At 67.1% G+C, this 914,012-nt stretch carries 782 protein-coding genes, 4 tRNA genes, 3 rRNA genes, 9 pseudogenes, 2 CRISPR repeat arrays and 2 riboswitches (2 of these 802 cut by a window edge); of the genes and pseudogenes, 419 read left to right on the plus strand and 379 right to left on the minus strand.

All coding sequences use genetic code 11. From position 1 onward, the window contains the following. From IG194_RS12170 to IG194_RS12185, 5 genes are all read left to right on the plus strand, one after another. On the plus strand, positions 1 to 1,715 hold the 3' portion of the coding sequence (locus IG194_RS12170; protein ID WP_058487816.1) for a PAAR domain-containing protein. 139 nt of this gene lie to the left of the window's left edge; only the last 1,715 of its 1,854 coding nucleotides appear in the window; its start codon lies beyond the left edge, outside the window; the stop codon is at positions 1,713 to 1,715. Beyond that, positions 1,708 to 2,361, plus strand: a complete 654-nt coding sequence (locus tag IG194_RS12175) for a DUF2931 family protein (protein WP_058487817.1) — start codon at positions 1,708 to 1,710, stop codon at positions 2,359 to 2,361. Before IG194_RS12170 ends, IG194_RS12175 begins: the two co-directional genes overlap by 8 nt. A gap of 100 nt (positions 2,362 to 2,461) precedes the next feature. After that, entirely contained in the window at positions 2,462 to 3,115 is a 654-nt protein-coding gene (locus tag IG194_RS12180) for a DUF2931 family protein (protein WP_058487818.1), read from the plus strand. Further along, positions 3,102 to 3,224 carry a hypothetical protein gene (locus IG194_RS33045; protein ID WP_256665661.1) on the plus strand — a complete coding sequence of 41 codons (123 nt, stop codon included), beginning with the start codon at positions 3,102 to 3,104 and terminating at the stop codon, positions 3,222 to 3,224. The genes IG194_RS12180 and IG194_RS33045 overlap by 14 nt, the downstream gene beginning before the upstream one ends. Continuing rightward, a complete protein-coding gene (locus IG194_RS12185) occupies positions 3,217 to 3,870 on the plus strand; it encodes a DUF2931 family protein (protein WP_064987653.1) in 654 nt (217 codons plus the stop codon). Before IG194_RS33045 ends, IG194_RS12185 begins: the two co-directional genes overlap by 8 nt. Positions 3,871 to 3,957: 87 nt before the next feature. On the opposite strand, the gene IG194_RS12190 is transcribed toward IG194_RS12185, so the two are convergent. Then, positions 3,958 to 4,836, minus strand: coding sequence for an alpha/beta fold hydrolase (locus tag IG194_RS12190; protein ID WP_058487819.1), 879 nt, complete (start codon positions 4,834 to 4,836; stop codon positions 3,958 to 3,960). A 103-nt stretch (positions 4,837 to 4,939) separates the two neighbouring features. Between IG194_RS12190 and IG194_RS12195 the strand changes: the two genes are divergently transcribed. Both IG194_RS12195 and IG194_RS12200 read left to right on the plus strand, forming a co-directional pair. Next, positions 4,940 to 6,697, plus strand: a complete 1,758-nt coding sequence (locus IG194_RS12195) for an ATP-binding protein (RefSeq protein ID WP_058487820.1) — start codon at positions 4,940 to 4,942, stop codon at positions 6,695 to 6,697. Beyond that, positions 6,694 to 8,028 (plus strand): sigma-54-dependent transcriptional regulator, encoded by a 1,335-nt coding sequence (locus IG194_RS12200; protein ID WP_009614830.1) that lies wholly within the window; start codon positions 6,694 to 6,696, stop codon positions 8,026 to 8,028. The genes IG194_RS12195 and IG194_RS12200 overlap by 4 nt, the downstream gene beginning before the upstream one ends. Before the next feature lie 614 nt (positions 8,029 to 8,642). Here IG194_RS12200 and IG194_RS12205 read toward each other — a convergent pair. The 14 genes and pseudogenes from IG194_RS12205 to IG194_RS12270 all read right to left on the minus strand — a co-directional run bounded on the left by IG194_RS12205 (position 8,643) and on the right by IG194_RS12270 (position 25,504). Beyond that, positions 8,643 to 8,843, minus strand: coding sequence for a hypothetical protein (locus tag IG194_RS12205; protein WP_009614826.1), 201 nt, complete (start codon positions 8,841 to 8,843; stop codon positions 8,643 to 8,645). Between the two features lie 121 nt (positions 8,844 to 8,964). Beyond that, positions 8,965 to 9,900, minus strand: a complete 936-nt coding sequence (locus IG194_RS12210) for a LysR family transcriptional regulator (RefSeq protein WP_058487821.1) — start codon at positions 9,898 to 9,900, stop codon at positions 8,965 to 8,967. A gap of 355 nt (positions 9,901 to 10,255) precedes the next feature. Next, positions 10,256 to 10,960: an NAD(P)H-dependent oxidoreductase gene (locus tag IG194_RS12215; protein WP_058487822.1), complete on the minus strand. Its 705-nt coding sequence runs from the start codon at positions 10,958 to 10,960 to the stop codon at positions 10,256 to 10,258. A 210-nt stretch (positions 10,961 to 11,170) separates the two neighbouring features. Next, entirely contained in the window at positions 11,171 to 11,332 is a 162-nt protein-coding gene (locus IG194_RS12220; protein WP_156060070.1) for a hypothetical protein, read from the minus strand. Further along, positions 11,325 to 12,515: a pyridoxal phosphate-dependent aminotransferase gene (locus tag IG194_RS12225; RefSeq protein ID WP_058487823.1), complete on the minus strand. Its 1,191-nt coding sequence runs from the start codon at positions 12,513 to 12,515 to the stop codon at positions 11,325 to 11,327. Before IG194_RS12225 ends, IG194_RS12220 begins: the two co-directional genes overlap by 8 nt. A gap of 54 nt (positions 12,516 to 12,569) precedes the next feature. Continuing rightward, a pseudogene (locus IG194_RS12230) lies at positions 12,570 to 14,244 on the minus strand (5-guanidino-2-oxopentanoate decarboxylase); the annotation flags it as partial. Positions 14,245 to 14,376: 132 nt separating this feature from the next. Beyond that, positions 14,377 to 16,467 (minus strand): acetate--CoA ligase family protein, encoded by a 2,091-nt coding sequence (locus IG194_RS12235; protein WP_058487825.1) that lies wholly within the window; start codon positions 16,465 to 16,467, stop codon positions 14,377 to 14,379. A 10-nt stretch (positions 16,468 to 16,477) separates the two neighbouring features. Next, positions 16,478 to 17,638 (minus strand): acyl-CoA dehydrogenase family protein, encoded by a 1,161-nt coding sequence (locus IG194_RS12240; RefSeq protein WP_009614819.1) that lies wholly within the window; start codon positions 17,636 to 17,638, stop codon positions 16,478 to 16,480. A 17-nt stretch (positions 17,639 to 17,655) separates the two neighbouring features. Next, positions 17,656 to 18,444, minus strand: coding sequence for an enoyl-CoA hydratase/isomerase family protein (locus IG194_RS12245; RefSeq protein ID WP_009614817.1), 789 nt, complete (start codon positions 18,442 to 18,444; stop codon positions 17,656 to 17,658). Positions 18,445 to 18,810: 366 nt separating this feature from the next. Then, positions 18,811 to 20,214, minus strand: a complete 1,404-nt coding sequence (locus IG194_RS12250) for an amino acid permease (protein WP_058487826.1) — start codon at positions 20,212 to 20,214, stop codon at positions 18,811 to 18,813. Positions 20,215 to 21,022: 808 nt separating this feature from the next. Beyond that, entirely contained in the window at positions 21,023 to 23,224 is a 2,202-nt protein-coding gene (locus IG194_RS12255; protein ID WP_082996373.1) for an ATP-binding protein, read from the minus strand. Continuing rightward, positions 23,221 to 24,003, minus strand: coding sequence for a substrate-binding periplasmic protein (locus IG194_RS12260; protein ID WP_082996372.1), 783 nt, complete (start codon positions 24,001 to 24,003; stop codon positions 23,221 to 23,223). Before IG194_RS12260 ends, IG194_RS12255 begins: the two co-directional genes overlap by 4 nt. A 2-nt stretch (positions 24,004 to 24,005) precedes the next feature. Continuing rightward, positions 24,006 to 24,746, minus strand: coding sequence for a response regulator transcription factor (locus tag IG194_RS12265; RefSeq protein ID WP_141679831.1), 741 nt, complete (start codon positions 24,744 to 24,746; stop codon positions 24,006 to 24,008). A 110-nt stretch (positions 24,747 to 24,856) separates the two neighbouring features. After that, a complete protein-coding gene (locus tag IG194_RS12270) occupies positions 24,857 to 25,504 on the minus strand; it encodes a TetR family transcriptional regulator C-terminal domain-containing protein (protein WP_009614807.1) in 648 nt (215 codons plus the stop codon). 158 nt (positions 25,505 to 25,662) lie between these two features. Here IG194_RS12270 and IG194_RS12275 point away from each other — a divergent pair, with 158 nt between their 5' ends. The 4 genes from IG194_RS12275 (at position 25,663) to IG194_RS12290 (ending at position 30,631) form a co-directional block, all read left to right on the plus strand. Then, complete coding sequence (locus IG194_RS12275; protein WP_058487827.1) at positions 25,663 to 26,766, plus strand: polyamine ABC transporter substrate-binding protein; 1,104 nt, start codon at positions 25,663 to 25,665, stop codon at positions 26,764 to 26,766. Positions 26,767 to 26,949: 183 nt separating this feature from the next. Then, a complete protein-coding gene (locus IG194_RS12280) occupies positions 26,950 to 28,368 on the plus strand; it encodes an aminotransferase (RefSeq protein WP_058487828.1) in 1,419 nt (472 codons plus the stop codon). 53 nt (positions 28,369 to 28,421) lie between these two features. Continuing rightward, positions 28,422 to 29,282 (plus strand): helix-turn-helix transcriptional regulator, encoded by an 861-nt coding sequence (locus tag IG194_RS12285; RefSeq protein WP_058489677.1) that lies wholly within the window; start codon positions 28,422 to 28,424, stop codon positions 29,280 to 29,282. 341 nt (positions 29,283 to 29,623) lie between these two features. Next, positions 29,624 to 30,631, plus strand: a complete 1,008-nt coding sequence (locus tag IG194_RS12290) for an alpha/beta fold hydrolase (RefSeq protein ID WP_058487829.1) — start codon at positions 29,624 to 29,626, stop codon at positions 30,629 to 30,631. A 132-nt stretch (positions 30,632 to 30,763) separates the two neighbouring features. On the opposite strand, the gene choV is transcribed toward IG194_RS12290, so the two are convergent. The 4 genes from choV to IG194_RS12310 form a co-directional block, all read right to left on the minus strand. Then, on the minus strand, positions 30,764 to 31,942 hold the full coding sequence (gene choV, locus IG194_RS12295) for a choline ABC transporter ATP-binding protein (protein ID WP_009614797.1): 1,179 nt from the start codon (positions 31,940 to 31,942) through the stop codon (positions 30,764 to 30,766). 6 nt (positions 31,943 to 31,948) lie between these two features. Beyond that, positions 31,949 to 32,788: a choline ABC transporter permease subunit gene (choW, locus tag IG194_RS12300; protein WP_009614795.1), complete on the minus strand. Its 840-nt coding sequence runs from the start codon at positions 32,786 to 32,788 to the stop codon at positions 31,949 to 31,951. 41 nt (positions 32,789 to 32,829) lie between these two features. Continuing rightward, entirely contained in the window at positions 32,830 to 33,768 is a 939-nt protein-coding gene (locus IG194_RS12305; RefSeq protein WP_009614794.1) for a choline ABC transporter substrate-binding protein, read from the minus strand. A gap of 220 nt (positions 33,769 to 33,988) precedes the next feature. Then, positions 33,989 to 34,864, minus strand: a complete 876-nt coding sequence (locus IG194_RS12310) for a choline ABC transporter substrate-binding protein (RefSeq protein ID WP_412536073.1) — start codon at positions 34,862 to 34,864, stop codon at positions 33,989 to 33,991. 382 nt (positions 34,865 to 35,246) lie between these two features. Between IG194_RS12310 and IG194_RS12315 the strand changes: the two genes are divergently transcribed. Together IG194_RS12315 and IG194_RS12320 are read left to right on the plus strand one after the other, a co-directional pair. Next, complete coding sequence (locus tag IG194_RS12315; RefSeq protein WP_058487831.1) at positions 35,247 to 36,623, plus strand: L-serine ammonia-lyase; 1,377 nt, start codon at positions 35,247 to 35,249, stop codon at positions 36,621 to 36,623. A gap of 364 nt (positions 36,624 to 36,987) precedes the next feature. Beyond that, complete coding sequence (locus tag IG194_RS12320; RefSeq protein ID WP_009614790.1) at positions 36,988 to 38,091, plus strand: GlxA family transcriptional regulator; 1,104 nt, start codon at positions 36,988 to 36,990, stop codon at positions 38,089 to 38,091. A 356-nt stretch (positions 38,092 to 38,447) separates the two neighbouring features. Here the strand turns inward: IG194_RS12320 and siaD are convergent, their stop codons facing one another. The 5 genes from siaD to IG194_RS12345 all read right to left on the minus strand — a co-directional run bounded on the left by siaD (position 38,448) and on the right by IG194_RS12345 (position 43,066). Continuing rightward, complete coding sequence (siaD, locus tag IG194_RS12325) at positions 38,448 to 39,245, minus strand: biofilm regulation diguanylate cyclase SiaD (RefSeq protein WP_009614789.1); 798 nt, start codon at positions 39,243 to 39,245, stop codon at positions 38,448 to 38,450. A gap of 4 nt (positions 39,246 to 39,249) precedes the next feature. Further along, positions 39,250 to 39,630: a biofilm regulation phosphoprotein SiaC gene (gene siaC, locus IG194_RS12330; protein ID WP_009614788.1), complete on the minus strand. Its 381-nt coding sequence runs from the start codon at positions 39,628 to 39,630 to the stop codon at positions 39,250 to 39,252. A gap of 25 nt (positions 39,631 to 39,655) precedes the next feature. Continuing rightward, positions 39,656 to 40,198, minus strand: a complete 543-nt coding sequence (siaB, locus tag IG194_RS12335; RefSeq protein ID WP_009614787.1) for a biofilm regulation protein kinase SiaB — start codon at positions 40,196 to 40,198, stop codon at positions 39,656 to 39,658. Between the two features lie 9 nt (positions 40,199 to 40,207). Continuing rightward, positions 40,208 to 42,202, minus strand: coding sequence for a biofilm regulation protein phosphatase SiaA (gene siaA / locus IG194_RS12340; RefSeq protein ID WP_009614786.1), 1,995 nt, complete (start codon positions 42,200 to 42,202; stop codon positions 40,208 to 40,210). Positions 42,203 to 42,415: 213 nt separating this feature from the next. Next, complete coding sequence (locus IG194_RS12345; RefSeq protein ID WP_009614777.1) at positions 42,416 to 43,066, minus strand: HAD family hydrolase; 651 nt, start codon at positions 43,064 to 43,066, stop codon at positions 42,416 to 42,418. A gap of 214 nt (positions 43,067 to 43,280) precedes the next feature. Beyond that, a CRISPR array of direct repeats spans positions 43,281 to 43,668; the repeat unit is 28 nt; unit sequence CTTCACTGCCGTGTAGGCAGCTAAGAAA. A 259-nt stretch (positions 43,669 to 43,927) separates the two neighbouring features. Here IG194_RS12345 and IG194_RS33050 point away from each other — a divergent pair. Both IG194_RS33050 and cas3f read left to right on the plus strand, forming a co-directional pair. Further along, on the plus strand, positions 43,928 to 44,056 hold the full coding sequence (locus IG194_RS33050) for a hypothetical protein (RefSeq protein WP_263866494.1): 129 nt from the start codon (positions 43,928 to 43,930) through the stop codon (positions 44,054 to 44,056). Beyond that, complete coding sequence (gene cas3f / locus IG194_RS12355; protein ID WP_058487832.1) at positions 44,053 to 47,283, plus strand: type I-F CRISPR-associated helicase Cas3f; 3,231 nt, start codon at positions 44,053 to 44,055, stop codon at positions 47,281 to 47,283. The genes IG194_RS33050 and cas3f overlap by 4 nt, the downstream gene beginning before the upstream one ends. 139 nt (positions 47,284 to 47,422) lie before the next feature. Here the strand turns inward: cas3f and IG194_RS12360 are convergent, their stop codons facing one another. After that, positions 47,423 to 48,529 (minus strand): Fic family protein, encoded by a 1,107-nt coding sequence (locus IG194_RS12360; RefSeq protein ID WP_058487833.1) that lies wholly within the window; start codon positions 48,527 to 48,529, stop codon positions 47,423 to 47,425. 179 nt (positions 48,530 to 48,708) lie between these two features. Here IG194_RS12360 and csy1 point away from each other — a divergent pair, with 179 nt between their 5' ends. The 4 genes from csy1 to cas6f are packed head-to-tail and all read left to right on the plus strand — an operon-like array spanning position 48,709 to position 52,562. Then, the gene (csy1, locus tag IG194_RS12365; protein ID WP_058487834.1) at positions 48,709 to 49,998 is read left to right on the plus strand and encodes a type I-F CRISPR-associated protein Csy1; all 1,290 of its coding nucleotides are present in this window, start codon (positions 48,709 to 48,711) and stop codon (positions 49,996 to 49,998) included. Then, positions 49,985 to 50,956 (plus strand): type I-F CRISPR-associated protein Csy2, encoded by a 972-nt coding sequence (csy2, locus tag IG194_RS12370; RefSeq protein WP_058487835.1) that lies wholly within the window; start codon positions 49,985 to 49,987, stop codon positions 50,954 to 50,956. The genes csy1 and csy2 overlap by 14 nt, the downstream gene beginning before the upstream one ends. Positions 50,957 to 50,966: 10 nt before the next feature. Then, on the plus strand, positions 50,967 to 51,995 hold the full coding sequence (gene csy3, locus IG194_RS12375; RefSeq protein ID WP_058487836.1) for a type I-F CRISPR-associated protein Csy3: 1,029 nt from the start codon (positions 50,967 to 50,969) through the stop codon (positions 51,993 to 51,995). A 3-nt stretch (positions 51,996 to 51,998) separates the two neighbouring features. Beyond that, positions 51,999 to 52,562 (plus strand): type I-F CRISPR-associated endoribonuclease Cas6/Csy4, encoded by a 564-nt coding sequence (gene cas6f / locus IG194_RS12380; protein ID WP_058487837.1) that lies wholly within the window; start codon positions 51,999 to 52,001, stop codon positions 52,560 to 52,562. Between the two features lie 130 nt (positions 52,563 to 52,692). Further along, positions 52,693 to 53,201: direct repeats of the CRISPR family, unit length 28 nt; unit sequence CTTCACTGCCGTGTAGGCAGCTAAGAAA. 86 nt (positions 53,202 to 53,287) lie between these two features. On the opposite strand, the gene IG194_RS12385 is transcribed toward cas6f, so the two are convergent. Then, positions 53,288 to 53,830, minus strand: a complete 543-nt coding sequence (locus IG194_RS12385) for a gamma carbonic anhydrase family protein (protein WP_043269897.1) — start codon at positions 53,828 to 53,830, stop codon at positions 53,288 to 53,290. Between the two features lie 78 nt (positions 53,831 to 53,908). Here IG194_RS12385 and prlC point away from each other — a divergent pair, with 78 nt between their 5' ends. Both prlC and IG194_RS12395 read left to right on the plus strand, forming a co-directional pair. After that, positions 53,909 to 55,954 (plus strand): oligopeptidase A, encoded by a 2,046-nt coding sequence (prlC, locus tag IG194_RS12390; RefSeq protein ID WP_009614775.1) that lies wholly within the window; start codon positions 53,909 to 53,911, stop codon positions 55,952 to 55,954. Further along, complete coding sequence (locus IG194_RS12395) at positions 55,954 to 56,220, plus strand: YheV family putative zinc ribbon protein (RefSeq protein WP_043269901.1); 267 nt, start codon at positions 55,954 to 55,956, stop codon at positions 56,218 to 56,220. Before prlC ends, IG194_RS12395 begins: the two co-directional genes overlap by 1 nt. Positions 56,221 to 56,477: 257 nt before the next feature. On the opposite strand, the gene IG194_RS12400 is transcribed toward IG194_RS12395, so the two are convergent. Then, positions 56,478 to 58,991 (minus strand): EAL domain-containing protein, encoded by a 2,514-nt coding sequence (locus IG194_RS12400; protein ID WP_058487839.1) that lies wholly within the window; start codon positions 58,989 to 58,991, stop codon positions 56,478 to 56,480. Between the two features lie 319 nt (positions 58,992 to 59,310). Between IG194_RS12400 and IG194_RS12405 the strand changes: the two genes are divergently transcribed. The 4 genes from IG194_RS12405 to IG194_RS12420 all read left to right on the plus strand — a co-directional run bounded on the left by IG194_RS12405 (position 59,311) and on the right by IG194_RS12420 (position 64,977). Continuing rightward, positions 59,311 to 60,882 carry an inorganic phosphate transporter gene (locus IG194_RS12405; RefSeq protein WP_058489679.1) on the plus strand — a complete coding sequence of 524 codons (1,572 nt, stop codon included), beginning with the start codon at positions 59,311 to 59,313 and terminating at the stop codon, positions 60,880 to 60,882. Between the two features lie 348 nt (positions 60,883 to 61,230). Continuing rightward, positions 61,231 to 62,292 carry a PA0069 family radical SAM protein gene (locus IG194_RS12410; protein WP_058487840.1) on the plus strand — a complete coding sequence of 354 codons (1,062 nt, stop codon included), beginning with the start codon at positions 61,231 to 61,233 and terminating at the stop codon, positions 62,290 to 62,292. 247 nt (positions 62,293 to 62,539) lie between these two features. Next, positions 62,540 to 63,256, plus strand: a complete 717-nt coding sequence (locus IG194_RS12415) for a carbonic anhydrase (RefSeq protein ID WP_043269908.1) — start codon at positions 62,540 to 62,542, stop codon at positions 63,254 to 63,256. 176 nt (positions 63,257 to 63,432) lie between these two features. Next, complete coding sequence (locus IG194_RS12420) at positions 63,433 to 64,977, plus strand: SulP family inorganic anion transporter (RefSeq protein ID WP_082996371.1); 1,545 nt, start codon at positions 63,433 to 63,435, stop codon at positions 64,975 to 64,977. A gap of 307 nt (positions 64,978 to 65,284) precedes the next feature. On the opposite strand, the gene IG194_RS12425 is transcribed toward IG194_RS12420, so the two are convergent. Then, on the minus strand, positions 65,285 to 65,866 hold the full coding sequence (locus IG194_RS12425) for an alpha/beta hydrolase (RefSeq protein WP_058487841.1): 582 nt from the start codon (positions 65,864 to 65,866) through the stop codon (positions 65,285 to 65,287). A 188-nt stretch (positions 65,867 to 66,054) separates the two neighbouring features. On the opposite strand from IG194_RS12425, the gene IG194_RS12430 reads away from it, so the two are divergent. Beyond that, the gene (locus IG194_RS12430; protein ID WP_009614763.1) at positions 66,055 to 66,270 is read left to right on the plus strand and encodes a DUF3079 domain-containing protein; all 216 of its coding nucleotides are present in this window, start codon (positions 66,055 to 66,057) and stop codon (positions 66,268 to 66,270) included. Between the two features lies 1 nt (position 66,271). Here the strand turns inward: IG194_RS12430 and IG194_RS12435 are convergent, their stop codons facing one another. Together IG194_RS12435 and IG194_RS12440 are read right to left on the minus strand one after the other, a co-directional pair. Beyond that, positions 66,272 to 66,919 carry a gamma-glutamylcyclotransferase gene (locus tag IG194_RS12435; RefSeq protein WP_058073069.1) on the minus strand — a complete coding sequence of 216 codons (648 nt, stop codon included), beginning with the start codon at positions 66,917 to 66,919 and terminating at the stop codon, positions 66,272 to 66,274. A 261-nt stretch (positions 66,920 to 67,180) separates the two neighbouring features. Further along, the gene (locus IG194_RS12440; RefSeq protein ID WP_058487842.1) at positions 67,181 to 67,543 is read right to left on the minus strand and encodes a hypothetical protein; all 363 of its coding nucleotides are present in this window, start codon (positions 67,541 to 67,543) and stop codon (positions 67,181 to 67,183) included. Between the two features lie 74 nt (positions 67,544 to 67,617). Here IG194_RS12440 and IG194_RS12445 point away from each other — a divergent pair, with 74 nt between their 5' ends. After that, entirely contained in the window at positions 67,618 to 68,586 is a 969-nt protein-coding gene (locus tag IG194_RS12445; protein ID WP_058487843.1) for a CobW family GTP-binding protein, read from the plus strand. Positions 68,587 to 68,652: 66 nt separating this feature from the next. Beyond that, positions 68,653 to 69,669 (plus strand): energy transducer TonB, encoded by a 1,017-nt coding sequence (locus IG194_RS12450; RefSeq protein WP_009614755.1) that lies wholly within the window; start codon positions 68,653 to 68,655, stop codon positions 69,667 to 69,669. A gap of 361 nt (positions 69,670 to 70,030) precedes the next feature. Here the strand turns inward: IG194_RS12450 and IG194_RS12455 are convergent, their stop codons facing one another. The 14 genes from IG194_RS12455 to IG194_RS12520 all read right to left on the minus strand — a co-directional run bounded on the left by IG194_RS12455 (position 70,031) and on the right by IG194_RS12520 (position 85,005). After that, the gene (locus IG194_RS12455) at positions 70,031 to 71,989 is read right to left on the minus strand and encodes a DUF4105 domain-containing protein (protein WP_141679835.1); all 1,959 of its coding nucleotides are present in this window, start codon (positions 71,987 to 71,989) and stop codon (positions 70,031 to 70,033) included. Continuing rightward, a complete protein-coding gene (locus tag IG194_RS12460) occupies positions 71,989 to 72,324 on the minus strand; it encodes a DUF2388 domain-containing protein (protein WP_009614751.1) in 336 nt (111 codons plus the stop codon). Before IG194_RS12460 ends, IG194_RS12455 begins: the two co-directional genes overlap by 1 nt. A 40-nt stretch (positions 72,325 to 72,364) precedes the next feature. Further along, positions 72,365 to 72,658, minus strand: a complete 294-nt coding sequence (locus IG194_RS12465; protein WP_058487845.1) for a DUF2388 domain-containing protein — start codon at positions 72,656 to 72,658, stop codon at positions 72,365 to 72,367. A 115-nt stretch (positions 72,659 to 72,773) separates the two neighbouring features. Next, entirely contained in the window at positions 72,774 to 73,091 is a 318-nt protein-coding gene (locus IG194_RS12470; protein WP_043269918.1) for a DUF2388 domain-containing protein, read from the minus strand. 95 nt (positions 73,092 to 73,186) lie between these two features. Further along, on the minus strand, positions 73,187 to 73,399 hold the full coding sequence (locus IG194_RS33150; protein ID WP_024128834.1) for a DUF1127 domain-containing protein: 213 nt from the start codon (positions 73,397 to 73,399) through the stop codon (positions 73,187 to 73,189). 150 nt (positions 73,400 to 73,549) lie between these two features. Continuing rightward, positions 73,550 to 75,619: a DUF6311 domain-containing protein gene (locus IG194_RS12480; protein WP_141679829.1), complete on the minus strand. Its 2,070-nt coding sequence runs from the start codon at positions 75,617 to 75,619 to the stop codon at positions 73,550 to 73,552. 2 nt (positions 75,620 to 75,621) lie between these two features. Continuing rightward, positions 75,622 to 76,026 carry a GtrA family protein gene (locus IG194_RS12485; protein ID WP_064987656.1) on the minus strand — a complete coding sequence of 135 codons (405 nt, stop codon included), beginning with the start codon at positions 76,024 to 76,026 and terminating at the stop codon, positions 75,622 to 75,624. Between the two features lie 20 nt (positions 76,027 to 76,046). Continuing rightward, positions 76,047 to 76,763 (minus strand): class I SAM-dependent methyltransferase, encoded by a 717-nt coding sequence (locus IG194_RS12490; RefSeq protein ID WP_058487848.1) that lies wholly within the window; start codon positions 76,761 to 76,763, stop codon positions 76,047 to 76,049. Between the two features lie 2 nt (positions 76,764 to 76,765). Continuing rightward, entirely contained in the window at positions 76,766 to 77,764 is a 999-nt protein-coding gene (locus tag IG194_RS12495; RefSeq protein ID WP_082996370.1) for a glycosyltransferase family 2 protein, read from the minus strand. 57 nt (positions 77,765 to 77,821) lie between these two features. Further along, positions 77,822 to 79,930, minus strand: a complete 2,109-nt coding sequence (locus IG194_RS12500) for a DUF6311 domain-containing protein (protein WP_058487849.1) — start codon at positions 79,928 to 79,930, stop codon at positions 77,822 to 77,824. A gap of 50 nt (positions 79,931 to 79,980) precedes the next feature. Next, on the minus strand, positions 79,981 to 80,811 hold the full coding sequence (locus IG194_RS12505; protein ID WP_058487850.1) for a class I SAM-dependent methyltransferase: 831 nt from the start codon (positions 80,809 to 80,811) through the stop codon (positions 79,981 to 79,983). 84 nt (positions 80,812 to 80,895) lie between these two features. Further along, positions 80,896 to 82,089: an acyltransferase family protein gene (locus tag IG194_RS12510; protein WP_082996369.1), complete on the minus strand. Its 1,194-nt coding sequence runs from the start codon at positions 82,087 to 82,089 to the stop codon at positions 80,896 to 80,898. 70 nt (positions 82,090 to 82,159) lie between these two features. Continuing rightward, on the minus strand, positions 82,160 to 83,467 hold the full coding sequence (locus IG194_RS12515; RefSeq protein ID WP_009614736.1) for a glycosyltransferase: 1,308 nt from the start codon (positions 83,465 to 83,467) through the stop codon (positions 82,160 to 82,162). Continuing rightward, positions 83,461 to 85,005 (minus strand): glycosyltransferase, encoded by a 1,545-nt coding sequence (locus IG194_RS12520; RefSeq protein ID WP_058487852.1) that lies wholly within the window; start codon positions 85,003 to 85,005, stop codon positions 83,461 to 83,463. Before IG194_RS12520 ends, IG194_RS12515 begins: the two co-directional genes overlap by 7 nt. A 394-nt stretch (positions 85,006 to 85,399) precedes the next feature. Between IG194_RS12520 and IG194_RS12525 the strand changes: the two genes are divergently transcribed. Genes IG194_RS12525 through IG194_RS12560 form a run of 8 tightly spaced genes read left to right on the plus strand, consistent with a single transcriptional unit; the run spans position 85,400 to position 94,437 of the window. Continuing rightward, entirely contained in the window at positions 85,400 to 86,305 is a 906-nt protein-coding gene (locus IG194_RS12525) for a GDP-mannose 4,6-dehydratase (RefSeq protein ID WP_058487853.1), read from the plus strand. Positions 86,306 to 86,310: 5 nt separating this feature from the next. Continuing rightward, the gene (gmd, locus tag IG194_RS12530; RefSeq protein WP_009614730.1) at positions 86,311 to 87,282 is read left to right on the plus strand and encodes a GDP-mannose 4,6-dehydratase; all 972 of its coding nucleotides are present in this window, start codon (positions 86,311 to 86,313) and stop codon (positions 87,280 to 87,282) included. A gap of 4 nt (positions 87,283 to 87,286) precedes the next feature. Then, entirely contained in the window at positions 87,287 to 88,723 is a 1,437-nt protein-coding gene (locus IG194_RS12535) for a mannose-1-phosphate guanylyltransferase/mannose-6-phosphate isomerase (protein ID WP_009614728.1), read from the plus strand. Beyond that, positions 88,724 to 89,521: an ABC transporter permease gene (locus IG194_RS12540; protein ID WP_009614726.1), complete on the plus strand. Its 798-nt coding sequence runs from the start codon at positions 88,724 to 88,726 to the stop codon at positions 89,519 to 89,521. It begins immediately after the preceding gene. Next, positions 89,521 to 90,783, plus strand: coding sequence for an ABC transporter ATP-binding protein (locus IG194_RS12545; protein ID WP_009614721.1), 1,263 nt, complete (start codon positions 89,521 to 89,523; stop codon positions 90,781 to 90,783). Before IG194_RS12540 ends, IG194_RS12545 begins: the two co-directional genes overlap by 1 nt. Beyond that, a complete protein-coding gene (locus IG194_RS12550) occupies positions 90,780 to 92,168 on the plus strand; it encodes a glycosyltransferase family 4 protein (protein WP_009614719.1) in 1,389 nt (462 codons plus the stop codon). The genes IG194_RS12545 and IG194_RS12550 overlap by 4 nt, the downstream gene beginning before the upstream one ends. Beyond that, positions 92,152 to 93,285, plus strand: a complete 1,134-nt coding sequence (locus IG194_RS12555; RefSeq protein WP_058487854.1) for a glycosyltransferase family 4 protein — start codon at positions 92,152 to 92,154, stop codon at positions 93,283 to 93,285. Before IG194_RS12550 ends, IG194_RS12555 begins: the two co-directional genes overlap by 17 nt. Then, positions 93,286 to 94,437 carry a glycosyltransferase family 4 protein gene (locus IG194_RS12560; RefSeq protein ID WP_058487855.1) on the plus strand — a complete coding sequence of 384 codons (1,152 nt, stop codon included), beginning with the start codon at positions 93,286 to 93,288 and terminating at the stop codon, positions 94,435 to 94,437. It abuts the gene before it with no gap. Between the two features lie 62 nt (positions 94,438 to 94,499). On the opposite strand, the gene IG194_RS12565 is transcribed toward IG194_RS12560, so the two are convergent. The 10 genes from IG194_RS12565 to IG194_RS12610 form a co-directional block, all read right to left on the minus strand. Then, on the minus strand, positions 94,500 to 94,706 hold the full coding sequence (locus IG194_RS12565; protein WP_009614715.1) for a DUF1127 domain-containing protein: 207 nt from the start codon (positions 94,704 to 94,706) through the stop codon (positions 94,500 to 94,502). Positions 94,707 to 95,064: 358 nt separating this feature from the next. Beyond that, positions 95,065 to 96,561: an acetyl-CoA hydrolase/transferase family protein gene (locus tag IG194_RS12570; RefSeq protein ID WP_058487856.1), complete on the minus strand. Its 1,497-nt coding sequence runs from the start codon at positions 96,559 to 96,561 to the stop codon at positions 95,065 to 95,067. A 190-nt stretch (positions 96,562 to 96,751) separates the two neighbouring features. Continuing rightward, positions 96,752 to 98,203: an NAD(P)(+) transhydrogenase (Re/Si-specific) subunit beta gene (locus IG194_RS12575; protein ID WP_009614712.1), complete on the minus strand. Its 1,452-nt coding sequence runs from the start codon at positions 98,201 to 98,203 to the stop codon at positions 96,752 to 96,754. Positions 98,204 to 98,205: 2 nt separating this feature from the next. After that, positions 98,206 to 98,526: an NAD(P) transhydrogenase subunit alpha gene (locus IG194_RS12580; protein WP_009614711.1), complete on the minus strand. Its 321-nt coding sequence runs from the start codon at positions 98,524 to 98,526 to the stop codon at positions 98,206 to 98,208. A gap of 62 nt (positions 98,527 to 98,588) precedes the next feature. Then, the gene (locus IG194_RS12585; protein ID WP_009614709.1) at positions 98,589 to 99,707 is read right to left on the minus strand and encodes a Re/Si-specific NAD(P)(+) transhydrogenase subunit alpha; all 1,119 of its coding nucleotides are present in this window, start codon (positions 99,705 to 99,707) and stop codon (positions 98,589 to 98,591) included. 636 nt (positions 99,708 to 100,343) lie between these two features. Beyond that, positions 100,344 to 100,979 carry an SCO family protein gene (locus tag IG194_RS12590; RefSeq protein WP_009614707.1) on the minus strand — a complete coding sequence of 212 codons (636 nt, stop codon included), beginning with the start codon at positions 100,977 to 100,979 and terminating at the stop codon, positions 100,344 to 100,346. A gap of 239 nt (positions 100,980 to 101,218) precedes the next feature. Next, complete coding sequence (gene cyoE / locus IG194_RS12595; RefSeq protein WP_009614706.1) at positions 101,219 to 102,124, minus strand: heme o synthase; 906 nt, start codon at positions 102,122 to 102,124, stop codon at positions 101,219 to 101,221. Positions 102,125 to 102,152: 28 nt separating this feature from the next. Next, complete coding sequence (locus tag IG194_RS12600) at positions 102,153 to 103,226, minus strand: COX15/CtaA family protein (protein ID WP_043318502.1); 1,074 nt, start codon at positions 103,224 to 103,226, stop codon at positions 102,153 to 102,155. Positions 103,227 to 103,263: 37 nt separating this feature from the next. Continuing rightward, positions 103,264 to 103,830 carry a hypothetical protein gene (locus tag IG194_RS12605; RefSeq protein ID WP_009614702.1) on the minus strand — a complete coding sequence of 189 codons (567 nt, stop codon included), beginning with the start codon at positions 103,828 to 103,830 and terminating at the stop codon, positions 103,264 to 103,266. Further along, positions 103,808 to 104,584 carry an SURF1 family protein gene (locus tag IG194_RS12610; protein WP_009614699.1) on the minus strand — a complete coding sequence of 259 codons (777 nt, stop codon included), beginning with the start codon at positions 104,582 to 104,584 and terminating at the stop codon, positions 103,808 to 103,810. Before IG194_RS12610 ends, IG194_RS12605 begins: the two co-directional genes overlap by 23 nt. A 30-nt stretch (positions 104,585 to 104,614) precedes the next feature. On the opposite strand from IG194_RS12610, the gene IG194_RS12615 reads away from it, so the two are divergent. After that, complete coding sequence (locus IG194_RS12615; RefSeq protein WP_009614697.1) at positions 104,615 to 104,818, plus strand: twin transmembrane helix small protein; 204 nt, start codon at positions 104,615 to 104,617, stop codon at positions 104,816 to 104,818. Positions 104,819 to 104,843: 25 nt separating this feature from the next. Here the strand turns inward: IG194_RS12615 and IG194_RS12620 are convergent, their stop codons facing one another. The 4 genes from IG194_RS12620 to coxB are packed head-to-tail and all read right to left on the minus strand — an operon-like array spanning position 104,844 to position 109,092. Beyond that, positions 104,844 to 105,731: a cytochrome c oxidase subunit 3 gene (locus IG194_RS12620; RefSeq protein WP_009614695.1), complete on the minus strand. Its 888-nt coding sequence runs from the start codon at positions 105,729 to 105,731 to the stop codon at positions 104,844 to 104,846. A 19-nt stretch (positions 105,732 to 105,750) separates the two neighbouring features. Continuing rightward, the gene (locus tag IG194_RS12625; protein ID WP_058487857.1) at positions 105,751 to 106,308 is read right to left on the minus strand and encodes a cytochrome c oxidase assembly protein; all 558 of its coding nucleotides are present in this window, start codon (positions 106,306 to 106,308) and stop codon (positions 105,751 to 105,753) included. A 50-nt stretch (positions 106,309 to 106,358) separates the two neighbouring features. Continuing rightward, positions 106,359 to 107,954, minus strand: coding sequence for a cytochrome c oxidase subunit I (ctaD, locus tag IG194_RS12630; RefSeq protein ID WP_058487858.1), 1,596 nt, complete (start codon positions 107,952 to 107,954; stop codon positions 106,359 to 106,361). Between the two features lie 13 nt (positions 107,955 to 107,967). Next, a complete protein-coding gene (gene coxB, locus IG194_RS12635) occupies positions 107,968 to 109,092 on the minus strand; it encodes a cytochrome c oxidase subunit II (protein ID WP_009614684.1) in 1,125 nt (374 codons plus the stop codon). A 372-nt stretch (positions 109,093 to 109,464) separates the two neighbouring features. Between coxB and IG194_RS12640 the strand changes: the two genes are divergently transcribed. After that, positions 109,465 to 110,103 (plus strand): hypothetical protein, encoded by a 639-nt coding sequence (locus tag IG194_RS12640; RefSeq protein ID WP_058487859.1) that lies wholly within the window; start codon positions 109,465 to 109,467, stop codon positions 110,101 to 110,103. A 254-nt stretch (positions 110,104 to 110,357) separates the two neighbouring features. On the opposite strand, the gene fusA is transcribed toward IG194_RS12640, so the two are convergent. From fusA to IG194_RS12670, 6 genes are all read right to left on the minus strand, one after another. After that, a complete protein-coding gene (gene fusA / locus IG194_RS12645) occupies positions 110,358 to 112,406 on the minus strand; it encodes an elongation factor G (protein ID WP_058487860.1) in 2,049 nt (682 codons plus the stop codon). A 919-nt stretch (positions 112,407 to 113,325) separates the two neighbouring features. Continuing rightward, the gene (locus IG194_RS12650) at positions 113,326 to 113,850 is read right to left on the minus strand and encodes a hypothetical protein (protein WP_058487861.1); all 525 of its coding nucleotides are present in this window, start codon (positions 113,848 to 113,850) and stop codon (positions 113,326 to 113,328) included. After that, positions 113,847 to 114,569 carry an alpha/beta hydrolase gene (locus IG194_RS12655; RefSeq protein WP_058487862.1) on the minus strand — a complete coding sequence of 241 codons (723 nt, stop codon included), beginning with the start codon at positions 114,567 to 114,569 and terminating at the stop codon, positions 113,847 to 113,849. The genes IG194_RS12650 and IG194_RS12655 overlap by 4 nt, the downstream gene beginning before the upstream one ends. After that, positions 114,566 to 115,066 (minus strand): PAAR domain-containing protein, encoded by a 501-nt coding sequence (locus IG194_RS12660; protein ID WP_058487863.1) that lies wholly within the window; start codon positions 115,064 to 115,066, stop codon positions 114,566 to 114,568. The genes IG194_RS12655 and IG194_RS12660 overlap by 4 nt, the downstream gene beginning before the upstream one ends. A gap of 275 nt (positions 115,067 to 115,341) precedes the next feature. Further along, positions 115,342 to 116,391: a low specificity L-threonine aldolase gene (locus tag IG194_RS12665; RefSeq protein WP_043318512.1), complete on the minus strand. Its 1,050-nt coding sequence runs from the start codon at positions 116,389 to 116,391 to the stop codon at positions 115,342 to 115,344. Positions 116,392 to 116,885: 494 nt separating this feature from the next. Further along, complete coding sequence (locus IG194_RS12670; protein WP_058487864.1) at positions 116,886 to 117,545, minus strand: hypothetical protein; 660 nt, start codon at positions 117,543 to 117,545, stop codon at positions 116,886 to 116,888. 167 nt (positions 117,546 to 117,712) lie between these two features. On the opposite strand from IG194_RS12670, the gene IG194_RS12675 reads away from it, so the two are divergent. The 4 genes from IG194_RS12675 to IG194_RS12690 all read left to right on the plus strand — a co-directional run bounded on the left by IG194_RS12675 (position 117,713) and on the right by IG194_RS12690 (position 122,937). Beyond that, entirely contained in the window at positions 117,713 to 119,089 is a 1,377-nt protein-coding gene (locus IG194_RS12675) for an L-serine ammonia-lyase (protein ID WP_058487865.1), read from the plus strand. A gap of 10 nt (positions 119,090 to 119,099) precedes the next feature. Continuing rightward, positions 119,100 to 119,819 (plus strand): GlxA family transcriptional regulator, encoded by a 720-nt coding sequence (locus tag IG194_RS12680; protein ID WP_058487866.1) that lies wholly within the window; start codon positions 119,100 to 119,102, stop codon positions 119,817 to 119,819. Between the two features lie 307 nt (positions 119,820 to 120,126). Continuing rightward, positions 120,127 to 121,338 (plus strand): M24 family metallopeptidase, encoded by a 1,212-nt coding sequence (locus IG194_RS12685; protein WP_058487867.1) that lies wholly within the window; start codon positions 120,127 to 120,129, stop codon positions 121,336 to 121,338. 297 nt (positions 121,339 to 121,635) lie between these two features. Next, positions 121,636 to 122,937, plus strand: coding sequence for an MFS transporter (locus IG194_RS12690; protein WP_176707189.1), 1,302 nt, complete (start codon positions 121,636 to 121,638; stop codon positions 122,935 to 122,937). A 56-nt stretch (positions 122,938 to 122,993) separates the two neighbouring features. On the opposite strand, the gene IG194_RS12695 is transcribed toward IG194_RS12690, so the two are convergent. Beyond that, positions 122,994 to 124,010 carry a GlxA family transcriptional regulator gene (locus IG194_RS12695; protein ID WP_009614660.1) on the minus strand — a complete coding sequence of 339 codons (1,017 nt, stop codon included), beginning with the start codon at positions 124,008 to 124,010 and terminating at the stop codon, positions 122,994 to 122,996. Between the two features lie 387 nt (positions 124,011 to 124,397). On the opposite strand from IG194_RS12695, the gene glyA reads away from it, so the two are divergent. The 8 genes from glyA (at position 124,398) to IG194_RS12735 (ending at position 134,409) form a co-directional block, all read left to right on the plus strand. Continuing rightward, positions 124,398 to 125,651 carry a serine hydroxymethyltransferase gene (glyA, locus tag IG194_RS12700; RefSeq protein ID WP_043269972.1) on the plus strand — a complete coding sequence of 418 codons (1,254 nt, stop codon included), beginning with the start codon at positions 124,398 to 124,400 and terminating at the stop codon, positions 125,649 to 125,651. 120 nt (positions 125,652 to 125,771) lie between these two features. Continuing rightward, complete coding sequence (locus IG194_RS12705; RefSeq protein ID WP_009614658.1) at positions 125,772 to 127,022, plus strand: sarcosine oxidase subunit beta; 1,251 nt, start codon at positions 125,772 to 125,774, stop codon at positions 127,020 to 127,022. A gap of 13 nt (positions 127,023 to 127,035) precedes the next feature. Continuing rightward, positions 127,036 to 127,359 carry a sarcosine oxidase subunit delta gene (locus IG194_RS12710; RefSeq protein WP_009614657.1) on the plus strand — a complete coding sequence of 108 codons (324 nt, stop codon included), beginning with the start codon at positions 127,036 to 127,038 and terminating at the stop codon, positions 127,357 to 127,359. A 2-nt stretch (positions 127,360 to 127,361) separates the two neighbouring features. Beyond that, the gene (locus tag IG194_RS12715; protein ID WP_058487869.1) at positions 127,362 to 130,382 is read left to right on the plus strand and encodes a sarcosine oxidase subunit alpha; all 3,021 of its coding nucleotides are present in this window, start codon (positions 127,362 to 127,364) and stop codon (positions 130,380 to 130,382) included. Between the two features lie 109 nt (positions 130,383 to 130,491). Then, the gene (locus IG194_RS12720; protein ID WP_009614655.1) at positions 130,492 to 131,127 is read left to right on the plus strand and encodes a sarcosine oxidase subunit gamma; all 636 of its coding nucleotides are present in this window, start codon (positions 130,492 to 130,494) and stop codon (positions 131,125 to 131,127) included. A 55-nt stretch (positions 131,128 to 131,182) separates the two neighbouring features. Continuing rightward, positions 131,183 to 132,040, plus strand: coding sequence for a formyltetrahydrofolate deformylase (gene purU / locus IG194_RS12725; RefSeq protein ID WP_058073090.1), 858 nt, complete (start codon positions 131,183 to 131,185; stop codon positions 132,038 to 132,040). Positions 132,041 to 132,194: 154 nt separating this feature from the next. Continuing rightward, a complete protein-coding gene (gene fdhA, locus IG194_RS12730; RefSeq protein WP_058487870.1) occupies positions 132,195 to 133,394 on the plus strand; it encodes a formaldehyde dehydrogenase, glutathione-independent in 1,200 nt (399 codons plus the stop codon). Positions 133,395 to 133,836: 442 nt separating this feature from the next. Next, the gene (locus IG194_RS12735; RefSeq protein WP_058487871.1) at positions 133,837 to 134,409 is read left to right on the plus strand and encodes a DUF1993 family protein; all 573 of its coding nucleotides are present in this window, start codon (positions 133,837 to 133,839) and stop codon (positions 134,407 to 134,409) included. A 7-nt stretch (positions 134,410 to 134,416) separates the two neighbouring features. Here the strand turns inward: IG194_RS12735 and IG194_RS12740 are convergent, their stop codons facing one another. The 6 genes and pseudogenes from IG194_RS12740 to IG194_RS12760 all read right to left on the minus strand — a co-directional run bounded on the left by IG194_RS12740 (position 134,417) and on the right by IG194_RS12760 (position 141,273). Then, the gene (locus IG194_RS12740) at positions 134,417 to 135,529 is read right to left on the minus strand and encodes a class II histone deacetylase (RefSeq protein ID WP_058487872.1); all 1,113 of its coding nucleotides are present in this window, start codon (positions 135,527 to 135,529) and stop codon (positions 134,417 to 134,419) included. Then, complete coding sequence (locus IG194_RS12745; RefSeq protein WP_058487873.1) at positions 135,526 to 136,917, minus strand: purine-cytosine permease family protein; 1,392 nt, start codon at positions 136,915 to 136,917, stop codon at positions 135,526 to 135,528. The genes IG194_RS12740 and IG194_RS12745 overlap by 4 nt, the downstream gene beginning before the upstream one ends. A gap of 61 nt (positions 136,918 to 136,978) precedes the next feature. Further along, positions 136,979 to 138,013, minus strand: a complete 1,035-nt coding sequence (locus IG194_RS12750) for an ABC transporter substrate-binding protein (RefSeq protein ID WP_009614645.1) — start codon at positions 138,011 to 138,013, stop codon at positions 136,979 to 136,981. 228 nt (positions 138,014 to 138,241) lie between these two features. Then, complete coding sequence (locus IG194_RS12755; protein WP_009614644.1) at positions 138,242 to 139,624, minus strand: aspartate aminotransferase family protein; 1,383 nt, start codon at positions 139,622 to 139,624, stop codon at positions 138,242 to 138,244. Between the two features lie 39 nt (positions 139,625 to 139,663). After that, positions 139,664 to 139,737, minus strand: a pseudogene (locus IG194_RS33310) (hypothetical protein); the annotation flags it as partial. 45 nt (positions 139,738 to 139,782) lie between these two features. Then, positions 139,783 to 141,273, minus strand: coding sequence for an aldehyde dehydrogenase (locus IG194_RS12760; protein WP_058487874.1), 1,491 nt, complete (start codon positions 141,271 to 141,273; stop codon positions 139,783 to 139,785). 286 nt (positions 141,274 to 141,559) lie between these two features. On the opposite strand from IG194_RS12760, the gene IG194_RS12765 reads away from it, so the two are divergent. The 4 genes from IG194_RS12765 to IG194_RS12780 all read left to right on the plus strand — a co-directional run bounded on the left by IG194_RS12765 (position 141,560) and on the right by IG194_RS12780 (position 147,807). After that, positions 141,560 to 142,495, plus strand: a complete 936-nt coding sequence (locus tag IG194_RS12765) for a LysR family transcriptional regulator (RefSeq protein ID WP_009614641.1) — start codon at positions 141,560 to 141,562, stop codon at positions 142,493 to 142,495. 292 nt (positions 142,496 to 142,787) lie between these two features. Then, positions 142,788 to 143,816, plus strand: a complete 1,029-nt coding sequence (locus IG194_RS12770) for a DUF5924 family protein (RefSeq protein WP_058487875.1) — start codon at positions 142,788 to 142,790, stop codon at positions 143,814 to 143,816. A 73-nt stretch (positions 143,817 to 143,889) separates the two neighbouring features. Further along, entirely contained in the window at positions 143,890 to 144,729 is an 840-nt protein-coding gene (locus IG194_RS12775; RefSeq protein WP_058487876.1) for an acyl-CoA thioesterase, read from the plus strand. Positions 144,730 to 144,843: 114 nt separating this feature from the next. Further along, complete coding sequence (locus IG194_RS12780; protein ID WP_058487877.1) at positions 144,844 to 147,807, plus strand: autotransporter domain-containing protein; 2,964 nt, start codon at positions 144,844 to 144,846, stop codon at positions 147,805 to 147,807. 421 nt (positions 147,808 to 148,228) lie between these two features. Here the strand turns inward: IG194_RS12780 and IG194_RS12785 are convergent, their stop codons facing one another. The 4 genes from IG194_RS12785 to speB form a co-directional block, all read right to left on the minus strand. After that, complete coding sequence (locus tag IG194_RS12785) at positions 148,229 to 148,630, minus strand: GFA family protein (RefSeq protein WP_058487878.1); 402 nt, start codon at positions 148,628 to 148,630, stop codon at positions 148,229 to 148,231. Between the two features lie 11 nt (positions 148,631 to 148,641). Further along, complete coding sequence (locus IG194_RS12790) at positions 148,642 to 149,373, minus strand: phytanoyl-CoA dioxygenase family protein (RefSeq protein WP_058487879.1); 732 nt, start codon at positions 149,371 to 149,373, stop codon at positions 148,642 to 148,644. Next, positions 149,370 to 150,296: a LysR family transcriptional regulator gene (locus tag IG194_RS12795; RefSeq protein WP_058487880.1), complete on the minus strand. Its 927-nt coding sequence runs from the start codon at positions 150,294 to 150,296 to the stop codon at positions 149,370 to 149,372. The genes IG194_RS12790 and IG194_RS12795 overlap by 4 nt, the downstream gene beginning before the upstream one ends. Before the next feature lie 74 nt (positions 150,297 to 150,370). Then, complete coding sequence (speB, locus tag IG194_RS12800) at positions 150,371 to 151,327, minus strand: agmatinase (protein ID WP_058487881.1); 957 nt, start codon at positions 151,325 to 151,327, stop codon at positions 150,371 to 150,373. Positions 151,328 to 151,607: 280 nt separating this feature from the next. Between speB and IG194_RS12805 the strand changes: the two genes are divergently transcribed. The 3 genes from IG194_RS12805 (at position 151,608) to IG194_RS12815 (ending at position 153,104) form a co-directional block, all read left to right on the plus strand. Next, positions 151,608 to 151,835, plus strand: coding sequence for a CopG family ribbon-helix-helix protein (locus IG194_RS12805; RefSeq protein ID WP_058487882.1), 228 nt, complete (start codon positions 151,608 to 151,610; stop codon positions 151,833 to 151,835). Then, entirely contained in the window at positions 151,832 to 152,113 is a 282-nt protein-coding gene (locus IG194_RS12810) for a type II toxin-antitoxin system RelE/ParE family toxin (RefSeq protein ID WP_009614629.1), read from the plus strand. The genes IG194_RS12805 and IG194_RS12810 overlap by 4 nt, the downstream gene beginning before the upstream one ends. A 259-nt stretch (positions 152,114 to 152,372) precedes the next feature. Next, positions 152,373 to 153,104: an RcnB family protein gene (locus IG194_RS12815; RefSeq protein WP_058487883.1), complete on the plus strand. Its 732-nt coding sequence runs from the start codon at positions 152,373 to 152,375 to the stop codon at positions 153,102 to 153,104. A gap of 40 nt (positions 153,105 to 153,144) precedes the next feature. On the opposite strand, the gene IG194_RS12820 is transcribed toward IG194_RS12815, so the two are convergent. Further along, positions 153,145 to 153,426 (minus strand): DUF2218 domain-containing protein, encoded by a 282-nt coding sequence (locus IG194_RS12820; protein WP_058487884.1) that lies wholly within the window; start codon positions 153,424 to 153,426, stop codon positions 153,145 to 153,147. A gap of 97 nt (positions 153,427 to 153,523) precedes the next feature. Here IG194_RS12820 and IG194_RS12825 point away from each other — a divergent pair, with 97 nt between their 5' ends. Together IG194_RS12825 and IG194_RS12830 are read left to right on the plus strand one after the other, a co-directional pair. Then, positions 153,524 to 154,441 carry a LysR family transcriptional regulator gene (locus IG194_RS12825; RefSeq protein WP_058487885.1) on the plus strand — a complete coding sequence of 306 codons (918 nt, stop codon included), beginning with the start codon at positions 153,524 to 153,526 and terminating at the stop codon, positions 154,439 to 154,441. A gap of 58 nt (positions 154,442 to 154,499) precedes the next feature. Next, complete coding sequence (locus IG194_RS12830; RefSeq protein ID WP_058487886.1) at positions 154,500 to 154,955, plus strand: GNAT family N-acetyltransferase; 456 nt, start codon at positions 154,500 to 154,502, stop codon at positions 154,953 to 154,955. Here the strand turns inward: IG194_RS12830 and IG194_RS12835 are convergent. From IG194_RS12835 to dksA, 3 genes are read right to left on the minus strand one after another with little or no spacing between them, the layout of a single operon-like run. Then, positions 154,952 to 155,569, minus strand: a complete 618-nt coding sequence (locus tag IG194_RS12835; RefSeq protein WP_058487887.1) for a DUF1826 domain-containing protein — start codon at positions 155,567 to 155,569, stop codon at positions 154,952 to 154,954. The genes IG194_RS12830 and IG194_RS12835 overlap by 4 nt on opposite strands. Further along, entirely contained in the window at positions 155,569 to 156,771 is a 1,203-nt protein-coding gene (gene zigA / locus IG194_RS12840) for a zinc metallochaperone GTPase ZigA (RefSeq protein WP_058487888.1), read from the minus strand. The genes IG194_RS12835 and zigA overlap by 1 nt, the downstream gene beginning before the upstream one ends. Before the next feature lie 26 nt (positions 156,772 to 156,797). Continuing rightward, positions 156,798 to 157,226 carry an RNA polymerase-binding protein DksA gene (gene dksA / locus IG194_RS12845; RefSeq protein ID WP_058487889.1) on the minus strand — a complete coding sequence of 143 codons (429 nt, stop codon included), beginning with the start codon at positions 157,224 to 157,226 and terminating at the stop codon, positions 156,798 to 156,800. Between the two features lie 105 nt (positions 157,227 to 157,331). On the opposite strand from dksA, the gene IG194_RS12850 reads away from it, so the two are divergent. After that, entirely contained in the window at positions 157,332 to 157,739 is a 408-nt protein-coding gene (locus tag IG194_RS12850; protein ID WP_058487890.1) for a hypothetical protein, read from the plus strand. Positions 157,740 to 158,028: 289 nt separating this feature from the next. Here the strand turns inward: IG194_RS12850 and IG194_RS12855 are convergent, their stop codons facing one another. Continuing rightward, complete coding sequence (locus IG194_RS12855; protein ID WP_058487891.1) at positions 158,029 to 159,207, minus strand: N-acetylmuramoyl-L-alanine amidase; 1,179 nt, start codon at positions 159,205 to 159,207, stop codon at positions 158,029 to 158,031. Between the two features lie 67 nt (positions 159,208 to 159,274). On the opposite strand from IG194_RS12855, the gene folE2 reads away from it, so the two are divergent. The 4 genes from folE2 to IG194_RS12875 are packed head-to-tail and all read left to right on the plus strand — an operon-like array spanning position 159,275 to position 162,589. Then, positions 159,275 to 160,168, plus strand: a complete 894-nt coding sequence (gene folE2, locus IG194_RS12860) for a GTP cyclohydrolase FolE2 (protein WP_058489682.1) — start codon at positions 159,275 to 159,277, stop codon at positions 160,166 to 160,168. Further along, positions 160,165 to 160,830 (plus strand): metal ABC transporter ATP-binding protein, encoded by a 666-nt coding sequence (locus tag IG194_RS12865; protein ID WP_058487892.1) that lies wholly within the window; start codon positions 160,165 to 160,167, stop codon positions 160,828 to 160,830. The genes folE2 and IG194_RS12865 overlap by 4 nt, the downstream gene beginning before the upstream one ends. Next, positions 160,830 to 161,693: a metal ABC transporter permease gene (locus tag IG194_RS12870; RefSeq protein WP_009614616.1), complete on the plus strand. Its 864-nt coding sequence runs from the start codon at positions 160,830 to 160,832 to the stop codon at positions 161,691 to 161,693. The genes IG194_RS12865 and IG194_RS12870 overlap by 1 nt, the downstream gene beginning before the upstream one ends. Before the next feature lie 23 nt (positions 161,694 to 161,716). Beyond that, positions 161,717 to 162,589, plus strand: a complete 873-nt coding sequence (locus IG194_RS12875; RefSeq protein WP_043270035.1) for a metal ABC transporter substrate-binding protein — start codon at positions 161,717 to 161,719, stop codon at positions 162,587 to 162,589. Here the strand turns inward: IG194_RS12875 and IG194_RS12880 are convergent. Beyond that, positions 162,586 to 163,038, minus strand: coding sequence for a GNAT family N-acetyltransferase (locus tag IG194_RS12880; protein WP_058487893.1), 453 nt, complete (start codon positions 163,036 to 163,038; stop codon positions 162,586 to 162,588). The genes IG194_RS12875 and IG194_RS12880 overlap by 4 nt on opposite strands. A 503-nt stretch (positions 163,039 to 163,541) precedes the next feature. Further along, on the minus strand, positions 163,542 to 164,726 hold the full coding sequence (gene cfaB / locus IG194_RS12885) for a C17 cyclopropane fatty acid synthase CfaB (RefSeq protein WP_058487894.1): 1,185 nt from the start codon (positions 164,724 to 164,726) through the stop codon (positions 163,542 to 163,544). 278 nt (positions 164,727 to 165,004) lie between these two features. Here cfaB and IG194_RS12890 point away from each other — a divergent pair, with 278 nt between their 5' ends. Beyond that, on the plus strand, positions 165,005 to 166,483 hold the full coding sequence (locus IG194_RS12890; protein ID WP_058487895.1) for an MDR family MFS transporter: 1,479 nt from the start codon (positions 165,005 to 165,007) through the stop codon (positions 166,481 to 166,483). A gap of 21 nt (positions 166,484 to 166,504) precedes the next feature. Here the strand turns inward: IG194_RS12890 and IG194_RS12895 are convergent, their stop codons facing one another. Continuing rightward, positions 166,505 to 167,806: an MFS family transporter gene (locus tag IG194_RS12895; protein ID WP_058072542.1), complete on the minus strand. Its 1,302-nt coding sequence runs from the start codon at positions 167,804 to 167,806 to the stop codon at positions 166,505 to 166,507. Positions 167,807 to 168,439: 633 nt separating this feature from the next. On the opposite strand from IG194_RS12895, the gene IG194_RS12900 reads away from it, so the two are divergent. Beyond that, the gene (locus IG194_RS12900) at positions 168,440 to 169,765 is read left to right on the plus strand and encodes an OprD family porin (protein ID WP_141679827.1); all 1,326 of its coding nucleotides are present in this window, start codon (positions 168,440 to 168,442) and stop codon (positions 169,763 to 169,765) included. 853 nt (positions 169,766 to 170,618) lie between these two features. On the opposite strand, the gene IG194_RS12905 is transcribed toward IG194_RS12900, so the two are convergent. From IG194_RS12905 to IG194_RS12920, 4 genes are read right to left on the minus strand one after another with little or no spacing between them, the layout of a single operon-like run. Next, positions 170,619 to 173,750 (minus strand): CusA/CzcA family heavy metal efflux RND transporter, encoded by a 3,132-nt coding sequence (locus tag IG194_RS12905; RefSeq protein ID WP_058487896.1) that lies wholly within the window; start codon positions 173,748 to 173,750, stop codon positions 170,619 to 170,621. Positions 173,751 to 173,765: 15 nt separating this feature from the next. After that, positions 173,766 to 175,013, minus strand: a complete 1,248-nt coding sequence (locus IG194_RS12910; RefSeq protein WP_058487897.1) for an efflux RND transporter periplasmic adaptor subunit — start codon at positions 175,011 to 175,013, stop codon at positions 173,766 to 173,768. A 25-nt stretch (positions 175,014 to 175,038) separates the two neighbouring features. Then, complete coding sequence (locus IG194_RS12915; RefSeq protein ID WP_160326834.1) at positions 175,039 to 175,209, minus strand: hypothetical protein; 171 nt, start codon at positions 175,207 to 175,209, stop codon at positions 175,039 to 175,041. After that, positions 175,209 to 176,471: a TolC family protein gene (locus IG194_RS12920; RefSeq protein ID WP_082996368.1), complete on the minus strand. Its 1,263-nt coding sequence runs from the start codon at positions 176,469 to 176,471 to the stop codon at positions 175,209 to 175,211. Before IG194_RS12920 ends, IG194_RS12915 begins: the two co-directional genes overlap by 1 nt. A 443-nt stretch (positions 176,472 to 176,914) precedes the next feature. Here IG194_RS12920 and IG194_RS12925 point away from each other — a divergent pair, with 443 nt between their 5' ends. Next, positions 176,915 to 177,589, plus strand: a complete 675-nt coding sequence (locus IG194_RS12925; protein ID WP_043270052.1) for a heavy metal response regulator transcription factor — start codon at positions 176,915 to 176,917, stop codon at positions 177,587 to 177,589. After that, positions 177,586 to 178,971 (plus strand): heavy metal sensor histidine kinase, encoded by a 1,386-nt coding sequence (locus IG194_RS12930; RefSeq protein ID WP_192353649.1) that lies wholly within the window; start codon positions 177,586 to 177,588, stop codon positions 178,969 to 178,971. The genes IG194_RS12925 and IG194_RS12930 overlap by 4 nt, the downstream gene beginning before the upstream one ends. Here the strand turns inward: IG194_RS12930 and IG194_RS12935 are convergent, their stop codons facing one another. The 8 genes from IG194_RS12935 to IG194_RS12970 form a co-directional block, all read right to left on the minus strand. Continuing rightward, the gene (locus IG194_RS12935; protein ID WP_058487900.1) at positions 178,972 to 179,295 is read right to left on the minus strand and encodes a co-regulatory protein PtrA N-terminal domain-containing protein; all 324 of its coding nucleotides are present in this window, start codon (positions 179,293 to 179,295) and stop codon (positions 178,972 to 178,974) included. Positions 179,296 to 179,589: 294 nt separating this feature from the next. Next, a complete protein-coding gene (glmS, locus tag IG194_RS12940) occupies positions 179,590 to 181,425 on the minus strand; it encodes a glutamine--fructose-6-phosphate transaminase (isomerizing) (protein ID WP_058487901.1) in 1,836 nt (611 codons plus the stop codon). 12 nt (positions 181,426 to 181,437) lie between these two features. Then, on the minus strand, positions 181,438 to 182,208 hold the full coding sequence (locus IG194_RS12945; RefSeq protein WP_009614568.1) for a DeoR/GlpR family DNA-binding transcription regulator: 771 nt from the start codon (positions 182,206 to 182,208) through the stop codon (positions 181,438 to 181,440). Positions 182,209 to 182,456: 248 nt separating this feature from the next. After that, positions 182,457 to 184,355 carry a GGDEF domain-containing protein gene (locus IG194_RS12950; protein WP_064987651.1) on the minus strand — a complete coding sequence of 633 codons (1,899 nt, stop codon included), beginning with the start codon at positions 184,353 to 184,355 and terminating at the stop codon, positions 182,457 to 182,459. Beyond that, positions 184,352 to 185,215, minus strand: a complete 864-nt coding sequence (locus tag IG194_RS12955; RefSeq protein ID WP_009614566.1) for an endonuclease/exonuclease/phosphatase family protein — start codon at positions 185,213 to 185,215, stop codon at positions 184,352 to 184,354. Before IG194_RS12955 ends, IG194_RS12950 begins: the two co-directional genes overlap by 4 nt. Before the next feature lie 11 nt (positions 185,216 to 185,226). Continuing rightward, positions 185,227 to 185,868: a thiol:disulfide interchange protein DsbA gene (gene dsbA / locus IG194_RS12960; RefSeq protein WP_009614565.1), complete on the minus strand. Its 642-nt coding sequence runs from the start codon at positions 185,866 to 185,868 to the stop codon at positions 185,227 to 185,229. 154 nt (positions 185,869 to 186,022) lie between these two features. Then, on the minus strand, positions 186,023 to 186,631 hold the full coding sequence (locus IG194_RS12965) for a c-type cytochrome (RefSeq protein WP_009614564.1): 609 nt from the start codon (positions 186,629 to 186,631) through the stop codon (positions 186,023 to 186,025). 44 nt (positions 186,632 to 186,675) lie between these two features. Continuing rightward, positions 186,676 to 186,966 (minus strand): c-type cytochrome, encoded by a 291-nt coding sequence (locus tag IG194_RS12970; protein WP_009614563.1) that lies wholly within the window; start codon positions 186,964 to 186,966, stop codon positions 186,676 to 186,678. Positions 186,967 to 187,153: 187 nt separating this feature from the next. On the opposite strand from IG194_RS12970, the gene yihA reads away from it, so the two are divergent. Beyond that, positions 187,154 to 187,813 carry a ribosome biogenesis GTP-binding protein YihA/YsxC gene (gene yihA, locus IG194_RS12975; protein WP_043270061.1) on the plus strand — a complete coding sequence of 220 codons (660 nt, stop codon included), beginning with the start codon at positions 187,154 to 187,156 and terminating at the stop codon, positions 187,811 to 187,813. 303 nt (positions 187,814 to 188,116) lie between these two features. Here the strand turns inward: yihA and polA are convergent, their stop codons facing one another. Further along, positions 188,117 to 190,855, minus strand: a complete 2,739-nt coding sequence (polA, locus tag IG194_RS12980; protein WP_058487902.1) for a DNA polymerase I — start codon at positions 190,853 to 190,855, stop codon at positions 188,117 to 188,119. Between the two features lie 74 nt (positions 190,856 to 190,929). On the opposite strand from polA, the gene IG194_RS12985 reads away from it, so the two are divergent. After that, positions 190,930 to 191,220: a DUF2782 domain-containing protein gene (locus IG194_RS12985; RefSeq protein WP_009614560.1), complete on the plus strand. Its 291-nt coding sequence runs from the start codon at positions 190,930 to 190,932 to the stop codon at positions 191,218 to 191,220. 34 nt (positions 191,221 to 191,254) lie between these two features. Further along, positions 191,255 to 192,205 carry a homoserine kinase gene (locus tag IG194_RS12990; RefSeq protein ID WP_058487903.1) on the plus strand — a complete coding sequence of 317 codons (951 nt, stop codon included), beginning with the start codon at positions 191,255 to 191,257 and terminating at the stop codon, positions 192,203 to 192,205. Between the two features lie 538 nt (positions 192,206 to 192,743). Here the strand turns inward: IG194_RS12990 and IG194_RS12995 are convergent. The 3 genes from IG194_RS12995 to IG194_RS13005 form a co-directional block, all read right to left on the minus strand. Further along, a complete protein-coding gene (locus IG194_RS12995; protein ID WP_058487904.1) occupies positions 192,744 to 193,430 on the minus strand; it encodes an NrdJb in 687 nt (228 codons plus the stop codon). A 17-nt stretch (positions 193,431 to 193,447) separates the two neighbouring features. Beyond that, positions 193,448 to 195,595, minus strand: a complete 2,148-nt coding sequence (locus IG194_RS13000) for an adenosylcobalamin-dependent ribonucleoside-diphosphate reductase (RefSeq protein WP_009614554.1) — start codon at positions 195,593 to 195,595, stop codon at positions 193,448 to 193,450. Between the two features lie 560 nt (positions 195,596 to 196,155). Then, positions 196,156 to 197,076 carry a zinc ABC transporter substrate-binding protein ZnuA gene (locus IG194_RS13005; RefSeq protein ID WP_058487905.1) on the minus strand — a complete coding sequence of 307 codons (921 nt, stop codon included), beginning with the start codon at positions 197,074 to 197,076 and terminating at the stop codon, positions 196,156 to 196,158. A gap of 71 nt (positions 197,077 to 197,147) precedes the next feature. Here IG194_RS13005 and zur point away from each other — a divergent pair, with 71 nt between their 5' ends. The 10 genes from zur (at position 197,148) to IG194_RS13055 (ending at position 207,377) form a co-directional block, all read left to right on the plus strand. Continuing rightward, positions 197,148 to 197,654, plus strand: coding sequence for a zinc uptake transcriptional repressor Zur (zur, locus tag IG194_RS13010; RefSeq protein WP_058487906.1), 507 nt, complete (start codon positions 197,148 to 197,150; stop codon positions 197,652 to 197,654). Continuing rightward, positions 197,654 to 198,463, plus strand: coding sequence for a zinc ABC transporter ATP-binding protein ZnuC (gene znuC, locus IG194_RS13015; RefSeq protein WP_058487907.1), 810 nt, complete (start codon positions 197,654 to 197,656; stop codon positions 198,461 to 198,463). The genes zur and znuC overlap by 1 nt, the downstream gene beginning before the upstream one ends. Further along, on the plus strand, positions 198,456 to 199,244 hold the full coding sequence (gene znuB, locus IG194_RS13020) for a zinc ABC transporter permease subunit ZnuB (RefSeq protein ID WP_009614550.1): 789 nt from the start codon (positions 198,456 to 198,458) through the stop codon (positions 199,242 to 199,244). The genes znuC and znuB overlap by 8 nt, the downstream gene beginning before the upstream one ends. Positions 199,245 to 199,281: 37 nt before the next feature. Then, positions 199,282 to 199,656, plus strand: a complete 375-nt coding sequence (locus tag IG194_RS13025; RefSeq protein ID WP_043312550.1) for a hypothetical protein — start codon at positions 199,282 to 199,284, stop codon at positions 199,654 to 199,656. Positions 199,657 to 199,834: 178 nt separating this feature from the next. Beyond that, positions 199,835 to 200,845, plus strand: coding sequence for a methionine ABC transporter ATP-binding protein (locus tag IG194_RS13030; RefSeq protein WP_058487908.1), 1,011 nt, complete (start codon positions 199,835 to 199,837; stop codon positions 200,843 to 200,845). Then, positions 200,842 to 201,522: a methionine ABC transporter permease gene (locus IG194_RS13035; RefSeq protein ID WP_058487909.1), complete on the plus strand. Its 681-nt coding sequence runs from the start codon at positions 200,842 to 200,844 to the stop codon at positions 201,520 to 201,522. The genes IG194_RS13030 and IG194_RS13035 overlap by 4 nt, the downstream gene beginning before the upstream one ends. A gap of 46 nt (positions 201,523 to 201,568) precedes the next feature. Next, positions 201,569 to 202,351 carry a MetQ/NlpA family ABC transporter substrate-binding protein gene (locus IG194_RS13040; RefSeq protein WP_043270076.1) on the plus strand — a complete coding sequence of 261 codons (783 nt, stop codon included), beginning with the start codon at positions 201,569 to 201,571 and terminating at the stop codon, positions 202,349 to 202,351. A 603-nt stretch (positions 202,352 to 202,954) separates the two neighbouring features. Continuing rightward, the gene (locus tag IG194_RS13045) at positions 202,955 to 205,036 is read left to right on the plus strand and encodes a 3-hydroxyacyl-CoA dehydrogenase NAD-binding domain-containing protein (protein WP_058487910.1); all 2,082 of its coding nucleotides are present in this window, start codon (positions 202,955 to 202,957) and stop codon (positions 205,034 to 205,036) included. A gap of 9 nt (positions 205,037 to 205,045) precedes the next feature. Continuing rightward, entirely contained in the window at positions 205,046 to 206,236 is a 1,191-nt protein-coding gene (locus tag IG194_RS13050; RefSeq protein WP_058487911.1) for an acyl-CoA dehydrogenase family protein, read from the plus strand. A gap of 10 nt (positions 206,237 to 206,246) precedes the next feature. After that, on the plus strand, positions 206,247 to 207,377 hold the full coding sequence (locus tag IG194_RS13055) for an acyl-CoA dehydrogenase family protein (protein ID WP_058487912.1): 1,131 nt from the start codon (positions 206,247 to 206,249) through the stop codon (positions 207,375 to 207,377). Between the two features lie 236 nt (positions 207,378 to 207,613). Here the strand turns inward: IG194_RS13055 and IG194_RS13060 are convergent, their stop codons facing one another. Then, on the minus strand, positions 207,614 to 208,399 hold the full coding sequence (locus IG194_RS13060) for an IclR family transcriptional regulator (RefSeq protein WP_009614533.1): 786 nt from the start codon (positions 208,397 to 208,399) through the stop codon (positions 207,614 to 207,616). A gap of 182 nt (positions 208,400 to 208,581) precedes the next feature. On the opposite strand from IG194_RS13060, the gene IG194_RS13065 reads away from it, so the two are divergent. Together IG194_RS13065 and IG194_RS13070 are read left to right on the plus strand one after the other, a co-directional pair. Next, positions 208,582 to 210,213, plus strand: coding sequence for an AMP-binding protein (locus IG194_RS13065; RefSeq protein ID WP_058487913.1), 1,632 nt, complete (start codon positions 208,582 to 208,584; stop codon positions 210,211 to 210,213). 50 nt (positions 210,214 to 210,263) lie between these two features. Then, entirely contained in the window at positions 210,264 to 211,799 is a 1,536-nt protein-coding gene (locus IG194_RS13070) for a 3-hydroxyacyl-CoA dehydrogenase (protein ID WP_058487914.1), read from the plus strand. Between the two features lie 330 nt (positions 211,800 to 212,129). Here IG194_RS13070 and IG194_RS13075 read toward each other — a convergent pair whose 3' ends face one another. Together IG194_RS13075 and IG194_RS13080 are read right to left on the minus strand one after the other, a co-directional pair. Then, on the minus strand, positions 212,130 to 213,185 hold the full coding sequence (locus IG194_RS13075) for an aminopeptidase (protein ID WP_058487915.1): 1,056 nt from the start codon (positions 213,183 to 213,185) through the stop codon (positions 212,130 to 212,132). Positions 213,186 to 213,270: 85 nt separating this feature from the next. Continuing rightward, a complete protein-coding gene (locus IG194_RS13080; protein ID WP_058487916.1) occupies positions 213,271 to 214,362 on the minus strand; it encodes an aminopeptidase in 1,092 nt (363 codons plus the stop codon). 68 nt (positions 214,363 to 214,430) lie between these two features. Here IG194_RS13080 and IG194_RS13085 point away from each other — a divergent pair, with 68 nt between their 5' ends. After that, positions 214,431 to 214,856: a hypothetical protein gene (locus IG194_RS13085; protein ID WP_043270085.1), complete on the plus strand. Its 426-nt coding sequence runs from the start codon at positions 214,431 to 214,433 to the stop codon at positions 214,854 to 214,856. 66 nt (positions 214,857 to 214,922) lie between these two features. Continuing rightward, positions 214,923 to 215,357, plus strand: coding sequence for a hypothetical protein (locus tag IG194_RS13090; protein WP_058487917.1), 435 nt, complete (start codon positions 214,923 to 214,925; stop codon positions 215,355 to 215,357). Between the two features lie 10 nt (positions 215,358 to 215,367). On the opposite strand, the gene IG194_RS13095 is transcribed toward IG194_RS13090, so the two are convergent. The 4 genes from IG194_RS13095 to IG194_RS13110 all read right to left on the minus strand — a co-directional run bounded on the left by IG194_RS13095 (position 215,368) and on the right by IG194_RS13110 (position 217,287). Next, positions 215,368 to 215,580 (minus strand): DUF1161 domain-containing protein, encoded by a 213-nt coding sequence (locus tag IG194_RS13095; protein WP_225617222.1) that lies wholly within the window; start codon positions 215,578 to 215,580, stop codon positions 215,368 to 215,370. Between the two features lie 148 nt (positions 215,581 to 215,728). Beyond that, positions 215,729 to 215,953 carry a DUF1161 domain-containing protein gene (locus IG194_RS13100; RefSeq protein ID WP_009614517.1) on the minus strand — a complete coding sequence of 75 codons (225 nt, stop codon included), beginning with the start codon at positions 215,951 to 215,953 and terminating at the stop codon, positions 215,729 to 215,731. Positions 215,954 to 216,077: 124 nt separating this feature from the next. Beyond that, positions 216,078 to 216,293 carry a dodecin gene (locus tag IG194_RS13105; RefSeq protein ID WP_009614515.1) on the minus strand — a complete coding sequence of 72 codons (216 nt, stop codon included), beginning with the start codon at positions 216,291 to 216,293 and terminating at the stop codon, positions 216,078 to 216,080. Between the two features lie 103 nt (positions 216,294 to 216,396). Then, a complete protein-coding gene (locus IG194_RS13110) occupies positions 216,397 to 217,287 on the minus strand; it encodes a LysR family transcriptional regulator (protein ID WP_058489686.1) in 891 nt (296 codons plus the stop codon). 268 nt (positions 217,288 to 217,555) lie between these two features. On the opposite strand from IG194_RS13110, the gene trpB reads away from it, so the two are divergent. From trpB to IG194_RS13125, 3 genes are all read left to right on the plus strand, one after another. Then, a complete protein-coding gene (gene trpB, locus IG194_RS13115; RefSeq protein WP_058487918.1) occupies positions 217,556 to 218,764 on the plus strand; it encodes a tryptophan synthase subunit beta in 1,209 nt (402 codons plus the stop codon). Next, positions 218,761 to 219,567 carry a tryptophan synthase subunit alpha gene (gene trpA, locus IG194_RS13120; RefSeq protein ID WP_058487919.1) on the plus strand — a complete coding sequence of 269 codons (807 nt, stop codon included), beginning with the start codon at positions 218,761 to 218,763 and terminating at the stop codon, positions 219,565 to 219,567. Before trpB ends, trpA begins: the two co-directional genes overlap by 4 nt. A 123-nt stretch (positions 219,568 to 219,690) precedes the next feature. Beyond that, complete coding sequence (locus tag IG194_RS13125; RefSeq protein ID WP_058487920.1) at positions 219,691 to 220,074, plus strand: VOC family protein; 384 nt, start codon at positions 219,691 to 219,693, stop codon at positions 220,072 to 220,074. Positions 220,075 to 220,562: 488 nt separating this feature from the next. Here the strand turns inward: IG194_RS13125 and IG194_RS13130 are convergent, their stop codons facing one another. Beyond that, on the minus strand, positions 220,563 to 221,498 hold the full coding sequence (locus IG194_RS13130; protein WP_064987650.1) for an AraC family transcriptional regulator: 936 nt from the start codon (positions 221,496 to 221,498) through the stop codon (positions 220,563 to 220,565). Between the two features lie 305 nt (positions 221,499 to 221,803). Between IG194_RS13130 and IG194_RS13135 the strand changes: the two genes are divergently transcribed. Continuing rightward, complete coding sequence (locus tag IG194_RS13135; protein ID WP_058487922.1) at positions 221,804 to 222,118, plus strand: putative quinol monooxygenase; 315 nt, start codon at positions 221,804 to 221,806, stop codon at positions 222,116 to 222,118. A 6-nt stretch (positions 222,119 to 222,124) separates the two neighbouring features. Here the strand turns inward: IG194_RS13135 and IG194_RS13140 are convergent, their stop codons facing one another. The 5 genes from IG194_RS13140 to IG194_RS13160 form a co-directional block, all read right to left on the minus strand. After that, positions 222,125 to 224,506, minus strand: a complete 2,382-nt coding sequence (locus IG194_RS13140; protein WP_058487923.1) for a TonB-dependent receptor — start codon at positions 224,504 to 224,506, stop codon at positions 222,125 to 222,127. Between the two features lie 402 nt (positions 224,507 to 224,908). After that, positions 224,909 to 225,832, minus strand: a complete 924-nt coding sequence (locus IG194_RS13145) for a FecR family protein (RefSeq protein WP_192353650.1) — start codon at positions 225,830 to 225,832, stop codon at positions 224,909 to 224,911. Continuing rightward, positions 225,829 to 226,350: a sigma-70 family RNA polymerase sigma factor gene (locus IG194_RS13150; RefSeq protein ID WP_058487924.1), complete on the minus strand. Its 522-nt coding sequence runs from the start codon at positions 226,348 to 226,350 to the stop codon at positions 225,829 to 225,831. The genes IG194_RS13145 and IG194_RS13150 overlap by 4 nt, the downstream gene beginning before the upstream one ends. Before the next feature lie 92 nt (positions 226,351 to 226,442). Continuing rightward, positions 226,443 to 226,772 (minus strand): DOPA 4,5-dioxygenase family protein, encoded by a 330-nt coding sequence (locus tag IG194_RS13155; protein WP_043313885.1) that lies wholly within the window; start codon positions 226,770 to 226,772, stop codon positions 226,443 to 226,445. Beyond that, positions 226,769 to 227,665 (minus strand): choline sulfate utilization transcriptional regulator, encoded by an 897-nt coding sequence (locus IG194_RS13160; protein WP_043313887.1) that lies wholly within the window; start codon positions 227,663 to 227,665, stop codon positions 226,769 to 226,771. Before IG194_RS13160 ends, IG194_RS13155 begins: the two co-directional genes overlap by 4 nt. Positions 227,666 to 227,793: 128 nt before the next feature. On the opposite strand from IG194_RS13160, the gene betC reads away from it, so the two are divergent. From betC to IG194_RS13175, 3 genes are read left to right on the plus strand one after another with little or no spacing between them, the layout of a single operon-like run. Then, the gene (gene betC, locus IG194_RS13165) at positions 227,794 to 229,302 is read left to right on the plus strand and encodes a choline-sulfatase (protein ID WP_058487925.1); all 1,509 of its coding nucleotides are present in this window, start codon (positions 227,794 to 227,796) and stop codon (positions 229,300 to 229,302) included. A 34-nt stretch (positions 229,303 to 229,336) separates the two neighbouring features. Continuing rightward, a complete protein-coding gene (locus tag IG194_RS13170) occupies positions 229,337 to 230,260 on the plus strand; it encodes a choline ABC transporter substrate-binding protein (RefSeq protein ID WP_058487926.1) in 924 nt (307 codons plus the stop codon). A gap of 6 nt (positions 230,261 to 230,266) precedes the next feature. Then, complete coding sequence (locus IG194_RS13175; RefSeq protein WP_058487927.1) at positions 230,267 to 231,823, plus strand: SulP family inorganic anion transporter; 1,557 nt, start codon at positions 230,267 to 230,269, stop codon at positions 231,821 to 231,823. A gap of 292 nt (positions 231,824 to 232,115) precedes the next feature. On the opposite strand, the gene aroE is transcribed toward IG194_RS13175, so the two are convergent. Further along, positions 232,116 to 232,937 carry a shikimate dehydrogenase gene (gene aroE, locus IG194_RS13180; RefSeq protein ID WP_058487928.1) on the minus strand — a complete coding sequence of 274 codons (822 nt, stop codon included), beginning with the start codon at positions 232,935 to 232,937 and terminating at the stop codon, positions 232,116 to 232,118. An 84-nt stretch (positions 232,938 to 233,021) separates the two neighbouring features. Continuing rightward, a complete protein-coding gene (hemF, locus tag IG194_RS13185; protein WP_058071057.1) occupies positions 233,022 to 233,945 on the minus strand; it encodes an oxygen-dependent coproporphyrinogen oxidase in 924 nt (307 codons plus the stop codon). Between the two features lie 181 nt (positions 233,946 to 234,126). On the opposite strand from hemF, the gene IG194_RS13190 reads away from it, so the two are divergent. Continuing rightward, positions 234,127 to 235,104 (plus strand): quinone oxidoreductase family protein, encoded by a 978-nt coding sequence (locus IG194_RS13190; RefSeq protein ID WP_058487929.1) that lies wholly within the window; start codon positions 234,127 to 234,129, stop codon positions 235,102 to 235,104. Positions 235,105 to 235,449: 345 nt separating this feature from the next. Here IG194_RS13190 and IG194_RS13195 read toward each other — a convergent pair whose 3' ends face one another. The 3 genes and pseudogenes from IG194_RS13195 to IG194_RS13205 form a co-directional block, all read right to left on the minus strand. Next, positions 235,450 to 236,007 (minus strand): L-threonylcarbamoyladenylate synthase, encoded by a 558-nt coding sequence (locus tag IG194_RS13195; RefSeq protein WP_009614490.1) that lies wholly within the window; start codon positions 236,005 to 236,007, stop codon positions 235,450 to 235,452. Between the two features lie 44 nt (positions 236,008 to 236,051). After that, positions 236,052 to 237,143: pseudogene (dprA, locus tag IG194_RS13200) on the minus strand (DNA-processing protein DprA). A gap of 139 nt (positions 237,144 to 237,282) precedes the next feature. Beyond that, positions 237,283 to 238,308 carry a LysM peptidoglycan-binding domain-containing protein gene (locus IG194_RS13205; protein ID WP_058487930.1) on the minus strand — a complete coding sequence of 342 codons (1,026 nt, stop codon included), beginning with the start codon at positions 238,306 to 238,308 and terminating at the stop codon, positions 237,283 to 237,285. Positions 238,309 to 238,445: 137 nt separating this feature from the next. Between IG194_RS13205 and def the strand changes: the two genes are divergently transcribed. From def to IG194_RS13230, 5 genes are all read left to right on the plus strand, one after another. Continuing rightward, positions 238,446 to 238,952 (plus strand): peptide deformylase, encoded by a 507-nt coding sequence (gene def / locus IG194_RS13210; protein WP_009614487.1) that lies wholly within the window; start codon positions 238,446 to 238,448, stop codon positions 238,950 to 238,952. A 58-nt stretch (positions 238,953 to 239,010) separates the two neighbouring features. Beyond that, complete coding sequence (fmt, locus tag IG194_RS13215; protein WP_058487931.1) at positions 239,011 to 239,955, plus strand: methionyl-tRNA formyltransferase; 945 nt, start codon at positions 239,011 to 239,013, stop codon at positions 239,953 to 239,955. Further along, positions 239,952 to 241,262 (plus strand): 16S rRNA (cytosine(967)-C(5))-methyltransferase RsmB, encoded by a 1,311-nt coding sequence (rsmB, locus tag IG194_RS13220; RefSeq protein WP_064987538.1) that lies wholly within the window; start codon positions 239,952 to 239,954, stop codon positions 241,260 to 241,262. The genes fmt and rsmB overlap by 4 nt, the downstream gene beginning before the upstream one ends. Before the next feature lie 24 nt (positions 241,263 to 241,286). Continuing rightward, positions 241,287 to 242,660, plus strand: coding sequence for a Trk system potassium transporter TrkA (gene trkA, locus IG194_RS13225; protein WP_058487932.1), 1,374 nt, complete (start codon positions 241,287 to 241,289; stop codon positions 242,658 to 242,660). Between the two features lie 129 nt (positions 242,661 to 242,789). Then, positions 242,790 to 243,113 (plus strand): tetratricopeptide repeat protein, encoded by a 324-nt coding sequence (locus IG194_RS13230; protein ID WP_058487933.1) that lies wholly within the window; start codon positions 242,790 to 242,792, stop codon positions 243,111 to 243,113. A gap of 433 nt (positions 243,114 to 243,546) precedes the next feature. Here IG194_RS13230 and IG194_RS13235 read toward each other — a convergent pair whose 3' ends face one another. From IG194_RS13235 to IG194_RS13280, 10 genes are all read right to left on the minus strand, one after another. Then, positions 243,547 to 244,926, minus strand: coding sequence for an aspartate aminotransferase family protein (locus tag IG194_RS13235; RefSeq protein ID WP_009614481.1), 1,380 nt, complete (start codon positions 244,924 to 244,926; stop codon positions 243,547 to 243,549). Between the two features lie 13 nt (positions 244,927 to 244,939). Continuing rightward, the gene (locus tag IG194_RS13240) at positions 244,940 to 246,397 is read right to left on the minus strand and encodes an NAD-dependent succinate-semialdehyde dehydrogenase (protein WP_058487934.1); all 1,458 of its coding nucleotides are present in this window, start codon (positions 246,395 to 246,397) and stop codon (positions 244,940 to 244,942) included. Positions 246,398 to 246,528: 131 nt separating this feature from the next. After that, a complete protein-coding gene (locus IG194_RS13245) occupies positions 246,529 to 247,182 on the minus strand; it encodes a 7-cyano-7-deazaguanine/7-aminomethyl-7-deazaguanine transporter (protein ID WP_058487935.1) in 654 nt (217 codons plus the stop codon). Between the two features lie 439 nt (positions 247,183 to 247,621). Further along, a complete protein-coding gene (locus IG194_RS13250) occupies positions 247,622 to 248,104 on the minus strand; it encodes an Lrp/AsnC family transcriptional regulator (RefSeq protein WP_009614475.1) in 483 nt (160 codons plus the stop codon). Positions 248,105 to 248,132: 28 nt separating this feature from the next. Further along, positions 248,133 to 249,149 carry a N(2)-acetyl-L-2,4-diaminobutanoate deacetylase DoeB gene (doeB, locus tag IG194_RS13255; protein WP_058487936.1) on the minus strand — a complete coding sequence of 339 codons (1,017 nt, stop codon included), beginning with the start codon at positions 249,147 to 249,149 and terminating at the stop codon, positions 248,133 to 248,135. Positions 249,150 to 249,153: 4 nt separating this feature from the next. After that, a complete protein-coding gene (gene doeA, locus IG194_RS13260) occupies positions 249,154 to 250,344 on the minus strand; it encodes an ectoine hydrolase DoeA (protein ID WP_058487937.1) in 1,191 nt (396 codons plus the stop codon). Between the two features lie 65 nt (positions 250,345 to 250,409). Then, positions 250,410 to 251,402, minus strand: coding sequence for a cyclodeaminase (locus IG194_RS13265; protein ID WP_058487938.1), 993 nt, complete (start codon positions 251,400 to 251,402; stop codon positions 250,410 to 250,412). Then, complete coding sequence (eutB, locus tag IG194_RS13270; protein ID WP_058487939.1) at positions 251,395 to 252,372, minus strand: hydroxyectoine utilization dehydratase EutB; 978 nt, start codon at positions 252,370 to 252,372, stop codon at positions 251,395 to 251,397. Before eutB ends, IG194_RS13265 begins: the two co-directional genes overlap by 8 nt. Positions 252,373 to 252,566: 194 nt before the next feature. Then, positions 252,567 to 253,499, minus strand: coding sequence for an IS110 family transposase (locus IG194_RS13275; RefSeq protein ID WP_058070024.1), 933 nt, complete (start codon positions 253,497 to 253,499; stop codon positions 252,567 to 252,569). Between the two features lie 280 nt (positions 253,500 to 253,779). Next, positions 253,780 to 255,174 (minus strand): PLP-dependent aminotransferase family protein, encoded by a 1,395-nt coding sequence (locus IG194_RS13280; protein WP_058489687.1) that lies wholly within the window; start codon positions 255,172 to 255,174, stop codon positions 253,780 to 253,782. A 404-nt stretch (positions 255,175 to 255,578) separates the two neighbouring features. Here IG194_RS13280 and ehuB point away from each other — a divergent pair, with 404 nt between their 5' ends. The 4 genes from ehuB to ehuA are packed head-to-tail and all read left to right on the plus strand — an operon-like array spanning position 255,579 to position 258,663. After that, positions 255,579 to 256,433 (plus strand): ectoine/hydroxyectoine ABC transporter substrate-binding protein EhuB, encoded by an 855-nt coding sequence (gene ehuB / locus IG194_RS13285; RefSeq protein WP_058487940.1) that lies wholly within the window; start codon positions 255,579 to 255,581, stop codon positions 256,431 to 256,433. A 60-nt stretch (positions 256,434 to 256,493) separates the two neighbouring features. Continuing rightward, a complete protein-coding gene (ehuC, locus tag IG194_RS13290) occupies positions 256,494 to 257,150 on the plus strand; it encodes an ectoine/hydroxyectoine ABC transporter permease subunit EhuC (protein ID WP_009614465.1) in 657 nt (218 codons plus the stop codon). After that, the gene (ehuD, locus tag IG194_RS13295; RefSeq protein WP_009614464.1) at positions 257,150 to 257,806 is read left to right on the plus strand and encodes an ectoine/hydroxyectoine ABC transporter permease subunit EhuD; all 657 of its coding nucleotides are present in this window, start codon (positions 257,150 to 257,152) and stop codon (positions 257,804 to 257,806) included. The genes ehuC and ehuD overlap by 1 nt, the downstream gene beginning before the upstream one ends. 23 nt (positions 257,807 to 257,829) lie before the next feature. Further along, positions 257,830 to 258,663 (plus strand): ectoine/hydroxyectoine ABC transporter ATP-binding protein EhuA, encoded by an 834-nt coding sequence (ehuA, locus tag IG194_RS13300; RefSeq protein WP_058487941.1) that lies wholly within the window; start codon positions 257,830 to 257,832, stop codon positions 258,661 to 258,663. Between the two features lie 201 nt (positions 258,664 to 258,864). Here the strand turns inward: ehuA and IG194_RS13305 are convergent, their stop codons facing one another. From IG194_RS13305 to IG194_RS13320, 4 genes are all read right to left on the minus strand, one after another. After that, positions 258,865 to 259,131 carry a PilZ domain-containing protein gene (locus IG194_RS13305; protein WP_009614462.1) on the minus strand — a complete coding sequence of 89 codons (267 nt, stop codon included), beginning with the start codon at positions 259,129 to 259,131 and terminating at the stop codon, positions 258,865 to 258,867. 56 nt (positions 259,132 to 259,187) lie between these two features. After that, positions 259,188 to 260,501, minus strand: coding sequence for an Nramp family divalent metal transporter (locus tag IG194_RS13310; protein WP_058487942.1), 1,314 nt, complete (start codon positions 260,499 to 260,501; stop codon positions 259,188 to 259,190). 6 nt (positions 260,502 to 260,507) lie between these two features. Continuing rightward, complete coding sequence (locus tag IG194_RS13315; RefSeq protein WP_009614460.1) at positions 260,508 to 261,395, minus strand: lysophospholipid acyltransferase; 888 nt, start codon at positions 261,393 to 261,395, stop codon at positions 260,508 to 260,510. A 289-nt stretch (positions 261,396 to 261,684) separates the two neighbouring features. Further along, the gene (locus IG194_RS13320; protein ID WP_058487943.1) at positions 261,685 to 262,233 is read right to left on the minus strand and encodes a DNA-3-methyladenine glycosylase I; all 549 of its coding nucleotides are present in this window, start codon (positions 262,231 to 262,233) and stop codon (positions 261,685 to 261,687) included. A 183-nt stretch (positions 262,234 to 262,416) separates the two neighbouring features. On the opposite strand from IG194_RS13320, the gene glyQ reads away from it, so the two are divergent. From glyQ to IG194_RS13350, 6 genes and pseudogenes are all read left to right on the plus strand, one after another. Beyond that, positions 262,417 to 263,364, plus strand: coding sequence for a glycine--tRNA ligase subunit alpha (glyQ, locus tag IG194_RS13325; protein ID WP_058487944.1), 948 nt, complete (start codon positions 262,417 to 262,419; stop codon positions 263,362 to 263,364). Continuing rightward, positions 263,364 to 265,418 (plus strand): glycine--tRNA ligase subunit beta, encoded by a 2,055-nt coding sequence (gene glyS / locus IG194_RS13330; protein ID WP_192353652.1) that lies wholly within the window; start codon positions 263,364 to 263,366, stop codon positions 265,416 to 265,418. The genes glyQ and glyS overlap by 1 nt, the downstream gene beginning before the upstream one ends. 78 nt (positions 265,419 to 265,496) lie before the next feature. Beyond that, positions 265,497 to 266,027, plus strand: coding sequence for a D-glycero-beta-D-manno-heptose 1,7-bisphosphate 7-phosphatase (gene gmhB, locus IG194_RS13335; protein ID WP_058487946.1), 531 nt, complete (start codon positions 265,497 to 265,499; stop codon positions 266,025 to 266,027). 13 nt (positions 266,028 to 266,040) lie between these two features. Continuing rightward, the gene (locus IG194_RS13340; protein ID WP_009614452.1) at positions 266,041 to 266,808 is read left to right on the plus strand and encodes a lysophospholipid acyltransferase family protein; all 768 of its coding nucleotides are present in this window, start codon (positions 266,041 to 266,043) and stop codon (positions 266,806 to 266,808) included. Positions 266,809 to 267,122: 314 nt separating this feature from the next. Next, positions 267,123 to 267,377: a hypothetical protein gene (locus IG194_RS13345; RefSeq protein ID WP_141679799.1), complete on the plus strand. Its 255-nt coding sequence runs from the start codon at positions 267,123 to 267,125 to the stop codon at positions 267,375 to 267,377. 878 nt (positions 267,378 to 268,255) lie between these two features. Further along, positions 268,256 to 268,951, plus strand: a pseudogene (locus tag IG194_RS13350) (DEAD/DEAH box helicase); the annotation flags it as partial. 237 nt (positions 268,952 to 269,188) lie between these two features. On the opposite strand, the gene gyrB reads toward IG194_RS13350, so the two are convergent. The 4 genes from gyrB to dnaA are packed head-to-tail and all read right to left on the minus strand — an operon-like array spanning position 269,189 to position 275,435. Then, positions 269,189 to 271,609, minus strand: coding sequence for a DNA topoisomerase (ATP-hydrolyzing) subunit B (gyrB, locus tag IG194_RS13355; RefSeq protein WP_043313934.1), 2,421 nt, complete (start codon positions 271,607 to 271,609; stop codon positions 269,189 to 269,191). Further along, positions 271,606 to 272,712: a DNA replication/repair protein RecF gene (gene recF / locus IG194_RS13360; protein WP_058487949.1), complete on the minus strand. Its 1,107-nt coding sequence runs from the start codon at positions 272,710 to 272,712 to the stop codon at positions 271,606 to 271,608. Before recF ends, gyrB begins: the two co-directional genes overlap by 4 nt. A 10-nt stretch (positions 272,713 to 272,722) precedes the next feature. Next, on the minus strand, positions 272,723 to 273,829 hold the full coding sequence (gene dnaN, locus IG194_RS13365) for a DNA polymerase III subunit beta (protein WP_043313938.1): 1,107 nt from the start codon (positions 273,827 to 273,829) through the stop codon (positions 272,723 to 272,725). A gap of 37 nt (positions 273,830 to 273,866) precedes the next feature. Next, a complete protein-coding gene (gene dnaA, locus IG194_RS13370; RefSeq protein ID WP_009614445.1) occupies positions 273,867 to 275,435 on the minus strand; it encodes a chromosomal replication initiator protein DnaA in 1,569 nt (522 codons plus the stop codon). Between the two features lie 540 nt (positions 275,436 to 275,975). Between dnaA and rpmH the strand changes: the two genes are divergently transcribed. From rpmH to IG194_RS13430, 13 genes are all read left to right on the plus strand, one after another. Next, positions 275,976 to 276,110 (plus strand): 50S ribosomal protein L34, encoded by a 135-nt coding sequence (gene rpmH / locus IG194_RS13375; RefSeq protein WP_003100258.1) that lies wholly within the window; start codon positions 275,976 to 275,978, stop codon positions 276,108 to 276,110. A 14-nt stretch (positions 276,111 to 276,124) separates the two neighbouring features. Next, the gene (gene rnpA / locus IG194_RS13380) at positions 276,125 to 276,532 is read left to right on the plus strand and encodes a ribonuclease P protein component (RefSeq protein WP_009614437.1); all 408 of its coding nucleotides are present in this window, start codon (positions 276,125 to 276,127) and stop codon (positions 276,530 to 276,532) included. Then, positions 276,525 to 276,773: a membrane protein insertion efficiency factor YidD gene (gene yidD / locus IG194_RS13385; protein WP_043270141.1), complete on the plus strand. Its 249-nt coding sequence runs from the start codon at positions 276,525 to 276,527 to the stop codon at positions 276,771 to 276,773. The genes rnpA and yidD overlap by 8 nt, the downstream gene beginning before the upstream one ends. 2 nt (positions 276,774 to 276,775) lie before the next feature. Next, positions 276,776 to 278,527 carry a membrane protein insertase YidC gene (yidC, locus tag IG194_RS13390; RefSeq protein ID WP_009614436.1) on the plus strand — a complete coding sequence of 584 codons (1,752 nt, stop codon included), beginning with the start codon at positions 276,776 to 276,778 and terminating at the stop codon, positions 278,525 to 278,527. 67 nt (positions 278,528 to 278,594) lie between these two features. Then, positions 278,595 to 279,962, plus strand: coding sequence for a tRNA uridine-5-carboxymethylaminomethyl(34) synthesis GTPase MnmE (mnmE, locus tag IG194_RS13395; RefSeq protein ID WP_043270144.1), 1,368 nt, complete (start codon positions 278,595 to 278,597; stop codon positions 279,960 to 279,962). 386 nt (positions 279,963 to 280,348) lie between these two features. Next, complete coding sequence (locus IG194_RS32770) at positions 280,349 to 280,552, plus strand: phage integrase central domain-containing protein (RefSeq protein WP_064987629.1); 204 nt, start codon at positions 280,349 to 280,351, stop codon at positions 280,550 to 280,552. Between the two features lie 21 nt (positions 280,553 to 280,573). Beyond that, positions 280,574 to 281,050, plus strand: a complete 477-nt coding sequence (locus IG194_RS32775; protein ID WP_225617199.1) for a tyrosine-type recombinase/integrase — start codon at positions 280,574 to 280,576, stop codon at positions 281,048 to 281,050. Between the two features lie 32 nt (positions 281,051 to 281,082). Beyond that, positions 281,083 to 281,400 carry a helix-turn-helix domain-containing protein gene (locus IG194_RS13405; RefSeq protein ID WP_058487950.1) on the plus strand — a complete coding sequence of 106 codons (318 nt, stop codon included), beginning with the start codon at positions 281,083 to 281,085 and terminating at the stop codon, positions 281,398 to 281,400. 28 nt (positions 281,401 to 281,428) lie between these two features. Continuing rightward, a complete protein-coding gene (locus IG194_RS13410; protein WP_058487951.1) occupies positions 281,429 to 283,066 on the plus strand; it encodes an ATP-binding protein in 1,638 nt (545 codons plus the stop codon). A 244-nt stretch (positions 283,067 to 283,310) separates the two neighbouring features. Further along, positions 283,311 to 284,891 (plus strand): type I restriction-modification system subunit M, encoded by a 1,581-nt coding sequence (locus IG194_RS13415; RefSeq protein WP_058487952.1) that lies wholly within the window; start codon positions 283,311 to 283,313, stop codon positions 284,889 to 284,891. Beyond that, complete coding sequence (locus IG194_RS13420) at positions 284,888 to 286,033, plus strand: restriction endonuclease subunit S (protein WP_058487953.1); 1,146 nt, start codon at positions 284,888 to 284,890, stop codon at positions 286,031 to 286,033. The genes IG194_RS13415 and IG194_RS13420 overlap by 4 nt, the downstream gene beginning before the upstream one ends. Position 286,034: 1 nt before the next feature. Continuing rightward, entirely contained in the window at positions 286,035 to 287,351 is a 1,317-nt protein-coding gene (locus IG194_RS13425) for an AAA family ATPase (RefSeq protein WP_082996337.1), read from the plus strand. Continuing rightward, the gene (locus tag IG194_RS13430; RefSeq protein WP_058487954.1) at positions 287,344 to 290,442 is read left to right on the plus strand and encodes a type I restriction endonuclease subunit R; all 3,099 of its coding nucleotides are present in this window, start codon (positions 287,344 to 287,346) and stop codon (positions 290,440 to 290,442) included. The genes IG194_RS13425 and IG194_RS13430 overlap by 8 nt, the downstream gene beginning before the upstream one ends. Positions 290,443 to 290,452: 10 nt before the next feature. On the opposite strand, the gene IG194_RS13435 is transcribed toward IG194_RS13430, so the two are convergent. Both IG194_RS13435 and IG194_RS13440 read right to left on the minus strand, forming a co-directional pair. After that, positions 290,453 to 290,704, minus strand: a complete 252-nt coding sequence (locus tag IG194_RS13435) for a hypothetical protein (protein ID WP_058487955.1) — start codon at positions 290,702 to 290,704, stop codon at positions 290,453 to 290,455. A gap of 73 nt (positions 290,705 to 290,777) precedes the next feature. After that, a complete protein-coding gene (locus IG194_RS13440; RefSeq protein ID WP_052267674.1) occupies positions 290,778 to 291,446 on the minus strand; it encodes a hypothetical protein in 669 nt (222 codons plus the stop codon). Positions 291,447 to 292,115: 669 nt separating this feature from the next. Here IG194_RS13440 and mnmG point away from each other — a divergent pair. The 16 genes from mnmG (at position 292,116) to IG194_RS13520 (ending at position 306,659) form a co-directional block, all read left to right on the plus strand. Further along, a complete protein-coding gene (gene mnmG / locus IG194_RS13445) occupies positions 292,116 to 294,008 on the plus strand; it encodes a tRNA uridine-5-carboxymethylaminomethyl(34) synthesis enzyme MnmG (RefSeq protein WP_058487956.1) in 1,893 nt (630 codons plus the stop codon). Then, positions 294,008 to 294,682: a 16S rRNA (guanine(527)-N(7))-methyltransferase RsmG gene (rsmG, locus tag IG194_RS13450; RefSeq protein WP_058487957.1), complete on the plus strand. Its 675-nt coding sequence runs from the start codon at positions 294,008 to 294,010 to the stop codon at positions 294,680 to 294,682. The genes mnmG and rsmG overlap by 1 nt, the downstream gene beginning before the upstream one ends. Then, on the plus strand, positions 294,675 to 295,463 hold the full coding sequence (locus IG194_RS13455) for a ParA family protein (RefSeq protein WP_009614427.1): 789 nt from the start codon (positions 294,675 to 294,677) through the stop codon (positions 295,461 to 295,463). The genes rsmG and IG194_RS13455 overlap by 8 nt, the downstream gene beginning before the upstream one ends. Before the next feature lie 17 nt (positions 295,464 to 295,480). Beyond that, a complete protein-coding gene (locus tag IG194_RS13460) occupies positions 295,481 to 296,353 on the plus strand; it encodes a ParB/RepB/Spo0J family partition protein (RefSeq protein WP_058487958.1) in 873 nt (290 codons plus the stop codon). 149 nt (positions 296,354 to 296,502) lie between these two features. After that, entirely contained in the window at positions 296,503 to 296,910 is a 408-nt protein-coding gene (locus IG194_RS13465; protein ID WP_009614423.1) for a F0F1 ATP synthase subunit I, read from the plus strand. Between the two features lie 16 nt (positions 296,911 to 296,926). Next, positions 296,927 to 297,796 (plus strand): F0F1 ATP synthase subunit A, encoded by an 870-nt coding sequence (gene atpB, locus IG194_RS13470; RefSeq protein ID WP_009614414.1) that lies wholly within the window; start codon positions 296,927 to 296,929, stop codon positions 297,794 to 297,796. A 109-nt stretch (positions 297,797 to 297,905) separates the two neighbouring features. Then, complete coding sequence (gene atpE, locus IG194_RS13475; RefSeq protein WP_003457994.1) at positions 297,906 to 298,163, plus strand: F0F1 ATP synthase subunit C; 258 nt, start codon at positions 297,906 to 297,908, stop codon at positions 298,161 to 298,163. Between the two features lie 51 nt (positions 298,164 to 298,214). Continuing rightward, positions 298,215 to 298,685 (plus strand): F0F1 ATP synthase subunit B, encoded by a 471-nt coding sequence (locus IG194_RS13480; protein ID WP_009614410.1) that lies wholly within the window; start codon positions 298,215 to 298,217, stop codon positions 298,683 to 298,685. Between the two features lie 11 nt (positions 298,686 to 298,696). Further along, a complete protein-coding gene (locus tag IG194_RS13485; protein WP_009614408.1) occupies positions 298,697 to 299,233 on the plus strand; it encodes a F0F1 ATP synthase subunit delta in 537 nt (178 codons plus the stop codon). 18 nt (positions 299,234 to 299,251) lie between these two features. Continuing rightward, positions 299,252 to 300,796 (plus strand): F0F1 ATP synthase subunit alpha, encoded by a 1,545-nt coding sequence (gene atpA, locus IG194_RS13490; protein ID WP_043270154.1) that lies wholly within the window; start codon positions 299,252 to 299,254, stop codon positions 300,794 to 300,796. 52 nt (positions 300,797 to 300,848) lie between these two features. Continuing rightward, on the plus strand, positions 300,849 to 301,709 hold the full coding sequence (gene atpG / locus IG194_RS13495; RefSeq protein ID WP_009614400.1) for a F0F1 ATP synthase subunit gamma: 861 nt from the start codon (positions 300,849 to 300,851) through the stop codon (positions 301,707 to 301,709). A gap of 30 nt (positions 301,710 to 301,739) precedes the next feature. Further along, positions 301,740 to 303,116: a F0F1 ATP synthase subunit beta gene (atpD, locus tag IG194_RS13500; RefSeq protein ID WP_009614399.1), complete on the plus strand. Its 1,377-nt coding sequence runs from the start codon at positions 301,740 to 301,742 to the stop codon at positions 303,114 to 303,116. Between the two features lie 40 nt (positions 303,117 to 303,156). Continuing rightward, positions 303,157 to 303,582: a F0F1 ATP synthase subunit epsilon gene (locus IG194_RS13505; protein WP_009614398.1), complete on the plus strand. Its 426-nt coding sequence runs from the start codon at positions 303,157 to 303,159 to the stop codon at positions 303,580 to 303,582. A gap of 137 nt (positions 303,583 to 303,719) precedes the next feature. Continuing rightward, positions 303,720 to 305,087: a bifunctional UDP-N-acetylglucosamine diphosphorylase/glucosamine-1-phosphate N-acetyltransferase GlmU gene (gene glmU, locus IG194_RS13510; RefSeq protein ID WP_043270156.1), complete on the plus strand. Its 1,368-nt coding sequence runs from the start codon at positions 303,720 to 303,722 to the stop codon at positions 305,085 to 305,087. 149 nt (positions 305,088 to 305,236) lie between these two features. Beyond that, positions 305,237 to 305,830: a MarC family protein gene (locus IG194_RS13515; protein WP_024128857.1), complete on the plus strand. Its 594-nt coding sequence runs from the start codon at positions 305,237 to 305,239 to the stop codon at positions 305,828 to 305,830. A gap of 13 nt (positions 305,831 to 305,843) precedes the next feature. Continuing rightward, a complete protein-coding gene (locus tag IG194_RS13520) occupies positions 305,844 to 306,659 on the plus strand; it encodes an N-acetylmuramoyl-L-alanine amidase (protein WP_058487959.1) in 816 nt (271 codons plus the stop codon). On the opposite strand, the gene IG194_RS13525 is transcribed toward IG194_RS13520, so the two are convergent. Together IG194_RS13525 and algB are read right to left on the minus strand one after the other, a co-directional pair. Further along, a complete protein-coding gene (locus tag IG194_RS13525; RefSeq protein ID WP_225617224.1) occupies positions 306,638 to 308,398 on the minus strand; it encodes an ATP-binding protein in 1,761 nt (586 codons plus the stop codon). The two genes, IG194_RS13520 and IG194_RS13525, sit on opposite strands and share 22 nt — an antisense overlap. Before the next feature lie 26 nt (positions 308,399 to 308,424). Continuing rightward, on the minus strand, positions 308,425 to 309,774 hold the full coding sequence (algB, locus tag IG194_RS13530; protein WP_009614393.1) for a sigma-54-dependent response regulator transcription factor AlgB: 1,350 nt from the start codon (positions 309,772 to 309,774) through the stop codon (positions 308,425 to 308,427). Between the two features lie 351 nt (positions 309,775 to 310,125). On the opposite strand from algB, the gene IG194_RS13535 reads away from it, so the two are divergent. From IG194_RS13535 to IG194_RS13570, 8 genes are all read left to right on the plus strand, one after another. Continuing rightward, positions 310,126 to 310,374, plus strand: coding sequence for a hypothetical protein (locus IG194_RS13535; RefSeq protein WP_058487961.1), 249 nt, complete (start codon positions 310,126 to 310,128; stop codon positions 310,372 to 310,374). A 39-nt stretch (positions 310,375 to 310,413) separates the two neighbouring features. Further along, on the plus strand, positions 310,414 to 310,575 hold the full coding sequence (locus tag IG194_RS13540) for a DUF1328 domain-containing protein (protein WP_009614390.1): 162 nt from the start codon (positions 310,414 to 310,416) through the stop codon (positions 310,573 to 310,575). After that, positions 310,568 to 311,038 (plus strand): inhibitor of vertebrate lysozyme family protein, encoded by a 471-nt coding sequence (locus tag IG194_RS13545; protein ID WP_009614389.1) that lies wholly within the window; start codon positions 310,568 to 310,570, stop codon positions 311,036 to 311,038. The genes IG194_RS13540 and IG194_RS13545 overlap by 8 nt, the downstream gene beginning before the upstream one ends. A gap of 827 nt (positions 311,039 to 311,865) precedes the next feature. Beyond that, positions 311,866 to 313,200 carry a glutamate/aspartate:proton symporter GltP gene (gene gltP, locus IG194_RS13550; RefSeq protein WP_058487962.1) on the plus strand — a complete coding sequence of 445 codons (1,335 nt, stop codon included), beginning with the start codon at positions 311,866 to 311,868 and terminating at the stop codon, positions 313,198 to 313,200. A 215-nt stretch (positions 313,201 to 313,415) separates the two neighbouring features. Beyond that, complete coding sequence (locus IG194_RS13555) at positions 313,416 to 314,645, plus strand: nucleoside recognition domain-containing protein (RefSeq protein ID WP_009614387.1); 1,230 nt, start codon at positions 313,416 to 313,418, stop codon at positions 314,643 to 314,645. Positions 314,646 to 314,836: 191 nt separating this feature from the next. Beyond that, entirely contained in the window at positions 314,837 to 315,508 is a 672-nt protein-coding gene (locus tag IG194_RS13560; RefSeq protein WP_009614386.1) for a S1C family serine protease, read from the plus strand. Between the two features lie 222 nt (positions 315,509 to 315,730). Beyond that, a complete protein-coding gene (locus IG194_RS13565) occupies positions 315,731 to 317,023 on the plus strand; it encodes an MFS transporter (RefSeq protein ID WP_058487963.1) in 1,293 nt (430 codons plus the stop codon). Between the two features lie 122 nt (positions 317,024 to 317,145). Next, the gene (locus IG194_RS13570; RefSeq protein WP_058487964.1) at positions 317,146 to 317,697 is read left to right on the plus strand and encodes a GNAT family N-acetyltransferase; all 552 of its coding nucleotides are present in this window, start codon (positions 317,146 to 317,148) and stop codon (positions 317,695 to 317,697) included. Between the two features lie 3 nt (positions 317,698 to 317,700). On the opposite strand, the gene IG194_RS13575 is transcribed toward IG194_RS13570, so the two are convergent. Continuing rightward, positions 317,701 to 319,083: a M16 family metallopeptidase gene (locus tag IG194_RS13575; RefSeq protein WP_058487965.1), complete on the minus strand. Its 1,383-nt coding sequence runs from the start codon at positions 319,081 to 319,083 to the stop codon at positions 317,701 to 317,703. A gap of 196 nt (positions 319,084 to 319,279) precedes the next feature. Between IG194_RS13575 and IG194_RS13580 the strand changes: the two genes are divergently transcribed. Then, positions 319,280 to 320,239 (plus strand): NAD-dependent epimerase/dehydratase family protein, encoded by a 960-nt coding sequence (locus IG194_RS13580; protein WP_058487966.1) that lies wholly within the window; start codon positions 319,280 to 319,282, stop codon positions 320,237 to 320,239. Positions 320,240 to 320,554: 315 nt separating this feature from the next. On the opposite strand, the gene IG194_RS13585 is transcribed toward IG194_RS13580, so the two are convergent. The 4 genes from IG194_RS13585 to IG194_RS13600 all read right to left on the minus strand — a co-directional run bounded on the left by IG194_RS13585 (position 320,555) and on the right by IG194_RS13600 (position 326,591). Next, positions 320,555 to 322,117, minus strand: a complete 1,563-nt coding sequence (locus IG194_RS13585; RefSeq protein ID WP_058487967.1) for a PAS domain-containing methyl-accepting chemotaxis protein — start codon at positions 322,115 to 322,117, stop codon at positions 320,555 to 320,557. Further along, entirely contained in the window at positions 322,114 to 324,294 is a 2,181-nt protein-coding gene (locus tag IG194_RS13590; protein ID WP_058487968.1) for a putative bifunctional diguanylate cyclase/phosphodiesterase, read from the minus strand. Before IG194_RS13590 ends, IG194_RS13585 begins: the two co-directional genes overlap by 4 nt. Before the next feature lie 153 nt (positions 324,295 to 324,447). Beyond that, positions 324,448 to 324,771 (minus strand): hypothetical protein, encoded by a 324-nt coding sequence (locus tag IG194_RS13595; protein ID WP_009614372.1) that lies wholly within the window; start codon positions 324,769 to 324,771, stop codon positions 324,448 to 324,450. A 104-nt stretch (positions 324,772 to 324,875) separates the two neighbouring features. Next, complete coding sequence (locus IG194_RS13600; protein ID WP_009614371.1) at positions 324,876 to 326,591, minus strand: Na/Pi cotransporter family protein; 1,716 nt, start codon at positions 326,589 to 326,591, stop codon at positions 324,876 to 324,878. Positions 326,592 to 327,008: 417 nt separating this feature from the next. On the opposite strand from IG194_RS13600, the gene IG194_RS13605 reads away from it, so the two are divergent. Beyond that, positions 327,009 to 327,500, plus strand: a complete 492-nt coding sequence (locus IG194_RS13605; RefSeq protein WP_043270180.1) for an LEA type 2 family protein — start codon at positions 327,009 to 327,011, stop codon at positions 327,498 to 327,500. On the opposite strand, the gene IG194_RS13610 is transcribed toward IG194_RS13605, so the two are convergent. From IG194_RS13610 to IG194_RS13620, 3 genes are all read right to left on the minus strand, one after another. Continuing rightward, positions 327,497 to 328,105 (minus strand): hypothetical protein, encoded by a 609-nt coding sequence (locus IG194_RS13610; RefSeq protein WP_009614367.1) that lies wholly within the window; start codon positions 328,103 to 328,105, stop codon positions 327,497 to 327,499. The genes IG194_RS13605 and IG194_RS13610 overlap by 4 nt on opposite strands. Before the next feature lie 73 nt (positions 328,106 to 328,178). After that, positions 328,179 to 328,940 (minus strand): TerC family protein, encoded by a 762-nt coding sequence (locus tag IG194_RS13615; protein ID WP_009614365.1) that lies wholly within the window; start codon positions 328,938 to 328,940, stop codon positions 328,179 to 328,181. A 17-nt stretch (positions 328,941 to 328,957) separates the two neighbouring features. Then, a complete protein-coding gene (locus IG194_RS13620; RefSeq protein ID WP_009614363.1) occupies positions 328,958 to 330,262 on the minus strand; it encodes a CitMHS family transporter in 1,305 nt (434 codons plus the stop codon). Between the two features lie 450 nt (positions 330,263 to 330,712). Between IG194_RS13620 and IG194_RS13625 the strand changes: the two genes are divergently transcribed. Further along, positions 330,713 to 331,381, plus strand: coding sequence for a TetR/AcrR family transcriptional regulator (locus IG194_RS13625; RefSeq protein ID WP_009614361.1), 669 nt, complete (start codon positions 330,713 to 330,715; stop codon positions 331,379 to 331,381). Next, the gene (locus IG194_RS13630; protein ID WP_009614359.1) at positions 331,378 to 331,968 is read left to right on the plus strand and encodes an IMPACT family protein; all 591 of its coding nucleotides are present in this window, start codon (positions 331,378 to 331,380) and stop codon (positions 331,966 to 331,968) included. Before IG194_RS13625 ends, IG194_RS13630 begins: the two co-directional genes overlap by 4 nt. A gap of 742 nt (positions 331,969 to 332,710) precedes the next feature. Here the strand turns inward: IG194_RS13630 and xdhC are convergent. From xdhC to xdhA, 3 genes are read right to left on the minus strand one after another with little or no spacing between them, the layout of a single operon-like run. Next, on the minus strand, positions 332,711 to 333,547 hold the full coding sequence (xdhC, locus tag IG194_RS13635) for a xanthine dehydrogenase accessory protein XdhC (RefSeq protein ID WP_058487969.1): 837 nt from the start codon (positions 333,545 to 333,547) through the stop codon (positions 332,711 to 332,713). After that, positions 333,544 to 336,132 (minus strand): xanthine dehydrogenase molybdopterin binding subunit, encoded by a 2,589-nt coding sequence (gene xdhB / locus IG194_RS13640; RefSeq protein WP_064987631.1) that lies wholly within the window; start codon positions 336,130 to 336,132, stop codon positions 333,544 to 333,546. Before xdhB ends, xdhC begins: the two co-directional genes overlap by 4 nt. Continuing rightward, positions 336,125 to 337,549 (minus strand): xanthine dehydrogenase small subunit, encoded by a 1,425-nt coding sequence (gene xdhA / locus IG194_RS13645; protein ID WP_058487971.1) that lies wholly within the window; start codon positions 337,547 to 337,549, stop codon positions 336,125 to 336,127. The genes xdhB and xdhA overlap by 8 nt, the downstream gene beginning before the upstream one ends. 714 nt (positions 337,550 to 338,263) lie before the next feature. Between xdhA and ahpC the strand changes: the two genes are divergently transcribed. Both ahpC and ahpF read left to right on the plus strand, forming a co-directional pair. Then, positions 338,264 to 338,827 carry an alkyl hydroperoxide reductase subunit C gene (gene ahpC / locus IG194_RS13650; RefSeq protein ID WP_009614349.1) on the plus strand — a complete coding sequence of 188 codons (564 nt, stop codon included), beginning with the start codon at positions 338,264 to 338,266 and terminating at the stop codon, positions 338,825 to 338,827. A gap of 135 nt (positions 338,828 to 338,962) precedes the next feature. After that, on the plus strand, positions 338,963 to 340,528 hold the full coding sequence (ahpF, locus tag IG194_RS13655) for an alkyl hydroperoxide reductase subunit F (protein ID WP_058487972.1): 1,566 nt from the start codon (positions 338,963 to 338,965) through the stop codon (positions 340,526 to 340,528). Between the two features lie 380 nt (positions 340,529 to 340,908). On the opposite strand, the gene cls is transcribed toward ahpF, so the two are convergent. The 11 genes from cls to IG194_RS13710 form a co-directional block, all read right to left on the minus strand. After that, entirely contained in the window at positions 340,909 to 342,333 is a 1,425-nt protein-coding gene (cls, locus tag IG194_RS13660; RefSeq protein ID WP_009614345.1) for a cardiolipin synthase, read from the minus strand. Between the two features lie 550 nt (positions 342,334 to 342,883). Next, positions 342,884 to 343,132, minus strand: coding sequence for a hypothetical protein (locus IG194_RS13665; protein ID WP_009614343.1), 249 nt, complete (start codon positions 343,130 to 343,132; stop codon positions 342,884 to 342,886). Between the two features lie 135 nt (positions 343,133 to 343,267). Further along, entirely contained in the window at positions 343,268 to 344,095 is an 828-nt protein-coding gene (efeO, locus tag IG194_RS13670; RefSeq protein ID WP_058487973.1) for an iron uptake system protein EfeO, read from the minus strand. Between the two features lie 29 nt (positions 344,096 to 344,124). Next, on the minus strand, positions 344,125 to 345,402 hold the full coding sequence (gene efeB / locus IG194_RS13675; RefSeq protein WP_058487974.1) for an iron uptake transporter deferrochelatase/peroxidase subunit: 1,278 nt from the start codon (positions 345,400 to 345,402) through the stop codon (positions 344,125 to 344,127). Positions 345,403 to 345,417: 15 nt separating this feature from the next. Beyond that, a complete protein-coding gene (efeO, locus tag IG194_RS13680) occupies positions 345,418 to 346,605 on the minus strand; it encodes an iron uptake system protein EfeO (RefSeq protein WP_064987632.1) in 1,188 nt (395 codons plus the stop codon). After that, on the minus strand, positions 346,602 to 347,432 hold the full coding sequence (gene efeU / locus IG194_RS13685; RefSeq protein WP_043270199.1) for an iron uptake transporter permease EfeU: 831 nt from the start codon (positions 347,430 to 347,432) through the stop codon (positions 346,602 to 346,604). The genes efeO (IG194_RS13680) and efeU overlap by 4 nt, the downstream gene beginning before the upstream one ends. A gap of 628 nt (positions 347,433 to 348,060) precedes the next feature. Beyond that, on the minus strand, positions 348,061 to 348,990 hold the full coding sequence (locus IG194_RS13690) for an alpha/beta hydrolase (RefSeq protein ID WP_058487976.1): 930 nt from the start codon (positions 348,988 to 348,990) through the stop codon (positions 348,061 to 348,063). A 2-nt stretch (positions 348,991 to 348,992) separates the two neighbouring features. Then, entirely contained in the window at positions 348,993 to 349,463 is a 471-nt protein-coding gene (locus tag IG194_RS13695; protein ID WP_058487977.1) for a thioesterase family protein, read from the minus strand. Positions 349,464 to 349,549: 86 nt separating this feature from the next. Then, complete coding sequence (locus tag IG194_RS13700) at positions 349,550 to 350,515, minus strand: L-carnitine dehydrogenase (protein ID WP_058487978.1); 966 nt, start codon at positions 350,513 to 350,515, stop codon at positions 349,550 to 349,552. 45 nt (positions 350,516 to 350,560) lie between these two features. After that, positions 350,561 to 351,445, minus strand: a complete 885-nt coding sequence (locus IG194_RS13705) for a 3-keto-5-aminohexanoate cleavage protein (RefSeq protein ID WP_058487979.1) — start codon at positions 351,443 to 351,445, stop codon at positions 350,561 to 350,563. Positions 351,446 to 351,520: 75 nt separating this feature from the next. Continuing rightward, a complete protein-coding gene (locus tag IG194_RS13710; RefSeq protein ID WP_058487980.1) occupies positions 351,521 to 352,459 on the minus strand; it encodes a choline ABC transporter substrate-binding protein in 939 nt (312 codons plus the stop codon). A 209-nt stretch (positions 352,460 to 352,668) separates the two neighbouring features. Between IG194_RS13710 and IG194_RS13715 the strand changes: the two genes are divergently transcribed. After that, positions 352,669 to 353,661, plus strand: coding sequence for a GlxA family transcriptional regulator (locus tag IG194_RS13715; protein ID WP_058487981.1), 993 nt, complete (start codon positions 352,669 to 352,671; stop codon positions 353,659 to 353,661). A 293-nt stretch (positions 353,662 to 353,954) separates the two neighbouring features. Next, the gene (locus tag IG194_RS13720; protein ID WP_043316011.1) at positions 353,955 to 354,425 is read left to right on the plus strand and encodes a DUF1348 family protein; all 471 of its coding nucleotides are present in this window, start codon (positions 353,955 to 353,957) and stop codon (positions 354,423 to 354,425) included. Between the two features lie 46 nt (positions 354,426 to 354,471). On the opposite strand, the gene IG194_RS13725 is transcribed toward IG194_RS13720, so the two are convergent. The 3 genes from IG194_RS13725 to IG194_RS13735 form a co-directional block, all read right to left on the minus strand. Next, positions 354,472 to 355,305 carry an ABC transporter ATP-binding protein gene (locus IG194_RS13725; protein WP_058487982.1) on the minus strand — a complete coding sequence of 278 codons (834 nt, stop codon included), beginning with the start codon at positions 355,303 to 355,305 and terminating at the stop codon, positions 354,472 to 354,474. Next, positions 355,293 to 356,099, minus strand: coding sequence for an ABC transporter permease (locus IG194_RS13730; RefSeq protein ID WP_009614323.1), 807 nt, complete (start codon positions 356,097 to 356,099; stop codon positions 355,293 to 355,295). The genes IG194_RS13725 and IG194_RS13730 overlap by 13 nt, the downstream gene beginning before the upstream one ends. Positions 356,100 to 356,192: 93 nt before the next feature. Beyond that, the gene (locus IG194_RS13735) at positions 356,193 to 357,176 is read right to left on the minus strand and encodes an ABC transporter substrate-binding protein (protein WP_058487983.1); all 984 of its coding nucleotides are present in this window, start codon (positions 357,174 to 357,176) and stop codon (positions 356,193 to 356,195) included. A 546-nt stretch (positions 357,177 to 357,722) separates the two neighbouring features. On the opposite strand from IG194_RS13735, the gene IG194_RS13740 reads away from it, so the two are divergent. From IG194_RS13740 to IG194_RS13750, 3 genes are all read left to right on the plus strand, one after another. Then, entirely contained in the window at positions 357,723 to 358,427 is a 705-nt protein-coding gene (locus IG194_RS13740) for a sulfotransferase family 2 domain-containing protein (RefSeq protein ID WP_058071595.1), read from the plus strand. After that, positions 358,420 to 359,031, plus strand: a complete 612-nt coding sequence (gene cysC / locus IG194_RS13745; protein WP_043270222.1) for an adenylyl-sulfate kinase — start codon at positions 358,420 to 358,422, stop codon at positions 359,029 to 359,031. Before IG194_RS13740 ends, cysC begins: the two co-directional genes overlap by 8 nt. Before the next feature lie 73 nt (positions 359,032 to 359,104). Then, complete coding sequence (locus IG194_RS13750; protein WP_058487984.1) at positions 359,105 to 360,022, plus strand: AEC family transporter; 918 nt, start codon at positions 359,105 to 359,107, stop codon at positions 360,020 to 360,022. A gap of 205 nt (positions 360,023 to 360,227) precedes the next feature. Here the strand turns inward: IG194_RS13750 and IG194_RS13755 are convergent, their stop codons facing one another. Together IG194_RS13755 and IG194_RS13760 are read right to left on the minus strand one after the other, a co-directional pair. After that, complete coding sequence (locus IG194_RS13755) at positions 360,228 to 361,064, minus strand: outer membrane protein OmpK (protein WP_043270226.1); 837 nt, start codon at positions 361,062 to 361,064, stop codon at positions 360,228 to 360,230. 457 nt (positions 361,065 to 361,521) lie between these two features. Then, positions 361,522 to 363,138, minus strand: a complete 1,617-nt coding sequence (locus IG194_RS13760; RefSeq protein ID WP_058487985.1) for a gamma-glutamyltransferase family protein — start codon at positions 363,136 to 363,138, stop codon at positions 361,522 to 361,524. A gap of 77 nt (positions 363,139 to 363,215) precedes the next feature. On the opposite strand from IG194_RS13760, the gene IG194_RS13765 reads away from it, so the two are divergent. From IG194_RS13765 to IG194_RS13790, 6 genes are all read left to right on the plus strand, one after another. Then, on the plus strand, positions 363,216 to 364,013 hold the full coding sequence (locus IG194_RS13765) for an AraC family transcriptional regulator (protein ID WP_024128863.1): 798 nt from the start codon (positions 363,216 to 363,218) through the stop codon (positions 364,011 to 364,013). Positions 364,014 to 364,288: 275 nt separating this feature from the next. Then, positions 364,289 to 365,596: an MFS transporter gene (locus tag IG194_RS13770; RefSeq protein WP_058487986.1), complete on the plus strand. Its 1,308-nt coding sequence runs from the start codon at positions 364,289 to 364,291 to the stop codon at positions 365,594 to 365,596. 196 nt (positions 365,597 to 365,792) lie between these two features. Then, positions 365,793 to 366,416 (plus strand): ATP-binding cassette domain-containing protein, encoded by a 624-nt coding sequence (locus tag IG194_RS13775; protein WP_058487987.1) that lies wholly within the window; start codon positions 365,793 to 365,795, stop codon positions 366,414 to 366,416. Then, positions 366,413 to 367,213, plus strand: coding sequence for an ABC transporter permease (locus tag IG194_RS13780; RefSeq protein WP_058487988.1), 801 nt, complete (start codon positions 366,413 to 366,415; stop codon positions 367,211 to 367,213). Before IG194_RS13775 ends, IG194_RS13780 begins: the two co-directional genes overlap by 4 nt. A gap of 41 nt (positions 367,214 to 367,254) precedes the next feature. Continuing rightward, positions 367,255 to 367,938, plus strand: coding sequence for an SDR family oxidoreductase (locus IG194_RS13785; protein WP_058487989.1), 684 nt, complete (start codon positions 367,255 to 367,257; stop codon positions 367,936 to 367,938). A gap of 155 nt (positions 367,939 to 368,093) precedes the next feature. Continuing rightward, on the plus strand, positions 368,094 to 369,446 hold the full coding sequence (locus IG194_RS13790; RefSeq protein ID WP_058487990.1) for an 8-oxoguanine deaminase: 1,353 nt from the start codon (positions 368,094 to 368,096) through the stop codon (positions 369,444 to 369,446). Positions 369,447 to 369,727: 281 nt separating this feature from the next. Here IG194_RS13790 and argE read toward each other — a convergent pair whose 3' ends face one another. The 5 genes from argE to IG194_RS13815 all read right to left on the minus strand — a co-directional run bounded on the left by argE (position 369,728) and on the right by IG194_RS13815 (position 374,665). Next, complete coding sequence (argE, locus tag IG194_RS13795; protein ID WP_058487991.1) at positions 369,728 to 370,879, minus strand: acetylornithine deacetylase; 1,152 nt, start codon at positions 370,877 to 370,879, stop codon at positions 369,728 to 369,730. A 64-nt stretch (positions 370,880 to 370,943) separates the two neighbouring features. Next, positions 370,944 to 371,618, minus strand: coding sequence for a DUF1028 domain-containing protein (locus IG194_RS13800; RefSeq protein ID WP_058071606.1), 675 nt, complete (start codon positions 371,616 to 371,618; stop codon positions 370,944 to 370,946). A gap of 10 nt (positions 371,619 to 371,628) precedes the next feature. Next, entirely contained in the window at positions 371,629 to 372,051 is a 423-nt protein-coding gene (locus IG194_RS13805; protein ID WP_009614291.1) for a RidA family protein, read from the minus strand. A gap of 3 nt (positions 372,052 to 372,054) precedes the next feature. Continuing rightward, a complete protein-coding gene (locus IG194_RS13810) occupies positions 372,055 to 373,404 on the minus strand; it encodes a flavin-containing monooxygenase (RefSeq protein WP_052267767.1) in 1,350 nt (449 codons plus the stop codon). Positions 373,405 to 373,744: 340 nt separating this feature from the next. After that, on the minus strand, positions 373,745 to 374,665 hold the full coding sequence (locus IG194_RS13815) for a LysR family transcriptional regulator (protein WP_058487992.1): 921 nt from the start codon (positions 374,663 to 374,665) through the stop codon (positions 373,745 to 373,747). 137 nt (positions 374,666 to 374,802) lie between these two features. Between IG194_RS13815 and IG194_RS13820 the strand changes: the two genes are divergently transcribed. The 3 genes from IG194_RS13820 (at position 374,803) to IG194_RS13830 (ending at position 378,116) form a co-directional block, all read left to right on the plus strand. Next, positions 374,803 to 376,149, plus strand: coding sequence for an aspartate aminotransferase family protein (locus IG194_RS13820; protein ID WP_058487993.1), 1,347 nt, complete (start codon positions 374,803 to 374,805; stop codon positions 376,147 to 376,149). Then, positions 376,150 to 376,443, plus strand: coding sequence for a cupin domain-containing protein (locus IG194_RS13825; RefSeq protein WP_058487994.1), 294 nt, complete (start codon positions 376,150 to 376,152; stop codon positions 376,441 to 376,443). 176 nt (positions 376,444 to 376,619) lie between these two features. Beyond that, a complete protein-coding gene (locus tag IG194_RS13830) occupies positions 376,620 to 378,116 on the plus strand; it encodes a CoA-acylating methylmalonate-semialdehyde dehydrogenase (RefSeq protein WP_058071610.1) in 1,497 nt (498 codons plus the stop codon). Positions 378,117 to 378,279: 163 nt separating this feature from the next. Here the strand turns inward: IG194_RS13830 and IG194_RS13835 are convergent, their stop codons facing one another. Then, a complete protein-coding gene (locus IG194_RS13835; RefSeq protein WP_058487995.1) occupies positions 378,280 to 378,729 on the minus strand; it encodes a Bro-N domain-containing protein in 450 nt (149 codons plus the stop codon). A 318-nt stretch (positions 378,730 to 379,047) separates the two neighbouring features. Between IG194_RS13835 and IG194_RS13840 the strand changes: the two genes are divergently transcribed. The 6 genes from IG194_RS13840 to IG194_RS13860 all read left to right on the plus strand — a co-directional run bounded on the left by IG194_RS13840 (position 379,048) and on the right by IG194_RS13860 (position 384,284). Then, positions 379,048 to 380,766, plus strand: coding sequence for a PAAR domain-containing protein (locus tag IG194_RS13840; protein ID WP_225617225.1), 1,719 nt, complete (start codon positions 379,048 to 379,050; stop codon positions 380,764 to 380,766). Beyond that, positions 380,763 to 381,071 (plus strand): hypothetical protein, encoded by a 309-nt coding sequence (locus tag IG194_RS32780; RefSeq protein WP_225617200.1) that lies wholly within the window; start codon positions 380,763 to 380,765, stop codon positions 381,069 to 381,071. Before IG194_RS13840 ends, IG194_RS32780 begins: the two co-directional genes overlap by 4 nt. Continuing rightward, complete coding sequence (locus IG194_RS13845) at positions 381,071 to 381,703, plus strand: DUF2931 family protein (RefSeq protein ID WP_058487996.1); 633 nt, start codon at positions 381,071 to 381,073, stop codon at positions 381,701 to 381,703. The genes IG194_RS32780 and IG194_RS13845 overlap by 1 nt, the downstream gene beginning before the upstream one ends. Positions 381,704 to 381,722: 19 nt before the next feature. Continuing rightward, on the plus strand, positions 381,723 to 382,355 hold the full coding sequence (locus IG194_RS13850) for a DUF2931 family protein (RefSeq protein ID WP_058487997.1): 633 nt from the start codon (positions 381,723 to 381,725) through the stop codon (positions 382,353 to 382,355). Positions 382,356 to 382,695: 340 nt separating this feature from the next. After that, positions 382,696 to 382,983: a helix-turn-helix domain-containing protein gene (locus tag IG194_RS13855; protein ID WP_058487998.1), complete on the plus strand. Its 288-nt coding sequence runs from the start codon at positions 382,696 to 382,698 to the stop codon at positions 382,981 to 382,983. Continuing rightward, the gene (locus IG194_RS13860; protein ID WP_058487999.1) at positions 382,983 to 384,284 is read left to right on the plus strand and encodes a HipA domain-containing protein; all 1,302 of its coding nucleotides are present in this window, start codon (positions 382,983 to 382,985) and stop codon (positions 384,282 to 384,284) included. Before IG194_RS13855 ends, IG194_RS13860 begins: the two co-directional genes overlap by 1 nt. A 125-nt stretch (positions 384,285 to 384,409) precedes the next feature. Here the strand turns inward: IG194_RS13860 and IG194_RS13865 are convergent, their stop codons facing one another. The 4 genes from IG194_RS13865 to gbcB form a co-directional block, all read right to left on the minus strand. Next, complete coding sequence (locus tag IG194_RS13865; protein WP_058488000.1) at positions 384,410 to 384,730, minus strand: DUF2845 domain-containing protein; 321 nt, start codon at positions 384,728 to 384,730, stop codon at positions 384,410 to 384,412. 64 nt (positions 384,731 to 384,794) lie between these two features. Further along, positions 384,795 to 385,577: an NYN domain-containing protein gene (locus IG194_RS13870; protein ID WP_009614275.1), complete on the minus strand. Its 783-nt coding sequence runs from the start codon at positions 385,575 to 385,577 to the stop codon at positions 384,795 to 384,797. 60 nt (positions 385,578 to 385,637) lie between these two features. Next, positions 385,638 to 386,924 (minus strand): NAD(P)/FAD-dependent oxidoreductase, encoded by a 1,287-nt coding sequence (locus IG194_RS13875; RefSeq protein WP_058488001.1) that lies wholly within the window; start codon positions 386,922 to 386,924, stop codon positions 385,638 to 385,640. Between the two features lie 301 nt (positions 386,925 to 387,225). Next, complete coding sequence (gene gbcB, locus IG194_RS13880; protein WP_009614271.1) at positions 387,226 to 388,329, minus strand: glycine-betaine demethylase subunit GbcB; 1,104 nt, start codon at positions 388,327 to 388,329, stop codon at positions 387,226 to 387,228. A gap of 447 nt (positions 388,330 to 388,776) precedes the next feature. Between gbcB and gbcA the strand changes: the two genes are divergently transcribed. The 9 genes from gbcA (at position 388,777) to IG194_RS13925 (ending at position 399,781) form a co-directional block, all read left to right on the plus strand. Then, positions 388,777 to 390,066 (plus strand): glycine-betaine demethylase subunit GbcA, encoded by a 1,290-nt coding sequence (gene gbcA, locus IG194_RS13885; RefSeq protein WP_009614269.1) that lies wholly within the window; start codon positions 388,777 to 388,779, stop codon positions 390,064 to 390,066. A gap of 700 nt (positions 390,067 to 390,766) precedes the next feature. After that, positions 390,767 to 391,744, plus strand: a complete 978-nt coding sequence (locus IG194_RS13890) for a dipeptidase (RefSeq protein ID WP_058071622.1) — start codon at positions 390,767 to 390,769, stop codon at positions 391,742 to 391,744. 105 nt (positions 391,745 to 391,849) lie between these two features. Next, positions 391,850 to 392,380, plus strand: coding sequence for a DUF5943 domain-containing protein (locus IG194_RS13895; protein WP_009614265.1), 531 nt, complete (start codon positions 391,850 to 391,852; stop codon positions 392,378 to 392,380). Positions 392,381 to 392,454: 74 nt separating this feature from the next. Further along, on the plus strand, positions 392,455 to 394,515 hold the full coding sequence (gene dgcA, locus IG194_RS13900; protein WP_058488002.1) for a dimethylglycine demethylation protein DgcA: 2,061 nt from the start codon (positions 392,455 to 392,457) through the stop codon (positions 394,513 to 394,515). Positions 394,516 to 394,618: 103 nt separating this feature from the next. Further along, positions 394,619 to 396,601, plus strand: coding sequence for a dimethylglycine demethylation protein DgcB (dgcB, locus tag IG194_RS13905; protein WP_058488003.1), 1,983 nt, complete (start codon positions 394,619 to 394,621; stop codon positions 396,599 to 396,601). A gap of 307 nt (positions 396,602 to 396,908) precedes the next feature. Beyond that, entirely contained in the window at positions 396,909 to 398,141 is a 1,233-nt protein-coding gene (locus IG194_RS13910) for an electron transfer flavoprotein subunit alpha/FixB family protein (protein WP_058488004.1), read from the plus strand. Positions 398,142 to 398,219: 78 nt separating this feature from the next. After that, positions 398,220 to 398,993: an electron transfer flavoprotein subunit beta gene (locus tag IG194_RS13915; RefSeq protein ID WP_043270269.1), complete on the plus strand. Its 774-nt coding sequence runs from the start codon at positions 398,220 to 398,222 to the stop codon at positions 398,991 to 398,993. A gap of 261 nt (positions 398,994 to 399,254) precedes the next feature. Further along, the gene (locus IG194_RS13920; protein ID WP_009614252.1) at positions 399,255 to 399,485 is read left to right on the plus strand and encodes a hypothetical protein; all 231 of its coding nucleotides are present in this window, start codon (positions 399,255 to 399,257) and stop codon (positions 399,483 to 399,485) included. After that, the gene (locus IG194_RS13925) at positions 399,482 to 399,781 is read left to right on the plus strand and encodes a cell division protein ZapA (protein ID WP_009614251.1); all 300 of its coding nucleotides are present in this window, start codon (positions 399,482 to 399,484) and stop codon (positions 399,779 to 399,781) included. Before IG194_RS13920 ends, IG194_RS13925 begins: the two co-directional genes overlap by 4 nt. Before the next feature lie 463 nt (positions 399,782 to 400,244). Here the strand turns inward: IG194_RS13925 and IG194_RS13930 are convergent, their stop codons facing one another. Further along, on the minus strand, positions 400,245 to 401,669 hold the full coding sequence (locus IG194_RS13930) for an aspartate ammonia-lyase (protein WP_009614250.1): 1,425 nt from the start codon (positions 401,667 to 401,669) through the stop codon (positions 400,245 to 400,247). A gap of 222 nt (positions 401,670 to 401,891) precedes the next feature. Here IG194_RS13930 and IG194_RS13935 point away from each other — a divergent pair, with 222 nt between their 5' ends. Both IG194_RS13935 and IG194_RS13940 read left to right on the plus strand, forming a co-directional pair. Beyond that, the gene (locus IG194_RS13935) at positions 401,892 to 402,806 is read left to right on the plus strand and encodes a LysR substrate-binding domain-containing protein (protein ID WP_058488005.1); all 915 of its coding nucleotides are present in this window, start codon (positions 401,892 to 401,894) and stop codon (positions 402,804 to 402,806) included. A gap of 456 nt (positions 402,807 to 403,262) precedes the next feature. Beyond that, a complete protein-coding gene (locus IG194_RS13940; RefSeq protein WP_058488006.1) occupies positions 403,263 to 404,435 on the plus strand; it encodes an IS4 family transposase in 1,173 nt (390 codons plus the stop codon). 48 nt (positions 404,436 to 404,483) lie between these two features. Here the strand turns inward: IG194_RS13940 and adhP are convergent, their stop codons facing one another. After that, positions 404,484 to 405,518 (minus strand): alcohol dehydrogenase AdhP, encoded by a 1,035-nt coding sequence (gene adhP, locus IG194_RS13945; RefSeq protein ID WP_058488007.1) that lies wholly within the window; start codon positions 405,516 to 405,518, stop codon positions 404,484 to 404,486. A gap of 309 nt (positions 405,519 to 405,827) precedes the next feature. Here adhP and purE point away from each other — a divergent pair, with 309 nt between their 5' ends. The 4 genes from purE (at position 405,828) to IG194_RS13965 (ending at position 408,464) form a co-directional block, all read left to right on the plus strand. Further along, a complete protein-coding gene (purE, locus tag IG194_RS13950; RefSeq protein ID WP_009614245.1) occupies positions 405,828 to 406,319 on the plus strand; it encodes a 5-(carboxyamino)imidazole ribonucleotide mutase in 492 nt (163 codons plus the stop codon). A gap of 8 nt (positions 406,320 to 406,327) precedes the next feature. Then, on the plus strand, positions 406,328 to 407,413 hold the full coding sequence (locus IG194_RS13955; protein WP_058488008.1) for a 5-(carboxyamino)imidazole ribonucleotide synthase: 1,086 nt from the start codon (positions 406,328 to 406,330) through the stop codon (positions 407,411 to 407,413). A gap of 113 nt (positions 407,414 to 407,526) precedes the next feature. Then, positions 407,527 to 407,772 carry a GlsB/YeaQ/YmgE family stress response membrane protein gene (locus IG194_RS13960; RefSeq protein ID WP_058488009.1) on the plus strand — a complete coding sequence of 82 codons (246 nt, stop codon included), beginning with the start codon at positions 407,527 to 407,529 and terminating at the stop codon, positions 407,770 to 407,772. A 149-nt stretch (positions 407,773 to 407,921) separates the two neighbouring features. Beyond that, the gene (locus tag IG194_RS13965; protein ID WP_009614238.1) at positions 407,922 to 408,464 is read left to right on the plus strand and encodes a DUF3299 domain-containing protein; all 543 of its coding nucleotides are present in this window, start codon (positions 407,922 to 407,924) and stop codon (positions 408,462 to 408,464) included. A gap of 322 nt (positions 408,465 to 408,786) precedes the next feature. Here the strand turns inward: IG194_RS13965 and IG194_RS13970 are convergent, their stop codons facing one another. The 3 genes from IG194_RS13970 to IG194_RS13980 all read right to left on the minus strand — a co-directional run bounded on the left by IG194_RS13970 (position 408,787) and on the right by IG194_RS13980 (position 410,927). Further along, positions 408,787 to 409,698 carry a D-hexose-6-phosphate mutarotase gene (locus IG194_RS13970; protein ID WP_058488010.1) on the minus strand — a complete coding sequence of 304 codons (912 nt, stop codon included), beginning with the start codon at positions 409,696 to 409,698 and terminating at the stop codon, positions 408,787 to 408,789. An 82-nt stretch (positions 409,699 to 409,780) separates the two neighbouring features. Then, the gene (locus tag IG194_RS13975) at positions 409,781 to 410,464 is read right to left on the minus strand and encodes a GNAT family N-acetyltransferase (RefSeq protein WP_058488011.1); all 684 of its coding nucleotides are present in this window, start codon (positions 410,462 to 410,464) and stop codon (positions 409,781 to 409,783) included. A 13-nt stretch (positions 410,465 to 410,477) separates the two neighbouring features. Further along, positions 410,478 to 410,927, minus strand: a complete 450-nt coding sequence (locus tag IG194_RS13980) for a GNAT family N-acetyltransferase (protein WP_058488012.1) — start codon at positions 410,925 to 410,927, stop codon at positions 410,478 to 410,480. Between the two features lie 105 nt (positions 410,928 to 411,032). On the opposite strand from IG194_RS13980, the gene IG194_RS13985 reads away from it, so the two are divergent. After that, positions 411,033 to 412,499 (plus strand): PLP-dependent aminotransferase family protein, encoded by a 1,467-nt coding sequence (locus IG194_RS13985; protein ID WP_058489688.1) that lies wholly within the window; start codon positions 411,033 to 411,035, stop codon positions 412,497 to 412,499. 65 nt (positions 412,500 to 412,564) lie between these two features. On the opposite strand, the gene IG194_RS13990 is transcribed toward IG194_RS13985, so the two are convergent. Both IG194_RS13990 and IG194_RS13995 read right to left on the minus strand, forming a co-directional pair. After that, positions 412,565 to 412,744: a hypothetical protein gene (locus IG194_RS13990; protein WP_009614228.1), complete on the minus strand. Its 180-nt coding sequence runs from the start codon at positions 412,742 to 412,744 to the stop codon at positions 412,565 to 412,567. Then, complete coding sequence (locus IG194_RS13995) at positions 412,737 to 413,297, minus strand: HdeD family acid-resistance protein (protein ID WP_024128866.1); 561 nt, start codon at positions 413,295 to 413,297, stop codon at positions 412,737 to 412,739. Before IG194_RS13995 ends, IG194_RS13990 begins: the two co-directional genes overlap by 8 nt. A 436-nt stretch (positions 413,298 to 413,733) precedes the next feature. On the opposite strand from IG194_RS13995, the gene betI reads away from it, so the two are divergent. From betI to betA, 3 genes are all read left to right on the plus strand, one after another. After that, complete coding sequence (betI, locus tag IG194_RS14000) at positions 413,734 to 414,327, plus strand: transcriptional regulator BetI (RefSeq protein WP_043270284.1); 594 nt, start codon at positions 413,734 to 413,736, stop codon at positions 414,325 to 414,327. Between the two features lie 46 nt (positions 414,328 to 414,373). Next, positions 414,374 to 415,846 carry a betaine-aldehyde dehydrogenase gene (betB, locus tag IG194_RS14005; protein ID WP_058488013.1) on the plus strand — a complete coding sequence of 491 codons (1,473 nt, stop codon included), beginning with the start codon at positions 414,374 to 414,376 and terminating at the stop codon, positions 415,844 to 415,846. 117 nt (positions 415,847 to 415,963) lie between these two features. After that, on the plus strand, positions 415,964 to 417,649 hold the full coding sequence (betA, locus tag IG194_RS14010) for a choline dehydrogenase (protein WP_058488014.1): 1,686 nt from the start codon (positions 415,964 to 415,966) through the stop codon (positions 417,647 to 417,649). Positions 417,650 to 417,870: 221 nt separating this feature from the next. On the opposite strand, the gene IG194_RS14015 is transcribed toward betA, so the two are convergent. Beyond that, on the minus strand, positions 417,871 to 418,275 hold the full coding sequence (locus tag IG194_RS14015) for an acyl-CoA thioesterase (protein WP_009614218.1): 405 nt from the start codon (positions 418,273 to 418,275) through the stop codon (positions 417,871 to 417,873). Between the two features lie 263 nt (positions 418,276 to 418,538). On the opposite strand from IG194_RS14015, the gene IG194_RS14020 reads away from it, so the two are divergent. The 12 genes from IG194_RS14020 (at position 418,539) to phoU (ending at position 432,906) form a co-directional block, all read left to right on the plus strand. Then, positions 418,539 to 419,849, plus strand: a complete 1,311-nt coding sequence (locus IG194_RS14020; RefSeq protein ID WP_058071633.1) for an MFS transporter — start codon at positions 418,539 to 418,541, stop codon at positions 419,847 to 419,849. Positions 419,850 to 419,914: 65 nt separating this feature from the next. Continuing rightward, on the plus strand, positions 419,915 to 420,157 hold the full coding sequence (locus IG194_RS14025; protein WP_153010615.1) for a hypothetical protein: 243 nt from the start codon (positions 419,915 to 419,917) through the stop codon (positions 420,155 to 420,157). A 245-nt stretch (positions 420,158 to 420,402) separates the two neighbouring features. Continuing rightward, positions 420,403 to 421,939 (plus strand): 16S ribosomal RNA (locus IG194_RS14030). 78 nt (positions 421,940 to 422,017) lie between these two features. Then, a tRNA-Ile gene (locus IG194_RS14035) sits at positions 422,018 to 422,094 on the plus strand. A gap of 14 nt (positions 422,095 to 422,108) precedes the next feature. Continuing rightward, positions 422,109 to 422,184, plus strand: a tRNA-Ala gene (locus tag IG194_RS14040). 234 nt (positions 422,185 to 422,418) lie between these two features. After that, positions 422,419 to 425,304, plus strand: a 23S ribosomal RNA gene (locus IG194_RS14045). A 134-nt stretch (positions 425,305 to 425,438) separates the two neighbouring features. Further along, a 5S ribosomal RNA gene (gene rrf / locus IG194_RS14050) occupies positions 425,439 to 425,554 on the plus strand. Together the 16S, 23S and 5S rRNA genes with 2 tRNA genes alongside form the textbook arrangement of a ribosomal RNA operon. A gap of 568 nt (positions 425,555 to 426,122) precedes the next feature. Continuing rightward, positions 426,123 to 427,094 carry a phosphate ABC transporter substrate-binding protein PstS gene (locus tag IG194_RS14055; RefSeq protein ID WP_058488015.1) on the plus strand — a complete coding sequence of 324 codons (972 nt, stop codon included), beginning with the start codon at positions 426,123 to 426,125 and terminating at the stop codon, positions 427,092 to 427,094. A 437-nt stretch (positions 427,095 to 427,531) separates the two neighbouring features. Next, positions 427,532 to 429,508, plus strand: coding sequence for an ABC transporter permease subunit (locus IG194_RS14060; RefSeq protein WP_412536078.1), 1,977 nt, complete (start codon positions 427,532 to 427,534; stop codon positions 429,506 to 429,508). A 26-nt stretch (positions 429,509 to 429,534) separates the two neighbouring features. After that, complete coding sequence (pstA, locus tag IG194_RS14065) at positions 429,535 to 431,211, plus strand: phosphate ABC transporter permease PstA (protein WP_176707139.1); 1,677 nt, start codon at positions 429,535 to 429,537, stop codon at positions 431,209 to 431,211. A gap of 55 nt (positions 431,212 to 431,266) precedes the next feature. Beyond that, positions 431,267 to 432,103, plus strand: coding sequence for a phosphate ABC transporter ATP-binding protein PstB (gene pstB / locus IG194_RS14070; RefSeq protein ID WP_058488017.1), 837 nt, complete (start codon positions 431,267 to 431,269; stop codon positions 432,101 to 432,103). Positions 432,104 to 432,177: 74 nt separating this feature from the next. After that, positions 432,178 to 432,906: a phosphate signaling complex protein PhoU gene (gene phoU / locus IG194_RS14075; protein ID WP_009614205.1), complete on the plus strand. Its 729-nt coding sequence runs from the start codon at positions 432,178 to 432,180 to the stop codon at positions 432,904 to 432,906. A 320-nt stretch (positions 432,907 to 433,226) separates the two neighbouring features. Here the strand turns inward: phoU and IG194_RS14080 are convergent, their stop codons facing one another. Continuing rightward, positions 433,227 to 434,177, minus strand: a complete 951-nt coding sequence (locus IG194_RS14080) for a LysR family transcriptional regulator (protein WP_058488018.1) — start codon at positions 434,175 to 434,177, stop codon at positions 433,227 to 433,229. Positions 434,178 to 434,333: 156 nt separating this feature from the next. Here IG194_RS14080 and IG194_RS14085 point away from each other — a divergent pair, with 156 nt between their 5' ends. The 4 genes from IG194_RS14085 (at position 434,334) to IG194_RS14100 (ending at position 438,828) form a co-directional block, all read left to right on the plus strand. Beyond that, entirely contained in the window at positions 434,334 to 435,509 is a 1,176-nt protein-coding gene (locus tag IG194_RS14085; RefSeq protein ID WP_058488019.1) for a M20 aminoacylase family protein, read from the plus strand. A gap of 24 nt (positions 435,510 to 435,533) precedes the next feature. Then, complete coding sequence (locus tag IG194_RS14090; protein ID WP_058488020.1) at positions 435,534 to 436,844, plus strand: MFS transporter; 1,311 nt, start codon at positions 435,534 to 435,536, stop codon at positions 436,842 to 436,844. An 89-nt stretch (positions 436,845 to 436,933) separates the two neighbouring features. Next, complete coding sequence (locus IG194_RS14095) at positions 436,934 to 437,839, plus strand: response regulator (RefSeq protein WP_058488021.1); 906 nt, start codon at positions 436,934 to 436,936, stop codon at positions 437,837 to 437,839. A 92-nt stretch (positions 437,840 to 437,931) separates the two neighbouring features. Beyond that, positions 437,932 to 438,828: a peptidoglycan DD-metalloendopeptidase family protein gene (locus IG194_RS14100; protein WP_058488022.1), complete on the plus strand. Its 897-nt coding sequence runs from the start codon at positions 437,932 to 437,934 to the stop codon at positions 438,826 to 438,828. Here IG194_RS14100 and IG194_RS14105 read toward each other — a convergent pair. The 6 genes from IG194_RS14105 to phoB form a co-directional block, all read right to left on the minus strand. Further along, on the minus strand, positions 438,818 to 439,519 hold the full coding sequence (locus IG194_RS14105) for a GntR family transcriptional regulator (RefSeq protein ID WP_058488023.1): 702 nt from the start codon (positions 439,517 to 439,519) through the stop codon (positions 438,818 to 438,820). The two genes, IG194_RS14100 and IG194_RS14105, sit on opposite strands and share 11 nt — an antisense overlap. Beyond that, positions 439,516 to 440,217, minus strand: coding sequence for a FadR/GntR family transcriptional regulator (locus IG194_RS14110; RefSeq protein ID WP_009614191.1), 702 nt, complete (start codon positions 440,215 to 440,217; stop codon positions 439,516 to 439,518). Before IG194_RS14110 ends, IG194_RS14105 begins: the two co-directional genes overlap by 4 nt. Positions 440,218 to 440,282: 65 nt before the next feature. Next, entirely contained in the window at positions 440,283 to 441,596 is a 1,314-nt protein-coding gene (locus IG194_RS14115) for a C4-dicarboxylate transporter DctA (protein WP_009614190.1), read from the minus strand. Between the two features lie 486 nt (positions 441,597 to 442,082). Beyond that, entirely contained in the window at positions 442,083 to 443,423 is a 1,341-nt protein-coding gene (locus IG194_RS14120; RefSeq protein ID WP_058488024.1) for a hemolysin family protein, read from the minus strand. A 70-nt stretch (positions 443,424 to 443,493) separates the two neighbouring features. Continuing rightward, the gene (gene phoR, locus IG194_RS14125) at positions 443,494 to 444,789 is read right to left on the minus strand and encodes a phosphate regulon sensor histidine kinase PhoR (RefSeq protein WP_009614188.1); all 1,296 of its coding nucleotides are present in this window, start codon (positions 444,787 to 444,789) and stop codon (positions 443,494 to 443,496) included. Between the two features lie 39 nt (positions 444,790 to 444,828). Beyond that, complete coding sequence (gene phoB, locus IG194_RS14130; protein WP_009614187.1) at positions 444,829 to 445,518, minus strand: phosphate regulon transcriptional regulator PhoB; 690 nt, start codon at positions 445,516 to 445,518, stop codon at positions 444,829 to 444,831. Between the two features lie 246 nt (positions 445,519 to 445,764). Between phoB and IG194_RS14135 the strand changes: the two genes are divergently transcribed. Next, positions 445,765 to 446,130 carry a hypothetical protein gene (locus IG194_RS14135; RefSeq protein WP_009614185.1) on the plus strand — a complete coding sequence of 122 codons (366 nt, stop codon included), beginning with the start codon at positions 445,765 to 445,767 and terminating at the stop codon, positions 446,128 to 446,130. Positions 446,131 to 446,228: 98 nt separating this feature from the next. On the opposite strand, the gene ubiA is transcribed toward IG194_RS14135, so the two are convergent. The 3 genes from ubiA to glcC form a co-directional block, all read right to left on the minus strand. Further along, positions 446,229 to 447,119: a 4-hydroxybenzoate octaprenyltransferase gene (gene ubiA, locus IG194_RS14140; RefSeq protein WP_058488025.1), complete on the minus strand. Its 891-nt coding sequence runs from the start codon at positions 447,117 to 447,119 to the stop codon at positions 446,229 to 446,231. Between the two features lie 28 nt (positions 447,120 to 447,147). Beyond that, positions 447,148 to 447,705 (minus strand): chorismate lyase, encoded by a 558-nt coding sequence (locus IG194_RS14145; protein ID WP_043314995.1) that lies wholly within the window; start codon positions 447,703 to 447,705, stop codon positions 447,148 to 447,150. A gap of 85 nt (positions 447,706 to 447,790) precedes the next feature. Then, positions 447,791 to 448,564 carry a transcriptional regulator GlcC gene (gene glcC, locus IG194_RS14150; RefSeq protein ID WP_009614181.1) on the minus strand — a complete coding sequence of 258 codons (774 nt, stop codon included), beginning with the start codon at positions 448,562 to 448,564 and terminating at the stop codon, positions 447,791 to 447,793. A 251-nt stretch (positions 448,565 to 448,815) separates the two neighbouring features. On the opposite strand from glcC, the gene glcD reads away from it, so the two are divergent. The 10 genes from glcD to IG194_RS14200 all read left to right on the plus strand — a co-directional run bounded on the left by glcD (position 448,816) and on the right by IG194_RS14200 (position 458,459). Beyond that, positions 448,816 to 450,315 (plus strand): glycolate oxidase subunit GlcD, encoded by a 1,500-nt coding sequence (glcD, locus tag IG194_RS14155; RefSeq protein ID WP_058488026.1) that lies wholly within the window; start codon positions 448,816 to 448,818, stop codon positions 450,313 to 450,315. Then, on the plus strand, positions 450,315 to 451,394 hold the full coding sequence (gene glcE, locus IG194_RS14160) for a glycolate oxidase subunit GlcE (protein ID WP_058488027.1): 1,080 nt from the start codon (positions 450,315 to 450,317) through the stop codon (positions 451,392 to 451,394). The genes glcD and glcE overlap by 1 nt, the downstream gene beginning before the upstream one ends. Before the next feature lie 13 nt (positions 451,395 to 451,407). After that, positions 451,408 to 452,634: a glycolate oxidase subunit GlcF gene (gene glcF, locus IG194_RS14165; RefSeq protein WP_058488028.1), complete on the plus strand. Its 1,227-nt coding sequence runs from the start codon at positions 451,408 to 451,410 to the stop codon at positions 452,632 to 452,634. 4 nt (positions 452,635 to 452,638) lie between these two features. After that, positions 452,639 to 453,040 (plus strand): heme-binding protein, encoded by a 402-nt coding sequence (locus tag IG194_RS14170; protein ID WP_043268095.1) that lies wholly within the window; start codon positions 452,639 to 452,641, stop codon positions 453,038 to 453,040. 30 nt (positions 453,041 to 453,070) lie between these two features. Then, the gene (locus IG194_RS14175) at positions 453,071 to 455,248 is read left to right on the plus strand and encodes a malate synthase G (RefSeq protein ID WP_058488029.1); all 2,178 of its coding nucleotides are present in this window, start codon (positions 453,071 to 453,073) and stop codon (positions 455,246 to 455,248) included. 465 nt (positions 455,249 to 455,713) lie between these two features. Then, positions 455,714 to 455,881: a rubredoxin gene (locus IG194_RS14180; RefSeq protein WP_009614173.1), complete on the plus strand. Its 168-nt coding sequence runs from the start codon at positions 455,714 to 455,716 to the stop codon at positions 455,879 to 455,881. Positions 455,882 to 456,054: 173 nt separating this feature from the next. Next, positions 456,055 to 456,222: a rubredoxin gene (locus IG194_RS14185; RefSeq protein WP_009614171.1), complete on the plus strand. Its 168-nt coding sequence runs from the start codon at positions 456,055 to 456,057 to the stop codon at positions 456,220 to 456,222. A gap of 71 nt (positions 456,223 to 456,293) precedes the next feature. Next, positions 456,294 to 457,448 carry an NAD(P)/FAD-dependent oxidoreductase gene (locus IG194_RS14190; protein ID WP_058488030.1) on the plus strand — a complete coding sequence of 385 codons (1,155 nt, stop codon included), beginning with the start codon at positions 456,294 to 456,296 and terminating at the stop codon, positions 457,446 to 457,448. A gap of 197 nt (positions 457,449 to 457,645) precedes the next feature. After that, the gene (locus IG194_RS14195; protein WP_009614168.1) at positions 457,646 to 457,918 is read left to right on the plus strand and encodes an HU family DNA-binding protein; all 273 of its coding nucleotides are present in this window, start codon (positions 457,646 to 457,648) and stop codon (positions 457,916 to 457,918) included. Between the two features lie 136 nt (positions 457,919 to 458,054). Beyond that, positions 458,055 to 458,459 (plus strand): helicase, encoded by a 405-nt coding sequence (locus IG194_RS14200; RefSeq protein ID WP_043268101.1) that lies wholly within the window; start codon positions 458,055 to 458,057, stop codon positions 458,457 to 458,459. A gap of 53 nt (positions 458,460 to 458,512) precedes the next feature. Here IG194_RS14200 and IG194_RS14205 read toward each other — a convergent pair whose 3' ends face one another. From IG194_RS14205 to IG194_RS14220, 4 genes are all read right to left on the minus strand, one after another. Further along, on the minus strand, positions 458,513 to 459,448 hold the full coding sequence (locus IG194_RS14205; protein ID WP_009615021.1) for an IS110 family transposase: 936 nt from the start codon (positions 459,446 to 459,448) through the stop codon (positions 458,513 to 458,515). 606 nt (positions 459,449 to 460,054) lie between these two features. Then, on the minus strand, positions 460,055 to 461,455 hold the full coding sequence (locus IG194_RS14210) for an aminoacyl-tRNA deacylase and HDOD domain-containing protein (RefSeq protein WP_058488031.1): 1,401 nt from the start codon (positions 461,453 to 461,455) through the stop codon (positions 460,055 to 460,057). 93 nt (positions 461,456 to 461,548) lie between these two features. After that, a complete protein-coding gene (gene recG, locus IG194_RS14215; protein ID WP_058072113.1) occupies positions 461,549 to 463,624 on the minus strand; it encodes an ATP-dependent DNA helicase RecG in 2,076 nt (691 codons plus the stop codon). Continuing rightward, positions 463,621 to 464,553, minus strand: a complete 933-nt coding sequence (locus tag IG194_RS14220; RefSeq protein ID WP_009614159.1) for a hydrogen peroxide-inducible genes activator — start codon at positions 464,551 to 464,553, stop codon at positions 463,621 to 463,623. The genes recG and IG194_RS14220 overlap by 4 nt, the downstream gene beginning before the upstream one ends. A gap of 94 nt (positions 464,554 to 464,647) precedes the next feature. Between IG194_RS14220 and IG194_RS14225 the strand changes: the two genes are divergently transcribed. The 3 genes from IG194_RS14225 (at position 464,648) to IG194_RS14235 (ending at position 466,998) form a co-directional block, all read left to right on the plus strand. Then, positions 464,648 to 465,505, plus strand: a complete 858-nt coding sequence (locus IG194_RS14225) for an NAD-dependent epimerase/dehydratase family protein (RefSeq protein ID WP_058488032.1) — start codon at positions 464,648 to 464,650, stop codon at positions 465,503 to 465,505. 1 nt (position 465,506) lies between these two features. Beyond that, positions 465,507 to 466,307: a helix-turn-helix transcriptional regulator gene (locus IG194_RS14230; RefSeq protein ID WP_058488033.1), complete on the plus strand. Its 801-nt coding sequence runs from the start codon at positions 465,507 to 465,509 to the stop codon at positions 466,305 to 466,307. Between the two features lie 67 nt (positions 466,308 to 466,374). Further along, positions 466,375 to 466,998 (plus strand): LysE family translocator, encoded by a 624-nt coding sequence (locus IG194_RS14235; RefSeq protein WP_058488034.1) that lies wholly within the window; start codon positions 466,375 to 466,377, stop codon positions 466,996 to 466,998. Positions 466,999 to 467,026: 28 nt separating this feature from the next. Here IG194_RS14235 and IG194_RS14240 read toward each other — a convergent pair whose 3' ends face one another. The 6 genes from IG194_RS14240 to IG194_RS14265 form a co-directional block, all read right to left on the minus strand. Next, positions 467,027 to 467,758 carry a hypothetical protein gene (locus IG194_RS14240; protein ID WP_058072110.1) on the minus strand — a complete coding sequence of 244 codons (732 nt, stop codon included), beginning with the start codon at positions 467,756 to 467,758 and terminating at the stop codon, positions 467,027 to 467,029. A 70-nt stretch (positions 467,759 to 467,828) separates the two neighbouring features. Further along, the gene (locus tag IG194_RS14245) at positions 467,829 to 468,209 is read right to left on the minus strand and encodes a RidA family protein (protein ID WP_009614149.1); all 381 of its coding nucleotides are present in this window, start codon (positions 468,207 to 468,209) and stop codon (positions 467,829 to 467,831) included. A gap of 24 nt (positions 468,210 to 468,233) precedes the next feature. Continuing rightward, the gene (spoT, locus tag IG194_RS14250; protein WP_043268111.1) at positions 468,234 to 470,345 is read right to left on the minus strand and encodes a bifunctional GTP diphosphokinase/guanosine-3',5'-bis pyrophosphate 3'-pyrophosphohydrolase; all 2,112 of its coding nucleotides are present in this window, start codon (positions 470,343 to 470,345) and stop codon (positions 468,234 to 468,236) included. 54 nt (positions 470,346 to 470,399) lie between these two features. Then, positions 470,400 to 470,666, minus strand: a complete 267-nt coding sequence (rpoZ, locus tag IG194_RS14255; protein WP_009614145.1) for a DNA-directed RNA polymerase subunit omega — start codon at positions 470,664 to 470,666, stop codon at positions 470,400 to 470,402. 89 nt (positions 470,667 to 470,755) lie between these two features. After that, complete coding sequence (gene gmk / locus IG194_RS14260) at positions 470,756 to 471,376, minus strand: guanylate kinase (protein WP_009614143.1); 621 nt, start codon at positions 471,374 to 471,376, stop codon at positions 470,756 to 470,758. Positions 471,377 to 471,417: 41 nt separating this feature from the next. Continuing rightward, entirely contained in the window at positions 471,418 to 472,281 is an 864-nt protein-coding gene (locus tag IG194_RS14265; protein ID WP_009614141.1) for a YicC/YloC family endoribonuclease, read from the minus strand. A 164-nt stretch (positions 472,282 to 472,445) separates the two neighbouring features. Between IG194_RS14265 and rph the strand changes: the two genes are divergently transcribed. Together rph and IG194_RS14275 are read left to right on the plus strand one after the other, a co-directional pair. Then, positions 472,446 to 473,165, plus strand: a complete 720-nt coding sequence (gene rph / locus IG194_RS14270; protein WP_009614139.1) for a ribonuclease PH — start codon at positions 472,446 to 472,448, stop codon at positions 473,163 to 473,165. Positions 473,166 to 473,181: 16 nt separating this feature from the next. Continuing rightward, complete coding sequence (locus IG194_RS14275) at positions 473,182 to 473,544, plus strand: DUF4870 domain-containing protein (protein WP_043268113.1); 363 nt, start codon at positions 473,182 to 473,184, stop codon at positions 473,542 to 473,544. Positions 473,545 to 473,606: 62 nt separating this feature from the next. Here IG194_RS14275 and IG194_RS14280 read toward each other — a convergent pair whose 3' ends face one another. Continuing rightward, the gene (locus tag IG194_RS14280) at positions 473,607 to 474,386 is read right to left on the minus strand and encodes an exodeoxyribonuclease III (RefSeq protein WP_009614136.1); all 780 of its coding nucleotides are present in this window, start codon (positions 474,384 to 474,386) and stop codon (positions 473,607 to 473,609) included. 82 nt (positions 474,387 to 474,468) lie between these two features. Between IG194_RS14280 and pyrE the strand changes: the two genes are divergently transcribed. Both pyrE and IG194_RS14290 read left to right on the plus strand, forming a co-directional pair. After that, complete coding sequence (pyrE, locus tag IG194_RS14285; protein ID WP_009614134.1) at positions 474,469 to 475,110, plus strand: orotate phosphoribosyltransferase; 642 nt, start codon at positions 474,469 to 474,471, stop codon at positions 475,108 to 475,110. A 19-nt stretch (positions 475,111 to 475,129) separates the two neighbouring features. Next, a complete protein-coding gene (locus IG194_RS14290; RefSeq protein WP_082996414.1) occupies positions 475,130 to 475,768 on the plus strand; it encodes a DUF4124 domain-containing protein in 639 nt (212 codons plus the stop codon). 4 nt (positions 475,769 to 475,772) lie between these two features. Here the strand turns inward: IG194_RS14290 and IG194_RS14295 are convergent, their stop codons facing one another. From IG194_RS14295 to coaBC, 5 genes are read right to left on the minus strand one after another with little or no spacing between them, the layout of a single operon-like run. Beyond that, positions 475,773 to 476,216, minus strand: coding sequence for an acyl-CoA thioesterase (locus tag IG194_RS14295; RefSeq protein ID WP_009614129.1), 444 nt, complete (start codon positions 476,214 to 476,216; stop codon positions 475,773 to 475,775). Between the two features lie 57 nt (positions 476,217 to 476,273). Further along, complete coding sequence (gene argB / locus IG194_RS14300) at positions 476,274 to 477,182, minus strand: acetylglutamate kinase (protein ID WP_009614127.1); 909 nt, start codon at positions 477,180 to 477,182, stop codon at positions 476,274 to 476,276. Between the two features lie 25 nt (positions 477,183 to 477,207). Then, on the minus strand, positions 477,208 to 479,814 hold the full coding sequence (locus IG194_RS14305) for a phosphomannomutase/phosphoglucomutase (protein WP_058488035.1): 2,607 nt from the start codon (positions 479,812 to 479,814) through the stop codon (positions 477,208 to 477,210). Positions 479,815 to 479,851: 37 nt separating this feature from the next. Continuing rightward, the gene (gene dut / locus IG194_RS14310; RefSeq protein ID WP_009614122.1) at positions 479,852 to 480,307 is read right to left on the minus strand and encodes a dUTP diphosphatase; all 456 of its coding nucleotides are present in this window, start codon (positions 480,305 to 480,307) and stop codon (positions 479,852 to 479,854) included. A gap of 7 nt (positions 480,308 to 480,314) precedes the next feature. Further along, positions 480,315 to 481,523: a bifunctional phosphopantothenoylcysteine decarboxylase/phosphopantothenate--cysteine ligase CoaBC gene (gene coaBC, locus IG194_RS14315; RefSeq protein WP_009614121.1), complete on the minus strand. Its 1,209-nt coding sequence runs from the start codon at positions 481,521 to 481,523 to the stop codon at positions 480,315 to 480,317. Between the two features lie 140 nt (positions 481,524 to 481,663). Here coaBC and radC point away from each other — a divergent pair, with 140 nt between their 5' ends. Further along, positions 481,664 to 482,338 (plus strand): RadC family protein, encoded by a 675-nt coding sequence (gene radC, locus IG194_RS14320; protein WP_009614120.1) that lies wholly within the window; start codon positions 481,664 to 481,666, stop codon positions 482,336 to 482,338. Positions 482,339 to 482,386: 48 nt separating this feature from the next. Here radC and IG194_RS14325 read toward each other — a convergent pair whose 3' ends face one another. Next, positions 482,387 to 483,958, minus strand: a complete 1,572-nt coding sequence (locus IG194_RS14325; protein ID WP_058488036.1) for an ABC transporter substrate-binding protein — start codon at positions 483,956 to 483,958, stop codon at positions 482,387 to 482,389. 366 nt (positions 483,959 to 484,324) lie between these two features. Between IG194_RS14325 and rpmB the strand changes: the two genes are divergently transcribed. Together rpmB and rpmG are read left to right on the plus strand one after the other, a co-directional pair. Next, positions 484,325 to 484,561: a 50S ribosomal protein L28 gene (gene rpmB, locus IG194_RS14330; protein WP_009614118.1), complete on the plus strand. Its 237-nt coding sequence runs from the start codon at positions 484,325 to 484,327 to the stop codon at positions 484,559 to 484,561. A 12-nt stretch (positions 484,562 to 484,573) separates the two neighbouring features. Beyond that, positions 484,574 to 484,729, plus strand: a complete 156-nt coding sequence (rpmG, locus tag IG194_RS14335) for a 50S ribosomal protein L33 (RefSeq protein WP_009614117.1) — start codon at positions 484,574 to 484,576, stop codon at positions 484,727 to 484,729. A gap of 373 nt (positions 484,730 to 485,102) precedes the next feature. On the opposite strand, the gene IG194_RS14340 is transcribed toward rpmG, so the two are convergent. Beyond that, a complete protein-coding gene (locus tag IG194_RS14340; protein WP_009614116.1) occupies positions 485,103 to 485,465 on the minus strand; it encodes a cupin domain-containing protein in 363 nt (120 codons plus the stop codon). 270 nt (positions 485,466 to 485,735) lie between these two features. On the opposite strand from IG194_RS14340, the gene IG194_RS14345 reads away from it, so the two are divergent. Both IG194_RS14345 and IG194_RS14350 read left to right on the plus strand, forming a co-directional pair. Next, positions 485,736 to 487,229 carry an aldehyde dehydrogenase gene (locus tag IG194_RS14345; RefSeq protein WP_058488037.1) on the plus strand — a complete coding sequence of 498 codons (1,494 nt, stop codon included), beginning with the start codon at positions 485,736 to 485,738 and terminating at the stop codon, positions 487,227 to 487,229. 298 nt (positions 487,230 to 487,527) lie between these two features. Continuing rightward, on the plus strand, positions 487,528 to 488,697 hold the full coding sequence (locus IG194_RS14350) for an MFS transporter (RefSeq protein WP_058488038.1): 1,170 nt from the start codon (positions 487,528 to 487,530) through the stop codon (positions 488,695 to 488,697). A 161-nt stretch (positions 488,698 to 488,858) separates the two neighbouring features. On the opposite strand, the gene IG194_RS14355 is transcribed toward IG194_RS14350, so the two are convergent. The 3 genes from IG194_RS14355 to dadR form a co-directional block, all read right to left on the minus strand. Further along, complete coding sequence (locus tag IG194_RS14355; protein ID WP_058488039.1) at positions 488,859 to 490,412, minus strand: phospholipase D family protein; 1,554 nt, start codon at positions 490,410 to 490,412, stop codon at positions 488,859 to 488,861. A gap of 44 nt (positions 490,413 to 490,456) precedes the next feature. Beyond that, positions 490,457 to 491,776: an NAD(P)/FAD-dependent oxidoreductase gene (locus IG194_RS14360; RefSeq protein ID WP_058488040.1), complete on the minus strand. Its 1,320-nt coding sequence runs from the start codon at positions 491,774 to 491,776 to the stop codon at positions 490,457 to 490,459. A 105-nt stretch (positions 491,777 to 491,881) separates the two neighbouring features. Continuing rightward, complete coding sequence (dadR, locus tag IG194_RS14365; protein WP_009614106.1) at positions 491,882 to 492,370, minus strand: transcriptional regulator DadR; 489 nt, start codon at positions 492,368 to 492,370, stop codon at positions 491,882 to 491,884. Between the two features lie 163 nt (positions 492,371 to 492,533). Between dadR and IG194_RS14370 the strand changes: the two genes are divergently transcribed. The 9 genes from IG194_RS14370 (at position 492,534) to IG194_RS14410 (ending at position 502,757) form a co-directional block, all read left to right on the plus strand. Beyond that, positions 492,534 to 495,092 carry a YdbH domain-containing protein gene (locus IG194_RS14370; RefSeq protein WP_058488041.1) on the plus strand — a complete coding sequence of 853 codons (2,559 nt, stop codon included), beginning with the start codon at positions 492,534 to 492,536 and terminating at the stop codon, positions 495,090 to 495,092. Positions 495,093 to 495,110: 18 nt separating this feature from the next. Further along, positions 495,111 to 495,302 (plus strand): YnbE family lipoprotein, encoded by a 192-nt coding sequence (locus IG194_RS14375; protein WP_009614103.1) that lies wholly within the window; start codon positions 495,111 to 495,113, stop codon positions 495,300 to 495,302. 11 nt (positions 495,303 to 495,313) lie between these two features. Further along, positions 495,314 to 495,658, plus strand: a complete 345-nt coding sequence (locus tag IG194_RS14380; RefSeq protein ID WP_009614101.1) for a YdbL family protein — start codon at positions 495,314 to 495,316, stop codon at positions 495,656 to 495,658. Between the two features lie 352 nt (positions 495,659 to 496,010). Next, positions 496,011 to 497,306, plus strand: coding sequence for a D-amino acid dehydrogenase (gene dadA / locus IG194_RS14385; protein ID WP_043268135.1), 1,296 nt, complete (start codon positions 496,011 to 496,013; stop codon positions 497,304 to 497,306). Further along, on the plus strand, positions 497,281 to 497,634 hold the full coding sequence (locus IG194_RS14390) for a RidA family protein (protein WP_043268137.1): 354 nt from the start codon (positions 497,281 to 497,283) through the stop codon (positions 497,632 to 497,634). The genes dadA and IG194_RS14390 overlap by 26 nt, the downstream gene beginning before the upstream one ends. Before the next feature lie 112 nt (positions 497,635 to 497,746). Beyond that, positions 497,747 to 498,826 carry an alanine racemase gene (gene alr, locus IG194_RS14395; RefSeq protein WP_058488042.1) on the plus strand — a complete coding sequence of 360 codons (1,080 nt, stop codon included), beginning with the start codon at positions 497,747 to 497,749 and terminating at the stop codon, positions 498,824 to 498,826. Between the two features lie 163 nt (positions 498,827 to 498,989). Further along, positions 498,990 to 499,538, plus strand: coding sequence for a cupin domain-containing protein (locus IG194_RS14400; protein WP_009614094.1), 549 nt, complete (start codon positions 498,990 to 498,992; stop codon positions 499,536 to 499,538). 158 nt (positions 499,539 to 499,696) lie between these two features. Then, positions 499,697 to 500,122, plus strand: coding sequence for a c-type cytochrome (locus tag IG194_RS14405; protein WP_009614092.1), 426 nt, complete (start codon positions 499,697 to 499,699; stop codon positions 500,120 to 500,122). A 796-nt stretch (positions 500,123 to 500,918) separates the two neighbouring features. Then, complete coding sequence (locus tag IG194_RS14410; protein ID WP_141679880.1) at positions 500,919 to 502,757, plus strand: acetyl-CoA hydrolase/transferase C-terminal domain-containing protein; 1,839 nt, start codon at positions 500,919 to 500,921, stop codon at positions 502,755 to 502,757. 71 nt (positions 502,758 to 502,828) lie between these two features. Here IG194_RS14410 and IG194_RS14415 read toward each other — a convergent pair whose 3' ends face one another. Both IG194_RS14415 and rep read right to left on the minus strand, forming a co-directional pair. Next, positions 502,829 to 503,401 (minus strand): xanthine phosphoribosyltransferase, encoded by a 573-nt coding sequence (locus IG194_RS14415; protein WP_043268145.1) that lies wholly within the window; start codon positions 503,399 to 503,401, stop codon positions 502,829 to 502,831. Between the two features lie 317 nt (positions 503,402 to 503,718). Continuing rightward, a complete protein-coding gene (rep, locus tag IG194_RS14420; protein WP_058488044.1) occupies positions 503,719 to 505,728 on the minus strand; it encodes a DNA helicase Rep in 2,010 nt (669 codons plus the stop codon). Between the two features lie 231 nt (positions 505,729 to 505,959). Here rep and IG194_RS14425 point away from each other — a divergent pair, with 231 nt between their 5' ends. Further along, entirely contained in the window at positions 505,960 to 507,681 is a 1,722-nt protein-coding gene (locus IG194_RS14425) for a putative bifunctional diguanylate cyclase/phosphodiesterase (protein ID WP_009614084.1), read from the plus strand. Here the strand turns inward: IG194_RS14425 and IG194_RS14430 are convergent. Beyond that, positions 507,582 to 509,050: pseudogene (locus IG194_RS14430) on the minus strand (NorM family multidrug efflux MATE transporter). The gene IG194_RS14425 and the pseudogene IG194_RS14430 overlap by 100 nt on opposite strands. Positions 509,051 to 509,187: 137 nt before the next feature. Here IG194_RS14430 and IG194_RS14435 point away from each other — a divergent pair. The 3 genes from IG194_RS14435 to IG194_RS14445 all read left to right on the plus strand — a co-directional run bounded on the left by IG194_RS14435 (position 509,188) and on the right by IG194_RS14445 (position 512,599). After that, positions 509,188 to 510,108: a LysR substrate-binding domain-containing protein gene (locus IG194_RS14435; RefSeq protein ID WP_043315021.1), complete on the plus strand. Its 921-nt coding sequence runs from the start codon at positions 509,188 to 509,190 to the stop codon at positions 510,106 to 510,108. Positions 510,109 to 510,286: 178 nt separating this feature from the next. Then, positions 510,287 to 511,339 carry a phosphorylcholine phosphatase gene (locus tag IG194_RS14440; protein WP_043315022.1) on the plus strand — a complete coding sequence of 351 codons (1,053 nt, stop codon included), beginning with the start codon at positions 510,287 to 510,289 and terminating at the stop codon, positions 511,337 to 511,339. A gap of 207 nt (positions 511,340 to 511,546) precedes the next feature. After that, positions 511,547 to 512,599, plus strand: a complete 1,053-nt coding sequence (locus IG194_RS14445; protein WP_058488046.1) for a hypothetical protein — start codon at positions 511,547 to 511,549, stop codon at positions 512,597 to 512,599. Positions 512,600 to 512,621: 22 nt separating this feature from the next. Here the strand turns inward: IG194_RS14445 and IG194_RS14450 are convergent, their stop codons facing one another. After that, entirely contained in the window at positions 512,622 to 513,434 is an 813-nt protein-coding gene (locus IG194_RS14450) for a TlpA disulfide reductase family protein (protein ID WP_058488047.1), read from the minus strand. 334 nt (positions 513,435 to 513,768) lie between these two features. Beyond that, positions 513,769 to 515,220 carry a PLP-dependent aminotransferase family protein gene (locus IG194_RS14455; RefSeq protein ID WP_058488048.1) on the minus strand — a complete coding sequence of 484 codons (1,452 nt, stop codon included), beginning with the start codon at positions 515,218 to 515,220 and terminating at the stop codon, positions 513,769 to 513,771. A 174-nt stretch (positions 515,221 to 515,394) separates the two neighbouring features. On the opposite strand from IG194_RS14455, the gene IG194_RS14460 reads away from it, so the two are divergent. Next, a complete protein-coding gene (locus tag IG194_RS14460) occupies positions 515,395 to 515,625 on the plus strand; it encodes a DUF1127 domain-containing protein (protein WP_058488049.1) in 231 nt (76 codons plus the stop codon). A gap of 3 nt (positions 515,626 to 515,628) precedes the next feature. On the opposite strand, the gene IG194_RS14465 is transcribed toward IG194_RS14460, so the two are convergent. The 3 genes from IG194_RS14465 to IG194_RS14475 all read right to left on the minus strand — a co-directional run bounded on the left by IG194_RS14465 (position 515,629) and on the right by IG194_RS14475 (position 519,691). Then, entirely contained in the window at positions 515,629 to 517,116 is a 1,488-nt protein-coding gene (locus IG194_RS14465) for a YifB family Mg chelatase-like AAA ATPase (RefSeq protein ID WP_009614072.1), read from the minus strand. Between the two features lie 185 nt (positions 517,117 to 517,301). Continuing rightward, a complete protein-coding gene (locus tag IG194_RS14470) occupies positions 517,302 to 517,568 on the minus strand; it encodes an accessory factor UbiK family protein (protein ID WP_043268162.1) in 267 nt (88 codons plus the stop codon). Positions 517,569 to 517,660: 92 nt separating this feature from the next. Continuing rightward, positions 517,661 to 519,691 carry an acyltransferase family protein gene (locus IG194_RS14475; protein ID WP_058488050.1) on the minus strand — a complete coding sequence of 677 codons (2,031 nt, stop codon included), beginning with the start codon at positions 519,689 to 519,691 and terminating at the stop codon, positions 517,661 to 517,663. Positions 519,692 to 520,234: 543 nt separating this feature from the next. On the opposite strand from IG194_RS14475, the gene glnK reads away from it, so the two are divergent. From glnK to sutA, 4 genes are all read left to right on the plus strand, one after another. Then, positions 520,235 to 520,573 carry a P-II family nitrogen regulator gene (gene glnK / locus IG194_RS14480; RefSeq protein ID WP_003457590.1) on the plus strand — a complete coding sequence of 113 codons (339 nt, stop codon included), beginning with the start codon at positions 520,235 to 520,237 and terminating at the stop codon, positions 520,571 to 520,573. A gap of 35 nt (positions 520,574 to 520,608) precedes the next feature. Continuing rightward, on the plus strand, positions 520,609 to 521,943 hold the full coding sequence (locus tag IG194_RS14485; RefSeq protein ID WP_009614064.1) for an ammonium transporter: 1,335 nt from the start codon (positions 520,609 to 520,611) through the stop codon (positions 521,941 to 521,943). 101 nt (positions 521,944 to 522,044) lie between these two features. After that, entirely contained in the window at positions 522,045 to 522,470 is a 426-nt protein-coding gene (locus IG194_RS14490; protein WP_043268164.1) for a secondary thiamine-phosphate synthase enzyme YjbQ, read from the plus strand. A 77-nt stretch (positions 522,471 to 522,547) separates the two neighbouring features. Then, entirely contained in the window at positions 522,548 to 522,871 is a 324-nt protein-coding gene (sutA, locus tag IG194_RS14495) for a transcriptional regulator SutA (RefSeq protein ID WP_009614062.1), read from the plus strand. Between the two features lie 325 nt (positions 522,872 to 523,196). On the opposite strand, the gene IG194_RS14500 is transcribed toward sutA, so the two are convergent. The 6 genes from IG194_RS14500 to lptM form a co-directional block, all read right to left on the minus strand. After that, positions 523,197 to 523,889, minus strand: a complete 693-nt coding sequence (locus tag IG194_RS14500) for an HAD family hydrolase (RefSeq protein WP_009614061.1) — start codon at positions 523,887 to 523,889, stop codon at positions 523,197 to 523,199. Next, the gene (gene xerC / locus IG194_RS14505; protein ID WP_058488051.1) at positions 523,886 to 524,806 is read right to left on the minus strand and encodes a tyrosine recombinase XerC; all 921 of its coding nucleotides are present in this window, start codon (positions 524,804 to 524,806) and stop codon (positions 523,886 to 523,888) included. The genes IG194_RS14500 and xerC overlap by 4 nt, the downstream gene beginning before the upstream one ends. A gap of 82 nt (positions 524,807 to 524,888) precedes the next feature. Continuing rightward, positions 524,889 to 525,590, minus strand: a complete 702-nt coding sequence (locus IG194_RS14510) for a DUF484 family protein (protein ID WP_009614058.1) — start codon at positions 525,588 to 525,590, stop codon at positions 524,889 to 524,891. Between the two features lie 25 nt (positions 525,591 to 525,615). Beyond that, on the minus strand, positions 525,616 to 526,446 hold the full coding sequence (gene dapF / locus IG194_RS14515; protein ID WP_058488052.1) for a diaminopimelate epimerase: 831 nt from the start codon (positions 526,444 to 526,446) through the stop codon (positions 525,616 to 525,618). A 10-nt stretch (positions 526,447 to 526,456) separates the two neighbouring features. Further along, positions 526,457 to 527,704 (minus strand): diaminopimelate decarboxylase, encoded by a 1,248-nt coding sequence (lysA, locus tag IG194_RS14520; RefSeq protein WP_058488053.1) that lies wholly within the window; start codon positions 527,702 to 527,704, stop codon positions 526,457 to 526,459. Positions 527,705 to 527,715: 11 nt separating this feature from the next. Beyond that, positions 527,716 to 527,856 (minus strand): LPS translocon maturation chaperone LptM, encoded by a 141-nt coding sequence (lptM, locus tag IG194_RS14525; protein ID WP_009614052.1) that lies wholly within the window; start codon positions 527,854 to 527,856, stop codon positions 527,716 to 527,718. A gap of 185 nt (positions 527,857 to 528,041) precedes the next feature. Between lptM and IG194_RS14530 the strand changes: the two genes are divergently transcribed. The 4 genes from IG194_RS14530 to rnk all read left to right on the plus strand — a co-directional run bounded on the left by IG194_RS14530 (position 528,042) and on the right by rnk (position 530,130). After that, positions 528,042 to 529,091, plus strand: coding sequence for an AraC family transcriptional regulator (locus tag IG194_RS14530; protein WP_009614050.1), 1,050 nt, complete (start codon positions 528,042 to 528,044; stop codon positions 529,089 to 529,091). Positions 529,092 to 529,100: 9 nt separating this feature from the next. Beyond that, positions 529,101 to 529,436 (plus strand): iron donor protein CyaY, encoded by a 336-nt coding sequence (gene cyaY / locus IG194_RS14535; RefSeq protein WP_009614048.1) that lies wholly within the window; start codon positions 529,101 to 529,103, stop codon positions 529,434 to 529,436. Beyond that, positions 529,414 to 529,614, plus strand: a complete 201-nt coding sequence (locus IG194_RS14540) for a DUF1289 domain-containing protein (RefSeq protein WP_058488054.1) — start codon at positions 529,414 to 529,416, stop codon at positions 529,612 to 529,614. The genes cyaY and IG194_RS14540 overlap by 23 nt, the downstream gene beginning before the upstream one ends. Positions 529,615 to 529,722: 108 nt before the next feature. Continuing rightward, on the plus strand, positions 529,723 to 530,130 hold the full coding sequence (gene rnk / locus IG194_RS14545) for a nucleoside diphosphate kinase regulator (protein WP_009614044.1): 408 nt from the start codon (positions 529,723 to 529,725) through the stop codon (positions 530,128 to 530,130). A gap of 40 nt (positions 530,131 to 530,170) precedes the next feature. Here rnk and IG194_RS14550 read toward each other — a convergent pair whose 3' ends face one another. From IG194_RS14550 to IG194_RS14560, 3 genes are all read right to left on the minus strand, one after another. Beyond that, complete coding sequence (locus tag IG194_RS14550; protein ID WP_064987686.1) at positions 530,171 to 533,014, minus strand: class I adenylate cyclase; 2,844 nt, start codon at positions 533,012 to 533,014, stop codon at positions 530,171 to 530,173. Positions 533,015 to 533,146: 132 nt separating this feature from the next. Then, complete coding sequence (locus IG194_RS14555; RefSeq protein ID WP_043268180.1) at positions 533,147 to 533,380, minus strand: TIGR02647 family protein; 234 nt, start codon at positions 533,378 to 533,380, stop codon at positions 533,147 to 533,149. A 61-nt stretch (positions 533,381 to 533,441) separates the two neighbouring features. Beyond that, a complete protein-coding gene (locus IG194_RS14560; protein WP_058488056.1) occupies positions 533,442 to 533,714 on the minus strand; it encodes a hypothetical protein in 273 nt (90 codons plus the stop codon). Between the two features lie 89 nt (positions 533,715 to 533,803). On the opposite strand from IG194_RS14560, the gene IG194_RS14565 reads away from it, so the two are divergent. Both IG194_RS14565 and ppk2 read left to right on the plus strand, forming a co-directional pair. Continuing rightward, positions 533,804 to 534,790 (plus strand): magnesium transporter CorA family protein, encoded by a 987-nt coding sequence (locus tag IG194_RS14565; protein ID WP_009614036.1) that lies wholly within the window; start codon positions 533,804 to 533,806, stop codon positions 534,788 to 534,790. A 227-nt stretch (positions 534,791 to 535,017) separates the two neighbouring features. Beyond that, the gene (gene ppk2 / locus IG194_RS14570) at positions 535,018 to 535,905 is read left to right on the plus strand and encodes a polyphosphate kinase 2 (RefSeq protein WP_225617228.1); all 888 of its coding nucleotides are present in this window, start codon (positions 535,018 to 535,020) and stop codon (positions 535,903 to 535,905) included. Positions 535,906 to 535,923: 18 nt separating this feature from the next. Here the strand turns inward: ppk2 and IG194_RS14575 are convergent, their stop codons facing one another. Next, on the minus strand, positions 535,924 to 536,688 hold the full coding sequence (locus IG194_RS14575) for a hypothetical protein (protein WP_058488057.1): 765 nt from the start codon (positions 536,686 to 536,688) through the stop codon (positions 535,924 to 535,926). Positions 536,689 to 536,912: 224 nt separating this feature from the next. Beyond that, positions 536,913 to 537,608, minus strand: a complete 696-nt coding sequence (locus IG194_RS14580; RefSeq protein WP_043315039.1) for a Crp/Fnr family transcriptional regulator — start codon at positions 537,606 to 537,608, stop codon at positions 536,913 to 536,915. A 79-nt stretch (positions 537,609 to 537,687) separates the two neighbouring features. On the opposite strand from IG194_RS14580, the gene IG194_RS14585 reads away from it, so the two are divergent. Then, positions 537,688 to 538,212 (plus strand): DUF962 domain-containing protein, encoded by a 525-nt coding sequence (locus IG194_RS14585; protein WP_058488058.1) that lies wholly within the window; start codon positions 537,688 to 537,690, stop codon positions 538,210 to 538,212. Here the strand turns inward: IG194_RS14585 and IG194_RS14590 are convergent, their stop codons facing one another. Then, the gene (locus IG194_RS14590) at positions 538,213 to 539,001 is read right to left on the minus strand and encodes a helix-turn-helix domain-containing protein (protein WP_043268189.1); all 789 of its coding nucleotides are present in this window, start codon (positions 538,999 to 539,001) and stop codon (positions 538,213 to 538,215) included. A gap of 129 nt (positions 539,002 to 539,130) precedes the next feature. On the opposite strand from IG194_RS14590, the gene IG194_RS14595 reads away from it, so the two are divergent. After that, entirely contained in the window at positions 539,131 to 539,535 is a 405-nt protein-coding gene (locus IG194_RS14595) for a hypothetical protein (RefSeq protein ID WP_058488059.1), read from the plus strand. A gap of 36 nt (positions 539,536 to 539,571) precedes the next feature. Here IG194_RS14595 and IG194_RS14600 read toward each other — a convergent pair whose 3' ends face one another. Beyond that, complete coding sequence (locus tag IG194_RS14600; RefSeq protein WP_058488060.1) at positions 539,572 to 540,162, minus strand: 2-hydroxychromene-2-carboxylate isomerase; 591 nt, start codon at positions 540,160 to 540,162, stop codon at positions 539,572 to 539,574. A gap of 29 nt (positions 540,163 to 540,191) precedes the next feature. Beyond that, positions 540,192 to 540,935: an SDR family oxidoreductase gene (locus IG194_RS14605; RefSeq protein WP_058070859.1), complete on the minus strand. Its 744-nt coding sequence runs from the start codon at positions 540,933 to 540,935 to the stop codon at positions 540,192 to 540,194. A 98-nt stretch (positions 540,936 to 541,033) separates the two neighbouring features. Here IG194_RS14605 and IG194_RS14610 point away from each other — a divergent pair, with 98 nt between their 5' ends. Continuing rightward, the gene (locus IG194_RS14610) at positions 541,034 to 541,603 is read left to right on the plus strand and encodes a TetR/AcrR family transcriptional regulator (RefSeq protein ID WP_043268197.1); all 570 of its coding nucleotides are present in this window, start codon (positions 541,034 to 541,036) and stop codon (positions 541,601 to 541,603) included. Between the two features lie 605 nt (positions 541,604 to 542,208). Here the strand turns inward: IG194_RS14610 and IG194_RS14615 are convergent. From IG194_RS14615 to IG194_RS14645, 7 genes are all read right to left on the minus strand, one after another. Continuing rightward, complete coding sequence (locus tag IG194_RS14615) at positions 542,209 to 542,958, minus strand: sulfite exporter TauE/SafE family protein (RefSeq protein ID WP_058488061.1); 750 nt, start codon at positions 542,956 to 542,958, stop codon at positions 542,209 to 542,211. A 91-nt stretch (positions 542,959 to 543,049) separates the two neighbouring features. Then, positions 543,050 to 544,039: a sulfate/molybdate ABC transporter ATP-binding protein gene (locus tag IG194_RS14620; RefSeq protein WP_043317419.1), complete on the minus strand. Its 990-nt coding sequence runs from the start codon at positions 544,037 to 544,039 to the stop codon at positions 543,050 to 543,052. Between the two features lie 3 nt (positions 544,040 to 544,042). Further along, the gene (gene cysW, locus IG194_RS14625; RefSeq protein WP_043317421.1) at positions 544,043 to 544,915 is read right to left on the minus strand and encodes a sulfate ABC transporter permease subunit CysW; all 873 of its coding nucleotides are present in this window, start codon (positions 544,913 to 544,915) and stop codon (positions 544,043 to 544,045) included. Positions 544,916 to 544,925: 10 nt separating this feature from the next. After that, complete coding sequence (gene cysT, locus IG194_RS14630) at positions 544,926 to 545,744, minus strand: sulfate ABC transporter permease subunit CysT (RefSeq protein ID WP_043317422.1); 819 nt, start codon at positions 545,742 to 545,744, stop codon at positions 544,926 to 544,928. Between the two features lie 99 nt (positions 545,745 to 545,843). Then, a complete protein-coding gene (locus IG194_RS14635; protein WP_058488063.1) occupies positions 545,844 to 546,842 on the minus strand; it encodes a sulfate ABC transporter substrate-binding protein in 999 nt (332 codons plus the stop codon). Between the two features lie 87 nt (positions 546,843 to 546,929). Then, positions 546,930 to 547,112 (minus strand): sulfur starvation response protein OscA, encoded by a 183-nt coding sequence (gene oscA / locus IG194_RS14640; RefSeq protein ID WP_009614015.1) that lies wholly within the window; start codon positions 547,110 to 547,112, stop codon positions 546,930 to 546,932. A gap of 129 nt (positions 547,113 to 547,241) precedes the next feature. Then, positions 547,242 to 549,518, minus strand: a complete 2,277-nt coding sequence (locus IG194_RS14645; RefSeq protein ID WP_058488064.1) for a putative bifunctional diguanylate cyclase/phosphodiesterase — start codon at positions 549,516 to 549,518, stop codon at positions 547,242 to 547,244. A 159-nt stretch (positions 549,519 to 549,677) separates the two neighbouring features. On the opposite strand from IG194_RS14645, the gene desA reads away from it, so the two are divergent. The 3 genes from desA (at position 549,678) to IG194_RS14660 (ending at position 553,923) form a co-directional block, all read left to right on the plus strand. Further along, the gene (desA, locus tag IG194_RS14650) at positions 549,678 to 550,859 is read left to right on the plus strand and encodes a delta-9 fatty acid desaturase DesA (RefSeq protein ID WP_009614012.1); all 1,182 of its coding nucleotides are present in this window, start codon (positions 549,678 to 549,680) and stop codon (positions 550,857 to 550,859) included. A 126-nt stretch (positions 550,860 to 550,985) separates the two neighbouring features. Further along, positions 550,986 to 551,957, plus strand: a complete 972-nt coding sequence (locus IG194_RS14655) for a GGDEF domain-containing protein (protein WP_043268210.1) — start codon at positions 550,986 to 550,988, stop codon at positions 551,955 to 551,957. A gap of 601 nt (positions 551,958 to 552,558) precedes the next feature. After that, entirely contained in the window at positions 552,559 to 553,923 is a 1,365-nt protein-coding gene (locus IG194_RS14660) for an OprD family porin (RefSeq protein WP_009614008.1), read from the plus strand. Positions 553,924 to 554,198: 275 nt separating this feature from the next. On the opposite strand, the gene aguA is transcribed toward IG194_RS14660, so the two are convergent. From aguA to IG194_RS14685, 5 genes are all read right to left on the minus strand, one after another. Beyond that, the gene (gene aguA, locus IG194_RS14665; protein ID WP_058488065.1) at positions 554,199 to 555,302 is read right to left on the minus strand and encodes an agmatine deiminase; all 1,104 of its coding nucleotides are present in this window, start codon (positions 555,300 to 555,302) and stop codon (positions 554,199 to 554,201) included. 65 nt (positions 555,303 to 555,367) lie between these two features. Further along, entirely contained in the window at positions 555,368 to 556,249 is an 882-nt protein-coding gene (gene aguB, locus IG194_RS14670) for an N-carbamoylputrescine amidase (protein WP_058488066.1), read from the minus strand. 278 nt (positions 556,250 to 556,527) lie between these two features. Continuing rightward, the gene (locus IG194_RS14675; protein WP_009614000.1) at positions 556,528 to 557,160 is read right to left on the minus strand and encodes a TetR/AcrR family transcriptional regulator; all 633 of its coding nucleotides are present in this window, start codon (positions 557,158 to 557,160) and stop codon (positions 556,528 to 556,530) included. Positions 557,161 to 557,251: 91 nt separating this feature from the next. Then, entirely contained in the window at positions 557,252 to 558,310 is a 1,059-nt protein-coding gene (locus IG194_RS14680; protein ID WP_058488067.1) for a polyamine ABC transporter substrate-binding protein, read from the minus strand. Between the two features lie 163 nt (positions 558,311 to 558,473). Then, positions 558,474 to 559,850, minus strand: coding sequence for a glutamine synthetase family protein (locus tag IG194_RS14685; RefSeq protein ID WP_009613998.1), 1,377 nt, complete (start codon positions 559,848 to 559,850; stop codon positions 558,474 to 558,476). Between the two features lie 277 nt (positions 559,851 to 560,127). Here IG194_RS14685 and IG194_RS14690 point away from each other — a divergent pair, with 277 nt between their 5' ends. The 8 genes from IG194_RS14690 to IG194_RS14725 all read left to right on the plus strand — a co-directional run bounded on the left by IG194_RS14690 (position 560,128) and on the right by IG194_RS14725 (position 569,235). Continuing rightward, a complete protein-coding gene (locus IG194_RS14690) occupies positions 560,128 to 560,880 on the plus strand; it encodes a gamma-glutamyl-gamma-aminobutyrate hydrolase family protein (protein ID WP_058488068.1) in 753 nt (250 codons plus the stop codon). A gap of 42 nt (positions 560,881 to 560,922) precedes the next feature. Then, positions 560,923 to 562,281 (plus strand): glutamine synthetase family protein, encoded by a 1,359-nt coding sequence (locus IG194_RS14695; RefSeq protein ID WP_009613996.1) that lies wholly within the window; start codon positions 560,923 to 560,925, stop codon positions 562,279 to 562,281. A gap of 62 nt (positions 562,282 to 562,343) precedes the next feature. Beyond that, a complete protein-coding gene (locus IG194_RS14700) occupies positions 562,344 to 563,708 on the plus strand; it encodes an aspartate aminotransferase family protein (RefSeq protein WP_009613995.1) in 1,365 nt (454 codons plus the stop codon). Between the two features lie 116 nt (positions 563,709 to 563,824). Then, complete coding sequence (locus IG194_RS14705) at positions 563,825 to 564,925, plus strand: polyamine ABC transporter substrate-binding protein (RefSeq protein WP_009613994.1); 1,101 nt, start codon at positions 563,825 to 563,827, stop codon at positions 564,923 to 564,925. A gap of 245 nt (positions 564,926 to 565,170) precedes the next feature. Then, positions 565,171 to 566,244 carry a polyamine ABC transporter substrate-binding protein gene (locus tag IG194_RS14710; protein ID WP_178132450.1) on the plus strand — a complete coding sequence of 358 codons (1,074 nt, stop codon included), beginning with the start codon at positions 565,171 to 565,173 and terminating at the stop codon, positions 566,242 to 566,244. Positions 566,245 to 566,303: 59 nt separating this feature from the next. Next, positions 566,304 to 567,458 (plus strand): ABC transporter ATP-binding protein, encoded by a 1,155-nt coding sequence (locus IG194_RS14715; protein ID WP_009613989.1) that lies wholly within the window; start codon positions 566,304 to 566,306, stop codon positions 567,456 to 567,458. Between the two features lie 26 nt (positions 567,459 to 567,484). After that, positions 567,485 to 568,366 (plus strand): ABC transporter permease subunit, encoded by an 882-nt coding sequence (locus IG194_RS14720; protein WP_173427895.1) that lies wholly within the window; start codon positions 567,485 to 567,487, stop codon positions 568,364 to 568,366. Next, positions 568,363 to 569,235, plus strand: coding sequence for an ABC transporter permease subunit (locus IG194_RS14725; protein ID WP_009613985.1), 873 nt, complete (start codon positions 568,363 to 568,365; stop codon positions 569,233 to 569,235). The genes IG194_RS14720 and IG194_RS14725 overlap by 4 nt, the downstream gene beginning before the upstream one ends. Positions 569,236 to 569,643: 408 nt before the next feature. On the opposite strand, the gene IG194_RS14730 is transcribed toward IG194_RS14725, so the two are convergent. Beyond that, the gene (locus tag IG194_RS14730) at positions 569,644 to 572,034 is read right to left on the minus strand and encodes a penicillin acylase family protein (protein WP_058488069.1); all 2,391 of its coding nucleotides are present in this window, start codon (positions 572,032 to 572,034) and stop codon (positions 569,644 to 569,646) included. Between the two features lie 106 nt (positions 572,035 to 572,140). On the opposite strand from IG194_RS14730, the gene IG194_RS14735 reads away from it, so the two are divergent. Further along, positions 572,141 to 573,175: an AraC family transcriptional regulator gene (locus IG194_RS14735; RefSeq protein ID WP_058488070.1), complete on the plus strand. Its 1,035-nt coding sequence runs from the start codon at positions 572,141 to 572,143 to the stop codon at positions 573,173 to 573,175. 17 nt (positions 573,176 to 573,192) lie between these two features. On the opposite strand, the gene IG194_RS14740 is transcribed toward IG194_RS14735, so the two are convergent. Further along, positions 573,193 to 573,696 carry a hypothetical protein gene (locus IG194_RS14740; RefSeq protein ID WP_043317441.1) on the minus strand — a complete coding sequence of 168 codons (504 nt, stop codon included), beginning with the start codon at positions 573,694 to 573,696 and terminating at the stop codon, positions 573,193 to 573,195. Positions 573,697 to 573,727: 31 nt separating this feature from the next. Continuing rightward, positions 573,728 to 574,369: a DUF6436 domain-containing protein gene (locus tag IG194_RS14745; protein ID WP_052058982.1), complete on the minus strand. Its 642-nt coding sequence runs from the start codon at positions 574,367 to 574,369 to the stop codon at positions 573,728 to 573,730. Positions 574,370 to 574,446: 77 nt separating this feature from the next. On the opposite strand from IG194_RS14745, the gene IG194_RS14750 reads away from it, so the two are divergent. Next, positions 574,447 to 575,385 (plus strand): alpha/beta hydrolase, encoded by a 939-nt coding sequence (locus IG194_RS14750; RefSeq protein ID WP_058488071.1) that lies wholly within the window; start codon positions 574,447 to 574,449, stop codon positions 575,383 to 575,385. On the opposite strand, the gene IG194_RS14755 is transcribed toward IG194_RS14750, so the two are convergent. Next, the gene (locus IG194_RS14755) at positions 575,382 to 576,113 is read right to left on the minus strand and encodes a DUF2059 domain-containing protein (RefSeq protein ID WP_043268232.1); all 732 of its coding nucleotides are present in this window, start codon (positions 576,111 to 576,113) and stop codon (positions 575,382 to 575,384) included. The genes IG194_RS14750 and IG194_RS14755 overlap by 4 nt on opposite strands. Before the next feature lie 98 nt (positions 576,114 to 576,211). Here IG194_RS14755 and IG194_RS14760 point away from each other — a divergent pair, with 98 nt between their 5' ends. Beyond that, positions 576,212 to 576,835, plus strand: a complete 624-nt coding sequence (locus IG194_RS14760; RefSeq protein WP_058488072.1) for a 2OG-Fe(II) oxygenase — start codon at positions 576,212 to 576,214, stop codon at positions 576,833 to 576,835. Between the two features lie 3 nt (positions 576,836 to 576,838). On the opposite strand, the gene IG194_RS14765 is transcribed toward IG194_RS14760, so the two are convergent. Continuing rightward, positions 576,839 to 577,393 carry a DUF6160 family protein gene (locus IG194_RS14765; RefSeq protein WP_043268236.1) on the minus strand — a complete coding sequence of 185 codons (555 nt, stop codon included), beginning with the start codon at positions 577,391 to 577,393 and terminating at the stop codon, positions 576,839 to 576,841. Between the two features lie 192 nt (positions 577,394 to 577,585). Here IG194_RS14765 and IG194_RS14770 point away from each other — a divergent pair, with 192 nt between their 5' ends. Then, complete coding sequence (locus IG194_RS14770) at positions 577,586 to 578,080, plus strand: DUF523 domain-containing protein (protein ID WP_043268238.1); 495 nt, start codon at positions 577,586 to 577,588, stop codon at positions 578,078 to 578,080. Positions 578,081 to 578,241: 161 nt separating this feature from the next. Beyond that, complete coding sequence (locus IG194_RS14775) at positions 578,242 to 578,679, plus strand: DUF4399 domain-containing protein (protein WP_043317450.1); 438 nt, start codon at positions 578,242 to 578,244, stop codon at positions 578,677 to 578,679. Positions 578,680 to 578,958: 279 nt separating this feature from the next. Here IG194_RS14775 and serA read toward each other — a convergent pair whose 3' ends face one another. Next, positions 578,959 to 580,188: a phosphoglycerate dehydrogenase gene (gene serA / locus IG194_RS14780; protein WP_009613962.1), complete on the minus strand. Its 1,230-nt coding sequence runs from the start codon at positions 580,186 to 580,188 to the stop codon at positions 578,959 to 578,961. Positions 580,189 to 580,379: 191 nt separating this feature from the next. Between serA and IG194_RS14785 the strand changes: the two genes are divergently transcribed. The 4 genes from IG194_RS14785 (at position 580,380) to IG194_RS14800 (ending at position 584,054) form a co-directional block, all read left to right on the plus strand. Then, a complete protein-coding gene (locus tag IG194_RS14785; RefSeq protein ID WP_024128084.1) occupies positions 580,380 to 581,774 on the plus strand; it encodes an FAD-binding oxidoreductase in 1,395 nt (464 codons plus the stop codon). 143 nt (positions 581,775 to 581,917) lie between these two features. Continuing rightward, positions 581,918 to 582,583: a fumarylacetoacetate hydrolase family protein gene (locus IG194_RS14790; protein WP_043317452.1), complete on the plus strand. Its 666-nt coding sequence runs from the start codon at positions 581,918 to 581,920 to the stop codon at positions 582,581 to 582,583. A gap of 81 nt (positions 582,584 to 582,664) precedes the next feature. Then, complete coding sequence (locus tag IG194_RS14795; RefSeq protein ID WP_043268246.1) at positions 582,665 to 583,597, plus strand: SdiA-regulated domain-containing protein; 933 nt, start codon at positions 582,665 to 582,667, stop codon at positions 583,595 to 583,597. Positions 583,598 to 583,679: 82 nt separating this feature from the next. Further along, the gene (locus IG194_RS14800) at positions 583,680 to 584,054 is read left to right on the plus strand and encodes a NirD/YgiW/YdeI family stress tolerance protein (protein WP_043268248.1); all 375 of its coding nucleotides are present in this window, start codon (positions 583,680 to 583,682) and stop codon (positions 584,052 to 584,054) included. 350 nt (positions 584,055 to 584,404) lie between these two features. On the opposite strand, the gene IG194_RS14805 is transcribed toward IG194_RS14800, so the two are convergent. The 7 genes from IG194_RS14805 to IG194_RS14835 form a co-directional block, all read right to left on the minus strand. Continuing rightward, a complete protein-coding gene (locus tag IG194_RS14805) occupies positions 584,405 to 585,436 on the minus strand; it encodes a histone deacetylase family protein (RefSeq protein ID WP_058070846.1) in 1,032 nt (343 codons plus the stop codon). A 48-nt stretch (positions 585,437 to 585,484) separates the two neighbouring features. Continuing rightward, positions 585,485 to 586,849, minus strand: a complete 1,365-nt coding sequence (locus IG194_RS14810; RefSeq protein ID WP_058489691.1) for an APC family permease — start codon at positions 586,847 to 586,849, stop codon at positions 585,485 to 585,487. A 430-nt stretch (positions 586,850 to 587,279) separates the two neighbouring features. Next, positions 587,280 to 588,332 (minus strand): extracellular solute-binding protein, encoded by a 1,053-nt coding sequence (locus IG194_RS14815; protein WP_058488073.1) that lies wholly within the window; start codon positions 588,330 to 588,332, stop codon positions 587,280 to 587,282. Positions 588,333 to 588,372: 40 nt separating this feature from the next. Then, positions 588,373 to 589,161: an ABC transporter permease gene (locus tag IG194_RS14820; RefSeq protein WP_009613945.1), complete on the minus strand. Its 789-nt coding sequence runs from the start codon at positions 589,159 to 589,161 to the stop codon at positions 588,373 to 588,375. Then, positions 589,158 to 590,072, minus strand: a complete 915-nt coding sequence (locus tag IG194_RS14825) for an ABC transporter permease (RefSeq protein WP_058488074.1) — start codon at positions 590,070 to 590,072, stop codon at positions 589,158 to 589,160. The genes IG194_RS14820 and IG194_RS14825 overlap by 4 nt, the downstream gene beginning before the upstream one ends. After that, complete coding sequence (locus IG194_RS14830; RefSeq protein WP_058488075.1) at positions 590,069 to 591,118, minus strand: ABC transporter ATP-binding protein; 1,050 nt, start codon at positions 591,116 to 591,118, stop codon at positions 590,069 to 590,071. Before IG194_RS14830 ends, IG194_RS14825 begins: the two co-directional genes overlap by 4 nt. 396 nt (positions 591,119 to 591,514) lie before the next feature. Then, positions 591,515 to 592,531: an AraC family transcriptional regulator gene (locus tag IG194_RS14835; protein WP_058488076.1), complete on the minus strand. Its 1,017-nt coding sequence runs from the start codon at positions 592,529 to 592,531 to the stop codon at positions 591,515 to 591,517. A 141-nt stretch (positions 592,532 to 592,672) separates the two neighbouring features. Here IG194_RS14835 and IG194_RS14840 point away from each other — a divergent pair, with 141 nt between their 5' ends. Both IG194_RS14840 and IG194_RS14845 read left to right on the plus strand, forming a co-directional pair. Further along, positions 592,673 to 593,605, plus strand: coding sequence for an SdiA-regulated domain-containing protein (locus IG194_RS14840; protein ID WP_009613941.1), 933 nt, complete (start codon positions 592,673 to 592,675; stop codon positions 593,603 to 593,605). Positions 593,606 to 593,655: 50 nt separating this feature from the next. Further along, positions 593,656 to 594,384: a CatB-related O-acetyltransferase gene (locus IG194_RS14845; protein WP_058488077.1), complete on the plus strand. Its 729-nt coding sequence runs from the start codon at positions 593,656 to 593,658 to the stop codon at positions 594,382 to 594,384. 6 nt (positions 594,385 to 594,390) lie between these two features. On the opposite strand, the gene IG194_RS14850 is transcribed toward IG194_RS14845, so the two are convergent. Then, a complete protein-coding gene (locus IG194_RS14850) occupies positions 594,391 to 594,723 on the minus strand; it encodes a YegP family protein (RefSeq protein ID WP_043268263.1) in 333 nt (110 codons plus the stop codon). 74 nt (positions 594,724 to 594,797) lie between these two features. Further along, positions 594,798 to 595,469 carry a ribose-5-phosphate isomerase RpiA gene (gene rpiA, locus IG194_RS14855; RefSeq protein ID WP_043317469.1) on the minus strand — a complete coding sequence of 224 codons (672 nt, stop codon included), beginning with the start codon at positions 595,467 to 595,469 and terminating at the stop codon, positions 594,798 to 594,800. Positions 595,470 to 595,576: 107 nt separating this feature from the next. Between rpiA and ilvA the strand changes: the two genes are divergently transcribed. The 3 genes from ilvA to IG194_RS14870 all read left to right on the plus strand — a co-directional run bounded on the left by ilvA (position 595,577) and on the right by IG194_RS14870 (position 598,193). Next, the gene (gene ilvA, locus IG194_RS14860; RefSeq protein WP_263866496.1) at positions 595,577 to 597,121 is read left to right on the plus strand and encodes a threonine ammonia-lyase, biosynthetic; all 1,545 of its coding nucleotides are present in this window, start codon (positions 595,577 to 595,579) and stop codon (positions 597,119 to 597,121) included. Positions 597,122 to 597,235: 114 nt separating this feature from the next. Next, positions 597,236 to 597,703, plus strand: coding sequence for a DUF2269 domain-containing protein (locus IG194_RS14865; RefSeq protein WP_058488078.1), 468 nt, complete (start codon positions 597,236 to 597,238; stop codon positions 597,701 to 597,703). Positions 597,704 to 597,725: 22 nt separating this feature from the next. Continuing rightward, positions 597,726 to 598,193, plus strand: a complete 468-nt coding sequence (locus tag IG194_RS14870) for a DUF2269 family protein (RefSeq protein WP_009613931.1) — start codon at positions 597,726 to 597,728, stop codon at positions 598,191 to 598,193. 6 nt (positions 598,194 to 598,199) lie between these two features. On the opposite strand, the gene IG194_RS14875 is transcribed toward IG194_RS14870, so the two are convergent. Continuing rightward, positions 598,200 to 598,859: an HAD family hydrolase gene (locus IG194_RS14875; RefSeq protein WP_058488079.1), complete on the minus strand. Its 660-nt coding sequence runs from the start codon at positions 598,857 to 598,859 to the stop codon at positions 598,200 to 598,202. 145 nt (positions 598,860 to 599,004) lie between these two features. Here IG194_RS14875 and IG194_RS14880 point away from each other — a divergent pair, with 145 nt between their 5' ends. From IG194_RS14880 to IG194_RS14890, 3 genes are all read left to right on the plus strand, one after another. Beyond that, positions 599,005 to 599,484, plus strand: coding sequence for an RNA pyrophosphohydrolase (locus IG194_RS14880; protein WP_009613927.1), 480 nt, complete (start codon positions 599,005 to 599,007; stop codon positions 599,482 to 599,484). Positions 599,485 to 599,505: 21 nt separating this feature from the next. Beyond that, positions 599,506 to 601,785, plus strand: a complete 2,280-nt coding sequence (gene ptsP / locus IG194_RS14885) for a phosphoenolpyruvate--protein phosphotransferase (RefSeq protein WP_009613924.1) — start codon at positions 599,506 to 599,508, stop codon at positions 601,783 to 601,785. A gap of 74 nt (positions 601,786 to 601,859) precedes the next feature. After that, entirely contained in the window at positions 601,860 to 602,882 is a 1,023-nt protein-coding gene (locus IG194_RS14890; RefSeq protein WP_043268275.1) for a sensor domain-containing diguanylate cyclase, read from the plus strand. A 287-nt stretch (positions 602,883 to 603,169) separates the two neighbouring features. Here IG194_RS14890 and IG194_RS14895 read toward each other — a convergent pair whose 3' ends face one another. After that, positions 603,170 to 603,922 carry an NRDE family protein gene (locus IG194_RS14895; protein ID WP_043317480.1) on the minus strand — a complete coding sequence of 251 codons (753 nt, stop codon included), beginning with the start codon at positions 603,920 to 603,922 and terminating at the stop codon, positions 603,170 to 603,172. 193 nt (positions 603,923 to 604,115) lie between these two features. Between IG194_RS14895 and IG194_RS14900 the strand changes: the two genes are divergently transcribed. Continuing rightward, entirely contained in the window at positions 604,116 to 604,904 is a 789-nt protein-coding gene (locus tag IG194_RS14900) for a sulfite exporter TauE/SafE family protein (protein WP_058488080.1), read from the plus strand. Positions 604,905 to 604,913: 9 nt separating this feature from the next. Continuing rightward, positions 604,914 to 605,747 carry a prolipoprotein diacylglyceryl transferase gene (gene lgt / locus IG194_RS14905; RefSeq protein WP_058488081.1) on the plus strand — a complete coding sequence of 278 codons (834 nt, stop codon included), beginning with the start codon at positions 604,914 to 604,916 and terminating at the stop codon, positions 605,745 to 605,747. A gap of 187 nt (positions 605,748 to 605,934) precedes the next feature. Here the strand turns inward: lgt and IG194_RS14910 are convergent, their stop codons facing one another. From IG194_RS14910 to IG194_RS14920, 3 genes are read right to left on the minus strand one after another with little or no spacing between them, the layout of a single operon-like run. Further along, positions 605,935 to 606,456, minus strand: coding sequence for a dihydrofolate reductase (locus tag IG194_RS14910; protein WP_058488082.1), 522 nt, complete (start codon positions 606,454 to 606,456; stop codon positions 605,935 to 605,937). A gap of 19 nt (positions 606,457 to 606,475) precedes the next feature. Then, positions 606,476 to 607,537 (minus strand): hypothetical protein, encoded by a 1,062-nt coding sequence (locus IG194_RS14915; RefSeq protein WP_058488083.1) that lies wholly within the window; start codon positions 607,535 to 607,537, stop codon positions 606,476 to 606,478. Further along, on the minus strand, positions 607,534 to 608,553 hold the full coding sequence (locus IG194_RS14920; protein ID WP_058488084.1) for a hypothetical protein: 1,020 nt from the start codon (positions 608,551 to 608,553) through the stop codon (positions 607,534 to 607,536). The genes IG194_RS14915 and IG194_RS14920 overlap by 4 nt, the downstream gene beginning before the upstream one ends. A 184-nt stretch (positions 608,554 to 608,737) precedes the next feature. Between IG194_RS14920 and IG194_RS14925 the strand changes: the two genes are divergently transcribed. Then, positions 608,738 to 610,129: a DUF2868 domain-containing protein gene (locus IG194_RS14925; RefSeq protein ID WP_058488085.1), complete on the plus strand. Its 1,392-nt coding sequence runs from the start codon at positions 608,738 to 608,740 to the stop codon at positions 610,127 to 610,129. Continuing rightward, the gene (locus IG194_RS14930; protein WP_058488086.1) at positions 610,122 to 611,495 is read left to right on the plus strand and encodes a GTPase/DUF3482 domain-containing protein; all 1,374 of its coding nucleotides are present in this window, start codon (positions 610,122 to 610,124) and stop codon (positions 611,493 to 611,495) included. Before IG194_RS14925 ends, IG194_RS14930 begins: the two co-directional genes overlap by 8 nt. A gap of 159 nt (positions 611,496 to 611,654) precedes the next feature. On the opposite strand, the gene IG194_RS14935 is transcribed toward IG194_RS14930, so the two are convergent. After that, on the minus strand, positions 611,655 to 612,122 hold the full coding sequence (locus IG194_RS14935) for a metallophosphoesterase family protein (RefSeq protein WP_141679878.1): 468 nt from the start codon (positions 612,120 to 612,122) through the stop codon (positions 611,655 to 611,657). A gap of 49 nt (positions 612,123 to 612,171) precedes the next feature. Continuing rightward, positions 612,172 to 613,560 carry a nucleobase:cation symporter-2 family protein gene (locus IG194_RS14940; protein WP_058488087.1) on the minus strand — a complete coding sequence of 463 codons (1,389 nt, stop codon included), beginning with the start codon at positions 613,558 to 613,560 and terminating at the stop codon, positions 612,172 to 612,174. Positions 613,561 to 613,859: 299 nt separating this feature from the next. Between IG194_RS14940 and IG194_RS14945 the strand changes: the two genes are divergently transcribed. Then, on the plus strand, positions 613,860 to 614,402 hold the full coding sequence (locus IG194_RS14945) for a pilin (RefSeq protein ID WP_082996415.1): 543 nt from the start codon (positions 613,860 to 613,862) through the stop codon (positions 614,400 to 614,402). A 169-nt stretch (positions 614,403 to 614,571) separates the two neighbouring features. Here the strand turns inward: IG194_RS14945 and ilvD are convergent, their stop codons facing one another. Further along, positions 614,572 to 616,410, minus strand: coding sequence for a dihydroxy-acid dehydratase (ilvD, locus tag IG194_RS14950; protein ID WP_058488088.1), 1,839 nt, complete (start codon positions 616,408 to 616,410; stop codon positions 614,572 to 614,574). A 388-nt stretch (positions 616,411 to 616,798) separates the two neighbouring features. Next, positions 616,799 to 617,995, minus strand: coding sequence for a class I SAM-dependent rRNA methyltransferase (locus tag IG194_RS14955; RefSeq protein WP_058488089.1), 1,197 nt, complete (start codon positions 617,993 to 617,995; stop codon positions 616,799 to 616,801). 243 nt (positions 617,996 to 618,238) lie between these two features. Here IG194_RS14955 and IG194_RS14960 point away from each other — a divergent pair, with 243 nt between their 5' ends. After that, positions 618,239 to 619,063: an HDOD domain-containing protein gene (locus tag IG194_RS14960; RefSeq protein ID WP_116425215.1), complete on the plus strand. Its 825-nt coding sequence runs from the start codon at positions 618,239 to 618,241 to the stop codon at positions 619,061 to 619,063. A 349-nt stretch (positions 619,064 to 619,412) separates the two neighbouring features. On the opposite strand, the gene IG194_RS14965 is transcribed toward IG194_RS14960, so the two are convergent. From IG194_RS14965 to galE, 18 genes are all read right to left on the minus strand, one after another. Continuing rightward, positions 619,413 to 621,317 carry a beta-ketoacyl synthase gene (locus IG194_RS14965; RefSeq protein ID WP_058488091.1) on the minus strand — a complete coding sequence of 635 codons (1,905 nt, stop codon included), beginning with the start codon at positions 621,315 to 621,317 and terminating at the stop codon, positions 619,413 to 619,415. 284 nt (positions 621,318 to 621,601) lie between these two features. After that, positions 621,602 to 622,534, minus strand: a complete 933-nt coding sequence (gene arcC, locus IG194_RS14970) for a carbamate kinase (protein WP_043317525.1) — start codon at positions 622,532 to 622,534, stop codon at positions 621,602 to 621,604. 69 nt (positions 622,535 to 622,603) lie between these two features. Further along, on the minus strand, positions 622,604 to 623,614 hold the full coding sequence (locus tag IG194_RS14975; protein WP_009613905.1) for an ornithine carbamoyltransferase: 1,011 nt from the start codon (positions 623,612 to 623,614) through the stop codon (positions 622,604 to 622,606). Between the two features lie 108 nt (positions 623,615 to 623,722). After that, a complete protein-coding gene (gene arcA / locus IG194_RS14980) occupies positions 623,723 to 624,979 on the minus strand; it encodes an arginine deiminase (protein WP_009613904.1) in 1,257 nt (418 codons plus the stop codon). A 17-nt stretch (positions 624,980 to 624,996) separates the two neighbouring features. Next, a complete protein-coding gene (arcD, locus tag IG194_RS14985) occupies positions 624,997 to 626,445 on the minus strand; it encodes an arginine-ornithine antiporter (protein WP_081884577.1) in 1,449 nt (482 codons plus the stop codon). Positions 626,446 to 627,035: 590 nt separating this feature from the next. Next, entirely contained in the window at positions 627,036 to 628,427 is a 1,392-nt protein-coding gene (locus IG194_RS14990) for a sigma-54-dependent transcriptional regulator (RefSeq protein ID WP_058488092.1), read from the minus strand. Next, complete coding sequence (locus tag IG194_RS14995; protein WP_192353653.1) at positions 628,424 to 630,235, minus strand: sensor histidine kinase; 1,812 nt, start codon at positions 630,233 to 630,235, stop codon at positions 628,424 to 628,426. Before IG194_RS14995 ends, IG194_RS14990 begins: the two co-directional genes overlap by 4 nt. A gap of 107 nt (positions 630,236 to 630,342) precedes the next feature. Then, positions 630,343 to 630,888, minus strand: a complete 546-nt coding sequence (gene rfbC, locus IG194_RS15000; protein ID WP_058488093.1) for a dTDP-4-dehydrorhamnose 3,5-epimerase — start codon at positions 630,886 to 630,888, stop codon at positions 630,343 to 630,345. Further along, positions 630,888 to 631,769: a glucose-1-phosphate thymidylyltransferase RfbA gene (gene rfbA, locus IG194_RS15005; protein WP_058488094.1), complete on the minus strand. Its 882-nt coding sequence runs from the start codon at positions 631,767 to 631,769 to the stop codon at positions 630,888 to 630,890. Before rfbA ends, rfbC begins: the two co-directional genes overlap by 1 nt. Further along, positions 631,766 to 632,674 (minus strand): dTDP-4-dehydrorhamnose reductase, encoded by a 909-nt coding sequence (gene rfbD / locus IG194_RS15010; RefSeq protein ID WP_058488095.1) that lies wholly within the window; start codon positions 632,672 to 632,674, stop codon positions 631,766 to 631,768. The genes rfbA and rfbD overlap by 4 nt, the downstream gene beginning before the upstream one ends. Next, on the minus strand, positions 632,671 to 633,729 hold the full coding sequence (gene rfbB, locus IG194_RS15015) for a dTDP-glucose 4,6-dehydratase (protein ID WP_058488096.1): 1,059 nt from the start codon (positions 633,727 to 633,729) through the stop codon (positions 632,671 to 632,673). The genes rfbD and rfbB overlap by 4 nt, the downstream gene beginning before the upstream one ends. Before the next feature lie 363 nt (positions 633,730 to 634,092). Beyond that, positions 634,093 to 637,431, minus strand: coding sequence for a glycosyltransferase (locus IG194_RS15020; RefSeq protein ID WP_160329395.1), 3,339 nt, complete (start codon positions 637,429 to 637,431; stop codon positions 634,093 to 634,095). Between the two features lie 112 nt (positions 637,432 to 637,543). After that, entirely contained in the window at positions 637,544 to 639,232 is a 1,689-nt protein-coding gene (locus IG194_RS15025; RefSeq protein WP_141679877.1) for a hypothetical protein, read from the minus strand. Continuing rightward, positions 639,229 to 641,352 (minus strand): glycosyltransferase, encoded by a 2,124-nt coding sequence (locus IG194_RS15030; protein ID WP_160329396.1) that lies wholly within the window; start codon positions 641,350 to 641,352, stop codon positions 639,229 to 639,231. The genes IG194_RS15025 and IG194_RS15030 overlap by 4 nt, the downstream gene beginning before the upstream one ends. After that, complete coding sequence (locus tag IG194_RS15035) at positions 641,349 to 642,683, minus strand: ABC transporter ATP-binding protein (RefSeq protein WP_058488098.1); 1,335 nt, start codon at positions 642,681 to 642,683, stop codon at positions 641,349 to 641,351. Before IG194_RS15035 ends, IG194_RS15030 begins: the two co-directional genes overlap by 4 nt. After that, the gene (locus IG194_RS15040; RefSeq protein WP_058488099.1) at positions 642,673 to 643,500 is read right to left on the minus strand and encodes an ABC transporter permease; all 828 of its coding nucleotides are present in this window, start codon (positions 643,498 to 643,500) and stop codon (positions 642,673 to 642,675) included. The genes IG194_RS15035 and IG194_RS15040 overlap by 11 nt, the downstream gene beginning before the upstream one ends. Positions 643,501 to 643,837: 337 nt before the next feature. Continuing rightward, on the minus strand, positions 643,838 to 644,836 hold the full coding sequence (locus IG194_RS15045; protein ID WP_082996411.1) for a glycosyltransferase family 2 protein: 999 nt from the start codon (positions 644,834 to 644,836) through the stop codon (positions 643,838 to 643,840). Between the two features lie 142 nt (positions 644,837 to 644,978). Next, complete coding sequence (gene galE / locus IG194_RS15050; protein WP_082996410.1) at positions 644,979 to 646,001, minus strand: UDP-glucose 4-epimerase GalE; 1,023 nt, start codon at positions 645,999 to 646,001, stop codon at positions 644,979 to 644,981. Between the two features lie 351 nt (positions 646,002 to 646,352). Between galE and IG194_RS15055 the strand changes: the two genes are divergently transcribed. Further along, the gene (locus IG194_RS15055) at positions 646,353 to 647,339 is read left to right on the plus strand and encodes an IS5 family transposase (protein ID WP_058488100.1); all 987 of its coding nucleotides are present in this window, start codon (positions 646,353 to 646,355) and stop codon (positions 647,337 to 647,339) included. 822 nt (positions 647,340 to 648,161) lie between these two features. Next, positions 648,162 to 649,691, plus strand: coding sequence for a glucosyltransferase domain-containing protein (locus IG194_RS15060; protein WP_160329397.1), 1,530 nt, complete (start codon positions 648,162 to 648,164; stop codon positions 649,689 to 649,691). A gap of 351 nt (positions 649,692 to 650,042) precedes the next feature. Here IG194_RS15060 and IG194_RS15065 read toward each other — a convergent pair. The 17 genes from IG194_RS15065 to IG194_RS15145 form a co-directional block, all read right to left on the minus strand. Further along, positions 650,043 to 650,118, minus strand: a tRNA-Thr gene (locus IG194_RS15065). Positions 650,119 to 650,189: 71 nt separating this feature from the next. Further along, positions 650,190 to 651,728 (minus strand): DHA2 family efflux MFS transporter permease subunit, encoded by a 1,539-nt coding sequence (locus IG194_RS15070; protein ID WP_058488101.1) that lies wholly within the window; start codon positions 651,726 to 651,728, stop codon positions 650,190 to 650,192. A 13-nt stretch (positions 651,729 to 651,741) separates the two neighbouring features. After that, the gene (locus tag IG194_RS15075; protein ID WP_009613863.1) at positions 651,742 to 652,929 is read right to left on the minus strand and encodes an efflux RND transporter periplasmic adaptor subunit; all 1,188 of its coding nucleotides are present in this window, start codon (positions 652,927 to 652,929) and stop codon (positions 651,742 to 651,744) included. 12 nt (positions 652,930 to 652,941) lie between these two features. Beyond that, on the minus strand, positions 652,942 to 654,420 hold the full coding sequence (locus IG194_RS15080; RefSeq protein WP_058488102.1) for an efflux transporter outer membrane subunit: 1,479 nt from the start codon (positions 654,418 to 654,420) through the stop codon (positions 652,942 to 652,944). Positions 654,421 to 654,423: 3 nt separating this feature from the next. Further along, positions 654,424 to 654,894 (minus strand): MarR family winged helix-turn-helix transcriptional regulator, encoded by a 471-nt coding sequence (locus IG194_RS15085; protein ID WP_058488103.1) that lies wholly within the window; start codon positions 654,892 to 654,894, stop codon positions 654,424 to 654,426. 402 nt (positions 654,895 to 655,296) lie between these two features. Beyond that, positions 655,297 to 656,508, minus strand: coding sequence for a methyltransferase (locus IG194_RS15090; protein WP_058488104.1), 1,212 nt, complete (start codon positions 656,506 to 656,508; stop codon positions 655,297 to 655,299). A gap of 68 nt (positions 656,509 to 656,576) precedes the next feature. Then, a complete protein-coding gene (locus IG194_RS15095; protein ID WP_009613854.1) occupies positions 656,577 to 657,269 on the minus strand; it encodes an ABC transporter permease in 693 nt (230 codons plus the stop codon). Next, positions 657,266 to 657,961: an ABC transporter permease gene (locus IG194_RS15100; RefSeq protein WP_058488105.1), complete on the minus strand. Its 696-nt coding sequence runs from the start codon at positions 657,959 to 657,961 to the stop codon at positions 657,266 to 657,268. The genes IG194_RS15095 and IG194_RS15100 overlap by 4 nt, the downstream gene beginning before the upstream one ends. A 54-nt stretch (positions 657,962 to 658,015) precedes the next feature. Then, on the minus strand, positions 658,016 to 658,768 hold the full coding sequence (locus IG194_RS15105) for an ABC transporter substrate-binding protein (RefSeq protein WP_058488106.1): 753 nt from the start codon (positions 658,766 to 658,768) through the stop codon (positions 658,016 to 658,018). Positions 658,769 to 658,782: 14 nt separating this feature from the next. Then, positions 658,783 to 659,556: an ABC transporter ATP-binding protein gene (locus IG194_RS15110; RefSeq protein ID WP_043268338.1), complete on the minus strand. Its 774-nt coding sequence runs from the start codon at positions 659,554 to 659,556 to the stop codon at positions 658,783 to 658,785. A gap of 291 nt (positions 659,557 to 659,847) precedes the next feature. Beyond that, the gene (locus tag IG194_RS15115; RefSeq protein ID WP_412535998.1) at positions 659,848 to 662,157 is read right to left on the minus strand and encodes an LTA synthase family protein; all 2,310 of its coding nucleotides are present in this window, start codon (positions 662,155 to 662,157) and stop codon (positions 659,848 to 659,850) included. A 231-nt stretch (positions 662,158 to 662,388) separates the two neighbouring features. After that, positions 662,389 to 662,464 (minus strand) — tRNA-Phe (locus IG194_RS15120). Positions 662,465 to 662,541: 77 nt separating this feature from the next. Beyond that, complete coding sequence (locus tag IG194_RS15125; protein ID WP_009613840.1) at positions 662,542 to 662,814, minus strand: oxidative damage protection protein; 273 nt, start codon at positions 662,812 to 662,814, stop codon at positions 662,542 to 662,544. Beyond that, entirely contained in the window at positions 662,811 to 663,878 is a 1,068-nt protein-coding gene (mutY, locus tag IG194_RS15130) for an A/G-specific adenine glycosylase (RefSeq protein ID WP_058488107.1), read from the minus strand. Before mutY ends, IG194_RS15125 begins: the two co-directional genes overlap by 4 nt. Next, positions 663,875 to 666,112, minus strand: a complete 2,238-nt coding sequence (locus IG194_RS15135; protein WP_058488108.1) for an AsmA family protein — start codon at positions 666,110 to 666,112, stop codon at positions 663,875 to 663,877. The genes mutY and IG194_RS15135 overlap by 4 nt, the downstream gene beginning before the upstream one ends. 62 nt (positions 666,113 to 666,174) lie before the next feature. Continuing rightward, positions 666,175 to 667,275: an NAD(P)/FAD-dependent oxidoreductase gene (locus IG194_RS15140; RefSeq protein WP_058488109.1), complete on the minus strand. Its 1,101-nt coding sequence runs from the start codon at positions 667,273 to 667,275 to the stop codon at positions 666,175 to 666,177. Continuing rightward, entirely contained in the window at positions 667,272 to 667,679 is a 408-nt protein-coding gene (locus IG194_RS15145) for an acetyl-CoA sensor PanZ family protein (protein ID WP_043268346.1), read from the minus strand. The genes IG194_RS15140 and IG194_RS15145 overlap by 4 nt, the downstream gene beginning before the upstream one ends. Before the next feature lie 151 nt (positions 667,680 to 667,830). Here IG194_RS15145 and hisB point away from each other — a divergent pair, with 151 nt between their 5' ends. The 6 genes from hisB (at position 667,831) to IG194_RS15175 (ending at position 672,628) form a co-directional block, all read left to right on the plus strand. Then, positions 667,831 to 668,424: an imidazoleglycerol-phosphate dehydratase HisB gene (gene hisB, locus IG194_RS15150; RefSeq protein ID WP_043256084.1), complete on the plus strand. Its 594-nt coding sequence runs from the start codon at positions 667,831 to 667,833 to the stop codon at positions 668,422 to 668,424. Then, positions 668,424 to 669,062, plus strand: a complete 639-nt coding sequence (hisH, locus tag IG194_RS15155; protein WP_058070789.1) for an imidazole glycerol phosphate synthase subunit HisH — start codon at positions 668,424 to 668,426, stop codon at positions 669,060 to 669,062. Before hisB ends, hisH begins: the two co-directional genes overlap by 1 nt. A gap of 116 nt (positions 669,063 to 669,178) precedes the next feature. After that, positions 669,179 to 669,922 carry a 1-(5-phosphoribosyl)-5-[(5-phosphoribosylamino)methylideneamino]imidazole-4-carboxamide isomerase gene (gene hisA, locus IG194_RS15160; protein ID WP_009613830.1) on the plus strand — a complete coding sequence of 248 codons (744 nt, stop codon included), beginning with the start codon at positions 669,179 to 669,181 and terminating at the stop codon, positions 669,920 to 669,922. Positions 669,923 to 670,020: 98 nt separating this feature from the next. Further along, entirely contained in the window at positions 670,021 to 670,791 is a 771-nt protein-coding gene (gene hisF / locus IG194_RS15165; protein WP_009613829.1) for an imidazole glycerol phosphate synthase subunit HisF, read from the plus strand. A 183-nt stretch (positions 670,792 to 670,974) separates the two neighbouring features. Then, positions 670,975 to 671,721, plus strand: coding sequence for a substrate-binding periplasmic protein (locus IG194_RS15170; protein WP_058488110.1), 747 nt, complete (start codon positions 670,975 to 670,977; stop codon positions 671,719 to 671,721). A gap of 148 nt (positions 671,722 to 671,869) precedes the next feature. After that, on the plus strand, positions 671,870 to 672,628 hold the full coding sequence (locus IG194_RS15175) for a substrate-binding periplasmic protein (RefSeq protein WP_043269104.1): 759 nt from the start codon (positions 671,870 to 671,872) through the stop codon (positions 672,626 to 672,628). Between the two features lie 327 nt (positions 672,629 to 672,955). Here the strand turns inward: IG194_RS15175 and IG194_RS15180 are convergent, their stop codons facing one another. The 4 genes from IG194_RS15180 to gpmI form a co-directional block, all read right to left on the minus strand. After that, positions 672,956 to 673,714, minus strand: coding sequence for a divergent polysaccharide deacetylase family protein (locus IG194_RS15180; RefSeq protein ID WP_058488111.1), 759 nt, complete (start codon positions 673,712 to 673,714; stop codon positions 672,956 to 672,958). Positions 673,715 to 673,717: 3 nt separating this feature from the next. After that, entirely contained in the window at positions 673,718 to 675,022 is a 1,305-nt protein-coding gene (locus IG194_RS15185) for a S41 family peptidase (protein ID WP_009613824.1), read from the minus strand. Positions 675,023 to 675,049: 27 nt separating this feature from the next. Next, positions 675,050 to 676,330, minus strand: a complete 1,281-nt coding sequence (locus tag IG194_RS15190) for a murein hydrolase activator EnvC family protein (RefSeq protein WP_058488112.1) — start codon at positions 676,328 to 676,330, stop codon at positions 675,050 to 675,052. A gap of 107 nt (positions 676,331 to 676,437) precedes the next feature. Beyond that, a complete protein-coding gene (gene gpmI, locus IG194_RS15195) occupies positions 676,438 to 677,973 on the minus strand; it encodes a 2,3-bisphosphoglycerate-independent phosphoglycerate mutase (RefSeq protein ID WP_043268357.1) in 1,536 nt (511 codons plus the stop codon). 145 nt (positions 677,974 to 678,118) lie between these two features. Here gpmI and IG194_RS15200 point away from each other — a divergent pair, with 145 nt between their 5' ends. From IG194_RS15200 to secB, 3 genes are read left to right on the plus strand one after another with little or no spacing between them, the layout of a single operon-like run. Further along, positions 678,119 to 678,541, plus strand: coding sequence for a rhodanese-like domain-containing protein (locus IG194_RS15200; RefSeq protein WP_009613821.1), 423 nt, complete (start codon positions 678,119 to 678,121; stop codon positions 678,539 to 678,541). A gap of 1 nt (position 678,542) precedes the next feature. After that, on the plus strand, positions 678,543 to 678,797 hold the full coding sequence (grxC, locus tag IG194_RS15205) for a glutaredoxin 3 (RefSeq protein WP_009613820.1): 255 nt from the start codon (positions 678,543 to 678,545) through the stop codon (positions 678,795 to 678,797). Positions 678,798 to 678,837: 40 nt separating this feature from the next. Next, positions 678,838 to 679,323, plus strand: coding sequence for a protein-export chaperone SecB (gene secB / locus IG194_RS15210; protein WP_043317607.1), 486 nt, complete (start codon positions 678,838 to 678,840; stop codon positions 679,321 to 679,323). 602 nt (positions 679,324 to 679,925) lie between these two features. Here secB and IG194_RS15215 read toward each other — a convergent pair. After that, positions 679,926 to 680,387 (minus strand): hypothetical protein, encoded by a 462-nt coding sequence (locus tag IG194_RS15215; protein WP_225617201.1) that lies wholly within the window; start codon positions 680,385 to 680,387, stop codon positions 679,926 to 679,928. On the opposite strand from IG194_RS15215, the gene trmL reads away from it, so the two are divergent. After that, entirely contained in the window at positions 680,374 to 680,835 is a 462-nt protein-coding gene (trmL, locus tag IG194_RS15220; protein WP_058488114.1) for a tRNA (uridine(34)/cytosine(34)/5-carboxymethylaminomethyluridine(34)-2'-O)-methyltransferase TrmL, read from the plus strand. The two genes, IG194_RS15215 and trmL, sit on opposite strands and share 14 nt — an antisense overlap. Positions 680,836 to 681,314: 479 nt before the next feature. Here the strand turns inward: trmL and ntrC are convergent, their stop codons facing one another. The 4 genes from ntrC to IG194_RS15240 all read right to left on the minus strand — a co-directional run bounded on the left by ntrC (position 681,315) and on the right by IG194_RS15240 (position 685,154). Continuing rightward, positions 681,315 to 682,745, minus strand: a complete 1,431-nt coding sequence (gene ntrC, locus IG194_RS15225; protein WP_058488115.1) for a two-component system response regulator NtrC — start codon at positions 682,743 to 682,745, stop codon at positions 681,315 to 681,317. Next, positions 682,742 to 683,824: a nitrogen regulation protein NR(II) gene (glnL, locus tag IG194_RS15230; protein WP_009613815.1), complete on the minus strand. Its 1,083-nt coding sequence runs from the start codon at positions 683,822 to 683,824 to the stop codon at positions 682,742 to 682,744. Before glnL ends, ntrC begins: the two co-directional genes overlap by 4 nt. Before the next feature lie 230 nt (positions 683,825 to 684,054). Further along, on the minus strand, positions 684,055 to 684,609 hold the full coding sequence (locus tag IG194_RS15235) for a DUF4124 domain-containing protein (RefSeq protein WP_009613813.1): 555 nt from the start codon (positions 684,607 to 684,609) through the stop codon (positions 684,055 to 684,057). Then, positions 684,609 to 685,154, minus strand: coding sequence for a DUF4124 domain-containing protein (locus IG194_RS15240; protein ID WP_058488116.1), 546 nt, complete (start codon positions 685,152 to 685,154; stop codon positions 684,609 to 684,611). Before IG194_RS15240 ends, IG194_RS15235 begins: the two co-directional genes overlap by 1 nt. A gap of 335 nt (positions 685,155 to 685,489) precedes the next feature. On the opposite strand from IG194_RS15240, the gene IG194_RS15245 reads away from it, so the two are divergent. Next, positions 685,490 to 686,260 carry a hypothetical protein gene (locus IG194_RS15245; RefSeq protein ID WP_058488117.1) on the plus strand — a complete coding sequence of 257 codons (771 nt, stop codon included), beginning with the start codon at positions 685,490 to 685,492 and terminating at the stop codon, positions 686,258 to 686,260. A gap of 15 nt (positions 686,261 to 686,275) precedes the next feature. On the opposite strand, the gene IG194_RS15250 is transcribed toward IG194_RS15245, so the two are convergent. Next, the gene (locus IG194_RS15250) at positions 686,276 to 688,462 is read right to left on the minus strand and encodes a mechanosensitive ion channel domain-containing protein (RefSeq protein ID WP_141679876.1); all 2,187 of its coding nucleotides are present in this window, start codon (positions 688,460 to 688,462) and stop codon (positions 686,276 to 686,278) included. A 600-nt stretch (positions 688,463 to 689,062) separates the two neighbouring features. After that, on the minus strand, positions 689,063 to 690,472 hold the full coding sequence (gene glnA, locus IG194_RS15255) for a glutamate--ammonia ligase (RefSeq protein ID WP_009613809.1): 1,410 nt from the start codon (positions 690,470 to 690,472) through the stop codon (positions 689,063 to 689,065). Between the two features lie 332 nt (positions 690,473 to 690,804). Here glnA and thiI point away from each other — a divergent pair, with 332 nt between their 5' ends. Together thiI and typA are read left to right on the plus strand one after the other, a co-directional pair. After that, positions 690,805 to 692,310, plus strand: a complete 1,506-nt coding sequence (gene thiI, locus IG194_RS15260; protein ID WP_058488119.1) for a tRNA uracil 4-sulfurtransferase ThiI — start codon at positions 690,805 to 690,807, stop codon at positions 692,308 to 692,310. Between the two features lie 130 nt (positions 692,311 to 692,440). Beyond that, positions 692,441 to 694,261: a translational GTPase TypA gene (gene typA / locus IG194_RS15265; protein ID WP_009613807.1), complete on the plus strand. Its 1,821-nt coding sequence runs from the start codon at positions 692,441 to 692,443 to the stop codon at positions 694,259 to 694,261. A 53-nt stretch (positions 694,262 to 694,314) separates the two neighbouring features. Here typA and IG194_RS15270 read toward each other — a convergent pair whose 3' ends face one another. Beyond that, complete coding sequence (locus IG194_RS15270) at positions 694,315 to 694,962, minus strand: DUF746 domain-containing protein (RefSeq protein WP_009613806.1); 648 nt, start codon at positions 694,960 to 694,962, stop codon at positions 694,315 to 694,317. A gap of 190 nt (positions 694,963 to 695,152) precedes the next feature. Here IG194_RS15270 and IG194_RS33315 point away from each other — a divergent pair. The 6 genes and pseudogenes from IG194_RS33315 to IG194_RS15295 form a co-directional block, all read left to right on the plus strand. Then, positions 695,153 to 696,013: pseudogene (locus IG194_RS33315) on the plus strand (filamentous hemagglutinin N-terminal domain-containing protein); the annotation flags it as partial. 213 nt (positions 696,014 to 696,226) lie between these two features. After that, positions 696,227 to 702,514: pseudogene (locus tag IG194_RS15275) on the plus strand (hemagglutinin repeat-containing protein); the annotation flags it as partial. A 1,085-nt stretch (positions 702,515 to 703,599) separates the two neighbouring features. After that, on the plus strand, positions 703,600 to 703,905 hold the full coding sequence (locus IG194_RS15280; protein WP_134163358.1) for a hypothetical protein: 306 nt from the start codon (positions 703,600 to 703,602) through the stop codon (positions 703,903 to 703,905). Between the two features lie 191 nt (positions 703,906 to 704,096). Then, entirely contained in the window at positions 704,097 to 704,402 is a 306-nt protein-coding gene (locus IG194_RS15285) for a hypothetical protein (protein WP_141679875.1), read from the plus strand. 154 nt (positions 704,403 to 704,556) lie between these two features. Beyond that, positions 704,557 to 704,859, plus strand: coding sequence for a hypothetical protein (locus tag IG194_RS15290; protein ID WP_134163360.1), 303 nt, complete (start codon positions 704,557 to 704,559; stop codon positions 704,857 to 704,859). A 388-nt stretch (positions 704,860 to 705,247) separates the two neighbouring features. Then, positions 705,248 to 705,640, plus strand: a complete 393-nt coding sequence (locus tag IG194_RS15295) for a DUF2846 domain-containing protein (protein WP_176707201.1) — start codon at positions 705,248 to 705,250, stop codon at positions 705,638 to 705,640. A gap of 112 nt (positions 705,641 to 705,752) precedes the next feature. Here IG194_RS15295 and IG194_RS15300 read toward each other — a convergent pair whose 3' ends face one another. Further along, positions 705,753 to 705,971, minus strand: coding sequence for a hypothetical protein (locus tag IG194_RS15300; RefSeq protein ID WP_058488122.1), 219 nt, complete (start codon positions 705,969 to 705,971; stop codon positions 705,753 to 705,755). 417 nt (positions 705,972 to 706,388) lie between these two features. Between IG194_RS15300 and IG194_RS15305 the strand changes: the two genes are divergently transcribed. The 7 genes from IG194_RS15305 to IG194_RS15335 all read left to right on the plus strand — a co-directional run bounded on the left by IG194_RS15305 (position 706,389) and on the right by IG194_RS15335 (position 716,074). After that, positions 706,389 to 709,991, plus strand: a complete 3,603-nt coding sequence (locus tag IG194_RS15305) for a DUF2339 domain-containing protein (protein WP_064987684.1) — start codon at positions 706,389 to 706,391, stop codon at positions 709,989 to 709,991. Beyond that, positions 709,988 to 711,352 carry a DUF3999 domain-containing protein gene (locus tag IG194_RS15310; RefSeq protein WP_058488124.1) on the plus strand — a complete coding sequence of 455 codons (1,365 nt, stop codon included), beginning with the start codon at positions 709,988 to 709,990 and terminating at the stop codon, positions 711,350 to 711,352. Before IG194_RS15305 ends, IG194_RS15310 begins: the two co-directional genes overlap by 4 nt. 134 nt (positions 711,353 to 711,486) lie before the next feature. Continuing rightward, entirely contained in the window at positions 711,487 to 713,400 is a 1,914-nt protein-coding gene (gene estP, locus IG194_RS15315; RefSeq protein WP_058488125.1) for an esterase EstP, read from the plus strand. Between the two features lie 169 nt (positions 713,401 to 713,569). Then, entirely contained in the window at positions 713,570 to 714,580 is a 1,011-nt protein-coding gene (locus IG194_RS15320) for a class 1 fructose-bisphosphatase (RefSeq protein WP_043268378.1), read from the plus strand. Next, on the plus strand, positions 714,580 to 715,188 hold the full coding sequence (locus IG194_RS15325) for a DUF924 family protein (RefSeq protein ID WP_058488126.1): 609 nt from the start codon (positions 714,580 to 714,582) through the stop codon (positions 715,186 to 715,188). The genes IG194_RS15320 and IG194_RS15325 overlap by 1 nt, the downstream gene beginning before the upstream one ends. A 69-nt stretch (positions 715,189 to 715,257) precedes the next feature. Beyond that, a complete protein-coding gene (bamE, locus tag IG194_RS15330) occupies positions 715,258 to 715,512 on the plus strand; it encodes an outer membrane protein assembly factor BamE (protein WP_009613753.1) in 255 nt (84 codons plus the stop codon). A 1-nt stretch (position 715,513) separates the two neighbouring features. Next, positions 715,514 to 716,074 (plus strand): lipocalin family protein, encoded by a 561-nt coding sequence (locus IG194_RS15335; RefSeq protein ID WP_043317924.1) that lies wholly within the window; start codon positions 715,514 to 715,516, stop codon positions 716,072 to 716,074. Positions 716,075 to 716,420: 346 nt separating this feature from the next. On the opposite strand, the gene IG194_RS15340 is transcribed toward IG194_RS15335, so the two are convergent. Next, positions 716,421 to 717,785, minus strand: coding sequence for a formimidoylglutamate deiminase (locus tag IG194_RS15340; protein WP_064987683.1), 1,365 nt, complete (start codon positions 717,783 to 717,785; stop codon positions 716,421 to 716,423). A gap of 257 nt (positions 717,786 to 718,042) precedes the next feature. Between IG194_RS15340 and hutC the strand changes: the two genes are divergently transcribed. Then, the gene (hutC, locus tag IG194_RS15345) at positions 718,043 to 718,753 is read left to right on the plus strand and encodes a histidine utilization repressor (RefSeq protein WP_051878704.1); all 711 of its coding nucleotides are present in this window, start codon (positions 718,043 to 718,045) and stop codon (positions 718,751 to 718,753) included. After that, complete coding sequence (locus IG194_RS15350) at positions 718,750 to 719,337, plus strand: HutD family protein (RefSeq protein ID WP_058488128.1); 588 nt, start codon at positions 718,750 to 718,752, stop codon at positions 719,335 to 719,337. The genes hutC and IG194_RS15350 overlap by 4 nt, the downstream gene beginning before the upstream one ends. Positions 719,338 to 719,572: 235 nt before the next feature. Here the strand turns inward: IG194_RS15350 and hutH (IG194_RS15355) are convergent, their stop codons facing one another. After that, entirely contained in the window at positions 719,573 to 721,102 is a 1,530-nt protein-coding gene (gene hutH / locus IG194_RS15355; protein ID WP_058488129.1) for a histidine ammonia-lyase, read from the minus strand. Positions 721,103 to 721,637: 535 nt separating this feature from the next. On the opposite strand from hutH (IG194_RS15355), the gene hutU reads away from it, so the two are divergent. From hutU to IG194_RS15400, 9 genes are all read left to right on the plus strand, one after another. Continuing rightward, positions 721,638 to 723,314, plus strand: coding sequence for a urocanate hydratase (gene hutU / locus IG194_RS15360; RefSeq protein ID WP_058488130.1), 1,677 nt, complete (start codon positions 721,638 to 721,640; stop codon positions 723,312 to 723,314). A 137-nt stretch (positions 723,315 to 723,451) separates the two neighbouring features. Further along, the gene (locus tag IG194_RS15365; RefSeq protein ID WP_043268393.1) at positions 723,452 to 724,867 is read left to right on the plus strand and encodes a purine-cytosine permease family protein; all 1,416 of its coding nucleotides are present in this window, start codon (positions 723,452 to 723,454) and stop codon (positions 724,865 to 724,867) included. Positions 724,868 to 724,941: 74 nt separating this feature from the next. After that, positions 724,942 to 725,910, plus strand: a complete 969-nt coding sequence (locus IG194_RS15370) for an ABC transporter substrate-binding protein (RefSeq protein WP_043268395.1) — start codon at positions 724,942 to 724,944, stop codon at positions 725,908 to 725,910. A gap of 62 nt (positions 725,911 to 725,972) precedes the next feature. Next, positions 725,973 to 726,827 carry an ABC transporter permease gene (locus tag IG194_RS15375; protein ID WP_043313138.1) on the plus strand — a complete coding sequence of 285 codons (855 nt, stop codon included), beginning with the start codon at positions 725,973 to 725,975 and terminating at the stop codon, positions 726,825 to 726,827. Beyond that, the gene (locus IG194_RS15380) at positions 726,824 to 727,639 is read left to right on the plus strand and encodes a quaternary amine ABC transporter ATP-binding protein (protein ID WP_058488131.1); all 816 of its coding nucleotides are present in this window, start codon (positions 726,824 to 726,826) and stop codon (positions 727,637 to 727,639) included. Before IG194_RS15375 ends, IG194_RS15380 begins: the two co-directional genes overlap by 4 nt. A gap of 13 nt (positions 727,640 to 727,652) precedes the next feature. Further along, the gene (gene hutH, locus IG194_RS15385) at positions 727,653 to 729,185 is read left to right on the plus strand and encodes a histidine ammonia-lyase (protein WP_058070764.1); all 1,533 of its coding nucleotides are present in this window, start codon (positions 727,653 to 727,655) and stop codon (positions 729,183 to 729,185) included. After that, entirely contained in the window at positions 729,182 to 730,390 is a 1,209-nt protein-coding gene (gene hutI / locus IG194_RS15390) for an imidazolonepropionase (protein WP_058488132.1), read from the plus strand. Before hutH (IG194_RS15385) ends, hutI begins: the two co-directional genes overlap by 4 nt. Next, positions 730,383 to 731,186, plus strand: a complete 804-nt coding sequence (gene hutG / locus IG194_RS15395) for an N-formylglutamate deformylase (RefSeq protein WP_058488133.1) — start codon at positions 730,383 to 730,385, stop codon at positions 731,184 to 731,186. The genes hutI and hutG overlap by 8 nt, the downstream gene beginning before the upstream one ends. A gap of 663 nt (positions 731,187 to 731,849) precedes the next feature. Continuing rightward, the gene (locus IG194_RS15400; RefSeq protein WP_081884617.1) at positions 731,850 to 732,935 is read left to right on the plus strand and encodes an IS110 family transposase; all 1,086 of its coding nucleotides are present in this window, start codon (positions 731,850 to 731,852) and stop codon (positions 732,933 to 732,935) included. 402 nt (positions 732,936 to 733,337) lie between these two features. On the opposite strand, the gene IG194_RS15405 is transcribed toward IG194_RS15400, so the two are convergent. The 4 genes from IG194_RS15405 to IG194_RS15420 form a co-directional block, all read right to left on the minus strand. Further along, the gene (locus IG194_RS15405) at positions 733,338 to 733,769 is read right to left on the minus strand and encodes a hypothetical protein (RefSeq protein ID WP_058488134.1); all 432 of its coding nucleotides are present in this window, start codon (positions 733,767 to 733,769) and stop codon (positions 733,338 to 733,340) included. 93 nt (positions 733,770 to 733,862) lie between these two features. Then, the gene (locus tag IG194_RS15410; RefSeq protein WP_058070761.1) at positions 733,863 to 734,372 is read right to left on the minus strand and encodes a M23 family metallopeptidase; all 510 of its coding nucleotides are present in this window, start codon (positions 734,370 to 734,372) and stop codon (positions 733,863 to 733,865) included. Next, positions 734,369 to 734,842, minus strand: coding sequence for an NUDIX domain-containing protein (locus IG194_RS15415; RefSeq protein WP_009613717.1), 474 nt, complete (start codon positions 734,840 to 734,842; stop codon positions 734,369 to 734,371). The genes IG194_RS15410 and IG194_RS15415 overlap by 4 nt, the downstream gene beginning before the upstream one ends. Further along, positions 734,839 to 735,273, minus strand: coding sequence for a hypothetical protein (locus IG194_RS15420; RefSeq protein ID WP_058488135.1), 435 nt, complete (start codon positions 735,271 to 735,273; stop codon positions 734,839 to 734,841). Before IG194_RS15420 ends, IG194_RS15415 begins: the two co-directional genes overlap by 4 nt. Positions 735,274 to 735,384: 111 nt before the next feature. Between IG194_RS15420 and pip the strand changes: the two genes are divergently transcribed. From pip to IG194_RS15455, 7 genes are all read left to right on the plus strand, one after another. Next, the gene (gene pip / locus IG194_RS15425; protein WP_009613715.1) at positions 735,385 to 736,356 is read left to right on the plus strand and encodes a prolyl aminopeptidase; all 972 of its coding nucleotides are present in this window, start codon (positions 735,385 to 735,387) and stop codon (positions 736,354 to 736,356) included. Continuing rightward, positions 736,353 to 736,790 carry a D-aminoacyl-tRNA deacylase gene (dtd, locus tag IG194_RS15430; protein WP_009613714.1) on the plus strand — a complete coding sequence of 146 codons (438 nt, stop codon included), beginning with the start codon at positions 736,353 to 736,355 and terminating at the stop codon, positions 736,788 to 736,790. Before pip ends, dtd begins: the two co-directional genes overlap by 4 nt. A gap of 215 nt (positions 736,791 to 737,005) precedes the next feature. Next, positions 737,006 to 738,580: a glucan biosynthesis protein G gene (locus IG194_RS15435; protein ID WP_009613713.1), complete on the plus strand. Its 1,575-nt coding sequence runs from the start codon at positions 737,006 to 737,008 to the stop codon at positions 738,578 to 738,580. Next, positions 738,573 to 741,158 (plus strand): glucans biosynthesis glucosyltransferase MdoH, encoded by a 2,586-nt coding sequence (gene mdoH, locus IG194_RS15440; protein ID WP_058488136.1) that lies wholly within the window; start codon positions 738,573 to 738,575, stop codon positions 741,156 to 741,158. The genes IG194_RS15435 and mdoH overlap by 8 nt, the downstream gene beginning before the upstream one ends. A gap of 236 nt (positions 741,159 to 741,394) precedes the next feature. Continuing rightward, the gene (locus IG194_RS15445; protein WP_009613710.1) at positions 741,395 to 742,192 is read left to right on the plus strand and encodes a transporter substrate-binding domain-containing protein; all 798 of its coding nucleotides are present in this window, start codon (positions 741,395 to 741,397) and stop codon (positions 742,190 to 742,192) included. Between the two features lie 72 nt (positions 742,193 to 742,264). Then, a complete protein-coding gene (locus tag IG194_RS15450) occupies positions 742,265 to 743,227 on the plus strand; it encodes an amino acid ABC transporter permease (protein ID WP_009613709.1) in 963 nt (320 codons plus the stop codon). Continuing rightward, on the plus strand, positions 743,220 to 743,954 hold the full coding sequence (locus IG194_RS15455) for an amino acid ABC transporter ATP-binding protein (RefSeq protein WP_043268418.1): 735 nt from the start codon (positions 743,220 to 743,222) through the stop codon (positions 743,952 to 743,954). The genes IG194_RS15450 and IG194_RS15455 overlap by 8 nt, the downstream gene beginning before the upstream one ends. Positions 743,955 to 744,468: 514 nt before the next feature. On the opposite strand, the gene IG194_RS15460 is transcribed toward IG194_RS15455, so the two are convergent. The 6 genes from IG194_RS15460 to IG194_RS15485 form a co-directional block, all read right to left on the minus strand. Next, entirely contained in the window at positions 744,469 to 746,457 is a 1,989-nt protein-coding gene (locus IG194_RS15460; protein WP_058488137.1) for a DEAD/DEAH box helicase, read from the minus strand. Between the two features lie 248 nt (positions 746,458 to 746,705). Next, entirely contained in the window at positions 746,706 to 747,770 is a 1,065-nt protein-coding gene (locus tag IG194_RS15465) for a hypothetical protein (RefSeq protein WP_058488138.1), read from the minus strand. A gap of 69 nt (positions 747,771 to 747,839) precedes the next feature. Then, on the minus strand, positions 747,840 to 748,688 hold the full coding sequence (metF, locus tag IG194_RS15470) for a methylenetetrahydrofolate reductase [NAD(P)H] (RefSeq protein ID WP_058488139.1): 849 nt from the start codon (positions 748,686 to 748,688) through the stop codon (positions 747,840 to 747,842). Between the two features lie 123 nt (positions 748,689 to 748,811). Further along, a complete protein-coding gene (ahcY, locus tag IG194_RS15475; protein WP_043313154.1) occupies positions 748,812 to 750,221 on the minus strand; it encodes an adenosylhomocysteinase in 1,410 nt (469 codons plus the stop codon). Positions 750,222 to 750,243: 22 nt separating this feature from the next. After that, positions 750,244 to 750,348: riboswitch (S-adenosyl-L-homocysteine riboswitch) on the minus strand. Positions 750,349 to 750,497: 149 nt separating this feature from the next. After that, positions 750,498 to 751,721, minus strand: coding sequence for a CaiB/BaiF CoA transferase family protein (locus tag IG194_RS15480; RefSeq protein ID WP_058488140.1), 1,224 nt, complete (start codon positions 751,719 to 751,721; stop codon positions 750,498 to 750,500). A gap of 107 nt (positions 751,722 to 751,828) precedes the next feature. Continuing rightward, positions 751,829 to 753,010 (minus strand): acyl-CoA dehydrogenase, encoded by a 1,182-nt coding sequence (locus IG194_RS15485; protein ID WP_009613692.1) that lies wholly within the window; start codon positions 753,008 to 753,010, stop codon positions 751,829 to 751,831. 214 nt (positions 753,011 to 753,224) lie between these two features. On the opposite strand from IG194_RS15485, the gene IG194_RS15490 reads away from it, so the two are divergent. From IG194_RS15490 to IG194_RS15510, 5 genes are all read left to right on the plus strand, one after another. Beyond that, complete coding sequence (locus IG194_RS15490; protein WP_043268428.1) at positions 753,225 to 754,133, plus strand: LysR substrate-binding domain-containing protein; 909 nt, start codon at positions 753,225 to 753,227, stop codon at positions 754,131 to 754,133. Between the two features lie 117 nt (positions 754,134 to 754,250). After that, positions 754,251 to 754,658, plus strand: coding sequence for an acyl-CoA thioesterase (locus tag IG194_RS15495; RefSeq protein WP_009613689.1), 408 nt, complete (start codon positions 754,251 to 754,253; stop codon positions 754,656 to 754,658). Between the two features lie 131 nt (positions 754,659 to 754,789). Beyond that, the gene (locus IG194_RS15500; RefSeq protein WP_009613687.1) at positions 754,790 to 755,797 is read left to right on the plus strand and encodes an ABC transporter substrate-binding protein; all 1,008 of its coding nucleotides are present in this window, start codon (positions 754,790 to 754,792) and stop codon (positions 755,795 to 755,797) included. A 57-nt stretch (positions 755,798 to 755,854) separates the two neighbouring features. Then, complete coding sequence (locus IG194_RS15505; RefSeq protein ID WP_009613685.1) at positions 755,855 to 756,661, plus strand: ABC transporter permease; 807 nt, start codon at positions 755,855 to 755,857, stop codon at positions 756,659 to 756,661. Further along, positions 756,661 to 757,437, plus strand: coding sequence for an ABC transporter ATP-binding protein (locus tag IG194_RS15510; protein WP_043313159.1), 777 nt, complete (start codon positions 756,661 to 756,663; stop codon positions 757,435 to 757,437). Before IG194_RS15505 ends, IG194_RS15510 begins: the two co-directional genes overlap by 1 nt. 3 nt (positions 757,438 to 757,440) lie before the next feature. Here the strand turns inward: IG194_RS15510 and IG194_RS15515 are convergent, their stop codons facing one another. Both IG194_RS15515 and IG194_RS15520 read right to left on the minus strand, forming a co-directional pair. Next, a complete protein-coding gene (locus IG194_RS15515) occupies positions 757,441 to 758,331 on the minus strand; it encodes a TPM domain-containing protein (protein WP_225617202.1) in 891 nt (296 codons plus the stop codon). A 2-nt stretch (positions 758,332 to 758,333) separates the two neighbouring features. Further along, positions 758,334 to 758,948 (minus strand): LemA family protein, encoded by a 615-nt coding sequence (locus IG194_RS15520; RefSeq protein WP_009613681.1) that lies wholly within the window; start codon positions 758,946 to 758,948, stop codon positions 758,334 to 758,336. A 154-nt stretch (positions 758,949 to 759,102) separates the two neighbouring features. Here IG194_RS15520 and IG194_RS15525 point away from each other — a divergent pair, with 154 nt between their 5' ends. The 3 genes from IG194_RS15525 to IG194_RS15535 all read left to right on the plus strand — a co-directional run bounded on the left by IG194_RS15525 (position 759,103) and on the right by IG194_RS15535 (position 761,029). Further along, complete coding sequence (locus IG194_RS15525; RefSeq protein WP_058488142.1) at positions 759,103 to 759,933, plus strand: EamA family transporter; 831 nt, start codon at positions 759,103 to 759,105, stop codon at positions 759,931 to 759,933. A 119-nt stretch (positions 759,934 to 760,052) separates the two neighbouring features. Further along, positions 760,053 to 760,439, plus strand: a complete 387-nt coding sequence (locus IG194_RS15530) for an MAPEG family protein (RefSeq protein WP_009613679.1) — start codon at positions 760,053 to 760,055, stop codon at positions 760,437 to 760,439. A 131-nt stretch (positions 760,440 to 760,570) separates the two neighbouring features. Further along, positions 760,571 to 761,029, plus strand: coding sequence for a c-type cytochrome (locus tag IG194_RS15535; RefSeq protein ID WP_043268438.1), 459 nt, complete (start codon positions 760,571 to 760,573; stop codon positions 761,027 to 761,029). Positions 761,030 to 761,361: 332 nt separating this feature from the next. Here IG194_RS15535 and IG194_RS15540 read toward each other — a convergent pair whose 3' ends face one another. After that, positions 761,362 to 761,748: a DUF1090 domain-containing protein gene (locus IG194_RS15540; RefSeq protein ID WP_009613677.1), complete on the minus strand. Its 387-nt coding sequence runs from the start codon at positions 761,746 to 761,748 to the stop codon at positions 761,362 to 761,364. A gap of 149 nt (positions 761,749 to 761,897) precedes the next feature. Between IG194_RS15540 and IG194_RS15545 the strand changes: the two genes are divergently transcribed. After that, a complete protein-coding gene (locus IG194_RS15545; RefSeq protein WP_058488143.1) occupies positions 761,898 to 762,887 on the plus strand; it encodes an alpha/beta hydrolase family esterase in 990 nt (329 codons plus the stop codon). Here IG194_RS15545 and IG194_RS15550 read toward each other — a convergent pair. Further along, positions 762,866 to 763,609, minus strand: coding sequence for a metallophosphoesterase (locus IG194_RS15550; RefSeq protein WP_058488144.1), 744 nt, complete (start codon positions 763,607 to 763,609; stop codon positions 762,866 to 762,868). The genes IG194_RS15545 and IG194_RS15550 overlap by 22 nt on opposite strands. A 170-nt stretch (positions 763,610 to 763,779) precedes the next feature. Between IG194_RS15550 and IG194_RS15555 the strand changes: the two genes are divergently transcribed. Next, on the plus strand, positions 763,780 to 765,081 hold the full coding sequence (locus IG194_RS15555; protein WP_058488145.1) for a ferric reductase-like transmembrane domain-containing protein: 1,302 nt from the start codon (positions 763,780 to 763,782) through the stop codon (positions 765,079 to 765,081). A 4-nt stretch (positions 765,082 to 765,085) separates the two neighbouring features. On the opposite strand, the gene ligB is transcribed toward IG194_RS15555, so the two are convergent. The 3 genes from ligB to IG194_RS15570 form a co-directional block, all read right to left on the minus strand. Next, positions 765,086 to 766,750 carry an NAD-dependent DNA ligase LigB gene (gene ligB, locus IG194_RS15560; protein ID WP_058488146.1) on the minus strand — a complete coding sequence of 555 codons (1,665 nt, stop codon included), beginning with the start codon at positions 766,748 to 766,750 and terminating at the stop codon, positions 765,086 to 765,088. Positions 766,751 to 767,253: 503 nt separating this feature from the next. Continuing rightward, on the minus strand, positions 767,254 to 768,444 hold the full coding sequence (metK, locus tag IG194_RS15565; protein ID WP_058070747.1) for a methionine adenosyltransferase: 1,191 nt from the start codon (positions 768,442 to 768,444) through the stop codon (positions 767,254 to 767,256). 16 nt (positions 768,445 to 768,460) lie between these two features. After that, positions 768,461 to 769,462 carry an ArsR/SmtB family transcription factor gene (locus IG194_RS15570; protein WP_024128059.1) on the minus strand — a complete coding sequence of 334 codons (1,002 nt, stop codon included), beginning with the start codon at positions 769,460 to 769,462 and terminating at the stop codon, positions 768,461 to 768,463. Between the two features lie 302 nt (positions 769,463 to 769,764). Here IG194_RS15570 and tkt point away from each other — a divergent pair, with 302 nt between their 5' ends. The 8 genes from tkt (at position 769,765) to IG194_RS15610 (ending at position 777,580) form a co-directional block, all read left to right on the plus strand. Next, complete coding sequence (tkt, locus tag IG194_RS15575; RefSeq protein WP_058488147.1) at positions 769,765 to 771,762, plus strand: transketolase; 1,998 nt, start codon at positions 769,765 to 769,767, stop codon at positions 771,760 to 771,762. Between the two features lie 112 nt (positions 771,763 to 771,874). Further along, positions 771,875 to 772,924: an erythrose-4-phosphate dehydrogenase gene (gene epd, locus IG194_RS15580; RefSeq protein ID WP_058488148.1), complete on the plus strand. Its 1,050-nt coding sequence runs from the start codon at positions 771,875 to 771,877 to the stop codon at positions 772,922 to 772,924. Positions 772,925 to 772,951: 27 nt separating this feature from the next. Continuing rightward, positions 772,952 to 774,115: a phosphoglycerate kinase gene (locus IG194_RS15585; protein WP_043313173.1), complete on the plus strand. Its 1,164-nt coding sequence runs from the start codon at positions 772,952 to 772,954 to the stop codon at positions 774,113 to 774,115. A 105-nt stretch (positions 774,116 to 774,220) separates the two neighbouring features. After that, positions 774,221 to 774,562, plus strand: a complete 342-nt coding sequence (locus IG194_RS15590) for an MliC family protein (RefSeq protein WP_043268458.1) — start codon at positions 774,221 to 774,223, stop codon at positions 774,560 to 774,562. Positions 774,563 to 774,655: 93 nt separating this feature from the next. After that, positions 774,656 to 775,720 (plus strand): class II fructose-bisphosphate aldolase, encoded by a 1,065-nt coding sequence (gene fba, locus IG194_RS15595; RefSeq protein WP_009613660.1) that lies wholly within the window; start codon positions 774,656 to 774,658, stop codon positions 775,718 to 775,720. 71 nt (positions 775,721 to 775,791) lie between these two features. Then, positions 775,792 to 776,214, plus strand: coding sequence for a hypothetical protein (locus tag IG194_RS15600; protein WP_058488149.1), 423 nt, complete (start codon positions 775,792 to 775,794; stop codon positions 776,212 to 776,214). A gap of 42 nt (positions 776,215 to 776,256) precedes the next feature. Beyond that, positions 776,257 to 777,027 carry a class I SAM-dependent methyltransferase gene (locus IG194_RS15605; RefSeq protein WP_058488150.1) on the plus strand — a complete coding sequence of 257 codons (771 nt, stop codon included), beginning with the start codon at positions 776,257 to 776,259 and terminating at the stop codon, positions 777,025 to 777,027. 61 nt (positions 777,028 to 777,088) lie between these two features. Further along, on the plus strand, positions 777,089 to 777,580 hold the full coding sequence (locus tag IG194_RS15610; RefSeq protein WP_058488151.1) for a M48 family metallopeptidase: 492 nt from the start codon (positions 777,089 to 777,091) through the stop codon (positions 777,578 to 777,580). Positions 777,581 to 778,085: 505 nt separating this feature from the next. Here the strand turns inward: IG194_RS15610 and IG194_RS15615 are convergent. Continuing rightward, a complete protein-coding gene (locus IG194_RS15615; RefSeq protein ID WP_043268466.1) occupies positions 778,086 to 780,518 on the minus strand; it encodes a penicillin-binding protein 1A in 2,433 nt (810 codons plus the stop codon). A 185-nt stretch (positions 780,519 to 780,703) separates the two neighbouring features. Here IG194_RS15615 and IG194_RS15620 point away from each other — a divergent pair, with 185 nt between their 5' ends. The 11 genes from IG194_RS15620 (at position 780,704) to hemE (ending at position 796,485) form a co-directional block, all read left to right on the plus strand. Then, the gene (locus IG194_RS15620; protein WP_009613650.1) at positions 780,704 to 781,768 is read left to right on the plus strand and encodes a pilus assembly protein PilM; all 1,065 of its coding nucleotides are present in this window, start codon (positions 780,704 to 780,706) and stop codon (positions 781,766 to 781,768) included. After that, positions 781,768 to 782,367 carry a type 4a pilus biogenesis protein PilN gene (pilN, locus tag IG194_RS15625; RefSeq protein ID WP_009613648.1) on the plus strand — a complete coding sequence of 200 codons (600 nt, stop codon included), beginning with the start codon at positions 781,768 to 781,770 and terminating at the stop codon, positions 782,365 to 782,367. The genes IG194_RS15620 and pilN overlap by 1 nt, the downstream gene beginning before the upstream one ends. Beyond that, on the plus strand, positions 782,364 to 783,020 hold the full coding sequence (gene pilO, locus IG194_RS15630) for a type 4a pilus biogenesis protein PilO (protein ID WP_009613645.1): 657 nt from the start codon (positions 782,364 to 782,366) through the stop codon (positions 783,018 to 783,020). Before pilN ends, pilO begins: the two co-directional genes overlap by 4 nt. Continuing rightward, complete coding sequence (gene pilP / locus IG194_RS15635) at positions 783,017 to 783,541, plus strand: type 4a pilus biogenesis lipoprotein PilP (protein WP_009613643.1); 525 nt, start codon at positions 783,017 to 783,019, stop codon at positions 783,539 to 783,541. Before pilO ends, pilP begins: the two co-directional genes overlap by 4 nt. Positions 783,542 to 783,597: 56 nt before the next feature. Next, the gene (gene pilQ, locus IG194_RS15640) at positions 783,598 to 785,691 is read left to right on the plus strand and encodes a type IV pilus secretin PilQ (protein ID WP_058488152.1); all 2,094 of its coding nucleotides are present in this window, start codon (positions 783,598 to 783,600) and stop codon (positions 785,689 to 785,691) included. Between the two features lie 8 nt (positions 785,692 to 785,699). After that, positions 785,700 to 786,218 (plus strand): shikimate kinase AroK, encoded by a 519-nt coding sequence (gene aroK, locus IG194_RS15645; RefSeq protein ID WP_024128057.1) that lies wholly within the window; start codon positions 785,700 to 785,702, stop codon positions 786,216 to 786,218. Positions 786,219 to 786,269: 51 nt separating this feature from the next. Further along, a complete protein-coding gene (gene aroB, locus IG194_RS15650; protein ID WP_043313186.1) occupies positions 786,270 to 787,376 on the plus strand; it encodes a 3-dehydroquinate synthase in 1,107 nt (368 codons plus the stop codon). A 6-nt stretch (positions 787,377 to 787,382) separates the two neighbouring features. Continuing rightward, positions 787,383 to 789,059, plus strand: a complete 1,677-nt coding sequence (locus IG194_RS15655; protein ID WP_043268470.1) for an AAA family ATPase — start codon at positions 787,383 to 787,385, stop codon at positions 789,057 to 789,059. A 219-nt stretch (positions 789,060 to 789,278) separates the two neighbouring features. Further along, positions 789,279 to 793,724, plus strand: coding sequence for a glutamate synthase large subunit (gltB, locus tag IG194_RS15660; RefSeq protein ID WP_043313190.1), 4,446 nt, complete (start codon positions 789,279 to 789,281; stop codon positions 793,722 to 793,724). Positions 793,725 to 793,751: 27 nt separating this feature from the next. Beyond that, positions 793,752 to 795,170: an FAD-dependent oxidoreductase gene (locus IG194_RS15665; RefSeq protein WP_058488153.1), complete on the plus strand. Its 1,419-nt coding sequence runs from the start codon at positions 793,752 to 793,754 to the stop codon at positions 795,168 to 795,170. A 250-nt stretch (positions 795,171 to 795,420) separates the two neighbouring features. Next, on the plus strand, positions 795,421 to 796,485 hold the full coding sequence (hemE, locus tag IG194_RS15670; RefSeq protein WP_058488154.1) for a uroporphyrinogen decarboxylase: 1,065 nt from the start codon (positions 795,421 to 795,423) through the stop codon (positions 796,483 to 796,485). Between the two features lie 512 nt (positions 796,486 to 796,997). Here hemE and gabP read toward each other — a convergent pair. Both gabP and IG194_RS15680 read right to left on the minus strand, forming a co-directional pair. After that, positions 796,998 to 798,395 (minus strand): GABA permease, encoded by a 1,398-nt coding sequence (gene gabP, locus IG194_RS15675; protein ID WP_043316999.1) that lies wholly within the window; start codon positions 798,393 to 798,395, stop codon positions 796,998 to 797,000. A 262-nt stretch (positions 798,396 to 798,657) separates the two neighbouring features. Further along, positions 798,658 to 799,980, minus strand: coding sequence for an MFS transporter (locus IG194_RS15680; RefSeq protein ID WP_058488155.1), 1,323 nt, complete (start codon positions 799,978 to 799,980; stop codon positions 798,658 to 798,660). 183 nt (positions 799,981 to 800,163) lie between these two features. Between IG194_RS15680 and IG194_RS15685 the strand changes: the two genes are divergently transcribed. Further along, positions 800,164 to 801,057, plus strand: a complete 894-nt coding sequence (locus IG194_RS15685) for a LysR family transcriptional regulator (protein WP_009613623.1) — start codon at positions 800,164 to 800,166, stop codon at positions 801,055 to 801,057. An 89-nt stretch (positions 801,058 to 801,146) separates the two neighbouring features. Beyond that, the gene (locus tag IG194_RS15690; protein WP_009613622.1) at positions 801,147 to 801,914 is read left to right on the plus strand and encodes a ParA family protein; all 768 of its coding nucleotides are present in this window, start codon (positions 801,147 to 801,149) and stop codon (positions 801,912 to 801,914) included. 18 nt (positions 801,915 to 801,932) lie between these two features. Here IG194_RS15690 and IG194_RS15695 read toward each other — a convergent pair whose 3' ends face one another. The 14 genes from IG194_RS15695 to IG194_RS15755 form a co-directional block, all read right to left on the minus strand. After that, positions 801,933 to 802,742 carry a universal stress protein gene (locus IG194_RS15695; RefSeq protein ID WP_058488156.1) on the minus strand — a complete coding sequence of 270 codons (810 nt, stop codon included), beginning with the start codon at positions 802,740 to 802,742 and terminating at the stop codon, positions 801,933 to 801,935. 76 nt (positions 802,743 to 802,818) lie between these two features. Continuing rightward, complete coding sequence (locus IG194_RS15700) at positions 802,819 to 803,262, minus strand: PaaI family thioesterase (protein ID WP_058070732.1); 444 nt, start codon at positions 803,260 to 803,262, stop codon at positions 802,819 to 802,821. 104 nt (positions 803,263 to 803,366) lie between these two features. Continuing rightward, complete coding sequence (trxC, locus tag IG194_RS15705; RefSeq protein WP_058488157.1) at positions 803,367 to 803,801, minus strand: thioredoxin TrxC; 435 nt, start codon at positions 803,799 to 803,801, stop codon at positions 803,367 to 803,369. Between the two features lie 52 nt (positions 803,802 to 803,853). Beyond that, a complete protein-coding gene (locus tag IG194_RS15710) occupies positions 803,854 to 805,131 on the minus strand; it encodes a bifunctional O-acetylhomoserine aminocarboxypropyltransferase/cysteine synthase (RefSeq protein ID WP_043316990.1) in 1,278 nt (425 codons plus the stop codon). 185 nt (positions 805,132 to 805,316) lie between these two features. Continuing rightward, positions 805,317 to 807,326 (minus strand): lipase family protein, encoded by a 2,010-nt coding sequence (locus tag IG194_RS15715; protein WP_318652539.1) that lies wholly within the window; start codon positions 807,324 to 807,326, stop codon positions 805,317 to 805,319. 10 nt (positions 807,327 to 807,336) lie between these two features. Next, positions 807,337 to 807,489, minus strand: a complete 153-nt coding sequence (locus tag IG194_RS33155) for a hypothetical protein (protein ID WP_318652540.1) — start codon at positions 807,487 to 807,489, stop codon at positions 807,337 to 807,339. Further along, a complete protein-coding gene (locus IG194_RS15720) occupies positions 807,486 to 808,289 on the minus strand; it encodes a hypothetical protein (protein WP_058488158.1) in 804 nt (267 codons plus the stop codon). Before IG194_RS15720 ends, IG194_RS33155 begins: the two co-directional genes overlap by 4 nt. Beyond that, on the minus strand, positions 808,286 to 809,131 hold the full coding sequence (locus tag IG194_RS15725; RefSeq protein ID WP_058488159.1) for a hypothetical protein: 846 nt from the start codon (positions 809,129 to 809,131) through the stop codon (positions 808,286 to 808,288). Before IG194_RS15725 ends, IG194_RS15720 begins: the two co-directional genes overlap by 4 nt. Then, a complete protein-coding gene (locus tag IG194_RS15730; RefSeq protein ID WP_064987568.1) occupies positions 809,128 to 810,003 on the minus strand; it encodes a DUF4123 domain-containing protein in 876 nt (291 codons plus the stop codon). Before IG194_RS15730 ends, IG194_RS15725 begins: the two co-directional genes overlap by 4 nt. Next, positions 810,000 to 812,081, minus strand: a complete 2,082-nt coding sequence (locus tag IG194_RS15735) for a type VI secretion system tip protein VgrG (RefSeq protein WP_058488160.1) — start codon at positions 812,079 to 812,081, stop codon at positions 810,000 to 810,002. Before IG194_RS15735 ends, IG194_RS15730 begins: the two co-directional genes overlap by 4 nt. Positions 812,082 to 812,206: 125 nt before the next feature. Further along, positions 812,207 to 813,667 carry a protein adenylyltransferase SelO gene (selO, locus tag IG194_RS15740; protein WP_058489695.1) on the minus strand — a complete coding sequence of 487 codons (1,461 nt, stop codon included), beginning with the start codon at positions 813,665 to 813,667 and terminating at the stop codon, positions 812,207 to 812,209. A gap of 63 nt (positions 813,668 to 813,730) precedes the next feature. Then, complete coding sequence (gene mscK / locus IG194_RS15745) at positions 813,731 to 817,099, minus strand: mechanosensitive channel MscK (protein ID WP_058488161.1); 3,369 nt, start codon at positions 817,097 to 817,099, stop codon at positions 813,731 to 813,733. Between the two features lie 132 nt (positions 817,100 to 817,231). Next, the gene (locus IG194_RS15750) at positions 817,232 to 818,974 is read right to left on the minus strand and encodes a potassium/proton antiporter (protein WP_009613606.1); all 1,743 of its coding nucleotides are present in this window, start codon (positions 818,972 to 818,974) and stop codon (positions 817,232 to 817,234) included. Positions 818,975 to 819,392: 418 nt separating this feature from the next. Further along, positions 819,393 to 821,210 (minus strand): acyl-CoA dehydrogenase, encoded by a 1,818-nt coding sequence (locus tag IG194_RS15755; RefSeq protein ID WP_058488162.1) that lies wholly within the window; start codon positions 821,208 to 821,210, stop codon positions 819,393 to 819,395. 133 nt (positions 821,211 to 821,343) lie between these two features. On the opposite strand from IG194_RS15755, the gene IG194_RS15760 reads away from it, so the two are divergent. Continuing rightward, positions 821,344 to 822,192: a 23S rRNA (adenine(2030)-N(6))-methyltransferase RlmJ gene (locus tag IG194_RS15760; RefSeq protein ID WP_058488163.1), complete on the plus strand. Its 849-nt coding sequence runs from the start codon at positions 821,344 to 821,346 to the stop codon at positions 822,190 to 822,192. Positions 822,193 to 822,410: 218 nt separating this feature from the next. On the opposite strand, the gene msrA is transcribed toward IG194_RS15760, so the two are convergent. The 4 genes from msrA to aceE all read right to left on the minus strand — a co-directional run bounded on the left by msrA (position 822,411) and on the right by aceE (position 830,425). After that, positions 822,411 to 823,058: a peptide-methionine (S)-S-oxide reductase MsrA gene (gene msrA / locus IG194_RS15765; RefSeq protein ID WP_058488164.1), complete on the minus strand. Its 648-nt coding sequence runs from the start codon at positions 823,056 to 823,058 to the stop codon at positions 822,411 to 822,413. Between the two features lie 82 nt (positions 823,059 to 823,140). Then, the gene (locus tag IG194_RS15770; RefSeq protein ID WP_058488165.1) at positions 823,141 to 825,828 is read right to left on the minus strand and encodes a putative bifunctional diguanylate cyclase/phosphodiesterase; all 2,688 of its coding nucleotides are present in this window, start codon (positions 825,826 to 825,828) and stop codon (positions 823,141 to 823,143) included. A gap of 299 nt (positions 825,829 to 826,127) precedes the next feature. Beyond that, positions 826,128 to 827,765, minus strand: coding sequence for a dihydrolipoyllysine-residue acetyltransferase (gene aceF, locus IG194_RS15775; RefSeq protein WP_192353654.1), 1,638 nt, complete (start codon positions 827,763 to 827,765; stop codon positions 826,128 to 826,130). Between the two features lie 11 nt (positions 827,766 to 827,776). Next, positions 827,777 to 830,425, minus strand: coding sequence for a pyruvate dehydrogenase (acetyl-transferring), homodimeric type (aceE, locus tag IG194_RS15780; protein ID WP_009613590.1), 2,649 nt, complete (start codon positions 830,423 to 830,425; stop codon positions 827,777 to 827,779). Between the two features lie 243 nt (positions 830,426 to 830,668). Between aceE and glnE the strand changes: the two genes are divergently transcribed. The 14 genes from glnE (at position 830,669) to IG194_RS15850 (ending at position 848,086) form a co-directional block, all read left to right on the plus strand. After that, a complete protein-coding gene (gene glnE / locus IG194_RS15785) occupies positions 830,669 to 833,617 on the plus strand; it encodes a bifunctional [glutamate--ammonia ligase]-adenylyl-L-tyrosine phosphorylase/[glutamate--ammonia-ligase] adenylyltransferase (RefSeq protein WP_058488166.1) in 2,949 nt (982 codons plus the stop codon). A gap of 82 nt (positions 833,618 to 833,699) precedes the next feature. Further along, positions 833,700 to 834,623, plus strand: coding sequence for a branched-chain-amino-acid transaminase (ilvE, locus tag IG194_RS15790; RefSeq protein ID WP_009613587.1), 924 nt, complete (start codon positions 833,700 to 833,702; stop codon positions 834,621 to 834,623). An 80-nt stretch (positions 834,624 to 834,703) separates the two neighbouring features. After that, positions 834,704 to 835,738: a lipopolysaccharide heptosyltransferase II gene (gene waaF / locus IG194_RS15795; RefSeq protein ID WP_058488167.1), complete on the plus strand. Its 1,035-nt coding sequence runs from the start codon at positions 834,704 to 834,706 to the stop codon at positions 835,736 to 835,738. Continuing rightward, entirely contained in the window at positions 835,735 to 836,802 is a 1,068-nt protein-coding gene (gene waaC, locus IG194_RS15800) for a lipopolysaccharide heptosyltransferase I (RefSeq protein WP_043316968.1), read from the plus strand. The genes waaF and waaC overlap by 4 nt, the downstream gene beginning before the upstream one ends. Continuing rightward, on the plus strand, positions 836,799 to 837,920 hold the full coding sequence (locus IG194_RS15805) for a glycosyltransferase family 4 protein (protein WP_043316965.1): 1,122 nt from the start codon (positions 836,799 to 836,801) through the stop codon (positions 837,918 to 837,920). The genes waaC and IG194_RS15805 overlap by 4 nt, the downstream gene beginning before the upstream one ends. A gap of 48 nt (positions 837,921 to 837,968) precedes the next feature. Next, a complete protein-coding gene (rfaP, locus tag IG194_RS15810) occupies positions 837,969 to 838,775 on the plus strand; it encodes a lipopolysaccharide core heptose(I) kinase RfaP (RefSeq protein ID WP_043268509.1) in 807 nt (268 codons plus the stop codon). Then, positions 838,775 to 839,509: a lipopolysaccharide kinase InaA family protein gene (locus IG194_RS15815; protein WP_058488168.1), complete on the plus strand. Its 735-nt coding sequence runs from the start codon at positions 838,775 to 838,777 to the stop codon at positions 839,507 to 839,509. The genes rfaP and IG194_RS15815 overlap by 1 nt, the downstream gene beginning before the upstream one ends. After that, positions 839,506 to 840,261, plus strand: a complete 756-nt coding sequence (locus IG194_RS15820; protein WP_009613575.1) for a lipopolysaccharide kinase InaA family protein — start codon at positions 839,506 to 839,508, stop codon at positions 840,259 to 840,261. Before IG194_RS15815 ends, IG194_RS15820 begins: the two co-directional genes overlap by 4 nt. Next, positions 840,258 to 841,742, plus strand: coding sequence for a lipopolysaccharide kinase InaA family protein (locus tag IG194_RS15825; RefSeq protein WP_058488169.1), 1,485 nt, complete (start codon positions 840,258 to 840,260; stop codon positions 841,740 to 841,742). The genes IG194_RS15820 and IG194_RS15825 overlap by 4 nt, the downstream gene beginning before the upstream one ends. A gap of 326 nt (positions 841,743 to 842,068) precedes the next feature. Next, the gene (locus tag IG194_RS15830; protein ID WP_058488170.1) at positions 842,069 to 843,826 is read left to right on the plus strand and encodes a carbamoyltransferase; all 1,758 of its coding nucleotides are present in this window, start codon (positions 842,069 to 842,071) and stop codon (positions 843,824 to 843,826) included. After that, positions 843,810 to 844,946, plus strand: a complete 1,137-nt coding sequence (locus tag IG194_RS15835) for a glycosyltransferase (RefSeq protein ID WP_058488171.1) — start codon at positions 843,810 to 843,812, stop codon at positions 844,944 to 844,946. Before IG194_RS15830 ends, IG194_RS15835 begins: the two co-directional genes overlap by 17 nt. Positions 844,947 to 844,971: 25 nt before the next feature. Further along, positions 844,972 to 845,928: a glycosyltransferase gene (locus IG194_RS15840; protein ID WP_058488172.1), complete on the plus strand. Its 957-nt coding sequence runs from the start codon at positions 844,972 to 844,974 to the stop codon at positions 845,926 to 845,928. A gap of 50 nt (positions 845,929 to 845,978) precedes the next feature. Then, on the plus strand, positions 845,979 to 846,845 hold the full coding sequence (locus tag IG194_RS15845; protein WP_081884588.1) for a glycosyltransferase family 2 protein: 867 nt from the start codon (positions 845,979 to 845,981) through the stop codon (positions 846,843 to 846,845). A gap of 71 nt (positions 846,846 to 846,916) precedes the next feature. Further along, complete coding sequence (locus tag IG194_RS15850; protein ID WP_225617203.1) at positions 846,917 to 848,086, plus strand: O-antigen ligase family protein; 1,170 nt, start codon at positions 846,917 to 846,919, stop codon at positions 848,084 to 848,086. Here the strand turns inward: IG194_RS15850 and IG194_RS15855 are convergent. Beyond that, positions 848,073 to 848,720, minus strand: coding sequence for a lipopolysaccharide kinase InaA family protein (locus IG194_RS15855; RefSeq protein WP_058488173.1), 648 nt, complete (start codon positions 848,718 to 848,720; stop codon positions 848,073 to 848,075). The two genes, IG194_RS15850 and IG194_RS15855, sit on opposite strands and share 14 nt — an antisense overlap. A 99-nt stretch (positions 848,721 to 848,819) precedes the next feature. Between IG194_RS15855 and msbA the strand changes: the two genes are divergently transcribed. The 6 genes from msbA to IG194_RS15885 all read left to right on the plus strand — a co-directional run bounded on the left by msbA (position 848,820) and on the right by IG194_RS15885 (position 857,154). After that, a complete protein-coding gene (msbA, locus tag IG194_RS15860) occupies positions 848,820 to 850,640 on the plus strand; it encodes a lipid A export permease/ATP-binding protein MsbA (protein ID WP_058488174.1) in 1,821 nt (606 codons plus the stop codon). Positions 850,641 to 850,646: 6 nt separating this feature from the next. Then, entirely contained in the window at positions 850,647 to 851,543 is an 897-nt protein-coding gene (locus IG194_RS15865; RefSeq protein ID WP_058489697.1) for a GNAT family N-acetyltransferase, read from the plus strand. A gap of 44 nt (positions 851,544 to 851,587) precedes the next feature. Beyond that, positions 851,588 to 853,003 (plus strand): PIG-L deacetylase family protein, encoded by a 1,416-nt coding sequence (locus tag IG194_RS15870; RefSeq protein WP_058488175.1) that lies wholly within the window; start codon positions 851,588 to 851,590, stop codon positions 853,001 to 853,003. A gap of 75 nt (positions 853,004 to 853,078) precedes the next feature. Then, positions 853,079 to 854,503 carry a bifunctional D-glycero-beta-D-manno-heptose-7-phosphate kinase/D-glycero-beta-D-manno-heptose 1-phosphate adenylyltransferase HldE gene (gene hldE, locus IG194_RS15875; protein WP_043316937.1) on the plus strand — a complete coding sequence of 475 codons (1,425 nt, stop codon included), beginning with the start codon at positions 853,079 to 853,081 and terminating at the stop codon, positions 854,501 to 854,503. A 147-nt stretch (positions 854,504 to 854,650) separates the two neighbouring features. Next, the gene (locus IG194_RS15880; RefSeq protein WP_058488176.1) at positions 854,651 to 855,934 is read left to right on the plus strand and encodes an acyl-CoA dehydrogenase family protein; all 1,284 of its coding nucleotides are present in this window, start codon (positions 854,651 to 854,653) and stop codon (positions 855,932 to 855,934) included. 11 nt (positions 855,935 to 855,945) lie between these two features. After that, entirely contained in the window at positions 855,946 to 857,154 is a 1,209-nt protein-coding gene (locus IG194_RS15885; RefSeq protein ID WP_009613548.1) for an acyl-CoA dehydrogenase family protein, read from the plus strand. Between the two features lie 176 nt (positions 857,155 to 857,330). Here the strand turns inward: IG194_RS15885 and IG194_RS15890 are convergent, their stop codons facing one another. The 4 genes from IG194_RS15890 to IG194_RS15905 form a co-directional block, all read right to left on the minus strand. Further along, entirely contained in the window at positions 857,331 to 858,242 is a 912-nt protein-coding gene (locus IG194_RS15890) for a hypothetical protein (RefSeq protein ID WP_043316929.1), read from the minus strand. Between the two features lie 306 nt (positions 858,243 to 858,548). After that, a complete protein-coding gene (locus IG194_RS15895; protein ID WP_058488177.1) occupies positions 858,549 to 859,352 on the minus strand; it encodes an aldo/keto reductase in 804 nt (267 codons plus the stop codon). Next, entirely contained in the window at positions 859,349 to 860,524 is a 1,176-nt protein-coding gene (locus tag IG194_RS15900) for an NAD(P)/FAD-dependent oxidoreductase (RefSeq protein ID WP_058488178.1), read from the minus strand. The genes IG194_RS15895 and IG194_RS15900 overlap by 4 nt, the downstream gene beginning before the upstream one ends. A gap of 56 nt (positions 860,525 to 860,580) precedes the next feature. After that, a complete protein-coding gene (locus IG194_RS15905; protein ID WP_058488179.1) occupies positions 860,581 to 860,913 on the minus strand; it encodes a DMT family transporter in 333 nt (110 codons plus the stop codon). Positions 860,914 to 861,025: 112 nt separating this feature from the next. Here IG194_RS15905 and IG194_RS15910 point away from each other — a divergent pair, with 112 nt between their 5' ends. Both IG194_RS15910 and waaA read left to right on the plus strand, forming a co-directional pair. Then, entirely contained in the window at positions 861,026 to 861,904 is an 879-nt protein-coding gene (locus IG194_RS15910) for a LysR family transcriptional regulator (protein ID WP_043268542.1), read from the plus strand. 188 nt (positions 861,905 to 862,092) lie between these two features. After that, the gene (waaA, locus tag IG194_RS15915) at positions 862,093 to 863,361 is read left to right on the plus strand and encodes a lipid IV(A) 3-deoxy-D-manno-octulosonic acid transferase (RefSeq protein ID WP_058488180.1); all 1,269 of its coding nucleotides are present in this window, start codon (positions 862,093 to 862,095) and stop codon (positions 863,359 to 863,361) included. Positions 863,362 to 863,658: 297 nt separating this feature from the next. Here waaA and IG194_RS15920 read toward each other — a convergent pair whose 3' ends face one another. The 3 genes from IG194_RS15920 to IG194_RS15930 all read right to left on the minus strand — a co-directional run bounded on the left by IG194_RS15920 (position 863,659) and on the right by IG194_RS15930 (position 866,791). After that, a complete protein-coding gene (locus IG194_RS15920; RefSeq protein WP_009613541.1) occupies positions 863,659 to 864,252 on the minus strand; it encodes a helix-turn-helix domain-containing protein in 594 nt (197 codons plus the stop codon). A gap of 201 nt (positions 864,253 to 864,453) precedes the next feature. Next, entirely contained in the window at positions 864,454 to 866,406 is a 1,953-nt protein-coding gene (locus IG194_RS15925; RefSeq protein WP_058488181.1) for an FAD-dependent oxidoreductase, read from the minus strand. Positions 866,407 to 866,440: 34 nt separating this feature from the next. Next, on the minus strand, positions 866,441 to 866,791 hold the full coding sequence (locus tag IG194_RS15930) for a cupin domain-containing protein (RefSeq protein ID WP_082936878.1): 351 nt from the start codon (positions 866,789 to 866,791) through the stop codon (positions 866,441 to 866,443). A 341-nt stretch (positions 866,792 to 867,132) separates the two neighbouring features. On the opposite strand from IG194_RS15930, the gene IG194_RS15935 reads away from it, so the two are divergent. Then, complete coding sequence (locus tag IG194_RS15935) at positions 867,133 to 868,176, plus strand: ABC transporter substrate-binding protein (RefSeq protein WP_058488183.1); 1,044 nt, start codon at positions 867,133 to 867,135, stop codon at positions 868,174 to 868,176. Between the two features lie 118 nt (positions 868,177 to 868,294). Then, positions 868,295 to 869,080: a class II aldolase/adducin family protein gene (locus tag IG194_RS15940; protein WP_058488184.1), complete on the plus strand. Its 786-nt coding sequence runs from the start codon at positions 868,295 to 868,297 to the stop codon at positions 869,078 to 869,080. A gap of 773 nt (positions 869,081 to 869,853) precedes the next feature. Here the strand turns inward: IG194_RS15940 and IG194_RS15945 are convergent. Then, on the minus strand, positions 869,854 to 871,314 hold the full coding sequence (locus IG194_RS15945; protein ID WP_058488185.1) for a TolC family outer membrane protein: 1,461 nt from the start codon (positions 871,312 to 871,314) through the stop codon (positions 869,854 to 869,856). Between the two features lie 182 nt (positions 871,315 to 871,496). Continuing rightward, positions 871,497 to 871,604, plus strand: a riboswitch (TPP riboswitch). A 112-nt stretch (positions 871,605 to 871,716) separates the two neighbouring features. Here IG194_RS15945 and thiC point away from each other — a divergent pair. After that, on the plus strand, positions 871,717 to 873,597 hold the full coding sequence (gene thiC / locus IG194_RS15950; RefSeq protein ID WP_058488186.1) for a phosphomethylpyrimidine synthase ThiC: 1,881 nt from the start codon (positions 871,717 to 871,719) through the stop codon (positions 873,595 to 873,597). 129 nt (positions 873,598 to 873,726) lie between these two features. After that, positions 873,727 to 875,004 carry a putative hydroxymethylpyrimidine transporter CytX gene (gene cytX, locus IG194_RS15955; protein ID WP_043316912.1) on the plus strand — a complete coding sequence of 426 codons (1,278 nt, stop codon included), beginning with the start codon at positions 873,727 to 873,729 and terminating at the stop codon, positions 875,002 to 875,004. 512 nt (positions 875,005 to 875,516) lie between these two features. Here the strand turns inward: cytX and IG194_RS15960 are convergent. Beyond that, positions 875,517 to 876,272, minus strand: a complete 756-nt coding sequence (locus IG194_RS15960) for an RsiV family protein (protein ID WP_058488187.1) — start codon at positions 876,270 to 876,272, stop codon at positions 875,517 to 875,519. Positions 876,273 to 876,465: 193 nt separating this feature from the next. Between IG194_RS15960 and IG194_RS15965 the strand changes: the two genes are divergently transcribed. The 10 genes and pseudogenes from IG194_RS15965 to IG194_RS16010 form a co-directional block, all read left to right on the plus strand. Continuing rightward, positions 876,466 to 877,083, plus strand: coding sequence for an NUDIX domain-containing protein (locus tag IG194_RS15965; protein ID WP_009613531.1), 618 nt, complete (start codon positions 876,466 to 876,468; stop codon positions 877,081 to 877,083). Further along, on the plus strand, positions 877,074 to 877,532 hold the full coding sequence (locus IG194_RS15970; RefSeq protein ID WP_009613530.1) for a DUF1249 domain-containing protein: 459 nt from the start codon (positions 877,074 to 877,076) through the stop codon (positions 877,530 to 877,532). The genes IG194_RS15965 and IG194_RS15970 overlap by 10 nt, the downstream gene beginning before the upstream one ends. Before the next feature lie 156 nt (positions 877,533 to 877,688). Next, complete coding sequence (gene cpdA, locus IG194_RS15975; RefSeq protein WP_058488188.1) at positions 877,689 to 878,501, plus strand: 3',5'-cyclic-AMP phosphodiesterase; 813 nt, start codon at positions 877,689 to 877,691, stop codon at positions 878,499 to 878,501. Between the two features lie 48 nt (positions 878,502 to 878,549). Then, positions 878,550 to 879,155, plus strand: a complete 606-nt coding sequence (locus tag IG194_RS15980) for a YqiA/YcfP family alpha/beta fold hydrolase (RefSeq protein WP_058488189.1) — start codon at positions 878,550 to 878,552, stop codon at positions 879,153 to 879,155. 11 nt (positions 879,156 to 879,166) lie between these two features. Beyond that, a complete protein-coding gene (gene parE / locus IG194_RS15985) occupies positions 879,167 to 881,065 on the plus strand; it encodes a DNA topoisomerase IV subunit B (protein WP_043316906.1) in 1,899 nt (632 codons plus the stop codon). Further along, positions 881,065 to 882,075 (plus strand): esterase-like activity of phytase family protein, encoded by a 1,011-nt coding sequence (locus IG194_RS15990; RefSeq protein WP_058488190.1) that lies wholly within the window; start codon positions 881,065 to 881,067, stop codon positions 882,073 to 882,075. Before parE ends, IG194_RS15990 begins: the two co-directional genes overlap by 1 nt. Continuing rightward, entirely contained in the window at positions 882,072 to 882,596 is a 525-nt protein-coding gene (locus IG194_RS15995) for a TIGR02281 family clan AA aspartic protease (protein ID WP_058070702.1), read from the plus strand. The genes IG194_RS15990 and IG194_RS15995 overlap by 4 nt, the downstream gene beginning before the upstream one ends. Positions 882,597 to 882,603: 7 nt before the next feature. Next, positions 882,604 to 884,868: a DNA topoisomerase IV subunit A gene (gene parC / locus IG194_RS16000; protein ID WP_009613518.1), complete on the plus strand. Its 2,265-nt coding sequence runs from the start codon at positions 882,604 to 882,606 to the stop codon at positions 884,866 to 884,868. A 155-nt stretch (positions 884,869 to 885,023) separates the two neighbouring features. Beyond that, on the plus strand, positions 885,024 to 885,737 hold the full coding sequence (locus IG194_RS16005) for a membrane integrity-associated transporter subunit PqiC (protein ID WP_009613516.1): 714 nt from the start codon (positions 885,024 to 885,026) through the stop codon (positions 885,735 to 885,737). Positions 885,738 to 885,911: 174 nt separating this feature from the next. Next, positions 885,912 to 886,292, plus strand: a pseudogene (locus IG194_RS16010) (glycosyltransferase); the annotation flags it as partial. Between the two features lie 168 nt (positions 886,293 to 886,460). On the opposite strand, the gene IG194_RS16015 reads toward IG194_RS16010, so the two are convergent. Beyond that, positions 886,461 to 888,035 (minus strand): AhpA/YtjB family protein, encoded by a 1,575-nt coding sequence (locus tag IG194_RS16015; protein WP_043268564.1) that lies wholly within the window; start codon positions 888,033 to 888,035, stop codon positions 886,461 to 886,463. A gap of 188 nt (positions 888,036 to 888,223) precedes the next feature. Between IG194_RS16015 and serB the strand changes: the two genes are divergently transcribed. Continuing rightward, positions 888,224 to 889,444: a phosphoserine phosphatase SerB gene (serB, locus tag IG194_RS16020; protein WP_009613510.1), complete on the plus strand. Its 1,221-nt coding sequence runs from the start codon at positions 888,224 to 888,226 to the stop codon at positions 889,442 to 889,444. Positions 889,445 to 890,257: 813 nt separating this feature from the next. Here the strand turns inward: serB and IG194_RS16025 are convergent. From IG194_RS16025 to IG194_RS16045, 5 genes are all read right to left on the minus strand, one after another. Beyond that, the gene (locus tag IG194_RS16025; RefSeq protein ID WP_058488192.1) at positions 890,258 to 892,330 is read right to left on the minus strand and encodes an EAL domain-containing protein; all 2,073 of its coding nucleotides are present in this window, start codon (positions 892,328 to 892,330) and stop codon (positions 890,258 to 890,260) included. 62 nt (positions 892,331 to 892,392) lie between these two features. Then, entirely contained in the window at positions 892,393 to 894,201 is a 1,809-nt protein-coding gene (locus IG194_RS16030; protein ID WP_058488193.1) for a hypothetical protein, read from the minus strand. A gap of 184 nt (positions 894,202 to 894,385) precedes the next feature. Beyond that, positions 894,386 to 895,255, minus strand: a complete 870-nt coding sequence (asd, locus tag IG194_RS16035) for an archaetidylserine decarboxylase (protein ID WP_058488194.1) — start codon at positions 895,253 to 895,255, stop codon at positions 894,386 to 894,388. Positions 895,256 to 895,258: 3 nt separating this feature from the next. Beyond that, positions 895,259 to 896,074, minus strand: a complete 816-nt coding sequence (rhdA, locus tag IG194_RS16040) for a thiosulfate sulfurtransferase (RefSeq protein WP_009613500.1) — start codon at positions 896,072 to 896,074, stop codon at positions 895,259 to 895,261. A gap of 127 nt (positions 896,075 to 896,201) precedes the next feature. Further along, positions 896,202 to 897,752: an HDOD domain-containing protein gene (locus tag IG194_RS16045; RefSeq protein WP_058488195.1), complete on the minus strand. Its 1,551-nt coding sequence runs from the start codon at positions 897,750 to 897,752 to the stop codon at positions 896,202 to 896,204. Between the two features lie 122 nt (positions 897,753 to 897,874). On the opposite strand from IG194_RS16045, the pseudogene motA reads away from it, so the two are divergent. Together motA and motB are read left to right on the plus strand one after the other, a co-directional pair. Further along, positions 897,875 to 898,727, plus strand: a pseudogene (gene motA / locus IG194_RS16050) (flagellar motor stator protein MotA). A 270-nt stretch (positions 898,728 to 898,997) separates the two neighbouring features. Continuing rightward, entirely contained in the window at positions 898,998 to 900,059 is a 1,062-nt protein-coding gene (gene motB / locus IG194_RS16055) for a flagellar motor protein MotB (RefSeq protein WP_058488196.1), read from the plus strand. Between the two features lie 46 nt (positions 900,060 to 900,105). Here the strand turns inward: motB and rsgA are convergent, their stop codons facing one another. Next, positions 900,106 to 901,137, minus strand: coding sequence for a small ribosomal subunit biogenesis GTPase RsgA (gene rsgA, locus IG194_RS16060; protein ID WP_009613493.1), 1,032 nt, complete (start codon positions 901,135 to 901,137; stop codon positions 900,106 to 900,108). An 89-nt stretch (positions 901,138 to 901,226) separates the two neighbouring features. On the opposite strand from rsgA, the gene orn reads away from it, so the two are divergent. Further along, positions 901,227 to 901,769 carry an oligoribonuclease gene (gene orn, locus IG194_RS16065; protein WP_058488197.1) on the plus strand — a complete coding sequence of 181 codons (543 nt, stop codon included), beginning with the start codon at positions 901,227 to 901,229 and terminating at the stop codon, positions 901,767 to 901,769. A gap of 137 nt (positions 901,770 to 901,906) precedes the next feature. Here orn and queG read toward each other — a convergent pair whose 3' ends face one another. Beyond that, positions 901,907 to 902,995, minus strand: coding sequence for a tRNA epoxyqueuosine(34) reductase QueG (gene queG / locus IG194_RS16070; RefSeq protein ID WP_058488198.1), 1,089 nt, complete (start codon positions 902,993 to 902,995; stop codon positions 901,907 to 901,909). 82 nt (positions 902,996 to 903,077) lie between these two features. Between queG and IG194_RS16075 the strand changes: the two genes are divergently transcribed. The 11 genes from IG194_RS16075 to IG194_RS16125 form a co-directional block, all read left to right on the plus strand. After that, positions 903,078 to 904,580: a bifunctional ADP-dependent NAD(P)H-hydrate dehydratase/NAD(P)H-hydrate epimerase gene (locus IG194_RS16075; protein ID WP_058488199.1), complete on the plus strand. Its 1,503-nt coding sequence runs from the start codon at positions 903,078 to 903,080 to the stop codon at positions 904,578 to 904,580. After that, on the plus strand, positions 904,568 to 905,035 hold the full coding sequence (tsaE, locus tag IG194_RS16080) for a tRNA (adenosine(37)-N6)-threonylcarbamoyltransferase complex ATPase subunit type 1 TsaE (RefSeq protein WP_058488200.1): 468 nt from the start codon (positions 904,568 to 904,570) through the stop codon (positions 905,033 to 905,035). Before IG194_RS16075 ends, tsaE begins: the two co-directional genes overlap by 13 nt. Before the next feature lie 8 nt (positions 905,036 to 905,043). Further along, positions 905,044 to 906,480, plus strand: coding sequence for an N-acetylmuramoyl-L-alanine amidase AmiB (amiB, locus tag IG194_RS16085; protein ID WP_043299953.1), 1,437 nt, complete (start codon positions 905,044 to 905,046; stop codon positions 906,478 to 906,480). Next, positions 906,477 to 908,387, plus strand: coding sequence for a DNA mismatch repair endonuclease MutL (gene mutL, locus IG194_RS16090; RefSeq protein WP_058488201.1), 1,911 nt, complete (start codon positions 906,477 to 906,479; stop codon positions 908,385 to 908,387). The genes amiB and mutL overlap by 4 nt, the downstream gene beginning before the upstream one ends. A 92-nt stretch (positions 908,388 to 908,479) precedes the next feature. Continuing rightward, positions 908,480 to 909,445 carry a tRNA (adenosine(37)-N6)-dimethylallyltransferase MiaA gene (miaA, locus tag IG194_RS16095; protein ID WP_058488202.1) on the plus strand — a complete coding sequence of 322 codons (966 nt, stop codon included), beginning with the start codon at positions 908,480 to 908,482 and terminating at the stop codon, positions 909,443 to 909,445. Positions 909,446 to 909,545: 100 nt separating this feature from the next. Beyond that, on the plus strand, positions 909,546 to 909,794 hold the full coding sequence (gene hfq, locus IG194_RS16100; RefSeq protein ID WP_003095657.1) for an RNA chaperone Hfq: 249 nt from the start codon (positions 909,546 to 909,548) through the stop codon (positions 909,792 to 909,794). 12 nt (positions 909,795 to 909,806) lie between these two features. After that, on the plus strand, positions 909,807 to 911,108 hold the full coding sequence (hflX, locus tag IG194_RS16105) for a ribosome rescue GTPase HflX (protein ID WP_043316877.1): 1,302 nt from the start codon (positions 909,807 to 909,809) through the stop codon (positions 911,106 to 911,108). Positions 911,109 to 911,202: 94 nt separating this feature from the next. Further along, the gene (gene hflK, locus IG194_RS16110) at positions 911,203 to 912,372 is read left to right on the plus strand and encodes an FtsH protease activity modulator HflK (protein ID WP_009613468.1); all 1,170 of its coding nucleotides are present in this window, start codon (positions 911,203 to 911,205) and stop codon (positions 912,370 to 912,372) included. Beyond that, positions 912,372 to 913,241 carry a protease modulator HflC gene (gene hflC / locus IG194_RS16115; protein ID WP_009613467.1) on the plus strand — a complete coding sequence of 290 codons (870 nt, stop codon included), beginning with the start codon at positions 912,372 to 912,374 and terminating at the stop codon, positions 913,239 to 913,241. The genes hflK and hflC overlap by 1 nt, the downstream gene beginning before the upstream one ends. A gap of 107 nt (positions 913,242 to 913,348) precedes the next feature. Continuing rightward, positions 913,349 to 913,534: a DUF2065 domain-containing protein gene (locus IG194_RS16120; protein ID WP_009613466.1), complete on the plus strand. Its 186-nt coding sequence runs from the start codon at positions 913,349 to 913,351 to the stop codon at positions 913,532 to 913,534. 35 nt (positions 913,535 to 913,569) lie between these two features. Further along, positions 913,570 to 914,012: the 5' end (the start) of an ATP phosphoribosyltransferase regulatory subunit gene (locus IG194_RS16125; protein WP_058488203.1), read on the plus strand. It continues 736 nt past the right edge of the window; the window shows 443 of its 1,179 coding nt (coding positions 1–443); its start codon is at positions 913,570 to 913,572; its stop codon lies off the right edge, out of view.

The raw sequence follows: 914,012 nt of genomic DNA on the forward strand, positions 1-914,012 counted from the left end.
CGCCCTGCCCACGCTGCGGCGTGCCGGGCATCATCCAGCAGGGCGACCTGACCACCGAACACCTCGGCATGCTGGTCGCCGTCGATGGCTGTACCGTCGCCTGCGGCTGCCCGCCGGGCAGCCACTACCTGATCGCCCCGCTCGACGGAGGCTCGGGGGCCGCCGTTTCTGGCGTGATGGGCCTTGGCGCCGCCCTTGCCGTACCGCTGGCGGGCACCAAGCCAGCCGGTCCCGGCAACGAGCAGGGCGAGACGCTGGCCGAAGAAGAGGAGGAAGAGGAAGAACTCACCGGGATCGTCCTGCGCCTGGGCCTGTTCTTCGACGGCACCGGCAACAACCAGAGCAACAGCGAGGCCGCCGCCGAGTGCCGCGCCATCAACGTGGGGCTGTCGCAGGAGGCGGCAGAGGATATCCGCCAGCACTGTGCCGCCTATGGTTTCGACGGTAGCGGCGCCACGCCGGATAACAGCTATGGCAATGATGTGAGCAATGTGGCGCGGCTATATGACCTCTATCCAGACCAGGCGGATGAGCATCTGCCACCTGAATCCGACATGGCTCATCTGAAGGTCTACCTCGAAGGCGTCGGCACCAGCGCCGGCCAGCAGGACTCGCCGTTCAGCCAGGGGACCGGCCGTGGCAGCACGGGAGTGCTTGCGCGGGTGAAGCAGATGCCGGCACTGGCCTTGGAACAGTTGCGTCGTTTACGGCAGGCCAATCCCGATCTGAAAATCCGACGTATCGAAATCGATCTGTTCGGCTTCAGCCGCGGGGCCGCTGCCGCGCGGCATTGCGCCAATGATCTGCTCAAGGGCGCGGACAGCCTGCTGGCCAAGGCCATACCGCCAGGAACGGAGGGCTTGGCCGAGAGCTTCGCCTGGCGTCACCGCACGGACTTCTCCCTGGGCTTCATCGGCCTGTTCGACACCGTGGCCGCGGTGGTGGCGCCCTGGCGTGGCGATTTCAGCCCGCACGATGGGCGCAATGCCGACCTGGAGCTGGGCCTGGCCCCCGGCTGCGCCCGCCAGGTGGTGCAACTGGTGGCCGCCAACGAGTACCGCCACAACTTCTCCCTGACCCGCACCGACAACGACATCCGCCTGCCCGGCGCCCACTCGGACATCGGTGGCGGCTACCTGCCCCTGGCCACGGAAAAGGTCTTCCTCAGCCCGCCGGAAAGCAACCAGGTCAGCCTGGGCACCGCCAACGAATGGACCCAGGCCTACCTGCGCACGCGTCAGACGCTGGAGCGCCGCCTGCCGGCCTGGCAACCCTATGCGCAACGCATCGGCATCGAGACCTGGGAGGTCCGGCTGCCCTTCAACAAGAAGCACGACCATTACCCGGAAAAACGTGTCTACGCCGCGGTGCGCAGCGAGCGCCAGGTGCGTGGGGAACTGTCGCGGGTGTACCTGCGCATCATGCGGGAACTGGCGGTACGGGCTGGGGTGGCGTTCAACGTGATTCAAGATCGCGATCCCGCACTGGCACTGCCTGACGAACTACAACCCATCGCCACCAAGCTGCTGGCCTATGCCCTGGGCGAATCCTTCCCTGGCTTGAGCGAGGAGGAAGTCGCCCTGTTGCAGCACCGCTACATCCACCTCTCTGCCCACTGGAATGCGGCCAAGGGCAAGCACGAGAGCGAACTGGAAGTGATGTTCATCAACCGCCCCGCCAAGGGCGGCAAGCGCGCGGAGTATCCCAATGAATAGGCTGAACCCCCTGCTGGTAGTCGCCCTGGTCTGGCTGCTGAGCGGCTGCGCCACGGGCGCCAATGGCCTGCCCTACGACGCCTGGCGCCTGGGCTTCCTGGCGCCCAACTACATGGAGGTATGGATCGAGACCGCCGATGCGGTGGACGTGCATGACCGGGTATTCCGCCGTGCCATGAGCGGCGTGGCGGCGATCCAGACGCCAAAGAACCTCAAGGGCGATCCCCGTGGCTGGCCGGAACGCCCGAGTTGGGGGGCCGGTAAGCATGTCCGCGGTGCAGCCCTGCCGCGCTTGATCTACGTGCGCTGGCAATCGCTGGTGGAGCCGCAGACCTACGAGGCCTATATCGTGATTCCCGAAGCCACCCAGCGGGCCATGGTCAAGAGCGAAAAGGCCTTTTGCAGGTTCGATGAAAAGTGGATTACCGACTACCGCAAAGGCCTGACCATCGGCCTGGCGCCCGGCGGCATCGCCAAGGTCTGGATCATGGGACCTTGCCTGGATCCCATCGAGGTCACGCGGGTGCAGGGGGAAGTGGTGAAGAAGGGGCCTTATGGTGGGCAATCAGATGGGCACTATTACCCATTAAGCGATATCTCCAAGGCCTACATCGAAAAGTACGGCATCCCCTATGGCTCCTGGTGAGGGTTCTTCGATGGCCGTGGCCCAGGGCAAGCACGCAGCAAATGGGAAGCGATGTTCATCAACCGCTCCGCCGAGGGCGGCAAGCGCGCGGAGTATCCCAATGAATAGGCTCAAACCCCTGCTGGTACTCACTCTGGCCTGGCTGCTGAGCGGCTGCGCCACGGGCGCCAATGGCCTGCCCTACGACGCCTGGCGCCTGGGCTTCCTGGCGCCCAACTACATGGAGGTATGGATCGAGACCGCCGATGCGGTGGACGTGCATGACCGCGTGTTCCGCCGTGCCATGAGCGGGGTGGCGGCGATCCAGACGCCAAAGAACCTCAAGGGCGATCCCCGTGGCTGGCCGGAACGCCCGAGTTGGGGGGCCGGTAAGCATGTCCGCGGTGCAGCCCTGCCGCGGTTGATCTACGTGCGCTGGCAATCGTTGGTGGAGCCGCAGACCTACGAGGCCTATATCGTGATTCCCGAAGCCACCCGGCGGGCCATGGTCAAGGGGGAGAAGGCCTATTGCCCTGCCACGGGAAAATGGCGAACGGACTATCGCGAAGGCCTGACCATCGGCCTGGCGCCCGGCGGCATCGCCAAGGTCTGGATCATGGGACCTTGCCTGGATCCCATCGAGGTCACGCGGGTACAGGGGACGGTGGTGAAGAAAGGTCCCTATGACGGCACCTCAGAAGGACGGCATCGCCCCCTCTCCAATACAGCCAGAACCTACATCGAAAAATATGGCATCCCCTATGGCTCCTGGTGAGTTTTCCTCGACTGCCGTGGCCAAGGGCAAGCACGAGAGCGAACTGGACGCGATGTTCATCAACCGCCCCGCCAAGGGCGGCAAGCGCGCGGAGTATCCCAATGAATAGGCTGAAACCCCTGCTGGTAGTCGCCCTGGCCTGGCTGCTGAGCGGCTGCGCCACGGGCGCCAATGGCCTGCCCTACGACGCCTGGCGCCTGGGCTTTCTGGCGCCCAACTACATGGAGGTATGGATCGAGACCGCCGATGCGGTGGACGTGCATGACCGCGTGTTCCGTCGTGCCATGAGCGGCGTGGCGGCGATCCAGACGCCAAAGAACCTCAAGGGCGATCCCCGTGGCTGGCCGGAACGCCCGAGTTGGGGGGCCGGTAAGCATGTCCGCGGTGCAGCCCTGCCGCGCTTGATCTACGTGCGCTGGCAATCGCTGGCGGAGCCGCAGACCTACGAGGCCTATATCGTGATACCCGAAGCCACCCAGCGGGCCATGGTCAAGAGCGAAAAGGCCTTTTGCAGGTTCGATGAAAAGTGGATTACCGACTACCGCAAAGGCCTGACCATCGGCCTGGCGCCCGGCGGCATCGCCAAGGTCTGGATCATGGGACCTTGCCTGGATCCCATCGAGGTCACGCGGGTACAGGGGACGGTGGTGAAGAAAGGTCCCTATGACGGCACCTCAGAAGGACGGCATCGCCCCCTCTCCAATACAGCCAGAACCTACATCGAAAAATACGGCATCCCCTACGGCTCCTGGTGAGGGTTCTTCGATGGCCGTGGCCAAGGGCTAGTACGAGAGTGAATTGGAAGTTCGGAAGCGGTTTCCGTGCCCTGACTGATTCCCGCACTACTCGTGCCCGAGCAGGAAGCGCGCCACCCGCTCGGCGCTGTCCTGGGGGTATTCCTGCATGAAGCAATGCCCGCCGGTGACGTTCTGCCCGCCGACGTGGGTGTTCTGCGCGCACCAGCGGGCCACTGCCTTGGGCACGAAGGGGTAGGTCCGCTCGCCGAACAGCACCAGGGTCGGGGTGCCCACTTTCGCCAGCGACGGCCACAGGCGCTTGGGGAAGGAGCTGAAGATTTCCGCCTCGCGGCTCGGCCGGCATTTCAACTCGACGCCGTCGTCCACCGCCTTGATGGCGTTCTCCACGTAGGCCCATAGCGCCTCGTCGGTCCAGCCCTTGAAGATGCCGCGGCCGTGCAGGCCGGCATAGGCGGCGGCGCGGTCCGGCCACTGGCTGCGCCGCGCCCTGGCCTTCTGCGCCATGGCCCGGCGCTCATGCAGGCCGAGCACCTCGGACAGCGCCATCACGCCGATCATCGCCGGGGTGAACAGCACCGGGTCGAGCAGCGCCGCGCGTTCGAACAGCTGCGGATGGCGCGCCAGGATCAGGCTGCTGAGCACGCCGCCGAAGCTGTGCCCGCAGGCGTAGCGCGGCACCTCGCCGTAGACCGCGCGGCCGGCCTCGAAGGCCTCCACGGCCATCTCGGCGTTGCGGTTCCAGCCATGGAAGCGCCCGCCGTGGTCGCTGTCGCCGTGGCCCTGGACGTCGCACAGCCAGAGGTCGAAGTCCCGCGCCAGGTGCTTGAGCATCGGCTCGTAGGCCCGCCCGCAGAAACCATTGCCATGCAGGAAGTGCAGCAACGGCTTGCCGCTGGGCTCGCTGCGCCAGCCGCGCAGGGTGAAGCCGGCGGAACAGGAATGGGACCAGGCGATCAACTGCATCGGACGTTCTCCTCGAGGGTCGCGCAGTGTAGCGACCCGCGGCCGCGCCGGACCAGTGCCCGGACGTGCTATGGTCGCGCTCCGCCCACCCGCACCGAGCGCCATGAGCCCGACCCGTCCCCTGCGCCTGATCCTCGCCAGCCTACTGGTGCTGGCCGGCCTGCTGCTGTCGGTGTACTGGGCCGGGGAAAAGGCGCGGCACCGCTCGCTGCTCGCCGAGGCCGAGGCCGCCCACGAACAGTTGGGGCTGTACGTCAGCTCCCTGCGCACCCTGCTGGAACGCTACCGCAGTCTGCCGGCGGTGCTGGCCCTGGACCCGGAACTGCGCCAGGCCCTGGCCGGCCCGATCACGGGCGAGCTGCAGCAGGCGCTGAACCTCAAGCTGGAGCGGATCAACGCCGCGGCGCGCTCCTCCACCCTGGAACTGCTTGACCGCGACGGCCTGGCGGTGGCTGCCAGCAACTGGCGCCTGCCGACCAGCTACGTCGGCCACAACTATGCCTTCCGCCCCTACTTCCGCCAGACCATCGCCCAGGGCACCGGGCGCTTCTACGCGGTGGGCGTGACCACCGGCATCCCCGGCTACTTCCTGGCCAACGCGGTGCGCGACGAGGCCGGGCGCTTCCTCGGCGCCATCGTGGTCAAGCTGGAATTCCCCGACCTGGAACAGCAGTGGAGCCAGACCCCCGACCTGGTGCTGGTCAGCGACACCAAGGGCATCGTCTTCCTCGCCAACCACCCCGGCTGGCGCTACCGCGAATTGCAGCCGCTGGACACCTTCGCCCGCCTGGAACTGGCGCAGACCCGCCAGTACGACCGCCAACCGCTGAGCCCGCTGCGGCACCGCACCCTGCAGCCGCTGGGCGAGGACAGCCGCCTGGTGCGCGTCGGCGCCAAGGACGACGAAACCGACTACCTCTGGCAATCCCTGAGCCTGCCCGACGACGACTGGACCCTGCACCTGCTGCGCGACGCCCGCGGCGTGCAGAGCGACGTCGCCACCGCGCGCCTGGCCGCCGCCGGGGCCTGGCTGGCGCTGGTGTTCCTGGCCCTGCTGCTGCAACAGCGCTGGCGCATCGCCCGCCTGCGCCAGCGCAGCCGCGAGGAACTGGAGCAGTTGGTGGAACAACGCACCGCCGCCCTGAAAACCGCCCAGGACGGCCTGGTGCAGGCCGCCAAGCTGGCGGCCCTGGGGCAGATGTCGGCGGCCCTGGCCCACGAGATCAACCAGCCGCTGACCGCCCTGCGCATGCACCTGGCCAGCGTGCGCCTGCTGCTGGACGCCGGGCGCAGCGACGAGGCCCGCGCCGCCCTGGCGCGCCTGGACGAGTTGCTGGAGCGCATGGCCGCGCTGACCGGCCACCTGAAGACCTTCGCCCGCAAGACCCCCGGCGGCCTGCGCGAACGCATCGAACTGGGCCACGTGCTGGACCAGGCCCTGCAATTGCTGGCGCCGCGCATCCGCGCCGAGCAGGTGGAGGTCAGCCAGGTGCTCAGCGTGCCGGCCTGGGTGCTGGGCGACGCCATCCGCCTGGAGCAGGTGCTGCTCAACCTGCTGCGCAACGCCCTGGACGCGGTGGGCGGCATCGAGCGCCCGCACATCGGGGTGGCGCTGCGTCGCGAGGACCCGTACTGGATTCTGGAAGTCGCCGACAACGGCGCGGGCATCGCCGCCGAGCACCTGGGCAACGTCTTCGACCCCTTCTTCACCACCAAGCCGGTGGGCGAGGGACTCGGCCTGGGACTGGCGGTATCCTACGGCATCGTCCACGAACTCGGCGGCCGCCTGGAGGCCGCCAACCGTCCCGAAGGCGGCGCGCTGTTCCGCCTGGTGCTGCCCGCCGCGAGCGAAGAGACATGACCGAACACGTGATTTTCGTCGATGACGAAGCCGCCATCCGCGAAGCCGTGCAGCAGTGGCTGCAGCTGTCCGGCTTCACGGTGCGCCTGTGCAAGAGCGCCGAGGAGTGCCTGAAGAACCTGGAGCGCGGCTTCGCCGGCGTGGTGATCAGCGACGTGCGCATGCCCGGCACGGACGGCCTGGCCCTGCTCGAACGCCTGCAGCAGCTGGACCGCGACCTGCCGGTGATCATGGTCACCGGCCACGGCGACGTGCCCATGGCGGTGCAGGCCATGCGCGACGGCGCCTACGACTTCATCGAGAAGCCCTTCACCCCCGAGCGCCTGCTGGACAGCCTGCGCCGCGCCCTGGAAAAGCGCCGCCTGGTGCTGGAGAACCGCCAGTTGCGCGAACAGGCCACGCTCAAGGACCAGGTGGAGTCGCGCCTGCTCGGCGTGTCGAAGCCGATGGAGGCCCTGCGCCGCCAGGTGCTGGCCCTGGCCGGCACCCCGGTGAACGTGCTGATCCGCGGCGAGACCGGCGCCGGCAAGGAACTGGTCGCCCGCTGCCTGCACGACTTCGGCCCGCGCGCGGACAAGCCCTTCGTCGCGCTGAACTGCGCAGCCATCCCCGAGCAGCTGTTCGAAAGCGAGCTGTTCGGCCACGAGAGCGGCGCCTTCACCGGCGCCCAGGGCAAGCGCATCGGCAAGCTGGAGCACGCCAACGGCGGCAGCCTGTTCCTCGACGAGATCGAAAGCATGCCGCTGGCCCAGCAGGTCAAGCTGCTGCGCGTGCTGCAGGAGCAGCAGTTGGAGCGCCTGGGCTCGAACCAGAGCATCCGCGTCGACCTGCGGGTGATCGCCGCGACCAAGCCGGACCTGCTGGAAGAGGCCCGCGCCGGGCGCTTCCGCGAGGACCTGGTGTACCGCCTGAACGTCGCCGAACTGCGCCTGCCGCCGCTGCGCGAAAGGCGCGAGGACATCCCGCTGCTGTTCGAGCACTTCGCCCAGTTGGCCAGCGAGAAGCTCGGCCGCGAAGCGCCGCCGCTCTCCACCGCCGAACTGGCGCGGTTATTGGCCCACGACTGGCCGGGCAACGTGCGCGAACTGGCCAACGCCGCCGAGCGCCACGTGCTCGGCCTGGACCGCGCGGCGCAACTGGAAGCGCCGGCCGGCAGCGGCCTGTTCGAACGCATGGAAGCCTACGAGGCCGAATGCATCCGCCAGGCCCTGAGCCAGTGCAAGGGCGACATCAAGGCGGTGATGGAACTGCTCGGCCTGCCGCGCCGCACCCTCAACGAGAAGATGCAGCGGCATGGGTTGAGCCGGGGGGATTATCTCGGAGAAGGCTGAGTCGCCTCCTCCAGGCGCTTGGCCAGGTACCCGCGCGAGATGCTCCCTGCCCCCCACCAGAGCAGCAGCAATGCGACGGCGGCTCCGAACAGAGCCAGCAGCGGCCAGCCCAGGCTTGCGCGGGGAGTGGCGAACAGGTTCGGCGTCATGCGTGGCATCCATGTCCAGACAGAAGGGATTCTGCCCTGCGCAACGGCACTTCGCCAATATCGCCTCGAGCGGCCGGCGCTTTTCCACAGGCAAAAAAACGGCCGCTAAGTGCAGCGGCCGGAAAGAAGACGTCGATTGGAGCAATCGGATATCGGCGTCGGGAAGCAAGGCCAGTCGGCGTTGGAGGAACCGGCTGGCATGAGGGGCGGAAGTTCGCAGTCACCGCCCCTCGGTGACACATCAGGCTGATCGTGTCGGGCCTGCCAGGAGAGCCCGGCAGATAAAGACAAGTCTATTGACCTATCTAGTTTCGATAAAGCGCGGAGACGGCGAAAGACTTTTTCATGAAATGAAAAAATGGCCGCCCCGCCGCCGGGATAAAAAAACGCCGCACTTCGTATGCGGCGCAAGGCATTGGGAATACCGGCTCACGCTCCGGGCTTCCCGGGGGAAAGTAACGCCGATCAGGAATCGGCGTTGGACTGGGCAGCGGCCTTGCCGGCGGTACGCTCGGCGTCGGAGGCCTGCTGGGCAGCGGCGATGGCGGCCTCGTTGGCTTTCACCATCTTGTCGGTCATCAGTCGGGACTCTTCGGCGAAGCTCAGTTGCACGAAGGACAGCGAGCAAACGGACAGCAGGGCAGCAACAACAAGTTTACGGGACATGATTTTCGAACCTTTGATTGGCCCCGCTCAGTGGGGGCGATGCAAAGGTTACGACTCGGTGACAGGCGGAAAAATAGCTGGCTCACCAACAGACCATTGCCTGAAAAGCAACAATCCGTTTTCAGGCCCAGTGCGCGGGGTCGTTCATCACCTGCTCGTCGGCGTCGAAGGCCTTGGGCAGTTCTTCCTTGAGGAACTCCACCCAGGTGCGGATCTTCGCGTCGAGGAAGCGCCGCGACGGGTAGAGCGCGAAGATCTGCCGCACGTGCAGGCTGCGCTCGGGCAACACGCGCACCAGCTCGCCCTGGCACAGCGCCGGCGCAGCCACGTAGCTGGGCAGCAGGCAGATGCCCATGCCGGCGCGGGCGGCCCCGGCCAGGGCCTCGGCGACGTTGACCATGAAGGTGTCGCGCGGGCGGATCACGCTCGCCTCGTTGTCTTCCTCGAAGGCCCAGCCTTCCGGGAAGGTCGGGTCCTGCAGGCGCAGGCAGCGGTGCTCGCGCAGGTCCTCGATGGCGCGCGGGGTGCCGCGTTCGGCCAGGTAGCCGGGGCTGGCGCAGAGCACGCTGTAGATGGTGCCGAGGGTCTGGGCGACGTACTCGGAATCGGGCAGTTCGCGGTCGCGGGTGATGACCACGTCCTGGCCTTCTTCGAGGATGTCCGGCTGGCGCTGGGCCAGGGTCAGCTCGATGTAGACCTCCGGGTGCTGCTGGCAGTAGCGCGAGATCAGTGGGATGAGATGCTGCTGGCCGAGCCCGGTCAACGAGTGCACGCGCAGCCGCCCGCGCGGGCGCAGGTGCGCGCCGTTGGCCTCGGCCTCGGCTTCCTCGATGTCGAGGAGGATTTCCCGACAACGCTGCAGGTAGCGTTCGCCGGTCTCGGTCAGGGCCAGGCGCCGCGTGGTGCGGTGCAACAGGCGCGCCTGCAGGTAGGCCTCCAGGTCCGAGACCACGCGGGAGACCTGGGCGGTCGACAGGCCCAGGGCATTGGCGGCGGCGGTGAAGCTGCCGGCATCGACCACGCGGGCGAAGACCCGCATCGCATGTAAAGTGTCCACTGTTGCCCCGTCTGCAAAACTGAATCGCAGTATAGGGTCATTTTCCCGCGACAGTTGCCGGGTATAGTGGCAACCAGGTCGCTGCAGCAGCGATGGGTCCATCAGGCCCATCGTCTGGCACCCGGCACACCAGCCGCTTGCCAACACTCCCCCGCGCATACCCCGCTGCAGCGGCTGCCCTTTTCCTCCAAAGGCGCATGTCTTGATTGATGTGCGCCTTTTTTCGTTTGCAGGCGGCGCCGAGGTGCTTTCGTAGGATGGGTTGAGCTTGCGAAACCCATGCGGTCGCGGTGATGGGTATCGCTTCGCTCAACACCATCCTACGACGGTGCGCCACGGCATCGAGGCGTGCCAGTCAGCGCGGCAGCGGGTAGAGGCGTTCGTCGAACTGCGCCAGGCGCGGGAATTCCAGCGGTTGGTCGTTCTCCAGGTGCTGCAGGCGGTCCTGGTACTGGCGCAGGAAGTCCTGGCGCGCGTCGTTGCCGATGTAGGGCACGTGCCAGGCGACGAAGGGCGGCAGCACCGTCATGCCGGTGTAGGCCAGGGTGCCGCGCAGGATCGGCCGCAGCATGTCTTCCAGCGGGCCGTGGATGGCGCCTTCGCCGAACATGTGCTCGCGCCCGCCGAGGGTGACGGTGACCAGCGCCTTCTTGCCGGCCAGGCCGCCCTGGTCGTAGAAGCGCTTGCCGCCGTAGCAGATACCCGAGACCAGCACGCGGTCGAACCAGCCCTTGAGGATGGCCGGGGCGGAGAACCAGTAGATCGGGAAGTTGAAGATCACCAGGTCCGCCCAGAGCAGCTTGTCCAGCTCGGCCTGGATGTCGGCGGCGATGGTCTGGTGCTTGGCGCCTTCGCGCTGTTCCAGGGCGTAGACCAGGTAGTCCGGGTTGGCGCGCGCGCCGAAGTCGGCGGCGCTGGCTACCGGGTTCCAGTTCATCGCGTAGAGGTCGGAGACCTGTACTTCGTGGCCCTGGCCCTTGAGGGTTTCTTCGGCCAGCTTGTACAGCGCGGTGCTGAAGGATTGCGGTTCGTTGTGGGCGTGGATGATCAGTACGTTCATGTGGATTCCTGGCTAGAAAAGCGCTACTTGACGGATTGGCGTACTGGCTCAGCACCCTCTCCCCAGCCCTCGGCTGCGCGCCCCGCCCTGAAGGGAGAGGGGGCGTTCGTGTTCATCCTGCAGCGCCCTCTCCCGCCGGTAGCACCGAAGCGCTCTTGCCCCCTCTCCCGCTTGCGGGAGAGGGCTGGGGAGAGGATGCTCTTCAGGCGTTCAGAGTTGAATGGCCTTGTGTTCGACGAACTCCGCCAGACCTTCCTCGCCCCACTCGCGGCCGATGGTCTGCTCGGTGGCCGGGTTCTGCACCTCGGCCAGGCCCTGCCCTTGCGGCGCCACCCAGGCGCCGTCGATGTACAGCCGCAGGCGGTCATGCATAGCGTTTCTCCTTGAGCAGTTCGGCGGCGCACAGGGCGATGCGCCGGCAGGCTTCGCGCAGCGGCTCGGCGCCGAGCACCAGGCCCAGGCGGATATGCCCGGCGGCGCTGGGGCCGAAGGCTTCACCGGCCAGCACCGAGACGCCGTGGCGGTCCAGCAGCAGGTCGGCGAAGTCCTGGGCGGAGAGGCCGGTGGGACGGATGTCGACCATCACGAACATGCCGCCGTCCGGGCGCAGCGCGCGCAGGCCGACGCAATCGGCCAGACAGTCGAGGACCAGGTCGCGGCGCTGGCGGTAGGCCTCGCGCATGGCTTCCAGCTCCGGCAACTGGGCTTCCAGCGCGGTGCAGGCGGCGTCCTGGACGAAGTCCGGCGAGCCGTAGAGCATGCACAGCGCGAGGTTTTCCAGGTGCGCGCAAAGGTCCTGCGGACCGACCACCCAGCCCACCCGCCAGCCGCTCATGGCGTGGGACTTGGACAGGCTGTTGAGGGTCGCGGTGCGCTCGGCCATGCCCGGCAGGCTGGCCGGGCTGATGTGCTCACCGTCGAAGATCAGCTCGCTGTAGACCTCGTCGGAAATCATCCACAGGTCGTGTTCGATACACAGCCGCGACAGGGCTTCCCAGGTGGCCCGCGGCAGGCTGGCGCCGGAGGGGTTGTGCGGGCTGTTGATGGCGATGGCGCGGGTGCGCGGCGTGACCAGCCTGGCCACGTCCTCGGCCTGCACGCGGAAGCCGTGCTCGGAGCGCACCGACACCGGCACCACCTTGGCCCCGCAGGCGCCGAACACCGCCTCGTAGGTGACGTACATGGGCTCGGCGACTATCACCTCGTCGCCCGGGTTGAGCAGGCACTGCGCCACGGCGTAGAGCGCGCACTGCGCGCCGGCCAGCACCACCACATTGTTCGCATCCACCGCTTGGCCGCTGCGTTGCGTGTGGCGGCTGGCGATGGCCTCGCGCAGGTTGCGCTTGCCGCGCACGTCGGAGTAGTGGGTGTTGCCGGCCAGCAGGCTGTCGATGGCCGACTGCACGATGGGCGCCGGGGTGTCGAAGTCGGGGTCGCCCACCGACAGCAGCAGGATGTCGTCGCCCTGCTCCAGGCGCGCCAGGGCGCGGTAGTGGATGTCCCAGGCGGCGGCGCCGGGGCCTGCGATGCGTTGGGTGAGGTTCGAGAAGCGCATGACGGGGAGTCCTTCAATGCGCCGGGGCCTGCGCCCCGGCGGGTGCAACGGGGCCTACTTCGCGCAGGCGTGTTTCAGTTCGACCAGGGTCACGCCGGGGTGGGCGAAGCCTTCGCGCAGGTCACGCTCCAGCTCGTCCAGGCTCTGCGGCTGGCGCATCTCGCAGCCGTAGGCGCGGCCGAGCAGGGCGAAGTCCGGGTTGCGCGGCAGCACGCCGACCGGCTCGATGTCCAGGCCGAGCATGTCGTCGCGGATCTGCCCGAGGGCGTCGTTGTTCCACAGCAGCACCACCAGCGGGCTGTCCAGCTCCTCGGTGGCGGTGGCCAGTTCCTGGGCGGTGTAGAGGAAGCCGCCGTCGCCCACCAGCACCAGGCCGGGGCGCTGCGGCGCGCCGAACTTGGCGCCGATGCCGGCCGGCACGCCGTAGCCGAGGGTGCCGTAGCCGGTGGGGTGCAGCCAGCCGCGCGGCGCCTGGCTGGGGTACAGGTAGTTGGCAGTGTAGGCCAGCTGGGTCATGTCGCTGGCGATGAAGGCGTTGGCCGGCAGCACCTTGGCGATGCGTTCGAGGATCGCCTTGTGGATAAGCTGCAGCGGCGCATGGGCGCTGTCGATCGCCTGGCGCAGCTGCGCGACGCGGCCGCTGGCGCTGGCGGCGTCGCGGGCGGCGGCCGGCAGCGCGGCGAGCAGCGCTTCGGCGGTGGCTTTCGAATCGCCCAGCAGGGCCACGGCGCTGGGGTAGAAGTCGTTGAACTTGCGCGAGTCGAGGTCGACGCGGATCAGCTCGCCGCCCAGCGGCAGGCGCTCGCGCCAGTAGTCGGTGTCGGCCATCTCGGTGCCGATGGCCAGCACCACGTCGGCCTCGGCGATCATGTCCCAGCCGGCCTGGGTGCACAGGGTGGCGCCGGCGGCCAGCGGCGCTTCCGGGGCCAGCAGGCCCTTGCCGGCGACGCTGGTGAACAGCGGCGCGGCCAGGCGCTCGCTGAGCGCGGCCAGGGCGTCGGCGGCGTGCAACGCGCCGCCGCCGGCGATGATCATCGGGCGCTTGGCCGCGGCGAGTTTATCCACAGCCTGGCGCAGCGCATCGGCGGCGGGTTGGCCACGGCCGGCGCGGCGCACCACTTCGGTGGTCCAATCGTGGGCGATGGGCGCGGCGAGCACGTCCAGCGGCACCGAGATGTGCACCGGGCGCGGGCGCTCGCTGTCGAACACGGCGTAGGCGCGGGCGATCAGCTCGGGCAGGTCTTCCGGGGTCAAGGCGACCGCCGAGAACGCGGTGATCGGCGCGGTCATGGCGCGCTGGTCCTGGGTCTCGTGCAGGCAGCCCCAGCCCTTGCCGAGGCTGGCGGTGTGGTTGACGCTGGAGATCACCAGCAGCGGCACCGAGTCGGCATAGGCCTGGCCGATGGCGGTGGCGGCGTTGGTCACGCCGGGGCCGGTAATGATGAAGGCCACGCCGGGCTTGCCGCTGACGCGGGCGTAGCCGTCGGCCATGAAGCCGGCGCCCTGCTCGTGGCGGGTGAGCACATGGCGGATGCCGCTGCCGGGCAGGCCGCGGTATAGCTCCAGGGTGTGCACGCCGGGGATGCCGAACACGGTGTCGACGCCGTAGTTGGCCAGCAGGCGGACCAGGGCCTGGCCGCCGGTGAGGGTCTTCTGTTGTTGCATGGGCAAATCCTCGTCTGTCCGGCGACGCGTGTGATCGCCGTTCGCGCCGTAGCGCTCTTGCCCCCTCTCCCGCTTGCGGGAGAGGGCTGGGGAGAGGGGCTCTTCGCCGGCCGCATCGGTGCGTCGGCCCGCCACCCTCTCCCCCAGCCCCTCTCCCTGAAGGGAGAGGGGAGCGTTCGTGTTCCCCTTCAGGTCCTCAGGCGTCGGCCAGCCGTATGAGCGCATCCACCGCCACGGCGCCTTCGGCGTTCACCAGCAGCGGGTTGACGTCCAGTTCCAGCAGGCTGTCGGCGTGCTCGCAGGCGTAGTCGGCCACCGCGCGGATGGCGTCCACCAGCTTGTCCATGTCCACCGCCGGGCGGCCGCGGAAGCCGCTGAGCAGCGGCGCGCTGCGCAGGCCCAGGAGGGCGTCGCGGATGGCCGCGTCGGTGGTAGGCAGCAGCAGGCTGCGGCTGTCCTTGAGCAGCTCGACGAGGATGCCGCCGGCGCCCAGCACCAGGGCCAGGCCGAAGCCGACCTCGCGCTTGATGCCGACGATCAGCTCGGCCAGCGGCGGGCTGGCCATGCGTTCCAGCAGCACCTTGTCGAAAGCCACGCCGGGGGCGTGCTTCGCCAGGTTCTCGCGCATGTCGAACAGCGCCGCTTCCAGGGCCGCCTCGTTGCGCAGGTTCAGCGCCACGCCGCCGGCCTCGGTCTTGTGCGGCAGCTCGGCGCTGACCGCCTTGAGCACCAGCGGATAGCCCAGGTCGGCGGCGGCCTCGCGGGCCTGGCCGGGGGTGCTGAGCACGGCGGCCGGCAGCGGCAGGCCGAAGGATTTCAGCGCCTGCTTGGACTGCCACTCGTCGAGCAGCCGGCCCTGGCCGTCGATGGCCTGCGGGCACAGCGGCACCAGCGCCGCTTCACCGCGCGCCAGCAACGCGTCGCGGCGCTGGCGGTAGTGGGCGATGCGGCCCCAGGCGGCGAGGCCATCTTCCACACCCTGCAACGCCGCCACGCCGTGGCCGTGCAGCAGTTCGCGGGCGTGGGCCGGCAGCAGTTCGGGCAGCGCCGAGGCGATGAAGCCGACCTTGTCGTGGCGTTTCAGCGCCGCACAGTAGAGTTCCAGCAGCAGGTCGCACTGCGGACGTTCGCCGGTTTCCTCGCCGGGGTAGTCGAGTACCAGCAACGCAGCGTCGGCCGGCGTGCGCAGGGCGCTGTCGAGCATCCGCTCCAGCGCCGGGCCGTCGCCCCAGATGGCGGTGGTGAAGTCCAGCGGGTTGGCGATGTTGGCGTAGTCCGGCAGCACCTGGGCCAGTTCGGCGCGCTGCGCGTCGACCAGCCTGGGCAACGGCAGGCCGTTGCGTTCGGCGTAGTCGGCGATCAGCCCGGCGTCGCCGCCGGAGCAGGCCAGCGCGGCCAGGCTCGGGCCGGCCGGCAGGTTGCCGCAGGCGGCGGCCTTGAGGGTTTCGATGAAGCTCACCGGGCCACTGACGCGGATCACCCCGAGGCGGTCGAAGAGCGCGTCGTACAGCGCGTCGGAGCCGGCCAGCGAGCTGGTGTGGCTGAGCGCCAGTTCCGCGCCGATCTGCGATACGCCAGTCTTCAGCGCGATCACCGGGATGCCTTTCTGCAGCGCCTTGTAGGCGGCGCGGGCGAAGCCGGGGACGTTCTTCAGGCCTTCCAGGTGCAGGCCGATGGCGGTGACGCGCGGCTCGTCGAGCAGCACGTCCATCAGCTCGGCCACGCCCAGCTGGGCCTGGTTGCCCACCGAGGCCATGTAAGCGATCGGCAGCGAGCGGTCGCTCATCGACAGGTTGTAGGCGAAGTTGCCGCTCTGCGTCAGCACCGCCACGCCCTTCTCGACGATGTGCCCGCCGTGGGCCACCGGCCACAGCGCGGCGCCGTGCAGGTAGTCGAGCAGGCCGTAGCAGTTGGGACCGAGCAGGGCCATGTCGCCGGCCACATCGAGCAGGCGCTGTTGCAGGGCCTGGCCCTCGGAGCCGGTTTCGGCGAAGCCGGAGGCGTAGCAGATGGCGCCGCCGGCGCCCTTGGCGGCCAACTCCGCGACCGCGTTCAGGGTCAGGTCGCGGTTGGTGGCGACGAACACCGCGTCCGGGCCTTCGGGCAGCTCGGCGATGCCGCGCACGCAGGGCACGCCTTCGAGTTCGTCGTATTGCGGGTTGACCAGCCACAGCGGCCCGGCGAAACCGCCCTCGGCGCAGCGCTTGAGCGCGCGGGCCATGCTGCGGCCGCCGATGAAGGCCAGGTGACGGGGCGCCAGCAGGCGCTTGAGGTTTTCGCGTTGCATGGTCCGGACCTCAGCGCAGCAGCGGCCGCAGCAGTTCGCGGGAGATGATGTGGCGCTGGATTTCCGAGGTGCCTTCCCAGATGCGCTCGATGCGCGCGTTGCGCCAGATGCGTTCCACCGGGCCTTCGTCCATCAGGCCCATGCCGCCGAAGATCTGCACGGTCTCGTCGGCGACCTTGCCGAGCACTTCGCTGGCGAACAGCTTGGCCATGCCGGCCTCGCCGTCGGTCATGCTGCCCTGGTCCATCTTCCACGCGGTGTGCAGGGTCATCAGCTCGGCGGCGCGGATCTGCGTGGCCATGTCGGCCAGCTTGAAGGAAATGCCCTGGTAGCTGCCGATGGCCTGGCCGAACTGCTTGCGGTCGGCCGACCACTGCAGGGCCAGGTCCATGGCGCGCTGGGCCTGGCCGACGCAGTTGGCGGCGACCATCACGCGGCCGGCGGTGAGCCAGGCGTTGGCCACTTCCCAGCCCTTGTCGACTTCGCCGAGGACCTTGGAGGCCGGCACGCGGCAGTCGTCGAAGAAGATTTCGTAGGTGTGGTAGCCCTTGTTGCTGACGCATTTCGGGCCGCGGCGCACGGTCATGCCGGCGGTGCCCTTGTCGACCAGGAAGGCGGTCACGGCGTTGCGCTTCTTGCCGTTGCGCTCGTAGCTGTCGGTGACGGCGAAGACGATGGCGAAGTCGGCGTGCCCGGCGTGGCTGATGAAGTGCTTGGCGCCGTTGATGACGAAGTCGTCGCCGTCGCGCACGGCGCGGGTCTTGATCGAGTTGGCGTCGGAGCCGGCGCCCGGCTCGGTGAGGGCGAAGCAGTCGATCTTCTCGCCGTTCACGCAGGGCAGCAGGTAGTCCTGCACCTGTTGGTCCTTGCAGGCCATGAGGATTTTCGAGGGCCGCGCGACGAACACGTGCAGCGCCCAGGAGACCTTGGACAGCTCGCGCTCGACCAGCGCCTGGGACAGGTAGTCTAGGCCGCCGCCGCCGACTTCCTCGGGCATGTTGAAGGCGTAGAAGCCGGCGGCCAGCGCCTTGCCGCGAATCTGCGCGGCGAGCTCCGGCGACACCGCGTCGGCGCGGTCGACTTCTTCCTCGTGGGGCAGCAGCTCTTTCTCGACGAAGGCCTTGACCGCCTCGACGAGCATTTCCTGTTCCTGGGTCAGTTTGAAATCCATGGGGAATACCTCGCCGCTCAACGGCCTTGGAATTGGGGGGAGCGTTTCTCGGCCACGGCGCGCAGGGCTTCGGCGGCGTCCTCGCTGCGGCCGCAGAGCAGCCCGGCGGCCTGCTCGGCCTCCAGTTGCTGGGCCAGCGTGCGGTTGGCGCCATCGCGGATCAGGCGCTTGGTCTGGGCGAAGGCGAAGGTCGGGCCGGCGGCCAGGCGCGCGGCGAATTCGCCGACCCGGGCCTGCAGCTGATCATCGGCGACCACTTCGCCGACCAGGCCGGCGTTCAGCGCGCGCTCGGCGTTCCACAGTTCGTCGAGGAACAGCAGGCGCTTGGCCGCTTCGCTGCCGATCAGCCGCGGCAGGTGCCAGCTGGCGCCGGCATCCGGGCAGTAGGCCATGCCGGTGTAGCCGGCCTTGAAGCGCGCCGAGGCGCCGGCGATGCGGAAGTCGCAGCACAGGGTGAGGTCCATCCCGGCGCCGACGGCGGTACCGTTGATGGCGGCGATGGTCGGCTTGTCCAGGCCGTGCAGGCGGCTCATCAGGGCGTGGGCGGTCTCGGTCCAGCCGTAGGTCTCCAGCTCGCCGCGGGCTTCCGCCTCGGCCCATTCGGCGAGGTCGGCGCCGGCGCAGAAGCTGCGGCCCTCGCCGGTCAGCACGATGACGCGCACGGCCGGGTCGACGGCGTAGTCATCGAGCAGCGCGTGCAGGTTCTTCAGCGTGGGAACGTCCAGCGCGTTGCGCTGTTCGGGGCGGTTCAGGGTGATCCAGGCGATGCCGTCCTGGACCCGGCTGAGCGGGGATGCGTGAGTCATGCTGGCCTCGTTGTTGTTGTCGCATGAGGGCGGTGTTGGCCACCATACTAAACAAGTGTTCAACAAGACGGCAATGCACCCGTTCGGGGGGCTTGTAACGCCCCGCCGGACGGCGGGAAGGCCACGTGGTGCGGGGGCTGTGGGCATTCGGAAGGGTTTTCCCCGGGACCTTGTTACAACTTCGCACAAACGGCCCTGCGGGCCTTCGCGGACGAAGTCTCCTACGGTTCCAGGAAGCACGGCTTTTCGTAGGATGGGTTGAGCTTGCGAAACCCATGCGGTTGCGGTGATGGGTATCGCTTCGCTCAACGCCATCCTACGAAAGGCCGAAAAGCGAAAAGCCCCGCGGGGCGGGGCTTCGTGGGTTCAGCCGATGCTCGGCACCGCCTCGCTGACCACCTGCGGGCGCTTGCGCTTGAGCACGTAGTAGGCCAGGTAGCAGGCGGCGATGAAGCCGAAGCCCCAGTACAGCGACGGGCGCTGGGTCGGGTCCAGGGCCAGGAACACGAACAGCGTGCAGCAGATGGCAATGCAGGCCAGGGGGATCAGCGGGAACAGCGGCGCGGCGTATTTCAGGTCGGCCACCGTGCCGCCCTTGGCCATGTGTTCGCGGCGGAAGCGGTACTGGGCGTAGGCGATGACGATCCAGGTCACGGTGCCGGACATGCCGCTCACCGCCATCAGCACCATGAACAGGGTGTCGGCGGCGACCACGCTGGTCAGCAGCGAGAGCAGGGCGAAGGCCAGGCTGATCAGCAACGCGTACAGCGGCACGCCGCGGGAACTGAGCTTGGACAGGCCCTTGGGCGCCATGCCGGTCTTGGACATGGCCCAGAGGATGCGGGTGGAGGCGTACAGCCCGGAATTGCCCACCGAGAGGATCGCGGTGAGGATCACGAAGTTCATCAGGTCCGCCGCGTAGGGGATGCCAACCATGTCGAACACCTGCACGAACGGGCTTTCCACCAGCCCGGCCTGCTGCCAGGGGACGATGGCGGCCAGCACGATGATCGCCAGCACGTAGAAGATCAGCACGCGGAACACCACGTTGCGCACGGCGCGGGGGATGCTCTTCTCCGGCTGGTCGGTCTCGCCGGCGGCCACGCCCATGATCTCGCAGCCCTGGAAGGCGTAGACCACCGTCATCATCACCGCGAACACTGCCGACAGGCCATTGGGGAACAGGCTGTCGCCGACCAGGTTGTTGAGCATCGGGGCGGGCGCGCCGTCGTTGAGGTGGATGCCGCCGAAGATCACCAGCACGCCGACGATGATGAAGGCGAGGATGGCCGCCACCTTGATCCCGGCGAACCAGTATTCGGCCTCGCCGAAGGCGCGGGTGGCCAGGGCGTTGAGGGAGAACAGCACGACCACGAAGAAGCCCGACCAGAGCCAGATCGGCACCTCTGGGAACCAGCGCGTCATCAGCATGCCGGCGGCGGTGAACTCCAGGCCGACGGTGGAGGCCCAGCTCATCCAGTACACCCAGCCGATCATGAACCCGGTGGCCGGGCCGATGAAGCGCGTGGCGTGGGCCTGGAAGGAGCCGGAGACGGGCATCTGCACCGACAGCTCGCCCAGGCAGACCATCACCAGGTACATCAACAGCCCGGCCACCAGGTAGGCCAGCACGGCGCCGGCCGGGCCGCCCTGGTTGATGGTGACGCCGGCGCCCATGAACAGCCCGGTGCCGATCACCCCGCCGAGGGACAGCATGAAGATGTGGCGGCTCTTGAGCGCGCGGGTGAGCTGGATCTTCGAATCAGACATGGCGCACCTCCGGCAAACGGCGGGCGCGGCGAAGCGGAACTCTACGTTGGATCATTGTTGTTATCTCCAATCAGTCAGAGGCCGTGGCTCGGGGCACGGATACCGCCGGATTATTCGAAGGTGATGTAAGGTCGCGTTGAACGGCGGGATCGAAGATGTAAAAAGCTGTAAGGAATTTGTAGCGGGCTAGTCCCCACGCCCTCGGGATAACGTCCGGCTAACTCCGAAACATCCAAGCCTGCCGAACGGCCCCCTCGCCCTTCAGGGCGGGGCGCGCAGCCGAGGGCTGGGGAGAGGGGACGGAGTCAGCCGAACGCACGGAGTTCATCTGGGAGCCCGCAACCCTCTCCCTAACCCTCTCCCTGAAGGGAGAGGGGACTGTCCGTGCCTGCTGTATGCGCGTGCCTCCCTGCTGGGTCTGCGCATTCTGTGCCTTTCGTAGGAGCGAGCTTGCTCGCGAACCGCATGGCACCGCAGCCGCCGGGAGATTCGTTCGCGAGCAAAGGAATTTGTAGCGGGGGCTTTTCGGACGCATCGGCTGACGCCGAAACGTCCAAGCCTGCCGTGCGGCCCCCTCTCCCCTCAGGGAGAGGGCTGGGGAGAGGGGACGGAGTCAGCCGAACGCACGGAGTTCATCTGGGAGCCCGCAACCCTCTCCCTGAAGGGAGAGGGGACCGTCCGTGCCTGCTGTATGCGCGTGCCTCCCTGCTGGATCTGCGCATTCTGTGCTTTTCGTAGGAGCGAGCTTGCTCGCGAACCGCATGGCACCGCAGCCGCCGGGGGGATCCGTTCGCGAGCAAGCTCGCTCCTACAGGAGGTGCGGCCTGGCGGCGTGGAGTTGCGTGTCGAGCCTTTCGGCCCAGGCTTGCAGGGGCTCGCCGGCCAGCGCCGCTTCTTCCAAGCCGTGCAGGCATTCGCCGAGCCCGCGCAGGCCCATCGAGTGGCAACTGCCCGCCAGGCGGTGGGCCAGGCCGGCGGCCTCGCTGGCGTCGCCGGCGCGGATGGCTTCGTGGAGCAGCGGCAGTTGCTGCGCCAGCAGCTCGCGCAGCACGCCGAGCAGTTCCTTTACCCGGTGCTCGCCCAGCAGTTCACGGTGGGTCGCCAGCACCTGTTCGTCGATCACCCCATCCACCCCACGCCCGGCCAAAGGCGCGTGTAGGCTGGCCAGCGCACGGCGCAAATCATCGACCCGCAACGGCTTGGCCAGCACACCTTGCATGCCGGCTTCGAAGTAGGTGCGCACCAGCGCCGGCTGCACGCTGGCGGTGAAGGCGAGGATCGGCGTTTCCCGGTTGCGCCCGCCCTCCTGGCCGCGGATCGCCCGGCACAGTTCGATGCCGCCCAGACCGGGCAGGTGCATGTCCAGCAGGATCAGGTCGAAGGCCTGCTCGCGACAGGCGACCAGCGCCGGTTCGGCATCCTCGGCCAGGCGCACGGCGTGACCGTCGCGCTCCAGCAGCCCCCGGGCCACTTCGCGATTGAGCGGCACGTCCTCCACCAGCAGCACGCTCAGGGCACGTTCGCTGCGCGGGGCCGCCTGCGGTTCCACCACGGGAGCCAGCGCGGCTTGCAGCTCAACCTCGAACCAGAAGGTGCTGCCCTGCCCTTCCCGGCTGCGCACGCCGATGCGCCCGCCCATGGCTTCCACCAGGCGCTTGCTGATGGCCAGGCCCAGGCCGCTGCCGCCGTAGCGGCGGGTGACTTCCTCGCTGGCCTGGGTGAAGCGTTCGAAGATGCGCGCCTGCACCGCCTCGGGAATGCCGATGCCGTCGTCGACCACGGCGAAGCGCAGGCGCTGGCCTTCGCCCTGCTGCGCCAGCAGTTCCACCTCCACGCGCACTTCGCCGCCCTCGGTGAACTTCACCGCGTTGGCCACCAGGTTGCTCAGCACCTGGCGGAGGAACTGCTCGGCGCCGCGGCAACGGCGGCACACGTCGTCGTCCAGGTGCAGCGACAGGCGCGTGGCGTTGGCCGCCGCGCGGGGTTCCAGCAGGGTCAGCACCTCGTCGAGCAGCTCGCCGAGTTCGAAGTCCACCGGCTCCGGCAGGCTGGCGCCGTCCTCCAGCTTGGCGAAGTGCAGCACTTCGTTGAGCACTGCCAGCAGGCCCTCGCCGGCCTTGTGCAGGGCGTGCAGGCGCTTGCGTTCCAGCTCGCCCAGGGGCGCGTCGCGCAGCAGTTCGGCCATGCCGAGGATGCCGTTGAGCGGGGTGCGGATTTCGTGGCTCATGGTGGCCAGGAAGCGGCTTTTCGCCTCGTTGGCCGCCTCGGCCTCGTCCTTGGCCCGGCGCAGGCTGGCGGTGCGCCGCTCGACCTGGCGCTGCAGTTCGTCGCGCTCTTCGCGCAGGGCCTGGCGCATGTCGTCCAGGGAATGGGCCACGGTGTCGAGTTCGTCGTCTTCGGCGCGGATGCGCTTGTCCAGGCGCAGCGGCTGTTGCAGGTCGCCGCCGGCCATGCGCCCGGCGAACTCGGCCATGCGCTCCAGGTGGCGCGTCACCAGCTTGTGGAACAGCCAGCTCAGGGCCACCGCCAGGCCGCAGAGGAACAGGCCCATCCACAGCAGGTTGCTCAGCCCGCCGTGCCACAGGCGGCGGTACACGGCGCCCTGGTCGATGGCCACGGCCAGCTCGCCGAGGGCGCGCAGCTCGCCGTCCGGCGGCTGGTAGCTGAGCGGGAAGTGCTCGACGCGCAACGGGCCGGGAGCCTGGATGTCGCCCTGGATCAGGTTGAAGTCGGCGCTGGCGAGGCTGGCCCAGGCGATGTCGGGGAAGTCCACCAGGCCGTGCAGCTGCACGTTGAGCTGGGCCTGGTTGAGGTCCCACAGGCTGCGCTCGAAGCTGGCCAGGTAGCCGCTGCGGATCAGTTCCAGACGGGTTTCGATGTCGCGCATCTCGCGGCGGTATTCCAGGTACAGCTGCAGCGCGCCGGCCAGCAGGGTGAAGCACAGGCTGAAGCCCAGCACCCGCAGCAGCAGGCGCCGCGCCAGCGGGCCGGGGGCGCGCAGGGCCTTCACGGCGTGGCTCCAGCGGCGAGCATGGCGCGGTAGTCGCGCTCGCTCTCATCCAGCCAGCGCGCCAGGCTGCCGTCGGCCTGCAGGCGTTGCAGGGCCTTGTCGATCTCGCCCAGGCGCGCCTGCAACGGCGAGTGCCGCGACACCGCCAGGCGCAGGTAGTCCACGGTGATCGGTTGCGGCGCGTCCACTATGTCCGCGCCGCCGGGCAGGCGCTCGACCAGCAGCCGCCCGGTGCGCCGCTCGTAGGGGATGAAGTCGATGCGCTGGCGGATCAGCTTGCCGAAGTTCTGCGTGCTGTCGGAGACGTACTCGATGTTGTCGTGGCTGGCGACGAAGCGGTCGAACGCGGCGCCGTAGCTCTCGCCGAAGAGCAGGCCGCCGCGGTAGCGGGAGAGGTCGTCCAGCGTCTGGAAGCGCACCGGCTTGCGGCGGTTGTAGAACAGCGCCACTTCCTCGCGCAGCACCGGCGCCTCGGCGAAGGCCAGGCCCTGGTCGCGCTGCGCCGTGCGGTAGGCCAGCACCACGTCGACGCGCCCGGCGGCGGCGTCCATCAGGCAGCGTTTCCAGTTGCCCAGCACCACCACCTGCACGTCGTAGCCGAGCCCGCCGAGCACGCGCTTCACCACCTGCGGCGCCAGCCCGCGCACTTCATGACCATCGCTCCAGGACACCGGCGGGTACACCGGATAGTCGCAGTAGCGCACGCGCTCGGCGGCCGGCGCCAGGCCGCCCCGGGCCAGGACGAGCAGCGCCAGGGCGAGCAGGGCCAGCCAGCGCACGTTCAGGCGTCGCTGGGGGCGGCGGTGAACAGGTAGCCGGCGCCGTGGATGGTGATGATCAGCTCGGGTTCGGCCGGGTCGTCGCGCAGCTTGCGGCGCAGGCGGCCGACCAGCACGTCGATGGAGCGGTCGTTGGGCAGCCACTCGCGGTTGCGGATCTGGTCCATCAGTTGGTCGCGGCTGAGGGTGTGGCCGCTGTTGCGCAGGAACACGCTGAGTAGCTGGAACTCGCCGTGGGTGAGCAGGGTTTCGCCGCCGTCGCGGTCGACCAGGCGCCGGCGGTCCGGGTCCAGGCGCCACTGGGCGAAGCGCTTCAGCGGCTGGCGCGCCGGCGTTGCCGTGGCCGGGGCGCGGGCGTGGCGCACGCGGCGGATCAGGTTCTTCGCCCGCGACACCAGTTCGCGCGGGTTCGGCGGCTTGATCACGTAGTCGTCGGCGCCGCATTCCAGGCCGACGATGCGGTCGATGTCGTCGTTGCGCCCGGTGATCAGGATGATGCCCACCTCCGAGCGCACGCGCAGTTCGCGGGTGAGGGTCAGGCCGTCCTTGCCGGGCAGGCGGATGTCCAGCAGCACCAGGTCGAAGGGCGGGCCGCCCTGCTCGGCTTCGGCCAGGCTGGCCTCGGCCTGTTCGGCGGTGCTGGCGCAGGCCACCTCGTAGCCCTCCCCGGCGAGGTAGGACTGGAGGAGTTCGTGGATCAGCGGATCGTCGTCGACGATCAGTACACGGGGAGCCATCGCCAATACCCTGCTGCGGCCGCCGGCGAGGTCGCGGCGGATTTCTTATTAGAGGATGGGCGCCCATGGGAAATTTCCCAGGGGCCGGCGCAGAGTAGCGATTGCTGAACGGCCGATCAACAGTCCGCCGGCCGACGGCTGAAGCGCTGCCGCCCGCCGGCCTGCAGGCCGTCGACCCAGGCTTCGCAGACCTGGATGCCCTGCTCGGGGCTGAAGGTGTTGGGGTTCAGCCCGGATTCCAGCCACAGGCCGTCGAGCATGGCGGACAGGGCGATGGCGGCGAGGTCGGCATCGAAGTCGGCCCAGCCTTCCTCTTCGGCCAGTTGGTTCAGCGCCTGGGCCAACAGGGCGCGGTACTCGCCGTAGGAATGGTCGTGGGCGCGGTTGATCGCCTCGGCGGTCTTCACCGCGCCCCAGAACGCCAGCCAGGCATCGAGCAGCTGCGGGTCGAGCAGTTCGGCGCTGAAGGAAGCACGGAAGAACGCCGACAGGCGCGCGCGAGGGTCCGGCGCGGCCTGGTCGATGGCTTCGCGCAGCAACTGCATGACGCGCCCGGTGACCGTCAGGTAGGCCTCGGCGACCAGCTCGTCCTTGCCCGCGTAGTGGTGGTTGATCAGCCCCACCGAGACCCCGGCCTCGGCGCAGATCTTGCGGATCGACGCGCCCTGGAAGCCGTGCTGCTTCAGGCACGCCAGGGTGGCCTCGATCAGCAGCGCCTTGCGCTGTTCGGGTTCCAGCCGGGAAAAGCGCACTGCCTGGTTCATCGCCTGCCGCTCCTGTGTCCGAGGCCGCCAATCTGAACGAATGTGCAACAGCATACCAGCCCCACCCACCCATTCGGGGAATGGCCCGGCGACGGCCGGCGGCGGACAGTGGCCACAGCCGACACGACCCTCGAACAACAACCACAGGTGGGAGTGACATGTACAAATCCTGCGCAGCGATCCTGGGCACGGCCCTGCTGCTGAGCCCCTTGCTCGGCCAGGCCGCGGACGCCGACGGCGGCAACACGCTGAGGCTGTACAACTGGACCGACTACATCGGCGAACACACCATCGCCGACTTCGAGAAAGCCACCGGGATCAAGGTGGTCTACGACACCTTCGACTCCTACGAGACGGTGCAGGGCAAGCTGCTGCCCGGCCGCTCCGGCTACGACCTGGTGGTGCTCAACGCCGCGCTGGTGCCGCCGCTGCTCAAGGCCGGGGTGTTCCAGCCGCTGGACAAGAGCAGGCTGCCCAGCTGGAGCAACCTCGACGCCGAGGTGCTCAAGCACCTGGACCACTACGACCCCGGCGTGCAGTACTCGGCGCCCTACACCTGGGGCAGCAACGGCATCACCTACAACATCGAGAAGATCAGGCAGCGCATGCCCGACGCGCCCATCGGCTCGCTGGCGATGCTGTTCGATCCCAAGGTGGTGTCGAAATTCGCCGACTGCGGGGTGACCATCATCGACTCGCCCACCGACGTCATCCCGCTGGCCCTGGCCTACCTCAAGCGCGACCCGAACAGCGCCAACCCCGAGGACCTCAAGGCCGCCCAGGACCTGCTGCAGTCGATCCGCCCGTACATCCGCAAGTTCGACTCCACCAGCTACCTCAACGGCCTGGCCAACGGCGACCAGTGCATGGCCATGACCTGGTCCGGCGACTACGCCACCGCCCAGGCCCGCGCCGACGAGGCCGGGGCCAAGGTCAAGCTGGGCTACTTCGTGCCCAGGGAAGGCTCGCTGATCTGGTTCGACGACTTCTACATCCCGGCCGATGCGCCGCACGTGGCCAACGCCCACAAGTTCATCGAGTACATGCTGCAGCCGAAGGTGGCCGCCGACGTCAGCGACTACATCCGCTACGCCACCAGCAACGGCGCGGCCAAGCCGCTGCTGGCCGCCGAGGTGCGTGACGATCCGGCGATCTACCCGGATGCCGAGACGCGCTCGCGGCTGTTCACCCAGAAGGTCCAGGGGCCCAAGGCCACGCGGCTGATCACCCGGACGTGGAATGCGGTGAAGACGGGGACCTGAGTTTTCGTGACTGACTACTGACTGAAGAGCCCCCTCTCCCCAGCCCTCTCCCTGAAGGGAGAGGGGGCCGATAGTGCCGAGATGACCGATGGCGCCCTCCTGAAGCGCTCAGGCGATACCAGATCCGGCAAGGGAGAGGGAAACGGAATTAACGAGTTGAAACCGCACTATCGAGGTACTGCCATGACCACCCCATCCGCCGCCTTCTTCGCCCAGTTCGATGACGAAAAGCTGGTCGCCGCCGACAAGGCCCACTACGTGCACGGCTACCACGTGTTCGACGACCACCGCGAGAACGGCGCGCTGAACATCGCCGCAGGCCAGGGCGCCTACATCTACGACACCAAGGGCAACCGCTACCTGGACGCCGTGGGCGGCATGTGGTGCACCAACATCGGCCTGGGCCGCGAGGAGATGGCCGAGGCCATCGCCGAGCAGGTGCGCCAGCTGGCCTACTCCAACCCCTTCTGCGACATGGCCAACGTCACCGCCATCCAGCTCTGCGAGAAGCTCGCCGAACTGGCCCCGGGCGACCTCGACCACGTGTTCCTCACCACCGGCGGCTCCACCGCCGTGGACACCGCCTACCGGCTGATCCAGTACTACCAGAACTGCCGCGGCAAGCACGCCAAGAAGCACATCATCAGCCGCGTCAACGCCTACCACGGCTCGACCTTCCTGACCATGTCGCTCGGCGGCAAGGTGGCCGACCATCCGGCCGAGTTCGACTTCCTCAAGGACTTCATCCACCACATTTCCTGCCCCAATCCCTACCGCGCGCCGGCGGGCATGACCGAGGGCGATTTCCTGGAATTCCTGGTCAAGGAATTCGAGGACAAGATCCTGGAACTGGGCGCCGACAACGTGGCGGCCTTCTTCGCCGAGCCGATCATGGGCTCGGGCGGCGTGATCATCCCGCCCAAGGGCTACCACAAGCGCATGTGGGAGGTGTGCCGGAAGTACGATGTGCTCTACGTCGCCGACGAGGTGGTGACCTCCTTCGGCCGCCTGGGCGCCTTCTTCGCCTCCGAGGACGTGTTCGACATGCAGCCGGACATCATCACCACCGCCAAGGGCCTGACCTCCGGCTACCTGCCGCTGGGCGCGTGCATCTTCTCCGACCGTATCTGGAAGGTGATCGCCGAGCCGAACCAGGGCCGCTGCTTCAGTCACGGCTTCACCTACAGCGGGCACCCGGTGAGCTGCATCTCGGCGCTGAAGAACATCGAGATCATCCAGCGCGAGAACCTGCTGGAGCACGTCAAGGACGTCGGCGCCTACCTGGAGCAGCGCCTGCAGGAGCTGGCCGAGCTGCCGCTGGTGGGCGACGTGCGCTGCCAGAAGCTGATGGCCTGCGTCGAGTTCGTCGCCGACAAGCGCAGCAAGACGCTGTTCCCCGAGGAGCTGAACATCGGCGAGAAGATCCACCTGCGCGCGCAGAAGCGCGGCCTGCTGGTGCGCCCCATCGTGCACCTGAACGTGATGTCGCCGCCGCTGACCATCACCCGCGAACAGGTCGACGAGGTGGTCGACACCCTGCGCGAGGCGATTCTCGAAACCGCCGAGGACCTCAAGCGCAGCGGCGACTACGCGGGGCACTGATGCGCGGACGCGGCGCTTTGCACCTGGTCGGCGGCGGCCGTATGCTGCCGACCATGAGCACACCGGCCACCCCACTCGCCCCCCCACCCAACAGCCCGGCCCTGCATGCCTGGCATGCGGGGCTGGCGCGCGCAATGGCGGCGGTGGCCACGGCGGAATTCCCGGCGCGGCTGGTGGAGGCCCTCGGCGCGCTGGTGCCCATCGAGTCCTCGCTGTTCGGCCTGGAGCGCAAGGGCCAGCCGCCGCGCCACCTGTTCCAGCACGGCATCCCCGCGCAATACCGCGAGCCGCTGACCGAGCGCTACTACGCCCGCGGCTACCTGCTCGACCCCTTCTGCCTGGCCATGGAAGGCGGCCTGGCCGAGGGCTTCTACCCGCTGGCGGAAATCGCCCCGGACGACTTCTTCGCCAGCGAGTACTACAAGACCTACTACCTCAAGTGCGGCTCGGTGGAAGACAGCCACTACATCGTCGACCTCGACGCCCAGCGCAAGCTTTCCCTGTGCGTGTACCAGGGCCGCAGCGGCGCGCGCTTCAGCGAGGAACAGACCGAACTGCTGCGCGCCGCGTTGCCGCTGGTGCGCGAGCTGTGCCGGCAGTTCGAGAGCCGCGGCGGCCTCGACCTGCTGCTGGCCGGCGGCGACGCCGGCGCGCAACCGGCGGCGGCGCTGAACCGGCACATCCGCGAAGCCTTCATGAACTTCGGCGGCGACTGCCTGACCGAGCGCGAGCGGGAAATCGCCCACCTGCTGCTGCGCGGCCACTCGGTGAAGTCCAGCGCCCGCGTGCTGGACATCTCGCCGGAGACGGTGCGCATGCACCGCAAGCACCTCTACACCAAGCTGGAGATCAACTCCCAGGCGGAGCTGTTCTCGCTGTTCATCGACTGGCTGACCCGCGACGGGCCGGCCTGAAACGCCGCCATCGCGAACGGAGTCACCTGTAGGAGCGCGCCCTGCGCGCGATTCGCGGGCAGGGCCCGCTCCTACAATACGGATAGGCACGGCTTCTCGTAGGATGGTGTTGAGCGAAGCGATACCCATCAGCGCAACCGCATGGGTTTCGCAAGCTCAACCCATCCTACGAAGAGCACCTCGGCGCGGCTTGCAAGACAGTTGCTCCTAACATGGCAGGAAGAGCGCCGTCGTAGGTCAAACGGCGGATAACCGCGAACGGTTATCCGCCCTACGCCCTTGTGAGCCTCAAGCCTCCCCAGGCATGCTAGAGCATTCCCCCGCCCTCCCGAGGAAACCCCATGTTCCGACGCTGGCTCCCCGCCTTGCTGCTGGCCGCCGCCCTGCCGCTGCAGGCCGCCGAAACCCGGCCGAACTACGGTCCCGAACTGGAACGCTTCAACTACGCCTACCCGGTGGGGCACTTCAGCTTCGCCTCCCAGGGCAAGCACGTGCACATGGCCTACATCGACGTGAAGCCGGCCAAGCCCAACGGCCGCACGGTGGTGCTGCTGCACGGCAAGAACTTCTGCGCCGGCACCTGGGAGGCGAGCATCGCCGCCCTCAGCGCCGCCGGCTACCGGGTGGTGGCGCCGGACCAGATCGGCTTCTGCAAGTCGACCAAGCCGGAGCACTACCAGTACAGCTTCCAGCAACTGGCCAGCAACACCCACGCCCTGCTGGACAAGCTCAGGCTGCACAAGGTGACCATGCTCGGCCACTCCACCGGCGGCATGCTCGCCGCGCGCTACGCGCTGATGTACCCGCAGCAGGTCGAGCAGCTGGTGCTGGTCAACCCCATCGGCCTTGAGGACTGGAAGGCCCTGGGCGTGCCCTACCGCACCCCGGACCAGTGGTACGAGCGCGAGCTGAAGACCAGCGCCGAGGGCATCCGCAAGTACGAGCAGGCCACCTACTACGCCGGCCAGTGGAAGCCGGAGTACGACAAGTGGGTGAACATGCTCGCCGGCCTGTACAACGGCTCCGGCCACGAGCGCGTGGCGTGGAACTCGGCGTTGCAGTACGACATGATCTTCACCCAGCCGGTGGTCTACGAGTTCGGCCAGATCCAGGCGCCCACCCTGCTGATGATCGGCACCCAGGACAACACCGCGATCGGCAAGGACGTCGCCCCCGAGCCGCTGCGCGCCAAGCTGGGCAACTACGCCGAGCTGGGCAAGCGCACCGCCCAGGCCATCCCCCACGCCACCCTGGTGGAGTTCGACAAGCTCGGCCACGCGCCGCAGATCCAGGACCCGCAGGCCTTCCACGCGGCGCTGCTCAAGGGCCTGGCGGACCTCAAGCATTGAGAGTGGCTGCACCGATGGGCGCTTCGTAGGATGGGTTGAGCCTGCGAAACCCATCCTACGAAGTGCAGGAGAAACTCCGCGCAAAACGAAAACGCCGGGCATCTGCCCGGTGTTTTCGTTGCCTCGACCCCGTCAGCCCAGGTTCTTGCCCAGCAGCGCGTGGTACAGCTCGCTGTCGCCGAGCACGCCGACCACGCGGCTCTGCTCCTGCAGCACCAGCTTGTGGCCGGTCTGGTAGCGGATCTGCAGGGCGTCGCGCATGCGGATGCTGACGTCCACCAGGGTCGGCTCGTGCTTGAGCTTTTCCACCGGGTCGCCCGGGCGCCATTGCTGCAGGTCGATGATGTTGCTGCCCTGGCGCGCGGTCTTGATCTGGTTGGTCTCGGTGAGGCCGATCCAGCAGTCGCGGCCCTGGTCGAAGCACACCTCGCCGTCCTGCCGGCGGCACTGGTCCAGGCCGCGCATCAGGCTGGAGCCGCACAGCACGTTGAGCGGGTTGGTGTGGGCGACGAAGGTGCGCACGTAGTCGTCCGCCGGGTTCAGCACGATCTCCTCGGGCTTGCTGTGCTGGATGATGCGGCCGTCCTTCATGATGGCGATGCGCGAGCCGATCTTCAGCGCCTCGTCCAGGTCGTGGCTGACGAAGACGATGGTCTTGTGCAGCTGGCGTTGCAGCACCAGCAGTTCGTCCTGCAGCTGCTGGCGGATCAGCGGGTCCAGCGCCGAGAAGGGCTCGTCCATCAGCAGGATGTCGCCGTCCATGGCCAGCGCGCGGGCCAGGCCGACGCGCTGCTGCATGCCGCCGGAGAGTTCGTCCGGGCGCTTGTCGCGCCACTGCGACAGGCCCACCAGTTCGAGCTTCTCGTCGATCACCTTCTTGCGCTCGGCGGCCGGGCGGCCCTGCATCTCCAGGCCGAAGCCGATGTTCTCGGCCACGGTCAGCCAAGGCATCAGGGCGAACTTCTGGAACACCATGGCGATGCGCTTGGTGCGCATGGTCTTGAGCGTCGCCGGCGAGCAGTTGGCGACGTCCACCTGCTGGCCCTCGTGCTCGATCAGCAGCTTGCCGCGGCTGACCGTGTTGAGGCCGTTGATGCAGCGCAGCAGGCTCGACTTGCCCGAGCCGGACAGGCCCATCATCACGCAGATCTCGCCGCGCTCGACGTCCAGGTTGGCGTCCTCCACGCCGAGCACCTGGCCGGTGCGCTTGAGGATTTCCTGGCGGCCCAGGCCTTCGTCGAGCAGGCGCAGGGCTTCCTTGGTGTTCTTGCCGAAGATCACATCGACGTTCTTGAATTCAATCGCAGCCATGGTTGCTTACCTCCCCCGCAGCGAGCGTTGCTTGCACACCCGGTCGAGCAGGATGGCGAGCAGGACGATGGCCAGGCCGGCCTCGAAGCCCAGGGAGATGTCCGCGGTGTTCAGCGCGTTCACCACCGGCTTGCCGAGGCCGTCGGCGCCTACCAGCGCGGAAATCACCACCATCGACAGCGACAGCATGATGCACTGGGTGATGCCGGCGCCGATGCTGGGCATGGCGTGCGGCAGTTCGATACGGGTCAGCAGCTGCCAACGCGAGCAGCCGAAGGCCTTGCCGGCGTCCATCAGCTCCGCCGGCACGTCCTGGATGCCCAGGCAGGTCAGGCGGATGGGCGCGGCGATGGCGAAGATCACAGTGGAGATCAGGCCCGGCACCACACCCAGGCCGAACAGCGTCAGGGTGGGGATCAGGTAGACGAAGGTGGGCACCGTCTGCATCAGGTCCAGCAGCGGGCGCAGGGCGGTGTAGAACCAGGGCTTGTGCGCCGCGAGGATGCCCAGGGGCACGCCGATGGCGACGCACACCAGGGTGGCGAAGATGACCTGGGCCAGGGTCTCCATGGTTTCCTGCCAGTAGCCCAGGTTGAGGATCAATAGCAGCGAGGCCAGGGCGAACAGCGTCAGGCCGATGCTGCGCTGGATGAAGTGCACCAGGCCCACCATGATGGCGGTGAGCAGCAGCGGGTGGAACCACAGCAACCCGCCGGTGACACCGTGGATGAGGAACTCGAGGACATCCGAGATCTTGTCGAAGACCGCCGAGCCATGGCGGGTGAGCCAGTCGACGAAGGCGGCGATGTGCTCACCGAGGGGGATCTTGTGTTCAGTCAGAAACATAGTGCGGGCCCATCAAGCAAGGTGGAAGCGACCGGCCAGGGTCACTTGGCGAAAGCGACCTTGGCCGCGGCGAGCGCCGGCTTGCCGTCACGCGTGGTGACGCCAGCCAGCCAGGCATCGAGCAGTTCCGGGTGATCCTTCAACCAGGCCTTGGCCGCGTCCTCGGGCTTCTTGCCCTCGTTGAGCACGGCGTCCATCAGTTTGTTTTCCATGTCCAGGGTGAAAGTGAGGTTGGTCAGCAGCTTGCCGACGTTCGGGCATTCCTGGACGTAGCCCTTGCGCACGTTGGTGTAGATGGTCGCGCCGCCGTAGTTGGGGCCGAACACGTCATCGCCACCCTGCAGGTATTGCATCTTGAAGCGGGTGTTCATCGGGTGCGGTTCCCAGCCGAGGAACACGATCCACTGGCTGCGGCGGTCGGCGCGGCCCACCTGCGAGAGCATGCCGGCCTCGCTGGACTCCACCAGCTTGAACTTGCCCAGGTCGAACTGGTTCTTGTCGATCATGCCCTGGACCAGGCGGTTGCCGTCGTTGCCCGGCTCGATGCCGTAGATCTTGCCGCCGAGCTTGTCGGAGAACCTGGCGATGTCGGCGAAGGTCTTCAGCCCGCCGTCGTAGGCCGCCTGGGTGACCGCCAGGGTGTACTTGGCGCCCTCCAGGTTGGCCCGCACGGTTTCCACCGAGCCGTTGTCGGCGTAGGGCTTGATGTCGTTGGCCATGCTCGGCATCCAGTTGCCGAGGAAGACGTCGAGGTCCTTGTTCGCCAGCGAGCGATAGGTCACCGGCACGGAAAGCATGTTCACCTTGGTGGTGTAGCCGAGCGACTCCAGCACCTGGCGAGTGGTCGCGGTGGTGACGGTGATGTCGGTCCAGCCGACGTCGGAGAAGCGAACCGTGCCGCACGACTCAGGTTCAGCGGCCTGAACCACCAGCGGCGTACTCAGGGACACAGCCAGTAGCAAAGACTTGCAACCTTTCATGAGCGTACTCCTCTACGGGATGGGGCGATCTGCGTGGGTTTCTAGGTGGGCCGCGCCGGGACGCGGGCCCTTTCTTCGTCGATTCGGAAACGATCATGGAACAGGAAAAATCCGCCGCATACCGGGTGCGTCGCAACCAGTGCAGGCGAAGTCGCAATCAGCACCAGGGGTGTCGCATCCAGTTCCACGGCCCTGTTCCGGCGTCCCGGCGGCGTCGCTCTCACTGCTGGGCGACGGCCTTGGACTGGGCCTGGGCGCGCGGCTGCACGCCCTTGAGCCAGGCGTCGCGCACCTGCGGGTTGGCCTGCAACCAGTCCTTGGCGGCCTGGCGCGGATTGCTCCGTTCATTGAGCACCGCGTCCATCAGGCGGTTCTCCATGGCCAGGTCGAATTTCAGGTTGCGCAGCAGCTGCGCGACGTTCGGGCATTCATCAAGATAGCCGGCCCTGACGTTGGTGTAGACGGTGGCGCCACCGTAGTTCGGGCCGAAATAGGCATCGCCGCCTTCCAGGTAGCGCATCTGCAGGCGGGTGTTCATCGGGTGCGGTTCCCAGCCGAGGAACACGATCGGCTGCTTGAGGGCGCCGGCGCGGCGCACCGAGGCGAGCATGTCGGCCTCGCTGGACTCCACCACCTGGAAGTCGCCCAGGCCGAAGGCCTTCTCGGCGATCATCTTGCGGATCAATTGGTTGCCGTCGTTGCCCGGCTCGATGCCGTAGATCTTGCCGCCCAACTGCTCCTTGAACCTGGCGATGTCGGCGAAGCTCTTCAGGCCGGCGTCGTAGGCATACTGGGGAACGGCGAGGGTGTACTTGGCGCCCTCCAGGTTGGCGCGCACCGTCTGCACCTGGCCGTTGTCGGCGTAGGGCTTGATGTCCGCGGCCATGCTCGGCATCCAGTTGCCGAGGAAGACGTCGATGCGCTTCTCGGCCATGGCCTTGTAGGTATCGGGAACGGAGAGACGCTCGACCTTGGTGCGGTAGCCCTGTTCACTGAGCACCAGGCGGGTGACGGCGGTGGTGACGGTGATGTCGGTCCAGCCGACATCGGCGAAACGGACCAGCGAGCAGGACTGTGGTTCGGCGGCCTGGGCCAGGCCTGAGCAAAGAACGGGTAACGCCAACAGCGACAACAGAAAACACTTCATGAGGTCAGCCTCTAGCAATTACGGGGAGGGGTCAAGCGCAGGTCCGAAGGCGAAACCCTAGCCGTTCGTCGACCGTTCATCATGAAACACCCCGAAATATGGGGCTGTCGACCGATTGATGTTGTCTATCGACCAAGTCTCAAATTCATAATTATTTGTCGCATTAGCGACATCGCCTGGCACGATTCTTCCCGTGTCGCACGCCGCGGCGCTTTTGGATAAGGCCAAGTCGGTGCCGGACGCCGGCCCCGCCGGCCGAGGGCCGATGATGCCCCGCATCAGGAGTGCCCGCGGGCGCTCCGCATCACGCCCAGTTCCTGCGGAGGCCGGCATGGCTATCAGTGTGTTCGACCTGTTCAAGATCGGTATCGGCCCTTCCAGCTCGCATACCGTCGGCCCCATGCGCGCCGCCGCCCTGTTCGTCGGCGCCCTGCGCGAGCGCCAGTTGCTGCCCCGCGTCAGCCGCGTCGAAGTGAAGCTCTACGGTTCGCTCTCCGCCACCGGCGTCGGCCACGGCACCGACCGCGCCGTGATCATGGGCCTGATGGGCGAATGGCCCGACCGCATCGACCCCAGCCAGATCGCCCCGCGCATGGCCGAACTGCTCGGCAGCGGCGAACTGCTGCTGGCCGGCGAGCGGCGCATTGCCTTCGACTGGGTGCGCGACATGCGCCTGCTGGAGGAGAACCTGCCCTACCACCCCAATGCCATGAGCCTGGTCGCCTACGAGGGTGACGCCGAGCTGTACGCCGACACCTATTACTCCATCGGCGGCGGCTTCGTCGTCGATGCCGAGCAGGCCGCCACCGGCAGTCTCGACCAGGACGCCACCCGCCTGCCCTACGACTTCAACAGCGCCGCCGAGCTACTGCAGCTGTGCCGCCGCCACAACCTGCGCGTGTCCCAGCTGATGCTCGCCAATGAGCGCATGTGGCGCAGCGACACCGACACCCGCGACGGCCTGATGCGCATCTGGCGCGCCATGCAGGACTGCGTGAACAACGGCCTCAAGGCCGAGGGCATCCTCCCCGGCGGCCTCAACGTGCAGCGCCGCGCCGCCCGCCTGCACCGCAACCTGCTGGAGATCGGCAAGCCCAACGTCATCGGCTCCACCCTGAGCGCCATGGAGTGGGTCAACCTCTACGCCCTGGCAGTGAACGAGGAGAACGCCGCCGGCGGGCGCATGGTCACCGCGCCCACCAATGGCGCGGCCGGCATCGTCCCGGCGGTGCTGCACTACTACATGCGCTTCAACCCCGATGCCAGCGAGCAGGACGTGGTGGACTTCTTCCTCGCCGCCGCCGCGGTGGGCATCCTGTGCAAGAAGAACGCCTCCATCTCCGGCGCCGAAGTCGGTTGCCAGGGCGAGGTCGGCTCGGCCTGCGCCATGGCCGCCGCCGGCCTGGCCGAGGTCCTCGGCGCCAGCCCCGAGCAGGTGGAGAACGCCGCCGAGATCGGTCTGGAACACAATCTCGGGCTGACCTGCGACCCGGTCGGCGGTCTGGTCCAGGTGCCCTGCATCGAGCGCAACGCCATCGCCGCGGTGAAGGCCATCAACGCCGCACAGATGGCCCTGCGCGGCGACGGCCAGCACTTCATCAGCCTCGACCAGGCCATCCGCACCATGCGCGACACCGGCGCCGACATGCACGACAAGTACAAGGAAACCTCCCGCGGCGGCCTGGCCGTCAGCATCATCGAGTGCTGACCCTCTTTTGCTCACTCCGCGCGCCCGACGCCACCTTTTGGCGCAGCGTCGCGCCGTTATCGGACAGGTCTGACAAGCGTTACTTTCGGAAAATGCTGGCACTCGGCAGCCACGGGCCGAGTGCTACCAAATGCCCCAGAGGCCACGCCCCATAGGCGTTTGCGACATGTCAGGGGTCGCATCCAAGCTCCCAAAAGCGCCGTTCCCAGGCGCTTTTCTTTTTTTATTGAACGCCCAATCAACATAGGCACGGCATTTGCCTTGCTCTTGGAAGCGACGGTGACCTGGGGGTCACCCAGGCAGAAAACAAGCATAAGAAAGCCCCTCAGGGGCAACCGTGACTAGCGTGAGGAGATCGAGCATCATGAATGCTTTCAACCCCGGAGTTCCCCCGCAAAACCGAGCTCCGCAGTCCATCGGCTTCCTGCTGCTGGACAACTTCACCCTGATCTCCCTGGCCTCGGCGGTGGAACCGCTGCGCATGGCCAACCAGCTCTCCGGCAGGGAACTGTACCGCTGGCACACCCTTACCCTCGACGGCCGCCAGGTGTGGGCCAGCGACGGCCTGCAGATCACCCCCGACGCCAGCACCGACGGCGCCCCGCCGATGGATTCGCTGATCGTGGTCGGCGGCGTGGGCATCCAGCGCAGCGTCACCCGCGAGCACGTGAGCTTCCTGCAGACCCAGGCGCGCCTGGGCCGCCGCCTCGGCGCGGTGTGCACCGGCAGCTGGGCGCTGGCCCGCGCCGGCCTGCTCGACGGCTACGACTGCAGCGTGCACTGGGAATGCCTGGCGGCGATGCAGGAAGCCTTCCCGCGGGTGGCCATGAGCACCCGCCTGTTCTCCATCGACCGCAACCGCTACACCTCCTCCGGCGGCACCGCGCCGATGGACATGATGCTGCACCTGATCGGCCGCGAGCACGGCCGCGAGCTGTCGGCGGCGATCTCCGAGATGTTCATCTACGAGCGCATCCGCAACGAGCAGGACCACCAGCGCGTGCCGCTCAAGCACATGCTCGGCACCAACCAGCCGAAGCTGCAGGAAATAGTCGCGCTGATGGAAGCCAACCTGGAAGAGCCCATCGACCTCGACGAACTGGCGGTCTACGTCAACGTCTCGCGGCGCCAGCTGGAGCGGCTGTTCCAGAAGTACCTGCACTGCTCGCCGTCGCGCTACTACCTGAAGCTGCGCCTGATCCGCGCGCGCCAGCTGCTCAAGCAGACCTCGATGTCGATCATCGAGGTGGCCTCGGTGTGCGGCTTCGTCTCCACCCCGCACTTCTCCAAGTGCTACCGCGAATACTTCGGCATCCCGCCACGCGACGAACGCCAGGGCCAGCCGATCGGCCAGCCGGTGATGGTCATGCCGATACCCCAGGACCTGGCGCTGATGCCGCACTCCTCGGCGATCTCGGCGCTGAGCCAGGCGCAGGGGGAGTCGACCTTTGCCAGTGTGAGGGTTTGAGGGGCTTTTTGCGGTGGGATAATTGCGATGGGGGTTCACCTGTCGCTTTAGTGCCTGGGATTGGCTCCGCCCCTCTCCCTAACCCTCTCCCTGAAGGGAGAGGGGACCGTTGGGCAGAAACGGTTGTTCTGGCGTTAGCCGACAACTCCGCAGGTATCAGGACGAAGCCATGCCTTCTCTCGGCACGGACTAGCCCCCTCTCCCTTCAGGGCGGGGCGCGCAGCCGAGGGCTGGGGAGAGGGTGCGGAGGTGACCTGAAATACCCATGCGACCGGCAAGCACCGTTCGCGAGCAAGAACTGGGCGCCCCCTCGCTCCTACGAACAGCCGCCCCAGCAGAGGGAACCGCCGGGAATCTCAACCACTCGTCACAGCACTCGCCACGCACTTGTCCCGCCCGCTGCGCTTGGCCTCCAGCAGCGCCGCATCAGCACGGCTGAGTGTCTGCGAGTAGCTCTCGCCCAGGCGGTATTCGGCCACGCCGAAGCTGGCGGTCACCGACAGCGCCTCAGTGCCCACGCGCACGGCCAGCGAGCGGATGTCCTGGCGCACCCGGTCGATCACCTGGTCGGCGTCGGCCATGGCGGTTTCCGGCAGCAGCAGGAGGAACTCCTCGCCGCCCCAGCGCCCGCACAGGTCGTACTGGCGCAGCGCGGCCTGCATGGTGCAGCCGATCTCCACCAGCACGCGGTCGCCCACCTCGTGGCCCCAGGTGTCGTTGACCTGCTTGAAGTGGTCGATGTCGAGGATCACCAGCACGTAGGGCTTGCCGCTGCGCTGGGCGCGCTCGCTTTCCTCGCGCAGGCGCTCCATCAGCAGGCGGCGGTTGCCGATGCCGGTCAGCGGGTCGTGGGTGGAGGCCTCGCGCAGCGCCACGTTGAGGTCGCGCATCATGTTCTGGTAGCGGTCGGAGATGCGCGCGACCTTCTCCAGCTGGCGCAACTGCTTGTGGTAGCGCTCGGACAGCGTCGAGTTCTGCGCCCGCGCCATCGACTGGAAACCGTCGGAAATCCGCGCGATGCGCTCCAGGCGCGCGAGCTGGTCGAGGGACTGCTGGTGCTTGAGGAACAGCGCCTCGCGCAGCGGATGGTCGAAATACTGCGGGTCGGCCAGCAGCTCCTCGATCAACAGGTCCAGCTCGCGTTCGCTGTTCATGGCATCACTCGTCGTAGGGCTGTATGACGAACGGGAAGCTACAGTCTTCGCGGAATTCCTCGGCCAGCTCGGCGACGCGCTCGTTGCGGCGGTCGTAGTGCCAGCTCACCTGGGTCTGTCGACCGTTGCGGTGGGCTTCCTCGAGCAGGTCGAAGATATCCATCATCGCCTTGATCGAACTGGTATTGAGGTATAGCAGACGCAGGTCCAGTGCCAGCGGGCGCTGCTCCCCGGCGAGGAAGCGTTCCACCCATTCGATCACCTGGCCGAAGAGTTCGTAGGAGTTCTCGGGATAGGAGTCGCCCTGCATGGCCAGGACGCCGGCTTCCCAGTCACCGTGGATCGACGGGGTGGACTGGGTGCCGCTGATGTGAAGGTCACTCATACCTTTGTATTCCTGAAACGCGTGGTCAGATCACGGCGCGCAGACTGAAGAACGCGCGCCCATCGGGTTGTTCGGTAAGGGAGGTCTGCAAGGGCATGCTGGACTTGCGGGCGATGTCCAGCAGGCCCAGGCCGGCGCCGCTGCTGACCCCGGAATCGCGCGGGCGGCGCAGCTGCTCCTTGTAGGCCGCCTTGAGCTGGGCCTTGTCGAGCCCGGCGATGGCCTCGATGTTGCGCACCAGCTCGCGGCCGTCCGCCAGCTCCACCAGGTTGCCGGCGGACACCACGTAATGGCCGTCGTCGTCGCGGGCGATGGCCACGGTGGCCGAGGCGTCCTGGTCGCCGTAGCCGCGCTGGGTGGCGTAGTGGCGGATGTTCTGGGTCATCTCGATGTAGACCGCGAAGACGTCCATGGCCTCGCTGGGGTGCGCCTGCTCGGCCTGCATGTAGTTGCGCAGGGCGTGGCCGATCTCTTCGATCAGGCTGCGCGAGATCGGGCCGTTGAAGCACAGCAGGATGCGTTGTCGGGTGTAGCTTTCACGCATGGCCAACAGGTCTAGTGTCTCCATGGCGTACTCCTACTCGAATCGGAAGGACAGGATGGTGATGTCGTCGCGTTGCGGCCGTTCGCCCTGATAGTCCGCCAGGGTAGCGGCAAACACCCGCGCCTGCTCGGCCAATGGCAGACGTGAATGACGGCGCAGCAGTTCGGCGAAGCGGCTGTTGCCGAAACCGAAGCCGTGCTCGCCGCCGGCCTGGTCGAGGAAACCGTCGGTGCACAGGTAGAAGGTCCAGCCCGGCTCCAGCGGCAGCTGGATATTCTCGTACTCTCCCTGGCGCTTGTCGCCGATGGCGCGACGGCCGCCCTTGTATTCGCGAACCTCGTCACCATTGCTGGCGAACAGCGAGATCTTCGCCCCGGAGAAGTGCAGCAGCCGGCGGCCGTGGTCGACGCGCACGAAACCGGCATCCATGTTGGTGGCCAGGGCCTGGGTCACCCGCTCCTGGCCGATCATGCCGCGCATCACCTGGTCGGTCTCGCGCAGGATCGACGCAGGGTCGTGGCTCTGCACGCTGTCGATGGCGTGGTCGATGGCGGCCAGCGCCAGCATGGTCATGAGCGCGCCGGGCACGCCGTGGCCGGCGCAGTCGACCACGCCGATCAGGCTGTCCTCGCTGCCTTCGCGGTAGATGTAGAAGTCGCCGCCGACCACGTCGCGCGGCTTCCACAGCACGAAATGGTGCTGGCCGAGGGACGACTGCAGCTGGCGGTCGGGCAGGATGGCGCGCTGGATCAGGCTGGCGTAGTCGATGGAATCGCCGATCTTCTTCTGCGCCGCGGCCATCTCGCGGTTGGCCTGCTCCAGGGCCTGGGTGCGCTGGCGCACCTTGTCCTCCAGGTCCTCGGTGTGCCGGCGGACCTGGTTGGCCATGCTGGCGAAGGCGTCGGACAGCTCGCCGATCTCGTCGCCGCGGGACTTGGGCAGCGGGTTGTCGTACTGCCCGGCGGCGATCGCCTTGGCCGACTGGCGCAGGCCGCGCAGCGGCTTGAGCAGCAGCAGCTCGACGGTGTAGGCGAAGCCGATCAGCAGCAGCGCCAGCAGGCCCAGCAGGGTGCCCGCCAGCGGCCAGATCCAGCGGCTGTCGAGCACCTGCGCGGCATGCAGGTCGACGGCGCTGAGCACGTGCCAGCGCAGCTCGGGAATGTACGCGGTGGCCAGCAGCTGCCGCTTGCCGTCGAGGGTGGCCCAGAAGGTGCGCACCTCGCCCGGGTGCGCCTGGGCGTCGTCCAGCACCTGGCGCAGGCCCTTGCGTTCCTCGTCGCTGGCCAGCAGGTCGAAGACCCGGTGGCCATCGTTCCCGGCGGTGCCGGCGCCGGAACTCAGGGCGATCAGCTTGCGGTCCGGGTGCGCCTGGATGGCGCCGTCGGCGTCGACGATCATCGGCGTCACCCCGGGCTCGCGGCGCGAGATGAACTGGTCGAGGAAGGCGGTCAGGTCCAGCCCGCCGCCGGCCAGGCCGACCTTGTGGTTGCCGGCGATGACCTGGACGTTGAACCAGACCTTGGTGGCGCGCAGCTTGGCGTCGTAGTTGACGTTGATGTTGTAGGGGCTGTCGCTGGCCATGGTCGCGAAGTACCAGGCGTCCTGCGGGTCGTCGCGGCTGAGGGTGTAGCGCGGGGCGTTGGACAGCGGCGAGGTGGAGTCGTTGAAGTAGTAGTGCAGCGAGGAGTCGACGATGACGAAGTAGGAATACTCGCCCTGGTCGCCGCGGTAACCGTCGGCCTCACGGAAGAAGCGCGTGCGCCGCTCGGAACTGCTCTCGTCCAGCAGCCAGTCCTGGGTCACCACCGACTCGGCCAGGCGCCGCGACAGCGACAGCTCGCGGATCACCGGGGCGAGGATCTTCTGCTGGTTGAGCAGGGTAAAGTTCTTCGCATAGGCCAGGCCGAAGTGCGTACGGATGTCCTCCATCGCCTTCCAGCCGAGCAGCACCGCGGGAACCAACGCCAGAACGCAGGCCAGTAACAGCGCTACCACCGATTTGCCGCGCAATCCCCATCGTGCCGCCATGGCTGTCCCCAGAAATCCCGTTCGCCGAGTCAGTGTCGTTCTTTTGGCGAAAGCGCAATTGTGCAGGCGAGCCTTTCCCCAGGCAATGCAAATTAATGGCTATTTGCCATATTTTTGACGTCATCCGACTGACTCATTCTAGACGCGATTTCCCCCGCCGCCACGGCGCACCCGCTGCAGCACGGGGAGGCGGTCCTCCCGGGGTCTTGCGCCTCAGCCGGCGGCGAAGGCTGCGTGCAGTTCGCCCAGGTTGGCGAAGTAGTGTGCCGGGCTTTCGGCCAGCAGCTCCTCGCGGCTGCCGAAGCCGTAGCCGACGCCGGCGGCGCTCAGGCCGTTGCGGTGCGCGCCGATCAGGTCGTGCTTGCGGTCGCCGATCATCAGCGTCTGTGCCGGGTCCAGGCCTTCGAGGCGCAGCAGGTGCTCGATCAGCTCCACCTTGTTGGTGCGGGTGCCGTCCAGCTCGCTGCCGTAGATCACCTTGAAATGCCGGGCGAAATCGAAGTGCCGGGCGATCTCGGCGGCGAACACGGTGGGCTTGCTGGTGGCGATGAACAGCGTGCGGCCCTGGCCGCCGAGCAGCGCCAGCAACTCGCCGACGCCGTCGAACACCCGGTTCTCGTACAACCCGGTGTCCTTGAAACGCACCCGGTAATGGTTCACCGCCTCCCAGGCCCGCGCCTCGTCGAAGCCATAGGTGCTCATGAAGCACTGCAGCAGCGGCGGGCCGATGAAGTGCTCGAGCCGGCGCAGGTCCGGCTCGTCGATGCCCAGCTGCGCCAGGGCGTACTGGATCGAACGGGTGATGCCCTCGCGCGGGTCGGTGAGGGTGCCGTCGAGGTCGAAGAGGATGTTCTGGTAGTGCATGGGCGAGGCTGCGGCAGGAAGAATCGAACCGGAAGCATACAACTGGCCTCCGTACCTACCAAACGCCCATGCAATGACTTCCTGCCCTTTTTCTGAAGCCTCTTGCGAGTCCCATGAAAATCAATGAGTTGGAGAGGCCCCTGGAAAAAGGGTTATGCGTGTGGATAGGGTGCTTTCTCGTGGGAAGTCAGGGGGTTGAGGAGTAACATCTCTACTTCACTGCCGTGTAGGCAGCTAAGAAAAGGAACGCCAGGGATCCGTCGGTGAGCAGCACCTTCACTGCCGTGTAGGCAGCTAAGAAACACTTCTCCCACAGATCCAGGCGGTGCGGCCACTTCACTGCCGTGTAGGCAGCTAAGAAATTGCGAACCGGAATATGGGCGACGCAAAAGCACTTCACTGCCGTGTAGGCAGCTAAGAAAAAGCGGCGTAGTTCGCCAGCCAGGGGCTTCCCCTTCACTGCCGTATAGGCAGCTAAGAAAACATCGTGGCGCACCACGGCGATCAGGAACTCCTTCACTGCCGTATAGGCAGCTAAGAAAAGCTCCCTCAGCTTGTTGGTGTCGGTCATGGCCTTCACTGCCGTGTAGGCAGCTAAGAAAATGAACGCCAAACTCCAACGCGCTCAAACGACCTTCACTGCTGTATAGGCAGTTCTTCCCATGCCAGGCAGTCAAGCAAACCTCCCTCATTCCCTTCCCCCGCATGCAGCAGTAGCATCGCGCAATAATCCCGCTTCGGCACCCGCGACCATGGACGAATTCGCCCCTTCCGACCTGAAGACCATTCTCCATTCCAAGCGCGCCAACCTGTACCACCTCCAGCACTGCCGAGTATTGGTCAAGGGCCTTCGTCTCGGCCATGCGTGGCGATACGGAGCAGGACTTCCGCCAGAGCTGCCTCGAAAGCCTCACGCGCACCGAGTCCCTCGACTTCATGATCGAAACGCTCAAGGCCGTGGCCGATACGCCGGGGGAAGGCAGTCGGTGAACGTACTGCTGATCGCGCAATGCGATAAACGCGCGCTGGCCGAGAGCCGGCGCATCCTCGATCAGTTCGCCGAGCGGCGCGGCGACCGCACCTGGCAGACGGCGATTACCCAAGCCGGCCTGGACACCCTGCGCCGCCTGCTGAAGAAGAGCGCACGGCGCAACACTGCCGTGGCCTGCCACTGGATTCGCGGACAGGATCATAGCGAACTGCTCTGGATCGTCGGCAACGCCAGCCGCCTCAACGCCCAGGGCGCCGTCCCCACGGACACGACCAGCCTCGATGTCCTGCGCCGGGAAGACGAGAACGATTGGCACAGCGCCGAGGACATCCGCCTGCTCGCGCAGATGGCGGCCCTGTTCCACGATATCGGCAAGGCCAGCGACGCCTTCCAGGCGAAACTGAAGAGCCGCAAACCGCTGGCCGATGCCTGCCGCCATGAGTGGGTATCCCTGAGGCTGTTCGAAGCCTTCGTCGGCCAGGCCACGGACGACCGGGCCTGGCTGCAGAACCTGGCCGAGGCCGAGGAGCAGGCACAAACACCCTGGTTGGCAAGCCTGCGCTGCGATGGCCTGGAAACGCCGGGCAACCCCCTGCATGAAAACGGCATGCCGCCCCTGGCCCGGGCACTGGGTTGGCTGATTCTCACCCACCACCGACTGCCCCTGGGCCCGCACCGGGGCCCCGCTACACTGGCGCGCCTGCCCGGCGCCATCAAGCCTGAATGGTGCGGCCCGCGTGGCGATGCAACTACCAGGGAAAAGCAGAGCTGCTGGCGTTTCTCCCACGGCCTGCCCTTCGCCAGTAGTGCCTGGCGGCGCAAGGCGGCTGCCTGCGCCAGGTCGATGCTGGAGCGCAACGGCTTCGTCCAGCGCGGCGCCGGCTTTCTCGGCGATCCCTATGTCATGCATCTTTCCCGTCTGGCCCTGATGCTCGCCGACCATCACTACTCAAGCCGCCCGGCCAGCCCACTGGGCGACAAGGGCTTCCCATTGTTCGCCAATACCGACGGCGCCAGCGGATCGCTCAAGCAGCACCTGGACGAACATCTGATCGGTGTCGCCCGGGGCACACGGCAGTTGCTGGGCCTGCTGCCACGGCTCGAACGGCAGTTGCCCCGCCTGGCACGCCACAAGGGCTTCCAGCGCCGCGCCACGGAAGAGCGCTTCCGCTGGCAGGACAAGGCCTTCGACATGGCCGGCGCCCTCGCCGAACGGACCAGCCGGCAGGGCTTCTTCGGCATCAACATGGCCTCCACCGGCTGCGGCAAGACCCTCGCCAACGGGCGCATCCTCTACGCCCTGGCCAGCCCCGGGCGCGGCATGCGCGCCACCATTGCCCTCGGCCTGCGCACCCTGACGCTGCAGACCGGGCAAGCCTACCGCCAGCGACTCGACCTGGGCGATGACGACCTCGCCGTCCTGGTGGGCGGTGGCGCCATCCGGGAGCTGTTCGAACTGACTCGACAGGATCTGGACGCGCGGGGTAGCGAGTCTGCCGAGCCGTTGCTGCCGGACAACAGCCATGTGAGCTACGAAGGCCGCCTCGAAAGCGGGCCCCTGAAAGATTGGCTTGCGGGTAACCCGGCCGCCGGCAAGCTACTCGATGCACCGCTGCTGGTCTGCACCATCGACCACCTGGTGCCGGCCACCGAAAGCCTGCGCGGCGGCCGCCAGATAGCCCCCATGCTGCGCCTGATGACTTCCGACCTGGTCCTCGACGAACCGGACGACTTCGACATCGACGACCTGCCCGCCCTTACCCGCCTGGTGCACTGGGCAGGCCTGCTCGGCAGCCGGGTACTGCTGTCCTCGGCCACCTTGCCGCCGGCCTTGGTGGAAGGGCTGTTCGAGGCCTATCGCAATGGCCGCCAGGTCTTCCAGCGCCATCGCGGCGAACACCCGGGAGCCCCGGCGAACGTGGTCTGCGCCTGGTTCGACGAATACGGCTGCACGGAACGTGACTGCACCACGCTGGAGCCGTTCGCTGCAGCCCATGCGGCCTTCGTCGAACAGCGCGCACAGCGTTTGCGGCAAAGCGAGGTCCGCCGTCGCGCCGAGATCCGCAGCCTGAGCCCCGAAACCCGGACGCGCGAGGGCATCTGCACGGAACTGGCACGGCAACTGCCGGCCTGGATGGGCGAGTTGCATCGCCAGCACCACACGGCGCACGAGGGCAAACGCGTCAGCTTCGGCCTGCTACGCCTGGCGCACATCGAGCCGCTGATCGACCTGGCCCGCGCGCTGCTGGCTGGAGTCGCGCCACCGGGCTGCCAACTGCACCTGTGCGTCTACCACTCCCATCACCCGCTGCTGATGCGCTCGGCCATCGAGCACGAACTCGACGAACTGCTCAAGCGCGGTGACGGGGACGCGCCACGGCTGTTCGCCAGGGAAAGCGTGCGCCGCGCGCTGGCGGAGCACCCGCAGGACGACCATCTGTTCGTGGTGCTCGCCTCGCCAGTAGCGGAGGTGGGACGCGATCACGATTACGACTGGGCCATCGCCGAGCCCTCCTCCATGCGTTCGATCATCCAGCTCGCCGGCCGCATCCGGCGCCATCGCCCGGGCGCCTGCGCCAGCCCCAACCTGTACCTGCTGGCGCAGAACCTGTGGAGCCTGGAGGGGCGCCACCCCGCCTATCGCCAGCCGGGTTTCGAAAGCAAGGACTTCCCCCTCGACAGTCACGACCTGCATGACCTGCTACCGGCCGAGCAACTGGCGGTGATCGACGCCACGGCGCGCATCGTCGAGCCACAGCCCTTGCGCCCTCGCATGCACCTGGCCGACCTGGAGCACGCCCGGCTACGTGCTCTGCTGCACGGCGGCAATGCAGCGATAGAGCTGAACACCCAACTCTGGTGGCAATCACCGGCTTCGCTGTCCGGCATCCTGCAGAACGACCAGCCCTTCCGGGCAGGTAACCAAGGGGACAGCTACGCCCTGCTGCCCGATGAAGACGACGACACCAGGCTGCGCCTCCACCACTACGAAGAAGGCCAATGGACCGCTTGCGGCACTCTGTGCGAGCTACTGCCGCTCCCTCTTCAGGCCGAAAACATCAGCTTCTGGGCGACCGCCGACTATCTCGACGAACTCGAAGCACTGGCCAGACGCAGCGACATGGGGCTGCGTGATTGCGCGATGCGCTTCGCCAGGGTGCAGCTTCGCGAATCGACCCAAGGCTGGAGCTACCAATCGGCCTTGGGTTTCAAACGCAGGCTCTGAAGAGGGGAAAGACGTGTCGAGCAGATGCCGGTTTCCTTAACACGTCGAGGGAACGTGTTAAGCAAATGGCGTTTTCCTTAACACGTGGAGAGAACGTGTTAAGCAAACATCGGTTTCCTTAACACGAGCAGAGAACGCGTCAAGAAAGGCGCTGTTCCATCGACACGTCGGCGTGCCCCGCATTGAGCAGCAATTCGAACAACGCGTCGTTGAGGTAGAAGTTCTCCTTGCCGATGCGATGCTTGCTGAGCATGCCGATACCCACCAGTTCATCCAGATAGCGCGCCGCCGTCTGACGGCTCACTTGCAACTCGTTCTGAACGAACTCGATCTTGGTGTAGGGGTGGCGGAACATGTTGTTCACCAGGTCCTGGCTATACACCTTGGGCAATTCGCTGCGGAGCCGTTCCTTGCACTGCTGCATCAGATTCTTGATGGCATAGACGAGGGTGGTGGTCTGATGCGCCGTCTGCTCGACAGCATCAAGCATGAACAGCAGCCACGGCTCCCAGACACCGCTATCGCGCACATCCTGCAGCAGACGGTAATAGTCCGCCTTGTGCTGATTGATATAGCGGGACAAGTACAGCACCGGGCTCCCCAACAACCCCTGCTGAACCAGATACAGCACGTTGACGATACGCCCCGTCCGGCCATTGCCGTCATAGAACGGATGGATGCTTTCGAACTGGTGGTGAATCACCGCCATGCGTGTCAGCGGGTCCCAGTCGCAGAGCCCCTCTTCGTTGATGAAGCGCTCGAGATTGCCCATCAGAGCCAGAATTTCGTCCGGATGCTGGGGTGGCGTATAGACGACCTCTCCGGTCTGCTGGTTCTTTAGCGCGGTGCCGGGGAGCCTGCGAAAACCCGCGTCGTTCTCCTCGATGCATGCCTGGATCGAGAGGATGTCAGGCAAGGTCAGCAACCCCGTCCGCAGGACCTGCGCGAAGCCATTCTTCAGCGCTGTCGCATAGTTGTGCACTTCCTTCGCCGCCAGGCTGACGAACTGCCGCGCGGCACTATCGCTGCGGTACAAATCATCGTGGGTGGTGATGATGTTTTCGATGGCCGAACTGTCCTTGGCTTCCTGGAGCGCCAGCGTATCGATCAGGATGTGCTGGTTGGGCATGCTGTCGACCACCCCCTTGAGTTCTGCCAGGGCCTGGTGGGCACGCGCCAGCTTCTTCAGGACGGTACGGGTTTCCAGTTCCGCCGCAACGGGTAGCAGGGGTATGGGCAAAGTCATGTGCGCTCCTGTTCAGAATCCCGCTCCTGGGATTCAAGTCGCCCTTCGTGCTGCCTGTACGGCAGTAAAAAGCTGTCCATAGCCACTTTCAATATTTCTAAGCTACCTTCACGGTAGTCGTTCGGAGTAAAGCACATAGACACCTACAATAGGTAATCGACCAACGACAGGAGGTCGTGATGCTCCAAGCAAACGCTCTGGCCCTGCGCCAGGCCATCCAGTCCTTCATCGACGAACGCCTGCAAGCCAAGCTGGACAAGCTCAGGCCCGACGATGAAGGCAAGCGCCAGGCGCTGATCGAGGGGCATCGCCGCGAAGCCTGGCTGGCCGATGCCGCACGGCGGGTCGGCCAGATCCAGATGGCCAGCCATACCCTCAAACCCATCCACCCGGATGCCCGCGGCAGCAACCTCTACGTCATGCCCGAGTCACCCAAGCCCCCTGGGCTTGTCGGTACCCACAGCCTGAAGGGCGAGCTGGCCCATGACGTAGTGGGCAACGCCGCCGCGCTGGACGTGTTCAAGTTCCTCAACCTCGAGTTGGAAGGCCGCAGTCTGTTGCAACGCCTGCTGGACGACGAACCGCAGGTACTCGCAGCGCTTTCCGAGGAAAGCAGTCTTGCCAGGGAATGGCGCGATGCATTCGTGAGCATCACCCGAAGCAAGGGCAAAACGGCCTCCCACACTCTGGCCAAGCAGCTGTATTTCCCGCTCGCGGGGGGCGATTATCACCTGCTCGCCCCGCTGTTTCCCACCAGCCTGGCGCACAAGGTGCAACAGACACTGCGTGCCGACCGTTTCGGCGAGGCAGCCCGGGCAGCCCGCGAGGCACGCGCCAGAGGCGAGGGCTGGCCCCACGGCTACCGCGAGTACCCGAACCTGGCCATCCAGAACTTCGGTGGTGCCAAGCCGCAGAACATCAGCCAGTTGAACAGCGAACGCCACGGCGAGAACTGGCTGCTGGCATCCCTGCCGCCACAATGGGAGAGCCCGGAAGTACGCCTGCCGCTGGACACAGACTCGGTGTTCCCATTCCTGGCTCGCCATGATGGGACGTTGCGCCGCCGCGTCCGCGAGCTGCGCGATTTCCTGGCACACACCAGCCACAACAACCTGGCGATACGCCGCAAGCGTGCACGCCTGCTGGGCGACATCTGCGATCGGCTCCTGCACTACGCAGCCCAAGTGCGCGAGCCTTCGGGCTGGAGCGCCCGGCAGGACTGCCGGCTGCACGATGCCGAGCGTCTCTGGCTCGATCCATTGCGCGGACGGCAAGACGAAATATTCTCCGCCCAGCGAGTTCGCCTGGATTGGCCCCAGCAAGTCGGCCAGCGCTTCGCCAACTGGCTGAACCAGGCCCTTGGCGGTCATGAACACCGGCTGGGCGAAGACGAAGCCAGGCAATGGACCCATGACCTGCACAAGGAACTGCAACTGCTCAGGGAGGAGCTCGAATATGACCCCAGCTGAACCCGAGGCCCTGCTTCTGCTCCCACATCTACGGGTGCAGAACGCCAACGCCATCTCCAGCCCACTGACCTGGGGCTTCCCCGCTCCCAGTGCCTTTACCGGTTTCGTGCACGCCCTGCATCGCCGCGTGGCCAACGAGTTGGACCTCCAATTGGACGGCGTCGGCATCATCTGCCATCGCTTCGAACCACAGGTCTCGCAGCCGGCCGGCAAGCGCACCAAGGTCTTCAACCTGACGCGCAACCCGCTGAACAAGGACGGCAGCACGGCGGCTATCGTCGAGGAAGGCCGTGCCCACCTGGAGGTCAGCCTGCTGGTCGGCGCCAGCGGCAATGCCCTCGACGATCATTCCCTGGCCAGCCTCGCCCATCGGCTCCTCCACGAGGCCCATGCCATGCGCCTGGCCGGCGGCAGCATCCTGCCTGCCACCCGGCCCACGAGCGGTTATCTGGAGCCGTCGCTCGAGCTGCTTTCCGGCAATGCGGACGAACAGCGCCGTCGCTACCGGCGCCTGGCGCATCGCCTGCTACCCGGTTTCGCCCTGGTCAGCCGTGAAGGTCTGCTGCAAGAGCACCTGGAAGACCTACGCCAAGGCGATCCCCAGGCAAACGAACTGGATGCGCTGCTCGACCTGTCGCGACTCAACATCGAGCCCCCGCCCCACCATGAGGCTGGCCGCCCCGCCCAATGGCAGTCCAGGCGGCCGGCCGGTTGGCTGGTGCCGATTCCAGCGGGCTATGGCGCCCTGTCGGAAACCTACGCGCCGGGGGAAGTGCTCAACGCACGTGACCGGAGCGTTCCACTGCGCTTCGTCGAAACCCTCTTCACCCTTGGCGAGTGGCTGAGCCCGCAGCGGGTCGCCGACCTGCGCCATTTGCTCTGGTACCACCAGGTCGATGCCCGGGCCGGGCTGTACCGCTGCACCACGCCTCACTATGCCCACGAAGCCACCGCATAAGGAAATCGACATGTCCAAGCAAGAACTCAGCACCGCTTCCGTCCTGGCCTTCGAGCGCAAGCTCGACCCGTCCGACGCATTGTTCAGCGCCGGGCGCTGGGAAAACCGTGGCGACTCCGCCGGCTGGACCAGCGTGGCCATCCGCGAGAAATCCGTACGCGGCACCATCTCCAACCGTCTGAAGACCAAGGACCGCGACCCGGCGAAGCTCGACGCCTCCATCCAGTCGCCCAACCTGCAGACCGTGGATGTGGCCAACCTGCCCAACGATGCGGACACCCTAAGAGTGCGCTTCACCTTGCGCGTGCTGGGCGGTGCCGGTACGCCGTCCGCCTGCAACGACACCGCCTACAAGGCCAGGCTGCTGGAAACCGTCGGCCAATACGTGAGCAGCCAGGGCTTCGGCGAACTGGCGCGCCGCTATGCCGGCAACCTGGCCAACGGGCGCTTCCTCTGGCGCAACCGCACTGGCGCCGAGGCCATAGAGGTCCACGTGCGCCACCTGCGCAACGGCGAAGCGGCGCAGAGTTGGACCTTCGACGCCTTCGCCCACAGCCTGCGCGCCTTCGAAGGCGGGGCCGAGGTGGACGGCCTGGCCGGCCTGATCGCCGAGGGGCTGGCCGGCCAAGGCCACGTTCTGCTGGAAGTCATCGCCTTTGCCCGCATCGGCGACGGCCAGGAAGTCTTCCCTTCGCAGGAACTCATCCTCGACCGCGGCGACAAGCGCGGACAGAAGAGCAAGACCCTGTACCAGGTCCGCGAGGTCGCCGCCATCCACTCGCAGAAGATCGGCAACGCCCTGCGCACCATCGACACCTGGTACCCCGACGAGGACGGTCTCGGCCCCATCGCCGTGGAGCCCTATGGCTCGGTGACCTCCCAGGGCAAGGCCTATCGCCAACCGCGGGAGAAGCTGGATTTCTACAGCCTGCTCGACCGCTGGGTGCTGAAGGACCAGGCGCCAGCCCCCGAACAGCAGCACTTCGTGATCGCCAACCTGATCCGCGGCGGCGTCTTCGGCGAAGCGGAAGAGAAGTGAGCCATGGACCACTACCTGGATATCCACATCAGGCCCGATCCGGAGTTCCCCAGCCCCCAGTTGATGAATGCGTTGTTTGCCAAGCTGCACCGCGCATTGGTGGCACTGCCCGAGGAGAACATCGGCATCAGCTTCCCGGCCGTCGACGAGAAGCGCCCATGCCTCGGTAACCACCTACGCCTGCACGGAACCAGTGCCGCGCTGGATTCGTTGATGGCGCAACCCTGGTTATCCGGCATGCGCGACCACCTGCGCCTGGGCGAACTGCTGCCGGTTCCCGCGGGGGCGCAGCATCGCCAGGTCCGCCGCGTGCAGGCCAAGAGCAACCCGGAGCGCCTGCGGCGGCGGCAGATGCGCCGACATGGCTTCAGCGAAGAAGAAGCCAGGCAACGCATTCCCGACAGCGCCGCCCGCCGGCTCGACTTGCCCTACGTCCAGTTGCGCAGTCAGAGCAGTGGGCAGCACTTTCGTCTGTTCATCCACCACGGCCCTTTGCAGAGCCAACCGGTGGCCGGGCACATCAACCGCTATGGGCTGAGCGATGGGTGTACTGTTCCCTGGTTCTGACCCTTTTTTCCGGGGCATTCTGTACATCTTGGAAAATCAGTCACTTACAAGGGCCGTCGAAAAAAGGGATAGATGAGCTTAATGGCTGGTTTTCCTTTTAGCCACAACGAGTTGGGAGCTTGAGCCTCTACTTCAATGCCGTGTAGGCAGCTAAGAAACTGATGCCGTACTGGTTCGCCGCCAGCGGCCGCTTCAATGCCGTGTAGGCAGCTAAGAAATGGGAGGGAAGGTCCTAGTCAGCGCCGCATCGCTTCACTGCCGTATAGGCAGCTAAGAAATACTACTGGTCGAGCACGCAGCGCTCCGCCAACTTCACTGCCGTATAGGCAGCTAAGAAATTGCGCGCCTGGATATCGGCGTAGGCCTCGATCTTCACTGCCGTGTAGGCAGCTAAGAAAAAACAGATGGGGCATAAGGATTTCACGATGCTCTTCACTGCCGTGTAGGCAGCTAAGAAACAGTAGTCGAACGGTAGGTCAGCCCCGTCCTGGCTTCACTGCCGTGTAGGCAGCTAAGAAAAACCTGCGCGGCGCCTACCTGGGCGGCGCCAACTTCACTGCCGTATAGGCCGCTAAGAAGTTCGCGCTCAAAAAGTACCGCGGCGGGATCGACTTCACTGCCGTGTAGGCAGCTAAAAAGCACCGGACACTCGGAAGAGCATTCCTGCGCGCCTCATTGCCGTACAAACAGACCGGCGCCCAGTCGTCTCCGCGCTGCCTGTTGCCTTACTCGGCATAGCCCTCGGCGATGTGCTGGTCCTTCAGCTTCACGTAGTTGCCGGCGGTATAGGCGAAGAAGGACCTTTCCTTGTCGCTCAGCGGCCGGGCCTTCTTCGCCGGGCTGCCGACGTAGAGGAAGCCGCTTTCCAGCACCTTGCCCGGCGGCACCAGGCTGCCGGCGCCGAGGATGACTTCGTCTTCTATCACCGCGCCGTCCATGACGATGCAGCCCATGCCCACCAGCACGCGGTTGCCGACGCTGCAGCCGTGCAGCAGGACCTTGTGGCCGACGGTCACTTCGTCGCCGATGGTCAGCGGGAAGCCGTCGGGGTTGTAGGGGCCGGCGTGGGTGATGTGCAGCACGCTGCCGTCCTGGATGCTGGTCCGGTTGCCGATGCGGATGCGGTGCATGTCGCCGCGGATGGTCACCTGCGGCCACACCGAGCTGTCGGCGCCGATTTCGATGTCGCCGATGAGCACGGCGCTGGGGTCGACGAAGACGCGTTCGCCGAGTTGCGGCGTTTTACCCTGATACGAACGTATGGCCACGATAGTTTTCCTTCAGGCTGCGGATGCCGTCGATTGTATTTAAGATGGCCGGGTGTTTCCTCAGCCAAGGTTGCCACCGTGAGCGCGAATCCCCTTCTGCAGTCCTACGACCTGCCGCCCTTCTCCGCCATCCGCCCCGAGCATGTGAAGCCGGCCATCGAGCAGATACTCGCCGACAACCGCGCCGGCATTGCGCGCATCCTCGCCGAACAGGGCGCCAACCCCAGCTGGGACGGCCTGGTGCTGGCCATGGACGAACTGCATGCGCGCCTGGGCGCGGCCTGGAGCCCGGTGAGCCACCTCAACGCCGTGTGCAACAGCGCCGAACTGCGCGAGGCCTATGAAGGCTGCCTGCCGCTGCTCTCGGCCTACTGGACCGAGCTGGGCCAGAACCGCGAGCTGTTCAAGGCCTACGAGGCCCTGGCCGCCAGCCCCGCCGCGGCGAACTTCGACGTGGCGCAGAAGACCATCCTGGAACATGCCCTGCGCGATTTCCGCCTGTCGGGCATCGACCTGCCGGCCGAGCAGCAGAAGCGCTACGCGGAAATCCAGGCGCGCCTGTCCGAGCTGGGCAGCCGCTTCTCCAACCAGTTGCTGGACGCCACCCAGGCCTGGACCAAGCACGTCACCGACGAGGCGGCGCTGGCCGGCCTGACCGACTCGGCCAAGGCGCAGATGCAGCAGGCCGCGCAGGCCAAGGGCCTGGACGGCTGGCTGATCAGCCTGGAGTTCCCCAGCTATTTCGCGGTGATGACCTACGCCGACGACCGCGCCCTGCGCGAAGAGGTCTACGCCGCCTACTGCACCCGCGCCTCCGACCAGGGCCCCAACGCAGGGCAGAACGACAACGGCCCGGTGATGCAGGAAATCCTCGACCTGCGCCAGGAACTGGCGCGCCTGCTGGGCTACGCCAACTTCTCGGCGCTGTCGCTGGCGACCAAGATGGCCGAATCCCCGGAGCAGGTGCTGCACTTCCTGCGTGACCTCGCGGTGCGCAGCAAGCCCTACGCCCAGCAGGACCTCGACCAGCTCAAGGCCTACGCCGCCGAGCAGGGCTGCGCACAGCTGCAGAGCTGGGACTCCGGCTACTACGGCGAGAAGCTGCGCGAGGCGCGCTACAGCGTGTCGCAGGAAGCGCTGCGTGCGTACTTCCCGGTGGACAAGGTGCTGTCCGGCCTGTTCGCCATCGTGCAGAAGCTCTACGGCATCCAGATCCGCGAGCTGCATGACTTCGAGCGCTGGCACCCGGACGTGCGCCTGTTCGAGATCGAGGAGAACGGCCAGCACGTCGGGCGCTTCTACTTCGACCTCTACGCCCGCGCCAACAAGCGCGGCGGCGCCTGGATGGACGGCGCCCGCGACCGCCGCCGCGACGCCGCCGGCCAGTTGATCGCCCCGGTCGCCTACCTGGTGTGCAACTTCACCCCGGCGGTGAACGGCAAGCCGGCGCTGCTCACCCACGACGAAGTGACCACGCTGTTCCACGAATTCGGCCACGGCCTGCACCACCTGCTGACCCGCGTCGAGCATGCCGGCGCCTCGGGCATCAACGGCGTGGCCTGGGACGCGGTGGAGCTGCCCAGCCAGTTCATGGAGAACTGGTGCTGGGAGCCCGAGGGCCTGGCGCTGATCTCCGGCCACTACGAGACCGGCGCGCCGCTGCCCCAGGACATCCTGGAGAAGATGCTGGCGGCGAAGAACTTCCAGTCCGGCCTGATGATGGTGCGCCAGTTGGAGTTCTCGCTGTTCGACTTCGAACTGCACACCAGCCACGGCGACGGCCGCAGCGTGCTCGACGTGCTCAACGGCGTGCGCGACGAAGTGGCGGTGATGCGCCCGCCGGCGTACAACCGCTTCGCCAACAGCTTCGCGCACATCTTCGCCGGCGGCTACGCGGCCGGTTACTACAGCTACAAGTGGGCGGAAGTGCTGTCGGCAGACGCCTTCTCGCGCTTCGAGGAAGAGGGCGTGTTCAACCCGCAGACCGGCGCCGCCTTCCGCGAGGCCATCCTGGCCAAGGGCGGCTCCCAGGAGCCGATGGCGCTGTTCGTCGCCTTCCGCGGCCGCGAGCCGTCGATCGACGCGCTGCTGCGCCATTCCGGCCTGACCGGGGAGGCTGCGTGATGGCCGAGGTGAAGAAGCGCTTCATCGCCGGCGCGGTATGCCCGGCCTGCAGCGAGCAGGACAAGATCCTGATGTGGGACGAGGACGGCGTGCCGCACCGCGAGTGCGTGGCCTGCGGCTACGCCGATACGCTCAATGCCCAGGGGCAGTCGGTGCCGAAGGAGTTGGCTACGCGGGTCAATGCCAGCGCTTTGAAGAAGCCGGCTGATCCGAAGGTGCAGGGGGTGCAGTTTTTCCCTAATCCGAAGCTGAAGAAGAAGGATTGAGGTTGCTGGGGGCTATCGGTGCTGGGGTTTTAAGAGCGCCCTCTCCCTAACCCTCTCCCTGAAGGGAGAGGGGACTGTTCGGCGTCAAGCGCATTTCCGACTCTCGCCGGAAACCCCAGAGTTGCCGGATGGCACGGAAGCAGCCGCCGGCACGGATAGCCCCCTCTCCCTTCAGGGAGAGGGCTGGGGAGAGGGTTGCGGAGGTGACCTCATGCACCAGCGCAGCCGGTAGACTCCATTCGCGAGCAAGCTCGCTCCTACAACCCTCTTCCCCGCCTCACCAACCACTCCTCCAGCGCCGCCGCCGGCAACGGCCGCGAGAACAGGTAGCCCTGGGCCACCGGGTAGCCCTGCTGGCGCAACAGCTCCAGTTGCGCCTCGTCCTCCACCCCTTCGGCGACCACCATCAGCTCCAGGCTGCGGCCGATGTTCATCACCGCGTCGGTCAGCGCCTGCGCCGCCGCGCCGGCGTTCAGCTCGGCGACGAAGCTGCGGTCGAGCTTCAGCTCGCTGATCGGTAGCCGGTGCAGGTAGCCGAGGCTGGAGTAGCCGGTGCCGAAGTCGTCCATCGACAGGCGCACGCCCAAGCCATGCACGGCGCGGAGGATGTCGAGGGTCGCCGGGTGGTTGTCCAGCAGCATGCCTTCGGTGATTTCCACCACCAGGTCGGTGCCGGCCAGGCCGTTGCGCTGCAGCAGGTCCAGCAGGCGCACCGGCAGGTCGGGGTCGCGGAAGTCGGCGGGGGACAGGTTGACCGCCACCGCCGGGATGTGGATGCCGCGCCGGCGCCAGTCGGCCAGTTGTCGGCAGGCCTCGCGCAGCACCCACTGGCTGAGTTCGCCGATGATGCCGCACTCCTCGGCCAGGGGGATGAAGCGGTTCGGCGCCACCGCGCCGAGTTGCGGGTGGCGCCAGCGGGCCAGGGCTTCCACCGCGTGCACGCGGCCGTCGTCCAGGCGCACCTGGGGCTGGTAGTGCAGGCTCAGCGCCTGGCGCTGCACGGCCTCGCGCAGCGCGCTTTCCAGGGCCAGGCGTTCCTGGGCGCGCTGGTTCATTTCTTCGCTGAAGAAGCGGTAGCTGCCGCGCCCGCCGTTCTTCGCCTGGTACATGGCGATGTCGGCGCGGTGCAGCAGCGTCTCCATGTCCCGGCCGTTGCTGGGGAACAGGCTGATGCCGATGCTCGCCAGGGTGATCAGGCTGACGCCGCCTACCCGGTGCGCCAGGGCCAGGCGGGCGAGGATGCGCTCGGCGATCTGCGAGGCGAGCAGGCCGCCGCAGTACGGCAGCACCACCACGAACTCGTCGCCCGACAGGCGCCCCACCAGGCCCTGCTCGCGCACCACCTCCTGCAGGCGCGCCGCCACCAGGCGCAGCAGCTCGTCGCCGGCCGGGTGGCCGAGGGAATCGTTGATCTGCTTGAAGCGGTCCAGGTCGATGAACAGCACCGCCATTTCCGCCTCGTCGTTCTCGATGCGCGTCATCGCCTGCTCGGCCTCGGCCAGCAGCAGGCTGCGGTTGGGCAGGCCGGTGAGGGTGTCGTAGAAGGCCAGTTGGCGGATGTGCGCGCGGGCTTCCTCGCGCTCCAGGGCCAGGGCGCAGAGCGGCAGGCTGACGTCCACCAGGCGCAGGTGCAGCTCGTCCGGGCCGCGGCACTGCTCGTAGTAGAAGGCGAAGGTGCCGATGACGCGGCCCTCGCTGTTCTTGATCGGGCTCGACCAGCAGGCCTTCAGGCCCAGGGGTAGCGCCAGTTGGCGGTAGTCGTCCCACAACGGGTCGCTGGCGATGTCGCTGACCATCACCGCCTTGCCCCGGTAGGCCGCGGTGCCGCAGCTGCCGGCGTGGGGGCCCATGCGCGCGCCCTCGATGGACCGCGAGAAGGCTTCCGGCAGGCTCGGCGCGGCCAGCGGGTGCATGCGCCCCTGGGCGTCCACGCGCAGGATCGAGGCCTTGACCTCCGGGGCGATGCGCTCCACCTCGCGGCACACCAGGTCCATCACGTCCACCAGCGGGCGCTCGCGCACCAGGGCGTCGAGCACCTTGTTCTGCAGCACTTCGTGCAGCTTGGTGTGGGTGATGTCGGTGAGCAGCATCACCGAGTTCACCGGCTGGCCGCGGGCGTCGAGGATGGGGTTGGCCACCACCGAGCACCACAGCGGCCGGCCGATCAGGTCGCGCACCAGCTCTTCGCTGCGGAACAGCCCGGCGCCGGCCTGGCGCCAGCGCCGCACGCTGGCCTGGGGCACCTGCAGCAGCTCCGAGGGGTAGCGCCCCTGGGCCTGCTCGGCGTTCCAGCCGAACATGCGGCTGAAGCCGGCGTTGACGTAGAGGATGCGCCCCTCGCGGCCGGTGACGATGACTGCGTTGTCGGTCTCGTTGGCGGCCAGCGACAGTACGTCCATCTGCTCGCGCTGGCGGCGCTGCAGGGTGCAGTCCTTGACGAAGGCGGTGAGCAGGCGCTTGCCGTCGAACTCGATGTGCGAGATCGACATCGAGCCCCACAGCCGGCTGCCGTCGCGGCAGCGCATCGGCACCTCGCTGCGGCTGCCGACGATGCCCTCAGTGTCCAGGCTGGCGTCCAGGCGCGGACGCACCTCCCGGGGCAGCAGCAGGCCGACGTCCTGGCCCAGCACCGCCTCGCGGGAATAGCCCCACAGGCGCTCCGCGGCGGCGTTGAACAGCAGCACGCGGTTGTGCTCGTCCAGCACCACCACGCCATCGATGGCCTGTTCGAGAATCTGCGCGAAGACATCCGGGAGCTGGTCGTAGGGCATTGCTGGCATCCATCTCGGAAACGCACTTGGGCTTTCTTCCTGCATGACAGTGCCCTCGGGTGGCCCACCAGGAAAGCGTAGTGGTTGAAAGACCGGCACGGATAATAGCCATTTGACATATCACCTGGGGCGCCTATCTCGGAAACATTGGAGAACCGCAGCGCCGCCCGGCGGACTAGGCTATTAGGCATTTGCAGGAAGGAGCCGCCAGTGCCCCCTCGCCCCGCCCCCGACACCGCAGTCCCCGACAGGGAGCACAACGGACGTGCTTGACCGTTACCACCTGCTCCAGTCCCTGCGCGCCACGCGCGTCTCGCGCATGCCGGTGAACCCGGTGCTGCAGGAAGTGGCCACGCCCACCGGGCAAGTGCTGTTCTTCCTCCTGCTCGGCGGCGGCCTGGTCTACACCTTCGGCAACCTGGCCCTGGACATCCTCGCCCAGGGCGGCCAGCTGCGCCCCAGCGGCACCCTGCTGGTGCTGGCCCTGGCGCTGCTGATCGCCCTGGGCTTCGAGTTCATCAACGGCTTCCACGACACCGCCAACGCGGTGGCCACGGTGATCTACACCAACGCCCTGCCGCCGCAGCTGGCGGTGGGCTGGTCGGGGCTGTGGAACCTGCTCGGCGTGCTCTTCTCCAGCGGCGCGGTGGCCTTCGGTATCGTCACCCTGCTGCCGCTGGACCTGCTGCTGCGGGTGGACAGCGCCGCCGGCCTGGCGATGATCTTCGCCCTGCTCGGCGCCTCCATCCTGTGGAACCTCGGCACCTGGTGGCTGGGCCTGCCGGTGTCGTCGTCGCACACCCTGATCGGCTCCATCGTCGGCGTGAGCCTGGCCCACGGCGTGCTGAGCGGCGAACTGGGCATCGACGGCAGCGCCTGGGAGCAGTTGCAGAAGGTCGGCTACGCCCTGCTGCTGTCGCCGCTGCTGGGCTTCCTCGGCGCCGGCCTGCTACTGCTGGGCATGCGCGCGGTGGCGCGGCGCAAGACGCTGTTCAGCGCGCCCCAGGGGCGCCAGCCGCCGCCGCTGGGCATCCGCGCGCTGCTGGTGCTGACCTGCACCGGGGTGTCCTTCGCCCATGGCTCCAACGACGGGCAGAAGGGTATCGGCCTGATCATGCTGATCCTCGCCGCGCTGATGCCGCTGAGCTTCGCCGTCGACCGCGGCCAGGCGCCGGCCCAGGTGCAGCAGCTGCGCGAACTGGCGCACCGGGCCGAACTGCAGCTGCGCCGGCTGGCCCCGGAAGACATCCCCACGGCCCCGCGCCGGGTGCTGCTGGACTACCAGAGCGAGCAGCACCTGACCCCCGAGGTGCTGCCGGCGCTGGCCGCGCAACTGCACAACATAGGCGCGCGCCTGCGCGGCCACGACGACCTGAGCGGGCTGCCCGACGACGAGGTGCTGGCGCTGCACAACGAGCTGTACCTGAGCGTGGAGACCATCCGCCAGCTCGACCGCACCGAGCAGGTCTTCGACGTGGACACCTGGAGCACCCTGCAGGCCCTGCGCGACCGCAGCCTGGACACCGTCCAGTTCATCCCGCCGTGGGTCAAGGTGGCGGTGGCCCTGGCCCTCGGCCTGGGCACCCTGGTGGGCTGGCGGCGCATCGTCACCACCGTCGGCGAGGGCATAGGCAAGCAGCCGCTGACCTACGCCCAGGGCGCCAGCGCGCAGCTCACCGCGATGCTCACCATAGGCGCGGCGGACATCTATGGCCTGCCGGTGTCCACCACCCAGGTGCTGTCCTCCGGCGTCGCCGGGACCATGACCGCCAACGGCAGCGGCCTGCAATGGCAGACCATCCGCAACATGCTGCTGGCCTGGGTGCTGACGCTGCCGGCGGCGATCTGCCTGGCGGCGTTGCTGTACTGGTTGTTGCGGGTGTTGATCTGAGGTCGGCAATGGCATGAGCGCCGGCCCTGCCGGCGGAATCGCGGATGAATCCGCTCCTGCGGGGTGCGGGAGAAACACTCTCGTAGGATGGGTTGAGCGAAGCGATACCCATCACCATTCGTAGGGCGTACAACCGTTCGCGGTTGTACGCCGCTGCCCAACCCGATGTCGGGTTCGGAGCGCCTTGAGGCGGGGCTTCGGGCTTGGCTCCGCAGGGGGCCTGGGGCCATGGTCAAACGGCGGATAACCGCGAACGGTTATTCGCCCTACGCCCGGCCATCCATCGGCAGGGGCTGTCATTCGCACAGGAATACTGTATTTATATACAGTAAATTCTGGAGCCCACCCATGTCCTCTCCCCTGCCGCCGCGTGGCCGCGGCACCGCCAGCAATCCGCACAACCGCTTCGCGCCAACCCGCAGCGAGACCGAGGACGACGGCTGGTACCAGGACGAGGCGCCGCCCTGCCGCGCCACCGAGGTGCGGATGGAGCAGGCGAAGACGGTGATCAGCCGCAACCAGTCGCCGGACGTCGGCTTCGACCGCTCGATCAACCCCTACCGCGGCTGCGAGCACGGCTGCATCTACTGCTTCGCGCGGCCCAGCCACGCCTACTGGGACCTGTCGCCGGGCATCGACTTCGAGACGCGGCTGATCGCCAAGACCAACCTCGCCGAGCGCCTGGAGGCGGAGCTGAGCAAGCCCGGCTACGTGCCGCGGCCCATCGCCCTGGGCATCAATACCGACGCCTACCAGCCGCTGGAGCGCGAGCAGCGCCTGACGCGCCAGGCGCTGGAGATCCTGCTGCGCTTCCGCCACCCGCTACACATCATCACCAAGGGTTCGCTGATCCTGCGCGACCTCGACCTGCTGGGCGAACTGGCCAGCCTCAACCTGGTCAGCGTGGCCTTCAGCCTCACCACCCTGGACAACGAGCTCAAGCGCATCATGGAACCGCGCACCGCCAGCCCCGGCGCGCGCCTGCGCGCCATGCGCACCCTGCACGAGCACGGCGTGCCGGTCAGCGCGGTGCTGGCGCCGATGATCCCGATGGTCAACGACATGGAGCTGGAGCGCCTGCTGGAAGCCGCCCACGACAACGGCGCGCGCTCGGCCGGCTACATCCTCCTGCGCCTGCCGCTGGAGATTTCCGAGCTGTTCCAGCAATGGTTGCAGGCGCACTTCCCCGACCGCGCCGAGCACGTGATGAGCCTGATCCGCCAGAGCCGCGGCGGCAAAGACTACGACAGCCGCTTCGGCACGCGCATGCGCGGGGAAGGCGTGTTCGCCGAACTGCTGGCCAAGCGCTTCCAATTGGCCGCCCGCCGCCTGGGGCTGGACCACCGCGACTACGGTGGGCTGGACTGCTCGCTGTTCCAGGTCCCGCGGGCACAGATGAGCCTGTTCTGAGGCGGCGCATTCACATCATCGGGCCATGATAGCTTGTCGGCATCATCGGCGATCTTGCCTTAAAGATGTCTGTAACGTGCGAGATAGAGCGTTTATTTAATTTTTGATTAATCTTCCTTGTCTAGGGTTGCCGACAGGATGACCAAACGGTCACGAACATCATTTCCCAACGTTTGTGTCTTTTCGCCATGTGCGAAACGTCGGCAAGCATGGGAAAAATCCATCGTCACTCTTCGAGGCTCATGCAATGAACGACAAATCGCACGGTGAGGAGCACATCACGGAGAATGCCGACGAGGCCCTGCGGCGCATCGTCGAAGGTTTCCGCCAGTTCCGCCAGGAGGTCTTCCCGCAACAGGAAGCGCTGTTCAAGAAGCTCGCCCATGCGCAGAACCCGCGCGCCATGTTCATCACCTGCGCGGATTCGCGCATCGTCCCCGAACTGATCACCCAGAGCTCGCCGGGCGACCTCTTCGTCACCCGCAATGTCGGCAACGTGGTGCCGCCCTACGGGCAGATGAACGGCGGCGTGTCCACCGCCATCGAGTTCGCGGTGATGGCCCTGGGCGTGCAGCACATCATCGTCTGCGGGCATTCCGACTGCGGCGCCATGAAGGCCGTGCTCGACCCGCAGACGCTGGAGCGCATGCCCACGGTGAAGGCCTGGCTGCGCCACGCCGAAGTGGCCAAGACGGTGGTCGAGCAGAACTGCGGCTGCGCCAGCCACGACACCCTGGACATCCTCACCGAGGAAAACGTGGTGGCCCAGCTCGACCACCTGAAGACCCACCCCTCGGTGGCCGCGCGCCTGGCCAGCGGGCAGTTGTTCATCCACGGCTGGGTCTATGACATCGAGACCAGCCAGATCAAGGCCTACGACGCCGAGGTGGGTCACTTCCGCCCTCTGGACGGCGAAGGCCCGATGCCCATGGCGACGCCGCGCCCGCGCTACTCGCAATCCTGACCCTCACGGGCACGGCGCCCACCTCCACAACGACAGCCGTGCCCGCTTCCTGACCTGACACCTGCCCGAACCCCGCGCCGGCCCGCCGGCGCGGCCTGACAACCTGCGCGTGTCGATGCCGCTGACCCGGCGTCGTGGGCTTTCTCGCGCCCGAAAAAGCCAAGGAGGACAGCGCCATGCCCGTTCCCCAACCCCTTCATGCGCCCCTGCGCGCCCTCAAGGACAACCTGCCCCGCGACCTGCTGGCCTCGGTGGTGGTCTTTCTCGTCGCCCTGCCGTTGTGCATGGGTATCGCCATCGCTTCCGGCATGCCGCCGGCCAAGGGCATGCTCACCGGCATCGTCGGCGGCCTGGTGGTCGGCCTGCTGGCCGGCTCGCCGCTGCAGGTCAGCGGGCCGGCGGCGGGCCTGGCGGTGCTGGTCTTCGAACTGGTGCGCAGCCACGGCATGGCCATGCTCGGGCCGATCCTGCTGCTGGCCGGGCTGATCCAGCTGGTCGCCGGGCGCCTGCGCCTGGGCTGCTGGTTCCGCGTCACCGCGCCGGCGGTGGTGTACGGCATGCTCGCCGGCATCGGCATCCTCATCGTGCTGTCGCAGGTCCACGTGATGCTCGACCTCCAGCCACAGGCATCAGGGCTGGACAACCTGCTGGCCTTCCCCGGCGCCCTCGCCGCCTCGCTGGGCAACGGCCCGCAGGCCCTGGCCCTGGGCCTCGGCACCATGGCGCTGATGTGGGGCTGGGAACGCTTCCGCCCGGCGCGCCTGCGCTTCCTGCCCGGCGCCCTGCTCGGGGTGAGCGCGGCGACCCTGGCGAGCCTCGCGCTGCCCATGGACGTGCTGCGGGTGGAAGTGCCGGAACAGCTCAGCCAGGCCATCGACTGGGTCCGCCCAGCCGACCTGCTGCGCCTGGCCGAACCCGAGCTGCTGCTGGCGGCCCTGGCGGTGGCCTTCATCGCCAGCGCCGAGACGCTGCTCTCCGCCGCCGCGGTGGACCGCATCCACCAGGGGCCGCGTTCGGACATGGACCGTGAGCTGTCCGCCCAGGGCGTCGGCAACCTGATCTGCGGCCTGCTCGGCGCGCTGCCGATGACCGGGGTGATAGTGCGCAGCTCGGCCAACGTGCAGGCCGGCGCCCGCAGCCGACTGTCCGCCATCCTCCACGGCCTCTGGCTGCTGGCCTTCGTCGCCCTGCTCGGCGGGCTGCTGCGGCAGATCCCCATCGCCAGCCTGGCCGGGGTGCTGGTCTATACCGGGCTCAAGCTGGCCGACCCCAAGGCGCTCACCGGCCTGCTGCGCTACGGGCGGATGCCGGCGCTGGTGTACCTGGCCACGGCTTTGGGCATCGTCCTCACTGACCTGCTCACCGGCGTGCTGGTGGGCTTCGCCCTGACCCTGCTCAAGCTGGCGCTGAAGGCCGCGCGGCTGAAGGCCAGCCTGCACTACAACGGCACCGGCGACGAAGCCGAGCTGCGCCTGGTGGGCGCCGCCACCTTCCTGCGGGTACCGCAGCTGGCGCGCCTGCTGGACCAGGTGAAGCCGGGCACCACGCTGCACGTGCCGCTGCAGCACCTGCGCTACATCGACCACGCCTGCATGGAGCTGCTGGAGGACTGGGGCCGCGCCGCGGCGGCCAAGGGCTGCCGGCTGAGCCTGGAAAGCCACAGCCTGCGCCGCCGCCTCGAAGGCCGCGCACGGCGCGAGGCGGGAGCGGCAGGTTCGTAGGATGGGTTTCTGCTGTCATGCCGCGACACGCATGACAGCCGGATCGCGGATGAGATCCGCCTCGGAGCCTGCGGTCCCCTCTCCCTCCGGGAGGGGGCAAGCCCGAGCACCATTCCCATGCAGGAGCGCGCCCTGCGCGCGAAATCGCGGGCAGGGCCCGCCTACACCTCCAGGGAAGCACGGCTTTTCGTAGGATGGTGTTGAGCGAAGCGATACCCATCACCACGGCAGCATGGGTATCGCAAGCTCAACCCATCCTACGAAGGGCACATCGGCGCAAGACAGTTGCTCCTACATTCCGTCTCGCTCAGGCCCGGCGGCGTTCGCGCTGGTCGATCAGGTACTGCAGGCGGAACAGGTGACGGTAGCCGGCTTCCCAGGCCCCATGACCGGACTTCACATTGATGTGCCCGGCATCCGGCAGGATCAGCGTCTCGGCGCCCCAGGCGCGGCCCAGGTGCAGGGCGCGCTGCGGGCTGCAGGCGGCGTCGTTGTCCGAGCCCACCAACACGCTGGGGAAAGGCAGGGCGTCCAGGGCGATGGGGGCGAAGTTGCGCAGCGCCGCGTGGCAGGTCTCGCGCTCGACGTCGGCGGGCGCTACCAGCAGGGCGCCGGCCACCTGGGCCAGGGCCCTGGGCCCGGCGCGGCGGGCCCAGGAAGCGACGGTGACGCAGCCCAGGCTGTGGGCGATCAGCACCACGCGACCGGGCTGGCGGCGGATCTCGCGGTCCAGTTCGGCGACCCAGTCGACATGCCGCGGCGTCACCCAGTCGCGCTGCTGCACCCGCGAGGCGTTGGGCAGCGCGCGCTGCCAGTGGCTCTGCCAGTGCTCGTCCTCCGAGCCGTGCCAGCCGGGCACCAGGACATAGCGGACGCGTTCGCTGCGCATGGGTTCATCCCCCTGAAAGTCGTCATGGGGAGGCAGTGTAGGTGGGCTTCGTCAATAAATTAAGGAATAAAAAATGCTTTGCTTATGCTGCATTTGCTTATTCCCGCACTTCTTGATTCGCGACAAGTACGATGGGCGCCGGAAGGCGTTGAATCGAAGCTGGGCCCACTCCCTTCAGGTGAACCTCCATGGCGAAGAAATTCCCCCTGCACCCCGCCCACCCCGAACGCATCTGCTGGGGCTGCGACCGCTACTGCCCGGCCTCGGCCATGGGTTGCGGCAATGGCTCCAGCCGCACCCAGCACCCCATCGAGACCTTCGGCGAGGACTGGGCGGATGGGTCAGACTGGGGGCTGGACGAGACGCCGGCGCAACCGATCGAGGTGCGCCAGCCGACGCCCTGACTCAGCCGCTGGCCTTGGCGCAGCAGCGCGCCAGCAGGGCCTCCAGGTTCAGGTCGGGCATGGCGCAGGCGCGCAGCGCGCTGACCGTCTGCTCGACGTATTCGCGGGTGGTGCCGAAGTGCCCCTGGGCGCTGTCGAACACGCGCTGCACGACGCTGTCCGGCAGCGAGCCGGCGTAGCTGGGCAGGTGGCGTTCGAGGACGAAGCCCAGGGCGCGCACCCGGCGGCCATCCTCCAGGCGGCAGCTGAGCCATTCCGGGCGGTAGGAGGCGTAGGGCATCTCGCGCTGCCAGAGGGCGAACAGGTTGGCGTCGAGGTCGTCGTCGGGCAGCCGGTAGGCGAAGCCGGCGCAGGAGCCGCCGCGGTCCAGGCCGAGCACCAGGCCGGGCATCTCCGGGGTGCCGCGGTGGGTCAGCGACCACAGGTAGAGCCCGCGGTGGTAGCCGTGCACCCGCGCACGGCTGGCCTCGGCCACCGGGAACTCCGGGCGCCAGATCAGCGAGCCGTAGGCGAACAGCCAGACGGCGCCGCCGCCGTGCTCGGCCATGGTGATTTCCAGCGAGGCGCGCAACTGCTCCGCGCTGAGTCGTTCCGGCGCCCCCAGCGCCGGTGGATAGAAGGGGCCGTCCAGGTTCATAGACGTGCTCATGCGTAACCCCCAAGGTACCTCACGCTCTGAAAACTTAGCGGATGTGACCTTCTGACAGAAGGGGCGGCTGCGCAAGACACCTTTGCGCGGACGAACGGCGATACCGCCGGTCCGGATGGCGAAAACGCGGGAAAAGAGCCGGAAAAAAAGAGGGCCGCGCGGGGCGGCCCTATCACCAAGATCTTTGCTGGCGTGGGGCGCCAGTGGGTGTGAGGTACCCGACCAGCAGTAGAACAGCCGCCCATGACAGGCGCATGACGGTCACTTGCCGGCCTGCCACTGGCCCTTGCTCTGGCTTTCGCAGAACGGCTGGAGGAAGCGCGCGTCGCTGGCCACGCCGTAGTAGTGGATGTCCTGGCGGTAGGGGCTGTTGGGCACCTGGGCGTTGTTGCAGACGCCGAAGGCGCCACTTGGGCAGGCCTCGGCGTAGGTCACCTCGATCTGCTGGTCCTTCAGCTGCGGCTGGCAGAAGCCTTCGTGGAACAGCTTTGCCGGGATGCTGCGGTTCTGCTGGCAGACCTTCACGTCGAGGTTCTTGCCGCGGCTGTGCACCACGCAGGCTTCGGCGTGGGCAAGGGCTGGCAGGGCGAGGCAGGACGACAGGAGCAGGGCCGGCAGACGCATGAAAACGGGGTCCTTTGAGCGAAGGGCCGACTCTAGCGCTTTTCCCGGCCTGCGTCAGGCGGCAACATGGCGCCATGCTCGAACAGATTCCCACCCATGTGATCGGCGGCCCACTGGGCGCCGGCAAGACCAGCCTGATCCGCGACCTGCTGGCCCAGCGCCCGCCTGGCGAGCGCTGGGCGGTGCTGGTCAACGAATTCGGCCAGGTCGGCCTGGACGCCGCGCTGCTGGCCACCGACGCCGACGGCGTGGCCATAGGCGAGGTGGCCGGCGGCTGCCTGTGCTGCGTCAACGGTGCGCCCTTCCAGGTCGGCCTCGCCCGCCTGCTGCGCAAGGCGCGGCCGCAGCGGCTGTTCATCGAACCCTCCGGCCTCGGCCACCCGCGCACCCTGCTGCGCCAGCTGGGCGAGGCGCCCTGGCGCGGCGTGCTGGCGCCGCAGCCGCTGCTGTTGGTGCTGGATGCCGCGGCGCTGGCCGCCGGGGCCTCGCTGTCGGAGGCGCAGCAGGACGCCCTGGCCGACGCCGCGCTATTGGTGCTGAACAAGAGCGAAGCCCTGGATGAGGCGGCCCGCGCGCGTCTGCAGGCCAGCCTGCCGGCGCTGCCGCTGGTGTGGACCGAGCAGGGGCGCCTGCCCTTCGCGAGCCTGCCGTTCGTCGCAGCGTTCGACCCAGCCGCGGCGGTGGAACTGCCAGCCCCCACGGCCGAACTGCCTGTGCTGCTCACCCGCGCCGCGCCCCTGCGCCAGGTGCACAGCGACGGTGGACATCAGGCCGTCGGCTGGCGCCTGCACGCCGACTGGCGCTTCCGCCGCGCGGCGCTGGAGGCCTGGCTGGCCGGCCTGGACGGCTTGCTGCGGGCCAAGGCGGTGCTGCACTGCGAGGACGGCTGGCTGGCCTGCAACCGGGTGACGAGCGCCGAACCCTGGCAGCCCAGCGCCTGGCGGCGGGACAATCGGCTGGAGCTGATCTTCGCCAAAGAGCAGGATCCGCAGGCGCTGCAGCAGCAAATGTTGACCTGTGCCTGGTTGCCGGATGGCCAATAAGGTTGCCATACCCGGGGCGAATGATAATAATTATCAGATTCTGTCATTTCTCCACAGGCTTCTCCCATGTCGCCATCGCAATCGCGCTCGCCGGCGAGTTCCACTCTCGTCGCGTCCGCCGCGGAACTTCCTTCGTCCTCCGACAGCGACGAAGGACTCTCGCTGCCCTGCGTCAGCGCCCAGCGTGGCAATGAAGCCAACCTGCGTCTGGTGGACTGCTCCGGCGCCCGCCGCGACGAGGAAGTTCCCGTCGCCGAACTGCTGATCCCCTACGCCGCGCCCGTGGAGGGCGTGGAAGACGCGGAGCAGCCGCCCCAGCAGGCGGGCTGGTGGAAGTCTTCCGGGCTGTCCGTGGTGCTGCACCTGGCCGTGGTCGCCGGCCTGGTCTGGGCCGTGCCCAGCCCCGACGAGCTCAACCTGGGCCGTGGCGAAGTGCCGACCATGCAGGTCAGCGTGGTGCAGCTGCCGCCCAAGCCCGAACCGGTGAAGGAGCCGCCGGCCGCCGCGCCCGAGCCGCAGCCGCCGCAACCCACGCCGCCGGAGCCGGTGGTCGAGCCGCCCAAGCCGGAGCCGCCGAAACCCAAGCCCAAGCCGGTGGAAAAGGCGGTGCCGAAGAAGGCGCCCAAGCCCAAGCCGAAACCCAAGCCCGAACCCGAGCCGGCCGAGCAAGCCCAGGCCGAGCCGACGCCGCCCGCCCCGCCGCCGCCTCCGGCCGCGCCGACCGTGGGCCAGAGCACCCCGGGCGCCCAGGCCGCCCCGACCGGCACCCAGGGCCCGGCCGGCCTGCCCACCGGCAGCCTCAACGACAGCGACATCAAGCCGCTGCGCATGGATTCGCCGAAGTACCCGCTGATGGCCCAGCGCCGCGGCATCGAAGGCCACGTGAAAGTGCTGTTCACCATCACCGCCGACGGCCGCATCGACGACATCCAGGTGCTGGACTCCTCGCCGCCGCGGATGTTCGACAACGCCGTGCGCCAGGCCATGGACACCTGGCGCTTCGAGCCACGCATCAGCGGCGGCCGGATCGTCGCGCGGCAGGCGACCAAGGTCTTCTACTTCAAGCTGGAGGGGCGCCGCTGAGGGGTTCTTCGGTTGATGAGAAACGCGCCTTTGGGCGCGTTTTTTGTTTGTGTTGAGTTCTGCCGGGTGGGGTTGTGTGTCCTGAAGAGCCCCTCTCCCCAGCCCTCTCCCTGAAGGGAGAGGGAGCTAGTCCGTGCCGAGAGGAGGAATGGCTTCAGTCGGAAACCAACGGTGCCGCCGGCTGACTTCAGAACATCCAAGCACACCGAACGGTCCCCTCTCCCTTTAGGGAGAGGGTTAGGGAGAGGGAACAAAGTCAAACCAATGCACCGAACCCGCAAGTGAGCACAGCTCGCTCCTGCGAGAACAACCCATCCTACGAAAAGCGCTTTGGCGCAGTCGCTCCTACAGGAACAGCCCCTCAAGGCAACTCGAACCCACCCGCCGCCTTATGCAGCGCCCGCAGGTGCGCACCGAGCTGCTTGAGGTTGGCCTCCAGCGCCTGCAACTCCTCGCGGCGCTCCGGCTCCAGCAGGGCGCGGACCTCCTGGTCGAGGTTGTCGCTGAGCTGGCGCAGGCGCGCCTGGCGTGCCTGGGTCTGTTGTTCCAGGCGCGTCGACTCGCCCGGCTGCGGCAGGCCGTAGCCGCTGTCCAGCAGCTCCGCCGGTTGGCTGAGGAAGCCGCTGTCGTCGAGGATCTGCTGCAGCGTCTTGCCCGCCGCCACCAGCTTGGGGTCGGCGCGGGCGTCGTTGCGGTGGCCCAGGTACAGGCGCTTCAGCTCGTCCTGGGCCAGTTGCAGTTGACGCCGCAGCGAGGCCTGCTCCAGCAGCAGCATGGCGGCGCTGGCTCGCAGGTCGGCCTTGTCGAACCAGGCGCGGCGCTCGCTGGCGGGCAGGGCCAGCCAGTCCTCGACCTTGCTCTGGGGAATGTCCAGGCGCTGGCGCAGCACCTCGAACATCGCCTGGTAGCGGTCGCGGAAGGAGTCGAAGCGGTAGCCCAGGCGCAGCGCGCGCTTGGAGTCGTCGAGCACGCTGGCGTCGGCCAGGCCGCGGTTCTCCAGGATCTGCACCACGCCGTTGGGGGTGATGCTGTCGAGGTCCTGCAGGCGCGGGTCGGGGATGCCGCTGCGCAGCAGCTTGAGGGTTTCCACCGCGCAGTTGTTGGAGATGAAGTAGTAGTTGCCGTCGTAGCCCCAGTGCACCTGCATGGCCCGCTCCACCAGCTCGTCGATCTGCTGGCGATTGAGCTTGAGCGGGATCGAGGCCAGGCTGCGCAGCTCGATCTTGGTGTATTCCTCGATCACCTGGGACAGCGGCAGGACGAACAGCCGCGACGGATAGGAGCCGGTCAGACCGTCCCAGCTGGACAGCTGCAGGTCGCCGACGAAGGCGCGGTAGGACAGCACCAGGTGCTGGTCCAGGTCCAGCCGGCAGTCCGGGCCGCGCGGCCGGCCCGGGGCGCACACCACCAGGCGCAGCATGGCGTGGCCCCAGCGGCTCACCCACTGGTCGTTGGCCTCGGCCAGCAGGTAGTCGACCTCGTAGACGCGCTCCGGATCCAGCCTGCCCAGCGGCTGGCGGCCGAAGTCGCGGCCGGCGTTGAGGTAGGCGAAGGATTGTTCGCAGGCCTGGCGCTGCGGACGCTCGCCGAAGCGCTCGGCGTAGTAGCGGTACAGCGCCGGGCGGCGGCAGGCGTAGCTGGGGTCGAGGACGAAGTACTCCATGTTCACCGCGACGAACTCGCGCGGGTTGCTCAGCTCGTAGCGGTCCGGGCTGCGCAGGACGAAGCGGTTGTCGTGCTCGCGCTGGCCGCGCTTGCCGGCCAGTTGCGGCCAGCCGGCGAGGTCGAGCAGGCGCGGGTCGTCGGAGAGGGTGAAGCGGCGGTTGGCCTGGCCGCGGCACTCGGCGCCCTCGCCGATGCGCCCGATGCTGCCCTGCTGGCGCGTGCAGCGCTGGATCAGCCGGGCCTCGGCGGGCAGCCAGAGGCGGCCGCGGTCGTACAGGTGGGTCAGCTCGTGGACCACCGTGGCCTGCAGTTCGCGACGCAGGGTGCCGTGGCTGCGGCCGGTCTTGAGGGTGGCGGCGCTGCCGTCGGTGAGGGCGGCCAGGTACTTGCGGTTCAGCGCGATGGCGCCGGGGCGCAGGGCCTGGCCCATGCCGTTGCCCGGCAGGTCGTCGCGCCATTGCACCTCGACGCGGCGGTCCAGGGCCTGGACGAAGAGTGGCGGCAGCGCCTGGCGGACGTCATCCAGCAGTTGCTGGCTGGCCTGGCGCTGCGCCGGGGCGAGGCCGTCGGGCAGCAGCTCCAGGCGCAGATCGGCCCGGGCGCCGACGGCGGCGAGCAGGCCCAGTGCCGCCAGAGCGCGGCGGCCGCGGGGGATCACAGAGCGAGGATGGCTTCGGCCAGCTGCTGGTCGGAGGCGTCGCGCGCATCCGGCACCTTCTCGCGGACCACCTTCAGCGCCGCTTCCAGCTGCGCGCCGCGGATGGCGCCTTCGCTGGCGACGAAGCTGGCGGCGTCGTCGCGGGCCTCGCGGACGATCTTCATGTCGCGGATCGAGGTGGTGGTGTCGGAGGTGAAGTCCACGCTGCGACCGATGGCGTTGGTGGTGATGTTGAACAGGCGGATGACCGACTGTGCCTGGGCGCTGGAGGCGCAGGCGGCCAGCAGCAGGCCGAGGATCAGGGGGCTCTTGGGGATCGAGCTGAGGCGCATGGGAGTCTCCGAAACGGCAGCGGGCGCTGCTCACGACTGACTATTGGGCAAGAATGGCTTCGGCCAGTTCCCGATCGTTCGCCGCGAGCTCCGGATGCTGCGTGCGCAGCCAGCGCAACGCCTGTTCCAGGCGCGCTCCGCGCACCCGGCCGTCGGTGGCGATGTAGCTGGCGGCATCATCGCGGGCGGCACCGAGCAGTTTGTTCTCGAAAGGCGTACTGGTGACTTTGCTGGTCACGTAGCTGCTGCCGGCGACGAACATGGTGGTCTGTTCGAAGGCCAGCACGGGGGTGGCCAGGCAGAGGCCGGTGAGCAGGAATAGGAGGCTGCGCATGGGCTATGGCGATCGGAAAAGCACAGCCGACAAGGCTAACGGAATGTGCCGGCAAGAGCCAGCCTCGCAGGCCCGGTAGACGCTCTGAAAAAGCGCCTCCGGGCCGAGGGGGAAGTCAGATGACCAGGATCGCCTGGGCCAGCTGCAGGTCGTTGGCGGCCAGGCTCGGCAGCTTGCCGCGGATGTGCCGCAGCGCCGCTTCCAGATGCGCGCCGCGCACCTGCCCGGCGGTGGCGACGAAGGTGGCGGCGTCGTCGCGGGCGTCCAGGACGATCTTGTCGTCGCGGAAGGAGTTGGTGATGTCGGTGGTACCGTCGGAGGTGGCCTTGGTGGCGCCGACCAGCGCATCGGTAGTGACGATGAAGCTGGTGGCGAAGGCGCCGCTGGCGCAGGTGAGCAGGGCGGCGGCGGTAAGCAGGCGCAGACGATTCATGGATGGACACTCCCAGTCGAGATGAAACCGCGCGGCCAAAGCTGCCGCGCGCTACCGATGCAGACTAGCGGAGCCCGCCCGCCGCGGCCAGCCGCTCAGCGCCAGAAAGGTTTCGAAAGTTCCCGCTCGCGCTGGCAACGGTCGATGCCGGCGTCGGCCAACTCGCGTTCGCCGAGCTGGGCGAGCTGGTGGCGGGTGCGGGCGTTTTGCAGGTACATGGCGATCCGACCAGCGATCTTCCGCCACAGGCTTCGGGCGTCCAGGCGCGAACCGGCAGACGAACGGAAAGGAGCGAGAACCCGGTTCATGTGGTTGTCCTTCTGGTGACGGAAGGACAGGATGCACGCCCCGGGCGTGGCCCTCACAGACACAAGCGCCGACGATCATTCCGGCACAGTCGAGGTCCCCAGGGGCACTGTTATGCCGTTCCGGCGCCTTACTGTGCAGGCGAATATTACCTAGCGCTCAGGCAGGAGTTCGACGCTGATCAACGCCAATTCGCCGGCTCCATTGCTGAAGGTACGGATTTCCGCGCTCGAGCTGGCCGTTGCCACGTCGAAAATACCCTCCAGCGTCCTGGGTTCGCCTTCGGTACCCATCAGCGGGCCCTGGGCCAGGATGATCACCTGGGTCGTCGCATTGCTGACGACATCCCAGTTACCCACCGGCTGTGATGGACTGCCGCTGGCGCTGTAGGTGATGCGGTAGCGCAGCTTACCCTGGGGGATGTGGGTGTATGGACCGTAACTCAGGTAGCCCGAGATGCCGGGCTGGGCCACCAGGCGGCCATCGCGCAACTGGCCGATGAGCGTAGGCAGGTGTTCGGCCGGCCAGAAGCCCCAGTGCTTGGGCACGAAGCCGGCATCCCGGCAGCCTTCGCATTGGCCCATGCCCGGGAGCAGCAGCTTGATGCCATCGAGCTCACCCATCGCGTCGTCCGCACCGTGTGACTGCAGGGCCTGGTCCCAGAGAGCAAGATCATTGAAGACATAGAGGGCCTTGGGATCGTAGGTGCCTGCCTGCACCTGGGCTGCCAGGGCGGCCTGGGTTCTTGCTTGAGCCTCGGTGTCAACCCTGGCGAAGTTGGCGGCATTGATCGACATGCCGTGGTGCAGAGCGAAGTTCGAAAGGGGGATGAAGTCCGGCGGAACGTTGGTTGGCGCAATGTAGAGCACCTTGTCGTAGCGGGAACCGAGTTCGGTCCACAACCTGGAGGTCAGGGGATTGTTCCAGTGCCCTTGGAAGTGATTGCGCGTACCGGCAAGCACGTTGGACAGATCGTAGATCTGCGCGATCAGGGCAATGGCGAGCAGGCCCAAGGCGATCTGCGGCCGGGTACGAGTGCAGACGATGGCGATGGTTGTCACGCAGAGCAGATAGAACACCGGCCAGAACATCCGACCCGGCGAACGGAATACCTGGTACAGACGCACCGCCCAGTCCGGTATCTCGAACTGGATCAGGGTATGGTGGCCGATGCTCACTGTATTGGTCAGCGATACCAACAGCAGGAGAACGCTCATCACGATCAGGGGCCAGATGAGTGTGTGGCTCCATTGTCCGCGGCGGCCAATTGCCAGGAGACAGGCAATGGCCAGCAGTCCCAGCATACCCACGCCCATGTAAGCGAAACCGTCGCCCTCGATGAAGGGGAGCTGTAGTCCGGGCAGCAGCCGCGACCAGGCCCCTCGAGAATCGATCAGCGACAACAGGTTCATTCGTCCGTAGGAGCCCGTCGCTGCCGGCGACGAGCCCAGCATGAAGTAGCCCAGGAGCCACATTATCGTCAGGACCAGGGCGCAGCCGGTCAGCCCGCGCACCACGCAGCGGGCAAGGCTCGCTTCGCGCCGCAGCAGACGTTGCAGCAGATCGGCGCCCCAGATCGCGCCGAGCATGACCAGCAGGTAGGCGTGGGTCAGGGTGGCGACCGCCAGCAGCACCAACCAGAAGCGCGCTCGGTAGGCCTTGTCGAAATAGAGGTACAGCCCGGCCATGAGCAGCCACTGGCCACCCAGTGCGAGGTGGATCGAGAAGCGCATCAGGTAGGGAGGCAGCAGCAACAGCAGGCCGGTGCCCAGGCACAGCTGGCGCCGGTCTTCGACGAAACGCGATAGCGTCAGGTAGCCGAATACCCCCTGCAGCACCATGCAGGTCAGCACCCACAGGCCGAAGTACTGGAAGCTGTCGGGCAGCAGCGGGCCGATCAGTTTGAATGGCAGGGCGAACAGTGGCAGCGAGTCGGAGAAGACGATGGAGCTTCCCTGTTCCATGCCATAGCGTGGATTGGCGCCCAGAGGGAATTGCAGCAAGGGGGTTTCACGGAAGAACTCCCACCCCAGCAGATTGGTCGGCGGGTCGAAGAAGCCACGCATCAGCCAGCCGGTGTTCGATGGCAACAGAATGGACTGGCCCCCGAGGGCCAGGAACAGCAGGCAGGCCAGCAGTACGGGGATCCACAGCGAATGACGCGAATCGGTTGAGGTGCGCATCGCGAGGTTGGTTCCGGCGGTTTTCAATGTCCGTTCCATGGCTAGTGTCTGAACCCCCAGAGTCGGCTGGCCAGGAAGGTGATGCCCGGTACCACGGCGGCCGACGCGATGGCGGACAGACGCGGCGAAAGCCAGCCGGCGGCCAGCAGCGCAGCCAGCAAGCCGCTGTTGACCAGGAAGGCGCTCAGGGAAATCAGGAAGAAGCGGCGCATCGCCCTGCTTGGCGAGCCCGGCGCAGAAAAGGTCCAGATGTAGTTGCCGGAGAACGACAGGCCAAAGGCACAAAGGAAGGCGACCAGGTTGGCGAGCAGCACCGGCCATGTCGTATGGGACAGCAGCAGCCAGACGATGCCGATGTGCAGTGCGGTGGCGCCTACGCCGACGACACCGAAGCGGGCGGCGAGCAGCACCTCCTTCAGCAGGCGGCTGCGAAGCAGGCGGCGCATGGACAGGCTCTCATCGTGGGTCATGGGCGCCGAGCCAGGCAAAATGCTGTCAGACCGGCGACACGATTGAAGCGCAGTACCGGCAACTCCACCATGGATAGTGCCTGCAGGGCTGCATTGACCACCCCGTTGTGTCGTTTGAGCTGCGATCTGGGCTGGCGCACGGCATCACCCCTGAGTCGCTCGAACAGGCGCAGGGTGGCGGCTATCGGGAATACGCCGCCAAAGTAGTAGGCGCCTTTCAGCACCTCGAGCCCGGCCTGCTCTGCGACCCGTTCGATATCGGTGAGCCGGTAGCGACGCTTGTGCTCGAGGAATACATCGTGATCGCTCCAGAGGAACTGGAAGGCCGGTACGGAAATCAGGAAGTGCGCACCGTGGGGCACCTTCTCGACGTAGTGGCGAAGCAGGCCGACATCGTCGTCGACATGCTCCAGGACATCCATCAGCAGCACCAGGTCGGAGTCCAGGCGGTCCACTGAGCGACGGAAGCGGATCGGCTTCCCAGCCTCGCTGGCATCGGAGTCCGCCGAGTAGCTGATGTCCACGCACCAGGCCTCGCCGGCGCTGCCTTCGGCCAGCAGGGCGCGGGAGAAGAAGCCGGAGCCGGCGCCCACGTCGAGGATGCTCGAGGGGCGCATGTCGCCGAGGAACTGCTGCACGGCGGCCCGCTTGGATCGGTAATACCAGTGGTCGGCGATATGCTCGCCCAGGATGTCGGTTTCCTTGAGGTCCATGCTCAGTCCTCTGCTTCGTAGATGCGCCGGACGAGATACACGGGCCTGCGCTTGGATTCCAGGTAGGTGCGGCCGAGATACTCGCCCAGCACCCCGATGCCGATGAGTTGCAGGCCGCCGAGGAAGGTCACGGCGACCATCAGCGAGGCGTAGCCAGGCACGTCGATGCCGAAGAGCACCACCTTGAGGACGATCAGTATGGCGAACAGGAAGGCGCTCAAGGACACGGCGATGCCGAGGTAGGTCCAGATCTTCAGGGGATCGGTGCTGAAACTGGTGATGCCTTCGAGGGCGAAGTTCCACAGGCGCCAGCCATTGAACTTGCTGGTTCCGGCCACTCTTTCCGGGCGGCTGTAGTCGATATGGGTGGTACGGAACCCGACCCAGGCGAACAGGCCCTTCATGAAACGCCGGGACTCGGGCAGGTCATTCAGCGCATCCACGACCTGGCGGTCCATCAGGCGGAAGTCGCCGACGTTCTCGGGAATCGCCGGATCGGCGATCTTGTTGTGGATGCGATAGAACCAGCTGGCCGACGCCCGTTTGGCCCAGGAGTCGGAGGCGCGATCGATGCGATGCCCGAGCACCACGTCATAGCCTTCCCGCCAGCGTTCGATCATGGTCGGGATCAGTTCGGGCGGATCCTGGAGATCGACGTCGATCGGCACCACCACCTGGCCCGTGGCACAACGCAGACCGGCACTCAGGGCCGCCTCCTTGCCGAAATTGCGGCTCAGGTCGACGATCCTGATCTGTGCGATGCGTCGTTGCAGCAGCAGGAGTACATCGAGCGTATCGTCCTCACTGCCGTCGTTGACGAAGACGTACTCCACTCGCACGGCATCAGGATCGGCGAACACCTGCTCGACGCGCTCGACGAACAGCGCAACGGTCTCCGCCTCGTTGTAGACAGGCACCACCAGCGACAATGCCAGCGGCGTGTCGAGCTGCGGGCGGTGGATGAGGCTCTGCCGGGGCGCAGCGTGGGGTTCACTGGTCATGTCGTTTCGTCCGTGGCTCGTGTCGCTCTTGTTATTCGGAACATGGCAGGCGCGGCCTCAATCGGCCGCACGCTGGGCGGTTTGTGGCGTAGGCAGGTCCGAGGAAATCTCCAGGTCGGAGAGTTGCAGGTCTGCGCCATTGCTCAGCAGGCGCAATTCGACTTTCTGCAGCGGGGCTTTCAAGGCCACCATCCCGGCGACCGGCCGGAGTTCGCCGTGGGTGCCAGCCAGCGGGCCGCTGGAGAGGGCGACGAAGTGCCCGCCAGCGTCTTGCCCGACGATATCCCAGGTACCGACGGTCGTGGCTTCGTCAGCTTCGCTCAAGTAGTTGATCCGGTACGAATAGATGCCTTCGCTCAGGGCAATGTAGGGACCATAGCTGAGATAGCCCGCTTCACCCGGCTGGCGCGGGACCAGGCGCCCGTTGCGCAGTTGGCCGATCAGGCTGGGCAGTTGTTCGGCCTTCCAGCGTATCCGGAGGTCCGAATTCCGCCTGTCCAGCGGTGCCGCCACGGTAGCCCAGCTTTGCGAGGGCCGGGTGTTCATGCAGATGAGATGCTGGCTGTCGAGCATGCAGCGCCCGGCATCGAGCGCAGTACGGAACAGCGGCGGCAGATCCAGCGGGTTATGCAGGTGCCCCAGCTTCACGTACAGATGGCCGGGCAGTGCGGGCCCGTCGACCAGCCTGTTCTTTTTCGTGCAATCCGTCGCGGCGCGGGCGGTATAGCCGGTATTGATCCGAAGGCCCAGTTGCGCCGCCAGGTACTGATAGCGCACGTAGTCGTCGTCCGTGGTGGGCGGAAGGCTGCAGCCATAGGCTGGATAGACGTCGATTTCCTCGAAGCCGGCCAGCGCCGAGCGCCAGGGCGCGATGTCGACGGTGGTGGGGAGGCGTGTCTGGAACAGGACGCGGTCACGCAACGGGCGGGTGTCGTACCACTGCAGTGCCAGCGCCCCGGACATCAGCAGCAACAGCGCTAGGCTGCGACGGCGCAGCAATACGGCCAGGACGAAGAACAGGATGCTGTAGCCCACCAACCAGAAGAAACGGCCGCTCACCCGGAAGATGCCGGCCAGCGCTTCGGCGAACCGGGGCAGGTGGATATCCAGCAACTCATGCTGGCCAACGAACACTTTGTTGCTGGCCGCGTAGAGAGTCAGCGCCAGCAGGGCCAGCAACAGGTAGCGATGGCGCGCCGCGGAACGGAGGAACGCACGAGGTTCCAACAGCGCGCTGGTGGCCAGCAACAGCAGGACGCCAGCGCCCAGGTAGTTGAAGCCTTCATCCTGCCCCGGTGTCGCGTAGTGGCTGGAACACAGCAGGCCACCGCAGAAAGGCGAGAGCAGGTTCAGTGAATAGATGCCGAAGCCGCCGGCGGCGGCGCCCTTGCCGATGAGATAGCCGCCCGCCAGGAGGATGGCGAACAGCACCACGAGCGAGCCTGCGAGCCAGAGGCAGACGCGTTTCAGGTCCAGGCTTCCAGCCCGCCACTGGCTCACCAGATAGACGAGCAGGAGCGGATAGCTCATGGCGAACAGGTAGGGGTGTACCAGCAGGGCGCTGGCGGTGATTGCGATGAATGCCGTGCAGGTTCGGCGAACGGACCATGTTCCCGAATGGCCCCTCAGATAGGTGCCCAGTGTCAGCAGGAGCAGCCCCTGGGTCATGAGCGCCGTGTGCCCCAGGCGGTGCGTCAGGGCAGGCCAGATCAGGGCGAAACCCGCCGCGAGCAGGGCGCCTGGCAGATGCCGGATACCCAGTGAGCGAATCACGAAAACCGCGGCGGCTGCCTGCAGCAGGTAGCAGATGGCGTGCCACAGGCCGAAATAGTGGAAGCCCGCGGGCAACACCCCGGCGAACAGCTTGAGCGGCAAGGCCAGCAGCGGGATGCTGTCGGTGAAGGCAATGCTGATGCCGTCGGGATAGTTGAGGCGATCCGTCTTCAGCAGCGGGAAATGCCAGTGGTCCTGTTCGAAGAACAGCCACCCCGACACGTGAGAGGCCGCATCGCCGCCCTCGAAGAATCTGCCATGCCCGGCCAGGAAGGTACCCGGATACAGATACAGCACCAGGGCCACGGCCATGAGCAGCGGCAAAGCGTAGGCGATGCTGCGACGCGCGGGGCTCCACAGCCATTCCAGACCGAAGTACCGGTTGCTCGACAATACAGGGCTTCTCATCCTTCACATTCCCTGTCGGTGGCGAGGCGCTTGCATCACGGCTTGCGCGCCACTATCACCTGGCTCTTGGCGACCACCTGGTCCAGCGCCTCCTTGATGGCGGCACCGCGAGGCGAATCGAGCAGGACGTCCCAGGTCCTGGTCCAGTTGTGCAGCAGCGGATGGTCGGGATTCTCGAACCCGACGCCGGCCTCCCAGAAGAACAGCATCCACAAAGACCAGTAGAAACCATATTGGCCGTGGCTGACGACTTCCAGGCCCGCTTCCGTCACCCAGTCCCTGAACTGCTGCTCGCCGATCACCCGCACGTGGTTGGGTTTGCGGAAATAATCGGCGGCGGCGAAGCCCCGCTGGAGCTCCTCCGAGGAGGGATGAGGGGCGGAAAGCAGGTAGAGGGCGCCGGGTTGCCCCACGCGGACCAACTCGGCGAGGAAGGCCCGGGGGTCGTCCACATGCTCGATGACCTCGGTGCTGACCACACGACTGATGGAGGCGTCCGGAATCGGTAGCGGAACACTGTCGGTCACCAGGCACTCGACGCTGCGGGCCGCGCTTCCTTCCAGGCGTTGGCGGGTGGCCTCGATCTTCTCGGCATCGATGTCGGCCACGATGATGCGCGCGCCACGCATGGCGCAGAAGTGCACATTGCCGCCGTTGCCACAGCCGACGTCCAGCACCGTGTCCTCGGGGCCCACGGGAAAGCCGCGGTAGAGCTCGCCGTTCTGCTGGTCGAACCAGCCGCTCAGGGCTGCATCCTTGAGGCCCAGCATGTATGGATCCACACGTGGCTCGGCGGCGCTGCCCGTGCTTTCCTTCGCCGCTGGAGCGGCAGGAGTGGTCAGGAAATTCTTCAGCCGGTTCAGCATGGCCAGTTCTCCAGAAGCGTTCCGAGCGGGGAAATGCGGGATTTGTCTGCGCAGCCGGGAAACTCGACGGGGACGCGACGACGGCTAGGCTGCCTCATTGCGGATGTCTCCTGCGGTAGGCGGCGCCTCGGTCGAGAAACGCCGGGCAATGGCGGTGCCGCGTGCTCTGAGCGGCAACTCGACATAGCGGTAGTTCGCTTCGCTGCAAAGGACGATGGTGCAGATGGCCAGGACCAGGAACAGCAGGGTATGGGTGCCGTCCAGGGCGCTGTCGCCATACAGACGGAAGGCAATTTCCCGGGTCAGGAAGAATGCCGGGATATGGATGAGATAGATGCCATAGGAGCGGCTGCCCAGCCAGAGGCCAAGGCGTTGCAGGGGCGCGGGAAGGGCCAGGTAGCCGCGATCGTAGGAAGCCAACCAGACCAGGGCCGCGCTGAACAGGGCGATCACCCCGATACGCCAGACGGACCAGAGGTGCTGCTCGGTGGACACCCGCGTCAACCCCAGCACCAGCAGTGCCGCCAGGATCAGCCCCAGGGGGCGCCAGCGCAACAGCCAGGTCGGCTCCAGGCGTACATAGAAGGCCTTGTGGCTGGCCAGGGCCAGGAGCACGCCCCAGGCCAGGGCGTCGGTGCGCAGCACCATCAGCAAGGGCGTGCGCCAGACGAAGAACTGGGCGGCTATCACCCCTACCAGAATCCAGGGCAGGAAGCGGCGCGAGACGAATATCAGCAGCGGCAGCAGGAGGTAGAACTGCTCCTCCAGCGACAGGCTCCAGTAGACGAAGCTGACGCCGTACTCGTAGCGGAAGAAGCTGTCGGCGAAACGGAAGTTCGCGTATTGCAGTATCCCCGCGAGTGTTGCGGCGAGGTTGGTGGACAATGTGCCGAAGGCGCCCGATTCGTTCAGGAAGCGGCAGGCCACCAGCATCAGCAGCAGCCAGAGCCAGGCCGAGGGGAGCAGGCGGAAGGCGCGCCTGACCCAGAACTGTACGCTGTTGCGCCAGAACTCGGCGATACCGTTGCAGCCCTGCAGGCGGGGAATCAGGTCCCGGGCGATGACGAAGCCGGAAATGGCGAAGAACAGATCGACGCCCCACCACAGCTCGAAGCGCCGGAAGAAGGCATCGAACAGCGGCGTGGGCCAGTGGAACAGATTGCCATGGGCATGGTGCACGACCACGCTGACCACGGCGAGCGCCCGCAGCAGCTCGATGTCCTGGATACGCCGGCCGGGTGTGTGGCCCTGGCGGTCTGTCATCGGTAACCGATGCATGACACACCCTCCGCCATTGCCGGCTGGCCATGTCCGGGGCAAGCCGATGATCGACATGGCAATGCCATAGTCACAGACTTGCGCATGGCTCATCGCCCGTTATCGCCCTGCGAGCCCGCAGGGCAGCGAGGAAGGCGGACAGCCGGGCCTGCGCCTGCTCCATGCTGCAGAACGCCTGCAGGGCGTCCACTGCGGCCTCGCTCATGTGCGCATAGCGCTGGGGGTCTTCCTTCGCCACCCGATAGCTTTCCTGGTAGGCCGCAAGCAGCGAGTCCCAGTTGGTGATGTAGCGCAGGGTACGGTAGGCCGCCCGCGGGTCATGGGGCCAGGCAGTGAGTTCCTCGGTGCAATCCACCACGAAGGCATTGTTGCTGTCGATGTAATCGAGCATCGCCGTATTGCGCGGGGCTATGGCCGGCTTGCCGCAGGACATGAACTCCATCAGCGGCAGGCACTGCCCCTCGCCGTAGGAGGTATTGACCACGTAGCTGGTGGCCTCCACCAGGCGTTCGTAGTCGGCATCCTCGAGGTAGCCGTGGATCAGCACGAAGCGGCAACGGTAGGGCCTGAGCTTGTAGAGGTGGTGGAGCATGTCCGCCAGCGCATCGTCGATGCAGTGGTGGGTGAGCTTGAGTACCAGGGTGGCGTCTTCACAATCGCGGAAGGCCCAGCAGAAGGCGCCGAGCATGTCGATCCAGTTCTTGCGGCCGTCGTAGGGGTTGAACACCGAGGTGTAGATCACTCCGTCCAGGCGCAGTTTCCGCCTTCCACGCGAGGCCTCGAAGTCAATGCGTGGCGCATCGCGATGGGGTTCGGGGGCATAGCCGCCCACGTCGTCCACACGGCTGTCGATCACCAGGCCGTCGACCTGCAATTCCAGCTGCTCGGCCACCGGCCTGCGTTGCAGACGGGCCGCCAGGGCGGCGAAGCGGTTCCAGACCGGGGCTGGGATGCTCACCACAGGGAAGTCCGGCCCCATGGACTGGCGTACCGAGTCGACGGTGAAGCTGGAATGGGTGATGGCCGCGCCCAGTCGGTCGAACACCAGGCGCCAGTCGTGGCGCGGCTCGCCGTACCAGCTCTCATAAGGGATGACGCTGAACTCCCAGGCGAACACCGGGATGGTCGGGCAACGGTAATGAATGGGGGTGCGGTGCGGTGGCGAGAAGGACAGGAAGATGCACTCCTCGCCGCGGCGCTGGCAGTCGGCGTAGATCCGATCGACGAGGTCGTCCGGATCGCTGATTTCCATCACCTGGCCCAGGCGTTCGAGTAGCGGACGGAACTCCTTCAGTACGAAGTAATAGCTGTATTCGGGCTTGCCGAGGTTCTCTCGGATGTTGCTGCGGTTGGTTTCCGAATGGATGAGGATCAGCATGCCGCGTCTCCCGCGACGGCTTTGTCGGGCCTGCCGGTACCCAGGAAGGTGCCGAGGAACTCACCCAGCTCGTTCGCGAAACGCTCCTCGCCGGCGAATTCGCGCATCCGCTGGCGTGCGGCCATGGACATCGCCTGATAGCGCTCCGGGGCCTGCCGGGCAATCCCGTGGCTGTCCAGGTATGCCTGCTTCAGTGCGCCCCAGTCCGGACGGTAGCGTATGGTCCGGTAGCTCAGGCGAGTGTCCTGGGGCCATACGGCATGTTCGCGGCAAGCGGGGACGACGAAGGCCAGGTCGCCGTCGACGTAGTCCTCCATCGCGGTGTGCGCCGGGGCTATGGCCGGCTTGCCGCAGGCCAGGAACTCCATCAGCGGAAGGCACAGGCCTTCGCAGCGCGAGGCATTGACGTAGTAGCTGGTGGCCTCGCGCAGGCGCTGGAATTGTTCGTCGTCGAGGAAGCCGTGCATGACTACGACACGGCAAGCGAAGGGGGCCAACTGCGACAACAGGGTCAGCATGTGCACGTAGTAGCTGGCCAGGTCCTTCTGGGTGATCTTGAGCACCAGGGTCGCGTCGGCAGTGCCGCGGAACGCCCAGCAGAAGGCCGTGACCAGGTTCTCCCAGTTCTTGCGCCCATCCGCAGGGTTGAATACCGAGACGTAGACCACGCCCTCCACCTGGACCTCGACCAGTTGCGAGGTATCCGGCAACTGCGCCTGGGGATGCTCTTCGATCACGGTTGCGGAGGATGCTGCGGGCGGCTCGGCCGGCGCTGGCGGGCTGGGGCGCCGCAGCAGTCGGCTCAGGCCCCGGCGCAGCGCGGCGGGCACGAGGTCGCGCACGGCCTCGCGGTACCACATCAGGAGGTAATGCCGGGTGATCAGCGCGCGCCGTCGCCAGGTGAGTGCCGGCACGGCTTCGATAATGGGCTCGATGGGCTCGTCGGCGACGGCGGGAATGTCATGTATCGGTGCGATGAGTCCGTCGGCCGACAGGCCCAGCAGTCGGGTATCGAGGATGCAGCCACGAATCTGCAGTTTCGTCGGCTCGATGATGGCGTTGGCCAGCGATTGTCCGCCGAGGCTGGCATAGGTTTCCCAGAGCGGTGTCGGCAGGGGAATCACCGGGAAGTCCTCCCCCATCGAGGCGCGGATCGCCCGGGCTGTGTGCGACGACAGGCTAATCGCCCCGCCATGCCGGCTGAGCACGTAGCGCCAGTCCGAGCACGGATCATCGTTCCAGGTTTCGTTGGGGATGCTGTCGTATTCCCAGGCGATGACGCAGAGGATGGGACAGGCGAGGGAAAGCGGAGACTTGTGCGGTGGGCCGAAGAACAGTGCCAGGCAATCACGCCCGGCCGCGCGCAGCCGGCGGGCGGTGGCTTCCAGCTCCTGCAGGCTCTGCGGGCGATGTACTTCGCCAAGCGCCTGCAGAACCGGCAGATAGGCCTTGAGAACGAAGAAATAGCTGTACTCGGGAGTGCCGAGACTGCTGTCGATGGTGCTCTCGCCAATATCCGAAAACAGGATGAAGTCCATACGGTCCTACAACACTGTGCAGGCGCTGCCGGCAGCGCCTTACAGGCCGTTGCCTGTGTATTGTTCTTGTTACCACCCTGGCGGCCGGGGCGGGGCTTTTGTCCAGTCGACGACCGGGTTGTCGGACTGGACAGGTGCAAGCGCTGGCGGCCGCATTCTAAACACAGCTCAGCCGGCTTCGAAAAGTGCTTAAGTACCATGTATGAAAAATTGAAGCAGAACCGACCGGTCACTCAGCTTTAGGTTGAATTTGTCATTCATTTACTACAGGTTAACGAGATAAGTACAACAGCAGAAGAATCCTAATCGCATCATTTTCGCGACTTCTGCAGGCACCTTTCCAGCTCGTAGCACCTGTCGGATGTTCCCTGGGTGCTCATGACAAGGGGTTCTCTTGAGAAAGCGCCTATTGGTCACCGGCCTCACGGGATTCGTCGGACACCACATCCGAACCTGGCTTGATCAGCACGAGAGCGTGTGGGAACTGCTCGAGGTGCCCGAGCGCCCCGACCTCACCGATCCGGAAGCGGTGCGTGCCGGTTACAGTCAGCGGCCGGATGCCGTCATCCATCTCGCCGGGCAGACCTTCGTCCCGGAAGCGTTTCGCGATCCCGCGGGTACGCTGCAGGTCAATCTCCTGGGTACCCTCAACCTGCTGCAGGCGCTCAAGGCTCTCGGTTTCTCCGGGGACTTCCTCTACGTCAGTTCCGGGGACATCTATGGCCAGGTGGACGAAGCACACCTTCCCATCCGCGAAGACCTTCTGCCTGCGCCTCGCAACCCCTATGCCGTCAGCAAGCTGGCGGCCGAACACCTCTGCCTGCAGTGGGGCATGACCGAAGGCTGGCGAGTGATGATCGCGCGCCCCTTCAACCACGTGGGCGCCGGGCAGAAGGAGAACTTTGTCATCGCCAGTGCTGCACGACAGATCGCTCTGATCCGCGCAGGCCTGCAGGAGCCTCGGCTGCTGGTTGGCGACATCGACGTCAGCCGCGACTTCCTGGATGCCCGCGATGTGGTGTCGGCCTACTTCGCCTTGCTTGAAGGCGGCCGCCCCGGACAGGTCTACAACGTCTGCTCCGGTGAAGAACGGCGGATTCGCGACCTGATCCAGCAACTGGCCGATCTCGCCCAGGTGGAGATCGAACTGGTGCAGGACCCCGCACGCATGCGCCGTGCGGAACAACGCCGTGTATGCGGCAGTCATTCCAAGCTGCACGAGGCGACCGGCTGGAAGCCGGACATAACGATAAATCAGACCCTGACGGCGATCCTGTCGGACTGGGCATCACGGGTGTAGCGACAATGACAAGAAACGCACTCATCACGGGAGTGACGGGCCAGGACGGTGCCTACCTGGCAAAACTGCTGCTCGAAAAGGGATACCGCGTGCACGGCCTGGTGGCCCGGCGCAGCTCCGATACCCGCTGGCGTTTGCGCGAGCTGGGCATCGAATCGGAGCTGGTCTATCTGGATGGCGATATGGCCGATGCCTCGTCCATCCAGCGCGCGGTCATCAAGGCCAAGCCGGATGAAATCTACAACCTGGCGGCGCAAAGCTTCGTCGGCAGCTCATGGGACCAGCCGATCACCACCGCCGTGGTCGACGGCCTGGGGGTTACCCACCTGCTCGAGGCGATCCGCCAGTTCAGCCCGCAGACGCGCTTCTACCAGGCCTCCACCAGCGAGATGTTCGGCCTGATCCAGGCCGAGCGGCAGGACGAGAACACCCCCTTCTACCCGCGCAGCCCCTATGGCGTGGCCAAGCTGTACGGCCACTGGATCACGGTGAACTACCGCGAGAGCTTCGGCCTGCACACCTCCAGCGGCATCCTCTTCAACCACGAATCGCCGCTGCGTGGCATCGAGTTCGTGACCCGCAAGGTCACCGATGCCGTGGCGCGGATCAAGCTCGGCAAACAGAAGGAGTTGCGCCTGGGCAACATCGATGCCAAGCGCGACTGGGGTTTCGCCGGCGACTATGTCGAGGCCATGTGGCTGATGCTGCAGCAGGAAAAGCCCGATGACTACGTGGTGGCGACTGGCGTGACCACCACGGTGCGGGAAATGTGCCGCATCGCCTTCGACTACGTCGGCCTGAAGTACCAGGACCACGTGGTGGTCGACCAGGCCTTCATCCGCCCCGCGGAGGTCGACGTGCTCCTGGGCAACCCGGCCAAGGCCGAACGGGTGCTGGGCTGGAGTCCGAGGACCAGCCTCGAGAATCTGATTCACATGATGGTGGATGCCGACCTGCGGCGAGTCGACAAGGAGTAGCGCCATGCTGGTTCCTGTGATTCTTTCCGGTGGGGCCGGGACGCGCCTGTGGCCGGTTTCCCGCGAGGGGCAGCCCAAACCCTTCATGGCGCTGCCCGATGGCCAGACCCTTCTGCACAAGACCTACTGCCGGGCAGCCGGCCTTTTGCCCAGCGATGGCGAGATAGTTACGGTGACCAACCGCGACTACTACTTCCAGAGCAAGGATCACTTCCTTGCCGCCAAGCTGCGCCAGCGCGGACATTTCGTCCTGGAGCCGGTGGGGCGCAATACGGCGCCTGCGGTCGCGATGGCGGCGTTGGCGGTACGTGCCAGGCACGGCGACCAGGCATTGCTGGTGGTGATGCCGGCGGACCACCTGATCCGCGACCTCGAGGCCTTTGGCCGGGCGGTCGAGCGCGCAGCCGCCCTGGCCGAGACCGGTCACCTGGTCACCTTCGGCGTGGTGCCCACGGCACCGGAGACCGGTTTCGGCTACATAGAGATGGGCGAGCAACTGGACGAGGGCCGCGGTGCCAGGGTTCGGCGTTTCGTGGAGAAGCCCGACCTGGAGACTGCCCGGCAATTCCTCGACAGCGGTGATTTCCTCTGGAACTCGGGCATGTTCTGCTTCAGCGTCGCCACGCTGCTTGGCGAGCTGGAACGCCACGCTCCGGAAATCCTCGCCAGCGCCATCGCCTGCCACGAGGCCAGCAGCGGCGACGAACTGGGCCAGGTGGTGCAGCAGGAACTGAGCGGCGAGCATTTCGCCGCCTTCCCCGACATTTCCATCGACTACGCACTGATGGAGCGCTCAGAGCGCGTCGCGGTGGTTCCGGCGGCCTTCGACTGGAGCGACATCGGCTCCTGGGGGGCGCTGAGCGCGCTGGTCGAGCCTGATGCGCAGAACAACCGCGCAGCCGCCGACGCGGTGTTCGTCGATACCTGCAACACCTACGTGCAGAGCGACGACCGCCTGGTGGCCACCGTGGGCGTGTCCGACCTGATCGTCATCGATACCGCAGACGCCATCCTGGTCGCCCACGCCGAGCGCGCCCAGGACGTGCGCAAGGTGGTCAAGCAGCTCAAGGACAGCGAGCACGAGGCTTATCGCCTGCACCGCACCGTGAGCCGTCCGTGGGGAACCTACACGGTGCTGGAGGAAGGGCCGCGCTTCAAGATCAAGCGCATCGTGGTCAAGCCGGGGGCCTCACTGTCGTTGCAAATGCACCATCACCGCAGCGAACACTGGATAGTGGTGCGTGGCATGGCCAAGGTCACCAATGGCGAGGGCGTGCGCCTGGTGAACAGCAACGAGTCCACCTACATCCCTGCGGGGCACAAGCATCGCCTGGAGAACCCCGGCGTCATCGACCTGGTGATGATCGAGGTGCAGAGCGGCGAATACCTGGGGGAGGACGACATCGTCCGCTTCGAGGACCAGTACGGCAGGGCTTGCTAGATGTTGGCGAGGATGTTCCAGGGAATCTGGCAATACCGCGGCTTCGTCGCCGGCAGCGTGCGCCGCGAGTTCGAGTCGCGCTACCGCGGCTCGATGCTGGGCGCGGCCTGGACGGTGCTCAACCCGCTGGCGATGATCCTGGTGTATACGGTGATCTTCTCCGAGGTGATGCGGGCGCGGTTGCCGGGCGTCGATGACCGCATGGCATTCGGCGTGTTCATCTGTTCCGGGCTGCTCACCTGGGGCCTGTTCTCCGAGGTGGTCGGGCGCAGCCTGACGATGTTCCTGGACAACGCGAACCTGCTGAAGAAGCTCAACTTCCCGCGCATCTGCCTGCCGGTGGTGAGCGTGCTCAACGCACTGGTGAACTTCGCCATCATCTTCGCGCTGTTCTGCGGCTTCCTGGCCATCACCGGCCGGCTGCCCGGCATCGCCCTGCTGGCCTTCCCCGTCCTGCTCCTGCTGCAACTGCTGTTCGCCTGCGGGCTGGGCATGTTGCTGGGCGTGCTCAACGTATTCTTCCGCGACGTCGGGCAACTGTTCGGCATCCTCCTGCAGTTCTGGTTCTGGTTCACGCCCATCGTCTACCCGACCAGCATCCTGCCGGAGAGCATCCGCAGGCTGATCCAGCTCAATCCGATGACGCCGCTGATCCAGTCCTACCAGAACCTCTTCCTATATGGCCGCTGGCCCGTATGGACTGACCTGCTGCCGCTGCTGCTCTCGGCCCTGGTGCTGTGCGTCCTGGCGCTGGGGTTGTTCCGTAGCCGTTCCGGCGAGATGGTGGACGAACTCTGATGGGCCACATACGCATCCAGCAACTCGGCAAGGCCTACCGCCAGTATCCCTCGCGCTGGGCTCGGCTGCTCGAATGGTTGTCTCCCGGCGCCCGGCCGCGCCACCAGCAGAAATGGGTGCTGCAGGATATCGACCTGGACATCGCGCCCGGCGAGGCGGTAGGGCTGGTCGGTTCCAATGGCGCCGGCAAGAGCACGCTGCTCAAGATCATCACCGGCACCACCTTGCCCACCCACGGCAGCTGCAGCGTTGGCGGGCGGGTCTCGGCGCTGCTGGAGCTGGGCATGGGCTTCCACCCGGAATTCACCGGCCGCCAGAACGTATTCATGGCCGCGCAGTTGCAGGGCCTGCAGCGCGAGGAAATCGAGGAACTGATGCCGGCCATCGAGGCCTTCGCCGAGATCGGTGACGCCATCGACCAGCCGGTGCGCACCTACTCCAGCGGTATGCAGATGCGCCTGGCGTTCAGCGTGGCCACCGCCAGGCGCCCTGACGTGCTGATCGTCGACGAGGCGCTCTCGGTGGGCGATGCCTATTTCCAGCACAAGAGCTTCGAGCGCATCCGTAGCTTCCGCCGCGACGGCACCACGCTGCTGATCGTGTCCCATGACCGCTTCGCCATCCAGTCCATCTGCGATCGCGCCGTGCTGCTGGAGTTCGGCAGGGTCGTGCAGCAAGGCGACCCGGAGATGGTCATGGACTACTACCATGCGCGCATGACGGCCGGCCTCAACCATCGGGTACGCCAGGAGATGCTGGCCAACGGCAAGACGCGGACCATTTCCGGTACCGGGGAGGTCGAGGTCGAGTCGGTGCGCCTGCTGGAGCAGGATACCTCGGTGGAAATCATCGAAGTGGGCAGCGAGGTGACGCTGGAAGTGGTGGTCCGCGCGACCCAGGACATCAGCCAACTGGTGCTGGGGTTCATGCTCAAGGACCGCCTGGGCCAGGCCATGTACGGCATCAACTCCTACCGCCTGAAGCAGATGCTGGAGAATATCCGGGCAGGTGAGCGCATCCTGTATCGATACAGCTTCCCGATGCGCCTGGGACCAGGCAACTACTCGGTTTCCTTGAGCCTTTCCAGGCGTGACTCGCACCTGGACGGCAGCTACGAATGGCGCGACTGCGCCATGCTGTTCCAGGTGGCCAACGCCAGCCACGAGAACTTCGTCGGCTATTCCTGGCTGGGGGCGGAGCTTGCGGTCGAGCGCCTGGGCGCTGCAGCGGAAGTGCTCGAACTGAGGCGCAGCCTGCCATGATGCGCATACTCATCGAATGCACATACGTCTTCGAACACCCCGAAGTGAACTCGGGCATCCAGCGCGTCGTGCGCAATGTCATCCGCAATCTCGATACGGTCCAGGCCGAAGTCGAGTGCATACCCGTGGTCTTCCTGCGCGGGCGTATGTTCCGGGTACTGGCGCTGGCGCCCCTGTCCGGCCGCGACCTGCCCTGGCACAGCCGCATGCGCGTGGCCCTGGAGCAACTGCGTAACGACTACTGGATGTGGCACGCGCGACTGGAGCGGCGCTGGCCGATGAACCGTTGGCACAATGCGCGGCGGGCTCTCTACATGCTCTGCAAGCTGGCCAGCCTAAGCTTCACCCTGCCGCTGCGATTCGCCACCTATGCCTCGCGCAACCATGTGGTGCCTGAGCGCGTGCAGGCGATGGAGGCGTTGCCGGGCGACCAATTGCTGCTGCTCGACTCGTCCTGGCATGCCGATTTCTTCCCCGTCGCCGAGCGTCTCAAGGCGCAGGGCGTGGGCATCGTCTCGGTGATCTACGATCTCATCCCCTCTATGCATCCGCAGTTTTGCGATGCCGGCCTGGTCCGTGTTTTCGACCGCTGGTTCGACTGGATCGCCGAAATGGCCGATGGCTTCATGTGCATCTCCACCACCATCCGCGACCAACTGCGTGCCGAGATCGTCCGCCGTCGGGGCGAGGCGGTGGCCGGGCAGATCTGGTTCGACCACTTCTACCTGGGCTCGGAGCTGGACCTGGCTGACCGTCCCGGCCGTATCGATCCGCGCCTGCTGCGGATGTTCGAGGCGGGTGCGCCGGTGTACCTGATGGTCAGCACCATAGAACCGCGAAAGAACCACGCCTATCTGCTGGACGCCTTCGAGCGTCTCTGGGCGCGTGGCTCCCCGGTCCGCCTGTGCATCATCGGGCGCGTCGGTTGGAAGTGCGAGGACCTGGTCACCCGCATCCGCCGGCATCCGGAATTGAACAAGCGCCTGCATGTTTTCCACAAGCTCAACGACCGAGGCCTGGAGCACGCCTATGCGAACGCCAAGGCACTGGTGTTCCCGTCTTTCGTCGAAGGCTTCGGCCTGCCACTGGTAGAGGCCATGCAACGCCAGTTGCCGGCCATGGCCAGCGATATCCCGGTCTTCCGTGAGATCGGCGGCGACTTCATGGCCTATTTCGATCTGGACCAGCCGGACTCCCTTGCGGCGCTCGTGGAGCGCTTTGAAGAATCGGGCCAGTTTCCGGCGCAACGGCCGGTGTCCGAGTGGCGCTGGATCGGATGGCGTGAGGCCAGCCAGCAACTCATCGAGCGCGTAGTGCAGGCGCAGTGGCAACAGCCTTTGGGAGGGGCGCCGGAAAAGGACGAACAGCGTGAAGGTTGCGCTTAACACCCGCATCCTCCAGGCCCCGCGCACCGGCATCGGCCAATACGTGGCGGCGCTGGCGCAGGCCTTGGGCGAGCAGCCCGGCGTGGATCTGGACTATTTCCATGGCTGGGGCTGGTCGCAGGCGCTGCCGCGGGCGGCGTTGCCGGGCTATTCGCGCTGGAGTGCCGCGGCCAGGCGGGTGCCGGGCGCCTACCGGATCCGCCGTTGGCTGGAGCAGCAGCGCTTCGACCGGGGCCTGCGCGAGCGGGATGTGCAGCTGTATCACGAACCGAGCCTGTGGCCGCTGGCGTTCGAGGGCCCCATGGTCATGACGGTGCATGACCTGACCCACGTGCGTTATCCCCAGACCCAGCCGCGTGACCGCCTGGCGGAGATCGAGCGGCGTGTCGGAGAAGGCGTGGCCCGGGCCGGGCGCATCCTGGTGGATTCGCACTTCGTCGGCGAGGAGCTGCGTGCGTATTTCGGCCTGCCGGCGGAGCGGGTGATGGTCGCGTCCCTGGGGTGTGCGCCGCGCTTCCGGCCACGCACGGCGGAACAGCTGCGAACTGTACTGGCGCCACTGGCTCTGGAAGCCAGGGGCTACCTGATCTGCGTAGGCACGCTGGAACCGCGCAAGAACCTGCAGCAGGCCCTGCGCGCCCATGCCCTGTTGCCGCCGGCACTGCGCGAGCGCTATCCGCTACTGATCGCCGGCATGGCCGGCTGGCGCCAGGAACAGTTGGACGCAGAGTTGACCGCGGCGTTGGCCGGCGGCCAGGTGCGCCTGCTCGGCTATCTGGACGACGATGTCCTGGCGTGCGTGCTGGCCGGCGCGCGCCTGCTGTTGTTCCCGTCGCTCTATGAGGGCTTTGGGCTGCCGGTGCTGGAGGCCATGGCCAGCGGCGTGCCGACGGTGCTGGCGCGCACCTCGTCACTACCGGAAGTGGCCGGCGAGGCCGGCTGTTTCGTCGAGCCGCAGGATGAGCAGGGCATGGCCGATGCCATCCAGCGGCTGCTGGAGGACGGGAGCGAATGGGCACGTCTGCGGCGCCTGGGGCTGGACCGCGCCGGGGCTTTCAGCTGGCAGGCGTGCGCCCGCGCCACCGTCGAGGCCTATCGCCAGGCCATGGGAGGCTGAATGCGCGTTCTACATTTCTTCAAGACCTACCTGCCCGACTCCGTGGGCGGGATCGAACAGGTGATCAACCAGCTCTGCCGCAGCGGCGAGGCCCACGGCATCGAGAACGAGGTGCTCACCTTGAGCGCCAATCCCGAGCCGGCGCTGTTGGAGGTCGATGGACACCGGGTGCACCGTGCGCGCCTGGACCTGCAGTTGGCTTCGACGGGCTTCTCCTACAGCGTGCTGCCGCGCTTCCGTACCCTGGCCGCCGAGGCCGACATCATCAATTTCCACTTCCCCTGGCCGTTCATGGACCTGGTGCATTTCCTCTCCGGGGTGCGCAAGCCGATGGTGGTGACCTACCACTCGGACATCGTCCGCCAGCGCCATCTGCTCAAGCTGTACCAGCCGCTGATGAACGGCTTCCTCGGCTGCGCCGACCGCATAGTGGCAGCCTCGCCCAACTACCTGGCCACCAGCGAGGTGTTGCGGCGCTTCCCGGGCAAGACCGAAGTGATTCCCTACGGGCTGGACAAGACGGGTTATCCACAGCCCGATGCGAACTGCCTGGACGGCTGGCGCCAGCGGGTGGGAGAGGGTTTCTTCCTGTTCGTCGGGGTAATGCGCTACTACAAGGGCCTGCACATCCTGCTGGAAGCGATCCAGGGGACCGGCTACCCGCTGGTGGTGGTCGGCGCCGGGCCGCTGGAAGCTGAGTTGAAGGCGCAGGCCGCCGCCCTTGGGGTGGAGGGCCACGTGCGCTTCCTGGGGCGGGTCAGCGAGGTGGACAAGGTGGCGCTGCTGCAACTGAGCCGCGCCATCGTGTTTCCTTCGCACCTACGTTCGGAGGCGTTCGGCATCTCCCTGCTGGAAGGCGCGATGTACGGCAAGCCGATGATTTCCAGCGAGATCGGGACGGGCACCAGCTACATCAATATCCAGGGGGTGACGGGGCTGGTGGTGCCGCCCAGCGAGCCGAAGGCGTTCCGCGAGGCGATGCGCTGGATATGGGAGCACCCGGAGAGCGCAGCCGAGATGGGCAGGAAGGCCGAGGCGCGCTACGAGGAACTGTTCACCGCCGAGACCATGGGACGGCGCTGGGCCGGTCTGTATCGGGAACTGCTGTTCGCCGATCCGGGCCTGGAAAAGCAGAAAGGCCGCTCAATCTAGCGGCCTTTCACCAGTACAGTTTCGAACTGTCTATCTACCGCCTGACAGTTCAGCGCTTCCGCTTACTTCCAGAACGGCTTGTTCAGCTCGGCGTAGCGCTGGGCTTCGCTGATGCCGGCGTCGGCCAGCAGGCGCGAGTCGAGGCGGGCCAGCTGGCGGCGGCTCTCGATGCGGCGCTGCCACAGGCGGACGGTGCCGACCAGGCTGCGGTGGGCGGTAGAGGAAGAACGGATGTTGCTGACAGTGGCGGAACCGAGGGTACGTTCCATGATTTTCGTCCTTCCCGCTTTTGGCGGGTAGTGGGGTTGCGGAAGTTGTTGGGGAGTATCTTCTGACTTTTTGGTCAGCCGCGATAGGTACAGTTGCCTTGAATTAAATAGCGTCAGCGAATTGTTTCAGCGAACTGTAATGGCGATTTTGGGGCGAACTGTACCGCTGCGCTCCATTGTGGTGCACAGGTGGTGGGGGATTGAGGATTTTCAGCAGGCCTGCCGGGGGTGGCAGTAGGAGAAGTGGAACAGTCGCTGTGGGATAAAAAACTGTTCGGAAGTGTTTTTACGTGGTTTTTTTCCGACTGTCCAGCCTGGCGGGCCATTCTTTGTGGAATGGCCCGCCAGGGATGCCGGATCAGCTGGCGGCGAGCATGTGGCCGCGTTCTTCCAGGTTGATGTGCCAGTTCATGGCTTCGCGCAGGATGTGCGGGGTGTGCCCGCCGCGCTGGCAGGCGGCCTCGAAGTAGGCGGCCAGGGCGTCGCGGTAGGATGGGTGCACGCAGTTCTCGATGATCACCCGGGCGCGCTCGCGCGGCGCCAGGCCGCGCAGGTCGGCCAGGCCCTGTTCGGTGACCAGGATGTCCACGTCGTGCTCGGTGTGGTCGACGTGGCTGACCATGGGCACCACGCTGGAGATGTTGCCGCCCTTGGCGATGGACTTGGTGACGAAGATGGCCAGGTGGGCGTTGCGGGCGAAGTCGCCCGAGCCGCCGATGCCGTTCATCATCTTCGTGCCGCCGACGTGGGTGGAGTTGACGTTGCCGTAGATGTCGAACTCCAGCGCCGTGTTGATGCCGATGATGCCCAGGCGCCGCACCACCTCGGGGTGGTTGGAGATTTCCTGCGGGCGCAGCACCAGCTTGTCCTTGTAGCGCTCCAGGTTGCCGAAGACGTCGGCGTTGCGGCGGCTCGACAGGGTGATGGAGCTGCCCGAGGCGAAGCGCAGCTTGCCCGAGTCCATCAGGTCGAAGGTGGAGTCCTGCAGCACTTCGGAGTACATGGTCAGGTCTTCGAAGGGCGATTCCATCAGGCCGCACATCACCGCGTTGGCGATGCTGCCGATGCCTGCCTGCAGCGGCGCGAGGTTCTTCGCCAGGCGGCCGGCGTCCACTTCGCGCTTGAAGAAGTCGATCAGGTGGTTGGCGATGGCCTGGGTCTCGCTGTCCGGCGGCAGCACGGTGGAGGGCGAGTCGGGCTGGTCGTTGATGACGACGGCGACGATCTTCTCCGGCGGGATCGGGATGGCGGTGCTGCCGATGCGATCGTCGACCTTGGTCAGCGGGATGGGCGTGCGGGTCGGCCGGTAGGTCGGGATGTAGATGTCGTGCAGGCCTTCCAGGTTGGTGTTGTGCGCCAGGTTGATCTCGACGATCACCTGCTTGGCGAAGATCGCGAAGCTCGCCGAGTTGCCCACGGAAGTGGTCGGCACTATGTGGCCTTGCTCGGTGATGGCCACGGCTTCGATCACCGCGATGTCCGGCAGCTTGAGCTGGTGGTTGCGCAGCTGTTCGACGGTTTCCGACAGGTGCTGGTCGATGAACATCACCGAGCCGTCGTTGATCGCCTTGCGCAGGGTGCTGTCGACCTGGAAGGGCATGCGCCGGGCCAGCACGCCGGCCTCGGTCAGGTGCTTGTCGAGGTCGTTGCCCAGGCTCGCGCCGGTCATCAGGCTGATCTTCAGCGGCTGCTGCTTGGCGCGCTGGGCCAGGGCCTCCGGCACGGCCTTGGCTTCGCCGGCGCGGGTGAAGCCGCTCATGCCGACGGTCATGCCGTCCTGGATCAGGGCTGCGGCCTGGTCAGCAGTCATCACCTTCTCGAGCAGGGAAGGCAGGCGCACGCGATCACGGTACATGGAAAAACCTCAGGCTTTATAGGGAGTGCAAGGCGGCCAGTCTAGGGATTCGGCGATTTTTCGCCCTTATACCAAGGTCGAAAAACTGCCCCGCCACTGCCTTCCTTACTACCAAAGTCCAGAGGGTTTTCCTTTGCGGCAAAGCAAGACACCGGCGCGCGGCCGGTGTCTCGTGGATCGACGGCTGTCGTTATTCGACGGCCTTGACCATGTCTTCGATGACTTTCTTGGCGTCGCCGAAGACCATCATGGTCTTGTCCAGGTAGAACAGTTCGTTGTCCAGGCCGGCGTAGCCGCTGGCCATCGAGCGCTTGTTGACGATCACGGTCTTGGCCTTGTAGGCCTCGAGGATCGGCATGCCGGCGATCGGCGACTTCGGATCGTTCTTCGCCGCCGGGTTGACCACGTCGTTGGCGCCCAGCACCAGCACCACGTCGGTCTGGCCGAACTCGGAGTTGATGTCTTCCATCTCGAACACCTGCTCGTAGGGCACCTCGGCCTCGGCCAGCAGGACGTTCATGTGGCCGGGCATGCGGCCGGCGACCGGGTGGATGGCGAACTTCACGGTGACGCCGCGGTGGGTCAGCTTCTCCGCCAGCTCCATCAGCGCGTGCTGGGCGCGGGCCACCGCCAGGCCGTAGCCGGGGACGATGATCACGCTGTCGGCGTTGGTCAGCAGGAAGGAGGCGTCGTCGGCCGAACCGGATTTCACCGGGCGGGCTTCCTTGGCGCCAGCCGGGCCGGCGTCGTCGGCGCTGGCGCCGAAGCCACCGAGGATGACGTTGAAGAACGAGCGGTTCATCGCCTTGCACATGATGTACGAGAGGATGGCGCCCGAGGAGCCCACCAGGGAGCCGGCGATGATCAGCATCGAGTTGTTCAGCGAGAAGCCGATGCCCGCCGCGGCCCAGCCGGAGTAGGAGTTGAGCATCGACACCACCACCGGCATGTCGGCGCCGCCGATGGGGATGATGATCAGCACGCCGAGGATGAAGGCCAGGGCCAGCATCAGGGCGAAGGCGGCGAGGTTGCCGGTGAACATGAACACCAGGCCCAGGCCCAGGGTGGCCAGGCCCAGCACCAGGTTGAGCAGGTGCTGGCCGGCGAACTGTACCGGTGCGCCCTGGAACAGGCGGAACTTGTACTTGCCCGACAGCTTGCCGAAGGCGATCACCGAGCCGGAGAAGGTGATGGCGCCGATGGCCGCGCCGAGGAACAGCTCCAGGCGGTTGCCGGTGGGGATGGTGTCGCCCAGGTGCTGGACGATGCCCAGCGACTGCGGCTCGACCACGGCGGCGATGGCGATGAACACCGCGGCCAGGCCGATCATGCTGTGCATGAAGGCGACCAGCTCGGGCATCTTGGTCATTTCAACGCGCTTGGCCATGATCGAACCGGCGCTGCCGCCGATCAGCAGGCCGACCAGAATATAGCCGATGCCGGCGGCGGCGTTGCCGCCCTCGGCCAGTTGCGCGCCGAGCTTGAACACCAGGCCCACCGTGGTGAGCACGGCGATGGCCATGCCGACCATGCCGAACAGGTTGCCGCGCCGCGAGCTGGTCGGGTGCGACAGGCCCTTCAGGGCCTGGATGAAGCAGACCGAGGCGATCAGGTAAAGGAGAGTGACGAGGTTCATGCTCATGGTCAGTGCTTCTCCGCCGGCGCTTTCGGCGCTTTCTTCTTGAACATTTCCAGCATGCGGCGGGTGACCAGGAAGCCACCGAACACGTTGACCGCGGCCAGGGCCACGGCCAGGGTGCCCATGATCTTGCCCAGCGGGGTGACGGTCAGGGCGGCGGCCAGCATGGCGCCGACGATGACGATCGCCGAGATGGCGTTGGTCACCGCCATCAGCGGGGTGTGCAGCGCGGGGGTGACGTTCCATACCACGTGGTAGCCGACGTACACGGCCAGCACGAAGATGATCAGGTTGTAGATCCCGTGGGAGATCAGCATTTCTTCCATCGTCTTTCACCGGTCTCTAGGCCGGGCAGAAGCCCGGCGGGTTCTTCTTTATTAAGGAGGGCTCAGCCGTTCTTGCGCACGGCCTGGCCGTCGCGGCACATCAGGCAGGCGGCGACGATGTCGTCTTCCAGGTTGACCTTGAAGCCTTCGGCGCAGAGGGTCAGCTTGAGGAAGTCGAGCAGGTTGCGCGCATACAGGGCCGAGGCGTCCGCCGGGACCATGGCGGCCAGGTTGGTGTGGCCGACCAGGGTCACGCCGTGCTTGACCACCACCTGCCCGGCTTCGGTCAGCGGGCAGTTGCCGCCTTGGGCCGCGGCCAGGTCGATAACCACCGAGCCCGGTTTCATCTCCTGCACGGTGGCTTCGTGCAGCAGCGTCGGCGCCTTGCGGCCCGGGATCAGCGCGGTGGTGATGACGATGTCGGCCTGCTTGGCGCGCTCGTGCACCGCCTTGGCCTGGCGCTCCATCCACGAGGCCGGCATGGGGCGGGCGTAACCGCCGACGCCTTCGGCGCACTCGCGCTCTTCGTCGGTCTCGTAGGGCACGTCGACGAACTTGGCGCCGAGGGATTCGATCTGCTCCTTCACCGCCGGACGCACGTCCGAGGCCTCGATCACCGCGCCCAGGCGCTTGGCCGTGGCGATGGCCTGCAGGCCGGCGACGCCGGCGCCGAGGATCAGCACGCGGGCGGCCTTAACGGTGCCGGCGGCGGTCATCAGCATGGGCATGAAGCGCGGGTAGTGGTTGGCCGCGAGCATCACCGCCTTGTAGCCGGCGATGTTGGCCTGGGACGACAGCACGTCGAGGCTCTGCGCCCGCGAGGTGCGCGGGGCGGCTTCCAGGGCGAAGGCGGTGATGCCGCGTTCGGCCATGCGCGCGATGTTGTCGTTGTCGAAGGGGTTGAGCATGCCGATCAGCACGGCGCCCGGCTTCATCTGCGCCAGTTCCTCGGCGCTGGGGGCGACCACCTTGAGCACCAGTTCGGCGCCCAGGGCGTCGGCGGCGGAGCCGATCTTCGCCCCGGCGGCCTCGTAGGCGCTGTCCGGCTGACAGGCATTGATACCGGCGCCACTCTGAACGATCACCTGGTGGCCTTGGCCAACCAGTTTCTTGACGGTTTCAGCGGTGGCGGCGACCCGTGTTTCACCGGCATGGGTCTCGAGAGGGACACCGATCTGCACTCACAAATCTCCTGCGTGATCCTTGAGTAGTCCGGCGCCGGAAGGCGGCCGGGTTGTCGAACTGGCAACGCATGCCGCGAAAGGGCGGGTCCAGAACCCGCTGGGCGTCGGCATTGTGCAATCGAGCCACTGGGTCGGCAAGAAGTTCTGAAGTAGTACTGAAAAAGGACTACAAGTCACGTTGGGACCCGTAGTTCCCCCGTCCCGGCAAGGGGCGCGTGCGCCCTGGCTTTTAGCCTAATTGCCTATTGTGACCGGGGGAAAACGCTATCCCTGGTGTGAATGTTTGCTCATCAGAACCCCCGGCAACCCGGTGAGAGGCCCGTCAATCCTGCCTCAGGCGTATCTATAGGTGTTAATTAATGTTTTTAATCCGAAATATGAGTGATCACTGATGCCTGGAATTCCGTAGCAGATTTTTTACATTGACTACAGAGTCAGGAAATCCCCGGGGGCCGCCTCACGGCGCATGTTTCCTGGCTTTCGGGCGGGCATCGGGGCAGACCTTGAAAAACAGACCAGTCCAAGGCTGTGCAGGCGGGTGATGAAAAAAAAGAACGGCCACCCGAGGGTGGCCGTTGCCTGGCTGCGACAAAGCAGCGCGGTGAATGGGCCGGCTGCGCGCCGGCGAATGGCTCAGCCCTGGTCGGCGAGCACCTTGGGCAGCTGTTCGGCGAGCTTGGCGTTGTTCAGCGGCGCGCGGATGAAGCCGTGCTGGGTGCCGTCCGGGCCGATGATGACCAGGTTGCCGCTGTGGTCGACGGTGTAGTTGGGCTTGCTGGTGTCGGCCGGGATGTAGGGGATGCTCATGGCGTTGGCCAGCTTCTGGATGGCCTCGTCGCTGCCCACCAGGCCCTGGAAGCCGGCGTTGAAGAAGCCCAGGTATTCCTTCAGGCGCGCCGGGGTGTCGCGGTGCGGGTCGACGCTGACGAACACCACCTGCAGCTTCTCGCGCGCCTCGGGGGCCAGCTTGCCCTGCAGTTCCCGCAGCTGCGCCAGGGTGGTGGGGCAGACGTCCGGGCAGAAGGTGTAGCCGAAGAACAGCAGGCTCCAGCGGCCCTTGAGGCTGGCGGTGTCGAACGGCTTGCCGTCCTGGTCCTGGAAGGTCAGCGCCGGCACCTCGCGGCTCTGCGGCAGCAGCACGATGCCGGCGTCGAGCAGCGCGGCGGGGTCGAGGCGGTGTTTCTCGGTGAGCACCTTCTGCACGGTGAGGCCGAGGATGACGGCGACTATGGCTACCAGGATGAGGACGGTCTTGTTGACTCGGGACATGGGGTTCTCGTGGTCGGGAGAGGTCGAGGGGCGTTCGCGAGCAAGGGCTAGGCGCCCCCTCGCTCCTGCAGGTCGGTCCTGCGGGGGCTTTTCGTAGGAGCAACTGTCATGCGCCGAGGTGCTCTTCGTAGGATGGGTTGAGCTTGCGATACCCATGCGGTCGTGCTGATGGGTATCGCTTCGCTCAACGCCATCCTACGAAAAGCCGTGCTTCCCGGAAATGCTCGCGAACCCGGTTGTTACAGCGCCATGTGGATGGGCAGGTAATGGTCCACCAGCAGGGCGATGAACAGCAGGAACAGGTAGGCGATAGAGTACTTGAAGGTACCGATGGCCGCATGGGGCTTGCTGTCACGGTACAGCGCCCAGGCCCAGTCGAGGAAGCGCGCGCCCAGGGCCAGCGCGGCGAGCAGGTAGACGAGCCCGCTCATGTGGATGGCGAAGGGCATCAGGCTCACGGCGAACAGTACCAGGCTGTAGAGCAGGATGTGCAGCTTGGTGTAGCGCTCGCCGTGGGTCACCGGCAGCATCGGGATCTCGGCCTTGGCGTACTCGTCCTTGCGGTGCAGGCACAGGGCCCAGAAGTGCGGCGGCGTCCAGGCGAAGATGATCAGCACCAGCAGCAGCGGTTCGGCCGACAGGTGCCCGGTCACCGCCACCCAGCCGAGCATCGGCGGGGCGGCGCCGGCCAGGCCGCCGATCACGATGTTCTGCGGCGTGGCGCGCTTGAGGAAGCCCGTGTAGAGCGCCGCGTAGCCCAGCAGCGAGGCCAGCGTCAGCCAGGCGGTGAGGGCGTTGGTGAAGGTCAGCAGCAGGCTCATCCCGGCCAGCGCCAGGAGCAGGGCGAAGCCCAGGGCCACGCTGGGCGAGAGCCGCCCCTCCACCAGCGGGCGGCGGTGGGTGCGCGCCATGATCGAGTCGATGCGCCGGTCCACCACGTGGTTCACCGCCGCCGCCGCGCCGGCGCACAGGCCGATGCCCAGGTTGCCGAACAGCAGCACCGTCCAGGGCACGCCGCTGCGGGTGGCCAGCAGCATGCCGATCAGCGAGGTGATCAGCATCAGCAGGACCACCTTGGGTTTGGTCAGCTCCAGGTAATCGCGCCAGCCGGGTTGGCTGCGGGTGCCGCTCAGTACGCTGGCCATGTTCGACTCTCCGTTCGTTGAAGGGGGTTCAGCCTTGCGAGGGATAGGCCACCGGCCGCTCCAGCGCCGGCAGTGCGCGCGCTCTGCCGGCCGCAGCGACCTTGGCGACGCTGACCGGCGCGCGCAGGCGGTAGTTGACCAGCACCAGGCTCAGCAGCAGGCAGGCGCCGCCGCCGTTGTGCGCCACCGCCACCGGCAGCGGCAGGTGCAGCAGCACGTTGCTGATGCCCAGGCCGACCTGCAGCGACAGCGCCAGCAGCATCAGCGCGGTGGGGTAGATCAGGCCGACGCGCTGCATGCGCCAGGCCAGCACCAGCAGCACCGCCACCACGCAGAAGGCGCCCATGCGGTGGGTCATGTGGATGGCCGTGCGGGCGTCGCTGTCGAGCTGCCCGCCCAGGTAGTTGGGGCCGATGTGCTGGGTCAGGTGGAAGCCGTTGGCGAAGTCCATCTGCGGCCACCACTGGCCGTGGCACATGGGCAGGTCGATGCAGGCGACCGCCGCGTAGTTGCTGCTCACCCAGCCGCCCAGGGCGATCTGCAGCACCACCAGGGCCAGGGCGAAGGCTGCCAGGCGGCGCGGCGCGCCGGCGCGTTGCAGCGGTTGCACGGCGCCGGACAGGCGCAGGGCGAGGAGGAACAGCAGCGACAGCGTGGTGAAGCCGCCGAGCAGGTGCGCGGTGACCACCTGCGGCCACAGCTTGAGGGTCACCGTCCACATGCCGAAGGCGGCCTGGGCGATCACCACGCCCAGCAGCAGCAACGGCAGGCGCAGCGGCTGGCCGTCGCGGCCGCGGCGCAGCAGGGCGTGTACCGCAAGGCCAGCGATGAGCAGGCCCAGGGTGCCGGCGAAGTAGCGGTGGATCATCTCGTTCCAGCCCTTCTGCGCTTCCACCGGGGCCTCGGGGAAGTGCTGCTCGGCGTGGGCCAGCTGCGCCTCGCTGCTGGGCACGTGGATGAAGCCGTAGCAGCCGGGCCAGTCCGGGCAGCCCAGGCCGGCGTGGGTGAGCCGGGTGTAGGCGCCGAGCAGTACCACCACCAGCGCCAGGGCGGTGGCGAAGGCGGCGACGTAGAAGCCGGGTTTACGCGGTGTGTTCGTCATGCACAGCCCCCGTTCTTGTCGTTGTCGTGGCCTGCGCTCAGCCGATGTGGGAGAGCTTCAGCAGCAGTTGCAGGTCGCCGAGGATCTGCTTGCCGTTGGCGCCGGCGGCGTAGCGCAGCACCAGGTTGCCGTGGGGGTCGACTATCCACAGCTGCGGTGCCTGCTCGCCGGCGGCCGGTTGCAGGGCGTAGCGCTTCAGGCGCGGGTAGTCCTTGTCCAGCTGCGCCTGGAAGTCCGCCGGCAGCGCCTGCGCGGCGGCCAGGGCGTGCTCGGCGCGGTTGGCGTCGCGGTTCAGGCCGATGTTGATCTGCCGCGCCAGGTACACCAGTTGCTGGCAGTCGGCGGCGCAGGCGGCGGGGGCGGTGACCAGCAGTTGCCAGCGGTCGCTGGCGGCGTCGGCCTGCACGCCCAGGTCGGCGGGCGTGCTGCCGTTGGCGATCAGTTCGCCGTGGTAGCTGCGGCTTTCCGGCACCCAGAAGCGGAACTTGTACATGCCGGTGGCCAGCAGCATCGGGCCGAATACCACGGCGAGGATCAGCAGCAGTTGCAGGCGCCCGCGGTTGCGGCGGCGCAGCTGGGTTTCATCGAGGGTCAGGCTGGTCATGGGCGGGCTTCTCCCGTGCGCGGCGGATGCCGAGGTAGAGGTAGAGGGCGAACAGGGCGGTGGCCATGGCGAACCACTGCACGGCGTAGCCGGTGTGGCGTTCGGGGGCCATGGCGACCACCGGCCAGTTGGTCTCGAAGGCGGCGTCGCCCGGTTCCAGGCGCAGCTCCAGGGGCAGGCCGTTGCGGTCCAGGGCCTGCCAGGTGGCGTCCGGGTCGACGCGGGTGATCAGTTGCGGCCAGGCCTGCTGCCGCGCATCGGCCAGCTGCAGGCCGCCGGGCGGCGGGACGTAGGCCCAGGCGTCGAGCAGCAGGTCGCCGGCGGGCGTGTCGAAGCTTGGCGGCACGCGGCGGTTGGGCCAGGGCAGCCAGCCGCGGTTGACCAGTAGCCAGAGGCCGCTGGCCTTGTCGTGGAAGGGCTGCAGCACCTCGACGCCGGCGGCGCCGTCGCGGGTGCGGTTGTCCAGCAGCAGGGTATGTTCGGCGTCCAGGCGGCCCTGTAGGCGCACCCGCACGTAGGCGGGGTTGGCCAGGCGTTCGAGCTGCGCGGCGGGGATGGGCGCGGCCTCGCGGCGCGCTTCGGCGGCAGCCAGCAGCACGCGTTTCTCGGCGGCGCGGGAAAGCTGCCAGCAGCCCAGGGCGACCAGCAGCGGGAGCAGCGCCAGGACCACCAGGGTCGGCGCCAGGCCCGGCCGGAAGACCGCCGCCACGCCGTGGCGCGGGCGGGAGTCGATGGCGTGCTGGCTATACTGCAAGTTACCCCCCTCAGCAATCGGAGCCAGGTCATGCTCAAGGCCGCGATCGTCGTTCTGCTGCTGGCCACCGTGGCCAGCCTGTTCAGCGGGTTGTTCTTCCTGGTCAAGGACGAGGGCCACGGTTCCCGTGTGGTCAACGCCCTTACCGTGCGGGTCATCCTCGCCGCCCTCACCCTCGCCCTGGTCGCCTGGGGCTTCTACTCCGGGCAGCTGGTCACTTCCGCCACCTTCTGAGCTCGCTCCTACAGGGCGTGCCTCCTCAAAGCACGTACACGAAGATGAACAGCCCGATCCACACCACGTCGACGAAGTGCCAGTACCAGCTGGCCGCCTCGAAACCGAAGTGGTGCTCGGCGTCGAAGTGCCCGCGCAGGATGCGGATCAGCATGATGCTCAGCATCAGCGCGCCTATGGTCACGTGGGCGCCGTGGAAGCCGGTGAGCATGAAGAAGGTGGTGCCGTAGATGCCCGAGCCGAGGGTCAGGCCCAGTTCGCTATAGGCCTCGTGGTACTCGTGGGCCTGCAGGAACAGGAAGGCCACGCCCAGCGCCACGGTGATCGCCAGCCAAAGCTTCAGCGGGCCGCGGTGGTTCTTCTTCAGCGCGTGGTGGGCGAAGGTCACGGTGAAGCTGGAGGTGACCAGCAGGATGGTGTTGATCAGCGGCAGCTTCCACGGCTCGATGACTTCCTTGGGCGGCGGGAACAGCTTGTTGTCCGGGTTGCTCAGCAACGGCCAGGTGTACTGGAACTCCGGCCAGAGCATGTGGGCGATGCCCTTGTGGCCCTCGCCGCCGAGCCAGGGCCCGGCGAAGTGGCGGATGTAGAAGAGCGCGCCGAAGAAGGCGGCGAAGAACATCACCTCGGAGAAGATGAACCAGCTCATGCCCCAGCGGAACGAGCGGTCCATCTGCGGGCTGTAGAGACCGGAGCGGCTCTCCTTGATCACGTTGCCGAACCAGCCGAACAGCATGTAGGCGACGATCAGCCCGCCGGCGAAGAGGATCCAGGGCCCGTGGGAGGCCTCCTTGCCGGCGCTGTAGTCGTTCATCCAGGTGCCGACGCCGAACAGCGTGGTGAGCAGGCCGATGGTGGCGATGATCGGCCATTTGCTCTGCGCGGGAACGTAGTAGGGATCGTGGGTTGCCATTCTTGTTCTCCTGGGCCGGTCAGCGGTCGTTGCTGGCCACCGGTGGCTTGCGTGCGGTGATGTCGAACAGCGTGTAGGCGAGAGTGATGCGGTGGACCTCCGCCGGCAGGTCGCGGTCGACGATGAAGCGCACCGGCATCTCGATGCGCTCGCCGGGCTGCAGGACCTGCTGGGTGAAGCAGAAGCACTCGGTCTTGTGGAAGTAGCGCGCGGCCGTGGAGGGCGCGATGCTGGGGATGGCCTGGGCGGTCATCGGCTTGTTGGTGGGGTTCTGCGCGACGAACAGCATCTGGTTCACCGCCCCGGGATGCACCACGATCATTTCGCTCTCGGGGCGGAATTCCCAGACCATGTCGATGTTGTTGTTGGCCACGAAGTCCACCTTCACCTGGCGCGCCATGTCCACCTGCTGGAGGCCGCCCTGGTAGGCGCTGCCGGAAGTCTTGCCGTTGATGCCCAGGGCCTTGCACATGACGTTGTAGATCGGCACCAGGGCGAAGCCGAAGGCGAACATGGCCACCACCACCACCAGCAGGCGGGTGACCAGCTTGCGCGTCTCGATATTGCCGTCGCTCATGTTCTATCCCTCCTGCGGGAACGGCCAGGGCCGTTCCCGCGGGTGCCGGTTCATTTCACTTCCGGCGGGGTGCTGAAGGTGTGGTAGGGCGCCGGCGAGGGCACCGTCCACTCCAGGCCTTCGGCGCCGTCCCAGGGCTTGGCCGGGGCCGGCTTGCCGCCGCGGATGGTCTTGATGACGATGAACAGGAACAGCAGCTGGGTGGTGCCGAACAGGAAGGCGCCGATGGACGAGACCATGTTGAAGTTGGCGAACTGCAGGTTGTAGTCCGGAATCCGCCGCGGCATGCCGGCCAGCCCCAGGAAGTGCATGGGGAAGAAGGCCATGTTCATGCCGATGAAGCTCAGCCAGAAGTGCAGCTTGGCCAGGGTCTCGTCGTACATGTGCCCGGTCCACTTGGGTATCCAGTAGTACACCGAGGCGAAGATGCCGAAGATCGCCCCGGGCACCAGCACGTAGTGGAAGTGCGCCACCACGAAGTAGGTGTCCTGGTACTGGAAGTCCGCCGGGGCGATGGCCAGCATCAGCCCGGAGAAGCCGCCGATGGTGAAGAGGATGACGAAGGCCACGGCGAACAGCATCGGCGCCTCGAAGGTCAGCGAGCCCTGCCACATGGTCGAGGCCCAGTTGAACACCTTCACCCCGGTGGGCACGGCGATCAGCATGGTGGCGTACATGAAGAACAGCTCGCCCACCAGCGGGATGCCGACCACGAACATGTGGTGCGCCCAGACGATGAACGAGAGGAAGGCGATCGAGGCGGTGGCGTAGACCATCGAGGTGTAGCCGAACAGCGGCTTGCGGCTGAACGCCGGGATGATCGCGCTGACCGCGCCGAACGCCGGCAGGATCATGATGTACACCTCGGGGTGGCCGAAGAACCAGAACACGTGCTGGAACAGCACCGGGTCGCCACCGCCGGCCGCGCTGAAGAAGCTGGTGCCGAAGTGGATGTCCATCAGCATCATGGTCACGCAGCCGGCCAGCACCGGCATCACCGCGATCAGCAGGAAGGCGGTGATCAGCCAGGTCCAGACGAACAGCGGCATCTTCATCAGCGTCATGCCCGGGGCGCGCAGGTTGAGGATGGTGGCGATCACGTTGATCGCGCCCATGATCGAGCTCATGCCCATCATGTGCAGGGCGAAGATGAAGAAGGTCACGCTGTGCGGGGCGAAGGTGGTAGAGAGCGGGGCGTAGAAGGTCCAGCCGAAGTTGGGGCCGCCGCCGGGCATGAACAGGGTGCTGACCAGCAGGCCGAAGGCCGCCGGCAGCAGCCAGAAGCTGAAGTTGTTCATGCGCGGCAGGGCCATGTCCGGCGCGCCTATCATCAGCGGCACCATCCAGTTGGCCAGGCCGACGAAGGCCGGCATCACCGCGCCGAACACCATCACCAGGCCGTGCATGGTGGTGATCTGGTTGAAGAAGGCCGGCTCGACGATCTGCAGCCCCGGCTGGAACAGCTCGGCGCGGATCACCATGGCGAAGGAGCCGCCGAGGAGGAAGGCGCAGAAGCTGAACCACAGGTACAGGGTGCCGATGTCCTTGTGGTTGGTGGTCAGGACCCAGCGCATCAGGCCCTTGGCCGGGCCGTGGTGGTGCTCGCCGGCGTGCGAATGCTCGGGATGGTCGATCACAGCGCTCATCGCAGGCTCCTCGTTATTTTTGCTTCTGCTTGTAGGCCACTACGTCTTGCGGAGTGACCATGTCGCCGTCGTTGTTGCCCCAGCTGTTGCGCTCGAAGGTGATCACCGCGGCGATGTCCACTTCCGAGAGCTGCTTGCCGAAGGCCGCCATGGCCGTGCCCGGGACGCCGTTGAACACGGTTTCCAGGTGGTGCTCCTTGGGCCCGGTGACGATCTTCGAGCCCTTGAGCGCCGGGAACATCGGCGGCATGCCCTGGCCTTCGGGCTGGTGGCAGGCGGCGCAGATGGTGTGGTAGACCTTGTCGCCACGGGCGACGAGTTCTTCCTTGGTCCACTCCTTGCTGGTCAGCTCCTTGAGCTTGGCCGCCTCTTCCTTGCGCTCGGCCAGCCACTTGTCGAAGTCCGGCTTGGCCTTCACGTCGACCACGATGGGCATGAAGCCGTGGTCCTTGCCGCACAGCTCGGCGCACTGGCCGCGGTAGACGCCGGGCTCGTCGATCTTGGTCCAGGCCTCGTTGACGAAGCCGGGGATGGCGTCGCGCTTGACCGCGAAGGCCGGCACCCACCAGGAGTGGATGACGTCGCTGGAAGTCACCAGGAAGCGCACCTTGACCCCGGCCGGCAGCACCAGCGGGTTGTCCACTTCCAGCAGGTAGTGCTCGTCCTTGGGATCCCTGTTGTGGATCTGCTCCTGGCTGGTGGCCAGGTTGCTGAAGAACTCCACGTCCTGGCCCAGGTACTTGTACTGCCACTTCCACTGGTAGCCGGTGATCTGCACGTCCAGCTCCGGCTCGGAGGTGTCGTACATGTGGATCAGGGTGCGCGTGGCGGGAATGGCCATCACCACCAGAATCAGGAACGGCACCACGGTCCAGAGGATTTCCACTGCGGTACTCTCGTGGAAATGCGCCGGCTGCTGGCCGGTGGAACGGCGGTGGACGATCATCGACCAGAACATGGCGCCGAAGACGATGATGCCGATGACCACACAGATCCAGAAAATGGTCATGTGCAGGTCGAACACGTTACGGCTGACCTCGGTCGCCCCCGGGGTCATGTTCACCGTCCAGGCGGCGTGCGCCGGAGTAAACACGAGGAGCGACAGCAAGCCCATCCAGGTACGCGGATGTCGCAGCATTCGGGTTCCCCTTATCGTTGTTCTTATCCCGCCGGCAAACGCCAGCGGCCAAGGGAGCGACCGCCAAGACAGCAAACTTTGACCGCCGAGCCTCGGCACGTGCAAGGCAGGCCGGGTTCATCAGGTTCAGGTGTGTCGAATCGGAGTATAGCCAGGGGTTGCGACATAACAACGCAGCGCAAAAAACTCCTCCGCAATTGCGAAAGGTGCTCTCAAACCCACGCCGCCTGCGGCTTTGCGCTACCATGGTGGCGGCTTGATATGCCCGAACCTCATAAAGGTTGCGTGATTATGACGATCGCGTCTTAGCTCGCCGACCCGCCCGGCTAAGGTCTTTCTTCACTTTCCAAATCGAGTTGTCTTGGAGTTGTCATGAATATCGCAGCACTGCGCGAACTGATTCAGCAGGCCCACCGGCTCGAGACGCGCAACGGGCACCTGGCGCGGCTCATCCACAGCCAGATGGCGGGCCTGCACCCGAGCATCAACCTGAGCGGCGACGATGCCGTCCAGGTGCTCACCCGCTTCGTCCATGCCTATATCGAGCAGGTCCCCGAGTTCCTCGAAGCCGCCACCAGCGTGGCGCGCAACGCCGGCATAGAGGAAAGGATCAAGCCGGTGCTGAAGGTCGCCGAGCACTTCTTCCTGACCCCGCCGGACCTGCTGGCCGGCCACGACGGCCTGGACGCGCTGCTCGACGAGGCCTACCTGGCGCACCGCCTGGTGGAGGAAGTGAACGACCGCTACATCGCCCACTTCGGCCAGCCGCTGATCCCGCTGGACACCACCGTGGCCAACCTGGTGGCACACCAGCTGATCGGCGAGCCCTTCGCCAACCAGCTGGACGAGGCCGTGCACCACGCGGTGGACTCGATGCTCGACGACAGCGTCTTCGCCAGCCCGGCGGCGCAAGCCTACCGCGCCCGCCTGAGCGACCCGCAGACGGTCACCGCCTGGAAGCAGTGGCCGTGCCTGTCGCGGCGCTTCGGGGTGGAACTGCATCTGAATTAATGCGCCTGGAGCGATAGGCCAAGCCCACGCACAGAGCATCGCGGATAAATCTCCTACGATTCCAGGAAGCACGGCTTTTCGTAGGATGGCGTTGAGCGAAGCGATACCCATCAGCGCAACCGCATGGGTTTCGCAAGCTCAACCCATCCTACAAAGAGCACCTCGGCGCAAGACAGTTGCTCCTGCCACGCCGGGCGGACACGGCTTCTCGTAAGAGCGCTCCGGCGCTGCCGGCAAGACAGGACCCGGCCTCCTCAGTCTTCTTCCTGCACCGCCTTGTACCCACTGGCCAGGCGCTGCTGCACGTCCTGCGGCACGGGGTTGTAGTGGCTGGCCTCCAGGGTGAAGAAGCCCTGCCCGGCGGTGATCGCCTTCAGCCGGTTGGCGTAGCCCTCCAGCTCCGCCAGCGGCACCTGGCCGCGCACCAGGGTGGCGCGGGCCGACAGCGGCTCGGTGCCCAGCACCTGGCCGCGGCGGCCGGTGAGGTCGGCGGTGATGTCGCCCAGGCGCGCCTCCGGCGCCGTCACCGCGATGTTCACCACCGGCTCCAGCACCAGCCCCCCGGCGTTGCGCAGGGCGTCGAGCATGGCCTTGCGCCCGGCGGCCTGGAAGGCGATGTCCTTGGAGTCCACCGAGTGGCTCTTGCCGTCGAACACCGTGACCTTCACGTCCTCCACCGGGAAGCCGGCCAGGGGCCCGGCGGCCAGCGCCGCGCGCACGCCCTTCTCCACCGAGGGGATGAACTGCCCCGGAATCACCCCGCCCTTGATGGCGTCGACGAACTCGAAGCCGGCCCCGCGCGGCAGCGGCTCCACACGCAGGAACACCTCGCCGAACTGGCCGGCGCCGCCGGTCTGCTTCTTGTGCCGGCAATGACCCTCGGCCGGGCGCGTCGCCGTCTCGCGGTAGGGCACGCTGGGCGCTCGGGTGTTCACTTCCAGCTTGTAGCTGCCGGTCAGGCGCTCCAGCAGGTAGCGCAGGTGCAGCTCGCCCATGCCGCGCAGCACGGTTTCCTGGGTGGAGGCGTTGTAGTCCAGGCGCACGCAGGGGTCCTCGGCCAGCAGGCGCTGCATCACCTCGGCCAGGCGCTGCTCGTCGCCGCGGCGGCCGGCCTCGATGGCCAGGCCCTGCATGGGCGTGGGGAAGTCCAGCGGCGCCAGGCGGATGTGGTCCTCGTCGTGGGAGTCATGCAGGACTACGTCGAACTCCAGCTCCTCGACCTTGGTCAACGCACCGAAATCGCCGGGGATCAGTTGCGGCACCTCCTCGTGGCGCTTGCCCTGCAGGCGCAGCAGGTGGCCGACCTTGAACGGCTTGCGGCCGTCCCCGGCGAACAGCTGCATGTCGCGGCGCACGGTGCCCTGGTGCACGCGGAACACCGCCAGGCGGCCGACGAAGGGGTCGATCACCACCTTAAACACATGGGCCAGCACGTGGGCTTCAGGGTCCGGCTGCGAGCGAAAGGGCCTGGCGCCGCCCTGCTCGTCCAGCCGCTCGAACAGCGGCGGGTTGCCTTCGGCGGGGTTGGGCGCCAGCCGCGCCAGCGCCGCCAGCAGCTCGTCGACGCCGGCGCCGGTGCGCGCCGAGACGAAGCACAGGGGAATCAGGTGGCCTTCGCGCAGGGCCCGCTCGAAGGGTTCGTGCAGCTCCTCCGGCTGGATCGAGCCCTGCTCCAGGTAGCACGCCATCAACTCCTCGTCGACCTCCACGACTTGGTCGACCAACGCCTGGTGCGCCTCCTCCACCGAGGAGAAGTCCGCCTCGCCGGCGGGCGCGAAGAAGCAGTCGGCCACTCGCGTCGCTCCGCCGGCCGGCAGGTTCAGCGGCAGCACTTCCTTGCCGAAGGCTTCGCGCAGGTCGGCCAGCAGCGTCGGCAGGTCGACGCGTTCGGCGTCGATCTTGTTCACCACCAACATCCGGCACAACCCGCGCTCGGCGGCCCAGTCCATCATGCGGTGGGTGTTCAGCTCGATGCCGTTCTGCGCGTTGACCACCACCAGCGCGGTCTCCACCGCCGCCAGGGCCGGCAGCGCGTGGCCGATGAAGTCGGGCAGGCCAGGGGTATCGATGAGCTGGACGTGCGCGCCCTCGTGCTCGAAGTGCGCCAGCGCGGCGGACAGCGAATGGTGATAGTCGCGCTCCAGCGGGTCGGCGTCGCACAGGGTGTCGCCGCGTTCCAGCGAACCCATCGCGGGAATGGCGCCGCTGCGCTGCAGCAGGGCTTCGGCGAGCAGGGTCTTGCCGCTGTCGCCATGGCCGACCAGGGCGACCGTGCGGATCTGTTCGACCGAGTAGTTCGACATGGGGCACCTCCCAGGCAGGGTAACGGGAAGTATAGGTAGCACCTCGGGACTCTCTGGGCAAAAAACAGCCAGCCGCCGCGAGCCCAGCGGACATGCCTGCCACAGCCGTTTCATCACAGCTTTTCCACAGCTTGCTGAGGCTTGCCTCCACAGCCGTTGTGGACAGTTCGGGAGATTCGCCGGGGAAGCTGGCAAGCCTTGCGCCACGGGCCTTCAAGCGCAACGCTGGTGATTTTTCGAGCAGTGCCGCGCAAGCCCCGGCAAGCCTGTCCAGCGGCAGTTTATCCACAGCTTTGTCACAAGCCGTTCAACAGAAGCCGTGGACAGCCCGCGACCATTCGCCGCCGGTTTTTTCCGCAGCCCCCTCGAACAGGGCCATTGGTGAAAAAACCAGCAATACCCGGCAGCCCTCGCCGTTTCGCTCGCGCAGCCATCCACCGACAGCTTTTCCACAGCTTTCCCGCGCCTCGCTCCACAGCCATTGTGGGCAACTCGGCGGCTAGCGATGGGTCAAGGCAAGTGCTTGAAAATCAAGGCATGCAGGAAAAATCAGGACAAAAAACGTACAACCGCACGCAGGCCCCGCCGGGCCTGGCGCGAAGGTATTCATTCACACTTTATCCACAGCACGGCCAACAGATTCCGGGGGCAGAATCCAGCCCGCCGGACAAACCCCGAGCGCCCTGGCCCGGCCCAGCGGCCATGCGCCCGCCAGCCGCCTGCGCACAGCCCGGCCACAGGCTGCGCACAGGGTTTTCGACAGATTCGGTGGACAACTCAGGCAGCGGCGCCCATCACCTGGCGAATGTCCTGCGCCAGCGCCTCGACACGCTCGACTTCGGTGTCTAGGAACACGCCGCAGGCGCCGATGCAGGTATGGAGGCGCCAAAGGGAGGCACTGCGTCGCCCCGCGGGCTCGTCATTGCTCCGGCAGCATGGGCAGCAGGTCATCTGCAGGCAGCAGGAGGATGTTGGAGAAATAGGCCTTGTAGCCGTAGGCAGTCATCACCACCTTGCACGGGACGCTCCTGCGCCCGGCAAGAATCTCCTTGAAACGCCGCTGGTCAATGAATCGATCCGACCGGCCCTCGTCACTGGTTTCCGCGAAGTGCAGGCTGGAGAGATAGAGATAACGGCCGCCGCCCTGGCCAATGCGTTCGACGGAACCCTCGCCGAACGCCGGGATCACATGGCCCATGCTGAACTGCGGCTCACGCTCGAGGGAGCAGTAAAGCCGCTGCCCGATCTTGCCGCTCCCCTCCAGATGGGAATAGACCTCGTCGAGATCCAGATCGGAGGCGAAGTAAAGATGGAAGCTGATACGACCTTCCACCGGTTGCGAACGAAGGTAGGCCAGGTTGGCGATCGGCTGGTGATGGTCTCTCATGCAGGCCGAACAGAGCGAGACGATAAGCAGCGAAGCGAACACCCGCACCTTGTTCATTTCGCCAGGTACTCCTGGATGGAGAGCCTGAGATAGTCATAGGGCGAGAAGCCCTGCGGCATCATGACCGTGAACATCCGGCCGGCATTGGCGTGGTGGATGTTCGCTACAACACTGATGTTGGCACCCTGGGGAATCCAGCGCTCACCGAATTCGGCAACGCGGTCCGACGCGTCCGGACTCTCGGCATTGGCGCGAACATTGATCCAGAATTCGGCCTGCGGCGTTGGCTTGTTCATGTAGATGTCCGACCCCACCCAGACAATGGAACCCTCCCCGACCGGGTCGAGCGTTATCAGCGCCTTCACCTTGTAGCCCTTGTCGCTGAGAATCTGCGAAAGGTGTGCGCCGTTCCAGCCACCCAGACTATGCCCCACCAGGTAGACGGGCATGGCCTTGGAGACAATCTTGCTCAGCACGTACTTTCTGATGTCCCTGCCGCCTCGCACGTCGCTGTAGCCCACATGATAGGAGGCGTACGCGCCTGCCTGCTTCTGCATTTCAAAATCGGCATCCAGTATCTTCTTGGCCTCATCGACGTTGTCGTTCGGTCCCTGGAAGTAATAGGACTCCCTGTCCGCCGCACCACCGATAAAAAACACCACCGCCGTTTTCACGATCACTGGAATCCTTTTCACCGCCTGGTCTGCCGCCGGGGTCAGTTCTCGTGTATCGGCGACCCCGGGCGCTTTAAGAGCGGCATCGGCCTCGCCGCTCATGCGTCATCTCCCGCGAGAATCTGGACCTTCTCCGCTTCGCCCACGCATCTGACCAGGTGGGTGAATCCTTGGTCATCGGATACGCCCTTCTCCATTGCGCCATTGGCACGACGAATGACGTAGGGGTAATGGGGCAGCGGTTCACCGGTCTGCGAACAGACCAGCTGAAACCTGTCCTGAAAGGTATTGGGCATGGGCGCCGGCGGCACGAAAGGCGCCGGCGTGTGCTGGTTACCAATGAGCACATCGCCAGATCCGGAAATGATCACGCCGCCATGGGTGGTAGTGCTTCCCTGGAAGGCGAGCGGTCGGCCATTGACCAGGATGCTGGTCATCCCCTCGACAACCACGTCGCCGCAGGCACTGCTGTCGCCAACGCGCAGCGCCGGCAGGCCATTGATCAGTACGTCGGGTGAGCCCGTGACAGTGGGATTGGAGCCATGCCCTGGTAACGGGCAGGCATCGATGTCGGTCTGGCGGGCAGCAGGCTTGGACATGGCAGGACTCCATCATTGGGAACCCCTGTACCTTGTCAAATAGCCCCCCTCGCCAATGCCAGGTGCATCCGATTCGCAAGTACGCCGTTTCGTCAGCGACAGGCGTGTCGCAAATGTGCGCCGCACGGATACCACGATGTTCAGCCAGCATGGCCAGACCCAGGGCTACGGTGACGAATGCTCCGCCGCCATGGTCCGCACACGATATGCCAGCCTCCTGCGCACAGCCCGGCCACAGGCTGCGCACAGGGTTTTCGACAGATTCGGTGGACAACTCAGGCGGCGGCGCCCATCACCTGGCGAATGTCCTGCGCCAGCGCCTCGACGCGCTCCAGCTCAGTGTCCCAGGAGCACATGAAGCGCGCGCCGCCGGCACCAATGAAGGTGTAGAAGCGCCAGCCGCGCTGGCGCAGGGCCTCCAGGGCCGGCTCGGACATCTGCAGGAACACCCCGTTGGCCTCCACCGGGAACATCAGCTGCACGCCCGGCACGTCGGCCACCCGCTGCGCCAGCAGGCGCGCGCACTGGTTGGCGTGGTTGGCGTAGTGCAGCCAGGCGTCGTCCTGCAGCACGCCGACCCAGGGCGCGGCGAGGAAGCGCATCTTCGAGGCCAGTTGGCCAGCCTGCTTGCAGCGGTAGTCGAAGCCTTCGGCCAGTTCGCGGTCGAAGAACAGGATGGCCTCGCCCACCGCCATGCCGTTCTTGGTACCGCCGAAGCACAGCACCTCGACGCCGGCCTTCCAGGTCAGCTCCGCCGGGGTGGCGCCGAGGAAGGCGCAGGCATTGGAGAAGCGCGCGCCGTCCATGTGCAGGTGCAGGCCCAGCTCGCGGCAGGTGGCGCTCAGCGCGCCCAGTTCGTCCGGGCGGTAGACGGTGCCGACCTCGGTGGCCTGGGTGAGGGTCACCACCCGCGGCTTGGGATAGTGGATGTCCTGGCGCTTCAGGGCGATTTCGCGAATAGCCGCGGGGGTCAGCTTGCCCTGCTCGTCGGTGCGCGCCAGCAGCAGCTTGGAGCCGTTGGAGAAGAACTCCGGGGCGCCGCACTCGTCGGTCTCGACGTGGGCGGTCTCGGCGCAGATCACGCTGTGGTAGCTCTGACACAGGGCGGCCAGGGCCAGGGAGTTGGCGGCGGTACCGTTGAAGGCGAAGAACACCTCGCAATCGGTCTCGAACAGCTCGCGGAAGTGGTCGGAGGCGCGCGCCGTCCACTGGTCGTCGCCGTAGGCCCGCTCATGGCCGCGGTTGGCCTCGGCCATGGCGGCCCAGGCTTCCGGGCAGATGCCGGAATAGTTGTCGCTGGCGAATTGCTGGGAAATGTCGAACATCGAAAGCTGCCTCGGGAAGATAGAAAGTCATCCACAGGCAGCGTAGCGAAATCACAGCTTTTGTAGGAGCAACTGTCTTGCCGGCTACGCCGGGGTGATTTTCGTAGGATGGGTTGAGCCTTGGCGAAACCCATGCGGTCGCGGTGATGGGTATCGCTGCTCAACGCCATCCTACGGTGGGGGCTGTTCGGCGTGGCTGGGGGAATCCAATCGCGGACAAAGTCCGCTCCTACGCCCGTGCTTTCCTGGAGCCGTAGCAACTGTCTTTCAGGCTGCGCCGAGGTGCTCTTCGTAGGATGGGTTGAGCCTTGGCGAAACCCATGCGGTCATGGTGATGGGTATCGCTTCGCTCAACGCCATCCTACGGCGGGGGCTGTTCGGCGTGGCTAGGGGAATCCACTCGCGGACAAAGTCCGCTCCTACGCCCGTGCGTCCCTGTAACCGTAGGAGCGGACTCTGTCCGCGATTCGGCGGGTCACGCCGCAGGCAGTCGATCAGGGCAACGCCGTCAGCTTCATCTGCTCGACGATAGGCACGAACAACTGCCGCATGGACTGGGTGCTACCGCCATTGGGCTTGTCCGGGCTGCTCAGAGTCAGCACGTAGCGCCCCTTGATCAGCCCAGTCAGGCTGGACTCACCCGCCTCGCCCTTGGCCGGGGCGACTATGCCCAGGGGATCCCCCATGCGGGTGGTGTCGATCACCGGCAGGTAGTCCTCGCCACCGAACTTGTCGGCAGTGCCGTTCTTGATCGCGGTCTCGCGAGTCTTGTTCAGCAGCGTCAGGCTGGAATGCGTCATGTCGCGCAGCTTGTCCTGCGCACCACGGTAGGCGATGGCCTGCTCGCTATTGGCATCCTGGGCCGGCGCCGGCATGCCGGTGTCGATCAGGCTGATCTCCAGGTGGCGGCTGCCGTCGGCGGTGCCGTACACCAGCTTGGCGTCGTTGTAGCCGCATTCGCGGGAGATGAACGGGTAGCCGTACATTTCCTTGCTCGGCGGCAGGGCCTTTTCCAGCGGGTGGCCGGTGCAGCTGTCGGCCGGCACCGCGGCGGCCGCGGCCTTCTCGGCCTTGGCCTTGTCGTCGCCACCGCCGCAGCCGTGGAGGGTCGCGCCGAGCATCAGGGCGCTGAGCAGGATCAGGGAGCGTTTCATGGCGTCCTCGGGTTTGACAGTGGCGGCATTCTAGCCGCGGGCGGCGCGGCGTGCAGCAGTGGCCCGGTGGCAGCCAGGTGCATTTTCAGGTCGGGAGCGGACATCTTTTCCCCGGCCAGGCAGCCGAGAATCGGCGGCAGCGGCATCGCCATTCGAGGAGCCCCGGCATGGCCATCAGTGTGTTCGACCTGTTCAAGATCGGTATCGGCCCTTCCAGCTCGCATACCGTCGGCCCCATGCGCGCCGCCGCCCTGTTCGTCGGCGCCCTGCGCGAGCGCCAGTTGCTGCCCCGCGTCAGCCGCGTCGAAGTGAAGCTCTACGGTTCGCTCTCCGCCACCGGCGTCGGCCACGGCACCGACCGCGCCGTGATCATGGGCCTGATGGGCGAATGGCCCGACCGCATCGACCCCAGCCAGATCGCCCCGCGCATGGCCGACCTGCTCGGCAGCGGCGAACTGCTCCTGGCCGGCGAGCGGCGCATTGCCTTCGACTGGGTCCGCGACATGCGCCTGCTGGAGGAGAACCTGCCCTACCACCCCAATGCCATGAGCCTGGTCGCCTACGAGGGTGACGCCGAGCTGTACGCCGACACCTATTACTCCATCGGCGGCGGCTTCGTCGTCGATGCCGAGCAGGCCGCCGCCGGTTCCCTCGACCAGGACGCCACCCGCCTGCCCTATGACTTCAACAGCGCCGCCGAGCTGCTGCAGCTGTGCCGCCGCCACAACCTGCGCGTGTCCCAGCTGATGCTGGCCAACGAGCGCATGTGGCGCAGCGACACCGACACCCGCGACGGCCTGATGCGCATCTGGCGCGCCATGCAGGACTGCGTGAACAACGGCCTCAAGGCCGAGGGCATCCTCCCTGGCGGCCTCAACGTGCAGCGCCGCGCCGCCCGCCTGCACCGCAACCTGCTGGAGATCGGCAAGCCCAACGTCATCGGCTCCACCCTCAGCGCCATGGAGTGGGTCAACCTCTACGCCCTGGCAGTCAACGAGGAAAACGCCGCCGGCGGGCGCATGGTCACCGCGCCCACCAACGGTGCGGCCGGCATCGTCCCGGCGGTGCTGCACTACTACATGCGCTTCAACCCCGATGCCAGCGAGCAGGACGTGGTCGATTTCTTCCTCGCCGCCGCGGCCGTGGGCATCCTGTGCAAGAAGAACGCCTCCATCTCCGGCGCCGAAGTCGGCTGCCAGGGCGAGGTCGGCTCGGCCTGCGCCATGGCCGCCGCCGGCCTGGCCGAAGTCCTCGGCGCCAGCCCCGAACAGGTGGAGAACGCCGCCGAGATCGGCCTAGAGCACAACCTGGGCCTGACCTGCGACCCGGTCGGCGGCCTGGTCCAGGTGCCCTGCATCGAGCGCAACGCCATCGCCGCGGTGAAGGCCATCAACGCCGCGCAGATGGCCCTGCGCGGCGACGGCCAGCACTTCATCAGCCTCGACCAGGCCATCCGCACCATGCGCGACACCGGCGCCGACATGCACGACAAGTACAAGGAAACCTCCCGCGGCGGCCTGGCCGTCAGCATCATCGAGTGCTGAGGAGAGCGCCATGCACGACACCGCCCCGGCCCACGTGAACTTCCTGCTGCAGGACGGCTTCGACCTGTTCGCCCTGGCGCTGGCCCTGGAACCGCTGCGCCAGGCCAACCTGCTGGCCGGCGCCAGCTGCGCCGTGTGGGCCCTGCTGAGCCTGGACGGCGGCCCAGCCAGGGCCAGCAGCGGCCTGTGCGTGAACTGCGACGCCAGCCTCGCCCAGCGCCCGCCGGCCGACCTGCTGCTGCTCTGCGGCCCGGAAGGCTGCCGCCCGGCGAGCGGCGAGGGCGACTACGCCAGCGCCCTGCTGCAACTGATCGGCCGCAGCCAGGGCCCGGCGCTGGCCCAGGCCGTGCGCACCATCCTCGACGACGAACGCAGCCTGGGCACCCTCCAGGCCTCCACGCCGCCCCACGCCGGCCTGCAGCGCGCCATCGCGCTGATGCGCGCGCACCTCACGCGGCCCCTGGGCATGCCGCAGCTGGCGGCCACCCTGGGCCTGTCGCGGCGCCAGGTGGAACGCCTGTTCCAGCGCTACCTGCAATGCACTCCGGCGCGCTACTACCAGCGCCTGCGCCTGGCCCACGCCCGCCAACTGCTGCGCGGCAGCGCCCGGCCGCTGGCCGAGGTGGCGCGGGCCTGCGGCTTCCCCTGCCAGCAGCATTTCACCCGCTGCTACCGCGAGCACTTCGGCCGCCCGCCGACCCAGGAGCGGCGCCAGGCGGCGCTGCACTAGCCCTTTCCCCGGTTGCACCACAGGCCCGCACGTGTCGGCAGCACGTTGCGGGCCTCTTTTTTTGCGCCCACGACACCGAGAAACGCCGCCGTAGGATGGGTTGAGCTTGCGATACCCATCAGGCCATGGCGATGGGTTTCGCAAGCTCAACCCATCCTACGAAGAGCGCCCCGGCGCGGGCCGAGCGGATACGTCCAAGTTCGGGTCGGATTCGTGCAAAAGAGCGCCCCGGCCTTCTGCTGCAATGCCTTCCAACGACGGGCCAGAAAGGCGCGTCGACCGACAAGAAGCAGCGAGGAAGAACGCCATGCAAATGCCCCAGACGATCCGCATCCGCAACGGCCAGAAGGTCCGCCCGACCTTCTCCGGGCAGGAATACGCCAACCGCCAGGCCAGACTGCGCGCCCACCTGGCCGAGGCGGGCATCGATGCCGCGGTCTTCACCTCCTACCACAACATCAACTACTACTCCGACTTCCTCTACTGCTCCTTCGGCCGCCCCTACGCCCTGGTGGTCACCCAGGACGCCGCGGTCAGCATCAGCGCCAACATCGACGGCGGCCAGCCCTGGCGCCGCACCCAGGGCACCGACAACATCGTCTACACCGACTGGCAGCGCGACAACTACTTCGCCGCCATCCAGCAGGCCCTGCCCAAGGCCCGGCGCATCGGCGTGGAGTTCGACCACCTGAACCTGCAGAACCGCGACAAGCTCGCCGCCCGCTATCCCGAGGCCGAGTTGGTGGACGTAGCCGCCGCCTGCATGCGCATGCGCATGATCAAGTCCGCCGAGGAGCACGCCATCATCCGCCACGGCGCCCAGGTGGCCGACATCGGCGGCGCCGCGGTGGTCGAGGCGCTGCACGACCAGGTGCCGGAATACGAAGTGGCCCTGCACGCCACCCAGGCCATGATCCGCGAGATTGCCAAGCGCTTCCCCGACGGCGAGCTGATGGACACCTGGACCTGGTTCCAGTCCGGCATCAACACCGACGGCGCGCACAACCCGGTGACCTCGCGCAAGGTGAACAAGGGCGACATCCTCAGCCTGAACTGCTTCCCGATGATCGCCGGCTACTACACCGCGCTGGAGCGCACCCTGTTCCTCGACCACTGCTCCGACGAGCACCTGCGCCTGTGGGAGGTCAACGTCAAGGTCCACGAGGCCGGCCTGAAGCTGATCAGGCCCGGCGCGCGCTGCTGCGACATCGCCCGCGAGCTGAACGAGATCTACCTGGAACACGACCTGCTGCAATACCGCACCTTCGGCTACGGCCACTCCTTCGGCACCCTCAGCCACTACTACGGGCGCGAGGCCGGCCTTGAGCTGCGCGAGGACATCGACACGGTGCTGGAGCCGGGGATGGTGGTCTCCATGGAGCCGATGATCATGCTCCCCGAGGGCCTGCCGGGCGCCGGCGGCTACCGCGAGCACGACATCCTGATCGTCACCGAGCAGGGCGCCGAGAACATCACCCGGTTCCCCTACGGGCCGCAGCGCAACATCATCCGTAAATGACCCCGGGAGCCGCGTGCGCACAGCACGCGGCTTCTTCGCTTGCAGAACGAGCACCACCGCCCCCGGGGGCGGTGCCACGACCGATAAGAACAAGAGGCTGCGCCGGGCGTATCCGCGCCAGCCACGACTTACCCGCTGCCGAACTTCCATTTCGATAACAACAGAGGTATGGGCAATGGTCACCTTCACGCACGGCGCCAGCGGCGCTCCCGACACCCCCGCGCAACACTGCGCCCAACCGGCGGGAGGCGCACAATGAGCCTCTCCCAGCAACCCCTGGCCTATGGCCGAGGCGCCATGAACGCCCCCGTCTCCGAGGAACGCCGCGTCCTGCGCCGGGCCGCCAGCGCGGCCTTCATGGGCAACTTCGTCGAGTGGTTCGACTACGCCGCCTACGGCTACCTGGCGGCGGTCATCGCCGTGGTGTTCTTCCCGCAGACCGACAAGGTCTCCGGCCTGCTGGCCACCTTCGCGGTGTTCGCCCTGTCGTTCATCGTGCGGCCCATCGGCGGCATCGTCTGGGGCCACATCGGCGACCGCTTCGGCCGGCGCAACGCGCTGTCGCTGTCGATCCTGATCATGTCCGGCTCGACCTTCTGCATCGCCCTGCTGCCCGGCTACGCCCAGGCCGGCCTGGCGGCGCCGGGGCTGCTGCTGGCCATCCGCCTGGTGCAGGGCTTCTCCGCCTCGGGCGAATACGCTGGCGCCTCGGCCTTCCTCGCCGAGTACGCCCCGGAAGGCAAGCGCGGCTTCTACACCTGCCTGGTGCCGGCCAGCACCGCCGCCGGGCTGCTGGTGGGCTCGCTGTTCGCCGCCCAGCTGTACGCGCACCTGGACAGCGCCCAGCTGCACGAATGGGGCTGGCGCCTGCCCTTCCTGCTGGCCGCGCCCCTGGGCCTGATCGGCCGCTACATCCGCCTGCACCTGGCCGATACCCCGAAGTTCCGCGAGATGGAAGCGGCCATGGAGCAGAAGCAGGGCCAGCACCGCGCGCCGATCCGCGAGCTGTTCGGCACCCACCGCAAGCACCTGCTGGTGGCCGTGGGCGCCACCTGCCTGAACGCGGTGGCCTTCTACCTGATCCTCAGCTATATGCCGACCTACCTGTCCGCGGAGATGGGCATGAGCGAGAGCGATTCCTTCCTCGCCTCCACCGTGTCGCTGGCCACCTACATCGGCTTCATCTTCCTGATGGGCAAGCTGTCCGACCGCTTCGGCCGCAAGACCATGCTGGTGGCCGCCTCGCTGCTGTTCCTGGCGCTCACCGTGCCGCTGTTCCGCCTGCTGGGCGACCAGGGCTTCGCCTTCATCCTGCTGATCCAGATCGGCTTCGGCCTGATGCTGGCGATGAACGACGGCACCCTGCCCTGCTTCCTCGCGGAAATCTTCCCCACCCGCGTGCGCTACACCGGCTTCGCCTTCAGCTTCAACACCGCCAATGCGCTGTTCGGCGGCACCGCGCCGTTCATCGCCACCTGGCTGATCAGCCTCACCGGCAACAAGCTGGCGCCGGCCTGGATGCTGGTGGCCGCGGCGGCGGTGGCGCTGCTGGTGATGCTCTGCGTGCGGGAGACGGCGCACCGGCCGATGGAGGATTGAGGCGGCCGCGCCATCCGTAACGAAAAGCCGTGCCCAGGGGCACGGCTTTTCGCGTTTCAGGCCCCCAGTGGGCTCTGCTTGCGCTGGCCGCGCGGCGAGCAGCCGAAGAAGCGGCTGTAGCACTTGGAGAAGTGCGCCGGCGAGGTGAAGCCGCAGGACAGGGCGATTTCGCGGATCTGCGCCTCGCTGCGCAACAGCAGGTCGCGGGCGCGGTTCAGGCGCAGTTCCAGGTAGTACTGGCTGGGGGTGCGCTGCAGGTACTTGTGGAACAGGCGTTCCAGCTGGCGCACCGACACCTCGTTGAGCTGCGCCAGTTCGTCCAGCTCCAGCGGCTCCTCCAGGTTGGCCTCCATGATCGCCACGATCTGGCTCAGCTTGGGCTGGGCGCTGCCCAGCTTCTGCCGCAGGGGGATGCGCTGCTGCTCGCGGGAACCGCGCATGCGGTCGCACAGCAGCAGCTCGGCGGCGCGGGTGGCGATCTCCACGCCGCCCGGCTCGCGGGCGATCAGCTGCAGGGTCATGTCCATGGCCGCGGTGCCGCCGGAGCAGGTGTAGCGGTCGCGGTCCAGCTCGAACAGCTGGTTGGAGATGACGATGCCGGGGAAACGCTCCTTGAGCTGCTCGATGTCTTCCCAGTGGATGGTGCAGCGGTAGTCCTTGAGCAGCCCGGCGCTGGCCAGCAGGTGGCTGCCGGTGCAGATGCCGCCCAGCGGCACGCCCTGGCGGGCCAGCTTGCGCAGCCAGTCGAGCAGGCGCCGGTCGCATTTGGCCGGGATGGGGTTGGAGCCGACCACGAAGAGCGCGTCCAGGCGCGGCACCTCGTCGATGCCGTGGTCCGGCACTACGCGCATGCCGTTGCTGGCGCGCACCGGCTCCAGGTCCGCGGCTATCTGCAGGGTGCGGTACAGCGGCCGGTGCGCCGCCAGGTTGGCCATGCGCAGGGTTTCCACCGCCGAGGCGAAGCCGATGGTGGTGAAGTTGGGCACCAGCAGGAAGCCGAAGGTCCTGGTGGCGGTGGCCGCAACGGCGTCGGGTTGGTGTTCGCGACCGTTGGTCGGGACAGCACTGAGCATCATCGAAACCTCCACTGCGCTGGCTGGCACGGCGTTTTCCGCGGGGCGGGGCGACGGCAGTCAGGACAGCCTGCTTTTCTTGTTCTTCTGCGACATGCGCCGGGGGCGCTGGCGGCCTCCAGCTTACACCCTTGGCGATGTCGCGCCGACGCCTTCGCGGCTGCCGCGGGCCCGGCGCAGACGAAGCAGGGACGGGCGGTGCAGCGCGCGGGTAGGTTTGGGCATTTTGACGTCGCAAACAGGCAAATGGGGGGGCTGGCTATTGCGCACAATCGATTGCAACTGGCTAATACCGATCCCTTCGCGCCGAGCCCTGCCAGGCTCCCGGCGCGGGCGGTCAGGGCAGCCTCCACCCACAAGCGACGCGCCTGTCGCACGGAGACCGCGATGTTCAGCAAGCATGACCAGATCCAGGGCTACGACGACGAACTCTTCGCCGCCATGGCCGCCGAGGAAGAACGCCAGGAAGACCACCTGGAGCTGATCGCCTCGGAGAACTACACCAGCAAGCGCGTCATGCAGGCCCAGGGCAGCGGGCTGACCAACAAGTACGCCGAAGGCTACCCGGGCAAGCGCTACTACGGCGGCTGCGAGCACGTCGACAAGGTCGAGCAGCTGGCCATCGACCGCGCCAAGCAGCTGTTCGGCGCCGACTACGCCAACGTCCAGCCGCACTCCGGCTCCTCGGCCAACTCGGCGGTGTACCTGGCGCTGCTCAACGCCGGCGACACCATCCTGGGCATGAGCCTGGCCCACGGCGGCCACCTGACCCACGGCGCCAAGGTCTCCTCTTCCGGCAAGCTGTACAACGCCGTGCAGTACGGCCTGGACACCGCCACCGGGCTGATCGACTACGACGAGGTCGAGCGCCTGGCCGTGGAGCACAAGCCGAAGATGATCGTCGCCGGCTTCTCCGCCTACTCCAAGACCCTCGACTTCCCGCGCTTCCGCGCCATCGCCGACAAGGTCGGGGCGCTGCTATTCGTCGACATGGCCCACGTCGCCGGCCTGGTGGCCGCCGGCCTGTACCCGAACCCGCTGCCCTACGCCGATGTGGTCACCACCACCACCCACAAGACCCTGCGCGGCCCGCGCGGCGGCCTGATCCTGGCTCGCAGCAACGAGGAGATCGAGAAGAAGCTCAACTCCGCGGTGTTCCCCGGCGCCCAGGGCGGCCCGCTGATGCACGTGATCGCCGCCAAGGCGGTGTGCTTCAAGGAAGCGCTGGAGCCGGAGTTCAAGGACTACCAGGCCCAGGTGATCAAGAACGCCAAGGCCATGGCCGAAGTCTTCATCGACCGCGGCTACGACGTGGTCTCCGGCGGCACCGACAACCACCTGATGCTGATCAGCCTGGTCAAGCAGGGCCTGACCGGCAAGGAAGCCGACGCCGCCCTCGGCCGCGTGGGCATCACGGTGAACAAGAACGCCGTGCCCAACGACCCGCAGAGCCCGTTCGTCACCTCGGGCATCCGCGTCGGCACCCCGGCCATCACCAGCCGGGGCCTGAAGGAAGAACAGAGCCGCGAACTGGCCGGCTGGATCTGCGACGTGCTCGACCACCTGGGCGACGCCGACGTCGAGGCCAAGGTGGCCACCCAGGTCGCCGGCCTGTGCGCCGACTTCCCGGTCTATCGTTGAGATTCCCGCGGCCCTTGTTCCGTAGGAGCGGGCCCTGCCCGCGAATGGCCGAAAGCATCGCGGGCAGGGCCCGCTCCTACAGGTAGAACGCCGCGACACGAGATTTTCAGGAGCACCCACATGCAACGCTACTCCGGCTTCGGCCTGTTAAAGCACTCACTGAGCCACCACGAGAACTGGCAGCGCATGTGGCGCACGCCCACGCCCAAGCCGGTGTACGACGTGGTCATCGTCGGCGGCGGCGGCCACGGCCTGGCCACGGCCTACTACCTGGCCAAGGAACACGGCATCCGCAACATCGCGGTGGTGGAGAAGGGTTGGCTGGGCGGCGGCAACACCGCGCGCAACACCACCATCGTCCGCTCCAACTACCTGTGGGACGAGTCGGCGCAGCTCTACGAGCACGCCATGAAGCTATGGGAAGGCCTGTCCCAGGACCTCAACTACAACGTCATGTTCTCCCAGCGCGGCGTCTACAACCTCTGCCACACCCTGCAGGACATGCGCGACGGCGAGCGCCGCGTCAGCGCCAACCGCCTCAACGGCGTGGACGGCGAGCTGCTGAACGCCCAGCAGGTGGCCGAGGAAATCCCCTACCTGAACTGCACCAAGAGCGCCCGCTATCCGATCATGGGCTCCACCGTGCAGCGCCGCGGCGGCGTGGCCCGCCACGATGCGGTGGCCTGGGGCTTCGCCCGCGCCGCCGACGCCCTGGGCGTGGACCTGATCCAGCAGACCGAGGTCATCGGCTTCCGCAAGCAGGACGGCGCGGTGATCGGCGTCGAGACCAACCGCGGCTTCATCGGCGCCAAGCGCGTCGGCGTGGTCACCGCGGGCAACTCCGGGCACATGGCCAAGCTCGCCGGCTTCCGCCTGCCGATCGAATCGCACCCGCTGCAGGCGCTGGTTTCCGAGCCGCTGAAGCCGATCATCGACAGCGTCATCATGTCCAACGCCGTGCACGGCTACATCAGCCAGTCGGACAAGGGCGACCTGGTCATCGGCGCCGGCATCGACGGCTACAACGGCTACGGCCAGCGCGGCTCCTACCCGGTGATCGAGCACACCCTGCAGGCCATCGTCGAGATGTTCCCGGTGCTCTCCCGCGTGCGCATGAACCGCCAGTGGGGCGGCATCGTCGACACCACCCCGGACGCCTGCCCGATCATCGGCAAGACGCCGGTGAAGAACCTGTTCTTCAACTGCGGCTGGGGCACCGGCGGCTTCAAGGCCACCCCCGGCTCGGGCAACGTCTTCGCCGCCACCCTGGCGACCGGCGAGCCGCACCCGCTGGCCGCACCCTTCTCCATCGAACGTTTCCACAGTGGCGCGCTCATCGACGAGCACGGCGCTGCGGCAGTAGCTCACTAAGAGGGCCTTCACCATGTTGCATATCTTCTGCCCTCACTGCGGCGAGCTGCGCTCCGAAGAGGAATTCCACGCCAAGGGCCAGGCGCACATCCCGCGCCCGCTGGACCCCGGCGCCTGCACCGACGAGGAGTGGGGCGACTACATGTTCTTCCGCGACAACCCGCGCGGCATCCACCACGAGCTGTGGGTGCACGCCGCCGGCTGCCGGCAGTACTTCAACGCCACCCGCCACACCGTGACCTACGAGATCCTCGAAACCTACAAGATCGGCGAGAAACCCAGCGTGACCAGCGCCGAGAAGAAACCCGCCGCCCAGCCCGCAGTCGCGAAGGCCTGAACATGAGCCAGATCAATCGCCTTTCCCGTGGCGGTCGCATCGACCGCAGCAAGCCGCTGACCTTCACCTTCAACGGCCAGCAATACCAGGGCTTCGCCGGCGACAGCCTGGCCGCCGCCCTGCTGGCCAACGGCGTCGACGTGGTCGGCCGCAGCTTCAAGTACTCCCGCGCCCGCGGCATAGTCGCGGCCGGCGCCGAGGAGCCCAACGCCATCCTGCAGATCGGCTCGCGCGAGGCCACCCAGGTGCCCAACGTGCGCGCCACCCAGCAGGCCCTGTACCCGGGCCTGGTGGCCAGCAGCACCAACGGCTGGCCGAACGTGCAGAACGACCTGATGGGCGTGTTCGGCAAGGTCGGCGGCAAGATGATGCCCCCCGGCTTCTACTACAAGACCTTCATGTACCCGCAGTCCATGTGGCTGACGTACGAGAAGTACATCCGCAAGGCCGCGGGCCTTGGCCGCGCGCCCACCGAGGTCGACCCGGACAGCTACGACTGGATGAACCGCCACTGCGACGTGCTGGTGGTCGGCGCCGGCCCCGCGGGCCTGGCCGCTGCCCTGGCCGCTGCGCGCACCGGTGCCCGGGTGATCCTGGCCGACGAGCAGGAAGAGTTCGGCGGCAGCCTGCTGGACACCCGCGAGACCCTCGACGGCAAGCCCGCCGCCGAATGGGTGGCGCAGGTGCTGGCCGAGCTGAAGTCGCTGCCGGAAGTCGTGCTGCTGCCGCGCGCCACGGTGAACGGCTACCACGACCACAACTTCCTCACCATCCACGAGCGCCTGACCGACCACCTCGGTGAAACCGCGCCGCTGGGCCAGGTGCGCCACCGTGTGCACCGCGTGCGCGCCAAGCGCGTGGTGCTCGCCGCCGGCGCCCACGAGCGGCCGCTGGTGTACGCCAACAACGACCTGCCGGGCAACATGATGGCCGGCGCGGTCTCCACCTACGTGCGCCGCTACGGCGTGGCGCCGGGCAAGAAGCTGGTGCTCTCCACCAACAACGACTACGCCTACCGCGTGGCCCTGGACTGGCAGGAAGCCGGCCTGGAAGTGGTGGCCATCGCCGACGCCCGCGCCAACCCGCGCGGCGAGTGGGTGGAAGAAGCCCGCAAGCGCGGCATGCGCGTCATCACCGGCAGCGCGGTGATCGAAGCCCGCGGCGGCAAGCGCGTGAGCGGCGCGAAAATCGCCGCCATCGACCCCATCCGCCTGAAGGTCACCGCCCCCGGCGACTGGCTGGACTGCGACCTGATCGCCAGCTCCGGCGGCTACAGCCCGGTGGTGCACCTGGCCTCGCACCTGGGCGGCAAGCCCGAGTGGCGCGAGGACATCCTCGCCTTCGTCCCCGGCGAAGGCCTGCAGAAGCGCATCTGCGCAGGCGCCGTGAACGGCGTGTTCCGCCTCGCCGACAACCTGCAGGACGGCTACAACGCCGGCACCCAGGCCGCCGAGGACGCCGGCTTCAAGGCCGTCGCAGGCGAGCTGCCGAAGGCTTCCGAGCGGGTCGAGGAGCCGACCGTGGCGCTGTTCCAGGTGCCCCACGAGAAGCCCACTTCCCGCGCGCCCAAGCAGTTCGTCGACCCGCAGAACGACGTCACCGCCGCGGCCATCGAGCTGGCCTGCCGCGAGGGCTTCGAGTCCATCGAGCACGTCAAGCGCTACACCGCGCTGGGCTTCGGCACCGACCAGGGCAAGCTGGGCAACATCAACGGCCTGGCCATCGCCGCCCGCGCCCAGGGCAAGAGCATCGCCGAGACCGGCACCACCATGTTCCGCCCGAACTACACCCCGGTGACCTTCGGCGCCGTGGCCGGCCGCCACTGCGGCCACCTGTTCGAGCCGGTGCGCTTCACCGCCCTGCACGCCTGGCACGTGAAGAACGGCGCCGAGTTCGAGGACGTCGGCCAGTGGAAGCGCCCCTGGTACTTCCCCAAAGCCGGCGAGGACATGCACGCCGCCGTGGCCCGCGAATGCCGCGCGGTGCGCGAGTCGGTGGGCCTGCTGGACGCCTCCACCCTGGGCAAGATCGACATCCAGGGCCCGGACGCCCGCGAGTTCCTCAACCGCGTCTACACCAACGCCTGGACCAAGCTGGACGTGGGCAAGGCCCGCTACGGCCTGATGTGCAAGGAAGACGGCATGGTCTTCGACGACGGCGTGACCGCGTGCCTGGCGGACAACCACTTCGTCATGACCACCACCACCGGCGGCGCCGCCCGCGTGCTGGAGTGGCTGGAGCTGTACCACCAGACCGAATGGCCGGAGCTGAAGGTGTACTTCACCTCGGTCACCGACCACTGGGCCACCCTGACCCTGTCCGGCCCCAACAGCCGCAAGCTGCTGGCCGAGGTCACCGACATCGACCTGGACAAGGACGCCTTCCCCTTCATGACCTGGAAGGAAGGCAAGGTGGCCGGCGTGCCGGCGCGGGTATTCCGCATCTCCTTCACCGGCGAGCTCTCCTACGAGGTGAACATCCAGGCCAACTACGCCATGGGCGTGCTGGAAGCCATAGTCGAGGCCGGCAAGAAGTACGACCTGACCCCATACGGCACCGAGACCATGCACGTGCTGCGCGCCGAGAAGGGCTTCATCATTGTCGGCCAGGACACCGACGCCTCGGTGACCCCGGACGACCTCAACATGGGTTGGGCCGTGGGCCGCACCAAGCCCTTCTCGTGGATCGGCTGGCGCGGCATGAACCGCGCCGACTGCCTGCGCGAAGACCGCAAGCAACTGGTCGGGCTGAAACCCACCAACCCCATGGACGTGCTGCCCGAAGGCGCCCAGCTGGTATTCACCACCCAGCAGTCGATCCCGATGAACATGGTCGGCCACGTCACCTCCAGCTACATGAGCAGCACCCTCGGCTACGGCTTCGCCCTGGCGGTGGTCAAGGGCGGCCTCAAGCGCATGGGCGAGAAGGTCTACGCGCCCCTGGTCGACGGCCGGGTGATTGAGGCGGAAATCTGCAGCTCGGTGTTCTACGACCCGAAAGGCGAACGGCAGAATGTGGATTAAGAGCAGCTGCAAGCGGTAAGCGACAAGCCGCAAGCGAAGGCCGAGCCCTCCTCCGCCAGGAGGAGGGCGTCAGGATTCCAGGGCGCACGGCGCCCCAAGGTGAATACGAATGAGCAAGGCAAACCTCTACCAGCAATGCCCCGAAGCCGGGGTGAAAGTCGAGACCCCGCTGCACCACGCCGAGCTGGACAAGCTCGCCGGCCGCAGCGTCGCCAACGCCGGCATCACCCTGCGCGAGAAGAAGCTGCTGGGCCACCTGACCCTGCGCGGCAGCGCCCATGACGCGGCCTTCGCCGAAGGCGTGCACAAGGCCCTGGGCCTGGAGCTGCCGGTGGCCCTGGGCCTGGTAGCCAAGGGCGAGGTCTCGCTGCAGTGGCTGGGCCCGGACGAGTGGCTGCTGATCGTCCCCGGCGGCGAGGAATTCACTGTTGAGAAGAAACTGCGCGAAACCCTCGGCGAAGACCTGCACTACTCGGTGGTCAACGTCAGCGGCGGGCAGACCCTGCTGGAACTCACCGGGCCGAAGGTGCGCGAACTGCTGATGAAGTCCACCAGCTACGACGTGCACCCGAGCAACTTCCCGGTGGGCAAGGCGGTGGGCAGCATCTTCGCCAAGTCCCAGTGCGTGATCCGCCACACCGGCGAGGACACCTGGGAACTGGTGGTGCGCCGCAGCTTCGCCGACTACTTCTGGCTGTGGCTGCAGGACGCCAGCGCCGAGTACGGCCTGCAGATCGCCGCCTGATCCCGGCGGGCGGGCCACCCGGCCCGCCCTCCCGCGTCGCCACCGGAGCCATGTCATGAGCCGCACCCCCGATACCTGGATCCTCACCGCCGACAGCCCGAGCCTGCTCGGCACCGTCGACGTGGTGACGCGCCACCTGTTCGAACAGCAGTGCTACGTCACCGAGCACCACTCCTTCGACGACCGCCTGGCCCAGCGCTTCTTCATCCGCGTGGAGTTCCGCGCCCCGCCCGGCTTCGACGAGGCGGCCTTCCGCGCCAGCCTGGCCGAGCGCGTCGAGCCCTTCCAGATGAAGACCGAACTGACCCCGCCGGGCTACCGCAGCAAGGTGGTGATCATGGTCTCCAAGGCCGACCACTGCCTGAACGACCTGCTCTACCGCCAGCGCATCGGCCAGCTGCCGATGGACGTGGCGGCGGTGGTCTCCAACCATCCGGACCTGGAGCCCCTGGCGCGCTGGCACGGCATTCCCTACCACCACTTCGCCCTCGACCCGCAGGACAAGGCCGCCCAGGAAGCCAAGGTGTGGCAGGTGATCGAGCAAAGCGGCGCGGAACTGGTGATCCTCGCCCGCTACATGCAGGTGCTCTCCCCCGAGCTGTGCCGCAGGCTGGACGGCTGGGCGATCAACATCCACCACTCGCTGCTGCCCGGCTTCAAGGGCGCCAAACCCTATCACCAGGCCTACCAGAAGGGCGTCAAGCTGGTCGGCGCCACCGCCCACTACATCAACAACGACCTCGACGAGGGCCCGATCATCGCCCAGGGCGTCGAGGCCGTGGACCACGCCCACTACCCCGAGGACCTGATCGCCAAGGGCCGCGACGTCGAGTGCCTGACCCTGGCGCGGGCGGTGGGCTACCACATCGAGCGGAGGGTGTTCCTCAACGCGAATCGGACGGTGGTTCTCTAAAAAGAGCAGTTGGAAGCGGGAAGCCTGAAGCTGGAAGCATGCGGCCTGGCTTCAAGCTTCGCGCTTTGAGCTTCCAGCTCGAATTCCCAGTGCAAAGCCGCGTGGCCGCCGCGCCGCGCATTTGTACCCACAACGACAAAAAAGAGGAATGCGTATGTCTGGCAATCGTGGTGTGGTTTATCTCGGCCCAGGTAAGGTCGAAGTTCAGAACATCCCCTATCCCAAGATGCAGGACCCGCAAGGCCGGCAGATCGACCACGGGGTGATCCTGCGGGTGGTCTCCACCAACATCTGCGGCTCCGACCAGCACATGGTGCGCGGCCGCACCACCGCGCCCACCGGCCTGGTGCTGGGCCACGAGATCACCGGCGAGGTGGTGGAGATCGGCCGCGGCGTGGAAACCATGAAGATCGGCGACCTGGTCTCGGTGCCCTTCAACGTCGCCTGCGGCCACTGCCGCACCTGCAAGGAACAGCACACCGGCGTCTGCCTGACGGTCAACCCGGCCCGCGCCGGCGGCGCCTACGGCTACGTCGACATGGGCGGCTGGGTCGGCGGCCAGGCCGAATACGTGCTGGTGCCCTACGCCGACTTCAACCTGCTGAAGCTGCCGGACCGCGAGAAGGCCATGGAGAAGATCCGCGACCTGACCTGCCTGTCCGACATCCTGCCCACCGGCTACCACGGCGCGGTCACCGCCGGCGTCGGCCCGGGCAGCAGCGTGTACATCGCCGGCGCAGGTCCCGTCGGCCTGGCGGCTGCGGCTTCTGCCCGCCTGCTGGGCGCCGCGGTGGTGATCATCGGCGACGTCAACCCGACCCGCCTGGCCCACGCCAAGGCCCAGGGCTTCGAGATCGCCGACCTGTCCAGGGACACCCCGCTGCACGAGCAGATCGCCGACCTGCTGGGCGAGCCGGAAGTGGACTGCGCGGTCGACGCGGTGGGCTTCGAGGCCCGCGGCCACGGCCATTCCGGTTCGCAGCACGAGGCCCCGGCCACCGTGCTCAACTCGCTGATGGGCATCACCCGGGTGGCCGGCCAGATCGGCATCCCGGGCCTGTACGTCACCGAGGACCCGGGCGCGGTGGACGACGCCGCCAAGCACGGCAGCCTGAGCATCCGCTTCGGCCTGGGCTGGGCCAAGTCGCACAGCTTCCATACCGGACAGACCCCGGTGATGAAGTACAACCGCCAGCTGATGCAGGCGATCATGTGGGACCGCATCAAGATCGCCGACATCGTCGGGGTGGAAGTCATCACCCTGGACGAGGCGCCGAAAGGCTACGGCGAGTTCGATGCCGGCGTGCCGAAGAAATTCGTCATCGACCCGCACAACCTGTTCCGCGCCGCCTGAGCCGCGGCCAGCGCTCCAACCGCGGCGTCCCCCGCCGCGGTTTCTCTCCAGGGGAGCCTTCGGGCTCCCTCTTTTTTTGCGCCGCATTCCCCTGTAGGAGCGCGCCCTGCGCGCGAATCGCGGGCAGGGCCCGCTCCTACGGTAAACATGACGCCCCGTGCCTCAACGGCCCCTCACCCTAAGAGGGGACCGTTCGGCGTGTGCGGGGAGGCTGGAGTCAGCCGGAGACAAAGGACTCACAGCCAGCACGCGCCGCATGCTCTTCGTAGGATGGGTATCGCTTTGCTCAACCCATCCTACGAAAAGCCGTGCTTCCCTGGAGGTGTAGGAGCGGACTCCGTCCGCGATATCCACAGCAGGCCAAGTACGACAGGGACTTCATGGCGCAGCACGGCCGGCGAGCCCGGACTAAGCTGACGGCTCCCCTTTCCCGGAGCCCGCCATGCCGCTGACCAGCCTTCTCGTCCCCTCGTTCACCCACATGCTCACGAACCTCTCGCAATGGCTCGACAAGGCCGCCGCCCATGAAAGCGCCGCCGGCAACGACGTCGACGAACTGATGGCGCAACGCCTGGCGCCGGACATGTACCCGCTGGCCGCGCAGGTGCGTTTCGCCTGCTTCCAGGCGCTGGAGCCGACCTACCGCCTACGCGGCCTGGCCGTTCCACAGGCGTGGCTGCAGGTGCGCAACGACGGCTGGGCGTCGAACGAGCGGCCGGGCACCCTGGCGGATGCCCGGGCCTGCATCGCCGAAGCGCTGGCAGCGCTCGCCGACCTGCCCGGCGATGCGCTCGATGGCAGGCCCGAGGCGCCGATCGCGCTCGACCTGCCCAACGGCATCATCTTCGACATGGACAGCCAGCAGTACGCCCGCGACTGGTCGTTCCCGCAGTTCTATTTCCACTGCATCACCGCCTACGCCATCCTGCGCAGCCTGGGTATCGAACTGGGCAAGGCCGACTACGTCGCGCACGTGCTGGCTTACCTGCGCCCGGGCACGCTGCCGCAGACTTGATCCCGGCCTACAGGCCGAGCTTCTGCGCCATGCGCTCGATGGCCTGGCGCTGGAAGGCGCGGAAGTCCGCGTCCGGCTGCTGGCCTTCGAGCATCGGCAGGAAGGGGTCGACCACCTCGGTGGCCGCCCCGGCCAGTTCCTCGATCACCGCGTGACCGCAGAAGGGCACGTAGGCTTCGGCGTAGCCGCCCTCGTGGACCAGCACCAGGCGCCCGTCGCACAGGCGCTCGGCGGCCTCGCGCACGCTGGCGGTGAGGGCGCGGAAGGTCTCGCTGTGGGCGAGCATGCGCGCCAGCGGGTCCACGCCGTTGGCGTCGAAGCCGCAGGCGACCACGATCAGCTCCGGGCGGAAGCGCTCCAGGGCCGGCACTATGATGCGCTGCATGGCATGGCGATAGGCGTCGTCGCCGCTGCCGGGGTACAGCGGTACGTTGACGTTGGCGCCCAGGCCGGCGCCTTCGCCCTGCTCTTCCACCGCGCCGGAACCGACCGGGAAGCAGTCGGCCTGGTGGATCGACAGGCTCAGCACGTCGTCGCGGCCATAGAAGATCGACTGGGTGCCGTTGCCGTGGTGCACGTCCCAGTCCAGCACGGCGACGCGGCGGATGCCGTGGCGCGCCTTCGCCGCCTCCACCGCCACGGCGATGTTGGCCAGGTAGCAGAAGCCCATGCCGCGGTCGGCCAGGCAATGGTGGCCCGGCGGCCGCGACAGCGCGTAGGCGTTGTCCAGCTCGCCGCTGAGCACCGCGTCCACCGCGGCGATGGCCAGCCCGGCGGACTGCCGGGCGATCTCGTAGGTGCCGGGGCCGACCATGGCCTCCTCGCCCAGCTCGCCGTGGCCGGCGTCGCTCATGGCCTTGAAACGTTGCAGGTAGTCCAGCGGGTGGACGCGCAGCAGGTCCTCCTCGCTGGCCAGCGGCGCGCTGGAAAGCTTGAGCTTCGCGCTCAGGCCCGACACATCCATCAGGCTCTTCAGCCGCCGCTTGCTCTCCGCCGACTCGGCATGGCCGCTGCCGGCCGGCGGCTGCAACCAGCCGCCCACCGGGAGGATCAGCGCATGCAGCCCGGCGGCGTGCCAGAAGCAGCGCTCGTCGAAGAAGAACCCGGTCCGGCGGCTCATGCGCGGGCCTCCGCCAGGGCGCGCTGGCGCTTGCGGCTGAACACCCAGTAGACCGGCGAGACCACGCCCAGGCCGACGATCCAGGAAATGTCGGCGCCGTTCATGGCGCGCGCCACCACCCCGGTGTACAGCTCGGTGGACATGAACGGCACCTGCACCAGGATGCCCAGCACGTAGCAGTTCACCGCGGTCCAGTTGAAGGTGCCGTAGATGCCGCCGTCGCGGCGGAAGAACGACAGCACGTCGTATTGGCCGTGGGCGACCAGGTAGTAGTCGACCAGGTTGATCGCGCTCCAGGGCACCAGCACATAGAGCAGCAGGAGGATGAAGTTGGTGTAGTTGGCCATGAAGTCGTCCTGGCCGAGCAGGGCGATGGCCAGCGAGCCGCCGAACAGGCTCAGGGCGATCAGCGCGCGCCAGCCGGCGCCGGCCGCCCAGGCCGGGATCAGCGTCTGGCCGACGGTGATCGCCGAGAGCGTGCCGCAGTACAGGTTCATGGCGTTGGTGGCGGCGATGCCGATGGAGAACACCGCCACCAGCACGGCGCTGAAGCCGCCGGTCATGCCGATCAGCCCGGCGACCACGTCGCCGCCGTCCAGGCACAGGCCGACGATCACGCCCAGGACCATGGGCAGGATCGAACCCAGGCAGCAGCCCCAGTAGCTGGACCAGAACGCGGTGCGCGCGCCGGTGTCCTGCGGCATGTAGCGCGAGTAGTCGGAAACGTAGGGGGCATAGGCCAGCTGCCAGAGCGCGGCGATCGACAGCGCGCCGAGGAAGCCCGGCAGGTTGAAGCCGTTGCGCTGCAGGAAGTCCGCCGGCAGGCCGTGGATGAACAGCACCCAGGCGAAGCTGACCAGCAGCACCGCGCCGGACAGCCAGGACATCAGCCGGGTGTAGCCGTGGATCAGGCGGTAGCCGAAGACGGTGGCGACGACGCTGACCGCGCCCACCAGCAGGATGCCGGCGTTGGTGGCCACGGCCGGGAAGCGCGCGTGCAGCGTCTGGCCGCCGAGCACCAGGTTGGAGGCGAAGAAGCCCAGGTACATGATCACCACCAGGGCCACCACCAGCAGCGAGCCGAAGGAGCCGAACTGGCCGCGCGTCTGCACCATCTGCGGCACGCCCAGCTGCGGGCCCTGGGCCGAGTGCAGGGCCATGAACACCCCGCCCACCAGGTTGCCCAGCACCAGCGCCAGCAGCGCGGCGACGAAGGACAGCTGGAACACGGTGACGGCCAGCGCCCCCGTGACCACGGTGAGCAGCATGATGTTGCTGCCGAACCAGATGGTGAAGAGGTCGCGGGCGCGGCCGTGGCGTTCGTGCCGGGCGATGGGCTGGATGGTGCTCAGCTCCAGGGTCGCCGCCGGGGTTTGCGTCGTTGTCATTGTGGTTCTCGCAAGGCAAAGCGGTGCCCGGCGCGCCGGGCACTCGGGTTGGCCGGGGGCCTTAGCGGGCCGCCCAGGCGTTGAAGCGCAGTTCCAGTTCCTCGCCGTGGTCGACCCAGAAGGCCGAGTCCACCGAGCGGGCGCCCTGCAGGTTGGCCGGGGCGGTGGGCAGCGCGGCCTGCACGTCGGCCGGCAGCAGTTCCAGGGTGCCCTTGTGCACCGGGCCGTAGGGGATGTTCTCGGAGAACACCTTCTGCGTCTGCGGCTGGCTGGCGAAGGCGATGAACTTCTCGGCCAGGGCCTTGTTCGGCGTGCCCTTGACCACCGCCCAGTATTCCGGGTCGTAGAGGCTGCCCGGCCAGACGATGGCCAGCGGCACGCCTTCCTTCTGCGCGGCGGCGATGCGGCCGTTGTAGGCGGCGCTCATCACCACGTCGCCGGCGGCCAGCCACTGCGGCGGTTGCGCGCCGGCTTCCCACCACTGGATGTAGGGCTTGATCTCGTCGAGTTTCCTGAAGGCGCGGCTGACGCCCTCGGGGGTGCCCAGCACCTTGTACAGGTCCTCGGGCTTCACGCCGTCGGCCAGCAGGGCCACTTCCAGGGTGTACTTTGCGCCCTTGCGCAGGCCGCGCTTGCCCGGGTAGTCCTTGACGTTCCAGAAGTCCGCCCAGGAGGTCGGCGCCTTGGCCAGGCGCTTGCTGTCGTAGGCCATGACCATCGACCAGACGTAGGTGGCCACGCCGCACTCGCTGAAGGTGCCGGGGACGAACTGCGACTCGTCGCCGATGGCGGCCGGGTCGATGCGCTCGAACAGGCCCTCGTCGCAGCCGCGCAGCAGCTCGGGGCTTTCCACCTCGACCACGTCCCAGGTGACCTTGCCGACGTTGACCATGGCCTTCACCTTGGCCATCTCGCCATTGTACTCGCCGGCGATCACCTTGCCGGCGCCGCTGGCATCGAAGGGTTTGAAGTAGGCCTTGTCCTGGGCGGCCTTGGTGGCGCCGCCGAAGGAGATCACCGTGAGATCCTGCGCCTGGGCGGCGCCGGTGGCGGCGAGGACCGCGCAGGCGAGGATGCAATGCAAGGACGATTTCATGGAACGAACTCCCACAGCCGGTTGGCGTTGTTGGTTTGGATTGCTGGGCAGTTGCCGAACGGGCGGCAAAAAGGTTCCACCGCGCGGGTCTGCGTGGGCCCGCGGCGTTGTTGTTCGGTTGTGGCGAAGGGCGCTGCTCGCAGGAGGGGATGTGCGCGGCGATACCCATCGACGGGTATCGCTGCGCTCAACGCCATCCTACGGAAGGCAGCGCCTGCGAGACTGGCGTCAGAGCACGCCGATCTCTTTCGCGGTGCGGTCCACCGCGATGCGCGTCTTGTCCACCAGCTCGTCCAGCTCGGCGCGGCCGGCGACCAGGGCCGGGGCCATGATCATGCGGCCGAGGGTGGAGCGGATGATCACGCCTTCCTCGAAGCCGATGGTGCGGCAGCGCCAGGCCAGGTCGTTCTCGTTGTCGAAGCGCTTGCGGGTGGCCTTGTCCTGCACGAACTGTAGCGCCGCCACCAGGCCGGCGCCCTGGATCTCGCCGATCAGCGGGTGGTTGCCGAACACCTCGCGCAGGCACTGCTGCAGGTAGGGGCCGGTGTCGTTCTTGACCTGGGTGACGATGCCCTCGTCGCGCAGCGCCTTGAGGTTGGCCACGGCCACCGCCGCCGCCACCGGGTGGCCGGAGTAGGTCAGGCCGTGGGCGAACACGCCGCCCTGCTCCACCAGCACCTCGGCGATGCGCTTGCTCAGCACCAGGCCGCCCATGGGGATGTAGCCGCTGGTCAGGCCCTTGGCGATGGACAAGGTGTCCGGCTCGAAGCCGAAGTGCTGGTGGGCGAACCATTCGCCGGTGCGGCCGAAGCCGCCGATCACTTCGTCGGCGCACAGCAGCACGTCGTACTTGCGGCAGATGCGCTGGATTTCCGGCCAGTAGCTCTCCGGCGGGAAAATCATGCCGCCGGCGCCCTGGAACGGCTCGGCGATGAAGCCGGCGACGTTCTCGGCGCCCAGCTCGAGGATCTTGTCTTCCAGCTGCTGCGCGCAGCGGCGGCCGAATTCCTCGGGGGTGAGGTCGCCGCCGTTGGCGAACCAGTAGGGTTCGTCGATGTGGGCGATGTCCGGGATCATCCCGCCCATCTCGTGCATGAACTTCATGCCGCCCAGCGCGGTGGCCGCCAGGGTCGAGCCGTGGTAGCCGTTCCAGCGGCCGATCATGATCTTCTTCTGCGGCTTGCCGAGGATCTGCCAGTAGCGGCGCACGGTGCGGATCAGCACCTCGTTGGATTCGGAGCCGGAGTTGGTGTAGATGGCGTGGCTGTAGTGGCCCGGCACCAGGCTGAAGAGCAGCTCGGACAGCTCGATCACCGCCGGGTGGGTGGTGTGGAAGAACATGTTGTAGTACGGCAGCTGGTCCATCTGCGCGCTCGCCGCGGCGGTCAGGTCCTTGCGCCCGTAGCCCAGCTGGGTGCACCACAGGCCGGACATGCCGTCCAGGTAGCGGTTGCCGTCGTTGTCCCACAGGTACAGGCCCTCGCCGCGCACCATCACCCGCGGGCCTTCGGCGTTCAGCGCCTTCTGGTCGAGGAAGGCGTGGATGTGGTGGGCCGCGTCGGCCGCCTGGTAGTCACGGGTTTCGCGTTGCGCTTTGGTGTTGTCGGTCATCGACTTTCTCCTAGTTCCCTCGGCGGTGCTCCGGCAGCCGGCCTGAGGGGTTTGCAGGGGATCGAGGGCGACGGACTTACCTGGGCAGTCTCACCGGCCGTCTCGAGCGGTTCGCCGGGGCAGCACGGGCCGGCGGTGCGCCGGCCCCGGGCCTGCCCTCAGCGCAGCTGGAACCAGGTGGTTTTCAGCTGGGTGTACTTGTCGAACGAATGCAGCGACAGGTCGCGGCCGAAGCCGGACTGCTTGCCGCCGCCGAAGGGGATGGCCGGGTCCAGCGCGTCCACGGTGTTCACCGACACGGTGCCGACGTTCAACCGGCCGGCCACGCGGTGGGCACGGTTGAGGTCGTCGCTCCACACCGAGGCGGCCAGGCCGAAGGGGCTGTCGTTGGCCAGGCGCAGGGCCTCGTCCTCGCTGTCGAAGGCGGTCACCGCCAGCACCGGGCCGAAGACTTCCTCGCGGGCCAGGCGCTGCTGCGGGTCGACGTTGGTGAAGATGGTCGGCTCGATGAAGTTGCCCGAGCCGTTGAAGCTCAGTTGGCGGCCGCCGCAAGCCAGGGTAGCGGCGCTGCCGCGGGTTTCCTCGATGAAGCGCAGGATGCTGGCGGTCTGCTTGGCGTCGACGATGGCGCCGGCGCGGCTGGCCGGGTCCAGCGGGTCACCCGGGGCCCAGTCGCGGGCCTTGGCGATCAGGCGCTCGACGAATTCGTCGTGGATGGAGCGCTCCACCAGCAGCCGCGAGTTGGCCGAGCAGACCTCGCCCTGGTTGAAGAAAATGCCGAATGCCGCTTTTTCAGCCGCAAGATCGAGGTCGCGGCAATCGGCGAACACGAGGTTCGGGCTCTTGCCGCCACACTCCAGCCATACCTGCTTGAGGTTGGACTGGGCGGAATACTGCATGAAGTACTTGCCCACTTCGGTGGAGCCGGTGAACACCAGGCAGTCCACGTCCGGGTGCAGGCCCAGGGCCTTGCCGGCGTGCTCGCCGAGGCCCGGCACCACGTTCAGCACGCCCTCGGGCAGGCCGGCCTCCAGGGCCAGCTCGGCCAGGCGCAGGGCCGAGAACGGCGACTGCTCGGCCGGCTTGAGCACCACCGAGTTGCCGGCGGCCAGGGCCGGGGCCAGTTTCCAGGCGGCCATGTCGAGGGGGAAGTTCCACGGCACCACGGCGCCGATCACGCCCAGGGGCGCGCGGGTGATGGTGGCCAGGGCGTTGGGCGCGGTCGGGGCGACCTGGTCGTAGAGCTTGTCCAGGGCCTCGGCGTACCAGGAAAAGACGCCGGCGGCGCCGGGCACGTCGATGTTCCAGGCGTCCATCACCGGCTTGCCCATGTTCAGCGAGTCCAGCAGGGCCAGCTCGTCGCGGTGGGCCAGCATCAGCTCGGCCAGCTTCAGCAGCACGGCCTTGCGCTCGCGCGGCGCCATGCGCGCCCAGGGGCCCTGCTCGAAGGCACTGCGGGCGCTGCGTACGGCAGCGTCGACCTCGGCCGCGCCGCAAGCAGCGACGTTGGCCAGCAGGCGGTTGGTGGCCGGGTCGATGGATGCGAAGGTGGCGCCGTCGGCGGCGGCCATGCGGCGGCCATCGATCAGGGCGGCGTCGATGAAGGTCTGGCGGGCTGCACGCTGCTGCCAGTCGCTGAGTTGATACACCAGGGCACTCCTGCTCACGAGCAATTATTGTTTTGTTCTGTGGTACCCCTGATGGTCGCGCATGCTCCGGCGGAGGAAAAATATTAAATATGTCTTCGGGGTATATGAAAAAGCTGGGCAGGCGCGCACCGGCAAAGTGCGCCATGCTGGGTTATGGTGCGGCACCTGGAGGCGCCTCGGCGCTCCCCGGCGCAGGCCGGCGGGCCCGATCCTTGCTTTCCGATGAACCGATGACACAACGAGAGCGCGCACGCCACCGGCGAAGCCGCGCCATAGAGGTCTTGCAGTGGCTTCCTATACCTTGCGGCAATTGAAGTATTTCGTGACCACAGTGGAATGCGGCAGCGTGGCCGAGGCCTCGCGCAAGCTCTACATCGCCCAGCCGTCGATCTCCACGGCGATCAAGGGCCTGGAAGAGAGCTTCGGCGTGCAGCTGTTCATCCGCCACCACGCCCAGGGCGTGTCCCTCACCCCCAGCGGCGCGCGCTTCTACCGCAAGGCCCAGGAACTGCTGCGCATGGCCCACGAGTTCGAGCAGAACGCCCTGGCCGACAACGACGTGGTGGCCGGGCAGATCGACCTGGCCTGCTTCGAGACGGTAGCGCCGCTGTACCTGCCGCGGCTGATCGCCGGCTTCCGCGAGCGCTACCCGGGGGTGGAGATCCGCATCCGCGACGGAGAGCAGCAGGAACTGGTGCAGGGCCTGACCTCCGGGCGCTTCGACCTGGCCCTGCTGTACCGCCACGACCTCGACGGCACCATCGAGACCGAGCCGCTGATGCCGGCGCAGCGCCCCTACGCCCTGCTCCCGGCCGACCACCGCTTCGCCCGCCAGGCCCAGGTGTCGCTGCGCGACCTGGCGCTGGAACCGATGATCCTGCTCGACGTGCAACCCAGCCGCACCTACTTCGTGAGCATCTTCGAGGAACTGGGGCTGACGCCGAACATCGCCTTCAGCTCGCCCTCCATCGAGATGGTGCGCGGCATGGTCGGCCAGGGCTTCGGCTTCTCGGTGCTGGTCACCCGGCCGCATTCGGAATGCACCTACGACGGCAAGAAGGTGGTGATGGTGAACATCGCCGAAGACGTCAGCGCCTCCGGCCTGGTGGCCGCCTGGCTCAAGCGCGCCCAGCTGACCAAGCCGGCGCGGCTGTTCGTCGACTATGCCCGCGAGGAGTTGAGTGGCGGGGTGGCGTCAGAGCCCGCACACAAGCCTTCGTAGGATGGGTTGAGCGGAGCGATACCCATCCTACGGGGCTGAATGCCAACCCTTGTAGGAGCGGGCCCTGCCCGCGATTCGCGCGCAGGGCGCGCTCCTACGGGGAATGGCGCGGGTGGCGCAGCGTAGGAGCGGATCTCATCCGCGAATCGCGCCGGAGCCTCCGGCTATCGCGGACAAGGTCCTACGTCTCAGGCGGGCACGGCCTCTACCCTCCGTCCAGCGCCGCTGCCCCGCGCCCGGCACAAGCGCTACAATCCCCGCCCTTCCGGTTGTCCGGCTTCGGCCCTTCGTCATGCTTGTGTTGAAATCCCGCGTGCAGCGCCTGATCGCGCTGGCCCTCTCGCTCCTCGAACGCTACCCGCGGCTGGTCGCCCTGTTCGGCTTCTGCTCGGGGCTGTTCAGCTTCATGATGGTCGACCGCCACCGCGCCGGCTTCGCCCGCGCCATGGCCATCGTCATGCTGGTCAGCTGGCTCTGGCTGATGCTCGAGAACCTGCTCACCCAGCGCTTCAAGGAGCGCTTCGGCTGGTCGGTGCCGCCGGGGCTGCTGCGCTACGCGACCCAGCTGATCCACCAGGAAAGCCTGTTCTTCGTCCTGCCGTTCTTCTTCGTCACCACCACCTGGAACAGCGGCCAGGCCCTGTTCACCGGCGTGCTGGGGCTGGCCGGGCTGATCGCCATCACCGACCCGGTCTACTACAAGTGGCTGGCGCCGCGGCGCTGGACCTTCCTCGGCTACCACACCCTGACGCTGTTCGCCGTGCTGCTCACCGCGCTGCCGCTGATCCTCCAGCTGAGCACCCCGGAAAGCTACCGCTGGGCCCTGGGCATCGCCGTGGCGCTGTCCTTCCCCAGCCTGGTGGTGTCGGTGGGCATCCACAAGTGGTGGCGCTGGTTCGCCCTGCTCGGCCTGACCCTGTGCATCGGCGTGGTCGGCTGGTTCGGCCGCGCCTGGGTGCCGCCGTCCACCCTGTGGCTGGCGGAAATGGCGGTCACCGAGCAGTTCGACAACAGCCAGCGCACCCCCGGCGACAGCGTCGAGCAGGTCGGCGCCGCGCAGATCCGCGCCCAGGGCCTCTACGCCTACACCGCCATCAGCGCGCCGCGCGGCCTGGACGAGCGCATCTTCCACGTGTGGCTGCACAACGGCCAGGAAGTCGACCGCATCGCCCTGGACATCCACGGCGGCCGCGAGGCCGGCTACCGCGCCTGGACGCACAAGCAGAACTTCCCCGCCGACCCGACCGGGCGCTGGCAGGTGCAGGTGATCACCGAGGTCGGCCAGGTGATCGGCACCCTGCGTTTCGAGGTCACGCCCTGACCGCCCGGTTCGCTTGACCGCGCCCGGGCCGCTCCCCTAAAAGGACCGGATACCCGCGCCGAGAGCACCGAGCATGACCGACTCCGCCCTGCACCCCTTCGACCGCGCCCTGGCCCTGGAAGCCGACGCCCGCGACGCCGACCTGTTCCACGGCCACACCAGCGCCGACTACTGGAACATGGTCGGGCCCTTCGGCGGCATCACCGCCGCCACCCTGCTGCAGGCCGTGCTGCGCCACCCGCGGCTGCTCGGCGCGCCCGTCGCGCTGACGGTGAACTTCGCCGCCGCCATCGAGGCCGGCGCCTTCGCCGTGCGCGCCACGCCGATCCGCACCAACCGCTCCACCCAGCACTGGCTGCTGCAACTGAGCCAGGTGGACGGCGACGGCGTGGAGCAGGTCTCCACCACCGGCACCGCGGTCACCGCCCTGCGCCGCGAGACCTGGAGCGAACTCGACCTGGCGCGCCCGCAGGCCACGGCGCCGGCGCAGACGCCGCCGCTGAACACCAGCGGCAAGGGCGTGGCCTGGGCGCAGCAGTACGAGATGCGCGCCATCGACGGCGCCTTCCCCAGCACCTGGGACGGCAGCGGCGAGCACAGCCGCACCCGCCTCTGGCTGCGCGACGCCCAGCCGCGGGCGCTGGACTTCCCGGCCCTGGCGGCAATGAGCGACATTTTCTACCCGCGCGTATGGCTGCGCCGTGCCACCCCGGTGCCGGCCGGCACCGTGTCGATCACCACCTACTTCCACACCGACGCCGCGCAGTTGGCCGAAGTCGGCAGCGGCTACCTGCTCGGCGAGGCCCGCGGCCAGGCCTTCCGCAACGGCTACTTCGACCAGGCCGCGGAGCTGTGGAGCGAGGCCGGCGAGCTGCTCGCCACCAGCAACCAGATCGTCTACTACAAGCAGTGACGGCAGGGCCGGGCGCCCCGCGCCCGGCCTTGGCAAAAAGCCAGCATGGTTACAAAAACGTAAGATTGCATCGCTATAAACGACGGCCACTTCCAGAAGAAAAAGGTCGTCGCCATGTCGTTCAAGCCTTCTCCGCTGGCGTTCAGCATCGCCCTCGTCTTCAGCGCCGGCGCCCACGCCGCGCCCGCCGGCCCCATCGTCATCAGCACGCCCAGCACCAGCAAGCAGACGCTCTCCGGCGAGGCCAGCCTGCAGGTCACCGCAAGCGGCAGCATCACCGCCAGCGACAAGACCGTCGCCCTGAAGGACGCCACCAGCGGCGCTGGCGTGGTGGTCGACAACAGCGGGCAGATCACCGCCACCAGCGGCCGCGCCATCGAAAGCTCGGGCAACGCCGCGACCACCCGCAACTACCGGATCTACAACCGCGCCGGCGCCGGCATCAGCGCCAGCGACGACGCGGTGCGGGTGAAGGACGGCTTCGACAGCGGCAGCCTGCTGCTGGACAACGCCGGCAGCATCCGCTCGGCCACCGGCCAGGCGGTGGACTTCGACGACCTGCGCAGCGGCGTGCCGGTAACCATCATCAACCGCGAGACCGGCGTCATCCACGGCGACGGCAACGACGGCATCCGCCCCGGCGCCAACGCCAGCATCACCAACTACGGCGAGATCAGCAGCGGCGACATGATCGACGCCGACGCCAAGAACGACGGCATCGACTTCCAGGACGCCGAGGGCGGCAGCGTCTACAACCACGGGCTGATCTCCGGCGGCCGCCACGGCATCACCACCGACGTCGGCGCCACCCTGGTCAACTACGCCGACGGCGTGATCATCGGCCGCAACGGCTCGGGCTACGGCTCCGACGGCAACGGCACGGTCAGCAACTACGGGCGCATCACCGGCGCCTACAACGGCCTGGTGCCCGATGGCGACGGCGATGGCGTGGACATCGACCTGATCGGCCACATCGAGAACCACGGGATCATCGAAGGCATAGGCGCGGCCGGCGTCGACAAGGGCGGCCAGCCCAACGGCAGCGAGGGCATCGCCATGGGCGGCGGCAGCGTCTACAACGCCGCCGGCGCGCTGATCAGCGGCGCCAGCCGCGGCATCCTGGTGGACGATGGCTCCGCCGGCAGCGGCTACGGCGCCACCACCCTGGAGAACCACGGCACCATCGAGGGCCTGGCTTCCAGCGGCGTGAGCCTGGTCGGCGACTTCGCCGACAGCGTGATCAACGACGGCCTGATCCACGGCGGCAACGGCATCGCCCTGGAACTGGGCGGCGGCGACGACAGCCTGACGCTGCTCGCCGGCAGCCGCTTCGAAGGCCTGGTGGACGGCGGCGACGGCCATGACCGGGTGAGCTTCGACGACGCCCGCGGCGGCAGCTTCGGCCAGAGCCGCAACTTCGAGCGCCTGGAAGTGCGCCAGGGCGCCTGGACCCTCAGCGGCAGCGGCGATTTCAGCGAAGGCGGCGAAGTCTTCGCCGGCGCCCAGCTGATCAACCAGGGCGGCATCGCCGGCAGCCTGCTGGTGGACAGCGGCGCCAGCTACGCCGGCAGCGGCAGCGTCGGCGGCCTGGACGTCAGCGGCACCCTGCTGGCCAACCCGCAACAGGGCGCCACCCACGTGACCGGCGACCTGGCCCTGCGCAGCGGCTCGACCCTGGCCTACGGCGTGGAGGCCGACGGCAGCCACGCCACTCTGCAAGTGGATGGCAGCGCGACCCTGGACGGCGCGCGCCTGGCCCTGCAAGCCGGGCCCGGCAACTATCCCTGGCAGAGCAGCTATCAGGTGCTGAACGCCAGCGGCGGCGTCAGCGGCCGGTTCGCCGAGGTCAGCAGCAACTTCGCCTTCCTCACCCCGAGCCTCGGCTACGGCGCCAACAGCGTGAACCTGCAACTGACGCGCAACGACGTGCAGTTCGCCGACCTGGCCAGCAGCGGCAACGGCCGCAACGCCGCCAGCGCCCTGCAGGGCCAGGGCATGGGCCAGCTGTACAACGCGCTGATCACCAGCGACGCCGGCAACGCCGGCCGCGCCGTGGAACAGCTGGCCGGCGCCAGCAACGCCAACCTGGCCGCCGCCACCCTGGCCGGCAGCCAGGCGGTGGGCGGCGCCATGCTCGGCGCGCTGCGCCAGCTCGGCGGCGGCCTGCTGGTGGCCAGCGACGAGCGCGACACCCCGCAGCTGGCCGCCCTCGGCGTACCCAGCGAGGCGCGCAACCTGAACGACCCGAACGCCGCCGGCCGCCTCTGGCTGCAAGGCATCGGCAGCCACGGCCAACTGGACGGCGAGCACGGCAGCGGCGACCTCGACCAGGACACCGGCGGCACCTTGCTGGGCGCCGACTGGGCGCTGGACGGCCAATGGCGCCTGGGCGTGCTGGGCGGCTACTCGCACACCGACCTCGACGGCCAGGGCGGCACCTCCGGCGACATCGACAGCTGGCACCTGGGCACCTACGCCCTGCGCCAGGACGGCCCGCTGGCCCTGCGCCTGGGCGCGGCCTACAGCAGCCACGACGGCGAAAGCAAACGCCGCGTCGAGTTCGACGGCTTCAGCGACCGCCCCAAGGGCGACTACGACGCCCACAGCTGGCAGACCTTCGCCGAGGCCGGCTACCAGCTCGGCGACGGCCGCCTGAGCGCCGAGCCCTACGCCAATCTCGGTTACCAGTACTACAAGCGCGACGCCTACGACGAAAAAGGCGGCGCCGCGGCCCTGCACGTGGACGAGCAAAGCCAGCACAACCTCAGCAGCACCCTGGGCCTGCGCACGGCCTGGCTCACCAGCCTGGACAACGGCATGAGCCTGACCCCGCGCCTGGGCCTGGGCTGGCGCCACACCTACGGCGACCTGGACAGCAGCACCCGCCAGGCCTTCCTCGCCGGCGGCGGCGCCTTCAGCGTCCAGGGCACGGCGCTGGACCGCAACAGCCTGCTGCTGGACCTGGGCCTGGACCTGGGCCTGTCGGCCCGCCACAGCATCGGCCTGGCCTACAGCGGCGAGAAAGGCAGCCAGGCGCAGAACCATGCGCTGATCGCGCAGTGGCAGATGGCGTTCTGAAATGCCGCGTAGGGCGTATAACCGTTCGCGGTTATACGCCGTTTCACCTTGGCCCAGCCACGAGCCAGGGTCGACCTGGAGTGACTTCGGCCGTCGCCCAGGTCAGCCTCGGAGTTAGAGACAAGTCCGGTGTAGCGGCGTACAACCGCGAACGGTTGTACGCCCTACGACTGGTAAAGGGTTCTACCGGCAGGGGTCGGTGCTTGAGCTGAAGAGCGCCCTCTCCCTAACCCTCTCCCTGAAGGGAGAGGGGACCGTTGGGCAGGCACTGATGTTCTGGAGTTAGCCGGCTAGCACAGAGATTGCCGGCTGAAACCAGGCCTCCGCTCGGCACGGACAAGCCCCCTCTCCCTTCAGGGAGAGGGCTGGGGAGAGGGTACGGAACCGATCCAGCGCACAAGAACCGCCGGCTAGCTCGCGCCTACAAAACCTCCTCATCCTCCCCCGGCAACTGCTCATCCAGATGCAACCAAGCAACCCGGCTCTTCACCCACACATGCCTTTGCGGCGGCGCCACCTCCGGGTGATCGAAGGTCGCCACAGTCACATCCAGCGTCTCCGGCGTCCGCTCCGTCTCGAACACCACCTGCGCCCCACAGTTGCCACAGAACAACCGCCGATTACCCGGACTCGACACATAGCAGGCCGGCTCCCCCTTCAACCAACGGAAACTACTGCGCGGCACCGTCGCCCAGGTGACCACCATGCCCCCACTACTCCGCCGGCAGATCGAGCAATGGCAGTGGCCGACATCGTCCAGCTCCGCAGTGAACTCATAACGCAGGGCACCACAATGGCAGCCCCCTTGGTGGGTCTGGCTCATGGCCGGGCTCCTCAGTCGTATTCCGCCGCCTCGTGGTCGCCCAGCAGGCGGCGCTGGCGGGGCGTGCAGGCGGCCAGCACTTCGGGTTCGAAGCGCCAGTCGAGATAGGGCGAGAACTTCTGCGCCACCATGCGCCGGCCGTAGTGCACCTGCAACAGGTAGCGCGTGCGCTGGCTCAGGTTGCGGCTGCCGGAATGCCACAGGTCGCTGCGGAACAACAGGCAGTCGCCGGCGCGGCACAGCACCGGCTCGGCCGCCCTGCCCCGCCAGCTGCGTTCGTCCGGGTGCGGTGCGCGGCCGGCGCGGTGGCTGCCGGGGATCACCCAGGTCGGGCAGAGTTCCTGGTCGATGTCGTCGAGGTAGACCTGCGCCGTGCAGATGAACATCGGCAGCTCGAAGCCGCCCAGCAGCAAGGCTTCCGGCAGGCGCAACGGCAGGTAGTCCTGGTGCATGTCGCCGCCGATGAAGCCGGGGTGGCAGCGCCAGGCGGTCTGGCCGATTACGTGGCAGTCCTCGCCCAGGGCCGCCTCGGCCACCTCGGTCAGCCCCGGCGGGTCGAGGTACGGCAGCCAGCGCGGCGAGCGGTTGAACACGCACTTGTAGTGGTCCACCAGGCCCTCGTAGTCCCAGTGGATCGGCCGCAGGGCGTCGATCAGCCCGCGCACTTCCGCGACCTGCGCGGCATCCAGCAGGCCGGGCAGCAGCACGAAGCCGTCCTCGTGCAAGGCGTGCAGTGCGTTCATGGCTCCAGCCCTCCCCGGCCCAGTTGCGCCTGGGCCTGTTCCAGCGCGCCGAGGAAGGCGCCCAGGGCTTCGCCTGGCTCGGCGCCCTGGCGCGTCACGCAGTGGAATTCCGAGTGATAGGCCAGCTGCGCCGGGCGGATCGCCCGCAGCCGCCCCTCGGCGACCCAGGCGGCGGCGTAGGGCGTCGGCAGGTAGCCGATGAAGGTGCCGCTGAACACCAGGTTGGCGATGGCCTCCATGCTGTAGGCGGTGGTCGTGCGGTTGAACACCAGGCCGTGGGGGCGCCGGCTTTCTGCCATGTAGCCGCGGCCGACGTAGTCGGCGGCGCAGATCGCCTCCAGGCCCGGCTCGTCGTCGGCGCGGGCGAAGAACGGGTGGCCGGGGGCGCAGTAGAGGTTCTGTTCCTCGCTGAACAGCAACTGGTAGCGCAGCCCGGACAGGCCGTGGTGGAAGGCGCCGATGGCTAGTTGCAGGCGCTCTTCCAGCACGGCGTTCTCCAGCTCGTCCGGGCGCTGGGTGTGCAGGTTCAGGCGCACGCCGGGGTTGTTCTGGCGGAACAGGCGGATGGCCAGCGGCAGCGCCCAGCAGTGCTGCCCGACCACGCCGTCGACGCAGCCCAGGTGCAGGGTTTCGCGGTCGCGCCCGCCCAGGCCGGTGACCTGCTCGCGGAAGCGTTCGATGTCGACGAACAGGCCCTGGGCCGCGTCGTACAGCTGCTGCCCCTCCTCGGTGAGCTGGAAGCCGCTGCTGCCGCGCCGGCACAGCGAGTAGCCCAGGCGCAGTTCGAGGTCGCGCACCAGCACGCTCAGGCGCGACAGGCTGGTGTTCAGGCGCACCTGGGCGGCGGTGAAGCCGCCGGCCTCGACTATGGCGCAGAAGGTGCGCAGCAGGCGCAGGTCGATGTCGGAAAGGTTGCCCAGCATGGGGGTTCTCGCGGCGGTGGGCACAGGCCTTCGTTATAGCCCCGCGGGCGCCGCCCCGTGAACCCCCGCGGCGGTCAGCGGCGCCGGGCCCGGGCGTCGGCGAGGATGCACAGCAGCTCGAACATCATGGTCGCGCCGACCAGCGCCGTGGCGCCGCCCAGGTCGAACGGCGGCGACACCTCCACCACGTCCGCGCCTATCAGGTCCAGGCCCTGCAGGCCGCGGACCAGGTGCTGCGCCTGCAGCGTGGTCATGCCGCCGATCTCCGGGGTGCCGGTGCCGGGGGCGAAGGCCGGGTCGAGCACGTCGACGTCGAAGCTGACGTAGGTCGGCCCCTCGCCCACCACCCGCCGCGCCTCGGCGAGGGTCGCCTCGACGCCCAGCGCGGCGAACTCCTCCATGTGGATGACGCGGATGCCGCACTCCCTGGCGAAGGCCTCGTCGTCCGCCGAATACACCGAGCCGCGGATGCCGATCTGCACGGTGCGCCGCGGGTCCAGCAGGCCTTCCTCGATGGCGCGGCGGAACGGCGTGCCGTGGGTGTAGGGGTTGTCGCCGAAGTAGCGGTCGTTGGTGTCCGAATGGGCGTCGAAGTGGACCATGCCGATGGGCCGCCCGGCGGCCAGGGCGCGGAAGATCGGCAGCGTCACCAGGTGGTCGCCGCCCACCGACAGCGGCACCGCGCCGGCGGCGTGGATGCGCCGGTAGAAGCCCTTGATGCGCTTGAGCGAATCGAGCAGGTCGATGGGGTTCACCGGGGCATCGCCCAGGTCGCCGACGCGCGCCAGGTCGTAGGGCGCGATGCGGCTGACGTGGTGCACCTTGCGCATCAGGCTGGACTGGTTGCGCACCTCGCGCGGGCCGTGGCGGGCGCCGGCGCGGTTGGTGGTGCCGCCGTCCCAGGGCACGCCGACCAGGGCGATGTCCACCTGGGCCGGGTCCTCGAAGATGGGCAGGCGCATGAAGCTGGGGATGCCGGCGAAGCGCGGGACCTCGGCGGCGTCCACCGGTTGCGGGAAGTCATGGGGCATGGGCGTCTCCTGGCGGGAAAGGGGCTGCCCCGCCAGCCTGGACCGCCCCGCGGCGGCGGCAAATCCCGAAAGCGGTAAGCCAACTTGCGCCGCCGCGAAAGTGCCCTAGAAGCCGCGCCAGCCGGGCCTTTCCGCCTTCCTGGCCAGTTCCGCGCCAGCGCCCGGCCGCACTCGCGCCCTCTCCTTCCCATTGCCCTTCTCGCCAACGCCAAGTGCCTGATTCGTATACTTATGTTATCGTTGTAAACTCTGTATACAGCGTAAACGGACTGCCCAGAAATTGACCACCGTAATCTCCTTCCGCGCCGATGACGCCCTGGCCAAGGCCCTGGACCAGCTGGCCCGGGCCACCCACCGGGACCGCCCCTACCACCTGCGCCAGGCCCTGGCGCAGTACCTGGAGCGCCAGAGCTGGCACGTGGCGGCCATCGACGAAGGCCTGGCCGACGCCAACGCCGGGCACCTGCTGCCGCACGCGGAGATAGAAGCCAAGTGGGGGCCGGCATGAGCCTGCAGTGGACGCACAAGGCAGCCGCCGACCTGGACGGCCTGTACGACCACTACGTGGTGCTGATCGGCCCGGAGAAGGCGCTCAAGGCCATCCAGGACGTGGTCGGCCAGGTAAAGGCGCTGGCCGACCTCAGCCTGAGCAGCGTCGGCCGGCCCAGCGAGGTGCCCGGCGTGCGCGAATTGCCGCTGGAACGCTGGCCCTACCAGGCCGCCTACCGGGTGAAAGGCCGCGATGTACAAATTTTGCGCATCGATTCTGTGGATAACCCGGGGTAAAAGTGGCCACACGGTTACAAAATATTTCAAACTATTGACTTATTTGTTTTGTACAAAAATAGATCAAGTGCATCATTCACGGTAATTTGGTCTATTTACGACCATAAAGTGCAATATCGATCTAGCTCTGACCGAATAATGAACAATCGTCTTTTCATGTGGCGACGTATTTTTCCGAGATCGGAACTTTTCCCGGCATTTCCCTGTCCACTTTCCTGACTTTCCCGGCCATTTCGCCGCCCTGCCCGACGACCCGACCATGCCCAACACCGCCTCCCTCCGCGCCCTTTGCCTGGGCCTGCTGCTGCCCGCCGGCGCGGCCCTCGCCTGGAACGCCAACGACGCCCAGCAACAGCAGCAATGGCAGGAGCAACAGCGCCAGCAACAGGAACAGCAACGCCAGATGGCCGAGCAGCAGCGCCGGCAGAACGAGGAACAGCAGCGCCGCCAGCAGGAGCAGCAACGCCAGCAGCAGGAACAGCAGCGGCAGATGGCCGAGCAGCAACGTCGGCAGGTGGAGGACCGGCAGCGCCAGCAACAGGAGTTCCAGCGCCAGCGCGACGAACAGCGCCGCCAGGCCGAGCAGCAGCAGCGCCAGGAAGCCCAGCACCGCCAGCAGGAACAGCAGCGGCGCTGGCAGGAGGAACAACGCCAGCAGGCCGAGCGCGACCGCCAGTGGCAGGATGAGCAGCGCCGCCAGGCCGATGAGCGCCAGCGTCAGTGGGAAGAGGCGCAACGCCGCCAGCAGGAGCAGCGGCAACGCGAATGGGAAGACGCCATGCGCCGCCAGGAGGCCGAGCGCCGGCACTGGCAGACCGGCCAGTACCTGCCGCCGGAATACCGCGCGCGGCGCTACTACGTGGAGGACTGGCGCAGCCGCCAGCTACCGCCGCCAGCCTATGGCTACCAGTGGCAGGAAGTGGACGGCGACTATCTGCTGATCGAACTGGCCAGCGGCCTGATCCAGCAGATTCTCAGCGGCCAGCGCTGAACCGCGGCGGCCACGGCGGCAAGGGAAAAGGGCAGGGGGCTCAGCTCCAGTTCACCGGCAGCCGGCCTTCCTTCCAGGCGAAGCGGTCGAGGTGGCTGACCACCACCTGTTGCACGCGGGCCAAGCGCTCGGCGTCCTCGGCTTCGGCCTGCAGGTGCAGCGCGGCGGCGTCGGCCTTGAGCCGGCAGGTGCCGAACTCGAAGTTCAGCACGCCGCTGTCCTCGCTCAGCTCCACCGGCAGCTTGTGGGCGAAGTGGTTGCACAGGCGCTTGAGGTAGCGGGCGCCATCGGGGGTGGGCACGTCGGCACGGGAAGTCGGCATCGTTCATCCTCTTCTTTCAGAGGCTTCGCATGCTAGGCGGGAGAAAGCCCGGGAAAAACCGGCTATCGTGCCTTTCACTCTTAAGCGGAGCTTCACAATGGACAACCTCCGAGGCATGGCCGTGTTCGCCACCGTGGTCGCCCGCGGCTCCATGGCCGCCGCCGCCGAGGCCCTGGGCATGAGCCCCTCGGCGGTCAGCCAGCAGATCCGCAAGCTGGAGGCGCAGGCCCAGGTGAGCCTGCTGCACCGCACCACCCGCCGGCTGACGCTGACCGAGGCCGGCGAGGCCTTCTACCGCAGTTGCGCGCAGATGCTGGCCATTGCCGAGGAGGCCGAGCAGCGCCTGGGCGAGTGGCGCGAAGCGCCGGTGGGCGAACTGCGCCTGGCGGCGCCGGTGGGTTTTTCCGGGCGGCTGATCACCGAGGCGCTGCGTCCGCTGCTGGAGAACCACCGCCAGCTGCGCCTGCAGCTGTTCTTCCACGACGAGCAGATCGACCTGATCGAGCAGCGCATCGACCTGGCCATCCGCGTCGGCAACCTGGCCGATTCCAGCCTGGTGGCGCGCCACCTGGGCGACTGGCAGAACCTGGTCTGCGCGGCCCCGGCCTACCTGCGCCGCTGCGGGGCAATCGACCATCCCGAGCAATTGCAGCAGGTCGACTGGCTGGCGCTGAACACCCGCGGCCACGGCCAGGCGCTGCAGTTCGACGGGCCGGGCGGGGAGAGCTGCCGCCTGCGCCTGGAACCGCGGGTGGCGGCCAACAGCATGCTCGCCCTGCGCCAGTTCACCCTCGACGGCCTGGGCGTGTCGCTGCAGCCGGAGCCGGAAGTGCGCGAGGCGCTGGAGGAGGGCAGGCTGCTGTGCCTGCTGCCGCAATGGCGGCTGCCCACCTACGGCATCTACGCCGTGACGCCGCGGCGCGACGCCCAGCCGGCCAAGGTGCGGGTGGCCATCGAGGCGCTGCGCCGGCACCTCGGCGGGCTGTCGCCGACGGGGCCGCGGGTGGCTGTGTGAAACACCCGGGCGTGAGAGGATGGGCGGCCTTTTCCACCTGCCGCCGGAGCCTCACGCCATGGACCTCACCTGGAGCTGCCAACACCACAGCGAACTGAGCAAGGAGACGCTGTACGCCCTCCTGCGCCTGCGCTGCGAGGTCTTCGTGGTGGAGCAGAACTGCCCCTACCTGGACATCGACGACCAGGACCTGTCCGGCGACACCTGCCACCTGATGGCCCACGAGGGCGGCCAGCTGCTGGCCTACCTGCGCCTGCTCGACCCGGCGACGCACGACGGCGAGGTGGTCATCGGCCGCGTCATCACCGCCGCCGCCGGGCGCGGTCGCGGCCTCGGCCACCAGTTGATGCAACGCGCCCTGGACGAAGCGGCGCGGCGCTGGCCGGGCAGCCCGGTGTACCTCTCGGCGCAGGCGCACCTGCAGGGCTACTACGGCCGCTACGGCTTCGTCGCCGAGGGCGAGGTGTACCTGGAAGACGACATCCCGCACATCGACATGCGCCGCCCAGCCTAGAGCCAGTCCAGGGTCAGCAGCAGGCGCCGCGTGCCCGGCGCCGGGGCCGGCGAGCGGTGGACGATGCCGGCGCCCTCGTTGCCGATCCATTTCTCGCCCTTGAACAGGCCCACGTCGCCCACTTCCAGGCGCTGGATGCGCGTCGGTTCAGCCTCGCCGAGGCGATCGCGGGGCAGGGCGCCTTCCTCCAGCCATTCGCTGGCGCAGCCGGCGTAGCTGGTGACCAGCCGCAGCGCCACGTGGTCGACGTGGAAGCGCGGGCACATGGCCCGTTCCAGGCTGCGCAGGCGCAGGCCCACGCGGCGCGCGCCGGTCAGGCAGGCGAAGGCCTCCACCAGCCAGGCCAGGTCGTTGGCGAAGAGCGTGGCGCCCGGGCTCTCGTCGAACAGGCCGCGCAGCTGGTCGCTGCGCCCGGCCTCGTCCAGTTCCAGGGTCGCGTGGCGGGCGTAAAGCGCCTCGCCCTGCACCAGCGCCTCGGCATAGGCCGCCAGCTCGGGGAACAGGCGGCGGCGCCAGACCGCCAGGTTGACGCCGTCGTGCAGCACCTCGGCGAGCACCTGCGGGTCGTCGCCGAGCACCTGGCGCGGCATGGGCTGCAATGGCCGGGCGAGCATCAGGCGTCCTCCGTCCAGGACTCGAAGGGATCGGCCAGGCGCGCCCAGGCCTGGGGCCCGGCGGCGAATTCGGCGTCGTCCAGCAGGCAGGCATCCAGCTCGTCCTCCAGGCGGGCGAAGTCGATGCCCTGGCCGATGAACACCAGTTCCTGGCGGCAATCGCCGGTCTCCGCGCTCCAGTGGCGCATCACCTGGCGCAGGCCGTCCTCGTCCTGCGGCCAGCGTTCCTTCGGCACGAAGCGCCACCAGCGCCCGGCCAGGCCGTGGCGCATCAGGCCGCCGGCCTGGGACCAGCTGCCGGCCTCGCGGTAGCGGCTGGCCAGCCAGAAGAAGCCCTTGGAGCGCAGCAGGCGGCCGTTGCTCCAGGGCGTGGCAAGGAAGTCGTGGAAGCGCTGCGGGTGGAAGGGCCGGCGCGCGCGGTAGGCGCGGGAGGCGATGCCGTACTCCTCGGTCTCCGGCACGTGTTCGCCGCGCAGTTCCTTGAGCCAGCCGGGGGCCTGGGCGGCGCGCTCGAAGTCGAAGCGGCCGGTGTCGAGGATCCACTCCAGCGGCACCTGGCCCATGACCATGGGGCGGATCTCGGCGTCGGGGTTGAGGCCGCGGAGGATCGCCAGCAGCTCCTCGCGCTCGGCGCTGGAGATCAGGTCGACCTTGCTGAGCAGGATGACATCGGCGAACTCCACCTGGTCGATCAGCAGGTCGGCGATGGAGCGCTGGTCTTCCTCGCCCAGGCTCTCGCCGCGGCTGACCAGGCTGTCGCTGCCCTGGTAGTCGCGCAGGAAGTTCAGGCCGTCGACCACGGTGACCAGGGTGTCCAGCCGCGCCAGGTCGGACAGGCTGCGGCCCTGCTCGTCGCGGAAGGTGAAGGTCTCGGCCACCGGCAGCGGCTCGGAGATGCCGGTGGACTCGATCAGCAGGTAGTCGAAGCGGCCTTCGGCGGCCAGCTTCGCCACTTCCTGCAGCAGGTCTTCGCGCAGGGTGCAGCAGATGCAGCCGTTGCTCATCTCCACCAGCTTCTCTTCGGCGCGGTTGAGGCTGACGTCGCGCTGCACCTCGCTGCCGTCGATGTTGATCTCGCTCATGTCGTTGACGATCACTGCGACACGGCGGTGCTCGCGGTTCTTCAGCACCTGGTTGAGCAGGGTGCTCTTGCCGGCGCCGAGGAAGCCGGAAAGGACGGTGACGGGTAGGCGTTGCTTCACGGTGGTGGCTCTCTGTTATGGATTCTTCAGGCGTCGCGCAGGTGCAGCTCGCGGCGCTCCTGGCGTTCCTTGGCCTCGACGCTGAGGCTGGCGGTGGGGCGCAGCAGCAAGCGGCGCAGGCCGATCGGCTCGCCGGTCTCGGCGCACCAGCCGTACTCGCCGCGGGCCAGGCGCTCCAGGGCCTGGTCGATCTTGTCCAGCAGCTTCTTCTCGCGCTCCAGCAGGCGCAGTTGCCACTGGCGCTGTTCTTCGCGACTGGCGACGTCGGCCTCGTCGCCGGGCCGTTCCACCTCGCGCAGCGCGTCGAATTCGCCGTCGATGCGCGCCTGCAGCTCGGCGCGCTGGCGCAGCAGCAGGTCGCGGAAGAAGGCCTGCTGGGCCTCGTTCATGTAGGCGCTGGCGGGTTGTGCCAGCAGTTGCCGTTCGCTGAGGACCGGCTCGGCTTGCAGGGACATGGCGGTCTCCGGAAGGACGGGATTGAATTGTTATAATATAACATTTCGTATTCGACAATCCGCCGGCGTACCATGGAGGCCCGCCCAGCCCGCCCCGAGGTCCCGATGAAAGCCGCCGCCCTGACGCTCTGCCTGCTGCTCCTGGCGCCCCTGGCGCGGGCCGCGGGCGAGCCGCCGCTGGCCTTCCCCGGCCTGCCGCCGGCGGCCTGCGCCTGGCTGGCCAACGTGCTGGCCTGCATGGACCGCGACGGCAGCCACTACAGCGTCGCCACCCGGGGCCACGACACCTACCTGCGCGGCTTCGACGCCGCCAGCGGCCAGCGCTGGGCGCAGACCGGCACGCGCTACGGGCGCCTCACCTTCTTCAGCGGCGTGAGCAGCGACGGCCAGGTGTGGCTGGGCACCAGCCGCGGCATCGGCTGGACGCACATCAGCCGCTTCAGCAGCTCCAGCGGCGGCCAGGCGAAGCTGACCTGCGGGCGCGTGAGCGGGTGCAGCCAGCAGGTGCGGTAGGCGCCCGGCCACGCCACTGCCGGACGCATGGGGAATCGCGGACGGAGTCCGCTCCTACGGTTCGCGGGGCAGCACGGTATTCCACATTCCGGCGCGATTCGCGGATGAGATCCGCTCCTACGCTGCGCCACCCACGCCATTCCCCTGTAGGAGCGCGCCCTGCGCGCGAATCGCGGGCAGGGCCCGCTCCTACAATTGTCGTGAAGCACGGAGTTTCCTCGTAGGAGCGGACTCCGTCCGCGATAGGCCGAGCCCCGCCGCGAAATCGCAGATGAATCCGCTCCTCGCCCTACGCCTTGCCCTGCTCCCGCAACGCCGCCAACAGGCTCCCCACCGGCGGGCGCTGGCGGAAGTAGCCGTGCAATCCATCGAAGATCGCTCCGGCCAACTCCTGCTGGTGCCGCGCGTCGTGCAGGCGGCGGCAGTCGGCGTCGTTGGAGATGAAGCCGGTCTCCACCAGGATCGAGGGGATGTCCGGCGACTTGAGCACGGCGAAACCGGCCTGGTCGACGCGTTCCTGGTGCAGCCGGGTGATGCCGCCGAGGCTGCGCAGCACGCTGTGGCCCAGGTCCAGGCTGGAGGCAATGGTGGAACTCAGCGACATGTCGAGGATGACCTTGGCCAGCGCCGGGTCCTTGTCCTGCAGCGGCAGGTTGCCGGTGGCGCCGATCAGGTCGGCGCCGTTCTCGCGCTCGGCCATGAAGCGCGCCAGGGTGGAGGTGGCGCCGTGCTCGGAGAGGGCGAACACCGACGCGCCGGAGGCCGTGCGGCGGGGCGCGGCGTCGGCGTGCACCGAGACGAACATGTCGGCGTTGCAGCGCCGCGCCACTTCCACGCGCTGGCGCAGCGGGATGAACACGTCGACGTTGCGCACCAGGCGCGCCTTGAAGCCGTTCTGGCGGTCGATGCGCCGCGCCAGGTTCTGCGCGATCAGCAGCGCCACGTCCTTCTCCCGCTCGCCGCGCGAGCCGAGGGCGCCGGGGTCCTTGCCGCCGTGGCCGGCGTCCACCACCACAAGGATGTCGCGGCCCTTGCCGGCAGGCTTCGCCGTGGCTACCGGGACAGGTGCCCCTGCCGGGTGCAGGTCGAGCACCAGGCGATGGCCCCTGCCGGCCTGGGGCCCCAGGGCGAAGGCCTGCAATTGCACCGGCTCGGCCAGGTCCAGCACCAGGCGCGTGCCGCCGTCGGCCAGGCGCCCGCTGCGCAGGCCGCGCAGCGGGCCGGACGGGGCAGGGGAGGCCAGGGGCGTGCCCAGGCTGGCGCCGTCCAGGTCGACCACCAGGCGCTCCGGCGCGGAAAGGGTGAAGGTGCGGTAGTGGAAGGGCCCGTCGAGGTCGAGGACCAGGCGCAGGCCCCCGGCCGTGGCTTCGCTGCGCGCGCCGAGCAGGCGCGGGCCGGCGAAAACGTCCAGGGCGGGCAGCCAGGCGGCGCTGGCGAGCAAGGTTTGCAGCAGGCGGCGTCGATTCATGGCGCTTGCAGGAAGGAGTAGGAAACAATACGTTATATTATAACATTCACCAGTGCCAGCCATTCCCATGACCGCCTTTCTCCCCGACGTCGCCAGCCAGGCCGCGTCCGACACCCTCGCCCTGGACTGGGTCGGCATGCAGGGCATCGCCCTGCCGCTGCGCCTGCACGGCGAACGCCTGAACGCGCTGGCCGACGCCGGCGTCAGCTTGGACGCGGCCGCCGCCCGCGGCATCCATATGTCGCGCCTGTACCTGGCCCTGGCCCGCCTGGAGCAGGCCGAGCTGGGCCCGCAGCTGTTGCGCGAAGTGCTCGACGACTTCCTCGCCAGCCACGCCGGCCTGTCGCACCGCGCCAGCCTGCGCCTGGCCTTCGACGCCCTGCTCAGCCGCCCGGCGCTGGTCAGCCCGCTGAGCGGCTGGAAGCAGTACCCCTGCGAGGTCCACGCGCGCCTGGACGACCAGGGCCTGCGCCTGGAGCTGCGCCTGCGCCTGGCCTATTCCTCCACCTGCCCCTGCTCGGCGGCCCTGGCGCGCCAGCTGATCCAGCAGCGCTTCGCCGAGGATTTCGCCGACCGCTCGCCCAGCCACCAGGAAGTCCACACCTGGCTCGGCAGCAGCGCCGGCATAGTCGCCACGCCCCACAGCCAGCGCAGCTTCGCCGACCTGCATCTGCACCTGCGCGAGGGCCTGGACGGCCTGCCGCTGCGCGAGCTGCTCGACTGCGCCGAGGCCGCCCTGGGCACCGCCGTGCAGACCGCGGTGAAGCGCGCCGACGAGCAGGCCTTCGCCCTGGCCAACGGGCAGAACCTGATGTTCTGCGAAGACGCCGCCCGCCGCCTGCACCGCGCCCTGGCGCAACGCGGGGAACTGGAGGCCTTCGCGCTGAGCGTGGTCCACGCCGAAAGCCTCCACGCCCACGACGCCGTGGCCCGCAGCCAGTGGCGCAGGGAGGCCCCATGATCCATTGCCAGGCCCTGCAGTGGGGCCCGCCGCGCCTGCCGCTGACGCCGCCGCTGAACCTCGACCTGGGCGCCGGCAGCCTGACCGCCATCGTCGGCGCCAACGGCTGCGGCAAGAGCAGCCTGCTGAAGGTCATCGCCGGGCTGCAGAAGCCCCTGGCCGGGCGCGTGCGCGTCCAGCCGCGGCCGCGGGAGATCGGCTACCTGGTGCAGCAGCAGGCCCTCGACCGGCAATTCCCCATCGGCCTCGGCGAGCTGGTCGGCGCCGGCTTCTGGAACAGCCGCCTGCCCGCCGCCGAGCGCCGCGACAAGCTGCGCCGGGCGCTGGCCGACTGGCAGCTGGACGGCCTGGAGCAGCGCCCGCTGGCGGCGCTCTCCGGCGGCCAGCTGCAGCGCGCCCTGCTGGCCCGCCTGAGCCTGCTGGACAGCCCGCTGCTGCTGCTCGACGAGCCCGACGCCTGCCTCGACGAAGCCGGCCAGGCGCTGCTCTGGCAGCACATCGACGCCTGGCACCGCGAAGGCCGCACCCTGTTGCTGGTCTGCCACGACCTGGGCGCGGTGCGCGAGCGCGTCCCCGACTGCCTGCGCGTGGCCGCCGAGGGTTGCCGCCACGGCAGCAGCCGCGAGCTGCTCGCCAGCCGCTGCCTGGCGCGGGTGGCGTGATGGTCCTGCACGCGCTCTGGCAGCCCTTCGTCGAATTCGCCTTCATGCGCCGCGCGCTGCTGGGCGGCGTGGTCCTGGCGTCGAGCGCGGCGCCCCTGGGGGTGTTCCTGATCCTGCGGCGCATGAGCCTGATCGGCGACGCCATCGCCCACGGCATCCTGCCCGGCGCCGCCATCGGCTTCTGGCTGGCCGGACTGTCGCTGCCGGCGCTGACCCTCGGCGGCCTCGGCGCGGGCCTGGCGGTGGCCGGCCTGGCGGCCTGGGTGACGCGCCACACCGGGTTGCGCGAGGACGCCAGCCTGGCCGCGGTCTACCCCATCTCCCTGGCCAGCGGCGTGCTCCTGCTGGGCCTGGCCGGCAAGCGCCTGAACCTGCTGGAGCTGCTGTTCGGCTCGGCCCTGGCGGTGGACCGCACGACCCTGCTGGGCATGCTCGGCGTGGCCGTGCTCAGCCTCGGCGTGCTCGCGCTGATCTACCGCAGCCTGCTGCTGGATAGCCTCGACCCGCTATTCCTGCGCAGCGTCAGCCGCCTCGGGCCCTTCGCCCACGGGCTGTTCCTCGGCCTGGTGGTGCTCAACCTGGTGATCGGCTTCCAGGCCCTGGGCGCGCTGATGATGGTCGGCCTGATGATGCTGCCGGCCGCCGCCGCACGCTTCTGGAGCCGCCGCCTGCCGGCGCTGCTGGCCCTGGCCGCGGGCATCGGCGCGCTCTCGGTGTGGCTGGGCCTGGCGGCGTCCTACGCCTGGTCGCTGCCCAGCGGGCCGGCCATCGTCCTGCTCGCCGGCCTGTTCTACCTGTTCTCCGTGCTGTTCGGCCCGGTGCACGGCCTGTTGCGCCGCGGCCTGCTGCCCATCCCGCAATGACCCTCCACCCAAGGAAACCCGCCATGCGCGCCCTTCTGCTGCTGTTCGCGTTCTGCCTGCCCCTGTCGCTGCCCGCCGCCGAGAAGCCGCGCGTGGTGACCAGCTTCAGCATCCTCGCCGACATGACCCGCGCGGTCGGCGGCGAGCACATCCAGCTGAACAATCTGGTCGGCCCCGACAGCGACGCCCACACCTACGAGACCACCCCGGACGACGCCCGCGCCGTGCGCCAGGCGCAGCTGGTGGTGGAGAACGGCCTGGGCTTCGAACCCTGGCTCGACCGCCTGGTGAAGAGCACCGAGACCCGCGCGCAGGTGATCCAGGCCAGCCACGGCGTGATCCCGCGCAGCCTGGAGGAGGACGGCCAGACCATCCCCGACCCGCACGCCTGGAACAACCTGGCCAACGCCGACATCTACGTCGACAACATCGCCAAGGCGCTGGAGAAGCTCGACCCGGCCAATGCCGCCGACTACCGGCGCAACGCCGAGGCCTACCTGAAGCAGGCCCACGCGTTGCTCGCCTACGCCAAGGACAAGCTCGGCAACCTGCCCGCCGACCGCCGCACCCTGGTCACTTCCCACGACGCCTTCGGCTACCTCGGCCAGGCCTACGGCCTGAAGCTGCTGGCGCCCCAGGGCCTGTCCACCGAGCGCGAGGCCTCGGCCACGGAAGTCGCCGAACTGATCCGGCAGATCCGCGAGCAGCACATCCGCGCGGTGTTCGTGGAGAACATCAAGGACCCGCGGCTGATGCAGCGTATCGCCGAGGAAAGCGGCGCGAAGATCGGCGGCACCCTGCATTCCGACGCGCTGGCCAGCGAAGGCCCGGCCAGCACCTACCTGGGCCTGTACCGCAGCAACGTCGACACCCTCTACCAGGCGCTGGCCGACTAGAGCACCAGGCTCAGGCGCAGGCGGTCGCGGCAGGGGATGCCGTTCTCGACGATGGGCTCGGGGTAGTTGAGGCTGAAGTAGTCGCTCTCCACGGCGCAGATGCGAAAGCCCATGCGCTGGTAGAGCCCCAGCTGCGCCAGGCTGGAATTGCCGGTGGCGATGTCCAGCCGCAACGCCCCGGCCGCCCGCGCCGCGTCGATGGCCGCGGCCAGCAGGCGCTTGCCCAGCCCACGCCCCTGCCAGGCCTCGTCCACGGCGAGGTTGGTGACTTCCAGCACGCCCCAGCTCACCGGCGTCAGCGCCAGGACTCCGCGGACTGCCTCGCCCTCCACCAGCGCCAGCAGGCGGGATTGCGGGAGGTAGCGTTCGATCTGCTCGCGGCTGGGGTCGGCGAGCAGGAGCAGGGGCCAGGGGGCTTGGGTGAGGGGGAGTTCCTGGAGGGTGGGCACGGGCGGGCATCCGGGCGGGGGCTGGAGGGGGCGTATTGTGCCGCAGAGGAAGCAGGGTTGCTTGGGAATGGAGCATGCCGGATGCAGTAGTGCTTTGGGGTGACTCCGCGCCCTCTCCCCAACCCTCTCCCTGAAGGGAGAGGGGGGCTTGTCCGTGCCGAGAGAAGTGATGGTTTCAGCCGGAAACCTTCAGTGCTGCCGGCTGACTCAGGAATACCCACGCACTCCGAACGGTCCCCTCTCCCTTCAGGGAGAGGGTTAGGGAGAGGGCGCTCTTCGGGGCACGCACCAAACCCAACCAGCAGTGATGGCGATGGGTATCGCTTCGCTCAACACCATCCTACGGGCGTTGTGTTTGCCGGAGCCTGTAGGAGCGGACCTTGTCCGCGATAGCCGGAGGTTCCGGCGCGATTCGCGGATGAGATCCGCTCCTACGAGATGCCCCGGCACCGTGCCCATGTAGGAGCGCGCCCTGCGCGCGATTCGCGGGCAGGGCCCGCGCCTCAGGCGTAGATATCCCCCCGGCTCCACGGCACCTCGTGGCTGCCGTCCGCGTGCGGCTTGCTCGCCAGGATCTGGTGCAGGTTGATCCAGCCCTTCTTGAAGCCATAGGCGCAACCGGCCAGGTACAGGCGCCAGATGCGCAGGGCCTGCTCCGGCACCAGCTTGGCGGCCTCGGCCAGTTTCGCTTCCAGGCTGGCGCTCCAGAAGTCCAGGGTGCGTGCGTAGTGCAGGCGCAGGCCCTCGACGTCGACCACTTCCAGGCCCGCCTCGCTCATGCGCGACACCGCCAGGGACAGGTGCGGCAGCTCGCCGTGGGGGAACACGTAGCGGTCGATGAAGTCGCCGGCGCCGCGGCCCACCGGGCGGCCGTCGGTGTACTTGGCGGTGATGCCGTGGTTCATCACCAGGCCGCCCGGGCGCACCGCGTCGTACAGCTGCTGGAAGTAGAGGCCCAGGTTGGCGTGGCCGACGTGCTCGAACATGCCCACGCTGACCACCTTGTCGAAGCGGCCGTCGCGGGGCAGGTCGCGGTAGTCCAGCAGCTCCAGCCTCACCTTACCTTCCAGCCCCTCGGCCTTGACCCGTTCGCGGCCGAGCTTGAGCTGCTCTTCGCTCAGGGTGATGCCGTAGACCTCGGCGCCGAATTCGCGCGCCGCCAGGCGGGCCAGGCCGCCCCAGCCGCAGCCGACGTCGAGCAGGCGCTCGCCGGGCTTCAGGCGCAGCTTGCGGCACAGGTGGCGCAGCTTGGCCAACTGGGCGGTGGCCAGGTCTTCCGTGCCGGTCTCGTAGTAGGCGCAGGAATAGACCATCTCCGGGTCCAGCCAGAGCTTGTAGAAGTCGTTGGAGAGGTCGTAGTGGTAGTGGATGGCTTCGGCGTCGGTGCGCTTGTCGTGGCTTTCGCGGACGAAGTCGGCGGGCCCGTCGTCGACGCCCAGGGCCTCGCTCAGGGCATCGCCCATGGCGATGACGTCGCCGATCGGCCCCTCGATATCCATGCGCTTCTCCACGTAGGCGCGGCCGAGGGCGTCCAGGCTGGGCTGGCTGATCTCGGCCAGCAGCGTCGGATCGCGGACGATCAGCGTCACCTGCGGGTCCGGGCCGAGGTCGAAGGCCTGGGCATCGCCGATGCGGATGCGCAACGGCAATTGCAGGGACAGCAACTCAGAGGGCAGGTTGGCTTTCATGCATTCCTCCTGGTCACGAACAGAAAAACTATAGAACAGGACCCTCATAGCCTTCGCCTATGGGTGTTCCCGCCCTTCGTCTATCGGTGGATTCGGCGGCAGGTGCGAACGGAGCGCTGCAAAAGCGTAGCAGGAGATTTCTGACAGTCAGCGTGTCCATATCGAGATAGAGCCTTTACCGGATTGCAAAAGTGCGGCAGCGCGCCGCAGGCACAATCCGTTAGACTGCTAAGCATCCATCCCGTCCCAACAAATTCGCTCGTCCTCAAGGGGGTTGCTTGAATACCCTGAGCCACCCGCGTCCGCCGGTGCGCACCATCCTCATCGGGCTGATGCTGGCGATCTTCCTCGGCGCGCTCGACCAGACCATCGTCGCCGTCTCGCTGCCCGCCATCTCCGCCGGCTTCGCCAACTTCGACCTGCTGGCCTGGGTGATCTCCGGCTACATGGTCGCCATGACCATCTCCATGCCCATCTACGGCAAGCTCGGCGACCTCTACGGGCGGCGCCGGCTGATGCTCTTCGCCACCGCGCTGTTCACCTTCGCCTCGCTGCTCTGCGGCCTGGCCCAGAGCATGGAGCAGCTGGTGCTGGCGCGGGTGCTGCAGGGCGTGGGCGCCGGCGGGCTGATGTCGGTGAGCCAGGCGATCATCGGCGACATAGTCCCGCCGCGCGAACGCGGCCGCTACCAGGGCTACTTCAGCAGCATGTACGCGGTGGCGAGCATCGCCGGCCCCGTATTGGGCGGGCTGCTCACCGAGTACCTGTCCTGGCGCTGGGTGTTCCTGATCAACCTGCCGGTGGGCCTGGTGGCCTTCGCGGTGTCGCGGCGCACCCTGGTGGACCTGCCGGTGCCGGGCCGGCGGCCGCGCATCGACTACCTGGGCACGCTGCTGATGATCGCAGGCCTGGGCAGCCTGCTGCTGGCCATCACCGACGTCGGCCAGGGCGCCGACTGGCGCGATGCGCAGCTGCTCGGGCTGTTCGCCGCGGCCCTGGTGCTGCTGGTGCTGTTCGTCCTGCAGGAGCGCCGCGCCGCCGAGCCGCTGGTGCCCATGCAGCTGTTCGCCATCCGCGCGGCGACGCTGAGCTGGATGGTCGGCTTCTTCGCCAGCTTCCAGATCATCTCGCTGTCGGTGCTGGTGCCGCTGCGCTTCCAGTCGGTGACCGGCGCCGGCGCCGACAGCGCCGCGCTGCACATGCTGCCGCTGGCCATGGGCGTGCCGATCGGCGCCTACTGCTGCGGGCGCCTGACCACCATCCTGGGCCGCTACAAGCCGCAGATAGTCGCCGGCGCGCTGCTGCTGCCCTGCGCGGTGGCCGGCCTGGCCCTGGCCACGCCGTCCAGCTTCTGGCTGTCGGGGCTGTTCATGCTGCTCTGCGGCACCGCCGCCGGCACCCAGTTCCCCACCAGCCTGGTGGCCGCGCAGAGCGCCGTATCGCATAGCCACCTGGGCGTCGCCACCAGCAACACCACGCTGTTCCGCTCCCTCGGCGGAGCGGTGGGCGTCGCCCTGATGTCGGCGATCCTCCTGGCCATGCTGCAGCCGCTGGCGGCCGGGCAGGGCTTCGGCCACGGCATCTCCGCCAACGAACTGCTCGCCAGCCTCGCCGGCCCCGGCCACGAGGACCGCCGCCTGCTGCTGGACGAGGTGTTCCGCCGGCTGTTCCTGGTCAACGCCGGCGTCGGCGTGCTGGCGCTGCTCATCGCCCTGGCGCTGCCCAACAGCCGCCTGCGCGGCAAGGTGGAGGACTGAGCCTCCACCGCCCGCGTACCGTCAGTCCTCGTCGTTGAGGTAGCTGACCTTGCGCAGGTCCGGCAGCAGCAGGCAGACCACCAGCGCCACGCCGCACATCACCGAGACGTAGATGTAGAAGTACGATTCCACGCCGAGGCTCTTCAGGCCCAGGGCCGCGTATTCCGCCGAGCCGCCGAAGATGGCGTTGCCCACCGCGTAGGACAGGCCCACGCCCAGGGCGCGAATCTGCGGCGGGAACATCTCGGCCTTGATCAGCCCGCTGATGGAGGTGTACAGGCTGACGATGGCCATGGCCACGATGATCAGCACGAAGGCCATGTAGGGGCTGGTGGTGGTCTTGAGCGCGGAGAGGATCGGCCAGGTGCAGAGCATGCCCAGCAGGCCGAACCAGAGCATCGAGGTCTTGCGCCCGATGCGGTCGGAGAGGGCGCCGAACAGCGGCTGCATGCACATGTAGACGAACAGCGCGAAGGTCATCACGCCGCTGGCCACCTTGGCGTCCATGCCCACGGTGTTGACCAGGTACTTCTGCATGTAGGTGGTGAAGGTGTAGAAGATCAGCGAGCCGCCGGCGGTGAAGCCGAGCACGGTGAAGAAGGCGCGCTTGTGGTGGGCGAACAGCTCGGTGAGGGTGCCGGACTCGGCGCGGTGCAGGTTCTCGTCCTTGGCCGTCTCGCTCAGCGAACGGCGCAGGTAGAAGGCGATCACCGCGGTGATGGCGCCGACCACGAAGGGAATCCGCCAGCCCCAGGCGCGCAGCTCCTCGTTGCTCAGCAGCTGCTGCAGGATCACCACCACCAGCACCGCCAGCAGCTGGCCGCCGATCAGCGTCACGTACTGGAAGGAGGCGAAGAAGCCGCGCTGGCCCTTGAGCGCCACCTCGCTCATGTAGGTGGCGCTGGTGCCGTACTCGCCGCCCACCGACAGGCCCTGGAACAGCCGGGCCAGCAGCAGCGCCGCCGGCGCCAGCACGCCGATGGTCTCGTAGGTGGGCATCACGGCGATGGCCAGGGAGCCGCCGCACATCATCAGCACCGAGATCATCATCGCCGTCTTGCGGCCCTTCTTATCGGCGATGCGGCCGAACATCCAGCCGCCGATGGGGCGCATCAGGAAGCCGGCGGCGAACACCCCGGCGGTGTTGAGCAGCTGCACCGTGGGATTGCCCGAGGGGAAGAAGGCGTGGGCGAAGTAGATGGCAGTGAAGGCGTAGACGTAGAAGTCGAACCACTCCACCAGGTTGCCGGAGGAGGCGCCGACAATGGCGAAGATGCGTCGGGCGCGTTCTTCGGCGGAGTAATGCGGTACGGGTGCGTTCATGCGGGTTCTCTCGTCGATGACACTGTTGTTGGCGTTGTACGGCGGCCGTCCCTTTCGCCACCGGACGAGGTGCGGCAGGCCGCACTCGGGCAGCTTGCCGACACAATCTGTTACAGGAGTATAGCCCCCTGCCGATAGCCAGCTAACGATAAATCCTGCCGATCGACGGGGTGCCAACCATCGAAAGGGCGAATATCGAACGTCCGTTCGGCATTTCCGATTGACCGGCACAAGGCCAGCTTCTATCGTTTCGCCACCCACGCGTGCCTGCCGGGACTACTTGTCAGGTACCCCTCGGTGGGCCGCAGGGTCCGACCTTGTCCACAAGACAAGGTCGATTACCTTCCCCTCGCAGGGCGGCTCCTGCCGCAAAGCCTCGGTGCCCCGTCCACACCCCCGGACGCGCAGGCACCGGGGGGATAATGGTCCCCTCCGCCTTCCCCATCCTCCGTAGTCGCTCCCGTCTTCGTCTGCCGTTCGCCGGCTGACGGAATTGTCATGTCCGCCTCATCTCCGCGTCATTCCGCCGTCATCAGGATGGAGCCTGCCTGCGCGCGGCTCCCAGCCGCTGCGGGTGCACAACAACGATGCGGCGCCTCTCCGGCAGCCGCCCAACACCCCATGGAGCGATCGATGACACAGCGGCACATTCCCCTGGCCCTCTCCCTGCTCGCCGCCGGGCTGGCCAGCCCCCTGGCCGGCGCCGAGGAGAGCGCCGAAGGCTTCCTCGAAGGCCAGCGCCTGGACATCCTCAACCGCAACTTCTACTTCAACCGCGACGACCGCCACGGCCAGTCCAGCCCCAAGGGCAACGGCTACTCCGAGGCCTGGGCCCAGGGCCTCTTCGCCCGTTACCAGTCCGGCTACACCCGGGGCACGGTGGGCTTCGGCGTCGACGCCTTCGCCATGCTCGGCATCCAGCTGGACAGCGGCGACGGCCGCAACGGCGGGCACAGTTCCTTCGACGTGCTGCCGGTGGACGCCCGGGGCCGCACCCAGGACGAATACGCCAAGGCCGGCGGCGCCGCCAGGCTGCGCCTGTTCGACACCGAGGTGAGGATCGGCGACGTGTTCCCGCAGACGCCGGTGGTGCACTACGGCGACTCGCGCCTGCTGCCCGAATCCTTCCGCGGCGTGACCCTGAACAACGCCAGCATCGAGGGCCTGGACCTGCAGGCCGGGCGCCTGCATTCGATGAGCCAGCCCAACGAGCGCAAGATGAGCGAAGGCCTCTCGACCTTCTACGCAGGCCCCGTCGACGCCCCCTGGGTCGCCTACCTGGGCGGCGACTACGCGCTCACCGACGAGGTCAGCGTGAGTCTCTACGGCAGCCGCCTGAAGGACGCCTGGAAGCAGTACTACGCGGCCACTTCGGCGACCTATCCGCTGGCCGACGGCCTGGACCTGATCGGCGGCTTCACCTACTACAAGTCGGTGGACGACGGCGGCCGCGAGCTGCTCGGCGAGTTCAACACCAACATCTGGAGCGGCAAGCTCGGCGTGCGTTTCGGCGCCCACACCCTGGCCCTGACCCACCAGCGCAACAACGGCAATAACGACTTCGACTACCTGCGCCAGTCGGACTCGATCTACCTGGACAACTCCATCCAGTACACCGACTTCAACTCGCCGAAGGAGCGCTCCTGGATGCTCCGCTACGACCTCGACATGCAGCCCTACGGCATCCCCGGCCTGAGCTTCATGACCCGCTACGCCCGCGGCAGCGACGCCGACTACAGCCACGCCAACGCGGTCTACATGCGCCGCGACGGGAACGGCGATCCATTGACCGACCAGAAGCGCTGGGAGCGCGACGTCGAGGCGAAGTACGTGGTGCAGAACGGCAACCTGAAGGACCTGTCCTTGCGCCTGCGCCAGGCGACGACGCGGGCCACGGCCTTCGAGTCGGACCTGGATGAGGTGCGGCTGATAGTGGAATACCCGTTGCGGGTGCTTTGAGGTTCGGCTGTGGAGAAAGGCCCCTGCGGGGGCCTTTTTCGTTTGCGGGCGTGGTTTTGTTTTTCGTAGGAGCGAGCTTGCTCGCGAACCCGGTTTCCTGGTGGCTTCGGTGCCTGGCCTGAAGAGCGCCCTCTCCCTAACCCTCTCCCTGAAGGGAGAGGGGACCGTTCGGAGCGTGTGGATATTCCCGAGTTAGCCGGCAACACCGAAGGTTTCCGGCTGAAAGCATCACTTCTCTCGGCACGGACAAGCCCCCTCTCCCTTCAGGGAGAGGGCTGGGGAGAGGGAGCGGAGTCAACCCAATACTCCAGCGCCGCCGGAAGACGTGGAGAAGGCCCCTGCGAGGGCCTTTTTCGTTTGCGGGGGTGGTTTGGTTTTTCGTAGGAGCGAGCTTGCTCGCGAACCCGGTTTCCCGGTGGCTTCGGTGCCTGGCCTGAAGAGCGCCCTCTCCCTAACCCTCTCCCTGAAGGGAGAGGGGACCGTTCGGTGTGCTCGGGTATTTCGGCGTTAGCCGGCTACTCCGCGCCATCAGGATGAAACCACACCGCCTCTCGGCACGAACTAGCCCCCTCTCCCTTCAGGGAGAGGGCTGGGGAGAGGGAGCAGAGTCAAACCAAAACACCGAGGCCGCCTGGAAACGCCGTTCGCAAGCAAGCTCGCTCCTACACAAAAGCCCAACCCCCTCCCTATCAAAATCGTCATCCCCACCTCAGCATCCTGTTACCGACGACAGGTTCCAATAACCCCGTCAGCCCCACTCGTGTGAACTGACGGCCGTCCCGGCAGCGAAAGCTCCTTTGGTAAGGGATGGCCCCTGAGGCGCCCCCCGCGGGCGCCTTTTTTACGTCCCTGCTCAGCCCACCTCATCGCGCCTGTGTGCCCAGCGATACAGCGCCGGCAACACCAGCAGCGTGAGCGCAGTGCTGGAGAGAATGCCCCCGATCACCACCGTAGCCAGCGGCCGTTGCACCTCGGCGCCGGTACCTGTGGCCAGCGCCATGGGCACGAAGCCCAGCGAAGCCACCAGCGCCGTCATCAGCACCGGGCGCAGGCGCGTCAGGGCGCCCTCGTGGATGGCCGCATCCAGCCCGCGGCCCGCCTCGCGCAGGTTGCGGATGAAGGCGAGCATCACCAGGCCGTTGAGCACCGCCACCCCGGACAGGGCGATGAAGCCCACGCCGGCGGAGATCGACAGCGGGATGTCGCGCAGCCACAGCGCCGCCACCCCGCCGGTGAGGGCGAAGGGGATGCCGGTGAACACCAGCAGGCCGTCGCGGACGTTGCCGAACATCATGAACAGCAGCACGAAGACCAGCAGCAGCGCCACCGGCACCACCACCTGCAGGCGCTTGGCCGCCGATTGCAGCTGCTCGAACTGGCCGCCCCAGGCGGTCCAGTAGCCGGCCGGCACCTGCACCTCATTGGCCAGGCGCTGTTCGGCCTCGGCGACGAAGGAACCGATGTCGCGGCCGCGCACGTTGGCGCTGACCACTACCAGGCGCTTGCCGTTCTCCCGGCTGACCTGGTTCGGCCCCTGCAGCAATTGCAGTTGCGCCACCTGGCCGAGCGGGATGAAGGCGATGCGCCCGTCGGGGCCGGCCGGCAACGGCAGCAGCAGGCGCGACAGGCCGTCGATGTCGCTGCGCTGCGCCTCGGGCAGGCGCACCAGCAGGTCGAAGCGGCGGTCGCCCTCGAACAGCGTGCCGGCCTGGCGCCCGCCCACCGCGATGGCGACGAAGTCCTGCACGTCGCCCACGGCCAGGCCGAAGCGCGCCGCCCGGTCGCGGTCGATGTCGACGGTCAGCACCGGCAGGCCGCCAGTCTGTTCCACCTTCACCTCGGAGGCGCCGGGCACCTGGCGCAGGGCCTCGGCGATCTTCCCGGCGGTCTGTTCCAGCACCGCCATGTCGTCGCCGAAGACCTTCACCGCCACGTCGCTGCGCACCCCGGAGATCAGCTCGTTGAAGCGCAGCTGGATCGGCTGCGACAGCTCGTAGTTGCTCCCCGGCACCTCGGCGGCGGCGCGCTGGATTTCCTCCACCAGCTGCGCGCGCGGCTTGCGCGGGTCCGGCCAGTCCTGCTGCGGGCGCAACATCAGGTAGCTGTCGGAGATGTTCGGCGGCATGGGGTCGGAGGCGATCTCGGCGGTGCCGGTGCGGGCGAACACCCGCTGCACCTCCGGCACCCTGGCGAGGATGTGCCGCTCCAGGCGTTCCTGCAGCTCCACCGACTGCGTCAGGCTGGTGCCCGGCACGCGCAGCGCCTGCAGGGCGAAGTCGCCCTCGCTGAGGCTGGGCACGAACTCGCTGCCCATGCGCGTGGCCAGCAGGCCCGCGCCCAGCACCAGCAGCGCGGCGCCGGCGAACACCCGCGCGCGGTGGCCCATCACCCAGCCCAGCACCGGCTCATAGCCGCGCCGCGCGCCGCGCATCAGCCAGTTCTCCTCCTCGCGCACGCGGCCGCTGACGAACAGGGCGATGGCCGCCGGCACGAAGGTCACCGACAGCAGCATGGCGCCGAACAGCGCGATGACCACGGTGAAGGCCATAGGGTGGAACATTTTCCCTTCCACGCCGGTGAGGGCGAAGATCGGCAGGTACACCACCATGATGATCAGTTGGCCGAAGATCAGCGCGCGGCGCGCCTCCTTCGACGCGGCGAACACCTCGTGCAGGCGCTCGCTGCGCGTCAGCAGGCGGCCGTGGTGCTGCTGGGCGTGGGCCAGGCGGCGGATGGCGTTCTCGACGATGACCACCGCGCCGTCGACGATGATGCCGAAGTCCACCGCGCCCAGGCTCATCAGGTTGGCGCTGACGCGGTTGGCGAACATGCCGCTGAAGGTGAACAGCATCGCCAGCGGGATGACCATGGCGGTGATCAGCGCCGCGCGCAGGTTGCCGAGGAACAGGAAGAGCACGGCGATGACCAGCACCGCGCCCTCCACCAGGTTCTTCTTCACCGTGGCGATGGCCTTGTCCACCAGCTGCGTGCGGTCGTACACCGGCACCGCGCGCACGCCCGCCGGCAGGCTGCGGTTGACCTGCTCCAGGCGCTCGGCCACGGCGGCGGCGACGCTGCGGCTGTTCTCGCCGATCAGCATGAACACCGTGCCCAGCACCACCTCGCGGCCGTTCTCGGTGGCCGCGCCGCTGCGCAGTTCGCGGCCGATCTGCACCTGCGCCACGTCGCGCACGCGGATCGGCGTGCCTTCCAGGTTGGCCACCAGCACGTTGCCGATGTCCTCCAGGCCGGACAGCTGCCCCGGCGCGCGCACCAGCAGCTGCTCGCCGTTGCGCTCGATGTAGCCGGCGCCGACGTTGCCGTTGTTGCGCTCCAGCGCCGCCAGCAGGTCGGCCAGGGTCAGGCGGTGCGCGGCCAGGCGCTGCAGGTCGGGCGCCACCTGGTACTGCCGGGCCTGGCCGCCGATGGTGTTGATCTCGGCCACCCCGGGCACGTTGCGCAGCTGCGGCTTGACGATCCAGTCCTGGATCACCCGCAGGTCGGTGGGCGTGTAGGGCGTGCCGTCCTCCTTGCGCGCGTCCTCGGCGGCCTCGATGGTCCACAGGAAGATCTCGCCCAGGCCGGTGGAGATCGGCCCCAGCGCAGCCTCGGCGCCCTCGGGCAGCTGCTCGCGGGCCTGCTGCAGGCGCTCGTTGACCAGTTGCCGGGCGAAGTAGATGTCGGTGCCGTCGGCGAAGATCGCCGTCACCTGCGACAGCCCCGAGCGCGAGATCGAACGCGTCTGCTGCAGGCCCGGCAGGCCGGCCATGGCGGTCTCGATGGGGTAGGTGATGCGCTGTTCGGTCTCCAGCGGCGAGTAGCCGGGGGCGGCGGTGTTGATCTGCACCTGGACGTTGGTGATGTCGGGCACCGCGTCGATCGGCAGCTTCTGGTAGCTGGCCACGCCGAGGGCGGCCATGCCCAGCACGGCGAGCAGCACCAGGTAGCGCTGCTCGATGGCGAAACGGATGATGCGTTCGAACATGGGGGGCTCTCGCGGTCAGTGGGCGTGCTCGGCGCTGGCCTTGCCCAGCTCCGACTTGAGGACGAAGCTGCCGGCGGCGGCGACCTGCTCGCCGGCGGCCAGGCCCTGCAGCACCTCCACCCGGCCCTGGCCGCGCGCGCCCAGGCGCACCGGCTGGGCGACGAAGACGCCGTCGCGGCGGACGAACACCACGTCCTGCTCCTCCAGCCGCTGGATGGCCGCCTCCTCCACGCTGACCGCCGCCGCGCGCGGCGCGCCGGCCAGCGTCACCTGCACCGGCAGGCCCGGTCGCCAGGCGCCGCCGGGGTTCTCCACCACCACCCGGGCGCTGGCCATGCGCGACTGTTCGCCCAGCAGGTTGCCGACCTGGGCGACGCGGCCCTCGGCGCTCATGCCCAGGTCCACGGCCTCGACCTGCGCCGCCTTGCCCAGCTGCACCCAGGCCAGGTCGCGCGGCGCCACGGCGAAGGTGGCCCAGACCCGCGACAGGTCGGAAAGGGTGAAGGCGGCGGTGTTCTCGTCCACCACCTCGCCGCGCACCAGGTGCTTCTCCACCACCACGCCGTCGAAGGGCGCGCGCAGCTCGTAGCGGTCGCCGCCGCCGGCGCCCAGGGCGCCGAGCTTCTGCCGGGCGTTGGCCAGGGCGATCTCGGCTTCCTGCCGGGCCTGGCGCGCCTGCAGGTAGTCCTGCTCGGCGGAAACCTTTTCCTGCCACAGCTGGCGCTCGCGCTCGTAGGTCACCCGCGCCAGTTCGAGGCGCCGCTGCGCCGCCGCCAGTTCGCTGCGCAGGTCCGACAGCTGCGGGCTGGCGATCACCGCCAGCAGCTCGCCGCGCTTCACCGCCTGGCCCAGTTCGGCCGCCACCTGCTGCACCACCCCGGCCACGCGCGGCACCAGGTGCGCGGTGCGGTCGGCGTCGAAGGCGATCTCGCCGGGCAGGCTCAGGCGCGCGGACAGCTCGGCCGGCGCGGCGCGCTCCAGCTCCACGCCGGCGACGCGCAACTGCTCGTCGCTCAGGCGCAGGCCGGCGTCTTCCTCGCCATGCTCGTCGGTCTCGGCGTGGTACTCGTCGTCGCCATGGCCAGCGGCCTCGCCATGGGCCTTGGCGGCGCTTTCGCCGTGGTGTTCGCCATCCTGGTGCGCGGCCGCCTCGCCATGCCCTTCCGGCGCCTGCGCGGCCCCGCCCGGCAACAGCGTGGCGGCGCCGCCCAGCGCCAGCAGGAACAGCACGGCGGCGGCGATCTTCATTTCTCTCGACTTCATGGACTCTCCCGGATGGCCCCGCGCCTCAGGCGCCGATCAGGCTCGACAGCGCGCCCAGGGCGCGGAACAGGTCATGGATGCACCAGTGCCCGGCGGCGGAGCCGTAGGCCTGGTAGGGAAGGTGGCCGCTGGTGGCCAGCGACGCCGCCAGCAGCAGGGCCGACGACAGCCGGGCGCGCAGGGAGCGCCCGGCCATCAGCGCAGCGCCAGGTCGCCGAAGATGCGCTCGGTGCGAGCGCGCGCCTCGGCGAGGCGGGCCAGCGCCTGCAGGTACCGGTCGCGCGCGGCGAGCAGGGTGCGCTGGGCGTCGAGCACTTCGAGGAAGCCGAACTTGCCCATCTCGAAACCGCGGGTGGCGGCGTCCAGGGCCTGGCGCGCGGCCGGCAGCAGGCTGTCGCGCAGGGTTTGCGCCTCGTGCTGCGCGGTGCTCCACAGGTCCAGCGCCTGCTGCGTCTCGCGGCGCAGGCGCAGCTCGGTGGCGTTGCGCAGGTCGCGGGCCTGGTCCGCCCTGCGCGCCTCGGCCAGCAGGCGGCCCTGGTTGCGGTCGAACAGCGGCAGCGGCATGGACAGCCCGACCAGGTTCACCCGCTCGCGGGCCTCGTGGTCGTACTGGCTGCCCAGGGTGACGTCGAGGTTGGGCACGCGCTCGGCCCGCGCCAGCTGTATGGCGGCCTCGCGCTGGTCGACCTGGAGCAGCGCCAGGCGCAGCTCGGCGGTCTGCTCCAGGCGCCGCAGCAACTGCGCGGCCTGGGGCGGCGCCGGCAGCTCGGCGTTGCCGGCCACCTCGGCGAAGCCCGGCTCGGCCTCGCCCATGAGCCCGGCCAGGGCGCGGTAAGCCTGGTCACGGTCGATGCGCGCGCGCTGCAGTTCCAGCTCCACCTCGGTCAGCTGCACCTGTGCCCGCGTCGCCTCCAGCGGCGCCGACTTGCCGGCGCGCACCCGTGCCTCGGCGGCGCGCAGGGCCCGCCGGGCCAGGGTTGCCGACTCCTCGCCCAGGCGCAGGCGTTCCTGGGCCTGCAAGGCAGCCTGGAAGGCCTCCAGCACCTCGGCGCGCAGCGTGTTGCGGCGCACTTCCAGCTCCATTTCGGCGATCGCCTCGCCGCGTTCGGCCACGGCCACCCGCGCACCGCGCTTGCCGCCCAGCTCCAGGGGCTGGGTCAGGGCGAGGGTGGTGGTGGAACGGTCGCGGCGGGTGTCCTCGGTCTCCCAGGACAGGCTCGGGTTCGGCAGCAGCGCCGCCTGGCGCCGCTCGCCGGCGGCGATGCCCCGGCCGCGGGCGACGGCGGCCAGCTCGGGGTTGGCCGCCAGCGCGGTGCGCAGGGCCTCGTCGAAGCCCAGGGCGCGGGCCTCGGCCGGCACGCCCGGCAGGCCGAGCAGAAGCAGGAACAGCGACAACGATGCCGGCCACGGACACAGGCCCGCAGCCGGCCAGCGGAACAGGCCACGAAAGTAGGACACGGCACACCTCAGGAAACGGCCCGGGACGGCGTTTCCGCCCCATGGACAGGCGGCAACTTCCAGGGAAGTTCCACCCACTGCCGCAACGTTAATTTCCTGCTTTTATCGGCAAGGTGACCCGTCAATTACAAATATGTCATTCAACCGAAGTTCATATTTTCCTGCGTTAGCATCGGCTTTATCCGGCTATCCAGGGCGCTCCGAACCAGGCCCTGAAAACCACCGATAAAGCCGCCTTATCAAGGATTTGGAACAACTAATGCGCCGCAATGGCAATATCCGGAAACATCCTTTGGGAGCCAGCGGCATTGACCCTGAAGCGGCTACAGCCCTTAGCCTCGCCGGCCAGTTAAATATCGGAAAGTTCCCTGCTTACATAGCCGGAATTCGCACGTTCGATAAGTACAGAATTTTCAGACTTCATAAGTAAGGTCATTCCCCATATGCGAATCCTAGTTGTAGAGGACGAAGCCAAGACCGCCGACTACCTGCACCAGGGCCTGAGCGAAAGCGGCTTCGTGGTGGACCGCGCCGACAACGGCGTGGACGGCCTGCACCTGGCCCGCCAGGGCACCTACGACCTGGTCATCCTCGACGTGAACATGCCGCAGATGGATGGCTGGGAAGTGCTGCAGCAACTGCGCCGCGAGAGCGACACGCGGGTCATGCTGCTCACCGCCCGCGGCCGCCTGGCCGAGCGCGTGCGCGGCCTGGAGCTGGGCGCCGACGACTACCTGGTGAAGCCCTTCGAGTTCCCCGAGTTGCTCGCCCGGGTGCGCACCCTGCTGCGCCGCAGCGAGCGGGTGAGCGCGCCGCCGGTGCTGCGCATCGCCGGCCTGGAGCTGGACCCGGCGCGCCACCGCGCCTACCGCGACGGCCGGCGCATCGACCTGACCACCAAGGAATTCGCCCTGCTGCACCTGCTGATGAGCCGCAGCGGCGAGGTGCTGACGCGCACCCAGATCATCTCCCTGGTGTGGGACATGAACTTCGACTGCGACACCAACGTGGTGGAAGTCACCATCCGCCGCCTGCGGCTGAAGGTCGACGACCCCTTCGACAGCAAGCTGATCCACACCCTGCGCGGCGTCGGCTACGTGCTGGAGGCGCGCGAATGAAGCCGGCCAGCCTGTCCACCCGCCTGGCCCTGGGCATCGGCCTGCTCTGCGCCGGCCTGGTGGTGGTGTTCGCCCTGCTCGCCTACACGGCCCTCGACCACGAGTTGCAGAGCCGCGCGCGCAACGAGCTGGCCGACAAGCTCGGCCAGGTCCGCCACGCCCTGGATGCCGGCCTGGACGACCGCGCCCTGGCGCGCGGGCCGCACGAACTGCTGGACGTGGTGGCCGGCCACGACAACCTGGAGCTGACACTGCTGGCCCCGGACCAGGGCCAGGCACCGCTGCTCGACACCGGCAAGCCGCAGCGGCTGGCCACCCTGGACAGCCTGCGACTGGGCAGCCAACCGCAGTACCACGCCTGGACCGACGACGCCGGCCGGCGCCTGCTCAGCATCGGCAGCCGGGTGCCGATGGCCAACGGCGCCAGCGTGCGCGCCCTGCTGACCCTCGAACGCGGCAACGACGATGCGCTGCTCGGCGCCTTCCGCCAGTCGGTGCTGGCCGGCGTGCCCTTCCTTCTATTGCTGGTGGGCCTGGGCGCCTGGTACGCGGTGCACCGCGGGCTGTCGCCGCTGCAGCGCTTCCGCAAGGTGGCCGCGCGCATTTCCACCGAGGACCTCAGCCACCGCATCCCGGTGGAGAAGCTGCCGCTGGAACTGGGCGAGGCGGCCCAGGCGCTGAACGTCATGCTGCATCGCCTGGACCAGGGCGTGCAGCAGCTGACGCAGTTCTCAGGCGACCTCGCCCACGAGCTGCGCTCGCCCATCGGCAACCTGCTGGGCAAGGCGCAGGTCACCCTGTCCCGCGAGCGGCCGCTGGAGGAATACCAGGCAGTGCTGGCCTCGGGCGTCGAGGAGCTGGAGCGGCTGTCGCGCATCGTCAGCGACATGCTGTTCCTGGCCCAGGTCAATCAGGCGCAGGTGCCTTTCGAGCGCCTCTCGCTGGGAGCCGAGGCCTGCCGCGTGGCGGAGCTGTTCCTGTATGCCGCCGAGGAGAAGGGGGTGGACATCGAGCTGTCCGGCGATGCCTGGGTCCACGGCAACCGCCTGATGGTGCAGCGGGCGATCTCCAACCTGCTGTCCAACGCCATCCGCCACGCGCCGGCCGGCAGCCAGGTCGACATCGACATCAAGGGCGGCGCGGAGGGCGTAGCGCTCTGCGTCAGCAACCCCGGGCCCGGCATCGAGCCGCAGCACCTGCCGCACCTGTTCGAGCGCTTCTACCGCGCCGATGGCGGCCGCTCGCGCCAGGAGGGCGGCACCGGCCTGGGCCTGGCCATCGTCCGCTCGATCATGAGCCTGCACAACGGCAGCGTCGCGGTGGACAGCGCGGCGGAAGGCCCGACGCGCTTCCACCTGCGCTTTCCCGACGTGGCCGCCTGATCACTTGCCGCGGTTGCAGCTGACGCGCTCGGCGCGGTATTCCAGGCGCTGCTCGGCGCCGTCGGAGTCCAGGTAGCGCATGCGCACCGGCACCACGCCGCAGCCCCGGGCCGGCGTCACCTCCAGCACCTGGGCGATGTCCAGGCGCATGCCGTATTCGTAGCGGCGGAAATCGTCGGCCTGCGCCGTCGGGTTCGCGGCGGCCATGGCCGCCAGGCGGTTCTGCTCCATGCGCGCGAAGGTACGGTCGCCCCCGCTCTCGGCCAGGGCCAGGGACGAAACGCCGAGCAGGCCGGCGAGCAGGAGAGGGCGGAACAGGTTCATGGCAGTCACCTCGTCGGTGGTGGTGGAAACTGCCTTCACCTTAAGCAGCGGGGCCTAACGGGAGCCTGAGGCGTGCATGACGATTCGGTTATCCGTGGGGGGTGACCCGGCCCGAAGGGAAATGACCCAGCTGCCTAGGCTGAGGTGTTCCTGCGTAGGATGGGTTGAGCTTGCGATACCCATGCGGTTGCGCTGATGGGTATCGCTTCGCTCAACACCATCCTACGAAAAGCCATGCTCGCTCATGCGGTAGGAGCGGACTTTGTCCGCGATTGGATTCACCGGGCGCGCGGCTTATTCCACCGTAACCGACTTGGCCAGGTTGCGCGGCTGGTCGACGTCGGTGCCCTTGAGCACGGCCACGTGGTAGGACAGCAGTTGCAGCGGCACGGTGTAGAGGATCGGCGCCAGGCAGTCGTGGATCGGCGGCATGCTCACCACGTGGGTGCCCGGGCCGTTGCCCAGGCCGCTGTTGGCCTCGGCGAAGACGATCAGCTCGCCGCCGCGGGCGCGGACTTCCTGCAGGTTGGACTTGAGCTTCTCCAGCAGCTCGTTGTTCGGCGCCACCGTGACCACCGGCATGTCGGCGTCCACCAGGGCCAGCGGGCCGTGCTTGAGCTCGCCGGCCGGGTAGGCTTCGGCATGGATGTAGGAGATTTCCTTGAGCTTCAGCGCGCCCTCCATGGCCACCGGGTACTGGGCGCCGCGGCCGAGGAACAGGGTGTGGTGCTTCTCGGCGAACAGCTCGCCGACCTTCTCCACCACCTTGTCCATCGCCAGGGCTTCTTCCAGGCGCGTCGGCAGGCGGCGCAGGGCTTCCACCAGTTCGGCCTCGACGCCCTCGCCCAGGCGGTTCTGCACCCGGCCGATGGCCAGGGTCAGCAGCAGCAGGGCCACCAGCTGGGTGGTGAAGGCCTTGGTCGAGGCCACGCCGATCTCCGGGCCGGCCAGGGTCAGCAGGGTCATGTCCGACTCGCGCACCAGCGAGCTGGTGGCGACGTTGCAGATCGCCAGGCTGGAGAGGAAGCCCAGTTGCTTGGCGTTGCGCAGCGCGGCCAGGGTGTCGGCGGTCTCGCCGGACTGCGAGATGGTGACGAACAGGGCGTCGGGCTGCACCGCCACCTTGCGGTAGCGGAACTCGCTGGCCACCTCGACCTGGCAGGGGATGCCGGTCAGCTCTTCCAGCCAGTAACGCGCCACCAGGCCGGCGTGGTAGCTGGTGCCGCAGGCGACGATCTGCACGTTGCGCACCTTGGCGAACAGCTCGGCGGCGTTGGGCCCGAAGCTCTCCACCAGCACCTGGCCGGAGCCCAGGCGGCCTTCCAGGGTGCGCTGCACCACCTTGGGCTGCTCGTGGATTTCCTTGAGCATGAAGTGGCGGTACTCGCCCTTGTCGGCGGCCTCGGCGCCCTCGTGGTACTGCACCGCCTCGCGCTTCACCGGGCGGCCTTCGGCGTCCCACAGCTGCACGCTGTCGCGGCGCAGCTCGACGATGTCGCCTTCTTCCAGGTAGATGAAGCGGTCGGTGACCTGGCGCAGGGCCAGCTGGTCGGAGGCGAGGAAGTTCTCGCCCAGGCCCAGGCCGACCACCAGCGGGCTGCCGCTGCGGGCGGCGACGATGCGGTCCGGCTGGTCCAGGCTGATCGCCGCCAGGCCGTAGGCGCCGTGCAGTTCCCGGACCGTGGCCTTGAGCGCGGTGCTCAGGTCGCCCAGCTCGCGCAGGCGCAGGTGCAGCAGGTGGACGATGACCTCGGTGTCGGTCTGCGAGGTGAACACGTAGCCCTCGCTCTTGAGGTATTCGCGCAGCTCCTCGTGGTTCTCGATGATGCCGTTGTGCACCACCGCCAGGCGGTCGTGGGAGAAGTGCGGGTGGGCGTTGGCCTCGCTGGGCGCGCCGTGGGTGGCCCAGCGGGTGTGGGCGATGCCCAGGTGGCCGGCCAGCGGCTGTTCGGCCAGGGCCTGCTCCAGGCTCGCCACCTTGCCGACGCGGCGGCGGCGCTGCAGTTCGCCGGCGGCGTCCACCAGGGCCAGGCCGGCGCTGTCGTAGCCGCGGTATTCGAGGCGCTTGAGGCCCTCGATCAGGATCGGGGTGACGTTACGTTCGGCAATGGCGCCAACGATTCCACACATGGGGCGTTCTCCTTAGTTCGTGCAGCGCGCGCGTATGACTTTCACGCCGCGCGCCTCGATCTGGGCACAGGCCTCGTCGCTGAGGCGCTCGTCGGTGATCAGGGTCTGGATGCTGCTCCACGGCAGTTCCAGGTTGGGCATGCGCCGCCCGAGCTTGTCGGCCTCGGCCATGACGATCACCTCGCGGGCGACCTCGGCCATCACCCGGCTCAGCCCGAGCAGTTCGTTGAAGGTGGTGGTGCCGCGCGCGGGGTCGAGGCCGGCGGCGCCGATGAACAGCTGGTCGAAATCGTAGGAGCGCAGCACCTGCTCGGCCACCTGGCCCTGGAACGACTCCGAGTGCGGGTCCCAGGTGCCGCCGGTCATCAGCAGCACCGGCTCGCGCTCCAGCTCGCGCAGGGCGTTGGCGACGTTCAGCGAGTTGGTCATCACCACCAGGCCGGGCTTGTGCCCGAGCTCCGGGATCAGCGCGGCGGTGGTGCTGCCGCTGTCGATGATGATCCGCGCGTGCTCGCGGATGCAGGCCGCCGCGGCGCGGGCGATGGCCTGCTTGTAGGGCGACAGCGGCGGGCTCGGCTCGGCCAGCAGTTCCTGCGGCATGGGCACCGCGCCGCCGTAGCGGCGCAGCAGCAGGCCGTTGCTCTCCAGGGCGGCCAGGTCTTTGCGGATGGTCACCTCGGAAGTGGCGAAACGCCGGGCGAGGTCGTCGACGCTGACCTCGCCCTGCTGGTTGAGCAGGGCGAGGATCTCGTGGCGGCGCTGGGGCGTGTTGCGTTTCGACATGAAGGCTTATGTTTCGATTCGAAAGTTACAGGTGCGAATCAAAACCCAAGAGCTTTCATTCGTCAAGTTCGGGTGATGGGAGGTTGGGGCGACGCAGGAGCGACTGCCCACCGCACCGGGGCGCTTTTCGTAGGATGGGTTGAGCCTGCGAAACCCATGCTGCCGTGGCGATGGGTATCGCTTCGCTCAACGCCATCCTACGGGGGTTGTGTTTGCCGGCGGGTGCAGGAGCGCCCACGGGCAGCGCCTCAGCCCATCTCCAGGCGGTTGCGGCCGCCGCGCTTGGCGCGGTACAGGGCCTGGTCGGCGCGTTCGAAGGCCGCTTCGTTGCGTTCGCCGGCGCGGAACTGGGTGAGGCCCGCGGAGCAGGTGATGACCAGCGGTTCGCCCTTGAAGTGGAAGGGGATGCGTTCCACCGACGTGCGCAGGGCTTCCAGCAGTTGCTGCCCGCCGTCCAGGGGCGTGGAGGGCAGCAGCACGACGAATTCCTCGCCGCCGAAGCGGGCGATGAAGTCGGTCTTGCGCAGGCGCTTGGCCAGCTCGCCGGCGATGATCTTCAGCACCTTGTCGCCGGCCAGGTGGCCGTAGTCGTCGTTGATGCGCTTGAAGTGGTCGACGTCCAGCACCGCCAGCAGCAGTTCGCCGCCGAAGCGCTGCACCCGCGCCACTTCCAGTTCCAGGCGCTCGCTCAGGGCGGCGCGGTTGGGCAGGCCGGTGAGGGGGTCGGTCAGGGCCTTCTGCCGCTGGTCCTCGATGCTGGCCTGGAAGCTGCGCGCCTCTTCCTCCATCGAGGAAACCCGCGCCACCAGCGCCTGCAGGCGCTCCCCGGCCTCGCGCTCGCGGGCCTCGCGTTCCTGGCGGTGCCGCTCGATGCTGCCGAGCAGGCCTTCCAGGCGCTCATCCACCGAGCGCCGGAGGCTGTCCAGGTCGGTGGCCTGCTGCACGCTGTTCTGCAGGCCGCTGACCTGGTCACGCAGTTCATCGTCCAGGCGCCGCGCGCTGTCGGACACGGCGTCCTGGCCCTGCTGCACGGCGCCGAGGCTGTCGAGGAAGGTGCTCAGGCGGTCGTTGAGCTGGTGCAGGTAGCCTTCGAAGGCCGCCTGGCCGCTGTCGTTGAGGGCCAGCACCAGCACCGCCAGGTCGTCCAGCACCGGCACCAGTTCGTACCAGTTCAGGCTGCCGTTGATGCGCTCGCGCAGGGCCTGGGCCTGTGGGCGGTAGGTGGCCGGCAGCTGCAGCTGGTCGAGCAGGTTCAGCAGGCTGGCCTCGATGTGCGGCGCCACCGCGCTGTAGCCGGGCTCGGGCATCGGCGGCAGGGCGTAGTGCTGCTCGCCCTCGCCATCCAGCAGCACCGGGCGCGGCGCGCTGGGGATGAGGTCGGCGGGCAGCGGCAGGCTGTCCAGCAGGGCGGCGGACGGCGCGGGTGACGGCAGCGGTTCGGGATCGGCTTGCACCGCCACGGCGGCGGCCTGCTGCGGGATGGCCGGGGGTTCTTCGTCCACGACGGCCACGCCAGCCTCGGCGAGCACGGCGGCCTCGGCCCTGGCCGGCGCCGCCGGCGCCTCGCTGGCCGGCGCGCCGTTGCTGGCGGGCGCGGGCTGGGCGGGGCCGTCCTCGCCGTCTTCGCGACCGCCGAACAGGCGCTGCAGCAGGCCGGGGCGCGGCGCCTCGGCGTCGGAAAGCTGTTCCAGCACGCGCCGCTGCAGGTTGCCCAGCTCGCCGAGCAGCACCGGCAGCTCGCGGGACTGGCTGGCGCGCGCCTCCAGGTCGCGGGCGAACAGTTTCAGCGGCAGGCGCACGTCCCGCGGCAGGTCGAGGTTCAGCAGCTGCTGGGCGATCTGCTGCAGCGCCGTGACGTTCTGGCGGATACGCTGCTGGCGGCGCTGTTCGGAATCCAGCACGGTCTTTTCCAGGCGCGGGATCAGCCGCGCCAGGCCCGCGTCAATATCGTTGCGGCGCAGCAGTTCGCGCAGTTCCTGCATGCACTGGTCGACCGCCTTGTCGCTGCCCTCGGCAGCCAGGCTGCTGCGCACCAGGCCGCGGCGCAGCAGGTCGACGCGCACCTCCCAGCGGCGCTCCAGGCGCTCCTGCTGGTCGATGTTGGCGAGGTACTTTTCCTTCCAGCGCTGGTTGTCGTCGCGGCTCATCGAGCGTCCTTGAGAGAAAGCGCGGAGTCTTGCCGGCAGCCGTCGGGCAGGCGGATCTCCACGGACACCGGCAGGTGGTCGGAGATCGGCTCCGGCAGCACGCTGACCCGCTCCAGGGTCAGCCCGGGGCTGAGCAGGATGTGGTCCAGGCAGCGCTGCGGGCGCCAGCTGGGAAAGGTCGCCTGGACCTGCGGGGCGATCAGCCCGAGATCGCGCAGCGGCGAAGTCTCCAGCAGGTCGCTGGCGTGGGTGTTCATGTCGCCCATCAGCACCTGGTGGCGGTAGTTCTGCAGCAGCTCGCGGATGTAGGCGAGCTGGCGGGTGCGGGTGCGCGGGCCCAGGGCCAGGTGCATCATCACCACGGCCAGGGCGTTGTCGCCCTCGCCGAAGCGCATGAGGATCGCCCCGCGGCCGGGCGGGCCGGGGAGCGGGTGGTCTTCCAGCAGGGTCGGGCGCAGGCGGCTGAGCAGGCCGTTGCTGTGCTGGGCGATGCGCCCGAGGTTGCGGTTGAGCTGCTGGTACCAGTAGGGGAAGGCGCCGAGCTGGGCCAGGTGCTCGACCTGGTTGACGTAGCCGGAGCGCAGGCTGCCGCCGTCGGCCTCCTGCAGGGCCACCAGGTCGTAACCAGACAGCAGGTCGCCGATGCGCTGCAGGTTGCCGGCGCGCCCGGCGGCGGGCAGCAGATGCTGCCAGCCGCGGGTCAGGTAGTGGCGGTAGCGTTCGGTGCTGATGCCCACCTGGATGTTGAAGCTGAGCAGGCGCAGGCGGCCATCGGCGGGATAGCCGGATTCCGCGGCCTGCGGGTTGACCTGCGCGGGGCGGGATGCGACCACCCGCTGCTGGCGGAGCCTGCTCAGCATGGCGGGTTACCTCACTGGGCGGCCTTGGCGGCGTCGCGTTCCTTGGCGATCAGGAAGTCGGCCAGTTCCAGGGCCTTCTCCGGGCCACCGGCCGAGCCGATGTCGAAGCGGTACTTGCCGTTGACCACCATGGTCGGTACGCCGCTGATCTGGTAGGCCATGGCCAGTTTCTTGTCCTTCTCGATCTGGCCCTTGATGGCGAACGAGTCGAAGGTGCTGAGGAACTTGTCCTTGTCCACGCCCAGCGGGGCGAGGAAGTCGGCCATCTCTTCCGGGGTGGCCAGTTTCTTGCCTTCCTTGTGGATGGCCTCGAACACGGCGGTGTGCACCTTGTGCTCCACGCCCATGGCTTCCAGGGTCAGGAACAGCTGGCCGTGGACGTTCCAGATGCCGCCGAACATGGCCGGGATGCGGACGAAATGCACGTCGGCCGGCAATTTCCCGATCCACGGGTTGATGGTCGGTTCGAAGGCGTAGCAATGCGGGCAGCCGTACCAGAACAGCTCCACCACCTCGATCTTGCCGGGCTGGGACACCGGAACAGGGGTGCTCAGCTCGGTGTACTGCTTGCCGGATTCGAACTCGGCGGCTTGCGCGCTGAGACCGAACAGGCCGGCGAAGGCCAGTACGGCGGTGAAAATCAGGTTACGCATGGTTCACTCCTTGGCTGGATCGGGGGCGCCGCGGCGCGGCCGTGATTGGACTGGGGAGGCCGGCGGCGGTTCCAGGCATTGTAGTGGCGGCGGATACGAAAAAGGGTGGCCGAAGCCACCCTTTTTTTTCAAGCCGTGCCGCGGGGCGAAGGCCTCAGTGCAGGCCTTCGATGTAGCTGGAGACGGCGGCGATGTCCTTGTTGGACAGCTTGGCGGCGATGCTGCGCATGATCATGCTGTCGCCGTCGTTGGTGCGCTCGCCTTCGCGGAAGGCGGTCAGCTGCTTGGCCACGTAGGCCGCGTGCTGGCCACCCAGGTGCGGGAAGGCGGCCGGCTCGTTGCCCACGCCATCGGGCGAGTGGCAGCCGGTGCAGGCGGGCATGCCCTCGGCGAGCTTGCCGCCGCGGTACAGGGCCTCGCCGGCGGAGACCAGCTTGGGATCGGCGGCGCCGACGCTCATCTTCTGGCTGGAGAAGTAGGCGGCGATGTCGGCCAGGTCCTGGTCGCTGAGGTTGGTCAGCAGGCCGGTCATTTCCAGAACGGTGCGCTTGCCGTCCTTGATGTCATGCATCTGCTTGAGCAGGTATTTGTCGCCCTGGCCCGCCAGTTTCGGGAAGTTCGGCGCCATACTGTTGCCATCGGCACCATGGCAGGCGCCGCACACGGCGGCTTTCGCCTGGCCGGCCTTGGCATCGCCGACTTCGGCGTGGGCCATGGCGGTCAGTCCCAGGGTCAAGAGCAGACTCACGATTATTTTGTTCATCAGCTAATCCATTACGGCTAATAGGTGAAAGAGAAAAGCCCGGGTTACTTGGACATCCACTGGATGATTGCCTTGTAGTCCTCGGTGTTGCAGTCGGTGCACAGGCCACGCGGGGGCATGGCGTTGAAACCGTTGGTGACGTGCTGCACCAGCGTATCCATGCCTTTGTCCAGGCGCGGTTTCCAGGCTGCGGCGTCGCCCTTCTTCGGGGCCATCGGCAACTGGCCAGCATGACAGGCGCCACATGCCCGGTTGAATACCGCTTCCGGGTCCTGGGCGGCCTGCACGCTGGTAGCCATCGCGGCGGCTACGGCTGCGAACAGCAGTTTCTTCATGATCGTCCTCATCGGGAGGGAACGTCCGCGTTCTATTGCGCGGCCGGTTGATTATCGCGTTCCCGTGGCGCCCGACCCTGGGGGATAAAGCGCACACAAAATCCGCGGCATTATATACTTCGCCTGCCTGTTCGAAAACGAGACCGGCCCCCGCGACACCGAGTCGCACCCCGCCGCGGAAGCCCCCATGCCCCCCAAGAGCCCTGCCAAGAACCCCATCCTCAGCCTTTGCCAGCAGGCAACCTTCCTGATCAGCGCGGCCAAGGTCGAGCAGTGCCCGGAAGACAGCGGCCGCGAAGTCGCCTTCGCCGGCCGTTCCAACGCTGGTAAGTCTAGCGCGCTAAATGCACTCACCCATGCCAATCTGGCGCGCACCTCGAAAACCCCCGGGCGCACCCAGTTGCTGAACTTCTTCCGCCTGGACGACGAGCGCCGCCTGGTCGACCTGCCCGGCTACGGCTACGCCAAGGTGCCGATCCCGCTGAAGCTGCACTGGCAGCAGCACCTGGAAGCCTACCTGAGCAGCCGCGAGTCGCTGGCCGGGGTGGTGCTGATGATGGACATCCGCCACCCGCTGACCGAATTCGACCGCCTGATGCTCGACTGGGCCCAGGCCAGCCGGCTGCCGATCCACGTGCTGCTGACCAAGGCCGACAAGCTGGCCTTCGGCGCGGCGAAGAACGCGCTGCTCAAGGTGCGCCGCGAAATCCAGCAGGGTTGGGGCGACGTCGCCAGCGTGCAGCTGTTCTCGGCGCCCAAGCGCGAGGGAGTGGAGGAGGCGCAACAGGTCCTGGCGGCCTGGCTGGGCCTGCTGGAAGAGGACGGAGAGGAGGCCGAACAGGCCTGAAGGCCTGGCGCAGAGGGTGCCGGCTGGCCGCCGGCACTTTTTCGCGGGCAAAAAAAACCCCGAGCTTCGTATGGGGAGGGGGAAGTTCGGGGTTTAAGTCCGGACCGCTAGGGCGGGGTCCAGGATTCTGCCAACACTAAACACTGCAAAGGAGCATCGAAGGGCTTCTCCAGCCATTCACGAGTTCTGACCCGGGCTGCGGCGGGAAAGTTCAGTGTTGGCTGAAAAAATTTTCCCGAGGCCCTTTTCAGGGTTTCCTGAGGCGCCCCGCAGAGCCCGTCACCCGGGCCCTGCGACCGTTCGTCAGTGGGCTTCGTCCCAATTCGAACCGCTGCCGGTTTCGACGATGAGCGGTACCGCCAGCTCCGCCGCCTTGCCCATCAGGTCGCGCAGTTTCGCCGCCACCTCCTCGACCAGGTCCTCGCGCACTTCCAGCACCAGTTCGTCGTGTACCTGGAGGATGACCCGGGCATCGATGCCGCTGGCCTGCAGCCAGTCGTCCACGGCGACCATGGCGAGCTTCATGATGTCCGCCGCGGTGCCCTGCATGGGCGCGTTGATCGCGGTGCGCTCGGCGGCCTTGCGCATGGCGGCGTTCTTCGAGCCGATTTCCGGCAGGTACAGGCGGCGGCCGTAGAGCGTCTCGACGTAGCCCTGCTCGGCGGCCTGGGCGCGGGTGCGCTCCATGTAGGCCAGCACCCCGGGGTAGCGGGCGAAGTAGCGGTCGATGTAGGCCTGGGCCTCCTTGCGCTCGACGCCGATCTGCTTGGCCAGGCCGAAGGCGCTCATGCCGTAGATCAGCCCGAAGTTGATGGCCTTGGCGCGGCGGCGCTGCTCGGGCGTGACCTCTTCCAGCGGCAGGCCGAAGACCTCGGCGGCGGTGGCGCGGTGCACGTCGCGGTCGTGGCGGAAGGCGTCCAGCAGGCCTTCGTCCTGGGCCAGGTGGGCCATGATGCGCAGTTCGATCTGCGAATAGTCGGCCGACAGCAGCCGGCAGCCCGCGGGGGCGACGAAGGCCTGGCGGATGCGCCGGCCCTCGGCGGTGCGGATCGGGATGTTCTGCAGGTTCGGGTCGGTGGAGGAGAGCCGCCCGGTGGCCGCCACCGCCTGGTGGTAGCTGGTGTGGATGCGCCCGGTGCGCGGGTTGATCTGCTCCGGCAGCTTGTCGGTGTAGGTGCTCTTGAGCTTGCTCAGGGAGCGGTACTGCATGATCACCTTGGGCAGCTCGTAGTCCTGCTCGGCCAGGTCGGCGAGCACGTTCTCGGCGGTGGACGGCTGGCCGGTGGCGGTCTTGGCGAGCACCGGCAGGCCGAGCTTCTCATAGAGGATGGCGCCGAGCTGCTTGGGCGAGCCGAGGTTGAACTCCTGGCCGGCCAGTTCGAAGGACTTGCGCTCCAGTTCGACCATTTTCTCTCCCAGTTCGCGGCTTTGCAGCCCCAGGAGGTTGGCGTCGACCAGCGCGCCGTTGCGCTCGATGCGCGCCAGCACCGGCACCAGCGGCATCTCGATGTCGGTGAGGACCTTGGCCAGCGACGGGATGGCCTGCAGCTTCTCCCACAGGGCCTGGTGCAGGCGCAGGGTCACGTCGGCGTCCTCGGCGGCGTAGGGGCCGGCCTGCTCCAGGGCGATCTGGTCGAAGGTCAGCTGCTTGGCGCCCTTGCCGGCGATGTCCTCGAAGCGGATGGTGCTGTGGCCCAGGTACTTCAGCGCCAGGCTGTCCATGTCGTGGCGGGTGGCGGTGGAGTTGAGCACGTAGGATTCGAGCATGGTGTCGAAGGCCACGCCGCGCACCTCGATGGGCGTGCTGGCATTGGCCAGGACGTTGATGTCGTACTTGGCATGCTGGCCGACCTTGGCCTTGTTCGGGTCTTCCAGCAGCGGCTTGAGGGCCTTGAGCACGGCGTCGCGGTCCAGCTGCTGGGGCACGCCCATGTAGCTGTGGGCCAGGGGCACGTAGGCGGCCTCGCCCGGCTCGACGGCGAAGGACACGCCCACCACCTGCGCCTGCTGGGCGTCGATGCTGGTGGTCTCGGTGTCGAAGGCGATCAGCTCGGCGGCTTGCAGCTTCTGCAACCAGGCGTCGAAAGCGGCCTGCTCCAGCACCGTTTCGTAGCGCGAGTCCTGGGCCGGGGCGCTCTCGGCGGGGCTTTCGCCGGCTTCCTTGGCCTCGCGCAGCAGGTCGTCCAGCCAGTTCTTGAACTCCAGCTGGCGGTACAGCTCGATCAGCGCCTCGCGGTCCGGCTCGCCCGGATGCAGCGCGTCCAGCTCGATGTCCAGGGCGACGTCGGTCTTGATGGTGGCCAGCTGGTAGGACAGGTAGGCCTGCTCGCGGTTTTCCTCGAGCTTGGCCGGCAGGCCCTTGGCGCCGCGGATCGGCAGCTCGGGCACCTTGTCCAGGCTGGCGTAGAGCACGTCGAGGCCCCCGCCGACGCCGGTGAGCAGGCCCAGCGCGGTCTTCTCGCCGACCCCGGGCACGCCGGGGATGTTGTCGACCTTGTCGCCCATCAGCGCCAGGTAGTCGATGATCAGCTCAGGACCGACGCCGAATTTCTCCTTAACGCCATCCACGTCCAGCGTGCTACCGGTCATGGTGTTGACCAGCGTAATGTGCCCGTCGACCAATTGGGCCATGTCCTTGTCGCCGGTGGAGATCACCACCGGGCGCTGCGCTGCGGCGCTGCTGCGGGCCAGGGTGCCGATCACGTCGTCGGCCTCCACCCCTTCCACGCACAGCAGCGGCAGGCCCAGCGCGCGCACCGCCGCGTGCAGCGGCTCGATCTGCACCCGCAGCTCGTCCGGCATCGGCGGGCGGTGCGACTTGTATTCGGCGAACAGCTCGTCGCGGAAGGTCGGGCCCTTGGCGTCGAAGACCACCGCGAAGGGGCTGTCCGGGTACTGCTTGCGCAGGCTCTTGAGCATGTTCAGCACCCCCTTCACCGCGCCCGTGGGCATGCCGGTGGAGGTGGTCAGCGGCGGCAGGGCATGGAAGGCGCGGTACAGGTAGGAAGAGCCGTCCACGAGGACGAGGGGTGCTTGACTCATGAGTGGAATCAACCTTTTCCGGAGGCCAGGGGCTAGAATGACCCCAGCCGAATCGACAAAGGAACAAGGTTATCATGCGCAGTCGCAAACGCTGGTTGCTCGCCGCCCTGCTGGCCGTATCCCCCCTGGTCGCCATGGCGGTGGACGAGGAAGCGCCGACGCCCGAACCGGATGTGACCATCCGCCAGGAGGGCGACAAGACCATCCAGGAATACCGGGTCAACGGCTTCCTCTATGCCATCAAGGTCACGCCCAAGCACGGCAAGCCGTACTTCCTGGTACGCCAGGACGGCAGCGATGGCAATTTCATCCGTTCCGACCAGCCGGACAAGCTGATCCCGCAGTGGCAGATCTTCAGCTGGTAACCCATCAACCCCATGGCGCTCACGAGGCCTGAGCATGTCGGTATTCACCCCTCTTGAGCGTTGCACCCTGGAAAGCTTCCTCGCGCCCTACGGACTGGGGCGCCTGCATGAGTTCCGCGGCATCCCCGAGGGCTCGGAGAACAGCAACTTCTTCGTCAGCCTGGAGCGCGGCGAATTCGTCCTGACCCTGGTCGAGCGCGGCCCGGTGCAGGACCTGCCGTTCTTCGTCGAACTGCTCGACGTGCTCCACGAGGCCAACCTGCCGGTGCCCTACGCCCTGCGCACCGAATCCGGCGAGGCCCTGCGCCAGCTGGAGGGCAAGCCGGCGCTGCTGCAGCCGCGCCTGCCCGGCCGCCACGAGCGCCAGCCCAACGCCCACCATTGCGGCGAGGTCGGCGCCCTGCTGGCGCGCCTGCACCTGGCCACCCGTGGGCGCATCATCGAACGCCCCAGCGACCGCGGCCTGAGCTGGATGCTGCACCAGGGCGAGAACCTCGCCTCGCACCTGGCCCCGGCCCCGCGCGAACTGCTGGAAAACGCCCTGGAGGAAATCGCCCGGCTGCTCGCCGAACAGCCCGAGCTGCCGCGCGCCAACCTGCACGCCGACCTGTTCCGCGACAACGTGCTGTTCGACGGCCCGCACCTGGCCGGGGTGATCGACTTCTACAACGCCTGTTCGGGCTGGATGCTCTACGACCTGGCGATCACCCTGAACGACTGGTGCTCTCACGAAGACGGCGAACTCGACGGTCCCCGCGCCCGCGCGCTGCTGGCCGCCTACGCCAGCCGCCGGCCGTTCACCGCCCTGGAGGCCGAGCTGTGGCCGGAGATGCTGCGCGTGGCCTGCGTGCGCTTCTGGCTGTCGCGCCTGATCGCCGCCGAGGCCTTCGCCGGGCAGGACGTGCTGATCCACGATCCGGGCGAGTTCGAGCGACGCCTGGCGAAGCGGCAGAAGGTGGAGATACACCTGCCGTTTGCGTTGTAGGGCCGCCGCCGGACGGTACGATTTTGTGTAGGAGCGGATTTATCCGCGATTTCCGCCGGCAGGGTCGGCGTATATACGCTATCGCGGACGGAGTCCGCTCCTACGTCCGTGCGTCCCAGGGGCCTCGATGCCCACTTGTAATAGCAGCGCGCCCTGCGCGCGATCGCGGGATGACGCCCCACGGTTCTGCCGGATGGCACGGCTTTTCGTAGGAGCGAGCTTGCTCGCGAATGGCTTCTCTGCAGGGTTTGGTTCGCGAGCAAGCTCGCTCTTACAGGGGTCTGCTAGTTCGGTGTATGCGGGGTGTGAAGATCTGATTCGGAGCAGACATCCCTGTCGATACTCCTCTGCCCAAGTTCAACCCCGGCCTGACCATCCATGGTCAGTCGTTCGCCGGCGCGACGCATGCTCGTACGGAGTGAAGATCCGATCTTGAGCAGACATCCCTGTCGATACTCCTCTGCCCAAGTTCAACCCCGGCCCGGCCATCCTTGGCCGGTCGTTCGCCGGCGCGACGCATGCGTCGCGTAGCGCCGGCTCACCCACATTTCGAATACCCGCAATTCAGACAGGTCGCGCAGCCGTCCATCTGCACCACCGCCATGGTGTTGCACTTGCCGCACAGCTGGGCGCCGGCGGGGAAGCCTTCGCCGGGTTCGGCCTTGTTGGTGCCCTGGGCCGCTTCGTAGGCCGCGCGCTTTTCCGCCAGGTACAGGCGTTGTCCCTCGTCGATCTCCGGGCCCTGCATCAGGCCGATGGCCACCAGGTGGCGTTCCACCACCGCGCCTATCTCGGCGACGATGGAGGGCATGTAGATGCCGCCGCGCTTGAGGTAGCCGCCGCGCGGGTCGAACACCGCCTTCATTTCCTCCACCAGGAAGGTGCAGTCGCCGCCCTTGCGGAACACCGCCGACATGATGCGGGTGAGGGCGACTATCCACTGGAAATGGTCCATGTTCTTCGAGTTGATGAAGATCTCGAAGGGCCGGCGCTGCTCGTAGGGCGTGCCGGGGTTGAGCACCACGTCGTTGATGGTCACGTAGAGCGCGTGCTCGAACAGCGGCGACTTCACCTTGTAGGTGGCGCCCACCAGCATTTCCGGGCGCTGCAGGGTTTCGTCCATCTTCACCACGGCCGCCGCGGCGGCGGCCTCGGCGCGGGCCTTTTCCTCGGCCACGTCGACCACTTCGAAGCCGCGGATCTTCTGGTTGATTTTCACTGGCATGGGATTCCTCCGCGGCTTCAGAACTTGCCGTAGTAGCCTTCTTTCAAGGCATCGAACAGGTTGGCGGCGGTATGCGTCTCGCCGTCGTACTCCACTTCCTCGTTGCCCTTGAGTTCCACCGTGCTGCCGTCTTCCAGCTCGAAGCGGTAGAGGGTCTTCTCCAGGTCCGAGTCCTTGACCAGCACGCCCTGGAAGGCGGCCGGGTTGAAGCGGAAGGTGGTGCAGCCCTTCAGGCCCTGGCGCCAGGCGTAGAGGTAGATGTCCTTGAAGTCCTCGAAGGGGTAGTCGGTGGGCACGTTGGCGGTCTTGGAGATCGACGAGTCGATCCAGCGCTGCGCCGCCGCCTGGATGTCCACGTGCTGCTGCGGGGTGATGTCGTCGGCGGTGACGAAGTACTCCGGCAGGCGGTGCTTGCCGTCCTCGGCGTCGGGCACGGCCTTGGCGTCGACCTTGGCGCGGTAGGCCAGCAGTTCGTAGCTGAACACCGAGATCTTCTCCTTGGTCTTGCGCCCGGCGCGGATCAGGTTGCGCGAGTAGTGATGGGCGAAGCTCGGCTCGATGCCGTTGGAGGCGTTGTTGGCCAGGCTCAGGCTGATGGTGCCGGTGGGCGCGATGGAGCTGTGGTGGGTGAAGCGCGCGCCGTGGCGGGCCAGGGCCTCGACCAGCTGCGGCGCGTGCTCGGCGATGCGCTGCATGTAGCGCGAATACTTGGCGTGGAGGACGCGGCCGGGCACGCGGTCGCCCACTTTCAGGCCGTCGGCGGCCATTTCCGGGCGCTTGCGCAGCATTTCCGCGGTCACTTCGTAGTCCTGCGCCAGCACCGGCGCCGGGCCTTTCTCCAGGGCCAGGTCGAGGGCCACTTCCCAGCCCACCAGGGCCATTTCGCGCGCCACTTCCTCGGTGAACACGCAGGCCTCGGGGCTGCCGTAGCGCAGCTTGAGCATGGTCAGCGTCGAGCCCAGGCCGAGGAAGCCCATGCCGTGGCGGCGCTTGCCGAGGATTTCCTCGCGCTGCTGCGCCAGCGGCAGGCCGTTGACCTCCACCACGTTGTCGAGCATGCGGGTGAACACCCGCACCACCTCGCGGTAGCGCTCCCAGTCGAAGTGAGGCTCCTCGCCGAAGGGGTCGACGACGAAGCCGGTGAGGTTCACCGAGCCCAGCAGGCAGGAGCCATAGGGCGGCAGCGGCTGCTCGCCGCAGGGGTTGGTGGCGCGGATGGCCTCGCACCACCAGTTGTTGTTCAGCTCGTTGACGCGGTCGATGAGGATGAAGCCCGGCTCGGCATAGTCGTAGGTGGAGACCATGATCATGTCCCACAGGTGCCGCGCCTTCACGCGCCCGTAGACCTTGCAGGCGACGCGGCCGTCCTCGCCGACCAGGTATTCGTCGTGGATCGGCCAGTCGCGCCAGAGCACCTGGGCCGGGTCGTCCAGGTCGACCTCGTCGCGCTCCTTGTGGTGCACCGGGAACAGCAGCGGCCAGTCGGCGTCGGCCTGCACCGCCTGCATGAAGTCGTCGGTGATCAGCAGGCTGAGGTTGAACTGGCGCAGCCGGCCGTCCTCGCGCTTGGCGCGGATGAACTCGCGCACGTCCGGGTGGGCGACGTCAAAGGTGCCCATCTGCGCGCCGCGGCGGCCGCCGGCGGAGCTGACGGTGAAGCACATCTTGTCGAAGATATCCATGAACGACAGCGGCCCGCTGGTGTGCGCGCCAGCGCCGGACACGTAGGCGCCGCGCGGGCGCAGGGTGCTGAACTCGTAGCCGATGCCGCAGCCGGCCTTGAGCGTCAGGCCGGCCTCGTGGACCTTCTGCAGGATGTCGTCCATGGAGTCGTGGATGATCCCGGAGACGGTGCAGTTGATGGTCGAGGTGGCCGGCTTGTGCCCCTGGGCGCCGGCGTTGGAGATGATCCGCCCGGCCGGGATGGCGCCATGCCGCAGGGCCCAGAGGAAGCGTTCGTACCAGTGCTCGCGGGTCGCCGCGTCCGGCTCGACGTCGGCCAGGGCGCGGGCCACCCGCTGCCAGGTCTCGTCGACGCTGGCGTCGATGGGCGTGCCGTCCTTCTGCTTGAGCCGGTATTTGCTGTCCCAGATGTCCTGGGACGCCGGCTGCAGTTCGAGTGCCGCCTGGTCTGTGCCCTGCGGGCGAGCATCGGTCTTGGCCATCCGCTGAAGATCCTCCCGTTGGTGCGCGGCCGGCTTGGGGCAGACCGCAATATCTAGTTATCCAGTAAATACACGAAACTACATATTGTGTATTTAGTCCAGCCGGAGACTCTAGTACCCGGAAGAGGTATTTGCCTATGAGGCGATGGGACGCAGGGGGAAAGTGTAGGTGAGCGGGGGCGGGAGGGAGGGGTTGGGGTGGGGGCAAGAGCCTAAGAGCCCAAGAGCGCAAGAGCGCCCTCTCCCTAACCCTCTCCCTAACCCTCTCCCTGAAGGGAGAGGGGACCGTTGGGCAGAGTCGGAGATATAGGAGTTAGCCGGCAACGCCGAAATTTTCAGGCTGATGCCTGTTCTATTCTCGGCACGAACTAGCCCCCTCTCCCTTCAGGGAGAGGGCTGGGGAGAGGGAGCGGTACCCATCCCAGCACCATGGCCCCCCGGCAGGCACCATTCCCTCTCACCCCACCAAAGACCGTAGGATGGGTTGAGCTTGCGATACCCATCACCATGGCATGGCCCGATGGGTATCGCTTCGCTCAACCCATCCTACAAGAGCACTCTCAGAGCTTCTCCAGGCACCCGGCGAACTCGTCGGCCAGGTTACCCAGCAGCTTCTCGTAGCCATTGGCGTCGACCTTGACCGCCACGCCCAGGTCATCCAGCTCGGCCAGCTGCACCGGCAGGCCGGCGCTGAGGGTATCGGCCAGGCGCGGGCGGAGCGGCGGTTCGCTGAAGATGCACGACGGGCCGGCCTTCTGCAGTTGCGCGCGCATCGCGGCGACGTGCTTCGCCCCCGGCTGCACGTCCGCGGACAGGGCGAAGACCCCGGCGTGGCGCAGGCCGTAGGCTTCCTCGAAGTAGTCGAAGGCTTCGTGGAAGACGAAGTAGGGCTTGCCGACCAGCGGCGCCAGGCGCTGCTTCAGGCGCGCGTCGAGCTGCTCCATGCGCTCGTCGAAGGCCTTGAGGTTGGCCTGGTAGCGCCCGGCGTTGAGCGGGTCGGCGATGGCCAGGTCCTCGGCCATGCGCGCGGCGATGGCCTGGGCGTTGGCCGGCAGCAGCCAGAGGTGCGCATCCAGGGTGCCGGGGCGGTGATCGTGGTCGTGGTCCTCGTAGTCGGCGTGGCTCATGTTCTCGAAGTTGACGAACTTGCGCAGGTGCATGCCCGGCAGCTCCTGCACCGCCACGCTGGGCGCCTGGCGGGCCTGCAGCGGCTTGTCGAGGAACACTTCCATGTCCGGACCGATCCAGTAGAACAGCTGGGCCTCGCGCAGGCGGCGCACGTCCGAGGGGCGCAGGGCGTAGCTGTGCGGCGAGGCGCCGGGCGGCAGCAGCACGTCGGGGCTGCCCTCGCCGTCCTGGACGGCGGCGGCGATCAGTTGCAGCGGCTTGATGCTGGTCAGCACCTTGACCTCGGCGCTGGCGCCAAGGCTCAGGAACAGGGTGCAACAGGCGAGGAGCAGGGCGGATGGGCGCAGGGACACGGCGGACTCACACGGGCAGGGAGGTAAAGGGTAATATAATAACGTCTCCGTACCCGAGCGTCGTCGCCGCAATGTACAAGTTGATGCCCAACACCCCGCTGGCCTGCCGCCTGCACGACCACGCCACCTGCGTGGCCGGCGCCCTGGCCGAGGCCGACGCGCTCTGCGCGCGCCAGGGCGTGCGCCTGACCGAGCTGCGCCGGCGCGTGCTGGAGCTGGTGTGGCAGAGCCACAAGCCGCTGGGCGCCTACGACATCCTCGCCGTGCTCAGCGAGGAAGATGGCCGCCGCGCCGCGCCGCCCACCGTCTACCGGGCGCTGGACTTCCTCCTGGAAAACGGCCTGGTGCACCGCATCGCCTCGCTCAACGCCTTCGTCGGCTGCAACAACCCCGAGCACGCCCACGAGGGCCAGTTCCTCATCTGCCGCGCCTGCCACACCGCCATCGAGCTGGAGCAGCCGGCCATCAGCCAGGCCATAGTCGCCGGCGCCGAGGGCGTCGGCTTCAGCGTCGAGACGCAGACCGTCGAAGTGGTCGGCCTCTGCGCCGCCTGCGCGCCCAAGCAGCGGGAGGCCTGATGAGCCAGCCCCTGGTCCGCCTCGAAGGGGTGGGCGTGCGCTATGCCGGGCAGGCGGTGCTGCAGAACGTCAGCCTGAGCATCGGCGCCGGCGAGATCGTCACCCTGATCGGCCCCAACGGCGCCGGCAAGACCACCCTGGTGCGCAGCGTGCTCGGCCTGCTCAAGCCCGACAGCGGCACGGTGTGGCGCCAGCCGAAGCTGACCATCGGCTACATGCCGCAGAAGCTCCACGTCGACCCGACCCTGCCGCTCTCGGTGCTGCGCTTCCTGCGCCTGGTGCCCGGCGTGGGCCGCGAGCAGGCCCTGGCCGCGCTCAAGGAAGTGGGCGCCGCGCAGGTGCTGGACAGCCCGTTGCAGACCGTCTCCGGCGGCGAACTGCAGCGCGTGCTGCTGGCCCGCGCGCTGCTGCGCAAGCCGCAGCTGCTGGTGCTGGACGAGCCCGTGCAGGGCGTCGACGTCGCCGGCCAGGCCGAGCTGTACCGCCTGATCACCCGCCTGCGCGACCGCCTGGGCTGCGGCGTGCTGATGGTCTCCCACGACCTGCACCTGGTGATGAGCACCACCGACCAGGTGGTCTGCCTGAACCGCCACGTGTGCTGCCACGGGCACCCCGAGCAGGTCAGCGGCGACCCGGCCTTCGTCGAGCTGTTCGGCCAGGACGCCCGCAGCCTGGCGGTCTACCACCACCACCACGACCATGCCCACGACCTGCACGGCGAAGTGGTGCCGCAGGGCGGCGCCGGCCTGGCTATCCACGGCAAACTGACCCCGGTCCACAAGCACGACCCCGACTGCAACCATGGCTGATTTCCTTCTCTACGCGCTGCTGGCCGGGCTGTCCCTGGCGCTGGTCGCCGGCCCCCTGGGCTCCTTCGTGGTCTGGCGGCGCATGGCCTATTTCGGCGACACCCTGTCCCACGCCGCGCTGCTCGGCGTGGCCCTGGGCTTCCTGCTGGACGTCAGCCCGACCCTCGCGGTGACCGTCGGCTGCGTGCTGCTGGCCGTGCTGCTGGTGACCCTGCAGCAGCGCCAGCCGCTGGCCGCCGACACCCTGCTGGGCATCCTCGCCCACAGCACGCTGTCCCTGGGCCTGGTGACCCTGAGCTTCATGAAGGAAGTGCGGGTGGACCTGATGGCCTACCTGTTCGGCGACCTGCTGGCGGTGAGCCAGACCGACCTCATGTGGATAGTCGCCGGCAGCGCCCTGGTGCTGGGGCTGATCTGCTGGCTGTGGCGGCCGCTGCTGGCGATCACCGTGCACGAGGAGCTGGCACGGGTCGAGGGCCTGCCGGTCACCGCCATCCGCCTGGCGCTGATGCTGCTGATCGCCATCGTCATCGCCGTGGCCATGAAGATCGTCGGCGTGCTGCTGATCACCTCGCTGCTGATCATTCCCGCCGCCGCCGCCCAGCGCCACGCCCGCAGCCCCGAGCAGATGGCCTTCGGCGCCACCCTGGTGGGCCTGGTGGCGGTGTGCGCCGGGCTTGCGCTGTCGTGGTTCAAGGACACCCCGGCCGGGCCGTCCATCGTGGTCAGTGCCGCAGCGCTGTTCCTGCTGAGTTTTGTCCTGCCGCGGCGGACGGTGTAGAATTTGTCGATTTTTTGATCAATCGAGAATGACTGGCATGAAGTTCCTTGCCCTCCGTCTGCTTTCCGTCCTCTCCCTCGCCCTGCTGCTGGGCGCGTGCCAGAGCCTGTCCGGCCAGGCGCCGAGCGGCTCCGGCTTCGAGGCCCGCCTGGCCGCCGGCCAGCTGGAAGCCGCGCAATTGCAGCTGGGCCAGGAGCACGAGGATGCCGCGCAGCTGGCCGAACGCCGCCAGCGCCTGGCCGACGCCTACCTGCAACGCAGCCGCGAGGCCCTGCAGGCCGGCGACGTCAACGGCGCCAGCAACGCCCTGGCCCGCGCCCGCTCGCTGATGCCGCGCGCCCCGGCGCTGGCCGCCGACGTCAAGGACATCGGCCAGCCCAAGGCCGCCGCCCCGGTCAAGTGCGAGCCCTGAAAGCCGCGTCCGCCCGTCTTATTCCATTTCGCTCGGCCCTTATCCGAACAAGGATTAATCGGCTATAGGAAAGCAGGGTAAAATGCGCGGTTTTTGCCGAGCGCCTACGCTCGTTTGCCAGGACACCCCGGCAGAGCGCGCCATTCCCACACTTCGCCGTACCCACAAGGTTCGCCACGTGATCGAATTCCACGACGTCCACAAGACCTACCGCGTCGCCGGCCGCGACATCCCGGCCCTGCAGCCGACGCGCCTGAGCATCGGCGCCGGCCAGGTGTTCGGCCTGATCGGCCACTCCGGCGCAGGCAAGAGCACCCTGCTGCGCCTGATCAACCGCCTGGAAGAACCCAGCGGCGGGCGCATCGTCATCGACGGCGAGGACGTCACCGCCCTCGACGCCGACGGCCTGCGGCGCTTCCGCCAGCGCGTCGGGATGATCTTCCAGCACTTCAACCTGCTGGCCTCCAAGACCGTGGCCGAGAACATCGCCATGCCGATGAGGCTGGCCGGCAGCTTCAGCGCCGCGCAGATCGCCGCGCGGGTGGACGAACTGCTCGAGCGCGTGGGCCTGCAGGACCACGCCCGCAAGTACCCGGCGCAGCTTTCCGGCGGCCAGAAGCAGCGCGTCGGCATCGCCCGCGCCCTGGCCTGCGGGCCCAAGCTGCTGCTCTGCGACGAGGCCACCAGCGCGCTGGACCCGCAGACCACCGGCCAGGTCCTGCAACTGCTGGCGGAGATCAACCGCGAGCTGAAGCTGACCATCGTGCTCATCACCCACGAGATGGACGTGATCCGCCGCGTCTGCGACCGCGTGGCGGTGATGGATGCCGGCAGCATCGTCGAGCAGGGCGAGGTGGCCGACGTCTTCCTCCACCCGCAGCACGAAACCACCCGGCGCTTCGTCTTCGAGGCCGAGCGCGTCGACGAGAACGAGCAGCACGACGACTTCGCCCACGTGCCCGGGCGCATCCTGCGCCTGACCTTCCGCGGCGAAGCCACCTACGCCCCGCTGCTGGGCACCGTGGCGCGGCAGACCGGGGTGGACTACAGCATCCTCGCCGGGCGTATCGACCGCATCAAGGACCAGCCCTACGGCCAGCTGACCCTGGCCCTGGTGGGCGGTGACATGGAGGCGGCCATGGCCCAGCTGAACGCGGCCGAGGTACATGTGGAGGTGCTGCGCGCATGAATGCTTTTTTTGAAAACATGGGCTTTGTAAACATTGATTGGTCGGAAATCCTCCAGGCCAGCATCGACACCTTCTGGATGCTCGGCGGCTCGCTGCTGTTCACCGTCATCCTCGGCCTGCCGCTGGGCGTGCTGCTGTTCCTCACCGGGCCCAGGCAGCTGTTCCAGAACCGCGCGGTCTACGCCCTGCTGTCCTTCGTGGTCAACGTGCTGCGTTCGCTGCCATTCATCATCCTGCTGATCGTGATGATCCCCTTCACCGTGCTGATCACCGGCACCTCGCTGGGCGTCGCCGGGGCCATCCCGCCGCTGGTGGTGGGCGCCACGCCGTTCTTCGCGCGCCTGGTGGAAACCGCCCTGCGCGAGGTGGACAAGGGCATCATCGAGGCCACCCAGGCGATGGGCGCCAGCACCCGCCAGATCATTTGCAACGCCCTGCTGCCGGAGGCCCGCCCGGGCATCATCGCCGCCATCACCGTCACCGCCATCACCCTGGTGTCCTACACCGCGATGGCCGGCGTGGTCGGCGCCGGCGGCCTCGGCGACCTGGCCATCCGCTTCGGCTACCAGCGCTTCCAGACCGACGTCATGGTGGTCACCGTGATCATGCTGCTGGTGCTGGTGCAGGTTCTGCAGACCGTCGGCGACAAGCTGGTGGTCCACTTCTCCCGCAAATAACCACAAGGCCCCGCGGGCCACAGGAAAATCCCAAAAGGAGCGCTCCATGAAGAAACTGCTTGCCGCCTTCGCCGCCACCGCGGCGCTGTCGATCACCGGCGCCAACGCGGCCGAAACCCTCAGCGTGGCCGCCACCCCGGTGCCGCACGCGGAAATCCTCAACTTCGTCAAACCCATCCTGGCCAAGGAAGGGGTGGAGCTGAAGGTCAAGGAATTCACCGACTACGTGCAGCCCAACACCCAGGTCGCCGAGAAGCGCCTGGACGCCAACTTCTTCCAGCACCAGCCGTACCTGGACGAGTTCAACAAGTCCAAGGGCACCAGCCTGGTAGCCGTCACCGGCGTGCACATCGAGCCGCTGGGCGCCTACTCCAGCAAGTACAAGAAGCTCGACGAGCTGCCCTCCGGCGCCACCGTGGTGATCCCCAACGACGCCACCAACGGCGGCCGCGCCCTGCTGCTGCTGGCCAAGACCGGCCTGATCAAGCTCAAGGACGAGAAGAGCATCACCGCCACCCCGAAGGACATCACCGACAACCCGAAGAACATCAAGGTGCGTGAACTGGAAGCCGCGACCCTGCCGCGCGTGCTGGGCCAGGTCGACCTAGCGCTGATCAACACCAACTACGCCCTGGAAGCCAAGCTGAACCCGACCAAGGACGCCCTGGCCATCGAGGGTTCGGACTCGCCCTACGTGAACATCCTGGTAGCCCGCCCGGACAACAAGGACAGCGACGCCATGAAGAAACTGGCCGCCGCCCTGCACAGCCCCGAGGTGAAGCAGTTCATCCTGGAGAAATACAAGGGAGCCGTGGTTCCGGCCTTCTGATAGCCGACCGCACCTTTGAAGAAGCCGCGCCCCGCAAGGGCGCGGCTTTTTTCTTGGCGGCTGTAAACAAGCTGCAACGGCGGGGGGCTATAACGGTATTTCCACGACTTCTTTCGCTTACAGACCGCTTTTCCAGATTCAGGCAGGGGAGAGCGGTCTTTTTTTGTCTGCGTTTCGCCCGCCGCCCCAACGCCCTGCGCTTTGCGCTCTCCAAAATTATTTGAGCGAGCTTGCTCGCGAACGGATTTCCGGCCGGGCCTATGGTGTTTGTCCGAAGAGCGCCCTCTCCCCAGCCCTCTCCCTGAAGGGAGAGGGGGCAGTCTGTGCCGAGAGAAGTGATGGTTTCAGCCGGAAACCGCTGGCGCTGCCGGCTAACTCAGGAATGCCCAAGCACACCGAACGGTCCCCTCTCCCTTCAGGGAGAGGGTTAGGGAGAGGGGGCGGAGTCAAGCCACGACACCGAAGCAGCCGGGAGGCACCGTTCGCGAGCAAGCTCGCTCCTACGAGAGCACAACACCTCTCGACAACCCCCAGTGATCTTTATATTCTGCACAGCGAAACATGATTCCGTTAAAAACCACAATTACAACGGAGACGCTGAGCATGTCCGAGGTAGTGCAGGTCGAACGTCACGCCGACGTGGCCCTGATCAAGGTCGACAATCCCCCGGTCAACGCCCTGGGCCTGGCGGTGCGCGCCGGGTTGCTGCGGGCCTTCCGCGAGGCCGAGGCGGATGCCGCGGTGCGCGCGGTGGTGCTGGTGTGCGCCGGGCGCACCTTCATGGCCGGGGCGGATATCAAGGAATTCGGCAAGCCGCCGCAGGCGCCCTCGCTGCCCGAGGTGGTGGAAGCCATCGAGGCCTCCGCCAAGCCCAGCGTGGCGGTCATCCACGGCACCGCCCTGGGCGGCGGGCTGGAAGTGGCCCTGGCCTGCCATTACCGCATCGCCCGGGCCGACGCCCAGGTCGGCCTGCCGGAAGTGAAGATCGGCCTGCTCCCCGGCGCGGGCGGCACCCAGCGCCTGCCGCGCCTGGCCGGCGTGGAACGGGCGCTGGAGATGATCGTCTCCGGCAACCCGGTGAAGGCGCCGCAGGCCGTGGAATACGGCATCCTCGGCGAACTCGTCGACGGCGACCTGGCCGAAGCCGGCCTGGCCTACGCCCGCCGCCTGCTGGACGAGGGCCGCGGCCCGCGCCGCACCGGCGAGCGCCAGGTGCAAGGCGACGCCGCGCTGATCGCCGCCAAGCACGCCGAGGTGCAGAAGCGCATGCCCGGCCTGTTCTCCCCGCTGCGCTGCGTGGCCGCGGTGGAAGCCGCCAGCCGCCTGCCCCTGGCCGAGGGCCTGAAGCGCGAGCGCGAACTGTTCCAGGAATGCCTGGAGTCACCGCAGCGCGCCGCCCTCATCCACGCCTTCTTCGCCGAGCGCGAAGCGGCGAAGATCGCCGGCCTGCCCGCCGACACCCCGGTGCGCGAAGTACGCACGGCCGCGGTGATCGGCGGCGGCACCATGGGCGTGGGCATCGCCCTGTGCTTCGCCAACGTCGGCATCCCGGTGAAGCTGCTGGAAGTCGACGGCGCCGCCCTCGACCGCGCCCTGCAACGCGCCCGCGCCACCTACCAGGCCAGCGTCGAGCGTGGCAGCCTTACCAGCGATGCGATGGAAAAACGCCTGGGCCTGATCCAGGGCGTACTCGACTACGCCGCGCTGGCCGACGTGGACCTGGTGATCGAAGCCGTGTTCGAGAGCCTGGAGGTCAAGCGCCAGGTCTTCGAGCGCCTGGACGCGGTGTGCAAGCCCGGCGCCATCCTCGCCAGCAACACTTCGTCGCTGGACCTCGACGCCATCGCCGCCTTCACCCGCCGCCCGCAGGACGTGGTCGGCCTGCACTTCTTCAGCCCGGCCAACGTCATGCGCCTGCTGGAAGTGGTGCGCGGCCGCGAGACTTCCGCCGAAGTGCTGGCCAGCGCCATGCAAATGGGCAAGCGCCTGAAGAAGGTCGCGGTGGCGGTGGGCGTGTGCGACGGCTTCGTCGGCAACCGCATGATCTTCCAGTACGGCCGCCAGGCCGAGTTCCTCCTGGAGGAGGGCGCAAACCCCGCCCAGGTGGACGCTGCCCTGCGCGACTTCGGCATGGCCATGGGCCCGCTGGCGGTGCGCGACCTCTCCGGGCTGGACATCAGCCACGCCATCCGCGAGCGCCAGCGCCCCGGCCTCGAGCCCGGGCAGACGCTGCCCACGGTGCTCGACCACCTGTTCGCCGCCGGCATGCTCGGGCAGAAGACCGGCGCCGGCTTCTACCTCTACCCGCAAGGCTCGCGTACCCCGCAGGACAACCCGGCGCTGCCGGCCATGCTGGAGCAGGCCGCGGCCACCCGCGGCATCGTTCGCCAGCCGGTGACTAACGAGCACATCGTCGAGCGCTGCCTCTTCGCCCTGGTCAACGAGGCCGCGCGCATCCTCGACGAGGGCATCGCCCAGCGCGCCAGCGACGTCGACCTGATCTTCCTCAACGGCTACGGCTTCCCCGCCTGGCGCGGCGGCCCGCTGTTCCACGCCGACCGCCTGGGCCTGGACCACGTACTGCAACGCATCCGCGAATTCCACCAGCGCTTCGGCGCCTGGTGGGAACCGGCGCCGCTGCTCGAACGCCTGGTGGCCGAAGGCCGCCGTTTTGCCGACCTCTAAGGAACCGCCATGGACATCCACTTCACCCCCGACGAACTGGCCTTCCGCGACGAAGTCCGCGCCTTCCTCCAGGCCAGGCTGCCGGCCGACATCGCCAGCAAGGTGCGCCTGGGCAAGCACCTGAACAAACAGGACCACCAGCGCTGGCAGCGCGCCCTCAGCGAGCAGGGCTGGTACGCCAGCCACTGGCCGGTGGAATTCGGCGGCACCGGCTGGAACGCCGTGCAGAAGCACATCTTCGAAGAGGAATGCGCCGCCTTCGGCGCGCCGCGCACCATCCCCTTCGGCGTGAACATGGTCGCCCCGGTGATCATCAAGTTCGGCACACCCGAGCAGCAGGCCCACTACCTGCCGCGCATCCTCGACGGTACCGACTGGTGGTGCCAGGGCTACTCCGAGCCGGGCGCCGGCTCCGACCTGGCGTCGCTGAAGACCCGCGCGGTGCGCGAGGGCGAGCATTACGTGGTGAACGGCCAGAAGACCTGGACGACACTGGGCCAGCACGCCGACTGGATCTTCTGCCTGGTGCGCACCGACCCGGAGGCCCAGCAGCAGCGCGGCATCAGCTTCCTGCTGATCGACATGAAGTCGCCGGGCATCACGGTGCGGCCGATCATCACCCTGGACGGCGAGCACGAGGTCAACGAAGTCTTCTTCGACAACGTGAAAGTGCCGGTGCAGAACCTGGTCGGCCGCGAGAACGAAGGCTGGACCTGCGCCAAGTACCTGCTCACCTACGAGCGCACCGGCCTGGCCGGCATAGGCGCGTCCAAGGCGGTGCTGGCGCACCTCAAGCGCGTGGCCAGCCGCGAGCTGTGCGACGGCAAGCCAATGCTGGAAGACCCGCTGTTCCGCGCCCAGGTGGCCGAGGTGGAGATGCAGCTGATGGCCATCGAGATGAGCACCCTGCGCATCCTCGCCGCCGCCCGCGAAGGCGGCGTGCCGGGGGCGGAAAGCTCGATCCTCAAGGTCAAGGGCACCGAGATCCGCCAGGCCATCAGCCACCTGCTGCGCAAGGTCATCGGCCCCTACGCGCTACCCTTCCTCGAAGAGGAATTCGAGCTGGGCGCCGAGCCGCTGCACGCCGACTACGCCAGCGCGCCGGCCAGCCAGTACTTCAACCTGCGCAAGCTGTCGATCTTCGGCGGCTCCAACGAAATCCAGAAGAACATCGTCTCGAAGATGATTCTCGAGCTGTGAGGGCGTGAGCATGGACTTCAAACTCAGCGAAGAGCAGCAGATGCTGCAGGACACCGCGGCGCGCCTGGTGCGCGACGAATACGCCTTCGACAGGCGCGAGGGCTTCGGCAAGAGCGAGCTGGGCTACAGCGCCGGCTTCTGGCGCCAGCTGGGCGAGCTGGGCCTGACCTCGGTGTCGCTGCCCGAAGCCTACGGCGGCTTCGGCGGCGGCGTGGACAGCATGCTGGTGCTCACCGAACTGGGCCGCGGCCTGTGCCTGGAGCCCTACCTGCAATCGGTGGTGCACGCCGGCGGGCTGCTCGCCCAGCTCGGCAGCCAGGCGCAGAAGGAAAGCTGGCTGCCGCGCATCGCCAGCGCCGAGGCGCAACTGGCGGTGGCCCTGGAAGAGCCGCAGAGCCATTACCAGCTGCACGACGTGCAGACCCGCGCGGAGAAGGCCGGCGACGGCTGGAAGCTCAGCGGCCGCAAGGCGGTGGTGGTCGGCGGGCAGAGCGCCACGGCGATCCTGGTTTCGGCGCGGGTATCCGGCAATGCGCGGGACGAGGCGGGCATCGGCTTGTTCCTGGTCGACCCGCGACAACCCGGCGTGCAGCGCCGTGCCTATCCGACCATCGACGGGCAGAAGGCTTGCGAGCTGTTCCTCGACGGTGCCGTAGCCGAAGCCGTGGGCGTTCCCGGTGAAGCATTACCGGCGCTGCGCTATCAGCAGGGCCGCGCCATCGCCGCGCAGTGCGCCGAAGCCCTGGGCAGCATGCAGGAAGCCTGCGCCCTGACCCTCGACTACCTGAAGACGCGCAAGCAGTTCGGCGTGCCCATCGGCAAGTTCCAGGTGCTGCAGCACCGCATGGTGGACATGCGCAGCGAGCTGGAGCAGGCCACGTCCATGGCCATCCTCGCCGCCTGCGTGGCGGACCAGCCGGACAGCGCCGAGCGCAGCCGCACCCTGGCCGCGGCCAAGTTCATCGTCACCCGCGCCGGGCGCTACATCGCCGAGCAGGCGATCCAGCTGCACGGCGGCATCGGCATGACCTGGGAATACGTGCTGGCGCACCATGCCAAGCGGCTGGTGATGCTGGGTCACCAGTTGGGCGATGACGACCATCACCTGAAGGCTTATGCGGGGTTGATGGAGGTGGCGTAGGGCAGGCCTGCGGCCCCCTCACCCTAACCCTCTCCCGGAGGGAGAGGGGACCGTTCGGTGTGTGCGGGGAGGTTGGAGTCAGCCGGGAGTCCAGGCGTTTCCGGCTGAAACCCCACTCCCAGCCGGCACGGACAGCCCCCTCTCCCTCTGGGAGAGGGCTGGGGTGAGGGAAAAGCCCGAGCACCACCACCAACAGACCCACACCTTGTAGGAGCGAGCTTGCTCGCGAACCCGCCTCAGGCCCCCAGGCTCTCGATATCCCGCGCCAGCATCTCCAGCTCATGGGCCAACGACCCCTTGAGCGTTTCCTCACTCAACTGGAACGACGGCGCACCACAAGTCAGCGCCATCAGCCCCCCGTCGGCCAGCCGCAGCGGCACACCAGCCGCACGCACGTTGCGGTCCCAATCACCGAGGGACAGGCAGAAACCATGCTCACGATATTCCTCGAAGGAACGCTCCAGCGACGCACGCATGGCCGCCCAATCGCCTTCATGGCGAGCTTCTAGGGCCTGCAGCAAATGCTCCCGCTCCTGCTCCGGAGTCGCCGCCAGGTAGGCGCGCCCGGCAGCAGTGGTAGCCAGCGGCAAGCGCACACCAGCATCCATTCGCAGCGAGGTAGCCTCCGGCGGCCGGCAGTTCTCCACGTAGATCATCGACAGCCAGTCGCGGCAGGTCAGGCCCACGGTGGTGTTGGTGCGGCGGGCGAAGGCGTCCATGTAGGGCTTGGCCAACTGGCGCACGCGCAGGTTCGACACGTAGGCGTAGCCCAGGGCGAGCACGCCGGAATCCAGCTGGTACTTCTCGTGCTGCTGCGAATAGCTGAGGTAGCCGAGCCTGGTCAGCGTGTACGTCATGCGCGACACGGTCGGCTTGGGCAGGCCGGTGATCCGCGCGATCTCCTGGTTGCCCAGCACCACCGAGCCGTGGGTGAAGGCGCGCAGCACGTCCAGGCCGCGGGCCAGGGCCTCGACGAACTTGCGGTCCTTGGGTGCGCTGGAGTCTTCGAAATCGTCGCTCATGCTGCCTCGGCTATGGGGAAATAAGGGCCGGAGCGGCGTCCGGCGCGGGCGAACGATAGCAGATCGGCATGCCGCGGACAGCAGGGCGACGGGCCGTTGCACAGGCAAAGGCTATCGCATACCATCGATTTCGACATCATGTTTCGCAGAGCAGAATAACAATTCACTGATGGAGGGCGCCGATGCCCGTCACTGCCGAAAGCCATGTCGCCGCGCAATTCGCCGCGCGCGGTTACCGCAACGTCCACGACCTGCTGCGCGACGCCAGCCGCGAACACCCCGAGCGCCCCGCCTTCTCCTGCGCCGGCAGCTGCCTGAGCTTCGCCGAACTGGAGCGCCAGGCCGACGCCTTCGCCCGCTACCTGCGCCACTGCGCCGGGCTGCAACCCGGCGAGCGCCTGGCGCTGATGCTGCCCAACTCCCTGCAGTACCCCATCGCCGCCTTCGGCGCGCTCAAGGCCGGGCTGGTGCTGGTCAACACCAACCCGCAGTACACCGCCGGCGAGCTGAGCCACCAGCTGCGCGACTCCGGCGCCGTGGCCATACTGCTGCTCGACCGCCTGCTGCCGCTGCTGCGCAAGGTCCAGGGCGACAGCGCGGTGCGCCAGGTGCTGCTGACCTCGGTCGAGGACATGGAAACACCGCAGTACGTCTGCGACGAGCCCGACGCCACGCGCTTCATGCAGGCCCTGCGCCTGGGCGCCGAAGCCCCGCCGCTGGACGCCGAGCCGGGCCTGGAGCGCCTGGCGCTGCTGCAGTACACCGGCGGCACCACCGGGGTTTCCAAGGGCGCCATGCTCAGCCACTACAACCTGCTGGCCAACGTCATCCAGACCCTGGAGCTGTTCATGCGCCCGGGCCTGCTCGACCCGGCCAGCGACGTGCGCATCGCGCCGCTGCCGCTGTACCACATCATGGCCTTCTCCACGAACTGCCTCAGCTCCGTGGCCATGGGGCTGCATACCGTGGTGATCCGCGACGGGCGCAACCTCGACGAGATCATCGAGGCCATGCGCCGCTACCCCTTCAGCCTGCTCAGCGGGCTGAACAGCCTGTTCGTCGGGCTGATGAACCACCCGGCCTTCGCCAGCCTGGACTTCAGCCACCTGAAGTGGGTGACCAGCGGCGGCGCGCCGCTCAACCTGGAAGTCGGCCGGCGCTGGCAGGCGCTCACCGGTGCCCCGGTGCTGGAGGGCTTCGGCCTCACCGAAGCGTCGCCGGTGGTGTGCACCAACACCCGGCTGACGCCCTACCGCGAGGGTTTCGTCGGCCAGCCGCTGATCGACACCCAGGTGCGCATCCTCGACGAGGAGGGCAACCCGTGCCCGCTGGAAGTGCCCGGCGAGCTGTGCCTGCGCGGCCCGCAGGTGATGCTCGGCTACTGGGGCCGCCCGGAGGAAACCGCCCAGGTGCTGGACGCCGACGGCTGGCTGCGCACCGGCGACATCGCCCTGCAGGATGCCAACGGCCTGCTGAAGATCGTCGACCGCAAGAAGGACATGATCCTGGTCAGCGGCTTCAACGTCTTCCCCAACGAGGTGGAGGACGCGGTGATGCGCCACCCGGGCATCCGCGAGTGCATCGCCATCGGCGTGCCGGACCCGCGCAAGGGCGAGTCGGTGAAGCTGTTCGTCAGCCTGCGCGACCCGGCCCTGGACGCCGCCGCGATCATCGCCCACTGCCGCGAGTACCTCACCGGCTACAAGGTGCCGAGCTTCGTCGAGATTCTCGACGAGCTGCCCAAGACCTCGGTGGGCAAGATGCTCCGCCGCCAGTTGCGCGACCTGGAAGCACGACGGAACCCCACGACGTGACGACAGCGACTAAGGTGAAGACAAGCCAGCCAGACAGGGGCCCCAAGCCCATGCCCGAGAGCAACCTTCCCGCGTTCCGCCGCATCGGCGTGATAGGCGCCGGCGCCATGGGCCGCGGCATCGCCCAGCTGTTCGCCAGCGCCGGGGTGCCGGTGCAGCTCTACGACAGCCGCGCCGAGAGCATCCGGCAGGCCCTGGACTTCAACCGCGAGCTGCTCGAGCGCGCCGCCGCCAAGGGCAAGCTCGGCGCCGACGCCCTGGCCGCCACCCTGCAGCGCCTGCAAGCGGCGCACAGCCTCGACGAGCTGGCCGGCTGCGATCTGCTGATCGAGGCCATCGTCGAAGACCTCGGCGCCAAGCAGGCGCTGTTCGCCGAGCTGGAGGCGCGGGTGGCGGACGACGCGGTGCTGGCCAGCAACACCTCGTCGCTGTCGGTCACCCGCATCGCCGCGCGCTGCCGCCGCCCCGAGCGGGTGGCCGGCTTCCACTTCTTCAACCCGGCGCCCCTGATGCGCATCGTCGAAGTGGTGCGCGGCCAGCGCACTGACGACGCGGTGATAACGCGCCTATCGCGCCTGGCCGAGCAGGCCGGGCACTTCCCGGCGGTGAGCCCGGACAGCCCCGGCTTCATCGTCAACCATGCCGGCCGCGCCTACAGCACCGAGGCCCTGCGCATCCTCGGCGAAGGCATCGCCAGCGCCGCGCAGATCGACCGCATCCTGCGCGACGGCGCCGGCTTCCGCATGGGGCCCTTCGAGCTGTTCGACCTGACCGGGCTGGACGTCTCCCACGCGGTGATGGAATCGCTCTACCAGCAGTTCTACCAGGACCCGCGCTACCTGCCCTCGCCGCTGGCGGCGCAGCGGGTGGCCGCCGGCCTGCTCGGACGCAAGAGCGGCGAGGGCTTCTACCGCTACCGCGACGGCCAGCAGCTCCGCGAGCCGGAGCCGCAACCCGAGCCGGTGCTGCTGGACCGGCCCTTCTGGCTGGACAGCCAGGACCCGGAGCTGCGCCACCACGTCGGCCAGTTGCTGATCCAGGCCGGGCTGGTGCTGGAGAGCGCCGAGGCGCCTTCGGCCCGCGCCATCTGCCTGGTCACCCCGCTGGGGGAAGACGCCAGCACCCGCATCGACGCCCTCGGCCTGCCGGCGGAACGCAGCCTGGCCCTGGAAAGCTTCGGCGACCTCGACAAGCGCCGCGTGCTGATGCGCCAGCCGGCCCTCGACCCGCAACTGGAGGCCCAGGCGCGCCAGGCCCTGGGCGCCGACGGTGTGCCGGTGGAGGTGATCAACGACTCCGCCGGCTTCGTCACCCAGCGGGTGATCGCCGGCATCGTCAACCTGGGCTGCGAGATCGCCCAGCGCGGCATCGCCACCCCGGTGACCCTCGACCGCGCGGTGCAACTGGCCCTGGGCTACCCTTTCGGCCCGCTGGCCTTCGGCGAGCACTACGGCGCGGCGCGCATCCTCACCATCCTCCAGGGCCTGCAGGCCTGCTACGGCGAACCGCGCTACCGCCCCAGCCCCTGGCTGCGCCGCCGCGTGCAGCTGGACCTGCCGCTGCACGCCCCGGATGCGGCGGACTGAGAACAACTGGCTTCCAGGCCGCGCCGAACCGCTCTTCGTAGGAGCGGGCCCTGCCCGCGATTTCGCGCGCAGGGCGCGCTCCTACAGGGAAGCTACGCGGGTGGGGGTGGCGTAGGAGCGGGCTCCGTCCGCGATAGGCCCAGCGCCGGCCCTGCCGGCGAAATCGCGGATAAATCCGCTCCTACGGGGTGAGGAATGCAACCGCTCCTGCAGGCACAGGAGAAACGCCATCGTAGGATGGGTTGAGCGAAGCGATACCCATCACCCCGGCCCGATGGGTTTCGCAAGCTCAACCCATCCTACGAAGAGCGCCTCGGCGCAGGCGGTGCCTCACAACCACCGGAACCGCCCATCCGCAAGCTGCTCCAACGCCGCCTGCCGCTGCGCCGCGGGCAGCGCGCCGAGCCTTGCGGCCTGGGCATAGAACGCCGGCCAGTCGCCGTCGACCTGGCGGTATAGCGCGGCGAAGGCCGGCACCCACTGGTCGTAGAGCGCGAAGGGCAGCAGCGTGGCGTTGTTCAGCGGCCCGTCGATCCAGCCGTCGAACAGGCCCTTGCCACCCCAGCGCCGGGCCACCAGTTGCCGGTATTCGCTACGCAGTCGCTCGAACTCGGCGGCCTTGCGCGCCCGCATGGCCTCCGGCGGCAGGCCGCTGGCGTAGAGCGCCTGCAACCGCGCCCGCGTCGCCAGCACCAGGGCCGCCAGCTCCTCGCGCTGCCGTGGCCCCGTCTCCGTCGGCAACGGCTGCCCGCGGGAGGCCAGCCACTGGCGCAGCCCCTCCCGCTGCACGAAGACCGCCAGGGATTCGTTGAAGGCGCTGTCGCCGGGCAGGTACAGGCGCTGGTGGGCCAGCTCGTGGAAGATCAGCTCGGCCTGGTGCGCCTCGTCGCCGAGCATGGTGCTGAGGATGGGCGCATCCTCGCGCCCGGGAATGGTGAAGGCCGCGGCCGCGCCTATGCAGGTGTCCAGGCCCTGGCGCTGCAGCTCGGCCGCCGCGCGCCGGGCGGCATGCGGATCGTAGAAGCCGAGGTAGCCGACGCAGCCCGCCTTGGGAAAGCAGCGATCGCGCGGCCGCAGGGAGAATTCGTCGGTGGCGAACAGGTTCCACACCGCGTAGTCCCGGCCCAGGTTGGCGTAGCGGCGGTAGCTGGCGTTGTCCGGCAGGTCCAGGTGGCGGCTGGCGAAGTCGCGGGCGGCCAGGGCGGCGGCGAGCAGGCGCCGGGTGCGCGCGTCGGTGCCGGGGTCGGCCAGCACCTCGGCCACCGGCAGGGCATTGGCCAGCACTTGCCGCTGGCCCTCGTGCAACTGCTCCTGGTAGCTCCCGGCGGCGCAGGCCATCAACAACGGCAGGCCCAGGCAGACCAAGGTGCAATGGACCAGGCCCATGGCGCACCTCCATGCCCGTTGACCCGGGGCAGGGGGGCCATGGCGGCCCGCGCGAAGTCAAGAAATCGACTCTTTACGGGTGAGCCTAGCGCAGGCTGACGAATTCGCCGGTTTTCAGTCGCACCAGCGCTGCCTGGCGCTCTTCCGCGGGCAACGCGCCGAGCTTCTCGACCCGCGCATAGAACGCCGGCCAGTTGCCGCCGACCTGGCGCAGCAGGGTGGCGAAGGCCGGCACCCACTGGTCGTAGAGGCCGAAGGGCAGCAGCTTGGCATTGTTCAGCGGGCCGTTCACCCAGGCGTCGTAGGGGCACTTGCCGGCCCATTCGCGCTGGCACAGCGCGCGGTAGTCGCGGCGCAGGCGCTCGAACTCGGCGGCCTTGGCGGCGCGCTTGTCGGCCTCGGGCAGGTCGCGGGCGTAGAGCTCCTTCAGGCGCTCGCGGGTGTCCAGCACCAGGCGGGTGAAACCCTCGCGCTGGCGCACACGGCTGGCCTGCTCCGGCGGCAGGCCGCGGAAGGCGCGCCAGCGGCGGCCGCCCTCCTGCTCGACGAAGCTGGCGTAGGACTCGTTGAAGGCTGTGTCGCCCGGCAGATAGAAGCGCTGGTGGGCCAGCTCGTGGAACAGCGTCTCAGCCAGGCGCTGGTCGTCCCAGCGCAGCATGCTGCTGATGATCGGGTCGTCGAACCAGCCGAGGGTGGAATAGGCCTCCACGCCGCCGACGTAGACGTCCCAGCCCTGCGCCTTCAGACGCTGCGCCTCGGCCTTGGCGCCGGCCTCGGCATAGTAGCCGCGGTAGGCCACGCAGCCGGCGATGGGGAAGCAGTGGGTGAGCGGCTGCAGCGACAGCTCCGGCGTGGCGAACACGTTCCACACCACGTAGGGCCGGTGGATATCGCTGTACAGCCGGTAGCTGCGGTTGTCCGGCAGGGCCAGCTCGGCGCTGGCGAAGGCGCGGGCTTCCTGGGACAGCGCCAGGCGCTGGCGCAGCCTGGCGTCGCGGGCGGGGTCGGCGACCACCTCGGCCACCGGCTCGCGGGCCGCCAGCAACTGCAACTGGCCGTTGCCCAGCTGGCTGTAATAGCCGGCGGTGGAACAACCGCCCAGCAGGAAGAACGCCAGGCAGGGAACCCAGCGGGGCAATCGGCGGTCGAGAAACGCAATACACAGGCGGGCGGGCATGCGCGGCACATTAGCACAGGCCCCGAACCGCCGCTGCCGACACAACGAGACCACCCTGGAGTGTACCCATGCGCCCGCTGCTGCTCGCCACCGGCCTGCTCGTCCTGAGCGGTTGCTCGCTGATTCTGCCGCAACCCGACCCCAACCGTGCCTGGATCGACCTGGACACCAACGGCCAGAGCGACCTCTCGGCCCTGCAGGTGGACGACCAGCCCTGGCACAGCACCCGCTACTTCGAGGTCGACCCCGGCCAGCACGAGCTGCGCGTGCGCTACCAGTTCCAGGTCGAGCCGCAGAACATCGGCTCCGAGGCCGCGGTTTCCGAGGCGATGTGGCGCGACTGCCAGCTGACCCTCAAGTACAAGGACTTCGGCGCCGGCCAGCGCTACCGCCTGGAGACCGGCAGCATCGGCTTCTACCCCTGGGCGCGGCTGTACGACCAGCAGGCCAATGAAATCGCCCGCGGCCGCACCGGGCGCTGCGAGAAGGTCTGAGCGAACGCGCCGCGGCGCCGCCCAGGGCGTATGCTGGGCGGATTCCCCGCTTCGAGCGACACCGCCATGGGCAAACTCCCGCTGCTGTTCCTCCCGCCCCTGCTGAGCGCCTGCGCCGGCCCGCTGCCGGCCCACGACCCGCAACTGGCCTGGGTCGACCTCTACACCCAGCCGGCCAACACCCTGCTCGCCGAGCGCCTGGACAAGCAGGTGCTGCGCGACGGCCGCTTCTTCCAGGTGCCGCCGGGCAAGCACGAGCTGGAGGTGCGCTACCAGTACGAGATTCCCGGAGGTGGCGGCGGCGGCCTGGCGATGAGCGACAACACCACGCAGATCACCTGCCGCGTATGGCTGACCTACGACAACTTCGCCCCCGGCCAGCGCTACCGCCTGGAAGTGCGCCCGCAACTGCGCAAGGCCCTGGCCCTGCTCACCGATGCCAACGGCCAGTTGGTGGCCAAGACCGATTTCCAGGGGCGGATGGACTGCGGGTTGTTCTGAGCCGGGCGGCTCAGTCGTCGTTCTTCTGGTAGATGATCTTGCGCGTGCCGCCCTCGCAGCTGCCGACCACCATGCTCGGGTCCTTCACCTCGGCGTTGGTGACTATCTCCAGGGTGTAGGCGGTCACCCCGGCGGACTGGATCTTGGTCTCGATCTCCGCCTTGAGTTCCTCGCACGGCTTGGTCTTCGCCTGGGCGGCGCTCGCGCAGGCCAGGGCCAGCATCAGCACGGCGAACTTGCTCACGGTCATGGCATTCCCTCGTCAGCCCCACCACGGGGCGCCCTATCCTAACGAGAGACAGCGCGGCGGCGACAGAGTGCCCAACGACGAAGGGGCGCCAATGGCGCCCCTTCGCGGTCCCGCGGCGGCTTCAGTGCCGCGAATAGACGATCTCCTTGCTGCCGCCCTCGCAGGTGCCGACCACCTGACGAGCGCCACCCGCGCCCTTGTCGACGATCTCCAGGGTGTAGCCCGAGACGCCCTTGGCCTGGAGTTTCGCGTCGATCTCGGCCTTGAGCTCCTCGCACGGCTTGCCGGCGGCCAGGGCACTACCCGCCATGGCCAGCAGGCCGGCGGCCAACAACAGGTTCTTCATGGCTGATGCTCTCCGTTGAACGAATGGACGAAGGGCCCCGCTGGGCCCGTGAAACGGCCGCCCCGCGGCGGCCCCCGAAAGCCCCCGGCGCCCCGGCCCGCGGGCGCGCGGCGGCAAATGCCGGTCAGCTGTCGGCGATCTTGAAGCCGACCTTCAGCGTCACCTGGTAATGCCCCACCGCACCGTTCTCGATATGCCCGCGGGTGTCCACCACCTCGAACCATTCCAGGTTCTTCAACGACTTCGAGGCCTCGGCCAGGGCGTTGTTGATGGCGTCCTCGATGCTGGTGCGCGAAGACCCGACCAGCTCGATCTTCTTGTAGGTGTGATGGTTCGACATCGGCTTCTCCTTGGGCGCGCCCGGCGGCGCGCAGTGCTGAATGTCCTCGTAGGACACTAGCCGAGCCCTGGAAGTGCAGCAAATTGCCGCCAGGGGGCAACCCTCAGCGCGCGGCCAGTTCCGCTCGCAACCAGCGGGCCAGGCGTTCGGCGCGGGCGTCGCCGCGTCGCGCCGGCACCCACAGCGCCAGGCGCGCGGCGGTTTCGGCGAAGCCCCAGGGCGCTGCGAGGCGGCCGGCGGCGAGGTCGTCGGCCACCAGCGCCTTGGGGGCGATGGCCACGCCCAGGCCGGCCACCGCCGCTTCCAGCAGGTAGTACAGGTGCTCGAAGCCCTGGCCCAGGTGCAGGGCGCCGGCGTCCAGGCCCTGGGCGAGCGCCCATTGCGGCCAGGCCTGGGGCCGCGAGGCGGTGTGCAGCAGCGCCTCGCCCAGCAGCACCCGGGGCTCGACCCGCTGCAGTTCGGCGAAGCGCGGGTGGCGCGGGCTGAGCACCGGGCCGATGCGCTCGGCGGCCAGTTCGAACACCTGCATGTCGGCCGGCCACGGCGGCTCGGCGAACAGCAGGGTGGCATCGACGCCGCCGCGGCGTGGGTCCAGTTCGCCCTCGCTGGCCGAGAGTTGCAGGCGCAGTTCCGGCAGCTCGCGGTTGAGGCGGTCCAGGCGCGGGATGAACCAGCGGGCCAGCAGGCTTCCCGGGCAACCGAGCACGAAGGGCGCCTCGCCGCCAGCCTGGCGCAGCTCGGCGCAGACACGGCGCAGGCGCTCGAAGGCGTCGCCGCTGGCCTCGCCCAGGCGGCGCCCGGCATCGGTGAGTTTTACGCCGCGCCCGTCCTTGGCCAGCAGGGCCACGCCGAGGTCTTCCTCCAGTTGCCGCAGCTGCCGGCTCACCGCGCCGTGGGTGACGTGCAGCTCGGCCGCCGCCTGGCTCACGCCGCCGAGGCGGGCGACGGCATCGAAGGCGCGCAGGGCGTTGAGCGGGGGAAGGTCGCGGCTCATGGCGTTCAACCTGTGAGTTTTCCTGACATGTCCGGGCGATCTTATCGCTTTTCCCGCCCGGCCGGCAGTCGTATCCTCGGCACATTCCGTAGGAGCAACGGCCTTGCGCCGAGGTGCTCTTCGTAGGACGGGTTGAGCTTGCGAAACCCATGCGGTTGCGCTGATGGGTATCGCTTCGCTCAACGCCATCCTACGAAAAGCCGTGCTTCCCTGGAGGTGTTTCGCACCCAGGGGCGCTCCTGCCTACCGACACCAGAGGAGCCCCACCATGTCCACATTGCGCACCGGTCCCGACGCCAAGGGCCTGTTCGGCAGTTTCGGCGGCCAGTACGTCGCCGAGACGTTGATGCCGCTGATCCACGACCTGGCCCGCGAGTACGACAAGGCCAAGGAGGATCCGGAATTCCACAAGGAACTGGCCTACTTCCAGCGCGACTACGTCGGCCGTCCGAGCCCGCTGTACTTCGCCGAGCGCCTGACCGAGCACTGCGGCGGCGCGAAGATCTACCTCAAGCGCGAAGAGCTGAACCACACCGGCGCGCACAAGATCAACAACTGCATCGGCCAGATCCTCCTGGCCAGGCGCATGGGCAAGCAGCGCATCATCGCCGAGACCGGCGCCGGCATGCACGGCGTGGCCACCGCCACCGTGGCGGCGCGCTTCGGCATGAAGTGCGTGGTCTACATGGGCACCACCGACATCGACCGCCAGCAGGCCAACGTCTTCCGCATGCGCCTGCTGGGCGCCGAGGTGATCCCGGTCACCGCCGGCACCGGTACCCTCAAGGACGCCATGAACGAAGCCCTGCGCGACTGGGTGACCAACGTCCACGACACCTTCTACCTGATCGGCACCGTGGCCGGCCCGCACCCCTACCCGGCGATGGTCCGCGACTTCCAGGCGGTGATCGGCAAGGAGACCCGCGAGCAGCTGGCCGAGAAGGAAGGCCGCCTGCCCGACTCGCTGGTCGCCTGCATCGGCGGCGGCTCCAACGCCATGGGCCTGTTCCACCCGTTCCTGGATGACGCCGGGGTGAAGATCATCGGCGTGGAAGCCGCCGGCCACGGCATCGAGACCGGCAAGCACGCGGCCAGCCTGAACGGCGGCGTGCCCGGCGTGCTGCACGGCAACCGCACCTTCCTGCTGCAGGACGAGGACGGCCAGATCATCGACGCCCACTCGATCTCCGCCGGCCTGGACTACCCCGGCATCGGCCCGGAACACGCGTGGCTGCACGACATCGGCCGCGTCGAGTACACCTCGATCACCGACCACGAGGCGCTGCAGGCCTTCCACACCTGTTGCCGCCTGGAAGGCATCATCCCGGCGCTGGAGTCCTCCCACGCCCTGGCCGAGGTGTTCAAGCGCGCGCCGAACCTGCCCAAGGACCACATCATGGTGGTGAACCTGTCCGGTCGTGGCGACAAGGACATGCAGACCGTCATGCACCACATGCAACAGGAGCCGCAAGCATGAGCCGCCTGCAGACCCGCTTCGCCGAACTGAAACAGCAGAACCGCGCCGCCCTGGTGACCTTCATCACCGCCGGCGACCCGGGCTACTCCACCTCGCTGGACATCCTCAAGGGCCTGCCCGAGGCCGGCGCCGACGTGATCGAGCTGGGCATGCCGTTCACCGACCCGATGGCCGACGGCCCGGCGATCCAGCTGGCCAACATCCGCGCCCTGGGCAACGGCCAGAACCTGGCCAGGACGCTGAAGATGGTCCGCGAATTCCGCGCCGGCAACGACAGCACCCCGCTGGTGCTGATGGGCTACTTCAACCCCATCCACTACTACGGCGTCGAGCGCTTCGTCGCCGATGCCAAGGAAGCCGGCGTCGACGGCCTGATCATCGTCGACCTGCCGCCGGAGCATAACGAGGACCTGTGCCAGCCGGCCCAGGCCGCCGGGCTGGACTTCATCCGCCTGACCACCCCGACCACCGACGACGCGCGCCTGCCCACGGTGCTCGCGGGCAGCTCGGGCTTCGTCTACTACGTCTCGGTAGCCGGCGTGACCGGCGCAGGAGCCGCGACCCTGGAGCACGTCGAGCAGGCCGTGGCGCGCCTGCGCCGCCACACCGACCTGCCGGTGGCCATCGGCTTCGGCATCCGCACCCCGGAACACGCCGCCAGCGTCGCGCGCCTGGCCGACGGCGTGGTGGTGGGCTCGGCGCTGGTGGACAAGATCGCCAACGCGGGAAGCTCCGCCGACGCCGTGCAGGGCGTGCTGGGCCTGTGCCGCGAACTGGCCGAGGGCGTGCGCAAGGCGCGCTGAGGGCCGGGTGGACGAGCGAGGTGATGCCCAGCGATGGGTATCGCTTCGCTCAACGCCATCCTACGGGTGACGGTGGGCAGGCTGCATAATGGGTCGGGTGTTTTTCCGCAGCGGCCCCAATCCATGAACCTGCACAGCCTTCACCACGTTGCCCTGATCTGCTCCGACTATCCGCTTTCGAAACGCTTCTACACCGAGGTGCTGGGGCTGCGGGTGATCGCCGAGACCTACCGCGCCGAACGCGATTCCTGGAAGCTCGACCTGGCCCTGGGCGAGGTGCAGCTGGAGCTGTTCTCCTTCCCCGCCGCGCCGCCGCGGCCGTCCTATCCCGAGGCTCTGGGGCTGCGCCACCTGGCTTTTGCCGTGGAAGACCTGGAAGCGGCGGTGGCCGAGCTGGAAGGCCAGGGCGTGCGTTGCGAGCCGATCCGTTGCGATGGGTTGACCGGCAAGCGCTTTACCTTCTTTGCCGATCCGGACGGGTTGCCATTGGAGTTGTACGAGCGTTGATAGATGCCCGCCGGCCTGTTGGCCGGAATCGCGGATGAATCCGCTCCTACCGTACGGGCAGGCACGGCTTAACTCCCGAATGGTGCTTGCCCGGGACTTTGGGGTTGTGCTTTAGAGCACCCTCTCCCTGAAGGGAGAGGGGACCGTTCGGAGTGCGCTGACGTTTCGGCGTTAGCCGGCTTGTACCGAGTATCCGGCTGACACCAGATCCCTTCTCGGCACGGACTAGCCCCCTCTCCCTTCAGGGAGAGGGCTGGGGAGAGGGGCTCTTAGACCTACCAGCCAGCAGCCGAGAATCGCCTCCGTACGGGCAGGCACGGCTTCTCGTAGGATGGCGTTGAGCGAAGCGATACCCATCGCCATGGCGGAAAACCGCGGACGGGTCGCCATGGCGCGAGGGGCGGTCAAGGTCAGGCGGCGTATAACCGCGAACGGTTATACGCCCTACGTCTCCGGGTTCCCCGCGTTCGCGGGAATCCAATGACAATTCAGGCCGGCATCGCCGCGTCGCCCAGGGCGTTGCGCAGGCTGGCCAGGTCGCGCAGCGGCGGGGCGCCGAACAGGCGGCTGTATTCGCGGCTGAACTGCGAGGGGCTCTCGTAGCCCACGCGGTGGCCGGCCACCGCCACTTCCAGGCCCTCGGAGAGCATCAGCCGGCGCGCCTCCTGCAGGCGCAGCTGCTTCTGGTACTGCAGCGGGCTGAGCGCGGTCACTTCCTTGAAGCGGTGGTGCAGGGTCGAGGCGCTGAGGTTGACCTCCCGGGCCAGGTCGTCGATGCGCAGGGCCTTGTCGAAGTTGCGGTTGAGCCATTCGATGGCGCGGGTCACCCGGTGCGTCTGGCTGTCGGTCATCGCCAGGTCGTGCAGCAGGTGGCCCTGGGGCCCGCGCAGCAGGCGGTAGAGGATCTCGCGGATGTACAGCGGCGCCAGCATGGCGATGTCCCGTGGGCTGTCGAGCAGGCGCATCAGCCGCAGCAGGGCGTCGAGCACCGAGGTGTCCAGGCGCTGCAGGTAGATGCCGCGGCTGGCCGGGCGCGGGGTGCTGCCGGCCAGGCCGGCGTCGGCGATCAGCCGCGTCAGCTCGCCCGGGTCGATGTCCAGGCGCAGCGACAGGTAGGGCTTGTCCGGCGAGGCGTCGACCACCTGGCCGCACACCGGCAGGGTCACCGAGACCACCAGCAGGTTGAGTTCGTCGTAGCGGTAGATTTCCGGGCCGACGCGGATTTCCTTGCTGCCCTGGGCGATGACGCACAGCGCCGGGCGGTACAGGGTGGGCATGCGGCCTTCGCTGGGCTGCTCCAGGCGCGCCAGCGACAGCGATTCGACGGCGGTGTCGTGGACGCCGGAGACGCCATTGCAGTGGCGCTCGATGATGTCGGCCAGTTCCTGGCGGCTGGCGGCGACGGGGTCGTGGGGTTGCGACATACGGGGCCTCCGAGAGTGGCGGCGTCCAGCTTACGCCCGGGCATACGCGGGAAGTGTGACAGGGCGACGGACGCTGGAGGATCGGGCAAGCAATCGGCAGGATCGTACAAGCCAGCCGCCGCGGGAAGCCCCCATCATGCCAGCCAGGCCAGGGAATCCGCCGCTTCGGGCATGGCGGCGCGGATGACGCAGGATCAGGCAAGAAGCCGGCAGCATCCGTCTACCGCCCGCAGGCGCCCGTCTCCTACTCTGGCACAACCGGGCCGAGCCCCCATTCCAGCGCCCGGGACAGGAGGAAATCGCTCATGGCCATTCGACAACCGCTCGAACACCACCTGCTGATCCGCTCACGCCCCGGTCACGAGGCCGAGCTGGCGCAGCTGCTCGACCGCCTGATCAGCGCCGCGCACCAGTTGCCCGGCTGCCAGTCCTACGAGGTGCTGCTGCCGGCCACCCGCAGCGACGTCTGGCGCCTGCGCGGCCGCTGGGCCGATACGCAAAGCCTGCAGGCCTACCTGGAACTGCCGCTGCAACAGCTGCTGGGGGAAATCCTCCAGCATCACGCCCTCAGCCTGCACACCCACCTGGACGCGCCGCGCGAGGAATCCCGCGCGGCGTGAGCCCCCTCAGTACTCCATGCGCCAGCCCAGGGTGAAGGTGCGCCCACGGCCCTGGTAGTCGTACAGGTAGGCCGGCCCGTAGGTCGGCGAGTAGAACAGCGTCGCCCGCTGCCCCCACACGGTGCTGTACTCGCGGTCCAGCAGGTTCTGGATGCCCGCGCTGAAGGTGCCGAAGCCCGTCTTGCGTTCCCCCATCAGGTCGAAGGTGGTGTAGCCGTCGATCTCGTGGTCGGCGTCGTCCTTCAGGCTCATGGCGTGGTTGGCCTGCAGGCGCGCGCTGTTCAGCTCGTCGTTCCAACCGACGAAGGCGGTGGCCTTGGACAGCGAGGCGTAGCGCGCGTCGCGCTTGATCCAGTCGCCGTCGGCGTCCTCTTCCTCGGAACGCACCAGGTGCAGGGTGGTGCCGCCCTGCCAGCCGTTCTGGAAGTAGCGCGTCAGCGCACCCTCGAAGCCGAAGTCGCGGCTCTTCTGGTCGTTGACGTCGATGGTCAGGGTGGCCTGGTCGACGCTGATCACCTTGTCCGACCAGATGTAGTACACCGCCGTCTGCGCCTGCCAGTCCATGTCCGCGTAGCGCCAGCCCAGCTCGACCTGGCGGCTCTTGATGCCGGCCAGCGGGTTGTCGTCCACCGAGAGGCCGGGCTTGCCGTAGTACTTGGCCGGGTCGGGCAGGTCGAAGCCCTCGCTGTAGTTGCCCCACAGCTGGTGGCCGTTGTGGAAGTCGTAGATGGCGCCGAGGTTGAACAGGTTGACCTGGTAGTCGTTGTTGCCGCCGGGCACACCCTTGAAGTCGTCGACCTCGACGTCCATCTTCTGGTGCCGCGCGCCGCCGGAGAGGGTCAGGGCGTCGGTCAGCTTGTAGTCCAGCTGGCCATAGAACGACAGGCCGTCGACCACGTAGCTGGGGTAGCGCGGCGCGCTGCTGGCGGTGCTCAGGTCGAGGCCGCCGCTTTCCGAGGAGATCAGCTGGTCGAAGGTCTTCTGCTCGGCGTTGAAGCGCTCGTGGTCCAGGTCCACGCCGTAGGTGAGCTTCAGCTTGTCCCACTGCTTGCTGAACAGGCCCTTGAGGCCGCTGACCTCGAAGTTCTGCTGCGAGGCGGCGAAGTACACGCCGGTGCTGCCGGCCGGCTTGCCGGCGTTGTAGTAGGGGAAGGGGTAGAAGTTGTCGTCTTCCTTGCGGTAGTAGGCCTGCAGGTAGAAGTCCTGGTCCAGCAGGTTGGCATGGTGGTAGTTGGCGTTGAGCAGCAGGCGGCGCGTCTGCGGCTCCAGGTCGGTGTCCATGCCGCTGCGGATCTGCGCATCGTCCAGGTCCGAGGGCGCCTTGTGGTTCAGGTGCGGAAAGTAGATGCCGGTGCTGCCGTCGTTGCCCGAGTCGTAGTACTGGGCCAGCAGGTCCAGGCTCTGCTCGTCGGTGAACTGCGCGGTGAGGTTGCCCATGACGTCGACGGTGCGGTTGTACTGCAGGTCGGTCTGGGTGTTGTCGATGAAGATCTGGTTGCCGGCGCCGTCGTAGAAGGCTTCGTTCTTCTCCGCGGAAACGCCCAGGCGCCCGCTCAGCCGATCGCTGCCGCCGCTGACCGACTGGGCCAGGCGGGTGGAGAGGTCGTCGCTGTTGTTGAAGCCGCTGCTGGCGCCCAGCTGGCTTTCGAAGCGGGCATCACCGGGCGCGCCCTTCTTGGTGATGATGTTGATGATGCCGCCGGTGGCGCCGCCGCCGTAGATGGCGCTGGCGCCGGAGAGCACTTCGATGCGCTCGACGTTGAACGGCGAGATGCTGTCGAACTGCCGCGACAGGCCGCGGGAGCTGTTCTGGCTGACGCCGTCGATCATCACCAGCACGTTGCGCCCGCGCATGTTCTGGCCGTAGTTGGTGCGGCCTTCCGGCGCCAGGTCGAGGCCGGGGACCAGCTTGCCCACCGCTTCCTTGAGGCTGACGCCGGTGTCCAGCTGTTCGCGCAGCTGGGCCTGGTCCACCACCCAGACGGTGCCGGGGATGGAGCTGATGTCGGTGGGCGTGCGCGCGGCCACGCTGATCTGCGTCGGCGCCATGCTCAGCGGCTCGCCGCCGGCGGCCTTCTCGCGCTGCAGCACCACGGTGCGCTCGTCGCTGAAGCTCCAGCGCATGCCGCTGCCGGAAAGCAGCTTGTCCAGCGCCTCCTCGCGGCTGTAGCGGCCGTCCAGGCCGGGGCTATTCAGGCCCTGGACGTCCTCGGAGTTGAACAGCAGGTGCAGCCCGGCCTGGTCGGCGAACTGCGTCAGGGCGCTGTCCAGGCTGCGCGGCGCGATGTGCAGCTCGACGTCCTCGGCAGCCAGGGCCAGGGGGCTGGCGCCGCCGAGCAGGGCGGCGAGGGCCAGGGCGCGGTACAGCGGGGAGAGGCGGTGATGCATGCGGGGGTTTCCGTTCTTGTGGGCAGGGCGCGTTTGTTGGGAATTCTTCGCGTTCATGCCTACGACGAAACGGGGTGGGGGATCTTGCAGTGGGGGAGGGAAAAATTTTTCGTGGGGTCTGGTTTTGTATTTTGTAGGAGCGAGCTTGCTCGCGAACGGCGGTTACCGGCGGCTTCGGTGTGTTGGTTTGGCGCCGTTCCCTCTCCCCAGCCCTCTCCCTGAAGGGAGAGGGGGCTTGTCCGTGCCGAGAGGAGGAATGGTTTCAGCCAGAAACTTTCGGTGTTGCCGGCTAACTCCAGAACACCCGGCCCTGCCGAACAGTCCCCTCTCCCTTCAGGGAGAGGGTTAGGGAGAGGGCGCTCTTCAGAGCCCGCACCGAACCCAACCGGCGCCATCTAGCCCCTACGAAGAAACCGGCCTAACCACCACCAACCAGGGCAACCGCGTCACCCGCACCGGCTGCAACCGCTGCAACGTCTGCAGCAGCGCATCGGGATCATCCAGATCGAACACCCCGCTCACCTTGTGCCGCCGCAAGCCGGCATCGGTCAGCAGGATGCGCCCCGGCAGGTAGCGCTCCAGTTCCGCCAGCACCTCGCCCAGCGGGCGCTGGTTGAAGATCAGCTTGCCGCGCTGCCAGGCGCTGGCGCTGTCCAGGTCCAGCGGCTGCACCGGGCCGGGGGCGGCTTCTCCGCGATAGGCCAGGCGCTCGCCGGCGGCCAGGCGCACCGCCGGTTTGCCGCCGGCCTCCACCCGCACCACGCCCTCGCTGACCGCCACCTGCACTTCCGGGCCGCGGCTGTCGACGTCGAAGCGGGTGCCCACGGCGGTGACTTCGCCGTCGCCAGCATGCACCACGAAGGGCCGCTGCGCGTCCTTGGCCACTTCGAACAACGCTTCGCCGCCATACAAGTGCAGGCTCCGACGGCTGGCGGAGAAGTCCACCGACAGCGCGCTGGCGCTGTTCAGCCAGACGCGGCTGCCGTCGGCCAGTTCGATCATCCGCCGCTCGCCGGTGCGGGTGGCGTAGTCGGCGTACAGGCCCGCCACCGGCGTGGGCAGCGCCAGCGCCACGGCCAGCGCGGCGACGCAGGCGGCCGCTGCCACCGCGGCCAGGCGGCGCGGGCGCAGCAGGCGGTGGCGGCGTGCCGTGCGGGTGGCCGGCAGGGCGCCCCACAGCGCCTCGGCGCTGCGCGCGGCGCTTTCGTGCTCGGGGCTCTGCGCGCGCCACTGGGCGAACGCGCTGCGGCGGCCGGCCTCGACGCGGCCGGAATGCAGTTCCACCAGCCAGTCGATGGCCTGGTTCTCCAGATCCCGGCGGCTCATGGCTGCGCCTCCCGCTGTTGCAGGTGGTCGCGGCAATGGCGCATGGCCTGGACGATGTACTTGCCCACCATGCTTTCGGAAACGCCGAGGCGGCGGGCGATCTGCGCGTGGGTCAGGCCGTCCAGGCGGTTCATCAGCAGCGCCTGGCGCGCTTTGGGCGGCAGCTGGTCGAGGGCGGCGTCGAGCTGTTCCAGGGCTTCGCGGGCCAGCAGGTTGCGCTCCAGGCCGGCGCCGGGGTCACTGACCTCGTCGGCCGCCGTCTCCTCCACATGCAGCTCGGCCAGCCGGCCTTCGCGGCGCAGGTTGTCGATGGCCAGGTTGCCGGCCACGCGGAACAGGTAGGCGCGCGGGTCCTGCACTTCGGCTTCCGGGGCCTGGTCGGCCAGGCGCAGCCAGGTGTCCTGGGCGACGTCGGCAGCGCGCTGGTTGTCGCCCAGGCGGCGGGCGAGGAAGCGCAGCAGGTCCGCATAGTGCGCCTGGAAACTCTGCAGGAGGTGGGAGGAGGCGAAACGCCGCATGATGACCGCGATACCCTGGAATACCGGCCCGCCGTGGGCGGGCCGCCGGTAAAGCGGGCAAGCATACACCGAATCGAGAATCATTATCGAACTCAGCCGAACAGCGACAGGTCCAGCGGCCGCACCGCGCCCATCCAGATGGCGTGGTCGCGGTGGTCGCGCAGGTCGTCGCCGGTGTCCGGGTGGATGAACACCACCAGGCCATCGCGGTGCAGCGCCAGCCAGGGCACCACGGCGGCGAAGGCGTCGTTGCCGAAGGCCAGCTGGCAGCTCCAGTCCGGGTGCGGGCCGACCGGGCGCTGGTGCATGCGGCCCATCTTCACGCCGAACAGGCGCACCGCCTCCTCGCACAGCTGGCGGGCCTGCTCCAGGCTGTCGGCATCGTAGTAGACGTGGGCGTGGTAGCCGTGGATCTCGTTCATGGGTCCTGTTCCAGTTCGGCGCGCAGCCAGTCGACGAAGGGCTGCAGCAGGCGGGCGCGGCGCTTGCGCTCGGGCAGCACGGCGTAATAGCCGTAGCGCGAGGCGGCGCTCTCGCGGATGGGCCGGCACAGTAACCCCTGCTCCAGCAGTTCGTCGACCAGGTGGCGCCAGCCGATGGCCACGCCCTGGCCGGCGATGGCCGCCTGCACCAGCAGCGTGTAGTTGTCGAAGCGTAGCCCGGCAGCCTCCGGCGGGCGCGGCAGCTCCAGGGCGCGGAACAGCCCCGGCCAGTCGAACCAGCGGCTGTGGGCCTCGGGCTTCAGGTGCAGCAGCGGCAGGCGCTGCAGCTCTTCCAGCGGCAGCGGCGCCTGGCGCTCGCCCAGCAGGCGCGGGCTGCACACCGGGAAGACTTCCTCGCCGAACAGCAGCAGCGGCTCGCCATGCTTGAAGCGCCCGTCGCCGAAGGCGATGGCCACGTCCACGTCGCTGCGCAGGCTGCTGGGGCTGCGCTCGCTGCTCAGCAGGCTGACGTCCAGTTCCGGGTGCCGCTGGCGGAAGCGCGGCAGGCGCGGCATCAGCCAGTAGGCGGCGAAGGCGAAGTCGGTGGCCACCTGCAGCACCTCCTGGGTGCGCCGCGCGCTGACCGCCTCGACCCCGGCCTCCAGCTCCGCCAGCCCGGCCTGCACGTGGCGCAGCAGCAACTGGCCGCTTTCCGTCAGAACGATCCCACGGTGCACCCGGTCGAACAGACGTGTGCCGAGCAGCTTCTCCAGGCGCTTGATCTGCTGGCTCACCGCCGGCTGGCTGCTGCCCAGCTCGGCGGCCGCCGCGGTGAAGCCCTGCTCGCGGGCCGCGCACTCGAACACGCGGAGCAGTTCCAGGGGCAGGCTCATGGGTTCGCCACCCATAAGCTGGTGTTATCCGAAGCATGTATGGCCATGCGGTTTACCCCCTGCCGGCGCGGCGTGACACTGCTGCCACGCACTATTCCATAACAACCGTGCATAGGATAAGCCTCGCCATGCCACGCCCGAACATTCTCTTCATCATGGCCGACCAGATGGCCGCGCCGCTGCTGCCGCTGCACGATGCCGCCTCGCCGATCCGCATGCCCAACCTGATGCGCCTGGCCGAACAGGCCGTGGTGTTCGATTCGGCCTACTGCAACAGCCCGCTGTGCGCGCCCTCGCGCTTCACTCTGGTCAGCGGCCAGCTGCCGACCAAGATCGGCGCCTGGGACAACGCCGCCGACTTCGCCGCCGACGTCCCCACCTACGCCCACCACCTGCGCCGCCTGGGCTACCGCACGGCGCTGTCGGGCAAGATGCACTTCTGCGGCCCGGACCAGCTGCACGGCTACGAAGAGCGCCTGACCAGCGACATCTACCCGGCCGACTACGGCTGGGCGGTGAACTGGGACGAGCCGGAGGTGCGCCCGAGCTGGTACCACAACATGTCCTCGGTGCTGCAGGCCGGGCCCTGCGTGCGCACCAACCAGCTGGATTTCGACGACGAAGTGGTGTTCAAGGCGCGCCAGTACCTCTACGACCACGTCCGCGAGCACGCCGAGCAGCCGTTCTGCCTGACCGTCTCCATGACCCACCCCCACGACCCCTACACCATCCCCCGCGAGTACTGGGACCTGTACCGCGACGAGGACATCCCGCTGCCGTCGGTGGAACTGGCGCAGCACGAGCAGGACCCGCACTCCCAGCGCCTGCTCAAGGTCATCGACCTGTGGGACAAGCCACTGCCGCCGGAGAAGATCCGCGACGCCCGCCGCGCCTACTTCGGCGCCTGCAGCTACGTCGACGCGCAGATCGGCACGCTGCTCAGGACCCTGGAGGAATGCGACCTGGCCGAGAACACCCTGGTGGTGTTCTCCGGCGACCACGGCGACATGCTTGGCGAGCGCGGCCTCTGGTACAAGATGCACTGGTTCGAGATGGCCGCCCGCGTGCCCCTGCTGATCCACGCCCCGGGCCGCTTCGCCGCGCGCCACGTGGCCGAGTCTGTGTCCACCCTCGACCTGCTGCCGACCCTGGTGGAACTGGCCGGCGGCGAGCTGCCGGCGGACCTGGAGCTGGACGGCCGCTCGCTGCTGCCGCACCTGCAAGGCCAGGGCGGGCACGACGAGGTGATCGGCGAGTACACCGCCGAGGGCACCCTCAGCCCGCTGATGATGATCCGCCGTGGCGACTACAAGTTCGTCTATTCCGAACAGGACCCGTGCCTGCTCTACGATCTGAAGAACGACCCGCGCGAGCTGGAGAACCTGGCCGGCTCGGCGGCGCACCGCGAGCTGTTCGACGCCTTCCTGGCCGAGGCCCGGCAGCGTTGGGACATCCCGGCGATCACCGCCCGCGTGCTGGCCAGCCAGCGCCGCCGGCGCTTCGTCGCCGACGCCTTGCAGCGCGGCAGGCTGACCAGCTGGGACCACCAGCCGTTCGTCGATGCCAGCCAGCAGTACATGCGCAACCACATCGACCTGGACGACCTGGAGCGCCGCGCCCGCTATCCCAGACCCTGATAACCACAACCAGAAAAGCCGAGGGGAGATAAGCATGACCAAGTTAAGTGCATTGCTGCTGGCCACCACCATGGCGCTGGCCGGCCAGGCCGCGCAGGCCGAGGACGACGCCTGCGCCACGGTGAAACTGGCCGATCCGGGCTGGACCGACATCGCCGTGACCAACGGCGTCGCCAGCTTCCTGCTCGACAGCCTCGGCTACCAGGCCAAGGTCGACACCCTCTCGGTGCCGATCACCTACGGCGGCTTGCGCGACGGCCAGGTGGACGCCTTCCTCGGCAACTGGATGCCGGCGCAGCAGGGCTTCCACGACCAGTTCATCGCCAGCGGCCAGGTCACGCGATTGGCGAAGAACCTGGAGGGCACCGAGTTCACCCTCGCCGTGCCGACGTATGTCTATAACGCCGGGGTGAAGAACTTCGCCGACCTGCAGAAGCACGCCGACCAGTTCAACCACAAGGTCTACGGCATCGGCTCGGGCGCGCCGGCCAACCAGTCGATCCAGAAGATGATCGGCGGCAACGAGTTCGGCCTGGGCGACTGGAAACTGGTGGAGTCCAGCGAGCAGGCGATGCTCGCCGAGGTCGGCCGGGCGGTTAAGCGCGAGCGCTGGATCGTCTTCCTCGGCTGGACGCCGCACCCGATGAACGTGAAGTACGACATGAAGTACCTGGCCGGCGGCGAGAAGTACTTCGGCAGCACCGGCAGCGTCTACACCGTCACCCGCAACGGCTACGCCCAGCAGTGCCCGAACAGCGCGAAGCTGCTGGCCAACCTGAGCTTCGACCTGAAGATGGAGAACGCCATCATGGCCGAGGTGCTGGAGAAGATCGTGAAGAACGCCGACGCGGTGAAGGCCTGGATCAAGGCCAACCCGCAGGTCCTGGGCAAGTGGCTGGACGGGGTGAAGGCCCGCGACGGCGGCGATGCCCTGGCCGCCGTGCAGGCCAAGCTCTGACCATCGATGGAGCGCCTGTATCGCCTGCTGCCGTTCCTCGCCTGGCTGCCGGGCCTCGGCCCGCGCGGGGTAGCGCGTGAGGCCTGGGTCGGCCTGGCCGGCGCTGTGCTGGCCCTGCCGCAGTCCATCGCCTACGCGCTGATCGCCGGGTTGCCGCCGCAGTATGGCCTGTACGCGGCCATGCTGCCGGTGGTGGTGGCCTGCCTGTGGGGCTCTTCGAAGCACATGGTCGGCGGGCCCACCGCGGCCATCTCGGTGGTGCTCTACGCCACGGTGGCGCCCCTGGCGCCGCCGGGCAGCGAGACGTTCATCCAGTACGTGCTGCTGCTGACCTTCCTCGCCGGCATCCTGCAATGGGCCCTGGGGGCGATGCGCGCCGGGGTGCTGCTGAACTTCGTCTCGCACTCGGTGATGCTCGGTTTCACCCTGGGCGCGGCGCTGGTCATCGCCCTGGGCCAGTTGCCGTACCTGCTCGGCGTGGAAGTGCACAGCCGCGGCAGCGCCCTGGACGGCACGCGTCTGCTGCTGGCGCGGCTGGGCGAGTGCGAGCCGGCGTCCCTGGCCATCGGCCTGCTCAGTCTGGCGGCGAGCCTGCTGTGCCGCTGGCTGCGGCCGCGCTGGCCGGCGCTGATGTTCGGCCTGCTGGTGGCCAGCCTGACGGTCTGGGCGCTGCCCGCGTGGTTCGGCGGCGTGGCGCGGGTACAGGCCTTCGCCAGCGCGCTGCCACCGTTCAGCCCATTGCAGGTCGACGCGGCCGGCATCGCCGCGCTGCTGCCCGGGGCCCTGGCCTGCGGCCTGCTCGGCCTGGTCACCAGCCTGTCCATCGCCCGCGCCCTGGCCGCGCGCAGCCAGCAGGTGCTGGACGCCAACCAGGAAATCCGCGCCCAGGGCCTGTCCAACCTGGTCGGCCCCTGGTTCTCCGGCAGCCTTTCGGCGGGCTCCTTCACCCGCTCCGGGCTCAACCTCGAAGCCGGCGCGCGCACGCCGCTGGCCGGGGTGTTCTCCGCCGCCTGGGTCGCCGTGTTGGCAGTGGCCGGCGCCGGGCTGATCACCCACATCCCGCTGCCGGCCATGGCCGGCGGCATCCTGCTGATCGCCTGGGGCCTGGTCGACCGCCCGGCCCTGCGCGCCCTCTGGCGCGGCAGCCGCAGCGAGTTCGCGGTGATGGCCCTGACCGCCGCGGCGACTTTGCTACTGCCGCTGCAGAACGCCATCTACCTGGGCGTGCTGGCCTCGCTGCTGCTCTACCTGCGGCGCACCTCGCAGCCACGGGTGGAGCGCTGGCAGGCCAGCGAGGAAGAAGTGCTGCGGGTGGAAGGCTCGATCTTCTTCGGCGCCTGCGACTACCTGCAACGCCTGATCCAGGCCAGCCAGGGCCGGCGCCTGGTGCTGGATGCCAGGCACGTGAACTTCATCGACTTCGCCGGGGCGCACATGTTGCAACAGGAAGCCCGCCGGCTGGCCGGCGAGGGCCGCCACCTGGTGCTGCGCCACGCGCGGCCGAGGGTGCGTGAGGAGTTGGCGAAGCAGATCGGTGAAGGCGCGGTTTTGCAGGTGGAGTAGGGCGCATAACGCCTAGGGCGTTATCCGCCGATTGGCCATGGCCCCAGAGCGCGCCGGGTTCAGCCTCGGAGTGACGATGAGATCGGTCAAGCGGCGTATAACCGCGAACGGTTATACGCCCTACGTTACCGGTGCTTTTCGTAGGATGGGTTGAGCTTGCGAAACCCATGCGGTTGCGGTGATGGGTATCGCTTCGCTCAACACCATCCTACGGGGGCATTGTGTTTGCCGGGAGGCGTAGGAGCGGACTCCGTCCGCGATTTATTCGCCCAGCGCACGGGGCATCCGGCGCTCAACCCGCCAATTGCCGCCGCAGTTCGTCCAGCACCGGCCGCGAATCCGGCCGCACCCCGCGCCACAGCACGAAGGCCTCCGCCGCCTGCTCCACCAGCATGCCCAGGCCATCGATGCAGCGCGCCGCGCCATGCTCCGCGGCCCAGCGATTGAAGGCGGTCGGCTCCTTGCCGTACATCATGTCGTAGCAGACGGTGTGCCCCGGGCGGATCAGCGCCGCGTCGATGGGCGGCAACTCGCCGGCCAGGCTGGCCGAGGTGCCGTTGACGATCAGGTCGAAGGGTTCGTCGCGCAGGTCGAAGCCGCCAGCGCGCACCGGGCCCAGGTCGGCGAACTCGCGGGCCAGCTGTTCGGCCTTGGCCGCGGTGCGGTTGAGCACCACCAGCGCCGCCGGACCCTCGGCCAGGAAGGGTTCGAGGATGCCGCGCACCGCGCCGCCGGCGCCCAGCACCAGCACGCGGCGGCCCTTGAGCGCCACGCCGTTGTTCACCACCAGATCGCGGGTCAGCCCGGCGCCGTCGGTGTTGTCGCCCAGCAGGCGGCCGTCGTCGAGTCTCTTCAGGGTGTTCACCGCGCCGGCGCGGCGGGCGCGCTCGGTGAGCTCACCGCACAGGCGGTAGGCGTCTTCCTTGAAGGGCACGGTGACGTTGGCGCCCAGACCCTCGGCGAAGAACGCGCGGGCGGCCCCGGCGAAGTCGTCCAGCGGCGCCAGTTGGGCGTCGTAGGTGAGCGCCTGGCCGGTCTGCTCGGCGAACAGGCGATGGATCAGCGGCGACTTGCTGTGGCCGATGGGGTTGCCGAAGACGCAATAACGATTCATAGGCCTTTTGAGCTGGAAGCTGGAAGCTGGAAGCTGGAAGCTGGAAGCTGGAAGCTTGAGGCTTTTTTCTTCCGGCTTCCAGCTTCAGGCTTCCGGCTTCAACCCCAACCAATCGCGATCCTGGAGGAAATACTCGGTCAGCCGCGCCTCTTCGCTGCCCGGCTCGGGCTTCCAGTCGTAGCCCCAGCGCACCTGCGGCGGCAGCGACATGAGGATCGACTCGGTGCGCCCGCCGGACTGCAGGCCGAACAGGGTGCCGCGGTCGTAGACCAGGTTGAACTCCACGTAGCGGCCGCGGCGGAATTCCTGGAACTCGCGCTGCCGCTCGGTCCAGGCCTGGGCCTTGCGCTTGCGCACGATGGGCAGGTAGGCCTCGATGTAGGCGTCGCCTATGGCGCGCAGGAAGGCGAAGCTGGTGTCGAAGTCCCACTGGTTCAGGTCGTCGAAGAACAGGCCGCCGATGCCGCGCGGCTCGTTGCGGTGCTTGAGGTGGAAGTAGCGGTCGCACCACTCCTTGTAGCGCGGGTAGACGTCCTCGCCGAAGGGCGCGCAGGCCTCGCGGGCGACCTTGTGCCAGTGCACGCAGTCTTCCTCGTGGGCGTAGTAGGGCGTCAGGTCGAAGCCGCCGCCGAACCACCACACCGGCTCCTCGCCTTCCTTCTCGGCGATGAAAAAGCGCACGTTGGCGTGGGAGGTCGGCACGTGGGGGTTGCGCGGGTGGATCACCAGCGACACGCCCAGGGCCTGGAAGCCGCGCCCGGCCAGTTCCGGGCGGTGCGCGCTGGCCGATGGCGGCAGGCCGGCGCCGAACACGTGGGAGAAGTTCACCCCGCCCTTCTCGATCAGCGCGCCATCGCCGATCACCCGGGTGCGGCCACCGCCGCCGGCCGGACGCTCCCAGGCATCCTCGATGAAGCGGGCGCCGCCGTCCTCGGCTTCGAGGGCGGAGCAGATGCGGTCTTGCAGGTCGAGCAGGTAGGCCTTCACGGCCTGGATAGGGTCGGTCACGGGATCACCTTGGAGCGGGAAAGCCTTGCGGCGCTTGGGCTGCAGGCCGGGAGAGGAGCGCAAGCATAGCATTCCCGGCCGCCATGCCATGCTTGACGGCGGTCAACAAGGCGGCTTGGATGAAAGACTTTTCCCAACGCGGCGCCGACCCCTCCGGCGCCGCCAGCAGCAGGAGATCGACATGGCCAAGCGCATCCAGTTCGCCCGCACCGGCGGCCCCGAAGTCCTCGAATACCTCGACTACACCCCCGCCGAACCGGGCCCGAAGGAAGTCCGCGTGCGCAACCGCGCCATCGGCCTGAACTTCATCGACAACTACTTCCGCAGCGGCCTCTATCCCGCCCCGGCGCTGCCCTCCGGGCTGGGCACCGAGGGCGCCGGCGAGGTGGAGGCGGTGGGCAGCGAGGTGAGCAACGTCAAGGTCGGCGACCGCGTCGGCTACGCCACCGGCCCGCTGGGCGCCTACAGCGAGCTGCACGTGCTGCCGGCGGCCAACGTGGTGAAACTGCCCGACGCCATCGATTTCGAGACCGCCGCCGCGGTGATGCTCAAGGGCCTGACCGTGCAGTACCTGCTGCGCCAGACCTACAACGCCCAGCCCGGCCAGACCGTGCTCTGGCACGCAGCGGCCGGCGGCGTCGGGCTGATCGCCTGCCAGTGGGCCAAGGCCCTGGGGGTGAAGCTGATCGGCACCGTCGGCTCGGCCGCCAAGGCGGAGCTGGCCAAGGCCCATGGCGCCTGGGCGACCATCGACTACAGCCAGGAGAACGTGGCGGAGCGCGTGCTGCAGCTCACCGACGGCAAGAAGTGCCCGGTGGTCTACGACTCGGTGGGCAAGGACACCTGGCCGATCTCCCTGGACTGCGCCGCCCCGCGCGGGCTGATCGTCAGCTTCGGCAACGCCTCGGGCCCGGTGGACGGCGTCAACCTGGGCATCCTGGCGCAGAAGGGCTCGCTGTTCGTCACCCGCCCGACGCTGTTCGGCTACGCCAACACCCCCGAGCGCCTGCAGGCGATGGCCGAGGACCTGTTCGGCATGCTCACCAGCGGCAAGATCAAGGTGGAGATCAACCAGCGCTACGCCCTGGCCGACGCGGCCAAGGCGCAGACCGAACTGGCGGCGCGGCGGACCACGGGGTCGACCATTCTGTTGCCTTGAGGGAAAGGGCACGGCTTCTCGTAGGAGCGAGCTTGCTCGCGAACCGGATTTGCCGGGGACAGCGGATGTTGGCGTTCAGAGCGCCCCCTCCCTAACCCTCCCCCGCAAGCGGGAGAGGGGACCGTTCGGTGTGTTCGGGGAGTTTTGGTGTTAGCCGGCTACCGCGAGGTTTTCGGCTGGCGCCATACCATTTCTCGGCACGGACAGCCCCCTCTCCCTTCAGGGCGGGGCGCGCAGCCGAGGGTTGGGGAGAGGGGACGGAGCCAAACTAAAACACCGAAGTCACAGCTGAGCACTGTTCGCGAGCAAGAGCTAGGCGCCCCCCTCGCTCTTACGAAGAGCCTCTCAGGCCGGGCGCACGGTCCGGCCGGTAACCAGGTCGCGGATCACGCTGGGGTTGCGCCGACCGCCGAGCTTGCCGTCCAGCACGCCGTCCAGCTCGCCGCGGAAGTACTGCTCCACCCGCAGCCGCGAGCGCGCCGCCGGGCGCCCGGCGGGGTTGGCCGAGGTGGACACCAGCGGGCCGGTCAGCGCGCAGAGTTCGCGCACCAGCGGGTGTTCGCTGACGCGCAGGGCCACGCTGTCGTGCTGGCCGGTGATCCACTCCGGCAGGCGCCCCTGGTGCGGCACCAGCCAGGTGTTCGGGCCCGGCCAGGTCGCGCCCAGGCGGTCCTGCCATTCCTGCGGCAGGTCGGCGAGCAGGAAGTCGAACTGGCGGATGTTGTCGGCCACCAGGATCAGGCCCTTCTCCACCGGCCGCGCCTTGATGGCCAGCAGGCGGTAGACGGCATCCTCGTTCCAGGGGTCGCAGCCCAGGCCCCAGACGGCTTCGGTCGGGTAGGCGATGACGCCGCCCTCGCGCACTATCCTGGCCACACGCTGCACACGCCAGCTGCTGATCATCGGCAAACTCCGGGGAAATAACGATTGCGCGGCAGTTTACGTGCTCAGCCGCCGCGATGCACCCAGACGCCGGCCTCGCAGGCCACCTTGCCCTCCAGTTCCAGCTCGGTCAGCGCCGCCAACACCTGCGGCAGCGCCCAGCCACTGCCGGCGGCCAGCGCCTCGCTGCCCTGCGGGGCGGCGCGCAGCAGGTCCAGCAATGGGTGCGCCTGTGGCAGCGGGGCCGGTTCGCTGGCGGGTGCTTCGGCGGTCCAGCCGCTCAGGCCTTCGAGGATGTCGTCGATGCGCTCCACCAGGGTGGCGCCCTGGCGGATCAGCTCGTGGCAGCCGCGCGCGCCGGGATGGTGGATGGAACCGGGAATGGCATAGACCTCGCGGCCCTGCTCGGCGGCCAGCCGCGCGGTGATCAGCGAGCCGCTGGCCGGGCTGGCTTCCACCACCAGCACGCCCAGGGACAGGCCGCTGATGATGCGGTTGCGCCGCGGGAAGTTGTCCGGCCGCGGCGGGCAGTCCAGCGGCAGTTCGGACAGCAGCACGCCGCCGCCCTCGACGATGCGTCGCGCCAGCCCCAGATGCCGCCGCGGGTACAGGCATTGCAGGCCAGTGCCGAGCACCGCCAGGGTGGCGCCACCGGCCTCCAGCGCGCCTTCGTGGGCGGCGCCGTCGATGCCCAGGGCCAACCCGCTGGTGATGGCGAAGCCGCCACCGGCCAGGCTGCGGGCGAAGGCGCGGGCGGTGTCCAGCCCCGGGCGGCTGGCGCGGCGGCTGCCGACCACCGCCAGTTGCGGCCGGCCCAGGGCCGCGCGGGCGCCCTCGACGAACAGCAGCGGCGGCGCATCGCTCAGCTCCGCCAGCAGCGCGGGTAGTCCTCGGCGTCCCACATCAGCAGGTGCCGCCCGGCCCTCCAGCCAGCGCAGGGCTTCGGCCGCCGCCTGGCGGGTAGCCTCGCTGCGCCGCGCCTCGGCGCTGGCCGCCGGCAGGCCAAGGGAACGCCAGGCCGCGGCGGGCGCGCTGAGGGCGGCGGAGGCGCTGCCGAAGGCCGCCAGCAGGGCGGCGAAGCGCCGCGGCCCCAGTTCGGGCAGGGCGTGCAGGCGCAGGCGGGCTTCCAGTTCGGCGGGGGAGGGTTGGCGGGGCATGGCGACAGTCCTTGGCGCGTTGGCGGGAACCCCGACTATGCCGCGTCCGCCGGCTGACGCCTGCCGGACGCTTCGGAAGATACGGCCGGCAGAAGCGAAGAACCCCGCCGTGGCGGGGTTCTTCATACAGGCGCGCCGATCAGGGATTGCGCACCTTGTCCTGCACTTCCAGCGAACGGTTGGCGGTAAGCACCAGGCCGTAGCTGAGACGGTTGTAGGTACGGAAAATCATCACCAGCCCGGAGCGCTCGTCGGGGATCTTCACCAGATCACCGCTGACACGATCCCGCACCGTCTCGCCAAGCTTGTAGATGGCCAGCACGTTGCCTTCCTCCAGGCCATCGCGGCTGCCCTTGTCGATGGTCACCACGTCGTACTTGCCGATCTGGGTGACGCCGCGCGGCACGTCGATGATGCTGCCCTTGATCGGCGTCTTCGGCTCGCTGGGCATGAAGATCGAGGTCACCGCGCGTTCCTCGGTGGGGAACAGGCGGTCGCCCGGCCGCACTTCCTGGGTGGTGCGCGTCAGGTTGAGGGTGGCGATGTCGTCTTCCTTGGCGATCACCCGGGCGCTGCCGACGTCCATGGCGTCGACGCCGAGGACTTCCTTGGTGTCCGGGTCGGAGTAGATCTTGCCCTGGCGGAAGATGCCGTAGCTGCTTTCCTCGGCCAGGGAGTCGCCGCGGGCGTAGGCGCGGTCGCCGGCGCCGCTGACCACGCGCTCGGCATCGCCGGCGACCATGTAGGGGGCGTTGCTGAAGTCACCCTCGCTGTCGACGATGCGGTTGGACAGCAGGAAGGCGTTGATCTTGTCCAGCGGGATGGTCGGCACCGCCTCGGCCATGGGCGTGCTGCGCACCTTGGGCGACAGCTTGATGGTGCCGTGGGAGGCGCCGCGGTTGAGCACCAGGCGCGGCTGGCCGTCGATGTACACCAGGCTGAGGACGTCGCCGGGGTAGATCAGGTGCGGGTTGCGAATCTGCGGATTCACCTGCCAGATCTCCGGCCACTTCCAGGGCTTGCTCAGGAACTTGCCGGAGATGTCCCAGAGGGTGTCGCCCTTGACCACCGTATAGCGGTCCGGGTGGCCGTCCCTGAGTTCCACGGCACCCTGCGCCATGCTTCCTGCCGCCAGCAGCAGCACGGCGAGTAGTGTTTTCCTCATGCGGTGAATCCCTTTATTATGTATACACATGAAACGCTGGAAAGCCGCCCCTACCGGGCCTTCCAGGGTTTTTCGATGCTGCTCGGCATATTAGCAGCCGATTTTTACTTTATTCCACAAGTGCATCACAAACGCATATGGCCATTCTGAACATCCTCGAATTCCCCGATCCGCGCCTGCGCACGATCGCCAAGCCTGTCGAGGTGGTCGACGATAGCGTGCGCCAACTGGTCGACGACATGTTCGAAACCATGTACGAGGCGCCCGGCATCGGCCTGGCCGCCACCCAGGTGAACGTGCACAAGCGCGTGGTGGTGATGGACCTGTCCGAGGACAAGTCCGAGCCGCGCGTGTTCATCAACCCGGAACTGGAGCCGCTCACGCAAGAGATGGGCGAATACCAGGAGGGTTGCCTGTCGGTGCCCGGCTTCTACGAGAATGTCGACCGCCCGCTGCGGGTCCGCGTCAAGGCGCTGGACCGCGACGGCAAGGCCTTCGAGGAAATCGCCGAGGGCCTGCTGGCGGTGTGCATCCAGCATGAGTGCGACCACCTGAACGGCAAGCTGTTCGTCGACTACCTGTCCAACCTCAAGCGCGACCGGATCAAGAAGAAGCTGGAAAAGCAGCACCGCCAGCGCGCCTGACACCCTCCTCCCCAAAGGCTTGCCCCGGCAAGCCTTTTTTCTTTAAGCGAGCCTACGCATGAGCCAAGCATTGCGCATCGTCTTCGCCGGGACCCCGGAATTCGCCGCCGAGCACCTCAAGGCCCTGCTCGATACGCCGCACCAGATCGTCGCCGTCTACACCCAGCCGGACCGCCCGGCCGGCCGCGGCCAGAAGCTGATGCCCAGCCCGGTCAAGCAGCTCGCCGCGCAGCATGGTCTGCCGGTGCTGCAGCCGCCGACCCTGCGCAATCCCGAAGCCCAGGCCGAACTGGCCGCGCTGCAACCGGACCTGATGGTGGTGGTCGCCTACGGCCTGATCCTGCCCCAGGCGGTGCTGGACATCCCGCGCCTGGGCTGCATCAACAGCCATGCCTCGCTGCTGCCGCGCTGGCGCGGTGCCGCGCCCATCCAGCGCGCCGTGCAGGCTGGCGATGCGGAAAGCGGCGTAACCGTGATGCAGATGGAAGCGGGCCTGGACACCGGGCCGATGCTGCTCAAGGTCGTCACCCCGATCAGTCCCGAGGACACCGGCGGCAGCCTGCACGACCGCCTGGCGCGCCTGGGCCCGCCGGCGGTGGTCGAGGCCATCGCCGGCCTGGCCGCAGGCACGCTCAAGGGCGAGGTGCAGGACGACGCCCTGGCCACCTACGCGCACAAGCTCAGCAAGGACGAGGCGAAGCTCGACTGGAGCCGCCCTGCCGTGGAACTGGAGCGCGCCGTGCGCGCCTTCGATCCCTGGCCGGTGTGCCACACCACCCTGAACGGCGAGCCGCTGAAGGTCTGGGCCGCGCGCCTGGGCGAGAGCAGGGGCGAGCCGGGGAAAATCCTCGGCGCCAGCCGTGACGGCCTGCTGGTGGGCTGCGGCGAAGGCAGCCTGCTGCTGACCCGCGTGCAGCTGCCCGGCGGCAAGCCGCTGGCCTTCGCCGACCTGTTCAACAGCCGCCGCGAGCAGTTCGCCACCGGCCTGGTGCTCGGCCAATGAGCCTCAGCCCGCGCCTCGCCGCGGCCCGCGCGCTGGCCGCCGTGCTCGCCGGCCGCGCCTCGCTGGGCAGCTCGCTGCCGCCGCAGCTGGAGCTGGTCGCCCCGCGCGACCGCGGCCTGACCCAGGAGCTGGCCTTCGGCGCCGCGCGCTGGCAGCCGCGCCTGGCGGCCCTGGCCGCGCGCCTGCTGCAGAAGCCGTTCAAGGCCGGCGACCGCGACGTCGAGGCGCTGCTGCTGGTCGGCCTGTACCAGCTGCTCTACACCCGCATTCCGCCCCACGCGGCCATCGGCGAGACCGTCGGCTGCGCCGACAAGCTGAAGAAATCCTGGGCCAAGGGCCTGCTCAACGCCGTGCTGCGCCGCGCCCAGCGCGAGGGCGAAGTGCTGCTGGCCGACGTCGACCGCGACCCGGCCGCGCGCCTGGCCCACCCGCGCTGGCTGCAGAAGGCGCTGAAACAGGCCTGGCCGGAGCAGTTCGAAGCCGTCTGCGCGGCGAACAACGCCCACCCGCCGATGACCCTGCGGGTGAACCGCCGCCAGGGCAGCCGTGACGATTACCTGGCCGAGCTGCAGGCCGCCGGCATCGAAGCCACGCCCTGCGCCTACAGCCGCGACGGCATCCAGCTCGCCCAGCCCTGCGACGTGCGCGAGCTGCCGGGCTTCGCCGAAGGCCGCGTGAGCGTGCAGGACGAGGCCGCGCAACTGGCCGCCGACCTGCTGGAACTGGCCCCCGGCCAGCGCGTGCTCGACGCCTGCTGCGCCCCCGGCGGCAAGACCTGCCACCTGCTGGAAGCCGAACCGGGCCTGGCTGGCGTGCTGGGCGTGGACCTGGAGGAAAACCGCCTGGTGCGCGTGCGCGAGAACCTGCAGCGCCTGCGGCTAGATGCCACGCTAGTCGCCGCTGATGGACGCGATACCGGCGCCTGGTGGGACGGCAAGCCGTTCCAGCGCATCCTGCTGGACGCGCCCTGCTCGGCCACCGGCGTCATCCGCCGGCATCCGGACATCAAGCTGACCCGCGCCGCCGAGGACATCCCAGCCCTGGCGCAGCTGCAGGGCGAGCTGCTCGACGCGCTGTGGCCAACCCTGGAAGTCGGCGGCATCCTGCTCTACGCCACCTGCTCGGTGATGCCCCAGGAGAACCGCGAGTCGATCGCCGCCTTCCTCGCCCGCACCCCCGGCGCCCGCGAGCTGGACCTGGCCGGGCCCTGGGGCCTGAAGCAGGCCCACGGGCGCCAACTGCTGCCGCAAGAGGGCGGGCACGACGGTTTCTACTATGCCAAGCTCATCAAGATCTCAGCCCGCTAGCACTGCACGGACGAGCGCGACCCCATGAAGATCATCATCCTCGGCGCCGGCCAGGTCGGCGGCACCCTGGCCGAGCACCTGGCCAGCGAAGCCAACGACATCACCGTGGTCGACACCGACGGCCAGCGCCTGCGCGACCTCAACGACCGCCTGGACATCCGCACCGTGCACGGCAAGGCCTCGTTCCCCACGGTGCTGCGCCAGGCCGGCGCCGACGACGCCGACATGCTGGTGGCGGTGACCAACAGCGACGAGGTGAACATGGTCGCCTGCCAGGTGGCCTACACCCTGTTCAACACGCCGACGCGCATCGCCCGGGTGCGCGAGGCGGCCTACCTGACGCGCACCGGCCTGTTCGACAACGAGGCCATCCCGGTGGACGTGCTGATCAGCCCCGAGCAGGTGGTGACCAACTACATCAAGCGCCTGGTGGAATACCCCGGCTCCTTGCAGGTGATCGACTTCGCCGAGGGCAAGGCCCAGCTGGTGGGCATCAAGGCCCACTACGGCGGCCCGCTGGTGGGCCAGGAGCTGCGCCAGCTGCGCGAGCACATGCCCAACGCGGATACCCGCGTGGCGGCGATCTACCGGCGCAACCGGCCGATCATCCCCCAGGGCGACACCGTCATCGAGGCCGACGACGAGGTGTTCTTCATCGCCGCCAAGGCCCACATCCGCGCGGTGATGGGCGAGATGCGCCGGCTGGAGGAGAACTACAAGCGGATCATCATCGCCGGCGGCGGCAACATCGGCGAGCGCCTGGCCGAGGCCATCGAGAACCGCTACCAGGTGAAGATCATCGAGATGAACCCGGCGCGCTGCCGGCACCTGTCGGACAACCTCGACAGCACCATCGTGCTCCAGGGCAGCGCCTCGGACCGCGACCTGCTGCTGGAAGAGAACATCAACGAGACCGACCTGTTCCTGGCCCTGACCAACGACGACGAGGCCAACATCATGTCCTCGCTGCTGGCCAAGCGCCTGGGCGCGCGCAAGGTGATGACGCTGATCAACAACCCGGCCTACGTCGACCTGGTGCAGGGCGGCGAGATCGACATCGCCATCAGCCCGCAGCTGGCCACCATCGGCACCCTGCTGACCCACGTGCGCCGCGGCGACATCGAGAGCGTGCACTCGCTGCGCCGCGGCGCGGCCGAGGCCATCGAGGTGGTGGCCCACGGCGACGCCAAGTCGAGCAAGGTGATCGGCAAGCGCATCGGCGAGGTACACCTGCCGCCGGGCACCACCATAGGCGCGGTGATCCGCGACGAGGAAGTGCTGATCGCCCACGGCGACACCGTGGTGGAATCCGGCGACCACGTGATCCTCTTCGTGGTCGACAAGAAGCGAATCCGTGACGTCGAGCGGCTGTTCCAGGCCGGGTTGACGTTCTTCTAGGCTGTAGGCTGTAGGCTGTAGGCTGTAGGCTGTAGGCTGTAGGCAAGAACTTGACATACCACGACGGCACCGCATGCTGTTCGCTTCCAGCTTCCAGCTTCCAGCTTCCAGCTTCCAGCCCCCAGCCCTATGACCGATCCTCAATCCCTCGAAAAACTCCTCGCCAAAGGCATGGACAACCCGCTGCTGCGCTTCGGCCTGGGCAAGGGTTACCTGGACGCCGGCGATGCGGCGAAGGCCGCCGAACACCTGCGCCGCTGCGTGGAGCAGGACGCGAAGTACTCCGCCGCCTGGAAGCTGCTGGGCAAGGCCCTGCAGGCCCAGGGCGACCTGGACGGCGCCCGCGCCGCCTGGACCGACGGCCTGGCCGCGGCCCAGGCCCATGGCGACAAGCAGGCGGAAAAGGAAATGACCGTGTTCCTGCGCAAGCTGGACAAGGCCAAGGGCGGCTGAATCCGCGACACCTTGTAGGAGCGGGCCCTGCCCGCGATTCGCGCGCAGGGCGCGCTCCTACAGGTGAAGCCGGAGGTGGGCATTGTGTAGGAGCGAGCTTGCTCGCGAACGGTGCCTACCGGCGGCTTCAGTGCAATGGCTTGACTCCGCTCCCTCTCCCCAACCCTCGGCTGCGCGCCCCGCCCTGAAGGGAGAGGGGGCCGTCCGGCACGAACGGGAAGTTCAGCGTCACCCTGTAGGAGCGGGCCCTGCCCGCGATTCGCGCGCAGGGCGCGCTCCTACAGGTGCAGACGAGACGCCGTTGTAGGATGGGTTGAGCGAAGCGATACCCATCACCCCCGCCCGATGGGTTTCGCAAGCTCAACCCATCCTACGAAGAGCGCCTGGGCGTAGGGCGTACAACCGTTCGCGGTTGTACGCCATTGCCATGGCCTCAGAGCACCTCCGCCGCCACCGCGTCCACCGCGGCCTTGGCTATGCCCACCACCTCGTCGGCCTCGGCGCGGCTGAGCACCAGCGGCGGGGCGAAGCCGAGGATGTCGCCGTGGGGCATGGCGCGGGCGATCATGCCGCGCTCCAGGCACGCCGCCGAGACCTTCGGGCCCACCTTCAGCGCCGGATCGAAGGGCGTGCGCGCCTCGCGGTCGGCCATGAACTCCAGCGCCGCCAGCATGCCGTCGCCGCGCACCTCGCCCACCAGCGGGTGGCCCTCGAAGGCCTGGCGCAGCTGCTGGTTGAGGTAGCCGCCGACGTCCGCCGCGTTGGCGGTGATGTTCTCGCGCTCGAGAATGTCCAGGTTGGCCAGCGCCGCCGCCGCGCAGATCGGGTGGCCGGAGTAGGTCCAGCCGTGGCCCATGGCGCCTTCGCGGGTGGAGGCGCTGTCGATCACGTCCCAGACCTTCTCGCCGACGATCACCGCGGACAGCGGCGCGTAGGCGCTGGTCAGGCCCTTGGCGGTGGTGATCAGGTCCGGGCGCATGGCGTAGCGCTGGCTGCCCATCTTGTCGCCGAGGCGGCCGAAGGCGCAGACCACCTCGTCGGCGATCAGCAGCACGTCGTACTTCGCCAGCACCGCCTGGATCGCCTCCCAGTAGCCCTTGGGCGGGACGATGATGCCGCCGGTGCCCATCACCGGCTCGCCGATGAAGGCCGCCACGGTGTCCGGGCCCTCGGCGAGGATCAGGTTCTCCAGCTCCTGGGCGCAGTGGCGCACGAAGGCCGCCTCGTCCATGCCCGCCGGGGCCTTGTAGAAGTGCGGGCAGAGGGTGTGCCTGACGCCTTCCACCGGCAGGTCGAAGTGCTGGTGGAAGCTGGCCAGGCCGGTGAGGCTGCCGGTGACGATGCCCGAGCCGTGGTAGCCGCGCTGGCGCGAGATGATCTTCTTCTTCTGCGGCCGGCCCAGCACGTTGTTGTAGTAGCGCACCAGCTTGACCTGGGTTTCGTTGGCGTCGGAGCCGGAGAGGCCGTAGTAGACCTTCTTCATGCCCGCCGGCGCCCAGTCGCGGATGATCCGCGCGGACAGCTCGATGATCGCCTCGGACGCGTGGCCGACGTAGGTGTGGTAGTAGGCCAGCTGCTTGGCCTGCTCATGGATGGCGTCGGCCACCTCAAGGCGGCCGTAGCCGATGTTCACGCAGTACAGCCCGGCGAAGGCGTCCAGCAGCTCGCGGCCCTGGTGGTCGCGGATGCGCACGCCCGAGGCGCCGGTGATGATGCGCCCGGGCAGGGCGCCGCTGGCGTGGTCGTGGGCGTGGGTGGAGGGGTGCATGAAGTGCGCACGGTCCTGTTCGAACAGCTTGGCGTAGTCGGTCATGGCGGTGTTCTCCTCAGATGGCGCCGTGGTGCAGGCAGAAGTACTTGATCTCGACGAAGGGCTCGAAGCCCTCGCTGCCGCCCTCGCGGCCCAGGCCCGAAGCCTTCATGCCGCCGAAGGGGATGGGGTGGCCGGTGAACCTGGCGCCGTTCACCGCGACCATGGCGAATTCCAGGCGGCGCATCAGCGGCCACACCTGGTCGAGGCGCTGCCCACAAATGTAGGCGGCCAGGCCGTATTCGCTATCGTTGGCCAATTCGATGGCCTGCTCCAGGTCGTCGTAGGCCATCACCCCGGCGATGGGGGCGAAGTTCTCCTCGCGCCAGATGCGCATGGCCGGGGTGACGTCGGCCAGCAGCGTCGGCTGGTGGAACCAGCCGCCCAGGGCATGGGGTTCGCCGCCGGCCAGCAGGCGCGCGCCGCTGTCGATGGCGTCGCGCACGCGCTCGCAGGTGGCGTCGAAGGCCGCCTGGTGCATCAGCGGGCCGATGTCGCTGCGCGGGTCGCTGGCCGGGCCCACGCGCAGTTCGCGCACGGCGGCGGCGAAGCGTTTGAGGAAGGGCTCGTAGAGTTCGCGGGCGACCAGCAGGCGGTTGGCCGCGCAGCAGTCCTGGCCGGAGGTCTGGAACTTGGCGTCGACGGCGAATTTCACCGCCTGCTCCAGGTCGGCATCGGGCAGCACGATGAAGGGCGCGTTGCCGCCCAGCTCCAGCGCCACCTTCTTCACGTCCTGGGCGGCGGCCTGCAGCACCAGCTTGCCGACGCGGGTCGAGCCGGTGAAGCTCACCGCGCGCACGCGGCTGTCCCGCACCAGGGTTTCCATGGTCGTCTGCGGCTCGCCCAGCACCACGTTGAAGGCGCCGGCGGGCAGCCCGGCCTCCTCGGCCAGCTGGGCCAGGGCGAAGGCCGAATAGGGCGTCTCGTGGGCCGGCTTGACCACCACGGTGCAGCCGGCGGCCAGGGCGGCGGCGGCCTTGCGGGTGATCATCGCCGAGGGGAAGTTCCAGGGCGTCAGCAGTACGGCCACGCCCACCGGCTCCATCACCGTGCCCAAGTGGGCGCCGGGGATGTGGCTGGGGATGTTGCGGCCGTCCAGGCGCCGCGCCTGTTCGGCGAACCAGGGGATGAAGCTGGCGGCGTAGTCGATCTCGCCGCGGGCCTCGGCCAGGGGCTTGCCCTGTTCCAGGGAAAGGATCTGCGCCAGGTCCTCGCGGTGCTGGCGGATCAGCTCGGCCCAGCGCAGCAGGGGCGCGGCGCGCTGGTCCAGGGACAGCTTGCGCCAGGCCGGGAAGGCTGCGGCGGCGGCATCCACCGCGGCGACTATCTGCTCGCGTTCGAGCAGCGGCACGTGGCCGATGATTTCGCGGTTGGCCGGGTTCTCCACGGCGATGCTGGCGCCGCTGGCGCTGTGCAGCCACTGGCCGTTGACGTAGCACAGCGACTTGAAGAGCAGGGGATGGGCGTAGGACATGACAGCGTCTCCTCGCAGGTGGCATGGGGACCATCCTAGGGGGAGCGCCGTGGCGGTTTTTTCCTAAGGGCGGGGCGGCGGCGGCAATTCTTTCCGCAGATGCGCCGCCGGCTTCGGGTTTTTCGCCCGCCTCAGCAGGCGCTGGCGGAGCGCCGGCCCAGGCCCTGGAGGATGGCGCGCAGCAGCACGCCATAGAGCGGCACGAAGAGGATCAGCATGACCGCCAGCTTGACGCCGTAGTCCACCGTGGCGATCTCCACCCAGTGCTGCGCCATGAAGGGGTTGTCGCTGCGCCAGAAGGCGATGGAGAAGAAGGCGAAGGTGTCCAGCAGGTTGCCGAACAGCGTCGACACCACCGGGGCGATCCACCACTGGCGCAGCCGGCGCAGGCGGTCGAACACCTGGATGTCGAGGAACTGGCCGAGCACGTAGGCCAGGAAGCTGGCCAGGGCGATGCGCGCGACGAAGGTGTTAAACTCGCCCAGCGCGGCGAAGCCGCGGTAGCCGCCGTCCTGGAACAGCACCGAGACCCCGTAGGAAGCCAGCAGCGCCGGCAGCATCACCCGGGCGATGACGCGCCGCGCCGGGCCCTTGCCGAGCAGGCGCACGGTGAGGTCGGTGGCCAGGAAGATGAACGGGAAGCTGAACGCGCCCCAGGTGGTCTGCCAGCCGAACAGGGTCATGGGCAGTTGCACCAGGTAGTTGCTGGCGATGATGACGAGGAGGTGGAAGACGACCAGGCCGGCCAATGCGCCGCGCCGAGCCGCCGGGGAAAGCGCCGACATGCTGGATCCTTTTTCGTCGATGGGGTGAGGGAACCCATGCCCGGCCCTGTGCCGAGCGGGGGGCATTCTATAGGAGATTGAACTTGGAGTCAGGTTTTTTTGGGTGTTTTTTGTGCAGTGGGGGGGTGTTGTAGGGGCGGGCTTGCTTGCGAATGGTGTTCTGCCGGGAGGAATTGGCTGGGGGGCCAAGAACGCCCTCTCCCTAACCCTCTCCCTGAAGGGAGAGGGGACCGTTCGGAGTGCGTGGGTATTCCTGAGTTAGTCGGCAGCGCCAGTGGTTTCCGGCTGAAATCATTACTTCTCTCGGCACGGACAAGCCCCCTCTCCCTTCAGGGAGAGGGTTGGGGAGAGGGGACGGAGCCAAGCCATTACACCGAATCCACCGGTAGGCACCCGTTCGCGAGCAAGCTCGCTCCTACGAAAAGAAAACAGCGTGGCATCAGGCACCTTCCAATGCCTCCGCCGGCACCGCCGCATCCAGCGTCTTGATCACCTTGGTAACGATGTAGGTGAAATACCGCTCGATCCCCAGGTCCTCCAGCAGCAACTGGTCGATGAAGCGCTGGTAATGGTCGATATCCCGGGCCTGGATCATCGCGATGTAGTCCACCCCGCCGCCGGTGGCGTAGCAGAAGCCCACCTCCGGCGCCTGCTGCAGGCGCTGTTCGAAGCGGCGCATGTCCTGGGCCGTGTGCCGGCCCAGGGTGATTTCCACCAGCACCTGCTGCTGGCGGAACAGCGCCGGCCAGTCGATCTGCGCGCGGTAGCCCTTGATCAGGCCGGCCTCCTCCAGCTTGCGCACGCGCTCCCAGGCCGGGCTGACCGAGAGGTTGATGGCCTCGGCCAGGCTGGACTTGGTGATGCGCCCGTCGCCGGCGAGGATGCGCAGGATCTTCAGGTCGTAGCGGTCGAGCTTGGTCATCGCCACCTCCGGCGCCGTGGCGCGCGCATCAGTCCAGGACCTCGGCGACCACCGCCAGGGTGTCGCCGCTCTGCACCAGGCCAGGGAAGTGCCGCGCGGCGAGGATGCCGCTGCGCCTGGCGCGGTACTCCACCGGCGCGGCGCCGGTGCGCAGCAGGTCGTGCACCCGCGCCAGCACCTCGCCGCGTTCCACACGCTCGCCCAGGTCGCGGCACATCTCCAGCAGGCCGTTGTGTTCGCTGGCGACGAAGCAGTCGCCGTCGGGCATGTCGAGCATCACCGAGGGCGCGTGCTCGACCTCGCCGCGCAGGATGCCGGCCTGCACCAGCACGTTGCGCACGCCGCGGCGGGCGATGGCCACGCTGCGCGCGGTGCTGCTGCCGCCGCCGCCCAGTTCGGTGGTGACGAACAGCTTGCCCTGCTCCTCGGCGGCGCTGTCGTACATGCCCACCGCGTCCAGCTCCAGCATGCGCATGGCGTAGGGCGCGGAGAACGCCCGCATCAGCGCCTCGCAGCCTTCCTGCTGGGCCTTGTCCGGCAGCACGTGGCAGGCGGCGAAGGGCAGGAAGTCGAGGGTGCGGCCGCCGGAATGTATGTCCAGCACCACGTCGGCCAGCGGCAGCAGGGTGCGCTGGAAGTAGTCGGCGATCTTCTGCGTCACCGTGCCGTCCGGGCGGCCGGGGAAGCTGCGGTTGAGGTTGCCGGCGTCGATCGGCGAGGTGCGCTTGCCGGCGAGGAAGGCCGGGGTGTTCATGAAGGGCACGACGATCACCCGGCCGCGGATGTCCTCGGCGCGCAGTTCCTGGGCCAGGCGGCTGAGCGCCACCGGGCCTTCGTACTCGTCGCCGTGGTTGCCGCCGGTGAGCAGCGCGGTGGGGCCCGCGCCGTTCTTCACCACGCAGACGGGGATCATCACCGCGCCCCAGGCCGAGTCGTCGCGGGAGTAGGGCAGCTTGAGGTGGCCGTGCTGCACGCCGTCGCGCTCGAAGTCGACGCTGGCGGCGATGGGGTTGTCGCGCAGCCCTTTATCCAGTGGCTGTGTCATGGCCTCACTCCTTGACGAACAACTGGCGCGGGTAGTCGCAGAGGGTCTGCACGACGCCGTCGGTGATCAGGATGCTTTCGGTGATCTCCAGGCCCCAGTCGTCCATCCACAGGCCGGGCATGAAGTGGAAGGTCATGCCCGGTTGCAGCACGCTCTCGTCGCTGGGGCGCAGGCTCATGGTGCGTTCGCCCCAGTCCGGCGGATAGCTGATGCCGATGGGGTAGCCGCAGCGGCTGTCCTTGTGGATGCCGAACTTCTGCAGCACGCCGAAGAAGGCGCGGGCGATGTCGCCGGTGGTGTTGCCCGGCTTGGCCGCCTCCAGCCCCGCGGCTATGCCTTCGACCACGGCCTTTTCCGCGTCGAGGAAGTGCTGCGGCGGCTTGCCCAGGTAGACGGTGCGCGACAGCGGGCAGTGGTAGCGCTTGTAGCAGCCGGCGATCTCGAAGAAGGTGCCGGCGCCGCGCTGGAAGGGCGTGTCGTCCCAGGTCAGGTGCGGCGCGCTGGCGTCGGCGCCGGTGGGCAGCAGCGGGACGATGGCCGGGTAGTCGCCGCCGTGGCCGTCGGCGCCGCGGATGCCGGTGCTGTAGATCTCCGCCACCAGCTCGTTCTTGCGCATGCCCGGCTCGATGCGCTCGAGGATGTGCGCGTGCATCTTCTCGACGATGCGCGCGGCGATGCGCATGTACTCGATCTCGCGCGGGGATTTCACCGCGCGCTGCCAGTTGACCAGCGCGGTGGCGTCGACGAAGCGCGCCTGCGGCAGGTGGGCCTGCAGCGAGCGGAAGGCGGCGGCGCTGAAGTAGTAGTTGTCCATCTCCACGCCGATGGCCAGCGCGTCCCAGCCCCGCGCGGCGATGACCTCGCGGGCCAGGTAGTCCATGGGGTGGCGCTCGGTGGACTGCACGTAGTGGTCGGGGTAGCCGACGATGTTCTCGGCCTGCATGAACACGGTGCGCCGCGCGCCGTTGGCGTCCTGGCCGCGGCCGAACCACACCGGCTCGCCGTCCAGCGCCAGCAGCACGCACTGGTGCACGTAGAAGGACCAGCCATCGTAGCCGGTGAGCCAGGCCATGTTCGACGGGTCGCTGACCAGCAGCAGCTCGATGCCGCGCTGCTGCATGCTGGCGCGGACCTTGGCCAGGCGCTGGGCGTATTCCTCCCGCGCGAAGGGGAGGTTGACGACGATTTCGGGCATGCGGAAATCCTCTGGGTGAGTGGTGTCACGGGGGCTCTTGTAGGTGTTTGTCCGGCATGAAGCGGTCAGCTGTGGAACTTGAACCCCTTGCCCATGCGCTGCGCGCGCTGGAAGGCCAGGCCGGCGATGGCGGTGTCCTGGGCGCCGGTGCCGGTGAGGTCGCAGAGGGTCACGTCCCGGGCGCTGCGGCGGCCCGGGCGCTGGCCGGCGATGACCTGGCCGAGTTCGGCGAAGTCGGCGCCCGCCTCCACCAGCCCGGCCGCGATGGCGTGGTGCAGTTCGCCGAGCACGCGGGTCTGGCTCAGGCGGTCGGCGACGTAGCAGTCCAGCGCCGCCAGCGCGTCGGCGGCGATCTCGTTCTTGTGCTCGGCGTCCGAGCCCATGGCGGTGATGTGCAGGCCCGGGCGCAGGTGGCGCTTCCGGATCAGCGGCTCGCGACTGGGCGTGGTGGTGATGGCGATGTCCGCGCCTTCCAGGGCTTCATCGACGCTGGAACAGGCGACCACCGGGATGCCCAGGGCGGTGCTCAGTTCGGCGGCGCACTGGCGCGCCTTGGCCGCGTCGCGGGCCCAGAGGCTGGCGCCCTCGATCGGCCGTACCAGGCACAGCGCCTTGAGCTGCAGGCGCGCCTGCTCGCCGGCGCCGAGGAGGGCCACCCGGCGGGCGTCCTCGCGGGCCAGCCACTTGGCGGCCACGGCGCCGGCGCAGGCGGTGCGCACGGCGGTGAGGTAGCCGTTGTCCAGCAGCAGGGCGTCGAGCAGGCCGGTGTGCGCGGACAGCAGCATCATCATGCCGTTGAGGCTGGGCAGGCCGAGCTTCGGGTTGTCGAAGAAGCCCGGGCTGACCTTGATGGCGAAGCGCGGCAGGCCGGGCAGGTAGGCGGTCTTCACATCCACCTCGCCGTTGTGCTCGGGAATGTCCAGGCGCAGGATCGGCGGCATCGCCACCGCCGCCGTGGCCAGCAGGCGGAAGGCCTGCTCGACGGCGTCGAGGCTTTCAGTGTCCAGCGCCACGCAGGCGCGCAAGTCGGCTTCGCTGAGCAGGGTGACGTCAGCCATGCAGGTCTTCCTCGATGATGCGTTGGTGTTGTTCGATGGCGATGTTGCGGCCGCTGACGACCACCACCACCGGCCCTTCGGCGGCGATGCGGCCTTCCAGCAGCGCGGCGATACCCACCGCCGCGGCGCCTTCCACCACCTGGCGTTCCTCGCGGTAGGCGTGGCGGATGCCGGCGGCGATGGCGGGCTCGTCGAGCAGGTGCAACTCGTCGCAGTGGGCGCGGGCGAGGGCGAAGGTGTAGCGGTTGTCCAGGCCGATGCCGCCGCCGAGGGAGTCGGCGAGGGTCGGCAGTTCCTCCACTTCCACGGGCTGGCCGGCTTCCAGGCTGGCGGCCATGGCCGCGCCGCGGCGCATGCTGATGCCGTGCAGGCGGATCGACGGGTCGGCCGCCTTCAGCGCCACGGCCACGCCGCCGAACAGCCCGCCGCCGGACAGCGGCACCAGCACCTGGCGCACCTGCGGCAGCTGTTCGAGGATTTCCAGGCCCAGGGTGCCCTGGCCGGCGACGATCTGCGGGTGGTCGAAGGGCGGCAGCAGCGCCGCGCCCTGCTCGCGGGCGATGCGCTCGGCCTCGGCCTGGGCGTCGTCCTGGCTGTTGCCGACGATGCATACCTCGGCGCCGAGGGCGCGGATCGCCTCGACCTTGTTCGCCGGCACCAACTGTGACAGGCAGATGGTGGCCGGCACGCCCAGCACGCGGGCGGCATGGGCGAGGGCGCGGCCGTGGTTACCGGTGGAGGCGGCGACCACCCCGCGGGCCTTCCGGGCGTCGTCCAGCTGGGCGATGGCGTTGCTGGCGCCGCGCAGCTTGAAGCTGCCGGTGATCTGCTGCGATTCCAGCTTCAGGTACACCGGCGCGCCCAGCAGCGCGGAGAGGCTGGGCGAATGCTCCAGCGGCGTCTGCCGCACCAGGCCGTGGATGCGCTGGCGGGCGCGGTACAGCTCGATCAGGGGGATCTCGTTGGCCATGGCGGCCTCCCGACAATGCAGTCGGGCCGAGTGTATGAGCGGGAAATTGTCGCGATGAATGTACTAGGACGATGTCGTGGAGATTGTCATTCGTCGTGGTAATGGGCGATGGGTATCGCTTCGCTCGACCCATCCTACGGGGAGAAATACCGTACTTCCCGGTAATTTGTAGGAGATTCTATGTCAATGACGGCTTATCCCCGGGGTTGGTAGGTCGTCTGTGTCTGCATCAGGGCAAAGGCGATTCTGGCGAGTTTGCGGGCCAGGACGGTCAAGGCCTCGGTTGTCTTCAGCCCGCGTGCCAAATAGCCCTGATAGAGCTCCCTCCAGCGTTTGGTGCGAGCTGCAGCCATGGCGGCGTTGTGCAGTAGCCGGCGGATTTCCGGATCGCCTTGCTTGGTCAGCTTCCGCCGGCCGCTGTAACGGCCAGACTCCTTGAGTCGCACATCCAGCCCCAGAAATGCGATGAAGGCGTCGCTGTTGCGGAAATGCCCTCGCAGAAACGCCAGGATCAGCGCTGCGGCCGTCAGTGGCCCGATCCCCTCGATGGCCTGGCAACGCTTGCTCTGCTCCTTCAGCCCGGCCTCCTCCAGCACGAGCTGGATCTGTGTCTCCAGGCGTTGCTCCAGGACAGCCATGCGCTTGAGGACTGGCTTCAATGCCCTTGCCAGCATAGGGTCCTGGGAGAAGCTCTGACGCAGCGACGTGACATTCCGGACGAGCACGGCTCGACGGTGCAGCAACGCCTGCAAGCGGCAGTACACCTTGCTCGGCGGCTGCCAGGGCTCCAACTGCGCCTGTTCATGGGACAGGTAGCGGGCCAGGAGCTGGGCGTCGCTACGGTCGTCCTTGTTTCGCCCACCGATCCCCTTGCGATAGTTGCTCAGGCGGAAGCCGTTGATGAGGTAGATCCGGTGCTTCCGGGCATGCGCCAGGCTGGCAACCAGCACGTGGTAGATGCCCGTTGCCTCGATTGCGATGGCGCAGTTGGATGGCAGCGTCTTGAGCCAGGCCTTGATCGCACGGGCTTCGTTAGGCAGTTCGAACACCTCACCGGTGCGGGCATCGCACAGGCTCAGTGTTTCCTTGGCAACATCGATTCCAATAACCGTGACCTGGCTTGTCATGGTGTTCTCCGACGGTGAAGATGGGGTCGACCTGTCGGGGCTCACGGTGGCGCAGGCTTGCTGATATTGTCGGTTTGAGCGGCTACTCAAATCCGATGGATTCCTTATCGGCGCTTGTCGTGAGCGCGTGGGTGGGGGAAGTCTCCTACCGTCTGGCTTGCAGAAGCGGGTCTTGTCCCTCCACCCCCGACAGGTTCCTACCCTAACGCCATACAAGCGGGCCCTGCCCGCGATTCGCGCGCAGGGCGCGCTCCTACAAGGGGACGGGGCGGCGGCCCGTTCAGAAATCGTGGATCTTCGGGTACTGCTCGAACAGCTCGCGCATGTCGTCCAGGGCCTGGGCCATGCGTTCGTCGCTGCATTCGGCGCCCATGCACAGGCGCACCGCGCGCGGCCGCGGCGTGCCGCGGACCATGAAGGGGTCCGGCGAGGTCACGGCGATGTGCCGGTGGCGCAGCTCGCGCACCAGGCTGTCCAGCTCCCAGTGCTCGGGAATGCCCATCCAGCAGCTCAGGGCCTGCGGCGCATGGCCCAACAGGTGTTCGGCGAAGCGCTCGGCCACCAGCGCCTGGCGCGCCGCCAGCAGGCGCCGCTGGCGTTCCACCAGGGCCTGGGCGTTGCCGTTGTGGATCCAGCGCGTGGCCACCTCGGCCAGCAGCGGCGCGGCCATCCAGCTGTTCACCCGCAGGATGCTCTCGGTGCGCAGGGCCAGGCGCCGCGGCACCACCAGGTAGCCGATGCGCAGGCCGGTGAGCACGCTCTTGGTGAAGCTGGTGCAGTAGAACGACAGCTCCGGCAGGTAGTGGCTCAGCGGCGGCGCGCGGCCTTCGCCCAACAGCGGGCCGTAGACGTCGTCCTCGATGACGTAGACGCCGAAGCGCTGGGCGATGGCGGCGATCTCCCGGCGCCGGGTGTCGCTCATCAGGCTGGAGGTGGGGTTGTTCAGGTTGGGCGTGCACACCAGCGCGGTGACGCGTTCGTTGGCGCAGAGGTCCTCGAAGTGCTCCGGGTCGATGCCCTCGCGGTCGACCTCCACGCCCTTCAGGGTGAAGCCGAGCACCTGGGAATTGCCGATCACCCCGTGGTCGGTGAGCTGCTCGCAGAGCACCACGTCGTCCGGCCCGGCCAGGGAGGCGAGGGCGATGAAGATGGCGTGGGCGGCGCCGTTGGTGATCAGCAGGTCGTCGCGCTCGCAGCGTAGGCCCTGCTGCGCCAGCCACTGCGCCGCCGCCTCGCGGTGGCCGTCGAAGCCGGCGATCGGCCGGCAGGCGCGCATCCACGGCTGGTCCGTCTCCTGCGCCAGTTGGCGGCAGGTGTCCTGCCACAGGCGGTCGTGCTCGTCGGTGTGGACGATGCTGGCCATGGAGAAGTCCACCAGCGCGCGCTCGGGGTGGTCGAGCATGTAGCGCGACACGCCCTCGGTCATGCGCCGCGAGACGAAGCTGCCGCGGCCCACCTCGCAGCGCACCAGGCCCTGGCGCTCCAGTTCCTTGTAGGCGTTGGTCACCGTCTGCACGCTGATGCCCAGGCCATCGGCCACCTGGCGCTGCGGCGGCAGGCGCTGGCCGTCGTGCAGGCGGCCCTGTTCGATTTCCGTGGCGATGGCCTGGACCAGCGTCTTGTACTTGGATTCGCCGACCCGCAGGCCGGCCAGCGCGTGGCGCCAGCTTTGCATGATGGGCATTCCCCTTCGACCTCGGCACAGGGTGATGGATCAGGGCATTTCCATGGATTGTCCTAGTGCAATTCCGGCGCCGGAAAGCCTTTTGTATGCTCGGGCCGACCAGCCGCCCATGCCGCCGCCCCCGCGGCACAAGGCCGGCGCAGAAAAAAGCCATGGATGGGCGCGTCGCGACAGGCGGTTTTTTCCGCCGCGACGGCGCCGATCGGGAACAGCCGCAAGGCCGGACGGCTTAGTCTGCAACGCAACCAATGCCCTCTGTCGGGGCAGTACTTCGGAAGGCCCGCCCGGCGGGTCCCAACATAAGAACAACAGTCGCACGACATCGCTACCTGCCATCCACCGCCGCGTCCCAACACCACAACAAGGCCGGCACGAGAAGATCAGGAGATCCGAAGATGAGTACCGCCCCCCTTTCCCTCCATCGCCTGGGCCTGGCCTGTACCCTGCTGGCGGGCCTTGCGGCCAGCTTCGCCAGCCAGGCCGAGACCACCCTGGAACGCATCCAGAGCACCGGCACGGTGCGCATCGGCTACGCCAACGAGGCGCCCTTCGCCTACACCGAGACCTCCGGCAAGGTCACCGGCGAGTCGCCGGAGATCGCCACCAAGGTGTTCACCGCCATGGGCGTGAAGAAGGTCGAGCCGGTGCTCACCGAGTGGGGCGCGCTGATCCCCGGGCTGCGCGCCGGGCGCTTCGACGTGATCGCCGCCGGCATGTACATCACCCCGCCGCGCTGCCGGCAGGTGATCTTCACCGACCCGCACTACCAGATTCCCGACACCCTGCTGGTGAAGCGGGGCAACCCGAAGAACCTGCACAGCTACGCCGACGTCGCGAAGAACCCGGACGTGCGCCTGGCGATCATGTCCGGCACCGCCGAGCTGGGCTACGCCCGCGCCGAGGGGGTGAGCGACGAGCAGATCGTCCAGGTCCCGGACACCACCGCGCAACTGCAGGCGGTGCGCGCCGGCCGCGCCGACGCCAGCGTCGGCACCGCGCTGACCATGAAGGGCCTGGCGGCCAAGGGTGGCGACAGCGTCGAGGCCATCGCCAACTTCAAGGACGACCCGGCGCACATCGGCTACGGCGCCCTGGCCTTCCGCCCGGAAGACAAGGACCTGCGCGACGCGGTGAACCAGCAGTTGAAGAAGTGGCTGGGCAGCGACGAACACCTGCAGACGGTCAAGCCGTTCGGCTTCGACAAGTCCAACCTGACCGACAAGAGCGCCGCCGAGCTCTGCAAACAGTGACCGCAGGGGGCCCCGCCCCCTCGGCCGTTCCGTCGAACCTGTCGATACGGGATGCGCAACATGGGTGAATTGCTTCCACTGCTGCTGGAGGGCGCCTGGGTCACCGTCCAGGTCACCTTCTTCGGCTCGCTGCTGGCGGTGGCGCTGGCCATCGTCGCCGCCCTCGGCCGCCTGGCGCCGTGGCCGGCGGTGCGCTGGCTGGCCATCGGCTACATCGAGCTGTTCCGCGGCACCTCGCTGCTGGTGCAGCTGTTCTGGCTGTTCTTCGTACTGCCGCTGCCGCCGTTCAACCTGGAACTGGGCGCCTACACGGTGGCCATCCTCGGCCTGGGCCTGCACATCGGCGCCTATGGCGCGGAGGTGATGCGCGGGGCCATCGGCTCGGTGCCCAAGGGGCAGTACGAGGCCGCGCTGGCGCTGAACATGACGCCGTTCACGCGCTTTCGCCGGATCATCCTGCCGCAGGCGCTGCTGTGCGCCATACCGCCGGGCACCAACCTGCTGATCGAGCTGCTGAAGAACACCTCGCTGGTGTCGCTGATCACCCTCTCGGACCTGACCTTCCGCGCCCGCCAGCTGGACCAGGCGACCTTCGAGACGCTGAAGATCTTCACCCTGACCCTGGTGCTGTACTTCGCCATGGCCCAGGCCATCGTCTTCCTCATGCGCCGCCTGGAACGCCGGCTGGGGCATGGGCGCATCCGGGGAGGCCTGTGATGAAGTTGTTCGACTGGCAATTCGCCTGGCAGATCCTGCCGCAGCTGCTGCACGCCTCGCTCAAGACCATCGGCATCACCCTGGTCGGTTTCGCCCTGGCGGTGGTCTTCGGCCTGCTCTTCGCCCTGGCCCGGCGCAGCCGGCACTTCTGGCTGTCGTGGCCGGCGGCCTGGCTGATCGAGTTCATCCGCAGCACGCCGCTGCTGATCCAGGTGTACTTCCTGTTCTACGTGCTGCCCAGCTACGGGCTGAACATGACCTCGCTGGTGGCCGGCACCCTGGGCATCGCCCTGCACTATGCCTGCTACACCGCCGAGGTCTACCGCGCCGGCCTGGAGTCGGTGCCGCGCGGGCAGTGGGAGGCGGTCACGGCGCTGAACTTCTCGCCGTGGCGGGCCTACCGCCAGGTGATCCTGCCCCAGGCCATCCGCCCGGTGCTGCCGGCGCTGGGCAACTACCTGATCGCCATGTTCAAGGACACCCCGGTGCTCTCGGCGATCACCGTGGTGGAAATCATGCAGCAGGCCAAGAACATCGGTTCCGACAGCTTCCGCTACCTGGAGCCGATCACCCTGGTCGGGGTGTTCTTCCTGCTCATCAGCATCAGCCTGGCCGGCGTGGTCCGCCAGGTGGAAAAACGCACGGCACTGCCATGAAAGCGCCCACCGGAGGAAACCCCATGACCGTCCTGTCCATGACCACCCGGCCGCTGGCCGACGAGGCCCCGCGGGCACAGACCGCCCAGCCGATGGTGCGCTTCCGCGACGTGTGCAAGAGCTACGGCAGCTTCAGCGTGCTGAACCACCTGAACCTGGAGGTGGGCGCCAACGAGAAGGTCGCCATCATCGGCCCCAGCGGCTCGGGCAAGTCGACCCTGCTGCGCGCCCTGATGACCCTGGAGAGCATCGACAGCGGGGCGATCGAGGTGGACGGCGAGCCGCTCACCCACCAGTTGCGCAACGGCGAGCCGGTGCGCGCCTCGGAAGCCCACGTGCGCCGCGTGCGCGGCAAGATCGGCATGGTGTTCCAGAGCTTCAACCTGTTCCCGCACATGAGCGCGCTGAAGAACGTGATGGAAGCGCCGGTGCAGGTGCTGGGCATGCGCCGCGACGAGGCCCGCGAGCGCGCCGTGGAACTGCTGGAGATGGTCGGCCTGGGCAACAAGCTGGAGCACTACCCCTCGCAGCTCTCCGGCGGCCAGCAGCAACGCGTGGCCATCGCCCGCGCCCTGGCCATGCGGCCGAAGGTGATGCTGTTCGACGAGGTGACCTCGGCGCTGGACCCGGAGCTGTGCGGCGAAGTGCTCAACGTGGTGCGCCGGCTCGGCACCGAGCACAACCTGACCATGCTGATGGTCACCCACCAGATGGGCTTCGCCCGCGAGTTCGCCGACCGCGTGTGCTTCTTCCACCAGGGCAGCATCCTGGAACAGGGGACGCCGGAGCAGCTGTTCGGGCACCCGCAGCATGAGCGGACGCGGTGTTTCCTGAGTGCGGTGAACGAGGCGAGTTGAGGGGGGTGCTTTTCGTAGGATGGGTTGAGCCTTGGCGAAACCCATGCGGTCGTGGTGATGGGTATCGCTTCGCTCAACACCATCCTACGGGCGGTGTGTTTGCCGGAGGGCGTAGGAGCGCGCCCTGCGCGCGATTCGCGGGCAAAGCCCGCGCCTATGGTGTCAGAGAGCAGGTTCCCCAGCCCACCACAGTAGCCACTCTCAGTCGGAATCGACGAAACGCAGGCCGGCGCCCTCGGCGTCGGTGCGCATGACTTCCATCTCCAGAACCGGCGCTTCCATGGGCAGGTCCTGCACCTGGCCGTGCACGCGGGTGCCGGGAGCAAGCCCGGCCAGCGCTGCGTGACGCACGTAGACGCCGCCGTCGGAGAGGTCACGGGTGTGGCCGATGACCTCGCCGAAGCTGGGATGGACGATCTTGATCCTGCACTTCATCGGGGTACGCGGGTACTGCCTCTGATTCGCCATGCTCGGCATCCGTCCGGAATGTCAGCGGCATAGTCGGCCCGATCCGCCGCCGCCGGTCAAGCGGCCAGTTGCCCCAGCAGCCAGAGGTTGGCGCCGCTGATGACCACGAAAAGCAGCCAGGCCAGCGCGCGGGTCGGCCAGCGGTTGGCGAATTCGCCCATCAGCGCGCGGTCGCTGGTGAAGCGGATCAGCGGCCAGAGCGCGAAGGGCAGCTGCAGGCTGAGCACCACCTGGCTGAACACCAGCAGCTTGCCCACCGCCCTGTCGCCCATCAGCATCACCCCCAGCAGCGCCGGGATCAGCGCCAGGGCGCGGGTGATCAGGCGGCGCTGCCAGCAGGGGATCTTCATCTGCAGGAAGCCTTCCATGATCACCTGGCCGGCGATGGTGCCGGTGAAGGTGGAGCTCTGCCCGGAGGCGAGCAGGGCGACGCCGAAGAGGATGGCGGCCAGGCCGGCGCCGACCAGGGGTTCGAGCAGGCGGTAGGCGTCCTGGATCTCGGTGACGTCGGCGTGCCCGGTCTCGTGGAAGGCCGCGGCGGCGAGGATCAGGATGGCGGCGTTGATCAGCAGCGCCAGGCTCAGCGAGACCACGGTGTCCAGCCGCGCCAGGCGGATCGCCGAGGCCTTGCCCTGGCTGCCGGCCACCGCGCGGGTCTGCACGATGGAGGAGTGCAGGTAGAGGTTGTGCGGCATCACGGTGGCGCCGAGGATGCCGATGGCCAGGTACAGCGGCTCGCGCTGGCTGAGGGTGTCCAGGCTGGGCACGAAGCCGGCGGCGACGTCCGGCCAGTACGGCTTGACCAGCACCAGCTCGACCACGTAGCAGGCGCTGATGGTGATGATCAGCCCCAGCATGATCGCCTCCAGGTGACGGAAGCGCTGGCCCTTGAGGCCGAGGACGATCAGGGTGTCGAGGGCGGTGAGGAGGATGCCGCCGGTGAGGTTCACCCCCAGCAGCAGGTGGAAGGCCAGGGCGCAGCCGAGCACCTCGGCCAGGTCCGTGGCGACGATCGACAGCTCCGCCAGCAGCCACTGGGCCTTGGCCATGGCCGGGCTGTAGCGCTGCCGCGAGAGCTGCGCCAGGTCCTGGCCGGTGACGATGCCCAGGCGCATGGCCAGGCACTGCAGGACCATGCCGGCGAGGCTGGACAGCAGCACCACGTAGAGCAGCTGGTAGCCGAAGCCGGAACCGGCCTCGATGGCCGTGGCCCAGTTGCCCGGGTCCATGTAGCCGATAGAGACCAGCAGGCCGGGCCCGGCGAACTGCAGGATGCGCTTCCACAGCGGCGCGCTGGGCGAAACGACGACGCTGCCCCTGACCTCGGAAGGGCAGAAGGGCGCGGTGGCGGTAGTCGGCAATCCCCACATGTCAGTTCAATACCACCTGGCTTCGCCTTCCGGGCGCTTCTTGAAGCGCTTCATGGTCCACATGTACTGGCTCGGGTAGTCGCGCACGTAGCGGGCCAGCTCGCGGCTCAGGGCGGCGACCGAGACTTCCATGTCCTTGTCGTACATGTCCGCCGGCGCGGCTTCGAGGATCACCTTGTAGCCGCTGCCGTCGGGCAGGCGCACGGCGTGAAAGAACACCCCGCGCGCCTTGCCGCGCGACAGCAGCGATGGCACGAACTTGCTGGTCAGCGCGGTGGTGCCCAGGTAGGGCACGAACAGCCCCGAGCCCAGGTCCGGCTCCGGGTCGCACGGGATGCCGACGCAGCCGCCGCGCCGCACTTCCTTGATCACGCTGATGATGCCTTCGGGGGTCGACGGCGCCACGCGGTTGCCCAGCTGCACGCGCTGCTTCTTCAGCAGCTCGTCCACCGCCTTCAGCTTCGGCGGGCGGTAGAAGATGATCGGCTTGGCGTAGGAGCAGTAGAAGTGGTTGAGCACTTCCCAGTTGCCCAGGTGGCTGGTGATGCCGACCAGGCCGTCGCCGGAGGCCAGGGCCTCTTCCAGCACCTCCATACCCTCGACCTCGCGGATGTACTGCAGCGACTTCTGCGGCGGCCAGATCCAGGCGCAGGCGCTCTCGGTGAGGGTCCTGCCGATGTCCATCAGGCTCTGGCCCAGCAGCTTGTCCAGCTCCGCGGCGGACAGCTCGGGGAAGCAATGCGAGATGTTGATGCGCGCCACCTCGCGGGAGCGGTTGGGCAGCTTCCACATCAGCCAGCCGATGGCGGCCCCCAAGCCCTGCACCGCCCGCCAGGGCAGCATGGCGAACAGGCGCAGCCCACCCACCACCAAGGCACCTTTGAATTTCTCCACGGAATGCTCCTTCAGCCGAATGCGCACATTCTAACCAGCGGGCATGGGCGAAGGCGAAAGGCGCGCGGCAATGGGGGCGATAGAAACAGCCTGAATCCACGCACCGGGTGATCCGGCCATGCCTTTTCTTTCCATGTAGGAGCGCGCCCTGCGCGCGAATCGCGGGCAGGGCCCGCTCACGATCGTAGGATGGGTGGAGCGAAGCGATACCCATCGCCATGGCCGCATGGGTTTCGCCGAGGCTCAACCCATCCTACGAAGAGCGCGTGGAAGCGAATTCCGTCCGCAGTCAGGACAGCTCCGCGTAACGGTCGCAATCGGTGGTGTGGTCCATCACCATCCCCGTGGCCTGCATGAAGGCGTAGCAGATGGTCGGCCCAACGAAGGTGAAGCCGGCCTTCTTCAGGGCCTTGCTCATGGCCTCAGCCTCGGGCGTCACCGCCGGGACGTCGCCGCGGCCGCTGAAATGGTTGACCTTCGGCTGGCCGCCGACGAAGGACCAGAGGAATTCCACCGGCTCGGGCAGTTCCAGCCAGGCCCGGGCGTTCTGCCGCGCGGCCCTGAGCTTGGCCAGGTTGCGGATGATGCCCGCATCCTGCATGCGCTGCTCGATCTCCTCGTCGCTCATGCGCGCCAGGCGTTCGGGGTCGAAGCCGAACAGCACCTCACGGTAGCGCTCGCGCTTGCGCAGCACGGTGATCCACGACAGCCCGGCCTGGGCGCCTTCGAGCACCAGCATTTCGAACAGCGCCTGCGGGTCTCTCTGCGGCACGCCCCACTCGGTGTCGTGGTAGGCGATGTACAGCGGGTCGTCGTTGCACCAGAAGCAGCGGGGCATGGCGGTCGTCCTGACGGGGCGAAGGGAAGTCCCACTATAGCCGGAATACTGTATGAAGATACAGTCAAATGCCCGCTTCCCGGCGTTTGCGAATTCATCCGAAAACGTGCGCGCACCCCAAGCGGTACGCGGCTTCGGGTATACTGCGGGGTTTTCGTCGCATACCCAGCACAGGTGAAATTCGTGAGCCAGACTACGCCCGCCGTGCGCACCTTCCAGGACCTGATCCTCGCCCTGCAACAGTACTGGGCCGACCAGGGCTGCGTGGTGCTGCAGCCCTACGACATGGAAGTTGGCGCCGGCACCTTCCATACCGCCACCTTCCTGCGCGCCATCGGCCCGGAGACCTGGAACGCCGCCTACGTGCAGCCCAGCCGCCGCCCCACCGACGGCCGCTATGGCGAGAACCCGAACCGCCTGCAGCACTACTACCAGTTCCAGGTGGTGCTCAAGCCCAACCCGGAGAACTTCCAGGAGCTCTACCTGGGCTCGCTGAAGGCCATCGGCATCGACCCGCTGGTGCACGACATCCGCTTCGTCGAGGACAACTGGGAATCGCCGACCCTCGGCGCCTGGGGCCTGGGCTGGGAAATCTGGCTGAACGGCATGGAAGTCACCCAGTTCACCTACTTCCAGCAGGTCGGCGGCATCGAGTGCTACCCGGTTACCGGCGAGATCACCTACGGCCTGGAACGCCTGGCCATGTACATCCAGGGCGTCGACTCGGTGTACGACCTGGTGTGGGCCGACGGCCCGTTCGGCAAGGTCACCTATGGCGACGTGTTCCACCAGAACGAGGTGGAGCAGTCGACCTACAACTTCGAGCACGCCAACGTCGAGAAGCTGTTCGAACTGTTCGACTTCTACGAAAGCGAAGCCAACCGCCTGATCGAGCTGCAGCTGCCGCTGCCGACCTATGAGATGGTCCTCAAGGCCTCGCACACCTTCAACCTGCTGGATGCGCGCCGGGCCATCTCGGTGACCGAGCGTCAGCGCTACATCCTGCGCGTGCGCACCCTGGCCCGTAACGTGGCGCAGAGCTACCTGCAGGCGCGCGCGCGCCTGGGCTTCCCGATGGCCACCCCCGAACTGCGTGACGAAGTACTGGCCAAGCTGAAGGAGGCCGAATAATGAGCGCGAAGGATTTCCTCGTCGAACTGGGCACCGAAGAGCTGCCCCCCAAGGCCCTGAAGAGCCTCGGTGAAGCCTTCCTGGCCGGCATCGAGAAGGACCTTAAGGCCGCAGGCCTGACCTACTCGGCCGCCCGCTACTATGCCGCGCCGCGCCGCCTGGCCGTGCAGATCGACCAGCTCGCCGTGCAGCAGCCCGACCGCACCGTCAACCTCGACGGCCCGCCGCTGCAGGCCGCCTTCGACGCCAGCGGCAACCCGACCCAGGCCGCCCTGGGCTTCGCCAAGAAGTGCGGCGTGGACCTGGCGCAGATCGACCAGAGCGGGCCCAAGCTGAAGTTCAGCCAGAGCATCCCCGGCCAGCCGGCCGTGGGCCTGCTGCCGGGCATCGTCGAAACCTCGCTGAACGACCTGCCGATTCCCAAGCGCATGCGCTGGGCCGCCCGCCGTGAAGAGTTCGTGCGTCCGACGCAGTGGCTGGTGATGCTGTTCGGCGACGAGGTGGTGGAGTGCGAGATCCTCACCCGCAAGGCCGGCCGTGAATCCCGTGGCCACCGCTTCCACAACCCGGACAACGTGCTGATCTCCAGCCCCGCCAACTACCTGGAAGACCTGCGCAGCGCCCACGTGCTGGCCGACTTCGCCGAGCGCCGCGAAATCATCGCCAAGCGCGTCGCCGAGCTTGCCGCCGAGCAGAAGGGCAGCGCCATCGTGCCGCCGGCCCTGCTCGACGAAGTGACCGCCCTGGTCGAATGGCCGGTGCCGCTGGTGTGCTCCTTCGAGGAACGCTTCCTCGCCGTGCCCCAGGAAGCGCTGATCACCACCATGCAGGACAACCAGAAGTACTTCTGCCTGCTGGACGCCAGCGGCAAGCTGCTGCCGCGCTTCATCACCGTGGCCAACGTGCAGAGCAAGGCGCCCGAGCACATCGTCTCGGGCAACGAGAAGGTCGTGCGCCCGCGCCTGACCGACGCCGAGTTCTTCTTCAAGCAGGATCAGAAGCAGCCGCTGGAGCGCTTCAACGAGCGCCTGAAGAACGTGGTGTTCCAGGCCCAGCTCGGCACCGTGTTCGACAAGGCCGAGCGCGTCTCCGCCCTGGCCGCCTTCATCGCCGAGCGCATTGGCGGTGATGCGAAGAACGCCGCCCGCGCCGGCATCCTCTCCAAGTGCGACCTGGCCACCGAGATGGTCGGCGAGTTCCCGGAGATGCAGGGCATCGCCGGCTACTACTACGCCACTGCCGGTGGTGAAGCCAACGACGTCGCCCTGGCGCTGAACGAGCAGTACATGCCGCGCGGCGCCGGCGCCGAGCTGCCAAGCACCCTGACCGGCGCCGCGGTGGCGGTGGCCGACAAGCTCGACACCCTGGTCGGCATCTTCGGCATCGGCATGCTGCCCACCGGCAGCAAGGACCCGTACGCCCTGCGCCGCGCCGCCCTGGGCGTGCTGCGCATCCTCATCGAGAAGCAGCTGGACCTCGACCTGGGCGAGACCATCGCCTTCGCCGTCGGCCAGTACGGCGACAAGGTCAAGGCCGAGGGCCTGGCCGCCCAGGTGCAAGACTTCATCTTCGACCGCCTGCGCGCGCGCTACGAGGACGAAGGCGTGGACGTCGCCGTGTACCAGGCCGTGCGCGCCCTGACGCCGACCGCGCCGCTGGACTTCGACCAGCGCGTGCAGGCCGTGCAGGCCTTCCGCCAACTGCCCGAAGCCGAGGCCCTGGCCGCCGCCAACAAGCGCGTGTCCAACATCCTCGCCAAGGCCGAAGGAGAGGTGCCGCAGAGCGTGAATGCCGGCCTGCTCAACGAGGCCGCCGAGAAGGCCCTGGGCAGCGCCGTGGCGGCCGCCGAAGGCGAAGTGGCGCCGCTGGCCCGGGCGCGCGACTACCGCGCCGCCCTGGCCCGCCTGGCAGCCCTGCGCGCGCCGGTGGACGCCTTCTTCGAGGAAGTCCTGGTCAACGCCGACGACAGCGCCGTGCGCGCCAACCGCTACGCCCTGCTGGCGAAGCTGCGTGGGCTGTTCCTCGGCGTCGCCGATATCTCTCTGTTGGGGTAATGGAGCTGGAGGCTGGAAGCCTGAAGCTGGAAATTCTTCCCGCTTCAAGCTTCCGGCTTCAAGCCTCTGGCTAAAGCTATGAAGTTATTGATCGTCGACCGCGACGGCGTCATCAACCAGGACTCCGACGCATACATCAAATCCCTCGACGAGTGGATTCCCATTCCCGGCGCCATCGCCGCCATCGCCCGCCTGAGCAAGGCCGGCTGGAAGGTCGCGGTGGCCACCAACCAGTCCGGCATCGCCCGCGGCTACTACGACCTGGCGACGCTGGAAAGCATGCACGCGCGGCTGCGCGAACTGGTGGCGGAGCAGGGCGGCGAACTGGGGCTGATCGTCCATTGCCCCCATGGACCCGACGAAGGCTGCGAGTGCCGCAAGCCGAAGCCGGGTATGCTCAGGCAGATCGCCGCGCACTACGACGTTCCGCTCAAGGGCGTATGGTTCGTCGGCGACACCCGGGGTGACCTGGACGCCGCCCTGGCCGTCGACTGTCAGCCCGTGCTGGTGAAAACCGGCAAGGGCGAACGTACCCTGGCCAAACCGCTGCCCGAAGGCACGCTGGTCTTCGACGACCTGGCCGCCGTCGCTTCCCACCTCTTGCCCTAAGGACCCGCTGACCATGTCGACAGTGCAGGCCACCAGAACCGTTCTTTTCTACCTGCTGCTGTCCGCCAGCGCCTTCCTCTGGGGCACCCTCAGCCTGCTGATCGCACCCTTCCTGCCGTTCCGCGCGCGCTACCGCTTCGTGGTCCAGCGCTGGTGCCGCTTCGCCGTCTGGCTGGCCTGGCACATGGTCGGCGTACGCTACCGCCTGAGCGGCCTGGAGAACATCCCGCAGAAGCCCTGCGTGATCCTCTCCAAGCACCAGAGCACCTGGGAGACCTTCTTCCTCTCCGGCTACTTCGAGCCGCTGAGCCAGGTGCTCAAGCGCGAGCTGCTGTTCGTGCCCTTCTTCGGCTGGGCCCTGGCCCTGCTCAGGCCCATCGCCATCGACCGCAGCCAGCCCAAGCTGGCCCTCAAGCAACTCGCCAAGCAGGGCCACGAGCGCCTGCAGCAGGGCGCCTGGGTGCTGATCTTCCCGGAAGGCACGCGCATCCCCACCGGCGAGCTGGGCAAGTTCTCCCGCGGCGGCGCGGCCCTGGCGGTGAACGCCGGCCTGCCGGTGCTGCCCATCGCCCACAACGCCGGCCACTGCTGGCCGAAGAACGGCTGGGCCAAGCACCCGGGCACCATCGAAGTGGTGTTCGGTCCGGCGATGCACGCCGAAGGCGAGGGCCCGCGCGCCATCGCCGAACTCAACCAGCGCGCCGAGGAATGGGTGGCGCGGACGCTGCGCGAGATGGGCGAGTTGCCGGCGCAGGCAACCCCCAAGGCCGACGTGGCCTGAGACGGATAACCCAGCTGTAGCGAACAGGGCCCAAAGGGCCCTGTTTTCGTTTCTGGCGCACGATGAGGCGATACGGCAACCATCCCCTGGATTTTGTCCGATACGCCCTCCACGCGCGTCCCAGGCGGCCTATAAGCTCAAGGGCAGGCCCCAGGGAAGAGCGCTCGCCATGCCACCGATCGAACCGCGTCCAGCCACCTCCATCCTGCTTCTGCGCGAAGCGGAGGAGGGCACGGGGCTGGAAGTCTTCATACTGCTGCGCAATCCCCAGGCGGCCTTCTGCGGCGGCGCCCTGGTGTTTCCCCGGTGGCAAGGTGGAGCAGGCCGACGGCCATGCGCGGCTTCGGCAGCACTGCCTGGGCGCGGATGCCCTGGACGACGACGAACTGCGTTTTCGCGTAGCGGGGCTGCGCGAGCTGTTCGAGGAGAGCGGCATCCTCCTGGCACGGCGCGCGGGTAGCGAGCAGCCTTGGCTTGAGGAAATTGGCGGCATCCGCCATCTGTGTATTCCCGAGGATGCAGGCTACCCCGAGGCGGTCTTTCCGCTGCGGCCTGGTGCGGGGTTCTGAATCCGTTTTCCGCATAAACGCCCTCCTTGGCCGGAGAGCGGCTTCGGAGCAAGCCCAACAATTGCCCTAATGGCGTTTCCTATAGGGAAGAGGCGTGAACCCGATTCTCCGCCCCGACCTCGCCATATCCCGGAAAAAAGAAACGTAGGGCGCATAACGCCTACGGCGTTATCCGCCGAATCGCGGACAGAGTGTCCTACGGAGTCTCCTCGTAGGATGGGTTGAGCGAAGCGATACCCATCACCGCAACCGCATGGGTTTCGCAGGCTCAACCCATCCTACGAAGAGCACCTCGGCGCGACCGGCAAGGTTGCTCCTACGGTTCAGGGAAGCACGGGCGTAGGAGCGGACTCCGTCCGCGATTGGCCTCACCAGCCCCGCCGAACGCCCCGGTGGCACGGCCAACGGCGGATAACCGCGAACGGTTATGCGCCCTACGCGCTCCTTCGCTCGCGAGAGTGACGGGGACGATCAGGCGCTTCAGGACGACGCCGAACTCTCCGACTGCTCCGAACAACCCCCTCTCCCTCTGGGAGAGGGCTGGGGTGAGGGAGCGGAACCAGAGCCAGGATGCCTTCGCTGAACCATGGCAGAGCCTAAAAACAGCATTACAACCACCGCTCGGCAATTTGGCTTTATGGTAATGATTTGCCGTCAGGCCCACGACCTGATGGCCGATGAGAGGTCGAAAGAAGGTCGTTTCATTGTGAAGGTCGATAAGGATCAGTTGGAACATTTGCGGGCGGAGAACGCTCGCTTGATCGAGCTACTGGAAGCCCATGGCATCGACTGGCGCCTGCCTGACGGCCGACCGAGCCGTCCCCCGACGCCAACCAAGCAACTCGATACGGACGCAAAGCTGGCGCTCTTCAAACGTCTATGTGCTGGGCCTGACAGCCACACCGATACGCCGGGATGGCCAGCAGCCGATTATCTTCATGCAGTGCGGGCCGATACGGCATACGGCGGCCAGGCCCGAAAGCGCCCCTGTCGATCTGCTCGTACTACCGCGGTGGTCGTCCAGGCCGATCGTTACGCAAGAAGGGGCGGGTATCCAGGAGGTCTTCCTGCTGATTGCCAGGGATACAGAGAGGACGGAGCGCATCGTTGCCGAGGTGGTTGCTGCCTTCAACCAGGGGAGGAAGATCCTGGTGCTGACGGAGCGAACGGACCATCTCAATGCGCTCGAGGAAAGATTGCCTGGGCAGATCAAGAATCTGTTCGCACTGCATGGCCGGCTTTCCAGGAAACAGCGTGCAGCCCTCATGGAGGGGTTGGCGGCCCTGCCCGCCGATGCACCCCGGGTAATCCTGGCCACCGGCAAGCTGGTAGGCGAAGGCTTCGATCATCCGCCCCTGGATACGCTCATACTGGCCATGCCGGTCTCCTGGAAGGGAACGCTTCAACAGTATGCGGGGCGGCTCCACCGTGAACATTCGAGCAAGGCTGACGTGCGCATCATCGACTTCGTCGACGCAGGGCACCCTGCCTTGCTTCGGATGTGGAGCAAGCGGGAGGCAGGTTATAGAGCCATGGGCTATCGCTTTGCGGAGGCATCCAGTTCCCTGGAGCTGTTCGGCCCGGCCATAGCCATCGACGACAATATAGCGACTAGACAAGCCAAGGCTGCAGAAGCCCGGATGATTCACGCTCGATCACCGAGCAACGCCAGTAGCAACCATTCTGGCGACCAGCCATAAAAAACCCCGGCAGACCTTTCGGAGAGCCGGGGTTTTCAAGAGCAGCAGGGCAGCAGTTAACGTCTAGCAGGATATCCGTTCAATGTTGTCAGCCCTCAATTGCTCCACCAGTCACACGTCCAGGTTCGACACCGCCAGGGCGTTGCTTTCGATGAAGTCGCGGCGCGGCTCCACGGCATCGCCCATCAGGGTGTTGAAGATCTGGTCGGCGGCGATGGCGTCCTCGATGGTCACCTTCAGCATGCGGCGGACGTTCGGGTCCATGGTGGTTTCCCACAGCTGGTCCGGGTTCATCTCGCCGAGGCCTTTGTATCGCTGGATGCTGTGGCGCTTGGTGCCTTCGGCCATCAGCCATTCCAGGGCTTCCTTGAAGCTGGAGACCGGCCGCTTGCGCTCGCCCTTCTGCACGTAGGCGCCTTCTTCCATCAGGCTGTTCAGCTTGGCGCCCAGCTCGGTGACCGAGCGGTAGTCGTTGCTGGCGAAGAAGTCGCGGTTGAAGGTCACGTAGTTGGACAGGCCGTGGGCGACCATCTCCACCTCAGGCAGCCACAGGTGGCGCTCGCGGTCTTCGCGCAGGCTGGCGGTGTAGGTCAGGCCGGACTTCTCGGAAGTCTTCAGGCGCGCCTGGTACTGCTCCAGCCAGGCCTGCATGGCGGCCTGGTCGCCCAGCTGCTCGACGTCGATGCGCGGCAGGTAGACGAAGTGCTCGGTCAGGTCCTGCGGGTACAGGCGCGACAGGCGGGAGAGGGTACGCATGACGGTGCGGTACTCGTTGACCAGCTTCTCCAGCGCTTCGCCGGACAGGCCCGGGGCGCTTTCGTTGACGTGCACGCTGGCGTCTTCGAGGGCCGACTGGGTCATGTATTCCTCCATGGCCACGTCGTCCTTGATGTACTGCTCCTGCTTGCCTTTCTTCACCTTGTACAGCGGCGGCTGGGCGATGTAGATGTAGCCACGCTCGACCAGCTCGGGTAGCTGGCGGAAGAAGAAGGTCAGCAGCAGGGTACGGATGTGCGAACCGTCGACGTCAGCATCAGTCATGATGATGATGTTGTGGTAGCGCAGCTTGTCGATGTTGTACTCCTCGCGCCCGATGCCGCAGCCCAGCGCGGTGATCAGGGTGCCGACCTCCTGGGAGGACAGCATCTTGTCGAAGCGAGCCTTCTCGACGTTGAGGATCTTGCCCTTGAGCGGCAGGATCGCCTGGGTCTTGCGGTTACGGCCCTGCTTGGCAGAACCGCCCGCGGAGTCACCTTCCACGATGTACAGCTCGGAGAGGGCGGGGTCCTTCTCCTGGCAGTCGGCGAGCTTGCCCGGCAGGCCGGCGATGTCCAGCGCGCCCTTGCGGCGGGTCATCTCGCGGGCCTTGCGCGCGGCTTCGCGGGCGCGGGCGGCGTCGATCATCTTGCCGACCACGGCCTTGGCTTCGTTGGGGTTCTCCAGCAGGAAGTCGGCGAAGTACTTGCCCATTTCCTGTTCCACCGCGGTCTTCACCTCGGAGGACACCAGCTTGTCCTTGGTCTGCGAGCTGAACTTCGGATCCGGCACCTTCACCGAAATGATCGCGGTCAGGCCTTCACGGGCGTCGTCGCCGGTGGTGGCGATCTTGTATTTCTTCGCCAGGCCTTCCTGCTCGATGTAGTTGTTCAGGTGGCGGGTGAGGGCAGAGCGGAAGCCCGCCAGGTGGGTACCGCCGTCACGCTGCGGAATGTTGTTGGTGAAGCAGAGGATGTTCTCGTTGAAGCTGTCGTTCCACTGCAGGGCGACTTCCACGCCAACGCCGTCTTCCTCGCGCTGGGTGTTGAAGTGGAACACCTGGTTGACGATGTTCTTGTTGGTGTTCAGATACTCGACGAAGGCGCGCAGGCCACCCTCGTACTTGAACAGCTCTTCCTTACCGGTACGTTCGTCGCGCAGCAGGATGCCCACGCCGGAGTTGAGGAAGGACAGCTCGCGGATGCGCTTGGCCAGGATGTCCCAGCTGAAATGGATACTGGTGAAGGTCTCGTTGGAGGCCTTGAAGTGCACCTCGGTACCCGAGCCATCTGTCTCGCCCACCGGGCGCAGCGGGAACTGCGGCACGCCGTGACGGTAGATCTGCTCCCATACCTTGCCTTCGCGGCGGATGGTCAGGCGCAGCTCCTCGGAGAGCGCGTTCACCACGGACACACCCACACCGTGCAAGCCACCGGAAACCTTGTAGGAGTTGTCGTCGAACTTACCGCCGGCGTGCAGCACGGTCATGATGACCTCGGCCGCGGAAACCCCTTCTTCCTTGTGGATATCGACCGGAATGCCACGGCCGTTGTCGCGTACGGTGATCGACTCATCGGTGTGGATGGTGACGCTGATCTCGCTGCAGTAGCCAGCCAGGGCCTCGTCGATCGAGTTGTCCAGCACCTCGAACACCATGTGGTGCAGGCCGGTGCCATCGTCCGTGTCGCCGATGTACATACCCGGACGCTTGCGTACCGCGTCCAGCCCCTTCAGCACCTTGATGCTGTTAGAGTCGTACGTGTTGTTCTCGCTCATTCTTCACTCCCGAGGGTGGTCTGAGAGACATGCCCATGTTCCACGTGGAACATCGCAACCGGCGTGTCCGTTCGCCAGCCGTCCTTCAAAGGTTCAGGGTCGACACAGGTGATGAATACCTGGCAACCCAAGTCTTCAAGCAACCGGCACAACGAACGCCGGTGCTTTTCGTCGAGTTCCGAGGGCAGGTCGTCCACCAGGTAGACGCACTGTCCTCGCTTGGCCTGATTGATCAGGTGCCCCTGGGCAATACGCAGGGCGCAGACCACCAGTTTCTGCTGCCCCCGCGACAGGATCTCCGCCGCGTTATGCCCGCCCAGGCGAATTCGTAGATCGGCTCGCTGCGGTCCAGCCTGGGTATGTCCCATCTGCTGGTCGCGCAACAAGCTGCCGTTCAATACCTCGCTCAGCTCGCGATCCTTGTCCCAGCCGCGGTAATAGCTGAGGGTGAGCTGGTCCAATTGGATCAACTCGCCCAGCGTCTGTTCGAAGACCGGTTTGAGGGCCTGGATATAGGACCGCCGATAGCCATCGATTTCGTCGCTGGCAGTACACAATTCGCGGTCCCACGCAGCCTGCGAAGCACCGTCCAGTCTACCATGTCGGAGCCACGAGTTCCGCTGGCGCAGCGCCTTCTGCAGCCGCTGCCAGGCGACCATGAAGCGTTGTTCCACGTGGAACACTCCCCAGTCGAGGAACTGCCGACGAATCTTCGGCGCGCCTTCCAGCAGGCGGAAGCTGTCCGGGTTGATCAGTTGCAGCGGCAAGGTTTCCGCCAGCTGCGCAGTGCTGCGCGCATTCTGGCCGTCGATGCGAATTTGGAAATCGCCCTGGCGCTCCCGGGACACACCCAGGTTGCTGGTCATGCCATTGGCCAGCTGAACCTGGCCGAAGACGGTGCAGGCGGCCTGTTCGTACTGGATGACCGGTTGCAGGCGCTGGCTGCGGAAGGAGCGGGCAAGGCCGAGCAGGTGGACGGCTTCGAGCACGCTGGTCTTGCCGCTGCCGTTTTCGCCGTAGAGGATGTTGATGCGAGGGGAGGGGGAGAAGGTCACCGGGTGCAGGTTGCGCACCGCGGTGACCGAGACGCGGGTCAGTGACATTCAGTGAAGGTCAGAGACGCATCGGCATGACAACATAGGCGGAGTCGTCGTTGTCGGCTTCCTGCAGCAGGGCGCTGCTGTTGGCGTCGGAGAGGATCATGCGAACCTGCTCGGTGCCCATCACGCCCAGTACGTCCAGCAGGTAGCTGACGTTGAAGCCGATTTCCAGGCTGCTGCCGTTATAGTCGACCTGCACTTCTTCTTCCGCTTCCTCCTGCTCCGGGTTGTTCGCCTGGATCTTCAGCAGGCCGGAGGTCAGTTGCAGGCGAATGCCGCGGTACTTCTCGTTGGAGAGGATCGCGGTACGGCTGAAGGCTTCGCGCAGCAGTTGGCGGTCGCCGATCACCAGCTTGTCGCCGCCCTTGGGCAGCACGCGCTCGTAGTCGGGGAACTTGCCGTCCACCAGCTTGGAAGTGAAGGTGAATTCGCCGGTGGTGGCGCGGATGTGGTGCTGGCCGAGGACGATGTCCACCTGGCCGTCCTGCTCGGTGAGCAGGCGCGCCAGTTCCAGGATGCCCTTGCGCGGCACGATGACCTGGTGGCGGTCCTGGGCTTCCGGCACGCCGCCGGTGAAGGAGCACATGGCCAGGCGGTGGCCGTCGGTGGCCACGGCGCGCAGGGTGCCGCTGGAGACTTCCAGCAGCATGCCGTTGAGGTAGTAGCGCACGTCCTGCTGGGCCATGGCGAAACTGGTGCGGTCGATCAGGCGGCGCAGCTTGCTCTGCACCAGGCTGAAGGTCAGCGAGCCCGGGCCTTCCTCCACGGAGGGGAAGTCGTTGGCCGGCAGCGTCGACAGGGAGAAGCGGCTACGGCCGGCCTTCACCAGCAGTTTCTGCTCGTCGACGCGGATGTCGATCAGCGCGTCGCTGGGCAGGCTCTTACAGATGTCCATGAGCTTGCGCGCCGGGACGGTGATCTCGCCCGGTTCGGCCGGCTCTTCCAGGGTGACGCGGCCAATCAGTTCGACCTCGAGGTCGGTACCGGTCAGCGACAGCTGCTGGCCCTGGACCACCAGCAGTACGTTGGACAGAACCGGCAGCGTCTGGCGGCGTTCGACCACACCAGCGACCAGTTGCAGGGGTTTCAACAGAGCTTCGCGTTGAATGGTGAAATGCATGGTCTAATCCCTTGCCTCGTGGGGCTGCAGCTTGGCCTCAGGTGGTCAGCGTACGCAGCAGGTTCTTGTAGTCCTCGCGGATGTCCGCGTCGGATTCCTTCAGTTGAGCGATCTTACGACAGGCGTGCAGCACCGTGGTGTGGTCCCGACCACCGAAAGCCACGCCGATCTCCGGCAGGCTGTGGTTGGTCAGTTCCTTGGACAGGGCCATGGCCACCTGGCGCGGACGCGCCACCGAGCGCGAACGGCGCTTGGACAGCAGGTCGGCGATCTTGATCTTGTAGTACTCGGCGACGGTGCGCTGGATGTTGTCGATACTGACCAGCTTGTCCTGCAGGGCCAGCAGGTCCTTCAGCGACTCGCGGATCAGCTCGATGGTGATGGGCCGGCCCATGAAGTGGGAGTGGGCGATCACCCTTTTCAGGGCCCCCTCAAGCTCGCGCACGTTGGAGCGGATGCGCTGGGCGATGAAGAAGGCCGCGTCGTGCGGCAACTCCACCTTCGCCTGCTCGGCCTTCTTCATCAGGATGGCCACGCGGGTTTCCAGTTCCGGCGGCTCCACCGCCACCGTCAGGCCCCAGCCGAAGCGCGATTTCAGGCGCTCTTCCAGGCCTTCGATCTCCTTCGGGTAGCGGTCGCTGGTGAGGATCACCTGCTGGCCGCCTTCGAGCAGGGCGTTGAAGGTGTGGAAGAACTCTTCCTGGGAACGCTCCTTGCGGGCGAAGAACTGGATGTCGTCGATCAGCAGGGCGTCCACCGAGCGGTAGAAGCGCTTGAACTCGTTGATGGCGTTCAGCTGCAGGGCCTTGACCATGTCCGCGACGAAGCGCTCCGAATGCAGGTACACGACCTTGGCGTTCGGGTTCTTCTTCAGCAGGTGGTTGCCCACGGCGTGCATCAGGTGCGTCTTGCCCAGGCCCACGCCCCCATAAAGGAAGAGCGGGTTGTAGCCGTGCTTGAGGTTGTCCGCCACCTGCCAGGCCGCGGCGCGGGCCAGCTGGTTGGACTTGCCCTCGACGAAGTTCTCGAAGGTGAAGGTACGGTTCAGGTAGCTGGTGTGCTTGAGCGCGCCCTCCACCTGCACGTTGCGCTCGGTGCGTACCGCCGGCGCCGCAGGCATGGCCGCTGCGGCGGCCAGCGGGTCGATGCTCGGGCTGGACTCGTCGATGTCGGGCATCGGCTCCTGCACGTTGAGCTGCATCTGTTGCACACGGCTGGCCGCTTCGGCCTGGGCCGGTGCCTCGGCCTGGTAGGCCTGGGCCTTGGCTGCGCGCACCTGCGCCGGCGAGGGCGGCGGGGTGATGGTCGGCGCGGGCATCGCGTGGCTCTGCGGCATCAGCGCAGGACGCGGGGCCCGGCTGCGGCGGCTGCCGATGAGCAGCGAGAGGGCGGGAATCTGCCCATTGCCACGCTCACCCAGCAGTTCGAGCAGACGCCCCATGTATTTTTCGTTGACCCAGTCCAACACGAAGCGGTTCGGTGCGTAGACACGCAGCTCCTCGCCCTCGGCCTCGACCTGCAGCGGCCGGATCCAGGTGTTGAATTGCTGGGATGGCAGCTCGTCGCGGAGCAATTCCACGCACTGCTGCCAGAGTTCCACGGACACGGGTATCCCCCAGGAGATTGGAAAGGAATGGAACGAAAAGGAAAGCGCAATTGTAGCCGTGCGCTAGCGACTTATCCACATGAGAAATCAACAAGTGGGCAAGCAAAATCAAGGCCTTAATGATGGCACATGGCAACAGCCGGCGCACCCTGAAAGTTGTGGATAACCCCTGCACCGATGGGGGATGAACCAGGCTGGAAAGCTGTTGAGAACTTCCGCTGTGGACAAATCGGTCTTTCTTCCCCAGATTATCCACTGCCGCCGCACAGGAGGGTCACCGCTTCTCGACACCTTCGTCAAATCCGCCGTACCGCGGAAACAGTGGCCGGAATTGACTTATCCACAGATCTGGCGCTCCCCAGTAACAATCGCTTTCACCATCTTTTAAGAAACCTTTTCCTTGCTTTCTATTTCTGCAGAAAGCCGCTGGGCAATTACCGGCTGGTTGGAAATTGACCTGCACCGGTGTTTTCACTAGAATCGCCGGTCTCTTTAAACGGGGTCCCTGCGACCTCAGGTCATCAATCCAGGTACCGAACAATGAAACGTACTTTCCAACCCAGCACTCTCAAGCGCGCTCGCGTCCACGGTTTCCGCGCTCGCATGGCCACCAAGAACGGCCGTCAGGTTCTGTCGCGTCGTCGCGCCAAGGGCCGCAAGCGTCTGACCGTCTGATTCGCCCGGCACAGGTGGTGAGTCGAGGATTCGACCGGGAAAAGCGTCTTCTGACAGCCCGGCACTTCACAGCGGTCTTCGACTCCCCCAGCGCCAAGGTTTCCGGTAAGCACGTCCTGCTACTGGCGCGCGAAAACGCTCTGGATCACCCCCGCCTCGGCCTGGTGATCGGCAAGAAGAACGTCAAGCTCGCCGTCGAGCGCAACCGCCTCAAACGCCTGATCCGCGAATCGTTCCGGCACAACCAGGAAGCCCTGGCTGGCCTGGACATCGTGGTCATTGCGCGCAAGGGGTTGGGTGAATTGCAGAACCCCGAACTGCACCAGCAATTCGGCAAGCTCTTCAAACGCCTGCTGCGCAACCGACCCCGGCCGGAAAGCGCAACCGAACCTCCGGGGGTCGCCGACAGTTCCCATGCGTAGACTGGCGCTGCTTCTCATCCAGTTTTACCGCTACGCCATCAGCCCCTTGATGGCCAGTCACTGTCGCTTTCACCCCAGCTGCTCCTGCTACGCGTACGAAGCCATCGAACACCATGGCTTCCTGCGCGGCGGCTGGCTGGCCCTGCGTCGCCTGGGCCGCTGCCATCCCTGGCATCCCGGTGGCTATGATCCCGTGCCGCCCGCCACTTCCAAGCACCGCCCATCCTCGACGGCCGAGTAACCATGGACATCAAACGCTCGATCCTCATCGTCGCCCTGGCTATCGTGTCCTATGCGCTGGTTCTCCAGTGGAACAAGGACTACGGTCAGCCTGAACTGCCGGCCCAGACCGCGTCGTTCAACCAGCAGCCCCAAGGCCTTCCGGACACTTCCGTGCCGGCCGGCGGCACTGCCAGCGCCGACGTACCGACCGCCCAGAGCGGCGAAACCGGGCTGCCCAGCGCCCAGCAACCGGCAGCCGCCAACGGCCAGCTGATCCAGGTGAAGACCGACGTCCTCGACCTGGCCATCGACCCGCGCGGTGGCGACGTGGTGCAACTGGGCCTGACCCAGTACCCGATGCGCCAGGATCGCCCGGACCTGCCCTTCGCCCTGTTCGAGCATGGCCAGCGCACCTACCTGGCGCAGAGCGGCCTGACCGGCACCGACGGTCCGGACGCCGCCGTCGCCGGCCGCCCGCTGTACAGCAGCGCCAAGCCCCAGTACCAACTGGCCGACGGCCAGGACCAACTGGTGGTCGACCTGAACTTCGCCCGCGACGGTGTCAGCTACATCAAGCGCTTCACCTTCCACCGCGGCCTGAAGACCGACTGCAGCGACAAGGAAAAGGCGCAGAAGAAGCTCGACTGCATCAACCCGAACGCCTACCAGATCGACGTCACCTACCTGATCGACAACCAGAGCGCCAAGCCCTGGAGCGCCTCGCTGTTCGCCCAGCTCAAGCGTGACGCCAGCGCCGATCCGTCGTCCACCACCGCCACCGGCGTGTCCACCTACCTGGGCGCCGCGGTCTGGACCCCGGAGAAGCCCTACGTGAAAGTGTCCATGAAGGACATGGACAAGGAGCCCTTCAAGCAGACCCTGCAGGGCGGCTGGGTAGCCTGGCTGCAGCACTACTTCGTCACCGCCTGGGTGCCCGCCAAGGGCGACACCCACAACGTGATGACGCGCAAGGACGCCCAGGGCAACTACATCGTCGGCTTCACCGGCCCGACCCTCAGCGTGCCCGCCGGCGCCAAGGGCGAGACCAGCCTGACCCTGTATGCCGGTCCCAAGCTGCAGAAGTACCTGGGCGAGCTGTCCCCGGGCCTGGAGCTGACCGTCGACTACGGCCCGCTGTGGTTCATCGCCCAGCCGATCTTCTGGCTGCTGCAACATATCCACGGCCTGGTCGGCAACTGGGGCTGGTCGATCATCCTGCTGACCATCGTCATCAAGCTGGCCTTCTTCCCCCTGTCCGCCGCCAGCTACAAGTCGATGGCGCGCATGCGTGCCGTCTCGCCGAAGATGGCCGCGATCAAGGAACAGCACGGCGACGATCGCCAGAAGATGTCCCAGGCGATGATGGAGCTGTACAAGAAGGAGAAGATCAACCCGCTGGGCGGCTGCCTGCCGATCCTGGTGCAGATGCCGGTGTTCCTCTCCCTCTACTGGGTACTGCTGGAAAGCGTCGAGATGCGCCAGGCCCCGTGGCTGGGCTGGATCACCGACCTCTCGGTGAAGGATCCGTTCTTCATCCTGCCGATCATCATGGGCGCCACCATGCTGGTCCAGCAGATGCTCAACCCGACCCCGCCGGATCCCATGCAGGCCAAGGTGATGAAGCTGATGCCGATCGTCTTCACCTTCTTCTTCCTGTGGTTCCCGGCCGGCCTGGTGCTGTACTGGGTGGTCAACAACTGCCTGTCCATTGCCCAGCAGTGGTACATTACCCGGCAGATCGAACGCGCCACGAGCAAGGCCAAGGCCGCCTGATCCCCGCGCTGTCGAACCACCTTCAGAACGCCCCCTCGTGGGGCGTTCTGCTATCCGGAGGAAAGCCATGAACGCAGCCCGAGAAACCATCGCCGCCGTCGCCACCGCCCAGGGCCGGGGCGGCGTAGGCATCGTCCGCGTCTCCGGGCCGCGTGCGCTGCCCATCGCCATCAGCCTCAGCGGCCGCGAGCCACAGCCGCGCTTCGCCCACTACGGGCCCTTCTACGACGACGAAGGCGAGGTGATCGACGAAGGCCTGCTGCTGTTCTTCCGTGGGCCGAACTCCTTCACCGGCGAGGACGTGGTGGAACTGCACGGCCACGGCGGCCCGGTGGTGCTGGACATGCTCCTGCAGCGCTGCCTGGAGCTGGGTTCGCGCCAGGCGCGCCCCGGCGAGTTCAGCGAGCGCGCCTTCCTCAACGACAAGCTCGACCTGGCCCAGGCCGAGGCCATCGCCGACCTCATCGAGGCCAGCTCGGCCCAGGCCGCGCGCAACGCCGTGCGCTCGCTGCAGGGCGAATTCTCGCGACGCGTGCACCAGCTCACCGAACAACTGATCCAGCTGCGCATCTACGTCGAGGCGGCCATCGATTTCCCCGAGGAGGAAATCGACTTCCTCGCCGATGGCCACGTGCTGTCGCAGCTCGACAAGGTCCGCGCCGAGCTCGCCGGCGTGCTGCGCGAGGCCGGCCAGGGCGCGCTGCTGCGCGACGGCATGACGGTGGTGATCGCCGGCCGCCCCAACGCCGGCAAGTCCAGCCTGCTCAACGCCCTGGCCGGGCGCGAGGCGGCCATCGTCACCGACATCGCCGGCACTACCCGCGACGTGCTGCGCGAACATATCCACATCGACGGCATGCCGCTGCACGTCGTCGACACCGCCGGCCTGCGCGACACCGAGGACCATGTGGAAAAGATCGGCGTGGAACGCGCCCTCAAGGCCATAGGCGAGGCCGACCGGGTGCTGCTGGTGATCGACTCCACCGCACCGGAGGCTGCCGATCCCTTCGCCCTCTGGCCGGAATTCCTCGACGAGCGCCCGGACCCGGCGCGGGTCACCCTTATCCGCAACAAGGCCGACTTATCCACAAGCCCAGTAGGCATCGAGGAAAGCGCCGACGGCCACGTCACCCTGACCCTCTCCGCACGCTCCGGCGACGGCCTGGACCTGCTGCGCGAACACCTGAAGGCCTGCATGGGCTTCGAACAGACCGCCGAAAGCAGCTTCAGCGCCCGCCGCCGCCACCTGGAAGCCCTGCGCCAGGCCGGCCAGCACCTCGACCACGGCCACGCCCAACTGCTGCTCGCCGGCGCCGGCGAACTGCTCGCCGAGGACCTGCGCCACGCCCAACAGGCCCTGGGCGAGATCACCGGGGCGTTCAGCTCCGATGATCTGCTGGGGAGGATCTTCTCCAGTTTCTGCATCGGGAAGTGATGTGGAATCCAAGGACATCCACTGAAGTCTTCTAAAGCGACTTAAACCAGCGCGAATAAAAGAATTTTTATCTGCTGAGTGATTCGGTGACACAGTCAAAACCACTCGCTTTTATGTCCAAGTTTGATTCCAAGTAGCTGGATTCTTGCCTTCCATCCTTCTGCTTGGACATACGGAGGATGAGATGGCACTGACCGACACTGCGCTCAAGGCACTCAAGCCCAGGGACAAGACCTATGCGTCACTGACGACCGTGGGCTGTATATGGAGGTCTTCCCGACCGGGGCGTCGTCTGGCGCTACCGCTACCGGCTCAATGGCAAGTACGAAAAGCTGACGCTGAAGAATGCCCGCCTGAAGCGGGACGAGGCAGCCCACCAGGTGGCGATGGGCGAGTCGCCGGCAAGGAAGAAGCAGCAGGAGAAGGTGGCCGGCGCAGAAGACGCTACCGTGGTCGACTTCGCCGAACGCTTCTTCAAGGACATTCTGCCGCACATCGGCAGCAAGCCAGTTCGGGACATCACCGCCGAGGACGTGCGCAGCGTTATCTGGCGCAAGAAGGAACAAAGCTTCGATGCCGCCGCCGGCTAGGTGCGCGGCCTGCTCAAGCGCATGTTCGACTACGTGCAGACCTGCGGCCTGATCCGGACCAACCCGGTCATGGCCCTTCCGATGCGCCACGTCTACCGCGCCGCCGCCCGCGACCAGGCGCAGAAGGTATCGCTGCAGGGGCAGGAGATCCCCGCCTTCACCATCCACGACCTGCGATGCACCGCATCGACATTGCTGCACGAGCAGGGCTGGCCTTCGGATGTAGTGGAGAAGTTGCTGAACCATACCATCGGCGGCGTGCGTAGCGTCTACAACCGCGCCGAGTACGCCGAGCAGCGGCGGAAGATGTCGCAGGCGTGGTCGGATTACATCGATGGGCTGGCACCGTCGGGGAATCTGGTGATCGGTGCTGCTTCGGCTGGAGGGAGGCCCCTTCCTTTTCCGGGTAGGGCCGTTGTCCCTTGGGGGCCATTCCCTTGTCCCTTCCATTTCCGGCCAGCATGCTTGACCACCAATGATTATCAGGCACTGATATGATTGCGACCTGACATGTCATTGGATCGGAAACCATGAAGCGCTGCATTGTCGGTATCCGACGACCGGATAGCCCGCCCCCGAAAAAGAGCGAGATGCCCAGCATTTGGTTCCCCTCGCTGGCGTCGCTGGCTGCCGTGCTTTCCGACGACAACCGCCGCCTGTTGCGCCTGATCCACGACAGGCAACCCAAGTCCCTGACGGAGCTGGCCGAACTCAGCGGGCGCAAGGTGCCGAACCTGTCGCGCACGCTGCGGCTGATGGCTGACTATGGGCTGGTTTCCTTGCAACGCAATGTCCGGGATGTTCAGCCAACCGCGCTGGCGACCGAATTCCTGGTGGTGCTGGATTGATGGAAACAGACATGAAGAGGGCCAACCCGTGAGCCAGGAAGGGCAACTACTCGACAAGAAATCGCTGCGCGCGGTGTCAGGCAAGACCGCCGATTGGGTAGAACTGGCCAAGGATTGTGTTGCATTCGCCAATGCAACGGGCGGCCATCTCCTGATCGGCATTGAGGATGATCAGAACGATCCCCCTGCCAGCCAGCGAATCCCAGTCGGACTATCCGACACGTTGCGACGCAGGCTCGCCGAGCTTACGGTCAACGTCGTGGCGCTCCCCAACATCGTGACGGCCAGCAACGGCGGTCAATACATCGACCTGACCATCCCGCGTGCCACCGCAGTCGCATCGACGACAGACGGCCGTTATTTCCTGCGTGTCGCAGACCAAAGCAAGCCTGTCACCGGCGACGAGGTGATGCGTTTGGCCACCGAGCGCAATGCACTGCCCTGGGAGATGCAGACCACTTTGCACATCCAGCGCACAGAGCGTGACTCAGGAAAATGCCATCGGCTGTTGGATGCCTTGCGTGCATCCGACCGCGTCAAATCATCCGTCAAGGAAAAGGATGACGAAGAACTGCTCGATCACTACCAGCTTGCACAGGACCAATATCTGACCCATCTCGGCATCCTGTGCATAGGCAAGCAGCAGCACCGGGCGCAACTGGCGACCGCGCCAGTTATCCAGTTCATCAAGTACGACGAGCATGGGCAGAAGGTCAACAAGCTGGTCTGGGACGACCATACGCTGAGCCCGATGGAGCTGATCGAGGCCGTCTGGCAAGAAGTACCGGATTTCCGGGAGCGTTATGAATTACCAGATGGCCTGTACCGCCAGAACGTGCCCGCGTTCGATGAGATCGTGGTGCGCGAATTGCTGGTCAATGCCCTCGTGCATCGTCCCTACACCCAGCGAGGCGACATCTTCCGGAATCTGCATCCCGACCGGCTTGAAGTCGTCAATCCCGGCCTGCTTCCTCTGGGCGTCACCCCGAGAAACATTCTGCACACGACGGTACGTCGCAACGAGCATCTTGCTCGCTTGTTCCACGACCTCAAGCTGATGGAGCGCGAAGGCAGCGGCTTCGACAAGATGTTCGAAGTGTTGCTGTCGCAGGGCAAGCCTGCGCCTGAACTGGTCGAGTTGCATGATCGCGTACAGGTGACAGTGCGCCGCCGCATCCTCAAGCCCGAAGTCATCGACTTCATCACCAAGGCTGACCAGACCTATCAATTGACCCAACGCGAACGCATTACCTTGGGCCTGTTGGCGCAGCACGATGCCCTGACAGCCCGGGAACTGGCCCAGGCACTGGAGCTTCCATCGGTCGAATCGCTGCCCCCATGGCTCAAGAGGCCTCTGGAATGGCAACTGGTGCGCAGTAGCGGCCGGACCCAGGCTATGCGCTACTTCATCGATCCGCAGTTGCTGCGCAGTCTGGACTTCTCCACATCGACCACGCTCAAGCGCATCGAGCCGCATCGCTTGGCTGCCTTGGTGCTTGAGGACCTGCAACGCTACCCCGAATCCGCCATTAGCGATATCCACCAGCGTGTGGGTGCCGAAATTCACCCCAAGCAGGTCAAACGCGCACTAGACGAATTGATCGAACGCGGAGAGGCGCGTTTCGAAGGCAACAATCGTTGGCGGAGGTATTGGGCAGTGTCATGAGCTGGCTATCGGACAATTTGCGCCATATCGGTGATAGATGGGCGATGGAGATTGAGCGATATACGGCACCAGCCCGATGAATCAAAGGTTTCTATCGACCACCGATCAGCATTGGCTATCCGCGTCCGCGCTAAAGCGATACGCCAATCCCAGCAGAATCTCGGCCAAGCCATGCCCACAACAACCCATAGCCTTGACTCGAGCCCTGCGTCTGAATCAACCCCATTGAATCAGGAAACACCGCATGACAAGTACCCAACAACGCGCCGCCCTACAACGCCAAATCTGGCAGATCGCCAACGACGTGCGTGGCGCGGTCGATGGCTGGGATTTCAAGCAATACGTCCTCGGCACCCTGTTCTACCGCTTCATCAGCGAGAACTTCGCCAGCTACATCGAGGGCGGCGACGACAGCATCCAGTACGCCAAGCTGGCTGACAGCATCATCACCGCGGACATCAAGGACGATGCCATCAAGACCAAGGGCTACTTCATCTATCCCAGCCAGTTGTTCGCCAACGTGGCCGCCCAGGCCCACGCCAACGCAAGCCTGAACACCGATCTGGCCCGCATCTTCGCCGCCATAGAAAGCTCCGCCAGCGGCTACCCTTCCGAGCACGACATCAAGGGCCTGTTCGCCGATTTCGACACCACAAGCAACCGCCTCGGCAATACCGTCAAGGATAAGAACGCCCGTCTCGCCGCCGTGCTCAAGCGCGTGGCCGAACTCGACTTCGGTGGCTTCGACGCCAGCCACATCGATTTGTTCGGCGACGCCTACGAATTCCTCATCTCTAATTACGCCGCCAACGCCGGCAAGTCCGGCGGTGAGTTCTTCACCCCACAGAACGTCTCCAAGCTGATCGCGCGGCTGGCCATGCACAAGCAGGCCAGCGTCAACAAAATCTACGACCCCGCCTGCGGCTCCGGCTCGCTGCTGCTGCAGGCCAAAAAGCACTTCGATGCCCACATCATCGAAGACGGGTTCTACGGTCAGGAAATCAACCACACCACGTATAACCTGGCGCGGATGAACATGTTCCTGCACAACATTAACTACGACAAGTTCAACATCCAGCTGGGCGATACGCTGCGCACTCCTCATTTTGGCGACGAGAAACCCTTTGATGCCATCGTTTCCAACCCGCCGTACTCGGTGCAGTGGATCGGCGGCGACGACCCCACCCTCATCAACGACGACCGCTTTGCCCCGGCCGGCGTGCTGGCGCCCAAGTCCAAGGCCGACTTCGCCTTCGTGCTACACGCGCTGCACTACCTTTCGGCCAAGGGCCGCGCCGCCATCGTCTGCTTCCCCGGCATCTTCTACCGAGGCGGCGCGGAGCAGAAAATCCGCCAATATCTGGTTGACAACAACTATGTAGAAACGGTGATCGCGCTAGCGCCCAACCTGTTCTTCGGCACCACCATTGCGGTAAACATCTTGGTGCTGTCCAAGCACAAGACCGACACCAAGACGCAGTTCATTGACGCCAGCGGCCTGTTCAAAAAAGAAACCAATAACAACGTTCTCACGGACAACGACGACGAGAAGAGTCTCGGCCATATCCAACAAATCATGCGGGTGTTCGATAGTAAGGTAAATGTCGAGCACTTCGCGCGATCCGTCGAATACAGAGAGATCGCAGAGGAGAAGGGCTACAACCTCTCGGTCAGCAGTTATGTCGAAGCCAAAGACACCCGCGAGGTGGTGGACATTGCCCAGCTCAACGCCGAGTTAAAAACCTCCGTGGCCAAGATCGACCAGTTGCGTAAAGACATCGATGCCATCGTCGCCGAGATCGAGGGTGAGGAGCAGCAGGCATGAGCAGCGTGAATTTCTTGGAAAAGCTGCTGGATGGGGTAGAGGTGGAGTGGAAGGCGCTGGGGGACGTTGCGGATATTGGCACCGGAAACTCAAATCGTCAGGATGAAAACGATAACGGAATTTACCCATTCTATGTTCGTTCAAAAAACATCCTGAAATCAGACACCTTTCAGTTTGATGAAACAGCGATAGTTATTCCTGGCGAAGGTGGCATTGGCGAAATATTTCACTATGTGCAAGGAAAATATGCTCTGCATCAACGGGCATATAGAATTCGGCTTACATCAGACACCGTGAATACAAAGTTCTTGTATCACTTCATGTCTTCTAATTTTAAGAAATATATCTTGATGAAGAGCGTTGGGGCAACTACTACTTCGATTAGAAAGCCCATGCTTGAGGATTTCCATATTCCCATCCTCTGCCCAGATAACCCCAAAAAATCGCTGGAAATCCAGGCCGAAATCGTCCGTATCCTAGACGCCTTCACCGAACTGACCGCCGAGCTGACCGCCGAGCTGACTGCCCGCAAAAAACAATATAACCACTACCGCGACAAGTTGTTGAGTTTTGAAGACGGGGAAGTGGAGTGGAAGACGCTTGGGGCCCTTGCAGAGAATCTCGATTCAATGCGAAAGCCAATCACGAGTGGACTAAGAGAGCCAGGTGATATTCCGTATTACGGGGCGTCGGGAATCGTTGACTATGTTAAAGACTATATCTTTGATTGCGACCTTTTGCTTGTTTCCGAGGATGGGGCGAATTTGTTGACGCGAAACACGCCAATCGCATTTAGTATTAGCGGAAAGAGCTGGGTGAATAATCATGCTCACGCACTAAAATTCAAAACATATACTGAGCGAAAGTACGTTGAATATTACTTAAACAGTATCGACTTGACGCCCTACATCTCGGGAGCAGCACAGCCAAAGTTGAATAAAAAGAGTCTTGAAGGCATCCGCATCCCGAATCCATCTCCAGAAGATAAAAAGCGAATCGTCGACATCTTGGATAAATTTGATGCCTTGACTAGCTCCATCAGCGACGGCTTGCCGCGCGAAATCGAGTTACGCCAGAAGCAATACGAGCATTACCGCAATCTGCTGCTGAACTTCCCGAAGCCAGAGGCAGTGGGGACATAAAGTGAGCAAAACACTGGCAGAGATCGCCAAGCAACTCAACGACGCCAATAAGAAAGTGCAACTGATCTATGCCTTCAATGGATCGGGGAAAACACGGCTGTCCCGTGCGTTCAAGGAACTTGTTGCCCCCAAGAATAACGGGGAGCGGAACGATGGCGAAGCAGAACTTTCACGCAATAAGATAATTTACTACAGCGCCTTTACTGAAGACTTGTTCTACTGGGATAACGATTTGGAGGCCGACTCTGAGCCAAAGCTGAAAATTCAGCCGAATACATTCACAGACTGGCTCATTGCCTTACTCAAAGAGCTGGGCGAAGATGGAAATATTGTTGCTAACTTCCAGCGATATACGGGCAGCAATGCCAACCCTGTCTTCAATGAGGAATACAAGAAGAAAACCAAGGACTTTAATGGGAAAGAGGTGGAAATTACCATTCCAGCCTTCTTGGAAATTGTTTTTCAGGTGACGGCCAGTGTTCCTGAAGGAACAAACTCTACCGCTGACTCTGCAAATGACGAACACCTTGTAGTTCAAGGGCACTACACGGCTATAAAGATATCCAAGGGCGAAGAGAGTAATTTTATCTGGAGCGTTTTCTTCACTCTTCTCCAACAAGTCGTGTCCGCATTGGATGAACCCAACGTAGGTGACAGAGTTACTGACAAGTTCAACAATCTTGAGTATGTGTTTATTGATGACCCGGTATCCTCCTTGGATGACAGTCATCTAATTGCACTTGCCGTCGATTTGGCTGGATTGATAAAGCGCAGTTCGTTCACCAATGGCAATGGACTGAAGTTTGTTGTAACGACACACAGCCCTCTCTTCTACAATGTTCTGCACAACGAGCTCGGCAATGATTTGAAGATAGTAAATCAGGATGGCACTCCTTCATGGATTTATAAGCGTGGCCAATCCGAAAAATATCTTCTTAAGAAGAAGGCGGATGGGGGATTTGAACTATCCACATCAAATGATCACCCCTTCTCTTACCACTTGTTCCTGCTAACCGAACTACGGTCCGCAGTTAGAGATGGACAGATAAAAAAATATCACTTCAATTTTTTGAGGAACATACTCGAAAAGACGGCCACATTCCTTGGCTATCCACGGTGGGAAGATTTGCTTGAGAAGACTGCGGATGGTGTCCCGGACCCATTCGCAAACAGAATCCTGAATTTGTCTAGTCATTCTGCGCACGCAGGTGAAGAAGTGGCTGAAATCGAAGACTCTGATAAGGAAAGACTTGCTCAACTGGTTTCATTTTTGAGCGACACCTACCGCTTCAAAAAGCAAGAGGCCGAGAATGATTGATTACAAGGCTATCGCCGAGTCCAGGAATTTCATCGTTCTTGACCAGTACACCCGCGAGTGGAAGGTCGCAGAGAACTACCAGAGCGAAAGTGAGCTGGAACGCGAACTGATCCAGGATTTAGTGAACCAGGGTTATGAGTTCGCCTCGTCCATCAAGACGCCTGCCGACTTGCTGGCCAACGTGCGCTTCCAACTGCAGACGCTCAACGTTGTGCAGTTCACCCATGGCGAATGGCTGCGCTTTGTCGAGACATGGCTGGACAAGTCCAGCGATGGAATCGTCGAAAAAACCCGCAAGATTCATGACGATTACATCCATGACTTCGTGTTCGACGACGGCCGTATCCAGAACATCTACCTGCTCGACAAGAAGAACATCGCCCGCAACAAGGTGCAGGTGATCAAGCAGTTCGAGCAAACCGGCAGCCATGTCAACCGCTATGACGTAACGGTGTTGGTCAACGGTCTGCCACTGGTGCAGGTGGAGCTGAAAAAACGCGGCGTTGCCATCCGCGAGGCCTTCAACCAGGTGCACCGCTACAGCAAGGAAAGCTTCAACAGCGAGCATTCTCTGTTCAAGTATTTGCAGCTGTTCGTCATTTCCAACGGCACCGACACGCGCTACTTTGCCAACACCACGCAGCGCAACAAGAACAGCTTCGACTTCACCATGAATTGGGCGCAAGCGGATAACAGCCCGATCAAGGACCTGAAGGACTTCACCGCCACCTTCTTCCAGAAGCACACCTTGCTCAATGTGCTGCTGACCTATTCGGTGTTCGACGTCGGCAATACGCTGCTGGTGATGCGACCCTACCAGATTGCCGCGACCGAGCGCATCTTGTGGAAGATCAAGAGTGCCTATCAGGCCAAGCACTGGAACAGCACTGAAGGCGGCGGCTATGTCTGGCACACGACGGGGTCGGGCAAGACTCTGACCAGCTTCAAGGCCGCGCGCCTGGCGACGGAGCTGGATTTCATCGACAAGGTGTTCTTCGTGGTGGACCGCAAGGATCTGGATTACCAGACCATGAAGGAATACCAGCGATTTTCGCCCGACAGCGTGAACGGCTCGGACAGCACCGCCGGCCTGAAGCGCAACCTGGACAAGGACGACAACAAGATCATTGTCACCACCATCCAGAAGCTCAACAACCTGATGAAGAGCGAAAACGACCTGCCGATCTACAGCAGGCAGGTGGTTTTCATCTTTGATGAATGTCATCGCAGCCAGTTTGGAGAAGCGCAGAAGAACCTGAGGAAGAAGTTCAAGAGGTTCTACCAGTTCGGCTTCACCGGCACGCCGATCTTCCCGCAGAACGCCCTAGGTGCGGACACCACCGCCAGCGTGTTCGGCCGGGAACTGCACGCCTACGTCATCACCGATGCCATCCGCGACGAAAAGGTGCTCAAGTTCAAGGTGGACTACAACGATGTACGTCCGCAGTTCAAAGCCATCGAAAGCGAGCAAGACGAGAAGACACTCAGCGCGGCGGAAAACCGGCAGGCCTTGCTGCACCCGGATCGCATCCGCGAAATCACCCAGTACATTTTGAACAACTTCCGGCAGAAGACCCACCGCCTGCAAGCGGGCGCCAAGGGATTCAACGCCATGTTCGCCGTGAGCAGCGTGGATGCGGCCAAGCTGTACTACGAAGCCTTCAAGACCGCGCAGAAGGACAGCGACAAGCCTTTGAGAATCGCCACCATCTTCTCGTACGCCGCCAACGAGGAGCAGGACGCGGTGGGCGACATCGCGGACGAAGGCTTTGAAGTCTCGGCCATGGACAGCAGCGCCAAGGAGTTCCTGGGCGCGGCCGTTGCCGACTACAACGCGCTGTTCAAGACCAGCTTCAGTGTGGACAGCAAGGGCTTCCAGAATTACTACCGCGACCTGGCCAAGCGCGTCAAAGAGCAGGATGTCGATTTGCTGATCGTGGTCGGGATGTTTCTGACCGGCTTCGATGCGCCCACGCTGAACACCTTGTTCGTGGATAAGAGCCTGCGCTACCACGGCCTCATCCAGGCCTACTCACGCACCAACCGCATTTTTGACGCCACCAAGACCTTCGGTAACGTCGTCACCTTCCGCGATCTGGAACAGGCGACCGTTGCTGCCATCACCCTGTTTGGTGACAAGAACACCCGAAATGTGGTTCTGGAGAAAAGCTACAAAGAATACATGGAAGGCTTCACCGACGTGGTTACTGGTGAAGCGCGACGCGGTTTTGTGGATGTGGTGACGGAACTGGAGCAACGCTTTCCCGACCCGGCAAACATCGTCAAGGAGTCCGACAAAAAGGCGTTTGCCAAACTGTTCGGCGAATACCTGCGCGTGGAGAACGTGCTGCAGAACTACGATGAATTCGCCAGCCTGAAAGCCTTGCAGAACATCGACATGAGCGACCCGCAGGCGGTGGAGGACTTCAAGGCGGAACATTACCTGAGCGACGACGATTTAGCCGCATTACAGGCGATCCACATTCCCGCCGATCGGAAAATCCAGGATTACCGCTCCACTTACAACGACATCCGCGACTGGCTGCGCCGGGAAAAAGCCTCGGCGGAAAAAGAGAAATCCAGCATCGACTGGGATGATGTGGTGTTCGAGGTAGATCTGCTCAAGTCGCAGGAAATAAACCTGGACTACATCCTGGAATTGATCTTCGAGAAGAACAAAAAGACCAAGGACAAGGTGGCTCTGATCGAGGACGTGCGTCGGGTGATCCGCGCCAGCCTGGGTAATCGGGCCAAGGAAAGCTTGGTGGTGGACTTCATCAACCAGACCGACCTGGATGGGCTGGGCGACAAGGCCAGCGTGATCGAAGCATTCTTCAGCTTTGCCCAGGCCGAGCAGCAACGCGAGGCTCAGGAGTTGATCAACGATGAGGCGCTGAATGAAGAGGCGGCCAGACGGTACATCAGCAGCTCACTGAGACGTGAATTCGCCAGCGAGAACGGCACCGAACTCAATGCCCTCCTGCCCAAGATGAGCCCGCTCAATCCGGAGTACCTGACAAAGAAGCAAAGCGTCTTCCAGAAGATCGCCGCGTTCGTCGAAAAATTCAAAGGGGTAGGTGGGCAGGTGTAACCGGCCAGAGTTATCGCACCGGTGTTAAAGCGTGCTTGGTCGACGTACAGACCACGTGGAAATGCTTGGTATGAATGGCAAAAAACTGATCCGCAACAGCACGGCCGAGTTCCTGATCTTCACTGGCCAAGCCGGCGAACAGAGCATCGAGGCCCGCTATGAGGACGAAATCCTGTGGCTGTCTCAGAAGCTGATGGCCGAACTGTTCGGGGTGGATGTGCGCACCGTCAGCGAGCACCTGAAGAACATCTTTGCCAGTCATGAGCTCGCGCCTGAGGCAACTATCCGGAAATTCCGGATAGTTGCGCCTGAAAACAAACTCTCCAGTGACTTCGCTAACGGGCCGAAGCGATCGCCTCCGCGCGTTCGCAGAGTTCGGCCACGCGACGCCTGGCGGTCCCAGCGCATGGCTCCGCAGCCGCGTCCAGCAGGTCCGGGTCGATCTCGAGGAACTCCACCAGGGCTTGCTGCGCTGTGGATAACTCCGTCAGGCCTGGCGGGACCTCGGGTTCCTCATCCTCAGCTTCCAGGAAAGGCGCATCCGCCAGCCAACCCAGGTAGAGCGGGCGCAGGTCGCCGCCCTGCAATTCCTCCCGCAATGGCAGCAGGCGCGGCATCCACTGCGTGCCATTGTCCACGGCGAAACGATCGAAGTTCTCGGTCTCGTCGAGCATCCAGTTGAAGCACCAATGCGAATCGCTGGCGACGATGGAAAAACTGAAGGAGGCGATGGCGAAGGGCAACACCCGTTCCGCCGGGAGGGCGGACCTGGGCAGCCGCAACGACAGCCGGCAGCTGGCAAAACTGGCGAAATAGACAAAGGCGTCGAAATAGCGCCGCATCCACTCATCCGGGTCGCCGTTGAGGTCACCCCAGTTGTAATGGTTGGTGAAAGCGGTCGGAGTAATGACGGCGCGGCCGGACCTGGCTCGCAGTTCGGCCATCTCTTGCGGGGTGAGCGGCCGATCGATGGCTGCGAATTCGTAGTACTGGTATTCACTCATGACTGGCTGTCTTGGTTCGGGTGAAGAGTGGCGATGGTACACGCTCGCTTCTGTCCAGGAACTCATTCCCAGGGGTTCGCGAGCAAGCTCGCTCCTACGAAGAGCCGTGCCCGTTCCTCACGTCTTGGTTTGAACACAGGAAGAAATGGCCTGTGGATAGCCCCTTTCCTTGCCCATATCCCTGGCAGCTTGTGGATTGATCTATCGGCGTAAACAACGAAACCACCGTGGAATCTAGCCTGGATCAACCTATTCACATGCCGCCCTGAACCCTGTGGAAAACTACCGTATAGCTACGTAGACAACCCAGTGGTCAAAACCGGGGATAACCGGCCTGTGCATAACCCTGCATTCCATGCACAGGTGTTCAACCGGAAATGCCCTGCTTCCGGACACCTTCGGCACAGGTTTATCCTTCGCTGTAAATCTCGCTCCAGAAGGCCCCGAAGCACTTATCCACAAAAATTGTCCACACCAAACATAATCACTAGCTCTAAAAAGATTTAAAAATTCCCTCTCTCTTTATTTTGTGAATGAAGCATTCCCTCGTGTGACGCACGAAAGGCCGATTGGCTACTTTTCATACAGGTCCCTTCAATCGGCAGGGCTAAGCCCCTATACTGTGCGGCTCTCTTTTTCTTTCCCTGATCGACAGGCACGAGGTGCGTGGTGGATTTCCCTTCCCGTTTTGACGTGATAGTGATCGGCGGTGGCCATGCCGGCACGGAGGCCGCGCTGGCGGCCGCACGCATGGGCGTGAAGACCCTGCTGCTCACCCACAATGTGGAAACCCTGGGCCAGATGAGCTGCAACCCGGCCATCGGCGGTATCGGCAAGAGCCACCTGGTCAAGGAAATCGATGCCCTGGGCGGAGCCATGGCGCACGCCACCGACAAGGGCGGCATCCAGTTCCGCGTGCTCAACAGCCGCAAGGGTCCAGCCGTGCGCGCCACCCGTGCCCAGGCCGACCGCGTGCTGTACAAGGCCGCGGTGCGCGAGATCCTGGAGAACCAGGCGAACCTGTGGATATTCCAGCAGGCCTGCGACGACCTGATCGTCGAGCAGGACCAGGTGCGCGGCGTGGTGACTCAGATGGGTCTGAAATTCCACGCGGACCAGGTGGTACTGACCGCCGGCACCTTCCTCGGCGGACTTATCCACATCGGCCTGCAGAACTACTCCGGCGGCCGCGCCGGTGATCCGCCGGCCATCGCCCTGGCCAGGCGCCTGCGCGAACTGCCGCTGCGCGTCGGCCGCCTGAAGACCGGCACGCCGCCGCGCATCGACGGCCGCAGCGTGGACTTCTCGGTGATGACCGAGCAGCCCGGCGACACCCCGATCCCGGTGATGTCCTTCCTTGGCAGCAAGGAAGAGCACCCGGCCCAGGTCAGCTGCTGGATCACCCACACCAACGCGCGCACCCACGAGATCATCGCCGCCAACCTCGACCGCTCGCCGATGTACTCCGGCGTCATCGAGGGCATCGGCCCGCGCTACTGCCCGTCGATCGAAGACAAGATCCATCGCTTCGCCGACAAGGACAGCCACCAGGTATTCCTCGAACCGGAAGGCCTAACCACCCACGAGCTGTACCCCAACGGCATCTCCACCTCGCTGCCGTTCGACGTGCAGCTGCAGATCGTGCGTTCGATCCGCGGCATGGAGAACGCCCACATCGTGCGCCCGGGCTACGCCATCGAGTACGACTACTTCGACCCGCGCGACCTGAAGTACAGCCTGGAGACGAAAGTCATCGGCGGCCTGTTCTTCGCCGGCCAGATCAACGGCACCACCGGTTACGAAGAGGCCGGCGCCCAGGGCCTGCTCGCCGGCGCCAACGCCGCGCTGCGCGCCCAGGGCCGCGAGGCCTGGTGCCCGCGCCGCGACGAGGCGTACATCGGCGTGCTGGTCGACGACCTGATCACCCTGGGCACCCAGGAGCCGTACCGCATGTTCACTTCGCGCGCCGAGTACCGGCTGATCCTGCGCGAGGACAACGCCGACCTGCGCCTGACCGAGAAGGGCCGCGAGCTGGGCCTGGTCGACGACCGCCGCTGGGCGGCCTTCGAGGCCAAGCGCGAAGGCATCGAGCGCGAGGAACAGCGCCTGAAGAGCACCTGGGTGCGGCCGAACACCCCGCAGGGCGACGCCATCGCCGAGCGCTTCGGCACCCCGCTGGCCCATGAGTACAACCTGCTCAACCTGCTGGCCCGCCCGGAAATCGACTACGCCAGCCTGGCCGAAGTGACCGGCGCCGGCGCCGAGGACCCGCAGGTCGCCGAGCAGGTGGAGATCCGCACCAAGTACGCCGGCTACATCGACCGCCAGCAGGAAGAGATCGCCCGCCTGCGCGCCAGCGAGGACACCCGCCTGCCTGTGGATATCGACTACACGGGCATCTCCGGGTTGTCCAAGGAGATCCAGAACAAGCTCGGCCAGGCCCGCCCCGAGACACTCGGCCAGGCCGGCCGCATCCCCGGTGTCACCCCGGCGGCCATCTCGCTGCTGCTGATCCACCTGAAGAAGCGCGCCAGCGGCCGCCAACTGGAGCAGAGCGCCTGATGTCCCAGGTCACCCAAGCCCACGCCGACGAGCTCGTGCGTGGCGCCGCGGCGCTCGGCGTCGAACTCGACGAAGCCGGCCGCCAGGGCCTGCTCGCCTACCTCGCCCTGCTGGCGAAGTGGAACAAGGCCTACAACCTCACCGCGGTGCGCAACATCGACGAGATGGTCTCGCGCCACCTGCTCGACAGCCTCAGCGTCGTCCCGCACTTCCTCGCCGCCGGCGGCGAGCGCTGGCTGGACGTCGGCAGCGGCGGCGGCATGCCCGGCATCCCGCTGGCCATCCTGTTCCCGGGCAAGCGCCTGACGCTGCTCGACAGCAACGGCAAGAAGACCCGCTTCCTCACCCAGGTGAAGCTGGAACTGAAGCTGCGCAACCTGGAAGTTATCCACAGCCGGGTCGAGGCCTACCAGCCGGACCGGGCATTCAACGGCATCGTCTCCCGGGCCTTCAGCAGCCTGGAAGACTTCTGCAACTGGACCCGCCACCTCGGCGACGGCGAGACCCGCTGGCTGGCGATGAAAGGCGTGCATCCGGAGCAGGAGCTGACGGCACTCCCGGAAGATTTCCGGGTCGAAGCCGAGCACGCCCTCAGCGTGCCGGGTTGCCAAGGCCAGCGGCATCTGCTGATACTGCGCCGGAGCATGACGGGGACGGGGGAAAACCATGGCTAAGGTATTCGCGATCGCCAACCAGAAGGGCGGTGTCGGCAAGACCACCACCTGCATCAACCTCGCCGCCTCGCTGGTCGCTACCAAGCGCCGCGTGCTGCTGATCGACCTCGATCCACAGGGCAACGCCACCACCGGCAGCGGTGTGGATAAGTTGTCCCTGGAATACTCCATCTACGACGTGCTCACCGGCGAGGCCGACCTGGCCCAGGCCATGCAGTTCTCCGAGCACGGCGGCTACCAGATCCTCCCGGCCAACCGCGACCTCACCGCCGCGGAAGTGGTGCTGCTGGAGATGGACATGAAGGAGCACCGCCTGCGCCAGGCCCTGGCCCCGGTGCGCGAGAACTACGACTACATCCTCATCGACTGCCCGCCGTCGCTGTCGATGCTCACGGTCAACGCCCTCTCCGCCGCCGACGGCGTGATCATCCCCATGCAGTGCGAGTACTACGCGCTGGAAGGCCTGACCGACCTGATGAACAGCATCCAGCGCATCGCCGAGCGTCTGAATCCGACGCTGAACATCGAGGGCCTGCTGCGGACCATGTACGATCCGCGCATCAGCCTGACCAACGACGTCAGCGCGCAGCTGCAGGAACACTTCGGCGACAAGCTCTACACCACCGTGATCCCGCGCAACGTGCGACTGGCCGAGGCGCCCAGCTTCGGCATGCCGGCGCTGGTCTACGACAAGCAATCGCGCGGGGCCATGGCCTACCTGGCGCTGGCCGGCGAACTCTCGCGCCGACAGCGCGCCGCCCGCAAAGCCGCCACCGCATGACCCATTAAGGAACCCGCATGGCCGTTAAGAAACGAGGTCTCGGACGCGGGCTGGATGCCCTGCTCAGTGGCTCCAGCGCCGCCACCCTGCAGGAAGAGGCCGCCCAGGCGGACCGCAAGGAACTGCAGCACCTGCCGCTGGACCTGATCCAGCGCGGCAAGTACCAGCCGCGCCGCGACATGGACCCCCAGGCTCTGGAAGAGCTGGCCCTGTCCATCAAGGCCCAGGGGGTGATGCAGCCCATCGTGGTGCGCCCCGTCGACAAGGGCCGCTACGAGATCATCGCCGGCGAGCGCCGCTGGCGCGCCACCCAGCAGGCCGGCCTGGACACCATCCCGGCGCTGGTGCGCGAGGTGCCGGACGAAGCCGCCATCGCCATGGCGCTGATCGAGAACATCCAGCGCGAGGACCTCAACCCCCTCGAGGAAGCCGTCGCGCTGCAACGCCTGCAGCAGGAGTTCCAGCTGACCCAGCAGCAGGTCGCCGACGCCGTCGGCAAGTCCCGCGTCAGCGTGGCCAACCTGCTGCGCCTGATCGCCCTGCCCGAGGAGATCAAGACGCTGCTTTCCCACGGCGACCTGGAGATGGGCCATGCCCGCGCGCTGCTCGGTCTGCCCGAGGCGCGGCAGGTGGAAGGTGCGCGACATGTTGTCGCACGCGGCCTCACCGTGCGCCAGACCGAGGCACTGGTGCGCCACTGGCTCAACGCCCCCAGCGAACCTGCCAAGGTGGTCAAGTCCGACCCCGACATCAGCCGCCTGGAACAGCGCCTGGCCGAGCGCCTGGGCGCTCCGGTGCAGATTCGCCACGGCCAGAAGGGTAAGGGGCAACTGGTGATCCGCTACAACTCGCTGGACGAGTTGCAAGGGGTTCTGGCCCACATCCGCTAAGACCATCGTCTGTGTAGCGATAGTCGGAAATCACTACCCGGCTGTTGAATGGGTATGCCCGGCCCCCTATACTCTGCGCGCAATTTTGTCGGCACAAAGTATGCCAAGTTGTTGATTTGCGAAGCCGACGCCAGAGGACTTTGAGACAGATGGAACCCAGCAAGCCGAACCGCCTGCCCTTCCATCGCCAACCGGCCTTGCGCCTGTTGCTCGTCCAACTGGCCGTAGTGCTTCTGGGGGCTGCCGTCCTGTTTTTCTCCCGGGGCGTGGTTGCCGGCTATTCTGGTCTGCTCGGCGGACTGATCGCCTGGCTGCCGAACGTTTATTTCGCATACAAGGCGTTCCGCTACAGCGGAGCGCGCTCGGCTCAGATGATCGTCCGCTCCTTCTATGCGGGCGAGGCCGGGAAGCTGGTTTTGACGGCAGTGCTCTTCGCACTGGCGTTCGCAGGCGTGAAGCCGCTGGAGCCCCTGGCTCTGTTCGGCCTCTACCTGCTGACCCTGATGGTCAGCTGGTGCGCACCCCTGCTGATGGGACACACATTTACAAGACCTTAGAGCGATTGAGGCAAACATGGCAGCAGAAAGCGCTTCGGGTTACATCCAGCACCACTTGCAGAACCTGACCTTCGGTCGTCTGCCGGAAGGTGGCTGGGGGTTCGCCCACACAGCCGAACAAGCCAAGGAAATGGGCTTTTGGGCATTCCACATCGACACCCTGGGCTGGTCGGTATTCCTCGGCCTGGTGTTCATCCTGATCTTCCGCATGGCGGCCAAGAAGGCCACCAGCGGTATTCCGGGCGGCCTGCAGAACTTCGTCGAAGTCATGGTCGAGTTCGTCGACGGCAGCGTGAAGGACACCTTCCACGGCCGTAACCCGCTGATCGCACCGCTGGCGCTGACCGTGTTCGTGTGGATCTTCCTGATGAACCTGATCGACCTGGTGCCGGTGGACTTCCTGCCGCTGGCCGCTGCGAAGATCACCGGCAACGAGCACCTGTTCTTCCGCGCCGTGGCCACCACCGACCCGAACGCCACCTTCGGCATGTCCATCGCGGTGTTCGCCCTGATCATCTTCTACAGCATCAAGGTCAAGGGCATCGGCGGCTTCCTCGGCGAGCTGACCCTGCACCCGTTCCACAGCAGCAACATGCTGGTGCAGATCATCCTGATCCCGGTGAACTTCCTGCTGGAGTTCGTCACCCTGATCGCCAAGCCGGTTTCCCTGGCCCTGCGTCTGTTCGGCAACATGTACGCCGGCGAGCTGATCTTCATCCTCATCGCCGTCATGTTCGGCTCCGGCATTCTCTGGCTGGGCGGCATGGGCGTGGTGCTGAATTGGGCGTGGGCGGTGTTCCACATCCTGATCATCACCCTGCAGGCCTTCATCTTCATGATGCTGACCATCGTCTACCTGTCGATGGCCCACGAAGACAGCCACTGATCCAAAGATTCTGACCGCTCCCCGCCACGTCGGCGGGGGCGGAAGGGAAGTTTCACCACCTTAACTTGCTTCAAAACTTAACCAACACGACAGAAAGTCGGGAGGAAAAATGGAAACTGTAGTTGGACTCACTGCTATCGCCGTCGCTCTGCTGATCGGTCTGGGTGCCCTGGGTACCGCCATCGGTTTCGGCCTGCTGGGCGGTAAATTCCTGGAAGGCGCTGCTCGCCAGCCGGAAATGGTTCCGATGCTGCAGGTGAAAATGTTCATCGTCGCCGGTCTGCTCGACGCCGTGACCATGATCGGTGTTGGTATCGCCCTGTTCTTCACCTTCGCTAACCCGTTCATTGCTCAGGTAGCCCAGTAATTTCCGGATTCCGGAAATTCGTGACTGACAACGAACGAGCGAGGTGTTGGCGTGAACATTAATGCAACTCTGATCGGCCAGGCCATTGCGTTCGCCATCTTCGTCATCTTCTGCATGAAGTTCGTATGGCCTCCGGTCATCGCGGCTCTGCACGAGCGTCAGAAGAAGATCGCCGACGGTCTGGACGCAGCCAACCGTGCTGCTCGTGACCTGGAACTGGCCCACGAGAAAGCGGGCCAGCAACTGCGCGAGGCCAAGGCTCAGGCGGCCGAAATCATCGAGCAGGCGAAGAAAAGCGCCAATCAGATCGTTGATGAAGCCCGTGAGCAGGCCCGTGCCGAAGGCGATCGCATGATCGCCCAGGCCAAGGCCCAGATCGAACAGGAACTGAACAGCGTCAAGGATGCCCTGCGTGCCCAAGTGGGTGCCCTGGCCGTGTCCGGCGCCGAGAAGATCCTGGGTGCTTCGATCGATGCCAACGCGCAAAAGCAGCTGGTTGATCAACTGGCCGCCGAAATCTGAGCGAGGGCGATATGGCAGAACTGACCACGTTGGCTCGTCCTTACGCGAAGGCGGCTTTCGAGTACGCCCAGGCTCATCAGCAATTGGCCGATTGGTCCGCTGCTCTGGGTGTGCTGGCTGCAGTGTCGCAGGACGACACCGTGCGCCAGCTGCTCAAAGAGCCTCAGCTGACCGCGGCGGCCAAGGCCGATGCCCTGATCGACGTCTGTGGCGACAAGCTCAACGCTCCGGCCCAGAACTTCGTGCGGACCGTGGCTGAAAACAAGCGCCTGGACTTGCTGCCGACCATCTCCGAGATGTTCGAGCAGCTCAAGGCCGAGCAGGAAAAGCTGGTCGAGGTAGAAGTCGTGAGCGCCTTCGCCCTGGACCAGGAACAGCAGGACAAACTCGCCAAGGCTCTCAGCGCCCGGCTCAGTCGCGAAGTGCGACTCCATGCGTCGGAAGACGCGAGCCTGATCGGCGGCGTGGTGATCCGCGCCGGTGACTTGGTAATCGATGGCTCGGTGCGCGGCAAGATCGCGAAACTGGCTGAAGCGTTGAAATCTTGAGTTTGAAGGGGCAGCGGCATGCAGCAACTCAATCCTTCCGAAATTAGTGAAATCATCAAGGGGCGCATCGAGAAACTCGATGTCGCCTCGCAAGCGCGCAACGAAGGCACCATCGTTTCCGTATCCGATGGCATCGTGCGCATCTTCGGTCTGGCCGACGTCATGTACGGCGAGATGATCGAATTCCCGGGCGGCGTCTACGGTATGGCGCTGAACCTGGAGCAGGACTCCGTCGGCGCCGTGGTACTGGGTGAATACCAGGACCTCAAAGAAGGCATGAACGCCAAGTGCACCGGCCGCATCCTGGAAGTTCCGGTCGGTCCGGAACTGCTGGGCCGCGTGGTCGACGCGCTGGGCAACCCGATCGACGGCAAAGGCCCGATCGATGCCAAGCTGACCGACGCCGTCGAGAAAGTGGCACCGGGCGTGATCTGGCGTAAGTCGGTAGACCAGCCGGTGCAGACCGGCTACAAGTCGGTCGACGCCATGATCCCGGTAGGCCGTGGCCAGCGCGAGCTGATCATCGGCGACCGTCAGATCGGCAAGACCGCCCTGGCCGTCGACGCCATCATCAACCAGAAAGACAGCGGCATCCGCTGCGTCTACGTGGCCATCGGTCAGAAGCAATCGACCATCGCCAACGTCGTGCGCAAGCTGGAAGAGAACGGCGCCCTGGCCAACACCATCGTGGTGGTTGCCAGCGCTTCCGAATCCGCTGCTCTGCAGTACCTGGCGCCGTACTCCGGCTGCACCATGGGCGAATACTTCCGCGACCGCGGCGAAGACGCCCTGATCGTGTACGACGACCTGTCCAAGCAGGCCGTTGCCTACCGCCAGATCTCCCTGCTGCTGCGCCGTCCGCCGGGCCGCGAAGCCTACCCGGGCGACGTGTTCTATCTCCACAGCCGCCTGCTGGAGCGCGCTTCCCGCGTTTCCGAGGAATACGTCGAGAAGTTCACCAATGGCGCCGTGACTGGCAAGACCGGTTCCCTGACCGCTCTGCCGATCATCGAAACCCAGGCCGGTGACGTGTCCGCGTTCGTTCCGACCAACGTGATCTCCATCACCGACGGCCAGATCTTCCTGGAAACCTCCATGTTCAACTCGGGCATCCGTCCGGCGGTCAACGCCGGTATCTCGGTATCCCGTGTCGGCGGCGCGGCCCAGACCAAGATCATCAAGAAGCTGTCCGGCGGTATCCGTACCGCGCTGGCCCAGTACCGTGAACTGGCGGCCTTCGCCCAGTTCGCCTCGGACCTGGACGACGCCACCCGCAAGCAGCTCGAGCACGGTCAGCGCGTTACCGAGCTGATGAAGCAGAAGCAGTATGCGCCGATGTCCATCGCCGAGATGTCGCTGTCCCTGTACGCCGCCGAGCGTGGCTTCCTGCAGGACGTCGAGATCGCCAAGGTGGGCGCCTTCGAACAGGCGTTGATCGCTTACTTCCAGCGCGAGCATGCCGCTCTGCTGGCGAAGATCAACGAGAAGGGTGACTTCAACGACGAAATCGACGCGGGCATCAAGGCCGGCATCGAGAAGTTCAAGGCCACCCAAACCTGGTAAGCCGCAGCGGGGGCCGGTAATGGCCCCCGCCTGCTAACCCGATAGGTGTGAAATGGCAGGCGCAAAAGAGATTCGCAGCAAGATTGCGAGCATCAAAAGCACGCAGAAAATCACCAATGCCATGGAAAAGGTGGCGGTGAGCAAGATGCGCAAGGCACAAATGCGCATGGCGGCCGGCCGTCCCTACGCGGAGCGCATTCGCCAGGTGATCGGCCATCTGGCCAACGCCAACCCGGAGTACCGTCACCCGTTCATGATCGAGCGCCCCGTCAAGCGCGTCGGTTACATCGTGGTGAGCTCCGATCGCGGCCTGGCCGGCGGCCTGAACATCAACCTGTTCAAGGCGCTCGTCAAGGACATGTCCGCCCAGCGTGAAGCCGGCGCGGAGATCGACCTGTGCGTGATCGGTGCCAAGGGCGCATCCTTCTTCAAGAACTATGGCGGCAACGTGGTCGCAGCCATCAGTCACCTGGGCGAAGAGCCGTCGATCAACGATCTGATCGGCAGCGTCAAGGTCATGCTGGATGCCTACCTGGACGGGCGTATCGATCGCCTGTACGTGGTTTCCAACAAGTTCGTCAACACCATGACCCAGAAGCCGACCGTGGAACAGCTGGTTCCGCTGGTGGCCGAGGACAACGAAGACCTGAAACACCACTGGGACTACCTCTACGAGCCCGATGCCAAGGCCCTGCTCGACGGCCTGCTGGTGCGCTACGTGGAATCCCAGGTGTACCAGGCGGTGGTTGAGAACAACGCCTGTGAGCAGGCGGCCCGGATGATTGCAATGAAGAACGCTACCGACAACGCCGGTGACCTGATCAGCGAACTGCAGCTGGTCTACAACAAGGCGCGTCAGGCGGCGATCACCCAGGAAATCTCGGAAATCGTCGGCGGCGCTGCCGCGGTGTAAGAACAGGTTCAAAATTCAGAGGAACCAGACATGAGTAGCGGACGTATCGTTCAAATCATCGGCGCCGTGATCGACGTGGAATTCCCGCGCGATGCCGTGCCGAGCATCTACGAGGCCCTGAAGGTTCAGGGCGTCGACACCACCCTGGAAGTCCAGCAGCAGCTGGGCGACGGCGTGGTCCGTTCCATTGCGATGGGTTCCACCGAAGGCCTCAAGCGTGGCCTGAACGTGGAAAGCACCGGCGCAGCCATCTCCGTCCCGGTCGGTAAAGCGACCCTGGGCCGCATCATGGACGTACTGGGCAACCCGATCGACGAAGCCGGCCCCATCGGCGAGGAAGAGCGCTGGGGTATCCACCGCGAGGCTCCCTCCTACGCTGACCAGGCTGGCGGCAACGAGCTGCTGGAAACCGGCATCAAGGTGATCGACCTGGTCTGCCCGTTCGCCAAGGGCGGCAAGGTAGGCCTGTTCGGTGGCGCCGGCGTCGGCAAGACCGTGAACATGATGGAGCTGATCCGCAACATCGCCATCGAGCACAGCGGTTACTCCGTGTTCGCTGGTGTGGGCGAGCGTACCCGTGAGGGCAACGACTTCTACCACGAGATGAAGGACTCCAACGTTCTCGACAAGGTAGCCCTGGTCTACGGCCAGATGAACGAGCCGCCGGGCAACCGTCTGCGCGTGGCGCTGACCGGCCTGACCATGGCCGAGAAGTTCCGTGACGAAGGCCGCGACGTACTGCTGTTCATCGACAACATCTACCGTTACACCCTCGCCGGTACCGAAGTATCCGCACTGCTGGGCCGTATGCCTTCCGCAGTGGGCTACCAGCCGACCCTGGCCGAGGAAATGGGCGTGCTGCAAGAGCGCATCACCTCCACCAAGCAAGGCTCGATCACCTCGATCCAGGCCGTCTACGTTCCCGCGGACGACCTGACCGACCCGAGCCCGGCGACCACCTTCGCCCACCTCGACGCCACCGTGGTACTGTCCCGCGACATCGCCTCGCTGGGTATCTACCCGGCCGTGGACCCGCTGGATTCCACCTCCCGTCAGCTGGACCCGCTGGTCATCGGCCAGGATCACTACGACACCGCTCGTGGCGTGCAGTACATCCTGCAGCGCTACAAGGAGCTGAAGGACATCATCGCGATCCTCGGCATGGACGAACTGTCCGAGTCCGACAAGCTGCTGGTGGCCCGTGCTCGTAAGATCCAGCGCTTCCTGTCCCAGCCGTTCTTCGTGGCAGAAGTCTTCACCGGCTCGCCGGGCAAGTACGTCTCCCTGAAGGACACCATCGCTGGCTTCAAAGGCATCCTCAACGGCGACTACGACCACCTGCCGGAGCAGGCGTTCTACATGGTCGGCGGCATCGAAGAAGCCATCGAGAAAGCGAAGAAGCTGTAATCCGTGCGCCCGGCAACGGGCGCTTACGTGAGGCAAGGGTATGGCTATTACTGTCCACTGCGACATCGTCAGCGCCGAAGCGGAGATCTTCTCCGGACTGGTCGAGATGGTCGTTGCGCACGGTTCCCTCGGCGATCTGGGTATCGCCCCGGGCCACGCGCCGCTGATCACCGAGCTCAAGCCGGGTCCGATCCGCGTGGTCAAGCAGGGTGGCGAGCAGGAGGTGTACTACATCTCCGGCGGTTTCCTCGAAGTCCAGCCGAACATGGTGAAGGTCCTGGCCGACACCGTGATCCGCGCGGGCGACCTCGACGAAGCGGCCGCTCAGACCGCGCTGAAGGAAGCTGAGAAGGCTCTGCACGCCAAAGGTGCCGAGTTCGACTACAGCTCCGCTGCAGCCCGCCTGGCCGAAGCCGCAGCGCAACTGCGCACGGTCCAGCAGGTTCGCAAGAAGTTCGGCGGCTGAGCCGGCTCGCAACGGCCAGGGTCTTCGGAGTCGGCGACGAATCCGGGGCCCGGGCTTTAGCGACCTAGGGGAAAAGGGTAGCCTTGGCTACCCTTTTTCTTTTTCTACATCCAGCGTTACCAGGACGGTCCAACTTCATGTCCCTCGAAATCGTCATCCTCGCCGCCGGCCAGGGCACGCGCATGCGCTCGGCCCTGCCGAAAGTCCTCCATCCGGTCGCCGGCAAACCCATGCTGGCCCACGTGATCGATACCGCCCGTGGCCTCGCCCCGCAGCGCATCCACGTGGTGATCGGGCATGGCGCCGAACGGGTGCGCGAGCGCCTGCAGGCCGATGACCTGAATTTCGTGGTCCAGGAACAACAGCTGGGCACCGGCCACGCCGTGGCCCAGGCCGCGCCCTACCTGAGCGCCGAGCGTGTGCTGATCCTCTACGGCGACGTGCCGCTGATCGAGCTGCCGACCCTCGAACGCCTGCTGCAGCAGGCCAGCGCCGAGCAACTGGCGCTGCTCACCGTGGAGCTGGACGACCCCACCGGCTACGGCCGGATCATCCGCGGCCAGGACGGCGAGGTGAAGGCCATCGTCGAACAGAAGGATGCAAGCGCCGAGCAGCGCGCCATCCGCGAGGGCAACACCGGCATCCTCTGCGTGCCGCGCCAGCGCCTGGAAGGCTGGCTGGGCCGGCTGTCCAACGCCAACGCCCAGGGCGAGTACTACCTCACCGACGTCATCGCCATGGCGGTGGCCGACGGCCTGCGCGTGGCCACCGCGCAACCCCAGGCGGCCATGGAAGTGCAGGGCGCCAACGACCGCCTGCAGCTGGCCGAGCTGGAGCGCTTCTACCAGCTGCGCATCGCCCGCCGCCTGATGGCCCAGGGCGTGACCCTGCTGGACCCGGCGCGCTTCGACGTGCGCGGCGAGGTCAACGCCGGCCGCGACGTGCAGATCGACGTCAACGTGGTGCTGGAAGGCCGCGTGGACATCGAGGACGAAGTACAGATCGGCCCGAACTGCACCATCCGCAACAGCGTCCTGCGCCGCGGCGCCATCATCAAGGCCAACAGCCACCTGGAAGGCGCCGACGTCGGCCCCGGCAGCGACGTCGGCCCGTTCGCCCGCCTGCGCCCCGGCAGCGTGCTGGAGAGCCAGGTGCATGTGGGTAACTTCGTCGAGCTGAAGAACGCCCACCTGCACGAGGGTGTGAAAGTCGGCCACCTGACCTACCTGGGCGACAGCGAGGTCGGCGCGCGCACCAACATCGGCGCCGGCACCATCACCTGCAACTACGATGGCGCCAACAAATGGCGCACGGTGATCGGCGAAGACGTGTTCATCGGCTCCAACAACTCGCTGGTGGCGCCTGTGGATATCGGCGCCGGGGCCACGACCGGCGCGGGTTCCACCATCACCGCCGAGGTCCCGGCGCAGACCCTCGCGGTTGGCCGCGCCAAGCAGCGGGTGATCGAGGGCTGGAAGCGCCCGGAGAAGATCAAGAAGTCCTGAGGGGCTGTGGATAAACCGACATCCACACCCGCGCGGAGCCTGCCGTGAAGTTATGCACAGGCGCCCACGGCCGTCGCGTCCCCGGCTGATTCATCCACAGGGACGGCTTTCTGCCCGGCGCCCAGGCGTCGGTTCCTGTTCCTGGAGTTATCCACATGCTCGGCGTCGCCGTCCTGATCTTCCTGATCACCGACCCCTTCGGCAACATCGCGGTGTTCCTCGCCGCCCTCAAGTCGGTGCCGGCCGAACGCCGGCTCAAGGTCGCGCTGCGCGAGCTGCTGTTCGCCCTCGGCCTGCTGCTGCTGTTCCTCACCCTGGGCGAGCACATCCTCACCGGCCTGGGCCTGTCCAGGGAGGCCACCGGCATCGCCGGCGGCATCATCCTCTTCGTGGTCGCCATGCGCCTGATCTTCCCCACGCCCCAGGGCGTGCTCGGCGACATGCCCGACAGCGAGCCGCTGCTGGTGCCCCTGGCCACCCCGGCGGTGGCCGGGCCTTCGGCGCTGGCCATGCTGATCACCCTGCGCACCACCTACACTGGTCCGCTATGGGAGCTGTACCTGGCGGTGATCCTGGCCTGGGCCGCCACCGCGCTGATCCTGCTGCAGGCTTCCTTCCTGCAGCGCTTCCTCGGCCCGCGCGGGCTCACCGCCGTAGAGCGCCTGGCCGGCATGCTGCTGATCATGCTCAGCGTCAACATGCTGCTGCAGAACCTGCGTAGCGTGCTGCACATCGTCGGATGACCGTGGAGCCACCATGCGCCACCTGTGCCTGATATTCGCCACCCTGCTGCTGGCCGCCTGCGCCGGCCGGGGCGGCCTGGAAATCGACCGCGAGCACCCCTCGCGCAACCAGGACAGCCGTGTCCAGTACATCATCATCCACTACACCTCGGCGGACCTGCCGCGCTCGCTGCAGCTGCTCACCCGCGGCGAGGTCAGCGCCCACTACCTGATCGGCGCCAATCCGCCGACCATCTACCAACTGGTGGACGAGAACCGCCGCGCCTGGCACGCCGGGCAGAGCGAGTGGCAGGGGCGGACCTGGCTGAACTCCACCTCGATCGGCATCGAGCTGGTCAACCCTGGCTACCGCGAGACCTCCGAAGGGCGGGTGTGGACACCTTATCCACAGGGCCAGATCGATGCCCTCATCCTGCTGCTGAAGGACATCGTCAAGCGCCAGGGCATCACCCCCGAGCACATCCTCGGGCACAGCGACATCGCCCCGCAGCGCAAGGTCGATCCGGGCCCGGCCTTCCCCTGGAAGCGCCTGGCCGACGCCGGCCTGATCCCTTGGCCGCAGCCGGGCGACCTGGCGCATCGCCTGGCCGAGCTGAACGGCCAGCTGCCGGCGCCCGGCTGGTTCCAGCAGCAGTTGGCGCGGCATGGCTACGCGGTGCCGCTCAATGGCCAGCTGGACGAGGCGACGCGCAACGTCATCGCCGCCTTCCAGATGCGCTACCGGCCGGCGCGCTTCGACGGCGTGCCGGACCTGGAGACCGCCGCGCTGCTGCTGGCGGTGCCCACCTCCATGGCCGCGCCGGCGGTTCAGACCGGCAGCAGCATGTAGATGCGCGTGCCCTGGCCGGGCTGCGAGCGCACGCCGATGCGCCCGCCGTGCAGCTGCACGATCTCCTTGCACAGGGCCAGGCCCAGGCCGGCCCCGCCGCTGCGCCGGCCCACCTGCACGAAGGGCTCGAAGATGCGCGCCTGCTGGCTGTAGGCGATGCCCTCGCCGGAGTCCTCCACCGCCAGCATCAGCCATTGGCTCTGGCGCTGGGCGAGCAGCTGCACGCTGCCGCCCTTCGGGGTGTGGCGCAGGGCGTTGCCCAGCAGGTTGTCCAGCACGCGCTCCAGGCGCAGGCGGTCGACGCTGAGGACCGGCAGCCGGTCCTCCAGCACTATCCCCAGGCCGATGCCCTGGGCCTGGGCGCGGGCGAGGAAGCGCTGGCGCGCCTGTTCCAGCAGCTCGCCCACCGCGCAGGGCTGGCGGTCGAGCTTCTGCTGGCCGTCCTGGTAGCGGGAGAAGTTCAGCAGGTCGTCGATCAGCCGCACCAGACGCTGCATTTCCTCGTCGACGGTGTCGGCCAGCTCGCGCTCGCGGCTGCCCTCGGGCAGCGCCAGGCGTTCGCGCAGCAGGGCGAAGGCCATGTGCAGGCCGGTGACCGGGGTGCGCAGCTCGTGGGAGGCGCGCAGCACGAATTCGCTGCGCACCCGCTCGAAGGCGCGCAGCTCGGTGACGTCGCGCAGCACCAGCACCGCGCCCATGTTGCGCCCGTCGTCATGGGTGACCGGGGCCAGGGTCCAGGCCAGCAGGCGGTTTTCGCCGCCGATCTCGACCTGCAGGTCCTGGGGCGTATCGTCGCCCATCGACTCGCCCTGCAGCACCAGGCCGGTGGCCTGCAGCAGCTCCTGGTTGTCGATCAGCTCGCCCAGCAGCTGGCCATGGGGGTCGGCCCGGGAGAACAGCTGGCGGCTGGCCACCGGGTTGGCGTGCTCGATGCGGCTGCGCCGGTCGATGATCACCAGGCCGTCGTCGATGCTGTCGAGCACCGCCTGCAGGCGCCGCTGGCCGGCCAGCACCGCCTCGATGTTGGTCGCCTTGTACTCGGCCAGGGCCTGGGCCATCAGGCCGAAACGCCGGCTCAGCGAGGCCATCTCGGCTTCCCGCGAGACCGGCAGGCTGACCTCGAAGTCGCCCTTGCCGATGCGGTCGGCGGCCTGCGCCAGGGCCTCGATGGGGGCGCCGAAGCGGCGGGCGATGCCGTGGGCGGTGACGAAGCCGATCACCAGCATGGCCACGCCCACCAGCCCCAGCAGGCTGGCGATCAGCCAGGCGTGGCGGCGCGAGCTGCGCTCCGCGTCGCTGATGGTCTGGATGGCGTGGTTGTGCAGCGCCAGCAGGTACTGGTGCAGGGAGGTGAAGGTGCGGCTGAAGTCGCTCTCCACCACCAGGCTCCAGCGGTTGCTGCCGGAGGAGCTGACCTGGCCCTGGAACTCCTGGTTGGCCTGGTCGATGCGCTCGTAGAGGGTGCGCTCGACGTCGCTGGCGGCTTTCGCCCGGCCTTCGGCGAGGTAGCGGTCGAACTGCTCGCGCAGCCGCGCCAGGCGCTGCGCGTCGGGGCTGTCGCTGAGCAGCTGGGCCAACTGGTCGTCCAGCGACTGGCGCAACTGCTGGCTGCTGGCGATGGTGGCGAAGTTGTGCGAGATCAGCCGCTCCTGTTCGCGGCCCATCAGCATCACGCTGAACACCCCCAGTAGCAGGCCGATCAGGGCCAGGGTGATCAGCGCCGAGATGCTGAGGAACATCCGCGAGCGCAGGGTCAGCGCGCGCTTCACAGGTTGTACTGCTTGCGCTTGCGGTACAGGGTGGAGGCGTCGATGCCGAGGATCTTCGCCGCCTGGTCGAGGGTCGGGGCGCTGGCCATCACCGAGGCGATGTGGGCCTTCTCCAGCTCCTCCAGGCTCAGCGCCTCGCCGACCCGCGGCACGGCGGCGGCGCCGCTCTGTTCGCCGAGCCCCAGGTGCTCGGGCTCCACCAGTTCCTGGTTGCAGATGATGCTGGCGCGCTCGATCACGTTGCGCAGCTCGCGCACGTTGCCCGGCCAGGCGTACTGCCGCAGCAGCGCGGCCGAGGCCGGGCTGAAGCCGCGGGCCGGGCGCCCGTAGTCCTTGACGAAGCGGGCGAGGAAGCGCTCGGCCAGGCCCTGGATGTCCTCGGCGCGCTCGCGCAGCGGCGGCAGGTTGAGGACGATGACGTTGAGGCGGTAGAGCAGGTCTTCGCGGAACGCCCCCTGGGCCACCATGCCGGCCAGGTCGCGGTTGGTCGCGGCGAGGATGCGCACGTCGGCGCGGCGCGTCACCGGGTCGCCGACGCGCTCGTATTCCTTGTCCTGGATGAAACGCAGCAGCTTGGCCTGCAGCGGCAGCGGGAAGTCGCCGATCTCGTCGAGGAACAGGGTGCCGCCGTCGGCCTGGCTGATCCGCCCCTGGGTGCTCTCGCTGGCGCCGGTGAAGGCCCCGCGGTTGTGGCCGAACAGCTCGCTCTCCATCAGCTCGGCGTTCAGCGACGGGCAGTTGATGGTCACGCAGGATTTCTTCGCGCGCTTGCTCCAGGCGTGAATGGCGCGGGCCAGCTCGCCCTTGCCGGAGCCGGATTCGCCGAGGATGAGGATGTTGGCGTCGGTGGCGGCTACCTGGCGCGCGGTCTCCAGCACCGCGGTCATCGCCGGGCTGTGGGATTCGAGCTGCTCGGCCTGGCTGGCCTGGGCGCCCTCCAGGGCCTCCAGGCGCGCGGTGAGCTGGCGCACCTCCAGCTGCTTGGCCGCGGCCAGGCGCAGCTGCTCGGGGCTGCAGGGCTTGACCAGGTAGTCGGCGGCGCCGGCCTGCATGGCGTCCACGGCGGTGTCCACGGCGGAATGCGCGGTGACGATCACCACGCGCATCCAGGGCGCCTGCAGGCGCATCTGGGCCAGCACGTCCAGGCCGTTGTCCTCGCCCAGGCGCAGGTCGAGGAAGCACAGGTCGAAGACCTGGCGTTGCAGCAGGGCATCGGCCTGGGCCGCGCTGGATGCGGTGGCCACGCTGTAGCCCTGGTCCTCCAGGCAATAGCGGAAGGTGCGCAGGATGGCGGGTTCGTCGTCGACCAGCAGGATTCGGCCAAGCGTCTCCGGAGTGGGGTCCATTCGGGGTGCCTCGTAGTAGGAAATTCCTTTCGCGTATGCGTCTTTTAGTCCAGGAAATTTCTTGCAAGTTGCAATGAAAGTTAGACGCATCTCTGAAGGACACCGGCGCCTCTGGCGAAGGAAAGCGGACGGGAAGGGGAACGACCTGCCGGGTCCCGTGCAAAACGCACGGCCGGAACCGGCCTGTCGTGCAGGATGCGCGCTGCCGAGGGCCCGCCGATTTTTACAAACCATTGTTTTAAAAGGGATTAGTCAAAGTCATCGACCTGGCACGCGGCGTGCGAGACAGGTTGCGGGAGGCCCGGTGCACCCGCACCGGCCGATCACCAGTCCTTCGGGAGGAGCACGTCGATGAACGCTGATGGAGCCAAGGGGGATTCGCTGGGGCGGCTGCTGTTGCTGGCCGTCGCCGTGGTCGTACTGCTGGACCGTTGGTATCCGGTCGCTCCACTGCCTTCCGCCGCGCCGGTGCAGGAACCTGTGTCCAGCGCTTTCCTCGGACAGCCGTCGAGGCTGCAGGACGAACGAATGGCCATCACGGAAGAGGCCGCCAGCACCGCGGTGGTCCGCCAGACCTCGCGGGTGAGCTGGGTGTTCTGAGGGGCGCGCACCGCCTTTCCATGACAGAGGAGACATTCCATGCTGAGCTGGGCTCTCACATTCCTGATCATCGCCATCATCGCCGGGGTACTCGGCTTCGGTGGCATCGCCGGCGCCGCGACCAGTATCGCCAAGATTCTCTTCGTGCTGTTCCTGGTGCTCTTCGTCATCTCCTTCTTCGTCGGGCGGCGCCGTGGCTGAGCCGCGCCCGCTGCGTCGGTTCCTGCTCGCGCTGCCGCTGCTGGCGGCCGGGCAGGGGTGGGCGGCCGACAACGACGCCATCTACCGCCTCAACGAGCTGCTGGACAGCGACCCGCAGTACCGCGAGACCTGGCAGGACCTGGTGAAGAAGGAAGAACGGCTGCCCGACTGGGTGATGAACCTGGACGGCACCGCCACCCCCATGCAGGTAGAGGAGGAGGACGGCGACAAATACCTGGTGGGTGAGCTGTGCAAGGCCCACGACTGCGCGGCCAACCGCCTTTACGTGGCCTTCAGCTGGAACAAGAAGGACGCCTACGCGCTCTACGTGCAGGTGCCGGAAAACCTGCCGCCGGACAAGTCGCCCAGCCGCCACGCCAGCTTCCGCTGGCTGGGCGAACCGGACGCCGGCATGCAGCAGCTGCTCGACGAGCAGCTCAAGGCCGATCCGAACTGGTACTGAAATCCGCGCCGGCAATGGCGCATGACCAGGGGGCCGGGATGCTGGGGGGAGTGGTGAGCCCGCAGCGACCCAGGGGTACAGGGAGTACCTCCGACGAGGGCCGGGTCAGGTGTGAGGCTGTGAGGGGGAGCTTCGATGGCTTCTGTGGAGCTTGTGGAAGTTATGGAGCTTGTGGAGCTTGAAGAGCCCCTCTCCCCAGCCCTCGGCTGCACGCCCCGCCCTGAAGGGAGAGGGGCAGTCCGCTGGCTGAAAGTTAAGGTTTCGGCCGGAAACCTTCGGAGTTGCCGGCTAACTCAGGAATACCCACGCACTCCGAACGGTCCCCTCTCCCTTCAGGGAGAGGGTTAGGGAGAGGGCGCTCTTGAACGGAGAGGGCGCTCTTAAGGCCCCATCACCCCACCTCCAACTTCCCTGATATCAATCAACCCCGACCCACCCCCCTGGCCCCCTAAAATATCCCCGCCGCGCCTGGTCACCCGGACGACCATCCATCGCGAACTGCAGGCCCCCACGCCTGCGTCACGGCAGCGCACCCGCGGCAGGGAAAGCGAATGCCTCCCCGAGCCTCGCTTTCCACCCACAGGGTTCGAAAAAAGCGGCCGCCACGGTCTTTTCAGCCCAATCCCATGCAAAAAAGCAATGGCCCGTGGGCCTGGAACACCCGTTCCATTTGCTTTTCCCCATGCCGATTGTGCATGGGGTAGCCGTTTCCGGCATTAGACGCGAAGAAGGGGGGTGGGAATCATGCGCCCTTTTTTTCGCCACCCCGGCCATCCCGGCGGCGGGCGAAACCCCCGACTTCCACAAGAACCAAGGGTGAACACACTATGGGCAAAGCCAAGCTCAGCCTCGCCTGGCAGATCGTCATCGATCTGGCACTGGGCATCGCCATGGGTACCGTGCTGAACCACTTCAGCGCGGAAAAGGCCTGGTGGATCAGCAACATCCTGCAGCCGGCGGGCGACATCTTCATCCGCCTGATCAAGATGATCGTGGTACCGATCGTCATCTCCTCGCTGATCGTCGGCATCGCCGGCATGGGCGACGCCAAGAAGCTCGGGCGCATCGGCCTGAAGACCATCGTCTACTTCGAGATCATCACCACGGTGGCCATCGTCGTCGGCCTGGTGCTGGCCAACCTGTTCCAGCCCGGCGCCGGCATCGACATGAGCACCCTGGGCACGGTGGACATCTCCAAGTACGCGCAGACCGCCAAGGAAGTGGAACACCACCACGCGTTCATCGAGACCATCCTCAACCTGATCCCGTCGAACATCTTCGCCGCCATGGCCCGCGGCGAGATGCTGCCGATCATCTTCTTCTCGGTGATGTTCGGCCTGGGCCTGTCGTCGCTGCCGGCGCCCACCCGCGAGCCGCTGGTGAAGATGTTCCAGGGCGTGGCCGAGGCCATGTTCCGCGTCACCCACATGATCATGCTCTACGCGCCGGTCGGCGTGTTCGCGCTGATCGCCGTGACCGTCGCCAGCTTCGGCTTCGCCTCGCTGCTGCCGCTGGCCAAGCTGGTGCTGCTGGTGTACTTCGCCATCGCCTTCTTCGCCTTCATGGTGCTGGGCCTGGTGGCGCGGCTGTTCGGCTTCTCGATCATCAAGCTGATGCGCATCTTCAAGGACGAGCTGGTCCTGGCCTATTCCACCGCCAGCTCCGAGACCGTGCTGCCGCGCATCATCGAGAAGATGGAAGCCTACGGCGCGCCCAAGGCGGTGAGCAGCTTCGTGGTGCCCACCGGCTACTCGTTCAACCTCGACGGCTCGACGCTCTACCAGAGCATCGCGGCGATCTTCATCGCTCAGCTCTACGGCATCGACCTGTCCATCGGCCAGCAACTGATGCTGGTGCTGACGCTGATGGTCACCTCCAAGGGCATCGCCGGCGTGCCGGGGGTGTCCTTCGTGGTCCTGCTGGCCACCCTGGGCAGCGTCGGCATCCCCCTGGAAGGCCTGGCCTTCATCGCCGGCGTCGACCGCATCATGGACATGGCGCGCACCGCGCTGAACGTCATCGGCAACGCCCTGGCGGTGCTGGTGATCTCCAAGTGGGAAGGCATCTACGACGGCAAGCAGGGCGCGCTCTACTGGCAGGCGGTGGAACAGGGCCGCGGCGAAGAGCTGCTGAGCGACGCCCGGCAGAACACCGCGCACTGAGCCAGGCCGAACGGCGGATAACGCTTCGCGTTATTCGCCCTACACCCAACCCACCATTGACGTAGGGCGAATAACCGTTCGCGGTTATCTGCCGTTACACCGGGCGCATGCCCGGCTTCGGGATCGAGCCCGGAGGCGCTTTGCGGCCTTGGCGTTTCTGGCAGCGATGCACGCGCGCCGTTATCATCGCGGCCAACGTCCTTGGGGGGATACCCATGCTCAACGGCCTCTGGCTCGGCTTTTTCCTGGTCGCGGCGGTCACCGCGCTGTCGCGCTGGCTGCTCGGCGGCCAGGCCGACGTGTTCGCCGCCATGGTGGAGAGCCTGTTCGCCATGGCCAAGTTGTCGGTGGAGGTCATGGTCCTGCTGTTCGGCACCCTGACGCTCTGGCTGGGCTTCCTGCGCATCGCCGAGAAGGCCGGTCTGGTGGAGCGCCTGGCCTGGCTGCTGGGCCCGCTGTTCCGCCGGCTGATGCCCGAGGTGCCGGCCGGGCACCCGGCCATCGGCCTGATCACCCTGAACTTCGCCGCCAACGGCCTGGGCCTGGACAACGCCGCCACCCCCATCGGCCTCAAGGCGATGAAGGCGCTGCAGGAACTCAACCCCAGCAGCACCACGGCGAGCAACGCGCAGATCCTCTTCCTGGTGCTCAACGCCTCGTCGCTGACGCTGCTGCCGGTGACCATCTTCATGTACCGCGCGCAACAGGGCGCGGCCGACCCCACCCTGGTGTTCCTGCCGATCCTCCTGGCCACCAGCGCCTCGACCCTGGTCGGCCTGCTCTCGGTGGCGGTCATGCAGCGCCTGCGCCTGTGGGACCCGCTGGTGCTCGCCTACCTGATCCCCGGCGCTCTCGCCCTGGGCGCCTTCATGGCGCTGCTGGCCGGGCTTTCCGCCACGGCGCTGGCGCAGCTCTCCTCGCTGCTGGGCAACCTCACCCTGTTCGGCCTGATCGTGGCGTTCCTGGTGCTCGGCTGGCTGAAGAAGGTGCCGGTGTACGAAACCTTCGTCGAAGGCGCGAAGGAAGGTTTCGACGTGGCCAAGAACCTGCTGCCCTACTTGGTGGCGATGCTCTGCGCCGTCGGCGTGCTGCGCGCCTCCGGGGCCCTGGAGCTGGTGCTCGGCGGCATCCGCTGGACGGTCGAGGGCCTGGGCTGGGACACCCGCTTCGTCGACGCCCTGCCCACTGCGCTGGTCAAGCCGTTCTCCGGCAGCGCGGCGCGCGCCATGCTGCTGGAGACCATGCAGAGCCAGGGCGTGGACAGCTTCGCCGCGCGCCTGGCGGCCACCGTGCAGGGCAGCACCGAGACCACCTTCTACGTGCTGGCGGTGTACTTCGGCTCGGTGGGCATCCAGCGCGCCCGCCACGCCGTGGGCTGCGCCCTGCTGGCGGACCTTGCCGGGGTGCTGGCGTCCATCGGCGTGTGCTACTGGTTCTTCGGCTGAAGCCCGGTCGTTTAATTAAAAAAATCGGAAAATATTTAAATATCCTTATTCTTCTGAAGTTTCTTTCAGAAACAATTAGGTAATTGGATTTTTAATTAAGGATTCGCGCCACTTAATAGGGTTAATTTTCCATAAGAACTTTCCTTTAATCGAAATTAGATTTTCCTCAAATCAAATTAAGGAAAATCGCAATGAGAGGGAAAGTGAGTTGCCTGGCGCTGTGCGCCCTGCTGGCCGGCTGCAACGGCTGGGTGAAGCCGGAAGTCGATGGCCAGCTCAATTCGCGTTATTTCACGGTGTTGTCCGGCCTGCCGGCGCCGGGGCTGATGGTGGCTTCGGCGGTGCAGTGGAACGCCGACTATGCGGTGACCGCTGCCCACGTGCCCTATCTGTCGGACCTGGCCTATTCCTGCAGCACCCGCTGCGACCTGGTGTTCATCCGCCGCAAGGCCGACGGGCCGCTGCCGCACTGGCGCGCGCCGCGCAATGGCGAGGCGGTGACGGCGCTGGGCAGCAGTACCCTGCTGCTGCCGGTGAGCTCCCGCGGGCGGGTGTGGCCGGTGCCCTACCGCAACCTCAACGAGCCCAACGAAGAGCTGTACGGCATCCATGACGCAGCCCTGGCCCAGGGGATGTCCGGCGGGCCGCTGGTGGCGGCCGACGGCAGCGTGCTGGGCATGAACATCGGCTACAAGGGCACGGCCTGGGGCGGCGTGCAGCACCCGGGGCTCAAGGGCGCCAAACGCATCAGCGTGTTCGTGCCCTACGCGGTGATCGAGCGCGAATGGAAGCTGTTCCAGGTGAAGCTGGCGCGGGAACGGGAAGCGGAAATGGGGCGCCGGTTGCAGGCGAGCAATCCCTAGGCGGGAATGACGCCTGCCATACCTGCCAATCTTTTGTGAATTTTCCGACGAGTTGTCACGAAGCTTTCACCAGCCTTTCAAACCCTTGTAATTCGGGCCTTTCAGCCATTTTTCATTTGATCTCGGGCAGTTTTTACACATAGGGTTACAAATATCTTCCCGGCCGCTGCCTGCCTGCTCGCATCCGGGAAGGGCCCCGTGATCGTCAGAATGGTGTTTCCCATGGCTTCCAAGAATTCCAAGGCCAAGGCCGTGTTCCGCGTCGTCAGCGGCAACTTCCTCGAGATGTACGACTTCATGGTGTATGGCTTCTACGCCACCGCCATCGCCAAGACCTTCTTCCCCGGCGACGACCCCTTCGCCTCGCTGATGCTGTCGCTGGCCACCTTCGGCGCCGGCTTCCTGATGCGCCCATTGGGGGCCATCTTCCTCGGCGCCTACATCGACCGCCATGGCCGCCGCCAGGGCCTGATCATCACCCTGGCGCTGATGGCCATGGGCACCCTGCTGATCGCCTTCGTCCCCGGCTATTCCACCCTCGGCGCGCTGGCGCCGCTGCTGGTGCTGCTCGGCCGCCTGCTGCAGGGCTTTTCCGCCGGTGTCGAGCTGGGCGGCGTGTCGGTGTACCTGGCGGAGATCGCCAGCCCCGGCAAGCGCGGCTTCTTCGTCAGCTGGCAGTCCGCCAGCCAGCAGGTGGCGGTGGTCTTCGCCGGGCTGCTGGGGGTCATCCTCAACCATTGGCTGAGCCCCGCGCAGATGGGCGAGTGGGGCTGGCGCGTGCCCTTCTTCGTCGGCTGCATGATCGTCCCGGCGCTGTTCGTCATCCGCCGCTCCCTGGAGGAGACCGAGGCCTTCCAGCAACGCAAGCACCACCCGCGCCTGGGCGAGGTGCTGCGCTCCATCGGGCAGAACTTCGGCCTGGTGCTGGCCGGCACCGCCATGGTGGTGATGACCACCGTGTCCTTCTACCTGATCACCGCCTACACCCCGACCTTCGGCAGGAACGAGCTGCACCTGTCGGACTTCGACGCCCTGCTGGTGACCATGTGCATCGGCCTGTCGAACTTCTTCTGGCTGCCGGTGATGGGCGCGCTGTCCGACCGCGTCGGCCGCCGCCCGCTGCTGCTCGCCGCCACCGTGCTGGCGCTGCTGACCGCCTACCCGACGCTGTCCTGGCTGGTGGCCGAGCCCAGCTTCGCCCGCCTGCTGACGGTGGAACTGTGGCTGTCGTTCCTCTACGGCAGCTACAACGGCGCCATGGTGGTGGCGCTGACCGAGGTGATGCCGGCGGACGTGCGCACCACCGGCTTCTCCCTGGCCTACAGCCTGGCCACCGCCACCTTCGGCGGCTTCACCCCGGCGGCCTGCACCTGGCTCATCCATGCCCTGGACAACAAGGCCGCTCCCGGCCTGTGGCTGAGCGGCGCGGCGTTGCTGGGCCTTGTCGCCACCCTGGTGCTGTTCCGCCGCCGCGGCCGCGCGGCCACTTCCGGCGGCGCGCTGGCCGGCGCCTGAGGGGCTGCGGCGCTTTGCCACTGGCCGCCCCCGGCCGGCCTTGACCTCGGTCAAGGGTGGCCGGGGGCGGCAGGAGAAGGATAGGTCAACGACATTTCCTTCTTCTCCTCGGAGACAACGCCATGCCCACCCCCCTGCACCAGCAAGCCGCGGCGCTCGCCGCCGGCGGCCATGACCACTGGATCGAGACGCTCGACGACGGCAGCCACGTGCTGATCCGCCCGCTGCGCGCGGAAGACCGCGAGCTGGAGCGCAACTTCCTCGAACGCCTGTCGCCGATGACGCGCAAGCTGCGTTTCCACGGCGAAGTGAAGATCAGCGACGCGCTGCTCGACAGCCTGATGGACGTGGATTACCAGGACAACATGGCATTCGTCGCCCTGGTGCACGACGAAGGCGAACTGCGCGAAATCGGCATCAGCCGCTACGCCAAGGTGGACGCGAACCAGTGCGAATGCGCCCTGACCACCGCCGACGACTGGAAGCGCCGGGGCCTGGGCAAGGCGCTGATGCGTCACCTGATCGACGTGGCGCGGCGCAACGGCTTCACCCAGATGTACAGCATCGACCAGGCCATCGACCGCGACATGCGCGACCTCGCCGTGGAACTGGGCTTCCGCGCCCAGCGCGACCCGGACGACGCCACCCGGGTGATCCGCCGCCTGGCGCTATAAGGCTCAGCGCTTGCGCCGGCGGCACCACAGCCACAGGGCCGCCGGCGGCAGCAGCACCAACAGCACCGCGCCGGCGGCCAGCGGGTAGACCATGTCGTCGTCCAGCAGCGGCTTCTCGATGCGCAGGTAGCCTTCGTCCTTGAACAGCTGGCGCGCCGTGTCGTTGGCCCGTTGCAGGCTGACCTTGGCCAGGCGCCGGTCCTCGTTGGGGAACTGGCTGCCGTCGTAGTCGCCCAGCGCACCCCAGTAGTAGTCGGCGAGGCTGGCGTTGCTCGGCGTGCTCCAGGCCAACTGCGCCCGCTGCACCCGCTGGATGCGGGCGAAGCGCTGGGCGTCCAGGCCGTGCTGGCGGATGTTCTCCACCACCTCGCGCAGGGCCTTCAGGGTGGCGTCCTCATCCTCCCGGGCGATGTCCGCGTTGAGGCTGAGGAAGCCCTGGTTGGCGTAGGAGGTGCGCTCGCTCCAGGGCCCGTAGGACAGCTCGCGATGGACCCGCAGGTCGGCATAGAGGGCGTCGCTCAGGTAGGCCTGCAGCAGGTCGAGGGCGGCGCCGTCGGCTTCGGCCGGCTCGGGGAAGATCCAGTGCACTACCGCGCCCTCGCCGAACAGGCCGCTGTCCAGCGTCCGCTGGCGCGCCGCCGGGCCCTGCATTTCCGGCAGTTCGCGGCGTTCCGGCGTAGCCCGGTCGGGCAGGCTGCCGAAGGTGTGGCTGAGGTAGGCGGGCAGGCGCGGGTCGAGGTCGCCGACCACGATCAGCGTCATGTTGGCCGGCACGTACCAGTCGCTGCGCAGCTGCTCCAGCTGGGCCTGGGTCAGGTGCGCCACCTGCGGGCGCTCGGCGCAGGCCAGGCCGAGTTCCACGGCCAGCTGTTCCTGGCCCGGGCGGCTGGTGTTCTGGTGGTCGAGGAAGCGCTGCAGGTGCGAGTAGTGGCCGCCGTCCTCGCGGATCAGCACCTGCTTGGTGGCCTCTACCTTGGCCTTGTCCAGTTGCGTGCGGGTGAGCACTTCCAGCAGCAGGTCGAGCACCTGGCGCTGGGTGGCCGCCGGCGCCTCGATGACGAAGGTGGTGTCGCCCTCGCTGGTGTAGGCGTTCCACTGGCCGCCCAGGGCCTGCATGCGCGCTTCCAGGCCGGCCTCGTCGCCGCCGTCCAGGCCGCTGAAGAACAGGTGCTCCAGCAGGTGCGGCAGTTGCCGGTCATGGCAGCTGAAGTCGGAGAAGCCGACGCCCACCACCAGGCGGATGGACACCGAGCCGCGCTGGCTGGTCGGCTTGAACAGCACGCCCATGCCGTTCTGCAACTGGTAGCCCTCCACGGTCGAGCGCGAATCGGCCAACGACCAGCCGCCGCCGAGCAGGAACAGGAGGGGGAGGAACAACCAACGCATGGGCCAAGCCTGGAAAAAAGCAAAGCCAGGAGAATAGCGGATTGCCGCCGATCCACCTACCCATGGGCGGCACCCTTGGCGACGGGCTGCGACCTGCCCCGGCCCGGTCTATCATCAGGCGTGGCGCGATGGGTGATTGATGGCCTTTCGCTAGCGGCAACGCCCTGCCGCATCGCCCAACGCGGAGGCCGCACCCATGCGCGTCCTGATCACCGGCGCGGCTGGCCACATCGGCCAGAACCTGCTCAACGAACTGGCGGTCCAGCATCGCGACTGGACGCTGGTGGCCGCCGACGTGCGCAGCCTGCCGACGCAGCACCTGCGGCCGAACATCGAGCCGGTGCAGCTGGACATCGGCCACCCCAGGCAGGTCCGCGAGTGCGTGCGGCAGTGGCGCCCGCAGGCCATCGTGCACCTGGCCTCGGTGGTCAACCCGCCGCCGCAGATGTCCGCCACCCGCCTGCACACCATCGAGGTCGGCGGCAGCCGTGCGCTGTTCGAGGCGGCGGTGGAGCACGAGGTGGGCCAACTGGTAGTGGCCAGTTCCGCCGCGGCCTACGGCTTCCACCCGGACAACGCCGAGCTGATCGACGAGAACCACCCCCTGCGCGGCCAGTCGCAGTTCCCCTACGCCCGCCACAAGCACGAGATCGAACAGCTGCTGGCCGGCCTGCGGCAGAGTTGTCCACAGCTGCGCCAACTGGTGCTGCGCCCCGGCACCATCCTCGGCCGGGGTGTGCATAACCCGGTCACCGACCTGTTCATGGGGCGTTCGGTGCTGGGGATAAGTGGCCGCTGCAGCCGCTTCGTGTTCATCTGGGACCAGGACGTGGTGAACATCATCCGCCAGGGCCTGGAGCAGGGCAGCGAAGGCATCTACAACCTGGCCGGCGACGGCGCGCTGAGCCTGCGCGAGATCGCCGGCCTGCTGCGCAAACCCTACCGCACCCTGCCGGCGCCGCTGCTGCGCGGCGCGCTGGCCATGCTGCGGCCGCTGGGCCTGGCGCCCTTCGGCCCGGAGCAGGTGGATTTCATGCGCTACCGGCCGGTGCTGGACAATGCGAGGTTGAAGCGGGAGTTCGGATATCAGCCGCGGTATTCGAGCCGGGAGGCGTTTCTGGCGTTCGTTGCGGCGCGGGGGTTGCAGGCGGGGTAGAGGGGCTTTTCGTAGGAGCGAGCTTGCTCGCGAACAGTGCCCAGCTGTGACTTCGGTGTTTTGGTTTGGCTCCGTTCCCTCTCCCCAGCCCTCTCCCTGAAGGGAGAGGGGGCTTGTCCGTGCCGAGAAGGGATTTGGTGTCAGCCGGGTACTCGGTACAAGCCGGCTAACGCCGAAATATCAGCATCTGCCCAACGGTCCCCTCTCCCTTCAGGGAGAGGGTTAGGGAGAGGGCGCTCTGAACCCCAGCACCTGCAGCTCCCAGGAAACCCCATTCGCGAGCAAGCTCGCTCCTACGAAGAGCAGCGCCCTCATTCAAGCATTGCGCCTTCCCTCCCAGAAATGCCCCGCCATCATCCTCAACCCCGCCGCCAACTCCGCCACCCGCGCCGCACTGGCCTGGCTATGGCTCGCACTGGCGGCATTGCCGTCGGCCGACTCCCGGATGGCCAGCAGGCTGCGTTCGATCTCCTCGCTGGCGCAGCCCTGTTCCTCGATGGCCCCGGCGATCTCCAGGCTCATGCGCTGGATCGCCGAGACCTGCCCGGCGATCTCCTCCAGCGCGCCGGCGGCGCGGCCGGCCTGGTCGAGGCTGGTGTGGGCCTGTTCGCAGCTGTGGCGCAGGGCCTGCACCGAGGCGCCGGCGCCGCGTTGCAGGTCGCCCACCAGCCGGTGGATATCCAATGCCGAGTCGGCTGTGCGCGAGGCCAGCGCGCGGACTTCGTCGGCCACCACGGCGAAGCCGCGCCCGGCCTCGCCGGCGCGGGCCGCCTCGATGGCGGCGTTGAGCGCCAGCAGGTTGGTCTGCCCGGCGACTTCCTGGATCACCTGCAGCATCCGCGAGATACCCTCGCTGTGCCCGTGCAACTGCTCCACCGCCTCGCTGGCGCGGCGCACCGCGTCTTCCAGTGCGGCGAGCTGGCCGCGGGTGGCCTGCACCTCGCCCTGGCCGGCCTGGGTCACCCGCTCGCTGCACTGCGCCGCCACCGCGCTGTGCTGGGCGTGGCGCGCCACTTCCTGGACACTCTGCGCCAGCTGCTGCATGGCGCTGGCCACCTGGTCGGTCTCCTGCTGCTGGCGGCGCGTGCCGGCGCTGCTGTCGGCCACGGTGCCGGCCAACTGCCCGGCGTGTTCGGCGAGCTGGCGCGAGGCCTCGGCCATGCGCCCGACCACCGCGCCGGTCTCGGCTTCGAGCATGCGCAGGGCGAAGTCCAGCTCGCCGAATTCGTCGTTGCGGCCGCTGTACAGGCGTTGGCTCAGCGGGTTGTCGGCGACCTGGCGGGCGCGCGCCAGCAGGGGCCGCAGCGGTTGCAACTGGTGCGCCAGCCAGGCGCCGGAGAGCAGCAGGGCGAGGCCGAAGGCCAAGGGTGCGGGCGCCAGATATGCCAGCAGCGCGCCCAGGGCCTGCGCCAGGCCCAGGCCTACTAGCAGCCGCGGCAGCAGGCCCAGGCGCGGCCGGCGCGGCAGCCAGCCGGCGCGCATGCGCGCGTACAGCTGCTCGGCGGCCTCGACCTCGGCGGCGCTGGCGCGGGTGCGCACCGACTGGTACTCCACCACCTTGCCGTCGTGGCAGATCGGCGTGACGAAGGCGCTCACCCAGTAGTGGTCGCCGTTCTTGCAGCGGTTCTTCACCAGGCCCATCCAGCTGCGCCCGGCCTGCAGCGTCCGCCACAGGTGGGCGAAGGCGGCCGGCGGCATGTCCGGGTGGCGCACGCGGTTGTGGTTGTGCCCCAGCAGCTCCTCGGCGCTGAAGCCGCTGATAGCCAGGAAGTCCGGGTTGACGTGGCTGACCGCGCCCTTGAGGTCGGTGGTGGAGAGGATGTTGGCGCTGGCCGGCACCTCGACCTGGCGCCCGCTGACCGGCAGGTTGAGCTTCATCGGTGGGTCTCCATGGCCGCGGGATGCAGGATGTGGGGCGGCAGCGGCGGGCTGAACAGGAAGCCCTGGGCGAAGCGGCAGCCTTCCTTGCGCAGGAATTCCAGGTGCTCGGGGTGCTCGACGCCCTCGGCCACCACCTCCAGGCCGAGGCTGCGGCCCAGGCCGATGATGGCGCGGCAGATGGCGCTCAACTCGGGATCGTCGGGGACCTTGCCGATGAAGCTGCGGTCGACCTTCAGCAGGTCCAGCGGGAAGCGCTTGAGGTAGCCCAGGGACGAGTAGCCGGTGCCGAAGTCGTCCAGCGCCAGGCGCACGCCGTGGGCGGCCAGCTCGCGCAGGCAGGAGAGGGTCTCGGCGCCGTCCTGCATCATCAGGCTCTCGGTGATCTCCAGCACCAGGCTCTGCGGCGCCAGACCGGTCTCGGCGAGGATCTGCCGCACCCGCTCGGCGAAGCCCGGCTGCTGCAGCTGGCGGATGGACAGGTTCACCGAGCAGTACAGCCAGGGTTGGCCGTCGCGCTGCCAGGCGCGGGTCTGGCGGCAGGCCTCGCGCAGCACCCAGTCGCCGACGCGGACGATCTGGCCGGATTCCTCCAGCGCCGGGATGAACTGCAGCGGGGAGACCGACTGGCCGCCGGAGCGCCAGCGCAGCAGCACTTCCACGGCGATGCGCCGCGGCGGGTCGACGTCGATGCGCAGGATCGGCTGGTAGTGCAGGCTGAATTCGCCGCGCTCCAGCGCCTGGCCCAGCGCGCTCTCCAGCTCCAGACGGCGCTGCGCGGCGGCCTGCAGCTCGCTGGAGAAGCGCGCGTACTGCGCCTTGCCGGCCTCCTTGGCGCGGTACAGGGCCAGGTCCGCGGCCTGCAGGGTGTCGATCGCCTGGCCCTCGGCGATCAGCCCGGTGATGCCGATGCTGGCGCTGACCACCAGGGTGCGGCCGTCCAGGTGCAGCGGCTGGTGCAGGCAGTCGAGCATGCGCTGGGCGACCTGCTCGGCGTCGGCCAGGTTGGCCATGTCGTCCAGCAGCACCACGAACTCGTCGCCGCCGAAGCGCGCCAGGTGGTCGCCGGGGCGCAGGCAGCGCAGCAGGCGCTGGGCCACCTCCACCAGCACGCGGTCGCCGACGGCGTGGCCGAGGCTGTCGTTGATCAGTTTGAAGCGGTCCAGGTCGATGAACAGCAGGCCGGCCTCGCGCGCGCCGGGGCGGCCCTGGCGCTGCAGGGCCTGCTGCAGCAACTCGTCCAGGCGCAGGCGGTTGGCCAGGCCGGTCAACGGGTCGTGGCGCGCGGCGTGGCTGAGCTGGTGCTCGCTGGCCTTGCGCTGGCTGATGTCGCTCTGCGAGCCGGCCATGCGCCCGTCGGTGATCACCCCGCGGGCCTGCACCCAGAGGTAGCCGCCGTCGCGCTGGCGGATGCGGTACTCGTGGTTGAGCAGGGCGGCGCTGCCGCGCAGGTGGGCGTCGATGGCCTGGCGCAGGCCGGGCAGGTCGTCGGGGTGCACGCGGGCGAACCAGCTGGCGCTGCCCTCGCCGAGGCTGTCGCGGTTCAGCCCGAGCATGCGCGCCCAGCGCTCGGAGACGTACAGCCGGTCGTTGGCCAGGTCCCAGTCCCAGATGCCGTCGTTGGCCCCGCGCAGGGCCCGGGCGAAGCGCGCCTCGCTGTCCTCCAGGGCCTGGCGCTGGGCGGCGCCGTAGGTGTCGATGGCCAGCGACATGTCGAAGAACACCCGCTTGAGCAGGCTGGCGAAGGTCTGCGCCTGCGGCGCGTCGCCGAGCAGTTCGTCGAGCATGTGCTGCAGGTACAGGCGGTAGGCGCCCAGGTACCACTTCAGCTCCACCCCCACCTGCTGGTGGACCAGGCCGATGCGCAGGCGGTCGCGCACGTAGCCGCCGTCCTGCGGGGCCTCCCAGAGCTGCTCGTAGTACTGCGCCTGGCTGCGCTTGAGGCGCTGCAGGGTGGCCGGCTCGGCGAGGATGGCCGCCAGCGGCGGGAACTGGCCGAGGTGCGCGTAGAGCTGGTCGATGAAGCGCGCGTGGCTGTCGCCGCGCTCGGCGGCGGCCTGCTGCAGGCGCTGCTCGTCGGCTGGCTGCCAGTGCAGGTAGCGCAGGCGCTGGTCGATCTCCGCCGGCGACAGGCCGATGCGGTCGAGCATGTGGTCGAGCTTCGGTCCCAGGCCCATGCTTGCCTCCTTGTTTTTCTGCGGGCATGAAAAAAGCGCCGCGCCCGTCGCACGATGAATTCGGCGACAGGCGCGGCGCTTTGTCTTGCAGGCCCTTGGCGTCCTGCCCGGCAAAGCCGGCTTCCGCGGTGGCGGAACGTTGGTCGGGGTTTTTTACACCATCGGCGGGGAGGCGGACAACTCCCGCAAAGCGGCCTCCAGGCGCAGGCGCAGTTGCCCCAGCTCGCGCGAGCGGAAGGCGTGGCGGCTGCGTTCGAGCACGCCGACGGCGTCGGCCAGCAAGGCGTGCAGGCGCGCGGTATCGCTCAGCGCGGCATCCTTGAACCAGCGGCACAGCGGGGCCTGCTCGCAGTCGCCGGGGCCGGCGAGTACCGCGCAGGGCACCTGGTAGACCGTGAGCAGGGCGCGCACCTGGCGCGCCACGCTCTCGTCCTGGGAGGTCACCAATAACTGGGCCGGAAGCCGGCTAAGGGTCATGGCGTCATGCTCGTGGATGGCAAAGGGCCATTACCCTAGCCGAACGCCATGCCCGGGCATTGACGCGGATCAGTCCCGCGGCGAGCTGCCGCATGCCGGGGGCCTCAGCCGGCCGCGCTGGAGCCTGGCGGCACGCCATGGCCCGGCGGTTGGGCGGCATCTTCCAGGGCCTGCTCGACGTAGTCGTCTTCGGCCTCCTCGCCGCTGCCGGCCTCGGGGTTGTCGAGGACGGCGTAGGCGATGGCGCAGAACAGCGAGTTCAGGCGCTTCATGTCGGCGATCAGGTCCAGGTGCAGCGAGCTGGTCTCGATGCTCTGCACCACCTGCTGGCGCAGGCGGTCGACGTGGGCGTGGGCGTAGCGGCGTTCCTGCAGGCGGAAGCGCTGCTTGGCCCGGCGCAGGCGCCGCGCGCCTTCCTGGTCGCCGTTGAGGAACACCGACAGGCTCAGGCGCAGGTTGACCAGCAGCTGGCTGTGCAGCGCGGTGATCTCGGCCAGGCCGTTGTCCGAGAACGAGCGGCTGCGCGAGGTCTTCTTGTCCTGCACGGCGCTGAGCATGTGCTCGATGATGTCGCCGGCCTGCTCCAGGTTGATGGCCAGCTCGATGACCTCGGCCCAGCGCCGGCTGTCGCGCTCGCTCAAATCCTCGCGGGGCATGCGCGCCAGGTACAGCTTGATCGCCGTGTAGAGCGCGTCGACGTCGTCGTCGAGCTTGCGGATCTCCTTGCCCAGCAGCGGGTCGCCGCCGCGGGTCACCTGCAGCAGGTTGATCAGCATCTGCTCGACGATGTCGCCCATGCGCAGCGTCTCGCGCACCGCATTGACCAGCGCCAGGCTCGGCGTGTCCAGCGCCGCCGGGTCGAGGTGGCGCGGGCGCACGCGGTCCTCGGGGGCGGCGCGGTCGGGCATGATGCGCGTGCAGAAGGCGGCCATCTGGGTGGTCAGCGGCAGGCAGGCGAGGCAGCGCACCGAGTTGTAGAGCACGTGGAAGGCGATCACCAGCTCCTGGGTGCGGAACGGCCAGCCGTCCACCCACTGCGCCAGCGGGCCGATCAGCGGCAGCACCAGCACGCAGCCGGCGACCTTGAACAGCAGGCTGCCCAGGGCCACCCGGCGGCCGGCGGCGTTCTGCGAGGTGGAACCGATCAGGGCCAGGATGCCGGTGCCCAGGTTGGCGCCCACCACCAGGCACAGCGCGACCTTCAGCGAGATCACCTTGGAGGTGGCGAGGGTCGCGGTGAGCAGCACGGCGGCCAGGCTGGAGTAGGAGATCATGGCGAACAGCGCGCCGGTCAGGGCGTCGAGCATGACGTCGCCGGTGAGGCTGGAGAACAGCACCTTCACGCCCTTGGCCTGGGTCATGGGTTCGGCGGCCTCGACGATCAGCTGCAGCGCCAGGATGATCAGGCCCAGGCCGATGAACACCCGGCCCAGCTGGCCCAGGCGCGTCTGCTTGCGGGTGAGGAAGAAGATCACCCCGAAGAAGATCAGCAGCGGCGACAGCCACGACAGGTCGAGGGTCAGCACCCGCGCCATCAGCGCCGTCCCGACGTCGGCGCCGAGCATGATCGCCAGCGCCGGGGCCAGTGCCATCAGGCCGCTGGCGACGAAGGAGGTGGCCAGCAGCGCGGTGGCGTTGCTGCTCTGCACCAATGCGGTGACGCCGATGCCGGCGGCGAAGGCCAGCGGCCGTTTCTGCACGCTGCGGCTGAGAATGCGCCGCAGGTCGCTGCCGTACACCCGGAGGATGCCGGTGCGCACGATGTGCGTGCCCCACACCAGCAAGGCGACGGCGGAAAGCAGGTTGAGCAGTGTCAGCATGGCGGCCCCCCTCGTTACTGCGTGGCCGCCCAGGCGTGACTACGCTGTGGGACGACTCTGGCCGATTTTTCTGTCATCTAATTGTCATGGTAGACCCCTGCGGTCCCTCGGGGGTTCGACAAGATGCTGATTCGTCGGGGTGTTTACCTTGAGTAAAGCCGTTGGGGCGGGGTTTTGCAGGGGGGCTCGGAAAATCGCGATCGTAGGACCTTGTCCGCGATAGCCGGAAATATCGGCGCGATTCGCGGATGAGATCCGCTCCTACGCTGCGCCACCCGCACCATTTCCCTGTAGGAGCGCGCCCTGCGCGCGAATCGCGGGCAGGGCCCGCTCCTACAAGGGGTATCCGAACCACGGTTTCTCCCGGCCACCGCCGCGGGCTAGACTGCCCCGGACACATCGCCAGCGGAAACTCCAATGCCCAAGCGCCTTCTCGCCACCCTGCGCCTGTTCCTCGCCCTCGGCCTGATCCTGGGCCTGGGCGCCTGCGCCAGCCTGTTCGGCAACGACCCGCTGAAGATCGACCTGGTGGGCCTGGAGCCCCTGGCCGGGCAGGGCATGGAAGCGCGCTTCGCGGTCAAGCTGCGGGTGCAGAACCCCAACGACCGCGACATCGACTACGACGGCGTGGCCCTGGACCTGAGCGTCAACGGCCGCCCGCTGGCCAGCGGGGTCAGCGACCAGCGCGGGCAGGTGCCGCGCTTCGGCGAGGCGCTGCTCAGCGTGCCGGTGAGCATCTCCGCTTTCCGCCTGGTGCGCCAGGCCTGGGGCCTGGGCAACGCGCCGCCGCGCCAGGGCATGCCCTACGAAATCAGCGGCAAGCTCGGCGGCGGCCTGTTCGGCACCGTGCGCTTCAGCGACAAGGGCACCCTGGAGTGGCCGGCCGGGGCGCCCTTGCCGACGCTCTAGGGCCTCCAGCCCTGGTCGAAGTAGATGCCGTGCTCGATGGACAGGGTCGGCGCCACCAGCTTGTAGCCTTCCTCGCCGCGCAGTTTGAGCAGCTTCACCCGTTCGACCTGGGGCTGGGTGAGGTCTTCCAGCTTCGCCCGGCTGGCCTTGCCCAGCAGCTCCGGGTTCTTGACCCAGTCCTGGACGTTGCGCGGGGTGATCTCGAAGGTGACCAGCCAGCCCTTTTCCACCGCCGGGCCGAAGTCGTCCTTGTCCAGCTCGGAGACATCCTTGATCTCGTTGCTGAACCCATCGCTGTAGCAGAAGCCCTTGCGTTCGGGCTGGTAGGCGGCCTTGCCGGCGTCGGTGAGGCTGTAGGTCAGGCCATCCTTGCGCAGCAGGCCGACCTTGACGAAGGCGTCGAAGACGTCGGCGTTGCTGCTGTCGGGGGTGCCGGGCGTGCCGAGGGTCAGCGGGAACTGGCCGAACATTCCGGTGGCGCAGTGCGGCTGGTCGAGTTTCAGCGTCGCCAGCTTCTTCTCGATCTCGTCGTGGGAGGGAGTACCGCCGGAGCAGCCGGCGAGCAGGGCCAGCAGGACGCCGGCCGCGGGGAGTTTGCGGAGCATGGGTTTTCCTCTTCCATGGAAAGTGAAACGGCCCCGTTCAGGGGCCGTGCGGATCATACCAGGGTCCCGGCCGTCACTGGCCGGGAATGTCCCGGCGCAGCTGCACCGGTTCGACCGGCTTGCGCCCGCGCGCCGTGCGCATGCGGATGTTCAGCGCTTCCACCGCCAGCGAGAAGGCCATGGCGAAGTAGACGTAGCCCTTGGGCACGTGGACCTCGAAGGCTTCGGCGATGAGCACGGTGCCGACCACGATGAGGAACGACAGCGCCAGCATCTTCAGCGACGGGTGCTTGTCGATGAAGTCGCTGATGGCCCCGGAGGCGAGCATCATCACCAGCACCGCGACGACGATGGCGGCGACCATCACCGGTACGTTGGAGACCATGCCCACCGCGGTGATCACCGAGTCCAGCGAGAACACGATGTCGATGATGGCGATCTGCACGATGGTGCCGAGGAAGCCGCCGAGCAGGCTCTTGGGCTGCTGCTCGGTCTCGTCCTCGCCTTCCAGGCCGTGGTAGATCTCGCTGCTGCTCTTCCACAGCAGGAACAGGCCGCCGAAGAACAGGATCAGGTCACGCCCGGAAATGCCCTGCTCGAACACCGTGAAGAGGTCGGCGGTCAGGCGCATCACCCAGGTGATCGACAGCAGCAGGAGGATGCGCGTGACCATCGCCAGGGCCAGGCCGAACAGCCGCGTGCGCGCCTGCATGGCCTTGGGCATGCGCCCCACGAGGATGGAGATCATGATGATGTTGTCGATGCCCAGGACGATCTCCAGGGCGGTCAGGGTGAGGAGCGCGACCCAGATTTCCGGGTTGGTCAGCCATTCCATTTACGGTTTACCAGTCGTCAGTCGTTGAACAGGGGGAACAGCCCCAGCAGCAGGGCGGCGGCGAGGATAGCGAGACAGACCAGCACTGCCCAGCGCAGGGTGAAGCGCTGGTGGTCGCCGAAGTCCACCTTGGCCAGCCCCACCAGCAGGTAGGTGGAGGGCACCAGCGGGCTGAGCAGGTGCACCGGCTGGCCGACGATCGAGGCGCGGGCCATTTCCACCGGGGTGATGCCGTACTGCGCGGCGGCCTGGGTCAGCACCGGCAGCACGCCGTAGTAGAAGGCGTCGTTGGACATGAAGAAGGTGAACGGCAGGCTGACCAGCGCGGTGATGGTCGCAAGATACGGCCCCAATGCCGGCGGGATCACCGCCAGCAGGCTCTTCGACATGGCCTCGACCATCCCGGTTCCGGAGAGGATGCCGGTGAACACGCCGGCGGCGAAGATCAGCGAGACCACCGCCAGCACGTTCTCGGCATGGGCGCCGATGCGCTTCTTCTGCTCCAGGATGCACGGGTAGTTGACGATCATGGCGATGCTGAAGGCGATCATGAACAGCACCGGCATCGGCAGCAGCCCGGCGATCAGCGTGCCCATCAGCACCAGCGTCAGCGCGCCGTTGAACCACAGGAGCTTCGGCCGCCGCGCCTCGGGGTACTGCGAGACGCTGACCTCGGCCGCGTCCAGGTGCTCGCCGGGCAGGTGCAACTGGCCCAGGCGCGCGCGCTCGCGCTTGCCGTAGGCCCAGGCGATGGCGAACACCGTCGCCAGGCCCGCGACCATCGCCGGGATCATCGGCACGAAGATGTCCGCCGGGTCCACGTGCAGGGCGCTGGCGGCGCGGGCTGTGGGGCCGCCCCAGGGGGTCATGTTGAGCACGCCGCTGGAGAGCATGATCAGGCAGGCCATCAGCAGCGGGCTCATGCCCAGGCGCTGGTACAGCGGCAGCACCGCGGCCACGCAGATCATGTAGGTGGTGGAGCCGTCGCCATCCAGGGAGACGATCATCGCCAGCGCGGCGGTGCCCATCGACACCTTAAGCGGGTCGCCCTTGACCAGCCGGAGGATCTTGCGCACCGCCGGGTCGAACAGCCCCGAGTCGATCATGATGGCGAAGTAGAGGATGGCGAACATCAGCATCACCCCGGTCGGCGCCAGGGTGCGGATGCCGTCGAGCATCATCGGCCCCAGGCCCGCGGCGAAGCCGCCGAGCAGGGCGAAGGCGATGGGCACCAGGATCAGCGCGATGAGCGCCGAGAGGCGCCGCGTCATGATCAGGAGCATGAAGGTCGCCACCATGGCGAAGGCGAGCAGGGTCAGCATCGGGAGGGCCTCCGTCGGGGTCAGCGCGGCGGCTGGCCGGGCAGGGACGGGGCGGGTCGGCGGTTCAAGCGTGTCATGGCATCACCCGTGTTGTTCTTGTGTGGATAACCCGCCGCCGGGCAGCGGAGGGGAGGGCGGATGCTAGGGGCTCAAGCTTTCAGCAGCCTTTCTTGGGAAAAACCGGCGATCGTCGGCGAAGGGCTGGTGTTTCTGGATGTTTCAGGGCGGGCTCTTCGTAGGATGGGTTGAGCCTTGGCGAAACCCATGCGGGCGTGGCGATGGGTATCGCTGCGCTCAACCCATCCTACGTCGGCGTTCCTCATGCCCCTGCGGGGCATTCCCCCGCCCCGTTGCGGTGCACCGCGGGAAAAACGCCGGATTCGCTTGAATCCCCCGCCCCGCCTGGGTTATCCATGCTTCGCCCTTTCGCTGAAGCCATGGATACGCCGTATGACTTTCCCAGTGCCAGCCCACCTTGCCGAAGGCGCCGACAAGCCCGCCGGCCGCATTCGCCAGAAGAACGAGGAAGTCATCCTCGCCGCCGCCGAAGAAGAGTTCGCCCGCCACGGCTTCAAGGGCACCAGCATGAACGCCATCGCCCTGCGCGCCGACCTGCCCAAGGCCAACCTGCACTACTACTTCAGCAACAAGCTGGGACTCTACACCGCAGTGCTGGGCAACATCCTCGACCTCTGGGACAGCACCTTCAACCACCTGTCCGCCGAGGACGACCCGGCCACCGCCCTGGCCGGCTACATCCGCGCCAAGATGGAGTTCTCCCGCCGCCACCCGCTGGCCTCGCGCATCTTCGCCATGGAGATCATCAGCGGCGGGCAGTGCCTGAGCAGCCACTTCAACCAGGACTACCGCGCCTGGTTCCGCGGCCGCGCCGCGGTGTTCGAGGCCTGGATCGCCGCCGGCAAGATGGACCCGGTGGACCCGGTCAACCTGATCTTCCTGCTCTGGGGCAGCACCCAGCATTACGCCGACTTCGCCACCCAGATCGCCTTCGTCACCGGGCGCAAGCGCATGTCCCGGCAGGACTTCAACGACGCCGCCGACAACCTCATCCGCATCATCCTCAAGGGCTGCGGGCTGACGCCGCCGGCCACGGCATGAGCTTCACCCTCGCCGGCCCGGCCAGCTACGCCGAGGAAATCCGCAAGAGCCGCTTCACCTGCCTGGCCGCGCCCATCGCCAGCGAGGCCGAGGCCCAGGCCTTCCTCGCCGCCCACCGCGACACCAGCGCCGGGCACAACTGCTGGGCCTGGAAGCTCGGCGCGCAATACCGCTTCAGCGACGACGGCGAACCCGGCGGCACCGCCGGGCGGCCGATGCTCGCGGCCATCGAGGGCCAGGCCATGGACCGCGTGGTGGTGCTGGTCAGCCGCTGGTTCGGCGGCATCAAGCTCGGCACCGGCGGCCTGGCCCGCGCCTACGGCGGCTGCGCGGCCAAGTGCCTGCAGGACGCCGCGCGCATCGAACTGGTGCCCAGCAGCCGCCTGGCCTTCGCCTGCGGCTTCGCCGAGCACGCGCTGCTCAAGGCGCGCATCCTCGCCCTGGGCGCCGGCATCGAGGACGAAGCCTACGGCGCCGAGGGTGTGGATATCCGCCTGAGCCTGGCCGATGCGAAGGTCGAGGAGCTGCAACGCCTGCTCGGCGACCTCAGCCGCGGCCGCATCCAGGCCACCCGCCTCGACGACTGAAGGCAATTATCCCCAGGGCTTTTCCAGCGGACGCGGGTTTTTGTCCCCGGTTCCTGTGTGGCATCCTGTGGACAAACTGTGTCCCCCCCCTTTCCAGGCCACGCCAGCCATGGCTTGCGCAGTATTGCGCAGAATTTGTGCAAACGGCGGAAAAGGCCGTTTTCGGCTATCCCCGGATAGCGTGGGCAAGGCTGTGGAAAAACTGTCGATGAAGGCCCCGGAAGCAGGCATTCCGGGGGCTGCGCGAGGCTGTACGTTTTTTGTTCTGTAGCGGGCTGAAAGCCGCGCCAATCAAGGGCTTAGGCCAGGTCTTGAAGCCTCGGAAAAGGGGCCTGGACAAGTCCGGTATAAGCCCTTGGCAAGCTGTGAATATCCTGGTGGAAAACTGTGCCATGGGCGGCACTTATGCAGGGCAGGGGAAGGAGCGGGGAGAAGCCGGTGGAATCGAGGTTTTCCACGGATGGGCGAGTGGATTGCTCACAGAGGCCGTGGACAGTGCTGTGGATATCCTCTGGGGAAAACTTCCCATGCCAGAACCGCCGCCGGCTGGCGAAAACTGTACGTTATTTGAGCAAAAATCCCCGGAATTGCTGGGCTGCAGAAAGGTATCCACAAATCGGCGAGGCAAAAAAGCGACCATGGAGGCTCCCTGTGGAAGCCTGCTGCCTGTGGACAGCGAAAAGCACTTTTCAACAGTGGATAACAGGAACGTAGGGCGAATAACCGTTCGCGGTTATTCGCCCTACGTGTGGTTTGCCTCGCTGCACAGGGCTTTCCATTCGACGCCGCTGCGCGTGGTGCGCGGCGGGGCGTCCTGGTGGTAGCGGGCGATGACCTGGGCGGCCACGGCGATGGCCACTTCCAGCGGGCGCTTGCCGGGCACCTCGGGCAGGCCGATGGGGCAGTGCAGGGATTCGATGGCGGCTGGGGAAAAGCCGCGCTGCTCCAGGCGCATGCGCAAGCGCTGGGCTTTGGTGCGCGAGCCGATCATGCCGAGGAAGCCGGCGTCGCCGCGTTTCAGTACGGCTTCGGCCAGGGCGTAATCCAGCGGGTGGTTGTGGGTCATGATCAGGTAGTAGCTGCCCGGCGCGGCCTTATCCACAGCTTCCAGCGGCTCGTCCAGCAGGCTGCAGCGCACCCCTGTGGGTAACTCGGCGGGGAATTCCGCAGCGCGGCTGTCCACCCATTCCAGGCGCAGCGGCAGCCCGGCCAGCAGCGGCGCCAGGGCGCGGCCGACATGCCCGGCGCCGAACAGCAGCACCTGCGGCCCGCGCACCGCGAAGCATTCGAACAGCAGGCTGGCGCGGCCGCCGCAGCACTGGCCCAGGCGCGCGCCGAGGGGGAAGTGCTCCAGGCTCTGCGCGTCCTTGCCGGCCAGCAGCAGCTGGCGGGCGTGCTCGGTGGCGGCCAGTTCCAGATGGCCGCCGCCGATGGTGTCGTAGCAGGCGTCGGCGGTGACCAGCATCTTGCAGCCGGCCTCGCGCGGGGTGGAGCCCTGCACGCCGATGATGGTGACCAGCACGTAGGGCTCGGCGCCGTCGCGCAGGCGGGCGATGGCGTCCATCCAGGTGGGGGTCATGGGGTGGGCTCCTGGGGTGGGTTGCTGGTGTTGGTTGGGTACTTCTGTGCTGGCGGTGAGGTGGGTTCCCTCTCCCCAGCCCTCTCCCTGAAGGGAGAGGGGGCTGCTTCGGTGTGGCGGGAAAGTAATGGCGCTGGAGATTTATCCACAGTGTCCGGCTGACTCCGTTGTTTCGCTTCACGCGAAACGGTCCCCTCTCCCTCCGGGAGAGGGCTAGGGTGAGGGCATGCCGCGTCTTCCAGCGAACCATCCACAGCCCACCCCTTCAACGCCTCGCACGCCCACAACACCCGCTCCGGCGTGGCCGGCGTATCCAGCGCCGGGCTCACCCGGTAGTCCGCCAGGCTGGCGATGGCGTCGCGCAGGGCCGACCATACCGAGATGGCCAGCATGAACGGCGGCTCGCCCACCGCCTTGGACAGGTACACGCTGTCCTCCTCGTTGGGCCGGTCGAACAGGGCCACGCGGAAGTCTTCCGGCACGTCGCTCACCGCCGGGATCTTGTAGGTCGCCGGCCCCGTGGTGAGCAGGCGGCCCTTGGCGTCCCACTTCAGTTCCTCGCTGGTCAGCCAGCCCATGCCCTGGACGAAGCCGCCCTCGATCTGGCCGATGTCGATGGCCGGGTTCAGGCTGCGGCCCACGTCGTGGAGGATGTCCACCCGCAGCAGGCGGTATTCGCCGGTCAGGCTGTCCACTTCCACCTCGGACACCGCCGCGCCGTAGGCGAAGTAGAAGAACGGCCGGCCCTGGCCGGTCTCGCGGTCGTAGTGGATCTTCGGCGTGCGGTAGAAGCCGGTGGCCGACAGCTGCACCCGCGCGAAGTAGGCGGCCTGTACCACCTCGGCGAAGTCCAGCGCCTTGTCCCGGACTTGCACCTGGCCGTGGGCGAAGCGCACTTCCTGCGGCGCCACGCCCTCGCGCGCGGCGAGGAATTCCGCCAGCCGCGCCTTCAGCGTGCGGGCCGCGTCGCGGGCGGCCATGCCGTTCAGGTCGGTGCCGCTGGAAGCCGCGGTGGGCGAGGTGTTGGGCACCTTGTCGGTGCGCGTGGCGGTGATGCTCACGCGCTCCAGCGGCACCTGGAATTCCTCAGCGACTATCTGCGCCACCTTGACGTTCAGGCCCTGGCCCATCTCGGTGCCGCCGTGGTTCAGTTGGATGCTGCCGTCGGTGTACAGGTGGATGAGCGCGCCGGCCTGGTTCAGGTGCTGGGCGGTGAAGCTGATGCCGAACTTCACCGGCGTCAGCGCCAGGCCGCGCTTCAGCACCGGGCTGCCTGCGTTATAGGCAGTGATGGCGGCGCGGCGGGCGCGATAGTCGCTGCTGGCTTCCAGGCGTTCGATCAGCTCGCCCAGCAGGTTGTGTTCCACGCGCTGGTGGTAGGGCGTGAGGTCGCGGCCGCTGCCGCCGTAGAGGTTGAGCTTGCGCACGTCCAGCGGGTCCTGGCCGACGGCGCGGGCGATGTCGTCCATGGCGCGTTCGATCAGCATCATCCCCTGGGGCCCGCCGAAGCCGCGGAAGGCGGTGTGCGAAACGATGTTGGTGAAGCTGCGGTAGCCGGCCACGGCCACGTCGGGGATGAAGTAGGCGTTGTCGGCGTGGAACATGGCGCGGTCGACGATGGCGTCGGAGAGGTCCGGCGAGTGGCCGCAGTCGCCCACCACTTCCAGTTGCGCGGCGAGCAGCCGGCCCTCGGCGTCGAAGCCCACGCGGTAGCGGTTGTGGAAGGGGTGGCGCTTGCCGGTGGCGCGCATGTCGTCGGCGCGCGGCAGGCGCAGCTTCACTGCGCGCGCGGTCTTGCGCGCCAGCAGCGCGGCCAGGCAGGCCCAGGGCGCGGCCTGGGTTTCCTTGCCGCCGAAGCCGCCGCCCATGCGCCGCACTTCCACGGTGACCTTGGCCAGGGGGATGGCCAGCACCTCGGCCACCAGCTTCTGCACCTCGCTGGGGTGCTGGCTGGAGGTGAACACGAACATGCCGCCGTCGTCCGTGGGCTGCGCCATGGACACCTGGCCTTCGAGGTAGAAGTGCTCCTGGCCGCCGACGAACTGGCTGGCCTGCAGCACGTAGGGCGAGGCGGCCAGGCCGTGCTCGGCGTCGCCGCGGCGCATGAAGTGCGGCGGGCGCACGAAGCGTTCCTCGGCCTTGGCCCGCAGCGGGTCCAGCAGCGGCTGTTCCTCGGCGTATTCCACCTTGGCCAGGCGCACGGCGCGGCGGGCTTGCAGCTGGGTTTGCGCGGCCACGGCGAACAGCGCCTGACCGTGGTACTTCACCCGTTCGCCGGCCAGCAGCGGGTCGCCGGGGAACACCGGGCCGATGTCGGTGTGGCCGGGCACGTCGTCCAGGGTCAGCACGGCGACCACGCCGGGGGCGTTGCGCACAGCCTCCAGGTCCAGCTTGTGGATAACCCCGCAGGCGATGTCCGTGAGGCCGACGGCGGCGTGCAGCAGCTCGCGCGGTTCCTTGATGTCATCGACGTAGCGCGCCGCGCCGCTGACGTGCAGCTCGGCGCTGTCGTGGGGCCGGGCCTGGCCGGCGCTGCGGGTTTCGCTGGCGCCGCCGTTGGCGGCCAGGGGAGGCAGGCTACGCATGGCGCACCTCCGCAGGGGTTGCCGTGTATTCCACTAATGCGCGTTGCAGCAGGTTCTGCGCCACCTTCAGGCGATAGGCGGCGCTGGCGCGCAGGTCGTCGATGGGCTGGAAGTCCTCGGCCAGGGCGGCCTGGGCCGCGGCCACGGCGGCGGCGTCGAACGCCCGGCCGACCAGCGCGGCCTCGCTGCGGCGGCCGCGCAGCGGGGTGGCGGCCATGCCGCCGCAGGCCAGGCGCGCCTCGCGCACCAGGCCCTGCTCGTCGAAGTCCAGGCGCAGGGCCAGGCACACGGCGGAGATGTCGTCGTCGCGGCGCTTGGAGACTTTGTCCACACGGAACAGCTGGCCTTCCCTCAACCTGGGGATAACTATCGCCTCGATGTATTCCCCCGGCTGCAGCACGGTCTGCCGGTAGCCGGTGAAGAAGCCGTCGATGGCGATTTCGCGCAGCTGTCTGGCGCGGCGTAGACGCAGGCGCGCATCCAGGGCCAGCAGCACCGGCGGCATGTCGCCGATGGGCGAGGCGTTGGCGATGTTGCCGCCGAGGCTGCCGCGCTGGCGGATCTGCAGCGAGCCCAGGCGTTCCAGCAGCTCGGGCACGCCGGGGAAGGCGCGCAGGGCCTCCAGGCAGTCGGCATAGGGCCGCGCGGCGCCGATCAGCAGGTGATCGGGGTGTTCTTCCAGGCGGCGCAGCTCGGCCACGCGCTCCAGGTGGATCAACTGCGGGAAGCGCTTCAGCGCCTGGGTCGCTTCCAGGGCCAGGTCGGTGGCGCCGGCCACCAGGCGCGCCTGTGGATAGTTCATCAACAGGGTGTCCAGTTCTTCCAGCGTGGTGGGCAGCCAGGCGTGCTGTTCGCCGTCGTCCAGGCTGGCACCGGCGGGCAGGGCGCGCAGGCGTTCGGCGGTGGCGCGTTCGGCGTCGCTGAAGCGATCCCTGTGCGTGTCGCCGGCGATGCGCCTGGCGGCTTCGAAGATCGGCCGGTAGCCGGTGCAGCGGCACAGGTTGCCGGAAAGGGCCGTCAGCGCGCTCTCGCGGTCGTGGGCGCAGGCCGCGTGGCGCCAGGCGAACAGCGACATGACGATGCCCGGGGTGCAGAAGCCGCACTGCGCGCCGTGGCAGTCGACCATGGCCTGCTGCACCGGGTGCAGGCGTTCGCCTTCGGCGAGACTTTCCACCGTCAGCAGCTGGCGCCCGTGCAGCGAGCCCAGCGGGGTGATGCAGGCGTTCACCGCGCGGTAGCGCAGGCCCTCGCCGTCGGGTTCGGCGAGCACCAGGGTGCAGGCGCCGCAGTCGCCGGAGGCGCAGCCTTCCTTGGTGCCGGTGCGCCCCAGTTGGGTGCGCAGGTAGTCGAGCAGGCTCGTTTCCGGCGCCAGGCCGTCCACCTGGCGCAGCTCGTCGTCGAGCAGGAACTGAATCATGCGTAACCTCGCTGGAGCGCGCTCGCGGCGCCTGCCGGGGGCGGGCCTGACGCGGCGGAAAAGCTGTCCATGTGGTCAGGTAATGCACGAACTCTGCCAGCCGAAAGGGCCGGCTCCATAAGCAAAGCATAGGCTTGCGGCGCTTTTTGACCAGCTGGCCAGGAAACTGCTTCGGCCCCCGCCACTGGTGAAGCCCGCCCATGCCCACAGCCCCTGGCGGCCGTGCTTACAGGCCTCAGGCGGAGCGCTGCGGTGTGAACGCTTTTCGTAGGATGGGTTGAGCTTGCGAAACCCTTGCGGTTGCGGCGATGGGTATCGCTTCGCTCAACGCCATCCTACGACGGTGCATAGGTCATGGCCCGCACCGGCATCTCCGCTGCGGCTGATGGCTTGCGGGCTGCCGTTGGTCGGGAAGATGCTCTTCGCCCAGGATGCGCTGGTCTACCTCGTTCGCGCGGTTAGCCCCGGTGTCCCTGGGGCAGCCGTGGAAGGCCGGGCACCGAGCTGTCACGAGGCGGTCGTGTCGGTTGTGCAGGATGGAGGATGGCATCGCTCATCGATAGCGGTGCTCTTCCTTTTATAAGTCCGCTGATAGAGAAAGCCAATTTGTTTGATGGCCTAAATCAATGGGCCATCCGGGCTAATAGTGGATAATCTTGCCCACGTCGAATTTCATAACCAATTCGATCAACCCATCTCTACGAGGAATGCCGAATGAACCTGATCAACACCCAAGTCCAACCGTTCAAGGTCAACGCCTTCCACAACGGCAAGTTCATCGAAGTCACCGAGCAGTCCCTGAAGGGCAAGTGGTCGGTCCTGATCTTCATGCCGGCAGCCTTCACCTTCAACTGCCCGACCGAGATCGAAGACGCCGCCAACAACTACGCCGCCTTCCGCGACGCTGGCGCCGAAGTCTACATCGTCACCACCGACACCCACTTCTCCCACAAGGTCTGGCACGAAACCTCCCCGGCCGTGGGCAAGGCCCAGTTCCCGCTGATCGGCGACCCGACCCACCAGCTGACCAACGCCTTCGGCGTGCACATCCCGGAAGAAGGCCTGGCCCTGCGCGGCACCTTCGTGATCAACCCGGAAGGCGTCATCAAAACCGTCGAGATCCACAGCAACGAGATCGCCCGTGACGTGTCCGAGACCCTGCGCAAGCTGAAAGCCGCCCAGTACACCGCCGCTCACCCGGGCGAAGTCTGCCCGGCCAAGTGGAAAGAAGGCGAGAAGACCCTGGCTCCCTCCCTGGACCTGGTCGGCAAGATCTAAGTAACACCCTCCCCCGGCGGACGGCCCCCACAAGGGCCGCCCGTCCTGCCCAAAGCCTACCCGCAAGCGTGCAGGGCGGACGCACAGCGTCCGCCGCGGGAACCCTTTTGCCCGAATTTCGTAGGAGCTGAATTCATGTTGGACGCCAATCTTAAGACCCAGTTGAAGGCCTACCTGGAAAAGGTCACCCAGCCGTTCGAGATAGTCGCGTCCCTCGATGACAGCGACAAATCCCGCGAGCTGAGCGAACTGCTGCACGACATCGTCGGCCTGACCGACAAGATCACCCTGCGCGAAGACGGCAGCGACGAACGCAAGCCGTCCTTCTCGCTGAACCGCCCGGGGGCGGACATCGGCCTGCGTTTCGCCGGTATCCCCATGGGCCACGAATTCACCTCCCTGGTGCTGGCCCTGCTGCAGGTCGGCGGCCACCCGTCCAAGCTCGAGGCCGAAGTCATCGAGCAGGTCAAGGGCATCCAGGGCCGGTTCGAGTTCGAAACCTACTTCTCGCTGTCCTGCCAGAACTGCCCGGACGTGGTCCAGGCGCTGAACCTGATGGCGGTGCTCAACCCCAACATCCGCCACGTCGCCATCGACGGCGCGCTGTTCCAGGACGAGGTGGAAAAGCGCCAGATCATGTCGGTGCCGAGCATCTACCTGAACGGCGAAGTCTTCGGCGCGGGCCGCATGGGCGTGGAGGAAATCCTCGCCAAGATCGACACCGGCGCCGCCGCTCGCGAAGCCGAGAAGCTGGCCGCCAAGGAAGCCTTCGACGTGCTGGTGGTGGGCGGTGGCCCGGCTGGCGCCTCGGCGGCCATCTACGCTGCGCGCAAGGGCATCCGCACCGGCGTCGCCGCCGAGCGCTTCGGCGGCCAGGTGCTGGACACCATGGCCATCGAGAACTTCATCTCGGTGAAAGAGACCGAAGGCCCGAAACTGGCCCGCGCGCTGGAAGAGCACGTGAAGCAGTACGAGGTCGACATCATGAACCTGCAGCGCGCCAGCGCGCTGGTCCCGGCGAAGAATGCCGGCGAGCTGCACGAAGTGAAGTTCGAGGGCGGCGGCAGCCTCAAGGCCAAGACCGTGATCCTCGCCACCGGCGCCCGCTGGCGCGAGATGGGCGTGCCCGGCGAGCAGGAATACAAGGCCAAGGGCGTGTGCTTCTGCCCGCACTGCGACGGCCCGCTGTTCAAGGGCAAGCGCGTGGCGGTGATCGGCGGCGGCAACTCCGGCGTCGAGGCGGCCATCGACCTGGCCGGCATCGTCGCCCACGTGACCCTGCTGGAGTTCGACAGCAAGCTGCGCGCCGACGCCGTGCTGCAACGCAAGCTGTACAGCCTGCCGAACGTGGACGTGATCACCAGCGCGCTGACCAGCGAAGTGAAGGGCGACGGCCAGAAAGTCACCGGCCTGGTCTACAAGGACCGCAACTCGGAAGAGTTCAAGTCGGTGGAGCTGGAGGGCATCTTCGTGCAGATCGGCCTGCTGCCGAACACCGAGTGGCTCAAGGGCAGCGTCGAGCTGACCCCGCGCGGCGAGATCATCGTCGATGCGCGCGGCGAGACTTCGCTGCCGGGTATCTTCGCCGCCGGTGACGTGACTACGGTGCCGTACAAGCAGATCGTGATTGCGGTGGGCGAGGGGGCGAAGGCTTCGTTGTCGGCCTTCGATCACCTGATCCGTAGTTCTGCGCCGGCTTGATGACCTTGCGCTAGTAGAAGCGCCCGGCTCACTTGAGTGAGCTGGGCGTTTTTCTTTTTGGGGTGTTTTGTCTGGGGTCGATGGTGTTCGGGGTTGAGTTGGGTTCCCTCTCCCCAGCCCTCGGCTGCGCGCCCCGCCCTGAAGGGAGAGGGGGCTTGTCCGTGCCGAGAGGGGATTTGCTGTCAGCCGGGTGCTCGGTGCAAGCCGGCTAACGCCGAAGTGTCAGCGCGCTCCGAACGGTCCCCTCTCCCTTCAGGGAGAGGGTTAGGGAGAGGGCAGCGGCATCCCCGCCACACCAGAAACCACCGGCGAACACCTTGTTCGCGAGCAAGCTCGCTCCTACGAAAAGCCTCCAGCCTCTAGCCTCCAGCCCGCAACCTTCAAAGAATCGGCGAAACCAACCGCGCCACCCGCATCCCCAACTGCTGCAACTGCCCGCTGCGCTCCGTGCCCAGCTCCACCGCCTGCTCGAAATCCGCCAGCAGCATGCTCTCCACGTCGCGGGCGAAGGCTTCGTCCACCGTCACCAGCATGATCTCGAAGTTCAGCCGGAACGAGCGGTTGTCCAGGTTGGCGCTGCCCACCGCGGCGCAGTCGTGGTCCACCAGCACCACCTTCTGGTGCAGGAAGCCCGGCTGGTAGCGGTACACCTTCACCCCGGCGCGCACCGCGTCCTGGGCGTAGAGGCTGGAGGCGGCGTAGACGGTGCGGTGGTCCGGGCGCGAGGGCAGCAGGATGCGCACGTCCACGCCGCGCAGCGCGGCCAGGCGCAGGGCCGAGCTGACCGCCTCGTCGGGGATGAAGTACGGGGTGGTTATCCACACCCTTTCGCTGGCCGCGTTGATCATCTCGACGAAGAACAGCGAGCAGGTTTCCTGCTTGTCCGCCGGGCCGCTGGCCAGCACCTGGCAGATCACCCCCTGCTCGTCGTAGCTGTCCGGCAGCAGCAGGGTGGGCAGGGCGTGGGTGGCCCAGAACCAGTCCTCGGCGAAGCACTCCTGCAGGCAGGCCACGGCCGGGCCGCGCAGTTCCACGTGGGTGTCGCGCCAGGGCGACAGCGGCGGCTTCTCGCCCAGGTATTCGACGCCGACGTTGTGCCCGCCGACGAAGCCGCGCAGGCCGTCGACCACCACCACCTTGCGGTGGTTGCGGAAGTTCAGCTGGAAGCGGTTGATCGCCCCGTGGCCGGTGCTGAAGGCCTGCACCTGCACGCCGCCGGCGCGCAGGCGCTCGACGTAGCGCCCGGGCAGGCCGTGGCTGCCGATGGCGTCGTAGAGCAGGAAGACTTCCACGCCGTTGGCCGCGCGCTCCAGCAGCAGCTGCGCCAGGCGCTGGCCGAGGGCGTCGTCGCGGACGATGAAGAACTGCACCAGCACCACCTGCCTGGCCTGGGCGATGGCCTCGAAGATGGCGTCGAAGGTGGCTTTGCCGTTGACCAGCAGGCGCACGTGATTGTTCGCCAGGGTCGGCATGCGCGCCAGCGCGGTCAGGGCCTTGAGCGCCTTGTAGTTCTCCGACTGGCTTGCCGTAAGGGCCTCTTCCACCCAGGGCCGCCAGTCCAGCTCGGCGGCGGCCAGGTGCATCTCCTCGTTGGCCTGGCGCCGCGCGCCTATGTAGGCGTCGAAGCGGCTGCGGCCGAACACCAGGTAGGGCAGCAGGGTGAGCAGCGGCATGAACACCAGGGAAATGGCCCAGGCGATGGCGCCCTGCGCGGTACGCACGGTGAGCACCGCGTGGACGGCGGCGACCACGCCGAGGATCTGGATGGCCACCAGGAAATGGGCGATGTAGGCGGAGTAATGCATGCGCGCGAACGAGTCCTTCTGCCGTGCGTGTTAGCGCAGCTTAGCCTCGCTCGGGGGGCCGCGGCCATCCCGGCAGTTCGCCACGCCAGGTTTCGTAGGCCCTGCCCAGGCGCAGCGCGCTCATGGGGGACTCCGGCGGGGAACCATGGCACGACCCTGGCCTATTGCGGGGGAAAGCGGCGTAGGGCGAATAACGCTCCGCGTTATCCGCCGTTTGGCCTTGGTTGCCGAACGGGGTGGTTCAACCGGGCGGCGGGCTAGGTGATTTGGGAGAAGCCGGTGGTTTGGGGTGTTCTGGCCCACCCGTTGCCCTCTCCCCAGCCCTCTCCCTGAAGGGAGAGGGGGCTTGTTCGTGCCGAGAGGAGGAAGGGTTTCAGCTGGAAACCACAGAGCTGCCGGCTAACTCGGGAATATCCACACGCTCCGAACGGTCCCCTCTCCCTTCAGGGAGAGGGTTAGGGAGAGGGCGCTCTTCAGGATAAGCACCGAAGCTACCGGCAGAACACCGTTCGCGAGCAAGCTCGCTACTACGAAGAGTGAAGAGAGCGAATCAGGGCCTTGGCACCAACGCCGGCAGCAGCTGCCGCGAAATCGCCTCGCGCACCGCCGGCAGCAGCGTCGCGTTGCCGCCCAGCATCTCCTCCACCAGCCGGCGCAGGGCCATGGAGCGTTCGGGGGTGAGGGCGCGCACCGCGTATTCGCAGGCCTGTTCCGCGGTGACGTCCGGCGGAACGGCGAAGCCCAGCGCCTGCAGGCGTTCGCGGAAATCGTCCTGGTCGATCAGGTCGGCGTGCATCATCGCGGAGTCCTCCGTGAGGTTGGGCTTCCCCGGATTCTCGGAACAGCGCCGGCCTGGCGCAAGCACCCGGCCGGCGGAGTGTCCTTCACAGGCAAGAGCAGGTCGTTTTCCGACCGGGACGGCCCGCGACCGGCTTTAGTTCAGGCCCAGCTTGCCGCGCATGGTCGAAAGGTCCTCGGCCAGGGTATTCACCGGCCCGGCCAGGGCCTTGCGGTCCTTGGCGCTGAGCTTGTCGTAGGTCTGGTAGCCGCCGTCCTTGGTCTTGTACTTGGCGAGGATGCCGTCGACCGTGGCGAAGTTCTTCTCCACCTTGGCGACGAAGGCCGGGTCCTGCTTGGCCAGTTGCGGGCGGAACAGCTCGACGATCTTCTTGGCGCCGTCGACGTTGCCCTGGAAGTCGTACAGGTCGGTGTGGCTGTAGCGGTCTTCCTCGCCGCTGACCTTGGTCGCGGCGACTTCCTCCATCAGCGCGGCGGCGCCGCCCACTACCTTCTCCGGCGGGAAGGGCAGGCCTTCCACGCGCTTGCGCAGCTCGTGCACGTCGGCCATCAGCTTGTTGGCCAGCGGGCCCAGGCCTTCGGTGCTGTTCTTGCTGAACAGGCCGTACTCGATGCGGTGGAAGCCGGTGAAGTCCGGGGCGTCGACCTTCTTCTCGTGGTCGTCCTCGCGGGAGTCGATGGCGCTGTCCAGGTCGCTGAACAGCTCGGCCACCGGCTCGATCGACTCATAGAACACGCGGGTCGGCGCGTAGAGCTTCTTCGCCGTGGCCAGGTCGCCCTGCTTCACCGCATCGGTGAACTGCTGGGTGCGCTTGACCAGCTCGTCGAGGTTGTCGGTGACGTAGAGCTTGTAGTCGGCGATGGGGCCGACCAGGTCCAGCGGCGAGCCGGTGGCGGCGAAGGTGGCCAGCGGCGCGGCGAGCAGGCCGAGGCTGAACAGCAGGGCGAGGGAGGTGCGTTTCATGTCCGATGGCTCCAGTGCGTTGTCGTCGTTCAGGCCAGCAGGCTGCGGCCGAGGAAGTCGTCCGGCCCGGTGACCCCCGGCAGGACGAAGAAGTAGCCGCCGCCTTGGGGCTTCAGGTATTCCTCCAGCGGCTCGCCGTTCAGGCGCGTCTGCACGGCGATGAAGCCGCGCGCCAGGTCCGCCTGGTAGCAGATGAACAGCAGGCCCATGTCCAACTGGCCGTTGCTGGCCGCGCCGTTGGAGTAGTTGAACGGCCGGCGCAGGATGAGGTTGGCCTGGCTCTGCGCGGTGCGCGGGTTGGCCAGGCGGATGTGGGCGTCCAGCGGCGTGCGCTTGCCCTCGGTGTCGCGGGCGTAGTCCGGCACGTCGGTTTCCACCCGGCCGTCGTGGGGCGCGCCGCTGGCCTTGATCCGGCCGATGATGCTTTCCTGCTCCTGCAGCGGCGTGCGGTCCCAGCGTTCGACGAAGTTGCGGATGATGCGCACCGCCTGGTAGCTGCCGCCCGCCGTCCAGGCCGGCTCGCCGCTGCCGGGCTGCACCCAGACGATGCGGCGCATGGCCGCCTCGTCGCTGGAGTCGGGGTTGGCCGAGCCGTCGCGGAAGCCCAGGAAGTTGCGCGCGCTCTCGGTGGGCTGGCCGGGGCGGCTGGGCTGCACCGGCACGCTGCCTTCCTGCTTCCAGCGCACCAGCAGCAGGTCCGGGGTGTTCTTCACGATGTCGCGCAGGGCGTGGATGTTGGTGTCCGGGGTGTTGGCGCAGAACTGCAGGCACAGGTCGCCGTGGCAGCGCGCCGGGTCCAGGGCGTCGTTGGGGAAGCCGGCCATGGGTTGCAGGTGGCGTGGCTTGCGCGCCGCCAGGCCGAAGCGCTCGTCGAACAGCGAGTCGCCCACCGAGACGGTGACGGTCAGGTTGTCCGGGATCACCACCGGGCCGAGGATGCCCGAGTCCAGCGGCGGCAGCTTGGGGTCGACCTGCTGCACCGCTCCGCCGGCCATGAGGAAGCGGATGCGCTCGTCGAGCACCCGGAACAGCCGCTCCAGGCCGGCGCGGTCGCTGGCCAGCACGTCGAAGGCGACGATCATCCCGGCCGCCGGGCGCGGCGTGACGATGCCCGGCTGGTGGCGGCCGAACCAGGCGTTGCGCTCCTGGGTGCGTTCGCTGGCCGGCGCGTGGGTGACGGCCGCGGTGTCGGCGGCCCGCGCCGGGCCCGCCAGGCTGGCGCCGGCCAGGGCCATGCCGGCGGCGCCGAGGCCGAGCAGCACGCGGCGGCGTTGGGCGTTGGCGGGGCTGTCGTCGTTACTGTGCATCGGTACTTCCTCGGATCAGGGTTGGGCCAGGCCCAGGGCCGGCGCCACGGCGTCCAGCGCCTCGGCCAGGCGGGCGGCCGCGGCGGCCAGCTGCTGGCGCTGGGCGGCCGTGACCTGGTCGTAGGGCTTGCCGGCCAGTTGCGCGAGGCCGGTGTCGAGCGCCGCGGTGGCGGCGTCCAGGCGCGCGGGCAGTTCGGCGGCCTTGCGTTGCAGCAGCGGGCGCAACAGGTCGATGACCTTGCGCGCGCCTTCCAGGTTGGCGGCGAAGCCGGCCAGGTCGCTGTGGCTGTAGCGTTCCTCGTCGCCGTTCACGCGTTGCTTGGCCAGGTTGCGCAGCAGCCGAGCGGTGTTGCCGGAGAGCTGCTCGGGCGGCAGCGACTGGGCCATGAGGGCGTCCTTCAGGGCGGCGACGTCGGCCTGCAGTTGCGTGGCGACTGGCGCCAGGCCGGCGGTCGAGTCCTGGGCGAACAGGCCGTACTCGATGCGGTGGAAGCCGCCGAAGGCCGGGTCCTGCTCGCGCTGTTCGAAGGCGTCGGCGCGCGGGGCGATGCGGTTGTCCAGCTCGGCCAGGCGCTGGGCGCTGGCGGCGATGCGCTGGTAGGCGGCGCGGCCTTCCAGGTAGTGCGTGCGGGCGGCGCCGAGGTCGTTGGCCGCCAGGGCCTGGCGCAGGGCATCCAGGGCGCGTTGCAGCTGGCGCAGCTGGCCGGCCAGGTAGACGCGGTATTCGGCCAGCGGGGCGACGAAGTCCAGCAGCGGCGAGCGCGCCTGCTGGGCGGCGCTGGCGGCCGCGCTGGGGGTGACGTGCAGGCTGCCGTGGGGGTTGCTGAGCAGGCCGCAGGTGACCTGGTAGTCGCCGGGGGCGAGGTAGGCCGAGAGCGACTGGCTCATGCCCGGGGCGATGTTCTCGCGTTCCTCCACCACCATCACGCCGTCGAGGATTTCCCACTCCACCGCGCGGTCGGAGCGGTTGAGGATGCGGAAGCGCGCCTGCCCGGCCGGCACGCTCAGGGCGTTGGGCTGGCAGCCGTGGGGCAGCACCGTGACCTGCACTTCGTCGTTTTCCAGCTTGGCCTGGTGGGCGTGGCGCGCGGCGTAGTAGAAGGCCGCCGCGGCGAGCACGGCCAGCGCCGCCGAGGCCGCCACCGCGGCGTTGAGCAGCAGGCGGCGGGCGCCCACCGGCGGCTGGGGTTCCGGCAGGCTCATTCGGCGGTGCTCCGGGCAGGGGCCGCGGGGCGCGGCGGCAGGAAGAACAGCGTCAGGCTCAGCGCCAGGTAGGCCAGCCAGGCGCCGAGGGTGCTCAGGGTGGGGCTCTGCTGGTAGCCGAACAGCCCGGCCAGCAGCGAGCCCAGGGCGCCGTCCTCGGGCAGGCTGGCGCCGCTGTCCCACAGGGGCGCCTGCAGCAGGTTCCAGACTCCGGCCTCGTGCAGCGAGCGCACCGCGTTGGCGAGGATGCCGGCGGCCACCACCAGGATGAACAGCCCGGTCCAGCGGAAGAAGCGCGCCAGGTTCAGGCGCACGCCGCCGCTGTAGATGCCGTAGCCCAGGGCCACCGCCAGCGCCAGGCCGAGCAGCGCCCCCAGCGGCGCGCCGGGGCCGTCGCTCTGCTGGAACACGGCGAGCAGGAAGAACACCGTCTCCAGGCCCTCGCGGGCCACGGCGAGGAACACCATAGCGATCAGTGCATAACCCTGGTGGCGGGAGTGGAAGGCCTGGTCCAGCGCGGCCTGCAGCTCGCCCTTGATGGAGCGCGCCATCTTGCGCATCCAGAACACCATGGAGGTCAGGATGGCCACCGCGGCCAGGCCCACCAGGGCTTCGAACAGTTCCTGCTGCTTCTGCGGGAACTCGGCGCTGGCCAGCTCCAGCCCGGCGCCGACGAACAGCGCCAGGGCGGCGGCGAGGAACACCCCGATCCACACCGCCGGCATCCAGTGCGCGCGCCCGGTGCGGCGCAGGTAGCTGGCGATGATGCCGACGATGAGCGCGGCCTCCATGCCCTCGCGGAGCATGATCAGGAAGGGGACCAGCATGGTTTCACCTGGGGCAGGGCCGCGCGGCGCGGGGGTCGGCGGCGGCTGAGAATGCAAACAAGAAGGATTCTCGATGTCGTCGCCTTAAGGATTGCTTAAGGGGCCGTGCCTAGTTTCGTTGCCTGTCCGCGGCGGATACGCGCACGTCGTTTTCGGCAAACCCGAAGTTGGCGAAGCCGCCACACTGGAGCCATGCCGCTGCGGTCGATACCGAAGTAGGTGCTTGTCACACTGGGAGCCTTGACGGCTCGCTTTCGTCCCCTGTCGCGCGTCGGGCGCGGTGGGGGATTTTTTTGTTCGTCCTGGTTGGCTTTTCGTAGGAGCGAGCTTGCTCGCGAACCAGGTCTCCCGGTGGTACTGGCACGCTGGGTTGACTCCGCTCCCTCTCCCCAACCCTCTCCCTGAAGGGAGAGGGGGCTTGTCCGTGCCGAGAGAAGTGATGGTTTCAGCCGGAAACCTTCGGTGTTGCCGGCTGACTCCAGAACATCAGCATCTGCCCAACGGTCCCCTCTCCCTTCAGGGAGAGGGTTAGGGAGAGGGCGTTCTTCAGGATATGCACCGAACCTGACCAGCAGAGCGCCATTCGCGAGCAAGCTCGCTCCTACGAAAAGCGAAAAACCGCCTGCGCTCAATCCAGACGCCGGGCCAGCGCCTCGAACAGTGCCTCGTACAACCTATCCACCTCCGCCAGCTCCCGTGCCCGCAGGCAGCCGTGGACCAACCCCGGGCCGGGAAAATAGTCCACCTCTACCCCATCCCTGCGCAGTCGCTCGGCGTAGCGCCGCCCGTCATCCCGCAACGGATCGAACTCGGCCACACCCACGAATGCTGGCGCCAATCCCGCGAAATCATGGGCCCGCAAAGGCAAGGCGAGAGGCCGATGCCGTTGCAATGGATCAGGCAAATAGGCATCGATGCACGCCCGCATGTCAGCAGCGGACAACAGCGGCGCATCCGCACACTCGACTCGCGAATCCGTAGCCTCGTCACCCAGCGCCGGATAGACCAGCACCTGAACCCGCGGCTGCGGCTCGCCCGCATCGCGCAGGGCCAGGCACAGAGCGGCGGCCAGGTTGCCGCCGGCGCTGTCGCCGGCCACCGCCAGGCGGGTGCGGTCGAGGGGTTCGTCCAGCGCGCCGTCGCGCAGGGCGCGCCAGGCTGCCAGGCTGTCTTGCAAGGCGGCAGGGAAGGGGTGTTCCGGGGCCAGCCGGTAGTCCACCGCCAGCACCAGCAGGCCCAGGCGGGCGGCCAGTTCGGCGCAGAAGAAGGCGTGGGAGTCGAGGTCGCCGAGCATCCAGCCACCGCCGTGGAGGAACAGCACCGCTGCCCAGCCCGTTGCCGGCGGTGTGCCCGCCGGGCGGAACAGGCGCAGCGGCGGCAGGCCGACCAGGGCCAGGTCGCTCACCCGCAGGCCCGGTGGGCGCGGCGGGGTGAAGGCGGCGGCCATGCGCGAGTAGGCCTTGCGCTGCGCCGCCAGTGAGGGATCGGCGCTGGCGAAGGCGCGGGTACGCGCGACGAAGTCCGCCATGCCGGCGGACAGCGGGTACTCGCGCGCCATGCTCAGCCCGGCAGGCCGATCATCCGGCCGACGTGCGCCGGCTGCGGCAGGTCGCGGTGCGCCTCGGCCAGGGCCAGCACGCGCTCCAGCACCACGCCCTCGAAGGGCGCCGAGCGCGGGCCGTCCAGGCTCACGTGCAGCAGCATCTGTTCGCTGGCCGCCAGCGGTTCGTCCTCGCCGGGGCGGTGCAGCGTGTGGTGCACGTGCAGGCGCTTGCGGTCGTGGGCCAGCAGTTGGGTGCGCACTTCCACCGGCTCGCCCTGCTTCACCTCGTGCAGGTAGTTCAGGTGCACCTCCAGGGTGAACAGCGAGTGGCCGCTGGCCTCGCGGCCGGCGCTGTCCAGGCCCAGGTGGTCCATTAGGGCGTCGGTGGCGTAGCTGAAGATCAGCAGGTAGTAGGCGTCGCGCAGGTGGCCGTTGTAGTCGGTCCACTCGGCCAGTACCGGGGTTTCGTAGGTTTTCAGGGTGGGCATGGGTGCGCTTCCGACAGAGCCCCTCTCCCCAGCCCTCTCCCGCAAGCGGGAGAGGGGGCGGTTCGGAGTGGGCGGATAGTCCGAGGTTAATCCACGAAGGCGAAGCCGTGGCGGGCCTTGGTGTCCTTGATGGCGCCGAGCACTGCCAGCAGGCAGTCGTCGCGGTAGCGTTCCAGCTCGGCGATGCTGCGCTTGCCCTGCTGCTCGGTGGTGCCTTCGACCACCTTGTCGATCAGCGATTCGGTCAGTTCCGGCGCCGGCAGGTAGGTCCAGGGCAGTTGCAGGGCCGGGCCGAACTGGGCCATGAAGTGGCGCATCCCGGCGTTGCCGCCGGCCAGGGTGTAGGTCAGGAAGGTGCCCATGAACGACCAGCGCAGGCCGGCGCCGAAGCGGATGGCGTCGTCGATCTCGCCGGTGCTGGCGACGCCGTCGTTGACCAGGTGCAGGGCCTCGCGCCAGAGCGCTTCGAGCAGGCGGTCGGCGATGAAGCCGGGGACTTCCTTGCGCACGTGCAGCGGGCGCATGCCCAGGCTGCGGTAGACCGCGATGGCTGCCTGGATGGCCGCCGGGTCGGTCTTCTGCCCGCCCACCACTTCCACCAGCGGCAGCAGGTACACCGGGTTGAACGGGTGGCCGACCACGCAGCGCCCGGGGTGCGTGGCGTCGGCGTAGAACTCGCTGGGCAGCAGGCCCGAGGTGCTGGAGCCGATCAGCGCGTCGGGCTTGGCGGCGGCGCTGATCCTGGCGTGCAGCTCGCACTTCAGGTCCAGGCGCTCGGGGGCGCTTTCCTGGATGAAGTCGGCGTCGCGCACGCATTCCTCGATGGTGTCGACGAACTTCAGGCGTTCCTGGGATGCGCCGGGCACCAGCCCGGCCTTCTGCAGCGCCGGCCAGGCGTTGGCCACGCGCTGGCGCAGGGCGGCCTCGGCGCCCGGCGCCGGGTCCCAGGCGACCACGTCGAGGCCGTGGGCCAGGGCGCGGGCGATCCAGCCGCTGCCGATGACGCCGCTGCCGAGGGCGGCGAAGGTCTTGATTTCGGTGATGTAGGACATGAAGGGCTCCAGCGGGAAATTTCGTAGGACGTATGCGGTTCCGGGTCAGCGGGGCTTGAGGTTCATCTTCTTGCGCCCCTCGGCCGGGGTCAGGGCGCGGCCGCCGAGGCGTTCGATGATCTCGATGGCGCGTTCCACCAGGCTGCCGTTGCTGGCGTGCACGCCGCGGTCCAGCCAGATGTTGTCTTCCAGGCCCACCCGCACGTTGCCGCCCAGCAGCATGGCCTGGGCGACCATGGGCATCTGCGAGCGGCCGATGCCGAAGCCGGCCCAGGTGATGCCTTCGGGGATGTTGTCGGCCATGGCCTTCATGGTGGTGGTGTCGGCCGGCGCGCCCCACGGGATGCCCAGGCAGATCTGGATCAGCGGGTCTTCCAGCAGGCCTTCCTTGAGCATCTGCTTGGCGAACCACAGGTGGCCGGTATCGAAGATTTCCAGCTCGGCCTTCACCCCCAGTTCGGTGATGCGCTTGGCGCCGGCGCGCAGCTGGGCCGGGGTGGAGACGTAGATGAAGTCGCCGTCGCCGAAGTTCAGGGTGCCGCAGTCCAGGGTGCAGATCTCCGGCAGCAGCGCCTCGACGTGGGCCAGGCGCTCCAGCGGGCCGACCAGGTCGGTGCCGGCGCCGAATTCCAGGGGCTGCTCGCCCTTGCCGATCTCCAGGTCGCCGCCCATGCCGGCGGTGAGGTTGATGATGACGTCGGTGTCGCTTTCGCGGATGCGCTCCACCACTTCGCGGTAGAGGTTCACGTCGCGGCTGGGCTTGCCGGTCTGCGGGTCGCGCACGTGGCAGTGGGCCACGGTGGCGCCGGCCTTGGCCGCCTCGATGGCGGCGGCGGCGATTTCCTTGGGGGTGACGGGGATGGCCGGGTGCTTGCCGACGGTGTCGCCGGCGCCGGTCACCGCGCAGGTGACTATGACTTCATGGTTCACGGTGGCTGTCCTTTCTTTAGGCATGCGGAGTCCCTGCGCGGCGGGCGGGCCGCGCAAGGGTGGGGCGTTATTGGCTTACTTCAGGCTGGCGACGAAGGCGGGCTCGGCCGGCTTGCCGTCGAAGGTGGTCACCCCGTCGAGCCAGGCCTTGAGCTGGTCGGGATGGGCCTTGAGCCAGGCGCGGGCGGCGTCCAGCGGCTGGCTGCGGTCGAGGATGGGCTCCATCACCTGGCTGACTTGCTGGCTGCTGAAGCGCAGGTTGTGCAGCAGCTTGGCGACGTTGCCGCACTGCGCCTGGTAGCCGGCGGCGGTCATGATGGAGACGGTGGCGGCGCCTTCGTTGGGGCCGAACACGTCGTCGCTGCCGGTGAGGTATTTCATGTCGATCTGCAGGTTCATCGGGTGCGGTTTCCAGCCGAAGAACACTACCCACTGCTGGCGCTTGATGGCGCGCTTGACCGCGGTGAGCATGCCGGCCTCGCTGGATTCGACGACCTGGAAGCCCTTCAGGCCGAACTTGTCCTTGGCGATCATGTCCGCGGTGATGCGGTTGGAGCCGCTGCCCGGCTCGATCAGGTAGATCTTGTTGTCCAGCTTGTCGCGGAATTTGGCGATGTCGGCGAAGGTCTTCAGGCCGCCGTCGTAGACGTAGGTGGGCACCGCGTAGGTGGATTGCGCATCGCCCAGGGTGGCCGGGGTGATGACTTCGATCTGCTGCTTGTCCAGGTAGGGCTTGGCCACCGGCTGCATGGTCGGCTGCCAGTAGCCGAGGAAGACGTCGAGCTGCTTGTCGGCCATGCCGGCCAGGATGATCTGCTGCGAGGCGCTGGTCTGCTTGACCTTGTAGCCCAGGCCGTCGAGCAGGGCCTCGGCCACGGCGCTGCTGGCCACCACGTCGGTCCAGTTCACCGAGCCCATGCGCACGTTCTGGCACGACGCCGGCTCGGCGGCCCAGGCGCTGCTGACCAGGGTGAACAGCGCGGCGCAGGCGCCCGCTTTGATCGATAGCTTCATGACTTCTCCTCAAGGCCTTTGCGGCAATGGTTATCGTTGTTGTGTCATGGCCCCGCGCGGCGGTGGCTGGTGTTCAAATTACGCACGGCCCGCGACGGAAAATCGCACTCCGGCGACCTGCACTTGCACGCTGGCGACCTCGGCCATTGCCAGGGCCGGACAAATGTTCCATATCGGTGGATCGCCGCCCGAATCACCTGGATGAGGCCATGTCGAACGACTTCTGGTTCCTCCTGCTGCCCGGTTTTTCCCTGATGGGGTTCATCTCCGCCGTGGAGCCGCTGCGCGTCGCCAACCGCTTCCGCGGCGGGCTCTACCGCTGGCACCTGCTGAGCGTCGACGGTGGCCCGGTGCTGGCCAGCAGCGGCATGTCGATGAACGCCGACGGCGCCCTGCAGGCCCTGGGCCGCGGCGACACGCTGTTCGTGGTGGCCGGCTTCGACCCGCTGCAGGCCTGCACCCCGGCGCTGCTGCACTGGCTGCGCCGCCTCGACCGCGAGGGCGTGACCCTCGGCGGCATCGACACCGGCAGCTTCGTCCTCGCCGAGGCCGGGCTGCTCGACCGCCATCGCTGCACGCTGCACTGGGAGGCGCTGGACGCCTTCCGGGAGACTTATCCACAGTTGCAGGCGACCCAGGAGCTGTTCGAGATCGACGGTTCGCGGATCACCTCCGCCGGCGGCACGGCGTCCATCGACCTGATGCTCGACCTGATCGCCCGCGCCCAGGGCCCGGAGCTGGCGGTGCAGGTTTCCGAGCAGTTCGTGGTCGGGCGCATCCGCACCCGCCAGGATCACCAGCGCCTGCAACTGGCGACGCGCTACGGGGTGACCAACAAGAAGCTGATCCAAGTGCTGGGCGAGATGGAAAGGCACACCGAGCCGCCGCTCTCCACCCTGGACCTGGCCGAGCGCATCCAGGTCACCCGCCGCCAGTTGGAGCGCCTGTTCCGCCTGCACCTGAACGACACGCCGTCGAACTTCTACCTCGGCTTGCGCCTGGACAAGGCCCGGCAGCTGTTGCGGCAGACGGAGATGAGCGTGCTGGAGGTGGGGCTGGCCTGTGGGTTCGAGTCGCCTTCGTATCTGTCGCGGAGTTATCGGGCCAGGTTCGGGGTTTGTCCGCGGGAGGATCGGGGGGTGTTTGCGGGTGGGGCTTCGGTGAGTGTTTCCAAGAGCCCCTCTCCCCAGCCCTCTCCCTGAAGGGAGAGGGGGCAGTCTGTGCCGAGAAAGGATTTGGTATTAGTCGGACACTCGGTACAAGCCGGCTAACACCGAAATATCAGCGCACTCCGAACGGTCCCCTCTCCCTTCAGGGAGAGGGTTAGGGAGAGGGCGCTCTCCAGGACGAGCACCGAAGCCCCAGGTGAGCACCGTTCGCGAGCTCCTACGAAAAGCCGTTCGGCGCCTTGGCAACATCCGTGGGACCCGTGTCATTCCTCCACAGTCACCCCAGGCGCACCATGACCAGAACCCCCACCCCAGGAGCCCCCATCATGAGCGAAGCCCGCCCACCCCTGCCGCCCTTCACCCGCGAGACCGCCATCCAGAAGGTGCGCGCCGCCGAGGATGGCTGGAACAGCCGCGACCCACAGCGCGTGTCCCTGGCCTACAGCCCGGACAGCACCTGGCGCAACCGCTCCACTTTCATCCGTGGCCGCGTGCAGATCGTCGAGTTTCTCACCGGCAAGTGGCGCCGCGAACTGGACTACCGGCTGATCAAGGAGCTCTGGGCCTTCACCGGCGAGCGCATCGCCGTGCGCTTCGCCTACGAGTGGCACGACGACTCGGGCAACTGGTTCCGTTCCTACGGCAACGAGAACTGGGCCTTCGACGAGCAGGGCCTGATGGTCGAACGCCACGCCAGCATCAACGACCTGCCCATCAGCGAGGACGAGCGGCTGTTCCGCTGGCCGCTGGGCCGGCGCCCGGACGATCACCCGTCGCTGAGCGACCTGGGGCTGTGAACCGGCCGCGGGGGCGAGGCGGGCGCCGCGCCCCCGCGGTGGGCTTTCAGTGCGCCTCTTCCAGGTCGTCGTGGAGCAGCCCGAGGATTTCGCGCTTCATCTCGATGAACTGGCGGTCCATCACCATGTCCAGCGAGCGCGGGCGCTCGATGGGCACGTCGAGGATGCGCTTGATGCGCCCCGGGCGGGCGCCCATGACGTAGACGCGGTCGCCCAGCAGGATGGCTTCGTCGATGTCGTGGGTGACGAACACCACGGTCTTCTTGCTGTGGTCCCACACGCGCAGCAGCAGCTTCTGCATCTGCATGCGCGTCTGGCTGTCGAGGGCGCCGAAGGGCTCGTCCATCAGCAGGATCTGCGGGTCGTTGGCCAGCGCGCGGGCGATGGCCACGCGCTGCATCATGCCGCCGGAGAGCTGCTTGGGGTAGTTGCCGGCGAAGTTGGCCAGGCCCACCTCGTTGAGGTAGTAGTCGACGATCTCCTTGCGCTCGGCGGCCGGCAGACTGCGGCGCTTCAGGCCGAACTCGACGTTCTCGCGCACGGTCAGCCAGGGGAACAGGGTGTAGCTCTGGAACACCATGCCGCGGTCGGCGCCGGGGCCGTCGACGCGCTGGCCGCCGACGTAGATGTCGCCCTCGGTGGGCTCGGACAGCCCGGCGGTGAGGTACAGCAGGCTCGACTTGCCGCAGCCGGAGGGGCCGACGATCACCGCGAACTGCTGGTCCGGCACCTCGAAGGAGACCTTCTCCAGCGCGGCGAAGGTGCCGCCCTCGGGGGTGCGGTAGCGCAGGCTGACCTGGTCCACGCGCAGCCGCGCCGGCTGCGCCCCTTGTGCGGCGGGGGCCGCGTCGTTGCGTTGCATGGCTGCTACTGCGCCCATGAGGCCACCTTCAGTCGGAGGATGCGGAAGAGTTGGTCGGTGATCAGCCCGAGCAGGCCGATGATGGCGATGGCCAGGAAGATCACGTCCACCTGGAAGCCGCGCATGGCCTTGAGGCTGATGTAGCCCAGGCCGCTGGAGGCGGCGACCAGCTCGGCCACCACCAGGTAGGTCCAGGCCCAGCCCATGGTCACCCGCAGGGTGTCCAGCACGCCGGGCAGCGAGGCCGGGCCGAGCACGTGCAGCACCACGTCGCGGCGCGTGCAGCCCAGGGTATAGGAGGCGTTGACCAGGTCCTTGGCGACGCCGCGGGAGACGTCGGCGATCATCACCAGCTGCTGGAAGAACACGCCGAAGATGATCACCGTGACGCGCTGCTCGATGCCGATGCCGATCCACAGGATGAACAGCGGCACGAAGGAGGTCACCGGCAGGTAGCGGATGAAGTTCACCAGCGGTTCGAGGAAGGCCTGGACGATGCGGAAGCTGCCCATCAGCAGGCCCAGGGGCACGGCCACCAGGGACGAGACCAGGAAGCCGATCATCACCACCTCGACGCTGGCCAGCACGTGGGTGCCCAGGGTGCCGTCGCGGCCCAGGCGCACGGCGGCGTCGAGCACCGCGCCGGGGCTGGGCAGGAACATCGCCGGCACCACGCCGCCGTAGGAGAGCAGGGCCCAGAGGCCGAACACCAGCAGCCAGCACAGGGCGCTGGCGGACCACACCAGGCGCACCGGCAGCTCGACCTTGGGCGTCAGGCAGCGGTTGAGCCAGGATTTATTCGGACGTGACATCGCGGATTACCTCCATGCGGACGGCCGCAAGCCTTCCGCCAGGATGTTCGTGGAACGAAGGATGGGAAGGGGCGGGCGCGCGGCCCGCCGGGTTCACTGGACGACGAAGCGGGTGTCCACCAGGTCGTCGTAGCTGACCTGGAAGGTCTTGCCCTGCAGCTGCGTCCAGGTCTCGTTGGCCAGGCCGATGATGTCCTTGATGTCGCCGGCCTTGCCGGGGGCGCCGAGGAGCTTCTCGCTCATGGCCTGGTCATAGAAGCGCACGCCCTTGGCCGCCTCGGCCAGGTCCTTGGGGTCGGACAGGTAGCCGCCGACGCCCTTGGCCATGATGGCGTAGGCCTCCTGCGGGTGCTCCCGGGTGTACTGCACGGCCTTGTACAGGCCCTTGACCAGGGCCTTGACGTCGTCGGGCTGCTTGTCGATGACGTCGCAGTTCAGCGCCACCACGTCGACGATCACCCCGGGGGTGCTGGTGCTGTCCACCAGCACCTTGCCCTGCTGCTTCTGGCGCACCATCGACAGGTGCGGCTCCCAGGTCACCGCGGCGGGGATGCGCCCGGCGATGAAGGCGGTGGCGGCATCGTCGGCGGTCATGTTCTGCACCTTGATGTCGCTCATGCTCATGCCGGCGTTCTTCAGCAGGTATGACAGCCAGAACTGCGACACCGAGCCTTCGTTGACCGCCACTTCCTGGCCCTTGAGCTGGGCCAGGCTGGTGACGTCCTTGCCCACCAGCACGCCGTCGCCGCCATGGCTGTCGTCCAGCGCGGCCACGGCCTTGAAGCAGAACTGCGGGCGGTACTTGAGGATTTCGTCGATGGTCGAGGCGGAGCCGGAGAGTTTCCCGGAGGCCTGGGCGGCCATGTACATCGCCGCTTCCTCGATGGGGGTGAGCTGCAGGTCCAGGCCCTGCTCCTTGAAGTAGCCCAGGTCGCGGGCCAGGTACAGGGTGCCGTAGCCGACCCAGGTGGTATGGCCGATGGACAGGGTGCCGGCCTGGGCCGTCGCGGCGGCGCCGGCGAACAGCCCGGCGAGGGCGAGGGGACGGGTGAAACGCGCAAGCAAGGACTTGTTCATGAAGCACTCCCACAGCCTGTTGGGCTTGTTATTGGATAACTGCGGCAGTGGCCAGGTGGCCGGAGGTTTCACAGCGAAGCGGAACGTGCGTGGCGATGGGCTCTGTGGCCCCTGGGCCCGAAAGGCGGGCGGCACGTGACAGGGCGGATGGTGGCGGAAGCGGGAGGCTCGGAAAATTATTAAATATGTCGTTGCGACATAAGAAAAAGCTGCCTTTCGCCGCCGGGGCCCGGGCTTGCCGCGTTCGTGGCGCCTCGACCGACGGCGGGCTGCCAGTCACTTCCTCAGGGATTTCCTACGCTTTGTGCATCCTTTTCGCCGTGGGCGCCGCGCCGGGCCGGGAATAGACTCCCCCGGCCGTCGGAAACCGCCCCGGATGGACCTACAAGCCACAAGGCCCACGTCGCCGTGTATCGGAAACCTTACCTTCTTGACCAACACGGAATAATCGCCAGACACGGGCCTGTTAAGGTTTCCTTAAGGCCGGGGCCCTCCCGCCGCCCACGGAAAACCACCGGAGCGACCCTCCGGCGTTCGAGAGTCCCCATGCTGCAACGCTACTTCTGGAAGCTGCTGCCCAAGGTCCAGCGCAACTTCCTGCTCAGCCGCCTGCCGGTGCAGGAACGCCAGATCGTCAACAAGGCGATGTCCGGCAACGCCCATTTCCCCGCGTATTTCCGCGAGCGCCGCTGCCTGTTCGTGCACGTGCCCAAGTGTGCCGGCAGCAGCCTCTGCGCGGCGCTGTTCGACGGCGGGCGCCCCGGCCACCTGCCGCTGTACTGGTACGAGCAGCAGTTCCCCGGCGAATACGCCGAAAGCTTCAAGTTCAGCTTCGTCCGCGACCCGCTGGAGCGCGCCTACTCGGCCTACGCCTACCTGCGCGGCAACCAGCTGCCGCAGCGCGACCGGGCGGCGCACCAGCTGGTCTGCCAGTTCCGCGACTTCGACGACTTCGTCGAGCGCTGGCTGCACCCGGACAACCTCCAGCGCCAGCTGCATTTCGTGCCGCAGGTGGCCTTCCTCTGCGATTCCCTCGGCCACCTGGGGCTGGACTTCATCGGCCGCCAGGAGAACCTGGAAGCGGACTTCCAGACGCTGTGCGAGCACCTGGGCATCAGCGGCCAGCTGCCCCACCTGAACGCCTCGCGGCAACGCCAGGCCGGCCCGGCCCGGGACTTCTGCAGCACTCGCACGCGGCGCCTGGTGCGCCGCGCCTATCAACGCGACTACCAACTGCTTGGCTATGAGTGACCTCAAAGTACCCCTGTTCCCCGTCACCGGCAGCGTGCGCCGCGAAGCCCGCGCCGCGCTCAAGGGCCAGCGCCCCTGCTGCATCTGGCTGACCGGCCTGTCCGGCTCGGGCAAGTCGAGCCTGGCCAACGCCCTGGAGCTGGCCCTGCACCGCGAGCGCGTGCACAGCTTCCTGCTCGATGGCGACCTGGTCCGCGGCGGCCTATGCAGCGACCTGGACATGAGCCCCGAGGGCCGCCGCGAGAACATCCGCCGCCTGGCCCATGCCGCGCGGCTGATGACCGAGGCCGGGCTAGTGGTGATAGTCGCCGCCATTTCGCCGTTCCGCGCCGAGCGCGATGCCGCCCGCGCGCTATTCCCGGCCGACGAGTTCCTCAGCGTGTATCTCAGCACGCCGTTGCGGACCTGCGCCGAGCGCGACCCCAAGGGCCTGTACAAGGCCGCCCGGGAAGGCCGCCTGCGCAACTTCACCGGCATCGACAGCCCCTACGAGCCGCCGCTGGACGCCGACTTCGAAGTGGACGCCACCGACACCTCCACCGACGAGGCCTGTCGTAGGCTTCTCGGGCTGGTCCTGCAGCGCTGCCGCCCCGGTCCGGCCTGAGTTCCGGGCCCGGCTTGCCGTCGCCGCGCGCGGCTGGGCAAGATGGGCGCCCAACCACCGCCGCGGGGTATCCGTGTCCGTTCTCTTCGAGGCCCTCTGGCCGCTCTTCGCGCTTATCGTCGGCGGCTACCTGCTGCGCCGCCGCGGCTTCCCCGGCGAGGCCTTCTGGCCGGCGGCCGAACGCCTGAACTACTTCATCCTGTTCCCCGCGCTGCTGTTCGCCAGCCTGGCCAAGGCGCCGCTGCGCGACCCGGGGCTGGGCCGCCTGGCCCTGGCGGTGGCCCTGGGCCTGGGCGGCGCCTGGCTGGCGCTGCTGGCCAGCCGGCGCCTGCGCGCCTGGAGCGCGCCGCGCTTCGGCGCCATCGCCCAGGGCGTGCTGCGCTTCAACACCTACCTGGGCCTGGCCGCGGTGGGCAGCCTGTACGGCAAGCAAGGCCTGACCCTGGCGGCGCTGATGCTGGCGCTGATGGTGCCGACGGTGAACCTGATGTCGGTCTGGGCGCTGACCGCCGAACGCGGCATCAGCGCCCGCGCGCTGCTGCTGCCGATCCTGAAGAACCCGCTGATCCTCGCCTGCGCCGCCGGCGCCCTGGTCAACCTGGCCGGCCTGGAACTGGGCGGCGGCAGCGCCCGCCTGTTCGACCTGCTGGCGGTGGCCAGCCTGCCGCTGGGCCTGCTCTGCGTGGGTGCGGCGCTGCAACCGAAGGAGCTGCGCGCGGAACTGCCGGTGCTGCTGGGCAGCTGCGCCACGCGCCTGCTGGCGATGCCCGCCCTGGCCTTCGCCTGCGCCTACCTGTTAGGCCTGGCGCCGCTGGAGTCGGCGGTGTTCGTGCTGTTCTTCGCCCTGCCCACGGCGCCCACGGCCTATGTGCTGACGCGGCAGTTGGGTGGGGACAGCCACCTGATGGCGGGGATCATCACGCTGCAGACGTTGTTGGCGGGAGGGAGCCTGTTGCTGGTGATGGGGGTGGTGCAGGCAGTGGCGGGGTGAGGCTATGGGGGCTTTTCGTAGGAGCGAGCTTGCTCGCGAACAGCGTTTCCAGGCGGCCTCGGTGTTGCAGTTTGACTCCGCAACCCTTTCCCTTCAGGGAGAGGGTTAGGGAGAGGGCGCTCTTCAGGACATGCACCGAAGCCACCAGGAGGCCTGGTTCGCGAGCAAGCTCGCTCCTACAGAACAGAAAAGCGCCCAGCCCCAATCAGAAGTGGTACTTCACCAACAAACTGGTGGTGTTCTGGTCGGTGGTGAAGAACTGCGAATCCTTGATCCCGTACTTGTCGGACCAGTAGTCGTACTCCACGCCCACGTACAGGTGCTTGGCCTCGTAGCCCATGGCCTTGCCCAGGTCGTACTTGATCTGCGGGTTGAAGTGCAGGTTGGCGTGGTAGTCGCTCTGGCCGCGTTCGCTGGCGCTGGCGCTCTTGTTGTTGACCACCCAGTCCATGAAGCCGTCGAAGAGGATGTCGGAGTTGCCTACCGGGATGGTCACGGCCCAGGCCGGGGTGACCTGCCAGGCGCCGGAGGGCACGCGGTTGCCGTCGGGCTTGCGGTAGTAGAAGTTCAGCTGGAAGTAGTCGAAGCCGGGCAGGGCCAGGTCGAAGCCCGGGCCGATCAGGTAGGCCTCGGTGTCGCCTTCGCCGAATTCGTAGGTGGTGGCCAGCAGCACGTCCTTGATCGGGCCCAGCGACAGGTCGGCGCCGGTGATCTTGCCGAACGACAGGCGCGGGCTGAACTCGCCGTAGTAGGTGTTCTTGCCGTTCTGGCTGTCTTCCTTGCCGTTGTAGTTGATCTGGTCGACGAAGAACCAGATGTCGCCCCAGGTCCAGGCGCTCGCGCTCTCGAAGGTGAAGGTCTGCTGGATCGGCGGGTTGACCTTGAAGTTCTTGCCCCACAGGTAGGTCAGGCTTTCGTTGTGCCAGATCAGCGGGCCGTCGTTGCTGGCCGGCGCGGGGGTGAGGTCTTCGCCGCCGGCCATGGCCTGGCCGGTAGCCAGCAGCCCGCCGGCGAGCAGCAGGGATGCGAGGGTGCGAGTCATGTGGTGCTCCTAGGTTTTGAAGTGCTGCGATCTAATTGGAATTCTGAACCTGTCCACTCGGTCAGGCTTGGCCAGCCGAGGCAAGATCGGGGCCAACGCCGGGCGCGGGCCGGGTTTTCTTCTGTGTTTTGGGAAAAGCCATGCTTTTTCATGGGCCTGCGTCGCGGCCGGCGAAGGCCTGGGATCGGGCAAAAACCTGACTCTCGAGACAGGTCGTGCCTTCGCACAGGGCAGCGCAGCGTGCCGAAGCGCCATTTTGGCGAGCATGGGGCAGGGTATATTGAATACATATTTGCTTTGAGTTGAATGGAATCAATTCAAAATATGTATACAAGTTTGCTGTGAAGAATCTACACAAGCGCCCCGGCGGCCACCTTGCGGGCGGCCGCGGCCTTTCCGGGCGCGGATGATGCCAGAGCCGCGCCGCGCAAGCACCTCCGCCGGCCCGGCGGCGGTCTCACCAGGCGGCGATCTGCCCGTCGGTGCGCGGCTCGGTGCCGCCGCAGAGCACGCCGCTGCGCGGGTCGCGCAGGATGATCTGGCCGCGCCCGTAGCTGCTCAGGTCGTGGGCCACTTCCACGTGGTGGCCGCGGCGGCTGAGCACCGCCGCCAGGCTGCGCGGCGCGCCGTGCTCGATGCCGATGCGCTTGTCGCCCAGCCACTGCCAGCGCGGGGCGTCCAGCGCGGCCTGGGGGTTGAGGCCGAAGTCCACCAGGTTCATCACCATCTGCACGTGGCCCTGGGGCTGCATGTAGGCGCCCATCACGCCGAACGGGCCCAGGGGCACGCCGCCCTTGCTGAGGAAGCCGGGGATGATGGTGTGGAAGGTCTTCTTGCCCGGGGCCAGGGCGTTGACGTGCCCGGCGTCGAGGCTGAACTCGGCGCCGCGGTTCTGCAGGGCGATGCCGGTGCCGGGCACCACCACGCCGGAGCCGAAGCCGTGGTAGTTGCTCTGGATGAACGACACCAGGTTGCCCTCGCCGTCGGCCGTGGCGAGGTACACGGTGCCGCCGGCCCGTGGCTTGCCCGGATGCGGTTCCAGGGCGCGCTCGCCGATCAGCGCGCGGCGGCTGGCGGCGTAGTCGTCGCTGAGCAGGTCGGCGACGCTGAAGCGCATGGCGTCCGGCTGGCCGATGTAGGCGCGGCCGTCGGCGTAGGCCAGCTTCATGGCCTCCAGCTGGCGGTGCCAGGTGTCCGGGCTGTCGCGCTCGCCGAATTCGAAGCCCTTGAGGATGTTCAAGGCCATCAGCGCCACCAGGCCCTGGCCGGCCGGGGGGATTTCCCAGACGTCGTAGCCGCGGTAGTTCAGCGCGATGGGCTCGACCCACTGGGTGCGGTAGCCGGCCAGGTCGGCCTCGTCCAGGTAGCCGCCGCTGGCCCGGGCGTGGGCGGCGATGCGCTGGGCCAGGGCGCCGCGGTAGAAGCTCTCGCAGCGGCTTTGCGCCAGTTCGCGCAAGGTCTGCGCCTGGCCGGGGTTGCGGAAGATTTCCCCGGCGCGCGGGGCGCGGCCGTCGATGAGGAATTCGTCGAACCAGGCCGCCAGTTCCGGATGCGCGTCGCGCACCCCGCGGAACTTGTCCAGGCCGCTCTGCCAGAGGCCGGCGATCACCGGCGAGACCGGGAAGCCCTGCTCGGCCAGTTCGATGGCCGGCGCCAGCAGCTCGGCGAAGTCCAGCCGGCCGAAGCGCGCCGACAGCTCGGCCCAGGCCGCCGGGCAGCCCGGCACTGTCACCGGCGTCCAGCCGTACAGCGGCATGCGCGCGTGGCCGGCGCCGCGCAGCGTGCCGATGTCCAGCGCCCCGGGCGCGTAGCCGGCGGCGTCCAGGCCGTGCAGCTTGTCCTTCACCCACACCAGGGCGAAGGCGTCGCCGCCGATGCCGCAGCCGGTGGGCTCCACCACCGTCAGCGCCGCCGCCGTGGCCACCGCGGCGTCCACCGCGTTGCCGCCGCGCTTGAGCATGTCCAGCCCGACCTGCGCCGCCAGCGGCTGCGAGGTGGCCACCATGCCGCGCCGGGCGTACACCAGCGAGCGTTGCGAAGCGTAGGGATATTCCTGGGCGGAGAAATTCAGCATGGGCGGGCTCCGTTGACGGCTTGAGGCGGCAGGGTAGCCCTGCCAGACTCTGTCCACTAGCGATACAAAGCCAAAGCATAGCGATGAACGGACAGCACCCCCATCTGCAACGCGCGATTCCCACGCTCGACGACCTGCCGCGGCCGGTCTACGCGCGCGCCGAAAGCCTGCGCGCCGGCTCCTGGACCGGCCGCCACCACCACGCCTGGGTGCAACTGTCCTACGCCATCAGCGGAGTGCTCGGCGTGCACACTGCCGAGGGCAGCTTCTTCGCCCCGCCGCAGCGGGCCATCTGGATACCGGCGTACCTGGAGCACGAGGTGGTCACCTCCGGCCGCGCGGAGATGCGCAGCCTGTACCTGAGCGCCGAGGCCTGCGCCTGGGCGGAACCACGCTGCCGGGTGCTGGAGGTGACACCGCTGGCCCGCGAGCTGATCAAGAGCTTCTGCGAGCTGCCGGTGGATTATCCACAGGGCGACAGCCCCGAGCAGCGCCTGGTGAACGTGCTGCTGGACCAGCTGCGTACCCTGCCGGAAGTCGCCTTCTCCCTGCCCATGCCCCAGGAGCCGCGGCTGCTGCAGCTGTGCCAGGCGCTGATCGAACAACCCAGCACCAGCCTCACCCTGGGCGACTGGGCGCAACGCCTGGGCACCTCGGAAAAGACCCTCTCGCGCCTGTTCCAGCGCGAGACCGGCATGAGCTTCCGCCTCTGGCGCCAGCGCCAGCGGCTGCTCGGCTCGCTGGGTGTACTGGAGGATGGCGCCAGCGTGACCGCTGCGGCGCTGGATTGTGGCTATGACTCCACTTCGGCCTATATAGCTGCGTTCAAGGGGTTGTTCGGCTTTACGCCGGGGGAGTTGTTCAAGCAGCGTTGAGCCGCTGCGGTCTGCGCTTCCTGTAGGAGCGAGCTTGCTCGCCCCAACGAAAAGCCACTCCAAATAAGCGGATTTCCGCTCACCCACCCCCGCCCATCGGCATCCAACCGCCTGCCCACGCTGTACGAAAACCCCGTAATCCCTTGCCCCACGCGGCTTTGCGCCCTTGGCACGTTGCCTGCTATCGCCCTCCACACTGCGCCGCACCTCGTGGCGCGCCGGTGCCGGTTTCGTGGTCCGCGCACCCGACGACAACAACGACAAGAGGATTACCCATGGATAGCGCAAGCGCCGTCTCCGCTTCTGCCGCGCCCCGTACGACCTCCCAGCGCATCAAGTCGATCTTCAGCGGCTCGGTGGGCAACCTGGTGGAGTGGTACGACTGGTACGTCTACGCCGCCTTCTCCCTGTACTTCGCCAAGGCCTTCTTCCCCCAGGGCGACATGACCGCCCAACTGCTCAACACCGCCGCGATCTTCGCCGTGGGCTTCCTGATGCGCCCGATCGGCGGCTGGCTGATGGGCATCTACGCCGACCGCAAGGGCCGCAAGGCCGCGCTGCTGGCCTCGGTGCTGCTGATGTGCTTCGGCTCGCTGATCATCGCCCTGACCCCCAGCTACGAGACCATCGGCGTCGGCGCGCCCATCCTGCTGGTGCTCGCGCGCCTGCTGCAGGGCCTGTCGGTGGGCGGCGAGTACGGCACCTCGGCCACCTACCTCAGCGAGATGGCCAACAAGGAGCAACGCGGCTTCTTCTCCAGCTTCCAGTACGTGACGCTGATTTCCGGCCAGCTCATCGCCCTGGCGGTACTCATCGTGCTGCAGCAGACCCTGACCGTCGAACAGCTGGAAAGCTGGGGCTGGCGCGTGCCCTTCTTCATCGGCGCGCTGTGCGCGGTGACCGCCATGTTCCTGCGCCGCGGCATGGAAGAGACCGAGTCCTTCGCCAAGAAGAAGGAAGAGCCCAAGGAAAGCCTGATGCGCACCCTGCTGCGCCATCCCAAGGAAGTCCTCACCGTGGTCGGCCTGACCATGGGCGGCACCCTGGCCTTCTACACCTACACCACGTACATGCAGAAGTACCTGGTGAACACCGTGGGCATGAGCAAGACCGACTCGACCATGATCTCGGCCGCCACCCTGTTCCTGTTCATGCTGCTGCAGCCCATCGTCGGCGCGCTGTCGGACAAGATCGGCCGGCGCCCGATCCTGATCGCCTTCGGCGTGCTGGGCACCGTCTTCACCTACCCGATCCTCAGCACCCTGCACAGCATCGACACCTGGTGGGGCGCGTTCTTCCTGATCATGGCGGCGCTGGTGATCGTCAGCGGCTACACCTCGATCAACGCCGTGGTGAAGGCCGAGCTGTTCCCCACCGAGATCCGCGCTCTGGGCGTGGGCCTGCCCTACGCGCTGACCGTGTCGATCTTCGGCGGTACCGCCGAGTACGTGGCGCTGTGGTTCAAGAGCATCGGCATGGAGAGCGGCTTCTACTGGTACGTCACCGGCTGCATCGCCTGCTCGCTGCTGGTCTACCTGACCATGAAGGACACCCGGACGCATTCGAAGATCACTACCGACTGATAGGGCGCGTGCCCTGGCCCCGGGGTTGCTCCGGGGCGTTTTATCCACGAGGCCTGGCAGATGCTGGGTCTTGTCGTTTTTGGGTCGACTGGGCTGGGCTTATGAGGGGCGGGGGGATGGGTGTAGCGGCGTATAACCGCGAACGGTTATACGCCCTACGTTATGCTCGGCGACTTGGCGTTGACGAAGCGAGTTCATGAGCCTTTTGGATATTCCCTTTGGGCCTCTCCAGGCCCGCGGCCTGCGCGGGGCGCTGAGCGGGCCCTTCGACCTTGACCTGGCGCCCGGCCGCTGCAGCGTGCTCAGCGGCCCCTCGGGCATCGGCAAGAGCCTGTTGCTGCGCATGCTCGCCGACCTCGACCCCAACCAGGGCCAGGTCAGCCTGGCCGGGGTGGCGCGCGAGCGTATGCCGGCCAGCGCCTGGCGGCGGCTGGTCACCTATGTGGCGGCGGAATCCGGTTGGTGGGAGGAGGGCGTCGCCGCGCACTTCGCCGACCTCGACGCCGTGCGGGCGCTGTTGCCGCGGGTGCGTCTCGACCCGGCGCTGCTGCAGGCGCGGGTGGCACAGTTATCCACAGGCGAGCGCCAGCGCCTGGCCCTGCTGCGCGCGGTGGTGCAGCGCCCGCGCTTCCTGCTGCTGGACGAACCCACGGCGGCGCTGGACGCGGCCAGCCGCGAGGGCGTCGAGCAACTGCTGCAGGAACTGAAGGCCGAAGGCCTGGGCCTGCTGGTGGTCAGCCACGATGCCGGGCAGGCGAGGCGCCTGGCGGACGTCCACCTGCAGCTGGACGAACACGGCCTGGGCGAGGTGCAACCATGACACCGCTGCAGCTCGGCCTGCCGGAACTGGCCCTGGCGGCGCTGCTGATCGTGGCCGCCGCCGCGCTGTCCTGGGCGCTGCGCCTGGGCCTGCAGCGCACCCTGCTGGTCAGCGCCGTGCGCCTGGTGGTGCAACTGGTGCTGGTGGGGCTGTTCCTGCGCCAGGTGTTCGCCCTGTCCTCGCCCTGGCTGACCGCCGGGGTGGTGCTGGCGATGCTCGCCGCGGCCAGCTTCGAGGTTGGTTCGCGGCAACGCCGCCGGCTGGCCGGGTTCTGGCACCTGGGCATCGGCGGCAGCAGCGTCGGCATCGCCACCCTGGGCATCGCCCTCTTCGCCCTTGCCGGCAGCCTGCGGCCGCAGCCGTGGTACGACGCGCGGCACGCCATCCCGCTGGTGGGCATCATCCTCGGCACGGCGATGAACGCCGCCAGCCTGGCGCTGAACCAGGTGTTCGCCAGCGTCACCCGCGAGCGCGCCGCCATCGAGGCGCATCTGGCCCTCGGCGCCGACCGCTACACGGCGCTGGGCCCGGTGCTGCGCCGGGCGCTGTACAACGGCCTGATCCCCACCCTGAACCAGATGGCCGCCGCCGGCATCATCACCCTGCCGGGGATCATGACCGGGCAGATCCTCGCCGGCATGGACCCGCTGGACGCCGCGCGCTACCAGATCCTGCTGATGTTCCTGCTGGTCGGCGCCGGCTTCGCCGCGGCCCTGGGCGCCGTGTACCTGTCGGCCTGGCGGCTCACCGACGAGCGCGACCGCCTGCGCCTGGACCGCCTGCGCGGCGAGGATTGAGCGGGTATGCTGGGGCTTTTCCATCCCGAGGGGAGAGCCCCATGAGCACTGTCAATTCCGCCCTGATCATCGGCGCCTCCCGCGGCCTCGGCCTGGGCCTGGTGAACCAGCTGTTGGCGCGCGGCTGGGAGGTCACCGCCACCGTGCGCGACGCCGCCAACGCCGGCGTGCTCGACAGCCTGCCGGTGCGCGTCGAGTCCCTGGTGCTGGACGACGCGGCCTCCCAGGACCGCCTCGCCGCGGCCCTGGCCGGGCAGCGCTTCGACCTCGTCTACATCAACGCCGGCATCTACGGCCCGCCGCACCAGTCGGCGCTGGACGCCAGCCTGGCCGAGGTGGGCGAGCTGTTCATGGTCAACGCCGTGGCCCCGCTGCGCCTGGCCGAGCGCCTGCTGCCGCTGCTGGAGCCGCAGCGTGGGGTGCTGGCCTTCATGACCTCGGAACTGGGCAGCGTGGCCGGCAACGAATCCGGCGGCATGGGCCTGTACCGGGCGAGCAAGGCGGCGCTGAACTCGCTGACCCGCAGCCTGGTCGCCGGGCTGGGCGAAACCGGCCTGACGGTGCTCAACCTGCACCCCGGCTGGGTGCGCACCGATATGGGCGGCGAGGCTGCGCCGCTGGACGTGGAAACCAGCGCCGCCGGGCTCATCGACCAGGTCGAGGCCTACGCCGGGCGGGGCGGCCAGCACTACCTGGACTACCAGGGGACGACGATCGACTGGTGACGGATGCCGGCGGCGGCGTTACCATGCGCCGACGCCTGACCTGCGGGTCAAGGCGCACCTGGATCAGCAGACAGGGTGAACACTGAGCTGGCTTCCCGTACAACCGGGAGCCGGCTCGCCTCGGGCGGCGGCTCCGCAACTCAGAGGATTCACCGATGTCATCCCCCCGCCTGTGGCTGCGCAACCCCCTCGCCATCTTCACCGCCAACGGCCTCGACGCCCGTGGCGGCCTGGTCGTGCAGGACGGCCGCATCGTCGAACTGCTCGCCCTTGGCCGGCAACCCTCGCAACCCTGCGAGCAGGTATTCGACGCCAGCCAGCACGTGCTGCTGCCCGGCCTGATCAACACCCACCACCACTTCTACCAGACCCTCACCCGCGCCTGGGCGCCGGTGGTCAACCAGCCGCTGTTCCCCTGGCTGAAGACCCTCTACCCGGTGTGGGCGCGGCTGACCCCGGACCAACTGGCGCTGGCCACCAAGGTGGCCCTGGCCGAGCTGCTGCTGTCCGGCTGCACCACCGCGGCGGACCACCACTACCTGTTCCCCGACGGCCTGGAGCAGGCCATCGACGTGCAGGCCGGGGTGGTCGCCGAACTGGGCATGCGCGCCATGCTCACCCGCGGCTCCATGAGCCTGGGCGAAGCCGATGGCGGTTTGCCGCCGCAGCAGACGGTGCAGCGCGCCGAAGACATCCTCGCCGACAGCGAACGGCTGATCCGCGACTACCACCAGCGCGGCGACGGCGCCCAGGTGCAGATCGCCCTGGCGCCCTGCTCGCCGTTCTCGGTGACCCCGGAAATCATGCGCGCCAGCGCCGAGCTGGCCGAACACCACGACGTGCGCCTGCACACCCACCTGGCCGAAACCCTCGACGAGGAAGACTTCTGCCTGCAGCGCTTCGGCCAGCGCACCGTGGACTACCTCGACAGCGTCGGCTGGCTCGGCCCGCGCACCTGGCTGGCCCACGGCATCCACTTCAACGACGAGGAAATAAAGCGCCTGGGCGAAGCCGGCACCGGCATCTGCCACTGCCCCAGCTCGAACATGCGCCTGGCCTCGGGCATCTGCCCCACCGTGGCCCTGGAAGCCGCCGGCGCGCCGGTGGGCATCGGCGTGGATGGCTCGGCCTCCAACGACGCTTCGAACATGATTCTCGAAGCGCGCCAGGCCCTGTACATCCAGCGGCTGCGCTATGGCGCGGAGGAGATCACCCCGGAACGGGCGCTGGGCTGGGCCACCAAGGGGTCGGCGAAGCTGCTGGGTCGCAGCGATATCGGCGAACTGGCGCCGGGCAAGCAGGCGGACCTGGCGCTGTTCAAGCTGGATGAGCTGCGCTTTTCCGGGAGCCATGATCCGTTGTCGGCGCTGCTACTGTGTGGGGCGGACAGGGCGGACAGGGTGATGGTCGGAGGGAGTTGGCGGGTGGTGGATGGCGAGGTGGAGGGGTTGGACCTCAAGGGCCTGATCGCCTCGCACACCCAGGCAGCACGGAAGCTGATCGGCTGACACCGGACTGCTTTTCGTAGGAGCGAGCTTGCTCGCGAACGGGGTTTCCAGGCGGCCTGAGTGCTTCGGTTCGACTCCGCCCCCTCTCCCCAGCCCTCTCCCTGAAGGGAGAGGGGGCTAGTCCGTGCCGAGAAGGGATCTGGTGTCAGCCGGATACTCGGTATGAGCCGGCTAACGCCGAAACGTCAGCGCACTCCGAACGGTCCCCTCTCCCTTCAGGGAGAGGGTTAGGGAGAGGGCGCTCTCAAACCCGCGCGCCAACCCACCCAGCAAGACACCAATCAAGCCTTCATCCACTCCACCAACCGCCCCAGCATCCCATCACAAGCCGCCAACTGCTCCACGCTGACAAACTCATCCGGCTTGTGCCCCTGGTCCATGCTCCCCGGCCCGCACACCACCGTCGGAATGCCCGCCTGATCGAACAGCCCCCCCTCGGTACCAAAAGCCACCGTGGAAAACTCATCCGACCCACTGAGCCGCGCCAGCAACTGCGCCACCTCGCTCTGCGGATCGGTAGCCAGCGCCGGATACGCCGACAGCTCGCTGAAGCGGATATCCGCCTCCGCCTTTACCGAGCGCATCTTCGGCAGCAGCTCGGTTTCGGCGTAGTCACGCAGTTGCTCGGCGACCTGCTGCGGGTCGTCGCTGGGCAGGGCGCGGACCTCGAAGTCGAACTGGCATTCGGCCGGGACTATGTTCAGCGCGCGGCCGCCGCCGATCACCCCGGTCTGCACCGTGGAGTAGGGCGGGTCGAAGCGCGGGTCGTGGCGCTCCGGGGCCGCCAGGCGGGTGCCGATCTCGCCCAGGTGGTTGATCAGCTTCGCCGCGTATTCGATGGCGTTCACCCCCTGCGGGGCGTAGGCCGAGTGGCAGGCCGCGCCGTGCACCTGGCAGCGCATGGCCAGCTTGCCCTTGTGGCCGAGCACCGGCTTGAGCTCGGTGGGCTCGCCGATGATGCAGGCGATGGGCTTGTGCTCGCGGCGTTCCAGGTCCGCTAGCAGCGAGCGCACGCCCAGGCAGCCGACCTCCTCGTCGTAGGAGAAGGCCAGGTGCAGCGGCACGCGCAAAGGCTGGGCGAGGAAGGCCGGCACGGCGGCCAGCACGCAGGCGATGTAGCCCTTCATGTCGGCCGTGCCGCGGCCGTACAGGCGGCCGTCGTTCTCGCTCAGCTCGAAGGGCGGGACGCTCCAGTTCTGGCCGTCCACCGGCACCACGTCGGTATGCCCGGACAGGCACACGCCGCCGCGGTCGCGCGGGCCGAGGGTGGCGAACAGGTTGGCCTTGCCGCCAGCCTCGTCGAAGAACAGCTCGGCCTCCACGCCCAGGCCGGCCAGGTAGTCCTGGATGTACTTGATCAGCGCCAGGTTGGAATTGCGGCTGACGGTGTCGAAGGCGATCAGCCTGGCGAGGATGTCACGGCTGGAAAGCATGCAATGTCTCCGTAGGATGGGTTAGCCGCGAAGCGGCGTAACCCATCGATTGGCGTCGATGCGCTTACTCGTCGCCGGGCACGCCGTAGCTTGGCGCCTTGGTCGGGTCCAGCGCGCGGGTGATGTAGTCCTGCATCTGCGGCTTGTAGGCTACCCAGAGTTTTTCCAGTTCGTCGATCGGCGCCTCGTCGGCCCAGTCCACGCGCAGGTCCACCATCGGCCAGACCAGGTCGCCCACCACCTTCAGCGCCGCCGAATGCACCGGCCCGGCTTCGCCGCCGGCGGCCATGGCCGCCTGCATCGCCGCCAGCAGGCGTTCGGCCAGGCAGCCGTCGGCGGCCTCGAAGGCCCTGGTCATGGCTTCGATCACTGCGGTGGACGACAGCAGGTTGCCCGCCGCCACGCAGTTTTCGCCGGCCACCGCGTGGTTTATGCCCAGCGCCTCGCTGCCGGTGAACAGCGCCACCTGGCCGTGCTGGTCGATCACCGTCACCTGGCGGTACTCGCTGTAGCCGTTGCTGGACAGCGCCTGGTCCAGCGCGGCGGCGGGCGCCAGGCCCGCTTCCAGGCGGTCGAGGATCTGCGGGCCCAGGGCCGGCAGAGTCACGTTCTGCGTGGCCACCGCGCCGACGCCGGCGCGCACCCAGGGGCAGCGCGCGCCGACGGCGATGCTCGACGAGCTGATGGCGATGCCCAGCTGGCCGGTTTCGGCGCAACGGCCGACGATGGAGAAGGTCATGGGCCGCTCCTTATTGTTCCCAGTCGTCCGGAATCACCGCGATCACGTCGATCTCCATCAGCCACTGCGGCTGGCCCAGGGCCGAGACGACCAGGCCGGTGGAGATCGGGAACACGCCCTTGAGCCACTTGCCGACCACCTGGTAGACCGGCTCGCGATAGCGCGGGTCGATGATGTAGGTGGTGGTCTTGACGATGTGCGACAGGTCGCTGCCGGCTTCTTCCAGCAGTTGCTTGACGTTCTTCATCGCCTGCTCGGCCTGCGCCGCCGGGTCGCCCAGGCCCACCAGGTTGCCGGCGAAATCGGTGCCGACCTGGCCGCGCACGTATACGGTGTTGCCGGCGCGCACGGCCTGGCAGAGGTCGTTGTCCAGGGACTGGTTCGGGTAGGTGTCCTTGGTGTTGAACATGCGGATGCGGGTGTGGGTAGGCATCACTTACTCCCAGGAAGCGGCTTTTTTGGCTTGCGATTCGGCGGAGGCCTCGCGCTGCGAGGCGTCCTGGTATTCGACGTATTTGCGTTGCGTGGCGATGTGCCCGGCGATGTGCTTGGCGTCGTGCCACACGCCCCAGATGAACGACGAGCCCCGGCGCGACAGCCACGGCAGGCCGACGAAGTACACGCCCGGCTCGCGCGACACGCCGCGCTGGTGCTTGGGCTTGCCCTTGTCGTCGAAGGCGTCCACCTGCAGCCAGTCGAAGTCCACGGCGTAGCCGGTGGCCCAGATGATCGAGGTGATGCCGGCGGCGGCCAGGTCCAGTTCCAGTATCGGGTTGCGGATGCACTCGGCGTCCGGGTAGACGCGGCGCGCTTCCGGCTCTTCCGGCAGGTCCAGGCCGTTGCGTTCGATGTAGGCGTCGGCGGCGTCCAGCAGGTCGAGGTAGTTCTGGTCGCCCGCCTGCAGGTTCTTCACCAGGTCTTCCTGGAAGCTCACCTTGCCGTCGGCAAAGGCCTTGGTCAGGCCGACCAGGGTGATGCCCTCGTTGGCCAGGCGGCGGAAGTCGATGGTCTCGCCGCCACGGGCGCCGCTCACGGCGATGGTCACGTGCTCGCGGCCGGGCTGCACTTCCTCGGCGTCCCACAGGCCGAGCACGCCCAGCCACCAGACGAAGTCGCGGTTGCGGTAGGAGCGCGGCGGGCGGTCATGGGCGCCTACCGAGAGGAACACCCGCTTGCCGGCGCGGTTCAGCTCGTCGGCGATCTGCACGCCGGAGGAGCCGGCGCCCACCACCAGCACGGCGCCTTCGGGCAGCTGCTGCGGGTTGTAGTACTGGGCCGAGTGGATCTGCTGGATGCGCTCGTCCTTCGGCGCGATGGCCGGGATCACCGGGCGCTGGAACGGGCCGGTGGCGGAAACGATGCGCAGCGCCTGCAGGGTGCCTTCGGAGGTTTCCACGGTGAAGCCGGGGCGGCCCTCGTTGCGGGTCACCTTCTTCACTTCCACGCCGGTGCGGATGGGCGCGTTGAACTGCTTGGCGTAGGCGACGAAGTAGTCCGCCACCTGCTCCTTGTGCGGGAACTCGTCGGGGCCGACGGGGAATTCCATGTTCGGGAAGCGGTCGTGCCAGGCCGGGCCGTTGGCTACCAGCGAATCCCAGCGGCCGGTGCGCCAGGCTTCGGCGATGCGGCTCTTCTCCAGCACGATGTGCGGCACGCCCTGGGCGGTCAGGTGCTCGCTCATGGCCACGCCGGCCTGCCCGGCGCCCACCACGAGGGTGTCGGTTTCAATGCCATCGAGCGATTTGCCGGCGGGCTTGCCGAAGGCGGTCTGGTTCGGATCGGCCATGGGGTGACTCCTCGGACTCTGATCGTTGTTGTTCTGCGGTCGCGACTGTCCACCGCGTGTTGGCCGCATTCTGTTCAGACCCGGGGATTAGCGAAATTATGATTTTTGTAGTCGCAGGCTAGGGAAAAGCTGTGGGCCCGCGAGCCACGGGCCGCGCGGGGCGGCGGGGAGGGGGTATAGGTTTTTGCGTGGCAGGGGCGACAAATTCGATTCGTGCGCATTGGGGGGCAGTCGTAGGATGGGTTGAGCGAAGCGATACCCATCACCGTGGCCGCATGGGTTTCGCAGGCTCAACCCATCCTACGCAGAGCGCCTCGGCGCAGCCGGCAAGGGCTTTGAATCAACGGCTCTCCGCCACCGCCTCCAGAAACCGCTCCAGCACCAGGTTCGGCCGCCGTCCCTTGCGCATCACCACCGTCAGCGGGATGTCGTAGTGGAAGCGCTCCGGGCGCAGCGCGCGCATGCGGCCCTGGGCCACCCAGTCGGCGGCGTAGTGGTCGGGCAGGTAGCCGATGTAGCTGCCGGTGAGGATCAGGAAGGCCATGCCCTCGCGGTCCGAGGCGTTGGCGCTGGCGTTCAGCTCCTGGTGGCGCTCCTGGGCCTCGGCGGGGATGCGGTAGCTGGGCGCCACCGCGTCGCAGGAGTGGATTTCCGCCACCGTGATGCCGGCGTCCTCGCGCTCGAACAGCGGGTGCTCGCGGCTGCAGAACAGCAGCGACCGTTCGTCGTACAGCGGCGAATACTCCAGCCCCGACAGCGGGCTGATGAGCGGCACCACGCCTATATGCAGGCGGCCGTCGAGCACGCCCAGCTCGATCTCGTTGGGCGTGGTCATGCCGATGTTGATGCGCACCCCCGGCCCGCTCGCCTTGAGCGCGCGCAGGGCGTGGGTGATGCGCATCTGCGGCAGGGTCACCAGGTTGTTGATGATGCCGATGTTCAACTCGCCGCGCAGGTGCTGGTGCAGCTCGTTGACCTCGGCGCGGAAGCCCTCCAGCGCCGCCAGCAGCGACTGGGTGGCGCGGTACACCTCGCGGCCTTCGTCGGTCAGCGCGAAGCCGGCCCGGCCGCGCTGGCACAGGCGCATGCCCAGGCGCTTCTCCAGGTCGCCCATGTGCAGGCTGATGGCCGAGCGGCTGATGCCCAGGGTGCTTTCCGCGGCGGAAAAGCTGCCGCACTCGACTATGGTCTTGAAGATGCGCAGCAGGCGGATTTCGAAATCGCTGACCTGGCCCAGGGACGGGCTGCGGGTTTTCGCCATTTTTGTTTTACCGAATCGAAACTGAACGTGAGAAGAATAGGCTTTAACTCACGTTAAGTCAGGCCCAATCTTGAGCCATCGCAGCAGGCGTGACGCGGCCTGCGCGCCCAACAAGACAGTCGTCGAGGACGAGCTCCATGAACCAGCAAGTGAACGTAGCGCCGTCGGCCGCCGCCGACCTGAACCTGAAGGCCCACTGGATGCCCTTCAGCGCCAACCGCAACTTCCACAAGGACCCGCGCATCATCGTGGCCGCCGAGGGCAGCTGGCTGGTGGACGACAAGGGCCGGCGCATCTACGACAGCCTGTCCGGCCTGTGGACCTGCGGCGCCGGTCACTCGCGCAAGGAAATCGCCGACGCGGTGGCCAAGCAGATCGGCACCCTCGACTACTCCCCGGGCTTCCAGTACGGCCACCCGCTGTCCTTCCAGCTGGCCGAGAAGATCGCCCAGATGACCCCCGGCACCCTGAACCACGTGTTCTTCACAGGTTCGGGTTCCGAGTGCGCCGACACCTCGATCAAGATGGCCCGCGCCTACTGGCGCATCAAGGGCCAGGCGCAGAAGACCAAGCTGATCGGCCGCGCCCGTGGCTACCACGGCGTGAACGTCGCCGGCACCGCCCTGGGCGGCATCGGCGGCAACCGCAAGATGTTCGGCCCGCTGATGGATGTCGACCACCTGCCGCACACCCTGCAGCCGGGCATGGCCTTCACCAGGGGCGCGGCCGAGACCGGCGGCGTCGAGCTGGCCAACGAACTGCTGAAGCTGATCGAACTGCACGACGCCTCCAACATCGCCGCGGTGATCGTCGAGCCGATGTCCGGTTCCGCCGGCGTGATCGTGCCGCCGAAGGGCTACCTGCAGCGCCTGCGGGAAATCTGCGACGCCAACGACATCCTGCTGATCTTCGACGAAGTGATCACCGCCTTCGGCCGCATGGGCAAGGCCACCGGCGCCGAATACTTCGGCGTGACCCCGGACATCATGAACGTCGCCAAGCAGGTCACCAACGGCGCCGTGCCCATGGGCGCGGTGATCGCCAGCAGCGAAATCTACGACACCTTCATGAACCAGAACCTGCCGGAATACGCGGTGGAGTTCGGCCACGGCTACACCTACTCCGCGCACCCGGTCGCCTGCGCCGCCGGCATCGCCGCGCTGGACCTGCTGCAGAAGGAAAACCTGATCCAGCAGTCCGCCGAGCTGGCGCCGCACTTCGAGAAGGCCCTGCACGGCCTCAAGGGCACGAAGAACGTCATCGACATCCGCAACTGCGGCCTGGCCGGCGCCATCCAGATCGCCGCCCGCGACGGCGACGCCATCGTGCGCCCGTTCGAAGCCAGCATGAAGCTGTGGAAGGAAGGCTTCTACGTGCGCTTCGGCGGCGACACCCTGCAGTTCGGGCCGACCTTCAACGCCAAGCCCGAAGACCTCGACCGCCTGTTCGACGCGGTCGGCGAAGCGCTGAACGGGGTGGCATAAGTGAGCGAGCGTCCCAAGGCCGTCCCGACGGTACAGATCGACAACGACAAGGTCCTGGTCACCGAGTGGCGCTTCGCCCCGGGAGCGGAGACCGGCTGGCACCGCCACGGCATGGAATACGTGGTGGTCCCGGTGACCAACGGCGAACTGCTGCTGGAAACCCCCGACGGCGAGCGGCGCGCGCCGCTGGTCCTGGGCCAGAGCTACACCCGCCAGATCGGCACCGAGCACAACGTGATCAACCCGTGCGACCACGAAGTGGCCTTCATCGAGATCGAGCTCAAGCAACACTGAGCCCGCGGGCCCGCGCGTAGGCATGCCGGTTCGGCCGGGCTTACCCTGACCGTCCCGGCGCCCTCCGCGGCCCACCCAACACACCGAACAATCCCCTCTCCCTTCAGGGAGAGGGTTAGGGAGAGGGGCTCTTACGTTCCTCCTCCAAACCCCACTCAGCGAGAAGAGACAAGACGATGACCATCATCAAGCACCTGATCGGCGGCGAACTGATCGCCGACACCGGCCGCACCGCCGACGTCTTCAACCCGTCCACTGGCGAAGCCGTGCGCAAGGTCCCGCTGGCTGATCGCGAAACCATGCAGCAGGCCATCGACGCCGCCAAGGCCGCCTTCCCGGCCTGGCGCAACACTCCGCCGGCCAAGCGCGCCCAGGTGCTGTTCCGCTTCAAGCAACTGCTCGAAGCCAACGAAGAGCGCATCGTCAAACTGATCAGCGAAGAACACGGCAAGACCATCGAAGACGCCGCCGGTGAACTCAAGCGCGGCATCGAGAACGTCGAGTACGCCACCGCCGCCCCGGAAATCCTCAAGGGCGAGTACAGCCGCAACGTCGGCCCGAACATCGACGCCTGGAGCGACTTCCAGCCCATCGGCGTGGTCGCCGGCATTACCCCGTTCAACTTCCCGGCCATGGTGCCGCTGTGGATGTACCCGCTGGCCATCGCCTGCGGCAATACCTTCATCCTCAAGCCGTCCGAGCGCGACCCCAGCTCCACCCTGCTGATCGCCGAACTGTTCCACGAAGCCGGCCTGCCCAAAGGCGTGCTGAACGTGGTGCACGGCGACAAGGGCGCGGTGGACGCGCTGATCGAAGCCCCGGAAGTCAAGGCCCTGAGCTTCGTCGGCTCGACCCCGATCGCCGAGTACATCTACAGCGAAGGCACCAAGCGCGGCAAGCGCGTGCAGGCCCTGGGCGGCGCCAAGAACCACGCCGTGCTGATGCCCGACGCCGACCTGGACAACGCCGTCAGCGCGCTGATGGGCGCCGCCTACGGCTCCTGCGGCGAGCGCTGCATGGCCATCTCGGTGGCAGTGTGCGTGGGCGACCAGATCGCCGACGCCCTGGTGCAGAAGCTGGTTCCGCAGATCAAGGGCCTGAAGATCGGCGCCGGCACCTCCTGCGGCCTGGACATGGGCCCGCTGGTCACCGGCGCTGCCCGCGACAAGGTCACCGGCTACATCGACACCGGCGTGGCCCAGGGCGCCGAGCTGGTAGTGGACGGCCGCGGCTACAAGGTCGCCGGCCACGAGAACGGCTTCTTCCTCGGCGGCACCCTGTTCGACCGCGTGACCCCGGAAATGACCATCTACAAGGAAGAAATCTTCGGCCCGGTCCTGTGCATCGTCCGCGTGAACAGCCTGGAAGAAGCCATGCAGCTGATCAACGACCACGAATACGGCAACGGCACCTGCATCTTCACCCGCGACGGCGAAGCTGCCCGCCTGTTCTGCGACGAGATCGAAGTGGGCATGGTCGGCGTCAACGTCCCGCTGCCGGTCCCGGTGGCCTACCACAGCTTCGGCGGCTGGAAGCGCTCCCTGTTCGGCGACCTCCACGCCTACGGCCCGGACGGCGTGCGCTTCTACACCAAGCGCAAGGCCATCACCCAGCGCTGGCCGCAGCGCAAGAGCCACGAGGCGGCGCAGTTCGCGTTCCCCAGCAATAGCTGAGGTGGCGTGAGGTAAGGGAAAGGCCGGTCATTTGACCGGCCTTTTTCGTTTACGGGCTTGATGGGTATCGCTTCGCTCAACGCCATCCTACGGGTCCGTGCCAGGCGTCGATGCCGGAGCGTGCTGATACCCCCGTAGGATGGGTGGAGCGCAGCGATACCCATCAATCGGCGAGCAGCCGCGGCATCTCCTCGAAGGGCACCCAGAGCGCGCCCTGCCACTCCAGCAACATCACCCGCCGTGCCTGCCAGCTCATCATCACCCGTCTCGGCGCCTGGCCATCCGGCACGGACTGGTCGCGCAGGCTGGGGATGACTTCGCGCGTCAGCCAGGCATCCAGGTGCTGGCTTTCCGGGCTGCCGAAGCGCACCAGGGCCTTGTAGAGCGCGGCCTCGTTGAGGACGTCGATGGCTTCTTCGCTGCCGCTTTCGTACAGCAGGTGGATGCGCCGGGTTTCGTGGGGCAGGACGCGGTGCTGGAAGGTGTGGGGACGGCGGATGCCCAGGAGGCGGGCGAGGTCGTAGGAGGCGAACCAGGGTTGGTTGTCGATCATGACCGCGCGCAGGGGGCGACCGTGGCGGATGAAGAAGGTGGGGGTGTATGCGTCGTGCATGGGTGGAACTCCTACTTGTGGATAAGAGCTGCCACCCGAGTCGCCAAACGAAGGGTGGCAGACCGCGCGGGGTTGGCGAGCCGGAAGTAGGCACCGGCAGACCCGAAGGTCTCCCCGCGCGATCTGCCATTGAGCGTGCAGAAACACTGCGTGCTTGCGGGTAGCGAGAGCAGCAACTGTTCCCGCGAGTACCGCCACCTACTTCCTTGGGTCGCCAAACCCGGTCATGGCACTGGCCGTGACCGGTGCAGGATAGGGAGCGGCCGGTGGAGCGCATATGGTGATATTTCTGATGGGATCGTAGGAGTGGGCTTGCTGATGAGCAGAGGCCTGTTCCTCTCGTTTGTCGTCGAAAAAGTCTCGGGATGGAACAAATATTTCGTACACCAGATTAAGAGTGATCTGGTTGTCGGGGCGCGAGGGGGCAATCAACGTCCTCCTTTTCATGGAGAAAAGGGGACACCCATGACCGGTAAACCCGCTGCCCGTCTCACCGATGCCGTCGCCTGCCCCCGATGTGGCAGGTCGGCCATCGCCAGTGGCTCTGCCGATGTCCAGTTCGACGGCCTGCTGGCCGCGCGCCAGGGCGACGTCTGTACCTGTGGCGCCGCCATCAGCGGCCAGGTCATTCCCAACGTCCTGATCAATGGCCGGCCCGCCGTAGTCCAGGGCAGTATCGACAGCCACGGCGGCGTGGTCATCGGTGGTTCTGGCAGCGTGATCATCGGCCAGCAGCACACCCCCGCGCCTTTCACGCCGCCCGCGCCTCTGCCGGGCGCCGGTGCAATGGCCGCGCCCAGCGCGATGGCCCGCTCGGCAACTCCCTCCGCGAACCCACCCGACGAGCTTCCGCAGGTGCTGGAAGAAGAGGAGGAGGAAGAGGAGCTCGAAGCCGATACCCGCCAGCGCCTCCGCCTGCGGGTGTTCATCGGTTTCGACGGCACCGGCAACAACGCCGCGAACAGCGAAGTCGGCAAGCAATGCCGCGCCGCCGCGCAACAGCTCGACGACGAGGCGGCCCGTGGGGTCTACGAGCGCTGCAAGCGCTATCAACTCGACCCCGATAGCAGCTATGCCAACGATGTGAGCAATGTTTGGCGGATGCATGAGTTGTACAACGCTGACCCCATTCCAAAGAGCGGTAGTGTAATGGCCCGCGTCTATGTCACTGGCATAGGTACGCGCACCGGGGAACCGGATACGCTTCTGCCCGGCCAAGCGTTGGGGCGTGGTTCTACTGGTGTGTTGGCGAAGGTTGAAGAGGCTTTTATTACACTTACTCAGGTAATTGAAGCTTTTAACCAGAACAACACCGGCCATGTCATTGAAAACGTTGAGCTGGATCTTTTCGGCTTCAGTCGAGGAGCGGCCGCAGCCCGACATTTCGTTAACCAGGTACTCAAGGCTGAGCAGGGTCCGCTCGGCGAGTTGGTCCAGAACAACCGCCAGGCCTTCGCCCCGGGCTTTGCCTTGGGTACCGATGTGCGCATCACCTTCATCGGCCTGTTCGATACCGTGCTCTCGGTGGGCGGCCTGGGCGCCTGGGGCGTGCCCGGCGATGCGCTCAATGGCGAAGTGGACCTCTACCTGCCATGGGGCTGTGCCGAGCATGTGGTGCACCTCACCGCGCGCGACGAACACCGCTACAACTTCCCGCTCAGCCGCGTGAGCGCGCCCTTCCAGGAACTCAGCCTGCCAGGCGCCCACTCCGATCTCGGCGGCGGTTACCCGCCGGAGATGGAGGAAAGCCTCTACCTGGGACGTCCGCTCTGCGACTGGGTCAGCCGGGATACCCCGGCGCAGCGAACCCTCGCCTACCGCAATGCCGAACAAGCCACGGCCTACCTTCAGCGAGCCGACCTTCTCGACCCGCAGGATGATTCAGCCAGCCTGACGACCGACGTCTGGGAGCACTATGCGCCCTACAGCGGCGACCGGCGCGATAGCATGAAATATATACTGGCGGCGCCGCTGCTGCGGCGCCGCTGCTGCGGCGCCGGGTCCGTGGTCACCTGTCGCGGGTTTATTTGCGGGTGATGCATGCGCTGGCGCGGGAGGCGGGGGTGCCGTTGGATTTCATTGATGAAAGCGATGACTCGCTGTCGTTGCCCGAGGAGTTGCAGCCTATCAGCACCGCCTTGATCGACTGGGCTAGGCGCGGCAGTGGCCGGCTTGCACCTGAACAAGAGGCGCTTCTGCGTCAGCGCTATATTCACCAGTCTTCGAACTGGAATGCGGAAATTGGTCAGGGCACTAGCCGTGTCGATGTGGTATTCCCCAACCGCCCGGCCGATGGCGGCCGCGCTCGCTATGCCGACCAGCCACCAAGGAAGGATGCCTGATGAAAAGCTTTGTACTGATGCTGTGCGTGGCGCTGCTAGGCGGCTGCGCCCAAGCCGACAAGGGCGCTGGTGATCTGCCTTACCGGTATTGGCGCCTGGGCTTCCTGGCGCCGGACTATATGGAAGTGTGGGTGGAGACGGCGGATGTGGAGGATATCCGTGGCCGCTTCTTTCCCCATATGGGTGGCGGAGTCGTGGCAGTGCATGTGCCGGATGACGACAGTGGGCAGCCCAAGGTGTGGAGGAGCAACTGGGGGGCTGGTCGCAATGTCGACAACGCGGACCTCCCCAAGCGCATTTTCGTGCGTTGGCAATCCCTGGCCGAACCGCAGACCTATCGGGTGACCCTCGACATTCCGGAGCGTGCCCGTCAGTTGATGGTCGAGAAACTCGATCCACCTTGCAAAACCATGCAATACCGCCAGGCCCTGGCTATCGGGTTGGCCCCCGGCGGAGTGGTGCGTGGCTGGGTGAGAAGTACTTGCGGCGAAAGTATCGAAATCCTGCGAGCCCAGGCTGAAGTCGAGCCCAAGGGCCCCTACAACGGCACATCAGGCGGTAAACATCGACCGCTTTCCGAAGCCTCGAAGGCCTATATCGACAAACATGGCATTCCCTATGGCAGTTGGTAGCCTGCCGGAAGGATGCCTGATGAAAAGTCTGGTACTGACGCTGTGTCTGGCGCTACTGGGCGGCTGCGCCCAAGCCGACAAGGGCGCCGGTGACCTGCCCTACCGGTATTGGCGGTTGGGCTTCCTGGCGCCGGACTATATGGAAGTGTGGGTGGAAACGGCGGATGTGGAGGATATCCGTGGCCGCTTCTTTCCCCATATGGGTGGCGGAGTCGTGGCAGTGCATGTGCCGGATGACGACAGTGGGCAGCCCAAGGTGTGGAGACGCAACTGGGGAGCTGGTCGCAATGTTGACAACGCGGATCTCCCCAAGCGCATCTTCGTGCGTTGGCAATCCCTGGCTGAGCCACAGACCTATCGGGTGACCCTCGACATTCCGGAGCGGGCTCGTCAGTTGATGGTCGAGAAGCTTGAGCCCGCCTGCCCCTACAGCGCTTACCGAGAAGCTCTGGTCATCGGCTTGGCCCCTGGCGGGGTGGTGCGTGGCTGGGTGAGAAGTACCTGCGGCGAAAGTATCGAAATCCTGCGAGCCCAAGCCGAAGTCGAGCTCAAGGGACCTTATAACGGCACCTCAGGCGGTAAACACCGACCGCTTTCCGAAGCCTCGAAGGCGTATATCGATAAACATGGCATTCCCTACGGCAGCTGGTAGCCAGCCGGAAGGATGCCTGATGAAAAGCCTTGTACCGTGGCGTGTGGTGGTTCGCGAGTGCCGCCACCTACTTCCTTGGGTCGCCAAACCCGGTCACGGCGCCCGCCGTGACCGGGGCAGGATAGGGAGCGGCCTTTGGCCGGGACACGGTGATATTTCCGATGTGGGTGTAGGAGCGAGCTTGCTCGCGAACAGCTCGTGACCGCTGCACATTAATCCTCACGATCGTAAGGATTCTCTTGAATATCCACAGCAGCTGACTAAAATCCTCGCAGTCGTGAGGATTTATAGGGCCATCGCTCTGGTGCTGACATAATCCTCACAATCATGAGGATTCTCCATGAAGGTCGATATCGACTCACCTGCCACCCTCGGACTGCTGGTGCGAGCAAGCCGCAAGGCCATGAACCTGCGTCAGGACGATGCCGCCGGCAGCATTGGTGTGAGCGAGAACTTCCTCGGCAAGGTCGAGCGCGGTGCGGAGCGTGTGCAGTGGGGCAAGCTGTTCCAGGTGCTGCAGGAGCTTGGCCTGCAGGTCTGCGTCGAGGTGCCGGAGGAGTATGCGGACTCGACCCGGGCGCAGCTGCAACGGCTTATCCACAAGGCAGAGAGCGGTAAGGAGGACTGATGGCCCGGCAGTTGGATGCCTGGATCAACCAGACCCGCGTCGGCGCCCTGGAGGAGAACAACGGCGTCTGGGCGTTCACCTATTCCCGCGAGTGGCTGGATACGCCCGAGGCCTATCCGTTGTGCCCGGGGCTACCACTTCGTGGCGAGCCTCATGTGGATGGTGCGAGCCAGCGCCCGGTGCAGTGGTATTTCGACAATCTGCTCCCGGAGGAGGGCCAGCGTCGCCTGTTGGCGGGTGCGGCGCGCCTGGCGGAGGCGGATGCCTTTGGCCTGCTGGAGCACTTCGGCGCAGAGTCGGCGGGGTCGCTCACCTTGCTGCCGCCGGGGCAATCGCCGGCTCCTGGTGAGTTGCGTGCATTGCCCGATACGGAGCTGTCCCGGCGTATCGAGCAGATGCCCCAGATGCCGCTGGCCGAGCGCGCGGCCAAGCGCATGTCGCTGGCGGGGGCACAGCACAAAGTTGCCGTCGTCTTCGATGGGCGGGATCTGTTCGAGCCGGTTGGCAGCACGCCTTCTACGCATATCCTTAAGCCCGATCATCCGGACCCGGCTTGGGCGCATTCGGTGGTCAACGAGTGGTTCGTCATGACACTGGCCGCGCGCATCGGGCTGGAGGTACCCGCTGTGCATCGGCGCTATGTGCCGCAGCCGGTGTATCTGGTGCAGCGTTTCGACCGCCGCCAGGTGGAGGACGATTGGGAGCGCCTGCATTGCATCGATGCCTGTCAGTTGCTCGGCCTGGACCGCGCCTTCAAGTACAACCAGGGCAGCATCGAGCGTCTGCGCGAGATCGCCAGCGATAGCCGGCCTTCGGTGAGGGCGCGCCTGGGCTTGTTCCGCTGGCTGGTATTCAACGTGCTGGTGGGCAACGAGGATGCGCACCTGAAGAACCTGAGCCTGCTGGTCACGCGCCGGGGGTTCAGCCTGGCGCCTTTCTACGATCTGCTTTGCACGGCTGTCTACGGGACTCGGGCATTCGAGCAGGAGCGCTGGCCGCAGCAGGCCGCGATGGCTTGGCCGATTCTCGGTATCGATCGCCTGCAACAGATCGATGGGGCGCTGCTGGTGGCTGCCGGAGAGGCCATGGGCATCAAGCCGGCTACGGCGCGCGAGCATGTGGCAAGGCTCACCAGGGCCGTGCAGGAGCAGGCGCAGGCGCTGTTGGCGGAGGTCGAGCGGGAGAACCAGGAACTGTCGGCCGCTCGTCCTGAACTGCGTCCTACGCTGGCCGGTGAGCTTCGCTTGCTGCGGGCCGTGGTGACGATTGTCATTGCGGAAATGGCGGCGCGGTTGGGGTAAGGGCGGTTCGCTGTCTTGCAGGCTGCGCCGAGGCGCTCTTTGTAGGATGGGTTGAGCTTGCGAAACCCATGCTGTCGTGGCGATGGGTATCGCTTCGCTCAACCCATCCTACGAAGAGCTGGTGCTCAGCGGAACTCGGTGCCGATCAGCATCAGGATGCCTTCGCGGAAGCGCAGCACGCGGGTGGCGCCGTTCTGTGGGGGATAGGTCCAGACTTCGAAGGTCGGCCCGCCGGGAATGAATTTGCCATCCGGGCCGCGGCGGGGTGGGAGGGGGCCTATCACTTCGCGTTTCGCCGGCGCGCCGCACTTCTCCAGCACCACGTCCATCTTGTCGCCTTCGTTGATCAGTTGCGTGCCGCAGCGCAGCGTCGAGGCCTGGGCGCTGGCGCACAGGGCCAGGCCTAGCAGCAGGGCGGCGAAGAGGCTGCGGGGTAGGGCGGTCATGGTTTTCCTCCTCGATGACCGCCTTAGCATACCGGTTCGCTCCGGCCCGGGCCTTTGACGCGGCTCACTTGCGCACGTTGCGCGCGTACAGGTCCTTGCCGCCGCTGTTGCTGCCGCCGCGGGCCTGGAGTTCGAAGCGCTTGGGGTGGCCCTTGATCAGGTCGCTGAGTTTCTTGAAGCCGTACAGCCGTGGGTCGAAGGCGGGGCGCAGTTTGCTGATGTTCTGGCCGAGGGCGCCGAGCTGCACCCAGTCTTCCTCGTCGTCGGCGATGTCGTCGAGCACCTTGGCGATGAAGTCCAGCGGCACGCGCTGGGGCTTGGGCTTGGCGGCGGGGGCCTTGGGTTCCTGGGGCTGGCCGGTTTCGGTAGGTTCGGCCGGGGTCACCGGGTCGGCGCGGAGGATTTCGGTGTAGATGAATTTGTCGCAGGCGCGCACGAAGGGGTCGGGCGTCTTGCTTTCGCCGAAGCCGTAGACCATCAGGCCTTCCTCGCGCAGGCGGGCGGCCAGGCGGGTGAAGTCGCTGTCGCTGGAGACCAGGCAGAAGCCGTCGAAGCGGCGGGTGTAGAGCAGGTCCATGGCGTCGATGATCAGCGCGCTGTCGGTGGCGTTCTTGCCCTTGGTGTAGGCGAACTGCTGGATCGGCTGGATGGAGTGGTCGAGCAGCACCTGCTTCCACTTGCCCAGTTGCGGCTGCGTCCAGTCGCCGTAGATGCGCTTGACGCTGGCCACGCCGTATTTGGCGATTTCCTCGAACAGGCCCTCGACGATGGCGGCGGGGGCGTTGTCGGCGTCGATCAGCACGGCCAGGTGCGTCTGCTGGCGGTTGGGGGTGGTCTTGATTGCCATGGGGGCTCCGATCTGGAAATTTGCATCGACCTTAGACCGGCAGCGCTCCGGGCACCAGCCCTAGCCGTTGAGACGGCGGCTGTCGAAGGCGTCGCGGGCCTCGTAGGCGCTGTAGGTGGCCTGGGCGGCGAGCAGGCCGGCGAGGCCGAAGGCGTGGGTCAGGCCGAAGCGGGCGAAGCCGGGCGGCACCGCCCCGGCGCCGCTGATGGCGTCGGCCAGCACTTCGCCGGCCACGGTGGTCGGCGCCATGCCGTGGCCGCCGAAGCCGATGGCGTGCCAGATGCCGGCTTCGTCCTGGCCGATCTGCGCCATCTGGTGGCGGCCGTAGCTCATCAGGCCGCCCCAGGCGTAGTCCACCTTCACCTCGGCCAGTTGTGGATAAACCAGCGTCAGGTCGCGCTTGAGCAGGGCGGCGATGGCCTCCGGGCCGCGGTCGAGGATGGAGATGCGCCCGCCCCAGAGGATGCGGCCGTCGGCCAGCGGGCGGTAGTAGTCGAAGGCGAAGCGGGTGTCGTAGACCGCGGCCTGGCAGGCGATGGCGTCCTGCAGGCGCTCGCCCAGGGGCTCGGTGGCGATGACGTAGGTGGCGATGGGCAGCACGGCGCGTTCGATGGGCCGGTACAGGCCGCGGGCGTAGCCGCCGCCGCAGAACACCACCTGTTCGGCGTGCACTTCGCCGCCGGCGGTGCGCACGACGAAGCGGCCGTCGCGTTTTTCGATGCCCAGGGCTGGCGAGCTTTCGTGGATGCGCACGCCCAGGTCGGCGGTGGCACGGGCCACGCCGCGCACGTATTTCAGCGGGTGGAAGTGGAAGGCGTTGCGTTCCAGCAGGCCGCCGAAGTAGCGGTCGGTCTTGAGTTGTTCGCGGAGCGCGCCGGGGGTGATGGGTTCCCAGTCCACGCCGTAGGCTTCCTTCATCAGGCGCCGGGGCTTTTCCAGGCGCGAGGGGTCGTTGAACCAGTTGGCGAGGATCACGCCCTGGTCCACCAGGTCGCAGTCGATGGCGTACTGGCGCGCGCGTTGGCGGATCAGGTCCACCGCTTCGAGTGTCAGGTGGTAGAGCCGCCGCGCCTGCTCGGCGCCGAGGGTGGCGAGCAGGTCGGCGTTGCCCAGGCTGTAGCCGCCGAAGACGAAGCCGCCGTTGCGGCCCGAGGCGCCGTGGCCCACGTAGTGCGATTCCAGCAGCGCCACGTCGGTGATGCCGCGCTCGGCCAGGCCCAAGGCGGTGTTGAGGCCGGCCAGGCCGCCGCCGAGGATGCACACGCGGGTGTCGAGGCGGCCGGTCTGGGTGGGGTAGGTCGGCTTTGCGGAGGTGGCTTCGTAGTAGGTTTGGGTGAAGGTGGGCATGGCGGACTCGTCCCATGAGCTGTTGAACGAGTGTTTAGCCTTGGGGCGGGGAGGGCAATTGAAAAATCTTCGGGTTGGGATTCCTTGGGGGACTGGAGCTTGGGGTTTAGAGCGCCCTCTCCCCAACCCTCTCCCTGAAGGGAGAGGGGGCTTGTCAGTGCCGAGAAAGGATTTGGTATCAGCCGGGTGCTCGGTACAAGCCGGCTAACGCCGAAACATCAGCGCGTTCCGAACGGTCCCCTCTCCCTTCAGGGAGAGGGAACGGGCTCGAACCCTCGCGCCGCGGCCTACCCGAGCGCACTCAATACTCGATCACCACATCCCCCTTCGGCACGCTGCAGCACGACAGGATGTAGCCCTCGGCCACATCCTCGTCGGTAATACCGCCGTTGTGCTCCATCTCCACTTCGCCGGAGCGCTTCATCACCTTGCAGGTGCCGCAGATGCCCATGCCGCAGGCTTTCGGGATATGCAGGCCGAGCTTGGCTGCTGCGGCATGGACGGTTTCGCCGGGGCCCACGCGGATGCTCTTGCCGGTTTCGCAGAATTCCACGTTGTTCAGGTCGGCGGCGGGGATTTCCGGGGCCTCGGCAGCTTCGGCGGCCAGCTCCTTCACTTCCTCGCGGACTTCCGGCGGCGTCGGGCCGAAAGCTTCCTCGTGGTAGCGCGACATGTCGTAGCCTTCGGCTTCGAGCAGGCGCTTGATCGCGTGCATGTAGGGCGTGGGGCCGCAGCAGAAGACTTCGCGCTCGAGGAAGTCCGGGGCGATCAGCTGCAGCATGGCCTTGTTCAGGAAGCCGCGGTAGCCGGCCCAGGCCTCGCCCATCTCGTACTTCTCGCAGATCAGGTGGACCTTGAAGTTGGCGATGCGCGAGGCCATGTGGTCCAGCTCGCGGTGGTAGATGATGTCTTTCGGCGTGCGCGCGCTGTGCACGAAGACCATGTCGACCGAGCCGTTGGTGTCGAAGAACCAGCGCGCCATGGACATCACCGGGGTGATGCCGACGCCGCCGGAGAGGAACAGCGCCTTGTCGGTGGGGAAGTCGATGGCGTTGAAGTTGCCCACCGGGCCGTGCACCGGGACGACGTCGCCTTCCTTGAGGTTGTCGTGCAGCCAGTTGGAAACCTTGCCGCCGGGCACCCGCTTGATGGTGATGGAGAAGCTGTAGGGCACCGAGGGCGAGCTGGAGATGGTGTAGGAACGCATGATCGGCTGGCCGTCGATCTCCAGCTCCAGGGTGACGAACTGCCCGGGCTTGAAGAAGAACAGGATCGGCTGGTCGGCCATGAAGCAGAAGGTGCGTACGTCCCAGGTCTCCTGGATGGCCTTGACGCAGCGCACCAGGTGGCGGCCGTTGGTCCAGGTCTGGGTGTTCACCGGGTTGAGGAAGTTGCTCGTCGACATGGTGTCTCTCCGCGCACGCAGGCCGTTTCCCGGCCGAATGGGGCAGCGCCGGGCGGGGACGCTCGCCCCGGCCTTTTCGGCATGCCTGATGGGGCCGATTGTGCGCACGCCCCGTTCCCCCCACTTACCTGCCAGCGACATTTGCATGCTTATCGCGACCTGCCGCCTGGGGCGGGGGCTGCCAGGTCGGAAACGGATGCGGTCGTGTCGCCCATGGATAAGGCACCGCAAAGGCCCGGACGCACACTGCCCCCAGCCGAAACGAAGGTAATCCACCAGAGCGCCTGACCTTCACGCCCGCCGCCGCGGGCCCCGCCCATCGGCAGGGCGGGATTCCGGAGCCACCGGAGTGCCGAAGGCCGTGAACGCCACCTTGCGTAGCGTCGAACCGTATCAGCCACCCAATTTCGCCGCCGCCGATTCCCGGCGCGGCATGAGGACCAACCGATGGACGTCACTACCACCCTGAGTCTGGGCGATCCGCTGGAACCGGCCCGCAAGGCCACCGCCGAGATGCTGCGCACCCGCGACCATTCCTTCTCGCTGCCGCAGCCGTTCTACAACGACGAGCGCCTGTTCAAGCTCGACATGCAGGAGATCTTCCAGAAGGAATGGCTGATCGCCGGCATGACCTGCGAAATCCCCGCCAAGGGCAACTTCCTCACCCTGCAGATCGGCGACAACCCGGTCATCGTGCTGCGCGGCGCCGAGGGCAAGATCCACGCCTTCCACAACGTCTGCCGCCACCGCGGCTCGCGCCTGTGCGTGAGCGACAAGGGCAAGGTGGCCAAGCTGGTGTGCCCCTACCACCAGTGGACCTACGAGCTGGACGGCCGCCTGCTGTTCGCCGGCACCGAGATGGGCGCCGACTTCGACATGAAGGACTACAGCCTCAAGCCTGTGAACGTGAAGACCGCCGGCGGCTACATCTTCATCTCCCTGGCCGAGAACCCGCCGGCCATCGACGACTTCCTGCGTACGCTCGAGCACTACATGGAGCCATACGACATGGAGAACACCAAGGTCGCCGTGCAGACCACCATCCGCGAAGCGGCCAACTGGAAGCTGGTGCTCGAGAACAACCGCGAGTGCTACCACTGCAACGGCTCGCACCCGGAGCTGCTGAAGACCCTGCTGGAGTGGGACGACGTCACCGACCCGCGCGCGAGCCAGGCGTTCAAGGACCAGGTGGCCGCCTGCACCAAGGCCTGGGACGAGGAGAAGATCCCCTACGCCCATGCCAGCTTCGGCCTGCGCAACCGCATCGTGCGCATGCCGCTGCTCGACGGCACCGTGTCCATGACCATGGACGGCAAGCAGGGCAGCAAGAAGCTGATGGGCCGCATCAAGAACCCGGACCTGGGCTCGATGCGCATCCTCCACCTGCCGCACTCCTGGAACCACTGCATGGGCGACCACCTGATCGTCTTCACCGTGTGGCCGATCAGCGCGCAGGAAACCGTCGTCACCACCAAGTGGCTGGTGCACAAGGACGCGGTGGAAGGCGTGGACTACGACGTGCAGCGCCTGCGCGAAGTGTGGGACGCCACCAACGACCAGGACCGCCGCCTGGCCGAGGAAAACCAGCGCGGCATCAACTCCACCGCCTACCAGCCGGGCCCGTACTCCAAGACCTACGAGTTCGGCGTGATCAACTTCCTCGACTGGTACAGCGAGCGGATGCTCAACAACCTCGGCGAAGAGTCCGCCCACGCGCGGCTGGTCGCCCACGAGTAAGCCCAGGTCCACCCGGCGCCCCCTTCACTGGGGGCGCCTGCATTTCGGAGGGGAGAACGTGGATAGTCTGCTGTTCTATGGCAGTTCGGTGGTGGTCGGCGGGTTGATGGTGTGGAACCTGGTGGCTTGCTGGCGGAATCGTTGAGGGTTCGGCGCTTTTCGTAGGAGCGAGCTTGCTCGCGAACGGTGTTTGCCGGGAGCTGCAGGTGCAGGGTTTGAGAGCACCCTCTCCCTAACCCTCTCCCTGAAGGGAGAGGGGACCGTTCGGAGTGCTCGGATATTTCAGAGTCAGCCGGCAGCTCTGCAGTTTCCGGCTAAAGCCATGCTCATCTCGGCACGGACAAGCCCCCTCTCCCTTCAGGGAGAGGGCTGGGGAGAGGGAGCGGAGTCAACCCAACACACCAGAGCCGCCGGGGAGCACTGTTCGCGAGCAAGCTCGCTCCTACGAAAAGCCATCGTCCCACGAAAAGCCTTCCCCCCTCATTCCCCCAAGCTCTCTAAACCGCCCCCCTCATACCCATATGCCCGCCCGCGACGCCTTCGGTGTCGCGCATGTCGCCGGCTTGACGCTTTCGGTACGACCCTGGTCGTTTTCGAACCGGGCCGCCCCGCCACCCGGGGATATGCTGCCCCCAAAGCGCCGGCACAAGCCCCGGTGCGCCAAGCCTGACAAGCCTTGCCTGATATAGAGAGACGCCAGATGAGCCCAGCCGAACTTCACGCCGACAGCATCGTCATCGATGGCCTGATCATCGCCAAGTGGAACCGCGAACTCTTCGAGGACATGCGCAAGGGCGGCCTGACCGCCGCGAACTGCACCGTGTCCGTGTGGGAGGGCTTCCAGGCCACGGTGAACAACATCGTCGCCAGCAACAAGCTGATCCGCGAGAACAGCGACCTGGTCATCCCGGTGCGCAGCACCGCCGACATCCGCCGCGCCAAGCAGCTGGGCAAGACCGGCATCCTCTACGGCTTCCAGAATGCCCACGCGTTCGAGGACCAGATCGGCTACGTCGAGGTGTTCAAGCAGCTGGGCGTGGGCATCGTGCAGATGTGCTACAACACCCAGAACCTGGTCGGCACCGGCTGCTACGAGCGCGACGGCGGGCTCTCCGGCTTCGGCCGCGAGATCGTCGCCGAGATGAACCGCGTCGGCGTGATGTGCGACCTGTCCCACGTCGGCAGCAAGACCAGCGAGGAAGTCATCCTCGAATCGAAAAAGCCGGTCTGCTACTCCCACTGCCTGCCCTCGGGCCTGAAAGAGCACCCGCGCAACAAGTCCGACGAGGAACTGAAGTTCATCGCCGACCACGGCGGCTTCGTCGGCGTGACCATGTTCACGCCGTTCCTGGCCAAGGGCGTGGATGCCACCATCGACGACTACGCCGAGGCCATCGAGTACGTGATGAACATCGTCGGCGAGGACGCCATCGGCATCGGCACCGACTTCACCCAGGGCCATGGCCAGGACTTCTTCGAGTACCTGACCCACGACAAGGGCTACGCCCGCCGCCTGACGCGCTTCGGCACCATCATCAACCCGCTGGGCATCCGCACCGTGGGCGAGTTCCCCAACCTCACCGAAACGCTGCTCAAGCGCGGCATGCCCGAGCGCGTGGTGCGCAAGGTCATGGGCGAGAACTGGGTGCGCGTCCTGGCGGACGTCTGGGGCGAGTGAGCCCGGGCCGCCGACTTCCTTCGTAGGGTGGGTGGAGCGCAGCGATACCCACCATGCCGGCGCCCCGCCGGCCAAGATCATCAACCGGATTCCGAGAACCGAACCATGGCCAAACACGCCCCCGAACTGCCCATCGAAGTCGACAGCGAAACCGGCGTCTGGACCACCGACGCCCTGCCGATGCTCTACGTGCCGCGGCACTTCTTCGTCAACAACCACATGGGCATCGAGGAGGAGCTGGGCGCCGAGCGCTATGCCGAAATCCTCTACAAGGCCGGCTACAAGTCCGCCTGGCACTGGTGCGAGAAAGAGGCCGAATGCCACGGCATCGAAGGCGTGGCGGTGTTCGAGCACTACATGAAGCGCCTGTCGCAGCGTGGCTGGGGCCTGTTCCAGATCGAGCAGATCGACCTCGACAAGGGCACCGCCCAGGTGCGCCTGAAGCACTCCGCCTTCGTGTACGTGTACGGCAAGGTCAACCGCAAGGTCGACTACATGTTCACCGGCTGGTTCGCCGGCGCCATGGACCAGATTCTCCAGGCCCGCGGCAGCAGCATCCGCACCGTGGCTGAGCAGGTCTACAGCGGTTCGGAAGACGGCCACGACGACGGCCTGTTCATCGTCAAGCCGCTCTGATCCACGACTTCGGCACAGGCGGCCCGCCGGCCGCCACCACAACAAGAAACCTCTGATCCAGTGAGGATGCCGCAATGGCTTTCGAGGCAATGTTCCAGCCGATCCAGATCGGCAAGCTGACCATCCGCAACCGCGTGCTCTCCACCGCCCACGCCGAGGTCTACGCCACCGACGGCGGCATGACCACCGAGCGCTACGTGAAGTACTACGAGGAGAAGGCCAAGGGCGGCATCGGCCTGGCCATCTGCGGCGGTTCCTCGGTGGTCGCCATCGACAGCCCGCAGGAGTGGTGGAGCTCGGTGAACCTGTCCACCGACCGCATCATCCCGCACTTCCAGAACCTGGCCGACGCCATGCACAAGCATGGGGCCAAGATCATGATCCAGATTACCCACATGGGCCGCCGCTCGCGCTGGGACGGCTTCAACTGGCCGACGCTGATGTCGCCCTCGGGCATCCGCGAGCCGGTGCACCGCGCCACCTGCAAGACCATCGAGCCGGAAGAGATCTGGCGGGTGATCGGCAACTACGCGCAGGCCGCGCGCCGGGCGAAGGAAGGCGGCCTGGACGGCGTCGAGCTGTCCGCCGTGCACCAGCACATGATCGACCAGTTCTGGAGCCCGCGCGTCAACAAGCGCACCGACGAATGGGGCGGCACCTTCGAGGGCCGCATGAAGTTCGGCCTGGAAGTGCTCAAGGCCGTGCGCAAAGAGGTCGGTGACGACTTCTGCGTCGGCATGCGCATCTGCGGCGACGAGTTTCACCCCGACGGCCTGTCCCACGAGGACATGAAGCAGATCGCCAAGTACTACAGCGACACCGGCATGCTCGACTTCATCGGCGTGGTCGGCTCCGGCTGCGACACCCACAACACCCTGGCCAACGTCATCCCCAACATGACCTACCCGCCGGAGCCCTTCCTGCACCTGGCGGCGGGCATCAAGGAAGTGGTCAACGTGCCGGTGCTGCACGCGCAGAACATCAAGGACCCGAACCAGGCCACGCGCATCCTCGAAGGCGGCTACGTGGACATGGTCGGCATGACCCGCGCGCACATCGCCGACCCGCACCTGATCGCCAAGATCAAGATGGGCCAGGTTGACCAGATCAAGCAGTGCGTCGGCGCCAACTACTGCATCGACCGCCAGTACCAGGGCCTGGACGTGCTGTGCATCCAGAACGCCGCCACCAGCCGCGAATACATGGGCGTGCCGCACATCATCGAGAAGACCACCGGCGTGAAGCGCAAGGTCGTGGTCGTCGGTGGCGGCCCGGCCGGGATGGAGGCCGCGCGGGTAGCGGCCGAGCGCGGGCACGACGTGACCCTGTTCGAGAAGAAGGACCAGCTCGGCGGGCAGATCACCACCGCCTCGAAAGCGCCGCAGCGCGACCAGATCGCCGGCATCACCCGCTGGTACCAGCTGGAGCTGGCGCGCCTGGGCATCGACCTGCGCCTGGGCACCGCGGCGGACGCTGACACCATCCTCGACCTGCGCCCGGACGTGGTGGTGCTGGCCAACGGCGGCCACCCGTTCCTCGAACAGAACGAACACTGGGGCGCCGCCGAGGGCCTGGTGGTGAGCAGTTGGGACATCCTCGACGGCAAGGTGGCGCCCGGCAAGAACGTGCTGGTCTACGACACCATCTGCGAGTTCAGCGGCATGTCGGTGGCCGACTTCCTCGCCGACAAGGGCGCGCTGGTGGAGATCGTCACCGACGACATCAAGCCCGGCGTGGCCATCGGCGGCACCACCTTCCCCACCTACTACCGCAGCATGTACCCCAAGGAAGTGATCATGACCGGCGACCTGATGCTGGAAAAGGTCTACCGCGAGGGCGACAAGCTGGTGGCGGTGCTGGAGAACGAATACACCGGCGCGAAAGAGGAGCGGGTGGTCGACCAGGTGGTGGTGGAGAACGGCGTGCGCCCGGACGAGAGCCTGTACTACGCGCTCAAGCAGGGCTCGCGCAACAAGGGCCAGATCGACGTCGAGGCGCTGTTCGCGATCAAGCCGCAGCCGTGCCTCAGCGAGCCGGGCGACGGCTACCTGCTGTTCCGCATCGGCGACTGCGTGGCCCAGCGCAACACCCACGCGGCGATCTACGACGCGCTGCGGTTGTGCAAGGACTTTTAAAGAAGCTTGAAGCTGGAGGCTTGAAGCTGGAAGCGAAGGGCGGCCCGAACCGCTTCCAGCTTCCAGCTTCCAGCTTCCGGCTCCCCCAACCGGGTGAGCTGCAATGCTGAATATCATTCTTCCCCTCCTGCTCTTCGCCGCTCTGGCACTCGCCGTGCTGGGCGCCGTGAAGCGCTTCGCCATGTGGCGCCGCGGGCGGCCCGCTCCGGTCGACTGGCTCGGCGGCCTGCTGGCCATGCCGCGGCGCTACCTGGTGGACCTGCACCATGTGGTCGAGCGCGACAAGTACATGTCCAGGACCCACGTGGCCACCGCAGGGGGCTTCGTCCTGGCGGCGCTGCTGGCCATCGTCGTGCACGGCTTCGGCCTGCACAGCCGGATTCTCGGCTTCGCCCTGCTGGCGGCCACGGCGCTGATGTTCGGCGGCGCGCTGTTCGTCGCCAAGCGCCGCCTCGACCCACCGTCGCGGCTGTCGAAGGGCCCGTGGATGCGCCTGCCCAAGAGCCTGCTGATGTTCTCGGCGAGCTTCTTCATCGCCACGCTGCCCGTGGCCGGGATTCTTCCTGAAGGTTTCGGTGGCTGGTTCCTGGCGGCCATCCTCGCCATCGGCGTGGCCTGGGGCGTGTCCGAGCTGTTCTTCGGCATGACCTGGGGCGGGCCGATGAAGCACGCCTTCGCCGGCGCCCTGCACCTGGCCTGGCACCGTCGCGCCGAACGGTTCTCCAGAAAAGATGGGCGCGGCGGCCGCTCCACCGGCCTCAAGGCCCTCGACCTCAGCGACCCCATGGCCCCGCTGGGCGTGGAAAAACCCACCGACTTCACCTGGAACCAGCTGCTCGGCTTCGACGCCTGCGTGCAGTGCGGCAAGTGCGAGGCCATGTGCCCGGCTTTCGCCGCCGGCCAGCCGCTGAACCCGAAGAAGCTGATCCAGGACATGGTCATCGGCCTGGCCGGCGGCAACGATGCCAAGTTCGCCGGCAGCCCCTATCCCGGCAAGCCTCTGGGCGAACACAGCGGCGGCCCGCACCTGCCCATAGTCGCGCTGGAAGGCAAGGCCCTGGTGGATGCCGAGACGCTGTGGTCGTGCACCACCTGCCGCGCCTGCGTCGAGGAATGCCCGATGATGATCGAGCACGTCGACGCCATCGTCGACATGCGCCGCCACCTCACCCTGGAAAAGGGCGCCACCCCGAACAAGGGCGCCGAGGTGCTGGAGAACCTGATCGCCACCGACAACCCCGGCGGCTTCGCCCCCGGCGGCCGGCTGAACTGGGCGGCCGACCTGAACCTGCCGCTGATGAGCGAGCAGAAGCAGGCCGACGTGCTGTTCTGGGTCGGCGACGGCGCCTTCGACATGCGCAACCAGCGCACCCTGCGCGCCTTCGTGAAGATCCTCAAGGCGGCGAAAGTCGACTTCGCCGTGCTCGGCCTGGAAGAGCGTGACAGCGGCGACGTGGCCCGCCGCCTGGGCGACGAGGCGACCTTCCAGAGCCTGGCCAAACGCAACATCGCCACCCTGGCGCAGTACCGCTTCAAGCGCATCGTCAGCTGCGACCCGCACAGCTTCCACGTGCTGAAGAACGAATACGGCGCCCTGGGCGGCAGCTACGAAGTGCTGCACCACACCACCTTCATCGACGAACTGGTGAAGAGCGGCGCGCTGCAACTGGGCCAGAGCAAGGCCGACAGCGTGACCTACCACGACCCCTGCTACCTGGGCCGCTACAACGGCGAGTACGAAGCACCACGCGCTGTGCTCAAGGCCATCGGCATCGAGGTCAAGGAGATGCAACGCTCCGGCTTCCGCTCGCGCTGCTGCGGCGGTGGCGGCGGCGCGCCCATCACCGACATCCCCGGCAAGCAGCGGATTCCGGACATGCGCATGGTCGACATCAAGGAAACCGGCGCCGAACTGGTGGCCGTGGGCTGCCCGCAGTGCACCGCGATGCTCGAAGGCGTGGTGGCGCCGCGGCCGGAGATCAGGGACATCGCCGAGCTGGTGGCGGAGGTGCTGATCGAGAGTGCGGAGGCGCCGGCAAAAAAGCCGGCGGCGGTTAAGCGGGAAGAAGTGGTGGGGGTGCATTGATGAGAGCGGTATTCCTCCCTTTGGGTCCTGTGTTGACTGTGAGTCCGCAGGCCCTCTCCCTAGCCCTCTCCCTGAAGGGAGAGGGGACCGTCCGTGCCACGGCGAACCATGGCTTTAGCCGGCTCATCCGCTGCGCTGGACTGACCACACGCACCGTTTCTTACAGGGCAGCACGAACAGCTCCCTCTCCCTTCGGAGCGGGGCGCGCAGCCAGGGCGGGGGGAGAGGGCGGCCCGAGCCTCGATGCCAGCCCGTTCGCGAGCAAGCTCGCTCCTACGAAAAGCCCAGGCTCGCTGGAGGTTCTGTCATGAGCGACATCATCCGCCGCGACCCACGCGCCGAGTGGATCGCCCGCAACCGCCTGCACCCGCTGCACGCGGCCATGCAGTCCGCCCAGGGCGGCGAGGTGCGCTGGATGGGGCCCAACGGCCTGATCCGCAAGAATCCCCATGCCGTCGGCTTCATCGGCCCCAACGGTATTCGTCGCATCGACCGCTCCGGCGGCCAGCAGGGCACCGCCGGCAAGCGCTCCAGCGCGCCGGAAGTGGTGCAGTTGCCGCTGCAGGTCATCGAGCAGCCGGCCTTCTACATCGCCGTGGTGCCGGACATGGTCGGCGGCCGCCTCTCCAGCCACGATCGCGACCTGCTGGGCCTGGCCCGCAAGCTCGCCGGCGAGGGCGGCGCGGTGCTGGCCATCGTCTTCGGCGAACACAAGGAAAGCGCCTTCGACACCGCCGGCGTCGACCGCCTGCTGCAGGTCGAGGGCGACGAATACGAAGGCTACGCCCCGGAACAGCGAGTGCTGGCGCTGCGCGCCGTGGACGGCCAGTTCGTGCCGCGCCACTGGCTGCTGCCCGACAGCCGCACCGGTGGCGGCGAACTAGGTCGGCGCCTGGCCGCCAGCCTTGGCGAGCGCCCGGCCACCCGCGTCTGGCAGGCCGAGGGCGAGCGCTGCATCGGCCGCGCCGGCGCCGGCCAGCAGGACCTGCAGCGGCCGCTGGCGCGCCTGATCCTGGCCGCCGCCGAGTGCGCCGAGCCGGTCAGCGAGACGCGCCACGAGGCCCGCCCGGTCGCCCTGGAAGGCGGCGTGGCGCGCAACCTGCCGCGCATCGAGGACCTTGGCCCGGTGGCCGTGGACCCGGCGCAGATTCCCATGGCCGAGGCCGAGTTCATCCTCTCCGGCGGCAACGGCGTGCGCGACTGGGACCTGTTCCACCGCGCCGCCGCGGCCCTGGGCGCCACCGAAGGCGCCTCGCGGGTGGCGGTGGACGACGGCCACATGCCGCGCAACCGCCAGGTCGGCGCCACCGGCACCTGGGTCACCGCGCGGGTCTACCTGGCGGTGGGCATCTCTGGCGCCATCCAGCACCTGCAGGGCATCGGCGCCTGCGACAAGGTGGTGGCGGTGAACATGGACCCCGGCTGCGACATGATCAAACGCGCCGACCTTTCGGTGATTGGCGATTCCACGGCGATTCTCCAGGCGCTGGTCCGCCTGGCCGAGGAGTACCGGCAGGGAGGGGCGCGGGATGCGGCTTGAAAGCGGCTGCAAGCTTCAAGCTGTAGGCTTCAAGCAAGAGCGCAGCACGGTGCTGGTCCTTATCCATAGGTACGAACAATGACCGACCTGAACATCGTCACCCTGGTCTCCATCGGTGCCCACCCCGCCTCCGGCCGCGCCCGCCGCGCCGAGCAGGATGCCCGCGCCGTCGAACTGGGCCTGCGCCTGGCCGGCAAGCGCCTGCAGGTGCTGCACGCCGGCAACCCGCAGGAAGAGGCGCTGCGCAGCTACCTGGGCATGGGCCTGGACGAGCTGGCGGTGCTGGAACAACCAGCCGGCGCCGACGCCTTGCCGGCGCTGGTCGACTACCTCGGCGGCGCCGGCGCGCAACTGGTGCTCACCGGCAGCCAGGCCGAGACCGGCGAAGGCTCCGGCATGCTGCCGTTCCTGCTCGCCGAACGCCTGGGCTGGCCGCTGGTGGTGGGCCTGGCCGAGGTGGAAAAGGTCGAGGGCGGTAGCGCCCAGGTGTTGCAGGCCCTACCGCGTGGCCAGCGGCGCCGGCTGAAGGTGCGCCTGCCCTTCGTCGCCAGCGTCGACAACGCCGCCCCGGTGGCGCGCCAGAGCGCCTTCGGCCCGGCCCGCCGTGGCTTCATCGAGGCCCACGAGGTGGAGGTCGTCGAGGACGACCTGCTCGCCGCCGGCAGCCTGCAACCGGCGCGCCCGCGGCCCAAGCGGCTCAAGGTGATCAAGGCCAAGACCGGCGCCGAACGCATGAAGGCCGCCACCGCCAAGGCCTCCGGCGGCACCGGCCAGGTGCTCAAGGACCTGGCCCCGGAGGCCGGCGCCGAAGCCATCTTCAAGCTGCTGCGCGAGGAAGGCGTGATCCGCTGAACTTGCCGGCTGCGTCGATGCGCTCTTCGTAGGATGGGTTGAGCGAAGCGATACCCATCAGGCCGCGGCGATGGGTATCGCAAGCTCAACCCATCCTACGGAAGTTCCACCCGCGGCCAAGTCGCTGAAAGCTCACGAAATTCAGCGTCTAAGCTATTGAATTGACAGCATACTTTCCGTCAGGAAAGCGTGTATTTCCCTGGCCGCACAGGCGACTTTTCTTTATCCTCCGCGACCTTTACCACGGCCTCGGAGACTCCCATGCTCGACAGCACTATCGAACAGCTCGAACAACTGGTGGCTGAGCTGCTGCAGCAGAACAAGCAACTGGCCGACGACAACGCCCAACTGCGCGACAGCCTCGGCAAGGCCAGCGAAGACAACGACGCCCTGCAACTGCAGCTGATGGAGCAGGAAGAGAAGCACAACGCCACTGCCGTGCGCCTGCAGGCCCTGGTCCGCCGCGTCAGCGACAGCCGCGCCAGCGCATGAGCGACGACGGCGTGCGCGTCCTGCGCATCCTCGGCCGCGACTACAGCGTCAAGGCGCCGGCCGGCGAGGAGCGCGCCCTGCAGGAGGCCGCCGCCCTGTTGCAGGCGGAGATCGCCGCCGCCAAGCAGAAATTCCCCTACGTCACCAGCAACGAGTTGTTGCTGCTCAGTGCCTTGAACCTGTGCGCCCGCCAGCTGGCGCCGCGGGGGGAGGCTGAAGAGGGTGACGAACGTGCGGTGGAGCGTCTTGCGGCGCTCAATCGGCGTATTCGTGCGCATTTGCAGGCGCAGGATTGATCTTTGCCCTGGGCCTTGGTGCTCGGGAATAGAGCCCCTCTCCCCCCGCCCTCTCCCTGAAGGGAGAGGGGGCCAGGCCGTGCCCGCGGAAGATATGCCGCTCGCCGGCTGACTCCAGAATATCCGCAGACACCGTACGGTCCCCTCTCCCTTCAGGGAGAGGGTTAGGGAGAGGGTGCTCTTTCTCACCGGCCAGCCCCGTTCGCGAGCAAGCTCGCTCCTACGAAAAGCAGCAGCCACCCCCAAACCCCAGGCGAAAAAAAAAGGGACACCACAATCCGTGGCGTCCCTATGAATGGAGAGAGGGCTGAATATCCTCTCGACCGGTGAGACATGGCGCTGCGGGAAGTCCCGTCGCGCCGGGCATAAAAGAAGGGACGGGGGATAGCCCATCCCTGAAGGGTGAGAGGCGGGTACTGCCCCTCGACCGGTGAGTCGTGCCCGGCTCGCGCCGGGCGGTGGATCAGGCGCGCAGCGGGATCAGGCGCGGGGCGATCATGTTTTCCGGGCGCAGGATGTCGGCCAGGGTGGCCTCGTCCAGCAGCTTCTCCTCGCGCACCAGCTCCAGCACGCCACGGCCGGTTTCCAGCGCCACCTTGGCGATGCGGGTGGCGTTCTCGTAGCCGATGTACGGGTTCAGCGCGGTGACCAGGCCGATGCTGTGCTCCACCAGCTGGTGGCAGCGTTCGACGTTGGCGGTGATGCCGGTGATGCAGTGCTCGCGCAGCATGTCCATGGCGCGTTGCAGCAGGCGGATCGAGTCGAAGATCTTGTAGGCGATCAGCGGCTCCATCACGTTCAGCTGCAGCTGGCCGCCCTCGGCGGCGATGGTCAGCGCCAGGTCGTTGCCCATGATCTCGAAGGCGCACATGTTCACCGCCTCCGGGATCACCGGGTTGACCTTGCCCGGCATGATCGAGCTGCCCGGCTGGCGCGGCGGCAGGTTGATCTCGTTGATGCCGGTGCGCGGGCCGCTGGAGAGCAGGCGCAGGTCGTTGCAGATCTTCGACAGCTTGACCGCGGTGCGCTTGAGCATGCCGGAGAACAGCACGAAGGCGCCCATGTCCGAGGTGGCCTCGATCAGGTCGGCGGCCGGCTTCAGCGGCTGGCCGCTGATGGCGGCCAGGCGTTCCACGGCCAGGTGCTGGTAGCCGGGGTCGGCGTTGATGCCGGTGCCGATGGCGGTGCCGCCGAGGTTCACTTCGGTCAGCAGTTCCGGGGCCAGGCGGCGCAGGCGGTCGAGGTCTTCGCCCAGGGTGGTGGCGAAGGCGTGGAATTCCTGGCCGAGGGTCATGGGCACCGCGTCCTGCAGCTGGGTGCGGCCCATCTTCAGGACGTTGGCGAACTCCTCGCCCTTGGCGGCGAAGGCCTGGATCAGGCTGTCGAGGCTGGCCAGCAGGGTGTCGTGGCCCAGCAGCAGGCCCAGGCGGATGGCGGTCGGGTAGGCGTCGTTGGTCGACTGCGCCATGTTCACGTCGTTGTTCGGGTGCAGGTACTTGTACTCGCCCTTGGCGTGGCCCATCGCTTCCAGGGCGATGTTGGCGATCACCTCGTTGGCGTTCATGTTGGTGGAGGTACCGGCGCCGCCCTGGATCATGTCCACCACGAACTGGTCGTGGAAGTCACCGCGGATCAGGCGAGCGCAGGCTTCGCTGATGGCGGCGTGTTTCTCGCCGGGCAGGTGGCCCAGCTTGTGGTTCGCATCGGCCGCGGCCTGCTTGACCATCGCCAGGGCGACGACCAGCTTCGGGTAGTGCGACAGCGGCACACCGGAAAGGCGGAAGTTGTTCACAGCGCGCAGGGTCTGGATGCCGTAGTAGGCGTCAGAAGGTACTTCGAGGGTGCCGAGGAGGTCTTTCTCGATGCGGAACGATGCAACAGGGGACATGATGAGATTTTTCTCAGGAGAACACGGCCAGCGCCGCGATGCCCACTAGACTAGGGATTTCGCCGATCGTCGGCCAATGCTGTTGGAAGCTGTCTCATGCACAAACGGCATAATGTATTCTGTGACGACCTGATGACGGCGAGCGTATGGCCATGCTACGCGCGCCCGTTCATCCACTGACCGATCGATCAAGACCATCCCGCCGCGCCGGGAGGAGACGACGTGAACCTGGAAACCAAATGGCTGGAGGACTTCAGCACCCTGGCCACTACCCGCAGCTTCTCCCAGGCCGCGGAGAAGCGCTTCGTCACCCAGCCGGCCTTCAGCCGGCGCATCCGCAGCCTGGAGGACGCCCTCGGGCTGACCCTGGTGAACCGCCAGCGCACCCCCATCGAGCTGACCGAGGCCGGGCAGCTGTTCCTGGTCACCGCGCGCGCGGTGGTCGAGCAGCTCGGCCAGGTGGTGCGCCACCTGCACCACCTGGAAGGCGGGCAGGGCGAGGTGCTGCAGTTCGCCGCCGCGCACTCCCTGGCCCTGGGCTTCTTCCCGGCGTGGATCGCCCGGCTGCGCGCCGAGGGCCTGAACATCGCCAGCCGCCTGGTGGCGACCAACGTCGGCGAGGCCGTGCACCTGCTGCGCGAGGGCGGCTGCGACCTGATGCTGGCCTTCTACGACCCGGACGCGGCGCTGCAAATGGACCCGGAAGTGTTCCCCTCGCTGCACCTGGGCCGCACCGAGATGCTCCCGGTGTGCGCGGTGAACTCCGCCGGCCTGCCGCTGTACGACCTCGACAGCAGCCAGAGCGTGCCGCTGCTGGCCTACAGCGCCGGCGCCTTCCTCGGCCGCGGCGTCAACCTGCTGCTGCGCCAGCGCAACCTGCGCTACACCACGGTCTACGAAACGGCCATGGCCGACAGCCTGAAGAGCATGGCGCTGCAGGGCATGGGCGTGGCCTGGGTGCCGCGCCTGAGCATGGAGGCGGAGCTGGCCCGCGGCGAGCTGGCGGTGTGCGGCGGCCCGCACTGGGTGGTGCCGCAGGAAATCCGCCTGTACCGCTGCGCCCTGGTGCGCAAGGCGCAGATCCGTTTGCTGTGGCGCAAGCTGGAGGGCGGTTTGGGGCTGGGGGAGAGTGCTTGAGGTGGGGGAGGGCTTGGCCGTTCGGGGGGCGTTGCGGTGGTGTGCTGAACCGTAGGAGCGAGCTTGCTCGCGAACCGTGTTTCCTGGTGGCTTCGGTGTTTGGCCTGCGGAGCGCCCTCTCCCTAACCCTCTCCCTGAAGGGAGAGGGGACCGTTGGGCAGACGCTGATGTTTTGGAGTTAGCCGGCTAGCGCAGAGATTGCCGGCTGACTCCAAGCCTCCTCTCGGCACGGGCAAGCCCCCTCTCCCTTCAGGGCGGGGCGCGCAGCCGAGGGTTGGGGAGAGGGAGCGGAGTAATGCCCCACACCAAAGCCCCCGGCAAAACACCGCCCCCGTCACTCCCGCGAGCGCGCACTACTGTCCGGAATATTTTCAAGGGGGCGTCTGGAGGGCTTGCGGGGGCTGAAGGCACGGGTTAAACCGTTGAGCGCCAACTCAACCTCACAGCCCCCGCAAGATGTTCAGGATAAGCCGTTTTCACGATGTACTAAAAGCGCTGCCTCGCGGCGTCTTCGATCGACTGGTCGCCGAACACGGCGCCGACAAGCACAGCAAGCGCTTTGGCAGTTGGGATCGACTGGTCGCCATGGTGTATGCCCAACTGGCCGGCGTGAGCAGCCTGCGGGCGCTTGAAACCAGCTTCAACAGCCATCCCCATCAGCACTATCACCTGGGTACGGGCCCGATCCGGCGTTCCACCCTGGCCGACGCCAACGAACGCCGTAATACCGAGGTCTTCGCCCAGGTTGCGCACTACCTGATGGCGGGCGTCTGCCGGCAGTTACGCCGTGACGGGAAGGAACTGCTGTACCTGCTGGACTCCACCACGATCACCCTCAAGGGCCCTGGCTTCGACGAATGGACGCTGTCCAATCGAACCCGCTCCCAGGGGCTGAAAGTCCATGTGCTGTATGCCGAGCAGGCGGCGGCGCCAGTGCATTGCAGCTTCAGCGCAGCCAACGTCAACGACATCGACGAAGGCCGGACGCTGGGTATCGAGCCACAGGCCACCTACGTATTCGACAAGGGCTATTACGACTTCAACTGGTGGGCGAGCCTGGATGCCCAGAAGGCCCGCTTCGTCACACGATTCAAGTCCAATGTGCGGCTCAAGGTCCTGGCCCAGCGCGAGGTTCCCCAGCAAGACCGGGAAACGATCCTGCGAGACGAAGAGGTGAGCTTCTCCAACCGCAACCCAGGTGGCCGACGGCGTAATCACTACACCCAGCCCCTGCGGCGGATCCTGGTGAACCGCCCAGGCGATGAGTCGCCTCTGAGCCTGGCGACCAACGACCTGAGCAGCCCGGCGGCAGAAATCGCCGAGCGCTATCGGGATCGCTGGCGGATCGAGCTGTTTTTCAAATGGATCAAGCAACACCTGAAGGTCAGGCGTTTCCTGGGCCGTAGCGAGAATGCTGTGCGCCTCCAGATTCTCTGTGCGCTGATCAGCTATTTGCTGCTGAGTCTTTACCAACGCAGAACGGGAACGCAGCAGAGCCTGTGGATGCTGATGGTGGAGGTGCAGGCGACGCTGTTTCAGCGCCCTGGTCTAGAGGCCGAACGTTACCGACGACGACAGGAGCGAATACGCGAGATCAACCTGCGTCAGGGGCAACTGTTAATAGCATGAGGCGTGCCGGACAGCAGTGCGCGAGCGCGGGAGCCCAGCGCCTGAGGCCTACATCTCCACCACAATCCGCCCCTCGATCTCCCCCGCCCGCATCTTGTCGAAAATTCCGTTGATATCCTCCAGCTTCCCGGCGCTCACCGTCGCCTTCACCAACCCCTCGCCAGCGAAGTCCAGCGCCTCCTGCAGGTCCGCGCGGGTGCCGACGATGGAGCCGGTGATGTGCAGGCCCTTGAGCACCACGTCGAAGATCGGCGTGGGGAAGTCGCCCGGCGGCAGGCCGACCAGGGAGATGGTGCCGCCGCGGCGGGCCATGCCGATGCTCTGGCCGAAGGCGCTGTTGGACACCGCCGTCACCAGCACGCCGTGGGCGCCGCCGATGTCGCGCTGGACCACTTCCACCGGGTTTTCCTTCTTCGCGTTGATGGTCAGGCTGGCGCCGAGCTTGCGCGCCAGCTCCAGCTTGGCGTCGTCCACGTCCACCGCCACCACGTGCAGGCCCATGGCCTTGGCGTACTGCACCGCGACGTGGCCCAGGCCGCCGATGCCGGAGATGGCCACCCACTGGCCGGGGCGTGCCTTGGTTTCCTTCAGGCCCTTGTACACGGTGACGCCCGCGCAGAGGATCGGGGCGATTTCGGTGAAGCCAATGCCCTTGGGCAGGTGGCCGACGAAGTTCGGGTCGGCCAGCACGTATTCAGCGTAGCCGCCGTTCACCGAGTAGCCGGTGTTCTGCTGCTGCGTGCAGAGGGTTTCCCAGCCGGTCAGGCAGTGCTCGCAGCAGCCGCAGGCGGTGTACAGCCAGGGCACGCCGACGCGGTCGCCTTCCTTCACCCGGGTCACCCCGGCGCCCACCGCGGCGACGTAGCCGACGCCCTCGTGGCCGGGAATGAACGGCAGGCTCGGCTTCACCGGCCAGTCGCCCTCGGCGGCGTGCAGGTCGGTGTGGCAGACGCCGGAGGCCTCGATCTTCACCAGGATCTGGCCGGGGCCGGGCAGCGGCACCTTCACTTCTTCCAGGCGCAGCGGCGCGCCGAAGGCGTGCACCACTGCCGCTTTCATGGTCTGGGGCAGGGTCGAGGACATGGCAAGCTCTCCTTGTGCAAACGAACGGGGGCGGGCGAAAACCGGTCTGCGCCGCGGGTTGCATCAGTCTGAGCCCTTGAGCCTAGGCGATATTGAGCTGGAGCAAAGGCGGGGCGCCTCATCCCTTGGCAGCACCCGCCCAACGGCCCGCGCACGGACTCCACGAACGGCGCGGCCTTGCGGTATACTGCGCCGCCTCCGAACCGGCCCCGCTCGTCGGTTCGTCCATGTACAAGCCACGCCCGGGACCGGAATGCGTGGCTTGTTGGTTTTTGACGCGCGGCACGCGCACCACCAAGAGGCACGACGATGAGCGTACTGGTTGGCGTGATCATGGGCTCCAAGTCCGACTGGAGCACCCTTAGTCACACCGCGGACATGCTGGACAAGCTGGGCATCCCCCATGAAGTGAAGGTGGTTTCCGCCCACCGCACCCCGGACCTGCTGTTCCAGTACGCCGAAGAGGCCGAAGGCCGCGGCATCGAGGTGATCATCGCCGGCGCCGGCGGCGCCGCCCACCTGCCGGGCATGTGCGCGGCCAAGACGCACCTGCCGGTGCTCGGTGTGCCGGTGCAGTCGTCCATGCTCTCGGGCGTCGATTCGTTGCTGTCCATCGTGCAGATGCCCGGCGGCGTGCCGGTCGCCACCCTGGCCATCGGCAAGGCCGGCGCCATCAACGCCGCGCTGCTGGCGGCGAGCATCCTCGGCGGCAAGCACCCGCAGTACCACGACGCGCTCAAGCGCTTCCGCACCGAGCAGACCACCTCGGTGCTGGACAACCCCGACCCCCGCGAGGCCTGAGCAGAACCATGAAGATCGGTGTCATCGGTGGCGGCCAGCTGGGCCGCATGCTGTCCCTGGCGGGCACCCCGCTGGGCATGGATTTCGCCTTCCTCGACCCAGCGCCGGACGCCTGCGCCCAGGCCCTGGGCGAGCACATCCGCGCGGACTACAGCGACCAGGACCACCTGCGCCAACTGGCCGACGAAGTGGACCTGGTGACCTTCGAGTTCGAGAGCGTGCCGGCCGAGACCGTGGCCTTCCTCTCGCAGTTCGTCCCGGTCTACCCCTCGGCCTCCGCGCTGCGCATCGCCCGCGACCGCTGGTTCGAGAAGTCGATGTTCAAGGACCTGGGCATTCCCACCCCGGCCTTCGCCGATATCCAGTCCCAGGCCGACCTCGACGCCGCCGCGGCCGGCATCGGCCTGCCGGCGGTGCTCAAGACGCGCACCCTGGGCTACGACGGCAAGGGCCAGAAGGTCCTGCGCAAGCCCGAGGACGTGGCCGGCGCCTTCGCCGAGCTGGGCAGCGTGCCCTGCATCCTCGAAGGTTTCGTGCCCTTCACCGGCGAAGTCTCGCTGGTGGCGGTGCGCGCCCGCGACGGCGAGACGCGCTTCTACCCGCTGGTGCACAACACCCACGAGAACGGCATCTTGCGCCTGTCCGTGGCCAGCAGCGAGCACCCGCTGCAGAAGCTGGCCGAGGACTACGTCGGCCGCGTGCTGGACAAGCTGGACTACGTCGGCGTGCTGGCCTTCGAGTTCTTCGAGGTGGACGGCGGCCTGAAGGCCAACGAGATCGCCCCGCGCGTGCACAACTCCGGGCACTGGACCATCGAAGGCGCCGAGTGCAGCCAGTTCGAGAACCACCTGCGCGCCGTGGCCGGCCTGCCGCTGGGCTCCACTGCCAAGGTGGGCGAGAGCGCCATGCTCAACTTCATCGGCGAAGTGCCGCCGGTGGAAAAGGTGCTGGCCATCGCGGACTGCCACCTGCACCACTACGGCAAGGCCTTCAAGGCCGGGCGCAAGGTCGGCCACGCCACCCTGCGCAGCAAGGACCTGGCCACCCTCAAGGCGCGCATCGGCGAAGTCGAAGCCCTTATCGGCAAGGGCTGACGCGCTCGGCCGCCCGCTTCTCATGGCGGGCTGCCGCACGGAACGCCAGGCTTTCCTACACTGTCTGACAAGGGGCGCGCCGGTTGGCGCGTCCATCCACAGGAGGGAAAGCCATGGGTTTAATCGGAACCATCGTCATCGGCCTGATCGTCGGCCTCATCGCCCGTTTCCTGAAGCCGGGGGACGACAGCATGGGCTGGATCATGACCATTCTGCTGGGCATCGGCGGCTCGCTGCTGGCCACCTACGGCGGCCAGGCCCTGGGCATCTACCAGGCCGGGCAGGCCGCCGGGTTCATCGGCGCGGTGGTCGGCGCGGTGATCCTGCTGATCATCTACGCCTTCGTGAAGAAGAACTGAGGCTCCACGCCGGGTAGCGCTGGTCATTTGCCCGGCGATCCCCAAGAATGTGCGCCGATTCCCGCTCGCCCGGCCCGGGCGGGCGGTGAAGGTCATCCGCCGTCTTCCCGTTGCGTGGGCGCCCGCTGCCGGCGCCCGAGAGCCCATTCATGCGCCGTACCCTGCTCGCCTGCAGCCTCGTGCTGCTCACCGGCCTGGCCCATGCCGCCGACATCCCGGAAACCGACTGGCTGCAACTGATGCCGCCCAGCGACCGCAAGGCGCTGGAGGAAATGCCCGAGATCGACCACAACAGCCCGGAAGCCGCCGGCACCTTCACCCAGAAGCAGGGCGGCCTGAAGCAGAAGGGTAAGCTGCCGCAGGTGATGTTCTCGACCAAGACGGTCGCCGCGCTGGACGGCAAGCAGATCCGCCTCGGCGGCTATCCGGTGCCCCTGGAGAACGACGCCAAGGGCCGCGTCACCGAGTTCTTCCTGGTGCCCTACCCGGGCGCCTGCATCCACGTACCGCCGCCGCCGCCGAACCAGATCGTGCTGGTGCGCTACCCCAAGGGCATGAAGATCGACGACATCTACAGCCCGCTGTGGGTGACCGGCAAGCTGAAGGTGGAGAAGGTCAGCAACGAGATGGCGGATGCGGCCTACGCGATGGACGAGGCCAAGGTGCGGGCGGTGCAGGATAGCGATCTGTAGGCCTGGCTCTTTGCTCTTCGTAGGAGCGAGCTTGCTCGCGAACGGTGTTTCCCGGATGTATTGGTGTTTCGGATTGACTCCGTTCCCTCTCCCCAGCCCTCTCCCTGAAGGGAGAGGGGGCCAGTCCGTGCCGAGAGGAGGAATGGTTTCAGCCGGCAATCTCTGCGCTAGCCGGCTGACTCTAAAGCATCAGCGTCTGCCCAACGGTCCCCTCTCCCTTCAGGGAGAGGGTTAGGGAGAGGGCGCTCTTCAGGCCCAGCACCGAAGCCACCAGGAAACCCGGTTCGCGAGCAAGCTCGCTCCTACGAAAAGAAAGCGCAGCCTACCCCTCCAGCGCTTCGCTCCAGATCTCCACGCTCATCGTCTCGCTCCGCCCCGGCGCCACGCTCAGCACGTCGTCCCACACCCTTGCCGTCTCGATGCACAACATCCGCTGCCAGGCATCGTCGGCGAACTGCGACAGGCGTTGCGCCTTGTCCACCCAGGGGTTCCACAGCACCGCCGAGCGCGAGTGCCCGGCCTGGATGTGGATGCCGCGCTGCCACTGCGGATCGCGGATCACCAGGGGCCGGTCGACGTCCAGGTAGATGCGGTCGGTCTCGCCCTGGATGCGCACCACGCCGTCCTGGCGGCGTTCTTCCCAGTTCTCCAGCGTCTCGATGTAGCGGCAGCCCTGCAGGCCGTCGACGCTCACCTGGCGAACGTCGCTGACGGCGAAGTAGGTGTGCAGCGCCTGGCTCAGGGCCAGCGGCTTGTCGCCGAGGTTGCGGGTGGTCAGTTCCAGGCCCAGGTGTTCGCCGAAGCGCATCACCAGGCTCAGTTCGGCGGAGTGGACCCAGCCCGGCAGGCCCTGCCCGGCGTCGAGCTTCCAGTGCACGGACAGCGCGCCCTGTTCGTCGGCGATGTCGTCCAGTTGCCAGTCGATGCCGCGCACCAGGCCGTGGGCCGGCGGCTGGTCGCCTGCGTATTCGGTGCGCACCTGCACCGGGTTGCGCGCCAGCTCGCCGAACCACGGCCAGCACACCGGCACGCCGCCGCGCAGGGACTGGCCGCGCTTGTAGCCGGCCTGCTCGCTGAGCCACACCAGAGGCGGCTGCTCGTGGGGCTGGTAGCTGAGCAGCTGGGCGCCCTGCTGGGCGATCAGCGCCTCGCCGAATTCGGTGTGGATGCGCCAGCAGGGCAGCTCGTCGATGGTGGTCTGTTCGACGCGGGGGGTGATGTATGGGCTGCTCATGGGGGCCTCCGGCACAGCAAGGGGAAAGGATTCAGTATCACCGATCCCCCGGCGGCCGGGCAGTTCCCCGAAAAGGCTTTTTTCAGCCCTGGCGCAGGCTTTCCAGGCTGTGCTTCTGGCGCCCCTGGGCGTCGAAGTTGGCCGCGTCGAGCCAGGCTTCGAAGGCCGCCTGGCGCGTCGGCCACTCGCTGTCGAGGATGGAGAACCAGGCGCTGTCGCGGTTGCGGTCCTTGATCACCATGTGCTGGCGGAAGGTGCCCTCGTAGGTGAAGCCCAGGCGCTCGGCGGCGCGCATGGAACGCGCATTCAGTGCGTTGCACTTCCACTCCAGGCGCCGGTAGCCCAGCTCGAAGGCGCGCCGGGCCAGCAGGTACACCGCCTCGGTGGAGGCCGGGCTGCGCTGCATGACGCGGCCGAAGGCGATGTGGCCGATCTCGATCACGCCGTCCTTGGGGGTGATGCGCAGGAAACTCAGCAGGCCGGTGACGCGGCCGCTGCTGCGCTCGCGCACGGCGTAGAACTGCGGGTCGGCGCTGGCGGCGTTGCCGGCGATCCAGGCATCGAAGGCGGCGCGCTCGGGGAAGGGGCCGTAGGGCAGGTAGTCCCACAGCACGGGGTCGGATTCCGGACCTTGCAGGGCTTCCCACAGGTCGTCGCCGTGGCGCGCGGCGTCCAGTGGCTCCAGGTCGAGGTAGCGGCCGTTCAGGGTTTCCCGGGCCGGGGCGGGCACCGCTTGCCAGTGCAGGGCGGGTTGGGTGTCGGTCATGGTCGCGCTCCGGTCAGAGAATCTTGCGGTACTGCACGAAGCCGGAGCGGTCGGCGATCCGGTCGTACAGGTGCATGGCGTCGGTGTTGCTCTCGTGGGTCAGCCAGTGCACCCGAGAGGCGCCGGCTGCGCGGGCCGCGGCGTAGACGTGCTCGATCAGCTCGCGGCCGACGCCGCCGCCGCGCAGGCCTTCGTGGACGTAGAGGTCCTGCAGGTAGACGTAGTCGCCCTGGGTCCAGCAGGAGCGGTGGAAGATGTAGTGGACCATGCCGATGGCCTCGCCGTCGCGCCAGGCGAGGGCGGCGTGCATGGGCTCGGCGGGGTCGAGGAAGCGCTGCCAGGTGACGGCGCTGGTGGCGTCGTCGATCACGGTCTTGTAGAAGCGCTGGTAGCCCTGCCAGAGCGGCAGCCAGGCGGCGTGGTCGTCGGCGTCGACGAGGCGGATTTCGAGCGGTGCGGTCATGGGGTGGCCTTTGTCCTTGGGGGCTGGTGCCAGACTAGAGCGGGAATTGGTTCCGCTAAAGAGCCATTCATGGTCCAATTCGAGGAGCCATTTCCGGAGCCCGCCATGAACGCCCCGCTGCCTTTCGACCCGTCCGGCATCCGCCTGGACCCTGCCAGGGGGCTGGGCCAGCAGCTGTTCCAGGCGCTGCGCGAACGCATCCTCGACGGCCGCCTCGCCGCGCGCTCGCGGCTGCCGGCCAGCCGCGACCTGGCTGCAGCCCTGGGCGTGTCGCGCAATACCGTGGTGCGCGCCTACGAGCAGCTCTACGCCGAGGGCTACATCGAAGGCCGCACCGGCGATGGCACCTACGTCGCCGAGCGCGTGCAGCCGTGCAGCGCGCCCACCCCGCAACCCGGCAAGGTGCCCGAGGTGGCGGCGCTGGAACGCCTGCAACGGCACCACCTGCCCAGGCCGCCGCAAGGCGCGCCGCGGGCCTTCCGCGTCGGCGTGCCGGCCTTCGATCTGTTTCCCTTCGAGACCTGGGCGCGGTTGCAGGCGCGTTTCTGGCGCGAGCCGCCGGCGGACTGCCTGGGCTACGGCGACGCCGCCGGCGAATGGCGCCTGCGCGAGCTGATCGCCGCCTACCTGCGCAGCGCGCGCGGCCTGCATTGCGAGGCGGGGCAGATAATAGTCACCAGCGGCGCGCAGCAGGCCATCGCCCTGTGCGCCCAGGTGCTGCTCGCCGAGGGCGACCACGTGGCCATCGAGAACCCCGGCTATCGCGCCGCCGGCCATGCCTTCGCCACTGCCGGCGCGCACCTGCACGGGGTGGCGGTGGACGGGGAGGGCCTGCGCACCGAGCAGTTGCGCGAGCTGCCGGACTGTCGGCTGGTCTACCTCACCCCTTCGCACCAGTACCCCACCGGCGTCACCCTGTCGCTGGCGCGGCGCCTGGCCCTGCTGGAATGGGCCGAGCGCAGCGGTGGCTGGATAGTCGAGGACGACTACGACGGCGAATACCGCTACGCCGGCACCCCGCTGATGCCGCTGGCGGCGCTCGACCGCCAGCAGCGCGTGCTCTACGTCGGCACCTTCTGCAAGATCGCCTTCCCCGCGCTGCGCCTGGGCTACCTGGTGGTGCCGCCGGCCCTGGCCGAGGCCTTCGCCCGGCGCCGCGCCCTCGACGTGCGGCACTCGGAAGTCGGCACCCAGCGGGTGATGGCCGACTTCATCGCCGAAGGCCACTTCCAGCGCCACGTGCGACGGATGCGCCGGGCCGCCCGGGCGCGGCGCGACGCCCTGCTGCGCGGCTGGCCGGAGGTGCCCGGCTGCGCGCCCATGCCGCCGGTGGAGGCGGGGCTGCACCTGTGCGTGCGGGTGGAAAGCCGCGAGCGCGAGCGTTGGCTGGTGGAGCGTGCGTTGCAGGCGGGGGTGGAGGTCAACGCGCTGAGCGACTACTGGCTGCCCGAGTCGACGGAGCCTGAAGACGAGCGCGCCGGCCTGGTCATGGGCTTCGCCGCCGTGCCCGAGGCACGCATAGCCGAAGCCCTGAAGACCCTGCGCAAGGCCTGGCACCTTCCGCTTTCGTAGGATGGGTTGAGCCTTGGCGAAACCCATGCGGGCATGGCGATGGGTATCGCTGCGCTCCACCCATCCTACGTCGCGCCATGCGGGGGCTTTTCCTCGCGCTCGGCCCAGTAGGTCTGCTTGTGCCCGCGGCCCTGGTACTCAAGAGCCAGGGCCTCGGCCTCTTCGCGGTTCAGGCCGCGGCGCACGACGAAGCGGTTGCCGTTGTCGTCCAGGCGCCACAGGCACCAGTCGCGCGCCTCAGGCATCGAAGGTCGAGGTCTTGCGCAGGCGCAGCGCGAGCAGGATCAGCAGCACGCCGAAGAACAGCGCGTAGGCGCCGATCACCCAGACCACCGCCACCGCGCCGGCGCCGGGGTTGGCGATCATCAGCACGCCGAACAGCACTGACAGCGCGCCCGACAGCCCCAGCCACCATTCGTTGGCCAGGCTCCTGCGCAGACGGAAGGCGGCGATGATCTGCAGCACGCCGGTGGCCAGCGCCCAGCCGGCGATCAGCATCAGCAGGCCCAGCGCCGTCAGCGCCGGCCAGAAGAACGCCACCAGGCCGGCCAGCACGCCCAGCGCGCCGACCAGCCACAGCGGCCAGATCGGCCGTTGCGACTCGCGCATGCTGGCCGCGGCGATCAGGGTGAACACACCGTCGACGAAGGCATAGGCGCCCCAGACGATGACCAGCACGGTGAGGGCGATGCCCGGCCAGGCGATGGCCAGCACGCCGAACAGCACCGCGGCCACGCCGCGCAGGGCGATCCATTTCCAGTGCCGGCCCAGGGCTTGCCACAGGGGATGATCGTTCATGGTTTTCTCCAGCGGGGTTCGCCAGAAACCATAGCAGCCCCGCGCCATAGGGCCGGAGCTAAAAGAAAGCCCGGCGCAGGGCCGGGCGAAAGGGCCTGCCATGGGCAGGCGGGTGGCGTCGTGCGGGACGCCACCGGGGAGCCTTGGATCAGCCGGGCGCGGGCCGTGCAGGCGCTCGTAGTCGGCGCGCATGGCCTTGTGCAGGCCGAACACAGCATTGCCGCCGCGACACTTCCGGGCAGGATTCTGCGATCCTTGCCCCCTGGAACGCATCGCGGTGATGAACGGCTCGGGCCCGCTTGCACGCAGGGGCTCGGGAGGATTCACGGAGCGCAGCTTATTCTTAGTTGATTGAACGTTCAATAAAAACAAAATAGACTGGCCCACAATGACGCCGGACGGCACAGCCACGTCCCGCGTGAGGAGAGATATCAATATGCCCAAGGTCGGTATGCAGCCGATTCGCCGTTCGCAGCTGATCCACGCCACCCTCGAGGCCGTGGACCAGGTTGGCATGAGCGACGCCAGCATCGCCCTGATCGCCCGCCTGGCGGGGGTCTCCAACGGCATCATCAGCCACTACTTCCAGGACAAGAACGGCCTCCTGGAGGCGACGATGCGGCATCTGATGTCGGCTTTGAGCAAGGCCGTGCGCGAGCGGCGCGCTAGCCTGCGAACCGACGATCCGCGCGCCCACCTGCGGGCGATCGTCGCCGGCAACTTCGACAACAGCCAGGTCAACGGCCCGGCCATGAAGACCTGGCTGGCGTTCTGGGCCAGCAGCATGCACCAGCCGTCCCTGCGCCGGCTGCAGCGGATCAACGACCACAGGCTGTATTCCAACCTGTGCTGCCAGTTCCGCCGCGAGCTGCCGCTGGACCAGGCGCGCCGCGCCGCCCGCGGCCTGGCCGCGCTGATCGACGGCCTGTGGCTGCGCGGCGCGCTGTCGGGCGATGCCTTCGATACCGAGCAGGCGCTGGCTATCGCCTACGACTATCTCGACCAACAACTGGCCAAGCGCACCGGATAGCGGGCGCGGCCTTCGTGCACGGACCATAAGAGAGGACAACCGACCCATGGCTCGATTCGACGTTCAGAAGCTCTACATTGGCGGCCGCTACGTGGAGGCCAGCAGTGGCGCCACCTTCGAGACCGTCAACCCGGCCAACGGGGAGGTCCTCGCCCTGGTGCAGCGGGCTTCGAAGGACGACGTCGAGCGCGCCGTCGCCAGCGCCGTCGAAGGCCAGAAGGTGTGGGCGGCGATGACCGCCATGCAGCGCTCGCGCATCCTCCGTCGCGCCGTGGACATCCTCCGCCAGCGCAACGACGAGCTGGCCGAGCTGGAAACCCTGGACACCGGCAAGCCGCTGGCCGAGACGCGCAACGTCGACATCGTCACCGGCGCCGACGTGCTCGAATACTACGCCGGCCTGGTCCCGGCCATCGAAGGCGAGCAGATCCCGCTGCGCGAGAGCAGCTTCGTCTACACCCGCCGCGAGCCGCTGGGCGTGGTCGCCGGCATCGGCGCCTGGAACTACCCGATCCAGATCGCCCTGTGGAAATCCGCCCCGGCCCTGGCCGCGGGCAACGCGATGATCTTCAAACCCAGCGAAGTCACCCCGCTGAGCGTGCTCAAGCTGGCCGAAATCTACACCGAGGCCGGCCTGCCCGACGGCGTGTTCAACGTGCTCACCGGCAGCGGCCGCGAGGTCGGCCAGTGGCTGACCGAGCACCCGCTGATCGAGAAGATTTCCTTCACCGGCGGCACCTCCACCGGCAAGAAGGTCATGGCCAGCGCCTCCAGTTCCTCGCTCAAGGAAGTCACCATGGAACTGGGCGGCAAGTCGCCGCTGATCATCTTCGACGACGCCAACCTCGACCGCGCCGCCGACATCGCCGTCATGGCCAACTTCTTCAGCTCCGGCCAGGTCTGCACCAACGGCACCCGCGTGTTCGTCCCGCGCAGCCTGCAGGCGCGCTTCGAGGAGAAGGTGCTGGAGCGCGTCAAGCGCATCCGCCTGGGCAGCCCGCAGGACGAGAACACCAACTTCGGCCCGCTGGTCAGCTTCCCGCACATGGAGAGCGTGCTCGGCTACATCCAGGCCGGCAAGGAACAGAAGGCCCGCCTGCTGTGCGGCGGCGAGCGCGTCACCGAGGGCGAGTTCGGCAAGGGCGCCTATGTCGCGCCCACCGTGTTCACCGACTGCCGTGACGACATGACCATCGTCCGCGAGGAAATCTTCGGCCCGGTGATGAGCATCCTCGTCTACGACAGCGAAGAAGAAGTCATTCGCCGCGCCAACGACACCGAATACGGCCTGGCCGCCGGCGTCGTCACCCAGGACCTGGCCCGCGCCCACCGGGTGATCCACCGCCTGGAAGCGGGTATCTGCTGGATCAACACCTGGGGCGAGTCGCCGGCGGAAATGCCGGTGGGCGGCTACAAGCAATCCGGCGTCGGTCGCGAGAACGGCCTGACCACCCTGGCTCATTACACTCGGATCAAATCCGTGCAGGTAGAGCTGGGCGACTACGCCTCGGTGTTCTGACCACCGCGATCGAGCCCTGAGCGGCCGGTCGCCACGACGACCGGCCTTCCGACCTTCAGACACCGGCGCGCCATGCGTCGCGGGCGGTGTCGTGCCCAGAAAAAGAGGTAGGCCTGCATGACCCAGGAATACGACTACATCATCATCGGCGCCGGTTCCGCCGGTAACGTCCTCGCCACCCGCCTGACCGAGGACGCGGACGTCAGCGTGCTGCTGCTCGAAGCCGGCGGCCCGGACTACCGCGCCGACTTCCGCACCCAGATGCCCGCCGCGCTGGCCTACCCGCTGCAGGGCCGCCGCTACAACTGGGCGTACCTCACCGACCCCGAGCCGCACATGAACAACCGCCGCATGGAGTGCGGGCGCGGCAAGGGCCTGGGCGGCTCCTCGCTGATCAACGGCATGTGCTACATCCGCGGCAACGCCATGGACTTCGACGGCTGGGCGCAAGAGAAGGGCCTGGAGGACTGGACCTACCTCGATTGCCTGCCGTACTTCCGCAAGGCGGAAACCCGCGACATCGGCCCCAACGACTACCACGGCGGCGACGGCCCGGTCAGCGTGACCACGCCCAAGACCGGCAACAACCCGCTGTTCCACGCCATGGTCGAGGCCGGCGTGCAGGCCGGCTACCCGCGGACCGAAGACCTCAACGGCTACCAGCAGGAAGGCTTCGGCCCGATGGACCGCACCGTGACCCCCCAGGGCCGCCGCGCCAGCACCGCCCGCGGCTACCTGGACCAGGCCCGCGAACGCGCCAACCTGACCATCGTCACCCACGCCCTGACCGACCGCATCCTGTTCAGCGGCAAGCGCGCCATCGGCGTCAGCTACCTGCTGGGCGACGACAATGCGCCGAAAGAGGCCCGCGCGCGCCGCGAAGTGCTGGTGTGTTCCGGCGCCATCGCCTCGCCGCAACTGCTGCAACGCTCCGGCGTCGGCCCGGCGACCGTGCTGCGCGACCTGGGCATCGAAGTGGTGCACGACCTGCCGGGCGTCGGCCAGAACCTCCAGGACCACCTGGAGATGTACCTGCAGTACGCCTGCAAGCAACCGGTGTCGCTGTACCCGGCATTGCAGTGGTGGAACCAGCCGCAGATCGGCGCGCAGTGGATGTTCCTCGGCACCGGCCTGGGCGCCAGCAACCAGTTCGAGGCCGGCGGCTTCATCCGCACCCGCGAGGAGTTCGAATGGCCGAACATCCAGTACCACTTCCTGCCGGTGGCGATCAACTACAACGGCAGCAACGCGGTGAAGGAGCACGGCTTCCAGGCCCACGTCGGCTCCATGCGCTCGCCCAGCCGCGGGCGCATCCAGCTGACCTCGCGCGACCCGCGCAAGCACCCGAGCATCCTCTTCAACTACATGTCCAGCGAGCAGGACTGGCAGGAATTCCGCGACGCCATCCGCATCACCCGCGAGATCATGGCGCAGCCGGCGCTGGACGCCTACCGCGGCCGCGAACTGAGCCCGGGGCTGGACAAGAAGAGCGACGCCGAACTGGACGCCTTCGTCCGCGAGCACGCGGAAACCGCCTTCCACCCCTCCTGCTCGTGCAAGATGGGCGAGGACGACATGGCGGTGGTCGATGGCCAGGGCCGCGTGCACGGCATGGAAGGGCTGCGCGTGGTGGATGCGTCGATCATGCCGCTGATCATCACCGGCAACCTCAACGCCACCACCATCATGATCGCCGAGAAGATCGCCGACCGCATCCGTGGCCGCCAGCCGCTGCCGCGCAGCACCGCGGACTACTACAAGGCCAACGGCGCGCCGGTACGCGGCAAGCCGATGCGAGCTTGAGTTCCGAGCGGGAATAGGGAAGGGCGCCACGAGTTGGCGCCTTTTTCTTTTTTATATAGGTGGGAGCGATAGGGAAGTAACCGGCTGAATCCGGCCTCTGGTCTGGCACGGACTGACCCCCTCTCCCTTCAGGGCGGGGCGCGCAGCCGAGGGCTGGGGAGAGGGAAAGGCGATATCAGGATGGAGCGGAACTATTCACCACTCCGAACGAGGATGACCCGTCACCCCCGCCGCGGCGGCACCGGCCGCGTCCGCCCGCTGCCATCGATGGCCACGAACACGAACACCGCCTCGGTGACCTTGCGCCATTCGCTGGACAGCGGATCGTCGCTCCACACTTCCACCAGCATGCGGATCGAGCTGCGCCCGACCTCCAGCGTCTGGGTATAGAAGGACAGCTGCGCGCCCACCGCCACCGGCACCAGGAAGGCCATGCGGTCGATCGCCACCGTGGCCACGCGGCCGCCGGCGATGCGGCTGGCCATGGCGGTGCCGGCGAGGTCCATCTGCGACACCAGCCAGCCACCGAAGATATCGCCGAAACCATTGGTCTCGCGCGGCAGCGCGGTGATCTGCAGCGCCAGGTCGCCCTGCGGAATGGGGTCTTCTTGTTCAAGCTCGATCATAGGTAAGGGCCTCGTGCCCCGACGGTCTCGATTCAAGGAAAGGAAAAGCTCTCCCAAGAGTCCTGTAAAAGTGGTTTCCTACAGAAACTTGGGACAGCTTTCTGACCGACCCCGCGCATGTCGCATCGGCATTATATAGAGGCCGGCCTGCGGCAGCGACCGCAGAATGCCTGATGACAATGTTGCGCTGACGCGCTCCCATTTGCCATGGTTCGCCTTCGGCGCTCCCTGTCAGCGCCGCCAACCTGCCGAGAAGCCTTGCGATGCCTCCTGCCAATACCACCGCTGCCCGTCCGCTGACCCGCAGCGACTACAAGACCCTGTCCCTTTCCGCCCTGGGCGGCGCCCTGGAGTTCTACGACTTCATCATCTTCGTGTTCTTCGCCACCGTGGTCGGCAAGCTGTTCTTCCCCGCCGACATGCCCGAGTGGCTGCGCCAGTTGCAGACCTTCGGCCTGTTCGCCGCCGGCTACCTGGCGCGGCCGCTGGGCGGCATCGTCATGGCGCACTTCGGCGACCTGCTCGGGCGCAAGAAGATGTTCACCCTGAGCATCTTCCTGATGTCGGTGCCCACGCTGCTCATGGGCGTGCTGCCGACCTACGAACAGATCGGCATCTGGGCGCCGCTGGCCCTGCTGCTGCTGCGCGTGGTGCAGGGCGCTGCCATCGGCGGCGAGGTGCCCGGGGCCTGGGTGTTCGTTTCCGAACACGTGCCGGCGCGCAACGTCGGCTTCGCCTGCGGCACCCTGACCGCGGGGTTGACCGCCGGCATCCTCATCGGCTCGCTGATGGCCACGGCGATCAACAGCTTCTACAGCGCCGACGAAGTGCTGGCCTACGCCTGGCGCATCCCCTTCCTGCTCGGCGGCATCTTCGGCCTGTTTTCCGTCTACCTGCGCCGCTGGCTGCACGAGACCCCGGTATTCGCCGAGCTGCAGCAGCGCAAGCAACTGGCCGACGAGGTGCCCCTGGGCGTGGTGGTGCGCGAGCACCGTCCGGCGGTGGCCATCTCCATGCTGCTCACCTGGCTGCTGTCGGCGGCCATAGTCGTGGTCATCCTCATGACGCCCTCCGTGCTGCAGTCGGTCTACGGCGTCCCGGCGGCCACCGCGCTCAAGGCCAACAGCCTGGCGATCATCTTCCTCACCGCGGGCTGCATCCTCGCCGGGCGCATCGTCGACCGCATCGGTGGCGGGCGTACCTTCATCGCTGGCAGCCTGCTGCTGGGCGCGACCTCATGGTTCTTCTACAGCAGCCTGAAGACCCATCCGGACTGGCTCTTCCCTTTATATGCGCTGGCCGGCCTGTGCGTCGGCATCGTCGGCGCCGTGCCCTACGTCATGGTCAAGGCCTTCCCGCCGGTGGTGCGCTTCAGCGGCCTGTCCTTCTCCTACAACCTGTCCTACGCCATCTTCGGAGGTCTCACTCCAATGGTCGTGGCGCTGCTGATGAAGGAAGACCCCATGGGCCCCGCCTACTATGTAGCCGCGCTGTGCCTGGTCGGCTTCCTCACCGGCTGCTTCCTGCTGCGCCAGGAGCGCCTGGCTGGCGAGGCCTCCCTGGTTGCAAATTGATCATTCGGACAGCTTTTTCAGAAAAGATTCAAAAAGTCGTTGACGGGCATTTTGAAGTCCCTATAATGCGCACCACTCCCAGCGACGAAGCGCTGAAAGAGCTTGAAAATCAAGCACTTAAGCAGGTTCGAAGTTGGGGTGGTGATCAGGCGGGTGATTCACTCGCCGCCTTTGGGTTCGACAACTGCTCCGGCAGCGAGCTGAAAAGGAAGGTCGCCGAGGTGCTTGACAGCGAGTTTGAACGCTGTAGAATGCGCCTCCCGCTGACGAGAAGCTCCGGCCGATCAACAGCGCAAGCGGTTGAGTAGGAACGAAAAATTCTGAAAATAACGCTTGACGAAATAAGAGGTTGGCGTAGAATGCGCGGCCTCGGTTGAGACGAAAGCCTTAACCAACTGCTCTTTAACAAGTTGAATCAAGCAATTCGTGTGGGTGCTTGTGAGTTAAGACTGGTGATCGCAAGATTATCAGCATCACAAGTAACACTCGTGAATTCGAGAGTTTTTTGCGATTGCTGAGCCAAGTTTAGGTTTCTCAAAACCCGATCAGTATTGAACTGAAGAGTTTGATCATGGCTCAGATTGAACGCTGGCGGCAGGCCTAACACATGCAAGTCGAGCGGATGAAGGGAGCTTGCTCCCGGATTCAGCGGCGGACGGGTGAGTAATGCCTAGGAATCTGCCTGGTAGTGGGGGACAACGTTCCGAAAGGAGCGCTAATACCGCATACGTCCTACGGGAGAAAGTGGGGGATCTTCGGACCTCACGCTATCAGATGAGCCTAGGTCGGATTAGCTAGTAGGTGGGGTAATGGCTCACCTAGGCGACGATCCGTAACTGGTCTGAGAGGATGATCAGTCACACTGGAACTGAGACACGGTCCAGACTCCTACGGGAGGCAGCAGTGGGGAATATTGGACAATGGGCGAAAGCCTGATCCAGCCATGCCGCGTGTGTGAAGAAGGTCTTCGGATTGTAAAGCACTTTAAGTTGGGAGGAAGGGCAGTAAGTTAATACCTTGCTGTTTTGACGTTACCAACAGAATAAGCACCGGCTAACTTCGTGCCAGCAGCCGCGGTAATACGAAGGGTGCAAGCGTTAATCGGAATTACTGGGCGTAAAGCGCGCGTAGGTGGTTTGGTAAGATGGATGTGAAATCCCCGGGCTCAACCTGGGAACTGCATCCATAACTGCCTGACTAGAGTACGGTAGAGGGTGGTGGAATTTCCTGTGTAGCGGTGAAATGCGTAGATATAGGAAGGAACACCAGTGGCGAAGGCGACCACCTGGACTGATACTGACACTGAGGTGCGAAAGCGTGGGGAGCAAACAGGATTAGATACCCTGGTAGTCCACGCCGTAAACGATGTCGACTAGCCGTTGGGATCCTTGAGATCTTAGTGGCGCAGCTAACGCGATAAGTCGACCGCCTGGGGAGTACGGCCGCAAGGTTAAAACTCAAATGAATTGACGGGGGCCCGCACAAGCGGTGGAGCATGTGGTTTAATTCGAAGCAACGCGAAGAACCTTACCTGGCCTTGACATGTCCGGAACCTTGCAGAGATGCGAGGGTGCCTTCGGGAATCGGAACACAGGTGCTGCATGGCTGTCGTCAGCTCGTGTCGTGAGATGTTGGGTTAAGTCCCGTAACGAGCGCAACCCTTGTCCTTAGTTACCAGCACGTTAAGGTGGGCACTCTAAGGAGACTGCCGGTGACAAACCGGAGGAAGGTGGGGATGACGTCAAGTCATCATGGCCCTTACGGCCAGGGCTACACACGTGCTACAATGGTCGGTACAGAGGGTTGCCAAGCCGCGAGGTGGAGCTAATCCCAGAAAACCGATCGTAGTCCGGATCGCAGTCTGCAACTCGACTGCGTGAAGTCGGAATCGCTAGTAATCGTGAATCAGAATGTCACGGTGAATACGTTCCCGGGCCTTGTACACACCGCCCGTCACACCATGGGAGTGGGTTGCTCCAGAAGTAGCTAGTCTAACCGCAAGGGGGACGGTTACCACGGAGTGATTCATGACTGGGGTGAAGTCGTAACAAGGTAGCCGTAGGGGAACCTGCGGCTGGATCACCTCCTTAATCGAAGATCCCGGCTTTCTCATAAGCTCCCACACGAATTGCTTGATTCACTGGTTAGACGATTAGGCAACCCTTTATGGGTCTGTAGCTCAGTCGGTTAGAGCGCACCCCTGATAAGGGTGAGGTCGGCAGTTCGAATCTGCCCAGACCCACCAAATCGTAGTGATTTGGGGCCATAGCTCAGCTGGGAGAGCGCCTGCTTTGCACGCAGGAGGTCAGGAGTTCGATCCTCCTTGGCTCCACCATCTCCAAATCGTCGTAAAGCTCAGACAGGAATGTTCGAAGAAACGAACCTTGCTGTCTGGTCTTTGTACCGGAACCGTTCTTTAAAAATTTGGGTATGTGATAGAAGTAGACTGAATGATCTCTTTCACTGGGGATTGTTCAAGTCAAGGTAAAATTTGCGAGTTCAAGCGCGAATTTTCGGCGAATGTCGTCTTCACGTTCGAGACGTATGACCAGATTGCTTGGGGTTATATGGTCAAGTGAAGAAGCGCATACGGTGGATGCCTTGGCAGTCAGAGGCGATGAAAGACGTGGTAGCCTGCGATAAGCTTCGGGGAGTCGGCAAACAGACTTTGATCCGGAGATCTCTGAATGGGGAAACCCAGCCAGCATAAGCTGGTTATCACACACTGAATCCATAGGTGTGTGAGGCGAACCAGGGGAACTGAAACATCTAAGTACCCTGAGGAACAGAAATCAACCGAGATTCCCTTAGTAGTGGCGAGCGAACGGGGACTAGCCCTTAAGCTTCTTAGAATCTAACAGAACGCTCTGGAAAGTGCGGCCATAGTGGGTGATAGCCCCGTATGTGAAAGGTTCCAGGAAGTGAAATCGAGTAGGACGGCGCACGTGAAACGTTGTCTGAACATGGGGGGACCATCCTCCAAGGCTAAATACTACTGACTGACCGATAGTGAACCAGTACCGTGAGGGAAAGGCGAAAAGAACCCCGGAGAGGGGAGTGAAATAGAACCTGAAACCGTATGCGTACAAGCAGTGGGAGCCCACTTGTTGGGTGACTGCGTACCTTTTGTATAATGGGTCAGCGACTTATATTCAGTGGCGAGCTTAACCGAATAGGGGAGGCGTAGCGAAAGCGAGTCTTAATAGGGCGTTTAGTCGCTGGGTATAGACCCGAAACCGGGCGATCTATCCATGAGCAGGTTGAAGGTTAGGTAACACTGACTGGAGGACCGAACCCACTCCCGTTGAAAAGGTAGGGGATGACTTGTGGATCGGAGTGAAAGGCTAATCAAGCTCGGAGATAGCTGGTTCTCCTCGAAAGCTATTTAGGTAGCGCCTCACGTATCACCCAGGGTAGAGCACTGTTTCGGCTAGGGGTCATCCCGACTTACCAAACCGATGCAAACTCCGAATACCTGGAAGTGTCAGCGTGGGAGACACACGGCGGGTGCTAACGTCCGTCGTGAAAAGGGAAACAACCCAGACCGTCAGCTAAGGTCCCAAAGTTGTGGTTAAGTGGTAAACGATGTGGGAAGGCTTAGACAGCTAGGAGGTTGGCTTAGAAGCAGCCACCCTTTAAAGAAAGCGTAATAGCTCACTAGTCGAGTCGGCCTGCGCGGAAGATGTAACGGGGCTCAAACCACACACCGAAGCTACGGGTGCATCGCAAGATGCGCGGTAGAGGAGCGTTCTGTAAGCCTGTGAAGGTGAGTTGAGAAGCTTGCTGGAGGTATCAGAAGTGCGAATGCTGACATGAGTAACGACAATGGGAGTGAAAAACTCCCACGCCGAAAGACCAAGGGTTCCTGCGCAACGTTAATCGACGCAGGGTTAGTCGGCCCCTAAGGCGAGGCAGAAATGCGTAGTCGATGGGAAACAGGTTAATATTCCTGTACTTCTAGTTACTGCGATGGAGGGACGGAGAAGGCTAGGCCAGCTTGGCGTTGGTTGTCCAAGTTTAAGGTTGTAGGCTGAGCACTTAGGCAAATCCGGGTGTTCAAGGCCGAGAGCTGATGACGAGCTTTCTTTTAGAGAGCGAAGTGGTTGATGCCATGCTTCCAGGAAAAGCTTCTAAGCTTCAGGTAACTAGGAACCGTACCCGAAACCGACACAGGTGGTCGGGTAGAGAATACCAAGGCGCTTGAGAGAACTCGGGTGAAGGAACTAGGCAAAATGGCACCGTAACTTCGGGAGAAGGTGCGCCGGTGAGGGTGAAGTATTTACTGCGTAAGCCCACGCCGGTCGAAGATACCAGGCCGCTGCGACTGTTTATTAAAAACACAGCACTCTGCAAACACGAAAGTGGACGTATAGGGTGTGACGCCTGCCCGGTGCCGGAAGGTTAATTGATGGGGTTAGCGAAAGCGAAGCTCTTGATCGAAGCCCCGGTAAACGGCGGCCGTAACTATAACGGTCCTAAGGTAGCGAAATTCCTTGTCGGGTAAGTTCCGACCTGCACGAATGGCGTAACGATGGCGGCGCTGTCTCCACCCGAGACTCAGTGAAATTGAAATCGCTGTGAAGATGCAGTGTATCCGCGGCTAGACGGAAAGACCCCGTGAACCTTTACTGTAGCTTTGCACTGGACTTTGAGCCTGCTTGTGTAGGATAGGTGGGAGGCTTTGAAGCGTGGACGCCAGTTCGCGTGGAGCCAACCTTGAAATACCACCCTGGCATGCTTGAGGTTCTAACTCTGATCCGTTATCCGGATCGAGGACAGTGTATGGTGGGCAGTTTGACTGGGGCGGTCTCCTCCTAAAGAGTAACGGAGGAGTACGAAGGTGCGCTCAGACCGGTCGGAAATCGGTCGCAGAGTATAAAGGCAAAAGCGCGCTTGACTGCGAGACAGACACGTCGAGCAGGTACGAAAGTAGGTCTTAGTGATCCGGTGGTTCTGTATGGAAGGGCCATCGCTCAACGGATAAAAGGTACTCCGGGGATAACAGGCTGATACCGCCCAAGAGTTCATATCGACGGCGGTGTTTGGCACCTCGATGTCGGCTCATCACATCCTGGGGCTGAAGCCGGTCCCAAGGGTATGGCTGTTCGCCATTTAAAGTGGTACGCGAGCTGGGTTTAGAACGTCGTGAGACAGTTCGGTCCCTATCTGCCGTGGACGTTTGAGATTTGAGAGGGGCTGCTCCTAGTACGAGAGGACCGGAGTGGACGAACCTCTGGTGTTCCGGTTGTCACGCCAGTGGCACTGCCGGGTAGCTATGTTCGGAATAGATAACCGCTGAAAGCATCTAAGCGGGAAACTAGCCTCAAGATGAGATCTCACTGGGAACTTGATTCCCCTGAAGGGCCGTCGAAGACTACGACGTTGATAGGTCGGGTGTGTAAGCGCTGTGAGGCGTTGAGCTAACCGATACTAATTGCCCGTGAGGCTTGACCATATAACACCCAAACAATTTGTGTGTTAGACGGTGAAGTCGACGAACCGAAAGTTCGTGTGAACCGCAAAGAAGACCTGTCACATACCCGAATCTGGGTGAGCGTGTGCGTAAGCCACGAGCATCCGAAAGAATTGCTTGACGACCATAGAGCGTTGGAACCACCTGATCCCATCCCGAACTCAGCAGTGAAACGACGCATCGCCGATGGTAGTGTGGGGTTTCCCCATGTGAGAGTAGGTCATCGTCAAGCACCTATCCCAAAACCCCTGATCAGCCTGGCTGGTCGGGGGTTTTGCTTTTGGGGCGCGGAAAGCCGGGGTGATCCCATCCACGCCATTGCATTCCCCTTGTAGGAGCGCGCCCTGCGCGCGAATCGCGGGCAGGGCCCGCTCCTACACGTGAGGCATGGCCATGGCGATGGGTATCGCTTCGCTCAACGCCATCCTACGAGGGTACATCCTGCACCCGTAGGAGCGGACCTTGTCCGCGATAGCCGGCGGTCCCGGCGCGATTCGCGGATGAGATCCGCTCCTACGCCGCCCCACCTGCGCCCATTCCCCCTGTAGGAGCGCGCCCTGCGCGCGAAATCGCGGGCAGGGCCCGCTCCTACAGGTGGGTTCAGGCCTCGAAACCCATCCTGCGAGGCGTTTCTTCGGCGTTCGTTGCGGGTGAAATATTTCGTAATAAATACCGTCACATTTCTTCTTCGAGCCCGTCGGTTTTCATCTGGCTGTCACATTGCTTTCATAGAGTCTGCTCGCGCCCCAAGAGAGCGGCGCCGAATTCCAGCCAGTCGGCCTTTCCTCAAGGAGCAAGGCATGAAACTCAAGCGTTTGATGGCGGCGCTGACCTTCGCCGCCGCCGGCGTGGGCGCTGCCAGCGCTTTCGCCGCGATCGACCCGGCGCTGCCGGACTACCAGAAGACCAGCGGCGTCTCTGGCAACCTCTCCAGCGTGGGCTCGGATACCCTGGCCAACCTCATGACGCTGTGGGCCGAGGAGTACAAGCGCCTGTACCCGAGCGTGAACGTGCAGATCCAGGCCGCGGGCTCCTCCACTGCCCCGCCGGCGCTCACCGAGGGCACCGCCAACCTCGGCCCGATGAGCCGCAAGATGAAGGACGTCGAGCTGCAGGCCTTCGAGCAGAAGTACGGCTACAAGCCCACTGCCGTGCCCGTCGCGGTCGATGCCCTGGCCGTCTTCGTGCACAAGGACAACCCCATCAAGGGCCTGACCATGCAGCAGGTCGACGCCATCTTCTCCGCCACCCGCCTGTGCGGCGCCAAGCAGGACGTGAAGACCTGGAGCGACCTGGGTCTGGGCGGCGACTGGACCAACAAGCCGGTGCAACTGTTCGGCCGCAACTCGGTGTCCGGCACCTACGGCTATTTCAAGGAAGAGGCCCTGTGCAAGGGGGACTTCAAGCCCAACGTCAACGAGCAGCCGGGTTCCGCCTCGGTGGTGCAGTCGATCAGCCAGTCGCTCAACGGCATCGGCTACTCCGGCATCGGCTACAAGACCGCCAGCGTGAAGACCGTGGCCCTGGCCAAGAAGCCGGGCGACCCCTACGTCGAGGACAACGAGCAGAACGCGCTGAACGGCACCTACCCGCTGGCGCGCTTCCTCTACGTCTACGTGAACAAGGCGCCGAACAAGCCCCTGGACCCGCTGGAAGCCCAATTCCTGAAGATGGTGCTGTCCAAGACCGGCCAGGAAGTCGTGGTCAAGGACGGCTACATCCCGCTGCCGTCCAAGGTCGCGGCGAAGGCGGTCAAGGAACTGGGACTCTAGGTAGCCCCCGCCGGCCGTCCATAGGCTGAGCGGTAGCTGATCCGGCCCGTTGGCAGGAAACTGCCGACGGGCTTCGTCTCGTCATCTCTGTGTCATGTTTCTGTCATAGACTGCCGCAAGCGTGTCGCCCCATGAATGACCTGGCCACTTCGTCGATGAGCAATTCCTCCCCCGAGCGGATCGATTTCAATACCCCGACCCTGCGTCGCAAACGCCGCATGCGCGCCCTCAAGGACCGCCTGACGCGCTGGTACGTGCTGGTCGGCGGCCTGTCCGTGCTGGTGGCCATCACCCTCATCTTCTTCTACCTGGCCTATGTGGTGCTGCCCCTGTTCCGCGGCGCCGAACTGGATGCCCGCGCGCCCCTCGCCCCGGCCTGGCTGAAGGAGGTGCAGGCGCCCCTGCTGCTGAGCATCGAGGAGCAGAACCAGGTCGCCATGCGCGTGGCCGCCGATGGGCAGGTGCTGTTCTTCGACCTGGACAGCGGCGCCGAACTCAGCCGCCAGGCGCTCAAGCTGCCGGCCGGCAGCCAGGTGGTCTCCATCGCCGAGGACCAGCCTGGGCACCCGATGGTGGCGCTGGGCCTGTCCAACGGCCAGGTTCTGGTGTTCCGTCATGCCTACAAGGTCACCTACCCGGACAACCGCAAGACCATCACCCCGCAGATCGACTACCCCTACGGCGAGGCGCCCATCAGCCTCGACCCGCAAGGCCGCGCGCTGGAGCACGTGGCCCTGGCCTCGGACGACGACGGCCTGCTGCTGGCCGCCTCTACCGGCAGCCAGATGTTGCTGCTGAGTTTGACCAGCCAGGAGAACATGCTCACCGGCGAGACCACCCTGGAGCAGGAGGCCGTGAACCTGCCGCAGATCGCCGACCCGGTGAAGGCGATCTACATCGACCCGCGCAAGCAGTGGCTGTACGTCATCAACGGCCGCGCCCAGGCCGACGTCTTCGACCTGCGCACCCGCCAGCTCAACGGCCGCTATAAGCTGCTCGACCATGCCAACCGCGAGGTCACCGCCAGCGCCCAGTTGCTGGGCGGTATCTCGCTGATGATCGGCAACTCCGACGGCGGCATCAGCCAGTGGTTCATGGCCCGCGACACCGACGGCGAACCGCGCCTGGCGCACGTGCGCGACTTCCAGCTGGGCAGCAAGCCGATCACCGCCATCGTTCCCGAGCAGCGCCGCAAGGGCTTCGTCGCCCTGGACAGCGCCGGCGAACTCGGTGTGTTCCACAGCACCGCGCACCGCACTTTGCTGGAACAGCAGGTGGCGCCGGGCAGCGGTGTGCTGGCCCTGTCGCCGCGGGCCAACCGCCTGTTGCTGGAGCAGGCTGGCCAACTGCGCGGCTTCGACCTGAGCAACCCGCACCCGGAGGTTTCCTGGAGCGCGCTGTGGGGCAAGGTCTGGTACGAGAGCTACGATAAGCCGCAATACGTCTGGCAATCCACCGCCGCCACCACCGACTTCGAGCCCAAGCTGAGCCTGGCGCCGCTGACCTTCGGCACCCTCAAGGCGGCCTTCTACGCAATGATCCTGGCCGCCCCGCTGGCCATCGCCGCGGCCGTCTACACCGCCTACTTCATGGCTCCGGCGATGCGCCGCAAGGTCAAGCCGGTGATCGAGCTGATGGAGGCGTTGCCGACGGTGATCCTCGGCTTCTTCGCCGGCCTGTTCCTCGCGCCCTACGTCGAAGGCCACCTGCCGGGCATCTTCAGCCTGCTGCTGCTCACCCCGCTGGGCATCCTGCTCGCCGGCCTGCTCTGGAGCCGCCTGCCCGAGCGCATCCGCCTGGCGCTGCCGGACGGCTGGGAAGCGGCGATCCTGATTCCCGTGGTGCTCGGCGTCGGCGCCTTCGCCCTGTGGCTCAGCCCGCACCTGGAAACCGCCTTCTTCGGCGGCGACATGCGCCTGTGGATAAGCCATGACCTAGGCATCACCTACGACCAGCGCAACGCCCTGATCGTCGGCCTGGCCATGGGCTTCGCGGTGATCCCGAACATCTTCTCCATCGCCGAGGATGCCATCTTCAGCGTGCCCCGCAGCCTCACCTACGGCTCCCTGGCCCTGGGCGCCACGCCCTGGCAGACGCTGACCCGCGTGGTGATCCTCACCGCCAGCCCGGGCATTTTCTCGGCGCTGATGATCGGCATGGGCCGCGCCGTGGGCGAGACCATGATCGTGCTGATGGCCACCGGCAACACCCCGGTGATGGACATGAACATCTTCCAGGGCATGCGCACCCTGGCGGCGAACGTGGCGGTGGAAATGCCCGAGTCGGAGGTGGGCGGCACCCACTACCGCGTGCTGTTCCTTTCGGCGCTGGTGCTGCTGACCTTCACCTTCGTGATGAACACCCTGGCCGAGCTGATCCGTCAGCGGCTGCGGAAGAAATACGCGTCGCTCTGAGCGGCGTCTGAAGAGGCACTTTCCAAGTGAAACAGAAGCAGGAAACGCTGAAAGCCTGGTTCGCCAGCGGTTCTCCCTGGGTGTGGATGAACGCCGGCGCGGTTTCCATCGCGGTAATCATGACCCTCGGCCTGCTGGCCGTCATCGCCGTGCGCGGCCTCGGCCATTTCTGGCCGGCCGACGTGCTGGAGGCGCGCTACAGCGTGCCCGGGCAGGAGGCGAAGGTGCTGATCGGCGAAGAAGTGCAGGTCGAGGAAGTGCCGCGCGAACGCCTGCGCGGCGCCGGCCTGCCGGTACCGGCCGAAGGCCCCGAATTCATGACCCGCGAGCTGCTCAAGCTGGGCAACCGCGATCTCTACGGCAGCGACTTCTCCTGGGTGATCGGCGACTGGCTCGCCGAGCGGCGCTGGCCGCAGGAGCTGGTGACCCTGGAGCGCCGCGAGTGGGGCAACTTCTACGGCTACCTGGTCAGCGTGAAGCAGGACGGCCAGGTGGTGGCCCAGGGCGCCGACGCCATGCCCGAGCTGCAGCAGCGCCTGCAACGGGTGGAAGGCTTGTACGACCAGCTCTACCAGCTGGAGAAGAAGGACATCGGCAGCATCAACCACGAGCTGGAGCGCCTGCGCCTGAAGGAGCGCCGCCTGCAACTGCACGGCGAGCTGGATGCCGCCGCCCAGGCCGACCTCGCCGCCGCCCGCGCCGAGCTGCAGGGACGCTACCGCGAGTACGAAGACCGGCTGGGCGAGCTGCGCCAGCAGTTCAACCGCGACAGCGTGGTGATGCGCGAGGCCGGCGGCCGCGAGACCGAGATCAGCCTCGGCAAGCTGGTCCACGCCTACCAGCCCAACGCCATGGGCTTCGGCGCCAAGCTGTCGTTCTACTTCAAGAAGCTCTGGGAGTTCCTCAGCGAGGACCCGCGCGAGGCCAACACCGAGGGCGGCATCTTCCCGGCGATCTTCGGCACCGTGATGATGACCCTGGTGATGGCGGTGATCGTCACCCCGTTCGGCGTCATCGCCGCGGTCTACCTGCGCGAGTACGCGCGCCAGGGCCTGCTGACGCGGGTGATCCGCATCGCCGTGAACAACCTCGCCGGGGTGCCGGCCATCGTCTACGGCGTGTTCGGCCTGGGCTTCTTCGTCTACGTGCTGGGCGGCTCGATCGACCGGCTGTTCTTCCCCGAGGCCCTGCCGGCGCCGACCTTCGGCACCCCCGGGCTGTTCTGGGCCTCGCTGACCCTGGCGATCCTCGCCGTGCCGGTGGTGATCGTGGCCACCGAGGAAGGCCTGTCGCGCATCCCGCGGGCGATCCGCGAGGGCTCCCTGGCTCTCGGTGCGACCAAGGCCGAGACGCTGTGGAAGATCGTCCTGCCGATGGCCAGCCCGGCGATGATGACCGGCCTGATCCTCGCCGTGGCGCGCGCCGCCGGCGAAGTGGCGCCGCTGATGCTGGTGGGCGTGGTGAAACTGGCGCCGTCGCTGCCGGTGGACGGCAACTACCCCTACGTGCACCTGGACCAGAAGATCATGCACCTGGGCTTCCACATCTACGACGTCGGCTTCCAGAGCCCCAACGTCGAGGCCGCGCGGCCGCTGGTGTACGCCACCGCGCTGCTGCTGGTGCTGGTGATCGCCCTGCTGAACTTCTCCGCCATCGCCATCCGCAACCGCCTGCGCGAGAAGTACAAGGCGCTGGAAAACTGATCCGCGGCCGCTGCCTGCGCAGGCGGCGGTCCGAGCCTCCAACGGGAGAGACGAGATGCAACAAGAACCCCATCGCCATGGCATCGACCTCGCCGCCCTCGGCCGGCCGATCCGCGAGGGCATGCGCCTGGACAAGGAGACCGTGGCCCTGGAAGTGCCCGGCCTGAACCTGTTCTACGGCCAGAAGCAGGCGCTGTTCGACGTCGCCATGCAGATCCCCAGGCAGCGCGTGACCGCCTTCATCGGCCCGTCCGGCTGCGGCAAGTCGACCCTGCTGCGCTGCTTCAACCGCATGAACGACCTGGTCGACGATTGCCGCGTGGAAGGCGAGATCCGCCTCGACGGCCACGACATCTTCGCCCGCGGCGTGGACGTGGCCGAGCTGCGCCGCCGTGTCGGCATGGTGTTCCAGAAGCCCAACCCCTTCCCCAAGACCATCTACGAGAACGTGGTCTACGGCCTGCGCCTCCAGGGCGTGAACAAGAAGCGCACCCTCGACGAGGCCGTGGAATGGGCGCTCAAGGGCGCGGCATTGTGGGACGAAGTGAAGGACCGCCTGCACGAGTCGGCCCTGGGCCTGTCGGGCGGGCAGCAGCAGCGCCTGGTGATCGCCCGGACCATCGCGGTGGAGCCGGAAGTGCTGCTGCTCGACGAGCCCTGCTCGGCGCTGGACCCGATCTCCACGCTGAAGATCGAGGAACTGATCTACGAACTGAAATCCAAGTTCACCATCGTGATAGTCACCCACAACATGCAGCAGGCCGCGCGGGTGTCCGACTACACGGCGTTCATGTACATGGGCAAGCTGATCGAGTTCGGCGACACCGACACGCTCTTCACCAACCCGGCGAAGAAGCAGACCGAGGACTACATCACCGGGCGCTACGGCTAAGGGCCGGGCGGCGGCCGCATCATAAATCTGCAACCTTCGGCGCGTAGCCTGCAGCTTTCGCGGAGCGAAACCACATGATCAACAAAGAAAGTCTCAGCCATCACATTTCCCAGCAGTTCAACGCCGAGCTGGAGGACGTGCGCAGCCACCTCCTGGCCATGGGCGGGCTGGTGGAGAAACAGGTCAACGACGCGGTCACCGCGCTGATCGACGCCGACTCGGGCCTGGCCCAGCAGGTGCGCGAGATCGACGACCAGATCAACCAGATGGAGCGCAACATCGACGAGGAATGCCTGCGCATCCTCGCCCGTCGCCAGCCGGCGGCCTCCGACCTGCGCCTGATCATCAGCATCTCCAAGTCGGTGATCGACCTCGAGCGCATCGGCGACGAAGCCTCGAAGATCGCCCGCCGCGCCATCCAGCTGTGCGAGGAAGGCGAGTCGCCGCGCGGCTACGTCGAGGTGCGCCACATCGGCGGCCAGGTGCGCAAGATGGTGCAGGAGGCGCTGGACGCCTTCGCCCGCTTCGACGCCGACCTGGCGCTGTCGGTGGCGCAGTACGACAAGACCGTCGACCGCGAGTACAAGACCGCCCTGCGCGAACTGGTGACCTACATGATGGAAGACCCGCGGGCGATCTCCCGTGTGCTCAACGTCATCTGGGCCCTGCGCTCGCTGGAGCGCATCGGCGACCACGCGCGCAACATCGCCGAACTGGTGATCTACCTGGTGCGCGGCACCGACGTCCGCCACATCGGCCTGACGCGCATGAAGGAAGAAGTGCAGGGCAAGTCCGATAGCTGAGCCGCACCTGGGCTCATGGCGGCGCTCGCCGAAACGCCAACCCTGCTGCGCCGAGCCGCTTTTCGTAGGATGGGTTGAGCCTGCGAAACCCATGCGGTGGTGGCGATGGGTATCGCTTCGCTCAACACCATCCTACGAGGGGCCGTGCCCGTCCGTAGTGGGTAGGAGCGGACCTTGTCCGCGATAGCCGGATGTCCCGGCGCGATTCGCGGATAAGATCCGCTCCTACGCTGCGCCACCCGCGCCATTCCCATGTAGGAGCGCGCCCTGCGCGCGATTCGCGGGCAGGGCCCGCTACGAAATCGGTCTTGGCCCCTCCCTCAGAAACTCAACCTCACCATCTCCGCCAACTGCCGGCCCGCGGGATCGCGGGCTCGGCTGTTGTCCTTCAGCGCCTGCTGCAGGCAGTGGATGAAGTGCCGGGAGGTCGCGTCCAGCCCCTGGTCGCGCAGGCGGATGATGCTGATGTCCCCGTCCGGTAATGGCTCCTCCAGCGCCAGGGCCCGTGCGCCGCTGCGCAGCGGTTCGCAGAGCATCATCGGCTGCGGCGCGTAGCCGAGCAGGCCGGCGTCGACGATCAGGCTGCTGAGCATGCCCGCGGAATGGGCGCAGACGATGCGTTCGCGGGCGATCTGCAGGCCATGCTGGCCGAACAGTTCATGGGTGGTCTCGGCGTAGCGGTCGGCGGTGAAGTTCATCGTCCAGTCGTGCTCCAGCAACTGCCTCAGCGAGCGCGCCGTGGCCAGCGGGTGGCCGTTGCGGGCTACCACCTGCATGCGGTAGTGCGCCAGCGGCTGATGCACGAATTCCGCGCCCTGGAGGATGCCCGCCGGGCCCAGGGCGAACTGCATGCGGCCCGTGCGCAGCAGCGGCAGGATCACCGCCTGCAGCCCCTCGTACAGCTCCAGGTGGACCTGCGGCATGTCCCTGCGGAAGGCCTGCAGGGCGTTGCCCAGCAAGGTCTGGCCGAACCAGGGGGTGACGCCGACGCACAGCGTCGCCGCGCCTTCGCCGCGCAGGGCGGCCAGTTCCTGGCGGGCGCTGTCGAGCTGGGTGGCGATCTGCCGGGCGCGGGGCAGCAGCACCTGCCCGGCGGTGGTCAGCCGGGCGCCGCCGGCGTGGCGCATCAGCAGCGGCAGCCCCTGTTCCTCCTCCAGTTCGCGCAGGGCACGGGTCACCGCGGCCTGGCTGAGGCCCAGGCCACGGGCCGCGGCGCGGATGCCGCCGCCGTCGGCCACGGCTATCAAAGCCTGCAACTGATGCAGTTTCAACGCTCGCCTCCCCTCCGAACACCGGAGGTCGTCACGACAACATTTTTTTGGCTTATGCGCATGCGGCGCCGACGCTAGGGTAATCCACGCCCAGCATACCGGCCGGTCACGGGCATCGATCCAGTCCAATCCCACAAGAAAAACAGGAGCGAGCCGATGAACAGAGCCTGCATAGCGCCGGGCATAGCCGCCATCGTCCCGGAAATGGTCGAACTGCGCCGGGCCATCCACGCCGAACCCGAGCTGGGCTTCGAAGAGTACTCCACCCGCGAGCGGGTCATCGAACGGCTGCGCGCCTGGGGCTACGAGATCGCCGAGATGGCCGGCACCGGGGTGATCGCCACCCTGCGCAACGGCCCCGGCCCGGTGCTGGGCCTGCGCGCCGAGCTGGATGCGCTGCCGATCCACGAGCAGAGCGGGCTGCCCTGGAGCAGCCGGGTGCCCGGCAAGATGCACGCCTGCGGCCATGACGGGCACACCGCCATGCTCCTGGCCGCGGCCTGCGAGCTGGCCCGCGAGCGCAACTGGCGCGGCACCCTGCACCTGTTCTTCCAGCCCGCCGAGGAAGGCCATGGCGGCTCCGGGGCCAAGCGCATGCTCGACGAAGGCCTGCTGCAACGCTTCCCCTGCGACGCCCTGTTCGCCATGCACAACCTGCCCGGCCTGGCCGAGGGACGCTTCATGGTCATGCCGGGGCCGTGCATGGCCTCGGCCGACGACGTGACCATCCTCATCCACGGCCGCGGCGGCCATGGCGCCATGCCCGAGCAGACGGTGGACCCGATCCTGGCCGGCGCGGCGCTGGTCGGCGCCCTGCAGAGCCTGGTGTCGCGCAACGTGCCGCCGTCCGAGGCGGCGGTGCTGACCGTGGGCGCCTTCCTCGCCGGCGACGCCAGCAACGTCATCCCCGACAGCGCCGAACTGCGCCTGAGCGTGCGCGCGCTGAGCCCGCAGGTGCGCGAGCTGCTGTTGCGGCGCATCCATGAACTGGCGCAGCAGCAGGCCGCCAGCTTCGGCGCCCGCGCCGAAGTCCTGGTGGCGGCGGACGGCTACCCGGTGCTGGTCAACGACCCCGGCTGCGCGGGGCTGGTCCGCGAGCTGGTGCTCGACTGGCTCGGCGACGAGGGCCTGGAGCCCGAGCCGCGGCCCATCCATGCCAGCGAGGACTTCGCCTTCTGGCTGGAACAGGCGCCCGGCTGCTACCTGATGATCGGCAATGGCGACGGCGAGGGCGGCTGCGCGGTGCACAACCCCGGGTACGACTTCAACGACCGCATCCTACCGTTGGGCGCGACCTTCTGGGTCCGCCTGGCGCAGCGCTTCCTGGCCTGAATCCTTCCCGCGGGGAATCCCAGCATGACAACAAGAACGACATCCTTCGCTGCGAGCGCCGAACCTTCCCGTGCCGGGCGCACCCGCGCCATCGCCGCGGTGTGCCTGGGCAACGCCCTGGAGTTCTACGACTTCCTCGTCTACAGCCTGCTCGCCACGCTGATGGCGCGGCTGTTCTTCCCCTTCGGGGAAAACCCGCTGACTTCGCTGATGCTGTCCTTCGCGGTGTTCGGCACCGGCTTCGTCATGCGCCCGCTCGGCGGCCTGCTGATAGGCCTGTACGCCGACCGCGCCGGGCGCAAGGCGGCCATGCGCCTGACGCTGTGGCTGATGGCCCTGGGCGCGCTGCTGTTCACCGTGGCGCCGACCTATGCCCAGGCCGGGCTGGTCGGGCCGCTGGTGATCATAGTCGCGCGCCTGCTGCAGGGTTTCGCCGTGGGCGGGCAGGTGGGCACCGCCACCACCATCCTGATGGAATACGCCGGCTCGGGCTCGCGGGCCTACTACTGCAGCTGGCAGGTGTTCAGCCAGAGCCTGGGCACCATCATGGGCGCGCTGGTGGTGCTGACGCTGAGCAACCTGCTGAGCCCCGAGGCCATGGACAGCTGGGGCTGGCGGGCGGTCTTCGCGGTGGGCATCCTGGCCATCCCGGTCAGCGAATACATCCGCCACCGCCTGGAGGAAACCCTGCCGGCCGCCGCCCAGGGCGACAGCCGGCAGGCGCGGGAAGGCGGCCTGGCGCTGCTGTGCCGGCACCCGCGGCAGCTGGTCACCGGCGTGCTGCTGGTGATCGGCGTCTCGGTGCCGGTCTACATCACCCAGTTCTACCTGGCCAACCACGCCATCAGCGTGCTGGGCATGCCGCTGGGCGTCGCCACCTGGGCCGCGGTGGTGAGCAGCCTGCCGTCGCTGCTGCTGGCGCCCCACGCTGGACGCCTGAGCGACCGCATCGGCCGGCGCCGCTCGATCTTCTGGCCGCTGCCGATCCTGTTGCTGGCGACCTACCCGGCGTTCCTGCTGCTCAACCAATGGCCCAGCATCGGCCTGCTGCTGCTGATCGTGGGGCTGCTCAACATCCCGCTGACTTACGGCATGGTGGCGTCCCTGGCGATCCTGCCGGAGCTGTTCCCGGCGGCGATCCGCGCCACCGGCCTGTCGGTCACCTACTGTGTCGGCGTCGCGCTGTTCGGCGGCTTCGCGCAGTTCTTCGCCGCCGGGCTGATCGACCTCACCGGCAGCCCGAACGCGCCGGCCTGGTACCTGGTGGGCGCCATCCTGCTATGCCTGGCCGGGTTGCGGATGGCTCCGGAAACCGTAGGGCGAACGCTGGATTGATTGACGGATGTGTCCGACCGGTCACGTCGGCATGGCATCCTGCCAGTGCCCGAGGCTATCCTTCGCCTTGGCGTTCCAGGGAGTCGACGATGAGCAAGGTCAGTGTTCTGGTGGTGGATGATGCACCTTTCATCCGCGACCTGGTGAAGAAGGGATTGCGCGACCATTTTCCGGGGTTGCGCATCGAGGAGGCGGTGAACGGCCGCAAGGCCCAGCAGCACCTCGCCCGCCACGCGGTCGACCTGATCCTCTGCGACTGGGAGATGCCGGAGATGTCCGGCATCGAACTGCTCGGCTGGTGCCGCGCCCAGGCGCCGCTGAAGGACGTGCCCTTCATCATGGTGACCAGCCGCGGCGACAAGGAGAACGTGGTCCAGGCCATCCAGGCCGGGGTGTCGGACTACATCGGCAAGCCCTTCTCCAACGACCAGTTGGTGAGCAAGGTGCGCAAGGCCCTGAGCCGCGCCGGCAAGCTCGATGCGCTGCTGGCCTCGGCGCCGCAGCGCAGCCTGGCCGGCGGCCCGCCGAACGACTCCCTCGCCGCCCTCACCGGCGGCAAGGCCGAGGTGGTTCGCGCCCCGGCCGCTCCAGCCGCGGCCCCGGCGCCCGCCCGTCCGGCTCCTGCTGCCGCGCCGGCCCCCGCGCCTGCGCGCAGTGGCGCCCAGGGCAAGGGCCAGGGGCAGTTGCGCCTGCCCAATGCCAGCCTGCCCTGCGTGATCCGCGGGCTCAGCCTGAAGGAGGCGCAGCTGGTGGTGAAGCGCGGCCAGGTGTTGCCGCAGGTGCTGGAAACCGCGGTGCTCGACCTGGAGGAAGACAACGAGGTGGCGCGCCTGAACGGTTACCTGCACTCGGTGGCGGCGCTGGAACCCAAGCCCGACAGCGAGTGGCTGCTGCTGTTGCTGCGCTTCGTCGACCGCGACCCGCAGAAGCTCGACTACCTGTCGCGCCTGATCGCCCGCGGCAGCACCCAGAAGCACTACGTCCCCGGCGCCTGAGGCCTGCTTCACAGCCCGACGGCCGGCGGCTCGCCGCTGCCGGCCTCGGCTGCTAGTCTTGCTGGCGTCGAATACCTATAACCAGAGTCGACATGCTAGGGCGCTTTTTCTTCCTCTGCAGTCTATGGATGGCTGCGGGGCCGGCTGCGGCCGTGACCATCTACAAATACGTCGACGCCAATGGCGTGGTCACCTACACGGACAAGGCCGTGGCGGGTGCGCAGGTGTTCGTCTTCCGCGACCGCATGGTCGAGCACCTGGAGCAGCAGGTGAAGCTGCAGACGCTCAGGCACTACGGCTTCGAAACCCTGCAGGTGCGCAACGACCTCTACGCCCCGGTGGAAGTGGAGCTGAGCGTGAACGCCGCGCAGAACGCCGTGGGCGTGCCGGAGAAGCCGATCCGCTGGGTGCTGGCGCCGCGCAGCGCCATCCGCCTGGCCACGCTGAGCCCGCGCGACGCGTCGCGGCCGATGCAGTACAAGCCCAAGCTGCGCTACGCCCTGGGCGACCCGCGCCTGCAACCTGTGGCCTACGATTATCCGCTGCCCTGGCGTGGCGGGCCCTTCCGCCTGAGCCAGGGCGCCAACGGCAAGTACAGCCACTTCACCCCCAAGAGCCGCTACGCGCTGGACATCGCCATGCCCGAGGGCACGCCCATCGTGGCCGCCCGCGGCGGCACCGTGGTGAAGGTGGAGAACGCCCAGAGCGGGCGCGGCAACAACCCCTCCGGCAACTTCGTGCGCATCCTCCACGACGACGGCACCATGGGCGTCTACCTGCACCTGATGCGCGGCTCGGTGCTGGTCAGCGAGGGCCAGCGCGTCGGCGTCGGCACGCCCCTGGCGCGCTCGGGCAACACCGGCAACAGCAGCGGTCCGCACCTGCACTTCGTGGTGCAGCGCAACGTCGGCCTGGCGCTGGAATCCATCCCCTATGACTTCGCCCAGCCGGTGGGCACCCTGCCGAACTTCGCGGTGGTCAAGGAATAGCCAGCTTCCCGGCGAAGGCCGCGCGCAGGTCGGTGGTCGGCGGTGGGGCGAAGCGCAGGCGTTCGCCCACGCCGCGCAGGTAATTCTCCAGGCAGGCGCAGGCGCGCTCCGCGTCGCCTTCAGCCAGGGCTTCGAGCATCTCGGCCTGTTGCCGGCAGCTGTCCGCGGTATGGGCCTGGCCGCGGCCCAGGGCAATGCTCACGGCCAGGCGCTCCAGCAGCGGGCCCAGCAGGTCGGGCAACAGGGGATTGGCCGACAGCTGGGCCAGGCGCAGGTGCAGGTTCCGGGCCCATTCCTGGGCGCCCAGCGCGTCGTCCGCTGCCAGGCAGCGGCGCTGGGTGGCGAGCATTTCCCGCAGTTCCGCCAGGTTTTGCCCGTCCAGCCTTCCGGCCAGGCGCCGGAGCATGTCGCTTTCCAGCAGCAGGCGGGTTTCCAGCAGTTGGCGCAGGCGCTGCGGATCGGCGCGGGCGACGCTGGCGATGCGCCGTGGCGCCAGTTCTACCGCGCCTTCCCGGGCCAGGCGCTGCAGGGCGCGACGCACGCTGCTGGGGCCGGCGTGGAAGATCCGCCCGAGGGTTTCCTGGCTGAGCGGCGCGGCCGGCCGCAGGCGCCGCGAGAGGATGGCGGCGTGCAGGTCCTCGTAGATCCGCTGGGCCTGGCCGCGGCGGCGCGGGCCGGTTTCGCCGTTCATCGCCCGGTCCCCGCTTCCGGCACGCGCAGCGCCAGGTTCAGGCGCAGGCCTTCGTTGAGGATGTGCTGGCGCATGGCCTGGCTGGCGCCTTCGCTGTCGTGCTGGCGGATGGCGCGGACGATGGCCTCATGCTCGGCCAGCAGTTCCTCGGCGTGAGCGGCGTTGCGCTGGATGAGGTGGTCGCTCTGCTCCAGGGCGCCGGCGATCTGTTGCGAAACGCTGAGGAAGATCGGGTTGGAGGTCAGCGCCACCAGCTTGCGGTGGAAGCTGTTGTAGGCCTCGACCACGGCGGCGGCGCGGCCGTCCTCCACCGCTTCGCGCATGTCCAGCAGCAGCAGGCGCAGGCGGCCGAGGGAGTCGCCGTCGATGCTCTGCGCCACCAGCCCGGCGATGAAGGGTTCCAGGGCGTAGCGTAGTTGCAGCACGTCTTCCAGGGTGGCCGTGGCCGGGGCGCGGATCTCGCGCAGGGCGTTTTCGTCACGCTGCAGCACCATCACGCCCTTGCCGGGCAGCGAGCGCACCACGCCGAGGGTCTCCAGCACGGTGATGGCCTCGCGCAGGCTGGGCCGGCTGATTTCCAGCTGCTCGGCCAGTTCGCGCTGGCCCGGCAGCATCTGGCCGGCCGCCCAGCGCCCTTGCTCTATGGTCTCGAGCAGTTTCTGAACCACTGAATTGACCAGTTTGGATGAGGAAAACATGGTTGCTCCTGAGGCAGTTAAGGCGCGCGCCGCGCCTATTGGAGCGGCGCGCGCGGCGGCTGTCGTCAGCCGCGCAGTTCGCCCTTGCCGGGCGTGGCGACCAGGGTCTTGTTCGCCCCGGGTTCGCCGTTGAGTACCGAACGTGTGCGTTGCAGGTCGATGTCGTTTTCCCAGCGGGCGATGACCACGGTGGCGACGCAGTTGCCGATCAGGTTGGTCAGCGCCCGGCCGATGCCCATGAACCAGTCCACCGAGAGCACCAGCACCAGGCCCGCGGCGGGGATGGCCGGCACCGCGGCGAGGGTGGCGGCGAGGATCACCAGGGCCGAGCCGGGGATGCCGTGGGCGCCCTTGGAGGTCACCAGCGACACCAGCAGGATGGTCAGCAGGTCGCTGATGGCCAGCGGCGTGCCGGTGGCGTGGGCGATGAACACCACCGCCAGGGTCAGGTAGATGGAAAAGCCGTCGAGGTTGAAGGAGTAGCCGGTTGGGATCACCAGGCCCACGGTGGAGCTGCGGATGCCCATGTTCTCCAGCTTGCGCATCACCTGCGGCAGCACGGCGTCGGAAGAGGCGGTGCCGAGGACGATCAGCAGTTCTTCGCGGAAGTAGCGCAGGAACGGCCGCAGGCGCACGCCGCTCAGGCGCAGCACGGTGCCCAGCACCAGGCATACGAAGAGGATGCAGGTGAGGTAGAACACCAGCACCAGCGCGCCCAGGTGGCTCAGCGACTCCAGGCCGTAGCGGCTGGTGGTGAAGGCCACGGCGCCGAACACGCCCAGCGGCGCCAGGCGCACGATCATGCCCATGATGCGGAAGACCACGTGGCTGAACTCGTTGACCAGCCGCGCCACGCCGCTGGCCTGCTCGCCCACCAGGTTCAGGGCGCTGCCGAACAGCACGGCGAACACCAGCACCTGGAGGATGTCGTTGTTGGCGAAGGCGCTGAACACCGAAGTGGGAATCAGCCCCATGATGAAGTCCACCGGCCCGTGGATGTCCTTGGTGTGCGCGGCGTAGGTCGCGGCATCGCCGGCGGAGAGGCCGTTCAGGTCGATGTTGGCGCCGTTGCCCAGGCCGCTGCCGTAGGCCACCAGCAGGCCGAGGAGCAGGGCGATGGTGGTGAGGATCTCGAAGTAGACCACCGACTTCAGGCCGATGCGTCCGACCTTCTTCAGGTCGCCGGCGCCGGAGATGCCGTTGACCACCACGCAGAACACGATGAGCGCGATGAGCATCTTGATCAGCTTGATGAAGCCGTCGCCCAGGGGCTTGAGCTGGGATGAAAGCTCCGGCAGGCCGACACCGAACAGCACGCCGAGGGCCAGGCCGAGCACCACTTGCAGGAAGATCGAGCGGGAACAGCGGTGGATGAGCATTGAAGGTCTCCGTTGTCTGCGCCCGTCCGCTTCCCGAGGGGAGGGCTGAGGCGCGCAGTTATTGTTCTGGTATTACCGGTCAGACCAGTGCAACTTATGCCCATGTGGCGCCGCTGGCAAGAGCGAATGCGGCGATGGGGCGACGAGTGGTTTTGGGGAGTGGCTTTTGAGTAGGGCGTGGAAGCTCTAGGACGGAGCTTCCAACGGGCTGCTGGGGGTGGGGATTTTTTAGCGGGCGATGGGAGAGGGCCTGTGGGTGGAACGCAACTGGTCAGGCCGGTGTGTAGGCCATCCCGATCGCGGACGGAGTCCGCTCCTACACCTTCCGACAAACCCAACACCCGTAGGATGGGTTGAGCGAAGCGATACCCATCACCGCAACAGCATGGGTTTCGCAAGCTCAACCCATCCTACGAAAAGCGCCCCGGTGCAGTGGACAAGACGGTCGCTCCTACGAAAGGCGCTTCGGCGCAGCTGGCAGCCGCGTCAATCCAGCTTGACCACCTTGGCCAGGACGATCTTCGGGCCCTTCATCTTCTTCACGATGATGCGCAGGCCTTCGGCTTCCAGCACTTCTTCCTCTTCCGGCACGCGCTTCAGAGTCTCGTAGACCAGGCCGGCGAGGGTGTCCGCCTCTATGTGGTCGAGGTCGATGCCCAGCAGGCGCTCCAGCTTGAACAGCGGGGTGTCGCCGCGCACCAGCAGCTTGCCCGGCTGGTAGGCGAGAATGCCGCGCTCGGTCTTGCGGTGCTCGTCCTGGATGTCGCCGACCAGCACTTCCAGCACGTCTTCCATGGTCAGGTAGCCGATCACCTTGTGGTCGGCTTCCTCCACCAGGGCGAAGTGCGCGCCGCCCTGGCGGAACTGCTCCAGCAGGCGCGACAGCGGCATGTGCTTGGTCACCAGCTCCAGCGGGTGGGCCAGTTCGTCCAGGTCGATGGTTTCCGGCTGGCTGTCGGTGGTCGCCAGCTCCAGCAGCAGGTCCTTGATGTGCAGCAGGCCGGTGAACTCGCCCTTTTCGGCGTCGAACACCGGGTAGCGGCTGTACTTGTGCCGGCGGATGGTCGCCAGCACGTCGGCCAGCGGCGCGTGGCGCTCCAGGTAGACCAGGTCCTCGCGGGAGTTGGCCCAGTCCACCACTTCCAGCTCGCCCAGCTCCACCGCCGAGGCCAGCACGCGCATGCCCTGGTCGCTGGGGTCCTGGCCGCGGCTGGAGTGCAGGATCAGCTTGAGTTCCTCGCGGCTGTAGTGGTGCTCGTGGTGCGGCCCCGGCTCGCCCTGGCCGGCGATCTTGAGGATGGCGTTGGCGCTGGCGTTGAGCAGCCAGATGGCCGGGTACATCGCCCAGTAGAACAGGTACAGCGGCACCGCGGTCCACAGCGACAGCAGCTCTGGCTTGCGGATCGCCCAGCTCTTGGGCGCCAGCTCGCCGACCACGATGTGCAGGTAGGAGATGATGAAGAAGGCGCTGAAGAAGGACACGCCGCGGATGATTTCCTCGGAGTGCACGCCCACCGCGGCCAGCAGCGGCTCCAGCAGCTCGGCGAAGGCCGGCTCGCCGACCCAGCCCAGGCCCAGGGAGGCCAGGGTGATGCCCAGCTGGCAGGCGGAGAGGTAGGCGTCGAGCTGGTTGTGCACCTTGCGCAGGATGCTGCCGCGCCAGCCGTGCTGCTTGGCGATGGTCTCCACGCGGGTGGCGCGCAGCTTGACCATGGCGAACTCGGCGGCGACGAAGAAGCCGTTGAGCAGGACGAGGAGAAGGGCGAAGAGTACGAGGCCGAAATCGGCGAAATAGGTCAGCAATTCGCTACTGGGGGAAGGGTCCATGGTTCTGTTGGCTGATGAATGAGCGGGTAAGCATGGCGGCAGCGTGCGGCGCTGGCAAGATGACCTTGGTTCAGGCGACCTGCTGCCGCGGGAAGTGGCAGACGAAGCTGCTGCCCTTGCCCGGCACGCTGCTGATGTCCAGGGTGGCGCGGTGGCGGATCAGCACGTGCTTGACGATGGCCAGGCCCAGGCCGGTGCCGCCGGTGCTGGCGTTGCGGCTGGAGTCCACGCGGTAGAAGCGCTCGGTCAGGCGCGGCAGGTGCTTGGGGTCGATGCCGATGCCGCTGTCCTGCACCGACAGGTGCGCGCCCTGCTCGTCGCCCCACCAGCGGATGCGGATCTCGCCGCCCTCGGGGGTGTACTTGACCGCGTTGAACACCAGGTTGGAGAAGGCGCTGCGCAGCTCGGCCTCGCTGCCCTTGAGTTTCACCCTGGGGTCGGCCTCCAGGCTGATGCGGTGCTCGCGGGCGCCGGACAGCGCCTGGGCGTCGTTGCGGATGGCCAGCAGCATCAGGTCCACCGCCACCGGCTTGTTGTCCGCCGGGTAGTCGGTGGCTTCCAGCTTGGCCAGCAGCAGCAGGTCGTTGAGCAGGCCCTGCATGCGCGCGGCCTGCTGCTGCATCTGCTGCAGGGCGCGGGCCCAGCGCGGGTTGATGTTCTCGGCGTTGTCGAGGAAGGTCTCCAGGTAGCCGGCGATCACCGTCAGCGGCGTGCGCAGCTCGTGGGAGACGTTGGCGACGAAGTCCTTGCGCATCTGTTCCAGACGCTGCACGCGGGTCACGTCGCGGACCAGCATCAGGTGCTCGCCGTTGCCGTAGAGGGTGATCTGGAACTGCAGCAGCAGCTTGTCGTCCACCGGCGAGGGCATGTCCAGCGGCTCCTGGTAGTCGCCGCGGGCGAAGTATTCCTTGAAGCGCGGGTTGCGGATCAGGTTGGTCACCGCCTGGCCGCCGTCCTGCGGGCTCTTCAGGCCGAGCAGGCGTTCGGCGGCGAGGTTCCACCACTCCAGGTTGCCGTCGGCGTCGAGCATGACCACCGCATCGCGCAGCGCCGCGGTGGATTCCTGCATGCGGTCGATCACCGCCTGCAGGCGCCCGCGGGCGCGCTGGTTGCGCCGCTGCAGGTGGTAGATGCTGTCGAACACCTCGCCCCACAGGCCGTAGCCGTCCGGCGGCGGTTCGTCCTCGCGGTGGTTCTTCAGCCATTTGTGCAGGCGCAGCACCTGCCAGAGGGTCCAGCCGAGGTAGACGCCCAGGCAGCCTGCCAGGGCCCAACCGTATTGCCCGCTCACCGCGCCGATCAGCGCGGCGGCGACTATCAACAACAGCAGATGGCGGATCAGGGCGCCACGCCAGTCTTGGTTCACCAGGTCCTTTCCTTGTGAATATCAGGCGCGGGGGCGCGGTCAGCTCTTGGTGGAGAAACGATAGCCGGTTCCGCGGACCGTCTGCACTAGGTTCTCGTAGACCTCGCCCAGGGCCTTGCGCAGGCGGCGGATGTGCACGTCGACGGTGCGTTCCTCCACGTAGACGTTGCCGCCCCACACCTGGTCCAGCAACTGGCCGCGGGTGTAGGCGCGCTCCTGGTGGGTCATGAAGAACTGCAGCAGGCGGTATTCGGTGGGGCCCATCTCGGCCGGCTTGCCGTCGATGGTGACGCGGTGGCTGATGGGGTCGAGCAGCAGGCCGCCGACCTCGATCGGCGTCTCGCTGTCGCCGGCGCCGGTGCGGCGCAACACGGCCTTCAGGCGGGCCACCAGCTCGCGCGGCGAGAAGGGCTTGGTGATGTAGTCGTCGGCGCCGACTTCCAGGCCCTGGATCTTGTTGTCCTCCTCGCCCTTGGCGGTGAGCATGATGATCGGGATGCCCTGGGTCATCTCGTCGCGCTTCAGACGCCGCGCCAACTCGATGCCGGAGGTGCCCGGCAGCATCCAGTCGAGCAGGATCAGGTCCGGCTTGCGGTCGACGATGGTGGCGTGGGCCTGCTGGGCGTTCTCCGCCTCCAGGCATTCGTAGCCGGCCATCTCCAGGGCCACGGCGATCATCTCGCGGATCGGCGCTTCGTCGTCAACGATGAGGATTGTCTTGCCAACCATGGTCTTGCCTCGGGAATTCTGTACTGCGCCGCATTAGATAACGGAATTATTACAGCGATGTGACGCGGGCATGTTAGCCGAGGCAGGCGCCCGGCGGGGAACGGGGCGCTCTACTATGCTGTCGTGACCGCCCTGTTCCGGGCGGCCCCATGCGCGCCACCGGGGCCGTTGTGACGGCCTGCCCGACCTGCCGCCGTTCCCGCCGCGCCTTCCTTGCGAGTCCTACCTCAGAAGAGGAGATTCACGATGAACTGCAAACACCTGGCGCTGGCCCTGGGCCTGGCGCTGCCGGCCCTGGCCGCGCAGGCGGCGGAACCGGCGATGACCAAGAACGGCATGCTGGTCGATGCCAAGGGCATGACGCTGTACACCTTCGACAAGGACAGCGGCGGCAAGTCGGTGTGCAACGACAAGTGCGCGCAGAACTGGCCGCCCCTGGCCGCCGAGACCGGCGCCATGGCCAGCGGCGACTGGAGCGTGATCACCCGCGACGACGGCACCCAGCAGTGGGCCTACAAGGGCAAGCCGCTGTACACCTTCGTCCAGGACAAGGCCGCGGGCGAAGCGAAGGGCGACGGCAAGATGAACGCCTGGCACATCGCCAAGCCGTGATACGGAAGGGATCCGTGTAAGCGGGCCCTGCCCGCGATTCGCGCGCAGGGCGCGCTCCTACAGGGAGCCGTTTCTTGCCCGTAGGGTAGGCGCCCGGATCAGCGCAGCGCGTAATCCACCACGGTGCCGACGAAGATCGCCAGGCCCGCCCAGTGGTTGTGCAGGAAGGCCTTGAAGCAGGCCTGCGGGTCGCGGTCGCGGGTGGAGTGGAATTCCCAGGCGAAGCAGCCGGCGGCCACCGCCAGGCCGGCGTAGAACCACAGGCCCATGTGCAGCTTGCCGGCGGCCAGCACCAGCAGCAGGAGCATCAGGCCCTGCAGCGTCAGGTTGATCACCCGGTCGGCGTCGCCGAAGAGGATGGCGGTGGACTTCACCCCGATCTTCAGGTCGTCCTCGCGGTCGGTCATGGCGTAGTAGGTGTCGTAGGCCACCGTCCACAGCACGTTGGCGAAGAACAGCAGCCAGGCCGCGGCCGGCAGCGTGCCGCTGGCGGCGGTGAAGGCCATGGGGATGCCCCAGGAGAAGGCCGCGCCCAGCACCACCTGCGGGTAGTAGGTGTAGCGCTTCATGAAGGGGTAGAGCGCGGCGATGGCGGCGCCGCCGAAGGACAGCCAGATGGTCTGCTCGTTGGTGCACAGCACCAGCACGAAGCTGCTGGCCAGCAGGGTGAAGAAGGCGATCCAGGCCTCGCTCACGCTGATCTTGCCGGTGGCCAGGGGGCGGGCCTTGGTGCGCGCCACGTGGCCGTCGAAGTCACGGTCGGCGAAGTCATTGATCACGCAGCCGGCGGCGCGCATCAGCACGGTGCCGAGGACGAAGATCACCAGGTTCTTCAGGCTGGGCAGGCCGCCGCTGGCCATCCACAGCGCCCACAGCGTCGGCCACAGCAGCAGGTAGATGCCGATCGGCTTGTCCATGCGCGTCAGCAGGATGAAGTCCCAGGCGCGGGGGTGCAGGCGGGCGAGGGGTTTGATCAGGGCGGCGAACATGGCGGGCTCCGGCGGTCGACCGGAGGGATTATACGGCCTCGACTCCGGCTGCGCGCCACAGGCGCGGCAGGAACACCTCGGCCACCAGCACGCCCAGGCGCTCGCGGCGGAAGCACGAGCGGCGGCCCCAGAGCAGCGCGCGGCGCACCTCCAGGGGCAGGAAGGGCGCGGGGTACAGGCACACCTCGATGACGTCGCGGCGGAAGGCGCTGTCGCTGAACAGCAGCTCGCCCAGGGAGCGGCTGCCGAGCTGCGCCAGGTCGAAGCCCGAGGCCTCCAGGGCCGAGCGGGGCGCCACGCTGCGGGCGAAGACCCACGGCTGGCCGTGGCCGCGCAGGTAGACCTCGCGCACCCAGCCCTGGCTGTGGCTGGGCACGCCCAGCGCCTTGCATTCGTCGTCGCGCAGCACCTGCCAGCCTTCGGCCAGCGGTTCGACGCTGAAGGCGCCTTCGGCGAGGGCGGTGAGGCGGCGGGTCAGGGAGCCCTGGTCGAACAGCCAGTCGTGCACGGCGGGCTCGACGTTGGCCGGCAGCTGGTCTTCGTTGAGCCAGTTCGGCAGAGGTACGGAAAGGTCGGACACGGGAATTCAACGCTGACGTAGGACCGCCGCAGGGTACCACGGAACGCCGATCGTTAGCCTGCGACCTATCGCCCCGAGCGCCGCCCGCGGCTCATTCCCAGCCCTGCAGGCGCATGGTGGCGCGGACCAGGCGCTGCTCCTCCTGCTCGATCTCGCGCAGGTTGTCGCGGATGCTGTGGATATGTTCGCGGGCGGCGCGCTGGGCCTGGTCCGGCAGGCGCTCGGCGATGGCGTTGTACAGGCGCGTGTGCTGGCGGTCGATCTGCCGCTTCTGCACCGGCCGGTGGTAGAGGTTGTTCACCGAGGCGAACACGGTGCTGAGCATCAGTTCGCTGAGCGACTGCAGGGTGTGCACCAGCACCGGGTTGTGCGAGGCCTCGCTGATGGCGCGGTGGAAGGCGTGGTCGCGGCGGGCGTGTTCGCGCGGGTCCGGCGGCGGCGTCTCGCTCTGCGCCAGGAGCATTTCCTCGTAGCGGCGCTTGAGCAGGATCAGGTCGGCGTCGGTGGCGCGCAGCGCGGCCAGGCGCGCGGATTCGCCCTCCAGCAGGGCGCGCACCTCCAGCAGGTCGTAGAGGGTGCGCGGCTGCGAGGCGAACAGATGCATCAGCGGCGTGGCGTCGTTGGCCCGGCTGAGGTCGGCGACGAAGGAGCCGCGGCCCTGCTCGGTGTCGATGATGCCGCGCCCGCGGAGGATGCGCAGGCCCTCGCGCAGCGCCGAGCGCGAGCAGCCGAGCTTGTCCACCAGGCGCCGCTCCGAGGGCAGCGCCTGGCCGACCTTGAGCACGCCGTCGACGATCAGCCGCTCGATGCGCTCGGCCACCTGGTCGGCTACCCGGGCGCGGGTGGCCGTGCTTTCGCCTTCCATTCGTCCTCCAACTGGTCCTACCAGTTCGAATGCCTGGCGCCACTGTAGAACACCCTGAGCGCTTTGATAAGGCCGCTGAGCGGCGTCTTGACCGAAAGTCCAGGGACTAAACTGGTAGGACCAGTGCTGCGGCAACTGGACGCAGCCCCGCCCGGCGGTCCAGTCTGCGCCGACCTGAGACCCGTCAGTCCAGCAGCCGCCCGGCCCGCCGGGCGGCGCCACCCATAAGAAAAACCACCGTGTGAGACCCGATGAACATCCTCTACGATGAGCGCCTCGACGGCGCACTGCCGAAGGTGGACAAGGCCGCGCTGCTCACCGAACTGCGCGCCGCGCTGCCGGACCTGGAGATCCTCCACGAGGCCGAGGACCTGCGCCCCTACGAGTGCGACGGCCTCTCCGCCTACCGCAGCACGCCGATGCTGGTGGTGCTGCCCGAACACGTCGAGCAGGTGCAGAGCCTGCTGCGCCTGTGCCACCGCATGCAGGTGCCGGTGGTCGCCCGCGGCGCCGGCACCGGGCTGTCCGGCGGCGCGCTGCCGCTGGAGCAGGGCGTGCTGCTGGTGATGGCGCGCTTCAAGCGCATCCTCGAAGTGAACCCCGAAGGCCGCTATGCCCGTGTGCAGCCCGGCGTGCGCAACCTGGCCATCTCCCTGGCCGCCGCGCCCCACGGCCTGTACTACGCGCCGGACCCGTCCTCGCAGATCGCCTGTTCCATCGGCGGCAACGTCGCCGAGAACGCCGGCGGCGTGCACTGCCTGAAGTACGGGCTGACTGTGCACAACCTGCTCAAGGTGGAAATCCTCACCGTCGACGGCGAGCGCCTGACCCTCGGCTCCGACGCCCTCGACAGCCCCGGCTTCGACCTGCTGGCGCTGTTCACCGGCTCCGAAGGCATGCTCGGCGTGGTGGTCGAGGTGACCGTCAAGCTGCTGCCCAAGCCGCAGGTGGCCAAGGTGCTGATGGCCAGCTTCGACGACGTCGAGAAGGCCGGCCGCGCGGTGGGCGACATCATCGCCGAGGGCATCATCCCCGGTGGCCTGGAGATGATGGACAACCTGTCGATCCGCGCCGCCGAGGACTTCATCCACGCCGGCTACCCGGTGGACGCCGCGGCCATCCTGCTGTGCGAGCTGGACGGCGTGGAGTCCGACGTGCACGAGGACTGCGAGCGCGTCGACGCCGTGCTGCGCAAGGCCGGCGCCACCGACGTGCGCCTGGCCCGCGACGAGGAGGAACGCGCCAAGTTCTGGGCCGGGCGCAAGAACGCCTTCCCGGCGGTGGGGCGGATTTCCCCGGACTACTACTGCATGGACGGCACCATCCCGCGCCGCGAGCTGCCGCGGGTGCTCAACGGCATCGCCGAGCTGTCCGACGAGTACGGCCTGCGGGTGGCCAACGTGTTCCACGCCGGCGACGGCAACATGCACCCGCTGATCCTCTTCGATGCCAACGTCCCCGGCGAACTGGAGCGCGCCGAGGCCCTGGGCGGCAAGATCCTCGAACTCTGCGTGGCGGTGGGCGGCAGCATCACCGGCGAGCACGGCGTGGGCCGCGAGAAGATCAACCAGATGTGCGCCCAGTTCAACAGCGACGAGCTGACACTGTTCCACGCGGTGAAGGCCGCCTTCGACCCCCAGGGCCTGCTCAACCCGGGCAAGAACATCCCGACCCTGCACCGCTGCGCCGAATTCGGCGCCATGCACATCCACCACGGCCAGCTGCCGTTCCCGGAACTGGAGCGCTTCTGATGGACAAACAGCACTTCGATCCCCAGGCCGGCCACGACCGCAGCGCCGAGCTGCTCGAACAGGTGCGCCAGGCCCTGGCGGAAAAGACCGCCCTGGCCATCCGCGGCGGCTCCAGCAAGGCCTTCCTCGGGCGCTGGGTGGAGGCCCGCCCGCTGGACGTGGCCGGGCACACCGGCATCGTCTCCTACGACCCCACCGAACTGGTGATCACCGCCCGCGCCGGCACCCCGCTGCGCGAGCTGAACGCCGCGCTGGACCGCGCCGGGCAGATGCTCGCCTGCGAGGCGCCCTGCTTCGGCGAAAACGCCACGGTCGGCGGCATGCTCGCCGCCGGGCTGTCCGGCCCGCGCCGGCCCTGGGCTGGCGCGGTGCGCGACTTCGTCCTCGGTACCCGGCTGATCAGCGGCCTGGGCACCCACCTGCGCTTCGGCGGCGAGGTGATGAAGAACGTCGCCGGCTACGACCTGTCGCGCCTGCTGGCCGGCAGCTTTGGCTGCCTGGGCGTGATCACCGAGGCCTCGTTCAAGGTCCTGCCCAAGCCGCGCTGCCGCATCAGCCTGCGCCAGGCCATCCCGCTGGAGCGCGCCCTGCTGCGCCTCGGCGAATGGGGCCAGCAGCCGCTGCCGCTGAGCGCCGCCGCCCATGACGGCGAGCACCTGTACCTGCGCTTTGAAGGCAACGAAGGTTCGGTGCGCGCCGCCTGCGACCGCATCGGCGGCGACGCCCTGGACGACGCCTGGTGGGACGACCTGCGCGAACAGCGCCTGGACTTCTTCCGCGACCCGCGGCCGCTCTGGCGCCTGTCGCTGCCGGCGCTGAGCGCGCCGCTGGCGCTGCCCGGCGAGCAGCTGCTGGACTGGGGCGGCGCGCAGCGCTGGCTGAAGTCCGAGGCCAGCGCCACGGAAATCCGCCAGGCCGTGAGCGCCGTCGGCGGCCACGCCAGCTGCTTCACCCCGGGCCATGTCGACGCGCCGCTGCACCCGCTGCCGGCGCCCCTGCTCAAGCTGCACCGCTCGCTGAAGCGCCAGCTCGACCCGCAGGGCATCTTCAACCCCGGGCGCATGTACGCCGACTTCTGACGCGGATAGACCTATGCAGACCAACCTGAGCGAAGCGGCCAAACGCCTGGCCCACGCCGAGGAAGCCGAACGCATCCTGCGCAGCTGCGTGCATTGCGGCTTCTGCAACGCCACCTGCCCGACCTACCAGGAACTGGGCGACGAACTGGACGGCCCGCGCGGGCGCATCTACCTGATCAAGCAGTTCCTCGAACAGGACCAGGTCAGCGAGAAAACCCAGGAACACCTGGACCGCTGCCTGACCTGCCGCAACTGCGAAACCACCTGCCCCTCCGGCGTGGAGTACCACAAGCTGCTGGACATCGGCCGCGCCGCCATCGAAGTGCGCGTGCCGCGGCCGCTGGGCGAGCGCCTGCTGCGCGGCGGCCTGCGCGCCATAGTGCCGCGCCCGGCGCTGTTCAAGGCGCTGGTGAACACCGGCGAGGCGTTGCGGCCGATCCTTCCCGTGGCCCTGCGCAGCCACCTGCCGCGGGCCATCGCCCCGGCCGGCGTGCGCCCGGCCCAGCGCCACCAGCGCCGCGTGCTGATGCTCGAAGGCTGCGTGCAGCCGGCGCTGTCGCCCAACACCAATTCGGCCACCGCGCGGGTGCTGGACCGCCTCGGTATCAGCATCACCTCGGCGGCCCAGGCCGGCTGCTGCGGCGCCGTGGACTACCACCTCAACGCCCAGGACACCGGCCTCGACCGCGCCCGGCGCAACATCGACGCCTGGTGGCCGGCCATCGAGAACGGCGCCGAGGCCATCGTGCAGACGGCCAGCGGCTGTGGCGCCTTCGTCAAGGAATACGGCTACCTGCTGCGCGACGACCCGCAGTACGCGGCCAAGGCCAGGCGCGTCAGCGAGCTGGCCAAGGACCTGGTGGAAGTGATCCGCGCCGAACCGCTGGAAAGCCTCGGCCTGAACTGCGACCAGACCCTCGCCTTCCACTGCCCCTGCACCCTGCAGCACGCGCAGAAGCTCGGCGGCGCCGTCGAGGCGGTGCTCAAGCGCCTGGGCTTCAACCTCACCGCGGTACCGGACAGCCACCTCTGCTGCGGCTCGGCCGGCACCTATTCACTGACCCAGCCGGAGCTCTCGCACAAGCTGCGCGACAACAAGCTGGACGCCCTGGAAAGCGGTCGGCCCGACCTGATCGCTACCGCCAACATCGGCTGCCAGACCCACCTCGACGGCGCCGGACGCACCCCCGTCCGGCACTGGATCGAACTGGTCGACCACGCCCTCAGCACCGGAAACTGACGCCATGCAAAGCAAAGCCGTACTCACCCAGCAAGAAGTCACCCGCATTCTCGCCGCCGCCCGCGCCGAGGCCCAGGCCAACCAATGGGCGGTGGCCATCGTAGTGGTGGACGATGGCGGCCACCCGCTGGCCCTGGAGCGCCTGGATGGCTGCGCGCCGGTCGGCGCCTACATCGCCACCGAGAAGGCCCGTAGCGCCGCCCTGGGCCGCCGCGAAACGCGCCTGTACGAAGAAATGATCAACAACGGCCGCACCGCCTTCCTCTCCGCCCCCGTGCTGCAGGGCACCCTGGAAGGCGGCGTGCCGGTCATCCATGACGGCCAGGTGGTCGGCGCGGTGGGTGTCTCCGGCGTGCAGGCCGCGCAGGATGCCCAGGTGGCCAAGGCCGGCGTGGCCGCGCTCTAAGCACTCGACGAAACACAGGAGAACCTTGCGATGACCCAACGAATCACCCGCCAGCGCCTGCAGGTCGCCGACGTGCTGCAACGCTTCATCGAGGAAGAAGCCCTGCCGGGCACCGGCGTGCAGGCCGAGGCCTTCTGGAAGGGCTTCGACGCCCTGGTCCACGAGCTGGCGCCGAAGAACCGCGCGCTGCTCGCCGAGCGCGACCGCCTGCAGACCGAGCTGGACACCTGGCACCGCGCCCACCCGGGCCCGATCCAGGACATGCCGGCCTACCGCGCCTTCCTCGAATCCATCGGCTACCTGCTGCCGGCGCCCGCCTCGGTACAGGCCACGACCGCCAACGTCGACAGCGAGATCACCCGGCAGGCCGGCCCGCAGCTGGTGGTGCCGGTGATGAACGCCCGCTACGCGCTGAACGCCGCCAACGCCCGCTGGGGCTCGCTGTACGACGCGCTCTACGGCACCGACGCCATCAGCGAGGACGACGGCGCCGAGAAGGGCAAGGGCTACAACCCGCGCCGCGGTGAGAAGGTCATCGCCTTCGCCCGCGCCTTCCTTGACCAGGCCGCGCCGCTGGCCCAGGGCAGCCACGCCGACGCCAGCGCCTACCGTATCGAGCAGGGCCAGCTGCGCGTGACCCTGGAGGACGGCAGCGTCAGCGGCCTGGCCGAGCCGGCGAAATTCGTCGGCTACCAGGGCGAGCCGCTGTCGCCCAAGGCCGTGCTGCTGAAGAACAACGGCCTGCACTTCGAGATCCAGATCGACCCCACCAGCCCCATCGGCCAGACCGACGCGGCCGGGGTGAAGGACGTGCTGGTCGAGGCCGCGCTGAGCACCATCCTCGACTGCGAGGACTCGGTGGCCGCGGTGGATGCCGAGGACAAGACCCTGGTCTACCGCAACCTGCTCGGCCTGATGAAGGGCGACCTCAGCGAAGCGGTGGAGAAGGGTGGCCAGAGCTTCGTCCGGCGCATGAGCCCGGACCGCCAGTACACCGCCGCCGACGGCTCCAGCCTGACCCTGCACGGCCGCTCGCTGCTGTTCATCCGCAACGTCGGCCACCTGATGACCACCCCGGCGATCCTCGACGAAAGCGGCGCGGAGATCCCCGAAGGCATCATGGATGCGGTGCTGACCGGCCTGGTCGCCATCCACGACCTGCAGCGCAAGGGCAACTCGCGCACCGGCAGCGTCTACATCGTCAAGCCGAAGATGCACGGCCCGGCCGAAGTGGCCTTCGCCGACGAGCTGTTCGGCCGCGTCGAGGACGTCCTCGGCCTACCGCGCCACACCCTGAAGATGGGCATCATGGACGAGGAGCGGCGCACCAGCGTCAACCTCCAGGCCTGCATCGGCGCCGCCGCGGCGCGGGTGGTGTTCATCAACACCGGCTTCCTCGACCGCACCGGCGACGAGATGCACAGCGCCATGGAAGCCGGCCCGATGCTGCGCAAGGGCGACATGAAGGGCACCAAGTGGATCGCCGCCTACGAGCGCAACAACGTGCTGGTCGGCCTGGCCTGCGGCCTGCGCGGCCGGGCGCAGATCGGCAAGGGCATGTGGGCCATGCCGGACCTGATGGCGGCCATGCTGGAACAGAAGATCGGCCACCCGAAATCCGGCGCCACCACCGCCTGGGTGCCGTCGCCCACCGCCGCCACCCTGCACGCGCTGCACTACCACCAGGTGGACGTGCAGGCGGTACAGAGCGAGCTGGAGAAGATCGACCTGGCCAGCGTGCGCGACGAACTGCTCGACGACCTGCTGACGATTCCAGTGGCCGCGTCCGCCGACTGGAGCGCCGAGGCGCGCCAGGAAGAGCTGGACAACAACTGCCAGGGCATCCTCGGCTACGTGGTGCGTTGGGTCGAACAGGGCGTCGGCTGCTCCAAGGTGCCGGACATCCATGACGTCGGCCTGATGGAAGACCGCGCAACGCTGCGCATCTCCAGCCAGCACATCGCCAACTGGCTGCACCACGGCGTGGTCGGCGAGGCTCAGGTGCGCGAAACCCTGGAGCGCATGGCCAAGGTGGTCGACCAGCAGAACGCGGGGGATCCGGCCTACCGCCCGATGGCTGCGGATTACCAGGGCTCGGCGGCCTTCCAGGCGGCCAGCGACCTGGTGTTCAAGGGCCGCGAGCAGCCCAGCGGCTATACCGAGCCGCTGCTGCATGCCTGGCGCTTGCGGTACAAGGCGCAGCACTGAGTTCGCCCCTGTAGGAGCGAGCTTGCTCGCGAACGGTGCTCACCTGAGGCTTCGGTGTCCTGCTGTGACTCCGCTCCCTCTCCCTAACCCTCTCCCTGAAGGGAGAGGGGACCGTTCGGCGTGCTTGGATGCTCTGGAGTCAGCCGGCAACACCGAAGGCTTCCATTTGAAACCTTCTTTCTCTCGGCACGGACCAGCCCCCTCTCCCGCTTGCGGGAGAGGGTTGGGGAGAGGGGCTCTTCACGCTCTTGCCTGTAGCCTGCCGCCGCCCTAATGCACACCCAGCCGGCAGAACACCATTCGCGAGCAAGCTCGCTCCTACGAAAAGCCAACCTCCCACCCACGCACCACCCATCTTTGGTTGGCCCCCAACGCCCGCCCAACCGCCCGATGGCGTCTTGGCGCACGCCGGGAATTGCGTTAGCGTGCGGCCGCAACCGTGGTAACCCGCCCGAGGGGTAGACAATGAAAAAGTGGCAATGCGTAGTCTGCGGACTCATCTATGACGAATCCCAAGGCTGGCCGGAAGAGGGCATCGCAGCGGGCACCCGCTGGGAAGACGTGCCCGAGGACTGGCTGTGCCCGGACTGCGGCGTCGGCAAGCTGGACTTCGAGATGATCGAAATCGGCTGAGCCGTCCGGCATCCCTGCGAGCGGCGGCCAGTGGCCGCCGTTTTCGTGTCCGGCCCCGTGCTTGAGCGCTTCGCGCGCTTGGCCGGGCTGCCGCCGGGCGCCGGCAACCCTGCCCTTGGCGGGGGGCGGAAAAGTGCGCTAGGTTGCCCTGGCAACCCGCAGGAGGTTCGACGATGCGCAAATGGCAATGCGTGGTCTGTGGCTTCATCTACGACGAGGCCCTCGGCCTGCCCGAGGAGGGCATCGCCCCCGGTACCCGCTGGGAAGACATTCCCGCCGACTGGGTCTGCCCCGACTGCGGCGTGGGCAAGATCGACTTCGAGATGATCGAGATCGCCTGACAGGCCCCGCGAAACCCTGAATTCCACCGAGCCGGCCAAGCCGCTCGGTCCCGTTCGATGTGGAGAATCCAATGAGCGAGAACGCACCGCTGGTGATCATCGGCACCGGCCTGGCCGGCTACAACCTGGCGCGCGAATGGCGCAAGCTGGACGCGCAAAGCCCGCTGCTGCTGATCACCGCCGACGACGGCCGCTCCTATTCCAAGCCGATGCTCTCCACCGGCTTCTCCAAGGACAAGGACGCCGACGGCCTGGCCATGGCCGAGCCCGGCGCCATGGCCGAGCAGTTGAAGGCGCGCATCCTCACCCATACCCGCGTCACCGGCATCGACCCGGGGCACAAGCGCATCTGGATCGGCGAGGAGCAGGTCGAGTACCGCGACCTGGTGCTGGCCTGGGGCGCCGAGACGATCCGCGTGCCGGTGCAGGGCGACGCCCTGGACGCCATCTTCCCGATCAACGACCTGGAGGACTACGCGCGCTTCCGCGCCGCGGCCGCCGGCAAGCGCCGCGTGCTGCTGCTGGGCGCCGGCCTGATCGGTTGCGAGTTCGCCAACGACCTGTCCGCCGGCGGCTACCAGGTCGAAGTGGTCGCTCCCTGCGAGCAGGTCATGCCCGGCCTGCTGCACCCCGCCGCCGCGGCGGCCGTGCAGGCCGGCCTGGAAGGCCTGGGCGTGCGCTTCCACCTGGGCCCGGTGCTCAACCGCCTGGAGCGCGCCGGCGAGAGCCTGGAGGCGCACCTGTCGGATGGCCAGGTGATCCCCTGCGACCTGGTGGTCTCGGCCGTCGGCCTGCGCCCGCGCATCGACCTGGCCGCCGAGTCGGGCCTGGAGGTCAACCGCGGCGTGGTGGTGAACCGCGAGCTGCGCACCTCCCACGCCAACATCTACGCCCTGGGCGACTGCGCCGAGGTCGACGGTCTCAACCTGCTGTACGTGATGCCGCTGATGAGCTGCGCCCGCGCCCTGGCCCAGACCCTGGCGGGCAAGCCGACAGCGGTGTCCTACGGCCCCATGCCGGTCACCGTGAAGACCCCGGTGTGCCCGCTGGTGGTCTCGCCGCCGCCCCGCGGCAGCGATGGCCAATGGCTCGTGGAAGGCTCTGGCGCGGACCTCAAGGTGCTGTGCCGGGATACCGCCGGTCGCTTGCTCGGATACGCCCTGACCGGCGCGGCGGTCAGCGAAAAACTCTCGCTGAACAAGGAGTTGCCGGCACTTATGGCTTGAAAGTCCTTGGTTATGGCGCTTCTGTCGTGGGAATGTATCCGCAAATTGTCAGACGATACTGGCGTACCAGCCTGCGGCGTGCCATCCTCCCCCCGTCTGCCGCAGCCTAGAGCCTGTAGGGCCTGGGCCGCGGTGCCTTAGGCGCTGTTGGGAAGACAGCACGGACACAAAAACAACAAACCGTCAAAGAGGCATCTATGCGTAAACCAGAACTCGCCGCCGCGATCGCCGAGAAGGCCGACCTCACCAAAGAACAAGCCAACAAGGTGCTGAACGCGCTGCTGGATGAGATCACCGGCGCGCTGAACCGCAAAGACAGCGTCACCCTCGTTGGTTTCGGCACCTTCATCCAGCGCCACCGCGGCGCCCGCACCGGCAAGAACCCGCAGACCGGCCAGCCGGTGAAGATCAAGGCCAGCAACACCGTTGCCTTCAAGCCGGGCAAGGCCCTGAAGGACGCCGTCAACTAAGGCTGTTCCCAGCCCCGGAGCCAGAGCGGCTCCGGGCTACTCCCGCCGTTACATTTCCCTTCGAAAGTACGGATGTAGTCCTTTCGGCTAATCGCTACAATGCGCAGTCATTTGTCTCGAACGCCGAGGTCTGTGCATGAAATTCCGTCTTCTGTTGTGGTTCCTCGGCCGTATGATGGCCAAGTCCTCGCGCGACAACCCGGCCTTCCGCCAGCAGCTCGAAGGCAAGGACCTGGTGTTCCAGCTGCACAGCCTGGACGGCAAGGTCGCCCGCCACTACATCGTCCGTGACCAACGCGTCAGCGCCCGCCGCGGCGTGCACCCGCAGCCGGCCTTCGCCATCGGCTTCCGCGACAGCGCCTACGGCTTCGCCACCCTGACCTCGAAGAACCCGCAACTGGCCTTCATGCAGGGCATCCAGAACAAGGACATCCAGATCCAGGGCAACCCGGCGCTGGTGATCTGGTTCCAGGGCCTGGTGAAGTACCTCAAGCCGAAGAAGAAGGCCGCGGCCAAGGCGGTGGAGAAGGAAGCGGCCTGAGGCTGCCCTTGTCCCGCGAGGCACGGCATTCCCCATGTAGGAGCAACTGTCTTTCACTGCTGCACGGTACCTGTTCTCCAGCAGGTACCGTCCCTGACCATGGCGTTCAACCGCACGATGAGCACACGCATGCAGGCCACCAGGGCAACCTTGGCGCATCGACCGTTCTCGCGCAGGCCTTGGTAGCGGCGGGCGAAGTCTTCCTGATAGCGAATAATCGACAAGGTCGTCATGTACAGGATGCGCCGGATCATTCCTCGTCCTCCCCGGATTCGGCGCTGTCCCGACTTCTGCCCGCTGTCGCTGTTGTACGGGGCCAGGCCCACCAGGGCGGCGATCTGGCGGCGGTTCAGTTGTCCCAGCTCCGGCAGATAGGCCAGCAGCCCAGCCGCGGTGACCGGCCCCACGCCTTTGACTTGGCATAATTGCTGGGCCTGTTCTGCGTCCACGACGTTCATCGCTTTGGCAATTTCCTTGTCATAGCCGCGGATCGTTTCTTTAAGCGCCTTGATGGCGCCTTCCAGGCATTGGCGGACGAAGGAATCCCGGGCTTGATGCAAACGACGACGTTCATCATCGCGCTGGCTGACCAGTTGCTCTCGGCGTTGCACCAATTCCCGTAGCCGCTCGCGCTCTGGCGAAGGCACCGTGCTGGGCGCTTCCTCCAGCGTCTGCGCCAGATGCGCCAGGACGGCTGCATCGATGGGATCGGTCTTGGCCAGCTTGCCCATGGCCGTGGCAAAGGCTCGCACCCGTGTGGGGTTAAGCCGTGAAACCCTATGACCGGCACGAGACAGGCTGAACATCACTCCGCACTCATAACCGCCGGTCGCCTCCAGCACGATACGTTCGGGCTTTTCCTCGGCGAACAGCGCCAGCAACTGCTGGTGGCCCTGCTCGTCATTGGAAACGCTGAAGCTCTTGCCTTGTGGACGCAGCCATACGGCCAGCGAATCCTTGGCGACATCGATACCGACCCAACACGTCATGACCAAACCCTCGTAAACTGCACGGCGAGAGCACTCTGACTGCCCACGCTTGTGGTTCGAGGTTTAGCTCGTTCAACTGTTCGGGCTTGAGTCAGAGGACGGCGGGAGGCAGCTTGGGCTCCTACTCGTGCTCGCAACACCGCGGACCTGCAGCTTGCCTCCCGTCGCTCTCATCTTCGATCCTATCGAAAGTCGCTGACACAAGCGGACCTTGTCCGCGATAGCCGGACATATCGGCGCGATTCGCGGATGAGATCCGCTCCTACGCTGCGCCACCCGCACCGTTCCCATGTAGGAGCGCGCCCTGCGCGCGAAATCGCGGGCAGGGCCCGCTCCTACAGTTCGCTGGGATGCACGGCATTCCCCCTGTAGCGGACCTTGTCCGCGATAGCCGGACATATATCGGCGCGGATCGCGGATGAGATCCGCTGCGCCACCCGCGGCATTCCCTGTCTTGCCGGCTGCGCCAAGGCGCTTTTCGTAGGATGGGTTGAGCCTTGGCGAAACCCATGCGGTCGTGGCGATGGGTATCGCTTCGCTCAACGCCATCCTACGGGTCTTGTGTTTGCCGGAGGGCGCGCTCCTACAGGTCTGTCCGCAGCCAGATCAGTGCGGGCTGTTCATCTGCGAAGCCAGCTCGCGTAGCACGGCTTCGGCGTCCAGTACCTTGCGCACCGCGTCCTCGGCCCTTTCCCGGGGGATGTCCAGGCGGTCGAGCAGGGCTTGCGGCACGCCCTGCTGCGGGCCGCTGCCGATGCCGTTCTGGCGCAGCAGGCGGGTAGCCAGGCACACCAGGTTGGCGTAGGCGGCATTGGGGCCGTCGTAGTCCGGGTCGTGCTGGAAGCGCAGCGCGGTGTAGATCTCCTCGGGCATGTCCCAGGCGCGCATCAGCCAGGCGCCGATCTGCTCGCGGGTGATGCCCAGCAGGTGCTGCTCGACGAGGTTGTGCGGCACGTGCGGGTTGACCTCCAGGTGGCGGCAGATCAGCGAGAAGTGCGGCGGGAAGATGTGCGCCAGGACCAGGTAGCCGATGCTGTGCAGCAGCCCGCCGAGGTAGGTCAGGCCGGCTTCCGGGCGCTCGGCGCGGGGCACTGCGCGGGTCAGGCCCTCGATCACCGCGGCGGTGTAGATCGCCTGCTGCCAGTAGGGCGTGGCGTGCTGCGGCTGGTCCTTGGGCAGGCTCAAGGTCTTGCCCAGGGCCAGGCCGAGGGCCAGGTTGATCACCAGGTCGAAGCCCAGCACGCGGACGATGGCGTCTTCCACCGAGCGGATCTTGCCGGGCGCGGCGTAGTAGGGCGAGGCGGCCCAGCTGACCACCTGGGCGGCCAGCGCCGGGTCGGTCTCGACCACGCCGGTGATGTCGTCCACGGTGGCGTTGGGGTCCACCCGCAGCTTGATGATCTTCTGCGCGGTCTTGGGCAGCGGCGGGATCTCGATGGTCTCTTCCAGGCGCTGCTGGATGCGCCGCGCGGTGAAGGCCTGCACCGCCTGGGTGATCTCGGCGCGATCGTCGTTGGGGCGGTCGAGGTTCGGCCGGATCTGCTCCAGGGGCACGCCGAAGCGCGCCGCGCTGGCCTTCTCCAGCACCTGGCGGAAGTCGCCGGTGGCGATCTCCAGCAGGGTGCCGGGGTTGCCGGATTCGATCAGCAGCTGCGGCTCCTGCAGCAGGCGCTCGTCGTACAGGCAGGGCGAGCTGGTCAGCGGCGGCAGCGCCGGCAGGCGGCTGAGCTGGTGCTTGCCGAGCATGCGCTCCAGGCGCTCCGGCTTGATCGCCAGCAGCTTGCGCCCGGTCAGCTCGGTCAGGCGGTTGAGGTCCAGCAGCTGGTTCTGCGGGAAGAGCACCAGCAGGGTGCCCACCGAGTCTTCCAGCAGGCTCGCCTGCACGCGGCGGGCGCTGGGCAGCTGGTCGTCGTCGGGCAGTTCGCGGCAGGGCACGCCGAGGCGGTCGAGCAGCTGGAGAATGACCGACGGGGCGGGGAGGGCTTCGGCGAGTGCGGCTTCGCTCATGGGCTTTGTGATCCGGTTAGCAACTGCAGCCGGGAGTATACCCAGCGGCTATTCGTGACTGGCCAGTCATCCGACCGGTGAAATTGAAGCAGGTCACACTTGACCGTATTGCTGGCCATGTCGGAGCCAACGCTCCAGCAGCGGGCCGACGTGCTGCGGCCAGCGCGCCAGCAGGGCCTGGGCGGCGTCGCGCACCGCCGGCAGCAGGTCGGCGTCGCGCATCAGGTCCGCGACCTTGAACTGTAGCAGACCGGTCTGCCGCGTCCCGAGCATCTCGCCGGGGCCGCGCAGCTCCAGGTCGCGCTCGGCGATGACGAAGCCGTCGCAGGTCTCGCGCATGATCGCCAGGCGCTCGCGGCCGATCTGCGACAGCGGCGGATGGTAGAGCAGCACGCAGTGGCTCGCCGCGCTGCCGCGGCCGACGCGCCCGCGCAGCTGGTGCAGCTGGGCCAGGCCGAGGCGCTCGGGGTTCTCGATGATCATCAGGCTGGCGTTGGGCACGTCCACGCCGACCTCGATCACCGTGGTCGCCACCAGCAGTTGCAGCAGGCCTTCCTTGAAGGCCTCCATCACCGTGGCCTTCTCCGCCGGCTTCATGCGCCCGTGGATCAGGCCCACGCGCAATTCGCCCAGGGCCGCGGCGAGTTCCTCGTAGGTGGTCTCGGCGGCCTGGCAGGTGAGTTCTTCGGATTCTTCGATCAGCGTGCACACCCAGTAGGCCTGGCGGCCTTCGCGGCAGGCGGCGCGGACGCGCTCGATCACCTCGATGCGGCGGCTGTCGGCGACCAGCACGGTGTTCACCGGGGTGCGCCCGGGCGGCAGCTCGTCGAGGATCGAGGTGTCCAGGTCGGCGTAGGCGCTCATCGCCAGGGTCCGCGGGATGGGCGTGGCGGTCATGATCAGCTGGTGCGGGCAGAGCCGGCCGTCGACGCCCTTCTGGCGCAGGGCCAGGCGCTGCTGCACGCCGAAGCGGTGCTGCTCGTCGATGATCACCAGGGCCAGGCGCTTGAACTTCACCTCGTCCTGGAACAGCGCGTGGGTGCCGACCACCATGGGCACGCCGGCGGCGATCTGCTCCAGCGCGGCGGCGCGCGCCTTGCCCTTGAGCTTGCCGGCCAGCCAGGCGACCTCGATGCCCAGCGGCTGCATCCACTTGCTGAAGTTGAGGTAGTGCTGTTCGGCGAGGATTTCCGTGGGCGCCATCAGCGCCACCTGGTAGCCGGCCTCCAGGGCCTGCAGCGCGGCCAGGGCGGCGACCACCGTCTTGCCGGCACCGACGTCGCCCTGCACCAGGCGCAGCATGGGTTCGGGCTGCGCCAGGTCGTAGGCGATCTCCGCGCCCACGCGCTGTTGCGCGCCGGTGGGGGCGAAGCCGAGGTTGGCCAGGAAGCGCTGCGGCAGTTTCTTCGCCGGTGGCAGCTCGGGCGCGTGCTGGGCGCGCAGGCTTTCGCGCAGGCGCTGCAGCGACAGCTGGTGCGTCAGCAGTTCCTCGAAGGCCAGGCGGTGCTGGGCCCAGTGGCGACCCTCGGCGAGTTCTTCGAGGTTGGCGTCCGGCGGCGGCCGGTGCAGGTAACGGATGGCTTCGTCGAGGGGCGCCAGGCGGTAGTCACGGGCCAGCTCCTCGGGCAGCCAGTCCGGCAGGCTGTTCGGCCCCAGGCGCGCCAGGGCCTGCTGGCTGAGGGTGCGCAGGCGCTGCTGGGTGAGGCCTTCGGTGGTCGGGTAGATGGGCGTGAGGGTCTGCTCCACCGGGGCCGGCGCGGCGTCGTTCAGCGCGCGGTACTCGGGGTGGTAGATCTCCAGGCCCGAGGCGCCGGGGCGGGCCTCGCCGTAGCAGCGCAGGTGGGTGCCGCGCTTGAGGCCTTCCTTCTGCGCCTGGCTGAAGTGGTAGAAGCGCAGGCTCAGGGTGCCGCTGCCGTCCTGCAGGCGCACCAGCAGGCTGCGGCGCTTGCCCATGACCACGTCGGCGCCGGACACCACGCCCTCGACCACCGCGTCCTGGCCCGGGCGCAGCGCGCCTATGGGGGTGACGCGGGTGCGGTCCTGGTAGCGCAGCGGCAGGTGGAAGAGGATGTCCTGGAGGTTTTCCAGGCCCACCCGCGCCAGCTTTTCCTCCAGCGCGGCGCCGACGCCCTTGAGCGCCGTGACCGGGACGTTGGCCAGCTCGGTCATGCCGGTTGGGCGTCGCCCTTGGCGGTCGGCCGGGCCACCGAGCACAGGCGGATAGAATCGGCCAGCACTTCGATGGCGCGCGGCCGCGGGAAGCTGGCGCGCCAGGCGATGGCCACGGTGCGCAGCGGCGCCGGCGGGGTGAACGGGCGGATCTCGATCACCCCGGGAGCGTAGTGGTGGCTGTCCACCGCCGAGAACGGCAGCACCGACACGCCCAGGCCGGAGGCGACCATGTGGCGGATGGTCTCCAGCGAGCTGGATTCCACGGTGGTGTGGCGGTTTTCCTCGCCCCTGCGGGTGGTCGGGCAGGCTTCCAGCACCTGGTCGCGGAAGCAGTGGCCCTCGCCGAGCAGCAGCAGGCTCTTGTCGTTGAGCATCTCGGCATCGATGGTCTGCCGGGCGGTCCAGGGGTGGTCGGCCGGCATCAGCACGTAGAAGGGCTCGTCGAACAGCGGCAGGGTGAGGACGTCGGCCTCCTGGAACGGCAGGGCGATGATGATCGCGTCCAGCTCGCCGGTGCGCAGCTTGTCGCGCAGGATGTGGGTGAAGTTCTCTTCGATGTACAGCGGCATCTGCGGCGCCACCCGGTGCAGCTGCGGGATCAGGTGCGGGAACAGGTAGGGGCCGATGGTGTAGATGGCGCCGACCTTCAGCGGCGAGGTCAGCTGGTTCTTGCCGGCCTGGGCCAGCTCGCGGATGCCCTGGGCCTGCTCCAGCACCTTCTGCGCCTGGGCCACGATGCCTTCGCCCACCGGGGTCAGGCGCACCGCGCTCTTGCTGCGCTCGAAGATCAGCACGCCGAGCTCGTCCTCCAGCTTCTTCACGCCGACCGACAGGGTCGGCTGGCTGACGTGGCAGCGCTCGGCGGCGCGGCCGAAATGCTGCTCCTGGGCGAGCGTGACGATGTAGCGCAGTTCGGTGAGGGTCATGGCGACTAATCCGTTGAGTTGGGCCAAGCATAGCGGCTGCGCGGTTGCGAACCAACCGCGCTAAACTCCGGGGCCCTGTCTTTAGGAGGCGAAGATGCCTGCGAATGTTCTGATCGCCGGTTGCGGCGACGTCGGCAGCCGCCTCGGCCGCCAGTTGGCCGCCGAAGGTTGGCGCGTGTACGGGCTGCGCCGTGATGCCGCCGCGCTGCCCGCGGGCATCCTGCCGGTGGCCGGCGACCTGGGCCGCGCCGAATGCCCGTCGGCCTGGCCCGAGGGCGAGTTGGACTACCTGGTCTACGCCGCCGCCGCGACCCAGCACGACGAGGCCGGCTACCGCGCCGCCTACGTCGAGGGCCTGCGCCACTGCCTGGGCTGGCTGCAGCAGCGCGGGCAGCGGCCCAAGCGTGTGCTGTTCGTCTCCAGCAGCGGCGTCTACGCCCAGGCGGACGGCGAGTGGATCGACGAGACCTCGCCCGCCGAGGCCCGGCAGTATTCCGGGCGGATCATGCTCGATGCCGAGCGCGTGGCGCTGGACAGCGGCATTCCCGCGAGCGTGGTGCGCCTGACCGGCATCTACGGCCCCGGCCGCGAGTGGCTGCTCAAGCAGGTGCGCGAAGGCTACCGGGTGGCCGTCGAGCCGCCGCTGTACGCCAACCGCATCCACGCCGAGGACGCCGCCGGGCTGCTGGCCTGCCTGCTGCGCGCCGATGCCGCCGGCCAGCAGCTGGAAGACTGCTACATCGGCGTGGACGATGCGCCCGCGCCGCTGGCCGAAGTGGTGGATTACCTGCGCGGGCTCATGGGCGTCAGCCACTGGGCGGACGAGCAGAGCGTGCGCCGCACCGGCAGCAAGCGCTGCAGCAACGCCCGCGCCAGGGCGCTGGGCTGGGTGCCGCGCTACCCCAGCTACCGCGAGGGCTACGCCGCCATCCTCGCCGGGCGCAGGGACTGAGGTGGACGCCAACCGGCTGCTGGCGCGTCCCTGGCTGCCCGGGGTGGAGCTGTTCCATGCGGACTTCTCCGGCCAGCCGTTCGGCCGCCACAGCCACGACGCCTTTGCCATCGGCGCCATCCTCCAGGGCGCCGGCGGCTACCAGTGCCGCGGCGCGCGCCACGTGCTGCCGGCCGGCACCCTGTCGCTGATGAACCCGGAGGAGCCGCACACCGGCAACGCCGAGAGCGAGCGGCTGGTCTACCGCATGCTCTACATCGAGGAGTCGCGGTTGCTGCCGCTGCTGGGCCGCAAGCAGTTGCCGCGTGGCTTCCAGGAGTTGAACCCGGGTGACGATGGCTTGGTCGCGCAAGCCCTGGCGCGGGTGGCCGGCGAATTCGAGCGCAACGACGCGTTGGGCCTGGAAAGCGAGCTGCTGGCGCTGCTGGAGCTGGTCTTCGTGCGCCACGGCGGCATGCGCCCGGCGGCTTCGGCGAGCCGCGACGGCGGCGTCACCGCGCGGCTGCGCGACTACCTGGAAAGCCATTACCGCGAGGCGGTGAGCCTGGAGCAACTGGCCGCCCTGGTGCAGCGCCACCCGCGTCACCTGATCGAGAGCTTCCGCCGCGCCTACGGCGTGCCGCCGCACACCTACCTGCTGCAGCGCCGGGTGCGCGAGGCCAAACGCCTGCTGGTGGAGGGCGCCACGCCCATCGAGGCGGCGTTGGAGCTGGGCTTCTGCGACCAGGCGCATTTCTCCGGCACCTTCCGCCGCTTCACCGGCGTGACCCCGGGGCGTTTCCGCAGCGCCACGCGCACCTGAGTTTCCTACAAGACCGCCGCCGCGCCGCCTGGCCAGACTGGCCTCCCGCCACTTCCGGGAGAACGCCATGTTCGCCGCTTTCGCGCTGGTCGCCAGCACCCATTTCGCCGCCCTGCTGTCGCCGGGGCCGGACTTCTTCCTGCTGATCCGCGCCGCCTTGCTGCGCGGTCGCCGCCATGCCGACGGCTGCGCCAGCGGCATCGCCCTGGCCAACCTGGCGAGCATGGGGCTGGTGCTGCTGGTCCTCGGCCAACTGCCCGGCCTGGCGAACCACGGCCTGCGGGTGGTGCAGCTGCTGGGCGGGGCCTACTTCGTCTGGCTGGGCGCCCAGGCCGTGCTGGCGCGGCGCGAACTGGAGATTCCCGGGGAAAGCGCCGGGCAGCGTGCGGGAGGTTTCTTCCACGGCCTGCGCGAAGGCTTCCTGGCCAGCAGCCTGAACCCCAAGCTGCCGATCTTCTACACCGGGCTGTTCGGCGTGCTCGGGCCCTTCCACCTGCCGGGTTGGGCGCTGGGCGCCTGCGTGCTGTGGATGGGCGCGGTGGTGCTGTTCTGGGACCTGGCCCTGGTGCGCCTGCTGGATCGGCGGCGCTGGCGCGGCTGGCTGCAGCGCCGGGTGCGCGCGCTGGATCGTACCTGCGGCGCCCTGCTGCTGGCGCTGGGCGGCTGGTTGCTCTGGCTGGGCGTGCGCTGAAGGCGCCGCGCGGGGCGGCGCCTGCGGCTCAGTCGCGTTCCAGCAGCCAGACGCGCTTGCCCGGGGCGTATTCGGGCATCTCGTCGGCCTGGGCGCGGTTCACCGCTTCGAAGAGTTCGAGCTTGTCGTCCTCGCGCTGGAACAGGTATTCGCGGCCCTGGCGGCCCTGCTGCAGCCAGATGCTGTCGCTGTCGCCGCTCATGGCCGCGCAGTCGCCGGCCAGGCACAGGGCGTAGCGGTCGGCGCTGGGCATGCCCTCCACGCGGCCGTCGGCCTGGAAGGTCACCTTGCTGCCCTGGCCCGGGCCTTCCTGGATCACCCAGGTGCCCTTGAGGAAGCTGCCGTACAGGGCGCGCTGGAAGCTGGCGCCGATGGGCGCCGGGCCCTGCTGTTCGGGGCGGGCGAAGCGCTGCTCCGGCCAGTTCTCGCTGCCCACCTGCACCAGTTGCTTGCCGTCCACCGCCAGCTCTTCCTGCTTGCTGCCGTAGAAGGCCACCTGCCAGTGCTTCTTGTCCGCCGGGTCCTGGCTCAGCTGGCCTTCACCCTGTTCGAAGCCGTTGCTGAAGGTGGCTTGCTGGCGCTTGGTGTCGAGCCGCCATTCCAGGTTGGGCCCGTAGGCCAGCAGCGCCTCGCGCAGCTTGCCGCTCTTGCTGGCGGCGTCGATGGCGGCCTGGTTGATCCAGGTGCCGGACGGATCGGGGGTGCCGGCGCAGCCGGTCAGCAGGCCAAGCAGGGCGCTCAGGACGAGGGCGCGACGCATGCGGGTGCTCCTTGCGGACGAACGGGGAAAAACGAACGGGGCCGCGAGGGCCCCGTTCGGGAGTGGAGGCTTACTCCAGGACGACGATGGCGTCCATCTCGACCTGGGCGCCCTTGGGCAGGGCGGCCACGCCGATGGCGGCGCGCGCCGGGTAGGGCTGGGTGAAGTAGCGGCCCATGATCTCGTTGACCTTGGCGAAGTGCGACAGGTCGGTGAGGAAGATGTTCAGCTTGGCCACGTCGTGCAGGTAGCCGCCGGAAGCCTCGATCACCGCCTTGAGGTTCTCGAACACCTGGACGACCTGCTCCTCGAAGCCCTCGACCAGTTCCATGGTCTGCGGGTTCAGCGGGATCTGCCCGGAGACGTAGACGGTGTTGCCGGCCTTGATCGCCTGGGAGTAGGTGCCGATGGCCGCGGGGGCCTTGTCGGTGTGGATAACGGTCTTGGTCATGTCGACTCCTTGCGAGGGGTGGGATCAGCTGCGCACGCGGGTGATCCGGACCACCCCCTTGAGCGCGCGCAGCTTCTTGATGACGCGGGCCAGGTGCACGCGGTCGTGCACGCTGACCACCAATTGGACCACGCTGACGCGACCGTCGCGCTCGTCCATGCTGATCTTCTCGATGTTGCCGTCGGCGGCGTTGACGCTGGTCGCCAGCAGGGCGATCAGGCCGCGCTGGTGTTCCAGCTCGACGCGCAGCTCGACGTTGAACTCGCCGGTGACATCCTTGGCCCAGCTGAGCTGGATGCATTTTTCCGGGTTGTTGCGGATTTCGCTGATGTTCCTGCAGCTTTCCAGGTGCACCACCATGCCCTTGCCGGCCGACAGGTGGCCGACGATGGGGTCGCCGGGGATCGGCGTGCAGCACTTGGCGTAGCTCAGCACCAGGCCCTCGGTGCCGCGGATCGCCAGCGGCCCTTCGGCGTTGGTGGCGGCGGCGTCGCCTTCGCTGGAGAGCAGGCGGCGGGCGACCACGTAGGCCATGCGGTTGCCCAGGCCGATTTCTTCGAGCAGGTCCTCGAAAACTTCCATGCGGTACTCGTTGAGCACGCCCTGGATGCGTTCGGCGGGGATCTTCTCCAGGTGGCTGTCGAAGCCGGCGAGGGTCTTGTTCAGCAGGCGTTCGCCAAGGCTGATGGACTCGGAGCGGCGCTGCTGCTTGAGCGCGTGGCGGATGTGCGTGCGCGCCTTGCCGGTGACCACGAAGTTGAGCCAGGCCGGGTTTGGCCGGGTGCCCGGCGCGGTGACGATTTCCACCGTCTGGCCGCTCTGCAGCGGTTCGGACAGCGGCGCCAGGCGGCGGTTGATGCGGCAGGCGATGCAGCTGTTGCCCACGTCGGTGTGCACCGCGTAGGCGAAGTCCACCGCCGTGGAGCCCTTGGGCAGCTCCATGATGCGGCCCTTGGGCGTGAAGATGTAGACCTCGTCCGGGAACAGGTCGATCTTCACGTTCTCGATGAATTCCAGCGAGTTGCCGGCGCGCTGCTGCAGTTCGAGGATGCCCTTGACCCACTGGCGGGCGCGGGCGTGGGTGCCTTTCTGCACCTCGTCCTCGTTGGACTTGTACAGCCAGTGCGCGGCGATGCCGTGGTTGGCCATCTCTTCCATCTCGCGGGTGCGGATCTGGATCTCGATGGGCACGCCGTGCATGCCGAACAGGGTGGTGTGCAGCGACTGGTAGCCGTTGGCCTTGGGAATCGCGATGTAGTCCTTGAAGCGCCCGGGGAACGGCTTGTACAGGTTGTGCACGGCGCCGAGCACGCGGTAGCAGGTGTCGACCTTGTCGACGATGATGCGGAAGGCGTAGACGTCCATGATCTCGTTGAACGCCTTGCGCTTGCCGCGCATCTTCTTGTAGATGCTGAACAGGTGCTTCTCGCGGCCCAGCACCTGGCCTTCCATGCCCTCGCGGGCCAGGCAGTTGACCAGCGATTCCTGGATCTTGCCGACGATCTCGCGACGGTTGCCGCGGGCCTTCTTGACCGCCTGGCGGATGCGCTCGGAGCGCATCGGGTGCATGGCCTTGAAGCCCAGGTCCTCGAATTCCACGCGCATGCTGTGCATGCCCAGGCGGTTGGCGATGGGCGCGTAGATTTCCAGGGTTTCCTTGGCGATGCGCCGGCGCTTCTCGCCGGACAGCACTTCCAGGGTGCGCATGTTGTGCAGGCGGTCGGCCAGCTTGACCAGGATCACGCGGATGTCGCGGGCCATGGCCATGGCCATCTTCTGGAAGTTCTCGGCCTGGGCCTCGGCCTTGGACTCGAAGTTCATCTGGGTCAGCTTGCTGACCCCGTCCACCAGTTCCGAGACGGTTTCGCCGAACTGCGCGGTGAGCGCTTCCTTGGCGATGCCGGTGTCCTCGATCACGTCGTGCAGCATGGCCGCCATCAGGCTCTGATGGTCCATGTGCATGTCGGCGAGGATGTTGGCGACGGCGAGCGGATGGGTGACGTAGGCCTCGCCGCTGCGGCGGCGCTGCCCGTCGTGGGCCTGCTCGGCGTAGTAGTAGGCACGGCGGACCAGGTTGACCTGGTCCGGACCGAGATAGCTCGAGAGCCGGTCGGCGAAGGCGTCTATGCTCGGCAAGGCATCACCCCCTGCCGAGTGGACGGCGCCTGTGGTCGTCGGCCGGTCATCGAATTACAGGGCCTCGTTGTTGGCCTCGTCTTCGAAGGCGGCGAACAGCGGTTCTTCTTCAACCACGTCCTCCTGCTGAACGACTTCAGCATCGACCAGGCCGGAAGCGATCTCGCGCAGGGCGACCACGGTGGGCTTGTCGTTTTCCCAGGCTACCTTCGGCTCCTTGCCGCCGGTGGCCAGCTGGCGCGCGCGCTTGGTGGCGAGCATGACCAGCTCGAAACGGTTATCGACGTTGTCCAGGCAGTCTTCGACGGTGACGCGGGCCATGGTGTTCCTCGTTGCGGAAAATGGAGCCCGGGTTTCCGGGCGGACTGAATAGTCTAAAAAATCGCCAATCTTTATGGAAGGGCCGTTTGTTATGCCGACGGCTGCAACAGCTCCTCGAGCAACCGCTCGTGGCGCTTCTGCTGGGCGTCCTGGCGCAGCTGGCGGGCACGGAAGATCGACTTGAGGTCTTCCAGAGCATGGGCGAAATCGTCGTTGATCACCAGATGATCGTATTCGACGTAGTGACTCATTTCGTTGACCGCCTCGCGCATGCGCCGCTCGATCACCTCGTCGCTGTCCTGGCCGCGGTTGGTCAGGCGCTGGCGCAGGGCGTGCTGGCTCGGCGGCAGGATGAAGATCGACTGCGCGTGGGGCATCAGCCGGCGCACCTGCTGGGCGCCCTGCCAGTCGATCTCGAGGATCAGGTCGAGGCCTTCGGCGAGGGTCTTTTCCACCCAGCGCTGCGAGGTGCCGTAGAGGTTGCCGAAGACTTCGGCGTGCTCGAGGAATTCGTCGCGTTCGAGCATGGCGGTGAAGGTGTCGCGGCCGACGAAGTGGTAGTTCACCCCGTCCACCTCGCCCGGGCGCATGCCGCGGGTGGTGTGGGAGACCGAGACGCGCACGCTGGGCATGGCCTCGAGCAGCGACTTCACCAGGCTGGTCTTGCCGGCGCCGGAAGGCGCGGAAACGATGTAGAGGGTGCCGGACATGACTGAATCCTGGGGCTATGGGTGGAAAGCGAGCGCGCGGCTCACTCGATATTCTGGACCTGCTCGCGCATCTGTTCGATGAGCACCTTGAGGTTCACCGCGGCCTGGGTCGAGCGCGGGTCGAAGGCCTTGGAGCCGAGTGTGTTGGCCTCGCGGTTGAGTTCCTGCATGAGGAAATCCAGGCGGCGGCCGGCGGCGCCACCGGCCTTGAGCACGCGGCGCACCTCGGCGACGTGGGTGCTCAGGCGGTCGAGTTCCTCGGCGACGTCGCTCTTCTGCGCCAGCAGGACCATTTCCTGCTCCAGGCGCTGCGGGTCGGCTTCCAGCTTCAGTTCGGCGAAGCGGTCGAGGATCTTCTGCCGCTGGTTGCCGAGCATCTGTGGCACCAGTTCGCGCAGGTTGGCCACTTCTTCCTGCATGGCGCCCAGGCGCTCGTCGATGATTCGCGCCAGTTCCGCGCCTTCGCGGGCGCGGCCGGCCTTGAGCTCGTCCAGCGCCTGGTTGAAGGCGGTCATGGCCTCGGCGTTGAGCGCCTGCGGGTCGGCGGCATCGCCCACCAGCACGCCCGGCCAGGCCAGCACGGCCAGCGGGTCGATCGGCGCCGGCTGCCTGATCAGCGCGGCCACGCCCTCGGCGGCGGCCACCAGCTGCGCGGCGCGCTCGCGGTCGACCTGCAGCGGCTTGCCGGCGGTGTCCTCGTTGAAGCGCAGGGTGCATTCCACCTTGCCGCGCGACAGGCCCTGGCGCAGCGCCTCGCGCACCGGCCCTTCGAGGTCGCGGAAGGTTTCCGGCAGGCGCAGGTTCGGCTCCAGGTAGCGGTGGTTCACCGAGCGCAGTTCCCAGCTCAGGGTCCCATTGGTCCCGGCCCGTTCGACGCGGGCGAAGGCGGTCATGCTGTGAACCATGGGGCTACCTCGCTGTGATTCGACTGAAAGCGATGAAATGTCATCGTGAACCGGCAATTGTACCCCAGCGGGGCCGGCCGCCGCACGCCGGCGGTGGTTGCCTGGCTGCCGGGGCCTCTATAATGGCGGCCAGTATCCGATTCAATCTCGCATAGGAAGTCTCGATGAACCGTCCCAGTGGCCGCGCCGCCGACCAGTTGCGCCCGATCCGCATCACCCGCCACTACACCAAGCATGCCGAGGGTTCGGTTCTGGTGGAGTTCGGCGACACCAAGGTGATCTGCACCGTGAGCGCCGAGAGCGGCGTGCCGCGCTTCCTCAAGGGCCAGGGGCAGGGCTGGCTGACCGCCGAGTACGGCATGCTGCCGCGCTCCACCGGCGAGCGGAATGCCCGCGAGGCCAGCCGCGGCAAGCAGGGCGGCCGCACCCTGGAGATCCAGCGCCTGATCGGCCGTTCGCTGCGCGCCGCGCTGGACCTGACCAAACTGGGCGAGAACACCCTGTACATCGACTGCGACGTGATCCAGGCAGACGGCGGCACCCGCACCGCGTCCATCACCGGCGCCACCGTGGCGCTGATCGACGCCCTGGCGGTGCTGAAGAAGCGCGGCGCGCTCAAGGGCAACCCGCTCAAGCAGATGGTCGCCGCGGTCTCCGTGGGCATCTACCAGGGCGTGCCGGTGCTCGACCTGGACTACCTGGAGGATTCCGCCGCCGAGACCGACCTGAACGTGGTGATGACCGACGCCGGCGGCTTCATCGAGGTGCAGGGCACTGCCGAAGGCGAGCCGTTCAAGCCGGCCGAGCTGAACGCCATGCTGGAACTGGCGCAGCAGGGCATGCAGGAAATCTTCGAACTGCAGCGCGCCGCGCTGGCCGACTGACGCGGGAGGGGCGGGGATGAACGACGAACTGCAAGCGCGACCGAGCCAGGAAGCCCGGCAGTGGGCGATGTTCTGCCACTTCTCCGCCTTCCTCGGGCTGGTCTTTCCCTTCGGCAACCTGCTGGGGCCGCTGATCGTCTGGCAGATCAAGCGCGAGTCCGATCCCTTCGTCGACAGCCAGGGCAAGGAAGCGCTGAACTTCCAGATCACCGTCAGCCTGGCGATGCTGGTCAGCTTCTTCCTCTGCCTGCTGGTGATCGGCTTCCTGCTGCTGGCGCTGGTCTGCGCCGGCGCCCTGGTGCTGACCGTGATCGCCGGGGTCAAGGCCAACGAGGGCCGCGACTACCGCTATCCGTTCACCTGGCGGCCGTTGAAGTAGCTGCTAGAAGCTGGAAGCGTGGCGGCTTTTGCTTCCAGCTTCAGGCTTCTAGCTTCCAGCTCTCAAATACTGAGCGTCCAGTCGTAGTCGATGATCAGCGGCGCGTGGCGCGAGAAGCGCGGCTGCCGTGGCAGCTTGGCGCTGCGCACGAAGCGGCGCAGACCCGGGGTGAGGATCTGGTAGTCGAAGCGCCAGCCCAGGTTCAGCATTTCGGCCTGCTCGCTGTCCGGCCACCAGCTGTACTGGTCGCCTTCGCGGTTGACCTCGCGCAGGGCATCGACGTAGCCCATGTTGCCGAACACCTCGTCCATCCAGCCGCGCTCGGGCGCGAGGAAGCCGGGCATCTGCTGGCATTCGCGCCAGTTCTTCACGTCCAGCTTGTTGTGGGCCAGGTACAGCGACCCACAATAGATGTACTCGCGGCGCTTGCGGCGCTGCTTGTTCAGGTAGGCGGCGAAGTCTTCCATGAACTTGAACTTCTGGTTCAGGTTCTCGTCACCCTCCTGCCCGCTCGGCAGAAGAATGCTGGCAATACTCACCTTATCGAAATCGGCTTGCAGGTAGCGCCCGTAACGATCGGCCATCTCGAAACCCAGCCCGCTTATGACGGCCTTGGGTTGCAGACGACTATAGATTGCGACGCCACCCTGGCTGGGCACTTCGGCGTCGCAGGCGTACAGGAAGTAGCCGTCCAGCTGGTAGGACGGGTCGTCCAGATCGAAAGCGGAGGCGCGGGTATCCTGCAAGCAGATCACGTCGGCATTCTGGGCTTGCAACCAGCTGAGCAATCCCCGCTCGGCTGCAGCCTGAATACCATTCACGTTCACACTGATGATCCGCATAAATGGCCCCCAAAATCACGTGTGTGTATGATACCCGAGCTCAAACGGTTTAGCTAAATTCATACCGGCCGGTTCTATTCCCATGCAGGCATATCAACGCGATTTCATCCGTTTCGCCATCGAGCGCGGCGTACTGCGCTTCGGCGAATTCACGCTCAAGTCCGGGCGCACCAGCCCCTATTTCTTCAATGCCGGCCTGTTCAACAGTGGCCTGGCGTTGGCCAAGCTGGGGCGCTTCTACGCCGCCGCGGTCGTCGACAGCGGCATCGATTTCGATGTCCTGTTCGGCCCGGCCTATAAAGGAATCCCGCTGGCGGCCGCTACAGCGGTGGCGCTGGCCGAGCAGCACGGGCGCGACCTGCCCTGGTGCTTCAACCGCAAGGAAGCCAAGGACCACGGCGAAGGCGGCACCCTGGTGGGCGCGCCGCTGGCCGGCCGGGTGCTGATCGTCGACGACGTGATCACCGCCGGCACCGCGATCCGCGAGGTCATGCAGATCATCGAGGCCCAGGGCGCCAGGGCCGCCGGCACGCTGATCGCGCTGAACCGCCAGGAGCGAGGCCGCGGCGAGCTGTCGGCGATCCAGGAAGTGGAGCGCGACTTCGGCATGCCGGTGGTCAGCATCGTGTCCCTGGAGCAGGTCCTCGAATACCTGGCCGGCGACGCCGAGCTCAAGCGTCACCTGCCGGCGGTCGAGGCCTATCGCGCGCAGTACGGAATCTAACCAGAACAGGGTGTCCGGCATGGCCAAGCAGGGTGCTTTTCGCCGTGGTGCATTGTTGGGGTTGCTGGCCTTCGGGCTGGTCGGGCCGGCGCTGGCGGCGAATGCCGCCGGCAATCCCTCGTCCGGCGGCGCCGTCGAGATGTACCGCTACGTCAACGACAAGGGTGTGACCGTCATCGATCGCCTGGGCGTGCCGTCGCAGTACATCGGCAAGGGCTACGAGGTGCTCAACGAGCAGGGGCGGGTGATCCGCGTGGTGCCGCCGGCGCCGACCGCGGAGGAAATCCAGCAGCGCAAGGCCGCTGCCGCCCAGGCCAGTTCCGATGCCCAGCTGCTGCGCCTGTATACCAGCGTCGAGGACGTCGACCGCGCCCGCGAGCGCAAGCTGTCCGAGCTGGATGGCCTGAGCAGCGTGGCGCGGGGCAACCTGCAGTCGCTGAAGACGCAGCAGGGCAACCTGCAGGCCCAGGCCGCCGACGCCGAGCGCGCCGGGCGCCAGGTGCCGCAGCAGTTGGTCGAGCAGTTGGCCAACCTGAAGGACGAGGAGCAGCGCCTGCTGCGCGACATCGCCCACTACCAGCAACTGCGCGCCCAGGCCAAGGCCACCTTCGAGGCGGACCGCGCGCGCCTCGCGCAATTGCTCGGCGCCTCCCGCTAGTCCGTCAGTCGACGGGCAAGTGCTCGAATTTCGCGATGCGCTCGCGCAGCCAGCCCGGCAGGGGCTGGCTCTGTCGCTGGTCGTTGGCGTAGGCGTAGATCAGCTCGCCGAGGGTCAGCGGCTGGCCCTCGCACCAGATCGCCACCTGGAAGGTCAGGCTGCTGCGCCCCAGGCGGGCGACGCGCACGCCCATGTCCAGCCAGTCGTCGTAGCGCGCCGGGGCGAAGTACTCCAGGCTGCTCTTCACCGCGAACAGGTCGCCGCCGCCGCGCAGCAGGTCGGCCGGGTAGCGGATCTCCAGGTTGCGGTAGTACTCGGTGGTGGCGACGTCCGCGTAGGTCAGGTAGTTGCCGTTGAAGACGATGCCCTGGGGGTCGACCTCCGACCAGCGCACGCGCAGGCTGTGGAAGAAGTGGAACTGGTGGCGTTCAGGGAAGACTGAAGGCATTGCGGCCTCCGGAAGGAAGAGGGGAACCGCCACGGCGGGCGCCGTGGCGGGTAGTGCTCAGTGGCGCGGCTTGCGGTTGCTGATCAGGGTGCCGACGCCGCTGTCGGTGAAGATTTCCAGCAGCACGGCGTTGGGCACGCGGCCATCGATGATGTGCGCGCTGGTCACGCCGCCCTGCACCGCTTCCAGGGCGCAGCGGATCTTCGGCAGCATGCCGCCGTAGATGGTGCCGTCGGCGATCAGGCTGTCGACCTGCTCGGTGGTCAGGCCGGTGAGCACCTGGCCCTGCTTGTCCATCAGGCCGGCGATGTTGGTCAGCAGCATCAGCTTCTCGGCCTTCAGCGCCTCGGCCACCTTGCCGGCCACCAGGTCTGCGTTGATGTTGTACGACTCGCCGTTGGCGCCCACGCCGATGGGCGCGATCACCGGGATGAAGTCGCCCCTGACCAGCATGTTCAGCAGGTCGGTGTTGACCCCGGTGACCTCGCCGACGTGGCCGATGTCGATGATTTCCGGCTTGGTCATCTCTGGGGTCTGGCGGGTGACGGTGAGCTTCTTCGCGCGGATCAGCTCGGCGTCCTTGCCGGTCAGGCCGATGGCGCTGCCGCCGTGGCGGTTGATCAGGTTGACGATGTCCTTGTTCACCTGGCCGCCGAGGACCATCTCCACCACGTCCATGGTCTGCGCGTCGGTGACGCGCATGCCGTCGATGAAGTGGCTCTCGATGGACAGGCGGTTGAGCAGGTCGCCGATCTGCGGGCCGCCGCCGTGCACCACCACCGGGTTGATGCCGACCGCCTTCATCAGCACCACGTCGCGGGCGAAGCTGTTCTTCAGCTCGTCGGTCTCCATGGCGTTGCCGCCGTACTTGATGACCAGCGTCTTGCCGACGAAACGGCGGATGTAGGGAAGCGCTTCGGCAAGGACGCGGGCTACCTGGGCTGCGTCATCGCGGCTCTGGGACATGGTGCTGGGCTCCGGCATGGTCAGGTCAGAAGGGGATGGTCAGGGCGGGGTCGACCGCCTTGAGCTGGTTGCGGAACACGTCCTTGATGCGTTCCAGTTCGGCTTCGGAATCCGCCTCGAAGCGCAGCACCAGCACCGGCGTGGTGTTGGAGGCGCGTACCAGGCCCCAGCCCTTGGGATAATCGACACGCACGCCGTCGAGGGTGGTGAGGTTGGCCTCGCCCCACTGGCCGTCGCGCTGCAGCGCTTCGATCAGGGCGAACTTGCTCTCGTCGGTGACGGTGATGTTGATTTCCGGTGTTGAGACGTCCAGCGGGAAGGCCGAGAACACATGCTCGCTGTCGCGTTTGTCGAGGCTGATGATCTCCAGCAGGCGGGCGGCGCTGTAGATGCCGTCGTCGAAGCCGTACCAGCGCTCCTTGAAGAAGATGTGGCCGCTCATCTCGCCGGCCAGCAGCGCGCCGGTTTCCTTCATCTTCTTCTTGATCAGCGAGTGGCCGGTCTTCCACATCACCGGGCGGCCGCCGTAGCCGCTGATGAGGGAGATCAGGCGGCGGGTGCACTTGACGTCGAAGATGATGTCGGCGCCCGGGTTGCGCGAGACCACGTCCTTGGCGAACAGCATCAGCAGGCGGTCGGGGTAGATGATGGTGCCTTCGTTGGTCACCACGCCCACGCGGTCGCCGTCGCCGTCGAAGGCCAGGCCGAGGTCGGCGCCGGTTTCCTTGACCTTGGCGATCAGGTCTTCGAGGTTCTCCGGCTTGCCCGGGTCCGGGTGGTGGTTGGGGAAGGTGCCGTCGACGTCGCAGTACAGCGGGATGACGGTGCAGCCCAGGGCCTCGATCAGTTGCGGGGCGATCACGCCGGCGACGCCGTTGCCGCAGTCCACCACCACTTTCAGCGGCTTGGCCAGGGCGATGTCGTCGCGGATCTGCTGGAAGTAGCGCGGCAGGATGTCCACCTGCTGCACCTTGCCCACGCCGCTGGCGAGGTCGTTGTTCTCGATGCGCTCGCGCAGGGCCTGGATCTGCTCGTTGGCCAGGGTCTCGCCAGCGACGACGATCTTGAAGCCGTTGTAGTCCGGCGGGTTGTGGCTGCCGGTGAGCATCACGCCCGACTTGCCCTCCAGGACGTTGGCCGCGTAGTACAGCACCGGGGTCGGCACCATGCCGATGTCGGTGACCTGGCAGCCGCAGTCGAGCAGGCCCTGGATCAGTTGCTGGACCAGCTCCGGGCCCGACAGGCGGCCGTCGCGGCCGACGCTGACGCAGGGCTCGCCGCGGGCCAGGCTCTCGGAACCGATGGCGCGGCCCACCCAGTAGGCGGTCTCGGCGGTCAGGGTGTCGCCGACCACGCCGCGGATATCGTAGGCGCGGAAGATGCTGGCGGGCAGTTGCGGGGCTTTGGGCGTGCTCATGGCGGGGGTTTGCTCCAATCCCAGGAGGTCCTGGTCTTCATCAAGAATGTCGATGTCCAGAATGTCGGTGTTCTGGAACAGTGGGTCGACCAGCTGCGTCTCGGCGCTGGCCGGCTTGTCGATCTTCGCCGCCACCGGGCGGGGCTCGGGGGCCGGTGCGGGGCTGGCGGGGGCCGGGGGCTCGGCCTTGCGCCTGGGCTGCCGCGCCAGCGCCTGGGCCAGCGGTTGCAGTGCGGCGAGGCCGACTTCAGGTGCTTTGGCAGTGCGCTGGCCACCGAGTTCCTGCAAGTACTGACCGATGGCCTGGGCGTCCTGGCGCAGGCGCCGTTGCAGGGCGCTTTGCGCGAGGTACACGCCCAGCAGCGCGCCGGCCAGCGCCAGCAGTGCGGCGCAGCCCAGCAGAGCCGGGGGATACAGCGCGGCGGTCAGGGCCGGGCCGGGGGTGAAGCTGAGTTTCCAGTTCGGGTTGCCGCTGGCCAGGTTCAGCGGCGCGGCGTTGCCGGCCTCGCCGCGTTGCAGCAGGACCTGCGCCGGCGAGCTGCCGAACTGCTGGGCCAGCTGCAGCTGGCCGGTGTCGGCGGGCATGTCCGGCAGGGCCTTGAGCAGGCGCTGCAGGTCGAAGACCAGCATCAGGCTGCCCTGGATGGCGTTGTCCGGGCCGCGCAGCGCGGTGGCGCTGTAGAGCAGCCAGCGCTGGCCGACGCGGTAGGCCTCGGGGGCGACGTTCTGCCCGCTCTCGGCGCGGCGCAGCATGTCCAGGGCGGCGTAGTTCAGCGGGCCGGAACGCTGGTTGTCCTGGCTGGCCTGGCCGCTGGCATTGAGGTGGACGTCCACCAGGCCGTCCTGGTGCCAGTGGGCGAGGGTGGCCTCCAGGGCGCGGGCGCTGTTGGCGTCGGCCAGCGCCGGCAGCAGCGCGGGGTTGGCGGCGGCGCTACGGGTGTCGGCGGCGAGCTGGAGCAGGGCCTGGCGCAGGGCGCCGGACTGGCTTTCGCCCCAGGCGCCGGCCAACTGCTGGCGGTGCATCTGCTCGGCGCTGCCGAACAGCGTCAGCCACAGCAGGGCGCCGGCGGCGGCCACGCCGAGGGTCGCCACGCCCAGGGCCGGCAGCAGCGACTTGAGTTCCGGCCGGGCCGCCGGGCCTGCCGAAGCCTTCGGCGGCGGGGCGACTTCCGGCAGGTCGGCCGTTCCCTTGGCACTGCGTTGGAAAAGTTTCATGCAACATCTCCTCGGCGAATCGTCCTGGAGGATTGTGTCAGTGGCTGCCCGAGTGCCCGAAACCGCCGGCGCCACGCTGGCTTTCGTCGAAGCTGTCGACCAGCTCGAAATGCGCCTGCACCACCGGCACCAGCACCAGCTGGGCGATGCGCTCGCCGATGGCGATGGTGAAGGGGGTGTTGCCGCGGTTCCAGCAGGAGACCATCAGCTCGCCCTGGTAGTCCGAGTCGATCAGCCCGACCAGGTTGCCCAGCACCACGCCGTGCTTGTGGCCCAGGCCCGAGCGCGGCAGCACCAGCGCGGCCAGGCCCGGGTCGGCGATGTAGATGGACAGGCCGGTGGGGATCAGCAGCGTCTGGCCGGGTTCGAGGACGGTGTCCTGCTTGAGCATGGCGCGCAGGTCCAGGCCGGCGGAACCGGGGGTGGCGTACTGCGGCAGGGGGAATTCGGCGCCCAGGCGCGGGTCGAGGATCTTGGCTTGCAGGGAATGCATCGGGTTCTCAGTGTCGTTTCAGGCGGTCGGCGATGAAGGCGATCAGCTGGCGGGCGATCTTGCCCTTGCTGGTCTGGGCGAAGGCAGTTTCGTGCAATTCGCGGTCGATCACGGTGATCGCGTTCTCTTCGCTGTTGAAACCGATCGAGGGGTTGGCCACGTCGTTGGCCACGATCAGGTCGAGGTTCTTGTCCTTGAGCTTGCGCGAGGCGTACTCCAGCAGGTTCTCGGTCTCCGCGGCGAAGCCCACGCTGAACGGCCGGTCGGCGCGCTGGGCGAGGGTGGCGAGGATATCCGGGTTGCGCACCAGCTGCAGCAGCAGGCCGTCGCCCGTGGTCGGGTCCTTCTTCAGTTTCTGCGTGGCGACCAGTTCGGGGCGGTAGTCGGCCACCGCGGCGGCGGCGATCAGCAGGTCGGCCGGCATCGCCGCTTCGCAGGCGGCGAGCATGTCGCGGGCGCTGACCACGTCGACGCGGCTCACCCGGTCGGGCGTCGGCAGGTGCACCGGGCCGGTCACCAGGGTCACCCGCGCGCCGGCTTCGGCGGCGGCCTCGGCCAGGGCGAAGCCCATCTTCCCGGAGCTGTGGTTGGTGATGTAGCGCACCGGGTCGATGTTTTCCTGGGTCGGGCCGGCGGTGATCAGCACGTGCTGGCCGGTTAGCGAGAGGAACTGGAAGCAGTCGGCGGCGCGCTGGGCCAGCTCCTCGGCCTCGAGCATGCGCCCGGGGCCGACGTCGCCGCAGGCCTGGCTGCCGGCGGCCGGGCCGAAGAAGTGCAAACCGCGGCCACGCAGCAGTTCGGCATTGGCCTGGGTGGCCGGGTCGCGCCACATGGCCTGGTTCATCGCCGGGGCCAGGGCGACCTGGGCATCGGTGGCCAGCACCAGGGTGGTCAGCAGGTCGTTGGCCACGCCCTGGGCCAGGCGCGCCATGACGTCGGCGGTGGCCGGGGCGATCAGCACCAGGTCGGCCCAGCGGGCCAGCTCGATGTGGCCCATGGCCGCTTCGGCGGCGGGGTCGAGCAGGTCCAGGTGCACCGGGTGGCCGGACAGCGCCTGGAGCGTCAGCGGGGTGATGAACTCACGGCCGCCCTGGGTCATCACCACGCGGACTTCCGCGCCCTGGTCGCGCAGGCGGCGGACCAGTTCGGCGCTCTTGTAGGCCGCAATACCGCCGCCCACGCCGAGGACGATGCGTTTTCGATAGAGCCGCTGCATAGGCCCGCCTTATCTTCGGAATTGGATGACGCGCGTCAGGGCCGGAGACGCCTCCCCAGGCCTCCGGTCGCGCGAAAGGGACGGGCTAAGATAGCACAGCGCCCGCCCCGGCACAGCGGGCGGCTCGACAGGGAGGTTGCATGAGCATTCGTCACTGGCCCGCGGCGGAACGCCCGCGGGAAAAACTCCTCGAACGCGGCGCGGCGAGCCTCAGCGACGCCGAGCTGCTGGCCATCTTCCTGCGCACCGGCGTGGTCGGCTGCAGCGCGGTGGAGCTGGCGCGGCGCCTGCTCCACGAGTTCGGCAGCCTGCGCGCGCTGCTGGAGGCGGACCAGGCCAGCTTCAGCAGCCACCTGGGCCTGGGCCGCGCCAAGTACGCCCAGCTGCAGGCGGTGCTGGAGATGGCCCGCCGCCACCTGGCCGAGCAGCTGCGCCGCGATTCCGCCCTGGAGAGCCCGCAGGCGGTGCGCGATTTCCTCAAGGCGCGGCTGCGCCACGAGGCCCACGAGGTGTTCGCCTGCCTGTTCCTCGACGGCCGCCACCGCGTCCTGGCCTTCGAGGTGCTGTTCCACGGCTCCATCGACAGCGCCAGCGTCTACCCGCGCCAGGTGGTCAAGCGCGCCCTGGCGCACAACGCCGCGGCGCTGATCCTCAGTCACAACCATCCCTCGGGCATCACCGAGCCGAGCCAGGCCGACCGCAGGCTGACGCAGCGCCTGAAGGACGCCCTGGCGTTGGTGGACGTGCGCGTGCTCGACCACTTCATCGTCGGCGACGGCGAGCCGCTGTCGATGGCGGAGATGGGCTGGGTGTGAGGCTCGCCGTGGGGCCGGTATCGCGCCGGCCCCACGTTGAACGGCGCCTCAGAGGCTGACCTTGGAGAAATCCTGGCGGCCGAACGGGTTCACGGCGTAGCCCTTGACCTCCTTGCGCAGCAGCACCGAGGCCGTGGGGTGCGCCAGCGGCAGCCACAGGGCCTGGTCGTGGATCAGCTGCTGGGCGTCGTGGTAGAGCGCGCTGCGCTTGTCCTGCTCGCTCAGCGCCTTGCCCTGGCTGATCAGGCCGTCCAGCTTCGGGTCGCAGAAGCGCGCGAAGTTCAGCCCGGACTTCACGCTGGCGCAGGAGAATTGCGGGGTAAGGAAGTTGTCCGGGTCGCCGTTGTCGCCGGCCCAGCCCATGAACAGCAGGTCGTGCTCGCCGGCCTTGGCGCGGCGGATCAGTTCGCCCCACTCGATCACGCGGATCCCGGCCTGGATGCCGACCTTGGCCAGGTCGGCCTGCAGCAGCTGCGCGCCCAGGCTCGGGTTGGGGTTGAGCAGGCTGCCGCTGGGGCGCGTCCAGATGGTGGTCTTGAAGCCGTCCTTCAGGCCGGCCTTTTCCAGCAGTGCCTTGGCCTGGGCGGGGTCGTGGGGGTAGCCGGGGATGTCCTTGGCATAGCTCCAGGTGTTCGGCGGGTAGACGCCCTCGGCGGCAGTGGCGCTGCCTTCGAACACCGACTTCAGGTAGGTCTGGCGGTCGAAGGCGAGGTTGATCGCCTGGCGCACCTCGGGCTTGTCCAGCGGCGGGTGCTGGCTGTTCAGGGCGACGAAGGCGGTCATGAACGCCGGCGTCTGCTCGATGCGCAGGGCCGGGTCCCTGGCCGCGGCCTCGACGTCCAGCGGCTTGGGCGACAGGGCGATCTGGCATTCGCCGCGCTTGAGGCGCTGCAGGCGCACGTTGGCGTCTGGGGTGATGGCGAACAGCAGGTTGTCCACCGCCGGCTTGCCGGCGAAGTAGTCCGGGTTGGCGGTGTAGCGGATCTGCGCGTCCTTCTGGAAGCGCTTGAAGACGAAGGGGCCGCTGCCGATGGGCTGGGCGTTGAGCTTCTCCGGGGTGCCGGCCTTCATCAGCTGGTCGGCGTACTCGGCGGAATAGATGGAGGCGAAGCCCATGCTGAGCATGGGCAGGAAGGTGGCGTCGGGGTGGCTCAGGGTGAAGCGCACCTGGTGCTCGTCGACCTTCTCCACGGCTTTTATCAGGGCCGGCAGCTGCAGCGACTGGGCGTGGGGGAAGCCGCTCTGCGCCACCTTGTGCCAGGGCTGAGCCGGGTCGAGCATGCGCTGGAAGCTGAACAGCACGTCGTCGGCGCCCAGCTCGCGGCTGGGGCTGAAGTAGTCGGTGTGGTGGAACTTCACTCCGCTGCGCAGCCTGAAGTCGTAGGTCAGGCCGTCGGCGGAGACCGTCCAGCTCTCGGCCAGGCTCGGCACCACCTTGCCCTGCGCCGCGTCGAACTCCACCAGGCGGTTCATCAGCACGTCGGCCGAGGCGTTGGTGGTGGTCAGGGCATTGAACTGCACGACGTCGAAGCCGTCGGGGCTGGCCTCGGTGCAGACACTGAGGGTGCTGGCGCCGGCCAGGGCGGGGGCCAGCAGCAGGGCGAGTGGAAGCAGACGCATGACGGACTCCGGAAATGGTGGGAAAATGCCCGTCCCGTGGGCTGGGCGCAGTCATGCAAGGCCGTTGTCGGCCTTGAACCGGCTACCCTAGACCAAGCCGCGGCGGGCGACAACGGTGAAAGTCGACGAACGGCAAGGGCGCCGGGCCGCGGCCCCGCTGCGCCGGCATGTGGATAAGCCGCTTGCTCCCTTGCGGCACTAGGCGGCTTTCTGATATAAAGCTGCGCTCTTTTCTGGGGCCCTGCCCCGTCGACTCGGAATCGAGTGGCGGTCGGGCAGGTAAGACCCGGGTGGAAACCAAGTATCAACGAGTTCAAGCAGCCAACCCATGCCGGGTTTGGCATGTGGTTTATAGAGGGCTGAGCCATGTCGAGAGTTTGCCAAGTGACCGGTAAGGGTCCGGTTACCGGGAACAACATTTCCCACGCACACAACAAAACCCGCCGCCGTTTCCTGCCGAACCTGCAGCACCACCGTTTCTGGGTTGAGTCCGAGAAGCGCTTCGTACGCCTGCGCGTTTCCGCCAAGGGCATGCGTATCATCGACAAGCGTGGCATCGAGGCCGTCCTGAACGACCTGCGCGCCCGCGGCGAAAAATTCTAAGGAGCTGCAATCATGCGTGAACTGATCCGTCTGGTGTCCAGCGCCGGTACCGGCCACTTCTACACCACCGACAAGAACAAGCGCACCAAGCCTGAGAAGATCGAGATCAAGAAGTTCGATCCGGTCGTTCGCAAGCACGTGATCTACAAGGAAGCCAAGATCAAGTAATTGATCCCGGCCCTTGCGAAGAAACCCGCCAATTGGCGGGTTTTTTCATGTCTGCGCGGCGGGGCTGGTGGGGCCGTTCGTGCCACCGGGGCGTCCGGCGTGGCCGGCGAATCCCATCGCGGACGAAGCCCGCTCCTAGCGCATGAGCGAGCGTGGCTTTTCGTCGGATGGGTTGAGCTTGCGAAACCCATGCGGTTGCGCTGATGGGTATCGCTGCGCTCAACGCCATCCTACGAAAAACGCCTCGGCGCAGACAGTTGCTCCTACGCCCGTGCAACGCCATTGGCGTTATCCGCCCTGCAATGACAGGGCAGCCCCCAACAAAACAAAAACGCCGCTTTGGAGAAAGCGGCGTTTTTTCGTCAAACAGCTATCAAGCCTTCTGTTCGAAGATCACATAGACCTTGCGGCAAGGCTCCAGCACCTCCCAGGTGCCCTTGAAGCCGGCCGGGATGACGAAGCGATCGCCGGTGCGCACGGTCTTGGCGCCGCCGTCGGCATCGCGGATCACCGACACGCCCTGGAGGATCTCGCAGTATTCGTGCTCGGTGTAGTTGATGGTCCAGTGGCCGACCGCGCCTTCCCAGATGCCGACGTTGAACTGGCCGCAGGGGCTGGCGTAGTGGTTGCGCACGCTTTGCTCGGGATCGCCCTTGAGGACCTTCTCCGGCGCCGGGCGGTAGTGCTCGGCGGCGGTGCCGGCCTGGGCGAAGTCGACGATCTGCTCGATGTTCATGCTGACTCTCGTTTTATTGTGGGTTGTACGAGTGCTCCGCCACTGCGGGCGGGCCCGGACGGAGGCGGAATCGATCGAGTCTATGTTTAATAAAACGAACGTGACAAGGCGTTTTGGTGCCAAAGTGTCAAAAATATTGAAAATTCGCCCATCCCGGTTTAGGGTGGCGGACAGCGTGGCCCTCGCGCCGCCTTGCAGAATTTCTGACAGCGCGCCCATCCCCGGGGCGCCGGGACTTCGATAAGTAATTCAATAAGAGGACAAGTTGTCATGAGTACCCTCACTCGCGCCGACTGGGAAGCTCGCGCCCAGAACCTGAAGATCGAAGGCCGTGCCTTCGTCGACGGCCAGTACGTCGATGCCGCCGACGGCGCCACCTTCGACTGCATCAGCCCGGTGGATGGCCGCTTCCTGGCCAAGGTCGCCAGCTGCGACGCCGCCGACGCCGAGCGCGCCGTGCAGGTTGCCCGTGCCGCCTTCGAGTCCGGCGTGTGGTCGCGCCAGGCGCCGGCCAAGCGCAAGAAGGTCATGATCCGCTTCGCCGAGCTGATGATGCAGCACGCCGAAGAACTGGCCCTGCTGGAAACCCTGGACATGGGCAAGCCGATCAGCGACGCGCTGAACATCGACGTCGCCAGCGCCGCCAACAGCATCCGCTGGAATGCCGAAGCCATCGACAAGGTCTACGACGAAGTCGCCGCCACCCCGCATGATCAGCTGGGCCTGGTCACCCGCGAAGCCGTGGGCGTGGTCGCCGCCATCGTGCCGTGGAACTTCCCCCTGCTGATGTCCTGCTGGAAGCTCGGCCCGGCCCTGGCCACCGGCAACTCGATGATCCTCAAGCCGTCCGAGAAGTCGCCGCTGACCGCCATCCGCGTCGCCCAGCTGGCCGTCGAGGCCGGCATCCCGAAAGGCGTGCTGAACATCCTGCCGGGCTTCGGCCACACCGTGGGCAAGGCCCTGGCCCTGCACATGGACGTCGACACCCTGGTGTTCACCGGTTCGACCAAGATCGCCAAGCAGCTGATGGTCTACGCCGGCGAGTCGAACATGAAGCGCGTGTGGCTGGAAGCCGGCGGCAAGAGCCCGAACATCGTCTTCGCCGACGCGCCTGACCTGAAGGCCGCCGCCGAATCCGCCGCCAGCGCCATCGCCTTCAACCAGGGCGAAGTGTGCACCGCCGGTTCCCGCCTGCTGGTGGAAAAATCCATCAAGGCCGAGTTCCTGCCGCTGGTGGTCGAAGCGCTGAAGGCCTGGAAGCCGGGCAACCCGCTGGACCCGGAAACCAACGTCGGCGCGCTGGTCGACACCACCCAGATGAACAACGTGCTGAGCTACATCCAGGCCGGCCACGACGACGGCGCCAAGCTGGTGGCCGGCGGCAAGCGCACCCTGGAAGAGACCGGCGGCACCTACGTCGAGCCGACCATCTTCGACGGCGTGACCAACGCCATGCGCATCGCCCGCGAGGAAATCTTCGGCCCGGTGCTGTCGGTGATCGAGTTCGAGGACGCCGAGGAAGCCGTGCGCATCGCCAACGACACCCCGTACGGCCTGGCCGCCGCGGTCTGGACCAGCAACCTGTCCAAGGCCCACCTGATCGGCAGGGCCCTGCGCGCCGGCAGCGTGTGGATCAACCAGTACGACGGCGGCGACATGACCGCGCCCTTCGGTGGTTTCAAGCAGTCGGGCAACGGCCGTGACAAGTCGCTGCACGCCTTCGACAAGTACACCGAGCTGAAGGCTACCTGGATCAAGCTGTAATAACGTTCGGAGGGGCTGCGCGTCGGCCATGCTGCGTTGTGATCGGATTCGGCCTGCTCATTTACTGGCGTAAACTGCGCGTCCGAATCCGATCACGCCTTGCCTGGCTCTAGCTCGCGCCCTCCGTGGCGAAGTCCAGAGTCAAAGGCTTACAAGGTCGGCCCCCTCGCCGGGGCCGGCTCTGACAAAGAGCCATACCCGCGGCCGGGTTTCCCTTGGGGAGCCCGGCCGCTTTGCATTGCGCGCCGGGCCCGGCATCTGGCCCGGAGTGCGCTCCGGATGGAACGGGAGAACGACAATGCGTTGGGGTGCCTATTTCGCTGTCTGCCTGTCGGTCATCAGCATCGGCCTGGCCCTCGGCCTGACCATGCCCCTGGTGTCCTTGCGCCTGGAAAGCTGGGGCTACGGCAGCTTCGCCATCGGCGTGATGGCCGCCACGCCAGCCGTCGGCGTACTGCTCGGCGCGCTCATCTCCGGGCGCCTGGCCGCCCGCCTGGGCACGCCGCGGCTGATGCGCTGGTGCCTGCTCAGCGGGGCCTTTTCCGTCGGCCTGCTGGCGCTGCTGCAGAACTACCCGGTGTGGCTGGTGCTGCGCCTGCTGATCGGCGTGCAACTGACCGTGGTGTTCATCCTTGGCGAAAGCTGGATCAACCAGCTGGCCGTGGAGAAATGGCGTGGCCGCCTGGTGGCCCTGTACGGCACCGGCTATGCGCTGAGCCAACTGTCCGGCCCGGTGCTGCTGACCTTTATCGGCACCGCCGACGACCGCGGCTTCTGGCTGGGCGTCGGCCTGCTGGTGTGCGGTTCGCTGTTGCTCGTCGGTCGCGGCGGCGCACCCAGGGTGGACCCGCACAGCGCCTCGGGGCGCGGCCTGTTCGCCTTCTGCGCCAAGCTGCCGGCCATCGCCTGGGCGGTGGTGCTGTTCGCCGGTTTCGAGGCGATGATCCTCACCCTGCTGCCGGTCTACGGCGTGCGCCAGGGCTTCACCCAGGCGGTGGCGCTGACCATGGTCACGGTAGTGGTGGTGGGCGACGCGCTGCTGCAGCTGCCCATCGGCTGGCTGGCCGACCGGGTATCGCGGCAGACGCTGTTCAAGGGCTGCGGCATCGTCCTGCTGCTGAGCAGCCTGGGCATTCCGCCGCTGCTGCACGGGCCGGCGATCTGGCCGGTGCTGGTGCTGTTCGGCGCGAGCGCCGGGGGGCTCTTTACCCTGTCGCTGATCCTCATCGGCGAGCGCTACCGCGACGATGCGCTGGTCCGCGCCAACGCGCACATCGCCCAGCTGTGGGGCATCGGCTGCCTGATCGGACCGCTGACCACCGGCGCGGTCAGCCAGTGGGTGAGCGGCCATGCGCTGCCGCTGATGATGGCCCTGGGCGCCTTCGGTTTCGTCGTGCTGGTATGGCGCAAGGGCTTGCCGCCGGTGGAACTGGAGGGCGATGAGCTGCCGGAAGCGAGCGGGCGCTGAGGCCCGCTGCTCTTCGTAGGATGGGTTGAGCTTGCGATATCCATGCGGCCGCGGTGATGGGTATCGCTGCGCTCAACGCCATCCTACGGGGCGACTCCTGCCACGTAGCGGGACTCCGTCCGCGATGGGCCGAGCCCACGCACGGTGATCGCGGATAACGCCTATAACATCCTCTCCAGCCCGATGGCACCGGCGATCCAGGCGTTGAAGCGGCGCCACAGGCTGCCCGGCTCGTGGTGCAGCACGTGCGGATGGCCGTCGCGCTCGTCGACCCAGGTCAACCTCGGGCGGCTGCCGCTGCGGTCGATGCGTACCTGGTAGCTGACGCTGGGCGACATCCCGGCCAGCGCCAGCTTGCGCGTCTGCTCCGCCAGTTCCGGGCTGTCGACGATGATGCCGACCTCGGTGTTCCAGATGATCGAGCGCGGGTCGAAGTTGAAGGAGCCGATGAACACCTGGCGCCGGTCGAAGACGATGGCTTTGCTGTGCAGGCTGGCGCTGCTGGAGCCGCGCACCGTCCAGGGCGCGCCGGCCAGGCGCTGGTCCGGCTGGGCGCGCAGTTCGTGGAGCTGCACGCCGTGCTCCAGCAGGGCCATGCGGTAGGGCGCGTAGCCGGCGTGCACGGCGGGCACGTCGGTGGCTTCCAGGGAATTGGTCAGCAGGCGCACGCTGACGCCGTCGTCGGCGCGGCCGGTGAGGTAGGTGACGCCGCTGTCGGTTGGCACGAAGTAGGCCGAGACCAGGATCAGTTCCTTCGACACCTGGCGGAACAGCGGTTCGAGCTGGGTGCTCAGCTGTTGCTGCGGGCGGCTCTGGCCGCGGTCCAGGACCTTCAGCGGGTCGTCCCAGATGGCGCGGCCCGGGGCCCAGACCAGGTCGTCGAGCCAGCTGTCCAGGTTCGACGAGGCGCCGCGCAGGTGCAGGCGTTGCAGGTAGGCGGAGTGGCGCACCCGGCTCTTTTCCAGGTAGCTGTCCAGGCCGCGCCGGGCGCGTTCAAGGTCGGCGCGCTCGGGCTTGCCCCACAGGTAGTCCTCGATGGGGCGGCTGATGGCGCTGTTCCAGTACTGGTCGAAGCTCTGTCCCAGCTCCTTGGCCACCGGGCCGACGCCGAGCAGGTCGAGGTCGCTGAAGTTCATTTCCGCCTTGGCGCCGAAGTACTCGTCGCCCAGGTTGCGCCCGCCGACGATGGCCACGCTGTTGTCGGCCAGCCACAGCTTGTTGTGCATGCGCCGGTGCTGCTCGACGAGGTTGAACAGGCGCCCGAGGTTGCGCGTGATGCCGGTGCTGCGGCCCAGGTGCAGCGGGTTGAACAGGCGCACCTGGATGTTCGGGTGGGCGGCCAGCACGCCGATCTCGTAGTCCCATCCGTCGCTGCTGGTGTCGTCGATCAGCACGCGCACGCGCACGCCGCGGTCGGCGGCCTTGAGCAGCTCGTGGATGAGCGCGCGGGTGGTGAGGCCGTCGTGGACTATGTAGTACTGGATGTCCAGGCTGCGCTGGGCGGCGCGGATCAGCTCGGCGCGGGCGAGGAAGGCGTCGCTGCTGGAGGCCAGCAGGCGGAAGCCGGAGGCGCCGGGGTGCGCCGCCGCGCGTTGCTGCACGGCGTCGCCGAGGGCCGTGCCGCCCGGCGACAGGGCGTGCGAGGGCGTGGGCAGGGGAACGCTGGCGCAGCCGCCGAGCAGCAGCAGCGCCAGCCACAGGAAGCGTGGTAGCAAGCGGGAATCTCCAGGCCGCCCGCCGTAGCGGGACTGCGGAGATTCTAGCCGCTCAGCGCCTCCTTGAAGCGATACCAGGCCATGCCCAGCGCCAGCAGCGGCGAACGCAGCAGCTTGCCGCCGGGGAAGGTGACGTGCGGGACCTTGGCGAACAGCTCGAAACCGCCGCCCTGCTGCCCGGCGATGGCCTCGGCGAGCAGCTTGCCGGCCAGGTGGGTGGCGTTCACCCCGTGACCGGAATAGGCCTGGGCGAAGTACACGTTGGGCTGGCCGGGCAGGCGGCCGATCTGCGGCAGGCGGTTGGCGCCGATGCCGATCATGCCGCCCCACTGGTAGTCGATGCGCACGTCGGCCAGGTGCGGGAACACCTTGAGCATCTTCGGCCGCATGTAGGCGGCGATGTCCGCCGGGTCGCGCCCGGAGTAGTGGCAGGCGCCGCCGAACAGCAGGCGGTTGTCGGCGGAGAGGCGGTAGTAGTCCAGGGCCACGCGCTGGTCGCACACCGCCATGTTCTGCGGCAGCAGCTCGTGGGCGAGGTCCGCCGGCAGCGGCTCGGTGGCGATGACGTAGCTGCCGGCCGGCAGCACCTTGCCGTCCAGGTAGTGGTTCAGGCCGTTCTGGTAGGCGTTGCAGCCGACCACCAGGGTCTTGGCGCGCACGCTGCCCTTGGCGGTGCGTACCCGCACTTCGGCGCCGTAGTCGATGTGGGTGACCTGCGAATCCTCGAACAGGCGCACGCCCAGGGACTGCGCCGCGGCCGCCTCGCCCAGGGCCAGGTTGAGCGGGTGCAGGTGGCCCGAGCCCATGTCCACCATGCCGCCGACGTAGCAGTCGGCGCCGACGATGCTGCGCATTTCCTCCTGCGGGACCAGGCGCAGCTCGTGGGTGTAGCCCAGGCTCTTGAGTTCTTCGTAGTCCTCGCGGAAGCCCTCGACGTCCGAGGCCTTGTTGGCCAGGTCGCAGTAGCCCCAGGTCAGGTCGCAGTCGATGCCGTACTTCTCCACGCGCTGGCGCACGATCTGCACCGCCTCAAGGCCCATCAGCTTGAGCTGGCGCACGCCGTCCTTGCCGATCACCGGCTCGAACTGCTCGACGCCATGGCCGACGCCGCGGATCAGCTGGCCGCCGTTGCGCCCGCTGGCGCCCCAGCCGATCTTGCGGGCCTCCAGCAGGACCACCGAGAAGCCGCGCTCGGCCAGCTCGATGGCGGTGTTCAGCCCGGAGAAGCCGCCGCCGATGATGCACACGTCGGCCACTTCCTCGCCGGCCAGGGGAGGGCACTGGATGCGACGGTTGAGGGTCGCGGCGTAGTAGGAAGGGGCGTGCTGGTCGGTGTGCACCGGGAGGCGAACGCGGGCGTTCATGTGCGATATCCTGATTATTGTGTTGTTAAAATTTTACGCAGGATAAACGCCGGCTTCCCGCCACGCCAAGGGGGGAAGCCGTAAAAACTCGACAAGCTGTTGCGATCAGTCGGGAATCGGCAGGGTCAGGCTCTCCTTGACCTCTTCCATCACGATGTAGCTCTTCGACTCGCGCACGTGGGGCAGCTTCAGCAGGATGTCGCCGAGCAGCTTGCGGTAGGAGGCCATTTCCGAGATGCGCGCCTTCACCAGGTAGTCGAAGTGGCCGGACACCAGGTGGCACTCCAGCACGTGGGGCAGCTTGAGCACGGCGCGGCGGAAGTCCTCGAAGGTGTCGCCGGACTTGTAGTCCAGGCTGATCTCGACGAACACCAGCAGGCTGGCCTTGAGGTACTGCGGGTTCAGCCGGGCGTTGTAGCCCATGATGATGCCTTCGCGCTCCAGGCGCCGCACCCGCTCGGTGCAGGGGGTGGTGGAGAGGCCGACGCGCTCGCCCAGCTCGGTGAAGGAAATGCGCCCTTCTTCCTGGAGGATGCGCAGGATGTTGCGGTCGATCTTGTCCAGTTCGCGGCGGCTTTGGTGCTGGGTTCTCATGGAGGCTGCTCGGGGGCGGTGCTTATGGTTGGTGATTGTCGCCAAATATAGACGTTAAGCCAGTGGATATCACTGCCCCTTGATCTTCTGCGGGCACGCCGCCAGCCTGTTCCCAGGTCCGCGCCGGATGCGCGGGCCTTCCACTTCGCCGCCGGAGCCTGGCATGCGCTCGACCCGTACCCGAATCCTGCTGTTGCTGGTGCTGCTCATCGCGCTGCTCGCCCTCTGGGCGGGGCAGGCCTGGCAGCGGCTGCTCGCGGAGCAGGGCATCGCCGGCCTGGACTGGCAGGGGCCGGGCATTTCATTGGACGGTCTGACACTGCAACGGCTGGCCGTAACGCGGGAAAAGTCCGCTTCGCGCCTGGAAATCCAGGCCGATCAGCTGCGCCTGGGCTGGCCGCGGCGTATCGACGGGCGCTGGCGCCTGGGTGGCCTGGAGCTACAGCGCTTGCGCGTGGGTTCCTGGCCCGCCGCCGCGACCACGGAAGAGGCGGGGGAGTGGCCGACGCCCGACCAGGTGGGCCTGTGGCTCGGCCTGCTGCCGCAGCGGGCCGTCCTGCAGCGCGCCGAGTTCGAACTGCCCTGCGCCGGGCAGCGGCGCTGCACCCTGGTTGGCAGCCTGCACTGGCAGCAACTGCCCGGCAATGCCGCGTCCCTGGCCGCCGAACTGCAGCAGGGTGGCCAGCGCCTGGCCCTCGACGGCACCCTGCGCCCGGAACAGGACGCCTGGCGGCTGGAGCTGAAGGCCGATCTGGATGGCGAACGCCTGGCCGACCTCGACGCCAGCTGGGCGCCAGCCGAGCGCCACTGGCGCGGCAGCCTGGCCAGCCCCGGGGTGCCGCCACTGGACGCCGTGCGCGCCTGGCTGGCGCCCTGGTTGCCGACGCCGACCCTGCCGGTCTCCCTACCCGAGGCCGGACGCCTGCGCCTGAGCTGGGACAGCACCCTCGGCGGCGACGGCCCCTGGCCGGACTGGCCCGCACTGCGCGACAGCCAGGGCGAACTGGAGCTGGCCATGCAATTGCCGCAGCCCTGGCCGCTACCGGGCCTGGGCACCTTGCAGGGCGACCTGCAACTTCAGGCGGCCGCGACCGCGCCGGGGCAGTGGCGGCCGCGGGTGCTGGACGGCGACCTCTACCTGGCCGACCTCTATGGCGACTGGCTGCAGGCGCTACCGGTGGGCCTGCGCCCGGCCAGCCTGCGCCTGGGCCTACAACCCGACGACACTGCTCCCGGCGCGGTACGCCTGGACCTGCGCGGCAAGGGCGCCAGCGACCTGCGCCTGCAAGGCGTGCTGGCGCTGGTGGAGGGTGAAGCCTTGTCCCTGGCCCTGAGCCAGGCCCGCTTGCAGGCCCAGGTAGCGGACCTGCAACTGCCCGGCCTGCGCCTGGGCAAGGCGGCGCTCGACCTGCCGCTGGACGGCGAGATTGGCCAGGCCGCGGCCAGCCTGCGCCTGGGCAAGGGCGCCAAGCTGAGCCTGGGCAGCCTGGCCGGGCCCCAGGGGCTGAAGGCCGCCAAGCTCGGCGCGACGGCGGACAAGGCCAGCCTGGCGCTGGGCTATGCCGCCGGCCAGCCCTTCAGCCTGGGCTTCGACGGCGCGGTGCAACTGTCGGCCGGCGAGCTGCGCCAGGCGCACCTCAAGCCGCTCGCCTGGAGCTACCAGGGCCAGCTCGGCGCCGGCCTGGCGCAGCAACAGCTCAAGGGCCGGCTGCAGAATAGCGGCGGCCTGGCCGCCGACGTCGAGTTGCGCCACCAGGCCGACGGCAGCCTGGAACTGACGGCGCAACTACCGGAATTCTTCCTGCGCAGCGGCAACCCGCTGGCGGCCAGCCTGGCCGACTGGCCGGCGCTGCTCAGCCTGAACAACGGCCGCCTGCAGGCCCGCGCGCAGTGGCGCCTGCCACCGGGGCAGGGCGCCCAGCAGCTGGACCTGACGCTGAACGGCCGGGGCCTGGAAGGCGTCTACGACCGCAGCGAGATCCACGGCCTGGACGGCGAGGCGAAGCTGCAACTGCGCGGCTCGCAACTGACGCTGCAGTTGCCCGGCCTGCGCGTGGAACAGCTCAACCCCGGCGTGCTGCTCGGGCCCCTGCAGTTCCAGGGTGGCTACAGCGCCAGCCTGGACCAGCCGCTGGCCGGCCGCCTGGACTGGCGCCAGGCCGAGTTGAAGCTGTTCGGCGGCCGCGCCTGGCTGGACGGCGGCACGCTGCAACTGGCCCGTGACAATCCCGCGCAGAGCCTGCATCTGCAAGGCGTGCTGCTGGAGGAAATCCTCAAGGCCTATCCCGCCGAGGGCCTTGCCGGCAACGGCATCCTCGACGGCGAGCTGCCGCTGTTGCTCGGCCCGGGCGGGCTGCGCATCCAGGGCGGCCAGGTCGCCGCGCGGCTGCCGGGCACCCTGCAGTTCCGCTCGGAGAAGATCCGCGCCCTCGGTCAGAGCAACCCGGCCATGCAACTGGTGGCGACCATGCTCGACGACTTCCGCTACGAGCGCCTGGCCAGCCGCGTGGATTATGCTGAGGGCGGCCGCCTGCTCCTGGCCCTGGCCATCAGCGGCCGCAACCCGGCGCTGGAGCAGGGGCGGCCGGTGAACCTCAACGTCAACCTGGAGGAGAACATCCCGGACCTGCTGACCAGCCTGCAGCTGAGCGACCGGGTCAGCGACACCATCCGCAAGCGCGTGCAGGAACGCCTGCGCAACCAGCCACCTGCCGCGCCCTGATCGCAAGGAGAACACCGCATGCGCCCATGCGCACTCATCGCCGTCCTGGCCCTGCTCGGGCTCAGCCAGGGCTGTACGCCGACGGTACAGCTGGCGGCGCCCAAGGAGCCGATCAACATCAACCTCAACGTGAAGATTGAGCACGAGATCTACATCAAGGTCGACAAGGCCCTGGATGGCATCATCAACGAGAACAGCGGTCTGTTCTGAGGAGCTTCTAGATGACACTGCGCAGCAAACTCGGCGTCGCCCTGCTGGCCCTTTGCGTCAGCCTGCCGGCCCTGGCCATGAGCCTGGAGCAGGCCATGTCGGCCCTGGGCGGGGCCAAGGCCCAGGGCCTGGTCGGCGAGCAGCCCGACGGCTACCTAGGGGTGGTCAGCAACAGCGGCCAGGCGGCGGACATCGCCGCCCAGATCAACGCCGCGCGCCGCGCCGAGTACCAGAAGGTGGCCGGCCAGAGCGGCGCCAAGCTCGGCGACGTGGAAGCCCTGGCCGGCAAGAAGGCCATGGACCGCACCCCGTCCGGGCAATACATCCAGCTCAATGGCAAGTGGGTACGCAAGTAAGGGGATTTCCCTGGCGCCGCCGCCTGTCGGGCGGCGCCTGCGACCTGCCGTCGCGGCAGCGCTTATTCCTGTCGGCCCCGGTCCTGGCGGGAGTAAATCCCGTGTTCGCCGAAGCGCGCCGAATTAGTTGCTGAAAACCGTGATCCGACATACTTGCATGGCTATGGATTTTTCAGGTGTTTTTGCTGGTTGTCTGGTGGATGCGCCTCCGTGAAAGGCGTTTTCACCAAGAATTTCCTTCAATTACCGCTTGTTAAATAGTGATTATTTCTGCGGTCGAATTCCTATACTGCGCGCAACTGACGTTCAAAATAAGAAACGTCGCGTGCCCCACGCGACGTGGGAGGCAGCGATGCGCGTTCTGGTTCTCGGCAGCGGTGTGATCGGCACCGCCAGTGCTTACTATCTGGCCCGTTCCGGCTTCGAAGTGGTGGTGGTCGACCGCCAGCCCGGCCCGGCCCTGGAAACCAGCTTCGCCAACGCCGGCCAGGTTTCCCCCGGCTACGCCTCGCCCTGGGCCGCTCCGGGCATCCCGCTGAAGGCCATGAAGTGGCTGCTGGAGAAGCACGCGCCGCTGGCCATCAAGCTCACCGGCGACCCCAGCCAGTACGCCTGGATGTGGCAGATGCTGCGCAACTGCAACGCCGCCAGCTACGCGGTGAACAAGGAGCGCATGGTGCGCCTGTCCGAGTACAGCCGCGACTGCCTCGACGAACTGCGCGCCGAAACCGGCATCGCCTACGAAGGCCGCACCCTGGGCACCACCCAGCTGTTCCGCACCCAGGCCCAGCTCGACTCCGCCGCCAAGGACATCGCCGTGCTGGAAAGCTCCGGCGTGCCCTATGAAGTCCTCGACCGCGCCGGCATCGCCCGCGTCGAACCGGCCCTGGCCAAGGTGGCCGACAAGCTGGTCGGCGCCCTGCGCCTGCCCAACGACCAGACCGGCGACTGCCAGATGTTCACCACCAAGCTGGCCGAACTGGCCCAGGGCCTGGGCGTGGAGTTCCGCTTCAACCAGAACATCCAGCGCCTGGACTTCGCCGGCGACCGCATCAACGGCGTGTGGATCGACGGTCAACTGGTCACCGCCGACCACTACGTGCTGGCCCTGGGCAGCTACTCGCCGCAGATGCTCAAGCCGCTGGGCATCAACGCCCCGGTCTACCCGCTGAAGGGCTACTCGCTGACCGTGCCGATCACCAACCCGGACATGGCGCCGACCTCGACCATCCTCGACGAGACCTACAAGGTCGCCATCACCCGCTTCGACCAGCGCATCCGCGTCGGCGGCATGGCCGAGATCGCCGGTTTCGACCTGTCGCTGAACCCGCGCCGCCGCGAGACCCTGGAAATGATCACCACCGACCTCTACCCCGAGGGCGGCGACGTCAGCCAGGCGACCTTCTGGACCGGCCTGCGCCCGGCCACCCCGGACGGCACCCCGATCGTCGGCGGCACCCGCTACCGCAACCTGTACCTGAACACCGGCCACGGCACCCTGGGCTGGACCATGGCCTGCGGTTCGGGCCGCTACCTGGCCGACCTGATGGCGAAGAAGCGCCCGCAGATCAGCACCGACGGCCTGGACATTTCCCGCTACAGCAACGCCTCGGAGGCTCAGAATGGCCATCCAGCGCCTGCACACTAATGGCCGCATGAGCCAGATCGTCGTCCACAACGGCACCGTCTACCTGGCGGGCCAGGTGGGCGACGACATGGCCGCCGGCGTCGAACAGCAGACCCGCGAGGTCCTGGCCAGCATCGAGCGCCTGCTCGAAGAGGCCGGCACCGACAAGACGCGCATCCTCTCGGTGACCATCTACCTGAAGGACATCGACGCGCACTTCGCCGGCATGAACGCCGTCTGGGACCAGTGGTTGCCGCAAGGCACCGCCCCGGCCCGCGCCACCGTGGAAGCCAGGCTCTGCGAGCCTGAGATCCTGGTGGAGATGTCGGTGGTCGCGGCCCTGCCGTAAACCCTTTGCGTGGGGCCTGGTCGGATTGCCAGGCCTTTTTTTGCTTCACGGCCTTCGTCGGTGCGGGTTCGCCCGCGGCTGCGCCGTACCCGAATAACAGAGAGTTCCCGCCATGCGTCCAGCCCGTGCCCTGATCGACCTCCAGGCCCTGCGCCACAACTACCGCCTGGCCCGCGAAGTCAGCGGCGCGCGTGCGCTGGCGGTGGTCAAGGCCGATGCCTACGGCCACGGCGCGGTGCGCTGCGCCAAGGCCCTGGAGGCGGAGGCCGACGGCTTCGCCGTGGCCTGCATCGAAGAGGCCCTGGAGCTGCGCGAAGCCGGCATCCGCGCGCCCATCCTGCTGCTGGAGGGCTTCTTCGAGGCCAGCGAACTGGAGCTGATCGAGCGCCATGACTTCTGGTGCGTGGTGCACTCGGCCTGGCAACTGGAGGCCATCGAGCGCGCCCGCCCGGCCAAGCCGCTGACGCTGTGGCTGAAGATGGACTCGGGCATGCACCGCGTCGGCTTCTTCCCGCAGGACTACGCCGCCGCCCTGGCGCGCCTGCAGGCCCTGCCGCACGTGGCCAAGGTGGTGCTGATGAGCCACTTCGCCCGCGCCGACGAGCTGGACTGCACACGCACCGGGGAGCAGGTCGCCGCCTTCGAGGCCGTGCGCGCCGGCCTGGGCCAGCCCTACGAGGTCAGCCTGCGCAACTCCCCCGGCATCCTCGGCTGGCCGAGCGTGCCCAGCGACTGGGTGCGCCCGGGCATCATGCTCTACGGCGCCACCCCCTTCGAACAGGCCCAGCCGCTGGCCGACCAGCTGCGCCCGGTGATGACCCTGGAGTCGAAGATCATCGGCGTGCGCGAACTGCCGGCCGGCGAGCCGGTGGGCTACGGCGCGCGCTACGTCGCCGAGCGCCCGGTGCGCGTCGGCGTGGTCGCCATGGGTTATGCCGACGGCTACCCGCGCCACGCGCCGGATGGCACCCCGGTGTTCATCGACGGCCAGGCTAGCCGCATCATCGGCCGGGTGTCCATGGACATGCTCACCGTCGACCTCACCGACCTGCCCGGCGCCGGCCTGGGCAGCCGCGTCGAGCTGTGGGGGCCGAACGTCCCGGCCAGCCAGCTCGCCAGCCTGTGCGGCAGCATCCCCTATCAATTGTTCTGCAACCTCAAGCGCGTACCGCGTGTCTACAGCGGCGACTGAGCGACGAACTGCGTAAAGTTTGCGCAGTATCCGAGGCCGATCTGTTGTAAATACTGAACGGTGTTGCCATGATACGGGCACTTCGGAACCCGCTCGCCGCAAGGCGCAGGCGGGTTCCGCCCGTTAGAGCCTGGCAGAACAAGAAATAAGGAGGACCCGACCCTTGGACGTTGGCGCTCGTCTGCAAGCCATCCGCAAACTCAAAGGGCTGTCCCAGCGTGAACTCGCCAAGCGCGCGGGCGTCACCAACAGCACCATCTCGATGATCGAGAAGAACAGCGTGAGTCCGTCGATCAGCTCCCTGAAGAAGGTGCTGGGCGGCATCCCCATGTCCCTGGTGGAGTTCTTCTCCCTGGACATCGAGCAGGACAGCAACACCCAGGTGGTCTACAAGGCAGACGAACTCAGCGACCTGTCCGACGGCGACATCATCATGAAGCTGATCGGCAAGGCCTATCCCAGCCGCGCCATCACGCTGCTCGACGAGACCTACCCGCCAGGCGCCGACACCGGCGACGACATGTACTCCCATGAAGGCGAGGAGACCGGCGTGCTGGTCGAAGGCCGCCTGGAGCTGACCGTCGGCGACGAGGTGTACGTCCTCGAAAGCGGCGACAGCTACTATTTCGACAGCACCCGCCCGCATCGCTTCCGCAACCCCTTCGATGCGCCGGCGAGGCTCATAAGCGCGACCACTCCGGCAAATTTTTAGAGGCGGCTGAGCCGCCTGCGACCGTATGACGCAAGGCCCTCGCGGGCCCTGCAATTGTTTCAGACGCGCGCTCTTCCGTTATACTTGCGGCCGCCCGCGCTACCTAGACTGCGATGGAAACCGTGCCCGGGCGTACAAGCCACGATGAGGGTAAAAGGGTGAACCTGATAAAGAAAATCCTGGTGGCCCAGGCCGCCGTATTGGCCCTGATGGCCGCTGGCGCCCAAGCCACGACCAATGACGACATCGCCAAGCGCCTGGAACCGGTGGGCAAGGTCTGCGTCCAGGGCAAGGAGTGCGAAGGCGTCGGCGCTGTCGCTTCCGCCGGAGGTGGCGGTGCGCCGCGTTCGGGCGAAGAGATCGTCGGCAAGGTCTGCACCACCTGCCACGGCACCGGCCTGCTGGGTGCGCCCAAGGTCGGCGACAAGGGCGAGTGGGGCAAGCGCGCCAAGGAGCAGGGCGGCCTCGATGGCCTGCTGGCCAAGGCCATTTCCGGCATCAACGCCATGCCGCCGAAAGGCACCTGCGCCGATTGCTCGGACGACGAGCTGAAGGCTGCCATCAAGCACATGTCCGGCCTCTGAGCCACGGGCTGGCAGGAAAAGCCGCTTACGGGCCGATGCTGTCCGCTCAAGAAAGAATGCCGTTTCTCTGGTTGGGGAAACGGCATTTTTCATAGGGGGTGGGGCTGGGGCTTGGCTTGCAGAGTGGGGCCTCGGCTCCGCGCGTCGATCCTCACCCCCTCATGCTCGCGAACAGACTCCGCTGCGGGGCTCATTCGCGAGCAAGCTCGCTCCTACGCCGCCCCCACCCACGCCATTCCCCTGTAGGAGCGCGCCCTGCGCGCGAATCGCGGGCAGGGCCAGCTACGGTTCCAGGAAGCACGGCTTTTCGTAGGATGGCGTTGAGCGAAGCGATACCCATCAGCGCAACCGCATGGGTTTCGCACGCTCAACCCATCCTACGAAGAGCACCTCGGCGCAAGACAGTTACTCCTACGGTGCCAGGAAACACGGCTTTTCGTAGGATGGCGTTGAGCGCAGCGATACCCATCAGCGCAACCACATGGGTTTCGCAAGCTCAACCCATCCTACGAAAAACACCTCGGCGCAGACAGTTGCTCCTACGGTTACAGGAAGCGCGGGCGGAGCGGACTTTGTCCGCGATTGGATTTACCGGCCACGCCGGACGCCCCGGTGGCGCGAACGGCCCCCTCCGCTGAACCACCGCGCCACTTGAATGAAAAGACGCCGGAGCCTCCCCGCCGGTTTCCGGTCCAAACTTGGACAGGCAACCACGGAGGATCGCACCTTGGCGCACCGCTGCACCCTCGACGAAGCCGTCGATCACCTGCTGGCCGGGCTCGATGGCCCGATTCGCCTGGGCCTGCCGTTGGGCCTGGGCAAGCCCAATCACCTGGTCAACCTTCTCTACCGGCGCCTGGGCGAGCAGCCGGCGCGCCAGTTGACGCTCTACACGGCGCTGTCGCTGGGCCGGCCCCAGGCCGGCAGCGAGCTGCAGCGGCGCTTTCTCGAACCCTTCGTCGAACGCCTGTACGGCGACTACCCGGAACTCGACTACCTGCGCGACCTGCGCCAGGGCAGCCTGCCGCCGAACGTGCGCGTCGAGGAGTTCTACCTGCAGCCGGGCAGCCTGCTGGACAGCGCGCCGGCGCAGCAGAACTACATCAGCTGCAACTACAGCCACGTCGCCCGCGACCTCGACGCCAAGGGCATCAACGCCGTGGCCCAGCTGGTCGCCCGTGACCCGGCGCGGTCCGGCAGGCTGAGCCTGGCGTGCAACCCGGACATCACCCTCGACCTGCTGCCCATGCTGCGCCGCCGCCGCGCGGCCGGCGAGCGCATCCTCTGTATCGGCGTGGTGCACCGCGACCTGCCGTACATGCCGGGCGACGCCGAGGTCGACGAAGATATCTTCGACCTGCTGGTGGAGCAGCCGGCGGATACCAGCACGCTGTTCTCCACGCCCTACATGCCGGTGGGCTGGCAGGACCACTGCATCGGCCTGCACGCCAGCGCTTTGGTGCGCGACGGCGGCACCCTGCAGGTGGGCATCGGCGCCATGGGCGATGCGGTGACCTCGGCGCTGCTGCTGCGCCAGCGTGACAACACCGCGTACCGCGCGCTGCTCGCCGAACTGGAGATCGCCGAGCGCCACGCCGGGCTGATCGACCGCGAAGGCGGCTTGGGCGCCTTCACTCAGGGCCTCTACGGTTGCAGCGAGATGTTCGTGCCGGGCCTGCTGGACCTGGCCGAGGCCGGCGTGCTCAAGCGGCAGGTTCATCCACAGGCGCAGCAGCACCGCGCGGACGCCGACGGCGTCTGGCTGCACGCTGGCTTCTTCCTCGGCCCGCAGGCCTTCTACCAGCGCCTGCGCGAACTGCCGGCCGAGTGCCTGGCTGGCATCGCCATGACCGGCATCGGCTTCGTCAACAACCTCTACCGCGACGAGGAGCTCAAGCGCCTGCAGCGCCGCGATGCACGCTTCATCAACAGCGCCTTCACCGTGACCCTGCTCGGCGCCGGGGTGGCCGACCAACTGGAGGACGGCCGCGTGGTCAGCGGCGTCGGCGGCCAGTACAACTTCGTCGCCCAGGCCCACGAGCTGTACGGCGGGCGCTCCATCCTGCTGCTGCGCAGCTGGCGCGAGAGCGGCGGCGAGGTCAGCTCGAACATCGTCTGGAGCTATGGCCACACCACCATCCCGCGGCACCTGCGCGACATGGTGGTGACCGAGTACGGCATCGCCGACCTGCGCGGGAAGAACGATGCCGAGGTGATCGAAGCGCTGCTGGCCATCGCCGATTCACGCTTCCAGGACGGCCTCATCGCCGAGGCCAAGGCGGCGGGCAAGCTGCCGGCGGATTTCGAGCTGGACCGGCGCCACCGCGACAACCTTCCCGAACGCCTGCAGACGCTGTGCGCACAACACCGCGAGGCCTTGCCGGAATACCCGCTGGGTTGCGATTTCACCCCGGAAGAGCGCGACCTGCTGCGGGCGCTGACCTGGCTGAAAAGCAAGCTCCGGCTCAGCGAGATCCTCGAACTGGGCAGGGCCACCCTGGACGCGCCGGAACCGGAGGCCTTCCCGGCGCACCTGCAGCGCATGGGCCTGGAGCAGCCGGACGGCCTGCGCGAAGAGCTCTACCAGCGCTTGATCCTCGCCGGTCTGCACGCCACCCGGGACGGCTTTATGTAGGCGCGAACGAAGGGCATGAAAAAGGCGGGAACCCTTGCCGGGCGCCCGCCTTTTTCACCGCGCATCCTGGATCAGTCGAGAAACTCGACCTCGCCGCCGGCCAGGGACTTCACCCGGGCCAGGGATTCGACGCGGTAGCCTTCGTTTTCCAGCAGCTTGCGGCCGTCCTGGAAGGACTTCTCGATGACGATGCCCAGGCCGGCGATGCTCGCCCCGGCCTGCTGGATCAGGTCGATCAGCGCCTTGGCGGCGTGGCCGTTGGCGAGGAAGTCGTCGATCACCAGCACGTGGTCGGCGGCGGTCAGGTGCCGCGCGGAGATGGCGATGGTGCTCTCGGTCTGCTTGGTGAAGGAGAACACCTTGGAGATCAGCAGGTCGTTCTTCAGCGTCAGCGACTGGAACTTGCGGGCGAAGATCACCGGGATGCCCAGCTCCAGGCCGGCCATGACCGCCGGGGCGATGCCCGAGGCCTCGATGGTGACGATCTTGGTGATGCCCTGGCCCTTGAAGCGTTCGGCGAACTCGTGGCCGATCTGCTTCATCAGCAGCGGGTCGATCTGGTGGTTGAGGAAGGCGTCTACCTTGAGGACCTGGTCGGAGAGGACGACGCCTTCGCTGCGGATTTTGTCTTTGAGGGTGTTCAATTGAGGGCTTCCTGGCGGAGCTGGGGCCGCTGATGAAGCGCGCAATTCTACCTCGTAAGCGCCGGCCTGCGCGACCTTCCGACAAAAGAAGAAGCTGATCGGGTGGACAGCTTCCGCTGGCCGTCGCCGTGGCATTCCATTGTAGGAGCGCGCCCTGCGCGCGAATCGCGGGCAGGGCCAGCTCCTACAGGTTGGTGGCGCATTTCCCGTCCGTGCCAGCATCGTAGGATGGGTTGAGCGAAGCGATACCCATCGCCACGACCGCATGGGTTTCGCAAGCTCAACCCATCCTACGAAGAGCGCGTCGGCGCGCAGGCTCAGCGCTTGAGCAGCGCGCGGATGTCCGCCAGGGCCGCGTTGCCCTTGGCCGCCTTGACCTCCACCGGGGCGTCTTCCTGGCCTTCCCAGACCAGGTCCTCCGGCGGCAGTTCGTCGAGGAAGCGGCTCGGCGAGCAGTCGATGATCTCGCCGTACTGCTTGCGCTTGGCGGCGAAGGTCATGGCCAGGTTCTTCTTCGCCCGGGTGATGCCGACGTAGGCCAGGCGCCGCTCTTCCTCGATGCTGTCGGCCTCAATGCTGGAGCGGTGGGGGAGGATTTCCTCCTCCACGCCGAGGATGAACACGTAGGGGAATTCCAGGCCCTTGGAGGCGTGCAGGGTCATCATCTGCACGCCGTCGGCGCCTTCCTCTTCCTCCTGCTGGCGTTCGAGCATGTCGCGCAGCACCAGCTTGGCGATGGCCTGCTCGATGGTCATGTCGCCGTCCTCGTCGCGCTCCAGGGTGTTCTTCAGCGCCTCGATGAGGAACCAGACGTTGCCCATGCGGAAGTCGGCGACCTTGTCGCTGGAGGCGTTCTGCCGCAGCCAGTTCTCGTAGTCGATGTCCATCACCATGCTGCGCAGCGCGCCGATCGGGTCGGCGCCCGCGCACTGCTCGCGGACCTTGTCGATGAAGCGCTTGAAGCGCTGCAGGCGCTCGACGAAGCGCGCGTCCAGGTGCTCGGCCAGGCCCAGCTCGCCGCTGGCGGCGAACATCGAGCAGCCGCGCTCGGTGGCGTAGTTGCCGAGCTTCTCCAGGGTCGCCGAGCCGATCTCCCGGCGCGGCACGTTGATCACCCGCAGGAAGGCGTTGTCGTCGTCCGGGTTCACCAGCAGGCGGAAGTAGGACATCAGGTCCTTCACTTCCTGGCGGGCGAAGAAGCTGGTGCCGCCGGACAGGCGATAGGGAATCTGGTGGTGCTGCAGCTTCAGCTCGATCAGTTTGGCCTGGTAGTTGCCGCGGTAGAGGATGGCGAATTCGCTGTAGGGCCGCTGGGTCTTCAGGTGGATGGTGAGGATTTCCATGGCCACCCGCTCGGCCTCGGCCTCCTCGTTGCGGCAGCGGATCACCCGGATCGGGTCGCCTTCGCCCATCTCGCTCCACAGCTGCTTCTCGAACACGTGGGGGTTGTTGGCGATGAGCACGTTGGCGCACTTGAGGATGCGGCTGGTGGAGCGGTAGTTCTGCTCCAGCATCACCACCTTCAGCGAGGGGAAGTCGTCCTTGAGCTGCATCAGGTTTTCCGGGCGCGCGCCGCGCCAGGCGTAGATCGACTGGTCGTCGTCGCCGACCACGGTGAAGTGCGCGCGCTGCTGCACCAGCAGCTTCACCAGCAGGTACTGGCTGGCGTTGGTGTCCTGGTACTCGTCCACCAGCATGTAGCGCACGCGGTTGCGCCACTTCTCGAGGATGTCCGGGTTGTCCTGGAACAGCTTCACCGGCTGCAGGATCAGGTCGTCGAAGTCCACCGCGTTGTACGCGCGCAGGGTGCGCTGGTAGTGCAGGTAGACCATGGCGGCGGTCTGTTCCTTGGGGTTGCGCGCCTTGGCCAGGGCCTCCTCGGGCAGGATCAGGTCGTTCTTCCAGCCGCCGATCAGGTTCTTGATCTCGTCCAGGCCGTCGTCGCCGGAATACTCCTTCTGCATGATGTCCGTCATCAGTGCCTTCACGTCGCTCTCGTCGAAGATCGAGAAGCCGGGCTTGTAGCCCAGGGCGGCGTATTCCTTGCGGATGATGTTCAGGCCCAGGTTGTGGAAGGTGGAGACGGTCAGGCCCTTGCCTTCGCCGGGGCGCAGCAGGGTGCTGACGCGTTCCTTCATCTCGCGCGCGGCCTTGTTGGTGAAGGTGACGGCGACGATGTACTGGGCGCGGATGCCGCACTGCTGCACCAGGTAGGCGATCTTGCGGGTGATCACGCTGGTCTTGCCGGAGCCGGCGCCGGCCAGCACCAGCAGGGGGCCGCCGACGTAGTTCACGGCCTCTTGCTGCCGGGGGTTGAGTCGGGACATGGTTCGGGAAGGGTATCGATGGCGAAGCGGGCGGCCATTCTACCAGCCCCGCCCGGGGCTGCGGAAAAACGGCGATCTGTGACGCCGTCGCGCTTCGCCGTTTTGGATAAATTCATACTTGTATTAGGCTTGTGGCTGCATTAGTTGAAGAAAACTCTGAAGAGTTTCTTGGTTCTGCGCCGACAGACGGCCTCGTCCGGGCGCTGGAACGCCAATCCGGATGGCCGGGGCATGGGATGGCGCCCAGGGCATTCCTTTTCTTTTCATGGGGGTCGCTTGGCTGCGTCGGTCGAGTCCACGCGCCTGCTCCTGCTGGCTGAAACGCCGCAGTGGGCCCAGCTGCTGCGCGAGCATCTCGCCGCGCTGGGCAACGCTTATTCGCTGATCACCGCGCCTTCCTGGGAGTCCGCCCGCAGCCTGTTCGACGAGGACGAGGTCGGCCTGGTGCTGGCCACCCCCGGCAAGCTGCCCTCGCGGGACAACTGCCGGCTGCCGATCATCCTGCTGCTGGAGCGCGAGCCCGCGCAGACGCCCGCCGGCGTGGCCGACTGGCTGACGCCGCAACTGAGCAGCGAGGTGCTGCGCCGCTCCCTGCGCTACGCCCGCGAACGCAGCGGCCTGGAAGCCACCCTGCAGCGCCTGGCCGAGCAGGACCCGCTGACCGGCATCGCCAACCGCCAGGGCTTCCAGACCTTGCTGGCCGCGCAGCTGGACGAGTTCCAGGGCCGCGGCCTGGCCCTCGGCCACCTCGACCTGGACAACTTCCGCCACGTCAACGACGCCCTCGGCCACCAGGCCGGCGACCGCCTGATCCTGCAGGTGGTGGCGCGCCTGCGCTCGCACCTGGAGCACGGCGACCGCCTGGCGCGCCTGGGCAGCGACGAGTTCGCCCTGCTGCTGGACACCCGCCGCGACCCGCGGCGCGCCGAGCGCCTGGCCGAGCGCATCGTCGAAGTGCTGGGCGAGCCCTACTGGGTGGAAGGCGAGAGCCTGCTGCTAGGCTGCAGCCTGGGCCTGGCCCATGCCCGTTCCGGCGACAGCGCCGACGCCCTGATGTGGCACGCGCACATCGCCATGCAGCAGGCCAAGATGCGCCAGGGCTGCACCTTCCATCTCTTCGACGAGCGCATCAACCGCGGCGCGCGCAGCCTGGCCGAACTGGAAAGCGAACTGCGCCGGGCCCTGCGCCGCGACGAACTGGAACTGCACTACCAGCCGCGCCTGGACCTGGAGAGCGACACCATCGTCGGCCTCGAGGCCCTGGTGCGCTGGCGCCACCCCAGCCGCGGGCTGCTCACCCCGGGGGATTTCGTGCCCCTGGCCGAGGAGAGCGGGCTGATCGTGCCGCTGGGCTACTGGGTGATCGCCCGCGCCCTGCGCGACATGCAGTGGCTGCTTGGGCGCGGCTTGCCGCCGCTGCACATGGCCATCAACCTGTCGTTCCGCCAGTTCCAGGACAGCCAGCTGCTGCCCACGCTGCAACGGCTGATCGCCGAGCGCGGCGTGGATGCGCGCTGGCTGGAGTTCGAACTCACCGAAACCGCCGTGATGCGCCGCAGCGAGCAGGTCCTGCAGACCATGCAGACGCTGGGGCAACTGGGCGTGCGCTTCTCCCTGGACGACTTCGGCACCGGCTTCTCCTCCTTCGTCCACCTCAACAGCCTGCCGATCACCCTGCTGAAGATCGACAAGAGCTTCGTCGGCGGCATGTCCGAGCGCGCGGAGAACCGCCAACTGGTGCGGGCCATGATCAACCTGGCGCACAACCTCAACCTGGAGGTGGTCGCCGAGGGCGTGGAAAGCGCCGACCAGCGCCAGCTGCTGCGCCAGTTCGGCTGCGACCAGGTGCAGGGCTACTGGATCAGCCGCCCGCTGCCGTTGCCCGAGCTGGCGCGCTTCCTGGTGTTCGGCGCCGGACGCGCGCTCAGGCAGCAGGACCCGGTCGGCAACTGAAGCCCGGTTCCGCCATCGGCTGCAGCAGCCGCGCGGTGCGCGCCTCGAAGGCCAGGCACAGGCCCAGCGCGGTGCACGCCAGCCCCGCCGCCAACCCCCACCAGACGCCGTGCGGGCCCCAGCCGAAGGGGAAGGCCAGCAGCCAGGCCAGCGGCACGCCCGCCAGCCAGTAGCCGGCCAGGCCCACCAGGAAGGTGGTGCGGGCATCCTTGAGGCCGCGGATGGCGCCCATGGCGATGCTCTGCAGGCCATCGAACAGCTCGAACCAGGCGGCGATCGCCAGCAGGCTCACGGCCAGTTGCACCACCGCCTGGTTGGCCGGTTGCTCGAGATCGAGGAACAGGCCGATGACCTGGCGCGGCGCCAGCCAGAACAACAGGGCGAAGGCGAACATGCACAGCGCGCCGAAGCCGATGCCCACCCGCCCGGCGCGGCGCGCCTCGAGCAGGCGCCCGGCGCCGTAGTGCTGGCCGATGCGGAAGGTCACCGCGTAGGAAATCCCCACCGGCACCATGAAGGCCAGGTACACCGACTGGATAGAGATCTGATGCGCGGCCAGCGCGGTGGCGCCGATCGCCCCCATGCACAGGGTGGCCACGGTGAACATGCCCGACTCCACTGCATAGGTGCCACCGATCGGCAGGCCCAGGCGCAGCGTCTCGGCGATCTCCCGGCGCTGTGGCCGGCCCAGGCCGCGCAGCAGCGGGTAGCCGGCGTAGGCCGGGTGCCAGCGCAGGTACAGCGCGAGGATCAGCGGCAGCAGGTTCATGACGATGGCGGTGACCAGGCCGATGCCGGCCAGGCTCAGGCGCGGCAGGCCGAACCAGCCGTCGAGGAAGGCATAGTTCAGGCCCAGGTTGGCCAGCGCGCCGAGCGCGCTGATGGCCATCACCGGGCCGGGGCGCTCGATGGCGCTGGTGAAACCGCGCAGCACCATGAAGGCCAGGTAGCCGGGCAGGGCGAAGAGAATGCTGTGCAGAAAACTCATGGTGCCGTGCACCGTCGCCGGCGCCTGGCCGAGGATCAGCAGCAGTGGCTCCAGGTTCCACAGCAGGGCGCCGGCGAGCAGCGCCAGGCCCAGGCCGACCCACAGCCCCGCCTGGGTGGCGGCGGCTGTGCCGGCGCGGTCGCGCGCGCCATGGCGGATCGCCACCAGGTTGCCGGTGGCCGCCACCACGCCGCTGCACACGGTGGAGACGAAGGCGTAGGTGGAGGCGCCCAGGCCCCCGGCGGCCAGGGCGTCGGGGCCGAGCTTGCCCATCATCAGGGTGTCGGTGAAGACCATGGCGACATAGGCCAGTTGGGCGGCGATCAGCGGCCCGGCCAGGCGCAGGATGGCCTGCAGTTCGGTGCGGTAGGGGGTGGGCATGGCATGAGTCTGGTTTGGGCGGCGCCTGGCGCCTCCCGGGTTCATCGATTCGCCCATTCTGGTGGGCCGCCAGGCCTTCCCACAAAAGGAAAAAAGCGATGCAATGCATGAGTCAGACTCATGCCTGAAGGCCCGCCATGCCCCGTCGCCTGCCCCCGCTCTATGCCCTGCGCGCCTTCGAGGCGGCCGCCCGGCACGCCTCCTTCACCCGCGCCGCCGAGGAACTGGCCATCACCCAGAGCGCGGTGAGCCGCCACGTGCGCACCCTGGAGGAGCACTTCGACTGCCAGCTGTTCCAGCGCCAGGGCCGCCAGCTGCGCCTGACCGAGCCGGCGCGCCTGCTGTTGCCGGGCCTGCGCGATGGCTTCGACGCCCTGGAGCGCGCCTGCGCAAGCCTGCACAGCGACGAGGACGTGCTGCGCCTGAAGGCGCCCTCGACCCTGACCATGCGCTGGCTGCTGCCGCGCCTGAGCATCTTCCGCATGGCCAACAGCGATATCGAGGTGCAGCTGACCAGCGCCTGGATGGACGTCGACGAGGTGGACTTCGCCCGCGAGCCCTTCGACTGCGCGGTGCTGCTCGGCGCCGGGCGCTTCCCGGCGGAATGGGAGAGCTGCCTGCTGTTCCCCGAGTGGCTGATCCCGGTCGGCGCCCCGCAACTGCTCGACGACGGCCCCTGGGACGTCGAGCGGCTGGCCGCCGCGGAGCTGCTGCACCCCACGCCGGACCGCCGCGACTGGCGCCGCTGGCTGCAGCGCGTGGGCCTGGAGGAGCAGGTGTCGCTCAAGGGCGGCCAGGTCTTCGACACCCTGGAGCTGGGCATAGTCGCGGCCACCCGCGGCTACGGCCTGTCCATCGGCGACCTGGTGATGGTCGCCGAGGACGCTGCCGCCGGCCGCCTGGCCCTGCCCTGGCCCTGTGCGGTGGCCAGCGGCGAGAGCTACTACCTGGTCTGGCCCAAGGCGCGGCGGCAGCAGGAGCGCCTGCGTCGTCTGAGGGATTTTCTTCTGGCCGAAGTCAGCGCAATGCGACTGCCGCAGGTTGAAATGCTGGAGTAGGTTGTAGGGTGTTTCCGCGGCCCCTGCGACTGGAGCGCGCATGCGACGCCCGACCGTCTATCTGGCCCTTTGCCCCCTTGCTACGGTCGTGACGGAGGGGAAACGCCCGGCCATCAACGATGGGCCAAAGCCCGTGTCGCCGCGCCTTCCCCGCCATTCGCAACCGGGGGAACATTCGATGAAAACCTATGGACTACTGTTCGGCATCCTGCTGCTCGGCGGCCTGGCCAACGACGCCGTGGCCGCCACCGAGCTCAAGCACTGGCCGGAGCCCGCGGCGAAGCAGCTCGACGCGCTGATCGCGGCCAACGCCAACAAGGGCGCCTACGCCGTCTTCGACATGGACAACACCAGCTACCGCTACGACGTCGCCGAGGCGTTGCTGCCGTACCTGGAGAACAAGGGCGTGCTGACCCGTGACAAGCTTGACCCTTCGCTGAAGCTGATCCCCTTCAAGGACCTCAAGGGCAAGAAGGAGAGCCTCAACAGCTACTACACGCGGCTCTGCGAATTCGACCACCGCGTCTGCTACCCCTGGGCCGCACAGGCGCTTTCCGGCCTGACCCTGCGCGAACTCAAGGGCCACCTCGACGCCATGATGGCGAGCGGCAAGCCGGTCAAGAGCGACTACTACGACGGCGACACCCTGCGCACCGTCGAGGTGCAGCCGCCGCAGCTGTTCACCGGCCAGCAGGAACTGTTCAAGCGGATGATGGAGAACGGCATCGAGGTGTACATCCTCACCGCCTCCCACGAGGAACTGGTGCGCATGGTCGCCAGCGATCCGAAGTACGGCTACAACGTCAAGCCGGAGAACGTCATCGGCGTCAGCACCCTGCTCAAGGACCGCAAGACCGGCGCGGTGACCACCGCACGCCGGCAGATCAGCGAGGGCAAGTACGATCCCGAGGCCAACCTGGACCTCGAATTCACCCCCTACCTGTGGACCCCGGGCACCTGGATGGCCGGCAAGACGGCGGCCATCCAGACCTACATCGACCCGTGGAAGAAGCCCATCCTGGTCGGCGGCGACTCGCCCAGCAATGACGGCCACATGCTGTTCCACAGCACGGCGGACGACGGCATGCGCCTGTGGGTGAACCGCAAGGCCAAGTACATGGACCAGCTCGAAGGCATGATCAAGAAGAACGCCGAGGCCCAGGCCAAGCTGGGGCAGCCGGTGCGCGCCGACAAGAACTGGCTGGTGGTCACGCCCGAGGAGATTCTCTGAGCCGGCGGCGGGCGGCGCCCCCTGCGCTGCCCGCCGCTTCCAGGCATACCCTGTCGCTCCTGGCCAAGTCCTGGCGCGCAGGCAACGCCCGAGGTCGCGTTCATCGCAGGACTGCAACACGGCTTTGCTAGGGTGAATGCTGGACTAGTCCAGGGAGCGGCCCGCGCCGGGTCCTTCCACCCACAAGACCACCTCGGGGGAAACCAGATGAAACCCATGCGCACCCTGCTCGCCGCGCTGCTGCTCGGCGGCCTGGCCAGCAGCGTCTTCGCCGCCACCGAACTCAAGCACTGGCCGGAGCCGGCCGCCAAGCAGCTGGACGCGCTGATCGCGGCCAACGCCAACAAGGGCGCCTTCGCCGTCTTCGACATGGACAACACCAGCTACCGCTACGACCTGGAAGAGTCGCTGCTGCCCTTCCTGGAAATGAAAGGCGTGCTGACCCGCGAGAAGCTGGACCCTTCGCTGAAGCTGATCCCCTTCAAGGACGTGGGCGGCCACAAGGAAAGCCTGAACAGCTACTACTACCGCCTCTGCGAGGTCGACGACCTGGTCTGCTACCCCTGGGTCGCCCAGGTGTTCTCCGGCTTCACCCTCAAGGAACTCAAGGGCTACGTCGACGAACTGATGGCCTACGGCAAGCCGATCCCCAGCACCTACTACGAGGGTGACGCGGTCAAGACCATCGAGATCAACCCGCCGAAGGTCTTCACCGGCCAGCAGGAGCTGTACAACAAGCTGATGGAGAACGGCATCGAGGTCTACGTGATGACCGCCGCCCACGAGGAACTGGTGCGCATGGTCGCCAGCGATCCGAAGTACGGCTACAACGTGAAGCCGCAGAACGTCATCGGCGTCACCACCCTGCTCAAGGACCGCAAGACCGGCGCGCTGACCACCGCGCGCAAGCAGATCGGCGAGGGCAAATACGATCCCAAGGCCAATATGGACCTGGAGATCACCCCCTATCTGTGGACCCCGGCGACCTGGATGGCCGGCAAGCAGGCCGCCATCCTCACCTACATCGACCAGTGGAAGCGGCCCATCCTGGTCGGCGGCGACACCCCCAGCAGCGACGGCTACATGCTGTTCAACGGCACCGCCGAGAACGGCGTCCACCTGTGGATAAACCGCAAGGCCAAGTACATGGACCAGCTCGACGGCATGATCAAGAAGAACGCCGAGGCCCAGGCCAAGCTGGGGCAGCCGGTCACCGCGGACAAGAACTGGGTGATAGTGACGCCGGAGCAGATCCAGTAGCGCGGGTTCGGCCGGCCCCGGCTCAGCGCCGGGGTTCGGCCAACTGCTGCAGGCCGTGCTCCAGGCTGGCGGCGGACAGCTCGCCCATGTGGCTGTGGCGTAGGCGGCCGTCGGCGGCGTAGAAGAAGGTGGTCGGCATGCCGTAGGCGCCGGTGGCCTGGCCGAGCTGGTTGCCGAGGTCGAGCAGGACTTCCCTGGGCTTCAGGTTCTGGCCGGCGAGGAAGCTGGTGACGGCCTCGGCCGGTTCGCCCTGGTTGACCAGCACGAAGCGCACGTCCGGGCGCGCCTGCTGGGCGGCTTCCAGCACCGGCATCTCGCGGCGGCAGGGCGGGCACCAGGTGGCCCAGAGGTTGACCACCAGCGGGCGGCCGTCCAGTTGGCCGAGGCTCACCGGGCGGCCTTGCAGGTCGCTCAGCGCCAGGGCCGGCAGTTGCTGGCCGCGGTCCAGGGCGGAGACCACCGCCTTGCCGCTACCCCAGACGCAGAGGCCGCTCACCAGGGCGATGGCCAGCGGCCGGCGCAGGCTGTTGCGGCGCCAGACCAGCCAGGCGCCGAGCAGGGCCGCGGCGAGGGCGCCCGGCCAGGCGAGGAAACCGCCGTCGCGGATGTCCAGCATGCTCCAGGGGGCCGCTGCGTATTGCCCGGCGTAGCGCGCGACGAAGGCCAGGCGCGCCACCAGCAGGCCGGCCAGGAGCATGGCGAAGAGCGCGCCCTCGGGGTTGCCGCCGCGCCTGCGTCCGGCCAGCCAGCCGCCCAGCAGCGCGGCTAGGAAGCCCAGGTAGAGCAGGGCCTGGGGCATGGGAATGGCGAGCGGGCCGAGGATCAGGCTGGTCATGGCGGTCTCCGGAAGGCAGGCCGCGAGTATCGCAGCCCCGTGCCGGTGGGCGGGAGCAGTGCTGTGGATAAATGTTTCGATTGTGCCTTGTCGCCCGGCACGGTATTTCCCTGTAGGAGCGCGCCCTGCGCGCGAATCGCGGGCAGGGCCCGCTCCTACCCCTGCTGGCAAAGCACCCCGTAGGATGGTGTTGAGCGAAGCGATACCCATCACCGCGGCCGCATGGGTTTCGCAGGCTCAACCCATCCGTTGAGGCGCACCTTGGTGCAGCCGGCAAGACAGCCACTCCTACGACCGTGCCTCCCCAACACCGTCGCCCAGGCGCTATGCCCCTTCACGCCAGGGCGACATCCTCCCCGGCCTCGGCGTGCAGTTCCTCCACCAGCCGCGTGGCGCAGGCGCCGACCTTGCGCACGGCTTCTTCGATGCGCGGCAGGTCGCGGTTGGAGTAGTTCATGCGCAGGCAATTGCGGTACTTGCCGGCGGCCGAGAAGATGCTGCCGGCCGCCACCTGCACGCGCTCGGCCTGCAGTTCGCGGTTCAGCCGCACGCTGTCGAACTGCGGGTGCAGCTCCACCCAGAGCATGAAGCCGCCCTGTGGCCGGGTGGCGCGGGTGCCTTCGGGGAAGTAGCGGGCGATCCAGTCGGTCATCAGGTCGCGGTGGCGCTGGTACTGGGCGCGCATGCGGCGGATGTGCGGCTCGTAGTGGCCGCCGCCGACGAATTCGGCCAGGGCCATCTGCGGCTGCGGCGCGCAGGTGCCGCTGGCGATGTACTTGAGGTGGAGGATGCGGTCCAGGTAGCGCCCCGGCACCACCCAGCCGGTGCGCAGGCCCGGCGCCACGGTCTTGGAGAAGGAGCTGGCCAGCAGTACGCGGTCGTCGCTGTCGAAGGACTTGATGCTGCGCGGCCGTGGGTAGGCATAGGCCAGCTCGCCGTAGACGTCGTCTTCCAGGATGGGCACGTCGTAGCGCTGGGCCAGGCTGAGCAGGGCGCGCTTGCGCGCGTCGGGCATGATGTAGCCCAGCGGGTTGTTGCAGTTGGGAGTGAGCAGGATCAGCTTCACCGGCCATTGCTCCATGGCCAGTTCCAGGGCCTCCAGGCTCACCCCGTTGGTCGGGTCGGTGGGGATTTCCAGGGCCTTCAGGCCTTGGGCCTTGAGCGTCTGCATGGCGCCGTGGAAGCTCGGCGAATCGATGGCGACGATGTCGCCCGGCTGGCAGATGGCGCGCAGGGTGATGGCCAGGGCCTCCTGGCAGCCGGTGGTGATGATCGTTTCGCTGGGCGGCACCTGGCAGCCGGAGTCCAGCATCAGCCGGGAAATCTGTTCGCGCAGCGCCAGCGAGCCCTGCAGGCCTTCGTAGCCCAGGGCCTGCAGGTCGGTGCGCCGCGCGGCGTTGGCCATGGCGCGCTGCAGCGGCTTGAGCGAAGGACTGGCGATGTCCGGGGTGCCGCGGCCGAGCTGGACGAAGTCGCCGCCGGGGGCGTGGCGCACCTGCTCCAGCACCTGGTCCCACTGCGATACGTCCACCGGTCGCTGCGCCGGCCGGGTCATCGCCGGCATGGCCGGCTGTGGGCGCCGTTCGGGGACGAAGAAGCCGGACTTGGGCCGCGGCTCGACCAGCCCGGCATCCTCCAGTACCCGGTAGGCCTGTTGCACGGTGCTGATGCTGACGCCGTGCTCTTCGCTCAGTGAGCGCACCGAGGGCAAGCGGTCGCCGGGGCGGTACAGCCCCTGCTCGATGCGCTCGCCGAGGGTGGCGGCCAGTTGTGCGTAGCGTTTCATGACAGATGCCCCGTGCCGCATCGTGGCGGCAAAGACCAGTACAGATCGGGCAAAAATACGTCATTCAGTTGGTTTTTTCCGCTGTCTGTATGGAAAAAATTCCATTTCTTTGAATCTGTAATGCAGTCTGTCCTTTCGCCACTCTATCCACAGGCTCGGAGGAGGAGTGACGACATGAACGGCATGACAGACGTGCGCCTGACCCTGTATCAGCGCGAACTGCTCGGCATCGACGACGGCAGCCTGGCGCCGCGCGGCCCGGCGGAAAGCCGCTGGCGCCAGTTCTGGCGGCGGGTGCGCACGCGCAGGCAACTGCTGGAGCTCAGCGACGAGCAGTTGCGTGACATCGGCATTTCCCGCGAGCAGGCGCGCATCGAGGCGCTGCGGCCGTTCTGGCGCTGCTGAGGCTCAGTGCCCGGCGCGGTATTGCAGGGCCTCGGCCAGGTGCGAGCGGGCGATGCGTTCGGCGCCTTCCAGGTCGGCCAGGGTGCGGGCGACCTTGAGGATGCGGTGCAGGGCGCGCAGGGACAGGTCCAGGCGCTCGCCTGCGGTTTCCAGCCAGGCCTGGTCCTGATCGTCCAGTGCGCAGTTTTGGTGCATCGACTTGAGGTCGAGGACGGCGTTCGCGCAACCCTGCCGCGCCAGTTGCCGCTCGCGGGCGCTGGCCACCTGCGCGGCGACCTCGGCGCTGCCCAGGCTGCCATTCTGAGGGACGAGACGCGTGGTTTCGCGGCCCACTGTCAGGTGCAGGTCGATGCGGTCCAGCAGCGGGCCGGAGAGCTTGGCGCGGTAGCGCTGGATCTGCTCCGGGGTGCAACGGCAGCGGCCGCTGGGGTCGCCCAGGTAGCCGCAGGGGCAGGGGTTCATCGCCGCCACCAGTTGGAAGCGCGCCGGGAAGCGCACCCGGCCGTTGGCCCGGGCGATCACGATTTCTCCCCCTTCCAGGGGCTCGCGAAGCACTTCCAGGACCTTGCGATCGAACTCCGGCAGTTCGTCGAGGAATAGCACGCCTTCGTGGGCCAGGGTGATTTCCCCGGGTTGCGGCCGGCTTCCGCCACCAACCAGCGCGGCAGCCGAGGCGCTGTGGTGCGGCTGGCGGAACGGGCGCTGAGGCCAGTGCGTCAGCGGCCCGCGCCCGGACACGGAGTGGATGGCCGCCACCTGCAATGCCTCGTCTTCGCTCAGCGGCGGCAGCAACCCCGGCAGGCGGCTGGCCAGCAGCGTCTTGCCGGTGCCCGGCGGACCGCTCAGCAGCAGGTTGTGCGACCCGGCCGCGGCCACCAGCAGGGCGCGCTTGGCCGCGGCCTGGCCCTGGACCTCGGCGAGGTCGGGGTAGGGCGGGGTTTCCCGCAGCAGGCCGCGGGCCTGGTAGGGCGCCAGGGGCGTCTGGCCGGTCAGGTGCGCGGCCAGTTCCAGCAGGTGGCCGACGGCGTAGACGGTCAGGCCGCTGGCCAGGCTTGCTTCCTCGGCATTCTCCTTCGGCACCACCAGGGCGCGGCCGGCGGCGCGCGCCGCCAGGGCGGCCGGTAGCACGCCCTGCACCGGGCGCAGGGCGCCGGACAGGGCCAGTTCACCGAGGCATTCGAGGCCGTCCAGGCTGGCGCCGGCCAACTGGCCGTTGGCGGCGAGCAGGCCCAGGGCGATGGCCAGGTCGAAGCGTCCGCCGTCCTTGGGCAGGTCGGCTGGGGCGAGGTTGAGGGTGATGCGTCGGGCGGGGAATTCGAAGCCGGAGTTGAGGATGGCGCTGCGCACGCGGTCCTTGCTTTCCTTGACCGCGGTTTCCGGCAGGCCGACCAGGGTCAGCGACGGCAGGCCGTTGGCCAGGTGCGCCTCGACGGTGACACCGGGAGCCTCGACGCCGACCTGGGCGCGGCTGTGGACGATGGCCAGGGACATGGATGGGGGCAGCCTCTTCCCTCACAAACCGCCAGTCTAGGAGGTCAGGGAAGCCGGGACCATGCTGGAGGCCGCTGTAATGCTGCCGATGTCCTGTGGGAAGTTTCTTGTTGGCCCGGGTTGGTGAACACGAACGGGAAAAAGGCGGGAGAGGAATCGCTCTCTCCTTTCCCAACCCCTGCGGCTTATTCGGTCCCGGCGGGCGGCGTGAGCCTGGCTTCCAGTTCGGCGACCTTGGCTTCCAGCGCCTCCAGGCGGGCGCGGGTGCGGGCGAGCACCACCATCTGGCTGTCGAACTCGTCGCGGCTGACCAGGTCGAGCTTGCCGAAGGCGCTCTGCAGCAGGACCTTGAACTGCGCCTCCAGCTCGGCGCGGGGCAGCGGCGATTCACCGCCGAAGAGGCGGCTGGCCTGTTGGCCGAGGGCGTCGAGGAAGGCTTTGGGCGGCAGCATGGCGAGGGTTTCCGGTTGGGACTGGGTGGGGAGTCTATCACGCTGCCCGGTGCCGCTGGCGCGGACCGGGCAGCCACCGCAGGTTCTGCACGCTAGCGCGGGGGATCGGCCTGGGCCGTGGACAGGTCCGCGAAAACCTCGGCGAACATGGGCGCCAGGAGCCGGCTGCCCGTCGCGTTCAGGTGGTTGTCGTCGGCGTAGTAGGCCTGCCCTTCCCGGCCGCCGTAGCATTGCCCTTCGTCGCACAGGTAGGGAAGCGGATCGAGAATCTGCACGCCGCAGGCTTCGCGGGCGCGGTCCTGCACGCTCCAGACGAAGCCGTTGCGCGCCTCGTAGTCGGCCCGGCTGAGGGTGACTTGCGGCGCCTTCCCCTGGAGCATCTTCCGGCTCATCACATCCGGTACGTCGACGCGCATTTCCGGTATCGGCCGCACCAGGTAGACCGGGCGCTGCCGCGCCAGGGCGCAGGCGTGGTCGATGTAGAGCCGGGCGAACGCTTCGAGCCATTCGCTGCTGGGCTCGTCCACGGGCGAGCTGATGTAGGCCTGCGGCCGGTTCTTGCGGTTCTGGTCGATGCCGTTGTAGCCCAGTGGGTAGACGGAGGTGCGGGTGACGATGATCAGCGGCACCCGGCCGGGCACGTCGCCGAGTTCGGCCGGCAGCTGCCGGCGCAGGCGGTTGCAGGTGTCCTCCGGGTTGTCGCGCGGGTGTTCGCGGATGTGCAGCCCGGGAACCGGCAGGCAGGCTGGCGCGGCCCGCAGGTAGATGCCCTGGCCGGCGTCGGGCAGCGCGAGTTGCGCGGCGGTGACCACGGAGGCGGCATGGCTGTCGCCGATGAGCATGGCCTGGATGTCCGGCCCGCCATACACGCAGCCCACGCCCTTGCTCAGGCACTCCTCGTTGCGCGGCGTGCCCTGCAGGGCCTGTTCGCGCATCGCCAGGATGTCCGCGGGCATCCGTTGCGGGAAGCCTTTCGCCCTGACCACCACCTGCGCCAGGTAGCCGGCGAGGATCATCAGGCCGGCCAGTCCGGCCACGGCGAACGCCCGCCTGCCCGTGCCCAGCCAGCGCCGCGTCGGTCGTTCCACCAGCCGGTAGGAAAGCTCGCCCAGTATCAGCGTCAGCAACAGGGCTGCGGCGATCCACAGGGGCGTTTGCCGGTGGCCGGCATGGAACAGCCAGGCCACCAGCGGCCAGTGCCACAGGTACAGGGAGTAGGAGCGCGTGCCCAGCCACTGGACGGCGCCATGGGTGCACCACGGCGAGGTTTCCCGCCGGGCCGCCAGCACCATGGCGGTTCCCAGGGTCGGCAGCAGCGCCAGTGCGCCGGGCCAGGCGGCGGATTCGTCGAGCAGGAACACCGACGCGCCTATCAGCGCCAGGCCGCCGGCTTCCAGCAGGCGCCGCGCCGTCGCCGGGAGCCCGAGGTTCGAGCAGAGCAGGAAGCACAACCCGCCCAGGAGCATTTCCCAGGCGCGGGCGGGCAGGAGGTAGAAAGCCTTTTGCGGATGGCTGGCGGTCAGCGCGATGCACAGCGCCAGCGAGCAGGAGAACAGCGCCAGGTGCACGCCCACGAGCGTGCCGCGCCGGGGCAACAGCTTCCAGGCGAGGGCGAGGATGAGCGGCAACGCCAGGTAGAACTGCCATTCGACGGACAGCGACCAGGTGTGCAGCAGCCATTTCGCCTGGCTGGCGCTGTCGAAGTAGCCGGCTTCCTTCAGATACAGTTGATTGGACAGGAAGGCCAGGGACTGACGGGCGTGCCGGCCGAGGGTCTTGTAGTCGTTCGGCGCCAGCAGCAGCCAGCCGATGGCCAGCGCGACCGCGCAGACCACCAGCAACGCCGGAAGGATGCGCCTGGCCCGGGCCCAGTAGAACGCCAGGACGGAGAAGTCGCCACGCTGCAGGCCGGTGCCGATGATCCCCGCCATGAGGTAGCCGGAGAGCACGAAGAACACGTCCACGCCGGCGAATCCGCCGGCCAGTCCGCCGACGTCGAAGTGATAGAGGATGACCGCGACCACCGCCAGGGCGCGCAGGCCGTTGATGTCCTGCCTGAAGTGGTTGGTGGGCGTGGGGGTTGCCTGGCCGGGCCAGGCGCGGCGGCTGGGGAGAAGGCTCATCGCTGGTTTTCCACAAATCGGCGAAAGATAGGTCTTTCGACTCCTGCGGCGACGCCCGCTCGGATACTGAGGAACTTGCCTTCAGGCTTTCGGAAAATCCCTTCGGATAGATGGCCCTGGTCCAGCGCTGGTCGAGCCTCTTCCCTATGGCGCGGCCCGGATGGCCCTGGTCGGCCCCCGCGTTGGCCGGAAAAAGCAGGGCGCTGCACGATTTTTGCGCAGTCATGGCGGCAGGACTGCCCGCTTCTGGTGCGCGACATGGCACCCGGCCATCGCCCGGCGCCCGGTGTTTTTCGCTAAGCGGCTGAATCGCCGGGCTTTTCGCCGAGCTGGCAAGCTTCCTGCTTTGGGGCTGGCATAGCGTGCACCGATGCAGGTCCGGTGCGGCTGGCGGAGCTGACGAGCGCTTCGCGGGAAGCGGCTGGAGGAGTCGGAGTGCTGAGGTAGGGCGGCCGGCGCGTTACAAAGCCAGACACTGCGCTTAGACTTGTCCCCGGGTTCGTTTTCCTGGGGCGAGTCCACCAAAACACGGGAGAGAGTTTCATGAAGCTAGTCACAGCCATCATCAAGCCGTTCAAGCTCGACGACGTGCGCGAGTCGCTGTCCGAGATCGGCGTGCAGGGCATCACTGTGACCGAAGTCAAGGGCTTCGGCCGGCAGAAGGGGCACACCGAGCTGTACCGTGGCGCGGAGTACGTCGTCGACTTCCTGCCCAAGGTGAAGATCGACGTGGCCATCGCCGACGACCAGTTGGACCGCGTCATCGAAGCCATCACCAAGGCCGCCAACACCGGCAAGATCGGCGACGGCAAGATTTTCGTCGTGAATCTGGAACAGGCGATCCGCATCCGTACCGGCGAGACCGGTACCGACGCCATCTAAGCCAACCGAACCCCACCGCCCCAGGAGAAACAACAATGACTCTGCGCAAGTTCGCAGGGCTAGGAGCCCTTTTGTCCCTCGCAATGCCTGGCCTGGCCATGGCGGACGAAGCTGCGGCCCCGGTCCTGAACAGTGGCGACACCGCCTGGATGCTGATTTCCAGCGCCCTGGTGCTGATGATGACCATCCCCGGCCTGGCCCTGTTCTACGGCGGCATGGTGCGCGCCAAGAACGTCCTGTCGATCATGATGCAGTGCTTCGCCATCACCGCGCTGATCAGCATCCTGTGGGTCGTCTACGGCTACAGCCTGGCCTTCGACACCGTCGGCATGGAGAAGGGCGTGATCAACTTCGCCTCCTTCGTCGGCGGCTTCGACAAGGCCTTCCTCAGCGGCCTGACCAGCACCGGCCTGACCTCCGCCGCCGCGCTGTTCCCGGAAAGCGTCTTCGTGATGTTCCAGATGACCTTCGCGATCATCACCCCGGCGCTGATCGTCGGCGCCTTCGCCGAGCGCATGAAGTTCTCCGCGCTGCTGATCTTCACCGGCCTGTGGTTCACCCTGGTCTACGCCCCCATCGCGCACATGGTCTGGAGCGGCGACGGCGGCCTGCTGTGGGACTGGGGCGTGCTGGACTTCGCCGGCGGCACCGTGGTGCACATCAACGCCGGTGTGGCCGGCCTGGTGGCCTGCCTGGTGATGGGCAAGCGCAAGGGCTACCCGACCGCCGCCATGGCCCCGCACAACCTGGGCTACACCCTGGTCGGCGCGGCCCTGCTGTGGATCGGCTGGTTCGGCTTCAACGCCGGTTCCGCCGCCGCCGCCAACGGCACCGCCGGCATGGCCATGCTGGTGACCCAGATCGCCACCGCCGCCGCCGCCCTGGGCTGGATGTTCGCCGAGTGGATCACCCACGGCAAGCCGAGCGCCCTGGGCATCGCTTCGGGCGTGGTCGCCGGCCTCGTGGCCGTCACCCCGGCCGCCGGCACCTGCGGCCCGATGGGCGCCATCATCCTCGGCCTGGCCGCCGGCGTGATCTGCTTCTTCGCCGCCACCACCCTCAAGCGCGCCATCGGCTACGACGACTCCCTGGACGCCTTCGGCGTGCATGCCGTCGGCGGCATCGTCGGCGCCCTGCTGACCGGCGTGTTCGCAGCGCCCGCCCTGGGTGGCTTCGGCACCGTTACCGACATCGGCGCCCAGCTGTTCATCCAGTTCAAGGGCGTGGCCTTCACCATCGTCTACACCGGGATCGTCAGCTTCGTGATCCTCAAGGTGCTGGACCTGGTCATCGGCCTGCGCGTCACCGAAGAAGAAGAAACCGTGGGCCTGGACCTGGCCCTGCACAACGAGCGCGGCTACAACCTGTAAGGTTCGCGCGAGTTCGACGAAGGGCGCCTACGGGCGCCCTTTGTTTTTTTCTGCGCTTCGCTAGAATGCGCCCGCATCGGTAGCCAATCGGAGGCCTCGCCATGTGGCAGCAGACCCTGATCACCCTGCGCCCGCGGTCGCGCGGTTTCCACCTGGTCACCGACGAGGTGCTGGCGGCATTGCCGGACCTGGCGCGCTGCCGGGTCGGCCTGCTGCACCTGCTATTGCAGCACACCTCGGCGTCGCTGACGCTGAACGAGAATGCCGACCCCTCGGTACGGCGGGACTTCGAGCGATTCTTCAATCGCCTGGTGCCGCAGGACGAGGGTGGCTACGAGCACGATTACGAAGGGCCGGACGACTTGCCCGCGCACTTCAAGGCCAGCCTGCTGGGCTGCCAGCTGACCCTGCCGGTCAGTGCCGGGCGCCTGGCGCTGGGCACCTGGCAGGGCATCTACCTGGGCGAACACCGCGATCACGGCGGGCCGCGCAAGGTGCTGGCGACCCTGCAGGGCGAGGCTCTGTGAATTTTTTCCGGCAGCGTTCGTCAAAGCGCGCGGCTGGGCTATAACTAACCTGCTTTGCAGCACCACGAGGTTGAGCGATGAGCGACGAAGAACTTGAACAAGACGAGCTGGAAGGTGCCGACGAGGACGACGGCGAAGAGCTGGCCGCGGCTGACGATGGCGACGCCGATGGCGAAGCCGACGAGGCCCCGGCTTCCTCTGGTGGCGGCAAGAAAGCCAAGGCAGCCGTAGAGGAAGAGGAACTGCCCTCGGTGGAGGCCAAGCAGAAGGAGCGCGACGCCCTGGCCAGGGCCATGGAAGAGTTCCTCTCCCGTGGTGGCAAGGTCCAGGAGATCGAGCCCAACGTGGTCGCCGATCCGCCGAAGAAGCCGGACAGCAAATACGGCAGCCGCCCCATCTAAGGGCGACGTCGTGAAAAGGCCCGCCCTCCCCGGAAGGGGAGCGGCGGGCTTTTTCTTTGTGGTGGCCCGTGGGCGCAGTGCTCTTCGTAGGATGGGTTGAGCCTTGCGAAACCCATGCGGTCGGGGTGATGGGTATCGCTTCGCTCAACGCCATCCTACGAAAAGCCGTGCTCGCTCATGCGGTAGGAGCGGACCTTGTCCGCGATAGCCGGAGGTATCGGCGCGGATCGCGGATGAGATCCGCTACGCTGCCCCAGCCGCGCCGCTCCCCTGTAGGAGCGCGCCCTACGATGAACCATCGGCGTTCCCACGAGGAGCGTTTCGATTACAGCCGCGCCAGCACCCCGGGCAGCTCCGCGAGGCTGTGGATGATCGCGCTGGGCGCTTCCTCGCCCTCCCAGGCCTTGCGCGCCGGGTTGAACCAGATGGCCTGCAGGCCGGCGCGGCGGGCGCCGGCTATGTCGTCGCTGGGGTGGTCGCCGATGTGCACCGCCTGCTGCGGCTCAACGCCGGCGCGCTTGAGCGCTTCCCGGAAGGGCTTCGGATCGGGCTTGCCGATGCCCAGCTCCTCGGCGCACAGGGCGAACTGGAAGTAGTCGGCCAGCCCCAGGCGGCGCACGTCGGCGTTGCCGTTGGTGAGCACGCCGAGGATGAAGCGGTTGGCCAGGGCCTCCAGGGTCGGGTGCACCTCGGGGAACAGGCTGACCTGGTGGCGCGCATGCAGGAAGACCTGGAAACCGGCCTCGGCCAGGTCCGCCGCTTCCGCCTGTGGATAACCGGCGTCGAGCAGGGCGTGCAGGAGGATGCGCCGGCGCAGCTCGCTCAGGCGGTGCCTGAGCATTGGGTCCTGCTGCATCAGCCGCGCGCGGATCGCCCACAGGTGCTCGATGGGCACCGGGCCCAGTTGCGCGGCGTTCGCCGCCAGCCATTCGCGCAGGGTGGCCTCGGCGCTGTTCATCACCGGGGCGACGTCCCAGAGGGTGTCGTCGAGGTCGAAGGTGACCAGCCGGATGCTCATTCCTCGGCTCCTGTATCGGTATCGCGTTTGACGCGTCTGGCCCGTGGGTGGGCGTTGTCGTAGACCTTGGCCAGGTGCTGGAAGTCCAGGTGGGTATAGATCTGCGTGGTGGCGATGTCGGCGTGGCCGAGCAGTTCCTGCACCGCGCGCAGGTCCTGGGAGGATTCCAGGATATGGCTGGCGAAGGAATGCCGCAGCATGTGCGGGTGCAGGTGCTGGCCCAGTTCGCGCACGCCGACCTGACGCACCCGCAGCTGCACGGCGCGCGGCGTCAGGCGCTTGCCGCTGTGGCCGACGAAGAGCGCGCGGTCGGCCGGGCGGACCATCTCGCGCAGCGGCAGCCAGTCCTCGATGGCCTTGCGCGCGGCGCGCCCCACCGGCAGTTCGCGGACCTTGTTGCCCTTGCCGAGCACCCGCACCAGGCCGGCGGACAGGTCCAGGCCGTCGAGGTCCAGGCCGACCAGCTCGGACAGGCGCAGGCCGGAGGAATAGAACAGCTCCAGCATGGCCTGGTCGCGGCGGGCGATGAAGTCGTCCTCCAGGGCGCCGTCGAGCAGTTGCCCGGCGCGGTCGGCGTCGAGGGTGCGCGGCAGCTTGCGCGCGGCCTTGGGCGCGGCCAGGCCGTCGGCGGGGTTGTGCCGGCAGCGGCCCTCGCGGATCAGGTACTGGTAGAGCCCGCGCACCGCCGAGAGCAGCCGCGCCAGGCTACGGCTGGCCAGGCCCTGGGCGTGCAGGCGGGCGACCTGCGCGCGCAGCTCGCGCACCTGCAGGTCGGCCCAGTCGGCGATGCCGTTCTTCTCGCACAGCGCGACGACCTTGAGCAGGTCGCGCCGGTAGCCGGCGAGGGTATGCGCGGACACCTGGCGCTCGCTGCGCAGGTGTTCGAGGAAGGCATCGAGGTCGGCTACAAGCTTCAAGCTTCAAGCTCCAAGTGAAAAGCCCAGCTTCCACCGCGTTGCCTTGCTTGCGGCTTGCAACTCGAGGCTTGCCGCTGCCTGGCTAGCGTACCGACCGCAGCGGCGTGGAGAAGCGCGGCAGGACGCGGGCCAGGACCTCGGCCACGTAGCCGAGGAACAGGGTGCCGAGGGAGCTCTTGTAGTGCTGCGGGTCCGGGCTGCCGATGGCGAGCACGCCGTGCAGGCCCTGGAAGGTCAGCGAGACCACCGCCGCCGAGCCGACGCCGTCGCGTTCGGTTTCGCCGAACAGGAAGGCCAGCTCATGGGGGCGCAGCACGCCGCATACGGTCTTGCCGCCGGAAAGCAGCCCGCCGATGGCCTGGTGCGCTTCGGCGCTGCTCACCGAGCGGCCCACCGGCAGGTTGTTGTCGCTGAACAGGATCAGGCTGACGTAGGGCACCTGGAACTCGTGGCGCAGGCTGTCTTCCACGGTGCTGACCACGTCCTCCAGGCTGGTGGCGTCGAGCAGGTCGAGCACCAGGCGGCGGGTCTTGTCGAACAGCCGGTCGTTGTCGCGGGCCACGTCCATCAGCTGCGCCAGGCGGTGGCGCATCTCGATGTTGCGCTCGCGTAGCAGGCGCACCTGGCGTTCCACCAGCGAGACGGCGTTGCCGCTCTCGTGGGGGATGCGCATCTCCGGGATCAGCTCGTCGTGCTCGACGAAGAATTCGGGATGCTCGCGCAGGTACTCGGCGACCTGTTCGGCATCCAGCGGCGGGCGGTGTTCCGGGCTGTTCTCGGTCATGGGCGTCTCGGCTTGGCGTCTCGGGTTACAGGCGGACCTGGCCTTCGTACACCCGCACGGCGGGCCCGGTCATCATAACCGGCTGGCCGGGGCCTGCCCACTCGATGTTCAGGCGGCCGCCCGGCAGGTCGATCTGCACCGGCGAGCGCAGCCAGCCCTGGCGGATGCCGGCCACCGCGGCGGCGCAGGCGCCGGTGCCGCAGGCCAGGGTCTCGCCGACGCCGCGCTCCCACACGCGCAGGCGCGCATGGTTGGCGTCGAGCACCTGGAGGAAGCCGATGTTGGCCTTGGCCGGGAAGCGCGGGTGCACTTCCAGTTTCGGGCCGAGGGTGCGCACCGGGGCGCTGTCGACGTCGTCCACCCGCAGCACGCCATGGGGGTTGCCCATGGAGACGGCGGCCAGCTCGACGGTCTGCCCGTCGACTTCCACGGCGTAGCTGGCGGCTTCGGCGTCGGCGACGAAAGGCACCTGTTCCGGCGCCAGGCGCGGCGCGCCCATGTCCACGGTGACCTGGCCGTCGTTGGCGACGCTGAGCTCGATGATGCCGCCCTTGGTCTCGACGCGGATGGTCTTCTTCATGGTCAGGCGCTTGTCCAGCACGAAGCGGGCGAAGCAGCGCGCGCCGTTGCCGCACTGTTCCACTTCGCTGCCGTCGGCGTTGAAGATGCGGTAGCGGAAGTCGACCTCTGGGCTGCCCGGCGGCTCGACGATCAGCAGCTGGTCGAAGCCGACGCCGGTGTTGCGGTCGCCCCAGCTCTTGACGTGGCGGGGCAGCACGTGGGCGTGCTGGCTGACCAGGTCGAGGACCATGAAGTCATTGCCCAGCCCGTGCATCTTGGTGAAGCGCAGTAGCATGGTTTCGGCCTCACTCCGGCAGCAGGCTTTCGCCGGCGTAAAGCTCCTGGACGGTCTCGCGGCGGCGCACCTCGAAGGCCCGCTCGCCATCCACCAGCACCTCGGCGGCGCGGCCGCGGGTGTTGTAGTTGGAACTCATGACGAAACCATAGGCGCCGGCCGAGCGGATCGCCAGCAGGTCGCCTTCTTCCAGGGCCAGCTCGCGGCCCTTGGCGAGGAAGTCGCCGGTCTCGCAGATGGGGCCGACCAGGTCGTAGGTACGTTTCTGGCCCGCGCGCGCGACGACCGGGGTGACCTCCATCCAGGCCTGGTACAGCGCCGGACGGATCAGGTCGTTCATCGCCGCGTCGATGATGGCGAAGTCCTTGTGCGCGGTGTGCTTGAGGTACTCCACGCGGGTCAGCAGCAGGCCGGCGTTGGCCACGATGTAGCGGCCCGGCTCGAACACCAGGCTCAGCTGGCGGCTGCCCAGGCGCTCGCGGATGGCGCGGATGTAGTCGCTGGCCGGCGGCGGGGTTTCGTCGCGGTAGCGCACGCCGAGGCCGCCGCCCAGGTCCAGGTGGCGGATCAGGATGCCGCGCGCGGCCAGGCGGTCGACCAGCGCCAGCAGGCGGTCGAGGGCGTCGAGGAAGGGCTCCAGCTGGGTCAGCTGCGAGCCGATGTGGCAGTCCACGCCTTTCACTTCCAGGTTCGGCAGCTCGGCGGCGCGGGCGTAGATGGCATCGGCCTCGTCGATGTCGATGCCGAACTTGTTCTCTTTCAGCCCGGTGGAGATGTAGGGGTGGGTCTGGGCGTCCACGTCCGGGTTCACCCGCAGCGACACCGGCGCCTTCACGCCCAGTTCCGCGGCCACTTCCTGCAGGCGCTCCAGCTCCACGGCGGATTCGACGTTGAAGCAGTGCACGCCCACTTGCAGGGCGCGGCGCATGTCGTCGCGGCTCTTGCCGACGCCGGAGAACACCACCTTGGCCGGGTCGCCGCCGGCGGCCAGCACGCGTTCCAGCTCGCCGCGCGAGACGATGTCGAAGCCTGAGCCCAGGCGCGCCAGGACGTTCAGCACGGCCAGGTTGGAGTTGGCCTTGACCGCGAAGCAGACCAGGTGCGGCAGGCCCTGCAGGGCATCGGTATAGGAGCGGAACTGCTGCTCGATGTGAGCGCGCGAATAGACGTAGGTGGGCGTGCCGAAGCGCTCGGCTAGCGCCGACAACGCCACGCCTTCCGCGAACAGTTGCCCGTCACGGACGTTGAATGCCTCCATGTGCTGCTCCCTTACAGACCGTAGCGGTCCTTGCTGTGCTTGCTTTGGGCTTGCTGGTCGTCCGGCAGGTACAGCGGGCCTTTCTGGCCGCAGCCGGCGAGCGCGGCGCTGAGCACGGCGAGCGCGACGAAGGGGAGAAGCAGTCGCTTCATGGCGGAATCCTTGTGATCAAAGCGTAATTGGACCGGAGTATACCGGCCCCCCGGCGCCTTGCCTATGCAAGCGGACTCCCGCCCGGCGGGGCTTCCAAAGGGGCTGGCGGGGGCCGCTCGCAGCAACGCGGTTTGCGATCAGCCCCCGCCAGCCCCTAGGATCTGACAGAAAAAACGGAGGATCCATGCAAGCCCCCGTCCCACTCGCCGGTTCCATTTCCATCGCCTACGTGCAGGGCCTGGTGGACCACCTCGAGCGTCGCGGCGTCGCGCCGCAGCGGCTGCTGGCCGGCGTCCAGCTCGAACCGTCGATCCTCGACCAGCGCGAGGCGCGCATCGCCGCCAGCGTCTATGTCGACCTGCTGGAGCTGGGCCTGGCGCTGAGCGGCGACGCCGACCTCGGCCTGCACCTGGGCGAGGCCGTGCGCCCCGGTCACTTCGGCGTGCTCGGCTACCTGCTGATGAGCTGCGCGACCCTCGGCGACGCCCTGCACCGCCAGGCGCGCTACGCCGAGCTGGTGGGCAGCCTGGGCCGCGTCGAGCTGGCCGACGAGCCGCCGCGCGCCGGCCACGAGCCGCTGGTGCGGCACAGCTGGGAGCCTTTGCTGCCGCGCCAGCAGCGCCAACTGGCGGAAGAGACCCTGGCCTGCTGGCTGCGCTTCGGCCACTGGATCAGCGGCCTGGAGCAGGCGCCGGTGGAAGTGCGCTTCCGCCACCCGGCGCCGGCCGACACCACCGAGCACCGGCGCATCTTCCGCTGCCCGGTGCTGTTCGGCCAGGCGGACAACGCCCTGGTCTTCCCCCGGCGCCTGCTGGCGCTGCCCCTGGGCCAGGCCGACAGCCAGATCCAGCGCACCCTCGACGCCTACGCCGGGCGCCTGCTGGAGAGCATCCGCCGTGGCGAGGGCGTGCTCGAACGGGCCCGCCAGTGCCTGGCCGAGCGCCTGCCGGAGCAGGCCGTGGACCTGGAGGCCCTGGCCGGCGAGCTGGCCCTGAGCCCGCGCACCCTGCAGCGCCGCCTGCGCGACAGCGGCCTGTCGTTCAGCCGCCTGGTGGACGAGACGCGCCAGCAACTGGTGCTGCACCACCTGCGCGACCCGGCGCTGGAGCTGGCCGACGTCGCCAGCCTGGTCGGCTTCAGCGAGACCGGCTCGCTGGCGCGGGCCTTCCGCCGCTGGACGGGGCAGAGTCTCGGGCAATACCGGCGTACACTGCAGCCTTTGGCAGATTCCTGAGGACAATGCATGAGCAGCATGAGCGAAGCCCGTTTCCACGACCTCGTCGACGAGGTGCAGACCACGGTGGAAGACGCCTTCGATGACAGTGACCTGGACGTGGACCTGGAGAATTCCGGCGGCGTGCTGACCGTGCGCTTCGAGAACGGCAGCCAGCTGATCCTCAGCCGCCAGCCGGCGCTGCGCCAGCTGTGGGTGGCGGCGCGTTCCGGCGGTTTCCACTTCGACTACGACGAGTCCGGCAGCCTGTGGCTGAGCGACAGCACCCGCGAGCCGCTGGGCGCGCTGCTCAACCGGGCGACCCTCGAGCAGGCGGGCGAGGATGTCGAGTTCCCCGGCCTCTGAGGCGCCGGTCCCCTCGCCCTGCTGCCGGCGCTGCTGCCTGGACGAGGGCGATGTCTGCCTGGGCTGCGGGCGCAGCCTGACGGAGATTCTCGAATGGAACGAGGCCGACGGCATGCGCCGGCGGCAGATAGTCGAGGCCGCCCTGGCACGCCGCAAGCCGCTGTGGCCGGGCCCCTGACCGGGTGGTCTTGCTTATTCGCGGTACTGTGTTAGTGTCCGCTGAAAACCCCGCCTTGGGCGGGGTTTTTCTTTTTTCGATCCACTGCCAAGGAGTCTGCCGGCCATCATGACCACCGCACCGTCCATCACCGTTACCCGTCTCGACCTGCAACGTCTGGAGCGCCTGCTCGACAGCCTGGAAGAGTACGGCCCCGCCGCCGAAGCGCTGGAAGCCGAGCTGTCCCGCGCCAACGTGGTCGGCCACGACGAGGTGCCGCCGGGCGTGGTGACCATGAACTCCACCGTGCGCTGCCGCGAGGAAAGCAGCGGCAAGGAGTACCTGCTGACCCTGGTCTACCCGGAGGACGCCGGCGGCGAAGGCAAGGTGTCCATCCTCGCGCCGGTGGGCACCGCGCTGCTGGGCCTGACCGTCGGCCAGAGCATCGACTGGCCGGCCCCGGGCGGCAAGACCCTCAAGCTGAGCCTGCTGGACATCACCTATCAGCCCGAAGCCGCCGGCGACTACAACCGCTGAGCGCCCGTCACGATCTGCTGCGCACCGCCCGGGCCAGGTCTCAGGCCTCGGCCAGGGCCTGGTTCAGCGCGCTTTCCAGGCGCTGCTTGTAGCGCAGGTAATGGATGCTCTGCAGCGCCGACTCGGCGGCCACCGCCGACAGGTCCAGGTCGGTGATGTAGCAGGGGTAGCGCTCCTGCCCGCTGCGCTGGGCGAGGATGTGCCGGGCCACGGCCTGGAACAGCCCGGCGCCGTACTCCAGTTCGGAAAACTCGCGGTGGTTGCAGTACAGGGTGATGCGCGAACGCTGCCCCGCCCCCGGCTCGACGATCGCCTGGACGTTGTAGTAGGGCCGCTCCTGCGCGCTGGGCGGCGCCTGGCGGCGTTCCACCCGGCGAGCCCGTCCGCGGCCGGCCGGTAGCAATTCGTAATAAATGATTTCCTGCACCGGCTGCGCCTCGCCCAGCGGCAGCTGCGCGCTGCGCCGGTAGAGCATGGCCTGGAGGAAACGCTGCAGCGGCACCAGCAGCGTCTGTTCGTCGTCGCAGGCCTGGCGGCCGTGCCACAGGGAGTTGCGTTCGTCCAGCAGGTAGAGCGTGGCCTGGCCTTCGTCCAGGCGGTAGAACACCTGCAGGCAGCCGGGGCGGCCGAGCGGCAGCAGCAGCGCCAGGTCCTCGCCTTCCAGGGCGTGGCGGTCCAGGTGCAGCGGGCTGTAGGCGCCCTGGCGTTCGCCCAGGTGTTCGAGCAGGGCCGGCAGGTCGGCCAGGCTCTGGTGGCTGACCTGGCCCGGCTGCAGGCGCAGCAGGTGGTACTGCTGGCGGATCTGCAGCAGGTAGCGCCCGCCGTTGCCGCTGGCCAGTTGGGCGTAGGCGTCCTGGAACAGTTCCTCGACGCGCTGGGCGATGGCCGCCGCGCGGTTGCGGCAGAAGCAGCGCACCAGCAGGCGCGGCGGCGCGGTGTCGGCGGGCAGGGCGTTGAGGTAGTCGCGCAGGCAGTCGAGCAGCGCGCCGGGGCCGGCGTAGCGGCTGACCAGCAGTTCGTTCCAGCTGTTCAGGGTGACCTGGTCGAGGCTCAGCACCAGGTTGTCGCGCATGCCGGAGTAGCCCAGCGAATCGGTGCGCCCGCTGGTCATGTGCAGGTTGGCCTGGCTGTGCTGGCGCAGCGGGTCGAGGCCGACGTTCACCAGGATCAGCACGCTGGCCGGGGCGCTGGGGCGCAGCAGGGCGCTTTCGGCCACTTCTTCCAGGGGCATGGGCATGGCCTGCTGCAGGCCGAGCAGCAGGTTGCCCAGCTCGTGTTCGCTCAGGTCGCTGTCGCCGGGCTGCAGCGACAGGCGGGTGCCGGCGTCGATCACGCCGTTGCGGTGGCTCCAGGCCAGCAGCTCGATCAGCTCGCGGGCGCGCTTGAGCGGCGCGTAGTCGGCCAGCTCGGCGCCGGTCAGGTTGCCCGGGAACAGCGCCCAGGAACCGCCCTCGGCGGCGTTGCCGGCGGGCAGGCGGGCGAGGGTGAGGAGGTCTTCGCCCAGGTCCGGGGCGATGCCCGGGTTGATGTGCTCGACCTTGCCGGCCTTGCGTTCGAAGGCGGCGTACAGGCGCCGGCCGAGCACGCCCAGGTCGCGCGGGTCGATGCCGCTGGCGGCCTGCTGCTGGCGGGCGAAGCGCGAGAGGAAGCGGTAGCTGTAGGTCAGCTCGTTGACCAGGGCGCGGCGCTCCAGGGTGACCTGGCGCACCTTCCACTGGCTGCGCGAGTCGAGCAGGCCGAGCACGCGCCCGTCCCAGCCCCAGGCCGCGGTCAGGCGCTCCATCAGCAGGCGTTGCCAGCTCTTGCGGCCCTGCTGCGGGCGGCGGCTGAGCTTCTTGCCGACCTTCAGGTACAGGCAGCGGCGCACCAGTTCCAGGCGCTCCTGCTCGCCGCGCGCGATCAGGTATTGCTCCAGGCGCCGGTAAAGCAGGATGTACGGGTCCAGCTCGTCCAGTTCCAGGCGCCCGGCGTAGACCTCGGCCTTGAAGCGCAGGGCCAGGCAGGCGACCTGCGGGTGCTCGCTGGCGTAGACCTCGCTGAGCAGCAGCTTGAGCACCGCCTTGTAGGGCGAGGTGATGCCCTTGAACAGCTGCCACATGCCCGAGCCGACGAACTCGCCGGGCGGGATGTGCGCCAGGTGGCCGAGGTCGAGGACTTCCCCGTGGCGGATGAAGCGCTTGCTCAGTAACTGCTCGACGTAGTCGCGATAGCGGCCTTCCTCGTATTCCGGCACCAGCCACCACAGCGGCGTGCGCCCGCCGAGCCAGATGGCGGTGCGGTAGAACTCGTCGAGCAGCAGGTAGTGCTGGCTGGTGCCGCAGTCGTCGGAGGTCAGCCGGGCGTTGCGCGCGCCGCTGACGAAGCCGCGCGGGTCGATGAGGAAGCAGTGCACCTCGGCGCCCTGGCCCGCGGCCCAGCTCTCCAGCAGCTCGCACTTGCGCTGCAGTTCGGCCACCGCGCCGGGCGCGAGCCCCGGGGCGTGGCAGACCCACAGGTCGAGGTCGCTCCGCTCCTCCTGGGCCACCGTGCCCAGGCTGCCCATCAGGAACAGCCCGTGGATCGGCAGGTCGGCCTCGCCGCGGCGCGGCTTGTAGCTGAACGAGCGGGTCAGGCGCTGGGCCTCGGCCAGCAGCTCGTCGTCGGGGACGAAACCGCACAGCCCCGCCGGGGTGGCGCCGGAGACGTAGCCGGGCAGCAGCGGGTGGTTGACGTCCAGCAGCAGCGGCAGCAGGCGCAGTACCAGCTGCTGGCGGCTCGACAGCGCGGCCGTGGCGCGCTCCAGGCGCCCCTGGTTGATCGCCAGGAAGCGCTTGCGCAGGCGCGCCAGGACCTTGCGGTCGATGCCGTCGTCGATGTCCGGACGAATCTCGTGGGTGAAGGTCATGGCCTGCCGCGGTCAGCTATCGGGCGGTCATGGCTTAGTGCCATTACCGCATGGACTGCACTGTATATCGACCGCGGCGGGGCTGTCCTTAAGGAAATGGGGCGGGCCGCCGATGGATGGCGGCCGCGGGGTTCAGGGCTTGAGGATGTTCAGCAGCACCTGGGCGTGTTCGGCGGCGTCCAGCCCCAGGCTGGTCAGGTAGCCGCCGTCGGGCTGGTCGATCAGGCCCTTGGCGTGCAACCGCCCGGCCGCTGCGACGGCCGTCGGGGCCGCGTCATGGTGGATCTTCAGGCCTGCCTGGGTGTTCTCGAGATCGAACAGGGCAAGCAATTCCAGTTCCGCTACCAGCTCTTGGGTGAAGGCCATGGCGACTCCTCGGTGGCGATGTGGCCCCAGTTTAGCCACAGCCACCCCGCGCTCGGCAAGCTCATTCCTCGCCGGGCAGCTGCGGCAGATCGCGCAGGGCCTTCTCGTACCAGGCGCCATCGAAGGCGCGGTCCTCGGCGAGCATCGCCTGGATCTCGTGGGCCAGCACCATGGCCATCATTTCCAGGGCTTCCTCGCGCTCGTAGCCGACCAGCGTCAGCTTGTTGAGCACCGCGCGGGCCGCCGCCGGCTCGCCGCTTTCGATCTGGTTCTCGATGGCCTGGATCAGGGTTTCTGCCGCGAAGGATTCTTCGCCGTCGTCGATGTCGCTCATGCCGGGTGGCTCCGTGCGGGCTTGTGCAGCCGGGGGAAGTTGTCCAACCTGCGCAGACCTGGATGGCCGCAGAAGGACGCGGATGCGACATGATCACCTATTACACCCTCGACGGCGACCGCTTGCAGCGCCACACCGGCGAAGTCGGCGCGGCCATGCCGGCGGGCACGCTGTGGATCGACCTGCTGCACCCCACGGAAGAGGAGGAGCGCCTGCTGGAGTCCTTCATCGAAGTGGACGTGCCGACCCGCGAGGAAATGGCCGAGATCGAGGATTCCTCGCGCTTCTACGAGAGCAAGGGCGCGCTGTACATGACCACCTCGGTGGTCAGCGGCATCCGCGAGCACCGGCCGAACACCGCCGAGGTCACCTGCGTGCTCACCCCGCAGTGGCTGGTGACGGTGCGCTACGCCGACGTGCTGTCGTTCCGCACCTTCGAGACGCGGGTGCAGCGCAGCGGTTGCAAGGGCGCCAGCGACCTGCTGTTCGTCAACCTGATGGACGCGGTGGTCGACCGCATCGCCGACGTGCTGGAGTCGGTGCAGGGCCAGTTGGACACGCTGTCGCGGGACATCTTCACCGACCACGGCGAGCTGCCCCGCTCCCGCGTGCCCAAGACCGACCTGCAGCAGATCGTCAAGCAGCTGGGGCGCACCAACTCGCTGCTGTCCAAGCTCAACGAGAGCCTGCTCAGCGTCAGCCGGCCGCTGGCCTATTTCCGCCAGAGCGGCAATGGCAACGCCTGGATCAGCGAGGAAGCGCGCCTGGGCATGAAGTCGGTGGAGCGCGACGTGCGTTCGCTGGGCGAGTACCAGTCGAAGATGTCCGCGGAGATCACCTTCCTGCTCGACGCCACCCTGGGCCTGATCAACATCGAGCAGAACAGCATCATCAAGGTGTTCTCCATCGCCGCCGTGCTGTTCCTGCCGCCGACCCTGGTGGGCACCGTGTACGGCATGAACTTCCAGCACATGCCGGAGCTGGCCTGGGCCAGCGGCTACCCGCTGGCGCTGGTGGCCATGGTGGTCTCGGCGATCATCCCCTACCTCTGGTTCAAGTTCCGCGGCTGGCTGTAGCGCCGCCGGGGCGCGCGGCCTTGATATCGATCAAGATCGCCGCACCCGGCGGCTAGCAGAGTGGGGGGAGCGCTCGCCCGAGCCCCCATGTCTCACAGGAGGAGACCATGCCGCAGCCCGATGCCAAGAACCCGCCCGTCCTCGCGGCCCTGGAGGCCCCGACGCCGACCCGCGGCGGCGAGGAAATCCGCGCCCAGAGCCACGGCCCGGTCGCCCTGACCGTGGCCATGGCGCCGCGCGGCAGCAACGAGGATTCCGGCTCCGCCGGCCTGCCCGCGTCCTACCCCTACCGCAAACGCCTGCAGCGCAAGGAATACGAGGCGCTCAAGGCGCAGCTGCAGGTGGAGCTGCTGAAGGTGCAGAGCTGGGTGAAGGAGACCGGGCAGCGCATCGTGGTGCTCTTCGAGGGCCGCGACGCCGCCGGCAAGGGCGGCACCATCAAGCGCTTCATGGAGCACCTGAACCCGCGTGGCGCGCGGGTGGTCGCCCTGGAAAAGCCCAGCGACGCGGAAAGCGGCCAGTGGTACTTCCAGCGCTACGTCCAGCACCTGCCCACCGCCGGCGAAATGGTCTTCTTCGACCGCTCCTGGTACAACCGCGCCGGCGTCGAACGGGTGATGGGTTTCTGCACGCCGCGCCAGTACCTGGAGTTCATGCAGCAGACCCCGGAACTGGAGCGCATGCTGGTGCGCAACGGCATCCAGCTGTTCAAGTACTGGTTCTCGGTCAGCCGCGAGGAGCAGCTGCGGCGCTTCGTGTCGCGCCGCGACGACCCGCTCAAGCACTGGAAGCTGTCGCCCATCGACATCCAGTCGCTGGACCGCTGGGACGACTACACCCAGGCCAAGGAGGCGATGTTCTTCCACACCGACACCGCCGACGCGCCCTGGGTGGTGGTCAAGTCCGACGACAAGAAGCGCGCGCGGCTGAACTGCCTGCGCCACTTCCTGCACACGCTGGACTACCCCGGCAAGGACCTGGCCATCGCCCACGCCCCCGACCCGCTGCTGGTGGGGCGGGCGGACCAGCTGGACCGCGACGAGCTGGCGCGCCCGCATGCCACGCCGCCGCTGCCGCGCCAGGTCGAGGCCAGCGAGAGCGCACCGGCGGCCTGAGGGGCCGCCGGGCCCGCCTCACTGCGCCTGGCTGAGCTGCATGAGCTGGCCGGCCAGCTCGCGGGCGTGGCGTTCGACGATGATCGGCGCCCAGGGCCGGCCGGAGGCGCTGACCAGGGCGTTGCTCTTGCTGTTCATGTCGCCCAGGGCGGTTTCCAGGTAGCTCCAGCGCATCTGCAGCTTGCCGCTCGCCGCGCCCGGCGGCAGGCGCGAGAGGCTGCGGCTGATCAGCGGCAGCAGCGTCTTCTCGTCCTGGCCGAGGTAGCTCTGCGGCGCCTCGCGGGCGATCTCCAGCACGCCCAGGTAGGAACGCGCCAGGTACTGCACGGAAAGGTATTCGATGCGCACCGGCACCTGCCACAGCGGCAGCTCGTCGGCCGCGGACGGCGGCACGAAGCGCTCGACCTGGCCGAGGAAGTCGCGCAGGGCGCGGCTCAGGTCCGGCAGGTAGGTCCAGGGCAGGTCCTCTTCCTTCGGACCATAGGTGGTGCCGGCCTGGATCTGCGCGAGCAGCGCCTGGTGGGCCTTGCGCAGGCCGTCGTCGGCCTTGGCGTAGCTCTTGACCGCCGCGTCCAGGGCGGCCAGGTCGGCCTTCAGCTGGTTGGCGTGGTTCTCCTGGAAGCCTTCGCCGCGCAACAGCATCAGGCTGCCCAGGGCCCGGCAGGCGTCGACCTGCATGGCCTGCAGCTGTTGCTCGTCGCTGGGCAGGTTGGCCCGGGCGGGCAGGGCGAGGAGGGTGAGAATACAGACGAACAGGTACTGCAGGAGGTATTTGCGGTTCATGGCGGGAGTTTCCCTGTTGTTCTTGTTGGCCGCCTGGCCACGCCGTGGTGGGCGTGGGTGGTTTCGCGAACGACGCCGGCCTTGCCTGGCCGGCCGGTTACCTGCGAGGGGTCACCGTACCGGGGCGCGCTCCCCCTGGCGCCCCGCCCGATGCTCCGGGCCAGCAAAGGCTAGCGCCTGCGCCGGCCGTTGCAACCGATCGAAAGAGTGATTCGCCGACGGCGTCATGCTTCCTCGCCCGCGGCCAGGCGCAGGCCGTGGGCGTCGAGAATCTCGATGCCGGCGTAGCTCAGGCGCAGCACGCCGCGGGCTTCCAGCTCCTTGAGCAGGTGGTTGGTGGTCTGCCGCGACAGCCCGAGCATGGCCGCCAGCTGTTCCTGGGGCAGGTGCAGCTCGCGCTGGCTGGCCTGCGCCTCGCCATAGCTGGCGGCCAGCATCAGCAGGCGCCGGGCCAGGCGCTGGGCGGCCGGCAGCAGGGCCTGTTCCTCCAGCACGGTGAAGGCCAGGCGCAGCTTGTGGCTCATCAGCAGGGCGAAGTCGCGCCAGTACTGCGGCTTTTCGGCGAGCAGCGCGTGCAGCGCCGGCAGCGGCACCTGCAGCAGGGTGGTGGGGCCTTCGGCGTAGGCGTCGTGGGTGCGCGGCTGGCCGTCGAACAGGCAGATCTCGCCGAACCAGTTGGGCGCTTCCACCAGGGCCAGCAGCGCTTCCTTGCCGCTGGCGCCCACCGCGCCGACGCGCATCCTGCCTTCGACCACGCAATACAGCCCGCAGGGCGCGTCGCCGCGGGCGAACAGGCGCTGCCCGGCGGGCAGGCGGCGGACGATGGCGGCCTGGCCGAGGGCTTCGCGCAGTTCGGCGGGCAGGTGCTGGAACCAGCGGCCGGAGGCGATGCGTTGCAGGCAGTCGGCGGTGTCGGGCATGGGCTTTGTCGGCTAGTTGACAGAGTGGTACGGCAGTCCAAGCCATGATGCCAGCACCTTGCCCGAGAACGACAGAACAATGAAAACACTCGTCGATCACCTGGCGCAGTACGCGGCCTACCACCGCGACCGCCGCAACATCCTCAGCCACTTCATCGGCATCCCGATGATCGTCCTGTCCATCGCCGTGCTGCTGTCGCGCCCGGGTCTTGAGGCCGGCGGCCTGCTGCTGGCCCCGGCGACCCTGCTGGCGCTGGCCGCGCTGGCGTTCTACCTGCGCCTGGACCTGCGCTTCGGCGCGCTCATGGGCGTGCTCCTGGCGCTGTCGTTGTGGGCCGGCGCGGTGCTCGCCGCGGGCTCCACCGCCAGCTGGCTGGCCTGGGGCATCGGCCTGTTCGTGGTGGGCTGGGTGATCCAGTTCGTCGGCCACTGGTACGAGGGGCGCAAGCCGGCCTTCGTCGACGACCTGGTGGGGCTGGTGGTCGGCCCGCTGTTCGTCGCCGCCGAGGCCGCCTTCCTGCTCGGCCTGCGCGACGAGGTGCGCCGCGCCGTGGAACAGCGCGCCGGGCCGACCTGCATCCGCGAGCGCAAGGCGGCTGCCTGATCAGCCCGCGCCGGTGAGCCGGCGCAGGATTTCTGCGCTGCGCGCATCGGCGGGGAAGAAGGTCTCCAGCGCCAGTTCCGAGAGCGTCACGTCCACCGGCGTGCCGAACACCGTGATGGTGCCGATCAGGCTGAGCACGCCCAGCTCGGTGTTCAGTTGCACCGGTATCAGCACCATGTCGCCGCTGGCCTGCTCTTCGTGGGGCGGCGCCGGGTAGAGCGCGAGTTCGTCGCGCAGGGCCTGCAACTGCGGGTCGCCGCTGGCGTCGATGTCCCGCTGCAGGCGCGCCATCACGTGCGCCTTCCATGGCCCCAGGTTGAGAATGTTCGGCGCCAGGCCGCGCGGGTGCAGGCTCATGCGCAGCACGTTGCAGGGCGCGGCGAGCAGCTCGGGGGCCACGCCGATGAGGAAGACGCTCACCGCGTGGTTGGAGGCCAGCAGGTTCCAGTGGCGGTCCACCACCATCGCCGGGTTCGGTTCGTGGGCCTTGAGCAACTGGTCGATGGCCTGCCGCGCCACGGTCAGCGCCGGGTCGTCCAGCGCCCGCTCGGAATACACCGGCGCGTAGCCGGCGGCGCCGAGCAGGCGGTTGCGCTCGCGCAGCGGGATGTCCAACTGTTCGGCCAGGTGCAGGAGCATCTCGCGGCTGGGCAGGGCGCGGCCGGTCTCGACGAAGCTCAGGTGGCGCGTGGAGATGTCCGCGTCGCAGGCCAGGTCGAGCTGGCTGAGGCGGCGGCGCTGGCGCCACTGGCGCAGCAGGGCGCCGACGGGGAGGGTTTGGCTGTCCATGGGAACGAACGATAGACCTCCGTCCGGGGCCAGGCCATTACCTGGCAGGTAATCGACGCTGTGCCCGTCGCGGCGGATTCTTCGGCCAGGCGCCGCGGACCGGCGGCGCTTCGTTCAGGAGGATTCGCCATGACTCTGCTGCAACCGTCCCCGCTGCTCCGCCGTTCCCTGCAACTCGACGCCCTTGCCGGCGGCGCCACCGGCCTGCTGCTGGCGCTGGCCGCCAACCCGCTGAGCGGCCTGCTCGGCTTGCCCGTGGTACTGCTGATGGTGGCCGGCATCCTGCTGCTGCCCCTCGCCCTGGTGCTGGCCTGGATGGCCAATTGCGAGGTGCTGCCGCGCGCCGGCGTCTGGGCGGTGATCGCCGTCAACCTGCTGTGGGTGGTGGAAAGCCTGGGCCTGCTGGCCAGCGGCTGGGTGCAGCCAACCGTGCTGGGCTGCGCCTTCGTGATCGGCCAGGCGCTGGTGGTCGGGGTGTTGGCCGAACTTGAGTTCTTCGGCCTGCGCCGCTCCGCCGCGCTGCATACCCTGTGAGGCGCGAGGGGCGGCCTTGCGGGGCCGCCCTTCGCTTCAGGCCAGCGCCTCGCGGACGAAGTCCAGGCGGTCCTGGCCGAAGAACATCTCCTCGCCGACGAACAGGGTCGGCGCGCCGAACATGCCGCGCTTGATGGCCGCCTCGGTGTTGGCCTTGAGCGCGTCCTTCACTTCCTGCTCCGCCGCCAGCGCCAGCAGCGCCTGTGGATCGAAGCCGGCCTCGGCCAGCAGCGGGCCCAGCACCGCCGCGTCGCCCAGGTTCAGGGCGTCCACCCACATGCCCTTGAACACGCAGGCCAACAGCGCCTCGAAGCGTTCCGGCTGGCGCAGCTGCACGCCGGTGGCGGCGCGCATCAGCAGCAGGGTGTTGATCGGGAAGTGCGGGTTCATCTTCAGCGGCACGCCGTAGCGGCGGGCGAAGCGCTGCATGTCGATCAGGGTGTAGCGGCCCTTGGCCGGGACGGCGATCGGCGAGGCGTTGCCGGTGGCCTGGAACACCCCGCCCAGCAGCACCGGGCGGTAGACCAGCTCGGCGCCTGCCGCGGCGCAGATGCCCGGCAGCTGGGTGTAGGCCAGGTAGGAGGTGGGGCTGCCGAAGTCGAAGTAGAACTCGACGCTTTTGCTCATGGGTGATCCCTCTTTGTTGTCGTTGTGGATTACCAGCGTTCCATCCAGGGCCGCAGGTCCAGCTCGAAGGTCCAGGCGTCGCGCGGCTGGCTGTGCAGGTACCAGTAGTTGTCGGCGATGTGCTCGGGGTCGAGGATGCCGTCCTGGTCTTTCTGCGCGTACTTCTCCGGGAAGTTGTCGCGGATGAACTCGGTGTCGATGGCGCCATCCACCACCACGTGGGCCACGTGCAGGCCCATGGGCCCCAGCTCGCGGGCCATGCTCTGGGCCAGCGCGCGGATGCCGTGCTTGGCCCCGGCGAAGGCGGCGAACCCGGCGGCGCCGCGCAGGCCGGCGGTGGCGCCGGTGAACAGCAGGGTGCCACGCTGGCGCGCGACCATGCGCCGGGCCACCGCCTGGCCGGTGAGGAAGCCGGAGAAGCAGGCCATTTCCCAGATCTTGAAGTACTTGCGCGCGGTCTCGTCGAGGATGCTGCAGGGCACGTTGGCGCCGATGTTGAAGACGAAGGCTTCGATGGGGCCGATGTCGCGCTCGATGGTCTCCACCAGTTCCGCCACCTGCTCCTCCTTGCGCGCGTCCGAGGCGAAGCCGTGGGCCTCGCCGCCCTCGGCGCGGATGGCGTCGACCAGCGGTTGCAGCTTGTCCGCCGAGCGGCGGGTGACGCAGGCGACATAGCCCTCGCGGGCGAAGCGGCGGGCGATGGCGCCGCCGGTGGCGTCCCCGGCGCCGATGACCAGCACCACTTTCTTGTCGTTGGGGGAGGCAGCGCTCATGTTCGTTTCCTCTGTTCGTTATGGGTAAACGATCGTTTGGTAAACGAACGTTATGTTATGCTTCCGGCAGCCGTCAAGCCGTTTCCGGAGCCCACGCCATGCGCTACTCAGCCAGCCACAAGGAAGAAACCCGCCAGCGCCTGCTGGAGAGCAGCGGCGCCATCGCCAAGCGCGAGGGCTTCGCCAGCGTCGGTGTGGACGCGCTGATGAAGGCGGTGGGGCTGAGCGGCGGCGCCTTCTACAACCACTTCCCGTCCAAGGACGCGCTGTTCGCCGCCATCGTCGAACGCGAGCTGACACGCAGCGCCGAGCGCCTGGGCAAGGCCGGCGACAGCCACGGCCGCGAGCGCCTGGAGCGTTGCCTGCAGCGTTACCTGACGCTGGCCCACGTGCAGAACGTCGACGGCGGCTGCGCAATTCCCGCCCTGGGCGCGGACATCGCCCGCGCCGACGAGCAGGTGCGCGGCACGGTGGAGGCGGCGATGCTCGGGCTGCAGCAGGCCTGGGCGGAGGAACTGGGGAATGCGGAGGACGCCTGGGCGATGCTCAGTCAGTGCGTGGGGGCGTTGTTGCTGGCGCGGATGACGGCCAGCGAGGAGACGCAGCGGGCGATCATCGAGTCGAGTAAAGCGTTCCTGCTGCGGCGGTTGGATGCATTGGCCTTGTAGGGACGTGCCTTGTGCGCGAATCGCGGACGGAGTCCGCTCCTACGCCTTCCGGCAAGCACAAGACCCGTAGGATGGTGTTGAGCGAAGCGATACCCATCAGCGCAACCGCATGGGTTTCGCAAGCTCAACCCATCCTACGAAGAACACCCCGGCGCGGCTTGCAGGACAGTTGCTCCTACGACAGTGCTTCCTTGGCGCCGATACACCGAGGCCATGGCCAGCGCCCAGGTCAGCCCTGGAGCCGCCGGGAATCAAGGCTGCGGCGGTTGGAGGATGAGGTTTCTTCGTAGGAGCGAGCTTGCTCGTGAATGGTGTTCGCCGGTTGCCTGGGTGCTGAATTTGAGCCCGCTCCCTCTCCCCAGCCCTCTCCCTGAAGGGAGAGGGAGCTAGTCCGTGCCGGCGCGAAGGCCGTGCCTCATGGAGGTATCGGGCTTTATGCGTAGCATCAGGGAGAGCTGAAACAGCAGAGCACGCCGAACGGCCCCCTCTCCCTTCAGGGAGAGGGTTGGGGAGAGGGGCGGTGTTCAGGTTGGTATCGATGTTTCCGGGAAACACCATTCGCGAGCAAGCTCGCTCCTACGAAAAGCCCCCAGAGCCCCAGGGCCTCAGAGCCCCCGCAGGGCCAGGTCCGCACCAAGCAACAACAACCCCCCGAAGAAGCACCGGCGAAAGGCCGTCGGGCTGATGCGGTTGCGCAGCCACTGCCCCAGGTACATCCCCGCCAATGCCGGCAGCAGCGCCAGCAACGACACTCCCAGCACCGATGCATGCAACAGCGAGCCCTGCTGCCCGAGGGTGAGCGCCAGGGCCAGGGTGGAGACGGTGAAGGACAGCCCGAGGGCCTGCACCAGGTCGTCCTTCTCCAGGCCCAGCGCCTGCAGGTAAGGCACCGCGGGGATCACGAAGACAGCGGTGACCGCGGTGACGGCGCCGGTGGCCAGGCCGATCAGCGGCGACAGCCAGGCCTCGTGCGCCGGCGCCACCTGGAAGCGCTTCGCCGACAGCCCGAGCAGCGCATAGAGGACCAGCGCCACGCCCAGCAGCGGCGTGGCCGCCGCCCAGTGTTCGCCGCCCAGCCACCAGCCCACGGCCAGGGTGCCGGCGACGATGCCGGCGAGCAGGCCCCACATCCGCCTGAGCAGCCCGAGGAAGCGCGGCCCGGCGGCCAGTTGCCAGACGTTGGTGACGGTGGAGGGCACCACCAGGATGGCCGCCGCCTGCATCGGCGGCATCACCAGCCCGAGCAGGCCGACCGCCACCGTCGGCAGGCCGAGGCCGACCACGCCCTTGACCAGGCCGGCGAGGAGGAAGGTAAGGACGATCAGGTCCAGGTGCGCGGGCAGCGAGTCGAACATGGGCGGGCCTTGCCTTGGCGGTGGAGCGGGGCAGGATAGCCGCAAACGAAGAACCCCGCCGTGGCGGGGTTCTTCTTCGACGGGCAGCGGCTCAGATATTGGCCACCTGCTGGTAGGCCTTGGGCTTGAAGTACAGCGTCTCGCCGCGGGCCAGGCCGACCAGGCTGTCGTGGTCCTTGACCACCTCGGCCTCGATCAGCTCGTCCTGGCCGTCCACCTTCAGCGTCACCCGGGTGATCGCGCCCAGCGGGCGGATGTCGCGGACTTCCGCCGCGCGGTGCGCTTCCACCGCCTGGCGCGACAGCGAGACTTCGTGCGGGCGGAACAGCAGGTGCTCGTCGTTGCCCAGGTGCAGGCGGTTGGAGTCGCCGAGGAAGTGGTAGACGAAGTCGCTGGCCGGGTTCTCGTAGACCTCGCCCGGCGAGCCGATCTGCTCGATCACGCCCTTGTTCATCACCACGATGCGGTCGGCGACTTCCATCGCCTCTTCCTGGTCGTGGGTGACGAACACGGAGGTGAGGTTGATCTCCTCGTGCAGGCGCGCCAGCCAGCGGCGCAGCTCCTTGCGCACCTTGGCGTCGAGGGCGCCGAAGGGCTCGTCCAGCAGCAGGATCTTCGGCTCCACCGCCAGGGCGCGGGCCAGGGCGATGCGCTGGCGCTGGCCGCCGGAGAGCTGTTCCGGGTAGCGGTCGGCGAGCCAGTCCAGCTGCACCATGTTCAGCAGTTCGTGGACCTTCTCGGCGATGCGCGCCTCGCTCGGGCGCTCCTTCTTGGCCTTCATGCGCAGGCCGAAGGCGACGTTGTCGAACACCGTCATGTGGCGGAACAGCGCGTAGTGCTGGAACACGAAGCCGACGTTGCGGTCGCGCACGTCGTGCTGCGAGACGTCCTCGCCGTGGAACACGATGTTGCCGGCGTCCGGCGTCTCCAGGCCGGCGATGATCCGCAGCAGGGTGGTCTTGCCGCAGCCGGAGGGGCCGAGCAGGGCCACCAGCTCGCCACTGTGGATGTCCAGGTTGATGTCGTCGAGCGCCTTGAAGGCGTTGAAGTTCTTGCTGACGTTACGGATTTCGATACTCATGGCTTATTCCTCGTCAGCTTTGACTTTCAATCGGGACAGGCGCGACTCGCTCCACTGCTTGAGCAGCAGGATGACCAGGGCCATCAGCAGCAGCAGGGTGGCGACGCTGAAAGCGGCGACGTGATTGTATTCGTTGTAGAGGATCTCGACGTGCAGCGGCAGGGTGTTGGTGACGCCGCGGATGTGCCCGGAAACCACCGACACCGCGCCGAACTCGCCCATCGCCCGCGCGGTGCACAGCACCACGCCGTAGATCAGGCCCCATTTGATGTTCGGCAGGGTGACGTGCCAGAACATCTGCCAGCCGTTGGCGCCGAGCAGGCGCGCGGCCTCTTCCTCCTGGGTGCCCTGTTCCTGCATCAGCGGGATCAGTTCGCGGGCGACGAAGGGGAAGGTGACGAAAATGGTGGCCAGGACGATGCCGGGCACGGCGAAGACGATCTGGATGTCGTGGTCGCTGAGCCACGGCCCGAAGTAGCCCTGGGCGCCGAACAGCAGCACGTAGATCAGGCCGGCGATCACCGGCGAGACCGAGAACGGCAGGTCGATCAGCGTCACCAGGATGCTCTTGCCGGGGAACTCGAACTTGGTCACGCACCAGGCGGCGGCCACGCCGAACACCAGGTTCAGCGGCACCGAGATGCCCACGGCGATCAGCGTGAGTTTCAGCGCGGCCAGGGCGTCGGGCTCGACGATGGCCTCGAGGAAGGTGCCGAAGCCCTGCTTCAGCGCCTCGCTCAGGACCACGAACAGCGGCATCAGCAGGAACAGGGCGAAGGCCAGCCAGGCCAGGCCGATGAGCGCCCGGCGGCCCCAGGGGTTGCCACGCCGGGCGGCGTTCGCCGCTTGTGCGGTGGAAAGCGTTACGGAACTCATGGCGCGCTCCTTACGGGGTCTCGATGCGGCGTTGCAGCAGGTTGATCAGCAGCAGCAGGACGAAGGCCACCACCAGCATCAGCACGCCGATGGCGGTGGCGCCGGTGTAGTCGTACTGGTCCAGCTTGACCATGATCAGCAGCGGCAGGATCTCGGTCTTCATCGGCATGTTGCCGGCGATGAAGATCACCGAGCCGTACTCGCCGACGCCGCGGGCGAAGGCCAGGGCGAAGCCGGTCAGCCAGGCCGGCAGCAGCGCCGGCAGCAGCACGTGGCGGAATACCTGCAGCGGCTTGGCGCCCAGGCAGGCGGCGGCTTCCTCGACCTCGCGGGGGATGTCCGCCAGCACCGGCTGCACCGTGCGCACCACGAAGGGCAGGACCACGAAGGTCAGCGCCAGGGTGATGCCCAGCGGGGTGTAGGCGATCTTGAAGCCCAGCTCGGTGGCGAAGCGGCCGATCATGCCGTTGGGGGCGTAGAGCGCGGTCAGGGCGATGCCGGCCACGGCGGTGGGCAGGGCGAAGGGCAGGTCGATCATGGCGTCGATGACCTTGCGCCCGGGGAACCGGTAGCGCACCAGCACCCAGGCCAGCAGGGTGCCGATCACGCCGTTGATCAGCGCGGCGATCAGCGCGGTGCCGAAGCTCAGCTTGAGCGCGGCGAACACGCGCGGGGCGGTGATGATGGTCCAGAACTGTTCCCAGGTGAGCTCGGTGGTCTTGAGGAACAGGGCCCCCAGCGGAATCAGCACCAACAGGCTGAGATACACCAGGGTGTAGCCCAGAGTCAGCCCGAAGCCGGGTATGACCGGGGAGATGCGTCGTGACATTGAAACCTCGTTAGCTGAAAGCCGGAAGCTGGAAGCCTGAAGCTGAAAGCGGTGCCGAGGTCGACTTCCAGCTTCGCGCTTCCAGCTTCCAGCCCGTATTCACTGCGCCTGGTAGATTTTGTCGAAGATGCCACCGTCGTTGAAGAACTTCGGCTGCGCGACCTTCCAGCCGCCGAAGTCCTTGTCGATGGTCACCAGGTCCAGTTTCGGGAACTGGTTGGCGAACTCGGCGGCGACCTTGGCGTTGCGCGGGCGGTAGAAGTTCTGCGCGGCGATGCGCTGGCCTTCCTCGCTATACAGGTACTTCAGGTATTCCTCGGCGACCTTGCGGGTGCCCTTCTTGTCGACGGTCTTGTCGACCACCGCCACCGGCGGCTCGGCCAGGATGGACAGCGAGGGTACGACGATTTCGAAGTTCTCGCCGCCCTGTTCCTTCTTGGCCAGGAAGGCTTCGTTCTCCCAGGCCAGCAGGACGTCGCCGATGTTGTTGTTGACGAAGGTGATGGTCGAGCCGCGGGCGCCGGTGTCCAGCACCGGTACGTGCTTGTACAGGTCCTTGACGTAGGTCTCGGCCTTGTCGTCACTGCCGTACTGCTTCTTGGCCCAGGCCCAGGCGGCCAGGAAGTTCCAGCGGGCGCCGCCGGAGGTCTTCGGGTTGGGGGTGATGACTTCCACGCCCTGCTTGGTCAGGTCGCCCCAGTCCTTGATGCCCTTGGGGTTGCCCTTGCGCACCAGGAACACGATGGTCGAGGTGTAGGGGGTGCTGTTGTCCGGCAGGCGCGCCTGCCAGTCGGCCGGCAGCAGGTTGCCGAGCTTGTTCAGTTCGTCGATGTCGCCGGCCAGGGCCAGGGTCACCACGTCGGCCTTCAGGCCGTCGATGACCGCGCGGGCCTGCTTGCCGGAGCCGCCGTGGGATTGCTGCACGGTCAGGTCGTCGCCGCCCTGGGCCTTCCAGTGCTTGATGAAGGCCGCGTTGTAGGCCTGGTACAGCTCGCGGGTCGGGTCGTAGGAGACGTTCAGCAGTTGGGTGGCCGCGGCCGCAGGGCCGGCGATCAGAGCACTGGCCAGGGCGGCCAGGGCGAAACGGCGGATGGACATGTGCAGCTCCTGGATACGAATCTTCAGTGTTGTGCTTGTTGGCGTGTTCTTATCGGGGCGTTGCGCGGGCCTGGGAAAGGCCGTGAATCAGCTCTGGCGGCTGGCGGGCTGCTGCAGGCGGAACTTTTCCTTGCGCTCGATCTGCACCACCTGGCCGTTGTGCACGGTGATCTCGACGGCGCCGAAACGCAGACCGCGCAGGGCGCTCTGCACTTCACGCAGGATGTTGGCTTCGTCCTGGCCTTCCAGGCTACGGAGGGTTGCGCTCATGATCTGGGCTCCTTGGTGGGCTTCGCCGGACCGTCCCGGGCGGGCGGTGCGTGCTCTGTGAGCGCATCTTAGGCAGGAGTCGAATATTCTTAAAAATACTATTTAAGAATTTTTATATTCCACCAGGTTTTAAATCGAGTCGGGCGCCGTCGCCCGGGCCCAGGGCAGCTCGGCGGCGGGCTGCGGGTGGCCGTACCAGTAGCCCTGGCCGAAGTCACAGGCGTGGTCGAGGAGGAAGGCCGCCTGGTCCGGGCGCTCGATGCCCTCGGCCACCACGCTCAGGCCCATGCTGCGGGCCAGGGCGATGATGGCGCGGGCGATGGCGGCGTCCTCGGCGTCGCCGGGCAGGCCGGCGACGAAGCCCTGGTCGATCTTCAGCTTCTGCACCGGCATGCGTTTCAGGCGCATCAGCGAGGAATAGCCGGTGCCGAAGTCGTCGATCGCCAGTTGCACACCCAGCGCCCGCAGGCGCTGCAGCAGGGCCACCGACTGGTCGATGTTCTGCATGATGGCGCTCTCGGTCACTTCCAGCTCCAGGTGCCGCGGCTGCAGGCCGCTTTCCTGCAGGGCGCGGGCCACCCGCTGCTCCAGGCCCTCGCGGCCGAACAGGCGGCTGGACAGGTTCACCGCGACGAAGTCCAGCGCCGCGCCCTCGTCCAGCCACTGGCGCATCTGCCGGCAGGCCTGGTCCAGCACCCAGGCGTCGATGGCGGCGATCAGCCCGCATTCCTCGGCCACCGGGATGAATTCGCAGGGCGGCACCAGGCCGCGCTGTGGGTGCTGCCAGCGCACCAGCGACTCCACCCCGACCACCTGGCCGCTGGCCAGGTCGTGCACCGGCTGGTAGTACACGCGCAGCTCGTCGTGCTCCAGCGCCTGGCGCAGGGCGGCTTCCACCTGCACGTGGGAACGCGCGCGGGCGGTCAGCTCCGGGGTGTAGAAGGCGTACAGGTTGCGCCCGCTGGCCTTGGCCTGGAACAGCGCGGCATCGGCGTGGCGCAGCAGGTGGTCGACGTCGCGGGCATCGTCGGGGAACAGGCTGACGCCCATGCTGGCGGAGATGTAGATCGGCTGGCCCTGCACCTCGAAGGGCGCGTGCATGGCCTCCAGCAGGCGCTGGGCGAGGCTGCTGGCATGGTGCGGCTGCTGGCTCTCCAGGACCACGGCGAACTCGTCGCCGCCCAGGCGCGCCAGGGAGGCGTGCTCGTCGAGGCAGCCGCGCAGGCGCTCGGCCACCGTCTTGACCAGTTGGTCGCCGGCGCTGTGGCCGAGGCTGTCGTTGACGTGCTTGAAGTGGTCCAGGTCGAGCAGCAGCAGGGCGCCGCTGCCCTGTTCGCGCTCGGCGCGGGCCAGGGCCTGCTCGATGCGCTCGCGCAGCAGCAGGCGGTTGGGCAGCCCGGTGAGCGGGTCGTGGTGGGCGAGGAAGTCCAGCTCGTGCTGCGAGCGCTTGATGCTGCTGAGGTCGGAGAACACCGCGACGTAGTGCGTCAGGCGCCCCTGCTCGTCATGCACGGCGCAGATGTGCTGCCACTGCGGGTACACCTCGCCGCTCTTGCGCCGGTTCCAGATTTCCCCGCACCACAGGCCTTCGGCGTTCAGGGCCTGCCACATGCGCTGGTAGAAGGCATCGTCCTGGCGCCCGGACTTGAGCATCGAGGGGTTGCGCCCCACCACCTCGTCGGCGCTGTAGCCGGTGATGCGCTGGAACGACGGGTTGACGTGCAGGATCATGCCCTTGTCGTCGGTCACCAGCAGGCCTTCCTGGGTCGCCTCGAACACCGCCGCGGCCTGGCGCAGGTGGTCGTTGGCCTTGCGCTGCTCGGTGACGTCGCGGCTGACGCCGGTCATGCGCAGCGGCACGCCGTCGTGGCCGCCGCTCAGGCGCGCGCGGGCATGCACCCAGCGGTAGTTGCCGTCGGCGTGGCGCAGGCGGTAGGTGCATTCCAGGCGCTGGCTGCGCCGCTGCAGCAGGTCGCGGTGCTGGGCCAGCACGCTGTCGCGGTCGTCCGGGTGCAGCCGCTGTTCCCAGGTGGCGAAGCTGTCGCCCAGCGCTTCCTCGCTCAGGCCGAGCAGCCGCGCGTAGCCGGGCGAGTAGAACACCCGGTGGCGCTCGATATCCCATTCCCAGAGGCCGTCGTCCAGGGCGTCCAGGGCCCGCTCGAAGCGCCGTTCGCTGCGCTCGCGGGCGGCGAAGGTGCGCCGCATCCACCTGAACTGCCGGGCCAGCAGCAGGAACAGCACGCCGGCGCTGATGGCAAAGAAAAGATACTTTTTCGCCACCAGCCAGGGCAGCAGGTCGCCATCGCCCACCGCCAGGCGCAACAGCTGGTCGCTGGTCAACCCCCACAGGCAGGCGAACAACAGGTACAGCAGGCAGATGCGGAGGGCACTCGGGCGTGGATTCATTATCGCGAGGGGAGCGAGTTATTGGCTGCGCAGTATAGTGGATGGCCATTGGCCCCGGTTCATATCAAAAAGACCGGATGGTTTTCCCGCCGCGCTTGGTGATAATGCGAGCTGGCCCTTGCCTGGGCTGCCGACCATTTCCGAGGTTCATTATCATTCATGTGGTACAACGGTTTCCTTGACCTGCCGCTGTGGCAACTGATCGTGGTCACGCTGGTGCTCACCCACATCACCATCGTCAGCGTGACGGTCTACCTTCACCGCTATTCCGCCCACCGCGCCCTCGAGCTGCATCCGGCGCTGCAACACTTCTTCCGTTTCTGGCTGTGGATGACCACCGGGATGAACACCCGCGAGTGGACCGCCATCCATCGCAAGCACCACGCCAAGTGCGAGACCGCAGACGACCCGCACAGCCCCGTGTACAAGGGCCTGGGCACCGTGCTGCGCAAGGGCGCCGAGCTCTACCGCGAGGAAGCGAAGAACGCCGACACCCTGCGCATCTACGGCAAGAACTGCCCGGACGACTGGCTGGAGCGCAACCTCTACGGCCGCTTCCCGCTGGGCGGCATCGCCCTGATGGTGCTGATCGACGTGGCCCTGTTCGGCGCCCTCGGCCTGACCGTGTGGGCCGTGCAGATGGCCTGGATCCCGTTCTGGGCGGCCGGCGTCATCAACGGCCTGGGCCACGCCGTGGGCTACCGTAACTTCGAGTGCCGCGACGCCGCCACCAACCTGGTGCCCTGGGGCATCGTCATTGGCGGCGAGGAGCTGCACAACAACCACCACACCTACCCGAACTCGGCCAAGCTGTCGGTGAAGAAGTGGGAGTTCGACCTGGGCTGGGCCTGGATCAAGCTGTTCTGCTTCCTGCGCCTGGCCAAGGTGGCGCGGGTGGCGCCGATCGCCCACCGGGTGGAAGGCAAGGGCAGCCTGGACATGGACACCGCCATGGCCATCCTCAACAACCGCTTCCAGATCATGGCCCAGTACCGCAAGCTGGTGATCGGCCCGCTGGTCAAGCAGGAGCTGGCCAAGGCCGATGCCTCGGTGCGGCACCTGTTCCGCCGCGGCAAGCGCCTGCTCTCGCGCGAGACCAGCCTGCTGGAGGAACGCCACCACGCGCGCATCGAGCGCCTGCTGCAGCACAGCCAGGCGTTGCAGGTGATCTACGAGAAGCGCCTGGCGCTGCAGCAGATCTGGCAGAAGACCAGCGCCAACGGCCACGACATGCTGGCCGCCATCAAGCAGTGGGTGCAGGAGGCCGAGGCCAGCGGCATCCAGTCGCTGCGCGACTTCGCCGAACAGCTGAAGACCTACTCGCTGCGCCCGGCTGTCTGAGTTGGCCTGATAACTGAGATGTGCATCACAAAAAGCCCGCCGTTCGGCGGGCTTTTTCTTTTTTTGTCGAGCGCTTAGCTAATTTTGCGGTCATAGACCTCTCGATTAGTTGTGGGAAGCTGAGACATGGACGATAGGTACAGGGCGCCGCAGGATCTCGACGAAGCGCTGCTGGCATTGCTGCACAGCCGCGCCGAGGTGGAGCGCCTGAAAGAACGCGAGCAACTCTTCAGCGCCCTGCTGGCCAGCGTCAATGCGGTGCTCTGGGCCTTCGACTGGCAGGCCCAGCGCATGGTCTACGTCAGCCCCGCCTACGAGCACATCTTCGGCCGCTCGGCGGCCCTGCTGCTGGCCGACTACAACGAATGGCTCAACGCCATCTACCCCGACGACCTCGACTACGCCGCCAGCAGCCTGCTGCAGGTGCTCGAGCGCGGCGCCGTGGAGCAGCGCGAGTACCGCATCCTGCGCGCCGACGGCGAGGTGCGCTGGCTCAGCGACAAGTGCTTCATCAGCCAGCACAGCGAGGCGGGCCTGCCGCTGATGGTGGTCGGCATCGCCGAGGACATCACCGACAAGAAACACCTGGAAAGCGAGCTGCAGCGCCTGGCCACCACCGACGTGCTGACGCAGAGCAGCAACCGCCGCTACTTCTTCGACAATGCCGAGCAGGCCTTCAACGAATCCAAGCAGGCCGGCACGGCCCTGGCCTTCCTGCTGCTGGACGTGGACGACTTCAAGAAGGTCAACGACCGCTATGGCCACCAGGTCGGCGACCGCGTGCTGCAGCGCGTGGCCCAGTGCGCCTCCGGGGCGCTGCGCCGCGGCGACCTGTTCGGCCGCATCGGCGGCGAGGAGTTCGCCGTGCTGCTGCCCGGCTGCGACCAGGTGACCGCCCGGCAGATCGGCGAGCGCCTGCAGCGCGAGGTGCAGCGGCTGCGCTTCAAGGAAGACGAGCAGACCTTCGGTATCAGCGTCAGCCAGGGCCTGACCCTGCTGCAACCCCATGACGAGAACCTCTCGGCGCTCTACGGCCGGGCCGACGCCGCACTCTACCAGGCCAAGCGCAACGGCAAGGACCGTATCGAACAGGCCTGATCGGCGGCCCGGCCCGGGTTGCTGCCTCTCTTGCGCCCTGCACGTACCCCTTCCGGGAAATGGACCGGGAGGGGATACGGGCGCATTATTTATTCCAATAAGGAATTACATTTTAATAATTAATTCTTTTTGGATTTATTTCCGATTGCTTATCGTTGCCCCCAGCGTGGCCGCAGGGTCCAGGCAATGAAGTCCGGCGAGCATGGCGACAAACCGCCAGCCAGGCCGGGAAAGGTGGCGGATTTCCGCTGACCAGCGCGCAGCGAAGGACCAGGCTACGGGACGCCAACCCGCGCCAATCCACGTGTCGGGGTGTGCCGGGCCGATTGGCCCGCGGATTGCCATGTCGGGGTGAAGCCTCAGGCTTCGCCCACAAGAACAAGACACGAGCATTCACCATGACGCTGCCATGCCTTTCCGCAAGTTCCTTCCTGCCTGCCTGCCCACGTAGAGACCCCGCCCAGGGGCGACCGATCTGACGACCGCCGTTCGCCTGCAGGCCCGGGCCGTGCCCGGCCGCGCGGCTGTCCGGTGGGATTCGCGCCACGCGGCGCCTGGCGCTTTGCCGACTTCACACAAGATCAATAAATGGGGATTACCAATGAAGAGTCGTAACATCACGCAATCCACCCTGGCGTTGGCCGTGGCGGCCGCTGCCCTTGGCGCCCATGTTCCGCTGGCCAGCGCCGGCGGCTTCATCGAGGACAGCAAGGCCAGCCTGACCCTGCGCAACTTCTACATCAACAGCGACAACCGCAACGGCACCGCCGAGCCGAGCAAGCAGGAGGAGTGGGGCCAGGGCTTCCTGCTGAACTACACCTCCGGCTTCACCGAAGGCACCGTCGGCTTCGGCGTCGATGCCCTGGGCCTGCTGGGCGTGCGCCTGGACAGCGGCAAGGGCACCCACTACAACCCGACCAGCTCCAGCTTCTCGGGCACCGTGTTCCCCACCGATGGCGATGGCCGCGCGGTGGACGACTTCTCGCACCTGGGGGCGACCGCCAAGGTGAAGGTTTCCTCCACCGAACTGCGCTACGGCACCCTGCTGCCCAAGCTGCCGGTGGTGACCTACAACGACGGCCGCCTGCTGCCGCAGACCTTCGAGGGCGGCCAGATCACCTCCAACGAGTTCAAGGACCTGACCCTGATCGGCGGCCAGCTGGAACACACCAAGGGCCGCAGTTCGAGCAACAACGAGGGCCTGTCCATCGCCGGCGCCAACAACGCGCGCACCGGCGAGTTCGTCAACAAGTTCTACTACGGCGGCGTCGACTACAAGCTGACCAAGGACCTGACGCTGCAGTACTACTACGGCAACCTGCAGGACTTCTACAAACAGCACTTCCTCGGCCTGCAGCACAACTGGGCGATCGGCCCGGGCGTGCTCAAGACCGACCTGCGCTACTTCAACAGCAGCGACGACGGCAAGAACAGCCACGACTCGCGCTACTACACCTCCGGCTACTACGGCAACGGCGTGACCAAGGGCGAGGTCGACAACAAGGCCTACAGCGGCCTGTTCACCTACATCGTCAGCGGCCACAGCTTCGGCGTCGGCTACCAGCAGCTCAGCGGCGACAGCGACTTCCCGTTCATCAACAACGGCGACGGCGCCACCGCCTACCTGATCACCGACGTGCAGATCGGCAAGTTCCTGCGCGCCGGTGAGCGTACCTGGCAGGCCCGCTACGGCTACGACTTCGCCCAGGCCGGCCTGCCGGGCCTGACCTTCCAGGCCCTGTACCTGCGCGGTGACAACATCGACACCGCCCGCGGCGACCAGAGCGAGTGGGAGCGCGACATCAGCCTGGCCTACGTGATCCCGGACGGCACCTTCAAGGGCCTGGGCTTCACCTGGAAGAACGCCTCGCTGCGCAGCGGCCTGCCGGCCCAGGGCGCCACCCCGGCCCAGCGCGACCAGGACGAGAACCGCCTGATCGTCAGCTATACCCTGCCGCTGTTCTAGGCCCGGGGCTTTCCGTAGGAGCGCGCCGAAGAGGTGACCTGTAGGAGCGGGCCCTGCCCGCGATTTCGCGCGCAGGGCGCGCTCCTACATGGGTATGGCGTGGGGGCGTAGGGCGTATGACCGTTCGCGGTTATACGCCGCCGGCCGGAACACCAGCGCCCGGTCGGGCATGGCGATGGGTATCGCTTCGCCCAACCCATCCTACGAAGTGTGCCGTGACGAAAAAGGCCGTCTCCCCTCGCGGGCAGACGGCCTTTTCGTTGGCAGCTACCGGCTCAGCGCTTCTGCGGCGCCGGTTGCTGCTGGGTGATGCAGTGGATGTTGCCGCCGCCCAGGAGGATTTCCCGGCCCGGCACCATCACCACTTCGTGCTCGGGGAACACGCGCTGGAGGATGGCCTTGGCCTCGGCGTCCTTCGGGTCGTCGAAGCTCGGCGCGACGATGCCGCCGTTGACGATCAGGAAGTTCACGTAGGAGCCGGCCAGGCGGATCGACGGATCGCGCTCCTGGCTGCCTTCCACCAGGTCGACGCCGGCGCACTCTTCCTCGGTGGCGTGCAGCGGGCCGGGGATCGGCATCTTGTGCACCACCAGTTGGCGGCCCTTGGCGTCGCGCACCTGTTCCAGCACGCGCATGGCGGCCTGGCAGCGCGGGTAGTTGGGGTCGTTGGCGTCGTCGGTCCAGGCCAGCAGCACTTCGCCCGGGCGCACGTAGCAGCAGAAGTTGTCGACGTGGCCGTTGGTCTCGTCGTTGTACAGGCCGTCCGGCAGCCAGATCACGCTGTCCACCGCCAGGTGCTCGCGCAGGACCTGCTCGATCTCCTCGCGGGACAGGTGCGGGTTGCGGTTGCGGTTGAGCAGGCATTCCTCGGTGGTGATCAGGGTGCCTTCGCCATCCACGTGGATGGAGCCGCCCTCGAGCACGAAGCCTTCGGTGCGGTAGCGATCGCAGCGCTCGACCTGGAGGATCTTCGCCGCCACCTGGTCGTCGCGCAGCCAGGGGAAGTACAGGCCGCCGTCTAGGCCGCCCCAGGCGTTGAAGGTCCAGTCCACGCCGCGCACGCCGCCCTGGTCGTCGACCACGAAGGTCGGCCCGGTGTCGCGCACCCAGGCGTCGTCGTTGCTGATCTCGATCACCCGGATGGCGTCGCTCAGGCGCGCGCGGGCGTTCTCGAACTGCGCGGCGGAAACGCAGACGGTGACCGGCTCGAAGCGCGCGATGGCCTCGGCCACGGCGCTGAAGGCGGCCTGCGCCGGCTTGCCGCCCAGGCGCCAGTTGTCCGGGCGCTCGGGCCAGACCATCCAGGTCTGGGTGTGGGGTTCCCATTCCGCCGGCATGCGGAAGCCATCGGCGCGGGGGGTACTGGTCAGAGTGGTCATGGGGTCACCAGATGCGGGCAGCTACGGACGAAGCGGCGGAAGGGATCGCCTCCCGCCGCGCGAGGTCATTCGGAGAGGTTCTCTCCGTCGAGGGTCGCGATCGGCCAGTATAGGTTCGGACGGCGGTCGCGGAACACACCCCAGGCGGTGCGGACTTTCTCCAGGGCGTCCAGATCGAAGCTGTGCAGCAGGATGCCTTCCTCGGTCTCGTTCAGTTCCTGGACCTTCTTGCCGAATTGATCGGCGATGAAGGAGGAGCCGTAGAAGGTGATGTCGTAGCCGTCCTGCGCTTCCTTGCCGATGCGGTTGGAGGCCACCAGCGGCATCAGGTTGGCGCCGGCATGGCCCTGCTGCACGCGCTGCCAGTGGTCGCGGGAGGTGATGCTGGCGTCGTGCGGCTCGCTGCCGATGGCGGTCGGGTAGAACAGCACCTCGGCGCCCATCAGCGCCATGCTGCGGGCGCACTCGGGGAACCACTGGTCCCAGCAGATGCCGACGCCGATGCGCGCGTAGGCTGTGTCCCAGACCTTGAAGCCGGTGTCGCCGGGGTTGAAGTAGTACTTCTCGTGGTAGCCGGGGCCGTCGGGGATGTGGCTCTTGCGGTAGACGCCCAGGTTGCTGCCGTCGGCATCGATGATGGCGATGCTGTTGAAGCGCGCGCGGCCGGCGCGCTCGAAGAAGCTGATCGGCAGCACGACTTTCAGCTCGGCGGCGACCTTCCGGAAGTGCAGGATCGCCGGGTTCTCTTCCACCGGGGTGGCCAGCTGGGTGTAGTCGGCGTTGGGCTTCTGGCAGAAGTAGGGGGTCTCGAACAGTTCCTGGATCAGGATGATCTGCGCGCCCTGGGCGGCCGCCTGGCGCACCAGCTTCTCGGCGTTGGCGATGTTGGCCTGGACATCCCAGGAGCACGCCATCTGGGTGGCGGCGACGGTGACGGTACGGGTCATGGAACACCTTTTTATTCGGATACTTATCGGCCTTCCGGGTTGGGCGGCGGCCGTGGGGTGCTGCGAGAAGGCGTGAGGTCGACGTCTTTCGCGGCGCTGGGGCGATTTATATCCGATAAAAATCGACTTTTGAAGCGGTATTTCTCTATCGCGGCATCGAATCCGATGAAAAGACAGATAAATATCGGACTTAAAGCTGCGGGCGATAAGCTTCAAGCCGCAAGCGAAAGCGGCTCTTGCTTGCAGCTTGAGGCTTGCCGCTTACAGCTGCCGTTTTCCTATAGCTGCCGTTTAGGTAGGAAGGGCGGCAGATACAGCGACAGATAGGCATCGAACACCCGCATCCCTTCCTCGGCCAGGCGCGGTTCGATGCGCCCGTGGCGTTGCACCGAGAGGGCGTAGACGCGGTCGCCCAGTTCCATGGCCAGGCTGAACACTTCGATGTCCCGGGGCAGTTCGGGCAGGTGGAAGTGGTGGTCGAACAGGGCCTGCATGGAGCGGCCCAGCTCCATGTCGTGCTGGCGGTCGGCGAGGGTCACCTCGGCCAGGCCGTGGCTGGCGAGGATCAGTTGGCGCGCCGCGGCGTCGCCGGCGTAGACGGCGAGCATGCGCTCCTCCACCAGCCGCGAGAGGTCGCGCCAGTCGCGCAGGGCGTCGTGGTCCACCGGCGCCGCCAGGCAGGCGCGGAAGGCGGCGTGGACCTCGCCGGTCAGCGCCTGCAGCAGCGCCGGCACGCTGGGGAAGAAGTGGTAGACCGAGGACGGCGGTATGTCCGCCCGCTCCGCCACGGCGTAGATCGACAGGCCGGCGGTGCCGTCTTCGGCGAGCAGCGCGCGGGCGGCGTCGAGGATGCTGGCGATGCGCGCCTGGCTGCTGGCGCGGGGCTTGCGGGAGCTGGTGGGGGCGGGCATGGCGTTCTCCGGGCATGAGCGGGCTATTGGACGCCAGCTCATGCGTCCGGAGCAAGTTCGCGGCCCCTGGCGCGCGGCGCGCCGCTGGCCGTCAGTGGTCGGCCAGCAGCTTGTCCCAGGTTTCCTTGAACACCGGCGCGGTCTTCTCCGGGGCGGTTTCCAGGGCGAACAGGCGGCGCTTGGTCTCCTGGTCCGGGTACAGGCCCGGCTGCTGGCGCAGCTCGGCGTCGAGGAAGGCCGCGGCGTCGACGTTGGCGTTCGGGTAGAGGGTGGCGGCGGTGACCTGGGCGGCGACCTTCGGCTGCAGCATGAAGTCGATGAAGCGCAGGGCCAGGTCTGGATGCTGGGCGCTGCTGGGCACCACCAGGTTGTCGATGAACAGCACCGAGCCCTCCTGCGGCACCATGAAGTGCACCGGCTGCCCGGCGCGGGCCGCATGCAGGGCGTCGCCGACCCAGGCCATGGCCACGCACAGCTTGCCGTCGTTGAGGTCCTGGATGTAGCGCTCGCTGTCGATGTAGCGCAGGTTCGGGCGCAGCGCCTGGAGCACCTGGCCGGCGCGGCGGATCTGCGTCGGCGCGCTGCGGGCGAAGTTGCGCCCCTGGTAGTTCATCAGCACCGAGAAGGTCTCGTCGGGCGCGTCCAGCAGGCTCAGCCCGCAGCTCTTCAGGCGCGCGCTGTATTGTGGGTCGAACAGCAGGCTCCAGCTGTCCGGCACCGGCCCGCCCAGGGCCTTCTCGGCCTGCGGCTGGTTCACCGCCAGGCCCACGGCGCCCCACAGGTAGGGCACGGCGTGGCGGTTGTCGGGGTCGACGGCGGCCAGCTTGCTCATCAGCTGCGGGTCGAGGTGGCTGCGGTTGGGCAGGCGGGTGAAGTCCAGCGGCTGGATCAGCTTGTCCTTGATCAGCTGCGGCAGGTCGTTGTGGGAGGGGACGGCGACGTCGATCTTCTCGCCGGAGCGCAGCGCCTGCTTGAGTTCTTCGGCGGTGCTGTAGGTGTGGTACTCGACGCGGACGCCGCTGGCCTTCTCGAAGTCCTTGAGCGCTTCCGGGGCGATGTAGTCGTTCCAGTTGTAGACGCGGATGACGTCCTCGGCCTGGACGAACAGCGGGCAGAGCAGCAGCAACAGCGGGGCGAGCAGGCGTGGCATTGGCATTCTCCCTATGTCAAGGCACAGCATGGACGGCCGGCGGCCATCCCGGGGCTTGGTTGCAGCGTGGAGCGGCAGAACAGGGTGCGGCGGGGCCGCCCGCCCGGCGGGCAAGGCGGTCAGACGGACGCCGGCGCGGGGCCGGCGTCGCCTGGGGTGTTTCTTATACGGTGTGCAGGTACCAGTTGTACTCGAGGTCGGAGATCGAATACTCGAACTCCTGCATCTCGTGTTCCTTGCACGCGACGAAGATGTCGATGTACTCGGGGCTGATGTACTTGTTCATCACGTCGCTGTCGTCCAGCTCGCGCAGGGCATCGCGCAGGTTGTTCGGCAGGCTCTGCTCCAACTGATCGTAGGCGTTGCCTTCGATCGGCGCGCCCGGCTCGACCTTGTTGACCAGGCCGTGGTGGACGCCGGCGAGGACCGCGGCCAGCAGCAGGTAGGGGTTGGCGTCGGCACCGGCGACGCGGTGTTCCAGGCGCACCGCTTCCGGCGCGCCGGTGGGCACGCGCAGCGCCACGGTGCGGTTGTCCAGGCCCCAGCTCGGCGCGTTCGGCACGAAGAAGGCCGAGCCGAAGCGGCGGTAGGAGTTGACGTTCGGGCAGAGGAAGGCCATGGAGGCGGGCAGGGTCTCGAGCACACCGCCGATCGCGTGACGCAACGCGGCGTTCTGCTCGGGATCCTCGCTGGCGAAGATGTTCTTGCCATCCTTGTCCAGCAGCGACACGTGGACGTGCAGACCGTTGCCGGCCTGGCCCGGGTAGGGCTTGGCCATGAAGGTCGAGTCCATTTCATGGTCGTATGCCACGTTCTTGATCAGGCGCTTGAGCAGCACCGCGTAGTCGCAGGCCTTGAGCGCGTCGTTGACGTGGTGGAGGTTGACCTCGAACTGCGCCGGGGCGCTCTCCTTGACGATGGCGTCGGCCGGGATGCCCTGGGCGCGGGCGCCGTCGATGATGTCCTGCAGGCAGTCGGCGTACTCGTCGAGGTCGTCGATGGAGTAGACCTGCACCGATTGCGGGCGCTTGCCGGAGATCGGCGAACGAGGCGGCTGCGGACGGCCGTTCACGTTCTCCTGGTCGATCAGGTAGAACTCCAGCTCGAAGGCCGCGACTATGGACAGGCCCATGTCGGTGAACTTCTGGACGACCTGGCGCAGTACCTCGCGAGGGTCGGCGAAGAACGGCTCGCCTTCCATTTCATGCATGGTCATCAGCAGTTGCGCGGTCGGACGCTTCTGCCAGGGTTCCATGGCTATGGTGTTGGGGATGGGATAGCAGACACGGTCGGCGTCGCCGATATCCAGGCCCAGGCCGGTGCTTTCAACGGTGGAGCCGGTGATGTCGAGGGCGAACAGCGAGGCGGGGAGGTTGATGCCTTTCTCGTAGACTTTCGGCAGGTTGCTGCGCTCGATGCGCTTGCCGCGAACCACGCCATTCATATCTGCAATAAGGAGGTCGACGAACTGGACCTCGGGGTGTTCCTTGAGGAACTCGGTCGCTTCTGAGAGCGGAACGGCACTCGGGGGTACCGACATGGTGCAACACCTTTATTGTTAAAAATATCAATCATGCGGGGGCTAGGCTGTGAGTCAATCCGAAAGGCCTGTTGATGTCAATAGCGCCACTTCCTGCCCGCTGATGGTGCAAGGTGGCCATTCCTGGGGCATTTCGGCCTGTCTCAGGGGCCGTGAAAGCGTGCTGCCATGGGATGTTCAGAGAGGCGTGTGCAATTTTTTACAGGACTATTGTGTAAAAAAATGAACAGCGCTAAGCTCGGTCGCAACCCATAACACTTACAAGCACGGGTGTCCCATGTCTCGCCTGCCGTTAATCGGCGTGACCGCCTGCGTCAGGCAAGTCGGTCATAAACCCAGCCATACCGTCGGTGACAAATACGTCAGTGCCGTGGTGGCCGGGGCCAATGGTCTACCGCTGATCATTCCAGCCCTGGGCGAATCGCTTGACCAGGACACCTTGCTCTCCAGCCTCGATGGGCTGCTGTTCAGCGGATCACCGTCGAACGTCGAGCCCCATCATTATAGTGGTCCCGAGAGCGATGCAGGCACTTTGCATGACATCGCCCGTGACGCTACTACACTGCCGCTCATTCGCGCTGCGATCGCCGCCGGCGTGCCGTTGCTCGGCATCTGCCGCGGGTTCCAGGAGATCAACGTGGCTCTAGGCGGCACGCTGCACCAGAAGGTGCACGAAACTCCAGGCTTCATGGACCACCGCGAGCCGGCCAACCAGCCGGTCGAGGTGCAGTACGCCCCGCGCCACGTCGTCGACGTGCAGCCGGGCGGCATTCTCGCCGGCATCGGCTTGCCGGCGCAGATCCAGGTCAATTCCATTCATGGCCAAGGCGTTGCACGTCTGGCGCCGGGCCTTCGCGTAGAAGCACTGGCGCCTGACGGGTTGGTCGAGGCCTTCTCCGTAGAAGGCGCCAGGGCCTTCGCCCTCGGTGTGCAGTGGCACCCGGAGTGGCAGGTCCGATCCAATCCCAACTATCTCGCCATCTTCCAGGCATTCGGCAAAGCCTGCAGCAAGAGGGCGGGGCAACGTTGAGTCCGGCGGTTGGGGCCGGGCTCTCAAAACCCTGAGGTCTTTATGACTACCAAGCTAGACCAGCTGACCGGCTGGCTGAAGGAACGCAAGATCACCGAAGTGGAATGCATGATCGCCGACCTGACCGGGATTGCCCGGGGCAAGATCGCGCCGACCAACAAGTTCCTCAACGAGAAGGGCATGCGCCTGCCGGAGTCCGTGCTCCTGCAGACCGTGACCGGTGATTACGTCGAGGACGACATCTACTACGACCTGCTGGACCCGGCCGACATCGATATGGTCTGCCGCCCGGACGAGAATGCCGTGTTCCTCGTTCCCTGGGCCATCGAGCCCACCGCGATGGTCATCCACGACACCTACGACAAGCTCGGCAACCCCATCGAGCTGTCGCCGCGCAACATTCTCAAGCGCGTGCTCAAGCTCTACGCCGACAAGGGCTGGAAGCCGATCGTGGCGCCGGAGATGGAGTTCTACCTGACCAAGCGCAGCGACGACCCCGACTACCCGCTGCAGGCCCCCGTGGGCCGTTCCGGGCGCCAGGAAACCGGCCGCCAGTCCTTCTCCATCGACGCGGCGAACGAATTCGACCCGCTGTTCGAGGACATGTACGACTGGTGCGAGGCCCAGGGCCTGGACCTGGACACGCTGATCCACGAGGAAGGCACCGCGCAGATGGAAATCAACTTCCGTCACGGCGACGCCCTGGACCTGGCCGACCAGATCCTGGTGTTCAAGCGCACCATGCGCGAGGCCGCGCTCAAGCACAACGTGGCCGCGACCTTCATGGCCAAGCCGATGACCGGCGAGCCGGGCAGCGCCATGCACCTGCACCAGAGCATCGTCGACATCAAGACCGGCAAGAACATCTTCTCCAATGCCGACGGCACCATGAGCGAGCTGTTCCTGCACCACGTCGGCGGCCTGCAGCGCTTCATCCCCGAGGCCCTGCCGCTGTTCGCCCCGAACGTCAACTCGTTCCGCCGCTTCCTGCCCGACACTTCGGCGCCGGTGAACGTCGAGTGGGGCGAGGAGAACCGCACCGTGGGCCTGCGCGTGCCGGACTCCAACCCGGAGAACCGCCGCGTGGAAAACCGCCTGGCCGGCGCCGACGCCAACCCCTACCTGGCCCTGGCCGCCAGCCTGCTGTGCGGCTACATCGGCATGGTCGAAGGCATCAAACCCAGTGCCCAGGTCAAGGGCCGCGGCTACGAACGACGTAACCTGCGCCTGCCGCTGACCATCGAGGCGGCACTGGAAACCATGGAAGGCAGCAAGACCCTTGAACAGTACCTGGGCAGCAAGTTCATCCGCGGCTACGTCGCGGTGAAACGCGCCGAGCACGAGAACTTCAAGCGGGTGATCAGTTCCTGGGAGCGGGAGTTCCTCCTGCTGTCCGTCTGATCGGCGTGGGGCCCGGCCCTGCCGGCCGGGCCCCGTGTTCATTACAGAGAGGTTTTACCAAAATGACGAAACAGACCAGCGCCCAGACCCAACACTGGCAGGCGCTCAGCCGCGAACACCACCTGGCTCCGTTCACCGACTACAAGCAACTGAACGAGAAGGGTGCGCGCATCATCACCAAGGCCGAAGGCGTGTACCTGTGGGACAGCGAGGGCAACAAGATCCTCGATGGCATGGCCGGCCTGTGGTGCATGAACGTCGGCTATGGTCGCAAGGAGCTCGCCGAGGTCGCCTACAAGCAGATGCTCGAGCTGCCCTACTACAACCTGTTCTTCCAGACCGCGCACCCGCCGGCGCTGGAACTGGCCAAGGCCATCGCCGACATCGCCCCCGAAGGCATGAACCACGTGTTCTTCACCGGCTCCGGCTCGGAGTCCAACGACACCGTGCTGCGCATGGTCCGCCACTACTGGTCGATCAAGGGCAAGCCGCAGAAGAAGGTGGTCATCGGCCGCTGGAACGGCTACCACGGCTCCACCGTCGCCGGCGTCAGCCTCGGCGGCATGAAGGCCCTGCACAGCCAGGGCGACCTGCCGATCCCGGGCATCGTGCACATCGCCCAGCCGTACTGGTACGGCGAGGGCGGCGACATGTCGGCGGAAGAGTTCGGCGTCTGGGCCGCCGAGCAGCTGGAGAAGAAGATTCTCGAAGTCGGCGAGGAGAACGTCGCCGCCTTCATCGCCGAGCCGATCCAGGGCGCCGGCGGCGTGATCGTTCCGCCGGACACCTACTGGCCGAAGATCCGCGAAATCCTCGCCAAGTACGAAATCCTGTTCATCGCCGACGAAGTCATCTGCGGCTTCGGCCGTACCGGCGAATGGTTCGGCAGCCAGTACTACGGCAACGCCCCGGACCTGATGCCGATCGCCAAGGGCCTGACTTCCGGCTACATCCCCATGGGCGGCGTAATAGTCCGCGACGAGATCGTCGATACCCTGAATGAGGGTGGCGAGTTCTACCACGGCTTCACTTACTCTGGTCACCCGGTGGCCGCGGCAGTGGCCCTGGAGAACATCCGCATCCTGCGCGAGGAGAAGATCGTCGAGACCGTGAAGGCGGAAACGGCACCCTACTTGCAGAAACGCTGGCAGGAACTGGCCGACCACCCGCTGGTGGGCGAGGCCCGCGGCGTCGGCATGGTCGGCGCGCTGGAGCTGGTGAAGAACAAGAAGACCCGCGAGCGCTTCGAGAACGGCGTGGGGATGCTGTGCCGCGAGCACTGCTTCCGCAACGGCCTGATCATGCGCGCGGTGGGAGACACTATGATTATTTCGCCGCCGCTGGTCATCACCAAGCCGGAGATCGACGAGTTGATCACCCTGGCGCGCAAGTGCCTCGATCAAACCGCCGCCGTAGCGCTGTCTTGAGTCTTTCACCGGACCTTTGACAGACTGCGCCTGTGCGTTGGCCAGGCTCACCGGGTGGTGAAGGCGGAAAGCCGCCGACGCCACCCGGAACATCAAAAACAATTGGAGCTACCCGCATGTTCAAAACCTTCGGCAAGACCCTGCTCGCCGTGACTCTGGCGGGCGCTGTGGCCGGTATGGCACAGGCCGATGACAAGGTACTGCACGTTTACAACTGGTCCGACTACATCGCCCCGAACACGGTCGACGAGTTCACCAAGGCCACCGGCATCAAGGTCGTCTACGACGTCTACGACAGCAACGAAGTGCTGGAGGCCAAGCTGCTGGCCGGCAAGTCGGGCTACGACGTGGTGGTTCCCTCGAACTCCTTCCTCGCCAAGCAGATCAAGGCCGGCGTCTACCAGCCGCTGGACCGCGACAAGCTGCCGAACTGGAAGAACCTGAACCCGGACATCATGAAGACCCTCGAGGTCAGCGACCCGGGCAACAAGTTCGCCATCCCCTACATGTGGGGCACCATCGGCATCGGCTACAACCCGGACAAGGTCAAGGCCGCCCTGGGCGACGGCGCCCCGGTGGATTCCTGGGACCTGGTGTTCAAGCCCGAGAACATCCAGAAGCTGAAACAGTGCGGCGTGAGCTTCCTCGACTCGCCCACCGAGATGATCCCGGCGGCCCTGCACTACCTGGGCTACAAGCCGGACAGCCAGGATCCCAAGGAAATCAAGGCTGCCGAAGAGCTGTTCCTGAAGATCCGTCCGTACATCACCTACTTCCACTCCTCCAAGTACATCTCGGACCTGGCCAACGGCAACATCTGCGTCGCCATCGGCTACTCCGGCGACATCTACCAGGCCAAGTCCCGCGCCGTGGAAGCCAAGAACAACGTGAAGGTGGCCTACCACATTCCGAAGGAAGGCGCCGGCGCCTTCTTCGACACCGTGGCCATTCCGAAGGACGCCGAGAACCCCGAAGGCGCCCTGAAGTGGATCAACTTCCTGCTCGAGCCGAAGGTGATCGCGGAAATCTCCGATACCGTTTCCTACCCCAACGCCAACTCCGCGGCCACTCCGCTGGTGAACGAGGAAATCCGTAACGACCCGGGCATCTACCCGAGCGATGCGGTCATGAAGAAGCTGTACGCCTTCCCGGACCTGCCGGCGAAGACCCAGCGCCTGATGACCCGCAGCTGGACCACCATCAAGTCCGGCAAGTGACGCCCCGGCCCGGTCGTTCGTCCCGAACGGCCGGGCAGGGCGCAGGGTGGTGGCGGCGCGGTCGCAGGCCCGCCACCGCTCTGCAGGCACGGATCATCTGCAGTGGGATGGCCGTTGGTTGCAGCTAGGGCTGCAGAAGCGCTCGCGCGCGCCACGGAAGGCCCGGACAAGCTGTAAACGCCAACACAAAGAAGCTTCATGACAACAGAGAGGACCGACGTGTGCGCATTCCCTTCCGCAAAACCCTGATCGCCGCCATCTCGACCCTGGGCCTGGGCGCCGCCGTTGCGCAGGCCGAGCCGACCGTCCACGTGTACAACTGGAGCGACTACATCGGCGAGACCACTCTGGCCGATTTCGAGAAGGAAACCGGCATCAAGCCGGTGTACGACGTCTTCGACTCCAACGAAACCCTCGAGGGCAAGCTGCTGGCCGGCCGCACCGGCTACGACATCGTGGTGCCGTCCAACCACTTCCTCGGCCGCCAGATCAAAGCCGGCGCCTTCCAGAAGCTGGACAAGAGCCAGCTGCCGAACTGGAAGAACCTCGACCCGCACCTGATGAAACAACTCGAGGCCAACGACCCGGGCAACCTCTACGGCGTGCCCTACCTGTGGGGCACCAACGGCATCGGCTACAACGTCGACAAGGTCAAGGCCGTGCTCGGTGTCGACAAGATCGACTCCTGGGCCGTGCTCTTCGAGCCCGAGAACATGAAGAAGCTCAGCCAGTGCGGCGTCGCCTTCCTCGATTCGGGCGACGAAATGATGCCGGCCGTGCTCAAATACCTGGGCCTGGACCCCAACAGCACCAACCCGGCCGACTACGAGAAGGCCGAGGCCAAGCTGATGGCGGTTCGCCCCTACGTCACCTACTTCCATTCCTCCAAGTACATCTCGGACCTGGCCAACGGCAACATCTGCGTCGCCGCCGGGTTCTCCGGCGACGTGTTCCAGGCCGCCAACCGCGCCAAGGAAGCCGGCAAGGGTGTGAACATCGCCTATGCGATTCCGAAGGAAGGCGCCAACCTGTGGTTCGACATCCTCGCCATCCCGAAGGATGCGTCGAACCCGAAGGAGGCCCACGCCTTCATCAACTACCTGCTCAAGCCCGAGGTGATCGCCAAGGTCAGCGATTACGTCGGTTACGCCAACCCGAACCCCAAGGCTGGCGAATTCATGGATGAGTCCGTGCGCGACAATCCCGAGGTCTACCCGCCTCAGGAAGTACTCGACAAGCTCTTCGTGCAGCACGAGCTGCCGCCGAAGATCCTGCGCCTCATGACCCGTTCCTGGACCAAGATCAAGTCCGGTAAGTAAGCAATCCAAGTACGCCCGGCCGCGGGGGCCGGGCGTCCAAAAGTTGGGAGTTGTGGTAAATGGCTATAGCCTCCGGTGCCTACAAGAAAGCCCTCGCGGGCGACCAGCAGCCCAAAGAGGTGTTGGTAAAAATCGACCGGGTCACCAAGCAGTTCGACGAAACCCTTGCGGTGGACAGTGTTTCCCTGACCATCAAGAAGGGCGAAATCTTCGCATTGCTCGGCGGTTCCGGTTCCGGTAAATCCACCCTGTTGCGCATGCTGGCCGGCTTCGAGCGGCCGACCGAAGGTCGCATCTTCCTGGATGGCCAGGACATCACCGACCTGCCGCCCTACGAGCGGCCGATCAACATGATGTTCCAGTCCTACGCGCTGTTCCCGCACATGTCGGTTGCGCAGAACATCGCCTTCGGCCTGAAGCAGGACGGCCTGCCCAAGGCCGAGATCGACAAGATCGTCGAGGAAATGCTCAAGCTGGTGCAGATGACCCAGTACGCCAAGCGCAAGCCGCACCAGCTCTCCGGCGGCCAGCGCCAGCGCGTGGCCCTGGCCCGTTCGCTGGCCAAGCGGCCGAAGCTGCTGCTGCTCGACGAGCCCATGGGCGCCCTGGACAAGAAGCTGCGCTCGCAGATGCAGCTGGAACTGGTGGAGATCATCGAGCGCGTGGGCGTGACCTGCGTGATGGTGACCCACGACCAGGAAGAGGCCATGACCATGGCCCAGCGCATCGCCATCATGCACCTGGGCTGCATCGAGCAGATCGGCAGCCCGATGGACATCTACGAGACCCCGGCCAGCCGCCTGATCTGCGAGTTCATCGGCAACGTCAACATGTTCGACGGCCAACTGGTCGAGGACCTGCAGGACCACGCGGTGATCGCCTGCCCGCAGCTGGAAAACCCGATCTACATCGGCCACGGCATCAGCACCCGCGCCGAAGACAAGCGCATCACCTACGCGCTGCGTCCGGAGAAGGTCATGGTCAGCGCGCAGAAGCCGGAAAACCTCGAGCACGAAGGCTTCAACTGGGCCCAGGGCACCGTCTACGACATCGCCTACCTGGGCGGCCACTCGGTGTACTACATCAAGCTGGCCTCGGGGATGATCGTCCAGGCCTTCATGGCCAACGCCGAGCGCCACGTGGCGCGCCCGACCTGGGACCAGCCGGTGTACATCAGCTGGTACGACGACAGCGGTGTGGTGCTGCAATCATGAACATCAGCAAATCGCTCATGAAGCGCCTGCCGCGTGGCCGGCACGCCGTGATCGGTGTGCCGTTCATCTGGCTGTTCCTGTTCTTCCTGCTGCCCTTCGCCATCGTGCTGAAGATCAGCCTGGCGGCAGCGGACGTGGCCATCCCGCCGTACACCGAAGTGTTCCAGTACGCCGACCAGACCCTGCAACTGGTGCTGAACCTCGGCAACTACCTGATGCTGACGGACGACCCGCTCTACATCGACGCCTACCTGGGCTCGCTGAAGATGGCGGCGATCAGCACCTTCCTGTGCCTGCTGATCGGCTACCCGATGGCCTACGCCATCGCCCGCGCCAGCAAGGAAATGCAGACCGTGCTGCTGCTGCTGATCATGATGCCGACCTGGACGGCGATCCTGATCCGCGTGTACGCCTGGATGGGCATCCTCTCCAACAACGGCCTGCTCAACGGCTTCCTGATGTGGCTGGGGGTGATCAACGAACCGCTGACCATCCTCAACACCAACCTGGCGGTGTACATCGGTATCGTCTACTCGTACCTGCCGTTCATGGTGATGCCGCTGTACGCCAACCTGGTGAAGCACGACATGAGCCTGCTGGAGGCCGCCTCCGACCTGGGCGCGCGCAACTTCACCAGCTTCTGGAAGATCACCGTGCCGCTGTCGAAGAACGGCATCATCGCCGGCTGCATGCTGGTGTTCATCCCGGCAGTGGGCGAATTCGTCATCCCGGAACTGCTCGGCGGCCCCGAGACGCTGATGATCGGCAAGGTGCTGTGGCAGGAGTTCTTCAACAACCGTGACTGGCCGGTGGCGTCCGCCCTGGCGGTGGTCATGCTGGCGATCCTCATCGTGCCCATCATCCTGTTCAACAAGAACCAAGCCAAAGAACTGGAGGGCAAGGTATGAACAAGCGTTGGTCCTTCTCCAACATCATGCTTGTCCTCGGCCTGCTGTTCATCTACGTGCCGATGGTCATCCTGGTCATCTACTCGTTCAACGGCTCCAAGCTGGTGACCGTGTGGGGCGGCTGGTCGGTGAAGTGGTACGTCGGCCTGCTGGACAACACCCAGCTGATCAGTTCGGTGTTCCGCTCCCTGGAAATCGCCGTGTACACGGCGGTCTCCTCGGTGATCCTGGGCACCCTGGCGGCCTTCGTGCTGACGCGCATCCCGCGTTTCCGCGGCCGCACGCTGTTCGGCGGCATGGTTACCGCGCCGCTGGTCATGCCCGAGGTGATCACCGGTCTGTCGCTGCTGCTGCTGTTCGTGGCCATGGCCCAGCTGATCGGCTGGCCGCAGGAGCGCGGCATCGTCACCATCTGGATCGCCCACACCAGCTTCTGCTCGTCCTACGTGGCGGTTGTGGTGTCGGCGCGCCTGCGCGAGCTGGACCTGTCCATCGAGGAAGCGGCCATGGACCTGGGCGCCAAGCCCTGGAAAGTGTTCCTGCTGATCACCATCCCGATGATCGCGCCTTCGCTGGCGGCCGGCGGCATGATGTCCTTCGCCCTGTCGCTGGACGACCTGGTGCTGGCCAGCTTCGTCTCCGGCCCCGGCTCCACCACCCTGCCGATGGAAGTGTTCTCCGCCGTGCGCCTGGGCGTGAAGCCGGAGATCAACGCGGTGGCCAGCCTGATCCTGCTGACCGTCTCGCTGTTCACCTTCTTCGCCTGGTACTTCACCCGCCAGGCCGAGGAGCGCCGCAAGCGTGCCGTCCAGGAGGCCATGGAAGCCACGGCCACCGACTGGCAGAAAGGTTCGCCGGCCACCGTCTGAGGTCGTCTTGTCGGCCGGCTGCAGCCGGTGCCTGCGAAAACCATGGGCCACCTTCGGGTGGCCCATGTTTTTGGGGGAGACGGACATATGCCGAAGGGCAAGAAGAGTCGGTCTTCTCAGAAGAATCTGACAGCTAATCGCCGCAACTTCCCTGCATTTGCCAACTACTATTCAGTGTGTCCGTTGGCGGTTGCCGGCTATTCCCCGCAGCTTGGTCGGCCTCCGTGATCCCGGGCAATTTGCCAGTGCTTTCCACAGCACCCAGGCGGGAGGTGGCGCCCAATACAACACCCCAATAGTTATCCCTAGGGGGAATAACGCGCCAGGGAGCTTCGGCGCCTCCCGCAGTCCCTTCTCACGGAAACGAGGAACCCCGCAGCATGCGGGGTTCGTCGTTTCTGGCGCGGCCTAGCGGGCCTGCGGCACCAGCCTGAGCAGGCCGTGGCTGTTGGCGGCGACCTCGTCGGGCGCGAAATGCTCGGCGTGGTAGCGGCCTTCGACGTAGTCCTCGGCCTGGTCCTTGTAGTGCGCATCGAAGAGCACGCCGCTCTGGCCCACCGGGTTGATGCCCAGGGCGTGGGTAGGGTCGGCGAAGTCCACCAGGCGCCGCGTCGAGGGCCCGTAGGTGACGGCCCAGGGCGCCGGGCCGATGGGCGCCGAGAGGTTGTTGGGCACCTCGTGGCCGCCGGGCGCGGCGAAGGGGCCGATGTTGAACAGGCGGTCCAGCGGCTTCTGCATGCCCAGCGGGTGCACGTGGGTGAGGGTGTGCGCCTTGCCCCATTGCCAATTGGCCGGGTCCTCGCCGAAGGTGTCGCGCAGGTGCTTCAGGCTGGCCTGCCAGGCGGCCTTGACGATGTCCGCGCGGCTTTCCTTCTGCGCCGTGGCGCGGTCGTCCCACCAGGGCGAAGCGTCGTCGGCGGCCAGCCGTGGCAGGGCGCTGTCGATGGCCCGGGTGCTCAGCAGGGTGTTGAAGAAGGCGTCGCCCATTTCGTCGTGCATGGCGCCGTAGGCCAGCTGGTAGAGGAACTGGCTGAACAGGGTGGCGGCCAGCGAATCCAGCGGGTAGTCGCCCTTCCAGGCCGCCAGTTGCTCCACCAGCGCCTTCTCCTGCTTGCCGCTCGCCGCCTGGCGCAGGCTCGGCAGCAGCGGCGCCAGGGTGCGCGGGCCGTAGTCGGTGCCGGTGTCCAGCTGCAGCGCCTGGCTGTTCTGCAGGTCCCACTTCACCGAGGCGTCGGCCAGGTGCTGGTCCAGGCGCTGGCCGCGGTCGGCCAGGTTGTAGTAGCCGGGTACCGGCCGGCCGTTGGCGGGCACCGGCTGGAAGTTGGCCGAGACGATGTAGCCGCGCGCCGGATTCTCTTCGTGGGGGTTCTCGACGAAGGGGTAGAAGCCGTCCTTGTCCGCCGCGGCGGTGCTGCCGTCGAGGATGAAGTTCGGATCGACGCCGGCCGGGCGCTTCGGCAGTTGCGCCGAGGCCCACCAGGCGATGTCGCCGCGGGCGTTGGCCCAGACCACGTTGAGCCCCGGCGCGTGGATCTGCGCGGCGGCGGCGCGGGCCTTGTCCAGGGTGTCGGCGCGGTCGAGGTGGTAGAAGGCGTCCAGCAGCGGGTTCTCGGTCTGCAGGAAGCCCCACCACATGGCGATGGGCGTCTTGCCTGAGGCGGCGCCCAGGGCGTCGTTGACGATCGGCCCGTGGGGCGAGCTGCGCAGCACCAGCTTGACCGGCGCCTGGCCCTTCACCGCGATGCTCTGCTCCTCGCGCGCGAGGTCCACCCACTGGCCGTGGTACCAGACCTGCTCGGGGTTGGCCGGGTTGGTCTTCTCGGCCACCAGGTCCATGTCGTCGTTCTGGAACATGGTCAGGCTCCAGCCGAAGTCCTTGTTGTGGCCGAGCATGGCGAAGGGCACCAGGGCCTGGTGGTGGCCGTAGAGTTCGAAGCCGGGGGCGCTGAGCTGCGCCTCGTACCACACCGAGGGCGCGGCGAAGCGGATGTGCGGGTCGCCCGCCAGCAGCGGCCGGCCGCTGCGCGTGCGGCTGCCGGAGACCACCCAGGCGTTGCTGCCCTCGTACTGCGGCAGGCCGGCGGCTTCCAGGGCCTGCTGGCTGATCTGCGCCAGGGCACCGAGGTCCTTCCAGTCGCCGGCGGCCAGCGCGGTGGGGCGCTGCAGCACGCCCTCCGGATGCCAGGCCAGGTCGAAGGCCTTCAGGTAGCCGGCGCCCAGGTCGTCGCGGATGTAGGTGAGCACCGGCTCGGTGCGCAGGGCCACGGCGAAGCTGTAGGCCAGGTAGCCGGACACGGCGAGGGTGTCCTCCACCGTGAAGGGCCGCTTGGGAATGCCCAGCACGTCGAATTCCAGCGGCTTCGGGTGGCTGGCCTGGTACTGGTTGATGCCGTCCAGGTAGGCCTCCAGGGCTTTCCAGGCGGGCGACTGCCGGTCCTGGCGGGCGGCGTACTCGGCGGCATGGTCGCGCAGGCGCAGGGTGCGGAACAGGCGGTCGGTGTCCACCAGCTTGGGCCCCAGCACCTCGGCCAGTTCGCCCCTGGCCAGGCGGCGCAGCATCTCCATCTGGAACAGCCGGTCCTGGGCGTGCACGTAGCCCAGGGCGCGGTACAGGTCGCTTTCGTTCTGCGCACGGATGTGCGGCACGCCACGCTCGTCGTAGCGCACCTCGACCTCGGCCTGCAGCCCGGGCAGCCCGGCCAGGCCGTCGCGGCTCGGCTGCTTGCCATGCAGGTACCAGGCGCCCCCGGCGGCAGCGGCCGCCACCAGCACGGCAAGAACGGTCAACGTACGTTTCATGTAGCGGCTCTCCTTGTTGTTCTGGGCGGATTCTGCGCATTCGCGCCGGGCGCTTTCATTGACCAAACGCGCGCAAGCTGCAAGTCTTCGGTCAAAAGGAGGCTGCATGTCCCTCGCCAGCGCGCCACTCACCCATTCGGCCACCCTGCGCCTCCTGCTCTACGAGGCGCTTACCAACCTGGGGTTGGAGCCGGCGCGCATCTACCGCCAGGCGCTGCGGCGCGTGCGCCTGGCGCCGGTGAGCGCCGACGGCCGCCTGCTGCACGATGAGGTGCCGCTGTTCTGGGCGGCGCTGCCGGAGCTGAGCGGCGACGTGGACATCGGCCTGCACCTGGCCGAGGCGATGAAGCCGCGCCTGCTCGACGTGGTCGGCTACCTGCTGCTGGCCAGCCGCGACCTGGAGCAGGCGCTGCACAGCTTCCTGCGCTTCCAGCACATCCTCTCCGGCGGCCTGGCCGCGCAGCTGCGCGAGGAGGGCGAGCAGGCGCGGCTGGTCCTCGACATCCACTACCGCGACTGCCCGCCGCTGCGCCAGCAGATGGAATGCCTGCTGCTGCTGTTCATCAAGCTGCTGAAGGCGGTCAGCGACGACGAGTTCGCCTGTTCCGCCATCGAGTTCCGCCATGCCGCGCCACGGCGCCTGGCCGAGCACCGCCGGCTGTTCGGGCTGACGCCGCGGTTCGCCTGCGCACACGACGCCCTGCTGTTCCCGCGCGCCCTGCTGCGGCGCCCGTCGCGCACGGCCAACGCCGCCTTGCACGGCGTGCTCACCCGCTATGCGGAGGAGGAATTGCAGCGCCTGCAGGAGAACGACCTGCTCAACCGCCTGCGCTATCTGCTGGCCCATCGCCTGGGCCGCGAACCCTGCACCTTGCAGGCCTGCGCCGAGCTGCTGGGCCTGCCGGCCAGCGCCTTGCAGCGCAGCCTGGCCGGGCAGGGCAGCGGCTTCCGCGAGCTGCATGAGGAGGTACGCCGCCAGCGCGCCACCGAGCTGCTGGCCGAAGGCGTGGCCATCCGCGAAGTGGCGCGGACCTGCGGCTTCGCCGAGCTGTCGCCGTTCTATCGCGCCTTCCGGCGCTGGTTCGGGGTGCCGCCGGAGCTGTACCGGCGGCGTTTGCAGGAGATGGCGCAGGCGCACTGAGGCGTCCCGCGCCGGGCTCATTCGGCCAGCGGGATCTCGCTGGCCATGTCCAGCAGGGCCATGGCGTCGAGCTGCGTCTCGATCTGCAGGAAGCGCATGGCGCGGGTCGGCGAGACGGCCTTGGCCATGCGCGCGATGTAGCGGTTGCGCAGGTCCAGGCGCAGCTGCTGGAGCTTCTCGGCGCGCTTGAGCAGGGCGCTGGCGTCTTTGTCGGAGACCTTGCCGGTGTTGTAGGACTTGGCGTAGTCGAGGATCAGCGCCAGGTGCTGCTTGCTCAGCTTCTCGGCCTCGCTGCGGTAGGTGTTGTAGATCGGCCAGAATGCCTCGCCTTCCTTGCCGGTGAGGTTCATGTTGGCTTCGACGATGCGTTTGCGCTTGTAGTCGATGTCGGCCAGGCGGTTGTCGATCTCCGCCTTGTGCTCGGACATCACCTGGTCGGGACTGGGCGCCTGGTCGTCGGCGCCGGCCAGCAGCGGCAGGCTGAGCAGGGCGCACAGGGCGAGGGTGGGGCGTAGCGGCATGGGAGGCTCCTTGTAGTCGCGCGCCGGCCCTTCATGGGCCGGCTCCGGCTAGTGTAGATGCTGGCGCCCGGCTGTCCGCCCGCCAGGGGCAATAGCAGCCCTGGGCGAGGCTCTGGGTGGACTGCACCGGGCGGCCGTCGATCAGCGCCTGCAGCACCGGTTCGATGAAGCTGTTGGCCGAGCTGCACACCGCGCCCTCGCTGTAGGGGCCGAAATAGGCCAGGCGGCCCTGGCGGTCCCAGATAGCCACCGCCGGGCTCGCCGGCAGCGCCTCGGCGCCGGGCGGCGTGGCCAATGGCCGCAGGGCCTGGAGGGTGGCGGGCAACTGGCCGTGGCTGCCGGGCTTCTGCACGGCGAAGAACTGCACGCCAAGCGGGGCGAAACGCGCCAGCAACTCGGCGAGGTGCTGCTGGTTGCCGACGTTGCATGGGCAGGCCGGGTCCCAGAAATGCACCAGGCGGATGGCGCCGGGGCCGGCCAGTTCGGCCGGCAGCTGCAGGCCGGCGCCGCTGAACAGCGTCGGCTGCGCGTCGAAGGGGCGGATGTAGCGCTGCTGGAACCATTGGTAGGCGCCCAGCAGCATGGCGGCGAGCAGCGCGGCGAGGCAGGCGAGGATGAGCGTGCGGCGGGCAGGCATGGCGAATCCCGGTAAGATAGCCCCCAAGAGTGCCATGCCGTCGCTTGTGGCAGAACCGCCCGGATGCCGCCGGGCGCTCGTCCCAGCGTCACCGGAAACCGCGGAAAACCCCGATGTCAGAAGCCTTCCAGCCCGATCTGCTGCGCCAGCGCCTGCGACCCCTGACCGCAGCCGAACGCGACGCCCAGGTCCTCGCCTACCAGTCCTTCTACGGGCTCGACCTGGCGGCCCGCTACCCGGGCCTGGAAAGCCGCCTGGGCTACTTCGAGTGCGCCGGCTACCGCATCGCCGCGCAGCTGTGGCGCCCGCCCCTGGCCCGCGGCAGCCTGCTGCTGCTGCACGGCTACTACGACCACATGGGGCTCTATGGCCACGTCATCGACTGGGCGCTGGACCTGGGCCTGGCGGTGATCGCCTGCGACCTGCCGGGCCACGGCCTGTCCAACGGCGCGGCGGCCAGCATCAACGACTTCGCCGAGTACCAGGCGGTGCTTGCCGGCCTGCTGGACGTGGCCGCGCAACTGGACCTGCCGCAGCCCTGGCACCTTTTCGGGCAGAGCACCGGCGGCGCCATCCTGCTGGACTACCTGCTCACCGGCGCGCCGCGCCCGGAGCTGGGCCACACCCTGCTGCTGGCGCCGCTGGTGCGGCCGCGCGCCTGGGGCTGGTCGAAGCTCAGCTACCAACTGCTGCGGCCCTTCGTCGACTCCATCCCGCGCAAGTTCACCGACAACTCCAACGACGCCGGCTTCCTCGCCTTCCTCCGCGATCGCGACCCGCTGCAGCCGCGCATCCTGCCCACCGCCTGGGTGGGCGCGCTGGCGCGCTGGATTCCGCACATCGAGGGCGCGCCGCCCAGCGCGCGCAACCTGCTGGTGGTGCAGGGCGACGCCGACGAGACGGTGGACTGGCGCTACAACCTGAAGGTGCTGGAAGAGAAGTTCGAGCGCATCGAGTGCCTGCTGCTCACCGGCGCGCGTCACCACCTGGCCAACGAGAGCGAGGCGCTGCGCCGGCGCTACTTCGACTTCCTCGGCGAGCGCCTGAGCTAGTTCGAAGGGGCGGAGGCCAGCCCGGCCTTCACCGCGGCCAGCGCCGCCTGGTAGTAGGCCTGGCCGGCGGGCGACTCGGCGAAGTCGGCGAACTGCTGCAGCTCGGCGTCGGAGAGCCCGCGGTAGACGTACAGCAGGGTGTTGTCGAGGTCGGCGCCGATCTGCTGCACGACGTTCTGCCGCTGCCCTTCGAGCAGCCCCTGGCCCTGGCCGAGCAGGCCGGGGAGCATCTGGCTGAGGCTGTCGGCGGCCACGCTGGCCAGCGCCATGCTGACCTCGGCGCCGGCCTCGCTGGCCGGCAGGGCCCGGCTCAGGCGCTGGGCCAGCTGCTGGCGCTGCGGCGTGGCCTGCTGGCGCGGCAGGCCGTTGGCGTACTGGGCGAGCTGGTCGCTGCGGGTGGCGAGGGTTTCCGCGGCGGCGATCTTGCGCCCCAGGGGCGATTCGAAGAAGGCCAGCGCCGGGCCGCTGTCCGCCAGGTTCCGGCGCAGGCCGGCCAGCGCCCGGGCGTCGATCTGCGCCGGGGCGAAGCGCTGGTCGCTGTTGTTCACCAGGGCCTGGTACAGCGCCGGCGGCAGGTTGGCCTGGTAGCGCTTCTGCGCGGCGTGCAGGGCATCGTTGAAGTGCGCGCGTTGTTCCGGCCAGCCGGCGGCCTGGTAGAGGCGCTGATAATCGTCGGCCAGTACGGGTAGGCCCAGCATCAGCAGGGCAAGGGCAAGCAGTGCACGCAAATCGGGTCCTCCTGGCGGCAGTGGCCATCCGCCGCGGCTATTGTCGGCAAGCCCGGCCCCGCTTGTCGAGGCGCTTGTCGCCGGCGTTACAATAGCGCATGAACCCCCACGCCGATTCCTCCCCCCTGCAAAACGCCGTCGACGACCTGGCCGAACGCGGCTGGTCGCTGCAACGCGACTTCCTGCCCGCGGACCTGATCGCCGCGCTGGCCGCGGAGTGCCGCAACCGCGCCGCCGCCGGCGAGCTGGCCTCGGCCTCGGTGGGGCGCGGCGCCGGCCAGGCGGTGCGCGAGGGCGTCCGCGGCGACCGCATCCAGTGGCTGGAGCCGGGGCAGGCCGAGCCTTGCGACCGCTACCTGGGGCTGATGGACGAACTGCGCGTGGCGCTCAACCGCGCGTTGTTCCTGGGCCTGGAGGACTTCGAGTGCCACTTCGCCCTGTACCCGCCGGGCGCCTTCTACCAGAAGCACCTGGACCGCTTCCGCGACGATGACCGCCGCTGTGTGTCGGCGGTGCTCTACCTCAACGACGACTGGCTGCCCGAGCACGCCGGCGAACTGCGCCTGTACTTCGCCGACGGCAGCCACGACGACGTGCCGCCGCTGGGCGGCAGCCTGGTGCTGTTCCTCTCCGGCGAGTTCCCCCACGAGGTGCTGCCGGCCCACCGCGAACGCCTGTCGCTGACCGGCTGGTTCCGCCGCCGCGGCGACGCCCCGCTCTAGGGCTCAGTGGCCCCAGACGCGGATGGTGCCGCTGATGTCCTGGATGTCGCGCACCTCCAGGCTGCCCAGGCGGCTTTCACCGACGTAGAGGTCGCCGGCCACGCGTACGCGGATGGTCTGCGCCGGCAGGCCGCCGTCATTGAGCTGCCTGTTGATGGTGGTCAGGTCCGGCAGGGTCAGCGCCAGCTGCTGCTGGCCGTTGCTGCCCTGGACCACGTCGACCTGCAGGGTCGGCAGCTCGACGCCGAAGAACGGCAGGCTCAGGCCCAGCTGCGCCGCGCCCAGGGGCAGCGCGCCGCCGCGGCCGTCCGGGCAGACCGCGGCGCTGGTGCAGCCGTTGTCGATCTTCAGGTTGCGCAGCGAGACGCTGCCGCCGTCGTCGACCCAGGCGGCCTTGCCGATGCTGGCCATGACGTCGGCGCGGATGCTCAGGCCCTCCTGGCCGGTGATGCGGCCGAGGTTTTCGTTGTCCAGCGGTTCGAGCGCGGCCTGGCTGGCGCCGGCGGCGCACAGCAGCAGGCCGCCGAGCAGGTGCGGCAGGCTGAGAGGCTTGAGCATGGGGGCGGTTCCCTCGCGGTGGGCGACATGGCGAGGCAGTCTGCGCGCGATGCGCCCGGCCCGCCATGCCGGCGCGGCAGTTCCAGCCGAAGGATGGGCCCGACCATCGGCGGGTGGCCGCCATCGGTTGCCAGGTGACCGGGTCCGATGTGCGGGCTAGTCTGTTGCGATCGAAAAGGGAGTGTTTCGCCCATGCAGAAGATTCTCGTCAGCCGCTGCCTGCTGGGCCACCGGGTGCGCTACGACGGTGGCAGCCACGGCCCCTTCGACCTGCTGGAACGCTGGCAGGCCCAGGGCCGGGTGGTCGCGCTGTGCCCGGAAGTAGCCGGCGGCCTGCCCACGCCGCGCGCGCCGGCGGAGATTCCCGGCGGCCGCGGCGCCCTGGTGCTGGAAGGCCAGGCGCCGGTGGTGACGGTGGATGGCGTGGACGTCACCGGCGCCTTCGTCCGCGGCGCCGAACAGGCCATGGCGCTGGTCGACCGCCATGGCATCCGCCTGGCCATCCTCAAGGCGCGCAGCCCTTCCTGCGGCAACCGCGAGAACTACGACGGCAGCTTCTCCGGCCTGCGCGTGCCCGGCGAAGGCGTCACCGCGGCGGCACTCAAGCGCATGGGCGTGCTGGTGTTCAGCGAGGAGGAGCTGGACGCCGCGGCGGTCTGCCTGGCCGGCCTGGAAGCCGGCGGCTGAGTGGCTTGTGATAGCCTGCGAGGCTCGGCGTAGAGCCTTCCGACAGCCCTTGTAGCACTCTTTCCCTTGAGCCGTCGGCGTGGCGACCTATGCTGAAGAGTCCCGCCGGAGGTTCGCTGCAGCGTGCCGGGCCTCCCCATCCCGCTCATAAGGAGAACTCCATGAAGCTCACGTTGCCTTGCCTGGGCCTTGCCGGCCTGCTGCTCGCCGCCTCCACCGCCGCGCTGGCGGCCGGCATGCCGCGTACCCCGGCGCCCGAGGGGGCCAAGGTGTATTTCATCGAACCGCAGGACGGCGCCACCGTCGGCCAGACCTTCACCGTCAAGTTCGGCCTGGAAGGCATGGGCGTGGCCCCGGCCGGCGTCGACTCGCCCAGCACCGGGCACCACCACCTGCTGGTGGACCTCAAGGAGCAGCCGGCCATGGACATGCCGCTGCCGATGACCGACAACATCCGCCACTTCGGCAAGGGCCAGACGGAAACCAAGATCACCCTGCCGCCTGGCAAGCACACCCTGCAGCTGCTGCTGGGCGACAAGAACCACGTGCCCTTCGAGCCGAACGTGGAATCCAAGCAGATCACCGTCAACGTGAAATGATGGTTGGGTCTCGGGCCGGCGAGATCGGACTGATATGCCCGTAGCGGATTTATCCGCGATGCTCTTGAGCGGCGGATAACCTCTCGCGGACGGAGTCCGGCGATACACCACGTAGGATGGGTTGAGCGGAGCGATACCCATCACCGTCCCGCATGGGTTTCGCCAAGCTCAACCCATCCTACGAAGAGCGCCTTGGCATAGCCTGTAAGGCCATTGCTCCTGCCGCAGAAACGAAAAAAGGAGGCCGAAGCCTCCTTTTTTCTTGCCGCCGAGCGATCCTTAGAACAGGACGCGGCTGCGGATGGTGCCGTTGACGTGCTGCAGCTTCTCCAGCGCCAGGTCCGAGTACTCGGCGTCGACGTCGATCACCACGTAGCCGACCTTCTCGTTGGTCTGCAGGTACTGGCCGGAGATGTTGATGCCGTTGTCGGCGAACACCTTGTTGATCTCGCTCATCACGCCCGGGATGTTGGCGTGGATGTGCAGCAGGCGGTGCTTGCCCGGGTGCGACGGCAGGGCCACTTCGGGGAAGTTGACCGAGGACACCGAGGTGCCGTTGTCGCTGTACTTGACCAGCTTCTCGGCCACTTCCAGGCCGATGTTGGCCTGGGCCTCGGCGGTGGAGCCGCCGATGTGCGGGGTCAGGATCACGCGGTCCAGGCCACGCAGCGGGCTTTCGAACTCTTCGTCGTTGGATTTGGGCTCGACCGGGAACACGTCGATGGCGGCGCCGATCAGGTGCTCGTCCTTGATGGCGTTGGCCAGGTGGTCCAGCTCGACCACGGTGCCGCGTGCGGCGTTGATCAGGATGCCGCCCTTCTTCATGGCGCGGATTTCCTTCTCGCCGATCATCCACTGGGTGGACGGCAGTTCCGGCACGTGCAGCGAGACGATGTCGCACAGGCCCAGCAGCTCGTGCAGCGAGCCGATCTGCTGCGCGTTGCCCAGCGGCAGCTTGGTCACCACGTCGTAGAAGAACACCTGCATGCCCAGGGCTTCGGCCAGGACCGAGAGCTGGGTGCCGATGGAGCCGTAGCCGACGATGCCCAGCTTCTTGCCGCGGATCTCGAAGGAGTTGGCCGCCGACTTGATCCAGCCGCCGCGGTGGCAGGAGGCGTTCTTCTCCGGGATGCCGCGCAGCAGCAGGATGGCTTCGGCCAGCACCAGCTCGGCCACCGAGCGGGTGTTGGAGTAGGGCGCGTTGAACACCGCGATGCCGCGTTCGCGGGCGGCGTTCAGGTTGACCTGGTTGGTGCCGATGCAGAAGCAGCCCACCGCGATCAGCTTCTTGGCGCAGTCGAAGACTTCCTCGGTGAGCTGGGTGCGGGAGCGAATGCCGATGAAATGGGCGTCGGCGATCTTTTCCTTCAGCTCGTCGCCGGACAGCGCGGTCTTGAGGTACTCGATGTTGGTGTAGCCGGCGGCCTTGAGGGTATCAACGGCATTCTGGTGCACGCCTTCCAGGAGAAGGAATTTGATCTTGCTCTTGTCGAGAGAAGTCTTGCTCATCTGCTTGAACCTGTAGTCCCGGGATAATGGCTAGAAAATGAACAGCTCTGGCCGAACCGGCCGGTGCCGCAGCTCGGCGCCAGGTGGCGAACTGCGTGGGGTGCGTATGCTAGCATGTTCTCCCTTTTCCTTGTCCGGTTGCGACCTGAGCTGTTCTCAGGACGACCATGAACCATTTGAGAGTTCCCTCGATGACCCGCGAAGCCCTGATCGAATCGCTCAAGCCCCTGCTGGAGCCCGGCAAGCTGCTGACCGATGCCGATTCCCTGGATGCCTATGGCAAGGACTGGACCAAGCACTTCGCCCCGGCGCCGCTGGCCATCGCCTTCCCCAAGAGCATCGAGCAGGTGCAGGCCGTGGTGCGCTGGGCCAACGAGCACAAGGTCGGCCTGGTGCCTTCGGGCGGGCGTACCGGGCTCTCCGCCGCCGCCGTCGCCGCCAACGGCGAGGTGGTGGTGTCGTTCGACTACATGAACAGGATCCTCGACTTCAACGCCTTCGACCGCACCGTGGTGTGCCAGCCGGGCGTGGTGACCAAGCAGCTGCAGCTGTTCGCCGAGGAGCAGGGCCTGTACTACCCGGTGGACTTCGCTTCCTCCGGTTCCAGCCAGATCGGTGGCAACATCGGCACCAATGCCGGCGGGATCAAGGTGATTCGCTACGGCATGACGCGCAACTGGGTGGCCGGCATGAAGGTGGTCACCGGCAAGGGCGACCTGCTGGAGCTGAACAAGGACCTGATCAAGAACGCCACCGGCTACGACCTGCGCCAGCTGTTCATCGGCGCCGAAGGCACCCTGGGCTTCGTGGTCGAGGCCACCATGCGCCTGGAGCGCACGCCGAAGAACCTCACCGCGATGGTCCTCGGCACCCCCGACTTCGACTCGATCATGCCGGTGCTGCACGCCTTCCAGAGCAAGCTCGACCTGACCGCCTTCGAATTCTTCTCCGACAAGGCCCTGGCCAAGGTCCTGGCCCGCGGCGACGTGCCGCCGGCGTTCGAGACCGACTGCCCGTTCTATGCCCTGCTGGAGTTCGAGGCCAGCACCGAGGAAGTGGCCAACGAAGCCCTGGCCACCTTCGAGCACTGCGTCGAGCAGGGCTGGGTGCTGGACGGCGTGATGAGCCAGAGCGAGCAGCAGCTGCAGAACCTGTGGAAGCTGCGCGAGTACATCTCCGAGACCATCTCGCACTGGACGCCGTACAAGAACGACATCTCCGTCACCGTCAGCAAGGTCCCGGCCTTCCTCAAGGACATCGACGCCATCGTCGAAGCCAACTACCCGGACTTCGAAGTGGTCTGGTTCGGCCACATCGGCGACGGCAACCTGCACCTGAACATCTTGAAGCCCGAGAACCTGTCCAAGGACGAGTTCTTCGCCAAGTGCGCCACCGTCAACAAGTGGGTGTTCGAGACCGTGCAGAAGTACAACGGCTCCATCTCCGCCGAGCACGGCGTGGGCATGACCAAGCGCGACTACCTGGGTTACTCTCGCTCCGAAGCCGAGATCGGCTACATGAAGGCGGTCAAGGCGGTGTTCGATCCCAACGGGATCATGAACCCCGGCAAGATCTTCGCCGAGTAAGCCAGTCATCCCAGAAGGGCCGGTTCACCGGCCCTTCTCGTGTTCGGGGCCGACGGAACGGCCGGCAGCGCCCGCGGGAGGCGGGCACCGCGCAGCGCCACGAGCGCCGCGGGGCATCCCATTCATCCGTCCAGGAGTCGGTCATGAGTTACCAGCATCAGTACGTCGACGGCACCCGCATCCACTTCCCGCTGGGCAAGGTGGTCTGCGTCGGGCGCAACTACGCCGAGCACGCCAGGGAGCTGAACAACCCGGTGCCCACCGAGCCGCTGCTGTTCATCAAGCCCGGCTCCTGCACCGTGCCGGCCGAGGGCGGCTTCGCCATTCCCGAGGGTCGTGGCGACGTGCACTACGAAGCGGAGATCGCCGTGCTGATCGGCAAGCCGCTGTCGCGCACGCCCAGCCGCGAGGAAGTGCTGGACGCCATTTCCGGCTACGCCCCGGCGCTGGACCTGACCCTGCGCGACGTGCAGGCCAAGCTCAAGGAAAAGGGCCTGCCCTGGGAGCTGGCCAAGTCCTTCGACGGCGCCTTCGTGCTGGCGCCCTTCGTCAGCGCCGACCGCTTCCCCGACCCGGCCGACATCGGCATCCGCCTGAGCATCGACGGCGAAGTGCGCCAGGACGGCAACAGCCGCGACATGCTCAACCCCATCGTGCCGCTGATCCAGCACATCGCCGGGCACTTCTCGCTGCAGCCGGGCGACGTGGTCTCCACCGGTACGCCGGTGGGCGTGGGCCCGCTCAAGCGCGGTAGCGAGCTGGTGCTGGAACTTCCCGGCGCCAGCCGGTTCGAAAGCCGCGTCCTCTGAGCCGTACCCCGCCAAAGGCCGCCATTCGTGCGGTCTTTGCGTTCTGCGGGGCGTTCCCACCCAGACAACAAGAACTCCCCGATGACCCAGGTCCGATCCTCTCGTCTTCTGCGCTGGCTGCTGCTGGCCTTGCTCTTCGCCGCCGTGGTGCTGGTGGTCCTGACCAAGCTGTTCCACTGGGACGACCGCGCCCGCCTGTGGTGGCAGGAAGAGAACACCAGCGAGCAGGCGCGCGCCGACAGCGTCTGGCTGCCCGGCTACCGCGCGGTGATCCAGGGCAAGCCGCTCAAGGGCGGGCTGGAAGGCCAGGAAACCTCCGACCTGGCCTACAACCCGGTGACCCGCACGCTGTTCACCGTGACCGGCAAGAAGCCGCTGCTCGGCGAGCTGTCGCTGGACGGCGAGGTGCTGCGGGTGATCCCGCTGCTGGGCCTGGAGAACCCCGAAGGCGTGGCGGTGCTGCCCAACGGCAACGTCGCGGTGACCGACGAGCGGCAGAACTCCCTGACCATCTTCCACCTCGACCCGCAGACCCACGAGCTGAGCACCGCCAAGCTGGCCAGCTTCGACCTGGGCAACCTCGGCGAAAAGAGCAACAAGGGCTTCGAGGGCATCGCCTGGGACCCGGCGCAGAAACGCCTGCTGCTGGGCCGCGAGCGCGACCCCATGACCCTCTTCAGCTGGACCAGCGACGGCAGCCCGGGGCTGACCGGCAGCATGCGGCCGCTGCCCAGCGAGCAGCTGTACATGCGCAACGTCTCGGCGCTCAGCGTCGACCCGCGCACCGGCCACACCCTGGTGCTGTCGGCGGAGTCGCACCTGCTGCTGGAGCTGGACGAGAAAGGCGAGCCGGTCAGCTTCATCAGCCTGCTCGGCGGGCTCAACGGCCTGCACGACAAGATCCCGCGCGCCGAGGGCGTGGCCATCGACGAGCAGGGCACCATCTACATGGTCAGCGAGCCTGAGCTGTTCTACGTGTTCCGCAAGCTCAAGGACGACGGCAAGGGCGGTTAAGCCTGGATTAAGGGCGGATTCAGGCTGGTTTCAGGCTGTTTGGCTAATCTGATTCCAACGAAAACAGCCAGGAGGCTACTTCATGAAATCCATTCGTCTTCCCCTGATCGCCGCCATCGCCCTGTTCTCCGGCGCCACCTTCGCCGCCGGCTACACCGGCCCGGGCAGCAATGCCGCCAAGCCCGCGGCGACCGGCCCGGTGAACACCGTGAAAGCCGCCCAGGCCGCCGCCGACGACGCCCCGGCCGTGCTGGAAGGCGTGATCACCAAGCGCCTGCACGGCGAGCACTACGAGTTCAAGGACGCCACCGGCAGCATGCAGGTGGAGATCGACCACGAGGACTGGCCGCAGGGCGTGGACGTCTCCGACAAGACCAAGGTGCGCCTGACCGGCGAGGTCGACCATGACCGCAAGGGCGTGGAGATCGATGTGGATCGGGTTGATGTGTTGCAGTAACTGAGTCGCTATGGAAAAGGCCGCGCCGGGAGTGATTTCGGCGCGGCTTTTTTGTGTCTGGCTTTTCGTAGGAGCGAGCTTGCTCGCGAACCGCGTCTCCCGGCGGCCCTGGCGCGCCAGGCTGACTCCGCTCCCTCTCCCCAGCCCTCGGCTGCGCGCCCCGCCCTGAAGGGAGAGGGGGCTTGTCCGTGCCGAGAGAAGGTGTGGTTCATCCTGATGCCCGCGGAGTGGCCGGCTAACGCCGAAACATCAGCGCACTCCGAACGGTCCCCTCTCCCTTCAGGGAGAGGGTTAGGGAGAGGGCGCTCTAAGCCCCGGCATCCTGCGTCACCAGGAAACACCATCCCCGCTCAACCAACACTCTCAAACCCCTGCAACACATTCACCGCATTGACCCCGATCTCCTCCACCGCATACCCCCCCTCCATGACGAACAAGGTCGGCAGCCCCAGCTTGCCGATGGCCTCGCCCATGCGCAGGTAATCCGGCGAGTCCAGCTTGAACTGCGAAATCGGGTCTTCCTTGAAGGTATCCACCCCCAGCGAAACCACCAGCACATCCGGTCCATAGGCCGCGATCTGGCGGATCGCCGCCTGCAGCGCCAGGCTCCATACCGACCAGTCGCTGCCCGAGGCCAGCGGGTAGTTGAAGTTGAAGCCTTCGCCCACGCCCCGGCCCTTCTCGTCGGCGTAGCCGAGGAAGTAGGGGTACTCGAAGCGCGGATCGCCGTGGATCGAGGTGAAGAGCACGTCGGCGCGGTCGTAGAAGATGTCCTGGGTGCCGTTGCCGTGGTGGTAGTCGACGTCGAGGATGGCCACCCGCGCCGCGCCCTGGTCGAGGATGGCCTGGGTGGCGATGGCGGCGTTGTTGAAGAAGCAGTAGCCGCCCATGTAGTCGGCCGAGGCGTGGTGGCCCGGCGGGCGGCACAGGCTGAACACCGAGCGGGCGCCCTTGGCCAGTTCGGCCTGGCCGGTCAGGGCCACGTTCGCCGAGCTGGTGATGGCCTGCCAGGTGCCGGCGGTGATCGGCGCGCCGGCGTCGAAGCTGTAGTAGCCCAGGCGCCCGTCGATGCTGTCGGGCTCCTTCTGCAGCAGGCGGCGGGTCGGCCAGGCGATGGGCAGCATGTCGTGGCTGCGGCCGGTGGCCAGCCAGTCGCGCCAGGCGTGCTGGAGGAAGTTGACGAACCCCTCGGTGTGGATGCGCCGGATCGGCTCCAGGCCGAAGTCGCGCGGGGCCTGGATCTCGCCCAGGCCCACCGCCTTGACGCGGTCCAGGACCATGTCGGCGCGGCTGGGCTTCTCGAAGCAGGGGGTGAACTGGCCGCCGATCAGCTCATGCTGGCCGTGGTGCAAGCGATGGTCGTCGGTGTAGATCGTCAGCATCATGCACTCCTGGGGGCGCCCGGCGGCGCCCGGTAGGTCCGTGGGGTATCAGGCGTTTTCCTCGAAGTTCACGCTCGGCGCCTTGCGGCGGAAGCCGCCGGTGTGCAGCGCCAGGTAGACGAAGCCGACGGCGAACCAGCTCAGGCCAACGATCAGCGTCAGCTGCGACAGGCTGGTCCACATCCAGAGCGTCAGGCACAGGCCGATGAAGGGCACCAGGCCGTAGCGCAGCAGGTCGGCCGGCGCGCGGCGGCCTTCGACGCCCAGGTAGGTGCGGATCACCGCCAGGTTGACCACCGAGAAGGCCACCAGGGCGCCGAAGCTGATCATCGAGGCCAGGGTGGTCAGGTCCAGCACCAGGGCCAGCAGGGAGATGGCCGAGACCACCAGGATCGCCACCACCGGCGTCTGGAAGCGCGCGTGCAGGGTACCGAACAGGCTGCGCGGGAGGATGCCGTCGCGCCCCATGGTGAAGAGGATGCGCGACACCGAGGCCTGGGAGGCCAGCGCCGAGCCGATGCAGCCGGCGATGTAGGCGGCGGTGAAGAAGTTGCCGAGGAACTGGCCGCCGGCCTTGAGCATCACCTCGTTGGCCGCCGAGTCGGCGTTCTCGAACACGCTGCCGGGGAACACCAGCTGGCTGATGATCGCCAGCAGGGTGAACATCAGGCCGGCCAGCACCGTGGTGATGATGATCGCCCGCGGGATGTCGCGGCGCGCGTCACGGGTTTCCTCGGCCATGGTGGAGACCGCGTCGAAGCCCAGGAACGACAGGCACAGCACCGCGGCGCCGGCCATCAGCGGGGCGAAGCCGGGCTTGCTGCCGTCGCCGACGAAGGGCGCGGCCAGGTCCAGGGCCGGGGCGCCGGCCAGGCTCTTCAGCGACATGCCGACGAACACCACGATGAACACCAACTGGGCGCCGACGATGGCGTTGCTCATGCCGGCCACCTGGCTGATGCCCACCACGTTGAGCACGGTGACCAGGGCGATGGAGGCGACCACGAAGACCCAGGCGGGAATCTCCGGGAAGGCGATGTTCATGAACAGGCCGATGAGCAGGTAGTTGATCATCGGCAGGAACAGGTAGTCGAGCAGCAGCGACCAGCCGGAGAGGAAGCCCACCGCCGGGCCGAAGCTCAGGCTGGTGTAGGAATAGGCGGAGCCGGCGATCGGGTACTTGCGCACCATGAAGCTGTAGGAGGCGGCGGTGAACAGCATCGCCAGCAGGGTGATCAGGTAGGCGCTGGCGGTGCGCCCGCCGGTCATCTCGGTGACCACGCCGTAGGTGGTGAACATGGTCAGCGGGACCATGTAGACCAGGCCGAAGAAGACCAGGGCGGGCAGCCCCAGGATGCGTTTGAGGCGGGCGTCCGCCTGGGCTTGGGGGGCGTTGCCGGTGCTGGCGCTCATGCGGGCGCCTTGTTCGATGGCCATCGATGTTTCCTCGCGAATTCTTGTCGTTGTTGCGCTGGCGCGGGGCGCCGCTGGCGGCCGCGCGGAGGGAGCGGGGCGGTCAGCCGCAGCGCTGCCGGCGGGCGTAACGGGCGAGGAAGGGGTGGGCGCGGTGACGGCCGCGAACCGGGGTGGAGCAAGGGCTGGTCATGAGCGTTCTCGGGGCATTGTTCTTGTGGATGCTCGCTGGCGGCGCTCCCTGGATACCGGCGCGGCGCGTGCTGCGCCGGTGATCGCGGCCCTGGCGGCCATTCCCTGGGCGAGTACCCGGACTTTAGGCCGCCGCGCCGCCCCGCAGAACCCTGTAAAGGGTCAAAAAGGGATCGAAGTGGCCAAATTGACTGTCAGGCCCGGCGGCGGGCGCCCGTCCCGCCGCCGGACCGGCCGGTCATTTCTTCAGCTTGGTCCAGACCTTGGCGCGCAACGACAGGGACTTCGGCGAACACAGCTGGAAGGGCTTCAGGCGGTCGATCTTGTCTTCCGGGGTGTTGATCGCCGGGTCGTCGAACAGCTCCTTGTCCATGAACTTCTCGGAACCGGTGATGGCGTTGTTGTACTTGGCGAAGTTGGAGGCGGCGGCGATGTTCTCCGGCTGCATCATCCAGTTGAGGAAGACGTGGGCTTCCTTGATGTTGGTGGCGTCCTTGGGAATGGCCAGGTTATCGATGAACAGGCGCACGCCTTCCTTCGGATAGACGTAGACCAGGCTGGCGCGCTGGGCGTGGGCGCGGTGGTAGGCGCCGTTCCACTGCTGGTGCATGTACACCTCGCCAGCGGCCATGCGCTCGATGGTGCCGTCGCTGTTGTACATGGCCAGCAGCGGCTTCTGCTTGAGCAGCAGGTCGAGAACCTTCTCGGCCTCCTTCGGGTCCTCGGTGCACTCGTTCACGCCGAGGTAGTAGGTGGCCGGGGCCCACAGCTCCTCGATGGAGTTGAGCGCCACCACCTTGCCCTTGAACGCCTCCGGCGGCTCGAAGAACGGCTTCCAGCTCTCGTCGAACTTGCCGCCCGGGGCCTTGGCGCTGTCGTAGCTGTAGCCGGTGCTGCCCCACAGGTAGGGCACGGTATAGTCGTGGCCGGGGTCGTAGCTGAGCGTCTTGAACTTGTCCTTGAGGTTGGCCAGGTTCGGCAGCTGCGACTTGTCCAGCTTCTGCAGCAGGCCTTCCTTGACGAAGATCTCGATGAAGCTGTCCGAGGGCACCACCACGTCGTAGGCGCCGCCGCCGGCCTTGAGCTTGGCCAGCAGCGTCTCGTTGCTGTCGTAGGAGTCGAGGGTGGCGTGGATGCCGGTGTCCTTCTCGAACTTCTTCAGCAGCTCCGGCGGGAAGTAGTCCGACCAGTTGGCGAAGTGCAGTGTGCCGTCGGCGTGGGCCTGGCTGGCCAGGGTCAGGCCCGCCAGGGCGGCGGCCTTGAGGGCCAGGGGAAGGCGGCGGATGGTCATCGGTGAAGCTCCTGTGCGAATGGTTTTTATCGGGAGGCAGTCAACGCCGGCGCTGGCCGACGTAGTACGACAACGCAACGAACGCGATGGAAATCAGCAGGATGATCGACGAGATCGCGTTGATCTTCGGCGATATCCCCATTCTTATGGAACTGAAGATGTACACCGGCAGGGTGGTGGCGCCGGCGCCGGCGACGAAGTAGGTGATGACGAAGTCGTCCATCGAGATGATGAACGCCAGCATCGCCCCGGAGAGGATGCCGGGCATCAGCAGCGGGCAGGTCACCTTCCAGAAGGCCTTCCACGGCGAGGCGTAGAGGTCCGCCGCGGCTTCCGCCAGGCGCGGGTCCATGCCCTCCAGGCGGGCGCGGATCGGCAGGTAGGCGAAGGGGATGCAGAACACCACGTGGGCGATGAGGATGGTGAACAGCGACAGCTTCAGGCCGATGAAGGCGAAGAACATCAGCGTGGCCACCGCCACTACTATCTCCGGCACCAGCAGCGGCAGGCCGAGCACGCCGTTCATCAGGCTCTGCCCGCGGAAGGCGCGGCCGCGCATGCCCAGCGCCGCCAGGGTGGCCAGCAGGGTGGCGAAGACCGTGGCCAGGCTGGCCACTATCAGCGAGTTCTTCGCCGCGCGGACGATCTCCGGGTCGTTGGCCACCACCGCGTACCACTTGAAGCTGAAGCTTTCCCAGAGGGTCGCCGACTGGCCGCTGTTGAAGCTCAGCACCACCAGCACCAGGATCGGTACGTAGAGGAAGGCGAAGAACAGCCAGGCGGCCGGGCGCACGCCGGCGAAGCGCCACAGCGGGTTCAGCGAATTCATGGGTGACCTCCAGCGGCGCCCTGCCTGAAGCGCATGCTGTAGACCAGCATGGCGGCGAGGACGAAGGCGAGCAGGGCGAAGGACAGCGCCGCGCCGAACGGCCAGTTGTGCGCCGTGCCGAACTGCAGCTGGATCAGGTTGCCGATCATCAGCGACTTACCGCCGCCGAGCAGCTCGGGAATGATGTAGTTGCCCAGCGAGGGGATGAACACCAGGATGCAGCCGGCGACGATGCCGGGCATCGCCAGCGGGATGATGATCCGCTTGAGCGCCTTCCAGCGGTTGGCGCCGAGGTCGAAGGCGGCCTCCACCAGGCGCCAGTCCATCTTCTCCAGGCTGGTGTAGATGGGCAGCACCATGAACGGCAGGTAGGTGTAGAGCAGGCCGATGATCACCGCGTTGTCGGTGTACAGCAGGCCGATGGCGGCCTCGCTGAAGCCCAGCTTGTGCAGGCCCTCGTCTATCAGCCCGCCGTTGCGCAGCAGCAGTATCCAGGCGTAAACGCGCACCAGCAGGTTGGTCCAGAACGGCACCGTGACCAGGAACAGCAGCATGTTGCGCCGGCGCTCGTCCTGCAGCGCCAGGTACAGCGCGGTGGGGAAGCCGATCAGCAGGCAGCCGGCGGTGGTCAGGATGGACAGCCAGAAGGAGCGCTGGAAGATGCCCAGGTAGTCGGTGTTGAACACCAGGGCGTCGTCCAGGTCGCGTTCCCAGAGGAAGTTGATGTACGCCTCCAGGGTGTGCTGGCCCCACTTCACGCCGCCGTAGTCGCCGGGGGCCTGGACCGACACGGCGAACATGATGCCCAGCGGCAGCACCAGGAACACCAGCAGCACCAGCATCGCCGGGGTGGTCAGCGCCAGCCGGGCGCGCAGGCTCTTGCGCTCGGCTTGCAGGCGCAGCGTGCTCATTCGGCCAGCACCCGGATGGCGTCGCCGGGCACCCGCACGCGCACCCGCGCGCCGGGCTGGTGCGCGCCCACCGCGCCCTGGCGGTTCTGCTGGCGCACGCGGAAGCCGGGGGCGCCGGCGACCTTCAGGTGGTAGACGGTGTCGGTGCCGACGTAGACCACGGTTTCCACCACGCCTTCCAATTCGCCGTCCTGGGCCAGCTCGGTGCGTTCCGGGCGGATCGCCAGGGTCACCTTGCCCGGCAGCGTGGTGGCGGCGGCCAGGCGCTGGCCGTCGGCGAGCACTACGCCGTCGCCGTTGGCCTCGGCCTCGAGGAAGTTGGTCTCGCCGATGAAGTCGGCCACCCAGCGGTTGGCCGGGGCGTCGTAGATTTCGGTGGGGGTGCCGATCTGCAGGATCTGGCCCTTGTTCATCACCGCGATGCGGTCGGACATGGTCAGGGCTTCTTCCTGGTCGTGGGTGACGAAGATGAAGGTGATGCCGGTCTCGTGCTGCAGGCGCTTGAGTTCGATCTGCATTTCCTTGCGCAGCTTCAGGTCCAGCGCCGAGAGCGACTCGTCCAGCAGCAGCACCTTGGGCCGGCTGGCCAGCGCGCGGGCCAGGGCGATGCGCTGCTGCTGGCCACCGGAGAGCTGATCGGCGCGCCGCGAGCCGACGTCGGGCAGGCGCACCAGTTCGAGCATGGCCTTCACCGTGGCCTCGGTCTCGGCCTTGGGCTTGCCCTGCATCTCCAGGCCGAAGGCGATGTTCTGCGCCACGGTCATGTGCGGGAACAGGGCGTAGCTCTGGAACACGGTGTTGACCGGGCGGCGGAAGGGCGGGAGGCCCTGCATGGGCTCGCCGTAGAGGCGGATGCTGCCGGAGGTGGGTTGTTCGAAGCCGGCGATGAGCCGCAGGAGGGTGGTCTTGCCGCAGCCCGAGGGGCCGAGGAGGGTGAAGAATTCGTTGGCGCGGATGTCCAGGGACACGTCGTCCAGGGCCTTGAGGCCTTGGCCGGGGGTACCGAATTCCATGCCGATTCGCTCGATGGCAATCGCGCTGGTCATGCTTCAATACCATGCAGTTAAGCAGTTGTTATTGTTTGCGGTTTTACGGCTCTGGTGGCCGCTTCACCTAGCTGCGGCTTGATAATGGCCCTCCTTTTCGCAGCGGCAGAACGATAGAACAGGCCAATAAGGGATAAATCAGGCCAAGTTGAGGGGCCGTTTTCACCAGCCTGGCCGGCTCTTCGCAGGAGCGGGCTTGCTCGCGATAGCCGGAGGTTCCGACGCGTTTCGCGGATGGGATCCGCTCCTACGATGCACCCACCGTCGACCCCTCCTGTAGGAGCGGGCCCTGCCCGCGATTTCGCCCGCAGGGCGCGCTCCTACAAGGAGCACGGGTGTTGAGGATGGTATAGGAGCGGATCTCATCCGCGATCCGGCCGCCAGGCCGGCTCGGCCTCAACCGCGATACAGGCTCGGGCTCGCCCCGCTCCAGCGCTGGAAGGCATGGCGGAAGCTGGCCGTCTCGCTGTAGCCGAGCCGTTCGGCGATCAGGTAGATGGGCAGGTCGGTGTCCTTGAGCAGTTGCCGGGCCTTGTCGTAGCGCACTTCGTCCAGCACCTGCTGGTAGCTGGTGTTGTGCTGTTGCAGGTGCCGGCGCAGGGTGCGGCTGGAGCGGTGCAGGTGGCGCGCCACCTCGTCCAGGCCGCGGGCTTCCTGCAGGTGGTTGGCGAGGTGGCGGCGGATCAGTTCGAGGATGTCGTCGCGCCCGCTCATGGCCGCGCTCAGGCGCTGGCATTGCTGCAGGCCATTGTGGCAGCTGACCGGGTCGGCCAGCGGCAGGGCGCGGTCGAGCAGCGCCGGGCCCAGGCACAGGGCGCTGGTGGCGGCGCCGAACTCCACCGGGCAGCCCAGGCGTTCGCTGTAGGTGCTGGCATGCAGCGGCGGGCGGTAGGCCAGCAGCAGGCGCCGCGGACGCACCGACTCGCCGAGCAGGTCGCGCACCACGGTGAGCAGCGAGGTCAGGCACAGTTCGGTGTTGAACACCGTCAGCTCCGGCGCGTAGCGGTAGCCCTCGGCGCTCAGCCAGACCTCGTCGCCGTGGTCCTGCAGGGCCAGGCGGAAGTAGGTGCCGAGCAGGTCGGGATGGGCCAGGGCCAGTTGCAGGGCGTCGCGCAGGGTGCGGCTGGCCAGCATGCTGTAGCCGAGCATGCCGTAGGCCGAAACGTGCATGCGCAGGCCCAGGTAGAGGCCCAAAGCCGGGTCCTGGTAGCAGCTCAGGGCATTGGCGAATACCCGCAGCTCCTGGGCGTGGCTGACGAATTTCTCCGGCGTCAGCAGGTCCGCCTCGGCGATGCCGCTGCCCTCCAGCAGCCGGCCGCGGGGGATGCCGGCCTGGCTCAGCACCTCGGTGGCCAGCACCACGGTGTGCAGGGTGGTCAGGGTACGCTGCTCGGGAAGCTGGACGGCGCTCATCGGAACTCCTTGCGGGGGCGGCGAGAACACGGGATTACGCTAGCCTGACTTTAGCCTTGAGGAATTTTCCTGCACGGGGATTAAGCCTGGCTTCAGCGGCCTTGTGCTATTACGGCGTGCCCCCATCGACATGGACCTGCGATGTTCCGTTTCCTCACCTTGCGCCGCTGCCTGGCGGCGCTGCTGATCCTTCTCCTGCTCGCCCTGGCCTGGCTCGGCCAGCAGTTCCGCGTCTACGAGCGCGCCTGGTTCGCCGTGCGCGAATGGCACCATGCGGAAAACTGGCGCGAACGCTCGATCTGGCTGCCCGACTACCGCGTGGAGATCGAGGCGCAGCCCATCGAGGGCCTGGACGACGACGTCTCGGCGCTGACCTACGATCCCGAGCGGCGCAGCCTGTTCACCGTCACCAACCAGCCGGCGCAGATCGTCGAGCTGTCCCTGGACGGCAAGGTGCTGCGCAAGATCACCCTGCACGATTTCGGCGACACCGAGGCCATCGAATACATCGGCCCCGGCCTCTACGTGCTCAGCGACGAGCGCCGCCAGCGCCTGTTCAAGGTGCGCCTGGACGACGGCACCCGCGAGCTGGATGCCGAACAGGCGCAACAGCTGTCCCTGGGCCTGGGGCCGATGGGCAACAAGGGCTTCGAGGGGCTGGCCTACGACTCGGTCGGCCAGCGCCTGTTCGTCGCCAAGGAACGCGACCCGGTGCGCATCTACGAGGTCCACGGCTTCCCCCACACCCAGCCCGACAAGCCTTTCGCCGTGCACGTGCTGGACGACCTCAAGCGCGACCGCCGGCTGTTCGTCCGCGACCTTTCCAGCCTGCAGTACGACGAGGGCAGCGGCCACCTGCTGGCGCTGTCGGACGAGTCGCGCCTGGTGCTGGAGCTGGACGTCGACGGCGAGCCCATCAGTAGCCTGTCGCTACTGCGTGGCATGCAGGGGCTCAAGCGCAGCGTGCCGCAGGCCGAGGGCCTGGCCATGGACGAGGCGGGCACGCTGTACCTGGTCAGCGAGCCCAACCTGTTCTACGTGTTCCGCAAGGCGCCGGGCGTGGAGTCGGAGTAACAAAAGGCTTACATTGTCGCCCCACCCGTTGTCCCGCCCCTGGAGCGACCTTGAACATCATCCGCGAAGCCCTGATCAACCGCCGCCTGAACAAGGCGCTGAGCGAACACGGCTGCCGCCTGGCCGGCGGGATCAAGTCGCTGCGCGACGGCGCGCGCCTGACCCTGGAGCCGGGGGTGAAGCTGGGCAAGGCGAAGATCTACTCGCGCGAGCTGGAGATAGGCGCGCACACCGATGCCGTCAGCGGCTGCGAGTTTCTCGACGTGGCGCGGATCGGCCGCTACTGCTCGATCGCCACCGGCGTGGTGATCGGTCAGGGCCGCCATTCGCACCCGATGGACTGGCTGACCACCCACAACTTCCCGTCCAACCCCAAGCTGATCGGCCGCCCGATCCTCCGCGACGAGCCGCGGCGCCCCTCGTCCATCGGCCATGACGTGTGGATCGGCCGCGACGTGCTGATCCTCGACGGCCTGACGGTGGGGACGGGGGCGGTGATAGGCGCGCAATCCCTGGTCAACAAGGACGTGCCGCCCTACGCGATCGTGGCCGGGACGCCGGCGCGGGTGATCCGCTACCGCTTCCCGCCGGAAGTGATCGAGCGCCTGCTGGCTAGCCGCTGGTGGGAACTGCCGCTGGAAGTGCTGGGGGAGTTGCCGCTGGACGATCCCGAAGCCTGCCTGGCGCAGCTGGAGCGCCAGGCGCCGCCCGCCGCGCCACGGCCGCGGCGCCTGCGGATCGACTCCAAGCCCTGGGGCGTGGCGCTGCTGGCCGACTGAGGCGGCTCAGCTGTCGTCGCTGATCCCGGCGTCCGGCGCGTAGCGCTTCACCGAGGCGACGCCGTTCTCGGCGTTGGCCTTGCTGGCGTACATCTGGCTCTGCCCGACCACCTGGCCATTGCTGGCCTTGAGCACGAAGTAGTGCTTGCCGTTGCTCGCTTCCTTCAACTCGAAGGCGCCGTCGCGCTGCGAGTTCCTGCGCACCGACTCGATGCCTTCGATGGCCGAGGTCTTGGCCCGGTACAGCTCGCTGCTGAGCACGACCTCGCCGTTGCTGGCGTGCAGGGTGAAATGGAACTGGCCGTCGCTGGCCTTCTTCAGATGGTATTTTGCGGACATGGCGGCCTCCGGCGCGTTGCGCGAACAGCCTAAGCCTAGCCGTTGCCGGGCGCCCGTCCATGGGCGCGAATAGGTCAGGCCTTGAGCGTCTTCACGCCCTCGGCGGTGCCGAGCAGCAGCAGGTCGGCCGGGCGCGCGGCGAACAGGCCCACGGTGACCACGCCGACGATGTTGTTGATCTTCTCTTCCAGGGCCACCGGGCTGTCGATGCGCAGGTTGTGCACGTCGAGGATGATGTTGCCGTTGTCGGTCAGCACGCCGTCGCGGTAGACCGGGTCGCCGCCCAGCTTGACCAGTTGGCGGGCCACGTGGCTGCGGGCCATGGGGATGACTTCCACCGGCAGCGGGAAGGCGCCGAGCAGGGGCACCAGCTTGCTCTGGTCGGCGATGCAGACGAACTGCTTGGCCACGGCCGCGACTATCTTCTCGCGGGTCAGCGCAGCGCCGCCGCCCTTGATCAGCTCCAGGCGCTCGTTGCTCTCGTCGGCGCCGTCGACGTAGAACTCCAGCTCGCTGACGCTGTTCAGGTCGTAGACCGGGATGCCGTGGCCCTTCAGGCGCTGCGCGGTGGCCTCGGAGCTGGCCACGGCGCCGTCGAACTCGGCCTTGTGCCTGGCCAGCAGGTCGATGAAGAAGTTGGCGGTGGAGCCGGTGCCGACGCCGACGATGCTCTTGCTGTCGAGGTGCGGGAGGATGTGGTCGACGGCGGCCTGGGCCACGGCCTGCTTGAGCTGGTCCTGGTTCATCTGGGGATTCCGGCAAAGGGGGCTTGGGGCGCGGATTATAGCGGGGCCGCCGGGCGAATGTGGATTCGCCGCTCCCGGCGGCTGCCGACTGGAGTAGACTGCCGGCTTTGTGCCCCGTCCCTGCGAAGCCCGCCCCGATGCTCGAACAGTACGTCAAGAAGATCCTCACCTCGCGCGTCTACGACGTCGCCGAGGAAACGCCCCTGCAACCGGCCCGCCGCCTCTCCGAGCGCCTGGACAACCAGGTGCTGCTCAAGCGCGAGGACCTGCAGCCGGTGTTCTCCTTCAAGATCCGCGGCGCCTACAACAAGCTGGCGCAGCTGAGCCGCGAGGAACTGGCGCGCGGGGTGGTCACCGCCTCGGCCGGCAACCACGCCCAGGGCGTGGCCCTGGCGGCGAAGGAGCTGGGGGTGAAGGCGACCATCGTCATGCCGCGCACCACGCCCGAGCTGAAGGTCCAGGGCGTGCGCGCCCGCGGCGGCAAGGCGGTGCTGCACGGCGACGCCTTCCCCGAGGCGCTGGCGTATTCGCTGAAGCTGGTGGAAGAGAAGGGCTACGTCTACATCCACCCCTACGACGATCCGGACGTGATCGCAGGGCAAGGCACCGTGGCCATGGAGATCCTCCGCCAGCACCCGGGCCGCCTGGACGCCATCTTCGTGCCGGTGGGCGGCGGCGGGCTGATCGCCGGCATCGCCGCCTACGTGAAGTACCTGCGCCCGGAGGTGAAGGTCATCGGTGTCGAGCCGGACGACTCCAACTGCCTGCAGGCCGCCATGGCCGCTGGCGAGCGCGTGGTGCTGAGCCAGGTCGGGCTGTTCGCCGACGGCGTGGCGGTGGCGCAGATCGGCCAGCACACCTTCGACATCTGCAAGCGGTACGTGGACGAGGTCATCACTGTCAGCACCGACGAAATCTGCGCGGCGATCAAGGACATCTACGACGACACCCGTTCCATCACCGAGCCCGCCGGCGCCCTGGCGGTGGCCGGGATCAAGAAGTACGTCGAGCGCGACGCCGCCCGCGGGCAGACCCTGGTGGCCATCGACTCCGGCGCCAACATCAACTTCGACCGCCTGCGCCACGTGGCCGAGCGCGCCGAGCTGGGCGAGAAGCGCGAAGCCATCATCGCCGTGACCATCCCCGAGCGCCCGGGCAGCTTCAAGGCCTTCTGCGAGGCCATCGGCAAGCGCCAGATCACCGAGTTCAACTACCGCTACAACACCGACAGCGAAGCGCACATCTTCGTCGGCGTGCAGACCCACCCGGACAGCGACCCGCGCGCGGTGCTGGTCGAGCAGCTGCGCGAGCAGGGCTTCCCGGTGCTGGACCTGACCGACAACGAACTGGCCAAGCTGCACATCCGCCACATGGTCGGCGGCCACTCGCCGCGGGTCAGCGACGAGCAGGTGTTCCGCTTCGAGTTCCCCGAGCGCCCCGGCGCGCTGTTCAACTTCCTCAACAAGCTCGGCGGGCGCTGGAACATCACCATGTTCCACTACCGCAACCACGGCGCCGCCGACGGCCGCGTGGTCGCCGGCCTGCAGGTGCCGGAGGAGGAGCGCCACCTGGTGGCGCAGGCGCTGGAAGAGATCGGCTACCCATACTGGGACGAGAGCGACAACCCGGCGTACAAGCTGTTCCTGGGTTGACGCCACGGCCGGCGGGGAACGCCGGGGCAGCGCCCGCTGTCCCAGTTCGACCCGCCGGCCGGCAGCGCTGCTAGGCTGAGGGAACAGCCACGAATCGCGACAGGGACCGCCCGCATGGAAACCTACCAGACCCTCAAGATCCTCCACGGAGTCGCCGTGGCCGTGCCGCTGCTGGCCATCGCCGGCCTCGCCTGGTACGGCTGGCGCAGCTGGCGCGGCGGGGATGCCGGCGTGCTGGCCAAGGCGCTGCTGCGCATCGGCCTGGCGGCCTGGGTGCTGGTGGCCGGCAGCGTCGTCAGCCTGCCGCTGACCGGCTGGCAGATGGTCCACCGCGCCGGCTTCCCGCTGGGGCAGACCTGGCTGCTGGCCAGCGCCTGCCTGCTGATCCTGGTGGCGATCTTCTGGCTGCTGTTCACCAGCCGCCTGTGGCGCATCCGCGCCCTGGCGCTGAGCGCCCGCGACAGCGGCGAGCCGCTGGCCGAGCGCGTGGTGCGCGAGCTGCGCTTCGGCGCGGCGTTCTTCGCCCTGGCCCTGCTCAGCTGGCTGGCGATACTGGCGCTGATGCTGGCCAAGCCACTGTGAATCCGATGGCGATGGAGCGCCGATGAGTCCCTACCTGCTGCTCAAGACCCTGCACATCCTGACCGCCACCCTGCTGTTCGGCACCGGCCTGGGCTCGGCCTACTACGCCTGGCGGGCCTGGCGCAGCGGGCAGTTGCAGGTCATCGCCACGACCTTCCGCCACCTGGTCAGCGCCGACTGGCTGTTCATCGCCACCAGCGCCGTGTTCCAGCCGCTCAGCGGCCTGGGCCTGGCGTACTGGGCCGGCTGGCCGCTGGCCCAGGGCTGGTTGCTGTGGAGCCTGGGGCTGTACGTGTTCGCCGGGCTCTGCTGGCTGCCGGTGGTGTGGCTGCAGATTCGCGTGCGCGACCTGGCCGAGGCGGCGACGGCGGCGGGAACCGCTTTGCCGCCGCGGGCCTTCTTCTATATGCGCTGGTGGTTCGCCCTGGGCTGGCCGGCATTCCTGGCCTTCCTGGCGATCTTCTGGCTGATGGTCAACAAGCCGCTGTGAGGCGCCTCAGTCGCGCAGGCTGAGCACCGGCCAGCCGCGCTCCTGGGCGGTGGCGCGCAGGACTTCGTCCGGGTCGACCGCCACCGGGTGGGCCACCACTTCCAGCAGCGGCAGGTCGTTGCGCGAGTCGCTGTAGAAGTAGCTGCCGTCCAGGCTCATGCCGGTTTCCTGCAGCCAGCGTTGCAGGCGGGTCACCTTGCCGCCCTGGAAGCAGGGCACGTCGAAGGTGCGGCCGGTGTAGAGGCCGTCGCGCATCTCGCACTCGGTGGCGATCAGCGTTTCCACGCCTAGGCGCTCGGCGATGGGGCCGGTGACGAAGCGGTTGGTGGCGGTGATGATCACCAGGCGGTCGCCGGCGGCGCGGTGCTCGGCCAGCAGGGCTTCGCCGCGGGGCAGGATGATCGGCTCGATGACCTCCTGCATGAACTGGCGATGCCAGGTGGCCAGCTGCTCCAGGCTGTTGCGGCCGAGGATCGCCTGGGTGAAGGCCTGGTAGGCGAACACGTCCAGGGTGCCGGCCTGGTAGTCGGCATAGAAGGCATCGTTGCGCGCCTGGTATTCGCCGGCGTCGACCAGGCCGCGCCGGCACAGCCACTCGCCCCAGCTGTGGTCGCTGTCGCCGGCCAGCAGAGTGTTGTCGAGGTCGAAAAGGGCCAGACGCGCCATGGTTCACCATTAATTGCGAAAGCGGAAAAGTCGCCTAGAGTAACGGCTTTTGCCGGCCCTGCCCATGCGCGCCAAGCCTCGCGTTGCCGCTGTCACAGGCTTTGTGGAACAATGCGGGCACACGCGTTTTCGAGGATGTACCGCCGTGATCGATCCCGATGGTTTTCGCCCCAATGTCGGCATCATCCTCTCCAACGAGGCCGGTCAGGTTCTGTGGGCTCGGCGCATCAACCAGGAGGCCTGGCAGTTCCCGCAGGGCGGCATCAACGCCCGGGAAACTCCTGAAGAGGCGCTGTTCCGCGAGTTGAACGAGGAAGTTGGCCTGGAGGAGCAGGATGTGCGCATTCTCGCCTGCACCCGCGGCTGGTTGCGCTATCGTCTGCCGCAGCGTCTGGTGCGCACCAACAGCCAGCCGCTGTGCATCGGCCAGAAACAGAAGTGGTTCCTGCTGCGCCTGACCGGCGACGAGAACCGGGTACGCATGGATGTGACCGGCAAGCCGGAATTCGATGGCTGGCGCTGGGTGAGTTACTGGTACCCCCTGGGGCAGGTGGTGACCTTCAAGCGCGAGGTCTACCGGCGCGCCCTGAAGGAACTGGCGCCGCGCCTTCTGGCGCGGGACTGAAGAGGAGATAAGGCCCTGAGCATGCTCAACACGCTGCGCAAGATCGTCCAGGAAGTGAACGCCGCCAAGGACCTGAGGGCGGCGCTGGGCATCATCGTGCAGCGGGTCAAGGAAGCCATGGGCACCCAGGTGTGCTCGGTCTACCTGCTCGACGCCGAGACCAACCGCTTCGTCCTGATGGCCACCGAGGGCCTGAACAAGCGCTCCATCGGCAAGGTCAGCATGGCCCCCAACGAGGGCCTGGTGGGCCTGGTCGGCACCCGCGAGGAGCCGCTGAACCTGGAGAACGCCTCCGAGCACCCGCGCTACCGCTACTTCGCCGAGACCGGCGAGGAACGCTACGCCTCCTTCCTCGGCGCCCCGATCATCCACCACCGCCGGGTGATGGGCGTGCTGGTGGTGCAGCAGAAGGAAAAGCGCCAGTTCGACGAAGGCGAGGAAGCCTTCCTGGTGACCATGAGCGCGCAGCTGGCCGGGGTCATCGCCCACGCCGAGGCCACCGGTTCGATCCGCGGCCTGGGCAAGCTCGGCAAGGGCATCCAGGAAGCCAAGTTCGTCGGCGTGCCCGGCGCCCCCGGCGTGGCCGTGGGCAAGGCCGTGGTGGTGCTGCCGCCGGCCGACCTGGAAGTGGTCCCGGACAAGCCCATCGACGACGTCGAGGCCGAGGTCGAGCTGTTCAAGCAGGCCCTGGAAGCCGTGCGCGAAGACATGCGCAACCTCTCCAGCAAGCTGGCCACCCAGCTGCGCAAGGAAGAGCGCGCGCTGTTCGACGTCTACCTGATGATGCTCGACGACGCCTCCATCGGCCAGGAGGTCAAGCGCATCATCCGCTCCGGCCAGTGGGCCCAGGGCGCCCTGCGCCAGGTAGTGATGGAACACGTCGCACGCTTCGAGCTGATGGACGACGCCTACCTGCGCGAGCGCGCCTCCGACGTCAAGGACATCGGCCGGCGCATCCTCGCCTACCTGCAGGAAGAACGTAAGCAGACCCTCACCTACCCGGACCAGACCATCATCGTCAGCGAGGAACTGTCCCCGGCGATGCTCGGCGAGGTGCCCGAAGGCAAGCTGGTGGGGCTGATCTCGGTGCTCGGCTCGGGCAACTCCCACGTGGCCATTCTCGCCCGCGCCATGGGCATCCCCACGGTGATGGGCGCGGTCGACCTGCCGTATTCCAAGGTCGACGGCATCGACCTGATCGTCGACGGCTACCACGGCGAGATCTACACCAACCCGTCGCCGCAGCTGGTCAAGCAGTACGGCGAAGTGGTCGCCGAAGAAAAGGAACTGAGCAAGGGCCTGGCCGCTCTGCGCGAGCTGCCCTGCGAGACTTTGGACGGCCACCGCATGCCGCTGTGGGTCAACACCGGCCTGCTGGCCGACGTGGCCCGCGCCCAGGAGCGCGGCGCCGAGGGCGTTGGCCTGTACCGCACGGAAGTGCCGTTCATGATCAACGACCGTTTCCCCAGCGAAAAGGAGCAGCTGGCGATCTACCGCGAGCAGCTCTCGGCCTTCCACCCGCTGCCGGTGACCATGCGCACCCTGGACATCGGCGGCGACAAGGCGCTGTCCTACTTCCCGATCAAGGAAGACAACCCCTTCCTCGGCTGGCGCGGCATCCGCGTCACCCTCGACCACCCGGAAATCTTCCTGGTGCAGACCCGCGCCATGCTCAAGGCCAGCGAGGGCCTGAACAACCTGCGCATCCTGCTGCCGATGATCTCCGGCACCCACGAGCTGGAAGAAGCGCTGCACCTGATCCACCGCGCCTGGGGCGAGATTCGCGACGAAGGCGTGGACATCCCCATGCCGCCCATCGGCATGATGGTGGAAATCCCCGCGGCGGTGTACCAGACCCGCGAACTGGCGCGCCAGGTGGACTTCCTCTCGGTCGGCTCCAACGACCTGACCCAGTACCTGCTGGCGGTGGACCGCAACAACCCGCGGGTGGCCGACCTCTACGACTACCTGCACCCGGCGGTGCTGCAGGCGCTGAAGAAGGTGGTCGACGACGCCCACCTCGAAGGCAAGCCGGTGAGCATCTGCGGCGAGATGGCCGGCGACCCGGCGGCGGCGGTGCTGCTGATGGCCATGGGCTTCGACTCGCTGTCGATGAACGCCACCAACCTGCCGAAGGTGAAATGGCTGTTGCGCCAGATCACCCTGGGCAAGGCCCGCGAACTGCTCGGCCAGCTGATGACTTTCGACAACCCGCAGGTGATCCACAGTTCCCTGCACCTGGCATTGCGCAACCTCGGCCTCGGCCGGGTGATCAACCCCGCGGCGACCGTCCAGGGCTGACCTGGAGCGCCGCACTCCCCGGAGCTGAGTCGTCCCTGGGGCCCTGTACAACCGGCAGTGCCGGGAGAAGGCTTATGGACGAGCAGCAAGCGCTCGCGGGCGACCGCGAAGCCATCGAGAAGACCCTCCGCTATGCCCTGGAGATCGTCAGCGACGGCATCTGGGACTGGGACATCCGCAGCAATGACGTCAAGCGCAGCCCCGGTTGGTACCGCATGCTCGGCTACCCCATCGATGGCCTGCCGGAAAACGTCGCCACCTGGCACTCGGTGATCCACCCGGACGACTTCCCCCGCGTCATGCGCAGCTTCCAGGCCTACCTGGACGGCCGGCAGGCGGCCTACGCCGAGGAATACCGCTGCCTCTGCGCCAACGGCGAGTACCTGTGGATAAGGGATCACGGCCGTTTCGTCGAATTCGACGGCGAGGGCCGCGCCACGCGGATGATCGGCGCCCACCACAACATCCACGAACGCAAGCTAATCGAGCTGGAACTCAAGCGGCGCAACGAGGAGCTGCACGAACTCAACCGCAACCTGGAACAACTGGTCGAACAGCGCACCGAGGCCCTGCGCCAGGCCAACCTGGCCCTGGCCGAACAGGCTGCGGTGGCGGTGCGCCTGAGCGAGACCGACCCGCTGACGCAGATCTACAACCGGCGCCGCTTCGAAAGCAGCCTGCAGCAGGAATGGCAGCGCCTGCAGCGCCACGACCAGCCGGTCAGCCTGCTGATGTTCGACCTCGACCACTTCAAGCGTATCAACGACCTCTTCGGCCACCCGGTCGGCGACCGCGTGCTGGTAGCGGTGACCCAGGCGGTGCGCCGGACCCTGCGCGAGGAAGACTGCTTCGCCCGCTGGGGCGGCGAGGAATTCATCGTGCTGCTGCCGAACACCCCGCTGGCCTCCGCCAGCCGCCTGGCCGAGCGCCTGCGCCTGCACATCCGCGAGGCCTGCGCCGAGCTGGAACAACCGCTCACCGCCAGCTTCGCCCTGGCCGGTATGCGCCGCGCCGAACCCCTGGAAAACCTGCTGCGCCGCCTGGACGACGCCCTCTACCGGGCCAAGCGCCTGCGCGATGCCATCGAGGTGTGCTAGGCCTCGTTGCATGGTGTAGGCGCAATTGCCCTACCGGCTGCGCCGAGGTGCTTTTCGTAGGATGGGTTGAGCTTGCGAAACCCATGCGGTGGCGGTGATGGGTATCGCTTCGCTCAACCCATCCTACGGGGCTGCGCGATGCCATCGAGGTGTGCTAGCGCGCATCGGACGTGATGTAGGAGCGGGCCCTGCCCGCGATTTCGCGCGCAGGGCGCGCTCCTACATGGGATTGGCGCGGTAGGTTGACCATCGCGGACGGAGTCCGCTCCTACAAAACCAACCTTCCCCTAGGCGTTGAGCTCCAGGCGCACCTCGCCCAGATGGGCCCCCTCCGGCCCGAAGCTGCGCTCGATGAACTCCCGGCGCCCATCGGCATGCACGCGCAGCACGCTGCTGGCGCGGGTGCCGTAGTTGGCGCTGGCGATGAACACGCTGGACAGCAGGCGCTCGGTGGCCAGGCCGACGCCGGTTTCCGGCAGCCGTTCGTCGTCGGGGCGTTCACGGTCGCCGAGCAGCCCCAGCAGCGCCCCGGGCTCGGCTTCGTCGAGGTGTTCCTCCAGCGCGGCGCGGGCACGCAGCAGCTTGGGCCAGGGCGTATCCAGCGAGGCGTTGGACAGCCCGTGCAGCCCGGCCGGCAATTCCCGCGGCTCGCCATCACGGGGGTTGAAGTAGCAGAGCTGACGGGCATCGCCGACCAGCAGGTTGAAGCCCGAATACTCGGCGGCGCGGCGCTGCACCTCGGCCAGGTAATCCAGCGGCGCCTGACGGCCACGCAGAAAACCGGCCACCAGCTCGCCACGGGAGCGCGGCCCCAGCGGCTGGCTCGGATCACGCACGTTGGTCAGCGCCGCGAAGCGCCCGCCAGGCCCCAGCCCCATCCAGGTACCCCCGGCCTCCAGATCGCGCCCGGCATAGACGCCCGGCGCATCCTCCCACGCCGCCAGCGGCAGGGTGGGGCGGGCATAGAACTCGTCGCGGTTGGCCGCGACTATCAGCGGCATGGCGTGTCCGGGGCGCCAGGCAAGGACGATCAGGCACATGGGGCAGGGCCCTGCGGTGGTGGTCCTGGCAGGGTAGGTAACTGGCGTTGGCAACTCAATAGCCGCCGTCGTCCGGGCACGGCGCACGATGAAATTTCTTTCATATTGGTACCGAAAGGCCTGTTGCACCGCGGGCGGCTGCCGTCGCCGGCGCATTTTCGGTACCATGCCGCTTTTGCCACCCGAGGTCTCCATGGAGTTCCTTCTCTACCTGGTGCTGGGTGCCTGCGCGGGCGTGCTGGCCGGGTTGTTCGGCGTCGGCGGTGGCCTGATCATCGTCCCGGTGCTGGTGTTCAGCTTCACCGCCCATGGCTTTCCCGTCGAGGTGCTGACGCAGATGGCGGTGGGCACCTCGCTGGCTACCATCGTCTTCACCTCGGTCAATTCCATCCTCGAACACCATCGCCGCGGCGCGGTGCTCTGGCCGGTGTTCCTGTGGATGACCGTGGGCATCGTCGTCGGCAGCGCCCTGGGCGCGCTGACCGCCTCGGCCATCAAGGGAGCGGTGCTGCAGAAGATCATCGGCGTCTTCGCCGTGCTCATCTCCATCCAGATGACCCTGGGCCTGCAACCCAAGGCCGGCGGCAGCCTGCCGGGCAAGGGCGGGTTGGGCGCGGCCGGCGGCTTCATCGGCTGGGCCTCGGCGATCTTCGGCATCGGCGGCGGCTCGCTGACCGTGCCTTTCCTGTCCTGGCGCGGCGTCTCCATGCAGCAGGCGGTGGCTACGTCCTCGGCCTGCGGTCTGCCCATCGCCATCGCCGGGGCGATTTCTTTCATCATGGTCGGCTGGCACCGGCCCGAGCTGCCGCAGTGGAGCCTCGGCTTCGTCTACCTACCGGCGCTGGTGGGCATCGCCGTCACCAGCATGTTCTTCGCCCGCATCGGCGCGCGCCTGGCGCACCGCCTGCCGGCCAAGGTGCTCAAGCGCCTGTTCGCTCTGCTGATGTTCTGCATCGGCATGAGTTTCCTGATCAAACCCTAGGAGTAAGCGATGCTGCCCTATCCACAGATCGACCCCGTCGCGGTGTCGCTCGGCCCCCTGAAGATCCACTGGTACGGGCTGATGTACCTGATCGGCATCGGCGGCGCCTGGCTGCTGGCCTCGCGCCGGCTCGACCGCTTCGACCCGACCTGGAGCAAGGAGAAGCTCTCCGACCTGGTGTTCTGGGTCGCCTGCGGCGTGGTGCTCGGCGGGCGCCTGGGCTACGTGCTGTTCTACAAGCTGGACTTCTACCTGGCCAGCCCGCTGAACCTGTTCAAGGTCTGGGAAGGCGGCATGTCGTTCCACGGCGGGCTGATCGGCGTGATGCTGGCCACCTGGTGGTTCGGCAAGCGCAACGGCAAGAGCTTCTTCCAGCTGATGGACTTCATCGCCCCGCTGGTGCCGATCGGCCTGGGCGCCGGGCGCATCGGCAACTTCATCAACGCCGAGCTGTGGGGCAAGCCCACCGACGTGCCCTGGGCGATGATCTTCCCGCCCTACAGCGACCCCGCGCAGCTGCCGCGCCACCCGTCGCAGCTGTACGAGTTCGCCCTGGAAGGCATAGTGCTGTTCGCCATCCTCTGGATGTTCTCGCGCAAGCCGCGGCCGACCGCCTCGGTGTCGGGCCTGTTCATCCTCTGCTACGGCTGCTTCCGCTTCTTCGTCGAGTTCTTCCGCCTGCCCGACGCCGACCAGGGCGCCGGCGGCAACGGCGGCCCGGGCTACCTGGCCTGGGACTGGCTGACCATGGGCCAGCTGCTGTGCGTGCCGATGATCCTCGGCGGCATCGCCCTGATGGTCTGGGCCTACCGCCATGCGGCGGCGAAGCCGGCGACCCCCTGACGGACGGCGGCTTGCCGTAGAAGCGAGCAAGCCCGCCTGCCTCCTCCGGCAAACGCGACACCCGTAGGATGGGTTGAGCGAAGCGATACCCATCACCGAGACCGCATGGGTTTCGCAAGCTCAACCCATCCTACGGAAAGCACCTCGGTGCAGTGGGCAAGCTCGCTTCTGCCAAGCCAAGAGCCGCTCAGGCGCGGTCCCAGACCTCGAAGGCATAGGCCGGTGTTTCCGCCGTGGCTTCATGCTCGATGCTGGACGCCAGGTGCCAGCGGCTTTCGTCCACCTCGGGGAAGTGCGCGTCGCCCGCCGGGCTCAGGGCCACGCGGGTCAGGTACAGGCGCTCGGCCACGGGCAGGGCCTCGGCGTAGAGCTGGGCGCCGCCGATCAGCATCAGCTCCTCGGCTTCCTCCTCCCGCGCCCAGGCGTTGGCGCGCTGCAGCGCGGCTTCCAGCGAGGTGAAGACCTCCGCACCTTCCAACTGCAGGCCGGCCTGGCGGCTGACCACCAGGTTTAGCCGGCCGGGCAGCGGGCGGCCGAGGGAGTCCCAGGTCTTGCGGCCCATGATGATCGGCTTGCCCAGGGTCAGCGCCTTGAAGTGCTTGAGGTCGGCCGGCAGGTGCCAGGGCAGGCGGTTGTCGATGCCGATCACGCGGTTCTCGGCGAGGGCGGCGATCATCGCCAGCGGCAGGCGGGAAGGGGCTTGGGGCATCGTGGCTCCGGTCATGTGCTCAGGGTGATCCATCGGTGGCAGAGGATACCAGCCGCTGGGCCGGCGCGTCGTTCGCGTAGGGCGGCACGCGCATGAAGAAGGTGCCGTCCTCGTTGACCTGGGTGATGCCGGTGGCCAGCACCTTGCGGTAGTCCTTGAGGCTGAACGCCAGCGTCTGGCCGGGCTGCTCGGCCTTGAGCAGCACCTGCGCGTAGGTGATGAGGATCTCGAAGATCTTCAGGTCGCCCGATTGCAGCCAGATGTACGAAGGACCGGCCAGGCTGGGCGGCTCGAAGCGCGGCGGCGGGCTGCCGGCCGGGCGGGCGAAGCGCAGGTGCAGGCCCTGCGCATCGAGCCAGGCGGCGTCGACCTTGCCGTCGATGCCCACCAGCGGGAACACCTGGTGGTAGTCCAGGCGCATGGCGTTGTCGCGCAGCAGGGCGCCGGGGCGTTGCAGGTCGACCAGCGAATCCAGGTGCAGGCCGACCAGGCTCATGGCGCCGTAGGCCGGCACGCCGAGGACCTTGACCTGGTCCGGCTGGTAGAGGATCTCGTCGCCCTCCAGGCGCACGCTGCCGGCCAGGCGCAGCGGCAGCCAGGGGCCGATGCCCAGGGGCTGTACTTCGCCGCTGACGCGCAGGCGCTCGCCGTCGATGCTCATGCTGAAATTGCGCAGCATGCTCTGTGGATAAGCCAGGATGCGCTCGTTGAAAAGGCTGGCCAGTTGCTGCGGGCCGAGGATCACCTCGCCCTCGGTGACCTGGATGCGCATGTCCTGCGGGCGGTCGAAATCCACCGGCGCGCCGGCCTTGAGCGGCACCAGCCAGCCCTTGAGCTGCGGGCTGTGGAAGCCGATGCCGCCCTCGAAGTACATGTCCACGTTGTGCAGCAGCAGGCCGACGCCGTCCTGGCCGGAATCGCGTACGCCGCCCGGGCGGCTGGCGGCGTGCCCGGCGTCCGGCGGCGTCTGCTGGAACCAGCCCTGGCGCAGCAGCTGCAGTTCCTGCTGCTGGCGGTCGATGGCGCTCTGCGCCTGGGCGAGCAGGGGCAGGGCGAGGAGCAGGGGCAGCAGGCGCTTCATAGGGCTTTCTCCTGCGGGGCCGGCGCCTTCACCGGCGACACCGCGATGTGCACCATGCCGTCCTGGCGCAGGCGGATCTCGCCGTACTGCAGCTGGCGGCGGTAGTCGTAGAGGTTGAACAGCAGCGGCTGCCCGGGGCTGAGGCTGGTGAACAGGGCGTAGGCCTTGACCAGGATGGTGCGGGCCATCTTGATGTCGCCGCCCTGGATGAACATGTAGCTCTCCGGCGCCTGCAACTGCGGCCATTGCAGGCTGGCCAGGTCCTCGCCCAGCAGCAGGTCCATGCCGCCGTCGGCCAGCTTCAGGCTGCGCACGGCGAACTCCAGGCGCGGCGGCGGGAACAGGCCGTCGAGGTCGACCAGGATGCGGTTGCCGACCAGTTGCATGTGCGCGGTGTGCAGTTGCAGCACCTCTGACATCTCGATGGAGGCGGCGCTCAGCGAAGGGGTGACGTCCACGCCGTCGACGAAGATGCGTTGCGGCACCAGCGCCACCTTCAGCGGGCCGGCCTGCTCGATGCCGGTGAGCATCCGCAGCGGCCGCCAGCGGCCCTTGCGCAGCAACTCGCCACGCACTTCCTGGCCGTCCTTGCGGGTGGCCAGGACCAGGTTGCGCACCGGCGCGTCGGCGCTGCGCAGTTCGGCGTTTAGCAGGGTGGCGAGGGTGGCGTCGGCGACGAAGATGTCGCCGGCCTGGATGCGCGCGACCATGGCCCTGGGGTCGTCGAGCATCAGCGGCGTGCCCTTGGGGCCGTTGGAGCTCATGCGGATCAGCATGCGGCGGATGAAGAAGCCGATGTCGTCGTGCAGGCGGAAGTCGGTATGGCTTATCCACAGCTTAGACTCGTCGCTGTCGGAGGCGCGCTGGCCGACCTTGTCGTCCAGCTGGCGCGGCGGCACCGCCTGCATCAGTGGGGTGTCCGGGCCCCAGTCGGAGGGGCGCACCGGGGGCGTTTCCACGGCCGCCGCGTGGGCGGCGGCCAGTAGGAGCAGGGCGCAGGGCAGGACGCGCGGCATGGCGGGCCTCGTTGTTGTTGTTCTGGTTGGCTTTGGCACCCTATACCCGTGGGCGCGCCGGGTAAGCCCTTCCTTGGTTCGGTCGGCGGGCGCCGGTGTTACCGTTACCCCGGAGAGCTGGCGGGCGGACGCGGCGCGGCGCAGCGGTTATGCTTGCGCCCCAGGAACCCGTGCCGGAGACACTGTGAGCGATAGCGCCCCACCTTCCGCCTTCGACCGACTGTGGCTGTGCGAAGCCGTGCGCCTGCGCGAGGAGCAGGCCGGCCCGCTGGAGGACGCCGAGGCCAACCGCCGCGCCATCGCCGCCGGCGGCGAACTGCCCCGGCGCATCGAGAACCGCGCCCTGTGGCTGGCCGGCCGCGACGAGCTGGACAGCGCCCTGCGCCTGTGGAAACAGGGCGCGCAACTGGCCTTCTACCTGCTGATCTTCCTCGCCCTGCTCAGCGGCGCCGGCCTGGCCCTGGCCGCCCTCGGCGACGGCCAGCGCCCGGTCAACGTGTTCTGGGCCCTGGCCAGCCTGCTCGGCCTGGACCTGTTGATGCTGCTCGGCTGGGCCGCGGGTTTCGCCCTTGGCGGCGGCGAGGCGGCCGGCGCCCTGGGCCGTCTCTGGCTATGGCTGAGCGGCAAGCTGGCGCGCGATGCCCGCGCCGCGCAACTGGCGCCGGCGCTGCTGGTGCTGCTCGGCCGCCAGCGCCTGACGCGCTGGGCGCTGGGCATGCTGGTCCACGGCCTATGGCTGCTGGCCCTGGGCGCGGCCATGGTGGTGCTGCTGGCGTTGCTGTCGACGCGGCGCTACGGCTTCGTCTGGGAAACCACCATCCTCGGCGGCGACACCTTCGTCTTCCTCACCCAGGGCCTTGGCACACTGCCTTCGCTGCTGGGCTTCCCGCTGCCGGACAGCGACCTGGTGCGCGCCAGCGGCGACGCCCTGGTGGCCAGCGAGGCGGCGCGCCACGCCTGGGCCGGCTGGCTGGTGGGCATCCTGGCGGTCTACGGCCTGCTGCCGCGCCTGCTGCTCTGGGCCTTCTGCCTGTGGCGCTGGCGCCGCGGCCGCGCGGCGTTGCGCCTGGACCTCTCGCTGCCCGGCTACAGCCTGTTGCGCGAACGCCTGCTGCCCAGCAGCGAGCGCCTGGGCGTCAACGATGCCGCGCCGGCCAGCCTGGTCGAGCCGCAGGCGCAGAACCCCGCCGCCAGCGCGGACGGCGCCCTGCTGGTGGCCATCGAACTGGACGACAGCCAGCCCTGGCCGCCGAAGCTGCCGGCCGGCGTGGCCGATGCCGGCGTGCTGGACGATGGCGCGCAACGCCGCCGTCTGCTGGAACAGCTGACCCGCTACCCGCCGGCGCGCCTGGCCATCGCCTGCGACCCGCGGCGCTCGCCGGACCGCGGCACCCTGGCGCTGATCGCCGAGCTGTCGCGCTGCGCCGGCGCCACCCGCGTCTGGCTGCTGCAGCCGCCGGCGGGCAGCGGCCTGGACAGCGACCGCCTGGCCGACTGGCATGCCGCCATCGACAAACTGAACCTGCCGCACAGCGGCGCATCGCCCCTGGCCTGGCTGGAGAGCGGACATGACTGAGCCCCTCAGGCTGGCCGTGGTCGGCCACACCAACGTCGGCAAGACCTCGCTGCTGCGCACCCTGACCCGCGATGTCGGCTTCGGCGAGGTCTCGCACCGTCCCAGCACCACCCGCCACGTCGAGGGCGCGCGCCTGTCGGTGGACGGCGAGTCGCTGCTGGAGCTGTACGACACGCCGGGCCTGGAGGACGCCATCGCCCTGCGCGACTTTCTCGACGCCCTGGAACGCCCCGGCGAGCGCCTGGACGGCCCGGAGAAGCTGCGTCGCTTCCTCGACGGCAGCGAGGCGCGCGGACGCTTCGAGCAGGAGGCCAAGGTGCTGCGCCAGTTGCAGGCCTCCGACGCCGGGCTCTACGTGATCGACGCCCGCGAACCGGTGCTGGCCAAGTACCGCGACGAGTTGGCGGTGCTCGCCGGCTGTGCGCGGCCGCTGCTGCCGGTGCTGAATTTCGTCGCCAGCGCCAACCACCGTGAGGAGCAGTGGCGCGAGGCCCTGTCGCGCCTGGGCCTGCACGCGCTGGTGCGCTTCGACAGCGTGGCGCCGCCGCTGGACGGCGAACGCCGGCTCTACGAAAGCCTGGCGCTGCTGCTGGAGAAGTCGCGCCCGCAGCTGGAACGGCTGATCCGGGACCACGAGGCCCAGGCCGTGGCACGCCGCGAAGCCGGCGCCAAGCTGATCGCCGAGCTGCTGGTGGACGTCGCCGCCTGCCGCGACCTGGTGCCGGGCGATGCCGAGGCCATCCGCCTGGCCACCGAAGTGTTGCGCGACCGCGTGCGCAAGCGCGAGGAAGCCTGCGTGCAGGCCCTGCTGCGCCTCTACGCCTTCCGCAAGGACGACGCCCGCGCCGCCGACCTGCCGTTGCTGGACGGGCGCTGGGGCGACGACCTGTTCAACCCCGAAACCCTGCGCCAGCTCGGCGTGCGCCTGGGCGGCGGGGTGGCTGCCGGCGCCGCGGCTGGCGCGGGCATCGACCTGCTGGTGGGCGGCCTGACCCTGGGCGCCGCCACCGCCCTCGGCGCCCTGGCCGGCGGCGCCTGGCAGACCGTCGGCCACTACGGCCAGCGCCTGCTCGGCAAGCTCAAGGGCCAGCGCGAACTCTCGGTGGACGACAGCGTGCTGCGCCTGCTCGCCCTGCGCCAGCGCCAGCTGCTGGCGGCATTGCAGGCGCGGGGCCATGCGGCCATGGAGGCGATCCGCGTTGCTTCGCCGGAAGACAAGCAATGGCGCGAGGGCAAGCTGCCCGAGGCGCTGCGCAAGGCGCGGGCGCACCCGGAATGGTCGACCTTGAATGGCCGCAAACGGGTGGACAAGAGCGAACGCCAGGAACAGATCGACGCCTTGGCTCAACAGCTGCTGGAACCCTAGGGCGGATAACCGCGAACGGTTATACGCCGCTACACCTCCGTTGCCGCCGCGTCTTGGCCGAGCCCTGGCGCATACCCGGCCAGCGCCAAGCCCAACAGCGAGCGGGCCGGCGGCCAAGGTCAGGCGGCGGATAACCGCGAACGGTTATTCGCCCTACGTTCAGTCGAGCGCGATCATTTCCACCGAAGCCTGTCCGCCCACGATGCTCAGGATCGCCAGCGAGATCGGCAGCTTGAAGCGCCGCGGCCCGGCGCTGCCGGGGTTGAGGTAGAGCACCCCGTCGCGCACTTCCTGCAGCGGCTTGTGCGAATGCCCGGCCAGCACCACGTCGAAGCCTTCGGCCCGTGGATCGATGGCCAGTTGCTTGAGGTCGTGGATCAGGTACAGGCGCAGCCCGCCCAGTTCCAGACCCAGGGTTTCGGGAATGGCTTCGGCCCAGGCTTCGGTGTCGTTGTTGCCGCGCACCACGTCCAGCGGCGCCAGTTGGCGCAGCGCATCGAGGATCGCCGGCTTGCCGATGTCGCCCAGGTGCAGCAGGCGCTGGCAGCCGCGCAGGGCTTCCAGGGCTTCGGGGCGCAGCAGGTTGTGGGTGTCGGCGATCACGCCGACGCGCAGGGAAGTGCTCATGCCTCCAGCATAAACGACGACGCCACCCGAGGGTGGCGTCGTGGCTGGCTCAGTGTTGGGCCCTGTCCGCCGGCGTTTCCGGCAGGAACCAGTTCAGCAGCAGGGCGCAGATGCCGCCGGTGGCGACGCCGGATTCCAGCACATTGCGCAGCGCCGCCGGCATGTGCGCGAGGAACTCCGGCACCTGCGACACGCCCAGGCCGAGGGCCAGGCTGACCGCGATGATCAGCAGGGCGCGGCGGTCGAGGTGGGTGCCCGCGAGGATGTTGATGCCCGAGGCGGCCACCGCGCCGAACATCACCATGGCCGCGCCGCCGAGCACCGGCTCGGGCACCGCCTGGATCACCCCGGCGACGCTGGGGAACAGGCCCAGCACCACCAGCATGGCGGCGATCCACAGGCCGATGTGGCGGCTGGCCACGCCGGTCAGCTGGATCACCCCGTTGTTCTGCGCGAACACCGAGCTGGGGAAGGTGTTGAAGATGCCCGCCAGCAGCGAGTTGGCGCCATTCACCAGCACCCCGCCCTTGATCCGCTGCATCCACAGTGGGCCTTCCACCGGCTGCTTCGACACCTGGCTGGTGGCGGTGACGTCGCCGATGGCCTCCAGCGAGGTGACCAGGTAGATCACCAGCATGGGGATGAACAGCGCCCAGGAGAAGCTCAGGCCGAAGTGCAGCGGCGTCGGCACCTGGAACAGCGCGGCCTGGTGCATGCCGCTGAAGTCCAGGCGGCCCAGGTAGCCGGCCAGCGCGTAGCCCACGGCCAGCGCGATGACGATGGCGCCGCTGCGCATCCACACCACCGGGATGCGGTTGAGCACCACGATGATCGCCAGCACGCTGCCCGACAGCAGCAGGTTCTCGCCGTTGGCGAAGGTGCCGTTGCCCATGGCGCTGAATCCGCCGCCCATGCTGATCAGGCCGACCTTGATCAGGGTGAGGCCGATCATCAGCACCACGATGCCGGTCACCAGCGGGGTGATCAGTCGCTTCACGAACGGCAGGATGCGCGACACGCCCATCTCCACGAAGGAGCCGGCCATGACCACGCCGAAGATGGCCGCCATCACCTGTTCTACCGGCGTGCCCTGCTTGACCATCAGCGCCCCGCCGGCGATCAGCGGGCCGACGAAGTTGAAGCTGGTGCCCTGGACGATCAGCAGCCCGGCGCCGAACGGCCCGAAGCGCTTGCACTGGACGAAGGTGGCGATGCCGGAGATGACCAGCGACATGGACACGATCAGGTTGGTGTCGCGGGCGGAAACGCCCAGCGCCTGGCAGATCAGCAGGCCGGGGGTGACGATCGGCACGATGATCGCCAGCAGGTGCTGCAGCGCGGCGAGCAGCGCGACGGGCAGGGCGGGACGGTCTTCCAGGCCGTAGACCAGGTCGCGCTGGGCCTTGTCGGCGGTGACGGGGTTCTCGAGGGAGCTCATGGCGGCAGTCCGGGAAAAAGAGCGAGATTTTACGGGGTGGGGGCGGGATCGGACAGTGCCATAGGGCAGGGATTTTTCTTTGGGAGGTGACACTAACTGTCAGGAAGTATCAATTTTGAGGGCATTATCTGCCGTTATTGGTCACTTGTTTTGGGTGTTGTCCAGATATATCGAAGTCAGCAGAAATTTCTGCTTTGCCTTGAAGAAGTGGACTACATATCGGTCCCATTCATGAGTCATTTAATTAACTTCGCCCATGGTTCTTTGGGCGGACTAAATTCATGATCATGGAGACTGAAATGAAAAGGCGACATACTACACAGAAAGGTTTCACCCTTATTGAGCTAATGATCGTTGTGGCTATCATCGGTATCTTGGCCGCCATTGCGATTCCGCAGTACCAGAACTACACCATACGAGCACGTGTTACCGAGGGGTTGAATTTGGCCACGGCAGCGAAAGTTGCTCTGAGCGAAACATATGCAGCCAATGCCGGTTTGGCGGTCAATGCGTATACTGGCACCGGTACACCAAGTGCCGCCGCAGCTAACACTGTGAATACTGGGTTTCAGTTCGCCGCTACGCGTGATGTTGCAAGCATAGCGATTGCGGCTGTAAGCGCTGGCGCCGCGACTGCTGGAGATGGTGCCATAACCATTACCTATACTGGGGCTATCCCTGTCCCGCAAAGCCCCTTGACCTTGACACTTACGCCTGGAACGGGTGCCATTACTGCAGGTATTCCGGCTGGCACTTTGAATCCAAATTTACCCATAGTTTGGGGCTGTGCTGTAAATGACGTTGCCAATAATAGTTTTGTTCCTGCTAATTGCAGGCTTTAGGTTAGTTTGAGCTATTGGCTGGCGAGGATTTATATGTGCTAGGTTTCTGAGAATTGTTGCTGTTTGGATGCGGTGTGAGCATTCACGTGGTTTTATTCCTAATAAAACAAAGCCCGGTAATCATACCGGGCTTTGTTGACGTCGGGAGTTTTTCTCTACAGCTAACTGCTTACCCCTCCAGTAGAGCTTTATTTCGGACAGCCCCCTTGTCGGCACTGGTAGCCAGCAACGCATAAGCCTTCAGCGCAGTACTGACGCGGCGGGCACGCGGCTGCGCCGGCTTCCAGCCCTTCTTGTCCTGCTCGATGCGGCGGGCGGCCAGTTCTTCGTCGCTGACCAGCAGGTTGATGCTGCGGTTGGGGATGTCGATCAGCACCTTGTCGCCATCCTTGACCAGGCCGATGGCGCCGCCTGCGGCGGCTTCCGGCGAGGCGTGGCCGATGGACAGGCCCGAGGTGCCGCCGGAGAAGCGGCCATCGGTGAGCAGGGCGCATTGCTTGCCCAGGCCCTTGGACTTCAGGTAGCTGGTGGGGTAGAGCATTTCCTGCATGCCCGGGCCGCCTTTCGGGCCTTCGTAGCGGATGATCACGATGTCGCCCGGCTTCACCTCGTCGGCGAGGATGCCCTTCACCGCGGCGTCCTGGCTTTCGAAGATCTTCGCGCTGCCTTCGAACACGTGGATCGACTCGTCCACGCCGGCGGTCTTCACCACGCAGCCGTCGAGGGCGATGTTGCCGTACAGCACGGCCAGGCCGCCTTCGGCGGAGTAGGCGTGCTCGACGCTGCGGATGCAGCCTTCGGCGCGGTCGTCGTCCAGGCTCGGCCAACGGGTGTTCTGGCTGAATGCGGTCTGGGTGGGGATGCCGGCGGGGCCCGCCTTGAAGAAGGTGTGGACGGCTTCGTCGCGGGTCTGGGTGATGTCCCACTGGGCGATGGCGTCGGCCATGCTCGGGCTGTGCACGGTCGGTACGTCGGTGTGCAGCAGGCCGCCGCGGGCCAGCTCGCCGAGGATGGAGAAGATGCCGCCGGCGCGGTGCACGTCTTCCATGTGGTACTTCTGGATGTTCGGCGCCACCTTGCACAGCTGCGGCACCTTGCGCGACAGGCGATCGATGTCGCGCAGGTCGAAGGCGATCTCCGCCTCCTGCGCTGCGGCCAGCAGGTGCAGGATGGTGTTGGTCGAGCCGCCCATGGCGATGTCCAGGGTCATGGCGTTCTCGAAGGCCTTGAAGCTGGCGACGTTGCGCGGCAGCACGGACTCGTCGCCTTCGCCGTAGTAGCGCTGGCAGAGTTCCACGGCCAGACGGCCGGCGCGCAGGAACAGCTGCTCGCGGTCGGCGTGGGTGGCCAGGGTCGAGCCGTTGCCCGGCAGCGACAGGCCCAGGGCCTCGGTCAGGCAGTTCATCGAGTTGGCGGTGAACATGCCGGAGCAGGAGCCGCAGGTGGGGCAGGCGCTGCGCTCGTATTCGGCGACCTTCTCGTCGGAGCAGGAATCGTCCGCCGCGACCACCATGGCGTCGACCAGGTCCAGGCCGTGGCTGGCCAGCTTGGTCTTGCCGGCTTCCATCGGGCCGCCGGAGACGAACACCACCGGGATGTTCAGGCGCAGGGTGGCCATCAGCATGCCGGGGGTGATCTTGTCGCAGTTGGAGATGCAGACGATGGCGTCGGCGCAGTGAGCGTTGACCATGTATTCCACGGAGTCGGCGATGATCTCGCGGCTCGGCAGGGAATAGAGCATGCCGTCGTGGCCCATGGCGATGCCGTCGTCGACGGCTATGGTGTTGAATTCCTTGGCCACGCCCCCTGCCTTCTCGATCTCGCGGGCGACCAGCTGGCCCAGGTCCTTCAGGTGCACGTGGCCGGGCACGAACTGGGTGAAGGAGTTGGCGATGGCGATGATCGGTTTCTTGAAGTCTTCGTCCTTCATCCCGGTGGCGCGCCAGAGGGCGCGGGCGCCGGCCATGTTGCGGCCGTGGGTGGAGGTTTTCGAGCGGTAATCGGGCATGACGAGTTCCTGCGGCTAATCAGGCATCGGTAAGAGTCTTATCGTGAGCGTCGTTCGAGGCACATGCAAACGGCAGATGGAGCTGCATGCTCGGAGGGGGCTGCAAGTCGGGGCGGGGTCACCGCCCGCGCGGCCGGGGCTCACGGGCCCGCCGGGGGATGTTGGCGAGGGATGTGCAGGATTCTACGCCGGCCGCCGCCGCCAGGGAAAGGCTGATGGTCGGCGGGTGGGGGCAGCTGGAAGCCTGAAGCTGGAAGCTTGAAGAAAGGGCGGCGCCCGGAATACTTTTCCAGCTTCCAGCTTCCAGCTTCCAGCTTCCAGCTTCCAGCTTCCAGCTTCCAGCTTCCAGCTTCCAGCTTCCAGCTTCCAGCTTCCAGCTTTGAAGCTATCAGCTATTGGGCAACAACCGCACCGTCAGACTCTTGATATAGCGGGTCTCGGCGATGGCCGGGTGTACCGGGTGGTCCGGGCCCTGGCCGCCGCGTTCCAGCAGCTGGAGGTTGCGGTCCAGGTGGCGGGCGCTGCCGAGCAGGATGTTCTGCAGGTCGTCCTCGGGCAGGTGCATGGAGCAGGAGGCGCTGACCAGGATGCCGTCCTTGGAGAGCAGGCGCATGGCCTGTTCGTTGAGGCGGCGGTAGGCGGCCTCGCCGTTCTTCAGGTCCTTCTTGCGCTTGATGAAGGCCGGCGGGTCGGCGATGACCACGTCGAAGCGCTCGTCGGCGGCCTTGAGTTCGCGCAGGGCGTCGAACACGTCGCCTTCCACGCAGGCGACCTTGTCGGACAGGCCGTTGAGGGTGGCATTACGCTCCACGCCGTCGAGGGCGAAGCCGGAGGCGTCCACGCACATCACGTCGCTGGCGCCGAAGGCCGCGGCCTGGATACCCCAGCCGCCGATGTAGCTGAACAGGTCGAGCACGCGCTTGCCTTTCACGTAGGGCGCCAGGCGCGCGCGGTTCATGCGGTGGTCGTAGAACCAGCCGGTCTTCTGCCCGGCCAGCACCGGGGCCTCGAAGCGCACGCCGTTCTCTTCCAGGGCGACCCACTCGGGCACTTCGCCGTAGGCGTTCTCCACGTAGCGCTCCAGGCCCTCGGCATCGCGCGCGCTGGAGTCGTTCTTCCACAGCACGGCGCTGGGCTTGAGCACCTGCAGCAGGGCGGCGAGCACGTCGTCGCGGTGCTTCTCCATGGTCGCCGAGGCGAGCTGCACCACCAGCACGTCGCCGAAGCGGTCCACCACCAGGCCGGGGAGCAGGTCGGCGTCACCGTAGACCAGGCGGTAGAAGGGCTTGTCGAAGAGGCGCTCGCGCAGGCTCAGGGCGACGTTGAGGCGGTGTACCAGCAGCGATTTGTCGAGAACGTGCTTGGTGTCGCGGGAAACCAGGCGTGCGCAGATCAGGTTGTTCGGGCTCAGCGCCACCACGCCCAGCGGCTTGCCATTGGCCATCTCGAGGATCGCCTGGTCGCCGGCGGCGAAGGCGTTCAGCGGCGTGGCCTGGACATCCACCTCGTTGCTGTAGACCCACAGGTGGCCGGCGCGCAGGCGGCGCTCGGCGTTGGCTTTCAGACGCAAGCTGGGCAGGGTCATGGCGGTGCTCCGGGAAAAAGAGCGAGATTATAACCGCTGGCCGCCGGGGTTGCCGATGCCGCGCGGGCGTGACGAGCAGGCATAAAGTTCGCGCCGCGGCAGCCGATACGGTTCTGTCTAAATCGGCAGTTCCAGAAGTCGTCTGTCTGGGTAAACTGTGCGCCCCGTCAACTTTTCCAGACCGTCCCCATGGTCCAAGAACTCTCCGCCGAACAGATCCGCCAGACCCTGCAGGGCATCAGCGTGCCGCCGCAACCGCAGATCATGGTCGACCTGCAGATGGAACAGGTCATGCCCAACCCCGACCTGAAGGCCATCGCCAAGCTCATCAGCCAGGACCCCGGGTTGTCCGGCGCGTTGCTCAAGCTGGTCAACTCGCCGTTCTTCGGCCTGGCCAACCGCATCACCTCGATCCAGCGCGCGGTCAACCTGCTGGGCAGCCGCTCGGTGATCAACCTGATCAACGCCCAGTCGATCAAGGGCGAGATGAGCGACGACACCATCGTCACCCTCAACCGCTTCTGGGACACCGCCCAGGACGTGGCCATGAGCTGCCTGACCCTGGCCAAGCGCATCGGCTACGAGTCGGTGGACGAGGCCTACGCCCTGGGGCTGTTCCACAATTGCGGCATCCCGCTGATGCTCAAGCGCTTCCCGCACTACATGGCGGTACTGGAGGAGGCCTATGCCAGCGCCAGCGACGAGCGCCGCGTGGTGGACACCGAGAACCGCGTGCTGAACACCAACCACGCCGTGGTCGGCTACTTCACCGCGCGCTCCTGGCGCCTGCCGGAGCACGTCTGCGAGGCCATCGCCAACCACCACAACGCGCTCACAGTGTTCAGCGAGGAAAGCAGCCGCAACACCCAGCTGAAGAACCTGCTGGCGATCCTCAAGATGGCCGAGCACATCTGCGGCTCGCACCGCATCCTCGGCAACCAGCCGGAGGATCACGAGTGGGAAAGCATCCGCGCCCTGGTGCTGGATTACGTGGGGCTGACCGAGTACGACTTCGAGAACCTGAAGTCGAGCATCCTCGAGCTGGGCGTGGGGCAGGGGAGCTACTAGGGATCGCGGACGGAGTCCGTTCCTATCATCGTGCTTCCCCGCAACGTAGGGCGTATAACCGTTCGCGGTTATACGCCGTTGGCGGAAATACCGATGCCCTTTAAGAGCGCCCTCTCCCCAACCCTCTCCCGCAAGCGGGAGAGGGGGCTGTCCTGAGCGGCGTCGAAGCCAGGCACCATCCTCATACCCCCGGGAGCCCAGAAAACAACGTAGGAGCGGGCCCTGCCCGCGATTCGCGCGCAGGGCGCGCTCCTACAGGTGCAAGAGAGCCGACCGAAGTGCGCCAAGGCGCGGGACAGCACAATGAAAAAGCCGGGCATCTGCCCGGCTTTTTCATGAACGCGGCGCTTTAGTCGAGCATGTCGCTGAAGCGCTCGTCCTTCTTGTACACCAGCGGCTGGGCGAAGCCCGGCACGCTCATTTCTTCGGCGCCGATGCGGATGTCGCGGTCGTCGATCATGTCGTTGCCGAAGTTGTAGATGATGTCGAACTGGCCCTTGAGCGCCTGTTCCTCGTAGCGCTGGGCGGCGGCGCGGGTCTGTTCGCGGCGCGCCTGGTAGGCGTCGAAGGCGGCGGCGCCGTGGCGCTTGCGCAGCATCTTCTCAGCCAGGCGCGGGGAGAGCAGCACGCCGGTGGCGTTGTTGCCGCCGAAGCCCTTGGAGTTGATGAAGCAGACGTCCAGGTCGTTGCGGCGGCGGTCCTTGTTGGACAGCGCGATGCGATCCTTGTGCACGTCGGCGGCGAAGGTCTCGACGGTCTTGATGCCCGGCAGCAGGCCGTACTTGAAGGTGCCCAGGGCGGAGACCAGCTGGTCGGCGCTGGCGGTGGCCAGGGAGTGGCCGACGAAGGCCTTGACCGCGGCCACCGGCCAGTCGGCGATGCCGAAGGCCTTGGCCACGCGGTCGAGGATTTCCGACTCGGTGACGCGGTTGGCCGGGGTGCTGGAGCCGTGGGCGTGGACGAAGCTGTGGCGGCGCACGCCTTCCTCGCCGACGATCTGCATGGCGGCGGCCACGGCCTTGGCCATGGTCAGGTAGTTGCCTGGGCCGGGGGCGGAGATGGATTTCTTGAAGCCGTCGGCGTTGATGAAGACGTCGGTCACCGCGCCGTGGATGTCGGCGCCCAGCTCCAGGGCCAGGGCGTCGTCCATCAGCACCACGTACTGGCTGGATTCGGCCAGGGTGAAGCCGCAGTTCTCGCCGAACGGGCGGCTGGCGCGGCGGAAGTCCACGTCCGGGCGGCCCTCGATGTTGCGCAGGCCTTCCTCGGTGGCCAGGGCGCTCATGGCCGCGTAGCCCTCGACGATTTCCGAGGTGATCGGCGCTTCGCTGTTGCCCACCACGACCACCCGCGCCTGGCCGGAGGTGATGGCCTCGATGCCTTTCTGCAGGTTGTAGAGGAAGGTGGCGCAGGCGCCGGTGACGCTGCCGGTGAGGCCGACGCTGCCCAGCACGTAGGCGTTGATGAAGTCGGTGGGCATGCTGTTGAAGCCCAGCGGCAGCTGCTTGGCGCTGACGCGGTGGCCCTTCAGGCGCGACTGCAGCAGGCCGCCGAAGCCGTTGTCGTCGAGCTGGCTCATGATGCTGCTGGAGAACACGGCGATTTCGTCGGGCTGCACGCGGTCGACGATGCGCTGCCAGTCGATGCCCACCGAGCGGATCGCGTCGGTGGCGCCGACCACGGCCATCTGCAGGCCGCGCGGGTGGAAGCGCGAGGCGTACAGCTCGCCCGGCTCGAAGCCGGTGGGCAGTTGGCCGGCGGACTTCACCGGCATCTCGCGGTAGCTGTCGACCTTGACCTCGACGCTGTCGTGCAGGGTCACGCGGACCTGGTTGTCGGCCAGTTCCTCCACCGACCAGTTGGCCGGCAGCGGCTCGGGCAGCTGCTTGCGCGCAGTGGTGAAGCTCAGCGGCTGGGCGCCGTCGGCTTCCAGGGTGAGGTTCTTGTGCCAGTGCGCGGCATCGACGTCGAAGTACTGCTTCTCGATGCGGCGGATCAGGGTGGAGCCGAGGATCTGCGCGGCATGCCGCCGCTCGATGGCGGCCAGGTCCAGGCGCGCGCCGTCGGCGGCATCCAGGTAGTGGCCGTCCTCGAACTTCACCAGCTTCATCATCACGGCCAGGCCGGCGAGGGTCTGCTGGCGGGCCTGCTCGTCCAGGGACTCCAGGACGGTGCGACGGAACGCATGGTGGAAGGAACTGCGACCCGCGGCGTTATACCCACCAAAACCAACGATGACCGGTAGTCGAGACATCTCTCGCAAACTCCTTCATATAGGCCCGTCCTGTGCAGGACCGGATGGCGCGACCAGGGTGCACGCGAGGCGCAGGGAGGCGACATCACGGATCGGGGGCACAAGCCCGGCGGCAGCTCTGTGATTGGAATGCTTATGCTGACGAGGATGATGACTGCCGAGTCACGCTTTTGGCCAGGGATTGACGGCGAAAGGCGACGAACTTGCCAGGAAGGAGGGGGTGGAGCGGATGCGCGAAGACGCCGGGAGCCAGCGTGGCTCCCGGGCGGGGTTGCAGAACGGACTCAGCGGTACTCGATGCCGGGTTTTTTGGTACTGACGCGGGTGCCGGACTTGCCCTGGGTGATGGCCACGATGTTTTCCAGCGAGCCGATCACCGCGTCCTTGCCGGTGGCGCGGGCGAATTCGGCGGCGGCCTGGACTTTCGGGCCCATGGAGCCGGCGGCGAAGCCGAGGCGTTCGAGTTCGTCCGGGTGGGCCTGGGCGATGGCCTTCTGCGTCGGCTTGCCCCAGTCGATGTAGGCTGCGTCCACGTCGGTGGCGATGATCAGGATGTCGGCATCCAGTTCCTGGGCCAGCAGCGAGGAGCACAGGTCCTTGTCGATCACCGCCTCGACGCCGGAGAGTTTCTTGCCGGACTCGTCGTACATGGTCGGGATGCCGCCGCCGCCGGCGCAGATGACGATGGTGCCTTTCTCCAGCAGCCATTTCACCGGGCGGATCTCGAAGATGCGCTTGGGCCGCGGGCTGGCCACCACGCGGCGGAACTTGTCGCCGTCCGGGGCGATGCTCCAGCCCTTTTCCTTGGCCAGGGCTTCGGCTTCTTCCTTGGCGTAGACCGGGCCGATCGGCTTGGTCGGGTGCTGGAAGGCCGGGTCCTTGGCGTCCACCTCGACCTGGGTGAGGATGGTGGCGAAGGGCACTTCGAAGGGCAGCAGGTTGCCCATTTCCTGTTCGATCATGTAGCCGATCATGCCCTCGGTCTCGGCACCGAGGACGTCCAGCGGGTACGGCGTGACCTTGTCGTAGGCGGCGCCCTGCAGGGCCAGCAGGCCCACTTGCGGGCCGTTGCCGTGGGCGATCACCAGCTCGTTGCCAGGTGCCACTTTGGCGATCTGTTCGGCGGCGATCCTTACATTTTCACGCTGGTTGGCCGCAGTCATGGGTTCGCCACGACGCAGCAGGGCGTTGCCGCCCAATGCGACGACGATACGCATAGTCATTTCCTCCTGAAGCTGAAAACGCCCCCGGGCCGGCAAACCGGGCCCGGGATGCGCATCCGTCGATCACATGTCGGCGAGGGTCGAAACGAGGATCGCCTTGATGGTGTGCATGCGGTTCTCCGCTTGCTCGAAGGCGATGTTGTACGGGGATTCGAAGACGTCTTCGGTGACTTCGATGCCGTTCTTCAGGTTCGGGTACTGGGCGGCGATCTGCTGGCCGACCTTGGTTTCGCTGTTGTGGAAGGCCGGCAGGCAGTGCATGAACTTCACGCGCGGGTTGCCGGCGGCTTTCATGATGTCCAGGTTGACCTGGTAGGGCAGCAGTTCCTTGATGCGCTCGCCCCAGGCTTCCACCGGCTCGCCCATGGAAACCCAGACGTCGGTGTGGATGAAGTCCACGCCCTTGACGGCTTCCTTTGGGTCTTCGGTGAGGGTGATGCGGGCGCCGCTTTCCTCGGCGAATTTCTTGCAGGCGGCGACGTGTTCGTCGCTCGGCCACAGCGCTTTCGGCGCGGCGATGCGCACGTCCATGCCGAGCTTGGCGCCGATCAGCAGCAGGGAGTTGCCCATGTTGTTGCGGGCGTCGCCCAGGTAGGCGTAGGCGATGTCGTGCAGCGGCTTGTCGCTGTGCTCGCGCATGGTCAGCACGTCGGCCAGCATCTGCGTCGGGTGGTACTCGTCGGTCAGGCCGTTGAACACCGGTACGCCGGCGTACTGCGCCAGTTCCTCGACGATCTCCTGCTTGAAGCCACGGTACTCGATGGCGTCGTACATGCGGCCGAGCACGCGGGCGGTGTCCTTCATGCTCTCCTTGTGGCCGATCTGCGAGGAGTTGGGGTCGATGTAGGTGACGTTGGCGCCCTGGTCATAGGCGGCGACCTCGAAGGCGCAACGGGTGCGGGTGGAGGTCTTCTCGAAGATCAGGGCGATGTTGTTGCCCTTGAGGTGTTGCTGCTCGGTGCCGGTGTACTTGGCGCGCTTGAGGTCGCGGGACAGGTCGAGCAGGTAGCGCAACTCGCGGGTGCTGTGGTGCATCAGGCTGAGCAGGTTGCGGTTGTGCATGTTGAAAGCCATGTTCTTTCTCCTTGTGGGATGGGATCGGCCTCGTCAGTACAGCTTGTGGCTGGCGGGGCGGGCGGCCCTGGCCGGGGCCGCCGCATTGAGTAGGGTGGGCTGTGGCGATCAGTAGTCGATCGGGTCGCGGATGATCGGGCAGGTCATGCAGTGGCCGCCGCCACGGCCGCGGCCGAGCTCGCCGGCGCTGATGGTGATGACTTCCACGCCGGCCTTGCGCAGCAGCGTGTTGGTGTAGGTGTTGCGGTCGTAGCCGATGACCACGCCGGGCTCGACGCAGACCACGTTGTTACCGTCGTCCCACTGCTCGCGCTCGGCGGCGAAGCTGTTGCCGCCGGTCTCGACGATGCGCAGTTTCTTCAGGCCCAGGGCCTCGGCGACCACGCTGATGAAGTCCTTCTCCTCGCGCTGCACGTTGATGCCGTAGGGGCTCTTCTCGTCCGGGCGCAGGGTGAAGGCGACGATTTCCTTGACCACTTCCGGGAAGACGGTGACCAGGTCGCGGTCGCAGAAGCTGAACACGGTGTCCAGGTGCATGGCCGCGCGGGACTTCGGCAGGCCGGCGACTATGACTTTCTCGACCGCGCCCTTGGCGAACAGCGACTGGGCGACCTGGCCGATGGCCTGGCGGGAAGTCCGCTCGCCCATGCCGATCAGCACCACGCCGTTGCCGATGGGCATGACGTCGCCGCCTTCGAGGGTGGAGGAGCCGTGGTCCTTGTCCGGGTCGCCGTACCAGATTTCGAATTCGGCGTTGGTGAATTCCGGGTGGAACTTGTAGATGGCGGTGGTCAGCAGGGTTTCCTGGCGACGCGCCGGCCAGTACATCGGGTTCAGCGTCACGCCGCCGTAGATCCAGCAGGTGGTGTCGCGGGTGAACTGGGTGTTGGGCAGCGGCGGCAGCAGGAAGCTGGAGTGGCCCAGGTAGTCGCGGAACATCTTCAGCGGCTTGGAGCCTTCGCTTTCCGGGATGTCGTCGGCGGTCACGCCACCGATGAGGAATTCGGCCAGTCGTCGCGGCTCGAGGCCTTCCAGCCAGGCGCGCAGTTCGTGGGTCAGGCCCAGGCCGACGCTATCGGCGGTGATCTTGCGATCGAGGATCCATTTCAGCGCTTCGGGGTTCTGGACGGTCTCGGTCAGCAGGTTGTGCATTTCCAGGACGTCGACGCCGCGCTCGCGCATCTTGGTGACGAAATCGAAGTGGTCGCGCTTGGCCTGGTTTACCCAGATTACGTCGTCGAACAGCAACTCGTCGCAGTTGCTAGGGGTCAGGCGTTGGTGGGCAAGACCGGGCGAGCAGACCATCACTTTGCGCAATTTGCCAGCTTCGGAGTGGACGCCAAGTTTGGTTTTTTCCGTGCTCATGAGTGTCTCCAGTGATGTCACAGAGTGAGGAAGCCGTCGTAGAGGCCATACGCCGCGATCAGCGCGCCGATCACGACACCTGCGAAGATGAGCTTCTCGACGTTGGTGAAGATCGGTTGGCCGACTTCACGTTTCGCTTTCGCGAAGAGGATGACGCCTGGTGCGTACAGCAGCGCCGACAGCAGCAGGTATTTCAGGCCGCCGGCGTAGATCAGCCAGACGGCGTAGATCACCGAGATGCCCGCGATGATCAGGTCCTTGTTGCGCTCGCCCGCATCGTTCTCGTAGGTCTCGCCGCGCACCGCCAGCAGCAGGCCGTAGGCCGCGGACCAGAAGTACGGGATGAGGATCATCGAGGTGGCCAGCAGCAGCATCTTGGTGTACGGGTCCATGCCGCTCGGGTCGCCCGAGGTGAAGAAGACGATGACCAGGAAGACCTGCACGCAGATGTTGGTCAGCCACAGGGCGTTGGCCGGCACCTGGTTGGCGTTCTCCTTGCGCAGGAACTCCGGCATGGTGTGGTCCTTGGCCGCGGCGAACATGATCTCGGCGCACAGCAGCACCCAGGACAGCAGGGCACCGAGCAGGGAGATCAGCAGGCCGACGCTGATGAGTATCGCTCCCCAGTGACCGACCACGTGCTCCAGCACCAGCGCCATCGACGGGTTCTGCAGCTTGGCCAGTTCCGGCTGGGTCATCACGCCCATGGACAGCACGTTCACCAGCACCAGCAGCAACAGCACGGTGATGAAGCCAATGACCGTGGCCTTGCCGACGTCGGCGCGTTTTTCCGCGCGGGAGGAGAAGATGCTCGCGCCCTCGATGCCGATGAACACCCACACGGTGACCAGCATCATGTTGCGCACCTGGTTCATCACGCTGCCCAGCTCGGGATTGCTCTTGCCCCAGATGTCGGAGGTGAAGATGTCCAGCTTGAAGGCGAACAGGCAGATCAGGATGAACAGGAACAGCGGCACTATCTTGGCGATGGTGGTGATGGTGTTGATGAACGCCGCTTCCTTGATCCCGCGCAGCACCAGGAAGTGCAGGGCCCACAGCAGCACCGACGCCGCGATGATCGCGGGGAGGGTGTCGCCCTTGCCGAAGACCGGGAAGAAGTAACCCAGGGTGCTGAACAGCAGCATGAAGTAGCCGACGTTGCCCAGCCAGGCGCTGATCCAGTAACCCCAGGCCGAGGAGAAGCCCATGTAGTCACCGAAACCGGCCTTGGCGTAGGCATACACACCGCCGTCGAGGTTGGGCTTGCGGTTGGCGAGGGTCTGGAAGACGAAGGCCAGGGTCAGCATGCCGACCGCGGTGATGGCCCAACCGATGAGAATGGCGCCGACGTCTGCACTGGCGGCCATGTTTTGCGGGAGAGAGAAGATCCCCCCGCCGACCATGGAACCGACGACCAGAGCGGTAAGTGCCCCAAGTCGTAGTTTTTGGCTGCTTTCTTGCGACATTTTCGGAATCTCCCTATAGGAGTTGGAGAGTGTAGTCATTAGGCGCCGACTGTCAGGGAACCCCCCTGACCTAAATCAATAGCCTGCTAACAAATGTTTCCAACTGCGCAGCGGTGCCGGGCCGCATGAATAGGAACGATAGGAGAGGTTTGCCGATATCGCCTGATTTAGAGGGGATTCATGTGAAATCCGGATGGCGTTTCGGTGACCGTCAGGCTTTCTATTGATTGCGTGAATGGATTCCCGCGTCGGGGCATGAATCGGAAAAATCTGTCAGAACTTGTTGCAGGCTTCAGAGAGGCAGAAAAAAGCCCGGCATGGCCGGGCTGCTTTCTATAAGGGGGTGCCCATACAGGGTCGCTGCACAGGCGGCGCGCCCACCGTGCGGAGGGGCGCAGGGCCGGGTGGCCGAAGGGACACCGCCGGGCTTGTGGCCTGGCGGGCGCCACGACGCGGGGCCGGGGCGAGAAGGATGCGCAAGGCACCGGGGTGGCGTATCGCAAGCTCCGTGCCATACGCGAGGTGCGCTGGAGCGCCCATGTGGCCTGGGGTTCAGCGGGCGGGTAGGGCCGGCGTCGGCAAGATTCCGCTTATGCGTCGGCTTCTTCGGCGGGATTCCCGCCAGTGCCACTGAACAGCAGCCCATGTTTGCGCAGCTTGTCATGCAAGGTCTTGCGCGGGATGCCCAGGGCCTCGGCCAGGCTGCGTAGCGAGGCGTGCTGGTTGGCCATCTCCGCGGCGATCAGGGCGCGCTCGAAGGCTTCCACCTGCTCGTTCAGGGAGTTGCCGGAAATTGCCGCCGGCACCTGCATGGCCTGTTCGTCGAGGCCGAGGTCCAGGCCCAGGGCAAAGCGCTCGGCGACGTTCTGCAACTCGCGTACATTGCCCGGCCAGCTGTGGCCCAGCAGTTGTGCGCGCTGCGCGCTGGCGAGGCTGCGCGAAGGGATGCCATGGCGTTGCGCGGCGAGCTCGGAGAAGTGCTGGAACAGCAGCAGGATGTCTTCGCCGCGCTCGCGCAGCGGCGGAATACGCAGGCTGGCGACGTTCAGTCGGTAATAGAGGTCGGCGCGGAAACGTCCGTCGTCGGCGGCCAGGCGCAGGTCTTCTTTGGTCGCGGCGATGATGCGGATGTCCAGCGGGATCAGCTGGTTCGAACCCAGCCGCTCGACCACCCGTTCCTGCAGCAGGCGCAGCAGCTTGACCTGCACGTCCAGGCTCATGCTCTCGATCTCGTCGAGGAACAGGGTGCCGCCGTTGGCGAACTCGAACTTGCCGATGCGGCGCTTCTGCGCACCGGTGAAGGCGCCCTGCTCGTGGCCGAACAGCTCGCTTTCCACCACCGACTCGGCCAGGGCACCGGCGTTGATGGCGACGAAGGGGCCGTTGCGTCGGTTGGACAGGTCGTGCAGCGCACGGGCCACCACTTCCTTGCCGGAGCCGGTCTCGCCGAGGATCAGCACGTCAGCCTGCAGGCCAGACAAGGCCGCCACCTGCTCCTGCAGGCGCTGCATGCCGGCCGACTGGCCGACCAGGCGCCCCTTCAGTTCCTTGCGCTCGGCCAGGGCCATGCGCAGGCTGCGGTTCTCCAGCACCAGGCGACGCACCTCCAGGGCACGGCGCACGCTGTCGAGCAGGGCGTCGCTGGGGAAGGGCTTCTCGAGGAAGTCATAGGCGCCGGCGCGCATGGCCTTGACCGCCAGGGGCACATCGCCGTGCCCGGTGATCAGGATCACCGGCAACTCCGGGTCCTGGGCATGCAACTGTTCCAGCAACTGCAGGCCGTCGACGCCAGGCATGCGGATATCGCTCACCACCACGCCCGGCCAGTCGCGCGCGAGGCTGGCGTCCAGTTCCCGGGCATCGCCCAGGCTGGTGGCGCGGAAGCCGGCGAGGTCTAGTGTCTGGCCCAGTGCCTGGCGCAGGTGCGGGTCATCGTCGATCAGCAGGACCTGGGTATCGGCGGCGAATGCGGCACTGCTCATGCGCGGGTTTCCTCCTGGGGCGTCGGCATCACGCCGGGGACTCCCGGCAACAGGTGCAATTGTACGAGAGCGCCGCCCTCGGGGTGATTGCCCAGTTCCAGGCGGCCGCCGAGGGCGCGTAGCAGGGTGTCGCAGATGGCCAGGCCAAGGCCCAGGCCCTTGGCGCTGGTCTTGGTGGTGAAGAAGGGTTCGCGGGCGTGGGCCAGGGCTTGTTCCGAGAATCCCGGGCCGTTGTCGCGCAGGTATAGGACGATGCCGTCCGGCTTCTGCTCGGCCGTGAGCCAGAGGCGCCGCGGCGGGGCCTTCTCGCTGAGGGCGTCGAGCGCGTTGGAGAGCAGGTTGGCGAGAATCTGCCGCAGGCGCGTTTCCCCGGCCTGCACCCAGATCGGCGCGTCGGGCAGGTCACGCTGCAACTCGACGTTCATTGCCTGGCGCCGGCTGGCCACCAGGGCCAGGGCATCGTTGATCGCCGGTTGCAGGGCTACGTTCTCCGGCGCACGCCGCGCACCGCGGGCATAGGCCTTGAGATGGGCGATGATCGAGGCCATGCGCTCGGTCAGTGAGCTGATCTGATCGAGATTGCCGCGGGCGTCGTCGAGGCGCTGGTGGTCGAGCAGCACCCGGGCGTTGTCGGCGTAGCTGCGGATGGCGGCGAGCGGTTGGTTGAGCTCGTGGCTGATGCTCGCCGACATAGTGCCCAGGGCAGTCAGTTTGCCGGCCTGGACCACTTCGTCCTGGGCGTGCATCAACTCGCGTTGAGCCTGCTGGCGGTCGTGTACCTCCTGCTGCAGACGGGCGTTGGCATCTTCCAGTTCCTGGGTACGCTCCAGTACGCGCATCTCCAGCTGGCGCTTGGCCTGGGCCTCCAGGGCGATGCGCTCGAGATAGTGACGGCGGCTGATGCTCAGCAGGGCGAGCAACAGCAGCAGGGTCATGAGGGTTACGCCGCCTATCAGCAGCACGCTGCGTACTGGCCTGTCGATCTGCGCCTTCGGCGTATAGATGCTCACCGTCCAGCCGGTTTCCGGAAGTTCGCGGCTGAGGCTGATCCAGCGTTTCTCATCGATTCGCAGCGGCTTGGGATCGAGCACCGGATAGGGAATGTTCTCGGCGATCTCACGCCGCTTGGCTGGCGACAGCGGACGGCTGGCATGGAAACGCCAGGCGCTGTTGGAGGAAAGGATGACCACGCCATTGCTGTCGGTGACCAGCAGTTGCTCCGGGGTATTGCCCCAGAGCTGTTCCATGTGTTCCAGGTCCAGCTTGACCACCAGCACGCCCAGCAGCCGGGGGCCATCTCGCACTTCGCTGGCGAAATAGTAGCCACGGCGGTTGGAAGTGGTGCCCAGGCCGAAGAAGCGCGCCGGTTTACCCTGGATCGCCTCCTTGTAGTAGGGGCGGAAGGCGAAGTTGCGGCCGACGAAGCTGTCCGGCTGGTCCCAGTTGGAGGCGGCCTGGGTCTGCCCGTCGGGGCGCATCAGGTAGATGACGTCGGCGCCGGTGCGTTGGCGGATGTCCGCCAGTCTCGCGTTGGCTGCGTCACGGGTCTGGATGTTGTCAGTGTACTGCAGTGTGGCGCGAAGCGTAGGCAACTCGCTCAGAACCGGCGGCAGGTCCTCATAGCGCCGCAGCGTGCCGAGCAGGTTGCCGACGTAGAGGTCTAGTGTCTGCTGGTTCTGCTCGGCGAGTTGTTCGCTGTAGTAGCGTTCGGCGAGGTGGTGGAGGGGCCAGAGGAGCAGGGAGAACAGACCGGCCACTATCGCTAGCGTGCGCCAACGGGATAGGTAGTGATTCAAGGTGACGGTCATCGCTCGGAAACGTCCGCCATGAATGCTACACCCTTGAGGCTTGACCGGCAGCAGTTCCCCTGCGGCCGGAGCACCGGTAATCGGCTCGACAAGGCATTTCGCCGCTGCTAGTCGAATACATCAGCTTCAGAGAGGCGCTGCCCCTGGCGGTCCTTGTCGGAGAGCGTGGGCTCTTGCGACAGCGGCCATTCAATTGCCAGGTCCGTGTCGTCCCAGGCTATACAGCGCTCATGCTCTGGTGCCCAGTAATCCGTTGTCTTGTAGAGGAACTCGGCCTGTTCGGAGAGCACTTGGAAGCCATGGGCAAAACCTTCGGGTACCCACAACTGATGCTTGTTCTCCGCGCTCAGTAGCGCACCAACCCATTTCCCAAAGGTCTTCGATGATCGACGCAGGTCGACGGCGACGTCGAATACTTCGCCATCCACGACACGAACCAGCTTTCCCTGAGGGTTTTGAATCTGATAGTGGAGGCCGCGCAGTACGCCCTTGAGCGAGCGGGAGTGGTTGTCCTGAACGAAGGGCGCCGAGCGGTTGATCGCTTCCTCGAATTTGCGCTGGTTGAAGCTTTCGAAGAAGAAACCACGATCGTCGCCGAAGACCTTCGGCTCGATCAGTACAACGTCGGGAATGGCAAGTCGGGTGATCTTCATCAGAATACGGTATTCACAAGCAGGCGTTTCAGGTACTGGCCATAGCCGCTCTTGACCAGCGGGGCGGCCAGGGCTTCGAGCTGCTCGGCGTTGATCCACTTCTGGCGGAAGGCGATCTCTTCCGGGCAGGCGACCTTCAGGCCCTGGCGGTTTTCCAGGGTGGCGATGAAGTGGCTGGCTTCCAGCAGCGAGTCGTGGGTGCCGGTGTCCAGCCAGGCGTAGCCGCGGCCCATGATCTCCACGGAAAGCTTGCCGGCTTCCAGGTAGGCCTTGTTGACGTCGGTGATCTCCAGTTCGCCACGGGCGGAGGGCTTGATGTTCTTGGCGATGTCGATCACCTGGTTGTCGTAGAAGTACAGGCCGGTCACCGCGTAGCTGGACTTCGGTTTGACCGGCTTTTCCTCGAGGCTGATGGCCTTGCCGTCGGCATTGAACTCAACCACGCCGTAACGTTCCGGATCATGCACGTGGTAGGCGAACACGCTGGCGCCGGAGGTGCGCTGCATGGCGCTGACCAGCAGTTCCTGGAAGTCGTGGCCGTGGTAGATGTTGTCGCCCAGCACCAGGGCGCAGAGGTCGTTGCCGATGAACTCCTCGCCGATCAGGAACGCCTGGGCCAGGCCATCCGGAGAGGGTTGCACGGCGTATTGCAGGTTCAGGCCCCACTGGCTGCCGTCGCCGAGCAGTTGCTCGAAGCGCGGGGTGTCCTGCGGGGTGGAGATGATCAGGATGTCGCGGATGCCCGCCAGCATCAGGGTGCTGAGCGGGTAGTAGATCATCGGCTTGTCGTAGACCGGCAGCAACTGCTTGGAGATGGCCAGGGTCGCCGGATGCAGGCGGGTGCCGGAACCCCCGGCGAGGATGATGCCTTTGCGTTTCATATTGCTCCCTGGTCTACCAGTTCCCGGATCATGCGTTGGACATGGTACTCCCAGGTGGGCAGTACCAGGCCGAAGGTGCGTTGCAGCTTGTCGTTGGCCAGGCGCGAGTTGGCCGGGCGTTTCGCCGGCAGCGGATATTCGCTGGTGGCGATGGGGGCGATGCGTTCTGGCGTGGCGCGCAGGCCGGCGCCCAGGCGGATGGCTTCGCCGATGACGAATTGGGCATAGCGGTGCCAACTGGTCTCGCCGCTGGCCACCAGATGATAGGTACCGCTGACGCGTTCGCGCAGGCCGGCATCATGGGCCAGGCGCTGCAGCGCCAGGGCGGTGACGTCGGCGATCAGTTCGGCGCTGGTCGGTGCGCCCACCTGGTCGGCGATGACGCGCAGTTCGTCGCGCTCCTTGGCCAGGCGCAGCATGGTCTTGGCGAAGTTCGCCCCGCGCGCGGCATGGACCCAGCTGGTGCGGAAGATCAGGTGGCGGCAGCCGCTCTCGCGGATGGCGAGCTCGCCTTCCAGCTTGGTCTGGCCATAGACGCCCAGGGGGCCGGTGGCGGCGTCTTCCTCGAAGGGCGTGTCGCCGCTGCCGTCGAAGACGTAGTCGGTGGAGTAGTGCACCAGCCAGGCATCGACTTCCCGCGCAGCCTGGGCCAGAGTCGCGACTGCCTCTGCATTGATCCGGCGGGCGGCGTCGATGTCGCTTTCGGCCTTGTCCACCGCGGTGTAGGCGCCGGCGTTGACGATCACGTCGGGACGTTCTTCGGCGACCAGCCGGGCCAGCCCCGCGAGGTCGCTCAGGTCGGCCCGTTGCCGGTCACAGACCACCAGTTGCGCCAGGGGGGCGAGGGCGCGCTGGAGTTCCCAGCCGACCTGGCCGTTGGCGCCGAGTAGAAGAATCTTGTTCATGCGTACTGCTTACCTACCCATTCGCGGTATGCGCCGCTGGTGACATTGTTCACCCAGGCCTGGTTGTCCAGGTACCAGCGCACGGTCTTGCGGATGCCGGTCTCGAAGGTTTCCGCCGGCTTCCAGCCCAGCTCGCGTTCGAGGCGGGTGGCGTCGATGGCGTAGCGGCGATCATGACCGGGGCGATCTTTGACGAAGGTGATCTGCTCGCGGTAGCTCCGTCCGTCGGCCCGCGGCTGCTCCTGGTCGAGGATGTCGCACAGGGTATGGACCACGTCGATATTGGCTTTCTCGTTCCAGCCGCCGACGTTATAGGTCTCGCCCAGTTGGCCGGCTTCCAGCACGCGGCGGATGGCGGCGCAGTGGTCCTTTACGTACAGCCAGTCGCGGACCTGCTGGCCGTCGCCGTAGATCGGCAGCGGCTTGCCGGCCAGGGCGTTGTGGATGACCAGCGGGATCAGCTTCTCGGGGAAGTGATAGGGGCCGTAGTTGTTCGAGCAGTTGGTGGTCAGCACCGGTAGCCCGTAGGTGTGGTGGTAGGCGCGGACCAGGTGGTCGGACGCGGCCTTGGAGGCCGAATAGGGGCTGTTCGGCTCGTACTTGTTGCTTTCGCGGAAGGCCGGATCGTTCGGGCCCAGCGAGCCGTAGACCTCGTCGGTGGAGACGTGGAGGAAGCGGAAGGCGGCTTTGGGCTCGTCGCCAAGGCCGTTCCAGTAGGCGCGCACCGCTTCCAGCAGGCGGAAGGTGCCGACGATATTGGTCTGGATGAAGTCTTCCGGGCCGTGGATGGAGCGGTCGACGTGAGATTCGGCGGCGAAGTTCAGTATGGCGCGGGGTTGGTGCTCGGCCAGCAGGCGGGAGACCAGTTCGCCATCGCCGATGTCGCCGTGCACGAATACGTGCCGCTCGTCGCCGTCCAGGCTGGCCAGGTTCTGGCGGTTGCCGGCGTAGGTCAGCTTGTCGAGGCTGATGACCTTTTCGTCATTGCCTGCCAGCCAGTCGAGAACGAAGTTGGCGCCGATGAAGCCGGCGCTGCCGGTTACTAGGATCGTCATGGTGTGCTGAACCCTCTGTGAATTTGGAGAAAACCTGGGGGCTCTCGATAGCTGACAAGGGAGCGGAAGTGCTTAGGACACAGTTGCTATCGACGGGCGGAATAGAGTGCATGAGTTTCCCCCAGTGATCTGCTAGATACTTCATTGCCCTATTCAGAGCAGATGGGAGGGCTGGCCGGGCTGTTAAGAGGGTAGATGACTGCTGCCCTGCCGAGCTCCGTTCATTCAGGGCAGGGAATGGGGTGTCTGCTGTGTCCTGGTGGGGCATTTCATTTCATTCACGATGGCACGCCGTCATGGGGGATGGGCACGGTAGACCATTTCGTATGCCTTACCCCATGAACAGCCTCAGCCATAGCAGAATCAAACCTTTACCGGCTCATCCGCTCTGACCAGGATCGAGTCATCCCAAAGATAGCCATATAGCGCTACGGGGAGGCAGGGGTCATTCCACAAAATACCATCGAAATAGGAATTGAATTCCCGTAGGAAGTTTATTATCTGCATATTGGCTCCCCGAGAATCCACTACACAAAAAAGTCCATTTTCCCAGCATGCCTTGAGTGAGTCGAGAGGCAAGGGGAAGTCCTGAGTTGTGAAGATCTTGTAGTTTTCCCAGTGGAACTTTTCCCCCCCATTCCTCAGCCAACGTGTGGAGTAGTGGCGGCGAACCAAGTTGGTTTTTCTGAATTGCGCAACGGTATCGCCACGCGTGACCGAACCGTCGTGTACCCGATGCCGGTACAAAGGCTTGCCCAGGTAATGGAGTCGGTGCTTCTCCGCAATCTTCAGTGCCAAATCCCAATCCTGCACACCTGAAAATTCGGCATTGCTTCCATTGACCATTTGGTACACGGACCGACGAATGACCTTTAGATGCGAGGCTACCATGCCGTCGAGTAGGTCGGTGCGGATGCGCTCCTGCGTCGAAAAATGCAGATTGGCATAGCCGCCGTAACGGGCGACACGCACTGGCTTGCCCCGTTCATCCACGTCGATTCGGTCCGTGAAGACATAGTCCACGTCGGGATGCTTCTGCAAACAGTCGCGCACCGTCGCCAATGCGCCTGGCTCCAGTTCGTCATCGCAATCCAGGAACGCCACGAATTCTCCGCGTGCCAGGTTGACGGCCACGTTTTGCGTCTCGCTGATCCCCTTATTGGAGGGTTGGATCCGAATTCTCAGCCGTGGGTGGTAATCTATCAGCGCGTTCAGCAAGGTAGCCACGCGTGGGTCGGGCGAGGCGTCGTCCACGCAAACGATTTCCATGGACACATCACCTTGCTCCGCCAACGATGCGAGGCAACCAGGTAGATATTCATAATGCCCGTAGATCGGAATCACCACCGAAATCAGCGGAGTCTGGGTATCACGGGGTAGTACATCCAGTCGCTGCAGGATTTGCTGCGGATCGACCGTGGCAGGTCTATCGGGTATCGCCAGGGTCATATGCTGCGATGTCGACTGGGCTTGAGACTGGAGGGCGGCGATTTCCTGCCGGTAGCTCGGATTCGCGCGATAGCACTGCTCGAACCAGGCCACTACCGATTCGAAAAAGAGAGGTTCGCGTCCCGATAGCATTCCCTCGATCTTGAGTCCGGTCTGCAGCCAGGACCGCCCCATGTTGACGTAAGAACGCCGCATGCTGCCATCGTGCTGGCGGTATATGGCCCAGTGGCCGTGAATATAGCCGAACCGCGCTCCGCCTAAGGCCAGCGACGTCCAGAACAACCAATCCTCCTTGGCCCGGGCGTGGGTGTCGAATGGAGACTCCCCGAACACCCTGCGCTGGAACAAACCACAATGGATGGGAATGCAGAAACCTCGCTCCCAACGGTAAAGAAAATCCTGCTCGGTCAGGTCGAACTGCGCAATGGCTTCGCCTGGCTTCGAGAAATCAGAGCGCGATTCGTCGCATAGCAGGAAATTGCAGACCGAGACGTCCAGATTCGGATTCACCTGTAACTGCGCTACCTGCGCATCGAGTTTGCCTGGGGACAGAAGGTCGTCTGCATCCAGCAATTGGATGAACTGTCCCCGGGCCAGGGCAATGCCACTGTTGCGTGCTCCGGATAGTCCCTGATTAGTTTGCCGATGAATGCGCACGACACCTGGGGCCATTTGTTCAGCTTCAGCCAGAAGCCGCTCCGTTCGTGGGTCTGTACTGCCATCATCTACCACGATGATTTCCAGTGGGTGCCGTGATGCGGCAAGAACCGAAGCAATCGATTGCGGGAGGTAGCGCGCTTGGTTGTAGCAAGGCATCACCACTGAGATGAGTGGTCCTCCGGGCTCGGAGCAAGGAGCAGGTATTGCCTGTTCTGGAGTAGTCGAGAGCGTTCCCACATAGCCAGGAACATCCTTCAGGTTGGTGACAAAGCTTTCCCAACTGTGGCGTGCCAGTATCCGCTCCAGCATTCGGGCCGCTCTTGCCTCGGCCTCCAGAGGGCTCTGGCTTATGGCCTGTAGTGCCTGCTCGTAGTCGCTCACGCTCGGGCGCTCCGGCAACGGGTAGCCTGTTTCCGTGGAGACCAGTTCACCCACTCCTCCCACCGTCGGGGCGATCACAGGAATACCCAGTGCGCCAACCTCGATCAGGATATTGGGCATACCCTCCCAGCGGGAGGTGAACACGAAGGCATCAAAGTCGAACCGATCCAGCCATTCCAGAGGGGATGAGAAAGGCCCTTCGTAGCTCAGGTTGGGCAAGGCCGGCAGTATGGCCCCTGCCTCCAGCACAACCTGGCCGAATACGCGAAAGTCGGCAAAGGTACAACGGCGTACCACATCTAGGAACAGATCGACCCGCTTCTCGGCGTCGAGTCGACCCGCCCAGAGAATCTGGGGACGTTCATTCTTCTGGCCAGGCTTTTCCAGCCAATGTTTGTGACGCTGGGCCAGGCGCTGGCGGCCCAGTTCACGTCCTGTACCGTGAAGCAGGCGGCAGGGCTGATACAAAACAGCCATGCGTGCCCGCTCCTCGGTCGGCAACTCGTACTCCCGGCCAGCGTCGTCAACGAAGCGTTGGTTATCCGACAACAGGCCCGTCAGATGAGGCATGCCCTTCTTCAGGAAGTACGCGGCGTAGCCGATCTTCTGTTGGCCATCAGGTGTGAACTGGAAAGCGAAGATGCTGGCGAAGAGTCGCGTAAAACGCTTCAGACGTTCCCCTTCAGCCAGGATCAGGTGCCATGCCACCTCGCTGTTGATGTTGTGGAAACTTCCGGGTTGTGCCGCCAGTAGCAGGTCTCGCAGTAAGGCCTGCTTGCGGGCATAGCTCAGGTCCTCGCCCAAGTGGTCATCAAATATCACCAGATGTACCCCTTCAGGCACAACCATGCGCTCACTCACAACTTTTCGATCAGTGACCAACAAGACTACGGATTGATCGGGTCGCAGTTGACGCAACGCGCGGCATAAGTTCAGGGCCACCATTTCGGCGCCACCGGTCGCCAGAAATGGCAAAGCGATCCAGTTGTCCGGGGGGCCATATTGCTGGGCATGCTTGCTGATTGCCTGAAGGATATTGGCCAGGGCAACTTCCCGTTCTGTATCTCGGTTATGAAGTGCAACCCCGTTCTCGGTGGGCAGCAGTGCGGCTCGCAATGCCCTGATTATTGCTCGTGGAGTGGGGTCAGAATTGATTGCCTGCAACAGGGGGACAATGCGTTCTCTCAAACGCCACTTGATTGCCTGCGGCAAGGGGAGTTGGTGGTAAGCCCTTCGCGCTATTGCATAGAACCTTGGCGATAAAAAACTCATCAACTCGACCTTCCACTAAACGACTTGAAAAAATAGCTAAAAATTACTGGAATCATTTTCGCCGGAAACGCTGCAGGAAATGACCGATTCTGGACCTGACTTGCGCTGGTATCGGCAAGCGGCGAGCCACGCGCTGCATCATTGCGAATATCCCGACTTCACCCCGAGAGTCGAAATGACCAGCGCGGACGAAACGGGTTATTCCTCTCAGTGGTCGCGTAAATCTCCAGGAGCGGCTGCGATATATCTCTGCCAATGTTGATTCTGCAAAGTGTGTCTGATGTTCAGGTAGTATAGAGGTTTGCCTGACCAGGTTAGCTATTTCTATTTGGGAGCTTTGAAGGTTGCTCTCTGCTATCTCCGCCCGGGCACGTTGCTGATGTACCTCATGCCCAATTTCGGTGATCTGTGCGGTGAGTGCATTTATTCTGCCGATGAGAATGTCTCTTTCGGATTGTGCTTCGCTGACTCGTGCTGCAAGGTGGGCTCTTTGTGATTCCGACTCGGTAAGCCTTTCTTGCAGCGTAGGTGTTCCTTTAAAGAGAAATGGCCAAGGAGCTGGTCCGCCAGAGTTGTCGGGAATGGAGCAAGAATTATTAACTTCCGCAACATTTAACAGCGCGTCTGATAGCAGGGATCGCCAACTGGATCGTCTTTCAAGGTTCATCCCGTGGTCTGCCAGTTTCGGCTCTCGGATGAATTCCTCTAGTTCTTGTGTTACTTGGAGGGCCCTTGATTTTTGATCGTAGAATGGGTTGCTACTACGTAACCAGCACGGAATGCCTGCAAGCTGCAGCCAGAGCGCTACATGATAGGAGCAAGAATAGCCGAACTGGCCAGTAATTCCCTGCTGATTACTGCTTCCCGAATTGCCAAAAATAAGGCTGGTCAAATTAATCAGCCGAGTATCATAGAATGGAAACTGAGCATCGAGCTTCTTGATTGTTTCGAGCGTATCGACAACCTCTTGGCGAGTATCTCGGAATGCTTGAAATATCGTAACTGGCTCCGTAGCGGATGACGTAGCCTTCAGAGCAGATAGCTCGGCCTGTAGAGAAAGATTGGCCGTGTAATCAGACGAGTTAAGATGCAGCAGCAGACCTTCTCCTCGTCTCAAACGAGTGCATTGAGTGAGATCCTGCAAGGCTTCAGTTGCATCATCAAAGGAAAAATGCGGCTCGAACCCCGACTCTAGCAGCAATTGTTGAGAGAGTTCATCTCTCACCCCAAACAACAGCGGCTCAAACTCCTTGATATGGTTGGTAACCTTTTCTTGATAGGGATCCGTGATCTGCTGTCCGGAGACGAAATAGCTAATCCCGGGTGCCAAACGTAGGAAGTGGCTTGCGACCGATAGCACGAAGTCGCCCCACATGTGGTTGAGAAATCCTCCCCCATAAAGATGAACTGCAGCAAGATTTCGAATTTCGCCAACGGCTTTCAGCCTGGGAGAATTCTCATCGAGGATGAGAGGGTAATCAGCAACATAGAGAATGGCATCGGTGCCATATGCCGATTGGGCCCAGTCGGGGAAAGCGGCAAAGCCGATCGCATTTGCAGCCATTACTGAAACAGTAGCATAGCGCCTAGTTTCTTTGACAAGGCGAATGGCATTCAGGTGCTGCAGCACATCACCGAAATTACCATAGCCAAAGTCACTGCCGATCAGTACTAGTTTCTGCTGTTCATTTGCCAGCACGTCGAGACTAGTCTCATCTGCATAGAGATAGATGTTGCTCATGGTTTCTCCTGCACCGTTGTTACTCCAAAGGTCTGGGCGACTCGTTCGGAAAATGCATGTTCGCCATGTCTCTCTTGTATCAGCCCTCGAGCACGCTCACGCATAGAAGATGTATGCTCCCACCGAGCATACATCTGCTTCACGGCTTGCACATAAGCTTCTACTAGAGCTGTGTCATCGATAAGGTCTGGAATTAGATATCCGGTGTCACCGTCTATAACTGCTTCGGCGATGCCTCCCACGTCTGGAGCAATGACGAGAAGACCTGCTCCCATAGCTTCCAGAATTATATTCGGCAACCCGTCAAATTTACTGGTATAGATGAAGGCATCATATTGGTCGATCGGGAGATCAAAGAAGTTTGAGAATTCGCCTCGCCAAGTAAGTCCTGGAGCATCAAATATTTTGCTGTCGTAGCCAGGGTCGATCGTTCCATAGGCATCAATACTGATGTTCGGGATCTCTTGGGATAACCTGGAGGCCACTAAGCGTATTAATTCGGGACGTTTCTCTGTAGCAATGCGTGATGCCCATAGTAAACGCATGCAGGGGGCTGTCGTATTTTTCTTATGCTTTTTAGATATTTTGCAATTTGTATAAATTACATTGTATTTTTGATCATTTTGTCCCAAGGCTGCCGCATCTTTTTCTACGATGCTATAGCAATCTGATACGACTTTATCAATGAAGGAAAAATGTTGGCGCAGGAATTTAATACCCCAAGGTCCGTGAATTCTGTGCTGTTCCCAATCATAGATGCCATCACTGAAGCGATAATAAACTATCTTCAAATGAGCTGATAGTGCTGGGCTAAAGCTGTCCATGATTTGGTGGGAGAACTTGCTTGACTTGAGGTGGAGCCGAGCACCCTCATTAGCGGTCGCGAGTATTGCACGGACAGCAAGAGTGTTTCTGTCCATATCGCTCAGCGATGGAAATGTGTTGAATAAGTCTATAAAAACGCTACCCTTTGGTAACAAGTAGGTCCATTCATGTTTACTTGCACTTTGGCCAGTTAGAACCAGTATCCGTTTTGAGAGTCCTTGGGCCTGTAACTTTCCAAGTATTTGAAGTATATATTTTTCTGCCCCGCCGGGCCTTAACCATGGCAGTAGTACTACATCAGTAAAGGAGTGAGATCCAAGTAACTCATATAATCTTTCCAGCCGGAATCCCCAGTGTTGCCCATCCCAAGGAATAGGGTAATAGCTAGGAGCGCTTTCTATGCGATATGGCTCTACCTCGGGATCCAGTGCTGCGGCTTCAGCGATATAATCCGTCATACCTGCCGAGTCTAGTAGCTCTTTTGCTAGATCTCTCTCATGAAAGCGTCGACGTCCAGCCAAGAAGCCATTCCAATCGGGATGCTCCTTTCGAGAGTTCGTCATGAGTGTGCGGAAAAATGATGGTTCGAACAGCGTCGAATGCGGAATCAGACGAGCCGAAACCGCATTAGCTTGCCTCAGTAGGCTATTGTTTCGTTGTCTGTAAAAAAATACAGTATCGGGTGCTATTAGGAACGTAGTTCCGGATGAAAAAAGTCGGCAGTTGAAGTCCCAGTCCTCATAGGCAAAGCCGGTTGTAACCTTAAGATCAAGATACTGTAGCTCTTTGAAAATTGACGCTCTTAAGAAAATGCGGGATACATACGGGTGCTGATATGCAAAATCTGCTGCGGTCAGCCATTCCGAGCCAACATAGCGCACAACGTGATACTGCTCGCCAAATGCAGCAAGATATTCGATAAAGATTGCGACGTTCTTGTGAGGGTGATTGCGTGCTGTCCGCACAAGCTGAATGAGCGCATTTCGGGAGACCAGGTCATCGGCATCGGCAGTCCAGACAAACTCGCCTTCTGCAAGCTCTACACCGGCATTACGTGCCAAGCCTAGCGAGCCCACGTCAATCTCAACACTCTTGATTGCGGCAAAGCCCGTGAGCGGCGTGGATTGGAATACAGCCCTGGTTGCCGCATCGCTCCGGTCGAAGACGGCCACCAGTTCGACAATGATTCCATGCTGTGCCGCCTCGGTAGCACAGGTATCCAATGAATACAGCGTAGGCCTTAAGTACAGGGCTTCTCTGTGAATATTCAGAACAACACTGACGTCTATTTTCATAGTTGGCATGTAACTTCAAAAGGCATCTTGAACTTGAACCACATGGGGTTTTCCGTGTCGGTCAACACGTCAAACACCATGGCTAACTCATCGGCAAAAACCACCACATTGTCACTGCGATCCCATCTGCTGACCTGATTGACCCGGAGGGCGACCGAATAAGACTGTCCTCCCCGTAAAGACATACTAGACTTGAAGATGAATAGTCCCTTTTGGCCGGCAGAAAAGTTGAGGCTGTGTCGGTGGGTGTTGAAATAGCTCTCCCCTGTCAGTTCCTGGCCAAACTGATCCTTGATTAGGAAGCCGACACTGATATTTCTGACAGTCTGATGAGGCTCCAGCTCAAATTCCAGAGAGAAGCTCTCTCCCTGTTGCAAATAATCAACTATTTGGCCTTGAGAGTTTCTAAGTCGCTTGGCACTAACCGATAGAACAGACCCGCCATCCAGCATAGTGGTCGCTGAAGGAGAATTTACAGCGGTTTCAGTATTGGCAGTATGATCAGTTTGCTTTGGAAGTGCTGGTTCTTGAATATTGCCGTCTTGTTGCTCCTCATCGTGCCGGGCGGTTTGCAGGGTAATGCGGTTATGCTCAATGAACACGTCGTTCATGTAAGCATTGGTCACTTCAGTGACGCCGCCCTGCATTTTGATAGTACCGCTCTCCAGCCATATTGCTTCGTCGCAGAGTGCGCGTACGGCATCGATGGAATGGCTGACAAAAAGAACAGTGCAGCCACTTTCCATCAATGTGCGCATTCTGGCCATGCTCTTGTGCTGGAACCAAGCATCCCCTACGCTCAAAGCTTCATCCACGATCAGGATATCGGGTTCCACGTTGACGGCCACCGAGAAAGCCAACCGAGCAAACATACCGCTGGAGTAGGTTTTGACAGGCTGATGAACAAAATCACCGATATCCGCAAAGGCGAGGATATCGTCTAGCTTTCTGCTCACCTCTTCTTGGGTCAACCCCAGAATCTGCGCATTGAGATAAATATTCTCGATGCCGGTGAACTCAGGATTGAAGCCGGACCCCAGTTCCAGAAGTGCGGCTACTCTGCCGTTGACTTCGATGTCGCCGTGAGTCGGTGACAGCGTAGCGCAGATCATCTGCAGGAGTGTCGACTTGCCCGCGCCATTCTTACCAAGAATGCCGAGAACCTTGCCCCTGGGAATGAAGAACGATACGTCCCTCATTGCCCAGAACTCCCGGAAATAGCGCTTTCCAAATCGTCCCAAGAGCATCTGCAGCAGGCGATGATGGGGCTTATCGTAAATCTGGTAGCACTTCCCCAGATTCTGAACACGGATGGAAAAGTCAGAGGACATCGGCAAAGCCCTTTCGTGTTTTCTGGAACCAGCTGAATCCCAGCCATGCAAAGGTCAGGGACAGTACAGTCCATATGGTCCATTCGAACCAGTCGATGCTTTTGCCCCAGATCATGAGGTTGCGGGCTTCTTCAACGATATATGTTAGTGGATTGAAATGCATGAACCATTGATATTTCTCCGGCAATGCTCCTATGGGGTAGAAAATGGGAGACAAGAACATCAGGACGGTCGTCACTACGCCGATGAACTGGCCCACGTCGCGCAAGTAAACGCCTAGTGAGGCGAGAATCCATGAGACCCCTAGAATTTGTAGGCAAAGGGGTACCAGGATTAGTGGAAAAGCCAATATGCTCGCATGTGGTATGCCAAAGAAAATCAAGTAAAAGCCGAGCCATACGACTAAACTGATCATCATATGGAATGCCGCTGCTCCCAAGGAAATTACCGGTAATATTTCCAATGGAAAAATGACTTTCTTGACGTAATTCGCGTTGCTTAGAATCAGGCTTGGTGCCCGGTTGACCACCTCGGAAAAGAGATTGAATATCAGCAGGCCAGCAAACAATACCAGGGCGAACTCGACCCGCGAACCGCCTCCTCCTTGCCAGCGCGCCTTGAAAACTACGCTAAACACGAATGTATAAACTGTTAGCATCAATATTGGGTTGAAGAATGACCATAAAAGCCCCATTACCGAGCCGCGATATTTTCCAATAACTTCACGCTTGATTAAGTTGAGTATCAGGCTTCGGTGGGCCAAGATCGAACGCCCAAAAGCCAATGGCGATATTGATCTGATAGCATGGGGGTTCATATATATTCCTTTGAGTTTCTAGAGTGCCAATAGGCCAGCAACATGCTGCATATTCATCGAGCTGTTGTCGTCTAGTTTTCTTGCCGATGTGTGCGTTAGTCATAATTGGCTTTGCTCACATAGGCTTTAATTTTATTTTTACTCTGCATTCTATGTTTTAAATCAGCCTGGCTCTATGTATTTTTATTCTGGACTGTCTGGTTTATGTGTTCCAATTTTTGCCGCGATAGCGTCAAGATATGTTTTTTAGTAACGAATCTCTTGAAGATGACCAGTCGGCCAATACGAAATTACTGTCAATAAAATCCACCCTGCTGGTAACTAGAATTAGCATGGACTATATTTTTTTAAAGATTGCTGCAACGACCAGTCCAAGGTTTCCCAGCAAGGTTTGACGATGGATTCCGCTGTGCTTTAGATGATATAGGCGGGGCACAAGGCTCATATGACGTCCTTTATTGAAATGCTCAAGTATTTCCAGGTTTTGTGGCGTCAGCTTGTCTTGGAGCTTATAAAGTGCCGCGACATTGGCGTCATTCCAACGACTGAAATGGCCCTTATTTAATTGGCTAATCCGCTTGAGGCGCCCTTGCCAAGTTGTATTCATGCCAGCTAGGTTTCTGTCGTGCTGACGATAGCGCAGAGAAGGATATCGATCAAAAAAGACCGAACCGCCACAACCACTAACCACAAGGTAGGACCACCAGTCATGGGAGGGCACGGGTGTGTCACATCCTACGTCGCTGAGCAGTGCTCGGGCTGCATTGTTGAAGACTATTGTGTTACCACCGCCGATGCTCTGCACTAGTGCATTAGCAAAACAGGGGGGTTTAGAAAATAGTGGTGATAAGCCGATTTCATTGTTATCTGCATCAACGAGTCTGGTGCGGGAGCAATATAAAGCAGGTTTGTCGGTGGAAACGGTCTCTAGCCATAGTACGGCTCGCGCCAGCTTATCCGCCTCCCAAATGTCATCCTGATCGGCATAGGCGTAATAGTCTGCTTTGATATCAGCGTTACAAGTCAATGATAGAAAATTAGCAGAAAACCCTTTGCCTGGTCCTTCGAGTATCCTTAAGCGGTCAGTGGACCATCGTTGTGCATAGGCCTCAAAGACTGCATGTGTTCCATCACTGGATCCGTCATCTGAGGCCCAAACTTCCCAGTTGCTGTGTGTCTGGGTGGCAAATGAATCAAGTTGCTCCGGTAGGTACAATTGGCCTTGGTAAGTTCCCAGAAGAATTGCTACTTTCGGCAATGTTCCAGTATGTGTGTGGGGGCAATCTACCACTTGATGATTTTCTTGTCGGTTGGCGGCAGGCATTAAACGCTCCATGAGTCTCTCGTGTTCTCTTTCCCGATAACACGTACAGAGGTTATCCGGATGGAGGCCCACGAGAGGCAAAGTTTGCTACCACGACCTTTCAAAGCAGTGTTCATTTCGTCAAACAATGAAAAATTTCACGTCTTTGGTTTCCTCAGGACTCGTCTAGACCGGTTAGATAGCCGTTCGGGTTTTGCGTCTGCCAGCGCCAAGCATCAATGCACATGCTTAACAAGTCCCTCTCTGCGTGCCAGCCAAGATACTGCGCGGCATGACTCGGATCGGCATAGCAGGAAGCAACATCGCCGGGGCGTCGGTTCGCTAGCTGATAAGGAATAGGTCGGCCACTAGCCTGTTCGAAAGCACGAACCACGTCGAGTACGCTGTAACCGGTGCCGGTGCCAAGGTTAGTCTCGAAGCATTGTGGGTGGTCCAACCGCTCTAGTGCCTTCAGGTGGCCGTGTGCTAGGTCGACTACATGAATGTAGTCGCGTACACCTGTTCCGTCTGGTGTAGGGTAATCACTGCCCCAAACCATCAACTGCTCGCGCCGACCAACGGCGACCTGTGCGACGAAAGGCATCAGATTGTTCGGAATGTCTCGCGGATCCTCGCCAATGCGTCCACTTGGATGGGCGCCAACTGGATTGAAATAACGCAAGATGGCTATCTGCCATGAAGGGTCGGAGCAATATAGATCGCGCAGCATATCTTCGACGATCAGTTTGCTTCGGCCATAGGGATTGGTGGCCGATAGTGGGTGGTCTTCGGTCAGCGGTAATCGCTGGGGCTCACCATATACGGTGGCTGATGAACTGAATACCAATCGACGTACCCCGCAATTATTCATTGCATTGAGTAGTCGATGTGTGCCGACGACATTATTGTCGTAGTAGGCGAGTGGCTGTTCGACTGATTCGCCGACAGCCTTCAGGCCGGCAAAATGAATCACTGCATCGCAACTGTAAGCTTGTAGCGCGGATTCGATGGCCGCCTGATCGCGTATGTCACCCTCCACGACGATGAGTGATTTGCCGGTCAGTTCCTCTACTCGGCGCAACGATTCATGGTGGCTGTTGCAGAAATTGTCGAAACAAACGACTTCGTGGCCAGATGCCAGCAATTCTAGGCAGGTATGCGAGCCGATATAGCCGGCGCCACCAGTGACGAAAATCATCGAAAGTCCCACTTTAAAAAGGTGATATCTTAACCCGGCTATCCATCCTCCGACTAGGGAGCGTTCTGCCCCGAGCTAACCATTGATCTATTAGAGACGGCTGTACGAAGTAGTGCGCCTCGTCAAGAGAGTTCAGAACAAGTCGTCATCTCCTGGCCAAGGTCCTCCGGGCCGCTGATGATCGTATACCTCAGCAGCTGAACTGGTGTGGCTGCAGCGATCCGACGATGAAGGATGAACTGTACGAGGCATTCCCTTGCGCCAGGTTTTTGGCTTGACTCTATGGAAACTCCGGAAAAGTCCCGGCTGATCTGATGAAATGGCACCCCCGCTGAACCCGAGCCCTGTCGCATGACCCAAATGAGCTTTTCCGATGCCGAGTACGCTGGCAAACGCAAACAGACCCGGCGCGAGCGCTTTCTGGCAGAGATGGAGCAAGTGGTGCCTTGGGCTGGGTTGCTGGAGTTGATCGAGCCGTCCTATCCCAAAGCTGGCAATGGTCGTCCGCCGTATCCGCTGGAAACCATGCTGCGCATCCACCTGCTGCAAAGCGGGTTCGCCCTCAGCGATCCGGCGATGGAGGAAGCGCTGTACGAGATCACCTCGCTGCGTCAGTTCGCCAAGCTGTCGCTGACCCAGGGCAGCATCCCGGAAGACACGACGATCATGAACTTCCGCCACCTGCTGGAGCAGCATGGTTTGGCGGCGGGCATCCTGGCTGTAATCAATGGCCATCTGGGCGAGCGAGGGCTGTCGCTGCGCCAGGGCACCATCGTCGATGCGACTATCATCCATGCACCGAGCTCGACCAAGAACAAGGAATGCAAACGCGATCCTGAGATGCACCAAACGAAGAAGAGCAACCAGCACCTCTTCGGGATGAAGGCGCATATCGGCGCCGATGCCGAGTCCGGCCTGGTGCACAGCGTGGTGGGGACGGCGGCCAACGTGGCCGATGTCACCCAGGTCGACCGATTGTTGCACGGCGAGGAGAACGGGGTGTGTGCCGATGCGGGCTACACCGGCGTGGAGAAACGCCCGGAACATGAAGGGCGTGAGGTCATCCGGCAGATCGCGGCACGGCGGAGTACCTACCAGCGCCTGAGCAAGCGCAGTGTTCTATACAAGGCCAGGCGCAAGATCGAGAAGGTCAAAGCGCAGGTACGGGCCAAGGTCGAACATCCATTCCAGGTAATCAAACGCCAGTTCGGCTACACCAAGGTGCGCTTCCGGGGACTGGCCAAGAACACCGCGCAACTGGTGACGCTGTTCGCCCTGTCGAACCTATGGATGGCCCGTCGGCACTTGCTGGCCGGCGCAGGAGAGGTGCGCCTGTAAAACACAGAAGCCAGGGCAAAAGCCTGGCTTCGGGTGAATCAGCCCCCGAAGGCTGGGCTGAAAAAGGAGTCAGGTCGCCAATCAGTTGCGTGTGACTGACTTGTTCGGAGCTTCCCTAGGGGAGCAAGGTCCGTCGCGGCGCCTTGCTCATCTGGGCGCCGAGCTCGATCAAGGATCAGGGCGGCAAGCGTAACCCGGAGACACACCAAGCCAAGAAGGAGAATCAGTATTACTTGGATACGATAGCCCGTACTGATTCCGATAAAGGGGGCGTATGGCGCTAGTGTGCGAATAGCTATACGGCAAGGAAAGCGTGGTGTTTGCTGACGCCGACCGTACTGGAGTCGAGCGACCTGTGGGTCGCCAAGTCGTCTGGCAGGTCGCGACTTAGCCCAGTACAAGACGTATGGCAAGGATGCCCCTCGTGCAAGGTACTGCGCAAAATCGAGAACGCCAAAGCCCAGTTTCGTCTCCAAGATCAAACTGTCGCGTGATCAAACGGCAGTTTGGCTACACTAAAGCGTGTTGCGGGAAGGGGGCGTCCAAAAAATCGACGTAAATGAATCAGCTTGTTCGCTCTGTCGAAACGTTGAATGGCGCGCCGAAATTTGTAGATGGTTATAAGTGAGTGTTCCGTAGCAGAGGAGATGCTGGCCGTAGCGATGATATTGAGCATGATGGATTGATTGGCTTAAGAAATCCGATACTAATATGGCCAAAGAATATCTGAAATGACTAAGGTGTCCTCAGAAGCCATGTTTTTTGTCGTGTGAGGCTAACTGCTTTCGTAGCTTGTGTTGCGACTCTTGGATGGAGATCTTAATGATTAATAAAAAATATCTTTATTTTGTATGGTCTCGAGATGACATGAGGCTCTTCGCTCTAATATTCTTTTTTTCTATTATTGCCAAGGGAGCGGCGGCATTCCGGGGCGTGTCGATAGATGATTACCCGTTTTCCTTAGGCGTTTCAGATAAACAGCTTGAGCTTTTCTTAACCCAGGGGAGGTTTCTGGGGTGGCTTACTGCGTATGTCATAGATGCCATTGGGGTAAATCTCAATGATACATATTTCGCGTCGGCCTTGCTTGTGATCGCCTTGCAGGCGGCTCTTGTTGTTTCTGTGATGCGTTTTGTTGGGTATTCATCATTAATTAGTGCTGGAATAATCGGCGGATTGATTTCGCTGTATCCTTACTCTGCCGAACTACTGACCTTTAAAGTGATTCTGCCAATTTACGCGCTGGCGCTCGTTTTTACCATAATTGCAATTGAGTCTGCTAGGGAGGGCTCCAAGGGATTTGGGGTTAAAGTTGTTGCGATGCTGTCTATTGCTGCCGCGCTAATGACCTATCAAGCCTCTTTGAATTATCTATTGGTTGCTGCCTATGGTTGTTTGCTTATGAGTGTCATATTCAAGAGGAAAGACACTGAGAGCGAGCTTGAGTACCATGCCATGAGGTCCCGGGGGTGGTGGCTTCTGCTGTTTTCTTTTTTAGGGGCCGCTTTATTCTTGGCTACGCTATCCCTTGTAAAGCATCTCGGTTTAGTTGGCGATGTCACCGCGCGAGCTAAATTCATTGGGATCAATCAGCTTTCAAAAAGGGTTGAAGAGGTATCCAGTGCTCTGTATACAATTTTTTTAAAATCAGAACCGATTTTTCCGATTGGTTTGAAAGCAGTTTTTATGATTATAACTCTCACCGCTATTCTGCTTGTTTTGGCTAATTTGCTAAGAGGTTTTCGTAATTATTGGAATTTGGTTTTTGGGTTGTTTTTGCTGTCATTGATTCCGCTGTTATCCATAGGAATAATAATCCCTTTCAATGATTGGTGGCCTGTTCCCAGGGTTCTTGCTCATGTCTCATTACTATTTGGTCTGCTTTTTCTTGCAGCCGAAAAAACCATCTCTCAGGGGGCGTGTAACTTAATTGGTAGATTCTTTATGGTCGGTGGATCTCTGATATTGCTTGGGTTTGTTTTTATAAATAATCAGGTGTTTGCCGATCAGCAAAAAATTGCCCAGTGGGATCGCTTTAAGGTGAATCGCATTGTTGGGAGGCTCGAAGGAATGCCAGACTTTAAAGATATAGAGAGATTGTATGTGAATGGGGGGGGGTGGGGCTATCCGATTGGCCTAAGGACTCTTCAGGGTGATATGAATATTTCTGCGTTTTCCGCAGAGTGGTCTAAAGTGCCATTGGTTCTCGAGTCCACTGGATATAATTTTGGTCGTCCATCTGCTACCGATATAAAAATTGGCACTGAACTTTGTGCGGAAAGAAGTCCTTGGCCAGATAAGGACTCTGTATTTGTTCGTGGTGAGTTAGCCGTAGTTTGCCTTGAAAGGTAGGATTTAATAAGTATTCCTAAGGATGGTCTGAAAAAGCCCCTGCTCGAAAATGCGCCCCAGTAGCCACGCGGCTTACAGGCCTGCAAACTCGAAAAAGGCAGGCTTTTTCAGAGTTTCCCTAACAGGCAGGGAGGGGGGTAGGCGGTACGGTTGTCGTTGATCAACAGATATCTGCCTTCGACGTAACGTACGAACTTGCTCTAGTTCACGGCCGCAAAAGGGCAGAAAGGAGAGTACAACGTCTCAGTGACTCCACGCCAATAGGGCATGGACGAGAAAGCCGATTTTGTACGTCTAATTGTACGTTCGGCGAAAATGACAAGGCCCCGCATTGCTGCGAGGCCTTTGAAATGGTGCCGGCACCAGGAGTCGAACCCGGGACCTACTGATTACAAGTCAGTTGCTCTACCAGCTGAGCTATACCGGCAAGGAGGGACGCCATTATAGCCACGCGCCGGGCGGTGTAAACCTCTGATTTTTCAGCCTGTGCCCGTTCGCTCAGTGGCCGCTGGCGGCCGCTCCCGGCTTGGCGCCGAAGGGGGGCTTGGCCAGCCAGATGATGGCCAGCAGGGTCAGGAACAGCCAGCCGAGCAGGGTGAAGTATTCCACCGTGGAGAGCATGTAGGCCTGGCCTTCGACAATGCGGTCGAGCATGGCCGCGCCGTGCTGGTTGGCGCCGCCGAGCAGGTCCAGGGCGTCGCGGGTGGCCGGGTCGTAGGTGCTCAGGCTTTCCGTCAGGTGGGCGTGGTGTAGCGTGGCGCGGCGGTCCCAGATCCAGGTGGTGAGGGAGGCCGCGAAGCTGCCGCCCAGGGTGCGCAGGAAGGTGGCCAGGCCCGAGCCGTCGGCGATCTGGTCCGGCGGCAGGTCGGAGAGCAGGATGCTGAGGATGGGCATGAAGAAGAAGGCCACGCCCAGGCCCATGAGGGTCTGCACCAGGGCGATGTGGTAGTAGTCGACCTCGGTGTTGAAGGCGGCGCGCATGAAGCTGGTGACGGACATCACCAGGAACGCCAGGCCGGCGAGGATGCGCAGGTCGAAGTTGTTGGCGTAGCGGCCGACCAGCGGCGAGAGGAACACCGGCAGGATGCCGATCGGCGCCGCGGCCAGGCCCGCCCAGGTGGCGGTGTAGCCCATCTGCGTCTGCAGCCACTGCGGCAGCAGCAGGTTCATGCCGAAGAAGCCGGCGTAGCCGCCCACCAGCGCCAGGGTGCCGAAGGTGAAGTTGCGGTGCACGAACAGGCGCAGGTTGACGATCGGGTGCTTGTCGGTCAGCTCCCAGATGACGAAGGCCGCCAGGGCGATGACCGACACCACGGTGCCGCCGACGATGAAGTTCGACTCGAACCAGTCCAGGTCGTTGCCCTTGTCGAGCACGATCTGCAGCGCGCCCACGCCGAGGACCAGCAGGATCAGCCCCATGTAGTCCATGGGCGCGTGCTTGATCACCACCGGGCGTTTCTTCAGTTGCTGGTAGACCACGAAGGCGGCGAACAGGCCGATGGGCACGTTGATGAAGAAGATCCACGGCCAACTGTAGCTGTCGGTGATCCAGCCGCCGAGGATGGGCCCGGCGATGGGCGCCACCACCGTGACCATCGCCAGCAGCGCCAGGGCCATGCCGCGCTTGGCCGGCGGGTAGATGGAGATCAGCAGCGTCTGGGTGATCGGGTACAGCGGCCCGGCGACAAAGCCCTGCAGGGCGCGAAAGCCCACCAGCGTACCCATCTGCTGGGCCACGCCGCAGAGGAAGGAGGCGATCACGAAGAGTAGGGTGGCGGCGATGAACAGCCGCACCTCGCCGACCTTGCGGCTCAGCCAGCCGGTCAGCGGCAGGGCGATGGCGTTGCTCACCGCGAAGGAGGTGATCACCCAGGTGCCCTGCTCGGCGCTCACCCCCAGGTTGCCGGAGATGGTCGGCAGGGCGACGTTGGCGATGGTGGTGTCCAGCACCTGCATGAAGGTCGCCAGGGACAGGCCGATGGTGGCCATCACCAGGCTGGGCGGGCTGAAGGCGCCGTTGCTGCTGTTCTCGCTCATGATGCTTCCGGACTCAGCGCGCGGCGGTGCTGCGGCCGCGGCCGTCGGCCATGTTGGCGTGGATCAGCTGCTCGATGAGCTGGTCCGCCGAGGCCAGCTGCTGCTGGTAGACGTCGGTGGAGAACAGCGCTTCCTTCGGCGGCTGCTGCGACAGGGCCGGGCCGCTCTGGTCGTGCAGGTCGACGTTGACGTCCATCGACAGGCCGATGCGCAGCGGATGCTCGTCCAGTTGCCTGGCGTCGACGCGGATGCGCACTGGCACGCGCTGGACGATCTTGATCCAGTTGCCGGTGGCGTTCTGCGCCGGCAGCAGGGAGAAGGCGCTGCCGGTGCCCACGCCCAGGCTTTCCACGCTGCCCTGGTACTTGACCGAGCTGCCGTAGAGGTCGGAACGGATTTCCACCGGCTGGCCGATGCGCATGTGCTGCAGCTGGGTTTCCTTGAAGTTGGCGTCGATCCACACCTGCTCCAGGGGGATCACCGCCATCAGCGCGGTGCCCGGTTGCACGCGCTGGCCGACCTGCACGGTGCGCTTGGCCACGTAGCCGGTCACCGGCGCGACTATCACCGCGCGGGCGTCGTCCAGGTAGGCCTGGCGCAGCTTGGCGGCGGCCGCCTTGACGTCGGGGTGGGAGGCGACGACGGTGTCGTCCACCAGCGCGCGGTTGGTGTCCAGTTGCTGCTCGGCGCTGGTCAGCGAACTGCGCGCGGTGTCCAGCGCGTCACGGGCGTGGGCCAGCTCCTCGCGGGAGATGGCGCCGTCGTCGGCCAGGTGTTGGCGGCGCTTGAAGTCGGCCTCGGCCTTGGCCAGGGCGACTTTCTTCGCGGCGACGTCGGCCTTGTAGCCGTCGACGTTGCTGAACAGCCCGCGCACCTGGCGCACGGTGCGCGCCAGGTTGGCTTCGGCCTGCTGCAGGGCCACGTCGGCGTCGCTGGGGTCGAACTTCACCAGGACCTGGCCCTTGTGTACCAGGTTGCCGTCGTCGGCGCCGATGCTGACCACGGTGCCGGTGATCTGCGGGGTGATCTGCACCACGTTGCCGTTGACGTAGGCATCGTCGGTGTCTTCGTGCCAGCGCCCGTAGAGGAACTCCCAGAGCGCCGCGGCGATGCCGGCGAGGATGACGACGACCAGCAGGATCAGCAGCCAGCGCTTGCGCTGGGGGTTGCCGCCGGTGGTTTCTTGGGTATCGGTGGTCATGGCGGTTGCCTCTTAGTGCACGGCAGCTGCGCCCGCCTGGGCGAGCGGGGCGGAAGACGGGGGAACGGAGTCGGCCTGGAAGCCGCCGCCCAGGGCTTGCACCAGCTGGACGGAGAGGTCGATGCGCTGGGCTTCCAGGTTGGCCAGCTGGCGCTCGGCGAGCAGCAGCTGTTGCTGCACGCTGAGGGCGTCGAGGTAGTTGCCGACGCCTTCGCCATAGCGGCGCATGGCCAGTTCGAAGTTGGACCTGGCGATGTCGCGGGCCTCGCGCTGGTCGACCAGTTGCTGCTCCAGCGAGCGCAGTTGGCTGAGGTCGTCGCTGACCTCGCCCAGGGCGCCGACCAGGGTCTTGTTGTACTGCGCCACGGCCAGGTCGTAGTCCGCATCCTTGCCGGCCAGGTTGGCGCGCAGGCGGCCGCCGTCGAACAGCGGCAGGGAGATGGCCGGGGCGACCTGGAAGAAGCGGCTCGGCGCCTCTAGCAGGTCGCTGGTGTGCATGCTGGCCAGGCCGACCATCGCGCCCAGGTTGAGGTTCGGGTAGAACTGCGTCTTCGCCGCCTGGATGTCCTTGCTCGCGGCCTCGACGCGCCAGCGTGCGGCGACTATGTCCGGGCGGCGGCCGAGCAGTTCCGCCGGCAGGTTCGGCGGCAGGCTCAGGGCGTCGGTCTTGAGCGGTTGCGGGCGCTGCAGGTCGAGGCCGCGGTCCGGTCCCTGGCCGAGCAGCACGGCCAGGGCGATACGGTCGCTGGCGATCTGCTGTTCGGCGGCGGCCAGCTGCTGGCGGGCACTGGCCACCTGGGTTTGCGTCTGCTGCAACTGCACCTTGCTGTCCAGGCCGGCGTCCATGCGCTTGCGGCTGAGCTCGAACAGGCGCTGCGAACGTTCCAGCTCGTCGCGGGACAGGTCGCGCACGGCGAAGGCGTGGCCCAGCTCGCTATAGGCGCGGGCGACGTTGGCCGAGAGGGTGATGGCCGCGGCCTGGCGGTCCACCTCGGCGGCGTTGGCCTGGCCGAGGGCGGCTTCCCAGGCGGCGCGCTGGCCGCCCCAGAGGTCGAAATCGTAGTTGAAGCCCAGCGACAGGTACTTCACCGCCGAATAATGCCCGCCCGTTGGCGCGGGGAGCACGCTGGTGGGCGCGCGGATGCCCGCATAGCTGGCCTTGCCATTGAGCGTGGGCATGCGCTCGGCATCGGCGGCGTTGGCCGCGGCGGCGGCCTGGCGCGCGCGGGCGTCGGCGATCTGCAGGTCCGGCGTGCCTTTCAGGGCCTCGTCGATCAGGCTGTCGAGCTGGGCGTCGCCCAGGCTGCTCCACCAGTTCCGGCGTGGCCAGGCGGCGCTGGACAGCGGTGTGCCGTCGAGGCTGCGGCCAGCCTGCAGCGAGGCGCTGTCGAGCGCCTTGCCGTTGGGCGCCAGGCCCGAGGAGCTGACGCAGCCGGCCAGCGCCACGGCGCTGGCCAGCAGGGTGGCGGCGGGTAAGCGGAATGCACGCATGGCCTACTTCTCCTGGGTCGCGCCGGGCGCGACGCCATGGCTGGCGAGGATCTTGTCCAGCAGCCGGGTGAGAGTCAGCAGTTCCTCGGGGCTGAGGCAGCCGACCAGTTCGTTCATCGCCCGCACGGCGATCTGTGGCGCCTGGGCGTTCACCGCCTCGCCGGCGGGGCTGAGCTGCAGGCGCACGCTGCGCCGGTCGTTGGGGCAGGGCTGGCGCAGCAGCAGGTCTTTCTTCGCCAGGCGATCGAGCATGCGCGTCATCGAGCCGCTGTCGATGGACAGCTCGCGGCACAGCTCGCCCGGGGTGTTGGCGCGGTTCTGGCCGATGAAGAACAGTACCTTGAATTGCGCGGCGGTGATGTCCAGGTGGATCAGATGCTTGTCCAGCAGGCGGTCCTTGAGGATGGCCGCCAGCCCCAGGAACTGGCCGATCGAGCCCCTGAACGGGAAGTCCGTGACGCGGTAGTGATCCATGGCAAGGCTAATAACTGTCTAGGCAGGAAATCTGTTTCGAAATAATACTGCCTAGGCAGCTAATGACAAATAGCGGATTGTTGCAAATGGGCAACAATCCGTTCCTGAAAGCACTATGCGAGCGTTCCGCGAAACAGGATGTGCCCGCTCGGTGTGCGACGCGGCCCCGGCAGCAGTGCTTATGCACAATGCCGGGGCATGGCTTGGCGGCTAGTGCTAAAAAAGCCTCAGCGTTTTTCAGTTTTTCCCTAAGAGTATGTTTTTAAAAGAAATTATATGGTCTGTTCAAAATTCGAACAGAGCCGCGCCGACAGGCCAGCAGCGGGCCGCGTGAGCGATTTTCCCAGTGTTCTCAACAGAGTTATCCACAGGTTCTGTGGGCTTCTCTCTGGAACGCTCGTACTAGACGTGCTCGGCGAGAATGAGCAGGTTTCGCGGCGTGACCTGGCTGGCGCAGAAGCGCCCCAGGCGCACCCGGTAGCCCTGTTCGACGAGGAACAGCGCGCGGTCGAGCAGCAGCCAGAGTTCCAGCGGGCGGCGGAACAGGCCGCGCACCAGTTCGAGATTGCGCACCTCGGCCAGGCGCCGCCAGCCTTGGGCCTCCAGCGCGCTCCAGTCACGCTCGGCGGGGCGGGGCAGGCCCTTGAGCGCGGCCAGGTCGCGGCAGTAGTCGGCGAAGGGTTTGTGCAGCCAGTCGGCGGGCACCGAGGGCACCGGCAGGTAGCTGTCCTCGCCGCGCAGCTCGCGCTGCAGCAGGTCGAAGGCCAGGCGCCGGGCCATGGAGTTGTCGCGCTGGCGCCGTATCCGGGTGCCGGCGGTGACCGTCTCGGCGAGCGGTAGGCGCAGGTCGTCCTGATCCAGCTTCAGGCGGGAAGCGCCCGCGGCTGTGGATAACGGCTGGTAGTGCTCGCTGGCGATGCGGTTGTAGCAGCAGGGCGCCACCGCCAGTTGCCGGCAGCGCTTACTTGCCGCCAGGCGCAGCAACTGGACGTGCAGGTCGCCGCAGGCGTGCAGCGCCACGGCGGTCTGGCCGGGCTGCAGGTAGCGGGCGGCGCCTTCGGCGAGCACGTCCTGCTCGACGTGCATGGCGCGCAGGCCCAGGCGGTCGCTCAGGCGCTGGCCGTCGTCGACCAGCGCGAGGTCGCGCTCCAGGCTCAGCAGCGGCTGCCCGCCATGGGCCAGCAGGCGCCCGAGGTGGCCCTTGCCGGCGCACCAGTCCAGCCACTGCACGGAGGGCGTGGCGAAGTCCAGGCGGCTGGCGAAGGCTTCGATCTGCTGCCATTTGCGCCCGGGCACGTCGACCTGGAACTGCGCCGGCAGCCTGGGCAGCGGATGTGACGGCAGGTCCTCGACTTCGCTCAGTTGCGCGGCGCGGTTCGCCAGCTCCGGGAAGGGCGCCGGCGCGGGCAGGCGTTCGGGCTGGTTGTGCGCGGCGTCGGCCTGTTCCAGGTCGCGCCCGCGCAGCCAGGTGGCCAGTTCCCGGTGTTCGGCTTCCCAGGGCAGCTCCGGCAGGGTGAAGGGCTTGGGCCGCCACAGCCCCTGGTGGGCGAGCAGGAAGGCGTCCAGGGCCTGGAAGCGCTGGAGCAGGACGTCGTCGGTGAGGCGGTTGGCCACGGCGGTGCGCTGGGGATGAGTGGCGGGGCGGCGATTATAGCGGCCCCGCCACCTCCGGGAAGCGCCGGTCAGCGCCCCTGCATGGAGTCGACCCGCAGCCAGCGCTCGGCGAGGCGGAACAGGCGGGTGAGGACCAGGGTGATGACCAGGTAGAACACCCCGGCGAGGCAGAAGAACAGCATGGCCTCGTAGGTGCGGGCGATGATGGTGCGGGTCATGCCCATGATGTCGAACAGCGTCACGGTGTAGACCACGGCGCTGGCCTTGAGCATGAGGATCACCTCGTTGCTGTAGGCCGGCAGGGCGATGCGCGCGGCGCGCGGCAGGATGATATGCAGCAGTGCCTGGCGGCGCGACATGCCCAGGGCCCGCGCGGCTTCCACTTCACCCACCGGGATGGCGTGGATGGCGCCGCGGAGGATCTCGGCGATGTAGGCCGCGGTGTGCAGCGTCATGGTCAGCAGCGCGCACCAGTATGGGTCGCGCAGGTACGGCCAGAGCGGGCCCTGGCGCACCGAGTCGAACTGCGCCAGGCCGTAGTAGACGATGAACAGCTGCAGCAGCAGCGGGGTGCCGCGGAAGAAGAAGATGTAGGTGTAGGGCAGCGCGCGCACGTACCAGTGCCGCGAGGCGCGGGCGATGCCCAGCGGCACGGCCAGGGCCAGGCCGGCGACCACGGCGAAGGCCAGCAGCTCGAGGGTCAGCCCGGCGCCCTGGAGCATCTTCGGCAGCCACTTGAGGATCAGCTCCATGTCGGTCATAGCTCGTTCCTCACGAAACCGCGGCCGGCGCGGCGCTCCAGGAAGTGCAGTGCGGCCATGACGAACACGGTCAGGCCCAGGTAGATCAGCGCGGCGGTCATGTAGAAGGTGAACGGCTCCTTGGTCGCGTTGGAGGCGACCTGGGCTTTGCGCATGATCTCGTCGAGGGTGATCAGCGAGACCAGGGCGGTGTCCTTGAGCAGGATCAGGTACAGGTTGCCCAGGCCAGGCAGGGCCACGCGCCACACCTGCGGCAGGACGATGCGCCAGAAGATCCGCGGGGCGGACAGGCCCAGCGCCTGGCCGGCCTCGCGGTGGCCCTTGGGCACGGCCAGCAGGGCGCCGCGGAAGACTTCGGTGGCGTAGGCGCCGAAGCACAGGCCCAGGGCGCAGGTGCCGGCGGCGAAGGGGCTCAGGGCCAGGTCGGGCTTGCCGAACAGGTCGCCCACGGCGTTCAGCCCGGCCACGGTGCCGAAATAGATCATCAGCACCCAGAGGGTTTCCGGCACGCCGCGCACCAGGGTGGTGTAGGCGCCGCCGAGCATGCGCAGCAAGGCATTCTTCGAGGTCTTGGCGATGGCGCCGAGCAGCCCGAGGATCAGGCCGAGGCAGACCGCGGCCAGGGACAGCTTGAGCGTCATCAGGGTGCCGGCCGCCAGCTGCGGGCCGAAACCGTGCAGGTCGAAAATCATGGGGATCGCGCCTGAAGGGGCGCGCCCTGGGTCACAGGGCGCGCCGGGCTGGCATCAGTAGATGCTGAAGGGGAAGTACTTGTCGTTGATCTTCTTGTAGGTGCCGTCGTCGACGATTTCCTTCAGGGCGGCGTTCAGCTTGTCACGCAGCGGGTCGCCCTTGCGCACGGCGATGCCGATCTTGTCGTTGTCGAACACCGGCTCGCCCTTGAACTCGAAGTCCTTGCCGGCGTCGCTCTTGAGCCAGTCGTACTGCACGAACTTGTCGGCCAGCACGCCGTCCAGGCGGCCCGAGGACAGGTCCAGGTAGGCGTTTTCCTGGGTGTCGTAGAGCTTGATGGTGACGGTGTCGGACATGTTGTCCTCAAGCCAGGTGCCGGCGATGGTCGCGCGCTGGGCGCCGATCACCTTGCCCTTCAGGTAGCCCTTGTCGGTCTTGAAGTCCACCGACCTGGGCGCCACGAACTGCAGCTTGTTGGTGTAGTAGGGGTTGGTGAAGTCCACCGCCTGCTTGCGCTCGTCGGTGATCGACATGGAGGCGACGATGAAGTCGAACTTCTTGGCGTTCAGCGCCGGGATGATGCCGTCCCAGTCGGAGGTGACCACCTCGCACTCGACCTTCATCTTGGCGCACAGGGCCTTGCCGACGTCGAGGTCGAAGCCGACCACCTGGCCGCTGGCGTCGATGCCGTTGAAGGGCGGGTAGGCGCCTTCGGTGCCGATGCGCAGCTTCTCGGCGGCGACCGCGTGGGCGCCGAAGGCCAGGGTGGCGGCAGCGGCCAGAAGGATCTTCTTATAGTTCTTCATGCAAAGTTGCTCCGTTAGCGGTGGCTGGACATGAACTGCTTGCAGCGCGCGGACTGCGGGTTCCCGAAGACCTGCTCGGGGGAACCCTGTTCCTCGACCAGGCCCTGGTGGAGGAACACCACCTCGCTGGAAACCTGGCGGGCGAAATTCATTTCGTGGGTGACCAGCAGCATGGTGCGGCCTTCCTCGGCCAGCGCGCGGATCACGTTGAGCACTTCCTGGACCATCTCCGGGTCCAGTGCGGAAGTGGGCTCGTCGAACAGTATGACCTTGGGCTGCATGGCCAGGGTGCGGGCAATGGCCGCACGCTGCTGCTGGCCGCCGGAGAGCTGCGCGGGGAAGCTGTGGCGCTTGTCGGCGATGCCGACCTTGGCCAGCAGGGCCTCGGCGATCTCGATGGCTTCGGCGCGGCTCTTGCCCAGCACGCGGCGCGGCGCCTCGATGATGTTGTCGAGGATGCTCATGTGCGGCCAGAGGTTGAAGTTCTGGAAGACGAAGCCCAGTTCGCTGCGCAGGCGGTTGATCTGGCGGTTGTCGGCGGCGACCAGCGCCCCGTCCTTGGCCTTCTTCAGCTTCAGCTCTTCGCCGGCGACGATGATCTGGCCCTGGTGCGGGTTTTCCAGCAGGTTGATGCAGCGCAGGAAGGTCGACTTGCCGGAGCCCGAGGAGCCGAGAATGGAGATCACGTCGCCTTCGCGGGCGGTCAGGGAAATGCCCTTGAGCACTTCCAGGTCGCCGTAACGCTTGTGCAGGTTACGGATTTCCAGTGCGGGTATGGCCTCGGCCATTGGGGGCTCCTCTATTGTTGTTCGGATGCTTCGCGGCGCGCCGCGGCAGGGGGTAGGGCCTTCCTGGCGAACGCAAGCTATCACGCGACCCGGGGGGCGCCAAGCGTCCGGGGGCCGCGCCGGGCCTGGATGGTGGCATCTTGTCGCATTGCCGCAGTGCCTTGTCGCCTGGGCTGAACACCGGGGTGCCGGAAGCCTGGCGAGGGGGCTGGCGAAACGAGGGGCGCGATAGTGCCAGCTTCGCCGGCGGGGGAAAAGACCACAGGCCCCGACGTTGGTCGAGGCCCGGGCTCACTGGGTGATCTGCTGCTCGCCGCGGGTGTTGTCGCGGCTCTCTTCGTCGAGCTGGTCGAGCTGGCCGGCCATCAGCGCCGGACGACCGCCGATGCGCGGGCCGGGCAGCACGCTGCCGCCGGCCAGGCGGGTGGGATGCTCGCTGGCGTCGATGGTGGATTTGCGCGGCTGCGTCTGCACGTGGAAATCGGTGATCTCGATGATGCCCTTGCCTTCGGCCAGCAGGTGGAAGGAGAAGGCCTTGCGCGCCCGCTCGTTGTCGAAGCCGAAGGTCACCTCCAGCGGCTTGTCGCGGGTCAGCCGCGGGAACTCGGGGATCGGCAGGTTCACCGGGCGTTCGAACTCGCGGGTCTTCAGCTGCACCCTGGCACCGGCCTTGTCCATCTGCAGGGCGCGGATCTTCAGGCTCACGGTGGTGTGGCTGTCGGCCGGGAACTCCAGGTACTGGGCGCCGATCAGGTTGTCGGTGTACTCGTTGGTGACCTGCGGCTTGATGCGGATCTTCTCCTGGGTGGCGAACTGGTATTCGCGGCCCATCGGGTTACCGATCACCGAATGATCCAGGATGCCCGCGCGGGCGGCGACCAGGCGCGCATCGCGGCCGCTGAAGCGGCCGACGAACTGGGCGCTGTCGGCGATGAAGCCATCGCTCTTGTAGCGCCGGCAGACCTGCTGGAAGTCGCATTCGGTGAAGGTCTGCTTGCCGTCGTGGAAGCGCAGCATACCGTTGGTGAAGGAGACCATCTCGCGACCCTTGTCGTACTCGCGGAACAGCGAGCGGCCGGAAACGTCCTTCGGCGGGGTGAAGCCGAAGTAGTCGAGGATCGAGGCGTCCATGTCGACGTGGCCGTAGACGCCGCTCTTCACTGGCGGCAGCGCCGCCTGCTCGGGGGCCAGCACCAGGTTCAGGCCCCAGGACGAGGCCAGGCGCACGTTGTCGATGCCGTGGGATTCGTCGGAGGTGACGATCACCAGGGTGTCCTTGAGCACGCCCTGTTTTTCCAGGCCGGCGAGGAAGGCGTCGACCGCGTCATCCAGGTAGCCCACCGCGGCCTGGCGCGGGGTGGGGTACTTGGCCAGGTATTCCGGGGTGGCCGAGTAGGGCTGGTGGGTGCCGACGGTGAGCAGGGTGAGCATCCACGGCTTCTTGTTCTTGCGCAGCTCGCCGACGTAGTCCAGCGCGCCCTCGAAGAAGGCCTTGTCGTCCATGCCCCAGGCGAACTCCAGGTAGGGCTTCTTCTTGAACCAGTCGCGGCCGAGTGTCTTGTCGAAGCCCATGGCCGGCATCACCTTGTCCTTGGCCATGAAGCGCAGGCCGGCGCCCTGCAGGAAGTGGGTGCTGAAGCCGTGCTGGCGCAGCTGCGCCGGCAGGCACTCGGCGGCGCGGCCGGGGTTGGACAGCAGCTCGACGCCCTTGGGCGTGCCGTTGTCCAGCTTGCTGTAGTCGCCGCAGAGCAGGGCATAGAGGCCGCGGATGGTCTGGTGGCTGTGCACCACGTAGTCCGGGGTGGTCATCGAGCGTTCGGCCCAGGCGCTGAGCCTGGGCATCATGGATTCTTCGTAGCTGCTGCTCAGCGCCGCGCGGTTGGTCGCCACGTAGGCGCCGGGAATGCCTTCCATGGTGATGATCAGCACGTTCTTCGCCGTGCCCGGGCCGGACAGCAGCGGGGTGCCGGAGAGGTCGAGCTGGGTCAGCCCGGTGACGTCGGGCGGGGTGTCGCCCTGGTCGCCGGCCAGCCAGTCCTCGGCGGCGAGCTGGCCCTGGCTGGCGACGCCGGCCAGCAGGCGGTGCGGCAGGTTGAACTGCTTCCACACGTCGACGTCGTTGGGGATCACGTACTGCAAGCCGAAGTGGGCGCCCAGCAGGGCCACCGGCGCGGCATAGGCGAAGCGCGACAGGCGCTGTTCGTGGCGCCGCCAGAGCAGTGCGCAGAGCGCGATGGCGCCGAGCAGCGCGCCGGCCAGCCACGGGTGGGCGATGCCGCCGCCCTGGGTGGAGTTGCCGACGAAGGTCGGGTCGGCGAGGAAGTGCAGGTCGCTGGGATCGGGCATGCGGCCCACGGCGCTGACCAGCTCGGCGTTGCCGATCGTCATCAGCGCCCACAGCAGCATGATCGGCAGGGCTACGAACAGGCGCAGGCGGTGCAGCAGCAGGACCAGCAGGCTGCCGATGGCCAGATCCGAAAGGTAGCCATAGAGGTTGCCCCAGCCAAAGGCGTGGCGGCTAGCCAGCGGGATCGCCAGGAACAGGATGGCAAGCGTCGCGAGGTTGCCGCGTTGTTGCCACCAGCGTTTTAGAGGATGCACGAGCACTCCCTTTTCAGGCATCGAGGGCCTGAAAGTATCCCATCCCTCGGGCGGAAATCATCCGGAATGTCATCATTCTGAAAAAACCTTGTGCTACGCGCCAGTAGACAACGGAAATCAGCGGAGTTTCGCCGGGCGGGCGACCAGTGGCGGAAGCGCGGCCGTGATCGGCTGAGGGCAAGAATGCAAAAGGCCCCTGGTTCTGGAGAACGCAGGGGCCTTTCGGAGTCTTGGTGCCCAGGGACGGAATCGAACCGCCGACACGGGGATTTTCAATCCCCTGCTCTACCAACTGAGCTACCTGGGCAACGTGGCGCGCATTAAAAGGGTTTTCCGAAGGGGTGTCAAGCGTGCCGCGAAAAAATTTTCAGTTAATACCGGAGCTTACGCGCTCGGCGGGACGTAGCCGTCGGCCTGGGCGTATTCCTCGCCGGAGAGGAACTTGTCCATCTCGCCCTGGAGGAACTTGCGGTCCTCGGCGTTCATCATGTTCAGCCGGCGCTCGTTGATCAGCATGGTCTGGTGCTTCTGCCACTCGTCCCAGGCCTGCTTCGACACGTGCTCGTAGATGTCCTGGCCCTTGGCGCCGGGGTAGGGCGGGCGATCGAGGCCGGGCAGCTGTTCTTTGTACTTGCGGCACATCACCATTCGGCTCATGTCATCTCTCCTGCATTCAACGCGTCGGCTGCCCGCTTGAGCAGCTTCTTGACCGGGGCCGCGAGACCGAGCCGCGGCGGGGTGGCCAGGTTATACCAGAGCCAGTCGCCCTCGGCCACGCCGCTGGCTGCGTCTTCCACGCGCACCAGCCAGGGCTCGATGGCCAGCTGGAAGTGGCTGAAGGTATGGGTCAGGCCGGGCAGTTCGTGGCGCTGCCCCAGGCGCAGGGCGTGCTGTGCGGCGAGCGGGTCGAGCTGGGCGAGGTCGTCCAGTTCCGGGAAGCTCCACAGGCCGCCCCACAGGCCGGTGGACGGACGGCGGTAGAGCAGGATGGCGCCTTCGCGGTTGGCCAGGATCGGCATCAGCGTGCGCCGCTGCGGCAGCTCCTTGCGCGGCTTGGGCACCGGGTAGGCGCTTTCGCGGCCGAGCAGGTGGGCGCGGCAGCCCTCGCTCAATGGGCACAGCAGGCAGCTGGGCTTGCTGCGGGTGCAGAGGGTGGCGCCCAGGTCCATCATCGCCTGGGTGTAGTGGTTGACCCGCGCGTGCGGGGTGAAGCGTTCCGCCGCTTCCCACAGCTGTTTCGCCACCCTGGGCTCGCCCGGGTAGCCGTCGCAGGCCAGGTAGCGGGCCAGCACGCGCTTGACGTTGCCGTCGAGGATGGGCGCGCGCAGGCCCATGGAAATGCTGGCGATGGCCCCGGCGGTGGAGCGGCCGATGCCGGGCAGCTCGGTGAGCTGCTCGAGGTCGCGGGGGAATTCGCCGCCATGGCGCTCCATCACCATCTTCGCGGTCTTCTGCAGGTTGCGCGCGCGGGTGTAGTAGCCCAGCCCGGTCCACAGGTGCAGGACTTCGTCCTCGGGCGCAGCGGCCAGGTCGGCGACCGTGGGCAACGCCGCCATGAAGCGGTCGAAGTAGCCCAGCACGGTGCTCACCTGGGTCTGCTGCAGCATGATTTCCGACACCCACACCCGGTAGGGGTTGATGTCGCGCTGCCAGGGCAGGTCATGGCGGCCGTGGCGGTCGTACCAGTCGAGGACCGCGGTATTGAAGCGTTCGGGGGTCATTTCTTCTTCAGCAGGTTCTTCAGGGCGTCCTTCAGGTCGGGGCTGACCTTGTCGCCGAATTTCTCTTCGAGTTTCTCGTTCAGGCGCTGGCCGGCCAGTTGCCCGGCGATGCGGCCGATGCCGTCCTGGTCCAGGCGGCAGGCCTTGGCGCCCAGTTCCAGCGGGCCGCGGCAGCGCAGCGGCCATTCGATGCCGACGTAGCGCTTGTTCACCTCGCAGGCCGGGTCGGGCATGTCGCTCTTGTCGCCTTCGATGATCACGCCGACGCGGTAGTCCATGCCCAGTACGCGCAGGTCGAGGTCGCCGTCGCCCTTCACCGTCAGGCCGGGCACCGCGACGCGCAGGTCGGGGTTGCTGGCCACGCCGTTGTGGAAGGTCAGGCTGCCGTTGAGTTCGCGGAAGGGCGTGTCCTTGCCGCCGTGCTCGGCGCTCAGGCTCTTCCGGTTGAGGGTGGCGATGCCGCGGCACAGCTGCTCTTCGAGGTTGGCGTTGAGCAGCACGCCCTTGCTCAGCTTGAAGTTGGCCTTGCCGTTGAGGTTGTCGATCCAGGCCTTCTGGCTGTTGCCCTGGGTGGTGATGTCCGCGTCCAGGTTCAGCAGGCCGGTGACCGGCGGCTTCTGGCCCTGGGCCTGGAGGAGTTTTTCCACCGGCACGCCTTCGATGTGCTTCTGCGCCGCCAGCAGCGCCACGTCCTGGCGCACGTCGAGGCTGGCCTTGGCGTTGAAGCGGCCGTCGTAGAGCTCGCCGCGCATATCGTCGAGCGTGAACTGGCCGTTCTGCCCGCGCAGCTTGAGCACGGCGTTCTCGATCGGCAGCTTGTCGAGGGTGAGCTGGCCGAGGTTCAGGTTGAGGTCCAGGTCCAGCGTGCGCAGCTTGGCCAGCGGCAGCATGGGCGCATCGCTCCAGGCCTGCTGGGTGGGGGCGTTGGGTAGCGGGCTGTCGCCCTTGCCGGTGGCGCTGGCGACGGTGGCGTCGACTTCCGCCTTGCGGCTGGCGCTGGCTGCCTCGGCGCCTTTGGCGGCCTTGGCCGGCAGGTAGCGGTCGAGGTTCAGCTTGTCGCCGCTGAGCTGGGCGCGCACGGCCTGCTTGGCGATGTCGGCCAGGCCCAGGCTGCCGCTGAAGCTGCTGTCGTCGAGCTTGAGCTGGATGTCGCTGAGGTTGACGGCGTTGCGGCTGCCGTCCAGGCGCGCGGCCAGTTCCAGCTTGGTCAGGGTGTTGCCGTCGGCCATCTCCGGCAGTTTCTGGCCGAGGCCGTCGAGGAATTCGCGCAGGTTGAACGGGGCGATGGACAGGCCGCCGGTGAACTGCGGCTCCTTGTCGAGGTTGCGCGCCTTCAGCTCGCCGAGGGCGCGCAGCTGGTTGATCGACAGCTTCAGGCCGTTCCATTCTGCGACCTGCGCGGCCTGGTCGAGCAGCAGCTGGCCCTGGGCGGAGAAGGTCGCGGTGCGGCCCTGCAGCTGGTCGCCGGCCAGTTCGCCGGAGAGCTTGGCGTCTTCCAGCTGGTAGCGCTTGAGCGCGCGGTCGAAGCGCAGGTTGCCGGTCAGCTCGGTCTTGGCGCGGGTCACCGGCTGGTTGGTGCCCAGGTAGGCGTTGAGCTTGAAGGGGATGCTGCTGCCTTCGCGGATGGCGCCGGTGTTCAGGTCCAGGCCTTCGACGGTGTACTGCTTGCCGCTCTGCTCGTCGCTGTAGTCGATGCGCGCGCCGCTGACGTTGAGGCTGTCGATGTCCAGCTTCATCGGCGTGGAAGCGCTCTCGGCCGGAGCCTTGGGCGCTTCGGCGGGCGCGCCGGCCTGGCCGGCCGGTGTGGCGGGGGTGGCGCCGGCGGGCTGGGCCGGCTTGCCGATGTCTTCCCAGTTGCCCTTGCCGGCCTTGTCGCGGTTCAGCGTGAGGGTCAGGCCCTGCACGCGGATGTCGCTCATCTGCACTTCGCGGCGCAGCAGCGGCAGCACCCGCACCGAGAGGCCGAGCAGCTGCAGGTCGGCGAACGGCTTGTCCGGGCTGCGCACGCTGGCCACGCTGGTGTCGTGCAGCTCCAGGCCGAGCCAGGGGAACAGGCTCCAGCCGATGTCGCCGCGCAGGTCCAGCTCCAGGTTGGCCTTGTCGCGGGCGAGCTGGCGGATCTCGTCCTTGTAGTCGTTGGGGTCGAAGAAATGGGTGAGGATGAAGCCGGCGGCGACTACCAGTAGCAGCAGGGCGAGGACGGCTATGCCCAGGATCTTGCCGAACGCTTTCATGGACGGGTCCTTGTTCTGGCGGCGGGTGAATTGGCGGGAGTATATCAATGCGCCCGCCCGCTTCAGCAGGCGGCGGCGACGCGTTCGGCGATGGCCAGGCTGGCGGTGAGCCCCGGCGACTCGATCCCGAACAGGTTGACCAGGCCCGGCAGGCCGTGGTCCACGGCGGTTTGGATGACGAAGTCGGAAGCGGGTTCCCCGGCGCCGCTCAGTTTAGGACGAATCCCGGCATAGCCGGCCTGCAGACGTTCGGCGTCCAGGCCCGGGAAGTAGCGGCGGATGGCCTGGGCGAAGGGCTCGCGCAGCGCTTCGTCGACCTGGTAGTCGATGGCCTCCAGGTAGCGCACGTCCGGGCCGAAGCGCAGCTGGCCGCCGAGGTCGAGGGTGGCATGCACGCCCAGGCCGGCGGTGTTGGTCTCGGGCATCGGGTAGATCAGGTGGCTGAACGGCGAACGGCCGCCGTAGGTGAAGTAGCGGCCCTGGCACAGGTGCAGCGGCGGCACGCCTTCCAGGCCTTCGGTGCGGGCGGCCAGTTGCTGGGCGAACAGGCCGCCGGCGTTGACCACCTGTTCGGCCTGGATGCTGAACGGCTCGCCAACGCTGACGCCTTCGGCGATCCAGCCGTCGGCGGCGCGGCGCAGGCGGTCGATGCGGGTGTCCAGCACCAGCTGCGCGCCCTGGATTTGCGCGGCGTGCTGCAGCGACAGCATGTAGGCATGGCTGTCGATGATCCCGGTGCTCGGCGAGAGCAGGGCGGCCACGCCGCGCACCGCCGGCTCCAGCGCGTGCAGCTGGGCAGAGTCCAGCGGCTGCAGGTCATGTACGCCGCTGGCTTGGGCACTGGCGGCGAGGGCTTCCAGCTTGCCCAGTTCGACGTCTTCCACGGCCACCAGCAGCTTGCCGATGCGGCTGTGCGGCACGTTGTGGCTGGCGCACCAGGCGTACAGGCGCTCGCGGCCTTCCAGGCAGAGTTCGGCCTTGAGCGAGCCGGGCGGGTAGTAGAGGCCGGCGTGGATGACCTCGGAGTTGCGGCTGGAGGTGTGGCTGCCGATCAGCCGCTCGGCTTCGACGATCAGCACGCTGCGCCCGGAGGCGGCCAGGCGCGCGGCGCAGGCCAGGCCGATCGCGCCGGCGCCTATGACCAGGATGTCGATGTCGTTCACGGTGCCTCCGCGGTTTCCAGGGCCAGGCCCAGGTGCGCGGCCAGCTCGGCCGCTTCCGCCTGCCCGGCCGGGGCCAGCAGGCGCAGCGGGCAGCCGGCGAGCACCGCTTGGCGCTGGGCTTCCTCCAGCAGCCGGCGGGCCACGCCGCGGCCGCGGGTGACGCGGCGCACGCACAGGCGCGAGAGGCGCCAGGCGTCGGCATCGCGCTGCAGCCAGGCGGCGCCCAGCAGGCGGTCGTTGAAGCGCCCGGTCAGCAGCGTGCCCGCGGCCAGCGCGGCGTCCACCAGGGCCTCGCCGTCGGCGAAGGGCGCGAGCAGCCAGGCCGGCGCCTCGGCGTAGAGCCGGGCCAGGTCCTGGCGGTCCTGGGCGGAGGGCTGGGCAAGGTGTTCGACGATCACGGGCATGGCGGCATCCTCGGCGGGGATGCGCAGTTTACGGACAAGCGGCGCCCCGCGGCCAGCGCCGCCGACCGTCGCCCGTAGCCCTGCGGGGCCCGCCGCGCCTATAATGCGGGCCCTCTTATAATCAAGTGCAGTGTTAGCTGTGGAGCTGGTGATGGCCGAACGCAAGGCAACCGTCGCGCGCGACACCCTGGAAACCCAGATCAAGGTGTCCATCGACCTGGATGGCACGGGCAAGGCCCGCTTCGATACCGGGGTGCCCTTCCTCGAGCACATGATGGACCAGATCGCCCGCCATGGCCTGATCGACCTGGACATCGAGTGCAAGGGCGACCTGCACATCGACGACCACCACACCGTCGAAGACATCGGCATCACTCTCGGCCAGGCCTTCGCCAAGGCTATCGGCGACAAGAAGGGCATCCGCCGCTACGGCCATGCCTACGTGCCGCTGGACGAGGCGCTGTCGCGCGTGGTGATCGACTTCTCCGGCCGCCCCGGCCTGCAGATGCACGTGCCCTTCACCCGCGCCAGCGTCGGCGGCTTCGACGTCGACCTGTTCATGGAGTTCTTCCAGGGCTTCGTCAACCACGCCCAGGTGACCCTGCACATCGACAACCTGCGCGGGCACAACACCCACCACCAGATCGAGACGGTGTTCAAGGCCTTCGGCCGCGCCCTGCGCATGGCCATCGAGCTGGACGAGCGCATGGCCGGGCAGATGCCGTCGACCAAGGGGTGCCTGTAATGCAGACGGTCGCCGTCATCGACTACGGCATGGGCAACCTGCACTCGGTGTCCAAGGCGCTGGAGCGCGTGGGCGCCGGCCGCGTGCTGGTGACCAGCGACGCCGCGGTGATCCGCGAGGCCGACCGCGTGGTGTTCCCCGGCGTGGGCGCCATCCGCGACTGTATGGCCGAGATCAGGCGCCTGGGCTTCGACGCGCTGGTGCGTGAAGTCAGCCAGGACCGCCCCTTCCTCGGCATCTGCGTCGGCATGCAGGCGCTGCTGGAACACAGCGAGGAGAACGGCGGCGTCGACTGCATCGGCCTGTTCCCCGGCCAGGTGCGCTTCTTCGGCAAGGACCTGTACGAGGACGGCGAGCACCTGAAGGTGCCGCACATGGGCTGGAACCAGGTCAAACAGAGCCTCGACCACCCGCTGTGGCACGAAATCCCCGACGAAGCGCGCTTCTACTTCGTGCACAGCTACTACATCGAGGCGGGCAACCCGCGCCAGGTCGCCGGCCGCGGCCACTATGGCCGCGACTTCGCCGCCGCGCTGGCCGAGGGCCCGCGCTTCGCCGTGCAGTTCCACCCGGAGAAGAGCCACACCCACGGCCTGCAGCTGCTGCAGAACTTCGCCGCCTGGGACGGCCGCTGGTGAAGACGGCGCTGCGCGCGAGGCTGGAAGCCGAAGGTTGAACGATGTGCGAGGCGCTTTTTCGTCCAGCCTCTAGCCTTCAGCGAAATTATTTTGTCGATCTTTCAGGAAGCATCCGAATGTTGATCATCCCCGCAATCGATCTGAAGGACGGCGCCTGCGTGCGCCTGCGCCAGGGCCTGATGGAAGACGCCACCGTCTTCTCCGACGACCCGGTGGCCATGGCCGCCAAATGGGTGGACGGTGGTTGCCGCCGCCTGCACCTGGTGGACCTCAACGGCGCCTTCGAAGGCAAGCCGGTGAACGGCGAGGTGGTTACCGCCATCGCCAAGCGCTACCCGAACCTGCCGATCCAGATCGGCGGCGGCATCCGTTCGCTGGAGACCATCGAGCACTACGTGCGCGCCGGCGTCAGCTACGTGATCATCGGCACCAAGGCGGTGAAGCAGCCGGAATTCGTCGGCGAAGCCTGCCGCGCCTTCCCCGGCAAGGTGATCGTCGGCCTGGACGCGAAGGACGGCTTCGTCGCCACCGACGGCTGGGCCGAGGTCAGCGAAGTGCAGGTGATCGACCTGGCCAAGCGCTTCGAGGCCGACGGCGTCTCCGCCATCGTCTACACCGACATCTCCAAGGACGGCATGATGCAGGGCTGCAACGTCGAAGCCACCGCCGCCCTGGCCAACGCCACGCGCATCCCGGTGATCGCCTCCGGCGGCATCCACAACCTGGGCGACATCCAGAAACTGCTGGACGCGCGCACCCCGGGCATCATCGGCGCCATCACCGGCCGGGCGATCTACGAGGGTACCCTCGATGTCGCCGAGGCCCAGGCGCTTTGCGATCGGCAGGCAAAAGACGAATAAAAGCGCTGGAGGCTGAAGGCTGGACGTGACCGAGTCGCTTTTTCGTTCAGCCTCCAGCCTTCAGCCTCCCGCGAATTTCAAGATTGGGAGACACCAGAATGGCCCTCGCTAAGCGCATCATCCCCTGCCTCGACGTGGACAACGGCCGCGTGGTCAAGGGCGTCAAGTTCGAGAACATCCGCGACGCCGGCGACCCGGTGGAGATCGCCCGCCGCTACGACGAGCAGGGCGCCGACGAGATCACCTTCCTCGACATCACCGCCAGCGTCGACGGCCGCGACACCACGCTGCACACCGTCGAGCGCATGGCCAGCCAGGTGTTCATCCCGCTGACCGTCGGCGGCGGCGTGCGCACCGTGCAGGACATCCGCAACCTGCTCAACGCCGGCGCGGACAAGGTCTCGATCAACACCGCCGCGGTGTTCACCCCGGAGTTCGTCGGCGAGGCCGCTGCGCGCTTCGGCTCGCAGTGCATCGTGGTCGCCATCGACGCCAAGAAGGTCTCGGCGCCGGGCGAAACCCCGCGCTGGGAAATCTTCACCCACGGCGGGCGCAAGCCCACCGGGCTGGATGCGGTGGAGTGGGCGAAGAAGATGGAAGGCCTGGGCGCCGGCGAAATCCTCCTGACCAGCATGGACCAGGACGGCGTGAAGAGCGGCTACGACCTGGGCGTGACCCGCGCCATCAGCGAGGCGGTGAACGTGCCGGTGATCGCTTCCGGCGGCGTCGGCAACCTGGAGCACCTGGCGGCCGGCATCCTCGAAGGCAAGGCCGACGCGGTGCTGGCGGCGAGCATCTTCCACTTCGGCGAGTACAGCGTGCCGGAGGCCAAGGCCTACCTGGCCAGCCGCGGCATCGTGGTGCGCTGAAGGGCGCGCCGCACTGCTGGCGTGCAGCTTGCGACAGGGCCCGGCCCGCTCATGGCGGCCGGGCCTTGTGCTTTCTGGCGATGTTTCCTACAGGGCGTGACGCGGTCTGAAAGATGCAAGGCCGAATGATGGCAAACTTGCGGTAAGCTCTGCGCCTTCGCTTACAACCAGGAATGTTCTGCGATGCTGAAACGCCTCCTGCTGGCCAGCTCTCTGCTGTTGGCTGGCACAGTGCATGCGGAAATCTCTCCGGACTACAGCATGGTCCTGCTGACGGAGAACTTCCCGCCCTACAACATGGCCATCAACGGCAAGAACTTCGCCCAGGAAGACAACATCGACGGCATCGCCGTGGACATCGTCCGCGAGATGTACAAGCGCGCCGGCATCAAGTACAGCATGACCCTGCGCTTCCCCTGGGAACGCATCTACAAGCTGGCGCTGGAGAAGCCGGACTACGGCGTCTTCGTCACCGCGCGGCTGCCGGAGCGGGAAAACGCCTTCAAGTGGGTCGGCCCCATCGGCCCGGACGACTGGGTGCTGCTGGCCCGCGGCGACAGCCCCATCGCCCTGAAGAGCCTGGACGAGGCGAAGAAGTACCGGGTGGGCGCCTACAAGGGCGACGCCATGGCCGAGTACCTCGCCGAGCACGGTTTCGAGCCGGCGCTGGCGCTGCGCGACCAGGAGAACGCCGGCAAGCTGCAAAAGGGCGAGATCGACCTCTGGGCCAGCGGCGACCCGGCCGGGCGCTACCTGGCCAAGCAGGTCGGCGTCAGCGGCCTGAAGACGGTGCTGCGCTTCAACAGCGACCAGCTGTACCTGGCGCTGAACAAGGAAACCCCCGACGAAGTGGTGCAGAAGCTGCAGGCCGCGCTGGACAAGATGCGCGCCGAAGGCTTCGTCGACGATGTACTGAACAGCTACCTGTGATCCGTCGGCGCCGCTCGAGGGGAGCGGCGCCGCGCTGTGTTGCCGGCCACGGCCGGAGCTGTGCCAGGGATGGTGTACAGGACGGGAATCGCGTCCACTATGCAGGGATGCCGCTAGCCATAACGATAACCAAGCGAGCGGTATGACCATGCTGAAACTCAAGACCTGCGGGCTGTTCATCGGCCTGCTGCTGGGGGCCGCCACGGCCCGCGCCGACCTGCCCGCCGACTACAAGGTGGTGCTGCTGACGGAGAACTTCCCGCCGTTCAACATGGCGGTGGACGACAAGAACTTCGCCCGCGACGAAGGCATCGACGGCATCAGCGCGGACATCGTCCGCGAGATGTTCAAGCGCGCCGGCATCGGCTACACCCTCAGCCTGCGCTTCCCCTGGGACCGGCTGTACAAGCTGACCCTGGACCGCGCCGGCTACGGCCTGTTCTCCACCACCTACACCCCCGAGCGGGTGCCGCTGTTCAAGTGGGTGGGCCCGCTGGCGAAGACCGGCTGGGTGGTGCTGGCGCCGCCGGGCAGCAAGATCACTGCGCTGAAGGACGTCAAGGAAGCCGGCAAGTACAAGCTCGGCGCCTACAAGAACGACGCTGTCAGCCAGGCGCTGGAGAGCCAGGGCATCCCGGTGATCAACGCCCTGCGCGACCAGGAGAACGTGAAGAAGCTGATGACCGGGCAGATCGACCTCTGGGCCACCACCGACCCGGTGGGCCGCTACCTGGCCAAGCAGGAGGGCGTCAGCGGTCTGCAGACGGTGCTGCGCTTCAACGAGGCGCAGCTGTACCTGGCGCTGAACAAGGACACTCCGGACGAGGTGGTCGAGCGCCTGCAGAAGGCCCTGGACCAGATGCGCGCCGAGGGGTATGTGGACGAGGTTACCAACAATTACCTCTGAGGCCGGCCTGTCGGCCGGATCGCGGACGGAGTCCGCTCCTGCGCCCGCCCTACGGTTCTGAGGATGCACGATTGTAGGAGCGGGTCCTGCCCGCGATTCGCGCGCAGGGCGCGCTCCTACAGGTGGGTTCGGAACTGTTCTATTGGGTTCCCGCGTTCGCGGGAACCCAGAAAACCGCCTAGAAGCAACAGGCCGCACCGGCGTGCTCTTCGTAGGAGCGAGCCATGCTCGCCTGCAACGGCCGGTGCTCGGTCGGGCGCGGCGATGGGTATCGCTTCGCTCAACCCATCCTACGAAAAGCGCTGAGGCGCGGCCGGCGAGCGGGGTTCAGCGGTAGACGCCATCCTTGCCATGCGCCGCCATGGCGCGGTTGCCGCGTTCGGCGATCAGCAGGTCGGGCTTCACCAGTTCGATGCCCGCCGCCTTCAGCTTCGGCAGTTCGCGCAGCAGCACCCGCAGGGTGGCCGGGCGCGGGTGGCCGATCAGCAGCGCCGAGCCCTGCTTGCGCGCCAGGGCCACGCCGCTCTGCAGCTGGCGGGCGATGCTGTCTTCATCCGGCCGGTCGTCGAGGAAAACGTCGCGGGACAGGCTGGCCAGGCCGCGCTTCTGTGCTTCGGCGGCGGCCACTGTGGCGGCGCTGGTGCGGCTGTCGAGGAAGAACAGGTGGCGTTCCTGCAGGGTGCCCATGAGCAGGTCCATGCCGGCGCGGTCGGCGGTCATGCGGCTGCCTTCGTGGTTGTTCACGCCTTGCACGTAGGGCACCGCGGCCAGCGCCGCATCCAGGCGGCGGGCGAGTTCCGCCTGTGGCAGGTCGGGGCGCCAGGCGTAGGGGCCGCCGGCCGGGTCCATCGGCAGGTGCAGGATCAGGGTGCGCCCGCGCTGGTGGGCTTCGCGGGCCAGTTCGGCGGCGTGCGGGGTGTCCGGCATGATCGCCAGGGCCACCGCCGCCGGTAGTTCGAACACCTGGCGGTCGCGCGCCAGGTTCTGCCCGAGGTCGTCGATCACCACGCTCAGCAGCGGCCTGGCCTGCGCCTGGCCGAGCAGGGCGGCCAGGCACAGGCCGAACAGCAGCCGTGCCCGGCGCACCGGTCAGTTGCCGCGGCTGACGCTGAGCCCCTTCAGCAGGCTGAGGGCCTGGCTCAGCTGGAAGTCGCTGTCCTGCGGGGCGGCCTGGGGCGCCTTGCCCGACTGCGTCGGACGGTCCTTGCCGCCGTTGCCGTTGGCCAGGTGGCCCTGCAGGTCGGCTTCCTTGAAGCCTTCGAAGTCGCTCTGCTCGCGGGTCACCTTGGCGCGTTCCACCTCGATGTCCGGGACTATGCCCTGGGCCTGGATGGAGCGGCCGTTGGGGGTGTAGTAGAGCGCGGTGGTCAGCTTCAGGGCGCGGTCGTTGTTCAGCGGCAGCACGGTCTGCACCGAGCCCTTGCCGAAGCTGTCGGTGCCCATGAGGATGGCGCGTTTCTGGTCCTGCAGGGCGCCGGAGACGATTTCCGCCGCCGAGGCGGTGCCGCCGTTGATCAGCACCACCAGTTGCACGCCCTCGCTGGGGTCGGCCGGGTCGGCGGAGAAGCGCAGTTCGGAGTTGGGGATGCGGCCCTTGGTGTAGACGATCAGGCCCTTGGTGAGGAAGGCGTCGGCCACTTCCACCGCGGACTGCAGCACGCCGCCGGGGTTGTTGCGCAGGTCCAGGACCAGGCCCTTGAGCTTGCCCTTGTTGTCCTTCTTCAGCTGCGCCAGGGCCTTGACCACCTCGTCACCGGTGTTGACCTGGAACTGGGTGATGCGCAGGTAGCCGTAGTTCGGCTCCAGCAGCTGGGTCTTGACGCTCTTGACCTTGATGATGGCGCGCTTGAGGCTGACGTCGAACGGCCGGCCGCCGCCGCGCACTATGGTCAGGGTGATGGACGAGCCGGGCTTGCCGCGCATGCTGTCCACCGCCTCGTTCATCGACTGGCCCTTGGTCGGCTTGCCGTCGATCTGCACGATCAGGTCGCCGGGCTGGATGCCGGCCGCGGCCGCCGGGGTGTCGTCGATCGGCGAGACCACCTTGATGAAGCCGTCCTCGGTGCCCACCTCGATGCCCAGGCCGCCGAACTCGCCGCTGGTGCTTTCCTGCAGCTCGGCGAATTCTTCCGGGTCCAGGTAGGCCGAGTGCGGGTCGAGGTTGCTGAGCATGCCCTTGATGGCGTTCTCCAGCAGGGTCTTGTCGTCCACCGGCTCGACGTAGGCGGCCTTCACCCGGTCCAGGACCTCGGCGAAGGTCCGCAGTTCGTCCAGCGGCAGCGGCGCCTCCTTGCCGCTGGCCGCGGCTGGCGCGGCGGGCGGTGTCTCGGCGGCCTGGGCCGCCCCGATACCGAGCAGCAGGGCCAGGGTGATGAGACGGAAGCGATGCGACATGTTTGGCTCCTAAGGCGTGTCCGCCGCTTATCCTTGCGTGCGACACCAGGTAGTGGGGTCCGTCGGGCGGCCCTGATGACGAATGGCGAAATACACCGCCGGAGTCTCCTGCCCGCCGCTGGTGCCGACGGTAGCGATGGGATCCCCGGCCTTGACCGTGTCCCCGGCGCCTTTCAGCAGACTCTGATTATGACCATAAAGGCTCAGGTATCCACCACCGTGGTCGAGGATAACCAGTAGCCCGGCGCCGCGCAGCCAGTCGGCGAACACCACCCTGCCACCATGCACGGCGCGTACCGTGGCACCTGCGCTGGCGCCGATCAGCACGCCGTCCCAGGTGGCGCGCGGGTCGTCGCCGCGCGGGCTGCCGAAGCGCGCCAGGATGCGCCCGTTGACCGGCCAGGGCAGCTTGCCGCGGGTGGCGTCGAAGGCGCCGCCGAAGCCGGCGCCGCTGGACACCAGCGGGCCGCTGTAGTCCGCGCGGGGCTTCACGCTGCCGCCGCTGCTGGCCGTCTCGCGTTCGCGGCGGGCGCGCTCGCGTTCGGCGGCCAGGGCGCGCTGGCGCGCTTCCTCGGCTTTGCGGGCCTGGCGGGCGAGGGTTTCCTCGATGGTCTTGAGCACCTTGTTCAGCTCGGCCTGGGCCTGCTGGCGGTCCTGCAGCTTGCGGTTGCTGTCGCTGTAGTCGCTGTTGAGCTTGGCCAGGGCTTCCTGGCGCTGCTTGCGCACTTCGGCCAGTTCCTGGCGGCGGGCCTCGAGGTCCTGCTGCTGGGCCAGTTGCTGGCTCTTCTGCGTGGTGATGTCGCGCTCGACGTTCTCCAGCTGGCGCAGGGTCTCGTTGAAGGCGTTGAGCTGTTCCAGGCGCGCGCGGTTGATGTACTCGTAGTAGGTGAGGGTGCGGCTGAACTTCTCGGGATGTTCCTGGTTCAGCAGCAGCTTGAGGTATTCCTCGCGGCCGCTCTGGTACGCGGCGCGGGCCTGGATGCCGATCAGCCGCTGCTGTTCAAGGCGCGCGCCCTGGAGTTTTTTTTTCTCCTCGTCCAGGCGCTGGAGCTCCTTTTCGCTCTTCTCCAGCTCCTCCTGCAGCGCCTTGACCTGCTTCTCCAGGTCGCCCATCTGGGTTTCGGTGGACTTGAGCTGCTTCTGCACCCCGGATTTCTCTTCCTGGATGCCGCTGAGGGTCTTCTTCAGCTCGGCGATGTCTTTCTGCGTCCGCTCGATCTGCTTCTGGGTGTCGGCGCGTTCGTCGGCGACGACCGCCAGCGGGCTCAGCAGGCAGATCAGCAGCAGGGAGGATAGGGCGCGATGCATGGGGTGGCGGGCACCTGGAGGCGGAATCGGCCTAGTATGCATAAAAAAATCGTTACAAGCCGCAAGCGGCGAGTGAAAAGCATCACGCCGCCTGCAGCTCGCGAGAGTCACTCCAGGGTGACGATGGATTTGCCGGTCATCTCGGCCGGCACCGGCAGGCCCATCAGCGTCAGCATGGTCGGCGCCACGTCGGCCAGCACGCCGCCTTCGCGGATGCTCAGCTTGCGCTTGCCGACGTAGATGAAGGGCACCGGCTCGCAGGTGTGCGCGGTGTGCGCCTGGCCGGTGCTCTCGTCTTCCATCTGCTCGACGTTGCCGTGGTCGGCGGTGATCAGGGCTTCGCCGCCGACCTTGTCCAGCGCCGCGGCGATGCGCCCGACGCAGGTATCCAGGCATTCCACGGCCTTGACCGCGGCCTCGAACACGCCGGTGTGGCCGACCATGTCGCCGTTGGCGTAGTTGACCACGATGACGTCGTAGCGCTGGTTTTCGATGGCCTCGACGATCCTGTCGGTGACTTCCGGCGCGCTCATTTCCGGCTGCAGGTCGTAGGTGGCGACCTTCGGCGAGGGGATGAGGATGCGTTCTTCGCCCTCGAACGGCTCTTCGCGGCCGCCGGAGAAGAAGAAGGTGACGTGGGCGTACTTCTCGGTCTCGGCGATGCGCAGCTGGGTCTTGCCGTTCTTCGCCAGGTATTCGCCGAGGACGTTGTCCAGCGACTCGGGCTTGAACGCGCTGGGCGCCGGGATGTTCGCCGAGTACTGGGTGAGCATCACGTACTCGGCCAGGTGCAGCTCGCGCTGGCGCGGGAATTCCTTGAAGCCCGGCTCGACGAAGGCGCGCGACAGTTCGCGGGCGCGGTCGGCGCGGAAGTTCATGAACACCACGGCGTCGCCATCCTCCACGCGCACCTGTTCGCCGATGCGCGTGGCCTTGACGAACTCGTCGCTCTCGCCGCGCTCGTAGGCGGCGTGCAGCGCGGCCACGGCGTCGTCGGCGGTGAATTCGGCGGCGCCTTCGGTGATCAGGTTGTAGGCGGCTTCGACGCGGTCCCAGCGGTTGTCGCGGTCCATGGCGAAGTAGCGGCCGATGATGCTGGCGGTGCGGCCCTTGCCGATGCGGGCGAAGGCCTCGTCGACCAGCTTCAGCGACGGCTCGGCGCTCTTGGGCGGGGTGTCGCGGCCGTCGAGGAAGGCGTGCAGGTAGATTTTCTGCGCGCCACGCCGGGCGGCCAGTTCGGCCATGGCGACCAGGTGGTCCTGGTGGCTGTGCACGCCGCCATCGGACAGCAGGCCGAGGATGTGCACGGCCTTGCCGGCGCCCACCGCCTTGTCCACCGCGCCGGTCAGCACCGGGTTGTCGAAGAACTCGCCGTCGCGGATGGCCTTGGTCACGCGGGTGAAGTCCTGGTAGACGACGCGCCCGGCGCCGAGGTTCATGTGGCCGACCTCGGAGTTGCCCATCTGCCCGTCCGGCAGGCCCACGTCCATGCCCGAGCCGGAGATCAGGCCGTGCGGCTGGGTGGCCAGCAGGCGGTCGAGATTCGGCTTCTTCGCGGCGAAGATGGCGTTGTACTCGGGGCTGTCGCTATGGCCGAAGCCGTCCAGGATGATCAGGACCAGGGGTTTGGGCGATGCTGTCATAGGTGCGGCTCTTTCCAAAACGGGGGTCAGAAAAGGATCGGCATTTTACCGTCTGGGTGCGACGGGCGCCATGATTGGCAGGGTTCAGCCGTCAGGAGGGCGCGTGTATACTGGCCGGCATTTTTACCTGTGGATGCCTTGCGCCATGTCGTCGTTCCTTCCCCGTCTGATCGAATTCGCCACCCATCACTACCTGCTGGTCGGCGCCCTGGTGGTGCTCCTGGTCCTGCTCGCACTGCACGAGCTGAACAAGGCCGGCCGCGCGCTCTCGACCCGCGAGCTGACCGCGCTGGTCAATGCCGAGCAGGGTGTCGTACTGGACATCCGCCCGAGCAAGGAGTTCTCCGGCGGCCACATCTCCGGCTCGCTGAACATCCCGGCGGACAAGCTGAACAGCCGCATGAGCGAGTTGGACAAGCACAAGGCCAAGACCATCATCGTGGTCGACGCCATGGGCCAGCACGCGGGCACCTGGTGCGGCGTGCTGAAGAAGGCCGGCTACAACGTGGCCAAGCTGGGCGGTGGCATCGGCAGCTGGCGCGGCGACAACCTGCCCCTGGTGAAGTGAGATGCAGGCGGTTCTGATATACACCACGGCCTGGTGCCCCTACTGTATCCGCGCCAAGGCGCTGCTGGACAAGAAGGGCGTGGCCTACGAGGAGATCGGCGTGGACGGCAAGCCCGACCTGCGCGCCGAAATGAGCCGCAAGGCCGGCCGTACCTCGGTACCGCAAATCTGGATCGGCAGCACCCACGTCGGCGGCTGCGACGATCTGTACGCGCTGGAGCGCGCGGGCAAGCTGGATGCGCTGCTGTCGGCGTGATCCCCTTATTACTGCAAACGAGCCATAAGAAGGTCCTGAAATGACTGAGCAAGCTAGCAACGGCGCCAACGAGCAAGAAAACGGCCCGCAGTTCTCCCTGCAGCGCATCTACATCCGCGACCTGTCCTTCGAAGCGCCGAAGGCTCCGGAAATCTTCCGCCAGGAATGGCAGCCGGCGATCAGCATGGACCTGAACACCCGCCAGAAGCAGCTCGACGGCGACTTCTACGAAGTGGTGCTGACCGTTTCGGTGACCGTGAAGAACAAGGACGACGTGGCCTTCATCGTCGAAGTGCAGCAGGCCGGCATCTTCCTGATCAAGGGCCTGGACGCCTCCAGCATGAGCCACACCCTGGGCGCCTTCTGCCCGAACATCCTCTTCCCCTACGCCCGCGAAGCCCTGGACAGCCTGGTGGTGCGCGGCTCGTTCCCGGCGCTGATGCTCTCGCCGGTGAACTTCGACGCCCTGTACGCCCAGGAAATCGCCCGCCTGCAGGCTTCCGGCGAGATTCCTTCGGTCCAGTAAGGTCCGTCGCAGCGAAGAAAGGCGCCCAAGGGCGCCTTTTCTTTTGCCCATCCGATAGCGAAGCGCTCTTCGTAGGATGGGTTGAGCCCTGGCGAAACCCATGCGGTCATGGCGATGGGTATCGCCAAAGCTCAACCCGTCCTACGGGGAGATCGGGGCCGGCGCGTTCAACTTTGGTGCGCGTGCACTAGCAAGGCGCCTTCTCGGCCAGCCTGTGCGGGCATTTCGGCCATGCCTTTTGTGCCAGGGAATTCACTTGCAGATTTGCTGCAGGTCCCATGAATACTGGCCTGCACGGCTGTTCAGCATGGGGAACCCAGCCCGTCGACAAAACTGGCACAGCCCCTGCAATAGTCCCGATAACGATTTCGGGGGCCTCGGTACAGGCAGGCTGGGGAAACCCCACTTTTACACAAGGCGCGCCGCCGCGGCCCGATGCGGTGGAAGGCGTGAACGGTTCGGGGGTCCTGGTACAGGCAGGCCGGGGAAACCCCCTTTTTACACCGGAGGTTCGCGATGCGGCCTCCGCCCCTTTCGGGGCCCTCGGTTCAGGCAGGCCGGGGAATCCCCTTCTTTCTTCCCGAGGCTGGCCGCCGGCGCCCTCAGCGCAGTTGCGGATGGACCCGCAGCACCCAGTCCCCGTCCTTCTCCCCGCTGTCCCAGCTACCGCCCAGGTGGCGGGTGGAGAGCAGGGTTATCCACAATTGCCCGTCGCGGTTCTCCACGCGCCAGCGCAGCGGCTGGCCATCCAGGCGCATCTGGCCTTCCGCAGCCGTGCCCGCCGCCTGCACGCGCAGCGCCAGGGCGCCCTCGATCTGCCCGGCCTCGACCCTGGCGTTCTGGTCGAAACGCAGAAGCAGGACGCCGTCCTGCGCCTGGACGGCGAGCAGATGCGGCTCGCCCGGCGTGGGCCCGGTGAGGCGGCCGAGCATCAGGCCGATCATCAGCCCGCCGATGGCCAGCGCCGAAAACACCCGCAGCCAGGGCCGGGGCCGCACATCCGCCGCCGCGGGAGTAGAATGCCGGCCGTCCTCAGGCCCGGAGCGCTGCATGTTCCACGTCATCCTCTTCCAACCGGAAATTCCACCGAATACCGGCAACATTATCAGGCTCTGCGCCAATTCCGGCTGCAGCCTGCACCTGATCGAGCCGCTGGGCTTCGAACTGGACGACAAGCGCCTGCGCCGCGCCGGGCTGGATTATCACGAATACGCCCCGGTGCAGCGCTATGCGAGCCTGGAGGAATGCCTGGAGAAGCTCGGCCGCCCGCGGCTGTTCGCCTTCACCACCAAGGGCTCCCACGCCTTCCACGAAGTGGCCTACCAGCGTGGCGACGCCTTCCTGTTCGGCCCGGAAAGCCGCGGCCTGCCGGAAGAGGTGCGCAACGCGCTGCCGCCGGAGCAGCGCCTGCGCCTGCCGATGCGCCCGGATAGCCGCAGCCTGAACCTGTCCAATACTGTCGCCGTGACTGTCTATGAAGCCTGGCGTCAGCTCGGCTTCGCCATGGATTGAGCAGCGATTGATCGATCCGGCGCAGGGCCCGTGGGGTCTGTGCCGCAGCCATTCATCCCAAGGTTGTCCACAGGCGGGCGCACAGCGATTGTGGGCAACGTGGGAAATCCTGCACAGAATTCAGCCGGGGCTGTAAGGGGCACGGGGCCTGGGCTGCGGGGGGATCGATCCCCGGGCTGTGCACAGGGTTATCCACAGGTTCTGGGGGTATTTTCGTGAAGGGTGTTCTGCCGATCGAGACGGTGCGTGTCCTGAAGAACGCCCTCTCCCTAACCCTCTCCCTGAAGGGAGAGGGGACCGTTCGGAGTGCTTGGATACTCTGGAGTCAGCTGGATATTGTGGTGTCCGGCTGAAACCTTGCTTTCAGCCGGCACGGACAAGCCCCCTCTCCCTTCAGGGAGAGGGCTGGGGAGAGGGAGCGGAGTCAAACCCCCACGAAAAAGGGGCCCCAGGGCCCCTTCGATCGCTCCAACGGCGCTTCAGTCGTCGCCTTCGTCGTCCGGGCCGTCCACTTTCATGCCCAGTTCCTTGATCTTGCGCGTCAAGGTGTTCCTTCCCCAGCCCAGCAGCATGGCGGCGTCGCGGCGGCGGCCGGCGGTGTGCTTCAGGGCGGTCTCGATCATGATCCGCTCGAAGGCCGGCACGGCGCTGTCCAGCAGGCTCGACTGGCCGCGGCCCAGGGCCTGGTCGGCCCAGTGGCGCAGGGCCTGTTCCCAGTTGGCCGCCGGCAGGCTGTCCTGGGGCTGGGTCAGCAGCTCCGGCGGCAGGTCGTCGATGTGCACTTCGCGGCCGGAGGCCATCACCGTGATCCAGCGGCAGGTGTTCTCCAACTGGCGCACGTTGCCCGGCCAGCCGAGGTTCTTCAGGTAGTCCTCGGTCTCGGGCTTGAGCAGCTTGGGCTCCACCGCCAGCTCTTGTGCGGCGCGGGCGAGGAAGTGCCGGGCCAGCGCCGGGATGTCCTCGCGGCGGTCGGCCAGGCGCGGGATGTGGATGCGGATGACGTTCAGGCGGTGGAACAGGTCCTCGCGGAACTTGCCCTCGCGCACCAGGTTTTCCAGGTTCTGGTGCGTCGCGGCGATGATGCGCACGTCGACCTTCACCGGGGTGTGGCCGCCGACGCGGTAGAACTCGCCGTCGGCCAGCACGCGCAGCAGGCGCGTCTGGGTGTCGGCCGGCATGTCGCCGATCTCGTCGAGGAACAGGGTGCCGCCGTCGGCCTGCTCGAAGCGCCCGCGGCGCTGCGCGGCGGCGCCGGTGAAGGCGCCTTTCTCGTGGCCGAACAGCTCGGATTCCATCAGGTCCTTGGGGATCGCCGCCATGTTCAGTGCGATGAACGGCTCGGCCGCGCGCGGGCTGTGGCGGTGCAGGGCGTGGGCGACCAGTTCCTTGCCGGTGCCCGACTCACCGTTGATCAGCACGGTGATGTTGGAGTGGCTGAGGCGGCCGATGGCGCGGAACACCTCCTGCATCGCCGGCGCCTCGCCGATGATCTCCGGGGTGCGCGCCTGGTTGGCCGGCGCCTCCAGGCCCTGCTGTTCCTGGGCGTGCTGGTTGGCGCGCTTGACCAGGGACACGGCCTCGTCGACGTCGAACGGCTTGGGCAGGTATTCGAAGGCGCCGCCCTGGTAGGAGGCCACCGCGCTGTCCAGGTCGGAATGGGCGGTCATGATGATCACCGGCAGGCGCGGGTGCAGCTCGCGGATCTGCGCCAGCAGGTCGAGGCCGCTGGAGCCGGGCATGCGGATGTCCGAGATGATCACGTCCGGCTGCTGCCGGCCGAGGCGGTGGATGACGCTGTCGGCGTTCTCGAAGCTGACGGTGGTCATGCCTTCCTGTTGCAGGGCTTTTTCCAGTACCCAGCGGATGGAGCGGTCGTCGTCGACGATCCAGACGGTCTCTGAACGGCTCATGGGTGGTGCACTCCTTGTTCCAGGGGCAGGAACAGACTGAATACGGTGTGGCCGGGGTGGCTCTCGCATTCGACCAGCCCCTGGTGCTGGCTGATGATGTTCTGGGTGATGGCCAGGCCCAGCCCGGTGCCGTCCGGGCGGCCGCTGACCATGGGGTAGAAGATGGTGTCCTGCAGTTCGGCCGGGATGCCCGGGCCGTTGTCGATGATTTCCACCTTGCACACCAGGCGGTGGCGCGTGTGGCCGATGGTGAACTGGCGCAGGGTGCGGGTGCGCAGGGTGATGCGGCCCAGGCGCAGTTCGTTGTGCGCGGCGATGGCCTGCATGGCGTTGCGCACGATGTTGAGCACCGCCTGGATCATCTGCTCGCGGTCGAGCAGCAGGTCGGGAATGCTCGGGTCGTAGTCGCGGATCAGCGGGATGCTGCCCTGGGTCTCGGCGCCCACCAGGCTGCAGACGTGCTCCAGCACTTCGTGGATGTTGGTCACCCGCAGCTGCGGCAGCTTGTTCGAGCCGAGCATGCGGTCCACCAGGTTCCGCAGGCGGTCGGCCTCTTCGATGATGACGTTGGTGTAGTCCTTGAGCGACTCGTCCGGCAACTCGCGGGACAGCAGCTGGGCTGCGCCGCGGATGCCGCCCAGGGGGTTCTTGATCTCGTGGGCCAGGCCGCGCACCAGCAGCTTGGTGGTCTCCTGCTTGGACAGCTGGGCCTCTTCCTTGGTGATGCGCATCAGCCGGTCGCGCGGGTGCACTTCCAGCAGCAGCAGGGTCTCGCGGCGGTTGAGGATGGGCGTCACCGCGTAGTCGACGGTGATGCTCTGGCCGGTGAGCGAGGTCAGCGTGGCTTCGCGCTTGGTGAACGGGTGCGCTTCCTCCACCGCCTGGCGCAGCGACTGCAGGGCCTCCTGGGATTCGGTGAACAGCTCGCTGATGAACTGCCCGTGGCTACGTTGGCCGCTGACCGCCAGGAGCATCTCGGCGGCCGGGTTCATGTACTCCAGGCGCAGTTCGGCGTTGAGCAGGATCACCGCCGTGGTGAGGTTGTCGAGCAACAGTCTGAGCTGGGTTTCTGTAGGCATGGCGGACAGGCGTTCCAAGGTTGGGCAGGAAAATGCAAAAAGCAAACCAAGCCCCGAAAAGACGCGCCAGGCCGCGATCTGCGCCGACTCGTGGCATTTCCTCAAGGAAAACGGGCCGTCAGCGTGACCTGAAATGGGGAGAGTATAGAAAGTGGTGCAGGCGAGCGCACCAAAGTGGTGCGCATCTTCGGGGAAGGCTTCTTAAGAGGGCGTGCGAAAATTCGCTGGGTTCAGGGGCGCGATGCCAGGGCGGGCCGCTCGCCGGCGTCGCTTTCGGCGACCGATACGCGCTTCATGTGGAACGGCTGGTTGGGCGTCTGTTCCAGGGTCTGGCCGCGCTGGTCGAGGATTTCCACCGACAGCTGGTGGGTGCCGCGATCGAGGTTGTGCAGGGGGAACACCGGGCTGCGGCTGGGCTCGCCCACCGGAACGCCGTCGAGGAACAGCCGGAAGCTGTGCCCGGGCAGCAGGTTGGGGTCGCTGGAGACGGTGACGATCAGCTCGCCGTTGTTGGCGCGGACGGTGGCGTCGGGCTCGGGCACCAGGATGCGCAGCACCTGGTATTGCGGCGGCTGCGGCGGCAGGGCCGAGGCGGCGGGCGCGTACAGCGGCGGGGGCATGTTCGGCATGCCGTTGGGCGGCGCCAGGTTCAGGCGCTGGGCGTTGCTGCGCCTGGGCTGGTCGGTGAAGACGCGGTTGCCGTCCTTGTCGATGTAGGTATAGACCTCGGCGCTGGCCTGGAACGCCGCCAGCAGGAGCAGGCCGAGCAGCAGGGCGCGTTTCATCAGTTGCCGCTCCTCGGCATGGGTCGGACGCGCGCGGGGCTGTTGGTGCTGATGCGCTGCAGGGTGAAGCTGACCGGCGCGCTGGACTGCAGCACACGGTCGCCCTGCACCACGTCCACCGAGAGGCTGTGGTCGCCGCGTTCGAGGTTGTTCAGGCTGAAGCGCGTGGAGCTGCTGGGCGCGCCGTAGGGCTGGCCGTCCAGGCGCAGTTGCAGGCGGTCGCCCATGGCCAGTTGCGGCTGGATGGCCACCTCGACGTCGAAGTTGCCGTCGTTGGCGCGCAGGGCCTCCTCGTCGGGCAGCCCGGTGATGGCCAGGATGGCGTAGCGGGCCTGGCGCTGCTCGCCATCGCCGCTGCCCATGGGCGCGCCGGGCGGCTGGGCGCCCACGGTGTTGGTCGGCGGCAGTTCCACCGGCTTGGCGTCCACGCCGCTGGGCGGCTGGTTGGTGAATACCGTCTTGCCGTTGGCGTCGGTGTACTTGTAGATCTGCGCGCTGGCCGGCACGGCCAGGGCGAGCAGCAGGCAGAGGACTGGCACGCGCATGCGTGATCTCCCGGAAGACAATGGGCTAAGCCTTGCATCGGCGCAGACGGGTGGCAAGTGAAACGCCATCACGCCGCCGGGTTTGCGCGGGAGTTAACAGTGCGCAGCCGACGGAGTGCTGCTGCTTTTGTCGAATTTATTTGATATCTAGCGTGGTTTCGTTGTTGATCTCTGCGTTTTCTGACAAATGTCAAGGGTACTTCCCGGGGCATGGCTTGAGATAGGCGCACCGAATCGTACGCGCGCCCCTTCGCCGGGGCGCCCGGAGTGAACGCCATGTCCATCCCTTCGTCCCGCCGCCTGCGGGCCGGCCCCTTCAGCGGGAGGCGCCTAGCATGACCCTCCTGCTGCCGCTGTTCATCGCCCTGTTGCTGGTGGCCTTGCCGCGCCTGTTGCCGCTGCCCGTCGTCAGCACCGCCAGCGTGCCGGCCGGCGCCGCCGCGGCCACCTGGCACGCCTGCGAACTGCCCGAGCCGCCGTCGTTGCCGAAACCGCAGGCCAGCACGGCGCCGAACAACCTGCTCTACCTGCCGCTGGGCCTGCACCCGGCCGATCGCTGCCTGCACGGGCCGCTGGTGGTGGAGGGGCTGGTGCGCATCCGCCCGCCGCTGCAGTTCTGGCGCATCTGCGCGGGCGAGATCCGCTTCGGCGACTGTTCGCGCACGCCGACCGGAATCGTCGCTGCCGGCAGCGGCCGGCGCCAGGTCGAGGAAGGCGAGTACCGCGTGGCCGCCGGCGGCTGCCTGGAGGGCGACCTGCTGGTGCATGGCGACCTGTACCTCGGCCGCTATTCCCGCGTGCTCGGCTCGGTGCGGGTCGAGGGTGGCGTGTGGATGGACGAAGGCGCGGAAGTGGCCGGCGCCATCCTGGCCCGGGGGTCGGTGCGCGTCGGCCGCCGCTCGCGCGTCGCCGGGCCGCTGAGCGCCGGGCGCAGCGTCAGCCTGGGGCGCGATTGCGTGGTCGGCGCGCAGGGCTCGCCGACCAGCATCAACGCCGAGCGGGTGCGGATCAACGAGGGCTGCAAGGTCTATGGCCAGGTGACGGCCGAGAAGGGCGCCCAGGTCAACGCCCGGGCCGGCGCCGAGGCTCCGCGCGAGCCGGTCTGAACCGCGCCGGCGGCCTCAGATGCCGCCGTCGGCGGGCTCGGCGTGGTCCTGCGGGCCTTCCTCGCGCGGCTTGCGCATGCGTGAGAGCTGCACGTTGAGGCGCGGCATGGCCAGTTCCAGCCCGGCCTTGTCCAGCTTCTGGCGCAGGCGCAGGTTGAAGGCGCGCTGCACTTCCCACTGGCGGATGGGCGCGGTCTTGAAGCGGAAGCGCAGGATCGCCTGGCCGTTGTCGAAGCTTTCGACGCCCTGCATTTCCAGCGGCGACCAGATCGCCCGGTTGATGCTGCGGTCGTTGCGCAGCTCGCCGGCCACGTCCTTCACCAGCGCCAGGGCGTCGTCGATCGGCATGCTCGCCGGCACCGGCCAGCGGAACATGGCGTAGCCGAACTGCCGCGAGTAGTTCTTGATGCTCTTGATCTCGCTGAACGGGATGGTGTGCACCACGCCGTCCAGGTCGCGCAGGCGCACGGTGCGGATGGTCAGGCCCTCGACCGTGCCGAGGTGGCCGCCGACGTCGACGTAGTCGTCGATCGACAGCGAATCCTCGATGATGATGAACAGCCCGGTGATCAGGTCGGCCACCAGCGACTGCGCGCCGAAGCCGATGGCCAGGCCGATGACGCCGGCGCCGGCCAGCAGCGGGGTGACGTTCATGCCCATGTTGGCCAGCGCGACTATCAGCGCGATCACCGCGATGGTGATGAACAGCACGTTGCGGATCAGCGGCAGCATGGTCAGCGCGCGGGTGTTGGCGCGGTTCTTCCCGCCCAGGCCGAGGCTGTGCTGCACCGCGGTGTCGGTGAGGATCCAGATCAGCCAGGCCACCAGCAGGGTGCTGCCGAAGCTGATCAGCTTGAGGCTGATCTGCGAGCCGTCGCCCTCGGCGAAGCCGATCAGCGACATGCCCCAGACGCGCAGGCCCACTTCCAGGAACACCAGCAGGGTGGCCAGGTGCAGCAGGGTGTAGCCGAAGTTCTGCAGCTGCTCGATGTAGGGCGCGCTGCGCCGGCTGCTGCGTTGCGCCGAGCGCAGGTGGGCGCGGCGGATCAGGCCGTTGACGGTCATCGCCACCACCGCGATCAGCGCGCACAGCAGGGCCCGGCGCAGGGCGTAGCTGCTGTCGCCGGCGGTGACCACGGTGGCGAACAGCGAGATGCCCACCAGCAGCAGGACCGGCACGTACCACAGCGAGCCGACCAGCTCCACTAGCTCGTGCAGGCTGCGGCGCTTGAGGCGGCGCTCCAGCGGCTGGTTGCGGATCAGGTGGGCGATGGGCCGGCGGAACTGCAGGACGAACAGGGCGGTGAACAGCGCGGCGCAGATGTTCGCCAGCGAACCCACGGTCAGCGCGGTGTTCTGCCCGAGGCTGTCGGTCACCCGCGGGTCGTGCATCACCTCGCCCAGGGCGGCCAGGCTGCCGATCAGCCACAGCGGGCGGAAGGCGCGGCGCCGCAGGATGTCCAGGGCGCGCGTGCGGTGCGGGCCGCCGAGCAGCGACAGGGAAATCACGCAGAGCGCGGAGAACAGCGTGCCGCACACCAGCACGTAGGCGATCACCATGGCCAGCAGCTTGCCCAGAGAGCTGGGCAGCACCACGGAGAGGTACACGGTGATCAGGAAGGCCACCAGCCAGGGCCCCAGCTTGCGCAGGGCGAACAGCAGCAGGTCGCGGGTCTTGGGGTGCTGCGGCAGCTCGTCGGCCAGGCCGAAGCGCTCGCGCATGCGCCGCGCCAGCCAGCGCAGGCCCAGGGCCAGGCAGGCCCAGAGGAGGAGCACCAGGGAGAAGTCGAGGATCATCCCCGGCCATTCCTGCCAGGACGGCGTGCGCTCCTGCAGCTCCACGCCGGCCTGCTGGAACAGGCCGCTCCAGCGCAGCGTCGGGCTGTTGGCGCCTTCGAAGCGCTTCTCCAGGCTGCCCAGGGTGTCGCCGAGCAGGCCGAGCACGCCGCTCTGGTCCTCCGCGCCCTTCTTGGTGGCGTCGCGCAGTTGCTTGAGCTTCTTCAGCAGGTCGCTGCGCTGCTGGTCGTTCTCCAGGGTCTTGATCACCTGGTCCAGCGACTGCTGCAACTGCGCCTCGCTGACCTTGGCATCGCCACCGGTCACGCCGGGGATGCTGGGCAGCGCGGCGGATGCCGGCCCGGCGAGGAGCAGGCCCAGGCTGAGGCAGCACAGCAGCAGGAAGCGGCGAAGAAGATCGGTCACGAATGGCACTCCGGAGCAGGGCGAAACTCGCCACATCATACAGATGCCGGGGGCTGAGCCGAATTGGAGGGGAGATGCTCGCTTTGTAGGAGCGACTGCCTTGCGCCGAGGCACTCTTCGTAGGATGGGTTGAGCTTGCGATACCCATGCTGCCGTGGTGATGGGTATCGCTTCGCTCAACGCCATCCTACGAAAAGCCGTGCTTCCCTGGAACTGTAGGAGCGAGCTTGCTCGCGAAGGGGGCCAGGTGGGCTGGGTGTTTCGGTTTGACGCCGCTCCCTCTCCCCAGCCCTCTCCCTGAAGGGAGAGGGGGCTAGTCCGTGCCGAGAGGAGGAATGGTTTCAGTCGGACACCAACGGCGCTGCCGGCTGACTCAGGAATATCCAAGTACTCCAAACGGTCCCCTCTCCCTTCAGGGAGAGGGTTAGGGAGAGGGCGCTCTTGAGGATGCACACCGCCCCCAACGACAGGACACCGTTCGCGAGCAAGCTCGCTCCTACGAAAAGCAGCAACCCTGCGCACGCCCAATAAAACACACCCAATAAAAAAGGCCTCCCGAAGGAGGCCTTAATGTTGCCGCTACTTATAGGTATTCGTGGATCAGACGCTGTAGTACAGGTCGTATTCCAGCGGGTGCACGAAGGTGCGCACCTTGATTTCTTCCTCGGACTTCAGCTCGATGTAGGCGTCGATGAACTCGTCGGTGAACACGCCGCCCTTGGTCAGGAACGCGCGGCCCTTGTCGAGTTCTTCCAGCGCCTCTTTCAGGCTGCCGCAAACCTGCGGGATTTCCTTCGCCTCTTCCGGCGGCAGGTCGTACAGGTTCTTGTCGGCGGCATCGCCGGGGTGGATCTTGTTCTGGATGCCGTCCAGGCCGGCCATCAGCAGCGCGGCGAAGCACAGGTAGGGGTTGGCCGCCGGGTCCGGGAAGCGCGCTTCGATGCGGCGGGCTTTCGGGCTGGTGACGTAGGGGATACGGATCGAGGCGGAACGGTTGCGGGCCGAGTAGGCCAGCATGACCGGGGCTTCGAAGCCCGGGACCAGACGCTTGTAGGAGTTGGTCGACGGGTTGGTGAAGCCGTTCAGGGCCTTGCCGTGCTTGATGATGCCGCCGATGAAGTACAGGGCGGTGTCGGACAGGCCGGCATAGCCTTCGCCAGCGAAGGTGTTCTTGCCATCCTTGGAGATGGACATGTGCACGTGCATGCCCGAGCCGTTGTCGCCGTACAGCGGCTTCGGCATGAAGGTCACGGTCTTGCCGTAGGCGTCGGCGACGTTGTGCACGCAGTACTTCAGGGTCTGGACTTCGTCGGCCTTGGCCACCAGGGTGTTGAACTTCACACCGATTTCGTTCTGGCCGGCGGTGGCGACTTCGTGGTGGTGAACTTCGACCACCAGGCCCATTTCTTCCAGGGCGTTGCACATGGCGGTACGGATTTCGTGGTCGTGGTCGACCGGCGGTACCGGGAAGTAGCCGCCCTTCACGCCCGGACGGTGGCCCTTGTTGCCCGACTCGATGTCGGCGTCGGTGTTCCAGGAAGCCTGCTCGGAGAAGATCTTGAACATCGAGCCGGAGATGTCGGACTTGAACTTCACTTCGTCGAAGATGAAGAACTCCGGCTCCGGGCCGACGAATACGGTGTCGCCGATGCCGGTGGACTTCAGGTATTCCTCGGCGCGCTTGGCGATGTTGCGCGGGTCGCGCTCGTAGCCTTGCATGGTGCTCGGCTCGATGATGTCGCACACCAGGATCAGGGTCGGCTCTTCGGTGAACGGGTCCAGCACGGCGGTGCTGTCGTCCGGCAGCAGGATCATGTCGGAGGCTTCGATGCCTTTCCAGCCGGCGATGGAGGAGCCGTCGAACATCTTGCCGGCTTCGAAGAAGTCATCGTCCAGCGCGTCGCGGGCCGGCATGGTGACGTGCTGCTGCTTGCCTTTGGTATCGGTGAAGCGCAGGTCTACCCACTTCACGTCATGGTCTTTGATCAGTTGGTGCGACTTGTACGACATGCTGTCCTCCAGGAGGGATTAGAGCTGGGAGCTTTCTGTGCCCCAGTATCGGGTGATGCCGGCCGGAATACTCCGCCAGGGCAACCTGCCTCACAAGAGAGCAAGTAGCGTGCCAGTGCCCGATTTTGGACAGGGCCCCGCGCTACAGGGCTTTGCGCACGGTAGCTGGCGCGAATGACGGAATTGTTGCACCGATTTGGTGCTACACAATGGTGCATGCGTCCATTTTGGTGCACCAAAAAGAATCTGCGCTCGACTGCTCAAGTCTTGAGCAATTTCAGGTATAATTCCGCCCCTTTTTTTCGTCCCTTCGGGCTCGTGCCTTTTCTCGCATGAAACTCATCGTCAAGGTCTTCCAGGAAATCACCATCAAGAGCCGGCCGGTGCGCAAGCGCTTCATCCGCCAGCTCGCGAAGAACATCCGCACCGTGCTGCGCGACCTGGACCCGGCGCTGCTGGTCGAGGGCGAGTGGGACAATCTTGAAGTGGAAACCCGGGTGACCGACGCCAAGGCCCTGCGCGAGATGATCGAGCGCCTGACCTGCGTGCCGGGCATCGGCCACTTCCTGGAAGTGCACGAATACCCGCTGGGCGACTTCGACGACATCCTCGAGAAGTGCAAGCAGCACTTCGGCCACCTGCTGCCGGGCAAGGTCTTCTCCATGCGCTGCAAGCGCGCCGGCAAGCACGCCTTCACCTCCATGGACGTGGAACGCTACGTCGGCGGCGGCCTGCGCCAGCACTGCGGCGCGGCCGGGGTATCGCTGAAGAACCCGGAAGTGCAGGTGCGCGTTGAGATCCGCCACGACCGCCTGTACGTCATCCACGCCCAGCACGAGGGCCTGGGCGGTTACCCGCTGGGCGCCCTGGAGCAGGTGCTGGTGCTGATGTCCGGCGGCTTCGACTCCACCGTGGCGGCCTACCAGATGATGCGCCGCGGGCTGATCAGCCACTTCGTGTTCTTCAACCTCGGCGGCCGCGCCCACGAGCTGGGCGTGATGGAAGTGGCCCACTACCTGTGGGAGAAGTTCGGCCGCTCGCAGCGCGTGCTGTTCGTCAGCGTGCCCTTCGAGGAAGTGGTCGGCGAGATTCTCACCAAGGTCGACGACAGCTACATGGGCGTTACCTTGAAGCGCATGATGCTGCGCGCCGCCAGCCGCGTGGCCGAGCGCCTGGAGCTGCACGCGCTGGTCACCGGCGAGTCTATCTCCCAGGTGTCCAGCCAGACGCTGCCGAACCTCTCGGTGATCGACCGGGTGACCGACACCCTGGTGCTGCGCCCGCTGATCGTCAGCCACAAGCAGGACATCATCGACACCGCGACCAGGATCGGCACCGCCGAGTTCGCCAAGCACATGCCCGAGTACTGCGGCGTGATCTCGGTGAACCCGACCACCCAGGCCAAGCCCTACCGCGTCGAGCACGAAGAGACCAAGTTCGACATGGCCGTGCTCGACCGTGCCCTGGAGCGCGCCACCCAGATGACCGTCGACCGCGTCATCGACGAGCTGGGCAAGGACCTGCCGGTTGAGATGGTCGACGAGGTGCTGCCCGGGCAGATCGTGGTCGACATCCGCCACCCCGACGCCCAGGAAGATGAACCCCTGGCGCTGGAAGGCATCGAAGTGCTGGCCATGCCGTTCTACGCGATCAACAGCAAGTTCAAGGAACTGGACCCCAACCGCCAGTACCTCCTGTACTGCGACAAGGGCGTGATGAGCCGCCTGCACGCCCATCACCTGGTCAACGAAGGGCACACCAATGTGCGGGTCTACAGGCCCGTTGGGCAGCTGCAAGCTGTAAGCGGCAAGCTGCAAGAGAAGAGCGGTCCCGCATGATCCTGTGCCGCATCAGTCGAAACGCAACCTGGCGCAGGCATCCTCCGGACGTCCGTACCTGAACGATATTTCCACCTGCTTGCCGCTTGTGGCTTGCAGCTTGAAGCTACTTTTTACCGAGACAGACACCGTGATCGAAAATCTCCGCAACATCGCCATCATCGCCCACGTCGACCATGGCAAGACCACCCTGGTGGACAAGCTGCTGAAGCTGTCCGGCACCCTCGACCGCAAAGAAGCGGAATCCGAGCGCGTGATGGACTCCAACGACCAGGAAAAGGAACGCGGCATCACCATCCTGGCGAAGAACACCGCGATCAAGTGGAACGGCTACAACATCAACATCGTCGACACCCCCGGCCACGCCGACTTCGGTGGCGAGGTGGAGCGCGTGATGAGCATGGTCGACTCCGTGCTGCTGGTGGTCGACGCCCAGGACGGCCCCATGCCGCAGACCCGCTTCGTGACCCAGAAGGCCTTCAAGGCCGGCCTGCGCCCGATCGTCGTGGTCAACAAGATCGACCGCCCCGGCGCGCGTCCGGACTGGGTCATCGACCAGATCTTCGACCTGTTCGACAACCTCGGCGCCACCGATGAGCAGCTCGACTTCCCGATCGTCTACGCCAGCGCCCTGAACGGCATCGCCGGCATGGACCACGAGAAGATGGACGACAACATGGACGCCCTGTTCCAGGCGATCATCGACCACGTCCCGGCCCCGGTGGTCGACGTCGACGGCCCGTTCCAGATGCAGATCTCGCAGCTGGACTACAACAGCTTCCTCGGCGTGATCGGCATCGGCCGCATCACCCGCGGCAAGGTCAAGTCCAACACCCCGGTGGTGGCGGTCAGCGACGACGGCAGCAAGCGCAACGGCCGCATCCTGAAGATCATGGGCCACTCCGGCCTGCAGCGCGTCGAAGTGCCGGAAGCCGAAGCCGGCGACATCGTCTGCGTCTCGGGCATGGAAGAACTGTTCATCTCCGACACCCTGTGCGACCCGCAGAACGTCGAGGCCCTGCCGCCGCTGACCGTCGACCAGCCGACCGTGAGCATGACCTTCCAGGTCAACGACTCGCCGTTCGCCGGCAAGGAAGGCAAGTTCGTCACCAGCCGCAACATCAAGGAGCGCCTGGAGAAGGAACTGCTGCACAACGTGGCCCTGCGCGTCGAGCAAGGCGACAGCCCGGAGAAGTTCAAGGTCTCCGGCCGTGGCGAGCTGCACCTGTCCGTGCTGATCGAAACCATGCGCCGCGAAGGCTTCGAGATGGCCGTGGGCCGTCCGGAAGTGGTGATCATCGAGAACGAGGCCGGCGAGAAGCAGGAGCCCTACGAGAACGTCACCATCGACATCGAAGAGCAGCACCAGGGCTCGGTGATGGAACAGATGGGCCTGCGCAAGGGCGATCTGAGCAACATGATCCCCGACGGCAAGGGCCGCGTGCGCCTGGAATACACCATCCCGGCGCGCGGCCTGATCGGCTTCCGCAACAACTTCCTGACCCTGACCTCGGGCACCGGCATCCTGACCTCGACCTTCAGTCACTACGGCCCGATCAAGGCCGGCGAAGTCAGCAACCGCCAGAACGGCGTACTGGTCTCCATGGCCACCGGCACCGCGCTGACCTACTCGCTGGAAACCCTGCAGAGCCGCGGCAAGCTGTTCCTCGGCCCGGGCGACGAGATCTACGAAGGCCAGCTGGCCGGCATCAACAGCCGCGACAACGACTTGGTGATCAACCCCACCAAGGGCAAGAAGCTCGACAACATGCGCGCGTCCGGCAAGGACGAAGTCATCGCCCTGGTTCCGCCGATCCGCTTCACCCTGGAGCAGGCGCTGGAATTCATCGCCGACGACGAACTGGTGGAAGTGACGCCGAAGTCCATCCGCCTGCGCAAGAAACTGCTGAACGAGAACGACCGCAAGCGCTACGAACGCGCCAAGGTCTGATCCCGACCGCAGCATGAAGAAGGCCCCGCCGGAGCGATCCGGCGGGGCCTTTTTCATTTTTCCGTGGCGCCTGCCCGGCTTGCGATGCGCATCCTGAAATGCTCGTCCGGCTCGCTCACGCAGCGCCGGCAAGCCTTGCACTGAAACATCCGCTTGCCCTGGTGCCTGCCGTCGACGAAGCCCAAGCGGAAAAAGTGCTCGCGGTTGCCACAGCGTGGGCATTCCAGGGCAGGCAGTTCGGGCCGCATGCCCAGCTTGACCTTCGCCTCCCACTCGCCGCTGGGGTCGAGCCTCAGCAGCCACTGGCGGAACACCCTGACCCAGCGGGACAGCATCCTGTGCGACACCCCCAGCCGTTCGCTGGCATTGGCGATCGAGCGTTGTTGCGACAGCAGGGGCAGGAACGCCTCCAGCTTGTCGCAGCGCAGGAAGCTCTGCAGCGCCGTACCGGTACGCCGGTTGAAGCCCTTGCCGCAGTGCCGGCAATTGAAATAGGGAATGCCGTTCGGCGGCCTGCCCCGGTAGCGCAACACCACTTGGTGGCTGCCGCAGTGATGGCAGGGCGGCGGTGTTGGGTCCTTGGACAGGACTTCGTCGATGTGCCGTTGCAGGAAGGCGGTCAGTGCGGGGTCTTCGTGCCGGGGGATGTCCTGGCCACGGTCGAGGATGGGCAGGGCGTGGTCGAGTTGGCGGCGGGGCATGGGGCGGGCTTTGCGTGACATCGGAGCGCTATTTGAGCTGCGGCGCCGGGGCCTTGTGAATGTGCTCCGTGGGTGACTGGGCATAGTTCGGAAACGGCCTACGCAAGGAGGCTGGAACTCCTCAAGGCCTCACGCCGAGTAGGGGAATAGAGTCCGCCGGGTCAACGATTACCCCGCGCGAGCCCCCGATATGGACATCCGTCGCCCCTTCTATCAAGCCATCGCCAGCGCCCTGGCCGGCCTTCTGTTCCTCAATCCGATAGTCGCAGCCGCCGCCCAACTGGCGGTGGACGCGGCCGCCGGCGGCAACACGCAGATCGGCGCGGCGGGCAACGGCGTACCCATCGTCAACATCGCCACGCCCAACGGCAGCGGTCTCTCGCACAATAAATTCAGCGACTACAACGTCGGCCAGCAGGGCCTGATCCTCAACAACGCCACCGGCAAGACCCAGGGCACCCAACTGGGCGGCATCGTCATCGGCAACCCCAACCTCAAGGGCCGGGCGGCGCAGAAGATCCTCAACGAAGTCACCGGGGCCAGTCCCTCGCAACTCAAGGGCTACACCGAAGTGGCCGGGCAGGGCGCCCACGTCATAGTCGCGAATCCCCACGGCATCACCTGCAACGGCTGCGGCTTCATCAACACCCCGCGCGCCACCCTCAGCACCGGCAAACCGATCCTGGCCGGCGAGCGCCTGCAGGGCTACGACGTGGATGGCGGCGAGATCGCCATCGAAGGCGCCGGGCTCAATGCCAGCAACCTCGAGCAGTTCGAACTGATCACCCGCAGCGCCAAGCTCAACGCCGACCTGTACGCCAAACAACTCACCGTGGTGGCCGGCCGCAACACGGTGGACGCGCAAACCCTGGCCGCCACCGCCAAGCCCGACGACGGCAGCGCCAAACCGCAACTGGCCATCGACAGCTCCGCCCTGGGCGGCATGTACGCCAACACCATCCGCCTGGTCGGCACCGAACAGGGCGTGGGCGTGAAGCTGGCCGGCAACATGGCGGCCAGCGCCGGCGACATCCGCATCGATGCCAACGGCAAGCTGGAACTGGCCCAGGTAGCGGCCAGCGGGGACCTGGCGCTGAAAGGCCAGGACGTGGCCCTGAACGGCCCGGCCTATGCCGGGGGCAGCGCCAGCGTGCAGGCCAGCGGTGCGCTGAGCAATGCGCAGAGCCTGGCGGCGGGCTCGACCCTCGAACTGAAGGCCAACCAGCTCAGCAACAGCGGCGTGATCGAGGCCGGCGTCAATGCCGACAACAGCCGCAACGCCCGCGGCGACGTGGCGATCGATGCGCAGAACCTGCGCAACAGCGGCAGCCTGATCGCCACGCGCCAGTTGCAGGCCCGCGCCGCCGTGCTCGACAACCGCAACGGCCAGATCGGCGGCCAGCACATCCATATCAGCGGCGGCGCCCTGGACAACCGACTCGGCCTGTTCGCCGCCGAGCAGAGCCTGCGCCTGGACCTGGCCAGCCTGGACAACAGCGACCAGGGCACCCTCACCAGCCGCGGCACCCTGCACGCCAACCTCGCCGGCAAGCTGGACAACAGCGCCGACGGCCTCATCCACAGCGCCGGCAACCTCACGCTGGCGGCGCAGCACATCGACGCCAGCCGGGGCGAAATCTCCACCCAGGCCGATGCCGACATCCGCACCCGGCAACTGAGCCTGCGCGGCGGGCGCCTGCTGGGCAACGGCGCGCTCGGCCTCGACCTGCAGGGCGGCGACCTGGACAACAGCCAGGGCGGGCTGCTCAGCGCCGGCACCCTGCGCTTCAAGCAACTGGGCGCGGTGGATAACCGTGGCGGCGAAATCTCCAGCCAGCAGAGCTTCGCCCTCGGCGCCCGGCTGCTGGACAACCGCGACAGCGGCCGCATCATCAGCGCCGGCCGGCTCGACCTGCAGGCCGACCGGCTGCTCAACGCCGGCCTGGGCCTGCTGTCCGGCTGGCAGGGGCTGAGCGTCGGCGGCGGCAGCCTGGACAACAGCCAGGGCGGCACCCTCTCCAGCAAGGCCGGCGCGCTCGCCGTCAGCCTCGCCGGCGCACTGAACAACGCCAGCCAGGGCGCCCTGGTCAGCCAGGGGGACCAGCGGATCAGCGCGGCCAGCCTGGACAACCGCGGCGGCATCGTCTCCGCCGAGGGCAACGTCGAACTCGCCATCGCCGACACCCTCGACAACCGCGACGCCGGCCTGATCGATGCCCAGCGCCGGCTCGACTTCAGCCACGCCGCCACCCGGCTGCTCAACCAGGACGGGCAGATCAGCGCCGGCAGCCTGCTGCTCAAGGGCCACAGCCTGGACAACAGCGGCGGCCAACTGCTCAGCCAGGGGGCCCTGGAGGCGGCGCTGAGCGGCGCGCTCATCAACGCCAACAACGCCCGCCTGAGCAGCGGCGCCGGCCTGCTGCTCAAGGCCGCCAGCCTGGACAACCGTGGCGGCCAGCTGTCCAGCCAGTCCACCCTTGAGCTGATCCTCGGCCAGGGCGACCTGGACAACCGCGACCGCGGCACCCTGGCCAGCCAGGGCGCGTTGCGCATCGAGGCGCTCGGCGGCCGCCTGCTCAACGGTAACGACGGCCTCGTCCACAGCGGCGACAGCCTCAGCCTGCGCGCCGCCGGCCTCGACAACCAGCAGGGGCAGGTTTCCAGCCAGGGCGATGCCAGCCTCGCCCTGAGCGGTGCGCTGAACAATGCCCGGGGCCGCATCCAGAGCGACGGCGGCAAGCTCGACCTGGGCGCCGCGAGCATCGACAACAGCGGCGGCATCCTCAATGCCGCCCAGGGCCTGCTCCGGATCGTCACCGGCTACTTCGGCAACGACGCCGGCGTGGCCCAGGGCGTGGACCTGGACGCCCGGGCCAGCGGAGGCATCGGCAACCGCCAGGGGCATCTCGCCGCCACCGCCGGCCAGGCCAGGGTCGACACCGGCGGCGCAGCCCTGGATAACCGCGACGGTGGTCTCTACGCGGGCAACCAACTGACCCTCGCCGGCGGCGACTTCCTCAACGGCAACGGCAAGGTCGGCGCGAAAGGCATCGACTTCAGCCTGCGGGGCGCCCTGAACAACGACGGCGGCCTGATCGAAGCCGGCGACTGGCTGAGCCTCGACGCCGCCAGCCTGAGCAACGCCCAGGGCCGCCTGCGCGCCCTGGGCCAGAGCGGCAGCACGCGGATCGTCACCCGCGGCCTGCTGGACAATCGCCAGGGCACCCTGGAAACCGCCGCCGACACCCTGCAACTGAGCGGCGGTGCCCTGCACAACGCCGGCGGCACCGTGTTGCACGCCGGCAACGGCCAGTTCCTCGTCGACCTGGGGCAACTCGGCCAGGCCGGCGGCCACTTCATCACCCAGGCCGCGCTGGACATCGACGCGCCGGACTGGACCCTGAACAGCAGCCTGCAGGCCCGCCAGCTCAGCCTCAACGTCGACCGCCTGCAGCTCGGCAGCGACGGCCAGCTGCTGGCCGTGCAGGGCCTTGACGGCAGCGGCGGCCACTGGCGCAACGACGGGCTGATCGCCAGCGATGCCGGCCTGAGCCTGAACCTGAGCGGCACCTACGGTGGCGCCGGGCGCCTCACCAGCCTGGGCGACCTGAGCCTTGGGGCGAGGCAGGTCGAACTCGGCGCCGTCGCCAGCATCGCCGGCGGCAGCGCGGCCAGCGTCACCGCCAACGGCCTGAGCAACCACGGCCGCATCAGCTCCGCCGGCGACCTCGGCGTGCGCGTCGCCGGCCTCGACAACTTCGGCAGCCTCGGCAGCGCCGCCGGGCTGCGCGTGGAGGCCGGCAACCTGCTCAACCAGGGCGGGCTGCTGTTCAGCGGCGGCGACATGGCGCTGCGGGTCGGCACCCTCAGCAACCGCGCCGGCGACCTCTACAGCCTCGGCAACCTGCACATCGCCGCCAACGACCAGAACGGCTGGGCGGCCAAGGTCGAGAACGTCTCCGGCAGCATCGAAAGCGCCGGCGCCCTGACCCTGCTGGCGCAGGACTTCGACAACCGCCGTGGCGACGACTTCCGCATCGGCCAGCGCATCGTCGCCGGCAACATCCGCATGTATGCCGACGACGTGTGCGACGGCAAGGGCTGCGAATTCCGCTTCCAGTCCTGGGAGCGCTACGAGGACGTCATCACCCAGGACTCGCCCCAGGCGACGATCACTGCCGGCGGCGACTTCGTCTTCCGCGGCGGCGCCTTCGCCAACCTCTACAGCAGCATCGCCTCGGGCGGCGACATCGACATCCAGGCCGCCCGCTTCCGCAACCAGGGCGCGGCCGGCGGCGTGGAGCGGCACCTGGACGGGGCCTTCTACACCCGCACCGACGCCTACTACTGGACGTTCCGCAGCAACCAGGCGCTCTACAACCGCTACAACGACCCCAACTCGCCGGACTACGACCCCGGCGCCCTGAGCCGCCAGCAGGTGCTGGAGTCCGGCGGCTACCCGGAACACAACTTCCACAACCTCATGATCTCCGAGGTGCAGGTGTCCGGCGCCCCGGCGGCCAGCGCGGTGATCCAGGCCGCGGGCAACGTCAGCATCATCGCCAGCGAGCAATTCGACAACAGCGTGGTGCGCCGCGACGCCGGCGCCCAGAGCATCGACCCGCGCGACGTGAGCACGGCCACCGGCGCCGCCACCGGCCAGTTCGCCATCACCTCGCAGCTGCCGCCGGACCTGGCGCAGCAGCAGGTCAACCCACTGGAGCTTCCCGGCTTCAGCCTGCCCAGCGGCGGTAACGGCCTGTTCCGCCTTAGCGGCGAGGACGGCAGCGCCGGCGCCGGGAACGGGCCCGATCTCGCCGGCCTCGGCCAGGGGCTTTCCCGCGTCCAGGGCGTGCCGGGCAACGCCGCGCCGGGCAACAGCCACAAGTACCTGATCGAGACCAATCCCGAGCTGACCCGCCTGAAGAGCTTCCTCAGCTCCGACTACCTGCTGGGCCTGCTCGGCTACGACCCGGACCAGGCGCAGAAGCGCCTGGGCGACGGCCTCTACGAGCAGCGCCTGATCCAGCAGGCGCTGGTGGCGCGCACCGGCCAGCGCTTCATCGACGGCATGGCCAGCGACGAGGCGCTGTTCAAGTACCTGATGGACAACGCCATCGCCTACAAGGACCGCCTCAACCTGACGGTGGGTGTGGGTCTAACCGCCGAACAGGTGGCGGCGCTGACCCACGACATCGTCTGGCTGGAAGAGGCCGTGGTGAACGGCGAAAAGGTACTGGTGCCGGTGCTCTACCTGGCCCAGGCCGACAACCGCCTGGCGCCCAACGGCGCGCTGATCCAGGGCCAGAACCTGAGCCTGATCAGCGGCGGCGCCCTGAACAACGCCGGTACCCTGCGCGCCAGCGGCGACCTTAGCGCCAGCGCGGCGAACATCGGCAACAGCGGCCTGATCGAAGCGGGCAAGCGCCTTGACCTGCTGGCCACCGAGAGCATCCGCAACACCGCCGGGGGCATCCTCGCGGGGCGCGACGTCAGCCTCACCGCGCTGACCGGCGACGTGATCAACGACCGCAGCCTCACCACCCTCGACTTGAGCGCCGGCAACGACCGCATCCACAAGGAAATCGCCAACGCCGCCGCCCGCATCGAAGCCAGCGGCAACCTGGCGATCAACGCCGGGCGCGACCTGCGCCTGGAGGCTGCCGGGGAAACCGACAGCGCCGATTTCCAGAGCCGGCGCATGCAGGGCAGCCTCGCCAGCACCACTCAGCACGCCAGCGAAATCAGCGTCGGCGGCAACCTCGATGCCAGCGCCGGCCGCGACCTCAGTGTCATCGCCAGCCACATCGACGCCAAGGGCGACATCGCCCTGGGCGCCGGCCGCGACGTCACCCTCGCCTCGGCGGCGAACGAAGACCATAGCCAGACTAAGTACAAGGGCGGCGGCAAGAAGGTCGAGCAGCAGGACGACCAGGTGCGGCAGCAGGGCAGCAGCCTGAGCGCGGGCGGGGACGTGGTCGTCAGCGCGGGGCAGAACCTCACCCTGGTGGCCAGCCAGATCAGCGCGGGCAACGAAGCCTACCTGGTGGCCGGCGACAAACTGGAACTGCTGGCGGACTACGACAGCGACTACTCCCTGTACAGCGAGGAGAAAAAGAGCGGCTTCGGCAGCAAGAAGACCCAGCGCGACGAAGTCACCGACGTGAAGGCCGTGGGCAGCCAGATCAGCGCCGGCTCCGACATCACCCTGCTCAGCGGCGGCGACCAGAAATACCAGGGCGCGAAGCTCGAAAGCGGCAACGACATCACCCTCCTCAGCGGCGGCAGCGTGACCTTCGAAGCGGTCAAGGACCTGCACCAGGAAAGCCATGAGAAGAGCAAGGGCAACCTGGCCTGGCAGTCCGCCAAGGGCAAGGGCCAGACCGACGAAACCCTGCGCCAGAGCCAGCTGATCGCCCAGGGCGAACTGGCGATCAAGGCCGTGGAAGGCCTGAAGATCGACATCAAGCACATCGACCAGCAGAGCGTCGGGCAGACCATCGACGCCATGGTGCAGGCCGATCCGAATCTGGCTTGGTTGAAGGAGGCCGAACAGCGCGGGGACGTGGACTGGAACCGCGTCAAGGAGGTGCACGACTCCTTCAGCTACAGCAACTCGGGCATTGGTACTGGAGCTGCAATTGCCATTGCCATCATCGTTGCTGCTGCAACTTACGGCGCTGCGACCGGCGCAATGGGTTCGGCCGCAGGAGCTGGGGCCGGTTCTGGAACTACGATGGCGGCTGCAGGTAGTGCCGCCATGGTTGAGGCTGGTGCTGCAGTTGGCACTGCTGCCGCAGGTTGGGGGAACGCCATGGCAGCGACTGCTATTTCTTCTGTCGCTGGAACTGGGGCTGCCAGTTTTGTTGGGAACAAGGGCGATCTGGGGCAAACACTCAAGGACATCACCAGTGAGGACAGCCTGAAAGGTTTTGCCGCTGCGGCACTCATCGCAGGATTCGGCGCTGGCTATACGGAGGGCTGGGGTAGGGAGTTGACTGCCGAGGGGAACTACAAACTGATCAGCTATGGAGATCGGATCAAGGCTTATGCTGCCAATACTGCACTAAAAGGCATCCTTAATGGGAGCGACAAGGATACGTGGCTGAGTATTGCTGCTACAGGGGCGCTGATGGAGTTATACCAATATTCGGTTGGACGAGCTCCGGACGTTAGGCCAGGCGTGGACAGGGAGAATCCAAAATTTGAATCTTTAGATGGTGGCTTTGTGCCGCAGGTGTACTTTGATGGTGGGATGCGAGAAGGTAAAAATATAGGATTGAATTGGCCGACACTTGAAGCTTGCAGTGCGGTTTACTCAGTGTGTCATGGAACCTTTGTTAGTGACTCTTTAAATTCTGTCCCCGGCTTTAACGCTTTTGCGACATTACATGATGGATGGATGATAAATCTTGAGGCGATGAAAGGGGCGGATATGTCTATTTTAGAAAATATTGGAAGTATGCCGCCGGCTATTATTGTTAATTATGGGGCTATTTACTATAAATATAAGGAGTTGGTTGAGTTGGCTAGGAGGGGAGATGAGAAGTAAATTTTGGATTTTGTTTTTTTTCTTTTTCATTCTTGGGTGTTCTACTCGCTCCATGTGGGTTGATGGGATGAATGGAATGGTGGGAGAGTCTTATTACAGGCACTATAACTATTTTTGGTCTCCTTCGAATAAGAATAAGAGTTTCGATAGAGTTGAGGTTGAGGGGGGAGGGAGAAGATACTATATAACTTGGCATGGAGAGTGTAAGTACTCCATTTATGTGGAGAGGGATGGTTTAATAAGGTCATGGAGATATGAAACTAATAATATGGAGTCTTGCTATGTTCCGATGTATTGATCTTGCTTGTCCGGGAACATGTAATTGAGTAATGGTTAGCAATTCTGAGAGTGCTGTTCAAGAAGTAACTGGGTTGTCAACTATTTGTGGTTTGCTGTTCTGTTTGTGCGGATGTGGTCCGTCAAACTATTACTGGGCTGAGGGGATGGATAGATTTGTTGGGTAGAGAGTTGATTCTGGGTTAGGTCGGTGCTTGGATGGTTGTACTGGCTCTTTTGGGTCGCCAGCAAATCACAATAGACAGTTTAGTGAGATCGTCTCTGAAGAGGAGGGGTGAGCAGTATTATTTTGATTAATAGGCTCGGCGGCGGAGTTAAGATAAGCTTATTATTCATGCTTTCGATGTTTATGTTTGTCTTGAGCGGGCTGGTGGCGAACACTGCTCTCGATGGGGCGATAAGGATAGCCTTGCAATGTATTTTTCTGTCTAATGTATTTGCTTATTTATATGATATGACAATGTATGGTCCTCATCTGTACATGAGATTCTCCGGCGATGCAGGCTCCGATCAGATCGGACGATTTGTGTTCATGTTGGTTTGTATGTTTTTGGGTGTGGTTTGTGCCATTTATTAATGGTTTTGAGATGAGTATTACCCTTCTGGAATTGAGGGCGAAAGGGGACGGATTTATTTCTCCTGCTCTAAAGCTGACTGGTTATGTAGGGTTGGAGTGTAGTAGGTGATTTTCTGTTTTTTCGATTTTCTCACCTAGGTCTTATCAATAGGTGGGCTTAGGATAACGGGTGTAAATTTTCTATCTCTGGTTCTTGAGGAGAGATCCTTGGATGAGATTTTTGAGACTTTTGAAGAAGTATAGATTAGCTGTACTTGCTCTGTTGGTTTTGGGCGGTATCGGAAATTCTTTAAGGTTTATTGGTGAATGGAATAGCTTTGGGGTGGTCGTAACTGGTCAGGCTTTTTTTGGCTGGGGGTTTTACTGCTATTTAGCAGATAGAGTTATTTATCTGGCGCCTGGAGGGGCAATCGAAAAGGATCATCCAAAGGAAGTTAGGTTTCTGGTGGGGGTGTTCGCCCTTGGTGTGTACTTATTAATGTTTGCGTTTAATGGCTATGACAGGGATTGGTGGTAAGTGCCGGGAAGGGTGTTTATTATTATTTTATAGTGTTGATTGATGAGGTGAAAAGGGGCGGATTTATTTTTCTACTCTAAAGCTAGTTGGCTGGGTAGGATTGGAGTGCAGGAAATAAATATTTCCCATTTTTATTGTAGGTATTATGGGGCTTGGGATGAAAAAGCTAAAAATGAAAGAAATGTATTTAAATGAAGTTTCTGGCGTTTATGTATAAGTATAGAATCGTTGCTGTTGCTGCTATGGCGGGGTGCAGCGGATTGAACTCGTTAAGATTTATAGGTGAGTGGAGTAGTTTCTGGAGTGTTGTTGCTACTCAGTGCCTATTTGGTCGAGGGTTTTACTGTTATATCGCAGGTAAGCCTATTTATTATGGTCCTCAAGGAATGATTGAGGTTGACCATCCAAGATCCATAAGGTTTTTGGCTGGAATTGGTGCGTTATCTATTTATCTATTGATGTTCGCATTTAATGGCTACGGCAGTGAGTGGTGGTAAGTGTAAGGGAGAATGTTAATTTCTGCTTTATAAGGCTGGCGGGTTGATTTTGGTATGTTAAATGAGCTGTCCTTGCTTGAGATTTTAGTAAGTTTTTAGGTGTGGTTGTGACGGGGCTTGGGGATTTGGTGTCGGGTGGGTGAGAACTATATAAATGGCTTGGCTTGATTTTCTTTATAAGTATAGGCTGGTTATTCTTTTTCTTATGCTGGCAAGTAGTGGGGTGAATTCTCTGAGGTTTATCGGGGAATGGAAAAATTTTTGGGCTGTTATCACGGTTCAGGCGTTTTGGGGTCAGGGGTTTTATTGTTACATTGCGGTCAGGACTATTCGTTTGGCCCCAGGTGGTATCAAGAAATACTATCCGGGAGCGGTTAGGTTATTAGTTGGTGTGGGGGCGCTTTTTATGTATTTATTGATGTTTGCGTTTAATGGCTATGACAGGGGTTTGTGGTAAGTGCCGGGAAGGGTGTTTGTTATTTTTTTGTGGTGTTGGTTGATGAGGCGAGAAGGGGCGGATTTATTTTTCCTGTTCTAAAGCCGACTGCCTGGGCAGGATTGGAGTGCAGGAGAAAACCCTCCTTCGTTAGAGTCCGATCGAGTCTTTCAGATGGCCTTCCAGGCGGCATTCAGGGTAAAGTTTTTGGCCTTTTGCCATCACTGCCGAGTCGATCTTTCGACGCGCCGGCATTGGCAAGGGCAGGCACTGCCGTTGCCTCTGGAAGAAAGGGCGGCGGCTACAACCATATGGAAAGGGAGAAGTCGTTGTGAGAATGCTCAAACTGCTTGCGCTGGCCAGCATCGCGCTTATCTATGGCTGCGCCTCGGCGCCGTCGATGGAGAAAATGCAGGCGGAAGTTGCCGGGTACGAGTTGCCCAAGGCTGCCACTGCCGACCAGGGGCTGGTCTATGTGGTGCGGCCGAGTAACGCCGGTGGCCTGGTGCGCTTCAACGTGTTCCTGGATGACCGCGAAGACGCCTCGGAGATGGGCTACAACCGTGGCAATCAGTACATCTATTTCTACGTCGAGCCAGGCAAGCACACCATCAGTTCCAAGGCGGAAAACTGGGCGGACCTGTCTTTCGAGGTGCGGGCCGGCGAAGTGGTGTTCATCAAGCAGGAAGTGGAAGTCGGGATGCTGATGGCGCGCAACAGCCTGGTGCTGCTTGGCGATACCGAGGGCCGTTACCTGGTCAAGGATGCGAGCTTGGGTAGCGTGGCCAAGGAACGTAAATGACCAGCAGGGAGCAGAGAGGCGGATTCAGCTTTCTGCTCTAGATCCGAAACTGCGCGGGTCGCGGAGCGAAGCGTCATCCGGCAACGGCGGATAACGCTTCGCGTTATGCGCCCTACGGTCGGGTGCGTTGCTCGGCGGCGGCGTACAGCCGCTCGGCATCGGCCGCCAGGTATTCCAGCGCGCTGAAGGTGCCGTCCAGCACTTCCTCGGTGGGCGCGCCCAGGTCCGGCGCGCCGGCCAGCAGGCGCAGCAGGTTGATCAGGGCCGCCTGGCGGGATTGCGCGGCGTCGTAGAGCTCCGAATCGAATGGGTTTCCGCTTCCTGACGCCAATCAGGGAGGGCGGACCGTACAGGTTGGCGTACCGGGACAAGGGAACCGGCGCATCCGAAGATGCCCCGCACGGCCCGCCCATAACGCGGGTGCAGCCATGCCAGGCGCCAAGCATCAGGGGGCTGCTCTGGGGCCGTCAATCGGCGGCGGCGAGAAAGAGGGGGAGAAGTCGTATCGGCTGTGGATACATGCCTCGAAAACGGGACGCTTTACTGCCTTTGTCGATCTTTCCGAGCCCGACTCTCTCGCCCAGCCGATACTTCCGGCGCCTGCCGTTCCTTTTGCTTTGTCTGTGGCTGGCGGCCTGGCGCTGGCGTCATATCCTGTGGAATCAGGGTGCCTGCGCCGCGTGGGGCGATATACTCGGAGCCTTGCGCGCCGCTGGATGGGTGCGTTTCCCTTCAAGGATGTGAATGCATGCAATGGATCTTCATGCTGATCGGCCTGGTGCTGGGCGCCGCCTGGGACGAGTCGATCGCCGATGGCCTGGCGGGCGCCGGGCTGGGGCTGCTGTTCGGCCAGGCGCTGGCGCTGCATGGCCTGCAGCGGCAGAACGCGGCGCTGCGCCGGCAGCTGGAGCAGTTCGCCGAGCGGTTCGAGGCGGGTACCGAGGCGTTGTACCAGCGCCTGCTGCGCCTGGAGCAGGGCGGGGCTGCGGCGCCTGTGCCGCCCGCCGAGCCGGCGGAGCCCGTCGTTGCGCCGGAAGCCGTCGCCGCGCCTGGGCCGGAGCTGGAATGGGAGATCGAGCTGCCCGAAGCGCCGGCTGCGGCCAGCGCTGCGCCTGACTGGTCGTTGCAGCCCCAGGAGCCGCCGCCAGCCCCGATCCCGCCCGCCGTCGAAGTCCCCGTGGCGCGCGAAGCCTCGGCCTGGGAGGCCGAACCGGCTGTACCGTCCGGCCCGTCCTGGTTCGACCGTGCCTTCGGTGCCGCGCGCGACTGGCTGTTCGGCGGCAATACCGTGCTGCGCGTCGGCGTGCTGCTGCTGTTCCTCGGCCTGGCCTTCCTGCTGCGTTACGCCTCCGAGCGCGTGGTCGTTCCCGTCGAGCTGCGCTACATGGGCGTGGCCGCCGCCGCCATCGCCCTGCTGGCCCTGGGCTGGTGGCTGCGGCACAAGCGCGCGACCTATGGCCTGCTGCTGCAGGGCACCGGCATCGCGGTGCTGTATCTGACGGTGTTCGCCGCCATGCGCCTGCATCCGCTGCTGACGCCGGGCCAGGCCCTTGGCCTGCTGGTGGCGGTGACGGTGTTCTCCGCCGTGCTGGCGGTGCTGCAGGACGCCCTCGGCCTTGCCGCCGCGGCGGCCCTGGGCGGTTTCGCCGCGCCCATCCTGACTTCCACCGGCGCCGGCAACCACGTCGCCCTGTTCAGCTACTTCGCCCTGCTCAACGCCGGCATCTTTGCCATCGCCTGGTTCCGCGCCTGGCGCCTGCTCAACCTGATCGGCTTCTTCGGCACCTTCGGCATCGGTTTCGCCTGGGGGCTGCGCTCCTACACGCCGGAGCTGTTCGCCAGCACCGAGCCCTTCCTGCTGCTGTTCTTCCTGATGTACGTGGCCATCGGCCTGCTCTTCGCCCGCCGCCGCCTGCGCGAGGCCGCAGGCCTGGAGGAGGGCGCCGGGCGCGACGAGACGCTGCGCTGGTCGCTGCGGCAGACCGACTACGTCGACGGCACCGTGCTGTTCGGCGCGCCGCTGATCGGCTTCGGCCTGCAATACGCGCTGATCCGCCATCTGGAGTTCGGCCCGGCGTTCAGCGCGCTGGCGCTGGGGCTGTTCTACATGGGCCTGGCGCGCCTGCTGGCCGGGCGCACCGCCGGCCGCGCCCTGCTGCTGGTGGAAGCCTGCCTGGCGCTGGGCGTGGTGTTCGGCAGCCTGGCCATCCCGCTGGGCCTGGACGCGCGCTGGACCTCGGCGGCCTGGGCCGTGGAGGGCGCCGGCATTTACTGGCTGGGCTTGCGCCAGGGGCGGCGGCTGGCGCGGATGTTCGCGCTGCTGTTGCAGGTGGGCGCGGCCATCGCCTTCCTGATGGGCTTGCAGCCGGGTGTGGATAAGCTGCTGGACGGCGCGCCGCTGGGGGCGTTGATGCTCGGCGTGGCGCTGCTGTTCAGCTACTGGCAGCTGCGCCGCCACGGCGACGCCGGCCTCTGGCCCTGGGAACCGCGCTGCCAGCCGCTGCTGGCGGCCTGCGGCCTGGCCTTCCTCTATCTGATCGCGCCGCTGTGCTTTGCCGTGCCGGGCACCGCCATGGCTTGGGCCCTGGCCGGCCTGGCCACGGTATTCGCCGCGCTGCGCCTGGGCTCGCGGACCTTCCTGTTCTGCGCCTTCGCCGTGCAGTTGCTCGGCGGCGCGCTGTTCCTCGCCGACCTGCGGGCGGCCGACGGCGGCGCCGGGGTGCTCGGCAGCGGCTGGACCGGCCTGTTCGGCGCCAGCCTGATCGGCCTGGCGCTGATCGCCGGGATGATCCTCGCCGCGCGCGACCCGCTGGTGCGCGACGACCGCCGGCTGATGCTCGGCCTCAGCGCGGTGCTGCTGGCCGGCCTGGCCTTCGTCAACCTGGCGGTATTGTTCGTCCTGCCCTGGCGCAGCGCCGCGGCGGTATGGGCCGGCAGCGGCCTGCTGATCCTCTGGCTGAGCCTGGCGTTGCAGCAGCGCGCGAGCTTCGTGTTCGGCCTGCTGCTGCAGGTGCTGGGTGGCGCGGCGCTGTTGTTCGGCGGCTCGTCATTGTTCGCCGGGCTCTCCGGCGAAGGCCTGACGCCGCTGGCCCACAGCGGCTTCTGGTGCCCGGCGGTGCTGGCCCTGGCGGCGCTGGTCGGCGCCTGGCGCCTGCACCGGGCGGGGCAGGGCGGGCAGGCGCTGCAACTGGGCGCGCTGACCCTGGAGCGGCTGTCGCAGTTGCTGCTGGCTTGGGGCGCGGGCTGGTGGGCGCTGACCGCGTTGTGCGAGATCGCCCGCTTCGTCCCGGCGCCGCGGCGCGAGCACGCCGCCCTGCTGGTGGCGGCCGTCAGCGTGGTGCTCTGGGCCTTCGTCGCCCGCCGCGAGCAGTGGCGGGCCCTGGCGCTCGCTTGCCTGGCCCTGGCGCCGGCGGGCGTGCTGGCGCTGGCCAGTGCCTGGCAGCCGGAATACCAGGCGCTGGGCGAGCTCGGCTGGCTGGGCTGGGGCGCGCTGTTCGTGGTGCACTTCTGGTCGCTCAAACGCCTGGAGCCGGTGCTGCCGGCGCTGCCCCTGCGCGGCGCCCACGTGCTCGGCTGCTGGCTGTTGCTCGCGGTGCTGGCGCTGCAGCTGCGCTACCTGTTCCTCGCCCTGGCCGAGCATTACAACGCCTGGCGCTGGCTGGGCTGGGCGCTGGTGCCGAGCCTCTACCTGATCCTCATGGGCGCACGGCGCACGCTGCCCTGGCCGGTGGCGGCCTTCCCCCGCGAATACCGCGCCCTGGCCGCGGCGCCGGTGGCGCTGGCGCTGCTCGGCTGGTTCTGGCTGGTCAACCTGGTCAGCGACGGCGCGGCGCAACCGTTGCCCTACCTGCCGCTGCTCAACCCGCTGGAGCTGGGCATGCTGATCGTGCTGGCGGCGGTCTTCCAGTGGAGCCGCGAGGGCCTGCCGCAACTGGGCCTTGCCGGCGAACAGGTGCGCCTGCCGGCCCAGGCGCTCGGCGCCTCGCTGTTCGCCCTGCTGACCCTGGCCGTGTGCCGCACCGCGCACCACTGGGGCGGTGTGCCCTTCGCCCTGGAGCCGCTGCGCGAGTCGATGCTGGTGCAGGCCGGGTTGTCCATCGTCTGGACGCTGATCGCCCTGGGCCTGATGGTCGGCGGCCACCTGCGCGGCCGGCGCGACCTGTGGATGGTCGGCGCGGCGCTGATCGGCGTGGTGGTGGTCAAGCTGTTCTTCGTCGAGCTGGGCAACAGCGGCAGCCTGGAGCGCATCGTTTCCTTCATCGGCGTCGGCGTGCTGCTGCTGGTCGTCGGCTATTTCGCCCCGCTGCCGCCGCACCGGGTGGCAGGGCAACAGGAGCAACCCCCCGCATGAAGCTGGCTTCCCTCATCCTCTGCCTGGCCGCCGGGCTGGCCCAGGCCGCGGAAACCCCCGCCGACTACCCGCAGCAGGTACCCCTGCGCCTGCAGGGCGAAGGCCCCTGGTACCGCCTGCAGGTGCCGATGAGCGTGCAACTGGCTGCTGCCCATGCGGACCTGCGCGACCTGCGGGTGTTCGACAAGGAGGGCGAGGCGTTGCCCTACGCGCTGAGCGCGGCTGCGGCGCAGGGCAGCAGCACCGCCCATGAAACCGCGGCCCGGCTGTTCCCGCTGTACGGCGCCGAGGCCGACCCCGGCCGCCAGGCCGGCCTGCGCATCCAGCGCAGCACCACCGGCACCCTGGTGGAAGTGCTGCCCGACGCGGCGCCCGCGCCAACGGGCGAGCGGCGCAGCGGCTGGCTGCTGGATACCGGTGACGCCGACTTCCCCTTCGAGCGCCTGGCCCTGGACTGGAGCAGCGAGGCCGAGGGCTTCCAGCACTTCCGCATCGAGGCCAGCGACGACCTGCAGCACTGGCGCAACTGGGGCGACGGCCAGCTCGCCCGCCTGAGCTTCAACGGCGAGCGCATGGACGTCAGCGAGGTGACCCTGCCCGGGCAGAAGGCGCGCTACCTGCGCCTGTCGTGGCCGGCCGGCAACGCGGCGGTGACTCTCAAGGGCGCGCGCCTGCTGGGCCGCACCGACCAGGCCGCGAGCACGCCGCTGGTGTGGTCCGAGCCCATCGCCGGGCGCCGCGAGGCGGACGGCAGCTACCGCTGGGACCTGCCCCAGGCGCTGCCGCTGGAGCGGGTGCGCTTCGAGCTGGGCACTGCGGCGCAGCACCTGATGGCGCCGGTGGCGCTGTCCGTGCGCAAGGCAACCGGGCAGGGCAGCCGGGACGACTGGTACCCGCTGGCCCGCGGGGTGCTCTACGACCTGCCGGTGGACGGCCGCCAGGTGCGCCAGGACGAACTGCTGCTGGCCGGCCAGCCAGTGCGCCAGCTGCGCCTGGTCACCGACGCGCGCGGCACCGGCCTGGGCGACACGGCGCCCGACCTGCGGGTGGCCATGCGCGCCCGCGAGCTGGTGTTCCTGGTGCGCGGCAGCGCGCCTTACCAACTGGCCCTGGGCAAGCGCGACGCCACCTCCGCCAGCCTGCCGCTGAGCGTGCTGATCCCCGGCTACCAGCCGGACAAGCCGGCCCAGGTCGGCCAGGTCAGCCTGGACGGGGCCTTGCAGGCCGCTCCGGCGGAAGCCGCCAGCGCCGGCGACGGCAATTGGAAGCGCATCGGCCTGTGGGCCGTATTGCTGGGCGGGGTGCTGCTGCTGGGCGGCATGGCCTTCAGCCTGCTGCGCGGGCAGCGCGCCGGCCAATGAGCAAATACCGGGAAATGGAGAAATTACGCCAGCTTATGTAGGGAAATGCGTCAAGAACGCTACTCTGCGCGATTGTTCTGATACTGTTAACGGCGTTGCACTCTACCTATAAGAACAAGCATGGAGTCAGCCGCATGATCAAACAGGTGCTTTCACCCCTGGCCGCCGCTTGCCTGCTCGGCATCGCCGGTCAGGCCCTGGCGTCACCCTCCCCGTATTCGACCCTGGTGGTGTTCGGCGACAGCCTCAGCGACGCCGGCCAGTTCCCCGACGCCGACGGCCCCGCCGGCGCCTCCACCCGCTTCACCAATCGCGTGGGCCCGACCTATCTGGACGGCAGCGGCGAGGTCTTCGGGCCTACCGCGGCGATGATCCTCGGCGGCAAGCTGGGCGTCGCCGCCGGCGACCTCGGCCCTTCGACCTCGCTGGGGAACGCCGCCGAAGGCCTGCCGGACGGCAACAACTGGGCAGTGGGCGGCTACCGCACCGACCAGATCTACGACTCCATCACCGCCGCCGGCGGCTCGGTGGTCAGCGCCAACGGCCAGACGCGCACCCGTGACGGCTACCTGGTCGGCCGCCTCGCCGATCCCAACGCGCTCTACTACCTCACCGGCGGCGGCAACGACTTCCTGCAGTTCCGCATCACCGACGACCCCTCCGCCCGCGCCGCCGCCGGGCGCCTGGTGGACAGCGCCCAGGCCCTGAGCCAGGCCGGCGCCCGCTACATCATGGTCTGGCTGCTGCCCGACCTGGGCCTCACCCCGGCCACCAACGGCACCGTCCTGCAGAGCTTCGGCACCCAGCTCAGCGGCATCTTCAACGAAGAGCTGGTCAGCCAGTTGGCCAGCAGCGGCGCCAACGTGATCCCGCTGAACATCCCGCTGATGCTCCAGGAAGTGCTGGCCGACCCCGGCGCCTATGGCCTGGCCACCGGACAGAACCTGGTGGGCACCTGCTTCAGTGGCAACAGCTGCCCGGAAAACCCGGCCTACGGCCGCCACGGCAGCAGCCCCGACCCGACCAAGCTGATCTTCAACGATGGCGTGCACCCGACCATCGCCGGCCAGACGCTGATCGCCGACTACGCCTACTCGGTGCTGTCCGCGCCCTGGGAGGCCACCCTGCTGCCGGAAATGGCCCACGGCACCCTGCGCGCCTACCAGGACGAGCTGCGCAGCCAGTGGCTGGCCGACTGGGAGAACTGGCAGGGCGTCGGCCAATGGCGCGGTTTCCTCACCGGCGGCGGCCAGCACCTGGACTACGACGACCAGGACAGCGCCGCCAGCGGCGACGGCTTCGGCTACAACCTGACCCTGGGCGGCTCGCTGCGCCTGGACGACGCCTGGCGCGCCGGCATCGCCGCCGGTTTCTACCGGCAGAAACTGGAGGCCGGCGCCGAGGATTCCGACTACAAGCTCAACAGCTACCTGGGCAGCCTCTTCGTGCAGTACCAGCAGGATCGCTGGTGGGGCGATGCCGCGGTGACCGGCGGCTACCTCGACTACGACGAGGCCAACCGCAAGTTCGCCATCGGCCCGCGCACCGTCGAGGAGAAGGGCGACACCAACGGCAACCTGCTCGCCTTCAGCGGCCGGATCGGCTACGACATCGCCCAGGGCGGCGAGGCCTGGCACCTGTCGCCCTTCGTCAGCGCCGACTGGGCGCGGGTGAAGGTGGACGGCTACGACGAGGGCAACGCTTCCACCTCGCTGTCGTTCGACGAGCAGAAGCGCTATTCCCGCCGTCTCGGCGCGGGCCTGCAGGGCAAGTACGCGCTCAGCGAGCAGACCCAGCTGTTCGGCGAAGTCGCGGTGGAGCGTGAATACGCCGACGACACCCAGAACATCGGGATGGCCTTCACCAGCCTGCCGGCCAACGGCTTCACCCTGCAGGGCTACACCCCGCAGAGCCACCTGCAGCGCGCGACCCTGGGCTTCGCCCGGAAGCTGACCCCGGAACTCTCGCTGCGTGGCGGCTACAGCGCGCACCGCAGCGACGACGACCTGCAGCAGGGCGTGAGCCTGGCGCTGAGCCTGGACTTCTAGGCCGGGCACGCCAGCAAGCCGCCGCGACTGACGGCCGCAGCGACGAGGGAACCGACCACCGGCGGCGCGCTCCAACCTCAGGACGGACGCGCCGTACGGGAGGCGGCGTGGCCGATTCCACGCTAGAATGCGCGCAGTTTTTTTCCTACCTCTCCCCCGGAGCCCTTCCATGTCCCGCGTTACCCTCAGCCGCTACCTCATCGAGCAGACCCGCAGCCACAACACCCCGGCCGACCTGCGCTTCCTCATCGAGGTGGTGGCGCGTGCGTGCAAGGAAATCAGCCATGCCGTGTCCAAGGGCGCCCTGGGCGGCGTGCTGGGCAGCATGGGCACCGAGAACGTGCAGGGCGAGGTGCAGAAGAAGCTGGACGTGATGTCCAACGAAATCCTCCTGGAAGCCAACGAGTGGGGCGGCCACCTGGCCGGCATGGCCTCCGAGGAAATGGACAACGCCTACCAGATCCCCGGCAAGTACCCCAAGGGCGCCTACCTGCTGGTGTTCGACCCGCTGGACGGCTCCAGCAACATCGACGTCAACGTCTCGGTCGGCACCATCTTCTCGGTGCTGCGCTGCCCCGAGCAGCACCTGAGCCAGAACGACAGCCTCAACGAGCAGGCCTTCCTCCAGCCGGGCACCAAGCAGGTCGCCGCCGGCTACGCCATCTACGGCCCGCAGACCATGCTGATGCTGACCCTCGGTGACGGCGTCAAGGGCTTCACCCTGGACCGTGAGCTGGGCAGCTTCGTGCTCACCCACGACAACATCCGCGTGCCGGAAAGCACTGCCGAGTTCGCCATCAACATGTCCAACCAGCGCCACTGGGAAGCCCCGGTGCAGCGCTACGTCAGCGAACTGCTGGCCGGCAAGGAAGGCCCGCTGGGCAAGAACTACAACATGCGCTGGATCGCCTCCATGGTGGCCGACGTGCACCGCATCCTGACCCGCGGCGGCATCTTCATGTACCCGCGCGATGCCCGTGAGCCGGAGAAGCCCGGCAAGCTGCGGCTGATGTACGAGGCCAACCCGATGTCCTTCATCATCGAGCAGGCCGGCGGCGCCGCCACCAACGGCACCCAGCGCATCCTCGACATCCAGCCGGATTCGCTGCACCAGCGCGTGGCCGTATTCCTCGGTTCGAAGGAAGAGGTCGAGCGCGTCACCGGCTACCACCAGGCCTGATGAGCGCGGTACCCGCCTGGCAGGCGCTGCTCGACTGGTGGTTCGGCGACGCCCTGCGCGCCAGCGACGTCGCCGCCCAGCGCAACGGCCTGTGGTTCGGCAAGAGCGCCTGCGAGGACACGGCTTCGGACAACCGCTTCGGCGGCCTGGTGCGCCAGGCCCTGGACGGCGGGCTGGCCGACTGGGCCGGCTCGGCCCAGGGCTGGCTGGCGCTGATCCTGCTGCTGGACCAGTTGCCGCGGATGGTCTTCCGCGACACGCCGCGCGCCTACGACGGCGACGCCCGCGCCCAGGCGCTGGTGCGCCGCGGTCTTGCGGCCGGGCTGGATCGCCAGTTGCAGCCCATCGAGCGGGTCTTCGTCTACCTGGTGCTGGAGCACGCCGAGGACCTGGCGCAGCAGGAGCAGGCGGTGAAGCATTTCGCCGAACTGCACGAGCAGGCCGCCGAGGACGACAAGGCGCTGTTCGCCGATTTCCTCGACTACGCCGAGCGCCACCGCGCAGTGGTCGCGCGCTTCGGCCGCTTCCCCCATCGCAACGCCATCCTTGGCCGCGAGTCCAGCGCCGAGGAAGTCGCCTTCCTCAAGGAACCCGGCTCGCGTTTCTGACTCCAAGGGTGCGTTTCGCGTGGCCTGTGCCACGCTTGTCCAATGGACCATCCGACAATGGAGTTGCCCATGTCCTTCCGCCGTATCGCCCTGATCGCCGTCTGCATCGCCATGGCCGCCTGCAGCAAGCTCAACCAGGAAAACTATTCCAAGCTCAAGGCCGGCATGGACAAGGCCGAGGTGGAGGCCCTGCTCGGCAAGCCGACCGAGTGCTCCGGCGCGCTGGGCGTGTCCAGCTGCACCTGGGGTGACGACAAGACCTTCATCAGCGTGCAGTACGCCGGCGACAAGGTGCTGATGTTCTCCGGCCAGGGCCTGAAGTGAGATGAACGCCGCGCTGCGGGTGCTCGCCGCCGTCGCGCTGGCCGGCATCGGCGGCTGCGCCGGGCACGCCGAGGAGCGGCCGCAAACGATGCAGGTCGACCCGCAGCGCTACGCCGGCACCTGGTACGAGCTGGCGCGCAAGCCGATGTTCTTCCAGCGCGCCTGCCTGCAGTCCGAGGCCCACTACAGCGTGCGCGCCGACGGCAGCATCGGCCTGCGCAACCGCTGCCGCACCGCCGACGGCAGCTGGAAGCAGGTGACCGGCACAGCCACCCCGCAGACGCCGGGCAGCACCGATGCCTTCTGGGTGCGTTTCGATAACTGGGCGTCGCGGCTGCTCCCCGGCGTGGTGCGCGGCGACTACCAGGTGCTCTACGTCGACGAGGACTACCAGACCGCACTGGTCGGCAACCGCGACCGCGACCACCTGTGGCTGCTGGCGCGGCAGACCAGCCTGCCGGAGGCGACGTTGCGTCGTTTGTTGGCCGAGGCCAATCGCAAGGGGTATGACACGAGCGATCTGATTTGGCGGAGCAAGGATAGTGCGATCGCGGGGAATTGAGGGACGGTGCCTGCCGGTAACGCAGGCGCGCTACTTCACCTCCGCTCCCTCTCCCTAACCCTCTCCCTGAAGGGAGAGGGGACCGTTGGGCAGGGCTGGGTGTTTTAGAGTCAGCCGGCGACGCCGGAGGTGTCCGGCTGAAACCCTTCCATCTCTCGGCACGGACTAGCCCCCTCTCCCTTCAGGGAGAGGGCTGGGGAGAGGGAAAAGGGGTTGCCCCGGAGATGAATCTGCCGGCAAACACCATCCGCAATCAACGAAAGCCAGGCGTAGGGCGAATAACGCTCCGCGTTATCCGCCGTTTGACCTCGGCCCCAGGCCGCTCGGTGTCAAGCACGGAGCCGCCCTACGCCAACAACTCCCGCAACACCCCCGCAAACTCCCCGGCGCTCTGCTCTTCCAGCGCATGCCGGCGCTCCCGCACCACCCACTGCCCGTTGACCATCACATCGCGCACCTGGCGGTCGCCGCCGGCGAACAGCCAGCGGTTGAGCAGTGTCTCGGGCTTGGCCGTAGCCAGGTAGGGATCGTTGCCGTCGAGCACCAGCAGGTCGGCGCGGCGGCCCGCCGCCAGTTCGCCCACCGGTTGGCCCAGGGCTTGGGCACCACCTTGGAGAGCCGCTTCGTAGAGCGTCTGGCCGATGTTGGGCTGGTCGCTGCGGTACAGGCGGTTGCGCTTCTGGTCGCGCAGGCGCTGGCCGTACTCCAGCCAGCGCAGTTCCTCCACCACGCTCAGCGACACGTGGCTGTCCGAGCCGATGCCCAGGCGCCCGCCGCGGGCCAGGTAGTCCACCGCCGGGAAGATGCCGTCGCCGAGGTTGGCCTCGGTGGTCAGGCACAGGCCGGCCACCGCGCCGCTGGCGGCCATGGCGGCGACTTCGTCGGGCTCGGCGTGGGTGGCGTGGACCAGGCACCAGCGCTCGTCCACCTCGATGTTGTCGTACAGCCACTGCAGCGGCCGGCGCTGGCTCCAGGCCAGGCAGTCGTCGACTTCCTTCTGCTGCTCGGCGATGTGGATGTGGATCGGCCCTTCGCTGCTGTCGGACTCCAGCACCTCGGTGATCTGCTGCGGCGTCACCGCGCGCAGCGAGTGGAAGCACAGGCCGACGCGCTGCGCCGGCTGCGCCGCCAGGCGCGGCTGCAGGCCATGGATCAGCTCCAGGTAGGCGTCGGTGCCGTTGATGAAGCGGCGCTGGCCCTCGCTGGGCGGCTGGCCGCCGAAGCCGGAATGGCTGTAGAGCACCGGCAGCAGCGTCAGGCCGATGCCGGCCTCGCGCGCGGCCTGGCTGACGCGCAGCGCCAGCTCGGCCGGCTCGGCGTAACGCTGCCCGTCCAGGTCGTGGTGCACGTAGTGGAATTCGGCGACGCCGGTGTAGCCGGCCTTGAGCATCTCGATGTACAGCTGGCGGGCGATGACCTGCAGCTGCTCCGGGGTGATGCGGCCGACCAGGCGGTACATCAGCTCGCGCCAGGTCCAGAAGCTGTCGTTGGGGTTGCCGGCCACCTCGGCCAGGCCCGCCATGGCGCGCTGGAAGGCGTGCGAGTGCAGGTTGGGCATGCCCGGCAGCACCGGCCCGCGCAGGCGCTCGGCGCCCTCGGCGCTGGCGTTGGCCTCGACCCGCGCCAGCAGGCCGTCGGCGGCAACCTCGAAACGGACATCGCGGGCCCAGCCGCTGGGGAGCAGGGCGTGTTCGGCGAACAGGGCAGGCATGCTGGGGTCCTCGCAGGGCTCTTCGAATTTGTATATACATATACAGACGTTTAGGATGGCCGTAAACTAGGTGACGCGCCCGGCGGTCGCCGCGGGACTTGTATGCACCGGTCGATTCCGGTACATGCCGGAGGACAAGAGCGCATCGCGCCGCTGCCTTCCCGCCACTGCCCACCGTCGCCCCGACAAGGAGTACCCCCGTGCCCGCATCGTCCCCGCCCACCCCGCCCGCGGAGGGCTCTTCGCTGGCCTCGCAGATGGGCGAGCTGCCCGCCCCGCTGTACGCGCGGGTGAAGCAGATGATCGTCCAGCAGATCCAGTCCGGCGCCTGGCCGCCGCACCACCGGGTGCCCTCGGAGAGCGAGCTGGTCAGCGAGCTGGGCGTCAGCCGCATGACCATCAACCGTGCCCTGCGCGAGCTGACCAACGACGGCCTGCTGGTGCGCATGCAGGGCGTCGGCACCTTCGTCGCCGAGCCCAAGGGCCAGTCGGCGTTGTTCCAGGTGCAGAACATAGCCGAGGAAATCCAGGCCCGCGGCCATCGCCACCATTGCGTGGTGGTGCGCCTGGAAGAGGAGAAGGCCAGCGCCGAGCGCGCCCTGACGCTGGACGTGCGTGAAGGCCAGCGGGTGTTCCATTCGCTGATCGTGCACTTCGAGAACGACGTGCCGGTGCAGATCGAGGACCGCTACGTCAACGCCGCCGTGGCGCCGGACTACCTCAAGCAGGACTTCACCGGGCAGACGCCCTTCGCCTACCTCACCCAGGTGGCGCCGCTCAGCGAGGGCGAGCACGTGGTCGAGGCGGTGCTGCCCGATGCCGAGGAATGCAGGCTGCTGAACATCGACCGCCACGAGCCCTGCCTGATGATCCGCCGGCGCACCTGGTCGGGGCGCAACACCGTGACCAGCGCGCGCCTGCTCTACCCGGGCTCGCGCTACCGCCTGGAAGGACGCTTCTCCTCATGAACCACCGCCTGCTGCGGGCCGCCGACTACCCGGTGATGCCCTGGAAGAACGGCGCGGGCAGCACCCGCGAAATCCTCCGCGACGCCGGCGACGGCCTGGAGGGCTTCGGCTGGCGCCTGTCCATCGCCGACGTCGGCGTACCGGGGCCGTTCTCTGCCTTCAGCGGTTACCAGCGGGTGATCACCGTGCTGGAAGGCGAGGGCATGCGCCTGACCGTCGACGGCGAGCCGTCCCGCGAGCTGCGCGCCCTGGACGCCTTCGCCTTCGATGGCGCCAGCGCGGTGGACTGCGAGCTGCTCGGCGGCGCCATCCGCGACTTCAACCTGATCTATGCGCCCGCGCGCTACCGCGCACGCCTGCAGTGGCTGCGGGTGGGCGGTGAGGCGCACTTCTTCAGCAGCGCTTCGACTGTGCTGCTGTTCAGTGCGGGCGAGGGGGTTCACGTCAGCCAGGATGGCGGGGCCGCTGCTGTGCTGGGGCTGCATGACACGCTGCTTGCCGAGGGCGAGGAGCGGTTGCGGGAATGGCGGCTGAGCGTGGCGGGAAGTGCCGACATCTGCGTGATCGAACTCGAATCACGCTGAGGGAAAAGACTGCCGGGGGAGCCCTTTTTCGTTAGTGGGAGAAGCGCCTTGCAGGTGCTTTCGCGGGCATGGCCCAGCAAACACGACACCCCGTAGGATGGGTTGAGCGAAGCGATACCCATCACCATGGCGCGATGGGTATCGCAGGCTCAACCCATCCTACGAAGAGCGCCTCGGCAAGGCGCTGTAGGCGCGGGCCGCGTCTGCGGTGGCGTAGAACGCCACCGTCGTCCAATCAGCCGTACAGCCGCGAGTAATCCAGCCAGCGGCTGAGCGCGCCTTCCTCCACCCAGGCACGGGCCGCGGCGATGTCCGGGGCGAAGTAGCGGTCCTGGTCGTAGGCCGGGACCTGGGCGCGGATCATCTTCAGCACTTCCTGCAGCTGCGGCGAGCTTTGCAGCGGCGCGTGGAATTCCACGCCCTGGGCGGCGGCCAGCAGCTCGATGGCGACCACCGCCGAGCTGTTGCCAGCCATGTCCTGCAGGCGGCGCGCGGCGAAGGTGGCCATGGACACGTGGTCTTCCTGGTTGGCCGAGGTCGGCAGGCTGTCCACCGAGGCCGGATGGGCCAGGGTCTTGTTCTCCGAGGCCAGGGCCGCCGAGGTCACCTGGGCGATCATGAAGCCGGAGTTCAGCCCGCCTTCCCTGACCAGGAACGCCGGCAGGCCGGACAGCGCCGGGTCCACCAGCTGGGCGATGCGCCGTTCCGACAGGGCGCCGATCTCGGCGATGGCCAGGGCCAGCACGTCGGCGGCCATGGCCACCGGCTCGGCGTGGAAGTTGCCGCCGGAGAGCACGTCGCCGTCGGCGCTGAACACCAGCGGGTTGTCCGACACCGCGTTGGCTTCGCGCAGGAACACTCCGGCGGCGAAGCGCAGGTGGTCGAGGCAGGCGCCCATTACCTGGGGCTGGCAGCGCAGGGAGTAGGGGTCTTGCACGCGCTTGCAGTCGATGTGCGACTGGTTGATCTGGCTGTCGTGCAGCAGCTCGCGGTAGAAGGCCGCCACGTCGATCTGCCCGGGCTGGCCGCGGACCGCCTGGATGCGCGCGTCGAAGGGCACGTAGGAGCCCTTGAGCGCTTCCACCGTCAGGCTGCCGGCGACCACCGCCGAGACGAACAGCTTCTCCGCCGCGAACAGCCCGCGCAGGGCCAGGGCGGTGGACACCTGGGTGCCGTTGATCAGCGCCAGGCCCTCCTTGGGTCCCAGCACCAGCGGCTGGCAGCCGGCGATGGCCAGGCCTTCGCTGGCCTCCATGACGCGGCCCTGGTGGCGCACCTGGCCGACGCCGATGAGCGCCGAGGACATGTGCGCCAGCGGCGCCAGGTCGCCGGAGGCGCCCACCGAGCCCTGGGACGGGATGCACGGGTAGACGCGCGCCTGGTAGAGCTTGAGCAGGGTGTCGATCACCGCCATGCCCACGCCGGAGAAGCCGCGGGCCAGGGAGCCGATCTTCAGCGCCATGATCAGCGCCACGCTGGCGTCGTCCAGCAGCGGGCCGGTGCCGGTGCAGTGCGAGAGGATCAGGTTGCGCTGCAGGGTGACCAGCGAATCCTCGGGGATGGAAGTGCGCGCCAGCAGGCCGAAGCCGGTGTTGATGCCATAGACGGTGCGCTGGTCGGCGATGATCTGGCTGACCGTGCGGGCGCTGTTCTCGATGTTCGCGCGGCAGGCTGCATCCAGTTGCAGCTCGGGTTGCCGCTGGTGGATGGCGCGCAGCTGGTCGAGGGAAAACTGGCCGGGGGTGATCTGCAGGGTTTCGGACATGACGGCTCCCGTGTTCCGGAGTGTTACCGCGCTCGGCGGCGAGACTATCTATTCCTGTATATACAAGTATGAGCAATAAGCGAGCCATTCCATTGGGCCGGATTGCGCCGACGCCATTCCTGCGCGCGCGAGCGGGGTGCGGCGTCCCTCTGTAGGAAATAAGGAAGGGCAGCGGCGCTCCCGGGAAATGAGGTGAGCTGTAACGGCGAGGCGTTACCGGATGCTACGAAATGGAGCAGGCGATCACCGTTCTGGTGCGTATGACCGACAGATGTAGCTGCCTTCCTGGACCCGCCCGGTTGTACGAAGTCATCTATTAATACTTTTTAAATCAATAGGTTGAGTTCTATTTCCGCTGTGCCCGATGTGCCCGGCGAGGGACTTGGCCTTTCCTTTGCTTATACTTGTATGTACAAGCATATACGTGACAGGAGGCGACGCTTCCTGCACCGATGCCCAACCCGAATCCCGTTGCCGGAAGCCGAACGCCCCGGCTTTCGCATCCGAGCCCAAGACTGCCTTGAAGGAGCCTGCCGTGACCGAATCCAGCAAATTCCGTGACGTCGAAATCCGCGCCCCGCGCGGCACCCAGCTGAACGCCAAGAGCTGGCTGACCGAAGCCCCGCTGCGCATGCTGATGAACAACCTCGACCCGGAAGTCGCGGAGAACCCCAAGGAACTGGTGGTGTACGGCGGCATCGGCCGCGCCGCGCGCAACTGGGAGTGCTACGACAAAATCGTCGCCACCCTTAAAGAGCTGAACGACGACGAGACCCTGCTGGTGCAGTCCGGCAAGCCGGTCGGTGTGTTCAAGACCCACGCCAACGCCCCGCGCGTGCTGATCGCCAACTCCAACCTGGTGCCGCACTGGGCCACCTGGGAACACTTCAACGAACTGGACGCCAAGGGCCTGGCCATGTACGGCCAGATGACCGCCGGCAGCTGGATCTACATCGGCAGCCAGGGCATCGTCCAGGGCACCTACGAAACCTTCGTCGAAGCCGGCCGCCAGCATTACGCCGGCAACCTCAAGGGCCGCTGGGTGCTGACCGCCGGTCTGGGCGGCATGGGCGGCGCCCAGCCGCTGGCCGCGACCCTGGCCGGCGCCTGCTCGCTGAACATCGAGTGCCAGCAGAGCCGCATCGACTTCCGCCTGCGCAGCCGCTACGTCGACGAACAGGCCAAGGACCTGGACGACGCCCTGGCGCGCATCGCCAAGTACACCGCCGAAGGCAAGGCCATCTCCATCGCCCTGCTGGGCAACGCCGCCGAAATCCTCCCGGAGCTGGTGCGCCGCGGTGTGCGCCCGGACATGGTCACCGACCAGACCAGCGCCCACGACCCGCTCAACGGCTACCTGCCGATCGGCTGGAGCTGGGAGCAGTACCGCGACCGCGCGCAGACCGAACCGGCCGCCGTGGTCAAGGCCGCCAAGCAGTCCATGGCCGTGCACGTGAAGGCCATGCTGGAGTTCCAGAAGCAGGGCGTGCCGACTTTCGACTACGGCAACAACATCCGCCAGATGGCCAAGGAAGAGGGCGTGGCCAACGCCTTCGACTTCCCCGGCTTCGTCCCGGCCTACATCCGCCCGCTGTTCTGCCGCGGCATCGGCCCGTTCCGCTGGGCCGCGCTGTCGGGCGACGCCGAGGACATCTACAAGACCGACGCCAAGGTCAAGGAGCTGATCCCCGACGACGCCCACCTGCACCGCTGGCTGGACATGGCCAAGGAGCGCATCAGCTTCCAGGGCCTGCCGGCGCGCATCTGCTGGGTCGGCCTGGGCCAGCGCGCCAAGCTCGGCCTGGCGTTCAACGAAATGGTCCGCAGCGGCGAGCTGAAGGCGCCGATCGTGATCGGCCGCGACCACCTGGACTCCGGCTCGGTGTCCAGCCCGAACCGCGAGACCGAGGCCATGCAGGACGGCTCCGACGCCGTGTCCGACTGGCCGCTGCTCAACGCCCTGCTGAACACCGCCAGCGGCGCCACCTGGGTTTCGCTGCACCACGGCGGCGGCGTGGGCATGGGCTTCTCGCAGCACTCGGGGATGGTGATCGTCTGCGACGGCACCGACGAAGCCGCCGCGCGCATCGCCCGCGTGCTGACCAACGACCCGGGCACCGGCGTGATGCGCCATGCCGACGCCGGCTACCAGATCGCCATCGACTGCGCCAAGGAACAGGGCCTGAACCTGCCGATGATCACCGGCAAGTGAGGCACAGGGGCGGCTCCGCCGCCCCGGGCCAGGGAGGAACCGCCGCGCGGGTGGGGGCGCGGCGGTCGGGCCGAGCGGAATCCGTCCTCTGACACAACAAGAACCCCGGCCCGGCGCCGGGGTGGAGAAGAAAAGCGATGTCCCAGGCCAGTGAGAACTCCAGCAAGCCGCTGATCGAGCGGCGCTCGATCAACTACATCCCCGAGGCCGAGCGCCACGGCAAGCTCTACAGCCAGTTCACCCTGTGGCTGGGCGCCAACCTGCAGATCACCGCCATCGTCACCGGGGCCCTGGCCGTGGTGCTGGGCGGCGACGTGTTCTGGTCGCTGATCGGCCTGCTCATCGGCCAGCTGCTCGGCGGCGGGGTCATGGCCCTGCACGCGGCCCAGGGGCCCAAGCTGGGCCTGCCGCAGATGATCTCCAGCCGGGTGCAGTTCGGCGTCTACGGCGCGGCCATCCCGATCGTGCTGGTGTGCCTCATGTACCTGGGCTTCACCGCCACCGGCACGGTGCTTTCCGGGCAGGCGCTGGGCCAGCTGTTCGGCGTCAGCGACAGCGCCGGCATCCTGATCTTCGCCAGCGTCATCGTCCTGGCGACCGTGCTCGGCTATCGGGTGATCCACTTCATCGGCCGCCTCGCCAGCGTCATCGGGGTGATCGCCTTCGTCTACCTGTTCAGCCGCCTGATGACCCAGACCGACGTCGGCGCGCTGCTGCAGATCCGTCATTTCAGCTGGAGCAGCTTCCTGCTCGCGGTGTCCCTGGCCGCGTCCTGGCAGATCGCCTTCGGCCCCTACGTGGCCGACTACTCGCGCTACCTGCCGAGCAAGACCTCGTCGGTGAAGACCTTCCTCGCCGTCGGCGCCGGTTCGGTGATCGGCGCGCAGGTGGCGATGGTCCTCGGGGTGTTCGCCGCGGCCATGGCCAACGGCCAGTTCGCCGGCCGCGAGGTCGCCTACATCGTCGGCCTGGGCGGCAGCGGCGCCACCGCGGCGCTGCTGTACTTCAGCATCGCCTTCGGCAAGGTGACCATCTCCACGCTGAACTCCTACGGCAGCTTCATGTGCATCGCCACCATCATCAGCGGCTTCCGCGGCCACGTCGAAGTCACGCCCCGGCAGCGCCTGGTGTTCGTGCTGCTGATCGTCGGCGCCGCCACCCTGGTCGCGCTGCTCGGCCAGCATTCGTTCCTCGGCGCGTTCAAGTCCTTCATCCTGTTCCTGCTGGCCTTCTTCACCCCGTGGAGTGCGGTCAACCTGGTGGACTACTACCTGATCACCCGCGAGCGCTACGACGTGCCGGCGCTGGCCGACCCGGACGGCCGCTACGGCCGCTGGAACCTGCCGGGGATCAGCGTGTACGTGATCGGCGTGCTGGTCCAGCTGCCGTTCATCGCCACCAAGTTCTACACCGGCCCGCTGGTGGACTACCTGGGCGGCGTGGACATCTCCTGGATCATCGGCCTGGTGGTGCCCGCCGTCCTCTATTACCTGGTCGCCCGGCGCAGCAGCCGGGCGGTGCCGGACCGGCTGATCCTGCCGGCCCGTACCTGAACCGGCCCGGCCGCGCCCCGCACGGGCGCGGCCCTTGTACTGCCCAACTCCCTTTCCACTTTTAGGAGCATCAGATGAACAATTCCAAGAAGACGCTGCTGGGCCTGATCCTTTGCGCCGGGTTGCTGGGTTCCATGGCATCGGCCCAGGCCGCGGGCTGGTGCGAGAGCGGCAAGCCGGTGAAGTTCGCCGGGCTGAACTGGGAGAGCGGCATGCTGCTCACCGACGTCATGCAGTTCATCCTGAAGAACGGCTACGGCTGCGAGACCGACAGCCTGCCGGGCAACTCCATCACCATGGAGCAGGCCCTGGCCAACAACGACATCCAGATCTTCAGCGAGGAGTGGATCGGCCGCAGCGACGCCTGGAACAAGGCCGCCGCCGCCAACAAGGTGGTCGGCGTGGGCGCGCCCATCGTCGGCGCCACCGAGGGCTGGTACGTGCCGCGCTTCGTGATCGAGGGCGACAAGGCCCGCGGCATCGAGGCCAAGGCGCCGAACCTCAAGGCGGTCACCGACCTGGGCCAGTACGCCGAGCTGTTCCGCGACCCGGAAGAGCCGGGCAAGGGCCGCTTCTACAACTGCCCGGCCGGCTGGACCTGCGAGCTGGAAAACTCCGAGATGCTCAAGAAATACGGCCTGGAGGACAAGTACACCAACTTCCGCCCGGGCACCGGCCCGGCGCTGGATGCCGCGGTGCTGTCCAGCTACAAGCGCAAGGAGCCGATCCTCTTCTACTACTGGTCGCCGACGCCGCTGATGGGCCAGGCCGACCTGGTCAAGCTGGACGAGCCGGGGGTGAACAAGGACGTGAAGATCCAGGTCGGCCTGTCGCGCAGCTTCCATGACCAGGCGCCGGAGCTGGTCGCGGTGCTGGAGAAGGTCAACCTGCCCATCGACCTGCTGAACCAGAACCTGGCGAAGATGGCCAAGGAGAAACTGTCCTCCGAACAACTGGCCAAGGCTTTCCTCAAGGAGCACCCTGAGGTGTGGACCGCCTGGGTCAGCGAGGACGCCGCGAAGAAGATCCAGGCCGCGCTCTGACGCTGCCCGAGCCGGGGAGGCCAGGCCTCCCCGGCGATGCCTAATCCTTGCGAGTACGAGCCATGTTCCCTGAACGCTTCACCTTCTCCATCGCCGACGTGGTCAACGGCTGGGTCGACGCCCTGGTGACCAACTACGGCGACGTCTTCCGGCACATTTCCGACACCCTGCTGTGGGCCATCGTCAACCTCGAAAGCCTGCTGCGCGCCACGCCCTGGTGGCTGATGCTGGCCATCGTCGCCGGCATCGCCTGGCACGCCACCCGGCGCCTGGTGCCGACCCTGGTGATCACCGGCCTGCTGTTCCTGGTCGGCGCGGTGGGGCTGTGGGACAAGCTCATGCAGACCCTCGCGCTGATGATGGTAGCCACCATCATTTCGGTGCTGATCGGCATCCCCCTGGGCATCCTCGCCGCCCGCAGCGACCGCCTGCGCGCCATCCTGCTGCCGCTGCTGGACATCATGCAGACCATGCCCAGCTTCGTGTACCTGATCCCGGTGCTGATGCTGTTCGGCCTGGGCAAGGTGCCGGCGATCTTCGCCACCGTGATCTACGCCGCGCCGCCGCTGATCCGCCTCACCGACCTGGGCATCCGCCAGGTCGACCGCGAGGTCATGGAAGCGGTCACCGCCTTCGGCGCCAACCGCCGCCAGCAGCTGTTCGGCGTGCAGCTGCCGCTGGCCCTGCCGAGCATCATGGCGGGCATCAACCAGACCACCATGATGGCCCTGTCGATGGTGGTGATCGCCTCGATGATCGGCGCCCGCGGCCTGGGCGAGGACGTGCTGGTGGGCATCCAGACGCTCAACGTCGGCAAGGGCCTGGAGGCGGGTCTTGCGATCGTCATCCTCGCCGTGGTCATCGACCGCATCACCCAGGCCTACGGCCGCTCGCGTCACCACGAGGCCAGCAAATGAGCAAGATCCAGGTCAAGAACGTCTACAAGATCTTCGGCGCCCGCGCCGACGCCGCCCTGGCGATGATCCGCCAGGGCAAGAGCAAGGCCGAGGTGCTGGCCGCCACCGACTGCGTGGTCGGGGTGAACGACCTGTCGCTGTCCATCGAGGCCGGTGAAATCTTCGTCATCATGGGCCTGTCCGGCTCCGGCAAGTCGACCCTGGTGCGCCACTTCAACCGCCTGATCGACCCCACCAGCGGCGAGATCCTGGTCGACGGCGAAGACATCCTGCGCTATGACTCGCGCCAGTTGGAGAACTTCCGCCGGCGCAAGATCAGCATGGTGTTCCAGAGCTTCGGCCTGCTGCCGCACAAGAGCGTGCTCGACAACGTCGCCTACGGCCTCAAGGTCCGCGGCGAGAGCAAGGCGCTGTGCCAGGAGCGCGCGCTGCACTGGATCGCCACCGTGGGCCTGAAGGGCTACGAGAAGTCCTACCCGCACCAGCTCTCCGGCGGCATGCGCCAGCGTGTCGGCCTGGCCCGCGCGCTGGCCGCCGACACCGACGTGATCCTCATGGACGAGGCGTTCAGCGCCCTCGATCCGCTGATCCGCGCGGACATGCAGGACCAGTTGCTGGAACTGCAGAAGACCCTGCACAAGACCATCGTCTTCATCACCCACGACCTCGACGAGGCGGTGCGCATCGGCAACCGCATCGCCATCCTCAAGGACGGCCAGCTGATCCAGGTCGGCGCCTCGCGGGAAATCCTCCACCAGCCGGCCGACGAGTACGTCGACCGCTTCGTCCAGCGCCGCGTGGCCAACCTGTAGTCCGGGAGTCTCGATGTCCTCCGCTTCCATCATCACCTTCGGCGACGCGCCCCTGCACTGGCAGGACGTGGTCGCCGTGGCCCGCCACGGCGCGCGCCTGGAGCTTTCGGCGGCGGCCTGGGCGCGCATCGACAACGCCCGCGGCATCGTCGAGCGCATCGTCGAGCGCGGCGAGCGCGCCTACGGCATCAGCACCGGCCTCGGCGCCCTGTGCAACGTGGTGCTCGAAGGCGAGCAACTGGCCCAGCTGTCGCGCAACACCCTGCTCAGCCACGCCTGCGGCGTCGGCGAGGCGCTGAAGGACGAGCAGACGCGCGCGATCGTCTGCGTCGCCATCGCCAACTACAGCCTCGGCAAGTCCGGCCTGCACCGCCGCGTGGTGCAGGCGCTGCTGGAACTGCTCAACCGCGGCATCACCCCGCGGGTGCCGGCCCAGGGCTCGGTGGGCTACCTGACGCACATGGCCCACGTCGGCGTGGCCCTGCTGGGCGTCGGCGAGGTGAGCTACCAGGGGCGCATCGTCAGCGCCGCCGAAGCGCTGGGCGCCGAGGGCCTGGCGCCGGTGGAGCTGGGCGCCAAGGACGGGCTCAGCCTGGTCAACGGCACGCCCTGCATGACCGGCCTGTGCTGCCTGGCCCTGGAAGACGCGACGCGCCTGGCGCACTGGGCCGATGTGATCGGCGCCATGAGCTTCGAGGCCCTGCGCGGGCAGACCGACGCCTTCGACGCGGAAATCCTCGCGCTCAAGCCGCACCCCGGCGCGCAGCTGGTGGGCGAGAACCTGCGCGCGCTGCTCGACGGCAGCGAGGTGCTCGCCAGCAGCCGCGGCATCCGCACCCAGGATGCCCTGAGCATGCGCTCCATGCCGCAGATCCACGGCGCCTGCCGCGACCAACTGGCCCACGCCGCGCGCCAGGTGGAGATCGAACTCAATTCGGCCAACGACAACCCGCTGGTGCTGGGCACGCCCGAGCACTACCGGGTGGTGTCCCAGGCCAACCCCCACGGCGAATCCGTGGCCATGGCCGCCGACCTGCTGTGCATCGCCGTGGCCGAGCTGGGCGGCGTCGCCGAGCGCCGCCTGGACCGCCTGATCAACCCGCTGGTCAGCGGCCTGCCGGCGTTCCTGGTGAGCCAGCCGGGGGTCAACTCGGGGATGATGATCGTGCAGTACGTGGCCGCCGCCCTGGCCGGCGAGAACCGCCAACTGGCGCAGCCGGCGGTGGTCGACAACTACGTCACCTCCGGCCTGCAGGAAGACCACCTGAGCCTGGGCACCAGCGCCGCGCTCAAGCTCGGCCGCTGCATCGGCAACTGCCAGCAGATTCTCGCCATCGAATACCTGCTGGCCGCCCAGGCCTTCGAATTCCTCAAGGAACAACGCTTCGGCGCCGGCACCCAGCGTGCCTGGGAACTGCTGCGCGAGCAGGTGCCGGCCTACGACGCCGACCGCTGGCTGGCCCCGGACATCGCCCGCGCCGCCGCGCTGCTGGCCGACCGCCGGGCGCTGCAGAACGTCGGCGCGAGCATCGGGAGACTGCAATGAAACAGCTCTGGCACAACTGCCACGCCGCCACCATGGCCGGCGGCAAGTACTCGATCATCGAGGACGCCGCGATCCTCACCGAGGGCGCGCGCATCCACTGGATCGGCCCACACGCCGAGCTGCCGCTGCACGAGGTGCAGCGCAGCCACGACCTGGGCGGCGCCTGGCTGACCCCGGGGCTGATCGACTGCCACACCCACCTGGTGTTCGGCGGCGACCGTAGCGCCGAATTCGAGCTGCGCCTGCAGGGCGCCAGCTATGCGGAGATCGCGGCGGCCGGCGGCGGCATCGCCAGCACCGTGCGCGCCACCCGCGAGGCCAGCGAGGAAGAATTGCTGGCCAGCGCCATCAAGCGCGCGCGGCCGCTGCTGGCCGACGGCGTGACCGTGCTGGAAGTGAAATCCGGCTACGGCCTGGACCTGCCCAGCGAGCGCAAGATGCTGCGCGTGGCGCGGCGCCTGGGCGAGGTGCTGCCGGTGACGGTGCGCGCCACCTGCCTGTCGGCCCACGCCCTGCCGCCGGAATATGCCGGGCGTGCGGACGAGTACATCGAGCTGATCTGCGCGGAAATCCTCCCGGCGCTGGCGCAGGAAGGGCTGGTGGATGCGGTGGACGCCTTCTGCGAGCACCTGGCGTTCTCCCCGGCGCAGGTCGAGCGGGTGTTCCAGGCCGCCAAGGCGTTGGGGCTGCCGGTGAAGCTGCACGCCGAGCAGCTGTCGTCGCTGCATGGCTCCAGCCTGGCCGCGCGCTACCAGGCGCTGTCCGCCGACCACCTGGAATTCATGACCGAGGAAGACGCCATCGCCATGGCCAGGGCCGGCACCGTCGCGGTGCTGCTGCCGGGCGCCTTCTTCGTCCTGCGCGAAACCCAGCTGCCGCCGATGGACGCGCTGCGCAAGCACGGCGTGGCCATCGCCCTGGCCAGCGACCTCAACCCCGGCACCTCGCCGGCGCTGTCGCTGCGCCTGATGCTGAACATGGGCTGCACCGCCTTCCGCCTGACCCCGGAAGAAGCGCTGGCCGGCGTCACCCTGCACGCCGCCCGCGCCCTGGGCCTGGAGGCCGACCACGGCAGCCTGGAGGCGGGCAAGCTCGCCGACTTCGTCGCCTGGGACATCCAGCGCCCGGCCGAGCTGGCCTACTGGCTCGGTGGCGACCTGCCCAAGCGCATCATCCGTCACGCAGAGGAAGTCTCCTGTGGATAACGTACTGAGCTTCAGCCGCGGCCGCGTGCCGCTGCTGGTGAGCATGCCGCACCCCGGCACGCGCCTGACCCCGGCCGTGGAAGCCGGCCTGGTGGACGAGGCGAAGGAACTGGCCGACACCGACTGGCACATCCCGCGCCTGTACGACTTCGCCCGCGAACTGGGCGCCAGCACCCTGGCGGCGAACTACTCGCGCTACGTCATCGACCTCAACCGCCCGGCCGACGACAAGCCGCTGTACAGCACGGCCACCACCGGCCTGTATCCGGACACCTTGTTCGACGGCCGCCCGCTGTTCCACGAAGGCCAGGCGCCCTCGGCCGAGGAGCGCGCGCGCTACCTGGCGGAAGTCTGGATGCCGTACCACCAAACCCTGGCCGAGGAACTGGCGCGGCTGAAGGCCGAATTCGGCTACGCCCTGCTGTGGGACGCGCACTCGATCCGTTCGCACATCCCGCACCTGTTCGACGGCAAGCTGCCGGACTTCAACATCGGCACCAACTCCGGCAACAGCTGCCCGGCGGACCTCGCCGAGCGCCTGCAGGCAGTGTGCGCCGAAGCCGAGGGCTACAGCCACGTGTTGAACGGGCGCTTCAAGGGCGGCCACATCACCCGCCACTACGGCCAGCCCGAGCAGCACGTGCACGCGGTACAGCTGGAACTCGCGCAGTGCAACTACATGGATGAACAGGCGCCGTTCGCCTACCGCGAAGACCTGGCCGGCCCGACCGCCGAGGTGCTGCGCAAGATGCTGGAGACCTTCCTGGCCTGGGGCCGCGAGCGTTACGGCCGTTGACGAAACGCCCGCGCACGGTGCTTGCCGAGATGCTTTTCGTAGGATGGGCGTAGGAGCGGGCCCTGCCCGCGAATCGCGCGCAGGGCGCGCTCCTACATGGGGACGCTGTGGGTGGGGCAGCGTAGGAGCGGATCTCATCCGCGAATCGCGCCGGTATGTCCGGCTATCGCGGACAAGGTCCGCTCCTACGGGGGGAGGAATACCGTGCTTCCCCACAACCTGTAGGAGCGGGCCCTGCCCGCGATTTCGCGCGCAGGGCGCGCTCCTACATGGGGACGCTGCGGGTGGGGCGGCGTAGCGGATCTCATCCGCGAATCGCGCCGGTATGTCCGGCTATCGCGGACAAGGTCCGCTCCTACGGGGGGAGGAATACCGTGCTTCCCGACAACCTGTAGGAGCGGGCCCTGCCCGCGATTCGCGCGTAGGGCGCGCTCCTACATGGGGACGCTGCGGGTGGGGCGGCGTAGGAGCGGATCTCATCCGCGAATCGCGCCGGTATGTTCGGCTATCGCGGACAAGGTCCGCTCCTACGGGGGAGGAATACCGTGCTTCCCGACAACCTGTAATTGGATGGACTCACCCTCACCGAGGCGTCGAGGCGCCACGGTGGCGGTCTAAGAAGCCACCGACAGTGAGGGTGAGTCCATGAAAAAGCATACGACGATGAATAAGCCGGTGTCTGCAACCGATGTATCGGTGTGCACGACAGTCGCCGTGGATCTGGCGAAAAAGGTCTTCCAGGTGGCGGGGGAAGACGCCCTGGGTCAACTGGCGTACGAACAGCGAATCAAGTCGCGTGAAGCGTTTCAGGTGTTTCTGCAGAAGCTGCCGGAGGGCGTGACGGTGCTGATGGAGACCGGCCCTGGAGCACAAGCCTGGGCTCGGCTGCTGCAGGCGCAGGGCAACCCGGTGCGTATCCTGCCGGCCCAGCGGGTGGCCGAGCACCGGAGCGGAGCGAAGAATGATCGCAATGATGCCCACGCCATTCTGCGGGCGGGCCGGGATAGCAGTATCGCGTCGGTGCCGGTGAAGAGCGTCGCGGCACTGGCGATGCAGGCCTGGCACCGGGTCCGGCGGGGCTATGTGCGGCGGCGCACCGCCATGGGTAATCAGATCCGCGGGCTGCTGCTGGAGCAGGGCATCGCCCTGGCGCAGGGGGATGTGGGCTTGAAGCAAGGTGTCACCCGGGTGCTGGAAGACGCCCGCCAGCCGTTGCCGGCTCTGCTGCGCGAGCTGATCGACGAGATGCTGAACGAATGGAAACGGCTGGGCGAGCGTATCGCCGCGCTGACCGGGCGTCTGGAAGCCTGTGCCGCCGCCGACCCGACAGCCAAACGGCTGATGACGGTACGTGGTATCGGTCCGATCACGGCCACGGCCTTACTGGCCAAACAGGTCGAGCCGGAACGTTTCGCCAATGCGCGTCAGTTCGCTGCCTACTTCGGCATCGTGCCCGACCAGCACAGCAGCGGGCAGAAGGTACGGCTGGGCAAGATGACCAAACGTGGCGACGCCTATGTGCGCAGCCTGATGGTCGTGGGCTCGCATGCGGTGTTGAAGCAACTGCGGCCCGATTCCGAACACCCGGACGATCGGCGCCTGCAGCGCTGGCTACAACGTCTGGGGCGCAAGGGCGCGGCAGTGCGACTGGCCAACCGCAACCTGCGTATCGCCTGGGTGCTGCTGTGCAGCGAACAGACCTACCAGCGCAAGCCGAATGCTTGCCGGGAGATGGAAATGAGCCACTGATCAACGAGTTCCCGCCAACGGGGCGCCAAGTCGCTCCAACCCTTGCTGAAGAACATTGACCCCTGGTCAGACCGTCGCGGATCGATGCCTACGCTCCTACCGGCCTTCGAGGCCTCTTTGTAATCGGCATTCCGCGGGCTTACCCAATGTTGGCCAGAAGCCCGACGTGGCTTCCTCGAACAGGCCTAATACATAGATGCAGTCGGGTTTTCATGTTCAAAAGCGGGTTGACGGTGGGGGTGAGTCCATACATAGGAGCGGGCCCTGCCCGCGATTTCGCGCGCAGGGCGCGCTCCTACATGGGGACGCTGCGGGTGGGGCAGCGTAGGAGCGGATCTCATCCGCGAACCGCGCCGATATGTCCGGGCTCCTACGAAGAGCACCTCGGCGCGGGGCGCGCGGTCATTCCCAATCCAGCCGGGCCAGCTTCCACTCGCCGTCTTCCAGCCACCACTCCAGCTTCACGTCGTACAGGCGCGCGCTGTCGGGGATCAGCCCCTCGGCGCCGGTCAGGCCGACCTTGGCCTTGGTGTAGCCGCGGCGCGAGACCGCCGGGTCGATCCAGCTGTTCTTCGCCGGGGCGAGCACGCCGATCTTCTGGTGACGGAGGAACAGCACCGCCATGGTGCGTCGGGCCCAGTCGCGGTCGTTGACCTGCTGGGCGCGGAAATCGTCGGCCAACTGGTCGAGCACGGCGCCGGTCTTCTTCGCTTCGATGTTCGCCTGCAATTGCTGCACGGCGGCTTCCAGGGCGGCTTGCGGGTCGTCCTTGCCGCAGCCGGCGAGCAGGGCGAGGCACAGCAGCAGGGGCAGGGCGAGGGGCCTGGCCAGCATGTCGAACTCCTTTTCGGAATGAAGGTGAGCCCGGCACCGTAGCGCAGACGCGCGCCCCGCGGCCACGCCGGGAGTGTTTCCAAAGTTCGCCGTTCAGCGCGCCAGGAGGAACTGCCCGGGGTCGACGAAGAACATCTTCTTCCAGCCCTGGGTCTCGTCGGTGGCCGCCCAGGGCCGCGGCAGCAGCGACAGCACCGCGTAGTGCAGGTGCGGCGGCTTGCCGGCGGCGTTGCCCGAGCTGCCCACCGCGCCGACCACCTGGCCACGGCCCACCGGTTGCAGCGGCGCCACGTTCCAGGCCTGCAGGTGCGCCAGGTAGTGCAGACGCCATTTCGGCCCGAGGATCAGCACCACCTTGCCGCCCAGGCCGATCTCGCCGCGGTACAGCACCAGCCCCGGCACCGGCGACAGCGCCGGGGCGCCGGCGTCGGCGAAGATGTCGATGCCCTTGTGCACCCCGGAAATGCCCCAGGGTTCGTACCAGAACGAACGGCGGTTCCAGTCGCGCTGGCTGGCGCCCTGCACCGGGATGACCGGGCGTTCCGGCAACAGCATCGGCAGGACCAGCAGCGCCGCGAGCAGCAGGAGCCAGCGGCGTTTCATACCTGCAGGCCCAGGTGGCGGATCAGCGGCGCCGGCGCGGCCAGGCGTTCCCAGACGTCGTCGAGCAGTTCGGCGGGATAGAAGGAGGGCAGGGCGGTCAGGTCGGCGCGCGGCACCCAGGCCACCTCGTGGATGGCGAACTCGTCGCCGCCCAGGCCGCGGAGGTTGTCCAGGCTCAGGTCGCCGCGCCAGGCGTCGACGCGGTAGAACAGCTCCATGTGGAAGCGCCCGGCCAGCGGCTCGGCGAATTCGCGGACGTACACCAGCGGCCCGACCTCCACCTCCAGCCCGGTTTCCTCGCGGCATTCGCGCTTCACGGTGTCGCGCGTCGATCGGTCGCTGTGCGACTCGAAGCCGCCGCCCGGGGGAATCCAGTAGACGTCGCCGTCGACCTCGTGGCGCACCAGCAGGATGCTCTGCTCGCGGACCAGCAGGCCGGCGGCGCGGATGCGGTGTTGCAGTGGGTTCATCGCCAGTCGAGCCTCGCCAGCTTCCAGGTGTCACCGTCGCGTCGCCATTCCAGGCTTACGCTGTAGGGGCGGTTGCGCCTGCGCTCGGGCAGCAGGTCGTCGCCGCCGGTCAGCGCCAGTTCCGCCCGGGTATGGCCGACATCGGCATAGTTGCGGTCGACGCGGCTGCTGCGGCCCAGGGTGATGAAGCGCACCCGCGGCTGCTGGACGAACAGCTGCGCCAGGGTCCGGCGCACCCAGTCGCGGTCGTACTCGCCCTGGGCGCGGAAATCCTCGTGCAACTGCGCCAGCACGGCGCTGGTGGCGCGCTCGTCGAGGTTGCGCTGCAGCTGGCGCACCGCGTCGTTCAACTGGTCCTGGGGGGAGTCGCTGCTGCACCCGCCCAGCAGACAAATGACGCACAGCAGGCAAAGATACAACTTCCTCGGCATCCCGAGTGAACTCCTTTATCGGTTTTGCGCGGGCACAGGTATCATGCCGGACACGCAAGGGATGGTATCCGGTCGAGGGACGGACCGTACGTAAAGATTCAGGAGTGCGCCATGCAGCTTTTGTATCCGGAAATCAAGCCTTACGCCCGGCACCAGCTGGCCGTCGATGAACCGCACGTCCTCTACGTGGATGAAAGCGGCATACCGGACGGCCTGCCGGTGCTTTTCGTGCACGGCGGCCCGGGTGCCGGTTGCGACGCCCTGTCCAGGCGCTTCTTCGACCCCAACCTGTACCGCATCGTCACCTTCGACCAGCGCGGCTGCGGGCGCTCCACGCCCTTCGCCAGCCTGGACGACAACACCACCTGGCACCTGGTGGCCGACATGGAGCGCATCCGCCAGCACCTGGGCATCGAGAAATGGGTGCTGTTCGGCGGCTCCTGGGGCTCGACGCTGTCGCTGGCCTACGCCCAGACGCACCCCGAGCGCGTCCACGCCCTGGTCCTGCGCGGCATCTTCCTGTGCCGCCCGCAGGATCTGCGCTGGTTCTACCAGGAAGGCGCCAGCCAGCTGTTCCCCGACTACTGGGAGGACTACCTGGCGCCGATCCCGGCGGACGAGCGCGGCGACCTCATGCAGGCTTTCCGCAAGCGCCTGGTGGGCAGCGACCAGATCGCCCAGATGCACGCCGCGCGCGCCTGGTCCACCTGGGAAGGGCGCACCGCGACGCTGCGGCCCAACCCGGCGGTGGTCGACCGCTTCAGCGATCCGCACCGCGCGCTGTCCATCGCCCGCATCGAGAACCACTACTTCGTCAACGCCGCCTTCCTCGAACCGGACCAGCTGCTGCGCGACATGCACCGCATCGCCCACCTGCCCGGCGTCATCGTGCACGGCCGCTACGACGTGGTCTGCCCGCTGGACAACGCCTGGGCGCTGCACAAGGCCTGGCCGAACAGCGAGCTGCAGATCGTCCGCGACGCCGGCCACGCCGCCAGCGAGCCGGGCATCGCCGATGCCCTGGTGCGCGCCACCAACGAAATCGGCCGGCGCCTGCTGAACCTGCCCCCGGAGGCCGAATGAAAGGGCTGATCCAGCGGGTGAGCGCCGCGCGGGTGGAAGTCGACGGGGAAATCGTCGGCGCCATCGATCAGGGCCTGCTGGCGCTGGTCGGCGTGGAGCCCCAGGACGACGAGGCGAGCGCCCAGCGGCTGCTGCACAAGCTGCTTAACTATCGAGTGTTCGCCGATATTGAAGGTAAGATGAACCTTTCTCTGGGCGATGTCGGCGGCGGCCTGCTGCTGGTCTCGCAGTTCACCCTGGCCGCCGACACCCGCAAGGGCCTGCGGCCGAGCTTTTCCAGCGCGGCGCCGCCAGCCCGGGGCGCCGAGTTGTTCGAACATCTCGTGGATCAGGCACGAGCCCGTCATCCGCTGGTCGCTACCGGCCGGTTCGGCGCCAACATGCAGGTCCACCTGGTCAACGACGGGCCGGTGACCTTTCTTCTGGAGGCGTGAACAGGCGGCAGTCCGTAATCGGGCCGCAGGATGATGGCAACTCGCATGCGACTAGAACAATGGCTCCCCGGAAGCCCAGGCCACAAGGCCGGGCAAGGGTTCTTCGCAATCGCGGGGAATCATTCGGGCTCACCGGGGTCGGAATTCAATCGCCGGCACTTTGGCATTGCCAGGGTCGGCCTTGGTTTTTTCAAGTTCACGGACGAGGGGGACTCGTGATTTTTCGTTCCGTTCAACACACCGCTTCCCGTAATTTCCTGCGCGACCTGATGCTGGTCGGCTCCGCTTTCCTGGCCCTGGGCGCCTCTCACGCCTGGGCTTTCACCATCGATGACGTTGCCGGCGAGGCGAAGAAGCTGGCCAGCGAGAAGTACAGCGCGCCGACCAGCAACCTGCCGTCGGTATTCAGCGAGATGAAATTCGCCGACTACCAGCAGATCCGCTTCCGCATGGACAAGGCCTACTGGGCCGACGAGAAGGAGCCGTTCAAGCTCAGCTTCTATCACCAGGGCATGCACTTCGACACCCCGGTGAAGATCAACGAGGTGACGGCCACCAGCGTCAAGGAGATCAAGTACGATCCCGCGCGTTTCGACTTCGGTACGCTGCAGTTCGACGCCAATGCCACCAAGGACCTCGGCTACGCCGGGTTCCGCGTGCTCTACCCGATCAACAAGGCCGACAAGCTCGACGAGATCGCCACCTTCCTCGGCGCCAGCTACTTCCGCGTGGTCGGCAAGGGCCACGTCTACGGCCTCTCCGCCCGCGGCCTGGCGCTGGACACCGCGCTGCCCTCCGGCGAGGAGTTCCCGCGCTTCCGCGAGTTCTGGATCGAGAAGCCCAAGCCCCAGGACAAGCACCTGGTGATCTACGCCCTGCTCGACTCGCCGCGCGCCACCGGCGCCTACCGCCTGGTCCTGCGCCCCGGCAAGGACACCGTGGTCGACGTGCAGGCCAAGGTGTTCCTGCGCGACAAGGTCACCAAGCTCGGCCTGGCGCCGCTGACCAGCATGTTCCTGTTCGGCTCCAACCAGCCCTCGGAGCAGCACAACTTCCGTCCGGAGCTGCATGACTCCACCGGCCTGCAGATCCATGCCGGCAACGACGAGTGGATCTGGCGCCCGCTGAACAACCCGAAACACCTGTCGGTGAGCAGCTACGCGGTGGAGAACCCGAAAGGCTTCGGCCTGCTCCAGCGCGGCCGCGAGTTCAGCCGCTACGAAGACCTGGACGACCGCTACGACCTGCGCCCGAGCCTGTGGATCGAGCCGCGCGGCGACTGGGGCAAGGGCAGCGTCGAGCTGGTCGAGATCCCCACCCCGGACGAGACCAATGACAACATCGTCGCCTTCTTCAACCCGGAGAAACGCCCGGAGGCCGGCCAGCCGCTGGAATACGCCTACCGCATGCACTGGACCATGGACGAGGACGCCCTGCACTCGCAGAAGGTCGCCCAGGTCAAGCAGACCCTGCGCTCGGTGGGTGACGTCAAGCAGGCCAACCTGATCCGCCAGCCCGACGGCAGCACCGCCCTGGTGGTGGACTTCGAGGGCGCCAACCTCAAGGTCCTGCCGGCCGACGCCGCGGTGACCACCCAGGTGAGCACCGACGACAACGCCGAGGTCAAGGAAAACAACCTGCGCTACAACCCTGTGACCCAGGGCTGGCGCCTGACCCTGCGGATCAAGGTGAAGGATCCGAAGAAGCCGACCGAAATGCGTGCGGCCCTGGTCAAAGATGGACAGACCCTGTCCGAAACCTGGAGCTACCAGCTGCCTGCCGATGAATAACACGACCACCCACAAGGCTCCGCTGGGCGAATACCTCGAGCACCTTCCGCTGACTGCGGAAGGGCGCGAGCGCCTGGCGCGCAGCGCTTCCTTCAGTGACCTGCACCAGCGCCTGGCGGAGGAGGCCGGCACCGCGCCGGTCGTTACCGACGATGCGGCGCTGGGCTCCATCGGCCCGCGCCTGCTGCTCGGCTACGGCCAGGAGCTGCAGGAAACCGGCATGCTCGGCCTGGACGACAACGGCCGCGCCTACCTCAAGGCGGCGCCGCCGATCCAGCGCACCAAGGTGCTGCCCGAACCCTGGCGGACCAACGTGCTGGTGCGCGGCTGGCGCCGCCTGCTCGGCCGCGGCAACCCGTCCAAGCCCGTGCGCGACCTGCCCAAGGCGCGCTGGCAGCGGGTCGGCTCGCTGCGCCGGATGATCCTGCTGCTGCTGATGCTCGGCCAGACCAGCATCGCCACCTACTACATGAAGGGCATCCTGCCGTACCAGGGCTGGGCGCTGATCGACCTGGAAGAGATCAACCGCCAGACCTGGCTGCAGACCCTGCAGCAGGTGCTGCCGTACCTGATCCAGTTCGGCGTGCTGCTGCTCTTCGCCATCCTCTTCTGCTGGGTCTCGGCCGGTTTCTGGACCGCGCTGATGGGCTTCTGGGAGCTGCTCAGCGGCCGCGACCGCTACCGCATCTCCGGCAGCAGCGCCGGCAACGAGCCGATCGCGGCCGACGCGCGCACCGCCATCGTCATGCCGATCTGCAACGAGGACGTGCCGCGGGTCTTCGCCGGCCTGCGCGCCACCTTCGAATCGGTGGCCGCCAGCGGCGAGCTGGACCACTTCGATTTCTTCGTCCTCAGCGACACCTACCAGGCCGACATCGCCGTGGCCGAGGAGCAGGCCTGGATCGAGCTGTGCCAGGAGACCAAGGGCTTCGGCAAGCTGTTCTACCGCCGCCGCCGCCGCCGGGTGAAGCGCAAGAGCGGCAACATCGACGACTTCTGCCGGCGCTGGGGCAGCCAGTACAAGTACATGGTGGTGATGGACGCCGACAGCGTGATGAGCGGCGACTGCCTGGCCAAGCTGGTGCGGCTGATGGAAGCCAACCCGGAGGCGGGGATCATCCAGACCGCGCCCAAGGCCTCGGGCATGGACACCCTCTATGCGCGCATGCAGCAGTTCGCCACCCGCGTGTACGGCCCGCTGTTCACCGCCGGCCTGCACTTCTGGCAGCTGGGCGAGTCGCACTACTGGGGCCACAACGCGATCATCCGCATGAAGCCCTTCATCGAGCACTGCGCCCTGGCGCCGCTGCCGGGCAAGGGCTCGTTCTCCGGGGCCATCCTCTCCCACGACTTCGTCGAGGCCGCGCTGATGCGCCGCGCCGGCTGGGGCGTGTGGATCGCCTACGACCTGGAGGGCAGCTACGAGGAATTGCCGCCGAACCTGCTGGACGAGCTCAAGCGCGACCGCCGCTGGTGCCACGGCAACCTGATGAACTTCCGCCTGTTCCTGGTCAAGGGCATGCACCCGGTGCACCGCGCGGTGTTCCTCACCGGGGTGATGTCCTACCTGTCGGCGCCGCTGTGGTTCTTCTTCCTGGTGCTGTCCACCGCGCTGCTGGCGGTGCACCAGTTGATGGAGCCGCAGTACTTCCTGGAGCCGCGCCAGCTGTTCCCGATCTGGCCGCAGTGGCACCCGGAGAAGGCCATCGCGCTGTTCTCCACCACCCTGACCCTGCTGTTCCTGCCCAAGCTGCTCAGCGTCATGCTGATCTGGGCCAAGGGCGCCAAGGCCTTCGGTGGCGTGGTCAAGGTCACCCTGAGCATGCTCCTGGAGATGCTCTTCTCGGTGCTGCTGGCGCCGGTGCGCATGCTCTTCCACACCCGCTTCGTGCTGGCCGCGTTCCTCGGCTGGGAAGCGCAGTGGAAGTCGCCGCAGCGTGACGACGACGCCACGCCGTGGAGCGAGGCGCTGCGCCGCCACGGCATGCAGACCCTGCTGGGCCTGGCCTGGGCGCTGCTGGTGGTGTGGCTGAATCCGCGCTTTTTGTGGTGGCTGTCGCCCATCGTCGGTTCGCTGATGCTGTCCATCCCGGTGTCGGTGATCACCAGCCGCGTCAACCTGGGCCTGGCCTCGCGCGACGAGAAGCTGTTCCTCATCCCCGAGGAATACGACACACCGCGCGAGCTGCGTTCCACCGACGAGTACACCTACCAGAACCGCTGGCAGGCGCTGAAGGACGGCTTCGTCCGCAGCGTTTCCGACCCGCTGCTCAACGCCCTGGCCTGCGCCATGGGCACCGCGCGCCACGCCCGCTCCGAGGCCATCGAGGCGGCGCGCCAGCGGCGTGTGCAGCAGGCTCTGGAAGGCGGCCCGCAGGCCGTCGCCGGCGAGGCCCGCCTGGCCCTGCTGAGCGACCCGGTGGCGCTCTCGCGCCTGCACCTGCAGGTGTGGGAAGGCGGCCACGAGAACTGGCTGGAGCCTTGGCGCAAGTCGGTGCAGGCCGACGCGCACAGCCCGGCATTGCCGCTGGCGCCGCCGGCCGGCGCCGGCGTGGGCCTGCCCGCCGCGCAGTCCTGACCGCGAGCCGCTCCCCGTCGCCAGGCGGGGAGTGGCAACGCCTTGCAACGGTTTTCCCGGCGCTTTACTGCTGCTAACCTGCGCCATCGATCCAGAAAGACTCCCGACGGACGGCGACAGAGGGTAGGATTCGCACCCTTCAGCGCCCGGCGAGGCTTCGCGCGGCATAAAGACCGCAGCTGGATGCCGTGCCGACGTGCGCACGACTCAATTTCGACTGTCTGGGAGTGTGGGGAATGAAAAAGTATCTGGCATCGCTGCTGCTGGGCGTCTGCGCCCTGGCCGGCGTGGGCGCGGCACAGGCCGGCGCGGTGGATGACGCGGTCAAGCGCGGCAGCCTGCGGGTGGGCATGGACCCGACCTACATGCCGTTCGAGATGACCAACAAGCGTGGCCAGATCGTCGGCTTCGAGGTCGACCTGCTCAAGGCCATGGCCAAGGCCATGGGCGTCAAGCTGGAGCTGGTCTCCACCAGCTACGACGGCATCATCCCGGCGCTGCTGACCGACAAGTTCGACATGATCGGCTCGGGCATGACCCTGACCCAGGAACGCAACCTGCGGGTCAACTTCTCCGATCCCTTCATCGTGGTCGGCCAGACCCTGCTGATCCGCAAGGAGCTGGAAGGCACCATCAAGTCCTACAAGGACCTGAACGACGCCAAGTACCGCATCACCTCGAAGATCGGCACCACCGGCGAGTTCGTCGCCAAGAAGCAGCTGTCCAAGGCCCAGTACCACGGCTTCGACAACGAGCCCGAGGCGGTCATGGACGTGGTCAACGGCAAGGCCGACGCCTTCATCTACGACTCGCCCTACAACGTGGTCGCGGTCGGCAAGTTCGGCGCCGGCAAGCTGGTGTTCCTCGACCAGCCGTTCACCTACGAGCCGCTGGCCTTCGGCCTGAAGAAGGGTGACTACGACTCGATCAACTGGATCAACAACTTCCTCAAGCAGATCCACGAGGACGGGACCTACGATCGTCTGCACGACAAGTGGTTCAAGAGCACCGACTGGCTGAAGGACATGGAATAATCCGCGTCCGACGCTGTTCGACCCGACGCGCAGGCCCCGGCCTGCGCGTTCGCATTTTCACGGTAAAGATACGTGACTAGAAGCAAACGCCCCACCTGGCCCTGGCATGGGCTGACCGCGCTGATCCTCCTGCTGATCGGCCTGGCCATCTGGTATTCCACCTCGCTGATTTCCTACGAGTGGCGCTGGAACCGCGTTCCCCAGTACTTCGCCTACCAGGCGGAGGAACCGCAACGTGCGGACGCCGTCTCGCGGGTGGAGAAGATCGAGGATTCCGGCCGCGAGGCCCGCGTCACCCTGGTCGACGACGACGGCAAACAGCAGGTGCTGAACGTGGCCGGCGACAGCCTGCAGTTCTCCGAGAACGACGACGTCGGCGAAGGCGACGTGGTCGGCGTGCAGCGCCACTGGGCCGCCGGCCCGCTGGCCTGGGGCCTGTGGACCACGCTGTGGATCTCCTTCGTCTCCGGCGCGATCGGCCTGGCCATCGGCCTGTTCACCGGCCTCTGCCGGCTGTCGAAGAACCCCACGCTGCACGACCTCTCGACGCTCTACGTCGAACTGGTGCGCGGCACGCCGCTGCTGGTGCAGATCTTCATCTTCTACTTCTTCATCGGCACCGTGCTCAACCTGTCCCGCGAGTTCGCCGGGGTGGCGGCGCTGGCGCTGTTCACCGGCGCCTACGTGGCCGAGATCGTCCGCGCCGGCGTGCAGTCCATCGCCCGCGGCCAGGACGAGGCGGCGCGCTCCCTGGGCCTGAGCGCGGCGCAGTCGATGCGCCATGTGATCCTGCCGCAGGCCTTCAAGCGCGTGCTGCCGCCGCTGGCCGGGCAGTTCATCAGCCTGGTCAAGGACACCTCGCTGGTCTCGGTGATCGCCATCACCGAACTGACCAAGAGCGGCCGCGAGGCCATCACTACCTCGTTCTCCACCTTCGAGATCTGGTTCTGCGTGGCCGCGCTCTACCTCGTCATCAACCTGCCGCTGTCGCATATGGCGAGCCGGCTGGAACGGAGGCTCGGACAAAGTGATTGAAGTCCGCAACCTGACCAAGGTGTTCGACACCCGCGGCCACGTGGTGCGCGCGGTGGACGACGTGACCACCCGCGTGGACAGGGGCGAGGTGGTGGTGGTGATCGGGCCCTCCGGCTCGGGCAAGTCCACCTTCCTGCGCTGCCTCAACGGCCTGGAGGAGTTCGACTCCGGCTCGGTGAGCATCGACGGCGTCGACCTGGCCAACCCGAAGACCGACATCAACGCCTACCGCCGCGAAGTCGGCATGGTGTTCCAGCACTTCAACCTGTTCCCGCACATGACCGTGCTGGAGAACCTGTGCCTGGCGCAGAAGGTGGTGCGCAAGCGCGGCAAGGCCGAGCGCGAGGAGAAGGCGAAGGCGCTGCTGGCCAAGGTCGGCATCGGCCAGAAGGCCAACGAATACCCCTCGCGCCTGTCCGGCGGCCAGCAGCAGCGCGTGGCCATCGCCCGCGCGCTGTGCATGGAGCCGAAGGTGATGCTGTTCGACGAGCCGACCTCGGCGCTCGACCCGGAGATGGTCGGCGAGGTGCTCGACGTGATGAAGGCCCTGGCAGTGGAAGGCATGACCATGGTCTGCGTCACCCACGAGATGGGCTTCGCCCGCGAAGTGGCCGACCGCGTGCTGTTCTTCGACCACGGCAAGCTGCTGGAAGACGCGCCGCCGGCGCAGTTCTTCGAACAGCCGGCCGATCCTCGGGCGCAGAGCTTTTTGCGGCAGGTGCTTTGAGTACTTGGTGAATGACACGAAGCCGCCTCTTGGGGCGGCTTTTTTGTCACTTGTAGGAGCGAGCTTGCTCGCGAATGGTGTTTCCCTTTGGCAACGGCGTGTCGGCTCAACTCCGCACCCTCTCCCTAACCCTCTCCCTGAAGGGAGAGGGGACCGTTGGGCAGAGGTGGGTGTTTTAGAGTTAGCCGGTTAGCCCGGCAGGTTCCGGCTGAAACCATTACTTCTCTCGGCACGGACAAGCTCCCTCTCCCTTCAGGGCGGGGCGCGCAGCCGAGGGCTGGGGAGAGGGTGCTCTTAGCAAATGCCTGCCGCGAATACCATTCGCGAGCAAGCTCGCTCCTACAGGACCTGCGCACGGGCAAGCTCCGTAGGATGGGTGGAGCGAAGCGATACCCATCACCATGACCGCATGGGTTTCGCAAGCTCGACCCATCCTACGAAAGCACTGCGGTGCGGCCTTTTCCGTCGGCAAGAAAAAACCGCCCCGAGAGGCGGTTTCTTCAGCAACTGACACTCAACGATTGCGCGTCAGCAGCGCCGGGCGTTCGCCCTTGTCGCGGCGCGGTTCCAGTTCTTCCAGTTGCTCGGCGGTGGGGAAGCGGTCGCCGCGGACCAGGTCGCGCTTGTTGATCACCACCGGCTGGCGGGTCGGCTTGGCGGCGCCGTACTCGCTCGGCTCGCGCAGCGGCGCATCGCTCATCAGCGAGGGTTGGCCCTTGCCGCCGCGCTTGCGGGCGGCGCGCTGCTTGCCCTGGGCGTTGCCGCCCTGGCCGCCGCGGGCCTGGCCGTTGGCGTTCTTGCCACGAGGGCCCTGGCCGCCCTGGCCGGTGCCTTTCTGGCCCGGTTTGCCCTGCTTCTGGCCTTGGCCCTGAGCCTGGCCCTGGCCGCGGGCACGCTGGCCTTGGGACGCCTGGCCCTGGGGCTGGCCGCCGCGACGGCGCTGGCCGCGTTGCACGTCCTTGTCCGGGAAGGGGCTGACGTAGTCGGCGCGGTTGCCGAAGTTGTCGTAGTCGTCGTCGAGGAATTCTTCGGGGTCGCGGTCGTTGCTCTGCGCGGCCGGCTTGGGTGGCCTGGGCTGCTTGGCCTGGCCGTCGCCGCGCTGGGCCTGCTGGCCCGGCTGCTGGTCGCCCTGGGCCTCGCCCTTCTTCTTGCCGCGGCCGCCACGACGGCGGCGCTTGCCGGCCGGCTTGTCGCCCTGCTCGGCGCCCGCTTCGGCATGGGCTGCCTCGGCGGCGGGTTGCGCCTGCTGCGGCTCCTTGTCCCTGGGCTTGCGCTCGCGCTTGGCCTTGTCCTTGCGCGGCTGGCGCTGGGGCTGTTCCTTGGGCTCGGGCAGGGCCACTTCCGGCAGCACAGCCTCGGGGTCGAAGCCCTGGGTGTCGCCGGCGGGAATCTGCTGCCTGGTCAGGCGCTCGATGGCCTTGAGCAGCTTCTCTTCGTCCGGGGCCACCAGCGAGATGGCCTCGCCGCTGCGCCCGGCACGGCCGGTGCGGCCGATGCGGTGGACGTAGTCTTCCTCGACGTTGGGCAGCTCGTAGTTGACTACGTGGGGCAACTGGTCGATGTCCAGGCCACGGGCGGCGATGTCGGTGGCCACCAGGATGCGCACGTCGTTGGTCTTGAAGTCGGCCAGGGCCTTGGTGCGCGCGTTCTGGCTCTTGTTGCCGTGGATCGCCGCGGCCGGCAGGCCGTGCTTGCTCAGGTACTCGGCGAGGCGGTTGGCGCCGTGCTTGGTGCGGGTGAAGACCAGCACCTGCTCCCAGGCGCCCACGGTCACCAGGTGCGCCAGCAGGGCGCGCTTCTGTACCGAGGGGATGCGGAACACACGCTGCTCGATGCGCTCGACGGTGGTGTTCGGCGGGGTGACCTCGATGCGCTCGGGGTTGTGCAGCAGCTTGTTGGCGAGGTCGGTGATGTCTTTCGAGAAGGTCGCCGAGAACAGCAGGTTCTGGCGCTTGGGCGGCAGCTTGGCGAGGACCTTCTTGACGTCGTGGATGAAGCCCATGTCGAGCATGCGGTCGGCTTCGTCGAGGACCAGGATCTCCACGCGGGAGAGGTCGACGCTGCCCTGGCCGATCAGGTCGAGCAGGCGGCCGGGGCAGGCCACCAGCACGTCGACGCCCTTGGACATGGCCTGGACCTGGGGATTCATGCCGACGCCGCCGAAGATGCAGGCGCTCTTCAGGGGCAGGTCGCGGGCATAGACCTTGAAGCTGTCGTGGACCTGGGCGGCCAGCTCGCGGGTCGGCGTCAGCACCAGCACGCGCGCCTGGCGCGGGCCGTGGCGGTGTTCACGGTCGGGGTGGCCTTCGGGGAACAGCCGCTCGAGCACCGGAAGGGCGAAGCCACCGGTCTTGCCGGTGCCGGTCTGGGCCGCGACCATCAGGTCGCGACCTTGCAATACGGCGGGAATCGCCCGCTCCTGGACAGGGGTGGGCTGGCTGTAGCCCGCCGCCTCTACTGCGCGGGCCAGCGCCTCGGAGAGACCGAGGGAGGAAAAGGACATGCGGGGTATTCCTATATGAGCCGGCGGCTGGCCGGCGAATGTGAAGTCACCAAGTTCTTCGAACTCCTCTGTACCCTCGTTCCCGTGGCGGGAAGAGGGACGGCGCGGGGCGCTGCGTATGCACCCATGGCCGAGCTACTGGCAGGGGCCCTCGCGGGCTCCTCCGGGGGCCGGCGGCAAGGGCCGCCGGCCTGGGGTTTGCGCCCGGCCCCGGAAGGGCAGAGGCGCTGCCAGCGCCGGCCTGCCGTTCAGAGCAGGTCCTGCTGGCGTAGGTGCTGGCGTATCTCCTTGAGCCTTGGGCCGAGGAGATGGCGCAACACCTTGTGGTTCAGCCATTCACCGAGCTGCTCTTGCACCGGCTGGTCGGGATGGCGTGCGATGACGTTGGTCGCGGCCTTTTCCCACCAGACGGGGCCGCAGGCCCGGTCGAACTCGTTGTCGTAGTCGTGGCACCCGTAGAACAGCTCCAGGCTGAACTGGCGCATCGGGACCGGCAACGGCAGTGTTCTCAGCTTGTACAGCAGGCGCGCGGCACGTGGTGGACGCGGCAGGCGGTCGGTCACCAGCAGGGTGTCGTCGAGAGCCAGGGGGCTGAGAAGGGACGTTCGGTGCTTGTGCAGCCAGGCCTGGGCTTTCGCCCGGAACAACTGCTTGCGGCTCCAATAATGGTGGATGAGGTCGGTACAGCCGACGGGTTCCAGTTGTCTGTAGGCCGCAATCGCCAGAACGAACTCTTCAAGATTATAGGCTGCGCGGGCAATTGGGTAGAGGTCATCCATCAATTCCAACGAACGGTCGAGTACGAGGGCGTCTTCGCGGGTCAGTCCGATCACCCCGGAATTGATCAGCGGCGTCCGTTCGTCGGCCAGCCCGCGGGCCTTCAGGGGCTCGATCAGTTGGCGATAGACGGGCGCCTGCGAGTCGCCAAGCCGGTGCCGCACGGCGTTGCACAGCAGGGCGCCGGGCCGCACCTGGGCGAACAGCCGGGCCGGCGATACGCGGAAGAAGGTGTCGGTGTCGATCAGCACGGCGGCGGGCAGTTCGTCGAGCGCCTGGCGCAGGGCCACGTGCTTGGCGCGGAAGTGATAGCCGTGCGGCCCGTACCAGCCGGCCAGGGTGCCTGCGTCGATGTGGCGCACCCGCACCGGCAGCCCGGCGTAGGGGGCGCTGTCATCGGTGACGACCTGGATGTCCAGGCGCAGCTGCGGCGTTTCCCGTGCCCGGGCGATGGCGCTGGCGATGCTGAACAGGGCTTCCTGATGGTAGGTCTGGCGACCGTACACGAGGTAGATCAGAGAGGGGGCATGTGCCATGCCATGTGCAACCTCTAGCGTCCTGGTCGGTGAACCGCCGCCCGTGGCGGGCGGCGGAACGCCGTTGCGCTAGCGGGGCAGCTTCAGGTTTTTCCACAGTGCCAGGCTGGGGTCGGCCTGGTTCAGCGTGTAGAAATGCAGCCCGGGGGCGCCGCCGTCCAGCAGACGCTCGCACATCTCGGTGATCACCTGCTCGCCGAAGGACTGGATGCTGGCGATGTCGTCGCCATAGGCTTCCAGCTGCTTGCGGACCCAGCGGGGGATTTCGGCGCCACAGGCGTCCGAGAAACGCGCCAGCTTGGAGTAGTTGGTGATCGGCATGATGCCCGGGACGATCGGGATGTCGATGCCCAACTTCTGTGCACGCTCGACGAAGTGGAAATAGCTGTCGGCGTTGAAGAAATACTGCGTGATTGCACTGTCAGCACCGGCCTTGACCTTGCGTACGAAATTGGCCAGATCGTGCTCGGAATTGCGCGCCTGCGGGTGTACTTCCGGGTAGGCAGCGACCTCGATGTGGAAGTGGTCGCCGGTCTCGGCGCGGATGAACTCCACCAGCTCGTTGGCGTAGCGCAGCTCGCCGCTGGCCATGCCCATGCCCGAGGGCAGGTCGCCGCGCAGGGCGACGATGCGGCGGATACCGGCGTCCTTGTAGTGGGCGAGCAGGGCGCGCAGTTCGGCCTTGGTGTCGCCGACGCAGGACAGGTGCGGCGCGGTGGGGACGTTCACCTCGCCGTCCAGCTGCAGGACGGTGACCAGGGTGCGGTCGCGGGTGGAGCCGCCGGCGCCGTAGGTGCAGGAGAAGAAGTCCGGCTTGTAGCCGGCCAGCTGGCGCGCGGTGGCCAGCAGTTTTTCATGCCCGGCTTCGGTCTTGGCGGGGAAGAACTCGAAGCTGAAGCGGCGATCGGATGTCGTCATGGAACAGATCCGCAAGAGGCTGTCGGGACGTGATCGCTGAAGGCTGAAGGCTGAAAGCTGAACGAAAAGGCAGATCGGTGCGCTTTTTCGTCCAGCCTCCAGCCTCCGGCTTCCAGCGGCTTTTTAGTAGCGGTAAGTATCGGGCTTGAACGGACCTTCGACGGTCACGCCGATGTACTCGGCCTGTTTCGGCGTCAGTTGGGTGACCACGCCGCCGAAGCCGCGGACCATCTCCAGGGCGACTTCCTCGTCGAGTTTCTTCGGCAGCACTTCGACGCTCAGGCGCTTGGCCTTCTCGGCGGCCGGCTGGTCGGCGAACTTGCGCTCGAACAGGTGGATCTGCGCCAGCACCTGGTTGGCGAAGGAGCCGTCCATGATGCGGCTCGGGTGGCCGGTGGCGTTGCCCAGGTTCACCAGGCGGCCTTCGGCGAGCAGGATCAGGTAGTCGTCGTTGTGCGGATCGAAGCCGTCCTTGCCGGTGCGGTGGATCTTGTGCACCTGCGGCTTGACCTCTTCCCAGGCCCAGGTCTTGCGCATGAAGGCGGTGTCGATCTCGTTGTCGAAGTGGCCGATGTTGCAGACCACGGCGCGCTTCTTCAGGGCCTTGAGCATGCCGGCGTCGCAGACGTTGACGTTGCCGGTGGTGGTGACGATCAGGTCGATCTTGCCCAGCAGGGCGGCGTCGACGCTGGCCTCGGTGCCGTCGTTCAGGCCGTTCTTGTAGGGCGATACGACTTCGAAGCCGTCCATGCAGGCCTGCATGGCGCAGATCGGGTCGACTTCCGAGACCTTGACGATCATGCCTTCCTGGCGCAGCGACTGCGCCGAGCCCTTGCCCACGTCGCCGTAGCCGATCACCAGCGCCTGCTTGCCCGACAGCAGGTGGTCGGTGCCGCGCTTGATGGCGTCGTTGAGGCTGTGGCGGCAGCCGTACTTGTTGTCGTTCTTGCTCTTGGTCACCGAGTCGTTGACGTTGATCGCCGGGACTTTCAGGGTGCCGGCCTTGAGCATGTCGAGCAGGCGGTGCACGCCGGTGGTGGTCTCTTCGGTGATGCCGTGGATCTTCTCCAGCATCGCCGGGTATTTCTTGTGCAGGATCTCGGTCAGGTCACCGCCGTCGTCCAGCACCATGTTGGCGTCCCACGGCTGGCCGTCCTTGAGGATGGTCTGCTCGATGCACCACTCGTATTCCTGCTCGGTCTCGCCCTTCCAGGCGAACACCGGGATGCCGGCGGCGGCGATGGCGGCGGCGGCCTGGTCCTGGGTGGAGAAGATGTTGCAGCTGGACCAGCGCACTTCGGCGCCGAGGGCGACCAGGGTCTCGATGAGCACGCCGGTCTGGATGGTCATGTGGATGCAGCCGAGGATCTTGGCGCCCTTGAGCGGCTGGCTGGCGGCGTACTTGCGGCGCAGGCCCATCAGTGCCGGCATCTCGGACTCGGCGATGATCAGCTCGCGGCGGCCCCAGGCGGCCAGGGAAATGTCGGCGACTTTATAGTCGGTGAAACCGGCAGGCGTCATGACAGCGCTCATGCGTAACTCTCCATTCGTTGTCTGCGAATGGGCGCCGTTGATGCGTTTGGCGATCGGCGGACGCCGACCGGGACGCGCCCCGTCCGAGCCTGACAAGCCTTGGCTTGCTGCAGCGCCCCTCGGAACGGGTGGCGGGAACGGCCGGAGCGGAGCCGGCCGGTGAAGCCTGCGGATTATAGCGATGCCGGGCGGCAAGCCAAAGGTTTTCCGTCGTCCGCCGGGCCCGCCCGCGCCGCGCCAGGGGCCGTGAATACCCTGGCGCGGCGGCGCGCGGGTTCAGATCACGCCCTGCTCGCGCAGCTTGCCGATGGCGGCGGCGTCCAGGCCGAGCACGCTTTCGAGGATCTGCTCGGTGTGCTGGCCGAGGGTCGGCGGGGCGTTGCGGTACTCGACGGGGGTCTGCGACAGGCGGATCGGGCTGGCCACCTGGGGCACGGTCCCGGCCAGCGGGTGCGGCAGGTCCACGCGCAGGCCGCGGGCGATCACCTGCGGGTCGGCGAACACCTGGGCCAGGTCGTTGATCGGCCCGCAAGGCACGCCGGCCTGCTCCAGCGCGGCGATCCATTCGGCCGTGGTGCGCATCACCGTGGCCTGGCGGATCAGCGGGATCAGTACGTCGCGGTGGGCGACCCGCGCCTTGTTGCTGGCGAAGCGTTCGTCGTCGGCCCATTCCGGGTGCCCGGCCAGTTCGCAGAATTTGCGGAACTGCCCGTCGTTGCCGACCGTGAGGATCATGTCGCCGTCGGCGGTGGGGAAGTCCTGGTAGGGCACGATGTTCGGGTGGGCGTTGCCCAGCCGGCGCGGCGGGATACCGGTGGTCAGGTAGTTCAGCGTCTGGTTGGCCAGGCAGGCCACCTGCACGTCGAGCAGGGCCATGTCGATGTGCTGGCCGATGCCGCTGACGTCGCGGTGGGCGAGGGCGGCGAGGATGGCGGTGGACGAATACAGGCCGGTGAGGATGTCGGTCAGCGCCACGCCGACCTTCACCGGGCCGGCGCCTTCCTCGGCGTCGGAGCGCCCGGTGATGCTCATCAGGCCGCCCAGGCCCTGGATCATGAAGTCGTAGCCGGCGCGCTTGGCGTAGGGGCCGGTCTGGCCGAAGCCGGTGATGGAGCAGTAGATCAGCTTCGGGTTGAGCTGCTTGAGCGACTCGTAGTCCAGCCCGTAGCTCTTCAGCCCGCCGACCTTGAAGTTCTCCAGCACGATGTCGGCCTTGGCCGCCAGCTCGCGCACCAGGCGCTGGCCCTCGGGCCGGGTGAAGTCGATGGTGAGGGATTTCTTGTTGCGGTTGGCCGACAGGTAGTAGGCCGCCTCGCTGGTGTCGCGGCCCTCGGCGTCCTTGAGGAACGGCGGGCCCCAGGCGCGGGTGTCGTCGCCGCTGCCGGGGCGTTCGATCTTGATCACTTCGGCGCCGAGGTCGGCGAGGATCTGCCCGGCCCATGGGCCGGCCAGGACGCGGGAAAGGTCGAGAACGCGGATATGGGACAGGGCGCCGGACATGGATGACCTCGCAGAGGAGCTGGAAGCGGGAAGCTTGAAGCCGGAAGCCCGCGCCGGAGAGGCTTCCAGCTTCGGGCTTCCAGCTTATGGCTCGTCTATGGCTCGTCTTAGAAGAAAGCCTGGATGCCAGTCTGGGCGCGGCCGAGGATCAGCGCGTGGACGTCGTGGGTACCTTCATAGGTGTTCACCACTTCCAGGTTGACCAGGTGGCGGGCCACGCCGAACTCGTCGGAGATGCCGTTGCCGCCGAGCATGTCGCGGGCCATGCGGGCGATGTCCAGGGCCTTGCCGCAGCTGTTGCGCTTCATGATCGAGGTGATTTCCACCGCGGCGGTGCCTTCGTCCTTCATCCGGCCCAGGCGCAGGCAGCCTTGCAGGGCCAGGGTGATTTCGGTCTGCATGTCGGCCAGTTTCTTCTGGATCAGCTGGTTGGCGGCCAGCGGGCGGCCGAACTGCTTGCGGTCCAGGGTGTACTGGCGGGCGGTGTGCCAGCAGGCCTCGGCGGCGCCCAGGGCGCCCCAGGAGATGCCGTAGCGCGCCGAGTTCAGGCAGGTGAACGGGCCGCGCAGGCCGCGCACTTCGGGGAAGGCGTTCTCTTCGGGGACGAACACGTTGTCCATCACGATCTCGCCGGTGATGGAGGCGCGCAGGCCGACCTTGCCGTGGATGGCCGGGGCGGACAGGCCTTCCCAGCCTTTCTCCAGGACGAAGCCGCGGATCTGGCCTTCGTCGTCCTTGGCCCAGACCACGAAGACGTCGGCGATCGGGCTGTTGGTGATCCACATCTTGGCGCCGGACAGGCGGTAGCCGCCGTCGACCTTCTTCGCGCGGGTGATCATCGAGCCCGGGTCGGAGCCGTGGTTCGGCTCGGTCAGGCCGAAGCAGCCGATGTATTCGCCGCTGGCCAGCTTGGGCAGGTACTTCTGCTTGGTGGCTTCGTTGCCGAACTCGTAGATCGGCACCATGACCAGGGACGACTGCACGCTCATCATCGAGCGGTAGCCGGAGTCGACGCGCTCGACCTCGCGGGCGATCAGGCCGTAGCACACGTAGTTCAGGCCGCTGCCGCCGTACTCGGCGGGGATGGTCGCGCCGAGCAGGCCGGTCTCGCCCATCTCGCGGAAGATCGCCGGGTCGGTCTGCTCATGGCGGAAGGCCTCCAGCACGCGCGGGGCCAGCTTGTCCTGGGCGAACTGCTGGGCGCTGTCGCGAACCATGCGCTCTTCTTCGGTGAGTTGCTGATCCAGCAGCAGCGGGTCTTCCCAGTTGAAGCTTGCTTTGGTGGCCATCGGGTTACCTCGGGGCAGTGACAGGGTGTCCGACCAGTTTAGGCGGACGCAGTGCGGTCGATCCTAGTCAGCCGCCGACCGGTGCGGCAACCGACTAATTCGCACGCTGTTGTGCTATTTTCTCACTCCGTGATCGCCCGGGCCCCATGAAACGAATGTTTGAATGGCCTGTTTCCCGGGCTTCGCGGATCACGAGATTCCCAAGAGGCATTCGATGCGGCGCAAGATCCCCACCACCGCGGCGCTGGTCAGCTTCGAGTCGGCGGCGCGCCATGAAAGCTTCACCAAGGCCGCCGAGGAACTGTCGCTGACGCAGAGCGCCATCTGCCGGCAGATCGCCGGGCTGGAGGCGTTCCTCGGCGTCGAACTGTTCCGCCGTTCGCGGCGCGGCGTCAAGCTCACCGAGGCGGGGCTGGGCTACAGCCGGCGCATCGCCGCGCGGCTGGACGCAGTGGAGCGCGACACCCTGGCGGTGATGGGCCAGCAGGGCGGCGGCAGCATCGAGCTGGCGGTGGTGCCGACCTTCGCCACCCAGTGGCTGTTGCCGCGGCTCAAGGCCTTCAAGGGGCTGTACCCGGAGGTCACGGTGAACCTGACCAACCGCACCCGGCCCTTCCTCTTCGCCGACACCGACTTCGACTGCGCGCTGTACTTCGGCGACGGCGCCTGGTCCGGCACGGTGAAGCACTTCCTCATGCGCGAGAACCCGGTGCCGGTGTGCAGCCCGGAGCTGCTCGAGGGCCGCGCCAGCCTCAGCGCCGAGGCGATCGCCGCGCTGCCGCTGATGCAGCAGACCACCCGGCCCTACGCCTGGCGCCAGTGGTTCGGCTCCCTGGGCATGAGCGTCGCCCACGACATGAGCGGCACCCGCTACGAGCTGTTCTCCATGCTCGCCCAGGCGGCCGAGCAGGGCATGGGCGTGGCGCTGATCCCGCCGATGCTGATCCAGCGCGAACTGGCCGAGGGCCGGCTGATCGTGGCGATGCAACATGCCTATTTGAGCGAGCATGCCTATTACCTGATGATTCCCGAGCGCAAGGTGGAGTCCGCCATCGTCCGCGCCTTCCGCGACTGGCTGGTGGAACAGGCGCGCATCTACCGCGAGGAGGCCGGCCTGGGCTGACTCCAGGCAGGACGCGCAGCGGCGATCCGCGCGATAATTGCGCAGCCGGCGGGGCTCGACCCGTCAACTTGCCGACAAGGCATCGCGCTCACGAGGCGCAACCAGCAAGGAGTTCCCATGAATTTCCACACCCGCAAATGGGTAAAACCCGAAGACCTCAACCCCAACGGCTCGCTGTTCGGCGGCAGCCTGTTGAAGTGGATCGACGAAGAGGCGGCCATCTACGCCATCGTCCAACTGGGCAACCAGCGCGTGGTCACCAAGTTCATCTCCGAGATCAACTTCGTCAGCTCGGCGCGCACCGGCGACATCATCGAGATGGGCATCACCGCCACCGACTTCGGCCGCACCTCGATCACCCTGACCTGCCACGTGCGCAACAAGATCACCCGCAAGAGCATCCTCACCATCGACAAGATGGTCTTCGTCAACATGGGCCCGGACGGCCTGCCGGCGCCCCACGGCAAGACCGAGATCACCTACATCAAGGACCAGTTCAAGGACGGGGACGACCTCGAGCCCTGAGCCTGCGGGCCCGCAGCGACGCATCCAGGCTTTGCATCCGCGCGGTTTCGTGTGAGCCTGTGCCCGCCCACGGCGGGTGCGGGCCACCGCTCCCCCGTCGTACCACCACAGAAAAAGACCGGGGAGACACCATGCAAGCGCCCATCGCATCCACGCTGCGCCGCCTCGTCGCGGCCACCTGCTGCGCCGTCCTGCTGGGCGGCGCCGCCCAGGCCGCCGAGCCCAAGGCCGACCTCAAGCCCGAGGCCGGCACCTTCAAGATGGGCATGCAGCCCTGGCTGGGCTACGGCCAGTGGTACGTCGCCGAGCAGGCCGGGGCCTTCAAGGCCAACGGCCTGGACAAGGTCGAGCTGGTCAACTTCACCGAAGACAAGGACATGAACGCCGCCCTGGCCAGCGGCCAGATCGACGGCGGCAACCTCGCCACCCACACCGCCATGGCCATGGTCGCCGCCGGCCTGCCGGTGAAGATCGTCCTGCTGCTGGACCAGAGCACCAGCGCCGACGCGCTGATCGTCGACCCCTCGATCAAGACGCTGAAGGACCTCAAGGGCAAGCAGGTCGCCTATGAAGAGGGCACCACCAGCGACATCCTCCTGCACAGCGCCCTGCGCAAGGCCGGCCTGAGCCTGGCCGACGTGCAGCCGGTGCCGATGCCGGCGGCCAACGCCGGTTCCGCGCTGATCGCAGGCCAGGTGCCGGCGGCGGTGACCTACGAGCCCTACCTGAGCGCCGCCAGGCAGCAGAACCCGAAGGTCAACCTGCTGTACAAGGGCTCGGACGACCCGGGCATCATCAGCGACGTGTTCGTGGTCCGCGACGAGGTGCTCAAGCAGCGCCCCGGCCAGGTGCTGGCCCTGCTCAAGAGCTGGGAAGCCGGCCTGAAGCACTACCAGGCCCACACCGCCGAAGGCCGCGCGGCCATCGCCAAGGGCGTCGGCGCCGAGCCGGCGGAGCTGCAGAGCGCCTTCGACGGCGTGCGCTTCTATTCCCTGGGCGAGAACAAGGCCGAGCTGAAGGGCGCCTTCGTCAAGGACTCCTTCGCGCACATCCAGAAGGCCGCCAGCGAAGCCGGCATCATCCAGCAGCCGGTGACCCCGGAGCAGGCCGTCGACGCGCGCTTCGCCGAGGCGCTCTGACGCACCCCGCGCGCCGGCTCCGGGCCGGCGCGCTTTCCCCGTTACCCCGAGCCCAGCATGAACGCCCGTAAACCCTCCCCGCTGTTCGTCATCGGCAAGCCGCTGGCGCGCACCCACCTGCTGCTGATCGGCGGCGGCGTATTCGTCCTGCTGGCCCTGGCCTGGTGGGCGGCCGGCGCCAGCGGCGCGGTGCCGAAGATCTTCCTGCCGGCGCCCGGCGACGTCTGGGCGCGCATGCTCAGGCTGGCCGCCGACGGTACCCTGTGGGCCGACCTGAAGGTCAGCGTCTACCGCATCCTGGTGGCCTTCGCGATTTCCTCGGCGATGTCCATCGTCATCGGCGTGTTCGCCGGCTGCTACGGCTTCTGGAAGGCCGCCACCGAGCCGCTGGTGGACTTCGTGCGCTACATGCCGGTGGTGGCCTTCGTGCCGCTGAGCATCCTCTGGGCCGGCACCAGCGACTTCCAGAAATTCCTCATCATCTGGATCGGCACCTTCTTCCAGCAGGTGCTGATGGTGATGGACGCCATCAAGCGCGTGCCGCCGGACTTCGTCGGCCTCGGCCGCACCCTGGGCATGCCGGATAGGCGCATCCTCCTGAAGATCGTCCTGCCCAGCGCCCTGCCGGGCATCTGGGACGCCCTGCGCATCAGCCTCGGCTGGGCCTGGACCTGGCTCGTGTTGGCCGAGCTGGTGGCCGCCACCTCGGGCCTGGGCTACCGCATCGTGGTGTCGCAGCGCTTCTTCCAGACCGACACCATCATCGGCTACATCCTGCTGCTCGGCCTGCTGGGGCTGGTCACCGACCAGGCCATGCGCGCCGCCGAGCGCGTCCTGTTCCGCTACAACCGGAGGCGCGGCTGATGGCGACCCTGGAGATTTCCGGCCTGAACAAGAGCTTCGCGGTCGGCAGAGAGCGCCGCGAGGTGCTGCGCAACATCGACCTGACCCTGGCGGACAACGAGTTCGTCTCCATCGTCGGCACCTCCGGCTGCGGCAAGAGCACCCTGCTGTCCATTGCCGCGGGGCTCGAGGACTTCGACAGCGGCAGCGTCAAGGTCGATGGCGTGCCCATCGCCGGCCCCGGCCTGGACCGCGGCGTGGTGTTCCAGGCCTACACCCTGCTGCCCTGGCTGACCGCGCGGCAGAACGTCGAGTTCGCCCTCAAGGCCGCCGGCCGCTCCCGCGCCGAGTGCCGCGAGATCGCCGCCGAGCACCTGCAGCTGGTGAAGCTGGAGAAGTTCGCCGACGCCTATCCCACGGAGCTGTCCGGCGGCATGAAGCAGCGCGTGGCGATCGCCCGGGCGCTGTCCTACCGGCCGAAGATCCTGCTGATGGACGAGCCCTTCGGCGCCCTGGACGCCATGACCCGCCACCAGATGCAGGAGCTGCTCACGCGTATCTGGGAGACGCACCGGCTGACGGTGATGTTCGTCACCCACGACGTCGAGGAGGCGGTCTACCTGTCCGACCGCATCGTGGTCATGGGCCTGGGCCCGGGGCGGATCAAGACCACCTTCGACGTGGGCCTGCCGCGCCCGCGCCGCGAGGAGATGGCCGGCAGCGCCGAGTTCATCGAGCTGCAGCGCCAGGTGTTGCGCTCGATCCGCGAGGAAGAGGCCGGCGCCGCGGTGCTCTGAGGCTCACCAGCGGCCGGAGGCCCCGCCGCCGCCGCTGGAACCGCCGCCCCCGCCGAAGCCGCCGCCACCCCGGCCACCGAAGCCGCCCCCGCCGAAACCTCCGCCGCGCCCGCCGCGGAAGAAGCCGGCCGGCAGCAGGAAGAAGGGGTAGGCGATGAGGGCGAAGACGAAGGCGCTGACGCCGTTGTTGACCAGCGCGGCGAAGCTGAAGGTCAGCACCAGGCTGAGCACGCCGGCCAGCACCCCGACGACCACGCTGCACACCACATAGCGGCCGAAGCTGCGCTGGCGCATGAACGGCAGCGGCAGCAGGCGCCCCAGCAGCGGCACGCCGGCCAGCAGGGCGAACAGCGGCAGCAGGCTGCCGGCCGGCAGGCCCAGGTCGTCGCCCTGGGTGGCCTGTTGGGGTTCGGGCAGCGCCTCGCCGTCGATCAGCTTCTCCAGGCTGTCCACCCCGGCCTGCACGCCGCCGGCGAAGTCGCCTTCGCGGAAGTGCGGGACTATCTGCTCGCGGATGATGCGCCCGGCCAGGACGTCGGTGATGGCGCCTTCCAGGCCGTAGCCGACCTCGATGCGCAGGGCGCGGTCGTCCTTGGCCACCACCAGCAGCACGCCGTCGTCCACGCCCTTGCGGCCCAGCTTCCACTGCTCGAAGGCGCGCACCGCGTACTGCTCGATGCTCTCCTCGCCGGTGCTGGGGATCATCAGCACCGCCAGTTGCGCGCCCTTGCGCTGCTCCAGCGCCGCCAACTGCTGTTCAAGGCGGCCGCGCTGCTCGGCGTCGAGGGTGGCGGTGAGGTCGGTGACCCGCGCGCTCAGCTGGGGCACGGCCACCTCGGCCCGCGCCAGGCCCGCGCAGCACAGCAGGGCCAGCGCCAGCAGCCAGGCGCGCATGCTCATTGCGCCGGTTGCGGCTGCGGCGTGCCGAAATCTACCTTGGGCGCGGTGGAGATGGCCGCCTCGTTCTCCACGCTGAAGTTGGCCTTGGGCTGGTAGCCGAAGATCTTCGCGGTGATCACCTGCGGGAACTGGCGGATCAGCACGTTGTAGTCCTGCACCGCCTTGACGTAGCGGCCGCGGGCCACGGTGATGCGGTTCTCGGTGCCTTCGAGCTGCGTCAGCAGGTCTTTGAACAGGCCGTCGGCCTTGAGCTGTGGATAATTCTCGGTGACCACCAGCAGCCGCGAGAGCGCCGAGCTGAGCTCGCCCTGGGCCTGCTGGAAGCGCTGCATGGCCGCCGCGTCGCCGAGCTGGTCGGCATTGAGGGTGGTGCTGCCGACCCTGGCCCGGGCCTCGGTGACCTGGGTGAGCACGGCGGCCTCGTGGGCGGCGTAGCCTTTCACGGTGTTGACCAGGTTGGGCACCAGGTCGGCGCGCCGCTGGTACTGGTTGAGCACTTCGGACCAGGCCGCCTTGACCTGCTCGTCGCCGGCCTGCATGGCGTTGTAGCCGCAGCCGGTGAGCAGGGAGACGAGGACGTAGCAGCACAGGAACTTGAGCATTCGGGGCATGGCAGGGGACTCTGGCGATCGCGAAACCCCCAGTCTAGACCAGCCACGCTCCTCGGTGCGCAGCCGCGTGCGCACTTCAGGCCTTTCCGAGGCTTGCCGGGCATGGGGAGCGAGGCGCTAGAATCGCAACTGGTCTATACCAGGAAGCCCCGCCTTGTTCGCCACCGCCCTGGTGCTGCTCGCCGCCGTGCTCCACGCGGCCTGGAACACCCTCGTCAAATTCAGCGCCGACCGCCTGCTGGTGGTGGCCTGCATGGACCTCGTCGGCCTGCTCGTGGCCCTCGCCCTGCTGCCCTGGATCAGCCTGCCGCCGGCCGAGGTCTGGCCCTGGCTGGGCAGCGCCGTGGCCCTGCAGCTGGTCTACCGGGTGCTGCTGATCCAGGCCTACAAGGTCGGCGACCTCGGCCTGGTCTACCCGCTGATGCGTGGCCTGTCGCCGCTGGTGGTGCTGGCGCTGACGCTGCTGGTGGGCGGCGAGCAGCTCAGCGACCGGCAGGTCCTCGGCATCCTGCTGATCCCGCTGGGCATGCTGTTCCTGCTCAAGGGCGGCGGCGGTTCGCGGCTGCCCTGGATCGCCTTCCCCGTGGTGCTGCTGATGGGCCTGTGCATCGGCAGCTACACCTGGACCGACGGCCACGCCCTGAAGCGCTGGCCGCAGCCGCTGGACTACCTGGTGTGGCTGACGCTGCTCTCCGGCGTGCCCTTCCCGCTGCTCGCCCTGGGCACGCGCACCCGCGCCTTCGCGCGCTTCTGGCAGACGCAGTGGAAGCTCGGCCTGTGCGTCGGCATCTGCGTGATGGCCAGCTACGGCCTGGTGCTCTGGGCCATGCAGCTGGGCTCGGTGGCCGAGGCCGCGGCGCTGCGCGAGACCAGCGTGGTGCTGGTGGTGCTGTTCGGCATGCGCTTCCTCAAGGAGCCCTTCGGGCTGCCGCGCCTGCTGGCGTGCAGCCTGGTGCTGGCGGGGATGCTGGTGATGAAGCTCTGAGCTAGGCGAACAGGCCGCGAGATTGGCCGCTTTGGCGCACGCATCCGCCCGCCGGCCACTGACCTTCGCCTATGCTTGGCGGCAACCTGCCGACTTCCCAGCCGACGAGACCTCCGTTCATGCCCATCGCCTTCTGGTGCATCCTGATCGCCATCTTCCTGCCCTACCTGGGCACCAGCATCGCCAAGTTCACCGGCGGCGGCTTCGGCCCCCGGCAGAACCACGACCCGCGCACCTTCCTGGCCGGCCTGGAGGGCTACCGCAAGCGCGCCAACGCCTTCCAGCTGAACAGCTTCGAGGTCACCCCGGCCTTCGCCATCGCCGTGCTGGTGGCCTACGTGGTGGGCAACGCCGAGCCGGCGACCCTGGATACCCTGGCCATCGCCTGGCTGACCAGCCGCCTGCTCTACCTGATCTTCTACCTCGCCGACCTGGCGCTGCTGCGTTCGCTGGTGTGGTTCGTCGGCATGGCGCTGATCGCTGCCTTCTTTGTGGTCTCCGCCTGAACCGCAGCTGAACGGTTCGCGCATCGCTGCGGCGGATGGCCGCAGACGGGCGCGCGGGCTCTGGATCAATGCCGGGTAGCGGCGGATAATCCGCCGCTCCCGTGTCTGGCCTGTCCTACAAGAGTCCGCTCATGAAGCTGAAGACCCTGCTCGTCCTGCTGTTGGCCGGTGCCGCCCTGGCCGGTTGCCACCGCCTCGATCCGAATTCCCCGCTGGCCAAGCGCCAGGCGATCTTCAAGCAGATGCTCCACGCCAGCGAGGACATGGGCGGCATGCTGCGCGGCCGCGTGGTCTTCGACGCCGAGAAATTCCGCGCCGACTCGGTTAAGCTCAACGAGCTGGCCGGCCAGCCCTGGCAGTATTTCCCCACCAGCAAGCCGACCGACGAGGGCGGCGACAGCCGCGCCAGGGACGAGCTGTGGCAGCGCCAGCTGGAGTTCCAGGCCGACGCCAAGACCTTCCAGCAGGCCGCCGCCGCGCTGGAGGCCAACACCCGCCAGGCCACCCCGACCGCCGACGGCGTGCGCAAGGACCTGGCCGCGGTGGAAGATGCCTGCGAGGCTTGCCACAAGAAATTCAGGGCGCTTTGACGGGCGCTCCGCTTTTTGTAGGAGCGAGCTTGCTTGCGAACGGTGCTTGCCCAGGTCTTTTGGGGTTGGGCTGTAGAGCGCCCTCTCCCTAACCCTCTCCCTGAAGGGAGAGGGGACCGTTGGGCAGGGTTGGGGATTCTGGAGTCAGCCGGCAGCTCCGCTGGTTTCCAGCTGAAACCATTTCTTCTCTCGGCACGGACTAGCCCCCTCTCCCTTCAGGGAGAGGGTTGGGGAGAGGGAACGGAGTCGACCTGAAGCAACAGTGCAACAGGGAGACTCCGTTCGCGAGCTTGCTCGCTCCTACAGGTAGCCAGCCAGGCACCAGCCTGCTCTCACTCCTCCAACTCCCGCTTCGCCTGCTCCAGCTCCGCGCGGGCCTCGGCCAGCTTGTCCTTGCGCTTCTCGATCTTCTGCGCGTCGCCCTTGTTCATGGCCTTGCGCAGGTCGCTTTCGCGCTGGCTGACTTCGCGCTCGGCATCCAGCACGCGCTGGGTGCGCTTTTGCGTCAGGCTGCCGTCGGTGCAGTAGGTGCGGGCCTTTTCCAGGGCGGTTTCCAGGCCGGCGATGGCGCCCTTGTCGCCGCGGGCGCGGGCTTCTTCCAGCTTGCCGGCGATGGCCGCCTGCTTGGCGGCGCAGCCGCTCAGGGGCTGCTCGGGTTGCGCGGCGAAGGCTCCGGTGCAGAGCAGTGCGGCGAGGCTGAGGGTAATGGATCGGAACATTCTCGGGTCCTGCGTTACCAAATGAGATATCGATGCTGACGAACGTCTAGAGTTTGCCATTAAGCGCGCGCGTGGGGGTTGCCCCATGGCAGTCCGCGGCCTGGTCGATCCATTGAACGCGCTCCGTCGGGCGGAGCGGGGGAGGCTGGATGCGTATCGCGATTCGCCTGGTTCAGACGCTGATCCTGCTGTTGCTGGCGGCCCTGCTGGTGGGCGCCTGGTACCTGCTGCCCGGCGAGCAGTTGCGCCCGCCGATGCTCACCGGGGTGAGCGAGGACAGCTCCCTGCGCGCCGGCGGCCTGCGCCGCGGCTACGTGCTCTACGTGCCGCCCAACCTGGCGCCGAACCCGGCGCTGCTGGTGGTGCTGCACGCCTCGCGCAGCAACGGCCAGCTGATGCGCCGCGACAGCGGCTTCGGCTTCGACGCCCTGGCCGACCGCGACGGCTTCCTGGTGCTCTACCCGGACGGCTTCGAGGGACACTGGAACGACTGCCGCAAGGTGGCCAGCTACAGCGCGCGCGCCCGCAACATCGACGACGTGGCCTTCCTCACCCGGCTGGTGCGGCGGATCCAGCGCGAGCGCCAGGTAGACCCGCAGCGGGTGTTCTTCGCCGGCTACTCCAACGGCGGGCAGATGGTCCTGCGCATGGCCGCGGAGTCCGAACTGCCGCTGGCCGGGATCGCCCTGGTGGCGGCCAGCCTGCCGAGCGCGGCGAACGACGCTTGCAGCGAGTCGCAGCGGGCCGTGGCGGCGCTGCTGATGAACGGCACGCGCGACCCGATCAACCCCTACGGCGGCGGGCGGGTGAAGCTGTTCGGCTTCGGCGACCGCGGCGAAGTGCTCTCCAGCGAGGCTTCGGCCGGCGAGCTGGCGCGGCGCAACGGCATCAGCGCGCCGGCGCAGCGCGAGCCGCTGACGCGCCCCGGCCCGGTCTGGTCGGAGCGCTGGCAATGGCAGGGCGAGGGAATGCCGCCGGTGGAACTGGTGAGCGTGCACGGCGGCGGCCATCTGTTGTCGCAGCCGGGCTATCGGCCGCCGCGCCTGTTCGGCATGGCCGACCCCGAGCTGGACGGGCCGGCGGAGATCTGGCGCTTCTTCAAGCAGTTGCCGGTGGCTCAGACTTCCACGGTGCCGTAGGCGTCGAAGCCGCCCTTTTCGCCCGGATAGCCACCCGGGTTGGCCACCACCCGGGCGCGGCCGATGCGGTAGTCCAGGGCGTCGTGCACGTGGCCGTGCAGCCACAGGTCGCACTGCTGCACCAGATGCTCCAGGTCCGAGGCGAAGGCCGGCGACAGGCTGTCGCCGACGTACTGTGGCGGAATGGAGCGGGCGCTGGGCGCATGGTGGGTGACCACCACGGTCGGCCCGGCGAAGGGCTCGGCCAGCTGCGCCGCCAGCCAGTCCCGCGAGACCTGGAACAGTTGCTGGCTGAGCGCCGGGGTGAAGGGCGCGGTGAACCAGTCGATGCAGCTGAAGTCGGGCATCAGGCGCAGCGCGCGTTGCAGCGCCAGTGGCAGGCTTTCCTCGCCGTAGAGCAGGAAGTCCGTCCACAGGGTGGCGCCGAGGATGCGCACGCCGTCGATGACCACCGCGTCGTTGTCCAGGAAGTGGATGTCCAGGGCGCGGGCCAGGTTGCGCATGGCCTGGGTCAGCTCGGGCAGGTCGGAGTCGTAGAACTCGTGGTTGCCGGCGACGTAGACCACCGGCGTGTCCGGGAAGGCCTCGCGGGCCCAGTGCAGGCCCTGCAGGTGCTCATGGATGTCGCCGGCCAGCACCACCAGGTCGGCGTCCACCGCGGGCAGCTCGCGGCGGCCGCCGAAGTGCTCGTGGTGCAGGTCGGAAAGGACGCGGATACGCATGCGGGTTGTCTCCTGGCCGGGTCCGGCATTGTGCGGCACGCCCGCGGCCTTGCCCAGCGCTTGACCTGGGTCATGGCAAGGCCGAACAGCGGAAAATTCCCATACGAACTTCAGGGATGATTAAGGCCGCGCGCCCAGTCTCGGACCAGGCTCGCAACCAGGGAGGCCATATGAAGTTCGTAGGCATCGTCATCGCCACCGTGTTGGCGGCGTTCGGGCTGGCGCTCGCGCTCGATCCGCCGGCCACTTTCGATATCTGGGTCCTGCGCAAGCAGGCCATCCTGCTGAGCGGCGTCGTCGCCTTCGCGCTGATGTCGCTGATCATGCTCCTGGCGGTACGCCCAGCCTGGCTGGAGCGGCCGCTGGGCGGGCTCGACCGCATGTACCGGGTGCACCGCTGGGCGGGCATCCTGGCCATCAGCCTGGGCCTGCTGCACTACCTGTTGGAGCTGGGCGGGCCGCTGCTGGCGAAATTCGTCGCCAAGCCGGCGAAGGGGCCGCGGGTGGAGACCTTCCTCGAGGTCTTCCGCGGCTCGGCCAAGGAGCTGGGCGAGTGGTCGGCCTGGCTGCTCGCCGCCATGCTGGTGCTGACGCTCTGGCAGCGCTTCCCCTACCACCTGTGGCGCTACGTGCACAAAGCGCTGGCGCTGGTCTACCTGGTGCTGGCCTTCCATGGCGTGGTGCTGGCGCCGGCCGGCTACTGGGCGCAGCCGCTGGGCTGGCTGCTGGCGCTGTGCGCGGCGCTGGGCTCGGTGTGCGCGCTGATCGCCCTGAGCGGGCGCATCGGCCGGCGGCGCACGCACCAGGGCGTGGTGGTGGCGGTGGCGCGGCCCGGCGAGCGCATGCTGGAAGTCACCTGCCGGCTCGGCCGCAACTGGCGGCACAAGGCCGGGCAGTTCGCCTTCCTCACCTGCGACCGCCTGGAGGGGCAGCATCCCTTCAGCATTTCCAGCGCCGACCAGGGCAACGGCGAGGTGCGCTTCAGCATCAAGGCCCTGGGCGACTACACCCGGCGCCTGCAGGACTCTCTGGAGCCGGGCGATGCGGTCAAGGTCGAGGGGCCCTATGGCTGCTTCGACTTCCGCCGCGGCGGCGAGCGCCAGGTGTGGATCGCCGGCGGCATCGGCATCACGCCCTTCCTGGCCTGGCTGGAGGCGCTGCAGCAGCACCCCGCCGATGCGCCGGAAGTGGAGCTGCACTACTGCGTGCGCAGCCCCGCCGACGCCATCTACGCCGGGCGCCTGCACGAGCTGTGCGACGGCCTGCCCAGCGTGGCGCTGAAGGTCCACTACAGCGCCGAAGAGGGCTACCTGCGCGGCGACGACCTGAGCATGGCCCCGGACGCCTCCGGTCGCTGGCCGAGCCTGTGGTTCTGCGGCCCGCAGGGCCTGGCCGACCTGCTGCGGCGCGACCTCGGCCGGCGCGGCATGCCGGCGCGCAATTTCCACCAGGAAGCCTTCCGCCTGCGCTGAGGGCTCAGAAGCCGGCTACCCCGGCCGCGGCGAGCTGGGCGCCCAGGCGCTGCACCTCGTGGTCGGCGAAGAAGGCCTGCAGTTGCCGGGCCCGGACCGGCCCGACGCCCGGCAGCTGGCGCCAGTCGCTGGCCTGCCGGGCGCTCAGTTCGGCCCAACCTTCGGTGGCCGGCAGGCTGTCGACCTGGGGCACGCCCAGCGCCCGCAACCAGTGCTGGAAGGGACGTTGCCGCGCGGCGCGGAACTGGGCGTGCAGGCGTTCGCCACTGTGCTCGGCGAAGCCCGGCAGTTGGCGCAGGGCTTCCGGCGGCAGTTCCAGCCAGTCGAGCAGGCCGGCAATCTGGCCGGCTTCCAGCAACGTCTGCCAAGTCCCAGGCCCCACGCCTTCCAAGGCCAAACCCTGTTCGCCGCCCAGCCAGGCGAGACGGGCGAGGAACTGTTCCTCGCAGCCGGGCGTTGCCCGCCAGCAACTGAGCGCGTGGTAGCGCCCGGACTCCGGGGGCTCCAGCGCAAGGCGCTGCGGCGAGCGCCAGACCACGCTTTCCACGCGCGGGATGGTCAGGCCGGCCAGAGCGATGGCCACCTGGTCGCCGGGGCGGATGTCCAGGGCCTGCCAGCGCCGCGTCGAGCCGAGGCTGACCTGGGCGATGCGGCGCTCGTCCAGCGTCACCGGTTGCAGTTCCAGCAGTGGCGTCACCCGTCCGGTGCGGCCGATGCGGAAATGCACCCGGCGCACCTCGGCCAGGGCCTGGCGGTAGGGGTATTTCCAGGCCAGCGCCCAACTGGCGCTGCCGGCCTGCCAGGCCTTCGCGGCGGGGCGCGAGCCTTGGCGGAGGACGATGCCGTCGCTGGCGAAGGGCAGGGGGCTGCGGTACCAGTGCTCGCGCTGGCGCTGGGCGTCCTCGAAACCCGTCACCGGCAGCGTCAGGGCCGCGCTGTCCGCGAGGCCCAGCGCTCTCAGGCGCTCCAGGCGTTGCGTCATGTTCCCGGGGCCGTGCGGCAATTCCCAGACGAACAGGCCGACCTGCGAAACCTGTTCGCCCGGCGCGCTGCGCGCCATCAGCCCGGCGACCTTGCCGCGGGCGCCGAGGCCGCCCTTTTGCGCCTGCACGTGGCCCGGCAGGCGCCAGTAGAGTTCGCCCTGCAACACCAGCCGCCCCGTGGCGGGCAGACGTTGCGGCACGGCCGGCAGGCGGCGGGCGTTGGCGGTCCAGTCCTGGCCGCGGATGCCGTCGCCACGGCTGATGGCCTGGACCAGTTCGCCGTCCTGGTAGACCAGCGTCACGGCCACGCCGTCGACCTTAGGTTGCACCCAGAGGTCCTCGCGCCCGGCCATCCACTGGCGGACTTCGTTGGTGTCGGCGGCCTTGTCCAGGCCGGTATGGGCTGCGGGGTGGCGCAGCTTGCCGCGGGTGGCCGGCAGTGGCGGGGGCGGCTCGATGGCGAGCTGTGGATAACAGCTGCGCCAAAGGCTGAAGCGTTGCCGGGCCTGGTCGTAGAGTTCGTCGGCGATCGGGCTTTCGCCGCGCTGGTGGTAGGCCTGGTCCCAGGCTTCCAGTTGCTGGCGCAGGCCCAGCAGCTCTTCGCGGGCGCGCTGTTCGGGCCAGTCGGGGCAGGCCAGGGAGAGGCTGGGGACGAGCAGCAGGGCTGAGGCGAGCAGGGCTTTCATCGGCGGGCTTCCTTGCGCCTGGAGGGGGTTCCAGACTAGGTGTGCCGCCGCCGCGAAGGGGCCGGGTGGAGTGTGGGAGGCTTCCGAGATGCGGCGCCATCGCGAACAGGATTCAGGGAGCGTCGTGATTTCACTTCACGCCAAACGGTGAATCCAATCGCGGACAGAGTCCGCTCCTACGCCCAAGCTTCCCTGAATCGTCGGAGCAACTGTCTCACCGACTGCGCCGAGCTGCTTTACGTAGGATGGGTTGAGCCTGCGAAACCCATGCGGTTGCGCTGATGGGTATCGCTTCGCTCAACACCATCCTACGAAAAGCCATGCTCGCTCATGCGGTAGGAGACTCTGTCCGCGATGGGATCGAGGTCGGAGCGAAGGACAGGATGCGTGCGCGAAGCCATGGCCCATCCCATACGAAAAATGCCGTTTCCCCCAGACAGAGAAACGGCATTCTTTCTTACCGTGAACAGCCTGCCGGAGCAGGCTGTTCCGTCGGACGGACCTTACAGGCCAGCCGCGTCACGCAGGGCGGCGGCCTTGTCGGTGCGCTCCCAGGTGAAGGCGGTGAAAGTGTCATCGCCGTAGGTCAGCTCGTACGGGTTGCGGCCGAAGTGACCGTAGGCCGCAGTGGGCTGGTACATCGGGTGCAGCAGGTCGAGCATCTTGGTGATCGCGTACGGACGCAGGTCGAAGTGCTCGCGAACCAGCTGGACGATCTTCTCGTCGCTGATCTTGCCGGTGCCGAAGGTGTTCACCGAGATGGAGGTCGGCTGGGCCACGCCGATGGCGTAGGACACCTGGATCTCACAACGCTCGGCCAGGCCGGCGGCGACGATGTTCTTGGCCACGTAGCGGCCGGCGTAGGCGGCGCTGCGGTCGACCTTGGACGGGTCCTTGCCGGAGAAGGCGCCGCCGCCGTGGCGGGCCATGCCGCCGTAGGAGTCGACGATGATCTTGCGCCCGGTCAGGCCGCAGTCGCCCACCGGCCCGCCGATGACGAAGTTGCCGGTCGGGTTGATGTGGAACTGGGTGTCCTTGTGCAGCAGCTCGGCCGGCAGCACGTGCTTGATGATCAGTTCCATCACGCCTTCGCGCAGGTCGGCGTAGGAGACGTCCGGGTTGTGCTGGGTGGACAGCACGATGGCGTCGATGCCCACCACCTTGCCGCCTTCGTAGCGGCAGGTGACCTGGCTCTTGGCGTCCGGGCGCAGCCACGGCAGCAGGCCGGACTTGCGTGCTTCGGCCTGGCGCTCGACCAGGCGGTGGGAGAAGCAGATCGGCGCCGGCATCAGCACGTCGGTCTCGTTGCTGGCGTAGCCGAACATCAGGCCCTGGTCGCCGGCGCCCTGGTCTTCGGGCTTGGCGCGGTCGACGCCCTGGTTGATGTCCACCGACTGCTTGCCGATGATGTTCAGCACGCCGCAGGTGGCGCCGTCGAAGCCGACGTCGGAGCTGTTGTAGCCGATGTCGATGATGACCTTGCGCACCAGGTCTTCGAGGTCGACCCAGGCCGAGGTGGTGACTTCGCCGGCGATGATGGCGACGCCGGTCTTCACCAGGGTCTCGCAGGCCACGCGGGCGTACTTGTCCTTGGCGATGATGGCGTCCAGCACCGCGTCGGAGATCTGGTCGGCGATCTTGTCCGGATGGCCTTCGGATACGGATTCGGAGGTGAAAATCGAGTATTCGCTCATCTAACGGTTCCTGTCTTTACCGGTGGGTGAGGACGCTTCGCGAATCCGGCTTGGCGAAATGCCGCACCTGGATCTGAAAGCCATTACGTAAACCAATGTACAAGCTCTCGCCGGGGGCGAGCCCCGCGGCATCGGCCCAAAGGGCCAGGTCTTCCTGTTCGAACCCCAGCCAGAGGTCCCCGCAGGCTTCGCGGGCCCAGCTCTGGTCGTGGCTGCACAGTTCGGTCACCAGCAGGCTGCCGCCCGGCTTCACCAGGCGCGCCAGCTGGCGCAGGGCCTCGGCGGGCGCCGCGAAATGGTGCAGCACCATGTTCAGCACCACGCAGTCGGCCGGTTCGGCGGCGTCCTGCAGGGCGTCGGCCAGGTCCAGCCGCACGTTCGTCAGCCCTGCTTCCAGGCAGCGCCGGCGGGCCAGGTCGAGCATGGCCACGCTGTTGTCCAGCGCGGTCACCCGCGCGAAACGCCGGGCCAGCTCGGGGAGGAACCCGCCGTCGCCGGGGCCGACTTCCAGCGCCGTGGCGCCGGGGGCGAAGCTCAGTGCGTCGAGCAGCGCCAGAACACTTTCACGGTATTGCGGCAGCCCCGCGATCAGGTCCTGCGTGGCCTGGAACTTCTCCGCGCTGCGGGCGAAGTAGTCGCGGCTCACCGCCGCGCGCTGGGCATGCACCGCGGCGACGCGGGCGTCCACCTCGGCCGGCAGCGCCAGCTCGTCCACTTCCGCCAGCAGCGCCCCGTGCAGCTTGCCGCCGAGGCTGTCGGCCTGGGGCAGGGCGCGGCGGTAGAAGATCGCGTTGCCTTCGCGGCGCGTCGCCACCAGGCCGGCCTGGGCCAGCACCTTCAGGTGGTGGCTCATGCCCGACTGGCGGATGGCGAAGATCTGCGCCAGCTCCAGCACGCCGAACGAATCGTTGGCCAGCACCCGCAGCACGTTCAGCCGCAGCGGGTCGCCGCCGGCCTTGCACAGCGCGGCCAGCTCGTCGCAGGCATCGTGGCGGATCAGGGGCATGCGCAGGCTCATAGGGGGCGGAGTCTAGAGCCCCGGGAGGATGCTGGCAACGGCTGTATCAAAAAGTTTTGATATTGGAGACGGAAGGTAGCGGCAATGCCAGGACTGCAGGAGCGAGCTTGCTCGCGAACCGGCCTGGCACGGCGCTTGTTCGCGAGCAAGCTCGCTCCTGCCAAAGGCGGCTCGCGCCAGAAACCTGCCGCCTGTAGCCTGCGGCCCGATTGTCATTGCCCCGCGATGGCCGGCTGGGCGAAAATGGCCGCCTTTTTTCATCCCTTCGATCAATCGAAGCAGCCCCCGCAGGAGATTCAGCGATGCCCAGCCGTCGTGAGCGAGCCAATGCCATCCGCGCACTGAGCATGGATGCCGTGCAGAAAGCCAACAGCGGCCACCCAGGCGCCCCCATGGGGATGGCGGACATCGCCGAAGTGCTCTGGCGCGACTACCTCAAGCACAACCCGGGCAACCCGCAGTGGGCCGACCGCGACCGCTTCGTGCTGTCCAACGGCCACGGCTCGATGCTGATCTACTCGCTGCTGCACCTGACCGGCTACGACCTGGGCATCGAGGACCTGAAGAACTTCCGCCAGCTCAACTCGCGCACCCCGGGCCACCCGGAGTACGGCTACACCGCGGGCGTGGAGACCACCACCGGCCCGCTCGGCCAGGGCATCGCCAACGCCGTGGGCATGGCCCTGGCGGAGAAGGTGCTGGCCGCGCAGTTCAACCGCGAAGGGCACGGCATCGTCGACCACTACACCTACGCCTTCCTCGGCGACGGCTGCATGATGGAAGGCATCTCCCACGAGGTCGCCTCCCTGGCCGGCACCCTGCGCCTGAACAAGCTGATCGCCTTCTACGACGACAACGGCATCTCCATCGACGGCGAGGTCCACGGCTGGTTCACCGACGACACCCCGAAGCGCTTCGAAGCCTACGGCTGGCAGGTGATCCGCAACGTCGACGGCCACGACGCCGACGAGATCAAGACCGCCATCGAGACCGCGCGCAAGAGCGACGCCCCGACGCTGATCTGCTGCAAGACCGTGATCGGCTTCGGCTCGCCGAACAAGCAGGGCAAGGAAGAGTGCCACGGCGCGCCGCTGGGCAATGACGAGATCGTCGCCACCCGCGCCGCCCTGGGCTGGAACCACGGCCCGTTCGAAATCCCCACCGAGATCTATGCCGAGTGGAGCGCCAAGGAAACCGGCGCCGCCCGCGAGGCCGAGTGGAACCAGCGCTTCGCCGCCTACCAGGCCGCGCACCCGGAACTGGCCGCCGAGTTCCAGCGCCGCGTCAAGGGCGAACTGCCGGCCGACTTCGCCGAGCAGGCCGCGGCCTACGTCGCCGAAGTCGCCGCCAAGGGCGAGACCATCGCCAGCCGCAAGGCCAGCCAGAACGCGCTGAACGCCTTCGGCCCGCTGCTGCCGGAACTGCTCGGCGGCTCCGCCGACCTGGCCGGCTCCAACCTGACCCTGTGGAAGGGCTGCAAGGGCGTGACCCCCGCCGACGCCTCGGGCAACTACGTGTTCTACGGCGTGCGCGAGTTCGGCATGAGCGCCATCATGAACGGCGTGGCCCTGCACGGCGGCTTCATCCCCTACGGCGCGACCTTCCTGATCTTCATGGAATACGCCCGCAACGCGGTGCGCATGTCCGCCCTGATGAAGCAGCGCGTGCTCTACGTGTTCACCCACGACTCCATCGGCCTGGGCGAGGACGGCCCGACCCACCAGCCCATCGAGCAACTGGCCAGCCTGCGCCTGACGCCGAACCTGGACACCTGGCGCCCGGCCGACGCGGCCGAGTCCGCGGTGGCCTGGAAGTACGCCATCGAGCGCAACGACGGTCCCTCGGCGCTGATCTTCAGCCGCCAGAACCTGCCGCACCAGGCGCGCGACGCCGAGCAGCTGGCCAACGTCGCCCGCGGCGGCTACGTGCTCAAGGACTGCGCCGGCGAGCCGGAGCTGATCCTGATCGCCACCGGCTCGGAAGTCGGCCTGGCCGTGCAGGCCTACGACAAGCTCAGCGCCGAAGGCCGCCAGGTGCGCGTGGTCTCCATGCCCTCCACCAGCGTCTTCGAGCAGCAGGACGCCGGCTACAAGCAGGCCGTGCTGCCGGTGCAGGTCGGCGCGCGCATCGCCATCGAGGCCGGCCACGCCGACTACTGGTACAAGTACGTGGGCCTGGAAGGCCGCGTGATCGGCATGACCACCTTCGGCGAGTCGGCCCCGGCGCCGGCGCTGTTCGAGCACTTCGGCTTTACCGTCGAAAACGTGCTCGCGGTTGCCGAAGAACTCCTGGAAGACTGAAAAGACGCTGGAGGCTGGAGGCTGAAGGCTGGACGACAAGCGGCGCCGAGCTGCTGTTTCGTCCAGCCTCCAGCCTCCAGCTTTCGAGCGGCTTGTGATTAGGCAGGCCCGAATGCCCCGGAATCCGTCCTACCGTGTCGCCCTCAATGGCTACGGCCGCATCGGCCGCTGCGTGTTCCGCGCCCTGCACGAGCGCGGCGCGAAGGCCGGCTTTTCCATCGTCGCGCTGAACGACCTGGCCGACCTGCCGAGCCTGGAATACCTGACCCGCTTCGACTCCACCCATGGCCGCTTCCCCGGCGAGGTGAGCGTGGCCGACGGCTGCCTGCACGTCGGCGGCGACTGCGTGAAGGTGCTGCGCCAGGCCGAGCCCGAGGCCATCGACTGGGCGACGCTGGACGTCGACCTGGTGCTGGAGTGCTCCGGCGTCTACCACAGCCGCGCCGATGGCCAGCGCTTCCTCGCCGCCGGCGCGCCGCGGGTACTGTTCTCCCAGCCCATGGCCAGCGAGGCCGACGTCGACGCCACCGTGGTCTTCGGCATCAACCAGCAACAGCTGTCCGGCGCCGAGAAGCTGGTCTCCAACGCTTCCTGCACCACCAACTGCAGCGTGCCGCTGCTCAAGCTGCTGAACGAGGCCGTGGGCATCGAGTACGTCTCGATCACCACCATCCACTCGGCGATGAACGACCAGCCGGTGATCGACGCCTACCACCACGAGGACCTGCGCCGCACGCGCTCGGCCTTCCAGTCGGTGATCCCGGTATCGACGGGGCTGGCAAGGGGCATCGAGCGCCTGCTCCCGGAACTTGCCGGGCGAATCCAGGCCAAAGCCATCCGGGTGCCGACGGTGAACGTCTCGGCCCTGGACATCACCCTGCAGGTTTCCCGCGACACTTCCGCCGCGGAAATCAACAGGGTGCTGTGCGAGGCCGCCGGCAGCGGGCCGCTCAAGGGCCTGCTGGACTACACCGAGCTGCCCCACGCCAGTTGCGACTTCAACCACGACCCGCACTCGGCGATCGTCGACGGCAGCCAGACCCGCGTTTCCGGGCCGCGCCTGGTGAACCTGCTGGCCTGGTTCGACAACGAGTGGGGCTTCGCCAACCGCATGCTCGACACCGCGGGGCACTTCCTGCGGGTCGCCGCCAGTGAACGTTAAACAACCAGCCCAGACAGGACTGATGTCATGACCGTTTTGAAGATGACCGACCTCGACCTCCAAGGTAAGCGCGTGCTGATCCGCGAGGACCTCAACGTGCCGGTGAAGGACGGCGTGGTGAAGAGCGACGCCCGCATCCTGGCCTCGCTGCCCACCATCAAGCTGGCCCTGGAGAAGGGCGCGGCGGTGATGGTCTGCTCGCACCTGGGCCGCCCCACCGAGGGCGAGTTCTCCGAGGAGAACAGCCTCAAGCCGGTCGCCGACTACCTGAGCAAGGCCCTGGGCCGCGACGTGCCGCTGGTGCGCGACTACCTCGACGGCGTCGAGGTCAAGCCGGGCGAGCTGGTGCTGTTCGAGAACGTGCGCTTCAACAAGGGCGAGAAGAAGAACGCCGACGAGCTGGCGCAGAAGTACGCCGCGCTGTGCGACGTGTTCGTCATGGATGCCTTCGGCACCGCCCACCGCGCCGAGGGTTCGACCCATGGCGTGGCCAAGTTCGCCAAGGTCGCCGCGGCCGGCCCGCTGCTGGCCGCCGAGCTGGACGCCCTGGGCACGGCCCTGGGCAACCCGGCGCGGCCGATGGCGGCCATCGTCGCCGGCTCCAAGGTTTCCACCAAACTCGACGTGCTCAACAGCCTGGCGCAGATCTGCGACCAGCTGATCGTCGGCGGCGGCATCGCCAACACCTTCCTCGCCGCGGCCGGCTACAAGGTCGGCAAGTCGCTGTACGAGGCCGACCTGGTCGACACCGCCAAGGCCATCGCGGCCAAGGTCAGCGTGCCGCTGCCGGTCGACGTCGTGGTGGCCAAGGAGTTCGCCGAAAGCGCCGCCGCCACCGTCAAGGCCATCGCCGACGTCGCCGACGACGACATGATCCTCGACATCGGCCCGCAGACCGCCGCGCAGTTCGCCGAGCTGCTGAAGTCGTCGAAGACCATCCTGTGGAACGGCCCGGTGGGCGTCTTCGAGTTCGACCAGTTCGGCGAAGGCACCAGGACCCTGGCCCTGGCCATCGCCGAGAGCCCGGCGTTCTCCATCGCCGGCGGCGGCGACACCCTGGCGGCCATCGACAAGTATGGCGTGGCCGAGCGGATCTCCTACATTTCCACCGGTGGCGGCGCCTTCCTCGAGTTCGTCGAAGGCAAGGTCCTGCCGGCCGTGGAAGTGCTGGAGCAGCGCGCCAAGCAGTGAGCCTGGCGGCGTCCGACCCCCGGTGAAATGCCCCTGAACCGGGGCGCCGGGGCGGCGCGGGGCTGAATGGACATACGGCATCGCCGTGAGAGGGAGAATTGCCCGATGAAGCGTTACCTCGCCGCCCTGGCCCTGGGCGCCCTGCTGGCCGGTTGCTCCAGCCACCCCGCGGGAAGCGGCGCCGGCACCGCCAAAGGTGGCTGGAACCACTGGACCTGCGACAGCGGCGCCGTGGTGATCTGGCGCTACGTCGAAGGCGCCCGCTCGTCGGTGGTGGACCTGCGCCTGGGCGAGGACGACGTCGTCCATCACCTGGAGGAGGAACCCGGCGGGTCCGGTGCTTTCTATAGTGACGGACTGGTCGGTTTCAGCATCACCGGCGAGCAGGGGCTGATCTACTGGGTGGAAAGCAACGACCTGATCGGCCGCGGCTGCCGCGCACGCTAGCACCGCGCGGCGCAACAGACTTGAATGCGGCCTGCCCCTGCGGCAGGCTGTCGAACCATAGAACGAGCCCAACTTCCTGGGAGAAGTGAAAACATGGCACTCATCAGCATGCGCCAAATGCTGGACCACGCCGCCGAGTTCGGCTACGGCGTTCCGGCTTTCAACGTCAACAACCTCGAGCAGATGCGCGCCATCATGGAAGCGGCCGACAAGACCGATTCCCCGGTGATCGTGCAGGCCTCGGCCGGCGCCCGCAAATACGCCGGCGCGCCTTTCCTGCGCCACCTGATCCTGGCGGCCATCGAGGAATTCCCGCACATCCCGGTGTGCATGCACCAGGACCACGGCACCAGCCCCGACGTTTGCCAGCGCTCCATCCAGCTGGGCTTCAGCTCGGTGATGATGGACGGCTCGCTGAAGGAAGACGGCAAGACCCCGGCCGACTACGAATACAACGTCCGCGTGACCCAGCAGACCGTGGCCTTCGCCCATGCCTGCGGCGTGTCCGTGGAAGGTGAGCTGGGCTGCCTGGGCTCCCTGGAAACCGGCATGGCCGGCGAGGAAGACGGCGTCGGCGCCGAAGGCGTGCTGGACCATAGCCAGCTGCTGACCGACCCGGAAGAAGCCGCCGACTTCGTCAAGAAAACCAAGGTCGACGCCCTGGCCATCGCCATCGGCACCAGCCACGGCGCCTACAAGTTCACCAAGCCGCCGACCGGCGACATCCTCGCCATCGACCGCATCAAGGCGATCCACGCGCGCATCCCGGGCACCCACCTGGTGATGCACGGCTCCTCCTCGGTACCGCAGGACTGGCTGGCGATCATCAACGAGTTCGGCGGCGAAATCCCGGAAACCTACGGCGTTCCGGTGGAAGAAATCGTCGAAGGCATCAAGTACGGCGTGCGCAAGGTGAACATCGACACCGACCTGCGCCTGGCCTCCACCGGCGCCATCCGTCGCTTCCTGGCGCAGAACAAGAGCGAGTTCGACCCGCGCAAGTACTTCGCCAAGACCATCGAAGCCATGCGCGACGTGTGCATCGCCCGCTACGAAGCCTTCGGCACCGCCGGCCACGCCTCCAAGATCAAGCCGATCTCCCTGGAAGCCATGTTCCAGCGCTACGCCAAGGGCGAACTGGAGCCGAAGATCAACTGATCCGGCCCCGTCCCTGAAGAGCCCCGCCCCGGCGGGGCTCTTTCGTATCCATGCCAGACACAGAGGCTGCCATGCGTTGGCTCGTCCCCCTGCTGATGCTCCTGCTCGCCGGTTGCGCCGCGCAGCCGCCCGGTGCGCCCGCGCCCGCCGCAGCCCCCGCGCCGCGAGCGCCGGCGGTCGACCTGCCGGTGGACGCGCAGAACTGCCTGAGCCACACCGAGTGCACGCTGAAGACCTCGCGCTCGCTGCTGTTCGTCTTCGACTACGCCGCGGCCGGCGCGCCCCTGGTGGTCAGCGAAGGCCGCCTGCTGAGTACCCCGGAGAAGGCGCCGAACAAGGGCTGGCCGGCGCTGCGCATCCAACTGGCCGAGCCCGACGGCGGGCGCTTCGAGTTCCACAGCCAGTGCCGGCAGAAGCGCTGCCGGATCAGCGAGGCCAGGCTGCTCGCCTGCTACCGCGACTACCTGGAAGGCAAGGCCTGCCGGCTGCGCTGAGTGTGCTATACCGGAGGGCGACACCGTACAGGAGAGCCGTTCATGGATAGCGTCCACGCCAGCGCCCAGCAGGGCTTCGGCCAGGAAGCCCAGACCTACGCCCACGGGCGCCCCGAATACCCCGACGAGCTGCTCGGCTGGCTCGACGGCAGCCTCGGCATCAAGGCCGGCAGCAAGGTGGCCGACCTCGGCGCCGGCACCGGCAAGTTCACCCGCCTGCTGCTGCGCACCGGCGCCGAAGTGACCGCCATCGAGCCGGTGGCGGCCATGCGCGAACGCCTGCACGAGGAGCTGCCCGACGTGCGTGTGCTGGAAGGCACGGCTCGGGGCATGCCGCTGGCCGACGCCAGCCTGGACGCCGTGCTCTGCGCCCAGGCCTTCCACTGGTTCGCCAACCCCGAGGCGCTGCGCGAGATCCACCGCGTGCTGCGCCCGCGCGGCCACCTGGGGCTGGTATGGAACGTGCGCGACGAGCGGGTGGACTGGGTCGCCGAACTGACCCACATAGTCGCGCCCTACGAGGGCAGCACCCCGCGCTTCCACACCGGCGAATGGCGCCGGGCCTTCGCCGGCGCGCCCTTCGGCCCGCTGCAGCTGCGCGAGTTCAGCTACCGCCACGTCGGCCCGCCGGAGCAGGTGATAGTGGCGCGGACGCTGTCGATCAGCTTCATCGCCGCGTTGCCGGCGGAGCAGAAGGCGCGGGTCGAGCAGCGCCTGCAGGAACTGATCGCCACCCACCCGGCGCTCAAGGGCCAGGCCGAGGTGGCCTTCCCCTACCGCACCGAGGCCTATTCGGCGGTGGTGCTGGACTGAGCCTGCGAAGGGGCGCGCGGATCGGCTAGACTGCGCGCCCCGTCACAGCGAACCGACCTTCATGCAACCGCTCCGCTACCTCCAGGCCTACCCGCAACAGCTGCAGGACCAGGTGCGCCAGCTGATTGCCGAGGATCGCCTGGGCGACTACCTGCAGCGCCGCTACCCCGGGCGCCACGAGGTGCAGAGCGACAAGGCGCTGTACGCCTATGCCATGCAGCTCAAGCAGGAGCACATGCGCAACGCGCCGGCGGTGGACAAGGTGCTCTACGACAGCAAGCTGGACGTGATGCAGCGCGCCCTGGGGCTGAACACCGCGATCTCGCGGGTGCAGGGCGGCAAGCTGAAGGCGAAGAAGGAAATCCGCGTGGCCTCGCTGTTCAAGGACGCGGCGCCGGAATTTCTCAGGATGATTCTGGTGCACGAACTGGCGCACCTGCGCGAGCGCGACCACAACAAGGCCTTCTACCAGCTCTGCGAATACATGCTGCCGGGCTACCACCAGCTGGAATTCGACCTGCGCGTCTACCTGACCTGGCGCGAGCTGGACTGAGCCCCTGACGCCTTGCGCGCCACGGAGGCCGGGTTGCCGCGGGAAGCTCCCGGCGATCGGATGGGGGTCGACCGCACAGGAGCCTTCCCCCGCCGCATCCGGAGAGTAATCAAAAGATTTGGCATATTGCCATCAGTCTTTTCGGAATTTTTCCCCATTTGGGGGAAAAATCGTCGCAGACGTAAGGTGGATCACCTGCGGCTTCGGTGTACTGGCTCACCTTCGCACCCTCTCCCCAGCCCTCTCCCTGAAGGGAGAGGGAGCCGTACGGTGCTGCCGGTTAGTTCTGAGTCACCCCGCAAGTCCGCTATTTCCGGCGAGCGTCGAACTAACGCTTCACACGGAACGGTCCCCTCTCCCTTCAGGGAGAGGGTTAGGGAGAGGGAACGGCGCCAAGCCATAGCACCGAAGCCCCAGGTGAGCACCGACCTCCTAAAAGAGCCCCCTACGAAAAACGCCGTCCCCCCTCAGGGGGACGGCGTTCCCGTAAAGCCAGCGCAGGCGATCAGAACAGATCCATCGGCGCGCCTTCGTCGGCCGGCAGCGGCGTGCCCGGCGCGCCGCTGCCCAGTTCGCTCATGGGCGGCGGGGTGTCTTCGCTCTTGAACAGCTCGAAGTAGGCGCCCGGCGTGCCCGGCGGCGCGGCGCGGCCGCTGAGCGGGTCGATGCGCAGGCTGACCAGGCCGGAGGGCTCGGGCAGCGTGTGCGAGGGCTTGTCCTTGAGCGCCGCGCCCATGTAGCGCATCCAGATCGGCAGCGCCACGTTGCCGCCGAACTCGCGGCGGCCGAGGCTTTCCGGCTGGTCGAAGCCGACCCACACGGTGGTCATGTAGTCGGCGTTGAAGCCGGAGAACCAGGCGTCCTTGGAGTCGTTGGTGGTGCCGGTCTTGCCGGCCAGGTCGTCGCGCTTGAGGGCCAGGGCGCGGCGGCCGGTGCCGCGCTTGATCACGTCCTGCAGCATGCTGGTCATGATGTAGGCGGTGCGGGCGTCGATGATGCGTTCGGCCGGGGTCGGCTCGATGGTGGTCCTGGCATGGGCCGGGTCGTTGTCCTCCGCCGGCGCGGCGACGGGCTGCGCGGCCTCCTTGTCGGCGACCTGCGGGTTGTCCTCCACCGGCACGCTGGGCGGGTTGGCCTGGTACAGCACCTGGCCGTCGCGGCTTTCGATGCGGTCGACCACGTAGGGGCTGATCTTGTAGCCGCCGTTGGCGAAGGTGCTCCAGGCGCCGGCGATCTCCAGGGGCGTCAGGTTCGCGGTGCCCAGCGCCATGGACAGGTTCGGCGGCAGTTCCTGGGCATCGAAGCCGAAGCGGCTGATGTACTGGCGCGCGCGCTCCACGCCCAGGGCCTGCAGGGTGCGGATCGAGACCATGTTGCGCGACTTGTACAGCGCCTCGCGCAGCGGGATGGGGCCGAGGAAGGTGTTGGTGTCGTTCTTCGGCCGCCAGACCTTGTCCAGGTACTCGTCGACGAACACGATGGGCGCATCGTTGACCAGGCTGGCGGCGGTGAAGCCGTTGTCCAGCGCGCAGCTGTAGATGAACGGCTTGAAGCTGGAGCCGGGCTGGCGCTTGGCCTGGACGGCGCGGTTGTAGCTGCTCTGCTCGAAGGAGAAGCCGCCGACCAGGGCCATGATGGCGCCGTTGTCCGGGTTCAGCGAGACCAGCGCGCTCTGCGCCGCCGGCACCTGGGTCAGGCGCAGGGCGCCGTCGTCCTTGCGCTGCACGCGGATCAGGTCGCCGGGCTGCAGCACGTCGCCGGGCTGGCGCGGCGCCGGGCCCATGCTGTTGCTGCTGAGGAAGGGGCGGGCCCACTTCATGTTGTCCCAACTGATGGTGTCGTCCTTGCCGTCACGGGTGACGACCATCACGCCGCTCTTCTCAACGCGGGTGACGATGGCCGGCTCCAGGCCGCCAATCGGGCGCTGCTGGGCCACCGCCAGGCGCCAGGCATCCAGCGACTTGCCCGGCATGCGCGCCTCGGGGCCGCGGTAGCCGTGGCGCTGGTCGTATTCTTGGAGGCCTTCGCGCAGGGCGTCGTTGGCGTACTGCTGCAGGTCGCTGCGCACCGTGGTGTAGACCCGGTAGCCCTCGGTGTAGGCGTTGCCGCCGTAGCGGCCGACCATTTCGGCGCGGGCCATTTCGGCGATGTACGGGGCTGCCAGTTCCGGGCTCGCCACGTGGTAGGAGGCGCCCACCGGCTCGGCGACGGCTTCCTGGTAGCGGGCCTGGTCGATGAAGCCGAGCTTGTTCATCCGCTCGAGAATCCAGTTGCGCCGCTCCATGCTGCGCGCCACGTTGGCCAGCGGGTTGTAGCGCGAGGGCGCCTTGGGCAGGCCGGCGATCATCGCCATCTGCGCCAGGCTCAGGTCCTTGATCGACTTGCCGTAGTAGACCTGGGCGGCGGCCTCGATGCCGTAGGCGCGGTTGCCGAGGTAGATCTTGTTGACGTACAGCTCGAGGATCTCGTCCTTGGTCAGCTCGCGCTCGATCTGCAGGGCCAGGAGGATCTCGGTGATCTTGCGCGAGAAGCTGCGCTCGTTGGTCAGGAAGTAGTTCTTCGCCACCTGCATGGTGATGGTGCTGCCGCCGGTCTGGATGTGACCGGTCGACAATAATTGCGCGGCAGCGCGCATAAGGCTCTTCACGTCCACGCCATAATGATTGGCGAAATTGTCGTCCTCGGCCGACAGAAGGGCGTGAATGAAATCCGGCGGGATGTCAGCGAAACGGATAGGCGTGCGGCGCATCTCGCCGAACTCTGCTATCAATTTGTTATCACTGCTGTAAACCCGCAGCGGAATCTGCAGCTGCACGTTGCGCAGGGCGTCGACCGAAGGCAGGCTGGGGCTCAGGTACAGGTAGGCGCCACTTAAACCGAGCAGCACTCCACAAAAAAGGGTGACGCAAGTCCACCACAGAAACTTCAGCAGGCGCATTGGCAGGTCTTGGATTTCCAGGGAAAAGAGAGAGTTAAGCGAAAGGTGCGGCGAAAAGGGAAAAGCTGATCACATTATAAGCAGTTTTTTTGCCAGCGAGCTATTTGCGCGGGTGTCAAGTCTGGTATCTAATGTCAAAAAACATAAATCGTCCGTAAGTCTCGGATGCTGATAGGAAATCAGTCGTGCTAGGGCTCTTCACTAAGAAAGCGAACACACTGCTGGGGATCGACATCAGTTCGACTTCGGTCAAACTCCTCGAGTTGAGCCGTTCGGGCGGGCGCTACAAGGTAGAGGCCTACGCCGTAGAGCCGCTCCCGCCGAACTCGGTGGTCGAGAAAAACATCGCCGAACTGGAGGGGGTCGGCCAGGCGCTGTCGCGGGTGGTCGCCAAGGCGCGCACCGGCGTGAAGACGGCTGCCGTGGCGGTCGCCGGCTCGGCGGTCATCACCAAGACCATCGAGATGGACGGCGGGCTTTCCGAAGACGAGCTGGAGAACCAGCTCAAGATCGAAGCCGACCAGTACATTCCCTATCCCCTGGAGGAAGTCGCCATCGACTTCGAGGTCCAGGGCGTATCCGCGCGCAACGCCGAGCGCGTCGACGTGCTGCTGGCGGCCTGCCGCAAGGAGAACGTCGAGGTGCGCGAGGCCGCGCTGGCCCTGGCCGGGCTCACTGCCAAGGTGGTGGACGTCGAGGCCTACGCGCTGGAGCGCGCCTTCGGCCTGCTCGGCGACCAGTTGGGCGGCAACGCCGACGAGCTGACCGTCGCGGTGGTCGACATCGGCGCCACCATGACCACCCTCAGCGTCCTCCACCACGGCCGCACCATCTATACCCGCGAGCAGCTGTTCGGCGGGCGCCAGCTCACCGAGGAGATCCAGCGCCGCTATGGCCTGTCGGTGGAGGAAGCCGGCCTTGCCAAGAAGCAGGGCGGTCTTCCGGATGACTACGACAGCGAAGTGTTGCAACCGTTCAAGGATGCGGTGGTGCAGCAGGTCTCGCGTTCGCTGCAGTTCTTCTTCGCCGCTGGCCAGTTCAACGACGTCGACTACATCCTGCTCGCTGGCGGCACGGCTTCCATCCCCGACCTGGACCGGCTCATCCAGCAGAAGATCGGCACCCCGACGCTGGTGGCCAACCCCTTCGCCGACATGGTGCTGAGCAACAAGGTGAATGCCGGGGCGCTGGCCAGTGATGCGCCGGCGCTGATGATTGCCTGCGGTCTGGCGATGAGGAGTTTCGACTGATGGCACGCATCAACCTACTGCCATGGCGGGAGCAGCTGCGCGAGGAGCGCAAGCAGCGCTTCCTGGTTGCCCTGGGCGGCGTGCTGCTGGTCTCCGGCGGCCTGGTGTTCCTCGGTGACCAGTACTTCAGCTCGGCGATCGAGAACCAGAGCGCGCGCAACGACTTCCTGCGCAAGGAAATCGCCGTGCTGGACGCCCGCATCAAGGAGATCAGCGAGCTGAAGACGCGCCGCCAGCAATTGCTGGAGCGGATGAAGATCATCCAGGACCTGCAGGGCAACCGGCCGATCATCGGGCGCGTCTTCGACCAACTGGTGCGCACCCTGCCCGATGGCGTGTACTACACCGGCCTGAAGATGAACGGCCACACCATCGCCATCGCCGGCGCCGCCGAGTCCAACAACCGCGTGTCCAACCTGATGCGCAACCTGGACGCCTCCGACTGGCTGACCTCGCCCAATCTCACCGAGGTCAAGGCGGTCACCCAGGGCGCCGTCGATCAGGCCAACACCTTCCAGCTCACCGTGCAGCAGACGCAGCCTGGCGAGAAGGTCAAGGAGCAGGAGAAGAAGACAGTCGCGCAAGGAGCCAAGAAATGAGTCTGGCCGATTCCCTGCAAAGCCTGCGCAAGATCGACATCAACGAGCTGGACTTCAACAACGTCGGTTCCTGGCCCGCCGCGGCCAAGGTGATCGCCGGCGCGCTGCTGATGGTGCTGGTGCTGGTGCTCGGCTACCAGTTCCACCTCAAGGACCTGCAAGGCGAGCTGGACCAGCGCCGGGCCGAGGAAGAGACGCTCAAGCAGCAGTTCGGCACCAAGGCCTTCCAGGCGGCCAACCTGGAAGCCTACAAGAACCAGATGAAGGAGATGGAAGAGTCCTTCGGCGCGCTGCTGCGCCAGCTGCCCAGCGACACCGAGGTGCCCGGGCTGCTCGAGGACATCACCCGCACCGGCCTGGGCAGCGGCCTGGAGTTCGAGGAAATCAAGCTGCTGCCGGAAGTCACCCAGCAGTTCTACATCGAGCTGCCGATACAGATCAGCGTGGTCGGCGGCTACCACGACCTGGCGACCTTCGTCAGCGGCGTGGCCAGCCTGCCGCGGATCGTCACCCTGCACGACTTCGAGATCAAACCCGTGAGTGCGGACAGTACCACCAAGCTGCGCATGACCATCGTGGCCAAGACCTACCGCTACAACGACAAGGGCGTGCAGGCCAAGCCGGCGGCCAACAAGGCGGGGGCGAAGAAATGAACAAGCGCCTGATGCTCTGTGGTCTGTTGTTGCTCAGCCTGAACGGCTGCGGTTCGGGTGGCGATTTCGCCGACCTGCAGGCGTACATGGACGAAGTCCGTGCGCGGCCCAAGGGCTCCATCGAGCCGCTGCCCAAGTTCCAGCCCTACGAGGCCTTCACCTACAACGCCTCGTCCCTGCGCAGCCCGTTCCAGCCGCCGGTGAAGATCGACCTGGCGATCAAGCAGAAGGGCTCCAAGGTGGTCAAGCCCGACGAAACGCGGGTCAAGCAGTTCCTCGAAGGTTTCAACATCGAGACCTTCGAGATGGTGGGGACACTGTCCAACCAGGAGGGTACGTTCGCCCTGGTCCGCGGTGCAGGAGGGGTGCACCGGGTCAAGGTGGGGGATTATCTGGGGCGCAACGATGGGAAGATCGTTTCCATCAGCGAAGGCAAGATCGATGTAGTCGAGATCGTTCCTGATGGTGAGGGTGGCTGGCTCGAACGTCCGCGCAGCCTGACTCTCAAGGAGCGCTCCTAAGGGCGGGGATGACCATGGATAACAAACTGCTGTCTGCACGACGGATACAGACGACGATGAACAGAACTATGACCCGCCTGGGCTTTGCCCTGTTGGCCGGCCTTTTCGCGCCGAGCCTGCTCGCCGCCAACCTGCAGCGCGTCGACGTGGCCTCGCTGCCGGGGGATCGCGTGGAGCTCAAGCTGGGCTTCGACGAGCCGGTGGCCGCGCCGCGTGGCTACACCATCGAGCAGCCGGCGCGCATCGCCCTGGACCTGCCGGGCGTGCAGAACAAGCTGGGCAGCAAGAACCGCGAGCTGGGCGTGGGCAACGCGCGCAGCCTGACCGTGGTCGAGGCCAAGGACCGCACCCGCCTGATCATCAACCTGACCACCCTGGTGCCGTATTCCACCCGCGCCCAGGGCAACGACCTGATCATCCTGGTTGGCCAGGGGGGCGGCGCGCCCGCCGCGGCGGCCAGCTCCGCACCGAGCGCGGCCCCGGCCTATGCCGCGGCGCCTCGCCCGGCGCAGCCCAAGCCCTACGTGCCGGTGGGCAAGGCGATCCGCAACATCGACTTCCAGCGCGGCGAGCAGGGCGAGGGCAACGTGGTCATCGACCTGTCCGACCCGAGCGTCAGCCCGGACATCCAGGAGCAGGGCGGCAAGATCCGCCTGGACTTCCCGCGCACCCAGCTGCCCGACAGCCTGCGCGTGCGCCTGGACGTGAAGGACTTCGCCACCCCGGTGCAGTTCGTCAACGCCTCGGCGGCCGGCGACAAGGCCAGCATCGTCATCGAGCCCAGCGGCCTGTACGACTACCTGGTGTTCCAGACCGACAACCGCATGACCGTCAGCATCAAGCCGATGACCGCCAACGAGGCCGAGAAGCGCAAGAAGGACAGCTTCGCCTACACCGGCGAGAAGCTGTCGCTGAACTTCCAGGACATCGACGTGCGCTCGGTGCTGCAGCTGATCGCCGACTTCACCGACCTGAACCTGGTGGCCTCGGACACCGTGCAGGGCAACATCACCCTGCGCCTGCAGAACGTGCCCTGGGACCAGGCGCTGGACCTGGTGCTCAAGACCAAGGGCCTGGACAAGCGCAAGGTCGGCAACGTCCTGCTGGTGGCGCCGGCCGACGAGATCGCCGCGCGCGAGCGCCAGGAGCTGGAAGCGCAGAAGCAGATCGCCGAACTGGCGCCCCTGCGCCGCGAGCTGATCCAGGTGAACTACGCCAAGGCCTCCGACATCGCCAAGCTGTTCCAGTCCGTGACCGGCACCAGTTCCGGCCCGGGCGCCCAGCCTGCCGCCGGCACCGACAACCGTGGCTCCATCACCGTCGACGACCGCACCAACGCCATCATCGCCTACCAGACCCAGGACCGCCTGGACGAGCTGCGCCGCATCGTCTCGCAGCTGGACATCCCGGTACGCCAGGTGATGATCGAGGCGCGCATCGTCGAGGCCAGCGTCGACTACACCAAGGAGCTGGGGGTGCAGTGGGGTGGTTCGCTGAATAATCGCGGCAACTTCAACATCACCGGTGGTACTGGTGGTACCAGCAGTGCGAATACCTTCGTCGATCTGGGCGTCAGCACCGCGTCCCCGACCTCCGGTATCGGCATCGGCTTCGTCACCGACAACACCACCCTGGACCTGCAGCTCAACGCCATGGAGAAGACCGGCAACGGCGAAGTGGTGTCGCAGCCGAAGGTGGTCACCTCGGACAAGGAAACCGCGAAGATCCTCAAGGGCTCGGAGATTCCCTACCAGGAAGCCAGCTCCAGCGGCGCCACCTCGGTGTCCTTCAAGGAGGCCGCGCTGTCCCTGGAGGTCACTCCGCAGATCACCCCGGACAACCGCATCATCATGCAGGTCAAGGTGAACAAGGACGAGCCCGACTACCAGAACGCGCTGCTCGGCGTGCCGCCGATCAAGAAGAACGAGGTCAACGCCAAGGTACTGGTCAACGACGGTGAAACCATCGTCATCGGCGGGGTGTTCTCCAACACCCAGACCAAGACCACCTCCAAGGTCCCGTTCCTCGGCGACGTACCGGTCGTCGGCCGCCTGTTCAAGAACGACTATGTGACGGACACCAAGAACGAGCTTCTGGTTTTCCTCACTCCCCGGATCATGAATAATCAGGCCATTGCCATCGATCGTTGATCAATGCCGTGCCCAATCTGATTCTGGTAGGCCCGATGGGTGCTGGAAAGAGCACCATCGGGCGTCTTCTTGCCAAAGAGCTGCACCTCGACTTCAAGGACTCCGACAAGGAGATCGAACAGCGCTGCGGAGCCAACATCCCCTGGATCTTCGACGTCGAGGGGGAGGCCGGCTTTCGTGAGCGGGAAAGCGCCATGCTCGCCGAGCTCTGCGACGGCGACGGCGTGGTGATCGCCACCGGCGGCGGCGCCGTGCTGCGCGAGGCCAACCGCGCCGCGCTCAAGGCCGGCGGCAAGGTGGTCTACCTGCACGCCTCGGTCGACCAGCAGATCGCCCGCACCGCCCGCGACAGGAATCGGCCGCTGCTGCAGAAGCCCAACCCGGGGCAGATCCTGCGCGACCTCATGGCCCTGCGCGATCCGCTGTACCGGGAGATCGCCGACGTGGTGGTGGAAACCGACGAGCGGCCACCGCGCCTGGTGGTGCTGGAGATACTCGATCGCCTGCGCAGGCTGGAGCGCCATTAAAGGGCGCGCGGTTCTGCGTTATCCTAGTGCCCTTTCCTGTCTGGGGGCTTCATGCGCACACTCACTGTCGATCTCGGCGACCGCAGCTACCCGATCCACATCGGCGAAGGGCTGCTGGACGATCCGCGTCATTTCGCGCCCCACATCCGCGGGCGGCAGGTCGCCATCGTCACCAACGAGACCATCGCGCCGCTGTACCTGGCGCGCCTGCAGAAGACGCTGGCCGACTACGCGCAGATCGCCGTGGTCCTGCCCGATGGCGAAGCCTACAAGCAGTGGGAAACCCTGCAGTTGATCTTCGATGCCCTGCTGCAGGCGCGGCATGACCGCAAGACCACCCTGATCGCCCTTGGCGGCGGCGTGGTCGGCGACATGACCGGCTTCGCCGCGGCCTGCTACCAGCGCGGCGTCGATTTCATCCAGGTGCCGACCACCCTGCTGTCCCAGGTGGATTCCTCGGTGGGCGGCAAGACCGGTATCAACCACCCGCTGGGCAAGAACATGATCGGCGCTTTCTACCAGCCGCAGGCGGTGGTGATCGATGCCGCCTCGCTGCGCACGTTGCCGGCGCGCGAGCTGTCCGCCGGCCTGGCGGAAGTGATCAAGTACGGCCTGATCTGCGACGAGCCTTTCCTCGCCTGGCTGGAAGACAACGTCGACGCGCTGCTGGCGCTCGACTCCGCCGCGCTGGCCGAAGCCATCGAGCGCTCCTGCGCGGCCAAGGCCCGGGTGGTGGGCGCCGACGAACGGGAATCCGGGGTGCGCGCCACCCTGAACCTCGGCCACACCTTCGGCCACGCCATCGAGACCCACATGGGCTATGGCGTCTGGCTGCACGGCGAAGCCGTGGGTGCGGGAACCGTGATGGCACTGCAGATGTCGCATCTGTTGGGCTGGCTGACCGCCGCCGAGCGCGACCGCGGCGTGCGCCTGCTGCAACGGGCGAAGCTGCCGGTGGTGCCGCCGAAGGAAATGAGCGCCGGGGACTTCCTCGAGCACATGGCGGTGGACAAGAAAGTGCTCGACGGCCGTCTGCGCCTCGTATTGCTGAAAGGGCTGGGGGATGCGGTGGTCACTGCGGACTTCCCTCGTGAGATTCTGGAAGAAACCCTGCGTACTGATTACCAGGCCCTGGTCGATCAGTTAGGAGAACATTGAGGTCCCATGTCCAGCTTGCATGCCGATGAGGCCTTCCTGGCCCACTACCAGTTCAGCCACGACCCCTTCGCTCCGCGGGTTCCTGGCTTCAAGTTCTTCCCGGCACAGCGCAAGCCGGTGCTGGGCCAACTGCACCACCTGGCGCGCTACAGCCACCTGCTGCTGGCGGTGACCGGCCCCCTGGGCAGCGGCAAGACGCTGCTGCGCCAGGCCCTGGTGGCCAGCACCAACAAGGATGCGGTGTCCAGCGTGGTGATCTCCGGCCGCTCGGCGGCCGACGAAGCCACGCTGATGCGCCAGTTGGCCCAGGGCCTGGGCATCACCCAGGTGAGCATCGAGGCCATCCTGGCCAAGGTTGCCCAACTGGCGATCACCGGGCAGGACGTCTACCTGCTGGTGGACGATGCCGAGCAGCTGCGTGACGGCGCCCTCGAGGTGCTGCTGTTGCTGGCCGCCGGCAACAGCGAAGCGCGCCTGCACGTGTTCCTGTTCGGCGAGCCCGAGCTGCTGTCGCGGCTGGAGGCGCTGTCCGAGGGCGAGGAGCGCTTCCACGCCATCGAGCTGCAGCCCTACAGCGAGGAAGAGACCCGCGAATACCTGGCGCAGCGCCTGGAAGGCGCAGGGCAGGGCGCCGAGCTGATTTCCGACGACCTGCTGGCCGACATCCACGAGCAGTCCGGCGGCTGGCCGGGCTCGATCAACCAGGTGGCCCGCGACGCCCTGATCGAGGCGATGCTGGCCGACCGTGGCGGCGCCCGCAAGGCCGCTCCTGGCGCCAGTCTGCGCCTGCCGAAGAAACATCTGCTGATCCTCGGCGTGGTCGCCATCGGCGTGGTCGCCGCCTGGTTCATGCAGGGCCGCACCAGCAAGCCGGATAGCGCCGCCACCCAGGCTTCCGCGCAGTTGCCGATGGGTTCCGCCGCGCAGCCGGGCGCCGCCCAGGCGCCGGCCTCGGGCTCCGGCCCCTCGGTGGAGTTCGCCGGTTCCAACCAGCCGGTGCCGCTGCCGCTGGTGGGCGAGGCCCAGCCGGTCATCCGCGAGCCCATGGCCCAGGCCGGTGGCCAGGAAGACGCCGACGAAGGCGCCATGCCCGCGCCTGGCGTGCCGCCGACCGTGACCACCTCCGCACCGCCGCTCGCGCCGCTGGCCGGCAAGAGCGCGCCGCAACCGCTGAACCCGGTGCCGCCGGCGCCGAGCGTGGCGAGCGCTCCGGCGCAGCCGGTGGTTTCGACGCCTGCCCCGGCCCCGGTCAGCAAACCGGTGGCCAAGGCCGAGCCGGTGAAACCGGTCGCCAAGCCCGCGGCCAAGCCGGCAGAACCCAAGGCCGTGGCCAAGGCTGCGCCGAGCAAGCCGGCGGCCCCGGCCAAGGCCAGCGCCGCCGCCGGTGGTGCCGGTAGCCAGTGGTATCGCTCGCAGCCCGCGGGGAATTATGCTGTGCAGGTGCTGGGCACCGGCTCCGAGGCCAGCGCCAAGGCCTACATCAGCAAGCAGGGCGGCGGCGAGTACCGCTACTTCCGCAAGACCCTGCAGGGCAAGCCCTTCTACGTGGTGACCTACGGCAGCTTCCCCAGCCGCGCCGCCGCCGTGGCCGCGGTGAAGAGCCTGTCGGCCAAGGCCCAGGGCGGCAAACCCTGGCCGCGCACCTTCGCCAGCATCCAGCAGGAAATCGCCAGCGCCCGCTGACGCGCTGTCGCAAAAATGAAAACCCGCCAGTCACAAGCACGACTGGCGGGTTTTTTCTTTCAGGAATGCGACATCCAGTTTCAGCCTCTCGCCAAAAATTTGTGAGGCGCCTTGTACCTATGTACAATGGCCTCCCTTTGCCTGTCGGAAACTTGCCGCTTGAGCGAGAAGACAGGCGAAGTCGCTGAATTAAAAAAGTTTTGCCGGTGAGAGTTCCCTATGAAAGCAGGTCTGTACCATCCTGAGACGTTCAAGGATAACTGCGGATTCGGCCTGATCGCCCATATGCAGGGCGAGCCAAGCCACGAACTTCTGCAAACCGCCATCGAAGCACTGACCTGCATGACCCACCGAGGTGGGATCAACGCGGACGGGAAGACCGGGGACGGCTGCGGGTTGCTGATCCAGAAGCCCGACGAGTTCCTGCGGGCGGTGGCCAAGGCCGAATTCGCGACCGATCTGCCCGCCCAGTACGCGGTGGGCATGGTCTTCTTCAACCAGGACCCGGTGAAGGCCGAGGCCGCTCGCGCGAACATGAACCGCGAGATCGAGGCCGAAGGCCTGCAGCTGGTCGGCTGGCGCAAGGTGCCGATCGACACCAGCGTGCTCGGCCGCCTGGCCCTGGAGCGCCTGCCGCAGATCGAGCAGGTGTTCGTCGGCGGCGAAGGCCTGTCCGACCAGGACTTCGCCGTGAAGCTGTTCTGCGCCCGTCGGCGCTCCTCGGTGGCCAACGCCGCCGACGCCGACCACTACGTCTGCAGCTTCTCGCACAAGACCATCATCTATAAGGGCCTGATGATGCCGGCGGACCTCGCCGCCTTCTATCCGGACCTTTCCGACGAGCGCCTGAAGACTGCCATCTGCGTCTTCCACCAGCGCTTCTCCACCAACACCCTGCCGAAGTGGCCGCTGGCCCAGCCGTTCCGCCTGCTGGCGCACAACGGCGAGATCAACACCATCACCGGCAACCGCAACTGGGCCCAGGCCCGGCGCAGCAAGTTCGTCAACGAGTTCATGCCGAACCTCGACGAGCTCGGTCCGCTGGTCAACCGCGTGGGTTCGGACTCCTCGAGCATGGACAACATGCTCGAGCTGATGGTCACCGGCGGCATGGACATGTTCCGCGGCCTGCGCATGATCATTCCGCCGGCCTGGCAGAACGTCGAGACCATGGACGCCGACCTGCGCGCGTTCTATGAATTCAACTCGCTGCACATGGAGCCGTGGGACGGCCCCGCCGGCGTGGTGCTGACCGACGGCCGCTACGCCGTCTGCCTGCTCGACCGCAACGGCCTGCGCCCGGCGCGCTGGGTCACCACCAGGAACGGCTACATCACCCTGGCCTCGGAAATCGGCGTCTGGGACTACAAGGCCGAGGACGTGCTGGCCAAGGGCCGCGTCGGCCCGGGGCAGATCCTCGCGGTGGACACCGAGACCGGCCAGCTGCTGCAGACCGAGGACATCGACAATCGCCTGAAGTCGCGCCACCCGTACAAGCAGTGGCTGCGCCAGCGCGCGCTGCGCATCCAGGCGACCCTGGAAGACGACCAGGGCGTGGCCAGCTACGACAGCGACCAGCTCAAGCAGTACATGAAGATGTTCCAGGTCACCTTCGAGGAGCGTGACCAGGTGCTGCGCCCGCTGGCCGAGCAGGGCCAGGAAGCGGTCGGCTCGATGGGCGACGACACCCCGATGGCGGTGCTGTCCAAGCGCATCCGCTCGCCCTACGACTACTTCCGCCAGGTCTTCGCCCAGGTCACCAACCCGCCGATCGACCCGCTGCGCGAAGCCATCGTGATGTCCCTGGAAACCTGCCTGGGCGTCGAGCAGAACATCTTCGAAGAGTCGCCGCACCACGCCAACCAGGCCATCCTGACCACCCCGGTGATCTCCCCGGCGAAGTGGCGCAGCCTGATGAACCTGGAGCGCCCGGGCTTCGACCGCCACCACATCGACCTGAACTACGACGAGTCCGTCGGCCTCGAAGCGGCCGTGCGCAACATCGCCGACCAGGCCGAGGAAGCCGTGCGCGCCGGCAAGGTGCTGCTGGTGCTCTCCGACCGCCACATCGCCCCCGGCAAGCTGCCGGTGCACGCGGCCCTGGCCGTGGGCGCCGTGCACCACCGCCTGGTGCAGACCGGCCTGCGCTGCGACTCGAACATCCTGGTGGAGACCGCCACCGCCCGCGACCCGCACCACTTCGCGGTGCTGGTGGGCTTCGGCGCCTCGGCGGTCTACCCGTTCCTCGCCTACGAGGTGCTGGCCGACCTGATCCGCACCGGCGAAGTGCTGGGCGACCTCTACGAGGTGTTCAAGTACTACCGCAAGGGCATCTCCAAGGGCCTGATGAAGATCCTGTCGAAGATGGGCATCTCCACCATCGCCTCCTACCGCGGCGCCCAGCTGTTCGAAGCCATCGGCCTGTCCGACGAGGTCACCGGCCTGTGCTTCCCGGGCGTGCCCAGCCGCATCCAGGGCGCGCGCTTCCTCGACATCGAGAACGAGCAGAAGCTGTTGGCTTTTGATGCCTGGAACAACCGCAAGCCGATCCAGCAGGGCGGCCTGCTGAAGTTCGTCTACGGCGGCGAGTACCACGCCTACAACCCGGACGTGGTCAACACCCTGCAGGCCGCCGTGCAGCAGGGCGACTACGAGAAGTTCAAGGAATACACCGCGCTGGTGGACAAGCGCCCGGTGTCGATGCTCCGCGACCTGCTGCAGGTGAAGACCGCCGCGCAGCCGCTGAGCCTCGACGAAATCGAGCCGCTGGAGTCGATCTTCAAGCGCTTCGACGCCGCCGGCATCTCCCTCGGCGCGCTGTCGCCGGAGGCCCACGAGGCCCTGGCCGAAGCCATGAACCGCCTCGGCGGGCGCTCCAACTCCGGTGAGGGCGGCGAGGACCCGGCGCGCTACGGCACGCTGAAGAGCTCGAAGATCAAGCAGGTGGCCACCGGCCGCTTCGGCGTGACCCCGGAATACCTGGTCAACGCCGAGGTCCTGCAGATCAAGGTGGCCCAGGGCGCCAAGCCCGGCGAGGGCGGCCAGCTGCCCGGCGGCAAGGTCAACGGCCTGATCGCCCGCCTGCGCTACGCGGTGCCCGGCGTGACGCTGATCTCGCCGCCGCCGCACCACGACATCTATTCCATCGAGGACCTGGCGCAGCTGATCTTCGATCTCAAGCAGGTCAACCCGCAGGCGCTGGTGTCGGTGAAACTGGTCTCCGAGCCGGGCGTGGGCACCATCGCCGCCGGCGTGGCCAAGGCCTATGCCGACCTGATCACCATTTCCGGCTACGACGGCGGTACCGGCGCATCGCCCATCACCTCCATCAAGTACGCCGGTTCGCCTTGGGAGCTGGGCCTCGCCGAGGCGCACCAGACCCTGCGCGGCAACGACCTGCGCGGCAAGGTCCGCGTGCAGACCGACGGCGGCCTGAAGACCGGCCTGGACGTGATCAAGGCGGCCATCCTCGGCGCCGAGAGCTTCGGCTTCGGCACCGCGCCGATGATCGCCCTAGGCTGCAAGTACCTGCGCATCTGCCACCTGAACAACTGCGCCACCGGCGTGGCCACCCAGAACGACAAGCTGCGCAAGGACCACTTCATCGGCACGGTCGAGATGGTGACGAACTTCTTCACCTTCATCGCCAGCGAGACCCGCGAATGGCTGGCCAAGCTGGGCGTGCGCAGCCTCGCCGAGCTGATCGGCCGTACCGACCTGCTGGAAATCCTGCCCGGCGAAACCGCCAAGCAGGGCAACCTCGACCTAACCCCGTTGCTGGGCAGCGACCTGATCCCGGCCGAGAAGCCGCAGTTCTGTGAAGTCGAGAAGAACCCGCCGTTCGACCAGGGCCTGCTGGCCGAGAAGATGGTCGAGCTGGCCCGCGGCGCCATTGAAGGCGCCAAGGGCGGCGAGTACGAGCTGGACATCTGCAACTGCGACCGTTCCATCGGCGCGCGCGTGTCCGGCGAGATCGCCCGGGTGCACGGCAACCAGGGCATGGCCAAGGCGCCGATCACCTTCCGCTTCAAGGGAACCGCGGGGCAGAGCTTCGGCGTGTGGAACGCCGGCGGCCTGCACCTGTACCTGGAAGGCGACGCCAACGACTACGTGGGCAAGGGCATGACCGGCGGCAAGCTGGTGGTGACCCCGCCCAAGGGCAGCCCGTTCAAGACCCAGGAGTCGGCCATCGTCGGCAACACCTGCCTGTACGGCGCCACCGGCGGCAAGCTGTTCGCCGCCGGCACCGCGGGCGAGCGTTTCGGCGTGCGCAACTCCGGCGCCCACGCGGTGGTGGAAGGCACTGGCGACCACTGCTGCGAGTACATGACCGGCGGCTTCGTCTGCGTACTGGGCAAGACCGGCTACAACTTCGGCTCCGGCATGACCGGGGGCTTCGCCTACGTCCTGGACATGGACAACACCTTCGTCGACCGCGTGAACCATGAGCTGGTGGAAATCCAGCGGATCAGCGGCGAGGCGATGGAGGCCCAGCGCAGCCACCTGCGCAAGGTCCTGGTGGAATATGTCGAGGAAACGGCGAGTGAGTGGGGTGCGAACCTGCTGGAGAACCTCGACGACTACCTGCGTCGGTTCTGGCTGGTGAAACCGAAGGCCGCGAGCCTCGGTTCCCTGCTGACCAGCACCCGTGCCAACCCGCAATAAGCGCCTGAAGTCTGAAGAGGTCTTGAAATGTCTGAACGTCTCAACAATGACTTCCAGTTCATCGAAGTCGGGCGCAAGGATCCGAAGAAGAAACTGCTGCGCCAGCGCAAGCGCGAGTTCGTGGAAATCTACGACCTGTTCAAGCCGCAGCAGGCGGCTGACCAGGCCCATCGCTGCCTGGGCTGCGGCAACCCGTACTGCGAGTGGAAGTGCCCGGTCCACAACTTCATCCCCAACTGGCTGAAGCTGGTTTCCGAAGGCAACATCCTGGCCGCCGCCGAGCTGTCGCACCAGACCAACACCCTGCCGGAAGTCTGCGGCCGGGTGTGCCCGCAGGACCGCCTCTGCGAGGGTGCCTGCACCCTCAACGACGGTTTCGGCGCGGTGACCATCGGCTCGGTGGAGAAATACATCACCGACACCGCCTTCGCCATGGGCTGGCGCCCGGACATGTCCAAGGTCAAGCCCACCGGCAAGCGCGTCGCGGTGATCGGCGCCGGCCCGGCCGGCCTGGGCTGCGCCGACGTGCTGGTGCGCAACGGCGTGACCCCGGTGGTGTACGACCGCAACCCGGAAATCGGCGGCCTGCTGACCTTCGGCATCCCCGAGTTCAAGCTGGAAAAGCACGTGCTGTCGCGCCGCCGCGAAGTCTTCAGCGGCATGGGCATCGAGTTCCGCCTGAACACCGAGATCGGCAAGGACGTGACCATGGAGCAGTTGCTCGATGAGTACGATGCCGTGTTCATGGGCATGGGCACCTACACCTACATGAAGGGTGGCTTCCCCGGCGAGGACCTGCCCGGCGTGCACGATGCGCTGGACTTCCTGATCGCCAACGTGAACCGCAACCTCGGCTTCGAGAAGTCTCCCGAGGACTTCGTCGACATGAAGGGCAAGCGCGTGGTGGTCCTGGGCGGCGGCGACACCGCGATGGACTGCAACCGCACCTCCATCCGCCAGGGCGCCAAGAGCGTGACCTGCGCCTACCGCCGCGACGAAGAGAACATGCCCGGTTCGCGCAAAGAGGTGAAGAACGCCAAGGAAGAGGGCGTGAAGTTCCTCTTCAACCGCCAGCCCATCGCCATCGTCGGCGAGGACAAGGTGGAAGGCGTGAAGGTGGTCGAGACCCGTCTCGGCGAACCGGACGCCCGTGGCCGCCGCAGCCCCGAGCCGATCCCGGGCTCCGAGGAGATCATCCCGGCCGAAGCCGTGCTGATCGCCTTCGGCTTCCGCCCGAGCCCGGCGCCCTGGTTCGAGCAGCACCAGGTCGAGATCGACAGTCAGGGCCGCGTCATCGCCCCGGCCGCCGCGCAGTTCAAGCACCAGACCAGCAACCCGAAGATCTTCGCCGGCGGCGACATGGTCCGCGGTTCCGACCTGGTGGTGACGGCGATTTTCGAAGGCCGCACGGCCGCCGAAGGCATCCTCGACTACCTCGGCGTCTGATTGGCTGTCTTGCCGGCTGCGCCGAGGCGCTTTTCGTAGGATGGGTATCGCCTCGCTCAACCCATCCTACGACTGCGAACCCTGCCCCTGTAGGAGCGGGCCCTGCCCGCGAATCGCGCGCAGGGCGCGCTCCTGCAAAAGATGTATGGCGCTGCGGCAGAATGCCGCGATGGACAAAAGGCACGGCCCCCGCCGTGCCTTTTGCTTTGGGCTTTGCGAAAATGCCCGCACTTTTTTGCCGGATGCCGCCATGACTGCCCTGAAGAACGATCGCTTCCTCCGTGCCCTGCTCAAGCAGCCCGTCGACGTCACCCCCGTGTGGATGATGCGCCAGGCCGGCCGCTATCTTCCGGAATACCGCGCCACTCGCGCCAAGGCTGGGGACTTCATGAGCCTGTGCATGAACCCGCAGCTGGCCTGCGAGGTGACCCTGCAGCCGCTGGACCGCTATCCGCAGCTGGACGCGGCGATCCTCTTCTCCGACATCCTCACCATCCCCGACGCCATGGGCCAGGGCCTGTTCTTCGAGAGCGGCGAAGGCCCGCGCTTCAAGAAGGTGGTCTCCAGCCTGGCCGACATCGAGGCGCTGCCGATCCCCGATCCGGAAAAGGACCTGGGCTACGTCATGGACGCGGTGCGCACCATCCGCCGCGAACTGAACGGCCGGGTGCCGCTGATCGGTTTCTCCGGCAGCCCCTGGACCCTCGCCACCTACATGGTCGAGGGCGGCTCCAGCAAGGACTTCCGCAAGTCCAAGGCGATGCTCTACGACAACCCGCAGGCCATGCACGCGCTGCTCGACAAGCTGGCGCAGTCGGTGACCAGCTACCTCAACGGGCAGATCCGCGCCGGCGCCCAGGCCGTGCAGATCTTCGACTCCTGGGGCGGCAGCCTGTCGTCGGCGGCCTACCAGGAATTCTCCCTGGCCTACATGAAGAAGATCGTCGACGGCCTGATCCGCGAGCACGACGGCCGCCGGGTGCCGGTGATCCTCTTCACCAAGGGCGGCGGTCTGTGGCTGGAGTCCATGGCCGATACCGGCGCCGAAGCGCTGGGCCTGGACTGGACCTGCGACATCGGCAGCGCCCGCGCCCGCGTCGGCGACAAGGTGGCGCTGCAGGGCAACATGGACCCGTCGGTGCTCTACGCCAACCCGGAAGCCATCCGCCGCGAAGTGGCGCGCATCCTCGGCGCCTACGGCCAGGGCAGCGGCCACGTGTTCAACCTCGGCCACGGCATCACCCCGGAAGTCGACCCGGCCCACGCCGGCGCCTTCTTCGAGGCGGTGCACGAGCTGTCGGCGCAGTATCACTGAGCGGAAGCTGCGGTGGCTCGCGAGCAAGCTCGCTCCTACGAAAAGCCAAAGCGCATTCGCTCTGGCTTTTGGACTTCCAGAGAAATACCCGAGCGCACCGGAACGCCCCTTCAGCAGGCCGAACGAAACCGGCGCTCAGGAGGTCATGCGACATGGATGTCGCGAGAGCCCCGATGGGCTACAGGGACGTACCCTCGGGGCGGGCCTCCGTGGCGGGGGAATTCGCGAGGGTAGCCCGGCTCCATCGGGCCCGTATGCGGGGCAAGCCTTTTTGGTTCCTTTTGTGGCGATTGACAAAAGGGACTCGCCCGAGGGGGCGAAACAAGACGGTCGGGCAGACTCGGTGCGGCGCAGAAACACCCAAGCCAAGGCAACTGGGTTTCCGCGTTCGCAAGCCAAGCCATAGCCCCAGCCATATGAAAAAACCGTTTCCCCCAGGCAGAGAAACGGCATCCTTTCTTAAGTGAACAGCATTACCGCCATTGGCGGGGCTTTTTCATGGGCGCTGTCGGTCAGGCGGCGTCGGCCGCGTAGCCGGCGGCGCGCTGCTGGGCCTTGCGACGGTTCGCCACCAGCAGCCCGGAGCACACGACCACGATGGTCAGCAGGGCGGTGGCGACCACCTCCATGCGGTGGTCCGGGCGGATCATCATGGTTACCAGGGCGCCGGCGATGAACAGGATCACCGCCCAGGTCAGCCAGGGGAACAGCCACATCTTCAGCGTCAGCTGGTGGCCCTGGGCGAGCAGCTTCTTGCGCATGTTCAGCTGCGAGATGGCGATCACCAGGTACACCAGCAGGGCGATGGCGCCGGAGCTGGCCAGCAGGAAGTTGAACACTTCGGCCGGGGCCAGGTAGTTGGCGAAGGTGCACAGGAAGGCCATGGCGGTGGACAGCAGCACGGCGTACACCGGGGTGCGGCTGGCGCTGGTCACCTGGGCGATGCGCGGGGCGTCGCCGCGCTTGCTCAGCGAGTACATCATCCGCGAGGCGGTGTAGAGCGCCGAGTTCAGGCAGCTGGTCACCGAGACCAGGACGATGATGTCGACGATCAGCTTGGCGTAGGGCACGTGCAGGTGCTCCAGCACGGTCTGGTAGGAGCCCATGCTCACCAGGCGCGGGTCGTTCCACGGCACCAGGCAGACCACGATCAGGATCGACAGCAGGTAGAACAGGGCGATACGCCAGATCACCGAGTTGGTGGCGCGGGTGATCTGCTGCGCCGGGTCCTTGGACTCGGTGGCGGCGATGGTGACGATCTCCGAGCCCATGAAGGAGAACATGGTGGTCAGCAGGGCCGCCAGCACGGCGCCCCAGCCCTTGGGCAGGAAGCCGCCCTCGGCGTACAGGTGGCTGATGCCGCTGACCTCGGGGTTCGGCGAGACGCCGAAGATGGCCGCGCAACCCATGACCAGGAAGGCGATGATCGAGCCGACCTTGATCAGCGCCAGCCAGAACTCGAACTCACCGTAGTTCTTCACGCTGAACAGGTTGGTCACGGTCAGCGCCGCGGTGATCACGAAGGCCAGGACCCAGATCGGCGCGCCGGGGATCCAGGCGTGGATGATGGCGGCGGCGGCGTTGGCCTCCAGCGGGATCACTAGGACCCAGAACCACCAGTACAGCCAGCCGATGGTGAAGCCGGCCCAGTGGCCGATGGCGCGGTCGGCGTAGGTGGAGAAGGAGCCGCTGTCCGGCTGCGCGACGGCCATTTCGGCCAGCATGCGCATGACCAGGACCACCAGCAGGCCGGCGACCAGGTAGGAGACCATGACGCCCGGGCCGGCTTCGGCGATGGCGTGGCCGGAGCCGACGAAGAGGCCGGCGCCGATGGCCCCGGCGATGGACAACATGGTGACGTGGCGGTTCTTCAGGCCCTGGGCCAGACCGGCGGATGGGGTACTGCTCATGCGTTACCTACAGCGAGAAAAGGAAGGAAATGCGTCCTGCGCAGCCGAAGCCGTTTTGATAATCCAACGAGGTGTTCCTTTTCCTGAACGCAAGATGCGCGCCACATTTTGTTACGACCTTGGTCGTAGGCGCGAAAAAAGTTGGGTAGAAGTGCCACGACGCCCCGAGATAGGGGCGTCGCGATCATGGGAATGTCATATCCAGAGGCGACACTGGCATATCTGTCGCCGACAGAATCGAAACTGAGTGTGTAGAAACTACTCAGTTGTGCGGCGTGCTCAGCGCGGGAAGGGTGCGCGGTAACACTGCCAGACGCGCCAGGTGCAACGCCACCAGCACGGCGATGCTCAGCAGCGCGGCGATGAACAGGCCGACGCCGGTCCAGCCGAAGTGGTGCCAGAACACCCCGCCGGTGGTGCCGGCCACGCTGGAGCCCAGGTAATAGCTGAACAGGTACAGCGACGAGGCCTGGCCCTTGGCCTTGAGCGCGCGGCGGCCGATCCAGCTGCTGGCCACCGAGTGCGCGGCGAAGAAGCCGAAGGTGAACAGCAGCATGCCCGCGACTATCAGCGGCAGCGCCGGCAGCAGGGTCAGCAGCAGGCCGCTGAGCATCAGCACTATCACCGCCCAGAGCACCTTGCGCCGGCCCAGGCGGTCGGCCAGCGAGCCGACCCAGGCGGAGCTGTAGATGCCCACCAGGTACACCAGCGAGAGCACGCCGACCACGGCCTGGCTGAGGTGGTACGGATCGGCCAGCAGGCGGTAGCCGATGTAGTTGAACAGGGTGACGAAGGCGCCCATCAGCAGGAAGCCCTCGAGGAACAGCCAGGGCAGGCCGGCGTCGCGCAGGTGCGAGGCGAAGCCGTCGGCCAGTTGCCGGAGGTTCAGCGGGGTGGGGCGGAAGTTGCGCGACTCCGGGAGGATGCACCAGAACACCACGGCCGCCACCAGGGCCAGGCCGCCGAGGATGGCGATGGCCGCGTGCCAGGACATGAAGTCCACCAGCACGCCGGTGATCAGCCGCCCGCTCATGCCGCCGATGGCGTTGCCGCCGATGTACAGCCCCATGGACAGGCCGATGTGCTGCGGGTGGATTTCCTCGCTCAGGTAGGTCATGCCCACTGCCGCCAGGCCGCTGAGCGACAGCCCGACCAGCGCGCGCATGGCCAGCACGCCGTGCCAGGTCGGCATCACCGCGCTGGCCAGGGTGAAGAGGGCGGCGAAGGCCAGCGAGGCGACCATGATCGGCTTGCGTCCGATGGCGTCGGAAATCGGCCCGGTGACCAGCAGGCCGAGGGCCATCATGATGGTCGCGATGGACAGTACCAGGCTGCTCTGCGCGGCGCTGAGGGCGAAGGTCTGCGACAGCACCGGCATCATCGGCTGCACGCAGTAGAGCAGGGCGAAGGTGGCGAAGCCGCCGGAGAACAGCGCAAGCGAGGTGCGCATGAAGGCCGGGGTGCCTTTCTCGATGTAGCTCTCGATGTCGTTCACGGCGCCGGCCAGCGCCTGGTTGGCCGCCTCGGCGGCCTGCAGCAAGGCGGGTTCGGAATCCGACGAAGCCCGCACGGCAGAGTGACTCACAACTCACCTCGATTCTGGAAAGGGGTGTGCCTCGCGGCGAGCGAGATCGGCCCGCGCAGCCAGGCTGGCAGAAAGTGGAAAGTCGTTATTGGGCTTGTGTGACAAGGATAAGGAAGGGCCTTTATTATTTCCAATATATTGATCGACACGTTTGATATGTAATTCGACTCATTCGGAGTTCCCATGGAGCTGCGCCACCTGCGTTACTTCATCGCCGTCGCCGAGGAACTGCATTTCGGCCGCGCCGCCGAGGCCCTGGGCATCTCCCAGCCGCCGCTGAGCCAGCAGATCCAGGCGCTGGAGGAGGAGATAGGCGCGCGCCTGCTGGAGCGCACCAACCGTCGGGTGGCGCTGACCGAAGCCGGCCGGCTGTTCCTCGACGAGGCCCGCCAGGTGTTGGCCCAGGTCGACCGCGCGGTGCTGCTGGCGCGCCGCGCGCACCAGGGCGAACTGGGCGAGCTGCGCATCGGCTTCACCGCCTCGGCGCCCTTCACCTCGGCCATCCCGCGCAGCATCCACGCCTTCCGCCAGGCCTACCCGGAAGTGCACCTGGACCTGCAGGAGATGAGCAGCCGGCAGATCGTCGAAGCGCTGCAGGAAGAGCGCCTGCAGGTCGGGGTGATCCGCTCCTTCCAGCTGCCGGCCTCGCTGGAGGCGGTGGAGCTGTTCAGCGAACCGCTGGTGGCGGTGCTGCGCGCCGACCACCCGCTGGCCCGCGATTCGCTGGAGGGCCTGGAGCTGGCGGCGCTGGCCGAGGAGCCCTTCGTGTTCTTCCCGCGCAGCTACGGCACCGGCCTCTACGACCAGTTGCAGGCGCTGGCGCGGCAGGCCGGCTTCACCCCGCGCATCAGCCAGGAGGCCGGCGAGGCCATGACCATCATCGGCCTGGTGGCGGCGGGCCTGGGGGTTTCCATGCTGCCAGGCTCGTTCCGCCGCACGCGGGTGGACGGGGTGGTCTATCGCACCCTGCTGGACCCTGGCGCGACCAGCTCGGTATGGCTGGTGCGGCGGCGCAGCGAGAGGTCTCCGGCGGCGCTGGCCTTCATCGAGCTGGTCACCCGCGGCGCGGCGGCCTAGGCGCCGCCCGACGGCATGCGCAAGTGCTCGCCCTTGTCATGGGCATTGCATAGAATCCGCTGTCACTTGAACGGCTTGGAGGGGTGCTCATGCGTCGCGTGGTTTTCAATCAGAAGGGCGGGGTCGGCAAGTCGAGCATTGCCTGCAACCTGGCCGCCGTGAGCGCCGCCGAGGGCTACCGCACGCTGCTGGTGGATCTGGACGCCCAGGGCAATTCCACCCATTACCTCACCGGCCTGACCGGCGACGACGTGCCCATGGGCATCGCCGATTTCTTCAAGCAGAGCCTTTCCGGCGGCCCCTTCGCCCGCAAGGGCAAGGTGGACATCTACGAGACGCCGTTCGACAACCTCCACGTGGTGACCGCCACCGCCGAGCTGGCCGACCTGCAGCCCAAGCTCGAGGCCAAGCACAAGATCAACAAGCTGCGCAAACTGCTCGACGAGCTGGCCGAGGACTACGACCGCATCTACCTGGACACCCCGCCGGCGCTGAACTTCTACACGGTATCCGCGCTGATCGCCGCCGACCGCTGCCTGATCCCCTTCGACTGCGACAGTTTTTCCCGCCAGGCGCTGTACGGCCTGCTGCGCGAGATCGAGGAGCTGAAGGAGGACCACAACGAGGACCTGGAAGTGGAGGGCATCGTGGTCAACCAGTTCCAGCCGCGCGCCAGCCTGCCGCAGCAACTGCTCGACGAACTGGTGGAAGAGGAAATGCCGGTGCTGCCGGTGTACCTGATGAGCTCGGTGAAGATGCGCGAGTCGCACCAGGCCTGCACCCCGCTGATCTACCTCGACCCCCGCCACAAGCTGACCCAGCAGTTCGTCGAACTGCACGGTCTGCTTGAAGCTTGAAGCTTACAGCTGCTCTATTCAGGCGCTGACCAGCAGGTCGCAAGGCGGCCGGCGCAGGTAGTAGCGCGCCGTGCTGCCCAGCAGGGCCTGTTGCAGCGCGCCGCGCCCGCGGCTGCCGAGCACCAGTAGCTGCGGCTGCCAGTCGGTCAGGCTGTGGTCCAGCGCTTCGCGAACCCCCATCGAACTCACCAGGCACTCGAGTTGCGGCAGCGGGCCGCCCACCTGCTGGCTCTCGTCGTGCATCAGCTGTTCCAGCAGCTGGCGTTGCTCGTCCAGGCGTTCGCGCAGCCGGGCGGGGTTGTTGCCGGCGTCGTAGGCATGCAGGGCCAGCAGTTCGCCGCCCGGAGCCAGCCAGGCGCAGGCGCTGCGCCAGGCGTGGCAGGCGCCGACGGAGAAGTCCAGGGCGCTGAGCGCCCGCCGGTAGGGGCGCAGCTGCGAGTCGGTCACCAGCAGCGCGGGCACCCGGCTGCAGCGCAGGATCTGTTCCAAGGTGGTGCCTTCGAAACGCTCCACCAGCGCCTGGCGGTGAGTGCCGGTGACCAGCAGGTCCGCCTGCAGCTCCTGCGCCGTGGCGGCTATTACGCTGGCCGGGCGGCCCTCGGCGACCAGCGGCTGGTAATCCGTCAGGCCGGCGCTGCGGGCACTGTCCTGCAGCGCGGCGACGGCGCTCTGCCGGGCCTTGGCCAGCAGCGGCGCGCCCAGGGGCTGTTCGATGACGTGCAGCAGGCTGATGCGGGCATCGTGCTCGGCGGCCAGTTGCGCGGCGCGGCGCACGGCGACGTCGGCTTCGACGCTGAGGTCGTGGGCGACCAGGATGTGCTTGGGCATGGTGGGATCCTCCGGCGGTCCCACCACTCTGGCCCAGCCGCGCGCGCCCATGTTGACGCAGCGCAAGGGCCGCGGATCAACGGCTGCGCAGCTGATAGACGGCGCGGCTTTCTGCTACCACCTCGCCGTGGACGTCCTTGAGCTGCAGTTCCAGCACGTACTCGGCCTTGCCGTTGAGCGTGGCCTCCTCGGCGATGCGCTTGAGCTCGGCCTCGTCCAGGCGGGCCTCCACCCGCACGTCGCTGGCCGCCGGGCGGCGAAAGCGCAGGCCGGCTTCCTTGACGATGGGGTAGAAGCGGTGGCTGTCGAAGCTGGTCAGGGTGATGACGCCGCCGGGCAGCTCGGCGAGGGTGAAGAGGGCGCCGGCGTACATGTTGCCCAGGTGGTTCTCGTTGCCGTGCAGCGGCATGCGCAGGCGCACGTGGCCGCGTTCGAGGATTTCGGCCTTGAGCCCGCAGCGCTTGACGAAGGCGATGTGCTCTTCGGTCATCTGGCGGACGAATTCGACGGGAAAGGACATCGGGCGGCTCCGCTTCTTGTTCTGTCCAGGCAAGCCTAGCCGCCCTGCCGCGGCGGGCAATGACCGCTTCGCTCAGGCGCGCTGACCGAAGCGGTCGCGGCGCCTCACAGGCCCTGGCGGGCCAGCCAGTCGAGCAGTTGCGGCAGCGGCAGGGCGCCGCTCTGGCGCGCCACTTCGCGGCCGTCCTTGAAGAGGATCAGGCTGGGGATGGAGCGGATGCCCAGTTGCCCGGCCAGGCGCTGGTTGGCTTCGCTGTCCAGCTTGGCCAGGCGGCAGCGCCCGGAAAGCCGCGCGGCGGCCTGCTCGAAGGTCGGCGCGAAGGCCTTGCACGGGCCACACCAGTCGGCCCAGACGTCCAGCAGCAGCGGCAGGTCGCCCTTGAGCTGGGCGGCGAAGCCGGCTTCGTCGACGGCGAAGGGCTTGCCCGGCAGCACCTCGTGCTTGCAGCGCCCGCAGCGCGGATGGTCGCCCAGGCGCGCGGCCGGCAGGCGGTTGAGCCCGCCGCAGTGCGGGCAGGGAATCAGCAGGGGATCGGTCATGGCGCGGCTCCGGAAGGGGATCTCCCCAATCTGGAGCCGCGTCCGGCGGATATCAAGCCGCGGCGGCGGCCAGGGCCTGTTCGAGGTCGGCGATGATGTCGTCGCTGTGCTCGATGCCGATGGACAGCCGCACCATGTCCTGGCTCACCCCGGCGCGGGCCAGTTCCTCGGCGTTGAGCTGGCGGTGGGTGGTGCTGGCCGGGTGGCAGGCCAGGGACTTGGCGTCGCCGATGTTGACCAGGCGCACCACCAGCTTCAGCGCGTCGATGAAGCGCGCGCCAGCCTCGGCGCCGCCCTGGATGCCGAAGGACAGGATCGAGGCCGGCTTGCCGTCCATGTAGCGCTTGGCCAGGGCGTGCTCGGGGTGCTCCGGCAGGCCGGCGTATTTCACCCAGGCCACCTGTGGATGCTGTTCCAGGTAATGGGCGACCTTCAGCGCGTTCTCGCAGTGGCGCTCCATGCGCAGGGCCAGGGTCTCCAGGCCCTGGAGGATGAGGAAGGCGTTGAACGGCGACAGCGCCGCGCCGGTGTTGCGCAGCGGCACCACGCGGCAGCGGCCGATGAACGCGGCCGGGCCGAAGGCTTCGGTGTAGGTCACGCCGTGGTAGGACGGGTCCGGGGTGTTGAGCAGCGGGAAGCGCGCCTTGTGCTGCGCCCAGGGGAACTTGCCGGAGTCGACCACCATGCCGCCGATGCTGGTGCCGTGGCCGCCGATGTACTTGGTCAGCGAGTGCACGACTATGTCCGCGCCGTGCTCGAAGGGCCGGCAGAGGATGGGCGTGGCTACGGTGTTGTCAACGATCAGCGGCACGCCGTGGCGGTGCGCGGCGTCGGCCAGGGCCTGGAGGTCGACGATGTTGCCCGCCGGGTTGCCGATGGATTCGCAGAACACTGCCTTGGTGCGCTCGTCGATCAGCGCTTCCAGCGCGGCCACGTCGTCGTGGGGGGCGAAGCGCGTCTGGATGCCGAAGCGCGGCAGGGTGTGGGCCAGCAGGTTGTAGGTGCCGCCGTAGAGCTTGGCCACCGAGACGATGTTGTCGCCGGCCTCGGCCACGGTCTGGATGGCATAGGTGATGGCGGCCATGCCCGAGGCCACGGCCAGCGCGCCCACGCCGCCTTCCAGGGCGGCGACGCGCTGCTCCAGCACGTCGTTGGTGGGGTTCATGATCCGCGTGTAGATGTTGCCGGCCACCTTCAGATCGAACAGGTCGGCGCCGTGCTGGGTGTCGTCGAAGGCGTAGGAGGTGGTCTGGTAGATCGGCACGGCCACTGCCTTGGTGGTCGGGTCGGGGCTGTAGCCGGCGTGGATCGCCAGGGTTTCCAGTTTCATTGTTCGAGCATCCTTGGTGGGCAGAAAGCCCTGAGGATGCGAGCGGCGCCCCGACCGGTCAATGACCGGGAGCAATGCCCGCGGGGCGGCGCCAGAACGATTTTGCCTGAGCTTATAACCGCCTCAGGAGGAGCAACTGATCTCCAGGTGCCGGCCCCAGTCCTCCCCGCCTCTGCCAAGGCCGCTCAACCAAGCGTATCGACATCGGGCACGCCCCGGGTCGCGCTCATGCGATAGTCGTCCAGTGGCGATGCGGGAATCATCGCCAACTGCTCCTGCACGCGGTTCTCCATGTGGTTCGTCCAGCGTGTACGCGCCGCTTCCAGGCTCGGCGACCTGGCCAGGCTACCGTATAGGTCGGCCAGCGAGGGGTGGCGATAGCGCAGCGTCGCCAGGCGTTGCCGCGCCTGCTCCAGGCGCTCGATCTCCGCGCTCAGGGCGGCGATGGCGGACTCCTTCTGCTGCCCCTGGCCATGGCGATCTTCGTGGAGTCGCCGGCGTTCCTCGCGCAACTGCTGCCGTGCCTGTTCCAGGTGCTCGGCGACAATGTCGTACTCGCGTTCGGTCACCAGCGTGCGTCCGGCTTCCTGGGCCTGTTGCCAGCGGCGCAGGGTGGCCCAGCAGTGGGGAACGTAGCTGTTCACCATGGAGTGGTCGCCGGCGCTGAAGAGCTGCCCGAGGAAGGAGGCGCGCTCGGGGTGGTCGCCGTGCTTGCGCAGGGCGTTGCTGCAGCCGGCCTCGTCGAGGGTGTCGCAGCCCGGCGTCCAGAGAATCGCCGAGCGCTCTTCCTGGCCCAGCGCCACCGGGGTGAAATGGCGCAGGTCGCCGTGGTGGCGGTAGGGCTGCCCGCCGACGCGGACCACCCCGACGACGGTCAGCAGCGCGCCCACCGCGGGGTTGACGAACAGGCCGAGCAGGCCCGTGCCCCAAAGCCAGCGCCGGCCATTCATCCAGGGGGCCGGCACGCTGGGCACCGGGTCGTTGTAGTTGACCATGCGGTAGTGCGTCAGGGACTGGGCCCCGGCGACGAACTCGGCATCACCGGCGCGCGGGGCGCCGTAGGTGTAGAGCACGATGTCGTACTGCTGCATTTCGTTGCGCCGCAGGGCCTCGGCCAGCAGCAAGGCGATGGCGCCACCCAGGCTGTGACCGCAGATAATGAGTTTCTGGCCGCTGTAGAACCGGTCCAGATATTCCTGAATGAAGTCCTTGAGCGCCCGATAGGCTTCGTAGAAGCCGCGATGCGCCTTGCCCGCCCCTTCCTCGAAGGGCACCTGCAAGGCATCGGCATCGCGCCAGCCATCGGCGAGCACCTCCGCGGTGCCGCGCACGGCGATCAGGATCGCCTCCTCGTGGTGGCTGATATAGGCCTGGGTATTGGTACCGCCCTTGGTATCGTCGAAGAAATGCAGGCGCGCCGGGTGTTCCTGTTCCTCGCCACGCTCCGGGTGGTTCTGCGGGTACAGCGCGGGGTCGAAGGGCAGGATCTCCAGGCGCTGCGAGTAGGGCACGTCCTCGTATAGCGGGTAGTAGCGCTTGACCTGCTTGGCATCCACCTTCCAGGCCTCCTCGGCCTGGGCGAGGCGCTGGCCGATCACGTTGCCCACGCTGGGGTCGTGGGGGAACTTCACCGTGGTCTCCGGACGGTTCGGCGGCTCCTGGCCGAAGTCGGTGTAGCTCAGGCTCGCCAGCAGCGCCAACTGGTAGAGGTTCAGCGCGCAGAAGGCGCTGTCGGTGGACAGCAGCGGGCGCAGCGCGCGCAGGGGCCGCACCTCCAGCACCGTGAGGCCGTTGGGTAGCAGGGTCACACCGTACAACGGCTCGGCGAGCCCCTTGTTGAGCGTGCCCAGCAGTTTTTGTGGTAGTGGGTGGTGCGCGCTCACCGGCGGCGGCAGGTGGGCGCCATGCCTGACCAGGTCGCGCACCTCGACCTGGTAGAACTCGTCGGCCGTCGCCTTGGCCGGGTTGTTCTTGCGCCGGGCGGCATCCTGGTGGAAGAAGCGGGTCTGTTCGGCGCGGACCTGGAGTTCGGTGATGGGGAGGGGGTAATGTTTGCGCTTCAGAAGATTGGTGTATAACTGCTCACCTTCGCTGTAAGGCGTATCCAACTTTAATACCAACGCCCCACAGAAGTGATTCGTCACCTTGGCGTAGCCATTGGCATCGAGCAGCCCACTGTAGACCTGTCCGACCATATCGGTGGCTTCATAGCGAAGTCCGGCATAGGGGGGCGCCTTCGCCGAATTCGTCCACCAACTGGAAGCGAGTCTCGTCGCCACGTAGCGGGCAGGCGGGCATCTTGTCGCTGAAGAACGGCCTTTCCCATTCCGCCATGGGGGAGTATTTGTGCAGCGTCATGGCCGGGACTCCTGTTCGGTGCAGGTGGGGTAGACAGTGCAGGTGCGGCCGTCGGGCAGTTTGAAATCGGTGAACTGCGGCGGCTCAGTGCAGAGTTCTTCATTTTTGGTTCCCCAACGACCTGTACAAGGACGCCATCCTGCGGGGGTTTTGAGCCAATATCCGTCGTAATAGGACTCTTCCTCCTCCGACATCCCGATCACCAGCCGCACGGTCCTGCCGGGCAACTGGTCGCGCTGCAGAACGGCGCCGGGTTTCCATTTCTGCAGTTGGCCGTCTTCCAGTGCCTGGCACTTCAGCAGCTTGATGATGTAGCGCTGCGGCCCCACGGTGCGGAACATCCAATGGCACTGGCCTTCGACCGCGCGCACGCCGGAGGCGGGCATGCCGGGGTAGTTGGCTGGTAGCGCGTCGCGAAACGATAGGCTGGCAGTGTCGGAGGAGGAACTGCTTTCTGTAAGCGGAGCATTAAGTCGCCATTTGCCCCGCAGTTCGACCCGCATGCTGCGCAGCACCAGCGGGCAGTCGCGCACCTTGTCGCGCAGCGGCACCTGGAATTCCACGCGGTGGGCGGCTGCCTCGTAGTCGCTCTCGAAGAACTTGCGGTCGGGCCTGCGGCCACCGATGCGCTCGGGAACGCTGCAGGTTTCGCCGGGTGCCGGCACATAGTAGGCGTCGCCGGTGAACTTGAAGTTCGCCGGCAGGTCGGCCTGCAGGGTGAAGCTGTCACCGGCGCCGCTGGCGCAACCGCCGAGAAACAGGCTGGCGAACAGCACGGGAGTGAACTTGTGCAGCGTCATGGCCGGGACTCCTGTTCGGTGCAGGTGGGGTAGACAGTGCAGGTGCGGCCGTCGGGCAGCTTGAAGTCGGTGAATGTCGGGGGAGCCTGGCAGCGGATGGTTTCCTTGGTTTCGAGACAAGGTTTCCAGCCTGCATCCGTTTTTAGCCAAGAACGGCCGTAATAGGGCTCCTCCTCTCCCGACATCCCGATCACCAGCCGCACGGTCTTGCCGGGCAACTGGTCGCGCTGCAGGACGGCGCCGGGTTTCCATTTCTGCACCTGGCCGTCTTCCAGTGCCTGGCACTTCAGCAGCTTGATGATGTAGCGCTGCGGCCCCACGGTGCGGAACATCCAATGGCACTGGCCTTCGACTGCGCGCAGGCCGGAGGCGGGCATGCCGGGGTAGTTGGCCGGCAGCGCGTCGCGAAACGACAGGCTGGCAGTGTCGGAGGAGGAACTGCTTTCTGTAAGCGGAGCATTAAGTCGCCATTTGCCCCGCAGTTCGACCCGCATGCTGCGCAGCACCAGTGGACAGCCGCGTACCTTGTCGCGCAGCGGCACCTGGAATTCCACGCGGTGGGCGGCTGCCTCGTAGTCGCTCTCGAAGAACTTGCGGTCGGGCCTGCGGCCGCCGATGCGTTCGGGGACGCTGCAGGTTTCGCCGGGTGCCGGCACGTAGTAGGCGTCGCCGGTGAACTTGAAGTTCGCCGGCAGGTCGGCCTGCAGGGTGAAGCTGTCGCCGGCGCCGCTGGCGCAACCGCCCAGGAGCAGGCTGGCGGCGAGCAGCAGGTGTGGCAGTGGCGATCTGCATTCGGGGCGGGGGCCTTCAGAGAACTGGGTTGCAACTGCGGCAGCGATCATTCGGCGGTATCCGGATAGGAGGGGGGAAGCTGCTTCGACTGTGCGCTCATCGCGTAGCCCAGCCGTTCGTAATGGGTGCTGGGCGTCTCGCCGGGACGGGGCTGCCAGGCCTCGGGAATGGGCATGTCGTCGTTCTCTAGCCGTTCCAGCAGCCAGAAACGCAGTTGCTCCGGCGTCGTCCATCGCCATTCCCGCGCCTGGCGCAATTGCTCGGCGAGCCAGGCGTCGAAGTCGCACCGTTCGGCTAGCCGCGCGCAGGCCGCGGTATGCCGGGCGAGCAGGTAGAAGCGCAGGTTGTGGTGAAGCATCGCGCTGGCGGTGGTTTCGTCCTGCGGGGCGGCAAGCCAGGCTGGAGTTTCGGGCAGTGGGTGCTCGCCGGGGATGGGGTTGTCACGGGCCAGCCATTGCCTGGCTTCTTCGCTCCAGTAGCAAAGGCTGGCGGCCGGGCCCAGGTAGGCGGGCAGGCCCTCTTCCGGCAGGTGGGCCAGGGCCCGGGCAATGACCCGGTTGTCGTGGAAGCGGTACAGGGTGCGCTGTGGCGACTGGCCAACGAGCATGCGGGCGCGCCAGTGCCGGGCCAGCGCCGCCAGGACATCGCCCTCGGCGCTGGCCAGCCAGCCCCAATGGCGTTCGGGATGGGCGAGCAGGGTGGCGAGTGCAGGTGTTGCACGGTTGGCCAACTGCATGACGAAGGGGCCTCGCGCGGCCAGCGGTGCCGCCTCGGTGCCGGCGTAGAGGCTGACATGGGGCACGGCTGGAGGGCTGTTGAGCAAGGCCTGCAGGGCTTCGGTGTTGCCATCGGCATCGAGCACCAGGTAGAGCTGGCGATGCATTCGCGACTGCTCGCGCAGCCAGTGTTCGAGCGGGCTCATGCCGGGGCTCCCGTTTCGCAGAAACCTTCCCGGCAGGCTTCGCAGAGGGGGCAGTAGTCGCTGCCCCATTGCCTGGCGGCGTTCATCGGGATGGCCTGGCCGAGGCTGATCGCCGGAGGCGCCGGGGGCATCGGCGGTGCCGCGAGTGGTTCCAGGGTGCCCGGCGGCAGGGGCATGGCCGGCGTGCCGGCCACGGGCGCGCCGCCGAGTTGGATCGGCGTGCTGCTGAAGATGCCGCCCGGCCCGAGCACGATGTGCTGGCCGGCAGCGCTGAGCGTCAGGCTTGCGCCGGCATCCAGCACTACATGGGCACCGGCGCTCAGGTGCACTTCCTGACCGGCGCCCACGCTGATCACCTGGCCTGCGCGAGTGTGGACGCTGCCGGCAACGCTCAGGTGATCGTCGGCGCCGAGCCAGGTCTTGCGCGCCAGGCTTACGCTGCGCTGCTCCTCGCCTTCGAGGACGTGCACGCTGTTGCCCCGGATCGATTCGCTGCGCTGGCCGCCGACCTGCAGGCGGTCATCGTTGCGCACCTGGCACTCGAGGTCACGCTGGGCATGCAGGTAGATCTGTTCCTGGCCCTTGCGGTCTTCTATGCGCAGTTCGTTGGCGCCGCCACCGCCAGGTGAACTGAGGCTCTTGAATACGCTGCGGGTCTTGTGTTCGGGCAGAAGGTAGGGTGGGCGGCTTTCGGCGTTGTACAGGCAGCCGGTCACCAGGGGCTGGTCCGGGTCGCCTTCGAAATAGGAGACCAGTACCTCCATGCCGACCCGGGGAACGGAGATGGCGCCATGGCCGTTGCCGGCCCAGCCGCTGGCCACGCGCACCCAGCAACTGCTGTGGTCGTCGTTCCGGCCCTCCCGGTCCCAGAAGAACTGGACTCGTACCCGGCCGTGCCTGTCGCAGTGAATCTCTTCGCCGGGAGGGCCGGTGACCACGGCGCTCTGGCTGCCGAGCACACGGGGCCTCGGGTGATCCAGTGGCGGGCGGTAGAAGACATCCCAGGGAATGGCGGTGAAGTGGTTGCGGTAGCCTTGGTGAAAGTCGGCTTCGTCGCGCTGCCGGTCACTGTCGATGAATTCCTCGAGCACCTGGGGCTGCTTGCCTTTGTGGTGAATCCCGGTGAGCAGCCAGAGATCGTTCCACTCTTCGCGCGGGTGTTCGGTGAGCATCAGGAAATGGCCACTGCGCAGGGCGGGCTGATCGCTGTGGCCTTCGGCCAGACGGTAATCGGCGCGGTGGCGTTGCAGAGCGTGCTGGCTGACCAGCGTGCCGTGCTCTCGGTCGGTGAAGCGGCCGGGGTAGTCGTAGTCCTCCAGGTCGGGCTGCGGCTCCTCCTGCAGTGGTCTGCTGGTTGCTTCCAGCAGCAATCTGGGTTTTTCGAAGTTGTAGTCGCGACGGGTGACGCGCGAAGTGCGGGCGGCTATGCGTACGGAGAACCGTTTGACGACTTGCGCGTCGGCGAGCATGCCACTGTCGGGAACGTAGGCGATCGGCTGATCCAGGCGTGCAAAGGCGGTCTGGTCATCGCCGAATATCAGCAGATGGCCGTCGCGACGGTGCTCGAAATGCAAATGGAGGCCATGTTCGGAAGCAATGCGTTGGACGAAGCCCAGATCGGTCTCGCCGTACTGTGTGCAGTATTCCAGTTCCGGATAGGCCCTCGGGCCGAGCCTGAAGCAGTAGGCGTCGGCGAGGATGCCATGTTCCTCGAGCACCCTGGCGATGATCTGCGGGGCCGTGAGGTGCTGGAAAATGCGCTGGTTGATGCGTAATGCCAGGTAGGCCAGGCGCGGCACCAGGTTGACCCGGTAGCGGGTCAGACGTTTGTTGGAATCGCCCTGGCTGACCTGCTGGATCTGGCCGTGGATGCCGGCGCCGTGCGGTGAGAGGCTGAGGAAGGCAGGTTTGTGCAGCAGGCCCTCGAGGTCGAGGTTGGCGCGTTCGCTGACCAGTTCGATGTCGAAGCGGTAGGGCTCGCCAATGGCCTCGTGGCCCGTGAAGGCGAGCACCTGGAGGTCATGCTGGACCCCTTCGATGCTCAGGCCGAAGTTCGGTTGGTTGGCGGGAGCGAACATGGCAGGGCTTCCTGGCTAGGCATGAAGTGCCTATTAGGAAGTTGGATGCCAAATGGCTGGTGCAGGGGGTTTCTGAAAACCCTGGAGGAATTCGACTGGTCGGTTGCTGATAAATTTTCCTCGCCTCAGGAGGAGCAACTGATCTCCAGGTGCCGGCCCCAGTCCGGCGGGCGGCGGGTGAAGGCTTCGCGGCCGGGCTGTTCCTCGAAGGGGCGGCTGAGGGTTTCGTGCAGCTCACGCACCACTGAGTAGTCGCCCTGCTCGGCGGCGGCGATGGCTTCCTGGGCCAGGTAGTTGCGCAGCACGTACAGCGGGTTCACCGCGTGCATGCGGGCGCGGCGCTCGTCCTGGCTGCCGCCTTCGCGTTCGGCGCGGGCGCGGTAGTCGGTGGCCCAGGCGTCGAAGCCGGCGAGGTCGACGAAGTCTTCGCGGACCTGCGCCAGCGCCTGTTCCGGCGCCTGCTCGCCGAGGCGGCGGAAGAACAGGCTGTAGTCCACCGCGCCGCTCTGCATGGCCTGCAGCAGGCGCTGCACCAGGTCCAGGTCGCCGTCCTCCGCGGTGGCGAAGCCCAGGCGGCGGCGCATCAGGTCCAGGTAGTGGGCCTGGTACAGCGGCAGGAACAGGCCGAGGGCCTCGCGCAGTTCGTCCACCTCGACGAAGGGCGTCAGCGCCTGGGCCAGGGCCGCCAGGTTCCAGTGGGCGATGGGCACCTGGTTGTTGAAGCTGTAGCGCCCGGCGTCGTCGGAGTGGTTGCAGATGTGCTTGGCGTCGAAGTCGTCGAGGAAGGCGTAGGGGCCGTAGTCGAAGGTGATGCCGAGGATCGACATGTTGTCGGTGTTCATCACCCCGTGGCAGAAGCCGTAGGCCTGCCAGTGGGCGATCAGTTCGGCGTTGCTTTCCACCACGGCGCGGAAGAACGCGGCGTAGGGTTGCGGCTGCTCCAGGCACTCGGGGAAGTGGTTGGCCAGGACGAAGTCGCCCAGTTCCTTCAGCTTGTCGTGCTGCTGGGTGTAGTAGAAGTACTCGAAGTGGCCGAAGCGCACGTGGCTGGGCGCCAGGCGCAGCAGCATGGCGGCGCTTTCCCTGGTCTCGCGCCACACCGGGGTGTCCGAACCGGTGACGCAAAGCGCGCGGCTGCTGGGGATGCCCAGGGCGTGCAGGTATTCGCTGGCGAGGAATTCGCGGATCGAGCTGCGCAGCACCGCGCGGCCGTCGCCCATGCGCGAGTAGGGCGTCTGCCCGGCGCCTTTGAGGTGCAGGTCCCAGTGCTGGCCGGCGTCGTTGACCACCTCGCCCAGCAGCAGGCCGCGGCCGTCGCCCAGGCGCGGGTTGTAGGCGCCGAACTGGTGGCCGGAGTAGACCATCGCCCGCGGCTCGGCCTCGGACCAGAGCTTGTGCCCGGAGAAGATTTCGGCGAACACCGGTTCCCCGGCCACCGCCGGGTCGAGGTCGAGCAGCGCCATTGCGGCGGGGCTGGCCACCACCAGGCGCGGCTCGGCGATGGGGTCGGGCAGGACTTCGGTGGAGAAGGCGTCGCCCAGGCGGGCGAAGCGGTTGTCGAAGGTCAGTTCGTCGAGCTGTTTCACGGTCACGGGCGGGCTCCGGTAAGTCCGAGCATTGTGCTCGGACTTGTCCGGAGCCGTCCAGACTCAGGGCTTGCTGCCGGGCGGCAGCGGCGGGTCCTGGTCCTTCAGCGGCGCGCCGGGCAGCGCCAGGGGCAGCTGGGTGACGTTCTGCGCCAGGTGGATTTCCTTGCCCTCGCCGTTCTTGACGAACACGTCCAGCTGGTTGAAGGCCATGTCCACGCCGTGCTCGCGGAAGCTCAGGGCGATGGCGGTGAGCAGTTCGTCCACCGCCGGGTTGCGGTCGCCCAACTCGCGCACGTGGAAGCGCAGTTCGTAGTCGAAGGTGCTGGCGCTGATGGCCAGGAAGTACAGCGACGGCTCGGGGTCGCGCAGCACCCGCGGGTTGCCGCGGGCAGCTTCGAGCATGAGCTTGCGCGCCAGGGCCAGGTCGCTCTCGTAGGCCAGGCCGATCTTGATGGTCACGCGGGTCACGGTGTCGCTCAGCGACCAGTTGATCAACTGCCCGGTGATGAAGGTCTGGTTGGGGACGATGATTTCCTTGCGGTCGAAGTCGGTGATGGTGGTGGCGCGAATGCGGATGCGGCTGACGGTGCCGGACAGGTTGCCGATGGTCACGGTGTCGCCGATGCGCACCGGGCGCTCGAAGAGGATGATCAGGCCGGAGACGAAGTTGGAGAAGATCGCCTGCAGGCCGAAGCCCAGGCCCACCGAGAGCGCCGCCACCAGCCACTGCAGCTTGTCCCAGCTGACGCCCAGGGTGGACAGCGCGCTGACGATGCCGACGCCGCTGATGGCGTAGGACAGCAGGGTGGTGATGGCGTAGGCGCTGCCCTGGGCCAGGGTCAGGCGCTGCAGCACCAGCACTTCCAGCAGGCCCGGCAGGTTGCGCGCCAGGGCCACGGTCACCGCGGCGATGACCAGCGCCATGAGCACGTCGCCGAGGCTGATCGGCAGGCTGGTGGCGCTGTCGCCGCTGCCGCCGGTGTACTGGTAGAGGGTGACGTTGTCCAGGTAGGCGGCGACGCTGATCAGGTCGGCCCAGACCCAGTACAGCGCCACCACGAAGCCGATCAGCAGGCCCAGGCGGATCAGGCGCAGGGACTGCTCGTTGATCTGCTCGATGCCCAGGGTCGGCTCCTCCGCGGTCTCGTTGCCGTCGACGCCTTCCTTCGGCGGGTTCTGCCGCTTGGCCTGGGCGCGCTGGTAGGCCAGGCGCCGCGCCGCCACGCTGAGGCCGCGGACGAAGGTGGCCTCGATCACCACCCAGACCATGAGCAGGAACAGGGTGTCGATCAGCCGGTCGCTCAGGCGCAGGGCGGTGTAGTAGTAGCCGAAGCACACGGCGACGAAGAGCAGCACCGGCAGCGCGGTGAAGAGCACGCCGACCACCATCTTCACCACCGACGGCCGGCTGGTGCTGGGGCTGGCGAAGAGCATGCGCGCCATCAGCCAGGTCATCACCGCGAAGCCGCTGAGCACCACGGCGATGCCGATGACGTCGTCGGCCAGGCTGCCGGGTTGGCGCTCGGCCACCGTGACCACCGCGGCCAGGGCCATGACCACCACGCCGAGGCGGCGGATCAGCTTGCTGCTGAAGCGCACCTGGGCCTGGCTCCAGTGGAAGTGCCGCTCGGCGATGCCGCCGGGGCTGAGGATGCGGTGCGCGGCGTAGAACACCAGCCAGACCTCGGCCATCTGCAGCAGCGCGGCGCCCAGGGTGGCGTTCTGCCCGCGGGCGTCGAGCATCAGGGCCAGGCCGGCGATGGCCAGGGTCAGGGTGCCGGGCAGCGCCAGCAGCAGCGCCAGCAGCAGGGCCAGCGGCGTGTGCGCCTGGCTGTCGCGCTTGAAGTGGCCGATGTCGTCGTTGATCGAGGCGAGCTTGTCGTAGAGGTAGCGGCGTTTCCACAGCAGCCCGGCGATCAGCAGCAACAGCGGCAGGAACAGCAGCGGGCGGTCGATCAGGCCCTCGCCCACCTCGACCACCGCCGAGCCCCAGGGCACCTCGGAGAGCTGGTGTTGCAGCAGCGTCGGGGTCATCTTGAACCAGGAGAGGTCCAGCGGGCGGTTGCTGGGAATCCAGAACATCTGCTCGTCGAGGGTGGCGCGCAGGTTGTCGCTGGTGTCCTTGAGCTGCTTCTGGTTCAGCTGCAGGGTGATGGCCTCGTTGAGCACGGCGTTGAGCTCGTGGTTGAGGCGCTCCATCAGCTCGCTGCGGGTGTCCACCAGGGTGGACAGGTCCTTGCGCAGCTGCGGGGTCACGGCTTCCTGGGGCTGCTGGGCGAGCAGGTCGTCGATGTACTGCTGCGGGTTGGCCAGTTCGTCGCGCTTCTGGTTCAGCTCGAACTGGTACAGGCGCAGGTCGGCGATCTCGTCGGCCAGTTCCTGGTCGGTCTTGATCTTCGGCAGCGACTGCTTCTGCTGGTAGAGCACCTTGGACAGCAGCAGGCTGCCGCGCAGCACGTTGATCTGCTGGTCGAGGGTCTGGTCGAGCTGGGTCAGGCTGTCCAGGTGCTGCTTGGCCTCGAGGTTGCGCCGCGTCAGCACGTTGAGGCGGTCGGTGGTGCGCAGCAGGTAGTCGGACAGGCGCAGGTTCTCGGCGTTCTCCTGGCTCAGCAGGCTGTCGCTGCCGGCGCCCTGGCTGCCGTCGCGGGCCAGCTCGGCGACGGTCTTCTCCGACTGCTCGCGGCGCATGCCGCTGATCATGGCCTGCAGTTCGAGGGTCTCGCGCTCGGCGCGGGCGACCTGTTCGCCCAGCAGGTCCTGCTGGCTGCTGGCCAGGTCCTGCAGCAGGTTGTTGCCGGCCAGTTGCTGGCGCAGCAGCTGGATCTGCGCGTTGAGCGCGGCCTGTTCGGCGAGCAGTTCGTTGCGCCGCTCGGGGGCCAGCGCCTTGCCGGTCTCCTTGCCGGCCTTGAGGATGTTGCCGATCTCCAGCAGGCGCGCCTGGGCGTTGCTGATGTCGGACTGGGCGCGTTCCGGGCGGGTCTGCGCGGTGATGTACTGGCTCTTCGCCTCGGTCAACTGTTTCTGCCAGTCGGCCAGTTGGGTGGAGCGGTCGTTGAGCAGCATTTCCAGGCGGCTGACGTTCTCCCCGGCGTAGCGCTGGACCGCCGGCTTCTCGCCGCTGCCCTTCAGGCGCGCCAGGGCGCGCTGGTTCTCCAGTATCTGCCGGGGGGCGTCGCTCAGGCTGGCCTTCAGCTCGGCCAGCTGCTTCTCGCTGTCGTCGCGGGCGCCGAGCAGCTTCAGGGTGCGCTCGAGGCTGGCCTTGGTGGCCTTGGCATCGGCGTCGGCGAGCTTGCGCTCGGCCAGGCCGTCGAGGCTTTGCTGGACGGTTTCGGCGGACGGTGGCTGGTTGCTGTCCTCGGCGTGCGCGGGCAGGACGGCGAGGCAGCCGCCGAGCAGGGCGGCGGCGAGCAGGGTGCGCAGGGATTGCATGGTCGCGGTCAGCGGCTCTCGGTAGGTTGCAGTGAGGGTAGTGCGCCCGGTACGGCGCCGGCAAGGCACGGCCGACGCGCCGCCGCGGAGGGGGCGTGGGCTGGCTTGGCTAGCGTCCGTGGAGGTGGTCTGTCAGAGGAACAATCCGGGGCCCGGGCGACCTTCGGGGAATTTGACCCCCACCTTGCGGATCTTGTTCCCGTCCAGGGCGGCCACGGTCCAGGTCAGGCCGTTCCACTCCACCTGGTCGCCGATGATCGCCTGGCCGCCGATCTGCTGGGCGATGAAGCGGCCCAGGTTCTGCTCGCCGTCGACGCCGTCGAGCTTGAGGCCGTAGAGCGAGGCCACCGCCGAGAGCTGGGCGTCGCCCTCCAGCACGAAGTCGCCGAAGAAGCGCGCGCCCAGGCCGCGGTCCGGGGCCTGGCTGAACAGCTTGCCGAGGGCCGACAGGTCGTGCTCGTGGCCGATCACGCAGAGGATGTCGTCGGCCTCGAGGATGGTGCTGCCGGAGGGGTGCAGCAGCTGGGTGCCGCGGAACAGCGCGGCGATGCGGGTGCCCTCGGGCATCTTCAGCTCGCGCAGGGCCGCGCCTATGCACCACTTTTCCTTGCTCAGGTGGTAGACGAACAGTTCCCACTCGCTGGTCGGGTGCACTTCCAGGCCGGCGCGGGAGATCGGCGCCGGGTCCGGCGGCACCACAACGCGCAATAGCTTGGCGGCCCAGGGCAGGCTGGTACCCTGCACCAGCAGCGAGATCAGCACGATGAAGAAGGCCACGTTGAAGAACAGCTGGGCGTTGGGCAGCCCGGCCATCAGCGGGAACACCGCGAGGATGATCGGCACCGCGCCGCGCAGGCCGACCCAGGCGATGAACACCTTCTCGCGGCCATGGAAGGCGCGGAACGGCGCCAGGCCCACCAGCACCGACAGCGGCCGGGCGAAGAGGATCATCCACAGCGCCAGGCCCAGGGCCGGCAGGGCGATGGGCCAGAGGTCGTGGGGCGTGACCAGCAGGCCGAGGACCAGGAACATGCCGATCTGCGCCAGCCAGGCCATGCCGTCGAGCATGTGCAGGATGCCGTGGCGCGAGCGGATCGGCTGGTTGCCCAGCACCAGGCCGCACAGGTAGATGGCCAGGATGCCGCTGCCGTGCACGGCGTTGGACAGGGCGAAGATCAGCAGGCCGCCGCTGATCGCCAGCAGCGGGTAGAGGCCGCTGGCCAGCTGCATGCGGTTGATCATCTGCAGCAGCAGCCAGCCGCCGCCCAGGCCGAGCACGGCGCCGATGCCGAACTCGCGCAGGAAGTGGGCCAGGAAGCTCCAGCTCATCTCGCTCTGGCCGTGGGCGAGCATGTCGATCAGGGTGACGGTGAGGAACACCGCCATGGGGTCGTTGCTGCCCGACTCGATTTCCAGGCTGGCGGTGACCCGCTCGTTCAGGCCCTTGCCGCCGAGCAGGGAGAACACCGCCGCGGCGTCGGTGGAGCCGACGATGGCGCCGATCAGCAGGCCTTCCATCCAGCTCAGCTTGAACAGCCAGGCGGCGGCCAGGCCGGTGAGCCCGGCGGTGATCAGTACGCCCACCGTGGCCAGCGACAGCGCCGGCCAGAGCGCCACGCGGAAGCTCGCCACGCGGGTGCGCAGGCCGCCGTCGAGGAGGATCACCGCCAGCGCCAGGTTGCCCACCAGGTAGGCCATGGGGTAGTTGGAGAAGCCGATGCCGCCGGGGCCGTCGGTGCCGGCGACCATGCCCACGGCGAGGAAGATGACCAGGATCGGGATGCCCAGGCGCGAGGACAGCGAGCTGACCAGGATGCTCATGCCCACCAGCACCGCGCCCACCAGGAAATAGGTGTTGATCGAGACGGCATCCAAGGCGGCGGATCTCCTGGCGGGGCGAGGGGGGAAGCGGCGGCGTTGACGGGAAGGATGCAGGCCGCATGCCAAGGGATTCTAACCTGCGGATTTGCAAGGCTGTCAAAGGCTAATTGCAGTGCCTTTCAGCGAGCTTTCAGGGGGCCTTTCATCGATGCCGGATCCCCCTGTAGGAGCGAGCTTGCTCGCGAACCGCCGAAGGTTCCAGGATGACACCTGGCTTCCCGCGCATGCCGATCGGCCCCCTCTCCCTTCAGGGAGAGGGTTGGGGAGAGGGGCGGAACCCGACCCGGCACACCGTTGCAACCGGGATACTCCGTTCGCGAGCAAGCTCGCTCCTACGAAAGGCAGCCTGTCGCCAGGGGCTGGCCCATAAAAAAGCCCCGGACGTGACCGGGGCTGGAAGGGACAGGCGGGACTAGAACCAGGCGTCCCGCATGCTGGAACAGGTGTCGTCGCGGGCTTCGAGCAGGGCCAGCTCGTGGTGGCAGGACGGCACTTCCCAGGTCAGGAAGTAGCGCGCCGCCTGCAGCTTGCCGCGGTAGAAGTCCTCGTCGGCGGGGTTGCCCCCGCCGTTGTGGAGCAGGGCCAGGCCTTCCTCGGCGCGGATCGCCTGTTCCAGCCAGCGCCAGCCGATGACGGTGTGGCCGAACGCCTTCAGGTACAGCGCCGAGTTGGCCAGGCCTTGGGCCACCTTGCCCTGCATCAGGTCGCCAAGCAGCGCCAGGGTCACTTCCGACAGGCGCGCCAGCAGTTGCTCCAGCGGCTGGCGCAGGGCGTCCAGCGACGGGTAGGCCCGGGCGCGTTCGCAGGCCTGGTGGATCAGGCGCGTCAGCTGTTTGAGGCCGGCGCCGCCGTTCTGGCTGAGCTTGCGGCCCAGCAGGTCCAGCGACTGGATGCCGTGGGTGCCTTCGTGGATGGGATTGAGGCGGTTGTCGCGGTAGTACTGCTCCACCGGGTATTCGCGGGTGTAGCCGTGGCCGCCGAGAATCTGGATGGCCAGCTCGTTGGCCTTCAGGCAGAACTCCGAGGGCCAGGACTTGACGATCGGGGTGAGCAGGTCGAGCAGTTCGTGGGCCTGCTTGCGCGCCTCCTCGGTGGGCAGCGTCTCGCAGTCGTCCACCAGGCGCGCGGCGTACAGGCCGAGGTCGAAGGCGCCCTCGACGTAGGCCTTCTGCGTTAGCAGCATGCGCTTGACGTCGGCGTGTTCGATGATCGACACCTGCGCCGAGGTCGGGTCCTTGGCGTCCACCGGGCGGCCCTGGGGGCGCTCGCGGGCATATTCCAGGGAGTACAGGTAGCCGGCGTAGCCGAGCATGATGGCGCCCATGCCGACGCCGATGCGCGCCTCGTTCATCATCTGGAACATGTAGGCCAGGCCGTGGTGCGGCTTGCCCACCAGGTAGCCGACGCAGTCGCCGTTGTCGCCGAAGTTCAGCGCGGTGGAGGTGGTGCCGCGCCAGCCCATCTTGTGGAACAGCCCGGCCAGGGCCACGTCGTTGCGCTTGCCGAGGCTGCCGTCCTGATTCACCAGGAACTTGGGCACGATGAACAGCGAGATGCCCTTCACCCCGGGCGGCGCATCCGGCAGCTTGGCCAGCACCATGTGGACTATGTTTTCCGAAAGGGGATGGTCGCCGCCGGAGATGAAGATCTTGTTGCCGCGGATGCGGTAGCTGCCGTCGGCGTGGGGTTCGGCGCGGGTGCGGATGTCGGCCAGGGACGAGCCGGCGTGGGGCTCGGTCAGGGCCATGGTGCCGAAGAAGCGGCCTTCGATCATCGGCTGCAGGAACAGGCGCTTCTGCTCCTCGTCGCCGAAGGACTCGATCAGGTGACTGGAGCCCATGCTCAGCATCGGGTACGACGAAGTGGCGATGTTGGCCGACTGGAAGTGCGCGAAGCAGGCGCGCGACAGCAGGTGCGGCAACTGCATGCCGCCCTGTTCGAAGCTGCGCGAGGCATTCTGGAAGCCGGCTTCGTTGAAGGCGTCCACCGCCGGCTTGACCTCGGGGATCAGCACCGCGGCGCCGTCCACGTACTGCGGCTCGTGCTCGTCGTTCTTGCGGTTGTGCGGGGCGAACAGCTCCTCGGCGATGCCGCGGGCAGTGGCCAGGGCGGCGTCGAAGGTCTCGCGGTTGTGGTCGGCGAAGCGTTCGCGCTGGGTCAGGGCCTCGGCGTCGAGCACTTCGTAGAGCTCGAAGGCGAGGTTGCGGGAGCTGAGCAGGGTCTCGGACATGGTCGGCCTCCAGGGGAATGGCCGCAGTCTAGTCTGGTGAATGAAGTAGGCACAGCAACATCCATGAGCGTGATAAAGGCCTAAAACAATGCCGGTGCAGCTAAACTGCACGCCTTCAAGGAGTCTGCCGTTCATGAACTACCGTCACGCCTACCACGCCGGCAACCACGCCGACGTCCTCAAGCACCTGGTGCTGTCGCGGATCTTCGCCCTGATGGTGCGCAAGGACACGCCCTTCGCCTTCCTCGACAGCCATTCGGGCATCGGCCTGTACGACCTGCAGGGCGACGAGGCCAGCCGCACCGGCGAGTGGGAAGCGGGCATCGGCCGCCTGTGGCAGCTCGACGAGGTGCCGGAGCTGGCGGCGGACTATATGGAAGTGGTGCGCGCGCTGAACCCCGACGGCGAGCTGCAGTACTACCCCGGCTCGCCCGAGCTGGCGCGGCGCCTGACGCGCTCCCAGGACCGCGTGCACCTGAACGAGCTGCACCCGGAGGACGGCCGCCTGCTCAAGGCCAACATGGGCGGCGAGCGGCGCATCGCCGTGCACCAGAACGACGGCTGGCTGCTGCCGCGGGCGCTGCTGCCGGTGCCGGAAAAGCGCGGGGTGCTGCTGATCGACCCGCCCTTCGAGGAGGCCGACGAGCTGGAACGCTGCGTCATTGCCCTGGAAGAGGCCATCGGGCGCATGCGCCAGACGGTGGTGGCGATCTGGTACCCGATCAAGGACGAGCGCCAGCTCAGGCGCTTCTACCAGGGCCTGGAACGCAGCAAGGCGCCCAAGCTGCTGCGCGTCGAACTGCTGGTGCACCCGGCGGACAGCGCCGACCGCCTCAACGGCTCCGGCCTGGCCATCGCCAACCCGCCGTGGCCGCTGGAGGAAGAACTGCGCGAGCTGCTGCCCTGGCTGGCCGAGGTGCTGGCGCAGAGCGAGGGTGGCTGGCGGCTGGATTGGCTGGTCGAGGAAGGGCGCTCTTCGTAGGCGCGGACCTTGTCCGCGATAGCCGGGGGTTCCGGCGCGTTTCGCGGATAAGATCCGCTCCTACGCCGACCCACACCGCTCCCATGTAGGAGCGCGCCCTGCGCGCGAATCGCAGGCAGGGCCTGCTCCTACAGGTTTCCGTGGGGCGCCTATCCATCCGTCCGCGATCCGGCCGCAGGCCGGCGCCATCGCGGATGAATCCGCTCCTACGGGTCGCGTTATGCCGGCAGACACACCCCGGTGCCGCGCAGGCCGCAGTAGCCGTTGGGGTTCTTCGCCAGGTACTGCTGGTGGTAGGCCTCGGCGTAGTAAAACGGCGGCACTTCGCGGATTTCGGTGGTGATCTCGCCGTAGCCGCCGGCGCTGAGCTCCTTCTGGAAGGCGGCGCGGCTGGCTTCCACCGTGGCTTTCTGCGCCTGGTCGTACCAGTAGATGGCCGAGCGGTACTGGGTGCCGGTGTCGTTGCCCTGGCGCATGCCCTGGGTCGGGTCATGGGATTCCCAGAACACCTTGAGCAACTGCTCCAGGCTGGTCTGCTGCGGATCGAATACCACCAGCACCACTTCGCTGTGCCCGGTCAGGCCGGAGCAGACCTCGTCGTAGGTGGGGTTGGGCGTCAGGCCGCCGGCGTAGCCCACGGCGGTGACCCACACCCCCGGCTGCTGCCAGAAGCGCCGCTCGGCGCCCCAGAAGCAGCCAAGACCCAGGACGATCTGCTGCAGGCCGCCGGGGAACGGCGGGCACAGCGGATGGCCGTTGACGTAGTGGGTTTCCGGCACCGGCATCGGTGCCTCACGGCCGGGCAGGGCCTGGGCCTGGGTGGGCAGTTCCTGCTTGTTGACGAGTATCTGCGAGCGAAGGGTCATGGCCTGGGTCTCCTTTGTCCGGATGGCGATAGACGCGCGAAGACCCTGGAGATTACAGCCTTTGTGCGGGCTGTGGAGCTTTTCACTCGCCGCGGCAGGGATAGCGCTGCAAGCTGCTGGCCAGCTGGGCGCCGGGGATCGGCTTGTCGAACAGGTAGCCCTGGCCGATGTCGCAGCGGTTGCGCCGCAGGAAGGCCAGCTGGGCGGCGGTCTCGACGCCTTCGGCGACCACCTGCAGCTTGAGGTTGTGGGCCATGGCGATCACCGCCGAGGTGATTTCCATGTCGTCCTGGTTGTCCGGGATGTCCTTGATGAAGCTGCGGTCGATCTTGATGACGTCGATGGGGAATTTCTTCAGGTAGCTCAGCGACGAGTAGCCGGTGCCGAAGTCGTCCATGGCCAGGGTCAGGCCCAGTTGCTTGAGGCGTTCGAGCTGCTGCTTGGTGTCGGCGGTGGCGTCCAGCAGCAGGCTTTCGGTCAGTTCCAGCTCCAGGCGCCCGGCCGGCACCTGTTCCTCGTGGAGGATGGCGGCGATGGAGCCGACCAGGTCGGGGTCGCTGAACTGCTTGGGCGACAGGTTGATGGCGATGTTCAGGTCGCCCAGGCCGTTTTCCGCCAGCTCGCGGCCCATGCGGCAGGCCTCGCGGATCACCCACTTGCCGATGGGGATGATCAGCCCGGTTTCCTCGGCCACGCTGATGAACTGGTCCGGGCGGATCATGCCCTTCTCCGGGTGCTGCCAGCGCAGCAGCGCCTCCAGGCCGAGCAACTGGCCGCTGCGCAGGCACAGCTTGGGCTGGTAGTGCACCGCCAGTTCGTTCTGCACCAGGGCGCGGCGCAGGTTGTTCTCGACGAACAGCTTGTGGCTGGCCTCGGCGGTCATTTCCTCGGTGAAGGTCTGCAGCTGGTGCTTGCCGTTGGCCTTGGCCTTGTGCAGGGCCAGGCCGGCGTTCTTCATCAGCGTCTGCGGGTCATGGCCGTGCTGCGGCGCGTAGGCCAGGCCGATGGAGCCGGTGATATTGATCAGCTGGTTGTCGACGAACAGCGGCTTGTCGAGCACGTCGAGGATCTGCGCCGCCACCCGCTCGCCGCGGCCGGGGCTGGATTCCTCCAGCAGCACGGCGAATTCGTTGCTGGCGAAGCGCGCCAGGGTGGTGCCGTCCACCAGGCTGCTGCGCAGGCGCCGGGCGAGGCTGGCGAGGAGCTTGTCGCCGGTCTGGTGGCCGAGGCTGTCGTTGATCCGCTTGAAGTTGTCGATGTCCACCAGCAGCAGGCCCAGGGGCGGGCCGGAGCCGGCGCGCAGGCGCTCTTCCAGCACGTTGATGAAGTAGTGCCGGTTGGCCAGGCCCGTGAGGTTGTCGCGGTAGGCGAGCTTCTCGATGTGCTGCTGGGCCAGCTTGCTCTGGGTGATGTCTTCATAGATGCCGATGTAGTGGGTCAGTTCGCCGTCGTCGGCGTAGACCTTGGACAGCGACAGCTGCCCCCAGTAGGGCTCGAGGTTCTTGCGCCGGCTGCGGAACTCGCCCTGCCAGCTGTTCTGGTTGACCAGGGTGGAGTGCGCGTCGAACAGCAGCTCGCTGAGGTTGGCCAGGGCCGGCACCTCGGCCAGGCGGCGGCCACGCACTTCGTCGGCGCCGTACTGGGTGATGGCGGTGAAGCTGGGGTTGACGTATTCGATGACGCCGTCGCGGTCGATCAGCAGGAAGGCGCTGGCGCTCTGCTCGACGGCGCGCTGGAACAGGTGCAGGGCGCTGGAGGCGCTGCGCCGCTCGTGGTTCATCAGCACCTGGGCGTACTGGTCGGCCAGCTCGCCGGCGAAGGCGATCTCGTCGCTCTGCCACAGGCGCACTTCGCCGATGTGCTCCAGGCAGAGCACGCCGACCACCTCGCCGCCGACGCGGATGGTGGCGTCGAGCATGGCGCTGATGCCTTGCGGGCGCAGGTAGGCCTCGGCCAGCTCGCGGGTGCGCGGGTCCTGCAGGACGTTGTGGGCGTCGATGGCGCGGCCGCTGTTGATGGCCTCCAGGTAGTTGGGGTAGCGGCTGGCGTCGAAGCCGCGCGGCAGTTCGAACTGGTCGATGTCGCGGCGGTAGACGGCGATCGGCTCCATGTGGTCGTCGGCGGTCAGCCGCCAGATGCCGGCGCGGGCCACGTCGTAGGCCTCGCTGGCGGCCTGGGCGATCAGCTGCGCGGCTTCCAGCAGCGGGTCGCTGGACTGGTAGCGGTGCCGCGCCAGGCGCACGATCAGGTTCTGCTGGGCGCGCGAGCGCACCAGGTGCTGCAGGTGCTCGTCCTGGGAGCGCTGGTACATCTCCAGGGACATCTGCAGGCGCAGGTTCTGTTCCGCCAGCTCGCCCTGGGTTTCCTGGCGGGCGCCTTCTTCGTCCTGCAGCAGGTAGCCGTGGAGCAGCTGGCGGCCGCGCTGCTGGAAGGCCTCGCCGACTTCCAGCAGGTTCAGCACGCCGCGGGGCGTGTGCAGGGCGTAGCGCACCTGGTAATGGGCATGTTCCACCAGTTGCTGCTGGATCTGTTCGTGCAGGCGGTGCCGCGCCTCGGGTTCCATCAGGCTGGCGTAGGGGGCGTCGAGCAGGCCGCAGAGCTCGGCGGCGGGCACGCCGAAGGCGCGCTCGCAGGCTGGGTCGAGGAACAGCAGGGTCCAGCTCGGTTCATTCAACCGCTCGAAGCGCAGCAGCCCCAGCCGCGACGGGACGGGGAGCTGGGTGACAGCCTCGACCGCCGGGCGATTGGCGGTATCGGGATGACTCTTCATGCTCGGCGGTTTTCCACTACTGGGCGAGGTACTTTGCCTCGGCCGACTTCTGTTGGGCGAAGGCAAGGGTGCATGATGCGGTTTTGTCTGACAAGCAATGCCTGTATCGGCGGGACCGGGAGGATTTTGAGCGGCATGCGGGGTGCCGTTGATCGGAGAATGCCATGGGTAATGGCTGTTTGCCATTATCGCGGCCGGCGCGAATAAAAAAAGCCCCGTCATCCGACAGGGCTGGAGAGAACGAGCGTGGCGTGCTCGTTGGTAGAAAGCGATCGGCCCCCGAATGGGGGCCGATGCGGTTACAGCAGCAGGGTGCGGATATCGCCGAGCAGCTCGCCCAGGCGCTTGGTGAAGCGCGCGGCGGCGGCGCCGTTGATCACCCGATGATCGTAGGACAGCGACAGCGGCAGCATCAGGCGCGGCTGGAAGGCCTTGCCGTCCCACACCGGCTGCATGGTTGCCTTGCTCACGCCCAGGATCGCCACTTCCGGCGCATTGACGATCGGCGTGAAGCCGGTGCCGCCGATGTGGCCGAGGCTGGAGATGGTGAAGCAGGCGCCCTGCATGGCGTCGGCCGAGAGCTTCTTGGTGCGCGCCTTTTCCGCCAGTTCGGCGGCTTCGGCGGCCAGCTGCAGCAGGCTCTTGCGGTCGACGTCGCGGATCACTGGCACCAGCAGGCCGTCCGGGGTGTCCACGGCGAAGCCGATGTGCACGTACTTCTTGCGGATCAGCGCCTTGCCGCTGGGGGCCAGGGAGCTGTTGAAGTCCGGCAGTTCCCTGAGCAGGTGGGCGCAGGCCTTGAGCAGGATCGGCAGCACGGTCAGCTTGACGCCGGCCTTCTCGGCGGCGGCCTTCTGCGCGACGCGGAAGGCTTCCATGTCGGTGATGTCCGACTGGTCGAACTGGGTCACGTGGGGCACGTTCAGCCAGCTGCGGTGCAGGTTGGCGGCGCCGACCTGCATCAGGCGGGTCATGGCCACTTCTTCCACTTCGCCGAACTTGCCGAAGTCGACTTCCGGAATCGGCGGGATGCCCGCGCCGCCAGTGGCGCCGGCCGGGGCCGACTTGGCGCGCTGCAGCTGTTCCTTGACGAACAGTTGCACGTCTTCCTTGAGGATGCGGCCTTTCGGGCCGGTGGCCTTCACCTCGGCCAGCTCGACGCCGAACTCCCGGGCCAGCATGCGCACGGCAGGGCCGGCATGGACCTTGGCGCCGTCGCGGCTGGGCGCGCCGACCGGGGCCGGGGTTTCGGCCTTGGCGGCCGGAGCCGGGGCAGCGGCCGCTGGAGCGGCCGGAGCAGCAGCCGGTGCCGGCGCGGCGGCCGGTTGTTCGGCGGCGGCCGGGGCAGCGGCGTCCGCGACCTTGAGCTTGAGGATCAGGTCGCCGGTGCCGACTTCGTCACCGACCTTGATCGACACGCTTTCCACCACGCCGGCAGCCGGCGAGGGGATTTCCATGCTGGCCTTGTCCGATTCCAGGGTGATCAGCGACTGGTCGGCCTCGACCGTGTCGCCGGCTTGCACCATGACCTCGATGACGCTGGCCTTGCCCGCCGAGCCGATGTCCGGGACGGCGATGTCCTGGACGCTGGCCGCTGCCGCCGGGGCGGCGGCAGGCGCGGGTGCGGCGGCCGGGGCAGGCGCCTCGGCCTTGGGCGCTTCGGCAGCCGGGGCGGGCGCCGCGGCCGGAGCCTCGGCTGCGCCACCCTCGACTTCCAGCTCGAGAATCTCGTCGCCTTCCTTCAGGGTGTCGCCCACCTTGACCTTCAGGCTCTTCACCACGCCAGCCTTGGGCGAGGGGATTTCCATGCTGGCCTTGTCGGATTCCAGGGTCAGCAGGCTCTGGTCGGCCTCGACCTTGTCGCCGACCTTGACCAGCAGTTCGATGACTTCACCCTGACCGTTGCCGATGTCGGGTACGCGGATCAGCTCACTCACAATGCGTCTCCTCAGCAGTCCAGCGGGTTGCGTTTTTCCGGGTCGATACCGAGCTTGGCGATGGCCTCGGCCACCACCTTGGCGTCGATGTCGCCACGGTCGGCCAGGGCTTCCAGCGCGGCCAGGACGACCCAGCGGCGGTCCACTTCGAAGAAGTCACGCAGCTTGCGGCGGCTGTCGCTGCGGCCGAAACCGTCGGTGCCCAGGACCTTGTACTCCTTGCTCGGGACCCACTGGCGGATCTGCTCGGCGTACAGCTTCATGTAGTCGGTGGAGGCGATGACCGGGCCCTTGCGGCCGCCCAGGCATTCCTCGACGTAGCTCAGCTTGGGCTTCTGGCCCGGGTGCAGGCGGTTCCAGCGCTCCACGGCCAGGCCGTCGCGGCGCAGTTCGTTGAAGCTGGGGACCGACCAGACGTCGGCGCCGATGCCGAAGTCCTCGCGGAGGATCTTCGCCGCGGCTTCCACTTCGCGCAGGATGGTGCCCGAGCCCAGCAGCTGCACGTGGTGAGCGGCGTCCTTCTTGTCCTCGTCGAGCAGGTACATGCCCTTGATGATGCCTTCCTCCACGCCCTTGGGCATGGCCGGCTGGACGTAGTTCTCGTTCATCACGGTGATGTAGTAGAAGATGTCCTGCTGCTCTTCGATCATCTGCCGCGCGCCTTCGCGGATGATCACCGCCAGCTCGTAGGCATAGGTCGGATCGTAGGTGCGGCAGTTGGGGATGGTCGAGGCCAGGATGTGGCTGTGGCCGTCCTCGTGCTGCAGGCCTTCGCCGTTCAGGGTGGTGCGCCCGGCGGTGCCGCCGACCAGGAAGCCGTGGGCGCGGCTGTCGCCGGCGGCCCAGGCCAGGTCGCCGATGCGCTGGAAGCCGAACATCGAATAGAAGATGTAGAACGGCAGCATCGGCTGGTTGTGGGTGGAGTACGAGGTGCCGGCGGCGATCCAGCTGGACATGGCGCCGGCCTCGTTGATGCCTTCCTCGAGGATCTGGCCCTTCTTGTCCTCGCGGTAGAACATCACCTGGTCCTTGTCCACCGGCTCGTACAGCTGGCCGACGGAGGAATAGATGCCGAGCTGGCGGAACATGCCTTCCATGCCGAAGGTACGGGCTTCGTCGGGCACGATCGGCACGATGCGCGGGCCGAGCTCCTTGTCCTTGACCAGCTGCGAGATGATTCGCACGAAGGCCATGGTGGTGGAGATTTCGCGGTCGCCCGAGCCGTCGAGGATGGCCTTGAGGGTGTCCAGCGGGGGAACCGGGACCTGGAAGCTCTTCTGCCGGCGCACCGGCATGTAGCCACCCAGGGCGGCGCGGCGCTCGGCCAGGTACTTGGCCTCGGCGCTGCCTTCCTCGGGGCGGTAGAACGGCAGGTTTTCCAGGTCGGCATCCTTGATCGGGATGTCGAACTTGTCGCGGAACGACTTCAGGCTCTCGACGTCGACCTTCTTGACGTTGTGCGCGATGTTCTTCGCTTCGCCCGAACCCGTGCCATAGCCCTTGATGGTCTTGGCCAGGATGACGGTCGGCTGGCCCTTGTGGTTGACCGCCTGGTGGTAGGCTGCATAGACCTTGTAGGGGTCGTGGCCGCCACGGTTGAGCTTCCAGATTTCCTCGTCGGAGAGGTCCTTGACCATCTCCAGCAGCTCCGGACGCGCACCGAAGAAGTGCTCGCGCACGTAGGCGCCGTCTTTCGCCTTGTAGTTCTGGTATTCGCCGTCGATGACCTCGTCCATGCGCGCCTGCAGCAGGCCGGCGGTGTCCTTGGCGAACAGCGGGTCCCAGAAGCGGCCCCAGATGACCTTGTTGACGTTCCACTCGGCGCCGCGGAACACGCCTTCGAGTTCCTGGATGATCTTGCCGTTGCCGCGCACCGGGCCGTCGAGGCGCTGCAGGTTGCAGTTGATGACGAAGATCAGGTTGTCCAGCTTCTCGCGGCCGGCCAGGGAGATGGCGCCCAGGGATTCGGGCTCGTCGCACTCGCCGTCGCCCATGAAGCACCAGACCTTCTGCTTGCCGGCGGGGATGAAGCCGCGGCTCTCCAGGTACTTCATGAAGCGCGCCTGGTAGATCGCCTGGATCGGGCCCAGGCCCATGGACACCGTGGGGAACTGCCAGAAGTCCGGCATCAGCCAGGGGTGCGGGTAGGAGGACAGGCCGTGGCCGTCCACTTCCTGGCGGAAGTTGTTCAGCTGGTCTTCGCTGATGCGCCCTTCGAGGAAGGCGCGAGCGTACACGCCGGGGGAGGCGTGGCCCTGGAAGAACACCAGGTCGCCGCCGTGTTCTTCGGTCGGGGCCTGGAAGAAGTAGTTGAAGCCGATGTCGTAGAGCGTCGCCGAGGAAGCGAAGGAGGAGATGTGGCCGCCCAGATCCGGGTCGTGCTTGTTTGCCTTCATCACCATGGCCAGCGCGTTCCAGCGCACCAGCGAGCGAATGCGGCGTTCCATGAACAGGTCGCCGGGCATGCGTGCTTCGTGGGTCACCGGGATGGTGTTGCGGTAGGGCGTGGTGATGGCGTAGGGCAGTTGGGTGCCGGACCGGCTGGCCAGCTCGCCCATGCGGGTCATCAGGTAGTGGGCGCGGTCTTCACCTTCACGGTCCAGGACCGATTCCAGGGCGTCCAGCCATTCCTGGGTTTCGACGGGATCAAGGTCTTGCATGGCTTGCTCCAGGGCGGAAAGGCTTCCAGAATCGAAAGCCAGTAGATCGTTGCCGATAGCAGCGCCGGCCTCGTGGGCGACGCCGCGAATTCTTGGAAGTGCACCGGGGGTGGTTCCGGCGGGTTGTAGTTTTACTACAAAACGCGACTGGATACAGCCCTTGGGCGAAAAAAGTTAGTAGTAAAACTACAGGCGCCCGAATGGCGGGGCTTCCGCGGGGTTGCCGTTCATCAGGATCGATGCATGACTCTGCCGTCCCGGGCCGCCTTGCCGGCCACCCTGAAGCCCCTCGCCGAGCGCGCGGGGCAGACCTTCAGCACCGCCGTAGCCGATCTTCCCGCCGAAAACGCCGCCCTTTATGAGCAGTGGTCCGCCGAGCGCCACGCCGACTTCGCCCAGGTCTGCGCCGCCAGCGACTTCGTCGCCGAGCAGGCGGCGCGCGATGCCGCGGGCTTTCTCGAGCTGGTGGCCAGCGGCCAGCTGGACCGGCCGCTGGAGCGCGGCGAGATGCGCGCGCAACTGGAGGCGCTGCTGGCCGACTGCGCCGACGAGGACGAACTGGGCCGCCGCCTGCGCCGCTTCCGTCGGCGCCAGCAGATACGCATCGTCTGGCGCGACCTGACCCGCGACAGCGACCTGGCCGGTACCTGCCGCGACCTTTCCGACCTCGCCGACAATTGCATCGACCTGGCCTACCGCTGGCTTTACGAAAGGCACTGCCAGCAGTTCGGCACCCCCATCGGCCACCGCTCCGGCCTGCCGCAGCAACTGGTGGTGCTGGGCATGGGCAAGCTGGGCGCCGGCGAGCTGAACCTGTCCTCGGACATCGACCTGATCTTCGGCTACCCCGAGGGCGGCGAGACCCAGGGCGCCCGCCGTGCCCTGGATAACCAGGAGTTCTTCACCCGCCTGGGGCAGAAGCTGATCAAGGCGCTGGACGCCATCACCGTCGAAGGTTTCGTCTTCCGCGTCGACATGCGCCTGCGCCCCTACGGCTCCAGCGGTCCGCTGGTGCACAGCTTCGCCGCGCTGGAGCAGTACTACCAGGACCAGGGCCGCGACTGGGAGCGCTACGCCATGATCAAGGCGCGGGTGGTCGGCGGCGACCAGGACGCCGGCCAGCGCCTGCTGGAGCTGCTGCGGCCGTTCGTCTACCGGCGCTACCTGGACTTCTCGGCCATCGAGGCGCTGCGCAGCATGAAGCAGCTGATCCAGCAGGAAGTGCGGCGCAAGGGCATGAGCGAGAACATCAAGCTCGGCGCCGGCGGCATCCGCGAGGTGGAGTTCATCGCCCAGGCCTTCCAGCTGATCCACGGCGGCCGCGACCTGAGCCTGCAGCAGCGGCCGCTGCTGCGGGTGCTGGCGACCCTCGAAGGGCAGGGCTACCTGCCGCCGCAGGTGATCGCCGAGCTGCGCGAGGGCTATCAGTTCCTGCGCTACGCCGAGCACGCCCTGCAGGCCATCGACGACCGGCAGACGCAGATGCTGCCGGAGGACGAGCTGTCGCGCATCCGCGTCGCCTTCATCATGGGCTTCGCCAACTGGTCGGCGTTCCACGAGGCGATCAACCACTGGCGCGAGCGCGTCGACTGGCACTTCCGCCAGGTGATCGCCGACCCCGACGAGGACGAGAGCGGCGAGAACGAGGGCGCCACCCCTGGCGCCGAGTGGCTGCCGCTGTGGGAAGAGCAGATGGACGAGGAATCCGCCTGCCGGCAACTGGCCGAGGCCGGGTTCGCCGAGCCGGCGGCGGCCTTCAAGCGGCTCATCGACCTGCGTCACGGCAACCAGGTGCGCGCCATGCAGCGCCTGGGCCGCGAGCGCCTGGACGCCTTCGTCCCGCGGCTGCTGAACATGCTCGCCGAGCACGAGAAGCCGGACCTGACCCTGGAGCGCGTGCTGCCCCTGGTGGAGGCGGTGGCGCGGCGCTCGGCCTACCTGGTACTGCTCACCGAGAACCCCGGCGCCCTGGAGCGCCTGCTGACGCTGTGCGCGGCCAGCCCGATGGTGGCCGAGCAGATCGCCAAGTTCCCCATTCTGCTGGACGAGCTGCTTAATGAAGGGCGCCTGCTCAGCCCGCCGCAGGCGCCGGAGCTGATCGCCGAGCTGCGCGAGCGGCTGATGCGCATCCCCGAGGACGACCTCGAACAGCAGATGGAGACCCTCCGTCACTTCAAGCTGGCCCACGGCCTGCGCGTGGTGGCCTCGGAGATCGCCGGCACCCTGCCGCTGATGAAGGTCAGCGACTACCTGACCTGGCTCGCCGAGGCCATCCTCGAACAGGTCCTGGCCCTGGCCTGGCACCAGCTGGTGCAGCGCCACGGCCGGCCGCTGCGCGCCGACGGCACGCCTTGCGACACCGACTTCATCATCGTCGGCTACGGCAAGGTCGGCGGCCTGGAGCTGGGCCACGGCTCGGACCTGGACCTGGTGTTCATCCACGACGGCGACCCGCAGCGCGAGACCGACGGCGCCAAGCCCATCGACGGTTCGCAGTTCTTCACCCGCCTGGGGCAGAAGATCATCCACTTCCTGACTACCCAGACCACTTCCGGCGCGCTCTACGAGGTGGACATGCGCCTGCGCCCCAGCGGCGCCGCCGGCCTGCTGGTGAGTTCGCTGGCGGCTTTCCAGGCCTACCAGCAGAACGAGGCCTGGACCTGGGAACACCAGGCCCTGGTGCGCGCCCGCGTGTTGGCCGGCAGTGCGCGGGTGGCCGAGGCCTTCGAGGGCATCCGCGCCGCGGTGGTGGGGCGCCATCGCGACCTGGCCGAGCTGCGCCGGGAAGTCAGCGAGATGCGCGCGAAGATGCGCGACAACCTGGGCACCCCCGCGACCGCCGCCGGCACCGCGCCGAATGCCTTCGAAGCCGCGGCGCCCTTCGATCTCAAGCAGGATGCCGGTGGTATCGTCGATATCGAATTTATGGTGCAATATGCGGCCCTTGCCTGGTCGTGGCAGCACCCTGGGTTGCTGCAGTTCACCGACAACATCCGCATCCTGGAAGGGTTGGAGCGGGCTGGCCTGATCGCCAGCGAGGACGTCCGTTTCCTGCAGGAGGCCTACAAGGCCTATCGCGCAGCCGCGCACCGTCTGGCGCTGCAGAAACAGCCAGGGGTAGTGGGCGGCGACCGTTTCCATGAAGAACGCCGCGGAGTGATGCGGATCTGGCGCGAGCTCGAGCTCGCCTGATCCCGGGCAGTACGCACAGGTCGCCGGCGGGGCTGGGTTCCGCGGCGACCGGACGACGAATTTCTGTGAGGAGCTGGCAAATATGTCGATGGCCGATCGTGATGGCGTGATCTGGTATGACGGCGAACTGGTGCAGTGGCGCGACGCGACCACCCACGTTCTGACCCACACCCTGCACTACGGCATGGGCGTGTTCGAGGGCGTGCGCGCCTACAACACCCCGCAGGGCACCGCGATCTTCCGCCTGCAGGCCCACACCGACCGTCTCTTCGACTCGGCGCACATCATGAACATGAAGATGCCGTTCACCAAGGAAGAGATCAACGAAGCGACCCGCGCCGCGGTCCGCGAGAACAACCTGGAAAGCGCCTACATCCGTCCGATGGTGTTCTACGGAAGCGAAGGCATGGGCCTGCGCGCCGCCGGCCTGAAGGTCCACGTGATCGTCGCCGCCTGGCACTGGGGCGCCTACATGGGCGACGACGCCCTGGAGCAGGGCATCAAGGTGCGCACCAGCTCCTTCACCCGCCACCACGTGAACATCTCCATGACCCGCGCCAAGTCCAACGGCGCCTACATCAACTCGATGCTGGCCCTGCAGGAAGCCATCTCCGGCGGCGCCGACGAGGCCATGATGCTGGACCCCGAAGGCTACGTGGCCGAGGGCTCGGGCGAGAACATCTTCATCATCAAGGACGGTGTGATCTACACCCCGGAAGTCACCGCCTGCCTGAACGGCATCACCCGCAACACCGTGCTGACCCTGGCCGACGAGCTGGGCATCAGGGTGGTGGAGAAGCGCATCACCCGCGACGAGGTATACATCGCCGACGAGGCCTTCTTCACCGGCACCGCCGCCGAAGTCACCCCGATCCGCGAAGTGGACGGCCGGCAGATCGGCATCGGCCGCCGCGGCCCGGTGACCGAGCGACTGCAGAAGGCCTACTTCGACCTGGTCACCGGCAAGACCAGCGCCCATCCGGAGTGGCGCACTCTGGTCAAATGAGCCGGAAGCTGGAAGCCTGAAGTCGGAAGCCAACGCGGTTCCAGACAGGCTTCCAGCTTCGAGCTTTCAGCCTCCAGCTTATGAACATTCTGATCGTAGGTCCCTCCTGGGTCGGCGACATGGTGATGGCGCAGACGCTCTTCGAGTGCCTGAAGCGCGAACACCCCGACTGCCAGATCGACGTGCTGGCGCCCGAGTGGAGCCGGCCGATCCTCGAACGCATGCCCGAAGTGCGCCAGGCCCTGAGCTTCCCGCTCGGCCACGGCGTGCTCGACATCGCCGCGCGCCGGCGCATCGGCAAGTCCCTGGCCGGCCAGTACGACCAGGCGATCCTCCTGCCCAACTCGCTCAAGTCCGCGCTGGTGCCGTTCTTCGCCGGCATCGCCAGGCGCACCGGCTGGAAGGGCGAGATGCGCTACGGCCTGCTCAACGACGTGCGCAAGCTCGACAAGGCGCGCTACCCGCTGATGATCGAGCGTTTCATGGCCCTGGCCTACCCGCCGGGCGCCGAGCTGCCCAAGCCCTACCCGCAGCCGCGCCTGGCCATCGACCCGGCCAGCCGCGACGCGGCCCTGGCCAAGTTCGGCCTGAGCCTGGACCGCCCGGTGCTGGCGCTGTGCCCCGGCGCCGAGTTCGGCGAAGCCAAGCGCTGGCCGGCGGAGTTCTATGCCAAGGTCGCCGAGGCGAAGATCCGCGCCGGCTGGCAGGTGTGGATATTCGGCTCGAAGAACGACCACCCCGGCGGCGAGGACATCCGCTCGCGGCTGATCCCCGGCCTGCGCGAGGAGTCGGTCAACCTCGCCGGCGGAACCGCCCTGGCCGAGGCCATCGACCTGATGTCCTGCGCATCCGCCGTGGTCAGCAACGACTCCGGCCTGATGCACGTGGCCGCCGCGCTGAACCGCCCGCTGGTGGCGGTCTATGGCTCCACCTCGCCGCAGTTCACCCCGCCGCTGGCCGATGCCGTGGAAATCGTCCGCCTGGGCCTGGAATGCAGCCCCTGCTTCGACCGCGTGTGCCGCTTCGGCCACTACAACTGCCTGCGCGAGCTGCCGCCGTCGATGGTGCTGCAGGCGCTCGACCGCCTGGTCGCGGACCCGGTCGACGTCGAATGAGGGTACTGCTGATCAAGACGTCGTCCCTGGGCGACGTCATCCATACCCTGCCGGCGCTCACCGACGCCGCCCGGGCCATCCCCGGCATCCAGTTCGACTGGGTGGTCGAGGAAGGCTTCGCCGAGATCCCGGCCTGGCACCCGGCGGTGGCCCAGGTCATCCCGGTGGCCATCCGGCGCTGGCGCAAGAACCTCTGGCAGACCCTGAAGAACGGCGAGTGGCGGCGTTTCAAGAAGCGCCTGCGCGAGGTCGACTACGACCTGGTGATCGACGCCCAGGGCCTGCTCAAGAGCGCCTGGCTGACGCGCTACGCGAAGAAGGTGCCGGTCGCCGGGCTGGACAGGGAGTCCGCGCGCGAGCCGGCGGCCAGCCGCTTCTACGACCGCGGCTACCCGGTCGCCTGGGGCCAGCACGCGGTGGAGCGCGTGCGCCAGCTGTTCGCCCAGGCGCTGGACTACCCGCTGCCGGCGGGCGTCGGCGACTACGGCCTGGACCGCGGCCTGCTGATCGACGGGAGCGCCGGCGAGCCTTATCTGGTCTTCCTGCACGGCACCACCTGGGTCACCAAGCACTGGCCCGAGGCCTACTGGCGCGAGCTGGCCGAGCGCATGGGCGAGCGCGGCTGGTCGGTGCGCCTGCCCTGGGGCAACGACAACGAGCGCCAGCGCGCCGAGCGCATCGCCCAGGGCTTGGAAAACGCCTCGGTGCTCCCCAGGTTATCCCTCGCAGGCATGGCCAAGGTCCTGGCCGGCGCTTCCGCCTGCGTGGCGGTGGACACCGGGCTCGGACACCTGGCCGCCGCCCTGGACGTGCCGACGCTGTCGCTGTTCGGCCCGACCAATCCCGGGCTGACCGGCGCCTACGGGCGTTCCCAGGTGCACCTGGCCAGCGACTGGCCCTGCGCACCCTGCCTGCAGAAGACCTGCACCTACCAGCCGACGGCCGAAGACAAGCGCCAGTTCGACCTGCGGCAAGAGCAGCCCCTGTGCTTCACGCGCCTGAACCCGCAGCGCGTGGCGCTGCAACTGGAGGCGCTGCTGCTGGCCCCGGAGACGCTTCGATGAAACTGGCTTTCGTCCTGTACAAGTACTTCCCCTTCGGCGGGTTGCAGCGCGACTTCATGCGCATCGCCCTGGAATGCCAGAAGCGCGGCCATTCCATCCGCGTCTACACGCCGATCTGGGAGGGCGAGGTGCCGCCCGGTTTCGACGTGCGCGTGGCGCCGGTCAAGGCGCTGTTCAACCACCGCCGCAACGAGAAGTTCAGCGCCTGGCTGGCCGCCGACCTTGCGCGCGACCCGGTGGACCGGGTGATCGGCTTCAACAAGATGCCGGGCCTCGACGTCTACTACGCCGCCGACGGCTGCTTCGAAGACAAGGCGCAGACCCTGCGCAACCCCATCTACCGCCGCTGGGGCCGCTACAAGCACTTCGCCGACTACGAGCGGGCGGTGTTCGCCCCCGAGTCGAAGACCGAGGTGCTGATGATCTCCGAGGTGCAGCAGCCGCTGTTCATCAAGCACTACCACACCCCGATCGAGCGCTTCCACCTGCTGCCTCCGGGCATCGCCCTGGACCGCCGGGCGCCGGCCAACGCCGCGGAAATCCGCGCCGACTTCCGCCGCGAATTCAAGCTGGCCGACGACGACCTGCTGCTGGTGCAGATCGGTTCGGGCTTCAAGACCAAGGGCCTGGATCGTAGCCTCAAGGCCCTGGCGGCGCTGCCGCGGGACCTGCGCAAGCGCACCCGGCTGATCGCCATCGGCCAGGACGACCCCAAGCCCTTCCTGCTGCAGGTGAAGGCCCTGGGCCTGTCGGACCACGTGCAGATCCTCAAGGGCCGCAGCGACATCCCGCGTTTCCTGCTCGGCGCCGACCTGCTGATCCACCCGGCGTACAACGAGAACACCGGCACCGTGCTGCTGGAGGCGGTGGTCGCCGGCCTGCCGGTGCTGGTCACCGACGTCTGCGGCTACGCCCACTACATCGCCGAAGCCGATGCCGGCCGCGTAGTGCCGTCGCCCTTCGAGCAGGACGCCTTCAACCGCATGCTGGCGGAGATGCTCCGGGACGACGCGGCGCGCGCTGCCTGGTCGCGCAACGGCCTGGCCTTCGCCGACACGGCGGACCTGTACTCCATGCCGCAGCACGCCGCGGACGTGATCCTGCAGGAGCGCCCATGAACACCCCTCTCCCCGGCTTCCCCGGGCTCCTACGAAAGGCGGGCGCCCATGAAGCTTGAGCTGCGCGAGCCGTTCAGGAGCCTGTGGGCCGGCAAGGACCCCTTCGTCGAGGTCGAGCGCCTGCAGGGCAAGGTCTACCGCGAGCTGGAAGGCCGCCGCACCCTGCGCACCGAGGTCGACGGCCGCGGCTACTTCGTCAAGATCCACCGCGGCATCGGCTGGGGCGAAATCTTCAAGAACCTGCTCAGCGCCAAGCTCCCGGTGCTCGGCGCCGGGCAGGAACAGCGCGCCCTGGAGCGCCTGCACCAGGCCGGCGTGGCGACCATGACCGCGGTGGCCTACGGCGAGCGCGGCGGCGACCCGGCGCGCCAGCATTCCTTCATCGTCACCGAGGAACTGGCGCCCACCATCGATCTCGAACAGCTGTCGCTGAACTGGCTGCGCGAGCCGCCGCAGCCGCGCTTCAAGCGCGCGCTGATCGACGAAGTGGCGAAGATGGTCGGCACCATGCACCGCGCCGGGGTGAACCACCGCGACTGCTACATCTGCCACTTCCTGCTGCACACCGACCGCCCGCCGACGCCCGACGACCTGCGCCTGTCGGTGATCGACCTGCACCGCGCCCAGACCCGCGCCGCCACGCCGCGGCGCTGGCGCGACAAGGACCTGGCCGCGCTGTACTTCTCGGCGCTGGACATCGGCTTGACGCAACGCGACAAGCTACGCTTCCTGCGCGGTTACTTCCGCAAGCCCCTGCGCGACATCCTCCGCGAGGAGGCCGCTCTGCTCGCCTGGATGGAGCGCAAGGCTGCCAAACTCTACGATCGCAAGCAGCGCTACGGAGACCTGCTCTGATGTCGGGCTGGACCCTGGAACCCGCCTACAGCCACCTGTCCGCCGACTTCGGCAGCCTGGACGCGGTGTTCGCCCTTGAGGGCGAGCGCCTGACCAAGGACCCCAAGTCCGAAGTGATCCGCATCGAGCGCGACGGCGTGCGCTACTACGTCAAGCGCTACAACAGCGCCGGCAAGGGTTACCACCGCTACCTCGCGCGGCCGCGGATCAAGGCCGAGTGGCAGAACCTCAAGCAGTTCGCCAAGTGGGGCATCCCCACCGCCGAAGTGGTGGCCTGGGGCCTGGAGCGCAGGCGCGGCGCCTTCGTCCGCGGCGCCATGGTCACCCGCGAAGTGCCGGGCACCGAGGACCTGGCCGCGCTGGCCCGGCGCGACGACCCGCGCCTGCGCGACCGCGCCTGGGTCGACCACGTCAGCCAGCAACTGGCCGCTCATACCCGGCTGATGCATGACCACCACTTCACCCACAACGACCTGAAGTGGCGCAACATCCTGGTCGACGCCGCCGGCACCGTGTATTTCATCGACTGCCCGATCGGCAACTACTGGGTCAGTTTCATGCTGCGCCACCGCGTGACCAAGGACCTGGCGACCCTGGACAAGGTGGCCAAGTACCACCTTTCCGCCACCCAGCGCCTGCGCTTCTACCTGCAGTACCGCCGGCGCGAGCGGCTGAACGCCTCGGACAAGGTCCGCGTGCGGCGCATCGCCCATTTCTACGAGGGACGCGAGTGAACGACTTCATCGCCGACGACGACCGCGAGCGCCTGCACAGCCAGGGCCTGGCCGACTTCGACGCGCTCTGGACGCTGCCGCTGGAGGCGGTGGACGAGCCCAACACCGAGCGCGGCGGCATGAGCTGCGTGTTCCGCCTGGAGCTGGACGGCGGCGCCTACTACCTCAAGCGGCAGAGCAACCACCTCACGCGCAGCCTGCTGCGCCCGGGCGGCGAGCCGACCTTCGCCCGTGAGTTCCGCAACATCCAGCGCTACCAGCAACTGGGCATCCCGGCGTTGCAGGCGGCCTTCTTCGGCGAACGCCGCGAGGGCGGCGAGCGCCGCGCCATCCTGGTGACCCGCGCGCTGGACGGCTGGCGTGACCTGGACGCCTGGCTGAAGGACTGGTCCGGCCTGCCGGCAGAGCGCCGCCAGGCCATCCTGCACGCCTGCGGCATGCTCGCCCGGCGCCTGCACGAGGCCGGGCAGATGCACGGCTGCTTCTATCCCAAGCACATCTTCCTGCGGGAGGCCGAGGACGGCTTCCAGGCCTGCCTGATCGACCTGGAGAAGACCCGCCCGCTGTGGTTCGGCCTGCGCGACCGCGTCAAGGACCTGGAGCCGCTGCTGCGCCGCGCGCCGGACTGGAGCGAGGTGGACGTGCGTCAACTGCTCGCCGCCTACCTGGGCAGCGCGGCCAGCGGCGCCGAGGTGGACCACTGGTACAAGCGCCTGGGCGCGCGCCGGCGCAAGAAGGAGAAACGCGGGTGAGGCTGGGCGAACTGCGAAGCGCCGGGCGCCAGCCGACGCTGCCGCTGCGGCTGGAACTGGCCGATGGCGCCGGCCCCGCCGAACTGCGCCTGGACAGCCTGCTGCGCGTGCTGCCGGGCCGGCGCTACGTCGGCGCAGGCAACTGGCGCGGGCGCCAGGTGCTGGCCAAGCTGCTGGTCGGCGGCAAGGCCGCGCGGCACTTCCAGCGCGAACTGGCCGGCGTGCGCCTGCTCGCCGAACAGGGCCTGACCACGCCGCTGCTGCTGGCCGACGGCCTGCGCGAAGGCGAGGGCGGCTGGCTGCTCTTCGAATTCCTCGACGATGCCCACAGCCTGGGCGACGCCTGGCGCGCGGTGGAAGCCGAGCCGGCGCTGTCCGACGCCCAGCAGGCGGTGCTCGGCGAGGCCCTGGCGGCCATCGCCGAACTGCACGCCAAGGGCCTGTGGCAGGAGGACCTGCACCTGGACAACCTGCTGCGCCACGACGGCCGCCTGTACCTGATCGACGGCGCCGGCATCCGCGCCGAGACGCCCGGCCAGCCGCTGTCGCGCAAGCACGTGCTGGAAAACCTCGGGGTGTTCTTCGCCCAGTTGCCGGCCAGCCTCGACCCCTTCCTCGAAGAACTGCTGGTGCACTACCTGCTGGTCAACGGCGAGCACGCGCTGCCGCTGGAGGCCCTGCAGAAGGAGATAGCCCGGGTGCGCCGCTGGCGCGTCGCCGACCTGCTGAAGAAGATCGGCCGCGACTGCAGCCTGTTCAGCGTGCGCCGCGGCGCCTTCGGCCTGCGCGCGGTGCGCCGCGAGGAGGAAGCCGGCCTGGCGCCGCTGCTGGCCGAGCCGGACGCTTTCATTGACCGGGGGCATGTCTACAAGACCGGCGGTGCCGCTACCGTGGCGAAAGTGGAACTGGATGGTCGCCTGCTGGTAGTCAAGCGTTACAACATCAAGAACCTGCTGCACTGGCTCAAGCGCTTCTGGCGCCCCAGCCGCGCCTGGGCCTCCTGGCGCGAGGGCAACCGTCTGGAAGCCCTCGGCATCGCCACCGCGAAACCCCTGGCGGTGCTGGAACGGCGCTGGCTTTGGCTGCGCGGGCCGGCCTTCCTGATTACCGATTACCTGGCCGGGCAGGATATAATTGCCCGTTTCAAACCCCATCTGGACGATCCGGACGGGGCCGGCATGCCGCCGGAGGCCGAACTCAAGGCCCTGGACAGCCTGTTCGCGGCGCTGCGGCGCGAGCGCATCAGCCACGGCGACCTCAAGGGCCACAACCTGTTCTGGCAGGGGGAAGGCGATGCGGGGCGCTGGGCGCTGATCGACCTCGACGCCATGCACAAGCACCACGGCCAGGCCAGTTTCGAGCGCGCCTATGCCCGCGACCGCGCACGTTTCCTGCGCAACTGGCCGCAGGGCAGCGCGCTGCACCGGTTGCTGGATGAGCGAATACCTAAGAGCAGCTGGAAGCTGGAAGCTGGAAGCTGAAAGCAAGAGCTGGAGGTTGGCGCTGGTGTTTTGGGCTTCAAGCTTCCGGCTTCAAGCTTCCAGCTGCTTCTAAGACAATTTATCCCAGCGTCGAGCCCGAGGCTTGACGCTGGAAGACGAAAGCCCCCAGGGGCTATGACGAACATCGCTGTTGCTTCAAGCTTCCGGCTTCAAGCTTCCAGCTGCTTCTAAGACAATTTATCCCGGTTTCAAGCCCGAGGCTTGACGCTGGAAGACGAAAGCCCCCAGGGGCTATGAACGAACACCGCTGTTGCTTCAAGCTTCCGGCTTCAAGCTTCCAGCTGCTTTCAAAGAGGCTCTTACCCGTGTCATTGACCATCCTCGGCCTGTCCGGCGCCGTAAGCCATGACCCTTCCGCCGCCCTGTACATCGACGGCAAGCTGGTCGCGGCGGTCGAAGAAGAGCGCTTCGTCCGCGACAAGCACGCGAAGAACCGCATGCCCTACGAGTCGGCCAAGTTCTGCCTGGAGCAGGCCGGCATCAAGCCGTCCGACGTCGACGTGGTGGCCATTCCCTTCGCCCCCATCAGCCTGTTCGGCAAGGCCCGCTGGCACTACGCCAAGCGCTACGCCTATGCCCCGGACCGCGCGCTGGACGCCATCCTGCTCGGCAACCGCCGCTACAAGCGCTACTACAAGCGCATCCAGTGGTGCCTGCAGCAACTGGGCTTCGACCTGAAGAAGGTCAAGATCCAGCCGGTCGAGCACCACCTGGCCCACGCCTCCAGCGCCTACCACTGCTCCGGCTTCAAGGAGAAGACCGCGATCCTCGGGATCGACGGCAAGGGCGAGTACGCCACCACCTTCTTCGGCTACGGCGAGAACGGCAAGATCCACAAGATCAAGGAGTTCTACGACCCGGACTCCCTGGGCGGGCTGTACGGCGCGATCACCGAGTACCTCGGCTTCGACATGCTCGACGGCGAGTTCAAGGTCATGGGCATGGCGCCCTACGGCGACGCCAGCAAGTACGATTTCTCGCGCCTGGCCAAGTTCGAGAACGGCGAGCTGATCATCAACACCGACTACGCCAACGTCATCGGCTTCCGCCGCTACAAGGAAAAGGGCAAGGGCTACTACTTCTCGCCCAAGCTGATCGAGTGGCTGGGCCCGAAACGCGAAGGCGACATCGCCGACGACCCGTACATCCACTACGCCGCCAGCATCCAGGCGCTGTTCGAGAAGCTGGCGCTGGAGATGATGGACTACTACCTGGGCGACATCCTCCGCGAAACCGGCAAGATCGCCTTCGCCGGCGGCTGCGCGCTGAACGTCAAGCTGAACCAGAAGATCATCGCCCGCCCCGAGGTCAAGGAGCTGTACGTGCAGCCCGCGGCCAGCGACGCCGGCACCGCGGTGGGCGCCGCCGCCTACGTGTCCTGGGAGCGCGGCGTGCCGGTGGAGAAGATGGAGCACGTCTACCTCGGCCCGGCCTACAGCAACGAAGACGTCATCGCCGCCTGCGCCCGCCACGAGGCCAAGCCGGCCTGGCGCAAGATCGACAACGTGCCCGAAACCATCGCCAAGGTGCTGGCCGACGGCAACCCGGTGGCCTGGTTCCAGGGCCGCATGGAGTTCGGCCCGCGCGCCCTCGGCGGGCGCTCCATCCTCGGCTGCCCGAGCGTGCCGGGCGTGGCCGACCGCATCAACGCGCAGATCAAGTTCCGCGAGCGCTGGCGGCCCTTCTGCCCGTCGATGCTGGATACCGTCGGCCCGCAGATGTTCAAGATCGACCACCCGGCGCCGTTCATGACCTTCACCTTCGAAGTCAACGAAGAGTGGAAGACCCGCGTGCCGGAAGTCGTCCACGAGGACGGCACCTCCCGCGCCCAGGTGCTCAAGCGCGAGTTCAACCCGCGCTACTACGACCTGATGAAGGAGCTGGAGAAACTCACCGGCAACGGCGTGGCGCTGAACACCTCGCTGAACCGTCGCGGCGAGCCGATGATCTGCTCGCCGACCGACGCGCTGAACATGTTCTACGGTTCGGACCTGCAATACCTGATCATGCAGGACATCCTGGTGGTCAAGGACGGCGCGGCGGCCTATGACTCGCTCGGCTGAACCGCGGGTCCTGCAGTTCTGCCACGGCTATGACGGGCCCTTCCTGGATTGCGCCCGTCAGTACGCCAGCCTGTTCGCCGGCACCGGCTACCGGGTGACCACGGTGTTCCTCACCGGGGCGCCCGACGCCGAGGTGGCCGCCGGCTGCGCCAGCGACGAGGTGCTGTTCCTCGACTACAGCTCGAAGGACGTGCGCGGCCTCAAGCTGCGCGCCATCCGCGACCTGCGCGAGATCGCCCGCTCGCGGGACTTCCGCTTCTGCATCGCCCATCGCTTCAAGCCCACCTGGGTCGCCATGCTCGGCACGCGCCTGCCGGTGATCGGCGTGCACCATGGCTTCGGTGACTACCGCCGGCTTGGCCGCAAGCTGTTCGCCAAGCTGTTCGCCAAGCGCCTGAGCTTGCTGGCGGTGTCCAACGCCGTGCGCGACGAACTGCGCCAGTGCCTGCCGGCCTGGCCGGCGGAGCGCATCGAGACGCTGTACAACCGCGTCGACGTCGACGCCCTGCAGGCCGAGCAGGTGGAGCGCTACCCGGCGCGCCAGCACCTGCGCCTGGCGGACAACGCCTGGGTGGTCGGCAACGTCGGCCGCCTGCACCCGGACAAGGACCAGGCCACGCTGCTGCGCGGCTTCGCCGCGGCCCTGCCGCAACTGCCGCCGAACGCGCTGCTGGCGATCCTCGGCAAGGGCCGCCTGGAGGAAGACCTCAAGGCGCTGGCCCGCGAGCTGGGCATCGCCGAGCGCGTGCTGTTCCTCGGCCAGGTGCCGGACGCGCGGCGCTACTTCAAGGCCTTCGACGTGTTCGCCCTGAGCTCCGACCACGAGCCCTTCGGCATGGTCCTGCTGGAGGCCATGGCCGCCGGCGTGCCGCTGATCTCCACCGCCGGCGGTGGCGCCGGCGAAATCGTCGAGGGCCTGGGCATCCTCTTCCCGCTGCGCGACGACGCGGCCCTGGCCCAGGGCCTGGCGCACCTGGCGGCGCTCGACCGGCAGCAGCGCGAGGCCTGCGCCCGGCTGATGGACGAGCGCCTGCACACGCGCTTCTCCGACGAGGCCGTGCGCCGGGAGTTCTGGAGCCTGCCGATGGTCCGTGCGCTGACGCGTGGCGTTTCCGAATGACGGCCGTGGCCGCCAAGGGTGAATCTTGAAAGTCCTGTTCCTGGTCCAGAAAGAACAACGCGCCATTCTCGACCGCCTCTACGACGGCATCGCCGAGCACTGCGACTGCGACCTGCGCTGGTTGAGCAGCGACGAGCAGGCCAACCTGCGCCGCTACTTCCGCGAGCAGGTGGACGTCTCGCGCTACGACCGCATCCTGTTCTTCCTGCGCTTCAAGAAGGAAATGCGCCAGGCTTCCTTCATCGCCAGCGTGCCGAACCTGGTGATCCTCGAACACGATGCCTACCAGAACTACATCCCCTGCAAGTACACCGGCAAGTTCAGCGCCCACTACCGGCGCATGCCCTGGGCGCGGGTGATCAGCTCCGGCGCGGTGGTCGCCCGGCGCCTGCGCGAGGAGGGCTTCGACGCCGTCTTCGTGCCCAAGGGCTACGACCAGGACCTGCTCCACGACCTGGGCCGCGAGCGCGACATCGAACTGGCCTTCGTCGGCAGCACCGGCAGCGTCGCCTACAGCGGGCGCAAGGCGCTGCTGGACGAGCTGGGCAAGGTAGAGAACCTGCTGGTCACCAAGACCAACTCCGGCGAGGATTACCTGAACACGCTCAACCGCATCCGCTTTTTCGTCAGCGCGGACGTCGGCATGGGCGAATACATGATCAAGAACTTCGAGGCCATGGCCTGCGGCTGCGTGCTTTTCGCCTACGACCAGGGCGAGGAGGAAAACCGCGCGCTGGGCCTGGTGGACATGCACAACGTGGTGTTCTATCGCGACATTCCCGAGCTGCGCCGCAAGCTGCAGGTGCTGCGCGAGGACCCTGAGCTGGCGGCGCGCATCGCCGCCCAGGGCCGCCAACTGGCCGAGGAGGGCTTCGGCTTCAGCCAGATCGGGGCGCGCATCGTCGAGGCGATGACGCCACCCTTGCGCCCACGTCCGCAACCGGGCAGGCTGGAGCGATTACGCCGGGCTCTGGGAATTTGAACATTCATGCGCCGAAGCTTTCGTGGCGGCCATCGGGGCCGGAGGTGGTCGTGCCCAGGCCGCTGATCTCCGTGCTGGTTCCCTGTTACAACCGCGAACGCTACATCGAGGAGGCCCTGCTGAGCATCCTCGAGCAGGATTATCCGAATTTCGAGCTGATCGTCGTCGACGACGGCTCCCAGGATGCCAGCGCCGAAAAGATCGAGGCCCTGCGCCAGCGCTACGGCTTCCAGTTCTACCGGCAAGCCAACCAGGGCGTCAGCGCCGCGCTGAACACGGCCCTGAGCCATGCCCGCGGCGAGTTCATCGCCACGCCCGATTCCGATGACGTCATGCTGCCGGGCCGCCTGTCGCTGCAGGCCGCCTACCTCGAGGCGCATCCCCAGGTGGGCTGCGTCGGGGCGCGGGTGGTCTACGTCGACTCCGAAGGGCGGCGGCTGAAGACCGAGGAGGGCAAGTCGCTGCGCAGCTACAGCTTCGCCGAACTGCTGTCCCGCGCCCACGCCATCGGCGCCCCCGTGGCCATGTATCGACGCGAGGCGCTGGACCGTGCCGGGGGCTATGACCCGGCGATCCGCATCCAGGATTTCCAGATCACCCTGAAGATCGCCCACCTGGGCTATCGCACGGATGTGCTGCCGGACCTGGTGACGCTCTACCGCAGGCATGCGGGCAACATGTCCAAGACCGCCTACCAGCGCCAGCTCGACTACGACCTGATGGCCATCGCCCCCTATCGCGACCATCCGGCCTACTCGCAGGGCCTGACCTGCGTGATCAACAAGGCGCTCAAGCACTCGGTGGTGTCGGACAAGGCCTATGCCCTGCGGCTTCTTCTACGGCTGCCGCCATGGCGCTGGAATCGCGTGACCTGGCGCCGCCTGCGTCACCTCATGTTCAAGTTCCACGAGGGATGAGTGCGTCCGGGATGAAGTCGATGTTGTTGCAAGCGTGGCAGACCTGGCGGCCCGCGATGAGTCAAGGCGGTGTGCCAATCGCCCGCAGGGACCGGGTGGCCGAGGCGGTGCTGGGGTTCGGCGTGTTCTGGACCATCGCCGGGGTGTTGCTGACGCCGACCATGAAGTTCTACTACACCATGGTGGCGCTATTCGTGTACCTGCCGGCGCTCTGGCTGGTGGTTGCCCGCCGCGCCGAGCTGGGGCGGCTGATCGCCGAACGCAGGGAAATGTGGTTGTTCCTGGCGCTGTTCGCCTGGGCCAACCTCTCGCTGTTGTGGGCCGTCGGCGATTTCGACCGATTGTCGCGGGTCAAGCAGTCGAGCCTCTTCGTATTGTTGGTCTGTGGCTGGCTGCTCTGGGCCCGGGCCAGCGAGTCGCGCCTGCGAGGCACCCTGGTGCTGCTTGGCATGGTCAACAGCCTCTATTGCCTGGCTGCGCTGTTGTGGGCTCCAGCCTACGCACCGGGACGCCTGAACGGCTTCGGTGGCTTCCTCGACAACCCCAACGCGGCCGCCTACGCCACGGGTTTCCTGCTGGTGATGGCGTTGCCGCTGCGTCCGGCGAGGCGCGGCTGGTGGCTGGCCTGGCTGCTGTTGCAACTCCCCCCGCTGATCTACGTCGGTCTGTGCGGCAGCCGCGGTGCGCTCCTGGCGCTGATGGTCACAGCGGTGTTCTGCCTAGTGTTGCTGCCAGGCTGGCGCAAGCGCCTGGCGGCCCTGGCGGCCCTGGCCGGCGGCGCCGCGCTGTTCTGCCTGGAGCCGAGCCTGATGGCGCGGGGGGATTCGGAGCGGCTGGAGCTGTTGCGCAGCGCCTTGCCGATCCTGCGCGAGCATTTCTGGATCGGCGTGGGCTACGGCACCACCTATGAGGTCCAGGGCTGGGTCGGTGGCTACCATGGCAGCACCCACAACTTCCTGCTGCACACCGCCCTGCAGTATGGGATCCCGGCGCTGCTCGTCTGGCTGGTGCTCTGGGCGATGCTGGGCCTGCGGGCCTGGCGCAGCCGCCATACGCAACTGGGCCTGGCGTTGCTGCTGCTGTGGGTCTATGCCAGCGTGGCCATGCAGTTCGACGTGTTCAGCCTGTGGGAGCGCACCCGCGCCATGTGGCTGATGCCCTGGGGCGTGTTCCTGCTCGGCCTGAGCCTGAAGCGCCCGGCCGCGGCCGGGGAAGCCGGGAGCGAACTCAGCCGGCGTTGAGGATGCCCCGCAGTTCGCGGGCGTCCCAGCGTACCGTGCCGTGGCGCAGGTAGCCTTCGCTCAGCTCGCCGCCCTCATCCGCCAGCAACCACTGCCGATCCTCCGCATAGCGCAGCATGTGCGCGAAGTTGCGCTTGCGCTGGGTGCGGCCGAGGGCGCGGCGCTGGGTCTTCATGTCGGCGATGTCGATCAGCCCCAGTTCGCCCTGCGGGGTCTGCACCACGTTGCCCAGGTGCAGCGAACGGAAGTACACGCCGCGCTCGTGCAGCCGGGCGATCAGCTCGCCCAGGCGCTCGCGCAGGGCGCCGTCGGCCTGGCCGGCGGCGATCAACTGGCGCAGCGTCTGGCCCGGCAGCGGGCGGTAGTGCACCAGGTCGCGGGCGATGCCGGGCACGCGGTAGACACCGATCACCTCGGGGCAGGGGATGCCCAGCCGCTGCAGCGCCCGGGCGTTGTCGGCGAAGCGCTGGGCATAGGGGTAGAGCGCCGCCGAGGAGATCAGCCGCTTGCGCCGGAACAGCTTGACGAAGTTGCCGTCGGGCAGGCGCAGGACCTTGTCGCCGTGCTTGTCGGCTTCCAGCACGGTGGCGCCGGCGCGAAGCGATTCGTAGGCGGGTAGGTCGAGCTCTTGCATACCGGCTTCCTGGACGGGGGCCGGCTATAGTAGCCTAGGCGCCGGGCAAACGAGAGGCCTGTGTTATAATCGCCGGCCTTTTCAGCGTGCGATTCTTTCATGACCGGCAAAGACACCGCAGAGCCCTCGAGCCTGAAGATCTACTTCCGTCTGCTCACCTACGTGCGGCCCTATTGGGGCATGTTCGCCCTGAGCATCGTCGGCTTCCTGATCTTCGCCGCCACCCAGCCGATGCTGGCCGGCATCCTCAAGTATTTCGTCGACGGCCTGACGCACCCGGACGCCAAGCTGTTCCCCAACGCGCCCTGGCCCTGGCTGCGCGACCTCTCGCTGCTCTACGCGGTGCCGCTGCTGGTGGTGATGATCGCGGTGTGGCAGGGCATTGGCTCCTTCCTCGGCAACTACTACATCGCCCGCGTCTCCCTGGGCCTGGTGCACGACCTGCGGGTGGCGCTGTTCAACAATCTGCTGACGCTGCCCAACCGCTACTTCGACAGCCACAACTCCGGGCACCTGATCTCGCGCATCACCTTCAACGTGACCATGGTCACCGGCGCCGCCACCGACGCCATCAAGGTGGTGATCCGCGAAGGCATGACCGTGGTCTTCCTGTTCCTCTCGCTGCTGTACATGAACTGGAAGCTGACCCTGGTGATGGTCGCCATCCTGCCGGTCATCGCCCTGATGGTGACCAGCGCCAGCCGCAAGTTCCGCAAGCAGAGCAAGAAGATCCAGGTGGCCATGGGCGACGTGACCCACGTTTCCTCCGAGACCATCCAGGGCTACCGCGTGGTGCGCAGCTTCGGCGGCGAGGCCTACGAGCGCGAGCGCTTCCTGCAGGTGAGCCGCGAGAACACCAGCAAGAACCTGCGCATGAACAAGACCTCGGCGATCTACACGCCGATGCTGCAACTGGTGATCTACAGTGCCATGGCGGTGCTGCTGTACTTGGTGCTGCTGCTGCGCGGCGATGCCACCGTCGGCGACCTGGTGGCCTACATCTCCATGGCCGGCCTGCTGCCCAAGCCGATCCGCCAGCTCTCCGAGGTCAGCTCCACCATCCAGAAGGGCGTGGCCGGCGCCGAGAGCATCTTCGAGCAGCTCGACGAGCAGCCCGAGGTGGACCGCGGCAGCGTGGAGAAGGAGCGCGTGCTGGGCCGCCTGGAAGTGAAGAACCTCAGCTTCACCTACCCGGGCACCGACAAGCGCGTGCTCAACGACCTCAACTTCAGCGTCGAGCCGGGGCAGATGGTCGCCCTGGTCGGCCGCTCCGGCAGCGGCAAGTCGACCCTGGCCAACCTCATCCCGCGCTTCTACGACCACAGCCAGGGCAAGATCCTCCTCGATGGCGTGGACGTGGAAGACTACCGCCTGCGTAACCTGCGCAAGCACATCTCGCTGGTCACCCAGCAGGTCAACCTGTTCAACGACAGCGTGCTCAACAACATCGCCTACGGCGACCTCGCCAGCAAGCCGCGCAGCGCGGTAGAGAAGGCCGCCGAGGATGCCTTCGCCCGCGAGTTCATCGACCGTCTGGCCGAAGGCTTCGACACCGAGGTCGGCGAGAATGGCGTGATGCTCTCCGGCGGCCAGCGCCAGCGCCTGGCCATCGCCCGCGCGCTGCTCAAGGACGCTCCGGTGCTGATCCTCGACGAGGCCACCTCGGCGCTGGACACCGAGTCCGAGCGGCACATCCAGGCCGCCCTGGAGAAGGTCATGGAGGGCCGCACCACCCTGGTGATCGCCCACCGCCTGAGCACCATCGAGCGCGCCGACCTGATCCTGGTGATGGACCAGGGCCACATCGTCGAGCGCGGCACCCACGACGAGCTGATCGCCCTCAATGGCTACTACGCGCGCCTGCACGCCAGGCAGTTCGCCGACGAGCCGGCCGAGGACGGCATCGGCGAGTCGGTCTGAATGGCCTTGCTAGATCGCCTGCGCTGCTTCCGCGAGCGCGGCTGGACACCCATCGACGCCGCGGCCTACGCCGAGGCCTGGCAACGCTTCGGCGGCAGCGTGGCCACCCACCCGCAGGTGGTGGAGCGCCTGGCCGGCCTGGCCGGCATCCCGGTGCGCTACCTGGGCTGGGTCGCCGACGGCCAGCTGCGCGCCGCCATCCCCACCTGGGGCCGGCACCTGGCGCTGTCCAAGGACGTGCTCAAGCGCGAAGGCAAGAAGGCGCTGTTCGACCTGGGCAACGCCGAGATCATCCTGCCCATCGCCGAGGACGCGCGGATCGCCCTGCGCCACCGGGTGCGCTACCTGTCCGAGCTCAATCACCAGCAGGTGACCGACGCCCGCCGGCAGGATGAAGAGCTGGCGCTGAACCGCGCGCCGGCGGACTTCTCGAAGAAATTCCGCTACAACCAGCGCCGCGAGCTGCGCCTGCTGGAAGAGGCGGGCGGCGTGCTGCAACCGATGGACGAACTGAGCCCGGTCGAGCAGGCGCACATCTACGCCGAACTGTTCCAGCGCCGCTGGGGCTTCGAGGTGCCGGGCAAGGCGCGCCTGGCCGAGGTGCTGGAACTGATGCGCGAATTCATGCGCGGCTCGCTGGTGCGCCTGGACGGCGAGCCGGTGGCGATCCAGATTCTCTACCGCGTCGAGTCGCCTAAGTGGATCAGCGTCGAATACATCAACGGCGGCGTGGCCCCGGAGAATCGCGAGTTCAGCCCCGGCAGCGTGCTCACCCACGTCAACACCCAGCAGGCCTGGGCCGAGGCCGAGGCGCTGGGCAAGCCGCTACGCTATTCCTTCGGCCGCGCCGACCGCGAATACAAGGACCGCTGGTGCCACCGGGTGCCGGTGTTCCAGGTGTAAATGCTCGAAATGCTCTTCGTAGGAGCAGACTCCGGAGAACTCCCATGAGCGCCCGCAAGCAGCAACTGCTCAAGGCCCACCGCCGCAAGAAGCGCCTGGTGCTGCTGGTCGCGCTGCTGGCGCTGGTCGCCCTCGGCGTGTTCGCCCCCTGGTGGAGCGTGCCGCTGGTCGTGCTGCTGGGCTGGCTGGCCCACGAGGCCTGGTTCGCCGACCACCTGTTCTACTCGCCGCGCGACGACTACCGCTACGACTTCCCGGAAGGCCAGCTGAGCCTGCCGGCCTCCCTCGGCCCGCATGGCCTGCACGTCGCCACCGATGCGCTGCCCGAGGGCTACGAGACACTGCTGCTGCAGATCCGCGTCAAGGCCAACTGGCTGGGGCGCTGGCTCGACCCGCAGGTGCTGATCGAAGGCGCCGAGGGCATCGATCGCCAGGACTTCGAGCGCGGCGTGAACGGCGTGCGCTACCTCAACCTGTCCGGCCAGGGCGCGGCCCTGCGCAGCGGGCACCTGCGCATCCGCGGCCGCCACTGCCGCCTGGACAGCCAGGGCACCCTGCACGCCTTCCACAACCCGGACTACGCCGAGCGCCGGCTGATGGTGATCGCGCCCCACGCCGACGACGCCGAACTGGCGGCCTTCGGCCTGTACAGCCGCGCCGCCGAGGCCAGCATCGTCACCCTCACCCAGGGCGAGATCGAGGCCGGGCACTACCAGCGCCTGGGCCTGGACAAGGCCGCCGCGGCGCGCCTGAAGGGCCGCCTGCGCACCTGGGACAGCCTGGCCGTGCCGCTGTGGGGCGGGGTGCCGGCCAGCCGCTGCGTGCAACTGGGCTACTACTGCCTGCAACTGCCGGCGATGTGCGGCGAACCGGACAAGGGCTTCGGCTCGCGGGAGTCCGGCGAGAGCGACGTCCGCGGCCTGCGCCGGCACAACCCGCTGCAGCTGCCGGCCGACGCCGACGGCGTGCCCAGCTGGAACAACCTGGTGGCTGACCTCGCGGCGCTGCTGGAGCACTTCCGCCCCGAGGTGCTGGTCACCCCGCACCCGCAATTGGACCCCCACGCCGACCACGTGCATGCCACGCGCGCGCTGTGCGAGGCGATCGAACGCAGCGCCTGGAAGCCGCAGACCCTGCTGTTCTACGCCAACCACCTGCACGACAACGACCGCTGGCCCATGGGCCCGGCCGAGGGTGGCGTGGCGCTGCCGCCGTGCATCGAACCGCTGCCGGCCGACGCCTTGTGGAGCCCGACGCTGGACGCCGCCACGCGCCTCGACAAGGCCCAGGCCCTGGCCATGCAGCACGACCTGACAGTCCCGCTACCGGCCAAGAAACGCCTGCGCCGGCTGATCCAGCGGGCCCTGGCCGGGCGCCGCTGGCCGGCCTTCGGCGAGGACGAATTCTTCCGCAAGGCGGTGCGTCGCCACGAGCTGTTCTGGGTCCGTCCGCTGCGCTGAACGACCGGCGCCCGGCGCGAGGCCGGGCGAGCGGCTATGGTATTATCCGCGGCGATTTCGACCTGCGGAGTTCCCATGAAACTGACCATGCCCCGTTTCGATCAGGCCCCTGTGCTGGTGGTCGGCGACGTGATGCTCGACCGCTACTGGCACGGCGCGACCTCGCGCATCTCGCCCGAGGCTCCGGTGCCGGTGGTGCGGGTCGAGCAGCATGAGGACCGCCCCGGCGGCGCGGCCAACGTCGCGCTGAACCTGGCCGCCCTGGGCGCCCCGGCCTTCCTGGTCGGCGTCACCGGCGAGGACGAGGCCGCCGCCAGCCTGGCCGACAGCCTCGGCGCGGTGGGCGTGACCACCCGCTTCCAGCGCATCGCCGGGCAGCCGACCATCGTCAAGCTGCGCGTCATGAGCCGGCATCAACAGTTGTTGCGGGTGGACTTCGAGGAGCCCTTCAGGACCGACGCCGAGGCCCTGGCCCGCGAGACCGAGGCGCTGCTGGACCAGGTCCGCGTGCTGGTGCTGTCGGACTACGGCAAGGGCGCGCTGAAGAACCACCAGGCGCTGATCCAGGCCGCGCGCAAGCGCAACATCCCGGTGCTGGCCGACCCCAAGGGCAAGGACTTCTCCATCTACCGCGGCGCCAGCCTGATCACCCCGAACCTCTCCGAATTCGAGGCCATCGTCGGCCGCTGCCAGGATGAGAACGAGCTGGTGGCCAAGGGCCTGAAGCTGCTCGGCGACCTGGAACTGGGCGCGCTGCTGGTGACCCGCGGCGAGCACGGCATGACCCTGCTGCGCCCCGGCCACCCGGCGCTGCACCTGCCGGCCCGCGCCCGCGAGGTGTTCGACGTCACCGGCGCCGGCGACACCGTGATCTCCACCCTGGCCGGCGCCCTGGCCGCCGGCGAGGACCTGCCGCAGGCCGTGGCCCTGGCCAACCTGGCCGCCGGCATCGTCGTCGGCAAGCTCGGCACCGCGGCCATCAGCGCCCCCGAACTGCGCCGCGCGGTGCAGCGCGAGCAGGGCTCCGAGCGCGGCGTGCTGGGCCTGGAGCAACTGCTGCTGGCCATCGAGGACGCCCGCGCCCACGGCGAGAAGATCGTCTTCACCAACGGCTGCTTCGACATCCTCCACGCCGGCCACGTCAGCTACCTGGAACAGGCCCGCGCCCAGGGCGACCGGCTGATCGTGGCGGTCAACGACGACGCCTCGGTGTGCCGCCTGAAAGGCCCGGGCCGGCCGATCAACAGCGTCGACCGGCGCATGGCGGTGCTCGCCGGCCTCGGCGCGGTGGACTGGGTGGTGAGCTTCAGCGAGGACACCCCCGAACGCCTGCTCGCCCAGGTGCGCCCGGACGTGCTGGTCAAGGGCGGCGACTACTCCGTCGACCAGGTGGTCGGCGCCGACATAGTCGCCGGCTACGGCGGTGAAGTGCGCGTGCTCGGCCTGGTGCCGAACAGCTCCACCACCGCCATCGTCGAAAAGATACGTCGTAAGAATTAGCTGGAAGCTGGAAGCTTCCAGCTTCTAGCTTCTAGCTTCCCACCCACTGACCGCCGCGCCAGCGCGTCCCGGCAAAGCGGTCATGGTCCCCCCGCCGCTTCCCGGCGCATGATCCCGGCATCCCATCCCCGCGTGGAGCGAGATGCCATGACCACCGACGTGCAGGGCCGCGCCCTGGCCGTGCTCAACCGGGTGGCCCAGGCCGACTGGCCGGACCGCCTGAAATTGCGCAAACCCTTCGAGAAACTGCTCTACACCGGCAGCCGCACCGGCTTCCGCATGGCCAGCCAGCGCGCTGCCAAGCAGCTCAAGACGCCGCGCAAGGTCGACCCGGACGGGCTCTTCGACCTGTCGCTGTCCGACGAACAGCAGATGCTGGTGGAAATGCTCGAAGGCTTCGCCGCCGAGGTGCTGCGCCCGGCCGCCCACGATGCCGACGCCAACGCCGGGGTGCCCGCCGAACTGCTCAACCAGGCCCTGGAACTGGGCCTGGCCTACTACGGGGTGAACGAAGTGCACGGCGGCATGGCCGGTGAGCGCACCGTGCTGACCAACGCACTGATCGCCGAAGCCCTGGCCCGCGGTGACCTGAGCCTGGCCGCGGCGCTGCTGGTGCCGCTGTCGGCGGCCAACTGCATCCGCCGCTGGGCCAGCCCGCAGCAGCAGGCGCAGTGGCTGCCGGCGTTCGTCGGCGAGGATGGCCCGCCGCTGATCGGCATCGCCGTGGGCGAGCCGCAGCTGCTGGCCGACGCCGCGCAACTGAAGACCCAGGCGCGCAAGCGCGGCCGCCATTACCTGCTGTCCGGCGAGAAGTGCCTGGTGGTGCGCGGCCTGGACGCCAGCCAGTTGCTGGTCGCCGCGCAGGCTGCCGACGGCCCGGCGCTGTTCCTGGTCGATGCCGCCGCCAGGGGCGTGGAACGCCGCCCCGAACCGGCCATGGGCCTGAAGGCCGCCGGCACCGCGCGCATCCGCCTGAAGAGCGTGAAGGTGGCCGCCGAACGGCGCCTGGCCGCGGAGAAATTCGACTACCAGGCCTTCCTCGACCTCAGCGGCCTGGCCTGGTGCGCCCTGGCCCTGGGCACTGCCCAGGCGGCGCTGGACTACGTGACCGGCTACTGCAACGAGCGCGAGGCCTTCGGCGAACCCATCAGCCACCGCCAGGGCGTGGCCTTCATGGTCGCCGACATCGCCATCGAACTGGACGCCATGCGCCTGATGACCTGGCGCGCCTGCGCCCTGGCAGAGCGCGGCCAGCCGTTCCACCGCGAGGCCTACCTGGCGCGCCTGCTCTGTGCCGAAAAGGCCATGAAGATCGGCACCGACGCCGTGCAACTGCTCGGCGGCCACGGCTTCACCAAGGAACACCCAGCCGAGCGCTGGTACCGCGACCTGCGCGCCGTGGCCGTGATGGCCGGCGGCCTGCACCTCTGAGGAGCGCCTGCATGTACCTGGAAACCCCGAAGAAATTCCGCGGCCTGGTCAACCAGGCGCACCAGGTGGCGGAAAACTACCTGCGGCCGATCTCGCGCAAATACGACAAGGCCGAGCACGCCTACCCCAAGGAACTGGACCTGCTGGCCGCGCTGCTGGACGGCATGAACGCCGGCTCGCCGGACGCCGTGGGCGCCACCTCGGCCAGCAAGCGCAAGGGCGCGGCGGCGGAGGAGGGCGTGAAGAACGGCGGCAACCTCTCCGCCTGCCTGGGCGTGATGGAAATGTGCTGGGGCGACGTCGGCCTGCTGCTGGCCATGCCGCGCCAGGGCCTGGGCAACGCCGCCATCGCCGCGGTGGCCAACGACGAACAACTGAAACGCTTCGGCGGCATCTGGGCGGCCATGGCCATCACCGAACCGGGCTGCGGCTCGGACTCGGCGGCGATCCGCACCACGGCGAGCAAGGACGGCGACCACTACGTGCTCAACGGCGAGAAGATCTTCGTCACCTCCGGCGCCCGCGCCGACGCCGTGGTGGTCTGGGCCACCCTGGACCGTGGCCTGGGCCGCGCGGCGATCAAGTCCTTCGTGGTGGAAAAGGGCACCCCGGGCATGACCGTCACCCGCCTGGAGAAGAAGCTCGGGATCAAGGCCTCGGATACCGCCTCCATCAGCTTCAGCGATTGCCGGGTGCCGGCGGCGAACCTGCTGGGCAATGCCGAGATCGACGTGCAGAAGGGCTTCGCCGGCGTGATGGAGACCTTCGACAATACCCGCCCGCTGGTGGCCGCCATGGCCGTGGGCGTGGCCAAGGCCTCGCTGGACCGCGCCCGCGAATTGCTGAAGAAGGCCGGGTGCCGTTTCGACTACGCCAAGCCGCTGCTCTCCGTCAGCCATGCCGAGGCGACCCTGTACCGCCTGGAGGCCGAATGGGAAGCGGCGCGCCTGCTGACGCTGAAGGCCGCGTGGATGGCCGACAACCGCCAGCCCAATTCCAAGGAGGCCTCCATCGCCAAGGCCAAGGCCGGGCGCGTGGCCAACGAAGTCACCCTGAAGTGCGTGGAACTGGCCGGCGCCCTGGGTTACGGCGAGGACGAACTGCTGGAGAAGTGGGCGCGGGACTCGAAGATCCTCGACATCTTCGAAGGCACCCAGCAGATCCAGCTGCTGATCGTGGCGCGCCGCCTGTTGGGCAAGACCTCCAGCCAATTGAAGTGATCATTCACATGCAGGAGCGCGCCCTGCGCGCGATTCGCAGGCAGGGCCTGCTCCTACAGGGCACGCGTAGTGCTTTTCGTAGGATGGGTTGAGCTTGCGAAACCCATGCGGTCAGGTGATGGGTATCGCTTCGCTCAACCCATCCTACGGGGGACCGGAGGGCGTAGGAGCGGGGCTCAGGCCGTGCGCCGGCCCTTGCCGGAATTGCCGTTGGCCGGCGGCAGGCTGTCGAGCCAGTCGCGGAAGCGGATGCGTTCGTCGCGCACCAGCCAGCCGTCCTGTTCGGCGAAGCTTTCCGACAGCCAGATGCCACGGGTCGCGGCCTTCACCAGTTCGCCCTTGCGCAGGGTGAAGAGCGCGTCGGTGGGCTGGCCGTGTTCCAGCGGCAGCAGGTACAGGTCCGGGCGGCGGCGGTCCAGGCGGGCCACCAGGGGGCCGCTTTCCAGGCGCTCGTCGACGTGGAACAGGCTGACGTCGCGCACGTCCTTGGGCAGTTCCATGCGCAGGTCGTAGACCAGCTGCAGCGAGGCGGTGGGCAGGTGCACGTAGGCCTGCGGGCGCTCGAGTAGACGCAGGGCGCCGGCCTGCACCGGGCGCGCGGCGCCGGACAGCGGCGTCAGCGAGAAGTGGCTGGCCTCGCGGTAGCGCAGGGTGCCCTGGTAGGGCGTCGGCAGCCAGGTGTCGCCGAAGCGCCCGCCGAGCCAGCCGTCGGCGGTCTCCACCAGACATTCTTCGGCCACTTCCTGGATGGCGGTGAGCAGCGGCAGGTTCAGTTCGTGGGACGGCACGTAGCCGGAAATCAGCTTGAGCACGGTGTCGCCGCGGTCGGCGCGCTGCTGGCGCACCAGCACCCAGTAGTCGCGGCCCTGCCAGTTGAGCGTCAGGCGCACCGACACGCCCAGGTTGGCCAGCTCGGCGGTGAAGCGCTGGGCGTCGGCCACTTCGACCGGGCGGCGGCGCTCCAGGACCTGGGAGAAATTCAGCGGCAGGCCGAGGCCCTGGTAGACCAGGCTGTCGGGGTTGGCCTCGACCAGCAACGGCAGGGTCTTGAAGGCGGTCGGGTCCTTGCGGGCGAGCGTACGGGGCATGGGCGGTCCTCGTCGTACAGGGCGCATCGGGCCGCCTTCAGGGGGGCGGCCTGGCCGATCGTTCCGGGTTGCCAGTGGCTAGGGCGTTGACGGCGAACTTCGAAAACCCTCGATTATTTCGAGGTTAGCCCTGAAAGGCGCTTTGTTTTCGGATGTTTTTCCTGTCAGCGAGCTTTTGGCGGCAATTTTGCGTGCCGCGGTTTTTCACCGCGGAGTCTGAGCATGGCACAGGAATGCGCCCTTTGTGTCAACCTTGGGTGACTGCCGATCAACGGTCGTGGCGCCGCCGGATTCGGCCGGCAGGGCTCAGCCGCCGAGGACTTCGGCCGCCAGCGCGACGTTGTGCCGCAGGTGCTGCGGGTCGATGGTGCCGACGATGGCCGCGCCCACCCCGGGGTGGCCGAACACCAGCTCGAAGCTGGCGCGCACGGGGTCCTGGCCCTCGCCCAGGCAGGCGTGGCCGCTGGCCAGGGCCTTCTTCACCAGGATGCCGCGGTGGTGCGCCAGGGCATGGTCGATCACCGCTTTCTCGGCCTGTTCGTTGAGGTTGTAGGTGACCATGGCGCAGTCGCCGCGCTGCAGCGCCAGCAGGCCGCCATCGACGGTCTTGCCGGAGAAGCCGAAGCCGCGGATCAGGCCTTCCTGCTTGAGCCGTTCGAGGCTCTCGTAGACCTCGGTGTGCTGCAGGACGTGCAGGTCGTTGCCGTCGGAGTGCACCAGCACCAGGTCGATGTAGTCGGTCTCCAGGCGGCGCAGGCTGCGCTCCACCGACAGGCGGGTGTGGGCGGCGCTGAAGTCGAAGCGCGACTGGCCGTTTTCGAACTCCTCGCCGGTCTTGCTGACGATCACCCAGTCCTGGCGCTGGCCGCGCAGCAGCGGGCCGAGGCGCTCCTCGCTGCGGCCATAGGCCGGCGCGGTGTCGATCAGGTTGATGCCCAGTTCGCGGGCCAGCGCCAGCAGGTCGGCGGCCTCGCGGTCGTCGGGGATGCGGAAGCCGCTGGGGTATTTCACGCCCTGGTCGCGGCCCAGCTTGACGGTGCCCAGGCCCAGCGGCGAGACGTTCAGGCCGGTGCGGCCCAGCGGGCGATGCAGTGCGTGCAGGTCGCTCATGGCAGCAGCTCCTCCCACACCGGGCGGGCCAGGGGCGGACGCGGCAGCTCCGGCAACGCCTGCCCGGCGGCCGGGCGGATGCCGTCGCGGTCCAGGGCCTCGAAGACGCGGTCGGCGAAGTTCGGCGCCAGCGCCAGCTTGGTCGGCCAGCCCACCAGCAGGCGGCCCTGGTCGGCGAGGAAGGCGCTGTCCGGGCGCAGCAGGCCGGATTGCGCCGGCTCGGCGCGGTCCACCCGCAGGGTGGCCCAGCGTGCGGCGGAGAGGTCGACCCAGGGCAGCAGCTTGCGCAGCTCGCGCTGGGCCTCGGCGATCTGCTCGGCTTCGCTGCGGGCCACGCCCTCGGCTTCGGCGATGTCGCCGCCCAGGTACCACACCCACTGGCCATCGGCCGCCGGATGGGTGGTCACGGTGACCCGCGGCTTGGGCCCGCCGCCGACGCAGTGGGCGTACAGCGGCTTCAGCGTCGGCGCCTTGAGCAGCACCATGTGTAGCGGGCGACGCTGCATGGCCGGCTGCTCCAGGCCGAGTTCGCGCAGCAGCGCCTCGTTGCCGGCGCCGGCGGCCAGCACCACGCGCTGGGCGCGGATGTCGCGGCCGTCGACGCGCAGGCCGACCAGCTCGTCGCCTTCGCGCAGCGGCTCGATGCGTTCGCCGGCCAGCAGGCCGTCGCCGCCCAGCACCGCCAGGTGGGCGACCAGGCTGGGCACGTCCAGCACCAGTTCGGAGAGGCGGTAGGCCTTGCCCTTGAAGGCCTTGTCCTGCAGCGCCGGCGGCAATTCGTCGCCCTTCACCTGGGCGACGCGGCTGCGCACCGCCTTGCTGGCGAAGAAGCTGGTGAGGTTGCCGGCCAGGCCGCCCGGCGACCACAGGTAGTGGGCGTCGGAAAGCACGCGCACGCCACGCAGGTCCAGCTCGCCGTCGCCGGCCAGGCACTGGCGCCACAGCGAGGGCATGTCGGCGATGGCTTCCGAGGCGCCGGTCAGCGCGCCGTGCAGGGCGTACTTGGTGCCGCCGTGGATGATCCCCTGCGAGCGCATGCTCTGCACGCCGCCGAGCGCGGTGTTCTCCACCAGCACGGTGGAATAGCCGGCACGGCGCAGGCGGGCATTCAGCCAGAGGCCGGCGATGCCGCCGCCGACGACGAGGATGTCGGTGCTCAGGGGTTGGGTCATGGAAGGGCGCGCCTCGCGTGAAACGAAGCGCGCAGTATAACCGAGGGGGCTGCGGCTCAGTGGCTGACGCTGCCGGAGAACAGCTGGATCACCACCACGCCGCTGACGATCAGGCCCATGCCCAGCAGCGCCGGGGCGTCGAGTTTCTGCTGGTAGAGCACCAGCGCGGCGACGCTGACCAGCACGATGCCCAGGCCGGCCCAGATGGCGTAGGCGATGCCCACCGGGATGCTGCGCACCACCAGGGTGAGCATCCAGAACGAGATGGCGTAGCCGACGATCACCAGCAGCAGGGGCAGGGGCGTGGACAGGCCTTTCACCGACTTCAGCGAAGCGGTGGCGATGACTTCGGCGACGATGGCGATGGCGAGATAGAGATAGCCGGGCATGTTCAGTCCTCCCCAGGAGCGGCCGGGCGGGCGGCCGATGTTGCGAATAGCGACATTCTAGTGTTCCCGGCGATGGGATAAAGTCATTGCCTATCTGTAAAGGAGATAGGTCATGCAGTGGAACCTGGACCAGTTGCGACTCTTCGTCAGCGTCGCCGATCAATCGTCCTTCTCGGCGGCGGCGCGCCAGCTCAAGCGCGTGCAGTCGGCGGTCAGCTCGTCCATCGCGCTGCTGGAAAGCGACCTGGGCGTGAGCCTGTTCGACCGCAGCAGCGGCCGCCAGCCGGTGCTGACCCAGGAGGGCAGGGCGCTGCTCGACGAGGCGCGCGAGGTGCTGCGCCAGTGCCAGCGCCTGGAAAGCCGGGCGATGGCCCTGGTGCGCGGCGAGGAAGCGCGCCTGCGCCTGGCCCAGGACGAGGCCATGCCCTACCAGCCGGTGCTTTCCGGCCTGCAGGCGCTGGCCCGGGCCTTCCCCACCCTGGAGGTGCAACTGGCCAGCGGCGCCCAGGGCGACGTGGCGCGCAAGCTGCTGGAGCGCCGCGCCGACCTCGGCCTGCTGTTCCACCACGAGGGCATGCCGGACGAACTGGAGCGCCAGCACCTGGGCACCATCGAGATGGTCACCGTCTGCGGCGCCGGCCACGTCCTGGCCAGCCTGGACTACGCCGACCGCCGAGAACTGGCGCGGCACCGCCAGCTGCTGATGGCGCCGCAGGACAGCCACTACCCCGGCGGCGAGCAGATCAGCCCGCTGGTATGGCGCGCCGACAGCTTCTACGCCATGGCCGAACTGCTGATGCGCGACCTCGGCTGGGCCTGGCTGCCGCGCCACGTGGCGCAGTACCCGGCCTACCAGCCGCTGCTGGTGGAGCTGGCCAGCGACTGGACGCCGCCGCCGCTGGTGGTGGAACTGGTCTGGCGCCGCGACGAGCCCCTGGGCCCGGCGGCGCAGTGGCTGGGCGAATGCTTCGCCGAGCACCTGAAGGAGTAGGAGGCACGACTGTAGGAGCAACTGTCTTGCCGGTAGCGCGAGGTGCTTTTCGTAGGATGGATTGAGCTTGCGATACCCATCGGACCCTGGTGATGGGTATCGCTTCGCTCAACACCATCCTACGAAGAGCCTGTCGGCAAGCTAGGCGCCAGGCGAACCCCCGGCGTTATTTGCTACTCTCCGCCGCCATGAACCGGACTCTCTATACCCTGCTGTTCCACCTGGGCCTGCCGCTGGTCGCGCTGCGCCTGTTCCTGCGTTCGCGCAAGGCGCCGGCCTATGCCCGGCGCATCGGCGAGCGCTTTTCCTTCGGCCTGCCGGCGATGCAGCCGGGCGGCATCTGGGTGCACGCCGTGTCGGTGGGCGAAAGCATCGCCGCGGCGCCCATGATCCGCGCCCTACAGCAGCGTTATCCACAGCTGCCGATCACCGTCACCTGCATGACACCGACCGGCTCCGAGCGCATCCGCGCGCTGTTCGGCGACAGCGTGCAGCACTGCTACCTGCCCTACGACCTGCCCTGGGCCGCGGCGCGCTTCCTCGACCGGGTGAAGCCGCGCCTGGCGGTGATCATGGAAACCGAGTTGTGGCCCAACCACATCCACCAGTGCGCCCGCCGCGGCATCCCGGTGGCGCTGGCCAATGCGCGCCTGTCCGAACGCTCGGCCCGCGGCTACGCGCGCTTCGAGGGGCTGACGCGGCCGATGCTCGGCGAGATGAGCTGGCTGGCGGTGCAGACCGAGGCCGAGGCCGAGCGCTTCCGCCGCCTGGGCGCGCGCCCGGAGTGCGTGAGCGTGACCGGTTCGATCAAGTTCGACCTGAGCATCGACGCCGAACTGCTCGCCCGCGCCGCGGCCCTGCGCCACGACTGGCAGGCCGAGGCCCGGCCGGTGTGGATCGCCGCCAGCACCCATGCCGGGGAAGACGAGATCGTTCTCGCCGCCCACCGCAAGCTGCTGGAAACGCACCCGGACGCCTTGCTGATCCTGGTGCCGCGCCACCCGGAACGCTTCGACGGCATGTTCGAACTGTGCCGCCGCGAGGGCTTCGCCACGTTACGTCGTTCCAGCGGCGAGCCGGTGCAGGCCGCCACCCAGGTGCTGCTCGGCGACACCATGGGTGAGCTGCTGTTCCTCTACGCCCTGGCCGACGTCGCCTTCGTCGGCGGCAGCCTGGTGCCCAACGGCGGGCACAACCTGCTGGAGCCGGCGGCGCTGGGCAAGCCGGTGCTGTCCGGGCCGCAGCTGTTCAACTTCCTCGAGATCGCCGCGCAACTGCGCGAGGTCGGCGCCCTGCGTGAGGTGCTGGATGCGCCGACGCTGGCGGTGGCAGTGGGGCAGCTGTGGGACGAGCCGGCGGTGGCGCAGCGCATGGCTGAGGCTGGGTTGGGGGTGCTGAAGGCCAATCAGGGGGCGTTGCGGCGGCTGCTCGATGGGCTGGCGCGGTTGTTGGGCTGAGGGCCGGATCTCCCTGCTGTTGTGGTGCGTGGGGTTGGCTCAGGCCCCTCTCCCCAGCCCTCGGCTGCGCGCCCCGCCCTGAAGGGAGAGGGGGGCTAGTCCGTGCCGAGAGAGGGAATGGTTTCAGCTGGAAACCGTCGGAGCTGCCGGCTAACTCCAGAACCCCCGGCTTTGCCCAACGGTCCCCTCTCCCTTCAGGGAGAGGGTTAGGGAGAGGGCGCTCTTAACCCCAGCACCCACGACTCCCGGCGAACTCCGTTCGCGAGCAAGCTCGCTCCTACGCAATAGACGCGGCGGTCAGAACGTCGGCGGCGTAATCACCCAGAGCACCACCGCATCCACGTCCCCGGGGTTGCCGTAGCGGTGCGGCTCCTGGCTGGAGTAGCTGAAGCTGTCGCCTTCGTTGAGCAGGAAATACCGCTCGCCCACCCACAGCTCGAAGGTGCCGCTGAGCAGGTAGCCGGCTTCCTCGCCCTCGTGGCTGTAGCTCTGCTGGCTGTAGGTGCCGGGCGGGAAGCGCGAGTGGAGGATTTCCAGCTGGCGGGTGGGCTGCGGGCTGAGCAGTTCGTCGACGATGCCGTCCTCGTAGTGCACGCTGGTGCGCGCGTTGCGCCGCACCACGTAGCCGGCGTCGGCCGGGTCGGCCTGGACCTCGCTGGCGAAGAACCACTGGATGGTCACCCCCAGGCTGCGGGCGATGTTGAACAGCGCCGGGATCGACGGGTAGGCCAGGTTGCGTTCCAACTGGCTGATGTAGCCGGCGGTGAGCTTGCTCTGCTCGGCCAGCTCGGCCAGAGTCATGCCGCGCCGCTTGCGCAGGCCGCGAATGCGTGTGCCGAGGAACTGCGCTTCGGCGCTGGCGGGGGCTTGCTGCGGGGCTTTCGGGCTCATGCGGCGCGGGTCCTGGCGAGTCGGTCGTGGGGCATTCTAAACAATGCGCCGCGCCTGTGGGTCGCTGCACCTTGCTTGCCGCGAATGCCGTTGCTGGACTTGGCGTAGGGCGGCTTCGGGTTCGGCTCCGAGCGCGCGGCGGTCAAGGTCAGGCGGCGGATAACCGCGAACGGTTATCCGCCCTACGCCCAACCCAGCGGCTCAGATTGCCCAGGCTGCCTTGAGGCCTTCGTAGATCGCTTCTTCGGCGGTGCGCGGGGCCAGGCAGTCGCCGATGCGGCGGAATTCCACCAGGCCTTCCAGCTCGGCGGCCAGGTCGTCCACCGGCTGGTGGCCCTGGCACAGCACCAGGGTGTCGATGCCTTCGAAGATCATCGGCTCGCCGCTGGCGCTGTGCTGCAGGTAGACGCTGCTGTCGTCGCAGCCGTACAGCCGCGCGTAGGGGGTGATCTCGATGCCCAGGCGGTGCAGCTCGCCGGCCAGGTGGTCGCGCACGTAGAGCGGCAGGTTCTCGCCGGCGTGGGTGCCGTTCACCGCCAGGCGCACCTGGTGGCCGGCGCGCACCAGCTGCTCGGCGATGCCGGGGGCGATCCAGTCGCAGCGCCAGTCGGTGACCAGCACCGAGCGGCCGACCTGCACCTCGCCGCGCAGCACCTGCCAGGCGTCCACCACCTGCAGTTCGCCGCCGCGCTCGAAGGGCGGCCAGTAGGGTTTGGCGCCAGTGGCGACTATCACCACGTCGGGTTTCTCGGCTTCCACCAGGGCGCGGTCGACGCGGGTGTTGCGCCGCACTTCCACACCGGCCAGCTGCATCTCGCGCTGCAGGTTGGTGGAGGCGCCGCCGAATTCGGCGCGGCGTGGCAGCAGCTGCGCCAGGTTGACCTGGCCGCCGAGCTGCGCGCCGGCCTCGCAGAGGATGACCTCATGGCCGCGCTGTGCCGCCACCGCCGCGGCTTTCATGCCCGCCGGGCCGCCGCCGGCCACCAGCACGCGCTTGCGTTGCGTGGCCGGCTCGATGTGCCCGTACTGCAGCTCGCGGCCGGTTTCCGGGTGCTGGATGCAGGAGATCGGGTAGCCGCGGTGGAAGTGACCGATGCACGCCTGGTTGCAGGCGATGCAAGCGCGCACGTCTTCGACGTGGCCGGTCTCGGTCTTGTTCGGCATCTGCGGGTCGCAGATCAGCGCGCGGGTCATGCCGCACACGTCGGCCTGGCCGCGGGCGATGATCAGCTCGGCCTCCTGCGGCTGGTTGATGCGCCCGGTGACGAACAGCGGGATGTCCAGGCGCGCCTTGAAGGTCGCGGCGTTGCTGGCCAGGTAGGCGGCCTCGATGGCCATCGGCGGGACGATGTGAATGGCGCCGCCGAGAGAGGCGGAGGTGCCGGCGACTATGTGCACGTAGTCCAGTTCGCCCTGCAGAGACTGCACGGCCTGCAGCGATTCGTCCTCGGTCAGGCCCTCGGGGTCGCGCTCGTCGGCGGAGATGCGCAGGCCGACGATGAAGTCCTCGGCCGTGGCCGCGCGCACCGCGGCGATCACCTCGCGGGTGAAGCGCAGGCGCGCGTCGAGGTCGCCGTTGTAGCCGTCCGTGCGGCGGTTCACCCGCGGGTTGAGGAACTGCGCCGGCAGGTAGCCGTGGCTGGCCACCACTTCCACGCCGTCCAGCCCGGCCTGGTGCAGGCGCCGCGCGGCGGCGGCGTAGCCGGCGACTATCTCGTCGATCATGCGCGGGTCCAGCTCGCGCGGCATCACGCGGAAGCGCTCGTTGGGCGAGGCCGAGGCGGAGTAGGCCACCGCCAGCAGGCCGTCACTGGACTCCATGATCTCGCGCCCGGGGTGGAAGATCTGCGACAGCACCAGGGTGCCCTCGGCATGGCAGGCCTCGGCGACGCGGCGGTAGCCGGGGATGCACGCGTCGTCGGTGGCCATCAGCACGTGGGAGGTATAGCGGGCGCTGTCGTGTACCCCCGCCACCTGCATCACGATCAGCCCTACGCCACCCTTGGCGCGGGCCTGGTGGTAGGCCACCAGTTGGTCGTTGACCAGGTTGTCGGTGGGCATGGAGGTGTCGTGCCCGGTGGACATGATGCGGTTCTTCAGGCGCTTGCCACGGATTTGCAGCGGGCTGAACAGGTGCGGGAAGACATGGCTCACGGACGTCGTCCTTTCTTGTTGTTCTGCGGGGGGCTCAGGCGTTGCGGGCCTGCCAGTCGACCGGGTAGAGGGCGTAGAACACGCAGGCCTTCTCGCCCTCGTAGGCCAGCGGCGTGCGCTCCGGCACCCAGATCACGTCGCCCGGCGCGGCCTCGATGACGCGCTCGCCCAGGCGCAGGCGGAAGTGGCCTTCCAGCACCACGATCAGCTCGTCGTAGAGCACCGTCCACTCGATGGAGCAGCCGTCGAAGCGGGCCAGGCCGGCGCCCATGGTCTGGCTGTCGGCCGGGCCGATCAGGCGGCAGATGGCGGCGTTCTCCGGCGCCTGGCCGGCATAGGGCTGGAACTGCAGGGCGGACTTCTGGAAGTGGATGACGTCGGGCACGGCGGAGGCTCCTGGTGGGCGGATGGTCATCTAACGTATTTCCATGGAAATTTACCTTCAGTAAAAAATCAACTTGTTTTTTTAAAAGTGACTGGGTAGTTTCATTTCCACGCTCCGTCGCCGACGGGGTGTGTCCAGCGACGTACTCCACAACAACTACAAGAGGAGATGCGCATGAACCGTGCCCCACGGTATCTACCCGCGCCGGCCGCTCCAGGCCGCGGCGCCCCTTCGCCTCTGACTGCCAGTCGCCTCCATCCGCGAGTTGTTCCGGTACGCCCAACCCACCTCCGCCGTGCCACCGCGGTGGCCACGGTTCGCATCCACAGAGGGTCCGCTCGATGATTTCGCGCAAGAACGCTTTGCAACCCCTGCTGCTGCTCCTGGGACTCGGTCTCGGCAGCGCCCAGGCGCAGGATTCCATGGTCGTGGTCGGCTATGGCGGCGCCGGGCAGAAGGCCCAGGACCTGGCTTTCTTCCAGCCCTTCGCCAAGGCCAGCGGGGCGCGCCTGACCCAGGCCGAGTACAACGGCGAGATGGCGCGCATCAAGGTGATGACCGATACCGGCCATGCCGACTGGGACGTGGTGCAGATCGAGGGCCCGGACCTGGCGCGCAACTGCGACCTGGGCATGTTCGTGCCGCTGGACTGGAAGCAACTGGGCGGCGCCGACCAATTGGTGCCCAACGCCGCCAAGGAGTGCGGCTCGGCCGCGCTGGTGTGGGGCGTGGCCATCGCCTACGACGCCGACAAGCTGAAGACCGCGCCCAGCGGCTGGCAGGACTTCTGGGACCTGAAGAAATTCCCCGGCAAGCGCGGCCTGCGCAAGCGCGCGGTGTACAACCTGGAGTTCGCCCTGATGGCCGACGGCGTCGCCCCGGCGGACGTGTACAAGGTGCTCTCCACCAAGGCCGGCGTCGACCGCGCCTTCGCCAAGCTCGACCAGATCAAGCCGTCTATCCAGTGGTGGGAGGCCGGCGCCCAGCCGCCGCAGTGGCTCGCCGCCGGCGACGTGGTGATGACCACCAGCTACACCGGACGCATCGCCGACGCCCACAAGAGCGGGCGCAACCTCGACCTGGTCTGGCCGGGCGCGCTGTACGGCATGGATTACTGGGCGATCATCAAGGGCTCGCAGCACGTCGACCTGGCCAAGCGCTTCATCGCCTTCGCCAACCAGGCCGACGCCCAGGTCGAGTACGTGCACAACATCCCCTACGGCCCGACCAACAAGCAGGCCGCCGAACGCCTGCCGCAGGACCTGGCGCGCTGGGTGCCGACCGCGCCGGCGAACATCAAGGTGGGCCTGGCGATGGACGACGAGTTCTGGGCCGACCATGGCGAGGAGCTGGAAGAGCGCTTCAACGCCTGGGCGGCGCAATAGGTCAAGCTATAGGCTGCAAGCTGCAAGCTGCAAGCTGCAAGCTGCAAGCAAGAGCGAAGAGCCCCGCACATGCTCTTCGCCTGTAGCCTGTCGTTCGAACAACAAGAGGAACCCCGGCATGACCATCCCGATGCCTTCCCGTGAAACCTGCTCCGCCGAAGAGTGGAAGCTGCGCGAGGAGTTGGCCGCCTGCTACCGGCTGATCGCCCATTTCCGCATGAGCGACCTGATCTTCACCCACATTTCCCTGCGCCTTCCGGGGCCGGATCACCATTTCCTGATCAACCCCTACGGGCTGATGTTCGACGAGATCAGCGCCTCCAGCCTGGTGAAGATCGACCTGGCCGGCCACCCGGTGGCGCCGACGCGCTACAAGGTCAACCCGGCCGGCTTCGTCATCCACAGCGCCATCCACGCCGCCCGCGAGGACGCCCAGTGCGTGCTGCACACCCACACCCGCGCCGGCTGCGCGGTGGCGGCCCAGGCCGCGGGGCTGCTGCCGCTGAACCAGATGTCCATGGAGTTCTACGGGCGCCTGGGCTACCACGACTACGAGGGCATCGCGCTGTCGTTCGACGAGCAGCAGCGCCTGGTGCGCGACCTCGGCGACCACCTGGGGATGATCCTGCGCAACCACGGCCTGCTGACCGTGGGCGCGAGCGTGAAGCAGGCGTTCCTGCGCATGTACTACCTGGAGAAGGCCTGCGACATCCAGATCGCCGCCCAGGCCGGCGGCGACTTGGTGATCCCGCCGGACGCGGTGTGCCGGCGCACCGAGCGCCAGTTCAACGAACCGCATCAGCCGCAGGCCGAAGGCGAGCTGAGCGACCCGGACGGCATCGACCTGGCCTGGGAGGCGCTGCTGCGCATGCTGGAACGCATTGCGCCGGGGTATCGCGACTGAGCGACCGGCCTTGTCTTGCCGGCCGCGCCGAGGTGCTTTTCGTAGGATGGGTTGAGCTTGCGAAACCCATGCGGCCGTGGTGATGGGTATCGCTTCGCTCAACCCATCCTACGACGGCGTTTCTCCTGTTCCTTGTAAGCGCGCCCTGCACGCGATTTCGCGCGCAGGGCGCGCTCCTACAGGGGAATGGCGTGGGTGGGGCGGCGTAGGAGCGGATCTCATCCGCGATCCGCGCCGGGACGTCCGGTTATCGCGGACAAGGTCCGCTACGGGGGAGGAATACCGTGCTTCCCCACAACCTGTAGGAGCGGGCCCTGCCCGCGATTCGCGCGCAGGGCGCGCTCCTACAGGGGAATGGCGTGGTGGGGCGGCGTAGGAGCGGATCTCATCCGCGATCCGCGCCGGGACGTCCGGCTATCGCGGACAAGGTCCGCTCCTACGGGGGAGGAATACCGTGCTTCCCCACAACCTGTAGGAGCGGGCCCTGCCCGCGATTCGCGCGCAGGGCGCGCTCCTACAGGGGAATGGCGTGGTGGGGCGGCGTAGGAGCGGATCTCATCCGCGATCCGCGCCGGGGCATCCGGTTATCGCGGACAAGGTCCGCTCCTACGGGGGAGGAGGAATACCATGCTCCCCGGCAACCTGTAAGCGGGCCCTGCCCGCGATTTCGCGCGCAGGGCGCGCTCCTACATGGAAATGGTGTGGGGTGTGGCGTAGGAGCGGACGGAGCCCGCTCCGCAAACGACAAGCCCGGCTTCTGCCGGGCTTGTCGTTCACTGCTGGGTCCTCGCCTTGCTGCTGCTTTCCAGCTGCTGCTCGGCGGCCTTGGCCAGGTCCGGGGGGAGGAAGTCCTTGTCCGGGTTGTAGTCGGCCTTGAGGTAGGTGCCCAGGGCCTGCAGGTCGGCCGGGCTGAGGGTGCCGGCGGTCTGCTTCAGGCGCAGGTTGTCGAGGATGTAGTCGTAGCGGCTGTTGTTGTAGTCGCGCACCGCGCTGTACAGCTGGCGCTGGGCGTCGAGCACGTCGACGATGTTGCGGGTGCCGACCTGGTAGCCGATCTCGGTGGCTTCCAGCGAGCTCTGGTTGGAGATGATCGCCTGGCGCCGCGCCTTCACCGTTTCCACGTCGGTGTTCACCGCGCGGTGCTGGTTGCGCGCGTCCTGCACCACCTGGCGGCGCTGGCTTTCGCGCAGCTGCTCGCTCTGGCTCAGGCGCTGGTACGACTCGCGCACCTGGGAGCTGGTCAGGCCGCCGCTGTAGATCGGGATGTTCAACTGCACGCCGACGCTGGTCTGGTCCACCCACTTGCCGTAGGTCGGGGCGGTGCCGGTGTTGGTGAAGCCCAGCGCGTCGTTGTCGCCCTTCTGGTACTGCACCACCGCGTCCACGGTCGGCAGGTGCCCGGCCTTGCGCTGGCGCAGGGTTTCCTCGGCGGCGGTGACCGCGAAGTTGCTGGCCTGCAGGGCGATGTTCTGTTGCACCGAGGTATCCACCCAGGCCTTGGCGTCGTTCGGCGTCGGCACCACCACCGGCAGCGAGTGGAGGATGCCCTCGATGCCGCTGTACTCGCGGTTGGTCAGGGTCACCAGGGCCTGGAAGGCGTCTTCCACCGCCTGCTCGGCGACGATCCGGTTGGCCCGCGCGGTGTCGTAGCCGGCCTGGGATTCGAGCACGTCGGTCTTGTCCGACAGGCCGACGTCGAAGCGTTCGTTGGACTGGTCGAGCTGGCGCTTGAAGGCCGCTTCCTCGGCCTTGCTGGCGGCCAGGTTGTCCTGGGCGCGGAGCACGCCGAAGTAGGTCTCGGCGGTCTGCAGGATCAGCCGCTGCTGGGTCGCGGAGAATTCCAGCTGGGCCTGTTCGCTGATGTTTTCCGCGGCCTTGAGCTGGAACCAGCGGTCGGCGCGGAACAGCGGCTGGCTGAGGCTGGCCTGGACCAGCTGGCTGCTGCGGTTGAGGGTGGCGTCCGGGGTGTCCAGCGAGGTGCGGCTGGTGCCCAGGCTGCCGCCGGCGTTGATCTGCGGCAGCAGGCCGGAGCGGGCCTGGGGCACGACTTCCTTGCGCGCCAGGTAGTCGGCCTGGGCGGCGGCGAGGTCGGCGTTGTTGTCTACGGCATCCTTGTAGACGCTGATCAGGTCGGTCTTGGTCGGCAGCGGAGCGACGCTCGACGTGGGCTGTGCTGCCCAGACGAAACCTGTGGAGGCGGCCACGGCGACAGCCAGGGAGAGTCTGCGCAGCATTCGTTCGTCCTAGAAAGTGTGCGGGTGGGGCAAGGCTACGGTCGCCCCGATTGGCGGTCAAGGCGCCATCTTCGGGCAATTCGTTGCAGCATTGTAGTTGCCGGGGCGTGACCGCGAAGTCGCATCCGATACTTTCGGCCCGGCGGCATTGGCCAAGCGCCGAACTCTTGTTTAGACTGCGGACGTTCTTGTCGGGGTGCCCCATTGCGAGGGGCTGAGATCGGATAGTTCCGGATCCCGTTGAACCTGATCGGGTTAGCACCCGCGTAGGGAACAAGAAGTCCGCGTCCCCAGTGCCTTTCCGGCCGGCCCCAGCCCTCCCCGGACGCGTCCTTTCTCCGCAGTGCCTTGCGGCTCCCGCGTCACCCAGGTTCTCCCGACAATCAACCCAGGAGAGCCAGGATGAGCACCCAGAAGAACAACGTAACCCGCCTTGAACAGCTCGATCGCCAGTCGGCGCAGCCCTTCCCCAACTCGCGCAAGGTCTACCTGACCGGCTCGCGCCCGGACATCCGCGTGCCGGTGCGGGAAATTTCCCTGGCCGATACCCCCACCGCCTTCGGCGGCGAGAAGAACGCCCCGGTGTTCGTCTACGACACCTCCGGCCCCTACACCGACCCCGAAGTGCGCATCGACCTGCGCAAGGGCCTGCCCGATGTGCGCTCGCGCTGGATCGACGAGCGCGGCGACACGGAAATCCTCCCCGGCCTGACCTCCGACTTCGGCCAGGCCCGCCTGGCCGACGCCAGCCTCGACGCCCTGCGCTTCGCCCACGTGCGCACCCCGCGCCGGGCCAAGGCCGGGAAGAACGTCACGCAGATGCACTACGCGCGCCAGGGCATCATCACCCCGGAGATGGAATACATCGCCATCCGCGAGAACATGAAGCTGCAGGAAGCCCGCGCCGCCGGCCTGCTCAAGGACCAGCACCCGGGGCAGAGCTTCGGCGCCAGCATCCCGCAGGAGATCACCGCCGAGTTCGTCCGCGAGGAGATCGCCCGCGGCCGCGCCATCATCCCGGCGAACATCAACCACACGGAACTGGAGCCGATGATCATCGGCCGCAACTTCCTGGTGAAGATCAACGGCAACATCGGCAACAGCGCCCTGGGCTCGTCCATCGAGGAAGAGGTGGAGAAGCTCACCTGGGGCATCCGCTGGGGCGCCGACACGGTGATGGACCTGTCCACCGGCAAGCACATCCACGAGACCCGCGAGTGGATCCTGCGCAACAGCCCGGTGCCGATCGGCACGGTGCCCATCTACCAGGCGCTGGAGAAGGTCGGCGGCATCGCCGAGGACCTGAACTGGGAAATCTTCCGCGACACCCTGATCGAACAGGCCGAGCAGGGCGTGGACTACTTCACCATCCACGCCGGCGTGCTGCTGCGCTACGTGCCGCTGACCGCCAAGCGCGTCACCGGCATCGTCTCCCGCGGCGGCTCGATCATGGCCAAGTGGTGCCTGGCGCACCATCAGGAGAACTTCCTCTATACGCATTTCGAAGACATCTGCGAAATCATGAAGGCCTACGACGTCAGCTTCTCGCTGGGCGACGGCCTGCGCCCGGGCTCGGTGGCCGACGCCAACGACGCCGCCCAGTTCGGCGAGTTGGAAACCCTCGGCGAGCTGACCAAGATCGCCTGGAAGCACGACGTGCAGGTGATGATCGAAGGCCCCGGCCACGTGCCCATGCAACTGATCAAGGAGAACATGGACAAGCAGCTGGAATGCTGCGACGAGGCGCCGTTCTACACCCTCGGCCCGCTGACCACCGACATCGCCCCGGGCTACGACCACATCACCTCGGGCATCGGCGCGGCGATGATCGGCTGGTTCGGCTGCGCCATGCTCTGCTACGTGACGCCCAAGGAGCACCTGGGCCTGCCGAACAAGGATGACGTGAAGACCGGCATCATCACCTACAAGATCGCCGCGCATGCTGCCGATCTCGCAAAAGGTCATCCGGGCGCGCAGATCCGCGACAACGCGCTGTCCAAGGCGCGCTTCGAGTTCCGCTGGGAAGACCAGTTCAACCTCGGCCTGGACCCGGACACCGCGCGCGCCTTCCACGACGAGACGCTGCCGAAGGACTCGGCCAAGGTGGCGCACTTCTGCTCCATGTGCGGGCCGAAGTTCTGCTCGATGAAGATCACCCAGGAAGTCCGCGACTACGCCAAGGAGAACGGCCTGACCGACGAGCAGAAGGCCATCGAGGCCGGCTTCCAGGAACAGGCCGCGCGCTTCAAGGACGAAGGCTCGGTGATCTACAAACAGGTCTGATCGCTACACCGCGGCACCTGTAGGAGCGAGCTTGCTCGCGAACAGCCCGGGCTCGGGGCCGGTTCGCGAGCAAGCTCGCTCCTACGAAAAGAAGACACATCCCAATAACCCCAGAGCCTTGCGCACATCGTGACCACCACCACTGCAACCAACTATTCACCGGCCATCGCCGTCGGCGCCGCCCAGCGCGTGCTCGGCTTGCGCGACCTGTTCTCCCTGTGGTTCTCCCTCGGCATTGGCCTGATGGTGCTGCAGACCGGCGCGCTGCTGGCGCCCGGTCTGGGCCTGGCCGGCTCGCTGCTGGCGATCTTCCTCGGCACCCTGGTCGGGGTGCTGCTGCTGGCCGCCGCCGGGGTGATCGGCAGCGACACCGGGCTGGCCGCCATGGCCTCGCTCAAGCTCAGCCTCGGCGGCCACGGCGCGGCGCTGCCGGCCGTGCTCAACCTGCTGCAACTGGTGGGTTGGGGCGCCTTCGAGGTGATCGTCATGCGCGACGCCGCCAGCCTGCTGGCCGCGCGCGCCTTCGGCGAGGGCAGCGCCTGGACCAGCCCGGCGCTGTGGACCCTGGTGTTCGGCGCCCTGGCCACCCTGCTGGCGGTCAGCGGGCCGCTGGCCTTCGTCCGCCGCGTGCTGCGCAAGTGGGGCATCTGGCTGCTGCTGGCGGCCTGCATCTGGCTGACCTGGGACCTGCTGCACCGCGCGGACCTGGCGGCCATCTGGGCCCGCGGCGGCGACGGCTCGCTGCCGCTGGCGGTGGGCTTCGACATCGCCATCGCCATGCCGTTGTCCTGGTTGCCGCTGATCGCCGACTACTCGCGCTTCGGCAAGCACGCCGGGCAGGTGTTCGGCGGCGCCGCGCTGGGCTTCTTCATCGGCTGCTTCTGGCTGATGGGCCTGGGCGTGGCCTACACCCTGGCATTCGCCCAGGGCAGCGACGCCAACGCCCTGCTGCTGGCCCTGGCCGGCGCCGGCATGGGCATCCCGCTGCTGCTGATCCTGCTCGACGAGTCGGAAAAGGCCTTCGCCGACATCCACTCGGCGGCGGTTTCCAGCGGCATCCTGGTGCCGCTGAAGGTCGAGCACCTGGCGCTGATCATCGGCGTGCTCTGCACCCTGATCGCCTGGTTCGCGCCGCTTGAGCAGTACCAGAACTTCCTGCTGCTGATCGGCTCGGTGTTCGCCCCGCTGTTCGGCGTGGTGCTGGTCGACCACTTCCTGCTGCGCCGCCGCGCCGCCGCCGAAGTCCGCCCCGGCCTGCGCTGGGGCTCGCTGCTGGCCTGGGCCGGCGGCGTGGTCACCTATCACCTGCTGGCCAACTACGCCCCGGACCTGGGCGCCACCCTGCCGGCGCTGCTGGTGGCCGGTGTGCTGCAGCTTGCGCTGGGGCGTATCGGCGCGAAGGGCTGAGCGGCCTGGCGGAGTGCGGGAGAAACTCAAGCGTAGGATGGGTTGAGCGAAGCGATACCCATCACCATGGCAGCATGGGTTTCGCAAGCTCAACCCATCCTACGAAGAGCACTTCGGTGCAGCCTGTAAGACAGTTGTTCCTACAGGTCGATGCCGAACTTCCCGTCCATGCCGGACAGCCCCCTCTCCCGCTTGCGGGAGAGGGTTGGGAGAGGGAACGGAGTCAGTCCGATGCACCGCTGTCGCCGGTGAACACCGTTCGCGGACAAGGTCCGCTCCTACCGCATGAGCGAGCATGGCTTTCGTAGGATGGTGTTGAGCGAAGCGATACCCATCACCGCAACCGCATGGGTTTCGCCAAGGCTCAACCCATCCGTTGAGGCGCGTCTCGGCGCGGCCGGCAAGACAGTTGCTCCTACGGGCAGCGCCATGCCTCACGGTGATCCGTAGGAGCGGGCCCTGCCCGCGAATCGCGCGCAGGGCGCGCTCCTACATGGGAATCGTGCGATGCCCTACTGCGCTCCACGCCCCGGGAAGTAGTACGGCTTGACGATGCCATTGAGCCGCGGATACGGAATCTTCAGCTCCGGGTGCCCGACCGAGTGCGGGGCGATGCTGTCGATGTCGTACTTCAGCGTCAGCGCGCCGAAGGTCAGGGCGAAGTGCGGGGTCTTGCGGAACGGCCAGTCCCTGAGGAAGTTCGCGTCCTGCTCCACCAGCTTGTTCTGCACTACCCAGGCCTGGTGGGCCAGGCGCGCGTTGTCCCAGAAGGCCTGCTCCTGGCCGGGCAGCAGCACATCCTGCAGCGTCAGCACCTTGTGCAGGCGGCGGTCGTAGTTGATGAAGGCGCGCCCCGGCTGGCCGTACTCGCCGCCGGTGAAGACGTAGCTGGACAGTTCGACGATCACCAGGCCGTCATGCTGCTCGCGTATCTTCGCCTGCAGGTAGCTGCTCCAGCCCGGCTTGGCGCTGGCCAGGAAATCCCGCTCGTAGCCGGCGAGGCTGGCCGGGCGCGGGTCGTCCGGGGTGTTGCGGGTGAGGTCGAGCAACTGCGCCTCGATGGCCGCATTCAGCGCGGGCTCTGCGTCGAAGCTCAGGGTATCCAGGTTGAACAGCGGGCACTGCTCGCCCTGGCAGCCCGGCTGCAGGTGTTCGAAGGCGGTGTGGCGGGCGCTCAGCGGGTCGCCCAGGCCGGGGCCGAAGAGGCTCTGGCAGCCGCCGAGCGCCAGCAGCAGGCCGGCGGCGGCAAGGGTTTTCAGAAAATGCATGGGTGTCCTTCTTTGCGTGTCCGGCGGCGGTCGGCCGCGCGGCTTGGACCAGCGCAGCCGCGCCGGGTTCGCCGCGCCGCCGAGTGTAGCAGTGTCGCGCGGCTCCCCGCCGGGCGGTGGCGGAAAGAGGCTGCGCGGGGCACGGCGTCGCGATAGGATGGCGCGAAGTTCAACCGATCGATGAGTGTGTGGGATGGCGGATATCTTCAAGGCGGGTCCGGACGATGTGGAGATCACTCGACGCGAGGAGTGCTTCCGCGGCTTCTATCGCATCGAGCGTCTGCACCTGCGTCATCGCCAGTTCGCCGGCGACATGGGGCCGCTGATCAGCCGCGAGCTGTTCGTCCGCCACGATGCCGTCTGCGTGCTGCCCTACGACCCGCAGCGTGACGAAGTGGTACTGATCGAGCAGTTCCGCGTCGGCGCCCTGGAGGCCGGGGTCAACCCCTGGCTGCTGGAGCTGGTCGCCGGGCTGATCGACAAGGACGAAGAACCTGAAGAGGTCGCCCGCCGCGAAGCCGTGGAAGAAGCCGGCCTGAACCTCGGCGCGCTCTGGCCGATCAGCCAGTACCTGCCGTCGCCCGGCGGCAGCAACGAACTGGTGCACCTGTTCGTCGGCCGTTGCGACAGCAGCCTGGCCTCGGGCATCCATGGCCTGGAGGAGGAGGGCGAGGACATCCGCGTCCATGTGCTGGCCCTCGAGGATGCCCTGCAGGCCGTGCGCGACGGGCGCGTCAACAACGCCGCGAGCATGCTCGCCCTGCAATGGCTGGCGCTGAACCGCGCCGAGGTTCGTGGCCTATGGGTGTGAACCTGCTGCGTGAACGCTACCGTGTCGACCTGGCCGGGCTGCAAGCCACCTGCGAGGCCAACTACCTGCGCCTGATGCGGCTGCTGCCGGACATGCGCGAAGTACAGTCGCAGCGCCGCGTGGCGCTGAGCGAGGGTGAACGCCTGCTCGGCGTGCTGGCCCTGGAAGTGATCGAGGCCTGCCCCTACACCACCACCCTGCAGGTGCGCCAGGAGCTGGGCCTACCCTGGCTGCCCGCGCCGCGCCTGGAAGTGCGCGTCTACCATGACGCGCGCATGGCCGAAGTGGTCGGCGCCGAGCAGGCGCGCCGCCTGCTGGCCATCTACCCTTACCCGAACCAGGCCATGCACCAGCCGGACGAGAAGAGCCAGCTCAACCTCTTCCTCGGCGAATGGCTGAGCCACTGCCTGGCCTGCGGCCACGAGCTGGAACCGGTCCTGCAACGCTGAAAGCGCGGGTGATGGCGTTGCGCCATGATAGGATGTCGTTCGTCCGGCCGACGGTGAGCATACTGTGAACTGTGACTCTTTCCCGGTTTGCCCGGCACCGGGGCTGTCACCATACTTCCTTCAACGACGACGCCTCGCCTGACAGGAGAAGGCGCATTGCCTGCGAAAGAATTTTCCTCAAATGAGCCGGTGCTGCTGGTACAGCTCACTGACAGCCATCTGTTCGCCGAGCACGATGGCCGGCTTCTCGGCATGGATACCGCGGACAGCCTGCAACAGGTGGTGAAGCGCGTCCTCGAGGAGCAGCCGCGGATCGACCTGGTCCTGGCGACGGGTGATATCTCGCAGGACGGTTCCCCAGAGTCGTACAGACGTTTCCTGGATATCTGTTCCAGCATTCAGGCACCGGCCCGCTGGTTCCCCGGCAACCACGACGAGCTGGCGCCCATGCGCGAAGTCTGCGCCGGCAGCGACCTCCTCGACCCGGTGCTCGACCTGGGCGCCTGGCGCATCGTCCTGCTCGACTCCACCATCCCCGGCGCGGTGCCCGGGCAGGTGTCCGCCGAGCAATTGGCGCTGCTGGACGAAGCCCTGCACGACGCGCGCGATCGCCACGTGCTGGTGGCCTTCCACCACCACCCGGTGAGCATCGGCAGCCAGTGGATGGACCGCATCGGCATCCGCAACCCGGACGACCTGTTCGCCGTGCTCGACCGCCACCGGCACGTGCGCTGCCTGCTCTGGGGCCACGTGCACCAGGAAATCGACCGCCTGCGCGGCGACGTGCGCCTGTTGGCGTCCCCTTCCACCTGCGTGCAGTTCGCCCCGGGCAGCGAGGACTTCGGCGTGGACACCCTGGCGCCGGGCTACCGCTGGCTGCGCCTGCTGCCCGATGGCGGCGTGCAGACCGGCGTGTCGCGGGTCACCGGCATCGATTTCCAGGTGGACTACAGCGTCCAGGGCTACTGACGCGTGCGGCTTGCAGGCAGCGGCTCGCTGCTTGTAGCCTCCCGCACCATGACCGATATCCTCTATATCCACGGCTTCAACAGCTCCCCCGCCTCGCAGAAGGCGCGCCAGCTCGCGGCCGTCATGGAGCGCCTGGGCTTGCAGGCGCACCTGCGGGTGCCCGAACTGCACCACCACCCGCGGCAGGCCATGGCCCAGCTGCAGGCGGCCATCGGCGAACTCGACCGGCCCTTGCTGGTCGGCAGTTCCCTGGGCGGCTACTATGCGACCCATCTCGCCGAGCGGCACGGCCTCAAGGCCGTGCTGATCAACCCGGCGGTGCTGCCCCACGGCCGTTTCGACGGCTACCTGGGGCCGCAGAAGAACCATTACAGCGGCGAGGAATGGGTGCTGACCCAGGACCACGTCGACGCTCTGGCGGAACTCGAAGTGCCGCCGCCGGTCGATGCGGCGCGCTACCAGGTGTGGCTGCAGACCGGCGATGAAACCCTCGACTACAAGGTCGCCGCGGTCTTCTACCGGGCCTGCGCCTTGCGCATCGAGGCCGGCGGCGACCACGGCTTCCAGGGCTTCGCCCGCTGGCTGCCGGCGCTGCTGGCCTTCGCCGGGGTGCCGGCGGGCCTGTGGCGCGACCTCGATTTCACAACTCTTTGAAAAGGGACCCCATGGCCCAGCAGAACGCCTATACCGCAGAAGCCATCGAAGTCCTCTCCGGCCTCGATCCGGTGCGCAAGCGCCCGGGCATGTACACCGACACCACGCGGCCCAACCACCTGGCCCAGGAAGTCATCGACAACTCCGTGGACGAGGCCCTGGCCGGCCACGCCAGGAGCGTGCAGGTGATCCTCCACGAGGACAACTCGCTGGAAGTGATCGACGACGGCCGCGGCATGCCGGTGGACATCCACCCCGAAGAGGGCGTGCCGGGGGTCGAGCTGATCCTCACCAAGCTGCACGCCGGCGGCAAGTTCTCCAACAAGAACTACCAGTTCTCCGGCGGCCTGCACGGCGTGGGCATCTCGGTGGTGAACGCGCTTTCCACCCAGGTGGAAGTGCGCGTCAAGCGTGATGCCAACGAATACCGCATGACCTTCGCCGACGGCTTCAAGGCCAGCGATCTGGAAGTCATCGGCAGCGTCGGCCGGCGCAACACCGGCACCACCGTGCGCTTCTGGCCCGACCCGAAGTATTTCGATTCGCCGAAGTTCTCCGTCAGCCGCCTCAAGCACGTGCTCAAGGCCAAGGCCGTGCTCTGCCCGGGGCTGCTGGTCACTTTCGAGGACAAGAGCAGCGGCGAGCGCGTCGAATGGCACTACGAGGACGGCCTGCGTTCCTACCTGGCCGACTCGGTGTCCGAGCTGCCGCGCCTGCCGGAAGAACCCTTCTGCGGCACCCTGGCCGGCAGCAAGGAGGCGGTGGACTGGGCCCTGCTGTGGCTGCCCGAGGGTGGCGAGTCGCTGCAGGAAAGCTACGTCAACCTGATCCCCACGGCCCAGGGCGGCACCCACGTCAACGGCCTGCGCCAGGGTCTGCTGGATGCCATGCGCGAGTTCTGCGAGTTCCGCAACCTGCTGCCGCGCGGCGTCAAGCTGGCCCCGGAAGACGTCTGGGAACGCATCGCCTTCGTCCTCTCGATGAAGCTGCAGGAGCCGCAGTTCTCCGGGCAGACCAAGGAGCGCCTGTCGTCTCGCGAGGCGGCGGCCTTCGTCTCCGGCGTCGTGAAGGACGCCTTCAGCCTCTGGCTCAACGCCAACCCCGAGCTGGGCCTGCAACTGGCGGAGCTGGCCATCAGCAACGCCGGCCGTCGCCTGAAGGCGGGCAAGAAGGTCGAGCGCAAGAAGATCACCCAGGGCCCGGCGTTGCCCGGCAAGCTGGCCGACTGCGCCGGCCAGGACCCGATGCGCGCCGAACTGTTCCTGGTGGAAGGCGACTCCGCCGGCGGCTCGGCCAAGCAGGCGCGGGACAAGGAATTCCAGGCGATCATGCCGCTGCGCGGGAAGATCCTGAACACCTGGGAAGTGGATGGTGGCGAAGTCCTGGCCAGCCAGGAAGTGCACGACATCGCCGTGGCCATCGGCGTCGACCCGGGCGCCGCCGACCTGAGCCAGCTGCGCTACGGCAAGATCTGCATCCTCGCCGACGCCGACTCCGACGGCCTGCACATCGCCACCCTGCTGTGCGCCCTGTTCGTCCGCCACTTCCGCCCGCTGGTGGAAGCCGGGCACGTCTACGTGGCCATGCCGCCGCTGTACCGCATCGACCTGGGCAAGGAAGTCTTCTACGCCCTGGACGACGCCGAGCGCGACGGCATCCTCGACCGCCTGCTGGCCGAGAAGCGCCGCGGCAAGCCGCAGGTCACCCGCTTCAAGGGCCTGGGCGAGATGAACCCGCCGCAGCTGCGCGAAACCACCATGGACCCGAACACCCGGCGTCTGGTGCAGCTGACCCTGGAAGACGCCGAGGGCACCGTCGAGATCATGGACATGCTGCTGGCCAAGAAACGCGCCGGCGACCGCAAGTCCTGGCTGGAGACCAAGGGCAACCTGGCCGAGGTCCTGGCCTGATGCGCCGCGCGCTGGCCGCCCTGGCGGCCGTGCTCGGCTGCGCCCAGGCCCTGGCGGACGCACCCGCGGTAGGGCAGGGGCCGGCCCTGCAGTTCCTCTCCGAGCACGCCGTGGAAGGCATGCCCGCGGGCAACCTGTCGGGGCTGGCGCTGTGCGGCGGCGAGCTGTGGACGGTGTCCGACCGCGACGACGACCGCCTCTACGGCCTGCGCCCGGACGAAACCCCGGGCAGCGTCTGGCAGGCCCGCGCCGAGACCTTCAGCGCGCCCGGGCTGCCCGACAGCGGCCTGTCCTGGGGCGCCCGCGCGCGCACCTGGCTGTACGGCCTGGTGCGCGGCGGGGCCATGGACTTCGAAGGCCTCAGCTGCGACGGCAAGGGCAACCGCTACCTGGTCAGCGAGGCCTATGCCGGCGTGCTGCGGGTGCCGGAGGCCGGCGCCGCGCAATGGCTGGAGCTGCCGCCGACGCTGCTGCGCCAGGCGCGCGCCAGCGGCCTGCTGATGGTCAACAACGCCTACTACGAAGGCCTGGCCATCGACGCCGACGGCAAGCGCCTGTGGCTCGCTGCCGAGCGCCAGCGCCGCGGCCTGCTGCGCCTGCGCAACGACAACGGCAGCTGGAAATGCGACGGCGCCTGCGTGCTGCTCAGCGAGGCCGGGACGGCGCTGCCGCCGCCGCAACTGGAAAGCGACAAGCCGCTGGCCCTGGACTTCTCCGACCTGGCGCTGTACCAGGGCAAGCTGTTCACCCTGGAGCGCCTGGTGCACCAGGTCTGCCGGCGCAACGCCGACAGCGGCGCCGCCGAGCGCTGCTGGTCGTTCGCCGACGGCGCCCTGGCCCCGCAGCGCCGCTACGCCTTGCCCTACGGCGTGGCCGAGGCCCTGGTGATCGACGACAAGGGCGCCTGGATCGGCCTGGACAACGGCGACGTGGCCCGCGCCGATGGCGATGCGCGCCCCTACGTGCTGCGCTTCGCCGCCCCGGCGGAGGGCTGGCTGGGTGGCAAATGAACGACGCGCAACCCGGACGCCGCCTCGGCAAGGCCATGATGCTGCTCGCCTGGCTGGCCGGCATCGGCCTGGCCACGCACTTCTTCGGCCTGTGGGAAAAGCGCCAGCACAACCCCAACGTCCAGCCGCAGTCGCTGCACGGCGACGGCTACGTGGAGCTGCGCCTGCTGGGCAACCGCCAGGGCCACTACGTGTTCGACGGCCTGATCGACGGTACCCCGGCGACCTTCCTGCTGGACACCGGCGCCAGCGCCGTGGCCGTGCCGGAAGCCCTGGCCCTGCGCCTGCAACTGCAGCGTGGCGCGCCCATCGACCTGGACACCGCCAACGGCCGCACCCGGGGCTGGCGCACGCGCCTGCAGCGCCTGGAGCTGGGCGACATCCTCTTGAAGGACGTGCCGGCGATCATCGCCCCGGGCATGGGCGGCAACGAGGTGCTGCTCGGCATGAGCGCCCTCAGACAACTCGAATTCTCCCAGCGCGACGGCACCCTGGTGCTGCGCCAGAACACTTCCCCGTGAGGCACGCATGAGCGAAACCCTCGATCTGAGCCTGGAAGGCGTGGAGCGTCGCTCCCTCGCCGAGTTCACCGAACAGGCCTACCTGAACTACTCCATGTACGTGATCATGGACCGCGCCCTGCCGCACATCGGCGACGGCCTGAAGCCCGTGCAGCGGCGCATCGTCTACGCCATGAGCGAACTGGGCCTGGACGCCGACTCCAAGCACAAGAAGTCGGCGCGCACCGTCGGCGACGTGCTCGGCAAGTACCACCCCCACGGCGACTCGGCCTGCTACGAAGCCATGGTGCTGATGGCCCAGCCGTTCTCCTACCGCTACCCGCTGGTGGACGGCCAGGGCAACTGGGGTGCGCCGGACGATCCCAAGTCCTTCGCCGCCATGCGCTACACCGAGGCGCGCCTGTCGCGCTACGCCGAAACCCTGCTCTCCGAGCTGGGCCAGGGCACTGCCGACTGGGTGCCGAACTTCGACGGCACCATGCAGGAGCCGGCAGTGCTGCCGGCGCGCCTGCCCAACCTGCTGCTCAACGGCACCACCGGCATCGCCGTGGGCATGGCCACCGACGTGCCGCCGCACAACCTGCGCGAAGTGGCCGCGGCCTGCGTGCGCCTGCTCGACCAGCCGGACGCCGGCGTCGGCGAGCTGCTCGAACACGTGCAGGGCCCGGACTTCCCCACCGAGGCAGAAATCATCACCCCGCGCGCCGACCTGCAGAAGATCTACGAGACCGGTCGCGGCTCGGTGCGCATGCGCGCCGTGTACCGCGTCGAGGACGGCGACATCGTGGTCACCGCGCTGCCGCACCAGGTCTCCGGGGCCAAGGTGCTGGAGCAGATCGCCGCGCAGATGCAGGCCAAGAAGCTGCCGATGGTCGCCGACCTGCGCGACGAGTCGGACCACGAGCATCCCACCCGCATCGTCATCATCCCGCGCTCCAACCGCGTGGACGCCGACGAGCTGATGACCCACCTGTTCGCCACCACCGACCTGGAAAGCTCGTACCGGGTGAACCTCAACGTCATCGGCCTGGACGGCAAGCCGCAGGTCAAGGACCTGCGCCAGCTGCTCAGCGAATGGCTGACCTACCGCACCGACACCGTGCGCCGCCGCCTGCAGTTCCGCCTGGACAAGGTGGAGAAGCGCCTGCACCTGTTGGAAGGCCTGCTGATCGCCTTCCTCAACCTCGACGAGGTGATCCACATCATCCGCACCGAGGACCAGCCCAAGCCGGTGCTGATGGAGCGCTTCGCCCTCACCGACGTGCAGGCCGACTACATCCTCGACACCCGCCTGCGCCAGCTGGCGCGCCTGGAAGAGATGAAGATCCGCGGCGAGCAGGACGAGCTGGCCAAGGAGCGCGCCAAGCTGCTGGCGATCCTCGGTTCCAACGCCAAGCTGCGCAAGCTGGTGCGCGACGAGCTGATCGCCGACGCCGAGACCTATGGCGACGACCGCCGCTCGCCGATCGTCGAGCGCGCCGAGGCCAAGGCCCTCTCGGAAACCGAGCTGATGCCCACCGAGCCGGTCACCGTGGTGCTCTCCGACAAGGGCTGGGTGCGTTGCGCCAAGGGCCACGACATCGACGCCGAAGGGCTCTCGTACAAGGCCGGCGACACCTTCAAGGCCGCAGCGCCGGGGCGCTCGAACCAGTACGCGGTGTTCATCGACTCCACCGGGCGCAGCTACTCGCTGGCGGCCCACAGCCTGCCGTCGGCGCGCGGCCAGGGCGAGCCGCTGACCGGCCGCCTGACGCCGCCGCCGGGCGCCAGCTTCGAGCGCGTGCTGCTGCCCGAGGACAACGCCCTGTACGTGCTGGCTTCGGACGCCGGCTACGGCTTCGTGGTCAAGGGCGAGGACATGCAGGCCAAGAACAAGGCCGGCAAGGCCCTGCTCAGCCTGCCCAACGGCGCCCAGGTCATGGCCCCGCGGCCGGTGGCCGACGTCGAGCAGGACTGGCTGGCGGCGGTGACCACCGAGGGCCGCCTGCTGCTGTTCAAGGTCTCCGACCTGCCGCAGCTGGCCAAGGGCAAGGGCAACAAGATCATCAGCGTGCCGGGCGAGCGCGTGGCCAGTCGCGAGGAATACCTGACCGACCTGGCAGTTCTGCCGCCGGGGGCGACCCTGGTGTTGCAGGCCGGCAAGCGCACCCTGTCGCTGCGCGGCGACGACCTGGAGCATTACAAGGGCGAGCGCGGACGGCGCGGCAACAAGCTGCCGCGTGGCTTCCAGAGGGTCGATGCGCTGCTGGTCGAGTCACTGTCTCAGGACTGAAACGCTCTGCGATACACTCTGCCTCTGGAGCTATGGCGCCGGTTAAGGGATGATAGGTCCCTTTGACGCTGGCGCCATGGCTCCATTGTCGTTTTGGTTTGTGGTTTTTTGTAGCAAGTGACGCCGATCTTCGGCGAATTAACGGTGATTGCACGATGAGCGCCCTGCGCGTCCTCGCATGTCTTTCCCTCGTCGGCCTCCTCGGGCTGGCGGGCTGTACGGTGAATCGGCCGACGCAACTGTACCAACTGGATGCCGGTGCGACCCCGCTGCCGACCCGCGACAACGGTATCGCCGTACTGCTCGGTCCGGTGCAGCTGGCCGACTACCTGCAACGTGAGTCCATGGTCCAGCGCCAGGCCGATGGCATCCTCAACCTGTCCACCGAGGCGCGCTGGGCCGGCAGCCTGGAAACCAACGTCAGCCAACTGCTGGTGCGCCAGCTGTCCAGTAGCCTGGACACCACCCGCCTGGCGCTGTTCCCGGAGCAGCCGGGGTTCACCCCGCAGGTGCAGGTGATGCTGACCATCACCCGCCTGGATTCCGGCCCGAAGGAGCCGGCGGTGCTGGATGCGCGCTGGCGCTTGCTCGACCAGAAGGGCACGCTGCGCGACAGCCGCGTGTTCCACGAAGAGGAAAAGCACGACGGCAGCCTGCAGGACCAGGTTCGTGCGCAGAGCGAACTGCTGCGCCGCCTCGCCGGGCAACTGGCCCAGGACGTGCGCCCGGTGGCGGTGGCCGCCGAGCAGCCGGCCGCTCCGCGCAAGCCGGCGGCGAACACCGAGCAGGCCGCCAAGCCCAAGGAAGAAGGGCCGAAGATGCCGCTGGTGGTGCCCATCCACAACAATGTCGAAGTCTTCCGCTTCTGATCGGCCGTGGCCCGCGAGCATTCTCCTCCGCGGGCCGTTTTCGTTGACGATTTCTTGACCGCGACGGTGCTAACAAGGCAGCGGTTCTGCCGGCACCGTTGATCGGAATCCCTTCGATCGGCGCCCGGCGGGGGTAAGCCCTTGCCAGCCTCCCTCTCCCCGTCGTCCTCCAGGCTGGCCAGCCTGGGCCCGGCCGTCCGCGCCTGGCTGCTGGGCGCGCTCGCCCTGCTGCTGTTCTGCGCCCAGGCCAAGGGGCGGGCGATCATCGGCTTCGACTCGCGTTTCGTGCTGTTCGCCCAGGAAATGCTGCGCCACGGGCCGAGCCTGTTTCCCAGCACCTATGGCGAACCCTACCCGGACTACCCGAGCACCTCGACGCTGCTCATCTACCTGCTGTCGCTGCCGTTCGGCCGCGTCGACAGCCTGGCCGCCTGGCTGCCCTCGGCGCTGGCCGCGGCGGCGCTGGTGGCCCTGGTGTACCGCCTGTTGGAGCCGATCTCGCCGCGTTGGGCGCTGCTCGCCGTGGCGCTGTTGCTGCTCACCGCGACCTTCGTCAGGTCTTGCTGGATCAGATGGTCTCGGCGCTGACCTTGGCCGGCCTGAAGCCGCTGGTGGCCGCCGACTTCGACCGCGAGCCCCATGTGCTGCTGTACCTACCCTGAAGCTGCTCGATAGCAGGTCGCAGAAGGAGGCCGGCCGCCCGATGGGCGGCCGGCAGCGCGGTCAGGAAGTGCGCAGGGCGCGCATGCGGGTGAGCTGGCGTTCCAGCATCGACGGGTAGGGTTCCTTCAGCCATTCCACGCAACTGGCCTCGGCCGGGTTGGCGATGGCGCGGACGCGGGCGCGCTGGCGCACCTGCTCGTCCTCGGCGATGGCGCGTTCGATCAGCAGCAGGTTGCGGCTGTGCTGGCTGAGGTTCAGGGCGTTCTGCACGGCGCCTTCCTGCAGCAGCTCGGCCTGGGCCAGTTCCGCCAGCTCGTCGCCCTGGGTCAGGCCCAGTTGCAGTTGCAGGGTAATGCCGCTGTCCACCACTTCGATCTGCAGGGCGTGGCCGAGGGCGCGCATCAGCTCGCCACAGCACAGGGCGTGGGTGAGGTAGTCGTCGTCGTCGCGGGCGTGGAAGAGGATCAGGCTGCCGCCGTCGCTGAGGGTGAACAGCTGGCCCTTGTACAGCCGTGCGGCCTGCTCCAGGCAGTCGCGGTAGCGCTCCAGCAGGTCCACCAGGCGGCTGCGCGGCAGGCGCCGCAGCTGTTCCTGGTTGCCCAGTTGCACGGCCAGCACGGCGCAGGGGTTGGGCAGCTGTGGCTCGGGTTCTTCCTCGGGCTCTTCGGCGATTTCGGCGGCCTCTTCGGAGAAGTCCTCGGCGAACGCTTCAGTGGCCATGGGCGTTTCGTCGTGCAGCTCGTCCTCGGCGAAGATGTTCTCGTCGAACTCGTGCTCGTCGCGCGGCAGGTCGAGGCGGGGTTCGCGTTCGTCGTCCGGCTCGCTGGCGATGTCGTCGGCGACGGGCCTGGCCGGCTTCTCCGCGGCTTTCGCCAGGGTCGGCGCGGCTGCCTTGGGCGCGGGCTTGCGCGGCGCGGGAGCGGGCTCGGGGGCCGGCGGCTTCTCCGGCACCAGGCGTGCCTGGAGCTGGCGGGCCAGGTCGCCGATCTCGTTCTGCAGGCCGGCGCCGGGGGCGGGGTCGTCCGGGTCGCGCAGCCACACGCGCAGCTGCAGCAGCGGGGTGGAGATGTGGCGGCCCAGGCGCAGGCTGAGGGTCAGGGTGAGCAGCAGCAGGATCAGGCTGATCAGGCCCATGCTCTGCAGGCTGACCATCATCGGCTGCTGGAACTGTTCCATGTCCAGGCTGATGCGCAGCTGGCCGGCCATGACCTCCTGGAAGGTGATCTGCGTCGAGTAGACGCCCTCGCTGTCGCCCAGCAGGCCCTGCTTGGGCCGCGAGCCGGCCTCGGCCAGGGTGCGGCCGTCGGCGCTGTAGATGGCGGCGTGGGCCACCAGCGGGTTCTTGGTCAGGTTGCCCAGCAGCACGTTGAGGCTGAGGATGTCGTTGGACACCAGCAGCTCGGTGGCCGAGGCCGCGGTCTGGGTGGTCAGGCTCTGGCCCACGGCGTCGGCCTGCTGGTGCATGGCCTGCTTGAACTGCATGCCCATCACCCAGGCGTAGATCAGCAGCGCCGCCGCCACCAGCACCAGGCTGTGGATGGCGATGCGCAGGGCGATGGGCACCCGGCGCTGGCGCAGGGCGTGGTACAGCAACAGGAAGAAATTATCGGGCTTGACGGACGTGGGCCGGGTCACAGCGGGCTCGGTCTTCTATGAAGGACAGTCCCGGCAGTATAACGGCGCCCCGGAAGCGGGCAAAGCGCCGGTCCGTCCGTGATCCGGACGGCACGGACGATCCGATCGGCGGTTGTGCCGCCGGCGGGCGAGGCGGCGGCCGAGAAAGGCGCTAGAATGTGCGCTTTTTCCATGGCGGAGACTGCGCCTTGCGCGAAATCGTCCTGATCAACATCACCGGGGAAGACCGCCCCGGTCTCACCGCCGCCATCACCGGCGTGCTGGCCCAGGGCGGGGTGAACATCCTCGACATCGGCCAGGCGGTGATCCACGACACCCTGTCCTTCGGCATCCTGGTGGAGATTCCCGACACCGAGCGGGCCTCCGCGGTCCTCAAGGACGTGCTCTTCACCGCCTACGAGCTCGACCAGCAGGTGCGCTTCACCCCCGTTTCCGAGGCGGACTACCAGCAATGGGTCGGCGGCCAGGGCAAGCCGCGCCAGATCGTCACCCTGCTGACGCGCCGGGTGACCGCCGAGCAGTTGCAGCGGGTCAGCTCGATCACCGCCAAGTACGGGCTGAACATCGACCACATCGACCGCCTGTCCGGGCGCATGCCGCTGGACATGCCGGCCGAGCGCGGCAAGGGCTGCATCGAGTTCTCCGTGCGCGGCGAGCCGGCCGACCCGGTGGCCCTGCGCGCCGAGTTCCTCAGCGTGGCCCAGGAGCTGAACGTCGACATCGCCTTCCAGCGCGACTCGCTGTACCGCCGCAACCGCCGCCTGGCGGTGTTCGACATGGACTCGACGCTGATCGAGGCCGAGGTCATCGACGAGCTGGCCAAGGCCGCCGGCGTCGGCGAGCAGGTTTCGGAAATCACCGAGCGGGCGATGCGCGGCGAGCTGGACTTCCGCGCCAGCTTCAAGGAGCGCCTGGCGCTGCTCAAGGGCCTGTCCGAGGACGTGCTCGAGGAAATCGGCGCCTCGCTGCGCCTGACCGAGGGCGCCGAGACGCTGTTCGCCGAGCTCAAGCGCCTGGGCTACAAGACCGCCATCCTCTCCGGCGGCTTCACCTATTTCGCCCGACAGCTGCAGGCGAAGCTGGGCATCGACTACGTCTTCGCCAACGAGCTGGAGATCGTCGACGGCAAGGTCACCGGCGTGGCCATCGAGCCGATCGTCGACGCCCAGCGCAAGGCCGACCTGCTGCGCGAACTGGCGGCGAAGGAAGGCTTGCAACTGGAGCAGACCATCGCCGTGGGCGACGGCGCCAACGACCTGCCGATGCTCGGCCTGGCCGGCCTGGGCGTGGCCTTCCGCGCCAAGCCGCTGGTCAAGCAGTCGGCCAAGCAGGCCATCTCCACCCTGGGCCTGGACGGCATCCTCTACCTGCTGGGCTTCCGCGACCGCGAGGGCGTGGACGGACGCTGAGACGCTGTGGGAATACCGGCCTGCCGGCCGGATCGCGGATGAATCCGCTCCTACGGGAAATGCCGTGCCCATGGCGGTGTCCGCTGCTTCCGGCTGTTGGTGTATCGGCGGATAACCGCGAACGGTTATGCGCCCTACCGATTACCCGCTACGGAGCTTGGTGTCGACCTGTAGGAGCGCGCCCTGCGCGCGATTCGCGGGCAGGGCCCGCTCCTACAAGTGAATCTGTGCGCCGACGTGTCTTTCGTTGGATGGGTTGAGTTTACGAAACCCATGCGGCCGTGGTGATGGGTATCGCTTCGCTCAACCCATCCTACGTTTGCCGGAAGGCACAGGAGTATCGGCGGATAACTGCGAACGGTTTGCGCCCTACCGAGGCCCCGCCACGGGGTTCGGTGTCGACCTGTAGGAGCGCGCCCTGCGCGCGATTCGCGGGCAGGGCCTGCCCTACAAATGAATCCGTGCGCCGATGTGTCTTTCGTAGGATGGGTTGAGTTTATGAAACCCATGCGGCCGTGGTGATGGGTATCGCTTCGCTCAACCCATCCTACGTTTGTCGGAAGGCACAGGAGTATCGGCGGATAACCGCGAACGGTTTGCGCCCTACCGATCACCCGCTACGGAGCTTGGTGTCGACCTGTAGGAGCGCGCCCTGCGCGCGATTCGCGGGCAGGGCCCGCCTACAAATGAATCCGTGCGCCGAGGTGCCTTTCGTAGGATGGGTTGAGTTTACGAAACCCATGCGGCCGTGGTGATTGATGGGTATCGCTTCGTTCGACCCATCCTGCGTTTGCCGGAAGGCGCGGGAGCGGATCACTCCTCCGAAGAGAAGTCGTAATCCATCGCCTGGCTCGGGCCCTGCAGGTAGCGGCCCTGGATGTAGTTGGCGCCGGCCTGCCAGAGGGTGGCCAGGGCCGTGGCGCTTTCCACCATGGGCACTATGGTCAGCTTGGCCTGGGCGTGCAGGCTGGCCATCAGGGTGCGCAGGTTTTCCTGGTTCTCCGGACGGCTGAGGTCCTGCACGTAGGAGCCGTCGATCTTCACGAAGTCGACGTTCATGTGCTTGAGCGTGTTGAACGGGTTCAGCGCGCAGCCGAACTGGCCGAGGGCGACCTGGCAGTGCAGCTCGGCCAGGCCCTGGCTCAGCGCCTTGGCTTGCTTGAGGTGGGCCACGGCGTCGGTTTCGCTGACCTGCAGGATCAGCGAGTCGGCCGGCAGGCGCGCGGCTTTCAGCGCCACCGCCAGCCAGGGCAGCAGCCCGGCGTCCTGCAGGCTGGGGCCGGACAGGTGCACGAAGAGCTTGGTGTTGTGGCCCTTGGCGCGGTGTTCGGCGAGCAGCTTGATGGAGTTGAGCAGCACCCAGCGGTCGATGCGCTCGGCCAGGCCGCCGGCCTTGGCCGCGCCGAAGAAGTCGGCGGCGGGCACTTCCTCGCCCTGCGGGTTGAGCAGGCGCAGCAGCACTTCGTACAGCTCGTGGCTGTCGCCGCGCAGGCTGATGATCGGCTGGAACAGCAGGCGGAAGGCATTCTTCTCCAGCGCCTGCTGGATGATCGCCAGCAGGTCGCCGCGGCTGGCGGCGGCGGCCAGTTCGTCGGCCGGGTCGTAGAGTTTGATGCCGTTGCCCTCGGCCTGGGCGATTTCGTCGGCGCAGCGATGGGCGCGGTCGATGACGTCCTGGGCGCGACTGGTCTTTTCGTCGAGCCCGGCGCAGCCGATCGACAGGGTGACCTGGGCGGTGCGCCCGTGGATGTCGAACAGGTGGCCCTCGACCTTCTTCAGCAGGCTGGCGAACAGGGCCTTGCTCTGTTCCGGCGTCTGGCCGTCGAGCAGCACGCTGAAGGCGTCGTCGCTGAAGCGGGCCAACTGCACGCTCTCGGGGAAGTGCTCGCGCAGCAGGTGGGCGAGGTCGGCCAGCAGCAGGTCGATGCTGGCGATGCCCAGGCTCAGCTGCAGGTGCTGCGCGCGGTCGAGCAGCAGGTAGGCGAGGGTGGCCGGCTGGCCGGCGGTGACGGCGCGCTCCACGGCGGCATCCATCAGGTCGAGGAAGTGGGCGCGGTTGAACAGGCCGGTGACCAGGTCCTGGCTGCTGACCTCGCGCAGCTTCTCCTGCAGCTCGCTGTTGTCCTGCTCGGCGCGGATCACCACCTGGATGCACGGTTCGCCGTCGTAGGTGGCCGGCGAGAAGCCCATGCGCGCGCGGAACCTCTGGCCGTCGACGCGCACGCCGTCGCACAGCAGTTCGTTGTCGCCCTCGCCGTGCTGGTAGCCCTTGAGGAAGTCCTTGAAGGTGGCTTGGTCGGCGGCGGCGATCAGGTCGATCATCGGCAGGCCTTCCAGTTCCTCGGCGTCCTCGTAGCCGAACATCGCGACGTAGGCGCGGTTGGCGTAGATGTGCATGCCGTCGTGGACGTAGGTGATGGCGTCCACCGAGCTGTCCAGCAGCAGCTGGCAGCGCTTTTCCGCCTCGCGCAGGGCGACCTCGGCGGTGCGCCGGGCGCGGCGTTCCTCCAGGGCGGCAAGTTCGCGGTTGGCCACCAGCACCAGGCGCTCGTCCTCGCCCTGGGGCAGGGCGTCCTGGGCGCCCAGGGCCAGGGCCTCGGTGATGCTGTCGGAATCGTTGCCTTCGACCAGTTGGATGAAGGGGATGTCCTTGGCCTGGCGGCGCAGGCTGGCCAGGGCCTCCTCCGGCGCCAGCGCGCTGCTTTGCGGGGCGGCGATCAGCAGGTCCCAGGTCTGTTGCAGGGCTTCGCCGAGGTCTTCGCTGGAGGTCACGCGGTGGACGCGGGTCGCACGCCCGGCGTTGCGGAACAGGCTGACCAGACGTTCGGCCTCGTTCTGCGAGTCTTCCAGGATCAGCAGGCGGACGGTTTTCTTTTCATTGGCCATGAAGAGCTGCTTATGGCGCGCCGGACGGCAGCCAGGAGGCGACGAATGGAGTGCGGCCGAATCTACAGCGACTTCCAGAGTGAGTCAAAGTCTTCCTCCCCGTGCCCCGTGTGGCCGTTCGCTCCTGTGACGGGCTTATCGTCGGCGCCCTTCGGACGTTCCTGGGTACTGTATTCGAACTGGCTGAAACTGCCGGTGGCGGTGAGCTTGCGTGTCAGGGTGGCGCGACGTTCCTCGCCGTGCAGGTTGATCTGCACGCGGCTGCCTTCCTGGAACGGCAGTCGCGGCGAGATCAGCGTCGCCGGCCGCGAGATGGCGGCGATTTCCGGCAGCAGCAGGGCGCGCAGGTAGTGGCTGCTCTGCTCCGACTTGCGCAGCAGTTGCAGGCCGCAGGGCTGGGCGATGGGGGCGATCAGCTCGATGCCCATCTGCGTGCCGCCGCCGCGGACCTGGCGGATCCAGCGCACCACTGCGATGCTCCAGCCCTGGCCGGGAACGTCCTGGATGCCGAGCAGTTCGCCGGCCTGCAACTGGCTGGGGATTTCCTTCGGCCAGGTCAGGCAATAGCCGCCTGGGCTGTGGTTGACGATGGGCAGGGCGAAGACCGGGTACTCGTCGCAGGTCGCCGATTCGGCGGCGTCGGCCGAGCCTTGCTCCGCCGTCCGCAGCGGCTGGTATTCGATTTCCTCCAGCGGCATGCCCGGTTGCCAGTCGGTGACCTTCTGCGCGTCGAAGGCATTGGCCCAGGCGTCGTTCACTTCCGCCTGGAAGGTCGCCTGCACCGGTTCGGGCAGCTTGAGCAGGTCGGCGAACGGGCGCCGGCCGGACAGGTAGTAGTGCAGCGCGCTCATGCCGATGCAGAGGGTCAGCTGGCCCTGGCCGGAGGTGCGCTGGAAGCTGCGCTCGGCGATGTCGCCCCAGGCGCTGGCCAGGTGCTGCAGCAGGTCGACGCTGATGCGCTCGCCCCCCTTGAGCGGCAGCTTGTCGCGTTGCTCGGCGGGGGCGTTCATGTACTCCTTGATCGCCGCCACCAGGCGCTGCGGGTCCATGCCCAGGCCGTTGTGCAGGTCGCCGGCCTTGTACAGCGAACGGTAGCGCGGCGGGCCGTCCACCTGCGGGGCGACCACGAACAGGCTGGACGGCAGGTCGGCTTCCTGCAGGCGCACCAATGAACCCCAGGCCTCCAGGGCATCGGCCAATTGGGCGATGCCGGCCTGGCGCATCTGGTTGCAGCGGGCGCAGCCCAGCAGCAGGGCCACCAGGTAGGCCTGCTCCACGGTCAGGGTGTTGCCCTGCTTGGCCAGGTCGTCGCGGACCGCCAGGGCCTGCACGCCCTTGCTGCGCGCCAGTTGGTAGAGCTGGTGCAGCTCCAGCCACAGGCTTTCCGGCACCGGGCAGTAGAGCTGCTGGGCGCGGATCAGCGGGCCGCACAGGCTGCGGATCGCCCGTTGCAGGGCGAGGGTGAGGATTTGCGCGCGTTCGCGGGTGAAGCGCGGCGCCTCGCGCACCACCACCAGCTTGTAGCCGACGGCCAGGTGGTTCTGCAGGGCCTGGCAGAGGTTGGCGACCTTGCGCGGGCGCTCGTCGAGGACGATGGAGTGGTTGAGGAAGTGGCGTTCGAGGTTGTGGCAGACCGACTGGACTTCCGGGCGGAACAGCTCCAGCAGCTGCAGGCGGGCTTCCACCGGGAGCTTCAGCTGGTTCAGCTCGATCAGGCCCTGGTAGAGCTGGCGCGCGGTCTCGCCGAGGTTGGCCTTGGGCAGGTGGTCCAGCCAGTATTTGATGTCGCGCGCAGTGACGTTGCAGAAGCTCAGGCTTTCCTGCGTCGGGGTGGGGACGCGCAGCAATTGCTGGGGACTCGTATTGTCCATGGTCGGATGAGGTGCTCCACGATCTGGGCCGTTCGCTGGACCGTTGTGCCGGTCTTGGGCGCCGGTTTTTTCCAAACTCTAGCAGTATCCACCTGAGAAGGCAGCCCGTTCCCTGGTTGGGGAGCGGGCCTGCCGTTGGCTTTCGGGTAACAGGCCGGATACAGGCTGCCCGGCCTGCGCCGGCTCACGCCTGGCGGGCGTTGCCCAGCAACTGGCCCATGCGCACCGGGCTGCCGGCGGCCAGTTGTTCGGCCCAGGCGACCTGCTCGGGGCCGAACAGCACTATGGCGGTGGAGCCCAGTTTGAAGCGCCCCAGTTCCGCGCCTTTTTCCAGGTGGATGGGCTGGCGGGCCGCTTCGTCGTAGGCGAAGGCCTTCAGCTCGCGCTTCGGCGGCGTGACCAGGCCGGCCCACACGGTTTCCACCGAGGCGACGATCATCGCGCCCACCAACACCACGGCCATGGGCCCGCGTTCGGTGTCGAACAGGCAGACCACCCGCTCGTTGCGGGCGAAGAGTTCCGGCACCTGCTCGGCGGTGAGCTGGTTCACCGAGAACAGCCGGCCGGGCACGTAGACCATCTCGCGCAGGGTGCCGGCCAGCGGCATGTGCACGCGGTGGTAATCCTTGGGCGAGAGGTAGACGGTGGCGAAGCTGCCGCCCATGAAGGGCGCGGCGCGCTCGGCGTCGCCGCCCAGCAGCGCGGTCAGGCTGAAGCTGTGGCCCTTGGCCTGGAAGATGCGCCCGTGCTCGATCGGGCCGAGCTGGCTGATGGCGCCGTCGGCCGGGCAGAGCACGCCGCCGGGCGTTTCGTCCAGCGGCCGCGCGCCGTCCTTCAGGGCGCGGGTGAAGAAGGCGTTGAAGTGCTCGTAGGCCTGCAGGTCTTCCACCAGCGCCTCGCGCATGTCGACCTGGTAGCGGCGGGCGAACCAGCCGATCAGGCGGTTCTTGAACCAGGCGGCGCGGCATTCGGCCGCGCAGCCGATCAGGCGCGACAGCAGGTGATGCGGCAGCAGGTACTGGCCGAGGATGAACAGACGATCTTTGAACGACATTCCTTAAACCTCTACGGGGGTGTCGGGGTGGTTGCCCCATTCCGACCAGGAGCCGGCGTAGCCCTTGACCCGCGGGTAGCCGAGGGCCTTGGCCACCAGGTAGGTGAAGCCGGAACGATGGTGGGTCTGGCAGTGGGTGATCACTTCCTTGTCCGGGGTGATGCCCAGGTCGCGAAGGATTTGCGCCATGTCGGTGCGGATGCGCAGGGCGCGGGCCGCGTCCATGCCGGCGGTCCACTCGAAGTTGACCGCGCCGGGGATGTGTCCGGCCTTGGCCGCCAGCACCTTCTGGCCGCTGTATTCGCTGGGGTTGCGCGCGTCCCAGACGGCCAGGTCGGCGGCGCCCAGGCGGCTCTGCAGGTATTCGCGGGTGGCGGTGGGTTCGTCGTGCAGCGTCAGCGGCAGCGGGCCGCCGGCCGGCGCCGGAACCGCCTGGCTCAGCTCGCGGCCCTCGGCCAGCCAGGCGTGCAGGCCGCCGTCCAGGTAGTGGTAACGCTGGTGGCCGATGACGTCCAGCAGCCAGATGAAGCGCCCGGCCCAGCCGCCGCCTTCGTCGTCGTACACCACGTATACGGCGTCCGGGTTGTGCCCCAGTTCGCCGAACAGCGCTTCCAGGTCGGCCTTGGCCGGCAGCAGGCCGGGCGCCGGCGGCTGGCCCCACTGGGTGCGCGCGGGGGCGACGAAGCGGGCGCCGGGCAGGTGGCCCTCGGCGTAGCGCGCCGGGCTGGTCAGGTCGACCAGGATCAGCTCGGGAGCGTCGAGGCGGGCGGCCAGCTCGGCCGGTTCTATCACCAGGGGCAGGTCGGAAAAGGCGGACATGTCGGCATCTCCCTGAAGGCGGGTGCGGGGGACGGGATGGCGTGAGCTGGCGCCCTGGGCTACCCGCGAAACCCCGCAGTTTAACGAAAAAGCGCGGGGCGCTGGCGGGCAATCGCTTCAGGGCGTGTCACTGGGCCGCAGGTGCGCCGAATTGCTGCAGGGCGCGCTCGATGCACTGGCAGGTCTTGTCGAAGGCCTGGCCCTGGACCTCGCCGATGGGGTGGCCGTTGCGGTCGGCGAGCACCAGCATCACCACGCGCTGGCCGCGGGCCAGGGAGCGCAGCAGCAGGTGGTTGCCGGGCAGCGCCGCCTTCAGGCGGCCGGGCAGCAGCGCGGAGTACTCGGCCATGTTGGCCGGGGTGAGGTGCAGGCGCGCCGGGCGTTCCAGCAGGCGGCGCAGCAACTGGCTGCCGGCCACCGGCAGTTGCAGGTTCTGCTCCGCGGGGGCCAGGCCGAAGCTGCGGCGGGCCTGCAGCAGGTTTTGCTGGCGGTCGGCGAGCAGCAGCACGGCGCGGCCCAGGCCGCAGGCGTGCAGGGCTTCGCTGGCGCATTCCAGCAGCGGCACCAGGTTGCCGAACGGGCTGGGCGTGCGCAGCAGTTCGGCGCACAGCCGGCGCCATTGTTCTGGGTTGCCGGCGGCGGGGGCGGGAGCGTTCGCCGCCGTAGGCTCGGACGTGGGCGCGTGGCGCGGCAGCCAGCGTTGGCTGTCCCAGGGCCAGAGCAGCGCCTGGGCCGGGTGCCAGTAGCGGGCGTCGGCGTCCTTGCGGGCGCTCTCCACGGCCAGGGCGTGAACCTGCTGCTGCAGCGCCTCCAGCGGCTCCTGCAGGTAGAGCGCGGTGAGCCGCTGCCAGCGCAGCATGTGCGGCCCGCCCCAGGACTGGTGCGCGGCCATCGCCAGGCTGTTGGCCAGGAGGATGGTGTTGGCCGGGCGCGTCAGCCAGCGCGCCAGCTCGGGATCGGCGTCCAGGCGCTGTTGCTGGGCCAGCGGCTCGCTTTCGGCGTGGGCCAGGTGCAGGGCGCGGACCAGCAGTTCGTGGTCCTCGCCGAGCAGGCGCAGGCCCTGGCCGATCCACTCCGGCAGGCGCCAGCGCTCGGCCAGGGCCGCGCACAGCGGCAGCAGGCGCATGCCCAGCAGCTCCTGCTCCACCTCGGCGCTGGCGCGGCCTTCGCCGAGCACCTGCTGTTGCCATTCTTCGAGCAGGTCCGGGCGCGCCGTGGCCAGGGCCCAGACCGGCGCCAGGATGAACAGGCTGCCCCAGTGGATTTCCTGCCACAGGCGCGCCAGGCGGCTGGCGAACAGGCCGCTGGCCTGCTGCATGGCGTGGCGGCTGATCAGCAGCATCTGCCCCAGGGCCGGCGGCATCTGCGCCTCGGGCACGCTGGGCAGGCTCTCCAGCAGGGCCGTGGCGCGCACCAGGCCGAGGCGGCTGAGGGCCACTTCCAGGCTTTCCGCCGGGTTGTCCTGGGCCATGCGCGCGCGGTTGGCCTCGCGCAGGATGGCCAGGGCCAGGGTGGGGCTGTCCTGCAGCAGGTCGACGATGTCGCGCAGGGACCGGCGGTTGTCCGCCAGGGCGCGGCGCACGCGCTCGTGCTGTTCGGCGGGTACCGGCAGCGGCAACTCCTCCAGCAACTGGAGCCAGGAGGCGAGGCGCTGCGGGTCGGGTGTCTGGATGGGCATGCTTGGGCCGCCGAACTGGTTTTTACAATTTGCAGCCTATAGTCTTGCGCGGTTTCTCCGATAACAAGAGGGTGGCGCATATTGGCGCTCCCGTCCCGTCCACCGTTCCAGTCGACTCTTCAATGGCAAAAATCATCGGCATCATTGTCCTGCTGGGCAGCGTCCTCGGCGGCTACCTGCTCTCCGGCGGCAAGATCATGGCCATCGTGCAGCCCTTCGAAGTGCTGATCATCGGTGGCGCCGCGCTGGGCGCCTTCCTCCAGGCGAACCCCGGCAGCACCTTCATGACGGTGCTGAAGAAGGCGCCGAAGATGTTCAGCAACCGCTTCACCCACGTCTTCTACCTGGAAGTGCTGGGGATGCTCTACGAGATCCTCAACAAGAGCCGCCGCGAAGGCATGATGGCCATCGAGGCCGACCTCGAGGAACCCGCTTCCAGCCCCATCTTCAGCAAGTACCCGGCGGTGCTGAAGGACGAGCGCATGACCGCCTACATCTGCGACTACCTGCGCATCATGTCCTCCGGCAACATGGCCCCCCCACGAGCTGGAAGGCCTGTTCGACATGGAACTGGGCAGCCTCAAGGAAGACCTGGAGCACCCGTCCCACGCCGTGACCCGCGTCGCCGACGCGCTGCCCGGCTTCGGTATCGTCGCCGCGGTGCTCGGCATCGTGATCACCATGGCTCTGCTCGGCCAGGGCAGCCAGGCGGAGATCGGCCACCACGTCGCCGCGGCGCTGGTCGGCACCTTCCTCGGTATCCTCGCCGCCTACGGCTTCGTCGGCCCGCTGTCCAACGCCCTGGAGCACGACGCCAAGGAAGAGCTGAACCTCTACGAGGCGATCAAGGCTTGCCTGGTGGCCTCGGCCTCGGGCATGCCGCCGTCGCTGGCGGTGGAGTTCGGCCGCAAGGTGCTGCTGCCGGCGCACCGTCCGAGCTTCAGCGAGCTCGAGCAGGCGGTGCGCGGGAGGTAGTGTCTGATGGCGTTTCGACACGGCCGCGACGGAGCCGCATTTTGCGCAGGGCAAGGCGCGAGGAGAGAGATTTGGTGATTCCAAATGAACGACGAGTAACGCGGCACTGCGCAAAATGCGGCCCGTCCCTTCGGGTTGTGCGGCAAATCACGCCATGCGTCGTTGCGGGACTTGCCAAGGGGGCGACCATTGCCTGCGTCCCGCGCCTAGCCTGGCGTGATTTGACGCGGCAACGCGGCTCGCGTCGAAACACCATCAGACACTAATCGCATGGACAACAACCAGCCGATCATCGTCAAGCGCGTCAAGCGCTACGCCGCCGGCCACCACGGCGGCTCCTGGAAGATCGCCTTCGCCGACTTCGCCACGGCGATGATGGCGTTCTTCCTGGTGTTGTGGCTGCTGTCCTCGGCCACCCCTGAGCAGAAGAAGGCGATTTCCGGCTACTTCCAGGACCCCATCGGCTTCACCGAGAGCGCCAGCCCCTACGTGATCGACCTCGGCGGCACGCCGACGCCGGCCCCGGACAAGACCCTAAACCCGCAGATCCAGGCGCAGCCGGAGGCGGACGAGACGCGCATCAGCCCGGAGTCGGAGAAGGAGGTCAACCCCGCCGAAGCCGAGCGCCAGGCCGAGCAGATCGAGCACGAGCGCCTGGAACTGCTGCTCCAGGAGTTGCAGAACAAGGTCGACGAGAACCCCACGCTGCGCCGCTTCAAGGACCAGATTCTGTTCGAGATCACCCGCGACGGCCTGCGCATCCAGATCGTCGACGCCGAGAACCGGCCGATGTTCGACCTGGGCAGCGCGCGCCTGCAGCCGTACTTCGAGGACATCCTGCTGGCCATGGCCGAGACCATCAAGCAGGTGCCGAACAAGATCAGCATCAGCGGCCACACCGACGCCAAGCCCTACGCCGGCGACGAGTTCGGCAACTGGGAGCTGTCGGCCAACCGCGCCAACGCCGCGCGCCGCGCCCTGGTGGCCGGCGGCTATCCGGAAGGGCAGATCGCCCGGGTGGTGGGCTACGCCTCGTCGCAACTGTTCGACCGCAAGAACCCGCTGAACCCGGTGAACCGGCGCATCGACATCATCGTCCTGACCAAGCGTGCGCAACGCGCCATCGAGGGCCAGGACGGCACCGCCGAGGAGCCGTCGGCCAGCCAGCCGGCCACTTCTCCTGCCGGGGCGGCAACGCCAGCCGGGGCCGCGCCGACGCCGCCCCAGGGCGCCGCGCCCGCGTCCCAGCCGCTGCCCGCCGAACAGGTGCGCGAGAAGCTCAACCTGTTCGATGACGGCAAGCTGAAGCTGGACGAGCTGAAGAAGCAGTGAAGGCGGGCCTGGCGCTCCGACAAGGCTGTCGGAGTGCGGGTGTCGATCAGTAATCCGTTTCCGGCAGGCTGGCGAGAATGTGCCGATAACTGGCCATGCGCTGCGGGCTGATGCGGCCTTCCTCCAGAGCCTTGAGCAGCGCGCAGCCGGGCTCGCGGTCGTGCTTGCAGTCGCGGAAGCGGCAGTGCCCGAGCAGGTCGCGGAACTCGATGAAGCCGGCCTCGACGTCGTCGCGAGTGACGTGCCCCAGGCCGAATTCGCGGATGCCGGGGGAGTCGATCAGGTCGCCGCCGGCGGGGAAGTGGAACAGCCGCGCCGTGGTGGTGGTGTGGGTGCCCTTGCCGGTGATCTCCGAGAGGTCGCCGACGCGGGTGTCCACCCCCGGTAGCAGGGCGTTGACCAGCGACGACTTGCCCACCCCGGACTGGCCGACGAACACGCTGACGTGATCGTTCAGCGCCGCGCGCAGGGCGTCCATGGCCAGGCCGTTGAAGGCCGAGACCTCCAGCAGCGGGTAGCCCAGGTCGCGGTAGGTGCCCAGCAGGGCGTCGATCTGCTCGGCGTTCTGCTCGTCGATCAGGTCGGCCTTGTTCAGCAGCAGCAGCGGCTGGATGCCGGCGTGCTCGGCGGCGATCAGGTAGCGGTCGATCAGGTTGGCGTGGGGCTCGGGCCGCGGGGCGAAGACGATGACGATGCGGTCGACGTTGGCCGCCACCGGCTTGAGCAGGCCGCGCATGTCCGGGCGGCACAGCTCGGAGGTGCGCGGCAGCTGCGCGACTATCACGCCGATGCCCTGGTTGCCCGGGCGCCAGACCACGCGGTCGCCGGTCACCAGTGGCGGCAGGTTGGCGCGCAGGTGGCAGCGCAGCACCTCGCCGGCGTGCTCGCCCTCCAGCGCCTCGACTTCCACCTGGACGCCGAAGTGGGCGATCACCAGGCCGTTCTGCTCCGGCCCCAGGTCGCCGCCTTCCAGCTCCTCCAGGGCGCGTGACTCGCGCTTGGCGGCACGCGCGGCGCGCTCTTCCTGGATCTTTTCGATGCGCCAGCTCTGCCGGCGGGTGAGATGACGCTTGGCCATATGCAATCCACGGGAAAAATCGCCGGCGAGTTTAGCATGCGCATTCGCTCTTCCCGCTAAACTAGAGGGCTTGAGCCTAGGAGCGCAGCATGCAGAACCCACAGAACCTGATCTGGATCGACCTGGAGATGACCGGCCTGGACCCGGACCGGGACGTGATCATCGAAATGGCCACCATCGTCACCGACAGCGAGCTGAACATTCTCGCGGAAGGCCCGGTGATCGCCGTGCACCAGAGCGAGGAGACCCTCGCCGGCATGGACGAGTGGAACACCCGCCAGCACGGCCAGTCGGGCCTGACCCAGCGCGTGCGCGAAAGCATCACCGACGCCGCCCAGGCCGAGGCCATGACCCTGGCCTTCCTGGAAAAATGGGTGCCCAAGCGCGCCTCGCCGATCTGCGGCAACAGCATCTGCCAGGACCGCCGCTTCCTCTATAGGTACATGCCGAAGCTGGAGGCCTACTTCCACTACCGCAACCTGGATGTCTCCACCCTCAAGGAACTGGCGGCGCGCTGGGCTCCGCAGGTGCGGGATGGCTTCAAGAAGGGCAACACCCACCTGGCGCTGGACGACATCCGCGAATCCATCGCCGAGCTGCGCTATTACCGCGAGACCTTCATCAAGGTCTGAACCGCAGTAGCAGGGGAAGCGCGGTCGTAGGAGCAACTGTCTGCGCCTACTGCGCCGAAGTGCTTTTCGTAGGATGGGTTGAGCGAAGCGATACCCATGCGGTCATGGCGATGGGTATCGCTTCGCTCAACGCCATCCTACGGGGCATTGCCGGAAGATGTAGGGGCGATCCCATGCCGCCGCAGCGCCCACTCGACGTGCTCGCGCACCAGCTCCGACGGAAACTCCCGCCGCGCCTTCAGCGCCTCTATCACCGGAATGCTTGAAGGCGCATTACCCAACCCCACCGCCAGGTTGCGCAGCCACCGCTCATAGCCCGCGCGGCGTAGCGGCGAGCCTTCGGTGCGGCTGAGGAATTCTTCTTCGCTCCAGAGGAACAGCTCGGCCAGCTCGGCATTGTCCAGACCGTGGCGCGGCTGGAAGTCGCCCTGCTCGCTGGGCCGGGCGAAGCGGTTCCACGGGCAGACGATCTGGCAGTCGTCGCAGCCGAACACCCGGTTGCCCATGGGCGCGCGCAGTTCCTCGGGGATCGGGCCCTTCAGCTCGATGGTCAGGTAGGAGATGCAGCGCCGCGCGTCCAGCACGTAGGGGCCGACGAAGGCGTTGGTCGGGCAGATCTCCAGGCAGGCGCTGCAACGCCCGCAGTGCTCGCTGCCGTGGGGCTCGTCCAGGGGCAGCGGCAGGTCGGTGAAGAGCTCACCGAGGAAGAAGTAGCTGCCGGCCTTGCGGTTGAGCAGCAGGGTGTTCTTGCCGATCCAGCCGAGCCCGGCCTGTTCGCCGATGGCTTTTTCCAGCACCGGCGCGCTGTCGACGAAGGCGCGGTAGCCGAACGGGCCGACCTCCTGCTGGATGCGCTCGGCCAGTTGCTGCAGGCGCTTGCGCACCAGCTTGTGGTAGTCGCGACCCAGGGCGTAGCGCGATACGTAGGCCTTCTCCGGCTCGGCCAGGCGCTGGGCCATGCGCGTGTCGCCGGGCAGGTAGTCCATGCGCAGCGAGACCACCCGCAGGGTGCCGGGCACCAGCTCGTCCGGGCGCCAGCGCTTGCTGCCATGGGCGCCCATGTAGTCCATCTCGCCGTGGTAGCCGGCGGCCAGCCAGCGCTGCAGGTGCTCGCCGTGGCTGGCCAGGTCCAGGCCGCCGATGCCGACCTGCTGGAAGCCCAGCTCGCGGCCCCAGGCCTTGATGCGCTCGGCGATGGCGCTGTAATCGGATGTGGAATCGTGCATGCGGGGGCGGGAAAGCGGGACCGGGGTAGGTATAATTCTGCCAGACCGCGCCGACCGGCGCCCGATTCCCCGCGGAAACCCGATGAATTCGCACCCTCACGACAGTCTGCCGACCGCGCTGTACAGCGCCCGGCAGGTGCGCGACCTCGACGCGCGCCTGATCGCCGCCGGCACTCCCGGCTTCGAACTCATGCAGCGCGCCGCCCACGCCGCCTGGCGCGCCCTGCGCCGGCGCTGGCCGGACGCCGGGCGCCTGACGGTGCTGGCCGGGCACGGCAACAACGCCGGCGACGGCTACCTGGTCGCCGCCCTGGCCCAGCGCGCCGGCTGGAACGTGCGCGTGCTGGCGGTGGGCGACACCGCGCGGCTGGCCGGCGACGCCGCATCCGCCCACGCCGAGGCCCTGGCCGCCGGCGTGACCATCCTGCCCTGGCACGAACACGCCGAACTGCATGGCGTGCTGGTGGATGCGCTGCTCGGCACCGGCCTCGGTGGCGCGGTGCGCGACCCGTACGCGGCGGCCATCGCGCGGATCAACGCCAGCGGCCTGCCGGTCCTGGCCATCGACATCCCCTCCGGCCTCAGCGCCGATACCGGCCAGGTGCTGGGCTGCGCGGTGCGCGCCGACCTGACGGTGACCTTCATCGGCCTCAAGTTCGGCCTGTTCACCGGCGAAGGTCCGGACCAGTGCGGCGAGCTGGCCTTCGACAACCTCGACGCCGATCCCGCGCAACTGCCCAAGGAGGCCCAGGCCACGCGCCTGGCGCCCAGCAGCCTGGCGCAGCTGGCGCCGCGGCCGAAGGCGGCGCACAAGGGCCTGTTCGGCCACCTGCTGCTGATCGGCGGCGACCACGGCATGGGCGGCGCCACCCTGCTGGCCGGCGAAGCGGCCCTGCGCAGCGGCGCCGGGCTGGTCTCGGTCGCCACCCGCGCCGCCCACGTGCCGGCGGCGCTGGCGCGCTGCCCGGAACTGATGACCCGCGGTGTGTCCTCGTCAGCCGAAGTGCTGCGCGCCGCCGAGCGCGCCAGCGTGCTGGTGGTCGGCCCCGGCATCGGCCGCAACGCCTGGGGGCGCTGCCTGGCCAGCGCCGCGGCCAGTCTGGAGCTGCCCCAGGTGTGGGACGCCGATGCGCTCAACCTGCTGGCCGAGGGCCAGGTGCAGCGCCCGGCGGGCAGCCTGGTGATCACCCCGCACCCCGCCGAGGCGGCGCGCCTGCTGGGCCGCTCCACCGCCGAGGTGCAGGCCGACCGGGCCGCCGCCGCGCGCGAACTGGCCAGCCGCTACCAGGCGGTGGCCGTGCTCAAGGGTGTCGGCAGCCTGGTCGCTGCGCCGGACGGCCGCCTGGCGCTGTGCTCCCATGGTCATCCGGCCATGGCCACCGCCGGCCTGGGGGACGTGCTGTCCGGGATAGTTGGCGCGTTGCTGGCGCAGAAACTGGAACCCTTCGACGCCGCCTGCCTGGCTGTCTGGCTGCATGCCCGCGCCGGCGAAATGCTTGGCGCGCAGGGGCGGGGGCTCGCGGCCAGCGACCTGATCCCTGCCGTTCGTCAGTTGCTCGAGGAGTTCGCCCCATGCCTGAACTGAAGCTGTTCGCCGACGGCGAGGAAGCCATGTACGCGCTGGGCGCGAGGATCGCCCGGGCCACCGGCGGGCGCGGGGTGATCTACCTGCACGGCGACCTCGGCGCCGGCAAGACCACGCTCTCGCGCGGCATTCTGCGCGGCCTGGGCCATGCCGGGGCGGTGAAGAGCCCGACCTTCACCCTGGTCGAGCCCTACGAGCTGGGCGAGGTGCGCGCCTTCCATTTCGATCTGTACCGCCTGGCCGACCCCGAGGAACTGGAATATCTGGGCATCCGCGATTACTTCGAAGGCGACGCCATGTGCCTGATCGAGTGGGCCGAAAGGGGCGCGGGCATTTTGCCAAAGGCCGACCTGGACATTACCATTACCCCGCAAGCGGGCGGCCGCATGCTGCGCCTGGAACCGCACGGAGTGCGGGGCGAAGCCTGGTGCGCCGTCCTGGCTACGGGAGCATGAGAAAAAACATGGGTTGGGGGTTGCGCCTTCGGGCGCTGTTGGCCGGGTTGTTCATCCTGCTGGCGCTGGGCGCCGGCGAGGTTCTTGCCGCCGCGCAAATCACGCAGATCAAGAGCGTGCGCCTGTGGCGCGCGCCGGACAACACGCGCCTGGTGTTCGACCTGTCCGGCCCGGTGCAGCACAGCCTGTTCACCCTCAGCGCGCCGAACCGCATCGTCATCGACCTCAATGGCGCGCAGCTGAGCACCGCGCTGAACCAGCTCAAGCTGAAGAACACCCCGATCACCTCGGTGCGTTCGGCGCAGCGCTCGCCCACCGACCTGCGCCTGGTGCTGGACCTCTCCGCCCAGGTGACGCCCAAGAGTTTCGTCCTGCCGCCCAACCAGCAGTACGGCAACCGCCTGGTGGTGGACCTCTACGACCAGGGCGCGGACATTACCCCCGACGTGCCCGCCACGCCCACGCCGAACCAGCCGGCCACCCCGGTGACGCCGACGCAGCCGGTGGCCAAGGCGCCGGTGCCGGCCGGCGGCAAGCGCGACATCATCATCGCCATCGACGCCGGCCACGGCGGCGAGGACCCGGGCGCCTCCGGCCCGAACGGCCTGCACGAGAAGAACATCACCCTGTCGATCGCCCGCGAACTGCAGCGGCAGATCAACCAGATGAAGGGCTTCCGCGCCGAGCTGACGCGCACCGGCGACTACTTCATCCCGCTGCGCGGGCGCACCGCCATCGCGCGCAAGAAGGGCGCCGACCTGTTCGTCTCCATCCACGCCGACGCCGCGCCCAGCCGCAGCGCCTTCGGCGCCTCGGTGTTCGCCCTCTCCGACCGCGGCGCCACCTCCGAGACCGCGCGCTGGCTGGCCGACAGCGAAAACCGTTCCGACCTGATCGGCGGCGACGGCAGCGTCAGCCTCGACGACAAGGACCACATGCTCGCCGGCGTGCTGCTCGACCTGTCGATGACCGCCACCATGTCCTCCAGCCTGGACGTCGGGCACAAGGTGCTGACCAATGTCGGCCGCGTCACCTCGCTGCACAAGAACCGCGTCGAGCAGGCCGGCTTCATGGTGCTGAAGTCGCCGGACATCCCGTCGATCCTGGTGGAGACCGGCTTCATCTCCAACCCCGGCGAGTCGCAGAAGCTCAACAGCGCCTCGCACCAGCAGGCCCTGGCCCGCTCCATCGCCGCCGGCGTGCGCCAGTACTTCGTGCAGACGCCGCCGCCGGGCACCTACATCGCCTCGCTGCGCGACGGCGGGCAGATTTCCAGCGGGCCGCGCCAGCACGTGGTGCGCGCCGGCGAGAGCCTGTCGATGATCGCCGCTCGCTACGACGTGAGCATGGCCACCCTGCGCAGCACCAACAACCTGAAGACCGATAGCGTGCGCATCGGCCAGGTGCTGAACATCCCCGCGACTTCCCTGGCGGCGCAGCAATGAACGAAGCACGCCGCATCCAGCTGCTCAGCCCGCGGCTGGCCAACCAGATCGCCGCCGGCGAGGTGGTCGAGCGCCCTGCCTCGGTGATCAAGGAACTGCTGGAGAACTGCCTGGACGCCGGCGCCCGGCGCATCGACGTCGAGGTGGAACAGGGCGGCATCAAGCTGCTGCGGGTACGCGACGACGGCGGCGGCATTCCTGCCGACGACCTGCCGCTGGCCCTGGCGCGCCACGCCACCAGCAAGATCCGCGAGCTGGAAGACCTCGAGGCGGTGATGAGCCTGGGCTTCCGCGGCGAGGCCCTGGCCTCGATCAGCTCGGTGTCGCGGCTGACCATGACCTCGCGCACCGCCGACGCCGAGCAGGCCTGGCAGGTGGAGACCGAGGGCCGCGACATGCAGCCGCGGGTGCAGCCGGCGGCGCACCCGGTGGGCACCAGCGTCGAGGTCCGCGACCTGTTCTTCAACACCCCGGCGCGGCGCAAGTTCCTGCGCGCCGAGAAGACCGAGTTCGACCACCTGCAGGAAGTCATCAAGCGCCTGGCCCTGGCCCGCTTCGACGTGGCCTTCCACCTGCGCCACAACGGCAAGACCATCTTCAGCCTGCACGAGGCCGCGGACGAGGTCGCCCGCGCGCGCCGCGTCGGCGCCGTGTGCGGCCCGGCCTTCCTCGAGCAGGCGCTACCCATCGAGATCGAGCGCAACGGCCTGCACCTGTGGGGCTGGGTCGGCCTGCCGACCTTCTCCCGCAGCCAGCCGGACCTGCAGTACTTCTACGTCAACGGCCGCATGGTGCGCGACAAGCTGGTCGCCCACGCGGTGCGCCAGGCCTACCGCGACGTGCTCTACAACGGCCGCCACCCGACCTTCGTGCTGTTCCTGGAGGTCGACCCGGCGACGGTGGACGTCAACGTGCACCCGACCAAGCACGAAGTGCGCTTCCGCGACAGCCGCATGGTCCACGACTTCCTCTATGGCACCCTGCACCGGGCGCTCGCCGAGGTGCGCCCGGACGACCAGTTGGCGCCGCCGGGGGCCACCACCCTGACCGTCCCGCGCCCCACCGGGCAGGCTGCCGGGGAGTTCGGCCCGCAGGGCGAGATGAGCCTGTCGGACAAGGTGCTGGAGGCCCCGGCCGCAGCGCGTACCTGGAGCGGCTCGGGCGGTTCCTCCGGTTCCGGCGGCGGCTATTCCTACCAGCCGCCGCGCCAGGACATGCCGCCCGCCGCCGAGGCCCAGGGCGCCTACCGCACCTATTTCGCGCCGCTGCCGGAACAGGCCGCGACGGCCGCGCCCCAGGCTCTGCCGGAAAGCGCCCAGGATGTCCCGCCGCTGGGCTACGCCCTGGCCCAGCTCAAGGGCATCTATATCCTCGCCGAGAACGCCCACGGCCTGGTGCTGGTGGACATGCATGCGGCCCATGAGCGCATCACCTACGAGCGCCTGAAGGTCGCCATGGACAGCGAAGGCCTGCGCGGCCAGCCGCTGCTGGTGCCCGAATCCCTCGCGGTGAGCGAACGCGAGGCCGACTGCGCCGAGGAACACGGCGGCTGGTTCAGCCGGCTCGGCTTCGAGCTGCAGCGCCTGGGCCCGGAAAGCCTGGCGATCCGCCAGATTCCCGCGCTGCTCAAGCAGGCCGAGGCGACCCAACTGGTGCGCGACGTGCTCGCCGACCTGCTGGAATACGGCACCAGCGACCGCATCCAGGCGCACCTCAACGAACTGCTCGGGACCATGGCCTGCCATGGCGCGGTGCGCGCCAACCGGCGCCTGACGCTGCCGGAGATGAACGCCCTGCTGCGCGACATGGAAATCACCGAGCGCAGCGGCCAGTGCAACCACGGCCGGCCCACCTGGACGCAACTGGGCCTGGACGAGCTGGACAAACTCTTCCTGCGCGGGCGCTGAAATAAAGCCAGCCTTAAGCCAAGTGCAGTAAACTGCGCGCCAATCGATTCAGCGCGTGGTCCGCACGCGCCCGTTCTACCGAAGAGTTGCCGATGTCTTCCCTGCCTCCTGCCATCTTCCTCATGGGCCCGACCGCCGCCGGCAAGACCGACCTGGCGCTGGAACTGGCGCGGCTGCTGCCCATCGAGCTGGTCAGCGTCGACTCGGCGCTGGTCTACCGTGGCATGGACATCGGCACGGCGAAGCCCTCGAAGGAAATCCTGGCCGAATTCCCGCACCGCCTGATCGACATCCGCGATCCGGCCGAAAGCTATTCGGCGGCGGAATTCCGCGCCGACGCCCTGGCGGCCATGGCCGAGATCACCGCGGCGGGGCGCATCCCCCTGCTGGTCGGCGGCACCATGTTGTATTTCAAGGCATTGCTGGAAGGTATGGCGGACATGCCCAGCGCCGATCCGGCGGTGCGCGCCGAGCTGGAAGCCTGGGCCGCGGCCGAGGGCTGGGCAGCGCTGCATGCCGAATTGCAGCGGGTCGACCCGGAATCGGCGGCGCGCATCCACCCCAACGACCCGCAACGCCTGGTCAGGGCGCTGGAAGTGCAACGCGTCAGCGGCTTGTCGATGAGCGACCACCGCCGGCGCCAGGCGGCTGAAAATGCCGGTGCCAGCGCGCCAGGCGCGGCGCAATTACCGTATACTGTGGCGCAACTGGCGATTGCACCTCAGCAGCGCCAGGTACTGCACGCGCGAATCGCGCAACGTTTTCGTCAGATGCTGGAACAGGGCTTCATCGCCGAGGTCGAAGCACTTCGCGCGAGAGACGACTTGCACGCCGCTCTGCCATCCATTCGTGCCGTGGGCTACCGACAGGTATGGGAATACCTCGAGGGCAAACTGTCCTACGCTGAGATGGAGGAGCGCGGCGTGATTGCCACCCGGCAACTAGCCAAGCGCCAGTTCACCTGGCTGCGCAGCTGGGGCCATCTACACTGGTTGGACAGTCTGGCAGGCGACAATCTGCCGCGTGCCTTGAAATATCTTGAGGCGGTCTCCATATAGGTTCGAGACCATAATTCAGCCGTCTATCCTTGGGGTTACCGACGGCAACAAGCCATTCGACTACTACTAAATCTATTGATTCCCTAAAGGAGTGCGGCATATGTCAAAAGGGCATTCGCTACAAGACCCTTACCTGAATACCCTGCGAAAAGAACGCGTACCGGTCTCCATCTACCTGGTGAACGGTATCAAGCTGCAAGGTCAGATCGAATCCTTCGACCAGTTCGTGATTTTGCTGAAGAACACTGTCAGCCAGATGGTCTACAAGCACGCCATTTCCACCGTCGTGCCCAGCCGTCCGGTGCGTCTGCCCAGCGGCGATCAACCGGCCGAGCCGGGCAACGCTTGACGGTAGCCCGCCTTGTTCTTTGAGCGCCCGGGTGGTGGGGAACGGGCCATTCTGGTTCATCTGGAAGGTCAGGACCCCGAGGCGCGCGAAGACCCGCAGGAATTCCAGGAGCTGGCCCGTTCGGCGGGCGCGGAGTCGGTGGCATTTGTCAACGTTTCGCGCCATCAGCCGTCGGCCAAGTTCCTGATCGGCAGTGGCAAGGTCGATGAGCTGCGCGACCTGGTGCAAGTCCAGGACGTCGAGCTGATCATCTTCAACCACACCCTCACGCCCAGCCAGGAACGCAACCTCGAACGCGTCCTCGAATGCCGGGTGCTCGACCGTACCGGTCTGATTCTCGACATCTTCGCCCAGCGCGCCCGCACCCATGAGGGCAAGCTGCAGGTGGAGCTGGCGCAGCTCGAACACATGAGCACGCGCCTGGTGCGCGGCTGGACCCACCTGGAAAGGCAGAAGGGCGGTATCGGCCTGCGCGGTCCCGGTGAAACCCAGCTGGAAACCGACCGCCGCCTGCTGCGCGCCCGCATCCGCCAGATCAAGCAGCGCCTGGAGAAGGTCCGCAGCCAGCGCGAACAGGCCCGCCGTGGCCGGCGCCGGGCGGAAATCCCCTCGGTTTCCCTGGTCGGCTACACCAACGCCGGCAAGTCCACGCTGTTCAACGCCCTGACCACTTCCGAGGTCTACGCGGCCAACCAGCTGTTCGCCACCCTCGACCCGACCCTGCGCCGGCTCGAGCTGGAGGACGTCGGCCCGGTCGTGCTGGCCGACACCGTGGGTTTCATCCGCCACCTGCCGCACAAGCTGGTCGAGGCCTTCCGCGCTACGCTGGAAGAGTCGAGCAACGCCGACCTGTTGCTGCACGTGATCGATGCCCACGAGCCGGAACGCGACGCGCAGGTGGAGCAGGTGCACGCGGTGCTGACCGAGATCGGCGCCAACGAGCTGCCGATGCTCGAGGTGTACAACAAGATCGACCTGCTGCCGGACATGGACGCGCGAATCCAGCGCGACGAGAGCGGCAAGCCGGTGCGGGTCTGGCTCTCCGCCCGAGACGGGCGCGGGCTGGAACTGCTGGAAAAGGCGGTGGCCGAGCTGCTGGGCGACGACCTGTTCGTCGGCACGCTCTGCCTGCCGCAGCGCCTGGGGCGCCTGCGCGCGCAGTTCTTCGAACTGGGCGCGGTGCAGTCCGAGGACCATGACGAGCAGGGACGCGCCGTTTTGCAGGTTCGCCTGCCGCGTGTCGAGTTGAACCGCCTGGTCAGCCGCGAGGGATGGCAGCCGGCGGAGTTCATTGCGCAACACACTTTGCAATAAAGCCCGGAACGGTGCTTTTGGCACCGGGCGGGGCATTCGGTAGCATGGGTGGTCGCGCCGCTGGCGCGTTTCGCGTTACTAGATGGAGAGCGCTATGGCTTGGAATGAGCCGGGTGACAACTCGAACAAGAACGATCAGGATCCCTGGGGCGGGCGCCGTGGCGGCGGCCGCCAGGGCCCTCCGGATCTCGATGAGGCCTTCCGCAAGCTGCAGGACAGCCTCAATCGCATCTTCGGCGGCAAGAAACCGCGGGGCGGCAGCCCCGTCGGCGGCAAGGGCGGTGGCCTGGGCCTGTTCGGCATCGGCCTGGCCGTGCTCGCCGTGCTCTGGCTGTACAACGCCATCTACGTGGTGGACGAGCAGGAGCAGGCGGTGATCCTGCGTATGGGCAAGTACTACGACACCGTGGGCCCGGGCCTGAACTTCTACTTCCCGCCGATCGACAGGAAGTTCCAGGAGAACGTCACCCGCGAGCGTGCCTACAGCAAGCAGGGGCAGATGCTCACCGAGGACGAGAACATCGTCGAGGTCCCGCTGACCGTGCAGTACAAGGTCAGCAACCTGAAGGACTTCGTGCTCAACGTCGACCAGCCCGAGGTCAGCCTGCAGCACGCTACCGAGAGCGCCCTGCGCCACGTGGCCGGCTCCACCACCATGGACCAGATCCTCACCGAGGGCCGCGAACAGATGGCCACCGAGGTGCGCGATCGCCTGCAGCGCTTCCTGGACACCTACAAGACCGGTATCACCGTGACCCAGGTGAACATCCAGAGCGCCGCCGCCCCGCGCGAGGTGCAGGAAGCCTTCGACGACGTGATCCGTGCCCGCGAAGACGAACAGCGCGAGAAGAACCAGGCCGAAGCCTACGCCAACGGCGTGGTGCCCGAAGCCCGCGGCCAGGCCCAGCGCATCATCGAGGAAGCCAACGGCTACCGCGACGAGGTGGTTGCCCGCGCCGAGGGTGAGGCCGACCGCTTCAGCAAGCTGGCCGGCGAATACCGCAAGGCGCCGGAGGTCACCCGCGAGCGCCTGTACCTGGACACCATGCAGGAGGTCCTGTCGCAGAGCAGCAAGGTGCTGGTCACCGGGCAGCAGGGGCAGAACAACCTGATCTACCTGCCGCTGGACAAGATGATCGACGGCCGTGGCTCGGCGACGCCGGGCAGCGGCGCGGCGGGTACGACGAGCAGCACGCCGGACATCGGCTCGCGGGTCGCCAGCGACCTGCAGCAACGTGACCTGCGCACCAGGGAGAGCCGCTGATGAGTAACAAGTCCCTGATCGCCCTGATCGCCGCCGTGGTGGCTGCCGTGGCGCTGTGGAGCAGCATCTACGTGGTGCAGCAGACCGAGCGCGCGGTGCTGCTGCGCTTCGGCCGCGTGGTCGAGTCGGACGTGCAGCCTGGCCTGCACTTCAAGATTCCGTACGTCAACCAGGTGCGCAAGTTCGACGGCCGCCTGCTGACCCTGGACTCGCCGACCCAGCGTTTCCTCACCCTGGAGAAGAAGGCAGTGATGGTCGACGCCTACGCCAAGTGGCGTGTGGCCGACGCCGAGCGCTTCTATACCGCGACCTCGGGCCTCAAGCAGATCGCCGACGAGCGCCTGTCGCGGCGCCTGGAAGCCGGCCTGCGCGACCAGTTCGGCAAGCGCACCCTGCACGAGGTGGTGTCCGGCGAGCGCGACGCATTGATGGGCGACATCACCGCGTCGCTCAATCGCATGGCGCAGAAGGAGCTGGGCATCGAGGTCATCGACGTGCGCGTCAAGGCCATCGACCTGCCGAAGGAAGTCAACCGCAGCGTGTTCGAGCGCATGAGCACCGAGCGCGAGCGCGAGGCCCGCGAGCACCGTGCCAAGGGCCGCGAACTGGCCGAGGGTATCCGCGCCGACGCCGACCGCCAGCGCCGCGTGCTGTTGGCCGAGGCCTATCGGCAGTCCGAGGAAACCCGCGGTGAGGGCGACGCCAAGGCGGCGGCGATCTACGCCAAGGCCTACAACCAGGACCCGGAGTTCTATGCCTTCACCCGCAGCCTCAAGGCCTACCGCGACAGCTTCGCCGACAAGAAGGACGTCCTGGTGCTGAGCCCGGACAACGAGTTCTTCCGTTATCTGGAGAAGTCCAAGCCCTGAGTGGGTTCTCCGGCGGGCGGCAGCGCCCGCCGGAGAAAACGTGTTATCATGGGTCAGCCGGGAAATCCCGGCTTTTTTGCGTCCGCGAGATTTATGTACAGAGAGCCATGTGGCAGGAATTCGGCAAAGCGTTCTGTCTGTTGCTGGTGCTGGAGGGCATCCTCCCTTTCCTGTATCCGCGTGGCTGGCGTGAGGCCGTCAGCGGGCTCGGTCGCCTCGACGACCGGCGCCTGCGGCTCATCGGGCTGGGCAGCATGCTGCTCGGTACCGGCCTTCTTTACTGGATTCACTAGATGAATTGCCGCCCGGCTGAAAGGGGAGAGGCGACATGGCAACGGTAGACCGCTGGCTGCTGCCAGATGGGATCGAAGAAGTGCTGCCACCTGAGGCGGCGCGCGTCGAAGCAGCCCGCCGTCAGGTGCTGGACCTGTTCCAGCGCTGGGGTTACGAGTTCGTCGTCACTCCGCACATCGAATACCTGGAGTCCCTGCTGACCGGTGCCGGCCAGGACCTGGACCTGCGCACCTTCAAGGTTACCGACCCGGCCTCGGGCCGGCTCATGGGCTTCCGCGCGGACATCACGCCGCAAGTAGCGCGCATGGACGCCCACAGCCTGCGCCGCGAGGGCCCTAACCGCCTGTGCTACGCCGGCAGCGTGCTGCATGCCCGCCCGCGCGCCCTGGCCACCTCGCGCAGCCCGATCCAGCTGGGCGCCGAGCTCTACGGCGACGCCAGCCCGGCGAGCGACGTCGAAGTCATCAGCCTGATGCT

The organism is Pseudomonas sp. ADPe (assembly GCF_014843515.1).
In the GTDB taxonomy this organism is placed as follows: domain Bacteria; phylum Pseudomonadota; class Gammaproteobacteria; order Pseudomonadales; family Pseudomonadaceae; genus Pseudomonas; species Pseudomonas citronellolis.

Bases quoted from the DNA above. Each gene is read 5' to 3' on its own strand.
- IG194_RS13715 (WP_058487981.1), top strand. From the start codon at position 352,669: ATGTCGAACGACTTCTGGTTCCTCCTGCTGCCCGGTTTTTCCCTGATG.
- rep (WP_058488044.1), bottom strand. From the start codon at position 505,728: ATGTCCCGACTCAACCCCCGGCAGCAAGAGGCCGTGAACTACGTCGGC.
- IG194_RS14380 (WP_009614101.1), top strand. From the start codon at position 495,314: ATGACACTGCGCAGCAAACTCGGCGTCGCCCTGCTGGCCCTTTGCGTC.
- IG194_RS13940 (WP_058488006.1), top strand. From the start codon at position 403,263: ATGTTCAGGATAAGCCGTTTTCACGATGTACTAAAAGCGCTGCCTCGC.
- IG194_RS14935 (WP_141679878.1), bottom strand. From the start codon at position 612,122: ATGAGCACTTCCCTGCGCGTCGGCGTGATCGCCGACACCCACAACCTG.
- IG194_RS15410 (WP_058070761.1), bottom strand. From the start codon at position 734,372: ATGAAACGCCGCTGGCTCCTGCTGCTCGCGGCGCTGCTGGTCCTGCCG.
- IG194_RS12545 (WP_009614721.1), top strand. From the start codon at position 89,521: ATGGGCCACATACGCATCCAGCAACTCGGCAAGGCCTACCGCCAGTAT.
- atpE (WP_003457994.1), top strand. From the start codon at position 297,906: ATGGAAACTGTAGTTGGACTCACTGCTATCGCCGTCGCTCTGCTGATC.
- IG194_RS12465 (WP_058487845.1), bottom strand. From the start codon at position 72,658: ATGCGCAGCCTCCTATTCCTGCTCACCGGCCTCTGCCTGGCCACCCCC.
- IG194_RS14745 (WP_052058982.1), bottom strand. From the start codon at position 574,369: ATGGCACTCTTGGGGGCTATCTTACCGGGATTCGCCATGCCTGCCCGC.
- betA (WP_058488014.1), top strand. From the start codon at position 415,964: ATGACCCAGGAATACGACTACATCATCATCGGCGCCGGTTCCGCCGGT.
- IG194_RS12695 (WP_009614660.1), bottom strand. From the start codon at position 124,010: ATGCTCAGTGCTGTCCCGACCAACGGTCGCGAACACCAACCCGACGCC.
- IG194_RS14655 (WP_043268210.1), top strand. From the start codon at position 550,986: ATGGACGATAGGTACAGGGCGCCGCAGGATCTCGACGAAGCGCTGCTG.
- IG194_RS12290 (WP_058487829.1), top strand. From the start codon at position 29,624: ATGTTCCGACGCTGGCTCCCCGCCTTGCTGCTGGCCGCCGCCCTGCCG.
- IG194_RS13460 (WP_058487958.1), top strand. From the start codon at position 295,481: ATGGCCGTTAAGAAACGAGGTCTCGGACGCGGGCTGGATGCCCTGCTC.
- IG194_RS15685 (WP_009613623.1), top strand. From the start codon at position 800,164: ATGGAGCTGCGCCACCTGCGTTACTTCATCGCCGTCGCCGAGGAACTG.
- dadR (WP_009614106.1), bottom strand. From the start codon at position 492,370: ATGAGAACCCAGCACCAAAGCCGCCGCGAACTGGACAAGATCGACCGC.
- IG194_RS15045 (WP_082996411.1), bottom strand. From the start codon at position 644,836: ATGGAGCGTTTAATGCCTGCCGCCAACCGACAAGAAAATCATCAAGTG.
- IG194_RS15960 (WP_058488187.1), bottom strand. From the start codon at position 876,272: ATGCATTTTCTGAAAACCCTTGCCGCCGCCGGCCTGCTGCTGGCGCTC.
- galE (WP_082996410.1), bottom strand. From the start codon at position 646,001: ATGATTTTCGTCACTGGTGGCGCCGGCTATATCGGCTCGCATACCTGC.
- IG194_RS14785 (WP_024128084.1), top strand. From the start codon at position 580,380: ATGACCCGCGAAGCCCTGATCGAATCGCTCAAGCCCCTGCTGGAGCCC.
- dut (WP_009614122.1), bottom strand. From the start codon at position 480,307: ATGCATTCCCTGCAAGCCAAGATCCTCGACCCGCGCCTGGGCGCCGAA.
- IG194_RS13535 (WP_058487961.1), top strand. From the start codon at position 310,126: ATGAACGCTGATGGAGCCAAGGGGGATTCGCTGGGGCGGCTGCTGTTG.
- IG194_RS13305 (WP_009614462.1), bottom strand. From the start codon at position 259,131: ATGGCGAATCAGAGGCAGTACCCGCGTACCCCGATGAAGTGCAGGATC.
- IG194_RS13665 (WP_009614343.1), bottom strand. From the start codon at position 343,132: ATGATGCACGCCGACCTGATCGACCAGGACGATTTCCGCGAACGCCTG.
- IG194_RS12205 (WP_009614826.1), bottom strand. From the start codon at position 8,843: ATGTCCCGTAAACTTGTTGTTGCTGCCCTGCTGTCCGTTTGCTCGCTG.
- aroB (WP_043313186.1), top strand. From the start codon at position 786,270: ATGCGCACACTCACTGTCGATCTCGGCGACCGCAGCTACCCGATCCAC.
- IG194_RS14475 (WP_058488050.1), bottom strand. From the start codon at position 519,691: ATGAGCCTTCTCCCCAGCCGCCGCGCCTGGCCCGGCCAGGCAACCCCC.
- lysA (WP_058488053.1), bottom strand. From the start codon at position 527,704: ATGGAGGCATTCAACGTCCGTGACGGGCAACTGTTCGCGGAAGGCGTG.
- IG194_RS15310 (WP_058488124.1), top strand. From the start codon at position 709,988: ATGAAGCTGGCTTCCCTCATCCTCTGCCTGGCCGCCGGGCTGGCCCAG.
- IG194_RS13690 (WP_058487976.1), bottom strand. From the start codon at position 348,990: ATGGCGCGCGAGTACCCGCTGTCCGCCGGCATGGCGGACTTCGTCGCG.
- xdhA (WP_058487971.1), bottom strand. From the start codon at position 337,549: ATGATTCAGTTCCTGCTCGACGACGAGCTGCGCCAGGTGGACGGCCTG.
- IG194_RS33155 (WP_318652540.1), bottom strand. From the start codon at position 807,489: ATGACGCTGCACAAATACTCCCCCATGGCGGAATGGGAAAGGCCGTTC.
- IG194_RS15940 (WP_058488184.1), top strand. From the start codon at position 868,295: ATGACCATCCCGATGCCTTCCCGTGAAACCTGCTCCGCCGAAGAGTGG.
- IG194_RS14135 (WP_009614185.1), top strand. From the start codon at position 445,765: ATGAACTGCAAACACCTGGCGCTGGCCCTGGGCCTGGCGCTGCCGGCC.
- IG194_RS14995 (WP_192353653.1), bottom strand. From the start codon at position 630,235: ATGACCGTCACCTTGAATCACTACCTATCCCGTTGGCGCACGCTAGCG.
- cyaY (WP_009614048.1), top strand. From the start codon at position 529,101: ATGAGCAGCATGAGCGAAGCCCGTTTCCACGACCTCGTCGACGAGGTG.
- IG194_RS15480 (WP_058488140.1), bottom strand. From the start codon at position 751,721: ATGTCCGGCGCCCTGTCCCATATCCGCGTTCTCGACCTTTCCCGCGTC.
- pilQ (WP_058488152.1), top strand. From the start codon at position 783,598: ATGAACAGAACTATGACCCGCCTGGGCTTTGCCCTGTTGGCCGGCCTT.
- siaB (WP_009614787.1), bottom strand. From the start codon at position 40,198: ATGGAGACACTAGACCTGTTGGCCATGCGTGAAAGCTACACCCGACAA.
- IG194_RS15040 (WP_058488099.1), bottom strand. From the start codon at position 643,500: ATGAACCCCCATGCTATCAGATCAATATCGCCATTGGCTTTTGGGCGT.
- eutB (WP_058487939.1), bottom strand. From the start codon at position 252,372: ATGGCCAACGAGATCCCCCTGATCGAGCTGTACCGCGCCCGCCAGCGC.
- IG194_RS15185 (WP_009613824.1), bottom strand. From the start codon at position 675,022: ATGTCGCATCGCTTCCGTCTCATCACCCTGGCCCTGCTGCTCGGTATC.
- IG194_RS14920 (WP_058488084.1), bottom strand. From the start codon at position 608,553: ATGCCGCGCGTCCTGCCCTGCGCCCTGCTCCTACTGGCCGCCGCCCAC.
- IG194_RS12510 (WP_082996369.1), bottom strand. From the start codon at position 82,089: ATGCATCGGTTACCGATGACAGACCGCCAGGGCCACACACCCGGCCGG.
- IG194_RS12905 (WP_058487896.1), bottom strand. From the start codon at position 173,750: ATGTTCGAACGCATCATCCGTTTCGCCATCGAGCAGCGCTACCTGGTG.
- IG194_RS15175 (WP_043269104.1), top strand. From the start codon at position 671,870: ATGCTGAAACTCAAGACCTGCGGGCTGTTCATCGGCCTGCTGCTGGGG.
- IG194_RS13595 (WP_009614372.1), bottom strand. From the start codon at position 324,771: ATGACCCTTAGCCGGCTTCCGGCCCAGTTATTGGTGACCTCCCAGGAC.
- IG194_RS12855 (WP_058487891.1), bottom strand. From the start codon at position 159,207: ATGAATCGACGCCGCCTGCTGCAAACCTTGCTCGCCAGCGCCGCCTGG.
- IG194_RS13280 (WP_058489687.1), bottom strand. From the start codon at position 255,174: ATGCAAAGCTGGCGCCACGCGCTGGCCGGCCTGCGGGTCGGCGAATCC.
- IG194_RS14120 (WP_058488024.1), bottom strand. From the start codon at position 443,423: ATGGACCCTTCCCCCAGTAGCGAATTGCTGACCTATTTCGCCGATTTC.
- IG194_RS15405 (WP_058488134.1), bottom strand. From the start codon at position 733,769: ATGCTGGCCAGGCCCCTCGCCCTGCCCCTGCTGCTGTGCCTCGCCCTG.
- trpB (WP_058487918.1), top strand. From the start codon at position 217,556: ATGTCCACATTGCGCACCGGTCCCGACGCCAAGGGCCTGTTCGGCAGT.
- asd (WP_058488194.1), bottom strand. From the start codon at position 895,255: ATGTCGTTCAAAGATCGTCTGTTCATCCTCGGCCAGTACCTGCTGCCG.
- IG194_RS15200 (WP_009613821.1), top strand. From the start codon at position 678,119: ATGTCGTCGTTCCTTCCCCGTCTGATCGAATTCGCCACCCATCACTAC.
- IG194_RS14090 (WP_058488020.1), top strand. From the start codon at position 435,534: ATGACAACAAGAACGACATCCTTCGCTGCGAGCGCCGAACCTTCCCGT.
- IG194_RS14605 (WP_058070859.1), bottom strand. From the start codon at position 540,935: ATGAGCGCTGCCTCCCCCAACGACAAGAAAGTGGTGCTGGTCATCGGC.
- hfq (WP_003095657.1), top strand. From the start codon at position 909,546: ATGTCAAAAGGGCATTCGCTACAAGACCCTTACCTGAATACCCTGCGA.
- coxB (WP_009614684.1), bottom strand. From the start codon at position 109,092: ATGCTGCGACATCCGCGTACCTGGATGGGCTTGCTGTCGCTCCTCGTG.
- IG194_RS15720 (WP_058488158.1), bottom strand. From the start codon at position 808,289: ATGACGCTGCACAAGTTCACTCCCGTGCTGTTCGCCAGCCTGTTTCTC.
- IG194_RS13580 (WP_058487966.1), top strand. From the start codon at position 319,280: ATGCGCGTCCTGATCACCGGCGCGGCTGGCCACATCGGCCAGAACCTG.
- msbA (WP_058488174.1), top strand. From the start codon at position 848,820: ATGACCGGCAAAGACACCGCAGAGCCCTCGAGCCTGAAGATCTACTTC.
- IG194_RS13600 (WP_009614371.1), bottom strand. From the start codon at position 326,591: ATGCTGACACTGCTCAACCTGCTTTCCGCCGTCGCCTTGCTGGTGTGG.
- IG194_RS12185 (WP_064987653.1), top strand. From the start codon at position 3,217: ATGAATAGGCTGAAACCCCTGCTGGTAGTCGCCCTGGCCTGGCTGCTG.
- gabP (WP_043316999.1), bottom strand. From the start codon at position 798,395: ATGAGCAGTACCCCATCCGCCGGTCTGGCCCAGGGCCTGAAGAACCGC.
- IG194_RS15110 (WP_043268338.1), bottom strand. From the start codon at position 659,556: ATGGCCGAGGCCATACCCGCACTGGAAATCCGTAACCTGCACAAGCGT.
- IG194_RS15545 (WP_058488143.1), top strand. From the start codon at position 761,898: ATGCGTATCGCGATTCGCCTGGTTCAGACGCTGATCCTGCTGTTGCTG.
- znuC (WP_058487907.1), top strand. From the start codon at position 197,654: ATGAGCCAGCCCCTGGTCCGCCTCGAAGGGGTGGGCGTGCGCTATGCC.
- IG194_RS15290 (WP_134163360.1), top strand. From the start codon at position 704,557: ATGGCTTGGCTTGATTTTCTTTATAAGTATAGGCTGGTTATTCTTTTT.
- IG194_RS13250 (WP_009614475.1), bottom strand. From the start codon at position 248,104: ATGACCAAGCTCGACCGCTACGACCTGAAGATCCTGCGCATCCTCGCC.
- IG194_RS14455 (WP_058488048.1), bottom strand. From the start codon at position 515,220: ATGAAACGCTACGCACAACTGGCCGCCACCCTCGGCGAGCGCATCGAG.
- IG194_RS13025 (WP_043312550.1), top strand. From the start codon at position 199,282: ATGAAGTTCCTTGCCCTCCGTCTGCTTTCCGTCCTCTCCCTCGCCCTG.
- IG194_RS15770 (WP_058488165.1), bottom strand. From the start codon at position 825,828: ATGAAGAGTCATCCCGATACCGCCAATCGCCCGGCGGTCGAGGCTGTC.
- purU (WP_058073090.1), top strand. From the start codon at position 131,183: ATGAGCCGCACCCCCGATACCTGGATCCTCACCGCCGACAGCCCGAGC.
- IG194_RS12715 (WP_058487869.1), top strand. From the start codon at position 127,362: ATGAGCCAGATCAATCGCCTTTCCCGTGGCGGTCGCATCGACCGCAGC.
- IG194_RS13975 (WP_058488011.1), bottom strand. From the start codon at position 410,464: ATGACCGACACCCAACCCGCCCTGCACTGGCAAGCGGTGCCCGCCCCG.
- csy3 (WP_058487836.1), top strand. From the start codon at position 50,967: ATGTCCAAGCAAGAACTCAGCACCGCTTCCGTCCTGGCCTTCGAGCGC.
- pilO (WP_009613645.1), top strand. From the start codon at position 782,364: ATGAGTCTGGCCGATTCCCTGCAAAGCCTGCGCAAGATCGACATCAAC.
- yidD (WP_043270141.1), top strand. From the start codon at position 276,525: ATGCGTAGACTGGCGCTGCTTCTCATCCAGTTTTACCGCTACGCCATC.
- IG194_RS14870 (WP_009613931.1), top strand. From the start codon at position 597,726: ATGAGTCCCTACCTGCTGCTCAAGACCCTGCACATCCTGACCGCCACC.
- IG194_RS14115 (WP_009614190.1), bottom strand. From the start codon at position 441,596: ATGCTCATCCACCGCTGTTCCCGCTCGATCTTCCTGCAAGTGGTGCTC.
- hisF (WP_009613829.1), top strand. From the start codon at position 670,021: ATGGCCCTCGCTAAGCGCATCATCCCCTGCCTCGACGTGGACAACGGC.
- IG194_RS13050 (WP_058487911.1), top strand. From the start codon at position 205,046: ATGGACATCCACTTCACCCCCGACGAACTGGCCTTCCGCGACGAAGTC.
- atpD (WP_009614399.1), top strand. From the start codon at position 301,740: ATGAGTAGCGGACGTATCGTTCAAATCATCGGCGCCGTGATCGACGTG.
- IG194_RS14615 (WP_058488061.1), bottom strand. From the start codon at position 542,958: ATGTTCGACTCGCTGCCCGCGCACCTGGACCTGATCGTCCTTACCTTC.
- IG194_RS15095 (WP_009613854.1), bottom strand. From the start codon at position 657,269: ATGACCGACATGGAGCTGATCCTCAAGTGGCTGCCGAAGATGCTCCAG.
- IG194_RS12985 (WP_009614560.1), top strand. From the start codon at position 190,930: ATGCGCAGTCGCAAACGCTGGTTGCTCGCCGCCCTGCTGGCCGTATCC.
- IG194_RS12615 (WP_009614697.1), top strand. From the start codon at position 104,615: ATGCTCAAGGCCGCGATCGTCGTTCTGCTGCTGGCCACCGTGGCCAGC.
- trpA (WP_058487919.1), top strand. From the start codon at position 218,761: ATGAGCCGCCTGCAGACCCGCTTCGCCGAACTGAAACAGCAGAACCGC.
- algB (WP_009614393.1), bottom strand. From the start codon at position 309,774: ATGGACCCCACTCCGGAGACGCTTGGCCGAATCCTGCTGGTCGACGAC.
- hemE (WP_058488154.1), top strand. From the start codon at position 795,421: ATGACTGCCCTGAAGAACGATCGCTTCCTCCGTGCCCTGCTCAAGCAG.
- IG194_RS14890 (WP_043268275.1), top strand. From the start codon at position 601,860: ATGGACGAGCAGCAAGCGCTCGCGGGCGACCGCGAAGCCATCGAGAAG.
- IG194_RS14245 (WP_009614149.1), bottom strand. From the start codon at position 468,209: ATGACCAAGACCGTTATCCACACCGACAAGGCCCCCGCGGCCATCGGC.
- IG194_RS14485 (WP_009614064.1), top strand. From the start codon at position 520,609: ATGACTCTGCGCAAGTTCGCAGGGCTAGGAGCCCTTTTGTCCCTCGCA.
- IG194_RS14240 (WP_058072110.1), bottom strand. From the start codon at position 467,758: ATGCGTCGCGCCCTCGTCCTGAGCGCCCTGCTTGGCCTGCTGACCGGC.
- IG194_RS13720 (WP_043316011.1), top strand. From the start codon at position 353,955: ATGAGCGAAGCCCGCCCACCCCTGCCGCCCTTCACCCGCGAGACCGCC.
- IG194_RS12420 (WP_082996371.1), top strand. From the start codon at position 63,433: ATGCCCGTTCCCCAACCCCTTCATGCGCCCCTGCGCGCCCTCAAGGAC.
- gbcB (WP_009614271.1), bottom strand. From the start codon at position 388,329: ATGTCGACGAGCAACTTCCTCAACCCGGTGAACACCCAGACCTGGACC.
- IG194_RS14185 (WP_009614171.1), top strand. From the start codon at position 456,055: ATGCGCAAATGGCAATGCGTGGTCTGTGGCTTCATCTACGACGAGGCC.
- IG194_RS12620 (WP_009614695.1), bottom strand. From the start codon at position 105,731: ATGGCAACCCACGATCCCTACTACGTTCCCGCGCAGAGCAAATGGCCG.
- oscA (WP_009614015.1), bottom strand. From the start codon at position 547,112: ATGAGCGCAACCCTCCGTAGCCTGGAAGGCCAGGACGAAGCCAACATC.
- IG194_RS12810 (WP_009614629.1), top strand. From the start codon at position 151,832: ATGAGCCTGCAGTGGACGCACAAGGCAGCCGCCGACCTGGACGGCCTG.
- IG194_RS15325 (WP_058488126.1), top strand. From the start codon at position 714,580: ATGAGCGCGGTACCCGCCTGGCAGGCGCTGCTCGACTGGTGGTTCGGC.
- IG194_RS12625 (WP_058487857.1), bottom strand. From the start codon at position 106,308: ATGAGCGACGGCAATATCGAGACGCGCAAGCTGGTCACCCGCCTGCTG.
- IG194_RS12870 (WP_009614616.1), top strand. From the start codon at position 160,830: ATGGTCCTGCACGCGCTCTGGCAGCCCTTCGTCGAATTCGCCTTCATG.
- IG194_RS15610 (WP_058488151.1), top strand. From the start codon at position 777,089: ATGCAACCGCTCCGCTACCTCCAGGCCTACCCGCAACAGCTGCAGGAC.
- IG194_RS14175 (WP_058488029.1), top strand. From the start codon at position 453,071: ATGACCCAACGAATCACCCGCCAGCGCCTGCAGGTCGCCGACGTGCTG.
- IG194_RS15035 (WP_058488098.1), bottom strand. From the start codon at position 642,683: ATGTCCTCTGACTTTTCCATCCGTGTTCAGAATCTGGGGAAGTGCTAC.
- IG194_RS12520 (WP_058487852.1), bottom strand. From the start codon at position 85,005: ATGGACTTCATCCTGTTTTCGGATATTGGCGAGAGCACCATCGACAGC.
- IG194_RS12650 (WP_058487861.1), bottom strand. From the start codon at position 113,850: ATGAACAAGGTGCGGGTGTTCGCTTCGCTGCTTATCGTCTCGCTCTGT.
- IG194_RS12705 (WP_009614658.1), top strand. From the start codon at position 125,772: ATGCAACGCTACTCCGGCTTCGGCCTGTTAAAGCACTCACTGAGCCAC.
- IG194_RS14580 (WP_043315039.1), bottom strand. From the start codon at position 537,608: ATGCCCGACACCGCCGACTGCCTGCAACGCATCGCCTCCGGCCGCTGG.
- IG194_RS13105 (WP_009614515.1), bottom strand. From the start codon at position 216,293: ATGTCGAACCATCACACCTACAAGAAGATCGAGCTGGTCGGGTCTTCG.
- IG194_RS15905 (WP_058488179.1), bottom strand. From the start codon at position 860,913: ATGCCCGGCTATCTCTATCTCGCCATCGCCATCGTCGCCGAAGTCATC.
- IG194_RS15945 (WP_058488185.1), bottom strand. From the start codon at position 871,314: ATGCTGCGCAGACTCTCCCTGGCTGTCGCCGTGGCCGCCTCCACAGGT.
- IG194_RS13075 (WP_058487915.1), bottom strand. From the start codon at position 213,185: ATGGGCCTGGTCCATTGCACCTTGGTCTGCCTGGGCCTGCCGTTGTTG.
- IG194_RS13855 (WP_058487998.1), top strand. From the start codon at position 382,696: ATGAAGGTCGATATCGACTCACCTGCCACCCTCGGACTGCTGGTGCGA.
- IG194_RS13995 (WP_024128866.1), bottom strand. From the start codon at position 413,297: ATGAACGATCATCCCCTGTGGCAAGCCCTGGGCCGGCACTGGAAATGG.
- IG194_RS15730 (WP_064987568.1), bottom strand. From the start codon at position 810,003: ATGAGCCCGCTCGAACACTGGCTGCGCGAGCAGTCGCGAATGCATCGC.
- thiC (WP_058488186.1), top strand. From the start codon at position 871,717: ATGAGCACCCAGAAGAACAACGTAACCCGCCTTGAACAGCTCGATCGC.
- IG194_RS14900 (WP_058488080.1), top strand. From the start codon at position 604,116: ATGGAGTTCCTTCTCTACCTGGTGCTGGGTGCCTGCGCGGGCGTGCTG.
- hutI (WP_058488132.1), top strand. From the start codon at position 729,182: ATGAAACAGCTCTGGCACAACTGCCACGCCGCCACCATGGCCGGCGGC.
- argB (WP_009614127.1), bottom strand. From the start codon at position 477,182: ATGTCCCAGAGCCGCGATGACGCAGCCCAGGTAGCCCGCGTCCTTGCC.
- IG194_RS15735 (WP_058488160.1), bottom strand. From the start codon at position 812,081: ATGTTCGCTCCCGCCAACCAACCGAACTTCGGCCTGAGCATCGAAGGG.
- IG194_RS12965 (WP_009614564.1), bottom strand. From the start codon at position 186,631: ATGAACAAAATAATCGTGAGTCTGCTCTTGACCCTGGGACTGACCGCC.
- rpoZ (WP_009614145.1), bottom strand. From the start codon at position 470,666: ATGGCCCGCGTCACCGTCGAAGACTGCCTGGACAACGTCGATAACCGT.
- IG194_RS12660 (WP_058487863.1), bottom strand. From the start codon at position 115,066: ATGTCCAAGCCTGCTGCCCGCCAGACCGACATCGATGCCTGCCCGTTA.
- fusA (WP_058487860.1), bottom strand. From the start codon at position 112,406: ATGTCGAACTACTCGGTCGAACAGATCCGCACGGTCGCCCTGGTCGGC.
- alr (WP_058488042.1), top strand. From the start codon at position 497,747: ATGCGTCCAGCCCGTGCCCTGATCGACCTCCAGGCCCTGCGCCACAAC.
- IG194_RS14700 (WP_009613995.1), top strand. From the start codon at position 562,344: ATGACGAAACAGACCAGCGCCCAGACCCAACACTGGCAGGCGCTCAGC.
- IG194_RS12655 (WP_058487862.1), bottom strand. From the start codon at position 114,569: ATGAGCGGCGAGGCCGATGCCGCTCTTAAAGCGCCCGGGGTCGCCGAT.
- IG194_RS12360 (WP_058487833.1), bottom strand. From the start codon at position 48,529: ATGACTTTGCCCATACCCCTGCTACCCGTTGCGGCGGAACTGGAAACC.
- IG194_RS13150 (WP_058487924.1), bottom strand. From the start codon at position 226,350: ATGCGGCGTTTCGCCTCCTCCCACCTCCTGCAGAGTTTCCAGGCGCAC.
- IG194_RS13805 (WP_009614291.1), bottom strand. From the start codon at position 372,051: ATGCCTACCCACACCCGCATCCGCATGTTCAACACCAAGGACACCTAC.
- IG194_RS12990 (WP_058487903.1), top strand. From the start codon at position 191,255: ATGTCGGTATTCACCCCTCTTGAGCGTTGCACCCTGGAAAGCTTCCTC.
- IG194_RS13585 (WP_058487967.1), bottom strand. From the start codon at position 322,117: ATGAAGCTCAACCTGCCGGTCAGCGGGCGCCAGGTCGAGGTGCCGGCC.
- IG194_RS14530 (WP_009614050.1), top strand. From the start codon at position 528,042: ATGCAAGCCCCCGTCCCACTCGCCGGTTCCATTTCCATCGCCTACGTG.
- IG194_RS15080 (WP_058488102.1), bottom strand. From the start codon at position 654,420: ATGCGTGCATTCCGCTTACCCGCCGCCACCCTGCTGGCCAGCGCCGTG.
- IG194_RS14800 (WP_043268248.1), top strand. From the start codon at position 583,680: ATGAAATCCATTCGTCTTCCCCTGATCGCCGCCATCGCCCTGTTCTCC.
- IG194_RS12515 (WP_009614736.1), bottom strand. From the start codon at position 83,467: ATGCTGATCCTCATCCATTCGGAAACCAACCGCAGCAACATCCGAGAG.
- IG194_RS15270 (WP_009613806.1), bottom strand. From the start codon at position 694,962: ATGCCCCGCCGCCAACTCGACCACGCCCTGCCCATCCTCGACCGTGGC.
- rfbC (WP_058488093.1), bottom strand. From the start codon at position 630,888: ATGAAGATCACCCGACTTGCCATTCCCGACGTTGTACTGATCGAGCCG.
- IG194_RS12830 (WP_058487886.1), top strand. From the start codon at position 154,500: ATGGACCTCACCTGGAGCTGCCAACACCACAGCGAACTGAGCAAGGAG.
- IG194_RS12280 (WP_058487828.1), top strand. From the start codon at position 26,950: ATGACCACCCCATCCGCCGCCTTCTTCGCCCAGTTCGATGACGAAAAG.
- tsaE (WP_058488200.1), top strand. From the start codon at position 904,568: ATGCCTGAACTGAAGCTGTTCGCCGACGGCGAGGAAGCCATGTACGCG.
- cyoE (WP_009614706.1), bottom strand. From the start codon at position 102,124: ATGGCCAGCGTACTGAGCGGCACCCGCAGCCAACCCGGCTGGCGCGAT.
- IG194_RS13780 (WP_058487988.1), top strand. From the start codon at position 366,413: ATGACACCGCTGCAGCTCGGCCTGCCGGAACTGGCCCTGGCGGCGCTG.
- IG194_RS15465 (WP_058488138.1), bottom strand. From the start codon at position 747,770: ATGGCACATGCCCCCTCTCTGATCTACCTCGTGTACGGTCGCCAGACC.
- dsbA (WP_009614565.1), bottom strand. From the start codon at position 185,868: ATGCGTAACCTGATTTTCACCGCCGTACTGGCCTTCGCCGGCCTGTTC.
- IG194_RS13190 (WP_058487929.1), top strand. From the start codon at position 234,127: ATGGCCAAGCGCATCCAGTTCGCCCGCACCGGCGGCCCCGAAGTCCTC.
- IG194_RS16005 (WP_009613516.1), top strand. From the start codon at position 885,024: ATGAGCGCCCTGCGCGTCCTCGCATGTCTTTCCCTCGTCGGCCTCCTC.
- orn (WP_058488197.1), top strand. From the start codon at position 901,227: ATGCAGAACCCACAGAACCTGATCTGGATCGACCTGGAGATGACCGGC.
- IG194_RS13770 (WP_058487986.1), top strand. From the start codon at position 364,289: ATGGATAGCGCAAGCGCCGTCTCCGCTTCTGCCGCGCCCCGTACGACC.
- IG194_RS14820 (WP_009613945.1), bottom strand. From the start codon at position 589,161: ATGAATTCGCTGAACCCGCTGTGGCGCTTCGCCGGCGTGCGCCCGGCC.
- IG194_RS13505 (WP_009614398.1), top strand. From the start codon at position 303,157: ATGGCTATTACTGTCCACTGCGACATCGTCAGCGCCGAAGCGGAGATC.
- mscK (WP_058488161.1), bottom strand. From the start codon at position 817,099: ATGCAATCCCTGCGCACCCTGCTCGCCGCCGCCCTGCTCGGCGGCTGC.
- glnA (WP_009613809.1), bottom strand. From the start codon at position 690,472: ATGTCGTACAAGTCGCACCAACTGATCAAAGACCATGACGTGAAGTGG.
- IG194_RS15285 (WP_141679875.1), top strand. From the start codon at position 704,097: ATGAAGTTTCTGGCGTTTATGTATAAGTATAGAATCGTTGCTGTTGCT.
- IG194_RS15145 (WP_043268346.1), bottom strand. From the start codon at position 667,679: ATGCCCGTGATCGTCGAACACCTTGCCCAGCCCTCCGCCCAGGACCGC.
- IG194_RS12245 (WP_009614817.1), bottom strand. From the start codon at position 18,444: ATGACTCACGCATCCCCGCTCAGCCGGGTCCAGGACGGCATCGCCTGG.
- IG194_RS12605 (WP_009614702.1), bottom strand. From the start codon at position 103,830: ATGACCAGCCTGACCCTCGATGAAACCCAGCTGCGCCGCCGCAACCGC.
- rpmG (WP_009614117.1), top strand. From the start codon at position 484,574: ATGCGTGAACTGATCCGTCTGGTGTCCAGCGCCGGTACCGGCCACTTC.
- sutA (WP_009614062.1), top strand. From the start codon at position 522,548: ATGAGCGACGAAGAACTTGAACAAGACGAGCTGGAAGGTGCCGACGAG.
- siaA (WP_009614786.1), bottom strand. From the start codon at position 42,202: ATGGCGGCACGATGGGGATTGCGCGGCAAATCGGTGGTAGCGCTGTTA.
- IG194_RS14940 (WP_058488087.1), bottom strand. From the start codon at position 613,560: ATGAGCTCCCTCGAGAACCCCGTCACCGCCGACAAGGCCCAGCGCGAC.
- IG194_RS14735 (WP_058488070.1), top strand. From the start codon at position 572,141: ATGTCCCTCGCCAGCGCGCCACTCACCCATTCGGCCACCCTGCGCCTC.
- IG194_RS15305 (WP_064987684.1), top strand. From the start codon at position 706,389: ATGCAATGGATCTTCATGCTGATCGGCCTGGTGCTGGGCGCCGCCTGG.
- IG194_RS13520 (WP_058487959.1), top strand. From the start codon at position 305,844: ATGCGCCACCTGTGCCTGATATTCGCCACCCTGCTGCTGGCCGCCTGC.
- IG194_RS12835 (WP_058487887.1), bottom strand. From the start codon at position 155,569: ATGCTCGCCCGGCCATTGCAGCCCATGCCGCGCCAGGTGCTCGGCGAC.
- IG194_RS13040 (WP_043270076.1), top strand. From the start codon at position 201,569: ATGAAGAAACTGCTTGCCGCCTTCGCCGCCACCGCGGCGCTGTCGATC.
- IG194_RS13730 (WP_009614323.1), bottom strand. From the start codon at position 356,099: ATGTCACGTCCGAATAAATCCTGGCTCAACCGCTGCCTGACGCCCAAG.
- IG194_RS13785 (WP_058487989.1), top strand. From the start codon at position 367,255: ATGAGCACTGTCAATTCCGCCCTGATCATCGGCGCCTCCCGCGGCCTC.
- IG194_RS14225 (WP_058488032.1), top strand. From the start codon at position 464,648: ATGCCTGCGAATGTTCTGATCGCCGGTTGCGGCGACGTCGGCAGCCGC.
- IG194_RS14955 (WP_058488089.1), bottom strand. From the start codon at position 617,995: ATGACCCTGCCCAGCTTGCGTCTGAAAGCCAACGCCGAGCGCCGCCTG.
- IG194_RS13560 (WP_009614386.1), top strand. From the start codon at position 314,837: ATGAGAGGGAAAGTGAGTTGCCTGGCGCTGTGCGCCCTGCTGGCCGGC.
- IG194_RS12235 (WP_058487825.1), bottom strand. From the start codon at position 16,467: ATGCAACGCGAAAACCTCAAGCGCCTGCTGGCGCCCCGTCACCTGGCC.
- IG194_RS13925 (WP_009614251.1), top strand. From the start codon at position 399,482: ATGAGCGACGACGGCGTGCGCGTCCTGCGCATCCTCGGCCGCGACTAC.
- IG194_RS15725 (WP_058488159.1), bottom strand. From the start codon at position 809,131: ATGATCGCTGCCGCAGTTGCAACCCAGTTCTCTGAAGGCCCCCGCCCC.
- IG194_RS12225 (WP_058487823.1), bottom strand. From the start codon at position 12,515: ATGCGCTTCTCGAACCTCACCCAACGCATCGCAGGCCCCGGCGCCGCC.
- aguA (WP_058488065.1), bottom strand. From the start codon at position 555,302: ATGACCACTCTGACCAGTACCCCCCGCGCCGATGGCTTCCGCATGCCG.
- IG194_RS13000 (WP_009614554.1), bottom strand. From the start codon at position 195,595: ATGGCCAAGACCGATGCTCGCCCGCAGGGCACAGACCAGGCGGCACTC.
- phoB (WP_009614187.1), bottom strand. From the start codon at position 445,518: ATGGTTGGCAAGACAATCCTCATCGTTGACGACGAAGCGCCGATCCGC.
- metF (WP_058488139.1), bottom strand. From the start codon at position 748,688: ATGACGACATCCGATCGCCGCTTCAGCTTCGAGTTCTTCCCCGCCAAG.
- IG194_RS14775 (WP_043317450.1), top strand. From the start codon at position 578,242: ATGAAGCTCACGTTGCCTTGCCTGGGCCTTGCCGGCCTGCTGCTCGCC.
- IG194_RS14180 (WP_009614173.1), top strand. From the start codon at position 455,714: ATGAAAAAGTGGCAATGCGTAGTCTGCGGACTCATCTATGACGAATCC.
- arcC (WP_043317525.1), bottom strand. From the start codon at position 622,534: ATGCGTATCGTCGTCGCATTGGGCGGCAACGCCCTGCTGCGTCGTGGC.
- IG194_RS14540 (WP_058488054.1), top strand. From the start codon at position 529,414: ATGTCGAGTTCCCCGGCCTCTGAGGCGCCGGTCCCCTCGCCCTGCTGC.
- IG194_RS13820 (WP_058487993.1), top strand. From the start codon at position 374,803: ATGAACCAGCAAGTGAACGTAGCGCCGTCGGCCGCCGCCGACCTGAAC.
- efeO (WP_064987632.1), bottom strand. From the start codon at position 346,605: ATGAGCCTGCCGGAACCCCAGCCGCCGGTGGGCGCCCGCCGCCTGCTG.
- IG194_RS13800 (WP_058071606.1), bottom strand. From the start codon at position 371,618: ATGACCTTCTCCATCGTCGGCCGTTGCGCCGAAACCGGCCAGCTGGGC.
- IG194_RS15085 (WP_058488103.1), bottom strand. From the start codon at position 654,894: ATGGATCACTACCGCGTCACGGACTTCCCGTTCAGGGGCTCGATCGGC.
- IG194_RS14195 (WP_009614168.1), top strand. From the start codon at position 457,646: ATGCGTAAACCAGAACTCGCCGCCGCGATCGCCGAGAAGGCCGACCTC.
- hisB (WP_043256084.1), top strand. From the start codon at position 667,831: ATGGCCGAACGCAAGGCAACCGTCGCGCGCGACACCCTGGAAACCCAG.
- IG194_RS15835 (WP_058488171.1), top strand. From the start codon at position 843,810: ATGACTCGCTCGGCTGAACCGCGGGTCCTGCAGTTCTGCCACGGCTAT.
- parC (WP_009613518.1), top strand. From the start codon at position 882,604: ATGAGCGAAACCCTCGATCTGAGCCTGGAAGGCGTGGAGCGTCGCTCC.
- IG194_RS14705 (WP_009613994.1), top strand. From the start codon at position 563,825: ATGTTCAAAACCTTCGGCAAGACCCTGCTCGCCGTGACTCTGGCGGGC.
- IG194_RS12570 (WP_058487856.1), bottom strand. From the start codon at position 96,561: ATGTACCGTGATCGCGTGCGCCTGCCTTCCCTGCTCGAGAAGGTGATG.
- IG194_RS15495 (WP_009613689.1), top strand. From the start codon at position 754,251: ATGAATTTCCACACCCGCAAATGGGTAAAACCCGAAGACCTCAACCCC.
- IG194_RS12240 (WP_009614819.1), bottom strand. From the start codon at position 17,638: ATGGATTTCAAACTGACCCAGGAACAGGAAATGCTCGTCGAGGCGGTC.
- ubiA (WP_058488025.1), bottom strand. From the start codon at position 447,119: ATGTTCGCCGCCCTGATCAAACCCCTCGCCCGCCTGCACCCCCGCGCC.
- IG194_RS14110 (WP_009614191.1), bottom strand. From the start codon at position 440,217: ATGTTTTCCTCATCCAAACTGGTCAATTCAGTGGTTCAGAAACTGCTC.
- IG194_RS13465 (WP_009614423.1), top strand. From the start codon at position 296,503: ATGGAACCCAGCAAGCCGAACCGCCTGCCCTTCCATCGCCAACCGGCC.
- tkt (WP_058488147.1), top strand. From the start codon at position 769,765: ATGCCCAGCCGTCGTGAGCGAGCCAATGCCATCCGCGCACTGAGCATG.
- IG194_RS14620 (WP_043317419.1), bottom strand. From the start codon at position 544,039: ATGAGTATCGAAATCCGTAACGTCAGCAAGAACTTCAACGCCTTCAAG.
- IG194_RS15510 (WP_043313159.1), top strand. From the start codon at position 756,661: ATGGCGACCCTGGAGATTTCCGGCCTGAACAAGAGCTTCGCGGTCGGC.
- dksA (WP_058487889.1), bottom strand. From the start codon at position 157,226: ATGTCCCTGCAAGCCGAGCCGGTCCTCAGCGAACGGCAACTGCTGGCA.
- IG194_RS13970 (WP_058488010.1), bottom strand. From the start codon at position 409,698: ATGAGCAGCCCATACATCACCCCCCGCGTCGAACAGACCACCATCGAC.
- gltB (WP_043313190.1), top strand. From the start codon at position 789,279: ATGAAAGCAGGTCTGTACCATCCTGAGACGTTCAAGGATAACTGCGGA.
- IG194_RS12580 (WP_009614711.1), bottom strand. From the start codon at position 98,526: ATGGAAGAAATGCTGATCTCCCACGGGATCTACAACCTGATCATCTTC.
- IG194_RS14500 (WP_009614061.1), bottom strand. From the start codon at position 523,889: ATGAGCATCCGGCTGGTCACCTTCGACCTCGACGACACCCTCTGGGAC.
- IG194_RS15900 (WP_058488178.1), bottom strand. From the start codon at position 860,524: ATGACCCAACCCCTGAGCACCGACATCCTCGTCGTCGGCGGCGGCATC.
- IG194_RS12535 (WP_009614728.1), top strand. From the start codon at position 87,287: ATGCTGGTTCCTGTGATTCTTTCCGGTGGGGCCGGGACGCGCCTGTGG.
- yihA (WP_043270061.1), top strand. From the start codon at position 187,154: ATGCCCCCCAAGAGCCCTGCCAAGAACCCCATCCTCAGCCTTTGCCAG.
- IG194_RS13740 (WP_058071595.1), top strand. From the start codon at position 357,723: ATGCTGCAACGCTACTTCTGGAAGCTGCTGCCCAAGGTCCAGCGCAAC.
- IG194_RS14795 (WP_043268246.1), top strand. From the start codon at position 582,665: ATGACCCAGGTCCGATCCTCTCGTCTTCTGCGCTGGCTGCTGCTGGCC.
- IG194_RS13145 (WP_192353650.1), bottom strand. From the start codon at position 225,832: ATGAGCCGCCGGGATCTGGAGAACCAGGCCATCGACTGGCTGGTGGAA.
- IG194_RS15055 (WP_058488100.1), top strand. From the start codon at position 646,353: ATGACCCAAATGAGCTTTTCCGATGCCGAGTACGCTGGCAAACGCAAA.
- IG194_RS12690 (WP_176707189.1), top strand. From the start codon at position 121,636: ATGAACGCCCCCGTCTCCGAGGAACGCCGCGTCCTGCGCCGGGCCGCC.
- IG194_RS15100 (WP_058488105.1), bottom strand. From the start codon at position 657,961: ATGATTTTCGACCTGCACGGTTTCGGCCCGCAGCTGGCGGCCGGCACC.
- glmS (WP_058487901.1), bottom strand. From the start codon at position 181,425: ATGTGTGGAATCGTTGGCGCCATTGCCGAACGTAACGTCACCCCGATC.
- rpmB (WP_009614118.1), top strand. From the start codon at position 484,325: ATGTCGAGAGTTTGCCAAGTGACCGGTAAGGGTCCGGTTACCGGGAAC.
- IG194_RS16075 (WP_058488199.1), top strand. From the start codon at position 903,078: ATGAATTCGCACCCTCACGACAGTCTGCCGACCGCGCTGTACAGCGCC.
- IG194_RS13170 (WP_058487926.1), top strand. From the start codon at position 229,337: ATGACCAAGTTAAGTGCATTGCTGCTGGCCACCACCATGGCGCTGGCC.
- IG194_RS15805 (WP_043316965.1), top strand. From the start codon at position 836,799: ATGAAACTGGCTTTCGTCCTGTACAAGTACTTCCCCTTCGGCGGGTTG.
- IG194_RS12930 (WP_192353649.1), top strand. From the start codon at position 177,586: ATGAAGCCGGCCAGCCTGTCCACCCGCCTGGCCCTGGGCATCGGCCTG.
- ehuB (WP_058487940.1), top strand. From the start codon at position 255,579: ATGAGTACCGCCCCCCTTTCCCTCCATCGCCTGGGCCTGGCCTGTACC.
- IG194_RS12915 (WP_160326834.1), bottom strand. From the start codon at position 175,209: ATGGCCGGGCGCTCCCTGCGCGCCCGGCTGTCGTCGGCCCTGCTGCTG.
- IG194_RS13100 (WP_009614517.1), bottom strand. From the start codon at position 215,953: ATGAAGAACCTGTTGTTGGCCGCCGGCCTGCTGGCCATGGCGGGTAGT.
- IG194_RS15320 (WP_043268378.1), top strand. From the start codon at position 713,570: ATGTCCCGCGTTACCCTCAGCCGCTACCTCATCGAGCAGACCCGCAGC.
- ehuC (WP_009614465.1), top strand. From the start codon at position 256,494: ATGGGTGAATTGCTTCCACTGCTGCTGGAGGGCGCCTGGGTCACCGTC.
- IG194_RS12600 (WP_043318502.1), bottom strand. From the start codon at position 103,226: ATGACGAACACACCGCGTAAACCCGGCTTCTACGTCGCCGCCTTCGCC.
- IG194_RS13620 (WP_009614363.1), bottom strand. From the start codon at position 330,262: ATGCTGACCCTGCTCGCCTTCGCCATGGTGGCGACCTTCATGCTCCTG.
- znuB (WP_009614550.1), top strand. From the start codon at position 198,456: ATGGCTGATTTCCTTCTCTACGCGCTGCTGGCCGGGCTGTCCCTGGCG.
- IG194_RS12315 (WP_058487831.1), top strand. From the start codon at position 35,247: ATGGCTATCAGTGTGTTCGACCTGTTCAAGATCGGTATCGGCCCTTCC.
- IG194_RS12640 (WP_058487859.1), top strand. From the start codon at position 109,465: ATGAATATCGCAGCACTGCGCGAACTGATTCAGCAGGCCCACCGGCTC.
- glyS (WP_192353652.1), top strand. From the start codon at position 263,364: ATGAGCGCGAAGGATTTCCTCGTCGAACTGGGCACCGAAGAGCTGCCC.
- IG194_RS13865 (WP_058488000.1), bottom strand. From the start codon at position 384,730: ATGACCGCCCTACCCCGCAGCCTCTTCGCCGCCCTGCTGCTAGGCCTG.
- IG194_RS13245 (WP_058487935.1), bottom strand. From the start codon at position 247,182: ATGTCGGCGCTTTCCCCGGCGGCTCGGCGCGGCGCATTGGCCGGCCTG.
- IG194_RS13815 (WP_058487992.1), bottom strand. From the start codon at position 374,665: ATGGCGAAAACCCGCAGCCCGTCCCTGGGCCAGGTCAGCGATTTCGAA.
- hisH (WP_058070789.1), top strand. From the start codon at position 668,424: ATGCAGACGGTCGCCGTCATCGACTACGGCATGGGCAACCTGCACTCG.
- rpmH (WP_003100258.1), top strand. From the start codon at position 275,976: ATGAAACGTACTTTCCAACCCAGCACTCTCAAGCGCGCTCGCGTCCAC.
- IG194_RS12195 (WP_058487820.1), top strand. From the start codon at position 4,940: ATGAGCCCGACCCGTCCCCTGCGCCTGATCCTCGCCAGCCTACTGGTG.
- IG194_RS14815 (WP_058488073.1), bottom strand. From the start codon at position 588,332: ATGACCATCCGCCGCCTTCCCCTGGCCCTCAAGGCCGCCGCCCTGGCG.
- fba (WP_009613660.1), top strand. From the start codon at position 774,656: ATGGCACTCATCAGCATGCGCCAAATGCTGGACCACGCCGCCGAGTTC.
- IG194_RS13845 (WP_058487996.1), top strand. From the start codon at position 381,071: ATGAAAAGCTTTGTACTGATGCTGTGCGTGGCGCTGCTAGGCGGCTGC.
- IG194_RS15990 (WP_058488190.1), top strand. From the start codon at position 881,065: ATGCGCCGCGCGCTGGCCGCCCTGGCGGCCGTGCTCGGCTGCGCCCAG.
- secB (WP_043317607.1), top strand. From the start codon at position 678,838: ATGACTGAGCAAGCTAGCAACGGCGCCAACGAGCAAGAAAACGGCCCG.
- IG194_RS14190 (WP_058488030.1), top strand. From the start codon at position 456,294: ATGAGCGAGAACGCACCGCTGGTGATCATCGGCACCGGCCTGGCCGGC.
- IG194_RS14760 (WP_058488072.1), top strand. From the start codon at position 576,212: ATGAACCCCCACGCCGATTCCTCCCCCCTGCAAAACGCCGTCGACGAC.
- IG194_RS15855 (WP_058488173.1), bottom strand. From the start codon at position 848,720: ATGCAAGAGCTCGACCTACCCGCCTACGAATCGCTTCGCGCCGGCGCC.
- hutH (WP_058488129.1), bottom strand. From the start codon at position 721,102: ATGTCCGAAACCCTGCAGATCACCCCCGGCCAGTTTTCCCTCGACCAG.
- IG194_RS13055 (WP_058487912.1), top strand. From the start codon at position 206,247: ATGGACTTCAAACTCAGCGAAGAGCAGCAGATGCTGCAGGACACCGCG.
- IG194_RS15615 (WP_043268466.1), bottom strand. From the start codon at position 780,518: ATGCGCCTGCTGAAGTTTCTGTGGTGGACTTGCGTCACCCTTTTTTGT.
- IG194_RS14095 (WP_058488021.1), top strand. From the start codon at position 436,934: ATGAGCAAGGTCAGTGTTCTGGTGGTGGATGATGCACCTTTCATCCGC.
- IG194_RS15590 (WP_043268458.1), top strand. From the start codon at position 774,221: ATGAAGCGTTACCTCGCCGCCCTGGCCCTGGGCGCCCTGCTGGCCGGT.
- ahpF (WP_058487972.1), top strand. From the start codon at position 338,963: ATGTTGGACGCCAATCTTAAGACCCAGTTGAAGGCCTACCTGGAAAAG.
- IG194_RS13605 (WP_043270180.1), top strand. From the start codon at position 327,009: ATGCCCAAGCGCCTTCTCGCCACCCTGCGCCTGTTCCTCGCCCTCGGC.
- IG194_RS15500 (WP_009613687.1), top strand. From the start codon at position 754,790: ATGCAAGCGCCCATCGCATCCACGCTGCGCCGCCTCGTCGCGGCCACC.
- IG194_RS14715 (WP_009613989.1), top strand. From the start codon at position 566,304: ATGGCTATAGCCTCCGGTGCCTACAAGAAAGCCCTCGCGGGCGACCAG.
- IG194_RS15505 (WP_009613685.1), top strand. From the start codon at position 755,855: ATGAACGCCCGTAAACCCTCCCCGCTGTTCGTCATCGGCAAGCCGCTG.
- IG194_RS13610 (WP_009614367.1), bottom strand. From the start codon at position 328,105: ATGCTCCGCAAACTCCCCGCGGCCGGCGTCCTGCTGGCCCTGCTCGCC.
- IG194_RS13135 (WP_058487922.1), top strand. From the start codon at position 221,804: ATGGCCATTCGACAACCGCTCGAACACCACCTGCTGATCCGCTCACGC.
- atpA (WP_043270154.1), top strand. From the start codon at position 299,252: ATGCAGCAACTCAATCCTTCCGAAATTAGTGAAATCATCAAGGGGCGC.
- IG194_RS12425 (WP_058487841.1), bottom strand. From the start codon at position 65,866: ATGCGCAGCGAACGCGTCCGCTATGTCCTGGTGCCCGGCTGGCACGGC.
- IG194_RS14805 (WP_058070846.1), bottom strand. From the start codon at position 585,436: ATGCTGACGATCTACACCGACGACCATCGCTTGCACCACGGCCAGCAT.
- IG194_RS15530 (WP_009613679.1), top strand. From the start codon at position 760,053: ATGCCCATCGCCTTCTGGTGCATCCTGATCGCCATCTTCCTGCCCTAC.
- IG194_RS12685 (WP_058487867.1), top strand. From the start codon at position 120,127: ATGCAAATGCCCCAGACGATCCGCATCCGCAACGGCCAGAAGGTCCGC.
- IG194_RS15025 (WP_141679877.1), bottom strand. From the start codon at position 639,232: ATGAGCAACATCTATCTCTATGCAGATGAGACTAGTCTCGACGTGCTG.
- trmL (WP_058488114.1), top strand. From the start codon at position 680,374: ATGTTCCACGTCATCCTCTTCCAACCGGAAATTCCACCGAATACCGGC.
- IG194_RS12935 (WP_058487900.1), bottom strand. From the start codon at position 179,295: ATGAACCTGTTCCGCCCTCTCCTGCTCGCCGGCCTGCTCGGCGTTTCG.
- IG194_RS13915 (WP_043270269.1), top strand. From the start codon at position 398,220: ATGACCGACCTGAACATCGTCACCCTGGTCTCCATCGGTGCCCACCCC.
- IG194_RS15445 (WP_009613710.1), top strand. From the start codon at position 741,395: ATGAAAAAGTATCTGGCATCGCTGCTGCTGGGCGTCTGCGCCCTGGCC.
- IG194_RS14660 (WP_009614008.1), top strand. From the start codon at position 552,559: ATGAAGAGTCGTAACATCACGCAATCCACCCTGGCGTTGGCCGTGGCG.
- IG194_RS14210 (WP_058488031.1), bottom strand. From the start codon at position 461,455: ATGAGCGAAGCCGCACTCGCCGAAGCCCTCCCCGCCCCGTCGGTCATT.
- doeB (WP_058487936.1), bottom strand. From the start codon at position 249,149: ATGACACAGCCACTGGATAAAGGGCTGCGCGACAACCCCATCGCCGCC.
- gmk (WP_009614143.1), bottom strand. From the start codon at position 471,376: ATGTCCGGCACCCTCTACATCGTTTCCGCGCCTTCCGGCGCCGGCAAG.
- IG194_RS12345 (WP_009614777.1), bottom strand. From the start codon at position 43,066: ATGCACTACCAGAACATCCTCTTCGACCTCGACGGCACCCTCACCGAC.
- argE (WP_058487991.1), bottom strand. From the start codon at position 370,879: ATGCTTTCCAGCCGTGACATCCTCGCCAGGCTGATCGCCTTCGACACC.
- IG194_RS14875 (WP_058488079.1), bottom strand. From the start codon at position 598,859: ATGGCGCGTCTGGCCCTTTTCGACCTCGACAACACTCTGCTGGCCGGC.
- IG194_RS13565 (WP_058487963.1), top strand. From the start codon at position 315,731: ATGGCTTCCAAGAATTCCAAGGCCAAGGCCGTGTTCCGCGTCGTCAGC.
- IG194_RS15540 (WP_009613677.1), bottom strand. From the start codon at position 761,748: ATGTTCCGATCCATTACCCTCAGCCTCGCCGCACTGCTCTGCACCGGA.
- serA (WP_009613962.1), bottom strand. From the start codon at position 580,188: ATGAGCAAGACTTCTCTCGACAAGAGCAAGATCAAATTCCTTCTCCTG.
- IG194_RS14695 (WP_009613996.1), top strand. From the start codon at position 560,923: ATGACTACCAAGCTAGACCAGCTGACCGGCTGGCTGAAGGAACGCAAG.
- IG194_RS13340 (WP_009614452.1), top strand. From the start codon at position 266,041: ATGTCGACAGTGCAGGCCACCAGAACCGTTCTTTTCTACCTGCTGCTG.
- IG194_RS12435 (WP_058073069.1), bottom strand. From the start codon at position 66,919: ATGAGCACGTCTATGAACCTGGACGGCCCCTTCTATCCACCGGCGCTG.
- IG194_RS13080 (WP_058487916.1), bottom strand. From the start codon at position 214,362: ATGCCCGCCCGCCTGTGTATTGCGTTTCTCGACCGCCGATTGCCCCGC.
- IG194_RS15335 (WP_043317924.1), top strand. From the start codon at position 715,514: ATGAACGCCGCGCTGCGGGTGCTCGCCGCCGTCGCGCTGGCCGGCATC.
- IG194_RS14440 (WP_043315022.1), top strand. From the start codon at position 510,287: ATGAAAACCTATGGACTACTGTTCGGCATCCTGCTGCTCGGCGGCCTG.
- dapF (WP_058488052.1), bottom strand. From the start codon at position 526,446: ATGCTACTGCGCTTCACCAAGATGCACGGGCTGGGCAATGACTTCATG.
- IG194_RS13980 (WP_058488012.1), bottom strand. From the start codon at position 410,927: ATGACCGCACCGCTCGAAATCCGCCTCGTCGACGCCGACGACCACGCC.
- IG194_RS13070 (WP_058487914.1), top strand. From the start codon at position 210,264: ATGCCCGAGAGCAACCTTCCCGCGTTCCGCCGCATCGGCGTGATAGGC.
- IG194_RS32770 (WP_064987629.1), top strand. From the start codon at position 280,349: ATGGGCGAGTCGCCGGCAAGGAAGAAGCAGCAGGAGAAGGTGGCCGGC.
- IG194_RS14555 (WP_043268180.1), bottom strand. From the start codon at position 533,380: ATGGCCTTCACCCAAGAGCTGGTAGCGGAACTGGAATTGCTTGCCCTG.
- IG194_RS14280 (WP_009614136.1), bottom strand. From the start codon at position 474,386: ATGCGGATCATCAGTGTGAACGTGAATGGTATTCAGGCTGCAGCCGAG.
- IG194_RS12275 (WP_058487827.1), top strand. From the start codon at position 25,663: ATGTACAAATCCTGCGCAGCGATCCTGGGCACGGCCCTGCTGCTGAGC.
- IG194_RS15235 (WP_009613813.1), bottom strand. From the start codon at position 684,609: ATGAAACGCGCCCTGCTGCTCGGCCTGCTCCTGCTGGCGGCGTTCCAG.
- IG194_RS14915 (WP_058488083.1), bottom strand. From the start codon at position 607,537: ATGAAGCGCCTGCTGCCCCTGCTCCTCGCCCTGCCCCTGCTCGCCCAG.
- lptM (WP_009614052.1), bottom strand. From the start codon at position 527,856: ATGAAGCGACTGCTTCTCCCCTTCGTCGCGCTCGCCGTGCTCAGCGCC.
- betI (WP_043270284.1), top strand. From the start codon at position 413,734: ATGCCCAAGGTCGGTATGCAGCCGATTCGCCGTTCGCAGCTGATCCAC.
- IG194_RS14850 (WP_043268263.1), bottom strand. From the start codon at position 594,723: ATGTCCGCAAAATACCATCTGAAGAAGGCCAGCGACGGCCAGTTCCAT.
- IG194_RS14730 (WP_058488069.1), bottom strand. From the start codon at position 572,034: ATGAAACGTACGTTGACCGTTCTTGCCGTGCTGGTGGCGGCCGCTGCC.
- IG194_RS14895 (WP_043317480.1), bottom strand. From the start codon at position 603,922: ATGTGCCTGATCGTCCTTGCCTGGCGCCCCGGACACGCCATGCCGCTG.
- motB (WP_058488196.1), top strand. From the start codon at position 898,998: ATGGACAACAACCAGCCGATCATCGTCAAGCGCGTCAAGCGCTACGCC.
- IG194_RS12590 (WP_009614707.1), bottom strand. From the start codon at position 100,979: ATGTCCCGAGTCAACAAGACCGTCCTCATCCTGGTAGCCATAGTCGCC.
- IG194_RS14945 (WP_082996415.1), top strand. From the start codon at position 613,860: ATGAAAAGGCGACATACTACACAGAAAGGTTTCACCCTTATTGAGCTA.
- bamE (WP_009613753.1), top strand. From the start codon at position 715,258: ATGTCCTTCCGCCGTATCGCCCTGATCGCCGTCTGCATCGCCATGGCC.
- aceE (WP_009613590.1), bottom strand. From the start codon at position 830,425: ATGCAAGACCTTGATCCCGTCGAAACCCAGGAATGGCTGGACGCCCTG.
- IG194_RS15460 (WP_058488137.1), bottom strand. From the start codon at position 746,457: ATGTCCTTTTCCTCCCTCGGTCTCTCCGAGGCGCTGGCCCGCGCAGTA.
- IG194_RS15070 (WP_058488101.1), bottom strand. From the start codon at position 651,728: ATGAGCGAGAACAGCAGCAACGGCGCCTTCAGCCCGCCCAGCCTGGTG.
- ligB (WP_058488146.1), bottom strand. From the start codon at position 766,750: ATGAAAGCCCTGCTCGCCTCAGCCCTGCTGCTCGTCCCCAGCCTCTCC.
- IG194_RS15295 (WP_176707201.1), top strand. From the start codon at position 705,248: ATGCAGGCGGAAGTTGCCGGGTACGAGTTGCCCAAGGCTGCCACTGCC.
- IG194_RS13455 (WP_009614427.1), top strand. From the start codon at position 294,675: ATGGCTAAGGTATTCGCGATCGCCAACCAGAAGGGCGGTGTCGGCAAG.
- IG194_RS14645 (WP_058488064.1), bottom strand. From the start codon at position 549,518: ATGAATCCACGCCCGAGTGCCCTCCGCATCTGCCTGCTGTACCTGTTG.
- IG194_RS14470 (WP_043268162.1), bottom strand. From the start codon at position 517,568: ATGCTGCCGCCCAAAGCCTTCCTCGACGCCCTCGGCCAACAGGCCAGC.
- IG194_RS14610 (WP_043268197.1), top strand. From the start codon at position 541,034: ATGCGCTACTCAGCCAGCCACAAGGAAGAAACCCGCCAGCGCCTGCTG.
- grxC (WP_009613820.1), top strand. From the start codon at position 678,543: ATGCAGGCGGTTCTGATATACACCACGGCCTGGTGCCCCTACTGTATC.
- IG194_RS14100 (WP_058488022.1), top strand. From the start codon at position 437,932: ATGCTAGGGCGCTTTTTCTTCCTCTGCAGTCTATGGATGGCTGCGGGG.
- IG194_RS14460 (WP_058488049.1), top strand. From the start codon at position 515,395: ATGAACGGCATGACAGACGTGCGCCTGACCCTGTATCAGCGCGAACTG.
- waaA (WP_058488180.1), top strand. From the start codon at position 862,093: ATGAACCGGACTCTCTATACCCTGCTGTTCCACCTGGGCCTGCCGCTG.
- IG194_RS13240 (WP_058487934.1), bottom strand. From the start codon at position 246,397: ATGTCCTACGCCCATCCCCTGCTCTTCAAGTCGCTGTGCTACGTCAAC.
- IG194_RS15655 (WP_043268470.1), top strand. From the start codon at position 787,383: ATGTCCAGCTTGCATGCCGATGAGGCCTTCCTGGCCCACTACCAGTTC.
- IG194_RS13085 (WP_043270085.1), top strand. From the start codon at position 214,431: ATGCGCCCGCTGCTGCTCGCCACCGGCCTGCTCGTCCTGAGCGGTTGC.
- IG194_RS12865 (WP_058487892.1), top strand. From the start codon at position 160,165: ATGATCCATTGCCAGGCCCTGCAGTGGGGCCCGCCGCGCCTGCCGCTG.
- xdhB (WP_064987631.1), bottom strand. From the start codon at position 336,132: ATGCGTAGCCTGCCTCCCCTGGCCGCCAACGGCGGCGCCAGCGAAACC.
- IG194_RS14680 (WP_058488067.1), bottom strand. From the start codon at position 558,310: ATGCCACGCCTGCTCGCCCCGCTGTTGCTGCTGCTCTGCCCGCTGTTC.
- IG194_RS14465 (WP_009614072.1), bottom strand. From the start codon at position 517,116: ATGTCCCTGGCCATCGTCCACAGCCGCGCCCAGGTCGGCGTCGAGGCT.
- atpG (WP_009614400.1), top strand. From the start codon at position 300,849: ATGGCAGGCGCAAAAGAGATTCGCAGCAAGATTGCGAGCATCAAAAGC.
- IG194_RS15515 (WP_225617202.1), bottom strand. From the start codon at position 758,331: ATGCGCGCCTGGCTGCTGGCGCTGGCCCTGCTGTGCTGCGCGGGCCTG.
- IG194_RS14235 (WP_058488034.1), top strand. From the start codon at position 466,375: ATGTTCGCCGCTTTCGCGCTGGTCGCCAGCACCCATTTCGCCGCCCTG.
- IG194_RS15570 (WP_024128059.1), bottom strand. From the start codon at position 769,462: ATGAGCCTGCGCATGCCCCTGATCCGCCACGATGCCTGCGACGAGCTG.
- IG194_RS13320 (WP_058487943.1), bottom strand. From the start codon at position 262,233: ATGCCCCGCTGCTTCTGGTGCAACGACGACCCGCTGTACATCGCCTAC.
- IG194_RS15980 (WP_058488189.1), top strand. From the start codon at position 878,550: ATGACCGATATCCTCTATATCCACGGCTTCAACAGCTCCCCCGCCTCG.
- IG194_RS12850 (WP_058487890.1), top strand. From the start codon at position 157,332: ATGAAAGCCGCCGCCCTGACGCTCTGCCTGCTGCTCCTGGCGCCCCTG.
- cfaB (WP_058487894.1), bottom strand. From the start codon at position 164,726: ATGAAAGCCAACCTGCCCTCTGAGTTGCTGTCCCTGCAATTGCCGTTG.
- IG194_RS15380 (WP_058488131.1), top strand. From the start codon at position 726,824: ATGAGCAAGATCCAGGTCAAGAACGTCTACAAGATCTTCGGCGCCCGC.
- gbcA (WP_009614269.1), top strand. From the start codon at position 388,777: ATGGACGTCACTACCACCCTGAGTCTGGGCGATCCGCTGGAACCGGCC.
- IG194_RS15760 (WP_058488163.1), top strand. From the start codon at position 821,344: ATGAACTACCGTCACGCCTACCACGCCGGCAACCACGCCGACGTCCTC.
- cysT (WP_043317422.1), bottom strand. From the start codon at position 545,744: ATGTCACGACGCATCTCCCCGGTCATACCCGGCTTCGGGCTGACTCTG.
- rsmG (WP_058487957.1), top strand. From the start codon at position 294,008: ATGTCCCAGGTCACCCAAGCCCACGCCGACGAGCTCGTGCGTGGCGCC.
- IG194_RS14445 (WP_058488046.1), top strand. From the start codon at position 511,547: ATGAAACCCATGCGCACCCTGCTCGCCGCGCTGCTGCTCGGCGGCCTG.
- IG194_RS14510 (WP_009614058.1), bottom strand. From the start codon at position 525,590: ATGACCGAGAACAGCCCGGAACACCGCCCGCCGCTGGATGCCGAACAG.
- IG194_RS13890 (WP_058071622.1), top strand. From the start codon at position 390,767: ATGAGCCCAGCCGAACTTCACGCCGACAGCATCGTCATCGATGGCCTG.
- ilvE (WP_009613587.1), top strand. From the start codon at position 833,700: ATGTCGATGGCCGATCGTGATGGCGTGATCTGGTATGACGGCGAACTG.
- IG194_RS14375 (WP_009614103.1), top strand. From the start codon at position 495,111: ATGCGCCCATGCGCACTCATCGCCGTCCTGGCCCTGCTCGGGCTCAGC.
- IG194_RS12895 (WP_058072542.1), bottom strand. From the start codon at position 167,806: ATGAACGCACCCGTACCGCATTACTCCGCCGAAGAACGCGCCCGACGC.
- IG194_RS33150 (WP_024128834.1), bottom strand. From the start codon at position 73,399: ATGAACCGGGTTCTCGCTCCTTTCCGTTCGTCTGCCGGTTCGCGCCTG.
- IG194_RS12675 (WP_058487865.1), top strand. From the start codon at position 117,713: ATGGCCATCAGTGTGTTCGACCTGTTCAAGATCGGTATCGGCCCTTCC.
- IG194_RS14575 (WP_058488057.1), bottom strand. From the start codon at position 536,688: ATGAACCGCAAATACCTCCTGCAGTACCTGTTCGTCTGTATTCTCACC.
- pstB (WP_058488017.1), top strand. From the start codon at position 431,267: ATGCAACAAGAACCCCATCGCCATGGCATCGACCTCGCCGCCCTCGGC.
- IG194_RS14350 (WP_058488038.1), top strand. From the start codon at position 487,528: ATGCGTTGGGGTGCCTATTTCGCTGTCTGCCTGTCGGTCATCAGCATC.
- IG194_RS15690 (WP_009613622.1), top strand. From the start codon at position 801,147: ATGCGTCGCGTGGTTTTCAATCAGAAGGGCGGGGTCGGCAAGTCGAGC.
- IG194_RS16025 (WP_058488192.1), bottom strand. From the start codon at position 892,330: ATGGCCAATGAAAAGAAAACCGTCCGCCTGCTGATCCTGGAAGACTCG.
- IG194_RS13570 (WP_058487964.1), top strand. From the start codon at position 317,146: ATGCCCACCCCCCTGCACCAGCAAGCCGCGGCGCTCGCCGCCGGCGGC.
- siaD (WP_009614789.1), bottom strand. From the start codon at position 39,245: ATGAACAGCGAACGCGAGCTGGACCTGTTGATCGAGGAGCTGCTGGCC.
- arcA (WP_009613904.1), bottom strand. From the start codon at position 624,979: ATGAGCACGGAAAAAACCAAACTTGGCGTCCACTCCGAAGCTGGCAAA.
- IG194_RS13990 (WP_009614228.1), bottom strand. From the start codon at position 412,744: ATGCCTGAGGCGCGCGACTGGTGCCTGTGGCGCCTGGACGACAACGGC.
- IG194_RS12550 (WP_009614719.1), top strand. From the start codon at position 90,780: ATGATGCGCATACTCATCGAATGCACATACGTCTTCGAACACCCCGAA.
- IG194_RS12450 (WP_009614755.1), top strand. From the start codon at position 68,653: ATGTCGCCATCGCAATCGCGCTCGCCGGCGAGTTCCACTCTCGTCGCG.
- IG194_RS14565 (WP_009614036.1), top strand. From the start codon at position 533,804: ATGATCACCTATTACACCCTCGACGGCGACCGCTTGCAGCGCCACACC.
- parE (WP_043316906.1), top strand. From the start codon at position 879,167: ATGGCCCAGCAGAACGCCTATACCGCAGAAGCCATCGAAGTCCTCTCC.
- rhdA (WP_009613500.1), bottom strand. From the start codon at position 896,074: ATGTCCGCCTTTTCCGACCTGCCCCTGGTGATAGAACCGGCCGAGCTG.
- IG194_RS12875 (WP_043270035.1), top strand. From the start codon at position 161,717: ATGCGCGCCCTTCTGCTGCTGTTCGCGTTCTGCCTGCCCCTGTCGCTG.
- IG194_RS12740 (WP_058487872.1), bottom strand. From the start codon at position 135,529: ATGAGCCGCCGGACCGGGTTCTTCTTCGACGAGCGCTGCTTCTGGCAC.
- IG194_RS12395 (WP_043269901.1), top strand. From the start codon at position 55,954: ATGGCCGAGGTGAAGAAGCGCTTCATCGCCGGCGCGGTATGCCCGGCC.
- glcD (WP_058488026.1), top strand. From the start codon at position 448,816: ATGAACATCCTCTACGATGAGCGCCTCGACGGCGCACTGCCGAAGGTG.
- csy2 (WP_058487835.1), top strand. From the start codon at position 49,985: ATGACCCCAGCTGAACCCGAGGCCCTGCTTCTGCTCCCACATCTACGG.
- ehuA (WP_058487941.1), top strand. From the start codon at position 257,830: ATGACCGTCCTGTCCATGACCACCCGGCCGCTGGCCGACGAGGCCCCG.
- IG194_RS13875 (WP_058488001.1), bottom strand. From the start codon at position 386,924: ATGCCCACCTTCACCCAAACCTACTACGAAGCCACCTCCGCAAAGCCG.
- IG194_RS13790 (WP_058487990.1), top strand. From the start codon at position 368,094: ATGTCATCCCCCCGCCTGTGGCTGCGCAACCCCCTCGCCATCTTCACC.
- cysC (WP_043270222.1), top strand. From the start codon at position 358,420: ATGAGTGACCTCAAAGTACCCCTGTTCCCCGTCACCGGCAGCGTGCGC.
- IG194_RS12460 (WP_009614751.1), bottom strand. From the start codon at position 72,324: ATGCGCCTCAGCTCGATCCCCAAGAGCCCCCTGATCCTCGGCCTGCTG.
- IG194_RS14060 (WP_412536078.1), top strand. From the start codon at position 427,532: ATGCGCGTGGCCGCCGATGGGCAGGTGCTGTTCTTCGACCTGGACAGC.
- ehuD (WP_009614464.1), top strand. From the start codon at position 257,150: ATGAAGTTGTTCGACTGGCAATTCGCCTGGCAGATCCTGCCGCAGCTG.
- dgcA (WP_058488002.1), top strand. From the start codon at position 392,455: ATGGCTTTCGAGGCAATGTTCCAGCCGATCCAGATCGGCAAGCTGACC.
- recG (WP_058072113.1), bottom strand. From the start codon at position 463,624: ATGACCGAGCTGGCCAACGTCCCGGTCACGGCGCTCAAGGGCGTCGGC.
- IG194_RS12945 (WP_009614568.1), bottom strand. From the start codon at position 182,208: ATGTCGAAACGCAACACGCCCCAGCGCCGCCACGAGATCCTCGCCCTG.
- IG194_RS14830 (WP_058488075.1), bottom strand. From the start codon at position 591,118: ATGACCAGCGCGATTGCCATCGAGCGAATCGGCATGGAATTCGGTACC.
- IG194_RS15350 (WP_058488128.1), top strand. From the start codon at position 718,750: ATGAACCACCGCCTGCTGCGGGCCGCCGACTACCCGGTGATGCCCTGG.
- IG194_RS14810 (WP_058489691.1), bottom strand. From the start codon at position 586,849: ATGAGCGCCAGCACCGGCAACGCCCCCCAAGCCCAGGCGGACGCCCGC.
- IG194_RS12770 (WP_058487875.1), top strand. From the start codon at position 142,788: ATGCTTGTGTTGAAATCCCGCGTGCAGCGCCTGATCGCGCTGGCCCTC.
- IG194_RS12540 (WP_009614726.1), top strand. From the start codon at position 88,724: ATGTTGGCGAGGATGTTCCAGGGAATCTGGCAATACCGCGGCTTCGTC.
- rsmB (WP_064987538.1), top strand. From the start codon at position 239,952: ATGAGCCTCAGCCCGCGCCTCGCCGCGGCCCGCGCGCTGGCCGCCGTG.
- IG194_RS13760 (WP_058487985.1), bottom strand. From the start codon at position 363,138: ATGCTGAATTTCTCCGCCCAGGAATATCCCTACGCTTCGCAACGCTCG.
- IG194_RS12950 (WP_064987651.1), bottom strand. From the start codon at position 184,355: ATGAGCCGCGACGACAACCAGCGCTGGAAGGAAAAGTACCTCGCCAAC.
- IG194_RS12745 (WP_058487873.1), bottom strand. From the start codon at position 136,917: ATGACAACGACGCAAACCCCGGCGGCGACCCTGGAGCTGAGCACCATC.
- IG194_RS13130 (WP_064987650.1), bottom strand. From the start codon at position 221,498: ATGTCGCAACCCCACGACCCCGTCGCCGCCAGCCGCCAGGAACTGGCC.
- IG194_RS14085 (WP_058488019.1), top strand. From the start codon at position 434,334: ATGAACAGAGCCTGCATAGCGCCGGGCATAGCCGCCATCGTCCCGGAA.
- IG194_RS12720 (WP_009614655.1), top strand. From the start codon at position 130,492: ATGAGCAAGGCAAACCTCTACCAGCAATGCCCCGAAGCCGGGGTGAAA.
- adhP (WP_058488007.1), bottom strand. From the start codon at position 405,518: ATGTCCTCGACCCTGCCCCAGACCATGAAAGCGGCAGTGGTGCACGCC.
- IG194_RS15695 (WP_058488156.1), bottom strand. From the start codon at position 802,742: ATGCCCAAGCACATCCTGGTCGCCCACGACCTCAGCGTCGAAGCCGAC.
- IG194_RS32775 (WP_225617199.1), top strand. From the start codon at position 280,574: ATGTTCGACTACGTGCAGACCTGCGGCCTGATCCGGACCAACCCGGTC.
- IG194_RS13965 (WP_009614238.1), top strand. From the start codon at position 407,922: ATGCGCCGTACCCTGCTCGCCTGCAGCCTCGTGCTGCTCACCGGCCTG.
- IG194_RS15375 (WP_043313138.1), top strand. From the start codon at position 725,973: ATGTTCCCTGAACGCTTCACCTTCTCCATCGCCGACGTGGTCAACGGC.
- hldE (WP_043316937.1), top strand. From the start codon at position 853,079: ATGAAACTGACCATGCCCCGTTTCGATCAGGCCCCTGTGCTGGTGGTC.
- IG194_RS14105 (WP_058488023.1), bottom strand. From the start codon at position 439,519: ATGAACGGCGAAACCGGCCCGCGCCGCCGCGGCCAGGCCCAGCGGATC.
- cas6f (WP_058487837.1), top strand. From the start codon at position 51,999: ATGGACCACTACCTGGATATCCACATCAGGCCCGATCCGGAGTTCCCC.
- IG194_RS12445 (WP_058487843.1), top strand. From the start codon at position 67,618: ATGCTCGAACAGATTCCCACCCATGTGATCGGCGGCCCACTGGGCGCC.
- betB (WP_058488013.1), top strand. From the start codon at position 414,374: ATGGCTCGATTCGACGTTCAGAAGCTCTACATTGGCGGCCGCTACGTG.
- IG194_RS15715 (WP_318652539.1), bottom strand. From the start codon at position 807,326: ATGGTCGGACAGGTCTACAGTGGGCTGCTCGATGCCAATGGCTACGCC.
- IG194_RS14550 (WP_064987686.1), bottom strand. From the start codon at position 533,014: ATGACCTTCACCCACGAGATTCGTCCGGACATCGACGACGGCATCGAC.
- IG194_RS12480 (WP_141679829.1), bottom strand. From the start codon at position 75,619: ATGGAACGGACATTGAAAACCGCCGGAACCAACCTCGCGATGCGCACC.
- IG194_RS13235 (WP_009614481.1), bottom strand. From the start codon at position 244,926: ATGACCGACTACGCCAAGCTGTTCGAACAGGACCGTGCGCACTTCATG.
- IG194_RS13575 (WP_058487965.1), bottom strand. From the start codon at position 319,083: ATGCGTTGGTTGTTCCTCCCCCTCCTGTTCCTGCTCGGCGGCGGCTGG.
- IG194_RS14675 (WP_009614000.1), bottom strand. From the start codon at position 557,160: ATGCCCGCCCCCACCAGCTCCCGCAAGCCCCGCGCCAGCAGCCAGGCG.
- IG194_RS15190 (WP_058488112.1), bottom strand. From the start codon at position 676,330: ATGCATCGCGCCCTATCCTCCCTGCTGCTGATCTGCCTGCTGAGCCCG.
- pilN (WP_009613648.1), top strand. From the start codon at position 781,768: ATGGCACGCATCAACCTACTGCCATGGCGGGAGCAGCTGCGCGAGGAG.
- ntrC (WP_058488115.1), bottom strand. From the start codon at position 682,745: ATGAGCCGTTCAGAGACCGTCTGGATCGTCGACGACGACCGCTCCATC.
- IG194_RS14865 (WP_058488078.1), top strand. From the start codon at position 597,236: ATGGAAACCTACCAGACCCTCAAGATCCTCCACGGAGTCGCCGTGGCC.
- IG194_RS16120 (WP_009613466.1), top strand. From the start codon at position 913,349: ATGTGGCAGGAATTCGGCAAAGCGTTCTGTCTGTTGCTGGTGCTGGAG.
- IG194_RS14600 (WP_058488060.1), bottom strand. From the start codon at position 540,162: ATGAGCAAAAGCGTCGAGTTCTACTTCGACTTCGGCAGCCCCACCTCC.
- IG194_RS12430 (WP_009614763.1), top strand. From the start codon at position 66,055: ATGGCGAAGAAATTCCCCCTGCACCCCGCCCACCCCGAACGCATCTGC.
- radC (WP_009614120.1), top strand. From the start codon at position 481,664: ATGAGCATTCGTCACTGGCCCGCGGCGGAACGCCCGCGGGAAAAACTC.
- IG194_RS13540 (WP_009614390.1), top strand. From the start codon at position 310,414: ATGCTGAGCTGGGCTCTCACATTCCTGATCATCGCCATCATCGCCGGG.
- IG194_RS13625 (WP_009614361.1), top strand. From the start codon at position 330,713: ATGACTTTCCCAGTGCCAGCCCACCTTGCCGAAGGCGCCGACAAGCCC.
- IG194_RS14390 (WP_043268137.1), top strand. From the start codon at position 497,281: ATGGCCATCCAGCGCCTGCACACTAATGGCCGCATGAGCCAGATCGTC.
- folE2 (WP_058489682.1), top strand. From the start codon at position 159,275: ATGACCGCCTTTCTCCCCGACGTCGCCAGCCAGGCCGCGTCCGACACC.
- IG194_RS15060 (WP_160329397.1), top strand. From the start codon at position 648,162: ATGATTAATAAAAAATATCTTTATTTTGTATGGTCTCGAGATGACATG.
- purE (WP_009614245.1), top strand. From the start codon at position 405,828: ATGAGCGTACTGGTTGGCGTGATCATGGGCTCCAAGTCCGACTGGAGC.
- IG194_RS13930 (WP_009614250.1), bottom strand. From the start codon at position 401,669: ATGTCCCCTGTTGCATCGTTCCGCATCGAGAAAGACCTCCTCGGCACC.
- IG194_RS15400 (WP_081884617.1), top strand. From the start codon at position 731,850: ATGAATAAGCCGGTGTCTGCAACCGATGTATCGGTGTGCACGACAGTC.
- IG194_RS15365 (WP_043268393.1), top strand. From the start codon at position 723,452: ATGTCCCAGGCCAGTGAGAACTCCAGCAAGCCGCTGATCGAGCGGCGC.
- IG194_RS14220 (WP_009614159.1), bottom strand. From the start codon at position 464,553: ATGACCCTCACCGAACTGCGCTACATCGTCACGCTCGCCCAGGAGCAG.
- csy1 (WP_058487834.1), top strand. From the start codon at position 48,709: ATGCTCCAAGCAAACGCTCTGGCCCTGCGCCAGGCCATCCAGTCCTTC.
- IG194_RS12825 (WP_058487885.1), top strand. From the start codon at position 153,524: ATGGACAACCTCCGAGGCATGGCCGTGTTCGCCACCGTGGTCGCCCGC.
- IG194_RS15965 (WP_009613531.1), top strand. From the start codon at position 876,466: ATGGCGGATATCTTCAAGGCGGGTCCGGACGATGTGGAGATCACTCGA.
- IG194_RS14740 (WP_043317441.1), bottom strand. From the start codon at position 573,696: ATGCCGCTACGCCCCACCCTCGCCCTGTGCGCCCTGCTCAGCCTGCCG.
- ppk2 (WP_225617228.1), top strand. From the start codon at position 535,018: ATGGCGCCGCGCGGCAGCAACGAGGATTCCGGCTCCGCCGGCCTGCCC.
- IG194_RS13710 (WP_058487980.1), bottom strand. From the start codon at position 352,459: ATGAAGCTATCGATCAAAGCGGGCGCCTGCGCCGCGCTGTTCACCCTG.
- IG194_RS13525 (WP_225617224.1), bottom strand. From the start codon at position 308,398: ATGTTCCTCAGCATCTCGGCGCTGATCACCCTGGCCCTGATCGGCCTG.
- IG194_RS15920 (WP_009613541.1), bottom strand. From the start codon at position 864,252: ATGAGCCCGAAAGCCCCGCAGCAAGCCCCCGCCAGCGCCGAAGCGCAG.
- IG194_RS12285 (WP_058489677.1), top strand. From the start codon at position 28,422: ATGAGCACACCGGCCACCCCACTCGCCCCCCCACCCAACAGCCCGGCC.
- dadA (WP_043268135.1), top strand. From the start codon at position 496,011: ATGCGCGTTCTGGTTCTCGGCAGCGGTGTGATCGGCACCGCCAGTGCT.
- glnE (WP_058488166.1), top strand. From the start codon at position 830,669: ATGACTCTGCCGTCCCGGGCCGCCTTGCCGGCCACCCTGAAGCCCCTC.
- IG194_RS13860 (WP_058487999.1), top strand. From the start codon at position 382,983: ATGGCCCGGCAGTTGGATGCCTGGATCAACCAGACCCGCGTCGGCGCC.
- IG194_RS15215 (WP_225617201.1), bottom strand. From the start codon at position 680,387: ATGACGTGGAACATGCAGCGCTCCGGGCCTGAGGACGGCCGGCATTCT.
- IG194_RS14930 (WP_058488086.1), top strand. From the start codon at position 610,122: ATGACTGAGCCCCTCAGGCTGGCCGTGGTCGGCCACACCAACGTCGGC.
- IG194_RS13420 (WP_058487953.1), top strand. From the start codon at position 284,888: ATGAGCAGCGTGAATTTCTTGGAAAAGCTGCTGGATGGGGTAGAGGTG.
- miaA (WP_058488202.1), top strand. From the start codon at position 908,480: ATGTCTTCCCTGCCTCCTGCCATCTTCCTCATGGGCCCGACCGCCGCC.
- glcF (WP_058488028.1), top strand. From the start codon at position 451,408: ATGCAGACCAACCTGAGCGAAGCGGCCAAACGCCTGGCCCACGCCGAG.
- IG194_RS15870 (WP_058488175.1), top strand. From the start codon at position 851,588: ATGAGCGCCCGCAAGCAGCAACTGCTCAAGGCCCACCGCCGCAAGAAG.
- IG194_RS14685 (WP_009613998.1), bottom strand. From the start codon at position 559,850: ATGTCGGTACCCCCGAGTGCCGTTCCGCTCTCAGAAGCGACCGAGTTC.
- IG194_RS13205 (WP_058487930.1), bottom strand. From the start codon at position 238,308: ATGAGGAAAACACTACTCGCCGTGCTGCTGCTGGCGGCAGGAAGCATG.
- IG194_RS15910 (WP_043268542.1), top strand. From the start codon at position 861,026: ATGCAGTGGAACCTGGACCAGTTGCGACTCTTCGTCAGCGTCGCCGAT.
- IG194_RS12320 (WP_009614790.1), top strand. From the start codon at position 36,988: ATGAATGCTTTCAACCCCGGAGTTCCCCCGCAAAACCGAGCTCCGCAG.
- IG194_RS15935 (WP_058488183.1), top strand. From the start codon at position 867,133: ATGATTTCGCGCAAGAACGCTTTGCAACCCCTGCTGCTGCTCCTGGGA.
- IG194_RS15245 (WP_058488117.1), top strand. From the start codon at position 685,490: ATGACCCTCCTGCTGCCGCTGTTCATCGCCCTGTTGCTGGTGGCCTTG.
- IG194_RS14975 (WP_009613905.1), bottom strand. From the start codon at position 623,614: ATGGCTTTCAACATGCACAACCGCAACCTGCTCAGCCTGATGCACCAC.
- IG194_RS14435 (WP_043315021.1), top strand. From the start codon at position 509,188: ATGCCCCGTCGCCTGCCCCCGCTCTATGCCCTGCGCGCCTTCGAGGCG.
- IG194_RS12790 (WP_058487879.1), bottom strand. From the start codon at position 149,373: ATGAACGCACTGCACGCCTTGCACGAGGACGGCTTCGTGCTGCTGCCC.
- IG194_RS12775 (WP_058487876.1), top strand. From the start codon at position 143,890: ATGACCGACTCCGCCCTGCACCCCTTCGACCGCGCCCTGGCCCTGGAA.
- IG194_RS12750 (WP_009614645.1), bottom strand. From the start codon at position 138,013: ATGAAATCGTCCTTGCATTGCATCCTCGCCTGCGCGGTCCTCGCCGCC.
- IG194_RS33050 (WP_263866494.1), top strand. From the start codon at position 43,928: ATGCGTGGCGATACGGAGCAGGACTTCCGCCAGAGCTGCCTCGAAAGC.
- cls (WP_009614345.1), bottom strand. From the start codon at position 342,333: ATGCATTACTCCGCCTACATCGCCCATTTCCTGGTGGCCATCCAGATC.
- IG194_RS12680 (WP_058487866.1), top strand. From the start codon at position 119,100: ATGCACGACACCGCCCCGGCCCACGTGAACTTCCTGCTGCAGGACGGC.
- IG194_RS13590 (WP_058487968.1), bottom strand. From the start codon at position 324,294: ATGGGCCTGGGACCGAAGCTCGACCACATGCTCGACCGCATCGGCCTG.
- IG194_RS12995 (WP_058487904.1), bottom strand. From the start codon at position 193,430: ATGCCAGTGAAAATCAACCAGAAGATCCGCGGCTTCGAAGTGGTCGAC.
- IG194_RS12575 (WP_009614712.1), bottom strand. From the start codon at position 98,203: ATGAGCATGAACCTCGTCACTCTCCTTTACCTGATCGCCTCGGTCTGC.
- IG194_RS13405 (WP_058487950.1), top strand. From the start codon at position 281,083: ATGAAGCGCTGCATTGTCGGTATCCGACGACCGGATAGCCCGCCCCCG.
- IG194_RS15280 (WP_134163358.1), top strand. From the start codon at position 703,600: ATGAGATTTTTGAGACTTTTGAAGAAGTATAGATTAGCTGTACTTGCT.
- IG194_RS12470 (WP_043269918.1), bottom strand. From the start codon at position 73,091: ATGAATCGTCTGCGCCTGCTTACCGCCGCCGCCCTGCTCACCTGCGCC.
- IG194_RS13090 (WP_058487917.1), top strand. From the start codon at position 214,923: ATGGGCAAACTCCCGCTGCTGTTCCTCCCGCCCCTGCTGAGCGCCTGC.
- IG194_RS14340 (WP_009614116.1), bottom strand. From the start codon at position 485,465: ATGAACATCGAGCAGATCGTCGACTTCGCCCAGGCCGGCACCGCCGCC.
- IG194_RS13110 (WP_058489686.1), bottom strand. From the start codon at position 217,287: ATGAGCCGCGACCTTCCCCCGCTCAACGCCCTGCGCGCCTTCGATGCC.
- IG194_RS15075 (WP_009613863.1), bottom strand. From the start codon at position 652,929: ATGACCACCGATACCCAAGAAACCACCGGCGGCAACCCCCAGCGCAAG.
- phoU (WP_009614205.1), top strand. From the start codon at position 432,178: ATGATCAACAAAGAAAGTCTCAGCCATCACATTTCCCAGCAGTTCAAC.
- IG194_RS33045 (WP_256665661.1), top strand. From the start codon at position 3,102: ATGGCTCCTGGTGAGTTTTCCTCGACTGCCGTGGCCAAGGGCAAGCAC.
- IG194_RS12970 (WP_009614563.1), bottom strand. From the start codon at position 186,966: ATGAAGAAACTGCTGTTCGCAGCCGTAGCCGCCGCGATGGCTACCAGC.
- IG194_RS15885 (WP_009613548.1), top strand. From the start codon at position 855,946: ATGTACCTGGAAACCCCGAAGAAATTCCGCGGCCTGGTCAACCAGGCG.
- IG194_RS12250 (WP_058487826.1), bottom strand. From the start codon at position 20,214: ATGTCTGATTCGAAGATCCAGCTCACCCGCGCGCTCAAGAGCCGCCAC.
- IG194_RS12175 (WP_058487817.1), top strand. From the start codon at position 1,708: ATGAATAGGCTGAACCCCCTGCTGGTAGTCGCCCTGGTCTGGCTGCTG.
- IG194_RS15170 (WP_058488110.1), top strand. From the start codon at position 670,975: ATGCTGAAACGCCTCCTGCTGGCCAGCTCTCTGCTGTTGGCTGGCACA.
- IG194_RS13985 (WP_058489688.1), top strand. From the start codon at position 411,033: ATGAACGCCCCGCTGCCTTTCGACCCGTCCGGCATCCGCCTGGACCCT.
- IG194_RS14725 (WP_009613985.1), top strand. From the start codon at position 568,363: ATGAACAAGCGTTGGTCCTTCTCCAACATCATGCTTGTCCTCGGCCTG.
- arcD (WP_081884577.1), bottom strand. From the start codon at position 626,445: ATGTCGCAAGAAAGCAGCCAAAAACTACGACTTGGGGCACTTACCGCT.
- IG194_RS12220 (WP_156060070.1), bottom strand. From the start codon at position 11,332: ATGCATGACCGCCTGCGGCTGTACATCGACGGCGCCTGGGTGGCGCCG.
- IG194_RS16030 (WP_058488193.1), bottom strand. From the start codon at position 894,201: ATGGACAATACGAGTCCCCAGCAATTGCTGCGCGTCCCCACCCCGACG.
- atpB (WP_009614414.1), top strand. From the start codon at position 296,927: ATGGCAGCAGAAAGCGCTTCGGGTTACATCCAGCACCACTTGCAGAAC.
- rph (WP_009614139.1), top strand. From the start codon at position 472,446: ATGAACCGTCCCAGTGGCCGCGCCGCCGACCAGTTGCGCCCGATCCGC.
- IG194_RS12785 (WP_058487878.1), bottom strand. From the start codon at position 148,630: ATGAGCCAGACCCACCAAGGGGGCTGCCATTGTGGTGCCCTGCGTTAT.
- rpiA (WP_043317469.1), bottom strand. From the start codon at position 595,469: ATGAACCAGGACCAGCTCAAGCAGGCCGTGGCCCAGGCCGCCGTCGAC.
- hflC (WP_009613467.1), top strand. From the start codon at position 912,372: ATGAGTAACAAGTCCCTGATCGCCCTGATCGCCGCCGTGGTGGCTGCC.
- IG194_RS15600 (WP_058488149.1), top strand. From the start codon at position 775,792: ATGCGTTGGCTCGTCCCCCTGCTGATGCTCCTGCTCGCCGGTTGCGCC.
- rfbD (WP_058488095.1), bottom strand. From the start codon at position 632,674: ATGAACAAGATTCTTCTACTCGGCGCCAACGGCCAGGTCGGCTGGGAA.
- IG194_RS13435 (WP_058487955.1), bottom strand. From the start codon at position 290,704: ATGACTGGCAAAGATGTTCTTCAGGTGCTCGCTGACGGTGCGCACATC.
- IG194_RS13125 (WP_058487920.1), top strand. From the start codon at position 219,691: ATGAACCTGCACAGCCTTCACCACGTTGCCCTGATCTGCTCCGACTAT.
- IG194_RS16045 (WP_058488195.1), bottom strand. From the start codon at position 897,752: ATGCCCATCCAGACACCCGACCCGCAGCGCCTCGCCTCCTGGCTCCAG.
- IG194_RS15880 (WP_058488176.1), top strand. From the start codon at position 854,651: ATGACCACCGACGTGCAGGGCCGCGCCCTGGCCGTGCTCAACCGGGTG.
- estP (WP_058488125.1), top strand. From the start codon at position 711,487: ATGATCAAACAGGTGCTTTCACCCCTGGCCGCCGCTTGCCTGCTCGGC.
- mnmE (WP_043270144.1), top strand. From the start codon at position 278,595: ATGAACGCAGCCCGAGAAACCATCGCCGCCGTCGCCACCGCCCAGGGC.
- IG194_RS15700 (WP_058070732.1), bottom strand. From the start codon at position 803,262: ATGTCCTTTCCCGTCGAATTCGTCCGCCAGATGACCGAAGAGCACATC.
- IG194_RS12815 (WP_058487883.1), top strand. From the start codon at position 152,373: ATGCCCAACACCGCCTCCCTCCGCGCCCTTTGCCTGGGCCTGCTGCTG.
- IG194_RS13955 (WP_058488008.1), top strand. From the start codon at position 406,328: ATGAAGATCGGTGTCATCGGTGGCGGCCAGCTGGGCCGCATGCTGTCC.
- IG194_RS14690 (WP_058488068.1), top strand. From the start codon at position 560,128: ATGTCTCGCCTGCCGTTAATCGGCGTGACCGCCTGCGTCAGGCAAGTC.
- hflK (WP_009613468.1), top strand. From the start codon at position 911,203: ATGGCTTGGAATGAGCCGGGTGACAACTCGAACAAGAACGATCAGGAT.
- IG194_RS14015 (WP_009614218.1), bottom strand. From the start codon at position 418,275: ATGATCGAGCTTGAACAAGAAGACCCCATTCCGCAGGGCGACCTGGCG.
- IG194_RS13735 (WP_058487983.1), bottom strand. From the start codon at position 357,176: ATGAACAAGTCCTTGCTTGCGCGTTTCACCCGTCCCCTCGCCCTCGCC.
- IG194_RS13870 (WP_009614275.1), bottom strand. From the start codon at position 385,577: ATGGCAATCAAGACCACCCCCAACCGCCAGCAGACGCACCTGGCCGTG.
- lgt (WP_058488081.1), top strand. From the start codon at position 604,914: ATGCTGCCCTATCCACAGATCGACCCCGTCGCGGTGTCGCTCGGCCCC.
- pyrE (WP_009614134.1), top strand. From the start codon at position 474,469: ATGCAGGCATATCAACGCGATTTCATCCGTTTCGCCATCGAGCGCGGC.
- IG194_RS13175 (WP_058487927.1), top strand. From the start codon at position 230,267: ATGGAGCGCCTGTATCGCCTGCTGCCGTTCCTCGCCTGGCTGCCGGGC.
- IG194_RS15240 (WP_058488116.1), bottom strand. From the start codon at position 685,154: ATGCGCGTGCCAGTCCTCTGCCTGCTGCTCGCCCTGGCCGTGCCGGCC.
- IG194_RS12440 (WP_058487842.1), bottom strand. From the start codon at position 67,543: ATGCGTCTGCCGGCCCTGCTCCTGTCGTCCTGCCTCGCCCTGCCAGCC.
- trkA (WP_058487932.1), top strand. From the start codon at position 241,287: ATGAAGATCATCATCCTCGGCGCCGGCCAGGTCGGCGGCACCCTGGCC.
- dtd (WP_009613714.1), top strand. From the start codon at position 736,353: ATGAAAGGGCTGATCCAGCGGGTGAGCGCCGCGCGGGTGGAAGTCGAC.
- IG194_RS12270 (WP_009614807.1), bottom strand. From the start codon at position 25,504: ATGAACCAGGCAGTGCGCTTTTCCCGGCTGGAACCCGAACAGCGCAAG.
- IG194_RS13695 (WP_058487977.1), bottom strand. From the start codon at position 349,463: ATGCCCACCCTGAAAACCTACGAAACCCCGGTACTGGCCGAGTGGACC.
- IG194_RS15520 (WP_009613681.1), bottom strand. From the start codon at position 758,948: ATGCCCCGAATGCTCAAGTTCCTGTGCTGCTACGTCCTCGTCTCCCTG.
- IG194_RS13195 (WP_009614490.1), bottom strand. From the start codon at position 236,007: ATGATCAGCAGCTGGCGTGTGCAGCGTGTGGCCAGGATAGTGCGCGAG.
- IG194_RS14490 (WP_043268164.1), top strand. From the start codon at position 522,045: ATGTGGCAGCAGACCCTGATCACCCTGCGCCCGCGGTCGCGCGGTTTC.
- xdhC (WP_058487969.1), bottom strand. From the start codon at position 333,547: ATGACCCCCACCTGGATGGACGCCATCGCCCGCCTGCGCGACGGCGCC.
- IG194_RS14370 (WP_058488041.1), top strand. From the start codon at position 492,534: ATGCGCTCGACCCGTACCCGAATCCTGCTGTTGCTGGTGCTGCTCATC.
- hutH (WP_058070764.1), top strand. From the start codon at position 727,653: ATGTCCTCCGCTTCCATCATCACCTTCGGCGACGCGCCCCTGCACTGG.
- IG194_RS14025 (WP_153010615.1), top strand. From the start codon at position 419,915: ATGCGCACCACTCCCAGCGACGAAGCGCTGAAAGAGCTTGAAAATCAA.
- thiI (WP_058488119.1), top strand. From the start codon at position 690,805: ATGAAACTCATCGTCAAGGTCTTCCAGGAAATCACCATCAAGAGCCGG.
- IG194_RS12755 (WP_009614644.1), bottom strand. From the start codon at position 139,624: ATGACCGACAACACCAAAGCGCAACGCGAAACCCGTGACTACCAGGCG.
- siaC (WP_009614788.1), bottom strand. From the start codon at position 39,630: ATGAGTGACCTTCACATCAGCGGCACCCAGTCCACCCCGTCGATCCAC.
- IG194_RS12560 (WP_058487855.1), top strand. From the start codon at position 93,286: ATGCGCGTTCTACATTTCTTCAAGACCTACCTGCCCGACTCCGTGGGC.
- IG194_RS15815 (WP_058488168.1), top strand. From the start codon at position 838,775: ATGTCGGGCTGGACCCTGGAACCCGCCTACAGCCACCTGTCCGCCGAC.
- efeU (WP_043270199.1), bottom strand. From the start codon at position 347,432: ATGCTGGTCCCCTTCCTGATCATGCTCCGCGAGGGCATGGAGGCCGCG.
- fdhA (WP_058487870.1), top strand. From the start codon at position 132,195: ATGTCTGGCAATCGTGGTGTGGTTTATCTCGGCCCAGGTAAGGTCGAA.
- IG194_RS13615 (WP_009614365.1), bottom strand. From the start codon at position 328,940: ATGGAATGGCTGACCAACCCGGAAATCTGGGTCGCGCTCCTCACCCTG.
- IG194_RS15665 (WP_058488153.1), top strand. From the start codon at position 793,752: ATGTCTGAACGTCTCAACAATGACTTCCAGTTCATCGAAGTCGGGCGC.
- IG194_RS13895 (WP_009614265.1), top strand. From the start codon at position 391,850: ATGGCCAAACACGCCCCCGAACTGCCCATCGAAGTCGACAGCGAAACC.
- IG194_RS12820 (WP_058487884.1), bottom strand. From the start codon at position 153,426: ATGCCGACTTCCCGTGCCGACGTGCCCACCCCCGATGGCGCCCGCTAC.
- IG194_RS15105 (WP_058488106.1), bottom strand. From the start codon at position 658,768: ATGAAGAACTATAAGAAGATCCTTCTGGCCGCTGCCGCCACCCTGGCC.
- IG194_RS15485 (WP_009613692.1), bottom strand. From the start codon at position 753,010: ATGGCCACCAAAGCAAGCTTCAACTGGGAAGACCCGCTGCTGCTGGAT.
- betC (WP_058487925.1), top strand. From the start codon at position 227,794: ATGCCACGCCCGAACATTCTCTTCATCATGGCCGACCAGATGGCCGCG.
- mutL (WP_058488201.1), top strand. From the start codon at position 906,477: ATGAACGAAGCACGCCGCATCCAGCTGCTCAGCCCGCGGCTGGCCAAC.
- IG194_RS14790 (WP_043317452.1), top strand. From the start codon at position 581,918: ATGAGTTACCAGCATCAGTACGTCGACGGCACCCGCATCCACTTCCCG.
- IG194_RS13265 (WP_058487938.1), bottom strand. From the start codon at position 251,402: ATGGCTGACGTCACCCTGCTCAGCGAAGCCGACTTGCGCGCCTGCGTG.
- doeA (WP_058487937.1), bottom strand. From the start codon at position 250,344: ATGCCCGAAATCGTCGTCAACCTCCCCTTCGCGCGGGAGGAATACGCC.
- IG194_RS14275 (WP_043268113.1), top strand. From the start codon at position 473,182: ATGAACGACGAACTGCAAGCGCGACCGAGCCAGGAAGCCCGGCAGTGG.
- glcE (WP_058488027.1), top strand. From the start codon at position 450,315: ATGGACAAACAGCACTTCGATCCCCAGGCCGGCCACGACCGCAGCGCC.
- IG194_RS14750 (WP_058488071.1), top strand. From the start codon at position 574,447: ATGTCAGAAGCCTTCCAGCCCGATCTGCTGCGCCAGCGCCTGCGACCC.
- rfaP (WP_043268509.1), top strand. From the start codon at position 837,969: ATGAAGCTTGAGCTGCGCGAGCCGTTCAGGAGCCTGTGGGCCGGCAAG.
- ctaD (WP_058487858.1), bottom strand. From the start codon at position 107,954: ATGAGCGCTGTGATCGACCATCCCGAGCATTCGCACGCCGGCGAGCAC.
- IG194_RS12665 (WP_043318512.1), bottom strand. From the start codon at position 116,391: ATGTTCGACATTTCCCAGCAATTCGCCAGCGACAACTATTCCGGCATC.
- waaC (WP_043316968.1), top strand. From the start codon at position 835,735: ATGAGGGTACTGCTGATCAAGACGTCGTCCCTGGGCGACGTCATCCAT.
- choV (WP_009614797.1), bottom strand. From the start codon at position 31,942: ATGGCTGCGATTGAATTCAAGAACGTCGATGTGATCTTCGGCAAGAAC.
- IG194_RS12490 (WP_058487848.1), bottom strand. From the start codon at position 76,763: ATGGACCTCAAGGAAACCGACATCCTGGGCGAGCATATCGCCGACCAC.
- gpmI (WP_043268357.1), bottom strand. From the start codon at position 677,973: ATGACAGCATCGCCCAAACCCCTGGTCCTGATCATCCTGGACGGCTTC.
- ilvD (WP_058488088.1), bottom strand. From the start codon at position 616,410: ATGCCCGATTACCGCTCGAAAACCTCCACCCACGGCCGCAACATGGCC.
- desA (WP_009614012.1), top strand. From the start codon at position 549,678: ATGTGGTACAACGGTTTCCTTGACCTGCCGCTGTGGCAACTGATCGTG.
- rfbB (WP_058488096.1), bottom strand. From the start codon at position 633,729: ATGACGATCCTAGTAACCGGCAGCGCCGGCTTCATCGGCGCCAACTTC.
- mdoH (WP_058488136.1), top strand. From the start codon at position 738,573: ATGAATAACACGACCACCCACAAGGCTCCGCTGGGCGAATACCTCGAG.
- IG194_RS15125 (WP_009613840.1), bottom strand. From the start codon at position 662,814: ATGAGCCGAATGGTGATGTGCCGCAAGTACAAAGAACAGCTGCCCGGC.
- gmhB (WP_058487946.1), top strand. From the start codon at position 265,497: ATGAAGTTATTGATCGTCGACCGCGACGGCGTCATCAACCAGGACTCC.
- choW (WP_009614795.1), bottom strand. From the start codon at position 32,788: ATGTTTCTGACTGAACACAAGATCCCCCTCGGTGAGCACATCGCCGCC.
- IG194_RS12485 (WP_064987656.1), bottom strand. From the start codon at position 76,026: ATGCGCCGCCTGCTTCGCAGCCGCCTGCTGAAGGAGGTGCTGCTCGCC.
- IG194_RS13155 (WP_043313885.1), bottom strand. From the start codon at position 226,772: ATGAACGAGATCCACGGCTACCACGCCCACGTCTACTACGATGCCGAC.
- glcC (WP_009614181.1), bottom strand. From the start codon at position 448,564: ATGGAAGGCGAAAGCACGGCCACCCGCGCCCGGGTAGCCGACCAGGTG.
- IG194_RS12565 (WP_009614715.1), bottom strand. From the start codon at position 94,706: ATGGAACGTACCCTCGGTTCCGCCACTGTCAGCAACATCCGTTCTTCC.
- IG194_RS14585 (WP_058488058.1), top strand. From the start codon at position 537,688: ATGAAAACACTCGTCGATCACCTGGCGCAGTACGCGGCCTACCACCGC.
- IG194_RS15030 (WP_160329396.1), bottom strand. From the start codon at position 641,352: ATGAAAATAGACGTCAGTGTTGTTCTGAATATTCACAGAGAAGCCCTG.
- gyrB (WP_043313934.1), bottom strand. From the start codon at position 271,609: ATGAGCGAGAACAACACGTACGACTCTAACAGCATCAAGGTGCTGAAG.
- IG194_RS15895 (WP_058488177.1), bottom strand. From the start codon at position 859,352: ATGAGCGACCTGCACGCACTGCATCGCCCGCTGGGCCGCACCGGCCTG.
- IG194_RS13095 (WP_225617222.1), bottom strand. From the start codon at position 215,580: ATGCTGGCCCTGGCCTGCGCGAGCGCCGCCCAGGCGAAGACCAAGCCG.
- IG194_RS14345 (WP_058488037.1), top strand. From the start codon at position 485,736: ATGAGTACCCTCACTCGCGCCGACTGGGAAGCTCGCGCCCAGAACCTG.
- IG194_RS13310 (WP_058487942.1), bottom strand. From the start codon at position 260,501: ATGTGGGGATTGCCGACTACCGCCACCGCGCCCTTCTGCCCTTCCGAG.
- IG194_RS13810 (WP_052267767.1), bottom strand. From the start codon at position 373,404: ATGGCCGATCCGAACCAGACCGCCTTCGGCAAGCCCGCCGGCAAATCG.
- IG194_RS15550 (WP_058488144.1), bottom strand. From the start codon at position 763,609: ATGCGTATCCGCGTCCTTTCCGACCTGCACCACGAGCACTTCGGCGGC.
- IG194_RS13840 (WP_225617225.1), top strand. From the start codon at position 379,048: ATGAGCAGAGGCCTGTTCCTCTCGTTTGTCGTCGAAAAAGTCTCGGGA.
- IG194_RS13850 (WP_058487997.1), top strand. From the start codon at position 381,723: ATGAAAAGTCTGGTACTGACGCTGTGTCTGGCGCTACTGGGCGGCTGC.
- IG194_RS13920 (WP_009614252.1), top strand. From the start codon at position 399,255: ATGCTCGACAGCACTATCGAACAGCTCGAACAACTGGTGGCTGAGCTG.
- IG194_RS12495 (WP_082996370.1), bottom strand. From the start codon at position 77,764: ATGACCAGTGAACCCCACGCTGCGCCCCGGCAGAGCCTCATCCACCGC.
- IG194_RS13830 (WP_058071610.1), top strand. From the start codon at position 376,620: ATGACCATCATCAAGCACCTGATCGGCGGCGAACTGATCGCCGACACC.
- IG194_RS14325 (WP_058488036.1), bottom strand. From the start codon at position 483,958: ATGCGTCTGCTTCCACTCGCCCTGCTGCTGGCCCCCGCCCTGGCCGGC.
- IG194_RS13060 (WP_009614533.1), bottom strand. From the start codon at position 208,399: ATGAGCGACGATTTCGAAGACTCCAGCGCACCCAAGGACCGCAAGTTC.
- ahcY (WP_043313154.1), bottom strand. From the start codon at position 750,221: ATGAGCGCTGTCATGACGCCTGCCGGTTTCACCGACTATAAAGTCGCC.
- glmU (WP_043270156.1), top strand. From the start codon at position 303,720: ATGTCCCTCGAAATCGTCATCCTCGCCGCCGGCCAGGGCACGCGCATG.
- IG194_RS12670 (WP_058487864.1), bottom strand. From the start codon at position 117,545: ATGAAACGCTCCCTGATCCTGCTCAGCGCCCTGATGCTCGGCGCGACC.
- IG194_RS13230 (WP_058487933.1), top strand. From the start codon at position 242,790: ATGACCGATCCTCAATCCCTCGAAAAACTCCTCGCCAAAGGCATGGAC.
- gltP (WP_058487962.1), top strand. From the start codon at position 311,866: ATGGGCAAAGCCAAGCTCAGCCTCGCCTGGCAGATCGTCATCGATCTG.
- IG194_RS12200 (WP_009614830.1), top strand. From the start codon at position 6,694: ATGACCGAACACGTGATTTTCGTCGATGACGAAGCCGCCATCCGCGAA.
- IG194_RS14635 (WP_058488063.1), bottom strand. From the start codon at position 546,842: ATGTCCATCCGCCGTTTCGCCCTGGCCGCCCTGGCCAGTGCTCTGATC.
- IG194_RS14360 (WP_058488040.1), bottom strand. From the start codon at position 491,776: ATGAACGCCCGCGTTCGCCTCCCGGTGCACACCGACCAGCACGCCCCT.
- IG194_RS13910 (WP_058488004.1), top strand. From the start codon at position 396,909: ATGAGCGACATCATCCGCCGCGACCCACGCGCCGAGTGGATCGCCCGC.
- hisA (WP_009613830.1), top strand. From the start codon at position 669,179: ATGTTGATCATCCCCGCAATCGATCTGAAGGACGGCGCCTGCGTGCGC.
- pip (WP_009613715.1), top strand. From the start codon at position 735,385: ATGCAGCTTTTGTATCCGGAAATCAAGCCTTACGCCCGGCACCAGCTG.
- IG194_RS13775 (WP_058487987.1), top strand. From the start codon at position 365,793: ATGAGCCTTTTGGATATTCCCTTTGGGCCTCTCCAGGCCCGCGGCCTG.
- IG194_RS15585 (WP_043313173.1), top strand. From the start codon at position 772,952: ATGACCGTTTTGAAGATGACCGACCTCGACCTCCAAGGTAAGCGCGTG.
- IG194_RS13755 (WP_043270226.1), bottom strand. From the start codon at position 361,064: ATGACTCGCACCCTCGCATCCCTGCTGCTCGCCGGCGGGCTGCTGGCT.
- IG194_RS15415 (WP_009613717.1), bottom strand. From the start codon at position 734,842: ATGAACCCACTGCAACACCGCATCCGCGCCGCCGGCCTGCTGGTCCGC.
- IG194_RS13415 (WP_058487952.1), top strand. From the start codon at position 283,311: ATGACAAGTACCCAACAACGCGCCGCCCTACAACGCCAAATCTGGCAG.
- dgcB (WP_058488003.1), top strand. From the start codon at position 394,619: ATGCTGAATATCATTCTTCCCCTCCTGCTCTTCGCCGCTCTGGCACTC.
- IG194_RS12415 (WP_043269908.1), top strand. From the start codon at position 62,540: ATGAACGACAAATCGCACGGTGAGGAGCACATCACGGAGAATGCCGAC.
- IG194_RS14305 (WP_058488035.1), bottom strand. From the start codon at position 479,814: ATGAAACTTTTCCAACGCAGTGCCAAGGGAACGGCCGACCTGCCGGAA.
- IG194_RS13960 (WP_058488009.1), top strand. From the start codon at position 407,527: ATGGGTTTAATCGGAACCATCGTCATCGGCCTGATCGTCGGCCTCATC.
- dnaN (WP_043313938.1), bottom strand. From the start codon at position 273,829: ATGCATTTCACCATTCAACGCGAAGCTCTGTTGAAACCCCTGCAACTG.
- IG194_RS15135 (WP_058488108.1), bottom strand. From the start codon at position 666,112: ATGAAAGCGTTCGGCAAGATCCTGGGCATAGCCGTCCTCGCCCTGCTG.
- IG194_RS14825 (WP_058488074.1), bottom strand. From the start codon at position 590,072: ATGAGCACGCTGCGCCTGCAAGCCGAGCGCAAGAGCCTGCGCGCCCGG.
- IG194_RS12405 (WP_058489679.1), top strand. From the start codon at position 59,311: ATGCCGGTGAACCCGGTGCTGCAGGAAGTGGCCACGCCCACCGGGCAA.
- IG194_RS14835 (WP_058488076.1), bottom strand. From the start codon at position 592,531: ATGAGCGCCGTCCAGCTTCCCGAGCAGCGTACCCTGACCACCCTGCAC.
- coaBC (WP_009614121.1), bottom strand. From the start codon at position 481,523: ATGCAGCGGCTCTATCGAAAACGCATCGTCCTCGGCGTGGGCGGCGGT.
- IG194_RS14595 (WP_058488059.1), top strand. From the start codon at position 539,131: ATGACTCTGCTGCAACCGTCCCCGCTGCTCCGCCGTTCCCTGCAACTC.
- mutY (WP_058488107.1), bottom strand. From the start codon at position 663,878: ATGACCCCCGAACGCTTCAATACCGCGGTCCTCGACTGGTACGACCGC.
- amiB (WP_043299953.1), top strand. From the start codon at position 905,044: ATGGGTTGGGGGTTGCGCCTTCGGGCGCTGTTGGCCGGGTTGTTCATC.
- IG194_RS12505 (WP_058487850.1), bottom strand. From the start codon at position 80,811: ATGCTGAACCGGCTGAAGAATTTCCTGACCACTCCTGCCGCTCCAGCG.
- recF (WP_058487949.1), bottom strand. From the start codon at position 272,712: ATGTCACTGACCCGCGTCTCGGTCACCGCGGTGCGCAACCTGCACCCG.
- IG194_RS12305 (WP_009614794.1), bottom strand. From the start codon at position 33,768: ATGAAAGGTTGCAAGTCTTTGCTACTGGCTGTGTCCCTGAGTACGCCG.
- glnL (WP_009613815.1), bottom strand. From the start codon at position 683,824: ATGCCTACAGAAACCCAGCTCAGACTGTTGCTCGACAACCTCACCACG.
- IG194_RS14205 (WP_009615021.1), bottom strand. From the start codon at position 459,448: ATGACGTGTTGGGTCGGTATCGATGTCGCCAAGGATTCGCTGGCCGTA.
- waaF (WP_058488167.1), top strand. From the start codon at position 834,704: ATGAACATTCTGATCGTAGGTCCCTCCTGGGTCGGCGACATGGTGATG.
- IG194_RS12400 (WP_058487839.1), bottom strand. From the start codon at position 58,991: ATGCCCTACGACCAGCTCCCGGATGTCTTCGCGCAGATTCTCGAACAG.
- IG194_RS14560 (WP_058488056.1), bottom strand. From the start codon at position 533,714: ATGAGCGACATCGACGACGGCGAAGAATCCTTCGCGGCAGAAACCCTG.
- IG194_RS14295 (WP_009614129.1), bottom strand. From the start codon at position 476,216: ATGCCTTCAGTCTTCCCTGAACGCCACCAGTTCCACTTCTTCCACAGC.
- IG194_RS15370 (WP_043268395.1), top strand. From the start codon at position 724,942: ATGAACAATTCCAAGAAGACGCTGCTGGGCCTGATCCTTTGCGCCGGG.
- epd (WP_058488148.1), top strand. From the start codon at position 771,875: ATGCCCCGGAATCCGTCCTACCGTGTCGCCCTCAATGGCTACGGCCGC.
- IG194_RS13035 (WP_058487909.1), top strand. From the start codon at position 200,842: ATGAATGCTTTTTTTGAAAACATGGGCTTTGTAAACATTGATTGGTCG.
- polA (WP_058487902.1), bottom strand. From the start codon at position 190,855: ATGAGTCAAGCACCCCTCGTCCTCGTGGACGGCTCTTCCTACCTGTAC.
- IG194_RS15340 (WP_064987683.1), bottom strand. From the start codon at position 717,785: ATGCCTGCCCTGTTCGCCGAACACGCCCTGCTCCCCAGCGGCTGGGCC.
- IG194_RS12190 (WP_058487819.1), bottom strand. From the start codon at position 4,836: ATGCAGTTGATCGCCTGGTCCCATTCCTGTTCCGCCGGCTTCACCCTG.
- pilP (WP_009613643.1), top strand. From the start codon at position 783,017: ATGAACAAGCGCCTGATGCTCTGTGGTCTGTTGTTGCTCAGCCTGAAC.
- IG194_RS14265 (WP_009614141.1), bottom strand. From the start codon at position 472,281: ATGGTTCACAGCATGACCGCCTTCGCCCGCGTCGAACGGGCCGGGACC.
- IG194_RS12910 (WP_058487897.1), bottom strand. From the start codon at position 175,013: ATGAAGTCGAGAGAAATGAAGATCGCCGCCGCCGTGCTGTTCCTGCTG.
- trxC (WP_058488157.1), bottom strand. From the start codon at position 803,801: ATGACCGATCCCCTGCTGATTCCCTGCCCGCACTGCGGCGGGCTCAAC.
- IG194_RS15490 (WP_043268428.1), top strand. From the start codon at position 753,225: ATGCGGCGCAAGATCCCCACCACCGCGGCGCTGGTCAGCTTCGAGTCG.
- glyA (WP_043269972.1), top strand. From the start codon at position 124,398: ATGTTCAGCAAGCATGACCAGATCCAGGGCTACGACGACGAACTCTTC.
- rnk (WP_009614044.1), top strand. From the start codon at position 529,723: ATGACCACCGCACCGTCCATCACCGTTACCCGTCTCGACCTGCAACGT.
- rfbA (WP_058488094.1), bottom strand. From the start codon at position 631,769: ATGAAACGCAAAGGCATCATCCTCGCCGGGGGTTCCGGCACCCGCCTG.
- IG194_RS14020 (WP_058071633.1), top strand. From the start codon at position 418,539: ATGCCTCCTGCCAATACCACCGCTGCCCGTCCGCTGACCCGCAGCGAC.
- queG (WP_058488198.1), bottom strand. From the start codon at position 902,995: ATGCACGATTCCACATCCGATTACAGCGCCATCGCCGAGCGCATCAAG.
- IG194_RS14450 (WP_058488047.1), bottom strand. From the start codon at position 513,434: ATGACCAGCCTGATCCTCGGCCCGCTCGCCATTCCCATGCCCCAGGCC.
- IG194_RS15420 (WP_058488135.1), bottom strand. From the start codon at position 735,273: ATGCCGAGGAAGTTGTATCTTTGCCTGCTGTGCGTCATTTGTCTGCTG.
- IG194_RS13725 (WP_058487982.1), bottom strand. From the start codon at position 355,305: ATGGGCGCAGTAGCAGCCATGCAACGCAACGACGCGGCCCCCGCCGCA.
- IG194_RS15605 (WP_058488150.1), top strand. From the start codon at position 776,257: ATGGATAGCGTCCACGCCAGCGCCCAGCAGGGCTTCGGCCAGGAAGCC.
- IG194_RS14200 (WP_043268101.1), top strand. From the start codon at position 458,055: ATGAAATTCCGTCTTCTGTTGTGGTTCCTCGGCCGTATGATGGCCAAG.
- IG194_RS14055 (WP_058488015.1), top strand. From the start codon at position 426,123: ATGAAACTCAAGCGTTTGATGGCGGCGCTGACCTTCGCCGCCGCCGGC.
- IG194_RS13065 (WP_058487913.1), top strand. From the start codon at position 208,582: ATGCCCGTCACTGCCGAAAGCCATGTCGCCGCGCAATTCGCCGCGCGC.
- zur (WP_058487906.1), top strand. From the start codon at position 197,148: ATGTACAAGTTGATGCCCAACACCCCGCTGGCCTGCCGCCTGCACGAC.
- aguB (WP_058488066.1), bottom strand. From the start codon at position 556,249: ATGACCCGTACCGTCACCGTCGCCGCCACCCAGATGGCGTGCTCCTGG.
- IG194_RS12955 (WP_009614566.1), bottom strand. From the start codon at position 185,215: ATGCTGAGCAGGCTCCGCCAGCAGCGGGTGGTCGCATCCCGCCCCGCG.
- IG194_RS13140 (WP_058487923.1), bottom strand. From the start codon at position 224,506: ATGCATCACCGCCTCTCCCCGCTGTACCGCGCCCTGGCCCTCGCCGCC.
- IG194_RS13835 (WP_058487995.1), bottom strand. From the start codon at position 378,729: ATGCACGACGCATACACCCCCACCTTCTTCATCCGCCACGGTCGCCCC.
- IG194_RS12925 (WP_043270052.1), top strand. From the start codon at position 176,915: ATGCGAATCCTAGTTGTAGAGGACGAAGCCAAGACCGCCGACTACCTG.
- efeO (WP_058487973.1), bottom strand. From the start codon at position 344,095: ATGAAACGCACCTCCCTCGCCCTGCTGTTCAGCCTCGGCCTGCTCGCC.
- IG194_RS12180 (WP_058487818.1), top strand. From the start codon at position 2,462: ATGAATAGGCTCAAACCCCTGCTGGTACTCACTCTGGCCTGGCTGCTG.
- metK (WP_058070747.1), bottom strand. From the start codon at position 768,444: ATGAGCGAATACTCGATTTTCACCTCCGAATCCGTATCCGAAGGCCAT.
- IG194_RS14765 (WP_043268236.1), bottom strand. From the start codon at position 577,393: ATGCTCAAGCCTCTCAGCCTGCCGCACCTGCTCGGCGGCCTGCTGCTG.
- IG194_RS13440 (WP_052267674.1), bottom strand. From the start codon at position 291,446: ATGAGTGAATACCAGTACTACGAATTCGCAGCCATCGATCGGCCGCTC.
- IG194_RS12900 (WP_141679827.1), top strand. From the start codon at position 168,440: ATGACACAGCGGCACATTCCCCTGGCCCTCTCCCTGCTCGCCGCCGGG.
- IG194_RS12410 (WP_058487840.1), top strand. From the start codon at position 61,231: ATGTCCTCTCCCCTGCCGCCGCGTGGCCGCGGCACCGCCAGCAATCCG.
- efeB (WP_058487974.1), bottom strand. From the start codon at position 345,402: ATGCACAGTAACGACGACAGCCCCGCCAACGCCCAACGCCGCCGCGTG.
- IG194_RS14290 (WP_082996414.1), top strand. From the start codon at position 475,130: ATGGCCAAGCAGGGTGCTTTTCGCCGTGGTGCATTGTTGGGGTTGCTG.
- IG194_RS12780 (WP_058487877.1), top strand. From the start codon at position 144,844: ATGTCGTTCAAGCCTTCTCCGCTGGCGTTCAGCATCGCCCTCGTCTTC.
- msrA (WP_058488164.1), bottom strand. From the start codon at position 823,058: ATGACCCTTCGCTCGCAGATACTCGTCAACAAGCAGGAACTGCCCACC.
- ptsP (WP_009613924.1), top strand. From the start codon at position 599,506: ATGCTCAACACGCTGCGCAAGATCGTCCAGGAAGTGAACGCCGCCAAG.
- IG194_RS15890 (WP_043316929.1), bottom strand. From the start codon at position 858,242: ATGCCCCGTACGCTCGCCCGCAAGGACCCGACCGCCTTCAAGACCCTG.
- IG194_RS12735 (WP_058487871.1), top strand. From the start codon at position 133,837: ATGCCGCTGACCAGCCTTCTCGTCCCCTCGTTCACCCACATGCTCACG.
- IG194_RS13275 (WP_058070024.1), bottom strand. From the start codon at position 253,499: ATGACAAGCCAGGTCACGGTTATTGGAATCGATGTTGCCAAGGAAACA.
- IG194_RS15555 (WP_058488145.1), top strand. From the start codon at position 763,780: ATGAAGTTCGTAGGCATCGTCATCGCCACCGTGTTGGCGGCGTTCGGG.
- rsgA (WP_009613493.1), bottom strand. From the start codon at position 901,137: ATGGCCAAGCGTCATCTCACCCGCCGGCAGAGCTGGCGCATCGAAAAG.
- IG194_RS13700 (WP_058487978.1), bottom strand. From the start codon at position 350,515: ATGTCCTACATCACCGAAATCAAGACCTTCGCCGCCCTCGGCAGCGGC.
- IG194_RS14770 (WP_043268238.1), top strand. From the start codon at position 577,586: ATGCAGAAGATTCTCGTCAGCCGCTGCCTGCTGGGCCACCGGGTGCGC.
- IG194_RS13045 (WP_058487910.1), top strand. From the start codon at position 202,955: ATGTCCGAGGTAGTGCAGGTCGAACGTCACGCCGACGTGGCCCTGATC.
- IG194_RS13160 (WP_043313887.1), bottom strand. From the start codon at position 227,665: ATGAGCCTGCCCCTGGAACTGCTCCGCGTGTTCGAGTGCGCGGCCCGC.
- fmt (WP_058487931.1), top strand. From the start codon at position 239,011: ATGAGCCAAGCATTGCGCATCGTCTTCGCCGGGACCCCGGAATTCGCC.
- glnK (WP_003457590.1), top strand. From the start codon at position 520,235: ATGAAGCTAGTCACAGCCATCATCAAGCCGTTCAAGCTCGACGACGTG.
- def (WP_009614487.1), top strand. From the start codon at position 238,446: ATGGCCATTCTGAACATCCTCGAATTCCCCGATCCGCGCCTGCGCACG.
- IG194_RS14990 (WP_058488092.1), bottom strand. From the start codon at position 628,427: ATGAGCAGTGCCGCATTCGCCGCCGATACCCAGGTCCTGCTGATCGAC.
- IG194_RS12710 (WP_009614657.1), top strand. From the start codon at position 127,036: ATGTTGCATATCTTCTGCCCTCACTGCGGCGAGCTGCGCTCCGAAGAG.
- IG194_RS15970 (WP_009613530.1), top strand. From the start codon at position 877,074: ATGGGTGTGAACCTGCTGCGTGAACGCTACCGTGTCGACCTGGCCGGG.
- IG194_RS14965 (WP_058488091.1), bottom strand. From the start codon at position 621,317: ATGTCTCGACTACCGGTCATCGTTGGTTTTGGTGGGTATAACGCCGCG.
- cysW (WP_043317421.1), bottom strand. From the start codon at position 544,915: ATGAGTTCCGTAACGCTTTCCACCGCACAAGCGGCGAACGCCGCCCGG.
- IG194_RS14840 (WP_009613941.1), top strand. From the start codon at position 592,673: ATGTTCCGTTTCCTCACCTTGCGCCGCTGCCTGGCGGCGCTGCTGATC.
- ahpC (WP_009614349.1), top strand. From the start codon at position 338,264: ATGAACCTGATCAACACCCAAGTCCAACCGTTCAAGGTCAACGCCTTC.
- IG194_RS13430 (WP_058487954.1), top strand. From the start codon at position 287,344: ATGATTGATTACAAGGCTATCGCCGAGTCCAGGAATTTCATCGTTCTT.
- IG194_RS13630 (WP_009614359.1), top strand. From the start codon at position 331,378: ATGAGCTTCACCCTCGCCGGCCCGGCCAGCTACGCCGAGGAAATCCGC.
- IG194_RS14910 (WP_058488082.1), bottom strand. From the start codon at position 606,456: ATGCCCCAAGCCCCTTCCCGCCTGCCGCTGGCGATGATCGCCGCCCTC.
- hutC (WP_051878704.1), top strand. From the start codon at position 718,043: ATGGGCGAGCTGCCCGCCCCGCTGTACGCGCGGGTGAAGCAGATGATC.
- IG194_RS12215 (WP_058487822.1), bottom strand. From the start codon at position 10,960: ATGAACGTACTGATCATCCACGCCCACAACGAACCGCAATCCTTCAGC.
- IG194_RS12795 (WP_058487880.1), bottom strand. From the start codon at position 150,296: ATGCTGGGCAACCTTTCCGACATCGACCTGCGCCTGCTGCGCACCTTC.
- aroE (WP_058487928.1), bottom strand. From the start codon at position 232,937: ATGAATCGTTATTGCGTCTTCGGCAACCCCATCGGCCACAGCAAGTCG.
- IG194_RS15535 (WP_043268438.1), top strand. From the start codon at position 760,571: ATGAAGCTGAAGACCCTGCTCGTCCTGCTGTTGGCCGGTGCCGCCCTG.
- IG194_RS15995 (WP_058070702.1), top strand. From the start codon at position 882,072: ATGAACGACGCGCAACCCGGACGCCGCCTCGGCAAGGCCATGATGCTG.
- IG194_RS13485 (WP_009614408.1), top strand. From the start codon at position 298,697: ATGGCAGAACTGACCACGTTGGCTCGTCCTTACGCGAAGGCGGCTTTC.
- IG194_RS14425 (WP_009614084.1), top strand. From the start codon at position 505,960: ATGGGATGGCGCCCAGGGCATTCCTTTTCTTTTCATGGGGGTCGCTTG.
- IG194_RS15755 (WP_058488162.1), bottom strand. From the start codon at position 821,210: ATGTCCGAGACCCTGCTCAGCTCCCGCAACCTCGCCTTCGAGCTCTAC.
- yidC (WP_009614436.1), top strand. From the start codon at position 276,776: ATGGACATCAAACGCTCGATCCTCATCGTCGCCCTGGCTATCGTGTCC.
- IG194_RS14170 (WP_043268095.1), top strand. From the start codon at position 452,639: ATGCAAAGCAAAGCCGTACTCACCCAGCAAGAAGTCACCCGCATTCTC.
- IG194_RS15710 (WP_043316990.1), bottom strand. From the start codon at position 805,131: ATGAAACTGGAAACCCTGGCGATCCACGCCGGCTACAGCCCCGACCCG.
- IG194_RS14590 (WP_043268189.1), bottom strand. From the start codon at position 539,001: ATGGACAGCCAAACCCTCCCCGTCGGCGCCCTGCTGCGCCAGTGGCGC.
- IG194_RS13555 (WP_009614387.1), top strand. From the start codon at position 313,416: ATGCTCAACGGCCTCTGGCTCGGCTTTTTCCTGGTCGCGGCGGTCACC.
- speB (WP_058487881.1), bottom strand. From the start codon at position 151,327: ATGCCCCATGACTTCCCGCAACCGGTGGACGCCGCCGAGGTCCCGCGC.
- gmd (WP_009614730.1), top strand. From the start codon at position 86,311: ATGACAAGAAACGCACTCATCACGGGAGTGACGGGCCAGGACGGTGCC.